At 45.1% G+C, this 922746-nt stretch carries 897 protein-coding genes and 8 tRNA genes (2 of these 905 running past the window's edge); 544 read left to right on the forward strand and 361 right to left on the reverse strand.

The window, feature by feature from the left end; translation table 11 throughout:
* The 3 genes from DOM22_RS01140 to DOM22_RS01150 form a co-directional block, all read left to right on the forward strand.
* Positions 1-1448: the 3' portion of a HAMP domain-containing sensor histidine kinase gene (locus tag DOM22_RS01140; RefSeq protein WP_142698628.1), read on the forward strand. Its footprint begins 331 nt before the window's first position; the window shows 1448 of its 1779 coding nt (coding positions 332-1779); the start codon falls outside the window, past its left edge; its stop codon occupies positions 1446-1448.
* The gene (locus tag DOM22_RS01145) at positions 1448-2833 is read left to right on the forward strand and encodes a sigma-54 dependent transcriptional regulator (protein ID WP_142698629.1); all 1386 of its coding nucleotides are present in this window, start codon (positions 1448-1450) and stop codon (positions 2831-2833) included. The genes DOM22_RS01140 and DOM22_RS01145 overlap by 1 nt, the downstream gene beginning before the upstream one ends.
* A 264-nt stretch (positions 2834-3097) precedes the next feature.
* On the forward strand, positions 3098-3289 hold the full coding sequence (locus DOM22_RS01150) for a hypothetical protein (RefSeq protein ID WP_142698630.1): 192 nt from the start codon (positions 3098-3100) through the stop codon (positions 3287-3289).
* A gap of 141 nt (positions 3290-3430) precedes the next feature.
* Here the strand turns inward: DOM22_RS01150 and DOM22_RS01155 are convergent, their stop codons facing one another.
* The 4 genes from DOM22_RS01155 to DOM22_RS01170 are packed head-to-tail and all read right to left on the reverse strand — an operon-like array spanning position 3431 to position 6511.
* Positions 3431-3967, reverse strand: coding sequence for a hypothetical protein (locus tag DOM22_RS01155; RefSeq protein WP_142698631.1), 537 nt, complete (start codon positions 3965-3967; stop codon positions 3431-3433).
* A 47-nt stretch (positions 3968-4014) separates the two neighbouring features.
* Positions 4015-5088, reverse strand: coding sequence for a site-specific integrase (locus DOM22_RS01160; protein ID WP_142698632.1), 1074 nt, complete (start codon positions 5086-5088; stop codon positions 4015-4017).
* 9 nt (positions 5089-5097) lie between these two features.
* A complete protein-coding gene (locus DOM22_RS01165) occupies positions 5098-5340 on the reverse strand; it encodes a helix-turn-helix domain-containing protein (protein WP_142698633.1) in 243 nt (80 codons plus the stop codon).
* A gap of 52 nt (positions 5341-5392) precedes the next feature.
* The gene (locus DOM22_RS01170; protein ID WP_142698634.1) at positions 5393-6511 is read right to left on the reverse strand and encodes a hypothetical protein; all 1119 of its coding nucleotides are present in this window, start codon (positions 6509-6511) and stop codon (positions 5393-5395) included.
* 160 nt (positions 6512-6671) lie between these two features.
* On the opposite strand from DOM22_RS01170, the gene DOM22_RS01175 reads away from it, so the two are divergent.
* Both DOM22_RS01175 and DOM22_RS01180 read left to right on the forward strand, forming a co-directional pair.
* Positions 6672-7040: a hypothetical protein gene (locus DOM22_RS01175; protein ID WP_142698635.1), complete on the forward strand. Its 369-nt coding sequence runs from the start codon at positions 6672-6674 to the stop codon at positions 7038-7040.
* A 7-nt stretch (positions 7041-7047) separates the two neighbouring features.
* Positions 7048-7317, forward strand: a complete 270-nt coding sequence (locus DOM22_RS01180) for a hypothetical protein (protein ID WP_210415665.1) — start codon at positions 7048-7050, stop codon at positions 7315-7317.
* Here the strand turns inward: DOM22_RS01180 and DOM22_RS01185 are convergent.
* From DOM22_RS01185 to DOM22_RS01210, 8 genes are all read right to left on the reverse strand, one after another.
* Positions 7314-8447, reverse strand: a complete 1134-nt coding sequence (locus DOM22_RS01185; protein ID WP_142698637.1) for a hypothetical protein — start codon at positions 8445-8447, stop codon at positions 7314-7316. The genes DOM22_RS01180 and DOM22_RS01185 overlap by 4 nt on opposite strands.
* On the reverse strand, positions 8444-8962 hold the full coding sequence (locus DOM22_RS01190) for a DUF4365 domain-containing protein (RefSeq protein WP_142698638.1): 519 nt from the start codon (positions 8960-8962) through the stop codon (positions 8444-8446). Before DOM22_RS01190 ends, DOM22_RS01185 begins: the two co-directional genes overlap by 4 nt.
* A gap of 117 nt (positions 8963-9079) precedes the next feature.
* Positions 9080-9682: a hypothetical protein gene (locus DOM22_RS19975; protein WP_210415666.1), complete on the reverse strand. Its 603-nt coding sequence runs from the start codon at positions 9680-9682 to the stop codon at positions 9080-9082.
* A 150-nt stretch (positions 9683-9832) separates the two neighbouring features.
* Positions 9833-9976 (reverse strand): hypothetical protein, encoded by a 144-nt coding sequence (locus DOM22_RS19815; RefSeq protein WP_168196520.1) that lies wholly within the window; start codon positions 9974-9976, stop codon positions 9833-9835.
* Between the two features lie 165 nt (positions 9977-10141).
* Positions 10142-10765, reverse strand: coding sequence for a hypothetical protein (locus tag DOM22_RS01195; protein ID WP_142698639.1), 624 nt, complete (start codon positions 10763-10765; stop codon positions 10142-10144).
* Positions 10766-10774: 9 nt separating this feature from the next.
* Positions 10775-11311, reverse strand: a complete 537-nt coding sequence (locus DOM22_RS01200; RefSeq protein ID WP_142698640.1) for a hypothetical protein — start codon at positions 11309-11311, stop codon at positions 10775-10777.
* A 40-nt stretch (positions 11312-11351) separates the two neighbouring features.
* Positions 11352-11675 (reverse strand): helix-turn-helix domain-containing protein, encoded by a 324-nt coding sequence (locus tag DOM22_RS01205; RefSeq protein WP_168196521.1) that lies wholly within the window; start codon positions 11673-11675, stop codon positions 11352-11354.
* An 88-nt stretch (positions 11676-11763) separates the two neighbouring features.
* The gene (locus DOM22_RS01210) at positions 11764-12369 is read right to left on the reverse strand and encodes a recombinase family protein (RefSeq protein WP_142702052.1); all 606 of its coding nucleotides are present in this window, start codon (positions 12367-12369) and stop codon (positions 11764-11766) included.
* An 83-nt stretch (positions 12370-12452) separates the two neighbouring features.
* Between DOM22_RS01210 and DOM22_RS01215 the strand changes: the two genes are divergently transcribed.
* Positions 12453-12659: a hypothetical protein gene (locus DOM22_RS01215; RefSeq protein WP_142698642.1), complete on the forward strand. Its 207-nt coding sequence runs from the start codon at positions 12453-12455 to the stop codon at positions 12657-12659.
* Positions 12660-12840: 181 nt separating this feature from the next.
* On the opposite strand, the gene DOM22_RS01220 is transcribed toward DOM22_RS01215, so the two are convergent.
* Both DOM22_RS01220 and DOM22_RS01225 read right to left on the reverse strand, forming a co-directional pair.
* A tRNA-Met gene (locus DOM22_RS01220) sits at positions 12841-12917 on the reverse strand.
* Between the two features lie 63 nt (positions 12918-12980).
* The gene (locus DOM22_RS01225; protein WP_142698643.1) at positions 12981-13328 is read right to left on the reverse strand and encodes a hypothetical protein; all 348 of its coding nucleotides are present in this window, start codon (positions 13326-13328) and stop codon (positions 12981-12983) included.
* Between the two features lie 271 nt (positions 13329-13599).
* On the opposite strand from DOM22_RS01225, the gene DOM22_RS01230 reads away from it, so the two are divergent.
* Positions 13600-14103 (forward strand): transposase, encoded by a 504-nt coding sequence (locus tag DOM22_RS01230; RefSeq protein WP_246845791.1) that lies wholly within the window; start codon positions 13600-13602, stop codon positions 14101-14103.
* 55 nt (positions 14104-14158) lie between these two features.
* On the opposite strand, the gene DOM22_RS01235 is transcribed toward DOM22_RS01230, so the two are convergent.
* The 4 genes from DOM22_RS01235 to DOM22_RS01250 all read right to left on the reverse strand — a co-directional run bounded on the left by DOM22_RS01235 (position 14159) and on the right by DOM22_RS01250 (position 16435).
* Complete coding sequence (locus tag DOM22_RS01235) at positions 14159-14575, reverse strand: hypothetical protein (RefSeq protein WP_142698644.1); 417 nt, start codon at positions 14573-14575, stop codon at positions 14159-14161.
* 5 nt (positions 14576-14580) lie between these two features.
* Positions 14581-14889: a hypothetical protein gene (locus tag DOM22_RS01240; RefSeq protein WP_142698645.1), complete on the reverse strand. Its 309-nt coding sequence runs from the start codon at positions 14887-14889 to the stop codon at positions 14581-14583.
* Positions 14890-14980: 91 nt separating this feature from the next.
* Complete coding sequence (locus DOM22_RS01245) at positions 14981-15364, reverse strand: hypothetical protein (protein WP_142698646.1); 384 nt, start codon at positions 15362-15364, stop codon at positions 14981-14983.
* A 27-nt stretch (positions 15365-15391) separates the two neighbouring features.
* The gene (locus tag DOM22_RS01250) at positions 15392-16435 is read right to left on the reverse strand and encodes an NAD(P)-dependent alcohol dehydrogenase (RefSeq protein WP_142698647.1); all 1044 of its coding nucleotides are present in this window, start codon (positions 16433-16435) and stop codon (positions 15392-15394) included.
* A gap of 94 nt (positions 16436-16529) precedes the next feature.
* Between DOM22_RS01250 and DOM22_RS01255 the strand changes: the two genes are divergently transcribed.
* The gene (locus DOM22_RS01255; RefSeq protein ID WP_142698648.1) at positions 16530-16802 is read left to right on the forward strand and encodes a peptidylprolyl isomerase; all 273 of its coding nucleotides are present in this window, start codon (positions 16530-16532) and stop codon (positions 16800-16802) included.
* Between the two features lie 154 nt (positions 16803-16956).
* Positions 16957-18234, forward strand: a complete 1278-nt coding sequence (locus tag DOM22_RS01260; RefSeq protein WP_142698649.1) for a hypothetical protein — start codon at positions 16957-16959, stop codon at positions 18232-18234.
* Here DOM22_RS01260 and DOM22_RS01265 read toward each other — a convergent pair.
* Entirely contained in the window at positions 18215-19102 is an 888-nt protein-coding gene (locus tag DOM22_RS01265; protein ID WP_142698650.1) for a DMT family transporter, read from the reverse strand. The two genes, DOM22_RS01260 and DOM22_RS01265, sit on opposite strands and share 20 nt — an antisense overlap.
* A 117-nt stretch (positions 19103-19219) precedes the next feature.
* Between DOM22_RS01265 and DOM22_RS01270 the strand changes: the two genes are divergently transcribed.
* Positions 19220-19663, forward strand: coding sequence for a hypothetical protein (locus DOM22_RS01270; RefSeq protein ID WP_142698651.1), 444 nt, complete (start codon positions 19220-19222; stop codon positions 19661-19663).
* A 56-nt stretch (positions 19664-19719) separates the two neighbouring features.
* Here DOM22_RS01270 and DOM22_RS01275 read toward each other — a convergent pair whose 3' ends face one another.
* The 3 genes from DOM22_RS01275 to DOM22_RS01285 form a co-directional block, all read right to left on the reverse strand.
* Complete coding sequence (locus DOM22_RS01275; RefSeq protein WP_246845792.1) at positions 19720-20133, reverse strand: glycine cleavage system protein H; 414 nt, start codon at positions 20131-20133, stop codon at positions 19720-19722.
* A 22-nt stretch (positions 20134-20155) separates the two neighbouring features.
* On the reverse strand, positions 20156-21571 hold the full coding sequence (glnA, locus tag DOM22_RS01280; protein ID WP_142698652.1) for a type I glutamate--ammonia ligase: 1416 nt from the start codon (positions 21569-21571) through the stop codon (positions 20156-20158).
* A 63-nt stretch (positions 21572-21634) separates the two neighbouring features.
* Entirely contained in the window at positions 21635-21973 is a 339-nt protein-coding gene (locus DOM22_RS01285) for a P-II family nitrogen regulator (protein WP_142698653.1), read from the reverse strand.
* A 237-nt stretch (positions 21974-22210) separates the two neighbouring features.
* Between DOM22_RS01285 and DOM22_RS01290 the strand changes: the two genes are divergently transcribed.
* The 6 genes from DOM22_RS01290 to bamE all read left to right on the forward strand — a co-directional run bounded on the left by DOM22_RS01290 (position 22211) and on the right by bamE (position 28208).
* Complete coding sequence (locus DOM22_RS01290) at positions 22211-22813, forward strand: gamma-glutamylcyclotransferase (RefSeq protein ID WP_246845793.1); 603 nt, start codon at positions 22211-22213, stop codon at positions 22811-22813.
* The gene (locus tag DOM22_RS01295) at positions 22806-23282 is read left to right on the forward strand and encodes a tRNA (cytidine(34)-2'-O)-methyltransferase (RefSeq protein WP_142698655.1); all 477 of its coding nucleotides are present in this window, start codon (positions 22806-22808) and stop codon (positions 23280-23282) included. The genes DOM22_RS01290 and DOM22_RS01295 overlap by 8 nt, the downstream gene beginning before the upstream one ends.
* Before the next feature lie 337 nt (positions 23283-23619).
* Positions 23620-26295 (forward strand): preprotein translocase subunit SecA, encoded by a 2676-nt coding sequence (secA, locus tag DOM22_RS01300; protein ID WP_142698656.1) that lies wholly within the window; start codon positions 23620-23622, stop codon positions 26293-26295.
* The gene (locus DOM22_RS01305) at positions 26296-27075 is read left to right on the forward strand and encodes a zf-TFIIB domain-containing protein (RefSeq protein WP_142698657.1); all 780 of its coding nucleotides are present in this window, start codon (positions 26296-26298) and stop codon (positions 27073-27075) included. It begins immediately after the preceding gene.
* On the forward strand, positions 27056-27685 hold the full coding sequence (locus DOM22_RS01310) for a hypothetical protein (RefSeq protein ID WP_142698658.1): 630 nt from the start codon (positions 27056-27058) through the stop codon (positions 27683-27685). Before DOM22_RS01305 ends, DOM22_RS01310 begins: the two co-directional genes overlap by 20 nt.
* A gap of 79 nt (positions 27686-27764) precedes the next feature.
* A complete protein-coding gene (bamE, locus tag DOM22_RS01315) occupies positions 27765-28208 on the forward strand; it encodes an outer membrane protein assembly factor BamE (protein ID WP_142698659.1) in 444 nt (147 codons plus the stop codon).
* Here bamE and DOM22_RS01320 read toward each other — a convergent pair.
* Positions 28198-28788 (reverse strand): hypothetical protein, encoded by a 591-nt coding sequence (locus DOM22_RS01320; protein ID WP_142698660.1) that lies wholly within the window; start codon positions 28786-28788, stop codon positions 28198-28200. The genes bamE and DOM22_RS01320 overlap by 11 nt on opposite strands.
* Positions 28789-29424 (reverse strand): matrixin family metalloprotease, encoded by a 636-nt coding sequence (locus DOM22_RS01325; RefSeq protein WP_168196522.1) that lies wholly within the window; start codon positions 29422-29424, stop codon positions 28789-28791.
* 118 nt (positions 29425-29542) lie between these two features.
* Between DOM22_RS01325 and fabG the strand changes: the two genes are divergently transcribed.
* The 8 genes from fabG (at position 29543) to cyoE (ending at position 36329) form a co-directional block, all read left to right on the forward strand.
* Entirely contained in the window at positions 29543-30286 is a 744-nt protein-coding gene (fabG, locus tag DOM22_RS01330) for a 3-oxoacyl-ACP reductase FabG (RefSeq protein ID WP_142698662.1), read from the forward strand.
* Positions 30287-30433: 147 nt separating this feature from the next.
* The gene (locus DOM22_RS01335) at positions 30434-30967 is read left to right on the forward strand and encodes a cytochrome c (RefSeq protein ID WP_168196523.1); all 534 of its coding nucleotides are present in this window, start codon (positions 30434-30436) and stop codon (positions 30965-30967) included.
* A gap of 15 nt (positions 30968-30982) precedes the next feature.
* A complete protein-coding gene (locus tag DOM22_RS01340; protein ID WP_142698663.1) occupies positions 30983-31864 on the forward strand; it encodes an SCO family protein in 882 nt (293 codons plus the stop codon).
* 6 nt (positions 31865-31870) lie between these two features.
* The gene (gene coxB, locus DOM22_RS01345) at positions 31871-32827 is read left to right on the forward strand and encodes a cytochrome c oxidase subunit II (RefSeq protein ID WP_142698664.1); all 957 of its coding nucleotides are present in this window, start codon (positions 31871-31873) and stop codon (positions 32825-32827) included.
* Positions 32828-32839: 12 nt separating this feature from the next.
* A complete protein-coding gene (gene ctaD, locus DOM22_RS01350) occupies positions 32840-34453 on the forward strand; it encodes a cytochrome c oxidase subunit I (protein ID WP_142698665.1) in 1614 nt (537 codons plus the stop codon).
* Entirely contained in the window at positions 34440-35102 is a 663-nt protein-coding gene (locus DOM22_RS01355; RefSeq protein ID WP_142698666.1) for a cytochrome c oxidase subunit 3 family protein, read from the forward strand. Before ctaD ends, DOM22_RS01355 begins: the two co-directional genes overlap by 14 nt.
* A 2-nt stretch (positions 35103-35104) precedes the next feature.
* A complete protein-coding gene (locus DOM22_RS01360; RefSeq protein ID WP_142698667.1) occupies positions 35105-35446 on the forward strand; it encodes a cytochrome C oxidase subunit IV family protein in 342 nt (113 codons plus the stop codon).
* Positions 35447-35450: 4 nt separating this feature from the next.
* Positions 35451-36329, forward strand: a complete 879-nt coding sequence (gene cyoE / locus DOM22_RS01365; protein WP_142698668.1) for a heme o synthase — start codon at positions 35451-35453, stop codon at positions 36327-36329.
* Between the two features lie 53 nt (positions 36330-36382).
* On the opposite strand, the gene maiA is transcribed toward cyoE, so the two are convergent.
* Positions 36383-37042, reverse strand: coding sequence for a maleylacetoacetate isomerase (gene maiA / locus DOM22_RS01370; protein ID WP_142698669.1), 660 nt, complete (start codon positions 37040-37042; stop codon positions 36383-36385).
* 105 nt (positions 37043-37147) lie between these two features.
* Between maiA and DOM22_RS01375 the strand changes: the two genes are divergently transcribed.
* From DOM22_RS01375 to DOM22_RS01385, 3 genes are read left to right on the forward strand one after another with little or no spacing between them, the layout of a single operon-like run.
* Positions 37148-37828, forward strand: coding sequence for a hypothetical protein (locus DOM22_RS01375; protein WP_246845795.1), 681 nt, complete (start codon positions 37148-37150; stop codon positions 37826-37828).
* Positions 37829-37865: 37 nt separating this feature from the next.
* Positions 37866-38435, forward strand: coding sequence for an outer membrane beta-barrel protein (locus DOM22_RS01380; RefSeq protein WP_246845796.1), 570 nt, complete (start codon positions 37866-37868; stop codon positions 38433-38435).
* A gap of 9 nt (positions 38436-38444) precedes the next feature.
* Entirely contained in the window at positions 38445-39425 is a 981-nt protein-coding gene (locus tag DOM22_RS01385) for a fumarylacetoacetate hydrolase family protein (RefSeq protein WP_142698672.1), read from the forward strand.
* 89 nt (positions 39426-39514) lie between these two features.
* Here the strand turns inward: DOM22_RS01385 and DOM22_RS01390 are convergent, their stop codons facing one another.
* The 6 genes from DOM22_RS01390 to DOM22_RS01410 all read right to left on the reverse strand — a co-directional run bounded on the left by DOM22_RS01390 (position 39515) and on the right by DOM22_RS01410 (position 44953).
* Positions 39515-40054, reverse strand: a complete 540-nt coding sequence (locus DOM22_RS01390; RefSeq protein ID WP_142698673.1) for a superoxide dismutase family protein — start codon at positions 40052-40054, stop codon at positions 39515-39517.
* Positions 40055-40117: 63 nt separating this feature from the next.
* On the reverse strand, positions 40118-40240 hold the full coding sequence (locus tag DOM22_RS20130; RefSeq protein WP_256373271.1) for a hypothetical protein: 123 nt from the start codon (positions 40238-40240) through the stop codon (positions 40118-40120).
* Positions 40241-40333: 93 nt separating this feature from the next.
* A complete protein-coding gene (locus tag DOM22_RS01395) occupies positions 40334-40744 on the reverse strand; it encodes an OsmC family protein (protein WP_142698674.1) in 411 nt (136 codons plus the stop codon).
* Positions 40745-40759: 15 nt separating this feature from the next.
* On the reverse strand, positions 40760-41260 hold the full coding sequence (locus DOM22_RS01400; RefSeq protein ID WP_142698675.1) for a response regulator: 501 nt from the start codon (positions 41258-41260) through the stop codon (positions 40760-40762).
* 9 nt (positions 41261-41269) lie between these two features.
* Positions 41270-44584: an ATP-binding protein gene (locus DOM22_RS01405; RefSeq protein ID WP_168196524.1), complete on the reverse strand. Its 3315-nt coding sequence runs from the start codon at positions 44582-44584 to the stop codon at positions 41270-41272.
* Between the two features lie 60 nt (positions 44585-44644).
* Positions 44645-44953 (reverse strand): Hpt domain-containing protein, encoded by a 309-nt coding sequence (locus tag DOM22_RS01410; RefSeq protein WP_142698677.1) that lies wholly within the window; start codon positions 44951-44953, stop codon positions 44645-44647.
* A 126-nt stretch (positions 44954-45079) separates the two neighbouring features.
* Between DOM22_RS01410 and DOM22_RS01415 the strand changes: the two genes are divergently transcribed.
* Positions 45080-45970 carry a phosphate/phosphite/phosphonate ABC transporter substrate-binding protein gene (locus tag DOM22_RS01415; protein ID WP_142698678.1) on the forward strand — a complete coding sequence of 297 codons (891 nt, stop codon included), beginning with the start codon at positions 45080-45082 and terminating at the stop codon, positions 45968-45970.
* 32 nt (positions 45971-46002) lie between these two features.
* Here DOM22_RS01415 and DOM22_RS01420 read toward each other — a convergent pair whose 3' ends face one another.
* The gene (locus DOM22_RS01420) at positions 46003-46578 is read right to left on the reverse strand and encodes an outer membrane beta-barrel protein (protein ID WP_142698679.1); all 576 of its coding nucleotides are present in this window, start codon (positions 46576-46578) and stop codon (positions 46003-46005) included.
* A 150-nt stretch (positions 46579-46728) separates the two neighbouring features.
* On the opposite strand from DOM22_RS01420, the gene hmgA reads away from it, so the two are divergent.
* The gene (gene hmgA / locus DOM22_RS01425) at positions 46729-48012 is read left to right on the forward strand and encodes a homogentisate 1,2-dioxygenase (protein WP_142698680.1); all 1284 of its coding nucleotides are present in this window, start codon (positions 46729-46731) and stop codon (positions 48010-48012) included.
* A gap of 52 nt (positions 48013-48064) precedes the next feature.
* Here the strand turns inward: hmgA and DOM22_RS01430 are convergent, their stop codons facing one another.
* On the reverse strand, positions 48065-48589 hold the full coding sequence (locus tag DOM22_RS01430) for a hypothetical protein (protein ID WP_142698681.1): 525 nt from the start codon (positions 48587-48589) through the stop codon (positions 48065-48067).
* A gap of 160 nt (positions 48590-48749) precedes the next feature.
* Between DOM22_RS01430 and DOM22_RS01435 the strand changes: the two genes are divergently transcribed.
* From DOM22_RS01435 to DOM22_RS01445, 3 genes are read left to right on the forward strand one after another with little or no spacing between them, the layout of a single operon-like run.
* Positions 48750-49730 (forward strand): NAD(P)H-quinone oxidoreductase, encoded by a 981-nt coding sequence (locus tag DOM22_RS01435; RefSeq protein ID WP_142702056.1) that lies wholly within the window; start codon positions 48750-48752, stop codon positions 49728-49730.
* A 16-nt stretch (positions 49731-49746) separates the two neighbouring features.
* The gene (locus tag DOM22_RS01440) at positions 49747-50442 is read left to right on the forward strand and encodes a hypothetical protein (protein WP_142698682.1); all 696 of its coding nucleotides are present in this window, start codon (positions 49747-49749) and stop codon (positions 50440-50442) included.
* A gap of 31 nt (positions 50443-50473) precedes the next feature.
* Positions 50474-50905: a DUF1398 family protein gene (locus DOM22_RS01445; RefSeq protein ID WP_142698683.1), complete on the forward strand. Its 432-nt coding sequence runs from the start codon at positions 50474-50476 to the stop codon at positions 50903-50905.
* Here DOM22_RS01445 and DOM22_RS01450 read toward each other — a convergent pair.
* Positions 50847-51458 carry a 16S rRNA (guanine(527)-N(7))-methyltransferase RsmG gene (locus DOM22_RS01450; RefSeq protein ID WP_142698684.1) on the reverse strand — a complete coding sequence of 204 codons (612 nt, stop codon included), beginning with the start codon at positions 51456-51458 and terminating at the stop codon, positions 50847-50849. The genes DOM22_RS01445 and DOM22_RS01450 overlap by 59 nt on opposite strands.
* A 15-nt stretch (positions 51459-51473) precedes the next feature.
* A complete protein-coding gene (locus tag DOM22_RS01455; protein WP_142698685.1) occupies positions 51474-52127 on the reverse strand; it encodes a hypothetical protein in 654 nt (217 codons plus the stop codon).
* 94 nt (positions 52128-52221) lie between these two features.
* On the opposite strand from DOM22_RS01455, the gene tpx reads away from it, so the two are divergent.
* The 5 genes from tpx to DOM22_RS01480 all read left to right on the forward strand — a co-directional run bounded on the left by tpx (position 52222) and on the right by DOM22_RS01480 (position 57272).
* Positions 52222-52719, forward strand: coding sequence for a thiol peroxidase (tpx, locus tag DOM22_RS01460; RefSeq protein ID WP_142698686.1), 498 nt, complete (start codon positions 52222-52224; stop codon positions 52717-52719).
* Between the two features lie 64 nt (positions 52720-52783).
* On the forward strand, positions 52784-54061 hold the full coding sequence (locus DOM22_RS01465) for a DEAD/DEAH box helicase (RefSeq protein WP_142698687.1): 1278 nt from the start codon (positions 52784-52786) through the stop codon (positions 54059-54061).
* Between the two features lie 8 nt (positions 54062-54069).
* A complete protein-coding gene (locus tag DOM22_RS01470; RefSeq protein ID WP_142698688.1) occupies positions 54070-55794 on the forward strand; it encodes a DEAD/DEAH box helicase in 1725 nt (574 codons plus the stop codon).
* Positions 55795-55942: 148 nt separating this feature from the next.
* Positions 55943-56191: a hypothetical protein gene (locus DOM22_RS01475; protein ID WP_142698689.1), complete on the forward strand. Its 249-nt coding sequence runs from the start codon at positions 55943-55945 to the stop codon at positions 56189-56191.
* Between the two features lie 40 nt (positions 56192-56231).
* Positions 56232-57272 (forward strand): SAM-dependent methyltransferase, encoded by a 1041-nt coding sequence (locus tag DOM22_RS01480; RefSeq protein WP_142698690.1) that lies wholly within the window; start codon positions 56232-56234, stop codon positions 57270-57272.
* Positions 57273-57285: 13 nt separating this feature from the next.
* Here DOM22_RS01480 and DOM22_RS01485 read toward each other — a convergent pair whose 3' ends face one another.
* Positions 57286-57792: a pyridoxamine 5'-phosphate oxidase family protein gene (locus DOM22_RS01485; RefSeq protein ID WP_142698691.1), complete on the reverse strand. Its 507-nt coding sequence runs from the start codon at positions 57790-57792 to the stop codon at positions 57286-57288.
* 191 nt (positions 57793-57983) lie between these two features.
* Between DOM22_RS01485 and DOM22_RS01490 the strand changes: the two genes are divergently transcribed.
* From DOM22_RS01490 to DOM22_RS01505, 4 genes are all read left to right on the forward strand, one after another.
* The gene (locus DOM22_RS01490; RefSeq protein WP_142698692.1) at positions 57984-59582 is read left to right on the forward strand and encodes a murein L,D-transpeptidase; all 1599 of its coding nucleotides are present in this window, start codon (positions 57984-57986) and stop codon (positions 59580-59582) included.
* A gap of 32 nt (positions 59583-59614) precedes the next feature.
* Positions 59615-60973, forward strand: a complete 1359-nt coding sequence (locus DOM22_RS01495) for a beta-sandwich domain-containing protein (RefSeq protein WP_246845798.1) — start codon at positions 59615-59617, stop codon at positions 60971-60973.
* A 65-nt stretch (positions 60974-61038) separates the two neighbouring features.
* Positions 61039-61893: a class I SAM-dependent methyltransferase gene (locus tag DOM22_RS01500; protein WP_142698694.1), complete on the forward strand. Its 855-nt coding sequence runs from the start codon at positions 61039-61041 to the stop codon at positions 61891-61893.
* Positions 61894-61947: 54 nt separating this feature from the next.
* On the forward strand, positions 61948-62388 hold the full coding sequence (locus DOM22_RS01505; protein ID WP_142698695.1) for a DUF1398 domain-containing protein: 441 nt from the start codon (positions 61948-61950) through the stop codon (positions 62386-62388).
* On the opposite strand, the gene DOM22_RS01510 is transcribed toward DOM22_RS01505, so the two are convergent.
* Positions 62377-63426, reverse strand: a complete 1050-nt coding sequence (locus DOM22_RS01510) for a nitronate monooxygenase family protein (RefSeq protein ID WP_142698696.1) — start codon at positions 63424-63426, stop codon at positions 62377-62379. The two genes, DOM22_RS01505 and DOM22_RS01510, sit on opposite strands and share 12 nt — an antisense overlap.
* A 171-nt stretch (positions 63427-63597) precedes the next feature.
* Between DOM22_RS01510 and DOM22_RS01515 the strand changes: the two genes are divergently transcribed.
* Positions 63598-63960 (forward strand): hypothetical protein, encoded by a 363-nt coding sequence (locus DOM22_RS01515; protein ID WP_142698697.1) that lies wholly within the window; start codon positions 63598-63600, stop codon positions 63958-63960.
* Between the two features lie 29 nt (positions 63961-63989).
* Here the strand turns inward: DOM22_RS01515 and DOM22_RS01520 are convergent, their stop codons facing one another.
* The 5 genes from DOM22_RS01520 to DOM22_RS01540 all read right to left on the reverse strand — a co-directional run bounded on the left by DOM22_RS01520 (position 63990) and on the right by DOM22_RS01540 (position 68276).
* On the reverse strand, positions 63990-64853 hold the full coding sequence (locus tag DOM22_RS01520; RefSeq protein WP_168196525.1) for a PleD family two-component system response regulator: 864 nt from the start codon (positions 64851-64853) through the stop codon (positions 63990-63992).
* Positions 64854-65015: 162 nt separating this feature from the next.
* Entirely contained in the window at positions 65016-65627 is a 612-nt protein-coding gene (locus DOM22_RS01525) for a hypothetical protein (protein ID WP_142698699.1), read from the reverse strand.
* Positions 65628-65812: 185 nt separating this feature from the next.
* Positions 65813-67291: a hypothetical protein gene (locus tag DOM22_RS01530; protein ID WP_142698700.1), complete on the reverse strand. Its 1479-nt coding sequence runs from the start codon at positions 67289-67291 to the stop codon at positions 65813-65815.
* Between the two features lie 77 nt (positions 67292-67368).
* Positions 67369-67923 carry a 3'-5' exonuclease gene (locus DOM22_RS01535; protein WP_142698701.1) on the reverse strand — a complete coding sequence of 185 codons (555 nt, stop codon included), beginning with the start codon at positions 67921-67923 and terminating at the stop codon, positions 67369-67371.
* 2 nt (positions 67924-67925) lie between these two features.
* Complete coding sequence (locus tag DOM22_RS01540) at positions 67926-68276, reverse strand: ArsC/Spx/MgsR family protein (protein ID WP_142698702.1); 351 nt, start codon at positions 68274-68276, stop codon at positions 67926-67928.
* Positions 68277-68375: 99 nt separating this feature from the next.
* Here DOM22_RS01540 and DOM22_RS01545 point away from each other — a divergent pair, with 99 nt between their 5' ends.
* A complete protein-coding gene (locus tag DOM22_RS01545) occupies positions 68376-68939 on the forward strand; it encodes a dihydrofolate reductase family protein (protein ID WP_168196526.1) in 564 nt (187 codons plus the stop codon).
* Between the two features lie 45 nt (positions 68940-68984).
* Here DOM22_RS01545 and DOM22_RS01550 read toward each other — a convergent pair whose 3' ends face one another.
* Positions 68985-69410, reverse strand: coding sequence for a hypothetical protein (locus DOM22_RS01550; protein WP_142698704.1), 426 nt, complete (start codon positions 69408-69410; stop codon positions 68985-68987).
* A gap of 249 nt (positions 69411-69659) precedes the next feature.
* Here DOM22_RS01550 and DOM22_RS01555 point away from each other — a divergent pair, with 249 nt between their 5' ends.
* Complete coding sequence (locus tag DOM22_RS01555) at positions 69660-70055, forward strand: SRPBCC domain-containing protein (RefSeq protein ID WP_142698705.1); 396 nt, start codon at positions 69660-69662, stop codon at positions 70053-70055.
* 7 nt (positions 70056-70062) lie between these two features.
* Here DOM22_RS01555 and DOM22_RS01560 read toward each other — a convergent pair.
* Positions 70063-70153: transfer RNA gene (locus DOM22_RS01560), tRNA-Ser, on the reverse strand.
* A gap of 198 nt (positions 70154-70351) precedes the next feature.
* Here DOM22_RS01560 and DOM22_RS01565 point away from each other — a divergent pair.
* Entirely contained in the window at positions 70352-71863 is a 1512-nt protein-coding gene (locus tag DOM22_RS01565) for a YiiX/YebB-like N1pC/P60 family cysteine hydrolase (protein WP_142698706.1), read from the forward strand.
* On the opposite strand, the gene DOM22_RS01570 is transcribed toward DOM22_RS01565, so the two are convergent.
* Positions 71860-72516, reverse strand: a complete 657-nt coding sequence (locus DOM22_RS01570; RefSeq protein WP_142698707.1) for a type 1 glutamine amidotransferase — start codon at positions 72514-72516, stop codon at positions 71860-71862. The genes DOM22_RS01565 and DOM22_RS01570 overlap by 4 nt on opposite strands.
* A 65-nt stretch (positions 72517-72581) precedes the next feature.
* On the opposite strand from DOM22_RS01570, the gene DOM22_RS01575 reads away from it, so the two are divergent.
* The 4 genes from DOM22_RS01575 (at position 72582) to DOM22_RS01590 (ending at position 74577) form a co-directional block, all read left to right on the forward strand.
* On the forward strand, positions 72582-73094 hold the full coding sequence (locus DOM22_RS01575; RefSeq protein ID WP_142698708.1) for a hypothetical protein: 513 nt from the start codon (positions 72582-72584) through the stop codon (positions 73092-73094).
* On the forward strand, positions 73094-73450 hold the full coding sequence (locus DOM22_RS01580; protein ID WP_142698709.1) for a GFA family protein: 357 nt from the start codon (positions 73094-73096) through the stop codon (positions 73448-73450). The genes DOM22_RS01575 and DOM22_RS01580 overlap by 1 nt, the downstream gene beginning before the upstream one ends.
* 104 nt (positions 73451-73554) lie before the next feature.
* Positions 73555-74067 (forward strand): hypothetical protein, encoded by a 513-nt coding sequence (locus tag DOM22_RS01585; protein ID WP_210415667.1) that lies wholly within the window; start codon positions 73555-73557, stop codon positions 74065-74067.
* 12 nt (positions 74068-74079) lie between these two features.
* On the forward strand, positions 74080-74577 hold the full coding sequence (locus DOM22_RS01590; protein ID WP_371716805.1) for a DUF4442 domain-containing protein: 498 nt from the start codon (positions 74080-74082) through the stop codon (positions 74575-74577).
* Here DOM22_RS01590 and DOM22_RS01595 read toward each other — a convergent pair.
* The 4 genes from DOM22_RS01595 to DOM22_RS01610 all read right to left on the reverse strand — a co-directional run bounded on the left by DOM22_RS01595 (position 74574) and on the right by DOM22_RS01610 (position 78621).
* Positions 74574-75356 (reverse strand): hypothetical protein, encoded by a 783-nt coding sequence (locus DOM22_RS01595; RefSeq protein WP_142698710.1) that lies wholly within the window; start codon positions 75354-75356, stop codon positions 74574-74576. The genes DOM22_RS01590 and DOM22_RS01595 overlap by 4 nt on opposite strands.
* Before the next feature lie 128 nt (positions 75357-75484).
* Positions 75485-76903 carry a hypothetical protein gene (locus DOM22_RS01600; RefSeq protein WP_142698711.1) on the reverse strand — a complete coding sequence of 473 codons (1419 nt, stop codon included), beginning with the start codon at positions 76901-76903 and terminating at the stop codon, positions 75485-75487.
* A 9-nt stretch (positions 76904-76912) separates the two neighbouring features.
* Positions 76913-78160: a DEAD/DEAH box helicase gene (locus tag DOM22_RS01605; protein WP_142698712.1), complete on the reverse strand. Its 1248-nt coding sequence runs from the start codon at positions 78158-78160 to the stop codon at positions 76913-76915.
* A gap of 53 nt (positions 78161-78213) precedes the next feature.
* On the reverse strand, positions 78214-78621 hold the full coding sequence (locus DOM22_RS01610) for a DoxX family membrane protein (RefSeq protein WP_142698713.1): 408 nt from the start codon (positions 78619-78621) through the stop codon (positions 78214-78216).
* Between the two features lie 80 nt (positions 78622-78701).
* On the opposite strand from DOM22_RS01610, the gene DOM22_RS01615 reads away from it, so the two are divergent.
* Both DOM22_RS01615 and DOM22_RS01620 read left to right on the forward strand, forming a co-directional pair.
* Positions 78702-79667 carry a YeiH family protein gene (locus DOM22_RS01615; RefSeq protein WP_142698714.1) on the forward strand — a complete coding sequence of 322 codons (966 nt, stop codon included), beginning with the start codon at positions 78702-78704 and terminating at the stop codon, positions 79665-79667.
* Positions 79668-79690: 23 nt separating this feature from the next.
* Entirely contained in the window at positions 79691-80521 is an 831-nt protein-coding gene (locus DOM22_RS01620; protein WP_142698715.1) for an aldo/keto reductase, read from the forward strand.
* Between the two features lie 2 nt (positions 80522-80523).
* Here the strand turns inward: DOM22_RS01620 and DOM22_RS01625 are convergent, their stop codons facing one another.
* The 5 genes from DOM22_RS01625 to DOM22_RS20215 form a co-directional block, all read right to left on the reverse strand.
* The gene (locus DOM22_RS01625) at positions 80524-81024 is read right to left on the reverse strand and encodes a hypothetical protein (protein WP_142698716.1); all 501 of its coding nucleotides are present in this window, start codon (positions 81022-81024) and stop codon (positions 80524-80526) included.
* Entirely contained in the window at positions 81021-82130 is a 1110-nt protein-coding gene (locus DOM22_RS01630; protein WP_142698717.1) for a 3-oxoacyl-[acyl-carrier-protein] synthase III C-terminal domain-containing protein, read from the reverse strand. Before DOM22_RS01630 ends, DOM22_RS01625 begins: the two co-directional genes overlap by 4 nt.
* Before the next feature lie 72 nt (positions 82131-82202).
* Positions 82203-83456 (reverse strand): AmpG family muropeptide MFS transporter, encoded by a 1254-nt coding sequence (locus tag DOM22_RS01635; protein ID WP_210415668.1) that lies wholly within the window; start codon positions 83454-83456, stop codon positions 82203-82205.
* 22 nt (positions 83457-83478) lie between these two features.
* The gene (locus DOM22_RS01640) at positions 83479-85119 is read right to left on the reverse strand and encodes a hypothetical protein (protein ID WP_142698718.1); all 1641 of its coding nucleotides are present in this window, start codon (positions 85117-85119) and stop codon (positions 83479-83481) included.
* A 50-nt stretch (positions 85120-85169) separates the two neighbouring features.
* Positions 85170-85703 carry an HNH endonuclease gene (locus DOM22_RS20215; RefSeq protein WP_142698719.1) on the reverse strand — a complete coding sequence of 178 codons (534 nt, stop codon included), beginning with the start codon at positions 85701-85703 and terminating at the stop codon, positions 85170-85172.
* Between the two features lie 155 nt (positions 85704-85858).
* Between DOM22_RS20215 and DOM22_RS01650 the strand changes: the two genes are divergently transcribed.
* The 10 genes from DOM22_RS01650 to dinB all read left to right on the forward strand — a co-directional run bounded on the left by DOM22_RS01650 (position 85859) and on the right by dinB (position 95468).
* Entirely contained in the window at positions 85859-86338 is a 480-nt protein-coding gene (locus DOM22_RS01650; RefSeq protein WP_142698720.1) for a peptidylprolyl isomerase, read from the forward strand.
* Between the two features lie 240 nt (positions 86339-86578).
* Positions 86579-87070 carry a YajQ family cyclic di-GMP-binding protein gene (locus tag DOM22_RS01655; protein WP_142698721.1) on the forward strand — a complete coding sequence of 164 codons (492 nt, stop codon included), beginning with the start codon at positions 86579-86581 and terminating at the stop codon, positions 87068-87070.
* Positions 87071-87199: 129 nt separating this feature from the next.
* Entirely contained in the window at positions 87200-87547 is a 348-nt protein-coding gene (locus tag DOM22_RS01660; protein WP_142698722.1) for an RNA-binding protein, read from the forward strand.
* A 111-nt stretch (positions 87548-87658) separates the two neighbouring features.
* Positions 87659-88258 (forward strand): arylesterase, encoded by a 600-nt coding sequence (locus DOM22_RS01665; protein ID WP_142698723.1) that lies wholly within the window; start codon positions 87659-87661, stop codon positions 88256-88258.
* Positions 88255-88920 carry an ABC transporter ATP-binding protein gene (locus DOM22_RS01670; protein ID WP_142698724.1) on the forward strand — a complete coding sequence of 222 codons (666 nt, stop codon included), beginning with the start codon at positions 88255-88257 and terminating at the stop codon, positions 88918-88920. Before DOM22_RS01665 ends, DOM22_RS01670 begins: the two co-directional genes overlap by 4 nt.
* A 1-nt stretch (position 88921) precedes the next feature.
* Positions 88922-91468: an ABC transporter permease gene (locus DOM22_RS01675; protein ID WP_142698725.1), complete on the forward strand. Its 2547-nt coding sequence runs from the start codon at positions 88922-88924 to the stop codon at positions 91466-91468.
* Positions 91469-91471: 3 nt separating this feature from the next.
* On the forward strand, positions 91472-92488 hold the full coding sequence (locus DOM22_RS01680) for an L-threonylcarbamoyladenylate synthase (RefSeq protein WP_142698726.1): 1017 nt from the start codon (positions 91472-91474) through the stop codon (positions 92486-92488).
* A gap of 113 nt (positions 92489-92601) precedes the next feature.
* On the forward strand, positions 92602-93429 hold the full coding sequence (locus tag DOM22_RS01685) for a GNAT family N-acetyltransferase (protein WP_142698727.1): 828 nt from the start codon (positions 92602-92604) through the stop codon (positions 93427-93429).
* A 90-nt stretch (positions 93430-93519) separates the two neighbouring features.
* Entirely contained in the window at positions 93520-94365 is an 846-nt protein-coding gene (locus DOM22_RS01690; RefSeq protein ID WP_246845800.1) for a 1-acyl-sn-glycerol-3-phosphate acyltransferase, read from the forward strand.
* 32 nt (positions 94366-94397) lie between these two features.
* Positions 94398-95468 (forward strand): DNA polymerase IV, encoded by a 1071-nt coding sequence (gene dinB, locus DOM22_RS01695; RefSeq protein ID WP_142698729.1) that lies wholly within the window; start codon positions 94398-94400, stop codon positions 95466-95468.
* 54 nt (positions 95469-95522) lie between these two features.
* Here dinB and DOM22_RS19820 read toward each other — a convergent pair whose 3' ends face one another.
* The 3 genes from DOM22_RS19820 to DOM22_RS01705 all read right to left on the reverse strand — a co-directional run bounded on the left by DOM22_RS19820 (position 95523) and on the right by DOM22_RS01705 (position 97211).
* Positions 95523-95672, reverse strand: coding sequence for a hypothetical protein (locus DOM22_RS19820; RefSeq protein WP_168196528.1), 150 nt, complete (start codon positions 95670-95672; stop codon positions 95523-95525).
* 119 nt (positions 95673-95791) lie between these two features.
* The gene (locus DOM22_RS01700) at positions 95792-96151 is read right to left on the reverse strand and encodes an arsenate reductase family protein (protein ID WP_142698730.1); all 360 of its coding nucleotides are present in this window, start codon (positions 96149-96151) and stop codon (positions 95792-95794) included.
* On the reverse strand, positions 96144-97211 hold the full coding sequence (locus tag DOM22_RS01705; protein ID WP_142698731.1) for an agmatinase family protein: 1068 nt from the start codon (positions 97209-97211) through the stop codon (positions 96144-96146). Before DOM22_RS01705 ends, DOM22_RS01700 begins: the two co-directional genes overlap by 8 nt.
* A 150-nt stretch (positions 97212-97361) precedes the next feature.
* On the opposite strand from DOM22_RS01705, the gene DOM22_RS01710 reads away from it, so the two are divergent.
* From DOM22_RS01710 to DOM22_RS01720, 3 genes are read left to right on the forward strand one after another with little or no spacing between them, the layout of a single operon-like run.
* A complete protein-coding gene (locus DOM22_RS01710; protein ID WP_142698732.1) occupies positions 97362-98981 on the forward strand; it encodes a peptide-binding protein in 1620 nt (539 codons plus the stop codon).
* A gap of 24 nt (positions 98982-99005) precedes the next feature.
* The gene (locus DOM22_RS01715) at positions 99006-100037 is read left to right on the forward strand and encodes an ABC transporter permease subunit (RefSeq protein ID WP_246845801.1); all 1032 of its coding nucleotides are present in this window, start codon (positions 99006-99008) and stop codon (positions 100035-100037) included.
* The gene (locus tag DOM22_RS01720) at positions 100034-101062 is read left to right on the forward strand and encodes an ABC transporter permease subunit (RefSeq protein ID WP_246845802.1); all 1029 of its coding nucleotides are present in this window, start codon (positions 100034-100036) and stop codon (positions 101060-101062) included. The genes DOM22_RS01715 and DOM22_RS01720 overlap by 4 nt, the downstream gene beginning before the upstream one ends.
* 68 nt (positions 101063-101130) lie before the next feature.
* On the opposite strand, the gene DOM22_RS01725 is transcribed toward DOM22_RS01720, so the two are convergent.
* The 4 genes from DOM22_RS01725 to leuS all read right to left on the reverse strand — a co-directional run bounded on the left by DOM22_RS01725 (position 101131) and on the right by leuS (position 107159).
* Positions 101131-101760 (reverse strand): BON domain-containing protein, encoded by a 630-nt coding sequence (locus tag DOM22_RS01725; protein WP_142698734.1) that lies wholly within the window; start codon positions 101758-101760, stop codon positions 101131-101133.
* A gap of 133 nt (positions 101761-101893) precedes the next feature.
* The gene (locus DOM22_RS01730) at positions 101894-102466 is read right to left on the reverse strand and encodes a hypothetical protein (RefSeq protein ID WP_142698735.1); all 573 of its coding nucleotides are present in this window, start codon (positions 102464-102466) and stop codon (positions 101894-101896) included.
* Between the two features lie 313 nt (positions 102467-102779).
* Complete coding sequence (speA, locus tag DOM22_RS01735) at positions 102780-104684, reverse strand: biosynthetic arginine decarboxylase (RefSeq protein WP_142698736.1); 1905 nt, start codon at positions 104682-104684, stop codon at positions 102780-102782.
* 69 nt (positions 104685-104753) lie between these two features.
* Positions 104754-107159 (reverse strand): leucine--tRNA ligase, encoded by a 2406-nt coding sequence (gene leuS / locus DOM22_RS01740; RefSeq protein ID WP_142698737.1) that lies wholly within the window; start codon positions 107157-107159, stop codon positions 104754-104756.
* 476 nt (positions 107160-107635) lie between these two features.
* Here leuS and DOM22_RS01745 point away from each other — a divergent pair, with 476 nt between their 5' ends.
* From DOM22_RS01745 to DOM22_RS01755, 3 genes are all read left to right on the forward strand, one after another.
* The gene (locus DOM22_RS01745) at positions 107636-108640 is read left to right on the forward strand and encodes a diguanylate cyclase (RefSeq protein ID WP_142698738.1); all 1005 of its coding nucleotides are present in this window, start codon (positions 107636-107638) and stop codon (positions 108638-108640) included.
* Between the two features lie 82 nt (positions 108641-108722).
* The gene (locus DOM22_RS01750) at positions 108723-109724 is read left to right on the forward strand and encodes a cation diffusion facilitator family transporter (protein ID WP_142698739.1); all 1002 of its coding nucleotides are present in this window, start codon (positions 108723-108725) and stop codon (positions 109722-109724) included.
* A gap of 6 nt (positions 109725-109730) precedes the next feature.
* Entirely contained in the window at positions 109731-110441 is a 711-nt protein-coding gene (locus tag DOM22_RS01755) for a tRNA (guanosine(46)-N(7))-methyltransferase TrmB (protein ID WP_168196529.1), read from the forward strand.
* Here the strand turns inward: DOM22_RS01755 and DOM22_RS01760 are convergent.
* A complete protein-coding gene (locus tag DOM22_RS01760; RefSeq protein ID WP_142698740.1) occupies positions 110432-110719 on the reverse strand; it encodes a 2Fe-2S iron-sulfur cluster-binding protein in 288 nt (95 codons plus the stop codon). The two genes, DOM22_RS01755 and DOM22_RS01760, sit on opposite strands and share 10 nt — an antisense overlap.
* 96 nt (positions 110720-110815) lie before the next feature.
* On the opposite strand from DOM22_RS01760, the gene trxB reads away from it, so the two are divergent.
* Together trxB and DOM22_RS01770 are read left to right on the forward strand one after the other, a co-directional pair.
* Positions 110816-111760 carry a thioredoxin-disulfide reductase gene (trxB, locus tag DOM22_RS01765; RefSeq protein WP_142698741.1) on the forward strand — a complete coding sequence of 315 codons (945 nt, stop codon included), beginning with the start codon at positions 110816-110818 and terminating at the stop codon, positions 111758-111760.
* 149 nt (positions 111761-111909) lie between these two features.
* A complete protein-coding gene (locus DOM22_RS01770; protein ID WP_088616303.1) occupies positions 111910-112407 on the forward strand; it encodes a response regulator transcription factor in 498 nt (165 codons plus the stop codon).
* Between the two features lie 54 nt (positions 112408-112461).
* Here the strand turns inward: DOM22_RS01770 and DOM22_RS01775 are convergent, their stop codons facing one another.
* From DOM22_RS01775 to DOM22_RS01785, 3 genes are all read right to left on the reverse strand, one after another.
* Positions 112462-113634 carry a hypothetical protein gene (locus tag DOM22_RS01775; RefSeq protein WP_142698742.1) on the reverse strand — a complete coding sequence of 391 codons (1173 nt, stop codon included), beginning with the start codon at positions 113632-113634 and terminating at the stop codon, positions 112462-112464.
* A complete protein-coding gene (locus DOM22_RS01780; RefSeq protein ID WP_142698743.1) occupies positions 113631-114677 on the reverse strand; it encodes a hypothetical protein in 1047 nt (348 codons plus the stop codon). The genes DOM22_RS01775 and DOM22_RS01780 overlap by 4 nt, the downstream gene beginning before the upstream one ends.
* A gap of 69 nt (positions 114678-114746) precedes the next feature.
* Positions 114747-117812, reverse strand: a complete 3066-nt coding sequence (locus tag DOM22_RS01785; RefSeq protein WP_142698744.1) for an efflux RND transporter permease subunit — start codon at positions 117810-117812, stop codon at positions 114747-114749.
* A 308-nt stretch (positions 117813-118120) separates the two neighbouring features.
* Between DOM22_RS01785 and DOM22_RS01790 the strand changes: the two genes are divergently transcribed.
* The gene (locus DOM22_RS01790) at positions 118121-118717 is read left to right on the forward strand and encodes a hypothetical protein (RefSeq protein WP_142698745.1); all 597 of its coding nucleotides are present in this window, start codon (positions 118121-118123) and stop codon (positions 118715-118717) included.
* Here the strand turns inward: DOM22_RS01790 and DOM22_RS01795 are convergent.
* The 4 genes from DOM22_RS01795 to DOM22_RS01810 all read right to left on the reverse strand — a co-directional run bounded on the left by DOM22_RS01795 (position 118714) and on the right by DOM22_RS01810 (position 122096).
* A complete protein-coding gene (locus DOM22_RS01795; RefSeq protein WP_142698746.1) occupies positions 118714-119802 on the reverse strand; it encodes a lactonase family protein in 1089 nt (362 codons plus the stop codon). The two genes, DOM22_RS01790 and DOM22_RS01795, sit on opposite strands and share 4 nt — an antisense overlap.
* Before the next feature lie 83 nt (positions 119803-119885).
* A complete protein-coding gene (locus DOM22_RS01800) occupies positions 119886-120746 on the reverse strand; it encodes a PilZ domain-containing protein (RefSeq protein ID WP_142698747.1) in 861 nt (286 codons plus the stop codon).
* A 125-nt stretch (positions 120747-120871) separates the two neighbouring features.
* The gene (locus DOM22_RS01805) at positions 120872-121525 is read right to left on the reverse strand and encodes an HAD family hydrolase (protein ID WP_142698748.1); all 654 of its coding nucleotides are present in this window, start codon (positions 121523-121525) and stop codon (positions 120872-120874) included.
* 25 nt (positions 121526-121550) lie between these two features.
* Entirely contained in the window at positions 121551-122096 is a 546-nt protein-coding gene (locus DOM22_RS01810) for an OmpA family protein (RefSeq protein WP_168196530.1), read from the reverse strand.
* A gap of 113 nt (positions 122097-122209) precedes the next feature.
* Between DOM22_RS01810 and DOM22_RS01815 the strand changes: the two genes are divergently transcribed.
* Complete coding sequence (locus DOM22_RS01815) at positions 122210-122869, forward strand: O-methyltransferase (RefSeq protein WP_142698750.1); 660 nt, start codon at positions 122210-122212, stop codon at positions 122867-122869.
* 22 nt (positions 122870-122891) lie between these two features.
* Entirely contained in the window at positions 122892-123626 is a 735-nt protein-coding gene (locus tag DOM22_RS01820) for an ABC transporter substrate-binding protein (RefSeq protein ID WP_168196531.1), read from the forward strand.
* A 2-nt stretch (positions 123627-123628) separates the two neighbouring features.
* Here DOM22_RS01820 and DOM22_RS01825 read toward each other — a convergent pair whose 3' ends face one another.
* The 4 genes from DOM22_RS01825 to DOM22_RS01840 are packed head-to-tail and all read right to left on the reverse strand — an operon-like array spanning position 123629 to position 129563.
* Positions 123629-124423 (reverse strand): hypothetical protein, encoded by a 795-nt coding sequence (locus DOM22_RS01825; protein WP_142698752.1) that lies wholly within the window; start codon positions 124421-124423, stop codon positions 123629-123631.
* A 21-nt stretch (positions 124424-124444) separates the two neighbouring features.
* Positions 124445-127633, reverse strand: a complete 3189-nt coding sequence (locus DOM22_RS01830; RefSeq protein ID WP_142698753.1) for a DNA polymerase III subunit alpha — start codon at positions 127631-127633, stop codon at positions 124445-124447.
* A 3-nt stretch (positions 127634-127636) separates the two neighbouring features.
* Positions 127637-128959, reverse strand: a complete 1323-nt coding sequence (locus DOM22_RS01835; RefSeq protein WP_142698754.1) for a hypothetical protein — start codon at positions 128957-128959, stop codon at positions 127637-127639.
* Entirely contained in the window at positions 128907-129563 is a 657-nt protein-coding gene (locus DOM22_RS01840) for a recA protein (protein WP_142698755.1), read from the reverse strand. The genes DOM22_RS01835 and DOM22_RS01840 overlap by 53 nt, the downstream gene beginning before the upstream one ends.
* A 211-nt stretch (positions 129564-129774) precedes the next feature.
* On the opposite strand from DOM22_RS01840, the gene DOM22_RS01845 reads away from it, so the two are divergent.
* On the forward strand, positions 129775-130914 hold the full coding sequence (locus tag DOM22_RS01845) for a hypothetical protein (RefSeq protein ID WP_142698756.1): 1140 nt from the start codon (positions 129775-129777) through the stop codon (positions 130912-130914).
* Here the strand turns inward: DOM22_RS01845 and DOM22_RS01850 are convergent, their stop codons facing one another.
* The 9 genes from DOM22_RS01850 to DOM22_RS01890 form a co-directional block, all read right to left on the reverse strand.
* On the reverse strand, positions 130915-132240 hold the full coding sequence (locus DOM22_RS01850) for a hypothetical protein (protein WP_142698757.1): 1326 nt from the start codon (positions 132238-132240) through the stop codon (positions 130915-130917). It lies immediately after the preceding gene.
* Positions 132240-134216, reverse strand: coding sequence for a hypothetical protein (locus tag DOM22_RS01855; protein WP_142698758.1), 1977 nt, complete (start codon positions 134214-134216; stop codon positions 132240-132242). Before DOM22_RS01855 ends, DOM22_RS01850 begins: the two co-directional genes overlap by 1 nt.
* Positions 134217-134399: 183 nt before the next feature.
* Positions 134400-134840 (reverse strand): hypothetical protein, encoded by a 441-nt coding sequence (locus DOM22_RS01860; protein WP_142698759.1) that lies wholly within the window; start codon positions 134838-134840, stop codon positions 134400-134402.
* Positions 134841-134886: 46 nt separating this feature from the next.
* Positions 134887-135864 carry a hypothetical protein gene (locus tag DOM22_RS01865; RefSeq protein ID WP_142698760.1) on the reverse strand — a complete coding sequence of 326 codons (978 nt, stop codon included), beginning with the start codon at positions 135862-135864 and terminating at the stop codon, positions 134887-134889.
* Positions 135865-135917: 53 nt separating this feature from the next.
* Positions 135918-136697, reverse strand: a complete 780-nt coding sequence (locus tag DOM22_RS01870; RefSeq protein WP_142698761.1) for a hypothetical protein — start codon at positions 136695-136697, stop codon at positions 135918-135920.
* A gap of 106 nt (positions 136698-136803) precedes the next feature.
* Positions 136804-139641 (reverse strand): pyruvate dehydrogenase, encoded by a 2838-nt coding sequence (locus DOM22_RS01875; RefSeq protein WP_246845803.1) that lies wholly within the window; start codon positions 139639-139641, stop codon positions 136804-136806.
* Between the two features lie 349 nt (positions 139642-139990).
* Entirely contained in the window at positions 139991-140620 is a 630-nt protein-coding gene (locus tag DOM22_RS01880; protein WP_142698762.1) for a hypothetical protein, read from the reverse strand.
* Between the two features lie 18 nt (positions 140621-140638).
* A complete protein-coding gene (locus DOM22_RS01885; protein WP_210415669.1) occupies positions 140639-141553 on the reverse strand; it encodes a hypothetical protein in 915 nt (304 codons plus the stop codon).
* Positions 141554-141779: 226 nt separating this feature from the next.
* Entirely contained in the window at positions 141780-142775 is a 996-nt protein-coding gene (locus tag DOM22_RS01890; protein WP_142698764.1) for a TonB family protein, read from the reverse strand.
* Between the two features lie 132 nt (positions 142776-142907).
* On the opposite strand from DOM22_RS01890, the gene DOM22_RS01895 reads away from it, so the two are divergent.
* From DOM22_RS01895 to DOM22_RS01905, 3 genes are all read left to right on the forward strand, one after another.
* Complete coding sequence (locus DOM22_RS01895; RefSeq protein WP_142698765.1) at positions 142908-143633, forward strand: Stp1/IreP family PP2C-type Ser/Thr phosphatase; 726 nt, start codon at positions 142908-142910, stop codon at positions 143631-143633.
* 23 nt (positions 143634-143656) lie between these two features.
* On the forward strand, positions 143657-144661 hold the full coding sequence (locus tag DOM22_RS01900) for a M23 family metallopeptidase (protein ID WP_142698766.1): 1005 nt from the start codon (positions 143657-143659) through the stop codon (positions 144659-144661).
* A gap of 96 nt (positions 144662-144757) precedes the next feature.
* Positions 144758-145351 carry a hypothetical protein gene (locus DOM22_RS01905; protein ID WP_142698767.1) on the forward strand — a complete coding sequence of 198 codons (594 nt, stop codon included), beginning with the start codon at positions 144758-144760 and terminating at the stop codon, positions 145349-145351.
* A gap of 13 nt (positions 145352-145364) precedes the next feature.
* On the opposite strand, the gene DOM22_RS01910 is transcribed toward DOM22_RS01905, so the two are convergent.
* Positions 145365-147656: a hypothetical protein gene (locus DOM22_RS01910; protein ID WP_142698768.1), complete on the reverse strand. Its 2292-nt coding sequence runs from the start codon at positions 147654-147656 to the stop codon at positions 145365-145367.
* Positions 147657-148055: 399 nt separating this feature from the next.
* On the opposite strand from DOM22_RS01910, the gene DOM22_RS01915 reads away from it, so the two are divergent.
* From DOM22_RS01915 to DOM22_RS01930, 4 genes are read left to right on the forward strand one after another with little or no spacing between them, the layout of a single operon-like run.
* Positions 148056-148550: a hypothetical protein gene (locus DOM22_RS01915; RefSeq protein WP_246845804.1), complete on the forward strand. Its 495-nt coding sequence runs from the start codon at positions 148056-148058 to the stop codon at positions 148548-148550.
* Between the two features lie 18 nt (positions 148551-148568).
* Positions 148569-149750, forward strand: a complete 1182-nt coding sequence (locus DOM22_RS01920) for an acetyl-CoA C-acetyltransferase (RefSeq protein ID WP_142698770.1) — start codon at positions 148569-148571, stop codon at positions 149748-149750.
* Positions 149751-150524 (forward strand): SDR family oxidoreductase, encoded by a 774-nt coding sequence (locus DOM22_RS01925; RefSeq protein WP_142698771.1) that lies wholly within the window; start codon positions 149751-149753, stop codon positions 150522-150524.
* A gap of 12 nt (positions 150525-150536) precedes the next feature.
* Positions 150537-151079, forward strand: a complete 543-nt coding sequence (locus tag DOM22_RS01930) for a thioesterase family protein (RefSeq protein ID WP_142698772.1) — start codon at positions 150537-150539, stop codon at positions 151077-151079.
* A 35-nt stretch (positions 151080-151114) separates the two neighbouring features.
* Here DOM22_RS01930 and DOM22_RS01935 read toward each other — a convergent pair whose 3' ends face one another.
* Complete coding sequence (locus DOM22_RS01935) at positions 151115-152431, reverse strand: HD domain-containing protein (protein ID WP_142698773.1); 1317 nt, start codon at positions 152429-152431, stop codon at positions 151115-151117.
* A 373-nt stretch (positions 152432-152804) separates the two neighbouring features.
* Here DOM22_RS01935 and DOM22_RS01940 point away from each other — a divergent pair, with 373 nt between their 5' ends.
* The 4 genes from DOM22_RS01940 to DOM22_RS01955 all read left to right on the forward strand — a co-directional run bounded on the left by DOM22_RS01940 (position 152805) and on the right by DOM22_RS01955 (position 157057).
* Positions 152805-153653, forward strand: a complete 849-nt coding sequence (locus tag DOM22_RS01940; RefSeq protein ID WP_088616335.1) for a flagellin — start codon at positions 152805-152807, stop codon at positions 153651-153653.
* 559 nt (positions 153654-154212) lie between these two features.
* The gene (locus DOM22_RS01945) at positions 154213-155046 is read left to right on the forward strand and encodes a flagellin (RefSeq protein ID WP_142698774.1); all 834 of its coding nucleotides are present in this window, start codon (positions 154213-154215) and stop codon (positions 155044-155046) included.
* A 125-nt stretch (positions 155047-155171) separates the two neighbouring features.
* Positions 155172-156347 carry a hypothetical protein gene (locus tag DOM22_RS01950; protein ID WP_246845805.1) on the forward strand — a complete coding sequence of 392 codons (1176 nt, stop codon included), beginning with the start codon at positions 155172-155174 and terminating at the stop codon, positions 156345-156347.
* Between the two features lie 152 nt (positions 156348-156499).
* Entirely contained in the window at positions 156500-157057 is a 558-nt protein-coding gene (locus tag DOM22_RS01955; RefSeq protein WP_142698775.1) for a hypothetical protein, read from the forward strand.
* A 52-nt stretch (positions 157058-157109) separates the two neighbouring features.
* On the opposite strand, the gene DOM22_RS01960 is transcribed toward DOM22_RS01955, so the two are convergent.
* The 4 genes from DOM22_RS01960 to DOM22_RS01975 all read right to left on the reverse strand — a co-directional run bounded on the left by DOM22_RS01960 (position 157110) and on the right by DOM22_RS01975 (position 163214).
* Positions 157110-157880 carry a LysR family transcriptional regulator gene (locus tag DOM22_RS01960; RefSeq protein WP_142698776.1) on the reverse strand — a complete coding sequence of 257 codons (771 nt, stop codon included), beginning with the start codon at positions 157878-157880 and terminating at the stop codon, positions 157110-157112.
* Between the two features lie 8 nt (positions 157881-157888).
* Positions 157889-159367: an AarF/ABC1/UbiB kinase family protein gene (locus tag DOM22_RS01965; RefSeq protein WP_142702064.1), complete on the reverse strand. Its 1479-nt coding sequence runs from the start codon at positions 159365-159367 to the stop codon at positions 157889-157891.
* A 67-nt stretch (positions 159368-159434) separates the two neighbouring features.
* A complete protein-coding gene (gene rnr / locus DOM22_RS01970) occupies positions 159435-162056 on the reverse strand; it encodes a ribonuclease R (RefSeq protein ID WP_142698777.1) in 2622 nt (873 codons plus the stop codon).
* Positions 162057-162143: 87 nt separating this feature from the next.
* Entirely contained in the window at positions 162144-163214 is a 1071-nt protein-coding gene (locus tag DOM22_RS01975) for an outer membrane beta-barrel protein (RefSeq protein ID WP_246845806.1), read from the reverse strand.
* 520 nt (positions 163215-163734) lie between these two features.
* Here DOM22_RS01975 and DOM22_RS01980 point away from each other — a divergent pair.
* Positions 163735-164829 carry a hypothetical protein gene (locus DOM22_RS01980; RefSeq protein WP_142698778.1) on the forward strand — a complete coding sequence of 365 codons (1095 nt, stop codon included), beginning with the start codon at positions 163735-163737 and terminating at the stop codon, positions 164827-164829.
* 80 nt (positions 164830-164909) lie between these two features.
* On the opposite strand, the gene DOM22_RS01985 is transcribed toward DOM22_RS01980, so the two are convergent.
* The 7 genes from DOM22_RS01985 to DOM22_RS02015 form a co-directional block, all read right to left on the reverse strand.
* Positions 164910-165344: a hypothetical protein gene (locus DOM22_RS01985; RefSeq protein ID WP_142698779.1), complete on the reverse strand. Its 435-nt coding sequence runs from the start codon at positions 165342-165344 to the stop codon at positions 164910-164912.
* A gap of 154 nt (positions 165345-165498) precedes the next feature.
* Positions 165499-167013: a methyl-accepting chemotaxis protein gene (locus DOM22_RS01990; RefSeq protein WP_168196532.1), complete on the reverse strand. Its 1515-nt coding sequence runs from the start codon at positions 167011-167013 to the stop codon at positions 165499-165501.
* 224 nt (positions 167014-167237) lie between these two features.
* Positions 167238-168311: a hypothetical protein gene (locus DOM22_RS01995; protein WP_142698780.1), complete on the reverse strand. Its 1074-nt coding sequence runs from the start codon at positions 168309-168311 to the stop codon at positions 167238-167240.
* Positions 168312-168324: 13 nt separating this feature from the next.
* Positions 168325-169200 (reverse strand): ABC transporter permease, encoded by an 876-nt coding sequence (locus tag DOM22_RS02000; RefSeq protein WP_142698781.1) that lies wholly within the window; start codon positions 169198-169200, stop codon positions 168325-168327.
* Positions 169200-170231 (reverse strand): ABC transporter permease, encoded by a 1032-nt coding sequence (locus tag DOM22_RS02005; RefSeq protein WP_142698782.1) that lies wholly within the window; start codon positions 170229-170231, stop codon positions 169200-169202. The genes DOM22_RS02000 and DOM22_RS02005 overlap by 1 nt, the downstream gene beginning before the upstream one ends.
* A complete protein-coding gene (locus tag DOM22_RS02010) occupies positions 170228-171703 on the reverse strand; it encodes an ABC transporter ATP-binding protein (RefSeq protein ID WP_142698783.1) in 1476 nt (491 codons plus the stop codon). Before DOM22_RS02010 ends, DOM22_RS02005 begins: the two co-directional genes overlap by 4 nt.
* A gap of 5 nt (positions 171704-171708) precedes the next feature.
* A complete protein-coding gene (locus tag DOM22_RS02015) occupies positions 171709-172686 on the reverse strand; it encodes a BMP family protein (protein WP_142698784.1) in 978 nt (325 codons plus the stop codon).
* Positions 172687-172948: 262 nt separating this feature from the next.
* Here DOM22_RS02015 and DOM22_RS02020 point away from each other — a divergent pair, with 262 nt between their 5' ends.
* The 4 genes from DOM22_RS02020 (at position 172949) to DOM22_RS02035 (ending at position 176286) form a co-directional block, all read left to right on the forward strand.
* Positions 172949-173665 (forward strand): Crp/Fnr family transcriptional regulator, encoded by a 717-nt coding sequence (locus DOM22_RS02020; RefSeq protein WP_142698785.1) that lies wholly within the window; start codon positions 172949-172951, stop codon positions 173663-173665.
* Between the two features lie 95 nt (positions 173666-173760).
* Positions 173761-174471 (forward strand): tRNA (N6-threonylcarbamoyladenosine(37)-N6)-methyltransferase TrmO, encoded by a 711-nt coding sequence (tsaA, locus tag DOM22_RS02025; protein WP_142698786.1) that lies wholly within the window; start codon positions 173761-173763, stop codon positions 174469-174471.
* Between the two features lie 61 nt (positions 174472-174532).
* Positions 174533-175519, forward strand: a complete 987-nt coding sequence (locus DOM22_RS02030) for an isopenicillin N synthase family oxygenase (protein ID WP_142698787.1) — start codon at positions 174533-174535, stop codon at positions 175517-175519.
* Positions 175520-175560: 41 nt separating this feature from the next.
* Complete coding sequence (locus DOM22_RS02035; RefSeq protein ID WP_142698788.1) at positions 175561-176286, forward strand: hypothetical protein; 726 nt, start codon at positions 175561-175563, stop codon at positions 176284-176286.
* A 173-nt stretch (positions 176287-176459) separates the two neighbouring features.
* Here the strand turns inward: DOM22_RS02035 and DOM22_RS02040 are convergent, their stop codons facing one another.
* The 4 genes from DOM22_RS02040 to DOM22_RS02055 all read right to left on the reverse strand — a co-directional run bounded on the left by DOM22_RS02040 (position 176460) and on the right by DOM22_RS02055 (position 182270).
* Positions 176460-179141: a valine--tRNA ligase gene (locus DOM22_RS02040; RefSeq protein WP_142698789.1), complete on the reverse strand. Its 2682-nt coding sequence runs from the start codon at positions 179139-179141 to the stop codon at positions 176460-176462.
* Positions 179142-179362: 221 nt separating this feature from the next.
* Positions 179363-180466, reverse strand: coding sequence for a porin (locus DOM22_RS02045; protein ID WP_142698790.1), 1104 nt, complete (start codon positions 180464-180466; stop codon positions 179363-179365).
* Between the two features lie 253 nt (positions 180467-180719).
* Positions 180720-181049: a rhodanese-like domain-containing protein gene (locus DOM22_RS02050; RefSeq protein WP_210415670.1), complete on the reverse strand. Its 330-nt coding sequence runs from the start codon at positions 181047-181049 to the stop codon at positions 180720-180722.
* A 3-nt stretch (positions 181050-181052) separates the two neighbouring features.
* Positions 181053-182270, reverse strand: a complete 1218-nt coding sequence (locus DOM22_RS02055) for an MFS transporter (RefSeq protein WP_142698792.1) — start codon at positions 182268-182270, stop codon at positions 181053-181055.
* Between the two features lie 29 nt (positions 182271-182299).
* Here DOM22_RS02055 and DOM22_RS02060 point away from each other — a divergent pair, with 29 nt between their 5' ends.
* Positions 182300-183454 (forward strand): hypothetical protein, encoded by a 1155-nt coding sequence (locus DOM22_RS02060; protein ID WP_142702067.1) that lies wholly within the window; start codon positions 182300-182302, stop codon positions 183452-183454.
* On the opposite strand, the gene DOM22_RS02065 is transcribed toward DOM22_RS02060, so the two are convergent.
* From DOM22_RS02065 to DOM22_RS02080, 4 genes are all read right to left on the reverse strand, one after another.
* Complete coding sequence (locus DOM22_RS02065; protein ID WP_142698793.1) at positions 183434-183721, reverse strand: DUF167 family protein; 288 nt, start codon at positions 183719-183721, stop codon at positions 183434-183436. The genes DOM22_RS02060 and DOM22_RS02065 overlap by 21 nt on opposite strands.
* A gap of 9 nt (positions 183722-183730) precedes the next feature.
* Positions 183731-184288 carry a DivIVA domain-containing protein gene (locus DOM22_RS02070; RefSeq protein WP_246845807.1) on the reverse strand — a complete coding sequence of 186 codons (558 nt, stop codon included), beginning with the start codon at positions 184286-184288 and terminating at the stop codon, positions 183731-183733.
* 61 nt (positions 184289-184349) lie between these two features.
* Positions 184350-185177 carry a pyrroline-5-carboxylate reductase gene (locus tag DOM22_RS02075; protein WP_142698794.1) on the reverse strand — a complete coding sequence of 276 codons (828 nt, stop codon included), beginning with the start codon at positions 185175-185177 and terminating at the stop codon, positions 184350-184352.
* 79 nt (positions 185178-185256) lie between these two features.
* Complete coding sequence (locus DOM22_RS02080; RefSeq protein WP_142698795.1) at positions 185257-185907, reverse strand: YggS family pyridoxal phosphate-dependent enzyme; 651 nt, start codon at positions 185905-185907, stop codon at positions 185257-185259.
* 275 nt (positions 185908-186182) lie between these two features.
* Here DOM22_RS02080 and DOM22_RS02085 point away from each other — a divergent pair, with 275 nt between their 5' ends.
* Together DOM22_RS02085 and DOM22_RS02090 are read left to right on the forward strand one after the other, a co-directional pair.
* On the forward strand, positions 186183-186572 hold the full coding sequence (locus tag DOM22_RS02085; protein WP_210415671.1) for a transposase: 390 nt from the start codon (positions 186183-186185) through the stop codon (positions 186570-186572).
* Positions 186573-186610: 38 nt separating this feature from the next.
* Positions 186611-187297 carry a hypothetical protein gene (locus DOM22_RS02090; protein ID WP_142698797.1) on the forward strand — a complete coding sequence of 229 codons (687 nt, stop codon included), beginning with the start codon at positions 186611-186613 and terminating at the stop codon, positions 187295-187297.
* On the opposite strand, the gene DOM22_RS02095 is transcribed toward DOM22_RS02090, so the two are convergent.
* On the reverse strand, positions 187294-187869 hold the full coding sequence (locus DOM22_RS02095; RefSeq protein ID WP_142698798.1) for a nucleoside triphosphate pyrophosphatase: 576 nt from the start codon (positions 187867-187869) through the stop codon (positions 187294-187296). The genes DOM22_RS02090 and DOM22_RS02095 overlap by 4 nt on opposite strands.
* 29 nt (positions 187870-187898) lie before the next feature.
* Between DOM22_RS02095 and DOM22_RS02100 the strand changes: the two genes are divergently transcribed.
* Genes DOM22_RS02100 through DOM22_RS02125 form a run of 6 tightly spaced genes read left to right on the forward strand, consistent with a single transcriptional unit; the run spans position 187899 to position 194568 of the window.
* Positions 187899-188807 (forward strand): type II secretion system F family protein, encoded by a 909-nt coding sequence (locus tag DOM22_RS02100; RefSeq protein WP_246845808.1) that lies wholly within the window; start codon positions 187899-187901, stop codon positions 188805-188807.
* Positions 188807-189157 carry a DUF192 domain-containing protein gene (locus DOM22_RS02105; RefSeq protein WP_246845809.1) on the forward strand — a complete coding sequence of 117 codons (351 nt, stop codon included), beginning with the start codon at positions 188807-188809 and terminating at the stop codon, positions 189155-189157. Before DOM22_RS02100 ends, DOM22_RS02105 begins: the two co-directional genes overlap by 1 nt.
* Positions 189144-190769 (forward strand): FHA domain-containing protein, encoded by a 1626-nt coding sequence (locus tag DOM22_RS02110; protein WP_142698799.1) that lies wholly within the window; start codon positions 189144-189146, stop codon positions 190767-190769. Before DOM22_RS02105 ends, DOM22_RS02110 begins: the two co-directional genes overlap by 14 nt.
* On the forward strand, positions 190769-191872 hold the full coding sequence (locus DOM22_RS02115) for an FHA domain-containing protein (RefSeq protein WP_142698800.1): 1104 nt from the start codon (positions 190769-190771) through the stop codon (positions 191870-191872). Before DOM22_RS02110 ends, DOM22_RS02115 begins: the two co-directional genes overlap by 1 nt.
* 1 nt (position 191873) lies before the next feature.
* The gene (locus DOM22_RS02120; protein ID WP_142698801.1) at positions 191874-193889 is read left to right on the forward strand and encodes an FHA domain-containing protein; all 2016 of its coding nucleotides are present in this window, start codon (positions 191874-191876) and stop codon (positions 193887-193889) included.
* 1 nt (position 193890) lies between these two features.
* A complete protein-coding gene (locus DOM22_RS02125; RefSeq protein WP_142698802.1) occupies positions 193891-194568 on the forward strand; it encodes a hypothetical protein in 678 nt (225 codons plus the stop codon).
* Here the strand turns inward: DOM22_RS02125 and DOM22_RS02130 are convergent, their stop codons facing one another.
* Complete coding sequence (locus DOM22_RS02130; protein WP_142698803.1) at positions 194569-196392, reverse strand: sulfatase-like hydrolase/transferase; 1824 nt, start codon at positions 196390-196392, stop codon at positions 194569-194571.
* A gap of 77 nt (positions 196393-196469) precedes the next feature.
* On the opposite strand from DOM22_RS02130, the gene DOM22_RS02135 reads away from it, so the two are divergent.
* The 10 genes from DOM22_RS02135 (at position 196470) to DOM22_RS02180 (ending at position 207020) form a co-directional block, all read left to right on the forward strand.
* Positions 196470-197099 carry a MotA/TolQ/ExbB proton channel family protein gene (locus DOM22_RS02135; RefSeq protein WP_142698804.1) on the forward strand — a complete coding sequence of 210 codons (630 nt, stop codon included), beginning with the start codon at positions 196470-196472 and terminating at the stop codon, positions 197097-197099.
* A 3-nt stretch (positions 197100-197102) separates the two neighbouring features.
* The gene (locus DOM22_RS02140) at positions 197103-197507 is read left to right on the forward strand and encodes a biopolymer transporter ExbD (RefSeq protein ID WP_142698805.1); all 405 of its coding nucleotides are present in this window, start codon (positions 197103-197105) and stop codon (positions 197505-197507) included.
* Between the two features lie 281 nt (positions 197508-197788).
* Entirely contained in the window at positions 197789-198295 is a 507-nt protein-coding gene (locus DOM22_RS02145) for a hypothetical protein (RefSeq protein WP_142698806.1), read from the forward strand.
* A 64-nt stretch (positions 198296-198359) separates the two neighbouring features.
* Entirely contained in the window at positions 198360-200483 is a 2124-nt protein-coding gene (locus tag DOM22_RS02150; protein ID WP_142698807.1) for a sorbosone dehydrogenase family protein, read from the forward strand.
* 62 nt (positions 200484-200545) lie between these two features.
* Entirely contained in the window at positions 200546-201766 is a 1221-nt protein-coding gene (locus DOM22_RS02155) for an MFS transporter (RefSeq protein WP_142698808.1), read from the forward strand.
* Positions 201767-201899: 133 nt separating this feature from the next.
* Positions 201900-202556 carry a diacylglycerol/polyprenol kinase family protein gene (locus DOM22_RS02160; protein WP_142698809.1) on the forward strand — a complete coding sequence of 219 codons (657 nt, stop codon included), beginning with the start codon at positions 201900-201902 and terminating at the stop codon, positions 202554-202556.
* Between the two features lie 18 nt (positions 202557-202574).
* Positions 202575-203438: a CDP-diacylglycerol--serine O-phosphatidyltransferase gene (gene pssA, locus DOM22_RS02165; protein WP_142698810.1), complete on the forward strand. Its 864-nt coding sequence runs from the start codon at positions 202575-202577 to the stop codon at positions 203436-203438.
* Positions 203422-204429, forward strand: a complete 1008-nt coding sequence (locus DOM22_RS02170) for an aspartate-semialdehyde dehydrogenase (protein WP_142698811.1) — start codon at positions 203422-203424, stop codon at positions 204427-204429. Before pssA ends, DOM22_RS02170 begins: the two co-directional genes overlap by 17 nt.
* 120 nt (positions 204430-204549) lie before the next feature.
* Complete coding sequence (locus tag DOM22_RS02175; RefSeq protein ID WP_142698812.1) at positions 204550-205863, forward strand: CFI-box-CTERM domain-containing protein; 1314 nt, start codon at positions 204550-204552, stop codon at positions 205861-205863.
* Positions 205860-207020, forward strand: a complete 1161-nt coding sequence (locus tag DOM22_RS02180) for a hypothetical protein (protein WP_142698813.1) — start codon at positions 205860-205862, stop codon at positions 207018-207020. Before DOM22_RS02175 ends, DOM22_RS02180 begins: the two co-directional genes overlap by 4 nt.
* Before the next feature lie 366 nt (positions 207021-207386).
* Here the strand turns inward: DOM22_RS02180 and DOM22_RS02185 are convergent, their stop codons facing one another.
* The 3 genes from DOM22_RS02185 to DOM22_RS02195 are packed head-to-tail and all read right to left on the reverse strand — an operon-like array spanning position 207387 to position 209286.
* A complete protein-coding gene (locus tag DOM22_RS02185; RefSeq protein ID WP_142698814.1) occupies positions 207387-208244 on the reverse strand; it encodes a TIGR02147 family protein in 858 nt (285 codons plus the stop codon).
* Complete coding sequence (locus DOM22_RS02190) at positions 208235-208732, reverse strand: hypothetical protein (protein ID WP_142698815.1); 498 nt, start codon at positions 208730-208732, stop codon at positions 208235-208237. Before DOM22_RS02190 ends, DOM22_RS02185 begins: the two co-directional genes overlap by 10 nt.
* An 8-nt stretch (positions 208733-208740) precedes the next feature.
* The gene (locus DOM22_RS02195) at positions 208741-209286 is read right to left on the reverse strand and encodes a hypothetical protein (protein ID WP_142698816.1); all 546 of its coding nucleotides are present in this window, start codon (positions 209284-209286) and stop codon (positions 208741-208743) included.
* Positions 209287-209468: 182 nt separating this feature from the next.
* Between DOM22_RS02195 and truA the strand changes: the two genes are divergently transcribed.
* From truA to DOM22_RS02215, 4 genes are all read left to right on the forward strand, one after another.
* Positions 209469-210296 carry a tRNA pseudouridine(38-40) synthase TruA gene (truA, locus tag DOM22_RS02200; protein WP_246845810.1) on the forward strand — a complete coding sequence of 276 codons (828 nt, stop codon included), beginning with the start codon at positions 209469-209471 and terminating at the stop codon, positions 210294-210296.
* A 115-nt stretch (positions 210297-210411) separates the two neighbouring features.
* A complete protein-coding gene (rplM, locus tag DOM22_RS02205; protein ID WP_142698818.1) occupies positions 210412-210852 on the forward strand; it encodes a 50S ribosomal protein L13 in 441 nt (146 codons plus the stop codon).
* Between the two features lie 16 nt (positions 210853-210868).
* Positions 210869-211267, forward strand: coding sequence for a 30S ribosomal protein S9 (gene rpsI, locus DOM22_RS02210; protein ID WP_142698819.1), 399 nt, complete (start codon positions 210869-210871; stop codon positions 211265-211267).
* Between the two features lie 135 nt (positions 211268-211402).
* Entirely contained in the window at positions 211403-211861 is a 459-nt protein-coding gene (locus DOM22_RS02215; RefSeq protein WP_142698820.1) for a hypothetical protein, read from the forward strand.
* A gap of 33 nt (positions 211862-211894) precedes the next feature.
* On the opposite strand, the gene DOM22_RS02220 is transcribed toward DOM22_RS02215, so the two are convergent.
* Together DOM22_RS02220 and DOM22_RS02225 are read right to left on the reverse strand one after the other, a co-directional pair.
* Positions 211895-213928 carry a prolyl oligopeptidase family protein gene (locus DOM22_RS02220; protein ID WP_246845811.1) on the reverse strand — a complete coding sequence of 678 codons (2034 nt, stop codon included), beginning with the start codon at positions 213926-213928 and terminating at the stop codon, positions 211895-211897.
* A 218-nt stretch (positions 213929-214146) separates the two neighbouring features.
* Entirely contained in the window at positions 214147-214542 is a 396-nt protein-coding gene (locus DOM22_RS02225) for a hypothetical protein (RefSeq protein WP_142698822.1), read from the reverse strand.
* 195 nt (positions 214543-214737) lie between these two features.
* Between DOM22_RS02225 and DOM22_RS02230 the strand changes: the two genes are divergently transcribed.
* Positions 214738-215271: a hypothetical protein gene (locus DOM22_RS02230; RefSeq protein ID WP_142698823.1), complete on the forward strand. Its 534-nt coding sequence runs from the start codon at positions 214738-214740 to the stop codon at positions 215269-215271.
* A 148-nt stretch (positions 215272-215419) separates the two neighbouring features.
* Here DOM22_RS02230 and alaS read toward each other — a convergent pair whose 3' ends face one another.
* Genes alaS through DOM22_RS02245 form a run of 3 tightly spaced genes read right to left on the reverse strand, consistent with a single transcriptional unit; the run spans position 215420 to position 219804 of the window.
* Positions 215420-218143: an alanine--tRNA ligase gene (gene alaS / locus DOM22_RS02235; protein ID WP_142698824.1), complete on the reverse strand. Its 2724-nt coding sequence runs from the start codon at positions 218141-218143 to the stop codon at positions 215420-215422.
* Positions 218130-218615: a regulatory protein RecX gene (locus tag DOM22_RS02240; protein WP_246845812.1), complete on the reverse strand. Its 486-nt coding sequence runs from the start codon at positions 218613-218615 to the stop codon at positions 218130-218132. Before DOM22_RS02240 ends, alaS begins: the two co-directional genes overlap by 14 nt.
* A 37-nt stretch (positions 218616-218652) precedes the next feature.
* Positions 218653-219804: a metallophosphoesterase gene (locus DOM22_RS02245; RefSeq protein WP_142698825.1), complete on the reverse strand. Its 1152-nt coding sequence runs from the start codon at positions 219802-219804 to the stop codon at positions 218653-218655.
* A 109-nt stretch (positions 219805-219913) separates the two neighbouring features.
* Between DOM22_RS02245 and DOM22_RS02250 the strand changes: the two genes are divergently transcribed.
* The 6 genes from DOM22_RS02250 to DOM22_RS02275 all read left to right on the forward strand — a co-directional run bounded on the left by DOM22_RS02250 (position 219914) and on the right by DOM22_RS02275 (position 225468).
* Positions 219914-221623, forward strand: coding sequence for an AMP-binding protein (locus DOM22_RS02250; protein WP_142698826.1), 1710 nt, complete (start codon positions 219914-219916; stop codon positions 221621-221623).
* A gap of 143 nt (positions 221624-221766) precedes the next feature.
* Complete coding sequence (locus DOM22_RS02255) at positions 221767-222069, forward strand: KH domain-containing protein (protein WP_142698827.1); 303 nt, start codon at positions 221767-221769, stop codon at positions 222067-222069.
* A gap of 340 nt (positions 222070-222409) precedes the next feature.
* On the forward strand, positions 222410-222889 hold the full coding sequence (locus tag DOM22_RS02260) for a phosphatidylglycerophosphatase A (RefSeq protein WP_142698828.1): 480 nt from the start codon (positions 222410-222412) through the stop codon (positions 222887-222889).
* Complete coding sequence (locus DOM22_RS02265; protein WP_142698829.1) at positions 222890-223378, forward strand: CinA family protein; 489 nt, start codon at positions 222890-222892, stop codon at positions 223376-223378.
* 77 nt (positions 223379-223455) lie between these two features.
* A complete protein-coding gene (gene recA, locus DOM22_RS02270) occupies positions 223456-224601 on the forward strand; it encodes a recombinase RecA (protein WP_142698830.1) in 1146 nt (381 codons plus the stop codon).
* A gap of 123 nt (positions 224602-224724) precedes the next feature.
* A complete protein-coding gene (locus DOM22_RS02275; protein ID WP_142698831.1) occupies positions 224725-225468 on the forward strand; it encodes an ABC transporter substrate-binding protein in 744 nt (247 codons plus the stop codon).
* A gap of 353 nt (positions 225469-225821) precedes the next feature.
* Here the strand turns inward: DOM22_RS02275 and DOM22_RS02280 are convergent, their stop codons facing one another.
* Positions 225822-226364, reverse strand: a complete 543-nt coding sequence (locus tag DOM22_RS02280) for a hypothetical protein (RefSeq protein WP_142698832.1) — start codon at positions 226362-226364, stop codon at positions 225822-225824.
* Between the two features lie 155 nt (positions 226365-226519).
* Between DOM22_RS02280 and DOM22_RS02285 the strand changes: the two genes are divergently transcribed.
* Positions 226520-226756 (forward strand): hypothetical protein, encoded by a 237-nt coding sequence (locus DOM22_RS02285; RefSeq protein ID WP_142698833.1) that lies wholly within the window; start codon positions 226520-226522, stop codon positions 226754-226756.
* Between the two features lie 52 nt (positions 226757-226808).
* On the opposite strand, the gene DOM22_RS02290 is transcribed toward DOM22_RS02285, so the two are convergent.
* The gene (locus tag DOM22_RS02290; protein WP_142698834.1) at positions 226809-227507 is read right to left on the reverse strand and encodes a hypothetical protein; all 699 of its coding nucleotides are present in this window, start codon (positions 227505-227507) and stop codon (positions 226809-226811) included.
* 330 nt (positions 227508-227837) lie between these two features.
* Between DOM22_RS02290 and DOM22_RS02295 the strand changes: the two genes are divergently transcribed.
* The gene (locus tag DOM22_RS02295; RefSeq protein ID WP_142698835.1) at positions 227838-228239 is read left to right on the forward strand and encodes a DUF2388 domain-containing protein; all 402 of its coding nucleotides are present in this window, start codon (positions 227838-227840) and stop codon (positions 228237-228239) included.
* A 4-nt stretch (positions 228240-228243) separates the two neighbouring features.
* Here DOM22_RS02295 and DOM22_RS02300 read toward each other — a convergent pair whose 3' ends face one another.
* From DOM22_RS02300 to DOM22_RS02310, 3 genes are all read right to left on the reverse strand, one after another.
* Positions 228244-228654 (reverse strand): hypothetical protein, encoded by a 411-nt coding sequence (locus DOM22_RS02300; protein ID WP_142698836.1) that lies wholly within the window; start codon positions 228652-228654, stop codon positions 228244-228246.
* Between the two features lie 155 nt (positions 228655-228809).
* Positions 228810-229109 (reverse strand): hypothetical protein, encoded by a 300-nt coding sequence (locus DOM22_RS02305; RefSeq protein ID WP_142698837.1) that lies wholly within the window; start codon positions 229107-229109, stop codon positions 228810-228812.
* A gap of 182 nt (positions 229110-229291) precedes the next feature.
* Positions 229292-229777: a glutathione peroxidase gene (locus DOM22_RS02310; protein WP_142698838.1), complete on the reverse strand. Its 486-nt coding sequence runs from the start codon at positions 229775-229777 to the stop codon at positions 229292-229294.
* A 151-nt stretch (positions 229778-229928) separates the two neighbouring features.
* On the opposite strand from DOM22_RS02310, the gene DOM22_RS20135 reads away from it, so the two are divergent.
* Entirely contained in the window at positions 229929-231335 is a 1407-nt protein-coding gene (locus tag DOM22_RS20135) for a hypothetical protein (protein ID WP_256373291.1), read from the forward strand.
* A 283-nt stretch (positions 231336-231618) separates the two neighbouring features.
* On the opposite strand, the gene DOM22_RS02320 is transcribed toward DOM22_RS20135, so the two are convergent.
* Together DOM22_RS02320 and DOM22_RS02325 are read right to left on the reverse strand one after the other, a co-directional pair.
* Positions 231619-232806: an aspartate kinase gene (locus DOM22_RS02320; RefSeq protein WP_142698839.1), complete on the reverse strand. Its 1188-nt coding sequence runs from the start codon at positions 232804-232806 to the stop codon at positions 231619-231621.
* A gap of 24 nt (positions 232807-232830) precedes the next feature.
* The gene (locus DOM22_RS02325; RefSeq protein WP_142698840.1) at positions 232831-233796 is read right to left on the reverse strand and encodes a lytic transglycosylase domain-containing protein; all 966 of its coding nucleotides are present in this window, start codon (positions 233794-233796) and stop codon (positions 232831-232833) included.
* 220 nt (positions 233797-234016) lie between these two features.
* On the opposite strand from DOM22_RS02325, the gene flgF reads away from it, so the two are divergent.
* The 13 genes from flgF to DOM22_RS02390 all read left to right on the forward strand — a co-directional run bounded on the left by flgF (position 234017) and on the right by DOM22_RS02390 (position 245859).
* Positions 234017-234838 carry a flagellar basal-body rod protein FlgF gene (flgF, locus tag DOM22_RS02330; protein ID WP_142698841.1) on the forward strand — a complete coding sequence of 274 codons (822 nt, stop codon included), beginning with the start codon at positions 234017-234019 and terminating at the stop codon, positions 234836-234838.
* 48 nt (positions 234839-234886) lie between these two features.
* Entirely contained in the window at positions 234887-235669 is a 783-nt protein-coding gene (flgG, locus tag DOM22_RS02335) for a flagellar basal-body rod protein FlgG (RefSeq protein WP_142698842.1), read from the forward strand.
* A 5-nt stretch (positions 235670-235674) separates the two neighbouring features.
* Positions 235675-236604: a flagellar basal body P-ring formation chaperone FlgA gene (gene flgA / locus DOM22_RS02340; RefSeq protein ID WP_142698843.1), complete on the forward strand. Its 930-nt coding sequence runs from the start codon at positions 235675-235677 to the stop codon at positions 236602-236604.
* Positions 236601-237380 carry a flagellar basal body L-ring protein FlgH gene (locus DOM22_RS02345; protein WP_246845813.1) on the forward strand — a complete coding sequence of 260 codons (780 nt, stop codon included), beginning with the start codon at positions 236601-236603 and terminating at the stop codon, positions 237378-237380. The genes flgA and DOM22_RS02345 overlap by 4 nt, the downstream gene beginning before the upstream one ends.
* Positions 237373-238383, forward strand: a complete 1011-nt coding sequence (locus DOM22_RS02350; RefSeq protein WP_142698845.1) for a flagellar basal body P-ring protein FlgI — start codon at positions 237373-237375, stop codon at positions 238381-238383. The genes DOM22_RS02345 and DOM22_RS02350 overlap by 8 nt, the downstream gene beginning before the upstream one ends.
* Positions 238384-238927: 544 nt before the next feature.
* Positions 238928-239899 (forward strand): rod-binding protein, encoded by a 972-nt coding sequence (locus DOM22_RS02355; protein WP_246845814.1) that lies wholly within the window; start codon positions 238928-238930, stop codon positions 239897-239899.
* 101 nt (positions 239900-240000) lie between these two features.
* On the forward strand, positions 240001-240330 hold the full coding sequence (flgM, locus tag DOM22_RS02360; protein WP_142698846.1) for a flagellar biosynthesis anti-sigma factor FlgM: 330 nt from the start codon (positions 240001-240003) through the stop codon (positions 240328-240330).
* Positions 240331-240470: 140 nt separating this feature from the next.
* A complete protein-coding gene (locus tag DOM22_RS02365) occupies positions 240471-240995 on the forward strand; it encodes a flagellar protein FlgN (protein ID WP_142698847.1) in 525 nt (174 codons plus the stop codon).
* A 101-nt stretch (positions 240996-241096) separates the two neighbouring features.
* On the forward strand, positions 241097-242503 hold the full coding sequence (gene flgK / locus DOM22_RS02370; protein WP_142698848.1) for a flagellar hook-associated protein FlgK: 1407 nt from the start codon (positions 241097-241099) through the stop codon (positions 242501-242503).
* A 48-nt stretch (positions 242504-242551) separates the two neighbouring features.
* The gene (gene flgL / locus DOM22_RS02375) at positions 242552-243634 is read left to right on the forward strand and encodes a flagellar hook-associated protein FlgL (protein WP_142698849.1); all 1083 of its coding nucleotides are present in this window, start codon (positions 242552-242554) and stop codon (positions 243632-243634) included.
* Between the two features lie 60 nt (positions 243635-243694).
* On the forward strand, positions 243695-243922 hold the full coding sequence (csrA, locus tag DOM22_RS02380) for a carbon storage regulator CsrA (protein WP_142698850.1): 228 nt from the start codon (positions 243695-243697) through the stop codon (positions 243920-243922).
* Between the two features lie 312 nt (positions 243923-244234).
* On the forward strand, positions 244235-244762 hold the full coding sequence (gene fliW, locus DOM22_RS02385; RefSeq protein WP_142698851.1) for a flagellar assembly protein FliW: 528 nt from the start codon (positions 244235-244237) through the stop codon (positions 244760-244762).
* 128 nt (positions 244763-244890) lie between these two features.
* The gene (locus DOM22_RS02390; protein WP_142698852.1) at positions 244891-245859 is read left to right on the forward strand and encodes a hypothetical protein; all 969 of its coding nucleotides are present in this window, start codon (positions 244891-244893) and stop codon (positions 245857-245859) included.
* A gap of 125 nt (positions 245860-245984) precedes the next feature.
* Here the strand turns inward: DOM22_RS02390 and DOM22_RS02395 are convergent, their stop codons facing one another.
* Positions 245985-247118, reverse strand: coding sequence for a hypothetical protein (locus DOM22_RS02395; RefSeq protein WP_142698853.1), 1134 nt, complete (start codon positions 247116-247118; stop codon positions 245985-245987).
* Positions 247119-247130: 12 nt separating this feature from the next.
* The gene (locus DOM22_RS02400; protein WP_246845815.1) at positions 247131-248354 is read right to left on the reverse strand and encodes a DNA recombination protein RmuC; all 1224 of its coding nucleotides are present in this window, start codon (positions 248352-248354) and stop codon (positions 247131-247133) included.
* Between the two features lie 83 nt (positions 248355-248437).
* Here DOM22_RS02400 and menA point away from each other — a divergent pair, with 83 nt between their 5' ends.
* Genes menA through DOM22_RS02420 form a run of 4 tightly spaced genes read left to right on the forward strand, consistent with a single transcriptional unit; the run spans position 248438 to position 251756 of the window.
* On the forward strand, positions 248438-249316 hold the full coding sequence (gene menA / locus DOM22_RS02405; RefSeq protein ID WP_142698855.1) for a 1,4-dihydroxy-2-naphthoate octaprenyltransferase: 879 nt from the start codon (positions 248438-248440) through the stop codon (positions 249314-249316).
* Complete coding sequence (locus tag DOM22_RS02410) at positions 249313-250299, forward strand: hypothetical protein (RefSeq protein WP_142698856.1); 987 nt, start codon at positions 249313-249315, stop codon at positions 250297-250299. Before menA ends, DOM22_RS02410 begins: the two co-directional genes overlap by 4 nt.
* On the forward strand, positions 250281-251441 hold the full coding sequence (locus DOM22_RS02415; RefSeq protein WP_142698857.1) for an AMP-binding protein: 1161 nt from the start codon (positions 250281-250283) through the stop codon (positions 251439-251441). The genes DOM22_RS02410 and DOM22_RS02415 overlap by 19 nt, the downstream gene beginning before the upstream one ends.
* A 9-nt stretch (positions 251442-251450) precedes the next feature.
* Positions 251451-251756, forward strand: a complete 306-nt coding sequence (locus DOM22_RS02420) for a (2Fe-2S) ferredoxin domain-containing protein (protein WP_246845816.1) — start codon at positions 251451-251453, stop codon at positions 251754-251756.
* Here DOM22_RS02420 and DOM22_RS02425 read toward each other — a convergent pair.
* The 3 genes from DOM22_RS02425 to DOM22_RS02435 form a co-directional block, all read right to left on the reverse strand.
* Positions 251753-253681 carry a hypothetical protein gene (locus tag DOM22_RS02425; RefSeq protein ID WP_142698858.1) on the reverse strand — a complete coding sequence of 643 codons (1929 nt, stop codon included), beginning with the start codon at positions 253679-253681 and terminating at the stop codon, positions 251753-251755. The genes DOM22_RS02420 and DOM22_RS02425 overlap by 4 nt on opposite strands.
* Before the next feature lie 105 nt (positions 253682-253786).
* A complete protein-coding gene (locus DOM22_RS02430) occupies positions 253787-254242 on the reverse strand; it encodes a YkgJ family cysteine cluster protein (protein WP_142698859.1) in 456 nt (151 codons plus the stop codon).
* Positions 254242-254658 (reverse strand): thioesterase family protein, encoded by a 417-nt coding sequence (locus DOM22_RS02435; protein WP_142698860.1) that lies wholly within the window; start codon positions 254656-254658, stop codon positions 254242-254244. Before DOM22_RS02435 ends, DOM22_RS02430 begins: the two co-directional genes overlap by 1 nt.
* Before the next feature lie 81 nt (positions 254659-254739).
* On the opposite strand from DOM22_RS02435, the gene DOM22_RS02440 reads away from it, so the two are divergent.
* From DOM22_RS02440 to DOM22_RS02455, 4 genes are read left to right on the forward strand one after another with little or no spacing between them, the layout of a single operon-like run.
* The gene (locus tag DOM22_RS02440) at positions 254740-255699 is read left to right on the forward strand and encodes a polyprenyl synthetase family protein (protein ID WP_142698861.1); all 960 of its coding nucleotides are present in this window, start codon (positions 254740-254742) and stop codon (positions 255697-255699) included.
* The gene (locus tag DOM22_RS02445; protein WP_142698862.1) at positions 255696-256766 is read left to right on the forward strand and encodes a prenyltransferase; all 1071 of its coding nucleotides are present in this window, start codon (positions 255696-255698) and stop codon (positions 256764-256766) included. The genes DOM22_RS02440 and DOM22_RS02445 overlap by 4 nt, the downstream gene beginning before the upstream one ends.
* On the forward strand, positions 256739-257494 hold the full coding sequence (locus DOM22_RS02450; RefSeq protein ID WP_142698863.1) for a class I SAM-dependent methyltransferase: 756 nt from the start codon (positions 256739-256741) through the stop codon (positions 257492-257494). Before DOM22_RS02445 ends, DOM22_RS02450 begins: the two co-directional genes overlap by 28 nt.
* Positions 257472-258644, forward strand: a complete 1173-nt coding sequence (locus DOM22_RS02455) for a hypothetical protein (RefSeq protein ID WP_246845817.1) — start codon at positions 257472-257474, stop codon at positions 258642-258644. The genes DOM22_RS02450 and DOM22_RS02455 overlap by 23 nt, the downstream gene beginning before the upstream one ends.
* Here the strand turns inward: DOM22_RS02455 and DOM22_RS02460 are convergent.
* Positions 258637-258966 carry a hypothetical protein gene (locus DOM22_RS02460; RefSeq protein ID WP_142698864.1) on the reverse strand — a complete coding sequence of 110 codons (330 nt, stop codon included), beginning with the start codon at positions 258964-258966 and terminating at the stop codon, positions 258637-258639. The two genes, DOM22_RS02455 and DOM22_RS02460, sit on opposite strands and share 8 nt — an antisense overlap.
* 258 nt (positions 258967-259224) lie before the next feature.
* On the opposite strand from DOM22_RS02460, the gene DOM22_RS02465 reads away from it, so the two are divergent.
* The 6 genes from DOM22_RS02465 (at position 259225) to DOM22_RS02490 (ending at position 266000) form a co-directional block, all read left to right on the forward strand.
* Entirely contained in the window at positions 259225-259500 is a 276-nt protein-coding gene (locus DOM22_RS02465) for a DUF2388 domain-containing protein (RefSeq protein ID WP_142698865.1), read from the forward strand.
* A 189-nt stretch (positions 259501-259689) separates the two neighbouring features.
* Positions 259690-261645 (forward strand): DUF4105 domain-containing protein, encoded by a 1956-nt coding sequence (locus tag DOM22_RS02470; protein ID WP_142698866.1) that lies wholly within the window; start codon positions 259690-259692, stop codon positions 261643-261645.
* Positions 261646-261659: 14 nt separating this feature from the next.
* Positions 261660-262052 carry a hypothetical protein gene (locus DOM22_RS02475; protein WP_142698867.1) on the forward strand — a complete coding sequence of 131 codons (393 nt, stop codon included), beginning with the start codon at positions 261660-261662 and terminating at the stop codon, positions 262050-262052.
* A gap of 87 nt (positions 262053-262139) precedes the next feature.
* Entirely contained in the window at positions 262140-263033 is an 894-nt protein-coding gene (locus DOM22_RS02480) for a PP2C family protein-serine/threonine phosphatase (protein WP_142698868.1), read from the forward strand.
* A gap of 51 nt (positions 263034-263084) precedes the next feature.
* The gene (locus DOM22_RS02485; protein ID WP_142698869.1) at positions 263085-264224 is read left to right on the forward strand and encodes a citrate synthase; all 1140 of its coding nucleotides are present in this window, start codon (positions 263085-263087) and stop codon (positions 264222-264224) included.
* Positions 264225-264419: 195 nt separating this feature from the next.
* A complete protein-coding gene (locus tag DOM22_RS02490) occupies positions 264420-266000 on the forward strand; it encodes a L,D-transpeptidase family protein (RefSeq protein WP_142698870.1) in 1581 nt (526 codons plus the stop codon).
* 22 nt (positions 266001-266022) lie between these two features.
* On the opposite strand, the gene DOM22_RS02495 is transcribed toward DOM22_RS02490, so the two are convergent.
* A complete protein-coding gene (locus DOM22_RS02495) occupies positions 266023-266916 on the reverse strand; it encodes a universal stress protein (RefSeq protein ID WP_142698871.1) in 894 nt (297 codons plus the stop codon).
* 103 nt (positions 266917-267019) lie between these two features.
* Between DOM22_RS02495 and DOM22_RS02500 the strand changes: the two genes are divergently transcribed.
* Together DOM22_RS02500 and DOM22_RS02505 are read left to right on the forward strand one after the other, a co-directional pair.
* Positions 267020-267412 carry an HIT family protein gene (locus DOM22_RS02500; RefSeq protein WP_142698872.1) on the forward strand — a complete coding sequence of 131 codons (393 nt, stop codon included), beginning with the start codon at positions 267020-267022 and terminating at the stop codon, positions 267410-267412.
* 2 nt (positions 267413-267414) lie between these two features.
* A complete protein-coding gene (locus tag DOM22_RS02505) occupies positions 267415-267648 on the forward strand; it encodes a DUF1653 domain-containing protein (RefSeq protein WP_142698873.1) in 234 nt (77 codons plus the stop codon).
* Positions 267649-267801: 153 nt separating this feature from the next.
* On the opposite strand, the gene DOM22_RS02510 is transcribed toward DOM22_RS02505, so the two are convergent.
* A complete protein-coding gene (locus DOM22_RS02510; protein ID WP_142698874.1) occupies positions 267802-268140 on the reverse strand; it encodes a hypothetical protein in 339 nt (112 codons plus the stop codon).
* 148 nt (positions 268141-268288) lie between these two features.
* On the opposite strand from DOM22_RS02510, the gene DOM22_RS02515 reads away from it, so the two are divergent.
* The 7 genes from DOM22_RS02515 (at position 268289) to DOM22_RS02545 (ending at position 278130) form a co-directional block, all read left to right on the forward strand.
* Positions 268289-269707 (forward strand): hypothetical protein, encoded by a 1419-nt coding sequence (locus DOM22_RS02515; RefSeq protein WP_246845818.1) that lies wholly within the window; start codon positions 268289-268291, stop codon positions 269705-269707.
* A 52-nt stretch (positions 269708-269759) separates the two neighbouring features.
* A complete protein-coding gene (locus DOM22_RS02520; RefSeq protein WP_142698875.1) occupies positions 269760-270848 on the forward strand; it encodes an imelysin family protein in 1089 nt (362 codons plus the stop codon).
* A gap of 4 nt (positions 270849-270852) precedes the next feature.
* A complete protein-coding gene (locus DOM22_RS02525; RefSeq protein ID WP_142698876.1) occupies positions 270853-272364 on the forward strand; it encodes a di-heme oxidoredictase family protein in 1512 nt (503 codons plus the stop codon).
* A 282-nt stretch (positions 272365-272646) separates the two neighbouring features.
* The gene (locus tag DOM22_RS02530; protein ID WP_142698877.1) at positions 272647-274377 is read left to right on the forward strand and encodes a chemotaxis protein CheA; all 1731 of its coding nucleotides are present in this window, start codon (positions 272647-272649) and stop codon (positions 274375-274377) included.
* Positions 274374-275138, forward strand: coding sequence for a chemotaxis protein CheW (locus DOM22_RS02535; protein ID WP_142698878.1), 765 nt, complete (start codon positions 274374-274376; stop codon positions 275136-275138). Before DOM22_RS02530 ends, DOM22_RS02535 begins: the two co-directional genes overlap by 4 nt.
* A complete protein-coding gene (locus DOM22_RS02540) occupies positions 275138-276691 on the forward strand; it encodes a chemotaxis protein CheB (protein WP_142698879.1) in 1554 nt (517 codons plus the stop codon). Before DOM22_RS02535 ends, DOM22_RS02540 begins: the two co-directional genes overlap by 1 nt.
* Before the next feature lie 56 nt (positions 276692-276747).
* Positions 276748-278130: an aldehyde dehydrogenase family protein gene (locus tag DOM22_RS02545; protein ID WP_142698880.1), complete on the forward strand. Its 1383-nt coding sequence runs from the start codon at positions 276748-276750 to the stop codon at positions 278128-278130.
* 628 nt (positions 278131-278758) lie between these two features.
* On the opposite strand, the gene DOM22_RS02555 is transcribed toward DOM22_RS02545, so the two are convergent.
* The 4 genes from DOM22_RS02555 to DOM22_RS02570 form a co-directional block, all read right to left on the reverse strand.
* Positions 278759-279847, reverse strand: a complete 1089-nt coding sequence (locus DOM22_RS02555) for a D-alanine--D-alanine ligase family protein (protein WP_142698882.1) — start codon at positions 279845-279847, stop codon at positions 278759-278761.
* Between the two features lie 90 nt (positions 279848-279937).
* On the reverse strand, positions 279938-280591 hold the full coding sequence (gene elbB / locus DOM22_RS02560) for an isoprenoid biosynthesis glyoxalase ElbB (protein ID WP_142698883.1): 654 nt from the start codon (positions 280589-280591) through the stop codon (positions 279938-279940).
* Positions 280592-280653: 62 nt separating this feature from the next.
* A complete protein-coding gene (locus tag DOM22_RS02565; RefSeq protein ID WP_142698884.1) occupies positions 280654-281604 on the reverse strand; it encodes a hypothetical protein in 951 nt (316 codons plus the stop codon).
* A complete protein-coding gene (locus tag DOM22_RS02570; RefSeq protein WP_142698885.1) occupies positions 281601-282692 on the reverse strand; it encodes a GNAT family N-acetyltransferase in 1092 nt (363 codons plus the stop codon). Before DOM22_RS02570 ends, DOM22_RS02565 begins: the two co-directional genes overlap by 4 nt.
* 158 nt (positions 282693-282850) lie before the next feature.
* On the opposite strand from DOM22_RS02570, the gene DOM22_RS02575 reads away from it, so the two are divergent.
* Genes DOM22_RS02575 through DOM22_RS20015 form a run of 6 tightly spaced genes read left to right on the forward strand, consistent with a single transcriptional unit; the run spans position 282851 to position 287326 of the window.
* Entirely contained in the window at positions 282851-283087 is a 237-nt protein-coding gene (locus tag DOM22_RS02575) for a ferredoxin (protein ID WP_142698886.1), read from the forward strand.
* On the forward strand, positions 283065-283715 hold the full coding sequence (gene nth / locus DOM22_RS02580) for an endonuclease III (RefSeq protein WP_142702076.1): 651 nt from the start codon (positions 283065-283067) through the stop codon (positions 283713-283715). The genes DOM22_RS02575 and nth overlap by 23 nt, the downstream gene beginning before the upstream one ends.
* Positions 283716-283728: 13 nt before the next feature.
* Positions 283729-284211: a DoxX family membrane protein gene (locus tag DOM22_RS02585; protein WP_142698887.1), complete on the forward strand. Its 483-nt coding sequence runs from the start codon at positions 283729-283731 to the stop codon at positions 284209-284211.
* 4 nt (positions 284212-284215) lie between these two features.
* Complete coding sequence (locus DOM22_RS02590) at positions 284216-285256, forward strand: thiamine ABC transporter substrate-binding protein (protein ID WP_142698888.1); 1041 nt, start codon at positions 284216-284218, stop codon at positions 285254-285256.
* Positions 285253-286713 (forward strand): ABC transporter permease subunit, encoded by a 1461-nt coding sequence (locus tag DOM22_RS02595; protein WP_142698889.1) that lies wholly within the window; start codon positions 285253-285255, stop codon positions 286711-286713. The genes DOM22_RS02590 and DOM22_RS02595 overlap by 4 nt, the downstream gene beginning before the upstream one ends.
* The gene (locus tag DOM22_RS20015; RefSeq protein ID WP_142698890.1) at positions 286685-287326 is read left to right on the forward strand and encodes an ATP-binding cassette domain-containing protein; all 642 of its coding nucleotides are present in this window, start codon (positions 286685-286687) and stop codon (positions 287324-287326) included. Before DOM22_RS02595 ends, DOM22_RS20015 begins: the two co-directional genes overlap by 29 nt.
* A gap of 9 nt (positions 287327-287335) precedes the next feature.
* Here the strand turns inward: DOM22_RS20015 and DOM22_RS02605 are convergent, their stop codons facing one another.
* A complete protein-coding gene (locus DOM22_RS02605; RefSeq protein WP_142698891.1) occupies positions 287336-288184 on the reverse strand; it encodes a TIGR02147 family protein in 849 nt (282 codons plus the stop codon).
* A 151-nt stretch (positions 288185-288335) separates the two neighbouring features.
* Here DOM22_RS02605 and DOM22_RS02610 point away from each other — a divergent pair, with 151 nt between their 5' ends.
* From DOM22_RS02610 to DOM22_RS02620, 3 genes are all read left to right on the forward strand, one after another.
* Positions 288336-288572 (forward strand): helix-turn-helix domain-containing protein, encoded by a 237-nt coding sequence (locus DOM22_RS02610; RefSeq protein ID WP_142698892.1) that lies wholly within the window; start codon positions 288336-288338, stop codon positions 288570-288572.
* A 158-nt stretch (positions 288573-288730) separates the two neighbouring features.
* Complete coding sequence (locus DOM22_RS02615) at positions 288731-289045, forward strand: hypothetical protein (RefSeq protein ID WP_142698893.1); 315 nt, start codon at positions 288731-288733, stop codon at positions 289043-289045.
* An 84-nt stretch (positions 289046-289129) separates the two neighbouring features.
* Positions 289130-290383: a hypothetical protein gene (locus DOM22_RS02620; RefSeq protein WP_142698894.1), complete on the forward strand. Its 1254-nt coding sequence runs from the start codon at positions 289130-289132 to the stop codon at positions 290381-290383.
* A 17-nt stretch (positions 290384-290400) separates the two neighbouring features.
* Here DOM22_RS02620 and DOM22_RS02625 read toward each other — a convergent pair whose 3' ends face one another.
* The gene (locus DOM22_RS02625) at positions 290401-293136 is read right to left on the reverse strand and encodes an ATP-binding protein (RefSeq protein ID WP_246845820.1); all 2736 of its coding nucleotides are present in this window, start codon (positions 293134-293136) and stop codon (positions 290401-290403) included.
* 207 nt (positions 293137-293343) lie between these two features.
* Here DOM22_RS02625 and DOM22_RS02630 point away from each other — a divergent pair, with 207 nt between their 5' ends.
* The gene (locus DOM22_RS02630; protein ID WP_142702078.1) at positions 293344-294111 is read left to right on the forward strand and encodes a 3D domain-containing protein; all 768 of its coding nucleotides are present in this window, start codon (positions 293344-293346) and stop codon (positions 294109-294111) included.
* Between the two features lie 476 nt (positions 294112-294587).
* The gene (locus tag DOM22_RS02635) at positions 294588-295415 is read left to right on the forward strand and encodes a flagellin (RefSeq protein ID WP_142698895.1); all 828 of its coding nucleotides are present in this window, start codon (positions 294588-294590) and stop codon (positions 295413-295415) included.
* 592 nt (positions 295416-296007) lie between these two features.
* On the opposite strand, the gene DOM22_RS02645 is transcribed toward DOM22_RS02635, so the two are convergent.
* Complete coding sequence (locus DOM22_RS02645) at positions 296008-296577, reverse strand: transposase (protein ID WP_142698897.1); 570 nt, start codon at positions 296575-296577, stop codon at positions 296008-296010.
* A 633-nt stretch (positions 296578-297210) separates the two neighbouring features.
* Between DOM22_RS02645 and DOM22_RS02650 the strand changes: the two genes are divergently transcribed.
* The 15 genes from DOM22_RS02650 (at position 297211) to DOM22_RS02720 (ending at position 311205) form a co-directional block, all read left to right on the forward strand.
* Complete coding sequence (locus tag DOM22_RS02650; RefSeq protein WP_142698898.1) at positions 297211-298044, forward strand: flagellin; 834 nt, start codon at positions 297211-297213, stop codon at positions 298042-298044.
* Between the two features lie 165 nt (positions 298045-298209).
* A complete protein-coding gene (locus DOM22_RS02655) occupies positions 298210-298584 on the forward strand; it encodes a hypothetical protein (protein WP_142698899.1) in 375 nt (124 codons plus the stop codon).
* A 209-nt stretch (positions 298585-298793) separates the two neighbouring features.
* Positions 298794-300164, forward strand: coding sequence for a flagellar filament capping protein FliD (gene fliD / locus DOM22_RS02660; RefSeq protein WP_142698900.1), 1371 nt, complete (start codon positions 298794-298796; stop codon positions 300162-300164).
* Between the two features lie 53 nt (positions 300165-300217).
* On the forward strand, positions 300218-300622 hold the full coding sequence (gene fliS / locus DOM22_RS02665) for a flagellar export chaperone FliS (RefSeq protein WP_142698901.1): 405 nt from the start codon (positions 300218-300220) through the stop codon (positions 300620-300622).
* Positions 300623-300638: 16 nt separating this feature from the next.
* Positions 300639-301064, forward strand: coding sequence for a hypothetical protein (locus DOM22_RS02670; RefSeq protein ID WP_142698902.1), 426 nt, complete (start codon positions 300639-300641; stop codon positions 301062-301064).
* 144 nt (positions 301065-301208) lie between these two features.
* Entirely contained in the window at positions 301209-302264 is a 1056-nt protein-coding gene (locus DOM22_RS02675; RefSeq protein WP_246845821.1) for a lipopolysaccharide assembly protein LapB, read from the forward strand.
* Position 302265: 1 nt separating this feature from the next.
* Positions 302266-302877, forward strand: a complete 612-nt coding sequence (locus tag DOM22_RS02680; RefSeq protein ID WP_168196534.1) for a hypothetical protein — start codon at positions 302266-302268, stop codon at positions 302875-302877.
* A 1-nt stretch (position 302878) separates the two neighbouring features.
* A complete protein-coding gene (locus DOM22_RS02685) occupies positions 302879-304453 on the forward strand; it encodes a glycosyltransferase family 9 protein (protein WP_142698904.1) in 1575 nt (524 codons plus the stop codon).
* A gap of 56 nt (positions 304454-304509) precedes the next feature.
* Positions 304510-305970: a glycosyltransferase family 9 protein gene (locus DOM22_RS02690; RefSeq protein ID WP_142698905.1), complete on the forward strand. Its 1461-nt coding sequence runs from the start codon at positions 304510-304512 to the stop codon at positions 305968-305970.
* Positions 305957-306640: a hypothetical protein gene (locus DOM22_RS02695; RefSeq protein ID WP_142698906.1), complete on the forward strand. Its 684-nt coding sequence runs from the start codon at positions 305957-305959 to the stop codon at positions 306638-306640. Before DOM22_RS02690 ends, DOM22_RS02695 begins: the two co-directional genes overlap by 14 nt.
* The gene (locus DOM22_RS02700) at positions 306561-308561 is read left to right on the forward strand and encodes an ATP-binding protein (protein WP_142698907.1); all 2001 of its coding nucleotides are present in this window, start codon (positions 306561-306563) and stop codon (positions 308559-308561) included. Before DOM22_RS02695 ends, DOM22_RS02700 begins: the two co-directional genes overlap by 80 nt.
* Before the next feature lie 11 nt (positions 308562-308572).
* Positions 308573-308926 carry a response regulator gene (locus DOM22_RS02705; protein ID WP_142698908.1) on the forward strand — a complete coding sequence of 118 codons (354 nt, stop codon included), beginning with the start codon at positions 308573-308575 and terminating at the stop codon, positions 308924-308926.
* A complete protein-coding gene (rsmD, locus tag DOM22_RS02710) occupies positions 308923-309516 on the forward strand; it encodes a 16S rRNA (guanine(966)-N(2))-methyltransferase RsmD (RefSeq protein WP_142698909.1) in 594 nt (197 codons plus the stop codon). The genes DOM22_RS02705 and rsmD overlap by 4 nt, the downstream gene beginning before the upstream one ends.
* Positions 309506-309991 (forward strand): pantetheine-phosphate adenylyltransferase, encoded by a 486-nt coding sequence (gene coaD / locus DOM22_RS02715; RefSeq protein WP_246845822.1) that lies wholly within the window; start codon positions 309506-309508, stop codon positions 309989-309991. The genes rsmD and coaD overlap by 11 nt, the downstream gene beginning before the upstream one ends.
* Before the next feature lie 11 nt (positions 309992-310002).
* Positions 310003-311205 (forward strand): pyridoxal phosphate-dependent aminotransferase, encoded by a 1203-nt coding sequence (locus tag DOM22_RS02720; protein ID WP_142698910.1) that lies wholly within the window; start codon positions 310003-310005, stop codon positions 311203-311205.
* Positions 311206-311262: 57 nt separating this feature from the next.
* Here DOM22_RS02720 and DOM22_RS02725 read toward each other — a convergent pair whose 3' ends face one another.
* From DOM22_RS02725 to DOM22_RS02745, 5 genes are all read right to left on the reverse strand, one after another.
* Positions 311263-311754, reverse strand: coding sequence for a hypothetical protein (locus DOM22_RS02725; RefSeq protein WP_168196535.1), 492 nt, complete (start codon positions 311752-311754; stop codon positions 311263-311265).
* 114 nt (positions 311755-311868) lie between these two features.
* Positions 311869-312324, reverse strand: a complete 456-nt coding sequence (locus tag DOM22_RS02730) for a hypothetical protein (protein WP_142698912.1) — start codon at positions 312322-312324, stop codon at positions 311869-311871.
* Between the two features lie 154 nt (positions 312325-312478).
* The gene (locus DOM22_RS02735; RefSeq protein ID WP_142698913.1) at positions 312479-313813 is read right to left on the reverse strand and encodes a hypothetical protein; all 1335 of its coding nucleotides are present in this window, start codon (positions 313811-313813) and stop codon (positions 312479-312481) included.
* The gene (locus DOM22_RS02740; protein ID WP_142698914.1) at positions 313795-314967 is read right to left on the reverse strand and encodes a hypothetical protein; all 1173 of its coding nucleotides are present in this window, start codon (positions 314965-314967) and stop codon (positions 313795-313797) included. The genes DOM22_RS02735 and DOM22_RS02740 overlap by 19 nt, the downstream gene beginning before the upstream one ends.
* 130 nt (positions 314968-315097) lie before the next feature.
* The gene (locus DOM22_RS02745; RefSeq protein ID WP_142698915.1) at positions 315098-315907 is read right to left on the reverse strand and encodes a TIGR02147 family protein; all 810 of its coding nucleotides are present in this window, start codon (positions 315905-315907) and stop codon (positions 315098-315100) included.
* Between the two features lie 105 nt (positions 315908-316012).
* Between DOM22_RS02745 and DOM22_RS02750 the strand changes: the two genes are divergently transcribed.
* The 3 genes from DOM22_RS02750 (at position 316013) to DOM22_RS19980 (ending at position 318413) form a co-directional block, all read left to right on the forward strand.
* Entirely contained in the window at positions 316013-316708 is a 696-nt protein-coding gene (locus DOM22_RS02750) for a hypothetical protein (RefSeq protein WP_142698916.1), read from the forward strand.
* Between the two features lie 59 nt (positions 316709-316767).
* Positions 316768-317304 carry a hypothetical protein gene (locus DOM22_RS02755; protein ID WP_142698917.1) on the forward strand — a complete coding sequence of 179 codons (537 nt, stop codon included), beginning with the start codon at positions 316768-316770 and terminating at the stop codon, positions 317302-317304.
* Between the two features lie 131 nt (positions 317305-317435).
* Positions 317436-318413 carry a trypsin-like serine protease gene (locus DOM22_RS19980; protein WP_142698918.1) on the forward strand — a complete coding sequence of 326 codons (978 nt, stop codon included), beginning with the start codon at positions 317436-317438 and terminating at the stop codon, positions 318411-318413.
* Positions 318414-318478: 65 nt separating this feature from the next.
* Here DOM22_RS19980 and DOM22_RS02765 read toward each other — a convergent pair whose 3' ends face one another.
* Positions 318479-319453, reverse strand: coding sequence for a hypothetical protein (locus DOM22_RS02765; protein ID WP_142698919.1), 975 nt, complete (start codon positions 319451-319453; stop codon positions 318479-318481).
* 184 nt (positions 319454-319637) lie between these two features.
* On the opposite strand from DOM22_RS02765, the gene DOM22_RS02770 reads away from it, so the two are divergent.
* Complete coding sequence (locus tag DOM22_RS02770) at positions 319638-320009, forward strand: hypothetical protein (RefSeq protein WP_142698920.1); 372 nt, start codon at positions 319638-319640, stop codon at positions 320007-320009.
* Between the two features lie 55 nt (positions 320010-320064).
* Here the strand turns inward: DOM22_RS02770 and DOM22_RS02775 are convergent, their stop codons facing one another.
* Positions 320065-321411 carry a hypothetical protein gene (locus DOM22_RS02775; RefSeq protein WP_142698921.1) on the reverse strand — a complete coding sequence of 449 codons (1347 nt, stop codon included), beginning with the start codon at positions 321409-321411 and terminating at the stop codon, positions 320065-320067.
* A gap of 166 nt (positions 321412-321577) precedes the next feature.
* On the opposite strand from DOM22_RS02775, the gene DOM22_RS02780 reads away from it, so the two are divergent.
* The 4 genes from DOM22_RS02780 to DOM22_RS02800 all read left to right on the forward strand — a co-directional run bounded on the left by DOM22_RS02780 (position 321578) and on the right by DOM22_RS02800 (position 325939).
* Positions 321578-322507 carry a DUF2802 domain-containing protein gene (locus tag DOM22_RS02780; protein ID WP_246845823.1) on the forward strand — a complete coding sequence of 310 codons (930 nt, stop codon included), beginning with the start codon at positions 321578-321580 and terminating at the stop codon, positions 322505-322507.
* A 336-nt stretch (positions 322508-322843) separates the two neighbouring features.
* Positions 322844-323659 carry a serine protease gene (locus DOM22_RS02790; protein ID WP_142698923.1) on the forward strand — a complete coding sequence of 272 codons (816 nt, stop codon included), beginning with the start codon at positions 322844-322846 and terminating at the stop codon, positions 323657-323659.
* 130 nt (positions 323660-323789) lie between these two features.
* Positions 323790-324569, forward strand: a complete 780-nt coding sequence (locus tag DOM22_RS02795) for a serine protease (RefSeq protein ID WP_142698924.1) — start codon at positions 323790-323792, stop codon at positions 324567-324569.
* Between the two features lie 122 nt (positions 324570-324691).
* Complete coding sequence (locus DOM22_RS02800) at positions 324692-325939, forward strand: FAD-binding oxidoreductase (protein ID WP_142698925.1); 1248 nt, start codon at positions 324692-324694, stop codon at positions 325937-325939.
* A gap of 40 nt (positions 325940-325979) precedes the next feature.
* On the opposite strand, the gene DOM22_RS02805 is transcribed toward DOM22_RS02800, so the two are convergent.
* Together DOM22_RS02805 and DOM22_RS02810 are read right to left on the reverse strand one after the other, a co-directional pair.
* Positions 325980-326780: a DUF4476 domain-containing protein gene (locus tag DOM22_RS02805; protein ID WP_142698926.1), complete on the reverse strand. Its 801-nt coding sequence runs from the start codon at positions 326778-326780 to the stop codon at positions 325980-325982.
* Positions 326781-326882: 102 nt separating this feature from the next.
* Entirely contained in the window at positions 326883-327167 is a 285-nt protein-coding gene (locus tag DOM22_RS02810) for a hypothetical protein (RefSeq protein ID WP_088615508.1), read from the reverse strand.
* Between the two features lie 168 nt (positions 327168-327335).
* On the opposite strand from DOM22_RS02810, the gene folD reads away from it, so the two are divergent.
* The 5 genes from folD (at position 327336) to DOM22_RS02835 (ending at position 332918) form a co-directional block, all read left to right on the forward strand.
* Positions 327336-328184: a bifunctional methylenetetrahydrofolate dehydrogenase/methenyltetrahydrofolate cyclohydrolase FolD gene (folD, locus tag DOM22_RS02815; RefSeq protein ID WP_142698927.1), complete on the forward strand. Its 849-nt coding sequence runs from the start codon at positions 327336-327338 to the stop codon at positions 328182-328184.
* Positions 328185-328210: 26 nt separating this feature from the next.
* A complete protein-coding gene (locus DOM22_RS02820; protein WP_142698928.1) occupies positions 328211-329251 on the forward strand; it encodes an aromatic ring-hydroxylating dioxygenase subunit alpha in 1041 nt (346 codons plus the stop codon).
* A 2-nt stretch (positions 329252-329253) separates the two neighbouring features.
* The gene (locus DOM22_RS02825; protein ID WP_142698929.1) at positions 329254-330363 is read left to right on the forward strand and encodes an esterase-like activity of phytase family protein; all 1110 of its coding nucleotides are present in this window, start codon (positions 329254-329256) and stop codon (positions 330361-330363) included.
* A 3-nt stretch (positions 330364-330366) separates the two neighbouring features.
* Positions 330367-331674 (forward strand): class I SAM-dependent rRNA methyltransferase, encoded by a 1308-nt coding sequence (locus tag DOM22_RS02830; RefSeq protein WP_246845824.1) that lies wholly within the window; start codon positions 330367-330369, stop codon positions 331672-331674.
* A 119-nt stretch (positions 331675-331793) separates the two neighbouring features.
* Positions 331794-332918, forward strand: a complete 1125-nt coding sequence (locus DOM22_RS02835) for a hypothetical protein (protein ID WP_142698930.1) — start codon at positions 331794-331796, stop codon at positions 332916-332918.
* Here the strand turns inward: DOM22_RS02835 and DOM22_RS02840 are convergent.
* Complete coding sequence (locus DOM22_RS02840) at positions 332911-335424, reverse strand: ATP-binding protein (protein ID WP_142698931.1); 2514 nt, start codon at positions 335422-335424, stop codon at positions 332911-332913. The genes DOM22_RS02835 and DOM22_RS02840 overlap by 8 nt on opposite strands.
* 122 nt (positions 335425-335546) lie before the next feature.
* On the opposite strand from DOM22_RS02840, the gene DOM22_RS02845 reads away from it, so the two are divergent.
* Positions 335547-335954, forward strand: a complete 408-nt coding sequence (locus DOM22_RS02845; protein ID WP_142698932.1) for an Hpt domain-containing protein — start codon at positions 335547-335549, stop codon at positions 335952-335954.
* Here the strand turns inward: DOM22_RS02845 and DOM22_RS02850 are convergent.
* Positions 335932-336639, reverse strand: a complete 708-nt coding sequence (locus tag DOM22_RS02850) for a response regulator transcription factor (protein WP_142698933.1) — start codon at positions 336637-336639, stop codon at positions 335932-335934. The genes DOM22_RS02845 and DOM22_RS02850 overlap by 23 nt on opposite strands.
* A 99-nt stretch (positions 336640-336738) precedes the next feature.
* Between DOM22_RS02850 and DOM22_RS02855 the strand changes: the two genes are divergently transcribed.
* From DOM22_RS02855 to DOM22_RS02870, 4 genes are read left to right on the forward strand one after another with little or no spacing between them, the layout of a single operon-like run.
* The gene (locus DOM22_RS02855; protein ID WP_142698934.1) at positions 336739-337197 is read left to right on the forward strand and encodes a hypothetical protein; all 459 of its coding nucleotides are present in this window, start codon (positions 336739-336741) and stop codon (positions 337195-337197) included.
* Positions 337198-337231: 34 nt separating this feature from the next.
* Positions 337232-337549, forward strand: coding sequence for a hypothetical protein (locus DOM22_RS02860; RefSeq protein ID WP_142698935.1), 318 nt, complete (start codon positions 337232-337234; stop codon positions 337547-337549).
* Positions 337550-337588: 39 nt separating this feature from the next.
* Positions 337589-337996, forward strand: a complete 408-nt coding sequence (locus tag DOM22_RS02865) for a response regulator (protein ID WP_142698936.1) — start codon at positions 337589-337591, stop codon at positions 337994-337996.
* Positions 337997-338004: 8 nt separating this feature from the next.
* A complete protein-coding gene (locus DOM22_RS02870) occupies positions 338005-338883 on the forward strand; it encodes an SDR family oxidoreductase (protein ID WP_142698937.1) in 879 nt (292 codons plus the stop codon).
* Between the two features lie 59 nt (positions 338884-338942).
* Here DOM22_RS02870 and DOM22_RS02875 read toward each other — a convergent pair whose 3' ends face one another.
* Positions 338943-339974 (reverse strand): hypothetical protein, encoded by a 1032-nt coding sequence (locus tag DOM22_RS02875; protein WP_246845825.1) that lies wholly within the window; start codon positions 339972-339974, stop codon positions 338943-338945.
* A gap of 93 nt (positions 339975-340067) precedes the next feature.
* On the opposite strand from DOM22_RS02875, the gene DOM22_RS02880 reads away from it, so the two are divergent.
* From DOM22_RS02880 to DOM22_RS02915, 8 genes are all read left to right on the forward strand, one after another.
* Complete coding sequence (locus DOM22_RS02880) at positions 340068-340628, forward strand: SLBB domain-containing protein (RefSeq protein ID WP_142698939.1); 561 nt, start codon at positions 340068-340070, stop codon at positions 340626-340628.
* A 49-nt stretch (positions 340629-340677) separates the two neighbouring features.
* Positions 340678-341970: an O-antigen ligase gene (locus tag DOM22_RS02885; protein WP_246845826.1), complete on the forward strand. Its 1293-nt coding sequence runs from the start codon at positions 340678-340680 to the stop codon at positions 341968-341970.
* 100 nt (positions 341971-342070) lie between these two features.
* Positions 342071-343210, forward strand: coding sequence for a polysaccharide deacetylase family protein (locus tag DOM22_RS02890; protein ID WP_142698940.1), 1140 nt, complete (start codon positions 342071-342073; stop codon positions 343208-343210).
* A 94-nt stretch (positions 343211-343304) separates the two neighbouring features.
* Entirely contained in the window at positions 343305-344663 is a 1359-nt protein-coding gene (locus tag DOM22_RS02895; RefSeq protein WP_142698941.1) for a hypothetical protein, read from the forward strand.
* Complete coding sequence (locus tag DOM22_RS02900; protein WP_142698942.1) at positions 344660-345793, forward strand: polysaccharide deacetylase family protein; 1134 nt, start codon at positions 344660-344662, stop codon at positions 345791-345793. The genes DOM22_RS02895 and DOM22_RS02900 overlap by 4 nt, the downstream gene beginning before the upstream one ends.
* Before the next feature lie 177 nt (positions 345794-345970).
* Positions 345971-346300: a YkgJ family cysteine cluster protein gene (locus tag DOM22_RS02905; RefSeq protein ID WP_142702084.1), complete on the forward strand. Its 330-nt coding sequence runs from the start codon at positions 345971-345973 to the stop codon at positions 346298-346300.
* 482 nt (positions 346301-346782) lie between these two features.
* On the forward strand, positions 346783-347841 hold the full coding sequence (locus DOM22_RS02910; protein WP_142698943.1) for a hypothetical protein: 1059 nt from the start codon (positions 346783-346785) through the stop codon (positions 347839-347841).
* A gap of 40 nt (positions 347842-347881) precedes the next feature.
* A complete protein-coding gene (locus DOM22_RS02915; RefSeq protein WP_142698944.1) occupies positions 347882-348616 on the forward strand; it encodes a hypothetical protein in 735 nt (244 codons plus the stop codon).
* On the opposite strand, the gene rfaE2 is transcribed toward DOM22_RS02915, so the two are convergent.
* The 11 genes from rfaE2 to DOM22_RS02970 form a co-directional block, all read right to left on the reverse strand.
* On the reverse strand, positions 348613-349083 hold the full coding sequence (gene rfaE2, locus DOM22_RS02920; protein WP_142698945.1) for a D-glycero-beta-D-manno-heptose 1-phosphate adenylyltransferase: 471 nt from the start codon (positions 349081-349083) through the stop codon (positions 348613-348615). The genes DOM22_RS02915 and rfaE2 overlap by 4 nt on opposite strands.
* Positions 349084-349090: 7 nt before the next feature.
* On the reverse strand, positions 349091-349900 hold the full coding sequence (locus tag DOM22_RS02925) for an RDD family protein (protein WP_142698946.1): 810 nt from the start codon (positions 349898-349900) through the stop codon (positions 349091-349093).
* Between the two features lie 9 nt (positions 349901-349909).
* The gene (locus tag DOM22_RS02930; RefSeq protein WP_142698947.1) at positions 349910-350671 is read right to left on the reverse strand and encodes a 16S rRNA (uracil(1498)-N(3))-methyltransferase; all 762 of its coding nucleotides are present in this window, start codon (positions 350669-350671) and stop codon (positions 349910-349912) included.
* Between the two features lie 11 nt (positions 350672-350682).
* On the reverse strand, positions 350683-351627 hold the full coding sequence (locus DOM22_RS02935; protein WP_246845827.1) for a 50S ribosomal protein L11 methyltransferase: 945 nt from the start codon (positions 351625-351627) through the stop codon (positions 350683-350685).
* A complete protein-coding gene (locus tag DOM22_RS02940; RefSeq protein ID WP_246845828.1) occupies positions 351584-352267 on the reverse strand; it encodes a hypothetical protein in 684 nt (227 codons plus the stop codon). Before DOM22_RS02940 ends, DOM22_RS02935 begins: the two co-directional genes overlap by 44 nt.
* 72 nt (positions 352268-352339) lie before the next feature.
* Positions 352340-352609: a hypothetical protein gene (locus tag DOM22_RS02945; protein WP_168196536.1), complete on the reverse strand. Its 270-nt coding sequence runs from the start codon at positions 352607-352609 to the stop codon at positions 352340-352342.
* Between the two features lie 114 nt (positions 352610-352723).
* Positions 352724-356740 carry a tail fiber domain-containing protein gene (locus tag DOM22_RS02950; protein WP_142698949.1) on the reverse strand — a complete coding sequence of 1339 codons (4017 nt, stop codon included), beginning with the start codon at positions 356738-356740 and terminating at the stop codon, positions 352724-352726.
* Between the two features lie 21 nt (positions 356741-356761).
* Positions 356762-360592, reverse strand: a complete 3831-nt coding sequence (locus DOM22_RS02955) for a tail fiber domain-containing protein (protein WP_142698950.1) — start codon at positions 360590-360592, stop codon at positions 356762-356764.
* A gap of 87 nt (positions 360593-360679) precedes the next feature.
* Complete coding sequence (locus tag DOM22_RS02960) at positions 360680-361573, reverse strand: DMT family transporter (protein WP_142698951.1); 894 nt, start codon at positions 361571-361573, stop codon at positions 360680-360682.
* Positions 361574-361576: 3 nt separating this feature from the next.
* Positions 361577-362515, reverse strand: coding sequence for a pseudouridine synthase (locus tag DOM22_RS02965; protein WP_142698952.1), 939 nt, complete (start codon positions 362513-362515; stop codon positions 361577-361579).
* Positions 362470-363519, reverse strand: a complete 1050-nt coding sequence (locus DOM22_RS02970; RefSeq protein WP_142698953.1) for a hypothetical protein — start codon at positions 363517-363519, stop codon at positions 362470-362472. Before DOM22_RS02970 ends, DOM22_RS02965 begins: the two co-directional genes overlap by 46 nt.
* A 91-nt stretch (positions 363520-363610) precedes the next feature.
* Here DOM22_RS02970 and DOM22_RS02975 point away from each other — a divergent pair, with 91 nt between their 5' ends.
* The 5 genes from DOM22_RS02975 (at position 363611) to DOM22_RS02995 (ending at position 370516) form a co-directional block, all read left to right on the forward strand.
* A complete protein-coding gene (locus tag DOM22_RS02975; protein WP_142698954.1) occupies positions 363611-364114 on the forward strand; it encodes a hypothetical protein in 504 nt (167 codons plus the stop codon).
* Between the two features lies 1 nt (position 364115).
* A complete protein-coding gene (locus tag DOM22_RS02980) occupies positions 364116-364697 on the forward strand; it encodes a hypothetical protein (protein WP_142698955.1) in 582 nt (193 codons plus the stop codon).
* A 202-nt stretch (positions 364698-364899) separates the two neighbouring features.
* Positions 364900-368229 (forward strand): Calx-beta domain-containing protein, encoded by a 3330-nt coding sequence (locus DOM22_RS02985; protein WP_246845829.1) that lies wholly within the window; start codon positions 364900-364902, stop codon positions 368227-368229.
* A 62-nt stretch (positions 368230-368291) separates the two neighbouring features.
* Entirely contained in the window at positions 368292-369071 is a 780-nt protein-coding gene (locus DOM22_RS02990; protein WP_142698957.1) for an ABC transporter substrate-binding protein, read from the forward strand.
* 98 nt (positions 369072-369169) lie between these two features.
* The gene (locus DOM22_RS02995; RefSeq protein WP_142698958.1) at positions 369170-370516 is read left to right on the forward strand and encodes an alkaline phosphatase D family protein; all 1347 of its coding nucleotides are present in this window, start codon (positions 369170-369172) and stop codon (positions 370514-370516) included.
* Between the two features lie 71 nt (positions 370517-370587).
* Here the strand turns inward: DOM22_RS02995 and DOM22_RS03000 are convergent, their stop codons facing one another.
* The gene (locus DOM22_RS03000) at positions 370588-372396 is read right to left on the reverse strand and encodes a protein-disulfide reductase DsbD (protein WP_142698959.1); all 1809 of its coding nucleotides are present in this window, start codon (positions 372394-372396) and stop codon (positions 370588-370590) included.
* Between the two features lie 103 nt (positions 372397-372499).
* On the opposite strand from DOM22_RS03000, the gene motA reads away from it, so the two are divergent.
* Both motA and DOM22_RS03010 read left to right on the forward strand, forming a co-directional pair.
* Positions 372500-373366 carry a flagellar motor stator protein MotA gene (gene motA / locus DOM22_RS03005; protein ID WP_142698960.1) on the forward strand — a complete coding sequence of 289 codons (867 nt, stop codon included), beginning with the start codon at positions 372500-372502 and terminating at the stop codon, positions 373364-373366.
* Between the two features lie 53 nt (positions 373367-373419).
* Positions 373420-374379: a flagellar motor protein MotB gene (locus DOM22_RS03010; RefSeq protein WP_142698961.1), complete on the forward strand. Its 960-nt coding sequence runs from the start codon at positions 373420-373422 to the stop codon at positions 374377-374379.
* On the opposite strand, the gene DOM22_RS03015 is transcribed toward DOM22_RS03010, so the two are convergent.
* Positions 374351-375031, reverse strand: coding sequence for a TorF family putative porin (locus DOM22_RS03015; RefSeq protein ID WP_142698962.1), 681 nt, complete (start codon positions 375029-375031; stop codon positions 374351-374353). The two genes, DOM22_RS03010 and DOM22_RS03015, sit on opposite strands and share 29 nt — an antisense overlap.
* A gap of 97 nt (positions 375032-375128) precedes the next feature.
* On the opposite strand from DOM22_RS03015, the gene DOM22_RS03020 reads away from it, so the two are divergent.
* Together DOM22_RS03020 and lon are read left to right on the forward strand one after the other, a co-directional pair.
* Positions 375129-375956 (forward strand): exonuclease domain-containing protein, encoded by an 828-nt coding sequence (locus tag DOM22_RS03020; RefSeq protein WP_142698963.1) that lies wholly within the window; start codon positions 375129-375131, stop codon positions 375954-375956.
* A gap of 78 nt (positions 375957-376034) precedes the next feature.
* The gene (gene lon, locus DOM22_RS03025) at positions 376035-378410 is read left to right on the forward strand and encodes an endopeptidase La (RefSeq protein WP_142698964.1); all 2376 of its coding nucleotides are present in this window, start codon (positions 376035-376037) and stop codon (positions 378408-378410) included.
* 133 nt (positions 378411-378543) lie between these two features.
* Here lon and DOM22_RS03030 read toward each other — a convergent pair whose 3' ends face one another.
* On the reverse strand, positions 378544-379500 hold the full coding sequence (locus DOM22_RS03030; RefSeq protein WP_142698965.1) for a signal peptidase II: 957 nt from the start codon (positions 379498-379500) through the stop codon (positions 378544-378546).
* A gap of 149 nt (positions 379501-379649) precedes the next feature.
* Here DOM22_RS03030 and dacB point away from each other — a divergent pair, with 149 nt between their 5' ends.
* On the forward strand, positions 379650-381077 hold the full coding sequence (dacB, locus tag DOM22_RS03035) for a D-alanyl-D-alanine carboxypeptidase/D-alanyl-D-alanine-endopeptidase (protein ID WP_142698966.1): 1428 nt from the start codon (positions 379650-379652) through the stop codon (positions 381075-381077).
* Positions 381074-382285: a lytic transglycosylase domain-containing protein gene (locus tag DOM22_RS03040; RefSeq protein ID WP_142698967.1), complete on the forward strand. Its 1212-nt coding sequence runs from the start codon at positions 381074-381076 to the stop codon at positions 382283-382285. Before dacB ends, DOM22_RS03040 begins: the two co-directional genes overlap by 4 nt.
* Before the next feature lie 58 nt (positions 382286-382343).
* Here the strand turns inward: DOM22_RS03040 and DOM22_RS03045 are convergent, their stop codons facing one another.
* Both DOM22_RS03045 and DOM22_RS03050 read right to left on the reverse strand, forming a co-directional pair.
* Positions 382344-382988 carry a TetR/AcrR family transcriptional regulator gene (locus DOM22_RS03045; protein ID WP_142698968.1) on the reverse strand — a complete coding sequence of 215 codons (645 nt, stop codon included), beginning with the start codon at positions 382986-382988 and terminating at the stop codon, positions 382344-382346.
* Positions 382989-383404: 416 nt separating this feature from the next.
* The gene (locus DOM22_RS03050; protein ID WP_142698969.1) at positions 383405-383875 is read right to left on the reverse strand and encodes a hypothetical protein; all 471 of its coding nucleotides are present in this window, start codon (positions 383873-383875) and stop codon (positions 383405-383407) included.
* A gap of 260 nt (positions 383876-384135) precedes the next feature.
* Between DOM22_RS03050 and DOM22_RS03055 the strand changes: the two genes are divergently transcribed.
* Positions 384136-384762, forward strand: coding sequence for a tyrosine-protein phosphatase (locus DOM22_RS03055; protein WP_142698970.1), 627 nt, complete (start codon positions 384136-384138; stop codon positions 384760-384762).
* Between the two features lie 21 nt (positions 384763-384783).
* Here the strand turns inward: DOM22_RS03055 and murB are convergent, their stop codons facing one another.
* The 4 genes from murB to DOM22_RS03075 all read right to left on the reverse strand — a co-directional run bounded on the left by murB (position 384784) and on the right by DOM22_RS03075 (position 387543).
* Positions 384784-385797, reverse strand: a complete 1014-nt coding sequence (gene murB / locus DOM22_RS03060; RefSeq protein WP_142698971.1) for a UDP-N-acetylmuramate dehydrogenase — start codon at positions 385795-385797, stop codon at positions 384784-384786.
* A gap of 14 nt (positions 385798-385811) precedes the next feature.
* Positions 385812-386114 (reverse strand): PilZ domain-containing protein, encoded by a 303-nt coding sequence (locus tag DOM22_RS03065; RefSeq protein WP_142698972.1) that lies wholly within the window; start codon positions 386112-386114, stop codon positions 385812-385814.
* Positions 386115-386236: 122 nt separating this feature from the next.
* Positions 386237-386752, reverse strand: a complete 516-nt coding sequence (locus DOM22_RS03070) for a dihydrofolate reductase (RefSeq protein WP_142698973.1) — start codon at positions 386750-386752, stop codon at positions 386237-386239.
* Complete coding sequence (locus DOM22_RS03075; RefSeq protein WP_142698974.1) at positions 386749-387543, reverse strand: thymidylate synthase; 795 nt, start codon at positions 387541-387543, stop codon at positions 386749-386751. Before DOM22_RS03075 ends, DOM22_RS03070 begins: the two co-directional genes overlap by 4 nt.
* Before the next feature lie 398 nt (positions 387544-387941).
* Here DOM22_RS03075 and DOM22_RS03080 point away from each other — a divergent pair, with 398 nt between their 5' ends.
* The 5 genes from DOM22_RS03080 to DOM22_RS03100 all read left to right on the forward strand — a co-directional run bounded on the left by DOM22_RS03080 (position 387942) and on the right by DOM22_RS03100 (position 391648).
* Complete coding sequence (locus DOM22_RS03080) at positions 387942-388655, forward strand: hypothetical protein (protein ID WP_142698975.1); 714 nt, start codon at positions 387942-387944, stop codon at positions 388653-388655.
* 382 nt (positions 388656-389037) lie between these two features.
* Positions 389038-389589, forward strand: coding sequence for a TMEM165/GDT1 family protein (locus DOM22_RS03085; protein ID WP_142698976.1), 552 nt, complete (start codon positions 389038-389040; stop codon positions 389587-389589).
* Between the two features lie 247 nt (positions 389590-389836).
* Positions 389837-390172 carry an RNA-binding protein gene (locus tag DOM22_RS03090; protein WP_142698977.1) on the forward strand — a complete coding sequence of 112 codons (336 nt, stop codon included), beginning with the start codon at positions 389837-389839 and terminating at the stop codon, positions 390170-390172.
* Between the two features lie 69 nt (positions 390173-390241).
* The gene (gene infA, locus DOM22_RS03095; RefSeq protein ID WP_142698978.1) at positions 390242-390463 is read left to right on the forward strand and encodes a translation initiation factor IF-1; all 222 of its coding nucleotides are present in this window, start codon (positions 390242-390244) and stop codon (positions 390461-390463) included.
* 375 nt (positions 390464-390838) lie between these two features.
* Positions 390839-391648 carry an outer membrane beta-barrel protein gene (locus DOM22_RS03100; protein WP_142698979.1) on the forward strand — a complete coding sequence of 270 codons (810 nt, stop codon included), beginning with the start codon at positions 390839-390841 and terminating at the stop codon, positions 391646-391648.
* A 122-nt stretch (positions 391649-391770) separates the two neighbouring features.
* On the opposite strand, the gene hpt is transcribed toward DOM22_RS03100, so the two are convergent.
* Genes hpt through DOM22_RS03115 form a run of 3 tightly spaced genes read right to left on the reverse strand, consistent with a single transcriptional unit; the run spans position 391771 to position 394116 of the window.
* Positions 391771-392301: a hypoxanthine phosphoribosyltransferase gene (gene hpt, locus DOM22_RS03105; protein WP_142698980.1), complete on the reverse strand. Its 531-nt coding sequence runs from the start codon at positions 392299-392301 to the stop codon at positions 391771-391773.
* Positions 392302-392310: 9 nt separating this feature from the next.
* On the reverse strand, positions 392311-393102 hold the full coding sequence (locus DOM22_RS03110; protein ID WP_142698981.1) for a uracil phosphoribosyltransferase: 792 nt from the start codon (positions 393100-393102) through the stop codon (positions 392311-392313).
* Between the two features lie 45 nt (positions 393103-393147).
* Entirely contained in the window at positions 393148-394116 is a 969-nt protein-coding gene (locus DOM22_RS03115; protein ID WP_246845830.1) for a hypothetical protein, read from the reverse strand.
* Between the two features lie 182 nt (positions 394117-394298).
* Between DOM22_RS03115 and rsmH the strand changes: the two genes are divergently transcribed.
* The 5 genes from rsmH to DOM22_RS03140 all read left to right on the forward strand — a co-directional run bounded on the left by rsmH (position 394299) and on the right by DOM22_RS03140 (position 399930).
* A complete protein-coding gene (rsmH, locus tag DOM22_RS03120; protein WP_142698983.1) occupies positions 394299-395285 on the forward strand; it encodes a 16S rRNA (cytosine(1402)-N(4))-methyltransferase RsmH in 987 nt (328 codons plus the stop codon).
* A complete protein-coding gene (locus DOM22_RS03125; RefSeq protein WP_246845831.1) occupies positions 395266-395601 on the forward strand; it encodes a histidine kinase in 336 nt (111 codons plus the stop codon). Before rsmH ends, DOM22_RS03125 begins: the two co-directional genes overlap by 20 nt.
* The gene (locus DOM22_RS03130; protein WP_142698984.1) at positions 395602-397647 is read left to right on the forward strand and encodes a penicillin-binding transpeptidase domain-containing protein; all 2046 of its coding nucleotides are present in this window, start codon (positions 395602-395604) and stop codon (positions 397645-397647) included.
* A gap of 159 nt (positions 397648-397806) precedes the next feature.
* Complete coding sequence (locus DOM22_RS03135; RefSeq protein ID WP_142698985.1) at positions 397807-398310, forward strand: hypothetical protein; 504 nt, start codon at positions 397807-397809, stop codon at positions 398308-398310.
* A 171-nt stretch (positions 398311-398481) separates the two neighbouring features.
* A complete protein-coding gene (locus tag DOM22_RS03140) occupies positions 398482-399930 on the forward strand; it encodes a hypothetical protein (protein WP_142698986.1) in 1449 nt (482 codons plus the stop codon).
* A 49-nt stretch (positions 399931-399979) separates the two neighbouring features.
* On the opposite strand, the gene DOM22_RS03145 is transcribed toward DOM22_RS03140, so the two are convergent.
* The 3 genes from DOM22_RS03145 to DOM22_RS03155 form a co-directional block, all read right to left on the reverse strand.
* Positions 399980-400408, reverse strand: coding sequence for a barstar family protein (locus tag DOM22_RS03145; protein ID WP_142698987.1), 429 nt, complete (start codon positions 400406-400408; stop codon positions 399980-399982).
* Positions 400409-400488: 80 nt separating this feature from the next.
* Positions 400489-401232 carry a hypothetical protein gene (locus DOM22_RS03150; protein ID WP_142698988.1) on the reverse strand — a complete coding sequence of 248 codons (744 nt, stop codon included), beginning with the start codon at positions 401230-401232 and terminating at the stop codon, positions 400489-400491.
* A 116-nt stretch (positions 401233-401348) separates the two neighbouring features.
* Positions 401349-402053, reverse strand: a complete 705-nt coding sequence (locus tag DOM22_RS03155) for an alpha/beta hydrolase (RefSeq protein ID WP_246845832.1) — start codon at positions 402051-402053, stop codon at positions 401349-401351.
* Between DOM22_RS03155 and DOM22_RS03160 the strand changes: the two genes are divergently transcribed.
* From DOM22_RS03160 to murC, 11 genes are all read left to right on the forward strand, one after another.
* A complete protein-coding gene (locus DOM22_RS03160) occupies positions 402052-403548 on the forward strand; it encodes a UDP-N-acetylmuramoyl-L-alanyl-D-glutamate--2,6-diaminopimelate ligase (protein ID WP_142698990.1) in 1497 nt (498 codons plus the stop codon). The genes DOM22_RS03155 and DOM22_RS03160 overlap by 2 nt on opposite strands.
* Positions 403548-404969 carry a UDP-N-acetylmuramoyl-tripeptide--D-alanyl-D-alanine ligase gene (murF, locus tag DOM22_RS03165; RefSeq protein WP_142698991.1) on the forward strand — a complete coding sequence of 474 codons (1422 nt, stop codon included), beginning with the start codon at positions 403548-403550 and terminating at the stop codon, positions 404967-404969. The genes DOM22_RS03160 and murF overlap by 1 nt, the downstream gene beginning before the upstream one ends.
* Positions 404970-405040: 71 nt before the next feature.
* Positions 405041-406057, forward strand: a complete 1017-nt coding sequence (locus DOM22_RS03170) for a hypothetical protein (RefSeq protein ID WP_142698992.1) — start codon at positions 405041-405043, stop codon at positions 406055-406057.
* 5 nt (positions 406058-406062) lie between these two features.
* Complete coding sequence (locus tag DOM22_RS03175; RefSeq protein WP_142698993.1) at positions 406063-406545, forward strand: SRPBCC domain-containing protein; 483 nt, start codon at positions 406063-406065, stop codon at positions 406543-406545.
* A gap of 391 nt (positions 406546-406936) precedes the next feature.
* Complete coding sequence (locus tag DOM22_RS03180; protein WP_142698994.1) at positions 406937-407494, forward strand: hypothetical protein; 558 nt, start codon at positions 406937-406939, stop codon at positions 407492-407494.
* Positions 407495-407780: 286 nt separating this feature from the next.
* Positions 407781-408857 carry a phospho-N-acetylmuramoyl-pentapeptide-transferase gene (gene mraY, locus DOM22_RS03185; RefSeq protein ID WP_142698995.1) on the forward strand — a complete coding sequence of 359 codons (1077 nt, stop codon included), beginning with the start codon at positions 407781-407783 and terminating at the stop codon, positions 408855-408857.
* Positions 408858-408861: 4 nt separating this feature from the next.
* Positions 408862-410250, forward strand: a complete 1389-nt coding sequence (gene murD / locus DOM22_RS03190) for a UDP-N-acetylmuramoyl-L-alanine--D-glutamate ligase (RefSeq protein ID WP_142698996.1) — start codon at positions 408862-408864, stop codon at positions 410248-410250.
* 80 nt (positions 410251-410330) lie between these two features.
* On the forward strand, positions 410331-410717 hold the full coding sequence (locus DOM22_RS03195; RefSeq protein ID WP_142698997.1) for a hypothetical protein: 387 nt from the start codon (positions 410331-410333) through the stop codon (positions 410715-410717).
* Positions 410718-410838: 121 nt separating this feature from the next.
* Positions 410839-411990 carry a putative lipid II flippase FtsW gene (gene ftsW / locus DOM22_RS03200; protein ID WP_142698998.1) on the forward strand — a complete coding sequence of 384 codons (1152 nt, stop codon included), beginning with the start codon at positions 410839-410841 and terminating at the stop codon, positions 411988-411990.
* A complete protein-coding gene (murG, locus tag DOM22_RS03205) occupies positions 411983-413056 on the forward strand; it encodes an undecaprenyldiphospho-muramoylpentapeptide beta-N-acetylglucosaminyltransferase (protein WP_142698999.1) in 1074 nt (357 codons plus the stop codon). The genes ftsW and murG overlap by 8 nt, the downstream gene beginning before the upstream one ends.
* Entirely contained in the window at positions 413053-414420 is a 1368-nt protein-coding gene (murC, locus tag DOM22_RS03210) for a UDP-N-acetylmuramate--L-alanine ligase (protein WP_142699000.1), read from the forward strand. Before murG ends, murC begins: the two co-directional genes overlap by 4 nt.
* Positions 414421-414490: 70 nt before the next feature.
* Here murC and DOM22_RS03215 read toward each other — a convergent pair whose 3' ends face one another.
* Positions 414491-415036, reverse strand: coding sequence for a hypothetical protein (locus DOM22_RS03215; protein ID WP_142699001.1), 546 nt, complete (start codon positions 415034-415036; stop codon positions 414491-414493).
* 480 nt (positions 415037-415516) lie between these two features.
* On the opposite strand from DOM22_RS03215, the gene DOM22_RS03220 reads away from it, so the two are divergent.
* Positions 415517-416113, forward strand: a complete 597-nt coding sequence (locus DOM22_RS03220) for a hypothetical protein (RefSeq protein ID WP_142699002.1) — start codon at positions 415517-415519, stop codon at positions 416111-416113.
* Between the two features lie 73 nt (positions 416114-416186).
* Here the strand turns inward: DOM22_RS03220 and DOM22_RS03225 are convergent, their stop codons facing one another.
* On the reverse strand, positions 416187-416699 hold the full coding sequence (locus DOM22_RS03225; protein WP_142699003.1) for a hypothetical protein: 513 nt from the start codon (positions 416697-416699) through the stop codon (positions 416187-416189).
* Positions 416700-416923: 224 nt separating this feature from the next.
* On the opposite strand from DOM22_RS03225, the gene DOM22_RS03230 reads away from it, so the two are divergent.
* The gene (locus DOM22_RS03230) at positions 416924-418072 is read left to right on the forward strand and encodes a BamA/TamA family outer membrane protein (protein WP_142699004.1); all 1149 of its coding nucleotides are present in this window, start codon (positions 416924-416926) and stop codon (positions 418070-418072) included.
* A 1-nt stretch (position 418073) separates the two neighbouring features.
* Here DOM22_RS03230 and DOM22_RS03235 read toward each other — a convergent pair whose 3' ends face one another.
* Positions 418074-419591, reverse strand: a complete 1518-nt coding sequence (locus DOM22_RS03235; RefSeq protein ID WP_142699005.1) for a methyl-accepting chemotaxis protein — start codon at positions 419589-419591, stop codon at positions 418074-418076.
* 255 nt (positions 419592-419846) lie between these two features.
* Here DOM22_RS03235 and DOM22_RS03240 point away from each other — a divergent pair, with 255 nt between their 5' ends.
* The 12 genes from DOM22_RS03240 to DOM22_RS03295 all read left to right on the forward strand — a co-directional run bounded on the left by DOM22_RS03240 (position 419847) and on the right by DOM22_RS03295 (position 431707).
* Positions 419847-420593 carry a cell division protein FtsQ/DivIB gene (locus tag DOM22_RS03240; RefSeq protein ID WP_142699006.1) on the forward strand — a complete coding sequence of 249 codons (747 nt, stop codon included), beginning with the start codon at positions 419847-419849 and terminating at the stop codon, positions 420591-420593.
* A gap of 124 nt (positions 420594-420717) precedes the next feature.
* On the forward strand, positions 420718-421977 hold the full coding sequence (gene ftsA, locus DOM22_RS03245) for a cell division protein FtsA (RefSeq protein ID WP_142699007.1): 1260 nt from the start codon (positions 420718-420720) through the stop codon (positions 421975-421977).
* Positions 421978-422043: 66 nt separating this feature from the next.
* A complete protein-coding gene (ftsZ, locus tag DOM22_RS03250; RefSeq protein WP_142699008.1) occupies positions 422044-423762 on the forward strand; it encodes a cell division protein FtsZ in 1719 nt (572 codons plus the stop codon).
* Positions 423762-424508: a UDP-2,3-diacylglucosamine diphosphatase gene (locus DOM22_RS03255; RefSeq protein ID WP_142699009.1), complete on the forward strand. Its 747-nt coding sequence runs from the start codon at positions 423762-423764 to the stop codon at positions 424506-424508. The genes ftsZ and DOM22_RS03255 overlap by 1 nt, the downstream gene beginning before the upstream one ends.
* 62 nt (positions 424509-424570) lie before the next feature.
* The gene (locus DOM22_RS03260) at positions 424571-425131 is read left to right on the forward strand and encodes a hypothetical protein (RefSeq protein WP_142699010.1); all 561 of its coding nucleotides are present in this window, start codon (positions 424571-424573) and stop codon (positions 425129-425131) included.
* Positions 425132-425133: 2 nt separating this feature from the next.
* Positions 425134-426411, forward strand: a complete 1278-nt coding sequence (locus tag DOM22_RS03265; RefSeq protein ID WP_142699011.1) for a metallophosphoesterase — start codon at positions 425134-425136, stop codon at positions 426409-426411.
* A gap of 87 nt (positions 426412-426498) precedes the next feature.
* Entirely contained in the window at positions 426499-427047 is a 549-nt protein-coding gene (locus tag DOM22_RS03270) for an NUDIX hydrolase (RefSeq protein ID WP_142699012.1), read from the forward strand.
* A 16-nt stretch (positions 427048-427063) separates the two neighbouring features.
* Positions 427064-429742 (forward strand): aconitate hydratase AcnA, encoded by a 2679-nt coding sequence (gene acnA / locus DOM22_RS03275; RefSeq protein WP_142699013.1) that lies wholly within the window; start codon positions 427064-427066, stop codon positions 429740-429742.
* Between the two features lie 119 nt (positions 429743-429861).
* Positions 429862-430335 carry a hypothetical protein gene (locus DOM22_RS03280; protein ID WP_142699014.1) on the forward strand — a complete coding sequence of 158 codons (474 nt, stop codon included), beginning with the start codon at positions 429862-429864 and terminating at the stop codon, positions 430333-430335.
* Positions 430336-430752: 417 nt separating this feature from the next.
* On the forward strand, positions 430753-430914 hold the full coding sequence (locus tag DOM22_RS19830; protein WP_168196538.1) for a hypothetical protein: 162 nt from the start codon (positions 430753-430755) through the stop codon (positions 430912-430914).
* Positions 430915-430918: 4 nt separating this feature from the next.
* Positions 430919-431218 (forward strand): hypothetical protein, encoded by a 300-nt coding sequence (locus tag DOM22_RS03290; protein ID WP_142699016.1) that lies wholly within the window; start codon positions 430919-430921, stop codon positions 431216-431218.
* A gap of 114 nt (positions 431219-431332) precedes the next feature.
* Positions 431333-431707 (forward strand): cupin domain-containing protein, encoded by a 375-nt coding sequence (locus tag DOM22_RS03295; RefSeq protein ID WP_142699017.1) that lies wholly within the window; start codon positions 431333-431335, stop codon positions 431705-431707.
* Between the two features lie 11 nt (positions 431708-431718).
* Here DOM22_RS03295 and DOM22_RS03300 read toward each other — a convergent pair whose 3' ends face one another.
* Complete coding sequence (locus DOM22_RS03300) at positions 431719-432270, reverse strand: transposase (RefSeq protein ID WP_210415674.1); 552 nt, start codon at positions 432268-432270, stop codon at positions 431719-431721.
* A gap of 205 nt (positions 432271-432475) precedes the next feature.
* On the opposite strand from DOM22_RS03300, the gene DOM22_RS03305 reads away from it, so the two are divergent.
* A complete protein-coding gene (locus tag DOM22_RS03305) occupies positions 432476-433000 on the forward strand; it encodes a D-alanyl-D-alanine carboxypeptidase family protein (RefSeq protein ID WP_142699019.1) in 525 nt (174 codons plus the stop codon).
* A 139-nt stretch (positions 433001-433139) separates the two neighbouring features.
* Here the strand turns inward: DOM22_RS03305 and DOM22_RS03310 are convergent, their stop codons facing one another.
* From DOM22_RS03310 to DOM22_RS19835, 9 genes are all read right to left on the reverse strand, one after another.
* The gene (locus tag DOM22_RS03310) at positions 433140-433580 is read right to left on the reverse strand and encodes a hypothetical protein (RefSeq protein WP_142699020.1); all 441 of its coding nucleotides are present in this window, start codon (positions 433578-433580) and stop codon (positions 433140-433142) included.
* Positions 433580-434578, reverse strand: coding sequence for a hypothetical protein (locus DOM22_RS03315; protein WP_142699021.1), 999 nt, complete (start codon positions 434576-434578; stop codon positions 433580-433582). Before DOM22_RS03315 ends, DOM22_RS03310 begins: the two co-directional genes overlap by 1 nt.
* A 75-nt stretch (positions 434579-434653) precedes the next feature.
* Positions 434654-436696 carry a S9 family peptidase gene (locus DOM22_RS03320; protein WP_246845833.1) on the reverse strand — a complete coding sequence of 681 codons (2043 nt, stop codon included), beginning with the start codon at positions 436694-436696 and terminating at the stop codon, positions 434654-434656.
* Between the two features lie 52 nt (positions 436697-436748).
* Positions 436749-438263: a hypothetical protein gene (locus DOM22_RS19985; protein WP_210415675.1), complete on the reverse strand. Its 1515-nt coding sequence runs from the start codon at positions 438261-438263 to the stop codon at positions 436749-436751.
* 105 nt (positions 438264-438368) lie between these two features.
* Positions 438369-439307 carry an NmrA family NAD(P)-binding protein gene (locus tag DOM22_RS03330; protein WP_142699023.1) on the reverse strand — a complete coding sequence of 313 codons (939 nt, stop codon included), beginning with the start codon at positions 439305-439307 and terminating at the stop codon, positions 438369-438371.
* 145 nt (positions 439308-439452) lie between these two features.
* Entirely contained in the window at positions 439453-441147 is a 1695-nt protein-coding gene (gene recN / locus DOM22_RS03335; protein WP_142699024.1) for a DNA repair protein RecN, read from the reverse strand.
* Between the two features lie 2 nt (positions 441148-441149).
* On the reverse strand, positions 441150-442052 hold the full coding sequence (locus DOM22_RS03340) for an NAD(+)/NADH kinase (RefSeq protein WP_142699025.1): 903 nt from the start codon (positions 442050-442052) through the stop codon (positions 441150-441152).
* Entirely contained in the window at positions 442052-444085 is a 2034-nt protein-coding gene (locus DOM22_RS03345; RefSeq protein WP_142699026.1) for a M3 family metallopeptidase, read from the reverse strand. Before DOM22_RS03345 ends, DOM22_RS03340 begins: the two co-directional genes overlap by 1 nt.
* Positions 444086-444394: 309 nt before the next feature.
* Positions 444395-445108, reverse strand: coding sequence for a hypothetical protein (locus DOM22_RS19835; RefSeq protein ID WP_168196512.1), 714 nt, complete (start codon positions 445106-445108; stop codon positions 444395-444397).
* Positions 445109-445331: 223 nt separating this feature from the next.
* On the opposite strand from DOM22_RS19835, the gene DOM22_RS03350 reads away from it, so the two are divergent.
* The 3 genes from DOM22_RS03350 to DOM22_RS03360 all read left to right on the forward strand — a co-directional run bounded on the left by DOM22_RS03350 (position 445332) and on the right by DOM22_RS03360 (position 448019).
* Entirely contained in the window at positions 445332-445835 is a 504-nt protein-coding gene (locus DOM22_RS03350) for a hypothetical protein (protein WP_142702087.1), read from the forward strand.
* Between the two features lie 7 nt (positions 445836-445842).
* Positions 445843-446586, forward strand: coding sequence for a hypothetical protein (locus DOM22_RS03355; RefSeq protein WP_142699027.1), 744 nt, complete (start codon positions 445843-445845; stop codon positions 446584-446586).
* Between the two features lie 224 nt (positions 446587-446810).
* Positions 446811-448019, forward strand: a complete 1209-nt coding sequence (locus DOM22_RS03360) for a hypothetical protein (RefSeq protein ID WP_142699028.1) — start codon at positions 446811-446813, stop codon at positions 448017-448019.
* A gap of 139 nt (positions 448020-448158) precedes the next feature.
* On the opposite strand, the gene DOM22_RS03365 is transcribed toward DOM22_RS03360, so the two are convergent.
* Together DOM22_RS03365 and DOM22_RS03370 are read right to left on the reverse strand one after the other, a co-directional pair.
* A complete protein-coding gene (locus DOM22_RS03365; RefSeq protein WP_142699029.1) occupies positions 448159-449943 on the reverse strand; it encodes a long-chain fatty acid--CoA ligase in 1785 nt (594 codons plus the stop codon).
* 41 nt (positions 449944-449984) lie between these two features.
* Complete coding sequence (locus DOM22_RS03370) at positions 449985-451886, reverse strand: serine/threonine-protein kinase (protein WP_142699030.1); 1902 nt, start codon at positions 451884-451886, stop codon at positions 449985-449987.
* A gap of 65 nt (positions 451887-451951) precedes the next feature.
* On the opposite strand from DOM22_RS03370, the gene coaE reads away from it, so the two are divergent.
* Positions 451952-452545 (forward strand): dephospho-CoA kinase, encoded by a 594-nt coding sequence (gene coaE, locus DOM22_RS03375; RefSeq protein ID WP_142699031.1) that lies wholly within the window; start codon positions 451952-451954, stop codon positions 452543-452545.
* Positions 452546-452601: 56 nt separating this feature from the next.
* Here the strand turns inward: coaE and DOM22_RS03380 are convergent, their stop codons facing one another.
* Both DOM22_RS03380 and DOM22_RS03385 read right to left on the reverse strand, forming a co-directional pair.
* Positions 452602-453261, reverse strand: coding sequence for a hypothetical protein (locus DOM22_RS03380; RefSeq protein ID WP_142699032.1), 660 nt, complete (start codon positions 453259-453261; stop codon positions 452602-452604).
* An 85-nt stretch (positions 453262-453346) separates the two neighbouring features.
* Positions 453347-453907, reverse strand: coding sequence for a hypothetical protein (locus DOM22_RS03385; RefSeq protein ID WP_142699033.1), 561 nt, complete (start codon positions 453905-453907; stop codon positions 453347-453349).
* Positions 453908-453963: 56 nt separating this feature from the next.
* Between DOM22_RS03385 and DOM22_RS03390 the strand changes: the two genes are divergently transcribed.
* Positions 453964-455160, forward strand: a complete 1197-nt coding sequence (locus tag DOM22_RS03390) for a conjugal transfer protein TraF (RefSeq protein WP_142699034.1) — start codon at positions 453964-453966, stop codon at positions 455158-455160.
* Between the two features lie 29 nt (positions 455161-455189).
* Here DOM22_RS03390 and DOM22_RS03395 read toward each other — a convergent pair whose 3' ends face one another.
* Complete coding sequence (locus DOM22_RS03395) at positions 455190-455954, reverse strand: hypothetical protein (RefSeq protein WP_142699035.1); 765 nt, start codon at positions 455952-455954, stop codon at positions 455190-455192.
* A gap of 188 nt (positions 455955-456142) precedes the next feature.
* Here DOM22_RS03395 and DOM22_RS03400 point away from each other — a divergent pair, with 188 nt between their 5' ends.
* The 7 genes from DOM22_RS03400 to DOM22_RS03430 all read left to right on the forward strand — a co-directional run bounded on the left by DOM22_RS03400 (position 456143) and on the right by DOM22_RS03430 (position 466788).
* Positions 456143-457237, forward strand: a complete 1095-nt coding sequence (locus DOM22_RS03400) for a hypothetical protein (protein ID WP_246845834.1) — start codon at positions 456143-456145, stop codon at positions 457235-457237.
* 8 nt (positions 457238-457245) lie between these two features.
* A complete protein-coding gene (locus DOM22_RS03405; protein ID WP_142699036.1) occupies positions 457246-458259 on the forward strand; it encodes a hypothetical protein in 1014 nt (337 codons plus the stop codon).
* Positions 458260-459381 (forward strand): hypothetical protein, encoded by a 1122-nt coding sequence (locus DOM22_RS03410; RefSeq protein ID WP_142699037.1) that lies wholly within the window; start codon positions 458260-458262, stop codon positions 459379-459381.
* A gap of 6 nt (positions 459382-459387) precedes the next feature.
* A complete protein-coding gene (locus DOM22_RS03415) occupies positions 459388-462117 on the forward strand; it encodes a PD-(D/E)XK nuclease family protein (RefSeq protein ID WP_142699038.1) in 2730 nt (909 codons plus the stop codon).
* Entirely contained in the window at positions 462093-465191 is a 3099-nt protein-coding gene (locus DOM22_RS03420; RefSeq protein WP_142699039.1) for an exodeoxyribonuclease V subunit beta, read from the forward strand. Before DOM22_RS03415 ends, DOM22_RS03420 begins: the two co-directional genes overlap by 25 nt.
* Before the next feature lie 70 nt (positions 465192-465261).
* On the forward strand, positions 465262-466011 hold the full coding sequence (gene rnhA, locus DOM22_RS03425) for a ribonuclease HI (RefSeq protein ID WP_142699040.1): 750 nt from the start codon (positions 465262-465264) through the stop codon (positions 466009-466011).
* A gap of 3 nt (positions 466012-466014) precedes the next feature.
* The gene (locus DOM22_RS03430) at positions 466015-466788 is read left to right on the forward strand and encodes an SDR family oxidoreductase (protein ID WP_142699041.1); all 774 of its coding nucleotides are present in this window, start codon (positions 466015-466017) and stop codon (positions 466786-466788) included.
* Positions 466789-466817: 29 nt separating this feature from the next.
* Here DOM22_RS03430 and DOM22_RS03435 read toward each other — a convergent pair whose 3' ends face one another.
* The 3 genes from DOM22_RS03435 to nadB form a co-directional block, all read right to left on the reverse strand.
* Positions 466818-467405: a hypothetical protein gene (locus DOM22_RS03435; RefSeq protein WP_142699042.1), complete on the reverse strand. Its 588-nt coding sequence runs from the start codon at positions 467403-467405 to the stop codon at positions 466818-466820.
* On the reverse strand, positions 467405-468256 hold the full coding sequence (locus tag DOM22_RS03440) for an alpha/beta hydrolase (protein ID WP_142699043.1): 852 nt from the start codon (positions 468254-468256) through the stop codon (positions 467405-467407). Before DOM22_RS03440 ends, DOM22_RS03435 begins: the two co-directional genes overlap by 1 nt.
* 71 nt (positions 468257-468327) lie before the next feature.
* Positions 468328-469941: an L-aspartate oxidase gene (gene nadB, locus DOM22_RS03445; protein WP_142699044.1), complete on the reverse strand. Its 1614-nt coding sequence runs from the start codon at positions 469939-469941 to the stop codon at positions 468328-468330.
* A 148-nt stretch (positions 469942-470089) separates the two neighbouring features.
* On the opposite strand from nadB, the gene DOM22_RS03450 reads away from it, so the two are divergent.
* From DOM22_RS03450 to DOM22_RS03500, 11 genes are read left to right on the forward strand one after another with little or no spacing between them, the layout of a single operon-like run.
* The gene (locus DOM22_RS03450) at positions 470090-472240 is read left to right on the forward strand and encodes a sensor histidine kinase (protein ID WP_142699045.1); all 2151 of its coding nucleotides are present in this window, start codon (positions 470090-470092) and stop codon (positions 472238-472240) included.
* A complete protein-coding gene (locus DOM22_RS03455; protein WP_142699046.1) occupies positions 472241-473728 on the forward strand; it encodes a GGDEF domain-containing protein in 1488 nt (495 codons plus the stop codon).
* Positions 473729-473742: 14 nt separating this feature from the next.
* Positions 473743-474918, forward strand: a complete 1176-nt coding sequence (gene alr, locus DOM22_RS03460) for an alanine racemase (RefSeq protein ID WP_142699047.1) — start codon at positions 473743-473745, stop codon at positions 474916-474918.
* Entirely contained in the window at positions 474915-475751 is an 837-nt protein-coding gene (locus tag DOM22_RS03465) for an ABC transporter permease (RefSeq protein ID WP_142699048.1), read from the forward strand. Before alr ends, DOM22_RS03465 begins: the two co-directional genes overlap by 4 nt.
* Positions 475751-476518, forward strand: a complete 768-nt coding sequence (locus DOM22_RS03470; RefSeq protein WP_142699049.1) for an ABC transporter ATP-binding protein — start codon at positions 475751-475753, stop codon at positions 476516-476518. Before DOM22_RS03465 ends, DOM22_RS03470 begins: the two co-directional genes overlap by 1 nt.
* Positions 476515-477882: an MlaD family protein gene (locus tag DOM22_RS03475; protein ID WP_142699050.1), complete on the forward strand. Its 1368-nt coding sequence runs from the start codon at positions 476515-476517 to the stop codon at positions 477880-477882. The genes DOM22_RS03470 and DOM22_RS03475 overlap by 4 nt, the downstream gene beginning before the upstream one ends.
* 3 nt (positions 477883-477885) lie before the next feature.
* Complete coding sequence (locus DOM22_RS03480; protein ID WP_142699051.1) at positions 477886-479634, forward strand: lipopolysaccharide assembly protein LapB; 1749 nt, start codon at positions 477886-477888, stop codon at positions 479632-479634.
* Positions 479634-480350, forward strand: coding sequence for a hypothetical protein (locus DOM22_RS03485; protein ID WP_142699052.1), 717 nt, complete (start codon positions 479634-479636; stop codon positions 480348-480350). Before DOM22_RS03480 ends, DOM22_RS03485 begins: the two co-directional genes overlap by 1 nt.
* Positions 480350-481312 (forward strand): 3'-5' exoribonuclease YhaM family protein, encoded by a 963-nt coding sequence (locus DOM22_RS03490; RefSeq protein WP_142699053.1) that lies wholly within the window; start codon positions 480350-480352, stop codon positions 481310-481312. Before DOM22_RS03485 ends, DOM22_RS03490 begins: the two co-directional genes overlap by 1 nt.
* Positions 481312-481827, forward strand: a complete 516-nt coding sequence (gene cysE / locus DOM22_RS03495) for a serine O-acetyltransferase (protein ID WP_142699054.1) — start codon at positions 481312-481314, stop codon at positions 481825-481827. Before DOM22_RS03490 ends, cysE begins: the two co-directional genes overlap by 1 nt.
* 44 nt (positions 481828-481871) lie before the next feature.
* Positions 481872-482315, forward strand: a complete 444-nt coding sequence (locus DOM22_RS03500) for a DUF962 domain-containing protein (protein WP_142699055.1) — start codon at positions 481872-481874, stop codon at positions 482313-482315.
* Between the two features lie 699 nt (positions 482316-483014).
* On the opposite strand, the gene DOM22_RS03505 is transcribed toward DOM22_RS03500, so the two are convergent.
* A complete protein-coding gene (locus DOM22_RS03505) occupies positions 483015-483371 on the reverse strand; it encodes a hypothetical protein (RefSeq protein ID WP_142699056.1) in 357 nt (118 codons plus the stop codon).
* A 249-nt stretch (positions 483372-483620) separates the two neighbouring features.
* Here DOM22_RS03505 and rpsD (DOM22_RS03510) point away from each other — a divergent pair, with 249 nt between their 5' ends.
* On the forward strand, positions 483621-484247 hold the full coding sequence (gene rpsD / locus DOM22_RS03510; RefSeq protein WP_142699057.1) for a 30S ribosomal protein S4: 627 nt from the start codon (positions 483621-483623) through the stop codon (positions 484245-484247).
* Between the two features lie 14 nt (positions 484248-484261).
* Positions 484262-484489, forward strand: coding sequence for a hypothetical protein (locus tag DOM22_RS03515; RefSeq protein WP_142699058.1), 228 nt, complete (start codon positions 484262-484264; stop codon positions 484487-484489).
* A 48-nt stretch (positions 484490-484537) separates the two neighbouring features.
* On the opposite strand, the gene DOM22_RS03520 is transcribed toward DOM22_RS03515, so the two are convergent.
* From DOM22_RS03520 to DOM22_RS03535, 4 genes are all read right to left on the reverse strand, one after another.
* On the reverse strand, positions 484538-485314 hold the full coding sequence (locus DOM22_RS03520) for a hypothetical protein (RefSeq protein WP_142699059.1): 777 nt from the start codon (positions 485312-485314) through the stop codon (positions 484538-484540).
* A 124-nt stretch (positions 485315-485438) separates the two neighbouring features.
* The gene (hrpB, locus tag DOM22_RS03525; protein ID WP_142699060.1) at positions 485439-487985 is read right to left on the reverse strand and encodes an ATP-dependent helicase HrpB; all 2547 of its coding nucleotides are present in this window, start codon (positions 487983-487985) and stop codon (positions 485439-485441) included.
* Positions 487982-488638 (reverse strand): SAM-dependent methyltransferase, encoded by a 657-nt coding sequence (locus DOM22_RS03530; RefSeq protein WP_142699061.1) that lies wholly within the window; start codon positions 488636-488638, stop codon positions 487982-487984. The genes hrpB and DOM22_RS03530 overlap by 4 nt, the downstream gene beginning before the upstream one ends.
* The gene (locus DOM22_RS03535; RefSeq protein ID WP_142699062.1) at positions 488638-489366 is read right to left on the reverse strand and encodes an HAD family hydrolase; all 729 of its coding nucleotides are present in this window, start codon (positions 489364-489366) and stop codon (positions 488638-488640) included. The genes DOM22_RS03530 and DOM22_RS03535 overlap by 1 nt, the downstream gene beginning before the upstream one ends.
* A gap of 89 nt (positions 489367-489455) precedes the next feature.
* Between DOM22_RS03535 and DOM22_RS03540 the strand changes: the two genes are divergently transcribed.
* The 4 genes from DOM22_RS03540 to DOM22_RS03555 are packed head-to-tail and all read left to right on the forward strand — an operon-like array spanning position 489456 to position 492532.
* Complete coding sequence (locus DOM22_RS03540; protein WP_142699063.1) at positions 489456-490349, forward strand: phosphate/phosphite/phosphonate ABC transporter substrate-binding protein; 894 nt, start codon at positions 489456-489458, stop codon at positions 490347-490349.
* Positions 490350-491129, forward strand: a complete 780-nt coding sequence (phnC, locus tag DOM22_RS03545) for a phosphonate ABC transporter ATP-binding protein (protein ID WP_142699064.1) — start codon at positions 490350-490352, stop codon at positions 491127-491129.
* Complete coding sequence (gene phnE / locus DOM22_RS03550; RefSeq protein WP_142699065.1) at positions 491107-492114, forward strand: phosphonate ABC transporter, permease protein PhnE; 1008 nt, start codon at positions 491107-491109, stop codon at positions 492112-492114. Before phnC ends, phnE begins: the two co-directional genes overlap by 23 nt.
* Positions 492115-492127: 13 nt before the next feature.
* On the forward strand, positions 492128-492532 hold the full coding sequence (locus DOM22_RS03555; RefSeq protein ID WP_142699066.1) for a thioesterase family protein: 405 nt from the start codon (positions 492128-492130) through the stop codon (positions 492530-492532).
* Here the strand turns inward: DOM22_RS03555 and DOM22_RS03560 are convergent.
* Positions 492450-493436, reverse strand: a complete 987-nt coding sequence (locus DOM22_RS03560; RefSeq protein ID WP_142699067.1) for a carboxylesterase — start codon at positions 493434-493436, stop codon at positions 492450-492452. The genes DOM22_RS03555 and DOM22_RS03560 overlap by 83 nt on opposite strands.
* 307 nt (positions 493437-493743) lie before the next feature.
* Between DOM22_RS03560 and DOM22_RS03565 the strand changes: the two genes are divergently transcribed.
* Positions 493744-494544, forward strand: a complete 801-nt coding sequence (locus tag DOM22_RS03565; RefSeq protein WP_142699068.1) for a GYF domain-containing protein — start codon at positions 493744-493746, stop codon at positions 494542-494544.
* Between the two features lie 38 nt (positions 494545-494582).
* Here DOM22_RS03565 and DOM22_RS03570 read toward each other — a convergent pair whose 3' ends face one another.
* Together DOM22_RS03570 and DOM22_RS03575 are read right to left on the reverse strand one after the other, a co-directional pair.
* Positions 494583-496409 (reverse strand): ABC transporter ATP-binding protein, encoded by a 1827-nt coding sequence (locus DOM22_RS03570; protein WP_246845835.1) that lies wholly within the window; start codon positions 496407-496409, stop codon positions 494583-494585.
* The gene (locus DOM22_RS03575; protein WP_142699069.1) at positions 496402-498156 is read right to left on the reverse strand and encodes an ABC transporter ATP-binding protein; all 1755 of its coding nucleotides are present in this window, start codon (positions 498154-498156) and stop codon (positions 496402-496404) included. The genes DOM22_RS03570 and DOM22_RS03575 overlap by 8 nt, the downstream gene beginning before the upstream one ends.
* Before the next feature lie 88 nt (positions 498157-498244).
* Here DOM22_RS03575 and DOM22_RS03580 point away from each other — a divergent pair, with 88 nt between their 5' ends.
* Both DOM22_RS03580 and DOM22_RS03585 read left to right on the forward strand, forming a co-directional pair.
* Positions 498245-498979, forward strand: coding sequence for a helix-turn-helix transcriptional regulator (locus DOM22_RS03580; RefSeq protein ID WP_142699070.1), 735 nt, complete (start codon positions 498245-498247; stop codon positions 498977-498979).
* A gap of 90 nt (positions 498980-499069) precedes the next feature.
* The gene (locus tag DOM22_RS03585; RefSeq protein WP_246845836.1) at positions 499070-499876 is read left to right on the forward strand and encodes a murein L,D-transpeptidase catalytic domain family protein; all 807 of its coding nucleotides are present in this window, start codon (positions 499070-499072) and stop codon (positions 499874-499876) included.
* Here DOM22_RS03585 and DOM22_RS03590 read toward each other — a convergent pair.
* Complete coding sequence (locus DOM22_RS03590; protein ID WP_168196542.1) at positions 499859-500530, reverse strand: TetR/AcrR family transcriptional regulator; 672 nt, start codon at positions 500528-500530, stop codon at positions 499859-499861. The genes DOM22_RS03585 and DOM22_RS03590 overlap by 18 nt on opposite strands.
* A gap of 177 nt (positions 500531-500707) precedes the next feature.
* Here DOM22_RS03590 and DOM22_RS03595 point away from each other — a divergent pair, with 177 nt between their 5' ends.
* From DOM22_RS03595 to DOM22_RS03615, 5 genes are all read left to right on the forward strand, one after another.
* Positions 500708-502162, forward strand: coding sequence for a TolC family protein (locus DOM22_RS03595; RefSeq protein ID WP_142699072.1), 1455 nt, complete (start codon positions 500708-500710; stop codon positions 502160-502162).
* 2 nt (positions 502163-502164) lie between these two features.
* Positions 502165-505395 (forward strand): efflux RND transporter permease subunit, encoded by a 3231-nt coding sequence (locus DOM22_RS03600; protein ID WP_142699073.1) that lies wholly within the window; start codon positions 502165-502167, stop codon positions 505393-505395.
* Positions 505370-506653 (forward strand): NAD(P)/FAD-dependent oxidoreductase, encoded by a 1284-nt coding sequence (locus tag DOM22_RS03605; protein WP_142699074.1) that lies wholly within the window; start codon positions 505370-505372, stop codon positions 506651-506653. Before DOM22_RS03600 ends, DOM22_RS03605 begins: the two co-directional genes overlap by 26 nt.
* A 72-nt stretch (positions 506654-506725) precedes the next feature.
* Positions 506726-507250 (forward strand): MarR family winged helix-turn-helix transcriptional regulator, encoded by a 525-nt coding sequence (locus DOM22_RS03610; protein ID WP_142699075.1) that lies wholly within the window; start codon positions 506726-506728, stop codon positions 507248-507250.
* Between the two features lie 124 nt (positions 507251-507374).
* Entirely contained in the window at positions 507375-507773 is a 399-nt protein-coding gene (locus tag DOM22_RS03615; RefSeq protein ID WP_142699076.1) for a four-helix bundle copper-binding protein, read from the forward strand.
* Here the strand turns inward: DOM22_RS03615 and DOM22_RS03620 are convergent.
* The 4 genes from DOM22_RS03620 to DOM22_RS03635 form a co-directional block, all read right to left on the reverse strand.
* Positions 507768-508535 carry a DNA-binding domain-containing protein gene (locus tag DOM22_RS03620; RefSeq protein WP_142699077.1) on the reverse strand — a complete coding sequence of 256 codons (768 nt, stop codon included), beginning with the start codon at positions 508533-508535 and terminating at the stop codon, positions 507768-507770. The genes DOM22_RS03615 and DOM22_RS03620 overlap by 6 nt on opposite strands.
* A complete protein-coding gene (locus tag DOM22_RS03625) occupies positions 508504-509358 on the reverse strand; it encodes a DUF692 domain-containing protein (protein ID WP_142699078.1) in 855 nt (284 codons plus the stop codon). The genes DOM22_RS03620 and DOM22_RS03625 overlap by 32 nt, the downstream gene beginning before the upstream one ends.
* Entirely contained in the window at positions 509355-509954 is a 600-nt protein-coding gene (locus DOM22_RS03630; protein ID WP_142699079.1) for a YceI family protein, read from the reverse strand. The genes DOM22_RS03625 and DOM22_RS03630 overlap by 4 nt, the downstream gene beginning before the upstream one ends.
* 444 nt (positions 509955-510398) lie before the next feature.
* On the reverse strand, positions 510399-511820 hold the full coding sequence (locus DOM22_RS03635) for a S8 family peptidase (protein WP_142699080.1): 1422 nt from the start codon (positions 511818-511820) through the stop codon (positions 510399-510401).
* Positions 511821-512068: 248 nt separating this feature from the next.
* Here DOM22_RS03635 and DOM22_RS03640 point away from each other — a divergent pair, with 248 nt between their 5' ends.
* The 7 genes from DOM22_RS03640 to DOM22_RS03670 all read left to right on the forward strand — a co-directional run bounded on the left by DOM22_RS03640 (position 512069) and on the right by DOM22_RS03670 (position 518845).
* The gene (locus DOM22_RS03640; protein ID WP_142699081.1) at positions 512069-512617 is read left to right on the forward strand and encodes an NADH-quinone oxidoreductase subunit B; all 549 of its coding nucleotides are present in this window, start codon (positions 512069-512071) and stop codon (positions 512615-512617) included.
* A complete protein-coding gene (gene nuoD, locus DOM22_RS03645; protein WP_142699082.1) occupies positions 512604-514286 on the forward strand; it encodes an NADH dehydrogenase (quinone) subunit D in 1683 nt (560 codons plus the stop codon). Before DOM22_RS03640 ends, nuoD begins: the two co-directional genes overlap by 14 nt.
* A gap of 16 nt (positions 514287-514302) precedes the next feature.
* Positions 514303-514776, forward strand: coding sequence for an NAD(P)H-dependent oxidoreductase subunit E (locus DOM22_RS03650; protein WP_142699083.1), 474 nt, complete (start codon positions 514303-514305; stop codon positions 514774-514776).
* Complete coding sequence (gene nuoF, locus DOM22_RS03655; protein WP_142699084.1) at positions 514776-516068, forward strand: NADH-quinone oxidoreductase subunit NuoF; 1293 nt, start codon at positions 514776-514778, stop codon at positions 516066-516068. Before DOM22_RS03650 ends, nuoF begins: the two co-directional genes overlap by 1 nt.
* The gene (locus DOM22_RS03660; protein ID WP_142699085.1) at positions 516049-517614 is read left to right on the forward strand and encodes a 2Fe-2S iron-sulfur cluster-binding protein; all 1566 of its coding nucleotides are present in this window, start codon (positions 516049-516051) and stop codon (positions 517612-517614) included. The genes nuoF and DOM22_RS03660 overlap by 20 nt, the downstream gene beginning before the upstream one ends.
* Positions 517611-518135, forward strand: a complete 525-nt coding sequence (locus DOM22_RS03665; RefSeq protein WP_142699086.1) for an NADH-quinone oxidoreductase subunit I — start codon at positions 517611-517613, stop codon at positions 518133-518135. Before DOM22_RS03660 ends, DOM22_RS03665 begins: the two co-directional genes overlap by 4 nt.
* 323 nt (positions 518136-518458) lie before the next feature.
* A complete protein-coding gene (locus tag DOM22_RS03670) occupies positions 518459-518845 on the forward strand; it encodes a hypothetical protein (protein WP_142699087.1) in 387 nt (128 codons plus the stop codon).
* 90 nt (positions 518846-518935) lie between these two features.
* Here the strand turns inward: DOM22_RS03670 and DOM22_RS20220 are convergent, their stop codons facing one another.
* On the reverse strand, positions 518936-519544 hold the full coding sequence (locus DOM22_RS20220) for a c-type cytochrome domain-containing protein (protein WP_142699088.1): 609 nt from the start codon (positions 519542-519544) through the stop codon (positions 518936-518938).
* Positions 519545-519674: 130 nt separating this feature from the next.
* Positions 519675-520283, reverse strand: a complete 609-nt coding sequence (thpR, locus tag DOM22_RS03680; RefSeq protein ID WP_142699089.1) for an RNA 2',3'-cyclic phosphodiesterase — start codon at positions 520281-520283, stop codon at positions 519675-519677.
* 83 nt (positions 520284-520366) lie between these two features.
* On the opposite strand from thpR, the gene DOM22_RS03685 reads away from it, so the two are divergent.
* Positions 520367-520672: a putative quinol monooxygenase gene (locus tag DOM22_RS03685; protein WP_142699090.1), complete on the forward strand. Its 306-nt coding sequence runs from the start codon at positions 520367-520369 to the stop codon at positions 520670-520672.
* Here DOM22_RS03685 and DOM22_RS03690 read toward each other — a convergent pair.
* Positions 520669-521661, reverse strand: a complete 993-nt coding sequence (locus tag DOM22_RS03690; RefSeq protein WP_142699091.1) for a TerC family protein — start codon at positions 521659-521661, stop codon at positions 520669-520671. The genes DOM22_RS03685 and DOM22_RS03690 overlap by 4 nt on opposite strands.
* A gap of 95 nt (positions 521662-521756) precedes the next feature.
* Here DOM22_RS03690 and DOM22_RS03695 point away from each other — a divergent pair, with 95 nt between their 5' ends.
* The gene (locus DOM22_RS03695) at positions 521757-522662 is read left to right on the forward strand and encodes a LysR family transcriptional regulator (protein ID WP_142699092.1); all 906 of its coding nucleotides are present in this window, start codon (positions 521757-521759) and stop codon (positions 522660-522662) included.
* Here DOM22_RS03695 and DOM22_RS03700 read toward each other — a convergent pair whose 3' ends face one another.
* The 4 genes from DOM22_RS03700 to DOM22_RS03715 form a co-directional block, all read right to left on the reverse strand.
* Positions 522663-523124 carry a hypothetical protein gene (locus DOM22_RS03700; protein WP_142699093.1) on the reverse strand — a complete coding sequence of 154 codons (462 nt, stop codon included), beginning with the start codon at positions 523122-523124 and terminating at the stop codon, positions 522663-522665.
* Positions 523112-524572 carry a hypothetical protein gene (locus tag DOM22_RS03705; protein WP_142699094.1) on the reverse strand — a complete coding sequence of 487 codons (1461 nt, stop codon included), beginning with the start codon at positions 524570-524572 and terminating at the stop codon, positions 523112-523114. Before DOM22_RS03705 ends, DOM22_RS03700 begins: the two co-directional genes overlap by 13 nt.
* A gap of 177 nt (positions 524573-524749) precedes the next feature.
* A complete protein-coding gene (locus tag DOM22_RS03710; protein ID WP_142699095.1) occupies positions 524750-526216 on the reverse strand; it encodes a class I SAM-dependent methyltransferase in 1467 nt (488 codons plus the stop codon).
* Between the two features lie 184 nt (positions 526217-526400).
* The gene (locus DOM22_RS03715) at positions 526401-527507 is read right to left on the reverse strand and encodes a fatty acid desaturase (RefSeq protein ID WP_142699096.1); all 1107 of its coding nucleotides are present in this window, start codon (positions 527505-527507) and stop codon (positions 526401-526403) included.
* A 241-nt stretch (positions 527508-527748) separates the two neighbouring features.
* Between DOM22_RS03715 and DOM22_RS03720 the strand changes: the two genes are divergently transcribed.
* Both DOM22_RS03720 and recO read left to right on the forward strand, forming a co-directional pair.
* Positions 527749-528738 carry a hypothetical protein gene (locus DOM22_RS03720; RefSeq protein WP_142699097.1) on the forward strand — a complete coding sequence of 330 codons (990 nt, stop codon included), beginning with the start codon at positions 527749-527751 and terminating at the stop codon, positions 528736-528738.
* Positions 528739-528747: 9 nt separating this feature from the next.
* A complete protein-coding gene (gene recO / locus DOM22_RS03725; RefSeq protein WP_142699098.1) occupies positions 528748-529347 on the forward strand; it encodes a DNA repair protein RecO in 600 nt (199 codons plus the stop codon).
* A 143-nt stretch (positions 529348-529490) separates the two neighbouring features.
* Here the strand turns inward: recO and DOM22_RS03730 are convergent, their stop codons facing one another.
* Complete coding sequence (locus DOM22_RS03730) at positions 529491-530381, reverse strand: tyrosine-type recombinase/integrase (protein WP_142699099.1); 891 nt, start codon at positions 530379-530381, stop codon at positions 529491-529493.
* A 186-nt stretch (positions 530382-530567) separates the two neighbouring features.
* Between DOM22_RS03730 and DOM22_RS03735 the strand changes: the two genes are divergently transcribed.
* Both DOM22_RS03735 and DOM22_RS03740 read left to right on the forward strand, forming a co-directional pair.
* Positions 530568-531623: a sigma-54-dependent Fis family transcriptional regulator gene (locus DOM22_RS03735; RefSeq protein WP_142699100.1), complete on the forward strand. Its 1056-nt coding sequence runs from the start codon at positions 530568-530570 to the stop codon at positions 531621-531623.
* Positions 531624-531923: 300 nt separating this feature from the next.
* Positions 531924-532559, forward strand: coding sequence for a hypothetical protein (locus tag DOM22_RS03740; protein ID WP_142699101.1), 636 nt, complete (start codon positions 531924-531926; stop codon positions 532557-532559).
* On the opposite strand, the gene DOM22_RS03745 is transcribed toward DOM22_RS03740, so the two are convergent.
* From DOM22_RS03745 to DOM22_RS19840, 4 genes are all read right to left on the reverse strand, one after another.
* A complete protein-coding gene (locus DOM22_RS03745) occupies positions 532560-533708 on the reverse strand; it encodes an aminotransferase class V-fold PLP-dependent enzyme (protein WP_142699102.1) in 1149 nt (382 codons plus the stop codon).
* A gap of 67 nt (positions 533709-533775) precedes the next feature.
* The gene (locus DOM22_RS03750; protein ID WP_142699103.1) at positions 533776-534336 is read right to left on the reverse strand and encodes a hypothetical protein; all 561 of its coding nucleotides are present in this window, start codon (positions 534334-534336) and stop codon (positions 533776-533778) included.
* Positions 534337-534664: 328 nt separating this feature from the next.
* A complete protein-coding gene (locus tag DOM22_RS03755) occupies positions 534665-535498 on the reverse strand; it encodes a flagellin (protein WP_142699104.1) in 834 nt (277 codons plus the stop codon).
* 460 nt (positions 535499-535958) lie between these two features.
* Positions 535959-536198, reverse strand: coding sequence for a hypothetical protein (locus DOM22_RS19840; protein WP_168196543.1), 240 nt, complete (start codon positions 536196-536198; stop codon positions 535959-535961).
* Between the two features lie 165 nt (positions 536199-536363).
* Between DOM22_RS19840 and clpB the strand changes: the two genes are divergently transcribed.
* Both clpB and DOM22_RS03770 read left to right on the forward strand, forming a co-directional pair.
* Positions 536364-538946 (forward strand): ATP-dependent chaperone ClpB, encoded by a 2583-nt coding sequence (clpB, locus tag DOM22_RS03765; RefSeq protein WP_246845837.1) that lies wholly within the window; start codon positions 536364-536366, stop codon positions 538944-538946.
* 74 nt (positions 538947-539020) lie between these two features.
* The gene (locus DOM22_RS03770; RefSeq protein ID WP_142699106.1) at positions 539021-539209 is read left to right on the forward strand and encodes a hypothetical protein; all 189 of its coding nucleotides are present in this window, start codon (positions 539021-539023) and stop codon (positions 539207-539209) included.
* A gap of 160 nt (positions 539210-539369) precedes the next feature.
* Here the strand turns inward: DOM22_RS03770 and DOM22_RS03775 are convergent, their stop codons facing one another.
* Genes DOM22_RS03775 through DOM22_RS03785 form a run of 3 tightly spaced genes read right to left on the reverse strand, consistent with a single transcriptional unit; the run spans position 539370 to position 541090 of the window.
* Positions 539370-539543: a DUF1328 domain-containing protein gene (locus DOM22_RS03775; protein ID WP_142699107.1), complete on the reverse strand. Its 174-nt coding sequence runs from the start codon at positions 539541-539543 to the stop codon at positions 539370-539372.
* A 56-nt stretch (positions 539544-539599) separates the two neighbouring features.
* On the reverse strand, positions 539600-540571 hold the full coding sequence (locus tag DOM22_RS03780) for a sigma-54-dependent Fis family transcriptional regulator (RefSeq protein WP_142699108.1): 972 nt from the start codon (positions 540569-540571) through the stop codon (positions 539600-539602).
* Between the two features lie 12 nt (positions 540572-540583).
* Positions 540584-541090: a hypothetical protein gene (locus tag DOM22_RS03785; protein ID WP_142699109.1), complete on the reverse strand. Its 507-nt coding sequence runs from the start codon at positions 541088-541090 to the stop codon at positions 540584-540586.
* A gap of 142 nt (positions 541091-541232) precedes the next feature.
* Here DOM22_RS03785 and DOM22_RS03790 point away from each other — a divergent pair, with 142 nt between their 5' ends.
* The 55 genes from DOM22_RS03790 (at position 541233) to DOM22_RS04060 (ending at position 583950) form a co-directional block, all read left to right on the forward strand.
* Entirely contained in the window at positions 541233-541832 is a 600-nt protein-coding gene (locus tag DOM22_RS03790) for a riboflavin synthase (RefSeq protein ID WP_142699110.1), read from the forward strand.
* A gap of 4 nt (positions 541833-541836) precedes the next feature.
* Positions 541837-542967, forward strand: coding sequence for a 3,4-dihydroxy-2-butanone-4-phosphate synthase (ribB, locus tag DOM22_RS03795; protein WP_142699111.1), 1131 nt, complete (start codon positions 541837-541839; stop codon positions 542965-542967).
* A complete protein-coding gene (ribH, locus tag DOM22_RS03800) occupies positions 542967-543536 on the forward strand; it encodes a 6,7-dimethyl-8-ribityllumazine synthase (RefSeq protein ID WP_142699112.1) in 570 nt (189 codons plus the stop codon). Before ribB ends, ribH begins: the two co-directional genes overlap by 1 nt.
* Before the next feature lie 32 nt (positions 543537-543568).
* Positions 543569-545764 carry an ATP-binding protein gene (locus DOM22_RS03805; RefSeq protein ID WP_142699113.1) on the forward strand — a complete coding sequence of 732 codons (2196 nt, stop codon included), beginning with the start codon at positions 543569-543571 and terminating at the stop codon, positions 545762-545764.
* Positions 545765-545778: 14 nt separating this feature from the next.
* Complete coding sequence (locus DOM22_RS03810; protein ID WP_142699114.1) at positions 545779-547155, forward strand: sigma-54 dependent transcriptional regulator; 1377 nt, start codon at positions 545779-545781, stop codon at positions 547153-547155.
* 43 nt (positions 547156-547198) lie between these two features.
* On the forward strand, positions 547199-548698 hold the full coding sequence (proS, locus tag DOM22_RS03815; RefSeq protein ID WP_142699115.1) for a proline--tRNA ligase: 1500 nt from the start codon (positions 547199-547201) through the stop codon (positions 548696-548698).
* 378 nt (positions 548699-549076) lie between these two features.
* Positions 549077-549841, forward strand: a complete 765-nt coding sequence (locus tag DOM22_RS03820; protein ID WP_142699116.1) for a L,D-transpeptidase — start codon at positions 549077-549079, stop codon at positions 549839-549841.
* 44 nt (positions 549842-549885) lie between these two features.
* The gene (gene pyrF, locus DOM22_RS03825) at positions 549886-550593 is read left to right on the forward strand and encodes an orotidine-5'-phosphate decarboxylase (protein WP_142699117.1); all 708 of its coding nucleotides are present in this window, start codon (positions 549886-549888) and stop codon (positions 550591-550593) included.
* 1 nt (position 550594) lies between these two features.
* Positions 550595-551500 (forward strand): RNA methyltransferase, encoded by a 906-nt coding sequence (locus DOM22_RS03830; RefSeq protein ID WP_142699118.1) that lies wholly within the window; start codon positions 550595-550597, stop codon positions 551498-551500.
* A 57-nt stretch (positions 551501-551557) separates the two neighbouring features.
* A tRNA-Thr gene (locus DOM22_RS03835) sits at positions 551558-551633 on the forward strand.
* Positions 551634-551663: 30 nt separating this feature from the next.
* A tRNA-Tyr gene (locus tag DOM22_RS03840) sits at positions 551664-551749 on the forward strand.
* A 45-nt stretch (positions 551750-551794) separates the two neighbouring features.
* Positions 551795-551871 (forward strand) — tRNA-Gly (locus tag DOM22_RS03845).
* A 10-nt stretch (positions 551872-551881) separates the two neighbouring features.
* Positions 551882-551956 (forward strand) — tRNA-Thr (locus DOM22_RS03850).
* A gap of 74 nt (positions 551957-552030) precedes the next feature.
* A complete protein-coding gene (gene tuf / locus DOM22_RS03855; RefSeq protein WP_142699119.1) occupies positions 552031-553221 on the forward strand; it encodes an elongation factor Tu in 1191 nt (396 codons plus the stop codon).
* A gap of 228 nt (positions 553222-553449) precedes the next feature.
* A tRNA-Trp gene (locus DOM22_RS03860) sits at positions 553450-553525 on the forward strand.
* A 36-nt stretch (positions 553526-553561) separates the two neighbouring features.
* Positions 553562-553939 carry a preprotein translocase subunit SecE gene (secE, locus tag DOM22_RS03865; protein ID WP_142699120.1) on the forward strand — a complete coding sequence of 126 codons (378 nt, stop codon included), beginning with the start codon at positions 553562-553564 and terminating at the stop codon, positions 553937-553939.
* Positions 553940-553949: 10 nt separating this feature from the next.
* A complete protein-coding gene (nusG, locus tag DOM22_RS03870; protein WP_142699121.1) occupies positions 553950-554483 on the forward strand; it encodes a transcription termination/antitermination protein NusG in 534 nt (177 codons plus the stop codon).
* Between the two features lie 61 nt (positions 554484-554544).
* Positions 554545-554967, forward strand: coding sequence for a 50S ribosomal protein L11 (gene rplK, locus DOM22_RS03875; protein WP_088615317.1), 423 nt, complete (start codon positions 554545-554547; stop codon positions 554965-554967).
* A gap of 9 nt (positions 554968-554976) precedes the next feature.
* On the forward strand, positions 554977-555684 hold the full coding sequence (rplA, locus tag DOM22_RS03880) for a 50S ribosomal protein L1 (RefSeq protein WP_142699122.1): 708 nt from the start codon (positions 554977-554979) through the stop codon (positions 555682-555684).
* Positions 555685-555882: 198 nt separating this feature from the next.
* On the forward strand, positions 555883-556413 hold the full coding sequence (rplJ, locus tag DOM22_RS03885) for a 50S ribosomal protein L10 (RefSeq protein ID WP_246845838.1): 531 nt from the start codon (positions 555883-555885) through the stop codon (positions 556411-556413).
* 82 nt (positions 556414-556495) lie between these two features.
* Entirely contained in the window at positions 556496-556861 is a 366-nt protein-coding gene (gene rplL, locus DOM22_RS03890; protein WP_088615314.1) for a 50S ribosomal protein L7/L12, read from the forward strand.
* A gap of 730 nt (positions 556862-557591) precedes the next feature.
* On the forward strand, positions 557592-561791 hold the full coding sequence (gene rpoB / locus DOM22_RS03895) for a DNA-directed RNA polymerase subunit beta (RefSeq protein WP_142699124.1): 4200 nt from the start codon (positions 557592-557594) through the stop codon (positions 561789-561791).
* A 27-nt stretch (positions 561792-561818) separates the two neighbouring features.
* Complete coding sequence (gene rpoC / locus DOM22_RS03900) at positions 561819-565952, forward strand: DNA-directed RNA polymerase subunit beta' (protein ID WP_142699125.1); 4134 nt, start codon at positions 561819-561821, stop codon at positions 565950-565952.
* Between the two features lie 217 nt (positions 565953-566169).
* Positions 566170-566544: a 30S ribosomal protein S12 gene (gene rpsL / locus DOM22_RS03905; RefSeq protein WP_041876514.1), complete on the forward strand. Its 375-nt coding sequence runs from the start codon at positions 566170-566172 to the stop codon at positions 566542-566544.
* Positions 566545-566558: 14 nt separating this feature from the next.
* Positions 566559-567032, forward strand: coding sequence for a 30S ribosomal protein S7 (gene rpsG / locus DOM22_RS03910; protein WP_142699126.1), 474 nt, complete (start codon positions 566559-566561; stop codon positions 567030-567032).
* A gap of 9 nt (positions 567033-567041) precedes the next feature.
* Complete coding sequence (gene fusA / locus DOM22_RS03915; RefSeq protein ID WP_142699127.1) at positions 567042-569147, forward strand: elongation factor G; 2106 nt, start codon at positions 567042-567044, stop codon at positions 569145-569147.
* Positions 569148-569358: 211 nt separating this feature from the next.
* Positions 569359-569676 (forward strand): 30S ribosomal protein S10, encoded by a 318-nt coding sequence (gene rpsJ, locus DOM22_RS03920; protein ID WP_011165353.1) that lies wholly within the window; start codon positions 569359-569361, stop codon positions 569674-569676.
* A gap of 9 nt (positions 569677-569685) precedes the next feature.
* Positions 569686-570354, forward strand: a complete 669-nt coding sequence (rplC, locus tag DOM22_RS03925) for a 50S ribosomal protein L3 (protein ID WP_142699128.1) — start codon at positions 569686-569688, stop codon at positions 570352-570354.
* A gap of 1 nt (position 570355) precedes the next feature.
* The gene (gene rplD, locus DOM22_RS03930) at positions 570356-570985 is read left to right on the forward strand and encodes a 50S ribosomal protein L4 (RefSeq protein WP_142699129.1); all 630 of its coding nucleotides are present in this window, start codon (positions 570356-570358) and stop codon (positions 570983-570985) included.
* A gap of 1 nt (position 570986) precedes the next feature.
* The gene (rplW, locus tag DOM22_RS03935) at positions 570987-571265 is read left to right on the forward strand and encodes a 50S ribosomal protein L23 (protein ID WP_142699130.1); all 279 of its coding nucleotides are present in this window, start codon (positions 570987-570989) and stop codon (positions 571263-571265) included.
* Between the two features lie 2 nt (positions 571266-571267).
* Positions 571268-572086: a 50S ribosomal protein L2 gene (rplB, locus tag DOM22_RS03940; RefSeq protein ID WP_142699131.1), complete on the forward strand. Its 819-nt coding sequence runs from the start codon at positions 571268-571270 to the stop codon at positions 572084-572086.
* A gap of 9 nt (positions 572087-572095) precedes the next feature.
* Positions 572096-572386, forward strand: a complete 291-nt coding sequence (gene rpsS, locus DOM22_RS03945; protein WP_142699132.1) for a 30S ribosomal protein S19 — start codon at positions 572096-572098, stop codon at positions 572384-572386.
* 12 nt (positions 572387-572398) lie between these two features.
* Positions 572399-572731 (forward strand): 50S ribosomal protein L22, encoded by a 333-nt coding sequence (rplV, locus tag DOM22_RS03950; RefSeq protein ID WP_142699133.1) that lies wholly within the window; start codon positions 572399-572401, stop codon positions 572729-572731.
* 2 nt (positions 572732-572733) lie between these two features.
* A complete protein-coding gene (gene rpsC / locus DOM22_RS03955) occupies positions 572734-573399 on the forward strand; it encodes a 30S ribosomal protein S3 (RefSeq protein ID WP_142699134.1) in 666 nt (221 codons plus the stop codon).
* Entirely contained in the window at positions 573386-573793 is a 408-nt protein-coding gene (rplP, locus tag DOM22_RS03960; protein WP_088615302.1) for a 50S ribosomal protein L16, read from the forward strand. Before rpsC ends, rplP begins: the two co-directional genes overlap by 14 nt.
* Before the next feature lie 2 nt (positions 573794-573795).
* Positions 573796-573987 carry a 50S ribosomal protein L29 gene (gene rpmC / locus DOM22_RS03965; RefSeq protein ID WP_088615301.1) on the forward strand — a complete coding sequence of 64 codons (192 nt, stop codon included), beginning with the start codon at positions 573796-573798 and terminating at the stop codon, positions 573985-573987.
* 3 nt (positions 573988-573990) lie between these two features.
* Positions 573991-574263 (forward strand): 30S ribosomal protein S17, encoded by a 273-nt coding sequence (gene rpsQ, locus DOM22_RS03970; protein ID WP_088615300.1) that lies wholly within the window; start codon positions 573991-573993, stop codon positions 574261-574263.
* 10 nt (positions 574264-574273) lie between these two features.
* Entirely contained in the window at positions 574274-574642 is a 369-nt protein-coding gene (rplN, locus tag DOM22_RS03975) for a 50S ribosomal protein L14 (RefSeq protein ID WP_088615299.1), read from the forward strand.
* A gap of 10 nt (positions 574643-574652) precedes the next feature.
* Positions 574653-575192: a 50S ribosomal protein L5 gene (gene rplE, locus DOM22_RS03980; RefSeq protein ID WP_142699135.1), complete on the forward strand. Its 540-nt coding sequence runs from the start codon at positions 574653-574655 to the stop codon at positions 575190-575192.
* An 8-nt stretch (positions 575193-575200) separates the two neighbouring features.
* A complete protein-coding gene (gene rpsN / locus DOM22_RS03985; protein WP_142699136.1) occupies positions 575201-575506 on the forward strand; it encodes a 30S ribosomal protein S14 in 306 nt (101 codons plus the stop codon).
* A 10-nt stretch (positions 575507-575516) separates the two neighbouring features.
* Positions 575517-575906, forward strand: coding sequence for a 30S ribosomal protein S8 (rpsH, locus tag DOM22_RS03990; RefSeq protein WP_142699137.1), 390 nt, complete (start codon positions 575517-575519; stop codon positions 575904-575906).
* A 7-nt stretch (positions 575907-575913) separates the two neighbouring features.
* Complete coding sequence (gene rplF / locus DOM22_RS03995; protein WP_142699138.1) at positions 575914-576456, forward strand: 50S ribosomal protein L6; 543 nt, start codon at positions 575914-575916, stop codon at positions 576454-576456.
* 9 nt (positions 576457-576465) lie between these two features.
* A complete protein-coding gene (gene rplR / locus DOM22_RS04000) occupies positions 576466-576831 on the forward strand; it encodes a 50S ribosomal protein L18 (RefSeq protein ID WP_142699139.1) in 366 nt (121 codons plus the stop codon).
* 9 nt (positions 576832-576840) lie between these two features.
* The gene (rpsE, locus tag DOM22_RS04005) at positions 576841-577302 is read left to right on the forward strand and encodes a 30S ribosomal protein S5 (RefSeq protein WP_142699140.1); all 462 of its coding nucleotides are present in this window, start codon (positions 576841-576843) and stop codon (positions 577300-577302) included.
* 12 nt (positions 577303-577314) lie between these two features.
* Positions 577315-577500 (forward strand): 50S ribosomal protein L30, encoded by a 186-nt coding sequence (gene rpmD, locus DOM22_RS04010; RefSeq protein WP_142699141.1) that lies wholly within the window; start codon positions 577315-577317, stop codon positions 577498-577500.
* Between the two features lie 3 nt (positions 577501-577503).
* Positions 577504-577941 carry a 50S ribosomal protein L15 gene (gene rplO / locus DOM22_RS04015; RefSeq protein ID WP_088615291.1) on the forward strand — a complete coding sequence of 146 codons (438 nt, stop codon included), beginning with the start codon at positions 577504-577506 and terminating at the stop codon, positions 577939-577941.
* Positions 577941-579269 (forward strand): preprotein translocase subunit SecY, encoded by a 1329-nt coding sequence (gene secY / locus DOM22_RS04020; RefSeq protein ID WP_142699142.1) that lies wholly within the window; start codon positions 577941-577943, stop codon positions 579267-579269. The genes rplO and secY overlap by 1 nt, the downstream gene beginning before the upstream one ends.
* Positions 579269-579904 carry an adenylate kinase gene (locus DOM22_RS04025; RefSeq protein ID WP_142699143.1) on the forward strand — a complete coding sequence of 212 codons (636 nt, stop codon included), beginning with the start codon at positions 579269-579271 and terminating at the stop codon, positions 579902-579904. Before secY ends, DOM22_RS04025 begins: the two co-directional genes overlap by 1 nt.
* Before the next feature lie 131 nt (positions 579905-580035).
* Positions 580036-580149 (forward strand): 50S ribosomal protein L36, encoded by a 114-nt coding sequence (gene rpmJ, locus DOM22_RS04030; RefSeq protein ID WP_011165332.1) that lies wholly within the window; start codon positions 580036-580038, stop codon positions 580147-580149.
* 2 nt (positions 580150-580151) lie between these two features.
* Positions 580152-580526, forward strand: a complete 375-nt coding sequence (gene rpsM / locus DOM22_RS04035; protein ID WP_142699144.1) for a 30S ribosomal protein S13 — start codon at positions 580152-580154, stop codon at positions 580524-580526.
* Between the two features lie 16 nt (positions 580527-580542).
* Positions 580543-580941, forward strand: a complete 399-nt coding sequence (gene rpsK, locus DOM22_RS04040) for a 30S ribosomal protein S11 (RefSeq protein ID WP_142699145.1) — start codon at positions 580543-580545, stop codon at positions 580939-580941.
* 11 nt (positions 580942-580952) lie between these two features.
* Positions 580953-581579 carry a 30S ribosomal protein S4 gene (rpsD, locus tag DOM22_RS04045; RefSeq protein WP_142699146.1) on the forward strand — a complete coding sequence of 209 codons (627 nt, stop codon included), beginning with the start codon at positions 580953-580955 and terminating at the stop codon, positions 581577-581579.
* A gap of 20 nt (positions 581580-581599) precedes the next feature.
* Entirely contained in the window at positions 581600-582631 is a 1032-nt protein-coding gene (locus tag DOM22_RS04050; RefSeq protein WP_142699147.1) for a DNA-directed RNA polymerase subunit alpha, read from the forward strand.
* Between the two features lie 142 nt (positions 582632-582773).
* Positions 582774-583301, forward strand: coding sequence for a 50S ribosomal protein L17 (gene rplQ, locus DOM22_RS04055; protein WP_142699148.1), 528 nt, complete (start codon positions 582774-582776; stop codon positions 583299-583301).
* An 82-nt stretch (positions 583302-583383) separates the two neighbouring features.
* The gene (locus DOM22_RS04060) at positions 583384-583950 is read left to right on the forward strand and encodes a TlpA disulfide reductase family protein (RefSeq protein WP_142699149.1); all 567 of its coding nucleotides are present in this window, start codon (positions 583384-583386) and stop codon (positions 583948-583950) included.
* Positions 583951-584065: 115 nt separating this feature from the next.
* Here DOM22_RS04060 and DOM22_RS04065 read toward each other — a convergent pair whose 3' ends face one another.
* A complete protein-coding gene (locus DOM22_RS04065; protein WP_246845839.1) occupies positions 584066-585127 on the reverse strand; it encodes a hypothetical protein in 1062 nt (353 codons plus the stop codon).
* A gap of 326 nt (positions 585128-585453) precedes the next feature.
* Between DOM22_RS04065 and DOM22_RS04070 the strand changes: the two genes are divergently transcribed.
* Positions 585454-587577, forward strand: coding sequence for a hybrid sensor histidine kinase/response regulator (locus DOM22_RS04070; protein ID WP_142699150.1), 2124 nt, complete (start codon positions 585454-585456; stop codon positions 587575-587577).
* A 33-nt stretch (positions 587578-587610) separates the two neighbouring features.
* Here DOM22_RS04070 and DOM22_RS04075 read toward each other — a convergent pair whose 3' ends face one another.
* Both DOM22_RS04075 and DOM22_RS04080 read right to left on the reverse strand, forming a co-directional pair.
* Positions 587611-589581 (reverse strand): TIGR03545 family protein, encoded by a 1971-nt coding sequence (locus DOM22_RS04075; RefSeq protein ID WP_142699151.1) that lies wholly within the window; start codon positions 589579-589581, stop codon positions 587611-587613.
* Positions 589582-589592: 11 nt separating this feature from the next.
* Positions 589593-590120, reverse strand: coding sequence for a TIGR03546 family protein (locus tag DOM22_RS04080; RefSeq protein WP_142699152.1), 528 nt, complete (start codon positions 590118-590120; stop codon positions 589593-589595).
* Positions 590121-590237: 117 nt separating this feature from the next.
* Here DOM22_RS04080 and DOM22_RS04085 point away from each other — a divergent pair, with 117 nt between their 5' ends.
* Complete coding sequence (locus DOM22_RS04085) at positions 590238-591221, forward strand: HAD-IIIA family hydrolase (RefSeq protein WP_142699153.1); 984 nt, start codon at positions 590238-590240, stop codon at positions 591219-591221.
* Here the strand turns inward: DOM22_RS04085 and DOM22_RS04090 are convergent.
* Positions 591176-592171 (reverse strand): lysylphosphatidylglycerol synthase transmembrane domain-containing protein, encoded by a 996-nt coding sequence (locus tag DOM22_RS04090; protein WP_142699154.1) that lies wholly within the window; start codon positions 592169-592171, stop codon positions 591176-591178. The genes DOM22_RS04085 and DOM22_RS04090 overlap by 46 nt on opposite strands.
* A 138-nt stretch (positions 592172-592309) precedes the next feature.
* Between DOM22_RS04090 and DOM22_RS04095 the strand changes: the two genes are divergently transcribed.
* The 5 genes from DOM22_RS04095 (at position 592310) to DOM22_RS04115 (ending at position 599119) form a co-directional block, all read left to right on the forward strand.
* Positions 592310-593686, forward strand: coding sequence for a mannose-1-phosphate guanylyltransferase/mannose-6-phosphate isomerase (locus tag DOM22_RS04095; RefSeq protein WP_142699155.1), 1377 nt, complete (start codon positions 592310-592312; stop codon positions 593684-593686).
* A gap of 50 nt (positions 593687-593736) precedes the next feature.
* Entirely contained in the window at positions 593737-593991 is a 255-nt protein-coding gene (locus DOM22_RS04100; protein WP_142699156.1) for a hypothetical protein, read from the forward strand.
* Positions 593992-594148: 157 nt separating this feature from the next.
* A complete protein-coding gene (locus DOM22_RS04105; protein WP_142699157.1) occupies positions 594149-594736 on the forward strand; it encodes a hypothetical protein in 588 nt (195 codons plus the stop codon).
* The gene (locus DOM22_RS04110) at positions 594714-595655 is read left to right on the forward strand and encodes an HTTM domain-containing protein (RefSeq protein ID WP_246845840.1); all 942 of its coding nucleotides are present in this window, start codon (positions 594714-594716) and stop codon (positions 595653-595655) included. Before DOM22_RS04105 ends, DOM22_RS04110 begins: the two co-directional genes overlap by 23 nt.
* A 296-nt stretch (positions 595656-595951) precedes the next feature.
* Complete coding sequence (locus DOM22_RS04115; protein ID WP_142699158.1) at positions 595952-599119, forward strand: hypothetical protein; 3168 nt, start codon at positions 595952-595954, stop codon at positions 599117-599119.
* 64 nt (positions 599120-599183) lie between these two features.
* Here DOM22_RS04115 and DOM22_RS04120 read toward each other — a convergent pair whose 3' ends face one another.
* Entirely contained in the window at positions 599184-600734 is a 1551-nt protein-coding gene (locus DOM22_RS04120) for an acyl-CoA dehydrogenase family protein (protein WP_142699159.1), read from the reverse strand.
* A 129-nt stretch (positions 600735-600863) separates the two neighbouring features.
* Here DOM22_RS04120 and DOM22_RS04125 point away from each other — a divergent pair, with 129 nt between their 5' ends.
* On the forward strand, positions 600864-601751 hold the full coding sequence (locus DOM22_RS04125; protein WP_168196544.1) for a trypsin-like serine protease: 888 nt from the start codon (positions 600864-600866) through the stop codon (positions 601749-601751).
* Positions 601752-601926: 175 nt separating this feature from the next.
* Positions 601927-602229 (forward strand): hypothetical protein, encoded by a 303-nt coding sequence (locus DOM22_RS04130; RefSeq protein WP_142699161.1) that lies wholly within the window; start codon positions 601927-601929, stop codon positions 602227-602229.
* 3 nt (positions 602230-602232) lie between these two features.
* On the opposite strand, the gene DOM22_RS04135 is transcribed toward DOM22_RS04130, so the two are convergent.
* Entirely contained in the window at positions 602233-603315 is a 1083-nt protein-coding gene (locus tag DOM22_RS04135) for an outer membrane beta-barrel protein (protein ID WP_142699162.1), read from the reverse strand.
* Between the two features lie 150 nt (positions 603316-603465).
* Between DOM22_RS04135 and DOM22_RS04140 the strand changes: the two genes are divergently transcribed.
* Positions 603466-605085 (forward strand): methyl-accepting chemotaxis protein, encoded by a 1620-nt coding sequence (locus DOM22_RS04140; RefSeq protein ID WP_168196545.1) that lies wholly within the window; start codon positions 603466-603468, stop codon positions 605083-605085.
* Positions 605086-605196: 111 nt separating this feature from the next.
* Positions 605197-606165, forward strand: a complete 969-nt coding sequence (locus tag DOM22_RS04145) for an HD-GYP domain-containing protein (protein ID WP_142699163.1) — start codon at positions 605197-605199, stop codon at positions 606163-606165.
* A gap of 56 nt (positions 606166-606221) precedes the next feature.
* On the opposite strand, the gene DOM22_RS04150 is transcribed toward DOM22_RS04145, so the two are convergent.
* Positions 606222-606794, reverse strand: coding sequence for a hypothetical protein (locus DOM22_RS04150; protein ID WP_142699164.1), 573 nt, complete (start codon positions 606792-606794; stop codon positions 606222-606224).
* A 131-nt stretch (positions 606795-606925) separates the two neighbouring features.
* On the opposite strand from DOM22_RS04150, the gene DOM22_RS04155 reads away from it, so the two are divergent.
* Positions 606926-607603, forward strand: coding sequence for a murein L,D-transpeptidase catalytic domain-containing protein (locus tag DOM22_RS04155; protein WP_142699165.1), 678 nt, complete (start codon positions 606926-606928; stop codon positions 607601-607603).
* Between the two features lie 80 nt (positions 607604-607683).
* A complete protein-coding gene (locus tag DOM22_RS04160; RefSeq protein WP_142699166.1) occupies positions 607684-609363 on the forward strand; it encodes an alpha-glucosidase in 1680 nt (559 codons plus the stop codon).
* Here DOM22_RS04160 and DOM22_RS04165 read toward each other — a convergent pair.
* Entirely contained in the window at positions 609360-610007 is a 648-nt protein-coding gene (locus DOM22_RS04165) for an alpha/beta fold hydrolase (protein WP_210415677.1), read from the reverse strand. The two genes, DOM22_RS04160 and DOM22_RS04165, sit on opposite strands and share 4 nt — an antisense overlap.
* A gap of 176 nt (positions 610008-610183) precedes the next feature.
* Between DOM22_RS04165 and DOM22_RS04170 the strand changes: the two genes are divergently transcribed.
* Genes DOM22_RS04170 through DOM22_RS04185 form a run of 4 tightly spaced genes read left to right on the forward strand, consistent with a single transcriptional unit; the run spans position 610184 to position 614238 of the window.
* Complete coding sequence (locus DOM22_RS04170; RefSeq protein WP_142699168.1) at positions 610184-610489, forward strand: GNAT family N-acetyltransferase; 306 nt, start codon at positions 610184-610186, stop codon at positions 610487-610489.
* Between the two features lie 29 nt (positions 610490-610518).
* Entirely contained in the window at positions 610519-611433 is a 915-nt protein-coding gene (locus tag DOM22_RS04175) for a MoxR family ATPase (RefSeq protein WP_142699169.1), read from the forward strand.
* Complete coding sequence (locus DOM22_RS04180) at positions 611369-612310, forward strand: DUF58 domain-containing protein (RefSeq protein ID WP_142699170.1); 942 nt, start codon at positions 611369-611371, stop codon at positions 612308-612310. Before DOM22_RS04175 ends, DOM22_RS04180 begins: the two co-directional genes overlap by 65 nt.
* On the forward strand, positions 612307-614238 hold the full coding sequence (locus tag DOM22_RS04185; RefSeq protein ID WP_142699171.1) for a DUF3488 and transglutaminase-like domain-containing protein: 1932 nt from the start codon (positions 612307-612309) through the stop codon (positions 614236-614238). The genes DOM22_RS04180 and DOM22_RS04185 overlap by 4 nt, the downstream gene beginning before the upstream one ends.
* Here the strand turns inward: DOM22_RS04185 and DOM22_RS04190 are convergent, their stop codons facing one another.
* The gene (locus DOM22_RS04190) at positions 614239-615057 is read right to left on the reverse strand and encodes a trypsin-like serine protease (protein ID WP_142699172.1); all 819 of its coding nucleotides are present in this window, start codon (positions 615055-615057) and stop codon (positions 614239-614241) included. It lies immediately after the preceding gene.
* Positions 615058-615510: 453 nt separating this feature from the next.
* Here DOM22_RS04190 and DOM22_RS04195 point away from each other — a divergent pair, with 453 nt between their 5' ends.
* Positions 615511-616356 carry a Ku protein gene (locus DOM22_RS04195; RefSeq protein WP_142699173.1) on the forward strand — a complete coding sequence of 282 codons (846 nt, stop codon included), beginning with the start codon at positions 615511-615513 and terminating at the stop codon, positions 616354-616356.
* Between the two features lies 1 nt (position 616357).
* Here the strand turns inward: DOM22_RS04195 and DOM22_RS04200 are convergent, their stop codons facing one another.
* From DOM22_RS04200 to DOM22_RS19845, 4 genes are read right to left on the reverse strand one after another with little or no spacing between them, the layout of a single operon-like run.
* Positions 616358-617239: an SDR family oxidoreductase gene (locus DOM22_RS04200; RefSeq protein ID WP_142699174.1), complete on the reverse strand. Its 882-nt coding sequence runs from the start codon at positions 617237-617239 to the stop codon at positions 616358-616360.
* A gap of 12 nt (positions 617240-617251) precedes the next feature.
* Entirely contained in the window at positions 617252-617848 is a 597-nt protein-coding gene (locus DOM22_RS04205; RefSeq protein WP_142699175.1) for a ribonuclease HII, read from the reverse strand.
* Positions 617845-620280, reverse strand: coding sequence for a DNA ligase D (gene ligD, locus DOM22_RS04210; protein WP_142699176.1), 2436 nt, complete (start codon positions 620278-620280; stop codon positions 617845-617847). The genes DOM22_RS04205 and ligD overlap by 4 nt, the downstream gene beginning before the upstream one ends.
* A gap of 15 nt (positions 620281-620295) precedes the next feature.
* The gene (locus DOM22_RS19845; protein ID WP_168196546.1) at positions 620296-620469 is read right to left on the reverse strand and encodes a hypothetical protein; all 174 of its coding nucleotides are present in this window, start codon (positions 620467-620469) and stop codon (positions 620296-620298) included.
* Positions 620470-620587: 118 nt separating this feature from the next.
* Between DOM22_RS19845 and DOM22_RS04215 the strand changes: the two genes are divergently transcribed.
* Positions 620588-622471 (forward strand): acetyl-CoA hydrolase/transferase C-terminal domain-containing protein, encoded by a 1884-nt coding sequence (locus DOM22_RS04215; protein ID WP_246845841.1) that lies wholly within the window; start codon positions 620588-620590, stop codon positions 622469-622471.
* On the opposite strand, the gene DOM22_RS04220 is transcribed toward DOM22_RS04215, so the two are convergent.
* The 7 genes from DOM22_RS04220 to DOM22_RS04250 all read right to left on the reverse strand — a co-directional run bounded on the left by DOM22_RS04220 (position 622437) and on the right by DOM22_RS04250 (position 627507).
* Positions 622437-622736, reverse strand: coding sequence for a hypothetical protein (locus DOM22_RS04220; protein WP_142699177.1), 300 nt, complete (start codon positions 622734-622736; stop codon positions 622437-622439). The two genes, DOM22_RS04215 and DOM22_RS04220, sit on opposite strands and share 35 nt — an antisense overlap.
* Before the next feature lie 55 nt (positions 622737-622791).
* Positions 622792-623085, reverse strand: coding sequence for a YqjD family protein (locus DOM22_RS04225; RefSeq protein ID WP_142699178.1), 294 nt, complete (start codon positions 623083-623085; stop codon positions 622792-622794).
* A gap of 131 nt (positions 623086-623216) precedes the next feature.
* Positions 623217-624044, reverse strand: a complete 828-nt coding sequence (locus DOM22_RS04230) for an MlaD family protein (protein ID WP_142699179.1) — start codon at positions 624042-624044, stop codon at positions 623217-623219.
* Entirely contained in the window at positions 624028-624537 is a 510-nt protein-coding gene (locus tag DOM22_RS04235) for a paraquat-inducible protein A (RefSeq protein ID WP_142699180.1), read from the reverse strand. The genes DOM22_RS04230 and DOM22_RS04235 overlap by 17 nt, the downstream gene beginning before the upstream one ends.
* Before the next feature lie 112 nt (positions 624538-624649).
* A complete protein-coding gene (locus DOM22_RS04240) occupies positions 624650-625696 on the reverse strand; it encodes an SDR family oxidoreductase (protein WP_168196547.1) in 1047 nt (348 codons plus the stop codon).
* A 136-nt stretch (positions 625697-625832) separates the two neighbouring features.
* A complete protein-coding gene (locus tag DOM22_RS04245; protein ID WP_142699182.1) occupies positions 625833-626795 on the reverse strand; it encodes a hypothetical protein in 963 nt (320 codons plus the stop codon).
* Between the two features lie 331 nt (positions 626796-627126).
* On the reverse strand, positions 627127-627507 hold the full coding sequence (locus DOM22_RS04250) for a hypothetical protein (protein ID WP_142699183.1): 381 nt from the start codon (positions 627505-627507) through the stop codon (positions 627127-627129).
* Between the two features lie 153 nt (positions 627508-627660).
* On the opposite strand from DOM22_RS04250, the gene DOM22_RS04255 reads away from it, so the two are divergent.
* Positions 627661-628410 carry a TIGR02147 family protein gene (locus DOM22_RS04255; RefSeq protein ID WP_142699184.1) on the forward strand — a complete coding sequence of 250 codons (750 nt, stop codon included), beginning with the start codon at positions 627661-627663 and terminating at the stop codon, positions 628408-628410.
* Here DOM22_RS04255 and DOM22_RS04260 read toward each other — a convergent pair.
* Positions 628407-628865: a hypothetical protein gene (locus DOM22_RS04260; protein WP_142699185.1), complete on the reverse strand. Its 459-nt coding sequence runs from the start codon at positions 628863-628865 to the stop codon at positions 628407-628409. The two genes, DOM22_RS04255 and DOM22_RS04260, sit on opposite strands and share 4 nt — an antisense overlap.
* Before the next feature lie 200 nt (positions 628866-629065).
* On the opposite strand from DOM22_RS04260, the gene DOM22_RS04265 reads away from it, so the two are divergent.
* On the forward strand, positions 629066-629740 hold the full coding sequence (locus tag DOM22_RS04265; protein WP_142699186.1) for a hypothetical protein: 675 nt from the start codon (positions 629066-629068) through the stop codon (positions 629738-629740).
* Between the two features lie 54 nt (positions 629741-629794).
* Here the strand turns inward: DOM22_RS04265 and DOM22_RS04270 are convergent, their stop codons facing one another.
* Both DOM22_RS04270 and DOM22_RS04275 read right to left on the reverse strand, forming a co-directional pair.
* Entirely contained in the window at positions 629795-630448 is a 654-nt protein-coding gene (locus tag DOM22_RS04270) for a thermonuclease family protein (protein ID WP_142699187.1), read from the reverse strand.
* A gap of 89 nt (positions 630449-630537) precedes the next feature.
* Positions 630538-632082 carry an Ig-like domain-containing protein gene (locus tag DOM22_RS04275; RefSeq protein WP_142699188.1) on the reverse strand — a complete coding sequence of 515 codons (1545 nt, stop codon included), beginning with the start codon at positions 632080-632082 and terminating at the stop codon, positions 630538-630540.
* Positions 632083-632280: 198 nt separating this feature from the next.
* Here DOM22_RS04275 and DOM22_RS04280 point away from each other — a divergent pair, with 198 nt between their 5' ends.
* A complete protein-coding gene (locus tag DOM22_RS04280) occupies positions 632281-632766 on the forward strand; it encodes a hypothetical protein (protein WP_142699189.1) in 486 nt (161 codons plus the stop codon).
* A gap of 1 nt (position 632767) precedes the next feature.
* On the opposite strand, the gene DOM22_RS04285 is transcribed toward DOM22_RS04280, so the two are convergent.
* Complete coding sequence (locus tag DOM22_RS04285; protein WP_142699190.1) at positions 632768-633154, reverse strand: septal ring lytic transglycosylase RlpA family protein; 387 nt, start codon at positions 633152-633154, stop codon at positions 632768-632770.
* Between the two features lie 284 nt (positions 633155-633438).
* Between DOM22_RS04285 and DOM22_RS04290 the strand changes: the two genes are divergently transcribed.
* Together DOM22_RS04290 and DOM22_RS04295 are read left to right on the forward strand one after the other, a co-directional pair.
* The gene (locus tag DOM22_RS04290) at positions 633439-634557 is read left to right on the forward strand and encodes a DegT/DnrJ/EryC1/StrS aminotransferase family protein (protein ID WP_142699191.1); all 1119 of its coding nucleotides are present in this window, start codon (positions 633439-633441) and stop codon (positions 634555-634557) included.
* Between the two features lie 163 nt (positions 634558-634720).
* Positions 634721-635140, forward strand: coding sequence for a hypothetical protein (locus DOM22_RS04295; RefSeq protein ID WP_142699192.1), 420 nt, complete (start codon positions 634721-634723; stop codon positions 635138-635140).
* 58 nt (positions 635141-635198) lie between these two features.
* Here the strand turns inward: DOM22_RS04295 and DOM22_RS04300 are convergent, their stop codons facing one another.
* The gene (locus DOM22_RS04300) at positions 635199-635675 is read right to left on the reverse strand and encodes a hypothetical protein (RefSeq protein WP_142699193.1); all 477 of its coding nucleotides are present in this window, start codon (positions 635673-635675) and stop codon (positions 635199-635201) included.
* 192 nt (positions 635676-635867) lie between these two features.
* Between DOM22_RS04300 and DOM22_RS04305 the strand changes: the two genes are divergently transcribed.
* Positions 635868-636710 (forward strand): serine protease, encoded by an 843-nt coding sequence (locus DOM22_RS04305; RefSeq protein ID WP_142699194.1) that lies wholly within the window; start codon positions 635868-635870, stop codon positions 636708-636710.
* Here the strand turns inward: DOM22_RS04305 and DOM22_RS04310 are convergent.
* The gene (locus DOM22_RS04310; RefSeq protein ID WP_142699195.1) at positions 636707-636910 is read right to left on the reverse strand and encodes a hypothetical protein; all 204 of its coding nucleotides are present in this window, start codon (positions 636908-636910) and stop codon (positions 636707-636709) included. The genes DOM22_RS04305 and DOM22_RS04310 overlap by 4 nt on opposite strands.
* Before the next feature lie 247 nt (positions 636911-637157).
* On the opposite strand from DOM22_RS04310, the gene DOM22_RS04315 reads away from it, so the two are divergent.
* On the forward strand, positions 637158-638270 hold the full coding sequence (locus DOM22_RS04315; RefSeq protein ID WP_142699196.1) for a glycosyltransferase family 4 protein: 1113 nt from the start codon (positions 637158-637160) through the stop codon (positions 638268-638270).
* Between the two features lie 45 nt (positions 638271-638315).
* Here DOM22_RS04315 and DOM22_RS04320 read toward each other — a convergent pair whose 3' ends face one another.
* Together DOM22_RS04320 and DOM22_RS04325 are read right to left on the reverse strand one after the other, a co-directional pair.
* The gene (locus tag DOM22_RS04320; RefSeq protein ID WP_142699197.1) at positions 638316-640121 is read right to left on the reverse strand and encodes a M3 family oligoendopeptidase; all 1806 of its coding nucleotides are present in this window, start codon (positions 640119-640121) and stop codon (positions 638316-638318) included.
* Positions 640121-641209 carry a DUF2252 family protein gene (locus DOM22_RS04325; protein WP_142699198.1) on the reverse strand — a complete coding sequence of 363 codons (1089 nt, stop codon included), beginning with the start codon at positions 641207-641209 and terminating at the stop codon, positions 640121-640123. Before DOM22_RS04325 ends, DOM22_RS04320 begins: the two co-directional genes overlap by 1 nt.
* Positions 641210-641352: 143 nt before the next feature.
* On the opposite strand from DOM22_RS04325, the gene DOM22_RS04330 reads away from it, so the two are divergent.
* Complete coding sequence (locus DOM22_RS04330) at positions 641353-642729, forward strand: YncE family protein (protein WP_142699199.1); 1377 nt, start codon at positions 641353-641355, stop codon at positions 642727-642729.
* Positions 642730-642761: 32 nt separating this feature from the next.
* Here DOM22_RS04330 and DOM22_RS04335 read toward each other — a convergent pair whose 3' ends face one another.
* From DOM22_RS04335 to DOM22_RS04345, 3 genes are all read right to left on the reverse strand, one after another.
* Entirely contained in the window at positions 642762-643832 is a 1071-nt protein-coding gene (locus DOM22_RS04335) for an alkene reductase (protein ID WP_142699200.1), read from the reverse strand.
* A 112-nt stretch (positions 643833-643944) separates the two neighbouring features.
* On the reverse strand, positions 643945-644328 hold the full coding sequence (locus tag DOM22_RS04340) for a hypothetical protein (protein ID WP_142699201.1): 384 nt from the start codon (positions 644326-644328) through the stop codon (positions 643945-643947).
* Positions 644329-644526: 198 nt separating this feature from the next.
* Positions 644527-644603 (reverse strand) — tRNA-Arg (locus DOM22_RS04345).
* Positions 644604-644905: 302 nt separating this feature from the next.
* Between DOM22_RS04345 and DOM22_RS04350 the strand changes: the two genes are divergently transcribed.
* Positions 644906-646249 (forward strand): alkaline phosphatase D family protein, encoded by a 1344-nt coding sequence (locus DOM22_RS04350; RefSeq protein ID WP_168196548.1) that lies wholly within the window; start codon positions 644906-644908, stop codon positions 646247-646249.
* Between the two features lie 17 nt (positions 646250-646266).
* Here the strand turns inward: DOM22_RS04350 and DOM22_RS04355 are convergent, their stop codons facing one another.
* The 6 genes from DOM22_RS04355 to DOM22_RS04380 form a co-directional block, all read right to left on the reverse strand.
* Positions 646267-647088, reverse strand: coding sequence for a YihY/virulence factor BrkB family protein (locus tag DOM22_RS04355; RefSeq protein WP_246845842.1), 822 nt, complete (start codon positions 647086-647088; stop codon positions 646267-646269).
* A gap of 98 nt (positions 647089-647186) precedes the next feature.
* The gene (locus DOM22_RS04360; protein ID WP_142699203.1) at positions 647187-647933 is read right to left on the reverse strand and encodes a hypothetical protein; all 747 of its coding nucleotides are present in this window, start codon (positions 647931-647933) and stop codon (positions 647187-647189) included.
* 140 nt (positions 647934-648073) lie between these two features.
* The gene (locus tag DOM22_RS04365; RefSeq protein ID WP_142699204.1) at positions 648074-648985 is read right to left on the reverse strand and encodes an MBL fold metallo-hydrolase; all 912 of its coding nucleotides are present in this window, start codon (positions 648983-648985) and stop codon (positions 648074-648076) included.
* A complete protein-coding gene (locus DOM22_RS04370; RefSeq protein ID WP_142699205.1) occupies positions 648966-649748 on the reverse strand; it encodes a lysophospholipid acyltransferase family protein in 783 nt (260 codons plus the stop codon). The genes DOM22_RS04365 and DOM22_RS04370 overlap by 20 nt, the downstream gene beginning before the upstream one ends.
* Positions 649745-650680, reverse strand: a complete 936-nt coding sequence (locus tag DOM22_RS04375) for a phosphatidate cytidylyltransferase (protein WP_142699206.1) — start codon at positions 650678-650680, stop codon at positions 649745-649747. Before DOM22_RS04375 ends, DOM22_RS04370 begins: the two co-directional genes overlap by 4 nt.
* A gap of 5 nt (positions 650681-650685) precedes the next feature.
* Positions 650686-652035 (reverse strand): sigma-54 dependent transcriptional regulator, encoded by a 1350-nt coding sequence (locus DOM22_RS04380; RefSeq protein WP_142699207.1) that lies wholly within the window; start codon positions 652033-652035, stop codon positions 650686-650688.
* 107 nt (positions 652036-652142) lie between these two features.
* On the opposite strand from DOM22_RS04380, the gene serA reads away from it, so the two are divergent.
* The 5 genes from serA (at position 652143) to DOM22_RS04405 (ending at position 658590) form a co-directional block, all read left to right on the forward strand.
* Positions 652143-653348: a phosphoglycerate dehydrogenase gene (serA, locus tag DOM22_RS04385; RefSeq protein ID WP_142699208.1), complete on the forward strand. Its 1206-nt coding sequence runs from the start codon at positions 652143-652145 to the stop codon at positions 653346-653348.
* Positions 653349-653443: 95 nt separating this feature from the next.
* Positions 653444-653710 (forward strand): hypothetical protein, encoded by a 267-nt coding sequence (locus tag DOM22_RS04390; RefSeq protein ID WP_142699209.1) that lies wholly within the window; start codon positions 653444-653446, stop codon positions 653708-653710.
* Between the two features lie 213 nt (positions 653711-653923).
* The gene (locus tag DOM22_RS04395; protein ID WP_142699210.1) at positions 653924-656047 is read left to right on the forward strand and encodes a hypothetical protein; all 2124 of its coding nucleotides are present in this window, start codon (positions 653924-653926) and stop codon (positions 656045-656047) included.
* 71 nt (positions 656048-656118) lie between these two features.
* A complete protein-coding gene (locus DOM22_RS04400; protein ID WP_142699211.1) occupies positions 656119-656751 on the forward strand; it encodes a hypothetical protein in 633 nt (210 codons plus the stop codon).
* 93 nt (positions 656752-656844) lie between these two features.
* The gene (locus tag DOM22_RS04405; protein ID WP_142699212.1) at positions 656845-658590 is read left to right on the forward strand and encodes a substrate-binding domain-containing protein; all 1746 of its coding nucleotides are present in this window, start codon (positions 656845-656847) and stop codon (positions 658588-658590) included.
* Here DOM22_RS04405 and DOM22_RS04410 read toward each other — a convergent pair.
* From DOM22_RS04410 to DOM22_RS04425, 4 genes are read right to left on the reverse strand one after another with little or no spacing between them, the layout of a single operon-like run.
* Entirely contained in the window at positions 658587-659969 is a 1383-nt protein-coding gene (locus tag DOM22_RS04410) for an FAD-binding oxidoreductase (RefSeq protein ID WP_142699213.1), read from the reverse strand. The two genes, DOM22_RS04405 and DOM22_RS04410, sit on opposite strands and share 4 nt — an antisense overlap.
* Positions 659970-659978: 9 nt before the next feature.
* Positions 659979-660188 (reverse strand): DUF2892 domain-containing protein, encoded by a 210-nt coding sequence (locus tag DOM22_RS04415; RefSeq protein WP_142699214.1) that lies wholly within the window; start codon positions 660186-660188, stop codon positions 659979-659981.
* A 40-nt stretch (positions 660189-660228) separates the two neighbouring features.
* Positions 660229-660534 (reverse strand): Grx4 family monothiol glutaredoxin, encoded by a 306-nt coding sequence (gene grxD, locus DOM22_RS04420; protein ID WP_142699215.1) that lies wholly within the window; start codon positions 660532-660534, stop codon positions 660229-660231.
* Positions 660535-660559: 25 nt separating this feature from the next.
* Positions 660560-660787 carry a BolA/IbaG family iron-sulfur metabolism protein gene (locus DOM22_RS04425; RefSeq protein WP_142699216.1) on the reverse strand — a complete coding sequence of 76 codons (228 nt, stop codon included), beginning with the start codon at positions 660785-660787 and terminating at the stop codon, positions 660560-660562.
* 264 nt (positions 660788-661051) lie between these two features.
* Between DOM22_RS04425 and DOM22_RS04430 the strand changes: the two genes are divergently transcribed.
* Positions 661052-662968, forward strand: coding sequence for an LTA synthase family protein (locus tag DOM22_RS04430; RefSeq protein ID WP_142699217.1), 1917 nt, complete (start codon positions 661052-661054; stop codon positions 662966-662968).
* Between the two features lie 72 nt (positions 662969-663040).
* On the opposite strand, the gene DOM22_RS04435 is transcribed toward DOM22_RS04430, so the two are convergent.
* The 3 genes from DOM22_RS04435 to DOM22_RS04445 form a co-directional block, all read right to left on the reverse strand.
* Complete coding sequence (locus DOM22_RS04435) at positions 663041-663721, reverse strand: PilZ domain-containing protein (protein ID WP_142699218.1); 681 nt, start codon at positions 663719-663721, stop codon at positions 663041-663043.
* A gap of 2 nt (positions 663722-663723) precedes the next feature.
* Entirely contained in the window at positions 663724-664875 is a 1152-nt protein-coding gene (locus DOM22_RS04440; protein WP_142699219.1) for a cyclic nucleotide-binding domain-containing protein, read from the reverse strand.
* A 90-nt stretch (positions 664876-664965) separates the two neighbouring features.
* Complete coding sequence (locus DOM22_RS04445; protein WP_142699220.1) at positions 664966-665457, reverse strand: hypothetical protein; 492 nt, start codon at positions 665455-665457, stop codon at positions 664966-664968.
* Positions 665458-665584: 127 nt separating this feature from the next.
* Between DOM22_RS04445 and DOM22_RS04450 the strand changes: the two genes are divergently transcribed.
* Positions 665585-665944 carry an HNH endonuclease gene (locus DOM22_RS04450; protein ID WP_142699221.1) on the forward strand — a complete coding sequence of 120 codons (360 nt, stop codon included), beginning with the start codon at positions 665585-665587 and terminating at the stop codon, positions 665942-665944.
* Positions 665945-665946: 2 nt separating this feature from the next.
* Here the strand turns inward: DOM22_RS04450 and DOM22_RS04455 are convergent, their stop codons facing one another.
* Together DOM22_RS04455 and DOM22_RS04460 are read right to left on the reverse strand one after the other, a co-directional pair.
* Positions 665947-666600, reverse strand: coding sequence for a hypothetical protein (locus DOM22_RS04455; protein ID WP_142699222.1), 654 nt, complete (start codon positions 666598-666600; stop codon positions 665947-665949).
* A gap of 7 nt (positions 666601-666607) precedes the next feature.
* A complete protein-coding gene (locus tag DOM22_RS04460) occupies positions 666608-667279 on the reverse strand; it encodes a hypothetical protein (RefSeq protein ID WP_210415678.1) in 672 nt (223 codons plus the stop codon).
* 224 nt (positions 667280-667503) lie between these two features.
* Between DOM22_RS04460 and DOM22_RS04465 the strand changes: the two genes are divergently transcribed.
* From DOM22_RS04465 to DOM22_RS04485, 5 genes are all read left to right on the forward strand, one after another.
* Positions 667504-669285, forward strand: a complete 1782-nt coding sequence (locus DOM22_RS04465) for a DNA topoisomerase VI subunit B (RefSeq protein ID WP_142699224.1) — start codon at positions 667504-667506, stop codon at positions 669283-669285.
* On the forward strand, positions 669285-670448 hold the full coding sequence (locus DOM22_RS04470; RefSeq protein WP_142699225.1) for a DNA topoisomerase VI: 1164 nt from the start codon (positions 669285-669287) through the stop codon (positions 670446-670448). The genes DOM22_RS04465 and DOM22_RS04470 overlap by 1 nt, the downstream gene beginning before the upstream one ends.
* Positions 670449-670634: 186 nt before the next feature.
* Entirely contained in the window at positions 670635-671174 is a 540-nt protein-coding gene (locus DOM22_RS04475) for an NADAR family protein (protein ID WP_210415679.1), read from the forward strand.
* 60 nt (positions 671175-671234) lie between these two features.
* Positions 671235-671675 (forward strand): carboxypeptidase-like regulatory domain-containing protein, encoded by a 441-nt coding sequence (locus DOM22_RS04480; protein ID WP_142699226.1) that lies wholly within the window; start codon positions 671235-671237, stop codon positions 671673-671675.
* 55 nt (positions 671676-671730) lie between these two features.
* Positions 671731-672174: a hypothetical protein gene (locus tag DOM22_RS04485; protein WP_142699227.1), complete on the forward strand. Its 444-nt coding sequence runs from the start codon at positions 671731-671733 to the stop codon at positions 672172-672174.
* 10 nt (positions 672175-672184) lie between these two features.
* On the opposite strand, the gene DOM22_RS04490 is transcribed toward DOM22_RS04485, so the two are convergent.
* Complete coding sequence (locus DOM22_RS04490; protein ID WP_246845843.1) at positions 672185-673765, reverse strand: glycosyltransferase family 39 protein; 1581 nt, start codon at positions 673763-673765, stop codon at positions 672185-672187.
* 165 nt (positions 673766-673930) lie between these two features.
* On the opposite strand from DOM22_RS04490, the gene DOM22_RS04495 reads away from it, so the two are divergent.
* The 4 genes from DOM22_RS04495 to DOM22_RS04510 are packed head-to-tail and all read left to right on the forward strand — an operon-like array spanning position 673931 to position 676910.
* Positions 673931-674977 (forward strand): MBL fold metallo-hydrolase, encoded by a 1047-nt coding sequence (locus DOM22_RS04495; protein WP_246845844.1) that lies wholly within the window; start codon positions 673931-673933, stop codon positions 674975-674977.
* The gene (gene aspA, locus DOM22_RS04500; RefSeq protein WP_142699230.1) at positions 674958-676376 is read left to right on the forward strand and encodes an aspartate ammonia-lyase; all 1419 of its coding nucleotides are present in this window, start codon (positions 674958-674960) and stop codon (positions 676374-676376) included. The genes DOM22_RS04495 and aspA overlap by 20 nt, the downstream gene beginning before the upstream one ends.
* Positions 676376-676723, forward strand: coding sequence for a GNAT family N-acetyltransferase (locus DOM22_RS04505; protein ID WP_142699231.1), 348 nt, complete (start codon positions 676376-676378; stop codon positions 676721-676723). The genes aspA and DOM22_RS04505 overlap by 1 nt, the downstream gene beginning before the upstream one ends.
* Before the next feature lie 4 nt (positions 676724-676727).
* Positions 676728-676910 carry a hypothetical protein gene (locus DOM22_RS04510; protein ID WP_142699232.1) on the forward strand — a complete coding sequence of 61 codons (183 nt, stop codon included), beginning with the start codon at positions 676728-676730 and terminating at the stop codon, positions 676908-676910.
* Here DOM22_RS04510 and DOM22_RS04515 read toward each other — a convergent pair.
* Entirely contained in the window at positions 676899-677450 is a 552-nt protein-coding gene (locus DOM22_RS04515; RefSeq protein WP_142699233.1) for a transposase, read from the reverse strand. The two genes, DOM22_RS04510 and DOM22_RS04515, sit on opposite strands and share 12 nt — an antisense overlap.
* Before the next feature lie 432 nt (positions 677451-677882).
* Between DOM22_RS04515 and DOM22_RS04520 the strand changes: the two genes are divergently transcribed.
* Positions 677883-679061, forward strand: a complete 1179-nt coding sequence (locus DOM22_RS04520; protein ID WP_142699234.1) for a hypothetical protein — start codon at positions 677883-677885, stop codon at positions 679059-679061.
* Positions 679062-679140: 79 nt separating this feature from the next.
* On the opposite strand, the gene DOM22_RS04525 is transcribed toward DOM22_RS04520, so the two are convergent.
* Positions 679141-679626 (reverse strand): hypothetical protein, encoded by a 486-nt coding sequence (locus DOM22_RS04525; protein ID WP_142699235.1) that lies wholly within the window; start codon positions 679624-679626, stop codon positions 679141-679143.
* Positions 679623-680693 carry an NADH:flavin oxidoreductase/NADH oxidase gene (locus DOM22_RS04530; RefSeq protein WP_142699236.1) on the reverse strand — a complete coding sequence of 357 codons (1071 nt, stop codon included), beginning with the start codon at positions 680691-680693 and terminating at the stop codon, positions 679623-679625. Before DOM22_RS04530 ends, DOM22_RS04525 begins: the two co-directional genes overlap by 4 nt.
* A gap of 157 nt (positions 680694-680850) precedes the next feature.
* Here DOM22_RS04530 and DOM22_RS04535 point away from each other — a divergent pair, with 157 nt between their 5' ends.
* From DOM22_RS04535 to DOM22_RS04575, 9 genes are all read left to right on the forward strand, one after another.
* Complete coding sequence (locus DOM22_RS04535) at positions 680851-681123, forward strand: hypothetical protein (RefSeq protein ID WP_142699237.1); 273 nt, start codon at positions 680851-680853, stop codon at positions 681121-681123.
* A gap of 58 nt (positions 681124-681181) precedes the next feature.
* A complete protein-coding gene (gene mtgA, locus DOM22_RS04540) occupies positions 681182-681928 on the forward strand; it encodes a monofunctional biosynthetic peptidoglycan transglycosylase (RefSeq protein WP_210415681.1) in 747 nt (248 codons plus the stop codon).
* 301 nt (positions 681929-682229) lie between these two features.
* Positions 682230-682769, forward strand: coding sequence for a protease (locus DOM22_RS04545; protein ID WP_142699238.1), 540 nt, complete (start codon positions 682230-682232; stop codon positions 682767-682769).
* A gap of 8 nt (positions 682770-682777) precedes the next feature.
* A complete protein-coding gene (locus tag DOM22_RS04550; RefSeq protein WP_142699239.1) occupies positions 682778-685534 on the forward strand; it encodes a hypothetical protein in 2757 nt (918 codons plus the stop codon).
* The gene (locus DOM22_RS04555; RefSeq protein ID WP_142699240.1) at positions 685534-686127 is read left to right on the forward strand and encodes a hypothetical protein; all 594 of its coding nucleotides are present in this window, start codon (positions 685534-685536) and stop codon (positions 686125-686127) included. The genes DOM22_RS04550 and DOM22_RS04555 overlap by 1 nt, the downstream gene beginning before the upstream one ends.
* Before the next feature lie 50 nt (positions 686128-686177).
* Positions 686178-687296, forward strand: coding sequence for a hypothetical protein (locus DOM22_RS04560; RefSeq protein WP_142699241.1), 1119 nt, complete (start codon positions 686178-686180; stop codon positions 687294-687296).
* 57 nt (positions 687297-687353) lie between these two features.
* Positions 687354-688949 carry a hypothetical protein gene (locus tag DOM22_RS04565; protein ID WP_142699242.1) on the forward strand — a complete coding sequence of 532 codons (1596 nt, stop codon included), beginning with the start codon at positions 687354-687356 and terminating at the stop codon, positions 688947-688949.
* Positions 688950-688952: 3 nt separating this feature from the next.
* Positions 688953-689834, forward strand: a complete 882-nt coding sequence (locus tag DOM22_RS04570; protein ID WP_142699243.1) for a hypothetical protein — start codon at positions 688953-688955, stop codon at positions 689832-689834.
* A gap of 75 nt (positions 689835-689909) precedes the next feature.
* Positions 689910-690503 (forward strand): hypothetical protein, encoded by a 594-nt coding sequence (locus DOM22_RS04575; protein WP_142699244.1) that lies wholly within the window; start codon positions 689910-689912, stop codon positions 690501-690503.
* A 113-nt stretch (positions 690504-690616) separates the two neighbouring features.
* On the opposite strand, the gene DOM22_RS04580 is transcribed toward DOM22_RS04575, so the two are convergent.
* From DOM22_RS04580 to DOM22_RS04590, 3 genes are all read right to left on the reverse strand, one after another.
* Positions 690617-691384 (reverse strand): hypothetical protein, encoded by a 768-nt coding sequence (locus DOM22_RS04580; RefSeq protein ID WP_142699245.1) that lies wholly within the window; start codon positions 691382-691384, stop codon positions 690617-690619.
* 161 nt (positions 691385-691545) lie between these two features.
* Positions 691546-691959, reverse strand: a complete 414-nt coding sequence (locus tag DOM22_RS04585; protein ID WP_142699246.1) for a hypothetical protein — start codon at positions 691957-691959, stop codon at positions 691546-691548.
* An 83-nt stretch (positions 691960-692042) separates the two neighbouring features.
* Positions 692043-692309: a hypothetical protein gene (locus DOM22_RS04590; protein ID WP_142699247.1), complete on the reverse strand. Its 267-nt coding sequence runs from the start codon at positions 692307-692309 to the stop codon at positions 692043-692045.
* A 186-nt stretch (positions 692310-692495) separates the two neighbouring features.
* Between DOM22_RS04590 and DOM22_RS04595 the strand changes: the two genes are divergently transcribed.
* Positions 692496-694991: a PAS domain-containing hybrid sensor histidine kinase/response regulator gene (locus tag DOM22_RS04595; protein ID WP_142699248.1), complete on the forward strand. Its 2496-nt coding sequence runs from the start codon at positions 692496-692498 to the stop codon at positions 694989-694991.
* Positions 694992-695002: 11 nt separating this feature from the next.
* Positions 695003-695695, forward strand: a complete 693-nt coding sequence (locus tag DOM22_RS04600; RefSeq protein ID WP_142699249.1) for a response regulator — start codon at positions 695003-695005, stop codon at positions 695693-695695.
* Between the two features lie 103 nt (positions 695696-695798).
* Here the strand turns inward: DOM22_RS04600 and DOM22_RS20025 are convergent, their stop codons facing one another.
* Entirely contained in the window at positions 695799-697241 is a 1443-nt protein-coding gene (locus tag DOM22_RS20025) for a murein L,D-transpeptidase catalytic domain family protein (RefSeq protein WP_246845845.1), read from the reverse strand.
* 211 nt (positions 697242-697452) lie between these two features.
* Here DOM22_RS20025 and DOM22_RS04610 point away from each other — a divergent pair, with 211 nt between their 5' ends.
* The 8 genes from DOM22_RS04610 to DOM22_RS04645 all read left to right on the forward strand — a co-directional run bounded on the left by DOM22_RS04610 (position 697453) and on the right by DOM22_RS04645 (position 704733).
* The gene (locus tag DOM22_RS04610; RefSeq protein WP_142699250.1) at positions 697453-698304 is read left to right on the forward strand and encodes a DUF6279 family lipoprotein; all 852 of its coding nucleotides are present in this window, start codon (positions 697453-697455) and stop codon (positions 698302-698304) included.
* A gap of 79 nt (positions 698305-698383) precedes the next feature.
* Positions 698384-698929 (forward strand): hypothetical protein, encoded by a 546-nt coding sequence (locus DOM22_RS04615; protein ID WP_142699251.1) that lies wholly within the window; start codon positions 698384-698386, stop codon positions 698927-698929.
* Positions 698930-699107: 178 nt separating this feature from the next.
* A complete protein-coding gene (locus DOM22_RS04620; RefSeq protein WP_142699252.1) occupies positions 699108-699446 on the forward strand; it encodes an RNA-binding protein in 339 nt (112 codons plus the stop codon).
* A gap of 149 nt (positions 699447-699595) precedes the next feature.
* Complete coding sequence (locus DOM22_RS04625) at positions 699596-699823, forward strand: hypothetical protein (RefSeq protein ID WP_142699253.1); 228 nt, start codon at positions 699596-699598, stop codon at positions 699821-699823.
* A gap of 48 nt (positions 699824-699871) precedes the next feature.
* A complete protein-coding gene (locus DOM22_RS04630; RefSeq protein WP_142699254.1) occupies positions 699872-701110 on the forward strand; it encodes an MFS transporter in 1239 nt (412 codons plus the stop codon).
* Between the two features lie 90 nt (positions 701111-701200).
* Positions 701201-702511: a cytochrome ubiquinol oxidase subunit I gene (locus DOM22_RS04635; RefSeq protein ID WP_142699255.1), complete on the forward strand. Its 1311-nt coding sequence runs from the start codon at positions 701201-701203 to the stop codon at positions 702509-702511.
* Complete coding sequence (locus tag DOM22_RS04640) at positions 702508-703548, forward strand: cytochrome d ubiquinol oxidase subunit II (protein WP_142699256.1); 1041 nt, start codon at positions 702508-702510, stop codon at positions 703546-703548. The genes DOM22_RS04635 and DOM22_RS04640 overlap by 4 nt, the downstream gene beginning before the upstream one ends.
* Positions 703549-703623: 75 nt before the next feature.
* Positions 703624-704733: a 2-methylaconitate cis-trans isomerase PrpF family protein gene (locus DOM22_RS04645; RefSeq protein WP_246845846.1), complete on the forward strand. Its 1110-nt coding sequence runs from the start codon at positions 703624-703626 to the stop codon at positions 704731-704733.
* Here the strand turns inward: DOM22_RS04645 and DOM22_RS04650 are convergent.
* The gene (locus DOM22_RS04650) at positions 704730-704993 is read right to left on the reverse strand and encodes a hypothetical protein (protein WP_142699257.1); all 264 of its coding nucleotides are present in this window, start codon (positions 704991-704993) and stop codon (positions 704730-704732) included. The two genes, DOM22_RS04645 and DOM22_RS04650, sit on opposite strands and share 4 nt — an antisense overlap.
* 128 nt (positions 704994-705121) lie before the next feature.
* Between DOM22_RS04650 and DOM22_RS04655 the strand changes: the two genes are divergently transcribed.
* The 11 genes from DOM22_RS04655 to DOM22_RS04705 all read left to right on the forward strand — a co-directional run bounded on the left by DOM22_RS04655 (position 705122) and on the right by DOM22_RS04705 (position 718023).
* On the forward strand, positions 705122-706573 hold the full coding sequence (locus DOM22_RS04655) for a lytic transglycosylase domain-containing protein (RefSeq protein ID WP_142699258.1): 1452 nt from the start codon (positions 705122-705124) through the stop codon (positions 706571-706573).
* A gap of 394 nt (positions 706574-706967) precedes the next feature.
* Positions 706968-708680 carry a methyl-accepting chemotaxis protein gene (locus DOM22_RS04660; protein WP_142699259.1) on the forward strand — a complete coding sequence of 571 codons (1713 nt, stop codon included), beginning with the start codon at positions 706968-706970 and terminating at the stop codon, positions 708678-708680.
* A 3-nt stretch (positions 708681-708683) separates the two neighbouring features.
* Positions 708684-709514: a protein-glutamate O-methyltransferase CheR gene (locus tag DOM22_RS04665; RefSeq protein WP_142699260.1), complete on the forward strand. Its 831-nt coding sequence runs from the start codon at positions 708684-708686 to the stop codon at positions 709512-709514.
* Positions 709514-711016: a chemotaxis protein CheW gene (locus DOM22_RS04670; protein ID WP_246845938.1), complete on the forward strand. Its 1503-nt coding sequence runs from the start codon at positions 709514-709516 to the stop codon at positions 711014-711016. Before DOM22_RS04665 ends, DOM22_RS04670 begins: the two co-directional genes overlap by 1 nt.
* Before the next feature lie 131 nt (positions 711017-711147).
* Entirely contained in the window at positions 711148-712071 is a 924-nt protein-coding gene (locus DOM22_RS04675; protein ID WP_142699261.1) for an HlyD family secretion protein, read from the forward strand.
* Positions 712071-713645 (forward strand): DHA2 family efflux MFS transporter permease subunit, encoded by a 1575-nt coding sequence (locus tag DOM22_RS04680; protein ID WP_142699262.1) that lies wholly within the window; start codon positions 712071-712073, stop codon positions 713643-713645. Before DOM22_RS04675 ends, DOM22_RS04680 begins: the two co-directional genes overlap by 1 nt.
* Before the next feature lie 81 nt (positions 713646-713726).
* Positions 713727-714299: an NTP transferase domain-containing protein gene (locus DOM22_RS04685; protein ID WP_142699263.1), complete on the forward strand. Its 573-nt coding sequence runs from the start codon at positions 713727-713729 to the stop codon at positions 714297-714299.
* Positions 714262-714957: an XdhC family protein gene (locus tag DOM22_RS04690; RefSeq protein ID WP_142699264.1), complete on the forward strand. Its 696-nt coding sequence runs from the start codon at positions 714262-714264 to the stop codon at positions 714955-714957. The genes DOM22_RS04685 and DOM22_RS04690 overlap by 38 nt, the downstream gene beginning before the upstream one ends.
* A gap of 122 nt (positions 714958-715079) precedes the next feature.
* Entirely contained in the window at positions 715080-715814 is a 735-nt protein-coding gene (locus DOM22_RS04695; protein WP_142699265.1) for a TIGR02147 family protein, read from the forward strand.
* Entirely contained in the window at positions 715811-717109 is a 1299-nt protein-coding gene (locus DOM22_RS04700) for an ankyrin repeat domain-containing protein (protein WP_142699266.1), read from the forward strand. Before DOM22_RS04695 ends, DOM22_RS04700 begins: the two co-directional genes overlap by 4 nt.
* A 137-nt stretch (positions 717110-717246) precedes the next feature.
* Entirely contained in the window at positions 717247-718023 is a 777-nt protein-coding gene (locus tag DOM22_RS04705) for a TIGR02147 family protein (protein WP_142699267.1), read from the forward strand.
* Positions 718024-718062: 39 nt separating this feature from the next.
* On the opposite strand, the gene DOM22_RS04710 is transcribed toward DOM22_RS04705, so the two are convergent.
* On the reverse strand, positions 718063-719106 hold the full coding sequence (locus DOM22_RS04710; RefSeq protein ID WP_142699268.1) for a hypothetical protein: 1044 nt from the start codon (positions 719104-719106) through the stop codon (positions 718063-718065).
* Between the two features lie 238 nt (positions 719107-719344).
* Here DOM22_RS04710 and DOM22_RS04715 point away from each other — a divergent pair, with 238 nt between their 5' ends.
* Entirely contained in the window at positions 719345-719947 is a 603-nt protein-coding gene (locus tag DOM22_RS04715; protein WP_142699269.1) for a hypothetical protein, read from the forward strand.
* Between the two features lie 54 nt (positions 719948-720001).
* On the opposite strand, the gene DOM22_RS04720 is transcribed toward DOM22_RS04715, so the two are convergent.
* The 3 genes from DOM22_RS04720 to DOM22_RS04730 form a co-directional block, all read right to left on the reverse strand.
* A complete protein-coding gene (locus tag DOM22_RS04720) occupies positions 720002-720391 on the reverse strand; it encodes a hypothetical protein (RefSeq protein ID WP_142699270.1) in 390 nt (129 codons plus the stop codon).
* 51 nt (positions 720392-720442) lie between these two features.
* Positions 720443-721492, reverse strand: coding sequence for a BON domain-containing protein (locus tag DOM22_RS04725; protein WP_246845847.1), 1050 nt, complete (start codon positions 721490-721492; stop codon positions 720443-720445).
* A 110-nt stretch (positions 721493-721602) separates the two neighbouring features.
* On the reverse strand, positions 721603-722685 hold the full coding sequence (locus DOM22_RS04730; protein ID WP_142699271.1) for a hypothetical protein: 1083 nt from the start codon (positions 722683-722685) through the stop codon (positions 721603-721605).
* 126 nt (positions 722686-722811) lie between these two features.
* On the opposite strand from DOM22_RS04730, the gene DOM22_RS04735 reads away from it, so the two are divergent.
* Entirely contained in the window at positions 722812-724143 is a 1332-nt protein-coding gene (locus tag DOM22_RS04735; protein WP_142699272.1) for an amidohydrolase family protein, read from the forward strand.
* Here the strand turns inward: DOM22_RS04735 and gltS are convergent.
* The gene (gltS, locus tag DOM22_RS04740) at positions 724127-725308 is read right to left on the reverse strand and encodes a sodium/glutamate symporter (protein ID WP_142699273.1); all 1182 of its coding nucleotides are present in this window, start codon (positions 725306-725308) and stop codon (positions 724127-724129) included. The genes DOM22_RS04735 and gltS overlap by 17 nt on opposite strands.
* A gap of 90 nt (positions 725309-725398) precedes the next feature.
* Here gltS and DOM22_RS04745 point away from each other — a divergent pair, with 90 nt between their 5' ends.
* The 4 genes from DOM22_RS04745 (at position 725399) to DOM22_RS04760 (ending at position 730733) form a co-directional block, all read left to right on the forward strand.
* Entirely contained in the window at positions 725399-725755 is a 357-nt protein-coding gene (locus DOM22_RS04745) for a hypothetical protein (protein ID WP_142699274.1), read from the forward strand.
* Positions 725756-725848: 93 nt separating this feature from the next.
* Positions 725849-727135 (forward strand): TolC family protein, encoded by a 1287-nt coding sequence (locus tag DOM22_RS04750; protein WP_142699275.1) that lies wholly within the window; start codon positions 725849-725851, stop codon positions 727133-727135.
* The gene (locus tag DOM22_RS04755) at positions 727135-727578 is read left to right on the forward strand and encodes a hypothetical protein (RefSeq protein ID WP_142699276.1); all 444 of its coding nucleotides are present in this window, start codon (positions 727135-727137) and stop codon (positions 727576-727578) included. The genes DOM22_RS04750 and DOM22_RS04755 overlap by 1 nt, the downstream gene beginning before the upstream one ends.
* 8 nt (positions 727579-727586) lie before the next feature.
* Positions 727587-730733, forward strand: coding sequence for an efflux RND transporter permease subunit (locus DOM22_RS04760; protein WP_142699277.1), 3147 nt, complete (start codon positions 727587-727589; stop codon positions 730731-730733).
* A gap of 57 nt (positions 730734-730790) precedes the next feature.
* Here the strand turns inward: DOM22_RS04760 and DOM22_RS04765 are convergent, their stop codons facing one another.
* The gene (locus tag DOM22_RS04765; protein ID WP_142699278.1) at positions 730791-733913 is read right to left on the reverse strand and encodes an efflux RND transporter permease subunit; all 3123 of its coding nucleotides are present in this window, start codon (positions 733911-733913) and stop codon (positions 730791-730793) included.
* 126 nt (positions 733914-734039) lie between these two features.
* A complete protein-coding gene (locus DOM22_RS04770; protein WP_246845848.1) occupies positions 734040-735191 on the reverse strand; it encodes a hypothetical protein in 1152 nt (383 codons plus the stop codon).
* 170 nt (positions 735192-735361) lie between these two features.
* Between DOM22_RS04770 and DOM22_RS04775 the strand changes: the two genes are divergently transcribed.
* Positions 735362-736156 carry a hypothetical protein gene (locus tag DOM22_RS04775; RefSeq protein WP_142699279.1) on the forward strand — a complete coding sequence of 265 codons (795 nt, stop codon included), beginning with the start codon at positions 735362-735364 and terminating at the stop codon, positions 736154-736156.
* Between the two features lie 3 nt (positions 736157-736159).
* Positions 736160-737077 (forward strand): hypothetical protein, encoded by a 918-nt coding sequence (locus DOM22_RS04780; protein WP_142699280.1) that lies wholly within the window; start codon positions 736160-736162, stop codon positions 737075-737077.
* A 190-nt stretch (positions 737078-737267) separates the two neighbouring features.
* Here DOM22_RS04780 and DOM22_RS04785 read toward each other — a convergent pair whose 3' ends face one another.
* The 6 genes from DOM22_RS04785 to DOM22_RS04810 form a co-directional block, all read right to left on the reverse strand.
* Positions 737268-738836 (reverse strand): response regulator, encoded by a 1569-nt coding sequence (locus DOM22_RS04785; RefSeq protein ID WP_142699281.1) that lies wholly within the window; start codon positions 738834-738836, stop codon positions 737268-737270.
* Positions 738837-738960: 124 nt separating this feature from the next.
* Positions 738961-739797 (reverse strand): protein-glutamate O-methyltransferase CheR, encoded by an 837-nt coding sequence (locus DOM22_RS04790; protein WP_142699282.1) that lies wholly within the window; start codon positions 739795-739797, stop codon positions 738961-738963.
* On the reverse strand, positions 739798-743112 hold the full coding sequence (locus DOM22_RS04795) for a response regulator (protein ID WP_142699283.1): 3315 nt from the start codon (positions 743110-743112) through the stop codon (positions 739798-739800).
* Between the two features lie 259 nt (positions 743113-743371).
* Positions 743372-743800, reverse strand: a complete 429-nt coding sequence (locus DOM22_RS04800; protein WP_142699284.1) for a choice-of-anchor D domain-containing protein — start codon at positions 743798-743800, stop codon at positions 743372-743374.
* Between the two features lie 298 nt (positions 743801-744098).
* Positions 744099-744617, reverse strand: a complete 519-nt coding sequence (locus DOM22_RS04805) for a hypothetical protein (RefSeq protein WP_142699285.1) — start codon at positions 744615-744617, stop codon at positions 744099-744101.
* Between the two features lie 147 nt (positions 744618-744764).
* Positions 744765-745370, reverse strand: a complete 606-nt coding sequence (locus tag DOM22_RS04810) for a hypothetical protein (protein WP_142699286.1) — start codon at positions 745368-745370, stop codon at positions 744765-744767.
* A 100-nt stretch (positions 745371-745470) separates the two neighbouring features.
* Here DOM22_RS04810 and DOM22_RS04815 point away from each other — a divergent pair, with 100 nt between their 5' ends.
* Entirely contained in the window at positions 745471-745995 is a 525-nt protein-coding gene (locus DOM22_RS04815; protein WP_142699287.1) for a cysteine hydrolase family protein, read from the forward strand.
* Between the two features lie 15 nt (positions 745996-746010).
* On the opposite strand, the gene DOM22_RS04820 is transcribed toward DOM22_RS04815, so the two are convergent.
* The 3 genes from DOM22_RS04820 to DOM22_RS04830 all read right to left on the reverse strand — a co-directional run bounded on the left by DOM22_RS04820 (position 746011) and on the right by DOM22_RS04830 (position 754338).
* Positions 746011-746712, reverse strand: coding sequence for an RluA family pseudouridine synthase (locus DOM22_RS04820; RefSeq protein ID WP_142699288.1), 702 nt, complete (start codon positions 746710-746712; stop codon positions 746011-746013).
* Positions 746713-746751: 39 nt separating this feature from the next.
* Positions 746752-749586 (reverse strand): hypothetical protein, encoded by a 2835-nt coding sequence (locus DOM22_RS04825; protein WP_142699289.1) that lies wholly within the window; start codon positions 749584-749586, stop codon positions 746752-746754.
* Between the two features lie 99 nt (positions 749587-749685).
* Positions 749686-754338 carry a hypothetical protein gene (locus DOM22_RS04830; protein ID WP_168196552.1) on the reverse strand — a complete coding sequence of 1551 codons (4653 nt, stop codon included), beginning with the start codon at positions 754336-754338 and terminating at the stop codon, positions 749686-749688.
* A gap of 396 nt (positions 754339-754734) precedes the next feature.
* Between DOM22_RS04830 and DOM22_RS19850 the strand changes: the two genes are divergently transcribed.
* From DOM22_RS19850 to DOM22_RS04840, 3 genes are all read left to right on the forward strand, one after another.
* Positions 754735-754899 carry a hypothetical protein gene (locus tag DOM22_RS19850; RefSeq protein WP_168196553.1) on the forward strand — a complete coding sequence of 55 codons (165 nt, stop codon included), beginning with the start codon at positions 754735-754737 and terminating at the stop codon, positions 754897-754899.
* A gap of 74 nt (positions 754900-754973) precedes the next feature.
* On the forward strand, positions 754974-755171 hold the full coding sequence (locus DOM22_RS04835) for a hypothetical protein (protein ID WP_142699291.1): 198 nt from the start codon (positions 754974-754976) through the stop codon (positions 755169-755171).
* A 407-nt stretch (positions 755172-755578) separates the two neighbouring features.
* Positions 755579-755920 carry a hypothetical protein gene (locus tag DOM22_RS04840; RefSeq protein WP_142699292.1) on the forward strand — a complete coding sequence of 114 codons (342 nt, stop codon included), beginning with the start codon at positions 755579-755581 and terminating at the stop codon, positions 755918-755920.
* Here the strand turns inward: DOM22_RS04840 and DOM22_RS04845 are convergent, their stop codons facing one another.
* Together DOM22_RS04845 and DOM22_RS19855 are read right to left on the reverse strand one after the other, a co-directional pair.
* On the reverse strand, positions 755921-757354 hold the full coding sequence (locus DOM22_RS04845; protein ID WP_142699293.1) for a methyl-accepting chemotaxis protein: 1434 nt from the start codon (positions 757352-757354) through the stop codon (positions 755921-755923).
* 114 nt (positions 757355-757468) lie between these two features.
* Complete coding sequence (locus tag DOM22_RS19855) at positions 757469-757630, reverse strand: hypothetical protein (protein WP_168196554.1); 162 nt, start codon at positions 757628-757630, stop codon at positions 757469-757471.
* Between the two features lie 204 nt (positions 757631-757834).
* On the opposite strand from DOM22_RS19855, the gene DOM22_RS04850 reads away from it, so the two are divergent.
* Positions 757835-758644, forward strand: a complete 810-nt coding sequence (locus DOM22_RS04850; RefSeq protein WP_142699294.1) for an SDR family oxidoreductase — start codon at positions 757835-757837, stop codon at positions 758642-758644.
* A complete protein-coding gene (locus tag DOM22_RS04855) occupies positions 758641-759207 on the forward strand; it encodes a cysteine hydrolase family protein (protein WP_142699295.1) in 567 nt (188 codons plus the stop codon). The genes DOM22_RS04850 and DOM22_RS04855 overlap by 4 nt, the downstream gene beginning before the upstream one ends.
* A gap of 29 nt (positions 759208-759236) precedes the next feature.
* Here the strand turns inward: DOM22_RS04855 and DOM22_RS04860 are convergent, their stop codons facing one another.
* Positions 759237-759443 carry a hypothetical protein gene (locus tag DOM22_RS04860; protein ID WP_142699296.1) on the reverse strand — a complete coding sequence of 69 codons (207 nt, stop codon included), beginning with the start codon at positions 759441-759443 and terminating at the stop codon, positions 759237-759239.
* Positions 759444-759582: 139 nt separating this feature from the next.
* Between DOM22_RS04860 and DOM22_RS04865 the strand changes: the two genes are divergently transcribed.
* The 3 genes from DOM22_RS04865 (at position 759583) to DOM22_RS04875 (ending at position 762115) form a co-directional block, all read left to right on the forward strand.
* Positions 759583-761028: a DNA-3-methyladenine glycosylase 2 family protein gene (locus DOM22_RS04865; RefSeq protein WP_142699297.1), complete on the forward strand. Its 1446-nt coding sequence runs from the start codon at positions 759583-759585 to the stop codon at positions 761026-761028.
* On the forward strand, positions 761025-761504 hold the full coding sequence (locus tag DOM22_RS20180; RefSeq protein ID WP_142699298.1) for a methylated-DNA--[protein]-cysteine S-methyltransferase: 480 nt from the start codon (positions 761025-761027) through the stop codon (positions 761502-761504). Before DOM22_RS04865 ends, DOM22_RS20180 begins: the two co-directional genes overlap by 4 nt.
* A gap of 128 nt (positions 761505-761632) precedes the next feature.
* Positions 761633-762115 carry a hypothetical protein gene (locus tag DOM22_RS04875; RefSeq protein WP_142699299.1) on the forward strand — a complete coding sequence of 161 codons (483 nt, stop codon included), beginning with the start codon at positions 761633-761635 and terminating at the stop codon, positions 762113-762115.
* Here the strand turns inward: DOM22_RS04875 and DOM22_RS04880 are convergent.
* Positions 762112-763380, reverse strand: coding sequence for a hypothetical protein (locus tag DOM22_RS04880; RefSeq protein WP_142699300.1), 1269 nt, complete (start codon positions 763378-763380; stop codon positions 762112-762114). The two genes, DOM22_RS04875 and DOM22_RS04880, sit on opposite strands and share 4 nt — an antisense overlap.
* Positions 763381-763468: 88 nt before the next feature.
* Complete coding sequence (locus DOM22_RS04885) at positions 763469-764314, reverse strand: metallophosphoesterase (RefSeq protein WP_142699301.1); 846 nt, start codon at positions 764312-764314, stop codon at positions 763469-763471.
* A gap of 99 nt (positions 764315-764413) precedes the next feature.
* Between DOM22_RS04885 and DOM22_RS04890 the strand changes: the two genes are divergently transcribed.
* The 3 genes from DOM22_RS04890 (at position 764414) to DOM22_RS04900 (ending at position 767450) form a co-directional block, all read left to right on the forward strand.
* On the forward strand, positions 764414-764797 hold the full coding sequence (locus DOM22_RS04890) for a hypothetical protein (protein WP_142699302.1): 384 nt from the start codon (positions 764414-764416) through the stop codon (positions 764795-764797).
* A 110-nt stretch (positions 764798-764907) separates the two neighbouring features.
* Positions 764908-766155, forward strand: coding sequence for an alpha/beta fold hydrolase (locus tag DOM22_RS04895; RefSeq protein ID WP_142699303.1), 1248 nt, complete (start codon positions 764908-764910; stop codon positions 766153-766155).
* Positions 766156-766361: 206 nt separating this feature from the next.
* Positions 766362-767450: a hemoblobin-interacting domain-containing protein gene (locus DOM22_RS04900; protein WP_142699304.1), complete on the forward strand. Its 1089-nt coding sequence runs from the start codon at positions 766362-766364 to the stop codon at positions 767448-767450.
* 65 nt (positions 767451-767515) lie between these two features.
* Here the strand turns inward: DOM22_RS04900 and DOM22_RS04905 are convergent, their stop codons facing one another.
* Positions 767516-767992: a DUF3011 domain-containing protein gene (locus DOM22_RS04905; protein WP_168196555.1), complete on the reverse strand. Its 477-nt coding sequence runs from the start codon at positions 767990-767992 to the stop codon at positions 767516-767518.
* Positions 767993-768136: 144 nt separating this feature from the next.
* Here DOM22_RS04905 and DOM22_RS04910 point away from each other — a divergent pair, with 144 nt between their 5' ends.
* Positions 768137-768649, forward strand: a complete 513-nt coding sequence (locus tag DOM22_RS04910) for a hypothetical protein (RefSeq protein WP_142699306.1) — start codon at positions 768137-768139, stop codon at positions 768647-768649.
* On the opposite strand, the gene DOM22_RS04915 is transcribed toward DOM22_RS04910, so the two are convergent.
* Positions 768639-769535, reverse strand: a complete 897-nt coding sequence (locus DOM22_RS04915; protein WP_142699307.1) for a LysR family transcriptional regulator — start codon at positions 769533-769535, stop codon at positions 768639-768641. The two genes, DOM22_RS04910 and DOM22_RS04915, sit on opposite strands and share 11 nt — an antisense overlap.
* A gap of 105 nt (positions 769536-769640) precedes the next feature.
* On the opposite strand from DOM22_RS04915, the gene DOM22_RS04920 reads away from it, so the two are divergent.
* The 3 genes from DOM22_RS04920 to DOM22_RS04930 all read left to right on the forward strand — a co-directional run bounded on the left by DOM22_RS04920 (position 769641) and on the right by DOM22_RS04930 (position 772671).
* The gene (locus DOM22_RS04920; protein WP_142699308.1) at positions 769641-770690 is read left to right on the forward strand and encodes an NAD(P)-dependent alcohol dehydrogenase; all 1050 of its coding nucleotides are present in this window, start codon (positions 769641-769643) and stop codon (positions 770688-770690) included.
* 16 nt (positions 770691-770706) lie between these two features.
* Entirely contained in the window at positions 770707-771687 is a 981-nt protein-coding gene (locus DOM22_RS04925) for an aldo/keto reductase (RefSeq protein ID WP_142699309.1), read from the forward strand.
* Between the two features lie 228 nt (positions 771688-771915).
* Positions 771916-772671, forward strand: a complete 756-nt coding sequence (locus DOM22_RS04930; protein WP_142699310.1) for a hypothetical protein — start codon at positions 771916-771918, stop codon at positions 772669-772671.
* A 42-nt stretch (positions 772672-772713) separates the two neighbouring features.
* On the opposite strand, the gene DOM22_RS04935 is transcribed toward DOM22_RS04930, so the two are convergent.
* Positions 772714-773163 carry a YaiI/YqxD family protein gene (locus DOM22_RS04935; RefSeq protein WP_142699311.1) on the reverse strand — a complete coding sequence of 150 codons (450 nt, stop codon included), beginning with the start codon at positions 773161-773163 and terminating at the stop codon, positions 772714-772716.
* A gap of 29 nt (positions 773164-773192) precedes the next feature.
* On the opposite strand from DOM22_RS04935, the gene DOM22_RS04940 reads away from it, so the two are divergent.
* Positions 773193-774407, forward strand: a complete 1215-nt coding sequence (locus DOM22_RS04940) for a cation:proton antiporter (protein WP_168196556.1) — start codon at positions 773193-773195, stop codon at positions 774405-774407.
* Here DOM22_RS04940 and DOM22_RS04945 read toward each other — a convergent pair whose 3' ends face one another.
* The 3 genes from DOM22_RS04945 to DOM22_RS04955 form a co-directional block, all read right to left on the reverse strand.
* Positions 774408-775532, reverse strand: a complete 1125-nt coding sequence (locus tag DOM22_RS04945; RefSeq protein WP_142699313.1) for an enolase C-terminal domain-like protein — start codon at positions 775530-775532, stop codon at positions 774408-774410.
* Entirely contained in the window at positions 775525-778086 is a 2562-nt protein-coding gene (locus tag DOM22_RS04950) for a GH3 auxin-responsive promoter family protein (RefSeq protein ID WP_168196557.1), read from the reverse strand. The genes DOM22_RS04945 and DOM22_RS04950 overlap by 8 nt, the downstream gene beginning before the upstream one ends.
* A gap of 151 nt (positions 778087-778237) precedes the next feature.
* Positions 778238-778468, reverse strand: coding sequence for a hypothetical protein (locus tag DOM22_RS04955; RefSeq protein WP_142699315.1), 231 nt, complete (start codon positions 778466-778468; stop codon positions 778238-778240).
* Between the two features lie 224 nt (positions 778469-778692).
* Here DOM22_RS04955 and DOM22_RS04960 point away from each other — a divergent pair, with 224 nt between their 5' ends.
* Together DOM22_RS04960 and DOM22_RS04965 are read left to right on the forward strand one after the other, a co-directional pair.
* Positions 778693-779106 (forward strand): hypothetical protein, encoded by a 414-nt coding sequence (locus tag DOM22_RS04960; RefSeq protein ID WP_246845850.1) that lies wholly within the window; start codon positions 778693-778695, stop codon positions 779104-779106.
* 521 nt (positions 779107-779627) lie between these two features.
* Entirely contained in the window at positions 779628-782942 is a 3315-nt protein-coding gene (locus DOM22_RS04965) for a hemagglutinin (RefSeq protein ID WP_210415682.1), read from the forward strand.
* A gap of 2 nt (positions 782943-782944) precedes the next feature.
* On the opposite strand, the gene DOM22_RS04970 is transcribed toward DOM22_RS04965, so the two are convergent.
* The 4 genes from DOM22_RS04970 to DOM22_RS04985 form a co-directional block, all read right to left on the reverse strand.
* The gene (locus DOM22_RS04970; protein ID WP_142699316.1) at positions 782945-783532 is read right to left on the reverse strand and encodes a DUF1989 domain-containing protein; all 588 of its coding nucleotides are present in this window, start codon (positions 783530-783532) and stop codon (positions 782945-782947) included.
* 2 nt (positions 783533-783534) lie between these two features.
* A complete protein-coding gene (gntA, locus tag DOM22_RS04975) occupies positions 783535-784209 on the reverse strand; it encodes a guanitoxin biosynthesis heme-dependent pre-guanitoxin N-hydroxylase GntA (RefSeq protein ID WP_142699317.1) in 675 nt (224 codons plus the stop codon).
* 106 nt (positions 784210-784315) lie between these two features.
* The gene (locus DOM22_RS04980; protein WP_142699318.1) at positions 784316-785230 is read right to left on the reverse strand and encodes an ACP S-malonyltransferase; all 915 of its coding nucleotides are present in this window, start codon (positions 785228-785230) and stop codon (positions 784316-784318) included.
* Complete coding sequence (locus tag DOM22_RS04985) at positions 785230-786579, reverse strand: ferritin-like domain-containing protein (protein WP_210415683.1); 1350 nt, start codon at positions 786577-786579, stop codon at positions 785230-785232. The genes DOM22_RS04980 and DOM22_RS04985 overlap by 1 nt, the downstream gene beginning before the upstream one ends.
* 221 nt (positions 786580-786800) lie before the next feature.
* On the opposite strand from DOM22_RS04985, the gene DOM22_RS04990 reads away from it, so the two are divergent.
* The 5 genes from DOM22_RS04990 to DOM22_RS05010 all read left to right on the forward strand — a co-directional run bounded on the left by DOM22_RS04990 (position 786801) and on the right by DOM22_RS05010 (position 791267).
* Entirely contained in the window at positions 786801-787550 is a 750-nt protein-coding gene (locus tag DOM22_RS04990; RefSeq protein WP_142699319.1) for a ParA family protein, read from the forward strand.
* Positions 787541-788044: a hypothetical protein gene (locus DOM22_RS04995; RefSeq protein WP_142699320.1), complete on the forward strand. Its 504-nt coding sequence runs from the start codon at positions 787541-787543 to the stop codon at positions 788042-788044. Before DOM22_RS04990 ends, DOM22_RS04995 begins: the two co-directional genes overlap by 10 nt.
* A 97-nt stretch (positions 788045-788141) precedes the next feature.
* Complete coding sequence (locus DOM22_RS05000; protein WP_142699321.1) at positions 788142-789014, forward strand: universal stress protein; 873 nt, start codon at positions 788142-788144, stop codon at positions 789012-789014.
* Positions 789015-789198: 184 nt separating this feature from the next.
* Complete coding sequence (locus DOM22_RS05005) at positions 789199-790152, forward strand: DUF346 domain-containing protein (protein WP_246845851.1); 954 nt, start codon at positions 789199-789201, stop codon at positions 790150-790152.
* Positions 790153-790340: 188 nt separating this feature from the next.
* Positions 790341-791267, forward strand: coding sequence for a universal stress protein (locus DOM22_RS05010; RefSeq protein ID WP_142699322.1), 927 nt, complete (start codon positions 790341-790343; stop codon positions 791265-791267).
* Positions 791268-791281: 14 nt separating this feature from the next.
* Here the strand turns inward: DOM22_RS05010 and DOM22_RS05015 are convergent, their stop codons facing one another.
* Positions 791282-791731, reverse strand: coding sequence for a potassium channel family protein (locus DOM22_RS05015; RefSeq protein ID WP_168196558.1), 450 nt, complete (start codon positions 791729-791731; stop codon positions 791282-791284).
* A gap of 232 nt (positions 791732-791963) precedes the next feature.
* Between DOM22_RS05015 and DOM22_RS05020 the strand changes: the two genes are divergently transcribed.
* The 4 genes from DOM22_RS05020 to DOM22_RS05035 are packed head-to-tail and all read left to right on the forward strand — an operon-like array spanning position 791964 to position 796641.
* Positions 791964-792326, forward strand: coding sequence for a rhodanese-like domain-containing protein (locus tag DOM22_RS05020; protein WP_142699324.1), 363 nt, complete (start codon positions 791964-791966; stop codon positions 792324-792326).
* Positions 792271-792891 carry a hypothetical protein gene (locus DOM22_RS05025; protein WP_210415684.1) on the forward strand — a complete coding sequence of 207 codons (621 nt, stop codon included), beginning with the start codon at positions 792271-792273 and terminating at the stop codon, positions 792889-792891. The genes DOM22_RS05020 and DOM22_RS05025 overlap by 56 nt, the downstream gene beginning before the upstream one ends.
* Positions 792892-792904: 13 nt before the next feature.
* Entirely contained in the window at positions 792905-794170 is a 1266-nt protein-coding gene (locus DOM22_RS05030) for a cell wall metabolism sensor histidine kinase WalK (protein WP_142699326.1), read from the forward strand.
* Positions 794167-796641, forward strand: coding sequence for a cation-transporting P-type ATPase (locus tag DOM22_RS05035; protein WP_142699327.1), 2475 nt, complete (start codon positions 794167-794169; stop codon positions 796639-796641). Before DOM22_RS05030 ends, DOM22_RS05035 begins: the two co-directional genes overlap by 4 nt.
* On the opposite strand, the gene DOM22_RS05040 is transcribed toward DOM22_RS05035, so the two are convergent.
* The 8 genes from DOM22_RS05040 to DOM22_RS05075 form a co-directional block, all read right to left on the reverse strand.
* Positions 796629-797582 carry a sigma-54-dependent Fis family transcriptional regulator gene (locus DOM22_RS05040; RefSeq protein ID WP_142699328.1) on the reverse strand — a complete coding sequence of 318 codons (954 nt, stop codon included), beginning with the start codon at positions 797580-797582 and terminating at the stop codon, positions 796629-796631. The two genes, DOM22_RS05035 and DOM22_RS05040, sit on opposite strands and share 13 nt — an antisense overlap.
* Before the next feature lie 188 nt (positions 797583-797770).
* Positions 797771-798226: an Hsp20/alpha crystallin family protein gene (locus tag DOM22_RS05045; protein ID WP_142699329.1), complete on the reverse strand. Its 456-nt coding sequence runs from the start codon at positions 798224-798226 to the stop codon at positions 797771-797773.
* Positions 798227-798350: 124 nt separating this feature from the next.
* On the reverse strand, positions 798351-799232 hold the full coding sequence (locus DOM22_RS05050) for an efflux RND transporter periplasmic adaptor subunit (RefSeq protein ID WP_142699330.1): 882 nt from the start codon (positions 799230-799232) through the stop codon (positions 798351-798353).
* Between the two features lies 1 nt (position 799233).
* On the reverse strand, positions 799234-801588 hold the full coding sequence (locus tag DOM22_RS05055; RefSeq protein WP_142699331.1) for an ABC transporter permease: 2355 nt from the start codon (positions 801586-801588) through the stop codon (positions 799234-799236).
* Complete coding sequence (locus DOM22_RS05060; RefSeq protein WP_246845852.1) at positions 801585-802244, reverse strand: ABC transporter ATP-binding protein; 660 nt, start codon at positions 802242-802244, stop codon at positions 801585-801587. The genes DOM22_RS05055 and DOM22_RS05060 overlap by 4 nt, the downstream gene beginning before the upstream one ends.
* Positions 802245-802288: 44 nt before the next feature.
* Positions 802289-804871, reverse strand: coding sequence for an erythromycin esterase family protein (locus DOM22_RS05065; RefSeq protein ID WP_142699333.1), 2583 nt, complete (start codon positions 804869-804871; stop codon positions 802289-802291).
* Between the two features lie 9 nt (positions 804872-804880).
* On the reverse strand, positions 804881-805354 hold the full coding sequence (locus tag DOM22_RS05070; protein WP_142699334.1) for a hypothetical protein: 474 nt from the start codon (positions 805352-805354) through the stop codon (positions 804881-804883).
* A gap of 120 nt (positions 805355-805474) precedes the next feature.
* Positions 805475-806848, reverse strand: coding sequence for an MBL fold metallo-hydrolase RNA specificity domain-containing protein (locus DOM22_RS05075; RefSeq protein ID WP_142699335.1), 1374 nt, complete (start codon positions 806846-806848; stop codon positions 805475-805477).
* Between the two features lie 163 nt (positions 806849-807011).
* Between DOM22_RS05075 and DOM22_RS05080 the strand changes: the two genes are divergently transcribed.
* Complete coding sequence (locus tag DOM22_RS05080) at positions 807012-807659, forward strand: AAA family ATPase (protein WP_142699336.1); 648 nt, start codon at positions 807012-807014, stop codon at positions 807657-807659.
* Here the strand turns inward: DOM22_RS05080 and DOM22_RS05085 are convergent.
* A complete protein-coding gene (locus DOM22_RS05085; RefSeq protein ID WP_142699337.1) occupies positions 807604-808077 on the reverse strand; it encodes a pyridoxamine 5'-phosphate oxidase family protein in 474 nt (157 codons plus the stop codon). The two genes, DOM22_RS05080 and DOM22_RS05085, sit on opposite strands and share 56 nt — an antisense overlap.
* 188 nt (positions 808078-808265) lie before the next feature.
* On the opposite strand from DOM22_RS05085, the gene DOM22_RS19860 reads away from it, so the two are divergent.
* Positions 808266-808406, forward strand: coding sequence for a hypothetical protein (locus DOM22_RS19860; protein WP_168196560.1), 141 nt, complete (start codon positions 808266-808268; stop codon positions 808404-808406).
* 53 nt (positions 808407-808459) lie between these two features.
* On the opposite strand, the gene DOM22_RS05090 is transcribed toward DOM22_RS19860, so the two are convergent.
* Positions 808460-809701, reverse strand: a complete 1242-nt coding sequence (locus DOM22_RS05090) for an NRAMP family divalent metal transporter (RefSeq protein ID WP_168196561.1) — start codon at positions 809699-809701, stop codon at positions 808460-808462.
* Positions 809702-809815: 114 nt separating this feature from the next.
* Between DOM22_RS05090 and DOM22_RS05095 the strand changes: the two genes are divergently transcribed.
* The 3 genes from DOM22_RS05095 to DOM22_RS05105 all read left to right on the forward strand — a co-directional run bounded on the left by DOM22_RS05095 (position 809816) and on the right by DOM22_RS05105 (position 811987).
* Positions 809816-810751, forward strand: coding sequence for a 1-phosphofructokinase family hexose kinase (locus DOM22_RS05095; protein WP_142699339.1), 936 nt, complete (start codon positions 809816-809818; stop codon positions 810749-810751).
* A gap of 189 nt (positions 810752-810940) precedes the next feature.
* A complete protein-coding gene (locus tag DOM22_RS05100) occupies positions 810941-811459 on the forward strand; it encodes a lipocalin family protein (RefSeq protein ID WP_142699340.1) in 519 nt (172 codons plus the stop codon).
* Between the two features lie 3 nt (positions 811460-811462).
* Positions 811463-811987, forward strand: coding sequence for a lipocalin family protein (locus DOM22_RS05105; RefSeq protein WP_142699341.1), 525 nt, complete (start codon positions 811463-811465; stop codon positions 811985-811987).
* A 4-nt stretch (positions 811988-811991) separates the two neighbouring features.
* Here the strand turns inward: DOM22_RS05105 and DOM22_RS05110 are convergent, their stop codons facing one another.
* Entirely contained in the window at positions 811992-812909 is a 918-nt protein-coding gene (locus tag DOM22_RS05110; protein ID WP_142699342.1) for a MerR family transcriptional regulator, read from the reverse strand.
* A gap of 92 nt (positions 812910-813001) precedes the next feature.
* Between DOM22_RS05110 and DOM22_RS05115 the strand changes: the two genes are divergently transcribed.
* From DOM22_RS05115 to DOM22_RS05150, 8 genes are all read left to right on the forward strand, one after another.
* A complete protein-coding gene (locus tag DOM22_RS05115) occupies positions 813002-814258 on the forward strand; it encodes an NAD(P)/FAD-dependent oxidoreductase (protein ID WP_142699343.1) in 1257 nt (418 codons plus the stop codon).
* Positions 814255-815001, forward strand: a complete 747-nt coding sequence (locus DOM22_RS05120; protein ID WP_142699344.1) for a DUF1365 domain-containing protein — start codon at positions 814255-814257, stop codon at positions 814999-815001. The genes DOM22_RS05115 and DOM22_RS05120 overlap by 4 nt, the downstream gene beginning before the upstream one ends.
* A complete protein-coding gene (locus tag DOM22_RS05125; RefSeq protein WP_142699345.1) occupies positions 814998-816170 on the forward strand; it encodes a cyclopropane-fatty-acyl-phospholipid synthase family protein in 1173 nt (390 codons plus the stop codon). The genes DOM22_RS05120 and DOM22_RS05125 overlap by 4 nt, the downstream gene beginning before the upstream one ends.
* Before the next feature lie 10 nt (positions 816171-816180).
* On the forward strand, positions 816181-817236 hold the full coding sequence (locus DOM22_RS05130; RefSeq protein ID WP_210415685.1) for a cyclopropane-fatty-acyl-phospholipid synthase family protein: 1056 nt from the start codon (positions 816181-816183) through the stop codon (positions 817234-817236).
* A gap of 8 nt (positions 817237-817244) precedes the next feature.
* Positions 817245-818039, forward strand: coding sequence for a DUF1295 domain-containing protein (locus DOM22_RS05135; protein ID WP_142699346.1), 795 nt, complete (start codon positions 817245-817247; stop codon positions 818037-818039).
* Positions 818040-818041: 2 nt separating this feature from the next.
* Positions 818042-818509 carry a DUF2062 domain-containing protein gene (locus DOM22_RS05140; protein ID WP_142699347.1) on the forward strand — a complete coding sequence of 156 codons (468 nt, stop codon included), beginning with the start codon at positions 818042-818044 and terminating at the stop codon, positions 818507-818509.
* A gap of 2 nt (positions 818510-818511) precedes the next feature.
* On the forward strand, positions 818512-819261 hold the full coding sequence (locus tag DOM22_RS05145) for a hypothetical protein (protein WP_142699348.1): 750 nt from the start codon (positions 818512-818514) through the stop codon (positions 819259-819261).
* Positions 819262-819355: 94 nt separating this feature from the next.
* Positions 819356-820006: a restriction endonuclease gene (locus tag DOM22_RS05150; RefSeq protein WP_210415686.1), complete on the forward strand. Its 651-nt coding sequence runs from the start codon at positions 819356-819358 to the stop codon at positions 820004-820006.
* A gap of 48 nt (positions 820007-820054) precedes the next feature.
* Here the strand turns inward: DOM22_RS05150 and DOM22_RS05155 are convergent, their stop codons facing one another.
* The 5 genes from DOM22_RS05155 to DOM22_RS05175 form a co-directional block, all read right to left on the reverse strand.
* Positions 820055-820504: a hypothetical protein gene (locus DOM22_RS05155; RefSeq protein ID WP_142699350.1), complete on the reverse strand. Its 450-nt coding sequence runs from the start codon at positions 820502-820504 to the stop codon at positions 820055-820057.
* Between the two features lie 104 nt (positions 820505-820608).
* Entirely contained in the window at positions 820609-822063 is a 1455-nt protein-coding gene (locus DOM22_RS05160) for a response regulator (RefSeq protein WP_168196562.1), read from the reverse strand.
* 159 nt (positions 822064-822222) lie between these two features.
* Positions 822223-823698 (reverse strand): ATPase domain-containing protein, encoded by a 1476-nt coding sequence (locus DOM22_RS05165; RefSeq protein ID WP_142699352.1) that lies wholly within the window; start codon positions 823696-823698, stop codon positions 822223-822225.
* Between the two features lie 243 nt (positions 823699-823941).
* Positions 823942-825177, reverse strand: coding sequence for a DUF2254 domain-containing protein (locus DOM22_RS05170; protein WP_168196563.1), 1236 nt, complete (start codon positions 825175-825177; stop codon positions 823942-823944).
* A gap of 119 nt (positions 825178-825296) precedes the next feature.
* Positions 825297-826025 carry a sterol desaturase family protein gene (locus tag DOM22_RS05175; RefSeq protein ID WP_142699354.1) on the reverse strand — a complete coding sequence of 243 codons (729 nt, stop codon included), beginning with the start codon at positions 826023-826025 and terminating at the stop codon, positions 825297-825299.
* Between the two features lie 131 nt (positions 826026-826156).
* Here DOM22_RS05175 and DOM22_RS05180 point away from each other — a divergent pair, with 131 nt between their 5' ends.
* From DOM22_RS05180 to DOM22_RS05210, 7 genes are all read left to right on the forward strand, one after another.
* Entirely contained in the window at positions 826157-826741 is a 585-nt protein-coding gene (locus DOM22_RS05180; RefSeq protein ID WP_142699355.1) for a TetR/AcrR family transcriptional regulator, read from the forward strand.
* A 203-nt stretch (positions 826742-826944) separates the two neighbouring features.
* Positions 826945-827820 (forward strand): DUF2971 domain-containing protein, encoded by an 876-nt coding sequence (locus DOM22_RS05185; protein WP_142699356.1) that lies wholly within the window; start codon positions 826945-826947, stop codon positions 827818-827820.
* Positions 827821-827934: 114 nt separating this feature from the next.
* Entirely contained in the window at positions 827935-828573 is a 639-nt protein-coding gene (locus DOM22_RS05190; protein ID WP_168196564.1) for a helix-turn-helix domain-containing protein, read from the forward strand.
* A 166-nt stretch (positions 828574-828739) separates the two neighbouring features.
* The gene (locus DOM22_RS05195; protein ID WP_142699358.1) at positions 828740-829828 is read left to right on the forward strand and encodes a hypothetical protein; all 1089 of its coding nucleotides are present in this window, start codon (positions 828740-828742) and stop codon (positions 829826-829828) included.
* 191 nt (positions 829829-830019) lie between these two features.
* Complete coding sequence (locus tag DOM22_RS05200; RefSeq protein WP_142699359.1) at positions 830020-830712, forward strand: hypothetical protein; 693 nt, start codon at positions 830020-830022, stop codon at positions 830710-830712.
* On the forward strand, positions 830702-833011 hold the full coding sequence (locus DOM22_RS05205; RefSeq protein ID WP_142699360.1) for a DEAD/DEAH box helicase: 2310 nt from the start codon (positions 830702-830704) through the stop codon (positions 833009-833011). Before DOM22_RS05200 ends, DOM22_RS05205 begins: the two co-directional genes overlap by 11 nt.
* A 36-nt stretch (positions 833012-833047) precedes the next feature.
* Complete coding sequence (locus DOM22_RS05210) at positions 833048-833251, forward strand: hypothetical protein (RefSeq protein WP_142699361.1); 204 nt, start codon at positions 833048-833050, stop codon at positions 833249-833251.
* Positions 833252-833571: 320 nt separating this feature from the next.
* On the opposite strand, the gene DOM22_RS05215 is transcribed toward DOM22_RS05210, so the two are convergent.
* The 3 genes from DOM22_RS05215 to DOM22_RS05225 form a co-directional block, all read right to left on the reverse strand.
* Positions 833572-834702, reverse strand: a complete 1131-nt coding sequence (locus tag DOM22_RS05215) for a site-specific integrase (RefSeq protein ID WP_142699362.1) — start codon at positions 834700-834702, stop codon at positions 833572-833574.
* Complete coding sequence (locus DOM22_RS05220) at positions 834692-834970, reverse strand: helix-turn-helix domain-containing protein (protein WP_168196565.1); 279 nt, start codon at positions 834968-834970, stop codon at positions 834692-834694. Before DOM22_RS05220 ends, DOM22_RS05215 begins: the two co-directional genes overlap by 11 nt.
* A gap of 66 nt (positions 834971-835036) precedes the next feature.
* The gene (locus DOM22_RS05225; protein WP_142699364.1) at positions 835037-835888 is read right to left on the reverse strand and encodes a hypothetical protein; all 852 of its coding nucleotides are present in this window, start codon (positions 835886-835888) and stop codon (positions 835037-835039) included.
* Positions 835889-836079: 191 nt separating this feature from the next.
* Between DOM22_RS05225 and DOM22_RS05230 the strand changes: the two genes are divergently transcribed.
* The 4 genes from DOM22_RS05230 (at position 836080) to DOM22_RS05245 (ending at position 838747) form a co-directional block, all read left to right on the forward strand.
* On the forward strand, positions 836080-837204 hold the full coding sequence (locus DOM22_RS05230) for a hypothetical protein (RefSeq protein ID WP_142699365.1): 1125 nt from the start codon (positions 836080-836082) through the stop codon (positions 837202-837204).
* A 181-nt stretch (positions 837205-837385) separates the two neighbouring features.
* Positions 837386-837874 carry a hypothetical protein gene (locus DOM22_RS05235; RefSeq protein ID WP_142699366.1) on the forward strand — a complete coding sequence of 163 codons (489 nt, stop codon included), beginning with the start codon at positions 837386-837388 and terminating at the stop codon, positions 837872-837874.
* Positions 837875-837882: 8 nt separating this feature from the next.
* Positions 837883-838287, forward strand: coding sequence for a hypothetical protein (locus DOM22_RS05240; protein WP_142699367.1), 405 nt, complete (start codon positions 837883-837885; stop codon positions 838285-838287).
* Positions 838271-838747 carry a hypothetical protein gene (locus DOM22_RS05245; protein ID WP_142699368.1) on the forward strand — a complete coding sequence of 159 codons (477 nt, stop codon included), beginning with the start codon at positions 838271-838273 and terminating at the stop codon, positions 838745-838747. Before DOM22_RS05240 ends, DOM22_RS05245 begins: the two co-directional genes overlap by 17 nt.
* 176 nt (positions 838748-838923) lie before the next feature.
* On the opposite strand, the gene DOM22_RS05250 is transcribed toward DOM22_RS05245, so the two are convergent.
* The 8 genes from DOM22_RS05250 to DOM22_RS05285 form a co-directional block, all read right to left on the reverse strand.
* Positions 838924-839790 carry a hypothetical protein gene (locus DOM22_RS05250; protein ID WP_142699369.1) on the reverse strand — a complete coding sequence of 289 codons (867 nt, stop codon included), beginning with the start codon at positions 839788-839790 and terminating at the stop codon, positions 838924-838926.
* 33 nt (positions 839791-839823) lie between these two features.
* The gene (locus DOM22_RS05255; protein WP_142699370.1) at positions 839824-840783 is read right to left on the reverse strand and encodes a tyrosine-type recombinase/integrase; all 960 of its coding nucleotides are present in this window, start codon (positions 840781-840783) and stop codon (positions 839824-839826) included.
* Positions 840784-840873: 90 nt separating this feature from the next.
* Positions 840874-841332, reverse strand: coding sequence for a hypothetical protein (locus tag DOM22_RS05260; protein WP_210415687.1), 459 nt, complete (start codon positions 841330-841332; stop codon positions 840874-840876).
* Positions 841333-841349: 17 nt separating this feature from the next.
* Complete coding sequence (locus DOM22_RS05265; RefSeq protein ID WP_142699372.1) at positions 841350-841940, reverse strand: hypothetical protein; 591 nt, start codon at positions 841938-841940, stop codon at positions 841350-841352.
* Between the two features lie 50 nt (positions 841941-841990).
* Positions 841991-842272: a helix-turn-helix transcriptional regulator gene (locus DOM22_RS05270; RefSeq protein WP_168196566.1), complete on the reverse strand. Its 282-nt coding sequence runs from the start codon at positions 842270-842272 to the stop codon at positions 841991-841993.
* A gap of 107 nt (positions 842273-842379) precedes the next feature.
* Positions 842380-842826 (reverse strand): hypothetical protein, encoded by a 447-nt coding sequence (locus tag DOM22_RS05275; protein ID WP_142699374.1) that lies wholly within the window; start codon positions 842824-842826, stop codon positions 842380-842382.
* A 310-nt stretch (positions 842827-843136) separates the two neighbouring features.
* A complete protein-coding gene (locus tag DOM22_RS05280) occupies positions 843137-843805 on the reverse strand; it encodes an ATP-binding protein (protein ID WP_142699375.1) in 669 nt (222 codons plus the stop codon).
* A complete protein-coding gene (locus DOM22_RS05285) occupies positions 843802-844890 on the reverse strand; it encodes a hypothetical protein (protein WP_142699376.1) in 1089 nt (362 codons plus the stop codon). The genes DOM22_RS05280 and DOM22_RS05285 overlap by 4 nt, the downstream gene beginning before the upstream one ends.
* Before the next feature lie 559 nt (positions 844891-845449).
* Here DOM22_RS05285 and DOM22_RS05290 point away from each other — a divergent pair.
* The gene (locus tag DOM22_RS05290; protein WP_142699377.1) at positions 845450-845821 is read left to right on the forward strand and encodes a RodZ family helix-turn-helix domain-containing protein; all 372 of its coding nucleotides are present in this window, start codon (positions 845450-845452) and stop codon (positions 845819-845821) included.
* Between the two features lie 206 nt (positions 845822-846027).
* Here the strand turns inward: DOM22_RS05290 and DOM22_RS05295 are convergent, their stop codons facing one another.
* Positions 846028-846285, reverse strand: coding sequence for a hypothetical protein (locus DOM22_RS05295; protein WP_142699378.1), 258 nt, complete (start codon positions 846283-846285; stop codon positions 846028-846030).
* Positions 846286-846382: 97 nt separating this feature from the next.
* Between DOM22_RS05295 and DOM22_RS05300 the strand changes: the two genes are divergently transcribed.
* From DOM22_RS05300 to sfsA, 5 genes are all read left to right on the forward strand, one after another.
* Complete coding sequence (locus DOM22_RS05300) at positions 846383-846757, forward strand: hypothetical protein (protein WP_142699379.1); 375 nt, start codon at positions 846383-846385, stop codon at positions 846755-846757.
* 115 nt (positions 846758-846872) lie between these two features.
* A complete protein-coding gene (locus DOM22_RS05305; protein WP_142699380.1) occupies positions 846873-850406 on the forward strand; it encodes a helicase-related protein in 3534 nt (1177 codons plus the stop codon).
* Positions 850403-853273 (forward strand): DUF1156 domain-containing protein, encoded by a 2871-nt coding sequence (locus DOM22_RS05310; protein ID WP_142699381.1) that lies wholly within the window; start codon positions 850403-850405, stop codon positions 853271-853273. Before DOM22_RS05305 ends, DOM22_RS05310 begins: the two co-directional genes overlap by 4 nt.
* A gap of 8 nt (positions 853274-853281) precedes the next feature.
* Positions 853282-856581 carry a Swt1 family HEPN domain-containing protein gene (locus tag DOM22_RS05315; RefSeq protein ID WP_142699382.1) on the forward strand — a complete coding sequence of 1100 codons (3300 nt, stop codon included), beginning with the start codon at positions 853282-853284 and terminating at the stop codon, positions 856579-856581.
* 14 nt (positions 856582-856595) lie between these two features.
* Positions 856596-857429, forward strand: coding sequence for a DNA/RNA nuclease SfsA (gene sfsA / locus DOM22_RS05320; RefSeq protein ID WP_142699383.1), 834 nt, complete (start codon positions 856596-856598; stop codon positions 857427-857429).
* Here the strand turns inward: sfsA and DOM22_RS05325 are convergent.
* Positions 857426-857782, reverse strand: a complete 357-nt coding sequence (locus DOM22_RS05325; protein WP_210415688.1) for an ASCH domain-containing protein — start codon at positions 857780-857782, stop codon at positions 857426-857428. The two genes, sfsA and DOM22_RS05325, sit on opposite strands and share 4 nt — an antisense overlap.
* Positions 857783-858196: 414 nt before the next feature.
* On the opposite strand from DOM22_RS05325, the gene DOM22_RS05330 reads away from it, so the two are divergent.
* The 3 genes from DOM22_RS05330 (at position 858197) to DOM22_RS05340 (ending at position 860368) form a co-directional block, all read left to right on the forward strand.
* Positions 858197-858664, forward strand: coding sequence for a helix-turn-helix domain-containing protein (locus tag DOM22_RS05330; protein ID WP_256373390.1), 468 nt, complete (start codon positions 858197-858199; stop codon positions 858662-858664).
* Between the two features lie 238 nt (positions 858665-858902).
* The gene (locus DOM22_RS05335; protein ID WP_142699385.1) at positions 858903-859214 is read left to right on the forward strand and encodes a hypothetical protein; all 312 of its coding nucleotides are present in this window, start codon (positions 858903-858905) and stop codon (positions 859212-859214) included.
* Positions 859215-859834: 620 nt separating this feature from the next.
* The gene (locus tag DOM22_RS05340) at positions 859835-860368 is read left to right on the forward strand and encodes a DUF305 domain-containing protein (protein ID WP_168196567.1); all 534 of its coding nucleotides are present in this window, start codon (positions 859835-859837) and stop codon (positions 860366-860368) included.
* A 39-nt stretch (positions 860369-860407) separates the two neighbouring features.
* On the opposite strand, the gene DOM22_RS05345 is transcribed toward DOM22_RS05340, so the two are convergent.
* Genes DOM22_RS05345 through DOM22_RS05360 form a run of 4 tightly spaced genes read right to left on the reverse strand, consistent with a single transcriptional unit; the run spans position 860408 to position 865623 of the window.
* Entirely contained in the window at positions 860408-860833 is a 426-nt protein-coding gene (locus DOM22_RS05345) for a hypothetical protein (RefSeq protein WP_246845853.1), read from the reverse strand.
* A gap of 13 nt (positions 860834-860846) precedes the next feature.
* The gene (locus tag DOM22_RS05350; protein WP_142699386.1) at positions 860847-862079 is read right to left on the reverse strand and encodes a TolC family protein; all 1233 of its coding nucleotides are present in this window, start codon (positions 862077-862079) and stop codon (positions 860847-860849) included.
* Between the two features lie 3 nt (positions 862080-862082).
* On the reverse strand, positions 862083-862484 hold the full coding sequence (locus DOM22_RS05355) for a hypothetical protein (RefSeq protein ID WP_088615123.1): 402 nt from the start codon (positions 862482-862484) through the stop codon (positions 862083-862085).
* A 1-nt stretch (position 862485) separates the two neighbouring features.
* On the reverse strand, positions 862486-865623 hold the full coding sequence (locus DOM22_RS05360; protein WP_142699387.1) for an efflux RND transporter permease subunit: 3138 nt from the start codon (positions 865621-865623) through the stop codon (positions 862486-862488).
* Between the two features lie 145 nt (positions 865624-865768).
* Between DOM22_RS05360 and DOM22_RS05365 the strand changes: the two genes are divergently transcribed.
* The 3 genes from DOM22_RS05365 to DOM22_RS05375 all read left to right on the forward strand — a co-directional run bounded on the left by DOM22_RS05365 (position 865769) and on the right by DOM22_RS05375 (position 870763).
* Positions 865769-866056: a metal-sensitive transcriptional regulator gene (locus DOM22_RS05365; protein WP_088615121.1), complete on the forward strand. Its 288-nt coding sequence runs from the start codon at positions 865769-865771 to the stop codon at positions 866054-866056.
* A 7-nt stretch (positions 866057-866063) separates the two neighbouring features.
* Complete coding sequence (locus tag DOM22_RS05370) at positions 866064-868259, forward strand: cation-translocating P-type ATPase (protein ID WP_142699388.1); 2196 nt, start codon at positions 866064-866066, stop codon at positions 868257-868259.
* Positions 868260-868540: 281 nt separating this feature from the next.
* Positions 868541-870763, forward strand: coding sequence for a copper-translocating P-type ATPase (locus DOM22_RS05375; RefSeq protein WP_142699389.1), 2223 nt, complete (start codon positions 868541-868543; stop codon positions 870761-870763).
* Between the two features lie 36 nt (positions 870764-870799).
* Here the strand turns inward: DOM22_RS05375 and DOM22_RS05380 are convergent, their stop codons facing one another.
* Positions 870800-871156, reverse strand: a complete 357-nt coding sequence (locus DOM22_RS05380) for a hypothetical protein (protein ID WP_088615117.1) — start codon at positions 871154-871156, stop codon at positions 870800-870802.
* On the opposite strand from DOM22_RS05380, the gene DOM22_RS05385 reads away from it, so the two are divergent.
* Complete coding sequence (locus DOM22_RS05385) at positions 871155-872834, forward strand: recombinase family protein (protein WP_246845939.1); 1680 nt, start codon at positions 871155-871157, stop codon at positions 872832-872834. The two genes, DOM22_RS05380 and DOM22_RS05385, sit on opposite strands and share 2 nt — an antisense overlap.
* A gap of 252 nt (positions 872835-873086) precedes the next feature.
* Here the strand turns inward: DOM22_RS05385 and DOM22_RS05390 are convergent, their stop codons facing one another.
* The 6 genes from DOM22_RS05390 to DOM22_RS05415 form a co-directional block, all read right to left on the reverse strand.
* The gene (locus DOM22_RS05390; protein ID WP_142699390.1) at positions 873087-873500 is read right to left on the reverse strand and encodes an arsenate reductase ArsC; all 414 of its coding nucleotides are present in this window, start codon (positions 873498-873500) and stop codon (positions 873087-873089) included.
* A gap of 17 nt (positions 873501-873517) precedes the next feature.
* The gene (gene arsH / locus DOM22_RS05395) at positions 873518-874222 is read right to left on the reverse strand and encodes an arsenical resistance protein ArsH (protein WP_142699391.1); all 705 of its coding nucleotides are present in this window, start codon (positions 874220-874222) and stop codon (positions 873518-873520) included.
* Complete coding sequence (arsB, locus tag DOM22_RS05400; protein WP_142702110.1) at positions 874219-875280, reverse strand: ACR3 family arsenite efflux transporter; 1062 nt, start codon at positions 875278-875280, stop codon at positions 874219-874221. The genes arsH and arsB overlap by 4 nt, the downstream gene beginning before the upstream one ends.
* Positions 875280-875684 (reverse strand): MerR family DNA-binding protein, encoded by a 405-nt coding sequence (locus DOM22_RS05405; RefSeq protein ID WP_142699392.1) that lies wholly within the window; start codon positions 875682-875684, stop codon positions 875280-875282. The genes arsB and DOM22_RS05405 overlap by 1 nt, the downstream gene beginning before the upstream one ends.
* 78 nt (positions 875685-875762) lie before the next feature.
* The gene (locus DOM22_RS05410) at positions 875763-876341 is read right to left on the reverse strand and encodes a hypothetical protein (protein WP_142699393.1); all 579 of its coding nucleotides are present in this window, start codon (positions 876339-876341) and stop codon (positions 875763-875765) included.
* Between the two features lie 49 nt (positions 876342-876390).
* Positions 876391-876612: a hypothetical protein gene (locus DOM22_RS05415; protein ID WP_371716538.1), complete on the reverse strand. Its 222-nt coding sequence runs from the start codon at positions 876610-876612 to the stop codon at positions 876391-876393.
* A gap of 404 nt (positions 876613-877016) precedes the next feature.
* Here DOM22_RS05415 and DOM22_RS20225 point away from each other — a divergent pair, with 404 nt between their 5' ends.
* From DOM22_RS20225 to DOM22_RS05455, 8 genes are all read left to right on the forward strand, one after another.
* The gene (locus tag DOM22_RS20225) at positions 877017-877430 is read left to right on the forward strand and encodes a helix-turn-helix transcriptional regulator (RefSeq protein ID WP_142699395.1); all 414 of its coding nucleotides are present in this window, start codon (positions 877017-877019) and stop codon (positions 877428-877430) included.
* Positions 877431-877435: 5 nt separating this feature from the next.
* Complete coding sequence (locus DOM22_RS05425) at positions 877436-879349, forward strand: FTR1 family protein (RefSeq protein ID WP_168196570.1); 1914 nt, start codon at positions 877436-877438, stop codon at positions 879347-879349.
* Positions 879350-879510: 161 nt separating this feature from the next.
* The gene (locus DOM22_RS05430; RefSeq protein WP_142699397.1) at positions 879511-879843 is read left to right on the forward strand and encodes a hypothetical protein; all 333 of its coding nucleotides are present in this window, start codon (positions 879511-879513) and stop codon (positions 879841-879843) included.
* Positions 879844-879897: 54 nt separating this feature from the next.
* Positions 879898-881136, forward strand: a complete 1239-nt coding sequence (locus tag DOM22_RS05435; protein ID WP_142699398.1) for a TolC family protein — start codon at positions 879898-879900, stop codon at positions 881134-881136.
* Positions 881133-881705 (forward strand): hypothetical protein, encoded by a 573-nt coding sequence (locus tag DOM22_RS05440; protein WP_142699399.1) that lies wholly within the window; start codon positions 881133-881135, stop codon positions 881703-881705. Before DOM22_RS05435 ends, DOM22_RS05440 begins: the two co-directional genes overlap by 4 nt.
* A gap of 9 nt (positions 881706-881714) precedes the next feature.
* Complete coding sequence (locus tag DOM22_RS05445; protein ID WP_142699400.1) at positions 881715-884855, forward strand: efflux RND transporter permease subunit; 3141 nt, start codon at positions 881715-881717, stop codon at positions 884853-884855.
* Positions 884856-884866: 11 nt separating this feature from the next.
* Complete coding sequence (locus DOM22_RS05450; RefSeq protein WP_142699401.1) at positions 884867-887071, forward strand: cation-translocating P-type ATPase; 2205 nt, start codon at positions 884867-884869, stop codon at positions 887069-887071.
* A gap of 17 nt (positions 887072-887088) precedes the next feature.
* A complete protein-coding gene (locus DOM22_RS05455; protein WP_142699402.1) occupies positions 887089-887478 on the forward strand; it encodes a hypothetical protein in 390 nt (129 codons plus the stop codon).
* A 162-nt stretch (positions 887479-887640) separates the two neighbouring features.
* Here the strand turns inward: DOM22_RS05455 and DOM22_RS05460 are convergent, their stop codons facing one another.
* From DOM22_RS05460 to DOM22_RS05500, 9 genes are all read right to left on the reverse strand, one after another.
* Complete coding sequence (locus tag DOM22_RS05460) at positions 887641-887985, reverse strand: cupredoxin domain-containing protein (protein ID WP_142699403.1); 345 nt, start codon at positions 887983-887985, stop codon at positions 887641-887643.
* A complete protein-coding gene (locus DOM22_RS05465) occupies positions 887982-891260 on the reverse strand; it encodes an efflux RND transporter permease subunit (protein WP_142699404.1) in 3279 nt (1092 codons plus the stop codon). Before DOM22_RS05465 ends, DOM22_RS05460 begins: the two co-directional genes overlap by 4 nt.
* 2 nt (positions 891261-891262) lie before the next feature.
* Positions 891263-892198: a heavy metal-binding domain-containing protein gene (locus tag DOM22_RS05470; protein WP_142699405.1), complete on the reverse strand. Its 936-nt coding sequence runs from the start codon at positions 892196-892198 to the stop codon at positions 891263-891265.
* On the reverse strand, positions 892191-893438 hold the full coding sequence (locus DOM22_RS05475) for a TolC family protein (protein WP_142699406.1): 1248 nt from the start codon (positions 893436-893438) through the stop codon (positions 892191-892193). Before DOM22_RS05475 ends, DOM22_RS05470 begins: the two co-directional genes overlap by 8 nt.
* Positions 893439-893875: 437 nt before the next feature.
* Entirely contained in the window at positions 893876-895099 is a 1224-nt protein-coding gene (locus DOM22_RS05480) for a TolC family protein (protein WP_142699407.1), read from the reverse strand.
* Between the two features lie 23 nt (positions 895100-895122).
* Complete coding sequence (locus tag DOM22_RS05485; RefSeq protein ID WP_142699408.1) at positions 895123-895515, reverse strand: hypothetical protein; 393 nt, start codon at positions 895513-895515, stop codon at positions 895123-895125.
* Positions 895516-895524: 9 nt separating this feature from the next.
* Positions 895525-898656 carry an efflux RND transporter permease subunit gene (locus DOM22_RS05490; RefSeq protein ID WP_142699409.1) on the reverse strand — a complete coding sequence of 1044 codons (3132 nt, stop codon included), beginning with the start codon at positions 898654-898656 and terminating at the stop codon, positions 895525-895527.
* Between the two features lie 21 nt (positions 898657-898677).
* Positions 898678-899091 carry a hypothetical protein gene (locus tag DOM22_RS05495; protein WP_142699410.1) on the reverse strand — a complete coding sequence of 138 codons (414 nt, stop codon included), beginning with the start codon at positions 899089-899091 and terminating at the stop codon, positions 898678-898680.
* 79 nt (positions 899092-899170) lie between these two features.
* Positions 899171-899923, reverse strand: a complete 753-nt coding sequence (locus DOM22_RS05500; protein WP_142699411.1) for a hypothetical protein — start codon at positions 899921-899923, stop codon at positions 899171-899173.
* A gap of 85 nt (positions 899924-900008) precedes the next feature.
* Here DOM22_RS05500 and DOM22_RS05505 point away from each other — a divergent pair, with 85 nt between their 5' ends.
* From DOM22_RS05505 to DOM22_RS05545, 9 genes are all read left to right on the forward strand, one after another.
* Entirely contained in the window at positions 900009-900344 is a 336-nt protein-coding gene (locus DOM22_RS05505; protein ID WP_246845856.1) for a metal-sensitive transcriptional regulator, read from the forward strand.
* Between the two features lie 13 nt (positions 900345-900357).
* A complete protein-coding gene (locus DOM22_RS05510; RefSeq protein ID WP_142699412.1) occupies positions 900358-900942 on the forward strand; it encodes a hypothetical protein in 585 nt (194 codons plus the stop codon).
* A 2-nt stretch (positions 900943-900944) separates the two neighbouring features.
* On the forward strand, positions 900945-901847 hold the full coding sequence (locus tag DOM22_RS05515; protein WP_142699413.1) for a hypothetical protein: 903 nt from the start codon (positions 900945-900947) through the stop codon (positions 901845-901847).
* 13 nt (positions 901848-901860) lie between these two features.
* Positions 901861-902451 carry a hypothetical protein gene (locus DOM22_RS05520; RefSeq protein WP_142699414.1) on the forward strand — a complete coding sequence of 197 codons (591 nt, stop codon included), beginning with the start codon at positions 901861-901863 and terminating at the stop codon, positions 902449-902451.
* A gap of 5 nt (positions 902452-902456) precedes the next feature.
* Positions 902457-903152, forward strand: coding sequence for a c-type cytochrome domain-containing protein (locus DOM22_RS05525; RefSeq protein WP_142699415.1), 696 nt, complete (start codon positions 902457-902459; stop codon positions 903150-903152).
* A gap of 26 nt (positions 903153-903178) precedes the next feature.
* The gene (locus DOM22_RS05530; protein ID WP_142699416.1) at positions 903179-903760 is read left to right on the forward strand and encodes a YceI family protein; all 582 of its coding nucleotides are present in this window, start codon (positions 903179-903181) and stop codon (positions 903758-903760) included.
* Between the two features lie 3 nt (positions 903761-903763).
* Positions 903764-904873, forward strand: a complete 1110-nt coding sequence (locus DOM22_RS05535; protein WP_142699417.1) for a hypothetical protein — start codon at positions 903764-903766, stop codon at positions 904871-904873.
* A gap of 9 nt (positions 904874-904882) precedes the next feature.
* Positions 904883-907093, forward strand: coding sequence for a copper-translocating P-type ATPase (locus DOM22_RS05540; protein WP_246845857.1), 2211 nt, complete (start codon positions 904883-904885; stop codon positions 907091-907093).
* 113 nt (positions 907094-907206) lie between these two features.
* Entirely contained in the window at positions 907207-908508 is a 1302-nt protein-coding gene (locus DOM22_RS05545; RefSeq protein ID WP_142699418.1) for a hypothetical protein, read from the forward strand.
* 89 nt (positions 908509-908597) lie between these two features.
* Here the strand turns inward: DOM22_RS05545 and DOM22_RS05550 are convergent, their stop codons facing one another.
* Entirely contained in the window at positions 908598-908798 is a 201-nt protein-coding gene (locus tag DOM22_RS05550) for a heavy-metal-associated domain-containing protein (RefSeq protein ID WP_142699419.1), read from the reverse strand.
* Positions 908799-908956: 158 nt separating this feature from the next.
* Between DOM22_RS05550 and DOM22_RS05555 the strand changes: the two genes are divergently transcribed.
* Together DOM22_RS05555 and cueR are read left to right on the forward strand one after the other, a co-directional pair.
* Complete coding sequence (locus DOM22_RS05555) at positions 908957-911275, forward strand: cation-translocating P-type ATPase (RefSeq protein WP_142699420.1); 2319 nt, start codon at positions 908957-908959, stop codon at positions 911273-911275.
* A gap of 77 nt (positions 911276-911352) precedes the next feature.
* Positions 911353-911739, forward strand: a complete 387-nt coding sequence (cueR, locus tag DOM22_RS05560) for a Cu(I)-responsive transcriptional regulator (protein ID WP_142699421.1) — start codon at positions 911353-911355, stop codon at positions 911737-911739.
* A gap of 107 nt (positions 911740-911846) precedes the next feature.
* Here cueR and DOM22_RS05565 read toward each other — a convergent pair whose 3' ends face one another.
* On the reverse strand, positions 911847-912128 hold the full coding sequence (locus tag DOM22_RS05565) for a hypothetical protein (protein WP_142699422.1): 282 nt from the start codon (positions 912126-912128) through the stop codon (positions 911847-911849).
* Positions 912128-912901, reverse strand: coding sequence for a hypothetical protein (locus DOM22_RS05570; RefSeq protein WP_142699423.1), 774 nt, complete (start codon positions 912899-912901; stop codon positions 912128-912130). The genes DOM22_RS05565 and DOM22_RS05570 overlap by 1 nt, the downstream gene beginning before the upstream one ends.
* Positions 912902-913443: 542 nt before the next feature.
* Here DOM22_RS05570 and DOM22_RS05575 point away from each other — a divergent pair.
* The 12 genes in view from DOM22_RS05575 to DOM22_RS05630 are tightly spaced (at most 23 nt apart) and all read left to right on the forward strand, a layout consistent with a single transcriptional unit that may run on beyond the window.
* Complete coding sequence (locus DOM22_RS05575; RefSeq protein WP_142699424.1) at positions 913444-913710, forward strand: hypothetical protein; 267 nt, start codon at positions 913444-913446, stop codon at positions 913708-913710.
* Between the two features lie 13 nt (positions 913711-913723).
* Positions 913724-914122 carry a hypothetical protein gene (locus DOM22_RS05580; RefSeq protein WP_088616678.1) on the forward strand — a complete coding sequence of 133 codons (399 nt, stop codon included), beginning with the start codon at positions 913724-913726 and terminating at the stop codon, positions 914120-914122.
* A gap of 19 nt (positions 914123-914141) precedes the next feature.
* Positions 914142-914423 (forward strand): TrbC/VirB2 family protein, encoded by a 282-nt coding sequence (locus DOM22_RS05585; protein ID WP_210415689.1) that lies wholly within the window; start codon positions 914142-914144, stop codon positions 914421-914423.
* A gap of 2 nt (positions 914424-914425) precedes the next feature.
* Positions 914426-914752, forward strand: coding sequence for a hypothetical protein (locus DOM22_RS05590; RefSeq protein WP_142699426.1), 327 nt, complete (start codon positions 914426-914428; stop codon positions 914750-914752).
* Positions 914745-917210: a TraC family protein gene (locus tag DOM22_RS05595; protein ID WP_168196573.1), complete on the forward strand. Its 2466-nt coding sequence runs from the start codon at positions 914745-914747 to the stop codon at positions 917208-917210. Before DOM22_RS05590 ends, DOM22_RS05595 begins: the two co-directional genes overlap by 8 nt.
* A gap of 23 nt (positions 917211-917233) precedes the next feature.
* Entirely contained in the window at positions 917234-917911 is a 678-nt protein-coding gene (locus DOM22_RS05600) for a hypothetical protein (protein WP_210415690.1), read from the forward strand.
* A gap of 8 nt (positions 917912-917919) precedes the next feature.
* Entirely contained in the window at positions 917920-918747 is an 828-nt protein-coding gene (locus DOM22_RS05605; protein WP_142699429.1) for a hypothetical protein, read from the forward strand.
* 17 nt (positions 918748-918764) lie between these two features.
* The gene (locus tag DOM22_RS05610; protein WP_142699430.1) at positions 918765-919352 is read left to right on the forward strand and encodes a TraE/TraK family type IV conjugative transfer system protein; all 588 of its coding nucleotides are present in this window, start codon (positions 918765-918767) and stop codon (positions 919350-919352) included.
* Positions 919349-920050 carry a TrbG/VirB9 family P-type conjugative transfer protein gene (locus DOM22_RS05615; protein WP_142699431.1) on the forward strand — a complete coding sequence of 234 codons (702 nt, stop codon included), beginning with the start codon at positions 919349-919351 and terminating at the stop codon, positions 920048-920050. The genes DOM22_RS05610 and DOM22_RS05615 overlap by 4 nt, the downstream gene beginning before the upstream one ends.
* Entirely contained in the window at positions 920041-920946 is a 906-nt protein-coding gene (locus DOM22_RS05620; RefSeq protein WP_142699432.1) for a TrbI/VirB10 family protein, read from the forward strand. The genes DOM22_RS05615 and DOM22_RS05620 overlap by 10 nt, the downstream gene beginning before the upstream one ends.
* Positions 920939-922525, forward strand: a complete 1587-nt coding sequence (locus DOM22_RS05625) for a type IV secretory system conjugative DNA transfer family protein (protein ID WP_168196576.1) — start codon at positions 920939-920941, stop codon at positions 922523-922525. The genes DOM22_RS05620 and DOM22_RS05625 overlap by 8 nt, the downstream gene beginning before the upstream one ends.
* 11 nt (positions 922526-922536) lie before the next feature.
* On the forward strand, positions 922537-922746 hold the 5' portion of the coding sequence (locus DOM22_RS05630) for a hypothetical protein (protein WP_142699434.1). 90 nt of this gene lie beyond the right edge of the window; only the first 210 of its 300 coding nucleotides appear in the window; it begins with the start codon at positions 922537-922539; its stop codon lies beyond the right edge, outside the window.

Raw genomic sequence — 922746 nt, forward strand, 5'->3', positions numbered from 1 at the left:
ATTTAAAGTCGGTATTAGCGAATCCCGAACCCGTTCAGTGGCATGAGGGTCGCATGTTGGTGGTCACTTCTTTGAAATACAAAGAAGACAGTAACTATTATTTAATTGCGACTATTTCTACGTCGACGATTGAGAAAGAGATCAATGACATTCATATCATTTTGATCGTGACCGGTGGTGTTCTAATTTTACTGGCTTTGTGGTTGTCACAAATTCTAACGAACACCTTGCTTCGTAAGGTGGATTCGATCTATGGGACATTGCAGGAAATTTCGCAAACTCAGGACTACTCGAAGCGCGTAACCGTTATCGCGAAATCCGATGACGAGCTGGATGGTTTAGGTCGAAATTTGAATCATATGCTGGAGATGTTGCAGTCCAATCAGGGGCGCTTGCTTGAGGCGGAACGTGATAAGACTCGTGGTCAAGTAGCAGCCCAGGTGGCTCATGATATTCGCAGTCCTTTGATGAGTATGAATATGGCGCTAGCTCAGATCGAAACTGTTCAACTTGAGCCACTGGCGATTCTAAAAAGTGCTATCGCCCGCGTCGCTGGTATAGTTCAGAAGTTGTCGGCAAGTTCCGAGTCTGAAGAGTCGACGGGTGTGGAAAATCCTCGTTTAACATTGGTCGAACCACTGATAGCAAGTGTTATTAGTGAACAAAATGTCAGACGATCTTCTTCTGAAGTTTTAAGAATCAAAGGTCTTTCTCCACAAGCTAAGAATTGGTCTGTGGTGCAAGTGAACGAGTTTCAAACAGTTATTTCAAATCTTATCAATAATGCTTTTGAGGCTGGTGCGTCCCAAGTTGAAGTTCAGTTTGCGACGGAAGATAGGCGTTGGTCCTTATCTATTCATGACAATGGCAAAGGTATGACTGCCGATGTCTTAGCCCGCGTATTTGAGCGTGGCTATACTCACGGAAAATCCGGTGGCTCTGGATTGGGCTTATTTCATGCGAAAGAAGTCATTGAATGGAATGGTGGAAGTCTGGAAGTGAACTCGGTGGTGGGACAGGGGACAACGGTAAGGGTTTATTTGCCTAGGGAGAAATCCCCGCCATGGCTTCCCCAAAATATTGAAGTCGATGCAGATCAGCCCGTTGCCTTTATTGATGATGATAGTAATGTTTTAAAGGCCTGGAAGAATAAAGTGTTAGAGGCCGGCCTTCGCAGAGCTTCATTCTTTTCTTCTATTTCCGAACTACAGCGATCTTCAGAATTTCAACAAATCATTGAGACTGGCTTAGTTGTGATTGATCATAATTTAGGTGATGCCAAAAAAGGTCTGGAGTTCCTGGGTGAGATTGCTATTGGCAAAAGATCTTACCTTTGCACCTCAGATTTTGATGAAAAAAGAATCCAGGACAAAGTTCGTTCTTTAGGGATCAACATGATTCCGAAACCATGGATCACGCTCTTCGAAATTAGATTAAGGAATTCCTAATGCGCATTCTGATCGTTGATGATGAAACACTCGTTCGTAAAACTATGCAGGCCCAAATTCCCTCCACGCACACGGTGGCCTTGGCTGACTCGATGGAAGAAGCCTTGGATATTCTGGATAAGCAAATTGTTGATCTAGTTTTCACGGACTTGTCCTTGGATGAATCATCAGATCGCTTGGGTATTCAACTTATTCAAGAGATCGCTAAGAACTATCCTTCAACAGTCGTGGTGGCGATGACGGGACATGATGAAGCACAATTAGTTGAAGCCTGCATGAAGGCCGGAGCTGTTGATTATCTAGTCAAACCGTTCGACGCAAAGATGCTAGCGCAAGTGATTCGTAAGGCCCCGGTTTTACACCGCCTGCTTCGTAAAAATCAGACGTTGAAGCATCAAGCTGGTGCGAAGTTAGTAAAGCCCATCAATCTTTACACAAAATCTCCCGCATTTAAGACCGTTATCGACACGGCAAAAAAAATCCGTGGTTCAGGGCACTCGGTTTTGATTCGCGGGGAGAGTGGGTCTGGAAAAGAAGTTATGGCTCAATATCTGTGGAGCCTGGAGCACGATGACTCCCGTCCATTTATCGCCGTCAACTGCGGAGCAATCCCGTCTCATTTAGCAGAATCTGAACTTTTCGGTCACAAAAAAGGTGCTTTCACGGGCGCCACGGAATCTCGCGCCGGAAAATTCGAAAGCGCCGACGGCGGCGACTTGTTCTTGGATGAGTTGGCAACATTAAGCATGGACTTACAGGTAAAACTTTTGCGCGCGCTTAGCAGTGGCGACATCTATCCTGTGGGCCAGGACATTGGCAAAAAAGTAAACTGCCGTACCATCGCTGCCACAAATGAAAATCTGGAAGAACTTATCGCCGAAAAAAAATTCCGCGAAGACCTTTTCTTCAGAATCAAAAAATTTACCATCACATTACCACCTCTAAGAGAACGCAAAGAAGACATTCTGGATTTAGCTCAGCAATTCCTAAGCGAAAGCCACTATCAAGAAAAAACCTTCTCCCCGGAGGCCGAACAGCTTTTGTTAAACTACTCATGGCCAGGTAATATCCGCGAATTAAAGTCCGCAATCGAAGTAGCCTGCGTGTTATCAGACGACACGCAAATCACTCCAGCGGATATCACGCCACATTTAGTACAAAGTGCACCAGTCTATGAAGAAGTAATTAAAAATACTTCCGCCGAAGAAATAGACGAAAAGGCTTTAGAAGGCCGCTACAGCCACGTAGTCAACGAATTCGAAATGAAGCTTATCAACTTCGCCCTTAATAAAAAAGGTAGCGAAAGTGCAGCCGCCCGATACCTAGGTATTCCAAGAAGCACGCTAGGCGACCTCAGACGCAGACTGCAAAATTTGAAAAAATAAGCGGATTGTTGCCACATTGAATGGCACTGAATCAACAGGAAGCTACACAGTAGCAACTGTTCTGCGATCGGAACTAGCAACATGGCTCAAGTTTTTACTGGTGCAGAGCCAACAACGCTTATTTCACATATTACTAAATTCAAAAAGAAATCTCCCTGATCCCGTCCCCCAAAAAGCGAGCATCAAGCCAAAGGCGAGATGCAAGCCAACACCCGAACGAAGCAAAGGTAGGGGGCGAGGTTATGCCCGCGGTAAAACGAGCCAGTGGCTCGTTTTATTGCGGAGCAAGTGCGCGCCTGCGACTGCGAAGGCAGTCCCAGCAAGCACACTTTTTCAGCTGCCTCAATGGCAGCTGAAAAACGTCCCGACAATGCCAGCAACAGCCGCTCACCAGAACAAAGAACGTCGGCATTCACAGTCATTACTTACCGCTTTTGCGAAACAAGGAAGAAGTAGAAGCAAGAAACAAAGAGCGAAAATGGAAAATCGAAAATGGAGGACCACTTTCGCTTCGCAAAAGTGGTAGGGAGTGCGGAGAAAGGAATTGTTCAATGAATTCAAGGTCCTTTTCCGCAACTGACTACAAGTAACTACAAATTAGGTTTGGTACTCTTTCGGCAGCTCTTTCCATACACGGGTAATCGAAGTTGCATTATTCTGTTGAACAGCTTCCAGCATATCGTATGCCTCTTTGACATCCATGAGAGCATTGCCTGAGCCCGCCATTTGTGCAATTGCCGCAATTTTTTTTCTGACTACCGTAACAATATCCCTCGTCTGTCTAAACTTAAGGTCGTCTGAAGTATCCCACTTATCAGTGATGACGTCCTTTATGTTAGATTCGATGACCAGTCCTACATGATTCCATAGCTCTAGGAGTAGGGTGCCTATAGGAAGTATGATAACTGAAACCAGCAGTGCAAACAGGAGTGGCTCAACAACGAATGTCCAGTCCTTGCTCGATCCTGTTCCTGTTGTCACGGCGATGATATTTGCAATTCTATTGTCCGTCTCTACGCTTCCGGTTGTAGCGTACAAGACCACCCGCCAGTTCCACATGATAAATCCAACGGTGAATGATCCAATGAATGGATGGTTCATTCTTTCTTTTGCAAGCTCCAAGATTTTTTCCACGACACTCCTCCATGATATTTTGTTTATTATCAGCGAAGGAGATGACGTCAGCTATCTTTAACACAATGTGTATGAAGTCCATCCAACACACTTGTTGATCCTTTAATATCTATGCCTGCTTTTCTCATATAGATCATCATCGTATCCATATCCCGCCATCCTCCCATTGACATAACTTTGCTTGGCGCAACACCCTTGTTAAGTAAGAGTGTTGCCCAACTCGCTCTTAGGTCATGAAATCGCATCATCGGAAGACCTACAGACATCAAAAATGCCCTCAGGTATCGGGCTTGATCTCCTTTGTCCCACTTGCTGAGTCTCGGAAGTACGAAGGATGTGTCCGGCTCATACTTCTTTAAGTCGTTGAGCACGGGTATTAGGGGGAGCGGGATTTCAACAATCCTGTCATGTCCTGACTTGGTCGATTTATAACCGACCTTGCTTGACCATGAGCAGTTCACAAGAATCTGTCGTCTATGCAAGTCAACGTTTTGCCATGGAAGTGCATAGAGCTCACCGTTTCGCATTCCCGTATATAGCGCCAAGGCATAATGTGGATACCATTCCCATTGATGCTCTTGAGCTTTTGTTAAAAGCAGACGTATTTCTTCTTCATTCAGCACGGAGCTGATCTTGTCGCTTAACTTGAACTTGAGAAGGGGGGTGGGGTTGCGAATCAAAAGGTCGGTTTCCACAGCATGTCTGAAGGCGGACCTGATGCACTTTACGAAATACTTTCTGTGAGACTCAGCTTTATCCATAAAGTGGTCGTTCAGTATTTGGTGAATGTCGTAAGTGGTGATGCTGTCTATGTTCTTGGTTTCCCAAGCTTGTAACGTGTATCGTTCAAGCATCTTCTGAATCCCGTAAGTTGTATTTTCAGACATTTCAGATTGTTTGATGTGTACAAGATAGGATCGCAAGAAACTCCCCCAAGTGATGCCCTCTTGCCTTCGGATCAAATCGTTCACTAAAATTACCAGCTCCGCTTCTACTTTCTTCGCCTTAGACGCGGTCTCAATGTTCGTACGTTGTCGTCTGATTGGCATGCCTGTCTTGGGATGTCTTTTCGAGTATGAAACGATATACTTTTTGTTTTCTTTGTTAAGTTTAATTGTCATGATTGCCTCTTAAGATTTGATAAGGGCTTCTACGTCTTCTTTTCGAAATCTATTTCTGCTTCCAAGTTTGCTGGCGTGTAGAATTCCACGACAAACCAGAATCCTAACAGCGCCTTCGCTAATGCTTAAGTACTCAGCGGCAGCCTTGGTTGTTAACCACTCTTTAGTTTTCAAAGAACGTGCGGACCCATTTACGTGTGCAGCGGAGAGTTTGCAAGTGCTGCTTGCATTTGGCTTTTTGATGTTTTTCATACCCTACCCCTGAGAAATCGTAATGATGCGACCAGATAATGTATCCCGCGAATTATTGGTCGCCACTGTTGTTATGTTGTCGTTCATTAAGAATTGCCCGATAACGATACGACAGTTTGTACTTTGCATGTTCTGAAGAAATTTTTTCCAATATCCCGTGTTTGTAGAGTTGACGAATTCCTCGGTAAATTGCACCGTCTTTGCATTTTACATTAACGACACCATTGCCTTCTTTGATCATCGATAGGATTTTGCTTCCAGCTTTCTTGGGGCAGTGTTGAAGGAGCTCGCTCACTGCTTCAATCGTGCTCATCGTGATAGGCTTAAAAGACTTTGGTTGAAGACCACGTAGTCTGTCGTAAAATTTACTTTCAATACTCAACAATTGATCTAGTGTAGTGGCGAGATTGTTCTTGGGGATCTTATTAAGAAAGCGATTCTTAAAGCGAAACTCGTCTCGTACAACATCGTTTGCTTTCTTGTATATGACAAACTCAGTACCCTTGTATGGCTCAACCTTTAGGCCTCTTACTGCCCCGGTTGCAGTGATGCCGCCTTCATTAGCTTCAGGAAATAGCTTTAGGAGAAGTGCAAACTTTGAATTCTTCAGTTCATCTACACCATGTTCATGGTAAGTATCTCTTGCGATTTCGAAGTGCCTTACGACCACAGATACCGTAAGCCCGGTAATACCCAAGGACTCTTCAGCACATTTGATGAGGACATCTCCCCATGGACTAAAGAGGCTGACTAGGTATTCAAGTTGCGTCTTTAGGCCTTCAGGATGATTAACAAGGTTTCTATCAAAAAAAAGGTTGTCGTTGCCATCTAGCGCCCCGGTCTCACTTCCAAGAGAAAGGGGTTCCCAAAGACGTCTAAGGTATTTGATCCCATTACCGTTAATTACGGCTCCGACTCTGTGGAAGACTCCATGTACATACTGATTTATAAAGTGCCCTTCACGTCGCTTCAGTTTGCGAGATTTGATTTGTTCGTTTACATGGAGCTCCATCCACTGATTCATTTTGTCTACCTGATGCAACTTGTAAACACCGTTTAGCCAGAACCCTATGTCAAACTTGTCTATAACAGGATTTGTTGCACAAAAAGTTTCAATATTTGGCTCTACTATACTTGTATGCCTTTGAGGCATGCTCTTCCCTTTATCCATTTCTGATCCTTCTGAACTTAGATTGTAAGGCCACATGCAACTCAAGTTATTCCTGTAAGTCCTGTGGCTCCTGGGTGTCTAATAGATCAGCGATAATGAAAAGACAACACTCCTGTTGATCCAGTTGTACTTTTGGCTCCTGTCATGGTAGTTTTTTCAAATGGCTTCTAAAGGCAAAATAGACTTTAAAGAAATGTTTGAATCCCTGAAAGAATATCGTTTTGGCAGCCTGGATGCAGGTGTGGCCCTTTGGCTTTTGTGGCGACGTTCACAGAAGCGACCAGTGGTTGCCCGTGTTGCAGCGGAGATTATCCCTGGGGTCACGGTACCGATGATCGAAAATTACTTTTCAAAGAAGTATGGAATTGGCGCAATCCCTGTCGGGGAGATGAGCTTGAAAAAAATCTGTGCTTTTTACGATGTTGAGCTAACGGAAGATGAGGCGTCAGACCTGATCTTGAATTGCGAAAAGCAGTACGGTGCCTCGGTTGATAAAGGAATGGGTATAAAGGCAAAAGTTAAAAGGTAAAGGAGCTGTGCTTTATTCTTTAGCTATGAAGCAAACACCCACTCCCACGTTAGACAAGATACTACAAGGCAAACAGAAGATTGAGGCTTGGACCGTGGACGATGTCGCTAAGTCTTTTAAAGAAATTCAATCGTCGATACAAAAGATGGAGATTGCTCTTGCAAAAAGCGATCGACGTTCATATCCGTATGCGAACACTGACATTCAGTTGATGAGAAGTATCTCAAAACAACTGCACGCTGTTTCACTTCAGCTAAATCAAGTTTTGAAAATCTAAGCCAGACTTTTTAGGTCCATCAGTTCGATGGAATTTCCAATCACCTGAAATTTTCCCGTCAAAGTCATCTGTGAACCAGCTTCATGGGCTTTAAGGGCCTTCATGTAAAGATCAATGGGTAGTTCCATCTCAATCTTTTTGTTGCGGAAGTTCCGCTCTCCGCCTTCGATGCGGGCTGTAACTTTTCTTGAAAAGGAAATCTGTTTCGGGTTTTCAGAATTCAATTTTGTAATTGATACGGACAGTACGTAAACTTCTTCGCGTGGTTTACTTAGGATGTCATGAATGCGCTCCAAGTTCTCAATATCTTTATTTTCAACTTTGAATGAAACTTGGTTGATCTTCATTTTTGCAGCATAGCCGCTGTTGATGTTGAACATGAAGTATCGCTCTGGTGTATCCACTGCTTTGAATACGTTAGAAAGGCACTCTGCAATATTCGCATTGAATCCTTCGGCTGAGGCTATAGTAAGCTCCTCGAGACTTTCCAGCTTCTCGGTTGCAGCGCTCGTCATCCACTGCATTCCCTTTGCGATCCTTACGATACCTCTGGAAGAAAGGGAAAGATCTGTATGAACATTGTCGAAGCTTGTTTGGAACGGTTCGAGCGGTGATTTTACAACGTAGATGAAGCTTCCTTTTTGATGTCCTACCTGGAACTCTTGGGACAGCTCAATAGCTTTAAGTGAAGGCTTGTATCTGAATGTTGCTTGTTTGATTTCGTTATCAATAGAATGCGCTAGGGCGGCACGAGTTGATTTTGCCAGGTTCTCTGACTCCAGCAACGAAATTACATTAAAGTCCTTGTCGCCAAACTTGAATTTCATCGACGTTTGATAAGCAACTAGGGAGTTTGATAGGTAAGTCTTAAACTCATCAACGATTCCCAATGCGCTGGTGCCATCCACAGCCCCAATCCCTTCAATAAGATTTAAGGTTACAGGCATAAAGTTGTCGGACTTATCGTCGGGAATAAGATAACGAAGCTTTTTTCCTTCTTTATCGGCAGGGCTTGCGACGACAAAAACGCCATCGTCCTTTTGAACAAAAGCCCATCCCTTGCCTTCTAGAAATTCCTTAAGAGATGTGAAGCTGTAGTTAAGATCGTACTTGTTTTCAATACGTCTCATACGACATCATCCTCCTCTAAAAGAGCAGCCATGGGGCCAGCAAGAGTATGAACCGCATTCGCATCGAAAAGGTTAGTTTGAGGAATTCTGATTACAACGCTTCCAGCAGCTGTCGGTGCTGGAAGATTGTCTGCGCTGATGTAATAGGCACCATGCTGCATTCGTAAATCGGTATGTGAGCTGCTAACCCAATTAGTAGTTGTGCGTGGCATTATGTAGACTACTAAAAACTTTGGCTGAGCGCATTTGCGTTTAAGCCTGCGCAAGTCATCCATATCAATTTTGTAGTGTACATGGTTAGCAATGACTTTTGCGTTTTTAGTAGCCTTCAGCTGAAGAGCTAACAGAATACCGCCGTCATGACGTTTGCCGTTGTATTCAGTTACGCAGTTAATCCACATGTCTATCCCATGATCGTTTCTTGCCGTAGCAACACCATAACCAGCATGGCTTATGACCGCGTGGCAATACGCTACTGATAAGTTTTCCTGAATCTGTGTTTCTGTCATCGCCATAGAGAATACGTCCTTCTAGCAGTACGATTCGGACGGAAACAAGAAAAAGTTTAACCTTCGTTCAACAACAAATATTTTTAACAATTATAAACATCGTCAAATTGAGACGCCAACATATTAATACAGGGAACCCTTTACAAAATGGCGTACGGCCTCCGCCAGGTCTCTTTGTTCCCTAAACTCATCCAAAACACCCAGGGTTTTCAGCCGAGGATGTAGAAATCTATAAACTATCTCTATGCGTTTTTGGTTTCTATAACTACGTCCTCTGATTGCCTCAGCCTCAAGATACCAGAGCCCAAATAGCATCAATCTTTTTTCCAGTCCATCAGGGCAAGTTGAATCAATTTTTGAAGCAACTTTACAGAGGAACTCTTCAGTCCGTAAGGTGCGTGTATTGAGTGCCTCTTGCTTCGGCTTTGCCTCCGTGTAAACACCCACTGACTCGAGTACGGCAGACCAAAACTCCTCTTTCTGTTCAAACACTTCCAGGACGATTGATCCCCGGGAAGTCTTTTGGAATTCCTTCCAGGCTGTGAGTAACTTCTCTTTTGAGTCACGTCGATCAAGATCAGTCAAAAGTTGCGAGCGGAAGTACTGTAGTCCCGACATAAAGAATCTTTTGGTTGAAGGGTCCAACTCTTGTCGAGTTACGTGCTCAAGTAGAATGTCAAATCGACTTGCTGGATGCATACCGATCAATCCAAAGAAACGATTCATTCGCAACCGCGATCAGAGTAGTGGGTGTCCACTCCCCATCGGCTCTCAGAGACTCAACTGCCAGTTCTGTGATCGCTCCCATGAATATCCCCTTTGCCATAGGGATATCATATGTAAATTATATGTAAATACAAATTACTTAAAGCGATGTTAATTCATGTTCTGCGACAGAATCCGGGAAGCTTCTTTGTCAGCAATGATCTTAACTGCGATAGCACGCAGCTTCGTATAGCCAGTAAGGTCCCCAGTTTCTAAACAGTAAAACATGTGAATTAAAATTTCTTCGAGTTGCATGCTTGCCTCCGAGAGAGCTCGCGCTGCAATCGCTGGAACGGCGTGAAAACCAACCAAGTAGTATTGCTGGCTGAAATACGGACGTTTATTGGTCGTCTCACTCCTCCGGGGAGGAGTGAGGAATCTTTTAAGTCGTATTAAATGAAGGTGTATCAGAATGATTTATTAGTAGTCGTACTGTTCGGCAGCTTTGATTTTGCTGAGATCGCACTTTGTACCGCACTTTGCCTTGCTGTATCCGATGATCTGGCAACGTCTGAAGAATTCTAGTACAAATTTACCCTTTTCAAGTCCTTGAATCTTACAGAGAGCATTTACATTTACGTAGTAACCCTCAACCTCCCAAGATCCAATCAGCTGAATGAAGGTTGCTCCAGAACCGCTATCGGCTTTAGTGATGTACTTAGGTTTTGGTGTGTCTTTGATAAGTTCTTCCACCGTGGGAATGTCTTTGTCATGTTTCCCTCCGCAGCGGAAGTTGTTGTAGTACTGCAAAACAGATGTGGTAATTTTGCCGTCCTCTTCCTTAAACATGTGCGCAACCGATGAACACTTGTTATTGATGTCAGCTTTGACCATCCGACAACTTTTTGTAAAACCTGGGCAACTACCTTTTGGGTCAGTGACTTTAATGTCCGCCAACCTAAAGGCCATTTCTTTGCCGCACTCTTCAGTTGTCATGCCGACGCATTTAAGATCTCCAAAGGCTGGTTCACTACCTCCCCCAAGGAAGCCCGCAAGCGAAGTTGAAGCAGAAAGTAGAATGAAAGCTGCTAATATATTTTTCACGTTTAATTCCTAATGTTTTTCGTTTGTGCTGACTTTAATTTTGCATAGATCAATTTTATTTTCGTACTCAGTTTGTCTTTTCAGTAGAACCTGTTTGTAGTGCTTGAAGCGAGCCAGTCTGTCCCTTAGGTATTCAGTACGTAACCCAATCAAGTTGTGTCCTCTGTCGATACCGAACTCGTACTCCTCATCTGGAATTACGTACGATCTGTCTTCGCTCATAGGGATAAGATCGCCTGTCGTTTTGCCGTGAGCTAAATAACAACCTCGTAAAACTCCATACAGTCCTTCGTTATCTAGATACCTATGACCACCGTAAACTTTTGCTTCAAGTTCATACGAAGTAGTTTCTGCCGACCTAAGTTCTTCCGATAAATATACTTTTGTTTGAGCAACCATGTCATCGTCTTTCAATCCTACCTCGACTCCGTTGCTAGCTTTAGTTCGATACTGAATATCCTCGTCTAGAAGTTTGGCCTTGTGAGGGGAGGTAGCACACGCAACCATAAGACTTGAAATCAGTGCTAGAATTCCAAAGAACTTCATAAACGTACTCCTTTGAAAAGTTGAAAGATCTTTATCGTAATTACTTAGGCTTTAGTTTTTTAACTTCAATGCTGTAGATACCACTTAGCTCTGAAGCATCTGCGAATGTAAAGAAATCCTGCAACGCTGGAACGACAGGCTGACTAAACTTTCCTGTTAAGAGCCACGTGAAATCTACATTAAGAAATCTCGCCAATCTGTACACGGCTTGGAGATCCATTGGCGCGGCACCGTTTATCCATTGACCGAAAGTGGATGGACTGATCTCCGCACCTTTTGCAACAGCCTTCGCAGTTAATTTCTTTTCTTTTAAGACTGTCTTTAGGTTCATGGAAAAGACAGTTCCACTTGTGTTTCTTTTCATCTTCGTCATCCCTAAACTAATCGGTATCTATCCTTCAGTCTTCAGTGGATTCTGTAAGTACGGATTTTTAGCGTCGATCGAAACGCAGTTACGTTTCGACTTTGCTTCTTTTTAGGATTGCTTGCACAGATGACCTACTAACTACGCCAAGTTCTTTTGCGATTACACGGATCGACATACCTTGTTTTGCTAGCTCAAGAACTTTGGAAGTCAGTTCGGGGGTACATTTGACGGGTCTACCTAGTTTGGTTCCCTTAGCCTTTGCCACGGCAAGAGCATTCTTCGTTCTCGATGCGATCAGAGCCTGTTCGTATTGCCCGAGAGCAGCAAACAAAGTTAACGTAAATTCAGACTGCGGGTCTTTCCCGAAGAGATTGAGATTCTCCCTGAGGATTACGACTCCTTTGCCATACCTTCTTAAGTCATCAACGACTTTAATCAAGTGGCTTACGCTTCGCCCGAGTCGGTCGATGGAGTATACAAGCAATACGTCTGCTTCTGACTTTTTCAGTTTGTCTAAAGCCTTGTTCAGCTCTGGCCTGTCCGCCTTGGTGCCGGAAGCATAATCAACAAGCTCGTCCACCACCTCAAACCCCAAATGCTCAGCATGTTTGAGTAGAGGGGTAATTTGGTTCTGAGGGTTCAGATCCAGAACTGATACACGCGCATAGATAATTGCTCTCTTCGTATCCATAAAAAAATCATATCACACGTTGCATTATTAAATAATATTTTATAATATTGTGTAATATATTGAGACGGAAAGGTTAGGTATCTATGTCTTTCAACTACGTAAAACCTCGCAAGCGGCACTTCAGTGGAGCAAAAAAGAATGTATCAGTTGGGCTTCCGTCTGAAATGATTGAATTTTACAAAGCATTGGCAGAGCAGAGTGGTTTAACTTTCACCGACGTGATCACTGATATTTTAGATCAGGTCGGCGAGCAGATGCGAACTCAGGACAAGAGCAAAAGAGCTAGGTAGTTGTAGTCAACGATCACAATGACTACGGCTTTGACTACACACATGTATTTCTCAGGGAAACTTCAGGAAGCGCCTTGAAACAACAGTAGAAGTTCGACGTAGAAGCCTCATCTGGTTTAATTGATTGAAATTGTTTGTTATTTTTAAAATGCTACGTCCGTATGAACGTTCCTTGGGAAAATGGTAGGGGGCGAGGGACTTGAACCCCCGATCCCAGTGTTATGAGCACCGTGCTTTAACCAACTAAGCTAGCCCCCCACTTAAAGAAATTTGAAACTATCAAACTCCGGGGGGATTGGCAAAAGCGCGGTGCATTAGTGTCTAATGGGTGGGGCGATCCTCCTGATTGCTTGCTTCCGAGTGGAGCGGATGGGTTTCTACCTGTCCATGGGCACCGACAGTGCCGAGGATTATTTCGGGAGTGGTCATACCCACGTGGCTAAAGTGAGTTTTACGAAATTCGGCAGCCAAATGAATGGATTCACGAAGTCCGATTTCGTCACGAAAAACACAAACTCCGACACCTTGACCATCAGGGGTGGTAATCCAGTTATAGGAAACGAATCCCTCCATTTGTTCCAGAAGAGGAATGAACATTTCTTGCAGCTTTCCATTGATCTCTGGAATATGTACGGGGCTGAAACGATAAGTGCGTACTGAAGCAAACACTAGCCACCTCCAATCTTTAATTCCATTGTAAGCGGAAGCCATTGTGTAGATTCACGGCCAATGCTTGCTTAAAAACACATTCTGAAAACTACAAAACGCAAAAAAGTTGGGGAGCTAGTGTAAGGTGGGTCGTTGTTGTCGGATCGGTGGCTGCCAGCGCTACAGAATCCATCAATGAAGTCACAATCCAAGTCATAAGATATTTCATATCCAACCTCGACCGAGTCATAAATGCCGTTGACCTGAGCGGTCCAGTTTATAAACTAGAGGAATGAAAAAACATCTAATGACGGCTTTATTTGCTGTGGTTTCTGGTTTCTTGCTTCAAGCATGTTCGCCTGCGGGCTCTTTGATTTCTCATCAAAGAGATGCGGACTTCTATAGCCAATTCGTAAATTCATCAGCTGATTGGCCACAAGCTGAAAACAAGATTGATGAACTTAAGGTGATGCAAACGGGTTCCGAGTATCCGATGCGCTATGTGTTCTTTGATAACGGGAAATTCTATTATCAGGTTGATAGATTGGGAACAGGCGAAGGCGTTTGGTCCATTCAAAAAGGCGCTTTGATTGCAACAGCTCAGCGTACAATTTTTGCGATGGAACTTGCGATTTCAGCAGCAAGCGACAAAGGTAACGAGACATTGGTGCGATTTTATGACCGTCACGGTTTAAATTCGATTAACATCAAGTTACGTGATCCACAGGTGATCAAGGCTCAAGGTAAAGTGCCGACCGAGCTCAGAAAATTCACTCGTTCAGAAAAGAACATTTAAAAAAAAAGGGAGCTTTAAGCTCCCTTTTTTAATTCCCAAATTGAAATTTAGAAAACTATTTACAGCTATAGCTGACACTTTTTTGCAGATCGTATCCGCTTAAGAAACCTTTGCGAACAGAGTGATCCAGGATCAGCAAGCTTGCGTTTGGCCAAAATGTAGAAGTGACTTTGCTATCACCAGTTACGGTGCTGTATTTGGCGTGAAGGCCAACGATTTGAACTGTTTTAGTTGTTGCAGAGTTGATCACAACAGAGTCTTCAACAGTTTGGTAAAGATACTGGTTGTCAGAAACTTTGGCGACCACGAAGCAAACTGGTTTTGCGTCAGGTTGTTCAGGAGTGCATTCATAAGCGCTGATGGCTTCAGAATTATTTGGAAGAGTTGTTGAAGCCACATCTGTGCAAGTTGCAGCGTTTGCAGTCGCGATCACCAGAACCAAAAGAACAAAGAAAATACTTACGGGTTTCATAAATCCTACTTAAGAGTTTCGCACTCTGTTTTAACGATATCGTACCAATTGTCTGAATTTTTCTTGAACACGGTGATGCATTTGAAAGTGGGAGCCACACCTTTAACTTTGTAATTACCACGAGCCATCGTGATGATCGCTAGATCGTAACCAGCAACTTGTGTGAATTTTTGCTCCATGGAAAGGACGCTTTCATCAATACCAAGTGTTTCAAGAACACTTTCAGTCGTCATGAATGAGATCTCTTTCATAGCTCCTGCAGAAGCGAAAGATGAGCTTAGGATAAGCGCGCCTGCGATGAAAAATGCCTTCATTAATACCTCCCGAAATGTGTGAGGGGTATTTACTGAATTTGCGGTCATTTGGGGAGCCTAGAGTGGCGAACCTGTCAATTTTACGCAGGAATTAGAGATCTGTTACGCACACAAAACGATCATATGGAGGGTGCTCCGCCGGAACACTCGTCACTGGATCCACCAAAATCAGGTTAAAATGGCGCCCCTCTTGGGATAGGAAGGCCTTATATTCGTTAAAAGGAGAATCCACAGCGAATTTACCCTTACTGGTAGAGGAAATCTCCCTCCAGCCATAATCCATGGAATCGCTATATCCTGAGCTGGTTGTCAGGCGACTGCGAGAGGCTGATTTATCATGAAGTTCCACGGAATACCGGAAAAAGAAGCCTTGCTCATATGCACGCCCATGGCAGCGAAAGCTCATCTCTGTCGCTAAAGATGGAAGGGCTGATAAAGAAACGACCGCTGCAAGCAAAGTTGAAATGTACTTCATTTCTTAAGCTTGGAGCGGTCTTAATATCTAGGCAAGAGATTTCATATCGATCACGAAGCGATATTTAACGTCGCTTTTGATCATGCGTTCATAGGCGACGTTGATTTGCTGAATCGGAATCATCTCAATGTCGGAAACGATGTCGTGCTTGGCGCAGAAGTCCAACATCTCTTGAGTTTCCTGAATTCCACCAATCAAAGAACCGCCCAATTTTCTGCGCCCCATGATCAATGCCCCAGCTGCCAATGTCGGGGGAGTCTCTGGTAAGCCCACCAGCACCATATTGCCGTCACGACGAAGTAAGCTTAAGTAAAGATTGTAATCGTGAGGAGCCGACACCGTATCCAAGATGAAATCAAAAGTTCCCATATGAGCACGCATTTGCGCCATGTCTTTAGAGATAATGACTTCGTGTGCACCTAGGCGTTTTGCATCTTCGACTTTCGAAGATGAAGTGGTGAACACCGTAACATTTGCGCCCATAGCATTTGCGAATTTTACACCCATATGACCCAAACCACCTAAACCCACGATACCAACTTTTTGGCCTTTTGATATTTTCCAGTGACGAAGGGGTGAATAAGTAGTTATGCCTGCGCACAATAACGGAGCTGTTGCTGCCAAGCTTAAATTTTTGGGAATACTTAAACAAAATTCTTCGCGAGTAACAATGGAATTGGAATAACCACCGAAAGTGGGCGATCCATCTTTCTCTTTGCTGTTGTAAGTTCCAACAAAACCTCGTTCACAGAATTGTTCAAGACCTTCCTTGCACGAAGCGCAGTCTAAACATGAATCCACCATGCATCCAACGCCCGCTAAATCACCGACTTTGAATTTTTTGACTTTTGCACCGACGGCAATAACGTTGCCGACAATTTCGTGACCGGGAACCATGGGGAAACTTCCGCGCCCCCACTCGTCGCGTACCTGGTGAACATCAGAGTGGCAAACGCCGCAATAATGAATTTCAATGTGAACATCATTATCGCGAAGTTCGCGGCGCTCAAAACTGAACGGAGCCAGAGGTGCTTTTGCAGACGGCGCTGCATACGCTTTTGCTTTAATCATGAAGATTCTCCTGATTGTGAGTTAAAGAAAATGATAGCGAAGTCGTGGAAAATGAACAGTGAAATTCCTGAAAGCCTGTGGCATACTACGGAGTATGAAAATTCAGGTGAGTCACATTCTCGTTCAACATTCTTATGAAGCCGAAGATATTTTGCGCGCATTGAAAGATGGCAAAGACTTTGCCGAACTTGCACGCAAGTTTTCGAAATGCTCTTCTGCGGCAGAGGGTGGCAATTTAGGAGTGTTCTCAGAAGGAAGACTGGACCCGGATTTCGAAGAAACTGCGTTTTCTTTGAAAGTGGGCCAAACCACGACTAAACCAATTCGTACGCGATTTGGGTATCACATAATTCGCCGAACGGCATAGTTCTTACTCTAGTCACAAGCATCATTCATTTTTTTTCGTTCACATTGCAGACAGTTTTCGACAAATGACTGGTAAGCACTTTTACGAGTAATAAAAAATTAAATTTTAAATGTGAGCGGTCCGATGGGGAAATGCAACCACGGAGGATTTTGCAATGTATGTACCTCGCTCACTATATTCCCTCGGGATTTTCGCTCTGGCTCTGGCGTTGAATGCCTGTGGGCCAGGTAACAGCAATCTTGCATCAGTTGATGAAACTGGTGACGAAACAGCATCGATTGTCGACCCTGGCACTAGCAGCCCTGATAGTTCAGAATCGACAAACGCAGGATCGGGCAGTTCCACAGTTCAGCCCGCAACTTCGCAAAAGCTTTTATTGAACCAAGCGATGAGTGTTCGTTACGAAAGTAACAGCATTCTGGAAAATAAAGCTGAACTACCTGCCGGCACGCAGATCGAAGTTCCGCAAGACTATCAGATGAAGAATCTGGATTATCGTGATTCCAACGGCAAGATCGTAAGATCCAGCACGGGATTCATTTATCCGATTAGAATCGTATCTGTGCCGACGGCTTCAGCTTCGCAGTTTCCACAAAGTAAAATCGATACTTTGAATAAAACATCGGGTGGACTTTTCATCTTTGCTTCGATCGTGGGAAATCTTCAGGGTGTAGAAGGCAATTTCGCAGTCATCACGCCGGCAGCGGCGGGTGCTGGGTTCCTGACAAATTATACAAGTTCGGGAAAGCCAAAGTTTAGCTATACGACGTCTTCGACAAAGCGTTTTCCGAAAATTAACAAAGGTGTTGACCCGGCTTCCCTAAATGCTGCTGATCGTGCGAAATGGACAGCGATTTATAATGAACTAAGAAAAGCCGTGAGTCGCACGACTGAAACTCCAAAATCCTATTTGATGATTGATTCCACGACCGCGAAACGAGCATCTTTGGATTATGAAAGCACTGGCAAGATCGCCTTAAATGGTGCCTGGTCCATCGCGGTTCAACAAACAGCGGTTCGCCATGGGTTTTCAAATGTGCCCTGTGCCGAATTTCAGTCGGAACTTGTGCGAGAGGCCTATCAACGTGCGGGATATCGCGTGAGTGATGACTTCAATACGACCAAAGGAAATAAGTTGATCTGGTCCAGTACGGCAGCGGTTGTTAATTTTTCGATGGCTCTTTATAAAGCCGGTTGGATTGCTTGGGATGGAACAAAGTATAAGCCCATGACGGGGGCGATCTTAATGAATGGATCAGGTATTTCTCCGGGGCACACTTATATTTCTGGCAGTGATGACGGAATGATCATCGTTGATAATGGTGCACCCCAAGGCCGCGATTTAAGAAAAACATCCCAGTCGATCATCGAAATGATGTTTCAAACGGGTGTGTTCTTCTTGCCTCCAGGAATCAATCCGCCAACTTGGTAGTTTTTGGCGAATACAGCGTCAGAATATTTCCTAAAAGGCAAAGTGCGACTCCCGTGACGATATAGGGAGTCCACTTAAAGTCCTCATACATACTTGAAAGAGTCAGCGCGATGACCGGAGAAATGACTCCTGAATAGGCGGCTCTTTCAGCCCCAATTCTTCCTGCTAAAGACAAGTAAGCTCCAAAAGCAAAGACTGATCCGAATAATGAGAGATAAAGCAAAGAGCTCAGATATTTCGTGGTTAAAGGAATCGCAAAGCTATGTTGCAACACCACGCCGACTAGTAACGTAAAGGCGCTTCCATACAGCATACCCCAAGTGTTTGAAACCACGACCGGAACTGATTTCCGATAGGATTTCTGCGACAACATATTGCCCGCCGAAGCCGATAGGGTTGCGATCAGTCCAATGACCAAGCCCATGATGGTGCGCTCGTTGGCATGTAAACCTAAAATCTCATTGATAAAGATTAAAATGATTCCCGCTCCACCAAGCAGGGATCCCGCAATCACTTTAGGAGTAATGGGTTTTTTAAAGAATAATCTCATGCCGATCATGTTGTATGGGACGATGACTGTAAAACAGATCGCAGCGATTCCTGAACTCACCATGGTTTCGGACCAATAAACCAGCATATAGTTCACTGAGAACATAAAAATACCCATAGTCATGAACGTCAAATGATCCGATTTACTGTAAGTCAGTTTCTTCTTAGTTAGCAGGCAGTAACTGAGTAGCAGAAATGCGCCTAAGGTGAAGCGCCAGAAAACGGAAGCAATAGGGGAAGCCGAATCCACCTGAAAAGTGATAACCAGCCAAGTAGAACCCCAGATAAGAGTGCATATTGCATATAGAAGGAAATTCATGGAATCACAGTCGGTGAGGTCTCAGCTTAAGTCAAGAAATGGGACTTCCGGCCCCACCTTGTTGCGTATTCTTGCAACCATTAGTATTCTTCATATATTGGCAAAGGACGGTGGGTAGTGAGTAAATTTGTTTTTGCATTCGTCACATTAATGGCTTTGATCGCGTCAGCGGCTCCATTGAAAATGAAGACTGCTCCCTATAAAAAAGGCCCGGATTTTTATCGTGGCGTTGTGTATTTCCACTATGACATCAAAGGTAAAAAAGAGCGCGAATCTTTGCACATCCAACAAGACATCATCCGAGTGAATGCCGAACCGGTGCAGAAAAAGAATTGGAAAAAAGGCGAGCCTGCGATGAAGGTTCTGTTGAAGCTTGAAAAATCCACGACAGCGAAGTGCACAGCTGGAAGTTATTCTTTAAGGGTGGCAAAGGGTGAGCAAAAAAGTCAGGTTGAAAAAGGCTGCGTGGGAACTCCACGATTCAAACAGCTACAGCAATCTTTTGCGATATTAAAAGGACTGGTTCCTAAGCAGTACGATAAAAACTTAAATCCGATTTAGTTAAATAGCTGAAAAAGAAAAAGCCCTGGTCTCCCAGGGCTTTTTTATGACCGGGACTAGTCTTCGTCCTCGTCGTCATAATCCTCATCATCGTCTTCGTCATCATCGTCGTCGTCTTCATCATCTTCGTCCTCATCTTCATCGTCGACATCGTCGCTCGATTCGATGCGAACCAACCAACCCTCTTCGTAAGGGTCTTCCATGATAAGAGACGGATCGTCGATCACTGACGTGTTCACTTCGATAACAGTTCCATCAACTGGAGAATAAATATCCAAAGGACCGTCGCTGGTTTCGATAGATCCGATCACAGTTTCAGTGTCCACTTCCTCTTGTTCAGCCGGAAGGTCCACAGTGCTGATAGATTCGAAATCCTCAAGTCCATCTTCGTTGATACCAATTGTGATCACGCCATCTTCTTGGCGGTACCACAAATAGCCCATATAATTTCTTACGTCATCTGATGCCATTTAATCTCCAGGAAAAAAACTATTAACAATCGTAGTACAAGTGGAACTCGTAAGGAACTGGTCTTTGCTGTACTGGACGAACTTCTTTGTCGATTTTGTACTGCACCCAAGTTTCAATCAAGTCGTCGCTGAAAACATCGCCTTTTTTCAAGAAGCTGCAATTTTTCATCAAATTAGCCAGGGATTCTTCTAAAGTTCCTGGAACTGATGGGATCAAAGCGGCTTCTTGTGGTGGCAATCCATAGATATCTTTATCCAGTGGGTCGCCTGGATTGATCTTATTAATGATACCATCTAAGCCAGCCATCAAAATAGCAGCCTCTGCCAAGTAAATGTTCGCAGTTGGATCTGGCGTACGGAACTCAATACGTTTTGCCTTAGGATTTGGACCAGAGTTTGGAATACGCATCGCCGCTGAACGGTTTTTAAAGCTGTAAGCCAATTTCGTTGGAGCCTCAAAGCCCGGAACCAAACGTTTATAAGAGTTTGTCGTAGGATTGATGATACCACACAAAGCTGGAGCATGTTTCAACACGCCACCGATGTAGTGCAGCGCCATTTCAGACAAACCTGCGTATTTGTTGCCTGCAAAAAGATTTTTACCGTCTTTCCACAGAGACATGTGGATGTGCATACCAGAACCGTTGTCGCCGAAGATTGGTTTTGGCATGAAAGTCGCTGTTTTTCCGTGGCGCATACAAACGTTTTTCACGATGTATTTGAACCACATCATTTTGTCGCCCATGTTCAAAGCTGTGTCGTATTGGAAATTGATTTCACATTGACCAGCGGAAGCTACTTCGTGGTGATGGCGTTCTACGCGCATGCCACAAAGTTCCATCTCTGCGCAAATTTCAGAGCGGATATCTTGCAGGGTATCTGTTGGAAGGGCCGGGAAATATCCTTCTTTAGAGCGGATTTTGTATCCAAGATTGCCGCCGCCTTCATCGCGACCTGTGTTCCATACAGCTTCATTACTGTCGACTGTATAGAATGCAGAGTTCGAAGTTTGTTCAAAGCGTACATCATCAAAGATAAAGAATTCAGCTTCAGGTCCGAAGTAAGCTGTGTCAGCAATGCCTGTTGACTGCATGTAGGCGATTGCTTTTTTAACGATCTGACGTGGGTCACGATCATATGGTTGAAGAGTCTCTGGCAAGCAAACATCGCAAATCAATGACAACGTCGGCATTTCCATAAACGGATCCATCATCGCTGTTTTAGCATCAGGTCTGATAATCATGTCAGACTCTTCGATGCCCTTCCAGCCACGAATCGAGCTTCCGTCAAAGCCAAATCCATTTTCAAAAGATTCTTCTTCAAGCTGGTGAAGAGGAATTGTTAAATGTTGCCAAGTTCCGATCATGTCACAGAACTTGAGATCTACCATCTTCGCGCCTTTTTCGTGGGCGAATTTTAAAGCTTCCTTCGCAGTCATTTTGCGTCTCCCTTGCAAAAATCAAAAATCAAAACAAAAAAATAGCCGTAGTGTTTGCTATGGCTAAAGTGCTTCCTCGTTTTTTTCACCCGTACGAATTCTTAGGGCGGATTCAACTGGTAATACAAAGATTTTCCCATCACCGATTTTGCCGGTATGAGCAGTTTTGCGAATTGCTTCGACAGCGCTGTCTACTAAAGCGGCGGGCAATACGACTTCCAGTTTTATCTTGGGAAGAAAATCAACGACGTATTCGGCACCTTTATATACTTCAGTGCGCCCTTTTTGGCGCCCAAACCCACGAACTTCGGAGACAGTGATACCTTCAATTCCAACTTCGGAGAGAGCATCGACCACGTCGTCGAGCTTGAAGGGTTTTATGATAGCCTCTATTTTTTTCATGGATCCTGTTGTTACCTAAAGATGTCTAATTTCGTTGAAACCAAGAATAACAAAGGGTTGGAAGAATGCAAAAAGGACTCAAGCAATTTTATAATTTTAATTTTCTAATAACGCGAAACGGTAAGCGTTTCTAGGTTGAGCACTCTAGTTGTTTTTGGTACACAGCCCGTCCGCGTGTAGTTTTACTAGGCGCGTTCGGGATCGGAAAATCACTATTGTTGTCAGACCGGGGGGATTATGACTGCAACACGTTTTTTCGTATATGGATCATTGACCGAGGGGATGGTTCATTACTCAAAAATTCAGAACTTCGTGGAATCATTAAGCTTTGCCAGAATCAAGGCAACAGCATATCGACTAAAAGTTGGCTTCCCAGCACTGGTTAAAGGTGGCTCGGATCTGGTGCCGGGTCAGTTAGTGGAGTTAAAAGCCTCCGATTTGCTAATCAGTTTGTTAGACGAATTTTATGGTTTTAACAGATTGGATTCGGACAAGAGCCTTTACTCCAGAGAAGAAGTCGACGTGTACATCGAAGGCTCTTCTGAGCCGGTGAAGGCTTGGACCTATTTTTTAAATCCGCTTAAGCTTCCAGTAAATGCCTCGGTTATTGTTGGTGGTGACTGGAAAAAATCAATCGAAGATCAACCTTTGATGACATCTAAGTTGACTGAAAAACAAGCAACTTATATTCAACGCTTGGGTCGTTCTTCAGGTCGGGAGATCGTACCTATTGATTTGACGCTTTATCGAGAGCTGATGAACCTGGAGTTGATCGTCGATAAGGGTCGCAGATTGGCTCTATCTAAATTGGGCCAAGAGGTATTTAAACATCTTGGATAATTCGAACAAAATCTTCCGCATCGTTTTGATTGAGCCTGAAATTCCGCAAAATACAGGAAATATCGGGCGCACATGTGTAGCTACGAACTGTGAGTTGCATATCGTGGGGAAGATGGGATTTGAAATCAATGATACCAATGTAAAGCGCGCGGGGCTGGATTACTGGCCTCATCTAACGTGGCATCATCATGCGACGTTTGAAGACTGGTGGAAACTGGTTGAAGACCCTTCGCGTGCCTGGTTCTTTACAACAAAAACAAAACGCACTTATTTTGAACCGAAATTCCAATCGGGCGACTGGTTGGTGTTCGGTAAAGAAACAAAAGGATTGGATCCAGATCTTTTGGCGAAATTTCCATCGCAAACTGTGACTATTCCGATGATCGGTGAAGGTTCCCGCAGTTTGAATCTAGCAACCAGCGTTGCGATTGCCGCTTATGAAGGCGTCAGACAAATCAAGTACACGTAATTCGTTAACACAAACATCTGCAAATTCTGGAAAATCAGGATGAATTTTTGTTGGATGTCCATCTACCAAAAATCGAAATTCGTGGGAGTACTTACTTAGATCGCCGAGCCAGTTAGTGAAGCGAGATTGGTTCGGCGGTCGCGCAATATGGTCATTAAAATCCATTAACGCAAGTAAGGTGATATCACTTTTTTCGATTTATTTTTCGCTCTATTACACCTGTGTTGGCCCTAAGTCCGGGTTTACGAATTTCCTAGTGATCTCGCGTCAATGACGCACCAATAAAAAGCCCCTGTGCCTTGCAGCTCGCATCTGTTTCGAGCTATCCTTAGCCACTATGGTAACGCAAATACTTACAAAAATATTCGGAACAAAACACGACCGTGAAATGAAAAAGATTCAACCGATGGTTGATCGTATCAATGCCTTGGAACCAAAGATGAAGGCGCTCACGGATGAACAACTTAAAGCGAAAACTCCTGAGTTCCAGGAACGTTTGAAAAAAGGCGAGACAGTTAACGACATCTTGCCGGAAGCATTTGCTGTTTGCCGTGAAGCTTCGATTCGTGTTTTGGGCATGCGCCATTACGACGTTCAGTTAATCGGTGGTATCGTTCTTAACAGCGGTAAGATCGCCGAGATGAGAACGGGTGAAGGTAAAACCCTTGTGGCAACTTTGCCTGTTTACTTGAATGCACTTACTGGTAAGGGTGTTCACGTTGTGACGGTGAATGATTACCTGGTCCGTCGTGACTCCGAACACATGGGGCGTTTGTACGGCTGGTTAGGTCTTACAACGGGTATCATCGTTCATGGTTTGAACGATCAACAGCGTAAAGAGATGTACGGTTGCGATATCACTTATTGCACGAACAACGAACTGGGTTTCGACTATCTTCGTGACAATATGAAGTTTGATTTGGCTGATTACGTTCAACGTGGTCACAACTATGCGATCGTGGATGAGTGTGACTCTATCTTGGTCGACGAAGCGCGTACGCCGTTGATTATTTCCGGTCCTGCGGAAGCCTCTACTGAAAAATACCAAATCGTAAACTCCATCATCCCTCACTTGAAGCGCGATCTTCACTTCACTATGGAAGAGAAATCGAAAACGGCTTCATTGACTGAAGAGGGAAATGCGAAAGTTGAAGAGTTGTTGGGCGTGGGGAATCTTTACGATCCACAAAACATCGAACTTCTTCACCACGTTTACCAAGGTTTGAAAGCTCACTACCTGTACCGTCTTGACGTTGAATACATGATCAAAGATGGCGAAATCGTGATCGTGGATGAGTTCACGGGTCGTTTGATGCCGGGTCGTCGTTGGTCTGATGGTCTTCACCAAGCTATCGAAGCTAAAGAAGGCGTTGAAGTTAAATCTGAAAACCAAACTTTGGCGACTATCACATTCCAAAACTATTTCCGTATGTACGATAAACTTTCGGGTATGACGGGTACGGCAGATACAGAAGCGGTTGAGTTCAAAAAGATTTACAATCTTGATGTAAATGTGATTCCGACAAATAAACCAATCACTCGTAAAGACGAAGAGGACGTGGTTTATAAATCTGAAAAGGCCAAATACAAAGCGATCACAGCAGATATCAAAGAGCGCACTCAAAAAGGTCAACCCATCCTGGTGGGTACGGCTTCTATTGAAAAATCTGAGGCTTTGAGCCGTTTCCTTCGTAACGAAGGTATCAAACACGAAGTCTTGAATGCGAAACATCACGAACGTGAAGCAGAAATCATCGCTCAAGCAGGCCGTAAAGGTTCTGTGACGATCGCTACCAATATGGCGGGTCGTGGTACTGACATCATGCTGGGTGGTAATGCGGATATGTTGGCGAAAGCTGCAGTCGGCAATGATGATTCTCCAGAGTACATTGAGGCTTTGGCGAAAGTTAAAGGCCAAGTTGAAAAAGAACGTGAAGAAGTTCGTCAATTGGGCGGTTTATACATCATCGGTACCGAACGCCACGAATCTCGTCGTATCGATAATCAGCTACGTGGTCGTTCTGGTCGTCAAGGTGACCCGGGTGAATCTCGCTTCTATCTTTCACTGGAAGATAATTTGATGAGAATCTTCAATGGTGAACGTATCCAAAAAATTATGGAAATGTTGAACATTCCTGAAGATGAACCAATCACAGCGAAAATGGTGACGAACGCGGTTGAGGGTGCTCAACGTAAAGTGGAAGGTCACCAATTCGATATCCGTAAAAACTTGATGGATTACGACACGGTTATGAATAACCAACGTAATGCTATCTATGGAATGCGCCGTAACCTTCTTGAAGGTAAAGATGTTGAGCGTTCTGTTTTGGATATGTTGGGCGATGTGGTTTCAAACATCCTTGATACTTACGTCCCAGAAGACGGCAAAAAGGAAGAGTTCAACGTTGAAGGTTTGAACAATTCTTTGGCGCAAACATTCGGTTTCAAAATCGATGTCAGCGGACAAGCTGTAAACTCTGAAATGATCATCGATCAAGTTCGTGCCGGTGTAAAAGCGGTTTATGATCGTCAAAAAGAATCCATGGGACCTTTCCTTGAACAAGTTCAAAAAATGATTCTGCTTCAATCTATCGATCATCACTGGAAAATGCATTTAGCGGTCATCGATAAACTTAAAGAAGGTATCGGTTTGCGCGGTTACGCTCAAAAAGATCCTTTGATTGAGTATAAAAAAGAAGCTTTCTTGGCATTCGAGACTTTGAACAACACGATCAAGTCCGATGCTATTGAAAAAATCATGCGCGTTCAGTTGGTGCCTCAACAATCTGAAGAAGAGATGTTGGAAAGCCTGCGCCCTGAAGAATCTGACCTGGATGAATTGGATTATTCTTCCCCGTCTGAAGCTGATATTGGACATTCTTTACCTGAAGTGGGCGGTTCTGAAGAGCCAAAACGCAATAAGATGACTTTCCAAAGCGGACCAGTGGATGACCGTCCGATGAACCGTGAAGAGCGTCGTCGTTTGGAAAAACAAGGCAAAGGGAAAAAATAATTGATCCAATGCCCGAACTGCCAACAGCCAGTAGAGATTCTGGATAAACACATTGGGGCGCTGTTTACGTGTCCCCATTGTGCGGCGGTTTTCTTTGTCAATTACGATGGCCAACCGGAAATGGCGGCTCACGAAGCCGAACCGGAAACAGCGGAGCAAAACGACAACGCATTTGTTCCGCCGATCTCTGAAACTCATTACGGCACTCCTGCCGTTGAAGATTACGCTCCAACACAAGAACAATACCTTGAACCCACGGAAGATCCCCAATTTCAACAACCTGGGGATTCCTTTGGGGAGTACAATGCAGATCAAGCTGGCGGGGGTTTTAATGAAACTCCGTTGACGGAGCAGTATTCCGAGGAGCTTTCTGAGGCGGCGACGGAATCTGAGCCTGCTTACGAGATGAATTCTTCGGAAAATTTTGATTATTCAGAAAATCTGAATCAACCTATTGAACCTATTATTGATAACAAAACTTCAGATGATGCGAATTTCGCTGACGTGATTGATTTTGCCAATGCGAACACCACTGCAGGAAACTTCTCCTATGCGGTGATTATCGAAGGGATCGATAGCAGCCAATTGGTGTATCAGCTCAAAGAGGCGATGACAGACTCCAAATTCGGCTGGGATGTGAGCGAGCTTTTAACTCATATCGGCGGTGGACGATTGGTGGTCAAAGGACTCAGTCCAGCTAAAGCTTCTGTCTTTATCAACCGAATTAAATATCTGCCGTTTAAGGTTTCCTGGAGGCAAGATGTACTCTCTGGTTCTTAGATCCCTGCTTGTTTTAGTCACCGTGATGTCTGTCGCCATGGCCGCGTTTGCCAACGAGGGCGGCGGTGGTCATGGGGGCGGAGAAGAAAAGAAAGCCGAAGGCGGCGAGGGCGCTAAGGAAGAAAAAGCTGAGCCTAAATCCGCTGAAGAAAGCTATGATAAGGTTGCGGCGAAAGTGGCCGCCTTGGAAGCCAAAATCCATTCTGGTCAGGAAGAAATCGAAAAGCTGATCGAAGAAAAGGCGCACGCTAAAGATCCCGCGCAAATCAATGAAATCGTAAAACAAATGCTGACCTTGCACAAAGAACTGCAAAAAAACGTGCAGGAATATGATCAGGTCCGTGGTTTGATGAAGTACCGTTATCCTGAAAAAGGTCTTACAACCAAGCGTGAATACGAACGTATCGAAGTCAAATCGCTGGATGATATGGAATCCGCGATGAGTCTTTCCTCGTCGGTAAAACGCACGATGAAGAAAGTTCGTAAGCAATACGATACTCCAGAACAGGCTAAGGCCCGTGTCGAGGCGGAAGCCAAGAGACACGGTGAAGATTCTAAAAAGATTAAGAAGCAGCCGGAATTGACTGAGCCAGTGATTCTTAAGAAATAGTGTCTCAAATCGGGACGGCCGTGGCGCCAGCCTTTCGATCCCAAGCTGGAACTGATATCTTAAAGGTGTGGGGGAAATCATGTTACGACTGATGTCGATTCCGATCGTCGTTATAGGGCTGTTCACATCAGCTTGTCAGACATCCATGCTTAAACAATTCGAGTCTATTAAACCCGGCATGGAAAAAGATGACGTTTTGGATCTTATGGGAAGCCCCAACCAAACCCAACGTGTATCCGGCAAAGATCGCTGGTACTACACATTTTATGACAAACGCATTCGCTTTCAAAAAGAAGTTCAATTTGTGGATGGTGCCGCTATCTACATCGGTGAAGTTTATCAGCCGCCTGCAGAGCAGACGGCTGTCGCAATTGACACCCGCAATGAGTCTCGAAACAAACAAATTGATGAAGAGATAAAAAAAGAAGTTCAGGAAAATCGTAAGGCGTATGATGCTTACGAATCACAAACGAAAGGGACAGATAAAGTTCGTTACGTCCCTCAGTTCGAGCCTATTCGGTAAAATTAAGTGGAGATCCTAAAACAGAAATGATTTCGTAGCCATTTACTTCCAGGAAGTCGGATTTGTCGCGGCTATAAAGCTTAATGCCTGTCCAAACCCAATTGTAACCTGCGGGCAGTTCAACCTTCACACCATCTAAATGTAAACCATCTGGTGACACCGAGCAGTGACCCTGAATAACGGTGTGTGGAATATCGCCAGATACCGCCACACCATCGGCAGAAAAAGTTAATTCAATATAAGGATAGCGCTGACATACGGAAACTTTGGCGCCGTCCTGATCTGCCATGAAAAAGTGACCCAAGTGCAAGCGTTTGCCATCACTGAAATCAGTGACCTTGGCATCTTTTAATAGCTGATATTTAAAAGCTTTTAGGAAAGTTGTCGGATTGGATCCAGAAAGATCAGCACTTGCCAGTGCTGTATCCATCTGCGCTTCTTGTTCAGTCGATGCGATTTTGCGAGAGCTGGACATGCGGTTATTCAAGTAGGTAATCGCAATCGGAAATGCCAACAAGATCAGGAAGGTGATGGCGCTGCGTTTTCTATTTTTTATGACAGGCTTTTGTTCTTCACTCATTTAGTACTCACATTTCAGGGCTTTGCGATCAGCCTCTGTTAATACATCACGCTTTGTTCCGGCATTCAATACCGGCCACATGACTGTTGAAAGAGTGGATCTGTGTTTCAAACCTAATACGTGTCCGAACTCATGCACAATCAAACTGTGCAAATGAAGATCAGAAGTAAGTTCTGGATGTTCAATGTAAAAGCGGAAGTATTTTGCATCGACCGTCATGTCTGACTCGGTGATTTTATTTCCGGTCCAATATAGTGTTGTCATGGCCTGTAAATTTGGAGATTTGGTCCAATTGGTATTCCAATAAATTCCGTTACGGCCGTCTTTGCTGCCATCATAAGAAATGTCGTCTTCGTTGGTGATATTAAAAAGAGACATTCCCGCGGCGTCTTCCCAAACTTTTGCAGCCGATCTCACGATAGATTCATATTCTGAAGGAACATTCTTTGAAATAAACATGTTAATCGGCAAAGTTGTTTTCCAAGAAATACGCTGACCATAAACGTTTTGCACAAATCCGCATTCATCTTGAGCGGCACTCGCAAGAGTCGTTTCAGAGCCTGGTCCCAAAGTCACGCCCTGTTGGCATCCACTGACTAAAAAGCTCAACATTGTGAATACTAAAAATTTATACATATCCTCCAATTTACCATTGAAACCGTGGTTATCTGAACAGCACTTTCTTATTCCCGACCTTCGACTGGTCCTGTGTCCTTCCTTGCTTCGTGAAGTGGTGGGGCGTAGGCTTTGGGGCATGATAAATTTTAAGTTCATTAATAAGAATGCTGTAGTAACAGGTGGCGCTGCTGGTATTGGCCTTGAGATCTCTCAAAGCTTTTTAGCAGCTGGTGGGAACGTTTCCGTATGGGATTACTCTGAGAAGGCCTTGGCAGCCGCTCAGGATGAGCTTTCCAAGTACGGCTCTCAGGTTCAATACGTTCAAGTCGATATTACAAATCGCGATTCGGTCGCGAAAGCCGCTGCTGGCTTGCCTTGGGCTGTGGATATCCTTGTGAATAACGCCGGAATCACACGTGATAAATCATTTGCGAAAATGGGCGCGGATGATTGGGATGCTGTGATTAATACAAACTTAACTGGTTTGTTTAATGTCACAAAAACCTTGCTCGAAAAATTCAATCCGAATTCACAACACAAACGCATTATCAATATTTCTTCCGTGGTGGGTATTTACGGTAATTTTGGTCAGACAAATTATGCGGCGGCAAAATCCGGCGTAATTGGTATGACAAAAACTTGGGGTAAAGAGTTGGGTCGTAAAGGATTTACTTCCAACGCCATTGCTCCGGGCTTCATCAACACTGCGATGACGAAAGCTATGCCTAAAGAAGCGATAGATGCTATGGCAGCTAAGGTCCCAGTGATGCGCCTTGGCGAAACTTCTGACATTGCGAATGCTGTTCTGTTTTTAGCAAGTGAACAAGCATCTTACATCAACGCCACTGTTATAAGTGTCGACGGTGGCATCACTTTATAAGATTTGACCTTTTGCGGCGCAACAATGACCCCTGGATAGTGTGGTGTAATTTGTTGCGGTCCCTAGGGTTTTCGGGTACTTAACTTAGATTATATTACAATACTGTGACAAAACTTTTTTGCGTCCGCCCTTTGGGAGTGCCAGCCTATGTCTGAGAATAAAGATCATTATAACCGCGGTGGTTTGTTTGCATTCATGTTTTCTATGGCGTTTGTATTCGCCTTTTTCTTCTACCTAGTTGTAGTCAACAAAGGTGTGGATTTGGCAGAAAACGTTATCGATCCGAATGCTCCAGCAGCAGCGACAGGTCCCGTGTTTGATATCACGACTGTGAAAGAACCATGGGTTGAAACTCCTGAAATGATCACGTACGGTCAAAAATTCTTCAAAACAAACTGTGCTATGTGCCACGGTGACACTGGTCACGGTGATGGTGCTGCGGGTGCGGCTTTGAATCCTAAACCACGTAACTTGGTTGAAGGTAAATGGACGCAAGGTGAAGGTATCATCAATCACTTTAAAGTGGTTACGAATGGTATCCCGAACACTTCAATGGCAGCATTCGGTCACTTCAAAGCGGCTGATCGTTGGGCTGTTGTTCACTTCATTAATTCTATCTCTAACAATAAATCTAAAGACGATCCTGCTAAAGTTGCTGAGTTTGCAAAAACCGCAAAATAATTAGGAAGTTATTTAATGCTGAAAAGTCGTTTGGTTTTGAAAGCAAAAAAAATGGGAATAGTTCTGACTGGAACCGTTCTCGTTTTGTTTTCAGTGACAACGACTTTCGCATACAACGGAACTGAAGCCGGCATGGCGGCGGGTGATAAAGCTCGCGAGCTTCAGGGAGTTGGGATCGAAGAAAAATTGGGCAAGAAGCTCGATTTGGGAATGAAGTTTAAGGACGAAACTGGCAAAGAGGTCGCACTCGGCGACTTCTTTGACGGAAAACACCCCGTGATTATTTCGCCTGTGTATTTTTCTTGTCCTGGTTTGTGCAACTTTCACCTGAACGGTCTGACAGATGCACTCAAAGTGATGGATAAGAATTGGACTGTTGGTGGCAAATTTAAAGTAGTCGCTATCAGTTTTGACTCGAAAGAGACGCCGGAAATCGCCGCTCATAAAAAAGAGCTTTATATGAAGCTTTATGATCGGCCGGGTTCCGAGTCGGGCTGGCACTTTTTGACCGGAAACGAGCAACAAGTAAGAGCTTTGACAGAAGCTATTGGATTTAAGTTCAGATGGGATGAAACTCAAAAGGAGTGGGCACATGCTTCAGCAGCAGTTGTCGCGTCTCCTGAAGGCACGGTTTCTCGCTATCTTCCTGGGATTATGTTTAATCAGCAGGATATTAAGTTGGCTTTGAACGAAGCAACCGAAGGAAAGATCGGAAACTTTGTAGATAGCCTAGTGCTTTATTGTTTTCAGTATGATCCACACAAGAGCAAGTACTCGCTTGCCGCAGTTTCAATCATGAAAATGGGCGGGGGAGTGATGCTTCTGGTGATGGTTTTATGGTTATTGCCGCTTTATATTCGCTCTCGCAGAGCGAAGAAAAATGTGGCGGGGAGATAAAGGTACATGATGTGGTTTAATATTGCGAAGGCCCAATCCTTCATGCCAACGCAAGGAACCGAGATTGCCAAGCAGGTGGACAATCTTTACGGATTCTTGCTGATTACAAGTTTCATCGCCTGCGTGCTGGTTATCGGCGGGATGATTTACTTTGTACTTAAGTACAAACGTAAATCTGAAAACGAAAAAACAGCATACATCTCTCACAACACAGCGTTGGAGTTCTTGTGGTCATTTATTCCACTTGTGATCTTCCTAGCGGTGTTCGCCTGGGGTTGGTACATTTACCACGGCATGAGAACTATGCCGAAAGACGCGTTAGAAATTAACGTTCTTGGTAAACAATGGGCTTGGGAAATCGAATACAAAAACGGTTTCAAAGCTGTGAACGAAGTAGTTGTTCCAGTGAACACAGACGTGAAGTTGCTTTTGACTTCTCAAGACGTGATCCACTCATTCTTCATCCCAAGCTTCCGTATTAAACAAGACGCCGTACCAGGTCGTTATACTGCTTTGTGGTTCCGCGCTGAAAAACTTGGTGAATTCCACGTTTTCTGTGCTGAGTACTGCGGTACTACTCACTCCGGTATGATCGGTAAAGTACGTGTTGTAACTCGCGCTGAGTTCGACAAGTACATGGAAGAAGGCCAAGAAGAAGGCCAATTGCCAATTGCTGAACGTGGTAAAAAACTTTTCGCGTTGAAAGCGTGCGCATCTTGCCACTCTGTTGACAATCCTGCTGTAAAAGTTGGTCCATCATTGTTCCAGGTATTTGGTCACGAAGTTGACGTTGATGGCGGCGGAAAAGTTATCGCAGATGAAAACTACATCCGCGAATCTATCCTTCAACCAAATGCTAAAATCGTAAAAGGTTTCCCTAAAGGCGTTATGCCAACGTTCCAGGGTCAGATTAACGAAAACGAACTTAACGCTCTGGTTGAGTACGTTAAGAGTTTGAAATAAGGAGTGTAGCTCATGGGTAGTCATTCATCATCAGCTCACGGCGATAATTATATTAATTGTGAAAAAGGCCTATGGTCATGGTTAACAACGGTTGACCATAAACGTATCGGTCTTATGTACATGATTGCAGTTATGTTCTTTTTCTTCATCGGCGGGGTTATGGCCTTGCTTCTTCGTTTAGAGCTTTTCGCTCCAAATGTAACCGCGGGTGTTGGACAAGTTTTGAAAAACGGCGACACGTACAATCAGGTTCTGACTTATCACGGTGCGATCATGGTCTTCATGGTTATCATCCCTGGTATCCCGGCGATCCTGGGTAACTTCTTCCTTCCAGTTCAATTGGGCGCGAAGGACGTGGCTTTCCCTAAGATCAATTTGGCAAGCTGGTACGTATTCATGTTCGGCGCTATGTTGGCAGTTGCGACTTTCTTCACAACTAAAATCGACACTGGTTGGACATTCTATACTCCGTATTCGATCCGTACAGGAACAGCGACAGTAATGATGGTTATTGCAGCCTTCATTATGGGTATGTCCTCAATCCTGACTGGTTTGAACTTCATCGTAACTGTTCACAAACTAAGAGCTCCGGGCATGACAATGCACCGTATGCCTTTGTTCGTTTGGGCACTTTACTCAACTGCGATTCTGCAAATGCTGGCAACTCCGGTTTTGGGTATCACGTTGATGTTGTTGGCCGCTGAAAAAGTATTCGGTGTTGGTATCTTCGATCCAGCATTGGGCGGTGACCCGGTATTGTTCCAACATTTCTTCTGGTTCTACTCGCATCCAGCGGTTTACATCATGATCCTTCCAGCGATGGGTGTTGTGTCTGAATTGATCACAACGTTCTCTCGCAAAGTGATCTTTGGTTACACAGCGATCGCGTACTCTTCTCTAGGTATCGCGGCGGTGTCCTTCTTCGTATGGGGACATCACATGTTCGTTTCTGGTCAGTCAGCAACTGCAGGTATCTTGTTCTCTTTCATCACGATGCTGGTTGGGGTTCCAACAGCGATCAAGATGTTCAACTGGGTAGCGACAATTTATAAAGGTTCTGTGAGCTTCGACTCTCCAATGTTGTTCGCTCTGGGTTTCTTGTTCTTGTTCGCAATCGGTGGTGTGACTGGTATCATGCTTGCGGTTCTTCCAATTGACGTTCACTTCCATGACACATACTTCGTGGTAGCCCATTTCCATTACGTGATGGTGGGTGGTACTTTGATGGCGTTGATGGGTGGCTTCTATTACTGGTTCCCGAAAATGTTCGGTAAGACTTTCAGCGAAGCAGCGGCTCGTATGTCTTTCGTGTTCATCTTCATCGGTTTCAACGTGACGTTCTTCCCTCAATTCATCTTGGGCGCGATGGGTATGCCACGTCGTTATTTCGACTACATCCCGAACTATGAGCACTTGAATAAAGTGTCGACTGTAGGTTCGTGGTTGATCCTTACTGGTTTCTTGATCGGTCTTTACACGATCGTACAAGGTATCAGAAAAGGTGATAAAGCTCCGGCGAATCCTTGGGGCGGTAAAACTCTTGAGTGGCAGACTTCTTCTCCACCTCCACAATTTAACTTCGATGTTGAACCAGTAGTAACAGCGGGGCCTTATGAGTACAGATAATGTAGCTAATCCACACGCAGCACATGTGTCGCATCACTTTAAAGATGCGACTCAAGAATACGACAGCGGTAAGCAAGGTATTTGGTTGTTCATGGTTACCGAGATCCTTATGTTCGGCGCACTTTTGGTCGGCTACGGAATCTTCCATGCGATTTATCCAGAGATGTTCGCTGAAGGGGCTAAACAGCTTGATTGGAAATTGGGTTTCATCAATACCCTGGTTCTAATCTTCTCTTCTTTCACAATGGCGATCTCGATTCAGTTGATCCAGCGTAATCAAATCAAAAAGGCGGCGATGGCTTTGGCAATCACGATCCTTTGCGGTGCGATTTTCATGGTTATCAAATACTTCGAGTGGACACATAAATTCCACATGGGCTTCTATCCAGGTCGTTTCTTGGATATGGCTAAAACGGGTGCAGAACACGCGAACCTTGGTATGTACTTCGGTTTCTATTTCTGTATGACAGGTCTGCACGGTCTTCACGTGTTGATCGGTATGGGTTTGATCGCTTGGTTGTTGATCAGAACGATTCGCGGTGATTTCCACTCCCAATACTGGATCCCAGTAGAAGGCGTTGGTATCTTCTGGCATATCGTCGATTTGATCTGGATCTTCCTATTCCCTCTTCTTTATCTGGTGGGTTAACAATGGCAGCAGCAAATAATCATAAACACGACCCTAACGTTCTTCATCCACACATCTCTCCAACTTCCATGTACTTGAAAGTTGCAGGGGCATTGTTTGCGCTAACTATCTTGACGGTAGTTGCGCATCAGTTCCACGTGGCATTGGGTGCATTTGCAGCCGTTATCGCTTTCGCGATCGCAGCGGTAAAAGCAACTTTGGTTTTGTTGTACTTCATGCACTTGAAGGACGATAACAACATGAACCGTGTGATCTTCGCTTCTGGTTTCTTCTTTTTGCTAGTTCTTCTGTTCTTTAGCGTGATTGATATCCTGACTCGCGTTGCAGAAGTAAGTCCTCTATAAGACCGTGTTAAAGACTTACGCGGATCTTACTAAGTTTGGCATAGTCGTGTTCTCCGTTCTTGCGGGATTGGCCGGCTATGCCACTGGTTTTCAAAGCGAAAATCCCTTCGACTGGAAAGCCATCCTTGAAACTCTTCTTGGAATCTATTTCTTAAGCTCGGGTTCTTTGGCCTTGAATCAAGTTCAAGATCATAAGCTCGATGCAAAAATGCCCAGAACAGCCAATCGCCCAATTCCTGCAGGTCGTTTAAAGCCAGCAGCAGCGGGTATTTTGTCTTTCTTCTTCTTGTTTGTGGGATTGCAGTTGTTGTTCACGGTGCAACCGATGGCAGGATTTGTTGGTTTGATCTGCGTGCTTTTCTATAACGGTCCTTACACTCTTTATCTTAAAAAGAAATGGGCGTACGGAGCGGTTCCGGGAGCAATCCCTGGTGCTTTGCCAGTGACGATCGGCTATGCGGCAGCAAACCCTGATATCTTTAATTCTGAATCCATCTACTTGTTTCTGATCATGTTCATCTGGCAAATGCCGCACTTCTGGGTATTGGCTATTCGTTATAAAGATGACTATGCAGCCGGTAATATTCCGGTTCTTCCAGTAGCTCGCGGTCTTGATAAGACTCTTCAGCAAATCGCTCTTTGGACATTTGCATACGTGGGCGTCGCTTTGGCAGCTCCCTTGTTCGTTCATGCAAGCTGGTTATACATCCTTTTGACTATTCCCTTCGTTTTCAAAGTTTTGCAGGAGCTTTACCGCTACTACAAATCTCACGGGACGGAACGTTGGTTGGCTTTCTTTATGTGGCTCAACGTGAGTATGCTGATTTTCATCATAATCCCGGTTGTAGATAAATGGCACTTTCTGATCACTGAAAATAGATAATGAAAAAGCCCGGTCACCCGGGCTTTTTTGTTTTGGCTAATTCCAGGGTCGTATTAGGGTTGGCGTAAGTCTTCCGGTGTATCAATCTGACGGCTGAAGTGAGCTTTGATGAACATCGGGTGCTTATCCAAGTTATCAAAGATCTTCATCACAGTTGGATACTTTGAAAGGTCCACGTGGAAGCGCTGACAAGTGATGATCTGCGGATATAGAACAATATCAGCCATGGTGACTTCGTCGCCAAAGCAGTATTTCCCGGCAAATTCAGGTAATGTTTTTTCCAAAGCATCCAGCCCTTGCATCACCCATTTTTGAACCCATTGGTCCTTTTGCTGTTGAGAGTAGTCATGGGTTTCGCCGAGGTATTTCGTAACTTTCAAGTTTCCATAAGGGTGCATGGAGGCGTTAACGATTTCGCAAACCTGACGAACGCGAGCGCGGTGATAGGGGTCTTTGGGCATGATTGAAGGTGAGGGGTGAATCTCTTCCAGATATTCAAGGATCGCCATCGAATCGGGAATGATTTTACCATCGTGAATTAACGTCGGAATTCCGCCTAAGGGATTTAGTTTGCGATAGTCCGGAGAGTGCTGTTCATCCTTTAGTAAGTTGATGGGCTTGTATTCAAAGGGGATGTTTTTCAAATGAAAGGCCACGCGGGCGCGGAAGGATGTGGAGCTTCGAAAATAGTTGTAAAGAACGAACGAGGTCATATACTAACTCCTGTTGAGGCGCATAATTAACAACTCAGATTCTCATCAAAGGGCGTTTTAATGCCAAGCAGATTTATCTTTTCGCTACGCTTTTCCTCAAAGGTAATGGTTAAGCTCGCGAAGTTGTCTCTTGCCATGGTTCTGTTCATGAGTCTTTTCAGACTGAACCTTTTCTTTTTATCTGCGTTTGCCAAAGTTGAACAAGCAACTCTTTTGGAAATCGTTCAATCTTTTGTGGCGGGTTTCCGTTTTGATATCCTGATTTTTGGTTTTCTGTTGCTGCCGATCTATTTCATTTTGATGATTCAGGCTATTTCAGAAAAGTGGCCGAATTGGATTTTCGTTCTTTATAAAATCTATTTTGCGATCATTTGGTTTATTATCTGTGTGATGTCTTTCGTCGACTTCTTTACTTATGCTCACCATGGGCGGCGCATGAGGTTTGCGGAGTATTTCAACTGGACGCCGGATCTGACCTGGGAGCAGATGCATGCGTTGCAAACTAATCAGGTGATCTTCTTTACGGTCAGCACAGTGATTTTGTTTTCTTTAGGTTACATGATGATCCGAGGCATGCAGTTCGGCCAGTGGAAGGATGAGTATTCTCCACAAAAGGGATCCTATGGGGAGATGGCATTGCGCATCGTATTGCCTTTGCTTCTTATTGTTTTAGCAGCGCGTGGCACCGTGGAACCTCATCACTTGGCTTTAGAACACAGCCAGGTTTCCAGTATTCCGGCCCTCAATGAAATGGCTCTGAATGCCGTTTGGTGTTTTGATAAATAGAAAAACTTGTGGGAGACTATGCCCACAAGGAGTTCTTATGAAAAAACTGGCACTGTCTTTACTTGTCGTTTCAGGTCTTTTCTCTTCTGCAGCTTTCGCTGGTCTTAATTACGGAATTGAAGCGGGTATGCGCAGCCAATCTGGTGATACAGATGCAACTGGTGGATCCACTGATTCTCAAACAGCCATGCAAGTGGGTATGTTTGGTATAATGCCAATTTCAGGCGCTTGGAATATCCGTACGGGTTTACTTTACACACAACGTCCTTTGACTGAAAAAAACAGCGGTATCGAAAACAAAATTGATATGAACTATGTCGATATCCCTTTCAATATCATGTACAAATTCGAAGATTATGCGGGCGTGTACTTGGGCGTGAATCTTGCGATCAACATGGATAAAAAATGTAGCGCTAATGGATGCACGATGGGCGATGTGACTTCTCCATTGATTCCATTGGTGGTGGGCGCAGCCTTTAAATTTTCTCCGAATTTCGGTGTGAATGTTTACTTTGAAAGTGCCAGCGGAAAAGTTGTCACTGTAAACAGCCACGATCTTAAAAACTACCGCGCAGTTGGCGCAAACTTGCTACTGACTTTTGACTAAGGATATTTTGTGAAATTAGGTTCTCTGAAATCAGCTCAAAGTTTGGACGGTGATCTGTGCGTGATCAGCCGTGATTTGAAAACGGCGGTTAAAGCGACTCATATCGCTCCGAACTTGCGCGAGGCTATGGAAAAATGGTCTGCGAAAGAAGCTGATTTGAAAAAATTGTATAATGATTTGAACGAAGGCAAAGCTTCTGCTGCCTTCCCAGTGAATGAAAAGGACTTCCATTCTGCACTGCCAAGAACATGGTTATTTGCGGATGGTTCTGCTTTCATCTATCACATTAAGCTTGTACGTAAGGCTCGTAATGCTCCATTGCCAGAAACATTGTCTACAGTTCCTTTGATGTATCAAGGGGAGTGTGGGCAGTTCCTGGCACCGACCGAAGATATTCCGCAACGTGATTTCGCGCATGGAACAGACTTTGAGGGCGAAGTGGGAGTGATTACTGATTTTGTTCCTATGGGTGTAACTCCTGACGAGGCACTAAAGCACATCAAGCTTTTTGTATTGATCAATGATGTATCTTTGCGTGGGTTGATCCCTGAAGAGCTTGCCGGTGGTTTTGGATTCTTCCAAAGTAAACCAGCTTCAGCGCTTTCGCCGTTTGCTGTTACAGCGGACGAATTGGCAGAGGGATATAAAGATGGCCGTGTTCATTTGCCATTGGATGTGACTTACAACGGTGAGTTCTTTGGTAAAGCCAATGCCGGTGCGATGCATTTTCACTTTGGTCAATTGATCGCTCATGCAGCCAGAACACGCAATTTGCCAGCGGGTGCACTGATTGGCAGCGGTACGGTTTCTAATGAAGATCATTCAAAGGGTTCCAGCTGCTTGGCTGAAAAACGAATGATTGAACAAATTGAAACAGGATCTATCAAAACGCCTTTCATGAAAGCCGGCGATACGATTCAGATGCAGATGAATAATTCTAAAGGTGAAAATATCTTTGGGAAAATTTCTCAGAAAGTTCGTTCCGTCTAGCGAACGAAATTTTAGTGCTGATATCAAAAAAAATGCCGGGGGACCCGGCATTTTTTGTTTCTAATTTAGCTATAAAGATACGGCTTAAATTACATTGCTTCGATAACGCCGCAAGCTTCACGAGGTCCCGAGTTGCCAGCAGGTTGGGATTTCAAATCATCTTTACCTTTGTGCACAACGATAGATTTACCGATGATGCCTTCTGGGCCATTTAAAGCGGCTTTCAAAGTCATAGTCGTGTTGCCTTTACCTTTTTTATCAGCCATCAAGTTACCCAGGTCTCCCGTGTGACGTTCTGTACCAGTTGGTGAGCCGTGTTTTTTACTTGTTGGATTGAAGTGGCCACCAGCTGAAGTGAAATCACCTTCACAAGTTCCAACTTCGTGAATATGGAAACCATGAGGGCCGGCTTTCAAACCATCGATCATTGTTTCTACTTTGATTTCGCCATTTTCTTCCGTGAAGTGAACGACACCTTTAATTTTTGAGCCTTTGGCTGCTTTTAATACAGCTTGAGCTTTTGTCGGTGGCGGAGGTGGTGGCGGAGCAGCTACAACTGGAGCTTCCTCTTTGTGCGCGCAAGCGCCAATTAGTAATGCCGCAAGGACTGGTGCAATAAATCTTTTCATGTTGATTCTCCCTTTAGTGGTTTTACATGAAAAGATGGTCACAGATTTTTATCAAGCTGTCATTTATTGATTCGCAACTAGACGAATAAGCTCCACCGCTACAAAGGTGACAATGTAAAATGCTAAGACTTTGCGTCCAGTTCTGATTTTAGATGCAAGCAATGCGCGAGTTCCAAGCGTAGTCATAACGCCCCCTTTACCTATTCAGTATCGGGTGTTCTAGATTATAGATCCAATTGATTAAATCTACTGGCCTTATAGATAAATGCTATAAGGCAGCTATGCTATATCATAGTGAAATAACACAGGAATTTGCATATCCGGATGCATGCTTTCTTTCACGGGGCAACCCAAGGCAAAGCCTTCGATTTTCTTGCGATAGTCATGGGGAATGCTCATTGGCAAATGTAGGACTACATTTAATTTTGCGATTCTTCGAGGATTTGCAATCATCTCTTTTTCAACAGAAGCCCAAGCACCTTTAAGAACGATGCCGTCTTTTTCCGAGTGAATAGCCATCGTGGTTAGCATGCAGCTACCCATCGCGGCTCCAACTAAATCTGTCGGAGAGAAAAGTTCACCCTTACCATGATTGTCTTTAGGTGCGTCTGTGGCAATTCGAGCGCCGGAGGGTTCATGCGTGATTTCACAATGTTTTTCACCTTGATAGTGAGTCGTTGATTTAACCATGGGACCTTCCAGGAACTAATTAGACATCTGGTCGATAATTTTACGCAGACGCATCTCTGATGATTTAGACATGTCGTTGTAAAGCTTGCGAAGATGTGTGGATTGAATAGCGTCGCCCTTTGAGGCTTTCATTTCACGACCGATTTTGATAGCAGAGCAAACGCTTTCGATAACGAATTTTCTTTTTGAATCTTTGGTGATGAAGTCAAAGGCTCCCAGGGAAAGTGCTTCCAGGGCGCGAGCATGATCTCCGTGTGCAGTCAGAACCACGAAAGGAGTCATGTGACCCAATGAGCGAACGTAAGCCAAAAACTTTAGACCGTTCATTTGGGGCATTTCGATGTCCGATAGAATGGTATCGAACTCTTTAGTCTTTACGTATTGTAAAGCTGCAGCACCGTTTTCTGCCTCAACGATTTCATCGACGAACTCTTTCAAGAAATGTTTAAGGAGCTCGCGAATATCTGCGTCGTCCTCAACAATCAGCAATCTGCTTTTTTCTTCCTGTGGGTTCATCTCGAATCCTTAGTTCATCGTGTAACGGTTAATCACGCCCAGCAAAACGTCTTTCTTAAATGGCTTTGTGACGTGATCATCACAGCCCGCATTTAAGGACTTTTGTTTGTCATCAGAAAGGGCGTGTGCTGTCAGCGCGATAATCGGGATGTGTGAATGCTGAGTCGTGCGTTCCCATTCCCTGATAATCGCCGTAGCGGCATAGCCGTCCATCTCTGGCATTTGAACGTCCATAAAGACGATATCAAACTCGTTCGATTTTATCTTATCTACTGCTTCAAGTCCATTCTCCGCTTCAATTATTTCAAACGGCTGGTTCTTAAAGAAGTGCGTAAATAAAATGCGATTGTCTTCCGTGTCGTCAGCTAACAAGATACGAATTTTTCTGAATTTGTCCAGTTCACGAGCTTCTATTTGATCAGCAAATGAAAGCAGGCTGGTTTCAGGCATTCGTACAGTTTTTAGCTGAAGACCTGGGGACTGTTCACGGTAAGGAACCGTAAAGAAAAACGTTGTCCCGGCGTTTTCACGGCTCTTAAACCAAATTTGACCACCCATAAGTTCGACAAGGCTTTTGGAAATTGCCAGGCCCAACCCCGTTCCACCATAGCGCCGTGTGATCGAGCTGTCGGCTTGGGAAAACTTCTGGAATATCAAATGTTGCTTTTGCGGAGCGATACCGACACCAGTGTCGCTGACGCTGATCAGAAGGCTGTCTTTCTTGGTCGGACTCTTAACAACCGTGACTTTGATTTCACCACGCTCAGTAAACTTTATCGAGTTGCTCACCAAGTTGATCAGAACCTGACGTAATTTGGTTGGATCACCCATCAGGAATGTGCTGACGCCAGGACCGATATCAAAAGAGTACTCGACTCCTTTGATTTGTGCACGAGGACGCATCATCTCTTGGACGTCTGTCATCATCTTATGAAGCTCAAACGAAATATTTTCGATAGAAACTTCACCGGCTTCAATCTTGGATAGATCCAGAATATCATTGATCAACGTCATCAGTACGTCGCTGGCTTTTTGGAAGATCGTTAAGTAATAGCGCTGATCAGGATCAAGCTTGGTATCTTTTAAAAGCTCGGCCATACCCATGATCGCATTCATTGGGGTACGAATCTCATGGGGCATGTGAGCCAGAAACTGAGATTTCGCCAAAGATGATTTTAACGCCTCATCCTTCATGGCAATTAATTCTTGTTCTGCTTTTTTCATTTGCGTGATGTCTTGGTTAATACCCCAAGTGCAGACGGGATTTCTTTTGTCATCGTATTCAGTCAAGCCCATCAAATTTGTCCAGATGAACTCGTGGGTGTCAGCTCTGCGCACACGAACTTCAAAGTGGAATTCACGGATGCCGGAACCGGCTTGCTTAAGCGCGGTCTCTAAGATGTGAACATCTTCATGATGGACCATGGCTTTGAAAAGATCGTAGCTGGGCTGAACTTCGTTGGGATTTAAACCCAAGAGTTTAAACTGCTCATCTGACCAAATCATTTTGCCCAGACGGAAATCCCAACGGAAGGACCCGGTTTTAGAAATTGCCTGAGAAGCCTTCAGTAAATCTTCCTTCATGCGAAGTTCGCGTTCCGCCTCGAGCTTCCAGCGCAAGTCACCTCCGACAATCACGAATCTTTCGCGTCCTGCAGAGTTGTTCATCGGAACAGTGGTGATAGCCAGTGGAATGCGCTCTCCAGAAAGGCATTTCAAATGGGCTTCAGTTCTTTGCTGGTCAATCAGGTCTTTAAGATCAATCTCTAACCACAAAGATAACTCCGACCCAACAAGTGCTGCCTCGGGAGTGCCGATCAGTTCGTTCGCAATCGGATTGGATTTGCGGATAATGGCTTTTAAGCTGCCACCAAAGCCAGGAATAATTTCCACCATGAACATCACTTTGTTAAGCGTGCGCACGACTTGCTCTAGAACTGTTTTCTCCTGCTGTTCTTGGCCATAGGAACTTGCAAGCTTGTTGAAGTCTTTAAAGATATTCGCAAATTCGTCCTGGGAGGAATAACTGATTTCCTGAACTTTATTACCCTGAGTGCTGATGCGGGAATGCAGGAAGTTCAGGGGTTGGATCAATTGTTTGGAAAAGAAAAAGGCGATCAAAAGAGAAATCAAAAGGAACAGGGAGCCAATGATCACAAAAATAATCAGATAGTGATTAATCGGGCCTGTCGTCTCGTTGAAATTCGACTTCGCCACCAGCGCCCACTCGACGCCACCAGGAAGTTGTACTTTCCCGATGGACATTAGGCTGACTGCATTCAAATAGTCAGTGCCGGTTTCCACGATGTCGTCATTACGTAAGTAGTGACGAATTTTATCGGCTGGCAAGCTTACAGCCATCGCCGTAGTGCCGCTGTCTTTGACCAGTTGCGGGACCTGGGACTTATTTGCGCTGGATAATAGTTTTAGGAACTCGCCTGGATTTTCATAATGCAGACGAGAGTTGTTGCGCATATATCCGTCAGGACCATATGCGATCACTTCACCAGTTTCACGTAAGCCCGAACGCTTCCATTGAAAATTATCGCTAAGGATTTGATCGAAACGATCGAGCGCGATTTGAAAAACTAAAGTTCCGATATAGGTTTTTTGGTCGTAAATCGGTGCCGCAATATAAGAAACGTACTCAGGCAGAACTCCCGCCAGCGGAGCAAAGTCAAAGAAGCGAAATGTTTGCGGAGGCGCACTTTGTGACCACCGATAAACATCCGTTAATCGTGTTGCGCTGAAGATGCCCGTGTTTAGATTGGCACCCAGTTCAAAACCTTTTTGCACTGAATAGACGACGACGCCGTCCTTATCGATCAATAAGACATCGGCCATTTGAAAACGATCGGCATAATCTGACATGAAAGTGTGAATATCGCCGTGAGTTTTGAAATAACCATAAGGATCGATGGTTTTTAAAGCCGTGACGTTGCGGGGAGTGCTTTCATTTCTTTCAGCCTCCTGCAAAATCATCGATTGCAGAATCACCGCGGGCTTACTTAGGCGAGCGGCAATATTTTTTTCTTCCTCGAAACCAGGTTTGTTTTTGTAATAAGAGCTGACAATGCGGATGTCTTTCGCCGGAGCGATTTCACTGGTGCCGTCATTGATTTTCTTAAAGTTTGCATGGAAGGATAAAACTGCATCGCGCACTCGGCCCATCTCGGCAGCGACGAGCAAGTTATTGCCAAGATTTTCAAGATCAGTCTTTAAAGCTTGAGCACGGTTCAGTCGAATTTGAATCAAACGCTCCGAATGACCGCTTTGGAGTGAGGAAGTACCCACTTTATAGCCCATTGTTCCGGCGGCAATCATGGCTCCAGTAACAATGAGCAGTGTAAAGAGAAGTATCCTAACCCGTATTGTCATCTTGCTCTAGGACATCGGAACAAATTGAATTTCGATATTTTCAAAATGGTTTTTCATGTCTTGGGCAAGGGCCGCAAGTTGAGTGCCCTCGTTGTTTTTGGAGAGCTTTTCCATTTGAGCAGCAATTTCACTTAATTGCATAAAACCGTAACTGGAAGCAGCGCCCTTGATTTTGTGGGTTAAAGCCGCGATGGCGGGAAGATCATTTTTTCCAATGAGTTCTTCAAGGGTCAAAATGTCCTTTTTGCGGTTCTCGGTGAACTGCGGAATCAGATCTTGAAGATCAGCGTCGATTTCTACTTTGATTTTTGCCATAGATGGGTCGGTTATCCTTTTTAGTGGTTCTCATTACAATAAAATTTAGTTTACGAAGGCGTTTATTGCATAGATTTAATATCAACGGTAAATTCCTCTCTGCACACCATGTATAGGGCTGATTTTATGAAGAAAATACTCATTTTTCTAACGCTATTCTCCGCGCTTTCTTGCACGTCAAAGCGCGAGTTGGGTACGGAAGGAAATCCCATTCATTTTGCTCTGGTTCCCGGACAAGATGCAGCCGTTTTGTTAGAAAACGGGAAAATTTTAGAGCAGTGGCTGCGCGATCAAACGAACTTAGTCGTGAAGATTCAAGTTCCAGCAAATTTCGTTGCTGTTATTGAGGGCTTGGGATCTCAGCGAGTTGATTTCGCGATCATCAATACGTTTGGATATATATTGGCTCACGACAAGTACCAGGCTAATGCAGTTTTGATTGGTGAAAACAATGGTCGTTCTGAATATTGGGGTCAGATTATTGCGAGAGACCCCAAAATTAAATCTCTTAAAGATATCAACGGAAAGAAAATGGCTTACGTCGATCCCGCGTCGACGTCTGGATATGTTCTGCCAGCAACACTTTTAAAGGATGCTGGTGTGAAGCCGAGAGAATTAGTGTTCGCAGGCAAGCACGACAGCGTTGTCAGCATGGTTTATCAGGGCCAAGTGGATGCGGGAGCAACTTATCATACTCCCGCAGAAGACGGTAAACCTCAGGATGCACGCCGTTTGGTGCTCACTCAATTTCCAGATGTTTTTGACAAAGTACGAATCATTGCGATGACGGGATCTATTCCGAGTGATCCGGTTGTATTTCGTGCGGGATTTCCGGCTGAACAGCAAAAGAAATTGGTGGAAGCGCTTAAGAATTTTTCCGCTTCTCCAAATGGAAAGCAGACTTTGCGTAAGCTTTATCACATTACGAATTTTAAAGACTGTACTGATCAGACATTTGACCCGGTTCGCAAGATCCTGCTCAATCTGGGTAAGAATGCACAGGATCTCGTAAAATAGATGATCTACAATACGGCTTTGCCGAAGTGGCCTTAGAACATGAAAGGCAGGCTTACGCTGATCATGCTGACTTTATTGCCGAAGTCATCAAGGCTTGGGATAGAACCCCAGTTGCCTGTTCCTTTTGAGTATTTCAGATCCATGTACTCAAAGTTGATTGCGACCAGGAAGATCTTAATTCCTACTCCGAATTTAGGTCCTTTGGCTTCGTCGAATTTGACGTCAAATATACCGCTTTCCTCGGGATCCAAAGTGCCGCCGGCAACATATCCAGCCCAAAAGCGTAAACCAAGCAGGGGAGTCTGCACACCAATAATCCCACCGTATGTGCTGGAGGTTGCGTCGGCTTCGTAACCGGTGTTGTCGTGTTTGAATTTTGGTTTGGAATAGGACCCATCGACTCCCACAAACAGCATGTGATCCACAAAGTGCATGCCCAGTTTTAAATCGACACCCATGCCCTTAGTTGTTGCTTCGGAATTGTCGATGTCGACGTTGCCCTTTCCGCTTTCATAAAAAACTGCAGGTTCGAAATAGAATCCTGCCGCCATGGATTGCGTGGAAAAAAGAAGAACAGCAGCCGTAAATGCCAACTTCAATAACTTCATGAGTGACCTCCATGGGAAACAGGTTACTGCGAGTTTGAATTAACGTCGCACTGTGTTTTATCACTCAGTGGACAAGCCCCGCTGTCAAACCGGGGTGGGTGTTGTGGCGATTTATTGACTTTGGTAGGTGAAACCTGATTATCATGACCTATGGAAAATCAATATTTGTCAGGATTCGGAAATCATTTTTCTTCAGAGGCTCGTCCCGGTGCTTTGCCTGTGGATCAAAATTCTCCACAAAAAGTAGCTATGGGACTTTATGCGGAACAACTAAGTGGTTCTGCATTCACAGCGCCAAGACATCATAATCTTTATTCCTGGCTATATCGTATTCGTCCATCTGTTGTTCATAAAGCTTTTGTACCGTTGCAAGAACTGACGGCGAAAACTTTCATGAAACCTCAACACATCAATCCCAATCAAATGCGTTGGAATCCTTTGGCAGCATCAGGCGATGCTGATTTCGTTGAAGGAATTCGTACAGTTTGTGGAGCGGGTGGTGCCGAAGATCATCGCGGTATTGATGTGCATTTGTATTCTTTCAATAAAGCCATGGGGAAACGCTACTTCATGAATGCTGATGGAGATTTCCTATTCGTTCCTCAATCCGGATCGATTCAGTTGAAAACTGAAGTCGGCGTGATTGAAGCAGAGCCGGGCGAAATCGCTGTGGTTCCACGTGGAATGAAATTCCAGGTGAACCCATTGGGTGCTGGTAAATGCACAGGTTATATCGGTGAAAATTTCGGCAGTCCTTTTCAGCTTCCTGAATTGGGTCCGATTGGTGCAAATGGTTTAGCTCACCGTCGTCACTTCCTGACACCCAAAGCAGCTTTCGAAGATTTGGAAGGCCAATTTGAATTGGTCGGAAAATTCGCGGGTCAGTTGTGGGCGGCAGAAATGACTCATTCACCACTGGATGTGGTGGCTTGGCATGGGAACTACGTTTCCTACAAATACGATCTAAGAAAATTCAACGTTATCAATACCGTCAGCTTCGATCATCCAGATCCCTCTATCTTCACGGTGCTGACTTCTCCAAGTGAGACGCCAGGAACAGCGAACGTGGATTTTGCGATCTTCCCACCACGCTGGATGGTGGCGGAAAATACTTTCCGTCCTCCGTATTTCCATCGCAATTGCATGAGTGAATACATGGGTTTGATTTACGGCGAGTACGACGCGAAAACGGCTGGCGGCTTTGTTCCTGGCGGCGGCAGTCTTCATAACTTCTATTCCGCGCATGGACCGGATGTGGATGCTTTTGAAAAAGCCAGCAATGCGGATCTGAAGCCGATTCGTTTGACGGCCACAATGGCGTTCATGTTTGAATCGCGCTCTCCGTATCGAGTGACTGATTTCGCAATGGGGAAAGATTTCTTGCAGGCAGATTATCAATCTTGCTGGCAGGGTTTTAAAAAGTATTTCAAATAGACTGAGTTTAAAATTTAAAAAATAAAAAAGGGCTCTTTGTGGAGCCCTTTTTTTATTTTTCTAAATTTGAAAGCAAAGTTTCGATTCGGCTGGCAAGTTCCTGAGTCTCAGGATTTTGGCGCATTTCTTCGAACTGTGTGAACGGGATGCGATCGTTATTTGCTAGGCCTATGCTCGCAAAATAATTGTCGGGATTATCAAAGTGAAGAATGAAACCTTCATTGTCTCGCTCAACCGTTACTGATTGGTGCAGATCCGTGATGCTTTGTTCAAGCATGTCCACCGCGTCTTCTGTCAGCTCCAAGTTGATATTGCGATGAACCACTTCACCTGTTGTTGGCGGAGTTGCCATCGGGGTCCCGTTCGGCGTAGCGGCTATGTTTGCCTCCGCTGTTTCAGGAGGTGGTGGAATATCCCCGCCGGGAAGTTCATTGTTTTGTCCAGGGGCAGCGCTGTCCTCAGCAGCCACCTGTGCGATTTCGGTTCCTGCAGATGTAGGATTTGGAGTGGTGAATTTAAAAACTCCCCAGCCCACCAAAATACCCAAAGCGAATGCGATTAATAAATCCTTGTTCATGAGCCCGATATTAGGCACCTCGACAAAAAAGGCAATAGGCTTTGTCTTATTTGCACGATTCTTAATGAATATCCTACGTCTGACAAATCGGGATTTGTCAGGATGGCGCGGGTCTTTACTATCAGTCCGTGTTTATTTATGGTTAAGACTGAGGTGCATGATGAAGGTTATTGAAATCACTCGGCCCGGCGGCCCCGAGGTACTGGCAGTTGCCGATCGCCCGGTTCCTAAACCCGCTGATAATGAAGTTCTGATAAAAGTAAAAGCGGCGGGAGTGAACCGACCTGACTGTGCCCAGCGCCAGGGAACGTACCCACCTCCACCGGGGGCTTCGGATCTTTTGGGCTTGGAAGTGGCTGGTGAAATTGTGGAAGTCGGTCCCAAGGTCACCCGCTGGAGCAAAGGTGATCCGGTCTGTGCTTTGGTTTCCGGTGGAGGCTACGCAGAATATGTGGTTGCCCCGGCGGGACAGTGTTTGCCTATTCCTTATGATTTAGATTTCACCCATGCAGCAGCTTTGCCAGAAACTTTTTTCACAGTGTGGACCAACGTATTTGAAAGTGGTCAGTTGAAAAAGGGCGAGACGATTCTGGTTCATGGTGGTTCCGGTGGTATTGGAACTACGGCTATTCAATTAGCGCATCAAATGGGAGCCCGAGTTTTCACGACGGTGGGAAAAGAATCCGCTGTAAAACCTTGCCAGGATTTAGGCGCAGAAAAAGTCATTCAATACAAAAAAGAAGACTTTGTCGCCGTCGTTAAAGAAGCGACCGGTGGCAAAGGCGTCGACGTTATTTTAGATATGGTGGGCGGGGAGTATTTTCCTCGCAATATCGAGTGCCTGTCCCCGCTGGGGCGTCTGGTGCAAATCGCGACCTTGCAAGGTGCGACGGCAACTTTTGACTTAAGAAAAATGATGGCGAAAAGGTTGGTGATCACAGGATCCACTTTGCGCCCTCGCTCGGTGGAAGAAAAAGCCCGAATTGCCAAAAGTTTAGAAGATCATGTGTGGCCGTTATTAAATAAAGGACGACTAAAGCCCGTTATTTTCAGAGAGTTTAAACTTGAACAAGCCCGTGAAGCTCATGAACTGATGGAATCCAGTGCGCATACTGGAAAAATCGTATTGAACGTCAATTAACTTATCGGAGGTCTTAATGGTCTTCTCGCCCGCCGGAGGTTTATCTGTCCTGCTTTTCATGGCGGTGGTTATTGGCGTTTGTATTATGTTTATCGGTGCTGTTGGCGTGGCCAGTGAGCGGTTGGAGTTTTCCGTAAACCGCGAAGTTATCAAAGTTACGTTGCTTACTTTGTTGTGGCTCGCATTCGGTACATTTCTAACGTACACCAAAATCTTTCAGTTTCGTCCTTATCCCGTGGCTCTGGCATATTTCATTCTTGTGTTATTGTTGTCGATTGGCCTTGCTTTATCACGCTATGGAAATCGCCTGGCCTTGAGCCTTTCATTATCTGCCTTGGTTTTGTTTCACGGCTTTCGTCTGCCCTTGGAAATAATTTTTCATCAGTGGGCCGAGCAGGGAACTATGCCAGCCACCATGACTTGGACGGGATATAATTTTGATATTGTGGCGGGAATAATGGCGCTGATGATTGCTCCCTTTGCGAATAGTCACAGATGCCTTGCGTGGGTATTTAATATCGTCGGATTTGCTTTGGCTGTGAATGCCGTCTATGTCGGAGTGATGTCGTCACCCTTGCCATTTGCCTGGCAGATCGAGCCTCGGCTTTTACTCCTGTATCATATTCCCTACTTCTTAGTGATGCCTGTCTGCGTGGGAGGCGGAATCGCGGGTCATGTGATTTTGACAAAGGCCTTGTTGTACCGTGCTTAACTTCTGAAAATGAGTGTTGGGGAGGGCATCGATGGAATCCCAAAAACAACAGGAAACAGATTTTATTTCTCCAACGGGAGCTTTGAGTTTTTCTGAATTCATTGCCTCACTGGAACAAACCCTGGTCGACTATTGCCGTGTGGATCTTTTGGAAGGCCGATTGATTTTTGTTGCTGATGATGGCGAGGTCTATTCGGATACTCTTGATATAAAATCCGATATTGCAGAAAAATTTGATGATGGTGGGGTACGCCAAGCCATTCTGGATAACCAATTGGATCGCCTAAGTTTTAAAGATTTCGTCTCGGCACTGATGAGCAGCGGAGTTGTGAGTTACACAATTCATCTTTCCGGAAATAAAGTAATCTATTTTGGAAAAAACGGTGATTGTTGCTATGAGAATCTTAAATTAAAACCAGGTGGCGCTCGACGTCCAGCACTGGGGACTTCAGCGGTTCAATAGTCACAACCAGATCTTTAAATTTTTTGCGAGCTAACAATAGCTCTTCATCGATCTTTTCTTTACGCGCTTTCAAAAGGAAGTACTTTCCTTTTTTTGCGTAATAAGTGCGGCTGACATCCAAGATCACATCAACCGGTTTAAAACCGCGTGCTGTGACTACATCGACGGCCCCAAGGTCCTTAGGGATTTCTCCGTGTACGTGAAGATTCGGTGCGATCTTTTTGCAATTGTTCAAAAAGTTTTGTTTAAGAACGCTTTTTTCGTACAAGTGAAATTGAACTTCCGGAAATTGAATAGCGTAAATAACGCCAGGCAAACCACCGCCGGAACCAAAGTCGGCTGCGACCTTGATGTTCTTTGGAAAGTATTTAAGCGGCAGCAAGCAATCAACGACGTGGTTATCCAGCAGTTCATCAAAAGTCATTTTGCGGCTGATAAGGTTCAGCTCCTCGTTGGAACTCCAAAGAAGATCGATATAACTTTTCAGCTTATCAAGGGCCTCTTTACGGAAACCTAAATCCAAAATCGTGGGGATGCGTTGCTCAAATGACATGGGCCCCCTTATACCTTATGGGCTGTTTTTTGGTAGTTCCTTTTGCACGAATAGAAAGAAATCACGATCGTTGTACTTTCGTAGGAAAAAATACAACTGCTTGGGATCCTTCATCTTTCTGTGAATCTCGCGGACTGAAACCGGGGTCACGCAATCCAGGGTCAGGCGTTGTTGTTGGTCGCAGTATTCGGGTACGACTTCGTCCCCATTAAAGGGCATGGTTGTGATCGTGATATGAGCTTTTTGGGTCGGCTCAATCTTGCTGCTGATAAACTTGTTGGCCGATAATTCATTGGCCTGGTCATGAGGCATTTTAATCCAGCACGGTTTTGGGCAATTCTGGATTTCCTCTGTTGAGGCTTCCAACCCGTTTTGGATGATGTGAACGGGGATCTGCAGCTTTTTGTAGTACTCTTCCATGAAATGGGTCATCAGCAGTTGGGTATCGGGTGTTTCTGGCAACACGCCCCAAATCACATAATGGTTCTGTTGAAGATCTGGAAAAATTCGCAAGACCGTGTGGCTGGCGATATTACGTTGATCGGCGCTGATAACAGTCGGGCGGATCAGGGGCTCCGAACGAAGGCTGACTCCTTTGCGGACCAAATAGATCATGCAAAAGGTAATGATGATGAAAACCAGGCCTAGGATGGTGAATATCTTCTTCATACTTAAGCGCAGACTAGGATCTCACGGCCCTTGAAGTCAAGACGTGACGGGCCTTCCGGAAAGAAGTAAACCCAGATGATCAAAGGAGTATTCCATGGCGTCTATCACACTTAAAGGCAACCCAGTTCAAACATCCGGTCAGATTCCTGCTAAAGGATCTGTAGCTAAAGATTTTAAATTGGTTCGTAACGATCTTTCTGAAGTAAGTCTTGCGGACTATGCTGGTAAAAAGAAAGTTCTTAATATCTTCCCAAGCATTGATACTGCAACTTGCGCAACTTCTGTACGTCACTTTAATCAGGACGCAACCAAGCTTGCTAACACAGTTGTATTGAACATCTCTATGGACCTGCCATTCGCACAAACTCGTTTTTGCGGTATCGAAGGCATCAAAAACTCTGAATCACTATCTGCTTTCCGCAGCACATTTGGTAAGGACTGGGGCTTGGATATCACGGATTCTCCTCTGAAAGGTCTTCTTTCACGAGTTGTGATCACTTTGTCTGAAGATAACAAGGTTTTGCATGCGGAACAGGTTTCTGAGATTGCTCACGAGCCGAACTACGACGCAGCTTTGTCTTCTCTTCGCTAGTATTTTTTATAAAAGCAGCGGCCTCGGTGCAGATTGAGGCCGCCTGTGATAGACCTTCGGGTCTATGAAATTCCAAACGTCTTCTCTTCGTCAGAACTCCTTTCAAGATATGAATCTGTCTCCGGTGCTTTTCGCGGCACTCGAGAAAATGTCCATCAAAAAACCCACCCCAATTCAATCCCAAGCTATTCCAGTGGTGATGAATGGTTCTGACCTGATCGGAATTGCACAGACGGGAAGTGGTAAGACCTTGGCGTACGCACTGTCAGTATTGACGGGGCTTGCGAATAAACCGAATTCCAGAGCGCTAATCCTGGCTCCCAGCCGTGAGATGGCACAACAAATCTACAAAGTGTTCTTGGATCTTTGCAAAGAAATGCCAATTTCAGTTTGCCTGGCTATTGGTGGAACCACGGGTTCCAAGCAAGCCAATCAGCTTAAGAAAAATCCTAAAATCATTATCGCAACACCGGGCCGCATGAATGATCACTTGCAAACAAATAAACTTCTTTTGAAGGATGTCGAGTATGTGGTGATCGACGAAGCGGATCGCATGCTGGATATGGGATTTGCTCCGCAGCTTAAAAATATTCAACTGACATTGCGTGGGAACCGTCAAACTTTGATGTTCTCTGCAAGCTTTGGTCATAACGTGGACATGATCGCTCAGCTTTTCTTACATCCTAAAGCCGTGATGATTCGCTCTGAACAAGCGGAGGCTCCGGTCGAAAGTTTGAAACAAAAGGTTCTGTTCCTGGATCGCGCTATGAAAAACGATCGCCTGCTGGATGAGTTGAATGCAACTCGCGGGGGAGTAATTGTATTTACGGGCAGTCAGGAAAGCTGTGAAAATGTCGGTGAGTATTTGAAGTCTTATGGCTTTGATACGGATTTGATTCACGGGGGACTTTCACAGGGTCAACGTAATCGTGTGGTGCGTGCATTCCGTGAAGGTGAAATACGTATCATGGTGGCGACAGATCTTTTGGCCCGCGGATTGGATGTGCCTCATGTTGATCACGTCGTAAACTTTGATTTACCATTTCAGGCTGAAGATTTCTTACACCGCATCGGGCGCACAGCGCGTGCCGGCCGCAATGGTGAGGCCATCACATTCGTGACGCCTTCGGATCACCGTATGTATAATAAAGTGAAGGGCTACCTTCAAGGTGCCAAAGAAGAACAATTGGATCCTTCATTTAAGTTTATTGATCGCTCTAAAAAGTTTGCTAAAAAGTCTGATGCGCGACCTGTATCTAAAAGGTCAGCTGGTAAAGGCGCACCGCCGCCGAAAAAGGGTTCCGGAAAATCTTCTGTAAATCCTTTCAAAAAGCGTAGATAATCGCTCTCATGTATCTGCTGCGCCCGTACCAACAGGAAGCGGTCCAAGCGACCCTTCAGCACTTTCGCAAAGAAAAATCACCAGCGGTGATTGTGCTGCCGACGGGTGCCGGTAAAAGTTTGGTTATTGCCGAGCTCGCACGCCTTGCCCGCGGCCGCGTTCTGGTCATGGCTCACGTCAAAGAACTCGTTGAGCAAAATCACGCAAAATATATTTCCTTTGGTCTGGAAGCGGGAATTTTCTCTGCCGGATTGGACCGCAAGGATTCTTCCCAGAAAGTTATTTTTGGAAGTATTCAGTCTATTGCTCGTGCCGAGGAAGATTTCTTTCAGGATTTTTCTTTGGTTGTTATCGACGAATGCCATCGTGTTTCGATGGAGGGCGAGACTCAGTATTTCCAGGTCGTTTCAAAGCTGCAAAAACTAAATCCTGAAATTTGTGTCCTGGGTTTGACAGCGACACCTTATCGTATGGGACTTGGCTGGATTTATCAGTATCATGTGACGAAAAAGGTGCAACAAACCACAGAAGATCGCTTTTTTAAAAAATGTATCTATGAGCTCTCAATTGGATACATGATTAAAAATAAATATCTGACACCACCTTTGAAAATTGATTCTCCGGTGGCTTGCTATGACTTTTCCAGTTTGAAACTGCATGGAACTAGTTACCTTACCGCTCAGATTGAAGCTTTATTGAAAGATCAAAAGCGGATCACCCCATTGATTATTAAAAACATCGTGGATATGTCTATGGACCGACATGGTGTGATGATTTTCACCAGCTCGGTCAATCACGCCGTGGAAATTATGAAAAGCCTGCCCCCATATGTTTCGGCTTTAGTGGTGGGAGACACGGAAATTCAAGAGCGTGACGAAATTATCGCGGAATTTAAAGAACGCAAACTTAAATACCTGGTCAATGTCTCGGTTTTAACGACGGGGTTCGATGCGCCTCACGTGGATGTTATTGCGGTCTTAAGACCCACGGAATCTGTGAGTTTGTATCAGCAGATTATTGGGCGTGGGCTGCGACTAAGTCCGGGAAAATCTGATTGTCTGGTATTGGATTATACGGGTCAGAACCATGACCTGTTTGCACCTGAAATTGACGACGACAAACCGACTTCAGGTTCCGTGATGGTGGAAGTCCCGTGTCCTGAGTGTGGAACAGTTAATAATTTCTGGGGTATCAAGAATTCCGAAGGCGAAGTGGAAGAGCACTTTGGCCGTCGCTGCAAGGGGGCCTTTCAAGATCCCATCAGCGGCGAGATCGAGGCCTGTGGATTTCGGTTCCGTTTTAAACGCTGCCCTGATTGTGGTCATGAAAATGATATCGCGGCTCGAAGCTGCGAAGGTTGTCAGGCTGTTTTAGTTGATAACGATAAAAAGCTTAAAGAGGCGATGGCATTAAAAGATGCCCACGTGCTTCGCGTAGACTCAGTTACCTACGCGAAAGGATATGATAAAAAGGGCAACGAGCGTTTGGAAGTTAAATACTATGATGTCGATGCCAAGGCTTTGACCGAATATTTCTATCTGAATTCTGCATCTGACAGTCGTGCGTTTTATTTTAACTTCACCCGTATGCACCAGCGCATGCCGGGCAAAAAGATCTTCATCAAGTCCGCGGATGAGGCTATCAAACTTAAAGATCAGTTCCGCTCTCCTATGTTTGTAATAGCCCGAAAACAAAAGAGCTTTTGGGCTATTCGCGAGAAGATATTCGAGTAAAAAGTACCCATTTGTCCTGTCTAAACTTTTGACGATCAAGGAACTTTGCCAAATGAAGGTGGCATTTTCGGCTGTTCCCTTGCGCAAACCCCCTTGCCGGAGGTATTTCTCCTCAGTCCTTCAATTTTCTTTCTGAAAGAGGTTTCTTATGAAAATGATGATCGCTGCTCTTATGCTAGTTTCTACTTCCGCACTCGCTTCTGGAATTAATGATAATAATGTTTTTATTAATAATGCATCTCATTGCGAAGGCAACAATATCGTAAACTCTAAAACGGGTGCGATTGAAAGAACTTGCTCGAATTCTAATCCTTGTATCGCTTCTCAACACATTAGAGAAACTCCGGGTCGTCAGGTTGTTACAAATGTAGCTATTTGTGATGGTGAACAAAAATAACAACTAGTAAGACGATAGCTAGACTGGTAGCCTTTTTGAGATGACCCAAGCTCAAAAGGCCTTTGGGGACCTCCTAAGAAGAGGTCCTTCTTTATTTTCTGATCTCCAGTTGCTGAACACTCAGCATTTGGCGGAAATCTATGTACTTGCGGCCTTCACTCAAACGGCCATTCCTTTTATCACGGAATCTCATTGGCTCTATCGTAAACAGAATGGCGCGGCTCCGATTCTTCCGATCTTCTTGGAATCTCTATTTGGAAAAGAACTCGCGCGCATAAGTTTTTTCCGGGCTTACCTGGAAGAAATCGAACTTAAGGGCTTTAAAGAATTAAAAGAACATCTGCATTGCTTGGAAGTTGCGCTGATTGAGTATATTCGAACTCGGCCCGCCCCTGAGCAGCGCGAGTTTTCCCGTTCTTCTTTGCTTCAGATGTCGGCTTTGTTCGCGGAAGAAGAAAGCTGGCAACCGACGGGGATTTCGCTCTATAGAACTTTCGACCGTCTGGATGAAGTTTTTGAACTTAATTACGAAGCTGATGCCGGAATGAAAATCGAGACGATTGATGGTGGGGAGCGCCTGTACGAGGGTGCGGGTGTCGGTGTGCAATCGGGATACTCCACGGTATTGACGGCGTTAAATCATCTGCAGCTTTGCGACTCTGCGCGATTTGTCGATTTGGGTTCTGGTTATGGCCGGGTTGGTTTGGTTGTGGGACTGCTTAGACCCGATATCAACTTCGTGGGATATGAATATGTACCCCACCGGGTTCATATTTCTGCAAAGACGGCTGAACGCTTTCAACTGCATGAACACGTTAAATTCGAAATTCAGGATTTGTCTTTAGCAGAGTTCTCGATTCCTGAGGCAGAGGTTTACTATCTCTATGATCCTTTTAGTGAAGAGACTTATAAATATGTCTTGGATCAGTTAATTGAAATCAGTCGCAGAAGATCCATCGTGATTGTTACTAAAGGGAATGCAAGAAAGTGGCTCTTAGATGTCGCGGCTCGAGAGAATTGGTCTCAACCAAAGCAATATGACAGCGGAAACCTGTGCGTATTCCGCACAAGATCCGCTTAAGAAGTATTAAATTTTAGTGTCTTAAGTTCAGCTCGCCGTGGTTGCCCATTTTAATGTGGCGGGAGCCAGTGGTCAGTTTCACAAACTCCAGAATCTTAGCGACGGGGTTTGAATGCCCTTCCCAGTACTCCGCCTTTTCAACATCAATTCTTAGAAGCTGTATGTTGGGATCATTAGGTCCCTGCGGAAACCATACTTCGTATGCTTTCGACCAAAGTTCGCGAACTTTATCTGGTTGGTTGTCGACCAGCTCTGCCACACCCGTGACAGAAACATACTTGCTGTGTCCCGAGTAAATAACATTCACGCGATTTTCATTATGAATGTCAGAGGCCTTTTGCGAAGCTTTGGATATGATAAACCAGAGACTGCCGTCGAAGTCCACTTCCTGAGTCATCAAGGGCGCGCTATGCAAACTGTTGCCATCGGAAACGGTCACGAGCATTGCTATTTTAATATCTTGGATTAAATCTCCTAGCTTCTTGATTTCTGGAATGGAGTTTGTTGTGTTATCTTCCATGAGGCCTCCTAGTCTTCATTAAAGATTATCGCGCGAAACTTGTGTCCTCACCAAGGTGACTTTATACACACGAATGTCAGCTGCCTGTTTCCCAGACAAAGATCGATTGTGATTTTGCACGTAAATCCAAAATATTTTCCCTTCCAAAATGGAGACGCCTAGTCTGAGGTCCTTCACTGAGGGGAAACAACATGGAAGTCGTTCGTTTTGTGAACCGAATCGTAGTCGCGTTGCTGCTGTTACCCGCCCTCGCGTGGGCACAACTGCATACGAGTGCTAAGCCAAGGCCGTCTGAGCCACTTGACTATGAGACGGTCGTTTCAAATATTTCAATCGGAGATATGCGCGCAGCTATCAAAGAAAGCTGGAAGCATGGCCTGAATCCAAAACTTTATTGGACGGATAGTCTGGAATCCAAGTATTCCAAAGGTGCAAACGTTCGCGCAGCGGCGAACCAGGCGTATCTACGAATGCTGAATCACCTTTATGGTGGAAGTGTTAATCCGCAATTTGTAGGTTATGATGTTAAGTTTGTAAAAAAAGATTTTCTAAGTCCCAAACAGCTTCGCGCGATCGTTCTTGCCACTGGCAACGATGCAAAAAGCCTGGTTGATGAGGTCGCGCCACAAAATGCTCCCTATCAATCTGTACGTCAGGGATTCGTAAAAATTTATCCAGCATGTACGGATGGAACCTGGTCGGAAATCGTTCCTGTGAATACGTCACTTAGACTGTATTCAAAAAATCCGGTGATCTCGCAAATCAAAAAGCGTCTGGCTATTTTAGGCTATAAAATGTCCAATTCCGATGACGTTTTCGACGGCGATCTATTGAATGCTATCACGGATATTCAGTGGAATTTGCGTATCAAGCCTGACGGGGAAATTTCTCCAAAAGGTAAAGTGTGGCAGTTTTTAAGTGTTCCTTGTCAGGAACGCGTACGCCAGTTGCAAGTCGATATGGAAAAAATGCGCTGGTTTCCACAATACTTTGAAGATCGCTATATCTTCGTAAATCTTGCGATGTCGTATTTTATATTAATGGATACGTCGAACCCAGATTATCACCGCGTGATGAGTTTCAGAACGGTCAATGGTCGTCCGTCGCGCAAATCGCCAACAATGCGGGATTTGATCGTTAAAGTGATTTTGAATCCATATTGGACAGTGCCACCCACGATCTTTAGTGAAGACAAAGTCAACGACTTGAAAGTCCTAACTAAAGCGCAGATTCGTGAATACTTTGATTCCCATCACTACGAAGTATGGTCAGGCGACTGGAAACGTCGTATTGATCCGACATCTATTGATTGGATGGCTTTAAGTGAAGGCCGCGTAAGTTATGATATCAGTATCCGTCAGCTGCCTCACTTGGGGAATGCGCTGGGTGTTGTGAAATTCGATTTAACCAATGGATTCTTGATTTATCTTCATGACACCAATCAACGGGAACTTTTCGATGTGCCAATGCGCCAGCTCAGCAGTGGTTGCATGCGCCTGGAAAAGCCATTTGATTTGGCAGAGTACTTACTTGAAGACACGGCTTGGGATCGCAAAACTATCGAATCGATGGTGGCCCGTCCAGGCGAAGTTTTAAGTAAGTCCACCGAGATTCCGGTTCCAAAAGCTAAGCAAACACCAGTGTACACAGCCTATCTTACTTCGATGATGAGCTCAGATGGAGTCGTGCGCTTTGTCGACGATATCTATGGTCAGAATACGGCGATCAAGACGTATCTTTCCCCGCTTTTTGTCGGAGAAGAAAGCAGTCAATACTGGGGCTTAAATTAAAAATCAAACTGAAGGATGAAAAGGGGTTTCAAATGCATTACGGTAAGATGTTACTTTTAATTCTAGCCAGCGCTCAAATGGCGAGTGCGGCTCCGACTAACCGTGCGGCGGCGGCACCTGCAAAGCCGGGAGCTTCAGAAAGCGTTTCTGATAAAGCTAAGCCGGATAAGGGCAATGGGCAATTGCCTAAGCCACCAGCTCCACCAACACAGCCGACTCAACCGCCGACTGAAAATCAGTATTCAGGTGTGGGGAAAGTTGATTCTGTGACCAGACAAACTGGCGGAGATGTCTATAGACTAGAGCTGGTTAAAGCGATTCCATTGGTTCGTATCGAACTAAAATCAAAACTGGGTCGCTCTAAAATCTATTCCGCTAGTTTAGTAACGGATAAAAACGACCGCGTTCCGTTGCGCTTGCTTACTGGAATTAACATTGATGATGGTTCCGGTGCGGTTAGCTCAGAGATCCTGAATGTTCAGACGAATATCGTAGCAATTGAAATCTTGGCTGAGGCTATGGGCGGGGAATCTTCTGTGGATATCATTGCCTACTCCACGAAGGAAGCTCCTCGGTTGGCATTGGCGAACCGAGTTCCAGAATTTTCATGCAAACGCAGCCTAGATTCGTTGTTAAAGGATAAATTGGATCCGGTCCAATTGTGGGTGGGACGTGCTGAAAGTGCCACACCAGGTTCTGTTCAGGAAAAGTTTGCTGGCAACCAATTGAAGGAGCAAGTTCGTGACTTCGTTTCTACAATTAAATCTGGTGGATCATATACGACACTGAACTATTTGATCACTTTGATTAACTTCTTTGCTGATCAATACAATAACGTTCGCGTTGGAGGTGTGTCAGAGCCTGCATATCGTGATTTGCTGCAAGCGGGTAACGATGTAATGATGATTGCGATTCAAAATGAGCTGCCATGCCGCAAATTCTCAAGCGATACATTGATCAAAATCTCAACTGATTTTGCTAAGAAACTTCAGTCTATGCCGGCGGACGCTCGTGCTCGCGGATTATATGAGAAGTTGACGACAAGAGTTCGTGACTATGCTCCGGATCAATATCGTAAAGAAATTGGTGCCGCGAATCTGTCTTTCCGTGATGCTGATAATGAAGGCATCAAGCACTACAAAAACTATATCTCGGCTAAAGACGGTGAGTTTTTGAAAGAAACAAGCAAAAGCATGAGTGCTTACGCATTCATGGTTGCGGAAAATGCTTTGAAGGTTGAAGTAAAAATGATGGACGTGGAACAACGCTATCAACTGATTGTTGAGTTCCAAGGAAAATACAACTCAAACGGGGAGTATCCACAAGCTGTTGCTGCCAGATATCTAAATATCCTGGCTGAACAGACCTTTGGCTATCGTCTCTTCCGTTAAGAGTCTGTCCAGACCACCCCGAAGCTGCGGTTGCCAAACGACCGCAGCTTTTTTATTTTATAAGTATGTCTCAAACGAAAGTAATTCCTGATCATACGGCTGTTCGAGTTGCGCTTTGGCGGGCGCTGCACGTTGAACTTGATTCAGCTCCTTCCGTGGTGGCTGATACGGTCGGTCTCAAGTTGATCGCGCCGGAAGATGGTTGGAAAAATCGTGGTGACATGCATCCGATGGGTACCCGTGGTTATCGTGCCTCGATTGTAGGTCGAGCTCGTTTATTCGAAGATATCGTTGAAGAAAAAATAAAAAATGGAGTCGATCAATACGTCATCTTAGGTGCGGGAGTGGATACCTTTGCTCAGCGCCGTCCTGATTTAGCAGCAAAGGTGAAAGTTTTTGAAATCGATCAGCCTGACACTCAAGCCTGGAAACGAGAACGTCTGGAAGAAACTGGATTCGGCATCGCTGGAAATTTGGTTTTGGTTCCGGTCGACTTTGAGTCGGGTGAATCGTGGAGAAAAAAACTTTCTCAGCACGGCTTCAATGATCAAAAGCCTGCAGTGGTCGCATCAACGGGTGTCTCTATGTATTTGACCCGTGAAACCAACAAAGCCACCATGACGGAAATTTCCAAGATGGCCCCGGGAACGACATTTGCGATGACCTTTATGCTTCCGTTAGAAATGTTGCCAGCGGAAGAGCGCCCTGGTCACGAAAGAGTCTATGCCGCTGCAAAAGCTGCGGGGACGCCGTTTATTAGCTTTTTTAAACCACCGGAGGCCGTTGCCTTGGCTTTGGAAGCAGGTTTTAAAACTGCGAAACATGTGTCCCGAGAAGAAGTCATTGAAAAGTACTTTAAAGGCCGTGCGGATGGACTTGAGCCATCCCCGGGCGAAGAGTTTTTAATTGCCACGGTTTAAACGAGGTCGCGATGGATAAGATGGAAATAGTTTTAAAGAAAATGGGAGAAGCCGATGGCAAACACTAATAAAAACATTGAGAAACTATTAGAAGCGCAAAAACGTGCCATGTCTGTTCGTCCTAAAGTTGGCGGATTTCCATATCTTGCGGAGGCTCTAAGACAAGCCGGTATTTTAAAAAATATTTGGTCATTACCCTCGTGCCAATCCGTTTATCTGATGAAAGAGGGTGGTGTGGTTCAGCAAGGAACACCTTTAGTAACAGGGACTCATTCCGTACCGAATTTTGATAAAGATGCATTGATCAAAGCCCTTCGCACAGATCAAGCAGGTAACAGCACTTTTCCGGAATTCTTGGATTCAACTTGGAAAGCTGGAGTCGTGAAATATGAAGTCGATTTTTCACGTCGTCAGGTGAATTATTGTGGAGCCAATGGTGAGTCGTATCTTGAGGAATATCCCGCTGTTGAAATCAAAGAATCCTTAGTTGGATAGGTATTCTTGCCAAAGGACTTCGATCAGTTCTTTGGCAGGCATTTTTCTGATTCTAGAAAAATTACTTCCCGCCCAGAGCGAAAGAAAGTCAGATTTTCCCATTTGAGCAGATTTGTTTCTGATGTCTCTGGTGAAGTTATTCTGAGCTGGAAAAGGCAGAATGCTTTCCTTTTTATTTTCCATTTCGCGCATAAAACGATTTTCGATTCCGCGGGCGATTCTTCCGGAGAATGCGCGAGTCAATTTGGTCGCATCAGATGGCGAATTGGTGAGGGCCTGTCGGTAGGGAGCTGAGGTTCCCGCTTCATCACACAAAAGAAATGCTGTTCCCATTTGAGCCACCTGTGCTCCTGTCGCAAGGGCCGCGCGCATATCTTGGCCATTCATGATTCCACCCGCCGCAATTACAGGAATCTTAGTGTTCTTTACGATTGATTTCGCCAGCTCCAACATTCCAATCAACGGATCTGGAGTTTCTGTCGAGAAAAGTCCTCGATGTCCTCCGGCTTCCACGCCTTGGGCCACAATCGCATCGACTCCCAAATCTTCAAGTAGCAGGGCCTCTTCCAGAGTGGTTGCGGTTCCCATGGTAAGAATCCTCTGGGATTTGCAGGCATTTATATGTTCCTTGGATATCAGACCAAATGTGAAACTAAATCCAGCCGGAGCAGCTTTTAGAACAACCTCAAATTGCTTTTCAAAGTCATAAGAAAATGGCGGTTTCAAAGATGGTGTTGAAGTTAGTTCCAGTTCTTTTCTGTAGAGTGCCAGTGCCGTCGTTGCCGCCTCAATCTGACTTTGTGAAAGAATCGGATCTGCTTGCGGTGCGAATAAGTTTACCGCAAATGGTTTTGTCGTAAGTTCTTTGGTTTTACGAATGGTTTCATGAATGTGCTCGGGAGTTTCGTAGGCACAACCCAGTGATCCCAAGATTCCCGCATTTGAAGCAGCCGCAACCAACTGAGGAGTCGAAGGGCCACCTGCCATGGGAGCTAGAATCAAAGGCTTTTCAATGCCGAGATCTTTTAAAAGATTCATGATGATTTAATTTTCTTCCTGAACGCCGTGTAAGTCATGGGATTTGTGTTTTTAGCCTTAGGACCTGAGTTGGATCGAATAAATCGCAAAAGTAGGATTGATATTTTCGGAAATGACCGCAAAACTAATTGAAGCGCGCCAAGGATGTGCACGCGTTCGGTTGGAGTTTCTATGAAGAATGTATTCTTAGGTCTATTGCTTTTGCCACCTGTCTCGGCTTTCGCAGGAAATTATAATATTGAATGCACGGCCCAAGTTTACGAATCATTTTCCGATGGAAGCTCCAGACAGAATAAAGTGCCAATGACTGTCGAAGTTGAAAATGCCGCACACATCGTATTGTCGGCGGATCTTGAAGAGCGTGCCTTTATTTTAAACGGACCGAAGGAAGGTCCGTTTCACGTTAGTATCGTCGAGGCTCCTAATTATACAAAAGGATCTGTTTCAACGGCAGATTTCTCTAAAGAGGGTCGTTTACAGCTTTCTACAGTGAATGGACCTTTGATTTACAAATTGGAATGCTTTAAAAAATAGAAAATTGTTCGCGTCCCGCGCGCAATTTTCTAGCCTGACTTCTTGGAACTTATATAGTTATCTAAAATCGCTTGTCCGTCAGCATTCAGGTGCTTTTGAAGTTCTGTGATCACTTCCCAAGGAATCAGAATTGCATCCAAACTCATCAGATAAGTCTTAAGATCCTTATCAAGATGTTCTGGTAGAGGCGGGTGAGGCTTTCCGCTTTCGATGGAACTTACCGATTGATTGATAAAGGAAACGTATTCCTTTATAATTTCCGAGAGCGGCGTAAGCAGTCGCTGATCTTTGTTTAACGCCATCCCAATTGTATCGTCAATTTTTTGCGAGTACTCCGCAAGCAACGGCCACGTTCCCGATCTGGCTTTTACGCTTAATTCCTGAATACTCTGAAGACAGCCTGAAAGGTCCAAGGCATTTTTTAGGGGAAGGAATTGCTGAATCTCTGTCAGATGTTGTTTGGCTTCAGCCGTAAAAGAATCTGATTTGGGAATTTTAGATTCATTGATGACGGAAATTCTTTTTTGTAAGTAGGAGTGGATATCGGCAGCCGTTGTCGGTTTCTTTAAAAGACCCGCGGCTCCATACGTAACAGCAGTCACCAGGCTTGAGTTTTCGTATTCGGAAGTTAAGAAAAATACGGGTAGACGGTGATAAACTGGGTGCGATTTCAAGATGCACAATAAATTGAAACCACTTTTTCCGGGCATCAGCCAATCCGTTAAAATCAGATCGAATTGTTTTCCTGAAAATAGAAGATTCAAGGCCTCGTCGACCGAACTTACCTGGGTGAGTTCGTAATTTTCTTTAAATTCTTCCATCCCACGGCTGACTGTTTTTCGTAGGATAGAGGAGTCATCTATATGAAGTACTTTTAGTGGCTTTGTTGTCACAAAGGACTTATCGAAGATTATTCGCGTAAGCTGAAGCTTTGGGCATTAAAGCGAAGTAAGGATCGGCTTATAGCTGAATTTGTTCTCGGAATGAGGCGAATATCTGAGCAGTACTTTATGTCCATCAGAGTTTCATAAGCACTGATGGACATATCAGTCATGTTAGCGAAGAGCCATTCTTTGTGCGCGCTCATAAGAAGCGCCTGTTCTAATGACTCTTTCAAACACGTACATATCGATCCGATTCTGCGCAGATAGTTCTCCAATTTCTTGGGCTCTGCTGTAAGAGGCACCTAAGCTAACGGCTTTTTCAAATGCGTTGATATCAAATTGTCCCAAAGCTGCTTTCATAGCTAATTCTTGTGCTCGTTCATAGCTAGAACCTTTTGAAATTGCTCGTTCAAAGACATTAATACTTAAGCGACCATTTGCTACTAGGATACCGATTTCCTGTGCGCGACCATATGATGCCCCACTGCGGACTGCTCTTGCGAACGCATCCATGCTAAGTTCACAGTGACTTGCTAATCTAGCCAATTCCTCGGCACGACCGTACGAGCTTCCCAAAGAAATTGCGCGTTCGTACGCGCTAAGATCCGGTGTATTTAAGTCGCAGGCATATTCTGGATAAGAGCGTTCGAGCCTGTCTCCTTGCTCGGTCTGAACAATCTCAATTGTCGTCACGGTTTTTGTAGTCGTCGTAACAACGACCGTCGTATTTGCAAAAACAGGGGTCGCAGCTAGCATAGCTAGGCCTAAAACAAGCGTCTTCATATAATTCTCCTTTAGATTTTACGTTCCGACGCTGATTTAGCACTTTCTGTGCCTCTAAAATCTGACTCCAAATTGTGTGTATTAGAGCTGGGAAGCAAGAACTTAAAGTGACCGCCGAATCAAAGCTTCGCGTAGCCCGAGAGGGTCACTTACGTGATCTAAAAGAAAACAGAGTGATGGGAGTTTTAGTAGCCGTGGCTTCTTTCAAATTGGTGGAATCTCTTGGATAAAGCCCTGATGAGGGACTGTTTATCAGATTCAGAGGCAAATGAAGTGCGGATAGAATTGAAAGCCATCTTTTTAAGTTCTGAATAAGTCACATCAGTCTGTTCGATCGCGATTTGGCATTCGTGATTGATATCGATATCGAAAATGCCTTCGTCATCAGTACTTAGGCTTACGGGCAACCCCAGACGCAGATAGTTCAAAAACGGATGTTCCGATATTTTGTCTACGTCTGAAAGACGCAAGTTGCTGGAAAGATTAATCTCAATCGGCTCGTGAATTTTCGCAGCATATTCCAATGCTACTGGATCTTTCGCAAGATTCACTCCGTGACCAAGGCGTTCTGCTCCCATAATCATGGCATCACGAGGATTGCGAACATCGCCGATTTCCCCCGAATGCATCGTGCGACGAAGTTTAGTTTCACCCTTCATATGTTTATGTAAAAGGGTTCCGTAAAGGATCTGACCTTTTTCCAAAGCCGGGTTGGTGCCTTCGTTGTCCAAAAAGTCGATACCCACAAGGTGGAGGTTCCCCGGGTAACTTAAGAGGGTTTGAAGTCCATTCTCCAAAGTATCTAAGTCACGCGTGCGGTTAAATGCGTTGTTCACGCGAATGACAAGACCGGTCTGCTGTTCTACGACGGCGATTGCTTTAAATAGATCGTCACTCGTGCTGGTTGTGAGTTCAGCGTAAAGAACTCCTTGGCGAACTGCTCTTTGCGCGAAGTCCAGCAGAACCTGCTCGTATTGCTCCCACTCGGGAAAGGCATATCCCAGGAATGAAAACACACTATTGAATCTTGGAAAAGGCTGTTTTCCCGGAGGTAGGAACAAGTAGTTAGAAAATGTCTTTTGGTCCGCGGGCGATAACGTCAGATAGTTCGCATCGGCGGGAATTTGTGACAGCCACGCACGCTCTTCGGGGAGCAGCATCGAATTGCCACCGGTGCTGTCGATATGCTTAAGAAGCTCTGCCGCTTCAATTTTCGCGTTTACATCTGCCAGTAACTTCGCGGCAAGAGCACGATCTAATGTTCCACCCGGATGGATGTGTAACATAGCTCCCTTGGGAATTTTCTCGCAGAACTGTTTAGCAGTTTTTTTAGCGCGAATACGATCCAGATTGATGATGGAATCAAGCTTAGCTTTATCTTTTGCGATTTGAATGCGACGAGCTTGGATATTTTTTAAGTCAGAAAGATCTTGCGGAGTAAAAGCATAGTCCTCCGGAAGTTGAAGGATTTTCTCCCAAGCTTCACGAGAGATCGCACGTTGAGCGGCGGGGATATCAGTTTTTTGAACTTGCTCTAGCAATAATGCCCGAGCCTGGTCATAGCGTTTCCACTGTTCGGTCAGTTTTTCCTGAAGAGTCGGGGCTGCAACGGCAGATACCGTAGTAATGAACAAGAATAACGCCAAGACAGCCTGAAATCTCATGAACACCCCCGAGTGGTAATCAGCTACCACAAGGCCTTTTGGGGATTCAACATAAAAGGGTGTAATTCACATTTAAACTAAATATGAATAGACGAAATCTTTTGATAAAGCTTTAGGCCAATCCACGCGTCAGTTGCTGCGTACAGAATCTGCTTATGAGTCAGTTCGTTGGCTTCCCAGTTCGTCGTCTTGGGGCCTTTGGTGATTGTTCCCTCCAGAACTTCCTCGGTCATGCTCTTTAGCCCAAAGTTATTCAGATTCTTGGCTTTTGCCAGCGTCTGCAGTTCCACGAAACCATCAGGAACAAATTGAAAACGTTTGTTCAGATTTTTGATGTCGTCTCTGATCGCAACTCCGGCTTTGATGACGTTGGGATTCTCGAAAATATTCTTGATCAATTCGAAATTTCTAATGTGTTTAAGGCGAATGACGTAGGCGTCGGTTTCTGTCGCCAGTTGTAGCAAGGTAACCTGATATACTTCACCTTTTTTAAACGCAGGACGAGTTTCGGTGTCAAAGCCCAACTCATTCGCGGACTCCAGCGCACTGGCCACGGCTTGAAGCTCGTGATCGGTGTTGATAAGATGAATCTTTCCAGTGAAAGATAGAATTTTGAATGCCGGTTGAGTCATATTTATTTCTTTATCAATTCTTTGATGTTTTCTAAAGGCCGGCCCACGACAGCTTTGCCTTTTCCCTGAAGAACAGGCCGTTCCATCAAGTGGGGTTTTTCAGAAAGTCGCAGTGCTACTTCCTCTGCTGAATTTACGTCAAATGGAGCAGCGGTAAATTCCACATCTTTCGTTCGCACCAGCGCTGAAAGTGGGCCTGTCATTTGTGCGATCAATTCACGGAGTTCATCACGGGAAGGTGGGTATTTGATATATTCCACCGTTTTAAAGTCGACGGCTTCAGTTTCAAGGAAAGCCAAGGCTTCGCGACTCTTACTGCAATTGGGATTGTGATAGAACTTCCATGATGACATACGTTTTTTCTATACCGGAAGGTGGGGAATGGCAAAGGCATAGTGGTTAGAAACCTTGCGCCTGTTTTCTAAATGGTTATGATTGAATGTGGAGGCCTGATGAGAAAGTTAATCTTGAGAATATCCGTGTCCATTGATGGCTATATCGAATCATCAGATAGCAAAATCGATTTTGGAAAGACCAGAAGCCCCGAAGGAGCTGCCTGGTTGGCGGAAAAGATTGAAAATATCGGTGCTCATCTGTTGGGAAGAAAAGCCTTTACTCAGTTGGGCTCCTTTTGGCCCACAGCTCCCGGAGTCGTGGCGAAACACATGAATGAAATCCCTAAGATCACATTTTCCCGAAACGGCTTCGACCCTTCTCAGGTTGTGAGCGCAAAATCTTGGTCAGATGCAAAGGTGATCACTGGTGACTTGGTTAAGGGAATCACAAACCTAAAGAAGGAATCTGGGAGAGACCTTCTAGCGCACGGTGGAGTAGAGTTTGCACAAAATTTGGTTCAAACTGGTTTAGTTGATGAATTCTGGATTGCTACTCATCCCCTTGCAGCAGGAGGAGGTTCGGCCTTGTTTGCCAAGCTGGAGAAGCCTCTATATCTGAAATTGATCGAATCGAAAGTATTCAGTACTGGTGCGATGATGAACGTTTATCGTCCAGAATAGAGAGCGAAAAAAGCCTCCCAGAAATCTCTAGGAGGCTTTTGTTTTTTACATAGCTTTCAAATAGTAGCCAGTGTCTTTAGAAGTCATCGTGTTTGATTTCTTCATCTTCATGTAGCGGTTGAAATCTTTAGTGTACGCTTTTTTGAAGTTTGTTTCGTGCTTGTTAAACATTTTATCCAACCAAGTGTAGTAGCAAGTGTACATGTGGTTGGATAGGAAGTTGCAATACCATGCAAATGGCATGTTTGCAGAGAAATTGAACTTTTTAGAGAAAGCCATGATCTCTTTGTTGAACATGCTCCACCATTGTGTTGCTTCTGTTTTGTGAACGAAGTTACCTACCCAGTAAGTACGGTTACCTTGTTTAAAACCAACTTCCCAACCATTACCTACAGCTTTAAAATAAGATTTGAAAGTGTAAGGACCGTATTGGTACGTTTTCATTTTCATTGTTGTCTTTGTGTTCATCATGTTGCCTTCCTTCTTTGTTTGGCGTTTGAAGCAGCATTCATCTTGCGCACAATTTCTTTCTCACTAAACAAAATTTTAAGTTTGCGTGGGTGTTGAAGGAAAAACTGGTCAGTGGTCTCAATGTTTCCAACGAGCGTTCTGTAGCAATTGTTGGGTTATTGGTGGTTTGTTAACGAATGAAGTCGGAACATCATGTGTGCTCATTTTGTAAAATGGATTCACCGAACATCAAATGACGGGAGGAATAAGATGTGCAAAACAATAAAACAAAAGGTTCATTTCAAGGCTGTACCTGAGGTGATCTACAGCTTGCTCACTGATTCCAAAAAGTATGCAGCCTTAACCGGAAAAAAAGCCAACATCGGAAAGAAGGCAGGAGCTTCATTTTCAGTTTATGGTGGGCAAGCAACAGGAATCATCGTGGAGCTCGTTCGCAATAAAAGAATTGTCCAAGCATGGCAAGGGCACAGCTTCCCTGATGGAATATTCTCGATGGCAACATTCAATTTGAAGCCATCCAAGACCGGCACCGAACTTGTGCTGATTCACCGAGGCGTACCGAAGGAAATGATCCCCGCAATTGAAAACGGATGGCGCAAGTACAACTGGGATCCGATAAAGATTTATTTGGAAAAGCAGAAATAAGAAAAAATGGCGGACAGGGAGAGATTCGAACTCTCGGTAGGCTTTTGACCTACACACGCGTTCCAGGCGTGCGCCTTCAGCCACTCGGCCACCTGTCCATCGGGAACGATCTGAAGAGGAGCTAACATAACAATTGCCCTCAGGGAAATCAAGGACGTGGTTTATGAATATCTGGGTGATATTCGGCTCTTGATTTGATGCGTTAACATTTGGATTCATCCAAAACCTAGCCCCAGGTCGAGTCATCAAAAGTCCTCTGATTGCCGAATAATATTAATCACTTCGGAGGATTTTACATGAATAAATTGGTCATGATTGCCACAGCAGCGGTGATGGGATTGATCTCGGCTTGTACAAGCAGCTCAACCAAACCAATGGAACCTCAATCATATCGTAATCCTGCCAGTACGGGGGAGTTGATCACGGGCAGCCAGAAAGTTTTGGCTGATATCAATAACTCGCAGATTTTTAATCCGCAAACTTGTGTGACGTTCGTGAACAACGTGACGGATTACCTTTACTATTTGCCGGCAGATCACTTCGTTCCAAAATCTTCCACTGAACAACAGAGTCTTCGCAAATATGGCCCCGAAGTTTTAGATACGATTTTCCAAATTCGCATTTCATTGCACGAAAAACTTCAAGAGTTCGATATTCGCAGTGAGCTTAGCAAGGACTGCGCAACAAAAGCGCGTGAAGGATTTCAATACGCACGCTTTGCCGAAGAGTATCTGCTGGATTGGTTGTATGCACAGAAAGTTTATAACTTTAAAGCAGCTCCGATACTGACTAATCAAAAACCCAGCACTTGGACGAATCCAAAATTTGAAGGTTTTGAATTGCAAGCGGGTGACGTCATGATCATTCGCGGGAAGTCCTATGTTTCTGCGATGATCGCGCGTATCGCGGACGAAGAAGGAAACTTTTCGCATTTGGCTGTCGTGGGTGAAGATAAAGCCGGCAAGAAGTATGTGGTCGAAGCCCTTATTCAATACGGAACGATTGTGACTCCGCTAGAGAAATGGCGCCAGTCTGCAGATGCTCGCGTGGCATTGTTCCGTCATCCTGATCAGACACTGGCTAAACAAGCGTCTCGCTATATTTATGACTATGCTCAAGGTGCATTGGATAAAGGCCAAGGCATCAAGTATGACTTCTCGATGAATGATGACGACTATTCGACGATGTTTTGTTCGGAAGTTGTCAGAATGGCCTATGATAAAGCATCTAATGGTCAGGTGATCATTCCAAAATTCCGTAGCACCGTTAGCAAATTCAAAGGCAATGCTTATCCACGTTCTTTGGGTGTGACGAAAACTTCATTGTTCGCACCATATGACGTGGAAGTGGATCCCCGTTTTGATTTCGTGGCAGAGTTCAGGCATATGCCACTTCTTCGTCAGGTGCGTATGCAGGACGCGGTTTTACAAAGCGTTTATGGTTGGATGATCACAAAGGGATATAATTTCCACTGGGAGCCAAAGCACGCGGGCAAAGCTTATCTTGCGAAAATGGTCCGACAGTTCGGTATTGCCAAAGACACTCTTCCGAAATACATGCCCGTCGAGAGCATCAAAACAAACGTGCAGTTCGAAGTCGTGGCCAGTGCTTTGGAAAAGAATATTTATGCTAAGGAAGCTGAGTTCTATAAAAAGAACGGCTATCTTCCTTCATTCCAGGACCTATTGATTATCAATGAAGCTTATCGCCGTAAGGACTGTATGGATGACAAGGCTCTCCACATCCCTGGTTTCGGTGGTTCACAGTTCCACTGGTTCTTTTACGACGATAACCACAAGTGCGATTAAAGAAACAACTGATCGAGCTGCTTAAAGTACCAATCCTGAAGAGATTTTCTTAAAGGAAGGGAGTTAAGCATCTCGGTTTTGTTTTGCACATTTCCCGTGCGCGCCGAGAGATCTTTTTCGGAGCAGTATTTGATCCATTCGTCTGTGGCTTCCGGATGAAATTGAGTGGCCACGATATTTTTGCCAACTCGATATGCCTGATTCTTACAAAAATCATTCGTGGCGAAAAGTTCAGCACTTTTTGGTAAATCAAAAGTGCAAAGGTGAGATTGAAATACCTGCAAGGTTTCACCGCTCGACATTTTCACCGGCACGAATCCGGATTCCCAGCCCGCCGGGTGAACAAAGACTCTTTCTCCCAATACATCTGCAAGGAGTTGTGCGCCCAAGCACAATCCAAAAACCTTCTGGTCGTTTTGAACCAGGTTTTTAATGAATGCCTTTTCCGTCTGCAGCCACGGGAATTTATCCTCTTCAAAAGCATTCGCCGTTCCGCCACAAATCACAACGCCCAAATATGGTTTAAAATCCGGAGCCGGCGTTCCGTCAGCAGGATGCCAATACTCCACCTGAATGCTATTCTTTTTCGCCCACTCAAGTGTCGAGCCAGGAGGAACCGATTGCTGATGTTGGATGATTAAAAGCTTTTGCATGTTTAAAAATGCTATCTAATCATTTTCCTATTGTCCATCGAGCAGAGACTTGTCAGTATTTAGGCATGAAAACTATTACGCGTTCTCTTAAAGCTTTGGTGTTCTTGTGTGTACTCTTGAATAGTGGCCTTGCGTTAGCGGAAGGCATGGGTAAGTTGGGGCTCTTGTATATGAGCTCTTCTTCCGAGGATTCAGGAGCTGAAAGTAAATCGACTCGTACTCTGTACGATGTGGCTCTTTACTATAAATTCCAAGGTTCCCCTTGGGTGTTGGGTGGACTTTACCAGAATGACGCGCAGGCATCAGATTCAACCACGGTGAATCGCACGTCGTACGGTGTAAGTGGCGGCTATATGACTCGCAAAGAAAGTGGCGGATACCTTTTAGCGACATATTTCGTTTCTTCGACTTACGGAGACTACAAAGAGGGTTCTGGCTTCCAGATCGACTTCGGTTATAAAGTTCCCACTAAAATCCCGTTGGCATTTCAGCTTAGTTACAAAAGCTATGATTATTCCAAATACAATCATAAAGACACCAAGCTTGATCCTTATTTCGTAGTGATCGCGGATTTCTAATGCAAAAGCACATCGGAAGCTGTCATTGCGGTGAAGTAAAATACGAGGCGACCGGTAACTTTACAGAAGTTATCAGCTGCAACTGTTCAATGTGCCGAAGAAAAGGCACATTGCTGGCATTTGTTCCTGTTGAGAATTTCAAAATGCTTTCTGGAGCTGAAAAGCTGGTCGACTATCAATTCGGCAAAAAACAAATTCATCATACCTTTTGCGGTGAGTGTGGCGTGACTCCATTTGCCCATGGCACTGCACCCAACGGTGCTAAAATGGTTGCGATCAACGTACGCTGTTTGGAAGACGTTGATCTGGATAATCTGAAGATCACTAAAGTGGACGGAAAATCATTCCCTATCTAGTCACTGAAAGATAAACAAGACCTCGAAATGACTTATATCAAAGCCAGCTCTCTAATCTTGAAATACAGGGGGAGGGTGTTTGAAATAGAGTTTCGAGGTGTACCATGAGCAAATATCTGAAAATTCAAATTTCCATTTTGATTCTTTTCGTTAGTTCACTGGCATCGTCCCAGATCAAAATGTTCAAGAACGTGGTTCGCCCCAGCAAAGGAATAGCCGTGACTTACCCTGCAAAACAAATCAGCATTTCAATTGGGAAAAACGTAAATGAAGTCTATCAATTCATTTCCACACCAGAAAACATGCCACGCTGGGCCGCGGGCCTAAGTCAGGCAGAGTTGGTGAAATCAGGAGATGATTGGATCGCGGATTCACCCATGGGTAAAGTGAAAGTACGCTTTGCCGAAAAGAATAAATTCGGTGTGGTTGATCATGATGTCACTCTTCCATCCGGAGAAGTGAATCACAATCCCTTAAGGGTGGTTAAAAATGCTGATGGCAGTGAAGTGATATTTACTTTGTATCGTCGTCCTAAGATGTCTGATGTAGATTTTGAGAACGATGCAAGAGCGGTCACAAAAGATCTGCAGAAGCTAAAACAGATACTGGAAAAATAGGAACATCGAGTGATTAACGTTTTTACGTCATATCTTAGAAAATTGGGATCCAAAACTCCAAGCTGGCTGGTAAAGCACATGATCAGCTTGTGGATGCCTTATCTGGGGGCGGGGATCAAGATTGAAGAGATTTCTTCTGACTATCGCTATATCAAAGTGTGTCTGAAGCAGACTTGGTATAATCGTAATTACGTTGGAACACAGTTTGGTGGATCTCTTTACGCGATGACGGATCCCTTCTATATGCTGATGCTGATCAATAACCTTGGACAGGATTACTATGTTTGGGATAAAGGGGCGACGATTGATTTTGTGGCTCCAGGAAAGTCCAAAGTAACTGCCGAGTTCAGAATTAACGATGAAATCATCGAAAAAGTTCTTAAAGAAACAGCTTCCGGAGAGAAGTACATCTTTGATTTGCCAGTGCACGTGATCGATGCCAAAGGGGAACTGGTTGCTTCTGTTCTTAAAAAACTTTACGTTCGTAAAAAGAAAAAAGAGCGCACTTAAAACGAAATTTTAAAACTGATATCGATATTGTTGGGGATGAATCCAGCACGGTGACTGATAGTGTCTGTCGCATTAACTTCGTTTGCAGTATAGGTGTCGTAAGCGCTTTTTAGCATGCTGGCGACCACGCTTGAAGCGACACCAATCCAGTATGCTTGTTTCTTGGTGATGTTAAATCCTTTATAGGCAAGGGCAGCGCTGGATACGGCAACCAAACTTCCCGCAACAGAATTTATGATCTTGTCGTTGTGCTCGATACTGTCTTGATCTTTAGCCAGCAACCCTTGCATCAATGTACCTGCGCCAACTTCCAACAGAATATCACTGGGGTCATCAGTTTTGATGTTCGCTGGTTTTGAGATATCGGTTGTGAACTGGAGGACCTGCAAGTCAGCCAAAATCTCGTGTTGATCTAAGGTTGCGATAAACTGAATCGTTTCAGGAATTGCGTGATAGTCGCTTTTGTTATCGCACTGAAAATTTAAAACCGTTAAATTTCCATTTTTCTGAACGGTCATCGTTTTTGCGTAGCGGTCATTGCGCACGTTGGGAACGCAGGCCTTTCCGAAAAGCTTCCACACTGCCACTGCTGTAGTAGGAATTTTCTCGTTGGTAACTTGCAGTTGGCCTGAGTTTAGTTGCAACGCACGGTCCAGTTTAGAGGAATGAGTGAAGTACTCTTTATCTTGAGGAGTATAGATTTTCGTCGCTGCCAAAGACATGCCTGAAAGCAGACTGATCGTGCAAACCATTACGAATTTCATGGATCTTTGAAGCATCCCCGTTCCCCTTAGCGCTGGTTCGTTTCTGAATAGCGAAAGATATGCCACGGCTCAGGTTTATATAGCGGGGTTGAGTTCGCGAACGGTGAAATTAGGTAAAAAAGGTGACCAAAATTTGGTCACTCTTAGAATGGAAGATCCTTGTTCGGAAAGGTGTATCCAAGAGCGATACCCGCTGCCACAAAGGCTGCCGAGTCCACAGATGTGGGAGAGTTAGTAACATCGGAAATAATATTACTCCACATGCCTTCTGGCACAGTCGCACTTCGGCTGAATATTTGAATACTCCAACGTTCTTTAATAAACATCATCGCGCCAATTTCAAGGCCTACCGTCACGCCAAGACTGTCTTCGCGATAATCGCGCCCCTGCCATTCGGTCGTGATCGAGTCGTAGCCCACCGTCGGAAAGATATTTAGATACAGATTGTATCGATTGTTCCCATAGTTAAAGCTTGGGCCCCAGCCGACATCCGTGTGAAAGCGTTTAAACTGAACGTCTTTCAATGCCGGAATGTCGTTAAAATGTTCGCGGGCGTAAGAAAAACTTAAACTCGGAGTTAAGCGAAAGTGATAGCGCCATTCCTTGCGTTTCGAAGGAGGCAGAAAGTTTTTTAAACTGATGGCAGCCAGGTACTGTGTGGTCTTTTCCACAAATCCTTCAGAGCTGACCTCCTCTGCGCTGACATTTTGTTCATTGATAGTCAGGCTGGTTTTGCCGGAGGCTGGAATAATAAAAATCGAATTAGGTAAAACACTTACGACTTCAGAGCTTCTATCTGTCCATCCCACCTCGTAAATGGAAGGCGTCAGCGATTTATCAAAAGCAAAGTCCATGCTTTTTGATTCCGCAGGATTTAAAATATCTTGAAGTTCACCCTTGACCAGTACCTTGTGAGGATTAGAAGAGATATCGACAGTACCTAGGTAAATTTTTGAAGCCTTCAAGCGATAAGCAGTCTCATAACGATCTGACTTGTCACCTTGGTCATCGTTATCCATGTCATGATCGTTAAAAATCGGTAGTGACTGGTTGTAGGGAAGAACCGTTGCTGAAGTCTGTGTGCTGCTTAAGTCCGTGCTAATAAGTCTTCCGACTTCGTCAGCAATATTAGGATGAGCAGCAATCGGTGGAGCGACGGTTATAATGACGGGAGGCTGGTAATTGCTTGGGCGCGATTTAGGAAAATCTAAATTGACTTCGTCTTGGTACTCCCAGGCCGCACCTGTCAGCAAATCTGTGGCCCAGCCAATCGGGGCCCAGCTTAGAAAACCCAGATTGCCGGCAAAGCTTCGTCCCCAACGATAATGACCATTGAGTTCGGCTGTCGTCTTGGATTGTCCATCCACGGCATTCAGTTGGAGTGAGCTTTTACGAGGGACTTCTGCAAGAAGGGGAGCTTGGCCCAGGAGTTCGTCGTCTTGATAGACCTTGGCTCCTGGGAGGTTTGTATGAACGTGAATGATTTGGCGTCGTCCACCGCTGGTTGCGCAGGCTGAAAGAATCAAGCTGAGACTAAGGGCTGCGCAAATTCTGAATTTCATTCCGTCGTTTTACTTTTTCTTCCACTTCGCTTTCTTAGGATTTGCAAACAGATCTTCGCTATCAAGCAAAGCTTGAAGGCTCTTATCGATATCTGAAGTTTCCGGTTGAGAAGCGATAATTTTATAGTCGGCTTTGTTTACTTTAATAACTTCAACTGGCTTGGTCAACAGCGCCTCGATATTCGCAAGTTGTTCTTTTTCTTCCGTAGCACAGAAGGAAACAGCGATACCTTTGTTAAAACCGCGGCCTGTACGACCGATACGATGAACGTAGTTTTCAGGTTTTTCCGGCAAGTCATAGTTAATGACATGTGTAACGTCAGGGATATCGATACCGCGGGCACTTACGTCAGTTGCGATCATGATTTTGCATTCGCCTTTTCGGAAGGCTGCCATCACGTCAGCACGGTCGACTTGATCTTTTTCTCCGTGCAACGTCAAAGACGCGATATTCACGCGCTCTAAAGCTTTAGCAACGCGTTCAGCACGCACACGAGTACGAACGAAGACGATAAATTTACCATCTGCATTTTGATTGATGTACTCTGCAAGGAAGAAACGTTTGTCATCCATTTCCACGAACATCACATAGTGCTTCACGTTTTTAGAAACAGGATCTTCCGGAGAAATTTCGATACGGATAGCGCTGCTGCGAACTTGAGAGTAAGCAAGTTTTTTGATTTCAGGATTGATCGTTGCGGAGAAGAACAAAGTCTGGTGGCGACGGTTTAGTTTTCTTTTGATGTCTTCGATGTCGTCAATGAAACCCAAATCCAACATTTGGTCTGCTTCATCCAAAACCAGGTGTTCGATGAAATTCAAGTTAATGAAACCTTGAGAGATCAAGTCAAACATACGACCAGGGGTCGCGATCAACACGTCGATGCCGTCTTGAAGTTTTTTAATTTGCGCATCCTGTTCGATGCCACCAAATAAAGCGAACGGTTTAACCTTCGTGTGTTTGGAAAGTTTATTAAACACTTCACCAATTTGCTGAGCCAATTCACGAGTCGGAACGAGTACCAGGCATTTGATACCGATTGCACGCTTGCTGCTTTTTTCGGAGTGGATCATGTTGATAATAGGAATTGCAAAGGCCGCCGTTTTACCGGTACCGGTTTGGGCAATGGCCAGAACGTCTTCGCCTTTAAGAATGGATGGAATGGCTTTGAACTGAATGTCAGTTGTGCGGAAATAGCCGTTGTCTTCAAGGTTGCGAAGAAGGTCTTCAGAGAGGTGGAATTTTTCGAATTTCATGACAGACCTCTATCATGGAGAGGTCTGTCATGTCCAACTTGCTGAATTATTTACTATTTTTTGTGAAACAAAGCCTTAATTTTTGGCGCGTATGGCGGCGCAAAGAAGGCCAAATAGATCAATAAAGCACCCAGGATCAAAGCTAGGGGCACGCCACTTGGAGCCAGGAACGCATGGATAAAGAAAATATTCAAAACGATCGGCGCCATGATGACCAGGCAAAGTGGCACAAACCAGCCAATCAGAATCAAAAGCCCGCACACGGTTTCCGTGATTTTAAGTAGCGGCATGAAATAAACGGAAGCCATGATGCCTTGGAAGTAAGTCAACATTGCCGGTGGCATGCCTTCTACGGGTGGAGGTGGCATAAGGCCCATCTGTTGTGCAAGGCCAGCAACTCCCGAAAGAAAAAAGATCAAACCGAAAAGAATACGCGCGATCATTGGTAGTTTAGCTTTCATGATGAATACCCCTTTTTAAATATTGGAGCTTATCTTCAATTTAGTATCAACCAAGAATTATGTCGGTTACTCTTTTCCCTATGAATATACCAAGAATCCAATATCTCGTTTCGATGGCTCTCATTCCACTACTTGCAGTGGCGTGTTTTGTTTTTAGCTTCTCATCAGCACTCGCATTGGTTCTGGGATTGGTTACGGCAGTCACAGTCGGCAATCCCTATATCTCTAAAACACGTAAGTTGACCTCGAATCTTTTAAGCATCGCCGTTGTCGGTTTGGGTGCGGGAATGGATTTGAATGTGGTTGGCCGAGTAGGCGCGCAAGGTGTGGGTTACACAGTGCTAGGTATCTCGTTGACCCTGATCATTGGTTATTTCTTGGGTAAAGTTCTAAAAACTGAGCGTGATACTTCGATTTTGATTTCAGCGGGAACAGCCATTTGCGGAGGCAGTGCTATCGCGGCGGTTTCTTCTTCCATCAAAGCGAAGCCCCATGAAATTTCGGTCTCCTTGGGTGTGGTGTTCATGTTGAATGCCCTGGCCTTGATTGTTTTCCCATTTGTGGGTCATCACTTTAATTTGACGGAAGGTCAATTCGGTCTGTGGAGTGCACTTGCGATTCATGACACAAGTTCTGTTGTCGGAGCGTCTATGCAATATGGTGCTCACGCCTTAGAAGTGGGAACAACGGTGAAACTTGCAAGAGCATTGTGGATTGTTCCAGTGACATTGTTCTTTGGATATTTGGTTTCACGTAAACAAGAATCTACGGCGGGCAAAACAAAATTTCCGTGGTTTATTCTTGGGTTTTTATTAGCGGCAGCTCTAGTTACTTGGATCCCTCAGCTTCAGGGAGCAGGAAAAGTCGTCAACGAACTTGCCAAAAAACTTTTAGTGGTCACGTTGTTTCTGATCGGCGCGAATTTGACTCGCGACACATTACGCAGTGTCGGCGTGCGACCATTGATCCAAGGTGTTTTACTATGGATTGTTGTTGGCGGACTGACATTAGCAGCAATTTTAGCGGGCTGGATCGGGCTCGCGTAATCCTCGAAAGCAAAGGAATATCCATGGCATTCAAATCGGCAGTTACGTTAAGAGATGGCACCCACATGCCTCAATTGGGCTTCGGCGTTTGGCAGGTGCCCGATGATGGTGCCGAGACAGCAGTTGCCGAGGCTTTCAAAGTTGGTTACCGGTCGATTGATACTGCAGCTATTTATCGCAACGAAGCCGGCGTAGGTCAGGCAATTAAAAACAGCGGACTTGCCCGTAGCGAGATATTCATCACAACAAAACTTTGGAACGAAGACCAAGGATATGACAAAGCGATGAAAGCGATTGATTCGAGTCTGAAAAAACTGGGAATCGAGCAAGTTGATCTGTATCTGGTGCATTGGCCGTCCCCACATCGTGGTCTTTATCTTGAAACATGGAAAGCCATGATTGAGATTAAAAAACAGGGTAAGGCAAAATCAATCGGTGTATCTAATTTCATGCCCGAGCATCTGACTCGTATTATCGATGCAACCGGAGAAATTCCAGTCCTTAATCAAATTGAACTTCATCCAAAATTCCAACAAAAGAATTTGCGTGAGTTCCATGAAAAGCACGGCATTTTCACCGAGTGCTGGAGTCCCTTGGGTCAAGGTAAGCTTTTGGATGATTCACATCTGAAAGAAATCGCGGCAAAACATGGCAAGTCCACGGCGCAGGTTATTTTGCGCTGGCATTTGCAGAATAATTTTATCGTGATTCCGAAATCCGTGACACCTTCACGCATTAAAGAAAACTTTGATGTTTCTGATTTTAAATTAAGTGCCGATGATATGGCTAAGATTGAAAAAATGGACAGCAAAGATGGGCGTATTGGACCAAATCCAATGACTGCAGAGTTCTAAAATTATTCGCGAAAATAATCATAGCGATCCTCTTGTGAAAGATCGCGGTAAAGGGCGGCCCTGCGCCGCTCTTGTAATCGATATTCTATAAAGTTCCAATACACGATTTGATACACCAAAAAGACCACCACTCCGGCGGCAATCATTAAAACCATTTGCCGATGCGATTCCCAGATATAAACCGCCGAAAACAATAGCAGCGGATGCACCACAAAAAGAAGCGCGTGCAGCCACATCTCCATCGCAGAGCAAAACTTACGATGAACCCATTCGTCCTTGGTGATAAAGACGCATGAAAATATCGCCATTGAATAGTAAATAGTTTCAGTCGTGGAGTTTTTAGGTGCTAAACCTATGAATAGCAAACAGGAAAGAACTGTTGCTGTATCCATAGGGTGTCCCAATCTTTCCCAGCGGGGCAATCCTCGTTTGTGATGAAAAAAGACTTCATCAACAAATATCAGAACACCTTGAAGGATAGTGAGAAACAGGAAGACGCTCATAGCTTCTCCATCAGTCCTCCGCAGACAGTCAGACCGGGACCGAATGCGTAACTAATGATCTGAGTTCCTGACGGTACGTTGTCGTCATGGATGATGGATTCCCACAAGTGGGGGAGAGTTGCTGAAGACATATTGCCCCGGCGATGCAAAAGTCGACGACTGGCTTCAACTTGTGAACTTTTTAATTCTAAGTGATGCGCAACTTGATCAATAATTTTTGGTCCACCAGGGTGAACAGCGAACAGAGCATTCTTTTGAAGTTTGGAAAGATCATAACCGCGCGTTTTTAGCCAGCGCTCGGTGAATTCGCGAATCTTTGTCCCGACCATCGAGGGAACATCTTTCGACAGAGTCATTTTCATTCCCCAATCGGAAACCATCCATTCCATTGCATCAGCTGTGTTAGGAATAATTTCTTCATAAAGCGAATGAATTTTAAAGCCCGAGTCTGGTCGTTCGTGACTCATGCGGTAGGCGATACAACCATCAGCGAACAAACTTTGAATCACCATTTGCTCTAGAGATGATTCTTCGGGATTTAAATGCAGGCTGCATAACTCGGTGTGAACCAAATCCACGCTGCGCTTTTCTCCCAAGATAGATTCATTGGCTAAAAATCCCGCTGCCATTCTTAATGCCGGAAAGGCGCCATAGCAGCCCATGTGGTAGGAATGCGTGACGGTGACTGGTTTAGGGGATTTTAGAGCAATAAGCTGAGCAGCACTTGGTGAGACGTATCCTGTGCAGCTGACATGAATCATATCGTCAGGATAAGTCCGGGTGTCGTAAATCTGTTTGAAAAGATCTTGCACGATCTTGTGATAGTATTCGTGGCGATGGTGCATGCTGACGCCACGCTTGCTGACGGAAATAGGGTAAATTTTATTTTGAGACCAATCGTGCTCGCCGACATCAGGTACAAAAAAATATCTCTGCTGAATTTGTTGCGACGAACAACCCACCCTGTGGAGCATTTTTAAATACTCCTCTTTCGTGTGGGATTGTCCATTTTGTGCAAGTTGATGAGCTGTCGAAAGCCAATCAAGACTGGCATCCTGGGATACCTGATACGGAGGCTCAATGGAGTGAAACTTTCCTAGATACATGACTCCATGCTAAGGGCCCGCGTACACCTCTTGTAGATCCAGTGTGAACATACACCGGGGAGGCTAACAATTCTAAGAATCAAGAGCCTCATCTGTGTGGTACTTCTTCATGCCTATAAGCATGAGTAATCCCGGTACTGCAATCAATGCGCAAGCATAAAAGAAATTCGCCCAACCCAAATGCTTTACCAGATCCCCGGTGAAACCCGAGAAAAAAGTTCTTCCCAAAGTCGCGACACTTGAAAGAATCGCATATTGAGTTGCTGTGTATTTCTTGTTGCTAAGTGCGGCCATGAAAGCCACGAAGGCTGCGGTTGCCATGCCTGTGCTGATATCTTCAAACACGATCACCGCTGCAAAAGGCACGAGTGCATTGCCCGTAAATGTGAGGACTGCGAAAGCTGCCGTGGAGATGGCTTGTAATATACCAAAGACCCACAGACTGCGATAGATGCCGACATAGTATATTGCGATACCGCCAAAGAACAATCCAACGAGTGACGATGCGGTTCCGAAAACTTTTGCCACCAGTCCGATGTCGGCGTTCGTAAAACCCATCTGTACATAGAAAGGCTGCAACAGCGCTCCAGCCAGGGCGTCGCCCAGCTTAAACAACAAAACAAACAAAAGAATATAAGCGGCACCTGGTCTTCTTAAAAACTCTGCAAAAGGTTCAACTGCTGCCTGATACAATGATTTCGGGGGAGGAGAATCCAGTTTTGGCTCGGGTGCAAAGAATGTCGTTAAAAGTCCGATACCCATTATAGCAGCCATCAGGAAATACAACTGCCCCCAAGTAATTGGCCAGAACTCGTTGCCCACCATACCGATACCCAAGCCGCCAGATACCAACATTGCAATTCTATATCCGTAGATATTAAGCGAAGATCCCAAACCCAATTCTTGATTCGAAAGAATCTCACGTCGGTAAGCATCAATCGCGATATCTTGAGTGGCACTGAAGAAAGCAATCAATACGGCCATGATCGCCATCAAGCTTAAGTTATTCAAAGGGTTCAAAGTACCTAAGAAAAACAACGATGCCATTAAAGCGACCTGTGTCGCCATCATCCAACTGCGACGACGCCCCACTTTAAATAAAGTATAGCGATCCAACAGTGGTGACCACAAAAACTTCAACGAATAAGACAGTCCCACCCAGCTAAAATAACCGATGGTGCTGATATCAACTTGCTCGCGGGCTAACCACGTTTTCAATGTTCCGCCGGTCAACGCCAGAGGCAAGCCGCTTGCGAAACCCAGAAACAGGATGATAAGCATATGTTTGCTAAATAGGTCTTTGAGGATATTTTTCTTAGCTGCCATTACTGTGATGTCTCTCTTTGTATTACTTAGTCAGGTTCTTAAGTCTTTTGCGCATCGTCCACAACAGGTGACTGATGTAAGGTCTGCGGCTTTCTCCGGTAGTAACCATCAAAAGTTTTGTGATCTTTAAATTTACGGAATCGGTGTAAAGCAAGATCAGCATTTCGTAAATAAAGTTGGTATTTAAGGTCACGTGATTATCCGTTCCCACGCCCAGTTGCACACCTTTTTTCTCCCACCACGAGAACGGATGGTCCTTGTAGTCTTCGAATTTTCCAGTGAGTTTATTATTCGAGGAGGGAAGTGAAACCAAGGTCACCCCTTTTTGAATCATGCGATTCAAAACATCATGTTGATAGTGCTCCACTTCGCGCGCGGTGTGAAATTTCGCTTTTACCAGCAGAACTTTTTCAGCATCATTTAAACGTTCGCCCTTTAAAAGTTTTTCCAGGACGTGGCGGTTGTCAGCCCAATCAAGTTCCGTTAATTCGCGGTACAACGGATCTTTTTCGGTAAAGCCTTTACCGTCGTCATTGCGTTTGATGAAATCCTGATACAGCCGGTGGAAGTACTTATTGGGATTAATCCCCAGACTGATTCCGTGCTCAAGTGTATCGATGTGCCAGATGTTCATGGCATTATCCACGGCTTGAATACCTTTTTTCAGTGTATGCCACGTTTCACCGTGATGCGAGCGGATTTTGAAACCACGATACTGCAGTTTTCTAAACCCCATCTTCATTTCATTGAAGTGTTCTTTACGATAAAGCTCACGCTCGTCACCCACGGTGTCCGCATCCGTCATCACTTTTTGCAGGAAAGGATATTTGTCCAACATCTGAACCAGCTCGTCGATCTGGGACATAAAGTGGTCTTTGCGGGTTTTAAAATTTTCTGCGTCAAAGTGATTGGCTTCCTTACGGAAAGACGGGGAAAGGATAAAACGAAATTCACTGTGCTCATCCTGGAATTTCTTAAAGCCGTCGTACAAACCTAATACAACATCTTCCGGAGTGACGTCGTCGATACCAGGAATTTGTTCTGATGAACTGGAAGTCGAACGCGACAGGGAAAACTTAAGACGAACAGAGCCGACGTTAAAGTTTTTCCAAAGGTCGTTCGCCATGTGATAGGCAGCTTCGGCATGGACTTCGCGATTTATAAAGATCAGTTTTGGAAGATACAGAATTTTAAGATAACGGGCGAAACCTTCGTTTTCCTGCAGACGAATCAGTTTATCGACGTCCTCAACACTGCGAATTGGTAATGCCTGGGGGCCGTATACTTCGGAAATTTTTTGTTCATAGATCGCTTTATCAGGACCTTCCAAAAGTTTTTTCAAACGGGGGTAAATGAAATCTGCAGAAATCGCACCGGTCAGATGAATGTGTTCCTCGTTATACTTAAGTGGAAAGTTTTTAAAGAACTCAAACAATGCGGCCGAGATTGGATGCTTCAGCAAAGTTGTGATCGTGATTTCATTAATTTGAAAGCGGTTCAATAGATTGCGGAAGTCCGCGACCAATTTGTAAGCTTCCGGATTTCCGTTATTTAAGTCAGATGAAAGCAATAAATCCAATGTATCGGATAGCGAAATCCCATTGGTTTCACTGATGATAGTAGTCAGAGCTGCGACCAGCTGATTGTGAATGTCCTTATTCACGCAAGCCCCCTTTGTAAAAGGTTAGCTGGGAATAAGGACGATGTACACGACTATCCCGTTTTTAGGATCAGGTAGGGTGCCCAGTCAGGTGGAACGTGATCGGCACTTATTTCCAGCGCCAAAGTTGGCAGCCAGTTCGGTGCGCGCGGTTCTGTCAACAATGGCATATTCGCTGTGCGTGGAGTGCGATTCGCTTTTCTTTGGTTGCATTCGCGGCAAGCAGAAACAACATTTGTCCAGTTTTTGGGTCCGTTATGAGAGGCAGGTACGACGTGATCAAGGGTGAGCTGTTTGGCGTTGAGTTTGTCGCCGCAGTATTGGCAGGTGTAATTGTCGCGGATATAAACGTTTTCCCGGCAGAATCGGATAGCGTGGCTACCCCGAGGTTTAACGTATGATTTTAGGCGGAGGACACTGGGGAGCTGAAACCTTCGCTGGAAAGACCTAGCGAATGATTCGTGATACTCGAGTATCTCCACTTTATCTTGAAACCACAATATCAAGGCCTTTTGCCAACTTACAACCCGCATGGGTTCGTAGCTTGAGTTTAGCAGTAAGGACCTCAGTGAGGCCATGTGCTGCATGTATCCCCCGTTCTGGTGCGTTCCTATACTCAAGTATATCTAATATTGAGCCGGAAAAACAAGCTCTACGCCAATTGTGTCGCAGATGAGGGCTTTTATATTGCCAAAAGGCTAGGAAAAGTGGGATACGAACGTATCAAAAAAGGAGACTCATTATGAGAAGAGTATTGGCATTCAATTACGTTCTAAAAGGCCCAGATGGTCAAATCCTTGATAAATCTGAAAAGGGTCAACCTTTGCCATACCTTGAAGGTGCAGGACAAATCCTTCCTAAACTTGAAGAAGAAATCAAAGACATGAAAGAAGGCGACAAGAAAAATGTTAAGCTTGCCGCCAAAGATGGTTACGGCGAAATCCGCGACAATATGTTCATGGATGTTCCTAAAGAAGAACTAGCTCACCTTCCACAATTGGAACTTGGTGCGCACCTTCGTTTGGAATTGGGCGAAGGCCAACACATCGTACGCGTAACAAAAATCACTGACTCTCACGTAACTCTAGATGGCAACCACCCATTGGCTGGCCAAAATCTTGAGTTTGATATTGAGATGGCACTGATCAGACCAGCCACACAAGAAGAAGAACAACACGGCCATCCGCATGGTCTACACGGCGACGCCGGTCACCACCACTAGAACCGTTGGTGAAAATGGCCCGATCGACTGCGTTGTCGGGCCTTGTCCTCGCTCCGACGTGCCTGGGGCACGCCTGCGCTGTGGGAAGACCCTCCGCCTTGCGCTCGGACCATTTTGACCAACGGCCTTCTGCGACGTTTTGTTGGGGGAGGGGAGTTGGTCTTTTAGTTTGGGGAATTTGAATTACTATTTTCGATTTTCGATTGAGTCGATTTTCGAAAAATTTCGGAGAAATTTTTTATGCCTTCGTTTGATATTGTTTCTGAGTTGAATCTTCAAGAAGTAGATAATGGGATTAATCAGGCTCGTAAAGAGGTTGAGGGTCGTTATGACTTTAAGGGGAGCAAGGCTGAGATTGGTTGGGATAAAGATAAGAAAGAAATTAGTTTGTCTGCCGAAGATGAATATAAAATCGAACAAATGGGCAGTATCCTTCAGACGAAATTGCATCGTCGTGGCGTCGATATTAAATCGACGAAGTTTGATAAGATTGAACCTGTTGGTGGTCGAATGCTCCGCCAGAAGGTCACTTTGCAACAAGGTATTGACCGCGAAGTTGCTAAGGAAATTATTAAAGCTATTAAAGACGCTAAGTTGAAAGTTCAACCGCAAATCGCAGACGATAAAGTAAAAGTTTCCGGTAAAAGCATCGATGAATTACAAGAGTGTATTGCTTTGATTCGTTCAGGTGATTATGCGGTTCCATTGCAGTTTAATAATATGAGATCTTAAAATTGGGCTTGCACGGAAATTGGGCTATGCTAGCCTTAATCTAGTTTACCCAAGTTCCCCGTGTGAGTATCGATTTTAAGTTGTTCGAAGGCTTCCTCGGGTTTTTTAAACGACCATAGGAGGTCTTTCGTGGCTAAGAAGTTATACGTGGGCAATTTGCCTTACACAGTAGATGATGAATCTCTACACAATCACTTTGCACAATTCGGTGCAGTTGATTCCGCAAAAGTTATCATGGATCGCGAAACAGGTCGCTCTAAAGGCTTCGGCTTTGTTGAGATGACTGATGATACTGCAGCTGATGCAGCTATTGAAAAAGGCAACGGCATCGAAATGAACGGTCGTGCTTTGAATGTTTCTGAGGCTCGTCCTCAAGCGCCTCGCGAAGGCGGCGGTGGTCCTCGTCGTAGCGGTGGCTTTAATAACAACCGTGGCGGTAACGGTGGCGGCGGTCGTCGCGAATACGGCAATCGCTAATTGATTTGATCACTATTGTTAATAGTAATTTAGAGCCCTGAGGAAAAACACCTTGGGGCTTTTTCGTTCTGGTCTTGAACAAAGATCCTTAAAGATGTCTGATAGTTCTCTATGAGAACTCTAATTATCACGTTTTTCCTTTTATTCTCGTCACTTTCATTCGCACAAAAGAAATTGATTGTCCTGGGGGATTCTATCACTGAGGGCTACGGCGTTTCTAAAGAGGCGGCTTATCCAGCTTTGCTTGAAAAGAAATTGCACGATACTGGCAAAAAAGAATGGACCATCATAAATGCGGGTGTAAGTGGCTCGACAACGGCTTCGGGAATTTCGCGCATGAAGTGGTTGTTTAAATCAAAACCCGACATCGTGTTTTTGGCTTTGGGAGCAAACGATGGTTTGCGTGGTTTGAAAGTGGAAGAAAGTCAGAAAAATCTGGCGTCCGCTATCGAGTATGCGCAGAAAGAAAAAGTCGAAGTGATTTTGGGTGGCCTTTACATGCCACCTAATTACGGCGCGGACTATACCTCCAAGTTTAAAAAAATGTACGAGGATTTGGCCAAGAAATACAAACTGACTTTTATTCCGTTCATTTTGGACAAAGTTGCGGGCAATCCAAAATACAATCTCGCTGATGGCATTCATCCTAATGAGGAAGGCCATAAAATTATCGCAGACACGATCTTTAATGCATTGAAAGGCAAGTTATGAGCTTAACCCTGAACGACATCCGTAAAAGTTTTCATCAAGGCGATGCTGAGGTCGCAGTCCTAAAGGGGTTGAATGTCACGATTGAACCAGGGCAGATTGTTTCCATCGTTGGACAATCGGGAAGTGGGAAATCGACTTTGCTTTCTATCTTGGCGGGACTAGAGCGCGCAGACCGTGGGGAAATCCTTGTGGATAAGGTGAATTTGTCACCTATGACCGAACAGCAGTTAACGTTGTTTCGTGCTCAAAATATTTCCATCGTGTTTCAACAGTACCATTTGATTGCGCATTTAACGGCTTTGGAAAATGTGTCACTGGCTTTGGAAATTCTAAAAATGGAAAATCCTAAACAACGTGCCGAAGAAGCTTTGCGTGAGCTGGGATTGGGACATCGCCTGGATCATTTCCCCAGTCAGCTGAGCGGGGGAGAATGTCAGCGTGTTGCGATTGCTCGCGCCCTGGTGGTGAAGCCGCGTATTTTACTTGCTGACGAGCCAAGTGGAAATTTGGATACGCATACGGGAGATAAAGTGATGGATGTCTTTTTCGAAGTTGTTCGCAAGCACAACATCACGACTATTCTGGTTACCCACAGTGAAACCCTGGCTCGCCGCTGTCAGCGCATTCTTCGTTTGGAAGATGGCGTATTAAAGGATCAGTAAAATGATTTTTCGTCTGGCCGTAAGAGAACTGATTCGCAGCTGGCGATTTGGATTGTTTTTTATTTTCAATTTAAGCCTTGGTCTGACAGGTTTCGTGTCGCTGCAGGCATTCAACGTTACCTTGCAGGACGAGCTCGCAAGGAACGCGAAGAACATTCTTTCGGCAGATCTTTCTGTTTCAGCCAGAAGAGAACTGACCGAAGCAGAACAAGCTGCCATGAAGTCCGTTTTGCCGCCGGGAACGGAAACAGGTCGCATTTATGAATTCTTTGCGATGATGAGTTCATCCAAAGGCTCGCGACTGGTGATGGTGAAGGCTATCGACAGCAGTTACCCGTTCTATGGCGCTTTGGAAATGCACAGTGGAAAAAAGATCAGTCCCGGCAGTGAAAAGGAAATTTTAGGTTCGCACAAAGTTTGGATTTATCCGGAGCTTCAACAACAAATGAATCTGCAAGTTGGCGATCGCATGCAGATCGGAAAGCTTGATCTAGCGATTTCGGACGTGGTTGACCGTGATGAAACACAGACGTTTCGCATGGCTTCGCTTGCACCAAGAGTTTACGTCGACTTAAAACTACTGCCTGAGTCTGGATTGATTCAGTTCGGAAGTACTTTTACCCAAGCCTATCAATTTAAACTTCCGGCGGGGACTGACGAAAACAAAGTGAAGGAAGATATCTTTCTAAAACTTCCAGATCCAGCGATCTCGGTGGATACGCCGACATCTGCGGGCGAGGATTCTGGTCGCCAACTGGGTTACCTGTCTGACTATCTGGGGTTGGTCGCAATCATCGCCTTATTCATGTCAGCTTTGGGGGCTGCGTATATCTACCGTATGTTCCTATACAGCCGTATGAAAGAGATCGCGATTTTGCGAACTCTGGGTTTACAAAGTATCCAGGCAGTTGGCGTTTATGTTCTTCAAGCTTCGCTTTTGGGGTTGCTTGCCACCTTACCGACGGTTGCTTTCAGTGAAATTGTATTGCCAGTCCTCACTAAGGTTTTAGGAAGCTTCACTCCGTTTGACTTAAAACCGTCGGTCACGATGGAAGCCTGGGGCCTTTGCCTGTTGATGGCTGTTTTGGGAAGTTTCGTTGTCAGTCTTCCATTCCTAATGAAGATCTATGACTTAAAGGCAGCAAAACTATTCAGTGAAGAAAAGTTCGCGGTGAATGAAGGTAAAGTCCGCATTTGGCCGTTTATTCCTGCCATCTTGGTGTTCTATGGGTTGTCCGTTAACCAAGCCCATTCATGGAAGATCGGCTCTGCTTTTGCGGGATCTTTGGTGGCGACGATTGCGGTTCTGCTGGTGGCTGGATACTTCGTTCTGAAGTTTGCGGGAACTCTTAAGAATCTTCGTTTGTGGATGATGAAGTACAGCTTCTTGGGATTGTCCCGTCGTGCTGGCGCAAGTCTCGCAGTATTCGTGGCATTAGGTTTGGGTGCTTTGCTGATCAATATACTTCCTCAGCTTAAGAACTCTTTGCAGTCTGACTTGCAGGTGGATCAAAAGACAAGTCTGCCTTCTTTATTCATGTTTGATATTCAAGATGAACAAGTCACGGGCATTCAAAAGGTTTTGGCCGACAATGAAATTAAAACTCTTTCTTTGGCGCCGATGGTGCGTGCACGGGTTTTGAAAGTAAATGGCGTTGATTATGAACGGAAAATCGAAGGCCAAGGTTTTAAAACCAGGGAAGAAGAACGCGAAGCCCGTTTCCGCAATCGCGGGATGAACTTGTCTTATCGTGATCATTTATCTGATAGCGAGGAAATCATCGAAGGCCGCCCGATGGCTCCGATGTTTGATCCAGAAAAACAAAAGATCGCAGAACTTTCCGTGGAGGAAAGATTTGCGGATCGTATGAACTTTAAACTAGGCGATAAAATCATCTTTGACGTGCAAGGTGTTGAAGTCGAAGGAGAGATCGTAAACTTCCGTAAAGTGAAGTGGACGACCTTTCAGCCTAATTTCTTTGTCCTGGTTCAAAATGGAGTTTTGAACGACGCTCCGAAAACATTTATCTCGGCCTTGCCGACGGTTAGCGCCGAAAAAAGAGCGGCACTGCAAAATGAGCTCGCTAAAAAATTCGCCAACGTTTCTGTGATCGATGTGGTGCGAACTGTGGATGAGGCGCTTAAAACGGCAGACAAGATGAGTTGGTCGTTGGAGCTTATGGCGTATCTGGCGTTGTTCACCGGATATATCGTGCTTTTTTCCATCGTGCGCAGTCAGATCAAGCTTCGCCGATGGGAAATGAATATGCTTAAAATCCTGGGGGCAAGTCACCGTGAAGTGGCAGGGTTTATTTTGACGGAGTTCGCGTTTCTTGCCTTTGTAAGCTCGTTCCTGGGCTCTTTCCTAAGTGTTGGTGTCAGTTATGGCTTGAATCGGATCATTTTTGAGGGAGGATTTCAGTTTTCCCTTACTCAACCACTGCTTTCGGTCGCGATAATTACTGCCTTAAGCCTATTGATCTCTTTCCTTGCAAGCGCAGATATTGTAAAAGAAAGTGCTTTAAGTATTTTACGTGAGGAAAAGTAATTCATGATGTCGAATAACGAGGCTTTAAAAAAAGCTCAGCAGATCCTGGAAGAAGGGGGTGTCATCGGACTTCCCACCGAGACTGTTTACGGCTTGGCCGCTCGTATCGATATTCCCTCTGCGATTGAAAAAATCTTTACTACCAAAGAGCGTCCTTTCTTTGATCCTTTAATCGTGCACGTGTCGTCGATCGAAATGGCTAAAAAGGTGACGGCTTATTGGGGACCTGCTTCTCAGGCTTTGGCTGAAGTTTTCTGGCCGGGTCCTTTGACGCTGATTTTGCCTAAGGATAACTCCATCAACTCGATGATCACGTCAGGCTTAGAGTCTGTGGGGATTCGTATGCCCAATCATCCTTTGGCTTTGGCATTGATTCAGGAAGTGAATGTTCCCTTGGCAGCGCCAAGTGCTAATAAGTTCGGTCGTACCTCTCCAACATCAGCAACTCACGTACGCGTGGAGTTTAAAAATGAAAACGTTTTCGTGATGGATGGCGGGGATTGCCAAATTGGTATCGAATCCACCGTCTTGTTGGTTCGTCATCGCCCTGAAAAGGTTGAGCTTTCAATTCTTCGCCGTGGGCATATTTTGAAATCTGATTTGGAAAGAGTGCTTCAGGAAAAGGGCTTTAAGTTTGAGTTTATCGAACAAGTCGATAAACGCGAATCCCCGGGGCATATGAAACACCATTACATGCCACCGATCCCATTGATCGTAAGTACAGACGCCCAGCGCCCAGTGGATGATATTTTAAAAGAAGTGAATCAAAAACTTTCTTTGCTGCCGGATGAAATCGAAAGCATCAAGATCATCAAACCTCAGCACGGAATTGCCAAGGCTGAGATCTTAAAACTTTCCCAGGATCCTTTGCTCGCGACACGCGAATTTTACGGAAAGCTTCGTGAAGTCGCACAAAAAGGCGCGGACTGCATTGTATTCTATAAAGAACCCCATCAAGTTGGTGAACGCTGGGAATCCTTGTTTGATCGCTTGAACAAGGCGGCATCATTAATTCTTTAGTCCTGTAAGAACCTTCGTCTAAACAGAATCCTAAAGATCCTCTGTTCTTCTTCTGACAATGTTAAGACAAATAGTTCGTTAAGCTGTTCTTGGATTCAACGAAGGAGTTCAGGATGTTTACGGCACTTCAATCCTTTTATCAGCTACGCACTCACAAGCTTCACAAGTTCAAATCTAAAGTTAATATCAATGTTGAAGTTGGACCGTTTGTCCTAAAAACTGTAAGCGACACGGAAGAACTTCGCGAAGCCTTAAGCCTGCGCTGGGAGGTCTTCCACTCTGAAATGCTGGGTAAAAAATCAGGTCGTCTGGATATCGATGCCTACGACTATGATTGCGATCACTTGATCATCAAAGAAAAGCGTTCAGGGAAAATCATCGGTACTTATCGTATCCGCTGTTCTCTTCATACAAATAACTTTTACTCAGCCAATGAATTTAACATCGACACTTTGTTGCAACAACCGGGAGTCAAAATTGAATTGGGCCGTGCATGCATCGAAAAAGAATTCCGCAGAGGCGCAGTGATTTCGATGCTTTGGCGCGGGATTGCGGAATACATGAATGCGACCGATGCAAAAATTCTGTTCGGTTGTGCGACCGTGATGACTGAAAATCCAGAAGAAGCAGCTTTGCTTCAGGCTTACTTTGAAAATGAAGGCCGTGTAGCCGACGCCTACAAAGTTCAGCCAACGTCAGACTATTCAATGCCGGAAATTAGAGAGGCTAAAGCTCAGTATCAGGACTCCCTTACGGAGACTCAAAGGGAGACGGCTGAAGCTTTGATGCCACCGTTGTGTCGCGCTTACTTGAAAATTGGCGCGTTCATCGGTGGTGAGCCTGCCTGGGACCGTGATTTCCGTTGTGTGGATTTCTTGACGATACTTCAGCGCGAAGATTTGAATAGCACACTGTGGAAGCGTTTTAAGATGGGATCTTAACCAACTTTGGTTTAGCTAAAGATCCGAGAATCCCTGCGGTATGAAACGTGACTTGACGGTTTTGCTGGTTAACACCTTATAATGGACAAAGTGGAATCTATTACGTCGACACTTCGTGGTCTTATTAAAGCCGTATTCTTTTTGTTCTATTTGAGCGTGTACGTGATCACGTCGCTTTTTATTGCTGCGACCACTCGTGATCGCAGCAAACGTCGTCGTAGATTCTCTGCCAACGCCAGCCGCTATTGCGGTTTGATCGCACGCAATGCTTTAGGGATTAAGCTGACCGTCATCAATAAGCCCGCTGCCAAACATGCGGGAAGTTTGTTGGTCGCAAATCATATGGGCTTCGTGGATATCTTGTTGCTAGCTGGTATCGAGCCAATGTCTTTTATTACTTCCAATGAAATGCGTGAGACTCCATTGTTAGGTCCGATCACTGAGCTCGCGGGTTGCTTCTATGTCGAGCGTCGCAGTCGCACAAAAATCCTGGGCGAAATGAAACGCCTGGCAGATTCCTTGAAAGACGGACTGAATATCGTTCTTTATCCCGAGGCGACTTCGACTAACGGAGAAAAAGTTTTACCGTTTAAACGCACTTTGATGATGGCCGCTTCAGAAGCAGGCGTTCCAGTTCAGCCGGTGGTCATTAATTTTACAAGTATCAACGGCGAGGCCTTCAATACAAGATGGCGCGATGCTGTTTGCTGGTATGGTGATGCCACTTTCGTGGAGTATTTCTGGAAGACTTTGCGTCTAAAGTCCGTGACTGCCGAAATTGAATACCTGGAAATCTTGCACGCTAAGCCTGAAGACGAGCGTGGCGCATTGGCTGATAAGGCGCACGCTATGATTTCAGCGAAGTTTGTGCCGGTTCAACAGGTGCCTCCTGCTGCAGAGCAATTACCTACGGACCTTGAGACAGACCCTACTTGACCTTCTGATTTATATATGTAAATAATGTGTAAATGAAGAAGATTATCCATGTGGATATGGACTGCTTTTACGCGGCCGTCGAGGTGAAATACAATCCGGAGCTTAAGGGAAAACCCTTGGGCATCGGTGGGCCTCCCAATACTCGCAGTGTTCTTTGTACTGCAAGTTACGAGGCTCGTAAGTTTGGCGTTCGCTCGGCCATGCCATCCTCGCAAGCGGTGCGCTTGTGCCCACAGCTGATTTTAATTCCTCCTCACTTCGATCTATATAAAGAAGAAAGCCGCAAGGTGCGGGAGATCTTCGAACGCTTTACCAAAAAGATAGAACCATTGTCGTTGGATGAGGCTTATCTGGATGTCACGGATTGTAAAGAGTTCGGTGGCAGCGCCACTCTGATCGCACAAGAAATTCGTCGTCTGATCTATACAGAACTTAATCTTACGGCTTCAGCCGGTATTGCTCCCAATAAGTTCCTGGCGAAAATTGCCAGTGACTGGAAAAAGCCTAATGGGCAGTTTGTGGTTCGCCCTCAGGATATCGATGCCTTTGTTAAGGAACTGCCGGTGGAAAAGATTTTCGGAGTCGGCAAAGTCACAGCTCAAAAAATGCACGACGTGGGACTTCACACGTTGGGTGATGTTCAAAAATATTCGGTGCCGGAACTTCATCGTTGGTTTGGCTCCCGTGCTCAGGATTTATACGACTATGCTCGCGGAGTTGATAACCGTGAAGTTATTACGGAATGGGAACGCAAATCCCTGACAGTCGAAGAGACATATAACAAGGACTTGATGACTTTCGAGGAATGCAAAGCCCGCATTCCGGGTTTATATGAAGACTTCATGGAACGTTTAGAGCGCGGTCAGTATCAGGATCGAGTCAAAGGCATGGTCGTAAAGCTTAAATTCTTTGATTTCAAATCCACTACTCACGAAGAAGTGGTCCATTCTCTGCCCACGCAAGAGGACTTTGAGCGGCTGCTTGAAAAGGCCTGGCATCGCCGCTCGGTCGCGGTTCGTCTGATTGGTTTGGGAGTTCGCTTGGGCTCTGAAAAAAAGAAGGACGAGTCTGTTAACTCATCCCAACTTAAATTCGCAATTTAGTTTTCATGCGACTTTGTTTTTTTCTTTAGTCGCCTTTAGCGTGGCTCAAATTTTTCAGCTAACTTTACGTTTTGTATGCTGATGACCGTCGTATTTATCGCGGTGAACTTTGGTGAGTTCTTCGCCTTTATTAAATTTTATTATCATCCACAGTGCTCCAATGATCGCTACCATGGTGATGATCACTACTGAGAGGCTGATCATATAACCTCCTCTAATAGAAACATTATTGCACAAGTAAACGCGAAGATACTCGCTTAGGGATTAAGGGCGGGGAGAATGCGAGAGTGTACGTCGTTTGAAATGCCGACGTACACGCGCCATTAAAAGACTTTTTTCCATTCGTCTTCTTTAAAGCCAATCAGTGCCACGTCATCACCCAATACGAACGGACGTTTCACCAACTTGCCATTTTCAGACAATAGTTTAAGAGCTTCTGATTCCGTCATGGAAGGAAGTTTGTCAGAAAGCTTCATCTCTTTGTAAACCAAACCTGAAGTGTTGAAGAGATTTTTCAAGCTGCCGCCGCGTTCTTTCAAAGCAGCGAGCATCTTTTTAAGCTCAGTTTGTGACGGAGCTTTATCTGCGATCGGAAGTTTTTGGTAAGACACTTTTTTGCTATCCAAAAACTTCAGCGCTTTTACACAGGTCGAGCATTTCGCGTATTCGTAAACTTTAAGCATTTGATTTTACCAACCAACCGCACATTTTATAAAGGATGCGCGCGCCCACGTTGCCATCCCATTCAACTTCATGAGGTTCCAAGCCACCAGTGGAAACTTCGTTCAAGTCAAACGCGATGATCTTACGACCCGAGTTGTGAACTTCGCGGAACAAGAAGAAGATTTGGTCAACACTCATGCCGCCGGGAACTGGAGTTCCGGTGTGTGGGCAGAATGCTGGATCCAAGCCGTCGATATCAAAGGAAATGTAAACGTTTTGTGGAAGTTCCTTTAGAATGTCCTGACAGATTTTCTCCCAAGTTTCGCCTTTCAACATGCGACGCTTAAGTTCCAAATCATAAAACGTTTTAATGTCTGGGCGAGACTCACTGAAGTCGTATTCCTCTTCGCAGAAATCACGGATGCCGACTTGAACCAATTTTTTTGGTTTCTTTGCATCAGTCATCACGTTGTACATGATCGAAGCGTGAGACTGTTTGAAGCCTTGGTAGGCCACACGAAGGTCAGCGTGCGCGTCAATGTGCAAAACGCCAAAGTCACCTTTGAACTTATCGCTGACAGCGCGGATAGCACCCAGTGGAGTCGAGTGGTCACCACCGACCATGCCCAAAAGTTTACCCTTGTTCAAAACGTCAGAGCACTGATCGTAAACCCATTGTGACATTTTTTCGCATGCTGCGTTCACTTCAGCCGCCAATTTATCCATTTTGGCTGTGTCATTGCTCATGCTTGTGCGCATGCTGATCAATTCTTGGGCAACAGCTTTGTATTTGTCGTTTTGTTTCAGCAAGTCTTCTGACAACTCGCGCATGTGGTATCCCACTTCGTAAGCTTTGCCGACTTCGATATCAAAGAGATCGATTTGTTCGCTGGCGTCACGGATGATCTGTGGCCCACGAGATGCTCCCTCGCCGTATGAGGTTGTTACTTCCCAGGGAACTGGGACAAGAACGACTTTAGATTCCTCTTCTGTCATCGGGATTCCGAAGATCCCGAACTCTGCAGAAATGGTTGTCGTTGGATCAAATTTTGGTGCGGTTTTTTCTGTCTTTTCAGACATTGCTTATCTCCTTGAAAATGCGCTAGAATTTATAGCATTTAAACAATGTGTCAATCGAGCAATAACTTGATTATTTTTGGCGCATAACCCATTTTAAGCCCACTTTGGGAACTATACAATTTCCCAGCGAAATTCTTTGGAGGAAACACAATGAATATGAAGGCTCTTTTGCTGCTCGTCTTGAGTTCAGCTTTGACCGCTCCCGCTTTCGCAACTGCACCAAATGCAAATGCACCACAAGGCGGAAATTTCGTTTACAACCTAGGTGGCGAACCACCAACGGTTCACCCAATCACATCAACTGACATTTATTCAAGATATGTTCAGAACTACGTGTGTGAAGGTTTGTTGTCTCGTGATTCAGAAACTTACGACTGGAAACCTCGTTTGGCTGAAAAGTGGGAAGTCTCCAAAGATAATAAAGTATTCACATTCCACTTGCGCAAAAACGCTGTCTTTCACGATGGTAAACCAGTTACTGCGGAAGACGTAAAATTCTCTTTCGACGCTATCTTCAACCCAGTATACGAAGCTGCTCACTTGCGCCCGTACTACGAAGGTTTGGCAAAAGTTGAAGTTGTAGACCCTCACACTGTGAAGTTCTATGCCAAAGACTCTTATTTCAAAAACTTCGACTCTGCTGCAGAGTTGACGGTTATCCCAAAAGACATCTACAGCGATGTTAACAAATCTAAAAAAATGAACCGCGAGTTGATCTGTGCGGGTCCATACAAACTGATGAAGTTCGACCGTGGTCAAATGATCCAGTTGAAAAAATTCGACAAATGGTATGGCAACACTGATGCAGCTTTCAAAGGCTACTTCAACTTCGACACAATCACTCTTCGCTTCTTCAAAGACGAAAACGTAACGTTGGTAAGAGCTGAAAAAGGTGAGTTGGATTACATCGATCTTCGTATCGAATCATTCATGAAGAAAACGTCTGGCCCAGCTTGGGGTAAAACAATCATCAAGCACAAAGTTGCGAATGATGCTCCTAAGTCTTATGGCTTCGTAGGTTGGAACCAACGTAAAGAAATTTTCCAAGACAAAAATGTTCGTATCGCTTTGGCTCACTTGTTGAACCGTGAAGAGATGAACAAAAAATTCCGTTACGGCATGTCTGATCTTGCTAACGGTGCTGTTTACATCAAGTCTGAATACAATCCAGGCAACAAAGCTATCGAGTACAATCCTAAGAAAGCCCAAGAGCTTTTGAGTAAAGCTGGCTGGGCAGATGCTGATAAAAACGGTGTGCTTGAAAAAACAATGAACGGGAAAAAAGTAGAATTCAAATTCTCTCTTCTTTATGCAAATAAAGACGTTGAGAAATATTGGACTATGTACCGCGAAGACTTGAAAAAAGCCGGCATCGACATGGAATTGAAATACCTAGAGTGGAATTCATTCTTGAAATTAGTCGATGAAGGTAACTTCGACGCTGTGACTATGGGTTGGGGCGGTGGCTCTGTTGATCCAGATCCTAAACAAATCTGGCACTCTTCTAACGCGATCCCAGGCGGTTCAAACTTTATCGCTTACAAAAGCCCTGAAGTTGACAAGCTAATTGACGACGCTCGTGTTGAGCCGAACAAAGCTAAACGTGTTGCAATGCTGAAAAAAGTATACGCAAAGATCGCTGAAGACGCTCCTTACGCGTTCCTTTTCAACGATAAGTATGAATTTTATGCAAATTCGTCACGTATGGGCATGCCTGCAGAGACATTCAAATACGAAGTTGGTAAAGACTACTGGTGGGTTAAACCTTAATAGTTACTTCTCGGGAGTAGGACCTTGTTCGTATACCTGATCCGTCGACTTTTTCTAATGATCCCGACTTTTTTCGGGATCACTGTTGTTACTTTTGTGCTCATCAATTTGGCTCCTGGCAGCCCTATTGAACAAAAGCTACAAGCTATCCGTTTCGGTTCCGGAGCGGCTGGTGGTGGCGGTGGAGCATCCAGCGTAGGCGGCCGTGGCGACACGGGCGTCAACGAGGAAGTTATCGAGGCTTTGAAGAAACAGTATGGTTTCGATAAGCCTCTTCATATGCGCTACCTTATCTGGCTTAAAAATATCTCTCGCCTGGATTTCGGCGAAAGCTTCACTTATCAAGAGCCAGTTATCGAAGTAATCAAAAGTAAGCTTCCAGTCTCAATGATCTTTGGATTGTTCACTTTGATTCTCACTTATATTGTGTGTATTCCGCTGGGAGTTCGAAAGGCCATCAAGGCCGGCCAAAGCTTCGACAAGGTGTCGACGTTGCTTCTGAACTTTACCTACGCAATTCCGCCTCTTATTCTTGGTATCGCATTGATTTACTTTGCTAGCCGTTCAAACTGGTTCCCTTTAGGGGGGTTGCAGTCTGATGACTATGAATCTATGTCCACTTGGAACAGATTCTTGGATCGTGCTCACCATATGGTTCTTCCATTGATCTGTTACACGATTGGTGGTTTCACTGAGCTTTCTATCCTTATGAGAAACTCCATGCTCGACATTATTAAGTCGGACTTCGTTCGTACGGCTCGTGCAAAAGGTCTTTCTGAAAAGGTTGTCGTTTATAAACATGCTCTAAGAAATGCTTTGATCCCAATCGCTACTGGTTTGGGTGGTTTCTTAGGTGTGTTCTTGGCTGGTTCTTTGATTATCGAGCAGATGTTCAACCTTGATGGTATGGGCTTGCTTGGTTACCAATCGGTTTTGGCTCGTGACTACAATGTTATCATGGGTATTACTTTTATCTCGGCGATGCTGATGATGGTGGGTCGTATTCTGAGCGACGTCATCTACGTACTTGTTGACCCAAGGATTGATTTCAAATGATGGATCCAATTCAGAAATATCTTATTAAAAATGAGCTTACGCTTAAACGTTATAAACGCTTTAAGCGCGACCGTGTCGCTGTTATTTCCGTTTGGATCTTGCTTGCGATGTTCTTCTTCAGCTTCACTGCGGAGCTTTGGGCGAACAGTCACCCCCACATTCTTCACTACAATGGTCAGACTTACTTCCCATTGTTCAAAGAATACCATCCGTCTCAGCTGGGCCGCGATGATATCTATGTGATGGATTACCGCGCGCTGGAAATGAAAGAGGGCGATTGGGCCTTGTGGCCATTGATTCAATGGAATCCATACGAAAGTAACCGTACTGTGGAAACTTATCCTTCTCCTCCAACTAAGTACAACTGGTTGGGTACGGATGAATCCGGTCGTGACGTGATGACACGTCTTCTTTACGGTTTCCGTTACACGATGATTTTCGCTATCGGTGCATGGATCTTTACTTACCTTATCGGTATCACGATGGGTTCAGTAATGGGTTATGTCGGTGGGCGTGTGGACCTTGTGGGTCAGCGTATAGTAGAGGTTGTGGAATCCGTTCCTTATTTGTTCGTATTGATTACGATCATCTCGATCTTCACTCCGAACATCGTGGTACTGGCAGGTTTGACGGCGCTATTGGGTTGGACTGGTATTTCTGCTTACATGCGTGCGCAGTTCCTATCATTGCGTAAGCGTGAATACGTTGAGGCAGCGGCAGCTATCGGTGCGACTCATACTCGTATCATCTCAAGCCACATTCTTCCGAATGCTTTGACTCCGATCATTACGTTCGCACCGTTTGCTATCTCTGCAAATGTGTATGCTCTTTCGATCTTGGATTACTTGGGTCTGGGATTGGTTCCACCAACTCCATCTTGGGGTGAGTTGATGGCACAAGCACAAAAGTGGGCGACTATTGCCGGCTGGCTTGTATGGGGTCCATTGATCGCGATGGTTGTGACATTAACGCTTCTGAATAATATCGGTAAAGCAGTTCGCGACGCTTTCGACTCTAAAATGTAGTTTTTGATTTTCAAAATTAATAAAAAAGGGCAACGCAAGTTGCCCTTTTTTTTGAAGCATCGTCGGTTTTAAGGGCGATGTCCAAACGTCCTTCTTCCACCAAAGCGAGCTTCGGCTTCTGAAGTACGGCTTACTATGAGTTGATTGGTCACATCAATCACGCCATAGCAATCAATTGAAATGTCTTCGGCTAAATAGCGCATTCTTCGTTCTGGTACGAATCCCGTCAGGGTCACGATACCGTCCGTAACCTGCACATCAATATCACGGGCGTCGATTCCCCGGTGTTGCGCCAACACATGGGAAATCTCGGTCTGTAAAGTTTTGTCATTGCGTCTGCGTCGATGTTGTTCGGGGTGGAAATCTCTTTCTGTCCAATCTTCCTGGTTCATCTCTTTCATGCGTTTTTCAGATTCATAATCAGAATGAGCTACAAAATCCCGCGGAAGAGGTCGGTTGGCATCATGACTATATCCCGTATTGAAATCGGGGGAGGCGTAACGAAGGTGTTCGCGATTTCGTTCGTAGTCGTAAAAGTTTGAATCAGATTCCGAGTTGTGACGTTCGTTGCGATTTGAAAAGCGTTGTTCTCGGCGTTGAAGTTCTTCGGGGGAGTATTGGATTTCTCGACGTTCTCTTTGAACGGCACGTAGTTCATTGTCGCGACGTCTTGGTGGGCGGTAATTTGAACTTTGCATCTTAAACTCCTGGTCTGATTGAGTTTAGGATGACATAGATGGGAGTGGATCCCCGAATACCGAATTAGTAATATTTCAGAATACAAATCAGGATCGGTACTGATGGCCAGCGAAAGCTGGCCCAAAATTCAGCTTAAGGATGACGAAGCATTTTGCAGAACACGGCAGAGGATACGTTTCCGCTTTTGTCTGACGTTGTGCCGATAACAAATACATTCTTTTTAGAAACATCACTGCGATAAGAATAACGGATGTCAGTTTCATCATAGATATGTGCTAGTTGGACTTCGGTTGCCGTTTCGGTTCCTGGGCTAAGCTTTGAACCGTTATCAGCAAAACGTTGTTTCATTTCTTGCGCTGTCATGTCTTGATAAGGATCTTCTGAATAGAAGAAATTAAACATCCCGCTGATAGCGATCTGATTTTCAGATTTTTCAAAAATGAATCCACCATGGTGTGCATAGTTCGGATCGAAGTGTGAAGTTAAGTGAAAGCACTTGCCAGAATAGCCGATTAAACCTTGGTTGGCGAAACCGGAGACACCTTGCGAGTAACCATCCACGATGTTTTGCATTGGTTCAGAGCAAACGCTGCCATCACAAATCGTTGTTGGGTCAACAACCGGACCCGGTGCCGACTCTGCTTTCGCAGTTCCAGTGATAGCGCTTACGAAAATAACCAAAGAAGAAAAGATATATCTCATCATAGAAGACGGTCTCCAAAATGTGCCTTCTAAGAGCTTTTCAATCCGTTGATAAGCGGTCAAAAGGTACAGCAGAGTGTTTCATTGAATTGGTATATGGTCGTGCTACGGAGCTGGCTGTAGGGATAGGTTTCAGAGTGTAGCTGCGGCTTCGCCTTATGGAGTATGAAAGAGAACCTTATAAGTCTAGCAAACGAAAAGGTACGGACTGACTTTCTCCAACTCACTGGAGAAAGTCAGTCCGTACCTTTTGGGCATAAAAAAGCCGATTCATTTTTGGTGAATCGGCTTTTTGAATTTTAATTTTTGGAATCGATTACTCGGCTTCTTCTAGGTATGTATAACCTGAAAGACCTTCTTCGTAGTGCTTGATCAGAAGTTTTGCTTCTTGTTTTGTGATCGAGCCTTTTTGGATAGAGTCTTCAGTTGCTTGGCGAACGTTATCAACCATTTCTGAACGGCCGTACTGAACGTAAGACAATACTTCCGTTACTGTGTCACCGGGAACATAATGATCAATTGTGTAACCAACACCGTTCAAAGAGATATGGACTGCGTCTGTATCGCCGAACAAGTTATGAAGGTCGCCCAAGATCTCTTGGTAAGCGCCCGTCAAGAACACGCCCAAGTAGTATTGTTCGCCATCAGTATACTTGTGCAAACGGATGGTTTCTTTCGCTTCGCCAGAATCTGTATCGATGAATTTTTCGATCACACCGTCCGAGTCGCAAGTTAAATCCGCCAGCGTCGCTTCACGAGTAGGCTCCTCGCCCAGGCGGTGAATCGGTAATACCGGGAACAACTGACCAACCGCCCAAGAATCTGGAAGAGATTGGAATAAAGAGAAGTTCGAGTAGTAAGTGTCGCACAGCTCTTTAGAAAGAGCGGCAATGATGTCTTCAGTATCTGGAACTGTCTTCGCCAGTTTCACCATCTTAGTAGCGATAGTGAAGTACATAGATTCACACCATGCACGTTGTTCCAGTGAAAGAACGCCGTAAGTGAAAAGCTGCAAAGTTTCATTCTTAGATTGCTCAAGGTCATTGAAGCACTCGTTGATATTATCTTTGTTCACCTTTTCGTAGATGTACTGCATGTCTTGCATGATCGACGGATCAGACTTAGTCGCCGGACGAGGTGGTTCGTTACGGTGAAGGTCATTCATACCCAATACGTTGAAAACAAGTACGGAGTGATGGGCCACCAAGAAGCGACCTGACTCAGTTACGATATTTGGATGAGGAATGTTTTTTTCATCACAAAGAGTTTGAACAGTTGAAACGATGTCGTTCGCGTATTCTTGCTCAGAGTAGTTCACAGAGCTGTCAGAGTGACCAGAGCCGTCGTAGTCAATACCAAGACCACCGCCGACATCCAGATACTTAAGGCCCGCGCCCATTTTATGAAGCTCCACATAGAAGCGAACGCCCTCTTTTAGAGAAGACTTGATAGATTGAATCGCAGGAACTTGAGAGCCGATGTGGTAGTGCATCAGTTCCAAGCAATCAAGCATGCCTTCAGCTTTAAGATATTCAACGCCATCGACGATTTCAGATGCGGTCAAACCGAATTTAGAACGAGCACCAGAAGAATCAACCCATTTGCCGGCACCTTGAGTGTTCAATTTCGCGCGGAAACCGATTTTTGGACGGGTATTGAATTTCTTCGCAACGTCCACGATCATTTTCAATTCTTCTTTACGATCCACAACGATGATGGTGTTGCGACCTAGTTTTTGCGAAAGGATGGCTGTCTCAATGTACTCAGCATCTTTGAAGCCGTTACAGATGATCAAAGCATTCTCAGTGCTCATCAAAGCAAGAACCACAAGAAGTTCTGGCTTAGAACCACACTCAAGACCCATATTGTAGTCTTTGCCGTACTTTACGATTTCTTGAACCAAGTGACGTTGTTGATTCACTTTAATTGGATAAACGCCGTTGTAGTTACCTTTGTAACCGTGGTCAGCGAATGCTTTTTTAAAGCAACCGTTCAAAAGCTCAACACGAGATTTAATAATGTCGGGAAATCTGATCATAATTGGTACGCGAATACCGCGGTCCAAAAGATCTTGAGTCAATTCGTGAAGGTCAACAGCGGGGCCATTGGCACCCATTGGAGTAATCGAAACAGTACCCGTTGAATTAATTCTGAAATAACCGTTGCCCCAGTTGTTGATACCGTAAAGCGCCGCGCTTTTTTCAGGACTCCAATTAGACATCTTCGTTGGCCCTCGTCTCATGCTCCAGCTTTGCCGGAGCAGTTACGCCAGGGCCTTCAAAAGATTGCCCTAGGCTTTGATTATAAGATTCAAAATCTTTCCAGCTTTGTAAATCACCTTATCAGGTTCTTTGCCGGAAAGTGCAGAATTAACACCGGGCACGGCTTTCGCCGCAGTCAGTGCTTCCTCTTCAGAAGCAGCAACTCCAATTTCGATCGTGCCGCGCATTTTTCCATTCACCTGCACGCCGATTGTCACAGTGTCATCAGCGCAAAGGTTACTATCATAATTCGGCCATGGAGCCAAAGAGCAAAGTCCCTGGCCGCCCATTTTTTCCCACAATTCTTCGGCCAAGTGCGGAGCAAAAGGTGCCAAGATTTGCGCGAGTGGTTTTAGAGCCAGTTCAGAGCGGCACTCGGCCTTGTAAAGGTCATTTACCAGGATCATCATTGCCGCAATCGCTGTGTTAAAGCTCATCGATTCAATGTCGTCAGTGACTTTTTTGATCGTTTTATGAAGTAATTTCTCAATAGCCGGTGGCAAAGCGTCTTTCGTGGCAACGTACTTGCCGTCGTCAGATACAACAAGGCGGCCAACGCGATCCAAGAAGCGCTTCACGCCGTCGATTCCAGTTGGAGACCACGGTTTGTCGGCGTTCAAAGGCCCCATAAAGCTTATAAACATACGGATCGAGTCAGCCCCGTGAGTTTTTGCGATCTCTTCCGGAGAAATCACATTTCCACGAGATTTTGACATCTTTTGACCATCTGGTCCCAGGATCATCCCCTGGTGCGCCAGTTTTTGGAATGGTTCGTCGTGAGTCACAAGTCCGCAATCGAAAAGAACCTTCATCCAGAAACGTGAATACAACAAGTGACCGACCGTGTGCTCAGGTCCGCCCACGTAAAGATCCACGGGCATCCAATATTTTTCAGCCTTTGGATCAAATGGAGCCGCGTCATTGTTAGGATCAATGTAACGAAGGAAATACCAAGAAGAACCAGCGGCGCCTGGCATGGTGTCTGTTTCGCGACGACCAGTCTCGCCATTTTTCCCTTGGTAATTCACCCACTCGTGAATTTTTGCAAGAGGAGCTTCCCCAGTTTCAGATGGTTCATAGTCCGCCACTTCAGGCAACATCACAGGAAGTTCGTTGTATGGAACACCTATTTGTTTGCCACCCGCAAGGTTGACGATCGGGAACGGCTCGCCCCAATAACGTTGGCGAGAGAACAACCAGTCACGAAGTTTGTATTGAACTTCGCGAGTTCCCAACTTTCTGTCTTCCAAGTGTGCGATCATTTTGCTGATCGCTTCGTTTTTAGAAAGGCCATTTAGGAAATCAGAATTGACCAATTTTCCGTCGCCTTCGAATGGCAAAGTCTCGCCACCTTCAAGAACGCGTTTAATTGGAAGATTGAATTTTGTCGCAAATTCGTGATCGCGAGCATCGTGACCCGGAACCGCCATGATGGCCCCTGTTCCGTAGTCAGTCAGAACGTAATCAGCAATCCAGATTTCGATTTTTTCGCCATTAATCGGATTCACAGCATGAGCACCTGTGAATACACCTGTTTTTTCAGTTGTCGCTTTACGCTCAACTTCAGATTTTCGAGAAGTCGCGAGCACATAGTCCTCAACCGCAGAGTGCTGAGGTTGAGTTGTGATTTTTTTAACCAACGGATGTTCCGGAGCCATCACCATGAATGTCACGCCAAACAAAGTGTCAGGGCGGGTGGTGAAGACTTCGAAAGACAAATCTGCTTCGTCTTTTACTTTGAAAGTAACGCGCGCGCCTTCAGATTTACCGATCCAATTGCGTTGACCTTCTTTAGTACGTTCTGGCCAGTCCAATTTATCCAAGTCATTCAAAAGACGTTCAGCATAGTCAGTGATTTTAAGCATCCACTGTTTCATCGGAACGCGAATCACCGGGTGACCGCCACGCTCAGATTTGCCGTCGATGACTTCGTCGTTCGCCAAAACTGTTTTAAGTTCTGGGCACCAGTTCACAGGAACTTCTTTTTGATAGGCGAGACCGCGCTCGTAAAGCTTCAAGAAAATGAATTGAGTCCACTTGTAGTATTTAGGTTCTGCTGTAGAAATCTCACGACTCCAGTCAAAGCTAAAACCAAATGACTGAAGAGTGTTGCGGAAGCTTTCGATCGCTTTTTCAGTCGTGATCGCAGGATGAATTCCCGTTTGAATAGCATATTGCTCCGCCGGCAAACCAAACGCATCGTAACCCATCGGGTGAAGAACATTGAAGCCCTTCGCACGTTTGTAGCGAGAAACGATATCACCAGGCGTATAAGAAGCCATGTGCCCAATATGTAAACCCGATCCAGAAGGATAAGGAAACATATCTAATGCATAGTACTTCGGCTTAGAAGAAGTCGCCTCAGCCTTAAACGCCTGAGCATCCGCCCATTTCTTCTGCCACTTTTTCTCAATCTCACTAAAATTCAAACTCATAAAAAACCACTCCAAAGAAGCCAATTTAGATCAACCATAACTATCGAAAAACCCAAGGCAATTCAACGAGAAACCCTAAATGACCGATACCCCCACGACCCCAAAAATCCTTAAATAAACCTCAGGCATCTCCAACTGCATTTCTCTTTAGATATTTTTAGCCCGAACTGAATCCTATTGAGTCTAATAACTAATTAAATTCGCACCCTCCCCAAATTTCTTGAGGAGCCCGGGGCGGGTTAGGTGGTGCGAGTTGCGAGTTCCGCAGCGAGCCAAAAGTCAGAGTTCAAGAGCCCTTGATCAAATCGAGCGAGGACCTGTCCGAAGCAAATCGCACCACCTAACCCGTCCCGGGTGACCCCACGAAAGCCCAGGGGAAAGGGGGCAAATTTAACCCAGTACATAAGACTGAATTTTGGACTCAACTCGAGCCAGAACTAAACCGAAGAGAACGTCAAAGTTATACTGGTGTGTAGATGAGTGGTTTTGAAACTGGTAGCAATAAACATCCTAAAAGTCGCCGTATCCTGGTGATCGACGACGATCCAGACAGTTTAGAAATACTGTTGGAGCCTCTCCGTTGGGAGGGTTACGATGCGCGTGGTGTGACGACGGAAGGTGAAGCTCATAAGCTTATCGAGTCGTGGATTCCTCACGTTGTTATCTTGGATTGGATGGCGCAATCGATGGCGGGCCTGCGTGTGTTGCGCGCGATCCGCGAACGCCTGTCGCATGTTTCCTGCGTTTTCGTGTCTGAGAACTCTCACACGGAAGCGATCATTGAAGCTCTGGATTCAGGGGCTGACGATTACATTGTAAAACCTTTTGTTCCTCTTGAATTGTTAGCGCGTATTCGCTCCCAATTGCGTATCCGTGACCTTCACGAGCAGTTGTTATTTGCGAATGATAAACTTAAAGAATTGGTTGATACGGATGATTTGACGAATCTGTACAACATGCGTTCCCTTTATCAACGCCTGGAGTTCGAGATGGAGCGTGCAAGACGCTTCGGTCGTGACGTCTGTGTGGTGATGATGGATATGGACTATTTCAAAACCGTGAATGATGGTCATGACCATTTATTCGGAAGTTACGTGCTTTCAGAAGTGGGTAAAATCATTCGCGCTTGCACTCGTAATATCGATATTCCAGCCCGCTATGGTGGTGACGAATTCCTGGTTGTTTTGACGGAAACGAATCACGAAGGTGCGATGCATTTCTGTGAACGCTTGCGTGAAAATATCGAGAAAACGACATTCCGTAACGGTGAGGACTCGATCAAATTGACCGCTTCAGTGGGGTTTGCGATCACTGTTCCCGGCGAAAATATTGGTGCCAAGGAACTGGTTCGCAGAGCCGACCATGCTTTGTACGATGCCAAACGCCGTGGCCGTAACCAGGTCAGTTACTACAAACCTGATGAAGCCAAAGTGGTGGAAATACTTCCGCCATCCCTTGCTCGTAAAAAGTCAGCCAGCTAGTTTGGCGACCCCTCAGCGGAACTGATTCATAAGTAATCATTAATTCATTGACTGTTGAAGTGGGATTTACGAAAACCCTCTTATGGTCACTACTTCATCCTCTCAATCAGACAATATCCGCAATAAAGCCGCATTGATCTCTGCGATCGCAAGTTTTTTGATTTTTGTGATGAAGGTTGTCGCGTACCGTATGACGGGCTCGGCGGCGGTTCTTTCTGATGCTTTGGAAAGTATTGTGAATGTGGTTGCGTCTTTGGTTGCCCTTTATGTGATTTGGTTTTCTGCGCAGCCAGCCGACCGCGAGCATCCCTATGGACACGGTAAGGCCGAGTACTTCTCGGCGGCGTTCGAGGGCGGTCTGATATTTTCCGCCGCTATTTTGATTATCTATGAATCGGTGAAGGCGTTGCTTTTTCCGCATCCTCCGCAAAAGTTGGAAATTGGTATTGCCATTGTTTCCGGAGCAGCTTTTTTAAATCTTTTATTGGGTTTGTATTTAAAGCGTGTCGGCAGAAGTCATCATTCGGAAGCTTTGCAGGCAAGTGGTGCCCACGTTATTTCTGATGTCGTTACCACTGTCGGAGTTATCATCGGTTTGGGGTTGGTGCTTCTCACAGATATTCAGTGGCTTGACCCTGTGATTGCCATTTTAATCGGTTTGCAGCTGGCATACTCGGGATACAATATTGTTCGTGAATCGATGGGTGGTTTGTTGGACGAAATCAGTGAAACTTCACTGACAGATTTATGTGATGCTTTAGAAAAAAACCGTCGTCCTGGCATTATCAATATTCATCAGCTGCGTATCATGCGCAACGGTCGCTTTCACCACGTGGATGCTCATTTGGTGGTGCCCGAATACTGGGACGTTGCCAAAGTTCATAGTGAGTCTCAGGATTTTGAGAAAGCCGTCGTCGCAGACTATGTCTTTGACGGGGAGCTGGCTTTTCATATGGACCCTTGTAAAAAATCCTACTGTTCTGAGTGTGATATGCCGGATTGCCCGATTCGTTTGCAGCCGTTTCAGGCACGTCGTCCTTTCACAGTGAAAAGCTTGACCGAAGGGCCCCCAGAGTCTAACTAGTGGGGCATGACAGACGCTTCTATTTCCACTAAACGCAGAATCAATGTAACTACGGACCTTCCTCATCAAACTGACTATACGTTGGCTTTGAACGGGGAGTACTCTCATATCGCATTTGATGAAATGCGCGTTTTGGCGAATAAAGGGAAATGGCGTTCTGACGTTTTTAAAACGGATGCGTCTGTTCCAATGGATTTGGAAGTTGGTACTGGCAACGGAACTCACTTCGCTCACTATGCTCAAAAAAATCCAAACCGCCTGGTTGTGGGTTTGGAGCTAAAATATAAACCCCTGATCCAAACAATTCGCCGCGCAGATAAAGCTGGCTGCAGAAACGCAGCTGTGGCTCGTTTCCACGCATTCAATTTGACGGATATTTTTGTTCCTGGTGAAATTGATAATGTGTTCATTCATTTCCCGGATCCATGGACTTCTCCTAAGAAACCTAAGAATCGTTTCGTGCAAAAATTGAATTTGGATATCTTGTTCGATTTGCAAAAACCAGGATCGATTATTGAATTCAAAACAGATTCATTGGTTTATTTTGATTGGGCGATGGATGAAATCCGTCAGAGCAAATACAATATTTTGTTCGAGACTCGTGACCTTCACAACTCTCCGATCAAGGCTGAAAACTTTGAAACTGCTTTTGAAAAGATCTTTCTACGCGAAGGCATCCTGATCAACTTCGTGCGTTTACAAAAGCCTCACCAATAAGACGCATCCACCGTGATGTCGTCCATGACCTGAACCTGGCAGCTGATACGGCTGTCAGGGGCGACTTTTTTGGTTTCTCTTAGGAATTTTTCTGTCTCATTCTCGGCCGTTAGATTCTCTGCACCCGAAACAATCTGAATACGACATTTTGCGCAAACGCCGTCTCCAGAGCAGCTGGAAGCCACGGGGAGCCCGCCATTAAGCAGGGCTTCCATGAGGTTCGCTCCCGTTTCCACCGTCAGGGGAGATCTATTTTTCTTAAAAGAAATCACAGGCATGTCTCATTGTAGCTGACGCACTCCAAAACAAGCAAAGAAGTAATGAAATGGGTCCTAATTGTGTTAGGCTTTAGGCGTCTATTCTAAGAGGTATTTATGTCTGAAGATCAAAAAGTAGAAAACGTCATCATTATCGGTTCAGGACCTGCGGGTCTTACTTCTGCAGTTTACACGGGTCGTGCAAACTTGGAACCTTTGATGATCGAAGGTGAAGAAGCTGGTGGTCAGTTGATGATCACTACTGAAGTTGAAAATTACCCAGGCTTTGAGCATGGTGTAACAGGTCCAGACCTGATCGCTGTGATGAGAAAACAAGCAGAGCGTTTCGGCACTCGCTTTATCACTCGCAACGTAACGAAAGTTGATTTCTCTCAACGTCCATTCAAAGTTTGGATTGGCGAGAAACTTCACTTGGCGAAATCTATCATCATTTCTACAGGTGCAAGTGCTAAGTACTTGGGTTTGCCTTCTGAAAAAACTTATATGAACCGTGGGGTGTCTGCTTGTGCGACTTGCGACGGCGCTTTCTTCCGCAATCAAGAAATCATCGTTGTGGGTGGTGGTGATACTGCAATGGAAGAAGCTCAGTTCCTGACTCGCTTTGCTTCGAAAGTTTACGTGGTTCACAGACGTGACCACTTCAGAGCTTCTAAAATCATGGCTGACAGAACGATGAAGAATCCAAAAATCCAAGTGATCTGGGATTCTGAAGTAACTGAAGTCCTGGGTGATGGTAAATCCATGACGGGTGCCAAAGTTCACAATATCAAAACGGGTGAAACGCAAACTATGAACGTGACTGGTTTGTTCATCGCAATTGGACACAAACCGACGACAGATTTGTTCAAAGGTATCTTAGATATGAATGAAACAGGTTATTTGGTAACTCAACCAAACTCGACCTACACAAACATTCCTGGTGTCTTTGCAGCAGGAGACGTGCAAGACTCTGTATATCGCCAAGCGATCACAGCAGCCGGCACAGGTTGCATGGCCGCCATCGATGCAGAGAGATGGCTAGAAGCTCAAGCTCACCACTAAACTGGTGAAAATGGCCCGATCGACTGCGTTGTCGGGCCATCTCCTCGCTCCGACGTGCCTGAAGCACGCCTGCGCTGTGGGGATTACCCTCCGCCTTGCGCTCGAACCATTTTGACCAGTTTATAGAATTGTTTTTTAAAAGGGATTTTATGAAAGACAAAAGAATTAATACCAAGGATTTGGTTAACAAGATTGAGAAGATCACGAAGGCTCGTATTGCGAGTCAGGATGTGGTTGATTTGGATCAATTCCGTGAAGCTAAGAAAAAGCTCGATCCAAAAGTTATCTTGGTTATTGAAGATGACGAAACTATGCGTTCGGCAATGAAAAGAATCCTTGAGAGCGAAGGATATGTGACGAAGCTTGCAGCTGATGCCACGGAGCTTTCGACTGTCTTGGATGATCATCCGGTGGATTTGATTCTTTTGGATGTCGGTCTTCCTTGGGTGAATGGCTTTGAACTTGCTCAGTTACTTAAAGAAAACAAAGACCTTAAAAAGATCCCATTGGTTTTCGTTTCCGGAAAAGCTTCTGAAGAAGATATGAAGCAAGCTTTCGAAATCGGCGCAGATGATTACATTAAGAAACCGTTCGACGTTGATAAACTTAAAAAGACTGTGGAAACACTTCTTAAAATGAATCCTTAGTTTTAAATTCGAATAAAAGTTATAGAAAAGGCCTGCGAATTTCGCGGGCCTTTTTCATTGGTCATATGATTCAAACTTTGGAGTTGAAATAAATGAAATTGAGTCGCTCCAATACTTTCGAGATTTATTAAATCCGTACATGTAAGCCAAAATTTGCCCGTAAAGCTTGGAGCTGAAATTCATTGTAAACGGTATCTTAAGGGCAAGAAGACGCTCACCTTCGTTTGATAAAACAAAGTCGAACTGCTCGGGTCTGATGCCATATCTTGTTTCTAAACATATGTTATTAGAATATTCGCAATCACCAAAATTTGTATACTTAGGAGGATCTTGGCCAGGCGTGAGACAGGCTTCATTAATGTCATACTCCATGCGGCCTAGCTCCGTATGGCGAGCCCTTTCAATATTGAACGGGCAATAGCTGGCGACTGCCATAAGCAACTGAAGACTAACTTTAATATTGGAATTTTCTAAATTGAATGAGTTCATTCGTTTATTTTTGAACGTTTGAATCAACCCAATTATTTCGAGCGACTCGAATCCGTGCTGAAATTGATGTTGAACTTCTAGTTTGAGTAGCGTCTGTACTTCATTTTCTGGCAAATTGTCTGTGCAGCCAAATTTTTCTATGAACGTTCTTATATTTTTAGACGTGGGAGGAGTGGCAACTATTCCTTCCATTAATAGAACCGTTGTGGCCATTTTACAATTCATCTTAAGCTTGGTAACCAAAGCGTTGGCTTTCTGAATCTCGCCTTTTGAAATTAGATTGATTATTTCGGAGGTATTTGAAAAGTGAAGTTCCTCAGAATAGTTGTTCTTCTCAGATACAGTAGCCTCTATTGAAAATTTATTTAGTTCTTTTTCGATTTGATTCTGACGAGAAAGAAGTAGATTTGATAGATTGTCTTCGGAAGACTCATAAATACTTAATCCTTTTTTAAGGAATAAATCAATTTTTTGTCTGTCGTCTAAGGAGATAAGAATGTCAGCGGGTGTCTTCCCGGTGCTATCGCTGAAATTGAAACCTGGTACTACATCAACTAATTCATTTTTGATATAGGAGAGATCATTCGAGTTTATGAGTTCAAGAATTTTTAGCTGGTTTTTATCAAGTTTAAATGTAGTCACCTTGACGTGTGGAATATTCGATTGATTACCCTTTGGAGTTTTGGAAAACGAACATCCTGTAATTAAAAAAAACAGAATAAGAAGTCCTATTTTCATAAGGCTTCTCCGGTGTTGAATACATGTTGAATTAAATTTCTGATCTTATTTTTTTGTTTGAAGTTAGCCTTCTCACAAATTGGATCTTCATCAGTGGCATTGTTTTCTGCCGAGCATGGAGTATACTGAATATTATAAAATAGAGGAGATTTACTTGTCCTAGGGCTAACCATGTCAATCCAGCGTTGCTTTAATGACATTTCTTCCATATCCGGCATGCCAGCAAGAATGTAAGCTACAGGATCGATTCTGATCGTCCCTTTTGGAGTACTTAAATCAAGGGACAGATTTTGGACAGCACTAATGGAATTGAAAAACTCTATCAATGTTGTGGAGGAAAATTTTGAAAAATACTGAGTTTTCAGTTCCGCGACATACCATTTCTCAAATGATGAAGTTGGAATTAACTCTTTGATCGAACTGCAGGTCGAAGTTCCTGACAGTAAATAGTACGAGTCGACGACATTTTTAGAATCGATTTTTCCAATGTATTTTTGTGAGTTGCTGTTCGGAACATAAAAATACATATCCATCATTTTTTCGAAAATGTTGCTGCAGGTGGTAGTCTTTATATTCATTCTCGATAAAGTTTCTTCCCATACCCTTGGGTTCTTTTCTGCATAGAGATGTTCAACCAATTGGAAAATTTCGGGTTCCTGAAATGCGTATACTAATGATTTCAATTTTGAATTCGTAGCTAAAATGTGTACCGATTGTTCAGAGTAAGAGAATGGCGAGAGACCTCTCTCACTGAGAAGGTAGTTAATGACTGCCAAACGAGCATTTATAATAGACCAATCAAGTGCTTCATTTTTTTCTAAACTCTCGTTTGGCATTTTTGAGAGATGCTGTATTACTTCATCGTCTGTTTTGGTAGAGAAGGATTCAAGGGACAATAACATTTCGCCGGAAGAGGTGTTGACAGCATCAGTTTGAACAAGCTTTTCCTTTTTAAAGGAACAGCCTGTCGCCAGAAATATTGCAACTGATATGAAAATGTTAAACCAATTTTTTTGCATCGTCAGTGAAGATGCAATTTTCATGTGGTTGTCATCTTCAAAATAGTGAAATACAAGTGTCAAAAGTATCAACAGTTGTCAATTTTCGTCCGCTTAAAGCTGTACTTCTTTAGTGCGCTCTAGAGGTGTGAGCATCAAGTACAGTGCTGGGACAACGAATAACGTCAGCAAAGTCGAAACAATCGTTCCGCCGATAATCGCAAGACCCATTGGCAGGCGAGTCTCTGAGCCGATACCTGTTCCAATGATCAACGGAGCCGCCGCCGCAATCGTGGCAACAGACGTCATCAGAATCGGTCTTAAGCGCACGGGACAGGCTTCCAGGATCGCTGCGGCGATGCTTTCTTTGTTGTGCTTTCGAACTTGATTCGTGAATTCCACAAGTAAGATGGAGTTCTTTTTCGCAATACCCATTAGGACAATCAATCCGATAAAGCTGAACAGATTCAACGACACATCAAAGGACCATAACGCCATCAAAGCTCCGCTCACACTGAATGGTAAAGCTACCAGCACGGCGATAGGGTGGATGAACGAGTTAAACTGTACCGCCAGAATCAGATAGGCCACCAAGATGCCGATCGCTAAGGCCGAGTAAAGACTTTGGAAGGATTGTGCAAATCCAGCAGAGGCTCCTTCGAGGGCATAGGAATATCCTGGAGGAAGGATTTCCTTAGCGATGGTGGCGGTGCGGGCCAGGACCGCCGCCTGAGATTGGCCGGGAGCTAGATTGCCGAATACCGAGATTGCTCTTTGGCGATTCACGCGGCTGATGCTTTGAATGGCGCCTTCTTCTTTGATGTTCACAAGTTGAGACATCGGAATCAAATTGCCAAAGTTGTTTCTGACATAAAGTCGTTTGAAATCACTTGGTTTCTGGATTTGGTTTTCGTTGATTTTGAAGCGCACATCATAGCGTCTGCCGTCAGCCGTATACCGACCCTGACGAAGTCCCCCAATGCCGGCTTGTAAAAGCTGGCCGACAGTTTCAATGGAAACTCCGCGATCAGCCATGGCTTTACGATTTGGGGTTAGAATCAGTTCTGGAATCCCTGAGCGGAAATCTGAATCCAAATCCACGGCAAGATTTTCTTTCTCCAGGCGTTCCATCAATTCGACAGATTTATCCTGCAGAATTTTAAGATCGGCGCCTCTTAAGTTGATTGCCAAGGGATTCTGACGACCCGATGAAAGATTTCGGGCAGAAACGTCACGCATGGAAATGCGCATGCCTTTAACAGATTTAAATTCTTTGCGCAGTTCATTCATGACCTGCACGTGATTCACTTTGCGATCTGCTCGCGGAATAAGTGTTACGGGGATAAAGGCCTGATTCACGTTGCTGGAACCACCGCCGCCCCCGATCGAAGTGACGAAGCCCTGAACGTTCGGATTTTTGCGTAAGATCTCTTCCAGCATTTTCGTCATATCGCTGGTCGTCTGTAAGGACGTACCCGGAGCCGCCTGGGCGTTGATGACGATAAAGTTTTGGTCTTGTGCAGGAACGAACTCCTGACGAACTTTTGTAATCAGGAACATTGATATGGCAAAGAAAATGAAGGAAACAATAACGACTGTGTATTTCCAGTTCAGCGTGATTTTTAAAACTCTTTGATAGGCGTGCGAGAAGTTTTCAAAAACCACATCCAAATAGTGTTCAAGTTTTGAAACTTTCGGTTCACTGCTTAGGAAAGCGGCGGCACGCATTGGAGTGATCGTGACGGCCTCCAAAAGTGACAGTAATACTGCGGCACTCATCGTGATACCGAATTGGAAGAAGAACTTACCGATAATTCCATCCATGAATACAACAGGAAGGAACACGGCTACGACCGCCAAAGTTGCCGCGATAGCAGCTGGCAATACTTCTTTAGATCCATCAGACGCGGCTTTCGCAGAGCCCTTACCCATGCGGTAATGACGAATAATATTTTCTAATAGCATGATCGCATCGTCGACGACGATCGAAATTGAAAGCGTCAATGCAAGCAGAGTAAAAAGATTTAAAGTAAAGCCCGAGAAATAGAGAATCGTAAAGGTTCCTACAATGGAGGTGGGAATTGAGAACAAGATATTAATCGCAGCCGGTATACTTCCCAGGAACAAAAAGCAAATGACAATGGTGATGAGGGCCGCAACCCAAAGTTTTTCTAAGGTCAAGTGCACTGTTGCTTCAGTCGAGCGGGTGTAATCGACATTCACACGGTAATTGTAACCTTTAGGAAAGCTGTCTTTGATTTCCGCAAGCTTCTTAAGAACGGCATCGGCAACCTGAACTTCGTTGGTGCCACGCTGTTTGCGAACTTGCATGGCGACAGCTTGGTGACCTTCAAAGCGGGCAAGACGACGAACATCAGAAAGACCATCTTCCACTCGCGCAACATCGCGGATAAAGATAGAACGATCTTGGATACGTTGGCCGCCGCGATTAAGGATTTGAATATCACCAACTTCCTTCACGTTGCTGGCTTCACCCAACCAGCGGACACGCAATTCGCGGTCTTTCTCGGTGAATTGACCTGCGGCACTTTCCAAGTGCTGACTTGCCAGCGCGGCCACAACATCATTCACGGTCAAATAGTTCGCTTCAAGCTTGGTGACATCCAGCCAGATGCGAAGATTCCTTTCGCTGAATCCCCCGATGCTGACTTCGCCGATGCCGGGTAGGAAACGCAATTGATCCAGCAGGTAATTGTTCGTCCAATTCAGCATTTCTTTTAAGGATGCATCTCCGTAAACGGAGATGATCATGATTGGATCTTCTTCAGGATTTTGTTTTCTGACGACCGCAGGGTCCACCCCTTGGGGTAAACGCAATTGGCTTAAGGCTGTTTGCACTTCTTGCAGGACGACATCGACGTTGCGATTGATATCAAATTCCAAGGTGACAGTTCCAGCTCCCTGGCGAGCAGAGGAGCGCATTTCTTTGATGCCTTCGATTGCTAACAGGCGTTCTTCGATGGGATCTACCAGTTCGGCTTCGACGACTTCAGGGGCGGCACCTTCGTAAGAGACAGAGACACTGACGATAGGAAAGTCGACGTCGGGCAGCTGACTGATCCCCATGCGGTTTCCGCAGATGGCACCAAAAACGATGAGTGCAAACATGATGACCCAGGCAAAAACAGGACGACGAATGGAAAGATCAATCAAGCCCATGGAATCCTCCGTAAGGTCCTAGCTTCCCCAGGGATTCTCTATAGATCAATCACTTTTACCTTAAAAAAACTTAGGCAATCAAATTGCAACCATCATTCATAAGAGAAGAATGGGGACCTGAAATGCAATTAAAGGAATTTTGGCTTTCAATTAGAATAGCACTAATTGTCGCTGTCGTTTTGTTAGACAGCGGGCACGCCTTTTCTCAATCTTCCTCTTGGTCTTCACAAATGGAAACTGCTCTGCTTCAGGATCAGGGTTTTCAGTCGTGGAAATGGCTGGAGTCGGACTGTGACGATTGTCAGATCATGTTAGTACCAAACTCTGATGAGGTACAAACTATCCAAGTGCGCCGCTTTATTCAGGCGCTGGCTGTAAACAAAATCGAACTTCAGAAAATGTATAAGGTGAGCGGCGAAGAGTACACGTTGCTGGCGCAGATGTCGGTGGGTATCTTGGGTCGCGAAACCCGCTTTGGAGAAAGTGCGCGGTACAAAGTAAAAGAAGCGATGCCCTGGGCCGTGAGCTTAGCGAAAGTTATGCGCTCGGTGACGACTGGTAAAGGGGTTGATCCAAACAGTCGTGGGCTGACGCAGATTAAGTTCTTGCCAGGGGCGGTCGTCGAAAAATTTGGAATCACTTCTGAAAACTTGGATATCCCAGAGAATGCAGCGATTGCGACGATGGGATATTTGATTGAAGCCCTAAAGCAAATGAAAACCAGAATTAAAACTTACCACCTGGATCATATTACTCCAGATAAGTATGCTGACTATTTGCCTTATATCTATTTTGGAAGATCAAAATCTTTAATTGATAAAACAGCTGTTCCTGAACAAAACAGCTATGTGCAAGCTCTAAAAAAGTATATGTCGATGATCGATGTCTTTGAAAGGCAGCCTTAGTTTGCGACGGTCATTCCGGTGATACATTTCGTGTAAAGGCTTGTACCTGCAAACGGAACTGTGCCGACTCGGGTCAGTGTTTTAGAAGTTGCGTCGAAAGTGAAATGTTCAATTCCATTCGCCAAAGTTGTTGATCCATTGGCCACAAAAACTCCGCCACTAGTTGAGTCATAAGTCATCGCAGAGATTCCACGCAAAACAGAGGCATTTTCATAGGCCTTGGTTGCGCCAGTAATCGCACCTGTTGTTTCATTCACATCATAAGCATAAATATAGTCTTGAGCGGCCGTACTGCTGGAATAAGATACTAGCAAGTATCCTGCATTAGCTGTTGTTGTCGAGGGAATATAAACCATCGCTGTTGGGTACGTTGTCGTTGCAGGCGCAGCAACCGCTGTAGTGCAATCTGCGGCGGCAGACCAACCGTTCACATTATTTACGAAGACCACGCGATTGTTCGGTGTTGCGGCGGCATGGGCAAAGATATATTTTGAATTAGACACGGCCACTGCCGCTGTGATTAAGGAATTGTTGGTCGTGCCACAAGAACCACCAGTAGGTGCATTAATAAATGGATTGGCACCGACAGTTACACGTCCTTTGCTGGAACTGATTTTTTCTGCGGCAACACTTTTTGAAATTAGCAAACCACCATCTGGTGTGCGAAACATACTCCGAACTATGTGCGTCGCTGTATTCGTCAGAGTCGTACTGTCGTTAAAGTAAGTGGAGAATTGACTGCTCCCTTTCTTTTTCACCAAATCAATACGACGAGCATTGCTAGTGGAGTTTTCTACCAAGACTAATAAGTTTGCATCATCTGAACTTAGAACAGCTTGCGGTCTGTCCGTGGAATTCACAGTGTTATAGTCCATGATGATTTCATCAACCACACCCGTGGATAAATTCAATTTGCTAACAGTGCGTGAAGGTGTTTCTGCTGTAAGACCATTTCCCACGTAACAGGTGCCCGAGGTGATATATAAGTGAGTTCCTGAACTTGCGGAGTCTTCAACCTTCGGTTCGCAGGCACTTAGACCAACAGACAGGATCACCATTGAGGAAATAGGAAATAGATTCTTCATGAAATCTCCTTAAACGCGCTTCACTTTGAGATCGGCGAGTTGTTAAGAAATCTTTAATTAAGAATCTTAAATATATTGGATTTTTAACCAGCGACCTTTTTATTGGCAACTTGTGCTTTAAGATAAGACCTAAGTAGGGTGTCGAGTTTTGCAGTCATATCCTCATCTTGTTCGATGAACATAAGTCGACGAGGATCTGTCATGTCGCCAACGATTTTCGCTCTGAAAAGCAGACGACCACGAGCTGTGTCTTTTTCATAAGGATTCACGATGATCAAATCAAACGGGACATTTAGAAACTCCCGAGGGATTTCTTTTTCCAACTGCGTACCGCTGATCGAGATGTCTCGAGAGAATGTACGGAAGGATTTGGTTTTTGAAACCAGGATGATTTCAATTTTGAAATCATGGCGTGTGTCTTTACGACGATCTGAATCTTCATTACGAGAATCAGTTTCTTCGTAAATCTTCACTTTCTCAGGAATACCTACTTTATTGATTTTGGAAATATCCAGATCATCCCCGTTGAAATCGTGGTGATAGTAACCATAGTCCACGGGATTGGACTTCTTCATCGGTTTACCATCGCGGACCTTGGTAAATAGTCCTGACATGGTAATCATCGTTCCCGAATTAGTTTTTTCTGTTTCCTCTGCGGCGATAACCTGAGTGCTATCTTCACTGGAAGAATAGTGCTTTTCAGTTTGCTCGCTTTGACTTGCAGGTTGCGGAGGTTTGGTCATGACGAAATAGTTCTGACCTGACTTCAGAAAGTCCTTTACGCAAGTCCAATCAGGCCACCCTGGTGTCCAGATGAAGTATTTTAGATGGTCGTTCTTTTTCAACGACAACAAAAATACCTGTGCCTGAACCACAGACATTGGCTTGGATTGCTCTTTCTTTTCGGCTTCATAGAAAAGCCAAATTTTCCCCTGAGTCTTCATTACTAAAGTTATCGGTTATTGGGGAACACACTTAAGTAACCTGGACTCACTTTAGTGAACTCACTGCTCACTCCAAATCCACGAATTTTCGTCGTCTCAGAGTGAGATCACAAGTCGCACAAATATCAGATTATTTGTTTCAAAATGTAGGATAAATCCGAATAATTTTTTAGAAATGCTTTCGGTTCGTACTTCATAAGTATGTCGGGAGCGGTGTAGCCAAACTCGATGGCTAGAGATTTTACTCCGGCGCGCTGAGCGGAAACCATATCTGGTATGCCGTCGCCGATCATCACAGTGTTGTGCGGTTGATGGCCTGCAAGTTTCATCATTGTATTTAGCGGCAAAGGACTGGGTTTTCGCTCTGCCAAAGTATCTGCACCAAAGACATTCACCCACGGAAAACGATGTAAACCAAGATGCTGGATGATCAGCTTTGCCGGGATTTCGTTTTTGTTGGTGATAATTGCGATCGGGCCCGCATAGCTGCCCAGAAAGTTTTCTACTTCGGGATAGATCTGTGTTTTATTCAGCATTTCTTCTTCATAGATTTTTAAAAATTCGGCTTCGAGGTTGATGATCTGTGCCGGAGACAAATTATCATTAATGAAAAGATCAGCGAGAAGTTTTTTAAGGCCTTCCCCGATATGCGCAATCACTTCTTTATCACTTAGCGTCTGTTTACCATGATTTTTTAAAGTGCGGTTAACCGCGACGATGATGTCGGGAGCGGAGTCAATCAATGTGCCATCAAGATCAAAAACTAAAAGAGGGTTCATGCACCTTATTTAGCCTGTATTTAAGTTATCGCACAATCTCAAAGTCAACGCGGCGGTCAGCGGCAGCTTTGATTTTAGTTCCGGGAATGATTGTATTAGTTGCTCCCACGCCGATCGCTTCCACTTTGTTTGCTGGAACTCCCTTGGAGATCAGATATCTTCGTACATTTTCTGCTCTTCGTTGCGACAGTTGCATGTTACGAGAGTCGTCCCCCGTCGCATCGGTAACACCGGTCAGGCGAATGACGTTAAAAGAATTAAGGGAGCCGTTTATTTCCGTAGCGATGTGATCTAAGGCATTTTTACTCGCGGGTGTGAGTTCGGCGCTGGCATAGTCAAAACGAATATTTTTTGAAAGCGCTTCATATCGGACACTTTGCCTGAGGTCGTTGCCAGCATTACTGAGTGCCGATTCGGGTGCTTGTTGCGGACTTGCTTTCACGGGACGTAGAAGATACTCATCGTCGCGTTTTGATTTGGAGGAGCAGGAGGCGGTCGCTCCGGCTAAGGCTAAACTGATCAAAAACTGAATCGCCAATTGGGCTCTTTGTTGAGCGACGCCAGAAATCATATGATCCTCCATGATCAAGTGAGTACTGTCTATTTTCAGGCTAAGCTACAGGATAAGTCAGAGCAAATTAACTTCCTGTTAACTTCTGGACGAAGTCGTGAGAATATTTCCCCATGCGTGAATCAGTGCTTTCAAACAAAGAAGAATATCTGGGTGCTCTTTTTAATAAAGAGAACGAGAATAAAAAACTTTCCCGCCAGGCAGCTGAAGAGCTGGGTCTAGCGAGAATTAGCATTTCCCCGGCGGAAGCACAGTTGGCTCACGTCTTGGTTAAAATGCATGGTTGCCGTAAGTTCGTAGAGATTGGAACATTGACGGGATTGTCGGCGCAGTATTTTCATGAAGCCTTGCCTGAGGGTGGAGAGTTATGGACTTTAGAGAAAGACCCGGAGCATGCACGTCGTTCTGCGGAAGTGTTTTCTAAGATCGATCAGTCGAAAAAGAAAATTCATCTGGTGGTCGGGGATGCACGTGAAGAATTAGTTAAATTGGAATCGCAAGGCCCATTTGACGGTGTATTTATCGATGGTAATAAGGCCGCTTATCTGGACTATCTGTTGTGGGCAGAAAAAAACTTACGCAAAGGCGGTTTGGTTCTGGCCGATAATATATTTTTAAGTGGTGCTGTTTGGGGTGAAATCACGACTCAAAAATTTTCTGAGAAACAGATTCGTATCATGCGTGAGTTCAATGAGCGTTTGGCGAATCCAGATCTTTACGAGGCGGCTATCGCCCCCACATTTGAAGGATTGTTTGTTGCAATAAAAAAGTAGAACCTTATTTCAAGGAGTGATTGTGAAGTTCTGGCTGGGAATTTTAATTTTTTTATTTTCCGTCGGAGCTTTGGCAAAGATCATCGTCAGTTCGGATCCCTATCCTCCAATAATTTATCCTAAAAAGGGTATGCCCACGGGTATAGTAACTGATATTTTGCCGCTTATTTTGGGCAAACCCGCTTCCGAGCTGACCTATCGCTTTTCTCCCTGGAAAAGAGTTTTATCGGATGCTGAAAAGGGTTCGGTCGATATCATCGGGCCCTTGCTGATCACTCCTGAAAGATCAGAATTCCTGGTGTTCACCGAGCCACTGATTCGCGCCAACATTTCTTTGTGGGTTCGTCGTGACAATCCCAAAGTAAAGGAACTTATCAAGCGCAATCAACCGATCAAAGACTTCCGAGAGTTGGGCGATCTGACCTTTGGACAAATTCTGGGATATGCCTTCGGCGAAGATTTCGGCGCCTTTTTCAATAAACCCGAGGTGCGCAAGGTTGAAGTGGTAGATATGGGCCAGGGTGTTCAGATGCTGGCATCCAAACGCATTGATGTCTTTTTGGCCTATGACCCGGTGATTGAATACTATATTGGTGAACTAAAGCTCAATAAGGATGATTTTGTCGTCTTGGGTGAAGCGAACCACGAAGTTCTGTATGTGATGGGGATTTCGAAAAAATCTTCTCTGGTTAAGGAGCTTCCTGAAATCAATCGGCGAATTTCCGATCTAAAGCTTTTGCAGGGTTCCAGAAAATAATCCTAACCTTTATAGGCTTCGATTTTCATTTCAATGGAATAGTCTTTAGAAGCTTCTTTTAGTGGGGCCAGCATCCAGTTCCACTCGCGCAGTTTTTTGTAATTTGCAAAGTTCACATCATAATGGCCGGTGTACATAAGTTCGCCCTGTTTATCGCGATAGATGACTTCCCTGTCCGAGTAAATTAGTTTTGCTCCGGTGCAACCCTTAAGGTTTTTCAAGTGAGTTTCTGCGAATTGCGTGCAGATGGAGTCTTTTTCTGAAAGCTCCAGAGTGCGTTTGATTTTCTTTTCGACAGCATCAAGGGGAAGCAAAGCTAATTGCGACATCAGATTTGCCGAGACAATCAAATCAGCCTCAAAGTGAAAGATTTGTTCTCCGGCTAATTTCTTAGCTAGGGATTCAAGGTCTTCGAGGGTGTTCAGGGATTGAAGCTGATCCAAGGCTTGGGTCAGGTCCATCGTGATAAGTTTTAAACGAGAATATCTTTTTGACTGCAAGTGATGTTTAAGTGGATGAATGACATCAACCAAAGTCACTTGTTCAAAAGTGTCCATCAAAAGATGCAAGGGAATTTCGTGCAGGTGAGCACTTCCCAGAACCACGACGCTTTTTCTTTGCGGCAGTGATTGTGCGGTTTCCAGGAAAACTTCCTGGCAGTTCTTCAGGTGAGGAATCCAGTTCTTTTTCTGACGATGATAACGATGGCGAAGCGAGATGGAAGAATAAAGAAATCCATACTTGCGGGCCAAGGGTGTCGTCGGAGTTAAAAGAAATTCGAAAGATTCCAAAAGCATGGAATCAACCTACCTGAAATATTATCCTAAAGGAAGAATATTAATGGCGCGGATGTTAGTGATGCTTCCGACTTTTTCCACTTGGCCTTGGACTTCTAAAAGGGAGCGGCCATAAATCACTTCCCGGTCTTTTTGATACACGTCGGGGTGAATAACAATGTTCATAAATCCGAATTCATCTTCCAAAGTGATAAAACACATTCCCTTTGCGGTCGGGGGACGTTGAGTGACGGAAACCAGTCCTGCCACGCGAACTTTCTTTTTGTGGCTGATTCTTTCCAGATCTGAAGAGGTGGCGTAAGGAACATAGCGCTGAGCAATCAAAGCTGTATTCTTGGTTTTTAGGTAAGAACGCAAAACGGATAGAGGATGTGAATCCACCGAAAATCCCTTGGTGTCATACTCCCGGCGCATGCGATCCCAATTGGATTCAAAAGGCAGATTTTCAGAAGAAGACTCTTCGTCGTCGAAAGATCCCTGAGTCAGAATTTCTTTCGGCTGTCCCCAAAGAAAACTGTTTTGATCAAGGCTGAGTCCTTCAATCAACCAGATAAGTTCTCGCGCATTGGTTTGAAAGCACTCCATCGCACCCGTTGCGGCAAGAGTAATTAAAACACTGCGCGGAAGCTGCGTGCGCTGGATAAAGTCTTTGATGTCTTGATAGGGGCCATGAATTTTACGTTGATCTTCAATTCTGCGCATCAGTTCTTCGGGAAGACCATAAATGGAGCGCAAGCCCACTCGTAGGGTGTGGGTACCATTTTCGTTTTCTTCTTCCAAAGTATAATCATAGTCAGAATTCTGAATACATAGTGGTGCGACCTTCACGCCATTTCTTTGGGCTTCAGAAATAATCGTGCGGGGAGCGTAAAATCCCATGGGCTGACTGTTTAAAAGTCCACAGGCAAAGACATCGGGATGGCGGCATTTTAAATAGCAACTGGCGTAAGTAAGAACAGCAAAGCTTGCCGCATGACTTTCAGGAAAACCGTAATTCGCAAAGCCCTCGATAGTTGCATAAATTTGCTCGGCATATTCTTGGGAGATACCGTGGTTTCTAAAGCCGGTCATGATGCGATCACGAATCGCGTCCATGGTGCTGCGTTTTCTCCAGGCCGAGGACATGATCCTGCGCAGTTCATCGGCTTCACCGGGACTGAAGTTCGCAGCCACGATCACGATTTTCATCACTTGTTCTTGAAAAATCGGAACACCATGGGTGCGTTTTAAAATGGGTTCTAAATCTTTGTGAGCATAAGTAACCGGTTCCAGTCCCTGTCTGCGACGTAAATAAGGATGAACCATGCCCCCTTGCAAAGGACCGGGACGTACCAGCGCCACCTCAACAACCAAATCGTAAAAATTTCGGGGCAACATGCGGGGGAGTGTTTGCATCTGAGCGCGGGATTCAATTTGGAAAACCCCCACAGTGTCTGCTTTACAGATCATTTCGTAAGTGGGTTTGTCATCTTGGGGAAGCGTCGCCAGATTAAAGCTGATACCTTTGTGTTTTTTTAAAAGATCAAAACACTTTCTTAAACAAGTCAGCATGCCCAGGCTTAGAACGTCGATCTTCATCAGTTTTAAAACGGCGACATCATCTTTGTTCCACTGAATAACATAGCGTCCGTTCATGGTAGCTTTCTCTACCGGCACCATTTCCGTGATGGGATCTTGGGTGATCAAAAAACCACCCGTATGAATTCCCAAGTGGCGAGGAAATCCATGTACCTGCTTGGCCATTTCTAAAAACAGTTTCCACGTGCCAGGATTGTCGACACCAAAACGTTTGTGGATCGTGGGATCCTCAACCAGCCTGCGCATGCCATCGCGGCCCATGAATTTCACCATGGCATTGATGTTTTCTAAAGAAATACCAAAAACTTTGGCGGTTTCACGAATCGCCATGCGTGAACGATAACGAACCACGGTGCAGACCATGGCCGCATGGCGTTCGTTGTACTTTTCATAAATATACTGAATTACTTCTTCGCGGCGACTGTGCTCAAAGTCGATATCGATATCCGGTGGTTCACGGCGTTCGCGGGAAATAAAGCGCTCGAACAAAACATCAATTTCTTTGGGATTTACGGACGTCAGCCCAATACAAAAGCAGACGATGGAGTTCGCGGCGGAGCCACGGCCTTGATATAAAATTCCCTTACGATCGGCAAACTCACATATTTCACGTAATGTAAGAAAATAGTCTTCGTACTCCAACTCTTTGATCATTTCGAGTTCATGTTCGATGGTATCCAGAATTTTTTTTGTCGGCCCTTCGGGGAATCTCCACTTCAAACCTTCTTCAACCAAGAAGCGCAAATATTCTGTCGGCGTCTTACCTTGCGGTAAGTTTGAGCGAGGATAGCGATAGCGAATCTCGTCCAACGTGAAAGTCACACGTGCGGCGATTTCCACAGTTTTTTCCACAAGGTCGACTCGATCGGCCCATCTGGAGCAGATTTGCGGGAGTGAACTGAGTGAGCGTTCAGCATTTTGAATCAATTTGTCGCGCGCTTCTGTCAAAGTGGTGTGGTGAAGAGTGCAAGTCAGAACATCAAATAAAGGTTTGCGATCACGCGAATGCATGAACGGACGTTGAGTGACGAAAAGTTGAGCGCCACATTTTTGTTCAAGTTCTATTGCCTGTTTGTAAAATTCTTGGGACTCCCAAGTCAGATCCCGCCATACAGGAATATAAAGTCGATCGCCAAAAATCTTTTCTAAACTGTCATAGCGTTTGTCATCAATTGGAGGCAAAGCTAAGCACAAAAGGTCTTGATTATACTTTTCGATCTGATCCAGGCGTAAAGATGAAAATCCTTTGGCAGCCTGTCTTTTACCTAAAGTTAAAAGTTCACACAGATGGGTGTAGCCGTTTTTGTTCATGGGAATCAGCGTGACCGTGCTTTCGTCAGTCAAAGTCAGTTCCGCACCCACCAAATAACGAAAGCCTTCCTTGGCTTTGGAAGATTCAGTAAAAATAGAAGGCGTGTTGGCGGTTAAAAACCCACGGGCAACTCCGTAAAGACCGTTTAGGTCGCACATCGCAATGCCGTCATAGTTATTATGGATGGCAGCTTCAACCATTTCTTCGGGGGAAGAGGCCCCGCGCAGAAAGGAAAAGTTACTGCGCCCCAAAAGTTCCACGAACCCTTTGGCCGTGGGAGCGATCGCATGTGTTTTACGAATATCAAGGGACTTATTCATTTTCTAATCAAAGTATCCATGGAGGTAGTATTGTGAACTGACCTTATCTTGGAAAATCCAAATCAACTGTCCCTGTTGCGATAAAGCGAAAAAATAATCGCGGTGTTTTAGTTCTTGCGAAGACAGCTGCCACCACGAAGATTCAATTCTTTCGCTCGGCATGGAGGAAACAAAACGCAGTCTTTGCACTTCCCCTGCGCTCAGAGCCTGGGGGTGCTCGAGCAGCAGGGAAGGCCGGGGACTCTCCTTTAAACCTTTAGCATAAACATTTTTAACCTGTAGGGCGTTGTCCTGTCTTTCCACCAAGTCTTCGGATTTGAAATCCTCCGGCCATTCGGTGACCAGTTGAAAACTTTTTTCGGGAAAATGACTGGCTTCGACCTGCAAAAATCCCATTTCACAATTCGACTGCTTGGCAAAACTGATCAGACGGCGCCAGCGGTCTTCGGAGTTATCACGGGGCTCGAAAAAATCCAGTTGTTGAATTTTTTCGGGCACATCGTAAACCGTGACTTCAAATTCGCGAATGGGATTGGTTAATTCCGTCTTCTCCATCTTTTTATAAAGAAGATCTTCGAAAAGTTCCTGATCACGACTGGCGCTGATTGGCTCAATCGGTAAAAGATAGCGCTTATCAGAGTATTCACAGTGCAGGATCACTTCCATTTTGTGCGCATAACGGGAGAGGCCATGGAGCCGCGCAAACAAAGTATCCAGAACCGGTTTCACCCGATTGAACAATAATGGCACCGAGCCTAAGGGATCATCCAGGTAGCCATACCCCACAAGAGGATCGCGAGGCACAAGAGGAGAAATGACCTGAGAGTCTTGAGAGTGCAAACGATTCCAAAGTAAAACACCGAAATCCCCCCACCGCTCGCGCAGTGAAACCAGACGGAAATTATAAACTTCTTCCAGAGTGCACACGCCCAGAGTGCGTGCGAATGAAATCACATGTTCAATCAGTCGCTTTTGAGACCAAGGGTGCAAGCCCTCAATGTCTTTTAGCGCATCAAGGCCGAGACCTGAAAACTCACGATGTTCAGCAGCACAAGGAGCCACAGTGAAAGGCTTCCATTTCGCAAGCATCTGCGCGACAGGAGCGGTGTCTGCAATTGCGGCACTCGCATCAGCACTGAATTTACGACCAATCTCGACGGCTTTTTGTAGAACTCCATGTTCTCCTCCCAGGAGATGTGAAGTGGAATCAATATCGACGAAAATATAATGCGGAAAACGAAACTGAACGCGCGGGCTTAAAACAAGAAAGGCCTCAGCTGAGGAGCTTTCTTGCTGTGTTTTTAAATTGATGCACAAAGTTCGCATAAACCATACTCCCTGCGACAGTAAACGGCGTTGGACGGTGAAGAGCTCGTTGAATCGTGATGAAGTCTCTTTGGAACTGAATGATCAGACTGAAGAGGGGGTTCACGAACTTACTCACCTTGTGACAGACAAAAACCAAAGCCACCTTATGAAAGCGACAAAGTTTTTTGAGTTTTTGCAGTTGGTGATTCTTGAAAAACATTTCTTTCAATTCACAACCAATCACTTCAAACAAAGAGCTCGTCACCAGCTCTTGTAAAACCCAGAAAAGTTGTTCCGCTTCTTTGGGTTCTTTCACGACCAACAATTTCTTTAAGTTGATCTTTCGGCTGGTCAGATGCGCGGGCAGCAGTTGCGTTCCACCATTCACCCAAGCCACCCACTTGTTATCTTCGTGGGCTTTTTGGGTCATGTTCACCCACAAGGACGTGGCACCTGTTCCTGGGCTTCCTTGAAAGAGGCTTAAGTCACCTTTAGGAATTCCCTTCCATAAAAGGAAGTCATCCAAGGTACTCACTCCCGTGGGAACTCCGGGAGGTGGTTGCAGTTGATCTGCGGAAACAAACTGAATGTCAGACAAAGCGGGAAGGGCGACGGCACTCATTGAAAGCCTCCATTTACATATTAGTTACTATGTAAATAATATGTAAGTCAAAGGGCTCCTTGTGGAACTGGACCTTTCTGCGTAGGTTCATAAAAAGTCTCGAGATTCTAATGCTTTGCGTGAAATGACGTGGCTTGAAAGTTTGGTTTTCACTTACATATTAAATGTGAATTTCATTGAAATATGGCAATCCAAATAAGATGGTTCGGCCATGAAACATTTTGCGTTCGTTTTGCTGACTCTTTCGTTTTCCTTAATCACTCATGCGGCCTGGGATTTGAATGACGTTTCGTATGTGATGCCATTGCAAACTCAAGAAGACGGTCACGTGAACACTCTTCCGATGAAGGGTCTGATTCCAGAAAAAATCTTCGAACGTATTTCTCCGATTGCTATGGACATGGATCCGCAAACCAATGCGCGAGCGATGCGTGTGGTAGCGATGCGTATCGATCCTTGTTTTCCGTACCCAACTCAGATCAGCTGCCAAAAACAACTTCGCCTGGTATGGCAACCACTTCTGCAGTGGGAAGAAGACGGCTCAATTGATGCAGTCGATGCGGCTCTTCACTCGTTCTATCCACTGACTGATTCTGAATTCGATTCTTTGTTGCAAGAGCTGCAAACTTGGAAAGCCAGAACGGGAGTGGAAACTCGCGGTCTTCCCTTGGGGCCTCACCCGGCTTGGAAATCAGGTCGCGGAGTTGCGGCACTGAAAGATCTTAATCGCATCATCCTTAAATATGCTGGTGAAAGAAATCTTTCCCGCGTGACGGCGATGTTCCTGCGCGGTGGCGGAGCGATGTGGCTGTTCGGTGCGTTTGAATTTAAAAATGGTGAGCTGGTTACCATGACAATTCCTCGTCTGGGTAAAAACACCGCTCAATCATTCGTAAACGTGGTGACTTCAGGGGACGTTTTCTCGGGGGGAGGCATCGCCGGTGCTCGTGCTGCAGGGGATGATACGTTAGGCAACCTGGTCGCAGAGTCGCAACGAGTTCGCACGGGTAATGAAGATGTGATTCGTAAAGAACTATCGGCCGCTTATAAAATTGAAAATCCTAAGTCGTACAATCCAGAAAACATGGACTGCGTAAGCTGTCACGTGGCTCAAACGGCGCGCCTGTGGGTGGACCGCAAACGTAAAGACATTGCGACTCAGGATATTGCTTCGCAATTTGGCTATTTAAATCCAGCTTATAACCTGGCGAATGTGAGTGATGAACCTTGGCACACGCAACAACTGCGTGCTCTTGGATACCATAATAAAAAAGTATCAATCGCCCAACGCGCGATTAACGAATCCGCTGAAGTGGCAGATGCCATCAATCGTTATTTAAATTCTAAGTAGTTATTGAAAGACCATAGAGCAGGAGGGAGCAGAAGGATTTTGCGTAATATAGCGAAGTCCTTCCAGCACGCGGTCATTGCGTGACATCTTCATGCCTAGAGCAGAAAAGTATTTTGCAAGTTCTGTATCAGGAGTAGCCGCTGCTTGAATGAAATGGCTAACCCCCGTTATTTCAGACTGATTTATAAATTTTTGATAGCCAGTACTAAATCCGAATTTTGCTTTCTCGATAATTTTCAACGTTTCCGGAGAAAGCTTTTCCGTCTCAGGCATATAATAGTCATCGACAGTATTGAAATAAGGTTTTCCCTTAGTCACTGCAAAGCTCATTGCATTTTTGCCTGCGACCCACACTGGAAGAGTCGCTTGCTCATAGAGGAAATTAAAAACTGCTTGTGGCACTGAACCCACAAATACGAAATACACATTTCCTGGTTTCAGGGAGATTTGCGAAAACTCTTGAGGAGTTAACAGGTGCATTTGTTTTTGATGCTTTAGTTCCGTTGCATTGCTGGATTCAAATCCGGACTTCTTGCCGAACACCTTGCTCATCACATCCATATCTTGAGGATTGAATGGAGAAACAACCGGAATCACGATGGCTTTGGATTTATCCATTTTTGCGGCGGCACTTTTTACGGACTTACCATAAAAATACATTCTTTGTGGAGCAAAGGTCTGAGTGCCCACGCCATAAACTGGAAAGCTAAAGTTACTTTGCGCAGAATCAGCGAATCTTTGAATAAAATGCTTTAGATCTGCCGATAGATCATTCATCGCAGGAACAGACTTCAAAAATTCCTCTGCCGAACTCGACGGAAAGTTTGCAAGCGGCATGTCTTTTAATGCTTTAAGTACAGTTAGTTTATCTGAATAAAGACCTACATCGCCCCAACCCAAAGGTTGCAAGCGCAGATAATTTTCGGACTGAGAAATATTTTTGAATTTATCGCCGAAACCATCGTCTGCACCAGATACAGCTAGTTGAACTTTTGCGACCTGATTATGAGCAACAGAGTCAGCGTAAGCGCTGATATCGATATAATGAACTTCACCTGCAATGCCTTGAGGAAAGCCCGGATAGATTTTTTGAATTTTGCCCGCAACCGCAGGCTGATAGACGACTTCGAATTCACCGCTGAAACCTAGATCACGAAGTCTACGCATCACGGAAATGCCTGCCGACTGATGACCAAATCCGGGAGCGCTATCAACATAGACGCGAATCAATTTTTGCCGATGCAAAAACTCTTCAGGGCTAGCGGCAAAAACCACCAACCCCAACAGAAGAATCACATTAAAAAGAACGGCACGAATTACATTCACTAATTAAATACCTTTGAACAGCTCATAGGTTTGTTCGGATTTGCTCTGCTGAACAAATCTTGCATTCTGGTTAAACCACTCTGGAAGCTTTTTTGGCCTTCTTTAGCATAAGTTCTGTAGTCTTCAGGCAGATTGATTCCAGTTTTCTGATAAACGATGCTGCGAGCATTTTTGTAATACTCATCAGGAGTCATTCTGATGGAACTTCCCAGGAAGGGACCATTTTTCTGAGTAACCATTAGCTGCACGCCTTTTTCCATATAAAGTACTTCATCGGGAAAAATCAGCATGGATGCCAGTACTTCCAACTCGCCATTGAATCCAGAAATAGTATTCACCAATGTTCGGCGTTTATCGATGCGAAGAGTGACAATACCACCGGATGCATTGGTATCCCTTAACGCCATCATTTTTTTATCAGTGCTTTCCGGAATTGTATCATCCTCGATGATGACTTTTCCTGTGCCAAACTGATGTGCCACCTGTAAATCATAGCTGAGTGAAATAAATGGAGAACCAGCTGGATTACCGGCATGGTTGCTCATCATTTTGCTTAGGGTGTGAGGTTGAATCAGAGGAGAAATGGGTTTACCGCTGGTATTCACACCATTGGTACCAAAAGTCTCAAAAGTTTTTTGCAGGCCTTTGAGTTTATAAAGATGCGAACCTGAGCCCGCCGTCAGACGTTTTGAGAAAAGACCCCCGCCGATGATTTTACCTTTGGAATCACGCACTTCTTGCAATTTTTCGTCTTCATCCATTCCGCGAAATAAAATCTGGGCCCCTTCATAGTTGGGATGGCGAATGGCATCAACGTAATCACGCCAGAAAGTTTTTTCGGTAGGTTCCATGATAGCCCAAGGAAAAATCTTTTCCATGGCATCGGCAACACCCGCGCGGTCATTTGCTTTGACCATCTCGCTTAATGATTTTGTTTGAACGACTTCTTCGCGTTGAGCTGCAGTCGCCTCAAGCTCTTTGTTTTGCTTTCTGACTTCCAGTTTGGCTGCAGAGTTAAGTGACTCCATTTGTCTTTTTTCACGCAAGTCAATTTGGTCCTGAACACTTGCTAATGCTTCAGCATAGGATTGCTTGGTATCGACAGAAACACCTTTAAGCTTTGCGTACTCTGCAAGAGCGGCCATTTTCTGATCATCTGTCAAATTTTTCAATGGAGTGAAGGAGTTTGTATTCATACGAACTACTTGAGTAAGTGCCATCGCACGCTCTGCCATTGCTCTTTTTGAAGTGATGCTGCCGGCGTCTGCATTGGCTTTTAATTCAAGAAGTTCCATAGTTGAAGTGATGCCGTAGGATGAGTTTCCACCAGAGCTGATTGTCATTCCCAGTGTGTGTGTGAGTGATTGAAAGGTAGTAAGTAAGGCTTCGTAATTGTGATGATGAAGCGTCTTTCCATGAGCAATTGTTGTTTTCGTTCCAATAATGGAAGTAACATCAAAAATTTGATTTAAGCTAACGAGTGATTCAAGCAATACAAAGGGATTTGTTTTTGCTGATTCGTGCACAGTCACGATCGCCGTCGCTTGACCTTTGGAATTGTCTGTCATCGAAACGAAAGCCACCTCGCCTGCGGGCATATTTCTGCTGTATTTTACGTCTAATGTATACTTGGATTTACCGGATTCCTCTCCGGGAAGCATGGTGTGTGCAAGACTCATGACACCGCTGTTGCCTACGTGAATAAGTACATCCAATGCACCTTGAGGATTGGCCAACACCTTGTATTCAACCTTTTTGTATTCCTCATAAATTTTATTCTGTGCCTCCATCATTTTTTTTGCTTGTTGGGCGGCGATGGCTTTGTAATTAGCATCATTCAAATAATTATAGGAGCTATGGTGTGAGTTCATATCCATGTCTGGTTGATGATGTTGAGCAAAAACTGCCTGCGATAGCAGAGAGCTTGTGATTGCTGCCAATGTGATTTTTGCCAGGAATGAACTGCGAAGTCTCATAGATACACCTCTTCAGGGTTCTGTAAAGCAAGACCTGTTCCGCCTGATTTCACATATATATGATTTGGAATGAAAAATATTAGACAAAGGACAATTTGGGCTGGACGTCTCAGAATGAGACGCAAGGAAAAAGGTACGTCCTTACCTGGGAAGGTAAGGACGTACCTTTTTCCTTTTCTGAGATTAAGAAGGATGATGACCCGGAGGAGTAAGTTCCTCGTTATAGAGAGGGTCGACGTAACGAATACCATGGCCACCGTTCAAAACCATCAACTCAGCCACGGTGTATTTTTCTTCTTCGTTCTTAGTCGCAACAGACAGAAGCAAGTGGCCTTGTTTCAATTCCTGATCGGCTTCTTCCACCAGATCCCACTCTCCCGTGCCCAGGAACTTCTGCACCCAGCGTCCCCAAGCTTCTTTCAGAGTGTGTCGAGATCCATCGGCATCGACGGCATCCACACCGTAATCGCCTTCGTAGACATGAATATCGCCTTCCAACCAGCCTTCGCGAATGATTGCTTGGGCGGCATTCCTGGCCTGCTCCTGACTTGCGAAAAATCCCAGCGTCCTGTGCGTAGGATATTTCAAATAATCCGGGTGGGGCAGTTGCTCGATGTCGACCATTTTGAACCTCCTTATTCAAAACTTAGAAATCTTTTATATTTTAATCCTATTCGAACATTCCATCCATTGTGATGTTGTCAGCATTCCTCTGAGTCATTCTGAGGGACTTGTAGTATGATTTTTGACATTGGCCTCGCAGCAAACCGTCCATGCCGCCAATCATAGCTGTGTAAACTTCCTCAACTGTTAAAACAGCCGTTGAAGTGATAACGCCAGAGCGTGGAGCCGTCGAACGAAGCTTGCTCATGAAATTATCCCGCGAGTTGCAAGACATCATTCCGATAACGTCGGCTTGTCTGCTGGGATTGCTTAAGGATTGAAGCATCTTGTTGAAACCAGGTCGGTACTTTTTGTAATAACCCGCATAGTTCACTTTGTTTGTGCCAGGAATAAATTTCGGCGGAGCAAAGTCAGGCCCGCCTCCATTGCGAGAGTGGCCAAAGTAAAATGCCGCATCGGCATCTTGCAAAGCTTGGTCATAATAATTTTGCATGTAAGCGGTACGCTGTTCTTGGGCTGCTGAACCCACGTTATTGTTCAAATACTCCGTTGCAGAAGCGAATTGAATTTCGATGCGAGCACGAACAGGACGACCCAGGACGGTTACGTTTTTAGTGAATACGTAAGGATTGCCCGGTGTTTCTTGAAAGCGGCACAATTGCAAATTGCCTCTGCAACGGCTGGTGATTAATTCACGAAGTGCATAGTAAGCACCGATATCGATCGAAGGACTGTAGCCATAGCTTCTGCCGCCGCTGTTAACAACACTGCCTGTTGTCCAATCCAAATATCCCATTGCCACGCGAATATCGATCAAGCCGTCATTCAAAATATGACCATAACGTTGCTCACACTTTTCCCGTTGATCATCAGGCAGATTTGAAATTTTGTCGTTCGCAAGGTTTGCGAGATTTTTCGCGTAACCTTCACCGTAAGCTTCGAACGAGTTTTGGTAGACGTATCCACGGCGTGCTTCAGCCGTGAACGGCAAGATTAACAAACAAATAATAATTACGTGCTTCATTGAGCGTCCCCTCTGCAAATAAAGTCTAAGAGGGGACTATCACAAAGCGCCAATTAAATGGATTTAATAATCGGTGTGGCCACGCGCTTCAGAAAAGCGTCGACACTGGGCGCATACTCACTGCGAAAATCACGCAGTCCAGTAAGATGCTCAGCCTCCGGTAAATTGAGTTTGGACCAATTCAATTTGTGATGCGGCTCAAAAATTTCGTCTATGTGCGCCGGAGGAATCAATTTATCCTTCCATCCGCGAATTGACAGGATAGAAAAATTCTCAGGAAATTTTTCGAGTTGTTCGTGAATATCTTTGTGAAAATGCAAAGACCAGAAAACTCCCAAGGCTGCCGTCGCAGGAAGTTTCAATCCACCGAATGGAAATGGAAATTTGTAACTTCGCATGAGTTTCCACACCGAAGGAAGAAAGCGTGCAGTTGGGCCGCTGTCGCAAATCAAGGCAACAGTATCAACGCAGTGACGTTTCGCCATCGCTTCGATGGCCGAGGCTGAGGGATTTGAGAAAGCGTAAACTATTTTGTTACCAGGAATTGCATTTAGCAGTTTTTCTATTTGTGCGGCATACACATGCTTTACACCCATCGCACCATCTGCAGTTATTGGCAGACGTTTGAAAAGATCTTTGGCGGTGCCATTCAATTGAAATGCAAAAGCATCAAAACCAAATTCATTCACCATCTTGATATGACGGATCAGTTCACGCTTAGATCCTTCGTAAAAATGCACGAAGAAGATTAATTCATTGTAGCGCTTGTTTTTAGAGAGAAAAAACTCTCCTTCAAACGGAAATTCTGATTTTGCGAGTTCTGTGTAGTCCATGGCTGCTCCGACCAGGTCAGAGTGCCAGCGGGAGACGCCGTTGTGAAGATAAAAAAAGGGCTCCGTTGTAAGCAGCCCTTTTCAGAGTTTTTGATCTATTCAGTTCTTAGTGTTTGTGAACTGGATTTTTTGAAGGCCAAAGATCTGTCCAGTGAGCTGTACGACCTTCCGCTTGGTGTGTCGCACCCAAAGCGCTTTCAGAAACGATTACTTTTTCAAGAGCTGTTTCTGCTAACACTTTACCGCACGCTTCCACAACTGCTTCAGCGTCGATGTGGTGGTAAGCATAGATTTCAGAAGGGCGACCGCACTTAGAGTGCTTAATCACGCCCAATGCTTCCTGACGAACGCCGATCAATGAACCGATGTTATCAAGCATGCCGATCTCGCCATCCGCTACTGATACGACTGGAACACGTTTACCAGCAACAGTGATCAAATCACCAGTGGATACGTCTTCAGATTTTCTCAAGTAAAGGTTGGAGTTGATGCCCAAACCGTTTTTCAAATAATCGTAATCGTTTTCGTGACCCAAGATGCCGCAAAGTAGATCTTGCGAAGTCACCGCGATCACGTTTGCGTAGATACCGCGAGCAAGCAAAGCCTCAGAAGCTTTGATACCTTCAGTAACCATTGTGCCTAGAGCAAAGATGTTCACAACGTTATCACCTGGCTCGTAGCCAGCGTAACCACGGTAGTCGATCAGGTAGTAAGCACCTTGCAACACTTCTTCACGAAGAGTTTGCAAGATAGAAGCGTCATCCATAGCTGCCACTTCTTCTTCATTGATACCACCCGCAACCGGGAACTCAGCACGAGACAATTGGCCTTCAAGGCCTTGTTTGAAGCGAGCTTGAGTTTTCAAGTATTTCAAAAGATCTTTTTGTTCCACACCACGAGTGACCAGACGAAGCAATGTACCTGTACGGCCTGCATTGTCATTCATAACGTGACGTTTGATTGTGTCGCACATGATCCAGTCAAGTTCGATACAAGAGAACGGTTCCCACGTGATTTGGTTCGGGATTTGGATGTCAGACTTCCAACCGTGCTGAGCACCTTCCGGAGAAAGAGACACACCTGATGGAGTACCCACACAAATAAATGAGCTCTTCCAGTAAAGGTTATAGAAGTATTGGTCCAATGCACGTTTGATGAAGAAGTCATACACAGTCATCAATGGGATGATAGGTACACCTACGATATCGCGCATTTTACCAAATGCACCCACGCAAGACATAACGTTACCTTCAGCGATTTCGAAACGAAGGAAGCGATCTGATTCTTCTTCGCCAGGAACCAAGTCAGGAAGTTTGTGGTCTTTAACGCCCAAGTCAGTTTCGTGGTCGACAACAACTGGAGCACCGAAGATTTTACCGTCCATCGCAGGATTCAAGTTCGTTGAAGTACCAACGTCTGGAGCCATAGAGATGAACAACTCACCTGGAAGTTTGAATGGTTTTTCATTTTCCGTTAGAGGTTTTTGTTTATCAGTCAATTTCGATTCATCAAGCGGCGTGTTCGCAATACGAGTCAACTTTGCAGTCAACTGACCAAGCATCCACTGTGTATGAGGGTAGCTTGTCATTTTCGTATTGATCTCCAAAGCTTGAGGGATTTCGCCGAACTCAGTTAGCTTTTTCAAGAAGTATTCTTGGTTCTTAGCTTTCAAAGCGTATTGCGCTTTCATCTCGCCAAAGATTTTTTCGGAACGAGCCGCCAAGAATTTACCAGCGGCAGAGTTTGGATCAAGGCGTTGGTACAACGTATCGCCAGTGATGCCCTGAGCAGCTTTAAGCGCATTCACTTCGTCTTCTTGTGGAAGGGAACTGTGATTGCCTGGCTGAGCTGCAGCTTTTAAGCCCCAGCCTTTAAGGGTATGCGCGATGATGATTGTTGGACGACGAGTGGAAAGTTTTGATTGCTCCATTGCTTGTGCAAGTTGGATCATATCGTGACCACCGAAATCGCGAAGACCTTCGTAAAGTTCCTCGTCAGATACAGAGTCCAAGAACTTCTTCATGTCAGGATGTTCTTTGGCGATGCCTTTTTTCAATGCTTTCATGTCTTGAACAAGAAGCAATGATTGAAGCTCGTAGTCTTCCAATTTTTTCTCAAGGAAGTTTTTGAAAGTCTCGCCATCTTTTTTAGCAAACAACGCCAAACGTTTAGAACCGTGACGTACTTGGATAACTTCCCAGCCGTTCGCAGCCATTGTGCGCTCCACGCGGTCAGCATCTGTACCATTCATGATTTCTTTGTTCGTGATACGGTGGCCATCAAGAGATTGACGGTTGTAATCCAAAATCCAAGTCAAAGAACCGATTTCGCGCTCAGCGAAGTCAGGAACAGCTTCATACATGGAACCTTCACGGAATTCAGAGTCACCACAAACAGCCCAGAAGTGTGCATCTGGAACTTCATAACCGTGTTCGCGAGCGTAACGGTAAGCAAGTGCCATGTAACCCGCTTCAACAGGTGGAATGCCCACTGTGCCTGAGGGGAAGAAGTTGTGATGATCTGGATCGTATGCAGAGTGGTAAGATTGGAATACGAATTCAGAACCATCAGTGAACTTGCGAAGACCATTCATTGCCTGGTCTGCTTGTTCTTGAGTTAGTTTTGTCAGATCGTTCTTAAGTAAAAGATCCAAAAGATAGTTGTAGGAGTGATCCACTGGAGACGCATGCGGTTTATTCGCGATGTGGTCGAAACCAGTTTTAGCCATCAAGTGCAAAGCACCCATGATATGCAGGGAGCTTGCGCAAGCTGCCGGGTGACCACCGATTTTTGGGTCGCCTTTTTCTTTGTCGGAACGATGATTGGCTTGCCAGATCATTTGAGTTGAAAGGTAAAGAGCACGGCGTGCGATAACGTCCAAAACTTCAGGGGTAGCACCCTTCAAAGCTTCTGGCTTCGCATTCTTGTTCTTAGAGTCAGCCACGATGGTTCTCCTTGAGTAATAACTCGGTAATTTAACGGAGCGAAACTAGCATTCTCGAGAGGGGGAGACAAGGTTTAAGGCCTTGAAAAAGGGGTCTTTTTCCATCGAGTGACGCAGTAAGAAATAGGCTCCGTCAGCCCCGAGTTTACACCCTGAAAACTGCTGGATCACGCGTCGGTCTCACAATGGTTCCGGTTTGGACCAAATACGAGGCATTCCGTCGAGTTTTCTGGATGTTTGGAGGGGGTAGTTAAGGTCCCTTAGTGTAAAAAGGGACCTTTTTCAGAGAGAAATGCGGTTTTTTAGTCACAGGGACTCTTGGGACCCTGTGGCTATTGAAGCGGGGGATTTAGAAGCTGGCACCTACATAGAAACGAACAAACTGGAAGTAAGAGCTTTTTAGGTAAGTGTCCTGAGCGTCATCCATGCTTTGGCGAGCATATGTCGTATTGTCGTAGATTTGCTCAGACGTGATGTTCGTTGAAATCGGTTGAGAGAAAGAAATCCAATCTGCTCCCAAAGTGAAGTTCTTGATTTGCCACTGATTGCCTAAACCAAATGAACCCGCGATCGAAGTCCCTTTAAATTTTTCGTCCTGAGGAACTTCATAGTTTGAGTAATCAATTGAACGGCCGATAGCTCCAATTTTCATATAGAACGAGTTGCCCAGGAATTTTTTGTACATCACTGCGATACTTTGCGATTTAATTTTCACATCGCCATCTAGGTTGTGCCAGAATCCACTTTCTTCTGCACCGTAGGCTTCAACCAAAAGCAAAGAATCTGGATTGAAGTAAACACCAGCAATAACTCCTGATTCGCTGCCAACTTTGCTGGTCATACCGACAAGTTGACCTGCGATCATCCAGTTTTTTCCAACCCGGTCTGTTTTATAAATTTCTGAAGTGCTAGTGCCCTCGGCTGCGAATGCTGAAGAGGAACCAAGAATTATTGCGAAAGCTAACAAGATTTTTTTCATAATTACCTCAAGAAATTATCATAGATTTATATTATTAATGTTGGCAGCAGAAATGCGTTCTTCAGACCAATTAATTGTATTCAGGATGATTTCACGAACCTTTACCCAGTCGTTCAAGTCTGCAGGAACAATCAAACCGCGAAGATCGAAACTCATGAACTCATAGGACTTGTATTCGGTTGTAAAGATCACTCGGATGGAGCCAGTTGAGGGATCATATTTTGAAGAATAAGGGATCGCTCCGTGCATGATGCGTGTTTTAATTTTCGCAAGCATTTCCTGGGACTCTGCCGAGAAACGCTTGAGGTTTTGCACTTTATCTTTAACGACGACTTCGCGATGTTTTTTGATTGAATCAAGCGCCGTACTCGTAAGGCCTTGGGTGATAAGATCCAAATCGCGTTGTGCAACGATTCCTGGCTCAGTTAATAAGTGATAGTCGTTAAGGTGCGTTTCAATTTCATCAACACGGAAGTAGTTTCCGTAATTTACCGATCTGCGACCTTCTGAATTCATCAACTCAATACGGCCCAGACTCATCTTGCCCAGGCGAACTTTTTCGTGTTCCACAGAGTGAAGTTGTTCGTGTTGAAGAGTGGAAGTGACTCCCATTAAATTCAATCTGAAGACATGGGGACCCACGAAGATTGTGTCGTTCATATAATGGCCGAAATATTTATAGTTATAAAGATACAGGGGATCCAGAATCACCGGGACAGAGGTTTCAGTCAGTGATTTTGCGATCGCATCACCTTGTGCGGAGCCACGCAATTGATAACGGGTGTAGGTGACGGATTGTCCTTTAACTTTTAAGGAAGTGGGAAGCATTTTAAATGTGATGCCCGCAACTTTGAAATAGCTCTCGTTCAAGGACTCTATTTTTCTAAGCTCTTGGATAAGGTCTTTGCGCGCAATCGGGCCTTCGCTTTTCAACGTTTTAACGAAGACCTCTGTTTCCTCACTCAAGCGATCAAGTGCTGAATAGCTCGAGGCGCACAGAAACCTGCCGCAATTTTGGCTCGCCATTGCCGAGTTCTTTGACAATAGGACCGCGCTAATAAGGATTAAAGCCTTAAAGACCCAATTCATGATTTTTAGTGGAGCAAGGGAGATGCCAGAAGGTGTCTCAGACTGAGACACCGGCTTAGATAATTAGATATTAGGATTCAAGAACGAAGTCCCAGCGGATCTTCACAGTGCCATCGCCTTCGATGATACCTTTCGGAGGATTTGGGAATGGTGCAGCTGCGCGGAACGCTTCAATGGCAGCATCATCCAAATCACGAACACCGGAATCACTCATGACCTGAACATTGACCAGAGTACCTCGGTCATTCAATACGATCATAAGTTTCGTCACACGGTCTTGACCAGTGGATGCTGGCGCACGGCCTTCTTTAAACATTTTCGAAAGTTTTTCGCGCACGCGGCCTTCCCAATGTTGGGCCAATTGGCGGCGGATGCGGTTATAGTACGAGTAGTACTTAAACTCCCGCGTGTTCAACATCGTTTCAAGACCCTGATCGACATCTTTCAAATAGTCGTTCGAGCGGCTCGTGTCAGCGCCCTCTTTCGCGATGTCTTCGTTATTACCTCGACCAAGGCCTTGGCCTTGTTCCGTGTCTTGATCTTTTTTGCGATCAGCTACTTTTTGGCGTTCTAAAGCCTCTGATGCATCAAATGATTTGAATAAATCGCGGACGATTTTTTCTTTCTGCTCAGGTGTAGCTTTCGCTTCAGCCTTGGCAGTGGATTTAATTTTACCATCACCTTTAGGTCCAGTTTTTTGAGGCGCGGCTTTCTTGATATTCTGGAATTCGCCGTGCTCTTTTGCTACTGACTGCTTGGTAACGGTTTGGTTTTTCGCACTCAAAAAGCGTGAATCTACTGGCTCGGCCTCATTAAGGGAGTTTTCGCTTTGCTCTACAATTTGATTCTTAGGAACCGTCGGTACTGGAACTTTCTTAATCTGACTAGCATCCTGTGCCTCAACTAGCTTTTGCATTTCCTCGGGCGTAAGCAAATCGATGCTGACGCTTTCCTGTTTAGGAAACTTTTGCTGAAGAGCCTCTACCAAATAAAATGCGCCGAACACCAAAATGTGGACTGCGATGGAGAGCAACACATACTTTTTGAAAGACGGTGACTTCTTCATAGAACCTCGCCTCTCCTATCGGTATTATGACACCTGATAATGAGGAACAGGTGAGCCAGTATTTAATTATTCGACAGAGGTCTAGGGCCGGACTTTGACGTATGAAAGGCTTTAGGGGAGAATGTAACTTCTATGAAATTTGACTGCTGGTATTTAACAGATAAAGGCCTCAGACGTGAATCTAATCAGGACTCATGCCTCGTCAATAAGGAGCTTGGACTCTTTGTTGTTGCCGACGGAATGGGTGGGCACTCCGGTGGGGAAGTCGCTTCCAGCATGGCTGTGGAGACCGTTGAAGAAATCATGCTTCAACCCGGATCAGCAAATCGCTCACCGCGTGAGATGATTCAACACTCGTATGAGGAAGCTTCGCGTAGAATTTTTGATAAAGCCGCCAACGAAAGACCCGAGCTTTCCGGAATGGGAACGACGATGGTGATGGCTTATTTGCGTGGCAATCACCTGTACGTCGGAAATGTTGGGGACTCGCGCTGCTACATGTATAAAAAACCGCAGCTTTGGCAAATCACTGAAGACCATTCTTTGATCAACGAGCAATTGCGCGCCGGTGTGATGAGTGAAGAGCAAGTTCGTCAGTTCGTAGGTCGAAATGTGATCACGCGCAGCGTGGGATATGAAAGAGAAACATATCCAGATATTGTCGAAAGAGAAATTGCTCCCGGCGAAATGTTTTTGATGTGTTCCGATGGCCTTTCTGGTTTGGTTGAAGATCAAAAAATTTGCGACATCATCAATAAAAATAAACCTGACAAAGTAGTTAAAGCCTGTGTAGAACAAGCACTGGCAAATGGTGGTGATGACAATGTCACCGTTATGTTGATTCATTTTTACGAGTAAGCGGTTAGTGGATAGGGGAATTTTTGGATAAAAAGAAAGTCACGCTATTTATAGTGAGTAACCAAACGGGCAAAACCCGTAAATTGGTACTCTCTGCAGCCTGGCTGAAAGCCGTGTCCTTTATTTCCGCCGTCGTCATCATTATCTTTGCGGCTGGTATGGTCGATTATTTCGGTTTGCTTTTGCAAGCCATGGAAAATAAGCGCCTGAAAGCTGAAAATGCCCAGCTCACAAAACAATTCCAAGTTGTTGAAAGTAAAGTCAGCGCTTTGGAAAACTCGTTGGAGCGCGTAAAAACATTCACCACGAAATTGAAATTGATCACCAATGTCGATGCGGAAGACCGTATTACGAAACTGACAATGGGACCAAAGCCGGCTCCAAATCAGCCGGTTGAGGAATATGAACCAATGGAATCCCGTGATGACAGCGAGGGATTGGCTCAGCAGGACGCGACGTTTGCTAATAAAAAACCTCTGAACGATCAAGCGGGTGAACTTGCTAACGAAACCGCAGACAAAGATTACGCATCTTTGGTTATTCGTATCGAAAAGGCAGTTAAAGAAACTCAGCTGAAAGAACAATCTGTTATCGACTTGTGGGAAAGTTTGTCAGAGCGCCAAAGCTTGCTGAACGCTACTCCGAATATGAAGCCTGCCAAAGGTTGGATCACATCGCGCTTCGGTTACAGAACTTCGCCATTTACTGGAAAAACAACTCTGCATGCGGGGCTTGATATCGCAGCAGCACCGGGTTCACCAATTTACGCACCAGCAGACGGTGTCGTGATCTTTGCAAGTTATGACGAGGGCTACGGTAAGTTAGTAAGTATCGACCACGGTTTCGGTGTAACAACTCGTTTCGGTCACATGTCACAGATCTATGTTCAAGTTGGTCAGCGTGTGAGCAAATGGGACGTTGTCGGCGCTGTAGGTAATACGGGTCGATCAACCGGACCTCACTGTCACTACGAAGTCAGAATTAACGGAACGCCCGTCGATCCAATCAACTATATCTTAGATGAATAATCTCTTGAAAAGGCGCTCCAGGCGCCTTTTTTAATGTCATAAGGCAATTGGATTTTATCATTTTAGGCTCCTACAATTTTTCTTGTGGGGGTTTTTATGATTCTCCGAATTTACTCATCTTTGATTTTGTTTTCATCCGTATCTTTGGCGGCTTTACCGCCGCAGTTTGCGGATTGCCTAAGTACGGAAGTCAGCTCTGCATCCATTTATGATGTAAAGGAAATTGCAAAGGTGGCGAAGGTTAACTACTGCCAGAATCAGATGGGGTTGACGAACAAGTTTGATACCATCGATCTTCTTAAAACCGGTAATGCGAACGTTGGGATCTCTGTAGCTAAAACCACTTATACTCGAGAAGATCTATCTGACATGTCTAAATCAGGTAGTTTTGTTTTATATGTTGATAGCAATCGTATTGCTAAGGAATATTTAAATACCCTCGCTAGCCAAGGCGTGCAGTTGGTAGTGATGAGCGCTACCGCTGGTTTAAGCCAAGCAGATTTACTGACACTGGCAAGAGTTCGTCCGTTTGTTTACAATGTGAATTCAGCGGTAATTAAAGAAGATGTGATGGCTTTGGTTCAGGCAGGCGTGACCGTGGTTTTTCGCTCGAATACTTCAGGATTAAGTCGTGAACAGATCGTAGAGATTGCTAAGGTGAACCCGTCACTGGTGACGCTTTCACCTTAGCTTCTAATTGAGATTACAATGAAGTGCTGCAGTTCAAACGAGTCATGCGATCGTTTAGCAACATTGCTTGCTTATAGTAAGACTGCAACTGTTGTTGAGTCGTGCTGATTGTGGAGATAGTGCCACTGAGCAACAAGTCTCCCGCGCAGTACTTGATGATTTTTTTATCCATAGAGTTATCAAGAACACCAGAAATCATGTCACACATAACTTGCACAGTTCCCAAGTGGTCCCAAGCGGCCGTGTATTGCACGTAAGTTTGCTTAAGTGTTTTACAAATAAGGGCGCGTTTTTCTTCGTTGATGTATTTATTTTGCGGGATCAAGTTCGAAAGAGCTGCTGCTTGTGCTTTGTCTTCTTTAAATTGCTGGCCAATAACCAACATTTGCGGGTCATTGATCTGTGATATGTGCTTACGAATGTCTGCCGCTGATTGCGTGATATTCATGGCAATAGTTTGCAGGTCTTTAATGCCTTTGTTGTAGGACGCCATTGATTGGTCATAGATTCCAACTGTGTATTTCAACCATGACCATACTGGAGCAACACCGCTACCACCGCCGAACAATCCCACTTTAATGGAATCTGCACCTTGGATGATGTTCGAGCGATTTACGATAGAGTTATCTTTCGCAAGCTCTTCCATAGCGTATTTCACACGGTCAAATGTTTTGCCTTCGTCACGAGCGCGCTCAGCATCGCTTTTCTTTCCGCCGTTGTTGGCAATGTTTGAACCGGCTGGACCGTCCACGATGATTTGTTCAATCTCAGTCAAAGTCTTCTTGATGCTTGTAATCCACTCTTTGGTGTTCGTCGCGCAATTGCGAACTTCGTTTGGATTTCTTGTGTTTGCTTTGGAAATTTCGCTTTCGTAGTACTTGATCGTGTTAATGCGGCCTTCAACGTTCACCCGTTTAATTTTTTTCGTTTGATCCAAGTTCAACGCGTCTTTCAAGTTCGCAAAGATGGAAGCTGGGAAATCGAAATCAGCTGATTTCATACGAGCCAGATCTTCCAAAGCAGAGCGACCAAAGAAACAGATGCCCATGTCTCCGCCATCAGCTTCACCATTGTAAGCCGCTTCAAGATCTTTAAAGTCTTTGATGTCTTTGATGTATTGAGCTTTCACTTGGTCAAATTTCGTGTTCGATACCAGATTTGTGAAAGTTGAAAGCTTTTTGTTATTCAAACTTGCTTTGTACAATGGAAGTTCAGCTCGCAGTGAATTTCTGAATTCATTAAAACGGTTTTCAGCAGTCAACTGAAGGTAAGTCACTTTTTTAGAGATTTTGATGTACTGACATGTGTTTTGGAAGACAGCCATGCGCTGATCCTGCAATGACATATCAATAGTTTTATTTTCCATTACTTTAGTAAGCGCCGTAATACCTTTTGTCGCTACCGCACCACCAAGAACGAATGGAAGAGCCGGTGCCAAGGCTGCATTCATAGAAACCGCGAACAATGCCATTGGAGCCAAACCGTCCAACAATTCATTGAATGCCAAAAGTGCTTTACCGCTCTTCATAGAGTCGGATCCACATTTACTATTTAGGAATGAGTTATCACCCAGAATATCGCCGATAGTCGTCGTCGCATTCATGGTGTTTGTCATGGCATCGGAAAGTTCATTGTAGTTTACTTCTGTGCCCGGGCTTGCGTTCATAATTTTTTGCAAGACTTGAACGTTTTGCATCACGCTTTGGCTGTTCTTTTGCAACTGATCAGCAGATGTATTCCCCGCGCAAGTGGACTTCGTCGAGATCTCACGATTCATATCCGTAATTGCTTGCATCAGCGCCGCTTGCGAGCTGTTTTCAAATAAATTACATGCAAACTCGTCTGCGACTTTCACGGCCTTCATCGTTGGACGACTGCCGTTGTTATTGCTGGAAGAGCTGTTGTTCGAACCGTTCTGATTTGGATTTTGGTTCGGTCTATTATTGTTATTATTGTTGTTGTTTTGACTTTGGTTAGTGCCGCCGGTCTGAGGGCGAGGCAATGGCCCAAGGCGGTTGCCACCTTGATTGTTATTTCCACCAGATTGCTGGTTGCCGTTTTTATTGCCACCATTGTTATTCTGTTGAGAACTCTGCTGTTGCTTGTTCGCGTTGTTACCATTGTTAGGAGAGTCCGTGTTGGATTGAGTCCCCGTCGCCGGAGTTTCAGCGATATCGAATAGATCGATAGGGAAATTACTTGGAGCGTTCTCCGCTGCAAATACTCTCGTTGGCATTTGCGGCGCCAAGAATCCAATTGAAAGAATGGCTGCAAGGGCACATCTTTTAACGTTCACTTTATTCATAGAGAACAACTCCATCTTCTGTCTAACAAATCAACGACTAACAATTTCTGCTGGTCAAATTCCGCTACTTTCCACCAAGTCTTCTGCTCTAAGCATTTGAAAAGACTTAATTCCGGTAGCGATTCTGAACGGCAAATTCTTCAGCCGTAAAGAGAGTTGCAAAAGGTGTCCCAGGTTGAAACAGACCGATTCTTTGGTGTCATTATGACGACAGCTGCAGCGATTAAAGGCACCTTTTGCGCCCAGAAAAGAGGAGCTCTTAGTTATTTGCTTTTGAGCTCAAATATAAGGGGAGTTTAGGATCTAAGATTGGAACGCAATTTGTATAGGAATAGAGCCATGGGATACATTTGGTCTTTCCTATTTTTTGTTTCATCCTTTTTATGCGCTGGAAAGTGCATGGCTGGCGTCGAGCTTTCAACGACCAAAAAACTGGTAATCCCAGTAGATAACGTGACTCCCAAGATCACTGCTCAAGACGTTAATAAAGTTATTCCTACCGATAATTTGGGTGCAGAAACAACTTCCACAATGATGGGAAGAATTGCGGATAGATCATTTAATCTATGGTTCAATTCTGATGTTGTCCAAGAAAGTATCTTGGGTCGAGTTGTTCAAGAGACTCAAGAAACATTAAAAACAGATGTTGTTGTTCCAGCAGCTTCCAAAACCGGAATCTCCCATAGATTTTCATTTAGAGTGGAGGCTTTCCAGGCTCTCGCAAAGATGGAATACAAAGGCTGGTTGAATGCGGCCGTGAATTACAACGCGCGTGCAGCAGAAACAGATGTCCAAGTTAAAGAGCGAGTCTTCTCTGACAAAGATCTTATCGTCAGTCACAAGGGAACAAGCCGCGACAGTCTAGCCATGATAGGCCTTGCTTGGCAGTGGTAATGAGCATACGCTTATGCCATGGAAAAAATCGTATTTATCTCCGGAAAAAGAACTCCATTTGGCGCCTTCGGCGGATCTCTTAAAGATGTTTCAGGCACAGACCTGGGCGTAGCAGCAGCTAAAGCCACTCTTGAAGCCGCAAAAGTATCTCCCGAAAAAATTGATCACGTGGTATTTGGCAATGTTGTGCAATCGGGCGCAGACGCCGCATATCTTCCTCGTCACATCGGTTTGAAATCAGGAGTTCCAATTAATGTTGGAGCACTGGGTGTGAATCGTCTTTGCGGCAGCGGTTTTCAATCTTGGGTCAACGCTGCTCAAATGATTCAAACAGGTGAAGCCACGGCAGTTTTAGCTGGTGGTGTTGAACAGATGTCGCAAATTCCTTACGTTGCCAGAAAAGTTCGTTTCGATGGCATGCGCATGGGGAACTTTGAACTTGAAGACATGATGACGTCTGCATTGACAGATGCCTACGCGGGAACACCGATGGCGATTACTGCAGAAAATCTGGCTGTGAAATATTCCATCACTCGCGAGATGGTCGATAAATATTCAATCCAATCTCAAACTCGCTATAAAGCCGCTTTCGATAAAGGCTACTTTGCAGAAGAGATCGCTCCAGTCACGGTGGAAACTCGCAAAGGATCTGTTCTTATTGAAAAAGATGAACATCCAAAACCAGATTCTACATTGGAAAAAATTGCTGCGATGAAACCGATCTTTAAAAAAGACGGTGTCGTTACGGCAGCTGGTGCCTCCGGTATCGTCGACGGTGCTGCTTGTTCATTGTTGATGGGTGAAAGCAAAGCGAAAGAGTTGGGTTTGAAACCTTTGGCTCGCATCGTAAGTTATGCTTCCGTTGGTTGTGAACCAAGCATTATGGGTATTGGTCCTGCCGGTGCGGCTCGCATGGCTTTGCAAAAAGCTGGTTTGACGTTAGAGCAAATGGACTTGGTTGAAGTTAATGAGGCATTCGCCGCTCAATACTTGGCTGTAGAAAAAGAATTGAAGTTAGATCCGGCAAAAACAAACGTAAATGGTGGCGCGATCGCAGTAGGACATCCGTTGGGTGCTTCTGGAACTCGCATCATGAATCACCTAGTTTATGAACTTCACCGCAGAAATGCTAAGTACGCGTTGGGTTCTGCTTGTATCGGTGGCGGTCAAGGTATCGCTATTATTATCGAAAGAGTTTAAATGGATAACAGCCTGAATTTGCACCAAAGAGTGGCCCTGATCGCAGGGCCGATGACGACGACTGTTTCTAGCATTGTGATGACCCTGACCAGAATGGGTGCGGACTGCGTGATCTTGGATCCAGATAAAACGGTGGCATCACCTTTTATCAATCAGATCAATGATGCTCGCGAGATCAGTGATAAATACGGTCGCGCGATGGCGATTCAAACTGAATTGAAAACTCCAGAGCAAATCAAAGATGCTGTCGGTAAAGCGGCAACAACGTTTGGTGGCTTGGATATTTACATTGATGCCAACATGATGCAAAAGCCTTCGCCGATTCGTATGGATGGCGGAATTGATCTGGTGGACGAATTGTTGGATCGTCACTTGAAGCTTCCATTGATGCTGACTCAAGCAGTGATTGGATATCTGAAAAGCCGTAAAAAAGGCCGTATCATTTATCTTTTGAATGATTCTCCAGTCGCAAAAATCAAAGAGGACGTTATGGGCCATGGTGTACGTTCTGGTCTGATTGATTTTGCCGGAGCTTTGGCGAAACAAACTTCTGAATTCAACGTCACTGTGAATACTTTGACTGTGGCTTTGACCGAAGAATACATCTTGGCTCACGATCCAGAATCTAAATCCATCAAAGAAGCCATGGAAAAAATGAAACTGATCGATCCTTCATTGAAAATCACAGAGGCCGACAAGATTTCCCAAACTGTGGCATTCCTGGTAAGTCCGATGGGTGCGACAATGAACGGTCAAAAGTTCTCTTTGTCGTAACAGGGCCTTTCGATGAATCTTATATTCCGTCTGATATATACACTCTTGTTCTCGCGCTTTCGCTCAAAGGTTGGCGCGTTGGACGAATGCTTAACTCCCTACCGTTGCTGGCCAACGGATTTGGATGTTCTTCGTCACATCAATAATGGTGTGTATTTCTCTCTGCAGGATTTGGCTCGTGTTGATTATATGATCCGCATGGGAGCGATGCCGAAGATGAACGCGAACGGCTGGTACCCGGTTGTCGTGGCAGAACGCATGCGTTTTAAAAAATCCATCAAGCCTTTTCAAAAATTCCACATCAGCACGCGATTGGCTTATTGGGACGACAAATACACATATATTGAGCACAAGTTCATCGTAAAAGGCGAGCCAGTCGCTTTCGGCATGATCCGTGCGCGTTTCTTAAAAAAGTCTGGCGGCTTGGTGACAACAGAAGAATTGATCAACTTGGTAGGCGTAACTTCAGAGCGACCTGCATTGCCTGATCACCTAAAAGCCTGGATCGAAGCAGAAGACCGCCACATCGAAGCGGTCGTTCCACCGAAAAACTAAATAAAAAAGCCCTTCTTTTGGAAGGGCTTTTTTCGTTAGATCTTAATTGTGCGTAGGATTTTATCGGCGCGTTCGAACTCTTCAGGAGCTACGTACAGGCGGTCGATGATACGAGTGCCTTCATAGCGGCGGAAAATTTCCGTCGATTGATTGATTGGCGTTGGATGGCTCCAAGGATCCAATTGGTCGACGACGAAGATTTGTGAAGCCCGCTCTTCTGGAGAAGCCGAGTGATATTTTGACAGGCGCGCGTGTGACGACGCCCAGATCACTTCCAAGCCTTCTTTTTCCAAAGCTTTTTTCACCAGTTCAGGACGATCGGATTCAGTCGTATTGTGCTGCTCTAGCAAAACTTTGAATGGACGACGTTGGGCAATTCTTTGGGCCCACGGATTGTTTGCGGAACGCAAATGTTCGTGCAGGCGATAGTCATTGTACAAAGTGTATTCGTCGATATTACCTGGAAGTTGGAATGTGCAATCTGGAGAAGTCAGGTAGCGATTCAACATCTCTTCGTAAATGATCGATTTGTGATGTCCGTAAACCATCAAATGCATATGGTGACGAGAAATCAAGAAATCGTCGAACGAATAAAGAGCTCTGCGATTCAAGGCCAAATACAATTTATCTTCCATGCGGTGGAAGGTCATATTTTGAATCAGCCAGTGAGAGTCGATTTTTCCGTAGTTAGTTCCACAGAAGTATGAATCGCGCTCAAGGTAATCCATACGATCCGCATCGATCTCAGAAGAAACCAATTGCGAAAGAATAGGGCGGAAGTCCACACCGTTATCGATAAAGAAATCATCAGGGCAGTGCAAAGCCTTATCAATCAAACAGGCGATATAAATAGGAGCGATGTCAGAAAAGTTATTTTCAATCGTTTTCGAAATATTTGAATCCGTCACATAACGAATCGTGTAGTCCTCGTGATTCGCACGGCGATTTTTGTACATCACCGTATGAGCCGCATCTCCATATTTCATTTCTTCATCATAAAGTTTGATTTTAAGCTCAGACAACTGTGGCATCACTGTTTCAGTTGTATGCGACAGGGGACCGTGACCCACGTCATGAAGCAACGCTGCCAAACGAACTGTCTGACGGAAGCGAGTTTTCACTGAAGGTTTCGAGAAAGGATAAATGCGGAAGATAGAATCAAAAACTCTTCCCACCAAATGAGCAACGCCGACCGAGTGCAAGTAACGATTGTGAGTGGCACCAGGGAAACTCATCTCAGAGAAACCAAGTTGTTTGATGGCGCGAAGACGTTGGTATTCAGCGGTGTCTAAGATAGCTACTTCAGGCTCTGCATAATAGATCGAACCGTGAATGGGATCTCTGATTTCCACTAAAACCTCCGCGAATGGGTGCTGAAACTGGCAGATCTATATATGTAAGGTAGAAAACAGGCTGTCAATCACGGCAAAACTCCCTTTTTTGAGGTCAGGACGAGGGCACTAGCCCTAGCCCTGAGACATTTTCTTAAGGTCTAGATACAGAATGCGGTATTGCCGATATGTAGTAATTTCAATAAGTTATGCCGCATCATGCCCTCTGTTGACCTGTTCTTTAGCCCAGAAATGCATTTTTTTGAGACGTATCACTTTAGGAATTCTGAGACACACCGATCAGTAAGGGGAGAGATGAACTACCCAACGGTACCAGTAAGGTGCCTCGAGTTTCAAGGATCGAGACTCGGTAAATCTTCAAGGAGGAGGAATTATGGGTTTACGTATTAACACGAATACAGCTTCGTTGAATGCACAGAGAGTTCTGTGGGGCACGAAGATCGGTCTTGATAAGAGTATGGAAAAGCTCGCATCAGGATTCCGAATCAATAGAGCAGGCGACGATGCCGCCGGTCTAGCGATCTCTGAGAATTTAAAAGCTCAGGTTCGCGGTCTTAAACAAGCATCAAGAAATGCTCAAGACGGTATCTCCCTAGTCCAAGTGGCTGAGGGTTCGATGAATGAGATCTCTGGGATCTTGATTCGTCTAAGAGAGTTGTCTGTACAAGCAGCTTCTGACACGGTCGGACCGACTGAGCGTCAGTTCCTGAACGTGGAGTATGATCAATTGGTATCTGAGATCGATCGTATCGCAGAAGGTACAGAGTTCAACGGAACTCAACTTTTGGCGGGTGTCGGTTCTATCTTGGACTTCCAAGTAGGTACTAGAAATAATCCTGAAATCGACCGTATCTCTTTCGATGCTTCTAAAGCTGACGCAAACTCTGCGGCACTTGGTGTAAACTTGACGTCTGTAGCTGATAAAGCTTCTGCGCAAAATGCACTAGCAGCGATCGATACAGCAATCGTAAGCGTTTCCGCGATGAGAGCTGACTTCGGTGCGATCCAAAATCGTCTTCAATCAACTGTTTCGAATATCCAAGTTTCAGTTGAGAATATGTCAGCCGCTAACTCTCGTATCAGAGATGTGGATGTAGCTGAAGAGACATCTGAAATGACTAGAAATAATATCTTGTTGCAAGCAGGTACTAGCGTACTAGCACAAGCGAACCAACAAGCTAACGTAGCACTTGGACTCTTGAACAAATCTTTCCAAGGTTAATAGTCTGATGAACTTATCCTAACAAGGATGCTAGGGTAAGTTCCGACTCCGACCACGAAAGACCCGGTTCACGATCTTATCTTCAATGATCAGATCACCCTCATAGAGAACACTCATCTTATTGGTGAGTGGTTCCGAGTGTACAAGCCCGAAGCTCACTTTACGAGCTGACAATTGATCTCTGTTTCCTGCGACGTGACCCCCACAGAAATGTGGGGGACCCACATTTCTGAGAAATTGGAAATTGGAAAATAGAAGTTAATGCGGGGAGTGTTTTTTCTTTTTTGACGACGACTTCTGTTCGTTGTTTGCGGCGTTCTGGTCGCTGATCTTTTTGTGTGCCTTGCACACTCGACATTGTTCTAAAAAATTCCCTTAGAAATAATTTAAAAAATTTGAATGAAACTGGACTCGAGTGACTTCATTTTTTTCCCGATGAGAATAGCGTCAGCTTTTCGCAAGCAGACAGATTATTAATTTAACAGACGCACGGATCGCGTCTTATGCCAATGGATGGCAACACTTCACGGAGGAAGAAACATGATGCACGGAGGATAGAATGGGATTAAGAATTGGTACAAACGTGTCAGCGTTGAATGCACAAAAAAACCTGTACATGACACGAATCAACGCAGATAGATCAATGGCAAGATTGGCCTCTGGACAAAGAATCAATCAAGCTGCTGACGATGCTGCGGGACTTGCGATCAGTGAGAATTTGAAGGGGCAAATTCGTGGTATGCGCCAAGCTAATAGAAATGCCAACGACGGTATCTCTTTAGTTCAGGTTGCAGAGGGTAGCTTGAATGAAGTTTCCAATATGCTTATCCGCTTGAGAGAGTTGGGTGTGCAGGCTTCGTCAGACACTATTGGTAATACAGAAAGAAAGTTCCTGGATGTCGAGTATCAACAATTGAAGTCTGAGATTCAGCGTGTAACTGAATCAACGAAATTCAACGGATACGAGCTTCTGAATGGAACAGGCGGAATGATTGATATTCAAGTTGGTGTTAACAATGATCCATTCCAGGATCGTATTAGCTTCAACGCCGGTGCAGCGAATTCATCGCTGGACTCCTTGGGATTGACTGCGGAATCAGTTGGTACCAAAGAAGGCGCTCAAACGAGCTTGAGCTTAATCGATGGCGCTTTGACTTCGGTAAATGCGATTCGTGCGAACTTTGGTGCGCTACAAAATCGTCTGGTTTCAACATCCAATAACTTGTTGATTGCAGATGAAAACTTGTCAGCCGCGAACTCTCGAATCAGAGATACTGACGTGGCGGCAGAGACTTCTGAGATGACAAGAAATAACATCTTGTTGCAAGCAGGTGTGTCTGTATTGGGCCAGGCTAATCAGTCCCAACAATTGGCACTGAAACTCTTGGGCTAATAGCTGAAATTACGAAAGTTCCTATTCAACCCCCCGATGGTAAAAGCCTTCGGGGGGTTGTTTTTTGTTTCAATTGATTTTCAAGACGCCAAATTTCGCAAAAAGTCAGAATAAACGGTTGCTTCATGGCTGCAAATTTGGAATTTAGAGCCATGAACAAAATCGCCGTATTTTTACTTAGCTGCCTGACTTCTTTTTCAGCATTTGGTTTCTGGGATTTGAACGACGTTTCTTATCTGATGCCTCTTCCACGAAAAGTTGGCCAAGACCAACTTTTAAGCCTGAAATCAAATGGGGCGGGTGGGCCGATTCTGCCAGTTCGTTTCATGGATACGATTCCGCCACTTTCTCCAGTGATGACCCAAGATCAGACCAATGAAGCTTTGCGTGTGGTAGCCATGCGTATTGATCCTTGTTTCCCGCTTCCCACTCCCCAAAACTGTCAGCGCCAATTACGTTTGGTATGGCAACCATTGGAGGAAGGTCGTTTTAAATCTCAAACAATCGATGCAGCCCTTCACTCTTTCTATGTTTTGACAGATGAAGAGTTCATGTCTTTGCTAAATGACCTGCAAGCCTGGAAATACAAATACCAAATGAACACCACGGGTTTGCCGTTGCAAGTTCATCCGGTGTGGGCGCACGTTCAGGAAAATCACCCGTCGATTACTGATTTCAACAACATCGTTTTAAAGTATGCCGGCTTAAAGAATCTTTCCCGCGTGACGGCAATGGTTCTGCGTGGCGCAGGTGATATGTGGGCATTCGGTGGTTTTGACGTTAAGGGCGGTAAGCTGCAGATGTTTAAAATTCATCGCACAGATCGCGCAGCACAGGCTTTTATCAATCGCGCAGTGCCAGCAGACCACTTTGACCAAGGGATGATTTCCCCCGCTCCTGCAGGCGACGACACGATCAATAAGATCGTTGTGAATTCAGCGAATCTGCAAACGGGGAATGAAGAATTGATTCGTAAGGAAGTTTTCGCCGCTTATCGCATTGAAAATCCAAAAATATTTCATGCTGAAAATATGGATTGTGTGAGTTGCCACGTAGCTCAGACGGCTCGCGACTGGGCTTTCAAAAAACGTGCTGACATCAATTATACAGATCTGTTTCAAACAGCATCTTATCAAAACGCAAAATATAACATGCAAAACGTCACTCCAATTTTGGGACATACTCAGAACATCCGTGCGTTTGGATACTTCATTGAAAACGTAGCCATCAGCCAGCGCGTGATCAATGAGTCTGCTGAAGTGGCAGATATCATCAATCAGTTTGTCTCTGCTCAACGATAATTATCAGTCCAGTTTTAAGTCACATTGAAAGGCGACAGAAATGTCGCCTTTTTCATGTCTTTCATCCACCGACTTGCGTCCCTCTCCTGGATAGTTCCGAATAAGAGCTACACAAAAATATTTCCAATCAAGGAAGATAAAAGGAGAGATTCATGAAGAAGCTGCTCGTTGTATTAGCTGTAGGTTTAGCAGGGATGGTTGCGAAAGCAGAAACTGCAGACATGTCTATGATGACTGATGACGTATCTATGCAAGGTGGTCGCACTTGGGTGTGCGGTATGCACTTTAAAGGTGTCTCGAAAGGTTTCAAAATCATCGCAGGTAAATTCAAAACAACTGCATATGGTATGTTGAAATGTACAAGTTTCAATGGCACGAAATGGAGCCGTCCTGTGAAGATCACGATGGGCGCTCATTGCATTGGACCTCAAGTGGGTCTTGGCTGGTTGAAATTCCACGGTATCGGTGGCGAGCTTAGCTTGTTCAACGCTGATCCAGACGTAATCTTGGGTAAATACTTGGCAGTAAACGGCGATGCAGCTGTGATTATCGGTGCAGGTTCTTTCAGAGCAGTTAAAGTGGGCTGGCCACAACTTGCAATGAACATGTCGATCAAACTTGACGCCGGTTTGGGTGCAACGGTTGGTCTTGACCACCTTTACATCTCTGAAAACGGTGGCGAAGTAATTGAACCCCCAACTCCACACTAATCGTTAGTTAGAGTTAAAATGAAAAGAGGATCTGTTGTGCAGATCCTCTTTTTTATTCGCTGATAGCTTCAGTGATATTTTCCCATAAGACGGGATTTAAAAGTTCCGAACCGATCATCAAGACCGGTTCCGCATCTTTGGCTTTACCACGCTTGGCCTCTGTGGGCAGATGACCCGTTCCGCCGGTTTCGCTCAGCCACGAACGACGCACAGACAAGGAATTCGAGACAAAGATGTGTGGAAAACGCTCCAGTTCTTTTTTATTTGCGCGGCCGTATTCGAAAGTACTCAAAACGGCATAGTTCTTGTTGGTTTCGATCAACTCCAGCTTTTGAAATCCCAATTCGGTCAGGTATTTAAATTTTTGACGCCCTGGAGATTTCGAAGTGAAGATTAAATCCAAGTTTCCGGAAAGAAAATTGGCTTCGAGTTCGTTTAAATCAAAAATATCCAAAGTGATTTTGCTTACGCCAACTTCTTTAAAGCATTGGCGGCAAGTGTTCATTGCAAAGTCTGAAAGACCTTCCAAAGTTCCAATGTGAAGTTCGCCGACCATTTGGTTGTTGCTGATCCCTTGCAGTTCCGTTTCCAGTCTGCGAATGGATTTTTCAAAAATTTCGGAAAGCTGAAATGCGACTGCTGTCCAACCAGATTTTCTTTTTGCCGAGCGATCTAAAAGAACGATTTTAAGTTCGTCCTCGATTTTGGCGATAATTCGGGAAAGTTGCGGTTGGCTAAGTCCCACATGAAGAGCGGCAGCTGAAAGATTTTTAAAGTTCACGGCTTTCGCTAAAATACTCATTTCGTAATACAACTGCTGCATCTGAGTTCCTATGACTTTTTAATATAGTTAATGAAAGCAATAAATCCGATCCCCATGGCCAGACCAAACCCAATAAAGCTCATGGTTGGAATGCCTGCGATGTGGTTTTCCGTCGGATGAACGGAAATATAGGCGGAACTTAAAATCAAAGAACCAATGATCACGCCTAAGAATAGTAGATTAAAGGAAACCTCGAGGGACTTCTTTAAATCACTCAGTTCCGATATTTTGATGCGGAAGGAGTGATCCGGGCTGTTGATTTTTCTAAAATAGAAATTCAGCTGGCGAGGCAGGGCGTTTAGGAAGCTACGGGATTCGCGCGCAATTTGCGACATCTCATCCATCACTCTTGCGGGTCCCAATTGCGTTTTTGCCAAATCTCCAGCGAAAGCCAAGGAGTATTGAAGGAAATCGAAATCCTTATGAAGTTTTCGACCAATGCCTTCAATTGAAATAATGGATTTAAAGAACATCATAAGTTCTGTTGGAACTTTGATGTGATGTCTCGCCGCAATTCCTGATGATCTTAAAAGCAGTTTACCCAAATTAACGTTTTTAAGTGTCAATCCATAGTAAGGAGCGATTAATTCGCGCAATTCCTTGGCGAACAGATCCACATTCACTTGATCCGAGAAAGGAGCCAGGTCCACGTACTCAAACGCCAGGCGCTCGTAATCTTCAGTGGAAAGAGCCAATAGCATATTGGCGATGGTGGCTTGAGTGCGTTTGTTTAAACGACCCACGACGCCGAAGTCGATCAACCCGATGTGATTGTCTGGCAGGATAAAGAAATTCCCGGCATGCAAATCACCGTGGAAAAGACCGTCTTCAAAGACCATTTGCAGATAAGCGCCCAAAGCGCGTTTGATCACCTCGTGGGAGTCAATGCCTTCACGCATTGTGGGCTCTGCACTGAGGGGAACCCCGGGAAGAGCTTCCATGATTAAAACGCGCTCTGTGGAAAGATCCAGATGAACGCGTGGAATTTTGATCGTGACATCGTCTTTGAAATTTTCTTTAAAGCGGCGGATGTTATTTGCTTCCACGATAAAGTCCGTCTCAAGCTCCAGAGTTTTAAAATACTCCTGCACAATCGCTTGAGGATTAAAGGGACGACTTTCTGGAACGTAGGTTTCCAAAAGATCTGAAAGCAAATACAGTACATTCAAATCATCATTGATCGTTTGAATGATACCAGGGCGTTGAACTTTGATAACCACTTCTTCGCCAGTGGACAAGCGAGCTTTATGGACTTGAGCGATGCTGGCTGAACCCAGCGGTTCAGGATCGATACTTGTAAAAGTCTTATAAAGCATCTCGCCGAATTCATCTTTTAAGACACCTTCAATAATCGAGAAGGGCAAAGGCTGAACACGGTCATGGAGTTTTTCGAATTCATTAAGATAAGCTTCAGGAACCAAATCGGGACGAGTCGCTAAAAGTTGTCCCAACTTTACAAACGTGGGACCTAATTCTTCGAAGCTCATACGCATGCGCTCTGGCATTGAATAGGTTTCAATGTCAGAGGATGCGTTTAGACGGTCAATGATGAATCTACCGAGTTTTACCTTTTCCGCGACCTTGTGAAACCCGTGCTTTGCGAACACCCCGACTATCGTTCGAAGTCTCGCCGCGTTTTTTAGAGTCTTTCCGATTTGGCTTCCGGTCTTTAAGGCTGTCACTGTTCTTCTCCGAGTTTTCGTCATTATCACGAAGTTTGCTTTGCTCGGCAAACAGCAATTTCTTACTTAATTTCGGTTTGTCCTGAGAGTCTTCTCTATTGGCTTTGCGCAACTCGGCGGGGCCCAAGATCATGCGGAGCAGACTCTCATCCGGTCCCTTTTTCTGTTGGTCTTCACCGGCTGGGCGGAATTGGAAAGCTTTCTGTTGCTTTTCTTCGCGTCCACCTTGTTCTTCGCGTTTATCACCAAAATAGCGTGATTTCTGATTTGGATTTCTGTTTTCGTTCTGAGTCTTTTTAGGGCCGCCACCGCGTTCTTGATCGCGACGATTTTTTTGGTCCTTATGACCTTTGCGATCTTCACGAACGCTGAAAGACTTTTCGTCCTTTGGTCCACGGCGATCCGTCTGACGACGGTCATCACCACGACGGCGGTCTTCTCCGCTCCATTCGTTATTTTGTTTTTCTTTTTTACGCAGACGATTCAAATACTTTTCTGCAGACTTAGCGGCTGGGGATTTACCTTCGCCAGTTTCGTCGTCAAATTCCTCGTCCATTTCATCTTTGATTTCCATGCCAGCTTTAACAAAGTTAATTTGACCCAGTTCAGGATCAGCGGCGGAAACTTGGATGCGGATGTTGTCACCGATATTATAAGACATTCCCGAACGCTTCGCGATCAAGCGCAGATTTTCTTCGTCGAATTCCCACTTGTCGTTACCAAGGTCATCCAGGCGAACCAGTCCATCGATATCGTATTCACGAAGCAGGACAAAGATACCAAACTTCGCTACGGAACTGATCATGCCATCAAACTCTTGGCCCAGGAATTTCTCCATGAAACGGGCTTTTTTGATCGATTGAACCTGACGTTCTGCTTTTGTGGATCTTTGCTCGGCCGCCGACAAAATCGTTCCTGCTGAAGCTAAATCATCTTCGCTCATCAAACGGTATTGATTGCTTTTCACCACTTGAGTTTTAAGCAACCGGTGGATGATCAAGTCCGGGTAACGACGGATCGGAGAGGTAAAGTGAGCATAGAATTCAAAGCCCAAACCAAAGTGGCCCACATTGTTCGGGCTGTATTTGGCTTGGCTCATCGATCTTAATGTCAGGATATTTAGAATTTGGGCTTCGGGGCGGTTTTCAAACTCTTCCAAAGCTTTCGTCAGGCGTTTTTGCAATTTGCCCTGACCCAACTTCGTTTTACCACCGAAAGTTGCCATGTACTTTTCAAGAGTGCGAATAGCCATTTCATTTGGTGGTTCATGGATACGGTAAAGAGCTGGAACATTTTTTCCATGAAGGAATTTTGCGACACCTACGTTTGCAGCAAGCATCATCTCTTCAATCAGGCGATGGGCGAAAAGGCGTTCAGAACGTTGAATATCGATTGGCACACCGGCACCATCGATAACCAATTCAGTTTCAGGAATTTCAAGATCTAAAGAGCCTTCTTTGAATCTTTTCGCCATCAGAATCTTGGCAAGGTCGGCCAGGCGAAGAATATTGTCCTTCACATGGTTGAATTTTTCATCGCCATTGCCATCGATAACTTCTTGCGCTTGACCATAGGTAACGCGGGCCTTGCTTTCCATAACCGCTTCATAGAATTCGGACTTGGTCATTTCACCATTAAAGTCGAACTGCATTTCTGCGACCATACAGAGGCGGGGAACGTGCGGATTCAGGGAGCAAAGTCCGTTACTTAGAACTTCTGGGAGCATCGGCACCACAAAGTTCGGGAAGTAAACGGAAGTACCGCGTTCGTAAGCATCACGGTCAATTGCAGAACCCGTTTGCACATAATGGCTGACATCGGCAATGGCTACATAAAGAAGAAAGCCTTCGCCATTCATTTCCACATAGACAGCGTCATCGAAATCTTTCGCTGTCGCGCCGTCAATCGTGATTAAATCAAGATCGCGCAAATCTGTACGGCCTTTATAATCTTTTTCTTCGGGAACTTCCTTAAAGCGTTTTGCTTCTTCTAAAGTATCTGCTGAAAATTCCTGAGGAATGTTAGAGGACAAAATTACGCGCTTAATATCAGTCAAAGGATCTAAAGCATCTCCGATGACAGAGGTCACTTTACCGGTAAAGGATTTACCACTTTCAGGGTAAGTCAGAACTTCGGCCGCAACCAATTCCTTATCTTTAGCCTGCATGGAGTCTTCTATTTTGATCTTAAGATCCTGCCCCCAGCCCTTGCCTTCATCACGCAAGATTCCGATTTTATCGTTTAAGCGATAAAATCGACCGACAAAAGTTTTTGTTCCTCTTTGTACGACACGAATGATCTCGCCACGGAAACGATCACTGTTTTTTTCAGGATAGACTTCGACGGTGACCTTATCGTTGGTCATCACGCCTTCCATAGAATTGCGGGGAATATAAACGTCAGGGTGTTCCTTATCTTCTGGGATAAAGAAACCGAAGCCATCTGGATGTCTTTTGATTGTGCCGGTAAGGATGGACTTTTTATGAGTGCTCAAGGTTGCTTCCTTTACTAAGAATTATGGTAGCACACTTGATGGGGATGTCGAAAAAAAAGGGACCCCGAGGGTCCCTTTTTGCGGGAATTAGAATTTTGCTAAAACACCCAGTGTTAACAGTTGGGCATTTTCGGTTGAATTACCGTCGGTATCGGTGAAACATTTTTCATCGGCGTGATCGGCACGGTATTCTAGGTATACATTTAAGTTCGGATTTAACTCGATTTTGTCATTCAAAGTCAGAGAATTAACTTTATCGGCACTTCCATATACAAGAGTATCAAATTCTCTTAAGTGCATTGCTCCGCGCACCATTTCATAGCGTGCCGCGAAGGAATTGTTCCAAAGCTTATAGTTAACAACAACGCCCAAATCGTCTGACCAACCCGCAACATCGTTGTCAGGCTTATATGTTTTAGAGTCGTACATTGCTGCTATCATCCAAGAATCATTGATGCGGTAAGAAGCCCAAACATTGCTTGATGTGTTTTCCGCAGTGCCTGTTGTCGGTGAAAGGGCTGCGTCTTTACCGAAATAATAGGCAGCAAACCATTGCAAGTCACCGAACGCACCGTTCGCAGAAAGCTCGGTCGTTTTTGTTGGTGTATAGTCGTCGCCGTACATATTGTATTTAGATTGGTTGTAAGTAGAAACAGTTGCCGTCAACAGGTCGCTCATCACGTATCGTGCGCGCAAGCCTTCGCCGTAGCCTGGTGTGATTCCCTGGAATGCAATCGAGTATCCGTAAAACAAATTTTCTGATCTCAAAACAGATTCATAACCCATTGTCGTCAGGAAACGACCCGCACCTATATATAGATTCGGAAGAGGTTTATAGTACACCTCAACTTGGTCCAGCATTCCAAGGTTGCTTGTGGACTTAACTTCTGCAGGTGTTGTCGCAGTTACATAAGTTGTTGGTGTGTAAACCAAGCGTGCTAAAACATAGAATTGTTCTGTCTCTTTTTTTGCCAAGATCTGGCTCGTGTTAATCCTGTAAGTTTCATTCGAAGCAGAGCCGGAAAATGGCAGTGAATTGACATCCAAAAAGTTGTAATCAAATGCGATCTCACCATTCACCGTGATTCCACCAATATCAGCGGCATTCGCAAAAGAAGCAGCAAGAGTCATGAATGCCAATAACTTGAAAATTCGCACCGGGTTTCTCCTTTATATGTTTTGTTTATTGGATTCGTTCACACTCGGTTTGTCATTTCTCTGCTGAGAGATAAGACCTAGGTCCAGTCAAATGACATACTCATGATATGTTACTAGACCATCAGCGAGGTTCTTAAGACTAGATTGGGATTTTGCGTCAATCAAAGTTGTTTTGGCCCTAAGTAAACAACAATTTTTATGTGGATATCTTGAACTTTGTTGTGCGTACGAGTTGGGTTTTCAGAATGATTTGTCTGCATAAAAATCGCTGCCCTCGCGGATTTGCGTGGAGTGAGTTCGAAAATATTTTGAGGTCATTTTTTGAGAAACATAAAAATATTGATGATCAAAACTTTTTGCTTCCGGCGAAGTAATTACTCCATTTTTTGTATGATTCACGTGTTTCCCGGCATTTTTGTTGTTGATCTTGCCGAAGGTCCTATTTAGCATTTTTTGTATAAACAAAGCTTTTAAACGAATTGAAAGTTCAAATTTGCAACGAAATTGAAAGGATGCATTTATGAAAAAACTCTTAGTATTAGCAGCGACTTTTGCAGCTAGCTCGGCTTTCGCAGGTGTTAAATTGGAAGTACGTTCTGACTACGTTAACACGGCAGACTACTCTGCAGCTAACGGCGCAAACGTAGCTGGTTCTTCTTTGTTCACTCCGAATGTAGCTCGTCTTTACTTGAACGGTAACGTTGGTGAAGCAGTTGTTGAATCTGCTTGGAACTTGCGTTCTTTCGAAGCGTTCGTAGATTCTACTGGCGATCTTCATAAAAACATGACTGTTGATAAATTCGTTGACCACCTTTGGGCTGGTAAAGGAATGGGCGCATGGATGTTCAAAGCTGGTAAGCTTGAAGTGAACACTGGTGGTTTTGAGCGTCAAAAAACTCTACACGGTGACACTTACCTTACTTCTATGGCGAACAGCGGTGTTGGTGCTAACTCAACTGCAACTTCTTCTGACGTAGCTCTTATCGCTAACCCAGAAAACTCTTCTGGTATCTCTGCTGGTTACACAATCACTGAGAACCACAAGTTGGAAGCTCAAGTAACTAACCAAACTAACACGACTACAGTTGATGGCGGCGTTCGTTCTACTGATAAACGTCACAACATGGGTTTGAACTACCTTGGTTCTTTCATCGACAAAATGTTGGTTCTTAACTTGAACTACACTTCTGGCGCTGGCGACGTAGTTGGTACTGGTCATGAGCAAAGCTTCACAGCTGCATCTCTTCGTGTAGCTCCAATGGCTGATTTGACTATCGACCTTGAGTACTTCGGTAACGTAGACAAAGCTACTACTACTGCAACTACTATTGAAAGAAAAACGAACTCAACTATCGTTGAAGCTCGTTACAACATCAACGGTTGGATCCCAGTTCTTAAGTACGAAATGTCTGAAAACAAATCAGACACTGCTTCTGAGCAATTCAAACGCGATGCTTTCGCAGTTGCTCTTGAGTACGTACCTAAAGCTGACGAAGCTTTCCGTTACCACGTAGCTTACACGTCTATCAAAGACAAAGATTTCTCAACTGCTGGTGATTCTACTAAAAACGTGATCACTGTTGGTTTCAAATACACTGGCGACATGGCTAAGTAATTTGATTCTCACAAGCTGAGGTCATAAAAAAAGCCCAGGGCAACCTGGGCTTTTTTGCGTTTAGAATATTGAAAAACCGATTACTTGGATTTCGGCAAAGACTGGATGCTGGCATCCAAGATACTAGAAACATCTTTTGCATGCTTCATATCGAACTTATTTTCGAGTGAAGTGTAGTCTGCTTCTGCTGCAAACAATGCCTGACCGCGGCTTACAGTTTGGCTGCCAACTTTTACTTCATCTAAAAATTTTGATTTTTCAGCCAGAACCATAATTTTCTCTCTGATTTCGCCAAGCTTTTCCGCTTTTGCCAGTTCGGCTTCAGCAGTTTGTGTTTTGCTGATTTGGTTCTCGATCATGGCATCGTTCATGAGCATGTCATCGGAACTCATGATGGAATCTTCCTCAGAAGCTTCCGTTTTTGTACGTTGATTTTCATCATAAGCTGATGCCATCGCTTTAACAGAACCCAACAACATGACGATCGCCATCGCAAGCATTACTCTCTTTTTCATAGATCTCTCCCTTTAGTTATAAGAACCCATCTTTATCTGTGCGAGGGCTGTGCCTGGTTATTAAGGAATAGGGGGGCTTTGACGGCGAAAAAGTTAAACAGGAGCCGTTAAATGGCTCCTGTTGATGGATGTTGTCTTATTATGAGATTGGTAATTAGCCTGCCTTTTCAAGCAGTTCGGTGCGTTTCAAAGGGGTGCTATTGTGCGAAAGCTGAGGCACAGTTATCTCGTTTTGTTCGGCGTGGCTTTGGCCACGAATTGCGTAGGCGAGTTCCTGAATAACGTTACTTAAGCTTTCCGCTTGAGCGGCTAACTCTTCTGATGAGGCAGCAGCCTCTTCGGATGATGCCGCGTTGATTTGAGTTGTTTGATCAAGCTGATTTAAGGCTTTGCTGATTTGCTCAATGCCATTTGATTGTTCCATACTTGCTGAGGAAATTTCCTGGTTTAGCGCAGATACCTTTATTACAGAGTTTAGAATTTCGGCCAAGACCGCCGCACTTTTTTGGGCTTGTCCGCTGCCAGTATCAATTCGTGTGACACTGGAGCGGATTAATTCGCCAATATCTTTGGCTGCAGCTGAACTTCGTTGCGATAGCGCGCGTACAGCCTCTGCAACGACCGCAAAACCTTTGCCTTGCTCTCCCGCTCGGGCGGCTTCAACTGCTGCGTTAAGGGCCAATAGGTTCGTTTGAAAGGCAATATCGTCGATGACCGCGATGATATCGTTAATCTTTTTGGAATCCGCAGCGATATCCGTCATGGATTGAGAAAGAGCATTCATCTCGCCTTCGCCACGTTTGGCTATTTCGCTGGTATCACTGGATAGCTTTGCTGCCGCAGCGGCATTTTCGGAATTAATTTTGACCATCGATGAGAGTTCCTCGATGGTGGCAACAGATTCCTCCAAAGAGGCGGCCTGTTCGGTCGTAGCTTCGGACAATTCTGTCGCAGCCGTGGCGATTTGATCGGAGGCAGAAGAAACCTCTCGGGAAGAAAGAGTGAGGTTGCTAATCACCCCGTTGATCGACTTGCTCAGTTTATATAAGACGATCCCAGCAATGCCGCCGCCGATGATCATTGAAAGAGCGGTCGCCAAAAGCATCATAAGGCGAGCTTCTTTGTACTGCTCAGACATATGAATAACTTCTTCCTGCATTTTCTTTTCGTTGCGGTCCACCGTTGAATCAATAATAGCTTCACCATTCAGACGAAGGTCCCTATTGGCGACCGTGCTGATCTTGGAGGCCTCGTCTTTATTGCCGGCTTGTACATGCCTGCGAAGTTCTTGAGAGTTTTCCCACCAGGTACCATAGACGGCTTTGAATTTTGTCAGTTCTTCTTTTCCAACTTCAGTTGAGATCGCAATCAGTTCGTCGATCTTTTTTAAAAGTTCGTCGTGACGTTTATTCATTCTCTCTTCAATAATCGCGACGTCCTTTTTGTCTTCCACCAGAATATAATTCTTTTCATTGATCAACTGAATATAAAACAACCCCCGGATATCTTTGATTAAAGAGACTCGGGCACTTTTTTCGTGAACCAATGCGTGAATTGCGTCGTTCATATGTCCTAGCTTGGATAACCCGATTCCAGTGATAGAAAGGGAACCTGCAAGTAAGATTCCCATGACGAAAATCATTTTAAAATTAAGACTTCTGTTTTTCATTCTAAATTTCTCCATTGGAGTTCTCATCGGAAATGTTCTATTTAGAATAAATTAAATTTCGATTACAAAGTTCAGATGTGACCTCTCTGGCAATCAAGTTTTCTTGATGTCAGAGTAAAACAACATTTGTTAAGGCTGTTCGTCGTGAATATGCTGCTAAGTTCTCCACGCCCGTTGGAGAGAATGTGAAAAAAAAGGCCGCTTTGGGAGCGGCCTAAATCTAATTATTTTTTGTCTGTTTTTGTTTCTGCTGGTGGAGTGTAGTAATCAGGCATTACGAAATCCACAGTGAAGGGATACTTATAAGACTTGTAAGCGCCGATCTTGGGGCTTCCCGCTTTCACATAAGCTTCATCCCAAAGAGCTGCAAGTAACAAGGCACCGCGGGCCATATCGTTTACGATGACTGGTTTCATTCTCTTGAAAGCAACAGCTGCCGGTTTTCTTTCGGCTTTCGTTTTGATTTCCATTCCGTGTTCTTTTTTAAGTTCAGACGGCTTTGTTACCGTATCCATTTTAAGAATTTTCGGAATTTCTGTATTGGAGATCACAGAAAGAGACTTCATTTTTTCGATCACTGTCGCAGGCTTCAAGAACGGCGCATTTTTAATTGTGCGCGCTTGTTTTAATACCAACCAATCAAGGTCGCCATCAAACTCACCCACCACCGCATCTTCAAAGTACGCGTGGATGCCGCCGTGACCTGCTGCCCATCCATCATAGTCAGCCGTCGTGTGGAATGGCTGAGAGATATCGCCAACGAAGTGACCCATCAAACCCATGTCCACCGCCATTTGATAAGCAAGCTTATTGAATGGCAAGTTCTCGTCTTGTTCTTCCTTAAAGTTCGTTGGAGCTTTCGCCGCCGCGAATTCAGGTTTCAGAGCGGCGATACGATTTACGAATTGATCCGCTCTCCACCAAGCAGAACCAAATTCAGTTGGAATGTCCTTGATAGTCGTTCCATCATTTCTGAATTTGTTTTCTTTGCCAGTGAAGTCTGTCATGATTTTTTTATAATCAGTGGAGATGTCTGCCACCTTAAGACCAATCACTTCGATATCGATAAAGTGTGCGGGGTTACCGTGTTTAGCAGCGTCACCACCCAAGCTCTTCCAATAAAAGTCTGGGATGTTACACAAGTGACCCATCATTTGAGGCTTGTTGCGCATGTATTCTTTCAAACCTTCTTCTTTAACCAAGAAAACAGCAGCACGGCAGATTGCATCGTGACCGCGGCCTCCCCAAGCAAAAGCTGAAGAAGAAACCAACAGCAGGGGCAAAATAATTTTAAACATGACGAACTCCTTCTTACAACTCGCGGCCTAAGGCTTTAGGAGGGCGGCTGGCGCCGATAAATCCCGCCAAGGCAACAATTGTAACGATGTATGGTAAAATCTGAATAAATTGAACGGGAATAGTCATGCCGCCGATTTGCACACCTTGCAAACGGATTTGGACCGCATCTGCAAAAGCGAACAACAGGCAGGCAAAGAATGCTGGTAAAGGTTTCCATTTACCAAAGATCAAAGCTGCTAACGCCATAAAGCCGCGACCGCCTGACATCATCGGTGAATAAGAAGAAGCGAGGAACAAAGAAAGACTTGCGCCACCCCAAGCCGCGAAAGCACCGCTCAAAGAAACCGCAGCCCAGCGAACTTTACGAACACTGATGCCCGCAGCCAGCAAGGCCTCAGGATTTTCACCAGCAAATAACAACCACAAACCAGAGCGGGATTTTTTAAGCCAGAAAGTCAGCAATGCCACCAATACGAACGCGAAAATCAAGGGTTCGTATGCAAAACGGAACTCTGCTGGCAATGGAGGGGTAGAGCCTGTGGAGTTAAACAGAATCTTTGTGGCAAAAGGAATCACACCCATCACCAAAAGATTAAATGCCATGCCGGTTACGATTTGATCGGCACCCAACTCAATAACGAACAAAGCGTAAAGCGCACCAATGATCAGTCCGGCAACCAAAGCGGCACCCCAACCCAGCCACGCTGATGAAGAATAAACTGCGACTACCGAGCCGGCGAAAGCACCCACCAGCATAAAGCTTTCCAGGGCTACGTTCACGACACCAGAGCGTTCGCTCATCATGCCACCCATGGAGGCAAAGATCAGTGGAGTTGCCAAACGCAAAGTCGCCAGGGCTAAAGCAAATATCATGAAAAAGAATTCCATTAGTCCTTCTTCCTTTTGCGACGAACGCGATATTCCCAGTAAGCACTCGCCGCCACACCAAGAATGATAAATGCCTGAATAATACGAGAGAAATCACGAGTGATAGTGGAAGTTTCCAAATCCAGATCGGAAGCACCCTTGTGAAGGGCTCCCATTAAGAAACCAGCAGCGATAATTCCCAAAGGATTGTTCGCCGCCAGCAGTGCAACGGCGATACCGATGAAACCATAGTCGGGAGAGAAGCCCACACGGTATTGGCCCGCACTGCCGATAACTTCAGACAAAGCCACGCAACCAGCGCAAGCGCCAGCCAAAGCCATCGCAATAATTTGAATACGTTTGGCAGAAATACCTGAACGTTGAGCCGCTTCGGGATTTGAGCCAACCGCCCGCAACTCGAAGCCCCACGTGGTTTTCCAAAGGAATATCCACATCAAAACCGCAAGAATAATAGCGATTACCAAGGACGCATTCACAGGAGTGTCAGGGAAAAAGCGAGCAATCAAATCATAGTCTTTAAACATATAGTTCGCAGACACCATCGCCGTTTCAGGATTTTGTGAATTTGGATTTGGAATAACTTTAAGAGCAAACCAGCTGGCAAGGCCAGCTGCGATAAAATTCATCATGATCGTGATGATAACTTCATGGCTTCCACGCAAAGCTTTCAACAGACCCACAATCCAACCCCAGAATGCACCGACGGCTAGCGCGCCCAAGAAAGCCACAAGGGGAGCCACGGGAAACGGAACGTTTGGAAAAAACACACCAATCGCAGCGGCTGTGACAGCAGCCATGGTCAGCTGACCTTCAGCTCCGATATTGAACATGCCTGCATGGAAACCAATCGCAACTGATAAACCGCAAAAGATCATTGGAGTTGCATAAGACAAAGTCATGCCCAGGTCATAAGTTGAACCAAAGGCACTCTTTAAAAGAATCATAAAAATATTCAGTGGATTTTCACCAGCCAAGAAGGTCAGTGAAAGGGCCGCTACCAAACCAATGGCGAAACCTAGTAAGCGTCTCAATGGCCACCTCCCATCGCTGCGCCGATTTTGATCTCATCAAATTCCTGACGAGAGAACTCAGCGACAAAGTGACCTTTATAAAGAACCAAAATACGATCAGACAGAGCCATCAATTCATCCAACTCGGAAGAAATCAGTAAAACACCCGCACCCGCATCACGGGCGGCGCGAATTTCATTGTGAATAAACTCAATCGCACCAATATCCACACCACGAGTCGGTTGAGCGGCAATAACGGCCTGGGGGTGTTGCAATAGGGCACGCGCTACAACCAGCTTCTGCTGGTTACCGCCTGAGAAACTTGAAAACGTTAGGTTTTCATTGCGAGGGCGAACATCATATTGCTCCATCGCTTTGCGAGTCGCTTGAATGACGTCTTTCATTTTCAAGAAAATACCGCGCGCAAACTTTGCTGAACGGTGTTGGCCCAAAAGATAGTTTTCATAAGCCGGGCGAGTCGGCAAAACGCCAAAACGCAAACGGTCTTCCGGGAAGGATCCTACTTGACCGTGAGTCGCGATTTTACCTGACAAGTGTTTTTTGGAAAACGCATGCTTGTCTAACAATGCCCGAATCAAAATATCCTGACCATTGCCTTCAACTCCTGCCACACCCACGACTTCGCGTGTATGCACCGTCAGATTCAAGTTTTCAACGGAGTGATTGCCCAACGTCGCAGAAAGGTTTTGAATTTCGATCACAGGTTTTGGATCGATTGTCGTATTGCGCTCGTGAGGATTTTGCAGGCGGCGACCGACCATCATCTCTGCAAGCTCCGGGATGGATGTTTCAGACGTTTTACGACAGCCGATGACTTTGCCCGAACGGAATACAGTCACTTCATCCGTTAGTGCCATCACTTCTTTCAATTTATGAGTGATGATAAGGATGGTTTTACCTTCCGCCTTTAACTGACGAAGATTTTTAAAGAAGTCTTGAACCTCTTGTGGAGTCAAAACTGCTGTTGGCTCATCCAGAATCAAAATTTCAGAATTTTGTGAAAGGATTTTTAGAATCTCGACACGTTGTTGAGCGCCGACAGAAAGATCTTCGACCTTGGCATGCAGATCGACTTCGAAACCATAGCGTTTCGCCACTTCGTTCAAATGTTTGATTTGTTCTGCGCGAGGAAGAAGTGAAAATGGACCGCCTTCTTGTTGAAGAAGGATATTGTCCAAAGCCGTCAGGGGTTCTGCCAACATAAAGTGCTGGTGAACCATTCCGATTTTGGCCTTCATGGCGTCGATCGAGGAGGTGAACTCTTGAGTGGTGCCATGAACCAGGAACTCTCCACCAGATGGTGTGTAAAGTCCGAAGAGGATTTTCATGGCGGTGGATTTGCCGGCGCCGTTTTCGCCTACGATCCCGTGGATCGTGCCTGCTGTGACTTTGAAAGAGATATCTTCATTGGCGACGCAATCACCGAAAATTTTCGAGATACGTCGGAATTCAACAGCAGGAACTTGGTTCATCGCAATTACTTCTTCTTATAGTAATCCGGAACTTGAATTTGGCCTGCGATGATTTTCTTTTTAATCTCGTCGACCTTTTTCTTCATTTCCGGGGTGATCAACTTTTCGTTATATTTATCCAGCGTGTAGTCCACGCCGTTGTTTTTCAATCCAAAGCGAGCAACCTCAGCCTTGAATTTACCATCTTTAGTTTCTTTGATGGTTTCGTATACTGCTACATCAACTGCCTTCAACATGGAAGTTAGGATTGTGCCAGGTTTCATCCAGTTCTGATTCGAATCAACACCGATAGCAAATTTCTTTTTCTCTTCAGCAGCGTCAAACACACCAGAGTTCGAAGCACCAGCCGCAACAAAGATCACGTCAACGCCTTTACCGTACTGAGCAAGTGCCAATTCTTTGGATTTGGCTGGATTGTTCCAAGCCTCACCCGTAACGCCCACATAGTTTTCAGAAATTTTGATTTTTGGATCAACGTATTTTGCGCCAGCATCGTAACCCATTGCAAATCTGCGGATCAAAGGAATGTCCATGCCGCCAACGAAACCGATAGAGTGAGATTTAGAAGCCATTGCCGCCAAAGCACCGACCAAGAAAGAACCTTCGTGCTCTTCAAACATCAAGGAACGAACGTTCGCTGCTGTTACTTCACCATCAACGATAGCGAATTTTACTTTAGGAAATTGTGCTGCAACTTTTTTTACTGCATCCGTTTGTGCAAAGCCAACACCGATAACCAAGTCATAATTTTTGCGAGCAAAGTTACGATGCAAATTTTCAATCGCATTCGTGTCGGTTGCTTCAACGTATTTCAATTCGATTTGTAGATCTTTTTCTGCTTTTGTCGCGCCAGCGTAGGCTGCAGAGTTGAAAGATTTGTCGTCCTTACCACCTTTATCAAGGACAAGGCCGACTTTAATATTTGCGAAAGTTGTGGTGCTGATTGACAGAAGAAACAGTGTAACGAAAAACTTTTTTGTCATTTGATGATTCCTTCACACGCGCTAAATTTCATGCGTCTGCGCATTTAATAAGCGTTTGATTTCACAAATTTTTTAAGATTTTTTGTCGGGGTGAAATTACGAGGCTCTACTTTATGAGTCAAGGCAAATCATTTCAATCGCCTAATGGTCAACTCTTACAAGTCGGTTATGTCTTAATTTCAATTAGGCACTTGTTTTATACCAGATTAGGATGGCCTAAACGTTAACCAACAACTCAGATAACGCACGGAGGACTAAGAGCATGGAATCGCAAACGATACTCAACGGCGGAGTTAACTCCCTAGGTTTTATGGGCCAACAAAACATCAACATCCAAACAACTTCGAATGTGCCATACGAAGTTATTCACCTTAAAGAAGAAGAGATGATCTTCAAGGAAGGCGATACTCCTAAAGGATTGTATTATGTGCAATCAGGATGTGTGAAAGTTGTCGTAAATCGTTCTCACGCAAGAGGCCGTACAACGACAAATGAATATGTCACAAAGCTTGTATCTCCAGGGGAATACTTTGGCTACAAGGCATTGGTGAAAGGTGCCACAGCACAATGTCACGCTAAAGCAGTGAAATCGACCGTCTTGTGGTTGTACCCTCGCGAGTTGATCCAAGTTGCTATGGCACAGGCTTCACCAATGGTGAAACTACTTTTGAATCAATCGGTAAATGATTTGGAAGCATTCGAAAACACAAGCCAATTGCATTATTTGGCTTCGGTTCAAGAGCGTATTGCTTACCAATTGGTGATTTTGGCAGACCGCTTCGGTACGCAAACTCCAAATGGAATCTCTTTAAATCTAAAACTAACTCGTAATGAGTTCGCTCAGCTCGCAAGCACGATCAATGAATCGTTGTCTCGTCATCTGACTGAGTTCAAAAACGAAGGTTTGATCGACTTGAACGGTAAAGAAATCATCATCAAAAATCGTGATGGTTTGATGAGACGTTCCGGTAACTTCTAGAATCTCTCCCGAAAATTGAAAAACCACTAAAGGCTGATCCAAAAGATCGGCCTTTTTTCTTGACGCGTCGAACCCCCAAAAGGTACGCCGTACCTATGGAACCAATTGGATTTATTGAGAGTTGCTTTAAGGATAAATTTGGCACCCCGCGCCAGCCTGGGTTGGTGAAGAGCGCGTGGGCTAAATTGAAAATCCGCGCGGATCTTCAGCCCGAAGAAGCACTTCAGGGGCTGGAAGGCTTCAGTCATGTCTGGCTGGTGTGGGTCTTCCATCAAAATAAAGTCGCTCGTTATCACGCCAAGGTTCATCCTCCACGCATGGGTGGAAAGAGCATCGGATTGTTTGCGACTCGCACTCCTCATCGGCCGAATCCTATTGGTTTGTCATTAGTGGAGCTCATCAAAGTTGAAAAAGATGGCATCATTGTTTCCGGTGCTGATTTGGTGGATGGAACGCCGATTTTGGATATCAAACCTTATCTTCCTGAAATTGAATCTATCCCGAATGCCAAGACTGGGTGGACTTCCGAAGTTGTAAAGGATCCGATCCAGGTGGAGTTCACTGAGCACGCGTCAAAAGTTCTTGCTCAATGGCAGCAACGAAATCCTGACAAAAAACTGCAAGAAGTGATCGAGGATACATTGAAGTTGGATCCGCGCCCTGTCGTTTATCGTGGTTACGAGGGTGCTGGCGAAGCTCCCTATCGAAATAAACATGCTGTTCGACTGTTTGATGGTGATGTGCACTTTGAATTTGAGAGTGCAAATCTAGTCAGAGTTCTCGATATTCTTTTTACGCATAATTAGTTGCTGTTGCCTTTAGAATAAGCAACTTGGTATTGTCCATTCATCAAAAAAGGGGATAACCATGAGAACGATCGAAACTAGCTCTCACGCAGAGAACAGCACTCTTCGCAAAGTTCCAACTTTAAGCCTGGCAAGTTACACGAAAGGTTCTGGATCTGAAAAAGCCCGTTTCATTGATCAACTTTTCACTGGCCTTAAAGAATACGGTTTCATCATCCTGAAAGATCACGACGTTAAAGCAGCGGATCTTCATAAAGCTTATGACCTTCTTGAAAAATTCTATGCACTTCCCGAAGACGTAAAGAAGTCCTATATCTCTCCGACTGCGGGTTTCCAACGTGGTTACACTCCGTTTGGTAAGGAACACGCGAAAGACTCTCCAGTAATGGATTTGAAAGAGTTCTGGCATGTGGGCCGCGAACTTGTGGTCGCGAGCGAGTTGAAATCTATCTATCCAGACAACATTTGGCCAACGGATGTTATCCCTGAATTCAAAGATCATTTCTTGAAATTATTTGCCGCGCTTGAAGAAGCGGGGGATGTGATGCTTGAAGCTTTGACGATGCCTTTGGAAGTCGACAAAGATTTCTTTGCACGCATGACGAAAGATGGAAATTCAATTCTTCGTTTGTTGCATTATCCACCAATTCCAGAGGGTGTAGATCCTCGTTGCGTGCGTGCAGCGGCTCACGAAGACATTAACTTCATCACAATCCTTCCAGCAGCAACGGCTTCAGGTCTTCAATTGCAAGACCGCGATGGCACATGGTTGGATATCGAATCTGAACCAGATACTTTGATCGTTGACGTGGGTGACATGTTGGCTCGTCTGACAAATGACGTTTTGCCTTCGACTACTCACCGTGTGATCAATCCTCAGGATGGAAAAAACTCGCACCGTTATTCAATGCCGTTCTTTATGCATCCACATCCAACTGCGATGCTAAGCTGCTTGCCATCCTGCAAAGGAACTGGCGCAAAATACGCGGATATCACGGGCCAGGATTTCCTGATGCAACGTCTGCGTGAAATCGGTCTTATCAAATAGAGCACGTTGACCGGGACCGCATATAAATCGATAGTTAGGGAATGATGAATTCAAAGCAGAAAATCATTGTTCCCGTTGTTGTGGTCCTGGCATTAGCTGCCGTCAGTCTTTTTATTCTAAAGCAAAGAGCAGGGTATACAGGGCATTTTCCTGACGACATGCCTGATTTCAACTATACTGCTGAAGACAAATCAAAGTCTGATGCTTCGGGCTTTTTGCCGACTCAAATGGAAAATCCAGAATTGTTTCAAGCTTGGGCCAAGAATGCCCCTGCAATGTCTGAATGCCTTGATGTTGAAGTTACGGCTCCCACAGCCCAAGAGGATCTTACATTAAATGCGTTAAGCAGAATCGTTCGGAATTCTTTTGGTGAAGTCTTGGGCGTTCAGAATAAATGGACTGTGGTGGATTATAAAACCAAGTACGGTGAAATCCGCCGCGTGTATGTGGAATATTCAACGGATCGCACTGAATCTTTGGCGCGCAGAGTTCAGCACTTCACAATTTTAACCAGCGGAAAAGTTCGCGATATTCACTTGGACAAAGAGCTTACCGACAATCCAACTGATGAAGAAATTCAAAACCTGTCGGCAGACGGAACGGTGCTGGCAACCGCAAAATCCAGTCGAATCAATTTCGCCAATGGTGATGAAATCAATTTCGTAGAAAAGAACGGCAAGGTTCATTCTTTCATCGCCAGCCATTTGGGAAAATACTTCCGCTGCGAAAACACCGACTCCGAAAAAATGTCCTGCTCCTGCAACTAAGGCCATAAGGTACGGACTTACCTGAAAAGGTACGGACTTACTTCAATAGGTAAGTCCGTACCCAATAAAAAAAGGCTTCCAGTTACGGAAGCCTTTTTTGTTTGTGCTCAAAGTTGTCGTTTTCGTTTCCGCTGCGGTACTGCACCGCATACGTAAACAGGACCTGGTACCTTTTATTGGAAGCGGGTTAGGGCGTCTTTCAAAGATTCCAATTGAACCTTTGATTGCGCTAGCAACGCGCGGTCTGCGGCGATCACATCTTCGTCTGCGTTTGCGACGAATTTCTCGTTCGACAATTTGCCAGACAGGATCTGGATGTCTTTGTTGAACTTTTCGATCGCCTTATTGATACGTTTGATCTCTTCGTCGAAATCAACCAAACCTTCAAGTGGGATGATCACTTTAACATTCGCATCTTTGACTGCTACTGGGGCCACTGCGCATTTCATTAGGTTGCCTTCAGCACCGATTTCCATGTTTTCAAGACGGCCCATAGTCATCAAAGCTGTGCGATTGTTTTCCAGGATGTGTTTCACTTGATCGTTCGCAACACCCAGGCGTACGTTTAATTTGATTGCCGGGCTGATGCGGTTTTCCCCACGGATGTTACGCATTGCTGTGATCACTTCTTTCACGATATCGATTTCAAAAGCAGATTCATTGGAAGCCAGCGCCAAGAACTCTTTATCGTTACTAGTTGTTGGATATTGATCCACGATACAAGCCTCGCCTCTGATCGGAAGTTTTTGGTAAATTTCCTCAGAGATAAACGGTGTGAACGGGTGAATCAGGCGCATGATACGATTCAGAACCTGAGCGATCACCAATTGAGTTGCCGCTTTTTCTTCTGCGTTGTTCCCATTCATGATTGGTTTTGTGAATTCGATATACCAGTCGCAGAATTGATTCCAGATGAACTGATACAAAGCGATGGATGCATCAGAGAATCTCTCTTGATCCATGGCTTCTTCAACTTCTCTCGTTACTTCAGCAAGCTTTGTGATGATCCATTTATCGAAAACGCTGATGTGCGCTTTGTTAGGCAAAGCCTTTACACCTGCGGCTGGAGCTTTGAAATCAGAAAGATTTGAAAGTGCGAAACGAGCCGCATTCCAGATCTTATTCATAAAGTTGCGGTAGCCTTCCAAGCGTTGTTCGCTGAACTTAAAGTCTTTACCCGAGAACAAGTGAGCAGAGAAAGTAAAGCGCAGGGCATCTGCACCGTGCTTATCAATCATCTCTACCGGATCGATCGAGTTCCCCAAAGACTTGGACATCTTACGGCCCTGAGAGTCGCGAACCAAACCGTGGATGTAAACCGTTCTGAACGGAACATCACGTTTAAATTCCAGACCCATCATGATCATACGTGCAACCCAGAAGAAAATAATATCGTGACCAGTTACCAGGTAACTAGTTGGGTAGAACGTTTTCAATGTTTCAGTCTCATTCGGCCAACCCATTGTAGAAAAAGGCCAAAGTGCAGACGAGAACCAAGTATCCAAAACGTCGTCGTCCTGGTGAAGATCGTGCTTGCCGCACTTTTCACAAGCTGTGACGTCGGTTTCAGAAACTGTTTGATGGTTACAGGAGTTGCAATACCAAACTGGAATACGGTGACCCCACCACAATTGGCGAGAGATACACCAGTCTTCGATGTTGTTTAACCAATGAAGGTAAACTTTTGTCCAAGACTCGGGTTCGAAACGGATGGTACCGCTTTCTACCACGCGTTTAGCAGGAGTTGCCAGCTGCTCCATTTTAACGAACCACTGTTCAGACAAGAATGGTTCAACTACGGCGCCCGAGCGAGAGCAGTGACCTACAGAGTGAACGTGTGGTTCTTCTTTAACCAGCAAGTTTTGCTCTTTTAGATCTTCCACAACTTTCTTGCGAGCTTCCGCCACTTTCATGCCAGCGTATGGGCCCGCGTTTTCATTCATCTCGGCTTTTTTAGTCAAAAGATTGATGAATTCAAGATGGTGAGTTTTACCGATTTTATAGTCGTTGAAATCATGCGCCGGAGTGATTTTCACCACGCCCGAACCAAACGCTTTATCAACGTAAGTGTCAGCGATGATTTTGATCTTTCTGTTGATCAACGGAACGATCACAGTTTTTCCGATCAATGCCTTGTAACGTTCGTCTTCTGGATGAACGCACAAAGCTGTATCGCCCAGCATTGTCTCTGGACGAGTTGTCGCAACCGTCAAGAAACCAGAGCCATCCTCCAAAGGATAGTTAATGTGGTAAAGAGCGCCCTTCACTTGTTTGTGTTCAACTTCCAAGTCAGAAATTGCAGTTTCAAGAGGGCCTGACCAGTTCACCAAGCGTTGACCACGATAGATCAGACCTTTTTGGTGAAGAGTTACGAATACTTTGCGAACGGCTTTAGAAACACCATCATCCAAAGTAAAGACAGCGCGATCCCAATCACAAGAATCACCCAAGCGACGCATTTGAGAATAAATGCGATTTCCGTATTGATGCTTCCAGTCCCAAACTTTTTCAACGAAAGCTTCGCGGCCTAATTCGTGGCGAGATTTGCCACCTTCTTTTTTAAGTTCACGTTCAACCACAGATTGAGTTGCGATACCGGCGTGGTCCGTACCTGGCAACCACATCGTGTTGTAGCCGCTCATACGCTTCCAACGGATAAGGATATCTTGGATCGTGTGATCCAATGCATGACCCATGTGCAAGAAACCTGTGACGTTCGGAGGAGGTAAGATGATGGAGAATGGTGGTTTTGTGGATTTGTCCTGCGCTTTAAAAAAGCCGGAATTTTCCCACCACTGATAGGTTCTGTTTTCTACATCCGCGGGATTGTAGCGATCTGATAATTGTTCTGACATTGAGGCACCCCAATAGGTCTGCACTCCGACGTTGTCGGAGTAAGATTTTTAACCGTTTGAGTCTATCAGATTCAAGCCCTTAAGGATAGATCCAGCTCCGAAAACGTACTCGCAAAAGGTGCCTGGCGGTTTCTGCAGAAGCGATGCGTCGAGTTTTGGGCAAAAAAGAAGGGAGGCGATGAGGCCTCCCTTGATAAAAGTCGGTTATGCGACTCTTTTGACTATTTCAAGAAGTCAGCGTTCATACGAGCGCCGATCGTGATTTGGTCAACTTTAGCATCCGCTAAATTCGTTGCTGGAGCAGTTCTGTCTGAGAACTTCTGAGTCGTGTTGCTGTATGCAACGTGGTAACGGAAGTTAGTGTCAGCCATTGGTTTGAACTCAAGAACAGCACCATAACCCATGAATTCATTTGTACCGTTGTTAGCTGCAGTTGCGCTTGTTTCAACTTTTTCTGAAGAAGAAATAAGCTCTAGGCGTGGAGTCCATTGTTCCCAACCAGTGTAAGCAAGTTTACCGATCGCAGACCAGATAGAGTCTTTCGCGCCAGTAGCGTCTCTTTTAAAGTCAGAAGCTGTGTAATCAACTTCCAAGTTCCAAGCTGCACCCATTGTCCAGTTGAAGCCAGCTGAGTACAAGTTGTACATGTCTTTAGTAGGTGTGCCTGTACCGTAGTGGTAAGACGCCATTACTTTGAAGTTTTTATCCATGAAAGCGCCTTTATAGATAAGGCCTTCCATCATTGCATTTGAAGTTGCAGCTGGAGGAGGTGCAGTTGGTGTTGTAGAACCATCTGGCGTTTTGAAAGCTACCAACGATAGAGATTGGTCTGGAGTTATGTTCCAAGCCAATTTAGCACCCAACACGTATAATAGGCTGGATGTATTCAACCAAAGACCTTGCAAATTTCCGTTTGGACCAGTCTTTGTGTAGGCTTGAGAGGTAAGGTACAAGTCTGCACCAGAAGTTTGAGACTCTAGAGTACCGTACTCAGATCCCAATTTACCGATTTGCAAAGACATGTCGCCCATTTTGTGTGTCAAGTAAGCGAACTCAAGAGCGGTTTGAGAGTTGTCACCCGCACCTGCAGTTTGTGTTGCATTTTTATTGTATGCAGCACGTAGACGCATAGAAAGTTCTTCGTTAACTTTTCCTTGGTAATCCAAGCGAATAGTTTTGAAGTAAAATTTGTTGGAATCCTGAAGCGCAGAGTCCGTGTACGTCGACGTATCGTAGTCTGCGCGAGCATCAAAATTCAAAGTACCAGCTTGTGCAGCAGATACAGCTGTTGTCGTAGCCAAAGCGGCGATGAAAAACTTTTTCATTAAATGTCCTTCTATAAAAAGTTTTGGTTAATGTTCGTTATGTCCGTTAACGATGCCATTATGCTATAGTCAATTCTTTGGGCCAACAACGGAATATCCATTTATGTCGCTTGTCGGTGCTTTGCGTGTAAAAGACTTATCGTGCTTGGGAAATGACAGAGTGAAGTAAGGTTGTTGTTTCTAAGACACTAACAAAAAACTAACCAAGTAATGATGAAAAAGAAAACGGGGATTTTGAAATCCCCGTTTATGCTTATTGGTTTTCTTTTTGTAATCCGGTGAAGCCGTTCTTCACCGTGTAGACATTGTTGAAGCCTTTTTCCTCCAGGGCTTGTACCACCGGGGAGTAAGTGTTTCCGTTTTGGTCGATGATAACGATGGGGTAGTGAGCAGGAAGCTTTTTGCTTTCAACCTGACTTACTATTTCATCTGTTGATCCCATGATCTGGCAGTTGTCGATATGTAGAGCTTCCACTTGTCCGTACAAAGACTTTAAATCCACTCCCAAGTTTACCAAAATCATGGGAATGCGGCCCCTGATCAAATTGTTGAATTGGAAATATCCAAGTTGAGAAATATCCATGTTTTAACCTACACGCGCATGATCAGGGATCAGCTTGAAGTTGATGATAACGATAGCTAAAGCTGCAAATGCCAAGGTTCCAGAAACCCAGAAAGGCGCAGTCATCGCAACACTGCCGTAAAGGGCTCCACCGATTGCTGGTCCAAGGATGCGCCCCAAGGATGCCATGCTTTGAGTAACTCCCATTGCAGCACCTTGCTCTTTAGGATCTGTCAGCAAGCTGATACTGCCAAGCACGGAAGGATTTGATAAGCCATTACCCAAAGAAAGCAAAGTCATCGCGATCGCCATTCCGAAAAGAGTATCAGAGATAGCAATTGTAGTTAGTCCCACAGCAAAGCAAACCAAGCCCACGCGCAATACTTGGCGTTCGCCAAACTTGGGCAGCATACGGCGTACTAAAAAACCTTGCGTGAAAATAATAATCAAACCGATGTAAGCAAAACCAAAGCTGACTTGTTTGATCGTCCATTGGAACTTATCACCCATGAACAGAATCAACGTGGCTTCCATTCCCGACATTGCCAGAGAGGAAAGCAAGAAAACCGACATCAAGGCGCCCACTGTTTTGGTGTTCAAATATTGCCACATAACAGAGAAACGTTTTTTCTTAGCTGCTGATTCACTTTTCTCTGATAAAGATTCTTTCAGGAATTTGATGCCGAAAAGAAAGTTTGCAAAGCACAAAGCAGCGACCCAGCAAAATGAGAAAGAAGTATCAAAGTGCGGAGCTTCATTGATGTGATGACCCCAGACTGCAAGGAGACCACCCAGTGCCGGGCCCACCACGAAACCCAAGCCGAAAGCGGCGCCAATTAAGGCCATGCCTTTGGAACGTTCGTGTTTGGGAGTGATATCGGAAATGTAAGCTGAAGCCGTGGATAGACTTGCGCCAAAGAATCCAGCAAGGAGGCGCGCAACAAACAACCACTCAAGACTGCGGGCCCAAGCGAACAAGATATAAGAAAGTCCCTCGCCCAAAAGGCAGAACAATAAAATCGGGCGGCGCCCCATGCGATCACTCAGGCGGCCCCAAAACGGAGAAAACAGAAACTGCATCAAAGAATATACTGAGAGAAGCAAACCAGTTTGCAGAGCCGTGGCTCCAAAATTTTTGCTCAGGAGTGGGATGATTGGAATGACTACACCAAAGCCCACAAGATAAAGGAAAACAGTAAAAAATATGATAGCGAGCTGTGATTTATTTGATGTCGTGGTCATGGGGTTGTTATTATTAGGAACTTATGAAAATGGCAAATAATCTTCAGTGTTTGAGCGCGTTCCTATTGAGTTTATTGGTGGCAAGTTCCACCGCGATGGCCTTTGATAATTACAAAGAGTTTCGCCGGGATCGCTGGGATTTCGAATTGGGCACCAATTTCTTTTATTCTGAAGCCAATTATGAAAACTTTGGAGATGGATCAAACAACCTAACCAGTGGAAACCATTACCAACTTTTGGATATGGATTTTAGCACGCGCTACATGCCGGCTAAGAATTGGTCCGTTTTCGCTTCAGGAACCATGAGTTCGGCCGAAAGTAAGAACTCCGTCGCAACGCGCACCAACACGAGCTTTACGGATTTCATCGGGGGCCTAGATTTCATCGCCTATGATGGTTGGTTACAGCTGGTGCCTGAGTTTGGGTTGTTGATTCCCTTTCAAGAGGTCAATGGAACTGGCGATGACGCTTTAAATTCCGAAGGCGTCTTTGAATTCTGGGGTCGCTTAACGGCGCAAAAAGATTTCGGCACAGTTCGCATGTATGGCTGGTTAGGATATGACTATCGTGGTGATGGCAGATCTTCGTTGTTTCCGTGGGGAGCTGGTTTGCAATTAAAAGCCAATGCGTTTCGCTTCGGTGGGGAGTTGATCGGCAGTCAGTCTTTATCCAACGACAAAGACACGAACACAAAATATATCCGCAATGCTTATCTGCAAAATGTGAATGCGGGATCTTATAAGTTTTATTCTGTGAATCCGTCTGTGATCGACACTCTTTTTTATGCCACGTGGGTGATTGATTCCAAGTGGAGTTTGCAAGCGAATGGTGGTGCAACGGTAGCTGGGGAAAATGCAGCTGCAGGTTACCACGTTGGCGGCTTTATTCGCTATAGCTTCGATATGGCTGCAGGTTATGCTGAAGAAACATATACTCCGACTTACACTCCGACACCAAGCTCTGCGCCTGTTCCGACGGGACGTTCCGGTATGTATGATCGTTCTGATACTCAAATCAGCACTCCGAATACTCGCAAATTCAAAGAAGCGACTGACGATGGTGTGGATCAAAAGCAGTTCAAGCCTCGCCCGACAAAAAAGAAGAAAAAGAAATCTGATGTGAACCTGCAGCAGCAGTTGGATAAAACTGAATTTGAAGTAGAGCTAAAACGCGGCGGTCACTAAAGCCTGAGCGTCGCTTAAAGAAATACCTTCGACATCGACAGTTTTCTGCCTGCCGGTGTCGCCTTTAACCAAAGTTATATTGCGCTTTGGAACCTTAAAAAATTTAGCCAGATATTCGATCAGTTCGGCATTCGCTTCACCGTCAACCGGTGGGGCGGAGATCTTAATTTTTAGCATGCCGTTGTGGGGACCCACGATTTGATTCTTGGAAGACTTGGGCTGAATAAAAAGGTGGAGCCGAACTCCACCTTTGATTTCTTCAATCACGGACTTTATTTACTCTGCAGATAGCGGAGAAATATTTGTCGAGCGTGTGTTGCCAGTCGCAGGACTTGTGCCATTTGGGTTATTTACAAAGTTTTGATTTTGCAAATGCATTTGTGGCATATACTTTTCGCCTTGTTCAAGCAATGAAAGATGAGCTTGCGCCAACGCTTTCAAATTTGCTTCAAACTGCATGCGAGCACGTTTAAGCTCATTCACTTCTTGATACATGCGTTTCAAAGAATCGCGGGAATCACGAGTGATGATCTCGGCTTTTTGGTTGGCATCGGCAGTGATAAGCTTAGCCTCGCGTTCAGCATCCTGACGAAGGCGGTCTGCCATCTGAGTTGCTGTAGCGATTGTTTCTTTCAAAACTTGATCGCGCTCTTTATATTCCATCAAGGAAAGTTCTTTTTCGCGAAGAGCTTCTTTCAGAGAGTTTCTATCTTGAATCAAAGCTTCCATTTGTGCGGCGACCTGTTGGAGGAAATCCATAACCTCATCAGTGTCGAGACCCATCATTCTTTTACCAAATGATTTGTGAGCTATATCAATGGGTGTGATTTTCATGTCTGTTCCTCCTTGAACACTATGAAATAAGGATAAAAGTCTATTCAGGCACCCGGCAAGGTTATTTGATTTCCCGGGCCATTTCTTTGTTTCTCATCGCGGCCTTTTCGAAGCTGATTCGAAGGGCGCGCTCGATTTCAAGCTCTCTCATGGACTGAAGTCCAGCTGCAGTGACACCTTTTTTGGATGTAACGCGGGCTTGGAGGTCTTCCACATTTTCCCGAGCTTGAGCTGCCAACAAAGAAGCTCCTACAAATGTCTCAATGGTCATGACTCGGGCTTCCTCGATCGAAAACCCGTGTTCTTCGATCCAATCCTGCCAGTACATCATCATTTCAAAGACAAATCCCGTTCCGCTGGAGCAAGAAATCATCAAAGCTTCGAACTGATCTTCATCAGTTACTTTGATCACTCGGCCCAGGGGTTCGAACAGATCTTCAACTGTGCTTTCTAAAGCATCATCCTCGTCTTCATTTAATAGGTATCCTATAACTCCGCGACCGATAACGGAGGGAGTGTTGGGCATGACGCGAGCGATGCGAGCTCCATTTAAGAAGCGTTCAAGCATTTGCATGCGCACACCGGCGGCAACGCTGATAACAATTTTGTTTTCATCAAAAGCTCTTCCAACGGGTTCTAAAGCAGTTAGAAGATCCTGAGGCTTTACTGCCAGGATAATGATGTCACAAATATCAATTAGGTCTTCGTTGTTCGGAAGAGAATTGATTTTATACTGTTCAACCAGTTTTACCAATTTTCCTTCTGATCTGTTGGTAGCGTAAATGTGATTAGCAGGAATACCGCCTTCGATAAGGCCTTTGATCATGGCTTGAGCCATGTTACCTGCACCCAGAAATCCGATTTTTTGAGCTTTGAGCAGTGGGTTCATAGATTCATCCTACCTTCAGCTTTGGTATTCGCCAAACGAAATCATCCACTATGTCAGACTCCGCCGAGCCTAATTTCGGTTAATTTCTTGCTCCAAATAGAATTGTACCTAAGCGAACCAATGTGGCGCCCTCTTGGAGGGCAACCCTAAAATCATTGCTGGTTCCCATGGAGAGCGTTTTAAGAGGGTGTCGCGTTAAATCCGTATTTTTAGCAAGCGATTGTTGAAGTTCACGCAGTTCCCGGAAGTAATGGCGAACCTCTTCACCCGTTTCTGTCAGGGGAGGCATGGTCATTAAGCCGTCGATGGTTAAATGGGCAAGGCTTGTGACCTCTTGCCAGTTGGCGATCAGGGAGTCTTTATCAAAACCACCCTTGCTTTCTTCGTGGGCAAGGTTCACCTGAATCAATATCTTTTGACTGACCTTTTTGCTTTCGCATTGGCGGCTTAGAGTTTGTGCAAGTTCCAAAGAATCCACGGAATGAATGAGGGTGAATTGACCCACCACGAACTTTGCTTTGTTCTTTTGAAGGTGGCCGATCAGATGCCATTCGATATCGCTTAAGTCTTTCAGTTGCTCTTGCTTATCTAAAGCTTCCTGAACGTAGTTTTCGCCAAACTTGCGCTGACCTTGTTGGTAAAGATCGCGGATCTTTACAACCGGTTGAAGTTTGGAAACGGCAAGAATTTTGTCAGCACCGATTTCGGTGCGAATTTCCTGAAAGCTCATGGGGTAAACCTATCAATCATTTTAACCTCCCGCCATCTTTGCTGCGATGCGATCTCATTAATTCCTGGAAATTTCACTTTGAAAATACCATCGCTACTTTTTTCTTGACGAAGGTTGGGGGTACTCCTATAACATGGTCCATGTACCGCTCCTCCCGTCGAATAGCGATATACAAATCTCAGGACCCTCGGCTGCGAAAACAGTTCGGGGGTGCGCTTTTAAAACGCAGCAATGCCAAGAAAGCGCGACCGATCAGCACCAAGCATGCGATGCACGTGGTGTTGCATTCCGATCAGGCCAAGGGTGCGTGGTCATTTCGTCATCATAAAAATTGGAAGCGCATTTCCGAGATTCTGTCTGTGCAGGCGCGACGCTATGGTGTTCAGTTGCGCGAAGTTGTGAACGGTGGGGATCATCTTCAGCTCGTTTTAAAAATTAAAAACCGCGAACTTTTTAATTCTTTTATCCGATCCATCAGTGGGATCATTGCGATGAGGGTAACAGGGGCGGCAAAAACTCGGGCCTTGAAGGAAAAGTTTTGGGATTTTCGACCGTGGAGCCGAGTTGTTGCTCTAATCCGTAAATATTCGGTGCAAGCAGATCAGACTGTGCAGAAATACTTGGTCGAGGCCAAAATTTTCAATTTTAAAGAGGCACCAGCCTGACGTAAACTAGTCACGATTGATTCATCTTGGAGGATACAATGAAGAAGATCGTTTTAGTTTTCGCCCTTTTGTTGTCAGTGACTGCGGGCGCTCAAGAAAAATCTGCAGACGAAATCGCTGCGATGAAAGAGGACGATAGCAAATCTGCACCAAGCAGTGGACCTGGCTCGCACTCCGGGCACTTCGTGTTAGGTGCTTATCTTAATACCTTGAGCGACATGAAGTTCAAGGACGCAAAATCAACAACAGGATCGACAACAACTGCGGCAGAGTACGATTTAAAATCATCTGCAAGTTTGGGCATTGATGCTCATTTCCTTTTCTGGGGAGAGCAGGCGTGGGGCTTTTCCGTTGGTGGATTTTTCGATCTGGGTCGTAAAGTTAAAAGCGAAAGCGTTGCAATTTTCGGAACAACTAAAGATGAATATCTTGGAATCATCGGTTTCGAGGGGAATGCCATTTACCGCTTTAAGCAGCTTTATATTCCGTTCGGTCTGAATTCTTCACTTCCGGTTATCGGCTTGGAAGACAGCGAGATCACAGATCTTCAACCTGGCGTCGGGGTTCAGGCGGGTGTGGGTTACATGATTTCTGCAGGCAACGCCTTGGAAGCAAAAGTTCGCACGACTGCATTTGGTTATACGCAAACAGTTAACAACGTAAAACTTGAAACAGGTCGTGGCACAGGTGTCGGCTTGGTTCTTGGTTGGAAATACGTTTTCTAAATTTTCGCGAGCATAGATTTAACGAGTTCAACCGGAAGGCCCACGACGTTATCGAATGGGCCTTCGTATTTTTCGACAAACTTCCCACCCAAGCCTTGAATTCCATAGGCTCCGGCTTTGTCCATCGGTTCTCCCGATTCAATATAGGTCCAGATTTCTTGATCCGTCAGATTCTTGAAAAAAACTTTTGTCGTTTCAATCTGAGACAGCTCTTTACCAGTCGCAGAGTCGATGATGCAGACTCCGGTCTGTACATCATGAGGTTTCCCGGACAAACGTCTTAACATTTGGAAGGCGTCGTCCTTGTCAGCGGGCTTTCCTTGTAGCTGACCGTCGAAAATCACCTCCGTGTCGGCGGAAATAAGAGTAAACTCCTGTAATTTACTGGACTTTAGGTGAGTAAACGCCGCTCTGGCTTTACGTCTGGCGATGTCTAAAATCTGCTCCGTTGCATTCAGGTTTTTGTCAGGAATTTCCGATACTTTTACTGATACCACGTCGAATGAAAAACCGGCTTGTTGAAGCAGTTGTTTACGGCGTGGAGACTCTGAAGCCAGGATCAATGTTTTCATGAGTCTGAATAGAACACGAAGAGGCCAAAATGGGAAGTGCAGAGTTAATGCTGATTTTGGGTCTGCTCCTAGCGGGAGTAGCGGTCTTCCTATTCGTAAATTCGATCTTTGCAAGCAACAACGATAAGCAACAATTATCCTGGGCTAACAATGACGAGCCCGTTAAATCCAAAAATCCAATTATCAACTTTTCTCGTCCGTTGGTGCATCAATTCACTTTGCAACATGCGCTTAGAATTCGCAGTGAATCTTATCGCAAAAAAGTGCGCAAGTTCATTATGACTTCGGGTCTGTCACAGGAATTGAACGAAGATGAATTTATCGGTTTGCAGCTCCTGTGGGGCGTGATGTTCCCGATCTTTTTGTTGATCATGAACTTCTCCCTGCAGTTGGAACTACCACTTGCAGGTTGTATCGGGGTGGGTTTGATAGGTTTTTATCTGCCACAAATCCACGCCAAAGGTGAGAAAAAGAAACGTGAGCTTTCGGTTCGGGGTGATTTGCCATTCTTTATCGATCTGTTGGCTTTGTCTGTGGAAGCGGGTTTGGACTTTTTCTCGGCGATCCAAAAAATCGTGGATAAGGCTCAAGGTACTAAGAGTGTCCTGGCTGATGAGTTCAACATTGTTCTGAAAGATATCAAAATCGGTTCTTCCAAATCCCAAGCCCTGAAAGAAATGGGCGAGCGCTTGGATATGAACGAGATTACCAGTTTCGTAGCGGTCCTGATTGATGCCGAAGCGACCGGGGCAAGTATTTCCCAGGTTTTGAAAGATCAATCTGTGCAAATGCGTTTGGAGCGTTTCGTGCGTGCGGAAAAAGCCGGTGCACAAGCGTCTCAGGCAATTTTGATTCCGTTGATGTTATTTATTTTACCAGCCGTGTTCATTATGGTTTTTGGGCCGGTAGCGATTTCATTTATGTATGGACCTAAATAATGATGAAGAAGCTTGAGAACTCGACAACTAAAACCACTTTGATCCCGAATCTCGAGGTCGCAGATGATATGCGCACTCGTGGCGTGGGTCTTTTGGGTCGCAGTTCACTGGCGGAAGATCAGGCTTTGTGGATTCTAAGATGCAATAGCATCCATACGTTTTTCATGAAGTTCGCAATTGATTGTGTATTTGTAGATAAGAATTTGAAAGTGAAAGCTGTCTATAAAGATGTGAAACCCTGGAGGCTCTTGCTTCCGGTATGGGGTGCCAGATCTGTATTTGAGATGGCTTCAGGTGTAAGCAGCAAGTTGAACATCAGAGTGGGAGATCAGCTGAATGTGGGCGCTTAGAATCTTGTCCGGCCCTCAAGCCGGCGGCATTTTAGAGCTAAAAATGGGGAGAAACCTAGTCGGTCGCTCTCCGCATTGTGATATTAAAATCACAAGCCCGGGCGTGTCCAAAGAACACAGCGAGATCGTAGTTTACAGTGATAAAATTGTCGTAACTGATTTGAAGTCCAGCAACGGAACATATTTAAACGGTGTGCGCATGCAGACTGGGTTGATGCGTTTGGGTGATAAGCTGGGCATTCATGATGTCCTGGTGGATATTATTCCAGCTCCAGAAAAAAGAGCGCAAGCTCCAGTGATGCAGCAACCGGGTTACGGTATTCCGCAAGGAATGCCAATGCCACAAGGAATGCCGCAGCCGATGGGCATGCCTCAGCCCATGGGTGCTGGTCCTGTGGGTCCTGCTCCAGAAGCAGCGCCGGCTTACAGTCCCGGTGGTTTGAAAGCAGTTTGGGAAAGATTCCTGGAATATTTAGATCGCGTGGCTTTGCCTGGCGTTTATAAAATTCCAACATATCTGGAATTCCGCATGGTTCTTTTGGGCTTTGTGGTGCTGTTTATTTTTGTCACGACGTTGCTCGCGATGATTCCAATGGTGCAAATCACTCGTGCCAGTATCATCACGGAAAGTAAACGTCGTGCAGCGTCGATTGCCAGAACTTTGGCGACGATCAATCAATCTGCTCTTTTGCAGAACAGTTATTCTTCTTTGACAACAAATCAGGCGGAAGCTGAAGACGGTGTTAAGCAAGTTCTGATTGTGCAACAGTCAGATGGTATGATCCTCGCTCCAGCCACTCGTGCGGGAACAACCCCAGATTTGCCATTCGTACACCAGGCCCGTCGTGAAATGCGCCCGGAATCCGTCGAAGTCGACTCGACCACGATCGGTGCAAGTTTCCCTATCGGTCTATTTGATCCAAATACCGGAGAACAATCGGTAAAAGCTCACGCGATTGTCCTTTATGATATTGGCAGCATGGCTTTTGATGATGGTCGCGCGATCAGTTTGTTCATGCAGACGCTGGTGATTGCAACATTGGTGGGTTTAATCTTGTACTTCTTTATGTACAAACTGGTTGAGTATCCTCTGGTGACATTGAATCAACAGCTCGATACCGCTATGAGAGAGAAAACAGATAATACCAGCGTGGACTTTATGTTCCCGCCACTTCAAGCATTGATTGGAAATATCAATAGTCTGCTTACACGCTATATTCACGGTGAAGGTGCAGGTGCTGAAGGTGGAATGGGTAGTTTCGTCAATAAAGATGGCGAAGCTGAAAATCTGGTTCAATTGATCGGATTCCCTTCGATTGCGATTTCTAAAGACGGTCGCATTATGGCGGGAAGCTCTTCATTCGGACAAGTGGCCCGCACGGAGGTTGCGCAACTGATCGGACAGCAATACCAAGCGATTCCGGATGTGGCTCTTCAGCAAAATATAGATAGCCTTATGCAAAAGACCCGCGAAAATGCCCGCGTGATTCATACGGATCAGCTGGAGTTCAACGGTCACCCATGTGTTTTAAGTTGTCAGGGAATGTCTTCACAGCCAAATGATATCGATTACTTTGTAATTACGATCTCTCCGGCTGAGGGAGGATCCTAATGGGAGCAGCTCCTAAGGTGAAAGATGCATTGAAGTTTGATATTGAAGTGGTGAAGGGTCCGCACACGGGGCTTCGTCTTTCATTTGCAAATGGCACTGCCACTGTGGGGCGTGGTCCAGAGAATGATATCGTTTTGGCGAATGATCCACGTATCAGCCGTCAGCACGCTGAAATCCGTCAGCGTGGAAATGAATTCCTGATCGTCAATTTAAGTCAGAAAAACTTCGTCATGCTCAATGGCGAAAGTATTCAGTCCGAGATTTTACATAAAGGCTCGGTGATTCAAATTGGTGATTCTGAAATTCGCTTTACACCAGAAACAGTTGCTGCAGAGCCCGTCATGCCGGTTATGCCAGCAGCTCCGCCAGTGCCAACTCCGTCAGCGTCGGTATTAAAACCGGTTGCACCGACAGGTTTGCCACAAATGCCAGCGGCGGGAATGCCAAGCATGCCACCAGGTGGTGTAAGACCGCAAATGCCGATGGGTCATCCGCAGGGAGTGGGTTATCAGCAGCAAGCGCCTCGTCCAGCAGCACGCCCTGCCAGCAATGGCGGTCTGCTGTCGAATCCGAAGGCGCGTTTTTACGGCATCATCGTGATTTTGGGTTTGATCGGTTGGTATCTGATGACGCCAACTAAGAAAGGCAAAGATCAAAATGCCTTCCGTACGTCTGCGATCAGTATGCAAGATGTAGCAGAGGCGGAAAAGCGCACTCAGGAATTGATGAATATTAAAAAGGAAAAGTACGACTCCGTTCAATACAAGCGAGCGCAGGAAAACTTTATCCGTGGTTTCCGTGACTTCCAACAGGGCCAATACGCACGTGCGCGTGAGGCGTTCCAAGTGGTATTGAATCTGGATCCAGAAAATGAACTGGCAAAACGTTATTACCATCTTTCGAAAATCAAATTCGATGAGTTGGTGAAATTCAATTTGATCCAGGGCAGTCGTTATCGTGAAAAGAAAAACTGGCGTATGTGCCAGTCGAATTATTCTAATGTGATTACAATGTTGCAGAACCGCAGAGATGATCCAAGTTATAAAGAAGCGAAGCAGTTTTACGAGGAATGTACTTTAAATCTGGAAGGAGGACGACTCTAATATGGCACATCTTATAGTTCGTCTTCGTGGAAAGACAATATATAACATGCCTCTGGAAGAGGGCCGTTCGTATGTGGCAGGCCGTAAAGAGGACTGTGACATCGTTCTGCAACCTGAAAAAGGCATTTCCCGTGAGCACTTTAAAATAGTCTCTGAAAATGGTCAGTGGACTTTGCAAGTGATTTCTCGTTACGGCGAAGTGATGGTGAATGGTGAGCCGACTCAGCAAGTGACTTTGGACCATGGCTTTACTTTTACCATTGCACCTTATGAGTTTGATTTCCTGATGTCTTCAGCAATGGCGCAACCAGCTCCTGCGATGGAATCCCCATCGCATCCTGAGGGCAGTTACTTGCCTGCAGTTCAAAGTGGAACTTCAGGTGGCGAGGAAAAAACCATTGTCGGGGCGGCTCCGACAGCGGCCTATATTAAAATTGTTGATTCCAATAGTGACGCGAAAGAATTGATCCGTTTGGATGAGGGCGATTCCTGGATTGCAGGACGAGATCCTTCTTGTCATATACAGATTCGTGACCAACGTGTCAGCCGTCGCCAATTTGAACTTCGTCGCAATGGCAATCAATACCAAATTATTGATTTGGGCAGTGTGAATGGAACTTTGGTTAACGGGAACCCGATTTCATCCACAGATTTGACGAATATCCGCAGTGGCGATGCCATTACGGTTTTGGATAATTATTTATTCTTTGAATTGCACGATGCTCACTTCCAAAGTCGTTTGGATATGGTGAAGGTGGCTCCGCCAAATCCTTTGGTGCAGATGTCGCATAATCCAGTGCCTGCAGAGTATGATCAGCAATACGGCATCGCTCCTTATCAACAGCAAGGTGGCGTGCCGATGCAGTATCAGGGTTACGGTCAAATGCCGGGCCCTGTGGCGCCAGCTCCTGAAGTAAAGCCTAAATTCGACTTCCAAAAGCATCGTCCAAAATTGATGATCGGTGCAGTGGCGTTGTTAGTTGTCGTGTATCTGGTTAAAGGTGGCGATAAAGATACAGCTCCAGTGGGTGCACCGGGCACAGTGGCAGCTCCGGGTTCTCCTCAGGAAGTATTTAATAAATTGAAGCCTGAACAGCAGTCTTTGATCCGTCAACGTTATAAAGATGCCAAAAATCTTTATATGCAAGGTAAGTATCAATTGGCTCAGGATGAAATCGTTAAGATTCACGAATTGGTTCCTGATTACGAAGACACGAAAGAGATTCAACGCTTGGCTAAAGAGGCGATTTATTTAGAGCAGGAAAAAATTCGTATTCAGCAGATCGAAGCTGCCAAAGCTGAGGCTGAGCAAAAAATTTTGGCTCAAACAGCTATCTGCCAAAAAAAGCTCAATCCAAATATCACGATGGATGAGATGGAGAATTGCTTAACATCTGTTTTGCAATTCAATCCGGATCATCCGAAAATCCTGGATTTGAAATCCCAAGTGGAAGCTTTGACGACTGCTCGTGAAGTGAAGAAAGCAGCCAATGCGGAATATGCGGCAAGGGTTGCGCGTCTAAAAGCGATCTATGACAAGGCTCAAGCCCTCCATAAAGTGGGCAAAAAGCCTTTGGACATCATTGATGCTTATTCGAAGGTGACAAGCTCATCACTCCCAGATCCGAATGGTTATAAGGGGATGGCGGGAAGAAGTATCGCTTCCGTTCGTAATCAGATGAACCAAAAGATCAAAGGCAGTTTGGAAAAAGCTGACAAGTTCTACCAAAATGGAAATCTTAAAGATGCCATCGGTGCCTTAAGAGAAGCGAAAGCTATTGATCCAGAAAATCCAGAGGTCCCACCAAGAATCGAAAAGATGGTGTTGGAACTTCGTAAGCAAATGATGGCTCTTTATCAAGAAGGTATTCTTGAAGAAAGCTTTGGTAACGTCGATGGTGGCGAGTCCAAAGCTGGTGCCAAAGAGAAATGGAAGAAAATCCTGGAGCTCGATATTTCTGACGGCGAGTACTATAAGAAAGCCTATATCAAGCTTAAGAAATACGGAGCTATGTAAAATGAAACTTCAGGAACGCTCTTATAGCAGCAAGATCATGCGCCCTAAACCACAGATCCATGTGGAAGAGGACGGGTCATTGATCGTTGTCGTGACGGCTTGGGGGCAACCTGAGCACGGGGAGCGAGCATTAACTGAAGTAGTGAAATACGTCAGTGCCGCCAAAGCAGACGTCGAAGTGACGTCGCCATTTGAATTCCTGACTTGTATCAGTGATGAAGCGAACTATGTACGCACAGCATTGATGATAGCAAATGATGCCCTTTACAGAGGGGAAAATCGCAAAGAATATGCTTCTGGTGTGGAAGTTCTGGCATTATTCAGAAGAGGCTCGCAGGTGGCATGGGCTCAAGTCGGAGCTCCCAGCATTTTCGTACAAAGACTGAATCAACGTGTGCAGCCTTTAAGTATAGCGAGTGATCTGGCCTCTGAACTTCGTGATGGGGACAGTCTGCCGCCGCTTCCAGCTCAGCTTTTGGGATTGGATCCAACGGTGAATATCCAGACGGGACACACTCACGTAAAAGAGGGCGACAAGTTAATCCTGCTGGCAGGAACATCTGTAGCGACCGCGTTGTGGGGTCTGCAATCCAATGAAACTGATTTGAATCTTATTACTCAGTCGATGGTTCAAGAAGAGCCTGAATTGCCATTCTGGCTGGGACTGATTGCCGTTTAACTATTCTTCCTGATCAATTGTAGCCAGGGATTTATAAACCTGTGCGCGAATTTTTGCATATTCCGGAAGGTGCAAGGCTAATTCTGCGCGCGATGGTGCATAGTTATTTTCTCTTGCCGTATCCCAGATCATTCCTAAAGCGATATTGCTGCGCTGGATTTCCTGATCCAGCATATAGTTCTTAAAGGAGCGTTCGAATTTTTTGCGCTGGGTTTCTTTGGAAAGTCCGCGAATATCCGAACGAAGCCAATCCACCAACTCGATAAAAAGATTGTCATTACAGTCTTTCAAATGCGAGCTGTCGATTTCTTTGATTGATAGGAGCTCTACGCAGGAATCGGTGTTTTTCAGATTTTTTGCATTGAGATTTTTGTCAGCGACGTACTGCCACAGAGTCACATTGTTTTTCTTGCCCAAAGTGCGCAAAGTTTCCCAGTCTTTTTGGTTCAATGCGACCTGGGCTGTCCAATTTAGAATGTTCAGGCTGTGGTAATTGTTACTGCTGCTCAGACGTTTTAAATCGCGAAGCAACAAAGGCTCTTGATCCGCGCGGGTCCAACGATCATAAGGAATGCTTAATCTTGCCATCCACTCTTCATTTGGAGGAGTGAATGAAGGGAATTGATTTTTCTTAAGCAATGCCTGGATGCGATTTGTGGTAGGCAACAAACTTTGTTGCAAAAGCGGCAAAGGATTTAACTCCATGCGGTCCACAAGTGTGTTGAATAGCTTCGGATTCGCATCGTTGATGTACAAAACATGGTGAGAAATCGCAGCCGTACGTAAAGGACCCGCATTTCTCCACAAAGACCAACCTGATTCCAAAACAAAAGGCCGATCTTCTGCCCAGTCCGCCACAGGGGATTTCAAAACACCCGCCAAAGAGTGAGCCGGGAAATCACTGTTGTCATTTTCCACGACGCTTTCCCCAAGAATTTCAAAAAGCGTTTTGCCCAGGTCTGCCAGATTTACGTTTTGGTCGACTTTCCAGTAAATCGGCTGATCTGTTTTCTTTTTTTGCGCAGGCTTGATGAAAAGCGCCACTTGAGTGTTTTCAGAATGTAAATTCAAAGTCGAAAGATCGCGGTGGTCGCCGTTTTCATGACCGCTTAACCCCACCAAAATCACTGTGGTGTTATCCCAGCGACGAGCCGTTTTCATCTGCATAAATAACTCGTGAAGGCTTTCGTCGAACTCATCGATTTGCGATTCAAAACTTAAGTTTCGAGTTTCACCCAGTTCTGTTGTGGTAATGGTATTGGTGAATTGCAAATCGGGTGCATAAAGAACACTGAAGAATGGGCCGTTGCCTACATCATGGCGAAGCCACTGCATGAAGCTATTTGCATTCTTTTTAAAGGGACGAAATAGATTCGAGAATCCCGGAACCAGGGAGTCATCAAATAGTTCGAAACCCTGATTTAATCCCGAACGGCGAAAGATGGGTGGGCCGCCCGTGAAAAAACTGGTGCGATATTCCTGATGAACGGCAATTTCTGATGCGAGTTCAAACTCGGGGGCCAAACCCGGCGCGCCATTGTGTCGCACATTATGTTCATAAGGATAAAGACCCGTCATAATAGAACTCAACGCGGGTGCGCTCAAAGTTGAAGTCGTAAACGCGTGAGTAAAACGAACTGACTCGTTGCAAAGCAATTGAAAACCAGACTTAGTGCCGGAGATGGTGTCAGGAGAACAAGAGATATCCGACACTGCAAGATTGTCTGCAGCGATAATAAGAATTGAACTCTTGTCACTTGATTGGCAACCAATCTGGACCAGGCTCAATACGCATAGTGCGAAGGCTAAAATGATTCTCTGCATATCTTGACCATGTGTCATGGATCTAGAGATAATGGATCAATAATTTTTGCTAGTCAAAGTTTTGAAAGGACAGCTCGATGCTTGCAGAGAAAATTTTTGGTGTTGCTCATTTGGCCGATCAGGTTGTGTTGTGGTTATTGCTTGTTCTCAGCATTTTAAGTATCGGCATGATTCTTGAGAGATTTTTTGCTTTAAGAAAAGTTTCTAATGAATCTCAACGTGTTAGAGCGAAAATCAAGCTAGCATTACAAAGCAACAGTGTTGAAGACATTGAAGATCTTGCGAAAGATCCAGATTCTTTGGAGGGTCGCGCAGCTGGTCAAGCAATGAAATACTTGCGTACTTCTGGCAGCAAAGGTTTGGAAGAAATCTTTAACACGATTGCTCTTTCTGAACGCCCTGATTTGGAAAGATATTTGAACTTCTTGGCAACATTGGGATCGAATGCACCTTATATCGGTTTGTTCGGTACAGTTTTGGGTATTATGAAAGCCTTCAATGACTTAGCGACTGCTGCAGAGGCAGGTCAGCAAACGGTGATGGCCGGGATTTCAATGGCCCTTGTTGCAACAGCAGCCGGCCTTTTCGTAGCGATTCCAGCAGTTATTGCTTACAACTACTACAGCAAACAAGTGCGCGGTATCTTCAACTCTTTGGAGAGTGTGAAGGAATTGTGCCTTGCTTACGCTAAGAAAAAAGGTATCTAAACCATGGCAATGAAGAATGGTGAAAACAACGATGCCATATCGGACATTAACGTTGTCCCTTTGGTCGATATCATCCTGGTGGTTCTGATCATCTTCATGGTGACGGCTCCAATGTTCATCAAGCCTTCGATTAACGTTAATTTGCCAAAAGCCGCTAGCGGTGATCAAACGGCCCCAAGCAAATTGAACATCTCGTTAACAGCGGATGGTCGTATTAATCTGAACGGAACATTCGTAAATGAAGAAGCGGTCCGCGCGAAAGCGACTGAGGAAGTGACTAAAAACACGGAAGTTCAGGCGATCATTTCCGCCGATAAAGACGTTCCACATGGTAAGGTGGTCGGGTTGCTCGACATCGTGAAGTCAGCCGGAGTCAAAAAATTCGCGATCAGTATCGATAAAAAATAATTCTCAAATGGAGGCCTTCTGCAAAGAAGGCCTTTTTTCTTTTCGGCCACTACTGTCGCTTTGCGGGACTTATTTTACTATTTCAAAAAAATATTGTTATCCCTTGGTGGAGTTTTTCAGAGGGAATTCGCAGAAAATTTGCTTCGTTTTTAAACTTCCATAACTCAAAAGCAAATTACCCGTACGCCGCTCGTTACGGCCGGACCATAGAGTGGGTTCTCGAGGGGGAATCTCAAATTGATACGGCTAAAGTCCTGCTCCGGAACGCCGATCAAACAATCATGTTCAAAAGAGCTGCATCAGAAATTCAATTTATCGCAATCACGTTCATCCTTGTTGTACTTTTGGGTGCTCGTACGTTTGCCAGTTTGACTGAAGCAGATAGCGTTATGTCGGAAGAAACAACGATGGCCTCAGTCGTTGATTCCAATACCCGTACTCCTGCATCTTTACCACCGACAGCGGTTGCGCCTAAAAAAATCGAGTCATCTTTGCATCAGTCTGCTGATGTGGACTTGAATTGCGCTAAGAAAAACGGCCAGCTTGAAGTTCACGCGGGCTATGTACAGCTCAAAGGTAAAAGCTGCACCAGCGGTGTGCGCATGGGTGAAATCCAAATTGTGAATAAAAGCAACGGTTACACTGCATCTGTGTTCGACCGGGGTTCTGACAAATATCAAACGGACCTGATCCAGCTTCAACCAGGCGAAAACGAAATCTCCATTCGTTATGAAAGCTCTGGACGTCAAGTTGAAGAAATCATCCGTGTGAGCTCCACCAAAATTTAAAACTCATTTATTTTTTCTGTTTTCTTTCGCACAATAAAAGAACCACATCTAAAGAGGATCTTTTATGCGCGTTCTGTTGTTGGCCTTCGTCATCTGTCTGGTTCAATGCACCTCCGTAAAAAACAAAGACGCTGATTATGCGCAAAGATCTGCCGCATCTGCAAAAATGGTTTTAGATAAAAGCGGTTACTTGTACGATCCAACCGATCGCTCCTGTGATGGCTATCCTCGTCTGATGGTAGAAACTATGCCGGGTACTTGCCTGGGTATGGTTTTACCACGCGATCGCGCTTTGGATCCGGCGACGAACAAAGGTTTTGTAAAGCCGCGTACTATTTTGCAACTTCCAGGCACTGAGCAGTTTTTGGTTGTCGACATGGGCGGTTGGGCTCCAAAAAATGGCCGACTGTTTTTGTTGAAGCCAGGTGCGGGTGGTAATTACGGACTGACATTGATCAAAGCCGGCTTGGACAATCCTCATGGCTTAAGAATGGGACCAGATGGTTTCATTTATATTGGCGAGAAAAATCAGATTTCCAAATTCCATTTCGTGAATGGCAAACTCGCTGACTGGAGACTTGTGTTCGGTAATATGCCTCGCAAAGAGGGCTATATGCATCCTCTTTCCCAGTTCACTTTCGATCCAAGAAATGGCGACATGTATATCAACTCGGGATCACCGAGTGATCACTGCATCGTACAAGGGACTGGCGAATACAAATACTGTCCAGAAGATCAAGCGCAAGGGAATGGTGCGATCTATCGTATTCCTGCGCATCTGTTACAGAAACTTCCTCCTAATGGAGTCGAGATTTTTGAATATGCGGCAGCTGGTTTAAGAAACTCCATGGCGATGGTTGTTTCAAATGCAGGATTTTTAGTTCAAGGTGAAAACAGCCGCGACTTTCCGGAGCTTGAAGAACCTTATGAAGAAATGAATGTCATTGATTTGGATAAAGGCCGAGTGGCGCATTACGGTTGGCCGTACTGTTATGACTTCCATGCGACGTCACCGGAATGGGAATTTCCCGAAAATAAAAAACTTCCGATTCATAAACAATTCAGAAAGCCGGTTAACTGTGCGCAAGCCAGTGCCCAGGGGCCGGGCGAGTATCAACCTCCGTATATCTTAATGCCTCCACATGTGGCGCCTCTGCACATGGATTATTATCACGGCAATATGTTCCGTGACTCTTTGGGTGGAAAGTTATTAGTGACATGGCACGGTTATCAACCGAGTGGTCAGCGTCTGGTGGCTTACAATGTGGATGAAAAAGGTTTGCCCGTACTGGATGCATCCATAGCGAAAGCGTCGTATCAGTTCAATCAGCCGGGTGGTTGTCCCGTCCCAAAACCATTCCAGCCACGTGGCGGAATGGATCGTCATGCATCCTATACAGAAGTGATTTCGAAATGGAACGAAGTGAAAGGTCAACGGCCAAAAGGTGCGCCGGTCGCATTCACCGAAGCAAGCGATGGTTCCATCTGGATTGTCGAAGACCGTGAAAATCGCACAATCGTCCGTCTGGCTCGCACTCAGACGGCAAATTTCCGTGAGGCTTGTGATCGTTCTGTTATTACGTTCGACCCGCAGGTGCAAATGCTGGCTTGGAGATCTGCGGTTAAAGAGGATTCCAAATTGCTTGAGGGATATAAGGGTATTCAAAGTCAGCTGATTCAAAATTATTGCACGGGTTGCCACGGCAATCTGGAGGCAGATGATATCGCCAAAGATCGCTTCAGCAATCTTGATTTCCTGGTGAAAAATGGCTGGATCGCGCCACAGGATTTGGAGCGTAGTAAAGCTTATGGTGCCATTGCGCACCTTGAGGGTTACACACCCATGCCTCCTGCTGATAAGCCCCAATTTTTCGGAACTGCCGAAGGGGACAGGTTAAATAAACTGGTTTCTCAATGGGTGAATGCTTTACCGAAAGACATTGATTCCAGTTATGCCAAATACACAGCAAAAGATAAGCGGAACATTCGTCTTCAGCCGTCGACTTCAGCAAAAGCTTGCGGTCAGTTAAATCCTGGAGATATCGTGTTCATCGATCCAAGAGCCAGCAGAGTGATTTCACAAGATGGCTACAAGTGGAATCGAGTGTATTTGGTTACTGCGCACAGTCGCCTCTTCAAGGATGCATGCCCTGCTCCCGAAGATGGCGTTTATTATATCGCGCAATAAGCGCGTGCTTTATCTAGTGCAATAGGCGCGTGCATTTTCTAGCGCAGTAAGAAAGTATTTCGATGATCAAGGCCCTTAAGCAACCGCAGTTACAACGTCTTTGGATAGGGCAGGCATTTTCATCCATCGGTGATGAAATTTATCGAGTGGGTTTAACTTGGTTCGCCGTGAATCTGATGGGCTCCAATACGGGATACCTGGCTGCGGGGCAAACGGCTTCGTTGATGCTATTAAGTTTCATCGGCGGTAAGTGGGCGGATCGTTGGAATCCTCAGCAGACGATGTATCGTGTGGATTTAATCCGCATGGTGATTGTGCTGATTCCAGTGATGGTTTCATTTTTCACCGATGTCCCATTGTCGCTTTTGATCGTGATGGCGTTGATTCTTTCTGCACTGAGTGCATTTTTTGATCCCGCCACCCAAGCAACGATTCCTATGCTCGCAAAAGATCTTGAGACTTTGCAGTCCACGAATGGTTTGATGGGCACGACGATTCGTGGCGCACGCATGGTGGGGCCCGCGGTTGTGGGATTGCTTGCCGCCGTTGTACCGATGATTCATTTCTTTACTATCGATGCGCTGACCTTTTTTATTTCGGCTCTTTCCGTGCGTTCGCTAAAAAAATACTTACCTGAACATGTGCCTCCACCCAAGGCCCGCACTGGTTTTGCGGAAGCTGTCATGAGCGGTTTTCGTTTAATTCAAGGCCAGTCGGGCATGATGTATGTTTTTATTTCACGGGCGTTGACTGCCGGTGCATGGAATTTATCGATCATCGTGGGCTTTGCTTTGTTGGTGCATCAGGTATCGGGCGGGGATGCTCGAATGTTCGGTTTCGTGATGGCTTCTTATGGTGTCGGAAATCTTACGGGTGCTTTGTATTTTGGAAATCGTTCCCGCGCAGGTCATCGATTGTTATTTTTGATGTATGGCGGTTACGTCTTGTGGGGGTTGGGAATTGCTGCGGTTGGCTTTGCTCCCACAGTGGCGTGGATTGCCGTTGCCTCCATTTTCACGGGATTTATGGGGCCCTTAAACGACCTCGCTTTCATTGATTTGATGCAAAGAAAATTTCCTGTCTCCGATCTCACCAAAGTGTTTCGCCTGCGCATGGCTTTGGAGTCATTGGGTACATTGATTTGTACTTTAGCGTCACCGTGGTTGATCCAAATGACTTCCATTCGCGCGGTGATGGTTGGGTGTGGACTTCTTTGGATAATCTGTGGGGGAGTGGGCCTCTTATTAAAACCTCTTCCCGCTTCGTCATCCACAAGTTCCTAAATCCTGAATTTTGACACAGAAAAACACCTGCGTGATTTATATAAGTCGAAGCAAATCATAAGGTTGATGCGAGCCGCTAGAGTAGTATCATTTAAATTGATCTTGCTCCGTCGAGCCTTTAAGTTGAGCTCGAATGATTACAGAAGGATTCTTTAACTTGGTAGATCTTAAGAAGCGCTCGGACATCCATTATGCTCGAAAAATTTGGCATATGTCGGCTGTGTTCGCCATGTTCTTGGCCTACGTGTATCTACCCAAAGAAGTTTCACTTTCGCTATTGGTTATCGGTTGGCTTTTATTCGTTCCTTTTGATTTCTTGCGCCACCGTTACGCAGTCTTAAACGATTTCGCAGTTCACGCCTTCAAGCCTATCATGCGCCAAAGCGAAGTTAAAAAGCTCGCGGGAACTACCTTCTTGTTGTCAGGTGTTCTGATTGTTTACGTTATTTTCCCGCGTCCAATCGTGGCTCTAACGTTGTTGTTCTTGGCCTTCGCGGATCCTATCGCCAGCTATTTTGGAATTCTTTACGGTAAGGACAAAATTTTCGGTCATAAATCCATCCAAGGTTTTATGGCTGCGTTCTTTGTTTGCGCCGCTCTGACTTTATCTTTCTTGTTATATCACAACTATCTAACGGATCGCGTGATCGTGGTGAGCTTGCTTGCCGGTCTTGTGGGCGCGTTTGCAGAGTTGATTCCAATCGGAAAATTGGATGACAACCTGACGTTGCCGTTGATGAGTGCCGTTGGACTGTCTATCCTCTTTTATTTCTTTGGATTTTTCGCTTAAGTCGGCTAAAACCGATACATGGCAAACGAACATACAGCAAATTCGCATTTAGATACTGAAGAAGCACGCGCTCAACGCATGCACATGTACATTTATATCCTTCCAAATCTGATGACCACTGGAAATCTTTTCTCTGGTTTCTTCGCAGTTATTCAATCCATCAAAGGAAATTTTGAATGGGCAGCATACGCAATCGTCGTCGCAGCTGTATTCGATCAATTAGATGGTCGTTTGGCACGGTTGACTCGTTCAACAAGTAAGTTCGGCGCGGAATACGATTCACTTTGTGACCTTGTCAGCTTCGGTATGGCACCGGGTGTGTTGTTGTTCTTGTGGGCATTGCAACCATTCGGTCGTTTGGGCTGGGTTGCCTGTTTCCTTTTCGTGGCATGCGGAGCTTTGCGCTTGGCTCGTTTTAACGTGCAAGCAAACGTGGTCGAGAAAAACTATTTCCAAGGTCTTCCAATTCCGATGGCTGCGGGTATCGTGGCATCTTCTGTCTTGGCGATCAAAGACTTGGGCTTGGAACCATCCGGCAACTACGGCTTGTTGGTGATGGCGATCTTGCTGGCCTTGGTGATGGTTTCAAACTTCCGTTTCCGCAGCTTTAAAGATTTGGATTTGAAAGAACGTTTGCCATTCCGCTATTTGATTTTGGGAGTGGGCGTTCTGGTTATCGTCGCACTTCGCCCTGAGGTGATGTTGTTCGTACTGTTCATGGGTTACGCCGCTCTTGGTGCCGTTTTCGGTGTCTTCAGATTGGGTAAAAACATCCGTAAGATCAGACCATCAGTTTATGCACCGGCAGCGGTTCATGAAAGTGACTTAGTCGAAGAGCTTGAGGAAGAGGAAGAGATCAAGAAAGATGAAAAGAAAACTTAAAGTAGGCGTCGTTGGCGCGACCGGAATGGTCGGCCAGACGTTCATGACACTTCTTGCAGAGCGCGAGTTCCCTATTGCGGAACTCCGTCCTTTCGCTTCTGAAAATTCCCTTGGAAAAAAAATCGAGTTGCAAGGTCAGCAGTGGCCTTGTCAGATTTTAAAAGAAGGCTGTTTCGAAGGTCTTGATCTTGTTTTCTTTTCTTCTGGCGATGATATCTCTGCCGAGTGGGCACCGAAAGCTGTTAAAGCGGGGGCCTTTGCCGTAGATAACTCTGCTGCTTTCCGTATGGATCCAAACACAGTCTTGATCGTGCCTGAAGTGAACGGTCATCTGTTGAACAAGGATTCAAAACCGCAAGTGATCGCAAATCCAAACTGCTCCACTATTCAATTGGTGGTGGCATTGAAACCTTTGTCAGAAAAATTCGGCTTGGATGAGGTGCGTGTCAGCACTTATCAAGCGGTGAGTGGCGCAGGCCAAGGTGGCTATGATGAGCTGATGGAGCAAACCTCCAAAGCGACTCAAGCTCAGCACGAACCTAAAACTTTCCCTCACACAATCCTGTTCAATTGCATCCCGCAAATTGGTTCCTTTAATGATGACGGTTTCTGCAGTGAAGAAGTCAAAATCATGAAAGAGACGCGCAAGATTTTGGGACTGCCCCAATTGAAAGTATCTGCATTCACAGTTCGTATCCCTGCATTGAATGCCCACAGTGAATCTGTTTGGGTGACATTGAAAAAAGATACGACACGCGAAGCGATTACGGATGCCCTGGCATCTCATGAAGGTATCGTGGTTCAAGACGACCCTAAAAGAAGCGTTTACCCGCTCGCAAGAGAAGTTTCTGGTAAAGACCCTGTCTATGTCGGCCGTATCCACCGAGATCCAGAAGATTCCAAGCTATGGATGATGTGGGTGGTATCTGACAATATCCGTAAGGGTGCTGCTCTAAACGGTATTCAAATCGCCGAGCAAATATTCTTTTAAAGGTAGCCTTGCGCCTTAAGTTCGCTACCAACCTCAGAGGGTGGTATGACGAAGGTCTGGATGGGTCCCCCATGGTCCGGTTGCTTTGACTAACGGCTCGTCCAGTGGTTCGATAGAGATATGCGTCTGTTGAAGCTTTCCGCTTTATTTGCTACGTCCTTTTTCTTGTCGTCGGTTGCGATGGCTGCAGCATTTACGTCAGTCACCATTGGCGGGGCTTCGTACTATGATCTTACAACAACTCCGACCAAGCCGGTTATCTATGGGGGCTTTGCGGGTTCATGTACGGGTGATGGCAATTCAACTTGCGATAGCTGTACGGGATCTGGACTTACTCCTTGTAACAAGAATGCCACGTATCCAACTTTGATTCTAACGATCACCTTAACTGCGGATACAACTCTTCCAACGAATGGAACTGTCACAGTTAAGATCGACGACACCTCCGTGCAGTTGAATTCGACACCTTATATTTCAGGAAGTTCGCTGACTGTTAAGATGTTGTGGTCGCAGATTTGTTCCAAAGTTCAAGGCGGTACAACGGATTGTTCGAATGCTGTGAATTCGGATCTGGTTGTTTCGATTTCGGGTACTGGCACCACAACGACTTCGATCTCTGCAACGATGCAGGTGATTACTTCAGCCGCTACGACAGCGACTTACGCTGATTGTCCGGAGGGCACGCCAGCAACTGCGAATACTGGTTTCTGCCATTTCACGGCATTCCCTGGTGACTCTAAGATTTATACAGATCCCATCGTGTCTGATGGCTATCCAACCAGCACCTCAGGAATTGACTTCAGAGATTTGATTTTCTTTTATGAAGAACAAATTCCTGCAGATGGAAATGACCCTGCAACGACAGTCGGAAGAATCACGAACGCTTCGCCAACTTCCGTTATACCAGTATCATCAACCGTGTTTCCGCCAGATGTGGATGATCGTTTAACGGGTCTTACAAATGGAAAAACATATTGTGCCGTTATGGCAAACCGTGACTTGGCTGGAAATATTTATTACTTCACTCCAGCAACCGTAGATCCGACAACGTTGTGTGCGACACCTGAACCGGTTGTAGGACTACTTGATGATAAACACTGCTTCATCGCAACCGCGGCTTTCGGCAGTGACATGGCTCCTGAAGTTCAAAGCTTCCGCGAGTTCAGGAACAAATACTTGATCCCATATGCTTGGGGTCAAAATTTCGTTAAAACGTACTATAAATACAGTCCAAAATACGCAGCAATGATCTCGCAAAATGAAACCGCTAAAATCGCCGTGCGCGGTGTTTTGTGGCCGTTGTTATTCTTTGCTCGCTTAAGTGTCGCTTTGGGATTCTGGTTCGCACTTGCAATCACAGTTTTCGGTTGCTTGACGATTTGGGGCTTGTACCGTCGCTTGATCTTGGGAGAAAACGTTCGGGGTGAACTATGAAATCGTTATGGTTGGTCTTAGTTGCCTTGCTTGCTGTTTCGATTTTTCACACCGCAAATGCCCAAACGAAAACGAAAGAATCAGCTCCTAAAGAGCCACCATTCGTTGAAGAAAGCGAATTCGATGCTCCACCAGCCGCTTCAGTGGATCCTTTGCAATCTGAAACGGACGATGCTGCAAGTATCGAAAACGAAATTCTGCAAAGTGGTGGCGAGCCGGTGGCAACTCCGCCGCCTGCTTCCAACACTGTTGATTTAAACAAAGATGTTCCTGAAGCCGGTTCTTCACTTCCAGATGATTTGATCCTTGAAGACGAAGCTCCAGCGATCGCAGCACCTAATAATGAAATTCCATCCAGCGATGCTCCGATCGAAGAACCAGTCCGCGTAAAACCTGCCCCTGTCGTTTACAGCAACGAAGTGGTTCGCAAATCTCCATCGGGTGGCGTTGAGTACATTCATCATCCCCAAGCAGCTGTCGGTTTGATTCGTATCGAAAAAGACGGCACCTACGTTTATAAAACAAAAGACAAAGGTGAAGTTAAGTCGACTGGTTCCTTCCGTTTCGGCGCGATGGATGCACCGATCATCAAAGCCGCTGACGGCGTGACAACATTTGAAACCATGTATTCTGGCCCTTCGGTTCCTGTTTTGACTTTCGAATACGAATGGCAGCCTTTGAAAATCTCCCAGAATTTGAAAGTCCAAGCTGGTTTCAATTTGATGATGGCAAACGGTAATGGTCGCTTCGCTGAATCTGCTCCCGGCGGCGGAACTCCTCAGGCTGGTGATAAAGCCCGCGAGGAATATACTTTTCTAGCAATTCCGTTGAACTTGGGTCTTGCCTATCGTTTCCAATATATGGACCGTCAAGTCTTTGCTCCTTATATCGCGGGCGGCGCATCTTATATTCCCGTAGTTGAATATCGTGATGACGGTAAAAATACTAACATGGTTGGAACTCCTGCAGGCTTTGGCGGCGGTGGATTGCTCATCAATGTCGGAGCGATGGACCGCGAAACTGCATTTACTCTGAGATCTGAGTACGGTGTGACAAATCTTTGGGTCACGTTAGATTATCGATATTTGAAATCTGTTAGTGAAGATGTCGACTTCTCATCAAACGTAATTACCGCCGGCGTATCAGTAGACTACTAACCGTCGGCCGGTGAAAAACGGCCAACTGCTTCGTTGCTCCTCGTCGGCGTACTAGGAGTACGCCTTCCTCGTCGCGCCTTGCATTTGACCGTTTTTGACCAGCCTCATTGGCGTCCGGAGTGTGGGCTCCTTGCTTTCGCAAGTCGCGGATCGGGGGCGGGAGAGCTCCTTGCCTTCGCAAGTCGCGGATCGGGAGCGGGGAGGGCTCCTTGCTTCGCAAGTCGCAGTTTGATGACAATTTTGCAATTTCTGCCTCCGCTGCGGAGGTGCGGCCGTCCGCACTTTTTTCAGCCTGTTTAATTAGCTTCGAATTTTTGGGATCTTTTGTTCGTTGTAGTCCGTTATTCGAATCTACAACGAGGCTTTTTATTTTTTGTTTTCGAAATGCATTAGGTAGGTGCCCAATTGGACTATTTCGTTGCAGTCTTTTTGGTTTTGCGACCAGGCTATGATTTCGTCTTGGAATTGGCGGATTTTTTCTTGGAGTTCTCCGAGTTTTTCTTTTGGGATGGGGATGTTTAGTAACCCCAGCTCCTGATTTTTGTAACCCAGCTTTTCGATGTTTTGCGACCATACTTTGAGCGTTTGTGCGTGGTATTCTTGCATGACATCGTGATTGAAGATATCGATGCCCGTATCTAGCACCGGATCACACTGTTCGTATTTGCCGGAATTGTTTTTCAAATAACCTGCATTCAACAAAAACTTTAGTGAGCGCTCGGCTTCATCGGGATTTATGATTCCGCTCATTCTTTTTGAAATGTATTCTCCGCTTGGTTCGAAATCATTCAGCAAAGTCATTTCTCTGACTAGCAGATGATACCATTTACTTAAAATATCTCTGGCATCTTCTTGTACGAATTGGGCCAACAATTTCTTTAGGCAGGCGTGAATGTTTTTTTGGGCTTTTACGCGATCCTCATCATTCTCGGCATTTTGCAGGCGAATCAAAGCTTCAAAGTAATTTACTTCCTTCGCATTCAGCTTCAACGCTTCCGCCAAACGACGACCTGTGGTCTCGGTCAGATTGCGCTTTTCCTGAATCACCAATTGTAAATAGTTCGGACTTTTTAAACCCACCAAACTTGCAAACTGCCGATACGAAAATCCCGAGCGCAAAGATTTTTTATAATCAAAAAAATCACGCAAGAAAGCGCGGTAACAAGTGTACCGCGCTATTTCTGGATATTTATTTGCTGGTTTTGCCTGAACAGCTACTTCCATGAACACTCACTGGTGATTTTCAATGTTGCAAGAACCTTGTCCATCGCACGATTCGTATCGGGAGAGTCGGTGCCTTTCATGACGAATCCTTTGCCGTGGCCCCAGGTAACGATGTATGCAACTACGCCAGAAGTGCGCTGTTTCAATGTCAGATCGCATTGGGCTTTTTTTACTTCTTGCCACTGGCTTTTTTCAAAACGGTCAGTAAGTTGTTTTTTTGAAAGAGCGGTAGCGTTTGTAAACTCATCTGCAAATTCAGAGATCTCAAAGTATTGAGTGCCCGTTGAAAATGATTTTGTCTGGCGAATCGGTCCAATGGGACCCGAGCATCGAACCATTTGTTCTGAAGACTGAGTGGTCACGAACAGACTTTCAATAGACGCTTCAAATCCTGATCTTAAGCTTCTGACCTTGCCGCCACCTACTCTGGAGACGGCATGACTGGTTGTGCTCGCCAATAGGATAGCTAAAAGTATTGGGCGTTTCATGCTCATAGCTACAGCCCAATGAATTCTACAGAAGCATTAATTTTTTCTGGTGGAGGAGTTGTGCAGCCGCTGCTGTCACAAATGGATTCTTCCTTTGGTCCGAGAGTGGTCATCAGACTATTACTATTTAAATCCTTCGATTGAATCATGGTGGAGAAATGGGTTGTAATTTTTTGAGTCTTTTTATCGGTTAGAAGGAAGCCGGTGCTAAAGGTAAGAACATCGTAATTTTCTTCGTCAGTGTAATCGCGGTTAACGAAGGCCGTGGCCGTAATAAGAGCTGTGACTTTTTTTCCGTTGTAAGTGGAGTCGCAGGAAATACTAAAATTTTCCCAGTTTGTCGGTTCCGTAGGTTGACGCCAGTCCCAAACATCGATTTGCTGTTGGTTGTCGCAGACTTTTTCAGCGGTATACTCGTACATATCCCCCACTTTTTTAAGTTCCGTTCGAAACACTGAAACTTTAATTAGTGCGCGACGATAAACGGGTTTAGTGGGCTTCGCAAAAGATACGCAAGCAATCAGCAACGTCATAAGACCAATAAATAATTTCATAAAGACCTCGCGGTTAAATTTAAACTATAAATCAAAAATTTGGTGGCGCCTGAAGATGAGGCTAACTCACCCAACCGGGGAGTCAATCGAAGCAGAATACATTATGAAGACATCCTGTCTTCACTCGACCGTCACAAACCCCTGAAAAATCTGCCGCGCGATGCACGCGTGACAGCAAATAGATGCTTGGCTCCCTTTTGTGTGTTAAATCCCTGCGCATGGAAAAGACCAAAGTTAAATTCACAGTCTCTTACGACGGCACAGGTTACTGTGGCTGGCAGAAACAGAAGCCCGAAGATCAGGTTTCTGTGGCACAGGTGATTGAGAAAGCTTTGTCGCGTATCTTTAACGAACCGATTCATCTGTTCGCTTCGGGGCGCACAGATGCCGGGGTTCATGCCCTGAATCAGGTCTGCCACTTCACGACGTCCCGTAAATTGGATCCCGCTAAGAAATGGGATCTTTGCTGGGCCCTTAATTCTCAGCTACCTCCAGGAATCGTAGTAAAAAAGGCATGGATTGCGCCCGATGATTTCCACGCGACTCTTTCCGCAACTCATAAGACATATAGATATCTGATGCTGAATACTCCTCGCCCGAGCGCCCATATGAATCGCCATGCCGGGTGGGAGCGTCTGCCTATCGATATCGAGCATTTGCAAGCCAGTTCTAAGTTTCTCTTGGGAAATCAGGACTTTAAGAGCTTTCAATCGGTCGGAACCCCGGTCAAAGACACCATCCGCGAGATCTATCAGGCGGACTGGGAGTGGCGTAAACCGGGGCTTTTGCAGTTCACGGTGACCGGTAGTGGTTTCCTGAAACAGATGGTTCGCAATATCGTAGGCACCTCTTTGCTTTTAGAAAAGCAGGGGCTAAGTACTGAGAATATGAAGGGAATTATCGAGGCTAAGGATCGCGCTAAGGCCGGTCCCCCAGCTCCCGCTCAGGGCCTGTACCTCATGCGAGTTTATTATCCTAAGGACCTTGACAATAGGTGCCTAGAACTTTAAAACATCCCTTCCCGCAAACATAGTGTAAGAGCCCGTTGTTAAACTCAAACATCATATTTGCCGAATGCCTGGACGGTAAACCCAAGTATTCAAAAAGAAAACTGGAGACTCTCAAATGAAAACTTTCAATGCAAAAGCAGAAGAAGTTGAAAGAAAATGGTGGATCGTTGATGCCGCTGACCAAAAAGTTGGTCGTGTTGCAACTCGTATCGCTACTATTCTTCGTGGTAAAAACAAAGCTATCTACACTCCGAACGTAGACACTGGTGACTTCGTTATCGTGATCAATACGGACAAGATGGAACTTTCTGGAACTAAATGGGATGACAAAACGTACTACCGTCACAGCCGTTTCTTTGGTTCAATGAAAGAAATGACAGCAGCTCAAGCGAAAGTGAAAGATTCAACTTTCATCATTCACGAAGCTGTTCGCGGTATGCTTCCAACAAACAAGCTATCTCGTCATGTCATCATGAAAATGAAAACTTACACTGGCGCAGAGCACCCTCATGCAGCTCAAAAACCAGAACTTCTAACACTTCCAACTAAGAAGTAATTGGAGAGGATAGAATATGGCAGCAGCAGAAAAATTCTTTTATGCAACTGGAAGAAGAAAAACGTCATCAGCACGTGTTTTCTTGAAGCCTGGTAAAGGCACTATCACTATCAACGGTAAAAAATCTGAAGACTACCTTAGCCGTATGCAATCTCGCATGGTTATCGTACAGCCTTTGGATCTTTTGAACCAAATCGGTAAGTTCGACGCAAACATCACTGTAGCAGGTGGTGGTGAGTCTGGACAAGCTGGTGCGATCCGTTTGGGTATCACTCGTGCATTGATCGCTTTCAACCCAGAGTTCAAAGGAACTCTTAAGAAAGCTGGATTCATCACTCGTGACCCTCGTATGGTTGAGCGTAAAAAATACGGTAAAGCCGGCGCTCGTCGTAGATTCCAATACTCTAAACGTTAAAATTTGGAGTGTCCGAATCTGGACCAGAATCAAAAAGGGAGCCTTTGGCTCCCTTTTTTTATTTGTTTAATGACGACCCTGTAATTGGGGTGCTCTTTAAATTGATGGTAATTTCATTCTCGCAGCTGAGGATCTATGAAGTTATCAAAATATCTTTTCTCTCTCATCTCTCTATTGTTTTTCCACTCCATCGCTCAAGCCTCTCCGGTGAATGACACGGGAACGGGTATTGTTGCGCGAGCAGGAGACTGTGGGGCATTGAATGTTCAAGAAGCTTACTTCACCTGGTTCGGGTTTCATGGGTCTTTAGGGAAGGCCTTGATTATTAAGGCGCAAATTCGCAATGATGCTTTTGAAAAGATCGTGCGGATCACTCACGGTCGCGGCTCGGTTGAGGTTGCTGAAAATTCGCCGTCAGCACGCCGTCTGCGTATCGAGTATCAAGGGCAAATAGGGAATATGGATCAAGTTGAGTTGACGGATCGAACAATCGGCATGGAGCTGTCAGGACTTTATATAATGTCTGTGACGATGGCTGGAGTGACTTCGGAATGTGTCTTTCAAGTGGATCGGAAGATAGCAGAGGTTAGATAAAAAAAGGCGGGAAGAACCCGCCTTTTTTGTTTTCTATTTTAGTTTTTCCCATAAGTAAGTGGTTTTCAAGGACTCCCACAAAATGCTTTGCTCGATGTTCGCATTTCCTGCGTGACCGCCTTCGGTGTTTTCATAGTAATAAACCGGATGCTTTTGTTCTTTCATGCGGGCCACGAATTTACGTGCGTGCCCTGGGTGAACACGATCGTCTTTCGTGCTCGTCATCACAAAGACTTCTGGGTACTTCGCTGTCGGACTTAATTTCTGATACGGGGAGTATTTCAAAATCGCTTTGCGCATTTCCGGATCGTCGGGGTTTCCGTACTCATCCATCCAGCTCGCTCCGGCTAGCAACTTGTGATAGCGAAGCATATCCAACAATGGAACTCCAATGACGGCTGCTTTGTAGAGGTCAGGACGAAGAGTCACTGTTGCACCCACTAACAAGCCACCGTTAGATCCACCGGAAATTGCTAGGTGTTCTGCTGAAGTAAATCCGCGCGCAATCAAATCTTCAGAAATCGCGATATTGTCTTCGTAAACTTTATAGCGGTTTTCCTTAAGGACAGCTTGATGCCATTTTGGACCAAACTCTCCGCCACCACGTAGATTTGTCAGAACGTAGACCCCACCTTTTTCAGCCCACACTTTTCCGAAAGCACCAAGATAAGAAGGAGTCATCGATTGTTGAAACCCTCCGTATCCGTATTGCAAAGTAGGATGGCTGCCATCCAACTTGATATCTTTTTTGTGAACCACAAAGTAAGGTATTTTAGTTCCGTCTTTGCTGGTGGCTTCAAAACGAGATGTCGTCAGTGAAGAGGAATCAAAACGCTTCGCTGCTTGTTTTAGCAAAGTGAACTTATTCTTCGGATCAGAGGCATTTGCCATGTAATACGAAGTTGGTGTTAAGAAATCCGTGTAGGTTGCAAGATAGGTGTCAGAGTCGTCGTCACCGTCATAGCAAGATGCCATACCATTGCTGCCCAGAGCGATGGGTTCTGATTTCCAAATATTCGGAGGAGTGAATGTGACTTTCTCCATCTGAGTCAGAACGTTATTGGATACAACCATAATCATATGGTTTTTGGTATTGCATCCTCCCTCGATGAATCGCTTGTCCGTTGGTGCAAAGACTACTTGCGCCTGGCTCATCGCTTTTTCGCCCAACTCCAGATTATCCAGAGGAACTGCAAGTAATGTCCCTGCTTTCATACCATTATAATCAGAGCGAAGTTCGATCAAAAGATTGCCTTTAAACAGGCTCCAGCTTTCAGCATCATCTGGTTTTGGAACCAGCACGGCTTTTCCAGATTTATCGTGATACCACAATTTAGTGGAGTAAAAGCCTTTGCGAATCTGATGGAAGTAAAACGGTTTGCCTTCGTCATACAGAGTGTAGGCATAAGCCGACATGTCAGTCGTGTTTGCTTCTGCCAGAGTCTCAGCAGATGTCAGGGGAGTTCCACGTTTCCAGGTTTTCACGATGCGTGGATAACCCGAAGTCGTCATGGAGCCCGCCCCCCAATCAGTCCCGACAAACAAAGTGTCTTGATCTTTCCAGGAAGCATTTGTTTTTGATTCGGGAATAAAAAATCCATCTTTCACGAAAGATTTTGTTTTTAGGTCAAATTCACGAACGACCACAGCATCTTTTCCACCGCGAGAAAGATGAAGCAAGACACGATCATAGCCGGGGCGACGGAAGCTTGCGCCTTTCCACACCCAGTTTTCATTTTCAGTTTTAGAAACTGCGTCCAGATCCAAAATCACATCCCATTTTGGATTTGCAGTTTGATAACTGGCTATGGATGTTTTTCTCCAAACACCGCGCAAGTTTTTTTCGTCTTGCCAGAAATTATAAAGTTCCCCATTCGTCAATGTGACGGCCGGAACACGGTCTTTGGCAAAAAAGATTTTGCGATAATCCGCTTCGATATTTTTAAAATCAGGGTTGGATTTGAAGTGCTTGATTGTTACATCATTTTCGGCTTTTGCGAAATCAAGGGCCTTGGCGCCTTCAACTTCCTCTAGCCAAAGATACGGATCTTGTTCTGATTGTGACATGGACTTTAACTCCTTTTGAAAAGAGGAGCTTTTGCAGCCAGCAAGCAGAAGGGTCGCCAGCAAGAGTTTCGATACCGTGAATGATTTCATATGAGCTCCGATGTTGACCTAGAAATTAAAGATCAATCTGTGAGCTGTGACAAGGGTTCCTGTCGGTGTTTCAAAAATAAAAAAAGGGAGCGCATGGCTCCCTTTTTCATTCTTAATTTCTTTACTAATTACTTAGTGCAAGAAACTGGGTAGATGTTGCCGTTAGCAGCCATGAAACCAGAGAATGAAGCACCCTTGTTGTCAGAAGAAACGCCGAAGAAACCAGTGTTTCTGATAACGCCGTCTTCAGTTTGAGCTGACTTTTCAGTCAATGCCAACATTTGAAGGTAACCTTGTTTCATTTGGTTAGCTACAGTGCCTTTATCCAATTGAGCAAAGAAAGTTGAAGACCCAGTTTTTTCTGTTACTTGCATTGTTAGGAAATCAACAGAAGTGTCGTCGCCCAAAGTTACGTTGATAGTTGCCGCTTTACCTTTAGAAGGTGCAGAGCATTTCAAAACAGTTGAATCAGCAAAAGCTGTAGAACCAGCAAGAACAAGTGCTGCCACGATAAGTTTTTTCATAGATGTCTCCTTAGTTGTTAATTCGAATTTGTTGACCTGATCGAGGCTATTTCACGGTCTTTGGTCTAGCAATGCAAATGCATTGCGCAATATATGCGATTTGGAGTGCTCTATTGTGAGAACACAAGGAATTCCACCGTACCAAGGTCAAGTTTCTTACAACGCTTACCGATGAGTCATGAACGGGGGATTGTGATGAATAGAGGCTGGTTGGTTATTCTTGCCGGGTGTCTCATATTGGGATTTCAAAACTGCAGTCAGACGAATTTATCTGCGGCTGATTTTCCCAGCACTAGTTCACACATCGTCACTCCATCTGTTGGCGGAGCTTCCGATGCCGACGAGTCACAAACAATTTCTGCACTAGAAATCCCAGTCAGTGGGGGAGTTCTTTCCGTTGATGCTTCGACAGGACGAATTTCACTTCTTGGGCAAAATCAACAAGTGCTCGAAGAATCCTGTCTGCCAGCTGCAGAAATCGCAGAGCTACAAAGCTATTTGAAATCCAGCAACATCTGCGGAAAATCAGTGGATGCTTCTTTGCAATGCGCACAAGTCTATTCCTCAGGCTATGCAAGCCTGATCATTGGTGATCAGAAAATGAATCTGGGCGAGAGCTATGATTCTTGCGGCCGAGGCTTCAAAGACATATGTGGCGATCAAGCCCAGTCCTTCCGCGGCCTCGTAGCCTACATCCAAAAAAACTTCCACGGTCTACTCTGCGAATAGGTACGGCCTTACTTAAAAAGGTACTTACTTACCTGTCGGATAATACTTAATAACTAGTGAAAATAAAAAGGCCAGTGCAATTTGCACCGGCCTTTTTTAATTGTTAACTAGGAAAGTGTGCCATGGCCCTTGCAGGTAAGGCTGTACCTTAAAGACCTAGTGTGCTGCGTACTTTCGTGAATGCATCACCGATCTTAGAGCGGTCAGGAGCTGCACCTTGAGCAAAGTCAGGACGGCCGCCACCTTTACCACCCATGATCGCAGCCACTTCTTTCAGAACGTCGCCGGCTTTATGATCGCCAGTTAGATCTTTAGAAACGGAAACGATGATTGGGTTTGAGCCATCACCTTGGCCGACAACCACGACAATTCCAGATTGGATTTTGTTTTTAAGATCGTCAGTAACTTTTGCCAAAACTTCGCGGTCGTCCATTGGGACGTCTGCCAATACAAGTTTTGCAGCGACACCGGATTTAGATTTGAATGCCATTGCTTTACCAGCAAGTTCATCCACATTCACTTGGCCACCTTGAAGTTTCTTGATTTCTTTCTCAAGAGTTTTCACTTGCTCTTTGATCGACTCTACACGATTTGCCAAAGTCGCCTTTTCGCCAGTTACTTCCAAGTGCTTCAAGTAGTGAGCAGATTTTTGCAAACCAGCTGCTGCCAAAGCCTCGTCCAAGTGGGCGATAGAGCTCATGGCGTATTTAACTGCAGAATCACCCGTGATTGCTTCCACGCGACGTACGCCGGAGCTTACACCAGATTCAGAAACGATTTTGAACAGGCGAATATTCGCAGTGTTTTTAACGTGAGTACCGCCGCAAAGCTCACAAGAGAAATCTCCCATCGTCAGTACGCGAACGTCGTTAGCGTACTTTTCGCCGAACAATGCCATCGCACCTTTTTCGATCGCTTGCTTGTGCGGCATTAATTCAGTTTTGACTTCAAGACCGCGAGCGATTTGTTCGTTCACCATCTCTTCGATCTTGCGGATCTCTTCAGTGCTTACTGGTTTATTGTGAGTGAAGTCGAAACGAGTTTTATCAGCGTCAACCAATGAACCCGCTTGAGTTACATGCACACCCAATACTTTACGAAGAGCTGCGTGCAACAAGTGCGTCGCGGAGTGATTGCTTGCCGTGTTTCTTCTTTCAACTGCATCGACACCGCTGACAACTTTCGCACCCGTCTTGAAGGAACCGTGTTCAACCTCTACGTGGTGAAGAATGATGTCGTCGATTTTCGTCGTATTCGCTACGCGAGCACGATTAGTGTCTTGCATGATGTAACCAACGTCACCAGCTTGACCGCCGCCCTCACCATAGAATGCAGTTGCATCCAGGATAATTAGACCCGTGTCGCCGGTTTTAAGTTCGTTTACAACCGCTTGGCCATTAGAAAGAGCCATTACAGTACCATCGCCGATTGTACCATCGTAACCCAAGAACTTCACAGACTTACCTGATTGAAGATAGTCTTTGGCAAATTTGATCATGTGAGCTTCGTCAGCTCCCATGGATTTACCTTTCCACGAAGCTTTGGATTTCGCACGATTTGCTTCCATTTCTTTTTCGAAAGCATCTTCGTTCACTTCAATACCGTTTTCATTCGCAATTACACGAGTCAAATCGGCAGGGAAGCCGTAAGTGTCGTACATACGAAATACAACTTCGCCAGAAAGTTCTTTAACTCCTGCCGCTTTTGCTTTTGCAAGCTCTGCTGTCAGGATTTCAGTTCCTTTGTCTAAAGTTGCCAAGAAGCGGTCTTCTTCGTCACGGATCGTGTTTAGGATATGATCGCGACGAGTGGAAAGTTCCGGATAAACTTTGCCCATGTTTTCGATCAAGGCTTCCGCCATACCTGGCAAGAAAGATTTGTCGGCAGAAAGTTTACGTCCGTAACGGATTGCACGTCTCATGATACGGCGAAGTACATAACCACGGCCTTCGTTCGATGGCAAAGCACCGTCAGCTATCAAGAATGAAGTCGAGCGGCAGTGGTCAGCCAATACGCGAAGAGCAGAAGTTGTTTCTGCCGCTTTTGCATCAGTCGCCAAGACTTTTTTGTCAGTCACGTATTTAACGCCACCGATTTTACAAGCCAGTTCGATCATTGGCAGGAACAAATCTGTATCGTAGTTATTGAATTTACCCTGCATCGCCGCCGTCACACGCTCAAGACCTGCACCTGTATCCACAGATGGTTTTGGAAGCGGTGTCAAAGTCCCTGGCGGATTTTCAAAGTACTGCATGAATACCAAGTTCCAGATTTCCACGAAACGGTCTTCACCTGCTTCGATACCTTTGAACGGATCAGAAATTTTACCGGCTTCAGGACCGTGATCGTAGAAGATCTCCGTGCAAGGACCGCAAGGACCTGTGTCGCCCATTTTCCAGAAATTGTCTTTGTCGAAACGGAAAATGCGATCGCGAGGGATACCTTCTTGAGTGTGCCAGATGTCAGCTGCTTCATCGTCAGAGATATGAACTGTCACATAAAGCTTTTCTTTGGGAATAGCCAAAGTCTTGGTCAAGAATTCCCAGGCAAAGTGAATCGCGTCTTTCTTGAAGTAATCGCCGAAAGAAAAGTTACCCAACATTTCAAAGAAAGTGTGGTGACGTGCTGTAAAGCCTACGTTTTCCAAGTCATTGTGTTTACCACCGGCGCGCACACATTTTTGCGAAGTCACGGCACGAGAGTAATCACGCTTCTCAAGACCCAAGAAAGTATTTTTAAATTGATTCATACCCGCGTTTGCAAAAAGCAAGGTCGGATCATTTTCCGGAATCAAAGAAGAAGAAGCGACAGCTTTGTGTCCATTCTTTTCGAAGTATTGAATAAAAGCATTTCTGATCTCAGAGCTTTTCATAGATAACCTTTCTAACGGTCTCGGAATCAAATCCTCGTGAAGTCAGCAAGCGTCCTACGCGTGCTTTTTCCTCTCGAGAAAACTTATAATCTTCATTAAATTTATTCGTCACAATCGCCATGGCCTTATCCAGTTCCAGCGCAGCATCGGTCTCCACAGTGGGCAGGCCTTTTTCTTTCAGGTAGTTGTTGATGTAACAGATACCCTTGTTGCGACGGTGAAGCGTGTCGGCCAGGCGGGCAGCGTAGTCAGAAGGATCGCCCAACCAATTTTTCTCGTTGGCAAAGGAGATTGCTTCATCGATGGCTTCGTCGCTGCCATCCTCGTCTGTGAATTTCCCGCGCAACTTGGTTCTAAGCTCTTGCTCAGAATGATCACGAGCCGCCAACAGATCCATCACTTTGCGTTTAGCAGCAGCGATTCTGTCTTGTTGGCTTTCTTGTTCATTTTGTGGGTCTTTTTCATCAGACATAGGCAGTTAGAAATCTATCTGTTCCTGCCTGCGCATGTCATGCTTTTTTCAGAGTAATTTCGGTCAGTTCGCAGAACGTTCCTAGGCGCAGACTCGGCCCCCAGTAACCTGTTCCTTGATTGACATACAGCCGCATGTTTTTAAGGCTGTAAAGACCTTTGGGATAGCGTTGAAAGAACACAATCAGCAAGTTCCAAGGGAAGAATTGCCCACCATGAGTGTGGCCGGAAAGCTGTAAATCAAAGCCTTTGTCACAAGCCTTGTCAGCAATGGCCGGTTGGTGGGCCAAAAAGATCTTAAACGCCTCTGGTTTTTGCTGGCTTACCAGTTTATCCAGATCTGCCGGCTCTTTTCCAAACTGACGAGCGGCGGGATCTGCCACGCCGGAAACTTGCAAAGTCGCGCCGTTAACTTGAAGGGTTTCAGTATTGTTGACCAAAACGTGATAACCGATTGAACGAAAAGCAGCGAGAGCAGTCTCGATATTCCAATAGTACTCATGATTTCCGGCGACATAGAAAGTGCCAAGTTTGGATTGGACTGATTTCAGAATTTCAAATTCAGGAAGGTGGCGAATCGCATGATCGTCCAGGATGTCCCCGGTAAAGACCACCATGTCGGCTTTTAAGTTATTCGCTTTATCCACAAGCTTTTGAACAAATTGAACGGGTAAGCCCGCTGCCAGATGTAAATCCGTGATGTGCAGGATGCGCAGACCGTTCAAGCCTTCAGGCAAATTGGTAAAGGGAATTTCAACTTTGATAACTTTAACTCCCAGGCGAACTACCAAGGTTCCTAAAAGCAAAAGGACCAAGGGAATGACTAAAAGTAACCCGGTTGCTTCGGTGCCATACAGTTCGGTGCCGACAAATTCTGGATTTGTGTAGTTCAGAATGAATCCGGCGATGTCTCGCAGGATAATGAAGGTTAACAAAAAGCTGATATAGGCCATGGAAAAGTGGGCGGCGCTGAAATAAGCATCATGCCAGGGTTTTGATTCACCTCGGGCATCACTGCGGGACCAGAAGAACAGCGGCATCGATATCACGATGGCAAACAACGCTCCCAGAAAGGCAATGATAAATAAAGTTTGGGCTCCAGATAAGTCGGCATATCTCACCATTTGGTGAGAGACGTACATGAAAACCGCGAAAAATAGACCAACGATAATTGCGCGAAATGCAGCCATGGTTATTTATAGCACGTGAGTCTGTGTTTGCACAGAAAGTTGCAAAAACACAAATCCTCGAAGAGCTGCGTCAGTGATAATCTTAAACAGGCATTGTAGGAGGTGTTCAGTGGCATTAAATAACGAATTCAAACAAGCTCGCGACTTCTTGATTTTACATCGTGCGGATTATGATTATGCCACTAGGGAATTTAAATGGCCGGAGTTAACGAACTTTAACTGGGCCCTGGATTATTTCGACCCCATGGCCGAGGGTAATAACAACCTTGCTCTGTGGATCATGGGGGAAGACGGTCGTGAAGAGAAATACAGCTTTGCCGATATCTCGGCGCGCTCCTCGCAAGTTGCGAACTATCTGCGACGACTGGGATTAAAAAGAGGCGATCATGTTTTGCTTTACATGGGAAATGAAACGGCGCTGTGGGAATTAATGCTCGCTTGTATGAAGTTGGGTGCAGTCATGATTCCCACCAGCCCCCTGGTGGCTTTGGATGAATTGCAAGACCGTTTGGTCCGTGGCGATGTAAAACTGATAGCTACCACCATGGCGGAATCAGTGAAATTTGATGTCCAATCGCCAACGGCAATCAAGTTAACTGTCGATGGTAAAGCCCCAGGCTGGGAAGACTATTCTGAAGCCACCAGGGAAAGTGCGAACTTTGAAGCAGAGGGTGAAACCAAAGCCACAGATCCACTTTTGCTTTATTTTACGTCGGGTACTACAGCCAAGCCCAAACTTGTTGAACACACTCATCAAAGTTATCCCGTCGGCCATTTGTCGACCATGTTTTGGATCGGACTAAGGCCGGGAGATATTCACTTGAACGTTAGCTCGCCAGGTTGGGCAAAACATGCGTGGAGTAGTTTTTTTGCTCCATGGAATGCCGAGGCCACGGTTTTCATTCACAAGCAGCAAAGATTCGATGCGCAGGTGATGTTGGAAACTTTGGAGAAAAAAGGTGTAACTTCTGTCTGTGCTCCGCCGACTGTTTGGCGGATGTTGGCAGTCGAAGACCTGGGTCGATATAAAATCCGTCTGCGTGAGGCCGTCAGTGCCGGCGAGCCTTTGGATGCAGAGATCATTCGCAAATTTCAAGAGGCATGGGACCTGACCATCCGTGATGGTTATGGACAAACTGAAACCACGGCTCAAATCGGAAATTCGCCGGGTCAGAAAGTTCATCCGGGCACTATGGGAAAACCACTGCCGGGTTATCGAATCACTTTGTTAGATCGTGATAACAACCCGGGGCCTGAAGGTGAAATCTGCATTGATCTTACAAATCATCCGCTGGGGGTCATGAACGGATATCGCGAAAATGATATCGCACAAACTCCTAACGCCAGCTACTATCGCACCGGTGATATGGCCGCTCGTGATGAGCATGGTTGTTACACGTTTGTGGGGCGCGGAGATGATATTTTTAAATGCTCTGACTATCGAGTCAGTCCATTTGAAGTTGAAAGTGTTTTGCTTGAACATCCCGCCGTGCGCGAAGTTGCGGTCATTCCAAGTCCTCACCCGTTAAGACAAAATGTCCCGAAAGCTATCATTTTTTTAGCTAAAGGTATGGAGCCAACGCGGGAGCTGGCGTTGCAGATTTTGAATCACTCACGATCGCGTTTGACCCCATTTAAGCGCATTCGTCGTGTAGAATTCTCGGATTTGCCAAAGACCACGTCAGGTAAAATTCGCCGTGTAGAACTGCGTGTTCGTGAACAAAAACGCGTAGCTGCGAATGAGAAATCGCAATACGAGTTTTGGGAGGAAGATTTCAAGGCAGTCCTTCCCGACACTTGGTCTCAGGATCTGCCTTAGGTACTGTGTCCTAAACGACGCTCGCATTTGAAAATTATTGGACGTTGTTCCAGCGCGGGTTCTTGCAATTCTGGTTAAATTTATATCACTGACGGTGAGTGGAGATCACTGTTGGTGATTAAAAAAACTGGAGAGAGGACCTTATGTCGGAGCAAGAGAAAGTCGATGCAAGAGAAACTGGTAAAAGAATTTTGTGTTCCATCTTGAATGAAATGTTGGATCACGCAGAGCAAGTTGCTGTGAACTATTCTGTCGGAGATCGCACCACAATTTATAAAGTAAATTGTCATCCACAAAGCCTGGGGCAGTTGATCGGTGCCAAAGGAAAAAACATTGGTGGTATTCGTGCCGTGATTTCTGCCATGATGGCGCGCAAAGGGATTCGTGCAATTATCGAAATTCCTTACGTGGCTCATAGTAACAACCGCATGGAATTCAGTGAATAGTTTCTCGCCCTGTTAAATCTTCAACTGCGTGACGTATTTTAGAGCGTTGTGAGTTTTGCCTGGAGCTGTTGAAGATGTCGATGAGGAGCTTTGCAAGATTGGCGAAGCCCTCTCAAAGTGCAAGTCTTCCGTGGCACTTTGTAAGAGAGAGAGCCTCGCTTCAAAATAAAATCAAAAGCGGACATTCAGATTCTGATAAATGCTTCGCAAAGTCGAATCGCTAATTTTAATACCACCCATAAAACTAACTCACTACGTCATTCCTCCTTCGCTAAGGGCGGGTCGCTCGGCTCACTGCATTTTAATTGCCTCCACATAGGGGTCGGCGTACCTCCTTGGTATGAGAAAATTCCTTCTAAAGTTGGCGACATTTTTTGGTGTTGGGTTAAGTCCCAAGGCACCGGGAACTGTTGCGACTGTTGCTACCATTCCGTTGGTTTTGCTTCTTAATTGGGCAGGTCCGTTCATCTATATGGGAGCAACGATCGCTATAACGATCTTGGGAATTGTTGCTGCGCAAGCTTATGAAGACGATAAGGGCGGCCACGATCACAGTGAAATCGTGATCGATGAAGTTGCTGGTTTTCTGATTGCGATGATCTGGCTGCCGATGACATGGCAGGCCATTTTAATTGGTTTTGTGCTGTTCAGATTGCTGGACATTACTAAGCCTTTATTCATAGGATATTTAGATAAGAAGATCCAAGGAGGTCTTGGTGTGATGATTGATGACGTTGCCGCTGGTATTGTTGTCAGTCTGATCATGCAGTTTCTTTACAGCCACACCAATTGGTTGGGCTCGCAAGTTTTGGTCGGTTAAATGACTGAGATTCGCGCTAAGAGACTACAAGATTTCATTCGATCCCTTCGCGACCAAAAACTCACAGTGGGTTTTGCGGAAAGTTGTACTGGAGGTGCACTTTCGGCTTTTTTGACAGAGCAAGCAGGTATATCCGACATCTTTTTAGGCTCTGTGGTTTCTTACTCTAACGAGGCGAAGGTGGATCTTCTGGGGGTCCGTCGAGACACTCTCATGCAAGAGGGTGCGGTGAGCGAAAGCGTCGCTCGTCAAATGGCGCACGGAGTGCGTCGACAGCTGAAAACTGATTGGTCTGTGGCAGTCACAGGTATTGCTGGTCCGAGTGGTGGAACACCCGGAAAGCCAGTGGGCACCGTGTGCTTTGCTATTGCTGGACCGAACTTTGAAGACTCGCGAAAGGAATTCTTTTCGGGAGATCGCAAAGCCATCCAGCAGGCATCCGTAGACTATTCTGTGAATTGGCTGTGCGAAGTTCTCGACAGGAAATAGAAACAGGTAGCCCCCGGCTGCTAAAAATAACAATAAGATTTGTGGTGAGTACCACATAAATAGAGAGGGATACGCAGATGGCAAACACAACTGTGGCAGATGCAAAAGCACAAAACGAAAAAAACAAAGCCTTGGAATTGGCAGTTTCATCTATTGAAAAGCAATTCGGTAAAGGTTCAATCATGCGTTTGGGCGCTAACGATTCTTTGGTTAAAGACGTTGAAGCGATCAGCACGGGTGCATTGAGCTTGGACTTGGCTCTTGGTATCGGCGGTCTTCCTAAAGGTCGTATCGTAGAAATCTACGGACCTGAATCATCTGGTAAAACAACTCTTTGCTTGTCCGTTATCGCTCAAGCTCAGAAAAAAGGTGGCGTGGTTGCATTCGTGGATGCTGAGCATGCTTTGGATATCAACTACGCTCGTAAATTGGGTGTAAACACTGAAGACATGTTGATCTCTCAACCAGACACTGGTGAGCAAGCTCTTGAGATCGTGGAAACTTTGGTTCGCTCTGGCGCAATCGACGTATTGGTTGTCGACTCCGTAGCAGCTTTGGTTCCTCGTGCAGAGATCGAAGGCGACATGGGTGATTCTCACGTAGGTCTTCAAGCTCGTTTGATGTCTCAAGCTCTTCGTAAATTGACAGCAGCTGTGAACCGTTCCAACACACTAGTTATCTTCATCAACCAACTTCGTATGAAAATCGGTGTGATGTTCGGTAACCCAGAAACAACTACGGGTGGTAACGCGTTGAAGTTCTACTCTTCTGTTCGTTTGGATGTACGCCGTGTGGGCGCGATCAAAGACGGTGAAGATGTAACTGGTAACCGTACTGCAGTTAAAGTTGTGAAAAATAAAATGGCTCCTCCGTTCACTAAAGTTGAATTCGACTTGATGTACGGTGAAGGTATTTCTGAAGAAGGTGACTTGCTAGATCTAGCAGTGACTGCAAACATGGTTGAAAAATCTGGCGCATGGTTCTCCATCAATGGTGAGCGTATGGGTCAAGGCCGTGATGCTGCTAAAAACTTCTTGAAAGCACACCCAGAGTACATGACTCAATTGCGTACTAAAATCTTGGCAGCTAACGGTATCGGTAAACTTTTGGTTGATGCTGAAATGGCTAAGGACGGTGAAGACCATGAAGGTTCTGAACCAACTGAAATGCCAACTGAAGATGCATCTCCGAAAAAAGAAAAAGTTAAAAAAGGTAAGCACTAGTCGCTGACCAGCTTTTAGCTGAAACATCTTTGGAAACATTAAAACCCGCTCCCTAAGAGCGGGTTTTTTATTGGTAATAGAGATTACGTTGCGACTCTGTCGGGAACGGCGTAGCTTCATAATATGAAACTTTGGTTGCTGGCAGTTCTATTTATCATTCCTGGTATTTCTTTTGCTGAAGCAAACACGGCCACCCTTCGTAAAACAGTTCTGGTCGGTGCCTATGGTTTTGCGCCTTACTATGACCTGGAAAAGGGCCGGGGAATCGTAACTGAAGTGTTGGAGCAGCTGAATTCGATGCAGGCTGATTTTCACTTTAAGGTTGTTGAGATTCCAAGCAGCCGCCGGTATCAAAGTTTTACCGATGGTAAAGTGGATATGATTTTCTTTGAGGATCCTCGCTGGGAATGGAAAGACATTCCCCATTATACTATTCCTGTCGGTATCCAAGACGCTGAGGTTTATATTGCTCTTAAGAAAAAGGCGAAGGATCAAAGTTACTTCAACTCTTTAACGGGAAAACGAATCGCCGGTATTGTCGGCTACCATTATGGTTTTGCAAAATTCAATGCTGATGAAGCTTATCTGCAATCCAAGTTTAAAATTTCTTTGGTCAGTCATAATTTGGCGTCAGTGCGATTGGTTTTACATGAACGAGCCGATGTCGCTGTGGTTCCTCTGTCCTTTATCCGACGTTACTTGCGCGAAAATCCCGAGAAGAATGCCGAAGTATTGATTTCAGAAAAAGTCGATCAACATTATGATCTGCGCTTGATCGTAAATCCGAAAGCCTCCATTCCCCGCGAGCGTTTAGAAAATCTGATGTCTAAACTGGTGAAAGAACCCTCTTACCAAGCTCTCTTCTGACAATATCCGTGACTAAAATAGTGAACACTTATCAAGCAATGAAACATAAAAGTTGCGATTGTCGTTTTTTTGTTAGTTTTGGTTTTCAAAATCTAAAAAACTGCTGACCATCGAACAAATGAATGCTGGAGTATTATAGATACGTGATCACAAGATGTGATCGCACTTAACTGACATAAAGGGATTTTATGTTGAAGACGTCACTGACGACGAAAAATACATCTGCCTTTGCGGATGATGGTGATAACCGTCCTGTACCGTGGCCGTGGTAATAAAAAACCCGCTCTTTCGAAGCGGGTTTTTTATTTTTAGGCTGTGTTCTTAGAACAAGGTGTAGGCGATCGAAATTTCGCTTAGCGAGTGAATGTACCGTACAAGTAAACTGGGTCTTGAACCCAAGTACATTGTTCGACTGGTGGGTGGTGATGATCGCCAGGGTACCAGCGGCATTCACGGCGTTGGCGCATTTCACGAAGTACTTGGACTTGCAATTTAACTTCGCCGTTTTTCTCTTTGAAATCTACATACATCTTACGGCCTTGTACCATCAAAGCGCAGCGACCACGGTCAAAATCAAATTCGACAGCGTCAACTTTAGGATTCGATTTTTTGCCAGTGATATAGACTGTTCTCAAATTTCCGAAAGAAGATTGGCAGTTGTTATTTAAGATATCCGTGCCCATTTCATTGCGATATTTCAGGAAAGGTTTGTTGCCTTCAAAACCTAAAATCAACTCGCCGGAAACACCGTTAAATTGACCAGCGTAGACACCTTCATACTTTTTGGCTTTTGAAAGATATGCGTTTGGAACGCGGCCATCTTTGATTTCGACAGTTTTACAGCCCACAGCCGCAAACAGCGTAAGACCAGCTACTAGAGCTTTAATAACGTTCATAGATCCCCCTCAATAAGTTGAATAAATCATAGGCACTGCCAGAGGGCAAAAGGAAAACGAATGTTGCCGTGCTCAAATACACAAGGGGCCGAGTTGCCTGCTTGAGGAGGCCAAGAGAAAATTAATTGTCCATAAACACTTAAAAAGGAGACCCTATGAAAATCGCAATGATCGCGCTGCTCCTGGTTGGCAGCACAGCAATGGCACAGATGCCTGATACCTCGAAAATGATGGATCAAGCCAAGGGCAAGGCTTCCGATATCATGGCGGCTTGTAAAGAGGATAAGATCAAGTTCTGCGACAAGGTCACGGAAATGAATGCGATAAAAGAGTGCCTGAAGAAAAATAAAGACGGCCTCAGCGCCGGCTGCAAATCGACTCTGGGCATATAATAAAAAAACCCGCTCAAAGGAGCGGGTTTTTAGTTTCAGAGTATTTAAACTCTTACTTGTTGTAAGCGATTTTCTGTCTGCCCACCAAGCCACTTGATTTCTTAGGCAACGATGCACGCGTCACCTTAGACATCCCAGCTTGGTAGGGGCTTAAATTTGAAATCTGTCTTTTTTGAACTGGTTTCGATTTAGCAACTTTAAAACTCATTGATTCAAGAACCAATGGTTTTGCTGCTGGAGCTTGCACAACAGTGTCGACTTGCGGCTGTTGACGAGCAATTGCCACGGCTTTCACCGGAGCTGCTTTAACCGGAGCTTTAGCAACAGCTACAGAAGCCGGAGCACGGTTGGCTTTCATCACAGGCGCTTTTGCAACGGCTGTGGATTTTGGAACCGTCGCTGGTTTGAATGCTTTGACGTTGGCTTTAGCTACAACTGCTTTTGGTTGAGCTCCTTGCTTAGCAACCACAGGTATCGGCCCAGAAGCTGGCATGCGTTTTTGAGTTGGGTCTACATAAGTTTTCGTTAAAAGAGCCTGGTTGTTAGTTTTAGAACCTTCAGCTTTAGGAGCTTCATAAACTACACGGCGAGCTGGATAAATGGACCACGTTTTCACAACGCGTTTTTGTTTTTTATAACCTGGTTCTGCTTTCAAAGTAACTTTGAGGTCTTCAGAAGATGATGTGTTCCCCTGCGCGATCGCGCACAGCGGGAAGAATGCTAGAAGTGTCAAAACGATGCGATGTCTCATTTGCGGAACCTCTGCTTGTGAATCTATAAACCAATATGCAAGGGAAATGCCGTCTATAAACTAATCAGGTGTCAATGAAGCAGTATAGTTGGCGAAGGAATCGACACTGTCTAAAATAAGTTAGGCAGTCAAAATGAGTCGCTCACTTTGAGGCGACTTCACTGGTGTCGTTCGGTTCACGCCGCTCTGTTTCACATAAAAAATCGGAGACAAAATGTCTCTGAAATTTTCTGACATTCCTCTGAAAACGTATCTGTTGCAGAAGATACATTTGAGAGGTTGGCAGGCTCCTTGTATATAGGAACCGCACAGTATACACGGGGGTTAAAAATGAAAAGCGTATTGGTATCACTTGTAGTTATTGCATTCGGTGCATCAGCATTCGCAGGTCGTGGTCATCACGGTGGCGGTTACGGTCCTGGTCCAGGACATGGTCACGGTGGTGGAGGATATCATCATGGTGGTCGCGACGACAGCAACGAAGTGGCTTCAATTCTAAGTGCATACACTGGAGTTTTGATGCTGACATCGGCGACTGCTTGCGGATCCGGTGATGGTTGTGCTTACAAACAAGTGATTATGGATTCTAAGGACGATGCAGCTCTTTATATTGCTACAGAAGGTGATGAGAAGGGTGTGAAATTCGTTCGTGCAGTGGAGCTTCTTCGTAAGATGGATCCAAAAACTCAAAGTTCAGACTTTGAATTGGCTGAAGACATCATCAACTGGTAGTTGTCTAAGAAGCTATTTTCTTTTCAACATGTGACATGACTGCCTGGGTTCTTAAGTACTCGTTGTAACGAGGGTTGCCCAGGTGGTCTTCATAAACTTCAGTCCATGACTTCATCGGCGTGTAAACCACCGTCGCGTAAAGCTCTTTGCTTCCAAAAGAAAACAAATGATCTTTTCCTGTTGAATCGACTCCGCAGAAAGTATCGTAGTCCGGAAACTTCGCAATGAAGTCCTGGGTGTGATCGTGATTCACGCCTTTAAGCATATCATCCACAACATATTCAGAAGCTGAAATTTTAGTGAAGTGATAGATCGTAAATGTTCGCGGAGTGAAATTCTCGAACTGAATTTCTGATCTAACTTTTCCATAAAGTTCAAAGGCATCTTTGGCTTGAATGACTTTTCCTGTTTTCATGAATGACTTATCGGCGAGCTAGACCGGGGTCTAGAGAAAAATCTGAAAGATTTGAATAGTGTCTAAGTTTTGGTCGAAAGACGCCTCAGATTTTGGGCATAAAAAAACCCGCTCAGGGGTGAGCGGGTTTTTTACAAAAACGAAACTACTAAATACTAGTGAGCAAGTTGTGCGCAAGTAGAGTAGTTGTAACCTTGAGCAACGCACTCATTGATAGCTGCATTAGAACCACCAGAAGCGCGTGGGCAAAGGCTTGCTGCGCGAGAGTAGTCGTAACCAGTTTTAGCCATGATAGCGCTTACGTTGCAAGTCGCTGTAGTGCTTTTAGTGCAAAGAACTTTAGCTTGATCCAAGAAGTAACCTTGTTGAAGGTAGCTAGTGATACATGCGTTTGTAGAAGTTGCGAAAGCTGGAGCTGCTGCGAAAACTGAAAGAGCGATAACTAGTGATTTCATGTTAAATCCTTTTTTTAAATTTGTGTTTTTCAAACGTTAATTTCGATGGACATGATTTCGTTTATTATCGCGAAAGAGTCAATACGGCGAAGGCACAAAGCCTTCACCGTGCGTGTGAAAGGGTCTTCACAAAGCTTGTGAAATCCTTATGGGAACAGTTGGTGAAAGTGACGATTTCCCTCTTAAGATAGGGCTTTTTGGATGTCTTCGACCATGTCTTTGGGCTCGTCATTGGGAGCATATCGCTTCAAAACTTTTCCATTTTTACCAATCAAGAACTTGGTGAAGTTCCACTTGATAAGTTCGGTGCCCAAGATGCCCGGCGCAGATTCTTTCATCCATTTGTAGAGTGGGTCGGCATTACTTCCATTCACATCCACCTTGGCCATTACTGGAAATTGCACGCCGTAATTCAGTGAGCAGAACTGCTGAATCTCTTCGTTGTTGCCGGGCTCTTGCGCTCCGAATTGGTTGCAGGGAAAGCCTAATATAGTAAAGCCTTGGTCTTTGAATTTTTCGTAGAGCTCTTCCAAGCCTTTGTATTGGGGAGTGAAGCCGCATTTGCTCGCTACGTTCACGACCAGGACCACTTGGCCTTGATACTTTTCTAGTGGAATATCGTGACCTGCGGAGTCTTTAACAGTGAATGACTGAAGTGATTGTTCCATGGAGTTCTCCTAATTCTGTAATCTAGCCTAGTCGTAATCTTTATATTTGAATACAGATTTAGCGTTGTATCAAATTGAGATTTTCTGTCTGGGGACAGCTCGGTATTTCATCAAGTTAAACCCTTGTGATGCCGATATGTTACCTATGGGAATGAATATCTTTTTTCGCACATTTTCAGTTTTGATCGGCAGCTTGTTTTTGCAACCTAACGTGGTGCATGCTGAGTCTTCGATGAATGGTCGATCCTGCTCTTCGCAATATCCGTGTCCATCAGGTTATGAGTGTGTGAAGGGTGTTTCTCGTGATGATAAAACAGAGAATTATAATTGTAGGCAGAGATCGGGCTCGACTTCTGCGGCACGGGCGTCTGGGGTTGCAGGGACTACTGTTTGTTCAATGCAGTTTCAAAAATTGATGGCGCAATGCTCGAATGAAATCGCATCTACGGATGGCAATTGTGATCAAAAAAATAATCAGGGTATGAACAGCGCTTCATCGATGGCGAGTCAAATGGCTTTGGCTTATGGCGCGAAAGCGGCTTCCAGTATTTCAGAGTCCTGCACTAGCATGGCGGCATTATCTGCGACGATCAATGCGGCCGTGGCAGCTTATCGTCTGACTTGTTCCAGTGCGATTAAAGACTGTAATTCGACGTGTTCTTCGGCTCAAAGATATTTAGCAACAACGGCTGCTTGTCAAACCGACCCTAATTTGACGGCGATGAAAACCCAAGCGTCCGATTCGGTTTATCAATGTTCATCTTACACGGCAAAAATTGGTGAAGCCCAACAAGCTATGACAAACATCGCGCAAACTGCCGCGAATGCTTCTCAGTGTGCCTCGTTGACTTCGGCGGATGGAGCTACAGACCTGCCGACTCTTTGTGCGGCAAATCCAAGTCTTGCGGGTTGTGAAAACGTCGTGATGGATTGTAATAATCCATCAATGGCTTCAAATAAAGTTTGTATCTGTTCTAAAAATCCAAGTGATCCTTCTTGTTTGGGTACTTCAAATGTTGTCGGTGATTCCGGTGGTGGATTGGCGACGATTGATAATTCATCACGTACAGGTAGCTCCGCGAGTGCGAGTGATTTCACTGGCGACCTTCCAAATATTGGTATCGAACAAGCTGAGCTAAGCTCTGGCGGTAGCGATGCGGGTATTGATGGTAAGCAAGGTGGCGGCGTTTCTTTCGGTGGTTCCAGCGGTGGCAGTGGCTCCGGTGGTAAACAGGCAGGTGAAGGCACTGATCCTGCGAAAAGCACAGCTGTAAACGGTGGATTCCGTGGCGGTGGCGGCGGAGGAGGAATGTTTGGTGGAGGAGGCGGCTCTGATGGCGAAGGCCAAGGGGGCTTCTTTAATTCTGCTGCGAATGCTTTAGCTGCTAAAGGCGGGCCTGATCTTCGTCAATTCTTACCGGGTGGGGGGAAATACAATCCCAATGCTCGTGGAGTTGCGGGGGCGACGGGGCCTGATGGAATTACGGGTCCTCACACGGATATCTGGAAGAAAGTTCAGAACCGTTACCAAGTAATGAGTCCTTCTTTGCTACCTTAATTTCTTAATTATATCTTCGATCGCGGGCCGTGAATCGAGCCCGCTGCTCGCTGCATGCAGCTCCGTCGACACGCCATCGTGGCTCACCGTCGCCCGCCTTTGGCGGGTGCGCGCATCCATGCGCCGACGGAGGTCGACTTCGTGCACGCATCGATCATCGGGCTCGCTTCACGGCCCTCGGTGAACTTCTTATTAAAAATTAGATAGCTCGAAGGGAGATCGCTCTTGTTGCGATCCCTTGGATTTCTTTTTTTGGGTTGTGGCCCTTATTCTTAGATAGAAATTAGATGAGGGCGTGAAGGGATTCGATGGTTTGTTTTCTTGAGGTTGAATCTACTACTACTGTTACGCTCATGGCGCTCATTATTAGTTTGTGGGCTTGGAGTTGGGCGCCGTCCATTTTTTCTAGGACTTTTTGGGGGATTTCTGGGGAGGTGGCGCCTGTGCACGTTAGAGTTACTGTTGAGAAATCAGTTGGGTTGAGGGTGAAGCTTTTTTGAGCTTGGAGTTCGCGTTTTACTGCGCCCATTGTTTCTTGGGGGCCTGTTAGCAGGATTTCTGCGTGGTCTTTGTTGATTTCACAGTGCAAAAGTTGCGGGAAGGCGATTTGTTTTTCTTCGAACAGGGCTTGCAACTGCTTGAGGGCTTTTGCAGTGTTTTTTTCCTGGGATTTGATTTCCAGAACTGTTTCGTGGGAGTTCAGTGACAAGGCTTTGCAGGACTCGAACATATTCAATCCTTTTTTTACTAATGTGCCGTCGGAAGTTTTGTTGGATGCGGGGCCGATGTACAGTGTGACTTCGCGGACTTTGGCTAATTCCACTGAGCGGTAGTGCAGGACTTTGGCGCCCCAGAAAGTCATTTCCATTAATTGATCGTAGTTCAGCTCTTGCAAGGGCTTTGCTGATTTTACGATGTTGGGATCCGCAGTGAATACCGCGGGAACATCTTTTAGGATTTCGCAGCGTTCAGCATTGAAGGCTGCTGCCATCGCTACCGCAGAAGTATCTGAACCACCGCGACCCAATGTTGTGATTTCTTTTGTGGTTGGAGAAACACCTTGGAAGCCGGCCAGGATCACTACTTTTTCAGATTTAAGGGCTTCTTCCACGCGGAAGGCTTTGACGTCTTTGATGAATGCGTTGACGTGCGAGTCATCAGTGAAGATTCCCGCTTGGCTTCCTGTGAAACTGATCGCAGGACAACCCAAATCATTAAGTGCCATGGATACAAGCGACATACTGATACGCTCGCCCACACTCATCAACATATCCATTTCGCGACGTTGGGGGTGAGTGGAAACTTGGGCTGCTAAATCAATCAAAGAATTTGTGGTCTTACCCATCGCACTGACGACGACAATTAATGAGTTGTCGTTAGCTTGGTTTGCCACGCGTGCGGAAACGGCTTTGATCTTTTCGGGATCAGCAAGTGTAGCTCCGCCGTATTTTTGCACGATCAGGGGTTTCATGAAATGGACCTCAATCAAAACGTACTAATTGCGATTTGCAAAACTTGACGCCATCAACGCTGCACCTTTTGGTACACGAATCGCGTGTTTTCCAACCTGACGAGGAATGTACCCCAGGTACAGCTCGGCATTCAAATCTTTTAGTGATTTTCTTGTGACGCCTAAATGATCAGCAAGTGAATTCAGCTCTGTGCCGCCAGGAACATAGACGGTTTCGTACTCAAGCGGATCCATTTTTTCCAAGTCGCGAAAGCCATAAAGGTTCGGAGCTTTCGATATAAGCATCGCTGCAAGAATTTTTGGAACGTACTCTTGGGTTTCTACAGGAAGTGCAGAGAGTTTAATGAGCGTCCAGTAATCTTTGGTGCCATATTTTTTAATCTGACGACGAAGACCGTTTTCACCCATGTTGTAGCTTGCAGCAACCAAGTACCAAGAACCGAATTCTTCATACAGGTCTTTCAAATATTTAATCGCAGCCGTTGTGCTTTTATGCAAATCACGGCGCTCATCAAGCCACCAATTTTTATTCAAACCGTAACGAACACCTGTTGGCTCAATGAATTGCCAAGGGCCGACTGCTGCTGCCGAGCTGACAGCATTCGGGGCAAAACCACTTTCGATCATCACCATGTAAGCAAGATCGGTTGGCAGATTTGCTTTTCTTAATTCCGATTGAATAAAGGGCATGTACTTGTAAGAGCGCTGCAACCATTCGCGGAACCACTTGTTGCCTTTAACCTGGTAATAGGAAACCCACTTGCTGACTTTGTTATTGTAAGTCACGGGCAGATCGAAAATCAGATTGTCGGATTGAACATGCGTTGATCGCGCTGTCAGGGCCTTCAATTTCTCTTTTAAAGTCAGAGCATTTTGCGGCGCCAAAGGGCTTGGTGGAAGCATGGGTACTGCTGCCTTAGGATTGGCTTCTGCAAAGGCAGAAGCAGACATTTGAAATGTAAGCAAAGCAGCGAACAACGTTCTTCTCATAAGCCTTATTATGAAGTCGATTCTTTGACACTGTCGACAAAGAATTGCCGCCAGCGAGACACCATGACGAAGGTCCTTGCTTCGGTCAAATCGCAGAAAACTTGAGTCCATAAATTTTCATCGCGACGAAGGTCCGGTGTGGAGTTCTTTTCCTAGACTAAGATCGGTCCTGTCAAATGCTGGCATACACCTTGCTGCTCAACAGGAAGAGGGAGATCTGATGAGTGTAAAAGGCGTCTATACTGCACTGAGCGGAGCGATGGCACAAAGTACGAAACTGGATACGATCGCCAATAATCTGGCGAACGTGAACACGCCTGCGTTTAAACGCGATCAGCAACTCTTTCAAGAGTATCTGACGGCCAATGAAAAACCCCCTGAAGTTATTCAAATCCCTCGTGATGTCGCTTCGATAGAAAGCTTCTATAACATGCAGGGTGGCGACAAAAGTTATGTCGACACTAAAGGCACATTCACTGATTTCTCTCAAGGTGGTCTTAAACCTACTGGCAATACTTTAGACGTGGCGATTGATGGCAAAGGTTTCTTTGAAGTTGCAACTCCGGGGGGAGTGAAACTAACACGCGCCGGGAATTTTACATTGGATGGCAACGGTCAATTGGTAACTAAAGATGGTCATCCAGTTCTTAGAGCGGATGCCGCTGGTGGAGCAGATCCTGCTTCCCGCGTTTTCCGATTAGAGGCCGGCGGTGGTCCTATCACTATTGCAGATAATGGCGATGTGGTTCAGGGCACCAATAATTTGGGGAAACTTTCTTTGGTGAACGTGGCTAATCCCGATTCTTTGCAAAAGATGGGAAGTTCTTTGTACGGATTTAAACCCAATATGAATGCGGAAGTCACAAACATTGCGAACCCAAGTGTTCGTCAGGGTTTTATTGAAACTTCCAACGTCAACGTCGTACAAGAAATGACGGACATGATTCAAACCAACCGTGTTTTTGAAAGCACGCAAAAAGCCATCCACGCCTATGACCAAATGGCTGAGAAGATGGTTAACGTAGTTGGTAGCGTTAAGTAATAGATTTAAAAGTTTTTAGTTAGTGAGAAATTCCAGGAGGGAATTTAAATGCTTAAGAGTTTGAATACAGCGGCTACGGGCATGGCGGCACAACAGACAAATATGGATGTTATTGCCAATAATATTGCCAACTCCTCGACGTCAGGTTTCAAAAAATCACGCGCTGAGTTCGAAGATCTGATGTATCAAACTCAAAAAGAGCCAGGTGCTGTGACCGGCATGAACTCGGTTTCTCCAAACGGTGTGCAAACAGGTTTGGGCGTTCGCACAGCAGCGATTCAAAAAGATTTTGAAAATGGTAATGCGCAAGTCACAAAAAATCCTTTCGACATTCAAGTGGAAGGTGCGGGCTTTTTCCGTGTGATGACTGGCGATGGCGAAGTGGCTTACACTCGCGATGGTTCCTTCAAAAAAGATCCAACGGGTCGTTTGATTGATAAAAACGGTAATACTTTGCAGCCTGAAATCACGATTCCAGCAGGGACATCGGGGGTGGAAATTTCTCCGACAGGTGAAGTTCGCGCGGTTCAAGGTAACGAGGCTCCACAAGTGGTGGGGAATATTGATCTTACAACATTCGTGAACCCGGCTGGTTTGAAAGCTATGGGTAAAAATCTATTCACGCAAACACCAGCCAGCGGTCAACCGGTGACTTCTCGTCCGGGTTTGAATGGGACAGGCTATTTGGCGCAAGGTCAGTTGGAATCCAGCAACGTCAATATCGTTGATGAGATGGTAAACATGATCACAGCTCAACGTGCTTACGAAACAAACTCTAAAGTGATTCAAGCTTCCGATCAGATGCTTCAATCCATCAACAATTTGAGATAATTTTGATGAAAGTACTTTTGGCTCTGACTTTACTAATCAGTACTCAAGCCTTTGCAAGGCCTGAGATTTCCATTCCGGCGACGGTGGAGATTTCCCAACGTCCATTGTTGCGTTTGGGTGATGTCGCTGTTGTTAAAGGTGCCAATGAGTCTTTGGTTGCGCAAATAGAGTCGATCGTTATTCGTGAAGATGCCCGTGAACTTTTGATCTCTCAAAAACTGGAAGCCAAGGAAGTTTTGACCATTCTAAAAAATGAAATGGAAAATAACGAGGACTTCCGTAATTCCAAACCGGCGTTTCGTATTCCCAGCGTGGTGAAAGTGGAGTTTGCAAAAACTCCGGTTTCCCGCCAGGAAGTTGAACGCAAAATTACTAATTACCTAACGGCCCGCTGTGCGGATTGTGAGTACAAGATCACAATTCAATCCACGCCAAATCCAGCTAACCGTACCTGGGACCTGGATATGTCGCAGCTGAGCACGAAGGGTGGCTTCCTGTTGCCGGTCCGCGACGGAGACTCACGTCAAATTAAATGGATTTCCGGCACTATTCGCGTTTCGAAATTAACCCCCGTGACGACGAAACTGATCTCACAAGGGGAGCGTGTTAATTCCCAGGATCTTCAAATGCAAATGGTCGATGTGACCTTCGCGAAAGACAGTGGTCTTCGCATTGAAGATGCCAACGGGCAATTGGCCGCTCGTGCACTTCCCGTCGGAACTCCAGTATGGGCTTCCGATCTCAAACGTGAACCGGCAGCTAAGAGGGGACAGATTGTTAAAGCCATCATCGGCGACGACAGTTTTGAAATCTCTGTCAATGTCCAAGCAGAGGACACGGGCTACGTCGGCGACTTGATTAAGGTTAAAAATCTGGAAACACAAAAAGTTCTTTCAGCGATTATCGCTGAAAAAGGCGTGGTGAAGTTACAATGATGAATTTTGGTAAAACCCCATTCGTTAAGTTTACTGCCGTTATGGCAATTTTCACGGCAATGATCCTGGCAACAGGTTGCGCGACAGTGAATGATTTCGTCACGTCTCTTAAAGGCAAAGAAGAAAATCCTCCCTTAGAGAAAATCGATCAGGCGCCACGTTATTCAGATGCCGCGAACATGAAAGTACCAACGGATCGTCAGTATAAACGCATGACAAAAAATCGCATGGAAGAAGAATCTGAATTGCAAGCCAATGCGGGTTCCACTTGGGTGATGGAAGGACAAGGTTCATACCTGTTTGCTCAAAATAAAATGCGCCGTGAAGGTGACATGTTGAATGTGAAACTGGATGGTTCAGCGCAAAAGCAGGTTGAAACCAAAGTCAGCGTTATCAAAAAATTGTTGAAACAATTGGAAGAGCAGGAAAAAGGTGCACAAGCGCCGTTAAGCAACGGCTTGGCAGCGAATGCAGAGGGCGGCCGTGCCCCAGCCGCTGCAGCTCCAGCAGCTCCTGCAAAAGAAGAAGCTAAAGATGACAAAGAAGGATTGGCTGATGTGCAAAACATCCCGTCTAAAATTGTCGAAAAGTTGGCTGATGGAAATTACCGCGTGAAAGGTCAACAGCCCTTCATGATCGGCAAGCGTGAATACAAAGTGATTTTGACGGGCATGCTACGTCCCGAAGATTTCAATGACGAAGGCATCACGTCTCAAAAACTACTCGATCCCCAGTATGATGTTGTAAGCATCAGAAGGAACGCGACACATGAATAAACTTTTTAAAATCATCACTCTGGGTTTGGTACTGTTGGCGGCGTCTGCCGAAGTGGCTCAGGCCGCGCGTTTGAAAGACATCGCGACGATTCGTGGTGTTCGTGAAAATCAATTGATCGGTTACGGTATCGTTGTCGGCCTTAAAGGCACAGGCGATGGTAAAAATGAATTCATGAGTAAATCCATGGTGCGCATGTTTGATAAACTGGGCGTGAAACTTGAGGGTCAAGATTTCTCAAGTAAAAACGTGGCAGCAGTTATCATCACAGCGTCTATGCCAGCATTTGGTAAAGCGGGAAATCCAATCGATATTACGGTGAGTGCTATCGGTGATGCTTCATCATTGGCGGGTGGTACTTTGCTGCAATCGCCTTTGCGCGCAGGGAATGATGAAGTCTATGCAGTCGCACAAGGTTCCATCATCATTGGTGGTGATCCAAAAGATGCTCATCTAACTTCCGGCAGAATCCCTAATGGTGCGACGATTGAAAGAGATATGACAGCGGACTTTGCGACTCGCAAAATGTATCGTCTGACATTGATCAATCCTGATTTCACGACAGCGGCCCGTTCTGTGTTGACCATCAACAAAGAGCTTGGCGGCCACTATGCCTCTGCAAAAGATGGCGGTACGATTGATATTATCACGCCATTTGCCTATGAAAATCGCGGTGTCGAGTTGCTCGCAACGATCGAATCTATCGACATCAATCCTGATATGAAAGCGCGTGTTGTTGTGAATGAAAAAACCGGCACGATCGTGATCGGTGATAAGGTGAAGATTTCAAAAGTTGCGATCTCTCATGGTTCACTCTCTGTGAAAGTGGGCGATGGCAAAAAAGGAACTGTTGAAGAAAAGGTCGCAGTTCTTGAACCGGGTGTCAGTGTCGGGGATCTTGTGCAGGCTCTTAACAAAATGGGAGTCACGCCAAAAGACCTGATAACTATACTTCAGTCCATCAAGGCAGCTGGAGCTTTGCACGGGGAACTCGAAGTATTATGAAATTTTTGTTTCATAATGACGCACCTTTTAATAAACTGAATTTATATGTCTTAGACACATGGAAGTGTTTAGGACGCGGGGAGGGTGAGGAAGAGATCGCGAACCATGGATGGTCAAGAGTACAAGTTTTCTCGCAGGAAACAGAAGCAAAAGATCAGCAAGGTCACGGAGTGACCAAATTGAGCCGAAGCTACACTCTAAAGAGTCAAGTACAGGATGTACATGATTCTCCGAATCTCACTCCCCATTTTTTTTCTCTTTCTCTTAGTTCTATAGACGACGACGGATTGGCGAAAGGCTCCAAGCGGAGCTTTTCTCTTCGGACAGTCCTCGCTCATGATGGTTCAATTCAATTAGTATGAAACGTGGTTCGATGTTTTTCTTTCTTTCTTCATTTCCCACAGTGCTGCGGAACTTGATAAAAGCTCCGCTTGGAGCCTTTCGCCAATCCTCATTACTAGATTCTGAGAGTAATAAAAATACATTGGGGAGTGATTCGGGAAATGTGCATCTGTCTCGCTCTGGAGGTAGCTTCGAAGTCCCTGTGGCGTCGGGGAATCATCTTCTTCCGTTTGTTCCGGTTAAGTATGTGGCTTCTGTTTCTTTGGTTGTGTTTGGCTTGCTTGCTTTGCAAGCTCGCGCGGAGATGATGGAGATTCCTTTGAAGGTTAATCCGGCTGTGCAGGCGCAGTTGGAGGCTCGGGAGAAGGCGGAGGCGGAGGCTAAAGTTGCGGCCGCTGCTGCTGCGCAGGCCGCTAAGAGTGGGCAGGTTGTGGATTCGGCTGCTGTTGCTGATCGGGCTAAGTTTAAGGCTTTGCCTTCTCGGTTTATGGGTAGGCCTCAGCAGAAGTCGGCTGATGAGAAGTTGAAGGATGTTTCTAAGATGTATGAGAAACATTTTTTGGGCGAGATGATGAAAGCTATGCGATCCACTGTTCATGAGAGTGGATTTATTCAGGTGAATCAGGCGGAGAAGATTTTTCGTGAGCAGCTTGATGGTGAGTATGTTGATAAGTGGAGTGAGAAGGGTGGCATTGGGCTTTCTTCGATGATCTATGATCAATTGGTGCAACGTTATGGTGCGCAGTTGGGGATTGCTAAGAAAGAATTGAAACCTATGGGGCCGATTGCTTTGAATGAGAAAAGTAATTTTACGGCTCATCAATTTCGTCATCCTGGGCGTGCAAAAGATTCTATGTCATATCGCATTTCTCGAACCGCTCCTCCGGTTGCGGGGGCAAAAGCTGTTGAGGCATCTGAAAATCAGGTGAAAGCCCCATGGGGTGGGACTTTGCGGGCTGTGCGTAACTTAGTGGATAAGCAAACAATGGTGGAAATTGAGCACGACAATGGTCTAAAAAGCCAGGTCGTGTTTTTGGGCGAAGTGTCTCAGATTGAGACAGGTAAAAAGGTCCAAGCTGGCGAGACCCTTGGCATTTTGAGCTCAGAGGCAAAAAGCCTTTATTGGACAGTGGAACCAGACCATCCGACAGGACAAGAAACTGTCTCAGAATGATTTGGTAGAAATGTCTCGATATGGTACTATGTTAAGAATAGAAAGAGTGTTTTGTAACACTCACGGACTCTGAACTTCAGAGTTAGAAAGAGGAGCTGTCGATGAAAATTACACACAACAAAGTAGGTCAAAATCTGAACCTTACTGATGCTGGTAAATCCGACAAAGCTGCGGGCGTAGCAGGTAAAGCTGCAAGCAAAATTGCTGACGTAAAAGCGGATGCAATTGCGCAAGCTCAAGATGAATCTTCAAAAGTTCAATTGTCTCCTCGCGCACAAGAAGCGAAACGCATCAAGGAATTGGCAATGTCAGCTCCAGATGTTGATGAAGCGAAAGTTGCGAAGTTCCGCGATATGATCGACAAAGGAACTTACAAAGTTGATGCGAAATCAATCGCAGACAAAATGGTTGATGAACACTTAGAATTCTAATTTAAAATCTCAGTGTTGGGGAGTGCACGATAAACTACTCCCGCCATCAGCCAAGGATGACTGATGGATCTCCAAGAACCGTCTGAAGTAAAAGGCGACTTGTCCGCCAAAGCTTCAGCGAAGGCGGAAGGATAAATACAATGGATGTAGCAGTAGCAGAAAGAGCGTTTCAGAAGCTCGAAGCCAACCTTGAAGAACTCACCAAAATTTACCGCACTCTTCTTGATCTTGTTCGCAAAGAAAAAGAAATCCTGATCCGTGCGGATCGTGAAGCCTTGGATGAAAACAACTCCATCAAAGAAGAATTGCTCTATAAACTAAGAGCACAGGATTCTTTGCGTTCCCGTTATGCAATGGACCTTGCGGGGGTTATTGGCGGCGACGTGGAAAATCCACGTTTGTTGGAGTTGGCTCAGAAGATGGCTTTCAATCCAGCAGCAGCGGATCGCTTGCGCACGCAGCATGCGGCCTTGGATATGCTGATCAAACGCATTACCGAAATTAATAAATCCAATGAAGAGCACGCGCAAACTGCGCTACAAACTTTGAATGGTGCCTTGGATAATATTAAAGAAACTTTGTCTGGTAAGAAAACTTACGAGAAAAAGGGCGGCTACAAGTCAGGCCCTCAAGTTTCCGGTAACTTCGTCAGCAAGGAAGCCTAGGCTAGTTCCTAAACCTATACTGTTGAAGTACACTAGGTATTAGTAATAAGTAAACGAACCAACCCCACGGATTACCAGGATGGTGATCTCTAGGAGACAGAATGTCGAAGATTTCGGCAATGATGGACACCGGCAAACGCTCTCTGATGAATTCTCAGACAGCGTTGCAAACGGTCGGTCATAACATCGCCAATAAATCCACGGAAGGTTTCTCTCGTCAAAGAGTGGAACTTCTTTCGAACGTTCCTATTGGTGAGGGTGGTTTGCAAATCGGTATGGGTGCCCGTGCCGGTGTCGTAACTCGCGTTAATAATCCTTGGTTAGAAAAACAAATTCAAAAAGAAGGCATGACCATGGGATTTGAAGATTCCCGTGCTGATGGTCTTTCTCGTGTTGAACAAATTTATAATGAACAAAATAATAAAGGTCTGAACCAATACGTTACGGACTTTTTCAATGGTTTCCGTGAACTTTCCAATAACCCGGAGTCATTGGCTTCCCGTACAATGGTGCGTGAGTCAGCTGTGGGGATGGTAAAAGATTTCGGTCGCGTGACGTCTCAGTTGCGTGGCGTTCAGGAAGACCTTGATGCCCAAATCAAAACAACTGTCGGCGAAGTGAATGAGATCACCAAAGAGATCGCTTCCCTGAATGAAAAAATTCAAACAGTTGAGGTTTCAAAAGTTCCGGCGAATGATGAACGTGATCGTCGAGATCTTTTGCTTAAAAAGCTGGGCGATAAAATCGATATCACTTGGGCTGAAGGTAAAGATGGCATGGTTTCCGTAACTGCGGGTCGTACAGCGATCCTGGTTTCCGGAACAGGTGCGTCTGAATTGAAAGCTCGTCAAACGGATACTCGTGACCGTATGGAGATCTTCTATCAAGGCACAGGAACTCCGGCGAATGTGACTGAGCAGATTTCGGGTGGTCGTATTGGTGGTGCTTTGGATGTTCGTGACCATGTGATCGAAGATCTATTGGGTCATATCGACAATCTGGCTTACACATTGGCGACAGAAGTAAATAGAGCCCATATCGAAGGTTTCGATCGTAATGGCAACACAGGCGTTTTGTTCTTTGAACAACCCGAATCTGTGAAGGGTGCCGCAGCAAACATGGCGATGAATAAAACTATTTTCAATGACGTTTCCAGAATCGCAGCCGGCTCTCGTGCGGATGCAGCTGGTGACAATACAGTCGCGAACGTAATCTCGTCTTTGCAATATAAGCAAGTGATGGATGGCGGAACGGCGACAATGGACGACTATTACAACACGCAAGTGGGTCAAGTCGGTGCCATGGTTCAGCGTGCAGTAAAGTCGCAGGAATCACAAAAGAACGTCATCAGTCAGTTGACGAATATCAGGGAATCCATCAGCGGTGTTTCTTTGGATGAAGAGACCACGAAAATGATCGAGTTCCAAAAAACTTATGATGCTTCTGCACGTTTAATCAAAACGGCGGATGAGATGTTCGACACAGTTCTTAACTTGAAACGTCTATAAGCGGCGGTAGCCGAGCAGAGCTGTAGCTGAAGCAGCGAAGGATATGAAATGAGAATCGCGGATAAAATGGCTTTCAATCAGGTGAATCAGAACGTGGGCAAAAATCGCTCCGATATGTCTGATTTGCAGAATCAAGCCGCGACTCAAAAGCGTATCAATAAGCCTTCGGATGATCCGTTGTCTGCAGCGCGTGTCCTGGCGGCTCGTACTGAAGAGCATGGGAATTCCCAATTCATTAAAAATATTAATAACGCCAAATCTTTCCTGGAGTTCTCGGATCAGTCACTCGGCGAGTTGTCTGATGCCTTGGTTCGTGCGAAAGAACTTGCGATCTCTCAGTCCAATGATGCCAGCGGTAACGCTGAGACACGTATGGTGACGGCATCTGAGATTGGGCAAATTTATAATCAAGCTGTACAGATCGGTAACCGTAAGTTGGGTGAGCGATATGTGTTTGGCGGTTACAAAACTCAAACAGCTCCTTTCGATCACTCTGGAAACTATTTCGGTGACGATGGGGATATGAAAATCCAAACCAACAAAGACTCTTTCGTTGCCATGAATATTTCTGGCAATAAAATATTCACAGGGCGTGGTTTGGATGGGGATGGCGTGGTTCGTCCTCGTTACGAGACTCCAACGACAGTTCAAGAAGTTCAGGAGTTCAAACAGGAAGAAATGGAGCGTCTTCAGAAAAATGAAGACGTGGAGCGCAATTTCTTAATGACTCGCGGTCCCGCAGGTGAGTTTGAAGGTAACGGCAAGCACAAGCAAGACCCGGTTACTGGTGCTCGAGGGGTGAATATTTTCTCGGTTCTTAAGGGCCTGGAAACCAGTCTGAAAGCGAATGACAAGGTCGGTGTCCAGGAGACGATGGATCTTCTAGATCAAGCGATTTCCCAAGTAGTTCTCGCTCGTTCCGAGGTTGGGTCCAGAGTTATGTCCGTAAATAACACCATGGATTCTCTCCAAAAAGCGATCGTGGACAACAAAGCGACGGCTTCCCAATTGGAAGACGCTGATGCGTTCCAAGTTATCTCTGACATCAATAAGACTGATAGCACCCTTAAGGCGACTCTCGAAACGTCGGGTAAGCTAATTCAACCAAGCCTTCTTGACTTCCTAAGATAAAAATAATACCTACAGTTCCGCTAAATTTTACCGATAACGACTGCAGCAAAAGGAGTTGTCATGCTGGTTCTCACACGGAAGTTGGGTGAAAGCATCGCTATCGATGATCACATAAAGATCAGAGTAGTACAAATCAAAGGGAAACAGGTTCGTTTAGGAATCGAAGCCCCTAAAGACACTAAGATTCACCGCGAAGAAGTGTACGTCGCCATTCAAGAACAGAATGTGCAATCCGCTGATGTCTCCGCAGACAAATCTCGTTCTGTCGCTAAGCTTTTAAAGCCCTAAGGGGCTTATTGAGGGATGTGCCGCTAAGCAGGCACTTTCCGCGTTGGTCGTCGTCGCTGTACAGGAGTACAGCTTCCTCCTTCCGCCTTGAAATTGCCTACTTATCGACACATCTGTTTTGCGTTTTCTGGCTTCCGCTTTGCGGGTTCGCGCCCTTTGGGCTGCTGGGAGCGGGTGTGACGTGCGTCAAATTCATTAAATTTTATTGAGTCTCCCTGGATTTAGGTCCAGATTTATAGTTGTACTTACCCGAAGTGTATCCTGGCGTGTCTAAGATATGGGTAAGTCCGCTTTGTCCAGAGGGGGAATTGAATGATCATTTCAACATCGAGATTCGGCCAAGTTGAGCTGAAACAAGAAGATGTTCTGACTTTTCCGGAAGGTCTATTGGGCTTTGCGGATCTAAGAAAGTTCGTTCTTCTCGATGATCCAAGTGATGAGATCTTCGCTTGGTTGCAAAGCTGTGAAGCTGCGCAAATCGCATTTCCTGTCCTAGAGCCTGAGTTGTTCGCACCAGCTTACAAAGCTAACCTGACTAAAGGTGACATGGAGTCGATCAAGCTTTCAGCAACAGACAAAGCGCGCTTCTTCTCTATCGTGACTATCCCTGATGATCCGACACAAATGACTGCAAACTTGAAAGCTCCCGTAGTGATCAACGTTGCCGAAAAAATTGCTCGTCAGTGTGTTTTGCAAGATAACAACTTGGCGATCCGTGAACCTATCTTCACGAAGCTTCAACAACGTGTTGTGCAAAATCCTGCAGTGGCGATCAAAAATCAATCCACTGGTATCGATGTAGCGACAAAGCTTCACATCGTAAGAGACGCAGAACTGTAAAAGTTAATACAACGAATGATATGGAACAGGCTTCGATTAAACACCGAAGCCTTTTTTATTACCCGCGAAAAGCCTTTTCTCCTCGAAGAACCATGTTATCCTTGTGTGACCTTTGGAGGCTCGATCTGATGAAGTTATGGGGATTCCTGACACTGCTTACAAGCAGTTTCATTCTAACAGCGACACTGCCTGCGATGGCGGCGCCGGTGCCTCATATCTCCCTGTTTTGGGAAGTTCAGAATTGGGAATCTGTTTTTGGAGTGGTCACTGCAGCGACAGCGAATGAGAAATTCGAAAAAGGCAGCCGCGAACTTTTTAAATCTCAAAAAATTGATCTGACTCAGCCCTTTGCCAAAATCGAATTCGACGGCAACAAAGTTCGCATCCAAGGTTTGGATGAACCATTGATCATGGGAGCAACAGCGGCGGAGTTCTCTTATCAAAACGTGGCATTCACTTACAAACCAAAGAAAAGTGTAAAGTCCAACTTCGAAGAAATGCGCAAAGTTTGGAAAGGGTTTCCGGAATTGAATTTTCCAGCAAGTCTTTCAAACCGTAATCTCGCAAGCTCCGAAACTCCCGTGTATGCCACGCTATTTACGATCGTCGGTGCGGCAGCAACACTGGGTGATACCGGTATCCCTGTCGGTGGTTACTTCGGTTTTAAATGGTACAAAAATTCGGCAGAGCCCATTCTGTTGGAGTGTAGCCCCGGTAAAAGCGCTCAGGTGAAGGGCAAGGACCGTTTGGTGGTGGAGGCCCTTCCAGATGGTCAGCAAGTATTTTACAGCGAATCTGGAGGCCAAAAGGGCATTCAAGGGGAGCTTGAGAAAATCACTCTGCGCGGGAAAGAAAGTTTCGCAATCACCAACGGCAATGAAGCCGTGAATGATTTGCGAATCGCCGATGCAGTTGAATTAAATAAAAAATTAATGGCGATGAAGACTTTGTGCTCAAATCCTGAAGAAGTTGAACACTTCAACAATTCATCCCGCCGAATCCAGGAAGCTATCAATGCAGGAAAAGTAAAGCTTGCCTCTGAACACCGCGCTTCAAACTCGGTCAAAGATCCCGACTCCGTCTCCGGCATCCGCTAAAAAGGTGCCAGGTCCTGTCTCTTGTCGCATGCCGTGCATTGAATCGCAGTGTGTGTCCAATCCCGGAACCCAACATAATCGTGTGCTCTCTTTTTTCGCGCATGTAAAACACTCGAGTATTTTTTTTAGTAGAAAACTTGCGAGGAGAACATCAATCCGATGACGTCGATAGCGGACTGATTGTTAGCGTTTGGAAGGACTTTATAATAATAAGATCCAAGAACGATTTCGTTGGCCCGTTGTTTGATGATTAATCCTGCACTGTAAAGCTGCGCTTCGCTGTTCGCGAGTTTGGAGTAAGCAAGGCCCGCGACTGGTTGCCACTTGTTTGCGGTAGGCATTTTCCAACCCAAACTGTAGACGAAGTTTTCATCGGATTTTTTATTGTCGCCGTTATAATCTTTCGCATCGCTGCCGCCGCTATAGGAGACGTCGAAATAGAGTTCTTGCGCTAAAATTTTAAACTTTTGCCCAAGTACCGCTCCGACGGATGAAGTTCTGGAAGGCCTGTATGATCTTGATTCCTCTTGGGGAGTTGTGGGAGTTGAAGAGTTCGTTGAAGAGGAGTAGTAAGCACCTTCCGACAAAATAGGTGAACTCTGCAGACTTATATTTATTCCTAGGTTGTAAATATCTGTCGGTTTCCAGAGTGCCGCGGCGATTGCCAAGGGTTGGATTTCCTTTTGAAATGTCTGAGAGTATTGTGTTGCTAAGCTGGTAGGGCCTGTCACCTGTGTGTAGGTATACGTTTCTTGAGTGGTGTAGATACCGCCTAAAGTAAATCCCCAAGCAAGTGTATCATCCCAAGGGCGTCCATAAGCGAAACCACCCATTAAAATATTACTCTTGAGTGCAAGGCGCAGCGCCAGATTGTAACCTGTGAGTGGTGACGTATGGCTTTGAGAAACATTAAAGGCCACGGGATTTGCGATAAATATCGCAGCATGTCCTTTCGCCAAGGGAGACGTTGTGCTGGCCAAGGTTGGACGAATGATCACTGTGGAGCTATTGCCCATATTGGGGATTTCAAAACTTTGCTGTTCTAGGGCGTTACCGCTAAGGGTGACGCTGACGTTGTTGTCGTCCAGAAATCCCAAGCCCGCAGGATTATAAATTGCATTTCCTGGTGAGGCCGAAAGTGCAGCGCCAGTGTTGGCCATCAAGGCTTCAATATGACCCACCGGAAAAGTCATCTCTGAAAAGCTGAGTTGAGAATAAAATAAAGTCGAGCAGAAGATGGCGAATAAGTGAAATCTCATTCGCCAATTAGACTATGTCGTTTCCAATTGTGGCAAAGATTTTTCAGTTTTTGCGCCCAGGCGTTTCAAATCTTCGACTTGATCGATCAGATTGCCACGACCGTCGGAAAGCTTTTTAGTGACTTCCTCGTGCGCTTTTTGAGCGGCTCCTAGTTTTTCTCCAAGGTTTTGGATGTCTTTCAAAAGATTCGCGAATTTTTCGTAAAGCAAGCCACCGCGCTTGGCGATTTCCAAAGCGTTCTTTTCCTGGCGGTCTTGTTTCCACAAAGCCGTGACCGTTCTGAGTGTCGCGAGCAATGTCGTGGGGCTGACGATCGCTATATTGCGCTCCCAAGCGTATTGGAAGATGTCTGGTTTCAATTTAAATGCCAAAGCAAATGCTGGTTCCAAAGGCATGAACAGGATCACGAAGTCTGGAGAAATCAATTTATCAGCCGCGTGATATTTTTTCTCGGACAAACCGTCGATGTGTTTTTTCAAAGAATCGATATGGAATTTCCCGAACCGTTCTTGCTCTTCCAAGGTTTCAGCTGACGAGTATTGTTCGTAGGCCACCAAAGTCATTTTAGAATCCACGATCAAGTGTTTGCTGTCTGGAAGGTTCACAATCACGTCAGGACGAAGCATCTGACCGTCTTCACCACGCAGATCCATATCCACGCCTTGAACGACGTATTCTTCGCCTTTGCGCAGGCCCGAACGTTCCAAGATATTTTCCAGGATCAACTCGCCCCAATTGCCTTGGGTTTTTGTTTCGCCTTTAAGGGCCTTGGTCAAATTCTGAGTTTCCGTGGACATCACTTTGTTCAGTTCCATTAACTTTGTCAGCTCGCCACGCAAAACACCGCGCTCGGAACGTTCCGTGGAGTAGGATTCTTCGACTTTCTTTTCAAAGTCTTTGATGCGTTCTTTAAGTGGCTCCAAAACAGAAGCTATATTTTTGTGATTTTGATCGGTGAACTTTGCGGACTTTTCTTCAAAAATCTTTTGAGCCATGTTCTCAAACTGAGTGTTCATGCGGTTTGCGAGTTCTTCTTGCTGTTTGCGAGCTTCACTCATGAGAGATTTAGATTCACTGAGGTTCTGCGTCAGAAGTTCGTTCTTCATTTGCAAAGATTGAACATCCGCCAGGAGCTGGGACTTTTCAGCCATCGCCTGTGCTTTAGATTTGAAATAAACGATTACTCCGGCAATCAATGCGCCTGCAAAAAAAGCGATCAGGGTTACAAAGTTCACGCGGTTCCTCCTGTTGGGTTCACGAATCAGATTTGCCATTAGAAGTGCTTTTGGTCACACGAAAAACGGTGTATGATGCGCCCATGAGTCAAATTAAGAGTGTTCTTTTAGCTTTCCGCCCAAAAACTCTGACTGCAGCCTTGGTTCCGTGCCTGGCTGCCACAGCCCTGGTTAAAGCCATTGGTCTTTCTTGGGACGGGCAGGTTTTATTTTTCGCCTTGGCGGCGTCATTCCTTATCCAAATCGGCACAAATTTAGTGAACGATGCGGTGGATTTCAAAAAAGGTGCTGATACAGAAAAGCGTATTGGTCCACAACGTATCACTCAGGCCGGAATTCTTTCCGCCAACCAAGTGATGGCCTTGGGCTCATTGTGTTTTGCTTTGGCGATTGCCTGTGGGATTCCGTTGGTGATGAAAGGTGGCATGGTTATCGTGGTAATCGGGATCGCTTCGGTATTAATGGGCTACTCCTACACCGCGGGGCCGTTCCCTTTGGCTTACCTGGGGCTGGGTGATCTGTTTGTGATCCTGTTCTTTGGTTTGTTGGCGGTCATGGGTATGGTGTTTTTAAATACTGGTGACTGGATGATGGAGGCCTTTGTTTTGGGACTGCAAATTGGTTTCCATGCAACGACCTTGATTGCCATCAACAATCTTCGCGACCATACCGGGGACCGCCTGGTGAATAAGAAAACCTTGGCCGTTCGTTTCGGAGTTAAGTTTTCTCGCTATGAAATCGCAGCCATGGCGTTCTTGCCATTTGTGTTGAATTTGTACTGGTGGTTTGAGGGTTATAAGATCGCAGCCATCGTTCCGATGTTTGCATTGCCTTTGGCGGTCAAGTTAACAAAAAATGTTTTCAATACTGAGCCGGGACCTGTTTATAATAAGTTTCTGGGCCAGGCAGCAGGCCTGCATTTGGTCTTTGGACTTTTAATCACCTTAGGATTTGCACTTTGATCAAACTTAGCTACTACGAATATGTACTGACGCCATTTACTACTTTGAACGCAGTCAGCGCAGGTCTTCCTCGCCGCGGAGCCTTGATCAAAGTGGAATGGCCTCAGGGATTCGTAGGCTATGGTGATTTGCACCCTTGGCCAGAACTTGGTGACACTCCATTGGATGAGCAATTGGCGGCGTTGAAAAAAGGCCGCATTTCTGCGCAAATGGAGCAAACGATTTGGCTGGCTCGCAAAGATGCGAACCTTCGTAAAAAAGGTAAAACCATTCTGACAGCTGGCGAGAAAGTTCGTAACAACTTTCTGGTTTCTAATTCCGCAGAAATTGTTCCGGGTTTCCTGGATGAATTAAAAAGACAATCTTACTCGACAATCAAATTGAAAGTCGGCCGTGACCTGGCTGCAGAAGCCACAGCGATCACTCGCATGGCTGCGGCGGGTTTTAAAATCCGTCTGGATTTTAATGGCACGGGCAGTTGGCAGATTTTCGAAAAATTCTTTTCCGGTCTGACAGCACAGGAAAAAGTTTGGATCGAATATGTTGAAGATCCATTCCCTTATGAAGCAGACACTTGGGCTGACGCTAAAAAACTGGTGAAGGTCGCGTGCGATGCCCCCTATGAAAAAGTCGATTGGGAAAACTCCGCAAAAGTTCCCTTTGATATTCTGGTTATTAAGCCTGCCAAGATGGATGTCGATAAAGCGATCGAGCGCTGCAAGAAGTTTAATTTGAAAGCGACAGTCACAAGCTACATGGATCATCCAGTGGGTTCACTGGGAGCCTTGGCTGTGGCAATGGAGTGTAAAGAGCTTTACCCCAACATCATGCTCGATGCAGGTTGCTTGACCTATCGCTCGTATCAAATGGATCAATTTGCGGCGAACATCAATACAACGGGACCTTTTCTTTCCAACGTTAAAGGAACTGGCATTGGGTTTGATCTTTTGCTTAGAGATTTGCCGTGGCAGAAACTCAATTAAGCCAGGAGCTTTACTCTGACGACAATCTGATTTTACTGAATCCTCGTTGGCCCCAGAGTGATTATAATAATTTAAAAAAATTAGCAGAAACTGCCCAAGCAGAGCGTGGCTTAAAAGGCCACGTGTGGATTGCAACCTCTGGTTCCACCGCAGAATCTGCGAGTGCTACGAAGCTGGTCGCTCTTTCCAAAAAAGCCCTGATGGCATCTGCGAAATCCGTGAATCAGCATTTGTGCGCCACCAATCAAGACGTGTGGACTCAGGTTCTTCCACATTTTCATGTGGGTGGTTTTGGTATTGAAGTGCGAGCTTTGTTGTCCGATGCTCGCGTGGTGCCAGCATTGAAAGACGGACGATGGGACGTGGATTTCTTTTACGATGTTTTAGTAAAAGAAAAATGCACACTTTCGGCTTTGGTACCGACACAAGTTTTTGATTTGGTGGAAAAGGGATACAAATCTCCAGCCTCCTTGCGAGCGATCGTTGTCGGTGGGGGAGCCTTGGAAGTTTCATTGTATGAAAAAGCCCGTGCGATGGGGTGGCCACTTTTACCAAGTTACGGAATGACCGAGACAGCGTCACAGATTGCGACGGCGTCTTTGGAATCGCTTAAGGAATCCGTCTATCCTGAAATTGAATTATTGTCCCACGCTCAAGCTAAAACCAATTCCGCGGGATTCTTAGAAGTCACTGCGGAATCCCTGTTCACGTGTTATGCGCAAAATACCTCGGAAGGTATCAAGCACTGGGATCCTAAAAATGGAATCTGGTTCACGACGGAAGATCGCGGTGAGGTTCAAGGAAATGCCCTCAAGATTTTCGGTCGCAGTAAGGATTATATCAAGATCGGTGGAGAGGGGACGAACGTCGCAAGACTTCGTGCTTTGTTAGAGCAATCTGCCTTGGACTTAAATCCCCAGTGGCCGATGCATGTAACGTTGTTAGATATGCCATCGGAGCGTTTAGGTTCAGAAATTCATATGGTTAGCACTTTGCCATCAGAGGCGAACCTAAAGATTGCTGAATCGTATAGTGCAAAAGTTTTGCCGTTTGAAAAAATAAGACAGACCCATGTTGTCGCGGGAATTCCCCGCAGTGATCTGGGAAAGATTTTGTGGCAGCAGCTAAAGAAATTATTGTAGGAGTAAGCGATGATTCGCAAAGAAGAAAATCCCTGGAGTGATGCCCTTGTTATGATTTGCACGAAGTGCGGCAAGTCTATCTCTGGTATGAAAGAAGCGAATGTCGCAGAAAATTTAAAAATGTTTTATAAAAAAAGCCTGAAAGACAGCGGCGACGGTAAAAAGATCCGTGTCGTGACTTCAAGCTGTTTGGATATTTGCATCGATGAGTTTCAAGCGATCACAGTCGCATCAAACGATAAGACTGAAAGCTTTATCATGCATCCTGAAAAAGACCGCGATGCTTTCTTAGAGCTTCTAAAAGAGAAGCTCTAAGGGCCTGTCACAGAGAAGTTTCCATACATAATTGGCAAAGTTAACAAGCCTGTCCCATTGAATATCAATGACAGGCTTGAGCCAGAGTATGAGCTGGAAAGTTTGATATAGAATTTATACTGATTTGAGTTGTATGGGGCGATCGGAGCATACACATTCTCTGCAAATGCCGTCGATGAGCAGCTTGAATCCGTATACAACGTCACATCACCCGCGGCGGCACCGGAGCTATTCGAGAATGCCAAGTTAATTGGGTTTAAGGCCGGAATAATTCCCGCATAGTCATTTAAAGTCAGCATCACATAATTGCAGCTGCCTTTAGCCAGTGTATAGCTTGGTGCTGTTTCAAATCCAAACCCTGTTGCAACCACACTGACGCTAACTTCACGAGAGACCGGGTTCATTCCCGTCGCAGTCATAGTGATGACGCTTGTGGAGTTTTGTCCTGCCGAAGATTTCACGTAAACCTTCGACATCACGGCACCCTGAGTAACTACAAGATTTGAAAGTGCATTCGTACAGTTTGAGTCGGAGTAAAATTCCAGACCTGCTACAGTAGAGCTCGAAGAGAAATTAAAAGTATAGTCTTTATCCGCGGGAACGGGCGTCCAATTTCCATTCGCAGTTACAACTGTATAAGGACTGCAATAGCTGCGACTGACAGTCGTCGGACCCCAGAAATCCACGTTCGCAATTGTTGTTTTGTTAGATAGATCCACGCGTACCGGGAATGACGGGTTGTCATAGTTGGCATCGCTGACCGTGTAGTTCACTTCGACTTTAGTGAAATTCGTCGTCGAAGTGGTGTTGCCTGGTTCATATCTCACGTAAATTTTTGATTGGCTTACGTATGACGCGAAAAACACGGAGCTTGTTTTTGAACTCGAGTTACAATCATCCGCGGTATAGAAAAGCAATTTCGCATCGGAAGGAGCCAGCGTCAGACTGATTGAATCGGTCATACTTCCTGAAGTCTTGTTGTAATCCAAGCGCTGCATCGTGATCGGATAGCAAACATTTTTATACAATGTGCCTGGAGCATCCGTCATCGAAATGAAACGATGAGACGACGCAGGATCACGCAACGTTACAGGTGTCGCGGCCGTCGCAGCTGTTAGTCCGCCCGAAAGCGAAGTCACCGTAAAACCAAGAACCGTATCTATCGGAGTCGTCGGCATTTTGACATAAATCTGCAACTGACTTTTATTCGCGGCGATTGTGAATGATGTTTGCGGGCTGTAACTTGAAGAGCAATCCGCGATTGATTTATAGGTCGAAATGCTTGTGCCTGCCGGAGGATTTACAGAGAACGTGGCTGCTGTGCCCGTTGAAGTTTCATTTCCGTTCGCGTCAGTTACAAACACAGTGAACATCTCACACTGTCCAGCGCCACCAAAGTCTTTTGGGAAAATTTTGCGCAAAGCAAGTTTCGCAGCCGAGCCGACATTTTCTCCCGAACCTTTTTTAGGATCAGGTATTGTTAGGGTGCGAGTATCACCAAAGAAAGTGGAACCTTTAATATAAATGTTATCCACCGAAGAAGAATCACTGTTCACCGTGATTCCCCAGATGCTGAGCAAATCTGCGGCTGTCACATAAATATCAAACTTACCATCAGAGCAATCGTTGTCATTGGTAACGCTGCCCAAAGTGGTATTAGAAGTGTCTGGAGATGTTGGAGCCGAGTGATAATTGATGTCATCAAAGCTGATAACCACGGGACCCACCCGTGGATCGCAGGTGCCTGTGATCTCAACGTAATTTTGCGTATCCATGTCTTGATCGAACGGACTTGAGCTTGTCAAAACAGGCGCCGCCAGTTTTCTACCCAACGTAGAAACTGAAACCGCCGGGTCTTCACAGCCCGCTAAAAAGGTCGTCGCAGCGATCAAAAATAACAGTGGTTTGCAGGTTACGTTCACCATGCATTACTCTTCGACGTCCAAACCTTTTGTCTTAAGACTTAGATTGAGAAACTTTCAGATTGTAAGGAAGTTGCAAGAACCGCGTTTCGAAATGAGACGGGGAAATTATTTTCCCCAGCCTTTTTCACTTTCGATTTGTTCGCGCAGTTGGCGCTCGATGCTTTCGGCTGGAACGACTTTTCCACGTCCCACGCCGGGACAGAAGGCTTTGACATCTTTTGCCCAAGATTTTGCATTCATCACTTCGGGCCAGAACGGCCAAGTACGGCATTGAGTAGGGCGAGCTTCGTAAACTCCGCAACCCTTGCCTTTAAGGAACATGCAGTCTGTGTTTTTGGGATCTTCTTTCAAATGCCAGATGCCGCCGGTTTTTTCGCAATAACGACGAGTGAAAGCCGAAGTGCTGATCTTCAAGTGTTTGGCAAAACGTTGGCGGTCCTCAAGATTCAAATAAACGAAACCGTACTCGCCATGGGAAGTACAGCATTTGCCGGAACCTGTGCATTCAAAACGCACGCCTTCACGCCACCATTCTTTTCCTGTGAACTTGAACTCTTCCACTAATTTTTCTCCAAGTAAGGTTCCAAACGGGATTTCATCAACGCAGGGATCGCCGTTTTCTGTTTAGTTTTTAAATCCAAAACAGAGTGAACCATCGTGACCACCGCATGAATTTTATCGCCTTGAGTGAAGACGTACTTCATTTTGAAAGAAGTTTCACCAAAACTTGCGACCATCACTGAAATATCGTAGGTCTCGCCCGGAAAAAATGGAGCCAGATAGTTGGCTTCAGAGTGGCGAAGGGGGATCGCATAGTTCTGATCCTGGAAATACTCTTTCCAAGTATACCCGGCGTCCACGATGAATTGCTCAAAGGCGTCGTGGGCAAAGCCGTAAATATTCCCAAAAAACATGATTTTCGCGGGATCAGCTTCCCTGAAAGTCAGGGTCTTTTTCGTTCGGAAGACTTTATTCATAATGATTGGAACTTTAAGACTGTAATGGCCTTGACAGCAAGCGCGAATATCGCCATTTTGGGGCCTCATTAGGAGTCTTAATTGTCGCGCAATGTCATTGATCTGAAAGTCTATGATTCCAGGGATTTCCCTGCCTACTTACCAAAGCTGAATAAGCTTTATGATGACCTCTTTTCTGGAGGCAAAGGATTCCGCGCGAAATTGATCCGCATGATGTCTTCCAGTCTTTCTCTGGATGGAAAGTCTGAACATCTTTTGGCGCAAACGATCGAGTTCATTCACAACGCTTCGTTGTTGCATGATGATTTGATCGATCGCTCTCATCTTCGTCGTGGTAAAACGACGGCGTGGCTTAAGTACACTCCCGAATACGCAGTTCTTGCGGGTGACTACTTGCTTGCGCGCGTGATGGTGAATCTATCTGGTCACGGCAATATCAAACTTGTGCAATACACAGCGGAAATCATCTCGGACCTTTTGGAAGGTGAGTGGTTGCAGGATTCTGTGATTGGTGACTACTTTGTGACGCTTGAGCAGTTGGATCGTATTCATAATTTGAAAACGGCTTCGTTGTTCAAATGGTGTATCCGTGCACCGTTCATCGCACAGGAACGCTATGATGCTGAACTTCACCAAATCCTGGAAGAGATGGGAACGTTGTTAGGTCAATTGTTTCAACGCTCTGATGATTTGCTCGATTACGACATCCGTAATGACGAGGGCAAAGCGATCTTGGGTGATTTGAAATCCGGTTACTTGAATTCTTTTGGTGCCTATGTGACTGCAGGTCGCACTCGCCAGGAGATCGATCAAATCGTAAAATCTAAAAACCTTGAGCAGTACTATGCAAGCATCGGTGGCAAAGAAGCTTTTGATAAAAAAGTGGAAGCCTTTGATGAAATGAACAAAGGTTTGATCGCCATGTACGATCATCACTTGGAACGCTTGAAAAAGCATTTAAAACCGGGTGAGGAAAAGCTGATCAATCAACTTCGTCCTTTGACGGAGATCTTGTATTGGAGAAGGAAGCCTTCTTCGTGAGTGAGTTCGTTACCTTAAGCAAAAGCTCGCCTGAATTTGAATCCTACTTGCTTGGTACTTTTGCCAAGGACAAGCGTGCTTTGCCTGTGCAGACGTTGAATGTGAATTCCGCCTCTGAAACCGTGACGTTTAAAATTGTTTCAGTCAGTACTTTAGAATTTCCTCCGCGTATCGTGCGCATCATGAAAACGGTCAAGTTCAGAAGCTTTCTGTTTATTCTGGTTCCGCTGTTCTTGATTCTAACAAAAAATATTGTGGATCAGACTTTGCGTGATCCTATTTCCACTTTGATTTCTACGTTCGGTGTGATCTGCGCGTTTATTTCCGTAAACCTTCGCAACGACTATACAGATCACGTGCGCGGGGTGGATCGGGTTCTTGAGCGCAGTGGCAGTCGTGCGATTCAAAACGGCTGGACGACGGCAGCTCATATCAAATCGCTATCGACGGTCTTTTTGTGGATCTCCTTGATTTGCTCTTTGCCAGTGATGTTTGCATACAACGAAGTTGCAATCGTGATTGTGGTGGCAGCCTTGATTGGTTTGTGGGCGCAGTTTCAAAAACGCATTTCCTTTAAATATCAAATTGGTGGCGAGTTCGCGCTGTTCCTGATGTTTGGTCCCCTGTTGACGGTGGGCTATCAGTTAGCGATGGGGGCTCCATTTGATAAAGAGTCCTTGTGGATTGGTGTCGTTTGGGGCTGGGCTGTTTTATTTGTGGTCCACCTACGTAATTTTATTAATATTCTTCCCAGCAGCCAGGCCGGTTTTAGAAATACTGTGAACTGGTTGGGCTTTGATCGTTCTCGTCGCTTGATTGCGATCTGGTGGGCGATTTTTTTAATCATCAATCTTTTCTATCACACGGTGTATGCCGGAAAGTATTGGGGAGTTTACGTCAGCGTGGCGCTGGTGTTCTTGTCTTGTACTTTCATTTCCAAGCTTAAAAGCCTTTCTAGCCCTGTGGGTGGTGATTTACGCCAGGTTTTCAAATACGGATTCACTTTGTTCTTATTCACCATTGGACTGTGGGTGTTTGAATGTCTTTGGTATCTTCTGGCGAGCTAAAACAAATCTGTGTCATCGCCGATGATGCTGGAATATCCAAGGGACACCAGTGGGCTCAGTTTTTAAATTGCCCCTTGAACCCTCCTTCTGTGGATTCTTACTATTTCCGTTTCAATGTAGAAGGCGAGCGCGTTTACGTGCGCGATCAAGATAAGCGTCTGCTGGAAATCGACTTCGACAAAAATCATCTGGATTACGAGCGCAAAGGTCACCGCGGAAAGCAGGAAATGATCGCCAAAGCTTTGGGCGCGGCTAAAGGTTGCAAGAAAGTTTTGGATCTTTCTGTGGGCATGGGAATCGACAGCGTTTTTCTGACTCAATTGGGATTTCAAGTCACGGGTGTCGAGCGTTCGCCGGTTTTGTATGCGCTTTTAAGTGAAGCCTTCGCGAAAACACAAAAGGAATATCTAAAGTCTTATAAATTGCACTTTGCAAACAGCCTGGACTTCCTGCGCGAGCAAAACGGAAAAATCGAGATCGATTCTATTTATTTTGATCCCATGTATCCGCATAAGAAAAAGTCATCATTGCCCAAGCAAGAGATGGTCGTGTTCCGCGATCTGGTCGGCCACGATGATGATGCGGCAGAGGTTTTAAAAGAAGCCCTGAAGTGGCCAGTGAAACGGGTGGTAGTCAAAAGACCGATCCACGCGGAACAACTGTTGCCCGGTGTGATTCACTCTTTTGAAGGAAAGGTGGTTCGTTATGATTCTTATGTGGTTGGGTAGTTTTGTCCTGATGATGTTTGGTCTGACGAAGTCCCAAAAAAGTGCGGCGCAAATGTTCCGCTCTTTTCAAAAGTCTTTTTTGGATAAGAACATCGATCAACCGAAAATGATCAAAATGTTTCAGTACTGTCTGGATGTGGTATTGCTGGAAGTATCTCCGCAAAAATCTTTGTATGCCGGAATGGGTATGTACAATCTGCGTATTGCGAGCCTGCGTCCCAGTGCTTTGGTGATGTGTCTCTCCACGCTGGGTGCCTGGTGGGTGGCCATATTGGGAATGTTATTCCTAAGTTTCAATGGGTCGTTCTTGTTGGGGCTTTGTGCTTTAGGACTGATCACGGTCATCATGACACCCAAAATCCGCACAGTTTTAGAATGGATTTTAGGTACAGGAATCTTTTTGATTGGCGGGGAGTTGATGCTAAAAAACTCCAACGTTTTGATTATGGCCTTAGGGCAAAGTGATTTGGCATTTTTCCTGGCTGATGGAAGAATCATATCGGTGGCTTCTATCTTGCTTGCATCGGCTTTGATCAGTTTGGTGGTGCGTGTAGAGTTTTGGTCCCTGGCTTTGGGGCTTTCCCTTTTATTTGTAAATGTGATTTCTTTAAATGGTGCGATCGCCTTGCTTGCGGGTGAACGTGTGGGCCGTATGATTTTATTCTGGTGGCATACGCGGTCTCTGAATCAGGATTGCCGTCGTGTGGGTTTACAATTCTCTCTGGTTTCAATTGCGGGAGCTATTTTGGGAATGCTTTTGGCCGGGGAAGTCCGGGTCACCCTTAACATGGGATACACTTCCGAAATGAGCGCCTATCAGGATAAGAGCCTGCAATACGTGATTCTATTTTTGATCATTCTAAGTGTGCAGTTCTTGGCGCAAATGGTGTGGGGCCACTTCGGCAGCACCAAGCAATTGGACGAGATGCAAGATCCAAAATACATTTCTCAAGTTTGGTTGTCTGAGGAGTTCGCTTCGCCTGGAGTTTATCAATGGGCGAAATCAAAAATTCATAAACGCTTAAGTGAGGTACGGTATCACTTGCAAGGACTCAACACTCTGAAAGAGGGGCAAGTCCCAGATCCAATCCAAGCTCGTTTAAAAGAGGAAGAACAGCAGCTTTCCAATTTGGAAGCGATGCTTAGTTAGGGAATTCTTCCTTGATAACTTTTCCAGTATCCAAATCAATTGAATTGCTAAAGCCTTCCCAATCGAGGGCTTTGGCTTGCGATCCGAATTTTAGAATCGCCGTATAGAAGCGGGGTTTACGCCCTTGAATCTGCCAGCGAATGCTCATGTCTTTATTCAGAAATAGGATATTGTCATAGAGCTTTCGGGTCGGAATCTTTTCATTGAAGATATTCAATAAAACCAGAATCCCGTCCTCGAACTCCATAGCGTTTTCTATCGTGTGAATTAGGAAAAGATTTTGTCCGGAATACTGAATCTGGTGATTTTCAATTCTTAGCATGTTCCTTCGTTTCTTTCTTTTAGCCCGCGCAGGAATCAGCCATGCAATATCATTTCCCAGCTGAAATAGTGTTTAAAGGGCCCTTTGTCCGACAGATGTTCTAGTTCCGGACAGGGACTAATTATCTTTTTGTTTCCAATTTTTGGTTCGTGTCTACTCCTTGGTCATCTGAAATGAGCTTTAATCGGTTCTTTGTGTGGTCCGTGGGTTGCACTTAGGATTCCAGATTCAAAAAATTAAAGATCTAAAGGAGCCCCCATGAAAAGTGTTTTGTTTGTTTTAGTATCCGCAATGTCGATGAATGCGATGGCGTTGGAAATCTCAACATCCATCAAAATCACTCAAGCGAACCAGGAAAAAACTGCGTATGAGCAAATGCTTTTAGATGCGCAACCGGATGCTGCGATTTATATCGCTTCAGGTGGTAAAGAGTTGAGACCTCAATTGGCTCGCACGTTCGAAGTTATCCGTTCAAAGAACGGGAACAAAGGTTCAAATATGGAGCTTGCAGAATCGATCGCGAACGCAAAATAGTTAGAAAACCCCCACGTATATTGCTTAGAAGGCCACCCTCTGGTGGCCTTTTATTTTGAGCTGAGCAAACTAATTTGCCTGCCCAAAAGCGGCACCCTGTTCAAATCTCCAGCAATCTAAAGACTTTAAAAGCGATTGGTTCTATTTGAGGCACCTTCCCTGTGGCAGGAACTTTGTAAGTAATTGATTATGCTTAAAACTCCGCTTTTTAAACACATCATCGCCTTCTCTTTGCCGCTTCTGACGGGAGTGATGGCCCATGGTTTTGAATATCGTCTGGTAACGTCTTTACCTTCCGATCAACGTGTGGCGGTCCAGAATCTTTTAAAGCAAGCAGAACAAAAACTTCCTGAAACATTAAAGGCGGCTTTAAGGACCGTCGACGTGCGATTCGATCAGCTTCCTTCGTTCAGTGCACTTTCTCCGAATATCGGTGTCGCAAGCTTTCAACGTCGTGATCTGACGATCAATACATTGATGCTGGCGGAAATTGTTAAAGGACCTCAAGGTTCCACGCGCACGACTCGCACTCATGGCAATATGTACAACGAAGTGCTGGCGACAGTCCTACATGAAACGACTCACTTGTATGATTTTGCCAATGTTCACAGTGATTCAGAAAAAGAAATGATCAGACGCTGTGACACCAAGTTTGCAAAATCCAAAGAGGAACGCATTCAAAATGGACCGCGTCCGTATGCCTGCAAATACTACGAAAAGATGACGACTTCTTTCTCTTCGAATCCCTACTATTTGCAAGTCGCGGGTTGGACGGGGCAAAGCGAGAACGTGATGAATCAACGTTCTCCAGATATCTATGAGCTTAAAGATAAACGCGAGCATTTCGCTGTGAACATGGAATACTTCCTGATGGATCCACAGTTTAAATGTCGTCGTCCTTCTTTGTATAAAGTCCTGTCTTCGCAATTCCAACACGTGCCTTTTCAAAATGTGACGTGTGAAACCCAGTTGGGATATGTGATTCCTAATAGTGGTGCGATGTACAGTCAGATTTTGCAGATCAATCCGGATCGCATTTATCAAGTTCACTATCTATTTGCAGAAAAGGGCAGCGACATTTCTTCGGGTTGGGGTCACTCGATGATTCGCTTGGTTATGTGTGCTCCAGAACGCAAAACAGTGGGACCTGATTGCCTTCGTGACGTGGAATATTCCGTGGTTTTGAGTTTCCGTGCCTGGGTTGAATCGATTCAGCTTAGTATGTGGGCGGGACTGGCAGGAGATTATTCTTCCCGTTTGTTCATTTTGCCTTTAAGTCAGGTTGTTGATGAATATCCAAAAGGGCAATTCCGTTCATTGCGCAGTATCCCTTTAAAGCTTACCCGTGAACAAATCCGTGACCTGGTCGTACGCTCTGTTGAAACGCACTGGGGTTACGAAGGCAGATATAAATTTATCACCGCAAACTGTGCGACGGAAACGTTGGATCTGTTGCAATCAGTATTGCAATCGCCAGCCATGATGAATGTGGATATTAAAACTCCAGCAGGATTGTATTCTGTTTTGCAAAAATTGAATCTTGCGGATGATTCTGTATTCAGAGATCCGAAAACTGCTAAAGAATTGGGTTACTATTTTGAATCCTATGAAGAGCGCTATAACAATACGTTCAAATTAATTAAAGACGCGGGATTCACTCCGCTGAAAGTCTTTAAAGAGTGGATCAAAGCCGATGCGGCTTATCGCCAGAAAGTCATTCGTGCCATTCCGAAATCTCACCCTGAGTATAAGAAAATGATTGCTTCACTGTTTGTCTTGGAATTTGCGGCGCAAAGACAGATTCAAACTTATATTTTGCAGGATTTAACCGGCTTGATGGCTGAAGGCAAGACGAGTGCCGAGGCTGACAAAGCCCAGCAGACCGCAAAAAACTATATGAAGATTTCTGAGTTGTTCGCAAAACCGTCATCGTTTTTGCCGAAGGGCAGAGGTTACGGTTTACCGCTTCCGGCGGAAATGGCAGCTGCGAAAGAGCTGGTGGCTGTGAAAGCCAAGGAAGCAATCAAGATTTCTGAAGAAACAAAAAAAATGGCTGATCAACTGACCGACACCGTTCTGATGAGGCAGGTCGAGACCAGCAACGAAAATATTAAATTGTTACAGCAACTGCTTCGCTCGAAGTAGTGAAAGGTGAACCTATGAAAAAGGCGATTGTTACCGCTATCATTATGCTTACAGGTGCTTCTGCGATGGCCCAATATTATCCAGGTCCTGCGCCTGGTGGTTACTATCCTCCTCCAGGTGGCGGCGGGTATCACCACCAGCAACCGGATCCGAATGATCAAGCTTCTGCGATGAGTGCCGCGACAGGTGCCATGTTTCTTTCCTTAGCTACGATGTGTGGTGCTGGTCCAGGTTGCTATTACAAAAACCTAGTGGCTGCAACTCAAGAGGAAGCAGTTCTTTTTAAAGTGGATGGTTCCGTAGGTCCGTACTTGGCAAGAACTTTAGAAGTATCTAAAACTCGTGAAGGTCTTAAGGATCTTTCTTTAGAGCAGCAGATCGAGAACATCATCCAGTTCAAGCCTTAGTTCGCTTACTCTAGTCGACCCGACTTAGGGCCGAGTCAGGAATCACTGCCTGACTCGGCTGTAAAACAAATCTAAAATAAGAGCGTTATGACGAATGATCCAAACGCTCTCAAAGAACGCATTTCTGATTTAGAACATGAACTAGCTGTGAAAGAAGCAGAAGTTCATCGTTATCGTTTGGAACTGGGTAAAGCCAATCAAGCTCTGGAGAAAATGATTCATCAGATGAATCAGGAATTGAAGCTTGCTCAGGCGCTGCAGAAAAAACTTTCCCCCACAGAATTACCCAATGTTCAAGGTTTCGAGTTTTCCACCAAGTTTTTGCCGGGGACTCGTTCGGGTGGGGATTACTTCGACATTTTCGAACATGAAGACAAATTGAAGTTTGGAATTCTGATTTCCAGTGCGACTGGATACTCCCTGTCCTCGATGCTTCTTTCGGTTATCATTAAAATTTCATCTCAGATGGAAGCACGCCGCGGGCTTGAAGCTCACAAAGTTGTGGGTATATTGGCAAATGACGTAGTACCGAACATCACGAACGACGATCGTGCGAATATCTTTTATGGTGTCGTCGATCGACGCAGTTATGAATTTCAGTATTGTTCAGTTGGCGACATCGATGGCTTTCACCAGATCTATGGCAAGGATGCACTATCGGAACTTATGGCGACGGGGCCGAGCTTAGGTAAGGATTTTAACACGGAGCCTCAAAGTCGCACCATTCAACTGAACCCCCGTGATAGACTGATTTTGGCGACCGAAGGCCTCAAAAACTCTCAGAACTCTTTGGGAGTTGGCTGGGGTGGGCATAATCTGATGGACGCCATATCAAAAGCGCCTCGTCAGGGGGTGCACGAGCTGCGTAACGAGATTCTTTATGCGAACCAAAAATATTCCGGTAAAGAGGATCCCGTCAGAGATCAGACTCTGATCGTCACTGAGGTGAAGGATCGAGTGATCAAGCTTGCCAAGAACTAGCTGGTTTTATATGACTTATTTTATTCTACTTCCACTGGAAAGGAACCCCACATGGCTGAAGTAAATATCTACGAAGGCGCTTTAGATAAAGGTCTTGAAGGCGTAGTCGCTTGTACAACGAAAGTATCTTTCATCGTTGGCGATAATCTTAATTTCCGCGGTTACACAATCGACGATTTGGCTGCGAACTCTACATTCGAAGAAGTTACGTACCTTCTTTGGAATGACAAACTTCCGAACGCTTCTGAGTTGGAAAAGTTCTCTAAAGAACTTCACGGCGAAATGGCATTGTCTCCAGACTTCATCAAAGTTTTGAAAGGCATTCCAACTGACGTTCACCCAATGGGTTGGTTGCGTACAGCTGTATCTTTGATGGCTCACTATGATAAAGATGCTAACGATATGTCTGCGGAAGCAAACCTTCGTAAGTCTGTTCGTTTGACAGCTAAAATGGGAACTCTTCTTTGCGCATTCGATGCAATCCGCAAAGGTAAAGAGCCTGTAGCTCCAAAAACTGACAAGTCTATTGCTTGGAACATGATGTACATGCTTGCTGGCGGTAAAGAGCCAAACGCTGAACACGTAAAAGTAATGGACACTTGCTTGATTCTTCACGCTGACCATGAATTGAACTGTTCTGCATTCGCAACTCGCGTAACAGCTTCTTCATTGTCTGATCTTCACTCTGCAATCGTTTCTGCGATTGGCGCGTTGAAAGGTCCATTGCACGGTGGTGCAAATGAGCAGGTTATCTTGATGCTTCAAAAAATCGGCACAATGGATAAAGCTCAACAGTTCGTTAAAGATGCTCTTCAAGCCAAAGAAAAAGTGATGGGTATCGGTCACCGCGTTTACAAAAACGGCGACCCACGTGCTCGTATCCTTCGCACTATGTCTGAAAAATTGACTAAAGCGGCTGGCATGGAAACTATGTATCAAATGTCGACTTTGATCGACGATACAATGTTCAATGAAAAAGGTTTGATGCCGAACGTGGATTTCTATTCTGCGACTGTGTACTTCTCAATGGGTATCCCGACTGATTTGTTCACTCCGATCTTTGCAGCTTCTCGTATTTCTGGCTGGTGCGCTCACGCGTTCGAGCAATACGCGAACAACCGTATCTACCGCCCTCGTGGTAAATGGGCTGGTAAAGAAGGTTTGACTTGGAAACCAGTAAGCCAACGATAGTTTGATTCATTCCGACTCTGGTCGGATTGGAAAATATTTTGGTCTGTAAAGGGAGTCGCAAGACTCCCTTTTTCTTTTTGCATCTTCACAAATCCATCCATTTAGAATCTGAAATTTTCTAGGCTACGGCCTTGATGGCTCTAACATATTCACTGGCTCAGGATGAGTATGGAATAGAGACGGCAAGGAGAAGCTATGAATATGTTCTGGAAAAGAATTCTCGTTCTTTTGGTGGCTTTTGGCTTTTATTCTGCTGATAAAAGTTATGCGCAGCTTGAAGCGCAAAACCCTTTCCTGGAAACGGAACCGCAATTTGCTCCTGGGGATTACACGCGGCTTTTTTCGAACATGAGTGTCGACGATATGCGAGCGACGATGTTGAAATCCTGGGTGCATGGTGTGAATCCCGTTTATTACTGGCGCCCTGATATGGAAAAAGCTTTTCAAGAGGGCGGAGCGAGTTCTCCCGGATTGAAAGCTAAAACCGACGATAACTACCTTAAACTTTTGCAGGACATCTCCATCGGAAGTGCCAATCCCGTTTTGATGGGAACGGATGTTAAGTTCGTGCAGAAAAAATTCCTCTCGCCAAAATATTTGCAAATGTTGATTAGCTCCAGCGGCTCCCGCCCGGATCTGCTGATGGATAATTTGGCGCCGCAAAATCCCCCTTACAATGCGCTGAAGGCGGCGATTGCGAAAGTCTATCCAGCCTGCGGTGATGGTACTTGGACACCTCTGAAACCATTTAAAAAACCTTTAAAACTTGGCATGAAAAACCCTGGCGTAATTGATTTGAAAAAACGTTTAAATCTTCTGGGTTATCCGATCGTGAATTTCGACGAGACGTTCGATAGGGAAGCACAACTTGCTGTGAATGATATCCAGTGGAATCTTCATTGGAAGCCTGATGGGATTCTTTCTCCAGGTGGGCGCACATGGAATTTTTTAAGTGTTTCTTGTAAAGACCGGACACGGCAGATTCAAGCAGACATGGAGAAAATGCGTTGGTTCCCGCAAACATTCCCAGACAGATACATTTTTGTAAACACCGCGATGACCTACTTTGGGATGATCGACAAAACGCAACCTGAACGCTTTACGATGGCATTTAAAACCATCAATGGTCGTCCTGAAAGAAAAACACCCACAATGGCAGACAGCCTGGTACGGGTGATTTTAAATCCCTTCTGGATTGTGCCGCCGACGATTTTCATTCAAGACAAAGTCGAGGATATCAAGAAACTGAATTATTGGGAGATTAATGCTTATTTTGATTCTCACAATTACGAAGTCTGGAACAAGGAATTCACGCGCAGACTGGATCCTGCAAGTATCAACTGGTGGGCTTATGATAGCGCCCAAGATGCTGACATCTATATTCGCCAAAAACCTCACCTGGGAAATGCTTTAGGTATTGTGAAGTTTGAGCTGACGAATTCCTTTGCGATCTATCTGCATGACACCAACCAACGAGAACTTTTTGTGGAGGCAAACCGCCAACTTAGTTCTGGATGTGTGCGCTTGGAAAAACCATTGGATCTGGCAGAGTACTTATTGCGTGGAACGCCATGGGATCGCCAAGCGATTGAAAATACGATCGCAAAACCCGGCCAGGTTATGACCAAGGATACTAAAATTTCTTTGAAAGAGCCAGTCGCGGTTTATATCGGCTTTATCACTTCGCAAATGTTCTCTGATAAGGTGATTCGTTTCGCGACGGATTCCTACAATCAAAATGCTAAAGTTTTATCTTTGATGAGGGCTCCTTTTTAGGAAGCCCTTCGGGGAAAATTCTTTATTTATTGTGGGAACGAATGACGATGGTGGGAACGGTGCTGCTCATGATCGTTTCGCGTGCGGTGCTACCTAAGAAAGCTTTTACGAAAGAACTTCGTCCATGGGTTCCCATTACCAGATACTGATAATTTCCCGACGCTGATTCGTTAGCAATCGCTGTCTGGGAGGTCGGCTGATGAGAGTCCATCTTAAAGGAGCATTTCACGCCATCGGCTTTAAAGCCTTTTACTTTTTTAAGCAGTGCTTCTTTGGACTCTGCATACAAAGTATCGATCGTCGATTGATCCATGAATGCCGTTCCAGAAGCTGCCGCATATTGTTCAGCAATTCGTAATGATTCAAGAGCCGAATAGATCAAGACCACTTCAAGGCTTAAAGCCTTTGCCAGTTTTTTTGCATAGGCTTCCGCGCGACGACTATTGTGAGTTAGATCTGTGGCGAGGAGAATTTTACCTTTTCCTACCGGCGCCTTGGTAACTTTTGGTCCAATAACCATGACTGGGATAACGGCATTGCGAACGACTTCTTCAGCGACACTGCCTAAGAAAAATCTTTCCAAACCTTTTTTGCCTTGGGTGCCGATTACAACCAAACCGGGTTGCGGGGCGCTGGTTTCCAGACGAAAAATTTCGTCCACGGGATTTCCGAAAGCTTCAATCACTTGAATTTTCTTGCTGCTTTGGCGGATTTTCTCCAAAGTCGTTTGAATACGTGTGCGTTCATTGGTTTTCATGGTGATATCGATAGGATTTTGAACGTACAACAGTCTGACGGGGGCGTTTAGTTTCTCGGCCAGATTCAATCCGCACTGGCGGACCATTTCGGACCGAGCTTTTGCACCGGGAGATACATCGAAAACATCATCGGCAATTAACATATACTTAGACGCCATATACACCTCGCAGAATTAATTCTACTCCTTGTCACAAACGAATGTCATTGCCTGACTTCAAATCGCAATTCTATACTAGGGGCCAAATACAAGAGGTGCATGAATGGCTTCCGTTTTTACTAAAATCATCAGTGGTGAGTTTCCTTGTTACAAAATTTATGAAGACGACAAAGTCCTGTCATTTTTGGCATTGGATCAGGTCAATTTAGGCCACACATTGGTGATCTGCAAAGAAGAAATCAATCATTGGACGGAAGTCCCTGCCGATACATATGCGCATCTACATAAAGTTTCCCAAAAGATCGGTAAAGCAATTTTGAAAGCATCGGGTTCACCCCGGGTTGGACAAATGGTGGCAGGTTTTGAAGTGCCACACTATCACTTGCACTTGATTCCGGCGTGGTCGATTCCAGATTTGGATTTTAAAAAAGCCACACGTCGCTCTGATGATGAAATGAAAAAGATCCAGCAAGAGATCATTAAGAATTTGGCGTAATCATGGCATCAGAGCAATTACCCATCAGTGGCGCGATCTACAAGCATTACAAAGGAAAGCTCTATCAAGTGATCGGAGTGGGCAAACACTCTGAAACCATGGAAGAAGTGGTTTTGTATCAATGCCTTTATGAAAATTCATTGGGCCGTTTGTGGACTCGTCCATTAGCCATGTGGAACGAACTCGTTGAAGTCGACGGCAAAAAAATTCCACGCTTCCAGTTCCAATTCAATTAATCAAAAAGGCAAAAAGGTACGTCCTTACCTAAAAAGGTACTTCCTTACTTGCTATAAAAAAAAGCCACCGGTGGATACCCGTGGCTTTTTTAATTTTTAATCGGGTAAGGCCCTACCTTTTTAAGGCCCTACCTTTTTAGGTAAGGACGTACCTTATTCTGGGATTTGGCAGCTTACTTCTAGTAGGACGTCTCTTCTCCAGATGGTGTTAACAACGGAGTCGCCGGCTTTCAGTAAAGTTGCGTCGGCGTAGTAGCGGCCTTCACCTGGAATATCAAAAATTTCTAGAGATACACGGCTGCCGTCGTTGTTGCGGATGCGGAAGCTGAAACCGTCGATGTCACCAATTTTACCGTAGCCGTTCAGAGCAGGCTTGATGACCGTCTCCAATTGCTTGTCGTTGTTTTCAGTAACTGTGCAGGCTACCTTCAGATCCGCCGCGTGTGCGACTGTGCCTGTAAGAATCAATGCAGCCAAAGCTAGTGATTTCATGCGTTCCTCCTAGAACATCCCGACTCCATCTCCGTTGGAGCCTATCTTTATTACACAGGGCTATCTTTTATTCTCAATCCATTCTCAGTTAGCGTTCAGATCAATAGTTCTTAGGGCACCCAAATTGACGTTTGTGAAGGCCGAATATATGACTGCCGCCATTGGAGAATTAAAATTGATTATGCGTGTTATAGCCCTTTCCCTTCTTCTATCTTTGCAGGCCTTTGCCCAAGAGAAAACTGTTAATGAAGTGACTCCATCCGTTCAGGCCGTTGCTCCAGCTCCTTCGCCTAGCGTATCTCCTTCACCCACTCCTGGTGGTACACCGGAACCAACATCTAACATGGAAGCGGAAAAATCTGCCCCTGTGTCGACGGTGATGGTGACGAAGGCTGAAGATCTTAAGGCCTTCCCAAAATTTAGTTTTAAATCCTACGGGTACTTTACGTTCTCTCAGGCAGAAACGTTCAAAGCCGTGAATGACCTGACAAAGTACAACCGTCGTAAAATGGACCTGGCGGAGATCGCCTTCGAAGGTAATTACGAACTTACACCGACTAGCAAAATTGAATTCGAAGTTGAAATCGAACATGGTGGTGTTGGTACAGCGATGGAATTCGACCCGTTTGAAGAATTCGGTGAGTTTGAAACCGAAGTTGAAAAGGGTGGTGAGGTTGCACTCCCAGAGTTCGTATACAAAAAATCTTTCCCTACTACGGATAGTGTTTTGAAAGTCGGTAAGTTTCCATTGTTTATCTCTATCGGAACAATCCTTGAGAAACCAAGCCGTTATTATGCAATCCAAGCTTCCGACGTGGAAGCGGCAATGATTCCTTATCACTGGAATGAGTTGGGTGTTCAAGCTGAACAGAAAATCTGGAAGTTCACTGGACGTTTGGGTGTGGTCAGCGGATTGAACTCTGAGTTCTTCCGTTCGTACTCTTGGGTTGGTGGTGGTTACCAACGTCAGTTCGAAAACGTAAACGCAGATGACCTGGCAACCGTGGCTTCCCTTGAATTCGGAAGTGTTGCGAAAGGCTCGGGCGTTGGTCTGGCATACTACAATGGCAACACTCAAAACAACCGCTACAAAAAAGACAAACTGACTGTCAGCGCTGAAGTTGAAATCTGGTCATTGCTTGTGAACTACCGTATCTGGAAATTCCAGCTTACGGGCGAATCATTGCGCGGGACTTTGGAAAACTCTGACAAAGTAGCTTTGGCGAACTCCACATTGGGTGGCTTGGCGAAACCGAAATCATTCGCGCCACTGGGACACAAAGCGGTTTTGGATAGCGTGCAACTTGCCTACGATATTTTCGACGACAATACATTGGTACCTTACGTTCGTTGGGAGCACGTGAACACGTTTGATGAAGTCCAAGGATCCATCACTAAATACCCTCGTTACGATTGGACTCGTTCATCAACGGGTCTTATGTGGGCTTGGGATCAAGGCGCGTTTATGAAGTTCCAATACGCTGAAGATCGCACAGAGTTGATTGGTATGCCGGAAACGAAATGGTTCGGCCTGGCGTTTGGTTTTGATATCGCAAAATTTAATTAGTTTTTTAAATAAATCTCAGTCTTTGAAAATCAAAGTCTGAACAGGAGAATAAATGAAAGCTCTTAAGTTAATGACAGCAGCCCTAGCGCTAGTAATTGGCGGTCAGGCTTCAGCTGCATCGAACCAGGAAATCATCACTCACGTGTCTTACAACGTGATCACAGCAACCTATGTTGAGCTTGCACAAGCGACTGTTTCTTTGAAACAGGCTGTCGACATTTTCGTTCAAAACCCGAACGAAGCAACATTGGCTCAAGCGCAAAACGCATGGCGCGGAGCTCGTATGCCGTGGGAAGCCTCTGAAGCTTTCTTGTTCGGACCTGTGGATTCTTTGGGTATCGATCCAATGCTTGATACTTGGCCTTTGAACAGATTGGACCTGGATGCAGTTTTGGCTTCTGGCAGAACAATCACTCCTGAGATGATTCGTTCTTTGGGTACGAACCTTCAAGGTTTCCACACGATCGAATATCTGTTGTTTGGTGACGGAGTTCACTCCAACACAAAACCGATTTCTGCTTTTACTGCAAAACAATTCGAATACCTTTCTTCGACGGCACAAGTTGAAATGGAGCATGCGGCAGCTTTGGCATATGCATGGACGAACCGTTGGAATCCAGAAGATGCTTCTTCTCCAGGGTATTCTGCGATTCTTGCGCAGCCAGGTTGGAACAATCAATTCTACACATCTGATGCGGCTGTATTGGAAGAGCTTGTAAAAGGCATGATGGCGATTGCTGATGAAGTGGCAAATGGTAAAATCGCGGATCCTTTGGGCGGTGACATCAATTCTGCAAACATGGCATTAGTTGAATCACCGTTCTCTTGGAACTCTTTGAACGATTTCACTTTCAATATCCGCTCTATCTACTCTGTGTATACAGGTACATACAGAACGTCTCAAGGTCCGGGCGTAAAAGCTCTGGTTGAGCGTCACGATCCTCAGTTGGCTCAACAGATTGAACAACATATCTTGGGTTGCATGCAATTGATCCAAGCGATCCGCCCTGCAGGTGGTGGTGATTTCGGTCAAGCGATCTTTACTCCAGATGGTCGTCAACGTGCTCAACAGGCGATTCAAGCATTGAACCAACTTCACGCGGTTTTGGAACAACAAGTTCTTCCTTTGGTGGACAAATAGTCATATGAAAAAATCGACTCTATTTTTAGCGATTCAATTGTTTTTTAGCGGAGCTGCGATGGCTGCTCCAGCCATCGATATGGACTACGTCAATGCAGTTATGTCGGGTGGTGACACGACAGTGATTTTTAAAAGAGAGTCGATTCAGGCATTCCGCAATCCTGCGGCAAATTTGTCTGAAGAAGAAGTTCGCCGTCACATGGCAGGTGATGCCCTTTTTGAGAGAAATTTTTCCGATGATCCAGGTCGTTTTGACCATGGTTTGGGGCCTGTTTACAACAACACGAACTGCAATGCCTGCCACGCTAAAGACGGGCGCGGTGCATTGCCAGTTTTGCCAATCGGTCAGGAAAAAGTTTTGCTTCGTCAAAACGAAGCGGTCTTCTTGCGTATCAGTATAGAAGACGGTCTAAAGAAAGTTAAATCTGCTGCAAACCACTGGGGTGCACCGGTTCCTGTTCCTGGCTTCTCGGATCAATTGTTCCACTTGGGTTCTTACGGCGTTCGTGAAGATCTTGAAGGTGCGGGACAAGCACAAGTATGGATGAGTTTTGAAAAGTCATCTTTTACTTATCCTGATGGCAGCACAGTTGAACTTCGTAAACCAATCTTCACTGTGACTTCTCCTTACGATCAGTATTTTGATTCTGTGACTGGCCAAATGCGCAGCCGTCTTTTTGAAAAAGACGTGAAAATGGGGCCTCGTATGGGGACTCCGATGATCGGCTTGGGTTTGCTCGAGGCGATCAAGGAATCTGATATCCGTGCATTGGCCGCTCGTGATTTGTCTGCTGAAGGTGTTCACGGTCAAGTGAACATGGTTTTTGATATTCAAAAATCTATGGCTGGTGATGCGTACCCAGTTTCTATGGGTCGCTTTGGTTTGAAAAACAACACGCCCACAGTTTTTCACCAATCCTTGGGCGCTTTGCGCGGCGATATCGGCGTGACGAACTATGCTTTCCCTGATGAAAGCATCGCGGGAACTCCATTGTACGATAAATTCATGGCAACTCGTCCGCCCCTAGAGGAGCCGCAGGCTTCTAAGGAAGTGGCTGATGATTTGGTATTCTACTCTCGCACATTGGCGGTTCCTTCTCGCCGTAACGTGGACAACCCTGTTGTTATCCGCGGAGCAAACTTGTTCCACCAAACTAGCTGCACAAGCTGTCATCAACCAAGCTTTGTAACCGGCTCACACGAGATTCCGGCTTTTGCTAATCAAAAAATCTATCCTTATACTGATATGCTTTTGCATGACATGGGACCTGGTTTGGCTGACGGCCGACAAGATTTCGATGCGACCGGAAATCAGTGGAAGACGCGTCCTCTATGGGGTATGGGTCAAACTCAAACGATCAATCCACGTGCTGGCTTCTTGCACGATGGCCGGGCTCGCACTTTGGAAGAGGCGATTTTGTGGCATGGCGGTGAGGCAGAGTATTCTAAAACCAAGTTCACTCAGCTTCCGAAAGATGATCGTATCGCTTTGATTCAATTTATTCGCTCTTTATAAAACCGGACTTCTAAACAGTGGAAAGTCATCCTCCGACTCAGGTACTATAGTGGAAAGCCTCTATTGGGGCTGGGAAGGGGGTGGTCTTATGGTTAAAACATGTGACATAACCAAGGCGGGGGTGGCGGCTTCTTAGCCGACTCGACCTTCGCCAAGGATTCGAAAGAATTCTGCACATTTAAAGGCGGCTCAAAAGGCCGCCTTTCCTATTCCAAATTTCTGGTCCTCGCATTTAAGTTCTAAGCCTCCTTTAAATATACGAAATTCCGATAAATTCACAGCATGAGTGACGATCAAAACGGCGTGAATGACATACCAGATTTTTCTGGGTTGATAGACTTTGAGCAAATCGAAGAGGTTGCGCGCGTCTTTTTTGAAGAGTCCAAAGAAATTTTGGACGGCTTGGATTCACTTATCATGCGTCTGGAAGAATCTCCAAACGACGTTGAACACATCAATGTCCTATTCCGCAAAGTGCATACAATCAAAGGCAGCGTGGGATCTGTTCCAGGCGGACAGCTATTAGCCTCTTTATCGCATGAGTTCGAAGCTTTGCTAAATCGAATCAAGCGGGAGTCCCAAACTGTCACGAAAGAATGCATTGATTTATTCTTACTTAGCTCGCGCTTGATGAAGCAATTGGCGGAAACCCTTCGCGAAAAACGCGAAATGTATCCGGAAGAGCTCAGTGAGGTGATCGAAACGATCACTCGTTACAATGGCTTTGAGTTTTCCGGTGTGGCACCAAGAAAAACCAAAAGAGCTGCTGTTAAACCGATCGTCGCTTCAGGTGATGAAGACGGCGTGTGGATGTCCAATAAGCAGCTTAATGAAATGTTGCGCTTAAGTGGCGAACTTTTGGTTTTAAAGAATTTTTTCTCGATGATGAATCAAACGGTGAACTTCCGCTCGCAACCCGAGTTGTTCGAGCGCCGTCAAAGCGACTTTTCGCAAAATCTGACCAAGATCACGGATCAATTCCAGTCTCACCTGCAAGTTATCCGTAAAGAGAAGGCCGAGGATTCATTCCAAAGTATTCCAGTACTGGTCAGGCAGACTGCCACGGAACTTAATAAAACAGTTCAGTTGCAAATGGTGGGCTTGGATTTCCTAATTGATAAATCCCTGGCCAAAGATATTTCTGAATCCTTGGTGCATCTGGTGCGAAACTCGATCGATCACGGGATCGAAGACCAATTCGAACGTGCCGTTGCAGGTAAAGATTCCATTGGCCAATTGACGATCGAGATGAGTGAGAAAAATGGCACCGTCTATGTCGTTATGAAAGACGATGGCAAAGGCCTTGATCGCGAAAGAATTTTGCAAAGAGCGATCACCAATGAACTGGTGAAACCTGAAGACGTGGCCACCATTTCGGACGAAGAAATTTATAAATGTATTTTCGAGCCGGGATTTTCCACAAAAGAGAAAATCACTACTGTTTCAGGGCGCGGTGTAGGGATGGACGTTGTTTCTACGTTGGTGGAAAAGTACGGCGGTCACATTTCAATTTCCACGCAAATGGGGGCTGGTACAACATTTACACTGGTCTATCCGGCAGTGTCTCACATTTTGGTCGAGACGGCGATGGTGGCAAGCTGGAATAACTTTCAAGTGGCTGTGCCGTTGACTTCAGTTGCTCATATTACTTCATGCAGCAGTCTTCAGTTGAATTACGTAGAACGCTTCCGTTATTGTCAGTTCCATAACCAGACAGTTCCTTTGATGACTTATCAAGAGATTCGACAGGGGCAAATGCTGTTGCAGGAATCTGATGTCGCACGTCACACCGCGATCTTTATCAGAATCAAAGATTCTATTATTGCTTTACTGGTGGATCGCGTGGAAGCGCAAACGGATCTGGTAGTTAAAGGATTTGGTGGAATTATCAAGGCCCAAAAAGGCTTTAAAGGATTCTCGATCCTGGCTGATGAAAAGATCACTTACATCATTGATCCAGAGCAAATTCTGGCTATGCTTGGCCAATCTGTAACTTTGGAGGCGGCAGCATGAGTGACTTCTTTGGTGACGATTTTACGGTCGAGCTAAAAAAGTATTTCCTGGATGCCACTTTGAAAGAAGTGGAATCCTTCATCGACTTGATTGATGAAAGTACATTGCAAAAAGTGACAGTCGAGATTCGCGAAAAAGCAGAATCTTGGGTGGTGGATGCAAAATCCAACGAATTTACTTTCTTAGAATCTTGGCTGACCGATTTTAACGCGAAAACAGATTCCTTGGATTCCGCCGAGCAGATGATTAAGGCGTTGAGCCTGTTGCAAAAATATCTCGCTGCTTTATTAGTTGATGGTAAGGACAGTGCAGAACTTGCTTTGCAGTTTCCATTGGTGGCCCAAAGCAGCCGCGAAGCTCTTTTCCTTCATTGTAAAACTGGGAGCCAGCAATTTGTGGTTCCTATTATAAATGTGATTGAAATCACCTCATCGCTTCCTATGTCTCCGTTGCCAGACTTACGTGAAGGTCTTGCCGGAGTGATCCCATTCAGAGGCGAAGCGGTTCCCGTGATTGACTTAAAATCATACGGATTTCATTCTGTAAACACGAATAAATTTTATTACGTTATCTGTGAGCATGCCGGCACACGTTTTTCATTACAAGTTACAGAGACTGATGAACTTTTAAGTCTTAAAGACAAAGATATGCAAAACTTAAGTGATCATCCCACCATGCTTACGGTACCTTTCATCAAGCAATTTTTCGTTAAGGAAGAGCACAGTGTGATGGTACTCGATATTGAAAAATTGGTGGCTTAATGAATTCACATTATTTGTTTCCTGGTAAGCACGCGGCCTTTAAAGAAGAGACCGTTATTTCCACGCTGTTGGGTTCTTGCGTTGCAGTTGCGATCTATGATCCGACAACACGAATCGGCGGATTAAATCACTATCTATTGCCCGATGCGCAGCCTAATGAGCGTGCGAACTCTCGTTATGGCAATCACGCCATCCAAATGTTGGTGGAAGATTGCGTAAAGCTGGGTGCCAATCGCTCGCAATTAAAAGCGAAAGTCTATGGTGGCGGAAACGTTATCAGTGTGTCTTCTTTGGGAGATGCCATCGGTAAACGTAACATTGAACTTGCCGAGAGCATGTTGCGTGAAATGGGTATTCCCATAACCGAGCGCAACGTGGGTGGCGAATCTGCGCGCACTATAAAATTTAATACGGCTACTGCGGATGTTTTGCATAATCAAACAAAAGAAGGCGGCGCCGACAGTCCTGTCGACGTGTCTGGTTTTAAACCTTTGGCGGTGGCTAAAGGTGTGAAAGTTTTGGTAGTGGATGATTCAGCCACAGTGCGCACGTTGTTCTCCAAAATCTTCACCAGCAGTGGTTTGGAAGTTGTAGGTGCAGCAGCTGATGCTTATCAAGCCCGCGATTTAATTGTTAATAAAAAACCTGATGTGATGACTTTGGATATCGAGATGCCAAAGATGTCAGGAGTTATGTTCCTAGAAAAAATCATGAAGCATCATCCGATTCCGGTGGTGATGGTTTCTTCTCTGGCGAATACCGGGGAGGCCGCGCTTAAATCTTTGGATTTGGGTGCAGTAGAGTTCGTACATAAACCGTCACAGTTTGATCCGCAAGTTTTAAAGGAGCTCGCTGAAACGCTGGTTATGAAAGTGCGTGCAGCAGCATCTGTGAATGTGATTAAAAAGTTAAAAGAAACGCCGGCTTCAGAAGCCCGTGTTTCTGTTCCTACGAAAGCTGTTCGTCGTGCAGCCGAGCTTAAAATCGTTGTGGTCGGTGGCAATGCTGGCAGCGCCGATGCACTGGAACAGTTTATTGCAACTCTTGCGGCGGATACTCCGCCAGTTGTGGTGTCTTGCAGTACTGTTGCGAATTTCGTGACGGCATATATTTCTAAAGTAAAAGCGAAATCCAAAGTCACACCAGTTGTGGGTAAGGATGGGGATTTCCTTAGAATGGGTCACGTCTATTTTATTCCGTCAGAACATCACGGTAAGATTGTTACGGGTCCCCAAGGTCCTGTTTTGAAACTTGAGAAAGGCGCGCCTGTGGCGTCTCAGTTGCCTTCCAGTAACGTCCTATTCCAATCTGCTGCGAACTCCTTTGGAAAAGGTGTCTTTGCGGTTCTGTTGGGTGGATTTGGTACTGATGGCGTTAACGGCCTGACCGAGGTGCAAAAACTTGGTGGCGCAAGCGTCGTACAGCATCCAGAAGAAGCTCAGTTCCCTTATGGCCCGCAAAAAGCGATTGAGCTTGGCGTGGCAGATGAGGTATTAAAAGCTGAAGCTTTGGCTGCGTACTTGATGCAATACCGTAACCAAAACCTATATTAACCGCACTAAAAGCAATTTCACTGCGGCTGATAACTTATTTGAGTTGGGAGGTCGCGGTGGAAATTTTGAATTTTGTTGCTGGTGAGTTTAAGGCTTCCGGAAATTCAAAGACTTTTGCTAAATACTCTCCATTTGATGGTTCGCAATTGGCTTCGGTTGCTGATTCCGATGCGATGGATGTGATTCTTTCTTTGCAGAGTTCGAAAAAAGCTTTGGCAGGATTTGAAACTTCCACTCCAGAATCTCGTGCAGAACTGTTGAATAAGCTTGCGGCCTACCTTGAGCAGAATGCTTCAGAGATCGCTTATCAAGAAGCCCTTCATCAAGGCCTACCTCAGAAATTTGTTTTAAAAAATAGCGTCCAGGTTTCCATTTCTATCCTTCGCGAAACGGCGAGTGATTTGTTAAAGCCATTATCTGCAGGTAAAGTCGTTAAAGCTTCCGGGCTGATTGGAATCATCACTCCTTGGTGTTTGTCTTTGCGCCTGGTGACTGAGCGTTTGGCGCCAGCGTTGGCCGCAGGTAATGCCGTTATCATCAAAGTTTCTGAACAGTCTCCGATCACTGCAAAAATTTTGGGTGAAGCGTTTAAAGCCATGGAACTCCCTTTGGGCTTGGTACAAGTTTTAAATGGGGGAGCAGAGGTTGCACAAATTATCGCAGGTCACCCTGGGATTCGTGCGATCACGGCTGCGGGTAAATCCTCGACGATGGAAGCGATTGCCAAGGCAGCCCTTCCTCAAATGAAAAAGCTGCAGCTTGGTGGCGGTGCTAAAAACGCTGCAATTGTTTTGAATGATTTTGATTTTAAGAATCGCATGGCCGAGATCATGGCGCCGTTCCTATTGGGACAAGGTCAGATGTGTTGGAATATGACTCGTCTGTTTGTGTTGGATTCCTTTGTTAAGGAATTCAATGAAGAGCTTAAAAACTTTTTGGCGGATTTGAAGCCGTTGAATTCTCCTGAAGGGGATTCCATCTGGACGCCATTGATTTCCAAAGATCGTGCCGAGATTTTAAATCAAAAAACTCAGTTCGGTATTTCGGAACATGGAAAAGTTTTTGCCCAACCCTCAAAAGATGGTGCAGGAAATTTCGTCAAACCTACATTCATGGCGGACCTTCCAAATTGTTCCGTCATGCAACAGGATGAGTTGTTTGCGCCTTTGTTCCTGGAAACATCCGTTAAATACCAACATGAAGCAGTGAAGTGGACGAATACGAGTTATCTGGGTCATTCTGCCATCGTATGGGGATCTGAAGAGAAGTTTGCCAAGGTCGCTGAAAAGTTGGATGTGGGCCAGGTGTCTTTGAATAAGTGGCTGGTGAATGAGCCCCACACTGTGTTCGGTGTGAAGCAATCAAGCTTTGGAATTACTGAGATGTCTTGGTCGGGATCATTTTATTCGGACGTAAAAAAGTTGACGATAGCGCCATAACGTCAAAGTTGTGACGAAATGGCATGTCGATTTGTTGACGCGATTTAGTTCAAAATGTGCGTTCTTGCACGAGTTTTGACATCACAATGAGAGCAAAATGCTTCCTCAGTAATTTCGGAAACGTTGCGATCAGACACGTGTCTGAGTTCGAGGACGGTGCCGCAAAGTATGCAATTGTTTTGGGAAATTATAAACTCGCGGTGCTTGGGACTATCAGTTTTCTCGAAATAATTGATCTTCGTTTCTTCCATTTTTATCTCATCCTTGAGCTAAGCCCCTACATCCATGCAGGGAAGCAACAGTGTGCCAATGCAAGAAGCGTTCACAGACTTCGGTCGAGAGGCCACGCTTGAAGCCCGCTTCCCTAGAGCTGCAACTTCGCGACACACCATCCGTGGTTCACCGTCGCCGGCTGCGCCGGTTCGCGCATCCATGCGCCGACGGAGGTCGCTGCGTTTCAGCCCTAGGGAAGCGGGCTTCAATCGTGTCCTCTCTCCTAGCTGTTCTTTTCTTCGCACGGGCAAACTCATTCTTCCTTTAGGAAGAGGGATTCGAGTTGCAGAAATAAAAATGGCGCGAGGACTTCGCGCCATTTTGTTTTTTTAGAAATTGAGAAGGGGGATGGGGATTATAGGTAGCTTGTTTTTAGTTTTGATTCGGATTCGTAGCGTTCGAAGGCTAGCGTGATTAGTTTCGTTACTAGGTCTTTGTATGCTAGGCCTGTGGCTTCCCACATTTTTGGGTACATTGAGATTTTTGTGAAGCCTGGGATGGTGTTGATTTCGTTGATATATAACTCGCCTGTTGGTTTTAGGAAGAAATCTACTCTTGTTAGGCCGTCGCAGCCCATGGCTTGGTATGTTTTTTTGGCCATGTCTTGAAGGCGTTGTAGAGTTTCGCCTTGGATTTTTGCTGGGATTTCTAATAGTGCTCCGTTGTCGTCGATGTATTTGGCTTCATAGGAATAGAACTCATGCTGAGGGATCACTTCTCCAGGCAATGAGGCTTCTGGAGCGTGGTTGTGGCCCATTACTGAACATTCTACTTCACGGCCTTGAATGAATTCTTCGGCCAATACTTTGAAATCGAATTGGAAGGCGTCTTGTAGTTTTACTTTGAAGTCTTCGGCTGATTTGATTTTGTGTACGCCTACGGATGAACCTGCGTTTGCTGGTTTGATAAAGAATGGAGTACCCAGGTTCTTAACGATTTCGTCGTAATTATTGTTTTTGTAGGGTGTTAGCAGCATGTAGCGTGCATTTGGAATTTTTGCGTCTGCCAGAATGTGTTTCATCACGGCTTTATCCATGCCGGCTGCTGAAGACCAAACTCCGCAACCTACGAAGGGGATATTCACCATTTTAAAGATGCCTTGGATTGTTCCGTCTTCGCCCATTGTTCCGTGCATAATCGGGAATGCGCAATCTACAGAAGTTTTCGTGGCGTTCTTCAATGAATAAAGAACCGGTTTACCCAGGTCGCAGATCATGGCAACAGGTTCTGCATTTGGGGGCAACGCTTTGTCATCGATTTTAGTTACTTGAGAAAAGACCGCCATGTCGGGGAAGCGGTACCATGTTCCATCCGAGCTGATACCAATCAAGATCGGACTGAATTTTTCTTTGTCCAAAGCGTCTGCTACGTTTTTAGCGGAGCGAAGGGAAACTTCGTGTTCTGCTGATTTACCACCGAAAATAAGTGCGATTGTCTTTTTCATTTTAAGTCCGTCCGTGAGTTAAAACATTCTAAATAATAATTGTTGCAGCGACGACGAAGCAACGCAGGGAAATCTGCGAGGGCATAGCACTTAGGCCCATTCAACCAATTCATGGGCAAGACCAAAGATACCGGCGAAGACTTCGTTCGGTTTTGCGTCGCCGTACATGTATGCTGGTGTTGTAACCACTTTTGTTTCGCGGTCAGAGATATAATCGTCCACTGGGCATTCTTCGTGTTGTGCACCGGTTTTTTGAATCTCTGCAGCTGTAGCGGCGTCATCACCGATTGTCAGCGTGACTTTTTTCTTGCCCAAAACTTTTGCCAATAAAACCGGAGCAATACAACATGCACCGATGGGTTTGCTGGCTTCAAAGAATTCCAGAATCACGCGTTTAACTTCGGGATTCACTTCGCAAGCCGCGCCTTTTTCAGCCCAGTTGCAAAGATTCTTTGCCGCACCAAAGCCACCCGGAAATGCTAAGCCATCAAAATCTTTTGCGTGAAGCTCAGCCAAGGATTTAACTTTGCTGCGAGCGATGCGTGCAGACTCAATCAGAACATTGCGTTTGCCACCTGTCGGAGATTTTGAAATGTGATCGACTTCGACAAGATCGATGTCGGGAGCAAAACAAGTGATTTCAGCTCCGGCTTGGTTCAAAGCGATGAACAAGCTAACTGTTTCAGTGATTTCTGAACCATCTAAATAACCGCTACCAGAAAGAACGACTGCGATTTTTTTCATAAAAAAACCTCCGGGAGATTTCACTCTACCGGAGGTCGTAAGTGTTGGCAATGAAGTGGTGACTAGTTCTGGGTGGTGTTACGTTGAAAATTCTTAAGACGGTTGCACACCGTGACTAAAACTTTTGTGGTTGAATTCGGAATCTGTACAAGACCTCGCGAACAATAATCCAAGACACGAGGCAGGAATGGCAGATCCGGAGTCATAGAAATAGTGTAAGTCACCTTTTGCTTTTCCGTTGTCGTTCCGGTTTTCAAAAGAATCGACCAATCGAATGTCACTTTTTTAACGTTCAGTTGACAGTTGGGAAGTCCACCACAGTTTGATTGCTGTTTAATAAGGTCTGGAGCAGGACGAACTTCTGTTGTTTTAGTAAGATTCGCGCACTTGATTTCGCAGGAATCCACTTTCAACGTTTCCTTGCAGTACTTTTGCAAGTCATCGGTCATGATACAAGAGTTTGCGAGCATCAAAACTCTTTCAAAACCCAAAGTCATTTCGTAATCGTCACCCAAGGTTTTTACATCACTCTTTTTGGCCAAAACGGATTTCGCTATTGCTAAAGCCGCACTGTCAGTGGATTTGGATTTCTTTTTTGAAGCAGTTTGCACAGGGTTTGAATCTGTGGCGTTGCTTTTCATAACGGAGCGGTGATCTTCACGTGTTGACTGCGAGGAATTCTCGCCCGAGATCACGGCTGTTTGATACAGAAACGTATAATCATATTGATCTGTGGTTTCAGTGATATTCGATATCGTGATTCCCTCTTGCAAAACCAGGCGAGGATCCATCGTATCGATTTGCTGTTCAGTTTCCTGAAACAAGAAATCACCTTTTAGCATTGTCAGGGGACTGACGGAACCCCAGCCATCAACCAAAGAGCTGCTGACTTCCTGAGCTGTGGCGGGAACAGCTTTATCTTCAAGATCTGGAGTTTTCATGCAGGACAAGGAGCCCGCGACCACTGCCATAGTTAAAACTTTAGGCAGCAGTCTTTGCAAATTTTTATTCATATTGAATCCCAACCCCAAACCCAAAGATTTAAAGGCATGATTTTTTCAAATTTAGCGACAGTCTCTTCTTTAAAAATTCCTATCGCGCGATAGTCAATAGGACCGAACAGCAGGCGGACCATATCGGTTTCATGTGTGATCGTGTATAAATCCTGACCGATACCAAAAACAAAGTGATCGCCTTGTTTTTCCAAAACGAAATCAGCAACGCCCTCAGCGCGGAAAGCGCGTTTAATTTTCGCTGACAGTTGCTCAAAGTTTACGATTTTGATCATTCCTAAGAAGCCGCTGTTCTTAGTAACATGGCGTGTTTCCAGTTCACGAATCAGATTTTGGGAATGCTTAGGGCAGATGATGGTGAACGGAGTGCCTTTTTTCGCACGGATAAAGCTCAACAATGAAAGAAGTTTGCTGGTTGAACCACCCCATTCGTGGATGTAACCACCCAAATCAATTCCTTTGCCTTCAATAGCATAGGCTGCCAGCTGGCCATTTGGTTCCCAGGCTGTGTAGATTTGAGTTTGTGGAATGCTTAAGAATTTACGAGTTTCTTCGATCGAACGAACGGAGTTTACAGAATGTTGCGAATATAGGCGGTAAATTGCATCCGGAGCGATTTTAGAATCAGTTGAAAACGAGAGGTTACTGACAGGCATGTTGAAGTTGTCTTCAATAACGAAGCTGATCTCGCTTCCAGCCAATTCAAAGCCCATGCGGCGATAAAAATCGAAAAGATCGGTCCAAAGAATCGCGATATCACAGGATTGTTCCTGCGCAGATCTTAGGCAATCTTTGATAACCGTTGTGCTAAGTCCCTGGCCACGATGCTGATCATCCGTTACGACCGAGCCGATGGCTGCGACTTTATAGATCACATGGGGAGACTTAATAATAAGAGGTTTCAATACGGCGTGGGAGAGGACTCGTTCCTCGTCCGCTATAATGCGCATATTGTGCAAGTTGTTAGGAGTAAACGCCGTTGGATACTCGGCAGCAATAGACCAAGGAGCTTCAGAACGTAGTTTTTTATTCAAAAAATCCAAAACCTGGGGAAGCTCAGTTTCCCTTGGTGAGCGTGGTCCTTCCATGAACCCTCCTTTTGACAATCTCCTCTAGAATAGCGGGATTTGGGGCTGGACCCCAGTGATTCGACAAATAAGGGCCTGAAAATGCGACACAAGTCCGGAAGGTCAGTTTGACAGAAGGGGGTAAAGCCTTATATTTAAGGGCGTATTAGGGAGAAGTCATGGCTGATAAGGGTTCAAAATGGTCGGAAAACAAACCGGGTAAAGTATTCGTGGATCAATCTTGTATTGCCTGCGATGCCTGCGTTTTGACGGCTCCAAAGAACTTCTCCATGCACGAAGAAGACGGTCATGCCTTCGTCTCCAAGCAACCAGAAAGCCCGGAAGAAGCTGAATTGGTAAAAGAAGCTATCGAGGGCTGCCCCGTTGAAGCAATTGGCAACGACGGTGACGAGTAAAAAGAAAGCTCCTCTCGAGCAGACTATTTCCCTTTTAAAGCGCTATTATCCTGACGCTCATTGTGCTCTAAACCATCGCAATCCTTTTGAATTATTAGTTGCCACGGTTTTATCTGCACAATGCACTGATGAGCGTGTGAACATGGTGACTCCCGCCCTTTTCGCGAAATATCCCACTCCAAAAGCGATGTCGAAAGCTCCTTTAGGCAGCTTAGAAAGCCTGGTTCGTTCCACGGGATTTTTTAAAAACAAAGCCAAGAATTTGAAGTCTGCTGCCACTGATTTGGTGGAAAAATACGATGGCGAAATCCCTCAGGATCTTGAGGCTTTGGTCGGGCTTGCGGGAGTGGGCCGAAAAACTGCGAATGTGGTATTGGGCAACGCATTTGATATCCCTAGTGGGATCGTGGTTGATACGCATGTCACACGCTTGTCGAATCGCTTGGGGTGGGTAAAAACCGAAAATGCTGTGCAGATCGAAAAGATTTTGTGCAAAGTGGTGCCAGAAGACGATTGGATTTTGTTATCGCATTTATTGATTTCACATGGTCGAGCTATCTGTAAGGCGAGAAAACCAGATTGCGCTCACTGCTTCCTTGAGACGACTTGCCCGAAGCGGGGAGTCTAGGCACAATGATCACATGTTTGTTTCATTCTTTGAGAGCGTTAAATACGTAGGACACCTTTTGCCCATTTCTTTCTTAAGAATATTCCTGGGTTATTACTATTTAGAACAAGCTTTGCAAAAATATCGCGGCGATTTTTTAACTCGTCCACGCATTGCAGATCAAATCGCAGAGTGGTTGCCAACCAGCCATGCACCGAATTGGTTTAAAATTTTTGCGAGTGCGCAGATGATTCCTAACTGGCAAACAGTGGCTTTTATCATCGTGGGGCTGGAGTTTGCGATCGCGATTTCTTATATCATCGGCTACGTCGTTCGTCCGATCGCTTTGATCGGCATGCTTTTGTGCGTGACGATGCTTTTCATTTCGGGGCCGGGACACGAAGACTTTTACAAAACATTTCTGGCGATTCACCTGATCTTGGCGTGGGTGGGAGCAGGCCGTTGTCTGGGACTTGATTATTATTACTTCAAACGCCGCCGTGGTATCTGGTGGTAATGTTATGAAAAATTTTATCGTTTTTATCGCAGTGGTATTTTTAGGATTATTTTTGGCACTTTTGAACCGCACGGAAACAAATACTTCCACAGGTGCTATGCCCACGTTGCGTGTTTTTGGTTATTCATCCTTCACGGGAAAATTTGGCCCGGGTCCTTTATTGAAAGCGGAGTTTGAAAAATCCTGCAACTGCAAATTGGAGTTTATCGAGGGCAGTGACTCGGGAATTCTACTTCAACGTTTGAAAATTGAAGGTGAAAGCTTAGGGGCGGATCTGGTGATCGGTCTTGATCAGTTTGATATTTCCAAAGCAACTGCGGAACAACAGTGGCGTAAAATGAATCTGGGTGATCTGAACGTCTATGACGTGGTGAAACCGGCCTTGGCGAATAAATTTTTTGTTCCTTATGACTGGGGTGCTTTGACGTTTGTGATGCGCGCAGGAGAGCTTAAAAAAACTCCGGCAAAAATCGATGATCTTTTAGACCCTGAATTGACTAAGAAAATTTCTTTGGAAGATCCTCGTACCAGCTCGCCAGGAATGCAGTTCTTGTATTGGTTGGTAAAGTCAAAAGGCGAGGAAGAGGCATTTCAGTTTTTACAAAAGTTGATGCCACAGGTTCATAGCTTTTCTCCGACTTGGTCCGCAGCGTATGGTCTTTTCACTAATAAGCAGACGAAACTTGCTTACTCATATGTCACGTCTCCGCTGTATCATGAAATCGAAGAGAAAAAGAAAGATTATCAAGCGATCGTTTTTGCCGAGCCTTTGCCGGTGCAATTTGAATTCATGGGTATTCCTGAATTTTGCCGTCACTGCGAGCTTGCTGAAAAATTTGTAAATTTGATGCTTTCTCCGGCTGGTCAAAAAATCATTATGGAAAAGAACTATATGATGCCAGTGATGAAGGGGGTTCGTGATGGAACTCCTTTTGCGACAGTCCCTGAATATAAATCCGTTCCTGGATTTGAAATCATGCCTACGGCCGAAGTGGATCGCCTGTTAAAACGTTGGACTGAAGTTCGCCGAGGCAATCTCAATTGAGTTTGCGTAAACTTCTTCGCCTAGCTTTGGTTGTATTTCTGCTGTTCCCGTTTCTGTTTCTGCTGACGCAGTTCAGACCTCAGGAACTCCCGGATATGGCCGAAGTGTGGTGGGCTTTTAAAAATACTTTCATTCAAGCTTTGCTGTCTTCGGTATGCTCCCTGTTTTTGGGAATCTGGGCTTCATTTGGGATTCTGAATTTTCCCTCAGGAAAAAGCCGCTTGCGTCTGGTTTTGGAAGTGGCATGCCTGGTTCCAAACTTTTTGCCACCGCTTTTTATTCTGCTTTCCGTTTTGAATGTCGTGGATCCATTTCCCATGGGAGTTTTGGGGATTGCCCTGGTTCACACGGTGATGAACTTTGGTTTGGTCGCAGTTCTTTTTACCAGCATTGTTGAAAGCAAAGTCGGTGGGGTGGCCGAGCTTTCCTATGTTGAGGGGGCGAGCCGTTGGCAGTTTATTTCCAAAGGACTGCTCCCGATGCTTAAGAAAGACCTTTGGCTTCTGGGACTGTTTATTTTTGTCGTTTGCTTTGGCAGTTTTTCTGTTCCGTTGATTGTGGGCGGAGGCAAAGGGACGACGATTGAAGTTTTGATCTATGAAAAGATCCGCTTGTCCAGTGATTGGGGTGGCGCGGTTTTCCTGGCGGCTTTGCAGTCGCTGTTTATTTTCGGGTTATCTTTGATCGTCGGTCGTGGCAAAGGCAGCACGGCCACTCGCTATGCGAATTTAAGTTTGCTGCGCACTCGGACGGGGATTGCGATCATTGTTGCCATTTCTTTGATGTATTTAACAGGCTATGTGCAGGGGCTTATCGCCGGCTTTGGAATGATGTCGACGCTGTACGAATACCAGTCAGCTTTGGCCTGGAGTTTTGTGGGAAGTATTCTGATTGGAATGACCGTCGGAATTTTCTGCTATGCCGGTTTGATGTTGATCGCCTTTTGCTGGCCAAAATCCTGGTTCGACAAATTTTTGAATGGATATGTGGCGCCAAGTACTTCACTAGCTTGTTTCTGTCTGCTGATTTTAAGTCCCAACGAAGGTATCTTTCCTTTTGTTAAAATACCTGTTGCGCTGGTTCTCTTAAGTCTGAACGGCTTGTTTCGTATGGGTTGGGACAGTGAACTGCGCTCTTTGGATTCGCAGTTGAATGTGGCCTATGCGATGGGGGCTTCTCCGGTGCAGATTTTTAAAGAGATCATGTTTCCGCAGATTTCTGCCAAGGCGGGAATTCTTGCGGGTATCGGTGCCGTTTGGGCTTGTGGAGATTTTGCGGTTTCGCGCATTCTGGCGCATCGTGATTTAAGTATTGCGATGATGACGGAAACTTTGATGTCGAGTTATCGCCTGAATCAGGCAACGGTTTTAAGTCTTTTGATTATCGTTGCTGGAATAATTTGTTTTGCTTTATGTGTGGGGGGAAGTCGTGTCCTTCGTCGAAAACTTACGCCGTGATTATGGTGACTTTAAAATTGATATTCCTCGTTGGGAGATCCTGGATCAGGGGGTGACCGTATTGTCAGGCCCTTCCGGCTCTGGAAAGACCACCGCTTTTAGAATGCTTTTGGGATTGGAAGATTGCCCAGGAATGAAGTGGACCTTTGATGGTCAGGATTTGGCGAAACTAAAAACTCCAGATCGCCGATTGGGCGTTGTATTTCAAACTTTGGATTTGTTTCCTCATATGACGGCGCGGGAAAATATCCTGTTCGCAGCCCGTGCCCGCGGGATTCCCGAAGAGAAAGTCAGAACTCGTCTTAAAGACCTGACTCAAAGTTTGAAAATGGAATCTTTCTTAGATCGTTCTGCTTCGATTATTTCCGGGGGTGAAAAACAGCGTGTGGCTATTGCCCGGGCCTTGATGGGTGAGCCCCGCCTGTTGTTATTGGATGAGCCATTTTCAGCTTTGGATCAGGAACTTCGTGAAGACAGTCGTCGCTTGGTTAAATCTGTCATTGAAGCGGAGAAAATTCCCACGCTTTTGGTAACTCACGATCCTAAAGACATCGAAGTCCTTGCGAATAAGGTTTTCTATATCCGCAACGGCTCTATCGTTTCTGAAAGCTAAGTGCATAATTTATTTTGCAGACCGATTTCTGTTCGATTGAATGCGGAATAAATCAATATTCATACAGACAACTTGCTCGGCATCGCCGTAGCTTTCAAGGTTGTCTGAAATATGCTTAATCCACTCTTGAAGTTCTCGGCGAACTTTTTTAAATCCTGATTCGGAAATAGACATTGGAGCTGTAAACATCATTTCTTCTTCAGAAATAGAGTTCGCTCTGTCAATTGCGCGGAGTCGCCAGTTGGTCTGATGTTGTTTTAAAAATGGGGAGCCTTTGGGGACAAAGGTTCGTTGGAGTCCAAGCTGGTAAAACAATCCCGTCTTTTTTATTAGCTGTCTTTGCAGTAAAAATTCAATGACCGTATTGAGTTCACCGGCTTCGTACTCGGGAAATGCTTGGTGAATTTCTTCGATAGTTTTGCCTTCGCCCAATGAGCAAAACAGTCTTATCCCAGAGTAAACCCACGAAGAATAGAATTGGCTTTTTTCGGCGTCGGTAAGCTCGGCACTGTTGGTGACGACATTGGCAATTTTCAAGGACTCCTGCCTGATCTTATCCAGCTTTTTTTTAAAGTGCTTTTTTACTTCGTGGTGAGAGGCACGCTCTGCTTCGATCAATGCTAGCCAATATTCCATTTCAAGTTCTGACCAAGAGAAGAATCGCCCAATCAGATAACCTTGATCTACGGTCATTATTTTTATGCCGGAAAGGAACTGACTAACTTGAGGTGAAGCGACCCCAAGGTGCTCTGCCATCTGCTTCACTAATCCGCGACCTTTTTGTGGGTGCATCTGGATATAGCTTTTCAATAACGAAGAAGGGCTTAAATGGGTAAATATGTCGAGATTTTTAGTCATTATAATATAAGTATATTAAAATACTTAAGATTTGAATATAGCCCATAGGCTAATAATTAAGTTATTTATTAATAACAAATCTAACGACTCAAATGCGGCAATGCGCTATCTTCCAGCCATCGAAACGAGATGAGTTTGGTTCGGAGGAACGGTGAAGCAGCGATCTGAATATTTTAAAAAGATTCTCACCAATGAATATCAGAGAAGACTTCAACAAACTGGCAAGTACTCGTTTCGAGCTTTTGCTCACAGTCTAGAAATCGATCCTTCAAGCCTTCACGACATCATGAAAGGTGAGCGGAAAGTGGGAGAGAAGGTCATACGAAAACTTGGTGAAAAAATCGGGATGACCTTGGCTGAAGTTGAAGAGCTTCTTGCCAAAAAGTGAAACGGTAAAGGGCAATTATCGGCAGTTCGACAGAGGCTTCCAAAAAATGCCCACAGCAAATTTCAGATATTGAGAATGGTGTGGGCAAAAATATGGTCAGTAATTTGAATATGTTTTTAAGTCAGTACCCATTAAACAAAAACCTTAAGGAGGTTTCTATGAAAAAAGCAGTTCTTTCTTGTATCGCCGCGATGACTTTGGTTTCTACTGTAGCTCACGCATCTGAATATACGTGCCTTGGTGTCGATGAAAACAACGGTCTCGCTCGCGTAAATACAGAGGTTGATCCGACTCAATCAATTAAACCTTTCGGCCATGTTAAAGGCCAAGAAGTCCGCTTGATGGAGGATGATGGTCATCTATCTCTTAACATTAAAAAAGCAGATGGAACGATGATCATTATCGTTGCAATGCCCGGCGGTCTTTTATTTCAAGACGGCACCATTAATTTGAGCTGTGTTAAAGGTCGTTAGTTTTTATTGTCGCGGGGATGGTGAGAAATACTGTCCTCGCGGTCCGGCATTTGCTTTAGCCAATACTAATGCGGGAGACGCGCAATGAGAGGCTTTACAATGAGAACTGTTGTCTATTTTATTTACAGCTTCATTGCCCAATTTGTCATAGGGCTTTCTTTGGCCCATGCCGCTGAATCAGCATCTTCAAAAGAAAAATCCATAAGTAAGGAATTGCCCGCCGTTTACGATTCTGTTGGAAATATGAAACGCCAACTAAATGCAAGCAAGGTGGATGGTCGAAAAGAGTTCCTCAGCCCTTCCGTCGCGATGGGTGGGCCAGGCATGGATGGTGGTGGTGGCGGCACGGTACTGACCTCTGATGGTCAGCTGCGACTTTTGGATTTAGCTCTTGCTGAACAACTTCCCTTACGACCTTTTGAGAACTCCAGCTATCTAGATATTTTAGCTCCCATGGGGTTCTACGTTCGCAACGTGGCGCGTGTTGTTCCCAATCGCTCGTTCTTTGCATGTGGTGCTGAGCTCCTAAGACGCCAAGATAATGTTTTACTGAATTCTATAAAACCCGAGGGTCTTGATGTGATAGTTGTTTTTACCGAGGTGCCTTTAAGTCAGAAGGAGTCTCGCCTTGCGCAGGTAGTATTTGAGTCACCCAACGGACATGGCTACCCTTATGAGGCGACACAACTGCCGAAAGATGCGTTAGCAAGTCCGAGCTTGCCAATCAGCTATCAAAGGCCGGTGGCTTCCTACGCAGCTCAGTCTGTAGATAGTTTAGGATGGTTCCCTCGACAAACTTTATTGGTGAACTCGCAACTCTATAACAAATTGTCGTTGCAAGATCGTTGTGCTTTGCAGGTTCATGAGATCTTTAGATACCTTTCTAACTCCGGTAAACTTGAAGATCTGGATATATCTCGGTTATTGACGAGACCCTTGGGGACGCAAGAGATTCAGAACTTAACGACTAAAGTTTCGCATTTGCAAACTGTTCGTTTAGATGAAATTCCCGCGACGGATCTTTTCAAGGGACTGAGTATTTCTCAGCAAGGAAGTATTGCGAATCTTATGAACCTTGATGCTGACTCAATCAGACTTATTGAAAAATTGATGATTTCTGCTGGGCTAGTTAAAAGTGAAGTTGGCAGCAATGGATTTGCGGATCAAATGAATATTCTGAAAAATGTAGAACTTCCGCAACGAGTCGCACCGATTGAAGTTATTATGGCCGAGACAAAATACGAAGACTTGACCCCTCACGGGCAAGCGCGTTTTCGTTATCAGCAAGAAAAACTTAAAGGGAAAGTTTTAGATTTAAGAAAATTGATTTCTGAATAAAATCACGCCGATAATGGTTAGATTGTATAGCGCTGAACCATTTCAAGCAGCGCTGTTTTCTTAACGGGCTTCGTTAGATGCTCTGTGCATCCGGCATCCAGTGATTTCTGAATATCTTCAGCCATGGCATTCGCACTGACCGCAATGATTGGAACTGGTTTGTGGTGATGGGTCTTTTCCCATTCGCGAATCTTGCGAGTGGCAACATAGCCATCCATCACCGGCATCTGAATGTCCATCAGGATGATATCAAAGTTTCCGTTCGTAGCTTTTTCAACAGCGACAGCGCCATTTTCTGCCTGCACGATATCAAATGGGAATTTCTTTAAATACGTCAATAGCAAGAAGCGGTTGTCTTCGGTGTCGTCGACGATCAGGATGCGACCATTACGGTTGATATTCTGCGCGATTTGCGGAATTCCTTTTGATTCCTCAAATGGACGGGGTGCTTCCACCACGGAATCCGTGGGAATGTATGGAACTGTAAAGGCAAAAGTACTTCCCTGGTTCTCGCGGCTTTCAAACCAGATCTTACCACCCATAAGCTCAACTAAGTTTTTCGAAATTGTCAGGCCTAAACCGCTGCCTCCAAATTTACGAGTGATCGAGCTGTCGGCCTGAACGAAGTTTTGGAACAGAAGATGTTGCTTATCCTTAGGGATACCTGTCCCGGTATCGCGAATTTGGAACAGGACATTCTTTTTAGTTTCGTCTTCAAACTCGGCGGTGACGGCGATCTCTCCAGATTGAGTAAATTTGATCGCATTCCCGATCAAATTAAACAGGATCTGGCGTAAACGTGTTGGATCTCCGATGATATGTGGTCGTTCTCCATCCAGATTCACAGTCAGATGGAAATCCAGATTTTTCTCGGCCGCCTTTTGTTTCAAGATATCGCAAATGTTCTTCGTCGTCGCAATCAGATCGAACGCAATTTTTTCGATACGAACTTCGCGGGCTTCGATTTTTGAGATATCCAAAATATCATTGATCAAGGAAAGCAGATTTTCACCGGCGTTCGCGCAAACTTGAACCAATTGCGCCTGCTCCGGTTTTAAATCCGATTCTGAAAGAATATCTGTGATACCGATAATCGCATTCAGCGGGGTGCGGATTTCATGGGACATACGCGCCAAGAATTCCGATTTAGCCTGAGAAGCTTTGACCGCTTGCTCCCGGGCTTGGATCAGGGCTTGCTCGCTTTGGATACGATCGGTGATATCTGTTCCAACGAATACGAACGTCAGATCTTTCGAAGTTCTGTTCGGTAAAGCCGCCCAGTTCATCAGAATAGGAATACGATGTCCATCAACGTTCGTGATCTCGGCCTGGATACTGTGGCGGGTTTGCAAAAGCCACGTGTAGTTTTTAAATTCTGGCTGGGCATGTATCAGATTTTTTAAATCCACCTGAGAAACTTGATTAGGGGAAAGACCCAAAAGCTTCAAAGCGTATTCATTGGCCTGAGAAATCATGTAAGACGACTGGCGCCAGTCATCATGGTGGATGACTTTTACGATGAACAGGAAGGCTTTGATGGATTGGATGACGCTATCCAGGAACTCTTTGGATACGGTGGTGGTTTCAAGACGATCTGCGAGCTGATTGTACTTGGTAACGAGCATCCCGATCTCGTCGCGCGATTGATAATTGATTTTTTGAGTCAGATTGCTGGTACCCAGTTTTTCCAGACGGTCCGTCAAAAGCTGAATTGGCTCAACCACTTTTCCGGTCGCAGCGAACGTCGCAAAGAAGAACAGGATAAAGATGAGGACGGCCGCGGCACTCGATGCAATCGCGATACGGTCCAAAACTGCAAAGGCTTCGCTTTCGTCAATTTTCGTTTGAATGTACCAAAGCTCACCGTTGGGAAGATAGATCTTACCGATCGAACGAATGACCTTCTGATTACGATAGTCTGTTCCTAGCTCCCGCACCTCGCTGAGGTTTTCAATTTTCTTGATGTCCTCGTCCCCGCGATTGCTGGCTGGAGTGTTCGCCTGGGGGGGAGCACCTTCGACATCTTCCGTACGGAAACGACCGGTATTGCGCAAGCTCCAGTCCTCACCGTAAATCAGCGTTTCACCAGTTTGACCCATACCGTGTGTCGCCCAGGCAAAGTTATCACTGGTAATACGATCGATTTCAGAAATAGAAATCTTGATAACCACAGCTCCTAGAAATTTTCCGCTGCGAATAATCGGCGAGGCGACATAGCCCGTGGTGAATTTGACACTGACCGGATCTTTTTCGAAATCCAAAAATAGTGTGGAACCTTCTTGCGCTTTTTGGGCCCAGTTAAACAGATCTTTAAGTTTTGCTGTCCCCGGTGTTTCATCGAAAACGGAAATTCCGTCATCGAAATCTTTACGAGTGGTGTATAGCACTCGACCTTCAGGATCGATTAAGGCCATGTCGTAAATGTTGAAATCTAAAACGTAATTGTCCAATAAGCGGCGGAATTCTGGAAAAGATTCCGCGTTTGAAGATTGCAAAAGGTTATCGGTCAACTCATGGGAAGAAATCAGGTTGATCGCCATCTGCAAATCGCGGAAATAGTTTTCAATAGCTGTGGTTTTTGCGATACGAATTTGCGTCAGACGCTCATAGGTACTATCGACGATCGTTGACTCCACGATTTTCAAACCGATCAAAGCAACGACAAAGGTGGCCAAAAACACCGAGACGAGATTAAAAAGGAAAATTCTTAAACGTAAAGTCACCTTAGTATCAGTGATACAGAGTGAATCCATATCAATCAACGAGTAGTTATTTGTCCCTCTGAAAACAGGTCGTTTTTCTATGGTTGTTAGATTTTTGTAACGGGGATGACGCATCCCAATTTTGCCACTGCAGACAAAACGTTCTCAGATAGTAATTTGTCTTTTGTCTACGGAAGTGAAATTTTGGGCAAGTATGGTTATTACTAAATAATCATTGGGCGAGGAGGCACCGTGAAAATGAAACCTGCAGGTAAATTACTAAGCACTATGGTGTTTATCCTTCACTTCTCGGCTTGTGCCCAAACGAAGGTCATGGAGGGCGATGCAGAACTTCTGTCACCAACCATTTATTTTAAACCCACAGTTCATTTTGATGCCGCCAAGTGCACTCAAGAGCAGTTGAAAGATATGCTAACACCTGAAGGAAAAATTTTGACCACGATTTGCTCCAAGGATTTTGATCGTTGTTTGATTGAGGGCTCATGCTTTGTTGATAAAGCAGGCAGTGTCAGATCGTTTAACTATCATTCACGAGTCAAAGACATCCCACGTTTTGTGGAAGTGGACCTGCGCAGATGTCCTTTCGGCTATGGTGTGAATTCCACTTGTTTAGATCCCTACTATACGATCGCTGCAGATCTTTCGATTTACAAAGTGGGAGATGTGGTTTTTGTGCCACGCCTGGTGGGTGCGCCGATGCCCGATGGCAGTACTCATGATGGATACGTCGTAATTCGTGATCGTGGTGCACGGATCTTGGGGCAGGGAAGATTTGATTTCTTTACCGGTTTTTATAATCATGCGGACAAAGACAACATCATTGCTCGTTTAGGTTTCGGCGATCCCTATGCGCGCTTCGATTATCGACTGGCGACTCCTGAAGAAGCGGCGGCCACTCGAGAACGTCGGGGATATCCTGGTTTAAAAAACGTTGTTGTCATTCGGGCTCTTGAGACGATCTCAACTCTCTCCCGCACAAAGACCTCAGATTCTGATCATGAGTAACTAAAGCTTCTGTGGTTTTGCGTAACATAAGCATTTGAGTTTTATAGACATTTACCTACCTAGGTCTAGGTGTTCCTGGACCTTTGTCGAAAAAAAATTCTTAACCAATAGCCAATAAAATCAGGCACTTTGCGTGGTCCCTAAAAAAATCCTAGACCTAGGTCTAAAGTTTCCTAGACCTTCGTCGATAAGTTATTCGTAACACGTTAGGGCTTCCGCGGACCTCTCCTCAAAAAAGATCTCCCGGACAAAGTCTCCTGCAAACATGGTCAGTCACCCATGCTGCGGGAGACCTGCTCCAACTTAAAAATATTTGTATTTAAAATTTAAAGTTTTTTGAACGAAACAAACAATCGATCATAGTACGTTGTCGGGTTCAAAGGTGTTCTGCAGGTAAGTGGTGCGACCACAGTGCAATCTTTATCCCTCAAAAAAACAGCGTCTTATGATCCAAACATATCCCGAGGAGGAATGTAATGGGCTTAAGAATTGCGACAAATACAGCGTCTATCGCTGCTCAGCGTGTATTGTCCACGCAACAAAAAAGAACTGAGCACTCTGCTCAGGCTCTTGCTTCAGGTTCCCGTATCGTAAATGCTGCTGACGACGCCGCGGGTCTGGCGATCTCAGAAAACTTCAAAGGACAGTTAAAAGGTATTGCTGCCGCGAGAAACAACGCGAACAATGCGATTTCCTTTGCGCAAGTAGGTGAGGGTGGTCTGAACGAGATCTCAAATATCCTGATTCGTTTGCGCGAGCTAGGAGTTCAATCCGCTTCTGATACTATCGGTGAAACAGAGCGTGGATTCCTAAATAAAGAGACCCAACAACTTCTCCAAGAGGCCGATCGTATTGCCAAAACGACAACGTTTGGTAATCGTAAACTTCTCGATGGATCTGGCGGTGAGCTGGAGTTCCAAGTCGGTCCCAATGCCGGAGATGATAATATGATTAAAGTAACCTTTGATGCCGATGCTTCTGCAAGTAATCTCGGTATCGATGGAATCGATATGGATTCGAAAAGTGGAGCCCGTTCTTCACTCGAGGATATCGATAAAGCTCTGGTGAAAGTCAGTGAAATGCGCGCCGGCTTCGGTGCGACCCAGTCACGACTGGAATCCACAGTAAGTAACTTAGATATTTCTTATGAGAATTTGTCTTCAGCGAACTCTCGTATCCGTGACACCGATATCGCGAAAGAAACATCAGAAATGGCATCTGCCAACATTCTGCAAAACACGGCGGTATCAGTTCTGGCGCAGGCCAATCAGCTACCAAACGTAGCAATGAAACTAGTTGGCTAACAGTAAGTAGTACCTCGTTTATATAATTTAAAAGTTCCTTCAAGTTGCGAGGGGGACTCCGGGATAAATCTCCCTCTGGAGTAGTCGCCCACAAAAACTACTTCAATTACAGCCCGCCCACGAGGACCGCAAGGTCTTCGTGGGTTTTTTCGTTTGGCGGGCTTACTTGCTAGTCACGGCGGGCGAATGAAAAGTGCCCGATTGCTGCGTTGTCGGCGCCGAGCTTGCTCTCCGGCGTACTTGGAGTACGCCTACGTGGCAGCTCGACACCTCCGCCTTGCACTCGAACACTTTTGATTCGCCTGGGCAAGTTTCGAACATCTCCTGGCTTGCGCCTTCGTCGCTCGCTCTTTAGGATTTTCTCGCCTCTCGCCTCTCGCCTCTCGCCTCTCGCTTCTCGCTTCTCGCTTCTGGTTCTGGTTCTGGTTCTGGTTCTGGTTCTCGGTTCTGGTTCTCGGTTCTCGGTTCTCGGTTCTCGGTTCTCGGTTCTCGGTTCTGGTTCTCGGTTCTCGGTTCTCGGTTCTACGCCTGTTTTGTTGGCCGGTGGTTTGTTGTATGAATCGATGTTCACTGTCTGCCGGAAGGGTATCGGTCATGGTTTCTTCTTATATTCCCAGAGTTCTTTGATTTGTTCTTGGCTCATTCCTCTTAGTCGATTTTCGGAGTAGGGGCGGCCGTTGGCTTCGCACTCGTTCAGCTGGATGTAATCTCTTACTATTTGATAGCCCTTGAATCCTTTAACGATTCGGGTGAACGGACGATGCTTCCAGATCTTTCCTTTGATCTCGCTTCTTTCGTTAGGGGTATCGGTCATGTTCTGAGCGAACTGACCGGGAAGGACTCTAAAGAAACTTTGTAGTTTCGATCTTCGGGTGCCTCGGATCAGCAAATGAACGTGGTCATTTTGGATAGAATACTGTTCGACCTTCACGAAGAACTTCAATGCGTACCTTTTAATAAGTACATTCATCAATCTAAATATATGTGGATTGCGAAGGCCGCCTGTGACTGCGGATTTATTTATTTTCAGCACTAAATGAATAGGATCTTTGGTGGAAAGAGGTCGAGCTGTTCTGCCCTTTGCTTCTTTTCTTAGTTCGCCTCCGTGGCAGTGGTGATGTTTCCAGTTTGTTTTTGCTGATAGAAATGATTGTTGCTTCATGACCGATACCCCCGAGTTCAAGGGGTGTCGATGCAAATGCCAGGTGAGGGTTAGAAACTCCTTGAGCAGACTGTAGTAGCCACGCACGTCCGAATCACGTATGACCGATACCCTTCATCACTCTTCTTTTTGTTCCATCTAAATCCGTGCTTTTCCCTCTGAAATACATGTCATTGCTTCATTTGACCGTTGATGTGCTTTTGTCTGGGGCTTTCTTTTTTGTATTTTCTATTCACAGATCATTAGTCTTGAAGTGCTTCATCACCCTATATCTATTGTTTTGGGATCATTTTCCTTATCCAAGGTCTGAAGGACGTTTGTGTGATCCAGAAAAAACCCAGACCAAGGGCCTGGAAAAACCAAGCAAAAGGCCCAGATTTCAATACGAAGGTCCAGTTGAAGCTGGATGATGGTCTAGTTTTGCAGGACGCGACTAAAGCCTTTCCAGACCTCGCCGAAAGGTATGTCAGAAGCAACGACGATACCGAAGTCGAAAGTACTTGAGAGCTTCGAAGGGTGTGACTGCCTGACGAAAACTCGATTGCAGGGTACCGAGACCAACGTAGAGTCCCGACGTGTTAAACCGGTCAGCCTAAGTAGGTATAAGGCGGCCAAATTTTATGGGGGTCCCAAATGGGAATGAGAATTTCAACTAATATCGCAGCGGTAAATGCACAAAGAACTCTACAAGGTTCTCAACGTGTTATCGGTAAATCCATGGAGCAATTGTCTTCTGGATCGCGCATCAACAAAGCTGCAGATGATGCTGCCGGCTTGGCAATCTCTGAAGGTATGAAGTCGCAAATCAGATCTTACAGCCAAGCACAACGAAATGCGAATGATGGTATCTCAATGGTGCAAACTGCTGAGGGTGGTTTGTCTGAAGTATCAAATATCTTAACTCGTATGCGTGAGTTGGGTATCCAGGCTTCTTCTGATACTATCGGGGATACAGAGCGTGGCTTCCTTGATAAAGAGGTTCAACAATTGAAAGCTGAGTCTCAACGTATCACTCAATCAACTAAATTTGGTACTACTAAACTACTTGATGGTTCTGGCGACAAGTATGACTTCCAAGTAGGTATCGGTAATGATGACTTTGCGGACCGTATCTCCTTCAATGCAGGTGAGACAGACGCAACGACAGCTTCACTAGGTATTGACGGTTTCGATTTCAGCTCTAAAGCTGGTGCTCAAGAAGCTCTTGAGAAAATCGACAGCGCACAAACTAAAGTGAATGGTTTCCGTGCAAATCTTGGTGCCCTTCAAAATCGTCTGACTTCAACAGTCGACAACTTGGGTGTTCAACACGAAAATATCTCTGCAGCGAACTCTCGTATCCGTGATACAGATATCGCTTCAGCGACTGCTGACCAAGCAAAAAACCAAGTGTTGCTACAAGCTAACACGAGTGTTCTTGCTCAGGCGAACCAAATGCCAGGCGCAGCTTTGAAACTAATTGGCTAATAAATAAAAGTTTGAATCTGGGAGAGCGCCTCCGTGCTCTCCCGGTACCAACCTACCCAGGGAAAGTTTTATGATAATTTTCCCTGGGGTACTTAGAGAGGGGACTTGGGGATAGCCTATAGTCCAGCTGTTTAAGTTTAGTCAAAAAATGCCGATAAGATCCTCATGAATATCAAAGGATTGATTCCCAACATTCAGCCAAGCGATGTGAAGTCAATAGACCGAACTGGCCGGGCGATTCAATCCGACAGTGCCCACGATCGAGACGCCAACGGGCAAGAATCCTACCAACAGCAACAACAAGAACAGAGACCGCCGATGTCAGAGGAGCAACTTGAAGCTTCGATGGAACATCTGCGTAAACTTCCTGCTTTCAAGGAGCACCGATGGACGGTGGAACTTGAAGATATCGGCGGGGAGAATTTCGTTATGGTCAGAGACAATCTCGGTACTTTGATCCGTCGTATTCCTGAAGCAGAATTGTGGACTCTTCCATCCGATGATTCTCCTCGAGGACAACTGCTAAAGCGTTCCGCTTAACTAGACATTAAAGCCATCGGCTTTGCGATCTCTTCATAATTTTAAATCCGAATAGCATTTGATTCCCAGCTTCTGGTCCAGCTCTAGAGGGGGATGTCAAAATTTATCCCGCTTATATTGCAACAGAGCTTCAAATCCGCTGCCACTAGGCCTTTCGACGGACATTTAATTGACTCACGTTCACTGTATGAATTTGAGACGATTGTTTCATGGCAGGAATACGAATTACAGGCATGGCCTCTGGGCTACCACCAAATATCGTCGAGCAGCTAATGGAAGCTGAGCGTATTCCTGTGAAGCAGATGGAAACTAAGAAGACCGAGAAAGATGAGAAGCTTAAGCTTGTCAAAGATCTCGAGAGCAAGGTTTTGGATATTAATAAAAACCTTTCCGATCTGACGAATGTACGCGGTTTTGCGGATAAGAAATTTATTTCAAGCGATACGTCTGTTGTGGACGGTCAGCTTGATCCGAATAACGCGGTACCAGGTGAGTACTCGGTTGAAGTGGTTTCGCTTGCGGAAAAGCCAGCAGCTATTTCCAACGGCTTTCCTGATAAAAATGAGACGCAAATTGGTACGGGATATATAAAGTTTGAAACGCCCGAAGGCACTAAAGAAGTTTACATCACGGGGAAGAATTCGACTCTGGAAGGTGCCGCGAATCAGATTAATAACGCTGATGTGGGCTTGAAAGCTCAGGTTCTTGAAGATCGTAAAGACAAAGAGAACCCGTTTAAACTTTTGATTTCAGGGATGGCCACTGGTGATGACCACCAGGTGACATTCCCAAAAATCTATCTCTTGGATGGCGATCAGGACATGTACTTTGAGCAGTCCCGCGCTTCTAAGAATGCGAAAGTGAAAGTTGACGGCTTTGAAATCGAGCTTCCAGAAAATAAAGCCAAAGATTTGATTCCAGGCGTGGTTCTGGATTTGAAATCTGCAGCTCCAGGTAAAACGATTCACATGACGGTGAAGGAAAACCTGGAAGCGATTGGTGGCAAAGTAAAAGGTTTCGTTGATGCCTACAATGCGGCTTTAGGTTTTATCCAAAAGCAGCATCAGCTTCAGGGTGGTGATAAGGGTGGAAATCCTAAGCTGGGACCGCTCGGTGGTGATGGACTTTTAAGAACGATTGAAAGCTCGTTGCGTAGTGCGATTTTGAATCCGGTGCAAGGGGTGGAATCACCTATTCGCCAGATCAATGAGATGGGTATCACGTTCAACCGAAACGGGATGCTGGAGTTGAACCAGGATAAGTTCAACAAAGTATTGAATTCAAATCCGGTGGGAGTTGCTGCGTTTTTCCGCGGTGACGGCTTTAAAACAGGTTTTGCCAATGTGATTAAGCAGACCGTTCAAAGTTTAACGAACGGTGAGTACGGTGGCTTGGCCAACCGTAAAAGGGGACTCGAGTCGCAGATCAAACAAATTGATCAGCGTATCGATAACAAAGAACGACAGCTAGAGAAAAAGGAAGATGGACTTCGTCAGAAGTTTGCCAACCTGGAAACTAAGATGTCAGAGATGCAAGCTCAGCAGGCGAAGTTCGCCGCGATGGCCCGCCAGGGTGGATAGTTAGTTTAATAAGTTAAGTGAACGTTGAACGGTCAGGAACTAAAGAGGAAACGATGAATAAGAACGCGTATCAGAAATACAAACAGACTTCGGTGCAAAGTGCCAGCAAGGAAAAGATCCTTTTGATGCTTTATGAGGGTGCTATCAAGTTTACCAAACTTGCCGTTAAAGCCATTGAAGAGAAAAAGATCGCGGATCGTGGGCAGAATATCGGTAGAGCCTTCGATATCATCATGGAATTGAACAACACTCTTGATCATAAAGTCGGTGGCGATGTGGCAAACCAGCTGGAACAACTTTATATGTTCATGATGGAACAATACACCAAAGCAAACATCAGCGGAGATGCAGCACCACTTCATGCGAACTTGAAGTTGCTAAATACTTTGTATGATGGCTGGGTGCAAGCCGTAGAAAAACTCAAAAAAGAATCAGACGACGGAAAGAAAGCGGGTTAATACCATGGAGGGTAACGTGACCAGAATCATCAGCCTGTTGAACGAAAAAAATCATTACCTCGAAAAGTTCTATTCATTGAACGAGGTTGAACTTGCGAACTTCGCGCAAGGTTTGTTCGACAACTTGCAGAGCTTTTATCAAACGCGTGAGAAAATTCTGGATGTTCTTAAATATGTAGACTCGCAAATCGACAGAGCTCAGAACGAAATGAGCGCTGATACTGTAATGGTGCAGGGCGATCGCCAGCAGATCAAAGAAGCTTTAACGATTAAGGACGAATACGTATCTCGCATTATCGAGCAAGATATCCAAGTGTTGGCTTGCATCGAGATGGCAAAAAACTCCATCATCCGCGAGTTACAGGATGTTCGTCGCAACCGTAAAGCAATTGGTGGCTATAAATCCAAGATCTTCACCCAGCGTTTGGACGAAGAAGCCTAGACTAGGCAATTTTTTCCCGACAAAAAGCTGACGGCAAGGACGGTCTGGGAGTCAAACTCCTGAGCTGAACTTGCCTCAACTTGAAATAATCGCATCTTTAGCCTTGGCATCTGTGTTGCTCTTCTGTTTCTTCGGAGGAGATCCATGCAGATGTTGGAAAATCAGTTCGTTCAAAAGTCCAGTGAAAATACCGAAGTGAATACTTCAGTTGAGAACTTTCAGGAAAGTTCTGGAAGAGTCTATTTCGATTCTGTGCAAGCACTCGCTGACTTTGAATCAGAAACCACAAATAACAAACCACAAACGAATACCGACCCACGTGTTTCCAAGTATCTGCAGAATGCGGATGTACTTAGCAAACATGGTGAGTACAACCTTGCTCTGAATCTGTTGCGCCAAGCGTGTAACATCGATTCAAAAAATTCTGCGACACTGAGCATGTTGTCTCGTTGCCTCGAGAAAATCGGTAAGCATGATGAAGCCTTGGTGGCACTGAATGCCTGGAACAAAGTGGACTACGGCTTTGAAAGCCTGGCTTGGTTGGCTCACGCTCTATATAGAATGGGCCGTGATGAACAAGCTTTGGAAAAATACTTTGAAGCTTTGTCAGTATTGACTGAAGAAGACGATCAGCTTTTCGAAGTTTATAAAAATATGGGTAATATCTATGTTCGTCAGGGCGACTTCGACGGCGCAGAGGAGTACTACAATAAAGCTTATACTATTAATACAACGTCAGATGTGTTGTTGGTGAACTTCGGAACTTTGGAAGTGCAACGTGGGGATTTTGATAAATCTTTGTACTGCTTCCGTAAAGCCGTTGAGATCAATCCTCAAAATGACAAAGCGTGGGTAGGCTTAGCGATGGTTCATCACCAGTTCGGTGACACAGAACTGGCGTGGGCGAATATCGACGCCGCCTTGGATATCAATAAGAAAAACCGTACCGCGGTTCACTTGGCTGCCAATTGGGGGCTGCGTGATCGCCAGCTGCAAAAAGCCATCGAAGCTTTGGAAGAATATCTGGCACAGGTAGAGCAAGACGAAGACATGTCTTTGGTTTTGATCAATTTGTTCTGCACGGCAAGCCAAATGGATCAAGCATTGCTTGAGATCGAGCGTGTTCTTTTGTGGAACCCGGATCACCGCGAAGTAAGAAATCTGAAAAAGAAAATCACACCCTCAGTAAAGGCAGCATAAAATGTCCATGATCACTTTCTCTGAAAACCATGAGTCGTCTCTTATTTCCTTCGAGGCGGGTACGCCACTAGCGAACATCACTCAACCTCGTGAAGAAGCTTTAAAATGGACTTACTCTTTGGGTCCGATTCCTTCTTCTCATGTTGTGGTGATAGGTTTGGGTTCAGGCTTTCATATTGAAGCCCTGGCGGACTTGGATCATGACGTGCAAATCACAGTCGTTGATTCCCGTGATTCATTGATTCCAGTTTTCAGATCTCAATTTCCCGAGTTGGCTGAGCGCGTGCAAATCGTGATTGCTGATAATGTTCAGGATTTGATGAAAAACGATATTTATGCAGATGTGGTTGCGACTCGCGCTTACGTGGTGTCTTTCAGAGAATCTTGGGGCGAGCAGATGGATCTGTTCTCTGAGTTTTTTGGTCACTTGACGGGTCGTACGGTAGAAGCCGTGAAATACCACCTGCAAGATTTGCAAATGAACATGAAGTCTTTGTACTTCCAAAACACAACTCTTCTGTCGATCAAGGATATCTTGCCGGTAGTTGAGGGTTCCCAGGTAGCAGAAGAAAAGAAGCAAATCTTTCGTATGCTGGGAGAATTGGTAAAATAGAATGAAGATACTGGTCGTCTCGCTTTTACGTCTGGGAGATATTATTCAGCAGCAGCCTCTTTTAAAGGCGTTGCGTGAAAAGAATCCCCAGGCGCAAATCCATTTGTTGATCAATCGTCAGTTTTCTCATGTTGAGGGATTGCTGACGGGTTTGGTTGATAATTATCACTATTTCGACCGGGACTCGTTACAACGTGGCCTGGGCGAGGCGTCTTTTAATATCTTGTGGTCTCATCACCAGTTGGATCAACTGGTTCAGACTTTAAATAATGAAAACTATCAGCAAGTTTTAAACTTTACCCACAATAAGCTCAGCGCCTATTTGTTGGGGGCTTTGCAAGTACCGATGAAAAAAGGTCTTCATCATTTTGAAGGAAAATTCCAAGGATTGGAAAATCCTTGGCTTCGCTATTTCAATGACCGTTTTTCGGGTGTTCAGCCGTCGTTGTTTCATTATGTGGAGCTTTTAGGAAAGTCTTTCGATCTTCCAGTACAAAAAGCCGCGGCAATGCCAGCAACGAAATCCAAACAGGTTCTGTTTCAGTGTCTGACAAGTGATACGAAAAAGAACTGGGGCTTGAATAATTTTAAAAAACTTAAAGAGACCATCGAATCTTCACTGGTAGACTATAAGGTGAAGGTTCTTTGCGCTCCCTTTGAAAAAGAATCTCTTAAGGCCTATTTTACGGACTCAGATCTGATCGCTTGCGATTTGCTGGGTGCCCAGGAAATGTTGAAGCAGTCTTGTCTATTAGTGACGGGTGATACCAGCATCAAGCATTTGGCATCTCAATTAGGAGTGCCAACTGTTGAGATCGTATTGGGTAGCAGTGACTGGACAAAAACCGCCGCTTATTCTGCAGCGACTGAAATAGTCAGTGCGCAGGTGCCGTGTGCTCCTTGTTCGCATTCTCAGGCTTGTTCGCAAAAATCACAAATTTGCGCGGAACAGATCACTGTGGATCAGGTTTTTGCAGCCGTTTGGGATAAATTAAGTAAAAAGGCTTCGGTATCCACGGTCTCGATCCGCGATATCGAAAGAACTTCGTGGTCTTTGCAGCTTGATGGGGGCTCGCAGTCTCACGTTTTAAGCTATGCCAGCACCGCTCTTCAATTCTCTGAAACATTCCCTAAAGCAAATTTGAGTCAGGTGTTAGCGGACGCGCGCAAGCTGCAAGCTCAATACGACACTTGGTTGCAGGCTTTGGAATCGTCTTTCCCATCCCGTAAGGAGATTGCGGCAAAGACTCAATTGAAAAGCCAGGATATAGGCGAATTTATCCTGACGGCTCAAGATATTATTAAATCCAAAAAAGATGCGGCTGGGTATTTCCAGTCCATCGTTGAAAATCTGATGACTCGCTTTTCCAGCACGTTGCAATTTCATGAGAAAATGCAGGCAGCTCTTGCGGAAGTTCGCGAACTTTTGCAGTCGCGAGGTCAGTTCATTCACTCTTTAGAAATAGTTCTCAAGGAAGGGGCCTATTATGCAGCAGGAATTGGACAATTATCTATCGATGGCTTTGAAGAGGCTGGAAGAAGCTTACAAAGAGATCGTGAAGACGCAGCCATATAACCAAGAAGCTGAAACAATCAAACTCGTTGCAGAACTAGCGAAGGAACAGATTAAAGATGAAAATTCTCATTCAGCAGCTCGCTAGATTAGGTGATATCTATATGTCTTGGCCGGCGATTCGCGCGGTTCGCCGCATGAATCCTGATGCCGAGATCCATTTTTTGACTCGTCCACGTTTTGAAGGTGCGGTTGAGGGTTTAACTGCTATCGATAAGCATCTGACCTTGCCAAGCGGACATATTCTGATGCCGTTGGTTAATGAAAATGCCAACTTAGAAGAATCACTGAATCGCATGGAAGAATTTGTCGAAGAAGTTCGTGCGGAAAACTACGATCAGATTATCAATCTGACGTTTTCACCGTTTTCGAGCTATTTGACTCACGCTTTGACGATGCCTCACACGACAGTGTTGGGATATACGCGCTTCAGAGACGGCTTTTTCTGCGCGGCAGATGAAGTCAGTGCTTATTTCTATGCGCAAGTTGGAATCGGTAAACCCAATCGCGTGCACGTGGCTGATATCTTTGCATCGATGATCGGTACCGAATATACCGAACAAGACTGGGAAGCGCCGCAATTGCCGGAATTGAATTTTGAGTTGCCCCCGTTGTATTTAACGGTTCACGTTGGTGCGAGTGAAAAGCACAAAGCCCTGACAGCGGATGCTTGGGGACGCGGCATTGATTACTTCAATCGCCGTTATCAAGGAATGCCTATCGTTTTGATCGGTGCGCCAAATGAAGTGGAAATCGCGAACGAAATCGTCGCGGCCGCTCCAAATGCAGCGATTACCAATCTGGTTGGCAAAACACGGATGAATGAATTGTTCACAGTTCTTAAGCGTTCTGAATTGCTTATCGGTTGCGACAGCGCTCCAATTCATATGGCTTCATTAACGGATACTCCGACATTGAACATCAGTATCGGAAATGTGAATTTCTGGGAAACCGGTCCTAAAGCGACTTTGGGCTTAATTTACCGAGTCGAAGAAGGTCAGGATGTCGTTCCAGAGCGTATCGGTGAAATCATCGCTCAGCTTTTGGAAGGCAACGCAGATCCAGAACTGATCATGCGCACGGGCGGCCTGGCAAGTTATGCCAAGGTTGAATCGGCGGAGAAAGAGTTCGCCTGGAACTTGGTTCAAGCCCTGTATTTGGGTGGCCAATTCCCCGTCGCGGAACGTATTGAAATCATTGAAGGCGCCATGAAACTGGATGAAATCAATGACTTCATGATGAGCCAATTTGCTTTGATTCATGAAAAAGGTGTGGAAGCCGTCGCGCCATTTATCGACGGTGGCGAAGATGTTATTAAGTCCATTAGCCGGATCGTACCGGAGTTGCGTCCTATGATTGACTGGTATCATGCGGAAAAAATCCGTGTGGCGCCAGGCACGCAAGAAGAGATCGTAGCTGCAACTTTGAGTGTTCATGAGCGTTTTAAACGCCATCTTCGTGTTTATGTTCCTCGTGACGAGAAAGTCACGACAGTGGAGGCCAAAGATGGAACGCTATAAAGTATCGGGCGAAGATCTTCGCAATTTTTATCAAGGTGACACGAATCTTTCCAAAGTTTTCGCTGATATTGAAAATGACCTTCGCGATACCAATGCAGTTGTCTGCAGATTTATCGTTAATGGCATGGAAATCAAGGAATCTGACGAAGCGCGCTTTGGCTCGGTTTCCCTGAAGGATGTGGAAACACTTGAGTACATGACGGAAAACAGCAACGATCTGGTGTTGGATGTTTTGCGTGCATGGATCGATTCCCTGCCAGAGCTTATGGGAAAAACTGAAAACTTATCCAAGCGTATGCGCGCTCAAGGTTTGAGTGGTTTGCTAAAACCAATTCATGATCTGGTATCAAATTGTGAATATTTGATCGATAGCGTGATGTCTTTGAAAGTTTTGGTGGGCGACCGTTACCTTGTGGCAAGTCCAGTTAACTGGGCTATCGCGGAAGAGCAAAGTAAAAAGACCGTTACTGAAGCACTTGGTGCTATGGAAAATAAGGATTTTGTTCTTTTAGCGGATGTCCTGGAGTATGATTTAAACAATGTACTGCAAATGTGGAAAGAACACTTGCAGTACTTGGAGAAGGCGCTCAATGGGGACATCAACGGATCAAATTTCAAATCCGAACAAGATAGATCCAATCCTGTGGGTTGGAAACGTATCGCCAATTAGGCTGCCGCAATTCTTTCCGTTTCAAAAACGGGAAGTCGAGATCGTCTTACGGGCTTCTTTTCAGGAAGCCCGTTCGCTTTTGCAAAATCAGAAATTTTCCTCGATCTTAGTCCAGGACGAAGGGGGCGCGGAGGCTTTTGAACTTTTGGTTCAAGCACGCCACCTGCAACCCATGGCGCCGCGCTTTTATATTTCTAACGAATTAAATGAGGAAAAAGTTCGTAAGGGTATCAATCAAGCTCAAGTCTATAGATTTATCCGCTGGCCATTGGCGGAACGAGAAATCTGGCAGCAGCTTGAAGATGCTCTGGAAAAACACTCCACTTATCTTTCGCGATCTCTTTTGTTAAAGGAATCGTCTTCGCAAAATAAAGAACTGGAAGCCTTGACGCATTCCTTGGAAGGCTTGGTTGACGAGCGCACGCAATTTATCGAAATGTCTCACAAAGAGGAAACCGATAAACTGAACCGTGAACGAAATCTGGTCCGTCTGATTAAAGATCTGGCGAATCAAAACTCGTTTGAAGATGTTCTGGGAATCATTCGTAAAGAGCTTCGTAAGTTTCATAAAATTGGGGACCCCATTCTGGTGTATCGCACCGACAACGCAAAGACTCACTTTATCAGTTTTCAGTTGGGGACGATGACTCAGTCCGAGTCCTCCACTCATTTTGAATTCCCCAAAAATGCGCAAGTGCCGTCAGCAGATTTGATTCGCCATCTGGCAAATCATTTTGGTCGTCCCTTTGCTAAAACCTATGTCGTTCCGTTGGAGCTGCGTTTGACCAACCATCTGATGGGTGGAAATGGTGAGGCGATTCTTTGTGTTGAAAACTCCTTGAACGATAAAGAGATGCCGCCTTTTGTGGAGTTCATGACCGATCGTATGCGCCCGTTGGGGATGACCTTGGACCGTGTTCTTTTGGACAGTCAGCTTTCTGCGTTTTCATATCGCTGGGAAAAAACCTTCGATGGCATGAGAGACCCTATCGCTATCATGGACATGGATCACAGTGTGATTCGCGCTAACAAAAAATTCTCGGATAGATTTCCTGACAAGCGCCAAGCGATTGAGGGGTCTCCCGCAGCGCAGGCTTTGGCTGATGGGCAGTCGCACGTAGGACAAATCCAGGTCGATAATCGCATTTACCAGGTTCACAGCTATCCCGTGGTCTTGGATAACGGTGGCAAGGCCACAAATGTTGTAAATCAATACGTAGACATCACTCAGTCCCGCGAACTTTACTTACGCATGTTGCAGAATGAAAAAATGGGAGCGATCGGGATGCTGGCCGGGAATATCGCTCATGAGTTGAATAACCCTCTGACGGGTCTGCGTTCATTGACGCAGGTTCTGCTGCAAGAGGCAGACAAAAAAACCAACCTCTATTCAGATTTGGTCGAGATCGAAAAAGCCGCGGCTCGTTCGCAGCGTATTATTAAAAACCTTTTGGATTTTTCTAAAGGAGAAGATCAACCCGCAGAGGATATTTCCGTCGACGAAATCGTCGAAAGAACTCTGCCGATGTTGAAATCCGCTCTGCGCACCCATCGCCTGGAAGTCACACTGCAAACTGTGGATAAAACTGTGCACGTTGAGCCACACTTGATTCAACAGGTGGTCTTCAACCTGGTTAATAACGCGTGTCAGGCGATGAAGGATCCAGGTCGTCTTAAACTCAACTCTTACCACTCGGGAAATCAGGTGGTTCTAGAAATTGAGGACACGGGGCCAGGCGTGCCAGAGGATATTCAAAAGCGCATTTTTGAGCCGTTCTTCACGACAAAAAAAGAAGGACATGGAACCGGTCTTGGGTTAAGTATGTCTAAGTCGGTCATCGAGAAATTTGGGGGCAGTATCACGCTCAATTCGGTGCAACCTAACGGTGCTCGTTTCGTGATTACTTTGCCATGTAAGTAAGGATTTTGTTTGTGAAGGTACTGATTGTTGATGATGAAGCTTTAGTCCGTCGTTCTTTGTCCCGCGCTTTTCGTGCGAAAGGGCATGAGGTCGTTGAAGCTGAAAATGGCAACGAAGGCCTTGAACAGTGGAGGAAGTCCACACCGGATCTGGTATTTCTGGATGTATTGATGCCTGGCCTGACAGGCCCGGAAGTTTTAAAGGAAATCGGCACAGACCGTTCTGGTAAGGTGATTTTAATGTCTGCTTTTGCCGGAGAACATAACATGGAAACAGCTTTGCAGATGGGAGCTGAAATGTTTGTTCCGAAACCTTTCGAAGATATTTTTGCCGTTGTGAAAATGGCCGAGGATTTACTGTCATGAGAATTATTGCGGGTAAGTATCGTGGGCACCAACTGGTGGCATTCAAGGCGGATCATATTCGTCCGACCACGGATCGCGTAAAAGAAACGTTGTTCAATAAACTTCAGTTTCAAATTGAAGGCGCCAATGTCGCCGACCTTTTTTGTGGAACAGGTAACTTAGGGATTGAAGCCCTTTCTCGTGATGCCCGTTTTTGTACCTTTGTAGAAAAAAATCCTAAATCGTTAGCAATTGCTCGCCAAAACTTTGAAAAACTTAAAGTTCCAGCCAGCAATTACAAAGTGGTCAGCATGGACGTTCTTGCGTTTTTAAAATCATACGCAGGAGAGCCTTTTGATATTATTTTTGCAGATCCTCCATTTACGGAAAAGATGGCCCATTCCGTTGTTGAGGCAGCCAGCACAAGTGCGGCGTTTGGCACTAACACCGTGATGGCGATTGAATCTCAAGCCAAAGAACGTATGGAAGATCGTTATGGTCAGTTGGTGCGCTTTAGCAAGAAGGACTACGGAGATAAAATTCTAAGCATGTTCTGTCACGAAAGCGCGATGGAACAAGACTCCGCAGAAGGGGAATCCAGTGGCGAGTAATATTGCAGTATATCCCGGCAGCTTTGATCCGATCACAATGGGCCACGTGGATATTATCAACCGTGTGGCGCCGCTGTACTCTGAAGTGGTGATTCTGGTGGCCCAATCGAATCAGAAGCAATCCATGTTCACAGCTCAAGAAAGAAAAGAACTGATCGAAAAATCTTTGGCGCATTTAAAAAACGTCAAAGTCGATTTTTTTGAAGGCTTGACCATTGATTATATGAAAAGGAACAAAGCCCAAGTGATCATTCGTGGTCTACGTGCGGTTGTGGACTTCGAATATGAATTAACGATGGCGCAGATTAATAAAAAGATCGCACCAGAAATTGAAACTCTTTTGATGTTTGCAAGTCCGGAGTATTACTACATCTCTTCACGTGGCGTGAAAGAGCTTGCAGTCAATGGTGGAGAATTAAACGGTTTTGTTCCTGACGTAGTTAAAGAGGCGATCACAAAAAAACTTAAAAAGTAGGACGTCGTTGTATGTTGCAACTTTCAAAGCGCTCCCAAAATCTAAAGACTTCTCCAACCTTGTTTCTGGTTGCGAAAGCCAAGGAACTTGCGGCTCAGGGGCACGATGTGATTTCTCTGACAGTGGGGGAGCCGGATTGGCCGACTTTTGAAGTTCCCAGCAAAGCCGGGATCGAAGCTATTGAAAAAAACATAACCAAGTACACGGCTGCCAATGGCACCATCGAATTGCGCCAGACGATCGCAAAAAAATATAAATTTGAGATTGATCAAGCCTACTCCACCAAAGAAATTACGGTGGCTTCGGGCGCAAAGTTTATTATCTTTGCGGCACTTCAAATGCTTTGCTCTCCGGGTGACGAGGTTATCATCGGCGCACCTTACTGGGTCAGTTACCCGATGATGGTGGAGCTGGCAGACGGCGTGCCCCGCATTATCGAGTGTGGGGAGCAAGAAAATTACAAAATCACTCCGGCGCAACTTGAAAGCGCAATCAATGCTAAAACCAAAGCGTTGCTGTTTTGCTCTCCAAGCAATCCCACAAGCTTGCTATATACCGCGGATGAATTGAAAGCCCTGGCAGAAGTTCTTAGAAAGCATCCCCAGGTCGCAATCATTTCTGATGATATGTACAACCGCTTGGTTTTCGACGGTGGCAAAGTCGCTCCGCACATTCTGCAAGTGGCTCCAGATCTGAAGGATCGCACGTTGGCTGTCAATGGGGGCTCTAAGGCCTATTCCATGACCGGCTGGAGAATTGGGTGGGCCGCAGGTCCCGAGAAACTGATTACTGCCATGGCGGACTATCAAAGCCAGGCGACGGGTTCACCTTCAAGTATCTCTCAACACGCGGCTATGAAGGCTATAGAGCACTGTGAAGCCGATATTGAAAAAGTGGTCACGAAACTAACAGCGCGTAAAAATGCGGGCCTTGCAGAGTTGCGATCTGTTCCAGGATTCAAAGTTTCTGAACCGGATGGCGCTTTCTATTTCTGGGTCGATATTAAATCTGTTCTGGGTAAAACCTATGAAGACCAGCTGATCCGCACATCAAAAGATTTCTGCGATATTTTGCTGGATAAATTCTTTGTCGCCACCGTTCCGGGCGTGGAATGCGGCCTGGATGGCTATATGCGCTTAAGCTTCGCCGTTTCCGAAGAAACAATGAAGCGCGCTGTGATTCGCATGAAAGAGTTTGTTTCTAAACTGGTTTAGACGAGATAATAAAAAACCCGCTGTACAGTATGTCAGCGGGTTTCGATTTTTATTCGATCAATACGGGAAAAAAGTGTTTCCTGCACCTGGTCTTGCATACAAATAGTCTTTCGAGTCAGAAGGACCATGGCTTAAATTCAGTTCGCCCGTTGAAGCTGAATCGATACTCATAGTCACCGAAGACACACGGCCTGATTGATTTATATAAACGAAGTTGATCTTAAAAGGACTTCCCGGGCGTACTGTATTCAGGCTTACATAAACATAGATATCTTTAAATGAGTTACTTTCGCCTCTATATACTTTAGAGAGAATTACATCATCGTCTGTTTGTTCGATAAGGCTTTGTAGCAACTCATAAGAAGCAGTGATTTCTTTCACCTGGTAGGGAAATACGTTTCTATTTTCGTTTTGGTAGTATACTGAAACACCTTCCAGATTGATAGCTCTCATCGAGTCGGGGTTCATCAAGATTTGATCTTGAGGGGTACTACCTTTGACGGCAGCGTGTGTGTAACCAACGAATCCTACAGAAATTAGCAAAAACATTAAATACTTCATCTTCGGTTCCTTTATTAGTTGTTAAGAGCTCTTAATTATTAACTATAAATCTAAAATTAATTTTCACTTTTCATTATATCGACATCAGCTGAGTGCCAGCGACTATTGCAATTCGATCGTGAAGAGAGGTGATGCTTTTTCTAATAGCTTATTCAAAGTCGGAAGGCCTCGTCTTGGGAACAGAGTCTTCGATGTATTGCAGCTAGCTGATCCGAGAAGATAGTATCCGTCCGCCATTTCGTAGGACATCGCAATCATTGTATAACCATTTGTCGGAATATTGGTGACACTATCTCCGTCCGCCCAAACCTCTTTCTCGTTCGCTCGATAGAGGACTTGCAATCTCGTACCTTTTTTTAAGCTAAATGGGTGAGACATTGTAAAATAGGCCACGCATTCCGGCTTCCCCATGGTAATTCCATCAATGTACCTACCACCACTGTCAGGTGTTTGGGCTGCGACATCACGTTGTAACGTGATGGTGGCCAATCCTTCATAGGACTTCGCAAAAGACGCGCTAGAAAGCAAAAGTATTGAAAGTGCGATCATTGTTTTCATTATTATATTTCTCCATTATTGTTCGCATCGCTTGAGGCGACTGCTTAAGTTATGAAGAGATTTTTAAAATAAATTTTGAATTTTAATAATGAACAATGGTGAACAAGATTTAAGCTCAGGCGAACCCTGGTCGTTTTACCGATATGACCAAAAATTAGACGCTTTTATTAAGACTTACCTGGATTTCCAAGGTGGTATAGCGAACTTTGAATGTTTGAATAAGGCCGTGATGTTGTTGAAGCTCTTTATTCAGTCTTGAGACCGCCATTCTTAAACGATGATATTGGGAATCGTCATAATTCAAGTCACCAAATAAATTAGCGACGACTTTTTCTGAAGCCAGCTGATCCGTCTTTTCTTTGAGAAATTGCGTCAGAATATCCAGCAAGAGCTTTGCATTTTTCCCCGCGTATCTATTGGAGCCGATCATCACATCACCATGGATAACTGAAATGCTTTCAGAGATACTGCTCTTTAAGCATTGACTCCATTTATCCAAAAGGACCTTTTGCGAGTCTTGTGGCAAAGATGAAGCTTTGAATAAAAACTGTTTACGCAGTTGAGTTTGCAAAGGACCCTGAGGAGCATCCTGAATTTCATAAATGATTCGCTTGAGTTCATCCAGGGTCCCCGCCACAGGTACAACCTCCACTTTTCCGATATTGAAGAATTGCGAAAACACCGCATTTTCATAGGCATTAATCTGACTGAATTGGAGTTTTGATGAAAGGCATTGCAACAATTTCGTTGATGGACTTTTCTCAAGAATCATTGCCTCCTCTAGGAAGTGACAAACAAGCTGCCTTAAGTCGACTGGTGAAAGGTTGCTCTCGATGAGATTTAAAATGCGCTTTTCGACAATCTCGACACCCAACAACCGGATCTCAAGAATAATAAGGGCATGAATAACGTCAAAATCAGACTCTGTCCCTACACGAAGACCGCTTGAAAGAACATTATAGATCTTAGCAGATTCGCCATTATTTGTTCCCATAAATGAACTAAGTCGCACGATCTGGGCGAGGGCTTTTTCTTGGAAAGGTCCGCCAGCGCCTAGTACGGAGGCGTCGTTGAAATAGTTCAAAGCAGAACATACATCAGCCTGCAATTCCTTTATCTTACCAATAAAGATCAGCGTTCTAAGCAGAACATCAGTGTCCAAGGAATTTCTATTTTTAATAAATTCTAATTCTAGCTTTTGACTGTACTCGCCAAAGGCAAGAACATCGTGAGCCAAAAAAGAAACCGCTGTCAGATCGCTTAAGACAGGAAGTGTGGCGCCGAAATTGTGGACGATATTTTTAAGCTCTGAAAATGATTTTTTAAGATCGCCCTTGATTAAACTCAACTTGGCTTGATAATAAGCGACTTCTGCGCGCGATACTCCGGTCGTCGCAGAGGCTTGCGAGAGTAAATAAGCGAGCTTTTCAAGATCTCGTTTCTGAAAGGCTTCCTCGAACTGAATTGTTGTTACTGCTGCTGAGTCCACGATTCCTTCCGTAGGGTTTCTTTTTGAATTTCTTTAATTCTATTTACCAATTCATCAATTTTAGCTGGAGTCTGTGGATCCTTTGGGTTCGTCAATATAATTTCGCGGATCTCATTGGTTTCCGGCGACCAGCCTCCACCAATGCGCGGACTTGGACCGCGATTTCCCAGAACTCGCGGCAAACCCCAGTGAGGAACGGAAAGAAACTGGCAAAATCCGATCTTGTGATTATTCACCGTAAGCGTCGATTTGCGGAGTTCTTGAAGGTTTTTATAAACCATCTGACCCGTCGTCTCTTTTGAAATCTTCGGGCAACTAGCTGGTAGCATTCCATCTGCCACAGATGAAGTGTCCATGCCGCCAGATAGTTTGCCTTTGGGACGGTACATAGCATCCGTCATACGATAGATGGTCGGAAGATTTTCTAGGAAACGACCAGTACATGTTGTTTGAGAATTCGCACGAATGTTCATGCCATAGAGGTAGCGCATCACCTCAGCTTCGAAAAATCTAGCTCTTTCAGCCGCAAAATTGAAATAGAACAAAGGATTTGCCAGCAGACTCCAGGATCGACATGTGCTCTGATATTTAATCTGATAGGACGTGCCGTCGTCTGTGGAGTACAGCTTGGAACCTGTATACCGACCATCAAACAGCATCTCATTAATTAAATTAGATGTTATATCAAACTTAATTGCAGTCTCGTGAGCCAGTCTTGCGACAACCGCCGGCTCAGTAATTTCGGAAATCTTTTTAAAAAAGAGATACGTGTTCCCGTGAGGTTCTGTCCAGCTTTCAAAGTCATCGACCTGATCTGTAATCACAAAGATAACTTGCGTGTTTGCGTAAGATATAACTTGATCTTTAGGGGTCGTATTTTTTCTTTGGCAGTTCTTGATAATTTCATCAACTGTTGCGCGGCTGGCTCCAAGGGCGGCCTGAAAGCTTTCCGCGTGGGATTCATTAAATTGCCTGCAGATCTCGTTCGCCTGTGGCACCGAGAAAATCTTTTTATAGCTGGCATCGACTAGAGCTTGATATACCGGATACTTTGCTGCTTCGATCGTCACGACGTCATAAGGCAGCTGGTTTTTGCCAATAATTAGACCGCTTAAGGCCGCCATCGTAGCTAGAAAAAGTTTTGCAGAAATCATAAACTTTCATAGTGCAAGTCAAAGGCCCGCCGGGAACGAATTATGAAGAATAGACTGGCCGAGTGTCATTTTAGGCGTACCACCCGAATAAAGTTTGAACGGTCTCATTTTGATACAGCCACTGAGGTCGTTAAATTACAAAAAAATCCAATGCCAATGATGCCACCTCTTCTTCAGGGGATTCTTTGATTATGGGTTTTATTTTTTGAATGGACTGGATAAGGATCTCTTTGATTGTTTCGATATCCTTTTTTGAAATTGAAACGACGGAGGAGTAGTGGAGACCTTCCGTGGGATCTTTTTCGATACTCTGAATAGCTTTTAATCTCCAGTTTATATGATGTCTTGCAATCATTGGCGAGTCTGATCCTAAATGAATCTGCTTTTTACCGATGATAAAATCATTATTGCGTCCCATTTCAATAATTCCGGCGGTAAGCAAGAAGTCCAGTGCGTCTGAACATTGCTTAATACTAATTCCTAAATGACTGGCGATTCGCTCGGGTGTTCGACAGTTCTTTAAAGAAACCGCAGCATGGACTGCTCCATAAATCCAAGAGCTGTAGTATGTGGACTGGCTTCGCTCAGATAGATGAGGCTCAACTTTTAATCGGTTTTTGAGCACCACTCGTGACTTCTGAAATTGACGAATTTGCCTTAAAAGCCTGTTTTTAAGATTTACCGATCCAGATTTGCCCAGTTGTACAAGCAATAGGAAGTAATCTCCATGCTCATCGGTATGTCCTAGAAACTCGTTAACGCCCTCTGCTTGCTCATTGCTAAAATGGGCGTCTCCTCGGAGAACTTGGGCTGTATAGGCCGTGTGGCAGCCGATGCTTCTAGAAAGAGAGGCTCTACTTCCTCGGCCTCCATTATCCAATTCATCTAGCTTGTCGTTTAGAAACTCTTTGTAGTCAGTGTATTGAAATAAATCGATCATATGGCTAAGTAATACTTAGCGTAGGTGCAAATTGCTAATTAATTTTATGTTGCTGAGCGCCATTGGCGGCGATATATAGCTGTCCATCAGAGAGGATGGATATTTATGAGAAAGATGATTGTATTAGTATGGGTTCTTCAGTGTTTGGCTGGTTTAGCGCACGCTACGGTAATTGGTGTGGACAGCAGTGGTGGTGGCAACGAGTTGGTCGGTACATTCGTGAGCATTGCCGACAATGTTTTAGACAAAGTCTCCTTTTCTTCCGCAGACAGAAATTTGTTAAAAAAGGCGCTCCTTTCAAGTCGCATTGTGAGTGTTAAAACGTTGACGGATGCAAAGGGGAACGCTGTGCCCGAGCAAAGTCAAATGTTGGCATATACTTATAAGGGCCTCATTCAATTAAAAGAGTTTAAAGACGGTGAAGACTCTTGGGCACGTGCCATAGCCGAGAAGCGTTCTGTCGCCTATATCGTCATTCATGAGTTATTTCGAGCTTCTGGTGTAACGAACCGTGAGGGGCGCTCTATTGACGACATCTACCAGCTGTCGGTCATGATATATCGACTCAACGAGGTGGACAACTTCGGTAATTTATCTGAGCCGACTGAACTTCATTATTGGAAGTGTCAGTGTTTTGAAGGTGAAAATGACAGCTCTCCATCTGCAGGATTGAATTTGATTGATATTAGTTCGCTTCTTAACGCCGAGAAAAAAGCGGTTTCAGTCTGTCAAAAAGAGCTATCGGTCAAAAATTCTATAGCTCGATGTCAAAAGTTTGTGGGGAACCCCGCCAATAACTAAAACCTCTACAAATGAGTTTTTTAAATCAACAACAATAGACAACGTCAATGGAGACAACAATGAAAAAAATAATTTTATCAGTCGCCCTAGTTTTCGCCTCCCAGGTATCGCTTGCCAGTGTTCAAACGCCGTCAGGAACAGTCACTATTTTTTATGCTGATAAATCTGGGGCCTTCGCTTCAATCACAGGAGATTTAGCACAATCTCTGTATGACAATGGTCGAAGCCTTGAGGGTAACCCGCATATCAAAGCAATCGATCGTTTCGTTTGTGGAAACTCGTCCGTTGGCATGAAGTGTATTACGGTGCTTACAGAAATTACTTCGATGGAAGATTCTGAGATCGCGGTAACTTCACAGTTCGACACCGATAAGGCGACTTTTGTTATTTGGATTGTCGGTGCAGACGCAATGAAGATCTACAATGGGATGGAAGATGCGTTTGAACTCGTTCCTGGGCTAAAACTTTCTACTGAGTTCGTTTGCGCAAAGGGTGATAAAATTGAGAAGTCAGCCTGCTATCTATCCTTTTATGTGAACGGCAAAAAAGTACCGGCTCTGCCTCAAATGAAAAAAGTCGGCCTGAATTTCAATTAGCAAGAGTCTTTTTCCAACTTCTGCGGAAAAGGGAGACCACCTCGGTGGGCTTCTAAGCAATGTGGTTTGTTATTTGCTGACAAAAATTGTCGAGATAGAAAAGTGCCGTTATACGCAATAGAAGGGAAGCAATGATGTTTAAAGTTAAAACTCCAAACCTATTTTGTCACATTCGATCAAGTATTATTCAGGGCACATTTACTATTGTTGCATTATTCTCTTCAAGTTTGTCGTTTGCTGTAATCAATGGAGGCGCAGCAAATGAGAATCGTTTTAACGCTGTGGGTGCGCTTAAAATAGGCGATAACAGGAGCGTCGGGTGCACAGCGACCCTGATCGCACCGAACTGGATCGTAACGGCTGATCACTGTATTCACGCAACAGATGGTGGCGAAGAAGAAGGAGGTAATCCACTGCCTCCTGAAGGATACGAGTTCCGTCTAGGCAATGACTTTAAAAAACCTGTCTCTAAAATAAAAATCAAACGTTGGGTAGCTGGCCCTGAAGTTGACGGGCAAACTTTAGACATCGCCTTCGGTGAATTGTCCAGCCCGGCTCCTGTCAGTGATTTACATTTATCAGTCGTTCCTGCATGGTCTTTGAAATGGGATTCAACGGACATGCAAAGCTCTTATATCCACGTCGGATACGGCGTTAACGAGGCTTTTTCCTCTCGGCCATCACCGCTTTCGGATAAACGTCAGCAGGCAATGTTGACAGTGACCGCTAATGAAGGAAATGCACTTTTAAAACTCTTTGGTAATTCTCAAAATCTGGGTGCATATATTGAGCAGTTTCATCCACAATCTCTCGAAGCTGAAGATTTGGATTCGATTATTGCCCATGCTGATCTTGGTTCCGGCTATTATGTTTCCGCGTGGGACGGACGAGGTCGTAAGAACCTTTCAGATATCCAGATGCCATCTGGCGGTTGGCAGGACACTTGTTTTGGCGATTCGGGCGGCCCTCTTTTGCGCGAAATCAATGGACAACTAGTTGTGGTGGGGGTCGTGAGCAAGGGGATGGACCGTATATGTTCACCTATGGGCACCAAGTTTACGATCTTCAGTCCCCCAGTTCAATTTCTGATGAAACAATTGGGAATTTAAGTTCTTCGGTCCATACCGGTAACTCCAAAAGGACAATGTGTGGCTCGGCTGTGTGGTACTGCAGATTAGTCGATCCAAACCAATTTTTTAGCCATGTCCTTCATTGTGTTTTCGTGAACCAGGTAAGAACCCTGATCCTTCAAGCAAATGATACCTTTGCGGTAGTCGCAAGAAGTGCCCCAAGAGTTGCGAACCATATAGTAACAAGCATTGCCGATTTTCTTACGGCCTACGATCGTTGACGCGTGACCCGCACCAAAGATTCCGCCGACATCTGTGATTTCAGAGGCGTCGTATTCCAATGAAATAAGTTTACGACGGTTTAGCAACCAATCGATTTGATCATTGATAGATTCAAACGGGTGAGTTTTCTTGCCCCAGCTTTTGTAATCCAACTCGTTGCGAAGAGCGATGGATTTAGAACGGCAAGAACTGTCCAGGAAGTAAAACACCACGTCTTCAAGGCTCACACTACGATTGTTCAAAAGATATTTTTTGATCGTCGCTGGAGGAGTCGCCGGGAAGAAACCCTCAACCAATTGATCAAAAGATTTTTGGCAAAGATCGTTGCAAGTGCCTTTGCGAACGTCCTTCATACGGTTCATCAAATAAGCCATACCATTATGAACAGTGGTTCTGGAAGTGATGTGAACTTCTTTAGTTCCTTGAGATGGAATGTCACTTTCTCTGCAAACATGTCCCAACTCATTCATTTTCTTAACGGCGATGCTAACCATGCCGCCTTCAGGAGTTGTGGTTTTGTTCACAACGCCACGTCCGATTTTTCCCAGCAAAGTCACTTGGCTTGAATAGTAGGCTGACAAATGAAGAGCAGAAATAGGGGTGCCTACCGCTTGGCTCACGATATCGGCAGCTGTGTAGCCATAGCACCAACCGATATCACCCTGATCAGAAGGAGTGGTCATAAAGGTTTTTACATCCGCAGGAAGGCTTTCGCGCACATCAACGGTTGAACAATCATTAGCTGCATGAACCTGTAGTGCACAGATCGCAATTACTAAGAAGCCCCAAATTCTCATGTAAATTTTCCCCTGCTTTAAAGTTCGTGACGTATCCCAAAGGATTAGAGCTTTGTCTATGCCGGAATCGGTTAATCTGAGAATTAATCTAAACTTAATGTACCGTGAAATTTCTACATTGCTGGCTGTTCACTTGATGATAAAACCCAACGACGCTAACTTCGGATTTTTAAAGGAGAATTCGATGAAAACGTTGGCACTGGGTTTAGTTCTTTTGGCTTCCACAGCAGCTTCTGCAGCGACAAAGTGTGTCGCAGTAACAGAGCGCATGAACCTTAAAATCGTTCAAAAAGAGGACTCTGTCGGCGTTCTTTATTCAATGAATCCTCGTGATCTAAGTAAGTACGGCAAGCAGTTTCCAGGTCTGACAATCTCTTTTCAAGAGGGTGAGGTTTACGACATCAAGGGTACAACAGTTGATGGCTTGGTTAACAATAAAGATGTTCTGACCAAACTTGTGGTGAATGCGATCTACAGCACGGCATTCTTTGGCGGTGAAGAAGACATGGCTTATGTTGAGGCCGGAGATCTGATCAAAGCATTAAAGTGTGAATAAAATAAAAAACCCCGCTGATAAAGCGGGGTTTTTAGTTTGAAGCTTTTAAAATTTCTTAGAACAAGTTCTTGAAGAAACTTTTCACTTTATCAAAGAAACCCATCTCAGCTTTCGGAGCGTCGATCGAACTTGGTGAGCGAGTCGCATCACACTTATAAGAGATGTCGATTTTGCTGCCGGCTGGAACTGGCGTATCAAACACGATACTCATACCCACCGTGCGGTAGCTTAAAGACGCCATTGCCGGAGTGATTTTAACCACCGGCGTACCAACTGGGGTACATTCCAAATTCACAGAACCCAATGAATCAACGATTTTATCCACGAACAAATTCATGTTCGTTCCGAAATCAGCTTCACAGATGCTACCGATACCACCACCTGTCAGACCTGAAAGGGCAGCGTACTGAACACCATAGTGGCTCTTAGAACCCGCAGCGTCCTGAGTTTTCATACAAGCTGCATCGCCTGGTTTCACGATGATTGAATTCACCGTGAAACGTTTTTTAGCACCGAACGTCGACTTTACGTAATCCACGAACACTTGTGGTTTGTCTTCGTTTTCCAAAGCAAAGTATTCGTCTTTATAGTACTGCTGAGAAACATCGCCACCGATACTGCGTTCGTCTTCGTCAGAGATAATGATGTATGCAATCGCTGCATCGGCACGGTAGCAACCGCTGACGCCAGAGTAGTGATAGTCACCATTGTAAACGTGGTGATAAGCCGCTTTGATCGCGCGCTCGTCATTCGAGTTAACATATCCCGCGCCCACATAGTTGATGGTTTGCGCAAAGATGGTTGAAAGATTTGCTGTGCCACGTTTCAACACCAAGCCCAGGCTTGTATTCGGGGAGGCGCTGTTAGTTTGCCAGTAAACCGAAGCACCCCAAGCTGTCGTGCTAGCGCCCGTCGGAAGAGCACGAGTGACCGTCACACACATTTGCCAATCAAGATTTTTAGTCGATTGCAAAGTGGATACAAAGCTTGAAAGTTTCGCTGCTAACTTTTGATTGTCTGCAAGCATGGAGTTGGAATCGTCCAGTACCAATACGATGTCCAATTTATTGTTCGAAGCTTCGACCGTGCTACTGTAAGTCACATCACGAGTGGGTGTCGGCGTCGTAGTTGGAGTTGTCGTCGGACTTGTCGTTGGCGAAGTCGTAGGACTTGTTGTTGGAGACGTAGTAGGTGAGGTCGTTGGACTTGTTGTAGGACTCGTCGTCGGTGACGTTGTCGGAGAAGTCGTAGGCGACGTCGTGGGCGTAGTCGTCGGAGTTGGCGACTCAGTCGGTGTGCTAGAAGTTTTCACAGAAGGTGATTCGAATTGCACCGGGCTGCAAGCCGCAAGGCCCAACATCACTATTGGCAACAAGGCCTTTTTATGTAGAGACAAAAACATACTTCCATTTCCCCTTTGGCCCAGAATAGCATAGGAAGCGACTTCGTCTCAAAATTTACCAAGTCCAGTCTGGGTTTGAGACAATCCAGACCTTCGTCTCATTGTGGGAACCGTCCAGGGAATACTAGAATCAATAGATGTTGCCGCGACCGCTTTATCAGGAGGCATGGTGAGCTTTTGGTTTTTAACTCAATTGTTGGTGAACGTTATTCTTTTGGCTGGAGTAGTTGGCGTATGGGTACGCATGAATCGCCCGGCTAAGGATGACCCCCGCTTGAGCAAAGGCCTCCAACTTCTGCAAAGTAAAATCGCCGTATTGGAAGATCTGTCGGATCGTACGGAGACTCAAGTAAATCAGCTAACAGCTTTGCTGGAGCAAAAAGTAAAAGACATCCAATCCAAAATTCAAGCCTCTGAAAAACAGATCGCGAAGATCGATCAAAGCATGCAAAAAAGCATGGAAGTGGCAAAGATCTTCCAAGACCGTATCCCGCATGAAGAAATCGTGGAACGCCAGAACACTATTAAATATGTCAAAGCCGCTCGTTTGGCTCACCAGGGTTTAAGCGCTGATGAGATCGCAAAACAAGTGGATCTTTCACGTGGCGAAATTGAATTCATCGCCAAAGTGAATAAAGACCAACTGATGTTCTGTGAAGACAGCCTTCCTGAATGGGCGAACGAAGAAGCCGATGAAACATCTGCATCTTCGTCACAAGATTTCAGTGACGTGGATAACATGAGTTTCTTGCAGCCCTTGCAAAGACCAGGCTCTGATATCAGCGACGTTTTCGAAGTTCCAAAAACTGAAAACGATGCGATGAAAAAACTGGGGGACGCTTTCAAAGCCGCTTGCCAAGAAGTCGAAGAGGAAGAAGCGGCCGCGGAAAAAGCTCCAAGCATCTTTGATGTCACACACAATATTGCACAAAATTTCCTGGGTGAAAAACCCATGGCTGCAACTCCCACTGCGGTTGTTACAGAGAAAAAACCAGCGGCTGCGAACAAGCCGGCTGCGGCTAAGCAAGCAGCGACAGGTCCCAATATCCGTCCTGTTGAATTCCGCCGCATCGATCTTGTGAAAGATCTGGAATAATCAGTGGCCAATTCCGCGTTCTTGAAATCCCTGACCAAAGGGCAGATTCTTCACTCGATTGTTGAGGAAAAACAATCGGGCGCAGACGTCCTTTGTAATTTTAATGGGAACCTTTTAAGAATCGCCAATCGTTCCGGCCAACCGATGGAAAAAGGCCAATCCGTTCGTGTGCAAGTAAAGTGCGCCGATCCCCTCGAATTTCAAATTTTTGATCCCAACACAATAAAGTTTGAACGTGTAATTTGAAATCCAAGACCCTGACTTGTTTGCGAGTTTAAGGGCTCAGCGGAAGACTGTAATTACCGTTCAATATCACCACGAAGCTAGGGGAAAGATATGCGAGCGTTCCAGGGTCTTCTATTTTCCGTTCTATTGGTAGCAAGCCAAGCGGCTTTGTCTTCACCATCTCAACTAAAAATAAATCATGACATCGTTGGCGGCGTGCAAGCCGAGCGCGGTGAATTCCCGTGGATTGTTTCGCTTCAGGATAAAGAAGGTTGGGCCTACTGCGGTGGCAGTCTGATTGATAAAAAATGGGTGCTGACGGCTGCCCACTGTGTGAAGAAGGTGCCAGATTTAGTGATCGTGGGACTTTATCAAATGACCAACGAAACGGGTGCTGAAGTTCATGCTCCCGGTCGCATCATCGTTCATCCGGGCAAAAAATATTTCTCGAACGATTATGATTTCGCGTTGATTGAACTGAAAGAGCCTTCGAATATCACGCCGGTTGAAATGAACTCCCAGGAAATTCAAATTCCGACAGATCCTAAAGCACCTAAAATCATGTCGACGGTTGCCGGTTGGGGCACTTTACGATCAAACGGTGAAACGCCTGACATTTTAAATAAAGTCGATGTGCCATTGTCGCCAGCTGAACCGTGCAACAAGGTCTATTCACCCTTTGGATATGACGTAACGGATCGCATGCTGTGCGCGGGCCTGGAAGCGGGTGGGAAAGATTCTTGTCAGGGTGATAGTGGCGGACCGTTGGTGGTTAAATCAGAAGAGAAAGTTTTATTGGCAGGTATCGTAAGCTGGGGCATGGGTTGTGGCGAACCGAATTACCCGGGTGTATATGCAAAAGTAAACTCTGTGACCGAATGGATTAAGCAAACTATGGCAGGAGAGGAGCCTGCTCCTAAACCTTAGTCCAGTGCCGCTGGACCTAAAGACAGAAAATACCCAAATTGGAACTAGCCTTTGAGCCCCCTGGAAAAACAATGAACAATGTCTAAGCACATTTATTTTTGAAGGATTCAAAAAGAGAGAGGACACGGACATGAAAGTTTTGAACTACCTATTAGTAGCAGGTCTAGTATTTACAGGTGCAGTTTCCACGGCAGCGCAAAAAGTTGGCGCGAAAATCGTTGGCGGCGAGGAAGCAGCTGCGGGCGAATTCCCATATATCGTTTCTCTTCAAGGTTCATATGGTGGCCATTTTTGTGGTGGTTCTTTGATCAAGCCTAACTGGGTTTTGACAGCTGCTCACTGTGTGAAAGGTTCTACAATCAAAGCTATCAAAATCGGTCTTTTGAGCCAAAAGGACACGACGAATGTTGAAACATTCAAACCAGTTAAAATCGTTGCGAACCCGGGTTACCCAGGCCCTGGCACTGATTGGGACTTTGCTTTGATCCAATTGGAAGGCAACTCTGCTTACACTCCAGTTGATTTGAATACAGCTGAAATCGCGATTCCAGAGGACGGTACTCAAGTTATGTCTACAACTGCTGGTTGGGGCGCAACTAAAGAAGGCAGCTATGGTCTTCCAGACAAATTGCAAAAAGTTGACGTACCATTGGTTACTCAAGCTGAGTGTAACAAGGCCTACGCTGGTAAAATCACAGATCGTATGATCTGCGCTGGTTATACTTCTGGTGGTAAAGATTCTTGCCAAGGTGACTCTGGTGGTCCATTGGTTTCTAAAGCTGACGACGGTCACACTTACCTTATCGGCGTAGTAAGCTGGGGTAAAGGTTGTGCACGCGCGGGTTACCCAGGCGTTTATTCCAAAGTCAATGCGGCAATTGAGTGGATTAACACGACAATCGCTGAATAAATCTGAGCTTTAAACTCAATTTAAACGAAGCCCGTGGTAAAAAAGCCACGGGTTTTTTTATGCCAAATAGCGCCGTTTCGCAGGGCTTGCTTTTTCCCTAAAAAAGGCACATTTCTTATCCTATGCAAAACAAAGAATTCGATATTTTAATAGTCGGTGCCGGCATTATCGGTACTTCCGTGGGTGCTGAACTTTCTCGTCGTGGTTACAAAGTTTGTGTGATCGATAAAGGAACCGTAGGTCGCGGTTGCTCTTACGGAAATGCAGGCTGGATGACTCCTTGCTTTTCGATGCCGTTGCCAATGCCTGGTATGTTCCTGAAATCTATGAAGTGGCTGGCAAATCCTAACAGTCCATTGCATATCAAGCCGTCCCTATCTTTGGATTTGGCTGCTTGGTTGTTCCACTTCATGAAAGCGATGAACGAAACTCAAGCGCGTCGCGCGGTTGAAGGCTTGGTTGTTCTTTCGCAAAAATCCTTGGTTGAATACAAAAAACTGGGCGACAAATATCCAAAAACTCGTTTCGAGCAAAAAGGTCTTTTGATGGTTTCCCGCACTAAAGAAGGTGTGGCAGCAGCTGTTGAAGAACTTGAATACGTTAAAGGCGTTGGCGTTACCGGCAAACAAATGACCGGTGAAGAGCTTATGGCTTTCGAACCTGCATTCCGTCCGCCAATGTTGGGTGGTGTGTACTTCGATCAGGAAGCTATGGCAGAGCCGTTCCAAGTGGTTCAGGCAATGGCTGAAGAGATTCGTAAAAACGGTGGCGAGATCATCGAAAACTGCGAATTGATCGATCTTGAAATCTCGGGTGGTAAAGTTACCAAAGCCCTTACTTCTCAAGGCGAATTCAAATTCAAAGAAATCGTGGTTGCGACGGGTAGCTGGTCAAAAGATTTGGCGAAACTTTTGCGTCTAAGAATTCCTATCTTGGGCGGTAAAGGTTACGCAATGATCGTACCTAAACTTGAAAAACAACCTAAGTATCCGATCATGTTTATCGAAAACAAAATTGCAATCACTCCGCGTGAGAACTCTTTGCGTATCGCGGGTACTTTGGAACTTGTGGATCAGGATTTCTCTGTCACTGAACGCCGTGTGAACAACATCAAACGTGGCGCAGCTGAATTGTTGTATCTTCCAGAGCAATTGGAAGTTCAAGAATTGTGGGCAGGTCTTCGTCCATGTACTCCAGACGGTGTGCCTTTGATTGGTTACCACGATAAGATCCCGAATTTGATGTTGGCCGTAGGCCATCAGATGTTGGGTCTTCAATCCGGAGCCGGCACAGGCTTGCTGGTTGCGGATTTGATCGACAAGAAAACTCCATTCGTCGATCTTGAAATCTTCGCTCCAAACAGATTCTAAAAAAAAAAAAAAGCCCGGTCTCCCGGGCTTTTTTTTATTCTTAATTTGGCAGTCCTACGATGGTGCGTGCTTTGGGGCGGTCGAAATAATTGAAAACATCATCAATCATGGCGGCAAGGTTCTCGCGATCGCTGACTGCGAAATGCAGTTTACGTAAAGCTGTGTACTTGGCTTCTGTTCGCATAAAATCCTTCACCACTCCACCCAATTGTTGGCAAGTCATCGAAGGTTTTTTCCCTGTTTGCACGTATGAGTTTAGGAAGTCTTCGATCAACGGGAACTTGTCGCTGTCAAAGCTGGCTTTATCAATCGCTGTCAGAAAATCAGAAAGCGACATTGGTTGAAAGCGTTTCGAGATCAATTGTCCTACGTTGTAAACTTCAATCTCTGCGCCTTTAGGCAAGTAAACTTGCATGCGCACATAGCAGCCACCATCAAGCGAAGTAATCGCGCCATCTTTGATTTTGATAGAGCAAGAATAAGAACCATAGCTAGTTAAGCTTAAAGTGCTGCCATTATTTTGGTGACTGATGTTGCCAAAAGAGCCGCCGTTTTTAGAAACTGTGAACAGGCGAAGATAGCCTTCTCCCGCTGGAATATCTGCAGAGTAAGCAACTTCCACGTCAGCCGTGAAACCAAAAATGTTCATTTTGATCGCGTCTAAACCTTGAGTGTTCAAAGAAACATCTTCAACGCGGGGATTGAATTCCGAAGGAATAGATGACCATTTGAGTCTGTTCTTAGGAGCGAATCCGCCACCATGTTCATCCGTAGTGCCACCGCAGCTAACAACGACTGATGCTAAAATAAGAGCGATAGAAATTTTCAACAATTGAAACATGGAACCTCCGCAAAATCCAAGGATGGCATGGGAGTAACTGACGATACAAATAAAAAAGGCTGATCCATGATCAGCCGTTTCGATGCAATCTGTTGGAACAGACTATTTCTTTTTGCCTTTTGCTTCGACTTTTTTAGCAGCGGCCTTTTCTTCTTTAGCAGCAGCAGCAGCTTCTTTTTTCGCTCCAGCTTTTTTAGCCTTACGTTGCTGGATAATGCGATCCAAAATGTCGTAAGATTCTTTTTGAAGATCGTTTTCGAAAACGAAACGGTAGAAACCTTCGATCTCAGGGCTTTGACGGAACTTTTTTAGTGATGTGGGCAAGCTTTCAGACTGTACGAAATCAATGGAGCTACCGTCTTTTGAGAGCTTAACTTTATCTGCCATCTTTAAATCCCCTAGTGTTTTTAAGAACTTGTACATTAAATCAAAGCTTCGAATCAAGCATTAAATGCCCTGCAGCGGTCTGTTTTATTTCCGTTTAGATTAACTAAACCATTGAATTTCTTTGATAAATGCAGGAAATTGGGTGCTCATCACCGGGGAGGGTTTTCAGTGCTCATTTTAGATGGCAAAGAAGTATCAAATCACGTTCGCGCCTCCCTGATTCCCCGAATTGCAGCCTTTAAAAACAAAACTGGCCGCGCGCCCCATTTAGCGGTGGTCATTTGCGGGGAAGACCCAGCCAGCCAGGTTTATGTCAGAAACAAGAAAGCGGCCTGCGAGAAAGTCGGCATGACTTCGACGATTCACGCTTTGCGCGCAGACATCACTCAGGAAGAGCTGACGGAAATGATCGAAACACTCAATGCCGATGAAGGCGTTGACGGTATTTTGGTGCAATTTCCTTTACCAAAACATTTAAGTTCTCATGAAGTTTTGCAGACGGTTTCGCCTTTGAAAGACGCAGACGGTTTGACGTACAAATCTCTGGGGTATTTCTTTGCAGGACAACCTCTGGTCAGCCCGTGCACTCCTAAGGGAGTGATGACGATCCTTAAGCATTACAACATCAATGTTGAAGGCATGAATGCGGTTGTCGTGGGTCGCAGTAATATCGTGGGAAAACCAATGGCGATGTTACTGACCGAAGCCAACGCAACGGTGACTTTGTGTCACTCTAAAACTAAGAATCTGGCGCAATTTACGAAAAATGCAGACTTAGTTGTTGTGGCCGCCGGCAAAGCCCAGCTTCTGGGTAAAGATGATTTCAAGAAAGACGCTATCGTGGTGGATGTCGGCATGCACGGCTCCGGCCAGGGTGGAAAATTATGTGGTGACGTCAGATTTTCAGAGCTGGAGGGGTGGGCTAAGGCTGCAACCCCAGTTCCTGGCGGAGTTGGCCCCATGACTATTACAACGCTCCTTGAAAACACTTGTCTCTTGGCTGAAAAAAGAGTCTGACTAGTTCCTATATTTCGAGGTTCACAATGTTCACAGGATTTTTGAAAAACGTATGGTACGTGGGTTTGCCAAGTTCGGAACTCGCAATCAATAAAGCAACTGCGCGCAAAATTTTGAATGAGCCGGTGGTGTTTTATCGTGATTCAAAAGGCAAAGTGTCAGCAATGCGCGACATCTGCCCCCATCGTGGGATTCCGTTAAGCTATGGACGAGTAGTTAACGATAATCTTGAGTGTCCTTACCACGGTTGGAAATTCGATGGCACTGGTATGTGCACGGAGATTCCTTCTTTGTGCCCGGATCAGGATTTGAATCCTAACAAAATCAAAGTGCGCAGCTATCCCGTGCATGAAGCCCAAGGTTTGATCTGGGTTTTCATGGGCGATAAAGATTTCGATCTGACAAAGGTTCCGCAACCACCCGTGATGCAGGGATTCCCTGAAGGTAAAAAACCAAATCTTACTTACGTGGTGAATTTCCCATGTCACGTCGATCACGCCGTGATTGGCTTGATGGACCCAGCTCACGGACCTTATGTTCATAAAAGCTGGTTCTGGCGTTCTGAAAAAACCATGCTCGAAAAGAAAAAACTTTTCGGCCCCGTGGACTTCGGCTTCCAGATGATTCGTCATAAACCATCTTCAAATTCCAAGGCCTATAAATTATTGGGTGGAGTACCGACGACGGAAATTACTTTCACTCTGCCATGTGTTCGTGTTGAACATATTCAGGTCGGGGAGCGTAAGTTCTATTCTTATACGGCATTGACTCCGGTAGATGAAAAGAACACGCGTGTCACTCAATTGGCAGTCTGGGATATCCCATGGTTGTCTTTGTTCAAACCTGCAGTCGATAAATTCGGTAAAGTCTTCCTGGGACAGGACATGGATGCTGTTACTAAGCAACAAGAGGGTTTGAAATACGACCCAAGTCTCATGCTGATCAAGGACGCTGACACCCAGGCAAAGTGGTATTATTCTTTAAAGACGGAATATCACAACGCCTTGGAAGAAAAGCGTCCTTTCGTGAATCCGGTAAAACAAACGGAACTTCGCTGGAGAAGCTAAGAATGCATAAAATTTTTTGGAGCTTGGTTCTGGCAACGGGTCTTACTTGTCAGGCCCAAGCCCTGAGTTTGAAATACGTGGGCGAGACCTCCATCGTCACCGGAGCCAAATTTGATGAAACCACTATCGGTGGTCTTTCAGGTATTACTTATGCTGACGGGATTTTAAATGCCGTCAGTGATGATAAAGGCCGTTGGGGGGAACCCCGTTTTTATCAGTTCGATCTTAAGATTGACGGCAAAGGTGTCACTCTTGTTCCCAAATCCGTAAAATTCGTAAATGGTTTGAAAAAAGAGGGCTCTCGCAAAGCCTTTTTGGATTTGGAAGGTTTGGTAGCCATGCCTGATGGGGATTTCCTGATTTCCTCTGAAGGTAATAACGATTTAAAACCTCGTTCTATGCCGCGCGTGTTTCGTGTCGCCGCTGATGGCAAATGGAAATACGATATTACGATTCCTGATAAGTATCTTCCAGAGCGCACAGGACAGCAATCCAAGGGCATTCAAAATAACGGCGCCTTTGAGGGGTTAACAGCCACTCGTGACGGTAAATTCGTTTTTACTTCACTGGAAGCCCCACTGACTCAAGATATCGATATGGAAACCGAGGCGAATGGTCCCATCATTCGTATTTTGAAGTTCGAGGATCGCGGAGCTCAGCGTGGCTATTTTACGCCAGCTGCAGAGTTCACGTATAAAATCGACGCCTTCCATGACAATCAAATCGGGCGCGAGATTTTCCGGGGCGTTTCCGAGATTCTGGCTTTGTCAGAATCGAAAATAATCGTTCTGGAGCGTGGAGCACGTATTTACGGTAAGGGCTGGAAATCCACGGTGGGCTTGTATTTGGCAGACGTAAGCAAGGCCACGGATACGTTGGCTATGGTAAAGCTTGCAGACCACAAATACACACTTGCTGAAAAAGTGAAGCTGGTGGATTTTGAAACCGATCTGACCAAAGAGCGTGGCAAAAAAGACGTGCAAAATTTCGAAGCCCTGGCATTCGGACCGAATTTGCCAGATGGACGTCGTACATTGCTGGTGATGTCGGATAATAATTTTTCCAAGAACGAAGTGACTGAGCTTCTGGTTTTTGCAATTGAAGGTGAATAAGAAATGACGATGACAGTTTGGAGACTTCGTACTGGCGCTGATAAACGCATTCGCAGTGGACATCCTTGGGTGTTTTCTAATGAACTGTCAGTGAGCCCCAAAGGATTACCTCCGGGGACACCTGTGGAGCTTCAAGATGCCAAAGGCCAGTTCCTGGCGCGCGGCTACGGCAATCCTCATTCCTTGATTGCGTTTCGTGCTTTGACTTTCAATTCACAGGACAAAGAACCGACTGGTTTCAACTTCCTTCATGATAAAGTTTTAAATTCCTGGAAAGTTCGTAAGGCTGCGGGTTTCCGCGGCAGCTTCCGTTTGGCTTTCGGTGAATCAGATTATATTCCCGGTTTGGTTTTAGATTACTATGTGATCGATCAGGGCGGAAAGCGTGCTCAAGTATTCGTCGCTCAATTGGTGACTGCGGGTATGGATCAAGCTTTGCAAAATACCGAAGCATTCTTTCATGGCCTGACTGAAAAAGCCAAAGAGCAAGGTCTTTCTGAATTCGATTGGTCACAAACTGCTGTGGTCATTCGTAACGACGTGAGCGTGCGTAAGCTTGAAGGCTTGACGGGCAACGAAGCAAAAGTGATCAAAGATCTTCCTGATTTCAAATTGGACCATGTCGAAATTCTTTTGAATGCGGCAGCAGACGCCGGCGTTATCAAAATGAGTTGTGATCTTCGTGAAGGTCAAAAAACTGGTTTCTTCCTGGATCAAACGCACAATATTTACCTGGCGATTAATTTATTTAAGAACTGGGCAAAACAACAAAATACCAAATCCATCCGCATTTTGGATTTGTGCTGTTATGTGGGTCACTGGTCGACGCAAATCACACGTGCTTTAAAAGCCGAGGGGTTTGATGTGGAAGTTTCCTTGGTGGACGTTTCTAAAACAGCTTTGGCATTTGCTAAAGAAAATGCCGAGCGTGAAGGGGCGAAAGTCATCGTTCACGAAATGGATGTTTTGGAAGGTCTGACAAATCTGCCGACTCAACAGTACGACATCGTGATTGCGGATCCGCCAGCATTTATTAAAGCAAAAAAAGACATCCACGTTGGTAAAGCGGCTTACATCAAAATGAACACGCATGCTTTCCGTTTGGCCAAAAAGAACGGTTTTGTGGCGTCTTGTTCGTGCTCTGGTTTGCTGGAGGAAGAAGAATTCCGCGATGCCATTCGTAAAGCTTCATTAAGAAATTACTCCGAAGTGCGCAGTGTTTTGCGTGGTGGCCATGCGGCAGACCATCCAACTTTGATGCAATTTCCTGAGGGTTTCTATCTAAAAATGTACGTTCATTACATCGTATAACCGTTCTTAGAGGCTTCGCTGGACCAAGGGCTGCTTCGGCCCTTCTGGTTCGTCTGGCGAAGCTCAATTTTCCCAATATTTCCTAAGGCTTGAGTGTCGAATCCCCGATAAGTTCAGGGATGAAACAGTCGATTCGTAATCTTATTATTTTTAGCATGTTGTTTGGTGTATCGGTGACGGGTCATGCCCAATCTGTCACACCTCTTGCAACAACGGAAGTAATCCCGACAACGGCAGCGTCGCCTGTTGTAACTGCAACATCGACGACGACAACTACGACTACGACTTCAACGCAAACTGTGTTTGACGTTTTCTATGCCCAAATGGCAGCAGAGCAGGCAGCTATCGCGAAGCAAGCGGAAGCGGAAGCCGAGGCTCAAGCCAATGCCCAAAAGCTCGCGGCTGGCATGCAGTTGGCTTTTAAGTATTGTCCGTTCTTGCAAGAATCCAACGCACAAAAAGCCCGTAAGGGAATCGCGGATATCGGTAAAAAAGCAGCTGAACAAGCGGATGATGCCAAATCCAAAGATCCGTCCATCAGTCAAAATGGCAAGCAAGAGATTGCCCAGGATAAACAGAGCGCTGACCTAGGCAAGGCCTGTGAAATCTTCATGAAAGATGGTGGGGAGACGGGCTCGGCCGGAGCGGTTGTGCTTGCGGAAGTCAGGGAAAATAAATCTGCGTTCGATGGGAAAAGACTGAAAGACATTGCGAAGCTTTGTCCAAATTATTCCAAAATGAGTGAAGAGAAAAAGAACTTGTTCTGGGTTTGGACAATGATGTCGATCGCGAAAGTTGAATCATCCTGTGATCCGGGTGCCGAGAATAAAGATGCACCTCATGGCACGGCTTATGGTTTGTTCCAGCTTGGAAAAGATCAATGCGATGGCGCTGATCTTAAAGACAAAGTTGAGAATACGAAATGTGCGGTCCGTAAATTGGCTTCCGAATTAGCCGAACGCAAAACATTGATTGCGAGTACAGCAACCGGTAAAAATGGCAATACCAACTGGGCAGCAATTTGTGAAGGTAATGCCAAAGAGTGTGGAAGAAACGGCGACTCGGTTCAAAAAACCAAAGCCCTGATCAGTCAATTTGGTGCTTGTGGTGGTAGGGTCAGCTCTAATGATGACAATTCAGCCAAGGGTGAAGAAAAGGCTGAAGCGAAGCCTAAAGGTAAACGTTCTCCTTCAGGCAAACCTCAAAAACCTCAGAAAAAGGCCATAGAGCCGCAAGTTACTTAATATTTTGAGTGATCGCATCCATCAAAGTTTTTTTGCGAATAGGCTTCGTCAGGAAGCTGGTATTGGGGATTTTTTGGGCGCGCTTCATGGTTTCTTCTAAAGCATCGGCGGTGACCAAAAGAATTGGACGTTGCGGAAGTCCCCGTTCTTTTTCAAACGCCCGCATTTTTTCAGCCGCTTCAAAACCATCCATCAACGGCATACGCACATCTAAAACGACAACGTCGCTGGGATTCGCGATGTAAGCCTCCAGGGCCTCTTTGCCGTTTTGCGTATATTTGATATTCCAAGGCTTGCCATCAAAGTATGCCATATAGAGTTCTTGATTTCCCATGTCGTCGTCAGCCACCAACAAGTTCAAACCATCAGGAATGATTTTGCGTACGGCTTCCACTTTGGGTTTGCTAAGATCCCGTGTTTCAGTACGGCGAGTGTTCTTACCGTAAAATCCAGTTGTCAGGAAAACATCCGCTAAAGATAACGGCGAAGAATCCAAAACAGGATCTGTCAGACCAGGATATTTAACCAGGATCTCGTCTTTTTTACCCAACAAGATAACGTGTCCGTGCTTGTGCAGTAATTCCATCTCGCTTGCAGCGACATTTCCTGCAGTCGCATCCAGCAGAATCCATTTATTCATCGGCAAAGACGATGGTTTCGAATTGCGAATCTCGCTGATATAATCAAGCTTGGAATAAATGATCGCCGGATGCATGGCGAGAGGTTCTGCTGCCAGCTGCATATTGATATCTTCGGAAATCAAAACGAATTCTTTGACCTGATCATCTGGGGAGCGGAATGTCTCCACCCAATTAGAACCATCCAAAACTTCCATATCTAAATCCACGCGGAACAAAGTTCCTTTTTTAGGCGCGGATTCCACATGCAGTCGACCATTTAACTTGTTAACCAACTCTTTCACGATGGCTAGGCCCAAGCCCACCCCGCCTTCCGAGAACGCGTAAGAGTTTTCAACCTGAAAGAATGCATCAAAAACTTTGTGAATCTTATCGTCTTGAATGCCAACGCCAGTATCCTCGACTTCAAAACGCAGGGTCATCGTATGACCTGGCAGCTGCTGGAGTTTGGTCACGCGGAGTATGATGTGGCCTTCGTTCGTGTATTTGCAGGCGTTACGCAAAAGGTTTAATAAAATCTGGCGAAGGCGGCTTGGATCGAAATTCACTGAAGCCGGTAAATCAAAGGCAAACTGGGAATAAAGCTGCAGATTCTTTTTGGCACAATCTCTACCGGAAATTTTTGCAATATCCGTAAGGAAGTTAATCAGATGCATGCGCTTGGGTTGGACTTGCAATTCGTTCGTGTCGGCTTTGGCTAGATCTAACAAATCCTCGATCATCGACAACAGATGGTTACCAGAGGAGCGCATGCTGCTAAGATAGTCGTGAATCTTTTTATCGGTATCCTTTTCCTCACAGAGATCGACCATCCCTAAAATCAAATTCAAAGGTGTGCGGATTTCGTGAGAGATATTTCCCAGGAAGCGGCTTTTTGCAACCAGGGCTTCTTGCAATTCTTGATGGGCGCGTTCTAGGTCGTGCGTCTTATCAATAACCAAGCGACCCACGCGACGGTTTTGCTGAACCAAGACCCAGAATAAATAGGAAATGATCAAAGTGATCAAGATACTCATGATTCCCGTGATGGTTGAGGCGTTCAGACCCTGAGATTTTTGAAAGTTAAAATGGAAGTGCACTTTCAGCGTTGTTTGCTGAGGCTCTCCCAAGCGCAAAGTTTGCAACAGGCTGTCGTCGCGGCCGATTTGGCGAGAGATGTTACCCTCCCGAATTGACTTGGAATTGTTATCTGATGTGATGATCCAGGAATTCTGATTCTTAATGTCTTCAATTTCCAGGGATTCGCTGGTGCGAAGGTCGATTTTTTCAAACAAGGAAACCAAAGGTGCCGTAAAAATGAAATAAATGTTTTCACGACTTCTTGATTGCAGAACATAAGTAATCAAAGGAACACCGTTTCGTTCGTGCAAAACGGCCCGGCTGTATTCTTTATTTCTGATGATTTCTTCAATGCCCTTAATGACCGCAGGGGAGGTCATAGTCTTGCTTTTAATCTCAGGAACTCCCGAGTTCGGGGTATTAATACGTGAAATCAGCTTTAGCTTAGGAGGGGAGGCATTGCGTTTGCCCGAAATCTGATAAATTGAAAAGCGCTGAAACACGGTATATCGCAATGATTGCCCCAGAAAGGCCATGTCACGGTAATAGTCAGCAGGACGGCTGCCAATATATTCTTCATAGGACTGAATTCTTAGAATACTATTTGATAAGAGGAGATCTAAAGATTGAATGATCTCGCGAGAGCGTTTGATGGACTCAGCACGCTGATCGGCTTGTTCTCGATCTAACATTCGTTTATGAATATAGAACGAAAGAGAGAGGCCGCAAATCAGCGTCAGAACGGGGATCCACAGAAAAAATCTTCTGGCTTTTTTTAGAATGATTTTAAGGCCACCGTTACGCTTCATCAAACCCACTCTCACAAACCGGAATGTGAACAATGTTAATTGGGTTTGAAGGTTTCTTCAAACCAATTTAATTTCAGCGTATAATCCTATTGGTAGATTAATGCAAATGAAGGAGCAGCAAGGTGGAAATAGATAGTGACTTGGTGGGCGTCAGCAAGCAGCTTAGAGCGCTTTCGGGCTTCGATTCACATGCGTTTAATCATTTATTAGAGGATACGACGGCCAATACCGTATTACGTATTTTGGCGCGGTTTTGTGTGTCATTGAATGAATGCATCCCGGCTTTGGAGCGCGGTAGCATTTCAGGTGAGTCTGAGGTGGTTTGGAAGGCTGCGCATAAACTAGCCGGGTCCGCAGAAATGCTGGGTTTCAAAGAGTTCGGTAAAAGATCTAAAGACCTTAGTTGGCAGCTGAAACAGTCGGAACATATCGGGGAAAATTTAGAAGATGTAACTCTTTATGTGGCTCAGGCGCGCCAGTTGGCTATACATCTAGAGGCCGTATTTCCTAATCAGAAGCGCTATCTTTAATAGTGGCTTTGTAGCCCGCGCTTAAAACCGTTTCCACTTTGACGGAGCTATCGCTGATCTTTTTGCGCAAGTGGCTGACGTGAGCGTCTACGGTTCTTTCTGTGACGTATTTTCCGATGCCCCAAACCTGATCGATCAACTGTTCACGGCTGAACACTTGCCCTGGTCGACTGCAAAGAATTTTTAGAATTTTAAATTCAAATGGTGTGAGCTCAACTTGTACCGAACCTTTTTGATTGCGAACTTCCACGCACATACGATTTGAATCAATAAACAAATCCCCCAGCTGAACTTGTTGCGTATTTTGCTGATAAGATTTTACGGCACGTAAACGTGCATCGACGCGGGCACGCAGTTCACTTGAATTTGGTGGCTTGGAAATATAATCATCCGCACCAATACCAAATGCTGCAACTTTACTGATGATGTCGTCATCCGTGCTCAGAATGATAATCGGAACAGGCTTTGCTTTAAAGGAATCTTTAAGATCCGGAAGTATCTTCATTCCATTTCCGTCTGGAAGTGAGATATCAAGCAGTACCATATCGAAACTATCGCGACCCGTTTGCACGATATTAAATGCCTCAGCAATAGATTCGGCTTGGGTAAGACTGTGATCTTTCAGTACCGAAGTCAGATAGATAAAGAACTCAGAGCTGTCTTCGACGCAGAGAATTTTTGCCATACAAAATGAATTTAAGCAGTGTTTTGCGAAATCATCAAATCATTTTAGCACGAAACCCAAGTGCAGCACCGATGATTAACAAAGTTGTAGGAGGTAGCCATGGATACATCACTGGCGCTCGAGAATCAAATTACCAGCGCGGTTCTATCTAATATGATGTTAGATACTGAGCCATACCGTTTTTTAATAGTAGAAGATGACATGGGCCAATGGCCTCTGTGGGAAAATATAATTCGATCTGCTTTTCCGAATGCACATATTGATTGGGAGACCTCAGAAGCTGGTGCTGAAGCCCTTTTGAGACATTCATTTCATACAGAGAAACCTTACGATTTAGTTATTTCAGACGTATTTCTTGACGGCGAGGACACCGGTATTGATTTATGGTCTAGATACGGTGAAGTGTCTGATCACTTCGTCTTCGTTAGCAGTATGAGTCTTTCGAACTTTGATGCGTTGGTGCATTCCGCCCGCAATACAACAGACAACCTGCCATTTTATCTGCAGAAGCCGCTGCAGGTGCAGAAATGTAAGGAAATAATTCAAGCGCTTTTATAAGACAGAAAAAACGATTAACCACAGGAGAAACAGCATGAATAATGTAGAACTAAGAACTGAAAATATCGCCCTTTCCGAAAGAGAACAATTGCTTATCTCATGTGGCCGCGTTTTAGAAAGACTTGCTGCGAATGCACCGTCTGACAGCCGATTGAAATTGGCTGTTGATCATGACGGCGACGACTTTGTCGTCGATGTCGAATTGGTATCGGGAGAAATGCAATTCTCCGTCGTCGCAGACGCAAAAAGTCCTTTTATGGCCCTTGAGAAAGCCAATAAAGAAGTATCTGACCGAATCAAGAAATGGTCCGCAACGCGCTTAGTGGAGACGATGCCAGCATCGGTTCAGTAAGCACCTGTCGCGACACCAGATCATGAACAAGGAAGCGTCATGAAAAATAGAATTTTGGTTGTTGAAGATGATTTAGCCCTCAAGCCGATTTGGGAGCATATTTTGCGCCGGCAGTTCACTGACTATCACTTGGACTGGGCGGTGAGCTGCGAAGAAGCGCAAAAACTTGTCAGTTCCTCGATCGTTCATGAATCACCGTATTCTCTGATTGTGACGGACGTATTCCTTTCAGGAGCGGGCACGGGCTTAGACCTGGTCCGCTTCCTGGCGCGCGCCGTAAAATCCAGCCCTATTATTCTGGTATCTATTGTCGACGAAGTCGCGTTGCGCACCAAGTACGGCGAGCTCCTGCATAATATGCAGGTCCTGACTAAGCCCATCAGTGTTCCGCAATGTGATCGCGCTTTAGATAAAATCTTTGGAGTTGATATTGCTCCCTCTAGGTAGGAGGCAAAATGCAAACCCTATCCGTCTTTCGCAAAGTTATATTAATTACCGGCTGCACTTCGGGCTTGGGTAAAGCGATTGCTGAAAAGCTAATTCGTTCTGATCGCTATCGTGTCGTGGTTACCGCCAGGGCCCCTTCTTTCGAAAAGCTGGCGTCGATCTTTCCTGAAAATGAAAACACTATGCTTCTGCCCTTGGATGTGACGCAAGATGCGGAAATTTCCGTCGCGGTGAATGAAATCTGCCGACGTTGGGAGCGAATTGACGTTTTGATTAACAACGCGGGCGTTTGTTTTCGCTCTGTGGTCGAGCATATGGATGTCAGTGCTGAAGACTTGCAGATGCGCACTAATTTTTTTGGACCGGTTAATTTAATGAAATCTGTTTTGCCTATTATGCGTGAACAGCGCAAGGGGCATATCGTTAATATCTCTTCTGTCAGTGGGATGGTGTCGATGCCCACCATGGCTTCATACAGTGCCTCCAAGCATGCTCTGGAAGGGGTGAGCGAGGCTTTGTGGTATGAATGCAGACCCTATGGCATTCATGTCAGCATCGTGCAGCCAGGCTTTATTAATTCGGCTTCGTTCAAAAATGTCGTCTTATCACCGAAGGCCCGTTTAAGTTACGAGCTCCGTGGGCCTCATTCTGAATACTATGATTCAATGGCTCCCTTTATTGAAAAGTTAATGGGGTATTCGTTCAGTCGTCCCGAAGCTGTGGCAAACAGAATTATGAAGCTGATCGAAAAGAACAATCCACCTTTGCGAACCAAGGTGACCTTGGACGCGATTGTCTTTGGAATATTAAGACGGATAATACCTGGCTCTTGGTTTCATAAGATAATGTTTTATTTTTTACCCGAGTCGAAACACTGGGGAAAATAAAAAATGGGCTCAGAAGGAGGGAACCTCTGAGCCCACGGAGGAAACTTGTATTTTAGATCTTAAGCTTGAACAGTTGGCGCTGCGACCGGTTGTGGTTGTGCTACCTGTTGTCCTTGTTGAGCGGCGTGAATTTGCTGAAGCTGCTGTTGGTTCACCACATTTTGCGCATGCTGCGCTTGTTGGTGATAGTAGTTCAGTTTCGCTACGTACTCTTTCAAAGACATGTTTTCTTGTTTCAAGATTACAGATTGGCTGAGTGCCTGTTGCAGGTGACTGAAGTAGTCTTGTGCTTCCAGGGATTTTTTATCCAATGCCATTTTCATTTCAACGATCTTAGTCTCTGCCACCGAAGTCAGATTTTTCAGGACTTCATTTTGCTGATGAGCTGAAGCCTCGACTTCACTGAAAGAAGTGCTGATTTTTTCAATCTCTTCGTTCAGTGATTTGATCGTGTTATCGCGCTCTTCAATCGTGGCCATTAAATCTGCGTTGGCTTGTTCAAGTTCAGCTTGGTCTTGTTTGAACTTTTGGATCTCGGCCTGCATTTTTTCGTACTGTTGTTCCCACAAGTCTTGCTCGCGAGCCCAAGCACTTTTTGCTTTGGCGAATTCCATTGCCGTTTCGTCCTTCAAAGCACGAGTCAGATCCAGATCACGTTGAAGAATTTTATTTCTTTCAAACATCGACTGAGAATATTTTTTCTCTTCGCTTTGAATTTGGAGGGCGCGAGCCTTCAAACCTTGAATCTCAAGTTGCAGCTGCAAACTCAATTCTAACGATTTTGCAAGATCCGAGGACATCTTGGCATTCGTTGCGCGTTCTGCGCTGAGTTGATCAGCCAACAATTTTGTCTGAGCATCCAACGTTTCAGATCCGTAAGAAACGCTCTCGAGAGATTTAATTTTCTCGCGCAATTCCTCTTGCGAACCTTTCAAGTCAGAATTGAATTTCTTCATCTGCTCTTGCATTTGCTCGTACTTTGGCTGAGTTGGATGATTCTCATCCGTGTCAGCTGTCGTGCTAAGCTCATTCAATTTATTACAAATTTCATCGAATAGTTTTTCATGCTCTGGAACGGAAGGATTTGTCATAGACTTTATTCTGGTCTATGGACCGAAGTCCGTCATTGAAAATTATTGACAAGACTTATGGCTCTCGATTTAGGTCCAGTGTGGAGGTTGTAGATGTTTGTTTCTAAGTGTTCCCGATATGTCATTGCTCTGGTTTTCACTCTCAATTCCGTTGCATTTGCGCAATCACCGGATTCGTTAGGCAGTGATATCAAACAACCTCAGCAGGCCTCTGAATATATTTTCCGCTCATCACCTAAAGAGTCGTTGATCAGTGTGCAGCTTTTGGGGGCCGTCACTAGACCCGGGATTTACTATGTTCCTCCATCCACGGATTTGTTGAAGCTGATCACTCTGGCAGGCGGCGCTGGTAGCACTGGAGATATGTCTGAAATTACGGTAAGAAAACTGGAACCAAAATCTTGGGCAGAAATTAAATCTAAAGCCGTCAGTGAATATCAAGGTGCCTACGAAGTCGATGCTGAAAAAGTCATCAAATACGGGGGAGCCAAACAATTAAAGCTCGCTCAGGATGATTTCATTTATGTTCCTTCCAAATCATATATGGTCAGTAGCGATGCCACTCGTACTATCACAGTTGTCTCTTTAGTTTTGGGAATTGCCTTGACGGCACTGCTGATTGACAAAAATTCGGGACATAACGGGGCTCACTAACATGGTTCACGCAAAGGACGCGCGTATTTTATTTTTGATAAAATGCTTGGTGGCGTTGACGTTTCTTTGCAAGGTTTCGTTAGGCGGAATACTCCCTATTCCGCGGGAAGTTCCGTATTTAATTTTTCAGCAGGGGATGCATCCTTATATCAATGTCCTTTTGACGTTTCTGTTTGGGGGGCCGTTAGTTCTTTTGTGGCTGCGAGTTCGCGCTCGCCAGCACCTTAGTGGCTTCTATAAGTTATTTGTTTTCTTTTTAATGATTGTTTTGGCGGTGCAGACTTTGCTGCAGGTTTATTACGTTAATCCCGATGAATCCGCGATCATGCAGATCGGGGCGATGCTGGTTTCGCTTTTCATGGTGGGCATTTATGGTTTGATCATTCCGAGTTTGTGGAATGCTCAAGACTTTCTAAGGTTTGTGCAGCGCTGGACGGGGGCTTTAGTTTTACTCTCGCTGGTGGTTCTGGTTCTGCATCCGGGGTCTACATTTAAAGGTGGCCGCTTTATTGGGGTCTTTAAACACATCCCTCACATGGTCACCTGTGCAACAACCGCTTTTGTTTTTTCATTAGGTACTTTTCTGCTTGAGCATAAACTGAAACATAAGATTTGGAATTCGCTGATTTTATTTGTGAGCTTCATCGCGATCATATTAACGGGAACACGTTCTTCGGCGGCAGCGGCGATGTTTGCGTTTTTACTGACCCTGATTTTACACGAAACAAGAACGACTAAGGGTCGCATGTTTAAATTCGGTGTGGTTTCATTTCTCACAACCTTTACGCTGTTCTTTGGTATGCAAAGTTACGAGCTCGCCCATGACATCGCAACGGGACACTCTTCGCTGGGTGGTCGACAGGCACAGGATGGAATTGCCTCGCGAATGGAAGAAGTCGAGCGTGGCAGTGAAATCTTTAAACAGGAACCGTGGTTAGGCCATGGTTTGATGTCTAAGTTTGCTTCCGGAAATGATGTGGACGTTTCGAACTACAATTCTTTTAAAGATCCGCACAACATTTTTGTCTCGGCAGGTGTTGTGGGAGGATGGCCTCTGTTGATACTGGCAGCGATAGCGCTCGGTTTCATGACGATCGGCGCGCTAAAGGCATTGAAATCATTTAGCATCGCGAAACGCCAGATCTCTATTTATTTGCTCGCCCATATACCAATTTTAGTGATTTATCATATTCACTTGTCTATTGGTGGTATGGCGGATCGCCTTTACTGGATGGTCTTTGGCTTCGTTGCTGCGGCCGTTTTTGAAGAGGTGCGAATTCGCTCGGCAAGTTCTACAAAGGAAACCATAAGTGCCGAACTGGGGCTACTGTCTAAGTCTTAGACGGCCATTCCGCGTGATTCCGTCTTGACTTGCACCTGAGGTCGGTACAAAAAATGCTCCACTCTCGAGCGATGAAGTCCCTTTCTAAAAAGGATGCGAAATGAAATCAGGAATCGTATTAGTTGTGACTGCGGGTATGCTGTCTTTGACTGCTTGTAATAGCGGTTTTGATGTTGCTAAACAGGATCTACAATTGTCTTTGAGTGATAACCAGGCTGCAGTTTCAATAGCAGCATGGGAAGGTTCTGAAAATCATCCCGATCGTGTTTTTGAAAAATGGCAATCTGAAATCAAAGCTAAATCACTTAAGGCGGAAGAAGTCTGTCAGGCTTTACTTGAGGCCGATGGCCCAACTCTTTCATTGATGGCACCGGAGATTGAGCGCGCGGAAAATGCGGAAATGCTTAAAGGCTGTAAAGCTGATCTTTTGGCAAAAGTTCAAAAGTTTTATGAAGATGATCGCGATAATTTGACTATGAACCTGGAAAACTTCTTTGGTGATCAGACGACACCCAGAGACTATCGTCCCGTAACTCCTCGAAAATTCCCAGACAATGTTCAGATTCGGGATATGTCGAATGGTTACTATGCCGTTAATGCGGATGTGGCTCCAGGCGAAGTTATTTTGACGTTTGACGACGGTCCTTCTGAAAAATATACGCAGATTATTTTGAAAACTTTGAAGCAAATGAATGCGAAGGCTATTTTCTTCCACTTGGGTAAGAACGTGAATGCGAATCCAAACATCGTGAAAATGGTTGCAGCTGACGGCCACTCCATTGGTGGTCACTCGATGTCTCATAGATGTCTTGCGAATAAAACGATCTGTGCAAAAAACAATGGTGGTAAGGCGCTGTCGTTTAAACAAGCCACAGAAGAAATCGCGGGCAGTATGAATGCGATTAAAAACACTCTTGGTTGGGTCGATCCATTCTTTAGATTCCCATATGGGGAGTACGATAAATCTTTAACGGCTTATTTGAATAACAAAGGCATCGGTAACTTCTATTGGAGAATCGATTCCAATGACTGGAAATCACAGACTCCATCGAATTTGATTAAAAATACGATGAACCAAGTGAAAGCGGCAGGCAAAGGCATTATCCTTTTCCACGATATTCATCAAAGAACTGCGGAAGCACTTCCAGAAATTTTGAGCCAGCTTTATAGCGGCGGTTACAAAATTGTTCTTTTGAAGCCTAAGAAAGCAATGACAGTCCCAGTCAATCCTGCTCCGTAAGGAAATTTCAGGATCTTAATCCTCATTACATAATAGACACAGGCCATCCTTGTGAAAGGGTGGCAAAACTATTACGTCGGGGGATTTTGGGGTTATGAACGATCCACATTTAGAGCCAGAACTCAGCGTTGGCGAAATCTTAAAATTATATTTGTCACACTGGCGGATGTTCGCGGTTTTTACTGCGGTCCTCTTCACGCTTAGCGTGATCGTTTACGTCGTCAAAATTCCCTACGTGGCGACGACCTCCATTATCTTTAATGACTCCCAAAATTCTGCAGTCCAAGCCTTTTCCACACAGTTCTTTGGTTTGAACAAATCTCTGCAAGAATCAAAAAAAGGCAGCAGTCTTCTTTCCAAACATATCGAGTATTTAAAAACGCGCGAATTCTTTGAAGCTGTCTTGGCGAAAATTCCAGAACGTGGTGAATCCGGACAGATTTCTCTGGAGGAACGCAAAGGTTTTGAAACATTCCGCGATAAGTATTTAGCGGAAATTGATAGTGCTCCTGAAAACAAAATAGCAGTTTTGCAAAAACTCGATCGTTGGACAAAGGCGCAGTTGGATTCTGATTTTGAAATCAAAATCGTCGCTGCCACTCCAGATCGTGCGATGTCTTTATTCCTTGTGAATACGGTTGTGCAGACTGCGGATGCGCTTTTAAGACAGCGTGAGCTTGATGAAATCGGTCGCGTTGAAAAATTCATGGCCGAGCAGAAGAAAGATGCTGATGAAAAATTGGTGACCATCGGTAAGGAACTGGCAGAGCTGCAGAATCGCGACAAGAGCATGCTGCCATTGGGTTCTAAGGATAAAATCGGAGATTACGTCAGCGAACTTTTGGTGCGCTCGAACGAATTGAAACTTAAAATCAGTCAGAATTCCAAAATGATTTCTTATCTGAACAAGGATCGCACTCCGGGAGCGGATAACTCTATGTATGGAGTGGGTGGGCAGATCGAGAATCTGAAAAATCAAAACGATATTTTGAAGGACCAACTGTCGCAGGTTCAAGCTTCCATTGAAAGTCTAAAAGCGGAATCCCGCGAGCTTCCGTTCCAGGCGCAAATGGCCGAAGATTTGAAAAAGAAATCTGAACTCGAGTTTAATCGCTATAAAGAAGTCAGCTCGGCGTTGGCTAAATTGGAATCATTGAAGCTTTCCATTGGGCGACGCTTTGATATTCTTGAGTCCGCTCGCTGGGAAACCACGGTTCCGCAAATTGGGTTGGTGGCGCTGGCGTTGCTAAGTATTCTTATCAGTCAGTTCGTGGGCTCGTTGATTATCTATTTCCGTTATCTATGGAATCCAAATGTGGTCACAGCTGAAGCCACTCGCAACTTAGTGGTGTGGGATGGCCATTCACTGGATCCGCGAGTGATCATTGAAAATTCTAAAATTAAATTGAATCTTAAACAGCCCGACAAGGACGAGACGGTGAATGTGATATGAGTTCAGTGAAAAAATCTTTTACTTATGTGGCAGCTACTTTTCTTTTGTCATCTTGCGGGAATGGTGTTGGTCAACAGATTCAAAATACAATTCAGGTAAATAGAAATGCCACTTCGTTGGCGGAATGGTCGGCATCTCCTTCTAATCCTGAAAACTTGTTTGTTCAGTGGCGTCAAGAAGCGAAGAATCTGGATGAGCAGGAAAAACTAAGTTCTCAGATTTGCAGTAAGCTTAAAGATCTGGATGGTTTGTCGCTAACGATCTTTGAGAATGAAATTCGCAATGAATTCAACAAGCCGCTGGTAATGCCCTGTCGTAAAGATTTACTGGCTCAGCTAGAAAGACATTATGCCGCCGAACGCGCGACTTTGAAAATCCGCGTGAATGCCTTGAGCCAGCAGCCTTCCGGAAATAACTTTCAGTTTCCCGAAAACGTTCAATACCGTGATGTTTCTAAAGGATATTACGCCAGAGCGGGGGATGTTGGACCAAAAGAAATCGTGATCACTTTCGATGACGGCCCCAGCGCAATTTACACTCCGTCGGTTTTAAGATCCTTAAAAGAGGTCAACGCCAAGGCGCATTTTTTTCAACTTGGAAAAAACATCCGCCAGAATTTCGATGTCACAAAAGCCGTAGCAGCTGATGGTCACGCTGTGGGAACTCACTCCATGACTCATTCCTGCCTGGCAAATACACCGACCTGCGAGCGTTTGATGTATAAGGCCCTGTCCTTTACCGAAGCCGTCGCAGAAATCAAAGGTGGCCATCAGGCAGCATTCGATACGTTGGGCTTCGTCGAACCCTTCTTTCGTTTTCCTTACGGAGAAGTCGACCCAGAGCTGCGCAACTTCCTAAATCAGAATTCAGTCGCAGAGTTTAACTGGAACATCGACAGCGAAGACTGGAAAGCCCAAACCAACGAAGAACTTCTGAGACATACTCTAGAAACCATCGACAAAAAAGGTAAAGGCATCCTCCTCATGCACGACATCCATAGAAGAACTGCAGAGGTCCTACCGCAACTATTAGCCGAGCTTTACAACCGAGGCTTCAGTGTTGTATTACTCCAACCCACGGACGCAACTGCGCGGTATAACAGCAAGCTAGTCAAGAAGCCCTTACCCTAGGCCTACTATTGATTTTAAGCTGCGTTGCTGCGTCGTCGGCGTACTGGTAGTACGCCTTCCTCCTGGCGCCTTGTTAAAATCAATATTAGGCGCCTAGGAAGCTGAGCTTGTTTGGGTGGATGCAGTTTGAAAACGGATAAAGACAGACCGTCTACTTGGCGGAAATATTCTGATGGAATGTGCAATGGGTGCCATGGGCATTGTTGTACTATGCCTGTGGAAATTAAACTGTCTGACTTAATCCGTCTTGGCGTCACTGACGAAGACGAGGCTGCGGCTGGCGTAAAAAAACTTTCGAAACGCCTGATCAAAGAAAAAATAATTATCTCCTACAGAAGCGGCACCGAATTCTTCATGCTAAGCTCCCGCCCCAACGGAGACTGCCTCTATTTACACCCAATCACGCGCCTCTGCACAGTCTACGAAAAACGCCCAGACACCTGCCGAGAATTCCCAAAAATAGGCCCCCGTCCAGGCTACTGCCCCGTAGGCCCAAAATCCAAATAACCCAACCCAGAATTCACATTGAACCCCATTTCTCCAACTGGAAAAAGAGAAGCAAACCCCAATTGTGCGGCCCCTGTATTCATTCAAAATTCGACAATTTCAGAATGAGACACCTTAAGTACAAGCTGACAAAACGCCATACTTTTCCCTCTACGAAACACTCGTTCATAGCTGGGAGGTTCGGGCACGACTGAGGCATGCCCTCACGCCGTCGACCTCCGTCGGCGCAGGATGCGCGAACCCGCCAAAGGCGGGCGACGGTGAGCCCGGATGGCGTGTCGACGGAGTGAGGGTAGGACACAGGCGGGTGCGGAATTGCCAGCTATGCCCGAGAGCCCCGTCAGAGGGAAAACGTAAAAAGTTTAGACAGCGGAAAGCCTAAGGCCGGCACTGTCTCAAATTGACCAACTTTTAAACGAATATAGGGGTTCCCCAAGTGGCATAAGGCCTGCTCTTAGAACAGTAAGACAGGAGGGCTTTTTATGAGCCTTAAAGATAATAAACTAGAAATTGCAATCATAGCCGTAGCAATCGTTTTGATTGGTGGTGTTGGCAATCTGTTTAAAGCACCTGTCCAAAGGGCACTTCAGAACTCAGAATTAAGCTTCGAGATGATTCGTCCCAAATCAATTTTGGCAGCTCTCTTCGATCTGGGCGGCCGCGAGGTTTCTCGCAGCTACGTAAATCCATTTGGTAACAAGAAGCCGACAGAAGCTGCTAAAACTACTCCAAACACGGAAGATAAAACTAAAGCAGCCGCCGCAGTAACTACTAAAACCGCTCAGAAAAAAGCTGAAGATAAAAAAGACCAAGATAAGAAACCAGAAGTTTCAGTTCGAGTTGTTGATGGCAACCCCGCATTCAAAGCTGGCGCGGATGATATCTCCACAGGTAACGGCGCTGGTGGATCTGTAGCAACAGGTGCTGGTGCGGCAGCAAATGATGGAAAAAAAGCGGGCACAGATAAAGACTCCATGACGGCGGCTCAATGGCGCAATCTGGTATTGGGTCAACCGACTAAAGAAAACGTGAATAAAATGGTTGTGGCTTATATGGATAAAGAGCTTAACGATGCTGAGTTCTACGGGATCGTGAAAGAGCTTTTGCAAAACAGCAACGCTGAAACTCAAGCTTTGGGTTTGTCAGCAGCTAGCTCATTCTATAGTTCCACGGCTTTTAATACGGTGGCATCTGGTTACAAATCCTATACGGCTGAAAACCAAACGAAGGCAATGGCTTACTTGTTGGGCTTTGCGAACGCAGGTCGCCTAAGCGCTTTAGCTTCTTCACTAAAAAGCTCGGACGAAGAAGTAGTTTCTTTGGCAGCAGAAGTTGTTGTTAAGGGATATAATTCAGCAAAAGAAGGAACAGTTTCCAGCCAAGGGAACCGTTCACGTGGTGACGCATTTGAAAATTCACTGAAAAACTACACTCAATTCGTGGCGATCTTTAAAGAACTTCAAGGTAGCACTAACTCAGAGATCGCTTCTTTGGCGGGAACTGCTTTGAGTCAAATTCAATCCGGTGTTGCAACTCTATAAGAGCTGGACAGCCTAAGGCATTTGCGATGACAATAGTTCCATGAAACTGGGTCATCGCTTTTTAATTTTCTTATTCACACTTATCTGTGCGCAAGCGCATGCGATGACCGATCTTCCCCGCAATCTTTCCACGCCAGATCAAATCCGTATGCTAGAGATTTTGGGCTATGGTTCAGCCGCCAAAATCCTAGGCGATCCATATCCATTGGGCGGGTATTCTGGGGTTGAGATTGGTCTTGCGACTCAGTTTATTCCTGTGGGCGATTTAGCCAGCATGGGCTCGGGTACGGAAGATAAAGGGGAGCTTTCCTATTCCACTTTGAGTTTGGGAAAAGGCCTTTTTTATAACATTGATACCTTCGTGTATTTCTCTCCATCCATTCAGAATGAAGAGATGCAAAACTTCGGCGGCCAATTCCGTTGGGGATTTTATGAAGCGCCCTTTTTCCCGATTTCTTTTTCAGCCCTTTTATACGCGGGCGGAGCCAATATTCAAAACCTGGTGAATATCTCAACAATTGGGTGGGATTTAATAGGGACTGTGAACATGGAAAACGTCGCTTTGTATTTCGGCTGGGGACGTATTCGTGCACAAGGAACCTTCATTGGTGGTTCCGGGGGTATCACGGCTTCGGGAGATACCGAATCTCAAAATATCTCTGAAGATCACACCTTCTTTGGCGTAAATGTGGAAATATCCAAAGCCTTTATTGCTTTGGAAGTCGACCGTTATACTGATTCAGTTTACAGCGGAAAATTAGGCTACAGATTCTAATTCTGTTGCGCTTTTTCGATCAGTTTCGTCGTGGATTTGCCATCGATGAACTGCAAAGACATCACCTGACCGCCATAGCTTGTAACGAAAGTTCCACCAACGATTTGTTCGATTTTCCAGTCGCCACCTTTAACCAAGATGTCGGGTTTTACTTTTTTGATCAGATTTTCTGGAGTGTCTTCAGTAAAGATCACGGAAAAACCCACGCAACCCAAAGCTGCCAGGATTTCTGCACGATCGTTTTCAATTTGTACAGGACGAGTCGGGCCTTTAAGGCGTTTTACGCTGGCGTCGGAGTTTACTCCTACAACCAACACGTCACCCAATGAACGAGCTTCCTGCAAGTAGCGAACATGTCCCACATGCAGAAGATCGAAACAGCCATTTGTGAATACGATTTTTTTACCTTCGGAACGAAGCGGAGCCAAGGCTTCAGCGATATCATCGAACTTGCGAACTTGGCCCATGGGGAACCTATACTTTCTTAAGCAGACGAGCGCCAGTGATTTGACCGGCGTAGTCTTTATTCATCAGAGCGGACAAAATCGGGAATACAATGAAACCCGTAGCGATCACCAAAGCGCTGCGAGCAGCAACTTTAAGGCAGAACATACCAGATGCAAGATCAGCTGGCGTACCTACACGTTGATCGAAAGCCCATTCACCCGGAGTTGCACCCATAAAGATGCGATTCAAAGAAAGATAAACGAAAGACACACAAGCAAAGATGGATACGATCGCCAGGTAAACGAAGTAGTTCTCATCCGGTTGAGTCAAGTTTGCCACAAGATCAATTCTTGCGATAGACACCAACAAAATCAGGCACAGAAGGCTGGCTGCCATAACAAGCATTCCATCCAATAGACCTGCAGAAAAACTGAAAACAGTCGATTTGTATTCTTCTTTAGTTTGCGCAATGATCTTGGTTTTTGATTTCTCATCAAATTCCAAACGGCGATTTTTTTGAAGAGTTTTAAGAATCTCATCAACCGCCGCTGTCGAGCTTGAAGGATTTGCTTCGCCGCCCACTTCTGTGAGGTAACCTGGAGCAGAAGGAACAGATGAAGTTGCTGGGCTGGACTTTTTGCGAGGAAGTGGTGGGCGAAGTGGATCAACCGAATTTTCTTCGATCAATTCCAAACCCTGGTTTTTCAAAAGAGCAGGTGACGGAGAAGCCGAAAAAGAATCAGCTTCCGTTTCAAATTTAGCGGCCGCAGCTTTCTTTTTATGGAAACCTAGACCATCCGTCAGGGGCTTAAATTCAAACTCTTCGAAAGGATCCATTCCTTCTCCTTAAACCATCAGATCAAAGTCATACTTTAGGACTGATACCAGGGCCATGCAAGCCGTTTCGACTCGCAAAACCTGGGGTCCCAAGGTGACTGGATGAAGGCCTAGGTCCTGGAATTTCTGAACTTCGGAATGGGAAAAGCCGCCTTCGCTGCCCACGATAATCCAAATGTTCGTGATACCGGCAGGGTGAGACGCTTTTACTTTGCTGACGTATTCTTTAATGCTTAGCGTTGATGGGCCTTCATATGCAAATAGACCCACGGAAGAGTCATTTTGGTTAATGAGGCCCGCAAGCTTATCAAAGTTCACGGCGGCTGGAACTTTCATCAAATCACCACGACCGGATTGTTGGGTCGCTGACTTCACGATTTTATCCCAGCGCTCTGTTTTGTTATCAGAGATTTTTTCGCCCGAACGGACAAAGCTGAATTCAGAGAAAAAAGGCTGGATGCTTTTTACGCCCATTTCCACAGCTTTTTCCATCACCGCATCCATCACAGGGAAGCGCGAAATAGAAAGAGCTAAATGGACATGGGGAGTTTTCAAAGGTGGAATGTCCCGTTCTTCAATCACTTGAGCGGTCGCGGATTTTTTGGAAACTTGAGTGACTTCGACAAAGTATGCTTTGCTGTCTTCTGTAAGAACTTCGAATTTGGAACCGACATCCTGACGGCAAACATCGAAGATGTGATGAAACACATCTCCAGAGAAATTAACCTGATCACCGAACAGATCTTTTTTTTCGATCCAATAGCGTCTCATCGAAAGATACCTTATGCGTTTTCTGTAGATTTAGCCCAGTAACCAACCCATTCATCTTTTTCAAGACGACGAACAACCTCAAGGTTTGTTCCTTCAAAGAATTTTTCAAAGAAGTGGTTGTCACGCTCTTCCAAAATACCTGTTAGCAAAATGTGCCCGCCCGGTTTTAGAACGCGTAAAAGATCTTTTTTGATATTGATCAAAACGCCATCGATGATGTTGGCGACAACAACATCGTAAGGTCCGCGGATTTCATCCAATTGTGTTTCCGGAATATCAATTTGTGGCAGCTTATTTAATTTCACATTGTCACGAGCTACGCGACGAGCTTCGGGATCGATTTCGATACCTGTTACCAAGCCCATGCCGCTCATTTGTGCAAGCATCGCCAGGATCGCAGTACCCGTGCCGACATCAAGCAAGGCCCAGTCAGCCAGATTCGCTTTGTGTTTTTCTGCCAATTTGTTGATGAAGAAAGCCATCATCTGGGTTGTCGCGTGAGTACCAGTACCGAACGCCATTCCTGGATCGATATAGATCGCATGTTTACATTCAGGTGGGGGAGTCAACCAAGACGGCACAACCCAGAAATCACCGATCAAGCGGAAAGGTACGAATCCTTTTTTCCACTCTTCTAACCAGTCTTTGTTTTCTTCTTCAAAGATTTGCCATTTGATCATGGCGCTGAATTCAGTCAGGCCTTTGAAGAAATCTTGATCAGGATTCTGTGGGAAGAATACGTCCAACTCGTGAGTCGGAACGTTTACCAGGGTCGGATCGTAAGTAAGATCGGGTTGGGTGAAGACCAAAGCTTCAGTGACGCCGGAGGCGCCACAACTGAAACTGTGTGTAGTAATAACGTCTTCAAGATCTGCAGGAACCTGGCTTAGGCGAACACGGAAATATTTATTGTCACTCATGCCCTGAGTTGTTACCAGAATCCGCCACTTTTTCAAGCTTTTCCCCTGTATTAACCGGAGCTTGAGCAAGGGCCTTTTCTGGTGCAGTCAATGCCATAGGAGCCTGTAATTCCTTCGCAGCTGGAGCTGCTGGGGCAGTCGCTAGGCCGACAGGCGCGGCAGCAGGAGCGGTTACCGCTACGGCCACCGTCGTCATTGTAGCTGATTGAACGGGAGGGACTTCAGCTACTTTTTTTCTTTTAGGTTTCGAATTGTCAATAAAGGAACCACGGGTTTCAATACGATCCCCGGTCATAATTCCCACTTGCTCAAGCATCGGAAGGTCATCTCTGGAAAGCAAAGTGAATTCACGAGCCACAGCAACTTTGTCGTAAATAGCGATGATTTTTAGCTGGCCCACAGGCACCAGGATTTCGCCAACAGCATTTGCCCCTGAGGCATCGCGCACATTGATTTTGCGAACAGCGGTGACGACCATGTTTTTCTTAAGGCCCGAGCTTGCATCGGCGGCTATGTAAAAATCTTTGTAAGGCTCTTCATCATTGGCCAAGGTGATATTGCGACGAACATCAACGATTGTCAGTGAAGCACTGGCTGCGCGAGCAGGTGCTGTGTGAAGCAGGCTAGAGAGTAGTAAAGCTAGCAACATAATTGAACCCTTCCATGGTTTCTTCATGGCTTATCGGGCGTCTTATTTTGAAACTTAAATGAGCTTGCGAGAGCTGGACTAACTGCCAGCAAAGCGAAGCTATTGAGAAACGATGGCACCTTGAATGGACGAGTATACTTTGTATTTACCCGTATCAGTTGTCTGCTCGATTTCAGAAAGATAGTTACCCACGGAGCTTTGCACTTTATAACCGGAAGCCGTTGAACCGTCCTGAGTAGAACCAGAGACCAGACCCGTAGCTTTAGATGGGGCCTTTGCCGAAATGACAGCATTCAAGTCTTCAAGAGAAGCTTCCAATGAACAACCAGAAGCCATCACCATCACGGCAAGCAACACCAGCTTTTTCATTTCAAACCTCCTTAAAAAACGAACTGTCTTAAATACTTATCGGAGTTTTCCAGCGGATCATTAAGCAATCTCATTCTGAGACAAATCAAGTCTAACTAATGATGTTTCCTAGAGTTATTTCGCGGCTGCTTTTTCCAAAGCATTCAAGCGCTGTTCGAGCGCGCGCAGTCGAGACTCTTGGGATTGCTCGTTGTTTTTCAATCGAGAATTCTCTTCTTTCAAAGATGCGATTTCGCGATTCTGTTTTTCTAATTCAGAGTGAATTCCTTGTGAATCCGCAGCCCATTTTGCATGAAGCTCTTTTACGGCCTCAATGAGGGGGCCTATTAACATCGAGTATGCCACCGATTTAATTCCAGTGTTGTGATCTTCGCTGACGGCCTCTGGGAAAATCTTTTCGACTTCTTGGGCGATGACTCCCAACTCCCGACGGTCGCTCAAGTTAATTTCCGGATGAACACTGTGATTCCATTGATAGCTGACGCCACGCAAGTTTTCGATTTTCTCTAGGGCATCGGGTATAGTGTAGACCTCTTTTTTTAGGCGGCTATCAGATAAGTTGTTATAGGCTGAAGTGCCGGCCACTGAGCCATTGACGTGTAAAGTGTAAGAGGGAAGAACCACGCCAATACCGATTCGTCCATTGTCGTTCATGTACATCACATCACGATAAAGAGAACCTTGAGTAGCATCATGAACGCGGAACCAATAGCCACCTCCATAGGTTTTCCCGGCGGTGTTGTCGGCAACTATCGTATCATTCAATTCTTGACCTAATCGCAGATGTGAAAAATTCGATCCGCTATTTACTATAATGTTGCCGCGAACTTCCAGTACTTCATTCGGAGTGGTAGTGCCGATACCCACGAAGCCTTCAGAAGTGATGCGCATTCTTTCTGCTTCAGTTTGACTTAACTTTGGAACTGTTACGAAGGTTAAGTGTCCTCCACCAGCGGTGTTTGTGAAGTTTTCGGCAGCATAAGCGCGAATACCAGCTGAATTGGCGTTGGTGTAGGCCCCTGTTTGGTCGGTGCCATTGAAATTAATTTGGCCGAGTGGATTGTTGATCAGTGTTTGCGATGAAGCCACGCCCATCGCTCCGTTTGAAGTACTCATGGTAATTCCGGCGCCCAGTCCAGTGGTGCCATCCGTACGATGCAATTTGATGCTAGAGTTCGCCCAAACATTTCCTGAGATAGTTAACGGATACGTTGGACTGGAAGTTCCGATCCCAACGTAACCGTTAAAGTAATTCTTGGCGGCCGCATCCATTTGGTAAATACCATATCTGTTCGTGACTGTCGCGCCGGTGCCACGACTGCCTAAGTAGATATCGTACATGTCGGTGATCGTACCTGTCGCTGTGTACGGATTAACTAACAGCCCAATTGCGGTATTGGTTACGGGAGTGTTTGCTGGTATGGCGTTTTCGTGTCCGTATGTAATGGTGATGCCTCTCATAGAGTTCACCGTTCCGTTGTCGGTACTGCCTGTATAACGATTGCGGGCGGCATTGACCCACAAAGCATCAGAGCTTGAATTGACTGTTACACCCGCTGGCACATTGAATGAAAGGCCTGCGGATACTGCTTGAGAAGCCAGCGTAGAGTTTGCTGCAGGTGTAACCCGCATCCAGCTGCCGAAAGAACCAAAAGTGCCTGAAGTGGCAGTGTTGTTATAAAGTGAATTGCTATAAGTATTGGTTTCAATTGAATTGAAATCAGTGGGGAAAGTTGATTTATCTCCGAACAATGCGCCACCGAAAACAGTGAGTGGAGATGTTGGCGAAGTTGTGCCTATGCCAACTTTACCGGGTTCAGTTATATGAAAATTTGGTGTGTACCCTTTGTGACCCAGGCTTAAACGGCGTTGAGTAGAATCAGATGAGTTATAATTGTATTCGATGATACCAGCTTGATAATTTGAATAAGCTTTTCCAACGATGATGTTTGTTTTGCTATAGGTATCTCCGATATTTGGAGAGGTCGCCGCAAAAGTGGTCAGTCCTGAAATTGAGGCGTTGGTATTTTCTAACAAGACCAGTGGTGCTGCACCATTTGGGAGCAAATTGCTTACGTGCAGAATTGAAGTGGGAGAACTCGTACCCAAGCCCACGTTACTAGATGAAGTATAAAGCGGCGAATTTGCCAGTGTTGAGGCCGCATTATAATAAGGAAGGTAGCCGGCTGTTCCAGGTCCCGAAATAGTTCCGCTGGGTAAATCCGTCGAAGCGAGAGCGCGGAAAGTAGGCGCTGCTGTACCGGAAGTCGGACCGGCAAAGATCAATCCTGCGGCTTGATTTGAAAAGTTTGCTCCGCTGACTAAGATATCCGCGCAGACAAAGGTATCGGTCAAGGTTTGCCATACCAGCGTTTGTGAGTTCGTACAGTTATTTGGAATTTGCGTTAAACCCGCGACCGATTTCAAATCCGTAAAGTTAAAATAGGATGCTGACCAGTTTGTAGTATTCCAACGAAGCACCTGAGCATTTCCAGACCCTGATGAAATGGAAATTGCGGGAGTTGTTCCACCCGTTGCCACCGACAGGGGAGCCGTCGCCGTCACATTTGTCACAGTACCCGCATTGGGTGTGATCCATTTAAGGCCCGCTGTTTGTGAGCTATCCGAAGAAAGAACTTGTCCATCAGTTCCCGCTGGCAACCGAACATTGTTCGAGCTATCACGAGTTAGCAAATCACCTTTTGAGCTGAGAGGGCTTAAAGCGTTGAATCCCGCAGTTGCTGAAGACTGCCCGGTGCCACCTTTGGCGATGGGTACCACTGCTGAAAGTCCTGCAGGATTTAGATTTGTCAGTGCAGAACCATCAACTGCTGGCAGTTTTGAAGTCCCATCTAACTGCACAATTTGACCGGGGCCTGTTCCAACATCTGCACTTATTGTGACGGTGCCAGAGCTGCCACCACCCGTAAGACCCGTTCCTGCGGAGACGCCTGATAAAGTACCACCGCCTCCACCAGAGGCGCCCAATAGATCCCATGTCGTACCGTTATCGCGATAGATTTCTTTGGTATCAGTCGAGATATATAAATTGCCAGCAGTACCCGCTGATTTGGAAGCATTCAATCCGGATTTTATTCCGGGAGTGCCACCTTGATTGCGAACTGCATCCGTAATCCCGTAACCACTTAATGTGTTTGGTACACCAGTCGTGATTTTTGAATAATCCAACGAGGGAATATCTGCGGGAGAAAGAGTGGCGACACCGCTTGTAACTCGGCCCTGAATATCAGTCGTTACTTTATAGTAAGTTCCGGCAGTTCCCACATTGTCCAAGGTAAGCACCGGAGTCGTAGTTCCATTTGAAACAGTGATTTGACCTGCAGTTCCGGTGACAGATGTAACTGTGCCACTTCCGCCAGCAGAGATTGTTGCGGGAGCCCATTTACTGCCGTCGAACTTTAGCACTTGTCCAGTTGTCGGTGCCGTCGTGTCGATCGCGACGCCTTTAATTTTGTCTACCGACGTTGCTGTAGAGGATCCATTCACATCACCAACTAATGTCAGAGAGGAAATGCTGGTGCATGCGAGCACCGAACCATTCCAAGAAAGAAAGCTATTGGCACCACAAGTAGGAATGCTGGCTTTCAAAATGAAATCACTGACAGATTTACCATTCAAAGATTGGGCTGTATCGGCACCGGAAGCATATGCCGCATAAGGAACGGAACGGATTTCCGTATCAGGGGTGATTAACTGCCAACCGGTACCATCATGAAACTGCACTCGAAGCAGCCGCGAATGATTTATTGAGGGTGTATATGAACTCGCTACGTTATTGCTCGCATCTCCACAATCCAAATCTTGGGAGTTATCAAAAATGCTTAAAAGAGTTTTCGTCGGGGAGGCTGGGAATAGTTTGCTGCCAGTTCCAATCGGAACATCAAAGATACCATTGGAGTTTGTCATATTCACGCCGGATTTTTGTTCGCGATAGATAACGCAATTTCCGGAGGGATTGGTGATTTCAAAAAGAAAGCTGACGTTGGCCGCTTCAAATGCGGTGCCATCAGGTCGAACGATTCGTCCTTGATACGAAAGCGAATTCGGCACAGCCATGGCCAAGTCCGCAAGCAATAGTAATGACAGAAGATACGTTCCATGTTTCATCATCTTTTAATCTCATCGGCAGAATTAATGGCACATCGTATGATCCGGATCATGTTTGCAGATCCAGTATTTTATGTCTTGGTGCTCTTTTTGTAGCTTCTTGTTTTCTTCTTTTAAGATCTGATTTTCACTCTCGATAGAGGCGATTTTTCTGTCTTGTTCAGAGATCTTTTCATGAATGATTTGTGAGTCATCAAACCATCTGTGATAAAGATCTTTAACTGCATTCACGACGGCCCAGTGAATCGGATCGACGTTCAATTCCAAATATCCATCAGAACGTTTTGTCACAGCATCGGGAATTACTTTTTGAACTTCTTGTGCGATGAAACCAGTTTTCTGATAATCAGAAGGTAGTTTCAAAGGATTGTCTTTTTTGTAGGAATAGCGAACCGTATGAAGTTGCAAAACTTCGTTCAGACCGTATTCGTAGTCTCCGTGGATATCTTTAAGTCGAGCATCGGAGGCATTTGTCCAAGCTGTCCCTGTCGACAGGCCTGCTGTGCCGATGACATGCAATTTATAGGATGGTGTGACCGTTCCGATCCCAACATTTCCATCGTTTTGAATCGTCATTTTCGTAGAGGTGGGGGTGCCGACGGAAAAATACAGTATACCTGCTGACCCTGTCCCGGCGTTGATACGGGCTTTCTCAGTGTTATCACTATTAAACCAAACTATATCTCCGGAATCATAGACGGTGGCTGTAGATGCTTTCATCGCGATGTTGGCTCCGTTATTTGCAATAATAGATCCATTGACATCCAAAGTTGAAGTCGGGGTCGTTGTGCCTATGCCCACATAGCCATTGGCAGCGATGCGCATTCTTTCCGCGATAGAGGCGCCACTATTGGTTAAAAAACGCATGTTAGTGGGAGTATCACCAGAAGCCCAATTGTCTTCGGCCACAGCCTGAATGCTAGCACCCGAACCCACAGTTGTAGACGTAGACCAACCACGGAAATTATAGCTTCCTAATAAATCATTTATGAGTAGTGGAGTGGGCGACGCTTCGGTGCCACGCCCCCGGGTTAATATGATTCCGGGCGTGTACGTGGCATGGTAAGTATGAATGTTCAGGTCGTCATAGGTGTCAGCACTTTTGTTGTCAGCCACGATATTCAAAGCCGACACTGGAGTCGAAGTATTGATGCCGACAAAACCCGTACCCTTTACAGTTAATAATGGATTCGCACGTCTGGCAGTACCGACGTTATAAGCTCCCGACGAAGCTTGGAAAACTGTACCTGTCGTTGTATCAGTCGCAACGACCAACCCTTGTTCACCCGCCGAGGCAAATGATCCCGCCCATCCAGTCGCATCAGGTTGGTACCAATTTAGAGAGTTGTAAGTCATTCCAACGGCAAGGTCGCCATAATTGGTCGGAGTTGTACTTAAGCGTCCGGTAACTGAAGTTTGCCCGATAGCAATTTGATTCGTCGAAGTCACACGCAGGGCGGGCGTCGTCGCACCATTTGCTGCGAGATCAATCGGTGATGTCGTATTTGTAGTTAACAGCAGTCCATTCGATGCTGTCGAATTTGCTGCGACAATAAATCTGTCTTGATAAGCCGCTACGGAATAATCACCAGGATAGGCAGCGAGCATACCGCTGACATCATTTCCCACTACCTGAAATCTTGCGCCGGCGCTGGTGTTGCCTGAAGCGATCAAGTTTTCAATGCGGCCTTCGGTGATCGAGTTTTGATTTTTCTGAATATGGAAATTGTAAGTGGGAGTGATCCCAATACCAAATAGTCCTGCCGGTGTTATGGTTGCTGCAGAACTACCACCAGCTTTCAGTGAGAAGTTGTTGGCATCATTCGTACCGACAGTGGCGCCGGTGCCGAAACTGTTACCGCCATTCAAGAAAACACCCGTTGCTCCCGTTGCCGGAAGATCCGATGAAGCCAATGAGCGGAATGTCGGTGCAGCACTTCCCGAAGTTGGTCCTGCAAAAACCAGATTTGCAGATTGAGAACCAAAATTGGCTCCCGTCACGGAAATGGTCACACAGGCAAAAGTGTCAGAGCCTGACTGCCATACCAGGGTTTGCGTCGATGTACAGTTGTTCGGAATCTGCTGTGTTCCTGCTGCTGATTTTAAATCAGCAAAATTAAAGTAAGAGGCAGCCCACGCACTCGTGTTCCAACGCAGAACTTGCGCGGAGCCGGTTCCTGCAGAAATGGAGATCGCAGGAGTCGTTGTTCCTGTTGCAACAGCGAGTGGTGAGCTTGCAGTAACACTTGTAACAGTGCCCGCATTTGGAGTGATCCATTTAAGTCCGCTGGTTTGTGCACTATCTGCAGAAAGAACTTGCCCATCAGTTCCCACCGCCAAGCGGATATTGTTTGTACTGTCACGAGTATGAATGTCGCCTTTCGCCGTCAGGGGGCTTAAGGCATTAAAGCTAGCCAATGCCGTCGTCTGACCGGTGCCACCTTTAGTAAGTGGAACCACCGCTGAAAGTGCCGAAGGATTTAAGTTTGTTAAAGCCGATCCATCCACAGCGGGAAGTTTCGATGATGTATCTAATTGCACAATCTGACTGGCGCCCGTGCCGACATTCACATTTAATGTCACTGCTCCCGTGGTGCCTCCGCCCGTAAGGCCCGTGCCAGCTGTGACTCCTGTAATCGTTCCGCCAGTTCCAGTTGCTGAACCAATTAAATCCCAAGTCGTCCCGTTGTCGCGATAGATCTCTTTAGTATCTGTCGAGATATAAATATTGCCAGCAGTTCCAGCAGCACCTTTAGTCGCATTCGTTCCAGATTTAAATCCCGGCGTGCCACCATTATTTTTTACCGCATCCGTAATTCCATAACCCGATAATGTCGTGGGAAGACTGGCTAGTTTAGAAAATGGAATTGTTCCAGAAATTTGCGAAGCTGTGATCGAGATGTCATAACAGTCAAATTTGTTAGCCGGAGAGACAAACACAAGCGACTGTCCCGCTGTACAACTTGTCGGAAACATCGTCGCATTAATTTTATTAGCCAGCTGCGTGGAAAGACCTGAGATATCAGAAATCGCCAGCGTCGATGGAACCCAAGAGCTTGAGCCATCATATCTTAAAACTTGCGCCAACGTCGGTGCCGTCGCATCGACCGCAGTGCCTTGAATTTTAGTGGCATTTCCAAAACGAATATCGTTTCCCGCGGCCACTGTGCCTGCCGTCGTTCCAACATTGATACCGATCGTTGGAATAGCAGGCGTACCACCTTTAGTAAGGGGCGATGAAACATTCACGTCACTAACAGTTCCGGTACCACCAGAGTCATTCTGACAGGCAAAGTTAGTTCCATCGAAAGTCAGATACTGACCAACGGAACAAGTGGCGATCGAAGATTTTAAAACAAAATCTCCGGCAACATTATTACCCAGGCGACCTGCAGAATAAGAGAAAGTCGAAAATGGGACCGAACGAATCGTGCTATAGGGCGTAATTGCATTCCAGCCAACTCCATCATGAAATTGTACTTTCAAAAGACGAACTTCAGTTTCAGAAGGAGTATAATTTCCTCCACCTTCACAAGGCAGTGAAACTGAGTTTTTAAACGCATCACGAATATCAGCGGTAGGGCCTGTTGGGAAAAGGCGAGTACCAGAACCAATTGGCACGTCAAACATGCCGCCCGAGCCTTGCATATCGACGTTGTCTTTTTGTTCGCGGTAAAACACACAATTACCCGCGGCATTTGTGAAGGCGAAAGCAAAGCTGACATTATTATACTCGAGTGCCGTACCGTCAGGTTTGACGATTCGCCCCTGATAGACAAAGGAGTCAGGGGATGCATGCGCATTGATGTTCATAAGGAACACCACTATGAGAAACAAAGACGACCAAAATCTCATGTGAGCCTATTCGGATTACTTACGAAATCACGATAGGCTTTGAGACACTAAAACGAGTGATTATATCAATATGTTAACAATTATGGACTAGGCTGAAACACTATCAAAAGATTTTAACCGCGTATTAACAACGAGCGCGAATGCGATAATGAGTGCGCCTGCAATTTGCAACCACGTGAGTGATTCTTTAAATACCAATACTCCAAGTAGTGCTGCGGTGATGGGTTCGATCATCATCAGCAACGCAACTTCAGAACTTTTTAACTTTTGTAAAGCAGCCAGCTCCATAGTCAAAGGTATGATCGTACTTATGATCGCTATGCCAAAAATGCAAGAAGCCTGAGTCGCTGAAAGGTGTGGGATATTTTCAAAGTGCGGATGATGGAAAAGTGCCAAGGCCAAAGCACCAAAAGTAATGACATAAAGACTGGAAGTGATGGGTCGTACATTTTTTTGTACTCGACCGGAAACGATAACATAAATCGCGTAACTGATTCCCGAAAGTAATCCTGCTAAAACCGCCCAGGCATTGCGAACTTCGATATGGCCCCACAACAGCATCACCAATCCTGTTGAAGCGCCGACCAGGCACAAAGCTTCGTTGCGGGAGATCTTATCGTGAGTAAAAAAGTGCGAGAACACATTCACCCAGAATGGATATGTATAAAGCAGGAGTGCCGCGAGTGTAATGCTAAGCCCATCAATCGCCGTGAAATAAAGAGTCGAGAACAGGCCGTAACCAAAAATCCCCAACAAGGCGGCGATGAAAATTTGCTTTTTAGAAAGGCGAATCCATTGAGGACGGAAGAGAAGCAGAAAGATCCAGATAAGCATCGCAGCCAAAGTGAATCTGTAAGTCAGGAATTCTCCAACCGAGAGGCCGGAGTTAAATGCGGTCTTACCAAAGATCCCTAAAAAACCAAAACCCACACTGCCGATGGAAATCTCGATTGTTCCGCGCAGTCGTGGGTTTAGTTTCATAAGTTATTTTCTTTTTGGACCTTTAGGAGCGATCAATTTACCGCCCGCATATTTTTTCTTACCGGCACTCATTTTTTTCTCTCTAGCTTTTTCTTTTTCAGCAGCTGATTTTTTAGAGTCAGCAGCAGCTTTTTGAGCAGGAGCGCGGCCTTTGTACGAATTCTTTTTAACTTTTAAGTCTTCTGGATCATCCGCCAAGAATACACGGTTTGCAGCGACGTCATTGATAAACATCAACTCGCCAGCTTTCATCGCACCCATACGCAAGCGACCAATCGCCACACGTTGGAGTCTCATAACGTCGAAACCGATTTTAGCGAACATCTGACGGATCTGACGGTTTTTACCCTCTGTGATCACGATTTTGTACCATTCGTACTTTTCCGATTTATTGTCGCCAGATTTTTTGATCTTTTCGATGTGACGAGCAGAAACTTTACCACCAACGATGGATACGCCATCTTTCAATTTTTGCAGGTGGCGAGGTTCTGGTTTGCCATCCAATTTAACCAAGTACGTTTTGGTTACTTCTTCTTTTGGATGCGCAACTTTGTTGGCGTAATCACCATCATTCGTCAAAAGGATCATACCTTCAGAGTCCCAGTCCAGACGACCCACAGGGAATACACGTGAAGGAACATCGCCAAGGTATTCAGCGATCGTTGGGCGACCTTCTGGATCGTCCATCGTCGTCAAAACGCCCGCTGGCTTATTGAAGATCAAATAAAGTTTTTGAGAAAGTGGTTTGCGAAGAACTTTGCCTTCAACCAGGATTTTATCGTGCTGAGGGTCTACTTTCACGCCAAGCTCGTATACGCGCTTGCCATTAACAGTGACCATGCCTTCTTCGATCATTTTGTCGGCGTGGCGGCGGGAAGCCAAACCACTGTCGGCAATTAGTTTATTAAGTCTAACTCTTTGAGAGGTGCTATCTTCAGACATTCTTCATCGGCCTCAGGTAATTGTTGAGTGATCAATATATCACTGCTGAGCGCGGATGAGGAGTTATTCTTGCGATTGGCCTCCATTAGGGCGTGACGGAGGTCTCGAGCCAACAAAGTGAGTAATTTATCCCCTAAAAACACGTTTTCCAGGGCTGTATCGGCTTTCCCGAGGACGATGGAAGACCATTTTGTGGCTTCTGCATCACCTTGTTGAACCAAATTACATGTTCTTTCCAGCTGGCTGATTAGATCCTGATAGTAGGGGTCTGTTCTGCGATCAATGAAGAATTGTTCCAAACGTTTGATAGGGAAAAGGATGCGGGTTTGATCCTGCAAAGCCTCGTTCTTAACATCTAAAAGCTTTTGGAAAACATATCCACGCATCAAAACGCCGGAAACTTTGTCTTTAATCACACGGAATTGGGCCGTGATGTAAGGAGCCACCTCGATTTTGTGATCGTGATGAGAGCTCAATTCCAATTCAGGGTTGTAGTAAAGAACCAGGTCTTTGCGTAAAGGTTCCAAGGCGCCATTGCGGATCGTGAATTTACGATCGAAAGTACGAACCTCTAAAGATTTGTCGGCGCGAAGGACGATAGCCACCACTCGTTTGTTTTGATCTGGGAGGATGCGGAACTTGTCGCCTTCCTCGCATTGCGACTTAACATATGAACTCACCGCGTCAATTAGGTCGGAGAAGTGTTCAATCTCAATGATCTGCATGTTTTGTGGGAAACGGATCGGGGAAAGGTCGAATTTTTGCTGATAAAAGCTGTTGAAGTTCTCGAGCAAAAACTGAACTTCGTGGCCTAATTGCTGCTTATTGGAGGCCCAGTGTGGATAATCCATGCAGTAATTGAAGAACATTTCGATCAACTCAGGCGTCAACGAGTCATCCGCATGAGGAAACCCTCTAAGGAAATTATAGAATGACAGGCGCGTGGGCGTATTTTGAGGATTTAGATCTGAAACGAACTTCAGCAACTGACCGACTTTTAACATGGCCCTAACGTATGAACATTTGAATTTTCTGTCCAGAAAAAATATGATGTTTCTAAGAGCGTCACATCAGTACCCAAGGGAGGGTCGGAGCATGCACAAAGAATTAAATCCTGAACTATTCGGTGAAAAGAAGATCAGCAAGAGCTCCGGCCTGGAAACTGCGTCCTCCATGGGTTCCACAAGTTCCAATTATCTGAATACCGACCGCCAGATTTTCGAGCTTAAGGCTCAAAACCAAGCCTTGGCCGATCAAATGAACAAGATTGTGGGAACGGTGAATGAGCTGATCAAAAGCTCCAATATCAAGTTCGATCGCAACCAGCAGCTTTTGACTCGTCTGGAGCAAAGCCACAATGGTTTAGCAACTGAGGCTGGTCAGAAAATCACTCAACTTTCTCAACGCGTGAACGAGCGCAAAAGCCTGGATTTGAAAGTTCAGGAAATGGTGGATCGCCACAACAACATCATCAAAAGTTTTGAAGTGCGTATGAACCACCTGCAAAAACTTTTGGCTGAAAAAGAAGCGCAAATGATTTCCTGCCAAACGGCTTTGAACGAAGCCAAAATGGAAATCTCGCGTTTGAAGCGTCTGTAGTATGGAACAAGAACTCAATCGCCACATTCCATGGTGGACTTGGGTTGTTGCAATTCTCATTCAGATAGTGGCTCGGTTCACCGGGCCATTTGTTTTTATTCAACCGGGATTTTATCTCGTTTATCTTCCTTATCTTATTGGTTCCGTATTGATTTTGTGGTGGGGGCCGCGAGTTGTTCTTGCGGTGGCTATCGCAAGTCTTTTGGGATCCCTTAGTGGTACACACCTTTCACCGTGGGGAATCATTTTATTTGCTGGCAGTGAGGGCTTGAAAGTCTATCTGGGATGGCTGTTCTGGAAATATCTAAAATTCGATCGAATGAACCTGAAAAACGCCGGAAGGCTTTTCTATTTTTGGATGATGGCTTTTGTGATTCCAAATTTTATTGGCAGTTATGTTTTAATGGCCGTGCTGACGTTAGATGGAATTTTTTTTCAAGCAGACTTTTTGCGAGATTACTTGCAGATGGCTTTGGCAGATACCTTTATGTCATTGGTAATTAGTTTGCCGGTTTTCATATTCCTCAGTCACAAGATGACTCAAAATGGCTGGACCCAGTGGCGCAAGTCACCTTTCGAATAAAAGTCGTTACGACGACCAGACCCTATTCGCTGTAAAATTTCGAACAATTTGGAGTGCAAGGCGAGGCCTGCCTCTCGTTTTCGTATCAAACCAGAACAAGCCTAGCTGAAAAGTTCCAAATATCCACTGCCCACATCTGTAGTCATCCGTTTCCTAAGCCGATTAATATTCTAGAAGGTTTCGCATCTTTTTGGAGTACAGAGTGTTTAGATCGTTTTTGGTCACTCTTATTTTGATTTCTATATTTGCCACTGGTTGCGGGCAGTTGGATGCGCGTCTCCTGGGTGGTTCCGCAGATCTCGGTCTGCCTTCTGTTGCCGCATATCCGAAGATTCTTTCGGTCGATGCTGACGTCACGAGTGCTAGTGGAGTCGGCGTATTTTCGTTACCTCGATTCACGACGGCGCAAGTCGTTCCAATCTCGGTTCACTTCAGTGGTCCAGTGGATGTTACCGGCACTCCTACTTTGGAATTAGAAACAGGAACGGTAAAGCGTAAAGCCAATTATGCCTCTGGATCAGGTACGAACACACTAGTGTTTGAGTATGCGGTTGTCGCTGGGGACTCCACGGCCACTTTGGATTATACAGGAGTGGCAGCACTTGATTTAAATGGTGGTGCGATCACACCTGCAAATGGCGCAACAGGTACGGCAGACGAGGTGGCAAATCTTTTGAAATTGCCTGCACCCGGCGCGGATAACTCTTTGGCCGATACGACACCGATATTAGTCAAAACTATTCCTGAAGTGAAAGAACTTAAGACTCCCGATACGGATGTCTATTTAGACGGTACGGGTTTAGAGGTGGTCGTTAAATACGACCAGCCTGTAACAGTCACAGGCTCGCCATCAATTACAGTTCAAGTCGGATCCAATAGCCGCGTGGCAAGTTACATTGCCCAGGTGTCGGCTTCGGAACTTTTATTCCGTTATGAAATTATTTTGGGAGACGACGACACGGATGGTGTTGCGATGCCTGCTGCCATTACGATGACAGGCGCAACAATCGTGAATCCGGCGAATGAAGCGGCCGTCACCAGTCTGCCAACAAAAAATACGACGGGTGTCTTAACTTACACGTCTGCATTAACGGCAGAGTTTTTAAGTAGCTCGCAAGTTGTTACGGAATCTGCAGGCGATATCTATATTCCAGTCCAACTAAGTGCTCCGGCACCGATTCCATTTAAAGTTTCCATTCAAACCTCAGGAGAAGCGACGAGTAGTGATTTTGAGTTGGTAACACCTGAATTGCAATTCGCCATCGGAGAGCAATCCAAAACCATTCACGTGAAGATTTTGAATGACACACTTGCAGAGCCGGAAAAGCGCTTGCGTCTGGTTTTGACGAAGAACTCGTTAGGTTCCGGTGGCGTGCGCTCGTTCTATGAAATTCATATCAAGGACGACGACGGAGCGGCAGTACCTAAAGTCGTAGACTTCCAAGCCGGCTACAATGTTTGGTGTGCTTTGTTTGATGATAAGAATTTAAAATGCTGGGGTAAAAATGATCGGGGCCAGTTAGGTGATGGCACGACCAATGACACTTTTGCTCCACCTGCCACTCCGACCTTCACGAACGTGGAAAGCTTTAGTTTAGCTGGAGGCTACGCCGTTTGCGCGATCAATACCTCTAAAGAAATGTGGTGTTGGGGTTATGACAATGATGGATTTATTAATGGCTCCAGTGGAGCTTATATTCTGACCCCTAAAAAAGTGGTTGCTTCCGGTGCCGTAAAAGTCAAAGTCACTGCGACTGCGATCTTTTATATCAGCGATATTGGGGAGCTTTGGGCCTGGGGACGAGACTTTTCAGGATCCTTTGCGACGGGTGTGACAAACGTAACCAAAACCTATGCCCAACGTGTGAAAATCGCGACGGACATTTCAGATATCTTTATCAGAACGACGGGGAGTTTGATTATCTGTGCGACCAAGACAAACAAGGACTTTTATTGTTGGGGTCAGTTAAACGCCGTTGGTAAACCCATGGGTAACGTCACTCAGCAACTGACATTCCCAGCGACACCAGTGGAAACCGGAGTGATCGGTGCGTCCGTCAGTTATTTTTCGGGCCGTGCGTGTGTCTTAAAGGACAACGCGGGAACAACTGAAACGTACTGCTGGGGTGACAACTACTATGGCCAGTTGGATCAAGCGAATATGTCGACGTTATTCAGTTCTTCGACCTTGGTTTCCAGTATTTATAAAGATATCGCAATTTACGATGATTATACTTGTGGTTTAAAAGCGTCAGATAGCAGTGTTTGGTGTTGGGGTGATAAAAATAGTTTGCCGGCGACAGAAGGTGCAGGACACGGGCGCGGTAGCGCGATGTATATCCCTGGTGGTGTGGCAAAACTTTTACCGATGGATTATCAGTCGAGTGCCGCCTGTGCTTTGATGACTGAAGGAGATGTACAGTGTTGGGGGGTAGCGACGGAATCCCAATCTCAAGTAACGCCGCTATTTGTGCAAGATGGTGTCGCACAAGTTTCCTTGGCCTTAAATTCCCTGGATCAACATGCGTGCTTGGTGACAAAGGCGGGTGCGACTCAATGTTGGGGTAAAAATATTAAAGGACAGATTGGTGATCGTACTAATATTAGTCGTGTCGTTCCGACGGAAGCACTTTCCAGAAATCAAGCGACAGTCGTTGCTGATCGTCACGCGACATGCTCTCTTTCGACATATGGAGAAGTTCGTTGTTGGGGATCGGATTTATATGGCGCAATCGGTATGAGTACCGGTGCTAATTTTAACTCTCCTAAGGTTCTTTTTGCCAAGGACGTTACAAAAATCAGCTTGGATGAAAGCAATGGTTGTGCGGTTAAAACCAATGGGTCGTTATGGTGTTGGGGGCTGAATAGTTATAAACAAATTTATCCAGGTGGAAGTAGTCAGGCCGTGCCAGTGCAAGTGAAATCCAGTGGGGTGCGTGATGTTGTCACGCAATCAGGTACAACCTGTTATATTTCCACATCAGATGAACTTTTCTGCTGGGGTTTAAATCAAATGGGAAGTCTTGGTTTGGGTGATACGACAAATCGCCTGACTATTCCGACGACCCCGATCATGACAAACATTAGCACAGTTGAGATCGGTCAAGATGGTGGCTCCGCGTCTCGTGTCTGCGCGATTAACAAAGACAAAGAAATGTTCTGCTGGGGCAATACAGGCACCAACATGGGCACAAGCTCGTTAACTCCTCCAACAACACCTACTATGACTGATATTGAAAAAGTCAGTATCGGAAGCGTTCATATGTGTGTGATCCAAGGGGCCGCAAGACAACTGTTCTGTTGGGGATCCAACGTGAACGGGCGCCTGGGCGATGGAACTCTTACGGATCGTGCGTTTGCGGATAAGATCAGTCCTATTGCCTCAGGTGTGCAAGATGTCTCTGCTGGCGCTTTAAATACTTGTGCTATCGCAAACGATAAACTGTATTGCTGGGGGAATCGCACGGATCGCATGTTGGGTGTTGCGAATTCGGTCATTTTGCCACGGACAGTTTACGGTCTCGCGAATTAATCTGATGATTACCGACAAGGTCCATTGTTAAGTCCATTTTCGGTGCTTAACATTTCCAAACGATGAAAACATTGGTTTGGACATTTCTCCTCAGCACAGCTGTGGTTATCTTTGCATTTTTATCTGTTGTCTATGCGTCGGATGAAGCGATCACTTTGCAATTGCGATATCACCCACGTCCTCCCTTACTGGAAGTGGAAGGCGGCAATTTAACGGGATTTTGCGGTACTCCTGCAGTGCGTGCTCTGGAGCGTGCTGGCATTTCCTATTCGTTGGTGGAAAGCCCACCATTTCGTCAATTGGCGCTCATACAGTCGGGGGAAGGATATGACTGCGCTGTTGGCTGGTTAAAAGTTCCAGACCGGGAAAAAATTTATAAGTATTCAGATCCGGTTTGTGATGACGGTGCTTGGTTTGTGGTCGGCCACAAAGGCAGTTTCGACAAATCGATAAATAAGATTGATGACCTTTTAAAGAATCGTCGACTGAAGCTTATCAACCGTCGGCACTATTCTTTTGGTGCGCAGGTCGACACTTTGGCAAAACGTTATAATACAAATATCACTTATATTGAAAATGCTGAAATCACTCCGCAGATGTTTGAAATGATTCATGCGGGGAGAGTGGATTATACTTTTGTTTCAGGTCTGGAGCTGGATTATGTATTGAAACGATTTAAATGGGCCGCGAGTGACTTTATTCTCTTTCAGCCAGCTGATGTTGCTCATTCAAGTCCCCGTTACTTCATTTGCAGTAAAAAAGTTCCCGATGAAATGATCCGAAAAATCAATGAAGCCATTCAAAAAACGACCGATCACCCGGTAAAAACCGAAACCAAATAGGTTCCTGACATATTCATGACGAATGAAATCTTGTCTTTAACGTAGACCCCTGATGAAATTTAAGTACAAAAAAATCTGTCATATGTCATGGAGGCTATATGGGATTTCTTCGTCGCGACTTTTTAAAGTTGGGGCTGACGCAAGCTATTGTTTCTGCAGTGGGTGTACCCGCATTTGCAGCTACGGAACAGGATGGACGTAGTGCTGATGGTTTGCCATTTCAAACGGCGCAAAGACTTTCGCCGTCGATTTTGCAGGGCGCGACAGATGCGACTCGCACACAATTTTCTATTCTTCATCTAAGTAAGCAGCAGTTTAATACGGTCGTTCGTAATTCTGCGGGACAAATTTGGCAACCCGAGAAAATTGAAATTCTTCAGCAACCTTTCAGTGAGTTTCAGATCACCAAGGTGTATTTTGCCGGGTTGAACCTGGGCGAATTGTTTTTCCTGGATCTTTTGGGCGCGAAAGATGAAGTGATCGAGCGCCGCGAGTTCGGAATGCTGGATTTAAATAAGTCGACACTTCGGTATGCGCTTTGCTCTTGCATGGATGAAGGGCGCCACGAACCTAAAATCTGGCAAAATCTTGTTGGCCAAAATCCTGACGTGATTTTCTTTATCGGGGACTCCACATATTGCGATAAAGGTGAATGCGAGTTTCCCGACGGGGACACGCGCCGTTTGTGGTCTCGCTATGTGCAAGCACGCAGAACTTTGGAAATCTATTATTCAAAACGCCTGATTCCTATTTTTGCAACGTGGGATGATCATGATTTCGGATCTGACGACGTGAACACAACAAACTGGCATCACGTGGCGGAATCTCAGGCGAACTTCCGCGCTTTCTTTGCCCAGGCTGATAATTATACCGAGGGTTATTTCCATGGACCCGGGATCAGTTCTGTTTTGCGAGCAGGACAGCACCAGTTTTTATTAATGGACGATCGCAGCTGGCGTTTGGAAAAAACATCCAGCGCTCGTTATGCTCACTGGGGTCAGCAGCAGGAAGAATGGGCCTTAGAGATGATCGCTGGCTTTGAGGGCACGACGTGGATCATGAATGGCAGCCAGATTTTTCCAGAGATGGTTTATAAAGAATCGATGTCCAAACATAGGGGACAATTTAACGGATTTATGGGTGCATTGAAGCGAATTCCTCGCAAAGTGATCTTTGCTTCCGGGGATGTACACTTCAGTGAGATCTCTAAAATTGAATCGGCGATGTTGGGTTATCAAACGTACGAAGTGACTTCAAGTGCGGTTCATAGCAAATGCTTCCCGGGATTGGACAAAATCTCTAAACATCCGCGGCGAATGATGTCGACGACGATGCCAAATTACATCTTGGTGGATTCCATTCATCAGGCGGGCACTTTCACTGCGAATGTTTACAGCTGTTCCGCGCGAAACGTGGTGAACTTCTCTTGCCAACTGAGTGTTTAGGTTTGTTTAAAGAATAAAAAAAGGCGCAAGCATTCTCTGCTTTGCGCCTTTTGCCTTTTTAAAGCTCGCTTTTACTTACTGGCTTTTTCCATTCTCTGCAGGAACTTTTCTGCATTTTCGAACTGGGTCAATGTCAGGCCATCGATCCATACCCCTTTGGCATTATAGAAAATCACCGTTGGTAATCCCTGAATGTTGTATTTCTTTTTTAGAACCTTTAATGCAGCAGATTCTTTCGTGGCGTCGTATTTTAATAGCACGAAGTTACCACCCATGGCGCGAACCCGTGGATCAGTGAATGTGTTTTCTGCAAGTTCGTGACAAGCAGCACACCACTCAGCCCAGAAGTCGATGATCACAGGGCGCCCCTCCTTAACGGCTTTTGCCAAAGCTTCATCCGTATACGGTTGCCAATTCAAAGTTTGAATTTGGTTGATCGAGTTATCAGCCATGACACGACCACGAATATAAGGGCGCAAATCAAAAACAGACAATCCAATATAGCCGATACCCACGATCAAAACAGCCTGCATAATGCCTTTTTGGATATGTTGACGGGGGCCGCCGCCGCCACCCTTTGTCGGCAGGAAAGCTCCGTAAACGCTGGCCAGGATCACTAAGCCTAAACCCAGGGAGCCATCGAACCAACGCACTGGAAGTAACAACTCTAAGTAGTAATAGAACGCAGAAAGCATCAACGTCCCAAGAATGAATTTGAACCAAACCATCCAGGGACCGGAACGTGGAAGTTTTTTAACCAACTGATTGGAAAGACCTAAAGCGATAAAGATTAAACCCAAGCCCAGTGCATAGACAAACAAGAACAAGAACCCATAGAGCATGTTTTTGGTGGAAGCAACATAGGTCAGAATCGCGACCAAGACAGGTCCCACGCAGGGGCTTGCCACGATACCGGCAAACAATCCCGTCAGATAAATTCCCAAGATACTTTGCTTTTGCTTTGTTGCGCCCAGACGATTTCTTAAGAAAGCGGGAACTTGCAAGTCATATAAGCCGTACATCGATAGTGCCATTGCCAGGAAAATCACACAGACAACAGAAAGTACGTAAGGGTTGCCTAAAGAAGCCCCGAACACATTGCCACTCGTGGCAGCAGCTAATCCCAAAAGGGAGTAGGTCGTGGCAATACCCAACACGTACACACAGGATGTGAAAAAGTTTTGTAAGCGTGAACGCTGTTCGGCGTGGTTCCCCAAAACCGCCAAAGTAATTGGGATCATCGGGAAGATACACGGAGTAAAGCTTGTGAAAATTCCCGCAAAGAAAACAAAGACCAATCCCGCCACCATACTTGAACCCAAGTATTTAGCAAAATTGCTGCTGTCGAAAAAGCCATTGGTCTTTTCGTGAACGGTTGGCATATTTTGAATCTGAGCTCCACCCTCAACCATCGGGGTGATAATTGGCACTTCCAAAGTTTTCGTCGTCGGGAACAGGCAGAACTGATCGGAGCATGCTTGATAAGTCAGTTCCAGTTTCATCTTTTCATGTTTTTTTAAGAAGCGAGTCGGTGCTTCAATATGAGCGGTCAGAGTTCCTTCACCCACCAAACCGGTGCGTTCGCGTTTTGAGAATTTATCATACCACTTCGTTACGGGCTCCAATTTAAATGGCGCCACTTTGAATCCATCTGGTTCATAGATAACTACTTTGAATTGATCCTCGTAAGCGTGGAAGTTCTCAGGAAGCTTTAATTTGAAAGTGAGGGAACCTCCCTGGCCGGGACTCCACTCATAGGGAAGGACCTGAGTCTCGACCAAAAGTGGGTCGTTCTCAGAAGCAGTTGTCTGTGCCCAGGACGTAAGTCCCAAGAGCAGGAAAGAAACGATAAGGAAAAGGTTCTGCATTGTTGCTTTCATATATTTGTCTTAGTCCCTCTCCCGACTATGGGCAAGATTATTTGCCGATGACTCAATTCTAACATGTATCAAACCGATAGAGAAACTGAAGAGGTCATATTCTATGGGTTTTGTAGGTATATTGATAGTTTTCGCGACAGTTTTCGGGGGCTATATTGCCGGTCACGGTAAGATGGGCGTCATCATCGAAGCTGCGGGTCTTGAGATGGTTATCATCGGGGGAGCTGCCTTCGGTGCATACGTTATTGCCAACCCAATGAAAATCGTAAAGATGGGGATTAAACTTTCCATCAAAGCGATGACTTCCAAGGGTCCACAAAAGTCAGACTATGTTGAACTTTTGCAAATGCTTTTTCAACTTTTCCAAGTCTTCAGAAAAGAAGGTCCTCAAGGTATCGAGAAACATATCGAGGAACCGGAAAAGTCTGACATCTTTAAAGCGTACCCAAGCTTTATGCACAACCATCATGCCGTAGATTTTCTTTGCGACACGATGAAGGTGACATTGTCATCTGAACTTTCTCCTTATGACGTTGATGATCTTTTGGATGCGGATATCAAAGGTATCCATGCCGAAGAACATCTAGCACAACATGCCGTCGCCGCCGTCGCCGGTGGTTTCCCGGGACTAGGGATCGTTGCCGCCGTACTTGGTATCGTTAAGACCATGGGTGTCTTGACGGCAGGTACAGAGGTAATCGGTGAGTACGTTGCCCATGCCCTCGTGGGAACGATGTTAGGGGTTTTCTGTGCTTACGGTTTGATCGAGCCGACTGCAACTAAAATGGCAGCGGATATCGAAGCGGAAGGTCGTTACTTGGGTTGTATAAAAGCGGCACTGGTAGCTTTGCAACGTGGTGCTCCTCCGATCGTGTGTGTAGAGTACGCTCGTCGTTCGATCATGCCGGAAGAAAGACCGACATTTAACGAAGTCGACAAAGCTACAAAAGAAATCAAGAAAGCTGCGTAATGTGAACAGAGCGGGAGCCAGGATTACGGCTCCCTCTGGATTAAGGAAGAACAATGGCAGAGAAGAAACAGACAATCGTCATCAAAAAGATCATCGTCCAAGGCGGCGGTGGACACGGGGGCTCCTGGAAGGTTGCCCTTGCTGACTTTATGACGGCCTTGATGGCCTTCTTCCTGGTTATGTGGATCGTGGGTCAATCTGATCAGACTAAAAAAGCGGTTTCAGATTATTTCTCCACGCCTTCAGTTATTGAATATAATTTCCAAAACTTCGGGGTTGAGCTGACTCTTGAAAAACTTTTCCTGGATCTTTTGAACGAACCGTTAAAGGCGTTCCAAAGTTTCATGGAGCCAATGGATAAAACTCCAAATCTGTTGGATATGGGTTCTGCAAAAGTAGTGGCTGCGTATATGGCTGACCAGATGAATGATGTCGCTAAAAACGTAGTGGTCACTCCCGAGGGTTTTGATTTCGATATCCCTGACTATATGTTGTTTGAACGCGGATCTTCCCAACCGAATGCTAATTTTGTCCAGGTGATGGATAAAATCAAAGGTGTGACGGCGGGGTTGAAAGATGCCGAGATCAAATTAACTTCGGGTTTGTTCGTTCAATCTGTACCAGATGGTGCTTTGATGACGGCGAATCGTGTGGCTTCTCAACGTCTGGATATCGTTCGTAATAAAATTGCGGCCTCCCTGGAAAGCAGCACTGTGAACGTCAACGGTGCCATCAGCGTGAAAGAGAAACGCGGTGAAGTGGATCCTAAAAAGCTGGTGGGTTTTATCAAAGTTAAGATCGCCCAAAAAGAGCTGACTTCAGACGGTCGTAAGCAACGTAAGTTGGAATCGATGTTTGGTTCTAAGAACGTAGATATGTCGGTGTATGATAATTTCGTGCAGCAGGTGTCCACACGTCGTAAAGAAGAAGCTCATCAGAAAAAGCCTCTTCGCGAACAAGTGAACGATGAATTAAACGAAGCAGCTAAAAGCCCGTCTTCGCTGACAGAATAAAGTAAATTTCTCCGGTGCCATCCAGGTCACCGGCTGCAGAGGTGCCGGTCACGGCACCTTCAAAGAATATCGCTCTCCACTGAAATCCCAAAGCCGTTCTAAGATCAAAATAGCTGCTGATGGAATCCACGTCAGGAGTGTTATATCCCGCTTCGTTATCCCATTTCCAGTCTGTGAAAACAGTGGTGACTTTGCCGAACCCAATTCGCATCGAACGTTTCTTTGTGCCTTCCCAGTTACTTAAGTTGTCTAAAGTTACACGGTAAGTTCCAAAGTTTAAATGAAGTCCCAGGATGTTCCCGTTGCGAGCACCTTCTTTATAGTACGTGCTATAGGAATACATAATCACGGCATTCGACTCCTGGCTGAAATCGATTTTGATATCGGCATTGGCGCGAAGGTTGAAGTGATCATCACTGTTTTTAAAGTTCGTGTTTGAACCCCAAAGTCCCATTCGGAACTGAGGTCCAAAGTTAAACCAGAAGGAACCTTGCAAGGCGGGCGAGCCGTCTGATTGGTTCAACCCGTATTCAACGTATTGAGACAGCAGTGACACGTCACCGGTCATTTTAAAGGTTGGAGTGTTTTCCGCAGCCAAAGCCGCCGAATTCAGACCCATGAGTATAATGATAAAACTGATGTATCTTCGCATAGATAGTGGGTTTCATTGTGAACGAAGAAAGTACAAAATAAAAGAAAAGCCGTCGTGGAGCTAGACCAAAAGCCTAGGAACGGGGTATGAAAGCCCTATGAATTTAGAACTTCCTTTAGATGAGTACACGTATATCGCTTTCGACACTGAAACTAGCGGGGCTTACCCAGTAGGCTATGACATCGTCGAGTTCGGAGCGGTTAAGTACTTTAAAGGTCAGGAAGTGGATCGCCTACAGTTTCTTTTGAAACCCCGCGAATTGATGAGCGACTATATCATTGGCATTCACGGTATCACTAATATGATGGTGGCGGATGCACCACTGATGGGTGATAAAATTCATCAAATCCACGAGTTCTTTAAGGGCTCTGTGGTCATGGCTCACCATGCTCCTTTTGATTTGGGATTTCTTTCTATTGATTTTGAAAAAGCAGGTTTGTCTTTGCCGACAGAACCCGCTCTTTGCACCAGCCTTCTTTCGCGTAAATGGATTCATGGTGTTGAAAATCACAAACTGCAAACATTGATCAAGCATTTGAACATTGATGGTGGTCAGGCACATCGTGCCTACGATGATGCGAAAGCTTGTCTGTACGTGGGCTTGGAATGTTTCAAAAAAATGGGTGATGGTGCCACTCTTGAACAAGCTATCAAAAGTCAGGGTAAGAAGTTATGGTGGAAAGATTATGCTATGCACACCGTAAATGACACCAACCTAAAGACGATGATCGAATCCATTCACACCAAAAAAGATTTGGACCTCGTATATGATGGAGGCTCAGCTAAGGGTGAAACGCGCCGTGTGAGCCCGATTGGAATCGTTCGTAATCCAGATGGCGACTATCTTATGGCCCTTTGTCAGAGAGAAAATACCAATAAACGATATTATCTGTCTCGCATCAAAGATGTGGGGATTGTTTATTAACCCTCACCTTGACGCATTCTAAATCGGATACATGATTAACTTATGACCCTGCACTCACAGCAGGGGAAAGGTGAGACCATGTCATTCGTATCTGGCTACCTTCCAGTTATTCCGCTAAGAAATGCCGTTCTGTTTCCCGGTGTCAGCATGCCTTTGCGGGTTGGAAGAGACCGCAGTATTCAAGCTTTGCAAAAAGCCCTAACCAATCAAAAGTGGATCGTTTTACTGACGCAGAAAAATCCTGACGGCACTGTGGAAAAGCCAGAGGATATGCATACTGTCGGTACTCTTTGTAAAATTGAATCCCATAAAAAAGAAGATGATGGAAGCTTTACGATATTCGTCAATGCTCATCAGCGCATTCGCGCGCGTGAAATGAGATTTGAAAACGGAATCTATGAGACTTTGACGGAAGGAATTGAAGATATTCTGGTTGCTGATCAGAAGACCGAGGAAGCCTTGCTTGAAAGCCTCAAACAGATCGCTTACGACACCGTTGATTTGCTGGGCAAACACATGCGCCGGGTAAAAGAATGGATCGCAGAGATCGAGGAGTTGTCCCTCCTTACCAATGTTTGTGCGGCTCATGCAGATTTCACCCTTGCTGAAAAGCAGGGGATTCTGGAAACCTCAGATGTACGCGAACGTGCGTTGAAGATTCTGGACCTGATGAAGGAACAAAAAGAACGTCTGAAAATTCAGATCGATATCCGTCAAAAATTAAGTGAGAACATCAATCAAAGCCAGAAAGAAAGCATTTTGCGCGAGCAAATGCGGGTCATTCGCGAACAGTTGGGTGACGAAGACAATAACGATGTTGCGGATAACTTCCGTAAAAAAATTCTTGCGGCGGGAATGCCCGACGAGGCCTTGGCGTTAGCGAATTCCCAGTTGAAGCGCTTGGAAAATATGAACTCAGCATCGCCTGAGTATCAAATCATCCGTACGCATCTGGATTTGATGACCGATTTACCGTGGAGTAAATCTTCGGCGGATCAAGAAATTGATCTGGAGAAAGCCGAAACGATTCTGAACGAGGATCACTTCGGCATGGATAAAATTAAAAAAAGAATCCTGCAGCATTTGGCGGTGATGAAGCTGCGTAAATCGCATCAGGGTTCGATTCTGTTATTCGTAGGCCCTCCGGGAGTAGGTAAAACTTCACTCGGTAAGAGTATTGCGCGCGCACTGAATAAAAAATATGTGCGTGTCGCCTTGGGTGGTGTTCGTGATGATGCGGAAATCCGCGGTCACCGTCGCACTTATATTGGCGCAATGCCGGGTCGAATTATTTCTGGAATTAAGAAAGCCGGTGAAAACGATCCTGTATTTGTACTGGATGAGATCGATAAATTATCGCGCAGCTTTAATGGCGACCCTGCTAGTGCCCTGTTGGAAACTTTGGACCCTGAGCAGAATAATACTTTCCAAGATCACTACCTGGATACGGCATACGATCTTTCAAAGGTGCTATTTATTGCCACAGCGAATGCCCTCGATACAATTCCGGGTCCTCTTTTGGATCGTATGGAAGTGATTGAACTCACGGGCTATACAATTGATGAGAAGAAAAATATCGCGAAACGCCACTTGTGGCCGAAGCAGTTAAAAGAGCATGGTATCGATGAATCCCAATTGGAGATCACTGAAGGTGCCTTGACGAAAATGATCACCGATTACACTCGTGAAGCGGGTGTGCGTGAGCTGCAACGTAAAATCGCGACAATTTGTAAATTTATGAGCTTGAAGATCTTGAAATCTGAAGGTGCAAAATTGATTGTTGATATCAATGATCTGGATGACATCTTTGGTGCGGAAAGATTCTCAGCGGATCTTACGGAAACGGCTTTGCCTCCAGGTGTGGTGACGGGACTTGCATGGACTCCAGTGGGCGGGGATATCCTGTTCATAGAAACGGAAGAAATGCCGGGCACGGGACAGTTGTTGCTGACCGGGCAACTGGGTGAAGTGATGCAGGAATCCGCGAAGATCGCGATGAGTTTATTGAAGGCGCGTTTGCCTTTGATGGACCCAACGGTGGATTTCACTAAAAAAGAAGTTCACGTCCACGTTCCTGCGGGCGCCATCCCGAAAGATGGTCCTTCTGCCGGAGTAACAATGTTGACGTCGATCGCTTCGAAAATGTTGAAGAAACCGGTGAATCCAAAACTGGCGATGACAGGTGAAATCTCCCTTCGCGGAAGTGTTTTACCAGTCGGCGGAATCAAAGAAAAAATCATTGCTGCTCATCGCGCAGGAGTGACTGAAGTGATCTTGTGTAAGAAAAATGAAAAAGACTTACGCGAGGTTCCTCAAGAGATCAAATCAACGATGCAATTCCACTTCGTCGATAACGTAAATGATCTATTGAAGATCGCTTTGGAAATTGACTTCCCGGCTTACAAAATGAGTGCGAACAACACAACGCCCTTATTCCCCAGAGCCCTAAACTAAAAGGTACGGCCTTACCTTCCCAGGTAAGGCCGTACCTTTTTTGCACTTACTTCATAAACGAAAAAAGCCACAGATTTTGTCTGTGGCTTTTTTTGGTGTGGATAATGTGTGTCCGTACCTTGTCGTCGCGATTTTATTGTCTTGGCTTGTCGTCGGGATTTATGCCGTCGTTGAATTCTACGACATTAACGGTGCGCTCGGCTTTGATGACGTTTAAGCGCTTGGTGATTTCTTCGGCCAGGGCTTCAAGTTCTTTGAACTCGTCGCCTTTACGAACTTTCAAAAGCGGGATGTTTTCGCCTCTCATAATGCCGTACAGATATCTTTCAAAGGCATAGATCGGCCCTGCAATACGGTGAGAGAGCACTTTACCGACTGCGAAAGTGATAGCACAGAACGCCACGCAGATGATGATGAACGTAATCACGTAAGGGACCAGGAATTTATTTAAAAGGAACTGGTTATTACCCACAAGCTCCTGAATCGTCACTCGCAGATAGGTATAAGAGAACACCAGGCTGATCAGCGTAAGACTTAAACCCACGGCCATCATCAGGATGCAATATTTCAACTGGAACGAAAGATTCACCCAGAACTTCTTGCGCGAATTGTTTTCCGGCCACAACAATTCACCTTCACGAATGATCGCAAACACAATCAGCGCGTAACCGACCCATTGCAAGGCATCTGCGATATTGAATGCCGGACTGGAAAGAGTAGGTGTACCTACAACGATAAAGTCGACAACATAACCCCACACGATACGATCCGCGACGTTCCCTAAAATCCCACCGATCAGAATCGAAAGACCACAACGCAAAGTCAGGGACTTAATTGGTAACATGTACTGGATAAGAGCATAGGTACACAAAAGAAATGCGCCACCCGTTGAAAGAGAAACGATACGCAAAACTGAAGGCAAATCTGAAAACAGGCCTAGCATTGCGCCGTGATTGTGGTGCAATACAAAATGTAGTGGGCCATGGGATTTCACGGACGTGATATCCGTCGCCCACAATTTAGTTACGCGGTCGACCAACCAGGTCACAACAAGTGGAAGTATAACAATGAGCCATTCGCGCTTTTTCATTCACCACAGTCTAACAAGACAGACTGAATTTGTTGCGAACTGATTTATCGATCGCTACTATCGTCTAGGCTGAAGCTTGATCGTGAATTTTTCCGGCGTTGGCAAAATTCACGCTTAAGCTTCTTGAAATAGTTCACGGAGGAATTAGGATGCGACATTTGATTTTTGCTGCGGCTGTTTTGTTTAATTTTTCGGCACATGCTGCTTTGGATGCGAAAAGTGCTGCGGAAGAGATGCAAAGTTTGGCCAAGAAGCACAAGGTCCAGCTGTCAGATGTGGGTATATATGCCTCTGTTGGTGAAGGTGAGAACTTGAAGGTTCTGCTCGACAACAATGGCACCAAAATGATGATTCCGGCCTCGATCACGAAAGTCGCGACAGCTTCTGCGGTTTTGGCAAATTTTCCTCCGGGCCACAAATTTAAAACTCAGATTTGGACCACAGGTGATATTGATAAAAAAGGCATTCTTAAAGGGAATGTCTATTTGAAAGGCGGCGGAGACCCCTCTTTCGTTTCTGAAAACATGTGGTTTTTGGTGAATGCGTTCTTGCGTAACGATATTAAAAGGGTTGAGGGAGACATCATCGTCGATGACTCGCTTTTTGATAAAATGCGCTACGATAACAGCCGCCAAAAAGAACGTGTTGATCGCGCCTATGATGCTCCAGTTGGAGCGATGTCTTTCAACTGGAACTCGGTGAATATTTTCGTTCGTCCTGGGGATAAAGCTGGTGACGATGCTCGCGTTTATGCCGATCCAGAAAACGAATACATCCGCTTGGTTTCAAAAGCCAAAACCACAGGCGGTTCTGATAACAAATTGCTCGCAGATCGCAAGGAAGATCCTAAATTCGATGGCGATCTTTTGCATGTGGGCGGCAGTATCGGTAAGAACAACAAAGAGATCACGGTGTTTAAGAACATCACCCAGCCAGACCTTTGGTCAGGTTATAATTTGAAGTCCTTCTTGGCTCAAAGAAACGTCAACGTGACGGGGGCAGTGAAATCCGGCGTCACTCCGGCAACGGCGACACTTGCTGCAGAATCCGAAAGCAAAGCGATCGAAGGCATCGTCGCAGATATGAATAAATTTTCGAATAACTATGTGGCCGAGATGCTGACGAAAAACATGGGCACACTAAAAAAAGAAAAAGGTGTGACGTTAGCTGACGGCATGGTGGCGATTCAAGAACACATGCAAGCTTTGCAAATCCCTAAAGATCAATACCACTTAGAGAGTCCGTCGGGGCTGACGCGTGAAAATAAAATGTCTTCATTTGCGATGTGGAAAGTACTTCAGCATTTGCGCAACGACTTCCGCGTGCAACCTGAATTTCTTCAAAGTCTTCCCATTGCGGGAATAGATGGAACCCTCAAAAAAAGAATGAAGGGAACAAATGCGGAGCGCTGGGTACGTGCTAAAACGGGATACATAAATAATGTGGTTTCTCTAGCGGGTTACGCTGGTCTAGAGGATGGCACAGTTATTACGTTCTCCTTTATATACAATGGCGCAACGGATGAGGCGATGGTTCGACAATATTTTGATAATCTTCTGAAAAGTTTGATAAAATGATTAAGAAGAGAACACCAGAGGGGATCATTCTCGTGAAGAACTTTGTCGTTTTATTATTAGCCACCGCTTTAATAGCACCTGCTGCTTATGCGCAGGATGTGGGCGACATCATTCCAAACATGGTTCCCCAAGTTTTGCCAGAAAGTCGCACTTGGCGACCTCCAGTTTATAAGAATCAGGATAATGCCCTCGGTTATAGTTCCAAAGCTTTCGCTACTCCTAAAGGAATGGAAAAACAGGTGCAGTTCTGGGTCGACGTTTATTCTAAATATACGTCCGAGCAGGGGATTCTGCATGATTCCGATAATGTCGAAAAAATCTATCAGATCGTTGATTTGAAGGGTTTGAAAACAGATCGCGAAAGACAAAAGAAAATCGATATTGTTAAAAAAGAAATCAGCGAGAAATTGAACCTCAATAAAGAGCAACGCAGTAATCTGCGCTTTCAATTGGGTCAAAAGGATCGCATGCAAACGGCGATTTTTTATTCGGGTCGTTATATTGAAGACATGGAAAAGATTTTCCGCGAAAACAAGCTGCCAGTGGAATTGGTTCGCCTGGTCTTTGTTGAAAGCTCTTTCAACATCAATGCAAGATCCAAAGTTGGTGCCAGTGGAATGTGGCAAATTATGCCATACACAGCTCGCCCTTATCGCATGATTTCTTCGTCTGTGGATAAAAGAAATCATCCGATGGAAGCCACTAAATTTGCGGCACGACTTTTACGCTCAAATTACAACATGCTAGAGTCTTGGCCGCTGGCAGTGACTGGTTACAATCACGGTCCGACGGGTGTGGCTAAGATGACAAAGAAGTATAAGTCCCGAGATTTATCATATTTGGTGGATAATGTTTCTTCCCGTCAAAGCTTCGGTTTCGCCTCTCGAAATTTCTATGCCTGCTTCTTGGCGGCTTTGGAAGTTGAAAGAAATGCGAACACCTATTTCGGTGGAGTACTGTGGTCGAAACAATTGGATTCCCAAGATCTGAAACTTCCCAAAGCGATCAAATATAAAGATCTGGTGAAGTGGTTCGATGGCGATCACCAAAAGGCCCAAGTGTTCAATCCACATTTAACTTATCAAGTAATTAAGAAGGGGATGGCGATTCCGACGAAAACTATCGTCGCTCTTCCAAAAGATAAATATAACATTGCTTTGATCTCGCTCGCCCACAAGGGTCGTACGATCGCTTCCGACAAAAACTAGTTTGTGTAATGAAGATTAAAATAAAAAACCCGGTATCTCTACCGGGTTTTTTATTTTCTTAGCCTTGGTTTTCGACGGAAAGATCCAGGTATTTCATGAACAACTTGGTCATTTCACTCAGGATAGACGGGTCGTTGATGTAGTTTGGATTATCGATCGCCATGGTGTTTGCCAAACCGATGAAGGCATTCACGATGATGTAGGAGATTTTCTCCATGTCTTTTCCCGGAACTTGCGGAAGATTGTATTTGATAGTTTCTTGGAAGAATCGGATCGATTCAGAAATATAGGCAGCATCTGCTACGTAATATTGAATCGTTGTTAGTTTCGCGCGCAATTCGTATTGGCGGCGGTATGTTTCAAATGCCAATTCCAACATGGCACGAACTCTTTGTTCAGGTGGCAGAGGGAAGATAGAGCGCATTTTTTCGCTCAAGATTCTTTTATCTTCTTCCATCAAGTTTTTAACTACTGCTTGAACGACGGACTCTTTGTTGCCAAAGAATTGGTACAAGGAACCGATACTGACGCCGGCTTCTTTCGCAATTTTGTCAGTTGTAATTGAGTAGAATCCTTCGGAAACCAACAAGCGAGAACATGCGTCCAGAATAGTTGATACTGTCTGACGGGAACGTTCTTGAGTGGGCGCCTTCACTATGATCTTAGTTTTCTTCGCTTTTTCTTTTTCCATAGACTGAATCATTCGAATGATTCTCCCTTTCCTTGTGGACGAGAGTCCTCTGAGGACAGAATAGGTCGAGCTGGACGCGGGAGGCAAGTCTGGTTTTTTACAAACCTGTAATGAATGGGTAATGTTCGGGACTTTGGTCTAGTTACCGGGAACCCGCTAAGCCGGGAGGGGTAGACTTTTGCAAACGCGACACGGCGTCGTGCCTCGCCATCGCCGGCTTCGCCGGTTCGCCCGTCCCGGGCCGATGGAGGTCGCTTTTTGCAAAAGTCTACCCCTCCCGGCTTAGCTGGTAGCCTGTGTCTTTACCTAGTTTCGAACATTTCTCTTATTCGGAGTAGACCAGTTCTGGCTGGAGCCTCCCTTCCGGGGGCTCGCCGCTTTTTGGGGGAGCGTAGCTCCCTTTGGGGAGAGCCCTGCTTTGCTGCTTTCTATTGTAATTCGTTTTCGCAGTATTGTTGGGCTCGGTCGGAGTTGGCTGGGTAGCTCATGGATTTGCCTAGGGCTAGGCATTGTTTTTTGCTGATGGTTTTGTTGAATTCGCGGATGCAGTGCCATTTGGTTTCGTCGCCGCTGTCGGCGTATTCCATGTTTTTGGCTATTTGGGCGCACTCTTTTAGACTTACTTTTTGTAGGTCATAAAGGCAGACCATGCGGGCGTCTTCGGAGTTGTTGGAGTATTCCATGGATTTGGCTAGCGATAGGCATTGGCTTACCGACAACTGGTTTTTCTTTTTCTTGAGGCATTTTAGACGGTAGTCGTCTCTTTGATCCATGGCTAAGCCCGAACCCTTTGAGGGTTCGCACGATGTGGCTGCGCTTACGGCGGCGCCGGCATCAATGGCGTAGATAGACATGACTGTTAGGACTGAGAAAACTATTTTCAACCAACGTGAATCCATGGCGAGGTCCTTTTGCAAATTAAAAGCCTCGTTAAACTAGCTTATATTTCAGATGAGCTGCAAATCCTTGTCTAAGAATGTGACAAGCAACATTCAGCGCCGCTTTCGGGGCCGAAGGCGCCTGCCGGTTTTTTGCGACGACGTGAGTTGCAAAAAACCGGCAGGCGCCTTTTTGGGGGGGATTAAAGGTAGGTCACTTTTTCTAAAGTGGGGGAAAAGTCTGGTTAATGCAGCGCAGGTGTTGGTAAGCCCAACGCCTTATGAAAAATGTATTTATCTTCTTGTTCTCTTTGATGGTTTTCGCGCCGGCTTTTGCCTCTGATATTCTGGGTCCTAACTTCCATGAGGTTGATAAAGGAAACCTTTATCGTTCGGCTCAGTTGGATCCTTTGGAATTCAAACACTACATTAAAAAGTACAAGATCCAATCCATCATCAATTTGCGTGGCGCGGAGCCTCTTTCTTTGTGGTGGCAGCAAGAGCTGGCTGTCAGCAGAGAGTTCGGGGTCATTCACTATGATATCCCGATGACGGCAGAGGAGATTCCTCACCGTAAGAATCTTTTGAAGCTTTTGGATTTGTTGAACATGGCTCCTCGTCCAATTTTGATTCATTGCCAAGGGGGCGCGGATCGTTCGGGTGAGGCGAGTGCGCTTTATCAGATGATTTATCAAGGTAAGAGCAAGGAAGAAGCTTTGAAGCAGCTTACTTTTAAATACCACCACGTTGAGAAATTCAAACCAGCGAAACGCTATTTTATTGAAAAAGTATGGCAGGGCGAGGAGTGGGCGTTTGCTAACTACGATCCATGTAACGCCAAGTACAAGTACTACAATAAAAAGAACGTATATTGCCGCGATTATTCTGCTGACGATTTAGAGTGGTAATTTTTTAACAGGGAACCTGAACTACCAACGAATAGGTTCAGGTTCCAGTTCGACTCCGAAGCGGGCTTTTACGTCCGCGCAGACTTGGGTCGCTGTGGTCCAAACGTCATCGGCATTTGCACCACCGTGATTGACCAATACCAGCGCCTGCTTTTCAAACATACCTACCGGGCCAATTTGTTTGCCCTTCCAGCCAGCTTGATCAATCAACCAACCCGCTGCTAATTTCACTTTGCCATCGGCATAAGGAAAGCTCACCAGAGTTGGATATTTCTGAATCAACTGATCGCGAACGGCTACAGGAACGATAGGATTTTTAAAAAAGCTTCCAGCGTTGCCGATCACTTCGGGATCAGGGAGTTTGCTGGATCTGATTTCACAAACGACCTTAGAGACGTTGCGTGGATTTGCTTCCAAACCCTGACGTTCCAATTCTTTGCGAACGTCACCGTATTCCAAATTTAATTTATTCTGCTTAGGCAGGCGGAACGTTACTTCCCAAATTAAATACTTCCCGGCGCCTTCTTGTTTAAAGAAACTGTCGCGGTAAGAAAAACGGCATTCTGAATTACTGAAATATTTAAGCTCGCCCGTAGCCAGTTCCACACACGTTACTTCGAAAATGGAGTCTTTTACTTCCACTCCGTAAGCACCGATGTTTTGAATCGGAGAGGCGCCTACCGTGCCCGGAATCAATGATAGATTTTCCAAACCCCAAAAACCCATGTCCAAGGTCCATCGAACAAAGTCATTCCAGATTTCTCCGGCTTGAGCTTTGACGAACCAGGCACTTTCATCTTCGTGAACTAATTCACGGCCCTTGTTGGCTAAGCGAATTGTTAGACCGCCGACTTTGGCTGGCAGAACTAAATTCGAACCGCCACCCAGGATGCGCCAGGTGATTTTTTTTAAAGGTTCGTCTTTAAGGAGTGCGTGGACATCGATAATGGAATGCAACTCTGTATAGAGCTCCGCCGTGGATTTTAAACCCAGGGTGTTTAACGTACTGAGATCATGTTGTGCGTGAAGTTGCATTGACGGAAACTATATTAAAAAACGCCAGCCTTGGCCATCATTCTTTCCAGGATGTCGTCTTTGTGAATGAAACATATGCCAAGTCCCAAACCTTTGCTCCAAACGACTTCTGCCGCGACATTATAAACGCGTTTTAATGATTCTAACTCAACAGTAAGGTTTAGCAGGTCGCCTTTCTGCGGAACATAATCACCGGTTTTAACTTCGAGATAAGCTCCCGTAGCCGACAGGTTTCGCATCTGCGCACCGGATTTACCGATGTGACCGTAAACCTCAAGCTTGGCTTGTTCTTTCGTTTGAAAGCGTTTGGAGCTCATTCATCCACCTCGAAAAGACTGGGACCTGCGAAGCAGGAGTGCCTACTACTATTCTCGGATGCTTTGAAGATTTCTCTAAGGGAAAAAGCTTGCAATCTCATTATGAGATTACAAACTGGTCCCTACTTTTTCAGGTACGTAAGAAACGAAAAAGGAATAGGCAATTCCACGTCTCGACGTTCAGTGAGATTGAAAAGATTTTGGTCAATTTCTGGATAATAAGTATCTCCCGGAAACTCGCGGTGGATCAGGGTTAGATAGACTTTATCCGTAAGATTTTTAGCAAATGCTTGTTTGTAGATTTCACCACCACCGATGATGAAAACTTCATCGCCCCATTGTGCTGTCAGAGGACGCGCGTGAGCGACCGCCTCTTCAAGGCTCGATACAAAAACCACCGGGCTTTTTTCAGTGGACTGAAATGACTGTTTGGAGGGATCGCGAGTCACCACAATGTGGTAGCGATTCGGCAACGCTTTGCCATTGAAAGAATCAAAGGTCTTGCGACCCATGATCATAATGTGACCCTTCGTAGTGTCTCTGAAAAACTTCATATCCTCGGGCAGATCCCATGGGAGTCCACCTTGAGTTCCAATCACGCGATTTTCAGAGCAAGCAACGATATGGGTTAAAATCATACTGCCACCGGGGCTTTGATTGCAGGGTGCGGATCGTAACCAACGATTTCGATATCTTCGTATTTGAAATCGAAAAGATTTTTTACGTCAGGATTAAGTTTCAATTGTGGCAAAGGTCTTTCTTCGCGGGACAGTTGCAATTGAACTTGTTCCAAGTGGTTGGAATAAATATGCGCATCACCAAGGGTGTGAACAAAGTCGCCCACTTGCAAATTGCAAACTTGTGCAATCATATGCACCAGCAAAGCGTAGCTTGCGATATTGAATGGGACGCCTAAGAAAATGTCGGCACTTCGTTGGTAAAGCTGACAAGAAAGTTTTCCGTTCGCCACGTAAAATTGGAAGAACGCATGACACGGTGGCAAGGCCATTTTTTCAACATCACCAGGATTGAAAGCGATCACCAACAGGCGGCGAGAGTCAGGATTCTTTTTGATTTGCTCAACCACGTTCGTGATCTGATCGATTGTACGACCATCAGCAGTTTCCCAAGATCTCCATTGCTTGCCATACACCGGACCCAAGTTGCCATTTTCATCAGCCCACTCGTCCCAGATTGTTACTTTATTGTCTTTTAGATATTGAATGTTTGTTTCACCTTTTAGGAACCACAAAAGCTCGTGAAAGATCGAACGTGTATGCAGCTTTTTTGTCGTCAAAAGAGGAAAGCCTTTTTGCAAATCGAAGCGCATCTGATAACCGAATGTCGAAATCGTACCTGTACCGGTACGGTCTTCTTTCTTGGTTCCGTTCTCTAAAACGAATTTCATTAAATCATGATACTGCTTCATAGGTGCTCCGATCGATCCGGCAGGTGAAAAAGGCCCAACTGCTGCGTTGTCGGGGCATCTCCTCGCTTCAGCGTACCTAGAGTACGCCTGGCTGCGGGGATGTCCCTCCGCCTTGCATTTGGGTCTTTTTGATCTGCCTCTGCAAGGTTGTTTTCAGTTTAAAGTGCTGGGGTTTTTTGTCTAGCGGTGCACATCGCAGCAACGGATAATGTTGGCAATGACTACAGGCATAACATGAGTAAGGTGTCCTTTTGTTTCGTGGAACGAAGGCGCTGGAACAGCCGTGGAGGGGCCATTGCCTATGTTTTTTACAGGTGAGCAGTTCCCAGCACGAAGGATTTGCAGTTCAGCGAGGGCACGGGAGTTGTAAAGGATATCGCAGGTGAAGGAGAACCCCGATGTCTCGCTATCATGAACCCCTGGTATATACGATAACGATTGCCTTCGTGGCAGGCATTATCTTGATTGCGGAAAAGACCAAAGGTCCCGCGACGGGTCCCGTGGCAATTGCCGCGAAAGTCGAAGCCGTGCAATTCTCTCAATCAAAAACTTCATCTCTTTTAAAACCACACGCCGCTAAAAAAGGCGCTGTAGGTTTTGATCCTGCCTTAGTTTTATTAGATCAGGAAGTTGAAGGCCTTTACAAAGGTCGTCGCGATTGGAAACAACGCGAGCCTGTTGTTCGTGCGCAAATGGAAAATCTGTCTATGGCGGAGTTGACAACATTGGCAGCAAAAGCTGTTGATACATCTGCAAACATGAGCGAGCGCCAAATGAGTGTGTATCTTTTAAGTCTTGCGGGGCTTCGTGCTCACAATGCTTTGTTTGATATCGTCAAAACGCCATTCTCTGCTCCCAAAGCGGCCGCCGCAAAAATGAAGTTCTCTCAAGATGAAATGTCTTTGCGAGTAAGAGCTCTTCAAGCTCTGGATCAAATGGCATTCCTAAATCCGGCACAGCTTCAAAAAACGATGAAGATCGTGATGAAGTCGCCGGCAAGTCCTCAGCTTAAAAACTACGCGCAAATCAGCTTGAACGGGATCACTCACGGTCAACCCGGAAAACTGTCACACTGGCTGAATCAAACAGTCGCATCTGCTGGAGATCAATAATGAAAGTGAAAATTGCTTATACTCTTTTTGTTTTGATGTGTTTAGGAATGGGATATTTTCACGGAAAATCCTCTGCCATTGTTGACAACCAATTGAGAGACCAAGTACAACACACAGTATCTGTTAGGGAGTAGTTGGTTTGTTTTAGTTCTAAACTAAGGCAAAGGCTTAAGCCGACATACTGAGATCTGATCCTGAATTAAGGCAGACTCCGGTTTAAGCGCAAAGATCAGAACTGCTTCGGCAACGCCGAAGTGCTAAGGATCTAAGTTAACGAGACTGACACGAGTGCTACTGCATTCCGAAATTTATCGGAGCAGCAACACCGTGTGGTCTCGTTTTTTCGTTTAACGAGCCACCGGTTTTAAAACTGGAGGGCTTCATGGAAGCAATCATCAATTCATTCTTGTTAGTGGCCGCAACCGAGATGGGTGACAAAACCCAATTGCTCGCATTAGTCCTTGCAATGCGCTTTAAAAAGCCGTGGACGATCATGGCGGGGATTTTGGTGGCGACCATAGCCAACCACTTATTCGCAGCCTGGGCGGGCGAGGCGATCGCTTCTTTTGTTTCTCCTGAAATTTTGAAGTGGATCCTGGCGATTACATTTTTTGGTTTTGCGATTTGGATTTTAATTCCAGATAAGGACGACAGCGACGAAAATAAAATGCGCGCGAATCCTTTTCTCACAACTTTGATTCTCTTTTTCGTTGCAGAGGTCGGCGACAAAACGCAATTGTCCACAGTGGCTCTGGCAGCAAAGTATCAAAACATTTGGTTGGTTACGTTCGGAACAACATTGGGAATGTTGTTCTCTGACGGTTTGGCAGTTTTTTTTGGAGAGAAGTTACTCCGTAAAATCTCTATGAAGTGGGTTCATATTGTGTCGGCATTGATCTACGTCGCCTTCGGTGTCGGGATTCTTCTAAGCTAACTATGCTGGATTCTAATCTCCTTGTTTACAACGCCTAAGGGCTAGAAAATAAGGAGATTATTACAGCTCACATCGGTGGTGATCGATCTGACACAAATAAATGGCGCAATTCGGTTTATTACAGAGTCGGCGGTATCTAGTTCATTTTATATGTGGTCTACTGAACCTACTATTTCGTCGTTCTCTTAGTTCATTAGATTCCCTTTTGTCCTTTCTGAATGGCCCCTAGCTTTATAAGGAGGCAAAAATGGGAAAAAAAATATACGTAGGAAATCTAGGTTTTAATGTGGATTCCGATCAATTGGCGAGCACATTCGCTGCGTTTGGTACGGTTGAATCTGCAAACATCATCACGGATCGTGACACAGGTCGCAGCAAAGGTTTCGCATTTGTTGAAATGTCCACGGACTCTGAAGCAACTGCTGCTATCGAAAAATTGAATGGTATGGATCTTTCTGGTCGTGCCATGAATATTTCTGAAGCAAAACCTCAAGCTCCTCGCACTGGCGGTGGTGGCGGTGGTTTCCGCGGTGGCGGCAACTCTCGCGGTGGTTTCGGTTCTGGTTCTCGTCGTTCATACTAATTGTTAGTTGTTGTTACTGCAGACCTATCCCGCGGGGGTGGGTCTGCGTTTTTTTTTAAAGGGGTATCAATGGCTAAAGATGATTTGTTAATGATCGAAGGTAAGGTATCCGATCTTAAGGGTGGCGGCGTTTACTTCATCACTTTGGAAAATGGGATTGATATCAAAGCTAAGCTTTGTGGAAAAATGAAAAGATTTAATATTAAAGTCGTCGTGGGTGACCGCGTGACTGTCAGTGTATCTCCCTATGATCCAACTCATGGATTAATCACCCACAGATTCAGAGTTTAAGTGAGTCAGGTGAAGAAAAATTGCCGTAATATGAATCACGGCAAATCAAATCCTCCCGTCAGTTATTGTCCAAATTGCGGTGAAAAGTTTAAGGCAGGAGCGATTCGCTCGTGCGATCGCAGCAAACATCTTGAGCGACGCAAACAAGGCAGCCTGTTCTGCTGTGATTGCGGTAAAGATCTCAAAACTTTGTAAAATGTCCTGTCTTTGACAGTTTAAAGCAAGAAGTGGCACCGTTCTCGGGCCACGACAATAAGGCCTGTCTCATTCTGAGAATCTTAATTTCAGCTAAAAAATATCCGCAGTTGAGGGTCGGTTGTTGGTCACTCTGCTGGTACTCCCTTTGCATTATGATCTGGCATAGAGGGAGATTTTATGAACAAAGTTTCTTATTATTTCGCAGCACTAATTCTGGGTTTCACCATGTCAGCTCATGGTCAGAGTGGAGCTCGAACGAAATTCACTCCTTCTTACGCACAGGACGAAGTCCAAGCTGCAAATGAAATGTCGTCCGAAACGACAATGTCTCAACGCATGGAAGTTTTATCTCCGCGCACGATTCCAAATCCTTGGGTTACGCTTGAACCTACAGTTGGTTATATCAGTTCCACATTTAATGGTATCGAAGGTGTCGGTGGCGCTTCAGTCGATTTCGCAGAACGCATGCAAACGGGCGTTGGAGTTTTAATCGGTCGCGGTATGTGGCAATTCGAAACGGGTTTGATGTATTCAACACGTGGTGGAAAATTGACGAACCTGACAGAAACAACTTCCTATGGCACTAGGACCGCAAATTGGGATATTAAGGCTCACTATTTCGATATTCCGTTGGTGGCGCGTTTGTCTTTGATGCATTCTTCTCGATCGCATTTCTTTTTCCGCGGAGGTCTTGTTGTTGGTATTTTGGATACAGCCTGGGCAGACGGAGAGCAAACATCTATGTCAGCTTATGGTCTTTCAAGCCAATCTCTGTATCAAGACGGTAAAGATCTTTTTAACTCAACAGATGTTCGTGGTGTGTTGGGCGCGGGTTACGATTGGAAATTTTCTCGTCGTGTAGGTTTCGTGGCTCAAGCCGAAATCCAACAAAGTGTATCCAAAGTGAACACAGATAAATTTTTGTCTGGTAAAGACGTCTACAACATGGGCGCCGGCGTAAGCTTAGGTCTAACCTTCAAACTCTAAGGTACGAACACACTTTCTCCATCCCTTTCCCTGAAATAAAAAAACCACAGCTTCTTTGGCTGTGGTTTTTTTGTTTTACTCTCTTTGGATGGAGAAAGTGTGTCCGTACCTTCGGTGCGAATTTATTGGAAGTTTTGAACTTGAGCGATGTAGGGAAGATTGCGGTAGTAACCTTGGTAGTCCAAACCGTATCCAACTACGAAGTCGTTCGGGATTTTGAAACCAACGTGGTCAACGTCACATTTCACTTTCAAAGCGTCTGGCTTTTCAAGCAAAGCGATGGTCGTCAAAGATTTTGGTTTGCGAGACATGATAGAGTTTTTCAAGTAGTTCATTGTAAGACCCGTATCTACGATGTCTTCAACCAGAATCACGTGTTGATTTTCAATCGGGGAAGCCAAATCCAAAGTCACTTTCACTTCGCCAGAAGAAGAAGTGCCACCGTGATAAGAAGCCACACCAAAGAATTCGCAAGTGATGTCTGCATTGATGGATCTGATCAAGTCAGAGTAGAACATGAATGAACCCTTCAAAACGCAGATCGCGATGACCTTTTCGTTTTTGAATTGTTTCGTTAAGATTTCGCCCAGCTCTTTAACTTTGAGTTGGATTTTTTCTTCAGAGATATAAGGCTTCAAAGTTAAATTCGTCATGGGGAACTCCTAAACAAATGAATTATTCATGATCTCGCCGAAACCACCGCCGCCAGGAACGATGTATTGATGATCGTTCAGGCCGCGCTCCTGATCCCAGAATTGGCCCGGTTTTGAATCTAAAACTGCCTGAGGGGATAGGCCACGGTCAAGTCTTAAGGCATAGATTACGACCTCTGGATGAGATCCCAACAAATTCTTCAAGTACTCAGGGGTTATGATCAGGTTTAAGGCGATAAATTTTTTAGCCGGGCCTTCAATATGCTGCTTATAGTGATTAATGGCATGGATCATCGTGTTGCCCGTCGCACCCATTGGGTCTGGCAGAATCACGCAGGCATCCTTTACGTCGCCACCGATCTTCATGCCCCCAAACTCTGCTCCCGTCACCGTGTGTTTGCTGTCTGTCATACGAGCTGAAAAGATGTGGTCTTGGCGAACATTTTTAGCCGGCAGGGCGAAGTGCAGAAAGTTATAACAGATATGGCTTGGATAAGTTCCCGCGCGGGCCAGATTCACACTGACAGCCTTTTGGGGTTGAGCAATGCGATGACCATGCAACAGTTTGTCGGGATGTGCTTCCGTCATGCGTGTCGGCTGCGTGAAAGCTTCACGATCAAATTCATTGTTAACTGTGATTGAAATCAAGTGAGTGTAAAGGACTTCCACGATGCGGTTGATTTCAGGTTGAAAGCAATCAGGAGAGCAGGCTTTGGCCAACAAGCCACTTAAAAACGGGCTGTCGATCAAGTGAACGCGGGGACCGTAATTGTGTTCTAATTCTTGTTGAAATTGAGCCATGGTACCTTTCACGCGAACTCGGATGAAAGGTCTTCGGGTCGAGGACTATTTGTTGTCGTATTCGACGAAGATCACGAATTCGCTTTCGCCTGCTCTGAATTGAGGAGAACGCAGAATTTTGTATACATCAATCCCAGCCAGCTCGTCATCATTTTCAAGATTTGACTGAGTGGGCATAACACCGGCCATGAAAAACCCGGTTTCTGCGCCGATCTCGAATATAGCGGGGAAGGACTTTCTTTGAATCTCTAACGCGCCCGTTGGACCAGCTTCTCTCCAGGTTCTTTGGATTTCTAAATTACCGCGCAGGTTCGCGCCATCCATGTCCGCAATTTCAAAGAATGTCGTGTGACCGATTTCAACGGAAGGGTTGGAGCGGTCTTTTAAACCATAGGACCACTGCAAAGTTTTATTGCTGTCCAAGTTTCGCTCTTCTTTATGAAGAACCTTTATACCTGGAGCTTGCAGACGCTTGCTAAGTCCAGGGATGATGCCGGCCGAGTAATCGGCAAAGTTCATAAATTGACCTGTGCCACGGCTTACATCCATCAAACGACCCAGTGCCGGGCGCGCAACTTCTGCATAGATCACCGTCAAGTGGGGACCTGTGCCTTTGGTTGCAGCTGTGCTGTTGTCTTTTTTAGTCTCATCTTTAACCGCTGCTGTTTGTGCAAAAGCTCGGGCCGCCGCCAATTTTTTACTAATATCGGCGTCGTTGCCATCAGTGCTGGTAACTGTTGTTGCACCGTCTGCTGACGTTTCCGTAACGCTGCCTGCGACCATCGCGACTTGTGGTTCCGGAGCCGGGGGAGGTGGAGGTGGAAGATTCTTAGAAGAATTCACCTGAACCATCGGGCGAGCCTTGCTGGCAACGTTCATCGTGTTGGATTGGTTGTTTTGATAAAGATAAAAACCACCACCACCAACAAGCGCTGCTAGCAACGCAACATGAACAACTGGATTTTTAAAGACTGTTTGATACCAAGGCGCTGCTTGTGGTTTATAGCTTTCCATATCGACGCCACATTGAGCGCAATATTTATCTTCAGGTTGTTGAAAGCCACAGCGAGGACACGTTACCAGCATCGAAAATTTTTTCCTGTTGTTAATTAGAAAAAGCCTTATAAACAGGCTAATTCAAAGCTTCTTGACGGTCCACCGAATTGTTCATACCTTGAAATTCTAGGAAGATAACGATGAAAAAATATAAGCCCGGCACTGGTGAAAAAATCGAACGTACAGAGGAATTTATCCCGCCAAAGGTCGAGCTTCCCGTCGAATTTTCTCCGGAACATTACCCGGTAATGTTGCAAGAAGTGCTTGCGGCTTTCTATCCGTACAGAGAGAAAAAAGACGTTTCTTATTTCGATGGAACTTTCGGTCGCGGTGGCCACTACATGGCGGTGAAGTATACCGTTCCTGCGATGAAGGCCACGGTCATGGACCAAGATCTAGCTGCAGTGAAATATGGAAATGAACGCTTCAAGACGGAAGTCGAGAACGGTACCCTTCGCATAATCCATGGAAATTTCTCGCAATTTTCAGATCACAATCTGAAAAACTTTGATATGATGCTCTTAGATCTAGGCGTGAGCTCACCGCAGTTAGACCAGGCCGAACGAGGCTTTAGTTTTTACCACGATGGTCCACTAGATATGAGAATGAATCAGCAGCAAGGTTTGACGGCTGAGGTGCTTGTGAATACGGCAACAGAGGAAGATCTCATTCGAATCTTTAAAGAGTACGGCGAAGTGTATCGCCCCTCTCGCGTTGTCCGTGCGATCGTGAATGATCGTAAAACAAAAGCATTTCAAACAACCGCACAACTTGCAGGTTTGATCGAACGTGTGGATGGTTGGCAAGTCAAAGGCCATCATCCTGCGACCAAGTACTTTATGGCTCTGCGCTTAGCAGTGAATTCAGAGCTGGAAGTAGTCGGTGAAACGATTCCGCAAATGATCCAGGCATTGAAGCCGGGTGGTCGTTTGGCGGTGATCACGTTCCATTCTTTAGAAGATAGAATTGTTAAAAATATCTTCCGTGATTCAGAAGAATTCGGCAGATCTGTTTATAAAAAAGTAGTCGTTCCATCTCAGGAAGAGCTGGATTTGAACTCTCGATCGCGTTCCGCGAAATTGAGAGTTTTCGAGAGGAGTGCTCAGGATGAGCAAGGAAAACTTTAGACAACTGAAACCATTTTTTAGCATCCTTTTGGTCATCTTTACTTTGTTCTCTATCGTCTTCCTGCAAATGGAAGAACGCCGCATGGGCTATGTGGTTCTTAAACTCACACGCCAGCACAAAAAAGTTTTGGAAGAAAAGCGCACTAAAGAAATTTCTTTGGCAAAGATCACACGTCCCCAACTTTTGGATCACGTGGCTCAGCAAAAATTCACTCTTAAAAAAGTTCAGGCTAATCAAATCATTCACCTGACGGATGTGGCTGATATTCCGGTAGCCAAAGCGATCGATAAGAAAATTGCGAAAAAGGATCTGTAGTTGAAATCACGTATTGTTTTTATCTTTATCGGTATTATCGGTTTGTGGTCGTTGCTGATGATGAGAGCAGCGTACCTGCAGTTCTTGCCAAATGATCGATTGAATTCCCTGCAAAATCGCCAGTTTCAAACCAAAGTAACCTTGCAAGCCCGTCGCGGTGCGATCGTGGATCGTAATGGTCGTGATCTTGCCATGTCTGCGACAGCTTACTCATTGTATGCAGATCCAAAAATTATCGATAACCGTAAAGCAGCTGCGAAAAAGATTTCAAAAGTTTTGGGTCAGTCTTATGAATCCGTTTATGCGAAAATCAAAGACGGCAACAAACGCTTCGTTTGGATTCAACGTATGCTTGAGCAAGACAAAGCGGATGAGATTAAAAAGTTTGATATCCGCGGTCTTTCTTTCGTTGAAGAATGGCGCCGTGTTTATCCAAACGAAACTTTGCTAGCACAAACTTTAGGATTCTTGGGAATTGAAGGTCAGGGACTTGAAGGTCTGGAGCTGGGGTACGATCAATCTCTTCGTGGCAATCAAAAGAAAGTCATGGTTAAAAGAGATGCTCGTGGTCGTCCGTTGATTAATGACGGTTTGATGTTCATCGAAAATCCAGATGGTAACGAACTTCGTTTGACGGTGGATTCGGAACTTCAATACGCGTTGGAATCTGAACTTGCGAATGCCGTACAAACTTTCGATGCAGATCACGCTGTCGGTGTGGTTTTGGATGCGAAAACTTCAGCGGTCGTTGCTTTGGCTTCTGCTCCAACATTCGATTTGAATAAAGCACAAAAAGCTTCTGCAGACTCTCGTCGCAATAAATCAGTGACGGATGCGTTCGAGCCGGGTTCGACATTAAAAACTTTGGTGATTGCATCAGCACTTCGTGAAGGTGCATTGCAGCCGAATACCAAGTTCTTCTGTGAAAATGGTGCTTTCCGCGTTGGCGACAAAGTGATCAAGGAAGCGGAAGCTCACGAGAAGTTCGGCGACATTACAGCGGCAGAAATTTTGGCAGTATCCTCAAATATCGGAACAACTAAGATCGCTTTCAAATTGGGCCAGGATAAACTTCGTCAGGGTCTTTTGGATTTCGGTTTGGGGCAAAAATTGGGAGTGGACCTTCCAGGTGAATCCCGTGGTATCGTTCAAGGTCTTCCGTGGAAACCAATTGCTTTAAGTAATATTTCTTTCGGTCACGGTATTTCGACAACTCCGATTCAAATGGCAAATGCATATGCAGCGATTGCGAACGGTGGGGTTCTGAATACACCTTATATCGTTCAATCGGTTCGTGATTCAGAAACGGGCGAGTTGACGGAAACGAAAGTAAAGCCCATCCGTCGTGTTCTAACTCCCGAGCAGGCAGCCCAAATGCGCGCGATGCTCTTGGGTGTCACGACTTTAAAAATCGGTTCGGGTGCCAATGCTCGAGTTGATGGATTCCTGGTTGCGGGTAAGACGGGGACGGCGCAAAAAGTAAATCCAAATGGACGTGGCTATCTTAAAGGTGCTTACATTTCCAGTTTCGCGGGTTTCATTCCTGCGAATGACCCAAAGTTTGTAATTTACGTGGCGGTGGATTCTCCTCGTAAATCCTATTACGGTGCGAAAGTGGCAGCTCCGGTGTTCTCAAGAATTGCCTCCTATGCTGTTCGTAAAGAAGGTATCGCACCACTTCCAGGAACTTTGGCAGAAACAAACAGCAAGAATTTGAATTCCATCAAAACAGCGATGGGTCAAAAGGCGGCTTTTGAAAAATTGGCGCGTGAAATAGCCACTGAATCGAAAGAGCCGGCAAAACCAGAGACGAAAGCAGAACCCGCAATCGTGACGGCACAGGAACTGGATAAAGCTGCGGAAGTAAAAACCGGAGAAACAGTTCCGAACTTGATGAAGTTAACAACTCGCGAAGTTCTTCGCCAAGTAAGTGGACAGAATCTGAAAGTCAAATTTGTCGGATCGGGAAGTTTGGTAAGCGAAATGATCCCCGCAGCGGGATCGACCTTGCCGGAAGATAAAAATATCACCGTCATACTTAAATAGGATAAGGCACCCGCAAGGTGCCTTTTTTATTTGAGAATCTGAATCCAAAACCTCCGACCTTGGTCAAAAATTCTAAATTTTATTTTGTTTGGAAAAATCCCGTGAGTAAGAATATCCCTTGGGGAGTGCTTTCAGCGCTTACTTTATTTGGAGAGATCGGTGCAAAGTAAGATCGTTTTTTCGAACGAAAAAGAATACAATGGACTTTTAAAACTGATGTACGTCGCGGGTCTCGCGATGTTGATTCCCTTGTTCACTTGGTGGCAAAATAACGTCGATCCTAATTTCGATTTGTGGCTGCTGGCGATCCTTGTCGGTATCTGTGTTCTGCTGTTCGCAATTCGCAGAGCCAAAGTCATGAATGTGGTGTTGTTAGAAAATTGCATCGAATTGGAATACCCTCTGCGTGATCACGTGCAAGCCATCCCGTATTCTGAGCTCTTATGCGCTGAATACACTGAATCCAGTTTCAGCTTAAGTTTAGTCCTAAAAGATAGCCGCACAATTTTGCTGCCAGCAAAAATTGAAAAGGTCGAAGGCCACTTTCCACCATACCAGGAAATGATCGAAGCCCAAGGTGAAGCCGGCGACCGCTACCGCCTAAAACACGAAATCGATTCCCGCATCAAAGGCAAAGACTCCATTGCTCCACTCAAGTTTTAAGGAGTCACTCTGATTCTGTGTCTCAAAAAAAGATCGATGAACTTCAGTGTCGAGCACAAAATGTTACCGGTTAGTTTTCTCACATACTTTTGGGTTTCCGCGTGCTTATATTCCAGATAAACTCGATATTCGTTCGCATGGGTTTTGAAGTAGTTTACTGGTGAGGTAACTATGAAAAGCTCATCCATTTTGATTATTACAAGTGTGCTAGCATTCACACACATCGCGAGTGCTCAATCAGCCGGGACCTGTAGTTCTATTTTCTCTTCAGGCCTTTCTGAACTTCAAGCTAAGTGGTCTAAGCTTTCTATAGAGCAAAAGAATTTCCTTAGAAAACAACAAATGTATTCTTCCTCGAATGTCGTTCAACGCCGACCGATCGTTAAAACATCAGGTTTAAGACAAGATGCCTCCAAAGATATCGATGCAGCCGATATTAAAGTTGATACCGCGGATCCCTCACTGGTGATGCCGATTACTTATCCAAATGGTGTAACGAAGTATCGTATTAACTTTTCTGGCCTTCGTTATATCGAAGCCAATACTCCGATAGAGTTGTTCAAAGGTGGCATAAAAAAGGTTCAACGGTCTCGTGGCTTCTATAAAGACGGTACGGAGATGACGGGTGCCTATCATAACGAGGCTTGGGCTTGGGATGTGGTGATTTATAAGAACGAAGCCGGTGAACAGATCGCTTTAGGCGGAGTGATGGAGCAAGGGACGGCGGGAAAACTTCCGAATGTTGCACAAGACAATCGCACCCGATCTCGTTGGTGGGGCAAAGTTTCCCACGTTGAAGTAAAGCCTGGCGTTTATGAAGAACACATCGTGTGGCAAGAGCCGATCCATGATTTCAATCGTTCAAAACATCAGGGATGGGAATATCATGGCTATGGCGGAACTTTAGTCACAGAGTTTAATCCTAAAATCGGTATTCATGAGCCGATCAAAAATAAAAATGGAAATTATACGTTGATGTATGAGCGTGTAACGGAAGAGCAGCACGGAATGCCGTGGGTGACGACAACTTTTATGCGCGAGATGGATCCTTCACTAAAAACCACGGTCGGCCCTGAGATCGCCGTCACCAATTTAAACAATCCACTGACAGGGAAATTATTTGAAGCCCTTCGCCGTGGTGACGAGCACTACACTGCGGGCTATTTGCGTGAAGGTGACAATGTTTTGAAAGAACATAAAAACAAACAATTTGTAAAAGCAGGGAGTGCCAATGACTACGTCCGAAAATACGGTATTTATCTTGATTATCGCCCACCTGGCGCAGACGCAGTGGGCCCCTACAAAAACGTCGTCGACAGTCGTGGTGAGATGGTCGACTTCGCTACTACACTAAATCTTCGTGAAATGATGAATGCAACTTGGGTGGGGAGGCCGCAATTAAATTACGATCCTCAAGGTCGCCTGTGGTTGCTATTTCACTTTGTCCCTAAAGACAGTATTCCTCAAGGAGCGCCGGTAGAGGGTTGGCCCTCTGCCCAAGACTTTCCAGAATACGGTCGCATCACAGCGATGGTACCGGTCAAGTTTGAATACGATGCTCTGGGGCAGCCTCTTCTTAAGAAAGATATCGATCCGGAATTCTCTTACATGTACGAATAAAAAAAGGCACCCTTCGGTGCCTTTTTCGTTTCACTCTTAAGATTTAAAACTACAACCAGTACATAAATGTATTTACTGGATTTTCTTTCTGAGCATCGTTCAACGTGTCGATCACGGCTTGAACTTTTACTTCACCCAAATTCTCAACCAGGTCTTTACCACCAATAATAGTAATGTCCCAGTTTTTTGAAATCACAGAAGGATCCGTCAAAACGTCATACAAGGCATCAAGGTTTGCACCGTATGATTTAGGAAGTCTTAAACCATCGGCAATCACGGCGTGCAACTGCTTCAAAGATTTGATTTCGCGACCTTGGATCAAAACCAAGATCTTATAGTTTGATTCAAATACTGTAGCTCCAAGAAGACCTTCGCGTTCAACAGTTTGATCAACAGGAACAGTGTAAACACCTGCGTTGGCTTGGACCGCAACCAAATTCACAAGAAGAGCGGAAGCTAGAACCATCAACTTTTTCATGGGTACCCCTTTTATAAAGTTGCGGGACTATAGCACAAGAACTAGGCGTTACCGCCTGTCAGGATTCTGTACAGTAAGAACTACCCGAAATTCTGCCAGCGCCACGAAGTCTCGGTGCGTGTTCCACGTTTGTCGGTCTTTTCCTCTGAATAGGGAAGGCAAATCAGAGGCTTAACACGAGCATTGCGATCTACGCAGCGGCCATATTGATTTTTTTGATAGGCGCCCACGCAGCTCTTATTTTCAAAGTCTTCGCAATGAGGAAATACGACTTTTCCGGATGGCAGCATCAGGACAGACCAAAAGTTTGCTGTGGGTAGGGGCAAAATGCGATTCCAAATACCCACGCTGATCGCTTGGTTAGCTTTAAAGGTAATAGTTCTGTTACGGGGGAAGAGGACTTCAAATTCGGCAATTTCCTTTGCTTTCAAAGGCTGTTGAAGTCCCATGCAGGCAGTATTATCTAATTGAATATTCACGTCATAGTCGCGCATTGTGGGAATGATTGAGTTCCCCAAGTAGGGTGCCGTCATATCATTTTCCCAATGGCCGACGAAGCCGATGCGGAGGGTGTCTCCAGGCGAGGTATTTTCAATTTTCAAGGGCGACCATGTGTTCGAAGGTGCAACAGCTACAACCTCTTTGGAAGCGCAGCTGGTTTGTTCCGAGAGCCACATTTTGCAACCGATTTTAAAGAACGGAATCTGCGATGCCGGTTCAGTACCGGTCTGGCAAATACAATGGGTTTTCGCCGCGAACGTGGTGATTGGCGCGATGCTGGTCATCAGAATTAATAAAATACGCAGGGACTTCAAAAACGACATGGATTCCTCTGTCGTCCAAGAATGCAAATTCAGCGCCCTTTTGGGGATTCGTATATTTGATTTAGATGACTAGTACCTAGACAGAACGCCGTTTTTTTGTAGCCGCTCTCTGGGGGCTACAACGAGTTAACGTATTGACCGATACCCTGCAGGACTTGCGCGGGGATCTCGTGACCACCGCGGAATCCAACCAGGGATCCCTTCATGCCGTTTTGAGTAAGCAGGGTTTCAAGTTTTTGTGCCTGTTTAAAGCCCAAAACCTGATCCATTTGCCCATGGCTTTGATAAAACTTTTGCCCTTGGCGGTTTGCGATCAAAGGTTTCCATTCGTCCTGGCAAAGCAATGTGCCTGACATCAACACCAAGCCGCGAGGGGTTTCAGGGGCGCGCAGATAAAGTTCGGTTGCCAGCATCGCTCCTTGAGAAAAACCTCCCAGGATGATTTGGTTCCAAGGCACGCGCAGTTGACGGATCATTTCCATCGCCATGTCGCGGGCTTTTTCCAGGCCTTTGGGGATTTCACCGCTGAAATCTCGGGGCACGCCCGTTTCCTGAGCGCGTTGAATGGCCATCATATCAATCGGCCACCAAGCACGGCCTGTCCATGCGGGGCCAATAGGTACTTCCAGAATTCCATTCGGAAAAAGCCAATTGTACGTTTGTTTCGTCGGAATCATCTGTCCCAACGAGAACAAGTCATTGGCATCTGCGCCATAACCATGGAAGAAGATGATCCAGGGTGCGTTATCGTCTTGATTAATTTCTTGGCAATGTATTTTTCCGAGTTGTCTCATAGCTTGAGCATAATATACTGATCCCATGAAACTACAGCATCTTTTTTCAACAATTCCAGGAATCGCCGGCCATGTTTTGCCAGACATCGAAGTCTCTGGGATTTTCAATGATGCGCGTAAGGTGGTGAGCGATGGACTATTCGTTGCCATTCGTGGTGTCAAAGTCGACGGCCACAGTTTCATTCCTGACGCTATCAATAACGGTGCAGCCGTTTTGGTGGTCGAAGATCCCAATCAAGTTCCCAATAGCTTTAAAGGTTTCGTTTTGCGCGTGGAAAACACTCGCGAAGCCCTAGATGTTTTAGCCAGCCACTATCACGGCGACCCCGCAGAGGAAATGTTCTGCGTGGGTGTGACAGGTACTAACGGTAAAACTTCAGTGACCTACATGGTTGAGGCGATTTTTAATCACTCTCAAAACCCAACCGGTGTTATCGGAACCGTGAACCATCATCTGCTGGAAAAAGTATGGCCGTCAGACATGACGACGCCAGATCCAATCAATCTGCAGAAACGCCTGCGTGAATTCAAAGACGCTGGCGCCAAGGCTGTGGCAATGGAAGTTTCCTCGCACGCTTTGGATCAGCACCGTGTGGATAGCGTGCCATTCAATACGGTGATCTTTACGAACCTGACCCGTGATCATTTGGATTATCACGAAACGATGGAAAAATACTTCGAGTCCAAGCAACGTCTGTTCACAGATTTGTTGTGGAAGACGGAAAAGCTTCCCTGTTTTGCGATCATCAATATCGATGATAAATATGGCCGTCGCATGCACGTGGCAGATCCAGCAGTTCTTTGGACGTACGGAGCTGATAAATCCGCCGACCTTAGTTTCAAAATCAAAAGCATGGATTTTGCCCTGACGGTCTTTGATTTGAAAACCCCTGTTGGCACTACCGAAGTAGAATTGCCGATGTCAGGAACTCACAACGTGATGAATGCAGTAGCCGCAATGGGTGCAGGTCTATCTGCAGGAATTCCATTGGAAGTTTGTAAAGCAGCGATCGCAAGTTTCACCGGTGTGCCGGGCAGATTGCAGGCCGTACCGAATAATAAAAACCTTTCTGTATTTGTGGATTATGCCCATTCGCCAGATGCTTTAGAAAACGTTCTGACAGCATTGACGAAAGTGCGCGAAAGTCTTAAGTCCAACGCCAAGATCTGGACAATCTTTGGTTGTGGTGGCGATCGCGACAAAGGCAAACGTCCCTTGATGGCCGAAATGGCCTTGAAATTCTCTGATGCCGTGGTGGTCACTTCAGACAATCCACGCACCGAGGAGCCACAGTCTATTATCGAAGATATTTTAAAGGGCGTGACTGCCCAGGATAAAAACCGTGTGATCGTTTTGGCGGATCGTAAGGAAGCCATTCATGCGACCATCAGCAAAGCTCAAGAGGGCGATGTGATTTTGATCGCAGGTAAAGGTCACGAAGACTATCAGATTATTGGAAGCACGAAGTTTCCATTCAGTGATGTGCAGGTCGCCGAGCAGGCGCTGCAGGGGAGAGTGTAATGAGAGCCATGGATGTGCAAACCGTCGTCAAAGCTACAAACGCGCAAGTGGTCAGCCAACACGCTGACGCATTTACAGGAATCGGTACCGACACCCGTGCAGATCTTAAGGGACAAATGTTTATCGCGCTTAAAGGTGAAGCTTTTGATGCCCACGAGTTTCTGGATAAAGCCGTTGCTCAAGGTGCGACGGTTCTGTTAGTTCACGAAGTAAATGAGCAAGTGAACTCGTTGAAAAACAAAGTCACAGTCCTAAAAGTTCCTGACACTTTGAAAGCCCTGCAACAGCTGGGCAACTGGGCTCGTCACCAATCTCAAGGTACGATCGTAGCCATCACAGGCTCCAACGGTAAGACCACGACAAAAGAATTCACGGCAGCCTTAATCGGTACTGCCAAAAATGTTCACTACAACAAAGGCAGCTTTAACAATCACTGGGGAGTGCCATTCACTCTGCTGCAATTGGATCCTAAAAAAGAAGTGGCTGTGATTGAAATGGGTATGAATCACGCTGGTGAAATTACCGAGCTAGTTCAAATCGCAGAACCGGATGTTGTGGTTTGCACGATGGTAGGGCGCGCGCACATGGAATTCTTTGGCACGATCGAAAAGGTCGCCGAAGCTAAAGAAGAGATCTATAATGCTGCTAAGAAAAACGCGATCCGTATCTACAATTTGGACAATGAACAAACACATAATATGTTTGTTCGTGGCCACGACAAATTCCCGCAGGATAAAGTCATCACGTTCTCTAGCGAAGATCCCCGTGCCGATGTGCATTTAATGATTGCTTCCATGAACATGAGCCAATTGGTTCTAAAAGGAAGCATCAAAGGTGTTCTTGGGACTGCAACTGTGCAGGTCTTTGGGGCACAAAATCTGACGAATTTGATGGCAGCAGCAGCCCTGGGTCTTTCGGTAGGTATGTCTCCGGCGCAGATCTGGATGGGCTTGCCAGCATGTAAGACAAACTGGGGGCGTAACCAGCTGGTTCACCTTAAATCCGGCGCTCAAATGATCTTTGATGCCTATAATGCCAATCCCGACAGTATGAAAGCTTTACTGGAAAATGTGCAATTGTTAACAGTAAGCGGACGAAAAGTGGGGGTCTTTGGGCAGATGAGAGAAATGGGTTCAGCCTCAGCAGAATTGCATGAGGAATTGGGCGAGCGTGTGGGCAAAGCCGGCTTTGAAAAAGTTTACTTCGTTGGCGAAGATTTCGACGCGTTTACTAAGGGTCTGCAAAAGGCTCAATTCTCTAAGGAAAGCCTGATCCAAAAAGATTTTACAGAAAACGCTGGCAAAGATTTAGCCACTTTCCTTCATAGTGGCGACATTGCCGTCGTAAAAGCCTCCCGTGGCACGAAGCTTGAGCGTTTCGTTTATCCGTGTGAGCCCCTGGATTTTTCAGAAAAATCGTAGTGTTGACTAAAATTCAGGCTGGAGTAATCCGGCTTGATGTCCTATAACAGTCCTCGTTATTAGGAGGACTAATGAAACAAAATCTTTCTCTACTTATCGCAGCTCTAACTTTCTCTGCGATGCAAGCCGGAGCTCAATCAAGTTCTGCAAAGATTGGTGCCGCATCTTCAACAAACACTTCGACTTCAAAAATCGAAGACCTTAAAAAGCCGACTGAAAAGCTTAAAGACGTTGATGATGAAATTACGGACGCTCGTTTGCGTGCAACATTGGGTTCTAAATCCAAATGGTCTTTTAAGTCTTCACTAGGTTATTCCGGTGGTTCCGTGCGTGAGCCTCTTTCTTCGGTGCGCCCGGCGTATCGTACTTCCTCAACTGATGAAGTTATGGCTTATCTTTCTGGTGATATCGGTATCAACCTTCGCGCCACAGATCGTGATAACGTCTCCTTCTCTACAGGTATGACTATTAATGATCCTTTGCATGGTGACATCACAAAGCCAGCCACCGATGAAACTGCAATGGGTGGTGGTGAAGTAATGCCTCGCTACGAATTCTCGACTCCATCAATTTCTTGGAGCCGTGGTTATAAAGCTATGGGCACACAAATGGTATCTAGTGTTACCTATGGTCACTATACTGACTCTGTTTCTGGAAGAAAAAATCTTTTGGGCGGTGTGAGCTTTAGTCAAACGATCCTTGCGAATTTCGGTACTTCCAAATGGAATGGCGGCGTGAGCATCAGTGGTGGTAAGACTCTTTATAAAGGTGACCTTGAAGATGCGAAGTACAAGAAAGCGCAAGACAAAGGGACTTTCATGCGTACCGATCTTAATGCAGGTCTGTTTCCGTTTCTTCAATACTCGTTCAATGACACGTACTCATTCAGAACTGTTTTTGGATACTTCCAGTTCTATAAATACGAACTTAATGATCGTTGGGTTCAAATCGAGCCATATCAATCAGTTGGTTTCGGTATCTCTGTAACTCGTGACATCTACTTGTACCCGAACATCCAGTTCACTCCGAAAGATATCCGCGACGACAGAACGAACGTGGCTCTTTCTACGAACATCAACTTGTTCTAATAAATATGTCTGGATCGAAATTCATTCCTCCTCGCCAAAGCGGCGGGGAGTCTGACTCTCAGGAAATCAATATCACTATTACGGTGAAGGCCACGGCAGCGGAAATCTGGCGTGCGCTGACTGATACTGACGATCTGGAAAATTGGTGGGGAGACGACGTCTCCCTTGAACCAAAAGTCGGCGGAAAATTCCGCGAAGCCTGGGAAGACGACGAGGGCAACGAGCAACTCGCTTCCGGCAAAGTCCTTTCTCTTGTTCCCAACAAATCCATTACCTTTACGTGGCGTGAGAAAAACTGGGATGCGAAAGCCTCCACGGAATGCTCTTACGTGATCGAAGACAAGGGTAAAACTCGCACAATGACTGTTACTCATAAGGGCTGGGAAGTGTTTCCCGATAAGCTGAGTGCGAAACTTCAAAAAGACTTTCAACTGGGTTGGAAGTATCACATGCAGGAATTAAAAGCCTATCTGGACGACGAAGGTTAAAAGGTACGGCCTTACTTTCTCCAATTAAATTTACTATCTTTTCGCCGTCGGTGAAGTTCTCAGTTGTCGAAGCACTGGCCGTTTCATTTAAAACACCTCGTGCTAACTGTCTCTGATTGTGATGTTTCTTCCATCAGTTTCTTGGTGGAATTTTCCGCTCACATTTTATCGCGGGGTATTTTCATAGAACTGTCTCGCTCAGAGGCGAATTTCCCCGGCTCCTGACAAGTTCCCTTGAAACGTATGTTAGGGAATCCTCACACACTTCGACCAAAACTTTTGCATCGTCAGTTTTCAAACACCCGCTGATCCTTTTAATTCCATCTGATCCATCAAAAGCCCTGTGCATGCGTTTTGCTCTACTCCTTTGTGAAAACAATTTGGAGGAACCATGAAATCTGCATCGATGTTAGTTTTGTTGGCGACAGCACCTTTATTTATGACGGCATGTTCGCAATTAGGAACTGATGTTCAGTTCGGTAGCTTTAGAAGTGCAGAAGCTATTATTCCCGTCGTAGATGGTGAAGAGCCACAAGGAACTACTGATAGTGGTGCTCCAGATACAGGTTCTCCAGAAATAATAGACGAAGTTCCACTGAATCCTGGTGAAGTGATTGATGATGACGGCAGCATTGTCGATGGAGACGGTGAGGTGGTGGTTCCAGCTTGTGATGCAAAAACTCAGGCAGAAGCCAATCTGATCCTGAAACAAGAAGGCAGCACAAACATCGCAGGCGTTTCTCAAACGGGCGCTAACAACTCAGCTTTGATATACCAAAAAGGTGACAGCAACACGGCCTGCGTGGTGCAAGTCGGCGACAACAACAAAGCAAACGTGCAGCAAACGGGCTCATCAAACAGCGCCTCCGTATCTCAAACAGGTAACGGTAGCTCGGCAACAATCATTCAATCTGGCGGCAGCAACTCAGCAGTGGTAGTGCAACACTAATATATATCTAGAATTTTCCCCACAGACCCACACGGTAAGTCCGTACCCAAAAAGGTACGGACTTACTTTTTTAGGTACGGCCTTACCTTGGCAAGTAAGGCCGTACCTTTGGAATCTTACATGCATTCCATGAAGTTTGCTCTCTGGGGGGCGTGGGTGAATTACAAAATATCCAGCAATATCATGTAGTTATAAATTTCCCATTGCAATTTAAAGCACCGATGTGCTAAACCCTTAAAGTTCCAAGCAAAAATCAATTTCCAAGGATATAGGGGAATCGCACATCATGCTTTATCAGTGGCTCTATTCAATGTCGGAATACTTTTCTCCATTGAATGTCTTTCGTTACATCACGGTTCGTACATTCATCGCGTTTTTTACATCTTTCCTGCTGTGCTGGATGTGGGGCCCTTACTTCATTAAACGCCTGCAGCTAAAGCATTTTGGTCAATCGATTCGTGATGACGGCCCTCAATCTCATAAAAAGAAAGCTGGCACGCCGACTATGGGTGGCGGATTGATTCTTCTTTCAACTTTGATCCCATGCTTGTTGTGGGTGGATATGACAAACCCATTGGTTTGGTCAGTTCTGCTTATCACTTGGGGCTTTGGAATGATCGGTTACATGGATGACTGGTTGAAAGTAAGCAAAAAGAATTCCAAAGGTCTTTCTGGAAAAATTCGTTTGTTGGGTGAGTTCTTGATCGCAGGCTTGGTGGTAGCTTATCTGGTTCACTTCCACGATTTGGGCACAACAGTTTACATTCCCTTTGTAAAATCATTCGGTTTTGATCTTGGTTACGCATACATCGTGTTTGCGGCTTTGGTTGTCGTAGGAACTGCGAATGCTGTGAATTTGACAGATGGTTTGGACGGCTTGGCGATTGTTCCAGTGATGATCTCGGCAGCGACTTTGGGTTTGTTTGCCTATGTAACAGGTCACTACTCTATCGCGAATTACCTGCAAATCCCACACGTGGTCGGAGCAGGTGAGTTAACTCCGGTCGCGGCAACGATTGTTGCTGCGGGAATGGGTTTCTTGTGGTTTAACGCGTATCCCGCGCAGGTCTTCATGGGCGACGTGGGTTCTTTGTCCCTTGGTGGATTCTTGGGCTCTATGGCCGTTATCACTCAAAATGAGTTGTTGATGGTGATTCTGGGCGGTGTCTTCGTGGTGGAAGCATTGTCGGTAATCACTCAAGTGATCTCTTTCAAACTGACGGGAAAACGTGTGTTCAAAATGGCGCCGATTCATCACCACTTTGAATTGGGCGGTTTAACTGAAACGAAGATTATTGTTCGTTTCTGGATTATTTCGATTTTATTGGCTGTTTTAAGTCTAGCGACTCTCAAATTGAGGTAGAAGAATGTATAAAGAGTTTAGTGAATTAAAAGACAAAAGAATCCTAGTGGTCGGTCTTGGTAAAACGGGTGTGTCTTTGGCGCATTTCTTGACCAAGCACGGCGCTCAGGTGACGGTAACAGATCACAAATCTAAACCGGAACTTTCTGTGCAACTTGAGCAATTGGGCGATCTTCCAATTAAGTATGAATTGGGTGGTCACAGTCCGAAAACTTTCATCGCTCAGGATTTGGTTATCTTGTCTCCAGGCGTGCCTTCTACTTTGAAAATCTTCGATTACGCAAGATCTCAAGGTATCAAGATCACGGGGGAGTTCGAGTTCTCTGCGGGTTTTATCAAAGAACCTATCATCGGTATCACGGGTACAAACGGTAAAACGACTGTAGCACGCATCACTGAGGCGATCTTGACTCAATCAGGTGTTAAAACTTGGGTGGGTGGCGCGAATGAAAAACCATTGGTTGATTACCTTCGCCTTGATGACAAAGCGCAAGTGGTGATCGCAGAGGTTTCCAGCTTCATGCTTGAACACTGTGACACGTTCAATCCCGGCAACGTGGTCTTCACGAACTTGGCTGAAAATCACTTGGATCGTTACCGTTCAATGGAAGAGTACGTAAACGCGAAACGCCGTGTTTTCAAAAACACAAATCAAGCGACAACAAGCATCTTGAATGCAGACGACAACGCCGTTGTAGAGCTTGCGCGTGATCCAGCGGTTCAACGTGGACGTATTTTCTACTTCTCTCGTAAACCAGCTTTGGAACCACAAATCATGAACATCGGTGGTGCCGTGAATATCGGCGACGAAATTCGCGTGCGCACAGGTCCTGAGATTGAAACATTCAATATCAAAAACATGAAAATGCGCGGTAAGCACTCTATCGAAAACGTGATGGCAGCTATTTTGGCGTCTCGCGAACACGGTGCAACTCGTGAAGCGGTTCAAAAAGTGATCGAGACATTCAATGGTCTTCCTCACCGTATTGAGTACGTGCGTAAAGTTGGCGGCGTCTTGTTCTACAACGACTCTAAAGCTACAAACGTTCATGCGGTTCTTCGCGCTTTGGACACTTTTGATGAAAACGTGATTTTGATCGCGGGTGGTAAAGACACGAATTTGAACTATGAACCTCTTCGTACGTCGGTAAAACGCAAAGTGAAGACTCTGATTTTGGTCGGGGAAGCTAAAGAGCGTATTAATCGCGACCTTGGTGACTTCTCTGAGACCTTCCTGATCGGTACGTTTGAGGAGGCGGTTTTGATCGCTTACCAAAAGTCCAGAATTGGGGACATTGTCCTGCTTTCTCCGGGCTGCTCAAGTTTTGACATGTTTGACAGTTTTGAAGAGCGTGGTGAATACTTTAAAGAGATCGTGAGAAAATTTCACTGAGTTGTTTGTCTACAGAATGACAAAACACAAAGGCTCTCATTGGATGAGGGCCTTTTCTTTGATAAAGCTAGGAGGGCTTTGTGATTCGTCTTCTCGTTGTTTCTTTGTCTTCACTCTTCTTGTTGTCTGCCTGCGCATCTGGGACATTTAAGGCACGCCAGGAACAACGTGATAAATTGGCTGCGAACACAGGCATGTACTGTAATTTCGTAAGCGGCGAAGTCTTTCCTGACGTTGAGGTTGAACTCAGCATGGAAATGGCAAAACGCTGTGATTCCTCACGCGCCTTCTCTATCACTAATTATAAAACAGCTTCGAACGAAAACGGCATTGTGTACTGCTGCTCTATGTCGGGTCGTGCACAAACCATCGTGAACAAGCGTTCGTCAATGACGACAACTGGCACTGACGTGAAATCAGAGAAGAAAAATGACTCTGGTGCGGAAGTGATCGAAGCGCCAATGTAAGGGCCGATGGGCTCTGTTTTGACAGGGTCCAGTCTTGGCACCATTCCTAGACGTACAAATGGACTTCTGATTAAAATAAAGGCGGGAAGCTAGTCTTCCTTTGCGCCTTTGGGAGTCCATCATGTTTAGATATTTATCAAGCAGCTTATTTCTGGCAATCATCACACTTTTAGGCATCGGCCTGGTGCAAGTTTACTCTTCCAGTTTTATCTTCGCGATCGAGTCTTATGGAGACGGTCTTTTCTTTTTCAAACGCCAATTACTTTTTGCCCTGATCGCTGCCTGTGTTCTGGTCGGCACAGTTCATATTCCTTTCCGAGTTATTGAAAAGCACGGATGGATGTTGTGGTTTGCTGCTGCCGTCGGAGTCCTGGCGACGTTCGTTCCTGGTTTGGGTGTGCGTGTGGGGGGAGCGATTCGTTGGATTCAGCTGCCCTTCGGTATTCGCTTTGAACCAGCGGAGCTTTTGAAAATCGCTTTCTCGGTTTGGTTCGCAAGTCTGCTGTGTCGTCGCGATAACATTTTGGGCCACGTGAAGTGGTGGTGGTTGGCGCTGGCTTTGATTGTTCCGTTGTTTCTGTTGCTGCGCCAACCTGACTTCGGAAGTTTTGCGATTATCCTGATGGTTGCAGTAAGTTTGCTTTTCGCTTTTGGTTTGCAATGGAAATACATCGTGGCTTCCATGGCTGTGATGTTACCGGCATTTTATTTCCTGGTGATGTTGGTTCCTTACCGTCGTGCCCGCGTTCTGGCGTTCTTGGATCCCTGGTCTGATCCTGCACAAAAAGGCTTTCAAGTGATTCAAAGTATGTTGAGCTTCCACTCGGGTGGTTTGACGGGTGCGGGTTTGGGGCAAGGCCAAGGGAAGCTATTCTTCTTGCCGGAGGCCCACACGGATTTTACTTTGGCAGTTTTGGGCGAGGAAATGGGCTTTGTCGGGTTCGTTGCCATCATGGCTCTTTATGGTTTTGTGGTTTTCCGCGGAATTCAAATCGCTATCAAAGCTGAAGAACCTTTTAAAAGAGCATTGGCTTTGGGGCTTTCCATGACTTTCGGTTTAAGTGTGTTCATCAACGCAGGTGTGGTGATGGGTCTTTTGCCAACAAAGGGGCTGACGCTGCCCTTCTTAAGCTACGGTGGCAGTTCCCTTGTCGCTTTGTGTTTTATGTTCGGATTGATTTTGAACATTGAAAATTCCTTCGAAGAGGATAAATTCTCTAAACGTTTCGGTTCATCTCGTTGGAACGCATCGAAAGTGAAAGCACATGACTAAAAGAACTGTTGTGATCGCTGGGGGTGGCACTGGTGGCCACATTTACCCTGGGATCGCTATTGCGCGCGCTATTCAGAAGTTGGATCCCTCCGTGGATGTTCACTTCGTTGGAACCGCGCGCGGTATGGAATCAAAAATTGTTCCTCGTGAAGGTTTTCCTCTGCACTTGATCGAATCCGGTCAGCTGAATGTGAAAAGTCCCATTAAAAAATTGAAGACGGTTCTGCGCATGCCTTTAGGCTTGTGGCAGTCCTTCCGTTTGTTGATGCAGTTAAAACCTCTCTATGTGATCGGTGTGGGCGGTTATGCTTCAGGGCCTTTCGTTCTTGCTGCCAGCATTATTGGCTTTAATACGGCCGTGTGGGAGCCCAACGTGATGCCAGGAATGGCGAATCGTTTCTTGTCTCGCTTTGTTGATAAATGTTTCGTGGTGTTTGAAGAGTCCCGAAAATTTTTGAAAAACAAAGAAGTGATCCAAGCGGGGATGCCGGTTCGAGAAGAAATCGAAAAAGCCATTCATACTGCGCACAAAGATGAGAAGTTTCATCTTTTAGCTTTCGGGGGAAGCCAGGGCTCCCGAGTTATTAACACCTGCCTTAGCGACGCGATCATTGGCGGGGGAGATTGGACCAAGGATTTATCTGTCGTTCATCAGTTGGGAAGCGCGGATTTTCCTCTGGTTTCTGTCAAATATCAAAATTCTGGCGCCAATGTGGATTATCATGAGTATATCTTCGATATGCCAAAGTATTATCAGTGGGCAGATATTATTGTTAGCCGTGGTGGGGCCAGTTCCATTGCGGAGGCGGCAGCATTTGGTATAATTCCTATTATTGTGCCATTACCAGGAGCTGCGGATGATCATCAGCAAAAAAATGCAGAGAGCCTTGTCGCCCGAAATGCGGGTCGCATGATTTTGCAGAAAGATTTAACGCCTGAAAGATTGATTTCAGAAGTACAATCTCTTCGCCAAGATAAAGCTTTGCGTGAGCAAATGGTTAGGAATATAAAAGATCTTTATGTTCCCCAGGCAGCAACAACCATCGCAAAGGAAATCTTGCAATGAAATTACAACACGCCAAATTCCACTTCGTAGGTGTCGGCGGCATCGGTATGTGTGGGCTCGCGGAACTTTTGCACAACATGGGAGCGAAGGTTTCAGGTTCTGACATTGCAGACAATGCGAATACAGAACGTCTGCGCGAAATGGGTGTGAAAGTTTATAAAGGCCACACGGCCTCAAACATCGGTGATGCTGATGTTGTGGTTTACTCTTCCGCTATTCAATACGGCAATCCAGAAATTTATGAAGCTCGTGCTCGTCAGATCCCGTTGATCCCACGCGCAGAGGCCTTGGCAGAGATCATGCGTTTGAAACGCGGTATCGCTGTTGCTGGCACGCACGGGAAAACAACGACGACATCAATGACGTCGGCGATCTTCCTTGAAGGTAACATGAAACCAACTATCGTGGTGGGTGGTCGTTTTGAAATGATCAAATCCACAGCCCTTTTGGGTGAAGGTGAATGGTTGGTGGCAGAGGCCGATGAATCAGACGGAAGCTTTAACAAGCTGACGCCTGAAATCGCTATCATCACGAATATCGATTCTGATCATTTGGATCACTATAAAACTTTCGAGAACTTGCAAAAGAACTTCTATGACTTTGCCTTGAAGGTTCCGTTCTATGGAAAAATTATCGCGTGCGGTGATGATCCTATCGTTCGTCAAATTTTTGAAAACTTCCCAAAACGTATTTTGTTCTATGGTTTTGATGAAAAGAACGATTTGGTTTTAGCGGGCGAGCAAGGAAATTATTCTTTGTATCGCAGCGATCGTCTGCTGGGGACCCGCCACTTGGTGGGTAAGTTTAAGCTTAATGTTCCGGGGCGCCACAATGCCTTGAATGCTGTGGCAGCGATCTGTGCTGGGTTGGCAGCGGGGATTCCATTTGAAGTGTGTGCAGCGGGTCTGCAACGTTTTGATGGTGTTGATCGCAGATTCCACTTCAAAGGCGAAAAAAGCGGTATCAAAGTTTATGATGACTACGGTCACCATCCAACAGAGGTGCGCGCGGTTCTTCAAGCTTTCCGTGAAAAGTATCCGAACAACCGTTTGGTCGTTTATTTCCAACCGCATCGTTTCTCTCGTACTCAGCACTGCTGGCACGATTTTACGACCGCGTTTATGGAGGCTGATCAGATCTTGCTAACTGATATTTATCCTGCGGGTGAAGCTCCAATTCCAGGGATCAGTTCTGAAAAGCTTGCCCAGGAAATGAAGCATGAACATGCGCAGTATTTCTTGCGTGATGATAAGTCATCGCAAAAAATAGTATCGATGCTTAAAGACGGAGATGTTTTCATCACTTTGGGTGCGGGCGATGGTTGGAAATTAGGCTTGGATGTTTTAGATAAGATCCAAAATTAGTACAGAGCTAAAGACACACTTTATCCAAAAAAAAAGCCGGGCATAACCCCGGCATTTTTATTTTTCAGAACTATTTTCTTAGTTCTTTTACTTGTTCCTGAAGTTCATTGATACGTTTGAACAAATCAACAACTTGGTCCAACGCTTTGTCGGTTCTACCGCTGCGAAGGCTTTCATAGATATTAGATGTTCTTGTTTCAAGACCTTGCAGAGCTTGAAGAGAAACTGTCTCTTGGATTTTTACCACAACAGTTTCTTTACATACCGGAGCTGGTTTTGGAAGTCTTGGAGCATTGCCAGCAGCCATTTTCAAGCATGTCACACGGTCATACTCGTCAGCTTTATTGCCGCAATAGTTAAGTACCGCGTCTGAATAATCAGAACCCGCACCGGCTTTGTAGCAATCAGCCACATAAGAACCAAAGCTCAATTGGCTACAGATTTTTGTTACGCCAAGGGAGATGGATTCACCATCAATCGCTTTGTTACACTCTACGCTAGCAGAGGAGTTGGAAAGACTGTCGCAAACACGTTTTGCATTGGCATCTTTGTAAGCCGCTTGCGCGAAAGATGCAGTAACCAAAGACATCGTTAACATTAAGATCATTTTTTTCATCGTTTTCTCCTGATTAGTTGTTAGTCAAACTTGCCAAATTGCGAGCACTTTAAAGCCTCGAGGGCCATGGAATCTCGAGACATCTAAATTAACCGCAATCCAGTTTATTCGAAGAGCTGGCTTTGCTAGAGGTGTGCCAGAGGTGCTTTCAGTTGCAGAAACAGAATGTGCACGGGCAACATAATGAGAATGATCTTTCCTTAAGTGAGACGAAATCATGCATGTTTCATCGTCACCAGTGCTCGATGTTCCCCCATATAATGAACCTGAAATTGCTTTTTCCATTGAGAGAATGAGGAAGACATCTCTTTCAGATCGGAATGAGACACGAGAATTAGCGTCTGGAAATATTAGGACGTAGAACTTTTCATCATGAAGGTCTTTTAAACAGTCCTCAGCAAATACCTTCCAGCTCAAGGCTGGATTCATACGAGTACGAGACTTGCATTTGTAAGCTTCTATAATTTACCGGGGGTTTGAATGAATGTGCGTGTGAGACAGCTCATTATCTTGGTTGGTGTTCCGACGCTTTTATTGGGATATCAAAACTGTGCTAAGGTGGCCTTGAGCTCGGTCCAGGACGGTGCTCTTCAGTCCCAGGCTCAGCCCCTAAATTCTCCCTCGGCTCCTGTGGATGCCGATCCAGAATCAGAAATGGAAGTTATAGATGGTGATGATCCGGTTGATATAACTGACGTTGAAGTGGCCAATGCCGTGAAGGCTTGTGAAAGCAAAGAGGTCTTTTCGGCTCCGGCCACGAACCTGGTTGTGAAATATAATCACGAAGTCATTCGAATGGATGCATACTCGGTAAGATCTCTTTCGGGGAATCATGGTGATATTATTCTGCGTGCCGCGGATCAAAGCGGAACGATTGAATCGGTCAGCAATACCAATCACTCATTGATTATTTTGTGTGGGTTCAAAACGATCGATACCATTAAGGCCATTCAAGATCGCGTGATCGTAGTCGGAGGCGAGATCGGAAGTCTTCGCGCCGTTCATAGCCGAATCGCACTGGTGAAAGCTTCTGCAAAAGCAGTCAAAGAAACGAAATCGATTATTAACAAATACTAAAAGTCTGTTCCCCCAGGTCAGGCTTTGAAATAAAAAAGAGGATGAGTTTATCATCCTCTTTTTTTATTTCACTTTAGTTCTTCAGCTTTTTCTTTAGATCTTCGATGCGGTTGTAAAGATCTTCAAGTTGTTCCAGGGCTTTGGCTTTATTTCCCCCGTTGACACTATTGTAGATATTTTCAGCTCTTTCCTGAAGTCCTTCCAAGGAATGAGTTGATACAACCTGGATACAGGCGGGGGTTGGTTTTGGAAGTTTGCGGGCATTACCTGTCGCTGTTTTCAAGCACGTGATACGATCATACTCGTCTGCTTTAGCCGAGCAGTAGTTCAAAACCGCATCGGAATAGTCATTTCCGGCGCCAACTTTAAAGCATTCAGCGACATAAGTTCCGAAACTCAACTGACCACAAAGTTTAATGACTCCCAAAGAGATCGCCTCGCCTTCGATGGCTCTATTACACTCAACGCTGGCGATGTTGCTAGAGAGGTCATCGCAAATGCGCTTGGCGTTGGTGTCTGTGTACGCGGCGTGAGAAAAAGATGCGGAGACAAGTGAGACGGCGATTATCAAAATGGCTTTCGTCATGATTTATTCCTCTGCTTTAAAGGCCATGTCTATATTGAGAATGCGGGAAAATGTCTAGCGACAGTTTTGCAATGGATAAAACACTCACCATGTGTGGCGCGATAGTAATGTACGTTTTGTCAACGTTTACTAAAATTGCCACAAGGCTATCACACGAATCTTAACTGTTAAGAAGCATCGCATGAGTACGTTTGTGAATATGAAATTACCCATAAACTACTGTAATGAAAAATGTGTTTATGGCTCTTTGTGCTTCCATCGCCATGAGTGTTGGCAACGCCATGGCATCAACCTCATCGATATTCTTTGATCCCGAAGATCATTACCTTGATGCCAGTGAATGGCTGCTGAAACATCGCGGCTTCTTACCAGTCCCCATTATTATTACGGAACCAGCGGTGGGGACCGGTGGCGGCGTGGCGCTGCTGTTCATGAGTGACAGTGATGGTGCCCGCGAGGCTCGTGCTTCAGAAGCTCACAAGCGCTTTATTCCTCCTACCGTGACGGGTGTCTTGGCCGCGGGTACTGATAATGGAACAAGATTAGGTGGCGCATTCTATGTCACCAACTGGAATCGCGATCGCTGGCGTTACCTGGGTTTCGTGATGGCGGCTTCTGCTAATTTGGATTTCTATGGTTTGGGGGGATTCAATAGTGCCGATGATATTCATCTTCAATATAATTTGAAAGGCGGCGGAATTTATAACGATCTTAGGGCGCGTATCGACGACAGTAATTTCTTTATTGGCGGACGCTATATTTATACAGATATCAGTGTCGATTTTAAAACGGGTGCATTGCCACCAGTTCTGCAAGGCGAAGGCGTCGATAATCGCAATGGCGGGATTTCGGTCTTATTAAGCTATGACAGTCGTAATAACACCATGTCGCCGCAACAGGGGCTTTTGGCAGAGTATCGTTATTATATTTTCAGTGAAAACTTAGGTGGGGATCTTGATTACCACGTACAAGCTCTGGATCTGCAAGGTTTCACCCGGGCAAGTGAACAATGGGGTTTCGCCGGACGATGGATCTCAAGATGGGCAGATAGTGATGCGCCTTTTTACGCCAAGCCATTTATTAATTTACGTGGAATTCCAAAACTGCGCTATCAAGGCGATATAGCATCGTCTCTTGAAGGAGAAGTACGCTACAACCCACATCCCCGGTGGGAGCTCTCGATTTTTGGTGGAGCAGGGAGGGCGACAGATTCCCTCAGCAATATGAATAATGCCGACACGGCGTCGGCATATGGTGCAGGATTTCGGTATATGATGGCGCGCCTTTTAGGATTTCAAATGGGCGCGGACATCGCCCGCGGCCCAGAAGAAACAGTGTTCTATATCCAGGCCGGTGGTGCTTGGGGCTTTTAGATTAACCAGCCATTAACTTAGTCAAATCATCGACGACGTTTTTCATGACTTCGGCTTGAGTGTTTAATTCTTGCGAAGCATTGGAACATTCTTGCGCCGAAGTGCTGTTGGAAAGTGTGATTTTTTCCATATCAGTCAAAGCCTGGTTGATCTGTGCTATGCCCAGCTCTTGCTCGGCACTCGCGGTTGAGATCTCTACATTCAAACTTGAGAGCTTTTCAATGGAGCTTACAATTTCTTTCAAAGAGGATTCGCTGGCGCGAACAACCGCGTGGCCGTGTTCAACTTTTTTCGCACTTTCGTTGATCAAAGTCGAAATCTCTTTTGCGGAGGTGGCACTTCTTTGTGCAAGACTGCGAACCGCATCTGCCACAACCGCGAAGCCTTTGCCATGTTCCCCGGCACGAGCGGCCTCTACGGAAGCATTCAAAGCCAGTAAATTTGTCTGGAAGGCGATGTCGTCGATTACGGTGATGATCTCTTCAATTTTTTTCGAGCTTGCGGAGATGTCTTCCATCGATGAAGTCAGCTTGCGTACTTCTTGTTCGCCGGTGTGAGCTTTTTGAGAAGCTTGGAAAGCTAGATTCTTGGCTTCGCTGGCGTGTTCGCTATTGCGTTTGACCATGCTGGAGATTTCTTCTGTGGATGCAGATGTTTCTTCAATCGATGCAGCTGCTTTTACGGATGACTGTGTTACTGTTTGGCTGGAAGCCAGAATCTCGTTACTGGAAGTGGATACCTGCGCGCCTGCTTCATTGAGTTTTGAAATCGACTCAACTAGGCGGCCCAAAGGTTTACGAATTAACAGATAGGAGATCACCAAGATCAATGCAGAAATCAACGACGTCCACCACAAGATAGAGATCGAAGCACTGTTAGCTGCAGCGGTCACTTGGTCTGTTGATGATTTCACGGCAAAGATGCCATGAAGTTTTCCGTCTTTCCAGTCTTCCATCGGGAAACCCAGAATGTCTTTGCCATTGCCCCAAGGAGAAGTTGACGGATGGCCGTGGCATAGCAGGCAACCTTGTTGTTCGGACAAGCGGACGGGGCGATAAACTGTAATCGCACCATCTTTGTTTTCTACGTATTCTTTCAAATCGATATTGGATTCAAAGCGTTTGATGATTTCCATTTCGGAAACCGTTGGCGTGTTTTCTTTGCGACGGGGATTTTCTGCAAACACGCGGAAAGTATAAAAATCTTTATCAGCGTTTTCGAATCCAACTTTGATGGAAGCAAAGATTGGCACTTTGTGCAGAATGCGTTGTTGCACTTCTTCAGGAAGTTTTCCATCTGGGTGACTTACCACCGCATGTTTGATGTCTTCGTCCAGCCCCCCTTGGGTGGCGACGTAGCTACGGATCGCTTCAAGGCGTGATAAGATTGCCCGGGATTTTTCCACAAGCTGATCCTGGCCTTGGTTGTGAATTTTAGAAGATGAAATAGCAACGGCAGCGAGTGAGCATACCAAGCTAGATGCGGCGATATTGATAATGATCTTTGATCCGAATTTCATGATTGTAATATCGGCGATGGAGTCATTCACTATATGGAGAGAAGTTCGTGTAATTCTTAACAAAATTTAAGAATAAAACCTTGGTCGAGTTTGTGAGGATTTCTCTCCCACTCCGTTGGAGTTCAACCATTTTCGGTAGGAATTCTGTGACCTCTTCTTTGGTCGCGTTTATATTTGTGGGTCCTTAGAGTGGTAACAAGGTCGAGTGAAAATTGCTAATCTGGTTTCACAAAGCCATTCGTTTGGAGAGTTCTGGTGAAGAAGTTGGTACTGAAATTAATTTTGGGATTCATTGTTATACCAGCGGCTTTGGTAGGAACGTTCTATTATTTGAATGAGCATGGCTTTTTCAATATTGAAAAAGTTGAAGTCGTTTTAGAAAATCCTCCACAAGGACAAGAGCAGTTTTTAAAACCAAACGTTGATGCGTTGGAAGAGCTGCTTGCGAAATACAAAGGCGAGTCTCTTTGGAACATCAAATTGAAATCCGTTTCAACTGAATTGAAAAAGCAAGAGTGGATTGAAAGCACACAAATCTCCCGTTCGTGGCCAGCGACACTTTCTTTGCGCGTTCGTCCTTATGAAGTAAAGCTCCTCTATATGGCTAAAGGTGGAAAACTTGTGCCGATCATCAAGAACGGTGATTTCTTGGATGCGATTGAAGCCAAGCAAGCTCCGGATGTTGCGATTTTGGATGGCGATGCTTTCGCTAAGAAAAAGGAACTTCGTAAAAAAGCTGTTGATGTGATCGAGCAAATTCCTGCTCAAGGATCGTTCAGCAGAAAAACAATTTCTGAAGTTCGTTACGATAATAAAGAAGGTTTTTGGATGACCTTGATCAAATCCGGAACGCAAGTGAAAATCGGTGAAGAGCAAGTGGCACTAAAGGCAGCGCGCGTTTCTCGCGTCGTAGATTACCTCGAAACCAAGCAGTTTGACGCTCGCGTCATAGACGCGGATCTGTCGAAGAAAGTCCTTGTCAGGTTGCGTAAGGATCCCTAAGCTTAAGTCTGGAAGACCATCTAAAGTCGAGCTCAGGTTCGGCTCAAATCGAATAAAATGATTTTATTCGTCGGTCTCTCAAACAAAGACGCCCAAATAGGGTGTCATATACGAGGACTTAGGGATGAGTACATCAAAACCGAAAGCTCCGGTATTGGCTGGTTTGGATATTGGTTCGACCAAAGTATGTTTCGTCATCGGAACCGTCAATCCCGAAGGGAAAATCGAAGTCGCGGGAGTAGGCACTGCTCCTAATACAGGCATCCGCCAGGGTGTTGTCGTTAATATTGAGGCAACAACCGATTCAATTAAAAAAGCAAAAGAAGAAGCAGAGTTGATGTCTGGTTACAGCGTCGGCGAAGTATGGGTTGGCGTTTCTGGCACCCATATCTCTTCTTTCGATTCTAAAGGTATGGTCGCAATCAAAAATCGTGAAGTGACACCTTCCGAAATTGATCGCGTGATTGAAGCTGCGAAAGCCGTAGCCGTTCCCACAGACCGTACTGTTTTGCACATCCTTCCTAGAGAATTCAAAGTCGACGGCCAAGACGGAATCACTGATCCAGTGGGTATGTCAGGTATCCGTTTGGAAGCGAATGTTCACATCGTAACAGGCAGCCAATCCGCAATTCAAAACACAGTTAAATGTGTTGAAAAAGCGGGACTGAAAATCGCTGGTTTGGTTTTAAGCCAACTGGCTTCTGCAACAGCTGTCATTTCTAATGATGAAAAAAATCTGGGCGTAGTCGTGGTCGATATGGGCGGCGGTACTTGTAACAACTTGTACTTCGTTAATGGCAGCGTGGCTCACTCTTCTATTATTCCAGTCGGTGGTTCTCACTTTACTCATGACGTCGCTGTAGGACTTAGAACTCCTCAGTTCGCGGCGGAAGTTTTGAAGAAAAAATACGGGTGCGCTATGGCATCCATGGTGAACGACAATGAAACAATTGAAGTAGAAGGCGTTGGCGGTCGTAAAGCTCGCGTGATCCCTCGTAAGGATCTTGCAGATGTGATTGAAGCCCGCGCTGAAGAAACATTGAATCTGATCGCTAACGATATTCGTATGAGCGGTGTGATGCCAATGTTGGGTTCAGGTATTGTTCTTACTGGCGGCGCAAGTCAGTTGGATGGCCTGATTGAAATGGGTGAGTTTATTTTTGATATTCCGGTTCGCAGAGGGGCTCCTTTGGAAATCGGAGGTCTGACTGATGTAGTGAAGTCTGGTGAGTTCTCGGCAGCAGTTGGATTGTTACAGTATGGTTTGTCACAACGTAAAGATTTGTTGATGAGCCAGCATACACAGGAACTTGAGATCAATATCGGTGAGTCGATCAACGGCTTGACGAAACGTCTTAAGGAAATGTTTGAGAAAGTATTTTAGTTTTTAAATTTACTCGGTGGAGGCTGGAGGCCTCTGGATCTTTTAAGCATCGTCGGGAGGGACAACATGTTTGAATTAGAAGAAAATATCAATATCGGTGCGAATATCAAAGTTGTAGGTGTCGGCGGTGGCGGGAGCAACGCAGTATCTACAATGATCGCTTCTGAAATGGGCGGCGTTGAATTCATCGTGGCAAACACAGATATCCAAGCTTTGAACTCACACAAAGCATCTAACAAAATCCAATTGGGTATCGATTTGACAAAAGGTTTGGGCGCTGGCGCAAATCCGGACGTAGGTCGTCGTGCTGCGATCGAATCTTACAATGAAATCGTAGAAAAACTTGAAGGCTCTGACATGGTATTCGTAACTGCCGGTATGGGCGGTGGTACGGGTACGGGTGGTGCTCCAATCGTGGCGAAAATTGCTCGCGAATTGGGTGCTCTAACTATCGGTGTTGTGACTAAGCCATTCTTGTTCGAAGGTAAAAAACGCGGCAAGCACGCGGATTCTGGTCTTCAAGAACTTAAAGACAATGTTGATACATTGATCGTTATCCCGAACCAAAAACTTTTGACTATCGCAGCTGAAAAAACTCCTCTATTGGATACTTTCAAAAAAGCTGACGAAGTTCTTTTGCAAGCGGTTAAAGGTATCTCTGACTTGATCAACATCCGTGGTTTGATCAACTTGGACTTCGCCGATATTCGCACTGTTATGTCTTCTAAAGGTATCGCGATCATGGGTACTGGTTCTGCTAAAGGTGAAAACCGCGCAGTAGAAGCAGCAACGGCAGCGATCTCTTCTCCACTTCTTGAAAATGTTAAAATCGATGGTGCAACTGGCATCATCGTTAACATCACTGGTGGTTCTGAACTTTCATTGTACGAAGTGAACGAAGCGACAACTTTGATCACTGAGGCAGCTCATGAAGATGCAGAAATTATCTTCGGTGCGGTTATCGATGAAACAATGGGTGAAGAAGTACGTGTGACTGTGATCGCAACTGGTTTCGATTCTCACGAAGTGAAACTTGTGAACGACATGGCTCAAGTAAACCAAATGCAAAACTTCTTGAACCAACAAACGGCTCAATTCGGTATGAACAACAACATGGGTATGAACATGGGCATGCAAATGCCACAAATGCCGAACATGCCGCAAATGCCTCAGTTCCAAATGCCACAAATGCCTAACATGAATCAAATGCCTGTTATGCCTACAATGCCAACTATGCCGGTGATGCCTCAACAAGCTACACCAGTTGAACTGCCGCCTATCGCAGCAGTGCAGTCCCAAGTGATGAACTACACTTACCAGCAGCAAGTGGAAGTTCCGGTCACTCCGGGGTTACCCCAGCAACCGGTAACTGAAACTGTAACAGTTCCGCCGGTAGCACAAGTAACTCCGCAAGTTGCACAACAAGCAGCTCAGTCTGTGGCAGCACAATTGCCTCCACAAGCTCAGCCGCAAGTTATGCAGCAAGCTCCGGTTCAGACTCAACCGGCTCCAGAGATGGCAACACCAATCCAACCACAAGTTGAAGGTGTTTCTCCTCGTGATTTGTTGTTGGCTAAGGCTCGCGCTTTCAAAGAAAGCCAAGACCTTAAAAACCGTCATGCAAATCCAGAGCAGTTGTCTATGAACGTAGACCACGAACAACAATCATTGGAAGAAGCTCGTCGTATGGCACGTGAAGTGTTGAGCTCTCCATTCTCTTCTCAAAACTTGGAAGTTCCTGCTTTCATCCGCAAGAAACAAGGTTTTGATTTGAAACAAGACTAGTGGAAGCCTGGTTCATATCCGACATCCACTTGAAATCCGCTGAAGAGCGCAACGGGCAAATCCTGTTGCGCTTTTTGCGTTCTTTGCGACAGGGTGATCCGTCTAAAGTTCACCTTTTCATGTTGGGAGATATTTTTGATCTTTGGATCGGTGGCTCTGAATTCTTTGGGCGTAAGTTCCAGCCTTTGATGGATGCGCTGAAAGAATTGAGAGAGGCTGGTGCAGGCATCACCTATATTGAAGGTAATCACGATGTTCACGTCGAAGGTTACTTTAAGAAAAAATTGGGCGTCGAAGTTTTTGTCGAAGCTCAATACTACAAAATCGATGGTCTAAACGTGCGAGTCGAACACGGAGATCTGATCAATCTGAATGACATCAAATACTTGAAATATCGCGCCATCATTCGCAATCCCTGGGTGAAGCCATTGAAAGACGTTTTCCCTGGACGTTTCTGGGACTATATCGGCAATCGGGCGAGTAAAAAAAGCCGTGAACGCAGTGGTCATTATCGCCACCGTAATGAAGAGCAACTGGTGACGATGATCCGTAACCATACTCACCGTGCCTACGATGAGGGGCCGTTTGACGTGATTATCTCGGGCCATATGCATGTGTTTGATGACTCTATGGTCGAGACTCATGGCCGAAATGTCCGCTCTGTGAATTTGGGTTCGTGGTTCGAAGAACACATCAAAGTATTCCGTATCAAAGATGGCATTTGCGACTGGGTCACGATTTCCTAGGTCCGGTCATTGACCCGAGTTCGGTTCGCTTTTAAAGTTTCCTTCTGATGGAGGAAAATCCTATGCGTTACCTAATGATCGTAGTTCTGTCTTTGTCTTTCGCCGCTTGCTCTACCAACCGCAATAAAGCTGAAAAAATCGATACGAAACTTGAAAACCCTGCTCCTGTGGGCAGCGGAAGTATCGGCATCAAAGATGGCGATATGGTTTATCAACGTAAAGTCGCAATGAATGAACAACTGCGCACTTTGGAAAATGAAGTTTACGATCTTGAAGCGCGCGTCTTTGGTGGCTCTCGCTATCTGGATAATCGCGGTTTGTATGGTGTGCTTCGTGATTGCCGCATTCAGATGGGCGATACGGATAACGCTGGCGACGGAAAAATGCGTTGGACGGAAGCTCGCACTTACGTGACCTCCGAGGAAGACTTCTCAAAAATCGGTGTGGAAAATAAAAAAGACATCGTGGGTGTCACTGAAGAAGGACTTCGTGATCGAATCGATCGTTTTAAAGGCTACAAAGAAGTTCTGTTGAAACGTCAGGATGAATACGAAACAAAAGTAAAAATGTGTGAGCTTGAGTTGAAACAGCAAAAAGCGAAAAGCAAAGTTGAAGGGACTTAAGAATGCGTTTGAGTAAATCTTCCGCTTTAATCTCATTGGTATTTCTTGCGGCTTGTGCACACAAGCCTTCTGACAAAGCGGAAAACCTGACCTACGTTGGCTTAGCTGATTCCAAAACTTCATTTGTAAGAACGATTGCGCCAAAAGACGGTAAATGTCCAACGGTGCAATTCGCAAAAGGCCCTGGCGAAATCGAAGTCTTGCCGACTCAAGAAGCGAAGTTCGATACGGCAACTTTATGTGAGGCGAATATTCCTGAGGGAACGAAGACAGTCATCGTGGGCGAGCGTCAGATTGCAATTCCTGAATCTCCAAAACGTATCATCATCTTTGGAGATACGGGCTGCCGACTTAAAGGAAATTACTTCCAGGATTGCAACAATCCGAAAGAGTGGCCCTTTGCCCGTATCGTGAAAGCGATCGACAAAGAAAATGCTGATCTGATTGTTCATGTGGGTGACTATCATTACCGTGAATCCTGCAATGATCCTGTAAAGTGTGCTCCCTTTAAGGATACTTTGGGTTACGGATATCGCGCCTGGGAGGCTGATTTCATCGCTCCAGCGACGTCTTTGTTGCAAGCAAAACCTTTTGTCTTTGTTCGCGGAAATCACGAAGATTGCCAGCGTGCTCACGAGGGCTTCAGTAAACTCCTAACTCCGCTGGGTGAAAATTCCTGTTCGCAATTCCAAGAAACTCGTTATACAAGCTTCGGTAATATGTTGATGGTGAATTTCGATAATTCCACTTTGTCAGATCAGAAGTTAGATCCAAAAAGTCCAGAGATGGCAGTATGGCGTGCGCACTATCGCAAGATGGTGAACATGATCAACTCTCGTCCCGAAACTGAAGTGTGGTTGATGGTGCATCGTCCGATCTGGGGCTTAGCTCCTAACTGGAATGGACCTGCCGCTGTCTTGCCGGTGAATTTGAACATGCAAACACTGACGAAAGAAATGCCTTTACCTAAAAAGGTAAAATTCGTTTTTGCGGGTCACATTCATAACACGCAGATCTCAACCGGAAATCATCCCGTCCACATCGTTATGGGAGAGGGTGGTACTGCTCTGGATTATTACGATGCTGCTACTCGCAGATTGATTCCTGCAGGTTTCACAGTGCTTCCATCCAATCACGGCTACATGGTTTTGGAAAAGGATACTCAAGGAAAATGGATCGGTACGGTCAAGGGTTACGAAGGGCAAACGAATTTCGTTTGTTCGCTAGAGGATCCCAAAATGCCATGTGATGCTCCGGTAAAGAACGAAGTGACAAAATAGTTTCAAGCAAAGGCCTCCAACACGGAGGCCTTTTTATTTTCGATAAAGCCCGTGACTGACTAAAGTCGAGCGTGAGATCCTTTACCTATGAAGCATCTCGAAGAAAAAACTCTCTCATCCAAACGTATATTCCAAGGCAGATTTTTGAAAGTGGAGCAGGACCAGGTTCAGGCTCCTGATGGGAAGATCTATCATCGCGAGTACATTATTCATCCCGGCGCGGCCATGATGATTCCGATGCTGCCAAACGGGAACGTGATCATGGTTCATCAGTATCGTCATGCTGTGAAGCAGGTGATGCTCGAGTTCCCCGCGGGCAAACGCGATAAGGGCGAGGACAGTTTGGTCACGGCTAAGCGCGAACTTATCGAAGAAACTGGATATTCCGCAAACGAGTGGAAATTTTTGACTCCCATTCATCCGGTCATTGGCTATTCCAACGAGCAGATCGATCTGTATTTGGCAAAGGACCTTAGCAAGACCGAGCAACGTCTGGATCACGGTGAATTTTTGGAAGTGGTGGAAGTCGCTCCCAAGGATCTGATGATGCTTATTCAAGAGGGTAAATTAACTGATGTAAAAACCCAGATAGGCGCCTTTTGGCTTGATAAAATTCTGCGCGAGGAGTGGAATTGAGAGGGAGGATCCCCTCATGTTGGTACAGTCAAAAGACAGCTTCAAAACTAAAGATAAACTTAAAGTCGGTGCGAAAGAATACACGATCTTCAATCTGAAAAAGATTTCGCACCCAAACCTAAAACGCCTGCCGAACTCGCTGCGAGTTCTTTTGGAAAATCTTCTGCGTCACGAAGACGGTGTGCATGTCACGAAAGAAGATATCGATTCACTTCTTAGTCTTAACAAAGAATCTTTGTCGCGAGAAATTTCGTTTTTCCCGGCGCGCGTTTTGATGCAAGACTTCACCGGCGTTCCTGCCGTGGTGGACTTGGCAGCAATGCGTGATGCGATGAAATCGTTAGGTGGAGATCCGACGAAAATCAATCCGCTGGTCCCAGTGGATCTGGTGATTGACCACTCGGTGATGGTCGATTCCTTTGGAACTCCTTCAAGTTTTCAAGAAAACGTGAATATGGAATTTCAGCGCAATCATGAGCGCTATGTGTTCTTGAAATGGGGGCAGCGTGCTTTCCAAAATTTCCGTGTGGTTCCCCCAGGTACAGGTATTTGCCATCAGGTGAATTTGGAATACTTGGGTAAAACGATCTGGAATGCAAAAGGCCAACACGGCGAATACGCTTTCCCCGATACGTTGGTGGGAACTGATTCCCATACGACTATGGTAAACGGTTTAGCGGCGCTTGGCTGGGGTGTCGGTGGCATTGAGGCGGAAGCCGTGATGCTGGGGCAGCCTTTAAGCATGCTGATTCCTGAAGTGATTGGCTTCCGTTTGGAAGGCAAGCTGAAAGAAGGCACAACTGCCACCGATCTGGTTCTAACTGTGACTCAAATGCTTCGTAAAAAAGGCGTTGTCGGTAAGTTTGTTGAATTTTATGGCCCAGGCTTAGAAGGTCTTTCGCTGGCAGACCGTGCGACGATCGCAAACATGGCGCCAGAGTATGGTGCGACTTGTGGTTTCTTCCCAATCGATGAAGAGACCATGAAGTACTTGCGCATTTCGGGGCGTGATGATGAAACGATCGCGTTGGTAGAAGCTTATGCCAAGGAAACTGGAATGTGGCGTACCAGTGACGATGAGCATTTCTTCTTTCACGATACTTTGAAATTAAATATGTCTGAAGTGGTGCCTTCGTTGGCGGGGCCTAAGCGTCCTCAGGACCGCGTGTTATTGGATAAAGCGGCCAGTGATTTCAGTACACAGCTGACTTCAGGTTTCAGTGTGGCAGCTGATAAATCCGCGAAAGACAAATTCTCAGCCGATGTTGAAGGTCAGAATTATAAATTGGGCCACGGCGACGTGGTTATTGCTGCGATCACCAGCTGTACAAATACGTCCAATCCATCCGTTATGATGGGGGCGGGCTTGGTTGCAAAAAAAGCAGCGGAAAAAGGATTGAAAGTTAAACCTTGGGTGAAAACTTCGTTAGCACCAGGTTCGCAGGTTGTGACTGATTATCTTGAGAATTCTGGGCTGCAAAAATATTTGGATCATTTGGGCTTTAACCTTGTGGGGTATGGTTGCACGACTTGTATCGGTAACTCGGGTCCACTTCCGGAACACATCGCGCATGCGGTGGAAAAAGGAAATCTGGTTGTGGCCTCGGTTCTTTCAGGGAATCGTAATTTCGAAGGTCGTATCAATCCTCATGTGAAAGCAAATTATCTGGCGTCACCGATGCTTGTCGTGGCATATGCCTTGGCGGGAACGATGCAATTGGATGTCATGAAAGATCCAATTGGTGAAGACGCTCAAGGTAAGCCAGTCTTCTTGAAAGACATCTGGCCCACGAATAAAGAAGTTTACGATATCGTCAATCAAACGGTTGAAACGAAGATGTTTAAAAACCGTTATGGCAATGTGTTCGCGGGAACTGAAGACTGGCAAAAAATCCAAACAACTCCGTCGCAAACATATGCTTGGGATGACAGTACCTATATCAAGAACCCTCCATACTTTATGGGTATGAAGAAATCACCAGAGAAATTGTCTGATGTCAAAGGGGCAAGAATATTGGCGATCCTTGGGGACTCCATTACGACGGATCATATCTCTCCTGCAGGAAGCTTTAAAAAAGATTCTCCAGCCGGAAAATACTTGATCAGTAAAGGTGTGCAACCAGTTGATTTCAATTCCTATGGTTCACGTCGTGGAAATGATGAAGTAATGGTGCGCGGAACTTTCGCCAACATCCGCATCAAAAATGAAATGCTGCAAGGTGTGGAAGGTGGAATGACCAAGTACATCCCTTCAGGCGAGCAAATGTCGATCTTTGATGCTTCCGTAAAATATCAAGCCGACAAAACACCCTTGGTGGTTGTGGCTGGTAAAGAGTACGGAACAGGTTCTTCCCGTGACTGGGCAGCCAAAGGAACAACTCTTTTGGGTATTCGAGTAGTGATTGCGGAAAGCTTTGAGCGCATTCACAGATCTAATTTGGTGGGAATGGGCGTGTTGCCTTTGCAGTTCCACGCAGGAATGGATCGCAAAACTCTGCAACTGGATGGGTCTGAAGTTTTGGATATCGTGGGTATTGAGACTATGAAACCACAACAGGATATTACGGTGCGAATCACGCGCTCCAACGGCAAAACCGAAGAAGTGAAAGTGAAGTCCCGTGTCGATACAGCGGTTGAATTGGAGTACTTGAAAAACGGCGGTATCTTGCACTACGTTCTTAGAAAACTAATGTAGTTTTCGATTTTTTGTACAAGTTCTGGACAGGCATTTAAATTTTTTAAATTCCTGTCCAGTTTTCATTTTGTGAGCCCTAGGGATATCGGAGACAATAAAGTTGTAAACGGAGTTACAGCTTGAAAGCATTTTTGATCTTCATAAATACATTCGTTCTATCTCAAACAGCTCTAGCCAAAATGCCATTGAATGAATTAGACAGTCTTAAGCAAATCGTTATCGCTGCTAGAGTGGCTATAAACGATCCTGGCAATCCCGCGATAAAAAAATGCAACATAAAAACTGAAGGCTTGGAAGAGAAGCTGCAACATGCGAAAGACAACGCGAAAAAAAGCTGGAGCAAGCAAACCGTTGGGAAAACTGATATCGCCTTGTTAAGTAAAGCGATTCACAACTGTTCGAGTCGATTAACTTGCGAAGTGTATGATAGCTTTATCACATCTGTTAAGGTTGCTCCGGAAATCGAACAACAAGTGGAGCCACTTAAAATAGTTTTAGATAAAAATCTCATGGATCTAAAACCGGATGCTTACAAAGCTGCATTAAAAACCGTTAAGAATCCATGCGCTCTTTTAAAGGCGATCAGTAAATAGTTCTCATAAACTATTTGGTGTTTTAGAAGAATCGATTTCGCGGTATACTTAAGAAATGTATATCGTACCACCTCCTCATCCGCTTTTGCCGGCCAGCGCGAAACAGAACCGACGCAAACGTCTTCTGGTTCAAATTTTTTCTCTGCTATCATTTATTTTTTTGGGACTGTTTGTGTATCAGTCCGCGATTGATTCAAGTCTTGTCTCTGCGATCTATGTGGCGGGATTTATAGTTTCTTTGGTGCTCGCTGATATATTTAGATTGCCTTCTGTTTCTCCCAATCAAAACGAAAACGGTATCTAGGGAATGGATATTAGTCCTGTATAAACAGTTCGATGTTTTAAAGTCCACCAAATTTGATGTATCCTCGGGATATGCCAGCACGTAATCGACCGGGGAGTATTGAGGTGTGGATCATGTCGACAGCTTTTTTAGCAAGCTGTTATTGCGGATTCATGTTCTTTTGGAGTGTCATTGATGCCTTCGATTCGACGGCGACGATGTACGGGATTGGAGTCATGATTTCCTCCTATATCGGAGTTAAAGTTGCTGGCCCGAATCGTCGTAGAGTAGACTAATTCCATGCAAACAGAACGTCAGATTTTAGTGCGTGAGCTTATTTGGACATTTGTTCTTGTTATTTTTAATCCCTTTAATTTGATTGCTCTGTATAGTCACTACACTGGCAAAAGATTTTTAGGCGTTGAGCACGCGCAAAGCGGCGATGTAATGAAGGCTTATGTGCTGCCAACACTGATCTACGCGATCGTCTGGCTGATCCTGAAAAAATGGAAGCGCTGGAGCTACTGGAACCTCTATTTCTTTTCCTTCTTGGGCGCGATCGCAATCTACTTCGTTCTTTTCACTTACTTCATGAAGTAACGGAATTGCTGACGTCGGCGTCCTTGGTGACGGCGGCGGCCCGTGACCCGACGGGGTATCGGTACGGACTGTCGTATATTGACCAGTAGGGGTATCGGTCATAGGCTTTTTTCCATGAAGCTACAGAAAAAATCCGAGCGCCAATATCAACAATTGAAATCTCAAAAGACCGGGGAAGAGTATTCTCTCTCCAACGTGATTTCGGATTCATTGCGTTCGGACGATATCTTTCTTTCCCACGAAGTTATTCGTCCTAACTCCCGAACTTCGGCGCCGCACTTTCACAACGAAACTAATGAAATCATTTACGTTTTAAATGGCACCTTGAAGGCGATCGAAGGGAATGAAGAGATCTTGGTAGAGCAGGGCGATTCCATTATGTTCGAGCGCCAATCAGGCCTACACCACTTCTTAAGAAACGACTCGACATCTGAAGCACACGTTTTAGTCATCCGCCGAAAAGTTACCGCTTCCGATGTCGTGTTTTAATCTCGGGTGCTTCACTCCCATAATTCCACCAACTGTTCCTGACTTAGCCCACGCAGTCGAGTTTTAGAATAAGGCCGGCCCAATGCTTCGAGTTCATTCAACTGAATATAATTACGAACGGTTTGATACGGCCTAAATCCCTTAATCACCCGCGAAAACGGTCGATACTTCCAAACCTTCGGGCCCTCATGTTTCAGGGAATGGGTATCGGTCAAGGTTTGCGCGAACTGTCCCGCCAACACCCGCATAAAACTCTGCAAATTCGAACGCCGACTGCCACGCACCAACATATGGACGTGATCCATCTGCACCGAAAATTGCTCCACCTTCACATAGAATTTTGCTGAATATCGTTTCAACACACGATTCATCAGGGAAAAACTCCGCAAACTGCGAAGTCCACCTTTCACGGCGATTTTATTGACCTTAAATAACAAATGAATCGGATCTTTGTGTGAAAGTGGCCGTGCTCCGCGGCCCTTAGAAGAGCGACGAAGAATCCCTCCATGGCAATAGCGATGTTTCGAGGGAATTTTAAGTGAAGAAAATGTCTGCTGATTCATGATTTTCGCTGTCTCCATTTTCGCGTTTTGGTTTATCAAAACCGGTTTGACCGGTACCCCATGTCCTGACAAGGAAGAGTGCAAACAGGGGGCGTGGTTGGAAATGAGCATGATGGCAGAGACCAGGTAGCAATCCGGAAAGCGAACCGAGCTATTGTATTGATTCGGACTAGGACCGAGTGGAATTCAGCATTATACTTTTTAGATGGATCAGGTCTTAAAAGAACTTCACGACGCCCTTGGTATTAATGAAACACATCTTCTGACGAATAAGCTCCGTATGCATTTGCAGCCGCCGTTGGAAATGCTCCAAGTTGTTGATGTCGATTGCGGGGGGAAGCCCTTTATTCTGCTTCGCTCGGCAGCCAAGGCGTGGCTTGAAATGAAGAAAGAAGCAGCTGTCGACGGCATCGTGCTTTTGCCATTCTCGGGATTTCGTTCCTACGTTTATCAGATGAAATTAATTGAGCAGCGTTTGAAAGAGGGTAAAGAACTTGAAAAGATTCTGACCCACGTGGCGATTCCAGGTTTCAGTGAACATCATTCCGGCAGAGCGATTGATATTCACGAGCCAGGGAAACCTTCGCTGGAAGAAGCTTTTGAACTAAGTGAATCATTTAAATGGCTTCAGGGGAATGCTGCTAAATTCAATTTCCGGCTAAGCTATCCCAAAGATAATCCACACGGAATCATCTATGAACCTTGGCATTGGTTCTATACGGGCACTTGAGGCGGTATCAAAGAAACTTTCAGGATGAAAGGCACAGATTTTAAATCTACGCATGCGGTATGAAAAAGGCACGTTGAACAACTGTGCCTTTTTATTTTTTCAGATAGAAGTTAAGGGGACGTTACCAAAAAATCTCAGGTTATTGCAGCGTCGCTAGAGCATTCGCAAGCTCAGTCATGCGGGCGGCTGTTTGGTTTTTCAAACCAATGCAGGTGCCTTGGACGTAGCGATTTCCTTGATACAATTGAATGTTCGCGCGGGGGCAGGTTTGCACGTTTGCGCCCTTCAGTGAAGCAATCTCACGTGTCTGTGCGCTTAAGAATGAAAAGTTCATATCCGACATCGTTCCAATCGTGGGTGCACCACCTTTGGTAACCGCATAGAATTTTCCGCGTTGATCTTGCCACACAGTGAAATGAGATTTCTGTTGGCCAAAGACCACCACAACGCGGAAGCCGTTAAAGGACGCCGCTTTTTTAGGTGAGGCCTTCGGTGCAGCAGCTCTGCGTTGAACGCCCTTTTGCGGAGCGGACCAAGCCAATGCCGGAATCAAAATCAAAAGAGAGATTAGGTATTTCATTATTTAATCCCTTCAATATTTGTTGCCGGAGTGGACGGAGTTGCGCTGCCAGGAGAAGCCGCTTTCGGTGCGCCAATCGCCTTAGCCATGGCATCGGGACTATGAGCATCGCAATACAGGTATTTCGACTTATCATAGCAGCCAAGTTTTTTTCTAAGGGAAGGATTCGCTGTGACGATGCCATCTATGCGCAATTGAAATTCAGGTTCTTCGGTAAAGCCGTCGTCAGGTCTGCCGAAAGAACACTCGTCACGATAGGCATTCGCAATACCCTGACGCCATTGAGACGAGGAAAGATCCGAATACTTTTGCGAAATATAATCTGTTACAACTTCGCTCGTCATCCAGTCAGAGAATGCACGAGTGATCTGATCACCCGTGCAGAATCCTGATTCTTTGAAAGGCGTGCTGTTATTACGTTTTGCTCCGGCAGATTTCTCCGAGCGCAGGCACGAGATGATTCCTTTGACCGGATAGTCCTTTTCACTTTGCTCCAAAGATTGAACTTTCTCTTTGGGACGCTGGATGATGCTGTTAATTCCGCAAGGATTGATCATTTCGGATAGTTCAGAAGCGATCATCTTAGAGACAATAAATTCAGACATGCCTGGTGTTGCCTTGCAAAGATAGAAAGTATTGTCCGAGTGAGTGTAAAAGGAATTCGGCCAAAGTGACTCGTCCAAACTTGCACCCAGCTGTTCACATTCCGTCGAGAACTTCATGTTGGTGAATTTTGCCAGTAATGTCGTGCGAGCTTTTTCATCGATAGGCAAAGAAGCGATCTTTTTAACGAATGCTTTTTGCACGGTCGGAAAAGTATCTGATTTTAATTTATCAGTGAATTCGGCTTTGCTGGATTTTGCGTTGCCGACAGAAGTTCCATCAGCAGCACCAATGCTGGAGCAGGTATAGGCCGCGAAATCGGAACAAGTGCTGTCTTTTTGCGCGTGAGCCTGAAAGCCAAGGATGAGACTTAGAGTTAAAAACGTCTTATTCATAACTCTAAGTCTAAAATTTTTGGGAAATTTCGTCTATCGAAGTGGCCTGGAATTGGTGAATTCCAGACCAGGAAATTACTTCCTATCGTCCATTTGTAAAATGAACGCAAATTCGATGGAAGTGTCTTTTAAGGCGTCAAAACGGCCAGAGGCTCCACCATGTCCTGCTTCCATATCGGTTTTAAGCAGGATCACGGAGTCACCTTTGTTATGGTCCCTTAGTTTTGACACCCATTTTGCCGGCTCCCAATACTGGACCTGGGAGTCATGCAAACCTGTGGTGACCAAAACATTCGGATACTTTTGATCCTTTACATTGTCATACGGAGAGTACGTACGGATGTAATCATAAGCCTCTTGCTCGTTGGGATTTCCCCACTCGTCATATTCGCCCGTCGTCAATGGAATGGATTCATCAAGCATCGTTGTAATTACATCGACAAAAGGAACTTGGGCCACAACGCCGTTATAAAGTTCAGGACGCAAGTTCATCACGGCACCCATCAACAAGCCGCCAGCACTGCCACCCATCGCATACACATGGCCTTTTTTAGCATACTGCTGTTTTAAAAGCCCTTCCGTCACATCGATAAAGTCATAGAACGTGTTCATTTTCTTTTTGGTGCGACCGGTGTCATACCACTCGCGACCCATTTCAGAGCCACCACGAATGTGGGCTTTTGCAAACACGAATCCACGATCCACTAAGCTAAAGAATGAAGAACTGAACCACGGGTCCATGTTCGCACCGTAAGAGCCGTAACCGTAAACCAGCATGGGGGCTGTGGCATCGGCACGGAAATCCTTTTTCATCAGCAAGGAAACAGGAACCTTCACTCCATCGCGAGCTGTGATGAAGACGCGCTCTGTACGGTACTTGTTCGGATCAAAATTTGGAACCTCGCGAGTTTTTCGCAAAATCTGCTCGTGAGACTTCAGGTTGAAATCGTAAACACTCGGAGGCAAGCGCATGGATTCGTATTCGTAGCGAAGCCATTCTGTATCGAACTCACGGTTGTCGCCAACGCCCGCCATAAAGCTTTGATCTGAAAATGGAATGGTAAAGGGATTGTTGCCATGAATATCGCGAATTTCAATTTCCGTCAGGCCATTGCGGCGAATATCCAAAACCAAGTAATGCTTAAACACTGTGACGTCAGAAATATAAGTATCCTGACGATGAGCGATCAATTCCTTCCAATCTGCAACTGCCGTGTGGCCAGGTTTTGCTGTCATCACGCGGTAGTTCTTAGCATCCTTGTTGGTTGTGATATAGAACTGCTGACCGTCATCGTTCACAGCATATTCAAGCTCGCGCTGACGGGGAGCAAAGACTTTAAAAGCATCTTGGGGCTTATTCGCAGGCAAGTAATGAACTTCACTTGTAAGAGTCGCTTGCGAAGTGATGTAGATATATTTGCGGCTTAAGGACTTTAGAACATAGCAGCTGAATGTTTCGTCTTTCTCGTGATAGACGAGTTCTTTTTTCTGCGTTTTCAAATTATAACGATAGATTTTTTCAGAGCGCAGGGTTTCAGGATTTTGCTGAGCGAAGAACACTGTCTCGTTGTCATCAGCCCACACCAGATTGCCCGTGGCCTTTTCGATCACATTCGGAAGTTTCTTGCCTGTTTTTAAATCAACAAAGTGAATGTCATAGAATCTGCGACCTACAGTATCTTCACCGTATGCCATCATCATGTCATTCGGACTGATGCGCGGGCCCGTCGTGTCGTAGTATGTATGACCTTTTGAAAGTTCAGGCTCGTTTAACAGGATTTCTTCTTTATCGCTGCCGATTTTAGTGCGCACGAACAAAGGATACTGCGCGCCTTTTTCGAAGCGGGTGGAGTACGTGTAAGGTCCCATTTTCGCGGGGTAGCTGGAGTCGTCTTCTTTGATACGACTTTTCATCTCTTGAAAGATCTGCTCTTGCAGTTCTTTTACAGGAGCCATGACTTTTTCAGTGTAGGCGTTTTCTTGTTTCAGATAATCAATGACTTGAGGATTTTCACGATCCCGCAACCAGAAATAGTTATCGGTGCGACGATCACCGAATTTTTCCATGATGTGGGGATTTTTCGTGGCTTTAGGGAAGTCTTGCGGATATTTATGCATACAGGAAACTCCAAACAATACCAATAGGGGACAAAGATACTTCTTCATCCGATTATGGTAAGTTTTGGAGAATCCCTGAATCAAGTCGTCCTGCGTTTTGACGAACACTTTGGCAAACGCGAGTAAAGAACTCTGTCACTTGTTCGTAGCGACGATTTTTATAGAAGTATTGACGGTCACTGGAGAGCACTTCAGCCACCATAGGACCAGAAGTAAAGAACATTTGCGCAGCACTGGCCCAAGCCGCGCAGGAACCACGATTTACAGCCTCGCGGAAGTCAGAGCTAAAGCTTTTGCTAACGTCCGTTGCAAACTTGTTGCGTACACGGCGGCTGAAGTCAAACTCCGTATCACCTTTAAAGGCGATGGCATTCAATTGGGCTTCACTTAATAAAGCCCCCACCAGCTTTTTGCCTTTACCGTATTTTTCCAATTGCAGACGTTGCAGGGCCCGGCTGGTGCAATTTTGAGCGCTGCCTAATTCGTTCACCATCACTTTAACCAAAGCGGCCTGGCAGATGCTTTGAGCCTTACCAATGAATGCGCTATCTAAGTTATCGGCATTTCTTTTGGCTTTTTCCACGGCTGCAGCGAAAGCTTTATTATTAGCTTCTTTTTTAACTTCAGTCTGAGACTTGGAAGTCATGCAGGCTTGAGCACTCAAATACTCTTTACCATCAAAAACGCGAGCCTTTAGGAATTCGTATTTCCCACCTTGATCTTGCTTTAGTTTTGCTCCACCAAAACGGTAGGCAACAACGCTTTCAGCGAAATCTTCGTGAGGATTGGTTTTGCCGTACAATGAAACAGCTTTACTTGGATCTATCAGTCGGGCTGTACGACCGGTGACTTGCCAGCCTGCAGTTTTCAACCACGCTGCCGAATCATCCACGTCATCTTTACGGGCAACCACGTGACCAAGTTCATGCAAAAGACTTTGCTGGCGTTCAGCCTGAGTCAGATCATTCCACATGTCGTAAATTTCCATCGTGGAGTTCGCAACACTTTCACCCACAGGCAATTTCATACGATTGCCGCGTTTAACGTGAACAAGTTTACGATTGTAATCCAAAGGATAAAGTTCATTCGGATAGTCGGAAAGAGCCGTTAAAATATCTTCCAGCTCATCCGCACGCCACAACGAAGCGTTGGCTGTGCGCAGGTGTGAACCGTTGAATCCAAAACGTTTTAGCATGTAAAGAATTTGAATTCCCACGCGAGTGCCATAGATGGCCTGAACTGAACAAAGTACTTTGTTGCACGGAGATTTCAAAAGCAGCGGTTTAGCATTCACCATACTGATATCGTAAAAATGCAGATCGCGGAACAGCTGCAAAAGCTCCGGGTCTTCGTCTTTAAAGCTGACGCCATAAATAGTTTCAGATTTCTTTGTGAGGCTTGAGGGTTGCAAAGCCTGCAACATCTCGGCGTCGGAAGGAGCTCTGTGATTCTTGCAAGGAGCCTCGGCAACTTGTTCTGGAGAAACAGACCACCAATCCTGAGGTTCGCGGGCGAAGCTCAGGGATGTAAAAATCAAAATGATGATCAAACAGGGCAACGCCTTCATCGTGTTCCTTATCCAAAAACTGATATTGGAGTAAGGTTCTGAATGAAAGCGAAGTGAAAGGCAACACAGAAATCCCTGTTTCGGCTTAGAAACAGGGGATTTTTGTTAAGGATGCGCCTCAAATGAGCTGGAGCTGGAACGACGCGAATTTTGAGCTGTTAACGCCTGGTTATAGGCGTCCAAAAACGTCGTTCGGGCGAACTTTTCAATCGAGGTAACGGTAGAATTTTCTTTGTTGCGGGCGTAGCTCGCGGCCAATAAACCGCTGCTGGCAGCATGATCCAGTTCCAAGAGTGCGTCAGCCATGTTTTCTGACATGCCTGCGCCGATCATATAGTTCTTTAACTCGACGTCAGGGACTTCTGCATACTCCAAAGTGGGCTTACTGATGGTTTGACCCAGAACACGGGCGATTTCGCGGTACGTAAGTGTTCGCTCACCCAAAAGATATTCTACGTTGTGGGAACGGAAGGTCGGATTGGTCAGTAAAAATACCGCGCGGGCCGCGATATCTTTGGTCGCCACCATATCCACGGGGGCATCTTCAGGAATAATTCCAAAGATTTTATCCATCGCGATGATGGTCGGAATTTCCAGAATCAGGTTTTCCATATAAAAAGCCGGTCGCAAGTGGACGATGTTAAGGCCCGCGATATCGTTTAGGCGCGACTCTTGATCATGCAGTCCCAGAACGGGGCCTGTACCGCTTTCCAAATCAGCGCCGGCGCTGCTAAGGTTCACGATGTGTTTAATGCCGACTTCTTCGATGGCTTCGGCAATCACTTCGCCGATTTTGTTGGCGTAATAACGTTGTTCGATAGTTTTAGCGTTCGGGGGAATCATCACGAAAGCGGCAGAGCATCCCTTCAACGCGTGCATCATGGTGTCGACACTGTTGGCGTCACCTTCGATGATATCTGCACCATAGAATTTTTCGGGATCAGGAATATGGCGAGCCAGAACGCGAACATCATGTCCTTGAGACAGTAATTCCGTGGCAATTTTAGAACCCACATGCCCAGTAGCACCCATTACGAGAATCATTGCAGCCCCCTTTTATGAATACTTAAATTCTAAGAGTGTCTTGCGAGAATGGGGAGCTTTGGGGGGTGTGTATATTTACACAGGTACGGACACACTTTCTCCATGCGACGGATGTCAGCATGGAGAAAGTGTGTCCGTACCTTAATTACTTAGCCTCGACCAAAAGTTGTTCGGCGTGTGCCAGAGATGTTTTAGAGATTTTTTCGCCGCTGATCAGGCGAGCAATTTCCTGCACGCGGTCTTTTTGCTTCAACTCAGAAACCAGCATAGCCACGGAGTCTTTTTGCGGAGATTTTTGGATAAAGAAGTGTGCGTCGCCAAATGCTGCGACCTGTGGCAAGTGAGTGACACAGATAACTTGCTGGCCTTTAGCGATGGTCTTAAGTTTGCGACCCACTTTTTCAGCCGTTTCACCAGACACACCTGTATCGACTTCATCGAACAGATAAGTGCGCGGTTGATTGCTGGAGCCCACAACTCGTTTCAAAGAAAGCAAGATACGGGATAGCTCACCACCCGAGGCGAATTTTGCCAAAGGACGTTTCACATCTTTTGAAGACGTTTGACTTAGGAATTCCACATCACTCAGACCCGTTGCACTTAGGTCTGTCAGCTTCTCGATTTGAACGTGGAAAGTGACACCCTTCATATTCAAATCCAAAAGTTCCGCATTCACGCTGTCAGCCAAAAGGTCAGAGCCTTTCAAGCGACGTTTGTGAAGATCCTGACCCAAAGTATCCAGTTCTTTAAACAGAACTGCAGCTTCTTTGCGAAGGGATTCAATTTTTACATCCGAGTTTTGCAAGTTGGAGATTTCAATTTCCATCTCCATCAAAGCTTTCAGGATATCGTTCACAGATGATCCGTATTTCTTTTGTAGCTTGCGTAGATCGCTGAGGCGGCCTTCAACTTCTTCCAGACGTTGAGGGTCGGCATCGATCTTATTCGCGTAATTACGAAGCTCGTACACGCTTTCGTCGATCAATGCTTGAGCTTGCTCCAAAAGTTCCAGTTTCGCCGCGATTTGCGGATCAACGCCGGAAACTTCCAAACCTTTCTTCATCACAGCTTTCAAGCGGCTGATCGCCGAATCATCGTCTGTGTAAAGTACTGATTCCGCCTGATCCACGAAGGAACCAATACGGCTGGAGTTTTTAAGTTTTTTAACTTCAGTTTCAAGTTCGATGTCTTCACCTGGTGACAGATCCAAATTTGCGATCTCATCGCGCTGGTAAATCAAGAAATCCAGGCGTTGCGCTTTTTGTTTGGCATCGCTTTCAAGTTTTTTGATTTCTTCAAAAATGCTGTGGTAGCGATTGTACTTTTCAGTGAAAAGCAGACGCTTATCCCAAGTACCCGCATATTGATCAAGCAAATCCAGGTGGTAGGCTTTAGACATCAAGTTGCGGTTTTCGTGCTGACCAGTCATTTCGATCAGGGGAGCAGAATGGCCCGCGAGCTCCACCAGGGGAGCCACGATGTCGCGCAAGCTGTTCAAAGTACTAAGGCTGCCATTCAGATACACCTTGGATTTATCACCCGTGCTGAGCACGCGTCGAACGATCAGGATGTCTTCGTCGGCATCGATGCCCATTTCTTTTAGGTTGTTCAAAATATCATGGCGTTTGCTGATATCAAATGAACCCTCGATCGTCGCTTGAGTGGAGCCCGTGCGAATAGTGTCGCTGGAACCTTTACCACCCATCAGCAATGACAAGCTTTTCAAAAGAACAGATTTACCCGCCCCCGTTTCACCGGAAAGGATGTTTAATCCATCTTTGAAAACGATATGCAGATTTTCGATGATCGCAAAATTCGAAACTTTAAGCTCAAGAAGCATAACTAAGTCCGGTCTCCAAATTTAAGTTTTTCACGAAGCAAGTGGAAGTAATTGTGATCAGGATGTCTCACCATCCAGTGATCGTATTGAGAGCGAGTCAGGATCACTTCGTCATCCGCTGTGATCTCGGTCATCTTTTGTCCATCCACGATGAAGTGCGCTTTCTGCGTTTTTCCATCAAGCTTAAAGGACAATTGATTTTTATCCGGCACGATCAAAGGACGAGACGTCAAACTGTGCGGAGCCACCGGTGTCACCACCAAGACTTGCGCCTCAGGATGCAGAATCGGTCCACCAGCCGCCAAATTGTAAGCCGTAGAACCAGAAGGAGAGGACACGATGAAACCATCGGCCTTCACTTCGCTTACCAGGTGTTTATCAGAGTAAATGGCAGTGTTGATCAATTGGCTCAAAGAACCTCTTTCAATCACCATGTCGTTCAGGGCGTGGAATTCCGCGCGCGATTTTCCTTTACGCAGGATTTTTGCGTAAATCATCGAACGTGGACGAAGTTCCATCTCGCCCATCAATGTATCTTCGATAACTTCAATGGCCGAGTCCGCATTGTGTGCAGTCAAGAAACCCAGCGAGCCCATGTTGAAGCCCAAGATCGGAACATCACGGCCCTCAAGAATGCGCACGGCGCGAAGGTAAGTTCCGTCGCCACCCAGAACGATAACCAGCGACAAGGAATCCAGTTGTTTTTTAGTCGATGCAAGTTTAGTCCCCGCCACCAATTTTTGTCCTGGAGCTGTGAAGACCTGGTGGCCTTGTTTTTTTAAAAACTCGGCCACGCGTTTTGCAAGAGCCACTGCGCGTGCAGTTTCCAGGCGATAAACCAAAGCGATATTGCTTTTACCTGGAATAACCAACTGACTGTTCGATCTCATCGCGGTTTTCTTCATTAAATCAATCCATCACGTCTTAGCAATGCATTTGGATCTGGTTCGCGACCACGGAACTTTTTGTAAAGATCCATTGGATGCTCAGTTCCACCCTTGCTCAAGATAAATTCTTTAAACTTACGAGCGACTTCAGGAGAGAACAAACCTTCCTCTTTGAAGTATTCAAATGCATCCGCATCCAAAACTTCCGCCCATTTGTAAGAGTAGTATCCGGCAGAGTACCCACCTGCAAAGATGTGGCTGAAGCTGCAAGAGTTATTTGTGCCAGGGACCTTAGGGAATAAACGAGTTTCGGCCGTTGCCTGCTCCTCGAATGCGTCCACATCTTTGATCAATGAAGGATCCGCTGTGTGCCAAGCCATATCCATCATACCGAATTGCAACTGACGGCAAGAAGCATAACCTGCTTGGAATTTTTGCGACGCTTTAAGCTTGTTGATCAATTCCAAAGGCATTGGTTCGTTGGTCTCATAGTGACGGGCAAACAAATCCAGACCTTCTTTTTCTCCAGCCCAGTTTTCCATGATCTGTGAAGGAAGCTCCACGAAATCCCAGTAAACATTTGGACCGCTCAATGATTGGTAGGTCACATCTGAAAGCATTCCATGCAAAGCATGGCCGAACTCATGGAACAAAGTACGAACTTCATCGTAAGTCAGCAATGAAGGTTTTGTCGGAGTTGGTTTCGTGAAGTTGCACACGATAGAAACGTGTGGACGAACCAATTTGCCACCCATCAAGCCTTGACCCCGGAACTGAGTCATCCATGCGCCACCTTTTTTAGTCTCGCGCGGGAAGAAGTCCGTGTAGAACAAGCCCATGTATGTGTTTTTATCATCATAGATTTCGTAAACTTTTACTTCGGGATGATAAACTGGGATGTCTTTGTTTTCTTTGAACGTCAAACCGTAAAGTTGTTTCGCATGGGCGAAGACACCCTCGACCACGTTTTCTAGTTTAAAGTACGGACGTAGGTCTTCTTCGTTGAAAGCGTATTTTTCTTCTTTCAACTTTTCAGAGTAATAACCAAAGTCCCAAGGTTTCAATTCAGGGATTGCATCCAATTGGCCGGCAAAGGCTGCCACTTCAGAAACGTCACGCTGACCAGCAGCTTTGGACGCATCCAAAAGTTTGTGCAAGAAAGTGCCAACTGTTTTTGGATCTTTCGCCATACGCTCTGCCAATACGAATTCCGCATGAGTTTTGAAGCCCAGAAGGTTGGCGCGTTTTGCACGAAGAGTAACGATCTTTTTAACGATCTCTTGGTTGTCGAACTCACCACCGAAGGCGCGTGAAGCATAAGCTTTCGACATTTTTTCACGCAAATCGCGGTTGTTCGCGTAAGTCATGAATGGAAGGTAAGAAGGAATTTGCAGGTTGAACAACCAGCCTTTTTTTCCTTTCGCTTCCGCCGCAGCAGCGGCTCCCTCAAGGATGCCTTCCGGAATACCGGCAACATCTTTGTGGTTCTCCAAAACCATTTCAAAGGCGTTTGTCGCTTTCAAAACGTTCTCAGAATATTTCGGACCCAGGACAGACATCTCTTGGTCGATTTGACGAAGAGTTTCTTTGTCTTTATCAGACAACAAAGCGCCGTTACGAGCGAATGACAAATATGTTTTTTCAAGCAGGCGGTTTTGCTCAACGGAAAGTTTCATGCTCGCGCGGTTATCATACACGGCTTTTACTTTTTTGAAGATCACTTCATCCAAAGCGATATCAGAGCTCAAGGCTGTTAGTTTTGGATAGATCTCTTTTGCCAAAGCTTGGAAGGCTTCGTCCGAGTGAGCAGATTCCAAGTTGCCGTAAATGCCAGCTATACGATCAGCCATTTCAGAAGCTGTTTCCAAAGCTACGATCGTGTTTTCGAAATCAGGTGCTGCTGAATTGTTTTTGATTTTTTCAATATTTGCTTTTGTGGATTTCACCGCCTCATCCAAAGCCGGCAAGTAATGCTCAACTTTGATTTGGTCAAAAGGCACAGCCTGATCTTTGGCAGTGAAAGGACTCAACAACGGATTGTTCGAACTCATAATTTCTCCTGTTCGGGGGTGCGCTGGCAGAAGAGTTTCTTCTTTGTGAATAAACTCTTCTGACACCGCACAAGTGAAACGGTTATCCCTTGAGAATAGCGCAAAATAAAGCAAAAAAGCCCGTGTTAAGGGCTGTGTATTTTAATTAAAATTTGGTGCTTTTGGATGATACTTAAGGACGCAAATGCCGCACCCCAATAAGAAAGGGCTCTTAGAGGTAGTTCCGCTAAGAGCCCATGAATGTTGCGGCATATAAACCGGTTAGAACCGGTGAGGAGCGCCGCACTCCTCTTATTTACTTATTCAAGATTAGTAACCGTAACCGCCGCCTACGCCGAAACCGATGCCGATACCAACTCCGAAACCTACACCAACACCGCCGCCACCGTAAGGGTAGCCACCGTATGGGTATCCGGAGTAACCGTAACCTGTGTTGTATCCGTATCCGTAACCATAACCAGGGTTGTAACCGTTAGCGTAACCGTTCACACAGATACCTAAGTTAGATGTACCGATAGATTGGCAAGTCGCACCTGTACCGCAAGAGTTCACTTGGTCGATCAAGCAGCTAGTTGCTACTCGGCCGGTGCAGTTCGCGCCATTCCCGTTACGAACTCCTGAAACTTGTTGGAAGTTGTAACCAGATTGAGGAGCGCCATAATTTGATGTGTTGTAGGTGAATGAATAAATCACATTCCAGTTAAAGCCCGTTTGAACACGGTAACAACCCATCCCCATCACAGAGTTATATGCCGGAGCAAAACCCAGTGGGCATCCGCAAACACCATATGATTGAAAGTATGTTTGATAGTTGTAGTTCGTACCACCGTAAGGGAACGCATAAGGCTGCCAACCATTATAAGATCCATAAACACCGTTATTACACAAAGTGCTGGAAGTGATACAGCGAGCATCGCCTTGAACAGGGGTCGTCGCAACGGCACCACCGCCGCCTCCACCGCCGCCAGAATCGCCGCAGGCTACTACCAATAAAGTCATCAATGTAACGAAGAGCCTTTTCATAGGAACTCCTTAAAAATTAAAAGCATCAACATCGCCTTGTATTTCAAGAGGTGTGCCCTTGGTGTCTCATCTTGAAACCCTCTTAAATTCGATCTGACTGGCAGAAATTGCAGGGGAGATGCCCCTTTTGGGCACCTTGCGCCGCAAAAGAGTAGGCAGGGGAGGTTTTGAATGGCAGCATTAAAGAGTCATTAATATCGAAAGGAGTCGATAAGTGAAATACATGGGATGTTTACTGTCTCTTCTGTTAGCCCTTCCTGCGGGCGCTGCAATTCCAGCAAAAAAATCAAATCCAACCGGCCCAAAAATTCTTTCGGGAAAAGGTGAGCTTTATGGTGGCTTGTCAGGGACGGCATTTACTTTATTGGACGTAAGAAGAACGGCTGATAAAGGCAAAAAAGTAGAACGTCTGGTATTCGACGTGGGTGATGCAAACGGTGGCAAAATGAAGGGCTGGCCTGGATACTTCCATGCTGAACTTAAAGAGAAACCGCAACGCCTGGTTTTATCGTTCTCGCAAATGCCGGTGTCTTTGGTGAACACGATCGCTCTGAATCACCGTATGAAAGATTCCTACGCAATCAAAGCGACGGCGATGAGCTTGGATCCGGTCGACAGTTCATTGAACCTGACGATGGATTTGAAACAAAACACGAAAGTGCGCGTTTACCAAGTGGCTGGTAAAAAATCGACTTCGAAAGTCGTAGTTGATTTGCTGGCGGAGTAATTTCGTCATGAAGCTGGTTTCGTTTTTCGCAATTCTGTTTTTCTTTTCAGCTGCTGAAGCCCGTGTCTTTGATATTAACAGAGACACGGTGGCGCCCTATTTCAGTTTAACAGGCGGTCCTTCAGCGGTAGGAAAATCAGGATATGAAAATGAAGCCACGGGCGTGAATGTTTCTGGAGATTCCAAATACACTTATGGTGGGGAGTTTGGATTTCTGGTTTCTACTAAGCCGATGAATCTCGCTTTCGGGATTGAATTTTTGAAGCCAGGTGTGGTGGATAATATTTCTGGTACGAACAGTGGCGGTACTCAGCTTTACTCCGCGACCAGCGAGGTTCTGGGGTACGCTCCGAAAGTAACGTTGGAATTTAATCTTCACGGCGACAATGTGTCCCGCTCGTTTGTTGCTGTGGGTTTGGGGTATGCCACAGTCTCTTTAAAAAATTCCTATACAATGACCGCGGCTGGAACTTCTGCCTATCCAGGAGTGGATACAACTATTGAGTCCAAAGGAAACGCAACCGAACTTTCTGCGGGCCTGGGATATGAAGGCATTTTATCCGATACCGTGACCTACGCGTTTCAATTCGGTTATCGTCAGTTAAAAGTCGATAATCTAAAATACTCTAAAGACTACAACACCTTTAATGGCACGGTTTCCAGCGGCGGGTCCGTGCACAATGGCGCATCGAATCGTGTGCTAGATCTGTCGGGGGGCTTCCTGTCACTCGGCTTTCGCTTCTATATGTAAGACGGTTGAAAAGCGCCCATCGCTGCGTTGGAAACAACTGTCCTCTCTTCGGCGTACTAAAAGTACGCCTGCGTTGCGGGCAGTCGCTTCCGCCTTGCTCCTGGGCACTTTTGAACCGTCTTAAGTTTTTTGTTTAGATTGCAAAGGTATAAGGTCATTCATCTTTGGCATCGCCAAAACCCCATGCTATAGCAAATCTCCTTTTTAGAAATGGAGCCACAGCTATGTTTAAGAAATGGATGTTCTCTTTATTGTCTTTGGGTCTTGTTTTCACAGCGCAATCTGCTTCCGCTTATTTGGTCGCGACAGAGCCTGCTCGTTTAAATCCTAACGTAGCTACCGATGTTTTCATCGCGGGTTTTGGTGGAGATCAGGGCAATCAATTTACTCACTCAGCCGTATTGGGAGCAAAAATTTCTCGTGATCGTTTTCCGCAAAGACAGCGCGTGATTATCGCAGCAGTCAACGATGGCGCCGGGTACGAAGGCGGCTTGCTTGAAAAAGGTGGCTTAAATCTTCGTCGCGCCGACAAAGACAGTCTGACAGGGGAACGTCTGGTAGCAACTTTGAATAGCTTGGGTGTTCGTGCAAGCTCGATGCAATTCTATGGTCATGCGAACACTTACAATGGCTTCCGTTTGCAAACGAAATACAAACGCCTGGATCACGATGATGAATCCTTCGCAGCTTTGGGGCGCTTTATCAGAACGGACGGCTTTGCCGTGATTCACTCTTGCAACTCGGCTTGGTTCTTGGCGCCGACAGCGGCTCGTCTGTGGAATCGTCCGGTGTTTGGTTCTTTCGCGGGATCTAACTTTCAAAATTTGAAAAGTGATGGGCACTGGTACTACAACGATCCAGGGTTTTATCCAAACAACATGTCATGGAAGGACAGTACGTCTCAGTTGACTAAAAACACGATCAGCTGTGCTGATGGTCGCTGCGTGCGTTTGAAGCCAGTGAATATTCCGTATCACGATTCATTCGGTAACTTCAGCCGTGGTTTGGGTTTCTATAAAGTGTTTGCACCAGATTCTTCGATGATTTCAAGAGCATTAGTGCACTTGACGATGTTGTATCCTACCAGCACAGCGGCAACGCCAACATCTTCTCGGGATGAGTTTGTTAAGGCCTTGGCTGATTGGATGTGTCCTTCAGATCGTTCCTTAGCGAAGTACAATGCATGTAAAGCAGCGATCGCAAATGAAGATTTTCGTTCTAAACCTTACTTGAGCTTCTTTGAGGGCACTTCTATCTCTTGCGGCAATACGAGTTGCAATACCAAAGTTAAATGCAAAGCCTTCAAAGTCGTATTCTCTGTTCCTTGCAAAACTTATGATGTAGCCGAGGGGCGCTCAACAGTATTCAGTGACACTTTGAAGCAAGCCTTCGCGGGTTGGGATCAACTGCAAAGCGGAGAAATTAAATTTTAATCTTGGCGACGAACTGAAGCGGTGACGCATGCAGCAACCGCTCCGGCAGTGTAAATTACGTTGCTGAAATCAACTGAAGCATTCAGTTGCCGAAGCGGAGATGAAAATAGAAAAACCCGGAGCGATCCGGGTTTTTTTATTAAGCATACATTTTTTCGATTTCGGCTGTGAACTTTTGATCCAGCTTTTTGCGTTTCAGTTTCAACGAAGGAGTTAGCTCTCCATTTTCCACTGACAGCTCGTTATGCATGATAATGTGCTTTTTAATGCTCTCATAGCTTGCAAGCTGCGCGTTTGTTTCTGCGACTGCATTGCGAATCAATTCTTCAACGAATGGGCTTGTTACCAAATCATTCCAGTCATTAAATTTGATGCCTTTTTCCTGGGCCAGCATTTTTACCGCTGCTTGATCTGGGAAGATCAAAGCCACGATATACTTTTTCTGATCGCCGTGGATTAACGCATGAGAAATATAAGGGGAGAGTACCAACAACGTTTCCAAACGTTGAGGAGCCACGTATTTACCACCCGCGGTTTTGATAAGATCTTTTTTGCGATCTGTGATGCGCAAATCACCACTCTTGGTGATTTCACCGATATCGCCCGTATGGAACCATCCATCCGTGAAGGCTTCTTTAGTCGCTTCCGGATTTTGATAGTATTCTTTCATCACTTTCGCAGATTTCACCAGGATTTCGCCATCGGCCGCGACTTTCAATTCAACATCGCCGATAGGGCGGCCGACGCTGCCAAAACGATAGTTAAATGGAGTGTTCACGGTGATAGCCGCTGTGGTTTCCGTCAGGCCATAGCCTTCCAAAATCAAAATACCGGCCGAGTGAAAGAACATCGCGATTTCTTTTGAAATCGGAGCGCCACCGCTGATCGCAAAACGCAGGCGACCACCAAAAGCTTCAGTGATTTTACCCAGAACCAATTTTTTCGCCAGTTCGTACTTAGCCAGCAAGCTAAGTGGCAGGATCTCACCAGAAAGTTTATATTCGCCAACTTCACGACCCACTTCTACGGCCCAATTGAAAAGTTTTAATTTCAAAGGCTGAGTTTGGATTTGTGCCAGGATGGCGCTATGGATTTTTTCAAAAATACGAGGCACAGAAACCAGAATCGTCGGGCGAATATCGGCAAGGTTGTTACGAACTTTCTCCAGGGATTCTGCATAAGCCATCGTGAAACCAATATACAAGTGGCCCCAGTGTTCAATACGGCCCAGGATGTGGGCGTAAGGCAGGAACGTCAAAGACGTGTCACCAGGAACGGCGCCTGCGAACGGGAAGGCTTCACTCACTTCATTGAATGCTTGAAGGTGAGTCAGAACCACACCTTTAGGCAAGCCAGTTGTGCCTGAAGTATAAAGAATCGTCGCCATTTCATCGGGTTTCAAAGTCGAGCAAAGATCTTTATAGCAAGTTGGATGTTTCGCTAAGTAATCCTGACCGAATTTCATCAATTGGGTCCAAGAGATGTTTTGGCTCTCTGTAGAGCTGCTATCCATCAACAGGATTTTTTCAACATGCGGGCATTTCGCACGGATGGATTCAAACGTTTTCAAAGGGCCACGGCTTTCGCAAATAAGGAAGCGGGCTTTTGAGTTATTCAAAATATACTCAACGTCTTCAGCGATGTTGTTTTGATAGATAGGAACAGTGATCGCCTTGATACCAAAGATTGCGTAATCACTGACAGACCACTCATAACGAGTGTTGGCCATGATTGCCACACGGTCCCCAGCCTTAATACCTAAAGAGAGAAGGGCTGCGCCCAGTGTTTCGATGTCTTGGTAATATTCTTTCCAGGATTTTTCGATCCACTTGTTGCCGGATTTAAATTTCACAGCCGCTTGTTGTGGATCGCGTGACGTCATTGTCAAAATCGATTGACCCAAGGTCAGAGAATTCGTCTTCATGATGAAATGCTCCTCAGTTGCTTATCTCTGGTTTGAGAACTTTATTTCAGGTAAAGCTCAACCGTCTGCTTTTGATTATTCGGAATGGTTACAGTTTTTTCAGCAGAAAGACCTGTGACTTTGTTATAAGCCTGGATCTTAACGCCGACTTCCGCTTGAATTGTGTAGCCTTCGCTTGAAGGGCGAATCGCTACTGGAACTCCCGCAATTCTTAATTCTGAGTTAGCTCCACCATTCACGATATTGATGAACACGGATGCCACTCTTGGAAGAACTTGTAAAGTACCAGTAAATGAATACGCCTCGTAAGTCGGAGTTACCGTCGTTACTAGATCTGTATATCCCTCTTTCACTAAGCGCAGACTGAAAGGAGTATTGCCTTTTTTGCGCATGCTGTGCGGAGTGAATTCACCCGTGTCTTCGCCATCGATCACGATGCGCGCCTTTGGAGGATTGCTGTAGATCGACACAGTATAGTCTGGAATCGTCGATGCCGGTTCACTGACATGCACACCATTAGTCGTTGGCGGCAGAACCGGAGGAGTTGGAGGAGTTTGAATAGGGCGCATACCTGATTGCTCAGACACTGGATTTTTAGCCGAGAAATTCTGCAAACCAAAATAACCAATGACCAAAAGAGCAATACCAATCGCACCACGCAATGCCCACGCAGTTACGTTCGTGGATTTGCGATATGGAATGTTGGAATTCGTACCGGCACGACCTGCAGCAGTGGCGGAGTTCGGACCGCGAGTCAAAGTGCTGGTGCGAGTTTGCGTATGGCCACTGTGAGTGTTTGGCTTTGGCGGAGTTTTAAGTTCGCTCAAAGAGACACGGATGTCAGTGGACGTATCGATATCCAGATTGCCGTCCTCGTCCTTCGCAAGCGTTGGGGGAGTCGGGACATTCTGAGGTGGGATACGTGTATCCGTTTGCGTAACCACTGTTTTGTCTTCAGTAGGTTGCGCTTGGATTTTAGCAAATTCAACTTGCTTACGACGTTGTTCAAGGAACGCAGCCGAAAAAGCATTTTTCATGAAAACAGAGAAGTCCTGAGGAGAAAACTCTGGATACTGTGTATTCAAAAATCTGTTCAAATCACGGTGCAAAGATGCAGCTGTTTGATAACGAAGGCTGCGGTCTTTAGCCAAAGCTTTATTAACAATTCTTTCCAATTCTGGAGGAACGGAAGGATTGATTTTGCGGATGCTTGGGATTTGACACTCGCGGATTTTACGCAAGATTGCTGCTTCACTGTTAGAAGTGAACAAGCGGTCGTTCGCCAAAAGCTCCCACAATACGATACCCATCGAGAAAATATCTGTGCGCGGGTCGATGTTTTGACCGTCCGCTTGCTCAGGGCTCATATAGCCGTATTTTCCTTTAAGAGTACCTGCTTTAGTTGCTTCAAGCTGCGTTTCAGCTTTAGCGATACCGAAGTCGATGATTTTAACTTCGCCTTCAAAGCTGACCATGATGTTTTGTGGACTCATATCGCGGTGAACGATATTTAAAGGGCGACCTGTTGTTCCGTCAATGCAACGGTGAGCATGGTCAAGACCTGCAGCCACTTCCTTCATCATGTAGACTATCTGTTCGATCGTAAAAGATGTCGTAGTTTTTTTAAGTTCATTTAGAATTTGGCGAAGGTTGCGACCTTCAACGAATTCCATTACGAGGAAGAATTGGTTTCTCTCGACACCGAAGTCATAAATTGAGACAACGTTACCATGATTCAGGTTGACGGCGATTTTCGCCTCTTCCTTAAACATCTCAATGAATTCTTGGTGATCAGAGTACTGGGGGAGGATGCGTTTGATAGCTACAAACTTATTTACGCCTACAGCGCCAGTAGACTTAGAAAGATACACCTCGGCCATACCGCCTGCGGCAACTCTCTCTAACAGAATGTATTTACCGAATTGTTCTACAGCTTGAGACATGAAATCATGTTCCCCTTTGCATGGAGTATCGGTAAAATAAATAGTCAGCTAAAGGAGTTTTGGCTATGAAATGGATAGGACTGACCGGAGGTATAGGTTGTGGCAAGAGCACAGTCAGTCGCATGCTCCGTGATCGCGGTTATAACGTAATAGACGCCGACGAAGTTGCGCGCGAAGTGGTTCGCGGTGGCACTTCTGGACTTAAGGCTATAGTCCAGGAATTCGGTGATGTGCTGTTGCCGGACGGGGACCTAGACCGCAGAAAGCTGGGGCAAATGGTTTTCGGAAACCCGGATCGTCTGCAAACTTTGGAAGCCATCACTCATCCCTTGATCAGAAAAGAAATCGCCCGTCGTCGTCAGACATTAGAAGACATGAACACGCCGATTGCGATTTACGACATTCCTCTTTTATTTGAAACTCATGCTCAGAAGAACTTCGATAAAATCGTGGTGGTGTCTTGCACTCGAAGTCAGCAGAAGGAACGTTTGCTGCGCCGAAATCAGCTGACGGAATCAGAAATCGAAATGCGTATAGCTTCACAAATTCCAATTGCGAGCAAAGAGTCAGAGGCCGATTTCGTTTTGCAGAACAATCGAGACGAGCAGCACTTGTTGAAAGAAGTCGAGCGTTTGGACCAGTGGTTGAAATCGCTTTAAAATTGGATTTGAATAGCTTGGAATAAAAAAGGGAGATCTAAGTCTCCCTTTTTTATTTATTTTAGAATCACGTTGATGTCTGTCGTTGATCCCAATTTAGTTTTATAAGTAGTCCCTGGGCAGCCGCCGCGGCCTGATTTGCTGCCCCAAGCAAGTTGGTCTTCGCTTGTGGCACGTTGAACTTTCCAAGTGCGGTCTTCAAGTTGTTTGATTTTGTAAGTCACAACCTTGATCAGCTCTACGTTGTTTTTGCGAACAATTGGAACACAGCGATTTGGATTTCTTGGGTCCGGGAAGTTACCGCCATTGCCGGGAGCTCCTGGCTCTGGAGGAAAGCCGCCACCGAATTGGTATTCAGTCATTGTGCCTTTAATAATACGAGATGATTTTTCTGTGACTTGGAAAGTGCCATCAGCAAGAACTTGGCCTTTCACTTTGCCTTTTTCATCAACCAGTTGATTGCCTTTAATGATGTAAGTGCCAAAGAAATCATTCGTCGCCAAGCAATCGATCACCGCGAAGTCCATCGTCAAAGATGTCGCTGAACGTTTTAGATTCATCGCCATTTTGCAGTTTTCGTATTTACGAACAGTTTTTTTACCATTGAATTGATCGTAAGAAGCCGTCAGTGTGCCCAAGCCGCGAAGCTCGCCCAAACCTGAAGCCATAGCAGAAAAGCCGACGATCATGGAGAGTGCAAAAACGATGTGTTTCATTTCAAATCCTTTGCTGTAAACGCAGGCCAAGGATTATCAACGGACAGGCCAGGAGGCAATAAAGTCCTGCCTATGAAGCAAGCAGTCAGAAGTTAAAATTATATCCTAGTAACGCATAAAGGTCGGGGCCGACGACAGCGATACCCGCACCAAACTCAAAAAAGAACGGATCGCCGAAACCAACTCCTCCACGGAGGCGGAAACGCTTGATTTCAACGAGGTTGGCAAGCTCTGCATCGGGATCCAAATAAGTCCCCAATGCCACGCGAGCATAGGGGTTAAAGCGATCATTTTCGATATGCCAGCGACGGGCAGCAAAGACGCCGATGATATTATCTTTTTCTAATGAGAGATGCAGATCCCAAACCGCGCGTTCGTGTTCGATATTTGCGAAACGCAAACCAAAATTGGGTCCCTGTGGCCATTCATCACTCTCTAAAAAGTTACCCCCAGCAAATCCCGCCAGAATTCCCAGCTTCCAAGTTGGAGCAGGTGTACGCAAAGGGGCTGCCTTACTTGAAAGGTAAGCATCATCTTCACCAGAAAGTGGCGCAGAGTCTAACGTGGTTGTAGCCGTAGGGGCTGCATGGCTCACATTACACAACAAGACTAAGGTCAAAAAAAGGATAGGGATATAAACCTTCATAAGCAAAAGTATAATTTACGTCTACAATCTTTGTAAAAGTAAATTGGAGACAAAATATGTTTAAAAGAGGATCTGTTCTCCTCTCGGCCACACTCTGCACATTTCTTTTAATGAACTCTGCACGAGCGGATGAAAGTATCAGCACAACGATTCACCATCAATACCAGTCGCCGCGTGCGTTGGGGATGGGCGATGCCTTTGTCGCGGTGGCTGATGACTACACTGCCATTTTCTATAATCCAGCAGGTCTGGCTCGTCTTGAAAATGGACAAGTGAACTTATCAATGAGCTTCGCGGGAACTCCGGGCGCCAAAGACTTTTATGATGAATACAAGGCGATCGAAGATAATGCTGCTTTGAGTGATTCGGCTAAACAACAAGCTTACATCGATTTGATTACAGCCCATTTCGGAGACGTGTATTCAATTCGTACAACACCAATGGAAGGTGTTTGGGTTCGACCTAAATGGGGTGTTGCGCTGATTCCAATGGATCTTACGGTTGAATTGCAAATGCATCGTAGTGTACCTGCTGCCATTGATACCAAAGTGTATGCAGATACAACATTAGCCCTTTCTTATGGTGATGATTTTAACTGGTTTTCCAATGGTCGTTTTTCAATGGGTATTACGGCTAAATTCATCAATCGTGGATTTTTAAGTAAAAAACTTCAGGCGATTGATCTGGCAAATAGTGATCAAATCGTTCGAAAAGAAGACTTGGCAGAAGGTTATACGATTGATGGTGATATCGGCATGTTGTGGACTCCGGAAATTCCAGGGACTGGGTTCTGGAGCTGGATGCAGCTGGTTCGTCCAACATTTGGAGCTGTCGTAAGAAACGTTGCAGAGACTGGATTCAACAATTCTTTGAAATTGGTAAACAAGGACCAAACAACTGAAAACCTGCATCCTGAAAAAAACTACCGCGTTTATGATTTGGGGACTCGTTGGGAGTATCCGCGCGCTTGGATCTTCGGTGGTCGCGGCGTTTTAGATATTCGCGATTTGGGTCATCCTGACTTTAACTGGCGTCGGGGAGTACATGCCGGCCTTGAATTCGACTGGTTCGTTTATAACTGGTGGAAGGGGCATTACCGCGTGGGCATGAGCCAGGGATACTGGACGGCGGGTCTGTCTGCAGAACTGGGCATCTTTAACTTGGATGTCGTGAGCTACGCAGACGATGTCGGATCAAGAAACACGGCTGTCGAAAGCCGTGTTTACGCGACAAGATTGAATCTTGATTTCTAAACTAAAAACTCCTCTTTCGAGGAGTTTTTTTATTGTTGCCATTGTGCCAGTAGCTGCGTTCCCAGATCTTTAATCTGTGCGGAAGTCAATCCCGCCAGATCCGCTGGTGTTAGGTTCGCACTTGCAAGTGCATCGTCAATCGGTCCGCACAGATCCTTATTTGCGCTTGCCGTGGCACACGATACCGCGTAAACCGCTTGTACTGATTCCACGACAGATGTCACAGTTTCGATAGCAGTATCATATGCTGCTTGGCCGGGAGAACCCGACTGCAATGCACTTTCCATATCAGCTAACAATTGATCCATTTGCGCTTGGTCGCACGTAATCGTACCACCAGTATTTGAGCAGGATGGAAAGTCATTTACTGCTGATGCGAGCGCCGTAGCACTTTTTGCCATCGCACCCAAGAGAGCCAAACCCGTTGAACCAGATTGCGCACATTGGTCCGCAGTCCAGTTTGCAAGAGAAGTGGAGCCATCAAAATTTAGGATGGAAAGCATCGTCGCTGCACCACCATTGTTCTGAATCGCAGTGATTGCCTCAGCCATGTTTTGGGATGAAGTAACACCAGATTTTAGGAAACCAGCTGAACAACGAATCGAATATGCATTTGTAGAAGTGAGTGAGCTGATACCTCCTAGACATGAATCGACGCTTGAGGCATCGGCTTTGTCGAGGCAGTATTGTGCTTCCATAATTTTATCTTTATCAGATTGAGCACCCTCACAACCTGTAAGTGTGGCAACAAGACCAAGACCAGCAACAAGCGCTGTAAACTTTGAATGAACCATCGCAAAAACTCCTCGGACGTAGACCTAATTATTTGCTTATGATTACTTATCGGACTTTCAGCGGGGCGCTTAACACTGGACCTTACTCCGTATTTAAGTGAGACGTCTCAATGTGAGGCTGAACCCGACCGATAAGAACTTTGACGAAAAATATTAATTTTTCGCGAGTTTAACGAGTGGATGGAACTATGAAACGGATTTTGTGGATCGCCCTCATTCAAATAGTCTTGATGATCGCCTTCGCCTTTGATGTGAACGCGGCGGAACGCCGTAGTTTCTATTCAGGAACTCGCTGCCAAGCGATGGGTGGTGCGTGCCTGGCAGTGGTGAATGACGAAACAGCATTGATTGTGAATCCGGCAGCCCTTGGTAAACTGCGTGATACTTATGGAACTATTTTCGATCCCGAGTTGGAACTGAATTCAAATGCGATGGCTATGTATTCTGATAGCGCTTATTCAAATCCCTTTAGTCTTTCTGACGTAAAAGATGCCTTGAATGCGAACCGCGATAAATATTATCACGCTAAAGGGCAGGTTTTTCCCTCTCTGGTGATGAGAAACTTCGGTATCGGTCTTTATAATAACTATCTTTTAGATGCGCAGATGAGTACGGATGGCAGCACCATCGATACCTATTATCGAAGCGACTTGGCCCTGGTGTTAGGTTTTAACTTCCGCTTTTTCGATGGTCGTGTGAAGTTGGGTTTCAATACAAAACTGATCGATCGTATCGAAGTTGATAACAGAACACTGAGCTCAGCAGGTTCGATGACTTATTCAGATATCGCAAATTCCGGAGTGGGTTTATCGACCGATGTGGGCCTGATGTTGTCCGCTCCATGGCAGTATCTTCCCACGGTAACAGCGGTTTTGCATGATGTGGGCGGTACTAGTTTCAATCAAACAGATTCATTCCGCCAGTCGACGTCGGCCACTTCCGAACGTCCCAAATTGGTAGAGCAGGATCTGGACATTGCAGCGGCGTTATTTCCGATACACACAAATTACTTACGTTCATCATGGACAGTTGAATACCGTGGCTTATTAACATCAGGTCAGGAAGACGATAAGTCCAAATTGATCCATGCCGGGTTCGAATTGAACTTCGGCGATGTGTTCTTTGCTCGTGCAGGTTATAATCAAAGGTATTGGACCGCAGGAATTGAAATCGCATCAGAACGTTGGCAATGGCAGTTCACCAGCTACGGCGAAGAAATCGGCACAGCAAGTTCACCTAAAGAAGACCGCAGATATAACTCGAAGTTCTCATTCAGGTTCTAAGGAAGGGCATGAGTATTTTTACGCGCATCTTTATTCTAATAACTACGTTAGCGATCACAAGTTCTTGTGATAGCCCGAACGTATTATCTGAAGTTTCCAACAAGGAAACTGATGAAGCGTATTTGATCGATGCTAAAAGCGACCTTGACGATATGGAGTGGGATTCCACGATCAGTATCGTAACCGGAAAAATGTCTTCCGGTTATCAATCTCGTCGTGATGTTAAAATGATTCTTGCTTCCGCATATGCGGGAAAATGCGGATTGCTGTTCTTTGACCTTATTCAAGGGATGACCAATAACTCCGCGACCGAAATGTTCAAATACTTTATGGGAATCTGGGGAGGGAAAACTGTCGATCCAGATTCTTGTGAGTTGGCGATCGGAGTCTTGCAGGGTATTGGTACTGCCGCTCAAAGAACAACAAATGAAAATCTATTCTTGGCATTGTTGGGTGTCGCCCGTATCGGTACAAACCTTTCGGCACAACTTGATTCTGGCGATCACAATGGAGCTATGGATGCTGATGCGACTGTGTGCCACGAAGATGGCACCGGCACTTTGACTAAATGGAAAGATGCTCCGGATCCGATTCCTGGTGCAAATTACTATCGCACGACTTTCGGTTTGCCCCCAGCGGGAAAAACCAAATATATGAGCACGACAAATATTAAACGTGTGGCTTCGGGCCTAGGTTTGATTTTGGAAAACATGGCCTCTTTAACGGATGCCTTGGGTGGCGGTACAACCATTGGTGCGCTTGGCGATTTAAGTGATGCCTGTGATAATGCAATGTCAGCTATCACAGGGGTCGCTACAAGTTGTGCGACCATGACCACTCCTGCAGCGGTCAGCCCTGAGATGGTGTATGCGATGCGATTCATGATGGATTCGGCAGAGTTCGGTTTTGGAACTTGCAGTATTGCGAATTCAGTTACGTTTATCAGCAATTTTGCGACATTCACTCCACCAGTTCCGGCTGATTTGTGCTGTCCTACGACTTCGATCCCAGGAGCGCCTTAGATGTTGCGCGCCTTAATTCTGATTTTCACTTTTATGATTTCAACTGTCTCCTTCGCTCAGTCATTGACGGAATTTGCCCGCAATGCTCGATCCCTGGGAATGGGGGGAGTTTACGTTCCCTTCGTGAATGGAGCCGACGCTGTGTTTTACAATCCAGCAGCGCTGGGTAAGGTGCAGGGTCTTGATATCAAGGCCGCCGAGATCGGTGTGAGCCTGAACTCTTTGTCCAAAGAAGACATCGAATCACTGCAAAACTTCGATCCAAATGATTCCAGCACTTATAACTCGTTATTCGGTAAGCGTGTTTGGGTTCAGGCGACTGGAAAATCAGCGATTGCAGTCGGTAACTTTGCAATTGGATATTTGAACGATATCGAAACGTCCTTGGAACTTCATAATCCATCTTACCCGCAATTCGAAACTTACTTCCGACAAGATGTTGGATATTATCTTGGCTACGCGATCAATATTGCACCGGGAACTTATCTGGGAACTTCTGTTAAAAGAGTGGATCGTTGGGGCGGGGTTAAACAAGAACTCAGTATGACCGACGTTTCTAACGCCAGCGGATTTAACGACATCGGAGCTTTCTTCGATGACAAGGGGCAGGCATACGGGATTGATATGGCTTTGGCGACGACGATTGATTTGCCATTGTTAAAACCGACTCTAGCATTGGTGTGGCAGGATATGGGTAACACCGCGTTTAGAAAAACCGCGGGAAGTGAAGCTCCTCCTCATATTACACAAAATTTGATTTTGGGTGGCGGCGTCACTCTGGATTTACCTGGTTTGGACATTTCTGCGGGCGGTGAAGTGCGCCATTTGCTCGAGCCCGACATTGAAGCTGGTAAAAAGCTCCACCTTGGAGCTGAGATTTCTTTACCTGTCTTTGATTTGCGCGCAGGTTACAGTCAGGGCTATTTAAGCTATGGCGTAGGCATAAATTTATTTATTCTTCACATTGATGCTGTAAGTTACACCGAGGAACTTGGGGCCTATCCGGGCCAAGCAGCGGATAATCGTTATATGATCAGCGTTGGCATCGATTTAGGCTTTGATGCAGACTTTAAATTCACAGATAATCAGGGTAAAAGACGGAAACTAAAACAACGCCGGTAAACCTTGATGCTACAAATTGTCCCAATCGAAAATCGCTCGCAGATCAACGAGCTATTTGCCAAATACAATCCACGAGAACAGTCGTGGCTGGTTTCGGATTTGCGCACCAAATTCGAATTGCAGCAAAAAATCTTAGCTCGTGACGGCCAGTACGTGGACGAATCGGTTCTGCGTGCCAGCGATTTGTGGAAGCTGTTGTTAAAACGTCTGGAGCCGCGCCTGCGTTTGGTGAGTAATCCCTTCGCGCGTTCCATCTTACGTACAATTTTGGATGAAAACGCCGAAGCCTTGGGAGTGAACTCTTCCGCGGAAGACACGGTCTTTTCGTATATTGATCAATTAGCAGCAATCATTTTCCATCCCGAGGGAACGCAAAAGCTCAACGATTGGTTCGATGAACATCCTGAAGCCAAAAATCGTTGGGGCGCCTGGTATCTGCGTGCCCGTTTCTGCGCGATTCAGCTTTTAGAAAAATACAACATCATCACGGCGGGTTGGATCACGTCTTATCTTCAAAATTTCAATGACCTTGAAAGAGTTTGGGATATTCCATTGATCGTGGATTTAAGTGGCGAGATCTCCCGCGTCGAGGCCGAGATTCTAAGAACTCTGTCGCGCACCATTGACGTTGTGGTGTTGGAACCAACGCCAACATGGCGTGATGAATTTAAATACCTGTTGCGACCCTATGAAGATTTGCGTGGGCAAAGTTCGTCCATTAAAAAGCTTCAGCCTGCGGCTCCCGTAACTAAGACCAAAGAAGTTCTGCGCTTCTCGGGGATGCTGGCTGAAATCAAAAATTCTGTGGGCCAGGTTCGTAAATGGCTCGAGGCGGGGATTCCTGCTGACAACATTGCAGTGATTGCTCCTGATATCGAGCAATACTGGCCCGTGCTGCAAGCTTTCCTCAAAGAAGAAGGCATTCCTGTTCAAAAAGATATTACTCACAAAATCCAAAGTTTGCCTTCGGCGACTCGCTGGCTGGCAACGTTGCGTGCAAAGAGTGGGCGCCTGTCCTCATCAGATTTGGAAATCTCGTTTTTTGAAAAACATGAATCCCAAGCGCTTCGCTACGAAGACTTCAAAGCTTTATTTAAAAGTCTGTACGTGAATGAGGATCTGGCCCGTAATGAACTGATACATAAAATTTATTTCGAGCAGATTGATTTAAGCGGCCCTGTGGTACGCGATGAATTTGTTGGGAAGGCCTTAAGTTTTTGGAGTTCCTCTGATACGGAAGTCGTGCAAATCGTGTTGCGCGAACTTTTGCAGAATGCGACGGCCAATACCAAATTGATCTGGAAAGAATGGCTTAGCTATCTTGAAAGTATCGTCGCGGCCAAAGAATACAGTCTGGAAAAAGGCGAGAGTTCTGGTGTTCTGGTCACAAAGCTGATGTCTGCGTACAGCGAAAAAGCCCGCTATCGTATATTCGTGGGACTGACAGATGAGTCTTTGAAGTCTCGCAATAAAACTCAGCTGTCGGGCTCTGATTATTTTGATCTTGCCAAAGATATCGGTTTTTATCTGGATAATCCCGATCAAAGCGATTTGGCTTTTGAGTTGAGACTTTTAGCGGAAGCTGATTCTGTCCACGACATCTATTGTTTCGGGGGAACAGACCTTTCAGGCACTCTTTGTTCACCATCCACTTTTTGGATGAGTTTAAATGAAGGTCATGCCCACGAAACGCTGACTGTTCCTATGGAAACTCGCTGGGATGAAATTCAGTATTCCAAGCAGGGTGCAAACAGAACTTGGATCGATAGTCGTAAAGCCGAAATCGAGCACAAAATTCAACTGGATCTTGGAAAAGCAGATTTGCCTTTAGTGGAACTTAAGAAGCTCCCAAGCATTTCTGCCTCTGCGATTGAAAGCTATTTGGAATGTCCGTTTATTTTCGCGGCCCAAAGATACTTTAAGCTTAAAGATCTGCCCGAGGTGGATCTGGATGTGGATCACCGCACTCGCGGGCAGTTAGCCCATGCCTTGTTTGAAAAACTCACTCAAGAACCCATGCGCTTTGATTGGCAATCCGCTGAGATCGAAGAAATTTTGGAATCCGTCCGCAAAGACAAAAACATGCTGTTTGCAGACGAGCGGTTGTGGCTGCCTCTACGTAAAAAGCATGTGCAGTTAGCACAAAGATTCCTGGATTTTGAAAAAACTTGGCGCCAGGAATATAACCTGACCAAAACTCTGGCGCGAGAAAAGCGTTTTGAATTTTACCTGGATCCAAAAAGTGAAACCCTCAGTAAAGAGGCAAGCGATGGTGCTTTTCGTATCTCGGGTTCCATTGACCGTGTGGATACTGACCAAGACGGCCACTTGGTATTGCTGGATTATAAAAGCTCCGCCGGCGGTATTTCAGCCCACGGTTCATGGCTTAAAAACCATGAACTGCAACTTTTGTTTTACATGTGGGTGATTGAAAAATCCCTGATGGAGGAAATGAAGGGCGAAGTCATTGGCTTGTTTTATTATATTTTCCGTACTTTTGATCGCAAAGGTTTCCGCGTAAACGACAAAGCGGGCCGTTTGTATCCTGCGACTCGCACCAAAGACAAAAATGCCACTTTGGAAGCGAAGGAACTTTACCTAACAGAGTTCTCGAAAATTTTGCTGGCAACCTTGGAACGTATTCGTCTGGGCGAGATTCGTCCCGCACCGGTAGATACGCAAATTTGTACCTCGTGTGAATGGAGAAGACAGTGTCGAGCACCGCACCTCAATTAAAAAACACGATTCTTCGCGCGGGTGCGGGAGCCGGTAAGACCACTCGTTTGACCGAGTTGTTCCTGGATTATGCCGCTTACTTTAAAACCATGCATGGCAAGTTGCCACGCATCGTGGTGACAACGTTCACTCGTAAAGCCACACAAGAATTAAAAGAGCGTCTTTCCGCAGAAGCCTTAAAGCGTAAAAGCGACGAGCTTTTCCATTATGCGAATTCTCGGTCACAGGTTCAGATTTCCACGATCCACGGAGTTTTAAGTCTGTTTTTATCCCGCTATGGCTCTGCCATCGGTTTAACTCCGGATTATAAAATCATGAGTGACAGTGAAATTCGTCGTGGTGCGCGTAAAATCATGCGTAAGCACATCCTGGAAAATCCAAATCTTCAGGAACTTTTGGAAGAGTACGAATTCAGCGTCATCGAAAGTGCACTTTTACAATATTTCTCGGAAAGAATCGTCTTTCCGCAATTGCATTTTATTTCGGCTGAAGAGCAAGAAATTGAAACTCGCAAGGTCATCAAAGACATCGGTGGTCGTTTAAAACGCGTCTGTCTTGAAATCGATCAGGAAACTGATAACGAAAAATGGAAAGAGTACGTCGCGAGTCTGTGGTCCTTTAACTGGGATGCGCAGGATTTAGGCCAGTTCTTTGGAATGTTGCAGGGGATGTGGGATGGGATTACAAAGCCCCAGTATCGCAAGGCATCTCCGCCATTTAGTGGCAGTTTGAACGATGAGCTTGAAGAGTTGCGTGATCGTATCGACAAATTGTTAGAAGCCTCCCGCTATCGTCCTGACTATTGGATGAAGCATCAAAAGAACTGTGAGCAGTTCGAAACACTGGCACGACTTTTCTGTCAGGATTTGATGCAGCAAAAACTGGAAAGCGGTTTGCTTTCCATGTCTGATTTGGAAACGTTAAGTTATAAAATTATCAAAGAGTCTCCGGAATCTGCAGAAAACTTCTCGCAAGAGTGGGATTTCTGGATGGTCGACGAGTATCAAGACACCAGCCCGATTCAAGTGGAAATCTTGCGCAGCCTGATTGGCAGCAAGCTTCATTTCGTGGTGGGTGACCCTCAACAAAGTATTTACTTGTTCCGTGGTGCCCGCTCTGAAGTTTTCCAAGAAAAGGTGAATGAGATTTCCCTGCAAGAAGGCGACGTTCAGGAAAAACTGGTGAACTATCGTTCCACGCCGGAAGTTTTGGAATTTTTTAATCACTACTTCACTCGCTTGGATAAAAAGCAATTTGCTTCCATGACTCCGCATCCTGAAAAAGAAAAAAAGGGACCGGCGGATCCCGTGGTTCAAGTTTTAGTGACTGAAACCACAGCTGAAGACGAAGTTTCTAAAGAATACCTGGGCACGGTGTCGCGCATTCAAGAACTATTGAATGAGGGTGTATCGCCAGAGCAAATCTGTGTTCTTTCCAGAACACATAAAGTTTTGTCTGATATTGCGAAAGTGGCACAAGATTACGGTGTTCCTTTGCAACTTCACAGCGGCAGTGGCTTTTATGAACGCCGCGAAGTTTTGGATGCACTATCGATTTTAAAGTTCCTGGTGAATCCGCACGACAATGCGAATTTCGTGGCCCTCCTGCGTTCACCGTGGCTGGCCATGACCGATACCGAAATCATGGATCTTTGTCATAGCTTCAAACACTCTTTCTGGAGAGAAGCTCTAAAAACTCTTGAAGGCAGATCCGCCCAGCATCCGATTTCGATTTTAAAAACGTTGCTGGACACCAGTGAAGAAAAAGGTCTGTCATTCACTCTGAAAAGTGCTTTGATTGATTTGGGTCTATTTGATTATTCCGCACGCATTGATTCCACAGGCCGTCGCGAGGCAAATTTGTGGAAAGTCGTATCGCTATTAAGCGAAGAAGAACGTCGTCCTGGTTTTAACTTTCTGGATTTCCTGGATAGCAGTCTGGATTCTTTGTCGACGGATGAGGGTGGCGAAGATTCAGATGCAACCCCCGTGATTGAACCAAAGCGGGTGAACTTCATGACCGTGCATGCCTCCAAAGGTTTGCAGTTTGAACACGTGATTTTGCCAGGAATGGGTAAAGATCCGCGCGCAAGCTTTGCTCCGGTAATTTCTTTCCATGAAAAAACAGGTCAATGGACTTTGAAAGTTCGTGATGAAGACACACAGATGTTGGCGGGCAGTATTCTGGCCGATCAAATCATGGAAGAGCTTCGTCGCCGTGAGGGTGACGAGTTCCATCGCGTGCTTTATGTGGCCTTAACGCGTGCGAAATCCGGTGTGACTTTGCAATGGGACGAGAAAAAGATCGGGAAAAAATCCTGGGCGGCTTTGTGTCCTTTGAATATCGAAGAAGGATTCCACGAAGAGACTGATTTTTCTTATGTCGTACGCCGTGAAAATCCACATCCGGTAAAAATGGCGGATCAAGAGCTTGAACACAAAGAATTGCGTGCACCTTGGTCCGTAAACCATAAAGAAGAAAAGCGTAAGTATATTTCTGTAACAGAGTTAGTTGCGCCTGAAGCTGTCTCGGGAAGTGAATACGTGCAAACGGTTGCGCAATTGGCACCGGGATTGGCACGTGCTCAGCAAGGAACAATGGCTCATCGCCTGTTTGAATCCTTGAAATTCACATCTTATGAAGACCTGTTAAAGATCTCTGATGAAGATTTGAAAGCGCCTCTGACTTTCCTGGCAGAAACGGAACAACTCCCGCTTTTGAAAATCATTGAAAATGGTTTTGTGGAGTGGGGGTTTGCTTTGATGGAACAAAATGCTTTAATGCAAGGTCAGATCGACTTGTGGGGCATCGTTGATGATACCGTTTGGTTGGTGGATTACAAAACGGGCTCGCAACGTTATTCAGAAACTGCGTTTAAACAATTGGAAGCCTATGCCTGGGCTTTGTATCGCATGAAGTATCTGGATCGGGTGAAATCCGTGAAATTGGCGGTGGTTTATCCGATGGATGAAATCGTGAAGATCAAGGAAATTCCGCAGCTGACAGAGCTGAACACGCGTATGAAGTCGCAGATTGCTGAGTATATTAAGCAACCTGATAATAAGCGCCCTTAAGGGCCGCGCGACGATATGAAGCGGCCGTCCAGCAGTTGACTCTGTGAGGGCTCGTCGTCACGATCAGGGTGTGAAAAACAATCGCGGTTATATCCAAATTTTTTCTGATGGTGCTTGTTCTGGAAATCCCGGTCCTGGTGGCTGGGCGTCGGTCGTTTTGTTACCCGATGACACTGTTACGGAATTAGGTGCCGGGGATCGCGCAACGACGAACAATCGTATGGAAATGAAGGCCACAATCGAAGCCTTAAAGTTCGTCGCAGAAGTTCCAGGTCCTGTGCATTTTTATACAGACTCCACCTACGTTATTCGCGGAATTACCCAATGGGTTTTTGGTTGGAAAAAACGTGGTTGGAAAACCGCTGAAGGTGCTGAAGTTTCCAATCGTGATTTGTGGGAAGAGTTAAGCCAAGTTGTACAAGCCCGTGGGCCCAGCAATAAAGTCGATTGGCGCTATAGCCGTGGTCACGTCGGTATTCCGGGGAATGAGCGCTGCGATCAGATCGCCGTCGCCTTTTCAAAAAATGATTACATCGATTTATATTCCGGAAGTCTTAAAAATTACCCTATCAATATTTTGGAAGTCCCTGCGGATCATTCTTTGCCAGAGATGAAATCTCCGACAGAGAAAAAAGCAGCGTTCAGTTATTTAAGCAGTATCGGTGGACTGGTGTATCGTCATCGTGATTGGCCATCTTGCCAAAAACGTGTGAGTGGTAAGTCCGGTGCAAAATTTAAAAAATCCACCTCGGCACAGGATGAATTAGAAATTCTAAAATCCTGGGGCCTGCCAGTCAGCACACCGATCAAAGAAGGATAGTCTATGGAAATTACAGGACGACATATTCTGATTACAGGCGCAAACCGAGGTATCGGTCGTGCTTTCGCAAAAATGTGTGCGGAAGATAAAGCCAATGTTCACTTGGTGATTCGTAAAGAAGATCCCGAGCTGGTGGAAGAGCTGAATTCCGCTGGAGCCAAGTCCGTCACGGTTTGGATTGCGAATCTCTCCGACCGTGCTGCCGTTTCGGAGTTAATTAAAAAACTTCAAGATGTGCAGATCGATATTCTGTTCAATAATGCCGGTCAATTGACAGGTGGGTTGTTGGAAACACAATCCATGGATGAAATCTATGAGATGTTGCAAGTGAATGTGAACAGCCTGATTCAGCTGACTCACGGCTTGTTGCCAGGAATGCTTGCTCGCAAACGCGGTAAGATCATCAACAACTCAAGCGTTGCTGCCTACATGTATTTCCCTTCAAACTCCACGTATGCGGCATCCAAGTCAGCTGTCGTGGCCTTTACTCAATGCTTGCATGCCGAGTTAAAAGACACGGGTGTTTCGACTTTGCTTTTGATCACGCCGGGAATTAAGACTCGAATGTTTGATAAGGTTGTTGATGTTTTCAGTAAAAACATGGAAGTTCCGAATGATACTATTTCGCCGGCTCAATACGTTAAGATGATCCGTGAGGCGATTTTGCATGATATCGATGTCTTGGAGCCATCGGGCTTAACAGGCTGGGCGCTGAAAGCCGCGAAGTTTGCAAAGCCGCTGTTTGATTTTGAAGTGGGTCGTCGCTTCCGCCGCTAATAAAAAAGGGGACTTATGGTCCCCTGTGATTATTTTGTTTTATTGAAGTGTAAAGTCCCTGATCCCAAAGGCCCGGTGATTGTCACCTTCATCTCTTTGCCTTCGATGGTTTTAATAGGAACCGGGAAGTTCAAGTTGTACGCGGTATAAAAGCGATTGTGAGTAGGGTAAAGGCTTACCAGCTCCGCCAGCGCCGCTTTATTGCGGGTGACTTTGCCTTCATAGCGTTTGCCCTCTACATCCAGAAACGTTCTCCACAAAGTCGTGTCCTTCTGAAGATCGTCGTTCTTTCTTTCTGGAGTATAGAAGCTTAAAAAGAATTCTGTCTCAGTGCTGAGCTTAGTTTCGCGTTTCGCTTTTTCAGATGCAAATTTAGAATCTTCCCAAAGATAAAAACGAGTCAGTTGATCTAATTGAGCTTCCGTTACTTCGGAATTCAACAAAGTCGCCTGCATTTCTAAAACATTGTAAAGTCCCGAGTACTTTGTCGTACGGTCCGAGAACTTCTCGACCGTTTCAAAATACTGATTCTCGGTGCGTAGGGCGCGACCTGTTTGTGTCACTTCATAAGAGGCGCAACCTGCGATTAACAATGTTAAAACCAAAATATATTTCATTAACGAGACTCCAAAATACTATCCAGAAATCTTTTAATATCAGCAAAAGCTGTTTCGCGCATCACATCGTTGATGATTTCATGCTTAGCATTAGGGTACACCTTGATTTCTTTGCGTTTGCTGCCCAGGCGCTCATAAAACTTCAAAGCTTCTGGTGTGCTGCAAACAGGATCCTTTTCAGGAAGCAAAAACAAAGCAGGCTTTTTGATTTCATTGGCACGAGGTCTGACGTACTCCCAATTTTCCAACATGCCCACAAAAACTCCAGGAGACATTTTCGTATGACGAAGAGGATCGTTTTCGTACTCGCGAATGACGTCAGGGTCACTGGTTAGTGATTTGTTGGATAATTCATTCCCCAAAGTCAGTTTCGGTAAAATCTTATTCAGCAAAAATGCGGCTGAAGATTTCACCAAAGGAACTTCCATGGATAATCCCAAAAGGGGTGCGCTGATAACCAAGGCATCATGTCTGATGTCGGGATTTTGCAAAAGAGTTTTTAACTCCACCAAGGAACCCATCGAGTGACTGTAAAGTACAACCGGGCCTTTTTTCACTTTTTCGATGGAAAGAACTTTGTCCAAAAAGATTTTATGATCGCGGCAGTAATCATCGAAATGAACACCGTATCCGCGACGACCTTCCGAGCGACCATGTCCACGAAGATCCCAGGCATAGAATGACCATTGATCGTCTTTGAAAGCTTCAAAGAGGCGATGATAACACTCTGAGTGCTCACCATGTCCATGCGTTAGAATGATCGTGCCCTTCGAGTTGGGATTGTCCCAAACTTGAAAGAACAGATTGGTGTTGTCGAAACCTTTAAAAAAGCCTTCTTCTCTTTTGAGCATATAAATTTAGATTGCCGCTTGCCCCGAATGAAAACAAGGTTTCTTTTCAGCTTCGTGGCCCGGTTTTAGGTCTAGATCAAACCTCGCACCACAATAGTGTCGTGTGCAGGGTCTTGTTGTTCTGGAAAATCGATATTGTAGTGAATGCCACGGCTTTCCTCGCGGCGAAGAGCACACTCCACTGACAGATTTGCAACAATCGCAATATTACGAAGTTCCAGGATGTCAGAGTGGATTTTCATATTGGAATAATAACCTTTAAGCTCGGAAAGAATATTTTCCAAACGGTGTTGTGCGCGCTCCAAGCGTTTGTTGGAGCGAACAATCCCCATATAGTTCCACATCAGGCGACGGATTTCCTCCCACATGTGAGTGATGACGATCATCTCATCGTCATTGGATTCCTCGGGATGGGTCCAGGCTTTGGGTTCCATCGGGAAAAGTTTAATCGAATCCCCTTGTGCTTTGAGTTGTTCAGAACAGTTGTGAGCTGTCGTCAAACACTCAAGAAGTGAGTTCGAGGCCAAACGATTTGCGCCATGCAATCCCGTGCAAGCTGTTTCACCAATTGCCCACAAACCCGGTATATCGGTGCGACCATTTTCATCCGTCAAAACACCACCGCAAAGGTAATGGGCGGCGGGAACAACGGGGATTGGTTGCTTCGTCATATCGATTCCCAGTTCCATGCACTTTGCATAAATTGTGGGGAATCGTTGTTTCAAAAATTCTGCATCCAACTTGGTCATGTCCAGATAAACGCATTCGGCTCCGGTGCGTTTCATTTCTTTATCGATGGAGCGAGCCACCACGTCCCTCGGAGCCAGTGAGGCAAGTTTGTGATATTTGTGCATAAAGGGTTCGCCCTTCGCATCGATCAAAACTCCACCTTCACCACGCAAAGCTTCTGAAATCAAAAAGTTGCGAGAGCTTGGGTGAAACAGACACGTCGGGTGAAATTGCATGAACTCCAAATTCGCGATTCGCGCGCCCACGCGGTAAGCCATGGCGATGCCGTCGCCGGTCGCACCACTCCAATTGGAAGTGTAAAGGTAGACTTTCCCGGCGCCACCGGTTGCAAGGGCTGTGTTTTTTGCTACAAAAGTGTGCACTTCGCCTGTGTTTTTATCCAACGCATAGGCGCCGATGCAAGTCACCGGAGTCATGTCTGTTGGATCGACTTCTTTGTTCACGATCAAATCGATGGCGTTAAAGCGCTCCAGGAGAGTGATATTATCGTGTTCACGAACTCGCGCCAAAAGTGTGCGGTGAATTTCTAAACCCGTTTGATCTTCGAAGTGCAAAATGCGGCGAAAGCTGTGTCCGCCCTCGCGCGTCAAATCGATTTGATCTGTTTCTTCTCCGCCTTTTTTTCGAAGGTCGAAATGAACACCCCAGTTTATTAAATCCTCAATACGATCAGGGGCTTGGTGGATGTAATTATAGACCACGGTTTCTCTACAAAGACCCGCTCCCGCCACCAATGTGTCCTGGATGTGGGCCTCAAAACTGTCTTCCTCCGACATCACAGCTGCGATTCCACCTTGAGCCATCGAGGAGTTGGTATCGGTCATTTTTTCTTTAGCAAGCACGATCACCTTACCATGCGAAGCCATTTTCAAAGCTAAAGCGAGACCGGCGGAACCAGAACCAATAATTAAAACGTCACTGCGATGGGTACTCATAATGCTGCCTTTCTAGTGCCTTTTAGTGCCTTTGGCAAAGGAGTCTTGCTTGATTCTTGCCAATTAATAAATCTACAATGAAATCAAAGACTCACATGTGAAATAGCTACGCGGTGAGTATAGGTTGTGACAGGAAGGAACAGCTCTGATGAAAGTGAAACTCCTAGCAGTGTTGATCGCAGTGGCGGCGCTATTTATTGGCGCGGTCTTGTGGCGAACAGATAGCTTCGTTTACGGCGATCGCATGAATTGGGTTGAGGCACAGACACGCACACAGATTAGTTCTATCTCCCGTTCTTTGGGGGGCGAACTGAAGTCCTTGCAAAGACTGACAGCTACTTTCAATACGGACAACTTTCAAAAAAACAGAATCAACTGGTCAACGATTGCGCCGTACTATGCAGTAGCATCAGTCGCGGTGAATGGTTCTGATATCGAGCCGCAAGTTTTACTGACCAAAGATAATTCTAAAGCAGCGAACTGGAATAATGCTTTCGTCAAAGCGGCCTTGGGAAAAATTGATAACCGCACAAACGATTTAAAATTCTTTATCAAGCCATTCCAGGACACGAACCGTGGACGTTACGTAGCGGTGGTGTTGATTGAAGGTAATCGTGGTTACGCGCTTTTTAGTTCCGGTGAAATTTTCCAATCGCAAATTGATTCTGAACGTGGAAGCTTAAGTTCTTTCTCTATCGTTACAACAAACGGTCTAACGGTGGGGCACACGATTCCTGAATATCTGGGAACGGTGATGCGCGACGATCCAATGTTCCGCGAGATCGCAAAAAGTGGCGCCACTCATGGGGGCGGTGTTGTTGATGTAAATGCGAAACAAAAACTTTACGGCATGTTCGAACAAGTTCCACAAAGTAATCTGTGGGTGCTAAGTTCAGCACCGATGGCCGAAGCGTTAAAAGGTCGCACCGGTTTATGGTGGCAGTTTGCACTGATGGGCTTGGGTCTGGTGTTGGTGGGACTTGCTGCTGTATTGTGGGTGGTGGCGCCTGCAGAAAATAAAATTGAAAAGTTAGAATCAGATCTGGTCGCAGCACAAAAGAAAGCCGCGGCAGCACCTGCGGTTGAAAAAACGGTGATCGCTGATCCCGAGACGGCACAAAATGAAAAAGTACAAACTTCCATGCGCGTGGCTTCCGCTTTGGCGCATGAAATGCGTGGGCCGCTAAGTTCCATCCTGGGTTACTCGCAAATGATTTTGGCGAAGCATCCAGAGGGCGAGATCGTCGACAACACCGATTCGATCTTACGCGAAACTCGTGCAGCCCGCGAAATCATCAATAAACTTTTGGGATACGCTGGCGAAGAGATCAAAGAAAAAAATTCCATGAAAGTGGAAGGTCCTTTGGCTCGTGCTTTGAAAAACTTGGAAGGGGAGTTGCAGAACAAAGGCGTGAAACTGGTTCGCAATATCCAGGAGACAGCAGCGGTGGATTTGCATGCCGATGCTTTGACCAAAGCATTTGAAAACATTCTGACGAATTCCATCGAGGCGATGGAGCGCATGCCGAAAAAAGAAATCAAGATTGAACTTTTCGAAGACGCTTCCGGAATTCATCTTTCCTTCGAAGATTCTGGCGAGGGAATCGATTCTGCAAATCTATCCAAGATTTTCGATCCGTTCTTTACCACGCGCTCTTTCAAAAATCACATGGGCTTGGGATTGTCCGCGGCCTTTGGTGTTTTGAAAGAGCACAATGCAGAAGTCAAAGTTACTTCCCAGCGTGGCTTTGGTGCCAAGGTGATGATCACGTTTAAAAAACAGCAATCAGTCAGCGTGATCAAGGCGCCGACGATGAAGGCTGATGAAGTGACGCCTCTCCCGGTGGCGCCAGTCGCACCCGTGGTTGAGAAAATCCAAATTCAAGGCGAAGTGCTGCAATTGAAAGAAGAGTCTCCTCACCGCGAAGAAGCGGAGACTGAATTCCTGGAGGCTAAAATGCAATCATCTGTTGGCACTCATTCTCCATTGGACGTGAATCTCGATAAGCTTTTTGAAATGCCTGATGAGCCAACAGTGGTGGCCGGATCCACGGAACAGACAGATGAAACTGAAGCGGTAAAACCGACTGAAGAAAATGGTTCTAAGCCACAAGCTCCGGATCTGGATTTTGTCGACAACTCTTCTGAAGAACGCACTGTGATCGCATCGTCAGCTCCGGTTGATGATGAGTTTACTCCGGTCAGCCTGGTGAACGCGCCAAGTACACCGGCGCCGACAAAGAAATCCAAAGTTGATGGTTATCAGGTCGAAATTCGCAGACCTGGAAAGAGGACGTAATTGGAAATACGTGATCATAGTTCTCAGTTTACCGTTTATGTATTCACATCTGATGTGGATCAGGGCGCTGCCATGAAAGTTCATCTTTCACAGGCTGGCTATGATGCGTACTTCATTCATGATCCCGAACAACTTGAACAACGATTAAATGATACACCTCCGCATCTTTTGGTTTTCTCGACGGCGACTTTGGCGGGAGCGCTAAGTGACTTTGTCGTGCACGTCCAAAAGATCAACGACGAGATTCGCTTTATCGCTATTTCTTCATTAAGCCAGTTTGAAATTTTAAAGCAGTATGAGAGCTTCGGCTTCATGGATGTAATTTCAGACGAGGCCGCTGCGATTGAGTCGCGCGTATTGTGGGCAGTGGATCGTGCCTGCGAAAAAATGTATCTGTCTTTCCAAAATGAACAACTTTTTGAAGACTTGGAATCGACCAAGAAACAACTGGAAGATGTTCATGCCGCAGCCGTAAAGACCATGCAGCACCAAGAAGAGGAAGCCGCACGTCCTTCTTTCCCAATGCGAATTGCTGAGTACCGTTCTGCGCAAAGCAAGGAAGACATGATTCAGAGATTTTTGAACGGGATCTCCGGTTCCCGTTGCTTGTTCTTTAAATTTCTTCCTTCAGTTCGCAGCTTCGTCGCGACTCACGCGAATGGCATTGACGCCGCACAAATTCAAGGTGTGGGCTCACAATTGACGACCGAGGAAATGAAGGACCTGGGTTCATTATTGGCGATGGGATTGTTGCCGGCTAAATTCTCGTCGATGTTGGTTGAAGCCTTTCATTTGAATCCTCCGAAAGCGATTCCACTTTATGGGAATAGCCAGTTGGAAGGGCTTTTCGTTTATTCTGGTAGCATGGATAGCAAGGCTGTGGCCCAGCTGACGGATGAATACACATTATTTAATCTGTGCTATTCCAACTTTGTTTTGGAAAAGAAGGTCGACGCGCTAGAAGTCCAAGATTTCGTAACAGAGCTTTATAATCGCAATCACTACGTTAAGATCATGGAAGAAGAAGTAGCCCGTGCGCGTCGTTTGAAGCAGCCGTTAGCTATTGTGAAGATTTCCATGGATGATTTTTATGAGATTGAATCATCTTTGGGTGAAGCAGTGAGAGATGAGTTGCTTAAATCTCTCGCAACGGTCATAGCAAAATCAAGCCGTACGAACGATACGAATTACAGAACTGCCGCGAATGAGTTGACGATGGTGTTGCCTCACTGTTCTAAAAAAGGCGCAGCCTTAAGAGCGGAGCGTGTTCGTCGTGTAGTCGAGGGCAGTTCGTTCCTGGACAAAGGAATGAAAATTTCTATCAGCCTGGGTGTCAGTGAATATCCTTCCTTGTGCGACTCTGCCAAGACTTTGGATGAAACTGCAGCCAAAGCTCTGGCGCATATTGCAGATAAGGGCGGAAACAAAATCTGTTTGTATAAAGCCCCTGAAAGTCACAAGCCTGAATTCGAAGTTCCGGCTGAATAGGATTAGTGTTTTTAATGGAAATGTTTCGAAAAACTTTTGCGGAAATTAATTTAGACAACCTGACACACAACATTCGTGTCTTGCAGAAAGCGTTTCCGCAAAGATTCCTTTGTCCCATGGTAAAGGCGAATGCTTATGGTCACGGTGACGTAAAGTTAGCCCTGCATCTGGAAAAGCTCGGCATTCAAAACCTGGGCGTGTGCTTGATCGAAGAAGGACTATTGCTTCGTCAGTCTGGTGTGAAAACAAATATTCTCGTTTTCCGCGGCTTTGATAAAAAAGGTGCGAAAGCCATCCTTGATAACAATATGACTCCCGTGGTGAGTTCCTGGGATCAAATTGAGGCTTTGGAGCAAGTCGCTGATAAAAAAGTCAGTGTGCATGTGAAGTTTGATACGGGCATGAATCGTCTGGGATTCCGTACAGAAGAGGCGGAAAAGGTTTTTGCGCGTCTGAATGGGCATGCGAAAATTGAAGTGAAGGCGTTGTGCACGCATCTTTACATTGGCGAAAATGCTGATGAGCGGGATCAAACCAGTGCTCATCAATTGCAAAAGTTAAACAAGGTTTCTGAAATTTTTAAGTCTATGAACGTGTTCTGCCATGCTTTGAATAGTTCTGGAATTTTGAATCTGATGCAGCTGATGAAAGACGGAGCGAATGATTCCAAGCATCCGCTGTTGATGCAAAACTGGGGGATTCGTCCCGGTTTGATGATTTATGGTTACAGTTCTTTAGGGCGCCCGGATGTGGGTGACTTAAAACCGGTGATGACTTTAAAGTCGGTGGTGAATAATTTCCGTCAGGTCAAAAAAGGTGAAACTGTTTCTTACGGTGCCAGATGGACAGCTTCACGTGATTCGGTGATCGCGGTGATCTCGATTGGTTATGGTGATGGTTATCACCGTCTGCTAACCAATCAGACGCACGTTTTGTTTAACGGACAAAAAGCTCCGATCACAGGAACTGTGTGCATGGATTATTTGATGGTTGACGTAACAGACATCGTACAAGGTAAAGATCTTGCGAACTTGATGGACCAGGAAGTGATTTTGTTTGGCTGGGATCAAGCGGGTCATTTGTTGTCTGCCGATGAAATTGCCAAAAAGGCCCATACCATTTCTTACGAAATGCTGACCAGCGTGGGTGCGCGAGTGCCTCGCGTTTATGTCGGTAAGGAGATCGGATGAGTTCACAAACGCTGGTGCAAAAAACTGCCTTTGCGATTTCCTGGGTCGGCTCCTCGGTGATCCAATTTTTCCGCGGCTTCATAGAGGCCACGGGTAAGATGATGATTTTTTTCAACGAAAGCGTGCGTTTGATTTTCGCCAAGCCTTCGCGTTTTCCAGAAATTATCAAGCACATGGAGTTCATCGGAAATCAGTCCATTTGGATCATTTGTTTGACAGGTGGATTCACGGGCCTTGCCTTGTCGTTTCAAATTTACCTGGGCTTTAAAATGTTTAATGCCGTGAACATGGTGGGGCCGGTTGTGGCTCTGGGGATTACTCGTGAGTTGGGTCCGGTGTTGACGGGATTAATTGTTGCCGCTCGTGCCGGAGGGGCCATGGCTGCACGTCTCGGTACCATGCGCGTAAATGAACAAATCGATGCTCTGGAAGTAATGGGCGTTAATACTAAGCAATACCTTATCTCTCCGAGAATGGTGGCGGCCTTCATTTGTATGCCTCTTTTGACAGCGGTCTTCGATTTCGTGGCGATGATGGGCAGCTGGTTTTTGTGTGTGCGCCTGGTGCAACTGGATGAGGCGATCTTCTGGCAAAAAATTCGCGACATGATCGAAGTTAAACATATCAACGAAGGTCTTTTCAAAGGCGCTGTCTTTGGAATCTTTTTTGCTTTGATTTGTACTTACCGCGGTTTCAACACCACGGGCGGAGCCAAAGGTGTTGGGGAAGCCACGAATCAAGGCGTGGTTCAAAGCATGGTTATGATTATTATTCTGGATTATTTCCTGACGAATTTGATTCGCGTGTATTACAGTCTGTCGGGGATTTCTTAATGTTTAAACAACAGTCGGCAGTTCAAATTCGTGATCTGAAAAAAACTTTTGATGGGGTTGACTTCGTTCTTAAGGGAGTTGATTTGGAAATTCCCCGTGGGAGTTTGACGGCAATCATCGGCTTTTCGGGAACCGGAAAATCGGTGGTGTTAAAGCATTTGCTGGGTTTATATAAACCGACTTCGGGAAGCATCGAAGTTTTGGGGCAGGATCTGAGTCAAATGAATGAAGACGAGCTGACAAAGTTTCGCCAAAAGTTCGGCGTTCTTTTTCAGTCTGCGGCCCTTTTTGATGATATGTCTGTTTTAGAAAACGTATGTTTTCCACTATTTGAACATCGTCGCGATCTTAAGGAGTCTCAAGTCCTTCGTATAGCCGAAGACAAACTTCACCAGGTCGGCCTGGACCCTAAGCACTACAAAAAACTTCCAAGTCAGATTTCGGGTGGTATGCAGAAAAGAACGGGTCTGGCGCGAGCTCTCGCCCTAGATCCAGAAATCCTGATCTATGATGAGCCGACCACGGGTTTAGATCCCATTCTGACTGAAATGGTAGATAATTTAATTCTGGAGACTCATAAGAGCAGGAATGGACAACTGACCTCGATCATGGTTTCGCACGATTTGTCCGCCGCGTTTAGGATTGCGGATCATATCGCGATGTTAGATAGTGGCAAGGTTTTGCTATTCGGGACTCCAGAGGACTTCTTCAACACCGATATTGAATTGGTTAAGAGGTTCGTGAATAAAGGGATGAAACACCAATGAATTGGCTTCGCGCTGCAGAGTTTAAAGTAGGTCTATTAGTGATCGTAGTTGGATCATTGATTGCCGTTATGTCCATGCAGGTCAGCGAAGATCCTTCCTACCTTGGTCGTTCCAAAAAAGCCTGGTTCCTATTACCAAATGCGGGTGGCTTGGTTAAAAATTCAGCAATCCGTTCTGCTGGTATTCCTGTCGGCGTGATCAAAGACATTCGCTTGCAAGATGGTCAGGCTCGCGTGGATATCACGGTGAAATCTGATGTGCCGATGACGACGTCCGCAGCCATCGAAATCAAAGCTCAAGGTATCTTGGGTGATGCTCATATCGAAGTTTATCCTGGTTCTCCGACAGATCCTCCACTTCCTGATAATGCACAAATCCTGACGGTGAAAGCTGGTGGGTCTTTGGAAAACCTGATGACGCAGGTGGGTGAAGTAACGGCTTCTTTGAAAGTCGTCGCAAAAAACCTGGAAGAGGCGACGTCACAAGACGGCACTCGTAATCACGTCTTGGGTCGTATCATCAAGAATGTTGAAACGATCACAAAAGACCTGGCTCAAGTTACTACTGAAAACAAAGATAAAATTGGCGATATCGTGGACGAAGTTCACGACATCACATCAAGTTTGCGTGAAGTGATGAATGACAATAGCGATACCGGTATTAAGAAAACATGGGCTCGCTTGTCACAAACGATGAAAAACCTGGACGAGATCACGGGTAAAATCAACCGTGGTGAAGGTACTATCGGTAAACTTATCAGCGACGAAGCAACGGCTGAAAAAGTGGACAGCGCGATCGATGGTTTGAGCGACATGGTCGGCTCTGCCAGCAAAATCGAAACAGCGTTTGATTTCAAAACGGATTATCTGGGCGAAGTTGGAAACTGGAAAACCACAGTCGGTGTGAAAATTCAGCCGGGCTTGGATCGTTATTACTACCTAGCTATCATCGACGATCCCGTGGGTGTGGTGGAAACAACTCGTTATTCATACTCCGGCACACCTCCACAAGGTTCTGCAGAGTACTCTGAAAAGAAAACTTACGAAAACAAACTGAAATTCACTTTGCTATTCGCCAAAAATTTCTGGGACGTCACTCTTAAAGGGGGCGTGATCGAAAATGGCGGTGGTTTTGGTGTGGATTATTACTTCTTCCGCCGCAAAATGCGCGCGACAGTTGAGGCCTTCGATTTCACACGCACGAACCTTCGCGGTTCTTTGAGTTATTTCTTCTATCGTGGTCTTTATATCAATGCCGGTTGGAACGATGCTTTCAATAAAAACGATGCAAGCTCCAGCTTCATCGGTGGCGGTCTATATCTGACCAACGACGATTTAAAGCTCCTCTTAACGAAGGGGCTTTAATATATGGCGGTTGAGGTTTCAAATACAGATAAAGTATGGCTGATTAAATCCTCAACCAGGATCCTGGGGCCATTCTCTGTTGATGAAGTCGCAACGCTTTTAAAATCTCGACAAGTTTCGATCATCGATGAAATTCGTCTGCCTTCAGGTCGTTGGAGTTATATCCGCGAAAATCAACGTTTCATGGATATCGTTCGCAGCATTCGTGAAGAGCAGGACAATGCTCCTGAAAACACGATGACTCAGTCTATTCCGCACAACACGACGTTCACTAAAACCGAACCGACGGTTGATCCGGATGAGCAAACATTGACTCCGGTTCCGAATCATTCGCCGCAAATGAAGGACGTTTCATTTGCCTCTGAACGAGCAGTGAATAAATCCGCTATGCCGGCATCCGGTGTTAGCTATGGAACTTCCAACGATGCTCGAGTTCAGAATAAAATTCGCCAGCAAAGCAATGTTCTTCGTTGGGCCGTGATTGGCGTGGCTGCGATTGCAGTCCTGGCAATCTATGTGACTTTGGGGCAACGCGATTCCACTCATAATGTAAATTACGATGAACTGATTTCCCGCGCGATTCGCTATAAGAGCGTGGGACTTTACGATAAATCTTTGCAGGCCTATAAAGCGGCAAGCTCTATCAAAGAACCTGATTTAGATACGCAGATTCAAATGGCGCCGGTTCTGATTTCTGAAGACCGTCAAACTTTGCAAGGCCGACGTATTTTGGAAAAAGCCATCGTTCAGGAAAACCGTCAGCGTTCAGAGCTGGTGGATGCTTATCTGGGAATTGCAGTCTCTTATATGATGGACGGCGATTTGAAAGAGGCGGAAAACACGTTACAAAAAGCCATCGGCCACGAGCCGTTCAATATTGCCGCTCGATTGAACTTGGCCATCGTGGAAATGAAAAAAGGGAACTACAAAGAAGCCATGCACAAGTTTGAGCACGTGCTTTCTAAAGATCCCACGAACGTGATGGCTTTATATGGTCGCTCCATGGCTGCCATGGAAGTCGCTAAAACTTCTTCTGATTTAAGCTTCTTAAAACCGTTGGTGACTGACCTGCAAACTGTGCTTAAGAAAACAAACTTGCTTCGTCAGGAGTTGAGTCTGTTCTTGATCTACTCTTACAACTTGCTGGGTGACGTGGATGCCATGAACCAGGCGATTGTGAAATTCTTAAATGAGACTCCGGGTATTTCTAATTTGTACACTCATTCTTTAAGCGTCGATTGGCGTTTTACTCAGTGGGATTACCTGGAAAAATATTGTTCTGAAGTTTACAACAAAAGCGTTCCTTCAGCAGAATTGAAAGCAGTTCGCGCTTTGTGCTTGATGGAAGTGAATCGCGATACGGATGCGGATAAACTTTTGCGTGAAGCCGTTTCCGAAGGACCTAAAGATCCTTATGTTCTGGCTGCTCAAGCCGCTTATTTGAAAAAAACGGGTCGTGCACCTGAAGCTTTGGCCGTTTTGAAAATGCCTGAAGTGATGAGTTTGCCAGTTCGTGATCGTTTGGTGGGTGATATTTGTATGTCCACTCATGACGTGAACTGTGCCCAAGCGGCCTTCACGAAAATGTACGAAAGAAATAACACCAGTGCGGCGGCTTTGTATGGCTTGGCCTGGGTTGTGATTAAACGTAAAGACCGGAACTCTGCCTATAACTATGTGCGGGCGGGATTGCAATCTGAACCAACTTTCATACCTCTGTTAGAGATGAGGGATCAACTGGAGGCTGATTAATGAATCAGCCTTTTGTGCTTTTCATCCTCAGTGCTTTGGTGTTCGTCAGTGGTTGCACGAAGACTCCGGGCTATCACCGTGAAGAATATAAAACCATTAAGTTTGAGGATGTTCCGCCCGATTTGAAAATTCCCACGAAAGCTTGGGACATGCTGTCCTTTAAAGCTATCGAAGGTGCGCATGGAGAACATGCGGCAGCAGGTGGTGAAGGTGGCCATGGTGGTGGCGAAGGCGAAGGAAAAAAAGAATCCGGCAATAAAGAGATCGTATTTGCCGATGTTTCCGTTTTCTTAGTCGATAAAAATCCTGGCATTCTTAAAGACGAAGCTTTGAAGTTTGAACTGCCTCGCGGCGGTGGTGAAATTGACTTATCTCAGTATTTAAACAACCGCCAAGGCTCTTTTTACGTGGGCTTTGAATTTCCCTCTTTCACTGAAGCCAAGCAAAGCAAGGTTTTGTTCATCAGCCATGCCCGCAAACGCAAATTAGGTGAGTCGGTGTATGGTGCCGGTTGTAATCAAATTTTAGATATCACGACGAAATTCAATCTGGCGATGCAAGGTGAGGGCCTTAAGGTCAACACCACTCGCGAAAGACATATCAGCGTTCTAGGCGGAACTTTCTTGTTCTCTGCTGAAAAAGGCGACACCATCTATGTGGCACAGGTTTCCTTTGTGGATCCTGAGCATACAAATCTTTTCTGCGAGGCACCCTGATGGAAAAAAAGACGGTTCAAAGTCTACAGGACAAAGACGCAGTTGATTCTTTATTCCTGGTTAAGGAAAAAAACGTCGGCGTTGGTAAAAACGGCCGGGCTTTTATGGGCCTGCAGTTGGGCGATGCCACAGGAACTATCGATGCGCGCCTTTGGGATCGCGTTGAAGAGTTATCCCGTTTGTTTGAAACAGGGGATGTCCTTAAAGTTAAGGGGCAGGTTCAATTATTCCAGAACCGTAAACAGCTGGTTATCCATAAACTTGAACGCGTTGAAAATTCTGAAGTGAACTTTGAAGACTTCATTCCAAAGTCTTCAAAAAATTCTGAAGACATGATGGCCGAGCTGATTCAGCTTGTGCGCAGCATGCGTAATGATCATTTAAGACAATTGGTATTGGACACCTTAGAAGATCCTGAGATTCGTCCTCGCGTTTTACGTGCACCCGCAGCTAAATCCATCCACCATGCGTGGGTGGGTGGATTGCTTGAACACATCCTTTCGATCTGTAAAATTATGGACTTTATGGGCTCTCACTATCCGTTCTTGAATCGTGACTTGCTTCTTTTCGGAGCAATCTTTCACGACATCGGAAAAATTTGGGAGCTTTCCTACGATAATGGCGTTTCCTATACCGATCGCGGCCGTCTGTTAGGACACATGCAAATCGCTTGTGAACTTATAGATAAAAAATCGGCTCGTATCCTCGGCTTCAGCGAAGAGCTCCGCGATATTTGTAAACATATAATCTTGAGTCATCATGGTAAACTGGAGTACGGTTCTCCCAAGCGTCCAAAATTTATGGAAGCAATGTTGATTGCGATGGTTGATGATCTTGATAGCAAGGTCGCAACATTGAAAACAATCGTGGATGGAGAACGCGGTTCGGGCGAGAAATGGTCTCGATATAATGAACTGTTTGACCGTTACTTCCTCCTTGATGATTTGAATGAGAAGTATTGATGTTTGGTTTGTGGAAGCGCTTTAAGACGCTGTTAAATACGTACAAAGCTTATGATCCTGCAGCGAAGTCCCTTTGGGAGATTGCTTTGCTGTATCCGGGCCCCAAAGCATTAATCATGCACCGAGTGGCGCATCTCTTTTATAAAGCTCATTTTTATTTCATCGCTCGCTTGGTCGCAGAAATTTCTCGCTGGTTGACGGGTATTGAAATTCATCCTGGAGCAACGCTGGGTCATCGTTTGGTTATCGACCACGGCTTTGGCGTGGTGATCGGTGAAACTGCGATTGTCGGTGACGACTGCATTATCTTTCACGGAGTTACGTTAGGTGGAATCAAATTTGATCCCGTCAAACGCCATCCCACTGTAGGAAACAGAGTGATGATCGGAACAGGCGCAAAAGTTTTAGGCCCGATCACTGTAGGTGACGGCGCTTTGATCGGCGCTAACGCCGTCGTCGTTAAAGATGTTCCAGCAGGCGCAACAATGATCGGCCCCATCTCGCAGCAAAAATAGGTGCCAGGTCCTGTTTACGTATGCACCGCATTCAAGGAGCTCGAATGAGAACATTGGAATCTTGGTTTGCTGAATACAGCGAAGGTCATCAAAACCCTCAGAACAGAATCATCCATAAAATCTGCGTGCCCGTGATCTTCTTTACTGTGGTGGGTTTGCTGCTGCAGATTCCGGTGCAAATGGGTCCCATTCGTCTGGGTGAGTTGCTGATTGCTTGTGCTCTGGGTTGGTACGCCACTCTGGGAGCAAAACCATTCGTAATTATGCTTGGCCAGTTAGCGATCAGTTATGTGCTTTTATATTTCCTGGGGCATTTCGTTCAGCCGCTTTGGTTGTTGTTAGTGATTCTTTTTGTGATCGCTTGGATTGGTCAGTTCTATGGGCATAAACTCGAGGGAAAAAGACCGTCTTTTCTTAAAGATCTTCAATTCCTATTTATTGGGCCTCTTTGGGTTCTAAAGGACGTTTTTTTTAGGACTCAGCAGTAACCTCGAGTTATTTTTATGCACCCAGTCGCGCCCCTGTTGCATCCCCCGCACTTCTATTTGCATTACGGTTTCATGACCGGAAACTAATTTTAAAACTGTCGCTTGACGCTACGCAGCTCTGAGATAATGGGGGAGTACCTAAACCACAAGGACCAATTCGGTCTGAGTGATTGAAACTAGCACGAAAGGAGTTCGGCTATGAAACAGGTAGAACTAGAAACGGCTCCTACGACCAATACACAACTTGAAAGTACAAGTACTGCTACTCCGGTCCGTAAGAAAAACCGTCGCCGCCGCCTTGCCGCTTGGTAGGGTAGCATCCGGGGCCCTCCTCTCTTGGAGGGCTTCCCATTCATCTTCTCTTCTTTCTTTTTTAAATTTTTGTATTCGGTTTCGCGCGGTGGTCAGAGGCTGAAGCCCTGCCTGGACTGCTTTCTTGGGCACGCCATCCATGGCTCGTCAGCGCCCGCCTTTGGCGGGTTCGCGCATCCTGCGCCGCTGAAGGCCCGGCGAAAGCACTCCAGGCAGGGCTTCAGCCTCTGCCCACCGCGCGCACGACTTTTCCTTTTAAAACAAAGAAGAGAAGCTGAATGGAAAGCTTTCTGCTTATAGAACTCAACTCGCTGGATCGCTTTCGCGATCGACGCTTTCAGTGACGGGACTGTTTTTTGAGAAGGGGCGCGGGGAGTTCAGTTCGGTTTATTGTTTTACGCAGTTGGTGTCGTTGAAGATTCTGTAGTCGCCTTTATTTTCGGCGACTGACCATTTGCCTTCTTTTTTTACTAAGACTCTTTGAATGCCGTTTAGTGATGACATTGGGATCCAGCCTTCGCTTAGAGACGTATCCATTGTGTAGAGTTCTTTTTTGCTGCCGTCTTTGTGGTCTTCGATCAGCTCTAGTAGGCCTTCTTGTTGGATTGATGTGTTTTCTTGGATCGTTATGCTTTTTAGATCGGGTTGGTTGATGTCTTTGCAGTATAGGAGCGTTTTTGTTTTTGCCTGACTGAGGGCAGGGAGAGTGAGAATTGAAATCAGTGTCAGGTTGATGCGCTTCATGTGGTGTGGAATAGCAAATGGGGCTCGAGTTGTTGAGTGAAAATCGTGACATATGGAAATAAGAACAGGGTTTGGGGAGCTAAATTAATTTGAAAATCGTCCTCAAGGGGTTGTCAGCTTGTTTTCATTCTCAAGTTGCTATCACCTTACTTTCAGTCGGCTTTCAGTTGTGCCTTTAAAAAAGGAATATCTGTTCAAGACGCAGGCAAGCCTTTATCACGGTAGCTCGCTTATAAAGGACTTATTGATATGAAAAGAAAAGGTAAAACACCTCGTTTTAAAAAACAAAGACGTCTATTAACTGAGCTACCAGGCTTGGGTAAAGCCGGTGCTTTGGAAAGAAGACCGTATCCTCCAGGTCAACACGGTCAACGCCGTCGTAAATACTCTGAGTTCGGTTTGCAACTTGAAGAAAAACAAAAAATCCGCGTTCACTACGGAATCCGTGAAGAACAATTCCGTCGTATCATCGGTATGGCTCAAAAATCATCCAACACTAACTGGGTTGATTCTTTGGTAAACCTTCTTGAAAAGCGTTTGGATAACGTTGTATTCCGTCTTGGATTCGCAACTTCTATCCCAGCCGCAAAACAATTGGTTTCTCACGGCAAAGTTTTGTTGAACGGAAAAAAAGTAAACATTCCATCGCAAATCATCAAAGTTGGCGACATTGTTTCTTTGAAACCTGAAGCCTACCAAAACCAAGTTTACTTGGCGGCGAAACAAGCTCCTCGTCTTCCACTTCCTCCTTTCATGACTAAAGAAGAAAAAGCGGGCGAAGAGTCTGGTCGCTTGATCGACGAACCAAACATCGAAGCAGTACCTTTCTCATTCGACCCAGGTCTTGTGATCAGTTACTACTCGTTGCGTGGGTAATTAAAGAGGGCGCAATGAAAAACGCTAAATTCCTCGAAGCTGAGGAAATTTCTCTTGATGAAGTAAACGGCGAATTCGTCACTGTTAAATTGGCAGACGAAAAGTTCGTGATCGACGTGGATACTTTGTACGACATGTCTTTCCGATTTGCCGAAATGCTTGCCAAAATCGAAAGCCGCGAGGAAGAAGCGGCTAACGAGGGCGAGCTGGCTTGTGCTGAGTGCTGCGGTAATCTTCACTAATCCAATTAAAGAGAATCACTGAAAAGGGAGCTTTCGAGCTCCCTTTTTTTATTGCTGTAACACTGAGTTTTTTTGGGAGTCGTCATCAAAGACGCCTAGGAAGTAAAGCAAGGAACCCGTGATCGCCGTTAAACCGGTACCGATCACACCGTATTTGGTGATCACGTCTTTTTTAATTCTGTTGCTGGATTCGCGAACGCGAGTCATGGTGTTCGGAAGATCAAACTTCCCTATATAATAAACTTCAAATGGAACTGGATTCCCCGCTCCGTCACGAATGCCTTCTTTGAAGATCGCTTGGATCATTTCATAAGGGGAGTAGAATTTGGATTGGTTCGCCCCAACATAAATATCCGCGGCTTTTTCCATTGCTGCGCAGGCGGTTTTTCCGCAGCTGATGCCATGAGTGCCATCAAATTTCTGCAGGCGGGATTTATCGACGTCCGATTTTTTAATTTTGATGACGATGCCGGCTTCGAGTTCCGCCATGTGATCATAGACCGTCGTTTTTTTACCCAAAACATTTCCGTCCAGGCGAACGCTGCCACTGACCAAATAGGCGTGGCCAAAGGGAGCGATTCCCAAAAGTAAGTCATCGGTTTTTCCCAGAACATCCTTTACCGTGAACTCTCTTTTAGGGTGGTGCACGCGGCGATATTCAATGTTCAGTCCGGGACTGACTTCGGCGTACTTGATTTCAAATTCGGGAACTTCGTTGAAGACATTTTCGCAGGTACTGTTCGCATAGGCGGGGGAGCTGAGAATGGAAATCAGGCCCGAAAGGGTCAAGGTCCATGAAATGATGTTCTTTCTCAGTAAGCGCACGATAGCTCCGTTTTGCGGGACTGCTGTCCACGCGTTAGACAGCAAAACCACCTCAAATCGAAGGGTTTGCCGTCTGAAAACTCAAGAATTTCTATGGTTTTATTAGAGCAATCCGCAAGCCAATTTAGAATCGACGGCGGCCCTTGGCTTCTGGAGTTCCATCGGCAGGATCTTCAGGCCATTGGTGTTTGGGGTACTTGATTCGAAGTTCTTTGCGAACCTCGGGATAGCCGTTTTTCCAGAAGCTTTCCAGATTCGAAGTCACCTGAACCGGGCGGAAATTAGGTCCCAATAAATGAAACGTCAAAGGCACTTTGCCCGAAAGAACTTTGGGAGTTTCCATCATGCCGAAAACTTCCTGGATGCGAACTTCCAGGTAAGGAGCTTTGTCGGATGGATAAGTTACTTTGATGTGACTGCCACTGGGTACGGTGATTCGTGCAGGTAATTCTTTATTGAAAGCTCTAATGAAGTCCGCAGGGAAAACGTTTTCAATAAAGAACACCAGGTCTTTTTCGAAAACACTCTGCAGTTTCTTTTCACCCATGCTGGCTTGGGAAAAGGCCTCAAGCTTTAAATCCTCAAGTTGTTCGTGGCTAAATGAAAATTCGGTGTCAAGAGTGCCATTGTCGATATGGCGTCGCCAGAATTCCAGTCGCTCCCACCACTCCGAAAGCTTTTCATTGTTCTTTAAAACTAAGGGCCATTTTTCCACCAGGACTTGGGGCAACTTGGCTTCCACTTCATCTGGAGAGGCGGGCAACAGCGACGGCTCCTCGAGTGGCAGACCGAACAGAGATTTATACTCGCGAATAAAAAACTGACCTTTTTCTTCAATAAATGTCAGATCACGAATCTTTTGAATTTCGTCTTTAAAGTGCGAAAGGATGAATTCTTTCGTAAAGCCACAAGCCAGACTGACAATGGTTTCAGCATCGCTGCTGCCCTCAACACCACTTAAGGCGACAAAGAAATCCGATGTCTTAACCAAGGAGTCCTGCTGCAGCTTTACACCGCGACCGCCGACCATCAAAGCTCGATCGGATTGACCACGACGACGGCACAGGCGATCCGGAAACGCGCGAAGTAAGAGAGTGCGCATTTCTAAATCTTGCGATTCGGCCTGGATGTTTTTAACCCCGCCTAATTTTTTGGCCAGTGCCAGAATCTGATTTGCAGATTGAGAGACAGTCTGTAAAGCCAGGAAGCCTGCTTCACGGGGAGCTTTGCCGGATTTTTTAAACTGCTGTAAAAGATCCAATCGTACCGTAAGATCGCATTCCGTTTTATCACCTAAAAAGGAACTGACGAATTCACGGCGTAAGAAATCCCGCTCTTGCAGTATCGCTGCAAGTTCAGAGCCCAATTCCAAAGAATTTCTGTCGCCAGCCACCAACATCAATTTTGCCAAACGTACAGGCAATGGGAAGTGCAAGATCTTACGCCCCAGATTAGTAATTTTATTAGTGTCGTCAATGGCACCAGCAAGTTTCAGATATTGGGCAGCTTTATCGATGGCAACATTTGCCGGCTTTTCAAACCACGAAAACTTGTGGAAATCACTAACACCTTGGGCGGCAAGAAACAGAAGGCTTTCTGTCAAATCAATACGCTGAATTTCTGCGATCTCGCTTTTTGAAAATGAATGCTCATCAAGTTTATTCCACATTTTGTAGGCAAAGCCGGGGAACTGACGGGCGGCTCGGCCCGCACGTTGAATGGCGCTGGACAGACTGATACGGCCCAATTCCAGTCGGGAAAATCCTGTGCGATAATCCTGCTTCATGTTTTTCGCAAGACCCGAATCGATAACGGTATTCACGCCATCCAGTGTGACAGAGGATTCAGCGATGTTAGTCGAAAGTATAATTCTTTGGCGCGCACCTTTTTGTAAGGCACGTCTTTGATCTTCTAAATTCAAAGAGCCATGCAAGGGAATAAGATCGATCCCTTTACCATTTGCCCAATCTTCCAGGGTATTCTTGGCGCGTTCAATCTCTCCCACGCCAGGTAGGAAAACCAAAATATCTTTCGAAGTTTTTCCAGCAGCTTCACGTACAAGCTGCGCGAGATTATCAAAGAATGACGGAAAGGTTTGAACAATCTGGGAGTTTTTTTGATAGATAACTTCCAGGTCATAGAGTTTACCTGGAACACTGACGACGGGAGCATTTCCCAAGTAGCTTGAGATCTTTTCAGCTTCAAGAGTTGCTGACATCACCAAAAGTTTGATATCGCGACCAAGTTCTTGCAGTTCGCGGATAAGGCCCAGGGCCAAGTCTACGTGCAAAGAGCGTTCATGGAATTCATCCAGAATAACCAGGTCGACATCGGATAACTCCGGGTCATCCAACATCTGACGGGCAAGCAAAGCCTCGGTCATAAATATAAGGCGTGTTTTTGCAGAAGTTTTATTGGCAAAACGAACTTGGTAGCCGACTTCTTCCCCAATGGTCCAACCATTTTCGTCGGCGATACGATGTGCGGCAGCGATCGCGGCCATTCTTCGGGGTTCTAGAACGATGATTTTATTTTTAACCACATCCAGTAAGGCAGGAGGCAGGCGAGTTGTTTTACCCGCGCCGGGTGCCGCAGTCAGAACCAGATTCTGCCCTTGTAGCATCTGTTCTTTGATGGAAGGTGTGAAATCATCGACAGGAAGATGAATCATGCAGGATAAAGAAGCAGCATGAACTCTGCTTTTTCAAAAGGAACTTTCTTGGCGATTTGGTCAATCGTGCCTTCCAGATTCAATTCATCTTCCTGAGAAAGATTCAAAGACAAAAGCATGCGACGATTTGGAAAGTGATCTTTCATATCGCCCAACATTTTTTTCAGGCGATAAGGCGTATCCATCAAAATGATGGCGCGCTTTTCTTTGGTCAGCTCACGCAAAGCTTTAGCCCGCGCTTCTGTTTCTGCAGGAACAAATCCGCGGAATAAGAACTCATCAATGCGCTGACCACTTAAGGACAGCAGGCCCATCAAAGCCGAAGCACCCAAAACAGATTTTACAGGAATATTTTTTTGACGACACAGGCGAACCAAATCTGCACCTGGATCACAGAACCCCGGGGTTCCGCAATCAGTCACCAACGCCACCATTTTCTTTTCACACAAAGGCACCAAAGCAGCTTTATCATCCGGAGTAGAATGCTCGTCCAGGATCTCATAGGTTTTTCCAGAGATGCCGTGAACGCGTAATAATTTAGAAGCTTCTTTCGTACTTTCACAGATCACCACTTCGCAATCTTTCAGAATTTGCAAAGCACGTAGCGAAATCTCGCTGGTATCACCGATCGGAGTTGCCACTAGGTACAACATTAAGAGTTCCTTTGATTCAGGACAAAATTCATAATTCGTGGAAGGTCAGGAGGTGGTTCTGCCTTGCCCGAGTGGGTGCTGTCAAAAAAAATACTTTCGACACGGGGGCATTTCGCTCCCATAAGGTTTAAAATAACGGGTTCATTGTCAAAGAAGTAAACTTTGTCATATCCCTGTCGGTCCTTGGCTAGAAACCAGTCTGTTTTGTATTCCGCATCGTCCATGGATTTATCGGGCTTTACGAAAAGGACGGCTTTATCATTTAACGGAAAATTCCATTGCTGTAATTGGTGTGTCGTACCAGGCTCCATGCGATGCAGGTCACGACCTGTAAGGTAAGCGACCTCAGCCCCGGCTTTCATCACTTCGTGAACGTATTCCAGGGCCCCCTCGTTGGGTGTATCGAATTTTAAATAGTCGTTCGAGAAAAAATGCTTACGCCAGTACAAGGAGACGGCTTCTTGAAACTCTGGATGGTGACCATCCAGCCCGGCTCTTTGCAAAGCATTGGTAAAACCCCAATCCGTGTGTTCTGTTTTTATTTTTGAAAAGCAGGCAACTTGTTCGGGAAAGCGTTTGATATTCTCAGGGTCCAAAGCAAAATCCATCAGGATTTTTTCGATACGGGGACTGACGTCAAAGAGGGTCGAATCCAAGTCGAAAACCACGAGGCATTTTTTTCCCTCGGTAACCAAGGTGTGAATATTGACAAGGATTTGATCGATCATGGGGCCATCGTAGCGTTTAGGGTCCAGTTAAGGCAAAGACTTTGTTAACAGAGGCTCGGTCCTTTTATAGAATATTCGTGGGGGTTTTCATGAAGCTTCTTTTGAACTGCGCTTTACTTTTGTGCGTCTTCAGTATTTCCAGCTGCAATTTTAAAAAAGCCGCATTAGGTACTGCAGAAAATCCAATTAAATTTCATCTGGTGCCCTCCGTGGATGCCAAAGTTCTTGCGGATAACTCGAAGCTGTTGAAAGAGTATCTGGAAAAATCCACACCTTATAAGTTTCAGATCACAATTCCCCAATCCTTCGTAGCGGTCGTGGAATCATTTGGCACGAACAGAGCTGATGTCGCAGCGATCAATACCTATGGTTATTATATGGCGAATAAGTCTTATGGTGTGCAAGCGCGCTTAACGGTGATTCGCTATGGATTGGGAACTTATCAGTCACAGTTTCTGGCCCGCAGTTCCAGTGGTATCAAATCATTGAAAGACTTTAACGGCAAAAAAATGGCTTTCGTTGATCCAGCGTCTATGTCGGGTTACTTGCTTCCATTAAAGACCATGAAAGATAAAAAAATTGAGCCGAAGGAAACTGTCTTTGCTATGAATCATGATGCTGTGGTGTCGATGATTTATCAGGGTCAGGTGGACGGGGGAGCGACTTACTACAGTCCGCCGCAAAATGGTCAGATCGAAGATGCCCGTCGTCTGGTGAAGCTGCAATATCCTGATGTTGAACAAAAAGTAAAAATCGTCGAGCTATCTGAACCCATTCCCAACGATCCCATTGTTTTTCGCAAAGACATGCCTGAGGAAATGAAAGAAAAGATCTGCGATGTGCTATTGGAATGGGTGGCGACACCTGAGGGAAAAAAATCTTTGGATCTGATGTTGGGAGCGACCAATTTGAAAAGATCCACGGATGCCGATTATGAAAGCGTTCGCGAAATGTTAAAACAAATGCTTCCGGCAGGAAAATAAATGAGCACACCATTTTTGTCGGTGAAAAACCTAAACAAGACTTTTCCTAACGGTGTGCAAGCTTTGCGCGACGTCAGCTTTGATGTGCAAAAGGGCGAGTTCTTGGTGGTGATCGGGCTCAGTGGTTCTGGAAAGTCCACCCTGATGCGTTGTCTGAACCGCCTGCAAACTCCCAGCAGTGGTGAAATTATCTTCGAAGGTTCGGATATCGGTAAACTTCAACGCCCGGATCAAGTGCGCTCCCTTCGTCGTAAGATGGGAATGATCTTTCAGCACTTCAATCTGATTCCCCGTCAAAGTGTGATTAAAAACGTATTGATGGGCGCTTTGGGTGTTAAAAAAACTTTGCCCAGTCTTTGTGGCATGTTTTCGTCCCAGGAAAAAGACGAGGCCTTAAAAAATTTAAAACTCGTAGGAATCTCCGAAAAAGCACATTTGCGCGCTGATCAACTGTCCGGCGGGCAAAAGCAACGGGTGGCCATCGCACGAGCCCTGATGCAAAATCCCACGCTGTTGCTCGCAGATGAGCCGGTGGCTTCATTGGACCCGGCAACCTGTCATGTGGTGATGGACTACCTGAAAAAAATCAATCAAGAGCTCGGCATTACCGTCGTCGCGAATCTGCATTTTCTGTCTTTGGTGCGAAAGTATGCGACTCGAGTCGTTGCTTTGAAAGAGGGGCAGATCGTTTTCACGGGAAAACCTGAAGAGATCACGCAGGAATGGTTTCAAAAAATTTACGGAGAAGGGACTCAGGATGTTGCGCCGGATATTTTTTGATGCCTTGAGTGTCGCATTCTTACTAAGCTGCACGGCCGTTGCATTGTTCGTGACCAGCGAAGAGCAGCTTTTGGATTTAACCAAAGATGTACTATTTGTCGCCGTCTTTATGTTGATTGGGGTTGTTGTCGCTTGGGCCTTGCGAAATATGAAAGTGCGCACCTTGGGTGGTGCTTTATTTGATCTGCATCCTGCGACGGAGCCTGTTCCGTGGTATCGCTCCTTCTGGGGCTGGCAGTTTGTTACATTGCTGGTAGTTTCTTTTGTGGTGGCCTTAGTTAAGACGGAGTTTTCCTTGATTGAGTTACTCGACCAGAATGGTTTTGCCGGGGCCGTTCGTCTTTTCAAAGGGCTCTTTAATCCGAACTGGGAGGTTCTGCCTCGAGCCGTTTTAAATATTATTGAAACAATCTTCATGGCCTTTCTTGCTACCAGCATTGCCATTCCTTTTGCATTCGGCTTAAGTTTTTTCTGCGCCAAAAATATTATGCGGGGTCCGGTGGCCTATCCGATCTATCTGGCTTTGCGAACCTTCCTGAATGTGACTCGTTCTATTGAAGCATTGATCTGGGCCATTATTTTCTCGGTGTGGGTGGGGATTGGTCCTTTCGCGGGGATGCTCGCACTCATGATTCATTCTGTGGCCTCCTTAGCAAAACAGTATTCTGAAATGGTAGAGGCGGTCGAAGATGGTCCGATTGAAGCCATCGAATCAACAGGAGCTAACAAGGTGCAAACCATCTGGTATGCGATTGTCCCTCAGGTGGTTCTGCCTTATATTTCATTTACGGTCTATCGCTGGGACATTAACGTAAGGATGGCAACAGTGATTGGCTTGGTGGGCGGTGGTGGTATTGGAACCATGCTGATTCAATATCAAGGCCAAGCCATGTGGCGCGAAGTGGGATGCATTATCGTCGTGATCGCCGTTGTTGTGTGGGCTTTGGATCTTGCCTCTGCGCATATCCGCGAAGCCCTAAAATAGAAAGAGGAGCACCATGAGTGAATTTGGTAATTATAAACTTTTGATTCGCGAAACACATATCGATTCTTATGGTCACGTGAATAATGCAACTTATTTGTCTTTGTACGAGGAAGCTCGTTGGGAGGCGATCACACCGCGAGGCTTTGGCTTTAACGACATTCATCGTCTGCAACAAGGCCCTGTTATTTTGGAAGTGAATATCAAATTTCTAAAAGAAATTAAGCTGCGTGAAAACATCACGATCGTTTCCAGCATCATGGACTACGAAGGTAAAATCGGTCACATGAAACAACAAATGATCAAAGATGATGGCACGGTTGCCAGTGAAGCCGTGTTTACCTTTGGATTATTTGATTTGAAAGCTCGTAAAATGATTCTCCCCACTCCGGAGTGGAGGAAAGCCTGTGGTCTTGAATAAGATTTTTGCCTTCCAGGTGATCGATCATGGCACTTTTCATTTCCTGCCATCTTCTTTGTCCAACCGAGGCTGCATCAATCATCAAATGATGAAAGATCGACTGCCAGCTAAAGGGACGTTTGTGAACAACAAACGTCTTCCATTCATCTAAGCGATAGTTTGCAATAAAAGACCTGATGCCAGAAGGGCTGACCAACTCATCTAATGGATCAATAAATAAAAGTGTCGGCACATTGATTGCCTGGCGGTTGGGATGTCGATTAGCGAAGTTTGCCAGTTCAAATGTCGCTCGATAGGCCGAGACCGGTGTCCCAGTGGAGTTTGCAAAATAGTTTTCTCGATTGAATAGATTGGGAATGACGGTAAGCGGATTCAGGGTTCTTAAAATGCGCATAATAAATGCGGTTCTGCGAATCGCCACTGCGGGAGCAAACAGAACCATTTTATCAAAGTGAACTTGCTTGTACTTACTCGAAACAGTGACGCCGATCACCCCACCCAAAGAATATCCGACATAGTATATAGGCATTCCATATTTCCCGGCTCGTTCGTTGGCCTGGCAGTAAGCGCGAAGGGCATCGCGCTCCCACATCTCTGCCGTGACATGTTTAAAAATGTTCAAATTATTATTGTGTCCCGAGAGCGACAGGCGCAGAACGTCGATGCTGTTTTCGCGTAATGCATTTTCAATCGACACCATTCGCGCCGGATTGTTATTCAGTCCATGCACCACCAATGCTACGCCTTTGGCAGGCTGATAAGCAGAAAGGCGCCACAGCGTTCGCGAGTCGCTTCCCCTCATCAGGGGTGGACAGTTGCCGGCAAATAAATCCAGAGAAAATAGAAGAATAAGGAAAGAAAAGAGGCCGAGAAAAAACGCGTTTCTCATTTCAACATCCCCCACGAATGCCCGACCTGGTCGGTTGTAGCTTTATTTCTTTTATCCTAGGGAATCGCTTTTGGTAGTAAACGAACGAGTGTATGTATTTACCGCGGTCGAGGGGGCTAAGACACAGGACTGGTCCTAAGAGCGGGTCTGGTGTTTCATTTGGAGAACATGAATCCCTGTTTAGGCTTATTTGCAGCTCAGTGGAGAATGCTTAAAAGTTTGACGAAAAATCGTGGAACATTTTAGCTTAAAATGTCTAATATCCGACAGTTAAGTCGACTGGATTTTGCACCGATAGTTATTCCCAAGGAGCACTGAACAAATGGGAAAACAATATTATCTTTCAAATAATGGGACTCATATTGGACCTTACACTTTTGAAGTCGTCCTACAAAAAGTTGAATCCCATGAGCACCAATGGACAGATTATGTTTATGATGAATCAATCGGTGACTGGATTATGTTGATGGAGCATCCTGAGTTTTCAGCGAAGGTCACATCAAAACCTGCAGCTCGTCCAGAGTCCGCTCCCGGCAAACCAGAAGAAGTTGCAGAGACAATGAAAGATAAAGAGTGGTTCATCCTTAAAGAGGGAAATAACTACGGACCTTTTTCGCCCGTTGAAGTTGTGCAAATGCTTCAGGAGAAAACTCTTTTTGAATACGACTATATTTGGCATGCACGCATGGCAAATTGGAGCCGTGTAGCTGAAGTTGAAGAATTCGCACCAGACAAAATCCGTGCGATGAAGCAATCCTCTGACACTGGTTTGGCAGAGATCTTCTTCCGCCGTCGTCATGCGCGCGCAGCTTACGGTGCAAGCCTGATTGTTCATAATAACAAAACAGTTTTCCGTGGACAGGCGCTTGAGATCAGCGCTGGTGGAGCGGGTGTCTTGATTGACAATCCGAATTTACAACCGGGTCAATCGTTGTTCCTTCACTTTCAACCAGGTGATGGCGTGCCGCCGTTCAATGCTGTCTGCCAAATCGTTAGCAAACAGTTCATCAAAGAGATGGCGCCAAGAGGAACGGACGCGGTAAGATACGGCGTGAAGTTTACGACAGTGAGCCAATCAGTTCGTGAAAGTATCAAAAACTTCACGACACCCAAAGCAGCTTAAGATTATTTACAGAAAAGATTTTAATAGTGGCAGAAGGTCTAAGACTTTTCTGCCACTTCCATTTTAGGGACTTCGGAATCATCGATCAAAGGTGATTTGGCCCCAGCTGAAGCAAATTGATAGTACATACCTTGAGCGGCCATCAATTCCTGATGAGAACCCACTTCCATTACTTCCCCCTGGTTCAAGACAACGATGCGATCGCACTGTTCAATTGTCGACAGGCGGTGAGCAATGATGATGCTGGTACGACCTTTGGTGATCTCGCGAGTGGCTTCCTGGATAATGTGCTCGCTTTCGGAATCGATATTCGCTGTCGCCTCATCCAATATCAAAATGTCAGGGTTGAAAGCCAAGATGCGCGCAAATGCGATCAGCTGACGTTCGCCCACGGAAAGATTGGCGCCGCGTTCATCGACGGGACTGTTTAAATCGCGTCCTGTACGAGTCAATAGCCCCATATAGCCGGTTTTCTCGCAGGCTTTTAGTATTTGCTCGTCAGAGACCTTTGGATCCCCCAGGCCAATGTTACCGCGAATAGTCCCGCGGAAAATAAAGTTGTCCTGCTGTACGACGCCGACGTGATGGCGAATTTCTTCGCGTGCGATTTTTTCGATCGGCAGGCCATCGATAAAGATCGATTTTTCAGGCGCATCATAGAAACGCTGAAGCAGGGAAATAAACGTGGATTTTCCACTTCCCGTACGACCCACCAAAGCAATAGATTCCCCGGGCTGGAAGTGCAGGTTCACATTTTTAAGTACCAACGGCAGATTTTCTTCATAGCGGAAATTCAAATTGCGAATTTCAATGTCACCACGAACCATTTCTGTTTTCTGCAAAGAATCCAATTCATACTCTTTGTGCTCATCCATCAGCGTGAAAATTCGTTCGGCGCTGGTAAGTGAATTTTGGAACTGTTGATATTTCTCCAGGATTTCGCGTAAAGGTGGGATGAAATCTTGAATGTTCATCAGAAAGGCCACCAAGGAGCCAATCGCGATGGAATTTTCGGCGCTCATCAAGCCCCCGAAATATAGGGCTGATGTGATCGTAACCGCATTGAACAGATTCATAATCGGTTGCATCATTGCATAGGCATAGATCGAGCGCATATTCGTATCGCGATAATCTGTGGACAGGTTCGAGAAGCGATCGCGGTTACGACGGATGCGGTTGTACAACTGTACAACTTTGATCCCGTTCAGATTTTCCGCTAAAAAGGCATTAATCACTGAAAGCTTTTTTTTCTGTTCGTGCAAGATATCGCGGATTTTATTGCTTAGGTAAAACGAAGCCGCGATAAACACCGGAGCTAACAACAAGGAAATCAAAGTCAGTTTCCAGGAAATCAGCGCCAACGCCACAACCACCGAACAAATCACTACGAACTGTGTGAAGACCGTGATCACGCCTTCCGTGAAAAGCTCACCTAAAGAGGCGACGTCATTCGTAAGACGAGTGACAATGCGCCCAGTGGGAGTCTTATTAAAGAATTGCAGAGGCAATCTTTGCACGTGGTTCATCAAGTCTTCGCGCAAATGAAACAACATGCGATTCCCAAACAACTGAAAAAGCATATTGTTAGAAAATGAAAAGCATGTGCGCAAGATTTCAAGTCCCAGATAGGCAAAGGCTACCTGTGTGAAAAGCTCATAGTTCTTACCCTTCACACCGTGATCGATCGCATATCCGATCAAGGCTGGCACCAGACGGGCGACCAAAGCTCCACCAAAGACTGCAAAGATGGCAGCAAATAGCAAAACCTTTTCACGACGGGCATAGGGCCACAATCTTTTAAATAAAACCGGATAAGTGACTTTGGTTTTAACCAAGTCTTCATTCATGAAGTTATCATTACTCATGATTCACCTCCTGGCCTTGAATGCTAACGGTTTTTTGGAATGTCGGGCTTGCTTTTAGAACTTCCTGGTAAGTTCCCAGCGCCTCCACTTCACCATCACGAAGGATTAACAGGCGATCCACAGTTTTAAGCGAAGACAGGCGATGAGCCACGATGATTCGACTCATGGAACCCTTGTCTTTACCAAGTTCATTTTCGATCGCTTTTTCTGTGCGGGTGTCCACGGCGCTTAGCGAATCATCCAAAATCAAAACGGGGGTTTTCATAATCAATCCCCGGGCAATTGTCAGACGCTGTTTTTGGCCACCAGATAAATTCACTCCACGCTCGCCCAATTGGGATTCAAACTGATGGGGGAGTGATTGAATCTCGCGGGTTAAATCCACGGTTTCGGTCATACGCAGGATATCCTGGTCTGATGCGCGCTCGGTTAAGCCGAAGCTAACGTTTTCTGAAATGCTTTCGCTGAATAGGAAGGCCTCTTGAGGAACCAACAGGAATGTCTTACGCAAAGATTCCTGTGTGATGTCTTCAATCGCATGACCATTCACCAAGATCTCACCCTCGGTTAATGGGTATAGACGTGTCAGCAAGTGCAACAAAGTTGTTTTACCAGCTCCCACCGGGCCCATGATGCCCAGGCTTTCTCCCGCTTTAAGCGTGAAAGAAACATTCTTTAAAGCGTAAACGGTACTGCTTTGATGTTTGTAGGAAACATTTCTGAATTCCAATTTCTCAAAACGTGTGATTTCAATTTTTCCGTTATCAGGGATGTCGGTATCCGTTTTCAAAACATCTTTGATACGTTCAAAGGAGGCATAGCCTTTTTGCATCATCGAAAAGCCCATGCCCAATGCTGTCATCGGCCAGACCATTTTTTGAATATAGCGATGAAATGCAAAGAACGTCCCGATTGTGACCGTACCGGCATACAAGTCGTCTTTCGCGACAAAGAGCAGGATCACGCTTCCCGATGTCACGCCGAACTCCATAACCGGAACGAACAGCGAGTCCACTTTGGCTACTTTGTTGCAAGCTTTCTCAAAAGCAGCACTGACACCGTTAAATAATTGCGTACGGTTGTGTTCCTGGGAAAAACTTTTGATCACGCGGATGCCACCGACAGTTTCCTGGGCAACGCCAGTAAGTTCGGAGAAGCGATCTTGTTGAATTTTGTAATTCGTGTGAATCAGTTTCATCACTTTCCAGATCATCAAGGGAACTAGTGGCAGAAAGATCAAAACCTTCCAAGTCCAAGACCAGTTCATCATCACCATGATCGGAAATACGATCGCAATGATGATCACGCCATCTGCCAGAATCAAAAGGCCCGGTCCGATGGCCTGACGGAAAGACTGCACGTCATTCGTCAAAAGACTCATTAACTCGCCCACCTGATTCTTGTGGAAAAAATTGGGACCCAGTGAAGTTAGATGGTTGAAAATACGACGGCGAATATCTTCTGCCGCATAAGTATGGAATTTACCAAAAAACGCACGCCAGCCCAGGCGAGTGGCTGCGAGGCTTGCCATGACCAAGGCAAAGATCATGCAGGTCTTGGTGACTTCACTCATCGGTGCGCGGGCTTCAATGCTGTCGATGATTTGTTTCATCACCAACGGATAAATCCCGTCCAGCGCATTCGTGAAAAGCAAAAACAACATCCCTAAACTAAAAGCGCGGGGATTGTTTTTTATATAAAATAAAAGAGGGCGTTTAAAAAGAAGAGCGTTTTCTGAGGGCTGCATCGTGGACAACTCTAATGAATATAAGGAAATCCGACAAGGGAATTGCGTCAGGTACTAATATACAGTACTCTGCTAAGTGGAGGCTGGTATGTCGCAAATAGATCAGTTTTTGGCGTCGTTGAAACGCGCTTTGAAAGCAAAGAACGTACTCTACAGGGATTTGGCTAAAGCGCTAAACCTCAGCGAATCCAGCGTGAAACGTATTCTTTCCAGTAAAAGCCTGAGCTTAGAGCGTTTAGAAGAAATCTGTCGTGTGGCGGATCTTAGTTTTTCAGAAGTGGTTAAGTCCGCAAATCTGGAAGACGGAACGCAAATTTATCTTCTGACGGATGAGCAAGAGCGCGCCTTGGCCGAAAACACACGTCTGCTGCATTACTATATGTTGCTTCATGACGAGCGCACTCCGCAAAAGATCGAAAAAGAATACCAAATTCCCAAAGCGGAGGCCCAAAAGTATCTTTTTCAGCTGGATCGATTGAATTTGATCGAACTTCATCCGCGCGACAAAGTAAAATTCAAACGTCATGGATTTTTGCGTTTCCGCAGAGATGGGCCCATTGGTAAAGCCCTTTTTGAACAAATGAAGACGACTTATTTGATGTACGATTTCAAGCCCGAGGATTTCGTGCGCTTTACGTTAATCAAAATCAGTCCCTCGACATTAGCGAAGTACAAAGGGAAAATGGAAAAGCTGGCGATGGAAATGCAGGAAGATTCTCGCTTCGATGCTGAGCATAACACGGCCACAGTGGATGCTGGTGTGTTGATGGCTTACCGACCTTGGACATATTCCTACATGGGCGCAATCAAGAAAAAAGAATAGATCTCCAGAAAATTTGTTTTATCTCAGGAGCGGTGGTGTGTTGCAGTTCCCTGGTTGCAGTGCCACCACTCCTTTGCGAATCTTGATGATATGAGAATCACGCTTTTGTCATGCCTAAGCAGCATTGTTATCTTGTTGTCTTCAGTTTTATCTTTGGCGGTGAACGCGCCGAACTCTATGTTCAATCGCAAAACAACGACGGGGCAAAATCTTTATCAAACCGTTTTGTCTCAAGGAGTCGCGGAAGAGCCCGTGAATCTTTTATTTCGCATGTTCGATTATAATGCGGGTCGAATTGCGAATACTAAGACTGCAGTGATCGTGGACTACTCCCTGATTTCCGTTGAAAAGCGCCTGTATTTCCTGCATCTGGATACGGGTGTGGTGGAAAGATTCTATGTGTCTCATGGAATTAATTCTGGCGTTTTAGAAACGCGCAGCTTTTCAAATCTAATGGATTCCTGGAAAAGTTCCATTGGATTTTACTATGCAAAAGGCACCTATAACAGTGCCAAGAATGGCCCCTCCTTAAAGCTCGAGGGGATTGATCGCTCCAATGACAATGCCAAGGATCGCTTGATCGTTTTGCACGGAGCAAAGTATGTCAGCGATGATTTTATTCAACGCAATGGTCGCCTCGGTTGGAGTCAAGGTTGCTTCGCAGTTGCACTCGAGGTTTTGCCAGTGCTGCTAAACTCTTTGCAAAATGGTAGTTTGCTTTTGTCCTATCACAAGGATCTTTGGAAATATGCGCGCCAGTATCCTACGGAGCAAGAGGTGATGGGCAATGAGGTCGTGCCTCCTGGAGTGAACATTCGCATCACTCCTGAGGAACAAGTGGATCCTATCCCTCCCGCCGACAGCTCGGAATACATGAAATCACTTGTGGGTGCTTAAAGACTCGGCCAAACCAGTGATGAAGATTTTCAATTTCGCTTGGATGCTCTCCACGTCGGTGCCAAGTAAGATCCTATCAAAAAACATAGAGCCATGAAAATATGTATCAAAAATTTCCATCGCCTGTCTTAAATCGACGTCCTTTTTCACTTTTCCTTCCGTGCGAAGTACTTCGAGGCGCTCAATAACCTGATTAATATAAAGACTGATGGGAGCGATTTCGCGAATGCGTTTCAAAAACTTCGCATCCACAAGACATTGGCCCAGCACGATTTTAAAAAACTCCTCGTCCTTTTTGCAATGATGTTCGAACATAGAGTCCACCAATGAAGTTAACTCTTCGTGCACTGTTGCTTGCGCTGGGTACATAAGCGTATCTTGTTGAACTTTATCTTTGATATGTGTTTCACACACCGCAAGCAACAGCCCCATTTTGCCGTCGAAATAGCGGCCTATAAGTGATTCGTTGACCTTGGCTTTGTCGGCGATCATGCGGGTTGTGGCGCCATTAAAGCCGTGTTTTGCAAAGATATCCTCGGCGGCCTGAAGCAGGCGTTCTTCGGATGCGGATCTATCTCTTTTTTTAGTCTTAGATCGAGAAGCGGTCTCTTTTTGATCCGTATTCTTCGATAAAGGTTGAGAGGTGTCTCCCATATTGAGCTCCTGGGTTATCTTTTTTAAAGCACATAAGCACTTGAAAGTACTTATTAATAGTAAATGTATCATAAAATAAGAATGTCCACAAGTAAGTAATTGCTTGAGTACTTCGTAAAAATGCCGTAAAAGTATGTAAGTAAGTGATTACTTATTAGTGAATCAGGAGATGGACCCATGATGAACCAGGGTGGAGCTAAAAACGACAGATGTTTTGTACTGCGAGCTGCTATGGCTTTCCTTTTAATAGGAATAGCTGCAACGAAAGCTCAAGGTGTCACGTTGACTCAATATCTCGAGCAAGTGCAGACCGACAGTAACAGTTATAAAGGAACTACTACGCAAGCAGAAGGTAACAACCTTGAGGCTCGCGAAGCAGATTTGATTTTCACCCCAAAACTTTTTGCTGAATTCAATACGGGTCATGACGGTAAACCAAGTCAGCCGAAAATGTATGATCGCGTGAATACTGAGACATACTCTTTGGGCATTCAGCAACAATTCGATTTTGGTTTGCAAAGTAAGTTGTACTATACAATGCAAAAGACAACCTTCGACAATGCAGGATCTGCATTCACAATGTCTAAATATTGGGATGCGACTCCTAAGATCGAATTGACAATGCCAGTGTGGGGCGGTGGTTTCGGTAGTACCGCTCGTGCGAACGCGGATTTGCTTCGTCAAAGTAACTATGCCGAGCAATATCAGGCTTCCTACCAGTCAACAGCTTACTTGGCGCAAGCTGAAGCTGCTTACTGGAAACTTTCTGCGTGGTCTGACGTTGTTAAAATTCAAGAAGCCGCTTCTAAATCAGCGAACGATATCATGAGCTACGTAAGTCGCAAGCGCAGTATGAACCTAGGGGAGCAAGCCGACGTGGTTCAAGCTCGGGCCTTGGTTGAAGCTCGTGGTTTGGAGTTGCAAGTGGCTCGCAATGAACAACGTGAGGCTCTTCGTACCTTCAACAAATTTTTAAATAGACCAGCGACAGCTCCAGTGGACAGTCTTGAAACAGTTCCTTATGCAGAGCTGGAAAAAATCACTGTACCGACGGCTCGCCCTGGCGAACGTTACGATGTGAAAGCAACGCAGGCTCAACTACAAACAGCGAAAGCCAATGCTGTAGTCGTGAAAGAACGTAACCGTCCAACCTTAGATATTTATACAACTTACGCTTTGAATGGCCGTGATGATGATTATAACCAAGCGATGAAAAACGCAGGTTATACGGACACGGACACGGGCTATATTGGCATGCGCTTCAACATGCCTTTGAATATTGGTGCAGCAGGCGACACCAAAGCTGGTGCGGATAAAAACGTCAGAGCAGCAGAATACAATCGGGAGTACGCGTTGTATGCGCAAGAACAAGACTGGATCAATTTAACTCAAAATATTACTGATGCGCGCGACAACTTGGTTTTGTTGGGTAAAATTGAACAAGCGCAAAAGACTAAATTGGACGTGGAAAGAACACGTCTTCGTCAGGGTCGAACAACAACGTACCAAGTATTGTTGTTCGAACAAGATTACTCAGCTTCCGCTTTGAACCGCGTGAAGTCTGCAGCGAATATCCTGGCACTGCAAACACAAATCAAACTTTACCAAGCCTCTCCTGAGGAAGGGAAATAGTCATGAGCTTACCAAAGATTTCCATCAGCAGACCGATTTTTATTACCTGCGTAACCATTGCGATCGTTGTTGTCGGTTGGGCCGGATACAAATCCATGCCGGTCGACTTATTTCCTGACGTATCCGTTCCGGTTGTAACTGTACAGACGACTTATAAAGGTGCAGGTCCTTCCGAAATTGAAACTCTGGTATCTCGTCCTATCGAAGACGAAGTCAGTACAATTTCCGGTATCAAACGTATGACTTCCAAAAATATGGAAGGTGTTTCGCAAGTTATCGTCGAGTTCGTTTCGTCAGTGGACTCGAAATACGCGGAACAACAAGTACGTGATAAAGTAAATATCGCTAAGCCGAAACTTCCAGATGAAGTTGATGACCCAGTTATCAAAAAATTCGACCCGTCTGATACGCCTATCTTGATGATCGCATTGTCTTCAAAAGGAAACATCGGGGACGCGGCTCTTTATGACATCGCCGATCAAATGATCAAACCTCGCTTGGAACAAGTGAACAACGTGGGTGCGATCGATATCCTGGGTGGTCGTAAAAGAGAAATTCATGTTCTTTTAGATCGCAACAAACTTAAAAACCGCGAGATCTCCGTTACCCAAGTGGCAGGTCAAGTAGGCGCCATGGGGCAGAACATTCCATCGGGTAAAGTAAACCAAGGTGGTAAAGAGCTGGTATTCCGTGGTTTGGGAGAGTTTAGAAATACAGCTGACGTTGCAGATACTTTGGTAAATCTTTACGGAAATGAAGTTCCAACGCGTGTTTCTGATTTGGGTGTTGTTAAAGACACATTGGAAGACGAAGCGTCTCGCGCCTTTGTAAATGGCGAAAAAGCGATCTTCTTGCAAGTCTATCGTCAATCCGGTTCCAACACTGTGAAGGTGGCCGATGACGTTATCAAACAAATGGAGAAAATCCGTCCAGAGCTGGAAAAAATGGAAGGTGCGCCACAAATCAAACTGGTGACGAATGCTTCGCAAAAAATTAAAGACAATCTTTATGACGTGAACGAGACGATCATCATCGCGATTCTTTTGACAGTTATCACAGTGTTCTTCTTCTTGGGTAGCGTGCGTACGACTTTGATTACGGCGGTTTCATTGCCTGTATCTTTGATCGGTGCCTTTATGTTGATGAAGCTTGCGGGTTTCTCTTTGAATATCGTATCGATGTTGGCCTTGACCCTTGCGGTTGGTCTTCTGGTCGACGATGCGATCGTCGTCGTGGAAAATATCTATCGTCGTATGCAATTGGGTGAGAATTCCCTGGTGGCTGCGGAAAAAGGTACGACAGAGATTCAAATGGCCGTTATGGCGATTTCTCTGGTTGTTATCGCGGTATTCGTTCCAGTAGGTACGATGTCCGGTACAATCGGTCAGTTCTTAAAGCAGTTCGGTTTCACGATTGTATTCTCGATGATCATTTCTTGGTTCGTTGCGATGACAATCATTCCGATGCTGACAGCTTACTTTGCGGGTGAAGGTCACGGAGGCCATGGGGGTTCTCACGAAGACTTTAAACCTACAAGTATCTATGACAAAACATTGGGCCGTTTAGTGCGTGGCTTCGACCGCTTCCAATCGATGCTTGAAAGATATTACGAAAGACTTCTGCGTGTAACTTTGCGCCATCCAATTATGACGATCGTGGCGACATTGATGATCTTCTTCCTGTCGATCTATACGGTGACGAAAGTTCCGGGAACATTCATCCCGGATGACGACTCGGGCGAGATCACAGTAACTCTTGAGATGACTCCGGGTACAAGCTTGGATGGTATGCAGGAAGTCTCTAACAAGATCGATAAGATTATGCACGCAGACCCAGCTATCGATTACACAACTATGATCGTTGGTAATATCTATGGTGAATCAAACAAGGCGAGCTTCTACGTTAGAATGAAAGACGTAAAAGGCAGAATGAAAACGGAGGCTTTCCGTGATCATTTACGTCAAAAGTTCGCAGACTTCGCTTTCGCAAATCCAGTTGTTAAGAAATACGACTCTACGGGTGGTATGGCTCAGCAGCCCTTTGTGATGAACATCATCTCTCCAGATCCAAAAGATCTAGAGTCATCAGCGACGAAATTGTTGGATGCTTTGAAAAAAGATCCACGCTTTAAGGACGTGGACTCGAACTATCGTCCTGGTAAGCCGGAGATGCAGGTCGAGCTGAAGCCCGGTGCGGCAAAAGCATACGGTATCAATACGTCAACAATGGGTGCCGAGCTTCGTGCACAAGTTGAGGGAATGACGCCAGCGAAATTCCGTGAAAAAGGACGTGAGTATGAAGTTCGTGTGCGGTTGATTGAAAACCAACGTGACTTGAAACAGACGTTCAATGATGTCTACGTTCCGAACGTGAATCGCAAGTTGGTTCGCCTGAAAGATGTTGCGAACGGTGATCTTTCCTCCGGTCCGGCATCGATTGATCGTATGGATCGTGGTCGTTACATCCAGATCACTGCGGGGCTTGCTCAAGGTGTTGGTGTAAGTACAGTTATCGCTGACGTAGCAAAATGGACTGCCGAGGGGGGCCAAACAGCATTCCCTTCAAGCGTTCGCTACAACTTCGGTGGTGATGCCGAGAACCAGCAAGAACTTGCGGGTTCTACAATGATGGCCTTAGGTTTCGCGGTGATGTTCATCTACTTGATCCTGGCGTCACTTTATGAGTCTTTCATTACGCCGATTACAATCATGGTGGCCTTGCCGCTTGCATTGTGTGGAGCTTTCTTGGGTCTGTATCTTGCGAATCAGATGCTTTCAATGTTCGCGATTTTCGGCTTCTTTATGTTGATCGGGGTGGCGGGTAAGAATGGTATCTTGTTGGTAGATACGACGAACCAATTAATGGCCGAAGGTAAAACACGTGCAGATGCCCTGGTGCAAGCGGGTAAAACGCGTCTTCGTCCAATCTTGATGACTTCATTCGCCTTGATCGCTGGTACATTGCCAGTGGCAATCGGCATGAATGCGGCATCTAAAACTCGTACATCTATGGGGGTGGCGATTATCGGTGGTATGATTTCATCGACAATTCTAACCCTGATTGTGGTACCTGCCGTATTCACGTATGTCGATCGTTTCAGAGTTTGGGCAAATAAACTGGGCAGTAAAATGACTTCTGCTACAAAAGAAGAAACGTCTCACGAGGAAGCCACGGCTGGCGCACCACGCGAAAGTGGAGTCAGTGATTATGCCGTTACAGCACCCGAAAAATAGTGAGAAAAAGTTAGTCGTAATTATCGGTGGAGGTTTCGCGGGATTAAATGCCGCGAAATCTTTGGCCAACAAGGACCAAGTCCACGTTGTTTTAATTGATCAGCGCAACCATCATCTGTTCCAACCTCTATTGTATCAAGTTGCAACGGCCGGATTAAATCCTTCTGATATTGCCGTTCCCATTCGCGCCCAATTTTCTAAAGTTGAAAATGTAGAAATTCACATGGGTCGTGTCGAAAGTGTAAATCTGGAAAAAAAGTTCGTTATCACTGACGGTGTTGAACTTTCCTATGACTACCTCATTGTCGCAGCCGGTGCTCAGCACAGCTATTTTGGAAATCCCGAATGGGAAGAGCATGCCCCTGGATTAAAAACTGTGGAGCAGGCCACAGAAATTCGTCGTCGCATTCTTTCTGCGTTTGAGGCTGCCGAAAATGAAATGGATCCAGAAAAACAAAAGGCGCTGCTAAATTTCGTCGTGGTGGGAGCTGGGCCCACAGGAGTGGAGCTCGCAGGTGCCATTGCTGACATCGCTCGCACAGTGTTGGTAAAAGATTTCAATCATATAAATCCTGCGAATGCGCGCGTGCTGCTCGTGGAAGCAGGTCCTAAAATTTTAGCTTCGTTTCACGAAAAACTCTCGGAACACGCGCTGCAGGATTTGAAAGACATCGGTGTGGAAGTGCGTGTTTCCTCTCGCGTTGAAAAGATAGATGAAAACGGAGTGATAATCGCCGGTGAATTTATACCCTCTCGCTCTGTTTTTTGGGCGGCAGGTGTGCAAGCTTCTCGAATGAAATTCACTCCAGATGTTGCTAAGGATCGCGCGGGTAGAGTTATTGTTCGAGATGACTTCTCAATTGAGAATTTTAAAGACACTTTTGTTATTGGTGACATGGCCCATTTCGAAATCGAAGAAAATAGATCTTTGCCAGGATTAGCTCCTGCGGCAATGCAAGCTGGTAAATTTGTAAGTAATGTGGTACTACAAAGTATCAAAGGGAAAGCGCGAAGCTCCTTTAAGTATCTTGATAAGGGCCAAATGGCCACTATCGGAAAAAGAAAAGCGATTGCTCAGTATAACTCACTGAGAATGACTGGAGTCATCGCTTGGTTAGCTTGGTTATTCGTTCACGTTTTATACCTGATCGGATTCAAGAACAGAATCTCTGTCATGGCAGAGTGGACGTGGAGTTACATCTTCTCCAAACGCGGGGCACGTCTAATTACTTCAAGAGATTGGAAATTGAAGAACTAAAATTTAACAAAAACTGAACAGAATCTTAATTGTAACAATAATAGAAGCAAAATAACTACCCAGGAGACAAAAATGGCGAAATTATTTATTCAGGACTTGCCGACGGAACAAGAGTTAAAAGCTTCTTGCGGAGATCTGCACACGGAAGAGGTGGATGCAGGAATTCTTCACTCGAACCTTCTTTTCATGAAGGTGGCAAATGAGTTGGACAATCACCTTGAAGGTGTACTATCCAAATACAGTCTTTCCAGCGGACGATTCACACTTCTTTACATGCTAAGAAACGCACCAGAGGGACTAAGCCCTTCTGCACTCGCTTCTAAAGCAGGAGTGACGCAAGCAACGATTTCGGGCTTGTTGAACAATATGGAGAAGAATGAATTGATCGTGCGCGAAACACATGTAAAGGACGGTCGTTCTTTTGTGATCAAATTGACACCAAAAGGCGACAGCACTTTGAAAGAGATTTTCCCACAGTGGTATCCACGCTTGAAAGAGTTTTGGGCGCAACAGTTCTCCCAAGAACAATTAGTTGCCTTCAAAGCGACTCTCGAAGAAATGATCAAAAAAACCGAAGTCCTCGGGACTGAAGGTTAGTCCTAGCTAACAAGGCCCTGATAGGAAACACGGGGCCTTGTTGCAATCTAACAAAATCCCAATAGCCTGACGCTTTTCCCATAGAATAAAGGTGAGACCTTTAATCTTGATCGGGAGGTGTGTTATGGCGTCGATTCCAATGCAAGACAGCGACATGGCGAAATGTATTAAAGCGTGCATGAATTGTACAAAGGCATGTATGGAAGCTCTTCACTATCTGCTGCAGCAAGGTGTGTCTGGAAAGCAAATAGCGATGTTGCAAATGTGTACAGAGGCCTGTCAGCTTTCTTCAAAAATGATGTTGGCGGATTTAGAGTTTCATCATCAAGCATGTGAACTTTCTTTTGAACTTTCGACAGCGTGTGCGGCGATCTGCGCCTCCTATGATGACGAACTCATGGCTCGATGTGCGGAAACTTGTCGTTACTGTTCGGAAACTTGCCGAGGAATGGCAGGCATGACGGTGCAAATGAAAGGAACCGCGAAAGATCTTCGCAGCCCCCTTCCTTCGACTCGTTTATAATTCCTCAATGTCGTCAATAATGCCTGCTCTCATCAATGTGCTGAATAATTTGGTGTTGTCAGCAGGCGAGATGACTTCCGAGAAGCCCGAAAGCGCTTCCGAAATATTTTTGCCTTCCTGCAGATCCAAAATAATTTCAGCGTGAGTCGGATCAAGGGCTTCCACCAATAGTTGCCCCTCTTTTTTATAGATCAAAACACTCTCTGGCTGATTCCAATTGATTTCCTCATAGGCGTACCGCGGCTCTTTGCGGCGCTTCCACAGTTCAGTAGTCGAATACATGCTTTGAAAAACTCTCATCGCAGCGATAAAGCTGATGCGAAAGTTATTTGAATGTTCAAAACGTTTGATGTCGTCCTGAGGTAGGGGATTTGGAGTGGCCGCATTTTGAACTTCCTTAAGAAGCCATTCGAATTGTGCCAGATCCTGCAAAAATGGAATCCCCCGGGTTTTGGAAGTCAAAGACAGGTACTCGCAAAAGTTCGCTCCATAATCCGTCAGTCGATAAGGAACAGTTGGTTGCGAAGCGATGTAACGAGCCGTGATATCATGAAACAGCTCGGGGCCCAAAACCCAAGCCACGGTTTCATAGGTTTTCGCCAACGCACCTGCAAGTTTCGAATAATAAATGTCGTGATAGATTTCGAATCCCAGATTCAGAGGCAGATTTCCCGCGGGTCGCAGTTGCTCCAGCGATGGATTGTCCACTTCTCCGTTCAGAACATTTTTTTTAAACAGATGCTGTGCTTCGCTCAAGCTCATTGTTGTTCTCCAATATAAAAGAAGCTTTGATCACTTCCATTTCCAGTTCGCTGAATTCAGGAACATTGCGATGTCTTTCAATTGCGATCGGCAAGTGGCGAATATGTGGCGCCAGGAGCTTAAATAAATCCCATACAGGGCGTGTGATTTCCGACGCCTTTCTGTCCAGCCAATAGGATTCAGTTTCTGTGGGACCAGACAGGTGAACTTGCACGACTTGATTCAGCGGAAGGTTTTGCAAATATTTGTGGGGATTAAATCCATGGTTTTGTGAGTTCACGAAAAGAGCGCCCAAATCCAAAACCAAACCACATCCTGTTCTTTTTGCAACTTCGGCTAAAAATTCCGCTTCGCTTTTGTCGTTTTTCGCGAAATCCACATAGGTCGCGATATTTTCTAAGGCGATCACCATCTTAAGCTGGCTTTGTACGGAATCGATATTGTTGCAAACAATTTGCAGACTTTCCTGATTGAGCGGAAGGGGAAATAGTCCATGCAGGTTTTCGCGGCTTCCTCCGGTCCAGGCCAAATGATCTGAAACCAAAAAAGGTTCCGCGCGCTCGATTAGGTTTCGAAGTTCCCGCAAGTAATTTGAATCCACGCCTTCCGCGTTGCCGATATTCAAATGCGAACCATGAAGGGCGATGGGATAGTCGTGGCGCAAGTTCTCCAAGACTTCCATCGAACGACATAGGGGATTCATGTAATCCTCGGTGGCGGCTTCAAACCACGCGACGTCGGTCAGGGGTTGATGTTCTAAATATGAAAAGTGAGAAGGGTGTAAGCCCATCCCCACTTTAAAGTTTGGAGTTTGATATCTCATTTTGCTTTACCTGGGAGGATCGCTTCTCCTTCGATTTCAACTTCGATGTTGTCGCCAACGACAACGCCCCCAGTTTCCAAGGCTTTATTCCAGATCAAACCGAAGTCTTTGCGATTCAGTTTTGTTTCGATTTCGAACCCTATGCGGCGAACTCCCATTGGATCTGTCACCGCACCTTTGTATTCAACTTCCAAGGTCGCGTCTTTCGTTATTCCGTGGATCGTAAGTTTGCCTTGAACCTCTTTCGGTTTGGCGGTGTCATAGATCACCTTAGTTCCTTTAAAATCGATCGTTGGAAATTTCGCTACGTCCAGAAAGTCGGGACTCTTTAAATGCTTATCGCGATCGGCTTGATTCGTGTTGATGGAATCAGCCTGAATTTTAACAACAACATTGTCGAGTTTTTGAGATTTTTCGTCGAAATCAAAGCTGCCTTCAAATTTTTCAAAGCGGCCTTTTACTTTCGAGATCACCATGTGGGGGACTTTGAAAGTGATGCTGGTGTGGGCTGGGTCGATTTGGAATTTGGCAGCTTGGGCCGAAGTTGCGAAAAATGCAGTTAGTAACAGGGAAGTGGCTATTCTCTGTGGACGCATGAAGTACCTCGCTTTTTTGGTTTTTTTTGCTGGTATTAATCGTTTTTCGGACAGTGATTAGAGGCAAATTACGGTTCTGAAAACGCTTTCTGGAATGCTGAATTACACAGTCATTGCTACACCACGATCGGCAGTTTTAAATCTGCTGGTCGCACACCCGCAGCTTCGTCGGCACGCCGTCCGGGCTCAACCGTGGCTCGCCTGCGGCGAGTGCGCGCCATCGTGGCGCCCACGGAGGCCGACTTCGTGCGGGCATGCGCCCAGCAGCTTTAAAACTGCCGACCGTGGTGAACAGGCTTTAATTCACAATCCGTTGCTCTGGAATTTTTTGGAGTGGAGAGAATAAAAAAAGGAAGGCGTTGAGCCTTCCTTTTTTTAGATTTGGGATTTTGGATAAAAAAAGGGAGCTTGGTTAGCTCCCTTTTTTTGTTGGGTCTTTTGAAATTAGAATTTCAGAAGAGCGCCTACGTCTAGTTTGCCGTTGGATGTTACTTTGCCGTTGAGGGCTGGGATTGGTTTTGCAGAACCAAGAACCGCTGCTTTAACATCCTGCCATGATTTTTCTGGGTGAGCTGACCAGTAAAGGGCCGCTGCGCCGGCTACGTGTGGAGTGGCCATAGATGTGCCATCCCATGTTGCTTTGAAACCGTATTTATCGATTACGATGTCAGAGTAGTTGTTGAATACAGTTGTTGAGAACACAACGACGCCTGGTGCGCCGATGTCTACTGAACGGTTGCCCCAGTTGGAGAATGAACCCAATTGGTCTTTGGCGTCGATTGCTGCCACAGAGATGATGATGTCGTGTGGGTAGCTTGAAGGGTAAGCAGGGGCCGCGTCGTTGTCGTTATCGTAGCCAACGCCTTTGTGGCCGTTACCAGCCGCTGCGATGAACAAGACACCTTTATCTTGGGCGAATTGAACTGCATCGCGAAGAGCTTTGTTTTCTTGGCCTGCGTTTGGATCTTCGCCTTCAGAGCCCCATGAGTTGCTCATGATTTTTGCGCCGTTGTTAACTGCATAGTTGATCGCTTTGATAGCGTCAGCAGTGGTGCCTTGACCTTTTTCAGAGATGAAACGCAAAGACATGATTTTTACATTAGGTGCAACGCCGGCGATACCTTTGCTGTTGTTGTTGCGAGCGGCAACGTTACCAGCGCAGTGAGTGCCGTGACCTGGGTTACCACCTTTGAAAAGGATATCCAGTGGCTCCATAGAAAGGTCGTAAGGTTTGTTATCGTTAGAAACAAAGTCCCAACCAATAGTGTCGTCGATATAGCCGTTGCCATCATCGTCGATACCGTTGTTAGCGATCTCTTTTGGATTTCTCCAAAGGTTCGGCAAAAGATCTTCGTGAGTATAGTCCACGCCAGTGTCGATCACGGCTACAACCATGTCTGGTGAACCTTGAGTGACTTTCCAAGCTTCAACGACACCGATGTTGTTCATACCCCATTGTTTATCGAACATTGGATCCGCGCCCGGAGTTGATTGCGGAGCGTTAGGAATTTCTGGGTTGTCTTTGATCGCCAAAACTTGTGGCTCTGGGTTGCGACGCAACATTTTTGCCAAAGCAGCTCTGCGCAATGGATCTTGGATGCGATAGTCTTCCATCAAATGAATTGGATAGTTCGGTTGAACGTACTCAACCGCTGGATTTTTCACCAAAGTGTTTAAACTCATGGATTTTGGAGCTTGAACACGAACTAGACTTTCCGTGATTTTCTCTGTTTTTGCCCCTTGGATTTCTACATCTTCGTAGCCAGGTGCTAGTTTAATAAGCAAATCTTGCGTTTTATGCTGAGCTTGAGCGCCCAAAGCGAATGCAAGAACGGCGGCAGATGTGAACACAGCCATCTTAGTCATGAAAACTCCTTTCAAAACAATCCTTGTTATGTGGTTACACAGTTCGATTTCTAAACTGATGTTTGAGTCGAAATTTAAGTCTGTGTTCAATCGAGAGGAGAATCAATTTCATTTGCGACGACTATGGGTTTTGCTAGGGTGCGTTGAAGTTGCGCGCAGAGAGGTTTACGATGAGTATCTAGTTGTCAGGACTACGGTTTTTCGTTAGTTACTTAATGATAGCTAATTGAAATTGCAGAGGTGTATTTATGCACAAAGATGAAGTGCAAGGTTCCGCGCTCGGGACTCAAGCAGCAGACGATCAGTCGCGCGATGTTGCGTTCACGACAAAGCTTGATCATATCGTTGCTTGGGGACGCAAAAACTCATTGTGGCCAATGCCGTACGGTACTGCTTGTTGCGGTATTGAATTCATGTCGGTGATGGGACCGAAATATGACCTAGCTCGTTTCGGAGCTGAGGTTGCACGTTTCTCTCCTCGTCAAGCAGACTTACTTGTGGTTGCAGGTACGATCACTGAAAAGATGGCTCCCGTCATCGTTCGTATCTACCAACAAATGCTTGAGCCAAAATACGTAATCTCCATGGGCGCATGTGCAAGCTCTGGTGGTTTCTATCGTGCGTACCACGTTCTACAAGGCGTTGATAAAGTCATCCCTGTCGACGTGTACATCCCAGGTTGCCCTCCAACCCCAGAAGCGGTGATGGACGGTATTATGGCTTTGCAAAAAATGATCGCAGATCACACTCCACGTCCGTGGAAAGACAACTGGAAGAGCCCATATGAGCAAGCTTGATACACTAAAACAAAACCTAGCGGGCCGCTTTAACACAGCGAACTTCAAATTCATCAGCGCTGTTGGCGATGATGTTATCGAAGCTCCAAAAGAAGACGTGCCAAAACTTTTGATGTACTTGAGAGAATCAGGTTCATTCGATTTCTTGATGGACGTTTGCGGAGTGGACTACCCAACTCGTGAAAAACGTTTCGACGTTGTCTACAACTTGTTCTCTTCCAAAGACAACTCTCGTTTGCGTATCAAAGCGCAAGTGGGCGAGGGCGAGTCTATCGGTACAGCGATTCCAGCTTACCGTGGTGCAGACTGGTTTGAACGCGAAGCATACGACATGTTCGGTATCAAATTCGAAGGTCATCAAAACCTGCGCAGAATTTTGACTCACCACCAATTCGTGGGCCATCCGCTTCGTAAAGACTACGATGCTGATCACCAACAATCTTGTACGGCTTCTTTGCCAATTCACTTCAACAACGAACCGGGTTCTCCTGGGGATGTTTTGAATGATAAATATGTTCCTTTGAACATCGGTCCTGCCCATACAGCAATGCACGGAACACTTCGTGTGATGGCTGAGATGGACGGCGAAACAATCGTTCGTTGTAATAACGAAATCGGTTACCTTCACCGTTGCTTCGAAAAAATGGCCGAGACTCACCCGTACAATCAGGTGATTCCATACACGGACCGTTTGAACTACTGCTCGGCTCCAATGAACAATATTGGTTACTGTAAAGCAGTGGAGCGTTTGTTGGGCGTTGAAATCCCACCAAAAGCCCAAGCAATGCGTATCATTCTTGCGGAGCTTTCCCGTGTTATCGACCATACGATTGCAATCGGAACTGGCGCGATGGACTTGGGTGCTTTGACTTCATTCTTCTATATGTTCGGTTTGCGTGAACAAGTTTATACATTGTTCGAAAAACTGTGCGGTGCTCGTCTTACGGTTTCTATGACTCGCGTAGGTGGTATGGCTCAGGACGCTCCCGAAGGTTGGTTCGACGAAGTTTTGGCTCTTTGTAAAGAGCTTCGCCGTGGAACTGATGAAATGGCGGGAATGGTTGTCGACAATAAAATCTTCATCCAACGTACTCGCAATGTTTGCGCAGTTTCTGCAGCAGACGCGATTCAATGGGGTTACACAGGTCCTTTGCTTCGTGCTTCCGGCGTGAACTTGGATTTGCGTAAAGCCACTCCATATTATGGATATGACCAATTGGATTTTGATATTCCAGTGGGCACAACGGGCGATATTTACGACCGTTACTTGGTTCGTTTCGAAGAAATGCGCCAATCTATCCGTATCATCGAGCAAGTTTGTAAAAACGTACCAGCGGGCGATTACACGATCCGCGATAAAGGTATCGTTCTTCCAGAGAAAAAAGACGTTTACGGAAACATCGAAGGTTTGATGAACCACTTTATGTTGGTGATCAAAGGTCTTCGTCCACCGGTTGGCGAAGTTTACGATGCAACGGAAGCTGCTAACGGTGAGTTGGGCTTCTACCTTGTATCTGACGGCTCTGCGAATCCGTACCGTTTGAAAGTTCGTCCACCATGTTTCGCTATTTACCAGTCTTTCCCGACTGTGGTTAAGGGCGCGATGTTGGCGGATGCGATTGCGACAGTCGCTTCGATGAATCTTATCGCCGGCGAACTAGATCGCTAATTTAGAGGGAATAACGATGTTTAAACTTTCTGAACAAGGCTTGGCTAACGTTAAAAAAGAACTTGCTCGCTATGAAGCGAAAGAGTCTGCGATTATTCCAAGTCTTTATATTGCACAAAAAGAAAACAGTGGCTTCATCACGCCAGACATTATCCGTCACTTGTCTCAAGTAATGGATATTCCTGAAGCGCGTATCAATGAAGTTTTCAAATTCTATACAATGTTTAACCAGGAGCCTGTTGGTAAATACCACGTTCAAGTTTGCACGAATATTTCTTGTGCTCTTGAGGGTGGTCGTGAAATGGCCAGCCACATCTGTAAAGAGTTGGGCGTTAAGCTTAACGAAGTGACAGCTGATGGCCGCTTCACAGTATCCAAAGTTGAGTGCCTGGGTTCCTGCGGAACAGCTCCAATGATGCAAGTGAACGACACTTATCACGAGAAGCTAACTCCTGAATCAGCGATGAACTTGTTGAGAGGTATGAGATAATGTCTGAAACAAAAGTTCTTACAGAATTCTATCATTTGCCAGAGTATCAAACTCTTGCAGGTTACAAAGCTAAAGGCGGTTACGAAACTTTGCCGAAAGCTTTGAAAATGCAACCTCAAGCAATCATCGACGAAGTGAAGGCTTCTGGTCTTCGTGGTCGTGGTGGTGCGGGTTTCCCGACGGGTATGAAATGGGGCTTCTTGCCAAAAAATGGCGAACCTCGTTACCTACTTTGCAATGCCGATGAAGGTGAGCCGGGAACATTTAAAGACCGTATGATGATGGAGCGTGCTCCTCATCAATTGATCGAAGGTATGATTATCTCTGCTTTCGCGGTTGGTTCACACAAAGGTTATATCTACGTTCGTGGTGAATATGTATTCCCAATCGAATGTCTGAATAAAGCGATCAAAGAAGCATACGATGCAGGTCTTCTTGGTAAAAACATCCTGGGTTCTGGTTTCGACTTTGACCTGGACGTGTACCGTGGTGCCGGCGCGTATATCTGCGGTGAAGAAACTGGTATGATTTCTTCTTTGGAAGGTCTTAAAGGCCAACCAAAATTGAAACCTCCATTCCCAGCAGTTCAAGGTTACTTGCGCAAACCAACTATCGTGAACAACGTAGAAACTTTGGCAGCAGTAACTTACATCGTAAAAGATGGCGCTCAAACTTACCGCAAACACGGGACTGAGAAATCAGCAGGAACTAAATTGTTCTCTGTATCTGGTAACGTGGCTAAGCCTGGTAACTATGAAGTTCCACTGGGTTACCCTTTGTTGGATCTTATCAACAAAGAGTGCGGTGGTATGAAACCAGGTCGTAAATTGAAAGCGATCATCCCGGGCGGATCTTCTGCTCCGGTTTTGACAGCTGAAGAATGTGCGAAAGCGAATCTTGATTACGAATCACTTGCGGGCTTAGGCACAATGCTTGGTTCTGGTGCAGTGATCGTGATGGATGACTCTCAATGTATGGTTGATATGTTGGGTGTTTTGACTCACTTCTACGCTCATGAATCATGTGGTCAATGTACTCCATGCCGTGAAGGGACTGGTTGGCTGAACAAGATCCTTCATTCGATCTTGGAAGGCCGTGGCCGTCTTCAAGATATCGATTTGTTGGTGAAAGTTGCTGACAACATGAAAGGTAAAACAATCTGCGCTCTTTCAGACGCTGCTGCTTTGCCGGTTCTTAGCTTTGTAACTAAATTTAGAGATGAATTTGAATTCTACGTTCGTGAAGGACGTTCGAAAGTAAAAGGAACGACATATGCCGAAATGCACCATTAATGGCAAAGAAGTCGAAGTAAAAGAAGGCTCGTCGATCATCGAAGCCATGCAGGTATCGGGCGATCGTATCGCTCACTATTGCTGGCATCCAGGATTGAGCGTAGCAGGTGTTTGTCGTCTGTGTGTTGTGGAGATCGAAGGAAATCCACGTGTTCAGATCGCGTGTAACACGATGGTTACCGAGGGCATGAAGATCAATAACACGTCTGAAAAAGTTAAAGACACTGTTAAGTGGGGTCTAGACTTCCACTTGATCAACCATCCTTTGGATTGCCCGATCTGTGACCAAGCTGGTGAGTGCGGTTTGCAAGATCAATACATGGAGTACGGTAAGTACGATCCAGAAATGGCCGAAGCGAAAGTTAAGAAACACAAAGTTGTGGATTTGGGACCTACAGTGGTTCTGGATTCTGAACGTTGTATCTTGTGCTCTCGTTGCGTTCGTTTCACTGAAGAAGTTTCTAAAACAAACGAGTTGGGTCTGTTCAACCGTGGTGACCGTACTGAAATCGGTACTCACGATGGCATGCCTTTGGATAACAACTACTCTTTGAACACAGTCGACATCTGCCCAGTGGGTGCGTTGACTTCCAAAGACTTCCGTTTCCGTCAGCGCGTTTGGTATCTAAAAGACGGCGACAGCGTTTGTAACGGTTGCTCTACTGGTTGTAACATCAAAGTATACTACAACAAGGAAGGCCTTTTCCGTATCAAGCCAGTTTACAATGAAAAAGTAAACGGTCACTGGATGTGCGACAGCGGTCGTAATGCCTATAAATTCGTGAACCGCGAAGCTCGTCTTCTTAAAGGTGTGGCTCGTGGCGTGGAAATGGCTCCAGGTGCCGCAGCTAAGAATGCTAACGAAGTTTTGAAAAACACGGCGGGCGATGCGATCGCTTTGGTTTTGACAGCGCAGTACACTCTGGAAGAGTACGAAGCGATTATCAAAACGTTCGTTGAAGAGTTCAAAACTAAAAAAGTATTCTTCTGGATTAACAACAAAGAAACTTTCGACAGCTTTGACGGTTTGTTGTCTCGCGGAGACAAAAATCCAAACACGAAAGGTTTGCTGAAAGTGATGGAAAAACACGGCATCACTGCGACTTGGAATGACTTGTCTGCAGGTCTTGCAAACGGTTCTATCAAAACTGTTGTGGTAGCGGGTCCAGAGAACCAAGTAGTATTCCCTGAATACGCTGAAAGATTGAAAGAGCTTTCTAAAGCTCAAAACTTGATCTGGATGCAATCAGGTAAGAATGAAGCTTTGTCTGCTTTGACGGGTAATGTTTGGATCATTCCAATGAAAACATTCGTTGAAAAAGACGGTACATTCATCAACTACTCTGGTCTTGAACAAAAGATCAAAAAAGTAACAACTGTTGTTTCTGAAGCTCTGACTTTGACAGAGGCGGCTTTGTTGTTGGCTGGTAAAAACTTGGCAATGCCGATGACGGCGCCTTTCATGCCAACAAATCAACGTCCTGACCAAGTTGAGTTGGAACACCGTAAGAAGAATGAGTTTGTATTCAGAAGAGGTAGCCTATGAGCGTAATGCAAAATAACTCGGAAAAGTCCAAGTGGTACTTGCCGGGCGTATTAGGTGGCTTGTCCGTAACTATGAAACACATGGTTACGAATCTTTTGAACCGCAAAAAAATGATGACTTTGAACTATCCGGAAGAGAAGTACGATTACTCTCCGCGTTTCAAAGGTAATCACGTTTTGACAGTTAAAAAAGACGGATCTCTTCGTTGCACAGCTTGTATGTTGTGCGCGACGAACTGTCCTGCTGAATGTATCAAAATCGTTGCAGCAGAACATAACGATCCAGCTGTTGAAAAATTTCCGATCGCTTATGAAATTGATATCCTTCGTTGCGTATTCTGCGGTTTCTGTGAAGAAGCTTGCCCTGTAGACGCGATCCGCTTGGGACCTGAATGGCAAACTCCAGCGGTGAATGGTGGTCAGTTCATTTACGACATCAACCACTTGGCGTACCGTCCGAATCTAAAGGGTGGTATCCAAACGCATGTGGATGACGAAGAACGCCACAAGCAAGGTATCTAACGGTCGGTTGATGAAAAGCAGCCGGCTGACTTCGTTGTCGGGCTGCTCCCATCGCTGCGACGTACCTGCAGTACGCCTCCGCGCTGGAATCAACCCTCCGCCTTGCATCCGACTACTTTTGATCAACCTTGGTTTTCGGTTTTGCGGATGGGAAATGAAATAGATTTTTTGAAAGGACTGAGCAGACTCGGTCCTTTTTTTTATCCGGAGGTATAATCCGCATCAACGCCAGCGGTTACCGAAGCGGAGATAACCTCCTCCGAAACCTCCATTTTCGATTTTCTATTTTCGTTTCAAGCGGTACGCTTGAAACAGGGGGTTCCATGAAAAGCATGTTTGTTGGTCTCTTGCTAAGTCTTCTTCCTCTGGCTTCGTTGGCCCAGGCGCACGCCGAATTTGAAATGATCGAGCCTGCGGGCGATCAGTACTACAATTATAATTTTGGTTCTACTTTCGTGAACTCTCGCAAGTATGTCGACTTCACTGTGACGTCTGTGGGGGATGAGCCTCTTGAGCTTAAGAAACTTGCGATTGCCGGTGGGTTTGTTTTTGATGCTCAAACAAATTGCCCAGATTCTTTACCTGTCGGTCAGAAGTGCACGGTTCGCACTTTCTTCTGGCCTCGTGAAAAGAAATTATATTCGGGTCGCTTATATATGGTATTCGCTCACGGTCGTTCGATTGTTAATCTTGCGGGGCGAGGAATTTAGTTATTGAGGGCGCCGTTTTCTATCCATTGTAGAATTGTATTTTCTTGATCCGAGTTTAAGCGTTGGCTTGAGCTCGGAGGCATTTGTCCGCTATGAGTGATAGAGTACAACTTGCTTGCGGCTGGATTTTTTAAATTTACCGCCTTCATCACATTCGCATAACTGTCGAATCGATACCCCCCCACCCCCGTGCGAACTGGAATGACAACCGACGCATTTGGGATTCAAAATATCCTGTTGTATAGAAGTATAACTTGCCACCGGCGGCGCGGGATTTGTTGGACTCGGTGTGGGTGTGGGTGTTGGGACTGGCGCCGTGTGAACAGAGATAGACACAATCCACTGTTCGACGGTGGATTGTTGTGCTGGGGTCAAGGGGTGAGATGGTGGCATAGAGCCACTTGAGATCTCATTGTACAACAGAGATTGTGCCGGAGAGCCAGGGACAATAAGACCGGCACTAATCATATGATTGATATCCTGCAGCCCATAGACGCCCGCGGACCCTGAGTTTTGTCCATGGCAAGAAGCACAGTTCTGATTCAAAATTTCTAAAGCATTATTTGCAGGAGGAGAATCGATACTCTGCGAACTGTTTGAGGATGACGAATTATTTGAAGTGGGAGCTCCAAGCATTTCAAGTGGGGCGCAGGCACTCAGGCAGACAACGCAAAGATATAGACAAAGGATTAGCTTCATCGATCCTCCTAGGAATAGGTTGAATCATATCAAGATGCGTGGAGTTTTCCTTAACAAATGTTAATTATTGTTCTTTAGTCCTAGAGATCGCAGTCCTACTGCTAGTTTACTCGGATTTCAGATTTTGAAACTATTCTTCAGTGGCGATGGAATTTTCGTCTTGGTCTTTGCCAATTAAAGTCGCGCGAAACACGGGTTTGTATACCGGAAAAGCTCCCGCAAGTTTTGATTCATACAAAACAATTTCGGAGACGTGAATTTTCCCAAAGCTCTTACGCTTGAACGGTGAAATCATATCTTTGACACTTTTCGGATTGCGCAGGCGCGCGATCGTCAGGTGAGGCGTGAAATCGCGTTTATCAATAAACCTCAGCAGATTTCTTTCTTTCAAGATCTCATCCAAGCGATCTTTAAACTCACCCAGAGCTTTTTTGTTCTGAACGCCTAACCATAATGTGCGCGCATCGTGCTCCGAGGAAAACGCACTGATGTCGTCGACTTTTAAATCGAAGGGTTTTGTCTGTTCACAGGCATCCTGCAGGGCCTGACTCAAAGCCGGGATGCTGTCTTCCGGCGTTTCCCCCAGAAAAGTTACAGTGACGTGAAAGTTTTCAGGCGGAACCCATTTGATCACTAGTTCTTTTTGATCCGCATTGATTTTCAATTTTTTGTAGGTCGGCAAGAAAGTTGTCGAAAGTGGATTCGTCGCGTTCAAAGCAAAGAACAGGCGTTTATTCATGCTTTCATTTTAGCAGATATTTCGGGTTCACCAAGACGTATTATTCAAACTCCTGATAAACTAACAAAACGGGGAGATAAGCCATGATTGTGATGACTTCCAAGATACAAGTGAAAGCTGAACGAGAAAGAGAGTTCGTTGGTCTGGCTGCGATCGTTGTCAATCCTGCGCGAGCTGACAAAGGCTGTATGAGCTATGAGTTCTTTGAAGATCCGCTCGAGCCTGGTGTATTTATGATCATTGAAACCTGGAGAAGCTGGGAAGATCTGAATGCGCACTTGGAAAAGGACTATACCAAGGAATTCTTTGCCAAGCTCCCCCAGTTTGCAGTCATTCCACCCACCATCACGACGTATGAATCGCGTGGTGGGCAGCCGATGACTCTTTAAGAGGGATTCGTATCGTTTTTCTTTTTTGCGGGGATCAGAAGTGAAAGCACCATAGATCCTCCGATAAAGAACGCAATTAGGCCTAGGGAAACACCAATTGGGAAGTGGCCGTTAAACATTTTATTCAACCAAGTCATTTTCAAGCCCACGAAAATTAAAGTCAGCGCCAGGCCATACTTTAACAAGTGGAACTTATCAACTACACCTGCCAAAAGGAAGTACAGGGAACGCAGACCCAGGATCGCAAAAATATTCGAAGTGAACACGATCAATGGTTCTTTCGTAACCGCAAAAATCGCGGGCACGCTATCCACGGCAAAGATCACGTCTGTGAACTCCATAAAGACCAAGGCTACGAACAATGGTGTGGCGAAGTGCACACCATTTTGTTTTACGAAGAAATGGTCTCCATGCATTTTATCAGTCACACGGATATGCTTGCGCATGAACTTAATCAACCAGTTGTGGGAGGGATCAATGGAGTGTTCGCTTTGGAACATCATCTTGAAACCAGTGATGATTAAGAACACGCCAAAGATCAGCACCACAGCTTGGTACTGCATCAATACGGAGCCTAAAGCGATAAAAATCGCACGGAAGATCAAAGCACCGATGATACCAAAGAATAAAACCCGATGTTGAAATTGAGCGGGGATTGCAAAGAAACCAAAAACCACAACAAAGACAAAGATATTATCCACCGAGAGTGATTTTTCGATCACATACCCGGTTAGAAACTCGAGTCCGACCTGATTGGCGATAGCTTGGTCGCCGAATTTGTATAATGTGTAGCCGTAAAGTATCCCATTGAAGATCATCGCAAGCGAGATCCACGCAATCGACCACAGAGTCGCCTCTTTAAAGCCCACAGTATGGGATTTTTTATGAAAGACCCCTAAATCCAGGGCCAGCATTCCTACGACGAACCCCAAAAATGCGAGGTAAAACCACCAATAATCTGCAAAGGGGAATAATAACGTTTGATCCAAAAAGCCTCCGATAAATATTACTCTATAGGACTTTCATTCTTCTGAAAAATCGATAAACTTTAATAAGTTATTCGCTTTAAACAAAGAGGTCCTAAATGGCGGTCAAAACCACTCAGAACTTTCAATGGCTTAACTATCACCACCTGCATTATTTCTACACGATTGCGCAGGAAGGAAGTATCGCTAAGGCCGCAGAGAAACTTAATATCGGGCAGCCCACTCTTAGTACTCAATTGAAACAGTTGGAAGAGTCTTTAGGGAAGCCTCTTTTTGAAAGAAGCAAACAACGCCTGCATTTGACAGAAGCGGGACGTATTGCTTTCGAATACGCTCAGCAAGTTTTCAATTTGGGATCAGAAATGGTCGAAGTACTGCAAGATCGTCTGCAAAACAATCGCATGCATGTTCAAATCGGGGCCCTTGATAGCGTGCCAAAGGACATTACACATAAAGTGATCATGCAGGCCTATAAAGCGGGTAACTGTAACATTTCAGTGGTGGAAGGCTCGGGTGATCAGTTGCTAAGAGAACTTGAAAATCATCACGTCGATTTGCTGCTTTCAAACTATGCTCCATCTGTGGACTTCCAATCAGTTTACGCTAAATCCATCGCGAAACTTCCGGTGGTGGTTTGTGCCTCTGAAAAATTCAAACATCTGAAAAAGAATTTTCCGCAAAGCCTGGAAGGGCAGCCCTTCGTGATTCCTACGGTCCACAGTAAGCTTCGTCGAGAGATCGATCATTATTTTCAAGTGAATGGAATCAAAGTAGATCAAGTCGCCGAGATTCAAGATACCAGCTTACAGACGCTGTTGGGTTCAGAGGGGGTGGGGTTGATTCCCGTCGCGGATGCGGTGGCGAAAAAGCTTACAAAAGAAGGCAAGCTGATCGTTTTAGGCACTATGAAAGGCGTCTATGAGGAAATTTGGCTGATGGCTGCCAATCGGAAGATTGAAAATCCAATTGCAGCCCAGGTGATGAAGGAATTTTCATTAAGCTAACTATTCGCAGATAGCTTTTAAAATTCTGAATGCAGTATATTCGTGAGTTGATAATTTGCTTTGCAGAGTGAATTTCAATTGATTCCAGGATTGGGATTCAACTTCTTCCACATTCTCAACGCCCGCATCTTCAAGCAAGCCATTCAAAGCCTTTTTACATTCTGCCGGCGTGGACTTTTTAATCGTTGCGCGATCCAAGGCCACAACCAGATCCACTAAATCCGATGATTCTGCATCATAAGATTTGTTGGTTTCAGACATTGCTCCGATCTGATCTGCTCGAGACAGAACCAGAGATTTAAATTCCGCAGCTAAAGCCATTTGTTGGCGTTTATCAGAGGAGTTTTCAATCGATGTCATAGACTTCTCTACCAAGTTCAAAGAATAAGAATCCTGCAAAGCCCAAGACAACGACGGCAATAGTAATAGGGATGTAAGAACAGTCGCAATTAGTTTAAGCATGAGCCCCCCGCAGCACCTTCCTCAACAAGGTCGATTTTGTGTTGGATTTTCGCGTAATAGTTAGCAGTTTCTTTGATACGAGCTTTTGAACCGGCATTTCCTTTGTTTGGATAGGAAGCTGCATATTGCTTCAGTTCCGCCAGGAAAGTGTCTGCGTTCGTAACTTTCTTTTTCGCATATTTAGTCGTTAACAATTTCGTCAGCGGTGTTTTCAGACCCGCGAAACCTGTATTGTGGGACCAAATCATAGTCGCACGTTTCACTTTTGCAAGATCATTCGATGACAAAGCGAACTTCGTTTTGATTTTTGCATCATTAAATACATTGTCGTCGAAATAGTCCTTAGCTTCTTTCAAAGCTGCATATGTATAGATCATGTTTGTGACCGGGTTGCCTTCTTTAATAGAAACGCGATCGCAAGTTGCATTGGTCTTCATCAGGTTTTTCTCGCCCAGGAATTCTGCCGCAAGCTTTTGGCAACGGACATCAGAGTGATTTGCCAGGTAAGATTCTGTTTCAGAAATCACTTTGTTAACTGCATTGATTGCTGGAGAAGTGAACTGACCAATGCCGCCAGCACCTGTTTTGCTGGTGATGTTGATGTGGAAGCCAGATTCAACGGTGATCATACCAAAGACTTCGCGGATATTCTGTTTTTGGGCGACAGCAGATTCACCTTCGCCGATGTAAGCTTTCATACATTGGGACACAACTTCAAAGCTGTTGTTCACCAGAGTGAAATATCTTTCGCTCACACATGGACGGGCAGGGGCATTTTTCGCAACACCCGATTCACATGTTTTATAGTTTACAACCGGTCCGGACTGAGAGCTTTGCAAAAACATCGCGGTTTCAATACAAACCGGACGGATCATTGGTTTTTTGTTCATATCACTGCGGATTAGAGTGCCAATATAGGATTTACTTTTCTCTTTGGCTTCCAGATCTTTTTCCAAATAGTTATCTTTAGCGGAACACTCGTTATATTTCAGTTCAGCGACTTGGCCGGCAAGGGAGCAGTTTGTGCAATTTGCATTTGAATTGTTATCGCCATTACCTACAGCAAGTAATTCGCCAATTTTATTCATTTTATCAACTTTTTTAACGGCATTTTCGGAGATGGATTTTTCAGCGTCTTTCGATACCGTTGCCTTTTGCACGGGAAGCGTCGTTTTTAAATTGGCTTTTGGAGTTGTAGATTTACTGCGCACAACGATTGGCAATGGATGAATTTTCTCAACATAGTCATCTGATTTAGCGGCAGATTTCGCAGTTGTCTTTGCGGCTGGTTTTGCTGCTGATTTAGGAGCTGCCTTAACCACAGTCTTTTTCGGCGCCGAAGAGGCCATATCGTGCATCTCAAATAAAGCTGTATCCGAGGTCGTCAACATCATGGCACCGCACGTGGCGATCAAGCTGAATTTCAATAGATTAGCAGACCAGTTCATAGGCATGATTCTCCTCACCTTTTTGGAGGAGCAAGATGGCTGCCAGAACCCGGTGTGTATTTTCAGTAACTTATGCTCTAAAGATGCGTCTCACTTTGAGACTCGAAGGGAAGGTGACGTAAAGTGTTCTGTCATCGACAGAATCAGAACACCTGACGTTCGCAACGCGATTATTTTTTACTTTTGAATAACGATGAAAAGGTTCACACCAAGAGGCTCTTTTTCCACCCACATTTTGCTGCCCAGTCCGTTAAATACGCGCATCAAATCTGCCTCGGTACGATAGATCAAATGCCAATCCAAAAAGAGCTCCAGGAAAGGACCGTATTTATAGTTATCAGCACAGAAGTTTCCGATGATGATTTTTCCACCGGGTTTCACGGCGTCTAACATGCGCTCCGCTGTACGGCGAGCGATAGGCTCGGTGAAATAGTCAAAAAGACCTGCAGTATAAATCATGTCATAGTCTTTTTCCGGAAATCCCTGAGCGATGATATTTCGAATCGCCAAGTTGCTAAACCGGAAATTAAAGCCAGACTGAACCTTGCGCTCAATGGTATTTAATTGACGATGAGCATGTTTCAGGGATTCTTCATCCTGGTCCACGCATACGAACTCTGCATTACGTCCCACAAAAGGTGCTGCATTTTGTAAAAAGATTTGCTGTTCTTTCGCAGGTCCGCTGGCGATGGACATCAATTTCAAATTCTGATCTGGTTTGGTCGCTTGAAAAAGCTCTTTGATTTTCTTAGCCAAGTACTCACCACGATTACGAACCGCTGTACCTGAGGCGTCTTCGACAAAGTATTTATGAATACATTGATCGTAAAGTGTTTTGCCCACCACTTCATCGCGATAAAGCTGATTCATCATCTCATAGTCACCAGCATAGCCGCGGGGCTTGTGATAAGCACGGTGAGCAAACGGAGCACCCCATAGAAAAGGTCCCATTTGCTCGCGAGCAAAGGTCATCGCCCATTTTAGTTCAAACTGGTTCATACCCGTTAAAAGAGTCGGGATAAGCGGGTAGGACGGGCTTAATGCGGCATTCATATATTTCGCGAATGATTCAGCCACGGCCTTACGGAATTCCAGTTCTTTGTGAAAGTCGTTCAGTGGCTTTTGTTCTTCGATGCGATCGATCTTGGGTTTTAATGTGGCCAAGAAATCGCGAAGCTCATAGACAAAGACTTTGAAAGCCACCGGCAATTGCGCGACACCACGGGCATAGGCGCTTTGTTCTTCCATAGCGATATGAGCCGCCTCATGGGCCTTTATAAGCTCGATATTCAACGGTTCGTTCATGATGTCCAGACCGATAATGATCTCGCCATTTTTACCATCTGCCAGACGCTCTGATTGGGCCCAACGAACATGCATTTTTTGAAGAGGAATTTCTTTGAATAGGACATCACACTCGGTAGTAATGTTGGCTTTGAAGTATTGTTGAACCTGAGGCAGCTCTTCAGGTGTAACCATTACCGAGCAGCCAAAGATACTGACGTCGTGAACAGGGGCTTTATAACCGCCAAAAGATAAAAAGCACGAGTGAGGTGTAACAGCACTGCGATCCTGTCTGATCGAACGCATCTGCGCCTTTTTCTCTACGCTAAAACCTTCTTGTTTTAATGCTTTTTCGCCCATGAATGTTCCTCCTCGAAATAACAATAATTTCTTATCGGGAGGATTTTTCGGATGTTAAATAAAAATCCGATTAGTTCGACTCTAGCTTGCACAGTCTGGACATAAATCTATGCATGTTTTGTAGGAGGGAATAAAAAAAGCCCGCTCAAGAGCGGGCTTTTATAAGATTTGTAATCAAGATTTCTTAAATAGATCTAAGGTGCAGCTTCCACAACTTCATTCCCATTTGGAATTCCAGGTGAGCTACTTCCAATTCGCGTTTCAATTCCGCCAGCTTGTGATCGTAAGCCTCTTTCAATTCTTCACGTTTGCGAACAGCATCGGCTTTGAATTGCTCATAGTCTTCACGAAGCTTTTTGATTTTCGCTTGGGCTTCGATGATTTTTTCTTTCATCGCTACCAATTGCTCATCGGCGAAACCAACCTTTTTAAGTTCAGTCGCCTCTGCTTGCAAGCGGGCTTTCAAAATCTCAACATTTGAAATCTGACGAAGTTTGTAAGCTAGGCCCATGTAGTTCAAAGTGTTGATAACCCATTTAGTCGGATCCCAGTGATACCATTTGATACCGTTGCGGTAGTCGATTTGGAATTTATGGTGGAAGTTATGGTAACCTTCACCATGAGTCAGAACCGCTACGAACCATGAGTCACGTGCAGAGATCTCTTTGGAATAAGTTTGTTTGCCCAATGTATGGCACAACGAATTCACAAAGAAGGTTGATTGCTGAGTAAGGAAAATTCTTAGGCCACCAGCGATAACCAAGCCGCCCAACCAAGAACCCATAGCCGCACCAATCAAAGTGGGAACGACAAAGCCCGTAACGATCGCTACATAGCCATAGTATTTGTGTTGGAAATTGACCATCCAATCTTTTTCAAGATCCGGAGCTTGAATTTTTTGGTCTACGGAGTCCTTAAAGAACATCCAGCCCATGTGTGCGTACCAGAAGCCTTCGTTGATGTTGTAAGGATCTTTTTCGCCGTCGATATGCGTATGGTGACGACGGTGATCAGAAGACCATTTCAATGCAGATCCTTGGAATGCAGAGGCACCAATTAGCAAAAAGATAGCCTTAGCCACTGGATGTGCATCATAGCTTTTGTGTGAAAATAAACGGTGATAACCAGCAGTAATGCTTAAATTTGTAGCAGCTGCGAAAATAAGCGCAAAAAGTGCGATTCCCCATTCAAAGCCGTGCATATAGAAGTAAATCGGCATGAGGATGAACGTGATCAGCGGGTTTAGCGTAAGGAAAAGCGCCACTGGCCATTCAATTCTTTTCTTTGTCATTTGTACCTCTCACTAAAAATCTAACAGACGGGCAATCTTTTCGATACATAATTCACCCCAGCGCCAATAAGTGTCGCGTCCTGAAGCACCTTTAGGACTGGGTTGGAGCGGCTTGTTAAACTTGTACTCTGCTACGTTCGACGTCAGGTGGAGATGAAAGATAATTATTTTTCGTAAACAACGTGGGAAACCGGACTTTTATCCCAAAGTCATTTGGCAAAATAGATGTTAGCGTCATGATATGTACATCGATGTTGTCCGACCGGAAACCTGGGATGAGCTCAATGACTCGTTAAAAACGCAAATGGGATTGCCAGATCCGTTGCGGGCTCGTGCCTATAAAGGCTTGGCTCATGCCGTGTTCGAGATTACTCAAGGCAGTGCTCAATTCCTAGCGCATAAAAAAGCGATCGGTTTCATCAAAGGTCAAACACCAGCTTTTGAAAATCTGCTGCCGTACTACTATAAAGAAACTTATGAAGTAAACATCCTCTCCCATCTGCAATTGCAGGACGTGAAAACGTGGGCGGACGGCTTAAAAAAAGAAACTAATTTCGTGGTCTTTGCAGAGGATCATCCCGTAACCGGGGAGACTTATCCCTTCGTAGATGAGCTCGATAAAATTCTGAACGAAAAACGTATCTATTCTTTCCGTATTTCCCATTTCAAACATTTTCACGAAAAGACAGAGACGTTGCGCCCTTACTCGGTTCGTCTTTGTTCTTACACTGGAAACCTATCGCTTGCAATTTTGGGTGAGAGATTCCGCTGCCCACCGATGATGGTTCAAAACATGGACTGGAATCTCGCGGATGTTTTGCAGGAAGCGCTTTTGGCAAGTGAGGGACGAAAATTAAATCCGACTTTGATTGGCTCGTTTGAAGGATCTTTCCAAGACATCGCCAAGCCGTACTTTAACTCGGAGCAGGCACGCCTGTATGATCGTGCGGTCCTTATCTTTAAAAATACCAGTGCTGAAGCATTGGCGGAAAAGGTCTTTGCCAAACTGGGAATTTCGGTTGAAGAAGGCTGGTTGCAATTAGATAGCACCAATATGTGTCACTGGTCGGGCGTAAAAATGTTCTCGCATTGGTGGGAGCCATCTCCCTCCAATGAAATGCTGCGAGGTTTGCTGATCTTTAGCCCCTTAATTCTGGAGAATCCTCAATTTGCGACTTTCCTTCGCGAAAGTTATCAAGAACTGCTTGAAGAGCAGACTTGGACGGTCTAAACATGGGAAATGTCCCTGCTCAAAGATAAATTCATTATTTTGCGTAAAATGAAGTACGGCGAGTCCGACTTGATTTTGCACGCAATTTCTCCGCAAGGAGAGAAGTTATCTTTTATTGCTCGTGGCGCTTTAAAAAGTAAAAAGCGTTTCGGCGGTGGGATTCTTGAACCCACGCACTTTGTATCCTTTACTTACAAAGAGAGTTCGGAAGAGGGAAAGCTGCACACCTTGCAGGAAGCTTCCTTGATCAATGATTTCCCCGGCATTCGCCAAGACTACGATCATCTGGAATTTGCTCTGCATGTTTTAGACTGTGTGGGTAAGGTTTCGCAGGAAGGGGATAAACATTCCGACTTTTTGTTCAATCTTCTAGGTCACACCTTAAAGTCTATTGAAATCGCCCAAGACGTTTTAGTTTTAAAGATGCATTTCTATCTGCGTTTCTTGCTACAGCAAGGTGTGATTCAACCAGAACCCTGGATGGCGCCATTCTTGCGCACGAACCTCGCGGACTCAAATACCCTGATCAGTCACCGCCAAGTCGTCGACGAAGAATTAAACAACGTCGAAAATATGGTGAGACACTATATAGCCCACGCCGTGATCTAACGGCTGGTGAAAAAGGCCCATCTGCTGCGTTGTCGTTCGCTGTCCTCGCTCCAGCGTACATTGAGTACGCCTGCGCTGCGGGAGCTCCTCCGCCTTGCATATGGACCTTTTTGACCAGCCTCGGTTCAGTGGTTCGCGATTAATTATTTGCCTTTACCGAGAGGGTGAAGGGCTTCCATTGTTCTTGCGAGTTGGTCGATTCCTAAGTGCGTGTACTTTTCTGTTGCTTGCAGGCTTTCGTGACCGAGCATTTCCTGGAGAGTGCGCAGGTTCGCTCCGCTGGATAGTAGGTGAGTGGCGAAGCTGTGTCTTAAAGCGTGGGGGTGCAGTGGTTTTAAAAGTCCTGCGCGTTGGCCGCTTTGGCGAACCATTTCGTAAGCTGTTCTTTGTACCAGCGGCTCTTCACCGAAAACATAATCGTTGAAGCCTGATTCCTTTTTCCATTTCTGCAAGGCCTGAACCGTCATGCTTGGCAAAGCAACCACGCGTTCTTTATTGCCTTTACCCATCACGCGCAAAGTTTTCTGCGAAAGCTGAACTGAGTCCCAACGTAAATTGCAGGCTTCGCTGATCCGCAAACCTCCACCATAAAGCAGCAGGAACAAGACCTTTTCCCGCAAGGAAACTTGGTGTTTTCCATCGAAGGAATGAAGGACGGCCAACGCCTCATCTACACTGAGGAAATGGGGAAGTTTCCGTGGGACTTTGGGACAGGTGACCTGTAAGGAGAGATCTCTCTCTAACAGGCTCTCAATCACATAGGCCCAATGGAAGAAGCTCTTCAAAGTCGCAGCTTTCCGGTTCCTGGAAGCCAGAGAAAGGGGGGCCCAGCGGTTGAAAGCGGCCCTCACCGCAGCCATCAATTCGGCCTCAGTATATGAGTTTTTATTTGATTGTGAGGATTTGTCTAATTCGAACGCCTGCTGCAAATCGAGAGTGTAGTGCTTAATTGTAAGGGGGGACGCTGACTTAATAAAAGTCATGTATTTCAGGTATTTATCTATGTTTTGAGAGAGCTGAAAAGCCTTGCTCATAAGCACCCTAAAGTATCGGCTCCGGGCATGGGGGATAAAAAAATTCTAACGCCATGCATTTTTTTTATTGAAAAAGGTACAGGACTAAGGTTATAACTCAATGCGTCGGAAGCGTCTCACACTGAGTCATTCAAAGTGAGACAGCGACCAAAACTCTTATGAAGAACGTTACCGAAAGGTGGAGCCATGAACGATAACAATTCTACGATCCTGCCCTCTTCTCAGAATGCTAACCAAGTTATGTGGAATACAAACACAACTTCCAAAGTGATGGAAAACAAGACCATTGTCTACACTTCCGAAGTTATGGGCAACCTGATGAAAATGATCGACCGCGTAGCTCCATCAGGTGCAAACATCCTGGTTCTTGGTGAATCAGGGACAGGTAAAGAGTTGATCGCTCGCTCTATCCATGATCGCTCAAGCCGCAAAAACAAACCTTTCGTTGCTATCAACTGCGGTGCTCTTCGTGAAACATTGCTTGAGTCTGAATTGTTCGGTCACGAAAAAGGTTCTTTCACTGGCGCTTACAACCGTAAAATCGGTTTGGCTGAAGCTGCTAACGGCGGAACATTGTTCCTGGACGAAATCGGTGAATTGGATCCAGCTATCCAAGCTAAACTTTTGCGCTTCATCCAAGAAGGCGAAATGTTCCGCGTAGGTGGCAAAGACCCTATCAAAGTAGATATCCGTTTGATCTGTGCTACGAACCGTGAGTTAGACCAAGAAGTTGTTCGCGGTAATTTCCGTGAAGACTTGTTCTATCGTATCAATACGATCGTAGTAAGTGCTCCACCACTTCGTCGTCGTAAGGAAGATATCCCTTCATTGGTAAATCACTTCCTTAACAACTCTCAACACGCATACTTGAACCGTGGTCGTACGGTTTCTGACGATGCGATGAAAATTTTGATGAAGTACGAGTGGCCAGGTAACATCCGTGAACTTCAAAACGTATGTGAGCGCCTTCAGATCTTGTCTGATGGTCACATGATCATGTTGAACGATCTTCCAGAGAACATCAGAAACCCTGAGACTCAAAAAGACGTGATCGAATACGATCCAAACATGACTTTGCACGATCTTGAAAAACGTTACATCTTGAAGGCTCTTCAGCACTTCGGTGGTAACAAAACTCAAGCGGCTAACAACTTGGGTATCACGATCAAGACTCTTTATAACAAACTTCACGAGTACGGCGAGTTCGAAAAATTCGCAGTTCACACGAAGCCAGCTAAGTAGTCTTCTTACGCTCCGGCCCTGTCGGAGCGACTTTTCGAAAATTGAATAACGTTCTTAAGCCCTGTGGGGGTTCCTCTCTCTTCCCCTCACAGGGCTTTTTTTTGCTCCGATCGATCGGGCCCTCTATCGTGGAAATTCTTGAAGGGACTGCGCATATTGGCGCGGCGGGGATTGTCTCTGTTTAATACGTTTACACCTGGGCCTGTGTTTATTTCAATTAGAGGGTGGTCTGGATCGTGCTTTGATAGTTGGTGTTGAAAAACTAACTTTTGCCCATCAGTGGGCGTACGAGGCGGAATTATGAAATCATTTAAAGTTTTTATCGCAACAGCAGTAGTCACTTTGAGTGCTTCAGTAGGCTTAGCGACTATGTCTCAAAGACCTGATCAAGTTAATGTGTGTGTTCAATCCCTGGTGAACTTCCGTTTGAATCAGGTTGATCAATCACAAGCTTATATCTCTTGTAACTCAGGCACTCGTGAAGATGGTGCAGCCTTCGCAACTTGTATGGCGAACATGAACTACGTTGGTTTGCCAATGGGTATTGCTCAAGCTCAAAGCCCAAAATCAATCACGGCGACAGAAGTTTGTGCGAGCAGAAGATCTGCTCAACAAGAAACAGATTTCTTAAACTGCGTTTATGATGCGAAAAAATCGATGTCTGCTGAAGAATCAGCTCGTCGTTGTGCTCTAGTTGTTCCAGGTATCTACAAACCGCAAAGTCAGTTCACGAATGGCGATATCTTCGTTCCAATGAGTGAAGAAGCTGCTCGTCAACAAGCGATCCAAGAGCTTACAGCCCGCGAAAACGGTACTTACACGAGCGGTCGTCAAGAATACCGCCGTCAAGCACCAGCCCCAGTTCACCAATACCAACCTTCTGCACAAACAGAGGATACTTCGAGCTCAATGTCTGATCTTCCAGAAGTTGAGTAGTTAGATTTTCCCGACCGCCGCTTTAATGTCGGCGGCATCGTGATAAAGCCCAAAACCGAATCTTAAACGTGAGCCCCGGGAGTCCGTATAAAGACCCCGGGTTTTCATTTTTTTAACCAGGTCGGAAGTCGCTTCTGTCGACGGTAGGTCGAAAGTTAAAAAGTGGCCGTGGTTTTTCAAATCAGAAACCAGCAAGCTTCCGCGATTCACCAAGGGGTGATTCGCCTTTTCCAGTTCTTCTAAAAATAACTGCTGATTTTGTTGAACGATCTGATGAATCTTTGTAACCGTCAGGCCTTCGTCTTTGAACTTCTCCAAAGTCGCAATCAAACGATACAACGCTGTAAAGTCCATGGTGCTTCCTGCATATTGAAGGGCATCCACCGGATAACCGACTTCATCGCCAATAGCCGAAAGTTTCGAAAGCTCCGCAAACCATCCTGTGTACATCGGACGGTGGCGGGTCGCTGGTGGAACATAAAGGAAACAACAGCCTTCGCCACCTTGAGCATATTTATACGATCCACCCAAATAGAAAGCTTTGTCCTGGATCGGTTTCAAATTCAAAGGAACCGCCATAAAGGAATGATAGCCATCAATGATGAAAGGGCATTCTGATGGGGCATCTTTCACCAGGCGTTCAACATCACAAACAAGACCGGAGTTAAAGAACACATGACTGACAAAAATTAGATTCCAGTCAGCAGCTTCCATAGCTTGTTCAAAGCGCTCGTGGAAAGAGTCAAAGGGTTGCGTCGGTACTTTCACAACTTCAAATTGAGGAAGTTCGGATAGTCGGTTGATTTGACGATCAAAAGAATAAAACTCCGAATCTGTCGTTAGCACGCGAATTTTATTTCCCCAATCCAGGGAGCTTAACAGACGGAATACAAACTCATGGGTATTCGGCGCAAAGACGATTTGCTCAGGGTCGGAAAGATTCAAAACTTCTGCAATCAGCTTTTGTCCCTGAGGTACCTTCACTGAAAAAATGTGCTCCCATTTTCCATCGACATATTTGGTCGTATCGTCCCAGTATTGCAGTTGGGCATCACGTGTGACATCCGGCCAGTAATGATGACTGTGGCAGGCAAAGTGAAGTTGGGCAGGGTTCGCTTTCAGAAATCTTTGATACAGATGTTTGTACATGAGGCGATGATAATAAAAAAGGGAGTCGTTGACTCCCTTTTTTTAATCGCACTATGCAATTTTAAGATTAGAAGTAACCTTCGTCGTCGCCTTCTTCATCTTCATCGTCTTCGTCGTCTTCATCATCAGACTTTTCTTGCAGATCGTCCTCAGATTCTTCGTCTTCCAGGTCTTCGAAAGAGTCGTCAGAAGATTCACCTTCTTCAGATTCTTCGTCGTTCCATTCGTCATCAGAAGATACAGATTCTTCTTCGATATCAACAATTGCATCCATTTCAGTTTCGTCGTCGAAATCAGAAGCGATTTCTACTGGCGCTACTGTTGCTTTTACTTCTTTTTCAGCTTTAGGTGCTTTTGAAGCTTTCGGAGCAGCGGCTTTTTTAGGAGCTGCTTTTTTCGCTGCAGGTTTTTTAGCGGCTTTTTTAGGAGCGGCCTTCTTTGCAGCAGCTTTTTTAGGAGCAGCCTTTTTAGCTGGCTTAGCGGCTTTCTTAGTTACTTTTTTAGCGGCTTTTTTAGGAGCTGCTTTTTTCGCAGGTTTCGCAGCTTTTTTAACTGCTTTTTTTGCTGGCTTTGCAGCCTTTTTAGTTACTTTTTTTGCAGGTTTTGCTTTTGCTTTTTTCTTTGCCATGGCGTTGCTCCCTCGAGGTAGTCGTATGTAAAAATCCAATGCCCTCATAGACTAACGAGGTTTGGCAGGTGAGGCAATTCAAAATAGAATTTCAACATTTAGTCTGGCTCAGAGGGGAAACGCCTTTCATTACGGAAATAAAAGGGCGAACAAAAGTTTTTACTCAAGGGACCCACCTCATTGAAGTCATCAGCGGTAGAACCGGGTGGGGGTGAGATGGTAAGGACATCTAAGTGTTTGATTTTAATGCGTAAAATAAAAAACCCGGCAAGTTTCCTTACCGGGTTTAAGTTCTTTAAGTAACTTCGTTCAGTCCGTTGAGCCGAAATTAACCGATTAGTTTCAAAGCCAATTGGTTAGTTTGGTTCGCTTGAGCCAAAGTTGAAGTACCAGCTTGCAACAAGATGTTGTTACGAGTCATCTCTGAAGAAGCTTGAGCAACGTCTGTGTCACGGATACGTGAGTTAGCTGCAGACATGTTCTCAACTGTTACACCCAAGTTGTCTACTGTTGAAGTCAAACGATTTTGAAGGGCACCCAAGTTAGCGCGTGTACCGTTCACTGAAGTTTGAGCGTCATCAAGTTTGTTCAAAGACTCTTGAGCACCTTCTTTAGAAGAGAAGTCGATACCAGCAAGACCCAAAGAATCCAAAGTAGCTACGTTTTCTTGCGCTTTGAAGGAGATACGATCTTCTTCAGAGTTATTATGGATACCTACTTGGAAATCGAAGCTTGGTGAAGAACCATCCAACAATTTCGTAGTACCCCAAGTTGTAACGTTAGCGATACGTTGCATTTCGTCTTTAAGCTGAACAACCTCTTTGTTCAACATGCCACGCTCTTTGTCACCGATAGTGTCAGAAGAAGCCTGGATACCTAGCTCACGTAGACGTACGATGATGTTACCGATTTCATTCAAGCCACCCTCAGCAGTTTGAACCATAGAGATACCATCGTTCGCATTGCGCTGAGCTTGGTTAGCAGAGCGGATCTGAGCTTTGAAGCTTTCAGAAATCGCCAAACCTGCAGCATCGTCAGCAGCTTTATTGATACGTGAACCAGAAGCCAATTTCGCCATTGAATCGTTGATAGTTCTTTGTGAACCAACCAAGTTTCTTTGAGCGTTAATAGCAGCCATGTTTGTTGTTACTCTCATTCCCATTTTAAATTCCTCCGTTAATATTTGTTTTTCATATACATAACCTTCCTTGATTGTTGTTTTGGGATTGCAGAACCTACTCTGCTTTCCCGGCACTGACATCCGAGTCTGTGCTTTAGCCTTTTAGCCTTTGGGACCATGCTGTGCTTTATGTTCATTCAGGTTTCTCAACCTCTTGTTCCAGCGCACAGCTTTGAACAATCTGTTGTTCATTATTATTTCATCCTTGAAGGCCCTCCTTTCGGTATTAGCAAGAGAGTGACCTTCTCTCTTGACTCCTTCTGAGTGAATCTTTGATGTGATTAAGATCGGGATTTGTAGGGTTGCCTTGACAGGACGAGAGGCGGGTTTTGTCTTTTTTAAACAATACTAGTCAAAGGCCGGATCCTGGATTCCAGACGTAGGATTGTCCTGAATCACTAAGATACAATACTTTCAGAGGGAAAACGGGCGGTGTCCTCGACTAAGATAATGTCAAAGTTTCCATTGCGACGATGGTTAGAGAAAGATTCGCGATAATAATTTTTTTTAATTCAAAAAGTGAACTAAACGATTTCAATAAAACGGCAGAAAGCCATGTTTCCTGCCAATTCATACTGGTGATTTTGAACGGCTTTAAGATGGTGGCGGGTGTCGTACCCAATGGTACAAGTTTTTTCGCCATCAAAATGGGTGCAGTCTTCGCACGAAAAGCGGGTGTCATACTTCATAAAGTCGCTAGGATTCACTCTGTCCTTATGCATCGAGGGACGGATGCGGGGCTGAGATTTTCCCTTTCCTTTAGGATTAACAATACCTGGCATTTTATCGATTCCTTAGAGTTGACAATGGCGAAATAGACCTCATCCTTTAAGCAGATGGAGGTGCTATGAGCAACGATATTGAAAAAATGACGCGAAAAAGCCAAGAGGCAATGCAGGCTGCTGCAAAGCTGGCTGAACGCAAGTCAAACCCATCTGTTGAGCCAGAACATCTTTTGTTAGAGCTGGTACAGCAAAGTGAGGGAATTATCCCTCGTCTTCTAGACAAACTAAATGTCGCTCAAGCGGACTTCTTGAGTGAACTTCGTAAAAAAGTCGATCGCTTTCCGACTGTCACGGGTGGCGGGCAAAAACAATTTGCCAGTCCACGCCTGGAGAAAATTTTCCGCGGGGCGGAGATTGAGGCCGACGAGTGGGGCGATGCCTATATTTCAACTGAACACTTCTTTTTAGCGATGCTAAAAGGAACTGATGGAGAGTTGAATGCATTCTTTAAAAAGTTCAACCTGAACCCAGATAAAGTTAAAAATTCTTTAAGAGAAATGCGTGGCAATCAAAAAGTCACTGATGACGATCCAGAAAACAAGTACGAGGTTTTGACCAAGTACGCACGTGATCTGACGGCTTTAGCCGCCGAAGGTAAACTAGACCCTGTGGTCGGTCGGGATGAAGAGATTCGTCGCGTGGTGCAGGTGTTGTCGCGTCGTACAAAAAATAATCCTGTTTTGATCGGGGAACCCGGTGTGGGTAAAACCGCAATCGCCGAGGGTTTGGCGATTCGTATCTTGAAGCACGACGTGCCGGATAATTTGATTGGTAAAAAATTGATGTCCTTGGATATGGGGGCTTTGATCGCAGGTGCAAAATACCGCGGTGAATTTGAAGATCGTTTGAAAGCGGTCATCAAAGAAGTCACGTCCAGCGAAGGTCAGATTATTCTATTCATCGACGAACTTCATACACTTGTTGGTGCTGGGAAGACAGATGGGGCAATGGATGCTGGTCAATTGTTAAAACCAGCTTTGGCCCGTGGCGAACTTCGCTGTATCGGTGCCACCACGTTGGATGAGTATCGCAAGTACATCGAAAAGGATGCGGCCCTTGAGCGTCGTTTCCAGACGGTCATGGTCGAAGAACCTAGTGAAGAAGATGCGATCACGATCCTTCGTGGCTTGAAAGAAAAATACGAAGTGCATCACGGGATTCGTATCACTGATTCGGCCTTGGTTTCGGCGGTGAAACTTTCTCGTCGTTATATCACCAATCGTTTCTTGCCCGACAAGGCGATCGACTTGATCGACGAAGCGGCAAGTAAGTTGGGTATCGAGACTCGCTCTGTCCCTGAAGAAGTGGATAAAATTGAGCGCGAGTTAATGCAGCTGCGAATTGAAAAAGAAGCTTTGAAAAAAGAAAAAGAAGAAGGTGCGAAGGAACGCATCACTGTGATCGATAAAGAGATCGCAGGTCTAAGTGCCAAGAACCAGCTTTTGCGCGAGCAATGGGAATTTGAAAAGGGTGGTATCACTCAGATCAAAAAACTCAAGGCGGATATTGAAGACCTCAAGGTCGCAATTTCCAAAGCCGAGCGTGAAGGCGATTTGGGCAAAGCCGCAGAGCTAAAATACGGAAAACTTCCAGAGACCGAGAACAAACTTAAAGCCATGGAAGAACGTAGCAAAGAGCAAAACGGCAATGAAAACCGCATGCTGAAAGAAGAAGTGGGGCCTGAAGACGTGGCAGAAGTTGTCGCGAAATGGACGGGTGTTCCAGTTAGCAAAATGCTTGAAAGTGAAAGCCAAAAACTTTTGCACATGGAAGATGAGCTTAAAAAACGCGTTGTCGGTCAGGACCATGCATTAACGGTAGTGGCAGATGCCATTCGCAGAGCACGTGCAGAGATCTCCGATCCAAATCGACCTATTGGAACATTCATGTTCTTGGGGCCAACGGGGGTGGGTAAAACTGAAACCGTTAAGGCCTTGGCTGAATTCATGTTCGATGATGAGCAAGCAGTTGTTCGTATCGACATGAGTGAATACATGGAAAAACACGCCGTGTCTCGTTTGGTGGGAGCGCCTCCGGGATATGTGGGCTACGAAGAGGGTGGTCAATTGACTGAGGCCGTTCGTCGCAGACCTTACAGCGTCGTTTTGTTGGACGAAGTCGAGAAGGCTCATCCGGATGTGTTCAATATCCTGTTGCAGGTTTTGGACGACGGTCGATTGACAGATGGTCAAGGTCGCACGGTGGATTTTAAAAACACAGTTTTGATCATGACTTCGAATGTGGGTTCGCAATCGATTTTAGATCCAAAAATGAACGACGATGCAAAACAGAAAGCGGTGACAGAAGCCTTGCGCGAACATTTCCGCCCAGAGTTTTTGAATCGTATTGATGAAGTTGTGATCTATCATTCTTTGGGTCAGGATCAAATTGCCGGCATTGTGCAGGTGCAGTTGGATCTGGTTGCGCAAAGATTGAAAGGCAAAAAGATCGGTATCTCATTCAGCAAAGAAGCTGTGGAGTTCCTGGCTCGCAAAGGCTACGACCCAATTTATGGGGCTCGTCCTTTGAAGCGCGTGATCCAAACAGAGTTGTTAAATCCACTCTCGAAACAGATCATCAGTGGCGGTGTAAAAGCAGGTGACACAGTTGAAGTGAAAGCGGATTCCAATCATTTGACATTCTAAAAGTTGGCACGACTTTGGCTAACTCCTCGGATAGGCAGGCAATGATGCTTGCCTATCTTTACAGGAGTACCAACATGGGTAACAACAATATGAATAAGTCGTCTTCAAATTCTTCTTCTACGGACCGTTCAGGCAACAGATCTGAAGATCAAAGAAGAGAGTCTTCAAATTCTTCAAACCGCAACGAAAGCGGCTCTAACAAAGATTCTCAAAGAGGCTCCCAATCTTCTACTGACAGAAACTCTTCTTCAGGCAGAAGATAATCTGAAAAAATAGTGACCTGATAGTTTAATGTCAAGATGGGCTTCTAGAATGGAAGCCCTTCTTTTTTTGCAAAAAGGGCCTTCAAGAAAAGTTGGGAGGAGTCAAACTGCCCCGGGGAAACTTTCCCTAGTTACGGGGCAAATTGACTCGTAGGAATTCTTACCTTGGTCCTCTTCGGCCAATCATATTGACGAAGAAGCTGATAACAGCCAGTACTAAGAACACGATCAACAGCAGTCTTCCGACTTCCATTGATATTCCCGCCACGCCATTAGCGCCTAAAACAAACGCTACGATGGCTAAAATAAAAAATGCGATTGCAGCCCGTAACATGCAGACCTCCTCAGTGGTGTTACTGATATTTGGTTAAGCAAAGCGGATGCCAACTATCACAAAGTGGGGTGTCGTTTCCCAAGTTTGCGATACAGAGTCTTGCGATCGATGCCTAAATCGCGGGCGGTCTTTTCTTTTGCGCCATTGTTAAGGGACAAGGCGTATTCGATATAAAGCTGATTCATATCGTCGATGGTTAGGATCTTGGAAGGACATTCATTTACTTTATCTCGTAAAAAACTAATCGTGTTCTGCTTTTGTTGAGTGAAGGTGCTGGCTTGCGGATGCAAATCCTCGACTTCGATATGTGAATTCAGAGCTAAAACCACGGCGCGTTCGATGCGGTTTTCCAGTTCCCGCACATTTCCCTGCCACGACTCCTGCAGTAAAAATTCATTCGCAGCGGGGGTCAATCCTAATATATTCTTAGCATTGATAGTTGAAAACTTTCTTAGAAAATGTGTGGCAAGGGGCAAAATATCTTCGCGTCGTTCCCGCAGCGAAGGGACATTGATGCTGATCACGTTTAAACGAAAGAAAAGATCTTCGCGGAACTTTTTAGTTTGTACGGCCCGGTTCAGATTTTCATGAGTCGCTGCAATCACACGAATGTTGATGGGCCGAAGTGTGTTCTCTCCCAGACGTTTAATTTTGCGTTCCTGCAAAACTCGCAAGAGCTTCGCTTGCAAACTGATATCTAAGTCGGCAATCTCGTCTAGAAACAGAGTGCCGCCTTCGGCTTCTTCCAGTAATCCCGCCTTGCTGTTATGTGCACCCGTGAAGGCTCCGCGAGCATAACCGAAAAGTTCTGATTCTAATAAATTGTCAGGGATGGCTGCGCAATTCAGCGCGACGAAGCTTCGCGAGTTTCGTGGGCTTTGGGAGTGAATAAATTTGGCAATGACTTCTTTGCCGGTGCCACTTTCGCCTGTGATCAGAACATTGGAGCAACTTTCAGCAACTTTGCGAGCTAACGACAAGGCAGAAATAAAAGCGGGACTTTCTGCTATGATGTCTCCGCTTTCCATTCTGGTTTCTCCCTATAAATTGCCTCCGCCTGAAAGAACAATAAAGTATTGAACTTCCTCGTCGGGCATTTTGAATCCATATTTGTCTCGGCGGGTATCATAGTACTTCGTGACTTGGGCGCCGCCACCAATTCGTATTGGACCAATGGCAAAAATCAAACCGGCTTTTCCGAAATAACCACTGGCATCTTCGTTGGCAAATCGCAAACCGGGACCGGCAAAGACCTCAACACCAAATTTTGGAGAAGAGTAAAAACCCGTTCCAAAAATCGCTGCCGTGTCCAAACCGTAAGTAGTGTTAATGCTAGAGCCGAATTGAGTGAAAATGGAATTGCGCCAGTTCAGCCAATCTTTCAAATACCAATTGAGCCCCAGATCGATTTCCGTATAGCTGTTTCCATTATATGTTCCGATACCACCGCTGAGGTCATAGGACAGATTTTGACTAGAGGTTTGCCCCAGGGCTGAGTTCGAAAAAAGGCCGCCAAGAATCAATAAAACACCAATTAGTTTTTTCATAATTTCATCTTCTGAATCCGACTCAGCCAGGTCAATGAATTTAGGGAAGGTTCGGGCTTTCAACACAGTGAAAATAGGGTGGCTTTCCTTGCCAATCTCCCTGTGAAAGTGTAGTTTCCAGCCCATTCAAGCAGAGGCCCTTATGTTTTCTGGAATCGTCGAATCCGTTATGCCAATTGAAAGCTCGGAAGAGCTTCAAAATGCCTATCGCATTAAAATTAAAAAACCTTCTGAATTCAATGATTTAAAGCTCGGGGATAGCATCGCTTGTGATGGTGTTTGCCTGACCGTGGAAGCCTTTGATGAGAAGCAAATGACTTTCGCTCTGGCAGCGGAAACCATCAAGGTCCTTGATTGGAACCCAAGCAGTTGGATCGGCAAAAAGGTCAATTTAGAGAGATCTTTGCGATTTGGTGACCGAATTCATGGTCATTTGGTGACGGGCCACGTTGATAGTTTGGGCTCCGTGACAAGATCCGAGCTGATCGGCGAATCCTTCTTTTTGGACGTAAAGGTTCAGGACACAATCCTGCCTTATGTTTGGAAAAAGGGGAGCATCACGCTAAACGGCGTAAGTCTTACGGTTAACGAGCTTGATAAAAACACAGTCTCTGTCTGCCTGATTCCGGAAACCCTCAAACGCACAAACTTGGGCGAAATGAAGGTTGGCAGCAAAATCAATGTGGAGCCGGATTATATGGCGCGCGCGATTCAACGTTCTTTGGAAGTAAAAAAGGATTAACTCGATGGCATTCAATACGATCCCAGAAATTCTTGATGATGTAAGAGCGGGTAAAGTCGTTATCCTGGTGGACGACGAAGACCGTGAAAATGAAGGTGATCTGATTCTTGCGACAGATCACGTGAATGCGCAGGCGATCAACTTTATGATCTCTGAAGCTCGTGGTCTGGTTTGTCTGTGCATGACTCCTCAACAAATGGATCGCTTGCAACTGCCTTTAATGGTTCGTGACGAGTACAACTATGCTCCGAATAAAACAGCCTTCACAGTTTCCATCGAAGCCGCTGAAGGAATCTCTACAGGTATCTCTGCCGCAGATCGTGCTCACACGTGTAAAGTGGCAGCAAATCCTCACGCAAAACCGGCTGACGTTCACATGCCAGGTCATATCTTCCCCATCCGTGCGCAACACGGTGGTGTATTAAAACGTGCAGGACATACAGAAGCTTCTGTGGATCTGGCTCGTTTGGCAGGCTTGAATCCAGCAGCGGTTATTTGCGAAGTGATGAATCCAGATGGTTCCATGGCGCGCGTTCCGGATTTGAAAGAATTCGCAAAAAAGCACGGAATCAAAATCGGTACGATCGTGGACTTGATCGCTTACCGTTTGGCAAATGAAACTTTGGTCGAAGAGTTGGCGAACATTCCTTTGCCAGCTTCTTTCGGTGAAGGTTACAAAGCCCGTGTATTCCGTTCCACAGTGGACGGACTTGAACACTTGGTGATCCAAAAAGGTGAAATCAAAAAAGACGAAGCTGCATTGATCCGTGTTCACGTGGACAATTTCACTCGTGATTTCATGGCTGTTGTGCAAAGAGGCGCTTCGTCAGTTGTCGAAAGTCTAAAAATGATTGAAGATGCTGGTCACGGTGCTTTCGTTCTTCTGCGCGGGAACAACCGTACGCAAGGTTTGACTCAAGAACTTCAAGCTTTGATGGGTATGGAAGATCTGCGTCCATCGACTCCGTTGATGGACGAGCGTGACTACGGTATCGGCGCGCAAATTTTGCGCGAGATCGGTGCGAATAAAATTCGCCTGATCACTAACAAACCGGAAAAGAAAGTCGGTTTGAAAGCATTTGATTTGGAAATCGTTGAAATTGTGGCAATTGAAAATTTAAAAGGGGCTCACTAATGGCAAGCATCAAAGTTGGCGTTGTAACTGCACGCTGGAATTCTGAAATCACTCAAAAACTTGAAGAGGGAGCAATCTCTTATCTTGAGTCTTGTGAGGGAGTTGAAATTTACGCGGCCTTGGTTCCAGGCGCAGTTGAAGTACCTCTTGCTTGCCAAGCTTTCTTGGATGCAGGTTGTGACGGTGTGGTTGCTTTGGGTGCTGTTATTCGTGGGGAAACTTCTCACTATGATTATGTCTGCAACTCCGTAACTGACGGTATCACTCGCTTGATGCTTGATTATAAAAAACCAATCGGTTTCGGTATTTTGACAACTGAAAACGAAGAGCAAGCGATTGCTCGCACAGGCAGCGCTGAACACATGAACAAGGGTGAAGAAGCAGCTCAAGTTGTTATGGAAATGATCGGTTTGGTGGGGGAAATCCCAGCGACGATGAAAACTGCTAAGATGTTGGCGGCTCAACCGGCTCCAAAAGCTGCAGCAAAGGGAAAAGCTCCAAAGGCAGCTAAAGCAGCAAAGAAAGCTCCGGCTAAAGCAAAAAAAGCCGCGAAAAAAGCTAAAAAGTAATTTAGCATTATAAGCCTAACGAAGGGTGCTGGGTGTCTGACCGAGATGAGTTTCTACCACATGGTCCGCAGGAGTTAAAAAAGAGAAGACGAGAGATCTTTATCGTTCTGGTCGTCTCTTTGATGTTCGTTCTGTTGACCTGGTTTGAAATCAGATTGTTCGCGACAAGCCAGCAACTTCCATTCGTTCACAGTATCTTCTTCTTTGGTCTCGTAAACTTTAACATCGTTCTGTTGTTGTTATTGTTGTTCATGATCTTCCGAAACATCGTGAAGGTCTTCGTCGAGCGCCAAGGTAAAATCTTCGGTAGCAGTCTTAAAGCAAAACTTGTCGCCGCGTTCGTCGCGTTCAGCTTTATTCCGACTGTGCTGATGTTTATCATCTCCGTATTTTATATTAACTCGAGCTTTGATAAGTGGTTTAGCGCCAAAATGGCGGGAGTTCTTAAAAGCTCCATCGAAGTCACCAATGCCTACTATTTCAATGCCAAGAAAAAGAACTACCACTTCGCTCATCAGATTGCGGATTCCGTTCGGCCGTTAAGCAATTCCAACGACATCAAACGCAAAGTCGAGCAACTTCGCAAAGAATTCAGTTTGGATGCAGTGGAGTATTATCCGTCACTTTTTGGTAAGCGAGTTGTCGTTTCCGCAGAAGACGACACCGTTCCAACGGTGCCAGCGGTCTCTCTTGAGTTCCTGCAAAAAGGTATCAAGGTTCAAGCCGAAGCCTCCATCATCCATCAATTCGGGGATGGAAATCTGGTGCGCGTGATCGTTCCGGTCAAAGAGGGCGCTGACAAAGGTGCCATCGTTGTTTCCAGCTTCTTGCCACTATCACTCGTAAGCAAAATGGATGATATCTCAACGGCCTATGACGAGTTCCGTGATATCAATCCGCTCGAATACCCTTTGAAATCTATTTATCTGATCATCCTGGTATTGATGACCTTCGTTATCTTGTTGGCGGCGACCTGGTTTGGGTTCTATTTGGCCCGACAGCTCTCGATTCCGATCGTGCAGTTGGGGCGCGCGACTCGCAGGATTGCGGGAGGGGATTACACTCCGCTGGAAATTAAATCCGGTTCCGAGGAAATCACCGACCTGATTTCAAGTTTCAATCAAATGACTGTGACTCTTGAAAATACACTGGAAGAGCTCGATCAGCACGCGCGCTACACAGATACAGTTCTTCGTAACGTGAACACGGGCGTGATCTCGGTCGATCAGGCCGGTCGCGTTTCCACGATCAATCGTCACGCAGCTCAGTTGTTGAAAATAGATCCTGAGCGCTACATCGGTAAGTCTGTGCGCGAGCTTTTGACACTAGAGTATTTCCGTACTTTCGCAGACCTGCTTAAAACCATGCAGGATCATAAAATCGAAAGTATTCAAAAGGAATTCCGCTTGAACGTTCAAGGGGAAGCCGTGCCTCTGTTGATGAGTCTTTCCATCCTTAAAGATGAAAAAGGCGAAGCTGTCGGTAAAGTCTTGGTATTCGATGATATGACTCCAATCGTGAACGCTCAACGTTCTGCCGCTTGGACAGAAGTGGCCCGTCGTATCGCCCATGAGATTAAAAATCCCCTGACACCAATCAAACTTTCCGCAGAACGCCTGCAAAGAAAGTTCGGTGCTTCGATCACGGATCCGGCATTCAGTGAATGTACGACAATGATCGTAAAACAAGTGGATGGTCTAAAAAATCTGGTGAACGAGTTCAGTAACTTTGCTCGTCTTCCGCAGGCTCGTCCCGTGGTTGCGAATTTCAACAGCGTGGTTGAGGAATCCCTCGGCCTTTATCGTCAGGCTCATCCAAATATAAGTTTTGATTTCAAACCTGATAGGGAATTGCCAGAATTCAAATTCGACCCCGATCAATTCCGCCGTGTTCTGGTGAACCTTGTGGATAACGCTGTGGCTGCTGTGGCTAAAGAACCACAACCAACTGTCCAAATAGCCACACTTTATTCAAAAGATATTAAAACCATGCGAATGACAGTGGCTGACAATGGAGACGGAGTGTCAGCAGAGCAAAGAAACCGCATTTTTGAACCGTACTACTCTACAAAAGAGGGCGGAACTGGTTTAGGCTTACCTATCGTAAAAAGAATCATCGAAGACCATAATGGATTCATTCGTGCGACAGCCAATGAACCTAAAGGTCTGAAACTGGTGATCGAGATCCCTGTAAACGAAGTGGGCGCTTGGAAGCCCTCTGAAGAATAGAAAGAAGGTCCGTGATGACGGCTCTATCGACTAAAATTCTGATTATTGACGACGAAGCACCGATTCGTGATGTGCTTTCAGCCTCTTTGAAGGATGAAGGCTATCAAGTATTTCTTGCCCACGACGGTGAGTCGGGTCTGCAAGCGATCAAAGACGTTCAGCCAGACGTAGTCTTCCAAGACATCTGGATGCCGGGTAAATTCGATGGTATCGAAGTTTTAACTCGTGCTCGCAAAGAATTCCCGAATGTTGAGTTCGTGATGATCTCTGGCCATGGAACTATCGAAACAGCGGTTAAAGCAACTAAGCTGGGCGCATGGGATTTCATCGAAAAGCCGCTTTCAATGGATAAAATCCTGATCGTGATTTCAAACATCCTGAGCTTCCAGCAAGCTAAAGAAGAGAAATCGCTTTTGTTGAACAAGCTTCGTAAATCCATCGCTCTTGTGGGCGAGGCGCCTTCGATCGTAGCAACCAAACAAGTGATTGCCCGCGTGGCACCGACAAACTCTTGGGTTTTGATCCAAGGTGAAGCGGGAACTGGCAAAGAACTTGTCGCACAAAACATCCACTACCTAAGCGCTCGTGCCAGCCGTCCATTTGTTGAAATCAACTGCGGTGGCATTCCTGAAGATCTTTTGGAATCAGAAATCTTCGGTATTGAAAAAGGCGCAATGCCAGGTGTGGACCGTGCAAAAAAAGGTAAATTGGACCTCGCTCAAGGTGGAACTTTGTACATCGCGGAAATCAGCGAAATGAACAAAGATGCTCAAGCGAAACTTTTGACTTATCTTGATGACAAAAAATACCGCCGTGTCGGTGGGTCTGAAACGATTGAAAATGACGTGCGCGTGATCGCAGCGTCTTCAAAAGACCTGGATAAAGAAGTTAAAGAAGGCCGCTTCCGCGAAGATCTTTACTATCGCTTGAACGTAATTCCATTCCGCGTACCAGCTCTTCGCGAGCATCCGGAAGATATCCCGGTTCTGGTTTCTTTCTTCTCCGATAACGTCGCTCGCGAAAGCGGTTTCCCTAAAAAAGCCATCAGTGAACAAGCTATGAACAAAATGCTTTCTCACCAATGGACGGGGAACGTACGCGAACTTAAAAACTTTATCGAACGCGTATACATCCTGACCCCAGGCGAATTCGTTGACGTTCATGACTTGCGTTTTGCAGGTTTGATCGACAAAGACGACGAAAAAGGTTTTGAGATGCAAGACCTCTCCACGTTCCGCGATGCTCGTGCGCAGTTCGAAAAAGAATACCTTCTTCGCAAGATCAACGAAAACGGCGGTAATATTTCAAAAACCGCCGAAGTGATCGGCCTGGAAAGAAGTTACCTTCACAGAAAAATTAAAGCTTACGGTATAGACACTAAAGACATCTAGTGTCCCACTGACCAGTTACTAAAGATATTTAAGGAATAGCGAAATGTCAGATACAGCAATTAAACCAACACGTTCTGAAAACTACCCAGAGTGGTACCAACAAGTCATCACGGCAGCTGATATGGCTGAAAATTCTCCGGTTCGTGGTTGCATGGTTATCAAGCCTTGGGGCTACGCTGTCTGGGAAAACATGCAAGCCGTTCTGGATCGCATGTTTAAAGATACGGGCCACGTGAACGCATACTTCCCATTGCTAATTCCACTAAGCTTCCTGGAAAAAGAAGCAGAACACGTTGAAGGCTTCGCAAAAGAATGCGCCGTCGTGACTCATCACCGTTTGAAAGGTGATGGCAATGGCAAGCTCGTTCCAGACGGCGAACTTGAAGAGCCACTTATTATCCGTCCAACTTCAGAAACAATCATCGGCCATCAATTCGCAAAATGGGTTAAGTCTTACCGTGACCTTCCTGTTTTGATTAACCAATGGTGTAACGTGATGAGATGGGAAATGCGCACGCGTATGTTCCTAAGGACGGCAGAGTTTTTGTGGCAAGAAGGTCATACGGTTCACGCGACTGCAAAGGAAGCTCAAGAAGAGACTTTGCAGATGTTGGACTGTTATGCAGACTTCGCTGAAAACTACATGGCAATGCCTGTGATCAAAGGAATGAAAACTTCTGACGAGCGTTTCCCAGGTGCGGTTGATACTTACACTATCGAAGCTCTTATGCAGGATAAAAAAGCACTTCAGGCAGGAACGTCTCATTTCTTGGGTCAAAACTTCGCTAAAGCTTCCGGCATCAAATACCTAAGCGCTGAAGGTAAAGAAGAGACAGCATGGACAACATCATGGGGTGTTTCAACTCGCCTTATCGGTGGTTTGATCATGACTCATTCAGACGATAATGGTTTCGTAGTGCCGCCACGAATCGCTCCCTTGCACGTTGTGATCGTACCTATCTATCGTAACGACGCTGAAAAAGCGCAAGTTCTGGAATACGTGAACAGCCTGGCGAAAGAAGTTAAATCTCAAACTTTCAACGGTGGCTCAGTACGCGTGAAAGTCGACGACCGCGATATCCGTGGTGGCGATAAAGCATGGCAATACATCAAACAGGGTGTTCCAGTGCGTGTTGAAGTAGGTCCTCGTGACATGGCTAAAGGCGAAGTTTTCGTCGGCCGTCGTGACAAAGGCCCCAAAGAAAAATCCGGCCAAGCCCGTGATGCTTTCGTTCAAGGTATCAGTGCTTTGTTGCAAGAAATCCAAGACGGTTTGTTCGAAAGAGCGAAAGCTTTCCGTGACAGCAACATCAAAAAAATCACTGATCTTAAAGAATTCGAAGCGTACTTTAAAGGCGAAGAAAACTCTGCCCCAGGTTTCGCATTGGTTCCATGGTGTGAAGAAGGCATCGGTCACGATTTGTTAGCCCAATTAAAAGTAACTCCTCGTTGCGCTCCATTGAAACAAGAGCCCATCAGCGGAAACTGTATCTTCTCCGGTAAACCCGCAACCAAGTGGGTATTGTTCGCGAAATCTTACTAGTCCCAGAGGACGCCGGTATATTGGATTTCTCTGCGTTGCTTCGTTGTCGCTGTACTGTTAGTACAGCTTCCGCCTCGCGCCTTGATAAATCCAATCTTCCAGCGTCCTAGCTAGAAATTTTCGATTTGCGACGTTGGGAGGGCTCGGGGATGGGCTCGGGGAGGGGCTCGGGGAGGGGATTTGAGGTGGGTTGAGCGGGATGTTGAATTCCCTCGGAAATGTAAAGCCCTTGGTCTGACAGAGTTGATTTCAAATTGCTTATGAATTTGTCGAACGGAGGGAATTTCTCTCCGTTTTTTTATTGTCTTTGACCGACGGGAAAACGGCGCAGATTCTTAAAACTAGGGATCTATAAGTGTCAATAACAGGAGGGTTTATATGAAAGCCTTAATCTTTACCTTGTTGTTGCTCGTTTCGGTATTTTCCTTAACTTCCTTCGCTGATAAAGAATTCTCTCTGACGACGTCGCCGGCAACCGATACGCCGAATACTCCACCTGATAATGAAACCCTGCCCAACAATGAATCTTTAGATGATCTGATGACAACGGACGAGCTCGCCAATGAAATCGGCGCTCCTCGCACTGAAATGCGTGCTGCTGTGATCAATCCGGAAATCATCGCCGCTCAGGATGGCATAGATGTCTATCGCGAATACGCGATCGTTTTAAGAATCAACAAAGCTCCGATCGGTCCATCTGCGCAGCAAATGCAAGTGATGGAAAACGGAATGCCAACGGCAACATATCTGGTGTCTACCGGCCGAGAACAATACGAAAAAGCGAAAAGCGGTCGCTGGTATTGGACGACTACTCCGGTTGGAACTTTTTCGCCCTATAAATTAGTGCGCGATCATTACTCCTACACCTGGAAAGCCCACATGGAGTATGCAATGTTCTTTAATGGGGGAGTCGCCGTTCATGCCACGACTCCAGATCACTACAAAGAACTCGGCAGACGCGCTTCTGGAGGATGCGTTCGTGTCCACAAAGACAACGCCATCATTCTTTGGAATAAAGTTTCATCTCAGCCCCAAAAGTTAGTGCCTTTATTCAACGAGAATGGCCGGGTTGCTCGTGACGTGAATGGAAATCCCATCCGTGTCATGGGTTGGAACACGCTCATTATCGTCGAAAATAAATGACCTGATTGCCAGTTTATGAGAGTGTGGAGCGCAGGAGTTATTCCATGAATAAAAACCTGCGCGCCCATCCCATGAGAAATCCCTTAATCCTCGCTCTTGATGTCGACACCAGAGATCAAGCTTTGAAAATCGCCGATCAAATCGGGGATATCGTCGGGGGAATCAAACTCGGTCCACGTCTTTGCCTTCGGTACGGCATGGAGTTCGTGCAGGAGATGTCGCAAAGAGCTCCCATCTTTTTGGATAATAAACACTTCGATATTCCCTCAACGATGGAAGCCGCTGTTCGCGCCAGCTTCGACGCGGGTGCCTCGTTAGTCACTGTTCACGCTCTGAGTGGTGCAGAGGCTTTGCAAAGAATGGCCAAGGCAGAGGCTGAACTTAGTAAAATTCGCCCGTTCCGCATTCTCGCTGTGACCATATTAACTTCCTGGGATCAGAGCTCATTGCCTCCGGTGATGAATCCTCAGCCGATTGCTCAGCACGTGACTGAATTGGCGAGTTTAGTTCAAAAATCAGGTCTGTCAGGGGTCGTTTGCTCGCCCCACGAGCTGGACCTTTTACAAAATCAGGGTCTCTATCTTGTCACGCCGGGAATTCGCTTTAGTATAAACGACTCTGGCGACCAAAAGCGAATCATGGGCCCCCAAGAAGCACTCGAAAAAGGCGCTTCCGCATTGGTGGTAGGTCGCCCCATTTTAGAAGCAAAAGATATTAAAGAAGCTGCGAATCAGTTTGTGATGGCGATGTAGTATGAAGAAAAATAATTTCCGTTCCGGTGCAAAAAACAACTCTCAAAGATCTTCTCAGGGCTCATCTCGCCCGCAGGGATCTCGTCCCCCGCAAAGTCGCTCTCCAGGCGGTCGTCCTCAGCAAGGATCTCGCTCTGAAAATGCCATTCCCAGAGAGTGGAGAATCGTGGTGGGTAATCACGCAATCAAAGAAGCTCTCTATATGCGCCCTAAAAAAGTTAAAGGCATGTGGTTGAAAAATGGCTGGGAGTCTTCTGTGGATTTGCGTGATCTAGAGGAGATGGCTCGCAAGCACCACATCACTCCAGAAATTCGCCAAGAAGCTGTTATCGATAAATTTGGCTCGTCTCATCAGGGTGCAGCACTTTTTGTTGAAGGTGCGCCAGGGATGGACCTAGACCATTTGGGAAATCTGGAGACATCTATTGTTTTGATGTTGGACGGTATCGAAGATCCCCATAATTTGGGCGCGATTCTAAGAACTTCCTGGTTAACCAATGTTAAAGGTGTATTAATTCCAGAGGATCGCGCGGTGGGTCTAACCCCTACGGTTCATAAAGTCGCCTGCGGCGGCGTCGAGCATGTTGCCGTTGAATCCACGACGAACTTTAGTAAGTACGCGGAAACACTAAAAGAAAAAGGCTATTGGATTTATGGCCTAAGTCCTCGCGGAAAAAAATCTATATTTGAGCTCGATTTGCCAGAAAAAGTAATTTGGGCAATTGGGGCAGAAGATAAAGGTTTGAGAGTGACAACAGAGCGTCTGTGTGATGAATTAGTTTTCATTCCGCAAACGAGTGCATCAGCCTCTTATAATGCGTCTGTCGCGACAGCAATGGCTCTGACAGAAACACTAAGGCAGCACGCGCAGCGCGGAAAGTCTAAAAAATCGCAGTCTGACAGATAATTATCTTTGACGAATGTAGATTTTTTCCACTATAACTCTTTCGGTTATCTCAGTGATGCTGGTTTAGCTCAATTGGTAGAGCAGCTGATTTGTAATCAGCAGGTTGCGGGTTCGAGTCCCATAACCAGCTCCAAATTTCTCTGAGTAAGTATTTAAAAAAAATGGGTAGGTGCCCGAGTGGCTAAAGGGGACGGACTGTAAATCCGTTAGCTTGCGCTTACGAAGGTTCGAATCCTTCCCTGCCCACCATTTTTTTAAATATTTTCTCGGTGAAATTAGGGTTTCTGTTAATGGGCGGGAATAGCTCAATTGGCTAGAGTATCTGCCTTCCAAGCAGAGGGTTGCGGGTTCGAGACCCGTTTCCCGCTCCAAATTTCAGACGCCCATGTAGCTCAGTGGTAGAGCACACCCTTGGTAAGGGTGAGGTCGTCGGTTCGGCTCCGATCATGGGCTCCACTTAGTTTTACACTTGAATTTAAAAAATTTGGCTTTAAGTTAGATAAAAATAAAAAATCTCTGCAGGAGGACTAATGTCTAAAGAGAAATTCACCCGTACGAAACCGCATGTTAACATCGGTACAATCGGTCACGTCGACCATGGTAAAACAACTTTGACTGCTGCTATCACTACTACTCTTGCAGCGGCTGGTAAAGCTCAAGCGATGTCTTACGACCAAATCGATAAGTCTCCAGAAGAGCGCGAGCGTGGTATCACTATCTCCACTACTCACGTTGAGTACGAAACTGAAAACCGCCACTACGCACACGTTGACTGCCCAGGACATGCTGACTACGTAAAAAACATGATCACTGGTGCTGCTCAAATGGACGGCGCGATCCTAGTAGTTTCTTCTGCTGACGGTCCTATGCCACAAACTCGTGAACACATCCTTTTGGGTCGCCAAGTTGGTATCCCAGCAATGGTTGTTTTCATGAACAAAGTTGACATGGTTGACGATAAAGAACTTCTTGAGCTTGTTGAGCTTGAAATCCGCGAACTTCTTTCTAAGTACGAATACCCAGGCGATGATATCCCTGTAGTAAAAGGTTCTGCTTTGAAAGCTTTGGAAGGTGACCAATCTGAAATCGGTCGTCCATCTATCATGAAATTGATGGAAGCTTGCGACGCTTACATTCCACAACCAGCTCGTGCTACTGACAAAACTTTCTTGATGCCAGTAGAGGACGTGTTCTCTATCTCTGGTCGTGGTACAGTTGTTACTGGCCGTGTTGAGCGTGGTATCGTTAAAGTTGGTGACGAGATCGAAATCATCGGTATCCGTCCAACTCAAAAAACTACAGTTACTGGTATCGAAATGTTCCGTAAACTTCTTGATGAAGGTCAAGCAGGGGACAACTGTGGTGTTCTTCTTCGTGGTACTAAAAAAGAAGACGTTGAACGTGGTCAAGTTTTGGCTAAACCAGGTTCAGTTAAACCTCACAAAAAATTCAAAGCAGAAGCGTACATCCTTACTAAAGAAGAAGGCGGACGTCATACTCCATTCTTCAACGGTTACCGTCCACAGTTCTACTTCCGTACAACTGACGTAACTGGTGTTTGTACTTTGAAAGCTGGCACTGAAATGGTTATGCCAGGTGACCGCGTTGAATTGTCTGTTGAATTGATCGCTCCGATCGCAATGGAAAAAGAATTGCGTTTCGCGATCCGCGAAGGTGGCCGTACAGTTGGCGCCGGCGTTGTTATCGACATCCTTGAGTAGGATTAACGCAGCATAGGCTGAAATAAAAATCACCCGGGGGACTCCTTGACAAAAGGGTCCCCCTCGGTGTTTCTTGGCAATGCTAAAAATGTTTCTGTAATCTCCCTTTTTGGGAGATTTTTAATGAGAATTTATCGATCACAAGACGCAAGGAGAAGGCCCTACACACAGGTAGGCCGACGACGAAGCAACGCAGGGAGCGGTAAATTATCATTAAAAAGATCGTGCAGGGGTGTAGCTCCAGCGGTAGAGCGAACGACTCCAAATCGTTAGGTCGTGGGTTCGAATCCCTCCGCCCCTGCCAATTTCTACACAAATATTTCAACAGGAATGAGGTATCGTGGAAAAAACTAACTCTAAGATTATGACTCTTAGTTTTGCAATTGCGGGTGCTTTGGTTGGATTGACCGTGCACTTCCTTATCAAAGCATTTTCGGGTGCTTTTGGTGTTGTTGCAAAATTGGCTGACAACGACTTGTTCAAACACGGTCTTCCGGTTGCAACAGGTATCGTTTTGTTTGCAGCACTTCAGTTCAACCCACGCGTACTAGCTTGGGGGGAAGAAGTAGTTTCTGAAATCCGTAAGGTTGTATGGCCTTCCCGCAAAGATACGACAGCAATGACTATCGTTTGCGTAGTAATGGTTCTTATCTCAAGCGTGATCATCAGCTCATTCGATTTGATTTCAGGCTTCTTTATCAACTTCCTAATGAAGTAAGGATCGGACCATGGACAAAAAGTGGTACATCGTAAACGTTCAGACAAGTTGTGAAAATACGGCTAAAAAAGCCATCGAGGAAAAGATCAAAACTTCCAAGATGGAAGAAATGTTTGGCGAAATTCTGATCCCAGCTGAAAACGTTGTGGAGCTTGTAAAAGGCCAAAAACAAACTAAATCGCGTAAATTTTTCCCGGGTTATATCTTCGTTCAAATGTTTTTGAATGATGAGACTTGGCATTTGGTGAGAAATGCGTCAAAAGTAACAGGCTTTGTGGGTGGCACTAAAACTCGTCCCCCAGAAGTACCTGAAGCAGAGGTTTTCCGCGTAACTCAGCAAATGGCTGGCGTTGCAGAAAAACCTAAAATGAAGGTTAAGTTCTCTGTAGGTGAAAATGTGACTGTTGTTGACGGTCCATTTGCTAACTTCCAAGGAACTGTAGAAGAAATTAACGAGGACAAAGCTAAGCTTAAGGTTCTTGTGAGCATCTTCGGTAGACCAACTCCAGTTGAGTTGGACTACATTCAAGTAGATAAAGCTTAAATCTGAAGCCCGCATGGGGCGGACTTCGGACTTTTAAATACACCTCTTGCAGGAGTGGGTCATGGCAAAAAAAGTTACAGGAATGATCAAGCTGCAAATACCGGCAGGGAAAGCTAATCCAGCTCCTCCCGTTGGACCGGCACTTGGACAGCACGGGGTAAACATCATGGAATTCTGTAAGCAGTTCAACGCTCGTACACAAGCGTTGGGTGATAGCATCATCCCTATCATCATCACTGTTTATCAGGACAGATCGTTTACTTTCATCACAAAAACACCACCGGTGTCTTCTTTGATTAAAAAGGCGTTGAAATTGGAATCTGGTTCCAAAATGCCTCAAAAAGACAAAGTTGGTAAAATCAATAACGATCAAATCAAGCAAATCGCTACAACGAAATTGCCTGACTTGAACTGCTTGAAAGTTGAATCAGCAATGGCACAAGTCGCTGGTACAGCTAAGAGCATGGGCATCGACATCGCGTAGGAGTGAACAATGGCAGGTAAAAAGTTCGCAGCAGCCTCTAAGAAGGTTGATTCTGCAAAAAAATACACTGTTGATGAAGCATTCAAACTAGTTGTTGAGTCCGCTCCAGCTAAATTTGATGAATCAATCGACGTAGCATTGCGTTTGGGTATCGACCCTAAGCAATCTGATCAACAAGTTCGTGGCGCAATCGCATTGCCTCACGGTTTGGGTAAAGAAGTAAAAGTAGTTGTTTTCGCAAAAGGTCCTAAAGAGACTGAAGCGAAAAACGCTGGCGCAGACTTTGTTGGCGCTGACGACCTTGTGGCTAAAATCCAAGGTGGCTGGTTGGATTTCGATAAATGTATCGCGACTCCAGACATGATGGCGACTGTTTCTAAAGTTGCTAAAATTCTAGGGCCTCGTGGTTTGATGCCGAATCCAAAAATCGGTACTGTAACTATGAACGTTGGCGAAGCCGTAACTGCCGAGAAAAAAGGTAAGTTGGATTTCCGCGTTGATAAAGCAGGTATCGTACATGCTGGTATCGGTAAGAAATCTATGGGCGATGCTAAACTTCGTGATAACTTCATGGTCCTTTTGGCCGCTCTAGTTAAAGCGAAACCAGCATCTTCTAAAGGTATCTATCTTCGCTCTATCTCCGTAGCATCTACTATGGGTCCTGGCGTGAAGATCGAGCCAAATGCAGCAGCAGCTGCAACTGGCGCTCTAGCTTAGTTTAATTGCACTCCGGCTCGCGCCGGAGTGGTTATTTGGGCTTCTAGATAAATTTGTTTCTAATATTTTAAGCGATCAGAGACAGTAGGTTTCTTTTTTCAGATGTAATCCCACGACTGTGTGGGGCCTACCGAGATAAGACCCTGATTCGCACTCACCCCTTCGCAAGAAGGGAGTCTAATGAAAGGAGGCTCACTTATGATCACTCGCGCAGATAAAGAGCAAGAGATTAAGGTTATTACTGATAAATTCGGTAAAGCTAAAGGAGCTTTCATCGTTGACTTCAAAGGCATCAAGGTTGAGCAAGTAACTAACTTGCGTAAAAAATTGAATGCTGCTGATTCAGAGATGAAAGTTGTCCGTAATACTCTAGCAAAAAGAGCGTTCAAAGATCACCCAGCTATTGAAAAAGCATTTACTAATTCAATGAAGGGTACTAACGCCATCGTATTCTCATACGGTGAAGTGAACGCGACTGCTAAAACATTGGCTGATTTCGCTAAGGACGTAGAAGTTCTTCAAATCAAGTCTGGTGTAATGGATGGCGAAGCTTTGGACGACGCAAAGATTAAATTCTTGGCGACTCTTCCAGGTAAAGACCAACTCCGTGCTATGTTCTTGGCTACACTTCTTGCTCCAGCAACTACACTTGCTAGATGCTTGAACGTATACGCTGAAAAACTTGGTGGCGGCGCTGAAGCTGGTACTGAAGCTGCTCCACAAGCATAATGCTTGAGCTCCGGCTATTCGGAGTTAATGGTGCTGTATTTTTGAATTTTTAAATAATTTTTTTAAATCCCTGGAGGATTAAATGTCTCTAACTAACGATCAACTTGTTGACGCATTGTCTGCGAAAACAGTTCTTGAAATCGCTGAACTTGTAAAAATGCTTGAAGAAAAATGGGGCGTTTCTGCTGCTGCTCCTGTAGCTGCTGCAGCTGGTCCTGCTGCTGCTGTTGAAGAAAAAACTGCATTCGACGTAATCTTGGTTGATGCTGGCGCGAACAAAATCAACGTAATCAAAGAAGTACGTGGTTTGACTGGTTTGGGTCTTGCTGAAGCTAAAGCACTAGTTGAAGCTGGTGGCAAAGCAGTTAAAGAAGGCGCGACTAAAGAAGACGCTGAAAAAATCAAAAAAGCTCTTGAAGCTGCAGGCGCGAAAGTTACTGTTAAGTAGTCTTTCTGACCTTATTGGTTTTGAAAATTGCCGAAAGCCTCGTGGAAACACGGGGCTTTTTGCTTTTTTCGCCCTCGTAATAAAGTCGACCGCCATGCCTTTCGGAAATCTGTGGACTACCTCCGGTATTTTCCGACACGCGCATCCAGCGCTCACCCGGCTTGGGTACCGCATCCTGCGGGCCGGGAGGTCGGAAAACACCAGAGGCAGCCCCCAGCTTTCCGAAAATCATGACTGACGCATCAAATCATGCGACTTAAAAACAACAGGCCCCGCGTTTCTTAGATCTCCAAATCGGGGAATCACGTTCAAAAAATAAAAATTTCCGCAGAAAAACTACTTCGCGTAACCAAGAAATCAGGTTTTTCTCCAATTTCGGTTCTTTATCTTCTTACAAAACTTCTTTTTTTCCATCGAACCCGCGTTTTGGGGAGGGGCAGGGACGTATATTTTGAGGCCTCCGCCCCCGCACGACGCGGTACCAAGGGGCGGTGAGGGCCGGAAGCCCGTGCCCAAAATATACGTCCCTGCCCCCTCCCCAAAATGCGGAGTCCGAAGCCGAAAACCCACGGAGTTTTGTAAGAAGGTAAAGAACCGAAAGTACTTATAATTCCTTGCTTTTCCGAAAACCCGGAAGTAGTTTGGTTCCTTGCGTTTTGATTTTATTTAATGTGGTTCTTGATTCTTCCGCCCGAAGTGAAGTTTCGATTTTCTTATCACGGAGAGTACATTGGAAAAAACTCCAGTTACGGCTTCTAACATTCGAGTTAGAAAGTCTTTCGCGAAAAATAAGCAAGTCATTGATATTCCAAATTTGATTGAGTTGCAGAAGTCTTCTTACGAAGCTTTCATTCAAAAAGATATGGATCCAGATCGCCGCGGCGAAGCTGGTCTCAATGGCGTTTTCAAATCTGTTTTCCCAATCACAGATTTCAACAACACTGCAAGCCTAGAGTTCGTATCTTACACTCTTGAGCCAGCAAAATACGACGTAGATGAGTGTCGTCAGCGCGGAATGACTTTCGCTGCTCCGATCAAAGTTACTCTTCGTCTAATCGTGTTTGATGTTGATGAAGAAACTGAAGCACGTTCTATCCGTGACGTAAAAGAACAAGAAGTTTACTTGGGCGAAATCCCATTGATGACTGCAAACGGTTCTTTCATCATCAATGGTACTGAGCGCGTTGTTGTATCTCAGTTGCATCGTTCTCCGGGCGTGTTCTTCGATCACGACGGTGGTAAAAACAATGCTTCTGGTAAATTGATCTACTCTGCACGTGTGATTCCATACCGTGGTTCTTGGTTGGATGCTGAATTTGACCAAAAAGATTTGATCCACGTTCGTATCGATCGTCGTCGTAAATTCCCAGTTACAATTCTTTTGAAAGCATTGGGTTACAACGCTGAACAACTTCTTGAATACTTCTACGACCTTGACGAAGTTTACGTTAAAGGCGGCAAGTTGTTCCGTAAGTTGGATATCGAAAGAATGTCAGGCCAAAGAGCTTTGACTGATATCCTTGATCCAAAAGGTGGCGAAGCACTAGTTAAGGCTGGTCGTCGTATCACTCGTGCGATCGTTAAGAAAATCAAAGATCTTAATATCACTGAGCTAGAAGTTGAGCCAAAAGACCTTGATGGTAAAGTTTTGGCGAAACCTCTTATCGATGAATCCACTGGTGAGATCATCGCGGATGCGAATGCAGAGTTGAATGCTGCAATCATCAAACGCGCGATCGAATCTGGCATCGAAAGCTTCTACATGATCTTCTTCGACGGTTTGACTGTTGGACCTTACCTTCGCAACACGTTGTTGGTTGATAAAGTTTCTAACAAAGACGAATCATTGGTTGAGATCTACAAACGCCTTCGTCCTGGTGAGCCTCCAACTTTGGAAGCTGCTACGACATTCTTCGGTCGTTTGTTCTTCGATCCAGAGACTTATGATCTTTCTGAAGTTGGTCGTATCAAGATCAATCACAGATTCGGTATCTCTATGGAAGAGTGCCCACCGTCTCACAGAACACTGACTCACAAAGATATCTTGAGCACTATCAAAACGCTTATCGATCTTAAAAATGGTCGTGGTGTTATCGACGATATCGATCACTTGGGTAACCGTCGTGTTCGTTCAGTAGGTGAGTTGCTAGAAAACCAATACCGTATCGGTTTGGTTCGTATGGAGCGCGCTATCCGTGAACGTATGTCTCTACAAGACGTAGAAACAATGATGCCTCACGATCTGGTGAACGCTAAACCAGTAAATGCAGTTGTTAAAGAATTCTTCGGTTCTTCTCAATTGTCACAGTTCATGGACCAAACAAATCCATTGTCAGAGATCACTCACAAACGTCGTTTGTCAGCTCTTGGGCCTGGTGGTTTGACTCGTGATCGTGCCGGTTTCGAAGTGCGCGACGTACATCCAACGCATTACGGTCGTATCTGTCCAATCGAAACTCCAGAGGGTCCAAACATCGGTTTGATCGCCTCTTTGGCAACTTACGCTCGTATCAACAACTACGGTTTCATCGAGACTCCGTACCGTAAAGTTGAACAAGGCGCAGTTTCTAAAGACATCAACTACTTGTCTGCATTGGAAGAAGCGGGTCACTATATCGCTCCTGCGGCTCGTGACGAAGCTGGAAACAAAGCCATCCAAACTGCTACGACAATCACTCGTCGTGACGGTGAGTATGAAATCGTAGATAAAGACAAAGTTGCATTGATGGACGTTTCTCCGTCGCAGCTGGTTTCTATCGCGGCATCTTTGATTCCGTTCCTAGAGCATGACGATGCCAACCGTGCCCTGATGGGTTCGAACATGCAACGTCAAGCGGTTCCATTGTTGCGTTCTCGCGCACCACTAGTTGGTACAGGCGTAGAGCGTTTGGTTGCTCGTGACTCTGGTACATCTGTCGTTGTTCAAAACGACGGTATCGTTGAAGAAGTAGATGCATCTCGTATCGTTATCCGTCGTTTCGCTAAAGGCGGCGAGTTGGGTGCGAACGTTGATATCTACAATTTGACTAAGTACCAACGTACGAACCAAAACACATGTTTCAATCAAAAACCAATCGTAACTGTTGGTGACAAGGTTTCTAAAGGCGACATCGTTGCCGATGGTCCTTCCACTGAGCTTGGTGAGTTGGCTCTGGGTCAAAACATCCTAGTGGCGTTCACTCCTTGGCAAGGTTACAACTTCGAGGACTCCATCCTTATTTCTGAGCGTTTGTTGAAAGACGACGTTTACACATCTATCCACATCGAAGAGTTCGAGTGCGTAGCGCGTGACACGAAACTGGGTAAAGAAGAGATCACTCGCGATATCGCAAACGTAGGTGAAGAAGCACTTAAAGACCTAGACAGCTCTGGTATCATCCGCATCGGTGCGGAAGTTCGCCCTGGCTTCATCTTGGTTGGTAAAGTTACTCCTAAGGGTGAAACTCAACTTTCTCCTGAAGAAAAACTTTTGAGAGCGATCTTCGGTGAAAAAGCTGGTGACGTACGTGATACATCACTTCGCGCTCCATCTGGCGTTTACGGTACAGTTATCGACGCTCAAGTATACTCTCGTGAAGGCGCAGACCGCGATGAGCGTTTGTCTTCAATCATCGAAGAGAAAAAACGCAAGCTTGAAAAAGACTTGGCTGTTGAGCAAAACGTTATCAAAAATAACTCCATCACGAAACTTCGCGATATCTTGGTAGGCAAAATCACTACTGGCGTATTGTTGAATGAAGATGGATCTCAAAAACTTTTGAACAAAGGTCAATCAATCACGATCGCGGATATCGAAACAATTCCATTCGAATTGTTGAACTATATCCCTCTTGAGCAAGATCTTGAGTTCCAAGTTAACAAAATCATCGACAACGCCCGTAACCAACTTGACGCAGTTAAATTGGTATTCAACGAGAAGATCGATCGCCTTCGTAAAGGTGACGAACTTCCTCCAGGCGTTATCAAAATGGTTAAAGTTTACGTTGCGATTAAACGTAAAATGCAAGTCGGCGATAAATTTGCCGGCCGTCACGGAAATAAAGGTGTCGTTTCTAAAGTATTGCCTGTTGAAGACATGCCATACCTAGCAGACGGTTCTCCGGTTGACATGGTTCTGAATCCACTGGGCGTACCTTCACGTATGAACATTGGTCAGGTCCTTGAGGTTCACTTGGGTTGGGCAGCGCACAACTTGGGTAAACAAATCGGCGCCCACCTTGATAAGTGGAATGCAGAAAACGCACGTAAAGAAATGAAAGATATCTTCAATGATTCTGATATCAGCACAAAACTTGATGGTGCTGATGAAGCTTCTTTGAAATCAATGGTAACTCGTATGAAGAACGGTATCCACGTTGGAACACCGGTATTCGACGGTGCTCGTGAATCAGACGTTAAGAACTTGCTTGCGAAAGCAGAAGTTCCACTTTCTGGTAAGTCCATCCTATTCGATGGTCGTACTGGCGAGCCGTTCACGAACCCAGTTACTGTGGGTATCATGTACATGCTTAAACTTCACCATCTGGTTGAAGAGAAGATCCATGCTCGTTCTATCGGACCTTATTCTCTCGTTTCGCAACAACCTTTGGGCGGTAAAGCTCAATTCGGTGGTCAGCGTCTAGGGGAGATGGAAGTTTGGGCGATCGAAGCATACGGTGCCGCATACTCTCTACAAGAGTTCTTAACTGTTAAGTCAGATGACGTAGCAGGTAGAACACGTATGTACGAAAGTATCGTTAAGGGTGAAAACATCCTTGAGCCGGGTCTTCCTGAATCGTTCAACGTTCTAGTGAAAGAGCTTCAGTCTCTTGCATTGAATGTTGAGTTGATGGAGTCCGACATCCTTCGTGATCAAGATGAAGATCTTGATGGCGGTGGCGATGTTATTGAAGCAACTGTTGTGGCTCCTACTGAGCCAGAGCAGCACTAATTAATACTTTAACAACAGGGGTGTTCTTTGAGAGACTTGTTGAATTTTTTCGATAAACCAAAAGATCCACTTTCGTTTGACGCCGTACGAGTATCGTTGGCGTCACCTGAAATGATTCGTGATTGGTCATTTGGTGAAGTTAAGAAGCCGGAAACTATTAACTATCGTACATTCAAGCCTGAACGTGATGGCTTGTTCTGTGCGAAAATCTTCGGTCCTATTAAGGATTACGAGTGCTTGTGCGGTAAGTATAAACGTATGAAGTACCGTGGCGTCGTCTGTGAAAAGTGCGGCGTTGAAGTTACACAAACTAAAGTTCGCCGTGAACGTCTAGGTCACATTGAGCTTGCGACTCCAGTTGCACATATCTGGTTCTTGCGCTCATTGCCTTCCCGTATCGGTAACTTGCTTAACCTTTCTTTGAAAGATGTTGAGAAAGTTTTGTATTGTGAAGCACACGTGGTTATCGATCCAATGGAAACAACATTGGAAGAAGGCCAAGTATTGACTGAAGAAGCTTTGAACGCAGCTTTGAACGAATTCGGTCCTTCATTCAAATACGGCATGGGCGGCGAAGCTGTTCGTGACCTTTTGAGAAAAATCGATCCTGAATACTTGTCTCGCAAGCTTCGTATGGAAGCTAAAGACGTTAAGTCTGAAGCGGGCATGAAAAAGATCACTAAACGTCTTAAGGTTGTTGAGGCTTTCAAAGGCTCTATCAACAAACCTGAATGGATGATGTTGGAAGCACTTCCAGTGTTGCCACCAGATCTACGTCCTCTAGTTCCACTAGATGGCGGTCGTTTCGCGACTTCAGATCTAAATGATCTTTACCGTCGTGTGATCAACCGTAATAACCGTTTGAAACGTCTTCAAGAGCTTAACGCTCCAGACATCATCATCCGCAATGAAAAACGTATGTTGCAAGAAGCAGTAGACGCATTGTTGGATAACGGTCGTCGCGGTAAGACATTCACTGGTCCAAATAAACGTCCTCTTCGCTCCCTTTCAGATATGTTGAAAGGTAAGCAAGGTCGTTTCCGTCAAAATCTACTTGGTAAACGTGTGGACTACTCTGGTCGTTCCGTTATCGTTGTAGGCCCGACGTTGAAATTGCACCAATGCGGTCTTCCTAAGAAAATGGCTTTGGAGCTATTCAAACCATTCGTTTACAACAAACTTGAAGAAAAAGGCCTAGCGGCAACTATCAAGCAAGCTAAGAAATTGGTTGAGCAAGAGACAGTTGAAGTTTGGGATATCCTGGCTGACGTGGTTAAAGAACATCCAGTTCTTCTAAACCGTGCGCCAACTCTTCACAGACTTGGTATCCAAGCCTTCGAACCTGTACTTCACGAAGGTAAAGCGATCCAATTGCATCCACTAGTGTGCGGTGCCTTCAATGCCGACTTCGACGGTGACCAAATGGCGGTTCACGTTCCACTTTCTGTGGAATCCCAAGTTGAAGCTCGTGTTTTGATGATGTCTACAAACAACGTTCTTTCTCCAGCTTCTGGTAAGCCAATCATCAATCCATCACAAGATATCGTGTTGGGCTTGTACTGGTTGACTCGTAACCGTTTGGGCGCAAAAGGAACTGGCAAAATCTTCTCAACGGTTCAAGAAGCTCAATACGCTTACGAAACAGGTTTGGTGGACTTGCAAGCGACTTGTAAAGTTCGTATCAACGGTAAGTTGCAAGAAACAACTGTAGGTCGCGCGATTCTTTCTGATAGCGTTCCTAAAGAAGTTCCTTTCAACGACGTGAACGTAATCATGACTAAGAAACAAATCGCAGCTTTGATCGACAAGACTTTCCGTCTTGCTGGTGCAAAAGCGACTTGTATCTTGGCTGATAAAATCATGGAACTTGGTTTCAAATATTCAACGTCTGCAGGTATGTCTATCGGTATCGATGACATGGTTATCCCAGCTGCCAAAGCTCCGATGATCGCTGACGCTGAAAAACAAGTTACTGAAATCCAAACTCAGTACGATGAAGGTTTGATCACAGATGGTGAGCGCTACAATAAGGTAGTGGATATCTGGGCGCAAACTGCTGATAAGATCGCTAAAGAAGGTATGAACGCGATCGAAAAACAAACATTCGTAATTGATGGCAAAGAAGTAGTTGGACCTTCATTCAATCCTATCTACATCATGGCTGAATCCGGAGCCCGTGGTTCCGCGACTCAGATCCGTCAGTTGGGTGGTATGCGTGGTTTGATGGCGAAACCTTCTGGTGAGATCATCGAAACGCCGATCACTGCAAACTTCCGTGAAGGTTTGACAGTTATTCAGTACTTCATCTCTACGCATGGTGCTCGTAAAGGTTTGGCCGATACAGCATTGAAAACAGCGAACTCTGGTTACTTGACTCGTCGTTTGGTTGACGTTGCTCAAGACGTAGTAGTTTCTGAATTGGATTGCGGAATTGACGACGGTTTGGAAATCACTCCAGTTTACGAAGCTGGTGAGATCATCCAAAACATCGGTGATCGTATCCTTGGTCGTACAACATTGAGAGATGTTGTTGATCCTCAAACTAACAACGTAGTTGTTAGAGCGAACCAAGAGATCACAGAGACTGACGTTAAAACTATCGAAGGCTTGGGTATCGATAAAGTCGACATCCGTTCAGCCCTAGTGTGCCAATCTAAACGTGGCGTGTGTGTGAAATGTTACGGCCGCGACTTGTCTCGTGGTGCGACTGTGAACCTTGGTGAAACAGTTGGTATCATCGCAGCACAATCTATCGGTGAGCCGGGTACTCAGTTGACGATGCGTACGTTCCACTTGGGTGGTGCCGCTTCTCGTTCAGTTGAGCAATCAGTTCATACATCTCGTTATGATGGTGTTCTTAAACTTCAAAACGTACATGCAGTTACTAACCGTAACGGCAAGTTGACAGTTATGAATCGTAACGGATCTGCACTTGTTATCGACGAGGCAGGCCGCGAGCGTGAAAACTTCAAGCTTGTTTACGGTGCTGTATTGAACTTTAAAGAAGGTGACAAAGTTGCCAAAGGGCAAACAGTTGTTGAGTGGGATCCGTACTCGAATCCAATCATCGCAGAGGTTTCTGCGAAGATCCAATATCAGGATATCGAAGAAGGTTCTACAATGCAGGAGCAAGTGGATGCGGTAACTGGTTTCGCGACTAAAGTTATCATGGAATCCAAATCTTCTGACATCAAACCGACTGTGTTCCTAGTTGATGGCAATGGTAAGACATTGAATCTTCCTGGTCGTGACATCCCTGCGAGATATTTGATCCCAGTGGGTGCTCAGCTTCTAGCAGCTGACGGTCAAGAAATTCATGCCGGTGACGTTATTGCGAAAATGCATCGTGAGACTTCGAAAACGAAGGATATCACGGGCGGTCTTCCGCGCGTTGCTGAATTGTTTGAAGCTCGTAAACCGAAAGAAGCAGCAATCATCTCTGAAATTGATGGTTATGTGACATTCGGTAAAGACGTTAAAGGTAAACAACGTGTAATCGTAACTCCTGAAGTGGGTGAGCAAAAAGAATATCTTATCCCTAAAGGTAAGCACGTTGCTGTAAGAGAAGGTGAGTACGTAAGAGCCGGTGAGGCGTTGATGGACGGTCCAACAAATCCTCATGACATTCTGGCGGTTCTAGGTGCTAAAGCCCTATCTGCATACCTTGTTGATGAAATCCAAGAAGTTTACCGACTTCAAGGTGTTGCTATCAATGATAAGCATATCGAAGTGATCGTTCGCCAAATGCTACGTAAAGTAGAAATCAAGGACGCTGGAGACAGCCGCTTCTTGGCTGGTGAACAAGCTGAAAGATACGCTTTCGACGAAGAAAATGCTCGTTTGAGCCGTGAAGGTGGACAACTTGCTACATGCAATCCACTTCTTCTTGGTATCACGAAAGTTTCTTTGAGCACTGATAGCTGGATCTCAGCAGCGTCATTCCAAGAAACAACAAAAGTACTTACAGAAGCGGCGATTAATTCTCGCACAGACCATTTGCGTGGTTTGAAAGAGAATATCATCATGGGTCGTTTGATCCCTGCAGGTACTGGCTTAACTTCTTACAAACGCTGGAAAGTGTCTGTAGCGGAAGACGACGATGTAAATTACGTGGCATCTTTGCCAGGTATGTCGCCTTCAACTCAGCCTCACCAAGGTTAGTAGAGTCGCAGCGCTTCATGAATCCTCAAAGCCGCTTCACTGGCGGTTTTGAGGGCCTAAAGCCTCGGATCTCGTAAGAAAAATGTAAAAACTCCAAAAGCGGAACTCACGCCGGATTTTGGAAACTAAAATTAATAACAATGTCTTGACCCGGACGCTTGCGACAATGTAAGTTCCAGCGTCTTGAATTCGAATAAATTGTTTAAGGGGTTTATAAGTGCCTACAATTAACCAGCTCATCAAAAGTGAGCGTAAAGTTCAAAAAAACCAAACTAAATCACCTGCTTTGGTGTCATGCCCTCAGCGTCGTGGTGTTTGTACTCGTGTTTATACAACAACTCCAAAGAAACCGAACTCCGCTCTTCGTAAAGTAGCGAAAGTACGTCTTTCTAATGGTTTTGAAGTTATCTCTTACATTCCTGGTATCGGTCACAATCTTCAAGAGCATAGCGTTGTCTTGATCCGTGGTGGTCGTGTGAAGGACTTGCCGGGCGTTCGTTACCATATCGTTCGCGGTGTATTGGATCTTCAAGGTGTTAACGGTCGCCTACGCAGCCGTTCTAAATACGGTACTAAGAGACCTAAGAAATAATAAGGAATTGACACATGTCACGTCGTAAAAAGACCTTTAAAAGAGAAGTAATTCCAGATCCAGTTTTTAAAGATCTAGTTATTGCTAAATTCGTTAATAAAATGATGATCCAAGGTAAAAAAGCTACTGCACAGAAGCTTTTCTACGGGGCATTGAAAGAGCTTGAAGGTAAAGTTGCTGGCGAAGAGCCAATGGCTGTATTCAAAAAAGCCCTTGAAAACTGCAAACCTTCTATCGAAGTTCGTTCTCGCCGTGTAGGTGGAGCGACATACCAAGTTCCAGTTGATGTTCGTCCAACTCGTCGTTTGGCTTTGGCTATGCGTTGGTTGGTAGAATACTCTCGTGAACGTGGCGAAAAAGACTACGCTAAGCGTTTGGCTGGCGAATTCATCGATGCTTACAACAATAGAGGTAACTCTATTAAGAAGAAAGATGAAGTTCACCGTATGGCTGAAGCTAATAAGGCTTTCTCTCACTACAATTGGTAATCTGTTTACATGTCAGCTAAAGATCCAAAAGTTGTAGCTGATCTCAAGTATACTCGTAATATCGGCATCATGGCGCACATTGATGCCGGTAAAACGACGACCACCGAGCGCATCCTTTACTACACTGGAAAAAGTCATAAAATTGGTGAAGTTCACGACGGCCAGGCCACTATGGACTGGATGGTTCAAGAACAAGAGCGTGGTATTACAATTACCTCTGCTGCCACTATGGCATTCTGGAAAGACCACCGTATTAACATTATCGATACTCCGGGACACGTTGACTTCACTATTGAAGTTGAGCGTTCTTTGCGCGTTCTTGATGGTGCGGTAGCAGTATTCGACGGCGTTAACGGTGTTGAGCCTCAGTCTGAAACTGTTTGGAAACAAGCTGACAAGTACAAAGTGCCAAGAATCTGTTTTATCAATAAAATGGACCGCGTGGGCGCTGATTTTGTGATGTCTTACGGGACAATCAAAGAGCGTCTTCAGGCGAATCCAATCCCAGTTCAAGTTCCAATCGGTATGGAAGATACGTTCCGTGGTGTTGTCGATTTGTTAGAAAATCGCGCCTATGTTTGGACGACATCCGGTATGGGTGACAATTTCGAAATTACCGATGTTCCTAACGACATGAAGGAAGAGATCAATCGCTTCCGTACAGAAGTCGTTGAGAAGATCGTTGAGTTTGACGATGTTCTTCTTGAGAAATATCTCAATGGAGAAGAAGTGACTGTGGCAGAGCTTAAAGCAGCTCTTCGCAAAGGCACTCTTGAATTGAAAGCGTTCCCGGTATTCTGTGGAGCTGCCTTCAAAAACAAAGGTATTCAGCCTTTGCTTGATGGTGTGATTGATTACCTTCCATCACCTATCGAAGTTCCGGATATCGTGGGTCACGATCCAGAACGTCCTGAAAAAGAAATCCTATGCAAAACTGATTTCGACGCCCATGTGGCGGCGTTGGCATTCAAAATTGCCAATGATCCGTTCGCAGGTTCTTTGACTTACATCCGTGTTTATTCCGGTGAAGTTAAAATGGGTGATCAACTTTTGAATCCACGTACTCAGAAAAAAGAGCGTATTCAAAAGCTGGTAAAAATGCATGCTAACTCCCGTGAAGAAGTAGCTAGTTTGAAGGCTGGTGATATCGGTGCAGTTGTGGGCCTTAAGTTCACAGGTACGGGGGATACTCTTTGCGAAACTTCCCATGCAGTTGTTCTTGAATCTATTACTTTCCCAGAGCCAGTAATTGCCGTGGCGATTGAAGCTAAATCCTCTGCTGATCAAGAGAAGATGTTGGCGGGCCTTGAGAAACTTCAAAAAGAAGATCCATCTTGTAAGTTGAGAAATGACCCTGAAACAGGGCAAATCCTTCTGTCTGGTATGGGTGAGCTTCATCTGGATATCCTAGTGGACCGCCTTCTTCGCGAGCACAAAGTGCAGGCGAATGTTGGTAAGCCTCAAGTATCTTACCGCGAAACCATCACGACGGCGGCTTCCGAGACTCATGTATATGAGCGCGAAATTGCCGGCGATATGAATTTCGCTTCTGTGAGCATAACGATTGAACCGATCTCTCAGGCAGATCACATCCAATTCGTTAGCAAAGTCTCATTGTCTAAAGAGTTTACAGCTCCGTTCTTAAAGGCTATCGAAAGCGGCTTCCGTGAAGCGGCTGAGGTGGGTCCTTTAGCGAGCTATTCTATGCTAGGTATTAAGGGCACTTTAACAGCTGTTGAAGTTCGTCCGGAGACGTCCACTGAGATGGCTTTCAAAGCCGCGACCTCATTGGCGTTCAGAGATGCCGTTAAAAAAGCCCAAGTAGAGCTTATGGAGCCAATCTTTAAGCTTGAGGTTACTTGTCCTGATGATTTCGTGGGCAATATCGTGGGCGACTTGAACTCTCGTCGTGGAAAAATTCTCACGATGAACGTGAAGCCAGGGGGCGGGCAGGTTATCTTTGCCGAGGCTCCATTGGCCACTCTATTCGGTTATGCGACTGATGTGCGCAGTTTGAGCCAGGGTAGAGCAAGTTTCAGCATGGAATTCCTAGAATACGCCGTGGTCCCTCCAAAGGTGAAAACGGAAATTCTACATAAAATGGGAAGATATTAATTATTTAATTTTTTCCCTTTGACATTATTTTTTAAAATGCGCATACTCGCGCACTCGTGACATCTATATTTACAAAAAACCCCCCGCGTTTGGTGGACTTATCTAGGCCGCAAGGGCTAATTCGGGGCAAGTTTTCGATGGGATTGGATGTTCAGTTATTAACATTTTTGCTAGTAATTACGCTACCTTACAAAAGAAGAGAAGTGTCCTTATGCAAAGTCAGAAGATTAGAATCAGATTGAAGGCATTCGATCATAAATTGCTTGATCAGTCGACGAAAGAAATCGTTGAGACTGCTCGTCGCACAGGCGCAAAAGTTGCGGGTCCAATTCCCTTGCCTACTCGCATCAACCGCTACACAGTACTTCGTTCTCCGCACGTAGATAAAAAATCTCGTGAACAATTCGAAGTAAGAACTCACAAGCGTATGCTTGATATCCTTGAACCTACTCAACAAACAGTAGACCAATTGATGAAATTGGATCTTTCTGCTGGTGTTGACGTCGAGATCAAACTTTCAGCGGTTTAGGAGTAAGACGTGAGCGAAACTACAGAAAACACACAAACGTCTGCAGCAGGCCTAAAACTTGATGGCTTGTTCGCATTTAAAGAAGGTATGGCTACCATCTATAATGAACAAGGTGAAGCCATTCCTGTTACAGTTCTTCGTTATGAGCCTTGGTTTGTTTCTCAAATCAAAACTAACGAAGCTGATGGTTACGAAGCTATCCAAGTAGCTTGCGAGCCTAAAAAAGCTAAAAATTCAAACAAAGCTGAACAAGGCCACCTTAAAGGTGCTGGCTTCGAAAATGGCGCGAGATTCGTAAAAGAAATTCGTCAAGCTATTCCAGAAGGTCTTACAGTAGGCGCCCAAGTATCTATCGACTCTTTGGCTAAAGGTGACACTGTTAAAATGACAGCGAAATCTAAAGGTAAAGGTTTCGCGGGCGTTATGAAACGTTGGAACTTCGCCGGTGGACCTGGTTCACACGGTTCTAAATTCCACCGTCGTCCGGGTTCTTCTGGTAACAGAACATGGCCAGGTCGCGTAATGCCAGGTAAGAAATTCCCAGGTCATCTTGGTAACGAAACAGTAACTGTAAAGAACGTTGAAATCGTAGAGATCATCCACGCTGAAAACGTTGTTTTGGTTAAGGGCCCAGTTCCAGGTGCGAAAAACACTTTGGTGAAATTGGTGAGAGTGTAATATGGCAACAGTAAATGTACTAAACTGGAAAAAAGAAAAAGTTGGATCTATCGATCTTGCTTCTGATGTTTTCGAAACTCCTATCAAAAAAGAAGTTTTGCACACAGTAGTTCAATGGCAATTGGCTAGCCGTCGCCAAGGTACTCACATGACTAAAACAAAAGGTCTAGTGAGCGGTGGTGGTAAGAAGCCTTTCAAACAAAAAGGTACTGGTGGAGCTCGTCAAGGTTCTAGCCGTTCTATCTTGATGCCTGGTGGTGGTACCGCTTTCGGTCCTCAACCTCGCAGCTACGCGTTCGTACTTCCTAAAAAAGTTCGTCGCTTAGGTTTGAGCATGGCACTTTCTCACCTTCAAAAAGAAGGCAAGTTGTTCGTAGTAGACAGCATGCAATCTGAAGGTAAAACAGCTGAATTGAGCAAACGTCTTAAAGCGTTCGGCTTGAAAAAAGCAGTTTTGATCGATGCAAATGTTAACGACAAGTTCAATCAAGCTTCAAAAAATCTTCCAACATTCAAATACTTCCCAGTTGAAGGTTTGAACGTGTTTGATCTTTTGAAATACGATGCTGCAATCATCACTAAAGATTCTGTAGCAAAAATCGTAGATCGCTGCTCAATGGAGAAAGCGTAAGATGAAACAAGTAATTAAAACTCCACTAATCACGGAGAAAAACACATACCACAACGCAGCTGGCGTTTACGTGTTCGAAGTAGATATGAAATCTACTAAAACAGAAGTAAAAGCAGCAGTAGAAAAGAACTTCAAAGTTAAAGTAGACAGCGTAAGAACTAGCGTTTGCCGCGGTCACTCTAAAAACTCGAAGTTTGGTGCAACAAAGGTCCCTTACTGGAAAAAAGCTTACGTTAAGCTTGTTGAAGGTGAGAAGATCGCTCTTTTTGAGGGAGTATAGAGATGGGTATCAAGACGTTCGCCCCGCGCTCTCATGGTCGTAGAGGAATGACTGGTTTCGATTTCAAAGAAATCACAAAGACAACTCCAGAGAAGTCTTTGCTTGCTCCTCTTAAGAAACAAGCAGCTCGTAACAATCACGGTCAAATTACTATTCGTCACCAAGGTGGCGGTCATAAACGTAAGTACCGTTTGATTGATTTCAAACGTATGAAACTAGAAGTGCCAGCGAAAGTTGCTGCGATCGAGTACGATCCAAACAGAACTTGCCGTATCGCTCTTCTTAACTATGTAGACGGTCAGAAAGCATACATCATCGCGCCAGTTGGCTTGAATGTAGGCGACACTGTACTTTCTTCAGACAAAGCCGACATCAAACCAGGTAACTCTTTGTCTTTGTCAGCTATCCCTGTTGGTACAGTAATTCACAATATCGAATTGCGCCCAGGTAAAGGTGGTCAAATTTGCAGAGGTGCAGGTGCGAGCGCGACTTTGGCTGGTAAAGGTGATATGTACTGCCAAGTACGTATGCCATCTGGTGAGTTGAAGCAGGTTCTTTCAGTATGCCGCGCTTCTATCGGTCAAGTTGGAAATACTGACAATGAAAATATCAATCTTGGTAAAGCAGGTCGCTCTCGTTGGAGAGGTATCCGTCCTTCAGTTCGTGGTATGCACATGAATCCAGTAGACCATCCATTGGGTGGTGGTGAAGGTGTGGGTAAAGGTCATCATCCTGTAACTCCATGGGGTCAACCATGTAAAGGTTACAAGACAAGACATAATAAGAGAACTGACTCTTCAATCATCAAGAGACGTAAGTAGGAGTAGACTGTGGCACGCTCAATTAAAAAAGGTCCATTCGTTGATTTGTCTGTACAAAAGAAAATCGACAATGCGATCGCAAAAAACGACAAAAAAGTTATTAAAACTTGGTCTCGTCGCTCAACAATTCTTCCAGAAACTATCGGACTTACGTTCGCAGTTCACAACGGTAGAAAGTTTGTTCCAGTTTACATCACTGAGAACATGATTGGTCACAAACTCGGTGAGTTTGCTCCAACAAGAACTTTCCAAGGCCACGCTGAGAAGAAAGCCGCAGCTCCAGCTGCTGCTAAGAAGTAGTAGAGGTTTATAATGGAAGTTAAAGCTAGCCTAAAATACGCAAGAGTAGGTGCCCAAAAGGCAAGACTTGTTGCAGACCTAGTTCGCGGTAAAGACGTGAACGAAGCTGTTAAAACTCTTACTTTCTTGAACAAAAAAACTGCAGGTATGGTAAAGAAACTTATCGAATCTGCTGTTGCTAACGCTGAATACAAAAAAGTTATGGACGTAGATAACTTGGTTGTTAAAGCCATCTGGGTTGATCAAGGTCCGGTTCTTAAGAGATTCCGTCCACGCGCTCAAGGCCGTGCATTCGGTGTTCGTAAGAAAACAAGCCACATCAACGTAGTACTTGAGGAGAAATAATCGTGGGACAAAAGGTTCATCCAATTGGTTTACGCGTTGGTGTTATTAGAACTTGGGACTCTCGCTGGTATGCGAAGGGTAACCAATATTTCGAAAATCTACATGAAGACATCCGCCTAAGAAAATACCTAAAAGGTAAACTTAAGCATGCTGGTGTAGCTAAAATCGAAATGGAACGTGCAGCGAAGAAGATTAAAATCATCATCTCGACTGCTCGCCCAGGTGTTGTTATTGGTAAAAAAGGTACTGGTATTGACGCTCTTAAAGCGGAAGTTCAAAAACTTACACCCAACGAAGTTTTCTTGAGCATCCAAGAAGTGCGCAAGCCAGACCTCGATGCTCAGCTCGTCGCTGAGAGCATTGCTCAACAACTTGAGAAACGTATCTCTTGGAGAAGAGCTCTTAAAAAATCTATTGCAGCTGCGATCAAAGGCGGCGTGAGAGGTATCAAGATCCGTGTTTCCGGTCGTCTTGATGGTGCAGAGATTGCTCGTTCAGAGTGGTACAATGAGAAGAGCGTTCCTCTTCATACATTGCGTGCAGATATCGACTACGGTACTGCTGAAGCTCTAACTGCATACGGTATCATCGGATTGAAAGTATGGATCTATAAAGGCGATATCTTATCTGCTCGCGAAGTTGAGGAGGCAGGTCGTGTTAAGTCCTAAAAGAGTAAAATGGCGTAAACAATTTGTAGGCCGCGCAACTGGTTTTGCGTACAGAGGTTCTAACCTTGATTTTGGAGATTTCGGTCTTCAAGCAGTTGAGGAAGGACGTCTTACAGCACGTCAGTTGGAAGCAGGTCGTATTGCTATCTCCCGTTCAGTTAAGCGTGGTGGTAAAATCTGGTGCCGTGTATTCCCAAATACACCGGTAACAAAAAAACCAGCTGAAACTCGTATGGGTAGCGGTAAAGGTAACCCGGAGCTATGGGTAGCCCGTGTTCTTCCTGGAAAAGTTCTTTTCGAAATGAACGGTGTGACTCGTGAACAAGCTAAAGAAGCTTTCGAACGCGCAGCTCACAAACTTCCTTTCAAAACTCGTTTCTTGGTTAGGGAGTAGTTATGAAGTTCGTAGAGATTAAAGATCTTTCTGTAACTGAATTGAAAAAGAAAAGAGCAGCTCTTTCTGAAGAGTTGTTCCAAGCTCGTATCAAGAACTCAATTGGTCAACTTTCTAATCCAATTGAAATTCGTGATCTTCGTCGTTCTATCGCGAAAATCAATACAGCAATCGTAAAGAAAGTAGCGAGGTAGTAAATGACAACTGAAACAAATACTCGTGGTCGTAAAATCGAAGTAGTTGGTGAGGTTATCAGTGACAAGATGGATAAAACTATCTCTGTCCTAATCTACCGCATGGTTAAACACGCTAAATACGGTAAGTATGTTAAGAAGACTTCTGTGTTCAAAGCTCATGACGAAAAAAACCAAGCAAAAATTGGTGATATCGTTAAGATCCGTGAAACACGTCCTCTTTCCAAAACTAAACGTTGGGCTTTGTCTGAAGTCGTAGAGACGGCGAAAGCATAGGGGTGTTGTCATGATTCAAATGCAAACTAGACTAAATGTAGCTGACAACTCTGGCGCAAAAGAAGTTATGTGCGTAAAGGTCCTTGGTGGTTCTAAACGTCGTGTAGCATCTATCGGTGATGTTATCGTTGTTTCTATCAAAGAAGCTTTGCCAAACGCTAAAGTTAAAAAAGGTGACGTTGCGAAAGCAGTAGTAGTTAGAACTGTTCAAAAACTTCGTCGTCCAGACGGTTCTTACATCCGTTTCGATGATAACTCTGCTGTTTTGATCAACGCCAATAAAGAACCAATTGGAACTCGTATCTTTGGCCCAGTTGCCAGAGAGTTGAGAGCGAAGTCGTTCGTTAAGATCGTATCTTTGGCTCCGGAAGTTCTGTAAGGGGTATGAGATGAATCGCTTAAAAGCTAAATACAATAAAGAGATCGCTCCTGCTCTTCAAAAACAATTGGGAGTTAAAAACGTAATGCAAGTTCCTCGCTTGGAGAAAATCACTCTTAGCGTGTGCTTGAGCGAAGCAGTTCAAAATCCAAAAATTTTGAACACTGTTGTTGACGAGATCACAGCGATCTCTGGTCAAAAAGCAGTTATCACTAAAGCTAAAAAAGCTATCTCTAACTTCAAATTGCGTGCTGGCATCCCATTGGGTGTTCGCGTGACTTTGAGAAAAGAGAGAATGTGGTCATTCCTTGATCGTCTAAACACTTTGGCACTACCTCGCGTACGTGACTTCCGTGGTTTGCCGAACAAGGGTTTCGACGGCCGTGGTAACTACAACATGGGTCTTAAGGAACAAATCGTGTTCCCTGAGATCAACTTCGATAAAGTTGATAAAACTCGTGGTATGAACATCACAATCTGTACAACAGCTAAAAACGATACTGAAGGCAGAGCGCTTCTTGAAGCACTTGGCATGCCTTTCAGAAAGTAGGATGAACGATGGCACGTAAATCAAGTATTGTTAAAAACAATAAAAGAAAAGCAATTGCTAAGCGCTACACTGAATACAGAACAGAGCTTAGAAATAAGGCCGTTGACATGAAACTTTCTGATGACGAAAGAGCAGAAGCTCGTAAAAAGCTTCAAGCTCTTCCTCAAAAGACAAACATCAACCGTGTTATCACACGTTGTGAACTTTCTGGTCGCCCTCGTGGTAACTACAGAAAATTCGGTTTGTCTCGTATCGCCTTCAGACAACTTGCGCTTGACGGTAAACTACCTGGCGTAACGAAAGCTAGCTGGTAAGAGGAAAACTATGGATACAATTTCTCAGTTCCTTACAATTATTAGAAATGCGGGAGCAGCAAAACACGAAAAAGTTGATTTGCCTGCTTCTAAAGTTCGCGCTGGTATCGCAACGATCCTTGTTAATGAAGGTCTTATCCGCAGCTTCAAAGTTGCTAAAGATTCTAAGCAAGGCATCATGCGTGTTTACTTGAAGTACGATGAAGCTGGTGGCCATGCCATCAACTCTATCGACCGTGTAAGCCGTCCGGGCCGTCGCGTTTATGTTAAATCAGATAAAATTCCTCAAGTTCGTTCTGGTATGGGTATGTCCATCATCAGCACAAGCAAAGGGATCATGAGCGGTAAGCAAGCAGCTGAGCAAAATCTCGGCGGCGAATTGCTTGCGACACTTTGGTAGGTGATTTATGTCTCGTATTGGTAAAGCACCCGTTATTTTTGATAACACAGTAAAAGTAGATGTTACACCTGCTAACGAAGTTGTGATTAAAGGCGCTAAATCTTCTTTGAAGATTGCTATGCAGCCTCAAGTTACAGCTAAAGTTGATGGCAACAAAGTAGTGTTGACTCGTAAAGACGACACTAAAGATGCTCGTGCATTGCACGGCCTTTACAGAGCTTTGGTTCAAAACGCAGTAACTGGCGTTACTAAAGGCTTCACTAAAGGTCTTGAGCTTCAAGGTGTAGGTTATCGTGCAAACGTTGCAGGTAAAAAGTTGGAGCTTTCTTTGGGCTTCTCTCACCCTGTAGTTTTCGATATCCCTGAAGGCATCGAAATTAAAGTTGAAAAACAAACAGCACTTTCAATCACTGGCGCTAGCAGAGAACTTGTTGGTCAAGTAGCTGCTAAAATCCGTTCATTCCGTCCACCAGAGCCATACTTGGGTAAAGGTGTTCGTTACGCTGGTGAGCACATCCGTCGTAAAGCCGGTAAGTCTGCTGGTAAATAGAGGTAATGTATGAAATTAAAAATGAGCAAACATACAAGCGATAGAAAAGTTAATCGCCTCAAAAAGAAAATCAGAATCCGCAAAACTGTTAGCGGTACTGATGAAAGACCTCGTCTTTGCGTTTACAGAAGCGGTAAGCATATGTACGCAAGCGTTATCAACGACGTTACTGGTCACACTCTTGTGTCCGTTTCTTCTCTTGGTAAAGAGGACAAATCTGGTGTTGAGATGGCTAAGCTTGTTGGCGTAGAAGTAGCGAAAGCTGCAACTGCAAAGAACATTAAGAGCGTGGTTTTTGACCGTAATGGTTACTTGTACCACGGGCGTGTTAAATCTCTAGCTGATGGCGCTCGTGAGGGCGGCCTCAATTTCTAAGGAGTGAATGTGGAGAAAGTTCAAGCTCAAGCAGCTGAATTAGAAGAGCGCGTAGTAGCGATCAACCGTGTAACAAAAGTTGTTAAGGGTGGTCGTCGCTTCTCTTTCGCAGCTCTAGTAGTTGTTGGTAATAAAGCTGGAGATGTTGGTTTTGGTTCCGGTAAAGCAGGCGAAGTTCCTGAAGCTATCGGTAAAGCTAGCAGATCTGCTAAAAAATCAGCTAAATCTGTGACTCTTAAAGAAGGTCGCACAATCCCTCACGAAGTTATCGGTAAATTCGGTGCTGCTAAGGTTATCATGAAACCAGCAGCTCCAGGTACTGGTGTGATCGCGGGTGGTGCAGTTCGTGCCGTTCTTGAGTCAGTTGGCGTAAAAGACATTCTTACTAAATGTGTTGGTACTCGTAACCCGCACAATGCAGTAAGAGCAACAATCGATGGTTTGAATCAACTTAAAGAGTTGAGCAAATAATCGGAGGCGATCATGGCTAAAACATTTATCGTAAAATTGAAAAAATCGACTATCGGCTGCACTCAAGAACAAAAAGATGCAGTTCGTTGCCTTGGTTTGAAGAAAGTTAATTCTACTGCACAAGTGAATGACACTCCTGCAAACCGTGGCCAAATCATGAAAGTTCAACATCTAGTAAATGTTGAAGTTAAGGGGTAATCCATGAGCTTGCTTAATCAACTAGCTCCTAAAGCTGGATCAAAACACGCTCCAAAAAGAATCGGTCGCGGTATCGGTTCTGGTATGGGTGGCACATCTACTAAAGGTCACAAGGGTCAATTGGCTCGTACTGGCGGTACTGTGCGTCGTGGTTTCGAGGGTGGTCAAACACCTATGCACCGTCGTTTGCCTAAATTTGGTTTTAGCAACGTCGCGTTCGCTAACAACTTTGAGATTGTTAATATCGGACAACTTGCTAAATTTTCTGGAGAAGTAACTCCCGAAACTCTTTTCACTGCTGGACTTGTTAACAAGGGCGCGGTTAAGATTTTGGGGAATGGCGAGCTAAAAACAGCTTTGACTGTAAAAGCTCACAAATTTTCAGAAAGCGCTAAGAAAGCTATTGAAGCTGCTGGCGGCAAAGTCGAGGTAATTAAGTAGTGTCTGCAATTGAAAGCATCGCAAAGAATTCGGATCTTCGTAAACGTATATTCTTCACGTTGGCCTTATTGGCCGTCTACAGAATCGGAGTTCACGTTCCAACGCCTGGCGTGGATGGAACTGCGGTGCTTTCATTTTTCCAAGCGCAAGCGCATGGAATTTTCGGCCTATTTAATACCTTCACGGGTGGCGCACTTTCCCAGTTCAGCGTGTTTGCACTGGGAATCATGCCTTACATCTCTGCTTCGATCATTTTCCAACTTCTGACTTCAGCGGTTCCAATGTTGGAATCTTTGAAAAAAGAAGGTGAAGCTGGTCGTCGCAAAATCAACCAATACACTCGCTATGCGACTGTAGCTTTGGCTATCGTACAAGGTTACGGTATCTCAACTTGGTTGATGAACTCCACAAGCCCAGATGGTCGTTCTCTTGTGATCGCACCGACTGTGGCATTCCTTCCTTTCCAATTGATGACAATCATCACGTTGACAGCAGGTACTTGCTTCATCATGTGGTTGGGTGAGCAAATCACTGAAAGAGGTATCGGTAACGGTTCTTCTTTAATCATCTTTACTGGTATCGCAGCTGCTATTCCACAAGGCGGTCAACGTCTTTGGGAACTTGTTGCTTCTGGCGAAATGAAATTCGCTGTAGTATTGCTTCTATTGGTTCTAATGGTTGCAATCATCGCTGCGGTTATCTACATGGAAGTCGCTCAACGTAGAATTACTGTTCAGTATTCTCAACGTGCGGGTGGCGGCGGTATGCAGTCTATGCAGACTCCTACAAGTCATCTTCCAATTAAAATCAACTTCTCTGGGGTTATCCCGCCGATCTTCGCGAGTTCTTTGCTAATGTTCCCTGCGACAATGGCTCAGTTCGTACACACTCCATGGTTGAAAGCGCTTCAAGATTCTTTGAATCCTTCAGGCACAATCTTCAACATCATGTTTGTGGCTTTGATCGTATTCTTCTCTTTCTTCTATACTGAAATCGTGTTCAACCCGAATGAAGTAGCTGACAACTTGAAAAAGTACGGCGGTTTTATTCCTGGGGTTCGTGCTGGTAAAAGCACGGCTGATTACATCCAAAAAGTTCTTGAGCGCGTGAACGTTTTGGGTTGTATCTATCTTTCTGCGATCTGCGTGATGCCAGGTATCTTGGCTTCTCAAATGAGTCTTCCGTTCTACTTCGGTGGTACGTCACTTTTGATCTTGGTCGGTGTTGCTTTGGATACTGCTCAGCAAATCCAATCTCACATGATCACTCAAAAATACGAAGGTTTCATGAAGGGTGCTAAAATCCGCAGCAGAAGGGTTCAATTTTAATGAACCTGATTCTGTTTGGAGCCCCGGGGGCTGGTAAAGGTACGCAATCTGAGCTGTTAATCAAACGCTTAGGCATGACTCAGATCAGCACTGGGGATTTATTCAGAGCAGCAATCAAGGGCCAAACGGACCTTGGTAAAAAAGCCCAAGAGTACATGGATAAAGGTCAATTGGTACCAGATAGCATTGTTATCGGTATGGTTGAGGAAGTACTTCAAAAAGGCGTAAAAAACTTTATCCTGGACGGTTTTCCAAGAACTGTGGCGCAAGCCGAAGCATTGGACAGCCTTTTGAATAAGATGACACTTTCTATTGGGAAAGCCATTTTTTTGGAAGTTCCAATGGAAATTTTGATGGATCGTTTAACTGGTAGACGCGTATGTAAAAATTGCGGGGCAGTCTACCACATCGTCAGCAAGCCTACCAAGACGGAAGGTAAATGTGACAACTGCGGCGGCGAAGTCGTTCAACGTAACGATGACAAAGCTGAGGTTATTGGGACGCGTCTCAAGGCCTACCAGGAGTTCACAAGCCCACTAAAAGAATTTTATAAAAAATCAGGAAAGTACATCCAGGTCGACGGTAATAGGGACACTGAGCTTGTCTATAATGAGATCGAAAAAATAATAAGCTAACCACTATTGTTATTTTATCTCTAGACTTTAATGAAGCTCGGTGATAGCGTCCGACTCCTCGTTTGTATTTTTGCTGTTATTTTTGGCCCATTTTGGGGCTAAAAAACACTAGCAAGTATGGGAAGACATTTATGAAAGTAAGACCATCAGTAAAAGCAATTTGTAACAAATGCAAAGTTATTAAAAGAAAAGGCGTTATTCGCGTTATTTGCGAAAACCCTAAACATAAGCAAAGGCAGGGTTAATCATGGCACGTATTCTTGGTGTCGACTTACCTAGAAATAAGCGCGTTGAAATCGCGTTGACATACATCTATGGCATTGGACGTCCTCGTGCAGCTATGATTTGCAAGCAAGTAGGCATTCCTTCAACTCTAAGAACTGAAGGTTTGACTGACGAGCACATCGCTAAAATCCGTGGCATCATCGAACAAAATTTCAAAGTAGAGGGTGATCTTCGTCGTGAAGTTGGCCAATCTATTAAACGTTTGATGGATCTTAACTGTTACCGTGGCATTCGCCATCGCAAAGGCTTACCAGTTCGTGGTCAGAACACTCGTTCTAATGCACGTACTCGTAAAGGTCCTAAGAAGACGGTAGCTAACAAGAAAAAAGCCGTGTAGTTAAAGGATCTTAACGATGAATACTGAAAATAAAAACAAGACAGTTGCTAAGAAAAAAGTAAAAAGAAACGTTCCACAAGGGAACTGCTACATCCAAGCTAATTTTGGTAATGTTATCGTAACGATGACAGATCCAAACGGTGCTACTGTGTCCTGGTCCTCAGCAGGTCACCTCGGTTTCAAAGGAAGCCGTAAAGGTACTCCATTTGCAGCTCAAGTCGCGGCAGAAGACGCTGCAAAAAAAGCTATGGAAGCAGGCATGAAATCTGTGGACGTTTATCTAAAAGGCCCAGGCGCTGGTCGTGAACCTGCAATTCGTGCGTTGGCTGCAACAGGTATGAGAATCTTGACTCTTAAAGATATCACTCCTGTTCCCCACAACGGTTGCCGTCCACCTAAGCGTAGAAGAATCTAAGGAGATATATCGTGAGCTGCATTAACGAAAGCGTATGTAGACTTTGCCGTCGCGAAAACGTAAAACTTTTCTTGAAGGGTGACCGTTGTTATACTGATAAGTGTTCTTTTGAAAGAAGACCTTATCCACCAGGACAACATGGTCAGTCTCGTTTGAAGTTCTCTGAATTCGCACTTCAATTGCGTGAAAAACAAAAAGCTAAGAGATACTACGGTGTTTCTGAGAAACAATTCGTACAATACGTACACGAAGCTAGCCGTTCAAAAGGATTGACTGGTACTGAGCTTCTTAAATCTCTTGAGACGAGATTTGATAACGTTGTATACGCATTGGGTTTCGCTAACTCTCGCCGCGAAGCAAGACAGCTTGTTAAGCACAACCATTTCTTGTTGAATGGTAAGAGAGCTAACATCCCAAGCATCCTTGTTAACAAGGGCGATGTTATCACAGTAGCTGAATCAAGCCGTGAAATGGCTAAAGTTCAAGCTGCTATTCAATCCGTTGCTAGACGTTCTGTTCCAGCATGGCTTGAAGCCGATCATGGTGCCTTCAAAGGTACTGTTAAAGATCTTCCTAACCGTGAAGACGTAACAGTTGCAGTTGAAGAAAACATGATTGTTGAATACTACTCAAGATAATTTAACTTCTCGGGGGATCCATGCAAGAGCATTATTATAAGTTTTGGAGAGAGATGATCAAACCGAAGGGATTCGAGGTTGATCGTGATACTCTTCGTGATGACTACGCAAAATTCATTATCCGTCCCCTCGAAAGAGGTTTCGGGGTTACTCTTGGTAACTCCCTAAGAAGAATTCTTCTTAGTTCAATGATGGGTTCTGCAATTACTGCGGTTAAATTCGAAGGCGTATTGCACGAGTTCACGACGATCCCAGACGTTCTTGAAGATGTTACTGACATCATCTTGAACCTTAAAGAAGTACGTTTCAAACAGTACACTTCAGACTCTTTGACATTGAAGATCTCCAAAAAAGGTCCAGGCAAAGTGACTGCAGCGGATATCCAAGTTTCTGATAAGATCGAGGTTCTAAACCCAGATCACCATATCGCTACTTTGGGTGCGAATGCTAACTTCAGCGCGGAAATCGTTGTAAGTTTCGGTCGCGGTTACGTACCAGTTGAAAACAGAGAAACTGATCTTCCAGTTGGCTTTATCGGTGTTGACGCTCTTTACAGCCCAATCCGTAAAGTTAACTACAATGTTTCAAATGCACGCGTTGGTCAAAGAACTGACTATGATGCTTTGACTTTGGAAGTTTGGACTGATGGTTCATTGAAGCCGGACGAAGCTGTTGCTCTTTCATCTAAAATCATGAAAGAACAACTTCAAATCTTCCTTACTTTCGATGAAAGCATGGAGCCAGTTGAAGAATCTCGTGAGCTTGGTTCACCTTCATTGAATGAGAACTTGTTCCGTTCAGTTGATGACCTTGAGCTTTCTGTTCGCTCTGCGAACTGCTTGAAAAACGCCAATATCCGTTACATCGGTGAGTTGGTTGTTCGTTCTGAAGCAGAGATGCTTAAAACTAAAAACTTTGGACGCAAGTCTTTGAACGAGATCAAAGAGATCTTGGGCGAGATGGGTCTTGGCCTCGGTATGAAAATCGAAGGTTGGCCGCCTCCAGGTTGGGATCCTTCTCAACCGCCAGTAAAAAGAGAAACACAACAGTAATCACAAGTATGTGATGGCATCAACTCCTCGAGGGGAGTTGGTGAGGGCTGGAGCCCGACAAAAGTAACTCTAAGCAATTACGCTTGAGAGTTCTATCGTGAGGATACCTGATACGGTCCGCACGTTTTAACCGGAGAACAAAATGAGTTCACACAGAAGAAGAGTTAAGCATTTCGATCGTAAATCTGGCCCAAGAAAAGCGTTGTTGCGTGGTTTGGTTGAGTCTCTAGTTGAGCACGGCCGTATCACTACAACTGTTGACCGTGCGAAAGAAACTCGCCGTCACGTTGAGCGCGCTATCACTCTTGGTAAAAAAGGTGACTTGAACACAACTCGTTTGTTGTTGTCTCGCTACCCAAATAAAAACGTTGTAAGCATCATCATGAAGGACTTGTCTCCTCGTTTTGCTTCTCGTCCAGGTGGTTACACTCGTATCATCAAAATCGGTCGTCGCCCTGGTGACACTGCTGAGATGGCTTTCCTTGAGTTCGTAGACTACGATTTCGAAGCAAAAACTGCAGCTAAAGAAGAGAAATCTGCTAAAGCATCAGAAAAACCAGCTAAGAAAACTGCTGCGAAAGCAAAAAAAGCGACTACTAAAACTGTAGCTGCTAAAAAGAAAACTGTTAAAAAGACTCAAAAGAAAGCACGTGCGAAATCTCGCGCTTAATTTCGAGGATCAAAATTGATTTTCAAAAAACCCGGGGCAACCTGGGTTTTTTTTTGGTATTTTCACATCTGGAGGCGCATCGATGAAACAACATCTGAAAGCTTTAGTTCTGGTTTTAGTCGTAGGTGGTTTGGCTGTTTGGGCGTTCAATCACTTTTTTATGAGTAAAGTGTCGCAGTCGCCATCGAATATCTCTGCTATCGAGAAAATGGAAACTGAAGGCGTTCCTAATTTCACTTCTAAAGCGCTGGAGGGCCAATCCTTTGATCTAAATCAAATGAAGGGTAAAGTAGTCATCCTGAACTTTTGGGCTTCCTGGTGCGGTCCTTGTGTTGAGGAAGTGCCTTCATTGATCAAACTTATCAAAGAATACAAAGGCGAAATTCAATTGATCGCGGTTTCGGGTGATAGCAATGAAGCCGATATCCATGTCTTCCTTAAATCCTTTCCAGAACTCAAGGGCGAGAATATTAAGATCGTTTATGATCAAGATCGCAGTTTGATGAAGATGTTCGAAGTGGCGCGTTTGCCTGAGTCATTGATTCTGAATAAAGATCAGAAGCTGGTGAAAAAGCTGGTCGGTTCTATCGATTGGCATACCAAAGATTCTTTGGAATATATGGATTCTCTTTTGGGGAAAACAAAATAGCCGTCGAACTTCTGCTTATTCGGGAACAGAAAATGCTAGAGACATGTCCTATGTCTCTAGCAAGCTCACGAGGTTAGTTTTTAGATTCTTAGACGCAATTTCTTGCCGCTAAAAATTACGGGCAGTCGAATGCCAGGTCGATTTTAGTTCCTTCGATCAATGGTGAATTGAATTTCAGGATGTTACCTTCAACTTTAAATTGAGTGAAGTTTGCTCCGTTGATGCCGATTTTCACGGAATTCGCCACTGGAGCACATTGTAGGGTCATGTGAGTCATCGAGTTCACGATCTTATCGCGGAAAGTGTTTAAGTTGTTAACGAAGCTGGAGTCACAAATGCTACCCACTCCGCCGTCCGTCATCATAGAAAGATTGTCGTAGACAACACCTTCATGGCTTGGAGAAGCGGATGCGGCGTCTTGCATCGCCTCGCAAGATTTATCGCCTGGTTTTACGATGATGCTGTTGAATGTAAAGCGAACGTCGCTACCGAATTTTTGTTTCGCCATCGCAACCACGTTAGCGGGCATGTCTTCAGCTTCCAATGGCAAAAGGCTTCCGGCAGCATCAGTGGATTTCATTTTAGAAGCATCACCGCCCACAGAGCGTTCGTCTTCATTCGATACGATAATGACCGATACCGCAGCTCCTGCACGGTAACAACCATTTGATCCAGCTAAAGCGAAGTGATTGTAAGTCGCCTTCAGGCCGCGTTCGTCGGCCGAGCCAGATCCGCCAATAGTCATGGCATTCACAGTGTTTTCAAAAATAGTTGTTAAGTTCGGTGTTCCTTTTTTCAAAAGATACGCAGGCGTTCCGCCGGCAGGGGAGTAACCTACGAAATCGGCTGAAAAGCCCCATACATTGTTCATGGCGCGTGTCGTAGTCATACACATTTGCCAGTCAATGCCAGAAGTCTCAAGGCCGCCAACAAAGTCGCCAAGACTTGCTGCGAGCTTTTTAAGATCGGGAAGCATCGAGTTCGAGTCGTCAAACACGATCAAGAAGTCGACCTGTTTATTTCCGTATCCGACCACTTGAGAGAAACTTACTGAATTAGTAGGTGCGGATGAAGCCAATTCTGTTTGTACTGGTGCGAATTCCATTTTTGAGCAGGCTGCAGTCATGCTTGTCATCACACTTAGGATCAGCAGATTTTTTAGTTTCATCGTTTTCATATATTTACTACCTCACTTAAAAGCCTAGCACTCACGATGACATCAAAAAAAGGGAAAACTACAAATGCGAGCCAAAATAGCTAATGATTCTAGTAATTTACGAGATTGTGACGAACTCCTTTACAGGTCCTGCAAACAACGTCGACGAAACTTTCTGAAATAAAAACAAGGGTGCTTAAGATAAACACAAATTACGTCACTTTCAAAAGATGCGGAATGAACTCATATCAACTCAAATGAAGTTTGGAGTTGCCCGAGCAGTCTCTTCATTACAATTGCGTGACCCCATTGAAAATCCAGAAGTGAGTTGATACATCATCGCTGCCATGGCGAAGCTATCTTCATTCACCCTCCTCTCTAGAAAAACCAATACCGAGAGCCTTGATTTCAAAATCAGAAAACTGGATTTGATTTATCAAGAGCATCTTAAAGGTGCTTTTGCGATATTGGGTAACGGGTTGGCGTTTCTGTGGGTGGCTTGGGATCTGGTTCCTCATCTGATTTTGGAAATATGGATGAGTGCGATGGTTACAACTGTGACCATTCGTATGATCTCGCTGTGGCAATGGAACAAAAAGAAACAGGCCGTAACGAATAGACGAGCCCTGCGCTTCTGGGAGTACTTGCTTTACTCCCAACTTTTGATTTCGGGCTTAGGCTGGGGAGCCGTGGGAGTCATGGCGGCTTCTACTACGGATATCTCTTTGCAGATTCTGGCGTCTTTAATTATCGCCTCTATGACCGCGGGTCCTTTGATCTACTACGTGTCTTCAAAAAAGGCGATGGCCTGTCTGACGGCACCGGCTTTGATAGGATGGAGCTTTGGTTATCTGCTGTTGTCAGAAGTGCCTCATCATCATCTTTTGGGTATTTTGATTTTGTTCTATTTGATTTTGCTGTCCTTTATCGGTCGCAATTTGAATCGCGCGATCTTGCGGATGATCTCTTTGGATTATCAGCTTAAGAAGAACGAGGAGCATCTGCGTATGGCGATGGCTTCCAGCAATGCCCTGTCTTGGGACTGGTATGTGGAATCGAATCATCTGGAATACAATGGAAATATTGAACTGTTTCCGGAAGGTCTGGAGCAGCTGCAGGATATTTTGAAAAAGCATTTCGTTACGCCAGGAGATCTGGATACAGAAATTGAATGCCTGGATCAAAACTTACAATCTCGACATATCGCTATTAAAGGTAAAATTTCAAAAGATCCTAAAACGACCTATCGTATGACGGGAATCGCCTGGGATATCACGACGAAAAAGAACGAAGACCTGCTCCGCCGGGAACGTGATGTTCATGAAGCTGCCAATCGTGGGAAGTCGGTTTTGTTGGCGAACGCCAGCCACGAGATTCGCACGCCGATTGCTTCGATCTTAGGTTATTCGGAAACGTTACTGGGGAGTCCGGCTTTGGATAAACAGAACCGCCAAGATGTGGAGGCGATTCACCGTCAAGGTAAGTTCATGGTGACCTTGGTGAATGATCTTTTGGATCTTTCCAAAATTGAATCCAAGGGTTTGTATTTTCAATCGTGCTCGATGAACCCGGCCTTGGAGTTGGAAGATTCCGTGGCGATGATCCGTTCGACGTTGGATAGTTCAAAACATAATTTAGAAATAAACTTTGAAACTCATTTCCCTGCGGTGATTTCTTCTGATCCGGTGCGCTTCCGTCAGGTGGTGATCAATCTTCTTTCCAATGCAGTCAAATACACTGAACAAGGGAATGTAAAGGTTCAGGCTCGTTTCTATTCCAATATCGAAGGAGAAGGATTCATCAGTCTGATGGTTTCCGATACTGGCATGGGCATGGACTATCATGTGCAACGACATCTGTTTGAGCCTTTCATGCGTGGAGAAAACCCCGAGGTTCAACGAGTGCCTGGTTCGGGGCTGGGATTGGCGCTAAGTCGCCAGCTGGCTCGTGGAATGGGCGGGGATTTGCGCCTGGTTCGCTCAATGTTGGGGGATGGGAGTACTTTTGAATTCGTACTGCCGGTTGGTAAGGCGTCAGAGCTAAAAATGGTCTCGCCCCATGAAGCTCGTTACGGAACTCGAGAGCAGATTCTGGTGCCCCAAGAAACGAATCATTTGAAAGATCGCGAGATTTTGGTGGTTGATGACTCGGATGATTTACGTGCCTTGATGGCGCGATATCTGATGCGTGAAGGTGCCATTGTTGAAACCAGTGAAAATGGTCAAGCGGGTGTGGATCGGGCTTTAACTAAAAACTTTGATGTGATCTTAATGGATATCAAAATGCCGGTGATGGATGGTTATCAGGCGGCTGCGTTGCTGCGTGAAAAAGGATATGTCGGTTTGATTGTGGCCGTGACGGCTCAGGCGACGGCTGAGGGCAGAATGGATTCTCGAAGCAACGGGTTTGATGCGTATTTGAGCAAACCCGTTGATATCAATCTATTGAAGGACATTTTGATCCGAGCGTAGCTGGAGGCACTCCGACAATGTCGGAGTAGGTTCTTAAAACCCAAATTTCTTTTTCAAATCTTCGACAGCTTTTTGACCTTCTTTTTCAAGTTGCTTGCGCCCTTGGTTTTCTGCGTCTTTTTTCGCTGTTTCGACTTTCGCTTCGACTTGTTTTTTTTGCGCCTCTAACTGTTCTTGGGCTTTTTTGACTTCTTTGTCGAATTGGCCCTTCAACTGGTTGATTTGTGCTTCCACTTGCGCCTTTTGTTTGCCGATTTCCTGATCTACGTAAGCTTGAATTTTTTTACGAGCTTCTTCGACTTTGGCTTGGATCTGCTTTTCAAAACCTTTGGAAAGCTCTGGTCCCAAGTTCGAGTTGATCGAAAGGGGTATGTTCGGCAAATCGCCTTGACCTTTCGCAGTCAAAGTCACCACGGGAATTCCTGCAAAAACGGCTTTCAAAATTTCATCAGCAATTTGATTTGTCGATGAAACCGCGTAGTCGATTTTTGTGAATTTGTTGTCGAAGTCCACCGCGAGGTTTTTCAAACCCACCAGCGAACCTTGAATGCCCATAGCTCCATGAGCTTTGCTGAAGGCGATTTTAACTTCCGGACTGTTAACCAGGTCTTTGCCTTCGATGGCGTATTGATCAACTTTGAACTGATAGTCGATCACGGAATCGTCCTTGCGGTTATCGATAGAAAGCTTTAACAAAAATCCTAGAATATCCATCGCTGGGAAATCACCTGCCAATGTGGCGATCGTTGGACGGCCGACCAGGCGTTGGTTGGAAGTGATATCCAGGATTTCACCTTTAACGTTGCCAGAGTTCGGAGTCAGTCCTGCTTGAGAGCTGACAGCCGTTCGTTTCACCCAGAACATCGGGTAGGAATTAGGACGCCCAAACTCGTACGTAATTCCTTTTTCACGAGGATGCGGTTGAATGGCAACTTCTTCCTCTTCGGATTTGGCTTGGCCTTTTTTCAAATACTTTGGTGGAATGTATTTTTCGGCCAAGGCTTTATAGCGGAAGAACTTTGCCTTATATGGCTCCAGATAGCGAATAAAGACAGCCATCGTAAGAGCTTTCGCATCCACTTGAGGAATGCGGAAGTGTTGTTCCAGGGACTTGACGTCGACCTTCACCTGCTTTTCAATTTCGCCGTACTGAGTTTGCAAAGCTTTTAGATCGTTATTCAAATCATTGCTGACGGTTTGGATCTGTTTATATTTGCCATCAGCATCTTTGTAAACGGCGTCTAACTGTTGTAAGGCCGTTTGCAATTCCTGAGGGTTTTTAAAATCTTTATACTGGATCTTGTTCAGGCGATCACCCAAGGATTGAATTTCTTTTCCTTGTGGCAGTGTTTTTAAACGCTCGTCCCAGACTTTTTGTTTTGTATTCAAGTCTTGCTGGAACTTTTCGATCATCGCTTTGCTTGGCAGTGAAGACTGCAGCTGTTGCAATTGGGCATTCGGATCGGCTCCACCGAGCATATTAATCACATCGCCCAAAACATTTTCGCCATAGCGATCTTGCAATTCTTTTTCGGCTTGGGATTTTAGTTTGCCGCCTTCAGCTGCGAGCATGCCTGGTTCATTTGAGATCGGCGGCGGAGGAGCGACTTTACCCGGGTAAGCTCTTTTCACACCGAATTCGATTTGTTCGACAACAGCTTCGTTGATCACGAACTTCACACGAAGAAGTGCGTCCCACAACATGCCGAAACGGATTTCGCCGATTTTAATAGAATCGTGAGTTGGTTTTTCTGCGTCAGTCAGTTCGATGCCTTTGATGCTGATATCGGCGTTAAAAAAGCTGGTCTTTAAATCAGCGATATTAACTTCGGCGCCCAGGGCTTTGTAACCGCCCCATTCCATAGCTCGGCGCAAGTGTCCGTCAAAGAAGAAATGGAAATAAAGTCCGATCAACAAACAGATAACAACGAAAGGAACCAGGGCACCCCAGCGAATGATGCCTTTTTTCTTTTTTACTTCGGGATTTTTTTGAATGTTTGCCATGATGCTAATTCCTATCGGCCGTAAAGATCGTTGTATTTGCTATACCAGTCGTAAAACTTTGTGGCTTTGAGTGCCTTCCAGACTTTGGTGTCTCGGATGCGCGCAACGACTGTCGCGCGGTATGCCAGGATCAAAGATTTAAAGCCATAGTAGGCGAATGGAAATAAAATCACCGATACAATCATGGAGCCCATAATGATGCTGTTGTTAAAGCGAGTCATCGGGACGAAGGGCATGTTGTACATGCTGACAAACAAAGGGCGCAGGCTTTCCATTTCCAAAACCGCTTTGCCCAAGTGATGTGCCGGGGTGTCGAAAAGAAATGCTACGAATTTAAAAAAGAATGCAGAAAGAAAAGCGGCTCCCAGTTGCACTCTGAATACAAACACGATCAACAAAACGATCGCTGTTTGAATTGAGAAGAAAGGCGCGAACCCCAGGAGCAGTCCCAGTGCCAGTCCGAATGCTAATGGCATTGTGTCGGTGTCGGAATTCAGCAGTTTAATGAAATTGTAGAGCTGTTTTAATAGCAATGTCATAGATATCCTCGCGATGGAAGGTCGAATTCGAAACTCTTTAAAGTTTATGACAAAAATGCGTGGCGGCAAGTGAAAAGCGAGGACAGTACAGGGGGATTGTCGTATGTTTTTAGGTATATGAAATCATGGGCTCAGTTAGTTGCAGATACAGTTCGAATGGGTGGGGTTTTGGTGTTTATCAAGGACCAGGCGCCGCAGGATTTCCAACAGTGGTTAGAGCCCTTGTCGCAGTCTTTCGCTATGAAGATTCCGTTCACTGTTCGTAACAAAAGTGATTTTGTGAGCGGCCGCTATCAAACGGGCATCCATGATTTGATTTTCTTTTTTGAAGGGCAAGAGGCGGTGCTTGCAGGGCTTGATGCCCATGTGCAAGGACAACGCGTCTGGATTGCTCCCGGAAATACCTCTCCGGCAACAGTGGATTATCTGTGGACCACTGAAGACGTTTCAGCGTGGGTGGCATTCTGGAGCAGTCTCGTGCCGCAATTTGATTCGCTGATTGAAAACTGGAACAGTCCCGAGATGGATCACGCTCCGTGCTTGTTTTTAGATCGCGACGATGTCGTGGTTAAAAACGTTCCCTATAATAAAGATCCTCATCAGGTCGAATTGATTCCCGAAGTGGTGGAGCTGATTCATAAAGCTCATGCTGAAGGCTATTGGGTGGCTTTGGTCACCAATCAATCGGGAATTGGTCGTGGCAGAATTTCGTGGCAGGAGTATAAGCAAGTACATCAACGTATGCTGAAGCTGCTGGCGAATGAAGGCGCCTGGATCGACGAATGTGTTTGGTCTTCATATATTGAAAATGAATCCGTACCTGAGGGACGCTTGCTTGCCGGTTTAAGAAAACCACGTGTGGGGATGTTTCAGATGGTGAAGGATAAATTGAAAATCGATATGAAGAATTCCATCATGGTCGGTGACAGTGCGACGGATTTGATGGCTGCTTATTCCGCGGGAATTGGCTCTTGTTATTTATTTAGATCAGAGAAGTTGGACAAAGAACGCGAAACTCTTGAAAAGTTCCGCGCAGAAAATTCTAAATTTTCGTATCAAGCCATATCAGCGGCAGCTGACATATCATTTGGGCGTTTATAGCGCATGTAAAAGAAGGCTCCAGAAAGGCTTACCACGAACGAGCACACCTGAAAGGCTGTGATTGTGGTGGGGCCGACTTCACTGGAGTGACCTGTGTAGATGTTAAATAGGAAATAAAATGCCGCTTGACCCACTCCCACGCCAGCAGGGGAGATGGGGATCGCTGTGGCCATAAAGCCCAGTGGTGCGACTAAGAAATATGTTTTTGCCGGAATGTCTGTGTATCCAGAGACAACGCCTACCATGTACAAAAACAGAATCGCAGTCGATTGGGCAATCAAGCTGATGCCGATGACCTGTGCGATACGCGGAATGCTGTTGCCGTACAGGTGCAGACTTTCATAGATCTTCATAAATTTTTCAGCTAACGGAAGTTTATTGATCACGCGTTTTAAGATCTGCGTTTTGTAAATTTTCGACGAGAAAATCAAACTCAACGCCACAGTGAAAACGACGAACAGGGCGATGATAAAATAAAATAAAGTCATCAGTGTTGCCACATGGCTTACGTGGCTGAAGTCGTAAATCATTACAGCCAATGCCAAAAAGATCATAGCGTAAAGTCCCAGGACTCGGTCCATCAAAACGCTGGTGGCGGCGACGACTTTAGTGCCTGGGAATTCGCGGGTGAAGTAGTATGCTTTGATGACGTCGCCACCCACTCCGCCGGGCATCGCAAAGTTAAAGAACTGGCCGATCAATGTCAGTTTGAATGAGGACCAAACTTTGGCAGGAATTCCTTGGGATTTAACCAGGACGCGCCAGCGTTCACTTGCCAAAAAGAAATTTAGAACTGTGATGGTAACGGCTAACAAAAGGATACCGGGTGTAAGAAGATTGCGAAGGGCAGAAAAGTTCAGTTTTCCTGATTGAACTAACCAGTAGATAATTCCCACCGCAAAGATGATCTTAAGCAATTGAACCGCAATCTTTTTTGTCTTTTTAACCATGAGTCATTCTTACTTTAAAACCCGCTCAAACTCTACCTGGAGATAGAAGAAGTTTTGACCTGCCGAGCCAAATGTGTGCTTGAAAATACCCAGTTTAGGGAGGCGGTGCTAGGATAGCTTCCTGACCTGGAGGATAGTGTGATTCCTGTAGTATTATCGGGTGGTAGCGGCACAAGATTGTGGCCGGTTTCGCGCCAACACATGCCAAAGCAATTCTGTACAATTTTTGAAAAGCCATTGCAGACAATGACTTTAGAGAGATGTCATAAAATGGGCTCTCCCTGGATTGTGACCTCCAAGGCTTTGCAATCTCTGACAGAAATTAATCTAAAAGATAGTCAGATGAATGACGTTCAGGCGATCTATGAGCCCTATGGTAAAAACACGGCTCCAGCGATTGCGGTCCTTTGCAAACTTTTAGATCTTAAAGGTTTGGCTAAGGAGATCGTCGGCATTTTCCCTTCGGATCATTTGATTTCCAAAGAACAGGCGTTCTTGAACGTTGTTAAGTTTGCAACGTCAGTTGCGGAAACTAACAAAGTTGTTACTTTAGGAATTACGCCTTCCTATCCGGAGACGGGTTATGGCTATATTCAAACCAAGGCTGTGAGCCTGGCTGAGTCCAATGGCTTCAAAGCATATTCAGTTGTTAAGTTTCACGAAAAACCTGCACTTGAAAAAGCGAAGGAGTTTTTGGCCCAAGGAAGCTTTAGTTGGAATGCGGGAATCTTTGTTTTCAAAGTTTCTCATATGATTTCTTTGTTCGAAAAACATCAACCTGAATTGTGGGCTTCGGTGTCTGCGTTGAAGGCTGACGCTTCTAACTTGGATGACATTTATTCCAAAGTTCAAAGCATCTCTATCGACTATGCGATCATGGAAAAATTAGGCAGTGAAGAGCTTGCTTGTATTCCATCCGAGTTTGGCTGGAGTGATGTGGGTTCTTGGGATGCTGTGGCCACTTTGCAAAAGGGTCAGGATGTTTTGAATGTCAAAGGGCAGGATAACTTTGTCTTCGGTGATTCCGGTAAACACTACTCCACAGTTGGTATTGATGACGTGATTATTGTGGACACAAAAGACGCCTTGATGTTGGTTAAAAAAGGTCATTCTCAGGATGTTCGCTATGTAGTTGAAGGTTTGGCACAGCAAAAATCTTCGTTGGTGAAAGATCACGTTTATGAATATCGCCCTTGGGGATATTTTGAAATTCTAAAAGACACAGATGCCTTCAAATCCAAAGTGATTCGCGTGAATCCGCACTCGCAACTTTCTTATCAAAGTCACGCCAAGCGCGAAGAGCATTGGACGATCACTCGCGGAAGCGGTGAAGTGGTTTTGAACGATGAGGTGATTCCAGTGAAAGCAGGATCTCATGTCCACATTCCATTGGGTGCAAAACATCGCATGCGTAATACTTCGGACGAGATGTTGGAATTCGTGGAAGTTCAGCTGGGATCGTATTTTGGCGAAGACGATATTGTTCGCTATCAGGATGATTATCAAAGAAAGTGACATTGAAAAACGAATCTGCTGAGATTTCGTTTATAAGAAAAGGAGTTTTTATGAAAATGATTCTAGCGTCTTTGGTTTTGTTGGGTGCTTCTTACAGTTTCGCTGCAAAAACTTACCAAGTAACTGGTCCGGTATTGGAAGTCACTGATTCCAAAATCGTCGTCGAAAAAGGCAAAGACAAATGGGAAATTGAAAGAACAGCAGCAACGAAAGTGACTGGCGATTTGAAAGTGGGCGAGAAAGTGACTATCGAGTACACAATGTCCGCAGCAAACGTTGATGTGAAAGCTCCGAAAAAGAAATAATCTCTTTACATATATAGAGATAAATTGAAGGATCGCGGTCAAAGGCGATCCTTTTTTATTTTCCGATGGCTTAAATGTAATTGAGCTTTCAGGATTGCCATTTGATCGAATGCTTCTGTCCCATTAAGTTCCACATGCTAAAACACAAGGGGAGCTTATGGTGCGGACTTATGAGCGTGCAAAATTATTTGCGATATCTGTCTTTATCGCCTTTCACTTAATGTTAATTTTAACAGCTTCTTTTCCGGATCGCAGTGAGCTGGGGCGTCTGATTCTGCGAACCTTCGGCGACTACTTTGACTTCGTTGGACTGGAGCAGCCTTGGAGTATGTTCGCTCCGAATCCCATGTCTTTAAATTCATATGTCGAAGCGGAAATTCATTTTACTGATGGCAGTAAAGAAAAGTGGTCTTTGCCCCGCCCCACGCAAATGAATGGCGCGGATAAAGTGATCGGCGGCGACCGCTATCGCAAATTCACTCAAGAGTATTTGATGCCGGAAAAAAACGAAGAGATCTGGTTTGATGTCGCTCGCTATGTGACTCGTCACGTGAACAAGATCGAGGCGACAGGGCGCAAACGTGAGATCGAGAAGCTGCAATTCTTCCGCTATTACAACTATGTTGAAGACCCACGGAAATTCTTTGTTCGCCACGGTGAAAAAGCGGGCGAATACAAAAAAGAAAGCGTGTTCTATTTCTATCCAGCAAAAAAGGGAAAATATGAAGTCAGCAACAATAATTAAAAGTATCTGGGATTTCTTTTTTAAGCCTCAGCCTGTGGATAACTTAGGTTTGATGCGGGTGTTGTTCGGGCTGCTGTTGCTGTTCAACTGGTACATGATTTGGAGCTATCTGGATGTGTTCTGGGGAGTGAATGGCTTGATCAGTCTGAAAACCTCAATGGAGTACGGCTCATCTATTCGTTTCAGCCTGTTTGATTTCATGCCGAATGATCCCCGCGTGCCGGCCTTGCTTGCCCTGGTGAATCTGGTCGCAGCCGTGGGAGTGACCTTAGGGATCTTTACTCGCACCTCGATGGTGTTGGCGTTTATGACGTTGTTGTCTTTCCAAAATAGAAACGATTTTATTCTGAACAGTGGGGATATCGTTCTTCGGAATATTTTGTTTTTCATGATGTTCTCTGCGGCAGGGAAAGCTTATTCATTGGATCGCTGGTTTTATAATCTGCGCTTTGGTAAATCGCAGGAACCGCTTATGGAGCGACCGTGGGCTTTACGTATGATTCAGATCCAATTTTGTGTGATCTATATCGCCACGGTCTTATTTAAAATCAAAGGCACGCATTGGGTGGATGGCACGGCTGTGTACATTGCCACGCGCTTGGAGGAGTTTGTTCGTGTTCCATTTCCATTGTTGAACAATCTTGCCGTGATCAAGTTTATGACGTGGTCAACTTTGCTTGTTGAACTGGCGATGGGAACGCTGGTTTGGTTTAAAGATTTGCGTTATTGGGTTTTGTTGGCTGGCATAGGTTTGCATATTGGCATTGAACTTGTGATGAGTATACCAATGTTCGAATGGGTGATGGTGGTGACAATGCTTTCATTAGTAGATCCATGGGATGTAATAAAGATCGAAAGTAGATTGCGAATGGGGCTTTCAAGAATTCGATATCGTTTCGGTAAGTTAGAAACTACCTAGAAAAAATATTTATTAAATAAAAAGACCAAGCAGAAATGTTTGGTCTTTTTTTTCATGAAATCCAAAGCTGAAGCTGTTCCTGAAAGTTCCGCAATTAATTAAATGGTGGAAAATTACAGATAAGTTTCTATCCAACGATATGGCCTCCAAATAAAACTTTTCAGGAAATTTGCAGAATCTTGTGGGACACGCCGAATATTCACGGAAACTATGTGAGTCATTTGATGCAGAGTTGACGCGATTTTGTGAGTGAAAAATAGAGAGAAGAGAGAACAAAGAACTTAAATGGAGGATGGATGAGATCGCGTAAGAAGTTAGTTCTTGCTGCGGGAATTTCCCTTTTGGCGAATCCTACTTGGGCACAAATGGCGCAGTTACAAACTCCGCCAATCACGGCTCCAAAAATAAAACAGGGTGTGTTGAAAGAGAACAAAGTTTCCAAAGACAAGACAGGATCGGACAAAGTTGTCGGAGTAACACCTGATGGAAAAATTCGCATCGGTGTTCAAGAAGAAGAGTTTAGCGGAAATTCGAGTGGCGGCTCGAAGGGAGGCTTCGACAATAAAGGAAGTTCAGGATCGAAAGGATCATACGGCGGAGGAAGTGAACGCGGTGGATTCGGTTCCTACGGAGATAAAGGTTCTTCGGGCGAACACGGTGGCTTTGATAGCAAAGGTTCAAAAGGTTCCTTTGGTGACAAAGGGGATTATGGAAATCATGGAACTGGTGGTTCCAAAGGTGATCTAGGGAATCGTGGCAACAGCGGTTCCAAAGGTGACTATGGCGATCGTGGAAACAGCGGTAGCAAAGGCGACTACGGCAATCGTGGCAATAGCACTTCAAAAGGTGACTATGGTGACCACGGTAATAGCGGTAGCAAAGGTGACTTAGGGAATCGTGGTAATAGCGGTTCTAAAGGTGACTATGGCGATCGCGGTAACAGCGGTAGCAAAGGTGATTACGGCAATCGCGGCAATAGCACTTCAAAGGGTGATTATGGTGACCACGGTAATAAAGGCGACAAAGGCGATTATGGCAATCGCGGTAACAGCTCTTCTAAAGGTGACTACGGCGATCGTGGTTCCAAAGGAGATAAAGGTGACCGTGGTGAGCATGGCGGCTTTGATAGTAAAGGCTCAAAAGGCGATCATGGTGATCGCGGCGAACGCGGTGAAAAAGGCAGCTACGGCGAGCACGGCTCTAAAGGTGACAAGGGCGACAAAGGCGATCGCGGAGAACGCGGCAACTATGGCGAACATGGATCCAAAGGAGATAAAGGTGATCGTGGCGAGCGCGGCGAAAAAGGCAACTACGGCGATCATGGCTCCAAAGGCGACAAAGGCGATCACGGCGAAAAAGGTGAGTGTGGTCATCGTTGCGGATCTTCTTCGTACGGAACTTCAACTTCATACGGAAGCTCAACATCTTATGGAACTTCAACGTACGGTGATACCAGTACTTATGGAACGTCATCTACTTATGGTGACACAAGTACGTCGACTGTAACTACTTCAACTGGAAATCCTGATACTTCCACAGGTCCTCGTGAAACGAGTACTTCGACAAGTTCAAGCTCTTCCAGCTCAAGTTCTTCATCTTCCTCATCATCGACGGAAAGCACTTCCACTTCTACAAGTGAAAGCAGCTCTAGCTCTACTGGTGGTAAGAAAGAAGAGAAAAAGAACAGATTCAGAGCAAAATTGGAACCATTGTTCCACTTGGCTTTCGACTTTGGTTCTTACATCGTGAATTTGACTCCGCATGATGTTCCGCAACCAGCAGCGGTGGGTGTATCTTATGATCCGCCATCTCAGCAGACGTTGAAAACGGGCGACTATCGTGACGGCTTCCAAAAAACTGTCTATGGCAGTATCGAAGTGGGTATCGGGGCGCAAGTTCGTTTCTGGTTCGACAATGCGACAGGCCTGCTGGATTACTTCTGGGGCTTCGTGGGTGTCTTGCCAGTTGTAGGTAAAGAAACAGCTTCGACACGTTATGCGAGCACTTTAGATAAAGCACGCGCCATGGGTGGTCGTTGGTCTGTTCCAAAAGATGCAACCGATCTTGATAAATGGGATGCTGGCGACAGTATCACGTACGTCAGTTACGGTGGCGTGATCTTCTTGGCGAATGCTGGATTTGGTCCGGTAGGTATCGGTACTGCGAAATTAGCTCGCGGTTCCTGGGAAACTTACGTGGAAAAAGTCGGCGATCATATGGCTTACGTGAAAATGACAAGTGGTAAACTTGATAACTTGTCGATATTCACGAGTGTTTCCATTATGTCGATCGGTAAAAACTGGTTCAACTCTGCGGATGATGGATTCTCCTATCTTTTTGATTTGAGCACAGAGACAGGTCGTAAAGCTTACGAAGATATGATTCGTGGTAACTCGTACGCATCTGAACAGCTTGCGACGAAAAAACCTTTGAATCTGGTTGAGCTTGCGCCAGTGACGAAAGTTATGACTTTTAGAACTGTGTCGACAGGTCAAACTGTCAGCAAGGCGTTCGCGATTCCAATTATCTGGGACCGTGTGTTTAGTAAAGGTCGTGTACAGTCATTTACAACATCTGATTTGCACATCGAAAGAAACACAGCACGTGTACACTATGGTGTCTTTAATGAATCTGATGATTCTCGTTTCTGGTTTAAACACAGAGAAGAGGACTTCATGTTCACAGGCGCGAAATACTCGCTTGAAAACTGGGACAACAAAGAGCGCGTGACAGGTATGTTTGGTACATACAGCTTCGCGTTCCGACATGAAGCAAGTAACGACGACAGACTAAGAAAAGGTTTGAAAGAACTAGTTCGTAAAACCGGTTTGAAACGTTTGATGATCAATATCCCGGATAACTCGGCATTGGGTTATACAGGTGTTGAGTTCAACGCGAAAATGGGTGAAGAGAACACAATGCGTCTGATGACACTCGCTCAAAGAATGTCTGAAGATCAGTTCACGGCACGCGGTTTGGCATTGCATGAAATCTATTTCAACAAGGGCGGCGATCCTTGGGATATCTGCAAACTGCCAGGTTGTGAAATGAAGCAGCGTAAAGCGACAATTTCGGGTATGTCGAAAATGTGGCGCGCACTTCAAGTCATGAGCAAAACGATGACGGGCGATCCACGTGCATTTGCAACAGCTTACGGGCAGTTTGGTGAGGGAATGTCTACAAATCCATTCACGTTCCAATCGGCAGTTGCAATGGCGGGACCAGGAGTTCTTATCGACTTCCTTGTGGAAGGAACAAGAATTTCCATGTTCTACAAACAGTGGGTGACGGATGCAGACGGTATGTGGGTTCCTGCGGAGAAAATGCCGGATTCAGATTTGATTCCGAAGTTTGATCCAAGAACTCGCCACTCGAAAATCCGTGGTATCATTATTGGCAACAATCCGGGAGATATCATGCCTCATGATACGATTCCGTTGATGCAGCCAGTAGCGTTCCAATAGCATCAGAAAAAGAAAAAGGCCGTTGAGAAATCAACGGCCTTTTTTATTTGAAAAAAATCAGTTTTTAAAGTTCGTGCTCGATCAGTAAGGCATCACTGATCAGATCTCCAGTCAAAAGCGCCAGGTATCGGGCGTTGCGTTCCCATTCTTCCGGGGCAGACTTTTGTAATTTGCCGATCAGTTGTTCAAACTCGTTCCATTTTTTCATAAATGCCGGTGCATTGTTTTTGTATGCCGTTGTCGATTTGAAGTATTCGATCACCACGGGCAATGATTGTTCTTTTTCAAATGCACGTAACATATCTAAGGAAAGAACGTTGGTTGTACCTTCCCAGATCGAGAATACTTGAGCATCGCGAATCAAACGCGGTAAGCCCGTGTCTTCGACGTAACCCGCGCCCCCGAACATCTCGACAACTTCACTTGAAATCGTAATGGCTTTTTTCGCTGTATAAAGTTTAAGAACCGGCGTCAATGTGCGAAGCAAAGTACGTTCTTTCGCGCTGATTTCACCGACTTCTTCTTTGCCCAGAAGGTGAGCGATGTGAAAACAAAATACAAATGAGCGACGGAAGTCTTCTTCGAGCCAGCGCAAAGTTTCCTGATGAAGGGGATGATCGATCAAAAGTTTACCGAAGGCTTTACGTTTGTGGGAATAGTTTTGTGCTAAGTCCAAAGCACGACGGGCGTGTCCGACAGCACACATCGAATTATATATGCGCGTGATGTTCAGAACGCTGGCGATCTTTTTAATGCCATCACCTTCGCCTCCCACTAAGCGGGCCGGAGTCCCTTGCAGACTCAATTCAGCAGTCGGCAAAGCCTTTGTGCCCAATTTATCTTTCAACCGATGGATCTGAATATGGTTTAACTGGTTTTCGGCGTTACGAAGTTCCAAATAAAAAAGGCTTAAACCTTTGGATCCTGCAGCAGCGCCATCCGGGCGAGCCAACGTCAGAGCCATTTGTGAGGTCGTCGCGGAAGTAAACCACTTTGTTCCATGTAAAGAATGAGTCGCCCCAAAAGCGCTTTCACCCGTGAACGCGTGTGCATCTGTTGAGGTGCCGCTGACATCCGAGCCCCCAGTTCGTTCTGTCATCCATTGTCCCGCCGTCCAGAATGTTTTTGGATCCCGGCTGGTCAAATGGGGGAGTGCGCGATTTTTTAAATCAGGTGTTCCGTAAAGCTCAAGTGCGCGGGCTGCGCCATCTGTCATCGCCAAAGGGCATGAAAAAATTGCCGAGCTGGGAGAATACAAATAAAGCAGAGCCATTTGATAAACACGTGAGAATGCTCCGTATTTTCTTTCGTAGGCCGTGGCAACGATGCCTTCTTCTGCCGCCATTTTTTCAAGATTTTTCCAGCCCGAAGAGACGCGAATATCATCTATACGGCGCCCCCAAGGGTCGAAGGGCACATGCACCGGAGGGTAGGTTTCGGCCTCCAGCGCCCACTCCAGCATATCTGAAGCAGCTCTTTGACCCAAATGATCCAAATGAGGCAATGCTTGCTTCTGACATTCTGGTGGCAGAATTTTTTTCAAGAGTTTTTGAAGTGAAGCATCTGACTGAAACGTGTTCGTGAGGCTTGGCCCGTCTTGATAAAAGTTTTTCATGGTTTAAGTGTAGGCTTCTCTGGCGAGAGGCACAACCAACAGTCGTTATTGGGTCTGTTTTTTTCAGAAAATAATTGCCGTTTGTCCTTGCAGTACATATACAGGGCCAACACTCATTCTGGAGGGGCCGTGTCACGTAAACTACTATTGGGCTTATCACTTTTGGCAATCGCCGCTTGTACACCTAAAGCAAGCAACAACACTGCGGCCACTTCCGGCTCACGCATAATTAATGGGACTGAAGTCCAGGAATCTGACAGCATTTATAAGCACTTGGTTTCTGTTTACGCAGAAAACGAAGATGGCTCTGTCGGCATCTGCACAGGCACGTTGATCGGCCCGAACACGGTATTAACGGCGGCTCATTGTATCTCTACTAAAACTTCAAATCTTCGGGTGGTATTCGGTCTGAACATCGACGAAATTCTTTATGCTCGCGAACCAGATATCAAAGATCTTTACCTGCACACGGTGAGTGACGTGAAAGTCCACCCGCAATGGAACTTTGAAAAGAACCAAGAGAAAGCATCAGACTGGCATGACTTGGCTGTTTTGAGGTTCCGTGGAGCTTATCCAGAAGAATTCACTCCAGCAGAATTTCTTCAAGAAAATGACTTAGGTATTCTGCAGCCGGGCGTGATGGCTTACGTTGCGGGTTATGGTGTTAACCAAGCTAGCTCTCGTGAAGTTGCGAAAGACGAAGTCGTGGGCTTCGATGAGGAAACTCTTTGTGATGACAAGGGTTGCATCGCTTTGAAATTCTCAGGGGATGGAACTTTACGTTGGACGATGGCGCCAATTTCTACGGTTGAAAACACGGAGCTTCGTTTGGACGAAAAGCTTTCTGGTACATGCGGTGGCGATTCGGGTGGACCCGCGTTCGTCGTGGTTGATGGCAAATTCTTATTCTTTGGTGTGACTAGCAGAGGCAGCCTTTTCTGTAACGAAGTGGGTGTTTACACGATCGCCTTGAAATTGAAAGACTGGTTGGGACCTGCAATTCAAAGCCTGAAATAGGTCAAAAAACACACTAAAAATACAGTCTCGTTCTGAGACGTGACTGGTAAAATATGGCAGCTGTCGAGAAGTTGGCAGCGATAAGGGGCTTCAATGGCCCCTTTATTCATCCTGGGGTGGGCAAGCTCCTTGCAAACTGTAAATAGTGAATTACAGAATTAAGTTGTGAGGATTTATGAAATTAGTGAAACTATCAATCGCAGTTTGTTTAATGAGCGCAACAGCTATGGCCGGAGTTCAAGGTCGTATCACCACTAAGATCGATGCGCAAAAAGCACAGATCGAACTTCGCGGTGTAAAGGCGGGTGATAAAGTCACTTTGCTGGAAGAAGTGTGCGAAGGACCGAAAGTGAAATTGTGCCGCACTGAAAAAGTCGGCGTGGCGACTGTTTCTAAGGTTATCGACTCTGAGACTTCTGAAATCAAAGTCGAAGGCCAACAACCTTTGAAAGACGGTCTTTTAATCGAAAAGCAATAGTTTTTAGAAATGAGCGATGGCGCCTAACGTGATCAAATACAAATGATCCGTTGGGGTGCCTTCACTGTTCGTCATAACTTCCTGATCCGCTTTATCCTGGCGGAATTCCAAATAAAGCTTCAGATGCTCAGACAGGTTGTACTTGTCTCCCACCGTCCAAACTTCCACTTTATCAGCACCCGAATAATAAGCCCCTAAAGTACCATTAATTCCGTCGAGTTCACCGGCACCCAGAATATTTTCGTAGCGTACTCCCAAGGTGTGTTTGCCCATCGTGTATCCCATTTGTGTGGACAAGGATTGTGCAAAGGTCAAAGTGCCACCGTCGGGTGTTTGCGTGCGGTTGTCATAAGAAATCGACCAGCTGAAATCATCACTGAACTTATAAGTTGTCCAGATATTCGTGGTTGATTTTTCAACGGCAGAACCTGTGACTGTGGTGGAGGCGTCTTTCCCTGCGTAGTATCCCGCAAACCATAAAAAGCGTCCCGAAATACCGGTGACAGACAGTTCCGTCGTTTTCGTAGAAACCAAGTCGTCGCCAAATTGATTGTAGGCGCTGCGGTTGTAACTGCTTAGTGTGACTGCCAACCATTCACCAGGGTTGAATTTTAAACGAGCACCTTCGTTGTATCCAGGAACGATACCTTGGTAAGCGACTGTGTTTCCGTAAAGAATGTTTTCCACCTTCATCGCGGATTCAAAACCCAAAGTTGAACACAGGCGACCAAAACCAACAGACCAGGCAGGATCTATTTTGTAATAGATCTCCAATTGGTCCAAAGTGCCAAAATTGCTTTTCGTCGTACCGGACGGAGTCGTCAGCTCAATCGGCATATACATTAGACGGGCAAAAAATGATAAGTCCTGTGTTTCTTTCTTCAAGATCACTTGGGCACTATTAAATCGATACTGTTCATCGAGCGCTCCGGAAGATGCCGGGTAGGCGTTTTTTCCTGAGGATAAAAAGTTGTACTCAAAATCAGCTTCACCTTGAGCAGTAATCCCGGAAAGTACTTCTTCAGCTTTAGCAGCGAATGGCATGATCAAACAAAATGTGGTTAATATCGCCGTTGTCTTTTTCATTGAGACTTTTATCGGGGGTTTCCGAGCTCACATTAAGGGGGCGAAAATATTTTAATACTCCGGATGTTAGGCTAGTTCGTCTCAATACTGCTCAACCTGCCTGTCAAGAAACCGATTAAGATCAAGAGTCCTAAATTTTTCGGGGTAATTATGCAGAGTAAAAAAAGCTCATGGTTCAAGGGAATTAAAGGTCGCATGTTGATGGTGGCGGTGTTTCCGTTCATCGCGTTTGCCACCATATTTGGTTTTACCTATAAAGGCCTTGATCATCTGGGAAGTCTTTTAAATAGTGCACACAACCAAATTATACCAAATTTGAATGACCTCGGTGACATGCGTATCGCACAAAACCGATTTGGTTATCGCGTTTGGGAAGGCATCATCAATCCAGAAGATCGTGCCGAGTCTGTAAAACAGGCCGAAGAAACTTTGACGAAGTTCGAGAAAGCCTACAAGGACTACACTGAAAATCATTTCGACGGTGAAGAACTGAAAATGCATGAGAACTACAAGCAGTACTTCCCTCAATATAAATCCTTGGCGCATTCAATCTTAAGTAACCTGGAAAAAGGTAGTGATGAATCCGTGGCTCAAGCCCGCAAAGATCTGGATGAGACCTTGCACATTTATTCGGGAAAAATCGAAGAGTTTTGCGTGCAGGTGAATGATCTTTATACAGGACGAGCTATTGCTGAAAATAAGGAGTTCGCAGCTTCTCGTGCACAAATCACGAACATCATTATCCTGGTTACTTTGTGTGCTGGATTGTTGATTTTGGCTCTTCAGTTAATGCAAGCTGCGAAAATTTCAAATGTCACTGGAAACGTAGCGGATAAATTGGGTGAGGCGAATTCCAAAGTCGTTCATTCAGTTGAGCAATTGGCAGCGGCTGGAAATGCTTTGTCACAAAACTCCACAGAGGCAGCGGCTTCATTGGAAGAAACTGTGGCGGCCTTGGAAGAGTTAACGTCCATGGTGCAAATGAATTCAGACAATGCCAAGCAGGCGGCCTCTTTGGCAGTCAGTTCTCGTGATGCTGCTGAGCATGGCGAGCAAGAGATCAGTGCCCTTATTAAATCCATGGGGGAGATTTCGTCTTCTTCTAAAAAAATCGAAGAGATTATCTCTGTGATCGATGATATAGCCTTTCAAACAAATTTGTTGGCTTTAAATGCAGCTGTGGAGGCGGCTCGCGCAGGTGAGCAAGGTAAAGGCTTTGCCGTGGTTGCGGAAGCGGTTCGTGCATTGGCGCAAAGAAGTGCTTCTTCTGCTAAAGACATCGAAAGTCTGATCAAAGTCTCCGTTCAACAAGTTGATAACGGTAGCAAAGTTGCGAACTCCAGTGGAGTGGTCCTTGCTAACATCGTGGCTTCGATTAAAAAAGTATCTGATCTTAATAATGAGATTTCAGCGGCAAGTACGGAGCAGACGACGGGAATTCAGCAAATCAGTCGTGCGATGAATCAGTTGGATCAATCGGCACAGTCGAATGCAGCTTCGGCAGAAGAAATTGCAGCTACGACGACGGAATTGAACAGACTTGCACAGACTTCCCAAGATCTGACTGGCGAATTGAATACAGTTGTGACGGGCACTGCTGCTCATCATGAGTTGGATACAAAAAGTTCGACGAAGGATAAATTCGCTGTTGAACCCTCAGCGACAGTCATCCCGATGAAAAAGTCGGTCAAAATGGCACGTGTTGCAGAAGAGACAATTCCTTTTGATGATGAACCCAGGGCGAAAATAGGGAACCGAGACGGATTCTAATAATTATGGGCCTGATTCTGGCCCGTTTCATTTTAAGAATTTACGTGGCTTTGGTCGGGTCAAATATTCTCACATGTGTTCATTCCCTAGCGACCAGGCTACAATTGTCTTATGACAGATCCACAACCCAAGATGATCATGGTTGGTGTGGAACTCTTTACAGAGAACTTCCCACTTCCTGCAGACGTTTATACTCGATTACCTTCGGGCCAATATCTTTTGGTGGGTAAAAAAGGCGAGAAAAGTAATTTTCAAAGCCTGCATATGACAGCTCAGAAAAAAGCTGAGCTTTATGTGCGTGGTGCTGATTATGACGTTGTGATTCAGTTCAATTTAGCATTAGCTAAAACAGCTGTCAGCAAGACCGAGATTCCCACAAACCTAAAATTAAATCTGATTACGGGACTGGCTGATTCCGCGATCAATGATCTGGTGGACCGCAAAATCATGGCTGGTTCTTATGAACGCGTAAAACAGCTTTCGGGCTTTATCAAAGACACAGTCGCGCAAGTTTCCGATGTTGATAAACTTTTGGATCTGTTAAGCAAGCTTCCAAAAGACAGTGCCTCCCATGGGATGGCAACGGCAGCGATCTCTTTGTTGATTTGTGAACAGATGGAAATTCAATCGAAGCCGACTTTGGAAAAGGTGGCCTTGGGTGCACTTCTGCACGATATTGGCCTTAAAGAAATTCCAGATACAATTCTGAAAAAACCTCGTGCCGATCGCACTGTTGAAGAAACAACTCACTACGAATCTCATACAATGAGAGGTGTAGAGATGCTGCAGGAACTTCGCGAAATTCCGTCAGATGTATTGGCAATTATTTTGGAGCATCATGAAAATGCGATTGGCATGGGATATCCGCGCCGCATACGTGATGTGAAAATGAATCCTTTGGCGAGAATCGTAGCAGTCGCAAATTATTTTATGGAGCTGCTGCATGATCCAACTGGGGAGATGCAGGCTAAGACGCCGGATGAGGCGATCTATTATATGGAGACGACTCTGGGGCAACCTTTCAACAAGCAAGTTTTTGCTGCGTTGAAAGAAGTCGTCTTTGCCCACCGCCGGGTTTAAGGCAAAAAAAAAGCGCACCGAAGAGTGCGCTTTTTTTATCTAAGATAATTCATCAATTACGGTTTAGCGCATTCGCCTTGTTTTTGGCAGCGAAGCATATCACCCGTATGTTGGTGAAGCTCATTCAAAGTATAACCAAGTTCTTGATCGTAACCGTTGGCAACAGCACCTGCCTGACCGATTGTGATGAAGTCATTGATACCTTCAAACCACGCTTGATCGTACATTTGGCCGGTCGAAGTGTTTTTGAAAAACACGTGGCCGTTAGAGCGAATTGTTTTTAGGAAGCGGCCACGCTGGTCACGGGCTTTATTCAAACCACCGCTGAAGCTTTTCCAGCATTTTACTTCGCCAATGCGAACAACTCTTTGCAAGTTCAAATCAAAAACGATGATGTCAAGTTCACCAATAGTTCTGTGGCCGTCGCCATAAGCGATGCCCACTTCAACGTGGTATTGAGGAGCTGGGAATTGCTTTCTCACGTCCAAACGCGCTACTTCTTCACAGATTGCGCCGGAGTCTTCATAGCTGCGGGGAACGCTTTTAAGAGCTTCAAAATCTTCAGCCCAATTAGCAGCAAAAAGATTAAGCGAGAACAATAAGGCACTGACGAATACAGATAGTTTCATAACCCCTCCAAGAGGTCCCTGTGATCGCCGACCCCCACCGTATGTTCAAGGAATTAGTCCGTAAAATTAAAAGTGCGCCGCAGCATCCGAGTTCTCTTGTATTTATTACCTGCGCTCAGTAAGAGATCCGCATGTCAAAAAAAGTGATTTCTTTTCTACTTCTTTGGAGTTGTGGGGCACCGGCTGCGGCTTTCGCGGGATTCTTTTCTAAAAAGGATGACCGTTGGAATGCCTATGTTGCGAGAGTTGAGCAAGTCGCTTCCAGCGAGCGCGCAATTCCTAAAGCGGCCATCGAAAGAACAGTCCAGTTTTTGAATTCAAATCGTTCCCGTCTGGAAAGCCGGATTAACAATAAAAGTGTTGTGATCATCAATGACTTTACTGAAGAGAGCACACGGGATCGCATGTTCGTGATCTATGTTTATCTGGGTAAGGTAGAGCGTTATAAGGTTGCCCACGGAATCGGAAGTGGCGAAGGCCCTCACGTTTACAAGTGTTCAAACACCGAGGGGTCCAAAGCGACTCCGCCAGGTTTTATGTTAGTTCAAAACGAAAACCGCAATTCTTCCTTTGGCTCGGCCCTTTATATGGACAGCCTGGAGTCACGAAACAGCAATTCTCGTGAGCGCGCTGTGGTGTTTCATCCCAATAAATCCGCCGCGGAACGAGCTCGCATCCTGCGTGAGTATGGTTTTATCGACCTCAGCGAAGGTTGTACTCAGTTGACCAAGGAAGACTATTATAAGCTGAAACCCCGCGTGCAAGGCGGCAGTCTGCTTTATAACTTCTGCCCGGAAGACGCAGACTAATTCGCCGCATTCGTTTGGACATCGTCGTAAAATAAAATTATAACTAGTCCTTGTAACTTACATAGAACAAGGACTTGTCGATGACATCTGCTGTACAGCCTAAAAAAATCTGGTGGAAAGAATCCGTCGTATATCAAGTTTACCCACGCTCATTTAAAGATTCCAACGGCGACGGAATGGGGGATTTGCAGGGACTTATTTCCAAACTCGATTATTTAAAACACTTGGGCATCGATGTGATCTGGATTTGTCCTATGTATAAATCCCCGATGGATGACAATGGTTATGACATCAGTGACTACCAGGCCATCCACGACGAATTCGGGACGATGGAAGACTTCGATCAATTGATGAAAGAGTGTAAAGCTCGTGGCATCCGTTTGGTGATCGATCTGGTGATCAACCACACCAGCGATGAACATCCTTGGTTTATCGAGTCCGCCTCTTCGAAAGACAATGCAAAACGCGACTGGTATATCTGGCGCGATCCTAAAAATGGCAAAGAGCCGAACAACTGGGAAAGTATCTTTGGTGGTTCCGCGTGGAAGTTGGACGAAAAAACCGGTCAGTACTTCATGCATCTTTTCTCTGCCAAGCAGCCTGATCTGAATTGGGAAAATCTGGACATGAGAAAGTCAGTCTATGATATGATCCGCTGGTGGTTGGATCGTGGTATCGATGGTTTCCGTATCGATGCGTTTTCTCATGCTCGTAAAGAGCCAGGTTTGGCAGATATGCCAAATCCTAAAAACCTGGAGTGGGTGCCTTCTTATGACAAGCACATGAACGTTCCGGGTATTTTGAATTACGTGGAAGATCTTTGTAAAAACACGTTTGTTCACTACGACATCATGACGGTGTGTGAAGCGAATGGTGTGAATGCCGAACACGCGGACGAGTGGGTGGGTGAAGACAAAAAGCGCTTTAACATGGTGATTCAGTTTGAACACGTAGGTTTATGGGATACGAACCCAGATCAGCGCTTTAACATGAAGGCCCTTAAAAACGTTTTCACGCGCTGGCAAAAAGGATTGGATGGCAAGGGCTGGAATGCCTTGTTCGTGGAAAATCACGACGTGCCTCGTATTAACTCTAAGTGGGGTGATACGACTCAATTTTGGCGCGAGAGCAGCACTGCAATTGCCACGATGTATTTCCTGATGCAAGGAACTCCGTATATCTATCAAGGTCAGGAAATTGGAATGACGAATTCCAAATTCGATGGCCCACAAGACTTTAACGACGTTTCTGCGAAAAATTATTTTGTAAATAAACGTAAAGAAGGCTTCACCGATGCACAAATCACGGCGGAGTTAAATCACACGTCTCGTGACAATGCTCGTACACCAATGCAGTGGGATGCCTCTGCCAACGCGGGATTCGGTACGGGAACTCCTTGGTTGAAAGTGAATCCGAACTATAAGCAGATCAATGTGGCGGCGCAAATGGAAGATCCAGAATCCATCTTGAACTACTATCGCCGCATGATTCGTTTGCGTAAGCAGCATCCAGGATTTATCTATGGCAGCTTTGATTTGATCGCTCCTGATCATCAGGAAGTTTTTGCTTACACGCGCACTCATGGTGCCGAGAAATATGCTGTGATCACGAACCTGACTAAAAAGGTGGTGACTGTGGACTTGGGTTCCGTGCAGGTTCGTCCAGAAGGTCTTTTGATGGCTAATATGGAAGTTTCAGACAAGGCTGCGACGAACTCTTTGAATCTTCGTCCGTTTGAGGCGCGAGTGTATAAAGTTTAATCCATTTGAAACGCGGTCTTTAAGATCGCGTTCAGTTCATCGGGTTTTTCCAGCGGAATAAAGTGCCCAGCTCCCTCGATCATATGTAAACGTGCGCGGGGGATGGCGCGGCTAAAGGCTTCCATCTTTTCTTTCGGAGCAATTTGATCATCCACTCCGCCGATCAAAGTGATCGGAATTTTTAAAGAATTTAAGTTCATTTTCAAATCACGACGATCCAGAGTCGCGTTCATTTGATTCAGATACATTTCGGTATTGTTGCTCGCCGCCATGTCCAAGATCAGCTGGCGGATTTCACTATTTTCCAAAGCATCGGGATGAAGATAATGCTTTAACTGTGAGCTGGCGATTCCGCCAAAGGCGACTTTCTTTAAAAGATTTCGGGTCTGAATACGGATCTTAACTTCCACATCCGTTAGGGGAGACCCTGTTGTACCGATCAAAATAAGTTCGGCTACACGATGAGGAAACTGAGTCGCAAAGACCTGGGCGACGTACCCACCCATTGAAAATCCTAGCAAGGTCATGGGACCTGGAAAACTTTTATCAATGGTATCTAACATCTGATTTAAATTGGATGCCTTTCGCAAATCCGCAAAAGAGCAATCGATCTCGGCCAAAAGATCTTTTTGGTAAGTCCACAATCGTTCGTCACATAGAAAGCCCGGGAGGCAAACAACTGCCTTTGACATATGTTAAGAATAGCAGATTCTGCATGCGAGAAACAATCCAGCTTCGGGATATTTGACAAGGACTCCAAAAGAAATTTGCTAAGCAAAGTCTGGGTTTAGCAATATGAAAGTTCTGAAGGAGTATTGAAATGAACATTCGTCATGATAAGGGCGGGCAACGCTTTGTAACCAATGTGAAAGGTGGAGACGCGCACATTCTCTATCGTCGAGGTCCGAACAATGCATATGACCTCTATGCGACTTATGTTCCTACGGAGTCACGGGACCAGAAAATTGCGGATCAATTGGTTCGCGAAGCCATTCGAGTGGCAAAAGAAGACAAGGTCCAGATCATCGACTCCTGCCCCTATGTAGCACGTTGGTTTAGAAAGCATCCCGAAGAAGGCAAAATCCTCTCGAAAGAATCCGGTGATTCTATCATTCAGGTGTTTTAACAAAGAAATCTTTGATGTACCCTTGATTCATGAGCAAAAGATTTCATGAGTTGATCGCGGAAGCATCCAAAGTTGTTTTGGATAAAGATACAGAAGTGCGCTTGGCGATCACCTGCTTGCTGGCGGGTGGTCACCTCTTGATTGAAGATATGCCGGGCGTGGGTAAGACAACGCTGGTGCAGACTCTGGGAAAACTGACTGGATTGAAAACTCAGCGTATTCAATTCACGATCGATTTGTTGCCTGCAGATGTTTTGGGAAGTCAGATTTTTAATCCTCAAGAACATAAATTTTCATTTCACTCGGGACCGATCTTTGCTCAGCTGGTGATGGCCGATGAACTCAATCGGGCGAGTCCCCGTACGCAAAGTGCGTTACTGCAAGCGATGGAGGAAGGAGAAGTTTCCGTTGATGGAATGACGTGGGAATTGCCTCGTCCGTTTTACGTTATCGCCACACAAAATCCACATCAGCAAACAGGAACTTTTCCATTGCCTGAAAGCCAGCTCGATCGTTTTTTAATGAGTCTTGAGCTGAATTATGCATCTAAAGGTACTGAAGTGCGTATCTTACAAGGGGAAGATCCTCGCTCCGTAGTCAAACGTATGTCTTCGCTTTTTGCAGAAGGTGAGTTTGAAGCTGCCGTTAAAAATATTGAAAAAGTAAAATTGTCGGAAACAGTTGCCACCTATATCGCCAATGTTTTGGAAGGTTCTCGGCGTGAAGGATTTGAGGGGGCACCTTTATCAACCCGTTGTGGAATCTCTTTGGCTCGAGCGGCAAAGGCGTGGGCATTCTTGGATGATCGTGACTATGTTCGTCCCGAAGATGTGCAGCACGTTTTAATTCCCGTATTAGGTCATCGCCTGGGGGGCAATCATGGCATCAAACGTGGTCGAGAGTGGGCTGCAGTTCTTAAAAAAGCGACGCCAGTCCCAGTCTAAAAAGTCACGCACCTATATTTTGCCGACGGGATTCGGTTTGGCTTTTGGCCTGATGAATCTGGTCTTATTTTTCATGGCCGTCGGTTATGCGAATAACCTTATCTATATTTTCTTTTTCTTTCTGACGTCGGTTGCTTTCACAGGAATGATTACGACGAATCGAAACGTACAGGCTGTGCGTTTTATGCGACTGTTACCCGCCGATGCTTTTGCTGGCGAGCCTGGAAAACTTCGTGTGCAGCTGACAAACGATACGGTGAATCCAAGCCAGGAAATCGAAGTGGTTCTGGATCGTAAAACCAAAGACGCACCTAAATATAAAGTGATGCCCGAAGAAGAAAACATTGCAGTGGTGATGTGGACGCCCGTAAAACGCGGTCTGCAACCCTTTCCCAGTTTAAGAATTCAAGGTGCTTATCCCTTTGGACTTTTGCAGGCCTGGAAAGTCATCAAAGAACCAGGCTCGGTCCTAGTTTATCCGGCTCGAATCGGCGACACTGAATTTCCGATGAGTTCTGGTGCTGATTCAGTCGCAGAGTCGGTAGGGTTGTTTTTAAATCACAAAGTTTATCAATCAGGGGATCCAGTTCGCAGAATCGACTGGAAGGCGAGCGCTCGCCGCAGCGAAGTCTTAATTAAAAAATTTGAAGAGCCCGAAAAGCCAGCATTGAATTTTTCCTGGGAACAAACAGAGTCCTTGCGCGATCCTGAGTTGCGCCTGTCACAATTGGCGCTGTGGATTGATTTGGCTGAGGCTCAGAACTATGTGTATTCAATGCGCTTGGGTGCCGTGCAAACTCCTTCCGCTAAGGGACGAGAGCATTGGCGCCGCTGTTTGGAAATTCTGGCAATGGCCAAAGTCTCGGAGCTTTCGTGAGAAAAGAATTTTTTGCTCAGCCCTATTTCAGTCTTTCTGTTGTGACCGCCATGATTATGGTCGCAGTTGAAGTCACGCCGTGGGTGGCATTCCTGGGGATGGGGTTGTTGGTTTGGAAGTGGGGCACAGAAAAATACCATTGGCAGGGAATGTCTCGCCGATTTACAGGATTTCTGAGCGTTCTACTTTTAGGCCAGGTGCTTTTTCAATATCGCACTATTGTGGGTCAGGATCCCTCGTACACTTTGCTATTGGGACTATCGGCGTTGCGTGTGATGGATTATTCAACCGAGCGAGATCACAAATTCGTGGCTCTGCTGGGTTTTGTCCTGATTTCAGTGAAAGCCCTTTTTAGCATTGATATCTATTGGGTCTTGCCCTCGGCCTTTGCGTTTTGGGGAATCTGGTATTCGCTTCTTCCTGCGCAAACGCCCTCTAAGGGTAAAACCTTGTGGAAGATCTTTTTGCTGTCAATTCCCATGGCGGTCATTCTGTTTTTTGCGTTCCCACGTGTAGTCATTCCGTGGGCGATGTCTCGCGGAAGTACCTATGGTCAGATTGGTTTTACCGAAGACATGAATCCTGGCCGAGTCGCAGAGATCGCTGGCAGTTCGCAGTTGGCATTTCGTGCCAAGATCGACCGTCTGCCAGTGAAACAATCAAAGGATCTCTATTGGCGAGGTTCCGTTCTGTCATTTTCTCGAGGACTGGTGTGGCGGGTTGTTCCTTCCATGCCGAATCCTGGCGAGAACATTCGTGGACGAGGATTGAATCCTTATGAGGTCGCGATTGAGCCCACGTCACAAAATTTCCTGTTCGCTTTAGAGGGCACGCAGATGCTGAGTCTGGAATCCGGGCGAGTAACGACTCTTAACAATTCGGTCTATCGAACGAGCCGTCCCATTGTCGCGACGACAGTTTATCAGGGATGGTGGTCTCCCTATTTCAAGGACATGACGCTGCCCTCGCCGAATGATCTTAAGACGCCAGAGTTTAAAGGCCGAGTTTTAGAATGGGTCACGGCGACAAACAAAGCGGCAGCGACTCCCGAGGCACGCCTGGAGCTTTTAAAAAAGTTTTTTACTGAAAATAAATTCGCTTACACTTTGAATCCGGGAATTTACGGTGCGAATGACCTTGAGGAATTTCTGTTCGAACGTCGCAAAGGTTTCTGTGAACATTTCGCGGGATCTTATGCAACATTGGCCCGTGGTTTGGGAATTCCTGCGCGTGTGGTTGTCGGGTATCAAGGCGGCAGATTTAATCCCATAGGGGACTTTTGGAGAATCTCGCAAAGGGATGCTCATGCATGGACAGAAGTATTTATCGATAAAGCTTGGAGAAGGGTGGATCCCACTGCGTGGATTGCTCCATTACGATTTGAAATTGGTGGCGAAGATTTCTTTGCATTGTCCGAGTCAGATCAGCAGGCTTTTGCGCAACAGATAGACTGGCGTCCGCCGGAAAGAAATACCTCGTTACTTTGGGATCGCGCGACTTTTCTAATGGAAGATCTGAATTATCGTTGGAGCTATTTTTTGATGGAGTTTGACCGAAGCTCTCAGGATTCGTTCTTTGCTTTGCTGGGACAGTATAAACTGTTGAGTATTGTCGGAATCAGTTTTGCTTTAATTATCTTTTTCTTCCTGGTGCAAAACCTGTTTAAAACCCGTGTCGTTATCACTGAGGAGCAGGAGCTGTTAAAGACAGTACAGGAGTGGGGAACTCAGCATCATTTGGTTCGACCTTCCAGTGAGCCCCCACTGCAGTATTTCAGTCGCGTGGGTCGTCAGTTTCCGCAATTGCAAGACGTGCTGGCGCGGATGAGTGCTTACTATGATCAAAAGGTTTATGCGGGAAATAAAACTGCGGACTCCCTGAAAGATCTTAAAAAAGACTGGAAGTCCGCCATTCAAAAGAAGTCTTAGTTAGTTGAAGCTCAAGCCCGTCACTTTACCTAACCAATTAAGGTGAGGCGGCATGAAAGTCGCGCCGCCGAAGTTATGGCAGACTTTGCTTGGGTCATCAGGGTTCGATACGAATGAGTTTACGCCCAGAACTTGCAACTCGTAATTTACCTCGATAAATACCGGGCCACCAGAGTCGCCGTTACAAATACCAGTCGTTGGTTGATCGATCAATAGGATGTCACTACCAGGTTCGTTAATAAGACCTACTTCTTGCTTCAGAATTTTAGACGTTTTGCGGAGTCGTGGAAGGCCTTGGTCTTCTTCAGATGTACGACCGAAACCTACCAACGTTAATGTGTTAGATGTGATTTCAGATTTACCGTCAAAAATTTTACTAACTTGGTAATCCGCTGGAATCGAACGGCTTAGTTTTACTACGGCAACGTCGTCAGCACCCACACCCGTGTAATCATCGTGACTTTTCCAATCTGAAGCGATGATGAATTCTTCTTTCTTAGGTTGATCATTTTCGCAGAGTGCAGTTCTGAAGATCGCGCTGACGACGACGGCATCTTTCACACAGTGTGCAGCCGTTATGATCACATCCTCAGAAATAGGTGTACCTGTGCAAGTTGAATAGTTTTTGTTTTTGTCTGCCATCATTAACAGAACGACTTTTTTAGCAAGGGGGTCTTCTTTTTTAACGGACTTACCATTGATAATGCCGGAAGAGCAGGCGTTGTCGATTTCGACATTTGCGGAAGCGGCTTTTTTTGAAGGGGAGCAGGCTGCAAGGCCTAAAAGAGATGTCACAAGAAGTAGGGAAAGTTTGTTCATTTTATATCCTTAAAGTGTTTTGAACTGTTTTGACCGGACATAAAGCAACGGGCTTGCCAACGGATTTCGAACCTCAGATCGATTTTAAGGGGGATGCGCAGGTTTTAGACGGGGATTTTTCTTTGATTTTGGAATGGGATGTCCGAAATGGAAGAGGGCCAGACTAAGCTGACCCTACTTCTTACGATATCAATGTTTAGCAGGTTTTTTGCCAGATTCAGATTTCTCCTTTTCAAGATTCCTCTTAGGCTGCGCATATCCTGTGATATCGTTTCACCTTCTATTATACCTATCTGGATGCGAGTAAATTGAAGAAGTGTGTAACTACATAAGTTCGGGGAAAATTCTGGTCGATCATCCGTGGCTTCAAAAGCAATTTGGCAACAAATGTGAGTCTGGTCTTCAAAAGAACATGCCGATGGTTTTAGCTGGAAGGGATGCGCGGGAGGTTTCATGGCTAGCATTTGGAAAGGCTCCATTAGTTTTGGACTGTTGAATATTCCAGTGACCTTGCAAGGTGCTCAATCAGAGAAAGAAATTTCTTTCTCCATGCTCGACAAAAAAGATCTGTCGCGAATTCAGTATAAAAAAATCAACGCAAAAACCGGGAAAGAAGTGCCTTACGAAAATATCGTCAAGGGCTACGAGTATACCTCGGGCCGTTACGTCTTGGTCACGGAGGATGAAATCAGAAAATCGAATGTGAAGGCTTCGCAGACAATTGATATCGAAGACATCGTGTCCTTAGAAGAAATTGATCCGATGTATTTCGAGCGCCCTTACTATCTGGTTCCGCAAAAAGGTGCCGAGAAGGGATATTACCTGCTTCGAGATGCTTTGGCCAAATCCGGTCGTGTGGCTGTTTCTAAAATAGTGATTCGAATCAAGCAGCACTTGGCGATGATTATGCCTAAAGGCGACTATCTGATGCTGGAGCTTTTGCGCTTTGGACATGAAGTTAAAACCGAAAAACAAGTTCACTATATGAAAGATGTCACCAAAACCGCGAACTACAATCCTCGGGAATTGAAAATGGCCGAGGATCTGATCGAAGGTATGACCAGTAAATGGAAACCTGAACAGTACAAGGACACCTACTATCAAGAAGTCATGAAAGTCATCGATCGAAAAATCAAAGGTGGCAAGGGTCATAAAGTGGCACCGATTAAAGAAGAGGACGTGGAAACAACAGACAATGTCGTCGATCTTATGCCACTTTTGCAAAAAAGTTTGGCGGCCCGTAAGACCGCCAAAAAGAAAGCTCCCTCAAAACCGAGAGCTCGCAGCAAGCCTGCTTAGTCTACATGGGCTCTGCACCCATCTGTGGAAGAATCGCGCCACTGATATAGCTTGAGTCTGCTTCAGATGCCAGGAACACATAGGCCGGGGCAATTTCCTCGGGCTGACCTGGCCGACCGATGGGTTGGTCTTTCCCGAATTGTTGAACTTTGCTTTTCTTGGTTCCTTCGTCAGAAGGGTTCAGCGGAGTCCACACCGGCCCTGGGGCGACTGCATTTACACGAATTCCCTTTTTAATCAGCATTTGCGCCAAAGATTTTGTGAAAGTGTTAATGGCTCCTTTAGTAGAGGAGTAATCTAATAGCTGGGCTGGTGCCCGCGTCGAAGTTTCAGACGTTGTCGCAATGATGCAAGAGCCGGGTTTCATGTGAGGCACAGCGGCCTTGGCAAGATGAAAATAGGCATAGACGTTGGTTTTAAATGTTCTATCGAATTCTTCGGTCGTGATTTCGGTGATATCATCTTTGCGCATTTGGTGAGCGGCATTGCTGACAAGGATGTCGATTCCGCCCAGTCTTTTAACGGTTTCAGCGACGGCTTTTTTGCAGAAGGTTTCTTTCGTAAGATCACCAGATAAAAGTATACAGGTGCCACCCAGTTCCTCGATTTCACGTTTGGTTTGTTCTGCGTCTACGCGTTCGACGGGTAGATAAGTGATGACGACGGAAGCTCCTTCACGGGCATAAAGTAACGCAACGGCACGGCCAATACCTGAATCTCCGCCTGTGATTAATGCCTTTTTACCAATAAGTTTCCCCGCGGCCTTATACATGGGCGCTCGATATTTTGGGGCGATGTTCATTTTCTTTTCTATACCTGGTGATTTTTGTTGGTGTTCTTTAAAGGGGGGACGTGGTTTTCTTTTGTTATGCATGTTGGTCATAAACACTCCTTGTTAGAAAATAAATGGAAGACTGACTTGTGAAAACGATTTGCGATGCAGGCGACAGGGGCCATATTCACGCAGAGCCTTAATATGTGAAGCGGTTGCGTAACCTGCATTGTGTTGCCACCCATATTGGGGAAATTCTTTTCCCAGTTCCGCCATCAACTCGTCGCGGGCGACCTTGGCTATGATCGAGGCGGCGGAGACGGGGGCGAATAATAGATCTCCTTTCACCACGGGAGTTTGTTGAAATTCCTTAGGCAGTACAGGAATGCGTAAACGCCCATCCACAAGCACGTGCCCCTTTTTAAGTTTGAGACCCGAGACGGCTCTTTTCATCGCCAACGTCGAAGCGTAAACGATATTGAGCAGGGCGATCTCCTCGACAGTGGCGATTCCAATCGCGACCCGGTGTTCACGACAGATCTCCCGAAACACATCAATGCGTTGCTTGCGCGAAAGAAGTTTTGAATCTTTTAAAAACTTCGGTAAGCGCTCATGTTTCAGAACCACAGCCGCCGCAAAGACGGGACCCGCCAGACTGCCGCGTCCCACTTCATCCACGCCGATTACGGGTTTTGGGCGGTAACTTGTCCACGCTTTCATAAATGCGCTTGAGACCTGGTAGAGCTTTTTTTAGTGGTCGCTTTTTCCAAGAGTGCAATTCGTTGTTGAAGTTTTAAATAACCTTGCCATGGATCACTGCGCCGCCGTTGAAGGTGAGCTAGGGCTTTTTTCAAATCATAGTAATCTCCGCCGGGAATCTTTTTTAGATCATTCCACGTCACAGGCATGGCTACAGCACTGATCGCTCGAGCGCGAAGTGAATATGGCGCAACAGCCGTGGCTCCTTGAGAGTTTCTAAGGTAATCGACAAAGATTCGACCTTCGCGAATTTTTTTAGACATCTTTGAAACGAAAAGATCCGGATCTTGTTGTTCCATCTGCAAAGCTAACGCGTGGGTAAAACTATTGATTTGATCAAATGTATAGATCGGAGCCACGGGAACGTGGACGTGAACACCTTTTCCTCCGCTAAGTTTGACGAAGCTTTTTAAACCGAGTCCTTCCAAGAGCTTTTTTAGATTGAAAGCAGCATCCACGACCGTTTTCCAGCCGACTCCGGGCCCAGGATCGAAATCCATGACAAATTGATCGGGAACATCGGTTTCAGGATGGCGGGAGTTGGAACAATGAATTTCAAAGGCGTTCATTTGCACCAGTGCCGCAAGCCCCGCATCATCATGAACACTCATGTAGGTACCATAACCTCCGTGCTCTTTCATTTTAACAGGGGTCATGGATTCTGGGATCTTGGCTTGGTGTTTTTGAAAGAAGCACTGTTTGCCAGTGCCATTCGGGCAGCGCACTAATGACAGCGGACGGTCCGTGATAAGAGGTAAAATATGTTCAGCTACTTTGGTATAAAAGTTTGCAACCTGACGCTTAGTGATTTTTTCTTTGGCGAATAGAATTTTGTCAGGACTAGAGATAGGCCATTCTTCACTGGATTTAAGGGCCACTGGCGTCTCCTTTTTAATTTGTTTCGTAGGTTTGTCCTCCCGCAGTCCATTAAAAACGGGGACGCGCAGGATTTCTTCATGAGTCCAATTGGAAAAAGTGATCTGGGCACTGTATTTGGGTTTTAACCAGTGGATATCGCGACCTTTAGGGGATTTAATATCAAAAGGGGATTGTTGGGTTTCCAAGGGCTTCAAAGTTTTAAAGACATCTCGTAAAGATTGTTGCGTAAAACCTGTACCGACTTTACCGACATATTGCAGTTTATCTTTTTTGTAAACTCCCAGAAGGAGAGCACCAAAGTGATCACGGCTGCCTTTTCCTAAAGTATAGCCGCCGATAACGAACTCCTGTTGTTCGCTGCATTTTATTTTAAGCCAATTGGAATTTCGTTCGGATCGATAAGGACTGTTTCGTTTTTTGGAGATAATTCCTTCCAGCCCGTGTTTTTTTGCCTGGGCTAAAAGACTTTTCCCGGTCCCCTGGTATTCTTCGCTATAGCGAATGCGGCCCGCAGATTTTTTAAATATTTTTACTAGCTCATCGCGACGTTGTTCCAGAGGTCGTGTGCGCAGATCCTTTCCATTGACGGCTAACAGATCAAAGGCATAAAGATACATATTCTGAGCCTGGTTGCTTTTCAGGGCATTCTGTAAAAGTTGGAAATCGCTGCGACCGGATTTATCAAGGATCACAATTTCACCGTCGATGACGGCACCTTCGACATCAAGTTTTTGCAGATCTCTTGCAATCACCGGAAATTTCGCCGTCCAATCTTGTCCTGAGCGAGTGAAGAGTTTGACTTCGTCTCCGTTTACGTGCGCTTGGACACGATAGCCGTCGAATTTTAATTCATGCAGCCACTCTTTGCCTTCAGGAGGCTCGTCGACCAGCAGAGCTAGCTCCGGAGTCACGAAGGGAAGCTTTGCGACCTTTGCCGATTTTCTGGAGACTTTTTTTTTAACCACTTTTTTAGCAACGGCACGGCGTGGAGTGTGTTTGGCCTCAGCCACGGGCTTGATTTCGGGAACAGCTTCGGCAAAAGCGTCATTCTTTTTCATTAAGAGCCATTGGCTGGTACGACCTGGGGTGCGGGTTCGAACTAAGTGAAATACGCCTTTCAGTTTTTTTCCTTTCAGGGAAAATACGAGATGGCCTTTTTTAAACCCCTTGGCAGCGTCTTCTTCTGGCTCCCAAGTTCCTTTGTCCCAAATATAAACTTCACCGCCCCCGTATTGATCTTCTGGAATAGTGCCATGAAATGATCCATAGGAGAGGGGATGGTCTTCGGTTTCAACAGCCAGGCGTTTTATGTGAGGGTCCATGCTGGGACCTTTCGGAACAGCCCAACTTTTTAAGACGCCCTCCCATTCCAAGCGAAAGTCCCAGTGAAGATGGCTCGCGTGATGTTCCTGAACAACGAACGAAAGAGCTCCCTTGCCGGACTTCTTAAGCTTGCCAGGAGGCTCTTTGGTTATTTTGAAATCGCGCTTTTGATTGTATTTCACTAAACTCATTTTCACTTCCTGTTATCAGTACATGGACGGAGTGCTGCGGCTGCGAGGAGATTCCACCGAATCATCATAGGGAATATCCGCAGATGTTTCTTGATCCCAATGGCGTTGTGGGCGCTTCACAGTGTCCTTGGAATTTTTCGAAGAGGACTTCCGGGAAGTTTTCGATGGTTTTTTATTTTTATGAGCCATGGCTCCTCCTTGAGGTTATATTTTCTGCCTGATTTACTTATTCGTAAACGTCCTATGTCATTGATCAATAAGCAGCCTGTCTTGACTTGCGTGAGCACTGGCCGCGATGATGACTTTTATGAAACCTTTTGCAAGTATTAAGCAGGCTGAAGAATACATCGTCGCTAAAGCAGGCAAAGAATTGCGATTTGCCATTCCTTTGGGCCTGGGCAAGCCGAATCAGTTGGTGAATGCTCTGTATGAGCGCGCAAAACAGCAAAAAGATTTGAAGCTGACGTTTTTTACAGCCTTGTCTTTGGATATTCCCCAAGCGAAAACGGAATTGGAATCGCGCTTCACCGGTCCTTTTTTCTCACGCCATTTTGGTGACGACTATCCGCGTTTGGCGTATTTGCAGGACCTCCATAAAAATCAGGTGCCGGAAAATATCTCTCTGCATGAATTTTACTTTCAGGCGGGCACGGCTTTGGGGAATCTGCATGCGCAAAGCAATTACATCAGTTTGAACTACACCCACGTCGCGCAAAGTATTTTGGAAATGAAGTTAGATGGCGTGATTCAGTTGATCGCAAAGTCAAAGGATGGGCGTTACAGTCTAAGTTGCAATCCCGATCTGACCCTGGATGTCGTGGATCTTTATCGTGCCAAGGGCAAACCATTTATGGTGATCGGGGTGGTCCATCCTGATCTTCCATTTTTGGGAGGCGACGCCGAAGTTCCTGCTGATTTTTTTGAGGGCATTGTTGAATCCCCAGAAGTTCGACATCAATTATTTGCTCCGCCAAAAAATGCCATTGATGATACTGAGCACATGATTGGGCTTCATGCCAGTCGCCTGCTCAAGGATGATGGCACACTTCAAATCGGAATTGGTTCCCTTTCGGATGCGTTGACGGCCTCGACTTTGTTGCGTCATCAAAATAACTCTTTGTACAAAGAGGTCCTTGCAGAGCTGGATCGAAATTTTACTCCACCGTCTTCTAAGGATATTCATGACCACGTATTTACCAAAGGTCTTTACGGCACCAGTGAAATGATTATGGATGGCTTCATGCATCTGCGTAATGCTGGGATTCTGAATCGGTCGATCCAAGAGCACGAGGAAAAGGCCCTTCGTTACTTGCATGGCGCTTTCTTTTTAGGATCTAAGTCTTTTTATAGTTGGTTAAGGGAACTTTCGGATACGGACTTTGATGGACTTTCTATGACCCGAGTTTCCAAGGTGAACGATTTATATGATCCGCATGAGTTGGCTTTGCGTAAGCAGCGCAAAAACGCACGCTTTTTTAATACTTGTATGCAAATGAGCCTTTTGGGCGGAGCTGCTTCCGAAACTTTGGAGAACGGCAATGTCGTGAGCGGGGTCGGCGGTCAATACAATTTTGTGGCGATGTCTCATGAACTTCCGGATTCATATTCAGTTTTGATGATGAAAAGTATTCGGAAAAAAAAGGGGCGGAGGCAATCCAACATCGTTTGGAGTCCACCACAATTGACGATTTCTCGACATTTGCGAGACGTCGTTATTACCGAATACGGCATCGCATTCCTTAAAGGGCAGAGTGATTCTGAGTGCATTAAACGTCTGATTATGATTACCGATGCTCAATTTCAAGATGAGCTTTTGGCTATCGCTCAGAAAAATAAGAAGATAGATCCGCACTGGAAGATTCCACCGGTTGCGCGAAACAACACTCCTGAAAAGCTGCAAGAGTTCACCCGCTTTGCCAAAGGCAAGGGACTATTTAAAGTGTTTCCGTTTGGCAGCGATTTTACTCCGGCTGAAGAAAAGCTGCAGGGAGCGCTATTGAACTTGAAAGAAAAGACCAAACCCGAATTGATTAGGTCGTTGCTGACAGGATTTAGTGTGTCTAAAGAAGGGTATGCACAAGAGCTGGAGCGAATGAAATTATTCAAACCCCAGTCCTTGCAGGAATTTCTGTATCAAAAAGTATTATTGGGTTCATTTAAGGAGCTTGCTCTTCGCTATCATCTTCAATAGTTCCGGTATCTTGAGTACCGGCTTTTTGAGATGAGCTTGACGAAGGCGAACGTTTCCATCGGGCAATAATGTCATCCAGGCGCTGTTCTGTTTCTTCGTGAGTCAGTCCTGTCTTTAATGAAACCAAATCAGTCAGGGAATCGAAGTCATGATCGATACGACTCAAATCAGACTCGTTCAGCGCAGCCCATTTTTTACGGACTTCCTGGGTAACCTGATTCCAATTTTGTTCGGTTAGTTGATGATCTGTATGTGGTTGTGCCATACCATCCTCCTCCAATTTAAAAACAAAAAAGGGCGGAGTGCATCCGCCCTTTTTCTTAGTGACGACGACGTGCGATCAAGCCCGCCACAAATCCCACAGCGCAAGCGCCTAGGACTGTTGCGAGTGGATGATCCTTCACCCAGTCTTCTGAAGTTTCATAAGCATCTTGAGCTTTGGCTTTGATTGTTTCATAGCGATCGCCCCACTCGCTTTTCAACTCAGATTTTGCTTCGTTGATCTGAGATTTCACTTCGGATTTTGCATCTCCGTAGAGGCTTTTCCCTGTTTCAACTGCTTGTCTGCCCGTGGATTTGATATCATTCATAACGTCTCTTGATGTTTCAGCCATTGCACCCTCCTTGGTAATCGATTAGGCCTTGTTGCTATGATTATCAATTTTCTAAGCAAGATCTAGAAAACCTTGAGTGAACTGTTAGGGTTCATAAACTGGACTCATTCATAGCCCAGTGTTGATTAACGTCACTCCAGGACAGGATTCCATTTATCGACTTCTTTAGGAGCTTCACCCACCAGCGCGAATGTCGTACCAGGCTTGGCTTTGGGCCCTGCATTGGTGGGCGTTGCAAGCTCGATTCCGCCCCGTAAGAGAGCATCCACGGAATTCATTTTCACAAAAGAGTTGAACAGTCCTAACTTTGCTTGGAATCCCGCTTTACGCCAAAATACTGTGTTGGTGCGCACGAGACGGGCATACTCCCACGGAATACGAAAGTGAACGCTGATAGTTTGCCCGGTTTTTGAGAGAGCCAATTTGGTGACGGAACCCACATTCATGCCACGATAGAAAATCGTGTCACCGTCACTGACAGAATCCAAAGTTCGCGTTTCCAATTTAAACAATGCTGTCTCTTCCAGAGGATTTTTTAATTCCGTCCCAGATCTGCCGACGAACTTTTTTGTTCTAGTACCGTTGCCAGGGACCGCGGAAATATAACTTCCTTCCACCAACGTATCCAGACCGCGAATCTCCTCAAAGCTGATACGCGGGCTTTCTAACCAATATTTGGTTCCTTCATTGGCAAAATCCGAAGCAAATTTTTCCAGCCGAGCATTTACCTCGACATTCTTTTGATCATCGGAAATGCGTAAACTTGTGACCACTCCGACACGGACACCTCGAAAGCGAATCTCTGTTTTGTCAGGACGAATGCGTGAGCCTTCTTCAAAGGTGATTGTCACCTCCGGACCGCGATGTTGATAGAATTGAAACAATAAGTATCCAGCCAAGATGACAGCAAATAGAGGAAATAACCAAACGAACCAAGTAGCTTTAAGATTTTTCATCATACGAATCGTTCCATATTGTTGAAGGATCAAAGTAGGCAGAAGAGATCATCGTAAAGATCACCACAAGTGCAAACATCCAGGAACCCAGGCCGGGTTCGGCATGAGCCCAGGGGCCCATCTTCATGATGGCGACTAGCACCGCCAAAAGATAGATATCCAGCATCGACCATCGCCCAATGGCCTCCACCGTATTATATAAACGCGTTCGTAACTTTCGGTGAGCAGAGCTTTTTGCGGTCAGTCCCAGATAAAATAAAATCAAAAGTTTCGCGAGTGGAATGACCATGCTGGCCAGGAATATGATGATGGCGATACCCCAAGAACCGGTGTCACTCATCGTTACAATTCCCTCCCAGATTGTTGCCGTATTTTTGTTTCCGTAGACCTCTAAAGTCATGAATGGAAAGATGTTCGCGGGAATATACAGAATTAAAGCAGACAAGGCGAACGCCATACTGACTTCAGGTGAAGAAAATTTTGAAAGACGATTCATGGTTCCGCATTGTTCGCAAATGACGAAGTGCTCTTTCCCAGAGAGGGAAAGAGGCTCGCCACAGATTTTACAACGTTCTTCTTTATATGAGGCCGACATCAGTCAACTCGCTTCAATGCAACTGATCTGTTTGCGGAGGAATTTCATTATTCTGTTCGGCAGCCCGCTCTCCCATTGATGTCAAAAATGAAGTCGTGATAAAGGACTCCGCATCCTTGCCATCCTTGGTTGTTCTTAAGTCGTCTGTGGGATTTGGTAGCAGGAGATTCGCCAACGATCCCAGGTCTGCGTATATGCCTGGGAAGTGGGCGTTCATTAAGGATCCAAGTCTGGAAGTCATCGAGACATTGATTTCGGCTTGCCCTGTTTTAGTCGCTGATACGATTCGCTTTGCGGCTCTCTCGGCACTGATGGTTATAAGTGGTGCTGAAGCCATCAAAGAGAACCAGGCATGTTCTTTTTTAAATTGACCCTTTACCCGCGCATTGCGGGCTGATCCTGTGCGCATAAGCCCCGGGCACACAGTCGTGACGTAAATGCCCTTTTTCATCAGTTCCAGTCGCAGACTTTGCGAATAGCCACGCAGAGCAAATTTGCCCGTGCAATAAGCGGCAAGATGCGGAATAGGAATCAATCCTCCGACAGAAGAAATATTCACGATACGAGCGCCAGCTTTTAGATGGGGAAGGCAGGCCCTGTTCATATAGAAAGGCGCCCAGAAATGGGTATCCAGTGAATCTTCGAAATCCTTTTTAGTGGTATTTTCTAAGGGGGCAGTCGAGATAACTCCCGCATTATTGACGACAACATCAATCTGTCCAAAGGTTTTCATCACTTCACTGATCGCATCGTCGACTTGGTTTGGCTTCGTGCAATCACATTCCAGGATCAAAACATTCGCCCCCGGCGCCGCCAACTCGACAATTTTCTGACCGCGTTCCAGTTCTTCCTTGTCTCTTGCGAGGAGAGCCAGGGAGGCTCCTTGGCGGGCAAACTCTTTAGCCATCACCAGTCCTAAACCCCGGGAGCCGCCGGAGATCACGACCACTGCATTTTTAAGAGATCGATAGCGCAATTGATCGCGGATCAGCGAGTAACCATATCCGGCTAAGAATCCCCAACCGATTCTTTTGAAGAGTGTTCGTGTAAGTGAGCTCATGAAGTACCTCTCTTCCATGTTCTTTATAAGGTTATTTTAGAGGAAGGGTGAAGGTCTCCGCAGAGCCAGTGTCATAAAGCAAAAAGCCCCCGTATCCTAAGATACGGGGGCTGTGTTGTTTGTCATATTTTGTGATTTAGATTTTTGACAGGAAGGATCCCAACAAAGAGCCTACGATGGAAGTGACTACAGAAGCTGTTGGTGAAGTTGCTCCAGCGATTTTGATACCACCCATAAGTGCTGTCAAAAGTGTTTTCGCCAAAGTCGATGAGCCGGAACCGCTGCCCACGATCGCGCCCAAACCAGAATTAGATCCAGAAGTGAAAGCTGCAATCAAGTTTTGCAGAGTCGTCGATGCATTGTTTGAAGAACCCAATTGAGAGATCAATTGATTCAAACCTGGCAAAGAACCCGAACCCAAGCTGCTAAGGATGGTTTGCAAAACAGTTGAAGAGTTGCCCAATTTACCCAAGCCCAACACGGAACCTTTCGCAAGGCTCTCGATCACAGTAGCAAGGCTGCTGACATCAAAATCTTTGCCGCTCAGTTTACCAATAAGCGCTTGGATGATGGTGTTAGCTGCAGTTGCCTGGCTTCCCGAAGAAACTCCAGCAAGTTTTAAATTTGCAAACAAAGCCGAAGTCACCGTTTGAATAAGGTTGGTGGAAACTTCATCTTGGGAAAGATTTACAAGAGAGTTCAAAGTGCTGTCGCCGATCAAAGCCAAAAGATTCGACTTTTTAACGAGATCAGCAATATTCAAAGTACCAACACCAGTTGTTGCTCCTTGAATGATAACGGGGATGATGGCTGCCAGGTCATTGCTTTTACCCAGGTTGGCGGATTCTAACGCCATTTGTGCGCTGGCCACAATCGCACTGATTTGTGCTGCGGAAAGCTTGTTTGTCGATTGAACTGACAGTTGTTCGCTAAGATCACTCAACATAGCTTGGGAAGCCATTTTAGGTTCAGAAACAGTTGGCGCGCTTAAAGACGATGATTCATCGGTAGAGGAACGTTCAGCAGTTTGAAAGTTACTGCCACAACCTATCAAGCTTGTTGTCAAGGTTAGTGCAAGTAACGAAGTAAGTAGTTTCATTTTTCCTCCGGTTATTCGGTCCTGAAACAGAATAGTGGGGATCACCGAAAATAAAAATGGGGGGAGTGGCGGAAAAATGGTCCTGTAAAATCTGGCGACAAAAACAGATTTTGTTTTTGTCTAATCTGTTCACAGTAATATCAAGAAACGAAAAAGATGTTTTTTCTTTTTTCAGTTTGTTTCTACATTCCGACACTTTTCAAAATAAATCTGAGGAATCGCAACGAAAATAAATTCCCGGATCGATACATTCTGGACCGCCTGGCAAGAATAAAAAAGGCACTGAGAGTATCAGTGCCTTTTAGATTATGGAATAATTTCGGATTTGGAATTACTTAATGCAAGCTTCGATGCGTTTGATACGAACATTCGGACGCTCTTTGCGGTAATCAGAAGCATCGTACAAATATTGAGTATAGCTATCAGCCAATTGAACTTCTTGATTTGCTTTCTTAGTGCAGACAGGATGAGCGGAATCTGAGCGGTTCCATTCAACACACACTTCACGAGTTGCCGTTAAAGAAGCTTTAACTGGAGCCTGACCCGGTAAAGAAGCCTCAACCGTATTGTTGTCTTCATCAATGCAAACCTGATCACGGGTAACATAGCCGCGCTCGGGGACATAGGGGTTGGCTGAGCGGTTATAAATGATTTCAGTTGCAGCTGACGCGAAAAATGGCGCCATAAGCAATATAGACAGCAACAGCTTCATTGTAAGCCCCCTTTAAGGTGGTGAGAGTGGGATAGTTTTGACACAAAAGAGGTGACCAAACAAGAGACGGTTCAGGAAAAGCTTTCACAAGGTTTGTGAAAGCCCAGCAAAATTAGGGAAGGTCTCGATTTTTAAGGTATATATAAGGCCCATATGACAAAGGCTGAAATCCTAAAATACAAAGACTACAGGCAGTTTCTCGCAGACTACAACGCCTGGAAAAGTCAGAATAAAGTAGGGTGGAGTTTGACGGTATGGACCCGTCAACTGGGGCTTTCTCATCCCTCGGCATTGTCTATGATTCTTAATCGCAAGCGCCATATCGGCGATAAGCTTGCGGATTCCATTTCAGACTATTTTGAATTTAATGAAAATGAAAAGGCACACTTTTCAAACCTGGTGAAGTATGAAAAGTCCATCGATAGCAATCATTTGCGTATCATGGTTTTGAATGAGCTTCAGGGTGAAAAGAATAATGCCATCGCACGCTTCGTCTTGAACGAAGGTAATAAGCTGCAAAAGTTCGAAAATCGCGCGCAGCTGGTGGCGGCCCTATCTCCGATTCTGGGGATGAGCGCGGGGGATTTGATCGCTTTAGAGGCTCGTACTCCAGACGCTCCTGATGCGAAAGCCATGCATTTGGAAGTCGTAAAGATTCTGGAGCGTTCCTATGACGTCGTCCCTAAGGCAAAACGCCAGTACTCTGCGACCTTTCTGCGTATGAAGGCCGAGCGTATGGAAGAGGCGATAGCGAAATTGCGTGCTTTTCAAAAAGAGTTTATTGCAGAGTTTGATAGTGAAGAGGCGGATCAATTGGTTTGCTTCCAGAACTCACTATTTTCTATGATCAACGAAGAGGGGACCGAGAACGATCCCCAATTACCACACACTAAAAAGAACTAACCGCACTCATCTCCCCAGGCTGCTTTCATCGAGCAAGTCGGATTGACGTCTGTACCGCCGGTGCCGTTTTTATTAATCGTACATTTTACTTCTTTAGCGACCTCAGTCACGTGGCCTGTGGTTCCGTCAGGCATTACTCCCATTTCTGATAAGGCGTCGAATAAGGCTTTCGCCGTAATAGGACCTACACCGGCAGGGGGAGTGCATTTATAGGCAGGCATCGTATCAGGCAAAATGCCTCGATTGGTTTGCACACACTGCAGATCGGTGATGGTCCAAGTGGTGTCGTCACCATTATATGTTTTGGTCGCGATGTTTGAATTTTTAAGGATGTAGCCAAGGGTGACGGCTTCGTCTCCTTTGAACTCTCTTTTGGACAGGTCTCCGCACGCAGCGGAAGCATAGTGCGCGAAATACAGAATACCGATTGCAGTTAGTACGGATTTTTTCAGCATAAAGCTCTCCTTTGAATACAAAATTATTAGCATCGATACCTTATGCCGTTCAGTCCAGTGCCCAGAAAACATAGTCACGCGACCTCTGTTAGGTCGCAGGGATCTTTAGGTATAGGAAAATTCAAGGCATCTTGATCAACTTGGGGGAGTCTGCCACACTAGGAGTTCATAAAAAATCTCAAACCACGTGGGGTCGACTGATGAGAATTCTATTATCTAGTATGTTTGTTCTATTGATAGGTCTACAGGCGAAAGCAACTGCGGTAATTCAAGCCGCTTCAAACATTCATGAAGGTAAAGTGGTTGTCGCTGTTGAAGACACAGATCCTGATAAACGTGTGTTCATGCAAGTTGATTCCCGCACTGGTAAAAAAGAATCCCTGGGATTTCCCAATGACCTAGTTTCTGAGGAGATCTCTGCGGTCTTGTCTTTGCCAGAGTACGTGGTGGTTGTTTCTAAATCCGCTGGCGAAGACAGAAAGCCTCGAGTTCATGAGTATGTCCGAAGTTCTAAAATCTGGATGGCGGCAGGCGAGTTGAACTGCCTGTCCTTTAAACAGATCGAAATTGAAAAGTCGGAGCTGCGTGTGGACTGTTCTGATGAGTCTAAAGACGGGCGTATCGTCGGTACGGTGAAGATGGTCTTGGACTTCACATCAAAAGCTCAGGTTAAGGCAACATTGCCTTTAGAACGCGACCGCCAGGGGAATATTAGCTTTAACCTGTTGGGTGGCTCTGTGGGCAAATGGGAGAGTTTGGAGCTATTCAGTCCTAAAAACAAAAAGGTTCTGACAGCTAAAGACCTTTCATTGTCATCAGATGCCAAGATTAAAAAGACCATCAAAGTAAAAGAAACGATTGGTCCTAAGGAGTAAGACCCTGATTGGTGCTAAAACGAAAAAAGCCATCCCTGCGGATGGCTTTTTTATTTAGAAGAACTTGTAACCGTTGCTGTAAGCCAGGTTCTTATCCGAGAAAAAGGCTCTGCGCCAAACCGGAATCTTGTGACTGTCTTCCGGATAGTAAAGCATTTTAGTTTCGATATCTCCGACAAAATTAGTTCCTGTCAGATTGCGTGACTTCATACGGAAATCATAAGGTGCCAGAACGTTTGCATAGCGCGCAGAAAACAAACCTCTTTGGTTATCCACTGCGAACTTGGAAGCTTGGCTGTACGCCGTGATCAAACCCTTTTCAAAAGGGTAGATGAAGTACATATAGCCCCAGCCCTCTTTCAGGATTTCCAGGTTCACTTCAACATCGTTATAGATCACTCGACCCAGGATGCGATTGTGTTTGTCGTGGCCGTTTTCATCATAAATAACTGTGATATTGCTTCCCACTGGTACCAGGCCTGCTACGAAATCACGGGCCACGTCAGCTGGCTCACCTTGGGTATTACCGAAATAGTCTACTTCCGGCGTATCCACGCCCAGGAAGCGCACCTTAAAGCGATCGCTACCAGACTGAACAGTCAACGTGTCACCGTCATGGACGTTAACCACAGTGCCGTGCAGAGTGTAGGCTAAAACAAGGGTAGGAAAGAAAACGAGAAACGATAAAAAATAGCGAAGTGATTTCATAGCGGTCTTTGTATCAAGACCTGGAGGAGGAGCCTATGTGAACTCCTCCTTTGGAAAAGAATGCGTGAACGTCAGGATTTTAGACAGCCCTAGTCGACGATATCCAGATACACGGACTTATCCAGGAAAGGGAAGACTGGTACAGAGTTGAATACTTCGTCATATGAGAACTTAAACATATTTAAGCTCATGATCGAGATCTCTGCGATCACTGTTCCTGATACGTTACCTTCGTAACGGCTGTGGATAAGTGGCGCATTCAAAAGGATTCTTTCAAAGGACACATTACGACCTTCCGTGCGGCAAACCGCATCGTACAAAGGACCGTTTTTAGCTTCGATCAAAGCGGCCTCAGCCACCACGGCATCGCCTGTCGCTTTCGGACTTGTCGAGTTTCTGACGAAGTTTCCAGGCACTGTCCAGAATGTTGAATAACGATTCACCAAAGAAGAAGTACCATAGCTTGCCGTGTTGGTTGCATAGCGATCAGATGGGTCGCAGAAGCTGCCATTCTTTTTCACTGTGCCCAACCCCATGCTGATAGATTTGCTGCTAGTAATTTGTAAGTTGCGAGTCGTGTCGTTGTTTGAATAATTGATAGCGCCGTACATGAAGACGGATCCCACCACATACAGGCGACAACCCGTGCGGGATTTAATCGTCACGTTATCCAAAAGCAATGGACCGCGAATCGCCACGTCACCTTCACACGCCAGCTCACCACTGTTTTGGAAGAAGGTACCTTGGTCTTTCAAACCTGACAAAGCAACAGAATCCGCAGCGTCTTTGAAATACTTGATGCGCTCAGAAGCCGCCATTTGGAAAGCAGTTGTGATATTGGCATCTGTCGGCGCACCGATATAGACGCTTTTCTTAGTCAGAACTTGCGCACCTTTAGTTGTGGCATAGGGGGAACTCGCCAGCTGAGCTTTGATGTAAGCGCTTAACGTCGTCGCATTAGCAGCTGTCGCGATGGCTGCAGGTAAATTGGCCTGTGGCACGATCACGTTTTTATCAGCTGGCATGGAGATCGTGTTAAAGCTGTTACCGTGGTCTCCGTAAACGGAACCGCTTGTCCAAGTTATATTGCTTGGAGAGCCTTGACCCATAAAGTAGCTTGAGCCGTAACCAAAATCAGTGATGATATTAGACGCCACTTGCGCGTGACATTGGATACAACCCATCCCGCGGATCGCTAAAGCTGGTTGGAATGTGGTGAAGCTGTTGCCGACGCTGACCTTCACTGTAAACTGGATTGTCGCGCCATCTTTATCTGTAACAGCCACAATGATATTGTCGTTACCGCGGAAGCCATAGTTTGGAGTGTATTTAAATTTATAAGTGCCTTTGTCAGTCACTTCGATTTTGCCGTTCAAAGCGGCACCCTGGTTGGCAGCGATGAACGAGATTTTGTCAGCGATCGGGGCGCGAGTTGGGTCGGCTTGAAAATCGATTGCGGTATTCATTTTAGTTTCTAAAAGCATGTCGGGAATAACTTTGGCTTCGGCGTTGCCACCGCCACCGCTGAGGCTAGCATTCACAGCGCTTGAGAAGTGAGCATTCGGTGCACAGTTCTGGAATGTAACGATGAGTGCTGCACTCGTGATGGCTAAACCAAGAAGTCTCATTTTCATACAGTTTTCCCCCGCAACGTCTGGATTCCGCTGGTTTCAATACATTGTCGTTTGCAATATTGTTACCAGCTTAAAACGAACTTGGTGTTCACGGCGTTTAGTTTATTCGACAGTGTCTGTCAGGTAGTCAATTTCTAGACCAGGGGCTGGGGGAAAACTCTCTTGGAAAGGGACAGTATGGAGTCAAAGGAGTCCCCTATGGAAAAAGCAATGCTCTCTGCCATTTGTGTATTCTTGATTTCAATGGCTTCTCAGGCAGCCACTAGCTCGTCCAATCAAACCCCTATCGAGCCAGCTCTCAGCTGTACGAACAAAGTTATCAACGATGTTTATATTCCAAAACTTCGTGAAGTTGTTGATTGGCCGGATGATCAAATTCGTCCTTATGCGATTCAGATGTGTCAGTTGGAAAAAAAACGTGGAGAGTTGCAGGTCTCAATCCGTGATCGAGCGGTGCAAATGCGCAATGCGAACTGGAGAATCTGCAAAGAGGTCATCCCGGGAAACCCGAACCCAACACCTGCTGAGTGCAAAATCGCTCATGGGCAAATTATCAATGACCTGATCGATCACTGCATCGAAGTCGTCAATATCGGGCACAATCCTCACAACGTGCAATTGTTCCTGGATCCATTGATGGTGGAAGTCGCTTGTTTGAAAGGTGTGGATACGGCTTTGAAATAATTTATTGGCCAGGGATGGAAACAACTTCCATCTTGATGTGGTCCGTGCCTTTTTGAATAAAGCCAAGCTTTTGAGCTGCGGCCTGTGAGACGTCAAGGATGCGCCCTTTGGTGAAAGGGCCGCGGTCATTGATGCGAACGGTGACCGATTTACCGGTGCTAAGACTGGTGACTTTCACCATCGAGCCCATTGGCAATGTACGATGGGCCGCAGTCAGCTGATTTAGGTCAAATTTCTCGCCGCTGGCAGTGCGGTTGCCCTGATGGCTTTCGCCATACCAGGAGGCCTTGCCTTTAGCGGTACTGCCTGTGTGCAGAGCGCTCGCGCAACTTGGGAGGCCAAATCCCAGAATCAAAAGAGGAATGTAAAGGCGCGAGAATCTTTGCATATCTTCTCCTCGGCATCCCCGGCGTTCTACTTGATTCTCCCTCGGGGGAGCAAGGGCCTCATCATGTTTCTTGTTGTTTTTAATGCCTGGACCATTGCCTAAGGGAAGTGCTCCTCGTAATTGGTTCTAAAATCCTCCTCTGTGTTGTCTATAAGCACCACTCGTGTGGAGAAAGCTACAGTGCTTCAGCCACGCGACGCACAGCCCTTGATTGCACAAATTAAAATCTTAGCGGAAAATATCTTCATAAGACTTATTTTTTAACCTTGGATGAGAGAGTACTTATGAGCATTCAACAAGTTCCATTTATTACTTTGAACCGTTTTGAACCTGGTTTCCGCGATGAGTTTTTGGCAGGCGTTGCCAATCTTTTTGATAAAACTCAATTCGTAGGCGGTCCAATTGTTGGCGAAATGGAAGCAAATCTTGCGACTTACACTAAATCAAAACACGCTATCGGTTGCGCTAACGGAACAGACGCGATTCAAATCGCCCTTCGCGCCGTAGGTGTTGAAAAGAACGATAAAGTTCTGGTTCCAGATATGACTTTCTGGGCAACTTTTGAAGCAGTTGTGAACGTCGGTGCTAACCCTGTGACTGTGGACGTGAACAAAGAATTCTGCCACTGGGATCTAGCGACTTTCAAAAAAGCTGTTGAGCAATTCAAACCTAAAGCTGCCATCATGGTTCATCTTTATGGTTGGGTTACTCCTGAAACTTTAGAAATCAGAAAATTCGCTAAAGACAATGGCGTTGTTTTGATCGAAGACGGTGCTCAGTGTTTTGGTACAGAAATTTCTGGCCAATCTGTTTTGGGAACTGCTGAAATTTCCACGACAAGTTTTTATCCAGCAAAAGTTTTGGGTGCTTCAGGTGATGCGGGCGCAATCTTCACAGCAAACGACACTTACGCTAAAAACTGTCGCACTTTGATCAACCACGGTCGTACGGATCACTACTCTCACGGTATGATCGGTTGGAATTCCCGTATCGGCGCTTACGAATCATTGTTCCTGAACATGTCTTTGAAACACATCGATGCTCGTATCAAATCTCGTATGAACGCAGTTAAATTCTATGAAGAGTCTTTGAAAGGCTTGCCATTAAAACCAGTTCGCGCAGCTTCCACTGTGACAGAGAACGGTTACTGTGCAGTAGCCATGATCGATCCTAAACTTCGTCCGGCTTTGATCGAGAACTTGAAAAAAGCCAACGTAGGTTACGGGACTATTTACCCAGGCGCGATGAGCATGCAATCCGGTGCTCAAAACCACTTGGCAGGTAAAATTGACAATGGCAACGCTCACTACATCTCTCAAGCTGTATTGAACCTTCCATGTTTTGCTTACATCACTCCAGAAGAACTTCAATACGTTGTCGACGTGGTTAAGAAAAGCTTCTAGTTTGCCTTATTCAAATTAAAGAGTCTTAAGCCCCGGTATCGCAAGGTACACGGGGCTTTTTTATCCTTCTAAAATTTGCATCATTGACGTCGAATCGTTCTAATTTACGACGAGCGGAGCTTTGCATATAAACGACCCATAACGAATCTTATAGGGGAATTTTATGAAGAGAATATTAATCGCAATCGCAACGGTTTTGGGTATCACGGCAAGCGCGAACGCTGCAAATTTCGCTGAAAAAGTGGTTTCTGGAAGTGTGAACTACGAACAGGGTCTTAAAGATCTTTATGCCGAAGAAGTGCAGAAGGCGAGTTCGCCACTTTATAAATATGTGACTTCGATTAAAAATGAAAATCCGGATTACTTCATCGCCGACAAAATTGAAATGGAAGATATTTTCGTTATTGAGTCGGGTCAAAGCGGTGGTGTTTTTGAAGTCAATTACTTGATCGTGATTCGCGCTGGTTATAAGAGCAACACTTTCCCCATGGGATACTTGAAGGCTTCTATCAGGGCGTCGATGGACGATGAAAGTCCTTACAAGATTACCATTTCTAAGCCAGCAAAAGTGACGATCGAATAAAGTGAAAAGCCGGGACTCAACCCGGCTTTTTACTTTTTAAGTATGAAATGTTAACGGCTTAGTCGCAGTTCGCGATGGTTTTTACTTTCGAAGAAAGTGGGCGCTCGTGGCGGTAGTCTGACATTTCGTAAACTGATTGAGTATATTCCAGTGGATATTTTTTAGTTTGCTGAACTGATTTTACACAGCGAGGACGAGTGGAATCGTCACGGTTCCATTTAATACAAACCTCTTGAACATAATCACGTGAAGCAGTGATGTACTTTGCTGGGTAGGCAACGACTTTTGGACCGACACAAACTTTTTTAGGGTAGTGAGAATCAGAGTGATCCCAACGGTAGGATTTGCAAATCACGGCTTTATGAGCGGGTACGTAAACTTTGAAGGCGTTTGCTTCTGGTTTATAGCAAATCGCTTGTTTCGTGAATGATCCTTGTTTCGGAACGTAAGGATTAATTGTGCGGTTCAAAATCGTTTCGCCATAAGCGAACGCCAAGCCTGGAACCAAAAGCATAAATGCGATAACGAACTTCATAATATCTCCTAGGGTGTTTGAGGTCTTGGCTTCTATTTTATGTCGTCTATAAAAGCACCCATTTCTTCCGGGAAACGGTGGGTTATTGAATCCAAAAAAAATCCTTTAAATTGCAGTATATGCGCCGCGTTTTTGATGTTTCCGTTGTGACTTCGGGGGCTTATCGATAGGCTTTTGAGCCGGGGGGAACACATGAAACTTATTATTTCTTTACTAGCTGTAATGACAGTAGCGGCAACTGCCCATGCATTGCCACTTCCGAACGCACACCAAATGGTGTCTTTGCCGGAAAATTTCACAGCCCAATACAACTTCGAGGGGATTGTTGGATTGGATAACTGTTCTGGATCTTTGATTCGTTTGGAAAATTCACGTGACACAGACAACGCGTTGGTTTTGACGAATGGTCACTGCTTGGAAACTGGATTTCCAAAACCAGGAACTTATGTTTACGGTAAACCCAGCCGTCGTACTTTCAGGCTGTTCAACGCGGGGATGGAAGTTGTCGGTCGTCTGAACGCAACGACTATCGTTTACTCTTCAATGACTAAAACAGACATGACGATTTACAAATTGGCAGAGACATACGCTGAAATTAAATCTAAATATGCTGTGAATCCATTGTTGCTTGCTTCTCAACGTCCCGTTGAAAAAACGCAAATTGAAGTGATCTCTGGTTATTGGAAACGTGGTTACTCTTGTGAAATTGAAGCTTTCATTCCTTACTTGGAAGAAGCAGGCTTCACTTGGCAGGATTCTATCCGTTACTCACGCCCGGGTTGCCAAGTGATCGGTGGAACTTCGGGTTCTCCAATCGTACAAAAAGACACTCGCACAGTTATTGGTGTTAACAACACAGGCAGCGATTCTGGTGAAATGTGCACAATGAATAATCCGTGTGAGATCGATCAGAACGGTAATAAAAAAGCTTACCGTGGTTACTCTTACGGCGAGCAAACTTTCTGGGTTTATTCGTGCTTGAATCAGTACAATGAACTAGATGTAAACGTAGCTGGTTGCCAGCTTCATCACTAAGAAGCTTCTTCGGACTTCTTCTGCGGTCGAAGGTCTTCGACGCTGACATGATTCTTACGCGGAGCACGTTTGTGCTCCGTTTTTTTTGGTCTATCGAATTCATCTTCACCACGCAAACGACTGATCATCAATTCGTCCATTTCCTTGATGAATTCATAATATTTCAGAACGGTTTCTTTAATTGTCGTTAGAAACTGCATGGCTGTGCCTTCTCCCAAGAGTGAGGTGAGTTTTCATTGTAGAATAGCAGTAAATTCCTGGGGGATTTTTAATAAACTACTGGTCTTTCAGAGGGGAGGATGTGGAGAGAACTCAGATCTTACCGCGGAGGCTGCGGGATTTGCTATGGAAGGCGAAGCAAAGCTTTTAAGAGGGAAAAACAGATCAGTTCATGTATCGCTTCGTAAAACCGAAAAAGTAGTTTAGGCTGTATCTTTCGGGAGTGAGATGTCAGCAGTGATCTTGCAAGTCTGTATGTCAGCTTCATGGGGTGGTCAGGAAATGGTCGCCTATGAGACAGCGGAGTTGCTTCAAAATAAAAATTTAAAATGTGTGACATTGGTTACTGTGGGTAGTCCATTGGCGCTGCGACTGAAAAAAATCGGCTGTGAAGTTTTAGAATGTTCACCGGGCATTTCAGAAAGCCTTCGAAATTTAACAACGCTAAGACGTTTTTTAAAACACCACGCTGTTTCGACGGTGTTGGTGCAACAACTTAGGGATTTGTTTGCGGTTCGCATCGCGCTCCTGGGTTTTGCTAATATCAAAGTCGTCGGCGTTTCCCACACGTTTGTGGGTATTTCAAAAAAAGACTGCTATCACCGCTGGGTGTACAATCGTATTCAACACATGATTGCACTGACACCAGTGCATCGCCAGAACCTTATCAAGCATCTTCCGATCGCACCTGAAAAGATTGTGGTGATTCCGAACTCGGTGGACACGAAGTGGTTCAATCCGCTTCGCCGCGATTCCTTGCTTCGTAAGCAATGGGGCAACGATGATCAGACTTTGCTGATTGGTTTGATTGGGCGCCTGGATAAGGCTAAGGGACAGAGCGTTTTATTAAAAGCAGCGGCTGATCTTAAGGCAGACATCTCCAATTTCAAAATCATTCTAGTCGGCGAGGAAACGTTGAACGAACCCGGTGCTCTGAGTGATCTAAAGACTCAATGTCACGAGCTGGGTTTAGAAGAACACGTTATCTTCACAGGCTTTCGCAGCGATATTCCGCAAATTGCCGCTTCTTTGGATATTTTGGTGATGAGCTCGGATGCGGAAACCTTTGGTCGAGTGATTATCGAGGGCATGGCCTCAGAGGTGGCGGTGATCGCTTCCAAAGCAGGCGGAGTTGTCGATATTATTGATGAAGGGCAGACCGGGTTTATGTTTGAGCCCGGTAATCATGTGGAGCTGGCGCAAAAGATTTTAACTCTTTCAAAAAACCGGGATCTGCGCGCCAAGATCGCTCATAACGGGCGGGAAAAGGCCCTGAGTGAATACGATTTCTCAAAAGTCAGTCAGCGATTATTAGAAACTCTTCACGCAAATCATAATTAGTGAAAAGAAAAGGCGCAGGTTTATCCGGCGCCTTTTTTAGTTTTCTTAATTTGAAATCAAAGTTTCGAAATGATTGATTTTTGCTTTCACGACATCAATTGATTTTTGCCAGAAAGCCGGCTGGGTGATGTCCTCACCCAGGTGCTTTTGAATCAAATCTTCCGCTGACATTCTGCCCGTATCACGTAAGATTGCTTTATATTTCGGCATGAAATCTGCGCCCAATTCTTTGCGGCGGGCATAAATGCTTAAAGAGAACAAATATCCAAACGTGTAAGGGAAGTTATAGAAACTTAAGCCCGCGATATGGAAATGAAGTTTGTGTGCCCAGAAAAGCTCATCTGCTTTTTCAGTGCTGTCGCCATACCATTCTTTCCACACGCTGCCCATCAGGCTGCGAAGCTCGTCGGCACTCAATGTACGCTCTTTGCGGGCTTCATAGAATTTACGTTCAAATTCATAACGAACCGGGATGTTGATTAAAAAGGCCATGGCGCTTTCCAGGTCACCCCAGGCATTTTCAATTTTTTGTTCGCGGGAACCCGAAGTGCTCATCAAAGCGTCGCCCAAAACTGTTTCGGCAAAAACACTGGCAGTCTCTGCCAAAGTCATAGGGTAATCCATCTCGCCTAAAGACATATCGCGCATCACCCAGGAGTGAAAGCCATGACCCAATTCATGAGCCAATGTTCCGATGTCGCTGTTCGAACCCATGTAAGTCATATAAACGCGAGGTTCGCGTTTTGCCAGGAAGCCTGTGCAATAGGCGCCGGTGCGCTTGTTCGGCAATACACGTCCCTCGATCCAGTTGTTATCAACCATCATTTGCACAAAGTCCGCCATTTCAGGGGAGACGTTGGCAAAGGCGTCTTTCACGATTTTAGCGCCTTGTTCAAAGGGCACGGCGTCTGCGGAGGCGGCGATGGGGCTTGGAGCCATCAGGTCCCACAATTCCAATTTATTTTTCTTCATCACCTTCGCCATCAACAAACCAGCTTTTTGAATATCTTTGGTGTTGTTACGGCAAGCCGTGATCATCGCATCCAAAGTTTTTTGAGTGATGCGGTTGTCATTCAAAGGGTTATCCATGAAAGACATGGCTTTAGTATGAGAACGCTTTTGCGCGTCCTCGATGCGCCAGCCAGCCAGGGCATTCACGATGGCAGCAGCACTGTGTTGGTGCTCAGCCCAAGCTTCTTGAATACCGATCCAGGCAGCTTTGCGGTCCGCTTCGTTCGCGGTTTTCGTCAAGGCGCTGGCTTTGGCAAGACCCACCGTTTCCGTACGATCGGCATACTTCAAATGCACGCGCATATTGCCACTGAGTTCGTCGTAAAGGTTGCCCCAAGCGGTATGACCCGAAACCTCTAGGCTGGTCATCAGAAGCTCTTCTGGTTCTGACAAAGCATGCGCCACTTTTTTTCGCTTTTCCTCATAGCTAAAGCGATAGGATTTGATGTGGTCATGATTGAGGATTTTATTGAAAGTGCTGTCATCACATTTTTGAATCATCAAATTCAGTGGAATGATCGCTTGAGATAATTTGGAAAAGAAAATCTGGATTTCAGATTCTTTGGTTTTCGCCTCTGTATTGGTGGAGTTCACAGACAGAAGGCAGTTCACGTAAGTCGACATTGTGGCCGCTGTGATCACGCATTTTTCGTAAGCCAACAGAATATTTTGAATTTGCGTGATGGTTTTATCAGTCGGATTTTGCAAGTCCGCTTTGATCTCGGCAATCTTCTGTTGTAAAGATTCAAGCTCGCCGGTCACGTGATCCCAGTCTTTTTGGAATTCGGGAGAAGTGAGGGTCGGATAAACTGATTCAATGTTCCAAGTAGGACCGTTCATTAGTTGTTCTCTTTCGTCATAAGGTTGACGTAGTTGTTCACAAAAATTTTGAATTCATTAAAATTTAAAACCTGTACCAGAGCCGCCGCACTGGCCTGCTGTCCGTGCCAGCGTCCCAGACGGTTTGCGATGTATAAAGACATCTTTTCCCCATCCTGAATGCTGTGCTCGTCATCGGCAGCTTCGAAATCCAAGTAAGCGTCAAAGCGGGCACGCATTAAGAACTGGCCCCCAGGAGTCGTCACGATTTTATAGGGACCATAGACTGCACGAGTGGGGCGATACACTTGAGCCACATACGGAAAGCGTTGTTCCGGTTCACCCTGATTAGAATAAAAAGACGTTGCCGCCTGAGCTTCAAGTTTAAACTCGACGATATAGCGTTCTTGATTTCTTTGAATCAGATACCAAAAGCGTGGCAGTCCCTGGCTTCCGCCGCTGAACTTAGTTTTGTAACCAGTATCCAAAATCTGATAACCACTCATTGCGGACTCAAAGACTGCTTGGGAGTTTTGAAATAACTTTTGAACAGAATCCGGCGCTTGATTCACGGGAGTCAATTTCGCTTTCGACGAAAAATGATTCTGCTCGGTCATTTTATTCAGATACTTAGCCTGACGTTTAAAATAATCTGCATCCGTGTGAGCGATGGACTCTTGAAGGACTTCGGGCTCTTCTAAGGCTTGTCCTTGAAGTCCGCTGAGATAAGCCTCAAAGATTTGTGACAGTGGAATTTTAAAAGGAGAAACTTGGTTGCCCGCTGCATAGCGAATCAAATCGCCAGCGAAGGGTGCGTTGCCTCCGCCATCATCAATGTCAATCAAAGTAAATTCACGGCCGCCGTCTGCCAACTGCACGTCACCAAAATTTTGAATGTGCGGGTCACCGACCACAACTCCTTGAACTGCCAACATTGCAGAACTTTGCTGTTTCAACCAATTCCAGTAATGAGGTGCGTTCGCGCGGAAAGCATTAAACAGTCCTGATTCATGGTGCCACTCAGCTCCCATAACTGTTGCGTAGTTTTCCGAATGAGCTGGAACTCCAGGGACCATTAAGAATGCGAATATCAGAAGGATTGCTTTCATTGCGGTCAAATTAACAAAGCCATTATCCGAAGGCAAGGTGACCTTTGGTTAAGACTTTGTTGGCATTTAGCACGTTACAAGATGGTCAATTGAGACCGAGCCGATCTCGCAATAAACCTGGCTTACTTTCAAAGGAGAATCCCATGAAGCGGCAGATTTTTACTGTGGCCTTGGCTTTATATTCTTGCGTGGCTGGAGCCTCGGCGAGCGATTTAAACGCCTTTAGCACCAAAGATTTCTTTAAAATGACCCTTCCCACCGGCTGTCAGCCGAAAGGCGCGAAGGTTGCTCCCGATGGGCGTTACCTTTACTTGGCAGAAATGTGTGGAAAGACCGATCCCAAAACCAAGAAAAGAGTTCCTACTGCTTCGATTTATGACCTTGAAAAAATGACCCTGTCTAAAACATTGATCACGCCAGTGGGCATTCGTAAAGGTATTTTGGCGAATACCGAAGTGGACTTTTCCTATGACGGCAAGTGGGCTCTGATTGCGCGGGCGGAGGGCAATTCTGAGTCACAAATTTATAAAGACCAGGGCTTGGTTACGGTCGTCAATACGCAGACTCAAAAGATCGCAAAGTATATTCCCGTATATGGACAGGGGGCAAAAATTATTGCCACTCGTCCAGTCTTATCCCGCATCAGAAATCCTCAGCAGATTATCTATGTTGCCAATTATTTTTCTGATGACATCAGTGTTTTGGATATCACCAATCTGAAGGACGACGGCGTTTTGAAAGGGGATTCGTACTTTGTTAAAAAGATTGATTTGAATTCACACTTTAAACCACCTGTGAATCACGGCTATCAAATTGCGCCAAGGGGAATTGCTTTTTCTCCAGATGGTAAGTACGCGTTTGTTCTCGCCACAGAAACAGGAAGTCTGTTCGTTGTGGATTCTATTGAACACAAACAGGTTGCGGAGTTGGCTCCGATCAGTAGAGACGCCGCCGGCAGAGATCTAAATCTTCGCCATATCGTGATTTCACGAGACGGAAATTATGCTTATTTAAGTCATATGCGTGGTAACGCTGTTTCGCGAATTGATTTGCGCAGGCTTATGTCTGTGGTGGAGGCTTTGCCAGAAAAAGGACCGAACGTCGTTTTGCCAGCGACATTGTGGCAGGAGCTTTTCGTTCCATTTGCAACAGCGACGGGTCCAAAAAACATTCTGGTGCTAGAGGACTATCCAAAAGATCATCCTAACTTCCCGAATAAAAAATGGCCTTTGGCTCACCCGAACACGATTGTTTTAGATCCGGTTCAGAATCGCTATCTGTATGTGTCTTCCAGAACGACATCGACTGAAGGTGATTCGGAAGTGAATGCCGGAATCATGGGCAAGGTGGACATCATTGATACTCAAAATGGTGCGGTCGTTTTTACCTTGGTCGGGGGAGCTCAACCCACGGCTTTGGATATCACTCCAGACGGAAATACACTTATTTCCGGCGCGCTGATCGGGGCTAAGTTGTTTATTTATGACGTCGGAAAATTGATCCGACTTTACGAAAAATAGAAAAGAAAAAGGTCCCTCAAGGGGACCTTTTTTTATTTGTAGTCGTTGTAACCTTTTTCACCGGGAGTGTAGAAGGTCGTGGGGTCGTACGGTGTTAGGGGTTTTCCCTCTTTCAATTTCGCCACAAGATCGGGATTTGAAATAAATGGACGACCGATAGCCACCAGGTCACCTTTTTTATCCATCAGATCTTGCTCAGCTCTTTTTTCATCATAACCGCCGGACGTGATGTAAAGGCCTTTGAAATTTTGCTGAATCAGTTTTTTGATTTCGGGATTAACGGGAGGAGCACCCATCGCACTGTGATCAACGACGTGAATATAAACCAATCCTAAGTCGGACAGTTTTTGGGCAAGTGTAGAATAGAACTTCTCGATGCCTTCAAAAGGACCTGTATCGTTGAAAACGCCATATGGAGAAACGCGAATACCTAAACGGTCGCCACCAATTTTTTCCACTGTGCCTTTGGCGATTTCCAAAACAAAACGCATGCGATTTTCATCGGAACCACCATACATATCTGTGCGCTTGTTCGATTTAGGATTTAAGAATTGCTCAATCAAGTAGCCATTGGCACCGTGAAGTTCTACGCCGTCAAAACCTGCTTGAATCGCAAGCTCCGCACTCTTGATGTATTCTTGAATCGTGGCTTTGACTTCCTCGGTCGTCATTTCATGGGGAGTTGTGTAGGGCTGCTCTTGCTTCGTGTCGGTCCAAATTTTTCCAGACAAGGCAATCGCTGATGGCGCTACCATTTTAGCACCAGGAGGCAAATTGTCAGGATGAGAAGCGCGGCCCGTGTGCATTAGCTGTGCAAAGATATGTCCGCCTTTGGCGTGAACAGCGTCAGTGACTTTTTTCCAGCTGGCAGCTTGCTCTTGATTAAACAGTCCCGGGATACGGGCATAGCCCAAACCGTTTGGTGACGGAGAAATTCCTTCAGAAATAATCAACCCAGCAGAGGCGCGGTCAGCATAATATTTAGCGATCATATCATTTGCTAAATTTCCAATCGCACGGGAGCGGGTCATCGGTGCCATTGCCAGTCGATTTTGCAGTTTAATACGGCCTAATTGTACAGGTTCAAAAAGAGGACGGTTCATAACGGATCCTTTCCAAATGTGATCATAATTAGTAACAATAATGAGCACACTTTAAAAAAAGACAAGCTGATATTTAACTAGGTCCCAGAACTAATTTATGACAAGGAAGTGTTTATTTTGTAGCTGTATTTTTCTCGATGCACTCAACATTCTCAGTCGGCGCCGAAGGCTTCAAATGTTCGATACGAGCGGACTGAACTCCCCCAGCCGCCGCACGTTGTTTTGTGACCAAAACTCGATAACTCCAATTCTTAAACTCCAAATTTTCCGAAGTCGCAGTCAAATAAGCCCGCACCGGCTCCTTAGAAAGAATCAAATTATCAACCATCACCAGCCAGGTAGTAGCCTGAAACGCCCTACCATCTGTCAGCGTACAAACCACAAAATTCCCATCAGCATCCTGAGAAAGTGAATCAGGATCAACATCCGTCTCCCCAGGAGCAGCAAAAGAAAATGAAGCAGCCAAAGTAAGAAGGACGGTGATAATTAGTTTCATAAACCCAATATACCCCAAGGGCGGCGCCGAAGGCCAGCCCAACAGAAAACACGCGTTCACCATTTTCCTCTCTGCCGCAAGCTCCACAGCCAACCGAAAGAGAAAACGAAGGGCACGAAAAAAGATCGAACCGAAATACAAACTTAACTAACAAGGAAAGAAAAGAGCGAGGACTGACCGAAGCGGCAGAGAGGAAAATGGTGATTCCGGTACGACTCGAACGTACGACCCTCTCCTTAGAAGGGAGATGCTCTATCCAGCTGAGCTACGGAACCACTTGGCGTTAATATCGCCGAAGGGGCACAAACTAGCAAATTGATTCCCAAATTCCAAGCCCATGACCGCACTTTTTCACTCATAATGCGTTGCATCGGAGCATGGTGGACCCATTTGATTTCTAATTGGTGCCGTCTACTGAATCAAAAACCGCAGGCCTTCGGATGGAGTTGCAGCTTTAAAGCCGCTTGAAGTGCCTTGGGGTTGCAAGCAGGAATGTAAACCGGCGGTTTCCAAGGTTGAGCATTCGTAAAGCTAAATGTGTTGCCAGCCCTGGGAATCGTTGGTCAAGTCGACAGCTATGAAATTCATCAAAGCAAATCTTCCTCGTCGTAAGTTTCTTCAATACTTGGCTGCCATCGCTCCGGCTGCCTGGCTTGCGAAAGCCCAAGCCCTGACAGCGAATGATTCTGGCGACGTCACCTCGACAGCGCGACAGCTCGCTGCCGGCAGAAAAATGCCGATGTTGCAGACATGGGCTGATGAAACGAGCGCTTTAGTTGTCGTGATGGGACCGAAGGGCCTTACGTTTGATTCGCAAAACAACGCGGGCTTAACGGTGCAACTTATGCGCGCTGATGATCTTGGCAGCCAATTCACTTTGTATCGCCTGCAAGTTACGGGTCTTTCCCCAACGGCTTACAGTCAGATCGGTGTCTACAATCAAAACCGTCTGGTGGATGTGCGTTCGTTGAAGGGCCTTGATATGACTCAAGCCTCTCCGAATCTGGCTGTCGCATCTTGCGCGAACTTCCGTAAAACCGAAGGACAAGAATACATCTACCCTCGTTTTCACGAAGCTAAGACCGATGCGATTTTCTTTATCGGGGACATCGTCTATAGCAATTCACGTGTGGGTTCTGTTTTCAAAACTCCTGAGGAACCAAGTTCGGCTCTGGCTCGCTATGTGGAAACGTGGAGAACCGTGGATCTTTATCAGATGGAGCCCTTGGTTCCAACGTTGGCTATGTGGGATGATCACGATTACGGTCAGAATAATGGGGATGCGACCAATCCTTACCGCGACCAGATGAAGGCGATCTTTAGATCCTTCTATCCGATGCCAGAGGTGCATGAGCGTTTAAGCTATGGCCCGGGTGTTTCGTTTCGCTTAAGAGCTTTCGGAATTGATTTCCACTTCTTGGATGATCGCAGCTTCCTTGTAAATCAAGTCACTCAGTGGGGCGAGCAACAGGAAGACTGGTTCTTTAAAGACTATCTTGCAAGTTCAAATCCCGCGTGGATCATGAACGGTGTTCAGTTTGTACAATACGCTCCCGTTGGCGAAAGTGTTCAAAGGGGAGGGCTCCCATCTTTGCAACGCTTAAGAAACGTCATCAAAGCAAACATGAAGCCAGTCGTTTTTGTGACGGGCGATGTTCATTACTCCCAGATACAATATCTTTCGAAAGAGTATTTCGGATTGAACACGTATGAGCTGACTTCCAGTGCGATTCACAGCTCGTCAGTGGGGGAGTGGTTGCGCAGATCTCAAGAAGTCGGGCAGCTGTTTTATTATGGCGAATCGAACTTCTTCATCGTGAAGCCACGAATCGAAGCAAAAGCGATGCAGCTGGAAGTGTCCTGCGCAACCGCGACGGGAATTTACCCAACTGTTTCGGCTCCACTAAGAATTGAAACTTAAGTGCCGCGGGTCACTTACTAAGTGATGTGACGTTTTTGTAGGCTTGCGCAAAGGGCGACGCCGCCTAAGATCACGTACCATAGTGAAAGAATCCACAAGGTCAGGATCGGGATCGCGGCAAAGGAGCCATAGATTTTATTGTAGTTAAATACTCCTAAGGTCAGATAGGAGAAGCCTTTGTGCACTCCGAACATTCCAGCAGCACCCAACAGGGAACTTACAAAGGCCGAGCGCCAGTGCACGGGAAGATCGGGGACTAATTTGTAGATCAGGAACAAGCTTCCAACCAAGACCATGCCGTTCATGAATCCTGTCGGTAAAAGCTTACGAACCACCTGGAATTGATCCAAGGTATTAAAGCCCACATAGATCGCCAGGAAAACGGGAATCAAAAGGATCAACACCCATTGATAGATCAAACGCTTGTAAAAGGGACGGGTGTTTTTCTGGTTCCATACGCGGTGAATGCCGACTTCCATATCGTGCAGCAGGCGCAAAGACGTGATGAACAAAAACACGGCCCCTGTTGTTCCGACTTTCCCGGCATTGATGTTTTTTAAAAAGATGCGCAGATATTTTGTCAAATCACTGCCGGCCGCTTCACGCAGGTTCATTAGCAAAAAGAATTCAACTTTGGGATAGAGAGCTTCAAAGCCACCGATAGACTGAAAGGTCGCCGTCACGACCGCAAGAAAAGGCACCATACCCAGGATCGTAGAAAACGAAAGGGAGCTTGCCACCAATGCAAGTTCACCATCCCGCATTTGTTGGACAGTGTCTTTGATGACGCCCCAAAAGTTTTTAAAATTCGATTTAACTTTGCCGATCATTGCTGCCATTCCTTACTTCACCATAACGGCTAAATCTGAAAAAGGGCATTAAAAAAGGGATGCCGGTCTGGCATCCCTTTTGGAAACTTATTTGTTAACTGTCGTGATTAGTTTTTGCTAGCCACGCGGCTTTTTGAGCCTTTTTTCTTTTTCTCTGCCTTACAGAAAGCTACATCTGGTTTTTTGGCTTTTTTGCCAAGCTTCGCGACTTTTTTGCAGTCCACTTTTGGCTTCTTAGCATTCGCTTTTGCCAGAGCTTTTTTCTCGGCTTTACAGAAAGCTACGTCATTTTTCTTAGCTTTCTTGCCAGCCTTCGCTACCTTTTTGCAATCCACTTTAGGCTTTTTAGCGACTTCTTTTTTGCTTTTAGTTGCGGCCATTTTTTTTGCTGGCAGTTTGGAGCTCTTGCGGGGCGAATCAAATGAAGAAGAGCCATAAACCTGTGGTTCTTCCGGTGCAACGTTGGCGATAGCCGGTGTCGGTTCACCTTGCCAGCTTGGAGCGGCACGTTCCATTTCTTCGTTCACAGTTTTTTGTGGCAGGTTTTGAGAGTCACCAGCTGAGTTGTCAGCGGGGCCTTGAGTTTTAGCAGCAATATCGCTTGCCGCTTCTGCAACATACGGGTCGGCATGGTTAGAAAGCTCTGCGCCTTCTTGAGCAGGTTCCGCAGCGGCTTGTTCGCCACCAGCAGCAGGAGTTTCTCTGGCGGCATCTGGATCAGACAGATCCAATGGGTCTGTTGGTTTTGGCTGTTCTTGTGTTGCAGGAGCTTCGCTAGATCCCATCCAGGATTTCATCGTCGCGCAGGAAATCATAAATGAACTGAGTGTTGCTAGAACTAGTAAATTTCTCATGGTGTCCCTCTCGTAAATGTTATCAGCATAACAACACTATCGGCGGGAACTTTGATAAACAAAACAGTGTTCTCAAAATAGAGCGTTCCCATTTGGGGCGCTTATGAACACTGTTGGAAAAGAGGTAAAAAGTTCGTCAGTTATAACCAGAATCGTTTTTGGACCGCAAAATCATGGCCATTTCGTTCAATCAAGGCAGCATCACAGTAGGGATCATGCTCAAAAAAGAGATACCACTTTTTATCCGCAGCTTCGCCCAGATAGTGGGTTTTTTCTTCCATCAAAACCAGGGGCTGCAAATCATATCCCATCAACCACGGTATTTTCACGTGAGTGCTGGTAGGAACCATGTCGGCGCAATACATCAGGCCGTTTTGGCCGTCAGTAACTTGGATAATTTGTTGGGACTGAGTGTGACCATTTGAAATAATGCAGGAGATTCCAGGAATGAAATTCTGAGTTGGACCATCCAAAAGTTTTAAGACTCCCGCATCGATCAGCGGTTGAAAATTCGCTGCATAGTAGCTGGCTTTTTCACGCAGGTTTGGGTGGCTGGCAACCTCGAGGTTTCCTTTTTGCGCCCAATAAGTGGCTTTGGGGAAAGTTGGAACAAGCTTGCCATCTTTTTCCGTCACGCCACCGCCGGCATGGTCAAAATGGAAGTGGGTGATAATCACATGATGGATGTCTTCAGGATTTAAACCATGGGCTTTAAGGGACTTCATCAGTGTCGGCCCGCTTTGATCCATTCCGTACATTTCCGCAAACTTATTACCGAGCTTGTCGCCGTACTTCGCAACGAAGTCAGCTCCGTTGCCCGTATCGATCAGAACGTTGCAGCCAGGGGATTTTAAAAGTAAACCACGGGCTTCCATCTGAATGCGGTTCTTGTCGTCAGTGGGATTGGTTTTTTCCCACAAAACTTTGGGAACTGTTCCAAACATCGCTCCGCCGTCCAAGCCAAAGATTCCCGTAGGAACCGGGCACACTTCATAGGGACCGATTTTCAAGTGAGCTTTTTCAACTTCAAATTTATTCTGCTGAACTGTCATCGGAAGTCTCCTTGATTTCAGGCGAGCTGGTTGGTGTTTCGGCAGGGAAGGCTTCTGGTGAGAAACTCATCACCCAGCTCTTATAAGCAGCATACACCTCTTGAATGGGGCCGGGAGGATGAACGGGACCAACGTGCAAAACCAAGCGACCTGGTTTGGCAAAGAACTGACCTTTTGGCCATAGGTCCGCATTTCCCTCTAGGTACGTGAACAAAATCGGTGTCTGTGTTTTTTCCGAGAAAATGGAAACACCACGTTTGAATTCCTGCACTTTCCCTGTTTGGGAACGAGTGCCCTCGGGGAAAATGATCAGCCACATGCGCGGAAGTTCGGTCAATAGTTTTAGGATCAAATTGACAGCTTCACCCTTGCGATCCTTGCGATCGATAGGAATCGCGCCCAGACAGTGTTGAGAGAAAAACATGAACAGGGGATTTGAGAAAAAATAATCCTTTGCCGCAGCGATGTAAACGCTCAACCAGTAACGGCGCGGGATAGAGGCGGCGATCGAAACCGCATCCAAGTGACTTGCGTGATTGCTGATGATGATCAGCTTGGGATGTTTTTCGTAAACCGTTTTAAACGGCACGCCTGTGACTTTCAGGCGGATGTAAAATTTAAAGATGATATTCTTAAGAATCAAGGACCACAAAAAACGCATGCACACGCTGAAGAAATCAATGTGGCGGGTAAAAAGCGGCAAATGTTTTAAATAAGTCGGCAGTTTCGTCCACTGCTCGTTTTCGTAGTCCCAATCCTTCATAACAGAACCGTCATCACGTAATAATAAATCGGAGCGACAAAAATCAAACGGTCCACACGGTGAAGGAAATCACCTCGGCCGATGATAAAAGGACCCACAGTCTTCATACCAGCATCACGGCGAACCACCGTCATGACCAGGTCACCCAAGAAACCGCCCAGAGAGGCAATCAAGCCCGAAGCCAACCAGTACTTATCCGAACCATCCGGAAGCAAGAAGCGCATGCTGCCAGCCAGGAACAATGTCAGGAAAATGGAAACAGCGGTACTTCCCACAGTACGGCGGGGATTGATAGATGGGAAAAGTCTCCAGCCACCGATATAACGACCGACGGCCAAGTTCGTGTTGTCACAGAACTCTGTCAGGATTATCAAATACATCAACTGATAAATTCCGTTCGGGAACTTCATGATCAAACCCAAGTGCATGAACGACCATCCCAAAAAGATGAACGCCAGTAACGTTAAAGACATGTACTGAATCATGCGCTTGTAAGAGTTTCGGATCAGCGGAACCAAACAGGCGACGCCCAACACGATCATCGGCATCACATTATAGATATCTTCACGATCAAAATAAATACAAGCCGCCAAACCGATGATGCCCGCATAGCAGATCAAAACGAAATTGCTTCGCTGGAACATACCCATGATTTGGAAAAAGATCTTGGCTCCCAGAATTGCCAGGCACGTTAAACAAATCAAGGGCCACGGTGTCGGCAAACCCATAACGATGAACATGATGGGAGCTGCTATCAACCAGCTTTTGATGCTGGCCCAGGATTGGACAAAGTAATAGTTCTTGTTACGGAAGAAAAAGACGATCGCGCCGGAACCGAAGATGATCGAAAGAACGATCATCACGGTCTGACGGTAAATGTGCGACTCCCATGCAGCCGGAATATTCAATGTGATGGGAAGTTGAAAATCCATGAATCTTAGTCCTCTTGGATGTTGTAATCGCTGATCTTTTTATAAAGATTCGATCTGGAGACCTGCAAAAGCTGTGAAGCTTCTTCGATACTCTTTGTTTGTTTCATCGCCGTGCGTATCACATGCGCCTCGAACTCATCAACTAAAGTATTTAGCCCTTTTGCGAAATCAATCACAGTGTAAGAGGGAGCTTTAGCTGGAGTGGCGGCTGGTGTTAACCACTGGTTGACATCCTCTGCGCGAATAAACGGCAAGGGCGATGTCAGACTGAGTTGCTCACACACGCGTTTTAGTTCGCGCACGTTGCCCGGCCAGTTGTAAGTTTTAAGTGCCGCCAAACCATCTTCTGTAAACTGCTTGTTACGACGAGGTCGTTCCATTGCCAAAAAGTGCTGAGCCAATTCATCAATGTCGGCCAAGCGGTCACGTAAAGGTGGCAGTTGAACCCGTTGAGAGGCAAGACGGTATAAAAGGTCTTCGCGGAATTCGCCTGCAGCCACCATTTTATCCAGTGGCTTATTGGAAGCGACAATCACACGGGCTTTCACCGTGATGGATTCTTTCGCGCCGACCTTGCGAACTTCGCCGCTTTCTAAAAAGCGCAAAAGCTTCGCTTGTTGAGTTAGGGGCAGGGCTTCGATTTCATCCAGGAATAAATCGCCACCGTTGGCAGCTTCGGCAAGTCCGATTTTATTTTGATCAGCTCCGGTGAAGGCACCTTTCACATGACCAAACATTTCGGATTCAAATAAATTATCAGGGATGCTAGCGATGTTGACGGCGATGAACGGTCTTTCGCCTTCTTGTTCGTGCAAGAGTTTTGCGACGACTTCTTTACCACAACCTGTTTCGCCTTCGATCAAGACGGGCTTGCTTTCACCGCGCAAATCCGCCAGACGTTTTTTGATCGTTTGAGATTCTTTGCTTTGTCCCACCCAGCGAGTGGAGTTACGGTCTGAATGTGGATCGACCGTACGCAGATCCCAAAGCGCTTCGATTTTTTCGAGCACCATGGCGATCTCTTCAGGCATCAATGGTTTTGCTAGGAAACGTTGCGCCCCAGCCTTAAGGCAAGACTCCATCAACTCGCGGCTTAAATCGCCCGACATCGCGACGACTTCCAGTTGTGGATTGTGTTTCATAAGTTTTTCGATCACCTGGGGGCCGACTGCTGGTTTATTAGGCTCCAAGTGCATGTCTACGAAAGCTGCATGGTAAAAACGTTCAAACTGAACAGCTTCCAGCTTTTGCGCTGAAAAGACCTTCCAGTAAGAAGGCAGGCTCATCTTGAGCGATTGGTGAATGAGTGGATCATCATCAACGATAAGTAGGGAAAATACTCGAGTTTTTGCCATAGGATATAGGATGGCCCGTCGAAGGTCCTTTGACCACCCTTAATGCCCATGGTCAGTAGTGACGACCGTCAGGTTTTAGCTCTAAAATGACGTGTAATGGAGGCTGCATGAGCGAGCTTAAGATTCTTCTGACTGAAAACATCCACGCCGTCGCGAAAGAAAGACTTTCCGATGAAGGTTTCAAAGTGGATTTGATCTCGCACTCTCCATCTGAAGAAGAGTTATTAAAAATTCTTCCGGACTATCAGGTGCTGGGTATCCGTTCAAAAACTGAAATCACGAAAAAAGTTTTGGAAGCCAACAAACATCTTCTTACGATTGGTTGTTTTTGCATCGGTACCAATCAAGTAGATTTGCCTGCTGCCAGAAAATGGGGCGTTCCTGTTTTCAATGCACCTCACTCCAATACGCGTTCTGTGGCCGAGTTAGTTATTGCTGAAATGATTTCTTTGGCTCGTCAATTGGGTGATCGCAACACGCAAGCGCATCTGGGTGGTTGGGTGAAGTCAGCAGAAGGTGCCCATGAGGTTCGTGGCAAAACTTTGGGTATCGTCGGCTACGGTCATATCGGCAGTCAGGTGAGTGTCTTGGCGGAGTCGATGGGCCTTCGTGTGATTTTCTATGACATCGTTAAAAAACTTCCTTTGGGCAATGCCGTTGGCAAAGCGACGTTGGGGGAACTGCTGGCCGAGTCTGACTTTGTTACATTGCATGTTCCTGAAACCGCAGAAACCAAAGACATGATCACGAAAGTGGAACTGGCTTGGATGAAAAAGGGAGCGCACCTGATCAATGCCAGCCGCGGGACCGTGGTGGTGATTGAGGATTTAGTGGCAGCGCTTAAAGAAAAACACATCGCAGGTTGCGCCATCGACGTGTTTCCGGAAGAACCTGCGTCCAACAAGGTTAAGTTTACATCGCCACTCCAAGGAATTCCAAATGTGATTTTGACTCCACATATCGGGGGGAGTACGGAAGAGGCTCAATATGCGATCGGTTTAGAGGTTGCGGAAAGCTTCCGCCGCTATTTGCGCATCGGTTCCACATCGGGTGCCGTGAACTTTCCAAACGTGGATTTGCCCGTCAAACAGGGAACTTCGCGCCTATTGAACGTGCACAGAAATGAGCCCGGGGTTTTGGGTGAAATCAACGGTATCATCTCGAAAGCAGGGGCAAATATCGAAGGGCAGTATCTTTCCACGGACCCTGAAATCGGATACCTGGTGATGGATGTCCACGCCACGCAGGTTCAGTCTTTGGCGGAGCAAATTGGAAAATTGGAGCGCTCAATCCGCACCCGCGTCGTTTACTAAAGTTAAGCGTTACATCCATAACATTTTTGCAAGCCGGGTTGTCCATATCCGGTGCCCGTGATACATCCGGGACCTCGAAAAAATTGGGGGTCCTTTTGAAATCACTATTGATTGCGCTTTCTATCCTTGTCGCCGCACCAGCCTTTGCATTCCAAGTTATGCCATACGAAGGCAATGGTGATGAGCCTCAATCTGGTCCTACAGAATTCATCTCTTGGTGTGATAAAAAAAATAACTCTGTATTGATGGTTCGTGGCGGTCAAATTGTGACTGTTGATGACTGTAACAGCAAAGAACTTACTTGCATCACGACGACTGTGACTGATGGTTTCCGTTCTCGCGTAACGGCTCTTTGCCGCTAGTCTGTTTCCTAAGCTGAATTTGGCTTTAAAAGGCTCCGTAGATCGGAGCCTTTTTTATTTGTGTGTCTTATTAGCCCTAGAGCTGAAATTCAAAAATGAGCCTGTTTTTGTTTCTGTAAAATTTCGATAAAAAAGGCCGTTTCATTTTAAGAATCTCGATACAGAGAGCCTCATAAAAAGCCGATTAGTACCTCATACTTTGGGGTCGTATCTGTGAAACTTTTTATCCGATATTTCGTCATAGCGATTGTATTTGCTGTGGGGCTTTCTGCCTGCACGATGGATTTGTCGTTGACGCAACTTGAAGGTGGCAGTTCCTTGGCCCCGGAAAGCATTTCTGTTGATGGAACTTTGACCGTTTCCAGTTTGCAATTCACTGATGATGCCACTCCCAATTTAACTTTCTCTGTTTCTTCGATCAATCCCACAGAAATGAAAGTTACCAACAATGCAACCTGCAGTGGTGGTTCGTGGGTCGCCTATGCCGCAACACTCACGGGGTATGCACTGACGGCTTCGGATGGGGCAAAAGATATTTCGGTACAGTTCAAAAATGCAGAGGGAACCGTGACTTCATGTGTGAGTACTCACATTGTTTTGGATACGTCGACGCCGACCAGTCCCACGTTGGCGGTGGTCGCGGATTATACCGATGGCAGTTCGGTGAACTTTGTAAAGAGTGCTTCGCCGACTTTCAATCTAAGTGCGGTGGACGCGACTCTTTACCAAATGCAGCTTTCTAATTCGGCGACGTGTGCATCGGGAACTTACGAAGATTATGCGGCGACCAAGGCTTGGCCATTGACGGCGAGTGAAGGTCTTAAAAGCATTTCGGTCAAATACCGGGATCGATTTTCACATGAGTCAAGTTGCGTGACCGTGGATGTGGTGCTGGATTCCACAGCCAGTGTGGTTCCTACAATCGCCCAAGTTGAAGGCGCCGAAGGTGTCGGATCGATTTCTGTTTCGCCAAAAGTATTTGTGAAAAACGTAGCGGCAAACGAAGTGGCCGATGCAACCCATAGTGGCTTTCTAGATTATCAAGCTCGTGTAGTACGGGTCAGTGATTCGGTGGAGGCGCAGACATGGACATCGGTGGGTGCAGGTCCCCTGTTGCAGCTCACAGGTTTAACTTTGGCAGATGCAACGGCTTATCGTTTGGATATTCGCTCGCGAGACAAAGCAGGGAATGTATCTGCAGTATCATCAGTGACTTGGACAAGTTCACTCGTGCCGTTCTATGTAAAGTCCTTGCAAAATGCGACACCATCAACCGAGTTTGAAAGTGATTCGTTTACGCTAACGGGTGGAGCTGGCAGTGTGAATGTCACCGTCACCAATGGTGCAAAAGTTTGTATCAGTCCTTGCGCGAATTGGGCTGCTGCGGGTGGGAATGTGACAGCGACCGTAGGCGATACTCTTTCACTGAAGGCCTTTTCGCCGGCATCAGGCACTTTGACCTCCACGGTCACTGCAGGTTCTTACGCGACGACTTGGAAAATTTCGACGACGGATTTGTGTCCTGCCAATTACGTTCTGGTTCCCGGTGAAAATGGAACTCGTCAGGGCGAGTTCTGTCTTGCTAAGTATGAAATGAAAATCGCCGGCGATGCAGATGGTTATCAAGCTTACAATGTCAGTTTTGTGGCGGAGTCCCGCGCGAGCGGAACTCCGTGGCGTCTTTTGAATGTGGATCAAATGATCACGAGCTGTCAGGCTTTGGGTGCCGGCTATGACCTGATCAGCAATACACAGTGGAATACTGTGGCTCGAAATATCTCGGCTCAAGCAAGCAACTGGAGCTCCGGAATTGTCGGCACAGGCCAGCTGAACCAAGGCAATCGTTCCAACTCTTCACAAGAAGAAGCCTCCGTAAATGATGCCGAAGCTTGTGTAAACTTATCAGGATTCACTTATCCTGCGGCCTCTGCGACATGTTCAGATACAGTTTGGCGTAACTTCCGTCGCACTCATAAACTAAGTAACGGTTCTGTACTGTGGGATCTATCGGGAGGATCTTGGGAGGGTGTGAAAGACACTTATCCGGATACTTATGCATCGACGGATGCTTTTTTATCCGCGATGACGGATGGAACTTTCTTTAAGATGCTATTGGGGGCGCAAGGCAAAACTTGTGCGGATCCCTCGAATGCAACCGAACGCTGTGGTTTCGGTTACGCTTATCTTTCCAATGCTCGCCCAGCGAGTGCGATCTTCCGTGGCGGTAGTGCCAGCAATGGTCGCGAAGCCGGTGTTTTTGCGATCGATTATGACTACAATCGTGCTTACACGGACGGTGCACATGGCTTCCGTTGTGTAGCTCCTCTAATAAATTAGTGACAATTCAGTGAAAAGATTTCCATGCACCCGAGTTCTTGTGAGTTGTGTCACAAGATCAGGGGGTTTGAATGAAAACCGCGAAATGGATTTCGCTGTTCCTGTTGTTTGTAGGTTCCCAAGCATGGGCTGTTCAATATCAATCTTCAACTTATTCTGAAAAATTGGCAGTGAAGAAAAATCCATTGAAGGGACTGAGTTTGGTAGTTCCAGGATTCGTGGTTCACGGCGTGAAGCCTTCAGAAGAGGCCTCCGCTAATATGCCACGCAAAATGGATGGCAATGGTAGCACGGTGATCACTCCAGGATTTGGCTTGGAATATGTCGACCAGGACGGATTGATGTTGTTGGGCGCTGTGGTGAAAGATTGCTATGACAACCTTGCTGGCACATTGCAGATCGGTGAGATGTTTCAAGTTTCCGATAGAACGCAGTGGGGACTCACATTTGGAGTTTATGCTCGTCAAACGCCGACTCGCTGTTCAACGAGTTCGAACGGACGTCAAAGCACCACGGAATGTTATGACATTGATGGCTATCGCATGAAGTTTTTGACTTCAGTGAGTGGCCACTCTGTGGACATTATTCCGACACCCTTTTTTCACTTTTCTACAGCGATTTTTAAGTCCCGCGACTTCCGAATTGATTTTAAGGTGATGAGCAATGTTGTTCTAAATGAATTTGGGTTTGCATTTCCATTTTGAGCTCGCGACTCCATGTAATGAGCCAATGTGTCGTTTCACAGTTGAAATACGCATTAAGGGGAGATTTAATCATTTTGTTGTTAAGATAGAGGGGTGAAATTTCATAGCGCGATTCCCTTCTTGCTGTTGTCCCTAACGAGTCTTACGGCCGTTGCCAAGGATTTAGACGTCCATGTTTTTTATTGGAGTTCGCGTATTGAAGCCCAAGTTTCCATGCGCCGGGGCCTCGAGGAAGAAATCAAAAAATACAATCAAACCGGTGCCCGAAATATCAATCTGATTCCCCATGTGGCGGGAGAAGGGCGATTGGGAGTTTCCAATCAAATTCATCAATTGGAAAGTGCCATTGAATCAAATCCTGATGCGTTGATCGTTCAGCCCACAGATATATCCACGGTCAGTCGCGCAGTTCAAGATGCGGGACTAAAAAAAATCCCCGTCTTTACCTTTGATCAGTTTATTTTAAATGCAAAAGTTCAATCCTATGTATCGAGTGATAATTATCAGGCGGGATGGAATAATGGTATTTACGTCGAAAGTCTTTTCCCCAGGGGACAAGAAATCAAGATCGTGATGTTCGAATACACGCGCGTTTCCGCTGCGATCAATCGTATCGATGGATTTTTTGATGCTCTTCGCAGTCGCAATCGAAAGTTCGTAGTGCTAAAACGCTACGAGTCCGTGGACCCTTTAAGTGCCACCGACGCCGTGGCCTCTATGCTGAAAGATTTTCCTAAAAAGCGCAGCATCGATTTAGTTTTCACGATCAATGATGGTGCCGGAAATACGGTCGTTGAAAAACTTTGGAATAAAGGCAGAAAAGAAATTTTGCATGCAACCATAGACGGGGACCCGGTGGCGGTTGGCAATATCAGGGACCACCGTTTGACGGTTATCGACTCGGCTCAATTTTGTGGAGAGATGGGGCGAGAAATTGCCCGACAGGTCATTGCGTATTTTTCTACAAAGCCTGTGGTGCCGAAATTATTAATTCCGACTTTTCCAGTGACTCGGGAAACTCTCTCTCAGTTTAAAGGTTGGTTGTCGGTCCCGATTGCTCCACCTAAAAGTTTTTCTGATCCGCGTTCTATTGAACCGACGGCTTCGTTGGCTAAGGACATGGGCAATGTCACGATACGTATCGGGATGGCAGCTCACTGTCCTTATCTTTGCGATAAAGGGGCGGATCAATGGACAGGGTATGTGTATGATATTCTGAAAGACCTCGCCACCAAGAATAAGTTCCAACTTAAAATCGTGAATCTCCGCAACAAGGATCTTACCATGGCTTTGAAAGACAAGAAGGTAGACTTTGCGGTTTTACCAAGTTATCTGGTTCGCTATCAGCCGGGATTTGAAATTGCTCTGACCAAATTGGGTGTGAGCTATACCGGTGCTCTTTTTACTCCAGGCGTAAAAGTGCGACTGGTGGATAAGAACTCTTTGGAAAATATGCGTGTGGCCTTTGCCACTCTCGGACAGGAATCAGATTTCAGTCTGGATCCAGAAGAGTATAAAAAGTCGATCAAACTTGAAGGTGTGGAGGTCGCTGATAAAGTCATCAAAGTGATAGGTGAGCGTCGCGTGGATGTGGCTTTGGGTGATTACAATGTGATTCGTTACACTTTGTTGCGCCGTCAGTTGTTGAATTTAGAGCTGCAGGCGACATCGCTGACGGGGTTTAATACGTTAAGTCTGGTTTCAAATGCCGGCGAAACGGCGCATGCAGATTTGCCCATCAGGTTGCAGAAGTGGTTCGCCGATGCACGAAGCTCTGACAAGCTTCATAAGATCTTAATCAGATACAATCTGAATGATTGGTCAGAATTTGAATACTAAATTACTTTGCCGGGATTCATGATGTTATCAGGATCAAATACTTTTTTGATCCCTTTCATCAATTCAATTTCGGCATTAGAGCGTGTGTAATTTAAGAATGACTTCTTGGTCAGACCCACACCATGCTCGGCACTGATTGAGCCCTGATACTTTTTAACCGCATCAAAAACCATCACGTCGACCTTGCGACATTCTTTGACGAAGTCTTCTTTGCTCATGCCATCCGGGCGCAAGATATTGATGTGCAAGTTGCCATCACCGATATGGCCGAACCACACGACTTCCCATGTTGGGTAAGCGCTTGCTAAAACTTTATCCAAGTCCACCATGAATGGCGGAACTTTGGAGATAGCCACAGAGATATCGTTTTTATAAGGAGAATATTTAGCCAAGGACTCAGAGATATCTTCACGATATCTCCAGAATGTCGTCGCCTGCGTGTCTGATTGAGAAATCACGCCGTCAATAACCCAGCCGTCTTCAGCGCATTGGCCGAATACTTCCAATGCTTTTTCTTCGTCTGCTTCAGAGCGGATTTCCACTTCTGCCAAAACATAGAATGAAGCAGAGGTCTCAAGCGGTGCTGGTAAACCTGTGTTCGCCAGAACCTTTGCCAATGCTTTGTCCGAAAACATCTCAAATGCCACAAGTGAGGTTTGAGTTTTAAATTTACCGAAAATTTTCATCACAGCTTCAAGGCCGCTAACGGCCATCACCAAAACTTTCATTGGTGGGGGAGCAGGGGCCAGGCGAATTGTCGCCTCGGTGATAAAGCCCAGAGTTCCTTCCGCGCCGATGAACAAATGGCGAAGGTCATAACCAGTCGCATTTTTTACCAAACCATTATTCAGCTCCAAGATTTCACCCGTGCCAGTCACAACTTTAAGACCAGCCACCCAGTCGCGAGTCAAACCGTAGCGTACAACTTTGATGCCGCCGGCATTGGTAGAAATGTTCCCGCCCATTTGCGAAGAACCTGTTGCTGCGAAATCCACCGGATAGAAAAGATTTTTGGAATGGGCGAACTCTTGCAGAGTTTCCGTCACCACACCCGCTTGGATTACGACTGTTTGATCCACAGCGCTGAAGTCCATGATCTTGTTCATTTGATCAAAGGAAACAACCACTTCGCCTTGAGTTGCCACAGCAGCACCAGATAAACCTGTGCGACCTCCTGATGGAACCAACGCGATTTTATTTTTGCGTGCCCATTTTACCAGAGACGCCACATCTTCAGTAGTGTGAGGAAATACGATGGCAGTAGCCTTGATGTCGAAATAAGTCGTCCAGTCCTTGCCCCAGTATTTTAAACTTTCCTCGTCAGTTTTGATTTGGTCTTTTTTTAGAAAGCTATCAAGTTCGAGGAGAGCTGGTGACATGCTGTAATCCTATTCCTGGTCGTGAACGGGTCGGTAAAAATCTTTCAGTGTTCTTATTCTAAAGAATGCGTAGATAGGACACAAGCCCCAAGCCGCAGTGAATAGACCGTAGATACCGATGTAAGTCCAGAAAGGACCACCGGCGAAAGCGTAGGCGGTCAAACCCACGCCAATTAGAAACCTAAGGACTCGATCCCAGACAGCGACATTACATCTCATGTTGAGCTCTCCTTTGCCTTAGGCTTCGGCGGGACAGGGACTACTTAAGTAGATCCTGCAATTCGCCAGATTGGTACATTTCCATCATGATGTCAGAACCGCCAACAAGTTGGTGGTTGATATACAATTGAGGGATGGTTGGCCAGTTGCCGTACTCTTTAATACCAGAACGAATTTCTTCGTCTTCAAGGACGTTCACATCGTGAAATTGTACGCCGATGTCTTGAAGAATCGCGCATGCACGTGCCGAGAAGCCGCACATTGGAAATTGTTGAGTGCCTTTCATGAAAAGCACAACTTTGTTACCTTTAACGATACCGTCAATTTTTTGTAGAGTTGGAGACATAAAATCCTCTTATTGAATAATTATCTTAAACGATTTTTGTTTTGATGGAGAGTGCGTGCACTTCACCAGTTTTCAATTCTGGTCCAAAGCAAGCCATCACTTGTTGGTGCTGCTGGATTCTTGTTAAGCCCGCGAATTTTGAGCTTTCCACATAAACTTCCCAATGATCTTGAGTTCCAGTCAGATCGAAAATCTCAATCTTACAGTTAGGGTAAGTCTCTTCCAGGCGTTTTTGCATTTGTTCTTGAGTCATAGGGGGGAACCTACCAGAGGCTTCCTTCCAAGTCCAGTGGCGCTTCGCCAGATCGGTTGGCTCTTCGTTGCTTCTCGTCGGCGTACGAGGAGTACGCCTTCCTCGGCGCGCCTTGATCCAACCGATCTTGCTGTGCGCATGTGGTTTTTGGGTTTGGGGTTTGGGATTGGGGGCGGGGGCCAAGGGGAGTGGGTTTGTTTTGGTTTATTTGGGTGTGGCGGTGGGTCTTGTTTGACTTAGTGCGGCGGTGTAGGATCTGGGGCTATGTTTGGACATTCTCAGAGGCTTATTAAGATCTTTTCTTTGATTCTGCTTACGATGCTTTTTTATGCTTTGGCGCGAGCAGAGTTTTTGGTTTGGAATTGGAATTTATTTCATTCTAAGTCGTTCGGGGACATTTTTTGGGCGTTCTTTGTGGGAATGCGTTTTGATTTGTCGGCGGCGTTTTGTGGTGTCGCACCGGTTTTGTTTTTAAGTTTCTTTCCTTGGCCTGCTCGCTGGAATCCTTACTGGGAGAAGATGACTTGGGGAATTTTCTGTCTGATCAATGTTCCGTTTTTGATTCTGAATTTGGTGGATACAGAGTTTATTAACTTTGTCGGTCGCCGCTTTACTTACGACACGATTTTTATTTTGAATGAAGCCCAAGGTAAGATGCTTAACTTTGTTGGCAGCTATTGGCTTCTGTTTTTGATCAATACGTTAATTGTCGCGGCCTTTATGTTCCTTGCATGGAAACTTGTGCATCGTTCGGGAAAGGTTCATTGGCAAAGTCATTGGCAGGCATGGAGTGCGCACGGCGCGATGGTTTTTATCGCCCTCGCTTTTGCCGTGATCGGAATTCGCGGAGGATTTCAACGGAAGCCCATCAACTTTGTGAATGCCAATGTGTTCACAGCACCACTTTTGAATAATCTGGTTTTAAATTCTACCTTCACGTTTATCAAAAGCTATGGTGCCAAAAAAATTAAACATGAAAAGTATTTTGCCAATCGCGAAGACATGCTGAAGCTTTTGAATGGTTCCCGGGTTGGTTCCAGTCTGGATAAACAGGGGAGACCGGCGGCTCCGCAAAATATCGTCATCATTATGCTGGAAAGTTTTGGTTCGGAATATCTGGGTCCTGTGGATGGAGAAACGCGTACACCGTACCTGGATTCTTTGATGAAAAAGTCCCTGGTGTTTGAACACGCCTATGCCAATGGTCGTCGCTCGATCGAAGGTGTAGCAGCCGTGATGGCGGGCATTCCCGCTTTGATGAGCGAGCCCTTTATTTCGTCTCCATTTACTTCGAATTATTTCCTGGGACTGGGAACTTTGCTCGCGGATAAAAAATACTCCACCAGCTTTTTTCACGGTGGACATAATGGAACGATGTACTTTGATTCTTTCATGCAAAGTGCCGGTGTTGAAAAATACTATGGTTCAACCGAATACGGAAACTCTGCCGATGATGATGGCGTGTGGGGTATTTGGGATGAGCCGTTCTTGCAGTGGATGCTGACCAAAGTTAATGGTTTTCAGCAGCCATTTATGACCTCGGTTTTCACGTTGAGTTCGCATCAACCGTTTAAAGTTCCAGAGAAATATGTGGAGACGTTTAAAGAAGGTCGAATGCCAATTTTGAAAACTATTTCCTATACGGATATGGCGTTGGAAAAGTTTTTCAAGGAAGCGGAAAAGCAGCCTTGGTTTAAAAACACTTTGTTCGTGATCACTGCGGATCACACCTCTTTGCATTACCGTCCGGAATACACGAATGAAGTCGGGGATTACAAAGTTCCGTTGTTCTTTTATCATCCAACATACAAGTTCCCCAAGGTCGACACCAACATGGTCGTGCAGCAGATTGATATTTTGCCGACGATTTTGGATTTCTTAAAAATCCCCCAAAAAGAAACGAACTATATGGGAAGCTCGATCTTTGTTAAGGGCGACAAGGTTGCGGTGACGTTCAACGACGGCATTTATCAGCTTTTAGCAAACGATTACCGCTTGCGCTGGGTTGTGGGTAGCAGTGAGCCCGAGATGTTTAGCATCAACGACAGAAACGGCGATAACGTCCTGACTGAGCCCGCAGCCCGCAAGGCCGAACTGATTCAAAAACTCAAAGCGAATATTCAGTATTTCAACGAAGGCATGTGGGACAACAAACTATATTATCCCACTCCTGCCCGATAGGTTCACGCCTTCACTGCGGGGAATGTCCTCCGCCTTGCGGCTGAACCTTTTTGAACGATTTTGTGTAATCGATTATGCGGATTTCTTTTGATAGACCGAGCGTTGCATCTCGACGATGGCGCTCATGATGGCGAATTCGCTGGCGTTGGCGATGTGATTGAACTCCAAGCCAATGACCATATCGTCGCCTTGCACGCGCAAGTTTTTGACGAAGCCCTGTACTGGAATGGGATCACGTTCGCCGATAAAGATCACGGCTTCTACGCGGTCATCCAAACGCAATGTCGGCATATCTGCCGTCAACAGCACAGCACAGCCCTCAGTGGATACATCCAACAGACGGCATGTCGTGTTTGATTGCTGTTGATTCAAAGTCGCAATCAAACAATCCGCTTGGAAACCCGTCGGCAGGGTGTAGCGGAAGTTTTTTCTTCTTTGCAAATGAAACAAGTCTTTAATCGTTAGGTTCACGCCGCCCTCGAAAGGAATCGCCGTGGCTTCGAACATGTACTTGTCATTGTTCACGCGGAAATAGCACGTCAGAACTTTGTTAAAGGAGAATTTGAAACTCCCGCCATCCGTTAAAATGCATTGGATCTGGCCTAAGTCATTCATGGAAATGGCATGAACGTGTTCAGACTCGTCCTCGTTGCCTTTCAAAAGGATATCTCCTTCGATAGCAGTCAGTTGCTCGAAAAGATATTTTCGCTGCTCCTGATTATTGACGGCTTTAAAAATAACCACTGGTCCCATGACTATGCCGCGCTGACCAGTTTATGGCCGCACTCTCCACAGAATTTAGCTCCGGCGACAACCTCAGATTTACATTGAGGGCACTCAGGGCCGTTGGATTTTTTCTTAGGTTTTTCTTCTTTTTCGTTCAAATCAACGTAACCACGTTCATTCCATTTATCGATCTCGCGAAGCATTTTCCAGCTTTGCAACATGGAACGGAATTCTTTGATTTCGAATTGCAAAAGTACGCCTGCGCCCACCGTACGGCGCTTCATAAAGATCCCTTTGCCTTCCAGGCGAGTGAAGTGATCGTTATTCAAAGCAAAGCCCAATTCGTTAGTGCAGTATTCAGAAAATTTAGCGAACTCTACACTGGTCACGCCGAAACGGTCGACTTCAGGGGAATCGCCAGTCACTTTCAAAAGACCATCTAGCAAGTTCAAACACACTTCGTCCACACGAAGAAGCTCAGACTTACCAGCACCTTTGAAATAGTAGTATTGAAAGAATTCAAAGAAAGCTTCTACCAGGCCCAAATCCAAAAAGTGAACTTTTTGGATTTCGTCAGCGCCCTCTGGATTGTCAGCAGGTTTACCCATTTCATACAAAGCCAGTTTTTGCTTTACCAAAATATTGATCACTTGCTCGACGCGCTTTGGGCTTTCTGCAAATACGCGCTGAGCGTATTGTTTCATCATCATCCATTCCACAACCACACGGCCGGGCAGGACGTTTTTATCACCTTTATGATTTGCCGTATGGAAAACCGCACCGAAGGCTTTCGCCACTTGGTCCTCAGGACATGGCGAAGAGTCTTTTTCAAGCTTTGAAGAACGCACTTCATTCACGCCCATGCGCAAACGCTCTGCCAGTGATTTGATGATCACTTTCAACATTTGCGGAGCACCTTCATAAAGTTGCTTTAAAGTATCAACCGGGATTTCTAAAACTTTCGTTTCAGCCGTAGCAATGGCTGCAGTTGGATGAGTTTGCGCACCCAAAATAACCTGGTCGCCCAGGAAGTGAGAAGGACCCAATTGGAAGAACTCCACGTTCTTTTTTCCACGGATCAAGCATTGCGAAGCACCGCCTGATTGAATCAGGTAAACCGATGTGATTTTGTCGCCATCCTTAAAGATGACTTCGCCTTTTTTAAAGCTTTTTACGGACATAGCTCACTCCTCAAAAAGTTTTCTCAAAAAAGTTATCGGTTTAAAAAGCCCATAAATTGAGGCAACTAAGGAGTGGCTTTGGTCCAGTTTCTAGCGCAATGATCGCGCACAGGGATTGGTCATCAGATCGTTCCCTAATTGAAGCATAACGATTTGCCCTCGACCATCATGGACGAAGCGAATCCAGTGACTTAAGCGATCTGAAAGCTGAATTTTGATGTCTTCACCTATCCCAGACCACTCATTTTCGACCTTTTTTAGGCCATATTTCGCACCCATTGGGATCTTAAAATGCGTGATTCTGCCGCCCAATTTTGAAGAGTCATAGTCGACTTCGATAAATTCGACCCATTCTGAACCGCTGGAAAACTTGCGAACCTCTCTGCCAGGACGGACTTTCAAGGTGCAATAGAGATGGGAGGCCAGCTGATTTCCCAGGGTTTTAGAGACGAAATCGAACATTTCGCGATCCAAGATTTTATCGGTAGACGGGTCGTCATTGATCATGGGAATGACTTCTTCAGAGTGGGCCGAGAGGGAAAACATCAGGCAAAACAGGGCTAAAAGAGTAGTTAGCTTCATTAAGGTCCTCCACCGCAAAATATAAGAAGGCCTCTCGTGTCTGTCGAGATCAGAAAATTTATAGGATCTATAAGGAAAAAGCCCTGCTGGGTTGCTGTCAGACACGGTTTCCGCTATAAATGCCTCCATGGAATACTTCTTTAGCGCGGCCCCCGAGGCCCACCAAAAAAAGGAAAAAGCGAAAGCTCGCGAGCTTCGCCAAAGCCAATGGTGGCGTCAAGAGTTGGGTAAAGGCCTTTGCTATCACTGCGGGAAAAAATTCAAGGCCGCAGAGCTCACGATGGATCATTTGATTCCTATCGCTCGTGGTGGGAAATCCACTAAAAATAACTGTGTTCCATCATGCAAGGATTGCAACAGCAAGAAGGGCTATAAAACCCGTGCCGAAATGGCTATGGAAGAGTTAAAAGCTTCTTCTCAACCGGCCGAGGCTTCTGCAGAGGAAGTCGTTCCTGCGGCAGCAGAAACCTCTGAATCTGAAGAATAAATCTATCTTTTTACGGTCTCGGGATTTTTGTTTCGGATCAAGGTCATTGCACCTGCGAAAACGCCCTTTTTCCATAGCGGAATCAGCCATTCCATTTCGGCGATGCAAACCAGCTTTTCCAACGTCGCTTTTTCCTTAATAATATTCGTTCCAAGGCCGGGCGCCATGCGAACAGGCTGTTTTTGCCCATAGAATTCCATCACTTTTTCCACCATTTTTTCATGCTCTCCAGGAGCTCTTTCATACAGGTGATACCACTTGCGGGAGCACAAATCCTCGAACGTATAGGTGGTGGTCTCCAAAAGATTAAAAGTACGGAACAGTTGCACGTGATTTAACGAGTACATTTCAATCATCAAATCAGGAGCGTTATCAATTAAGGCCAGGTCTTCGGGAGTTATGGTCATTCCCAACACATCCAGCGCGGTTATCACCATCAGACGATTGTCGTATAAAGAACCATCCTGAGCGTGAACGCGCGAGCAGATTTCTGAATACAGACGCAGATTCTCAATCACGGACATTTGCTCTTCATTCGAGAGCTGCGTGAAGTGGGGAAGTTGAGGGTCGGCATAGGCACGAAAAAGAATGCCTTCACCCTCAATCAACTCAGAGATTATCTGGGAATAGTAGCGAAATAGCGCTGTAGAGCTCATGGAAATATTATGGCTTTACAAACTGGGGAATGGAATCAGGATTCCAATTAATCACTATAGTTAAAACCGCGTCCAGAGATTGGTTTTTAAAGACCGGAATCAACCACTTTGTTTCGGTTAGATAAATAAGATGCTCTAAGGTGTCTTTCTCGACAATTCTCATCGGACCGGCATCTGCTGGTTTACGAACGGGTTCTGTTTGCAGAAAGAACTCGGTCGCTGCCTGAATTATTTTATCGTGAGCTTCCGTCGGGCGTTCATAAAGATGGTACCACTGACGGCAACACAGATCTTCAAAAGTGTAACTGCTGGATTCAAAGATGTTTAAAGATCGGAATAAATGCATTCCGTTTTTATTATAAATCTCGATAAAATGTTTATCTTCAATAAGGTTTAAATCCTGGGGATGGGCGTTCATCCCGGAAACGTTTAAAAAAGTCTCAACCATCAGGCGATTGTCGGTGAGCGTGCGGTGGTGCTCTTTCACTTTTACGCAGGCCAGCACGTAAAGTTTCACGCGGGCGATAACGTCGAATTGTTCATCACGAGTCAGACGACTGAAGTGAATAAGATTGGGATTTGCATAAGGACGGATAAAAACCCCCTCATCCTCAATCAATTCAGAAAATGATTCCGCTAGCCGTTTAAAGACGGCTAAAGGAGAGTCGCTGCTTGTCATAAATGCCTGCATTCCAAAAACGTACCCGAGTTGCACAAGTAAACGAATGTTAATAGAGGCGGTCATGTATTCAATCAAGGCCTATTACATATGTTCGCCTCGCATTTAAAACTACGTCGCGCAGTGTTGAGCCTTTGGTCTTGATTTGTCCACCCGCGTTGAGACTAAGCTATCAAAGTCATTGCATTAAAATTCGTTAACATCGTTATAAGGACTAAGCGACTGTGAGCAAAATTACCAAAAGTAGTACAGCTGAATATTTTGCTAAAAACCTCCAGCAAGTCGGGTTCTCGTCTCCTTTAAAAGCCGTTTTGACGACTTTGAAAGAAGCCGTAGACAACTCGTTGGATGCCTGTGAATCATCCGGCATTTTGCCTGATTTGTTAGTAGAAATTTCGAAAGTTGGATCTGGTTCAACTAAAAATACTGATTTAATTCGCATCGTTGTCGAAGACAACGGTCCCGGAATCGAAGGCGAAGATCTTGCCAAGGTGTACGGGGAATATCTTGCATCTTCTAAGTTCGGCCGCGGTCAATGTTCTCGCGGTCAACAAGGTATCGGTATTTCTGCTGCCACGACATGGGCGCAGATGACAAATGCTCGGGGTGTGAGCGTTGTTTCTAAAACTAAAAAAATGCGTAAAGCGATATCGGCTCAGGTGGATGTCGACATCAAGTCCAATACGGGTCTTGTGAAAAACAAAGAATCGATGGATTGGGATCGCGAACACGGTACACGTGTTGAATTCATCCTTGATGGACGTATTCAATTGAACGGTGATGGTGGTATTTTGACTTATATCGAGGGCACAATTCTTGTGAATCCTCATATGACAATCACATATAAACTAAACGATGCCGACTTCGTTACTGTGACTCGTGTAAGCAATGAAGTTCCTAAAGTTCCAGAGGCTTCTTTGCCACATCCGCACACGTTTAAACTGGGTGAGTTTATCACTCATTCTACGTTGTTCGGTAAAACGACTTTGTCTAAGTTCTTGAAGACCGGTTTCTCTCGTATTTCTGATCAATCGATCTCTGATTTCGTGAAAAAAGGTCTTCCGAAAAACCTTCTTGAAAAGCCTTTGACAGTATTGTCTGAAGAGGACTTCAAGAAAGTATTCCAAGCTGTTCAAAACACAGATTTGATGGCTCCTTCCACTAAGTCAGTTTTGACTGTAGGTGAAGAAGCACTTTCTAAATCTATCACTCGTTTGGGTGAGATCGACTTCTTTGCAGTTGTGACTCGTAAACCGACTATTTGTGACTTTAAACCCGTGGTTGTCGAAGTCGCATTGGCCCGTTTCAAAGATCGCAATCAACAAAACGATTCTCCGGTAACACTTCTTCGCTTCGCCAACCGTGTACCACTTCAGTTCGATAAATCGGGCTGTGCGATCACGTGGGCGATTGAATCTGTGAACTGGAAAACTTATGGCTTGGGTCAACCTAAAGACTCTTTGCCACTAGGTCCTTACATCTTTGCGATTTCTATCGTATCTCCGTTTATCAAATTTAAAAATGCCTCGAAGGAAACTATCGATGCATCTGAAGAGTTGGTGGCAGAGATTCGCTTGGCGTTGATCCAAGCAGGTCAAAAACTTTCTCGTCACATCAAAAAAGAAGTGAAGGAAGCTGACCTGGAAAGAAAATTGGCTCACATCGAGCAATTCGGTCCGATCCTGGTTGAAGGGTTGGCACGAATCATCAATGCGCCAGAGTCTCGTAAGAAAAAAGCTGAAGAAGGTTTGAAAAAACTTTTGGGCCGCGATTCTGAAGAGGCGATTGCAGATCTTGAAGCAGCAGAATCCAAACTTTTGGCGCAAAAACAGCGCGAAAAGAAAAAAGGCATCGATCATGGTGACGAAGAGGAAATCGATGTGATTTCCGCTGAAGACATCCATGAGGAAGCCGCTCAAGGCACTAAAAAATCTACGACGAAAAAAGCGGTTGGCACTCAAAAAGCCACGGCTACGACTAAGAAAACGACTGGGAAAAAAGCGTAATGGCAAAATTACTTAGCGTTCGCGAACTTAAAATTGATATTCCTAAGGAAGCCCGCATCTTGGCAGACAAGATGTTGAAGGACCTTGAGTCTTCAAAACGTCCTGTTTTGGAAGCGGTGAAGACTTCATTGGATAACTCTTTGTACAATGCCAAGGTGGGATACTTAACTCCGGGAGATAAAGTTGTCCGTACGGAATTGAATGTTTCGTCAGTACAAAAATTGGCTCGTGTGGTTTTTGTTTTGGAAATTCTTTTGGGCAATTTGGAAATTGGCTCTGTAAATACAAAACGTGAGCTTTATTACATGTGCAAAGGTTTGATCAAAGGAAACTCTCGTTTGAAACCGTTGGATTTCGATGATCAATCTGAATCAGATTCTATCATCGATTTTATCGGGGACATGCTGGAAGTTTATCGTGAGGAGCTGAACTGTTTCGCCAATGACCGTGGTGGACAAACTTACTCGCAACAATTGGTTGTAACTGAAACATTGAACGATGGCGATAAAGCAGTTGTCGATCTTTCGACTCTTGGGACTTCACCGTTTCAACCAAAAAATAAACCACAAGCTTTGAAATTGAAGGCGAAAAAGAAAATCGACTTCTGCTTGATCGTTGAATCTGAAGGTACTGCCAATACTTTGGTATCCATGGGTTTCACAAAACGTAACAACTGTATCGTCATGGGTGCCCAAGGGGTTCCATCGAACGGTGTTCGTGGTTGGTCAAAATTGATTCAAGACGAACTGGATGTTCCGATGTACTTCTTCGGAGATCTCGATGCGTACACAATGCAAAATATCTTCCGTACTTTGAAGGCGGGTTCTGCGGCATCTTTGATCCGTAACTCTCATTTCTCTGCACCGAATGTTAGATTCTTGGGCGTATTGCCTGAAGATGTGAAAAAGTATGATCTTCCTCACTACAAAGTGAAAGAGTCTGATCCAGCTGAAGCCCGCGCTTTGAAAAAAGCCAAAGATGCTTTGGAAAACGATCCGTTCTTTTTGGATAAAAAGAATAAATCACTGGCGGACATTTTGCGCTGGTTGATCAAGGAAAAGATTCGTTGCGAGCAACAATCGTTCTTCTCTGTCGATCCAAAAGATCCAATCAAGACAGAAAAACTGATCCTGGAAAAAATCAAAAGAGGATCTTACGTTTAGACCTCGTTACATTTAAAACAAATTCAGTCCTCGCTCTTTTTATTGGGCGGGGATTTTGTTTTTTCAGGGTTCGATGATTTCTTTTTTGTGTTAAGTTTTTCTGGGTTGGCTGCGGAACTCGCACGAAGCCAGCTAGGCTTCCCAGCGAATTCGAATGACGAAGTCTAACCTTCATGGAGAAGAGAGATGTTTCGTACCTTAATTGCTTGTCTAATGCTCGGTTCGCAGATTGCATGCGCTCATCAATCTCAAGATCTTGCCAAGACTCCACCGGTTCCCTATGAGGGTGAAATCTTGGACTTCTATTCGACGAAAAACCCTTACGGAGAGTTTTCTAATTTTGCGGAGTATCCGGTTTTTGTGGATGGGGAGTGGTGGAAGACTTCTGAGCATTATTACCAAGCACACAAGTATGAAAAACCAGAGTTGATCAAATGGGTCCAAGATGCAGAAACTCCAATGGAAGCGGCCAAGCGCGGTCGCGATGGAACTGTTCCTAAGCGCGCCGATTGGGATCAGCGCAAAGACGAGTTCATGGAGAAAGCCGTTCAGGATAAGTTCACTCGTCATGAGGAATTGAAAGTTCTTTTACTTTCCACGGGCGAAGCTCGACTTTATGAACACACCAAGAATGATTGTTATTGGGGTGACTGTGGCGATCGTACGGGTAAGAACAAACTGGGTCTTTTACTCGAGCGCATTCGCGAGGAATTAAAAATTCGCTAGAGTGATGCAGCATCACTACCCAATGTGTTCCCTTGGTCTAAAATATCAGGCGGAGGGACTATGAAACTTAAAATTTACTTTTTGCTGGGACTGTTTTTGATGTTGGGCGCTTGCGCTTCGAACCAGGAAAAGCAGGAATTGAAAAATCCGCTCGAGGTTTTGAACGGCAAAACCTACAACGCCCGTGAAGACTCTGAACTCGGTGGGGTGCCAGTCACTGGCACTAAAAATAAAGTCACACGCATCCATGGTGTGATTCTTCAAGGTGAGGGTGTGACTGCCACTCCCGTTAAGTTTATTTCCGTCAGATTGCTGGATGATGATGGTGTGACGATTGCCAATGCGACGTCTGATATCAAAGGCGCGTTCGTTCTTTCAGGTATTTTCTTTAACGGTCACTACGTTGTGGAAATCACTTCTAAGAAATTCAAAGGTGCCACTCGCGTATACGTAAATCGTTACGAGCAAGAGATCACTATTCAAGCAACGCCCGTTAAATAACTAACCGTGACGCGCTATTGCTACCAAAAGTGTGTCCGTACCATAAGATAGATCTATGAAGAACTGTGTTTATTTATTTTTGAGCCTTACAGTTGCGATGATCTTGGGATCTTGTGCTCACGAAGACGAGCAAAAGCCTCAGGATCTTGCGACCGATCATTTTGAAGTTTCCCAGCAAGGTGGAGACGACAAATTGGTGCGCTCTTCCGGCGTTAACGGCATCACGGAGCAGGTTGTATTGAACGGCATGCTTAAAGTCCGTGGCGTGAATCAAAAATATATGAACGGTGTTGTCGTGCATCTGATTGATCGCGATGCCACGATTTATGCTCGCGGGCGTGCAGCCTCTGATGGTTCTTTTCAGCTTTCGGGACATATTCCAAAAGGTTTTTATCTGATCAAAGTCATCGATCGCAGATTCAAAGGCGAGTTGCCAGTTCATTTGAACGGGATCGAGCTAAAAAATCTCACGGTTCCCGTTCAAACTGTCATTCGCTAAAACGCGCGTTTTAGCGGCGCGCTGAGGGCGGAAGTTCTCCGGGCCCATAGATTATGCCCTGGAAGTTTTTGCACAAGTAGACGTAGAATGTGCGCGCGTGAATGCCATGACGGAAGGTCATCAGCTTATCGCGGTTGCAGCTGTCGAACTTTGCGTACTCTAACGGATCGCGGTCGTACTTTTCAGTAGTCACAACAATCGCGTCTTGGCCTTCCATGTTTTTCATTTCTTCCACAGACTGCATCACCGTGTAATTGCTGACTGTTGAATTCAACATGTAGATCTTTTCTTTCGAGCCCCAAGTGGTCTGCGCTGTCGTTTCGTAACGAAGAGCGGCCAGGAACGGACGATGTCCTGATTCGGCATGAATTTCGCGCTGACGGCGGTTGATGAAGCGACCTAGGTCTTCCCATCCCGTAAACTCGTTCGAGAAATCGTAAGTGGTCTGCCATTCTGCTTTTGGAGCAAAGAAGTGGAACGCTTTCGGTACCCATGGATAGGCGAATGGAGTGTAGGCGATCAGCGCCAACGGAATAAAGAATGCCAAGATTCCGTATGTGAAAACTTTGCTACGAGTTTTGATGATCTGTTTTTGACCCCACATAAGGCCTTGGGACCAGATAAAGCCGGCACCCATCAAAAGCAAAGTGTAGGCGGCTCCCGGCCAGTGCGGTTTGTAGTCAGCAAAGAACGGTTGCGGATAAAACACGGCGATCGATGGCACCGTCATGCAGAACAGAAATCTCCAGCGAGCTTCTGCGCGTTTGATGATGGAGTTGATAAAAGCCATCACGATCAGCACATACAAGAACGGCGTGCAGAATAAAAGTTGAGCCGCAAACCAGCCGCCCCAACGGCTTACTTTAAAGGTGTCGCCACTGTGACGATCATGGAATTGATAACGGAAACCCGGCCAGTCATGCAGATGATTCCACCAGAAAATCGGTGTACACAGAACAGTCGCAATTAAAAAGCCCACCCATGGCCATGGAGAAAGCAGGTCTTTGCGGCGATTTGGCGTCATCAGCAAATACAAACCAAAACCTGGTGCAATCAAAGCGATGATGAATTTGGAATTTAACCCCAAGCCCATGATCACGCCCAGCCACAGCCAAGTTTTTTTCGTGGACCAACGTTGACCATCCTCGCGCACGCCTTGCCAGAATACGTAAGCGGCAGCAACGAACGCTAAAGCGAATGGAGGCTCGGGAGAAGCTACATAACCACCAAAGCCCCAGAACGGGGACCATAGCATTACAAAGCCGACAAAGATCGCAGCCCAGTCATCGAAAAGATCGCGAGTGAGTTTGTACAAAAGAACGATGGTTGCAGTGAAGCACAAGAAGCCTGGCAGCCTTACGCCCAGTTGGTTATCGCCAAACAACGATGTCGTGATCGCCTCTAGCCACGCTATCATTCCCGGATGATCGAAATAGGATAGCTGCAAATCTTTAGCCCAAGACCAGTGGTAAGCCTCATCATCGATCAAGCCAATGCTCAGGCTAAAGAAAGCCCTGAAAAACAGAGTCAGAATGAAAAGGATCAGAACTTTTTGTTGAGTGGATCTTTGCTTCCAATATTCAGCAATCACAGAGTTACTCTCCAGGTTTTACGGAAGTCATTTTGTTAAACATCTGTCGTAGCCCTTCGGCGTGGGTCATGGCAATAATTCCCCTCGATGAAGCTGCGTGTAAAGTGCTATCTTCATGGCATGAGAATCAGAACGTTTTTATGGCTTCTTAACCTGGGTTTTTTTGTGGGATTTCTTGTGGGCTGCGCAGGAACTTTTAAGTACTACGATCCAAATCTTCCTCACCATGGGAAGACCGGATTTTTAAATAATTACGATAACTCGCCGAAGCCCAGCGTGATGAAGTGGTATTGGCAACGATGGACCACGGACTTTCCCGAGGAGGACCCTGCCGGAGCCCCAATGGTACCGGTCAATCTTGAGACTTTGAAAAATCCTCGGGGATTGTCGCTCACATGGTTGGGGCATTCTTCGGTGCTCATACAAATGGATGGCATGAATATTCTGACAGATCCCGCATTTTCGGAGAGAGCTTCTCCCGTGAGTTTTGCCGGTCCGAAGCGCTATGGGAATTTGCCGTTGGCCGTCAATGAGCTTCCAGCGATCGACGTCGTTGTTGTTTCTCACGGGCATTACGATCATCTGGATTTAACTTCTCTAAGAACAATTTTCGATTTGAATGGCGGGCGCACGCGTTTCTTGGTTCCCTTAGGAAACAAAGCCTTGCTAGAAAGCAAAGGCATTCGCAATGTGCAGGAAATGGATTGGTGGGAGAGTCTCCAGGTAGGGATACTGAAGGTGACGTTCACTCCGGCGCAGCATTGGTCTGCTCGCTCGCTTTTTGATCGTAATGAGACCCTTTGGGGAGGATGGATGATCGCGGGACCCTCGCGTCAGGTGCTCTATACGGGAGATACGGGCTATTCTAAAGATTTTCAGGACATCTATCAGCGCCTAGGTGCGGTGGATGTTGCTCTTATTCCAATTGGTGCCTATTCTCCTCGCTGGTTCATGAAGCGGCTGCACGTCGACACCGATGAAGCGGTACAGATTCATCGGGATTTGCATGCCAAGGTGTCGCTGCCGGTTCACTGGGGTACTTTTAAACTCAGTGACGAGTTGATGACTGAACCTCCGGAAAAATTGCGGGAATCTTTGCAGAAAGCAAAACTTCCTCCTTCGGTCTTTCCGGTGATGAAACGTGGCGAGACCTTCCAGTTTGAAGACGCCGTTGTGAACAGGGGATTTAAAAATGAGTCAGTACAGAATTGAACATGATCTTTTGGGCGAAAAGCAAGTTCCTGCGAATGCATACTATGGCATTCACACTTTGCGCGCGATGGAAAATTTTGAAATCTCTGGATTGAAAATCGGGCAGGATGAGCTTTTCGTGCGAGCGTTGGCCTTGGTTAAAAAAGCAACGGCAATGGCGAACGGCGAGCTTGGCACTATTCCTAAAGACGTTTCAAAAACTATTGTTGAAGCTTGTGATGTTATTTTGAAAGACCCTGTAAAATGGGGGCCGCAATTTCCTTCGGATGTTTTCCAGGGCGGAGCGGGGACTTCTGTGAACATGAACGCCAATGAAGTGATCGCCAATGTGGCGCTGGAACTTCGTGGCTTGCCTAAGGGTGATTACAAAACCATTCACCCTAATGATCACGTGAACAAATGCCAATCGACGAATGACGCTTATCCAACGGCGTTCCGCGTGGCTTTGTATGAGCACATCAGTGTCGCGGTGAAATCCGTCGATGTTTTGGCAGAGTCGTTCGAGAAGAAAAGCAAAGAGTTCTCAAAAGTATTGAAAATGGGTCGTACTCAATTGCAAGATGCAGTTCCGATGTCTTTGGGGCAAGAGTTCAATGCCTTTGCGACGTTGTTGAAAGAAGACAGCCGTCTTTTGAAGACAGTGCAAAAATTAATCTTGGAAGTGAACCTGGGGGCGACGGCGATCGGAACCGGTGTCAATGCACCAGAGGGCTACTCTGCCTTGGCAGTCAAAAAGTTGGCAGAAGTGACAGGTTATCCATTCGTTATTTCCGAAGACTTGATTGAGGCGACAAGTGACTGTGGTGCTTACGTGATCATCTCGGCGGCATTGAAACGTACGGCTGTGAAGCTTTCTAAAATCTGCAATGACCTGCGTTTGCTAAGCTCAGGTCCGCGCGCGGGCTTGAAAGAAATCAATTTGCCAGAGTTGCAAGCGGGTTCTTCGATCATGCCAGCTAAAGTAAATCCGGTGATTCCTGAAGTTGTGAATCAAGTGGCGTTCAAAGTGATCGGCAATGACTTGACGGTGACCTTGGCGGCAGAAGCGGGGCAATTGCAATTAAACGTGATGGAGCCAGTGATCGCTTCCAGCATGTTTGAGTCGATCCAGCTGCTGACTCAAGCTTGTTACACTTTGAAAAACAAATGTGTCGACGGCATTACGGCTAATGCCGATCGCTGCCGCGAAAATGTGATGAACTCCATCGGTATCGTAACATACCTGGATCCCATCATCGGTCACGCCGAAGGTGACCTGATCGGAAAAATCTGCGCGCAAACCGGCAAAAACGTCGCCGAAGTCGCACTCGAGCGCGGAGTCGTCACGCAAGCCCAATTGGACGAAATCTTCTCGACTGAGAATTTGTTGAATCCGAAGTACATGGGCAAAAAGCACTAATGGTTGATTTCGAAATTCGCCGAGCGGCTCACGGTGATGAGCCGTACCTCGCGAAAGTTCACATCCAAGCTTGGCAGGAAACTTACCCGGGCTTGGTTCCTGATTCCTATTTAAATTCCCTCAGTGATGAACTCGCCGAAAGAGTCGAGATGTGGCAAAACATCCTCGCGAACCCCAAGCGTTGGGCTTGGGTGGTCGTCGTGAACGGCTCCATCGTCGGCTTTATCCTGTTCGGCCCTCCACGCGATGAAAACCGCGACACTTACATCGAATTAGGCGCGATCTACGTTCTGAAATCCCACCACTCTGGGGGGTATCGGTCACGCGCTTCTTTCCACTGGTTTTGATTTCATGAAATCCCTCGGCTATCAGAAATCTTACTGCTGGGTTTTGGATGGCAATTCCACGACTGCTTTTTACGAAAAAAATGGTGCCAAGTTTTCTGGGCTGACAAAAATCGAAGAAACCGGCGGCGTCGACCTGACGGAGCTCGCCTATGAGTGGTCTGCGCTGGAAACTAAATCACGCCCATAACTCTATCAGTTGTTCCTGACTAAGTCCGCGCAGACGGGTTTTCGAATAAGGTCTGCCGTTCGCCTCGCACTCATTCAGCTGAATATAGTCCCGCACGATCCGATATGCTTTGTACCCTTTTACCACGCGGCTAAACGGCCGATACCTCCAAACCTTCGGCCCGTCGTTCTTCGTATCGAAGGTATCGGTCAACCTCTGCGCAAACTGTCCGGCCAACACCCGCAAAAAACTCTGCAGCTGCGACCGATGTCCGCCGCGAACTAGCAAATGAATATGGTCATGCTGCACAGAAAACTGCTCAACCTTTACATAAAATTTGAACGCATACTTTCTTAACACCCGCGTAAGCACTAAAAAATTCCGTGGATGCCGAAGTCCCTTTTTGACGGCCGTTTTATTTACTTTGAATACCAGATGTATTGGATCCTTCGTCGACAAAGGACGTGCGCCGCGACCCTTCGATGATTTTCTAAGAATGCCACCGTGACAATGGCGATGTTTCCAATGAGTTTTCAGAGGTAGAAATGTTTGTTGCTTCATATATGGCACTTTCGAATGCGGTGTTGATTGACCGATACCCCCCCATTAGGGATTGAGCACGTACGAAGCAAAAGACGGGCGCGCCTTACACCAGATCTGAGCGAAATACCGCGCGAGTCCTTTCGAGTTTCGGATGAGATGTACAGGTCGCGCGGATGTTTTCGCGTGACCGATACCCCAAGATGTTGAGGACGGTTGATGATCGGCGCTAAGTGCTGATACTAGGGTGAGAGTGATGGAGATGGAGGCAGAGGCGTGCGTGATGGCGAGAGTGTAGACAGTTGTAATGTAACAGTGGCTGACCGATACCCATAAGTGACTTCAAACATTTGTTCATTGGAGTCGCGGGGTATTTTGCTTTCTGCAGGAATATCGGAGCAGAAAAGATTTTTTGAAATTGTCAGAATTGCAATAAAAACATAATATAGTTTAATGAATTTTCTTCTGCGGATCTTGTTGGTTGCTTTTATTATTTCATTTGGTGTGAATTCTTATTCTGGGGATAGTGACGTCCGTCCCAAAAAAAATAAAACATACAACGCTGGTTTGGGATTTTCGTTTGATTATTCTGAAGAGCAGTTCGGCGATCTGAGCTGTGTCGATTGCGATGATGTTGAAAAAGATGGCAGTCCGATTTTGAATTTGAACGCCAAAGCCAGCCCTGCGGGGTTTGTTGAAATAGTCTATGGTGGTTCGCTGTCCACCAGTTCCACCAAAGAATATCTGGATGACCGAAAAAAGTATGACTACGAGATTTTTCATTTGGAACGCCTGCAGGGTCATCTGGTGTTTGACGTTTTTTTGCAGGCTCTGCCAGAATCTCATCCTAACTTTGAATCCAGTGATTCTAATTTCACCTGGAAGGCTCGCGGATTTTGTAACGGGCATATGCTGATTGTCACCTTTGATTACTATCCCAAACCGGATAAAACTAAGCGGGCCGACATCAAGTCTTCCGGTGCGCCACCACAACACTACTATGATTTTCTGCGTTCCATTCGTTGCGCAAGTTGGAGCGACGTCCCTGCAGAGAAAAATTTTAAGTCGCCATCAGGTGCCGTCGAAGTTGTCGTAAAGGCCGAAAAGAAAATAACCAGCGGAAATGAGTTTCATATCCTGTACACATATTCGTTCAAACGCGATGGCCACACGGCGAGTTTGCAGTCACCTGACACCGTTGCAGGCATTCCTCATTTCGAGCGCGCTTTTAGCAGATTGAAATGGTCGCCTGATGAAAAAACTGTGCAGCTATATAATCAGGTGCGTTCGTTGGCGCCAGGTTCAAAGTGGGTAAATGCCACCACCAGTCGCGGAGAACTTTCATGGTTGGATAACAGATATGCGCTTCAGAATCAGGAAGAAGACTGTGGTCGAGGCTTTCTGTTGTTTGATGCGGAAAAGGGCAAAGAGCTGGCACTTGAGCCGAAAACTCCCAATGTCTCGTTTTCTTTTATCGGTAAACCCGAGCGTAAAAAAGTTCAGGTGCTGTCGACAACAGGAATCTGTTCCGGGGCTCGAGTGGTGGAGAATTGTTTTGAATTGGATTTCAAAAAAACGGTGCTGAAGAAAATCAGATGTCCCAATGGGGCAAAAAATAAAGGCCCATCCTAGGCCCTTGAACTTCAGGTTAACGTGATCTGAGTTACGAGGGCACTTGTCTTTTAGCTGTCGTCACTGAAAGGTTAGGGAACTAGTTGCGCTTTTTGCGAGCCTGAGAGCGATGCTCTTCGTGCCATGCTTTTCTTTGAGTGTGGTGATGCTCTTTTGCTTTTTCTGATTTTGGCAGATTCTGTAAAGAGGCTTTCAATTGAGAATGCAATGGCATCAAGCTTACGCCAGACAACAAAAGATTGCGGTACTGTTTTGTGAAACTGTCTGGTTCTGGATTTTCTTCAAACAATAGCCGTTCAATTTCCGCACGCGCCGTTTCGCCGTGTTCTTCAGAAATCATCTCAAGCTCCGTCATGATGTCGATGTCAGCCATCAAGGATGTCAATTCGCGCAACCATTTATAACGTTCAGCCGTTAGCAGAACATTGAACCATTCATTGGGTTGTGCCTCATAACCCACTTCGCTATCGAATTGCTCTTTCAAGGAATTCAAAACTTCTTTTTGCAAAGCCCAAAGAGCTTGGCGAACTAACATGGCATGGGAGTGGTGTGATGATTTGGTCATGTGTTTACCCTACCGTATTGCTTGGGCCATGTCACATCGACGCCCAGCTTTTTGGCAGCGTGTAACGGCCAATAAGGGTCACGGAGCATCTCACGGGCCATTAAAATTAAGTCAGCCTTCCCGGATTGCAGAATTTCTTCGGCATTGTAAGGATCTGTAATCATTCCCACGGCTCCGGTAGCGATGTCGGCTCCCTTACGGACACCCTCTGCGAACGGAACCTGGTAACCCGGGCCCACCGGAATCTTGGCTTTTGGTACACTTCCACCCGTTGAGCAATCGATTAGATCTACACCTAAATTCTTAAGTTCTTTGGCAAAGACAATACTCTGTTCAAGATCCCAACCATCTTCTACCCAGTCCGTGGCAGAAATTCTGACAAATAAAGGAAGTTCTGCCGGCCAAAATTTGCGAACCGCTGCCGCGACTTCCAAAGGAAAGCGCATGCGATTTTCCAAATTCCCACCGTAATTGTCGGTGCGGTGATTGGAGAGGGGAGACAAAAACTCATGCATCAAATAACCATGGGCCATGTGCAGCTCGATCAGTTGAAAGCCGGCCTGTAAAGCGAGGTCCGCCGAGTGCACGAAGTCTTGAAGCAATTGCTTAATTTCTGGGACAGTCAAGGCATGGGGAGTATGCCAACCTTCGGAGAACGGGAGGGCGCTGGGGCCGACGGTGGTCCAAGCTCCTTGTTCTGGAGTCAGAGGTTTGCCGCCTTTCCAGGCAAGATCGGTGGAAGATTTGCGGCCGGCATGGGCTAGTTGTATTCCCGCCACAGTGCCTTGGTTTTTTATAAACTGAACGATCGGTTTAAACTTTTCCAGCTGTTCCTGGTTCCAAAGACCTAGACAGCCCGGAGAAATACGGCCGTCTGGACGAACTCCCGTTGCTTCTACGATAACCAGACCCGCTCCGCCGACGGCACGCGAACCCAGGTGAACCATATGCCATTCATTGGGCAGGCCGTTTACAGCCGAGTACATGCACATAGGAGAAACTGCGATGCGATTTTTAAATTCAATTGAACGAAGTTTAAGCGGGCTAAAGAGTCGAGACTGATTCATTTCTTACCTCGGTTTTACAGCATCCCTTTTTTTCCAAAATCAGACAATAGACTTGGCAAAACGAAACGTGTCACCTAAACGCTATTGGACTTGGCGACAGTCTTTTTTCAGTGCTAACATTAACAATTGTTACCCCACAATGGGCTCTGGAGGAAGAATGAAATTAGGGAAGAATGTATTTACAGTTTTAGCTGCTGCTTTGATGGTTTTAACACTTTCAATGCCATTCGCTGCTGAGGCGAAAAAGAAAAGCGGCAAAAAAGCTAAAACAAGCCACTCACAAGTTTCTAAAAAGAAAAAAGGTGGCAAACACGCTAAAAAGGCGAAAAAGAAAAAGTCTGAATCTGCTGATATGTCAGCTCAGGCTCCTTCAGCGCCGGCACCAGCTGCAGGCGATGCAGTGGGTGTGGTTGAACCGCCACCACTTTAGTATTTACTAACTCAAAGTCCTCCGATGCGAGGACTTTGAAATTTAAAGAGTGAACGTTTTGAAAGCAGTCCTGATCAAACTTAGAAAAGTTCTTTTTAAAGCTGTTCTGCTTTTCGCTGTAACCAGTATTGGTTTCGTTCTTTTGTACCGTTTTGTTCCTGTCTATGTGACACCTTTGATGGTGATCCGCTCCGCTCAATCTGTTTTTTCTGATAAATTCGTAGGCATCAATCATGAGTGGGTTCCTTTGGAACAGATTTCACCAGCTATGCAAAAAGCTGTATTGAAAGCCGAAGACTATCGCTTCTTTGATCACAATGGTTTTGATTTCGATGCGATCGAAAAAGCCATGAAGTACAATAAGACCCACAAACGCAGTCGCGGCGCGAGCACGATTTCACAGCAAACGGCAAAAAACGTTTTTCTGTGGCCGACACGCGATTGGTTTCGTAAAGGTATGGAAGCGTACTTCACCGTATTGATCGAGTTCACTTGGCCAAAAGAGCGCATCATGGAAGTTTATCTGAACGTGATCGAAATGGGGCCGGGCGTTTACGGCGTTGAAGCAGCCTCGCAAAAATATTTTAAAAGAAGTGCAAAAAATATTTCTGCAACTCAAGCAAGTTTGATTGCTGCTGTTTTGCCGAACCCACGTCGTTTCCGTATTGATCGTCCCTCCAACTATGTTGTTCGTCGTCAGCAACGCATTCTTTATCGTGTGAGTCCGCCATTTCCTCGTGAAGAGCGCGCTTCGTTTTTGGATTTCTTAGATCTAAAATTTGAATCAGACGAAGCTTCTGATTAACAATTCAGTAATTCACTCGTTGCGTAAATTCATTTCTAATACTTAATTTCTGAGAATTTTTCTTCACACATTTTTTGTTTATCGCATTTTTCTCGAATGAAAATGTTAAATTTCCGTTCTCATGAATGACCTCAGGGATCAAGCAGAACGTGTTCGGCGACTGTTCATTACAAAAATATTCATATCCAATGCAGCCACCACAGCGATACGAATTTATTCCAACACACAACTGCATCTTTAAGGCTTATTCGAACGTTGGCACTTACGCCTGAGGATGCGCAGACTATTTGGAGAACAGAATATGAACGTTAAACGCGTACTAATCGTGTTGGCATCGCTATTTCTAAGTTACGCCTCTCATGCAAATGAGTTCGATGAAGGATCGGGGGAGTTCGATGCTCCGGCAAGACCAGGATATAGCGAAGCGGATATTCAGAAGAAAATCGAGAACGAGATGGCCATCGCTTGTTCTGGAAATCTGTGCAAGGTCGTAGGTCAGGACAATCAGGGATCTGGTTGGACCGTGCAGTTTCAAGTTGGGTACGGCAATAACAATAACAATGGCAACGGCGATACGATCTATATCGGTGGGAACAATAACAACGGCAATAACAATGGTTATGCCAGCGTGACTGTGACTTACAGAAACTTCAAATGTCATTCGAATCTTTTGGTCACACCAGCAGTGTATCGTTTCGTGAATACTTACCTTTACAACATGGTGAATTCGGATGGCTCTGTGAAGAGAAACTTCTCTCCGGCAGATCAGACTGTGATTTTGTTTTACACGACAATGTTGAACAAGGTCAGCGCGTGCGGCATGGGCGGCGTGGTTAATTAGGAGCTTTTATGAGCATCATCGGATCTATTCGTGCATTGGTTGTATTGATGTCTGTCCTGAGCACCTATGGTGTTCAGGCGCAAGCGGCGGCTGCGACGACATCAGTGCCGAATCTTCAGTTGAATAATTTAAGAATCGCGAACAGAGCACAATGTGCGGTGGATTCCGAGTTGCCAACAGATACCGCATTCATAGTAGTGGATGGCTACAATGCCGGGAAACTTTCCTATTCCCTGGCAAAAAACATCGGAGCCGATGTTACCCAAATGAGTACCGAAGGTATGCAGGATTTCCGCATTGCCGTTTCTTTACTTACCAAAAATATCGTAAACAAACTTTTTGCGGGTGCTTTACCCATGCTTCCGCTGAATTTAAAAACTTCCAAGCTTGCCAAATACAATGAGCTGGCTGCAAAGTGCGAGAAGAAAACCTACTGTCCTGAACTGAATACTTATCTCGCAAAAATTTGGGATAATTCCGAGGGCGCAGGCGTTCCTTGGACGAATATTGATAACTTTAGTGCCACACAATTTCTGAAAGCTAAGAAATCCGACAGAGTCGGGTGTTACTACATTAAAAAATTCTCCGGGCTTCAGGGTAATCTGCACACCACCGAGTTGGATGCAGCTTCTTTACAGGACATGGCCCAATCCTATTTGAAGTCGGATAAAAACATCACGGTTTGCGAAGACCGCGATGCCACTCTTGATTCGCGCAATGCCATGATTCAGTTGAATCTAAAATTGGATGGTGCGGGCGACTTTAATGCCTATGGCTTTGATTTTTGGAACAGTTTGAAAATCTATCTTTCTTTCGCCTGGAGATATTCCAATCTTCCGGCGCAAGTCAGCCCGCATATGGGCGAACTCTTTAAATCCATCGCGCTTGAAGAATCCATTATGCTGGTACCAAACGGGTGTAAGAGCATCGAAAAGCCTTCTTGTGATGCTGAAACCCTGTCGTTGAATTCAATTCGTGAACTGGCAAAGCCCGGGCAAAATCCAGCAGATTCATTTAAAGAAAATCCAGACGGCCCGGATAAGGGCGCAGTCAATAATGGAACCCGCTCTGTGAATGATGATTTCCTGGGAACTCGCGGCTACGAGGAAGCTTCCGACTGGGTGGAAAACTTCCGAAAAAACTTCGTTCAAAATCGTGGTTCGATGAAAAATCGCCTGCAAAGTGCCATTCAGTTCCTGAATGTCATTTCTGGAGCGATGACGGCCGAAGAATTAAATGAATTTGTAAAACCGATGGCCTTTGCCGGTAACTATACGGCGGCACATCGTGATGAACTTTATTATATGTGTACCGAAGCTCGCTTGGCAGGCGATAAACGCCTGGATTTCATGCGCACGGGGATTGACCGCGTTAAGCAGTTGTCTGTGATGCAAAAAGCCTTTGAGGGTTCAGCGAAAACGTTGGATCAGATGTCGCAATACTTTGATTCGTCGGCAATCGGTCTCATCAGCTACTGCGACACTTTAGAAAAGCAAAATATTTGGAATGTTGATGGTTATACTGTGAATAAAGCAGGATTTAACCGCTGGGCCAAAGAGATCCTGAATATTCCACGCGATAAAGATACCGTGACGACAGAATTTCAACCGATGTCTTTTGGTGCTCCTTTATTGGTTTGGGATAAAACGAAGCCGCTAAATTCTTCCAACGTGATTTGTCAGACGGGAATGGACTGTGCCCGTAAATTGACCAAGGCTATGGTGGACCTTTATGCGGTTTCAAAATATGCGGATGCGTTCTTGCCCGTGTCATCGACTGTGGCTTCTCCGGATATCTTTAATCCCTATGCGGATCTGAAAGCCTGCAAAATCTATGATCCTTGGTTCCAAACTCGTCGTGCGAACAAGCGCCTTTTTGCAGACTTAACCAGCACGGTGTTGTTCGGTTGGAATGCTTTGCCTCTTTATATAGATGTGGATTTCACAGCACCAAAGGTGACCAGCCTTCAACAACTGATTGAAAACGGCACCGTAAAATTTGATCCTGCAATTCAAAAATCCAAAATGCAGTACTCCGTTTTGGCGGATTTTGGTCCTCTGGTGGGTGCTCCATGTGCGGTATCCATAGCGCCGAACAGTGCCAAGGCCTTTAATTTTTATGCCTTCAATGGAATTACGATGAATTACTGCAAATCCCGTTCTGATGGAACGGCGATTGGTGGAGAGAACGGCTCCGTTGATAACAAAGTGCCTAAGGCACGATCTTACTGCGGCGGCTGTTCGATCAACTTTGTCGGTGTGACCTCTGGTGCAGCGATGGCGACGGCGAATGCCTTGCCGATCAATCCGATCAAGTTGGGGATCTATTTCTTCCGTTCTATTCAACGGTTTGTGGACGCTAAAAAAGACAAAGTGAATATTCCGATGTCTTCAGACGTGAATCTGCAAAAGGTTGCAGAGACTTATCAAAAGTACGGCGGATATATCCCTGAGCACTGCGTGGAGCAGTTGGGTGCAGGCGTGGGCTGTTACCAAAATATCTGTATGGCTAAAGCTGTGGATGCATTTGAAAAATACACCGGCAAAAAGGTGATTGATGTGAATACTTCTAACTCTGGGCCAACAAGTTCCTCCATCACCAAAACGATCTCTATTAAATCGGCTCTTTGTGATGGCGAAGTTCTGATGAAGTTTAATTGCACAGACGATGGCAAAAAGTTTTCAACATATGAGCGCTTCGGTGGGTTGTATGGCCGTACCAAAGAGTGTCGTGATGCCATTGGGCAGAATTTCTGGGGGCATTGATGAAAGCGATCGTATTGGGACTTTTATTGGTGGTGAGCTCGGTGAATGCCTGGGCTTTAAAAATCGAGTCTGAATATATTCAAACTATTACTGGGCAATATGTAAAGACCACGAAAGTGAGCTGTGACGAGGCTTCGGCGAATCACTGCACGCAAATCTGCAACAATCCCATTCTGTGTCAGCGTCGTGAGCCTTATTGCCGCAATTGTGCGGGAACATCTTCGCCGCTATTGCGCCAGCTCTTTACTGAATTATCTCACCTGTACACGGTGAAGTCGCAGCTGACGGAGCTATCCCCTTTGGTGAAGTTTCTGGCAGAAGAAGACTATGTCCTATTGGATTTAAACAGCGTTTTTAACTACTATACGCCGGTCGGCGGTGAGCCCTTTTTGAATGAACTGGTTAACTTCTGTGGGGACCGTGCGGATTCCGCCTTGTTGGTGGTGCGTTTGGATGAAGTTCATCAACCAGCATCGTTGAATTATATTTTATGTCCGGATGGCGCGGGGCAGACCGCAGCTTTTGAAGTGGCACCCAGAACTCCAGGTATTCAGCAGCAATTGAAAACAGAAATATTTTTTAATTTAAACTGAGTCTTTCAGTTTATTACAACAACTCCCTTACAGGGGAAAAGGAGAACAACATGAAGCGTTTTGTAAAAGGTTTGGCTACAGCAGCCGTGACCTTCATGGCGATGCAAGCGAACGCCGTGCAAGTTACTTATACATTCAGAGTGAACAGCTCTGGTCCAAGTATCTATCCGTGTAACGCGGGTCTATTGACTGAGAATCCATACGAAGGTGACAAAGCAATTTGTTATACAGCGGATACTCATGAAGTCTGTAGTCCTGATTGTGTGGGTGTAGACTGCCAAGGTAACGACAACGGCAAACCTGGTCCTGAATTGCCAGGTCCAAACCCACATCCACATTTCGCAGCGATGGAGTTGTTTGGGGGCGATCACCACCAACCACCAAGTCATCAACCACCGAGAAAAAATGCCTGCGAGTGTACAACAGCGTACGGTCGTAAAAATGGTAACTACCTGCATGCGACATACACTCCATGGGGCGAAAACAACGATCCACACAAAGACGTGATCTCTGGTCAAGGCAATCAGTTTGCTAAACTATTCAATGACGAAGTAACACCATACAAAAATGTATTGCAAACTTTGGCCTTCAACCTAGGCAGCGAATTGTATACTGCGAAATATTTCGTGGATATCTGCTACCGTGGTTCACAAATTGACTACGGCACGATCAACACATCTTGGAATATCTTGGCTGAGACTGCGGTAACTGACTTCGGTTTCGCACCTGGTGGTCAAGGTTACAGCAAGCTTTCAGATCTGGAAATGAAAGCTTACGTGATCTGTACAACCCAAAATAAGACTTGTGAACACGGCAATTGCAACGACTACGATACAGCTATCGACGGCGCGCAAGTGGCTCAATTCAATAACTCTTTCTTGGACTACTTAGGTCAAGGTAAATTCAATTACTCTGACAAATCTAACTGGGTGCCAGCAAAAGGTTCTTTCACACAGTTGATCGACAACAAGTATGAAGATCTTGGTAACCACGCAGCAGCTAAATTCTGTAAAATCCGCTACGTATACTCCGAAACAAATGGTTTGGATAAAGACAAAGCGAAACACAGAAAATGGCAAAAACATGGCGCAAATATTTGCACTCACACGAAAGTGGAAATGGCATCTATGGGCGAATGCACAAACTGTGGTGGCGGCCACAAACACTAATTCGATGATTTGAAAAGTTACTCCGACGGAGTTGGAGTGCAGGGAAGGGGAGATCCTATGTCTAAAGTTAATTTGAATGCACATTCCGTTCTTAGAGGCGGCAGGCTCTGGTCTCTTCTTCTTGGTTCGTTGTTAACCGCAAATGCATCTTTAGTATCTGCAGCTTGTGTTGTTGATAACGACGAAAGAATCGAACTAAATATTTCCCCCGAGACTCAGTCTTGGGGGGATTATAATGGAAACCGTTTGATCACGGCTTCCCGCGTTTATAAATGCGAACAGGATGTGGGCCGCTACTTGATGCTCTCCCTGGGCGCAACACAATGGAGCGATTCCACGGACGTTAAAGACACTTATATGTTCGATACGTACGAGCCGCCAAACTGTTCAATTAATAATTCAAGATCTTTTGCCGCTTACACACCGGAGCGTACAAAAGCTAATTTCAGTCGCCAGTACAAATTTATCAGAAGCTGTTTTGATCTGCGTGTGGTGGATGTGGGCGGAGCCCAAATCATCGCCAAAGAAGATCAGGATTACTGCAAAATTGAAAGAACCTCTGATGGCGCTGTTATCCTTCGCGGTGATATGTGTTTCTTAAAAATTCGCGCTCAAAGTAACTTCGCAGTGCAACCAATCCTTAAGGACAAATGTGCTGATCCAGAATATTTGCGCTCAATCGGTGTTCAGGCTCAAGATATTTATGCAAACTTGAATATTCTGACCACAGGAGACGATTCGGGCTACAGTGAAGATGTCGATAACATCGGCAGCCGTGCCATGCATGTTAGCATCACGCCGAATTCTAAACTATTAAATCTATCTGAAAACTACGGAACCAGCGTTCCCCGATTTACTACCAGCTATAATATCAATGCGGATTGGGGAGATCTTAAAATCCACACCGACTTCGAGAATAAAACCGAAATCGGTCTTTCGTTTTTTGTTGCTAACATGACTAATGAAAAGTGTCTGGGCGGAGAATGCTCCAGCTCCTCAAATTTCACTCAACCTTTCGTGGGCCAGGTTGAATTATTTAAACTTTCAAACGGTCGTCCGCCAAAGTTAGTTGAAGAATGGTGGGACGGCGGACTTGTCCCGCCCAACTGGCAGGGCTTCGTTAAGGGTATTCAGTATCGTGTTCCAGATAAAGTGGTTGAGGCAGGGGGACGTTACCGTATGGTCGCGACATTCCAGGATCCTACCGATGATTATGCGATTTTCTTGAACGGTCTTCGTCAGATGTTGTTGCGCATGTACGATGTCGATGGCGCTACAGTGGGAATTGATACTTTGCCTGCTATTTCAACGTTATCTACCCTGGGAGCTATTCCCGGATTCAATGGCACTCGAGTTTTAAATCAAAACAATCAAAGCGTGGATTTATCTCAGACCCTTAAAGGCTTAGAGGAAATCATCGCTTCGACGGTGTGGCCTCCATATTACGAATCTATTTGTGATAATGAAAAATGCACGAAATTCGCGAAACGCAAGTTTCATCAACGCTTGGTTTTGGAATTCACGGTCGAAAAACCTGAAATCGGTGACGATGAAGTAAAAATTAAAGACGTGCGTATGCAGAAAATTTCTCCGGTATTTGATAGCTATCCGATGCAGAAGTCAGAATTTATCAAATTGCAGTGTGGAGGCTAGGAAATGAAACAAGCTCTGCTGCTTATGGTTTTTATTCTGGGTAGTGTTGTGGCGCGCGCAGATGTAGCGATTCAAACCGCGGTCGACAATACCACGGCAGAGGAACTTTATCTCTGCAACGCCAGCCTTCGGCATCCGACCTTGCCGGCGGAGCAGGAGTGCTTGAATCTCTCTACTGGGGAAGTTTGTTCTCCCTTGGATAGCGATTCCAAAAAAGGTGCTTGTGTCTGTCGCGCCAAAACTAATTACGGGGATCAGATCATCGGCTGGAACAAAGATGAAGATTATGCCGTCGTGATTGGGTCTAATGATTGGATGAGCTTGTTTTCTACACAAGACTCTTTCGCCAATAAATTAGCACGGTTGGATATTTCTTTAGGAAGTGAAAACTTGGGTGCCGAGTACTCAGTGCGTTTTTGTTACTTGGGACCCCAGGAAGTTTTGCAAAGACAGGGGACCACCACCACAGATTTGACCGAAGGAAAGTACTTCGTCGACGTTTCTTTGGCGGGTTCGAATTACAATCAATCCCTCGATACGGTGGGTTTTTCCTATCAGTGTGATTATCGTTATCGCGGGAATCAATCCGGCCCACGTAAGAAAAACGAGCAAGGCCCCTCTAAGGGAGTTGTGGAAAAGGACGATAGTGCGAGTTACACGATCTTTGGTAATTCACCAGGATCTCGCCCTGGCTCCGTGAACTTCCTGCAGCGTGCGTTGTCCTTGAATTCATCAGCTTCGCAAGTTCCGCGCTTCTGCGTGTTTGAGTTTAAGTTCAAAGAACTTTCCGGAAAAAGCCTGGGCAGGAACATCAACGCCAGCCAGGTGAATTTTTCCGGGAAACTCCGTATTTGCAAGCAAGGCACGTGTCCGACGGGTTTTTAGTTTGCACCTAGATAGAATATTGATTGTTCCCATCTAATCCTTGACCCGATTGATGGTGGGTACAATGATTTGGTAATGAAGATGACTGAAGAGATCTATGAAATGCTGGTGGCGTCGCCTGAAGAGGCGAATAAGATGGCATTGCTCCTTTTGCAGTCGGTTCATTCTCAAGAGGAAAAGGATTCCATCAATTGGGCCAGAGCCTTTGCACTGGTTGAGATGAAAGAGTTTCCCGAGGCTCTTGAGATCTGGCAGGAGATCTTTGATCGAACACATGATCACAAAGCCCTGCATCAAATCGGATATGTCCACAGATCCGCTGGTAACTTGCCAATGGCGGTCAACGTGTTCAATCAAGAGTATGCCCTGATCGCACAAACAGATAAGCAATCACTGGCTGTAAACCTTTACGAACAGACATACAGTCATATTCTTTTGGGATACCAGCGCCGAGCCCATGAGATGTTCAGCCTTTATGAAAATTTGAAAATGGGCGAGTTTGATTTGATCGAACGCGGATGCTTTTTCAGATTGAAAGGCGACCTTTTTAAATCCACTGACAAAACTATCGCCAAAACGGCATACGAAGAAAGTTTAAAGTTCTTCACTCAAGCTGAAGACGAAGTCGCTGCGACAGAAGTTAAGCAAAGAATCTCGGATTTAAATTAAACTCGGCGTAAACCTTATCGAAGAAATAAGTCGGACTATTTTCGAGATTGAGAAAATAAAAAATCCCGCCTTGTGAGCGGGATTTTTCTAAAATCTAACTTTAAATTTTAAAACTACTTACCTTGAGCTTTAGCAGCCATGTCGATCATGATTTTATCACATGCTTCCAAGTCAGCTTCAGTTATTTCGTAAACTTCTTTGCCTTCAAGATATTTTAGTAGCGCTTCCATAACATTTTTTGGAAGGAATGAAAGGACGTTGCCGGATTGGTACTCGCGCTCTTTTTCGTCGTAAAGACCCAAGAACGTTTCGTCACGGAACCAGCTTTGTTTGTTTGCTTTTTGGATTGTTGCCAATTCGTCGTCGGACGGATCACGTTGCAAGAATTCAAAGAAGAAGCCTGATGGTTTAGCACCTGGCAAGTACCACTCGCCAGAGAATACTTGGATCAAGTTTTCGTGATCGTCTTTCAGGATAGGAGTCACGAACTGAACACCACGCTCAACCATGTGTTTATGGAAAGCGATCAAATCTGGAGTACGCAAAGCCACGTGCTGAAGATGTGCTGTGTTTTCGTGGCCATCCAACATTTGACGAACGTGTGATGGTTGATCTTTAGGTTCAGAAGGTTGAACCAATGCAAAGATAGTCGGCAACGGATCATTGGCTTTTGATTCCCACGTGCCCACGCGAGTTGCGTAAGTCATAGAAACGTCTTTAGCGCCGTCTTTACCTTTGCGCTTTTTTTCATACAAAAGGTCGTCAGGAGTTGTTCCAAAAATATTGCGGAAAACAACATAAGAAAGTTTGTAAAGATTTGGATGGAACAACATTGTCATGTGGTCCACAGCAAAGTTCATAAATGCTGGTTTTTGCTTCATAGTTTCTCCTGAATTAATGCCCCGATACTAGAAACCCTTACCCACGGGGTCAAGTGCTGAAATACACTTTCTGATGAAAAAAGAGGCAAATCGGTGAGTGAATCCACCGTAGCTGGAGAGGAAGATGCGCTGACGCGGAACGCGTCAGCTTTAAAGAGTGACTAGTGAGAGCGGCGATTTTTTTTCTTCAAGCCATGGGAAGCCAAATACTCGTCGGTCTTCGCTTCCACTTCTTCGATTCCACCCAGAGTATTTTTAAACGAGGAACCCAGTTCTCCGCGGGGACTGTCTTCAGAACTGCGATCTGGAATTCCGCGCAACGATGAATCCAAAGCATCTGCAGCCAGATTCATCTGTTCCAGCACATCAATTTCTCCGCGCATAAAATCGGATGGAAGATCTTCAAGAGTATCGAAAGAACGGTCGGTGTTTTTCATGGCTTTTTTCAGATCCTTAACTTCCACTTTGGAAGTTTGATCTTTATCGACCAGGATTTCGTTTTCATCGGTGTGATTATTTGTCGCTTCACCACGGTGAAGACCAGAAAATGAGGGGTTCGCATTGGGAGTAGCCATGATGACCTCCTGAAATATTGCTACGCCCTCATTATATAACAATGAGTGATGTTCTAAATTTGTTTAACAGCAAGGCGAAAGAGCTAAACGTCCTTCGCCATGTGAGTGGCTTCAAGGTTTGCATCCCAATCCACAGTGAGCCCGATCAAAGGCCGTTCTTGCATAACCGTACTGCCCTTTAGGACATCGGAGAAGTAAACGGCTTCTTCCTGGATGATCGTAATCAGCTGGCTGTAATAGAGCGGAGCCAGCTCGTGTCCACACTCCGTGCAGACGAACAATCCTTGGTCATGTTTACTGTGAACAGTGTCGCAGTGGTGGCAGCGGCGAAAGTGTCTATTGTTTTCCATATACGTCCCTCATTAGTAGTAGGTCTAGGATAGGTCCCATTAACTAGACCCACAAGACGTCGTCTCAATAAAACCGTTAATCTTTTAAACAAGTGTTCCAGTTATGAGAATCCAAACACTTAGCTTGGGGTCTAGATCACCAGTGAGACACTTCACTTCTCGAATTGAAACACCGAATAGAAATACATGAAATCTGTGTCTTTATTTAAAACCCTCGTCTCCCGTTTTGGGGTGGAGCTCTGCCTGCTGGTGCTGGTAGTGGTGGGTTATTCTATGTTCCAAGAGCATCATTCGTTGCAAAAAGCTTTGCTGCCAACGGAGTCGGTGAATTCATTGCAGAACATAGCCGGAATTTTAAATGACGTAGATCGTGCCAAGAAAGAATATTTCCAAGACAGCACGCCGGAAAAACTGGCGGCCTTTAATTTTCAAGTTAATAAAATCAATGATGAATTGGGCAAGCTTTATAAATCCGTCAATGGTCGCTATGAGCTGCAAATGCAGGTCTATCAGCTGAATCAAAATCTGCACAAGCAGTTTGAAACGGCGACGATGGAAATCAAGCAAAACCAAAAGGCACGTAAGCCGTCCAACACCGAAGACTTCAATCAGCAAAAAGTTTTAGAGATGTTGCAATCTCACCGTAAGGCCCAACAGGACTTCGTGCAGATTGGTGAATACAGTTTTCTCAGAAGCGAATTGCTTTTCGCGATCATGGGCATGTTTGGTTTGGTGATTATGCTAAGCCGTTATTGGCAGTACAATGATCTGCGCGAACAGCGTGAGATCGCGACGGGCCTGCAAACACGTTCATTACTTTTGGATACGATCCTGGGGAGTATGAGTGAGGGCATGATTGTGGTGAACAGCCATGGTCATTTTACTCAGTACAACGCCGCTGCTCAAAGAATCGTCGGAACCAAAGTCAAAGAGGTCGGAACTGAAACCGGTGCCCGTGAATTAGGTTTCCACGATGAAAATCAGAAATTGCTTTCAGCCAAAGATCTGCCATTTCATCGCGCGCTATATGGTGTGGAAGTCGATGAGCTTGAGATCTTTGTACAAAACGCCACTCACCCTGAGGGCACGTTTATTCTGTTAAGCAGTCGTTCGATCAAAGATATCGATGGTGGTATTTCTGGTGCACTGGTGGTCTTCCGCGATATCAGTCGCAGAAAACAAGTAGAGCTGGAATATGCCAAAGCCCGCGAATTGGCCGTTGAAGCTTCTCTTAAGAAATCAGATTTCCTGGCAGCTATGAGCCACGAAATCCGTACACCGATGAATGGTGTGATCGGGATGAGTACGCTGCTGGCAGATACTCCGCTGTTGCCAGAACAAAAAGAATATGTGGGCACGATCAAACGTTCCGCGGAATCTTTGTTGATGCTTATCAATGATATCCTGGACTATTCAAAAATCGAAGCTGGCAAAATCAGCTTGGATCCTCAGCCGTTTGATTTAGGTTTCCTGACTCGTGATGTGGTCGAGATGTTCCGTCCGACCGTGAGCGAGAAAAATCTGGAAATGGATTTCAACATCTCGCAACGAGCTCATATGTATTTCCGCGGAGATCAGGGGCGTATTCGCCAAATTCTGGTGAATCTGATGGGGAATGCCGTGAAATTTACCAGCCAGGGGACGGTCGGGCTTGATGTTTCCGTGTTGGATTCCGCGACGGGGCCTTCGCTTTTAAAATTCCAAATTCGCGATACGGGATTGGGTTTACGTGAAGATGAACGCAAAGCCCTCTTCCAAAAATATTTCCAAGCAACAGCCGGTAAAAAATTCGGCGGCACGGGATTGGGTCTGTCGATCTGTAAGCAGCTCGTGGATCTGATGGGTGGCCAGATGGGTGTGGAAAGTACTTTTGGTCTGGGCTCGACATTCTGGTTCACGTTGCAGCTTCCGGTGTGCAGTGCAGACGAAGTACCTAAGGCTACGACAGACAATAACTTCACGGCTCTTTTTAAAGGAAACATCCTGGTAGCGGAAGACCAAGTGGTCAATCAGCGTGTGGCGCAAAGCTATCTGCAAAAGATGGGTCTGCAAGTTGACATCGCACCCAACGGTCGTATCGCAGTTGAGATGGCTCGCACCGGGAAATACGATTTGATCTTTATGGATTGTCAAATGCCGGTCTTAAACGGGTTTGATGCGACAAAACGTATTCGCGAGGAAGAGCGCCGATCGAATACCAGCCGCCATATTCCAATCGTCGCTTTGACAGCAGAAGGCACCATTGCTGACAAGGCTCCGTATATGAATGCCGGAATGGATGACTATTTATCTAAGCCTATCGAGCTTCCGCGTTTGGTGGAGGCTTTGCAGAAGTACGTTAAAGTCGGGGAGGCCGCAGTGATTGACATGGCAGCTCTGCAAAAACTGCAGAAATACGCAACGAAAGATAACGATTTAGTCGCAGCTTTGATTGAGGAATTCGAAAAATCTGCTCCGGAACTAATTCTGGCAATGAGAACACCTGACTTCAGCGAAGCAGCCCATGCTTTGAAGTCGACAGCTGCCACTCTTGGAGCAAAAATTTTGGCAGAACTGTGCCAAAATCTTGAAGCAGAGACAAATCCAGAGCACATTAACAAGTGGGTCGCGCAAATTGAATCAGAATATATTCGCAGTTTGCAGGATCTGAAAAACTACATCGGCGACAAAGGGGCTGCCTAAGGAAGGTAATTATGGCCAATATACTTATCGTAGATGATCAAAAAAGTATTCTGATGACTCTCGAAGCTTTACTCAGCTCCGACGGACACTCTGTCGTGCAGGCAACGAACGCCATCGATGCCGTTCATCATTTGACCCAAGAAAAATTCGATCTGGTTATTACCGATGCTATCATGCCGGGCGGCAGCGATGGATATGCTTTGACACGCACGATCCGGAAACAACCTCAACTGGTTAAGTTACCGGTGATTTTGCTAACGGGTAAGCGTGAAAAAAGCGACGTGGAAAAAGGTTTGGAAGCAGGCGTAAACGACTACATCATTAAACCCATTGATCCCGACATGTTACTGGCAAAAGTACGCACGATTGTTTCCGTGGATGCAAATCAAGGGACGGCATTCAGCGAAGCTGCAGTTTCGATCAAAGCGGAGTGGGAAATTAAAAATGAAATCGTCGCCGTTTCTGAACTGGGATTCACTCTGCATTCATCAGTTCCAATGCCCATTGGAAAGATTCTAAGAATCAAGAGCACGATCTTTAACGAGATCGGTATCGATCCCGTGGCCATCCGTATTGATTCCTGTGAAGACTTAAATCCCATCGAAAACGCCTGGAAAATCCACGGCCACTTCGTAGGTATCGCAGAAAAAGAACTAACTCCACTGCGCCTATTCATTCGCGCCAAACAAAGCAAAGCCAGCTAAAAGCTGGTTCTTAAAAACTAGTGCGGGGCTGTTGACCTAATATGTTGTCAACAACCCCGGCTTTAAGTGCTTCTAATTTCTAATCTCTAGTTTCCAATTTCCATTACTGGCAGAACGGAAGAGACTTAACCATTGATTTGATTGAAGTCAGCTGATTGTATTTGCCGCCTGGTTTAAGAGTTGACCAGTAAACTCCTGAAGTAATCGCGATCGCATTTTTGTTTTTGATCTGTTTCGCCATGATACCTACACCACAATGAAGGTTGATGTATGGATCAAGGATAGTTTTCTTAGCGCTTGTAGAGCTCAAGTTTTTATCTTTGCTCCAGTCAAACTTACACCATTTGTCCCATTGGATGTCTTGGTAAGACAACTGCAACAAACCTTCAGAGTAAACTGGCTTCTTAGTGATAGCATCAGTACCCATTGTTGTTTCGTGCATACGAGAAAGTGGGTTGTAAGCACTTTCATAGCGGGCAACTGCCACGAACAATTGTGCCCAGGCATTTGCTTTTTGGTTGTTGTTCAAGCTTGAATACTTAGGACAGAAGTTTTTCATGTCGCTAGCACCCTTAAGAAGGCTGTTCCATTCGCCCAACAAAAGTGTTTGCAAATATTCAGACCACTGTTTGCGTTCCGGGTGAGCAGATGTTTCCCAAGCAAGGGGAGCCATTTTGTAACCTGGAGCTGGTGATGGAGATGGAGCGGGTGTCGGTGTTTCAATAGGTGTTGGTGACGGAGTCGGAGTTGGTGTCGGGTTAGTTGGCGACGGAAGACCTGTACCACCTTTATCAAGAACCGCGTAGATCAAAGATCCACCTTTAAGGGCGTTGATAACTTGTGTACGGATGCTCATGTCGACAGCTGGGCAACCCCAAGAGCGACCTTGAATCACAGATTTTTCCTGAACATAAGAAGCACCATGGATCACGATAGCACGTGAACGGGCATTCGAGTTTGTTGAAGAAAGACCATCCAGGCGAAGGGAAAGACCATGGCTGCCTGAATATGTTTCAGCAGTACGGTAGAATCCCAAAGAAGACTTATTGGAACCTGAACTGTTCGAGAACGAAGTCGCGAAACCGTCATGGTTAGGATCAGAGTTTTTACCGTGGGCTACGTGAATCGGCCAAACTCCACCGGTGTTCAGGTCAACGATATAGAAGCGCGGTGTTTTGGAGCTTTGCGAGAAATTGATGATCGAGATGTAGTTTTGATTTTTGAAAGATGATTTATTTTTTTCAAAGTAAATCAAAGCATCAACCAAAGCTTGAGTAGGAACAATGTTAGTAGGGTCAACATGATCGTACTTCATCAAGATTGTTTCTTTATCGTAGGCCGAGATCGAAAGATCTGGAGCTGCCATGGTTCTCAGCATTGGTTCAGCTGCTGGTGTGGCACCTACTTGCTCTTCCGCTGGATCATCCGGAAGAGTGGGTTCTGTTTGGGCTTTAGCATTTGCTGCGATACCCAGGGTTAATAAAGTTGCGGCGAAAAACAGCGTGGCTCTAGAACGTACAGAAGAATTTTGCTTTTTAACAAGCATCGTTTCCTCCTGTGCGGAATTACACATTCATGTGCGTCAACAAAGACTAGCCGAGAAAATTACGGTGCGGAAAAATACATTACGGGAGTTATAAAAATAGGACGAACATCCGTCGTTAAGATTGAAAGTACTCATATATCCCTCAACATAAGGCTTGTGTATTTATGACTGTTGTCTGGGAAACGCAGATGAAAATCCCTAACCTGAGTTAATGAAAACAAAAAAATGGAAGCTATTTGCGATATCGATTTTATTGATTTGCAGTGGGTGCGGCAGCTCAAGTCCCTTCATGGATGCATTTTTGGGTGGTATGTCCGTCACCAAGGTCGAGAGTTATTTTAATTTGGATCAAAAGCAGGAAAAGGACTTTGAGAAAAATCTGCAGCAGGATCTGGCGCGTTTAAAACAGGAGCAGATGCAAAAGTTCGCCACCTCCATACGCGAAATTGATCAGCGCATTCCCACAGAGAAAGTGAATTCCGAAATTCTCAGTGAAACCTTCGATGTGCTTGAGAAAGAATATGACCGCTCTGCCAGCTATTTCAAAAATTCCGCATGGAAGATGGTTTCGTCGTTAAGAGAAGAGCAGTTTCTTTATTTTGAAAAGAGAGTCCGCAAAGAAATAACCGAATCCCGAGAGCAAGGCCTGGAAAGTAAGAATGAGGAGTTGCTGCAAAGATTCCGCAAGCAGATCACTTATTGGGTGGGACCGACCAGCATTCATCAGAATCAAGCGATTCAACATTTTATAGCAAATGAACCCTTTCCTTGGAAAGAACGTATCGACAACCGCGAAAGTATTTTGAATAACTTTATGGCGCAACGTAAAGATCCCGTAAAGCTTCGCACGATGACGGAAAAATTTTTGGAAGACTATGATTCCTTGCGCACTCCTGAATATGCTCATGCCATGCAAAAATATGAAGGCAAGCTGAAGGGATTTTTGAACAAGTTTTGGAGCACGTTAAGTTATGATCAAAAGCAGGCGATGCAAGCCAGCCTGAATAAACAGGCTCTAGAGCTGGATCGCATGGCCTCTACTCAAACAGATGAATTTAAATAAATGCTGGACTGGGCCTTCGGGCTCCACGGTTGCATGTGTTCTCGCATATTCTCTATAATGGGGATTCGGAGGAGAATGCATGAATTTACTTTTACTGGCCGCTTTGTTGGCATTGACTGCTTGTACGACGTCGCCGACCAAGCCGACGCCTTCAAAAACTCCCCCAATGGCGACTGAAGTTGGACAAGAAAGCAGTCCTGTCGACCCCGTCGCAATTCAAAGAGCCCTTCATCTGGATCGCAATGTTGAACAACTCGGAGTTGAAGAGAAAAGTTTCAACTCATGTGAAATGGGTTACGGATATTCGCGCAATAAAGATTGTCGAACGATGTATATGACGGTGCTTAATGTGCGACTGTTGTGTCGTGATACCGAAGGAACTATTTCGACTGTGCTGACTGAATCAGATGTCACGCCGATTGCAGGACAAACGATCCGCTGGAGTCTAAAAAACGTTCAGGGAGAGTATCAAACTGACGGTTTAGGGTATGGCCAAATCGTCGCTTTATCGCCTCGGTCTCAAAAGCGCGAAAGGGTCCGCATATCCTACAAAAATGAGTTCTTATACATGCGGGCAAATGAAATCACGAAAGTCATCACCCCAAGACCCTGGTGTTCCATGTGATGCAGGGTGTCAATATGCATAAAAAAGCACTTTTTGAACTTTTTTTTGGTTTAGTGCTTCGGTTTTCATGAATTATAGTTTAGCTATTAACAGAATAACAGGTCTCTCTTTGAGTTCGAGGCAATTATGCCATCTCCTCAACAGTGGGCTACCAAATGCCATTTTAGGAGGTATTAAAATGGGTAAAAAAATCTACGTAGGAAATCTTTCTTACCAACTAGACGAACAAACTCTTGCAGACGCTTTTGCTGAATTCGGTAACGTTGAATCTGCACGTATCGTAACTGATCGTGAAACAGGCCGTAGCAAAGGTTTCGCATTCGTAGAAATGTCTACTGATGATGAAGCTGCTACAGCAATCGCTAAATTGAACGGCGCTGAACTTTCTGGCCGTGCAATGAACGTTTCTGAAGCAAAACCAATGGCTCCTCGTGAGAACCGTGGTGGCGGCTTCGGTGGCGGCCGTGGCGGCGGCGGACGTGGTGGTTTCGGCGGTGGTAACCGCGGTCCTCGCTAGTTCCTAGCTGACTTAATTAAGTCTTCAAACCCTTGGTCTTGTACCAAGGGTTTTTTTTTGCCCAAAATCAGTATCCTCCTCCTTGAGTTCAATTCCCGAAAGTTTCAACCTGATAGAGACGGATTTTTATACTGTCGAGTGAGGTGGTTATGATGGATATCGAACCGGAAATTCGCAAAGAGCAAAGAAGAATTCGGGAGCAAAGATTTGCGGAAGATGATGATGAGGGTCCCGAAGAAGTCGAGGGGATGACAGAACGACCTCACAGAACTCATGACTTGGAATCAAGTCCCTTGAAAGTCTTTTCGGGAGTCGTCGGAATCTGTTTGGCTTCGGCATTGCTAATCGGAGCCATAGTCTGGATCTTCTTTGTTTGATAAAGCGAATTGCGCAAGAGGGCGGAGTGGGCGTATGTATAGTCACCTATGCAACCGTCCTCGGCCCTTTCTGATTTTAAAAAGCTTATCTCCGCAAGATTTCTCTTTACCTTGGCTGTGCAAATGCAGGCGGTGGTTGTTGGGTGGAGAATTTACGAACTCACTCAAGATCCTTTGTCGCTGGGATTCATCGGACTAGCGGAAGCCATTCCCGCCCTGGGCCTGGCATTGTATGCAGGCTATATCGTCGATCGTTCTCGTCCTATCAAAGTTTATCGTTGGGTGCTTGAAGGCAGTTTGATTTCTGCCGGAATTCTGCTGATCGCAGGATTCTATGGAGCTCGTTTGTCGGATCACTGGCAGATCGTTGCCCTTTATCTGTCTTCGATTTTTTCTGGAGCGGCTCGCGCGTTTTCGCAGCCCTCGATGTATGCCATTCTTCCTAAAATGACCAAGCGAGAAGGTTTATCCAAAGCTTTGGCCTGGATGAGTACAGCGATGCAAACAGCCCGGGTGTCGGGGCCCGCATTGGGCGGTTTGATTTTTGGCTTCCTGGGATTGGAAGTTGCGTACTCGGTGATTTTCGTACTTTTGATTGGTGCTTTGTTAGCGACTTATAAAATTCAAATGCAGATCGAAGCTCCCGCTAGTACCGGAGAATCCCGTGCGATGATGGAAGAATTGAAATCAGGCGTGCGCTTTGTTTTTGGTCATCCGATTTTGTTGCCAGCACTTTCACTGGATATGATTTCCGTATTATTCGGCGGAGTGACAGCGTTGATGCCTATCTATGCGAAAGAAATTTTGGCTGTGGGTCCCCGTGGTTTAGGAATTTTACGAGCCGCACCGGCAGTTGGTGCCATGGTGATGGGCTTTATTCTTACTCGCGTCGCTATTCGCAAAAATGCGGGTAAGTATTTGCTCACTGCCGTTTTTGGATTTGGTTTGAGCATTTTAGTTTTCGCCGTCAGCAAGAATTTTTATCTGTCCTTATTTGCTCTGGGCTTTAGCGGAATCTTTGATAGCGTCAGCGTGGTGGTCAGAAGTACCGCTGTGCAATTGGCTTCTCCGGATCATATGCGTGGAAGAATATCATCTGTTAATTCGATGTTCATTGGCTCGTCTAATGAAGTCGGTGAATTTGAGTCCGGTGTGGCGGCGAAGTTTCTTGGTACGGTCCCCGCAGCGTGTTTTGGTGCTGTGATGTGTTTAGTGACCGTGAGTGTGATCGCATGGAGGTCTCCAGCCTTAAGAAATATGGATATGGACAAGGTCACGCCGTATTAAGTGATGGCAACATAGGGTTGCACTTTTAACATTCGTATTTTCAATCTTTATATCTAGGGCCATACTCGCCCCGAACTGAGGGTTTCAAGTATGGACGATTTACTTGCCGCGCGCTCAACGATGGCTTTCTCGTTGGGCTTTCATATTATTTTCGCTGCCATAGGCATGGTGATGCCTTTCTTTATGGCGGTGGCCCATTTTCTGTATCTTAAAAAAAATCGCGCTGAAGATCTAGAACTCACGAAGTTGTGGATGAAGGGCGTGGCGATTCTTTTCGCGGTGGGCGCTGTCTCTGGGACGGTTCTGTCGTTTGAACTGGGTTTGCTGTGGCCTGGATTTATGAAACATGCCGGCGCGATTATCGGTATGCCCTTTTCCTGGGAAGGAACCGCCTTTTTTCTTGAGGCGATCGCGATCGGACTTTACCTGTATGGTTGGAATCGCATGAATCGTTGGGTGCACTGGACGGCGGGACTGATTGTGGGAATTTCTGGATTTGCTTCCGGAGTTTTTGTGGTGGCCGCAAACAGTTGGATGAATTCACCAGCCGGGTTCGAGTGGGTGAATGGACAAGCGATTAATATCGATCCCATAGCGGCGATGTTTAATCGCGCGTGGCTGCACCAAACTCTGCATATGCAAGTCGCCGCTGTCCAAGCTGTGGGCTTTGCTGTTGCGGGAATGCACGCCTTTCTTTTGCTAAAGCGAAAACACTCAACGTTGCACCTGCGTGCCTTGAAAATCGCCATGACGTTTGCGACGGTGGCTTCTTTGATCCAACCGATGGTCGGTCACTTTGCAGCACAGAAAGTTGCCGAATATCAGCCGGCAAAATTGGCAGCCATGGAGGCGCATTTTCATACCGAACCACGGGCTTCCTTAATTATTGGTGGAATTCCAGATGTGGAAACGGGTGAAGTCCATGGCGCTGTTAAAATTCCTGGTATGCTGAGCTTCCTGGCCTTCAATGATTTCAATGCGACGGTGAAGGGCTTGAATGACTTTCCAAGGGAGGAGTGGCCTCCGGTCATGGTTACGCACTTTGCTTTTCAAATAATGGTCGGTCTTGGCACATTGATGATTGGACTGGGGCTTTTGTATCTGCTGCTTGTGCGAAAAAATGCTCTGCCGGATTGGTTTTTGAAAGTTCTGATGGCTGCCGCTCCATTGGGTTTTATTGCGATTGAGGCGGGTTGGGTTGTGACAGAAGTGGGACGACAGCCTTGGATCATTTATGGAATTATGAAAACGAAGGATGCGGTAACGCCGATGCCCGGAGTTCAATTCCATTTCTATCTTTTTCTTGTGCTCTATTTCTTTTTATCTTTTGTGACGGCGTGGCTGTTCCGTCGTCAACTGCAGGTTGCGGAACGTAACATGGAATCGGGAGGTCCAAGATGATTGAAGTTCTTTTATTTTTTATGGCGGCCTCAATCCTTTTGTATGTGGTTTTGGGCGGCGCTGATTATGGGGCGGGGATTTTAGAGTTGATTCCTTTGCCCCAATTGCAAATTAAGCAGCGGGCGGTCGTGAACGATGCCATGGGGCCTGTTTGGGAAGCCAATCATATGTGGCTGATTTTAATTGTGGTTATCTTGTTCATGGGTTTTCCGACAGTTTTTACGATGGTGATGGTGCATCTGCATATACCTATGGTGGCTCTGCTGGTGGGGATTGTCGCTCGCGGAACGGCTTTTACCTTTCGGCATTACGATGCGATTCACGATGCGAAATCTCAACGCGTGTATTCGTTGATATTCAGTCTCTCCAGTCTGTGGACCACGTTTTGGTTGGGAATATTGGCTGGCAGCCTTTGGCAAGGACGCCTTGATCCTCAGGCGACAAACTTTACTGACGCCTATGTGGCCCCATGGTCGGGATTGGTACCGATTGCGATGGGATGTTTCACAGTTTGTATTTGCGCTTTTTTAGCAGCCGTTTATTTAGTCGGCGAAACTAAGGACAGCGAGCTTAAAAAGTATTTTTGGAAGCGCGGATTCGTTTTGAATATTGCGGTGATCTTGTCAGGAGGATGTGTTTTTGCGGCCGCTTATTTTGAGCAAAGTGCTTTTTTAAAGGCGTTTTTGCAGCATCCTTTATCCATCGCTTGTGTGGTGTTGGCCACTTTGCTGTTTCTTCTTTTATGGCAGCTACTAAAACGCAATCAGCCGTTTTTGGTTCGATTAACGGCGGCAGCGCAAGTGTCATTGATTATTTTGGGCTGGTTTTTCGCTATTGCCCCGGCGGCCTTGATAACCACCCAAGGACCTTTGTCATTTTACGAAGCTGTGGCACCTGAGGCCACGTTGCGCCAGTTAACCTATGCACTGTGCATAGGCAGTGCTTTGATATTTCCCAGCCTTTTTTACCTTATGAAAGTTTTTAAGCTTTCAGGCAAAAGTTTGCAGGGCGACTCCACAAAGAACGATGGCAAATAATACGACGAGCTTCATACATGCCTCCTTCTAACAGCCCCAAGACTACGCCGTTGGTTTTTTAAGACAAATGGGTTTATGATGTTTGATAACATGACTTCATATCGCGCACTCTACATGAGAGGTGGCACTAGCCGTGCCCTCATTTTTATTGAAACCGATTTGCCGGCGGATCGTAAATCCTGGGACGCATTATTTTTGCGCGCTCTGGGAAGCCCTGACAGTTATGGGCGACAGTTGGACGGAATGGGTGGAGGAATCTCCTCACTTAGCAAAGTCGCTATCGTGCGATCTTCAAAGCATCCTGATGCGGATGTGGATTATACATTCGCCCAAGTATCTGTCACTGAAGCCAGGGTTGATTACAAAGGAAATTGCGGCAATATCAGCTCTGCAATCGGGCCTTTTGCAGTTATGCAGGGACTGTGTGAAGTCACGGGGAATGAGGCCTGTGTGCGCATCTTTAATACCAATACACAAAAGATAATTCATTCATATTTCCCGGTGAAAAATGGTCAACCTGAATTCACGGGGAAATTTGAAATTCCTGGAGTGTCAGGAACTGGGGCTCCCATTCGTTTGGAGTTTCAAGAACCCGGCGGTGCCTCCACGGGAAAACTTTTGCCGACGGGAAAGATCTGCGAAACTTTGCAAGTCCAAGGGGTCGGTCCGATTGAAGTTTCGATGGTCGATGCTGCCAACGCCTGCGTTTTCGTGCGAGCACAGGATGTGGGTATGACTGGCAAAGAAATGCCGATTGAGCTTGAGCAAGCCAAAGATTTATTAAAAAAATTAGATCTGGTTCGTCGTCATGCATCTGTGGCGATGGGAATTTCCAAAGATCTTGAAGATGCAAAAAATTATATCGCGATTCCTTATATTGGCATCATCAGTCCTGCCACAAACGAGGACATGGATTTTGAAATGCGCGTGATCGCAAGTGGTCAGCCTCACAAGGCCTTGCCCTTGACCGTTTCTTTGTGTTCTGCTGTGACCGCCAAACTTCCGGGGAGTGTTATTCACGAAGCCGTTCATGGTCGCAGTCTTAAGCAGGTTCGCATCGGAATGCCTTCTGGAGTTTTGCAATTGGACGCCGAAGTGGAAAATAAAAATGGCCACTGGAGTGTTCGCAGTGGCAGTTTTTATAGAACGGCTCGTCCTTTATTCCAGGGCGAAGTCTTTATTTAGTATTTTTCACCGGCATTAATTCCGCGGCGGTCAGAATAGCTGCTGCGACTTCCGCAGGTTTTGAAATCATTGGCACATGGCATCGGTTCGCGGCCAGCAAATGAAGTGGTGCGGAGAAGATACATAGTCACGAATTCGTAATCCAGAAAATCCGACCCAGTTTGACAGCGGATCATCGTACAGTGAAGAACTGTGGCTTTTTCGAAATCGTTCCATTTCTTGCAGCCATCTTGAATATTTAGGCGGTCCAGTTGTTTCAAATTGAGAAAAGTCCAGCTGGCCCAGAATGAATCCTGGATCTACAATTTCCAGAACATTATCGCTATATTTTTTTTAAATATGCTCAAACTGGGCCACGGAAAATCGGGCAAAAATCCGATAAGTTTATATGCGCAAACTAGTTCTTATTTCATTCGTATTTTTAGCAGCCTGTGCCTCTAAATCCCGTCAGCCGACGGCGGTAGCAGAGGTGGTCCAAATACCAGCTCCTGCAGGTGCATTGACATTGGATCAAGCATTGGCTCAAGGCCAGGATGCCACGATCGAATATTTAAAATCACAACTGAAGGCACAACCTTATGGTAGCTTGGATTCCAGAGATCCAGCCGCTGATATGGCGACTTCCGTTAGGGCTGAGCGCATTAAAAACGATAACCCGGATAAAAAGCAGCAATCTGCTTTCCTTAAAAAGTTTCGCGGTTGGAGCCCTAAGAAACGGGTGACTCATGGTGAAGAGCTAGTCGCAGACTTCAATTGTGATAAAGCACTGGAAAGCCAGGCTTTAGGATACTCCCTGGAGTTGGATTTCCCCGAGCAAGCAGCTCGCGATACTTCCAAGCAACTGCATGAAAAAGTTTTGACGTGCGATAATATCTCTAAGACGGAAAGCGTTTTCCGTTTGGCGGTTTTCGCAATTCAACAAAATGAATGCCCTCGCGCGGTAGATTATTTGGATAAATACCCAGCTCCTATGGAGCGTGGTATGCGTGACCGTCAGGCTTACCTAAAAAGCTTTTGCGCAGTCAATGCTGAAAGCAAACAGGCAAATCCCTTGGGCGGCTATGGTATTTTGGTAAGCACATTCCAATCGCCAGCAGCCCCTTCACAATGGTATCTGGGTGTGGAGAGTGGTGATCCGGAATGGGATCGCTTACTTGCTTCCATGGTTCGGTTGACTCATGAAGAGCGCCCTGAGACAGTTCAATACTTGGCTGGTAAAATGAACTTGGAAAAATTTCGTTCTTTGCCTCAGCCGTTTCAGACTTCTATGCTGGTATTGATGAGTGCCAATGGTGCTGACTTATCGGTGTTCCAGGCTCTTCATAAGTATTTGGCAGATCATCCAGATTCCTTAACGACATCTGTAGCAAATCTTCTTTTCCCAATTCGTTATTGGAAAGAGATCGTTGAAAACAGCAAGAGTGCGGATCCAATCCTGGTGAAAGCTCTTATTCGTCAAGAAAGCGCTTTTAACAAGGCCGCGCGCAGCCGTGCTCGTGCTGCAGGTCTTATGCAGTTGATTTATCCGACAGCTAAGCACTTTGGCGTTAAAAAGCCCGTGCAACTGTTAAATCCGGAGACGAATATCCATGCAGGGTCTGAGTTCCTGGCTCAATTGATCGCTGATTTTGGCTCTGTAGAGTTGGCTCTCGCAGCTTACAACGCGGGACCTGCGATGGTGCGCCAGTGGCAAAAGCGTTATCCTACTGAGAACATCGATTTGTTCGTTGAAATGATTCCGTACACGGAAACACGCGAATACGTTCGCCTGGTAAAAAGAAACTATAAGATCTATCAGTCGATTTTGGTGAAGCCGCAAATTTTGGGTGCGAATCACTAATTTACCCTATCATAATAGCTGTCACTCTAAGTGATCAAGAAAAGCAGTCGTCTTCCGACTGCTTTTTTCATTTTCGATACACCAGCATTGCAGATTCCATTTTCAAAACGTTTTCACGAGAATCTATTTTCGAGAAAACCATAAACTTAATTCGGTATATAAAAGCAAATGTCGTATAGTTTAGTTATTCACGATTGCGGTACGTAGATGTGAGTAAACTCTAAACAAATCAGAATTGGTTATTATTTGGCTTGCTTGAGAGTTATCAAGAAACTTTATTCGGATCGGACTGGAACAGAATAATTAAGTTTCCGATATCGTAATACAAAAGTTCATACCTCATATTTTTTATGCCGAAATAGGGAACATCGAGTATTTATTAAGGAGAGAAAGAATGTCAACTGCACGTCTTATTGAAACATCAGCGACAGAGTCAGATGAAGTGAGTCAGATAAGGCAAACCCTTGAGGCCCTTCACAAAGTACAAGCCATCATCGAGTTTAATCTTGATGGTACGATTGTTACAGCGAATGAAAATTTCTTAAAGACGTTGGGGTATTCCTTGGATGAAATCCAAGCGCAACATCACTCAATGTTTTGTGATGTGGAATATTCTCGCAGTATCGATTATAAAAAATTCTGGCAGGCTTTGGCCAGAGGCGAATTTGCTTCCGGTGAGTTCAAGCGCATCAGCAAAGATGGTCGTGCAGTTTGGATCAATGCATCCTACAATCCAGTCTTAAACAGCGAAGGTAAACCTTATAAAGTTGTAAAATTCGCCACCGACGTCACAGCGGCTAAAATGAAAAGCGCTGAAGACGAGGGTAAAATTTCTGCGATCAGCAAGGCTCAAGCTGTCATCGAGTTTAATCTCGATGGCACGGTTATCAATGCCAATGAAAACTTTCTTAAGACATTAGGCTATAGTCTGTCGGAAATCCAGGGTAAGCATCACCGCATGTTTTGTGATTCTGAGTATATTCGGTCGTCAGAGTATGAAAGCTTCTGGAAGAAGTTGAACCGTGGCGAATTTGATTCCGGTCGCTATATGCGCAAGGGTTCTGGCGATCGCACGATTTGGATTCAAGCAACTTATAATCCTATTATGGATGCAAGTGGCAAGCCTTATAAGGTTGTGAAATTCGCATCAGATATCACTGAACAGTATGAGCTTGAGCAATCCATCAAACGTAAAGCGGAAGACGACCAAAAGAAAGTCGATCAACTTTTGACGGTCGTGAACCGCGCTGCAGCTGGTGATTTGAGTACAGAGATTACTGTGGAAGGTACAGATGCTTTGGGACAGTTGGCGGCAGGTATCTCGACGATGATGCGCGACCTTCGCGGCGTTATCGGTAAAGTGGTCGAATCAGCGAGTGGTTTCGGGACATCTTCCAAATCCATCGCGGATCAATCAAATAACGTAGCCGGCGGTGCCCACAGTCTGGGCGCAACGGTTGAAGAGATGAACGCCTCGATCGAGGAGTTTACAGCGTCGATTGCTTCCATTGCTGACAATACAAAAAAAGCCAACGAGCTAGCCAAAGTCACTCATAAGGAAGCGGAAACAGGCAGCCAATCCATTTCGAAGTCAATTGAAGCGATGGAGCTGATCAATAAATCATCTGAAGATATCAGCGAGATCATCAAAGTGATCAGCGAGATCGCCAGCCAAACAAATTTGTTAGCCTTTAATGCGGCGATCGAAGCGGCGCGTGCAGGCGAGCATGGTTTAGGATTCTCGGTTGTGGCGGATGAAGTTCGTAAACTGGCAGAGCGTTCATCTCAGGCGACTAAAGAGATCTCTAAACTGATCAACGAATCCGTAAAACGTGTTGAGCAGGGCAGTGCTATTTCCAAACAAGCAGGCGAGGCTTTCAGTAAGATCGTCTCTGGTATCGAGAAAACGACCCAGTCCATTGCTGAGGTTAACGTAGCCGCCGAGGAGCAATCTGAATCCGCAAAAGGCATCAGCCAGGCGATTCAGTACATTGCCAACGAAGCGACAAGATCAGCTCAAGCGTCAGAGAACATTGCCAGTGCGACGAAATCTCTGGTGAGTGGAGCGGAAGACTTGAACAAAACTGTTTCTAGATTCGTGGTTTAATATATGTCGACCGAAGCTGAACGTACTTTGAGTGGGCCGGCATTGCGCCGGCTGATCAGTCTGGTAAAACAACATACGGGCATCACTATGGAGGAGCGCAAGCGGGAACTCTTGTTCTCTCGTATTCGCCCGCGTATGAAAGAACTGAGCCTTACGACAGCTGAAGCCTATATTGACTATTTGGAATCCCACAAAGAAGAGATTCAAAAGTTCGTAAATACAATTACCACGAATGAAACTATCTTCTTTCGAACACCGGTGATTTGGGATTACTTTGGAAACGAGTTCCTGAAAAACTGGAGTAAAAATAATCCCGGCGAAATTCTGCGCGTTTGGTCAGCCGCTTCCTCGACGGGGGAAGAATCCGCCAGTATTGGAATGATGTGCGAGGAACATAAACGCTCCACACCCGGTTTCCAGTATAAGATTTATGCCTCTGACATTGATACCGATGTTTTGGATAACGCCCGCAAAGGTGTTTATAAAGCTCGCAGTATCGACGATATTCGTTCCCGCGTGCCGCAGTTGTTTCATCGTTATTTTATCAATAGTACCAAAGCCGATCCGCACCTGTGCGAGTCGGTCTTGGGGAATATCGAATACTTCGTGCACAATCTGCATTCTCGCGGTACGCGCACAGTTTTTTTCGATATCGTATTTTTACGAAATGTTCTGATCTATTTTAATGAGCCGGATCAGGAATTGGTTCTACGCAATATATATGCAAGCCTGAAACCTGAAGGGGTGCTGATTATTGGGGAAGCTGAATCCCTGGCCCGCTTGAAAACGTCTTTTGAATACTCCAAGCCCCTAATTTACAAGAGAGCCGCGTGATGAGTGCTGTGAGTGGAAAGAAAGCATTAAATAAACTGCAAATGTTTGCCTCCTTTAAGTTGGGCACGACCGAGCTTGCGATTTCTGTCGTGTCTTTGCAGGAAGTCGTCAACGTACCGGATGCAATCAGTCCGGTGCCCTTGGCACCCTCTTACCTCAAGGGCATTTTTAATCTGCGCGGCACAGTTATTCCTGTAGTCGACATGGGGACTTTACTCGATCTAAACCACTTGGAGGGTGCGGTCGGCAAAATTGCCGTGGTGGTCGCTGAGGGTGTGAAGATCGGTTTGTACTTTGATTCCACTTCGGAAATTCTAAATGTTCCGGTGGATTCAGTTTGCCATTTTAATGACAATCCTGAAGGTGTTCGCTCTGTCGTAAAATCAGTTTTAAAATTGAACAACGGTGAGCGCTTGGTGGAAGTGATTGAACCCGCCTCCCTTCTAAAAATTGAAAATATCGCGAGTCTTGCTACAACTTCGCAAAATGGCGCTGATGAGACCAAGAAAAAGAAGTTTACTCGTCGTCAGTGCATCACGTTTAAATCTGGCACTCGCGATTTCGGAATGAATTTGTCGGCCATCCGGGAAATCATCCGCGTACCTGAAATTAAAAGAAGCTCGATGCAAGTAAATTACTCCCTGGGGGTGGTCAGCTTGCGTGGAGTTGTGATTCCTGTCCTGGATTTTAAAAAGTTTCTGCATGTCGAAGAGGTCGGTCCGTCACTCGACGCGGAAGCGCAGCGAATTATCATTCTTAAAATTCAAGACTTCTATGTTGGCTTCTTGGTGGACTCTGTCGACAGTATCAAAACTTATTTTGAAGAAGATCTATTGCCGATTCCGATGTTCAAGCAGGAAAAGGTCAATATGATGCGAGGGATGCTGGCCGTTTCTGAAACTTGCAATGTCCTTCTCCTAGCAGAAGATCAGCTTTTCAGTGAAGGCGAGATTCACGAATTTACCCGGGGTCACAGTGCACTCTATTCTAAAGAAAACGCCAAAGCGTTGGAGAAAGAAACTGCGGGGGAGCGCCATCCGTATATCTCCTTTAAACTCGAATATATGCTTTCCACTCGCTTAAGCAGCGTGGATGAGATTGCAAATCTGACTGAAGACATGGTGAAGCCTCCGGGTTATCCCGATTATGTTGTTGGTGTTCAACACATGCGCGGCGAAGTGGTGACGTTGGTGGATTTGAGAATGTATTACGGGATGACCTATACCGGTGACTACTCGAACTCGCGCATTCTGATCGTGCGCGGAGCTCAGGGCAAAATTGGTTTGCTAGTAGACTCCGTAGAGTCGATTGATACCGTTGATGAAGCTAAAAAGATTAAGATCCCAAGCTTGTTTGCCAAAGATGCCATCACCGCACTTCGGGGTGACATTCAAGAAGTGATCGAGATGCCCGACCTCTCAGGGAAAAAGAAAATCTTCATGGTGCTCGACATGCCTGAAGTTCTGAATAAGCTTCTGAATCCGAACGGGAGCGCCGCCTAGCCATTCTCGAGGGAACTTCTGGGCCCTAACATCATGATACTATTGGGGGCTCGGTAAATAAATCGAGAAGCTTAGTTGCCTTAGTAAATGACATTTGTTAAACCAAGAGCATTCCAGATGGAGTGTTCTCTATGTCTTCAGTAGCAACGCCGCAATGGGCGCAAACGTTTCGTTCTCTTTCCGACAAACTTATTTCTCCGGCTTTTAAAGAAAAAATTAAGCAGAGTCCTCTGGGTAAAATCAATTTGAATCCCAAGCAGAAAAAGATCGCCAAGTGGGGTGGTATCGCCGCTTTGCTTCTGATTTCCATCGCAAGCTACAATATCTTTTTCTTTGAAAGCACCGATGATGCTTTCGTGAAAGCGCACTTACACACCGTCAGCCCACGCATTATCGGAACGGTGGTGGAAGTGATGGTGCAGGACAACCAGCATGTTAAAAAAGGCGATGTCTTAGTTCGTCTGGATAAACGTGATTATGAAGTTCAAGTCAAAGCCGCGCAAGCTCGCTACGGAAAATCGCACCGCGATCTGGGACGCTTTAAGGGATTTGAAAATCTGGGCCCTTCAGAGCGCCCGGTATTTGATCAATATCAATCGGATGCTTTAGTCACAGAGGCCGAGCTTCAAAAAGCTCAACTGCAATTGGAATACACGACGATTGTCGCTCCTGAAGACGGAAAAATCGGTAAAAGAAATGTCGAAACCGGAGAGCTGGTGCAACCGGGACAACCCTTGATGGCATTGATCGAGGAGGACCCTTGGATCGAAGCAAACTTTAAAGAAAATCAGATTCGCCATTTTAAGCCAGGACAAAAAGTTGAAATTAAAGTTGATGCGATTCCGGGTAAATCGTTCTTGGGTCGCTTAGACAGCGTGTCTCCGGGGTCGGGTTCTACGTTCTCGTTGTTGCCTCCCGATAACGCCACTGGAAACTTCACCAAGATCGTGCAACGTATTCCTGTTAAAATAGTTTTCGATAAAGAAGATATGAAAGGCTACGAAGATAAACTGATCTCTGGCATGTCCACCGAAGTCTCCGTCAGAATTCACTAATGTCTACAGCGGTAGCTCATGGTTCAAGCGCTGAACCTAAAATGGATTTCAAAGCCTGGCTCGCGGTTTTCGGTGCGGTGCTGGGCGCCTTTATGGCGATCCTCGATATTCAAATCACCAATGCTTCTATTCGTGACATCACGGGCGGATTAGGCGCGACCCTCGAAGAGGGTTCCTGGATTTCCACTTCCTATCTAGTTGCAGAAATCGTGATCATTCCGATCAGCGGTTGGTTGACCCGAGTTTTTTCCCTACGCACTTATCTGACTTGGACATCTATCCTGTTTTTAATTTTCTCGGTGGCTTGTGGTCTGGCGTGGAATTTGGAATCGATGATTGTCTTTCGTGCCTTGCAAGGGGCGACAGGCGGAGCCTTAATTCCTCTGGCATTTCAGGTAATCTTAAGAATGCCACCTTCCAAACGCAATGTTGGGATGGCGATGTTTGCCATCACCGCGACCTTTGCGCCAGCGATCGGTCCCACAGTTGGTGGTTATTTGACTCAGATGTTTCACTGGTCGGTCGTGTTTTATATGAATTTGATTCCGGGCATCTTTTTGATGGCAGCGATCTATTTTGGAATCGAGAAAGCACCCAAGCAACTGGAACTTTTAAAGCAGATCGATCGCTGGGGTATTATTACTATGGCGGTGGGACTTTCCTCGCTGACGATTTTTCTGGAAGAGGGCGAGCGCAAAGACTGGTTTAATTCTACGACGATCGTGTGGTTGGCGATTTTATCTGTGGTTTTCCTGATCGCCTTTCTGGTGATTGAATTGCGAATTAAGAATCCTTTTATCAATTTGCGTCTGCTCATGCAGAAAAATTTTGGTTTCGGATGTCTGGTGAACTTTGTGGTAGGACTGGCGATGTATGGGGCGCTTTACTTGCTCCCACTCTATCTTGCGACCATTCAAGGTTATAACTCGATAGATATCGGGCGTACCATGATGTGGGCGGGGATTCCGCAGCTTTTGATCCTGCCTTTTGTGCCTAAGATACTGGCCCGCGTGGATGCGCGTTGGCTGGCGTTTGTGGGAATTAACATTTTTGGTATCAGCTGTTTGATGAACAGTCATCTAACTGCTGACGTGGGATATGATCAACTGATGTGGTCCCAGATTGTCAGAGCTATGGGGCAACCTTTGCTGATGATTCCACTTTCGACGATTACCACGGGCTTGGTCGCTCCTCAGGACGTAGGCTCGGCCTCGGGTTTATTTAATATGTTGCGAAATTTGGGCGGCTCTGTTGGGATTGCCCTTTTAGGGACAATGATGAGTCACCGCGAGAAATTCCACTCGGCCATGCTTACTGAAGGTGTCAGTCTATTTCATAAAAATACTCAGCAGCGCATTTCTGATCTGCAGAATTTTTTTATGAGCAGTGGGGTTGATGTCACGACAGCTCATCAGAAAGCCATTGCGACTGTTGATATGTTGGTTCGCAAACAGGCAAACTTACTGAGTTTCAATGATTGCTTTAAAACAGTCGCTATCGCCTTGATCGCCAGCTCTGTTTTAATTTTATTGTGCGATAAAGTGAAAGGTGGAGGCGGCGGAGAAGCCCACTAGGACTTTTAACAGTCCCCGCAGGTCTTCTTAGATATTCTCTGGCCGCGAACGTATCCTAGGTTCTAAAAAAAGGAACTGGATATGAGCCGAATTTCATGCGTACTGATAGCTGCAGGAAGTTTTTCACCGGTCGTGGGAAAATCCCTTATTCGTGAAAACATTCTGGATATTTTAAATATTCCATTCGAAGAAGTTATAGCCGTCACGGAGCAGGATACTGAGGCCTATTGTCAGGCTCTTCGCGATCTTCCGTTAAAGGTCACTTACAATTCTGAATTCGCCTTGGGACAACATAGTTCCATCCGCAACGGTTTGACTCATTTACGCAAATACTATGACGGGGTTCTGGTTTTGCGTGCTGATGACGTTAATCAAGACGTGGATATTCTGCAGGACATGGTTTGCCTTTTCAGAGCCCAAATGGGTAAAAGTATTGTGCATCAGGCGGGTCGATCTTTGAATCTTCAACCGATGCTGATCCCTCGTGAATTTGTTCCCGACATTTTGCAATACGAAGATGGGGACCATGATTGCTCTTATCTGTTGAAACGCTACCCTGTGCGTGTCGCACCTTTGGCGGTCGCCGACAATTATCTGACGGACATCGGCCCCTCTGATGACTTCTCTATCACATTGGTGTCGCAACATGGGTGAGGATTTCTTTAGCCTCGGCATTGAAAGAGTCCCCGTCGGTGAAACCATTCAAGTCGACATTCCATTAAAGTTTGCCGCTGCGGCAAGTGGGCTGGCAGCGACTTATGGATGGCGCTTGCACATTAACGATACGACGGAAATGGAGGGCATTGAATTCGCGGATGTCCTGATTCAGATGGCGGCGGAAATTGCTCAGGCCCGAGGGACTAACATGCGCAGTCTTCGCGAAATCCTGGCTCCTGGAACTCCATGGATCGAACAGCCACCTTTGAAATCTAAGAAATGCGTTTTGTATGGTCGGTCGCGCGTGACGGAAAGTCTGGAAAGGCATTTAATGCTTTTGGATTTTCAACCGCGTATTGAAACTGATTTTGACAGCTTGGTGTTTCGCGCCGATGAGATCGTAATTGTAGCGACTCAAACGCCAAGAGACCTGGATTTGGTGGCCTGTGCCGTTATCGCTCGTTCTTCGCATGTGGCAATTGTGGGGGATGAAAAGCGTGCGCAAAGTATTATCAGACATTTAAACCGCTCCGAGGAGAAGATGGCTAAAGAGCCCGTTTATCTTCCAGCGGGTGTAGATATCGGCGCTCGCAATGCTGATGAAATGGCCCTAAGTATCGTGGTTGAGATCCTGCTTAGAGGCAGAATGAATTGAAACGAATTCAATGGTTTTGAGCTGATAAACAAAGTGATCCCGAAAATGGGAACACTATGTTTCAAAACCATTGATTCTATCGCATTCTCCGGCTATGTCCCTTCTTTAAAGCGGGAACGGACATGGTTGAGATCATCAAAACAGAATTGTTACGTCGCAAGAGAGACAATAAGAGCTACTCGTTGCGCGCTTTTGCGGATTTCCTGGAAATCTCTCCAGGCCGTCTTTCCGAGCTTCTTTCAGGCAAACGTTCCCTTAGCAAAAAGATGAAAATCAAAATTTCCGAACGTCTGGGGTTATCGGAGATGAATGAGCTTCTCGAGACGCAGCCTCAAAATCTGACTTTTTCGGATCGTACGGATTATCACTTTCTTTCAAACGATGCATTTACGGTTCTGGCTGATTGGTATCACTTTGCTATTTTGTCCTTGGCAGATACTGCCGATTTTAAAGCAGATCCCAAATGGATTGCAAAACGTCTGGGGATTTCTATTCTTGAAGCCACGGAAGCCCTGGCCCGTCTTCGGAAAGTCGGCGCCATTAAATTAAGTGGCAGCAAAATGACCAAGACCAATAAAAGCGTGCGAGCTGGAAACGGCTTAGACTCCCAGGCGTTGCGAATTTCTCATCGCCAAAGTATCGAGCAGGCAGTGATTTCACTGAATGAAACACCGGTGGACCTGCGCGATATCTCCAGCATCACGATGGCTATCGATCTAAAGAAGTTACCCATAGCAAAAAAGATCATCCAAGAGTTCCGGCACAAAATGGCTGACGTGATGGAGTCTGGGAATCAAACCGAAGTGTATAATCTGAACATTCAGCTGGTACCTGTTTCCACAAGAAGGACTTTATGAAATTTGTTTTGATAATAGCCTTTAGTTTCTTGTCTTCGCTTGCTTATGGGCAGTTTATTGACGGTCAAGATCGTGGTAACGGCGGCGATCAGTGTGAAATGCGTATTGGCGAAATCCGCGGTGATTTTGAAAAATGGATTATCAAAGGCGGTTCTGCCACTTTGCAACTGCCGTTGGGAATCACGCACGATCAATATTACAGAGCCATGTTGGAGCAAATGGCCAATGCATCTGTCAGTTGCACGGAAACCATTCTGAAGGTGGGAGCTGCAGAAAAAACTTGTCTGAACTTCCGCGACGGTCAGGACGTGCCTCGTATCCTTTGCAATGTGGAGCGCTTCATGAATGCGAAGGGCTCGGATCAGTATGTTTTGATTCATCACGAGTATGCGGGGTTAGCGCATTTCGAGATCAATGACGGAGAAAAATCTGACTATCGTATCTCGATGCAGATCGCAGATTATTACCGAGCGGACGGTGCGAATAAACTGGATAATGCTCCGGCACCAAAATGTTCGTTGGATCCGTTAAGATCTGTTTCAGACAGGATGGCAACGGCTATTTATGAAAACAAATTAGATTGTGTTCGCATGTTGGCGTCGCAGTTGGGATACCTTGAGCAAGTCTTGACCTACCGCTATGATCCTTTGATTAAAGAACTACCGAATGAAAATTGGTTTATTTTGCCGCCGGTTTCTTTTGCTGCGATTTTGGGACGTGTCGATGTGCTCAATATTCTGCTGGATGCGGGCTTCAATGTTAATTTCCTTCAGGGAGTGCATTATCCTCTTTCTATCGCGTCGAAGGCTGGCAACATCGAGTCCATCAAAGCTCTCGTGACAAGAGGTGCAGATCTGAAGCCAGTGAATGGAAAATGTTTCAGTCCGGTGGACGCCGCATTGACGAATCTGGAAGAGAAGTCATATCCCGTCGCTCGTGTTTATCGAACGGTGGAAACATTGTTGGAACTGGGTGCAGACTCCAATAGTATCAGCTTTGGTCGGACCACTCTTTCAAGAGCGGTGGAGAATTCGGAATTGGTGGACTTGCTAATTAAGCATGGAGCTTCCGTGTCTGCCGTCGATAAGTACGGCCGTAGCGCGATTTACTTTTGTCGTTCTGAAGGTTGTGTGGATCGTCTTGTAAAACTTGGTGCCGATGTCAATGCTCTCGATTATAGCGGCAGTCGCGCTATCGATATCGTTCCAACAGCCGCAGCAGTGAAGGCTCTGTTGAATCATGGTTCACCGCCTCGACGTAAATTAGTATCTGTTCCCCGAGATGTTGCTCCCTAAGTCGTTCCCAAAAACTGGAACAGTATGGCTGTTGACTGTCGTCGGTAAAATTGAATTTCGTTGCTGCGATAAAATCTTTCCTCTGAAATCGTATGTATGAAATCAGAAACTTCAGGATTCAATCGCGGTAATAGCTAATGGCAAGAATCAACTCTTATCAAATTCTTTTGGCTGAGTATGAGTCTCGGCAAAGTAAGAATAAGCGGTTCTCGCGCCGTGCGTTTGCGGCCTTGTTGGGCATTTCCAGTGGGCGCCTTCATGAGATCATGAATGGGCGTCATCCTATCACTTTGAAAATGGCGAAAAAATTAATTGCGAAGTTAAACCTGGAAGAAAGTAAAGCTGCCTATTTTTTGCGGTTGGTTGAAAGCGAAGCTTATCTTCGTGCCGATGGCCGTAAAAGAGTGCGCCCTAAAAGTACCCGCCTTTTATCTGAAGAGGAGTTTTCCATCGTTAGTGATTGGGAATACTTTGCTTTGATGGCACTCGCGGAAACGGCCACCTTTCGTTCAGAGATTCCCTGGCTTGCAAGGAAATTATCCATTCCCGAGGCACGCGCTACAGAGGTGGTTGAACATTTGCTAAAGCAAGGACTGTTGAACGTCAGTGAGAAGGGTGAGTTTAAGAACACTTATACATCGATGACCACCTTAATAGACATACCGTCAGAGGTCGTGCGGAAAGCCAATATCGAGTGTATTCGTCAGGCCATTGAAAATTTGGACAAAATTGATGTGATGAAAAGAGACGTGTCATCCTTAACTCTTCCGGTAGATATGGAGAAAATTCCCGAAGTGAAAGCTCTGATCCGGGAGTTTAAAAGCAAAGTCACCGCGTTGATGACTAAAGAGCAAACCACGGAAGTTTATAATTTAAACATTCAATTTGTCCCGGTTTCCGAGTTAGGGATATAAAAAAAAGGGCCCGCGTTTCCGCGAGCCCTGACTGCACGTTTATTCCAATGGTGGGGGATATTTTTCGATCATTTCCTTCATTGATGAACCATATCGGCCATTGGGAACTATCATTGTCGCTTTTCTCCAAGACGTCGTGGCCAGAATAAAGCGGCCTTGACCCACACCCGGAGCATAACCCCAAGTCTTGTTCACGGCAGCCGCATTCGGCCAGTAATCGGCACCCACATTGACTAAGTACTTCGCCACAGATCGATCGTCTGTTCCGCTCGCATTGTCCAGTATCAGAGCGGTCTCCATGCTCACAAAAACGGCGCGTACATCCTCGGGCACGATGGTATTTTGCGTTCCATAGCCATGGGCAAATTGCGGATACTTAGGCAAAAATGAAAGTCCACCACTTGCTTCCACTCGTGTGCCTTTATCTGCGGCGAACACGAAAGGATATCTCCAGGTATCCGTATAAGGAGCCTTATCAGTGATCAAAAGTTTCCAGGTGCGGGTTGCTTCGGAAAGAACATAGATCTTCAGATTTCTAAACTGCACACGGGTGTTGGTGGCTTTATTGCCTTCGGCTTCAAATACTTGCAGCCAAGAATTCAGCGTATAGCACCATGTCGGCTTGCTGTACTCAAACCAACTTGGAATATCCGCGCCCGAAGGTGATTGCATGATTATCATAGGATACTTTTGCCATTCGTAACGAATATCTGGAATCTTAGCTTCGTGCGAAGTCGCGAGCTGACCATTTACGATATCAACTATCGCCTGGGCTGGTGAAGCTGATGCCGTAGGCGACGGGGACGGAGACGGTGTTACTGACGGCGTAGGCGAAGGTTTCGGCGTTACCGACGGAGTAGGAGATGCTGAAGGTGAAGGAGATGGTTTTGGTGTCGCGGAAGGCGACGGTGTTGCGGTAGGTGTAGGTTTTCGATACCAGTTTCGTGATCTTGAAGCTTCCAAATTAACCGCTGATGAGTCTGCCTGGGGGGAACGCGTATCAGCAGGGCTGCAGCCACTTATGGCGGCGAGAAGTAAGGTCGATGTTCCAAGTCTTGTGTAAAGCCAATATCTCTTATCCATTCGAAAACCTCCTGTATAAATATCGGTTGTTTAACGACAGGACTCTTGTTTTGCGCGCAAGAATATGTCGGATGTGTTCTCAAACTAAATTTGCATTTTGGGAAACATGTCGAGATTTGAATAGAAGATCGACGTTTCCTGTTTTTAAGCAACCCCTTGGGAGCTTAGAGGATTTTGATTAGTAATCAAAATAAGATAGTGAAGTCGATTTTAGGACAAACAATCAAAGGAGATTGAAATGAAGGTTTTCAAACTAGCTCTTAGTATTCTTGCGTCTGCCGCGATTTCGCATGTGGCTCATGCCGCCGCCGACTACTCTGATTCTGCAGCTAATGAAATGCAAAAAACGGGGCCTAACACTCTTGAAAGAATGGGCTCTGTAGAGGCACGCGCGCAGGTAGTTAAGATCGATAAAAAATCTCGCGAGATTACTTTCAAGACGGAGGACGGCCAAAACGTAACGGTTGTTGCAGGGCCTGAAATCAGAAATTTTGATCAAATTAAAAAAGGCGACACACTTAAAGTGAACTACATGGAATCGTTGGTGCTAGAACTTAAGAAAAAAGTAAAAGCGGACAACGGCGTTGTTGCTTCAACAGATATTGTTCGTTCTGCGCCGGGTGAAAAACCAGGTGGTCAAGTTGTGCAGCAGCTTACTGCAACGGGCACAGTGACGAAAGTTGACAAAAAGAAACAGGAAGTAACGGTTAAGGGGCCGCGGCGTACTATTAGCTTCCACGTAAAAGATCAAAGCGTCCTTGATGAATTGAAAAAGGGCGATCAAATCGAAGCGAAGTACACAGAAGCATTGGCTGTTTCAGTTGAAACGATCAAACGCTGATTAAAGAGCGCTCTTGTAGAAACAAAACCCCGGTCTGCACCGGGGTTTTTTATTTTAGCGACCTGGAGGAGGTGAGCTTGGGTTGGGAGATCCCGGAGAGATCGAAGTTCCGCTGCCTGGCAGCTGATTTGTATTTGGCATGTTATTCGATGAGGGCGATGAGTTCGTATTCCAATTGCGATTCGAAGGATTGGAGTTGATGTTCTGCGAGTCTCTCATTGTGTCCGTATTGGTGTTGGTGGGGGCAGAAGCACTGCCGCTCATAGGATTTGGTTGAGTCAGGCCCGGATTAGTTTGACTCGGATTTGGATTGGTACCCTGATAAGTGCTGGGGTTTGCCATCTGTTGTTGTTGCTGAGTTCTGTAGGGATCGTTTTGAGAAGTCTGAGCCCACGCGCAATTGGCCATTACAGTCAGAGCAGAAATTAGAGCTAAGGTTTTCATAGGCACTCCTATATAAAACGGTCCCGCTTTTATGCGGGACCCGAGTTGAACTTAGTGGTTCGGATTTTGAGTTGTGCTGCTCGCGCTAGAGCCTGCGCGCTTTCCCGAGGAAGACCCCTTAGTCGAAGATGTGCCTCCGTCTGTGCTGGATTCACTTTGTGAAGAAGATGAAGACCAGTCATGAGTGGATTCTTTTTGTACGCGGATGTTGTTCGTGACTTCTTTCACCGATGACACACGTTCTGCCAAATCTTCAGCCATGTGTTTCATACGACGTTCATTTACAGTTCCTGACAAGGTGACTTCGCCATTTTTAACTTCAACTTCGATGTCATTGGCATCGATTTCAGAGTGACGAGTCAGCATCTCACACACATCTTCTTTGATGCGGTCGTCTGAACGAGTATAAGATTTTGGGCCACGTCCTTCAAAGCTTGCGCTGCTTGAGCTGCGGCGCGCCTCATCGCGGTCTTGTCCACCACGAGAAGATCCATAGCTGTCTTCACGTAGACGATCGCCCCGGCCGGAATAGGATTGGGAGCCGGAATAGTCACGGTCTGAATAACTTTGAGAACTATAGTCTCTGCCATAGCTGCCATAGCTTGGTGAAGAATCCGACTCTCTGTCTTCATTGCTGCCGAAGCGTGAACTTTCATTACGGTCCATGTTATTGCGATCCCATCCGCGGTCGCTGCGATAGTCACCACGATCTGTACGAGAATCACGGCTAGATCCACTCATGCGGTTGCGATTATTGTAATCGCGGCTGATGTTGGCGTTGGTGTCATAATCACTGGTTGCTTGCCAGTTGTTGGAATAGCGATCTTCGTTTGAGCTATAACGGTCGGTCCCGTAACGAATGTCGCCGCGATTGCTGCCACGGCCATAAGCGCCGCGTGTACCGCCTTCAAAGTCCCAGTCGCGACGGCTGCTGGAGCCTTCCATATTATAGTCGCGGGCACTTTCATCTTCATTGTAGCTTGAGAAGTTGCCACGTTGTGAATCTCTGTCGCCACTCCAACGGGATTCATTTCGGGAAGAATAGGATCCTTGTGAAGAATAAGGGCGGCGGCTTTCATTTCTATTTGATTTATTGTGCATAAATACTCCTTTTTTGTTGGAGTATCTAAGATCTACCTCAAGATTCTATCTGCCAATTCCGGTTGTTCAAATACAGCGATTCCCTTGGAGATTTGAAGAAATCGCAAATGCTAGATAGCAATGATATTGCGAATCCAGGGCTGACGTAATTTTCCGCGACCAATTTCGATGCGAACTTTACTGCCCAGTTGCAACTGATCATATAGTTCCGAAGAAATCGTAATATCCAGGGGGAGCGGAAGTTCTTGTGGAGGATTGGTCGGAGAAATTTGAATGTGATAGGTGATGTAATGCCTGCCGCGCCGGCGACGATGCATCTGCGTATAGTGTCCTTCGACGGAAGCTTCAATCGTTGTGCTGGCTGAGCGATCCATATGAATATTGATGTCAGAGAAAAGGGCAATGCCGCCGATGGGAATGCTGAAAGCTAAAATCAATACACCTTCAATAATGATTCTATGTCCACGTGAAGATCCTTTAAAAACTGAAAGAATCAAAACGATCAGACTGAGAGATAAAAATCCTGTGAATAGCAAAGCCACTTTTGCCATCGCATTGGTGTTTAAATAAACGTCTTCATGAAGTGTCGTCCATTGTAATAGGCTAGATAAGCTGTATCCTGCGAAACCCCAGATCAAGGCTTCTGATATAAGAGCTTTGATAAAAAACGGGTCAAATTCTTTAGGTTGTTTTTGAATTTCTTCAAGCTGTTTAGAAAGAGCAGCCAGGAGATTCGCCGAGTTCACATCCACACGGTGGTCGCCTCGGAAGTGGACTCGCAAAAGATTTCCATCGCCAAAAATATATTCACAGCCATTATTAAACAGCTCCAGAATCAGACGACGTGCTTCACGGTCTTGCTGAATCTTGCGCATAAAGGAAGAGCTGTCGGAGGCAATGTAAACCAAGTCATCGAAAGTTAAGTCCTGCGTCTGGATTTCGTCAGCCAGCCCCCAGTTTTTAAAAAAGCGGTCCATCTTGGATTCCCGAGTGAGCTTAAAGATGACTTTGCTCGGGAAAACGCGATTCCAGGATGTGGCTTGGACTGTGCCACTTTTATTCGTCATCACATTGGTGAAGAGTTCTATGCCATCATGCATAGATTTATTGTCTGCCACGACTTTGATTCTGCGATTGCTATAGCGGATCGCAAACGTCACAGCGCTAAAAAAAAGTTTAAGTAGGAGCCACATGGGTCAATTGTATTCTGTTTTATGTGAAGTACGAAGCAAAACTTGTCTTTTAAAACTTTCAACAGCAGGGATACAGGTCTTTTCACTCTTCTTTTATAATTAACTTTTGTATGAAAGGGGATTCCCATGCGCTTGAAGGTCACGGTTCTATTTTTGGCGATTTTTTTTGCGGCTTGCTCCCATAAATCTGAGCCCAGACAATTCTTTGGAGAGAATTTAACCATTCTTAAAGGTGCGCGACTGATTGACGGGATGGGAACACCCGCCCGTTATAATGTGAATATCATCTTAAAGGAAGATCGAATTAAAGCCATCTTGGATGCGAAAGAACCACTCCCAACGCGAACCAAAGTGTTTGAGTTAGAGGGTAAGACGATCATGCCGACCCTCATGTCCTCACACGTCCATTTAGGAATGACAAACGGAGTGCAGTCGGGGTCGCGCCAAATCAATGAGGTGAACGATCTTCGTCAGCTTTATAAGTTTTCAAAATACGGAGTGGGGACTGTTCTTTCCATGGGAACAGACTTGGATGTGATTTATAATATCCGCGCGAACAGTCAAAAAACTGACAGCACATTGCCTTTGGTTTTAACTGCGGGACGTGGTTTTGGAGTTCCTGCGGGGGCGCCACCAGCGGCGATGGGTATCGATCAGGTATATCGACCTAAAAATGTCTCGGAAGCACGTAAGCAAGTTAAGGAGCTTGCGCTTAAAAAGCCCAACGTAATCAAAATCTGGGTAGATGACTTTGATCATTCTATGAAAAAGAAAATGGATCCGCAAATCTATCAGGCTATTATTCAAGAAGCGCATGCCGCTAAAATTCCGGTCGTTGCCCACGTTTATTATCTGGAGGATGCAAAGCTGCTGGCTCAAGCGGGAGTCGATGTCTTTGGACACAGCATTCGTGACCAACCTGTCGACATGGAGCTGATGTCTTTGATGAAGTTGCACAATATTGCTTACATTCCCACTCTCGCGCTGGATGAAGCGGGATATGTATTCGCAGAAAAGCCAGTCTGGATGAAAGATGAATTTTTCCGCGCGGCCTTGGATCCCGGTGTAGAGGATTGGATCGCGAAAAACTACAAATCCAAAGCCACGTCTCGTGAAGATCTAAAAATGGCGATGAAAAACGTGATGACTCTATTTAAATCTGGCATCGTTGTAGGTCTTGGAACTGATTCCGGCGCTAACTTGCAACGCATTCAAGGATTTTCTGAACACCGGGAGTTGCAATTGTTGGTAGAGGCGGGGATGACTCCGGTAGAAGCCATTCGCGTCGCCACTGTTAATAACGCCAACATTTTAGGAATTGCCAAAGATTATGCGGGAATCGCAGAAGGAATGAAGGCGAACCTTTTGATTTTGGATGCGGATCCTTCGGAAGACATCGCTAACACTCAAAAGATTCACTCAGTCTTTATTAACGGTAAACTTATCGAAAGACGTTAAGGCAGAAAGTGATGGCCCCGGCATTAATGAAGTCAATAAAGCAGGATCCCACCAAGGGTACGATAAGAAATGCTTTTGGTGCGGGTCCGTATTTCTGAGTAAGAGATTGCATATTGGCCATCGCATTTGCGGTCGTGCCCATCATAAATCCAGTATAGCCAGCCGCTATCACCGCAGATTCATAATTATTTCCGGCAATCCACATGACGGGACCCAATGCCGTCAATACGACTAACAGAGTTTGTACAATTAAGAATATCAGGATGGGGCCTGCTGCATTTTGCAACTCTTCCAGTCTTAAGCTCATGATGGCCATCGCGATAAACAGGGTCAGAGAAACCGAACCGATTTCCTCGATCCATTCTGATTTGATTTTGAAAAACGATGTTGCATCTTCAATATTTCTAAATACAGCGGCGATCACCATTGAACCGATGTAGATAGGCAAGGTCACGCCCCAAGAACTGATCCAAGAGCTGAGAGTTGTACCTAATCCCAGGATAAGACAAAGACCCAAAGCATGGAATAAAAGGTCGCGACCCGGTACAAACTTTAAAAGTTGGGATTCATCGACTTTAACATCTTCGGTCGATTTGTTGCTTTCTAAATTTCTTTTGTTGATCAGATAGGTCGCCAAGGGCGCGCCCACCAGCCCACCCAAGACAATTCCGCCCATAGCTGTGGTAAGGCCAATCACCGATGCGTTTTCAATTCCAAGCGCTGCAAACGAAGGTGCAAATGCCAATGCCGTCCCCGGGCCACCTGTTAAAGCCACGGGGCCTGTCAAAACTCCCACCAGAGGATTCAGGCCCATGATTTTTGCGGCACTCATTCCGGCAATGATTTGTAAGGCCAACCCGCCCACGGCCAATAACAGAAAATACAGAACACCGCGGCCCCCTTTCTTGAGTAACTTAAAAGAAGCGGCATAACCGACAGAGGCAAAGAAGGCGATCATCAGGGTTGTCTCAAAAGTTTTATCGAACTCGATGGAAAATAAGTTCTGAGACTTTAAAAATGAAATGACTAGTGCCACTAGCAAGCCACCAATCACCGGAGACGGCAGATTGTACTCATCTATAAAGTGGAACTTGGCTTTTAAATAGCGACCAAAATAGACCACAAGGGCTGCAATAGCGACTGTTTGAAGGGCTGTAAAACTCATATTTCAAGGCTATTCTCTGTCTGAGTCGCTGTCCAGTGTGCATTGCGGTAATGGGTTTACAACACTTAAGAAACGACATAGATTGGAATAATGATTCGCGCTTTATCCATTCAGTTGATGATTTTAATCAGCCTCTTCAGTGCTTGGAGTGTCGGCTACGCGTCTCAAATTGATGACTGTTGCATCGAGCGACTGTCGCAGTCCACTGAATCTCATGTTTCTGAAACTAAAAGCAAAGCAGTTGCAACTATTGCTGCTCATCCTGATGATTGTGCCGCCCGTTGCGATGACTGTGTTATCTGCCAGAGCCAATGTAATCAACACGGTGTAGTTACCTTTGTGACGCCAGAGTTCGGATTCGACCTCGCACAGTCCCATGATGTTAAGTTTATTCATTCCTACTCTGATATTGATCCAACGGTTCTGAAAGAACCTCCCCGAGCATAGCTCTACTCGCGGCTTTTTCGGCCGTTTTATTTCCTCATAATTTAAACAGTATTCAGTCTGCGTTTATAAACGTCAGATTTCTGGAGTTATATAATGATATTCCTTGTTAAAAGGCCTCTCGTGGTGGCCTTATTTGTAGCCCTTGTTTTAATGGATGTTCGTGCCTATTCTGCGAACGAGCAGAAAGAGGCCGGCCACCATCAGCATGGCAGTCATCCAGAATGTCCCATTCCTCAATCTGCGACAGATATTCTAAAGTGTGCCAGCGAAAATCACCCCAAGATCCGCGCAGCCCAACTGAATGAACAGGTGCAAAGCGGAGTTGAAAAAAAAGAAGGGCAAATTTCCAATCCCAGCTTAAACCTGGAATCTGTGTCCGGAGATATGGGAAATGTCTCTCGCAAAGAAACCAAAATATCCCTGATACAGCCATTGGAAATTGGTGGCGCGCGCGGAGCGCGAATCGATCTTGCCAAGGCAAATACTTTTTTGAGTCGTGCGGAATTCGAAGAGGTCCGTGCCGATGTTATGATTGAAACGGTAATAAATCTTTATCGATTATCGCAATTGAAACTTCAGGCCGAAAGCAGCGAACGCACGATACAAGCTTATCAAGGTAGTATCTCATCCTTAAAGCGGCGCGCAGCACTTTCGCCAGAGCAGAAAGTTTCTCTCTCTGTTTTTCAAATGGCCTTATCAGAGGCGAAACTGCGCAGGCTTTCGATCACCGAAGAACAGCGATCCTTGTCTCACTATTTCCATATGGCGACAGGAAATTCCTATGACGAAATCAAGGGGGTATTGCCAAGCCAGTATAAGTGGCCCACCTTGACAGAATCTGCGGAAATTAGATCTCCCGCCAAAGCGAAAGCCCTTGCCGGGAAAATGGCGGCCGAAGCGCAGTTAAGCCAAGAACAAGCCAATTCATGGCCAGTGTTGGCGATTGGCCCGATGGTGCAAATGGAAGAAGAGGGCAGTGACAAGGCCAATCTCTATGGTCTGCAGCTAAGTTTTCCCTTGCCTCTGTTTAATGTGAATGGTGGAGGTCGCAAAGCTGCGCAATTGAATGTGCAGCGTTCCCAGGAAATTTTGAAGATCACAGAACGTGTTGAGTCTCATGAACGAGAAGAGATTTTGCACAACTATGAAGACAGTCTAAAAGCTCTGAAAGAAAGCCCCCAGTTTACGGACATTGATGAAGAAAATCGAAAAAATCAAAAGCTTGCCGGCAGCGGGTTGATTCCCGCCAGTCTTGCTATCGAAGCCCAGCGCTCCAATGCGGAGTTGCTTAAAACTTTGCAGGAAAGAGAACTAAAAACCCTGCAAGCACTTTGGACCATCTATAAGTTAGACGGTCGTATTATGACGGAGAGTTTATAATGAAATCATTTACACTGCTATTATCAGCTATTTTAATTTTCTCGGTGAATTCTGCTTTGGCATATAACACCAATAAAAGCGCAGAAAAAGAACATGAAGAACATCACGACGAACATGGTCACGAGGAAAAAGAAAAGTCTTTGAAAATTTCTGAAAAGGCGAAATCTCATTTAAAGATTGAATTCACGAATGTCGTTGGCAAAAGTCCCTGGACACTGCCGCGTACAGCCCTGGTTCAGGTGAAAGATCGCTCTGGAATTTACAAAAAACACGGTGACACTTTGGAGTTTGTGGAAATTCAATTGGTAAAGTCCGATAAAGAGAAAATCACCTTTACCACCATAGATCTTCATACAGGGGATGCGGTGGTCGTTCAGGGAACTCAATTTATCCGAATCATCGAGTCAGAGCTTAACTCTGAACCCGCAGGTCACGGCCACTAGGAGACAGTATGATTTCAAAATTGATTCGTCTGTCGATTTCCTATCGCTGGTTGGTGATCTTGATTACGGTCATCGTGGGCGTTTTTGGCTGGTATTCATTTACCAAGCTTCCGATTGATGCGGTTCCAGATATTACTAACACTCAGGTGCAGGTTAATACCCAAGTCGAAGCACTGGGACCGGAAGAAATTGAACGTGTTGTAACCCGCCCCGTTGAAACGGCGTTGAATGGAATTCCAGGGGTGACGGAAGTCCGTTCCTTGACTCGCTTTGGACTTTCTCAAGTGACAGTGGTTTTTGAAGATCGCACGGACATCTATCGCGCCCGCCAATGGGTCGCTGAAAGATTGCAAAGTGTGACTGATAAATTGCCCAAAGGGTCCAAAGTGGAAATGGGCCCCGTGACTTCGGGTCTGGGAGAAATTTATCACTATGTCATTGAGGCTGAAAAAGTTGAGACGGGGGAACGTCGTATCAAGCAATTGATGGAGCTTCGGGCTTTACAAGATTGGTACATCAAACCGCGACTTTTAAATGTTAAAGGTGTTGCCGAGGTGAATTCCATCGGCGGCTATGAAAAACAGTTTGTGATTTCGCCGAATCCGCAAAAGATGGCGGCGTATGGTCTGCACTTTGACGATTTTAAAGATGCTTTTGCCAACATTAATCAAAATGTTGGGGGCGGATATGTCGAGCAGACGGGCGACCAATTTCTGATTCAAGGAATTGGTATTTTTAAGTCTTTGGCTGATATTGAAGATGTGACGGTTAAGACCCTTGAAAATGGACGGGTTATCACTGTTCATGATGTGGCATCCGTGGGTATTGGCAAAGAGCTTCGCACTGGGGCGTCTCTACATAATGGTCGGGAAGTTGTTGTAGGCACAGTGTTGATGCTGTTGGGGGAAAACAGCCGCACGGTAGCTTTGCGTGTTTCTGAGCAAATGGAGCAAGTGAAAAAGTCTTTGCCCGAAGGTTATAAAATTGAAGTCGTTTACAATCGCTCGGAGTTGGTGAATGCGACCTTAAGCACTGTGGAGCATAATCTTTTGATGGGTGCTTTTTTGGTGATTCTGGTGCTTTTCATTTTGGTGGGAAATTTCCGCGCAGCTCTCATCACCGCGATCGTCATTCCTCTGTCTTTGCTTTTCACATTTATCCTAATGCGGCGATTTGGAATCTCGGGAAATCTGGTATCCTTAGGGGCCTTGGATTTTGGGATTATCGTCGATGGAGCGGTTATTGTTTTGGATAACTGTGTTCGCCATGTTCACGATAAAACTCAAGTATTGAAACGAAGCCTGACTCAATCCGAGTTGGATGACACCATTCACGAAGCGACAACAGAAATTCGCACCAGTGCAGGGTTTGGCGAGCTTATTGTAGTTGTGGTCTTTTTACCGGTCTTTGCCTTTGTGGGTATCGAAGGTAAGATGTTCATTCCAATGGCATCGACATTTATCTTTGCGATCTTAGGTGCTTTGATTATGTCCTTCACTTTCGTTCCCGCTCTGGCAACTTTGCTATTAAAAGGCAAAGTTGAAGACAAAGAACCATGGATCATGCGCAAGCTTTATACCTGGTATGAGCCCGCTCTTGCCTGGAGTTTGAAAACTCAACGTGCGATTGTGGCGGGTGCTATTATTGCGGTTGTTTTAGGGGGCGTGCTTTTCTCGAAACTGGGAGGGGAGTTCTTGCCTCAGTTGAATGAAGGCTCTTTGGCGGTGCAATTAATTCGTCCGGTATCGGTGGGACTTTCTCATTCTGTTGCGATGGAAGAAAAATCCCATGAAATCATTCAGTCTTTCCCCGAAGTCAAAGACGTGTTCGCACGTATAGGGACCGCCGAGATTTCGATGGACCCAATGGGACCCAATATCGCCGACACATTTGTGATGTTAAAACCAGTCAAAGAGTGGCCACGTATTGACGGTAAAAAGCGCACCAAAGATGAATTGGTCGCGGCCATACAAAAAGAGTTGCAAGAGAAAACACCTGGCCAAACTATTTTGATGAGCCAACCCATTCAATTACGGTTTAACGAATTGATGGAAGGAACTCGCGCCGATGTATCTTTGAAAATCTTTGGCGAAGACCAGGAAGTGCTTCAACAAAAAGCACAGGAGATTGTGGAGATTCTGGAAAAGATCGAAGGTTCCGGCGATGTCGAACTTGAAGGCAAAGGAATGGTCAATGTTCTGGAAGTTACTCCGGATCGCCAAGCTTTACGTAAGCTTGGACTCTCATCTGCGGAAGTCATGCAGACGGTGAGTCTTGCCATGGGCGGTGAGAAGTTGGGAGTTTTCTATGAGGGAGCTCGTCAGGTGCCGCTGGTGCTTCGATTGGATGAAGAACATCGGCAGGATTTAAATGCGATTAAGTCTTTGCCAGTGGGGGTGGGAACGAACTTAACGAAACCACTGCATACGGTGGCTAACATTGGGTTTAAGGAGTCCCACAGTTCTTTCAGTCGTGAACAGACACAGCGTCGATTGGCGATTTTAATTAATCCCCGAGGTCGCGACACCGAGGGCTTCGTCAAAGAAGCGCAAATCAAAGTCGCAGAAGCCGTCAAACTTCCGACAGGTTACTATGTGCAATGGGGTGGGAACTTTAAAAACCTGCAGGAAGCTAAATCCAGGTTGCTCTTGTTGGGACCATTGGCCTTGTTATTGGTCGTCTTGATGATCTTTGCCGCGTTCAAAAACTGGATTGAAACGGCGTTGATCTTCCTGTGTATACCACTTGCCCTGATCGGTGGGGTGCTTGGACTACTGATCGCAGGTTTGCCATTCAGTATTTCCGCGGGGGTTGGTTTTATAGCCCTCTCAGGAATCGCTGTATTGAACGGTGTGGTATTGGTCAGCTACTTTAATGAACTTCGTAAGAAAGGCGAAAGTGGGGAGAACCTGGTTAAAAAAGGTGCCTCCCTTCGCTTAAGACCTGTCTTGATGACGGCTCTGGTGGATATCTTTGGATTCTTGCCGATGGCAGTTTCGTCCAGCATGGGAGCGGAAGTTCAAAAACCTCTGGCATCAGTCATCATTGGTGGAATTATCAGTTCAACGCTTTTAACATTGATTGTTTTGCCGGTGCTTTATCGTGCAGCTGATAAAAAGAATTGGCTTAAACACACAGAGGCTGGTTCAAGGTAAGTCCGTACCTTTATCAAAAAAAAGGGAGCTCGTAATGGCTCCCTTTTTTTGTCGAAATTAAACCTCGGTCGCGTCGTGGCCGAATATTCTGTAATACTTCGCCATGAACCAAACCGAAAATCTGTGAACGTACAAGTGAAGCGCCGGGATCACATATAGTGTCAGCAACGTCGAACTGATCGTACCGCCGATAACAACGATACCTAAGCTAGTACGAGATTTAGAAGCCTCATTCAGGCCGATCGCGACAGGGATCATACCCGCAATCAAAGCCAAAGACGTCATGATGATCGGACGAAGACGGGTAAAGCCCGCATGCACTAAGGCATCTTTTGGAGTTTTACCTTCTTTTTGTTGCTCCATCGTCGAGTCGATCAACAAGATCGAGTTTTTCGTCGCCAGACCCATCAACATCACGCAACCAATCATCGAGAACAAGTCAAAGCTTGAACGCGTGATGAACAGACTTAGGAAGGCTCCGCAGGCCGCCAAAGGAATTACGGCCATGATCGTAAACGGAGTGATGAACGATCCGTACAAGCTTGCCAGAACCAGATAGATAAACATCACACCCAAGCCCATAGAGACCAGGATGTTTTGCATAAGCTCCGCAAAACGTTCTGCTTCACCCACGAAACTGAAAGTCACGCCTGCTGGTGGTTTTAATTCACCCTTCGTCAAGGCTGTTAGTTCCGTCATCACGCCACCGATACCTTTACCACCTGGAGTGATGTCGGCAGAAAGCTGGATGTAACGATTCCGGTTTTCACGCAAGATTTGGGACGGACCTTGGGACGCTTTCACTTCCGCGACGTTCGCCAATGGTACCAAGCGATTATTCAAGTTCGGAACTTTCAGGTTTCCGTACTCTTTTCGCAGGTCACGTTGATCTGGTTGCAGGCGAACACGTACGTCGTAGCTAACACCGTTTTCACGGTAGATCGCAGGTGTCAGGCCTTCGATCAACGTACGAAGCTCATTACCGATACTGGTTAAAGTCACACCGGACATTCTGGCGATATCGGGCTTCATTTTAATTTGGAACTCTGGTTTACCCACGCGGAATGAAGTATCCGGTTGGGACAAACTTGGGTTCTCTTTCAGTTTAGCTAAGACTTTGTTCGAGTATTCGATCAAAGCATTCATATCCTGACCGACGATGTTCACATTGAACTGACGGCTGTTTTGCTGACCCGGATTGTCGGTCACGATGATGTTATATTTCGCAAGCAAGTCTTTGTACTCCGTACGCAGGACTTCCTTCATTTGTGTCGTATTTTTCTTACGCTGCTTAGAGGGCACCAGGCGGATATACAAGTTCCCTTTGTGGGCTTCACCGTTGGAAGAACCAATTTGGGTTAGGACATCTTCGATCTCTTTGTGTTTTTTCAGTCGGTCCTCAAGAGTTCTGGCGACTTCATCCGTACCATCAAGGCTGGCACCAGGAGGGAGTTCGAACATCACAAAGAATTCACCGTTATCCTGCGGTGGCAAGAACGTGAATGGAACAAAGCGGGCGATAAAGATCGAGAAAATAAAGATTCCGACAGCCCCCAAGATAGTTTTCATGGGGTGAGCCAAGGACCATTTAAGTGATTTTACGTACTTTTCTTCCAAACGAGATTGGAAGCGGTCAAAAGCTTTCAAAGCTCTTTTGTTCCAAATACCAAATTTGGAAGTCGGCTCTGCATGTGAGTGAGAACCTGCAACGTATGCTGACAAAGCCGGGGCTACAAACAAACCGTCAAACAAGGATACGATCATCGCAAAACAGATGGTCAGACCGAACTGTTTAAAGAACTGACCAACGATACCTTCCAAGTTTCCGATCGGACCGAATACCGCAAGGATCGTTAGAGTTGTCGCGATAACCGCAAGAGTTACCTCTTGGGTACCCACAACAGCAGCTTTTTTGGGGGACATACCCGCTTCCAGTTTACGGAAGATGTTTTCCCGCACGACGATGGCATCATCCACCAGAAGACCTACCACCAACGACATCGCAAGCAAGCTCATGATGTTGATCGAGAATCCGAAGATACCCATCACGATACACGCACCCAACAGGGAGTTCGGCAAAGCGAAGCCCGTGATCAACGTGGATTTCATCGAGCCCAAGAAAAAATAAACCACGATGATCGTCAGGATAATTCCGAACAAAATCGATTCGTAAACGTCATAAACGTTATCACGGATTTTCTTGCTCGTATCTTGTGTGATTTTCATCGAAGCTGCAATGTTTTGATCCGTCAGCTGTTGATTGATTTTTGTTACTTTGGCGCGGATATCATCGGCCACTTTTACGGAGTTCGCACCGGATTGACGATAGATCGCAAAGTTCACAGATTTTTTTCCGTTCAAACGTGTGCGAGTGGACTCGTCTTGAAGAGTGTCGGTGATTTTACCCAAGGTGCTAATTGATACCGGGTGATAGACGTCAGCCAAGCGCAGAACTGTATTTCCGATTTCTTCAATAGACTGATATTGAGCAATCGTCCGGAAAGAGTACTGCGTATTGCCTTCGTCGATTTTACCTGCAGGAACGTTACGTCCACCGGATTGCAAAGCTCCATTGATGCTGGTTGCGGAAACGTCGGCTGCATTCAATTTATTGTAATCAAGACTCACGTGGATTTCACGCTTACGGCCCCCCAGGATCTCGACCTGACCCACTTGTGGGACTTGCTCGAACTGTGGAGAGATGACCTCTTTAGCTAAGTCATAGAGTTTGCCATCTTCCATATCTGAAAGAAGCGTGATGTACATGATCGGTGCATCGGAAGGGGAGACCTTACGGATAACCGGTTGGTCGATATCGTCGGGAAGTTCGCGCATGACGTTTTGAACTTTCGCGCGGACTTCTTGTTCTGCAAAGTTCAAATTTGTTTTCAAAGAGAACTCAACCATCACCACAGAAACGGAGTCCATGTTTTGCGAAGAAACTTTTTGCACGCCAGAGATTGTGGCAAGCTCATCTTCTAAAACCTTGGTGACTTCGGTTTCGATTTCCTGAGGACCCGCACCACCATAAGTCGTTTGTACAACAACTGTAGGGAAGGTGACGTCTGGAAACAAATCGATAGGAAGACCTTTTAATGAGATCAAGCCTAGCGTAAGCATCAGAATAACGATTGATAAGATAAAGACAGGTTGGCGAACGGAAAGTAATGCTGGTGACATAGTGGAGCGGAAACTATCAGGTCGCCGGAAAAAGACAACAGAATCTAAATTCAGGATCCAAAGCAAAATTGAAATCAGAAAGCCGATGTACTTGGCATTTACTTACCAGGGACAGTTAAAATCAAGCTATCGGCGGTTTCGGCAAAGTCCTTCGCGAACTTTATTCGGAGTGAAGTTATAGATCATAACTCCGCCGTCCTTAAGTAATCCTGATTTCAATTGATCCAGATAAAGTGGACGGCCGCCCATTTCGTCGGCATAGCCAAGTTTTCGGGATTCAAATGTTCCCTGAACACCTAAGCATCCAGCGGTAAAAGTGTAGGGGTTCCATCCATGAAGCAGAACGCCACGGCCATGTATGTCTTTATTACCTGCTTCCAGACCATCCAGCTCAATGCCGTCTTTGATGTTTGCGGAGCGAGGTGGGGCATATCTGCGCGTAACGACAGCTCCATTAGGTGTCTTTTGGGAGCTTGCGCCAGCTCCGAAACCGCCGGCCCCGCGGGAGACGGGAATGGGATTTTTATCGAGAACTTGAGCCACTTGACCTTGAGAATTAAAGAAATACATTTTTCCGGTCATCTCACCGTCGGCGAAGTCATTGAAAATGAAAGTGTCGGATGTAACTTTTCCGGAAGCTTTGTTTTTCTTGTAAGCCTCTAAGGCCATCTCAAGACCGCATTTGAATGTGGGATCGTTCTTAACTGAATCAGGAAGGTCTGCACACACATTGTCCTGGCCAGATAAGGTGCGATTGGTATTTGTTACCAACGCCGTTGACGCTGCTGCGGCAGAAGATTTTGGATCCGTGATGTCTGTTGGCGTAACTAACGATTTAGGTTTATCACCCATACCGAATAGATTTAGGAACCAATCGAAAAAGTTAAACTTACTGGATTGATACACCGGCGCATCGTAAGTCAAAGTACAAGTTCCTTTAGTGACGCAGCTTTGATCGGCCGAATTCAGTGAGGATTTGTTCAATACTAAATCTCCGCTCTTTGCGAGTGATTTTAAAGTCGTGGAATCGGCAGAGGTAGCATTGTTTTTAATGGATTTAACTTCATACAGTGAATCGTTGGAAACTGTTTTAAAGCCGGACTCGGTTGTGGAGTCGGTCTGGTTGGGATTAAAGAAAGTATTTTTATTCCCCACCGATTTAACTGAGATTTGCGAGCCTTTAGAAATGGCGCCGAGGGGTTGAATGGCACGATAAGTGGTTTGCGCAAAAGCCTGTGCGCTCAACAAGATAAGGAATGTACTGAGGATGAATTTCATAGCTTTAGTTCCTTTATTTTCTTAATCACCAATCGGTTTATTCAGAGTGTTCCTTTAGTAAACAGCGGACATCCTGGACTAAGGAATGAATCCAAACCAGGACCTCGACGATAGCCTGAATTCATCAAAGTTTGATCAAGCAAGAACCTCACAATTCCGAAGAGAAAGTCATGATTGCTCTTTGGTGTGTGATAGGTCTGATTCTTTCTGCCATATCGGTTTCGATGTTGGGGGCGGCATTTTCAATTGTCGGTCTTGCAGCATTGTTTTCCGGTGCAGCGACAGCCGTCATGTTGATGGCGGGATCGCTAGAGCTTTCTAAATTTGTCTTAGCAGCTTATCTGCATCAACGTTGGAATCATCTGAATGCCTTTCTTAAAACGTACCTAGTCAGTTCCGTAGTGATCTTAAGTGCAATTACATCACTTGGTATTTTTGGTTTTCTTTCTGATGCATATCAATCAGCCAGTACTGCTTTAACTGCAGAAGCGATCAAAGTGAGTTCTTTGAAAACTCAGCAGGCAAGTGCTCGCGCGGAAATTGATCGCCTAAATAAAGCCGTTGATGAAATCCCGGTTACGCGTGTAACGAAAAGAATCGAAACCCGCAAAGAAATCGAACCAGGCATCGCAGCACTGACGAAGCAAATCGAAAGCTTGCAAGTACAGATCACGCAAAGTGATTTGCATGTGATCGAGCTGAATAAAAAAGTCGGTCCTCTGGTGTTCATCGCCAAAGCTTTTAATTTAGAAATTGATACGGTTGTAAAATACTTGATCATGCTTTTTGTCTCGGTATTTGACCCGTTGGCGATCTGTCTGGTCATCGCGACCAGCGGTGCTTTGCAATCACGCCGCGAAGAAAAGGATCAACCCCCTCAGACTGATTCTGAACCGATTCCCACAGGCGACAATGCTGAAGTGGTGGAAATGCGCTTTGTCGACGACAAAGAGGCCGCGGGGTAGACAATGTTTCTAACCCGAGTCCTAGAAAAAAAAGCCGTCATCCAAACTTTCGGCGCAGCTTTAGTCTTTGCTCCCATCGGTAACACTCTAGCAAAAATGTCGACTCTTGACGGTGTCTACGGCCAATGGACATTCGAAATGTTCAAAAAAGTAATCGCTGCAGGCTCAGTTTTTAATCAAATCCTCTATGTAGCCACCATAGCCATAGGCTTTTTAATGCTAAGAGGCTCAAAGTCCGTGTGGAAATTCGCGCTAGCGCTATTAGGTGGCTATATTGCACTTCAAGTTTCAGACTTCAAACACGTAAAATCCAGCGGCCTTACATGGACATTCTTCCTGACGAACATCGCAGTCTTCATGTTCATCGCCGATCAATTGGTGTTTAAAGTAGAAAACACGAAGCCATCTTCAAAGCCCAAAGAGAAAGCACAAGCCCAACTGGCTACGGCAAGTGCCGTAACGACCGCACCCCCAGTAGCTGCAAAAGCACAGGCCCCAAAAGCCAATGCAGGAAAAGACGTCGTAAGGAAACTAAAACCAACAGAATTGCCAAAAACACCAGGCAAAGTAGTTGTCCTGCAGCCTAAAATTCAAGCAAAACCAAACTCAAAGCCGACCGCTACCCGCAAAATTCAAAGCATCAGAAAAAAGATTCTATTCCAATTCGAAGGTCAAAATCCTTGGGGCCAGCTAGTATCCATTTCAAGCAAGGGAATCCAAATCAAAGGCCTCAAAACGCCGCCGTCAGATATAACAGAGAAAGAAATAGATCTCTTTCTGGCGAAGGACCTAAAACTCAGAACTAAATTCACTATGAAAAACGAAGAAATCTATTTCTTCGATTACACCGCAATCTCCAGCGCACAAAAAAAAGAACTCAACCACTGGCTAAGTTCCCTACAAGATTCTAAAGCCGCATAGAGCATCAATAAAATACAACGAATGAAAGTTAGTTCGCGTCTGTATGAAGCCAGAAGGCCATAGCCTGCTATGCAGTCGACCTCCGTCGGCGCAGGATGCGCGAACCGGCAAAGCCGGCGACCGTGAACCACGGATGGTGTGTCGACGGAATAGCAGGCTATGGCCTTCTGGCTTCATGCAGATCCGTGAACTAAGTTACAAGAACGTCCTGAATCTTACCCAAAAGCTCCTTGCGGCGTGCTGGTTTGGTAAGAACTCCGTCACAACCAGCGTCCATACATTTTTGACCCTCTTCCTTCATCGCATGGGCAGTTAAAGCAATGATGGGTTTGGTGTAACCAGCAGCGCGGATGCGGCGAACCGTTTCGTACCCGTCCATGATAGGCATTTGAATGTCCATCAAGATCAAGTCAGGATTGTGTCCTTCCATGATTGCAATTGCCTCGAGACCATTTGCCGCCTGCAGGATTTCTGAGTGCGTGTTGCGCATGTAGCGATCAATCAACAGGCGATTGTCACTGACGTCGTCGACCACCAGGATTTTTGCACCTTTCAAATCAACGTCTTTGCTTAAAGCTTCCACCTTTTGCTCGATGGTTTGGTTGATGACTTGAGATTTTTCCAAAAGCATCGAAACTTCAAAGAACGAACCGACATTCGGTGCAGATGAAATAAGTTTTAAATCTCCACCCATGGATTTTGCAAGTTCACGGGAAATAACTAATCCCAAGCCTGTACCGCCGTAGCGTTTGCGAGTTGAGATATCGGCTTGGCTAAAGGGTTGGAAAAGTTTTTTGGATTCCTCTTCAGAGATACCAATACCCGTGTCACGGATTTCAAAAACCACGCGGTCGTGATGATTACGATCGGGTTGGATGTAGCAATGAATTTTAACCGAGCCTTGGGCCGTGAACTTAATTGCGTTGCCAGTGACGTTTAAAAGAATTTGCTTAATGCGCTCAAGGTCAGAGTTATAGCAAAGCCCCGGTGGATTTTTAGCGTCCACTTCAAGAGTGATGCCTTTATCAGAAGCCTTAAGACCTAAAGTCGTTGCAATATCTTTTAGCAAATCATCAAAGTTAAAAGACGCTTTCATAAAATGAAGCTGGTTCGCTTCAATTTTTGATAGATCCAAAATATCATCTATCAGACGCAGTAATAATTCTCCGTTCCGGCGGATCGCCGCCAGGGAGTCCTGCTTTTCAGCCTCGCCTAAATCTTCTTGAACCAAAACATCTGAAAAACCCAAAACCGAAGCCAGGGGCGTGCGGATTTCGTGGGACATATTGGCCAGGAATTGAGACTTTGAAAGGTTCGCTTGTTCCGCACGTTTGCGCAGGAATTCGACCTCTTCCATCTTAGCCTTCAAAAGTTTGTTCTGGCGATCCAAGGAAATAAAAGTTTGAACTTTGGAGCGCACGATATATGGATCCAACGGTTTAAACATCAAATCCACGGCGCCACTCTCGTAGCCCTTAAAGATAATGTTTTGATCCTGCTGTTGGGCCGTTACAAAAATAATCGGCAAGTGACGAGTTTTTTGAATACCGCGAATAAATTGCGCAAGTTCAAACCCGCTCATGTCAGGCATCTGAACATCGAGTAATGCCAGTGCAAAATCGTGGTCTAAAAGTAACGACAATGCCTGCTCGGGCTTGTTTGCGGTAATAAGATCCAGATCATCCGCTTTGATCAATTCGCTCAGCGCAAAGATGTTCTCGGGGTTGTCATCCACAATAAGAATCTTCGTTTTGTCCACGTTACCCCTTCACTCTGAATTCTGCCCTCACGGCACTTACTTTCAGAATTTTCATGTTGAATAATTAACGACCAACTTCCGTTTGTTTTCTAGCATTTTATCGTTACTAAAATGCAATCTAACATCATTTATAAAAGGTGAGCGGTGTCCGCGCCTTCTGATAAATTTTGTCATCCTTATTAAGCTCATCAAATCCTTCCGCACAGGCGGAGAATCGAATGCTCTCTTTGCTTCCCAATCCCAGGAAAGCACGGGACGCGAGTGATTCGTAAAAGAGTTTGAACACTCTCTCTTGAAGTTCGCGGTTAAAGTAAATCAACACGTTCCGACATAAAATCAAATGGGCTTCGACGAAGCCTTCGCCCGTGGCCATGTTATGTTCTGAAAACACAACTCGTTCACGTAGCTCCGGAATCATTCGAGCGCGGTTATAATGAACTGTGTAGTAGTCAGAAGGGGATTTGATCCCACCGGACTCCACATAGTTCTTGGTGAACACGCGAATGCCTTCCAGGTCATAGACACCATCCTGGGCTTTTTTAAGCGCCAGGGGGTTGATGTCCGTTGCATAGATGGTGCTTCTTTCCAGAAGTCCTTCTTCGTGCAACAAAATCTGCAAACTATAAACTTCCTCTCCGGTACTGCATCCTGCGACCCAAATATTTAAATTTGGATAAGTGCGGAGGACGGGGATAACCTGAGTTCGCAGTGCCTTAAAAAAAGTGGGATCACGAAACATCTCACTAGTGTTCACCGTGAAAAGAGGCATGATCTTGCGAAAAAAATCTTCGTCGTTCAGAAGGCGCGCCAAAAGGTCCGCTTCCGTGGGGATGGCATGCTTGCCTAGAATAACCTCTATACGTCGAGTCACAGACGCTTCCGTGTATTTTCTAAAGTCGAATCCGTACTTCAAAAAAATTCCCTCTAGCAATAAGTGACGTTGGACGCTTGCAGTTGTCATCTAGAACATATCTCTTTCGTGCAACCACACTCGCAATACGGAAACTAAATTTCCAATATTGATGGGTTTAGACAGATAGTCATTCGCACCGGATGCCAGAGCTTTTTCGTGGTCGCCCTTCATCGCCTTGGCAGTTAATGCGATGATCGGAGTGTCTTTATGGTCAACCAGTCCACGAATACGCTCCATAGACTCAAATCCATCCATACGCGGCATCATTAAATCCATCAAGATCGCATCATAGGTTCCGTCTTTGCCGGCCATATCCAAAGCTTCCTGACCATCCCGAGCGGCATCGACTTTAAAGCCTTTGCTTTCTAAGACGTGAGTCAGCGCAAAGATATTTCTCATGTCGTCATCGACGATCAAAAGTTTGCGGCCGTCGAAATTCTGTTCGCCATTTAAGCCGGATAAAATCTGCTGCTGCTGCAACGGCAAAGTGTCAGATACGCGGTGAAGGAAAAGACTTACTTCATCTAAAAGACGTTCTGGAGAGCGTGCTCCTTTTAGAATGATGCTTTCAGAATATTTACGCAGATATTCTTCCTCGCGTTTGCTGACTTGTTTGGCAGTATAGACAATGACTGGAGGAAGCGGGTGATCCAGTTCATTCAGTTTTTCCAGAAAGTCATTGCCGGTCATGTCTGGCAATGACAAATCCAAAACCAGACAATCAAAATGACGTGCCAAAACTTCTTTCAGGGCTTCTGCACCGGTGGCAACCGATGTCAGTTCAATATCTGGTGCCTGCAGTAACGCTACGATCGCTTCTCTTTGGATCTGATTATCTTCGACTACCAAAAGTTTTTTTGTCGATTCTGCGGCGACTGTTTTAAGCTGCGCCACTGCGCTATGAATCTGATCCATGGTTACCGGCTTCCCCAGGTATCCCATTGCACCCATACGCAAAGTCTGCTGTGGATAGTCCAAAGCAGAAATCATGTGCACCGGGACGTGGCGTAGTTGTGGAATCTTTTTAAGAGATTCCAAAACCCCAAATCCACTGACGCCAGGAAGTTTAATATCCAGCATGATTGCAGTCGGAATGAATTTATCCAGAAGTTGCAAAGCAAGCTCTCCCGAATGAACTTGAACCGGCTTGAACCCGTGATCTTTGGCAGCCTCTGCCACTAAGTCGCTAAACTTTTCATCGTCTTCAACAATCAAAAGTGTTCTTTTTTCGCCATTCACAGATTTCAGGATTTTATCAACTTCCTCGGAAGGAGCCGAGCGCAGCTCTTGATCAAAGCTAATGCCCTTGGATATATTGATGTCCATTTGCGTCTTCGGCGGCGACGTCAACTCGGCGGGAAGGACGATGGGTAATCGGATGGTAAACTCGCTGCCTTTGCCTTCCTCGGATTGCACCACGATCTGACCACCTAAGAGTTCAGACAGTTCTTTGGAAATTGTCAGGCCCAGACCGGTGCCGCCGTATTTGCGGCTGATCTGGTTATTGCCTTGTTCAAAAGCTTCAAAGATCGTGAGGCGTTGTTCTGGTTTGATACCGATTCCGGTGTCTTTGACGGTGATATCAACGAAACCATTTTTGAAATTGTGGCCCTTGATTTCAACCGCTCCCATATCTGTGAACTTTACGGCGTTCGACATGAAGTTACGCAAGATTTGCCCCAAGCGCTGTGCATCGGTTTCCATAACCAGGTCTTCCACTTGGGAATCCAAGATCACCCGAATCGATAGACCTTTTTTCTCGGCCTGAGGTTTAAAGGTCGAGAGCAGTTGATCCGTCATGCTTTTCAAAGAAAAACGCTCAGAGCGGACAACCAGTTTTCGCGCCTCGATTTTGGAAAGATCCAAGATATCATTGATCAGATTTAGCAAATCATTGCCGGCATCATAGATGGTTCCCGCAAAGTTTTTCTGCTGCTCTGACAGGTTACCTTCTTTGTTTTCACGAAGCAGAGTGGACAGAATCAAAAGACTGTTCAATGGTGTGCGAAGTTCATGGGACATCTTTGCCAGGAAGTCTGATTTGTATTGATTGATTTTTTCAAGCTCGGAGTTGCGGGTGTTCACAACATCTTGTTGTCGTTCCAACATGCGGGCTTGCTCTTCCAGATCTTCATTGGCAGAACGCAACTCTTCTTGTTGAGTTTGCAACTCTTGAGCCTGAAGTTGAGTCGTGTCTAAAAGATTCTCTAAGTGCCCACGGCTTTCAGCAGAAGCGAGGCCCGTCGCGATCAAATCTGACGACTGAAGTAAGAAGTCGCGCTGACGGTCATTCAAAGGTTGGAAGAAGGCGAGCTCCATGATACCCACAGGTTTGTTCAGGGCAAAAAGTGGAACCAGTACGAGGGATGTCGGTTGAGCTTTGCCTAAGCCTGAACCTACCCAGAAGTAATTTGCAGGAATGTTGTCGATTTCGACGATTTCATTTTTGCGGAATGCTTCGCCCACCAAGCCGACGTTCAGTGGGACTTGTTGCAGGGGAGCGGCCGCTGAATTGTCTGTGACACGGGCAAAGTGCGCGGTGCTTTCCAAATGATCTCCACGGTGCGCATACATACTGCCCGCCGGGATGCGAAGTTCATCTGCGACGAAGGCTAATACTTTTTTCGAAATAGTCGCGGAGTCATAGTCCATCGCGACGATTTGGGAAATCTCGGCCAGTCGAGTTTTAAGTGCCAGTTCTCGCTCGCGAGCCTGGGCTTCGATGGATTGCAGAATTTGACGACGACGGATGATGTAGTAAGCAGTGGCTGCCAAAATGATGTTCAATAGGCAGGAACCGATCAAAGAAATAACCACATAGATCTGGGATTTATTTGCATCCGCAAGTCTTGTATCCAAAATTCGTTTTTCTTCGGCGTGCATTTTCGTCACAAAGCTACGGGCTTGATCCATTAGGATCTTACCTTCATTCAAAGTGCTTTTGCGAGACATCGGTCCCGATTTCTGAAAATGCTGAACGTTTTCTTCCAGAACCTCAAAACGAGATTTTAAAACACTCTCGAGACTTTTTAGTAAAGCGACTTGGTTTGGATTGTCGAGAATTAAACTCGACAGTCGTGCAATCGCCGCTTCAGAGTTTGCGATTCCGGCATAATAGGGCTCAAGATATTCTTTGTTACCTGTAAGCAGGAAGCCTCGCATACCGGTCTCAGCATCCTTGGCAAAAGAGATGACGCTTTCAATTTCAATGACGACTTGGTTCGAGTGCAGAACTCGTTGTTCGTCTTTTTTTACGGATTCAAAAGCCGTGTACAGGAAAACGGAATTCAAAACCATGATCGCGACAATGAGTAGGAATGCTGAATTTAATCCAGTTACGCTTCGATTCGTGAATTGTTTCATAGCGCCCTTGTAACTAACTGCGCGCCGATCGCCAAGAACGAGTCGTGGGTTTTGGTGAATTTTGTCCTCTACGACTCGGTGTGCAAGTGTAGCTTGTAAAATAGTTTTAACAAGTCACCAATAAGAGAGGATAAGTTTGAAGGAATCGCAATATGGAGTCGCCAATGGAGATCTTTTTCTTTGTGGTCCAATTCAATTTCGAGAAGCTAACAAGGCGGCGAATTTAGAATTTCACCGCCACTATTTCAAAAAATTCTACCTAGTAGTTGTAACCCCAACCGCGCAGGTAAACCCAAATATCAGATCGTCCGATCAAATCAAAATGCAAACTGCCATTGTACTGTCCAACTTCTTTTGGTGCGAATTTCACAGTGGCTCTGCAAGATTGACCGGGCCATAAAACACCGCCACAGTTTTCTTTATGACTGAAGGCTTTTCCCGAAGTATCGATCTCGTTTATATAAAACGGATAATTGCCGTTGTTGCGAAGACGAAAGCGTGCTGTTTCAGATTTCCCCTTCTTCACAAAACCAAAATTATAGTTATAGGATTCTTGAACACTCACGGAATCTTCGTTCACTGTGATTGTGTACTCCTCGGTATCCGTCGAAATTTCCTCAGAAGATTCATGGGCAAAAACGGGAACACTGATCAGAAAAGCAGTTGCTAAAAACAAAAGCGATTTCACTGAGACCCCCTTTTTTTCCTCATCATCGGCAACTCAAAGTTCGTAGGCAAAATGTTATTTTCCCTCCCGGACTGGCAGGGTTGGAGAGCTTGCGTAATGGGCTCACTTTCTATATTTTGGTCGCTTTGATGATGCCTTCGCAAGCTAATGCCAATGTACTTAAGGACTTTACGACAGACGGTGTAGCATGAGTCCCGATGGGACTTTTTGGGATCCGACAAAATTTTTGACTGTTGAGTAAAAAAAAGCCGCTGAATTTTCACTCAACGGCTTATTTCAAAGAATAAACTTTTAAAAATTACTGTTGGATTTTTCCAGTAACTTGGAAGTGCAAACCTACAGTGGATGCACCCGCACCGCATTGAGCAGCAGCATCTGAAACTGGAACGTAGATCGCAGCGCGGCCGTGAAGGTATTTGTAGTTATTGAACTTCAAGGCTGCATCAAGGAAGGCTTTACCAGCTGCGCAAGCAGAAGTTCCTTCGATAGCGTAAGCACGAGAATCAACAAGTTGAGCAGTTTTTGCAGTGTTGTCAGCGAATACTAGAGCTGAGTATTTACAAACAGAACCTTCTTCAGAGAATGTACCTTTGATTAAAAGGTTGTCCAAAGAGTAGTCCGTGGTAGCAGTTGCTAACTGAACGTTCAAAGCTGCGAAGTCAGCAGGAACTGTTTGCGTTTGAGTGTTGCCATCGTCGCAAACGTAAGCTGTGAATTTAGACATCCAACGCTCACCTGGAAGAGTCAAATCTTCGTTTGGTGCAGCGAAAGCTGAAGAAAGAGACAAAGTAGCTAGCAAAACTAGAACTGATTTCATGTGATATCCTCCATCGGATTTTTATTAATCGTGGAGTTGTTCTACGAACGTTTCCGTAAAAGGGTCAAGCAGACGACGAAAATAATCCCTTTGGTTTTCAATGGCTTTTCATCTTGGTTGCGTTTTGCCGTTTGACGTTTACAAAAGTTAATTAAGGACACGAATTGACGTCACATGCATCAATTCACAAGCGCCAGCACCGGTGTCATCGCGACTTAAGGAACTTCTCCATTCGCCACCTTCTTTGGTGCTCACCATAACTAAACTTCCGGTAAGTTCGATCAAATTACCTTCGCGAAGACCCACGACAACATCGCGGATGATTTTATTTGCGGGGATAATGTGCACGTTAGCACTATGGCGCATAATTTCTTGTTCCGAGATCGGCGGATTTTTCCAGCGCACGTGATAGTAACGAAGTGACTGACCGATGCTTAGCTCATTTAAAACTTTTGAATCCGACATCGGTCCCCAACCCAGGGCAAGATCAATCGGAGAGATACCCGAACCCGGATCAAAGTAATATCGATTCGTTGAAAGCACGCGGGCGCGAATTTTATATCGCGCTAATGGTTCGGCAACACCGACATCAATTCGGATCGGCTTTTTATCGCCGTCAGTTAGTTCTTCTTGAAGGGGGTCTTCAGGGATCAACACTCCGTCAGCGACAGTCACAGGACGAGCTCTCCAATACAGGATAGCTGCCAGGATCAGGGCGCCGATAGTAAATGTCTTGCGATTGAATTCAAACATTTCTCTTTATTCTAGATGAATCGTGGGGCTAAGCAAGTCTTTGTGCCGGATGCGAGGAGAGAGGTGGTCTATTGGGCCAGGATGAGATATTCTAGCTCCTATGAACTTGAACACTGCTCTAATGTTAGTCGATGTCCAGGCAAATATGTTTGCCCCTTTTAATCCCGTTTTTGAAGCTGAAGCGTTGATTGAAAACGTCCAAAAACTTTTGGAATTGGCGCGAGCCTCTGGCACACAGGTGATCTTTGTGCAAAACAACGGACAGCCAGGGGAGCCCGATGAAACTCGCACCGAGGGTTGGATGCTGCATTCCGATCTAGTCATTGAAAATGGCGATTTAATAGTACAGAAGCATCATCCCGATCCATTTACGGATTCAGAACTTCATTCGACCCTTAAGAAAAAAGGTATTCACAAACTTATCATTGCGGGTCTTCAATCAGAGTACTGCATTGATGCCACTTGCAGAAAAGCCTGTGAATTGGGTTATGGTGTAACCCTGGTCAGTGATACTCACAGCACTTATCCTTCGCACGAAGGCACGGCGGAACAAATCATCAGACGTGTGAATGCGGGTCTTGGTGATCTGATCAGTCTGTGGGCTGTTTCCGAAATTCAGGCCTAATTTTCAAAATCAAAATTAGTATTCAAAGTCGATCAAAGTTTTAAAGTACGCGGGAACGCGTGCTTTAAATTGCATACGCTTTTTGTTGTGCGGATGATTGATTTCAAGCTCTGCTGAGTGCAGGAACAAGTTCTTAAATGGTGAGTTCGGCTTTCCGTATTTGGTATCACCCACGATTGGGTGACCTTCACCTGACAGATGCACGCGAATCTGATTTTTCTTACCTGTTAGCAGATTGATTTTTAAAAGACTGAATTTATCAGTTTCTTTTAAAACCGTGTATTCAGTGATGGCAAGCTTGCCTTTATCAGAATCCTGGCTGGAATGAACCACGTAATCTTCGTCTTCGCTTAAATAGCTTTGGATGGTGCCGCTTTTTTTCTCAAGCTTGCCATGAACGATGGCATAGTACGTTTTGTTAAAGGACTTCCAATTGTCCTTTAGGTAATTCATGACCTCTTCGGTTTTGGCAAAAACCAAAACGCCAGAAGTCGCCTGATCCAGCCGGTGCACCACATGGACTACTTTTGTAGAGCGGGGATTGCCCTTACGAACCCATTGATTCAAAAGGCCGTGGACGGTGTTCTCGCGTTCCCATTTGGCTGCGACAGTTAAGATCCCTGGGGATTTGTTACCCACGATGATATCCAAATCCTCGTGCAGGATTTCGAAGCCTTTGGGCTGATATTTTTTTGGGATCTTTTTAGGAGTTGGCATGGCTCCTTGGTAGCAGGTCTTGCACCAAGGAGCAAGGGATTAGAACAGTGTCAGCTGAGTGCCCACGTATAGTTCCACGTCGTCCTGATCAGGATCTGCTTTATGGATGTAACGAACACCCCAGCTTAGAGGCAGGACGCGGAAGAGTTTCGATTGCAAGATCAACTCTGCACCCGAGCTCTTCAGGTTGTGGTCGATACCTTCAGCTGTGTATTTCGTGTTATCCAGGAACAAATTTGCGTAAATGCGGTTTACGTAAATCCACAGGCCCGCATTCCAATCCGGATAAGCGATCGGGAACATGTAATTGAAACTTGCCTTCGCAAATTTATCAGAGGTTTTGTAATCGAAACCACGAGAGTAAACGTAGCCCACTGGATTGATAACCGGTGGCGCGAACAAATAATGTCCCGTTCCTTCTTCCCCTTGTTGGCCGCTGAAGGCCAGTAGGATGCTGTTGTTCCTGAAGATCCCCGGAGTCGTCAAAGCCAGGCTGCCATATGTACGGTAGGATCCCGGTACAGAATCTTCGTTCATTGTCGAAGCATCTTCGTATTCAGCAAGCAAAGTAATGCTCCACGGAGAAAGAATCGCACGTGTCTGAGCTTCTTTTGCGTAAGAGAATTGGAAGTTCACAGTTTGATCAACGTATTGCGAAGATCCGGTGCCTGGGACGCCCACATCATCAACACGGTAGCTTTCCGTGCGCAGGATTTTTGCGGAGTAGCCCAAGCCCATGAATCCAGAATACATATGATGCTTAAACTGGTAGGGAAGCAACATCCCCACACCGTAAGAACCCTCACGCCAAGTTAAGTCTTGTTCGGGGTCAGAGTTCATCACATTCGTCTTACGATTGCGGATATCACCCAAAAGACTCAAGACTGGCCAGTAGCGTTTGAAATCAACTTGCAAGGACGTATACGGAACGTTTTCTTCGCCATCGCTACCCAAAGAAACAGTGGCGCCGAAATCACGTAGGTAGTTGTCGGTCATAACCGTCAGACCGAATCCCCGAGAAGCAAAGAAGCTCCAGGTGTGCGGTGTAAAGGCCCGGGCATCAAAGCCGCTGTAATCTTCTTCATGATACTTGGAAGCATTTTTAGTGTCGTAGTTCAATTGATCTGCGATTTTAACTTCAGGAAATTTGTTGTAGGCATCACTTGGGTCGTCGCCAAGATATTTGGAATCAACCAGTTCCGTTTTAGCGATTGGCTTACAATCGTTCAAAGAACCTTTTTGAATACGGTTTCCGTAAGGGAATTGCTCAGAATAGTAAAATTCAGAACCTGCAAATGTTGGGGAGTAAGAGGCAATCTTACTTTGTGTACACTGCGAGAAGGTCATGGTGGCTGAATTCAGTTTCAGAATTTCGATGACACCCTTGTATTGGGCCTCGAATAAAACATCACCATTTCCATTGCTGTGCAAAGAGAACATGTTGTTGCGAGAACCCGGCAAAATCGTTGTGAATTTGTCAGACCCAAAGCTTGCCTGGATCATCGAGCGATAGCCGGCTTTATCCAAAGCAAAAACCACGACTTTATCTTTGTCCAAAGCAACGGCTTCAACCAAATTCAAATTCGCAAGTTTCAAGGAGCGTAAGCGCTTGCCAGTTAGATCAAACTCAACGATCTGCCAAGTTTGATCTTGCAGGTACTCCGTCGCCAACACTGTTTTACCATCGTGACCGAAGTGCGGGTTGTAAACGCGCAAATCTGACGTCATGTATTTATGAGAGCCAGACTTTAGATTCACCAGAACCAGATCTGAATAGCCTTGAAAGCCATAACGAGGATGCGGCAAGAAATCGCTATAAACAGCGTGGTCTGCAGAATAGTCCAGACGACCTAAGTCACCCGTGTAAGGAATTTCGACTACTTTTTCTGTTTCATTCGCAGTTTTTTTATAAAGAGCTGGAACCTTGTTTAAGTCATATTGAATAAAGTAAGTCGCGCCATCTTGGAATTTAGGATCTGTCGCAACCGAGAACTCCGTTTTTTCAAGGCCCGGGAATGAATCCTTGGCCCATTGTTTACGAAGCTCATCAAAGGATTCGTAATAGAATTTTCTGAACGAAGTGCCCGAAATATCTTTGAACGCGTTTTCAAATCTCCAAGGATGAGGACCACGACTGTTTTTTTCGTTAATCTTTTCCCAGAAATCATCGCCGTACTTTTGATAAGCACGGGAAATCAGAATGTATCCATAGACGTATTGGTTAACCAGACTGTCTTGGTAGGTACCACTGATGAATTGATCGTAAGTCGGTGTCGCGCGGCCCATAAGAAGGGCTTTGAGACGGGCCAAGAAACGCGGGGAGCGGCCACGGCCTGCATCTGTGAATTTCGTTTCCGCATAAACGGCGTCGCCTTCCTTCATCCAGGACTTATTAACTAAAGAGTCAGCAAGGGCGATACCCAAGTCACCGAACAACCAATTGAAATAATCAACTGTGTTGTGGCTAAAAGCATCGAACTGTTGAACGTGACGGTATTCATGGATGGAAAGTGTTTGATACCATTCTGTCGAACCCACGATCGGCGAGAACGTCGTTGAACCGTACCACTCCGTACGGCGTGGCATCAGAGTAACGAATCCGTTGGGCTCTGCCATCTGGTCACGAATGATCAATGTGACTTTTTTTGGAGTTTTAATTCCGTAGGAAAGACCCACGACTTGAGAGTAATGCTCAATCATGTTGGCGACGTATATCGCGCGACTTTTGAAAGTTTCTGGATAGATCACTTTCACAAAATCATTCTCAATTGTCTTCCATTGAGTGGAGGAGGGGCTTTGATCAATGATAGAGACTTGGGCATTTGCTACCAGGGAGTTCAGCAAGAACGCAAAAACAACGAATAAGAACCGCATTATGACCTCGGAATCGAGTTAATAAATTTCGGTGTTAACTATATTTCGTTGAGTACAAACGGCAATGAAAAAGCTGGAAGCCGCAAAGTGTAATTGCGATTATGGAAGTAACGGTGTCACCAGAATGCGACGTTTATACGAGTCTTGCATCACCAGACCCATCGGAGTGATTTTTAGTACAAAAGCTTTACCTCTGCTGCCTGGTAAAGTACCCGGCAGATTCAACCCAGAGACAGAAATCGATTGGAAGCCTACGCCAGGGCGGAAGCTAAAGACTTCGGTGATGCCGGTCGCGATATTATTAGCCACCATGTAGAAATCATCGTTGTCATTGTTGTAAACGGCATCAATCCAGACTCTTCCGGTTGGATAATTTGTTTGAGCAGTCAGGTCCATCACGTCAATGATCGTAGCCGGGCTGCCTGGAACGATTTTGCGAATTTTATCGGCGTCGAATACCAATAGATTGCCGTCTTTATCCGGCTGCATGCCATAGATACGTTTTAAAGGAACTGTCGTCGCATCCGTAGCGCTGGAGACAGTCGAAGTGCCGATCGTACCATTGCCGGCAGCAACAGTTCCTGCGCCGCCACCATTGGCTTTAAAGATTTTCAAATTCGCCGACAAATTTGTATCGGAATACGCCGTGAAGTAAAAACTATTGTCTGGAAGATAAGTCCCTGTCCAGCCCCAGTCATACATCGTCCCTGTATAAATAGTGCTTGAAATACCATAGTTGGCATTTCCGGTCACACTCCAGGCACTCATATCGTGAGTCGCCCAAGTGTACCTGCTGCTGCCATCTAAGCCATTGTACGCCAGGCTGCGGTCTGGAGCGACATGGATCGTACCAAACGTGTTCAGGGTCGCGTTCAGGGAAGAACTATAGGCCGTATCAACACGCGTGACGGCGACATCTGTGCCACCTGATGGCACACTTAGTTTTATGCGTCGTAAATGGCGAATACCACGAGTATAAAGGTAGCCCACTTTGGTGCCGCTGTCGTACTCATAGCCAAGTCCCGCAATAGATGTAAACGCCACCTGTGATGGGTCTGTACCGTTTCCGAATGTTAGGAAAGAGTTACCACCGATTTTTGTAGAAGACAGGGTTGTATTGAATTTTACTTCAAAAAGTTCATTCGTTTCTCTGGAAACAATGTAAACAGCCTTGTCTGAAGAGCCCACGGATACTTGGATCGTATCAATAGTGTCGGTTGCAAGTGTTGTCTTTACCCCGGCAGTAGTGCCAGTCGAGGTGTTCATGTACGTCACATCACGACCACTACGTGCATTTTGCATACAGAATATTTTTGAGGTGTCGCTGCCCATAAATACACCGCGAGAACAATAGCTCGCATCGCCATCCGAAGCGGATCCAGTCACAGCGGAAATATTATAACGTTGAGTCGCAGAGTCTTGGATTAAAGTAAGCTTACTTGCCTGATTGGCAGCGGTTCTCCACCATACAAAGATTTTACTTCTGTCAGGCATAACGGTAATAAACGCACCACGGGAAGTTGGTGACGTTACAAACTTACATGGCAAAGAAAGATCGTCCGTGAATACGGATGCGCTGACTGTCGGAGTATAGTCCGTACACATGGCAGTATTGCCGATAATCAGTTTTGGCGTACTTGAAGTATTGTTCAAATCAAGCTCATAGAAACCATTTGCAGAGATATTATCTGAATAAAGAGACGGGAAGTAATAGTAACCAGATTTTAAATACTGGTCAAAACTTGGACCTGAATTTGCCAAGCGATCATCACCGGTCAACAATGGCACTGTTCTGTTCCAGATGATGCTCTTGTCGGAAATTTTAATCCGGGTGATGGTATGACAAGGCGTTGACACGATGGTCATCGTATCACCAGTAATGTCGATAATTCGTGGCGTGATAAATTTCGCCACAGAATTTGTCGGGCAGCCCTCAACGAACATGTCACCGAGCCATTCCGTGATCAAACCCGTTTGACGGTCAATTTTCGTGATGGCATGGCGCAGACGAGAGCCTGAGTATAAGTTGTTTTGCGCATCCCCAAAGACACCACTGGAATTTGAAATATCTGCGGCACTGATATGCACTCCAGTTTCCAAATTCCCCGGGTCACCCACCAGAATTTGCCAAGCTGAGTTTTGAATCGCAGAAAGGGACGTCGTGATCACACCGCCCGCTGTTTTACATGCCACCAGAACACGGATCGGAGTCGATGCAGAAATCGTAGCACCCGCCGGTGTTGTTGCCGGAATCGTCCAATTATATGTGCCTGAGGCTGGCAGATTCGAAGTTGTGTCATCAACGATCGTAAAATAACTTAAACCGTCATCAATGGTGTATTGAATACTGGAGATTGGTTTTGTTGCCAGACCGATATCGGCACTGTTACTTGTACACTGCCAAGTGATTGGCATTACGTTACCAGGCAAATAAGTGCCGGAGCCCGAAGGTGACGTGACTTTGATACTTGGCGGGTTGCCGGTATCCAGTTTTAAAGTTACAGACTTAGTCAGGGACATGATCCCCGCATTGTTTTTAATTTGCGCATACACCGTGTGCGTGCCTGGTGTGTTTGCCATCGAGAAACTGAATTTATCACTCGAAAACGGCATCCACCCGACATCATTATCAGTATTCACATCAAAGTCAGTTTCAGAAATACGCATATAAGAAGTCGCTGAAGTCGAAGGCGTGACAGCCAATTGTGCATTCACTGAGGCCAGACCCACAACAGCCGCACCATCTGCAATTGTCAGTGTGTTGATTACCGGTCGCTCTGATTCCACAATAAGGTCTTTAATATAGACAGTTTGGTTTGCTGCAGCATCCGTTACGGTGACTTTGAGTTTAACTGTTTTCAAAGTTGCAGCAGTATTCCAAGTCGCATTGTAGGTTTGGTTTGTTGCACTGCCTGCGGGTAAGGCCTGCGTTGAAATTACGGAATAGTTCGCACCCGCGTTCTCGCTATATTCAAGAACGGTATTTTGCGAGGTAGACGTATGAATATCAGTCACACGCCATGTAACTGTGGCAGCGACACTTGTTTTTTGGTCCGTCGTCGGAGTCACCCATGTAATAACCGGGGGAGTCGTGTCCAGAACGATAGATTTGCTATCAGATGTGGCAGAGATATTTCCGGCGACATCTTTAGCCCAAATATAAAGAGTGTGAGTGCCTTCACCCACGACCGTATAGTTATGAACGACCGGAGTCGCTGCGCAGGCAGCCCAAGCAGGATTGCTCGCAGATGGCGCCCCAGCAGTTTCAGTTATTAGCAATGTCGCGGTATCGGTACAGTCTGCAACCGTCAAAGCAACAACAGGATTATTAGTTAAGGTGGCAGTCGTTAAAGTGGCCACCGGAGCATTCGGTGGAGTGTTATCAAATACGAAAGCCGCTGGAGTTGTCGTTGTTGAATTTCCCGCAGCATCTTCACTATACAGGCGCAAATATCCGGAAGCCGCTGGAGTGTAGCCAGTATAGGGTGAAGTCGCGGCCGTCAAGATCGCAACATCTGAATAAGTCGTGTTATCTAACGAGTACTGCAGTTTCAAAACGGCGACACTGGAAGTTACATCTGATGCAGTAAAAGCCAGACTCATAGCTGAGGAGGCTTGAGTTGCCGTCGGAACAGTCAAAGATAAAACCGGAGGAGTCGTATCATATGTGACGTTAATCGAAGTCGCAGTTGTTGAAATATTTCCAGCGCCATCTTTTGCCCAAAGGTAAACAGTTTTAATTCCATCGCCCATGGATAATGTGTAGCTTTCAGGTTGGGCCGCGGCTGTGGTGCAGCTGCGTGTAAAATCAGAAAATGCAACTCCGCTTGAAGTTGCACTTTCAGAAAGCGCGAAAGTTGAAAAGGTGTCGCAGTTGGCGAGAAGGGCCCCGGTTGCGATACTCACCGTGGTGGCGGTCGAGTTGGTGACTGCCGCAGAAGTTAAGCTTAAAGTTGGCGCAATCGCCGGGAACGTATTTAAAATATTCACTGAATATTCTTGATCGAACACAGCATAGTTCGAGTCAATCAAACCACCGCCGTCATCCGTACCGATTTTCAAACGAAGGATATTCATCCCTTGTGAATTTTTTGTCGGAGTAAAAGCGTAGGTCGCAGAATTGCCATCAGAGTTTCCATTTAGGATCCACTCATAGGCAGCAGAGTAACTGCCGTACCAGTGAGCTGCTGTTACGGTATGACTCGCAGAACTCATCTCGTTGTACGCCGTTGGTGCTGTCAGGGTGTCAATGTAAGGTGGCACCATGGATACGAAATCTGTAATTGCATTTAAACCGAAAGTCGAGACAACCTGAGCACTTTGTGTAGCCCCACTGCCGGCAGTCAAGCTGTCATAAACTTCGCTCATCGATTCAGAAGTAGCCACGTTCGGAGTGTTGGCGATTGTGGATATCACAGCTTCAAGCTCAGCGCTGCTAAGATCCTGAAGTTTTTTAACACCATTCACTTGCACATACGGAACTAAGCCGACCAAGCTCGTCGTGTAATTGACGATTTGATTTTCCATACCTGTCACAGGACGGCTTAATTTTTTTCCACAGGCATCGACCTTAATGAAATATTTCGCAGTCGGAGCAATAGTGAACAAGTTTGTGAATTGGAAACTATAATCAAAATCTAAATCGACAGACGCCAAGGGATTTTCGTCGACCGAGCCATCGTTGTTAAGCTGATGAAGATAGGCTTTTTTGTCACCTGCAGCGCAGGCAGCAGACGAGGTTATGCCGGTCATTTGCACTTTGCCGGTCAAAGTGTTGCCGTGTTCAGACCAGATATTTAAATCCAGACTGCAGGCTGAAAGAAATGATAGGGCGCAAATTCCCAGATATCTAGCTATCTGAGACAGTCCAGTTTTGAGACTAAATTCGCGTGTTCCCCGTACGTGCATATGTAATTAATCGGTAAATAGGAAAGTTCGCTGAATATACACAGCGGGTAAATCATCAATAAATTTTGATCAGTGACTCCAGTTCATGTTTTTGAGTGTGTTTTACGAGAGAAATTCTGCTTAGGAGTTTGAACTACTCGCGTTTCTCATTCTCAAAATAACTACTGATTTTAAACACCAGTCCTATTACTCACTGAAAATTCCCTTATAGTCACACTCAAGAGTAAAAGGAGGTGCCACATGGCTACCAATAAAAACAGTCGTAAAAGTTCGAGTACGAAAGCAAGTTCTCAGGGCCGTTCAAGCTCTGGCAAATCATCATCAAGCTCTTCGCGCGGCAGCAGCTCGGGCGGCAGTTCGCGCTCATCCAGAAACCAATCTTCAATGATGGAAGATGATGAATAGGTTTCTAAAAAAAATAAAAAGGAGCCGTCGTAAACTGGGCTCCTTTTTTTTACCCTCCAAAAAAGGAGTTCACGATGCAAACGAGAAATGTGATTTTAACAGCGGTCGGTGCCGTGGCGTTAGGCTACCTGATTAATAGACTAATTCAAACTCAACGGGAAGTTCCGGTTGTCGGGACCAAACCTTCTCGCGAGGAAGATGTCGACATGACTATCGACGATTCATTCCCAGCAAGTGACCCGCCATCCTGGAGTTCTGGAAACATCCATTAGGCCCGTGTCTGGAATTAATTTTTTTTGCGTGAGCAAAGATATTCCGCGTTCGGTTCATCTTTACGGCAAGTATTCTCTACTTCATCCCAACAGCCACGTCTTTCCTCACAACGGTCTTTGGAAATGAAATCCTTCATAAAGAAGATAAAGCCAACAGCGCACAACAATATTATGACGACAATGATGTCGTTAGATCGTCTCTTTTTGATACATCACTCCTGGAAAAAACGTACAGTTAGAGCTATGCTCCTGTCTTATCGGCTGGGTATTAAAAAAGTTTATGTTCCCTATCGAGAAAATAACAATATTTTGTTCCCGTCTTTGTGAGAACTCTCTATAGCCGAAGTATTTGTTAAGAAGTTGACAAACTTTCCCCTCCCGATAGGCTTTATGTTCGAGGAGAAATTATGAACGTACTCAAGACTTGTGTTGTAGTCATTCTGTTCGCAAACTCTGCCTTGGCTGAATCAACCAAATGCTTTGAAAAAATCAACCAGCAGGAGCGCAGAGACATGGTCGCTGCCTTCATGAATAAGAAATACAAGGACTTTGATGTAAAGTTCAATCAACTCTGCTTGAAGTATAAATCAGAACTTCTGTGCGATATTAAAACCGTAAAGTCCTCTGAAGCCGCGGAAAAGATGTCGGCAGTCTCACGACAAAGCAATTGTGCTGAAGTGATGAGAGTGGAAGAAGGCAAGAAAGTTAAGATCTACGCCTTCGATGATAAATCCGCTTCTAAAAAATAATTATAGCAGACTGTTTTGATCTTCGGCTTTGCCAGTAAGCTTTGAAAGAGTCTGCAAGATGCCACCCACATTGTGCGAGGCTTGGGAGATTCTTTCTGACATTTCAGAGACCACCTGGGCGACCTTGGCATTTTCTTGAGAAGTCTGATCAATTTTTCCAAATGCCAGGCTAATCTGCTGAATCGACGAAGACTGTTGATGTGATGATTCGGAAATCTCGGCATTAATACTGGAAACTTTTTTAACGGACTCAAGCACCTCTGACATGAACTGCTCACTTTCCTTCGCAATTCGCGCACCTTCGATTATCTGCAGCCGATTGCTTTCAATCATCTGCGAGATATCTTTGGCAGAACCCGCACTTCGTTGGGAAAGACTGCGCACGGCTTCAGCAACCACCGCGAAACCTTTACCCAATTCTCCGGCACGGGCGGCTTCGACCGAAGCATTTAGCGCCAGCAAGTTTGTTTGAAAAGCGATATCATCAATTGCTTGAATGATATCAACCATCTTTGTAGCCGAGGACTCCAGGCTTTGCATGGACTGAATCAAATGCTGAGTAGCTTCGGTACTTTTTAAAGAAGCCTGCAGAGTTTTTCCTGACACCTCAGCGGCAGAAATGGCCGAGTTCGAAGTGATCTTAAAAGCATTCGTAATATCTTCCAGCGAGGCTGCGGTCTCCTCTAGAGAAGCCGCAGATTGTGTCGCTCCAGAAGCAAGCATCGTCGAGGTTTCCGTTAATGCACGACTGGATTCATCCAGTTCGCCGCCAGTTTGCTGGACACCACGAGCAATCTCACTAATTCTTTGACTCAGCTTGTGAATGATCACTGCACCGAACAGCACACACAGAAGTGCGCCCACAATCGCCGTCGTCAAATTAATAGTGCGCAGACTTGCGCCCGAATTGTGAACGGCACCGGCGTCCTTTTCAATGAGTTCGCCCAGTTTTTCCATTTCTTGTTCCAGGACTTTAAAAGACTTTTCAAAATCTGGAAGTTTTAAAATCGCCACATCAAACCCTTGGTTGGCAGAAAGGCCGACAAGAGTTTCAGATTGCTCAATGTAAGAGTTCATCGCAGGCATGACGCTGGAGAGGGCCGCTTTGGTTTCAGACTGGAGTTGAAGGGAGGTGAGCTTCTCAATATAGGTTTTAAAATTACCAGCCATCTCTTTGACTTCGGTCTGTGCTTCGTCCAATCCAGGTTTGTCATTGATCTTGGCAGAGAGCAATGCACCTCTCGCGACCGCACGAAGTCCATCATGCATCATATCAGCCAGGGTCATATAGCGAACAGCGGGGAGTTGAATCTGCGCGACATTGTCGAAATTGCGCATCAAAGTGGAGGAGTTTACAAATGACAGAATTCCGACTGACATCAATATTACTGTAAATCCCAAAACCAAAAGCCACATCTGCTGTTTCAGTGTCATTAAACCTCCCCGGAGATTCAATTATGCTGAACTTCGAAGAGGAACTAAAGTTTGTAATACATTACAAGTGACTGGCCCTGACAAAAATCAGAGCCAGCTGTAATAATCTATACTTTAGCGTTGTTGGGAATTTTTAGAAGTGTTGGTGGATTGCTGGCTTGTGCGAGAGCTTTCGCCTTTTTGGCCTTTATCCCACGTATTCTGAGATTGGCCCGTCTGCTGTTGATTTTGCTGAGAGCGGCCGCTGTTTTGATTTTGTTGGTTTTGGTTAGCCATAAATACCTCCTTGGTTAATTACTATCCTCCGCCTGTTTCCCTGAATGAAAAAGACTGGAAAAGGCTAAGGATTCTTTCAATTAAGACACGATTTCGACCAGAGTAAGATCGTGGATGTGTGGTTTGACTGATTTCTTCAAAAATATTCCGCAGGCGCTTTGAAATTTCGCAAAATAGAAAAGTCTGAAGAGGAGGATCAACACCATGGAAAATATAGGATCAGGAAAAAAGCTTGCCGTCGTAACAGGAGCTTCCAGTGGTATCGGATTTCACCTGGCACACCAGTTTGCTAAAAATGGTTATGATCTTGTGGTCATCGCTGAGGATGAGGGAATTCATACCGCAGCTGATGCTTTTAGAGAGCACGGAAATTTGGTCCACGTGCTGCAAGCGGATCTTGCTGATAGATCTGGGGTCGAGCAAGCTTATCAGAAGATCATTTCAATCAATTGCCCTGTGGATTCGATTGCTTTGAATGCAGGCGTCGGAGTCGGTGGAGCAAGCTTTGACAAAACCTCGTTGGATCAAGAAATAAAAATGCTGAATCTGAACGTGATTTCAACCGTACATCTCGCAAAACTCATATTAAGAGATATGCTTAAAGTCGGGCACGGGAGAATTTTGATAACCTCATCAGTGGCAGCGATTATGCCGGGGCCTTATGAAGCGGTGTATGCCGGTACAAAAGCATTTGTACAATTTTTCGCGGAAGCTTTGCGGGCAGAGAATATCGATAAAGGCATCACGGTGACTGCGCTTCTGCCAGGTCCAACTGAAACCAATTTCTTCCATCGTGCCGGAATGGATGAAACTAAAGTTGGTCACGCTGAAAAAGATGATGCAGCAGAAGTAGCAGAGATGGGTTATGAAGCACTTATGGCAGGTAAAGACATGGTGATTGCGGGTTCGTTTATGAACAAGGTACAAACAGCGGCCGCGAAGTTTATGCCTCAAAAGGTTGCCGCCAAAATGCATGGCCGAATGTCAAAACCTGATTCACCTGACAAACGATGAAGCCAAATGAGATTCGCCAGCGCAATACTACGGCGTTATTGATTATTGATATGATCAATAACTTTGATTTCCCTGGAGGAGAGAAGCTTGCCGCTTCTTCTCTGCCAGTGGCGGGTAAGATCTTATCTTTAAAACAAAGAGCTTACAAAAAAGGAATTCCTGTTATTTATGTCAATGACAACTTCAAATTGTGGCGTTCCAGTTGGCAGGAAGTTTACAGATTTTGTTCTGAACCAAAATCCACAGGTCGAAAAATATCAGAGTTATTGCAACCCACTGAAAAAGACTATTTTATTTTAAAACCGCGGCATTCGGGTTTTTTTAATACTAATCTGCCGGTTCTTCTGGAAGATCTGGGTACTAAGAAACTGATTGTTACTGGAGTTGCAGGAAATATCTGCGTACTTTTTACGGTGAACGATGCCTATATGAATGATTTCAAGATTATAGTTCCCTGTGACTGTATCGCTTCCAACACTAAAAAAGAAAATGATTTTGCCTTAAAACAGATGAAGGATTTGATGAAGGTGAATACGGGTGCCGTGAAGGGCCTAAGATTGTAGGAGGTGCGGGATGGCGCACCTCCCGGTTCCTAGTGCTTTGTACGTTTGGATGCAGTTTTTTTGGCAGTCGAGCTCGACTTTTTTCCTTTAGCTCCACCAGTCTTTTTATTTACCGTGGCCCAACCGATGCGCGCCGCTGACTTGGCAGAACGGCCCTGTTTCTTTTCGCTTTCTTCAATATGCTCAGCCATTCTCTTTTGTTTTGGTGAATAGCTTTCTTTTGAACCTCTTGGCATAAATACCTCCGTGATTCCAATTTGATTATTCAACGTTATAATTGGCCAGAGTACTTTTGGGACATTGCAATCAATCATATTGCCGACAATGTCCGAAAACGGCCACTCATTCGTATTTATATGTGCTATGGTGGTCTGTATGAAACGGGATGATATCTATTACCAAGCAATGCTGGCGCGCGACCCACGGTTTGATGGGAAGTTCTTTGTGGGAGTAAAAACCACGGGGATCTATTGTCGTCCTATTTGCCCGGCAAAGCCTAAGCGTGAGAATACCGAATTTTTTGCGAATTCACATCTCGCCGAGGCCGCAGGCTATCGTCCTTGTTTGCGCTGTCGTCCGGAAAGTGCTCCGCAGTCACCAGCTTGGATGGGGAAATCTGCCACCGTGCAAAGAGCACTGAAGGTTTTAAACTCTTCAGAAGTTCTTGAATTCAACGAAGACGACTTTGCCGAAAAATTTGGAGTTTCCGCTCGTCATTTACGCCGTCTCTTTATTGATGAGATAGGGAAGACGCCAAAGCAGCTCGCTTTCGAAAACCGACTCAATCTTTCTCGCAAGTTGATTGTTGAAACCAGCTTGCCCATTACTGAAGTTGCGTTCGCTGTAGGCTTTGGTTCAATTCGCCGTTTTAATGACGCTTTTAAAGAACGCTTTAAAAAAGCTCCGCGGGAAATTCGCCGCAATCGTACGTTCGAAAAGAACGGTTTGCAGATCTCTTTGCCGTATCGTCCACCGTTTGATTATGAAGGATTGTTAAATACCTATCGCAATCATCGTATCGGTAATTTGGAATGGTTTGATGGCGATAAAATGACTCGAGTGGTTTCATTCGGAAAGCAGGTCGGGCAGATTAGTATTTCTAATATTCCGGAAAAATCATCTCTTTTAGTCGAGATTGATTTTCCCGATACCAGCGCGATTCACTCTATTCTGCATCGGGTGCGCAGTATGTTTGATCTGGATTCTGATCCCGTGATGATTGCCAATGCTCTTGAACGCGATAGTAAAATTAAAAGGATGTTAAAGAGTTATCCGGGAATTCGAATGTTCTCGGGTTGGGATGCCTTTGAGATTTCAATCGGTGCAATATTGGGCCAATTGGTCAGTATCGAGTTCGGTCGTACCTTGGTTCATGACCTGATTGAGATTGCCGGCAGTGATTCGGGGCTAGAGCGTGACGGCAAAACGATTAAGCTTTTCCCCACACCCGCTCAAATATTAGAGGCCGATCTGTCAGCACTCAAAACGACGGGGATTCGCAAGCAAACACTTAAAGAATTTTCCAAAGCCGTCGTAGAGGGGCGACTATCACTAGACTCTACTCAGGATATTGAGCAGTTCCAAAAGTCAGTCTTGGCAATTCGAGGGATTGGACCCTGGACGGCACACTATATTGCTCTTAAAGCTTTACGCAGTACGGATACTTTCCCGGCAAGTGATCTTATTTTAAACCGGGCTTTGCAACATCACTCTCAAGAAGTTATATCGCAAATGAGTCCTTGGCGCGGCTATGTCGCAGCACTTTTTTGGAGGACATATTCAGAAAATCTCAGTAAGAAAAAGAAAAGGAAGTCCCCATGACACTGATTCAAAAAAAACTTGAAACCAAAATCGGTCCCATGTTTTTGGTCGTATCAGAGAATGGCCTTAGGGGCTTGCTCTGGAGAAAGCAAAACGTCCCCATGATTCCGGGGACGGCGAAAATGGAAGCCTTGCTTTTAAAGGTCGAGCAAGAAATCGCAGAGTATCTTTCAGGAAGTCGAAAGTCTTTTTCGATTCCTTTGGATGTGGAAGGCACTGAATTTCAAAAACGAGTTTGGAATGAGCTCGCAAAGATTCCTTACGGCGAAACCAAATCCTATAAGCAGATTGCCACGGCTCTTAAAGATGCCAATGCCTGTCGTGCGGTAGGAACAGCGAATGGCAGAAATCCAGTGAGCATTATCGTCCCTTGTCACCGGGTGATTGCGGCTAGTGGAAAACTTGCCGGATACGCAGGTGGTATTGAGGTTAAGAAAGCTCTTTTGAAAATCGAAGGGCTGACTCTTAGAGACTAGCATTTGCATTAGTTCGTAGTTAAAAAAAACAGATCTGAATTTACCAGACTCCAATTTTGACTCCAAAAAGGTATTGTCGGCAGTCAAAAGCCCTTGCCTAGCCCTGCGTATTCTCTCAATATGATCTCATGATTCAAAAAGCCAACGGTGATGCCATTGAAGTTATTCTCGAGGGTCCTATCAGCGAGAAAACGGAAATCTTTGATATTAAAATTCAAAATTTCAAAGATATTAAATTGAACATGGCCAAGGTGACCTTTATCAATTCCATTGGGGTAAAGAACTGGATCTCGTGGACCACGCGAATGGCGACGGGAGCGAAACTGACTCTGGAAGAATGCCCTTACGTGATCGTAAATCAGGTGAACATCGTTCACGGGTTCGTTCCTAAAAACTCTGTTATCACTTCTTTCTTTGCGCCATTTTTATGTGATGCCTGCTCTCATGAGCAGGTTTTGAAACTGGAAAATGGTGTACACTACAAATACGCGCAAAATCAGCTTCCTCATGAAGTGAACTTGCCGGAGGTTATTTGCGCAAAATGTGGCGCCGTGATGGAACCGGATTTCATGGTCGATAAAACTTTTGGATTTCTGAAAGAAAAAACCTAGTTCAGATACTTTTTTAAAACATCGCGCATGGATTTTTTGTGCAGGGGAGTAAAACCCTTGTCGTTTTCAGTGGTATCTTCATCCACTAAAACCTGCCACATCCCAAAACCACTCATCCACGGCCATTGCGGCTCCCAGAAGGCTTTCAAAAAAGACTCCCATGCGGCTGACTGGTGAGCGAGATTTAATTTTCCTTTGCTGCTTTCATAGGCGGCGGGCTCCAGAAAACAATTTTCCACACTCGCGTAACCGACCTCTTGAATGTAGGCGGGCTTTTCGGCACCCAAGGTCAGTGCGATTTCTGTAAGGACGGTATCTAATTGTGACGCATGAGACTGGGGACGCGCTTCCAGTTGACGAAGCAAAGTGGAGTAGTCGGTCGAGAACTTTTCATGGGAACTGGCTAAAGCTCGGTAGTAATCAAAACCCACCACATCTAGGGAGTTCCATAACTCCTGCAGATCCTTTTGGTGTTTTTGATTTGCAGGCTTTTCAAAGTTTTCAGTCAGATAAAACTTCCACTGTTCAATTTCGCCGCCAACGATCTTTTGACCTCCGACTTGAACATACTGATCGGTGTAGTTTATTCCGTAAGTGATTTTAGTTTCTGGTCCCAAGATTTCACGGGCCTTACGAATCATCTCGACCCACTTGCCTGGATAACCCAAGCGCCACGTGGGCTCTCTATCTCCCAAGCCGGATGTCATGGAATTCATCTCGGCGCCGATCGAGTACATTTCGGCACCTGCTTTCGCAGCCAGTTTCAAATAGCGTTCTTGATATTTATAATAACTCTCAAACCACGCATCGGGATTTTTTGGTTGGATATTTCCGTGCCACCAGTAAATATTTTTCTTTTCAACGTAGGGGAATTCTCCCTTAGGACCGACCACCAACAGAATAGGACGGAAAGAAACGCTTAAGCCCAGGGACTTTGCGTAAGCGACGGTTTGTAAAACCAGTTTTTCTTCCATCGCTTGTTCTTTAACCGGAACCACGGGACGGATATCTGAACTGACTCCGGTGATCATGTGGGCGCGAAAATTTAAAATGACGGATTTAAATCCCAACTCTTTGGCAGAATTTAAAATCGAGCGAACGCGCTCGCCTTGGGCCGAGGAATCAACGGTGAAACCCCAGGACTGGTAAGTCATCAGGTGAAGACCTGCGACAGGCTTCGTTTGCGCAAAAGCCAATGCAGACATGAAAATCACAGAAATCGTGATTAAAAACGTACGCAAAATTGCTGAGCAAACAAACTTCATGGCCCTGAAGTAATAAACCCCAGAGGGTTGGTCAACTTAGCGGGTATTGCTCACTGCAGAAGTATGAAATTCTGCAGCTCGTCATCACTCAGTTAGCTTTGAAACCCACTTCGACGACGACGATCTCTGGTGGCACTCTGAAGCGAACGGGGAGAATGCTGTTGCCAGTTCCACTGGTCACCAAGATGTGATGATCCTTTTCGCTGATAAGTCCATAGCGATAGCGATCACCATATCGAGAAGGTATGATCGGTGCGCCGACAATGGGAAAGTTCACCTGGCCACCGTGAGTATGTCCTGCCAGCATCAAGGAAATGTCTTTTTTGGTTTCCGGAAAAACGTCGGGATTGTGAGTCAGCCCAATTGTGGGCAGATCAGATTTTTTATAACTCGCGATAAAATCCAAAAGTTCTTTGTCTTCCCAAAAATCACCAAAACCCACCAGATGAAAGGGATGATCTTTCCACGTAAGCTCAACCACCTGATTATCGATCAAGCGCACGCCATTGGATTTCAAGGCTTCAGAAATTTGTTCTTTGTTCGCCCACCAGTCATGATTTCCTAAGATGCTATACACACCCAAAGGGGCTTTTAATTTTTTCATTTGGTGAGCGGCTTTCAAAAAGGCATCGGCATTTCTTTGTGCAACAAAATCACCCAGAAACACGATCATGTCGGGTTCTTCTTTTAAAAGCATACCGACAATGCGCTCTAGGCGAGCTTCATCGCTAAAATATCTTCCCAAATGAACATCCGAAACCACACCGATACGCAAAGCCGGCAATGACTTTTCATGAGAGAATTGCAGGACATAGTTTTGCACCGTCAATGATCTAGGTTCTAACCAAAAAGCCCAGGCCGTCAGAACCCCCGCTGTGAAAATCAGAGCAATCGTTAATAGCTTGAACGCGAACTTTTTTCCTAAATTGATCATTGTTTGAAGGGTAACACTGGTTCTTAGCCTCAGCAAGGACGGTGAGCCTTTGACTCCAGAGAAAACTAAGGGAGAATAAGTGCACCGGGGGATCCTTCAGTGAAGTTCATTCTAGCTATTTTCGCAGTTCTCACTTTGATGGTGGGTTGCAGTTCAAAACCACCAAGTTCACGTTATATTATCAACTCCATCAATACGGCCGACCTGGATAACTCTAAATCCATCTCCCGCAACGAATTTAAAATGTATTTCCAGGGCCGCTACAGTCAAATTGATGCGGGGGATACCGGCCGAGTGCCGGCAAAAAAGCTTTGCCCAGGGATCCTGGCTCCCAAGTTTTGTGAGGGTGCAGATACCAATAAAGACGGCATTATCACTCTGGATGAGCTGTTTAATCGTTTAGACCGCGAGTTTGATCGTGTGAACGTCGATAAAAAGCCTGATTTGTCGTACAAAGAGTTCCATCAAGCACTGTTGCCTTAAGGCCTCAGTCCCCTTGTATAAGGGGGCCTAATCAGTAACTTCTTGCCTATTTTAGTAAACTTTCTTAAAAAGTGCGCCGGCCCTAGGCGCCGTTAAGAAAGTTTTTTGATATGTCGTTCGTTTCTTTCGTTCTAGTTTCTGTATTTGCTCTGAATGTATTTGCCGCTGAAATTCCTGATTTTCTAAAAAATCCGTTTGCTGCGACAATCACTTCCACACTTATTCTTCCTGAAAGCAATAAAGCCATTATTCGCGGATCAGTGACGGTTATGCCGTCTCGTAAAACGGTTCCTTTGATGGAACGAGTTTCTGATTTCAATTACAACTATCGCCTGCGCGCAGATCACACGGCTCCGCTTGTGTTCATCATTCCAGGAACGGGTGGAACTGCAGAATCCGCAGCAGCTTTAGTGCTGGCTGAGCAAATGTTTAAAATCGGTTATCACGTTGTGACGGTGGATAATCCATTCTCTTGGAAGTTCACAGTTGCTGGCAGCAAAAGCGGTTTGCCTGGTTTTACTCCTCGCGATTCAGCAGATCTTTATGCAGCTCTTTTGAAAACGACGAAAGCACTTAAGGCTGATCACGGTATCAAACCCCGCAGCTTTAACTTGATCGGTTATTCTATCGGTGGCTTGCAGGCGCTTTTCATGAAAAAGCATGACGACCAGGCAGGCAATTTCAAATTCGCGAAAGTTTTAACGATCAATCCTCCGGCTGACTTACTTTTCGCAATTCAAAAATTGGATCGCTTGGCAGAGCTTGAGCAAAAGCTGACAAAAACTGAAAAACAAAATGTTGGTTTCAAAGTTCAGCGTGTGACTGATTTGGTGATGGGCAATAAGATTGATCTTAAGAACCCTCGTCAAATTGATCAGGTGTTTAAGCAAGAAGCCTTCACTGATGTTGAAATGGCTTACCTGATCGGCAAAGAGTTCCGCGACAGCCTGGGTGACTTGGTCTTTGCTTCCCAGCAGGTTCATGATCTGGGTATTTTGAAAAGCCCGGTAAGTAAATACAAACGCAACGCTCGCAATGCTGAAGCTCGCGCTGTGCCTTTCGTGCGCTATATGAATCAGTTCCTTCTTCCCAATTTGAAACGCACTCAAGGTGCGGACTATTCGGTTGAACAATTGAATCACGACGCCAGCATCTATCAATTCGCTGATTATATCCGCGAGAACCAAAATCTGTACTTCATCGACAGTGCGGATGACCTGGTTTCTAAGACTGAAGATATCGCATGGATGAAGACTCAATTCGGAGACCGCGCTTTTGTTTTGCCATTCGGTGGCCACTGCGGATTCTTTCAGGTACCTGCGTTTCAAGGACGCTTACAGAACATTTTCAAATACTAAGTTGGAGTCAGTTTTGGAGCATGTTCATATCCGGTACATGCTCAAAAGTTATCATTATCGCTTCAAGTACCCGGAATCGGGTGCTTTTTTTATTTAAAAAATCATTCTCACAAAAATTAAACTACACCTGATCCCTGCCGATAGTGAATTGAATCGATCTGTCGGGAACGCATCTTGCTTTAATCATCAAGTACGTGGGGGGCCATGTGAGAAAATTAGTACTTATAGTTTCAGCTCTACTGACAATAGTGGGTTTTCAGAATTGCGCTGAGCAAAGCTATAATTTTGCTGAGACTGACGGCACCTCGAGCGCTGGAGTCACTCCAGCAACTGAATCCAAAAGCCAAAGCTTTGCTTCACAATCCACAGCTAAATCTATTGATATGGTTTGGGTGATCGATAACTCCGTATCAATGGTGCAGAATGTGAATCGCGTGAAAGCGAACTTCAAAGCCTTCGTTGAAAACCTGGATAGTAAGATTGATATCCGTGTTGCTTTGATTTCTCGTTCTGAGGCGTCTAGTATCAACACGCAAATCGCATTGGCTGACTATACATCGAATGGTAAGCAAGTTCATTTCATGGTGCATAGTTATAACCCGATGCTGGTGGCAGCCCTTTCAACGTGCCCAGCTTCGCCAGACAAAAGCGATGTGCTTTGCTCGACTCTAAAAGGTAACAGCCGCTATGCGGATGCTTATGGCTCTTTAAACTCGTTCTTTAGAAGTGGTTCACAGAAAGTCTTTGTCTTTGTTTCAGACGACGACTCAAGCAACGTGTCTGCGAATACCAGCATTCAGTATGACTCGGGTACGGATCCCAAAAGCTATGATAATATCAAAGTGTCTTCTTTGACAGAAAACGTGGACTATATCACGCCAGCCACTTTCCAGGCGCGTATGACGAAAGCGTTCGGCAGCGCCACAGCAGTTAAAAGCTTTGGTTTCCTAGCCTACGATAAAGCCACCAGCCCTTGCTTGGCTCGTCCAAGTGTAAACTATCAGTCTTTGATTAAAAGTTCCGGTGGGGCGCACTTTAATATCTGTAACTCTGACTGGAGTTCAGCGTTCAGTACTCTGACATCTCGTGTGATGGATTTTGCTAAAAACACCTACGTGGTGGCGGACGATTCGTTCCTAGGTATTGATTACGTTGAGCTTAACGGTTCCAAACTTGTCGCAGACAAAGATTTCTCGGTGAGTGGTAACACGATCACATTGAATTCTTCGCTCTTATCTCAGGTTGGGAATTACTCAATCGTGGTGCATTATGTGCGCGGTGTGGTTGAGAAATAGATTTTAGTTTCACTTTAAAAAGAAAAACCGGAAGCCTGATAAGCTTCCGGTTTTTTGTTTTTCAATTAGTAGCGCTCGATCGCAAATACTGCGCGGCAACCTTTGTCGACCCAGATATAATTTCCAGTGAGACCAAAGTTTCTATTTTGTTCACAACGAGTGTTAGAACGTTGCTTTGCCAAATAGAAATTGCGGATGCCATATGGATCAACGTAGCAAGTGTTGTAACGGTTGCCTTGAGATTCACAAGTCACGTATTCAATACGTGGTTGGCTAGGTGGACGAGGCGGGTTGTATGGACCACCATGGCCAGGATTGCCAGGGTATCCTGGATTTGGACGAGGACCACGGTCATCGCGACCGTGGCCGCCACGACGATCATCACGGTCATCACTACGGCGGTCACCACCACCACGACGATCATCAAATCCTGGGCGGCGAGGAGCAGAGATCTCTTCACTGTCAGCATAATCAAAATCATAAGCATGTGCCGTGTGAGCCAGTGCGCAAAGTGCAATCACAGATAGAATCATTCTTTTCATATCATCTTCCTTTGTAAGTGGTGTCTTTCTGACGATAACGTCGTTTCGAGAATCCTTATTGCGAGGACCATGCCTATTCTTTCTGGGGTCATAAAGAACCATTTAGTTTGCCTCACAAAACAATAATTACTTATACTAAGGAGCATGAAGATTTCTAAAATTCTCTCTTTCCTCATCAGCATTTTCATTCTTGGTGTCGCGTGGTTTTTCAGTATAAATCAGCCCTTTGAATCAGCGACGCTGAAAAGAGAAAACATCGCGCTATCACCACGCTCTCGCGAGGAAATGCAGCTATCTTTAAGGTGTGTGGGCTTTACTGGAAGCTGTGAGATCCCAGAAGCCGGTTTGAAACTTGTGATGTCTTTCGAGGGTTCGCAATTCGCAAAACCCATCCCAAAATTTTTGAATATCAGCGGCTTCGGAGACAACAAAGGCTGGGGAACTCAAACACATTACTTTGGCCACCGAGTGTTGACGATCACAAACCAACAAGGAATTGAAGTGGCAAAATTCCACCAGCGATTGTGGAATACTGGTGCCTACGCCGACTTCAGCCAGCTCCTCGCATTTGATTTGTCCGCCAAAAAACTTTTCATCTCTGCCGGCCCATGGGGCTTTAACAGCACGCAAGACATCGCTTACGTCCTTACTTTTTAATATATGCTTTCACATGGTCAATGAACGCACGAAGCTTGGGTAGGATTTGTGAGCGGCTTGGATAGTATAAGTAAAATCCTTCGCTCTCTGCTGCATAGCTTGCCAAAGCGATCTCAAGTTTTCCGGATTTTACTTTTTCTTTGATGTTTTCTTCAGCAGCATAAACTAAACCGTGACCCGCTGTAGCGGCATCTAGCATCAAGTTTGAATCACTAAAGATCAAATTGCCTTTGACGTGCACTTGAAAGTCTTTGCCGCGCTCTTGGAACTCCCAGCGATCATACAAGCCTCCGCCCAGGCGAATCAGAATGCAGTTGTGGGATAAAAGATCGCGCGGTTTTTTAGGGCGGCCATGTCTGTCGAAATATTTTGGAGATCCTGCAACCACAAAGCGAACTGGGCCATAAAGTTTCGTAGCGATCACATCCTTTGCCAAGATATCTGACAGTCTAACGCCAGCATCAAAGCCGCTTTCAAAAATGTCGCTCGCATAGTCTTCCAAATAAAGCTCTACAGTGACCTCCGGATACTTTTTGATAAAGCTAGAAACGATGGGTTCCATAAAAGAATGATAAAGCGAGCGTGGCATATTTAGGCGCAACAAGCCCGAGGGTTTGGTCCCTAAAGTTCCAACGCTATCCATCGCATTTAGAATTTGATCGAGTGCAGGCCCGGCTTCAGACAGAAAACGCTGACCTGCCTCCGTTAAAGAAGTTGCGCGGGTCGTACGCGTCAATAGAGTCACTCCCAGTCGTGTCTCAAGTTGGCGAATCATCTGACTGATGGCGGAGGGGGAGACGTCGAGCTCTGAGGCTGCTGCGGTGAAGTTACGCTTCTCTGCGACCAATTTCAAAGCCAGCAGGCCATCTAATCTGTTCTTATCCATTATGAAGCACTCCTTAACAGCACGTGAAGCAAACCCCTATTTTTCTTAATGAACATCAGGGCTATTCTTTTGGCAAAGGTTATCTCATAAATCAGGGAGAAATAGATGATTCAAGCAAAAGGCATGGCAGCCATGGCTGCTAAAGAAGCGTTGGTTCCATACTCATTCGAAAGACGCGAGCCTAAAGAGCACGACGTTGTTATCGACATCAAGTACTGTGGCATTTGCCATTCCGATATTCATATGACCCGAGAGGAATGGGGAGCAGGATCTCCCTTTCCCATGGTTCCAGGGCACGAGATCGCAGGCGTCGTTCGTGCGGTCGGCAGCAAAGTAACAAAGCACAAAGTCGGTGATCACGTCGGTGTCGGTTGCTTGGTCGACTCTTGTGCAGATTGTGCGCATTGCAAGCAAGACCTTGAACAATACTGCGTTGAAGGACAAACGGGAACCTATGGCGCGATGGAGCGTGACGGCTCTGCAGTCACTCAAGGCGGATATTCGAATGTGATCGTCGTTAAAGACGACTTCGTTTTGCAGATTCCAAAATCGCTTCCACTGGATAAAGCAGCTCCACTTCTGTGTGCAGGTATTACTCTTTACTCTCCACTCAATCACTGGAAAGTGGGCCCGGGCAAAAAGGTCGCCATCATGGGTCTTGGTGGTTTAGGTCATATGGGAGTGAAAATCGCACGAGCGATGGGAGCTGAAGTCACAGTACTAAGTCATTCGGAAAAAAAACGTGAAGACGCGCTGAAGCTGGGTGCGCATCACTTCCTGGTTGCAAAAACACAGGACGTCTTTCAGCAAAATGCCGCAAAATTTGATTTGATCATCAACACGGTCTCTTCGGCAGATATCGATATGACTAGCTATTTCAATTTATTGAAATTAGATGGAACTATGGTCTCTGTAGGGGCACCGGAAAAACCTTTATCCATAAATGTCTTTCCGTTGATCATGATGCGCAGATCTTATGCGGGTTCGGCAATCGGTGGGATCAAAGAGACACAAGAGATGCTGGACTTCTGTGCGAAGCACAACATCACTCCAGAGATCGAAGTTATCAATCCATCTCTGGTGAATGAAGCCTACGAGCGAGTCCTAAAAAGTGATGTGCGCTATCGCTTTGTTCTGGATATGGGAAAAATCTAAGTAAGGGGAGTTTGAAATGAAAAAACGTCAATTAGGAAAAAGCGGATTAGAAGTATCAGCCATTGGTTTTGGCTGTATGGGTTTAAGTTTTGGCTATGCAAATAAGCTAAGCCACAGTGACGCCGTTAAGGTTGTGCAAGCAACTGCCGAGCAAGGCGTTACATTCTTTGATACAGCGGAAGTTTATGGCCCTTATACAAACGAAGAAGTCGTGGGTGAGGCCTTAAAGCCGATTCGCGATAAAGTCGTGATTGCGACTAAGTTCGGTTTTAAAACGGGTGCCTGGACAGAACTTGATAGTCGTCCTGAGCATATTCGCGAAGTCTGTGAAGCATCACTGAAACGCCTAAAAACCGATTACATCGATTTATTTTATCAGCACAGAGTTGACCCCAGCGTTCCTATGGAAGATGTCGCAGGCACAGTTAAAGACCTTATCAAAGAAGGTAAAGTAAAACACTTTGGCTTGTCTGAAGCTGGCGTCGCGAATATTCGTAAAGCCCACGCAGTTCAACCCGTGACAGCTTTGCAAAGTGAATATTCTTTGTGGTGGAGAGAACCTGAAGATCAAATCATCCCGACTCTTGAAGAACTGGGAATTGGTTTCGTTCCTTTCAGTCCTTTGGGCAAAGGTTTTCTAACAGGCAAGATCAATGCCGATACAAAATTCGGTGAAGGGGATTTTAGAAATATTGTTCCTCGCTTTAGCGAAGAAAATCTTAAAGCCAATCAAGCCTTTGTGGATCTGCTAACTTCGATTGCGAAAGAAAAGAATGCAACGACAGGACAGATTGCTTTAGCATGGATCTTAGCGCAAAAACCTTGGATTGTTCCTATTCCTGGCACAACCAAAGTGGAACGCATGAAGGAAAACTCTTTAGCGGCCGATATTCAGTTGTCGGCAAGTGAACTCCAAAGAATTGAACAGGGAGCTTCGCACTTAAAAGCTCAAGGCGCACGATATCCGGAGCATTTACAAAAACGTATCGACCGCTAGGGTTTTTGCTTTCAAAACAAAGTGAGGCGCATCTATATCTGGGTGCGCCTTTTTATTTTTAAGTGATTCCTTCTCAAATTACTCAATACCTTCATCCTTAATTCTTACGTGTGTTTATAAAACCAACCTCTAGATCTAGCGGTTAAACGACACAATTTTCCCAATATTACACTGTCGCAAGGCACCCTGCTGTAGTTGCACAAATCAACCGCAACACTGTGAGGGTCGATGACTAAAAATTTCGTATTAACACTGATGATGATCTCCACCGTTGGTCTTGCTACCATTTCTTGTTCTAAAGCCGAAGGTGATCCAGCATACACAGAGCAATCTTTAAGCTCAGACGGCGATTCCCAAAATACTTCCCAAAATTCTGAAACTGCCGAATCCGATTCCGAAGATATCGTTGAACATATTCACGAAGAATATGGAACTATCAATACAGACATTCAAGAGCTTGGTTGTGTGAAAGCGACGACGAAGCAAGAGAGTGCAGTAGAGCTTGGTTTAACAAAGAAAGATCAATTCCTTGCTCAATGTGCGGAAAAAACGGGGAACTCTGCTTGGTGTAACCAATTGGTTCGTCCTAATCCAAGCAGCTACAACAAGTTTTCTTGCACTTATGGTTCTGAACAAGAACACGTTTTGGTTCATCCAGATGAATGGACTTGGCAATTTCCTATTGAAGCCGTGAAGATTATTAAAGATCTTGAAGCTAAAGGTATTTCAGTTGCGATGATCTATAACTGGTGGAGACCGGAACCCTACAATAAAAACGTAGGTGGTGCAGCTGGCAGACATCCTTATGGAACTTCTGTGGACGTTCGTTTCTCCAGCAACTCGATGGCAAATGTTGCGTTCAAAGAACTTTGCAAAATGCGTAAAGCAGGTCGTCTGCGTGCGATTGGCCATTATGGAAGTGCTTCACTTCATATCGGTGTCGGCGATAAAATGGCGAACACTTGGGGTAAATACTGTAACTAAGACTTTGAAAAAGAAAGGCGCCCGGGAGGCGCCTTTTTTAGTTTAAGAACGTTTCAACTGTTGAATCACCTGATCCAAGGTGCTCAAAAACTTTGAACGGTCCTTTTTATCCATCGGGGCAGGACCGCCGCGTACTTCACCCATATGTCTTAAATTCTGCATAAGCTCGCGGGTGGCGACGGCAGAGCCGATACTGTCTTCTGTAAACTCAATGCCTTTTGATCCAATGGCGCGCACCTGTTTTTTTACGCAGCGTTCAGCCAGCAAAATGTCGGCGGTGATCACGATATCGCCTTTTTGTGCATGCTCCACAATCCAGTCATCAGCGGCATCAAAATCAGTCGAGGCCACGATCATTTGCACACGAGAATCCTGCGGAACATTAAGATATTTATTCGCAACTACAAACACTTTCAGTTGATAGCGTTCCGCTACCTTATAGGTTTCGTCTTTTACAGGGCAGCCGTCAGCGTCGATATAGATGTCTAGCATTTCTAAACACTAACATGTACTATCCAGCCATGCCACATTTAGTACCAAGCTTTTTGACCCTTGTGATTGTTATCTCAGTTGCGCGTTTCTTTGGGATGCTCTTTCGCAGAATGGGTCAACCCTCGGTGATGGGCGAAGTTCTGGGTGGGATTGTTTTGGGCCCTTCCGTAGTGGGCTACTTTTTCCCGGGATTTACCGCTTCAGTTTTTCATCCCGAAGCCATGGTGTTCCTAAAAAATATCGCAGAAGTCGGGATCACGCTTTATCTGTTTGTGATGGGGCTTGAAATGGATCTGCCCCGCTTACGGCAGTCCGCTAAATCCGCAGTGTTGATTTCACAAATGAGCATCATCCTGCCTTTTGCCTTGGGACTGGCGCTGGCCTATCAAATCTATTCTGGGTACGCACCAGCAGGTATCGGTCATCTCGAGTTTTCTCTTTTTATTGGCGTTTCTTTGTCGATCACAGCCTTTCCGGTGCTCGCAAGAATTTTAGCTGATTCTCACTTACATAAAACTCGCTTAGGCGATCTGGCCCTGACCTGTGCAGCGATTGACGATATCACCGCGTGGTGTTTGGTCGCGGTGGTCACAGGACTTTTAGGATCCTCAATGGGCGGAGCCGCAATCACGATTGTCCTTACCGTCATCTATGTTGTAGCGATGATCTGGGTGGTTCGTCCTTTGATTGAAAAGTTTTTGCCTCGTTTGGAAAAGTCCTCGGAACGATTGCCTCAAGCGTTGTTAGCTGTGGCAGTTTTGGGTGCGATGGGTTCAGCAACTTTGACGGATCTCATCGGTATTCACGCTTTCTTTGGCGCTTTTATGTTTGGTGCGATCATTCCGCATAACAGCTTGATTGCAAAAGACACCACGGATCGTCTGCAAGACTTCGTGGCTATTTTATTTTTGCCGGCGTTTTTTGCCTTGACGGGTGTAAAAACCCAGCTAGGCCTTATTTCTGGAACAGACCACTGGTTGTTGTGCCTGACGATCACCGCACTTGCGATTTTTGGAAAATTTGGGGGAGCATTTGCTGCGGCAAAAATATCTGGTAACTCCACCAAGGATGCAACGGTCTTGGGGCTGTTGATGAACACGCGGGGCTTGGTGGAGCTGATCGTTTTGAACATCGGTCTTTCCATCGGAGTTTTGACACCGACTCTGTTCACGATGCTGGTGATTATGGCCCTGGTGACAACTTTCATGACCGGGCCGCTTTTGAAATTGGTAGATCGCCGCTAATTAACCAAAGATTTTATTAAAGTGTTCTTTAAGAGGGGTCAGGCTTAAGCCGGGCCCTTTTAGTTTGGCTTCACCGGAAAGATTACCCCAGGGTCCTAATTTAATTTTAGGAGTGATGGGATCATAACTTAACAGATGATCCGAGAAGGCCCCTTCCCAGAACAGGGGACGATGGGAATTCTTATGCAGGATTAAAAGCCCTGCGCGGGCCAAGAGCGACGTTTCGCCCACCTGACAGCCTAATCCCCAAAGAATATTATTCTTTTCAGCAAAGACCAAAGCTTCCTGTGTTCTTACCAGTCCACCCAGTTTTGAGATACGAACGTTTAAACAAATGCGTGAGAAATGTTTTTGATATTTCTCCAGGCCCGCCACGGTGATGAAAGATTCATCCAAGATCAAAAGACTTTTGGAGTTTTCTAAAAACTCGGTTTGCGCCTGGTGATTGTCGACCGCAAAGGGTTCTTCAATCGCCCAAACGGCAAAAGGTATTTGATTGAGGACGGCCTGCAGATCCTGAAAATTAGCAAAGGAGTTATTCGCATCCAGACGGATTTTAGGTTTCAAGAGCTTCGTTGCTGCGACCGCTGGATGGTTCAAAAACCGAATGAGTTCCTTAGCAGATTCAGGGGAGACCTTGATTTTAAAATCACGAAACCCTAGGAATAATCCGCGCAAATAGGTCTTAAGCATTTTTTTGGGAGTACCTAAACCGATGACCATAGTGTTCGGCGGTCTTTGGTGTTGAATGCTGCCAGAGAAAATATTTTCCACGGATTGGTTTTTAATTTTTCCGTAAAGATCCCACCACGCAAGTTCCAGGGCACAAAATGCACTGGGATTTTGATCAAGCCAAGTGCGGTCTTCTGCAATCAAGCGGCTTAATTCTTCAGGCGAACCAGCCTCAGCAAATTTCTGCACGCGAGGATCGCTTAAGAACTTCGCAACACTTTCTTTGGTTTCACCCGTGACATAGGGACGGGGGCAAGACTCTCCCAGGCCTTCTAAGCTGTTTGATTTCAAAGTCACCCACAGGGTGCTGGAAGCCTCGCGCTCGAACGTGGCGTGCGAGAATTTGATTTTAAATGGAATTTCGTCCATCGCAAATTTCAATTCTCTAGTCATGGCGCTGCCACTCTTGCCAGTTCGGCAGGATCTTGATGAAGTTCGTAAAAGTGTTTAAAGCCTTTAGTTTCCACTGCGCTTCGCGGATATTCTTTAAAGTGATTTCCTGATGTCCAAACTCATGGAAAAAGCCTTTTTTCATCGAGCGAATTTGGCAAGGCCCCAGTCGCAAAGATTCCCTTTTCGTCTGATATTCCATATTCTGGGCACACAAGGCCTCATCCAGGGCTTTTTCAATTTCCTGCAGGCGTTCACGGCCCAGTTCGGACTCGCAGAAAACGATATAGTGCGCTTTTTCTTCGTGGGCGATCATCATCATTTCTAAATGCAGATGATACTTTTTATTAATCAAAGAAACGGCTTCCAGAAATTGATTCTCGTAAAGCTTTTCGCCCGTAATGCTCGTAACCCCGGAACCTTTACGTTTAAATTTGATCAAAGGAATGCCTTCATGCATGCCCGTGACGGCAATGATGTCATTCATATGATAGCGATAAAGGCCCGCCGGAGTCGTGATGATAATCAGATACTCTTTTCCGACCTGCAGTTGATCCAGAGTTAAGATTTCGGGCTTCGCATCGCCATCAGAGTCGACCTCTTGAAACTCGAAGAAGTATTCAAAGAGTGAAGGCAGTTCGCCTTCATCATGGGGCATCGGCACTGCCATGCGGCCTTCGGAGGCTACATACCCAACATCTTTATACTGAACTGATTCAGCAAAACTCTTTTTTAGTTTCTCATAGGCAAGGCGGCAGCTACCACCTTGCCAGCAGCCGACCAAGCGAGTGTTGGGCAATAGATGTTTCAGCAGAATTTTTCCTTCGCGGGCTTTGATCTCACGAAGCACGGCAGCGCGTTCGGAATCTGCCGTGCACCGTTCTGCTATTTCTGCTTGTTCAGCAGCCGGAAGTTTATGCAACTCTGAAAAACCACCTTTTTCCAAGTCAGTGACTAATGAATCAAAGTGAGTGTTTGCCAGCTCTTCAATCTTTAAAAGAGTGGAGGGATTAGCGGCAGCAACAAAAGTGATGTCTCGCTGACTTAAAACCAAGCGCAAGATGCTTAAGTATTTTAAAGTCGGATCTTCCAATCCATAAATCATATAGGGCACAACATACATGTTCGTAAGCCAGCCGGGCAGACTCGCGTAAATATGCGCGGTCGTGGCTCCAACCTCTAATCCCGAGGGCTGAACTTTTTCAACCTTCTGGCCCGAGAATACCAGGAATTTTCCTTCAGTAAACCGCGGCTCCATCAAATGGGCATGATACAGCCACAAGGCCTGGGTTTTACGATAACTCTCAAGGGTAGAGCTTAAGATAGGGATTAACTTTGGCTGGCTCGTGGAGCCGCTGGTCTGCGTATAAAACAAGGGCTTAGGAGTGATCAATCCCCACTGACGGTGTAGATCTTGTTTTTCAAAATGAGCACGGAAGGCCTCATACTCCGCTAACGGAAAGGCTTTCTGAAAATCCTCAATCGATTTGATCGCTCCGGCGTTTTTCTGAGATAGGAATTCCGTCGTGCCGTTATCAGCAAGAATTTTTAAAAGAACCTGCTCTTGAGTTTGCCGTAGGTTTTTTCCTGCAGCGAAATATGTATTTTGCAACTTACTACCGCGACGGTGAACTGAAAATCTAATCAACGCTTGAAAAAGTTCCTGCAAGAATGCCGGACGGCGAATGAAGCCTTTTTTATCCAAGCCTTTGATAAAAGGCGCGCGCATTTGATCCATAAAGTTTTGCGGATAGTTCGGATTTTGCAACCCATAGCGCGCGGGTCCCTTTAGATCAGGTAAATAGTAAGTCCCAAAGAGCTGATCATAAATGCTGGTTTTATTGCCGTAGTTATTGTTTGACTGATGGATTTCGTAAGAATGATGAAAGCGATGAAGCTCTGGTCCCGAGATCAGGCGATTTAACCAGCCAAGCTTAATATCGATATTACAATGCTGGAAAAATCCATTCACTGAATAGAAAATAAAATACACCGACATGGCAAGGGGACTTACACCTAAAAACAAGAACAAGATCGATTCAAAACAAAGTTGGGCTACTTTTTCAATCGGATGAAAGCGGCCCACATTCCACCAATAAAGTTTAAGTGGGCTGTGATGGACCGCATGAATACTCCACATAAAGGGAATTTCATGACAGGCACGGTGCAACCAATAGCGGAAGAATTCGCTTAAGAAGATCAAGCAAATCACTTGTGGGATCAAGGGCCACTCATTCGGCCAAAATGCAGCCGAGGGAAATACACCTTGCTGCTGAAGGTATATGATAAAGGCTAATGCACCCGCTTCCACCAAGCGGCCCAGAAATGCGTGCACACCAAATAGGTACATGCCATCAAGCTTTGCCTGCTTATCGAAACCCACCCATTCTTTTTTAAAAGGTACCCAGTATTCGGCAATCCAAATAAGTGACGAACCAAATGCGACACTCAGTAAAGTTCTGGCGGGAAGAGAAGGAATAAAAGAGGATGACTGTGCAAAGAAGGCAAAGGATAACACGATAGTCAGTGGATAAAATGCATATTTTAGAAAACTCATGAAGCTCCCGAGATGCTGCATTTACCTCATCGGCGTTCCCAGACGAAAGACGATGTTTTTATTAACTAATTGTTTAGAACTCCACGTTAACGTCTCAGATTGAGAAACCGTGGTTCCAAGTTGTTGAAAGGTCTGCCTCTGCAGACCTTTTTTATTTTGAATCCGCGTCAACTTTGTCCAAATCATTCATCTGCTTTTGGCGTTCTTGAGAAGCCTTGTCCAAATCCTTTTTTACTTCTTTGGTTTTATTCGCATAGTTCTTCATAGTTTGTTCGTAAGTCACTGAGGGCTTCGCATTGATATTTTGCTGAGGGGTCTCTTCCGCAAAGGATTTGATGCCAGTTAGGGTGATCAAAAGTGCAAAGATCCAGATTGTTTTCATAGATGAACTCCAGCGTGTTTAGGTCTTTTAAAAGGATAGCATGTCTATCGCCACGGGGAATTAAAATATCGCCGGCTGGGCTTTGAGTCTTCATTTGATTGCAGTATTCTTAAAGCTTATGTATTAAACTGATGATGATGTTCGAAGATAGCCCGCTCAATAATTTACTGTGGATCGAGGAGCTTTTACCTCCCGGATACGATGCCGCCCCCAAGCATGGGGGAATGGCATATTACCTGGATATGAAACTGGTCTTGATACTGGTGGAGCGCAAAGGGCTTTATGAACATAAAGGTGTCAGCTATCCTTTTGAACTTTATAATGGCGCGATTTTTCCAGTTGAAAAAAAGGCGCAGAATGCGTTTTTCCTAAAGTACCTGTTCTTGGAAAATCATCCGGCGAACAAAGACTGGTTATATATCCCGGCCGAGAATGAAGACTTTGAAGACCAAGTAAAGCAGTTGATGCGTGAAATCGCAAAACACAATCCTCTTCTGGGATTGACCGTTAAATTCGACGGGCCGAAAGTTAAAAGCGACACTTCGAAAGCAAAATCAAAATCTGGCAAAAAAATTAGAGCCACCAAGAAAAGCGAAAACGCTTACTTCCTCTCGATTGCCAAGAAGCCAGTTAAATAGATTTTCCCGACATGCCTGGAATGGACATATCGAGCGGATGATAGGTCTGATGTCAAAGCTGAGTTTGTATTGTTTTTAATGAAGTGCGGGAAGAATTCAACTGTCTCAGTTAGTTCTTCAACTCATATACCTGCTTGGCATTGAGTCGAAGTCATAAAGTTCACCGAAGAACACCGAACAATCAAATCAAGAATCCTCAATATCTTTCAAGAAATACCGATTAATAGCACATGTTTCATTTAACCAATTTGTACGTATTTGAAACGCTAAAACGGTATCTAGCCTATCTGGGGCTCACGCTGTTTCTTTTCCTATCTTCTTGTACACTGGAACTGACGCTAGTTGATGTCGCTTCCCAGGCTTTTTTCACCCTGAAGCCCTCGAGCTATTCCGCAAACACGACGGCTGTTTTTGAATTTGATTCTTCGTTGTCTTCGCAGGCAATTTATAAATGCTCTTTAGACGGTTCGGATTGGTATTCATGTGGTAGCCCTGTATCGTTGTCGAGTTTGAGTTCAGGTTTGCATACGTTCAAAGTGATGGTCACTGATTCAGCAGGGAAGGCCCATAAAGAATCTTCGGTCGCCTGGACAGTGGATACGGATCTTCCCGTTTTAACTGTGTCACTAACTCCAACAGCAGTTAATAATTTAACAAGCGCATCTTTTAACTTTGAGGCTACTGACGCCACATCCACAATCGTAGGTTATGAGTGTGAGCACACGACTCTTACTAATTCAACCAGTTCGTTTGCAGCTTGTGCTCCGCTGGTCCCTTTGGTGGGGCTTACGCAAGACACTCATACCTATAAAATTCGCGCGGTGGATGCTGCGGGAAATCGCTCTGCAGTGTTTACTTATTCTTGGACTGTTGATTTAACAGCACCTTCAATTCAACTGACGGCAAAGCCCGCGGCTGCTACGACCAGCACTTCAGCGACGTTTAATTTTACGAATACCGAAACAGGGGGAGGCGCCTTTGTTGGTTACGAGTGTAAGATTGATTCTGATCCCTATACCCCTTGCATAAGTGGCATTTCATTTAACTCCCTTTCACAAGGTGCTCACAGTTTTTCCATAAAAGCTTCTGATACCGTCGGTAACATCAGTACTTTGACATACAGCTGGATCGTGGACTCCGGTGTGGTGACGCTTTCGTCTTTTTCTATTGCCAATGGCGCGACCACCATCGGTTTCGCCTATACAACAACCCAATTAACGGCCACATCTTCATTTGCCCCAATCACAGGTGTGAGATTTTCGGAGCTCGCAGATTTTTCGGATGCGACCTGGGTACCCTTTTCGGCCAATGGCACGGTCACTTTGAAGAATCCGGGGGGCCTTAAGACTCTTTATGCTCAAGTTCGAAATGCTGCGGGTACTGTCAGTAATTCCCTGACGGATTCTATTACTCTGGATTTGGGAAATCCTCCGATCATCACGATTTCTTCTCCAGTCGGCGGGCAAAATTATTCTCCGGGCAGCAGCACAATTCCCATTCAATGGTCATGCAGCCCTGGTGCTGGTCCCATTCCGTTGGCGGCAAATCCTATTCGTTCGATTAAATACACTGTTGATGACGGTATCAGTTTTCACATCATCGCGGAAAACCTTCCCAATAATCTAAGTGCCACGACTGGTTCCTATGCCTGGAATTTGCCAACTGTGACTCCCACGGGCCAAAATATCTTAGCTTCCAAGCCTTTAAAAATTTTGGTCAGTTGTTCCTCCGAAGCCAGCGTGATCACCAGCGCAATTTCAAATGCAGTGAATTCCAAATGGACCGTCCTTGTGGGGGAACCCGGAAATTTAAATGATGGTGTTCATATTAATGCTGCGGATTTAACAGCCAACGTTTCGCTGGGAGCTTTCGGGTATTTTGCAGATTCGCAAAATAAAATGTATTTCACTAAGTTCAATAGTATTTCGACGGTGAATCCCGAAACAGGTCTGGTAACCTCGTGGATGGGAGAACCTTACTCCGCTTCTTGCGATGTCGTCAGTGGAAAGTTCACGGCTCCCATAATTCTGGATATTAACGAATCAGACCAAATGCTGGTATTTAGTTTTGCTTGTTCGCTCGTTGCCCGTATTCGTATTTCTGATAGGACCGTTCTGTGGAGTAAGCAGCTACCGACAATCATTTCAAACAGTGCCGTTTTAAATAAAGAACAAGCCTCTGCTTTGCGGTATGTGAAGACCGGGCATTTATTTTATTTTTCGAATGAAGCCTTTTATATGGTTGATCTGAATTCTACAAATAAGGATCCCGTCCTAGTGTTAGGAAATCCGGGCACATGCGGAACCCTGGGGGCTGTGGGGACGATGGCGGATGCATCCCCTATCCCATGTCCTACTTCGGATCTTTATTTGACTCTGGTAAGACCTGACTTGCAAAAAATTTGGATTCAGATCAACGGCAGTACTTTCGAGCTGCAACAGCAGGGCGCTTACGGCAAATATAAAATCGCACAAGTGGGTATGACCACAAATACTTGGGGCACATTTTTTAATCGTTGTCTTCAGGTGGCATCTGAACCCAATAAGATTTATTGCATCAGGGCTCAGTATGAGGGAAATAAAATTGCTTACTTTGATCTCACGACTGAAACCTGGTCTGCGACTTTTAATTTGGACAAGCATTATAAAAACATGTCGACGATCTATTATCTGGGCGCGGCTAAAGATTTTATTTATGCCTTTTCAACAACGACCAATGAACTTTATAAAGTGGTGGATGATCAAGGTGTCTTTACCAATTCCGCCATTGCGGGTACACCATTCTTTACTTACGGAAATGGTTCTGACGTCAATAAAACAGCCTTCACGCAAGTATCCAGTATAGCTTACGAAGCGACAGGCAGTAATCTTTACGTGCGGGGCCCAAGACATTTGCGACGTTTGCATGTCAATACGTCGACACCGGGATCTGAATACATTGACACTATCTCGACGGGGTTTCATGGATCTGCCGGCAATAGTTCTGCGTATGCTTCATTGACCGTGTCCTCGGCGGGTATTGCAGCGTTTTCTCAGATTGCAGGAACTCCTGCGAACTTGTGGAGTTCATACAATCTCTCTGGGTGGGGAGGAGCCACGGTCGAGCAGACTCTGGCGATCGGGCCTTATTACTATCAGGCGACTTCGACCGCATCAGCCTATCCAGCATATGGAGCAGGTTTATTTAATGCGACGGGCACGAATTATAATTTGATGGCAGCAAGAAAACTTGGCACTTTCCTTCCAAATGGAAAACTTTATTTCTATGGCTCCTCCGGTTTGAACGATCAAACGGACTTGTGGATCTTTGAATCAGACAGCACTACCGGAAAAATCCAGCCCATCGCTGGTGGAGCCGGCGCTGCAAGCTATGTGGCGACTGATCACGGTCAGTTGGCTTTGGGATCGTATTTAAGTGACATCTATGGAATGCAACCGGATGCCAACGGAGACCTTTTAATTTTTGATGGAAACAGACTGCGCAAAATCACGGTCGCCACCGAATCAGCGAACCCCAGAATTTATGATGTGATAAACTTTGGCACTCTTCCAGGAGCTCCGACAGTTTCTTATTGGACACATGCAGTCTATGATGTCAGCACAGGATGGAGTTACTTTGCAGCGGCTGAATCTTCAACTCTGAACCAAGTAGCACAAGTGTGGGCAGCACATTCCACAGTAGGCTTTCAGCAAATTTCCACGGACGGATGGGTTTTACCGTCGCAGCTGGCGACCTATCGGTCGATTAATCTTTCGGTAACGCCATTGGGGCTGTTATTGTTAGATACCAGTAAAAAGCGTATTCTAAAAACAGGGCTGCTTCCGACGCCGCCCTAGTTTTATGAAAAAATATCGGCGACTTGATAGTGAATGGGTTTGAAAGATCCGTTGTTTGAACCCTCGTGAGAACAAGCCGTTAAGCCCACGACCAAATCCGTTGAAGCTTTAAACACAATATAGTCTCCAGCTTTCGATTTCGGAGGAAGAATTTCTAAAGCTCCCTCTGGGCTTACGGTCACATTCATAAAGATATTGAATGTTGTTGAGATATGATCTGGATGAATCGCATATTTAGAAAATCCGTTACATAAGTTTTCATGGCAACTCGGGTGATAGTCGTCATTACCCGCAACAATTTGAAACATACGCAGACTGCAGGGAGTCATTAGGAAGTCATGACGACCACAGGTATCTTCAATTATTTCCAGCAGGGGATTGCTTCTTTGCGAATAAAGCCTGTGCCCCTTAGTCAGAAAAATCTGATCATTATAATCAATCGATCTTCCTGACGACAGACTTTCAGAAAGGTCACAGGCATTAAAGCAAAACAAGTCAGCGACCTGCTCGCCGAAAGGATCAATCACTTTCAGGTACTGATCCTTTTTCAAAAGAAATGATGTTCCTGATTGAGGAGGAATAATATTCAATTTTATTTTCCCGCTCCCTTATGAAAAGGACAGATCCAATCTGCGCTGTTGTTCCGGCCGGAAAACTGAATCGCCTCCCAATTGTCGTTATACTTTTCACTCATCGGATTCACATCGCCTTGAAATAGAATATCTCTTTTGCGATTGGCTTGAATCATGGGTTGATAACGATTTCTGCGATCCAGTTCTTTAAACTGCTCATAGACATTAAACACCAACGTTGGATACCGAATTCGGCGCGACAGGCGAGAGCTTTGCTCGTGCATACCCACAACAAAGAAAGCAGTCCCCCCCAAGCTAAAGCAAAAGTTTTTGTCTTCCGGATTATCACTGAAGGCAGGGTCCCATGATTGATCGATATGGGGCACCTCTGTCAGATGAGAAAGCTCTTTCCACATACGTCTTTCGAAATCTTCCTCATCCATGTCGATCAAATCAGGAAAAACAGCAAAGTAACTAAGCTCCAATGAACCGGTCTTTTTTTGTTCATCTCGAAGAGCTAAAAGGTCTGTCGCCAAACGAGCGCTGTGATTCCCAACACCCAGTGTGCCAAACATTCCGATGCGGTATTGTCCGGTTGAAAGAGTTTTAAGGGCAGCGATACAAGGGTAATTTTCTTTAAAAACCAGCGTGGAGATGTCTTTCTCAAAGTCCGTGAGAGTCGTTTCATCAGTCATGCGGACAACGCTATCGATATGGTTTGCACTTATCAATAGGGCGGCCCTAATGTTTCATACCTATAATTTTACAACTGTCGAATGACAAAGATTCCTTCAGGGAGCCTTAGTTCATTAATTCGTAGGCTTCTTTAGTTTCCACATCCACCGGAATATCACGCATCAATCCCGAAAGCGACCGGCACGGACCGATGTTGATGAAACGAGTAATACCCTTTTCATTGACGAGCTTTTGCACGGCCTGCGACCAGTGAATGGTGCGCGTAATAGAAAGCAGAAATTCTTCTTTGATGAGTGTGGGATCTTCTAAAGGTTGTGCACTTAAGCTTGAGAAAACTGGAATCTGCGGGCGGTACGTTCGCACTTCTGCAAAATCACTCTCCACCGCGCGCACGTAAGGCAGGATATAACGAGAGTGTGCGGGATAATCCAGGATGTTCATCGTGTTCCAGCCTTTCTCTTTTGCACGCTCTTCCACTTTGCCTAAATCGGCGTATCTGCCACCGACATTCAAAAAGCGCGGAGTTAAACAAGATACATCCACCGCGACTTCATCAAACCACTTATAGTCTTCTTCGCTGAAAGTTTCCCCTTTAGGTGCAAGCACTCCGATGTTACGCCCAATTTGATCAATACCATCGATTCTTTGTGTGAAATGAATATGATTATAAATGGCGTCTTCAAAAGTATAAGCCCCGGCAAACACCGCCCGGGCTAAATCTCCCAAAGAGCATCCCATCACCCAGTCAGGGCTGCCATGCAGTTCACGCATGCGTTCCGCCACTCCTGCTTGAATTGCACAGATCGCGACGGCAGCAAGGCTGATATTTTGGATTGAGTAAATTTCTTCTGTTGGAAGTTCCAGGAATTCTTTAAAAGAAAATTTCTTACCAAAACGATTCGCGATGATATCTTCAGCTTTCGTGAAATAAGATTGAACTTCCGGCAGGTGAGTAAAACGATTGCGATCTGATTTGCGAATCAAGGCATTCAGGCCTGGGAAAATATATGCCGTTGCCATTATTGTAACTCCATCAGGGGTTCAGCCTCTGAGTTTGACGTTGTAATATTCGCAACCAGCGTGGTGGCGTAAGCATGTCTATACGGTGGAGTAAAGTTTGCCTTTTGATCAAATTCCAGCAAAATCGCAATAGCGTTTTCGGCGACTTTTTCAAAGATTTCTTCTTCGGTCTGACGAACAAACTTTAAAAGCTCGGGATTTAACAGGTGTTGTTCATTTAACGCCGTATTCACCATTTGCGTGTGCTCCGCCTCGTCTTCAAGGATAGAGGTGATCGTGTGAGCCACTCCGACATGGTCAGCCCATTTGATGATGTCGCTGTAGTGTTTAAATACGCGCATCTCCAGACCCCAAGCTCCATACAGATAAAGCATATCGGCATCTTTGATTTCTCGAACCAAAGCACTGAAATATCGAGTCAGATATCTCTGCAATTGACGATTTAAACGGTGATCTAATTCTTTGTATCCATCAACCATCATCAAGCGACGACGATCCATCAAAACAGCTCTGTGAAGCATGCGGGCGTGGCGCATTTCATCGTCCACGTGCTCGGGCATTTGTGCAGGCAAATTTAAACCGCGAGAAGTGAATTCTTGTTGCATGTGTTCAGCAGCGGCGGATTCACTATGCCCCAAGGCTTGCACCCACGCGATGGTTGCAGCGGGGCGCTCTCCCAAAAGCCAAGCTAAACGGACGCTGGCTTTAGCAGATACAACGGGACCACGCGCAGTGGATTGAAACTCACGAATTAAATCGGTCATACGCTCTGCCATCAGCAGGCACATTTCTTTTTCAATACTTTGCAGCTCTTGCAACGACAGGCGATCTGCTTCAGACAAAGAATTGCGAAATTTTCTGCCCAGCTGAATGTGTGCGGTTTCGTCGTCTAAAACCGATTGCATGGCTTCGCGAATATGTGCAAAGCCGGTGCTCGGGATGTAAGCGGAGTAAATTTGAAATGGAAACTGCTCAATCGTGATCGCACCATGAACGTATGCCGCAAAACGATTGTTTGCTTTAACTAATTCTGGATTACCAAAGTAACCCATTATGAAGGTTTCAATGATATCGCAAAAACGCGTGCGCAGATCCTGGTAAGCTTGATTTACAGGTTCAGCAAAAGGGCGGATCGCCAAGATCACGTCACGGTGACGATGTTCATCACCGGCATGGGCTTTGATCTCTTCCAAAAACTCAGGGGGAGTGGAATTTGAAATATTCCCTAAGATAGTTTCCGCCGCAAGATGCTCCATGTGCGCCATCGAAGTCAGCCACGCCGATTCGATGTGCGCATCTTTGGTGACTTCGTTCATGAGTGTCTGAATCGTTTCGCTGAAGCTTTTCATATTACAATTGCTAACATGTTTCACATTTGCATGACCAATTAACTTTGGGGTACGTTACATTAATTTCCTAGAGCTAAATGTTAACGATTTCGCCGTAACGTCGCGCATCAATCGGTTCGATGGCCTCCTAGACCTTGGGCTTGAAATTTAGCCCTCAAATCGCTTGTCCTTCAATCTGATTTAAAGCTGGCCTAAAGTACTGCGTATTAAGAGGTGTTTTTATGGGATCAATCGTAGCATTCATCAATCAAAAAGGCGGCGTCGCTAAAACTACGACAGCAATTAATGTAGCTGCACAATGGGCTCACAACGGCAAAAAAGTTTTGCTGGTTGATTTGGATCCGCAGTCGTCTGCGACTCGCTCGATCTTTGGCGACCTGGATTTTGAAAATACTATCTATGATGTTTTGACGGGCGAGCTGGCTGCGCAAGACGCAGTGGTGCCTTCGGAAACTTTTGGCTTTGATGTCATTCCATCCGAGATCATGTTAAGCGGTATTGAAATCATCCTGGCTTCCAAATTCGGACGCGAGAGTATTTTGAAGCGTGGCTTGGCAGAGATCAAAGACCAATACGACATCATCGTGATCGACTGTTCGCCATCTTTGGGTCTTTTGACAGTGAATGCCTTGATTGCTTCCAAAGATATCGTGATTCCAATTTGCCCCGAGTATTTTTCTTTAAAAGGTATCGAGCTGATCCTTGAGACATTAAAAAATATCCATCAAGGTTTGGGTCATAAAATTGACGTACGCGGAATCATTATCTCTAAATACCGCAATCGTAAGATCGTAGAAAAAGTCATCAATGACCTGCGCACGAACTACACGATCCCTGTATTCAATAACTACATCCCGGATTCCATCGTGGTTGAAGAAGCGCATCACAATCACAAACCGATGCTTCAGTACTCGCCAAGAAATCCTGCGGGTCAGGCCTTAGCTAATCTTGCTGTGGAAATGTGGGCGTAGGCAGTCTTAATCCCTTATTCGTAGATTCAACAAAACCCATTGGTGATAAAGTTGTCACCAATGTGGAATTGTTATCCATCGTGCTTCACGATGGGGATTCCGTATTTTTTGAAGTCAGCGACGAGTATGGTTTTCAACAGCGCTTTGCCTTAAAGGCTGAAGAAACCAAAAAGTCTGTCAAATACACAGCCGAAGTTTGGCTTAAATATCAACATGAAATTCAGTATCGTTTTGTCATGGTGAATGGCGGCGAGGAAGTTTTCGTCTCGGCCACACAAAAAGCTCGTGCAGGTCATATCATTTCTGACAAATGGGCACCGACATTTAAGCCAGATGCTTTGCGCGAAAAAAAATCAAAGCGCCCACAACAGCGGGGAGAAGCAGCCGCTGCCGCCGTGAAAGAAGCCAAAGCCCAACGCGAAGCCCGAAGTAAACCTTTAGGCCAACCTAATATGCTGTCGCAGATTAAATCTTTAATTGACGACTTGCTATAGGGATATGGAACATCCGTGACTGCGCGACCTTCCTGGTGGGGCATGTGAAAATGCACTCCAAACGTCCTTAAGAAATCTCAGTCCAGCTTGTATTCTATTGAAAAAGCGGGGAGGGCCTATGCCCACTAAGACGATACTTCTGTGTGATGATGTTTTCGCAAAAAAAGAGGAAGCTAAAGAACGCTCTCGTGTTTTGCAAAAGTTGACTAATGATTTATCTCAGAGACTGAAAAATAAGGTCAGAACAATTGCCGTCCTGGATATTCCCAAAGAAGTCATTACGACTGCCGATAAAAAATCGGATATTGAAATTCTCAAGGGTCTTCCGGTTGAGGTGATACTTAAGCAAGCCAAAGAACCGAATGTCGAAATGCTTGTTATGGGCACTCGGGCCCGCTCAGGAGTAAAGAGAACTTTTCTTGGAAGTGTGGCCGAAGAAATTGTGCGCAATGCTGATGTGCCTGTATTAGTTCTTGGTTCGCATGCCGTCGAAGCAGACTACAGTCTTAATAAGAAAACCTTAAAAATTTTGGTTATTTCGGATCTGTCTGATACCTCGGGTGGCGCTGAAAGGTTCGCTGCGAGATTTGCAAAGAAGTTAAATGCAGAAATTATACTGTTCCACTCGGTCGGCGATCAAATCAAACACATGAAAGATATGCTGTACTCACAAAGAGTAAAAAGTGCCGGAGTCGAAGCACTATTTGATGAAATGAAAGAGTTTGCCGAAACTTCGATGTCACGGAAAATCAAAGCTTATAAAGCTCAGGGCCTTAAGGCCACCGGGCACATAGCTTATGAAGAAGTCGAAGTGTCTAAGTTCCTAAAAAAGAATGACTGGCAGAACGCTGATTTTATTGTCATGGGAACTCACTCCCGGGGAAGATTCTTAAAAGCATTTCTGGGTAGTACTACTCGGCGTGTGATGTTGTCTGCGCGTGTACCGGTGATTATCGTCCGAACAAAATAAACACTCAGAAATTCAGATCGACACTGTCCCAAAATCGAATGTTTCACATCAGTCCGGTTTTGTTTCGCACTGGCCGTGCTGACTTTTAAAACTAAGTCACTCATTCCACTAGCTGCTTGAAGATTCCTTAATTAGATTTTTTCATTAGGAGAACAAATCACCCCGAGCGATCAAGGAGGATTGTATGGGAATGGCGTTCCTACGTGCGCTGATAGTTTCTTTACTGATGACCTGGTGTATTTCAACCTGGGCCTTTTTTATGCCCGAGGCTCCTCAGGGAGCTCCGCTTGAAGGTCCCGATATTCAAAATGATGACCCTCGCCCGCCGGGATGGTCTGCATGGGATACGATAGGAGGCACGGGAACATCGGATCCGGCTTCTTGCTCAAGGAATAACTTTCGCACTGAGGTTTTCGTACGCGGCACTGATAATGCTTTATGGCATCGTCGTTGGAACGGTAATTCCTGGGAAGCCTGGGAATCATTGGGGGGAGCTTTAACTTCTTCTCCTTCGGCTGCATGCTGGGGAGCGAATCGTATCGACGTTTTCGTGCGTGGAACTGACAATGCCTTATGGGTTCGTAGCTGGCGTTCAGGTCATTGGTTACCATGGTACTCATTGGGTGGGTATTTAACAACGGGACCTGGTTCTGCCAGCAGATCAGGAAATCGCTTGGACGTTTTTGTTGCAGGAGCGGATAGTTCACTTTATCAACGGTCATTTTCGGGAACATCTTGGGGACCATGGGTGAGTTTAGGTGGTACGTTAACATCCGATCCATCGGCAGTTTCTTGGAGCTCCACTCGTTTGGATGTTTTTGCTCGTGGAACTGACAATGCTCTCTGGCACAAATGGTTTTCCGGAGGAACATGGTCTTCTTGGGAGTCTTTAGGGGGAGTGCTGACTTCGGCTCCTGGTTCGTCATCATGGGCAGTGGGACAATTGGATGTCTATGTCAGGGGGACGGATAACTCTCTTTACTATCGTCGTTACTTAAGCGGCTCCTGGAGTGCGTGGAGTTCTTTAGGGGGAACCCTGACTTCGGGGCCTTCTGCAACTTCATCAGGTAACCAGCGATCCCTGGTGTTTGTCAAAGGTACGGACAATGCAATTTGGTATCGCACGTATAAAGAATAAAAATTCGAGAGAGGAGCGGGGCCGCATCCTCTCTTTCTCTCTGTTGAATAAAATTTTAACTAACTGTCATGACATTTTGTCTCATGCTCAAATGCATGTCCTATCTACTAAAATAAATTTTTGTAAAACGATATCCTTATATCAAAATGATTAATAATATCGTCGCACGATAGTTTGGTTGAGATAAAATGGAGAACAAAGTAATCTTAGCAGCAGATGATCTTTCAAGTAGATCAAAAGCGTCGAACACGCGCTCTGATATAATTAGAGATCTATCTGCTGAAATCGCAAGACGTTTGAGGCTGCCCCTTGGTATTGTATACGTGTCATTATCCAAACAGGGTGAATATTCTCCTCAGTTAATTGCTCAAGTGAAACGACAAGACCGTGAAGCGATACAAAAGCTAAAAAAACAAATGTCCTACTATTCCGTAAAAACAAAAGTCGATACCGTTCTCGGTGACCCCGTGGAAATGATTCTGAAAAGAGCTGATCTTAAAAGTACAGAACTGCTGGTGATCGGGGCTCAATGGAAACGCGGAATCCAAAAAATATTGATCGGGAGTGTGTCTGAGGAAATCCTGAGGAAAGCTTCCTGCCCAGTATTGATCGTGGGTCCAGAGGTGGTTAGAAATGATTATGAAATTCCGATTGAGGATCCACTCAGGATCCTGATGCTCACCGATCTTTCACCTGCATCGACTGGCGCTGAAGACTACGCCAATTTTCTTGCAAAACGAATGAAGGCTGATTTGACGATCTGTTACTCTTGGGGGCATCGCATGTACGAACTCAAGGAGGCCTTGGCGTCGAGAAAGCTCTCAAATCTGAAGTTAGCGATTCACTCAATGAATACGAGAAGAAGAATTGAAAAATTGCTGAACGATAAAGTTAAGACTGCCGAAAAAATGGGAATCAATGTTCAAGGACTTCTTTTGAGTCAGCAAAAAAGTTTAGAGAGGGTGATTGCATCAGATGGTGATCAAATGGCTGACTTGATTGTCGTCGGTTCACATTCAAGATCTCGAGTTACTAAAGCATTTATCGGAAGCACTACAAGAAAACTTATCCTGGAATCTCCTGTGCCAATACTGGTTGTAAGATCAAATCGGTAAAACTCACGATCTATTTATAGTTGTTTTGTTCGAATTTCTGAAAGTTCTCTTTCAACATCTTCAACTTCTTTTTCAATAGAGGAAAGGGCTGGAGATATAAGTGTCGTTACTAGAAATGCCATGTATGACCAAACGAAGAATGTACCAAAAAACATAAGTGCGATTGCTGTAACCTTTCCAACCTGTGTCTCTGGAACCCACGGAATAAACCCAATTGTTGTCACGATGCTGGTACTCCACATTAGACAGTCGATAAAATTTGGGTGGTTTGAGCCGAATGATTCTGAATAGTAGATGAGAACTGCACCAAGTACTATCATGATATTTCCGGCCAAAGTTAGGATCCAGAACAGTGGGTGGCTTATCATGGCCGTAAAGCGTGTGATATATATCTTTTTCCTGTGTTTGTGCTTAGGCACTCTTCTTTTTGAGCTGGAATGAGGTTTCGATAAGACAAGTTTCATAAGCATCTCATGAGTTATCAGTCGTCTTGGTATTCTTATAGCAAACACTATTCCTTTCGTATTGAATTCAGGAGAGATTCGTGAAAACGGCTGCGCCATTTTGGCCCGGTCTGAGAGACAGAATGTCTTATCTGTTATAAATGTTGGAGGCCACTTTAAAAATAAGTAAGACCACTTCGCGGGGCTAGAGAACTATAATTGGTTTAATTGACAGTGAAATGAGGTTTATAAAATGGCATATAAGAATATATTTGTTGGAAAATTTGTCACCGGAGTTGCGGTGTCCATCATTCTAACGTCCCATCTTGCTTTTGCAAAAGATGTGTTCCTGGATGTCAGGACTTCGGAAGAATTTTCTCAAGGGCATATACCCAATGCCATAAATATTGATGTTCTTAAGTCGGACTTTAGTAGCAAAGTTTCAGAATTGAATCGCAATGATGTGTATAAAGTTTATTGCAAAAGCGGAAAACGTGCAAAAAAGGCCGTCATGATAATGCACGACTTAAAATTCAAAAATTTAGATAATTTGGGAAGCTATGAAGATGCGCAAGTATACTTCAAGAAGTCGCAAGATGCCGCCGGTACGCCATAGTATTGTTTTGGTATTGATTGCAATTTCTCTCACGGCCTGTGGTCACAGGGGCGTCAGTTTAGGCATGTACAAGCGGGAAGAAATTGTTCGAAGTAACTATCTGATCGATAATACATCAACTTATGAACTCGGGTTTACCTCGGATGAGTTTTCTGGGTTGCTCGCTAGCTCCTTTCCCATTTATTTGAAATCCGGTATTTCGTTATTGCAACGGAATTTTTCGTACCATGATCAAAACTATAATACAGGAAGTGGAAATATTTCTGCCCAGTTGATTAAAGGAACAATCGGTATGGACTTAATGTTTTCACGGCGCTTCTTCTTTTCCGCGTTAGTGGCTGGTGAAGTGCTCATTCACGAAAGTGAAAATAATATGCTTGGTTACGACCAGTCTGAATTTCTTTTGGGGAGTGAGGTGGGAGTGAAACTGCAGGAATCAACATACTTGTCTTTTTATGTCGGGTCTAACTGGGTTGATTTATTCTCTCAGACACGAGTGCCCATTGAGGTGGGTTTGATATTCAAGTATTTCTTTGTCGACGTCGATCATAGAAATAAACTTTAAGGAGTGCTGATCTATGGAGCCGCTTGCTGTGGAAAGTATGAATGGTGCGAATATTTTGCTGGGCAAGATAGTTCAAGAAATTAATACTAAAATGGGATCGGGGTGTCCATTTGATCAAATACTTGAATCTCTCTTTGATTCACTCATTATATTAATTCCATTTGATAGAATTGGCATTGCATTGGTGGATGCTGAGGCGAAATCGATTCGATTAGAATGGGTAAAGTCTCGAATAAGTGTCAACTCTATCAAGCGGGGCTACTCGGCTAATCTTGAGGGAAGCAGTTTAAAACGGATTATAGAAACAGGGGAGCCGCGGATCATAAATGATTTGCGCGAGTATGCTGCCGTAAATAATCAATCTGCTTCGACGAAATTGATATTAAAGGACGGGATGCTTTCCAATTTAACCTGTCCTTTAAGATCCGATAATAAAGCAATTGGAGTGGTTTTCTTTTCAAGTCGCGATCCCGACACCTATCGGGACGCCCATATTCAAGTATTCAAATCTATCGCTGATGAGCTTTCCGTTGTCGTGGAGCAGGCGAAGCTAAAGGACTATTTCACTGAAATTAGAAAACGTGATCTAGCGTTGTCCAAAATTATTCATGATATAAGGTCCCCCGTCAGTGTTATTGAGGGATATCTTGAATTAGCGTCTGAAGAGGAATGGTACGATTCTTTACCTGTAAAGTTTAAAGATATTTGCTCAATTTTAAAACGAAATACCAGTTCCATACTCAGTTTGTTGGATGAATTAAGAGAGTATTCATTGGTATCCATCCCTAAAGGTAGTCTGACGCCATTGAGTTTAGGTGAGGTTGCGCTGAATGATTTTTGTATTGATATTTCAGCTGTTGGCGAAATACTCGCGGCGACCAAGGATATTTCGTTTGAGACAGATTTGTCCGAAGGTTTGCCCCCCGTCATCACGATTGATCGGAATCGAATGCAGCGCGTGCTTGAAAATCTGATTACAAATTCAATCAAATTTTCCAAAAGAGGCACCAAAATCACTTTTTCAGTTTGGTCCCATGATGACCGAATTTACTTCTCGATAGCCGACGAAGGTTTGGGAATACGCACCGATGAACTACCGAAACTTTTCACTGATTTTGGAAAGACCAGCACCCTGCCCAGCGAAGGCGAGAAAAGTTCTGGGTTGGGCTTGGCGATTGTTAAAAACATTATAGAGCAACACAGTGGCCAGATATCCGTCGAAAGTAGTGTGGGACGCGGATCTACATTTACATTTTGGTTGCCTTTGGGAAGACCGTGAGAACGGTAATTTCTGTAATTGCATTAAAAGGACTGCCATTGTCCAGCGAAGGGCTTCGAAGCGATCAGGTGATTGTACAACAGAACCGCTTTGGAAGGAACGAATTCACCAATAGCTCAAAGGCTCGTTGGTGGCAGATTCTTTGGGGGTCAGTTAAGGATCCGATGATATTACTGTTGTTTGTAACCGGAACAATTTTTCTTTCGGTTGGTAATCGTCATGAGGCAATCACTCTTTATTTGGCGATTTTGCCTCTTTTATTGATGGATCTGTATTTACATCGCCGTACTGAACTATCAACTGAAGATTTAAAAAATAAAATCGGTAAGATTGCTTCGGTAATCAGAGACAACAAAGCTCGCGAAATTAATTGCGATGAATTAGTGCCCGGAGATCTTATTTTATTAAAGACCGGTGACGTTTTACCAGCGGACGGATACCTGGAATCTTCCGAAAGTATACTGCTCAATGAATCGGTTCTGACAGGAGAATCCCTACCAGTTAGTAAAGTGTCGTTGCCTACGTTGCCGACAATTTTGAACGATGATCAGATGTCCATTGATTCTGCTTGCCTTGTGTATGCCGGGACACGGGTGATGCGCGGAAAAGGCATCCTAAGGTTGTATAGAACTGGTTCTCATACTGAGTATGGAATGATCATCCAATCTTTATCGAGCGTTCCAAAAGAACGAACGGCATTGCAAAAAAGTATATCTGATTTGGTGAAGGTTCTTACCATAGCGGGCTTATGTGGTTGTGTCGTTCTTGGTTTGATTCGGCTGTTTCAAGGTGACAGTATAGCCAATGCTTTACTAAGCGCTGCAATTTTTGCAGTGGCTGCGATGCCAGAGGAATTTCCGATCGTGTTTTCATTTTTTTTAGGAGTCGGGGTGTATCGGCTTGCAAAGAAAAAAGCCTTGGTTAAGAGAGCTGTCACCGTTGAAAGCATTGGTAGAGTTCAATGTATATGTACCGACAAAACCGGAACAATGACCTCCGGTGAGTTGACACTCAGCGAGATTGTTCCCTCACAGGGTTTTTCGAGACAGGAACTTTTAGAAGCTGCGGCGAGCGCGTCGGAAGAACATCCGGTGGATCCCGTTGATGTCGTAATTTCAATAGCGTTCGGAAAAGATCACCTAAAAAAAATTAAAGTCTTTCCATTTACAGAAATGCGGAAAAAGGAAACTGCAATCTGTAAATCGGCTGAGGATCAAGTCATGGGCTTCAGCAAAGGAGCTCCCGAGGTCATCTTTAAACAGTGTGAACTAACCGAGGCTGATCTACTGTACTGGCGGAATCTCATTTCCAAATATTCTAATATGGGTATGAAAGTTCTAGCCTGCGCTCGCAAGGCGAAAGTTTCAGATCGAGAGATTGAGACGGAGCCCGTGAATGGATTTTCGTTGTTGGGTATTCTAGGGTTTTCTGATCCTTTGCGTCCGGGTGTTAAAAATGCGATCGAATTCTGCCAAAAAAATCGAATCAAGGTACTCATGCTTACTGGCGATCACCCAGGTACCGCTTTGGCAATCGCTTCCCAGGCGGGGATGGGAAACGAAAACCCCAAAGTACTGACTTTCGAGGATCGTCCTGAGTTGTGGAGCGAGCAAGGGATACTCGACCAGGCCTCCGAGCTTTTAGAATACGATGTCATAGCAAGGTGCAATCCACTTCATAAATTGTGGATTGTTCGTTCTCTCAGGACGCATTTTTCGGTCGTAGCGGTGACGGGTGATGGTGTAAACGATGTTCCAGCAATTCAACAAGCAGATATTGGAATAGCAATGGGCCAACGGGGCGTACAATCTGCCAGAGACGTGGCCTCTATCGTCTTAGCCGATGACAACTTCGTGACTATCATTAATGCGATACAAGAGGGAAAACAACTATTAAAAAACCTGAATTCCAGTTTTGAATATTTATTGTTGATGCAGGTCCCACTGGTGCTCGGCGCTTTGATAATTCCGATGATGGGACAACCGCTGCTTTTTTTACCAGTTCATTTAGTTTGGTTAGAGCTAATCCTTCATCCAACATCATTGTTGGGTTTTCAGATGGATGTATCTAAATCAAAAAAGTTCCAAGAAAGTGACTTTTTCAATAAAAAACAACTATTCGCTATTTCCCTTAAGGGATTACTAGTGTGTGTTTTTATGTCTTCAAACTTCTTTCTCGCTCTAGGGGAGAACAAAGGGGTCGGGTATGCAAGAGCCAACGCCTTACTGGTGCTAATATTGGCTGGCATTTCTTATCATCTATTTAAAACAAGGCTTTCGACGAGGGCGAGCTTTAGTATTTTTTTGTTAAACAGTGTTGTGACCGTTGCGATTTTTCAGGTTTCTTATTTTGCAACATTTCTATCGGTAGATGTCCTCAGTTTTTCTGACTGGGTAAGGGCATCTCTTATGGTAATTCTCTCGATCTCAATATCTGAATTAGTGATAAAAACGTGGAACTATAATTCATGAGACTTTTGATTTAGAAGCCGGGAAATCGTTCTGCGACTGATGCCCAATATTTCTGCCGCTCTGCCTTGGTGGAGATTCACCGAAGCTAATACATACCGAATATAATTTTCCTCCAGATCGGATAAGGTCGGAAAATTTCTAAAATAATTAAATTGTTGAAAATCTTCCCTTTCTTCAAAGCTGGGAAGATCGCCTTTTTCTATTTTTGTTTTATTCAGATTGAACACGATTGTGCGTTCGATAAAGTTTTCAAGCTCTCGAATGTTTCCGGGCCAAGAGTGCGACTTTAATTCGATCACGGCGTTTTCGCTAAAACTTAGATCCTCCGTAAGGGCGTATTTTTTGCTAAACTTTTTAGTAAACCCTTCAATTAAATCCGGAATATCATCTCGGCGCTGACGCAGCGGGGGGAGAGAAATGGGGATAACATTAAGCCGATAATACAGGTCCTCCCTAAACTTGGCATTTTTTATTTCGGTCTTTAGATTCTTATGGGTGGCAGCGATGATCGTGAAGTCTACTTTGTGTTCAAATGGGGAACCAATGGGCCGTACGCTTCGTTCCTGAATTACTCGTAAGAGTTTAGACTGAAGATGAAAAGGCATGTCACCTATTTCATCCAAAAAAACCGTTCCTCCGCGCACCGACTCAAAAATTCCCTTGTGATCACAAACTGCGCCCGTAAAAGCTCCTTTACGATGGCCAAAAAATTCTGATTCTAGAAGAGCTTCGGGGATTGCGGAACAATTGATAGCAAGTAAGGGTTTCGATGCCCTTGGGCTTAATCGATGAATATATCTTGCTAGCATTTCTTTGCCAGTACCACTTTCACCTTGGATAAGTATATTTGCATCGGTGGAAGCTATTCTGGGCAATGATCTTAATAGGTCCCGAATCAAGGGATGATGAGATCTAAAATCTGACGATGACAGTTGGTTCACACAGCCTCCGATCCCATGAAGTTACAACTTATATTTGAAAGAATAGTAAGACAGTAACTTCTTCTTTGGGAGTTACATTTGAGATGTGGACTTGTCTGCGGATCGTTGTTTGTCCTAAGCGAGTCTTTTGACACGAACATCTTAAGTGAAACACAAGCCCGCTTATGGAAGGTAAAGCGGGCTATATGTTAATGCACGGGAATTTGTTTGAGCTTCGATGATTCAGTTTTTGGTACGATTAATGTCAGAACACCGTTTTCAAATTTTGCATCGATTTTTTTTTCATCTATTGTACCAGGGATTGTGAAACTACGCTGATAAGAACCATAGTGAATTTCTGAAAGATGCGTTCTTTTTGTGTCCTTTTTCTTTTCTTCTTTGCGCTCGGCAGATACAGTGATTTGATTGTTATCTACTTCAACTTTTACCTGGTCTTTGTTCACCCCGGGCAGATCGAAAGTCATGATATACTGATTTTCTTCCTCTGCTAGATCGCAAGAAGGGGAAAACTCGAAAGACCCAAGACCGCCATTGCGTTTCATATTCATCAATTCATTCATTAATCTGTCAAATGAATCGTCTATGTTCGACAAACCACGAAAGGGACTTCTGTTCTCAAACCATTTTTGTAAATTGCTGGCCATTTTTTTTCCTCCTGATGTGGGGTTTTAATCTGAATTGAAAGCAAGATTGATGCCACTAAGTTTCCTTAGGCGAGTTTGTAAATGCGCCAATCTTTCTCACCAAGCGGTGACGATATGTCTCAATCTACTCAATTGATAATGGCTTTAAAGTTTTTCCTTCTGATACAAGATCATTTGGGAAATCCACAATAATGTCACCGGCAGCCAATCCTTCTGAAACGATGGCTTCGGTGGACGATTTTTTATCAATCTGAATAATTTGAATGTGTGCTTTGTCTTTATCAACTTTGTAAACTGCCCAGGAATCTCCGACTTTAAAAAGCGCTGAATTGGGAACGATTAATGAGTTTTCTGTTTGTGATATTACAAAGCGGACTTCGACATGATAGTTATTTCCAAGAGTTCTAGGCGGAGGATTGACGAACTTCAAGTAGATGTTTGTTTTTTCTTCTTCGATTCCCAGTGCTGACAGTTTAACAAATCCTGCTCTGCTAACGCGACTAACTCGTGCATCGAATTTTCTATCCTGGCCTAAGCCATCTATGATCGCAGGTGTCCCTTCGGTTATACGAACAGCATCTGTAGTTAATACTTCAACCATTACTTCCAGACGGTCTGGGTTTAATATTTCAATGATAGGCTCTCCTCTATTGATGGGGCCAGGGGAGTCTCGATAGATTTTTGATACAACTCCGTCCATGGGGCTTTTAATGTCTTTTATTGCGTCCCATCTCAGAATACCTAAAGTCTGATTTTTTTTAACAGGGTCACCGACATTAAAAACTATAGGTTCAAGGTCTCCGTTCGCGAACGCCGTGACGACAATCTTATCGTTGGAACGCACCACCCCGTCGATTGTCAGTACATCTTGAAAGGTCGCTTTTTTGATCACGTGGTAATGAACCTCAAGAGGTTTTGTTCGAGTTAATATCCACAGGCAAAGTAGGGCGATGATCAAGAGAGTGGTATATACCAGCAAGCTGACATAGTTTGATTTCTTGTTCATGCTATTCCCGTGCCTTCAAGGCTTCTGTCATGTTTATTTTTTTTATGCTTCGCAAGAGGAATCGTGCAATGAGGATATAGGATGCAATTAAAGAGAGGGCAGCCAGAGCATATGTTTCTGGATTTACTATCAAAGGGAAGCTTAGGGTTTCCGAATGAATAAGATGAGTGCTGAGGAATGAAAGGAAATATCCTAATGCAAAACCCGGAAGAATCGCCAGGATCAATAAAAGCCCCATTTCGGAGTACAGGATATTGAATATCTCACGCTCGTGAAATCCGATGATTTTCAAACTTGCAAATTCCCAGGCGCGTTCGGATAGGCTAATTCTCGAAAGATTAAAAAGTACTGCAATGGTAATGGTCAGTGCAAAAGCGAAAAGCATCATGGTAAAAGTTTTTATCATTTTCGACAGTACCTTGTTAAAGCTTTCGAAAAGAAGTCTTTTCACTTGAACGGCAAGAACTTCAGGCGCCTGTTTTAGTGCCAGATAGATTTTCTGGGATTGTGAAGGATCTATTTTAAGATAGGCAGTGTCACTACACGGTTGTTCATTGAGCCATCGGTGCAATTGTGACTTATGAGCATAAACTGAAACTCCGACCAAATCGTCAGCGAACGCACCAATATGAGCCTTAAAAGGTCCATGAGATTTGTCGCTAAGTTCAATGGTAACCTCATCTCCAACGCGCATTTTGAATTCTTTTTCAAAATACCGACTTACAAGAAGTGTAGAGTCGGTCCAGCTAGTCAATTCCTTCTGGGAATTTAGTATTTGTCGCATCCTCGAATTATCAGTTCCGATTACGACCGTACTTTTTTTGATATTTCGTAAGATAAGATTTATTCCTACAACTCTTGCAGTTTCAACCAGTTGCACACCCGGGAGACGCCGTAATTCAGCGGCAACGTCACCTTTTCTTGGGTGCAGAAATCTGACTTCTATATCTTCGCGGTTGGCTTCTCTAAACTGAATGTCGACAACGTAGTTCACGACGTCCGACCAAAAACTGCCGTTGATCAGAATTGCGGTCGCTGCACTCAATCCGATGACGGAAAACGACGCCCTTAAGGGGCGAGAGATAATATTGCGAAGGCTCATGGTTGCTCTCGTCGACATGCGGGAAGGTTTAATATTAGTAAATGTCCCATGACTAAAGACGTCTGATGCCAAGGCGGGTCGCATGGCTTCGGCGGGTTGCAATTTGAAGATACTTCGTAGTGAAATGAATGCCACAAGCCAGCCAGGCAGGAAAGTGGCCGCAAATCCGATAAACAATGACCAATCCGAAATTTGAAAATGAATTGCTGGAAACCGATAAAACTGTCTATAAAGGACGGCATACCATTGACCGATAGCGTTTGCGATAAGACTGCCAGGAATTAAACCCAATATTAAAATGACCGTCACCAGTTTCAGGTAATGTAAAGATATAGGCCAAGACCTATAGCCGAGCGATTTTAACGTCGCAATTTGGGCGCGATGCATGTGAATAAGACGATGAAGCACCGTTTGCAGAATAAATATCGCAACCAAAATAAACACCGCTGGAACGACATAGGACATGGACTTTTGTTGTCTGATTTCATCCTGAATAAAAATGTGACTGACAACGGACTCCCGTCCATATGCTCCCACGGTTCCGAAAGAGTTTAAAATATGATCAAGTGAAGTTTTGATCTGAGGAATAGATGACGGATCGTCGACTGTTAAAACAATGTTATTGAACGCTCCTTCAAGTCCGCTTATGTCCTGTAATTCATTTTCCAACATCCAAATTATTCCGAAATGTTTATCATCGGGAAACGGTGCAAAGGCGCTCAGTGCATAAATATATTCTGGAGAAATAGCGATTCCTGCGACCTGAACACGACGTTTCTGCGATTTAATTGTGACTGAAAATATATCGCCAGGTTTAAGGTGGTGGGCGTTGGCAAAACTTTCGTGCACTAGAACTTCGTGAACAGGATTGGCCTCTGGCCATCTTCCAGAACGAAGATGGAGTAGATTTATTCTCATGTCCGGGGTAATGGAAACTATGCGGGCGAGGGCTGGCTCGGTTTGATCTTTTAAATCAATAACCCCATCCATAATAATCCTGCTTTCCAAAGATTCTATGCCTGCAATATTATGAATTTTATCCAATGTTGAATACGGAGCGCGTATGACGTCGATGAATATATCAGCGAAGTTGTGACTCTTGTAATAGTCTTCTTTTGCACGGAATAGAGAATTGTAAGCACTCCAGGAGGCTATCAGTATTGCGGTTCCGCAGGCCATCAACACGGCCATGGAAAGAATTTGAAACTTCAAAGAAATCATATCTCGTAGGAGTTTCTGATTTAGTGGCTTCACCAAAAAACCTCCTCGATGGAAATTTTCTTGGTGTTATTCTCTTCACGAACTATTTTACCATCGCCCATAAAAAGAATTCGATCTGCCAGTCCCGCTATTGCCGAATTATGAGTAATGATGATGACCAACGTTCCCAGCTCATGATGGACTTTCTGGATGGCCGAAAGGACCATCTTTCCCGTCTGTAAATCCAGAGCTCCCGTGGGTTCGTCGCATAGCAAAACCTTGGGTTTTTTTGCTATGGCACGAGCTATGGCGACCCGCTGCTGTTCCCCTCCGGAAAGTTGGGAGGGAAAGAAATATTGCCTGCCTTCTAGGCCCACGAGCTTTAATGCTGCTTCGGGCTCCATGGGTTCTTCCGCAATTTCAGTTACGAGCTTAATATTTTCCAGTGCCGTGAGATTGGGAATTAGGTTGTAAAACTGAAAAATAAAGCCGACATACTTGCGACGGAATTCCGTTAGTTCCTCGGGGCTCACGGCGGTGAGGGTTTGTTTCTGAAATACTACTGAACCCGATGTGGGAATATCCAAACCCCCCAGGATATTTAGTAAAGTAGATTTGCCACTTCCAGAGGGGCCCAAAAGAACAACAAATTCACCGGGCGAGAAGCTTACATTGACCCCTTGCAGGGCTTGGACCCGAACTTCTCCCATTAGGTATTCTTTATTCAAAACGTTGCATGACAATAGCGGAGAGGTCATACCCCTCCAGGCCAAGTCTCAGGAAGGTCCAGCGCGCTAGTTCTAGTTTTAAGCGGATGCACCGCCGTACTTTCGTCGACAAAAACGAAAGCGTCATATCGTTGAGCGGGAATCGTAGGCACATAATTCAGTCGACGATTTTCATGACGAGGATCGTAAACGACACCGACGGCTCGATGACCATACTGTCTTTTTCCAAGATGGCCCTCACGCTCGTTAGCTTCAAAAACGATACTGAAACCAGAACTCTTCAGATCGCTGCAGGTTTTGTGACAGTAGTCTTCAAAAGTTGACGCGGGAGCCGGAGGGAGATTCATTTCAGTTTCTTTTCCTTCCCAGGAGTGTGAGGCTATAACCTTTCCCTGATATGTTCCAAAGCCGACCAAAGAGACTTCCTGAATACCAAATTGTTCCCTCGCGATACCTCCCAGATTGACATATCCTTGGCCGGCCATATCAGTAGCATGGTAATCACCGATATGACTGTTGTGTGCCCAGACTATGCACTTGCTTTCGGGCCCATGGTTTTTTAAAAGGGTTGCGAGGGTTTCAGCCATGTGAAGATCGCGAACATTCCAGGAATCGGGGCCACCGAACAACATCTTTCGATAATAGTCTTCTGCGTGGGCGACGATGCGAGCATTTTGTTGTGCATCTGACAATTCAGATTTCGAATTGTGGATTTCATCAATTCGAAGACGTAAAAGTTTTCGAAGGATGGAAAGGACTTCCTTACGACATCCCTCGGGAAACTGTGTCAGGTGACGTGCATAATCTTTTTCATTCTGATGAAAAACATCAAAGCACGAATAAGCGATTTCGACCGTCAAGCCCAAATCCAGATCTTTTTCCTGGGCGTAACTTTTAACAGCATCAATAGATTCAAAAAGAGAATAGACATCAAGACCGTAGATCGGTATTTGCTCCTCCTTTAGAAATTCCAATAGTTTGGTGACTTCGGAATTAGCCCACATCCATGTGGGCCAGCGAGAAAATTTCTTAAGCTCTGAATCCGCGTCTGAGGACGTACTTCCGTTTATAAATTTATTGAGTCGTTGAAAATCGGGCCAATCTCCCTCGACAGCAATAAAATTAAATCCGTGATCCTGAATCAGCCGTTCGGAGATCATACGGCGTAAAGCATAAAATTCATGGGTGCCATGGGTTGCTTCACCTAACATCACAATTCTGGATGTGGATATTTTCTCTATCACCTCATCAAGACTGCCTATTCCGTGAAATGGGACGGCTTTGTTCTTGAGTTCCGTCACGATCATTTCTTCGGGAGTGATCCTTGAACTGGATGTTAAATGTTTTTGAAACCAGGAAGATGCCTCCTCAACGACTTCAGTCAACGCACCTTCTTCCTCGAAAAGATGAGTGGCGCCAGGCACGATTACCAATTCCGCACTTTGCAGCGAAGTGAGTGCTTTTTTATTCAATGACAAGGTTGGTTCATCATTTCCACCCACAATAAGAAGGCAGGGAGCTTTTACAAACTTCAGCATGTCATCCGCTAGATCGGGGCGTCCACCTCTGCTAACAACTGCAAATAATTTGTCTGGGATCTCGGCGGCAGCATGAAGGGCGGCACCAGCCCCTGTACTGGCACCAAAAAATCCTATGGAGAGTTTTTCAGTCTCTGGAAGTGCCTTCATAGTCCGCACAGCTAAGAGCAAGCGCTGGGCCAATAGAGGAATATTAAAAACATTAGCTCGATTTTTGGACTCTTCGTCAGAGAGAAGATCAAACAATAGTGTGCTAAAGCCGACTTTGTTCAATTCCGTGGCAACATATTGATTTCTGGGGCTGTTACGACTGCTACCACTTCCGTGGGCAAAGATAATGAGACCTTTTCCGTTGGGTACAAGATTCAAATTTCCTGGTAAGGAGATATTGTCACCGTCAATGGTCAGTTCTAGTTCTCGGATAAATTCCGTATTGCTCCTGGATTCCTTAAGTTTTGCAATAACTTCCTCGTCCGAGACTTGATCGAATTCTTCATACCATATTCCCACTGACGTAAAATTCTTGGGAGTCATTAAACAGAATACTTCATCGGCAAGTTCTTTGATCTGAGCAACACTGTCAGGGGCTGCAACCGGAAGTGCCACGAAAATCTTACGCGGATTTTGCTTTCGGAGCATGCGTAGGGCGACAGTCATGGTTGCACCAGTAGCCAGTCCATCGTCAACCACAATAATGTCACGGCCGTTCATCGATTGACGGTTCGTGTTTCCACGAAATCTTCTTAGTTGTTCTTTAAGATCCTTGGATTTTAGAGCTGCCGTTTTTTTAATATAGGAACTATCAACATTAAGCGAGCGTACGGTATTCTGATTTAAAATTACCGTACCGTCTTCACCAACGGCTCCGATTGCAAATTCAGGATTTTGAGGAGCGCCAATTTTTTTAATTCCTACAACATCCAAAGGACATTGTAGTACACTGGATATTTCTGCCGCAACCGGCACGCCACCTCTTGGTAATGCCAGAACAATGGGATTGTATAATTCGAAATTTGAAAATTTCTCTGCTAAAAGTTTTCCTGCCTGAACTCTGTTCTCAAGTCTCTCCATAGAATACTCCTAACGATGTGCGTTGCCTGGGTAGTCATAGTCTCTAAGGCGGTCATAAATATCTTTTTTGTCTTCGCCATAACCGATGATGTTCTGCATTTCTTGGAAAGCAGCGAACATCAGATTAAGTCGTTTTTGGTCGGCTTCCACGATCCTGCGAGTAAGTTCAGCCATGTCTTTTGAGTTGAATCTTTTATAGGCAGCTTCTTTAAAGAGAAGGGATTTCATCTGACCTATGTCTTTCCTGATGTTTCTGGATTCGTTATAAGTCTTTAAATAGAGTGCATGAAGTCTTTTTCTTTGATCATCAGTTAGACCTGGCGCAGATGAAAACACGTCAGCCGCACGTTGGGCGATTTCGTCTGGGCTATTGGCTTGAGGTTCAGCATGAATCCTTTGCTCGAGGGTGGAATGCTGAGGTGGTGTCGTCGCACAACTTACCGAGGCAATGATGAGGCATAACAGAAGGGAAATTTTTAGCATGAGAAACTCCTTGGTCATGTACAAAGCAACTCGCATGCCTCGCTATTAATAATAAGCGTGCGCTAGAATTATAATTTAGGACATTTCGTCGCTTGAATGAGACAAGTTGTCCTTTTGATTTTAAGGACCTGTTGTAACCTCAATGTTATAGCTGGTGTTGAGCAGGGGAACGATCGTTTCAATTTTCAAATCTCGTTCAATCGATTTTCGTAGTTCGTCAGATGCTGCAGGTTCGCCATGTACCAAAAAGACTTTCTTTGGTTTGCGACCTGCTTGTGATAGCCAGAACAAAAGTTCAGGTTTGTCAGCGTGGGCAGAAAAACAATCTGATTGAATAATTTGTGCATTCACGTTTACAAAATTGCCATGTACCTTTACCTGTTTTGCACCGGAAGCGATGGACCATCCTCGAGTTCCCACGGCCTGAAAACCGGCAAGTAATATCGTATTATTCGAATTTTCTGCAAATGCTTTTAGATGATGTAAAACTCTTCCGCCGGTCAGCATACCGCTTGCCGCGATGATGACCATAGGGCCTTGTTTTTCATTTAATAACCGAGATTCCTCAGCACTTCTGATAAAATTTATCCTGGAAATATCGGCTGCAAATTTTGCGGCATTGATTCTTAAGTAGTCAGGGTACTTACAATAAATTTCGCATATTTGGCTCCCCATGGGGGTGTTAAAATAAATAGGAAGTTCTTCAGCCACAAGTCCAAGATTTTTTAGTTGGAGTATTTCGTAAATCAAATTTTGCGCTCGACCTAATGCGAATGCGGGAATTAAAAGAACGCTTTTCCTGCGCCAGCAGTCGCCAAGTAGTTTTTTAAGCTGTTCGAATGAGGTTACGCTGTCGTGGACTCTATCGCCGTATGTTGATTCCATAATTATGCAATCAGCTTCACCCGGAGGCAGGGGAGCGGGCATGAGAGGATCTTGATATCTTCCGATATCTCCAGAAAATAGCAGGCGTTGGGTCTCGTTCGATATATATACCGAAGCCGCCCCCAGAATATGGGCGCTTGACTGAAATTGAATTTCCAGAGAGCCCACTGAAAATTTAGAATAGAAATCTATTGCTTTTAGTAAGGGCAGTGTTCTTTTCACATCTTCTAAGTCATAAAGGGGCTTGGCCGGCGTGTGCTTGCTAAAATGTTTTTTATTCGCAAAATCAGCTTCTTCAATCTGAATTTTTGCTGAGTCCTCGAGAATGACTTTAGTAATATCCAAGGTTGGTGGTGTGCAATATATAGGACCCGTGAAGCCTTGTGCGACCAGCAAAGGGAGGTATCCGCAATGGTCAAGATGTGCGTGGGTTAAGATCACGGCTTTTAATTTTTTGACATCAATATTCAGCTTTTCCCAGTTCAGAAGACGAAGTTGTTTCAAGCCTTGAAATAGACCGCAATCCACGAGTATTTGATCATCACCGCTAGTCACAAGAAATTTTGATCCAGTGACAGTGCCGGCTCCGCCTAAGAATGTAATATTCATTTTATTTCCTTGGATATTTTCAGTTTTGGCCAAATTTTTTGCCGTGCAAAGTTAAATTTAACGGTGTGTATTGCAACAACAGATTTTAAGGAATTTTGATTTTATCTTTCCCTTTTGTTTTGCTCTTCATTTGTTCGTATAATTTTTTAAATAGGAGGGCAGCGTGAGTCGAAATGATTTTCGCGTAGTTTTGACCGGGGGACCTGGTGGTGGAAAAACGACGGCTGCCGAGTTGTTTCGTAGAGAAATAAACCGCCAGATTGTGATAGTGCCGGAATCTGCCACTCTGTTATATTCTGGAGGATTCCCTCGATCTGTGCACAGCGATGTGCGAAAGATAGCCCAGAAAGCAATATATAACGTGCAATTATGCCTTGAGGAAGCTCAGGCTGCTGAATACCGAAGTCAATTCTTACTTTGTGATCGGGGTACCGTTGATGGCGGTGCATTTTGGCCGGGAAACTCTTCAGAATTCTTTGAAAGTTTGGGCACTACTTTAAAACAGGAATTGGCTCGCTATGACGCTGTCATTTTTTTTGAGACGGCAGCTGTCAGTGGCCTCCCGTTTCTTAGTGGAAATCCACTACGGATAGAAACTGAAAAGGAAGCGGTCGAGTTGGATATCAAACTTCGCGAACTTTGGTCTCAGCATGAGAACTTTATCTTTATTCCCCACGATGTCTCGTTTGTTCGAAAAGTACAGGCGGGTCTCATCGCAATGCAAACTGTAATCGAAAAAGAACTAGAAAGATCCTTTAAAGATTTACAGAGGTTGGATTTGAGCTTTCGAAACGACCGGTCACCTTTTTAATCTTGATTCTGTAAATGATCGCCGATTCTAACTGAGCAGCCATATCTAATCCCAAAGATGAGAGTCGGGGAGCCCCGCTCTCTTCGCTTACTTTTTTTAACAGCAGGCGCATGGCCTCATTAGCTTCGTATCCGTGTAACTCTTCGAAATCGCCCCAAGCAATCACGCTTTTCCAATGAGAATAGTCTTCTATTTTTTCCACCTGGACACAGACGTGGGGATTTTTCCGCATAATATCGATTTTTCTTCCGGATTCCGAATGGCTATATATAAATCCGTCGGTACAAATATAAGAAATTGGCACTAAATAAATATCGTCTCGGTTGTGGCATGCAAGGTGCGCGAAGCGATTCTCTTCCATAAGCTTCAAAGCTTCGGTTTCATTCATTGCGCCAATTTGTCCGTGATGGGGTTTCATATTAACCTCGCATGCTCCAAGAATATGTCGCTTCAAATGCCCTGTCAGGATTTTGCTGGTAGGGGTGTCTTATTGCAGACAAAAGTGTTCGGTATCCATCTTTGACATGTATAGAAAGCAAATTTCGCATGTGTAAGTTGCGGTAACAAATTTCGTAGTTGAGCCTTAAAACAGTATGGGAGATTCAAATGAAAAATCAGAGATTATATAAAACTGTGGAAACCAAAAAGGCATCTAAGCTTGGAAAAGAAAGTCAGCGCAAGCCCAAAAAAGCGACCACAAAGTTAGGTGCGCATCATGTGTTCGAAGAGGACGCCGATGAAAAGTAGGTTCATTAATAGCGGACCATTTCTTGTGGTGCTTATTTAAGGGGTTAGATCTTTCAAAATAGGAACATTCCCACGGCGGAGCAAAGCATTACTAGTGCGGTAAGAGAAGCCAACAGGGCCGTTGGCTTTCCCAGGGGGCGGTTTTTCATAATGTTTGAATCGCGGGAAACCAGTAGACACAATACAATCAATACCGGTGATAGAAGTCCGTTTACGACGGCTGAATAGAACAAAGCCTTGATTGGATTAAATTGAAAGAGGTTCAAAATTATCGCGATACACATTCCCAGGCACAGGGTGGAATAAAACGCTTGTGCCTCATTCCATTTTTTATTCAGTCCGCTTTGCCACCGGAACAGATCCGCAACAGCAAGAGACGACGATCCAACTAAAGTGGGAATCGCGAGCATTCCCACTCCGAGTATTCCGATGGTGTAAACGACCAGGGAGGCGTGTCCCAGCAATGGTTCGAGTGCCCGGGCTGCTTGAGCCGAGTTTTCAATGTTGAATATCCCGCTTGCATGCAGGCTTCCGGCTGCGGTCCAAATGATGAAATACATAATAAGATTCGAGATAAACGTCCCCAAGAGTATGTCCCACTTTCGTAATCTCTTCACATTAGCGTAGTCGAAATTTTTGTTTGTTCTAAGCTCCTCCAGTTCTTGGGAGCTTTGCCAAAAAAATAAGTAAGGACTTATGGTCGTGCCTAACAGTGCGACGATCATTGACCACTCTGCGGAACTTTCAGGTGGTCTAAAGTAAAAGGAACCCTTAATTAATTGCTCCCAATTTGTCTCTACTTTCATCGCTGTGAAAACGTAGGCCAGTAAAAAGAATGTTAGCCAGGTCAACGTTCTGGCTATCGTTCTGTAAGTAAAAAGAATTATTGAAGCGGTAACTATAATACCCGTAAGTACTAAGTAGAGAAGACTGGGGTGTCCTGTAAGGATGGCAAGGGCATCTGCCATAGCGGATAAGTCAGCAGCGACATTCAGAATATTTGCCGTGAATAGAGCGAATATTACGGGTGCGGCTAAACTTCTAGAATATTTTTGGATGATGGCTTCGGTAAGACTTTTTTCCGAAGCTAGCGCGATATCTGCACACATCATTTGAACACATGCCATCAAAGGCCAGGTTAGCCACGACGTCCAAAGAAACTTATAGCCATACAGCGCGCCAGCGATAGTATAGGTCGCAACTCCTGAGGGGTCGTCGTCAGCAGCCCCGGTCACCATGCCAGGTCCAAAATTTTTTATTGTCCTGAGGAATTTGGATTTTTTTTCGTTATGCATTGTTAGTTTTATTCTTCTCAAACAATTTGCTGGCAACATGTTTGATCACACTTCCATCTAATCCTTAAAGACCCTGAACATAATAGAGTGAGATTTTATAGATGTGGAGTGCAAATGAAGTATAAAATTTTAACAATCACCCCAAACCCTGCATTGGATATTAGCGGAACAGTTGAACTTGTTAAGCCGGATGAGAAGACCTACGTACATGATGAAACACGTGCGGCTGGTGGAAACGGAATAAATGCAGCTCGTATTTTAAATCGTTTAGATGTCCCTGTTATCGCTTCGGGTTTTTTAGGTGGAAGTATTGGTAGGGAAGTGAGTCATTTGCTTGATGCCGAGGGCTTAAAACATCGGTTCGTGAAGGTAAAGGAGTCGACTCGAGTCAATATGACGATAACTAGTTTAAGAAGCCATCGTCAGACTCGTCTTAGTTTTGCGGGACCTCGTATTCAGGAAAGAGAAATTGATGATTTGGCAAAGCTACTGAAGATGATTAAAGGTTGTAAAATGCTTGTGATCGGAGGATCGTTGCCTCCTCGCTTTGGAATTAGTAATCTGTTGCGAATTATTAAATCCGCTCAGGATCTGAGTATACCCGTGGTTGTGGATTGCCCGGGAGAGATCCTGAAGCATCTGATGTCCACGAAGATTCTTTTGATCAAGCCAAACTTAGAAGAGTTTCACTTGCTAACCGGCAGTCGCGTCCAGTCGATATCGGAAGTTAAAAAGAGAGCCGTAAAATTGCTAAAAAATGTTTCTTTTGTCTGTGTATCATCGGTACAGGGTGGGGCATTATTGGTTACCCAGAATGGGTGCTACTATGGTCAAAGTCCTAAGATAAAAGTTAAGTCAACAGTGGGGGCGGGAGATTCCATGGTGGCAGCGATGTGTGCACAGATCGCAATGGGAAATAACTCAGACTCTGACATTTTAAGGTGGGGATTGGCTGCTGCGGCGGCCACGTTAAGTGAAAAGAGTGGATGTCTTGGTCGCGCATCTGCAATCGCGATGCTTCATAAAAAGACTGTTGTTAAAGACGTTTAATTGATCCCCATAACGTGATGTCGATGTGGGATGGCCCAGATTCCCGTCTTTGTCATTGCACATGCGGTGTAACCGCTATGTATGCGGAACCATTGAACTCCCTTTGCCGAATTAACGCTTGGAATTTCCCTTTTTAATGTATAGAATAATCTATACAAGATAACAGCTTGTATAGGCTAGGAAAACTCTATGAAAAATATCCTTTCACTGTTTGTCCTTTTAAGTATTTGTGGGTTCAGCTGGGGACCCTCTAAGGATTCTTCGGATCCTGAAGTCGTCTCATCTGTAGACTTCAGTAAGTATGTCGGATTCTGGTACGAGGTGGCTCATGCACCTAATTTTTTTCAACGCGGATGTGTGCGCTCGACGGCAGAATATGCGGTGCTCACTCCACAGTCTGTTTCGGTGAAAAACACTTGTTATAAAGAGAATGGCTCGACGACCGATATTCATGGCCAGGCATACGTGGTCGATCCTGCAGTTCCGGCGAAACTGAAAGTAAAGTTTAATATCTTTGCTAAAGGAGACTATTGGATAGTGGATTTAGATCCTAACTATCAATGGGCGGTAGTCAGTGGACCTAAAAAGAAGTCGCTGTTTATTCTTTCACGACAGGCCCCCATGGAACCGCTGGTGTTAAAGCAGCTCATCACAAGTTTAAAAAATCGCGGTTTTGATACTGATAACCTTATTTACGATAAGTATTAATTTATGAAACTAATTTTTGTAATTGGAGCTTTGTTATTACTGGGAGGGTGCGGGACGATGTCTCAGGACAAACTTGCAACTGTATCTTATGTGGATGTCTCAAGATTTATGGGCGACTGGTATGTTATCGCCAATATTCCAACCTTTGTTGAAAAGGGAGCGAACAATGCCATCGAATCATACTCTTGGAATTCGAAAGAAGAGCGTATTGATGTGGACTTTCGATACAATGCGGACAGTCCGACAGGGCCCGTAAAAAGGTATCCACAAAAAGCTTGGATCTATGATAAAAAGACCAATGCCGAATGGCGGGTGCAACCTTGGTGGCCGCTTAAGTTCGCTTACTTGGTGATCGATCTCGCAGACGATTACTCTTATACCGTGATCGGTGTTCCCAGTCGTAATTATGTTTGGATCATGTCGCGAAAGCCGACCATGCCCTCAGATGTGTATGACACTCTAGTCGCAAAACTTAAAGCTTCTGGTTATGATATCTCGAAGATTCAGAAGGTTCCGCAGGTTTGGTAATCTCTTATGAAATATCTTTTAGATAAGTGTGATATTCAGTCATCGAGTGAAATATAACAAACGGACGTTTCAGATTTATGTCTGTTTGCATGGTGTTACGTCCTGCTAAAAGAAAAACGACATTGCCTGGCAGGTTTCGATCTAAAAAGTTGATATAGCTAAAAAGACTTTCTTTGGCGCCTTCTTCCTCGGAGACAGTGCTGGAAATTAGTAAGTGAGTCGCATTGTACCGAAGGCAGGTTTCGCTGAGATCTTTTCTTGGTGTGCTAGCCCCTAAGAAAAGTGTTTGAATTTTTTCAAGTCTGCTAAGGCTTGAAGCAAAAGCAATTCCCATATCATGAAGGTCACCGTCGGGAGTTGTCATGACCAGACGAGCTTTAGATTTGGCATTTTTTTTGGCACTTTGAATAAGAATGAGTTGTTCCTTGATAAACGCCGACAGAATATGTTCTTGGCCCACTGATAACTGTCCTGCGGCAACAAGGTAACCCATTTGTCCGGCAAGAGGCGTTAAAATATCAGTGACGAAAGCAACGGGTTTCATTGTGCTGCGCATTTTGTGAAGATTTTCAGATAGCTCATTCCATTTGAAAAGATGGGCTAGATCCATGGCCTGATTCACAAAGTTTAAATTTTCGGGAACTGGGGGTAGGTTTGAACTTACTGCCTCCTGCTGCGGCAAAATCTTTTCCAGATCAGTAAGGCCTAGTTTGGCTATATTACCGATCTTATACCCTTTGTCTAAAAGAGTCTGGAGGAGGCGGGCCTTCTGAATATCCTGGCGAGAATAGATCCTTCGTCCTGTGGGGCTTCTTTTTGGCTTAAATGCTTTATAGCGGGTTTCCCAGCCCCTCAGGGTGAACTCGGAGATCCCGGTCAGCTCTATTACCTGTCTTATGGAAAATGCCTCAATCTTAGCCATTAGATTGACTTTAACTCAGGCCTCTTTAAATTGTATAGAAAAAACTATACAATAAATTAAAAGTAAGACATACCGCAGGTTCGAGGTGTCAAATGAAGACAGCAGTTATTGGAGCAGGCATCAGTGGTTTGGGCACAGCGTGGATTTTGAGTCAAACAGATGAAGTTCATCTGTTTGAGTCTGAAGGCCGTTTAGGAGGTCATGCACACACCGTACAAGTTCATGACGGCGCTTCTGATATCGCAGTGGACACAGGCTTCCTGGTATACAATGAATTAACCTATCCGCACCTGAAAAGTTTTTTTAAGACTCTTGCCGTAGAGACGGTCGCCTCCGACATGTCGTTAGCTATTAAAGCACCTCACAAGAATTTGGAGTGGGCTGGCACCAACTTGGATACGGTTTTTTCTCAACGTTTAAATGTCCTTCGTCCCGGTTTTTTAAGAATGCTTTACGATATCACTCGATTTCAACGGGAGGCTGAAGAAAATCGCGAGGCAGCACAAAGAAATGAGTGGAGTCTGGGGCAACTGATTCAGGCACGCGGGTACAGCGATGAGTTCAAGCGTGATTATCTTTTGCCGATCGGGGCAGCCATTTGGTCAACCCCCGAGCGCGGCATGGAAGCCTTTCCCGCAGAGACCTTTTTGACCTTTTTTATCAATCATCGTCTGCTGCAAATTAGCAATCGCCCGGTGTGGAGAACAGTAAAGGGTGGTTCGATAGAGTATGTTAAAAAAGTTGCAGCACAGATCCCGTTCATTCATCTCAATACCCCTGTCGACGCTGTTGAGCGCAATAACGGCAAAGTCCTGGTGCAGGCAAAAGGCGAGACATTAGAATTTGACCGAGTTGTTTTTGCCACTCATGCTCCAGTAACGGCTCGCATGTTGAAAAACCCTTCAGACCTTGAACAACAGGTGCTGAGTTCGTTCCGTACCTCTAGTAATAAAACAATTCTTCATACAGATGCGACGCTGATGCCCACCAGAAGAAAGTGTTGGTCTTCTTGGAATGTTCTTGGTTCCCCGGACAAGAGCAATCACGAAAACGTATCATTAACTTATTACATCAATAAGCTGCAGCCGTTAAAAACGCAGAAAGATTTTTTCGTGACACTAAATCCTCGGCAGCCTATTCAACGGGCAGCCCAAGAGTTTCAATACGATCATCCGCAATTTGATCGTTCGGCCATTAACGCACAAAAGATGCTGCCAAAGATACAAGGAACCGGCGGTGTCTATTTTGCCGGCGCCTGGACTCGATATGGGTTTCATGAGGACGGATTACTGAGCGCTGTGCGGGTCGGAGAGATTCTGGGGATACGCCCACCTTGGGAGGTCTCATGACATCCCTTCAGATCTTAAAAGGAAATATTTATCACAGCAGAAATCATCAGGTTCGCCATAGCTTTCGCTATCCGACCTTTGCTTTGTTATTTTCTCTGCGATCAGAGAGCGATCAGCTCAATGTTTTAAAAAGAATATCCAAGGGTAGCTTTTCTTTGAAATCTGAAGACTATCTGCATGGGCATAAAAGTTCTTTCTATGAGGCGATCACTGGCTTTTTGAGCCAAGAATGCAACTATCAGGCGGAAGAGGTTATTTTACAGACTTTTCCTCGAATGTTTGGGTACGCTTTTAATCCAGTCAGCTTTTGGTATTGCAAACGCAAGGGTGTGTTAGAGGCTGTTTTGTGCGAAGTAAATAACACCTTCGGGGAGCGGCACTTTTATTGGATTTGTCCTCCTGGAGGAATTCAGGCATCTGAATTCTATCGCTCAGATAAAGTTTTTCACGTCAGTCCGTTTTTCCCAGTGGATGGTTTTTATAAATTCAGGTTTCAGCTCGATGATATCCATTCTCGCGTGGATATTTTTTATCATGATACTAACGAAAAGTTACGATTCTCGTCGTGGATTGAGGGTGCGATTACAAGCTTTGAAAAAGAATCCTTTTGGAAGCTGCTGCTTACATATGGATGGATGACGCCACTCGTGGTGATCCGGATACATTGGCAGGCATTCAAGTTGTGGAGTAAGCGAGTTAGTTTTTATAAAAAGCCAGTGCCCCCTCAAAAGGAGATCACATGAATAATATGACATTTAAATCAAAACTTTTGATGAAGCTTTTGCAGAATTCTAAAGGGGCGACTTTGCGAGTGACTTTTCCCGACGGAACGCAAGACTCTTTTGGGGCGGGGGAGCCGATCATCTCAGTGCGCGCGCATAATTGGCGGGTCTTTGACGAGCTGATCGACAAGGGTGATCTTGGTATGGCAGAGGCGATCATTCGCGGAGATCTTGAAGTCGACGATATTGCAGCACTTGTACAGTGGGCTTGTGACAATGAAGATGCAGTAAACCGGCTGCTACACGGAACTTGGTATGGAACTTTGTTTGCGCGCCTGCGACACTTGATGAATCCCAATACAAAAAATGGGGCTAAGAAAAATATCATGGCCCATTATGATTTAGGCAATCAGTTTTATAGTCTGTGGCTTGATCCCAGCATGACTTATTCGGCAGGCCTTTTCGACAGTTCTTCCGTGGATCTGCAGCAGGCTCAGATGAAAAAATACGATCGAATCATCGATGCACTGGATATTCGCGCCGGCGATCACGTTCTTGAAATCGGCTGTGGCTGGGGCGGATTCTTTTCCCGCGCAGTTGAACGAACCGGCTGTCGCGTGACGGCGGTTATGAATTCTCCCTCTCAAGCTCAGTACAATCGAGAATTGATTGCTCGATCGGGATTTGGAAATCAGGTCGAACTGCGCCAACAGGACTATCGTGAGATTGAGGGGCGATACGACAAAATTGTCTCTATCGAAATGATCGAAGCCGTGGGTGAAAAGTACTGGCCAGAATTCTTCAACAAAGTCAGCAGTTCGCTTAAGGATAAAGGTTCCGCTTTGATCCAATCCATCACGATACAGGATCAGTACTTTGAACAGTACCGTCGCAAAACGGACTTTATCCAACGCTATGTATTCCCTGGTGGCATGCTTTTGTCGAATCAGGTTTTTGACAGATATGCCAGTCAGTTTGATTTGAAAAACGAGAGGCCTTTTGAGTTTGGCGTTTCTTATGCAGACACACTTCTTAAATGGAAGGAAAATTTCCATGCGGTGGAAGCTGACGTTCGCCAGATGGGTTTCGATGATAAGTTTATGCGTCTTTGGGATCTGTATTTAAGTTACTGTGAAGGTGCTTTTAGAGCAGAGCGTATCAACGTCGGTCATTATCTTTTGCAGAAATAAGGAGAGCATCATGGCTTTAGAAGTATTGATTGATTGGATGGAAAAAGGTTGGATTCCAGAAAAACTGGTCCGCGTGGGAATTCGTCAATTGTGTCGTGATCGCCTAAAAAGCTTAGACGTTGCGGATAGGGAATTGGAACAGGAAAGAAATTCCGCTTATGTCACTGGCCTTAAGAAATCCGCTATTGCATTTGCGACAGAAAAGGCCAACCAGCAGCACTATGAATTGCCGGCAAGTTTCTATCATCTAGTGCTTGGCAAAAATAAAAAGTACAGTTCTGGTTATTGGCCGCAAGATTGTTCCAGCCTTGATGAAGCTGAAGAAGCTGCTTTGCGCGTTACAATTGAACGCGCACAAGTTGCAGATGGAATGCGAATTCTTGACCTGGGTTGTGGTTGGGGATCGGTCTCTTTAAAGCTTGCAGAGAAGTTTCCGAATTCTCAAATTGTGGGATTATCCAATTCTAAATCTCAACGGGAGTATATCTTAGAACAAGCTTCAAAACGAGGTCTTTCAAACGTCAATATAGTGACAGGGGATATCGGTGACTTCGACGCACCTGAGGATTGGAACAATGGCTTTGACCGAGTCATTAGTGTTGAGATGTTGGAGCACGTTCGAAATTACGAGGCTTTGTTTGAGCGTCTGAGCACATGGCTAAAACCCCAAGGTAAATTATTCGTCCATATATTTACTCACAGCAGATACTCTTATCCCTTTGAAACTGAAGGGGCCGATAATTGGATGGGCAAATATTTTTTCACGGGTGGACAGATGCCAAGTCACCAATTGCTAACATACTTCCAGAAAGACCTTTTGTTGGAACAGCAATGGAGTTGGAACGGTGTCCATTATCAGAAGACGTCGGAGGCATGGCTTCAGAACATGGATCGACATCGCGACGAAATCTTAAATATTTTCGCAAAAGTCTATGGGAACTCCGAGAGTGAAGTATGGTTTGAGCGTTGGCGTGTTTTCTTTATGTCTTGTGCTGAACTTTTTGGATTCGATAAGGGCCGCGAGTGGGGTGTCTCTCACTACCTCTTTAAGAATCGACCGCGCTAGGAGATGTTATGGAAAGCTTTTGGATGCAGCTTTGTGGCGGACTTGTGTTAATGGCGTTCGTAATGTCAGTGACGTGGTGGTTTGCCAGACGTTGGAACAATTTTAGTATCGTTGATAGCGTTTGGGCTTTTTCGTTCGCCCTTATTACTGGGTTTTATGTTTTGTTCGCACAAGGGTGGGAGCCTAGAAAAATTCTGATCCTTGCCGTGGTATCTATCTGGAGTTTGCGGCTGTCGTATTTTTTAACTCGTCGAATCTACTCCCATCACCCTGCAGAAGATTCAAGATATCTCACCTTGCGCAAAGAGTACGGCGCTAATTTGGGCTGGCGCTTTTACCTGTTCTTTCAGTATCAGGGGGTTAGTGTCGTTTTATTAAGTTTGCTATTTTTAGAGCCGCTTAACAATTCCACTCCACGTCTCACAGTACTTGAATGGTGTGGTATTGCGCTAAGTCTTCTTTCACTCGTTGGTGAAAGCATAGCCGATGCTCAGGCTCAAAAGTTTAAGTCTAATCCAGAAAATCAACGCAAAGTGTGTGATGTGGGCTTGTGGAAGTATTCTCGGCACCCAAACTATTTCTTTGAGAGTATGATCTGGTGGGGATTTTATATAGCGGCCTTGGGAACTCCGGGAGCTGCCTATACGATTTTTGCCCCGCTGTTTATTCTCTTTATTTTGGTGAAGGTCACTGGAATTCCTCCATCGGAAGCCCAGGCTTTACAAAAACGAGGTGACGCCTATCGTGCTTATCAAGCCAGGACATCGGCGTTTATACCTTGGTTTCCCAGAAAGGGAGATTAGTCATGTGGCTTCGCAAAGCATTTGATCGCAGTCGGCAGTTTCTGATCCAGCAGCTTAAGCAGGGAGCTTCAGCAGAAGGATTGGCTCTTACTTGCGCTGTCGGTTTTGCTTTAGCCTTGTTTCCCGCGTTGGGCACGACGACGGCGCTTTGCCTTTTGGTAGGCTTGGTGTTGAAGCTGAACCAACCAACTTTGCAGGCGGTGAACTATCTTTTAGCGCCGGTTCAGCTCCTGCTTATTCCGGTATTTCTTAATATGGGGGCATGGATCTTTTCGGTCCCTGCCGTTTCATTTAATCCAAAGACAATCATTGCGGAATTTTTCGCAGCCCCCGGTATTTTCTTCGTGAACTATGGAATGGCGGGTTTAAGGGGAATGGTTGCCTGGTTGCTCGTTATGCCTGTGATTGCCGCTGTTGCTTATCTTGTTTTAAAAGTTGTTTTTCAGAATCTTCAAAAAGTACGGAGATAGTTATGAAAACGCTCGTCGTTTTACTTTTTATTTTCCCTGCGCTGGTTTGGGCCAAAAGCCAAACGCGAATTTCAAAGATTTATGAAGTCGGAAAAATGAACCAAGAGTCCCTGTTCGTGCAGACGACGGAAATTCAGCTTCAAGATTCAGAAAGCTTTGTCTCTAAGGCCAAGATTGAAGATACCAAGGGTCAGGTCGTCATGACTGAAACTGTCGTTGTCAGGAATGGCGCTTTGGTTTCTCAGTCAGTTGAACAACTGCAGTCCAAAGAAGCTTGGGATCTTAAAGTGCAAGGTAATAAAGCGTCGTTTGATACTTACAAAATTGCTGATGGCGGTGGCAAACTAAAAGTGGGGTCCGGAAAGACTCAGGAAGTGGATACGTTTATCAATGGTCCTTTAATAGAGCATTTTATTTCCCGTAATTGGGAAAAATTGATGGCTGCAGAAATTGTGCATACTGCATTCAGCGTTTTGGAACTTGAAAGGACCATCGACTTTCAGTTTGAAAAGATTAAAGAAAGCGAGCGTGAAAATAAAAAAGTTCTGGTCTTAAAGATGAAGCCACGGAATTTTTTTATTTCAGTGTTAGTGGACCCAATGATATTGGAGTTTGATATTTCCACCAAACAGCTCGTTTATTTTAAAGGGCGAACTCCTTTAAAAGTAGTAAAGTCAGGCGTTTTGAAACCTTTCGACGCAGAGATTTCCTATGAAACGCGCGACAACCAAACTGATTCAAATCACATATGACGAAGGTTCTATGGCCATAGGAAATGTTTCAGAACGGAACACGCCACCAAGGAAATGTCCTTTTGTTTAACTGAGAAAATTCCGATGAATGGTTATGCAATATCATCTGGTCGCCTTCGTCATTTTGCTGGTCGCGGTTATAGCCGTTTTTGCATTTCGAAGTTCCACTGACGACTCTCAAGTTCAAGAAGACTTCGATCGTTTTTTGAATGAGCCGATGTCGCCACGTCAGGCAGTTCGCTTCTATGAACGCTATGTGGGTCATAAGTATGAAAACCAGGGTTATGATGTTTCTTATCTGGCGGGCCTGAAAGGTCACGTGGATCAGGGGCGCGATATTATTGTCAAAACGCCCAAAGAAATTTTGGTTATTCAAACAAGAGCTTTCGGCAGACGACGTGTCGTTCATGACAACGATATTTATCAGCTCTTTGGTAAGATGACGCACTTTAAGCTCACCTCAGTAGATCCAAACCGTACGACCAGAGCTATCTTTTATTCGACCTCAAATTTTTCAAGCTTGGCAAAACAGGCAGCAAGTACTTTAGGTGTGGAGATCAGAACAGAGAAGTTCAATCGCACTTATCCGATGATTAAGTGCAGTGTTTCGCCAACAGGGGAGAAGAACTACTATCTTCCTTTTGATCCGGTTTATGACAGGGTAAAAATCGATCATAAACGTGACGAGCATTTTGTGCGAACCGTTCATCAGGCTGTCAAAAAAGGCTTTAAGCGCGCGGGATAAAAAAAAGGGAGTCTCATGGACTCCCTTTTTTGTTTTAGATTGTAGAGCTTATTCAGCTGGTAGTTGCTGAACTGGGTAAAGACCCAAGAAGTTTGCTTCTTCAACCGACATATCGAATTGCGGGTACAAACCTTTAGTCATTGTGCAAACAACGTCTACGTCAGCATTACCTTCAGAAGTGTTCGCATACAATGTACCAGAGTATGATCTGGAAGAAGCGTCAAATTTAGTTTCCAAACGACCCGCAGCACCTTCGCCCGTAGCTGTTGCGCGGATATAACGGCCCTCTTGAACATCACTTGAAGTTACTTGCATTGCGATTCTTTTGCTGGATCCGCCACTCACTGTGACTACGATATCGCCCACGATTTGGTTACCAGACGTCATTGCATCAGCTTGGAATTTGTACCAGTAGTAAGAACCTTCGCAGTGTACTTGCGCTGCCTGCGCCAAACCACCTGCCAACAGAATTGCACCAGTCAAAAACAGACTTTTCATAAAACCCCTCCGTACGTGTCCCATAAGCCTGACCGGAGTAGAGTAAAAGGTCAAAGAAAGGTGATGACTCTGCGCTCAATGAGGTTTTGTCACTTATATAGCTATCAGGAGAGGGTTACTTTTCTCATAAGCTTCTCCAGCGAATCAAAAAGTTCGGTGCGCTGAATCGGCTTTGTTATGTAATCATCAAATCCAGAAGCCAGGGCTTTTTCCTTATCTCCTTTAATCGCGTTTGCAGTTAAAGCGATAATCGGTTTACTGTAGCCACTTTGTCTTAAAAAGGAAGTGGCTTTGTTTCCGTCCATTTTTGGCATTTGGATATCCATTAAGATAACGTCGTACTGATTATTTGAAGCCTTGGTAATGGCCTCCAGTCCGTTGTTGGCTAAGTCGACGGTCATTCCTTCCCGCTTGAGAAGTCTTGAAAGCAAAAACTGATTGTCAGGGGAGTCCTCAGCCACAAGTATTCCTAAACCTTTAAATGTGGCCTGCGGCTTAGGTACATTTTCTGCGGTGCTGTTTTGTACGTCCAAAGCATGTTTTGCGACGACCGTGATTTTAAATGTGGAACCCACGTTTTGCCGGCTTTCAACCAGATCTAAGCTTCCACCCAGTGCGTTTGCCAGATTTCTGGAAAGGATCAACCCCAGACCTGTTCCGCCGTATTCTCGCGTCGTTGACCCGTCGGCCTGACTGAAGGGATTGAACAGTTTCAGTCGCTGTTCTTCGGTGATTCCTAGTCCCGTATCGGTCACAAGCAAGCTCACTTCAATATGGTTGCTGTTGACGATCTTAAAGGACAGCTCTGCGGTGACACTGCCATATTTAGTGAATTTAACTGCGTTCCCGATAACATTCAAAAATATTTGGCGAACGCGAGTGGGATCTGTTTTAAGTTTGGCCGGAAAGTTATCGGGAATCTTTGTAATCAGTTGAATGTTTTTTTCTGCAGCCTTCGGTTTTAAACCCAATACGATATCGTTCAAAATATCCGTGACCGAAGTATCGACTTCCTCGATCGCCATGTGGCCGGCTTCGACTTTTGCAAGGTCCAAAATATCGTTCACCAAATCTAGTAAAAGATTCCCGTTACGTTGAATGGTGTTGAGATAGGTCTGTCGTTCTTCTGGCGAGGCATTTTCGTCTTCGGCAAGACTTGAAAATCCAATGATAATTCCCAAAGGAGTTCTGATTTCATGACTCATATTTGCCAGGAATTCTGATTTCGCTTTGTTGGCTTGATCTGATTCGGCCTTAGCAGCTTCCGCTTCCTGGCGAGCGACCACTAGTAAGCTTACAAGGTCGCGGACTTCATACTGCCGCCTTCTATTGGCAATACTGGATTCCAGAATATTAACCAGGGTCGCGACACGAATAGGTCTTTCTAAAACCGTGGCATTTCGTAATGACTTTAAGACTTCCAGGGTTTCTTTCTTTCCTTGGGTCAGGTCGCCAGCGCTTGCTAATATAATAATAGGCAAATCCGACCAGGACGGCTGAAGGCTGAGTAAGCTCTTTATGCGTTCCTGATTCTGTGGAATTAAAACTTCTTTTGCCAATAGCAGGGCGCCCGCGCCTTCATTGATTTTCACCAGCAAGTCATCAAAATCACGGCAAATACAGGGGCAAAGATTCGCCTCAGTCAAAATCTTGTGAGTTGATTCGGAATCTCTTGCCGTACTGGCTAATATTAAAATTCCTTCTTCTAGCGCTGCCATCTAAAGCCGACTTTCCGGGGATTCGTTTCTGACAAAATCTGGAACTCCGGTTAAAATACCACGGAATTGTTTTAAAGGCTCTCCAACCTGAATTCCTTTGTGTGAGAAGGTAATTTCCCGAATAGATTTTTCGTGATCGCCACTGCGTCTTTTAAGAGTCGAGATGGCTTTGTGAACTTCTCCCCCTGACTCAAAGAAGCGCAAAAGTAGGACTGTATCGGCAAGGTAGCTTACGTCGACGGGGGAGTTCATGTTGGAGCCAATGAGGCCATGCTGAGCCACGATCATAAATGTAGCGACGCCACGTTGGTTTAAGTAGCTTAGCAGTTCATGCATTTGAATAATAAGAAAGCGCTCTTCGGGCATGGCATTGATGTATCCATTTAAACTATCGATAACAACGACTCGCGCATTTTGTTTTTCGACGGCATCACATACCAGGCTTACAAATTCTCCGGGAGAAAGTTCTGCGGGATCGATTTGTTGCAGTGTGATCGTACCTTTTTCGATATAGCTAGCAACATCAATTCCCATACTTTGTGCACGCTTAAGAAGTGATCTTTTTCCTTCATCGAAGAAAAAGAGAGCGGCTTTTTCGCCATTTTTTGCGGCGGCAGCGGCGTACTGCAAGGCGACCGTCGATTTTCCGGCTCCAGCAGGTCCCATAAGTAACGTACTGGATCCGCGGTCTATACCGCCACCAAGAAGTTGATCAAGTTGAGAGACCCCACTTTTAAGCAAACCAGTTTCATTTGTCGTTTCGTGGTCACTGGCGACAAGGCGTGGGAAGATGTTAATTCCTCCACGCTTAAGAACAAAATCATGATAGCCCCCTCGGAAAGATACTCCTCGCAGCTTAAGAATCCGCATGCGACGTCGATTGGCTCCATACTCTGGTGCAAGTTGTTCCAGACGAATCACACCATGAACTAAACTATGCAAATCAAGATCACCAACATCGGAAGTTCGATCGTCAAGTAAAAGAACCGTCGTATTTTTTCCGACGAAATATTGTTTGAGAGCAAGTATTTGACGACGATAGCGCAGTGATTCCCGTGCCAACAAGCGAAGTTCTGAAAGTGAGTCAAAAACAACACGGCTTGGATTTATATCTTTAACAACATCTAAAATCGCCTTGGTCGTTTCGCCCAATTCAATTTCTGATGGATGAAAGAAAGTATTCTGATTGTCGACTTCCAGCTCAGTTGCGGATCGTAATTCAAAGACAGCGATTTTTGAAATATCCCAACCGTGGGAATGTGCTACGGCTTCCACTTCTTTTTTTGTTTCAGAAAGTGTGACGTACAGAACCTTCTCATCATTGGCGACTCCCGCCATAAGAAACTGAAGACCTAATGTGGTTTTTCCAGCACCCGGATCCCCATCAACCAGATAGAGACGATCTGATGGCAGACCGCCATTTAAAACTTCATCCAAACCATTTACGCCTGTTTGTACTAACTTCTGTGTACTCATAATCTACACCCTCACTATTGAGTTCATTCCTACGGGTTTAATTTCATGCAAAAATGGGGCGTAATGGGGGAAAATTTCTCGAAAAATGAAGAGGCAGAGCGTAAATAAAAAGTTACGTTATTTCGGTGGTTTACGACGGCAGGAAAACGAATGAATGTTCTAGGTTTTGGTCTAAAAAAAATTCGAGGAAAAAATCCCCACGCATTCGGATATCTTGGGGATTTTTGTCTTCAGACATAACGTCTATGATGTGGCCGCTTTCTTCACACGTTTAATGTCGTTTCTAGATGTCATGTTTGTTTCGCACTGAGATATATTTTCCGCCGACAGGGCCGCGGCAGCTTCCGCATACTCCGGTATGTGACTCAAAGATGCCAATGATTTTTGCAAAAAAATGCTGACTTCGCAGTTGGGTGAACCGTCTCTGGCGATCGCGCGGAAGGCGTCATCAAATATTTCAGAGCACGTTATAGGTCTTATTCTTAAATAATCAGAGCTGATGGTTTTAGGATGGTCCGATTTACACTCTATCGCAAAATAAAGAAGCTGAGTTAAGTGTCCTAGCACTTGTATGGCTGTGCCGGGATCGTTAATTCCCGGAGACAGAGCTCGGGATCCCACCTCAGAAAGTACAATAAGACCAAAGCGTGGATCATCTTCGAATGTTCTCGATGAGCCGAATAAAAAGCAGGAGAGAATTTTTTCTTGAATATCCTCTGTGATCATATCCGTTTCTATTTTTGCAACCACGGAGGTTTTCGTGACGAAGTCTCCCACAAGTAAAAGTATGTGAAGTGGTTTTTTTATAGAGTCGGCAATTTTCGAGAGTTTTTTATAATCAATTGTCTGCACGAATCCTACTGTCGGGGATTCTATCGGTAATGATGAGGTAGGGGGAGGATTGAATGCCTCTTGATTCCAAGAAAAGTATTCTATTTGTCCTTGAATTGTTTTCTTTGAAACGTCATGAACTTGCCTCATGACGTGCTCCAGACGTCCCGCAGTGGATAGTTGACCGATCCAAGTTATAATCTTCCAAATAATCACGCTGAGGACGGCGATTGTAATAAAAAATAAAATGACTCTGCCATCGGCGCCATAATATTTAGTTGATAACGCTGTCAACGAAACCACACTAAATATAAAGCCGCCCAAAAAAGTTGATAAGGCCGAGTGTGCCTTGGGATCGCCGATGACTAGGGCGGTTGCTCGCGAGGGAGCGCTTCCGTTGACATTCGCATAACTGGTCACGAGGGTAGCTAACGAAAATGTGACAACTGCAAGCAGACTGCTGGCCATGATTGTCAGGATCCGATCAACAGCCTCACCCCCTAATAAATCAGAGAGTTCGCCGGGCACCAAGGGGGATAGTGAAACTGAAAACAATGTTGCAGCAATGGCGGCCATGCAATACAAGCCAGCTCTAAAGGATAGGTTGGTTTTTAATTTTCTATAGATCTGCAACAGTTTAAGTCCCATCAAACCTCCATCCACCATATTGAAATCGCGGTCCGCGTTCAACCAGTACAAATTGTGGAGGATGTTGTGTGACAGTAAACTTCCTGGAAAGGTCGTTAACCACCAAAGGCCTTCAACACTTATTTTGTCCTGGATTTATGCACATCACGAAGCAACAACATCTCACCCAATCGTTGCTCTTTCTCATCATCAAATCCACAGGTGCCATTCCACTCTTTGGGATTTTCATAAGTCCCAAACATCATGTCCCAGAGTACGAAGTCGCCATAATTGTTCTTATGCTTATTGTATTCATGGTGGATACGATGCATTTCAGGGCGCTGGAATACGTATCCGATCCACTGTGGGGTTTTGATATTGGTGTGATAAAAGAACTCCCCCAGTGCTGTCATTAGGGTATAGACAGCGCCGGCTTCGACACTAAGGCCTAAAAATGTAAATACAATCAAGCTGCCAAGTATCGAGTTCACAAGCATCTCTTGAGGGTGCTTGTAAAACGACGTGATGACTTCCAGTCTTTGCGGGCTGTGATGGATTTGGTGAAAGTATCTCCATAGGAAGTCAGAAGTGTGGCGTACTCGGTGCCACCAGTAAAATACGAAGGTCGCAAAGAAGTAGGCCAAGAATCCACCAAGCCAAGGGCCTACATGTTCTGATAATTTAAATAAAGAAACCGCGGAAAGCCATTTTTCCCAAGTATATCCCGCAAGGGTGACGATACCTAATTGCAGAATGTTGATCGCAAGGACTCGGATGTGCCAGGTTTTTACATCGGGAAGCTTCCAGCCTGTAAAGATTCGTTCAAGGATAAAGCAGAATACGAATATTGATAAAGTGATCGTGAGCATGTTGCCTCCGTCTCTATGCTTTCAATTTACCAAGAGGTATCGGTCATGGGAATGAATGGTCCCGACAGATCAGGTGGTTTTTTGTCGGTCTGAAGCTTGTAAACACGGTCCTATTTTGAGACGATTTATCTATGTCGAATAAGGCTGATTCTAAAGAGCAAAAGCAGGTGGCGGTGTCACTGGCTATTCTAGAGGTTATTGAGTGGGATGGCTTAAATGGGGTGACTCATTCAAAGGTGTCTCGCAAATCGGGCGTTTCCCGTGCTTGGATCTATGAGTATATCGGGAAAGACAAGTCGGACCTGATCGAATACGCGGGGGAGGTTTTTACTTCATTCTTTGCTCGTATCAAGAAGGCGAATCGTCCCAAGACTCGTGCGGAGATGATGCAGCGTTTGGAAGAGGGCACTGAGTTCGTGTTCCAAGCGGTGCAGGCCAATCCGGTTATTATTAAGCTTCATTATCGTTTTCGTGGGACTGATACCGCGATCGGGAAAGTGATCGCTAAGTATGAGAAGTATTGGATTGGGAATACTTCTAAGAGCCTTATGGAGATTATGGGGATGAGTTCGGCGGAGGCGAGCGCTTTTGCGGAGATGGTGATGGTGCTTAGGCTTGGGTTTGCTTTTCGGGTGGTGACTTCGAAGGATTCTTCGCGAGTTTTGCGGGAAGCGAAGTTGGCGATGAATTTTATTGATGGCCTTCGTTGTGAATAAGTCTGTTTCAAAAGCTTTCCCAGTTATTTGCTGTGGGGGCTTCCACTTGTCAATATATCAGAAACGAGATTGAGTAGGGTTTGCTGAATTCATTAACTCAAATTAATAAATGAGTTATGATATCAATGCTTCAATTGAAGTGCTTCGGAAGAAATATTACTACTAAATATTGCTTATTTCAAAATCAAGTGGAGTTACATTAAATGGATATTTTGCCGGAAGCTGAGACGTTGCTAAATAGTTTTGTGATGGAAGGTGGCATGGAAGGATCAGTTGTTTCACCTTCTGTTTTATATCATTACACGAGTTGTGAAACGTTTCTAAATATTCTCAAGAATCAATCTTTGTGGCTTACACATGCCTATTATACTAATGATGCTTCAGAGTTTTCGCACGGAATGAACTTATTCATCGGGTGTTTGGACGGCTTAATTCAATTTAATTTCCAACAGATTTTTATAGACCGGATGAAGGAATTTATGGCCAAAGAAAGTAAAAATCCCAGCCTCGCACCATATATTTTTTGCTTAACAGAGAATAAAGATCAGTTGAGTCAATGGAGAGGATATGGAGATTTTGGATCGGGTGTTTCAATTGGCTTAAAGACTTCTGATATAGAAGCCCATAAATCCTTTCACATGAGTCTTTTGAAGATTGTTTATGATGACAGTGAGAAGAGGCAGATTGTTGGGGCGATTTTTCAGAAGTTTGTAAATCTCGTCAGGAATATAGGTCAGAATGTTAATAATATTTCTTATGTTCGTAGACTCGCGCTGGACTTTTTTCGGGTCGCTTACACCCAATCACTTAGATTTAAAGATAAAGCTTGGAGGGAGGAATCCGAGTGGAGATGCGTAATTTTAGCTGAATCCATTGATCTAAGAGTTAAAGTAAGATCAAGAGCGGGAATGTTGATTCCTTATGTCGATGAGTCGATCTCATCTGTTCACCATTTCCTTGACGAAGTCGTTGTTGGGCCGAAAGCATCATTTGATTTACAGGCAGCTTCCTTAGAGAAGATCAAAATAAAGCTACAGTCCAATTTCAAAATTTCACGTTCGGCGTTGCCCTTTCGCTAAAAAATGCCGACTTGTCACGCCATCGTGTTGCCACTTTCGACGAACGCTCCCCCGGAGCATTCGACGAAACGACGCTCTCTCTTCTTCGAGTCCTGCTACCCCGCAGACGCACAAATGCCTTGCGGAGATTTAGCTGGCTTAGATTTTTTTGGATTTTTTGAGAAAAATGGATGTCCAACCCCATCATTAAGCAGGAATTGGCCGCCCCTTGATATTATTAAGTTTTTTCGAAAAGACAGCCCCTTAATTTCCGATGAAATTGCCGTTTTATACTGCCAGGGTATGTCGATTACTGACATTTCTGCTCGTACTGGGATTAAAAGGCATACCGTTTGGAAGACTATTAAACGTCTTAAGAAAGAGTCTAACTCTGAAGTTTCAGTTCCTTATGACAGATGGCGCAAAGGAAAGAAGCGGACTGGGGCAAGGCCGCCGTTTGGTTTTTGTATCTTGGAAGGGGAGCTTGTCCGCGACCCTAAAGAGTACCCAACGCTTCTTTTGATTTTCGATTTATGGAGCAAGGGGATGTCCGTTACTTCCATCGTTAATTTACTTGGGGAAAAAGGACTGCGATCGCGTACTGGTAAGGAGTGGAGCTATCGGGTTGTTCAATCAATCACCAAGCGAATTGATGCCAAAGAACTTGAAATGATAAAAGGTAGGATTTGGTTTTCTGAAAAATACCTGAAGGAAACCAAGGCTAATAAATCAGCGAATACTCAAAATAAGAAGAGTTCAAGGAGGTGTTCATGAACTTCAGTGAGTTAATTAAATGGGGTATCGGCATAATTTTGATGTGGTCGACTGTTACGCATACAGATAAAATCCAAGGGACACTTTTGAAAGCACGGGCAGAACTGATTTATAATTCTCGAACGGCGACATGGGGTACTCCTCGGGTATTTAAACGGAGCAGAAGATGAGAACTGGGATCTTTGACACGAATCTTATCAAACAGATGACGAGACCTGGAAAACGCCAGAGATATGACGATGTTGTTATTTGGTTGAATCAGAGAGGTTTGGTCGACTTTACAAAGTCCCTAATTCTTCTCACTCCAGGAGGTATTACAGAGTTCTTGGGATATGGAACTATCACCGTTGACGCAGACCCCGCCGTTCTTGAGGCCACAATTCAGCGTATTAGAAATGCTCCGAACAATGCTTCGAATATGCAAGCTGCCAAAAATACTCTTTTTGAGCATTTTGAGAAGAAGATCTACGCATCAAATTATATTTCAAAAGCTACTCTTTCGCGACTTGTGGGACGTGAAATGAATTATGTGGATGATTCATTGAAGGAGTGGCTCAGAGATTTACTAAAAGATGCGACCCAATCAGGAGATAGTAGAAAAATAATTGTGAATAGAATAGCAATGGACCACCTTCAAAGAGTTCAATGGCCAGTAGACATCTCGAGAGACGTATATGCTTCTTTTATGGTGGATGTCCATGTGGCTGCTAATCATGGCGTATCTTATAATTCTACGCGGTCGATGTGGTTGATTTGGCAGGACTTCAATCAAACGAAAGTTCTTCGTGAAATGTTACAGGCAAAGAAGGCGTCACAAGTAGGTCACAAATCAGAGGTTTCGAATGTTCTCTCTTTAGTTGAACTGATTGAAAACATGCGAACGTTAGAAAATTTAGCGCGTTTTAAAAATAATGAAGACTTTGTTGATACGGAAGCAATTCACTTTGCGGTGGTTGGTCGATATGAAAACGGAGTGCTCGCGCCGATCTTATTTAATACTTGCGATCCAATTGAGGCAGTACTTACGAGGCTATTACTTTTTAAGTGGTTTTATACAGCAACCTATCGCCGGATGGAGCGAAATGATGAAGCTATTCCTCCAATGGCTCATGGTAAAATTGTTCAGTTCGATTTAAAAACATTAAAGCCACAATATGTGGTGGATGTTGATCAGATACCATCAAGTATGGATTTTCTGTTTTCCACAAAATTGGAACAATGGATTGAAGAACAGAAGAAGAAATTTTCTGTATAATTTTTAAGTTCTCTATTTGTGGTTGGATAGTAAATTGCGTCGATCATCTATGAGTCGAGAATGGAGACTTGTGGGACGCTGAGGTTTTTCGAAAGAAGTAGTCCATAATGGTGTGGGCATGTAAGAAACCGGTCTTTAGTACTAGAAGCTTATAGTTCACTTGTTGAAGCTAATAAACTACAATTAATTTGATGAAAATAGAGGATAAGAAAAAATTCGACCTAAAGGTGCCGTGTGAAGTCCATTATATACACGTTGTGGTTACAGACGTAAAGACTAGGGCGGAAGAGATCATACAGTCTGTTCAAGATACAAGCTGGATTTCAAAATTAACTCCTTTGAATCAGTTAGCTTTCAAATCAAGAGCCGAGAAAACGATAAAGGCTCTAGTTGAAAATATTTTTAGTAAGGTCGATGATACAGTTACCTCTGAGTTTGGCGAGTATCTTGTTTCATTTACGGCACAAGAATCTCTTTGCATAGAGTACACTCACCAAAAGTTTCCAATTGCAGATATTTTTAAAAATCGACTTCTTGGCAATGGCGGATTTGATTTTCATACGGAGTCTCCTAATAAGTTTATTCTCTTTGGCGAGGCGAAATACAAAGCCAGATCATCTCCATGGAAGGATGCTCTAGAACAGGTTAATGATTTTATCGCAGAAGGAAAGGATGCTGGAGAGCTAGTGGAGCTACAGCAATTGTCGAAGTCGGGTGCCTGCGACGAATTTCTTCAAGGTCGTAAAGGCTTTGCGGCAGCATTTTCACTGAATGCCGTGAATAAAAAGAAAGCTATTGAGGATGCTATCAAGAGTGCCCTTCTGGCGTCACTCCTGACGCATACAGAAATCTATATTATAGGAGTAGAAGTTCGTGCTGAATAGTATAATTGCTGGTGATCGTGTTGAAGAAGAGATTTGCCGACGAATTTCAATAATTCATTCTCAAGGTCCGGTAAATGCGGTTGATTTGGAGTTTTTGTCCTATGCCAAGAAATTTCATCAACCTGTTTTTTCAAAGTATGAATCGAAGTTGCTTTATGTGTTGGGCCAATTTTACAAATCCCTAGAACCAAGAAGTTTTATAGAGACGGTTTATAATCTATATTCAGAGGGAATTTCTAAGGAATTAGATGAGTATTTTACGCCAGTACAAGCGAGTATTTATTTGCAGATAAAAGCAAAAAAGTATTTCTCATTCTCGGCGCCCACGAGTGCCGGGAAATCATACTTATTTCGAACTCTTATCAAGAGAGAAAAAAAGGATATTGTAATTGTTGTTCCTTCGCGTGCCTTGATTTCGGAGTACTACAAAGCGGTAATGGAAATTGTTGAAGACAGTAATGAAATATTGGTTTTGCAGTTCGCGGATAACATAAACACAAAAAAGACAGAGCGTCGAATATATATAGTGACCCCGGAAAGAGCGATCGAGCTCTTTAAAATATCCCGTCATTTGTCTATCGGTCTTTTTCTAATGGATGAGGCCCATATTTCTGAAGATCCAAGTCGCGGAATAAAATTTGATTGGTTTGTCCGAAGAATTGGCGAGGAGTTCAAGGATGCCAAAAAGGTTTTTGCTCATCCGTTTGTTGAGAACCCAGAAGCTCAATTGAAGAAGCATTTTATTCAAGAAGAATCGGCGTCAGAGAACTTCAGGCAAGCGTCTGTCGGAAAAATATTTCTGGAAAGAAGCGCCGACGGTTTCAAATATTTCTCTCCGAATATTGAATGTGATGATGTTCTTAGTAAGACTGATCCAGTGATGAGCATCATTAAAAATAAGGGCTCGGTTTTAATTTACATTGCAAAATCTAAGCTTTATGAAGATGAGTTTGATGCGCAGTTTTTACCATATATTAAATCGTGCCCCCAAATTCGCGATGATGGAGCCAAAAAAATAATTTCAGAATTGGCCGAATACCTAGGTGTTGATAGTAGTGAAGATAAAAAATCTGATCTCCTTGAGTACATGCGAAAAGGAGTTGTAATTCATCATGGATCAATTCCACTTAAAGCACGTCTCTTGATTGAAGAATTTGTGCGTGCGGGTTACGCACGTATTTGTTTTGCGACGTCCACATTAAATCAAGGTATTAATATGCCATTTGATGCCGTATGGCTGGCGAGAATAGATCGCTTAAAACCGTTGGATTTAAAGAATCTCATTGGGCGTTCTGGACGGTCGCAGAAAAATGATGTTTTTGACTTTGGTTACACGATTGTCGAATCTGACAAGAGAGAACTTTTTCTTCAAAAATATAACCAGGCGTTTGAAATTTCAGAACAATCTCAGTTGGAGCTGTTATCTACTGGTAAAGACGAAGACGTATTTGACCTAGTCGAGTCCTTAAAAAATAATTCTTTCAACGACAACTTATTTTTGCCTCAATCTCAGGTTGATCGAATAAAGGCTGCGGATATCAATGGTGATGTATCATTTTTGCTAGACAGTTTTTTCGGACAAAATGAAGTAATAACGGGGAATCAATACAATGCGCTTGGGGAGTCTCGGCGAAAGAAAATTAAGGAAACTCTAGGCAGACTGTATTCAGTCCATTTAATTAGGCAAGAACTAACGACTGCAGAGAAGTCAGTCTTAAGTACCGCTATACCAATTCTACTTTGGAGGATTCAAGGTAAATCATTCAGCCAGATTGTATCTATGAGATTTGCATATCTATCCAGAAAAGACGAACAGAAGATAATTAAGAAGCGTCTTAAAAATAAAGAGATCAAGAAAGGCGAAGCCAAGGAGCTGCTAAGTAAATTAGAAGCCCGAGTTCAAACCGCTCCGGCGCCGATTCCTGATAAGCGACTATCCCGATCATGGTCTTTTACAAAAACAGCTGCAGAGGACTTGTCTTATGATCATGTTATTTATGATACATATGACTATTTAGATAAAGTAATCTCGCTTTCAATGGTTGACCCGTTATGTGCAGTGTTTGAGGTGTATTTCGAACGGTCAAAAGACGAGAGAGCCAAAAAGTTGATTAATTTTATTCGTTACGGAACCGATGACTCGATAGAGATCTATCTACTTCGATATGGTTTTGATTTCGAGGAGATCGAGTGGCTTAAGCCACATATAGAGCAGGTTAATACCGAGGAGATTGTATTCGCCAACACAATTAAAAAATTGTCTGACGAGAAGCTGAAAGTGATCCAACGCTATATTTAAGCATTAATCTAGGGTGACTCTACCTGGAGGGAGAAAATGCTTATGATTAAAAAAAACGAAGGTAAGAAGAATAGGAAAAGAGGAAGACCGAGAACAGTTTCTGGAATTCCAGATGTATTAAAAATTAAACTCATGCCAATTCCAGAGCCCTCAGATCAGTTTGAGAAAAGAGCAAATGAGGTTCGAGATATCATTGCTCAGATAATCCTTTTGGGAATGAAGACGACAGACGAAAAGTGACTGAATGAATTCCTGCTTAATGATTGGAATGGACCTCTACGTGATAAGCAAGTTTATAACTAGCTAAAATCTTTGAGAGTTGCTGGCTGAAACTTCTGAAAAGGCTCGGTAGAAGCAAAGTAATTCGATCGAGCTAAATTCTTAAGTATCTGAATCTGCTCGGGATTTAATTGCGATTTATTGCTGAAGAAAATGGATGGAAAGGCAGGATTACTCCTGAACTTCCTAAGATACCGAAAACACCAGCTATTTTTGCAAAGCACTACAAAATCGCTACAAACTACTACAATTAAAAAGGCAACAGTCATTTGACGCATCGCCTATCCATCTCCCTGCTTTGCAAAGATAGAGATCACTTCGCCTACTGGAGTTTCAGGATCATGAAGGTGTAGGTTGTCGGTCATACCCTTAATGCTGATACCTGCCTTACGCATGTAAATCATCATTGTTTTGATATCCGACCATCCACCAGCAATCATAACTTTTGCGGGCTCTACGCCATTCCCTAGAAGGGCTGTCGCCCAACTTGCGCGAAGGTCATGAAACCTTACAGGAGGCAGCCCAATTCCCATTAGAAAAGCCCTTAAAATCTCGGCCTGCCGTCCTTCGGTCCATTCCCTGTGATGAGGAAGGACAAAGTTGCTGTCCGGATTTTCAGCATAGAGCTGTTTGATGATGGGTATCAGCGGCGGGGCAACCTCGATAGTGCGATCTTGCTTTGATTTGGTGAATTCTTTGAAGCCATGCTTATGGTCCCACGCCGACGAGATCAAGATTGTTCTATTGTGCAGGCTAATCTTGTCTTTTGTAAGGGCGTAAAGTTCGCCATTGCGGCACCCAGTGTATAAAGCAAAGGCCCAGACTGAATACCATGGATGATTCATCTCCCGTGCTTTTTCAAGAAGTTGCTTCATCTGTTCTCTAGTAAGAACTTTCTTAATTTTGTCTCCGAGACGGAATTGAAGCATCGGAACGGGATTACGTTGCAGATATCCGCATTCAACTGCAAATCCAAAAAGCCCTTTGATGAACTTGAGCATACTTTTTTGATGTGATGGGGACCTTTCAGCCAGCGTGACCTTAATCAATGCGCGTATCTCTTCGGTACGGATTGACTCAATGGTTCGGTTGTTCCATTGGCGTGTATGCGCATCAAGACACAGGCGATAGTTCTCGACTGTAGAAGGTGCTAAATCGCGCATTTCCATTGATTCGTAGAACTGTTCCCGCAATGTCGCTACCTTCATTTTTCCGCCAGCACCTTCTTCGAAGCTCGTCTCAACTTGTAAAACAAGTTGATTATAAATACGCTTTGCCTCGATTTCTGTGGCGATTAGGTCACCCTTGTCATTACGAGTTCGGCTCAGTGACTTTGGTTGTCTGGTTAATGGATGTCGCTTCGAAAATGTAACTTCATAGCCTTGTATATCGTCTCTAAATTTAATTCCCATAAAAACCTCCTCTTTTTTGTGAAAGCAAAAGGTTTCTTAAATCAGCTAACGCGTATCGATTCGACCGTCCTAATTTATAATAGGGAACTTTGCCGTTACTTGATAGAGTCCACAAAGTTGATGTCGGAATTTTTAGATACGCAGCTGCTTCTTTCGTTGTTAACCACTCCTCTTCAGTTTTCAAAGAACAAAGTGTTTTTGTATCATTTGGAAATATATCTTTGGTAAATATTCTTAAATCTTTTTTTTGGTTAGAATAATGCGCCATAGTGGTCCTCCAGATGCGGAGTACTTTCACGACGCTCATTGAATTGATATGGAACTAGGAGAAGAATTATTTCCCTAGAGATTTCCTTCTGCGATCTATAATATCAAGAGCTTGTCTTTCGGCTGGACCGTGATGGTTTCGGTTTGGGTTGAGATGTTTAGCACCTTCTCCCGTAAAAAATTTGGAAAAGGCTTTTTTAAATTCTGACCCGTTAGTAAATTGCTTCCTCGATAGAAAGGATTCTAATGGACTCGGGCTATTTAATAGATCACAAACTATTTCATAGGCCCTGTCCCATTCTGATGAATAAAAGTCTTCCTCGTTGTCGACTCCGGCATCTGAAAACAGCATGCGTCGCTCGGTATCGTCGGACATCCATTCACTTGGCTGATAGAGGCAAATAATTCCGAGGCGGTCTAATTCTGAGAGAAATAGTCTTAGCGTCGAAAATTCGCGTGCGTCTGCGGTTTTGGTCACGGAAGATCCGATACGTTTGCCGAGCGCAATCAAGAAACTTTTGTCACTATGCAGATCGGCTTGAGCTATTCTTTGAATTACGCAAGGATCGTATATCCAAAAAAGGTCCATCCCAATTAATTCCAGAATGAAATCGTCCGGGGACTCATCGATCGTCAGAGTTCCCGGGATGATTCCATCGTCTACTTGAACTTCCGACCTAGACTTCAATTGCCCAAGATGAGCCTTCGCGGAAAGCAAGCCTTTTTCGTCTTGGATTTTTGCTTGTATCAGGCATGAGTTGGCTAGGTGACGCTGTCTATCTATATCTAAGAAAAAATCCAGATGCTTGTCGTAGTATTCTTTATCCCAAACTTCGTCGGGTGCATCTACAATTGATAGAAGGTACTTATCCATACGTTTTTTCCACTCTGTCCATTCTAGATTTTGAACGCCTGCCATGCTGACTCCTAGTTTCTAACATTCTATCAAATAAAAAAAACGTCAGCAAAGGCGATTGCTGGAATTAGGACACCGTCTAGTTCTGTGGAAAAAGCTATTTATGCAACATATACCTTCATCAACAAAAAGTATTCCAACGCGGAACAACCAGAATTCGCCAACAAAGCTATATTCTAGAAAGGAACTTATGAGTGAATACCTTTAGTCAACCAGCCCAGTATCTTAGTGATTTCGAGGTACAGAAGCGACATTACTTCATAGATGCCTTCTCGGTTATGCCAATAGGTGGAACTATTTTAAGTTCTACCATAAAGCTGCCTCGAAAGCAGTATCCAGTAAAGGATGTGTCTCTTGATGTAATTCATGACGTACATCTGCATACAGACAGGAATAAGATTTATCTCGGCAGACGCAAGGATAACAAAAATTTTGTTTTTGCAAATCTTCATGATTTGATCCGAATGGATCGTGGATGGCCAAATCCACTGCGAACTAGAGATGGAGTCAATCAGTTCACCGTTGAAGAGCAGAGGGTATTGATAGAGTTAGATTCGATTTCTGACTATTCGATACAGTTGATGCAGCAGCTTTTGAATGCTGGATTCGAGGAAGTCAGAAGATTTGCTAGTGAGATACTAGATGCCGACGCCGAGGTTCTAGTTTCAGACTTTTTTATCAACAGATTCGAAATTTACACTGAGCTGGGGCCATATAATAGCGACGATTTAGTGGTGATGCGGGAGAGAATTGATGACGTAATTCGAAGAAATTACGGGCTAAAAACCGAACGGAAGTCAGAAGCTTCAAAAGAATTGACTCACACTGGTTGGCCCGCTCGTACGGATCGAGAGGTGAATCGTTATGAGAAAGCGACCTTAAAGGTTTATCCAAAATATGATCGAATCCGAATTGAATCTGCGAATTTATCCCTCCGACCGAGCTTTAGTTCAGTTGGAGATATAAGGAAAGAGCTTCTTTCATTGTATGAAAATGTTGTTCAAAGAATAGAGGCTCTGCTTGATCAAGTAATCATTTCTCCTCCGGAGAAGGTCTCTCCGGAGGATCTTTATCTGTTGTTGGAGGGGTTTAGCTTAAGGGGCGTGAGAAAGGAGAAGGCCTTTGATGAGCTTGTGCGGCAATTAACTCAATTTGGTGTATATGACCCTGGTGCAATTAAAGATGCGAATTTGCGTTTGGGTTATTCCCAGTTAAAGAAGCTTTCGGATGCAAGTAATGGAATTTTAGAGAAGAAAAAACGTCCTCCGAAATCTGGTGGGCAGCAACAAAACTTTTATCTACTGAAGCGGGTACAGTAGGGAGCTTGGATACGGTAGCTCAATTTGGCCTAGGGAGACGATAGATTCTAGGTCAAAAAAAATAGCTCTTTGACATTCGTATAGTTTGATTTTGAGTAAGAATCCTATTTCTAGGAAATGTCCCATTCGAACATTGGATGGGATTGTTCCTTAAATTTTTTAATACTAAATGGAGGCAATAATGAAATTCCCAAAGATTGATATACAGTTTATCTACCGAAATTTTTTTCCTGGAACCGCAAGTATTGTGGTGAGGGCTAAGGGTGATCATCTTAACGCGCAAGATAGATTGGCGCCGATTGGCGAGGAAGCCGCAAGGGCTATCACGAGTTGGTTCATCTCCGACGCTCTTCCATTATTCCATACCGAAAGTGATTTGGTGTTCCGTAGAGAGTTGCGAGACTTCTATTTTAAAGTCCATGCCAAAAAGAATGACGAGTTCTGTGATCAAGTTCGAAGCTGCAATTCAATTGAATCACTTTTAATCGCAGGGGAACTAATTGATTTATATCGTGCAGTGCCCAACTTGTTTATTGAATGTATGGCCTGGGACGACAGTTATCCGTATTTTGAATTTCCGGAAGACTTTGAAGAACCTAAAGAATGGGTTGGTAAAGAGGCTTACGAAGATGAAGAGCGTGCACATAAAGATAGTAAAGTTCTTCATTAGGAGAAAAAATGTATACTCCACTCTTTCTTGGTAAACATTTTTCTACTCTGAGGCTGGCGAATGACTTTGTTTATCTGAAAATTAATAACAGTAATTTGGTTTATCCATTTGAGATTTCTGAGTATGTCGATGCGATGGTGGCAATTTTGCAAGGTAAATACACAAAGGCAATGCCGAATGATGAAATGGAGCTTGTGGATAATCTAATAACAACCATCTTGGATCGTTGTGAAAAAATTCATTTTGAATACAGAGTGACGATGGAGACTTGGTTAAGGGAAAACACTGTTGTTCGTTGTAAGTTGCCTTGGGGAATTCCAGATGCCACAAAGGCGGAGCTAGGCAAAATAGTCTATTGTGTTTTTTTTGATCTTCTTGATTTGCGGGAGGTGAGAAATGAGTTGGAGGGATAAATATCCACCGTTGTTCGATTATAAATATATCTATAGGAATTTTAGCGAGGAGTTTGCAGAGGAAATCATGAGGATCGTAGATGAGTTGGCTCATAGAAAGGATGGTGTTTTTTCTTCCTCTTGGCCGACTTCGGAAGCGATTATCAATCATGTCTTTTTTGGTTACGAATGTTCAGGTGCTACCGAAGTTGATTTGGTAAGATTATACATTCTTCGAAAGATTGTTTTTGCAGATGTATTGAAGAGAAAAAAAGAGACCTGTATCGTAGATCGTAGCCAGTTCGACATCTGTGAAGTTCTGAATCCACTGGAAGCTCTGAGGTTCTCATTTGAAGCGTTTCACACATTCATTTATTGTGTTGAGTGGAATGGCGATAGCCTCGCTTCTTGTATTCAAGAAATTCCAATCTCACGTGGGAACATGAAAATGCAAAACGGAGATGACGAGATTCCGTTTTAAGCTAAACCAAGTATTCAGAGGCCATCACGTATTTATGCGATGGCCTATTTTCTATTTTGATAGGACATACGGGTACGGCGTTGATGAAATAAAGAGTTAAGAAAAGGGCCGTTATTTGCGGATATCGGGATTTTTTAAAATCTTGATTTTTAATACTTCTAAGGATTTATTAATGCTTAATCGCGCACAAATATCCCTGGCTTTAATTCTACAGCATTCATACCAAGGCTCGGCATAAACAAATCCTTTGTTAGTTGATAAGCCTGATCTGCTATGGCTTGCTTTGAGGGATCACTTGAAACTGTATAATCGCCAATAAATGCAAAAAAATCTGACAAGACAAATAAATCGTCAGATTTACTCACGACATTGATGCTGATTTCTCCCGGAATTATCGGCCCGATAAAATTGAGAGTCCCGCTGTTCACCAAGGATTGTAACAACTCATTCAATCCTGGTAAAATTTTACTCCGAATTGAGTTAACTGCTTCTCCATGCATTTTGGAATCAATTACAGCGCTTAGGTGGAAATGAATATCTCTGATTCCGTATTTTTTAATCGCTGCAAATAATGGGTATCTGGTTGCAATTAAAGCTGCCTCTTGCAAGCGAATAACTTTGATCATTTGCTTGTACCGCTCGGGCAAAAGTTGACTCGGACTTAGAATTTCGGTGGTTGAGGCTGCAACTGGAGAAGAGGCTATGAACCATTCTGGGTATTCGATTGCTGTTTTATAGAAGTTTTTTTCAACGAAATTTTTGGCGAAATCTGGATCTTTTCGAATTAGCGTTCCCCCCATCAATTCTGTTTGGATAAGATTTGCTGAGGCGATCTGGTGCGCAGCCTTCAGTTTTCGGCTCGCTCTGATTTTTTTCATATGAAGATTACTTAGTCCGGCTTTTTTGAGAAGACTTTCAGCTACCGCCACTTGAGACTCAAGGAGGCACACCCAACCAATTCCATAGTGCCCGTTGACCTTAGCGTTGGATAACGTTCCAGTTTCATCAATAAAAATGTGTATTGGATCATTCGGTGCAGCCATTAAGATGGCTTCTACCCAAAGACAAGCAGCAAGTCAATCGGCCTTGGATCGCGAAGATTTTAAAAGTTCATCAATCTTTTTTTCAGGGATGCCGGAAGCACGCTCAATGTTATGGGCATACCCGGCTGTTACGGCCGGAGACGAATGTCGCGCAAATAGTTGAGTCTCCTGGAGTGAGGCACCGGCAACCAAAGCAAGGGTAGTTGCCGTGTGCCGGAAGGAGTGTGTTGAGATGCGGGGATTATCTATAGAGATGGCTCGGAGTCTGTCCTTGGCTATCCTTCGAATGGAGCGAGTAGAAAGGCGTTGATGGCGATTTCCATCTGATGTTGACCCAAAAAGTGGTTCAGTTGCTTTTGCAACTGGTCGTTCGGCAAGATATTCGAGTATTGGAGTTAAGGCCGTTTCGGTGAGGACAACATAGGCATCCTTGGAATCTGAACCTTTGCCTTGTAGCCAGAGAACAGGTTGCCCGGCCTCCTGGCGTAGGTCATCGATATCTGCTCGCGCAATTTCAATTGAGCGGGGGCCAGTTCGAATCATGAGGTTTAATAGGGCGTAGTCGCGTTTCCCCTTGATGGTGGAACGATCAATTGAATTCAAAAGTCGAAAAATTTGTGGAATCGTAAGAGGGTCCTTTCGGAAGCGTTTATCTCTTTTTGCTGATTTGATATTCTTTGCAAGATTTGGATATATCTTTTCAGATTCCAACCAGGCAAAGAAGGTGCGTACGGCCACCATGTATGCGGCTTGTGTGTTAGAGGAAAATTTACGACTTCTAAGAGAGCGTTTGTACTCAATTAAATCTCTACGATTTAACGATTTAAAATCGGTATTGAGTAACCACTGTCTGAAATCTTTGAGCCGTCTTTTATATCCCTCACGCGAGATATCTTTAACATCATGGGCCGTGATAAATTGTTCGATTAGGCTAGATATCCGGTCTGCTCTCAGCAGTGAACGTTCACGTATAGATTCTGTTACTTGTTTCATTTTCCCATTTCATCATACCGAAGTGTTCGACGTAATTTTCAATGGAAGAGCTAGAACGAAAAGCTATTTCTGCGTTTCGGGGCGATACGGTTACTTAACGAGCAAAGCTATTACAGTTTTGCTTCCGGAGTTAGCCAGATTTCCATCGAAATCGGGTTGCATAGTGAGAGCCGGGGCTGCGGTATTAGTTAAGTCGATTTTGTAATAAAAGGCAGCGATACTTGTGTCAGGATATATGGCATTTTCAACAACATCTCCAAGAAGCATATACTCATTTGCAGTGTAAGTGGCAGTATCGGTCGTAATTGTGATGGTAACAAAAGCACTGCCGTTGTTGAGTGTGGAAACATTGAAGTAAGTTATATAAGTGTTTACGGGATATCCTGCATCAATCACGGAATTGCCCGCCGATAAGTCCCGGTTGCTGTAGCGGTAAACGTGCTTCATGGCTCCAATCTCAGAAAGGCTATAAACTTTGAGATCGCGTTCGGTGCACGAGGTGAGCATAAAAAATACGCCTATGACTAGCATTTTCCCCAGAAAGACCATGCTCACCCCAAAGCTACTTATTGAAATTTAAAATTATTTTTCTTGAACCTATCAGCGTAGTCTTTCTCCGCTTTTTTCAAAACTACGTAATTGCTTACTCGGCAATCAATGAACTTTTTGACAGTTGGTCCTCTTGGACCATAATCAGTGCCTTCTCCGCAAAATGCGAACACCTGAATGGCTATGTCTCCATCGAACCATAAAGCTAATCCGGATCGGTCAGAATTCAGTTGAACAAATTTTGGAACAGGAAAATCTTTTCCTAGAATTTCACTTACCTTCGGCAGGTCGCCATACATATTGCATTGACCGGCCATGCTTACATTGTGTTCTTCAATTAAACCAGTTTTGCCATTAGCAAACACAGATCGAATAGTTTGAACGCAAGCCGATCGTTCTTTACGCATATATGAATAACCGCAGTTAGGCGGATTTCGGCAAACATAGTTTTCATTATTTTCAAATTTTCCAAACTTTGTTGAAGCCTCAGCAAATGGGTGTCCGATAAGCAAATCTGAATACATTTTACTGCTCTTAACACCGCCGTCGGCATATGCTTCGAACGATAGAAGGCATAATATTAGTAGAACAATTTTATGAAGATTCATTTGAATATCCTTTATAAATGTAGATTGTTAGTTGCCTCAGTAGAAAGTTCTCATTTTTTTGCTTTTCGAAGAATGACGTCGAAGTTCCCTGCGAAAATTTCGTCCTCCATCTCTTTCAGTGGAGATTTTCGTTCAAATGGACCAAAACATAGTTCGTCGACAGTAATGCCAAGTTCATCAGCAACTATTTTAACCTTCTTTATGTCTCTGGGATTGCCTCCAGATAACCATTCTGAAAGTGTGGTTTTCGGTACACCAGTTTTGCGGGACAGTTGTGCCGCCGTCATATCTCGATCTGCTAAAATATGCTTGAGATTGCTTTTTAGTTTCATACTCAGAACCCATCGGAAAAATGTGAATCTCATTACACAGGAAAAACGATATTACGTACGTTGACCGCTACGCCGTTCACCAAATACAAAATGCCGTACTTCTCGAACTAGTTAGCAATTAAATCAAGGCTTCCTGGTCTTATTTCCAATTCCCCTGGTTTGAAATCGACGTAGAGATTACGTACTTCGCAATATTCGAAAATGTTGAGGAACTCCTTGTGTAGAAATCCGCGCATTCGCATGTGGGAGTACGCAGCTGTGAATGATATTGGATTCCGGCCACGCATGTTCATTCGCAAAATCGCTTCCACGTCGGCATCACTGAATTCTAGGTTTAAGTGAAGCTGCATCTCCTCACTCCAAGAATTGAGATTGATGTGAACCAGATATACTTTTTTGGTCTTAACCCATTCGATCCGGCTATCAATTAGGTTTAGTGCTTCGCGAGCGATTTCGACGTCTTTGTGATCTTCCATCATCACCTCTTCAGTAATTTCTGTTTTATCACGGTGAAATAGGTCGAAATAATTATTCGTATCAGGCAGAAACGGCATCCATCTCGGCTCGATACGTAAGATGCTGTTTTGGTCTAAAACAATAATTGCGACAAACTAGGTACTTATTTTCAATTTATGGCGAAAAAATATTGCCGGGTTTGTCGGCACAAGAAAAAGAAGACAGACTTTTATGCAGATCGAACTAGCTGGGACAAACTCCAGCCGAAATGTAAGGCATGTTCTCGCAGACTTGCTCGATTATACTATGCCATAAACCATGATAAACTCCTTATGCGAAACCGTGTCCAACTTCGGCAGCGACGACGAAAAGCGCGGAATGTCTTGCAGGTGGCAACTTGAGATCAAATCATCGAAGCTGTTTTATTAAGAAGTACCTTTTTATATTTCTTTCCACTACTCGAATGATTGCAGATCTGGCTTTACGGCAAATCTCAAGATCTTCTATCGATTGCGGGAGGTAGCCAAAATCTTTGGCAAAAAAGTGTTTTGCTAATTTGAAAGCTTCTTTGTCACTTATTTGGTCTATCGATGTCTGCACGAATTTTTCTGTTGGATAACCGTATAGTTCTGTTGAAGTTAGAATGACTTTGCAACCGATACGGGTGAGAGAAGCAAATAGGTCTATTGTTTCTTGATGTTCTCGATATTCACGACGCTTTAATGTAACGTCGGCACTATCAAGGAAAAGAACGGGATAAGCTTTTTGGACTTCATGAATATCGATCTCGTCGTACTTTATTCCAGCACGTCGAATGTCGTTGTTAAATCGTTCGACTGACAAACTGGGGCACTCGATTTTTAATCTTCTTAACCCATCCACAACTAGGTGAGTCTTGCCACTCCCAACGCTGCCAATGACAATCAACGGATGCGTGGTGCTGTTTTGAATATATTTATCAAATGCAACACGAGGATCATAATTACTCGCTAGATAGATAAATTTTCCTACTGAATAGTTTGTGTAAAGCTGATGTTTATCTGACAAGACATCGATTAACTTTTTAGTGGCATTCATCCATGGCTTCTCTTTCCATTATACCAATGAGCCGCAACTAACTTTTGCATTACTTCAGAAGGAGGCATCATTTGGTTATAATCTCCGAACTGAATCTTTCTATACTCTTCAGTTTGACGAGATTGGTCTTCGGCGGATAGTTCTCGGAACTCAATCAACGCCTTTGCCATTTCCTCAGCTTCCATTTTCTTTCGGGCATCCTGCATCTGGAGGTCCTGCTCTTTCTTTTTGCGTAGCTCCTCCCGACGTAACGCCTTCTCTTTGCTTTGATGGATCGAGCTGATAACTTCCTCAGCTGTATAGCTTAGATATTTCATCGGACTGTGGATCTTTTCCCCAGTATCTAACGAGCCGTGGATGAGAATATGATCTAATGCTTCACCCAGATCGTCTGCGGGATAATCCTGAAGCAAGAGATTCAAATAATACTCTTCTTCGACGCGTTTTTGATGCGGTCGCACTGATTCAATGTAGTTGGAAATCTTGTGAGGTAATGCTTCGGAGGGAGAGGGAGTTTTCTTTCCTGTTTTATTTAAGTTTTCTTTCTTGGAGATCTCGTTGAACCTACCCCTAGGATCGGATTGATCCCCCTCATGAGATACAGTTGAACCTACCTTGGCGTCATTTTCCCTTGCTCTTCGCCATTCTAGGTAACCTCGAACTATGGGAACATCATAAAGCGTGGTAGATGAAGCGGTTCCAGGAACTAATATAGTTACAAGACCCATTTCTTTCAAGCTCCGGAGGGCCTTCCTGACGTTCGGAGGCTGCAATCCTGTCCAAGTAGCTATGAAGGTATTAGAAAGTCGTGCGGCAGGCCTGTGGAAGCCCAGGGTATATCGGAGAATACACTGAAACACGATCAAATCAATTTTCCGACGAATAACCTTTACCGAGAATTCGTTAATCCTGTGCGGCACAAAGAGAGCTCCGCCTTTTTCGATGAAGTCGACCTTTATTCCAGGAGGTAGATATTTCGATACGTCAAAATGGGAGAGATCTTTTTGACCTGAGATTGATTTGATCTCAGCTTGATAGCGTCGGAGATCAATAATATCTGAGGTTGGATTCTTCAATTCACTCATAGATCTACCTCAATAAGACCCCAAGAGACAATAAGCGCATTAAGAATTGCCTTCGCTGTTTCGGCATTTAGGAAGTGGTTAAAGGCGAATGGATCGCGGGAAGCCGCTTCGCCAAACCAAATTGAATGCGCCCAGTGGACTGCAGCTAGCTCTTCGTTGTGAAAATTTTGGGAAAGAATAGAGGGCCAATCTATTGAACTTTCCTCCAAGCAAACATGCGGCAACATCTTTGTGCGCAAGCCTGGCAATGAGTTCGTAATATACAGAACCCCAAGGAGGGGTTTCGAGATTTTATTCGAGGCAGGATTTAGCTGATTAGTGCGGTCTTCCATGAAAATAAAAAAATCACAGCGGAATTCTCCGCGCAAGTCTGTGGGTGCAGTACATATAAGGTTTATATAATTGTTTAGGTACATATGCGTTAGACCGAAAGTGCGGCAATGCGAACGGAATCCGGCAAATCACACCAATTCGTACGAAGCACAATTCTTGCCAGATATAATTGCGTGATGTTAAACTCATTCATGTTGACGTATTGACGGGTGGGAGAATTTCAAAAATGAATTCAAAGGAAATACCAACAGAACTACTGTCATTAGTAGGCTCCTTTCTTCGACAAGGGCGAAAAGCTCGCAATCTTCTTCTTCCTCAAGCTGCACAGCGTATTGGTATATCTGCAGAACGCTTGCAAGCCATCGAAGACGGATTAGAATTGATCACAACTGAATACGCCCAATTCATAGTCGCAAACTATGGTGGTGCACGCGGTGATGCGGTTGATGGTTTACTTTGGAGGTTGATGATGGAAAGGAATCGTTGTCACCTACAAACTGAAAGACGCAAGCACCTTTCAGTTGTTGGCGAAGAGTCCCGCCCTTGGGAGAAGCTTCAATTCTCTAAAATTTCTTGCAGAAGTCTCAGCTCGGTCTGAATTCCGGATGTGGCCGGCATTTTGATCTTGAATCGCTAAATTATTGTTCCTGTCGATTATAAACTCGTTGATTTTTTTTGCTTACTGCCTTGAGCCGGAAGGGTGGCGTTTTGCGAAATATATTGAGTTCTTCATGGTATTTGACGTCGAAGCATCCAAGTGGTGTGCCAGTAGTTGTTTCGAGTATTAGGGTGCTTTGGCGGCACCTATTTCTTTTTTCTCTTCTCCTGCTTTGGTTGAATTAAGTCTATCACTGAAACTTTCTCGTTTCGAAGTTTGGACAACCCCTCTGCAAGCTGCTCAAGCACGAGAAGTGTTGGGTTGGCGCCCGCTTTCTTGTACGGATATAGCTGCGTGTAGGTGACGCCGATCTCCTGTGCGAGCTTTCCGATTGGTAGGTCGCCTAGTAGTTCAGAAAACTGCAGCTTTGTTTTTGGCGCTATCTTCTTTTTCTTTTCTGCCACTTTTAACCTTGCCTCAGTCATTCTTTGATGTAAGTTTAAAAGTATAACTTAAAAACTATACTTTTAAAGTTATACATTAAAAAGGTGGGATGCAATAGTGGAAAATGCTGAGGCAGTTGCAAAGATAAATGATCGCCTTCGAAAGGCGATGTCGTTGGGGCAGCTTACAATCGAACTTTCTGAGGTTGTTTCTTCGTCACCTGTTCGTCCGGAAATAATAAAAGCAGTTCGTGAATTTAAGAGCTTTGACTCTGAAATTGATCTTTCTGGAGACCACTCACTTGGTGTCTTTCTAGTTGCGGATGAGCCATATGTATTTAGATATACTTATGGAGATGATCGATATGACTATGGCAAAGAAATTGGTAAAAGAGTGCTTAGTGTTTTTCATTTAGCCGAGTTTCGTTCTTTAAAGCTAGGAAAAAAAATCCAGGCTTCCGCTCGAAAAATGCTTGATCAAGAGGGCGCATAGAACTGGACCTTTGTCTTACTAATGGTGGGTGAAAAGCTTGCTGCTGGTCTAGGCGTCTAATAAAGTATGTAAACAACAACAGATGTTACGAAGTGTTTTATAGAGGTGGGCTGGTGTGGCTAAGCTAGAAGATATCAAAAAGGATGCCGCTGTTAAGGGGATACTCACTGAGCAGCTGGTTTCAATTGTAGATACTAAGTGGCATGGCTCCGACGCGCTTGAGGTTGTTTTTCGTGACTCCTCCGGTAAGCATGATTCTCAAATCTTGTTCAGAGATAGGGAATCTACTATTGATATCGTTACAGCGGGGCAGCCATGGAGTTTTAGGGCGGACGGTGCGCTGCTAAAGCTTGCATCAGAAGCACATCGAATTCGTTTGGCCTACCTATTTGACCCTCTTTTGGCTGTTCACACGTCTTTAGTGAGGCCGCTGCCTCACCAAATTAGTGCTGTTTATGAATCGATGTTGCCGAGGCAGCCTTTAAGATTTCTTTTGGCCGATGACCCTGGGGCTGGAAAAACTGTGATGGCGGGACTTCTTATTAAGGAGCTTCTTGCGCGAGGTGATTTGCAGCGCTGTCTAATAGTTTGTCCGGGAAGTTTAGTTGAGCAATGGCAAGATGAACTTTACGCCAAATTTGGATTGGCCTTCGAAATCCTCACGACAGATAAAATTGAATCCGCTAGGACAGGGAATTGGTTTGGGGAGAATAATCTTGTTATCTGTCGTTTGGATAAGCTCAGTAGAAATGAAGAGTTAAAAGACAAATTGCGTGCGACTGATTGGGATTTAGTAGTTTGCGACGAAGCCCACAAAATGTCGGCCAGTGAATTTGGCGGTGAAGTTAAATACACCAAGCGATTTCAGCTTGGACGACTTTTGAGTGAAGTAAGCCGTCACTTCTTGTTGATGACGGCCACGCCTCATAATGGTAAGCAAATTGATTTTGAACTTTTCTTGTCACTTCTTGACGGTGATCGATTTGAAGGCGTGCATCGAGAGGGTGTTCATGCTAGCGATCCCAGTGATTTAATGCGTCGTCTTGTTAAAGAGCAGTTAGTCACATTTGAAGGGACGGCCTTATTCCCGGAGAGAATTGCATATACGGTTACTTATGAGTTATCTGAGCTTGAAGTGGAGCTCTACGCTCAAGTAACCGAATATGTGAGAACAGAATTCAATCGCGCAGATGCACTTCACAATGATGGACGGAAAGGTACCGTTGGCTTCGCACTGACAATTCTTCAGCGAAGGTTGGCTTCGTCTCCAGCGGCGATTCATGAGAGTCTGCGACGTCGACGAGAACGGTTGGAATCTCGTTTGAGTGAGATTCGTCTTCTGGGGAGAGTGGGCTCAGTTGCTGATGTTTCTAATCACCTAATCGATTTTTCGACTGAAGATCTTGAAGACTTAGATGAATTACCTGAAGACGAATTGGAAGTTCAAGAGAACGAATTTGTTGATCAGGCAACCGCTAGTAAGACAGTCTCAGAGTTGCAAATCGAAATCGACATTTTGAAAGGCCTCGAGGCGCTTGCTCAGAGAGTGATTCGGAGTGGAACAGATAGAAAATGGGATGAAGTCTCAAAAATTTTGTCAGAGAACGCTTTGGTTCGTGATGCTAACGGTAACTGGCGAAAGATAATCATTTTTACTGAGCATAGAGACACGCTTAATTATTTGCAAACCAGAATAGCTACCCTGCTGGGTAGACCTGAAGCAGTCGTTGTTATTCATGGCGGCGTTTCTCGCGAAGCAAGAAAAGATGCCGAAAATAGATTTTTGAATGATCCAGATGTGAAAATTCTTATTGCTACGGATGCCGCGGGAGAAGGGGTTAATCTCCAGCGAGCGCATCTGATGATAAATTATGATTTGCCATGGAATCCAAACCGTATTGAGCAGAGATTTGGGCGCATCCATAGGATCGGTCAAACAGAAGTCTGTCATCTCTGGAACTTAGTCGCAAAGGATACTCGTGAAGGGGATGTTTATCTGCAGCTTTTGCATAAATTGGAAGATGCTCGAGAGGCCTTACAGGGAAAAGTATTTGATGTATTGGGTAAGCTCACTTTTGACAGTAGAAATCTTAAAGATCTAATGATTGAGGCTATTCGGTATGGTGACCGACCAGAGGTTAGAGCTCGTCTTTCGCAGGTAATCGACAAGTCGGTAAATAAAGAGAGATTACAAGAGCTCCTCCAGGAGCGTGCGATTGGGCACGATACAATGGATTCTTTAAAGGTCCGAGATATTCGAGATCAAATGGAGCGTGCGGAAGCTAGAAAATTACAACCTCATTTTGTTGAAGAATTTTTCTTGGCTGCGTTTGAGAATCTGGGAGGTCAGGTTCATGAACGAGAATCACGAAGATTCCAGATTAATCATGTTCCATCGGAAATCAGAAGACGAGATCGAGTAATTGGCCGTGGCCAAGCTGTTTTGCAGAAGTATGAACGAGTTGCATTCGACAAGGAATTGCTAAATATCAATGGTAAGCCGAGGGCAGAATTTGTGTGTCCTGGTCACGCACTTCTTGATTCGACGATGGACATAATCCTTGAAAAATATCGAGATCTTTTAAAGCAAGGAGCGGTGCTATTTGATGAGAACGATTTTGGAACTAAGCCGCGGCTATTGATATATTTGGAGCACTCAATTCAAGACGGTAGGGTCGACCGAAATGGGAGTCGTAGAATTTGCTCAAGACGCCTTCAATTTATTGATGCATTGATAGAAATTAATTCAAATGGCGAATCAACGTCCGGAGAATTTCGCAATGCTGGTTTTGCACCATTCCTAGATTTTCGACCACTGTCCAGTGTCGAGTCTTCCAAATTGCAGCCATGGTTTGAGAAACACGTAAATACTTTATCAACTCCTGAGCAATCTGCAATAAGCTATGCGATTACTCATTTGGTTCCAGAGCACATTCAAGAAGTTCGATCTAGGATCGACATTAGAATTGAAAAGACAATCCGGGCTGTTCACGAGCGGCTTACAAAAGAAATTGCTCATTGGGACCACCGGGCGGAGCAAATTAAGCTCCAGGAGATTGCCGGTAGGACGCCTAAGCTCAACTCACTTAAGGCCACACAGAGAGCGGATGATTTGAGAGTTAGGTATCAACGAAGAATGGATGAGCTTAAGCAAGAGAAGGCCGTAGCTCCTCAGTCACCAGTCGTAATAGGTTGTGCATTGGTAATTCCTAGCGGACTGCTCGCGGCCCTCAATGGTGAGCCTGCAGCCGAGGCGGAAAATATTCGACGTGAAACCAAACGAATTGAAGACTTGGCAATGAAAGCTGTGATGAACTCTGAAATAGGGCTTGGCAACAGACCTAGGGATGTCAGTCATGAGAAATGTGGTTATGATATTGAATCCAAGGATAAGAACGGTGACTTGCGATTCATAGAAGTTAAGGGACGAATTGCTGGAGCCTCGACGATTACTGTAACAAAGAACGAGATTCTTCGTGGATTGAATTGTCCAGACCGATTTATTCTCGCCATTGTTGAGATTGAGGGTTCACTAGCTAAACCTCCGAAGTATATTCGCTTGCCGTTTTCCAAAGAACCCGAATTCGAAACAACTAGTGTGAATTTTGATCTAGGCAAGCTTTTGAGCAAGGCCACGGAGCCCTTATGAAACCCATTTATCGAAAAAAATTAATTGAAGTTGCGATGCCGCTTGAGGCAATTAATGTCGCAGCCGCCAGGGAGAAATCAATACGGCATGGCCACCCATCTACCCTTCATTTATGGTGGGCTCGCCGGCCATTAGCAGCAGCAAGAGCGGTGATTTTTGCATCTCTCGTGGATGATCCATCCTGCGATCCTAGATTTAGAACAGATGCCGAACGAAACAAAGAGCGAAAAAGACTTTTTGGAATAATAGCTGACCTTGTGAAGTGGGAAAATCTGCAGAACGAGAAGGTCATCAATGCTGCTAAACTAGAAATCAAAAGGACATGGGAAAGTATTTGTGAAGAGAGGAAGCTTGACGCCAACGCGGCAGAGTTTTTTAATCCGCACAAATTGCCGGCACTACATGATCCGTTTGCTGGCGGAGGTGCAATTCCACTGGAGAGTCAGCGTCTTGGTTTAGAGACTTACGCGAGCGATCTAAATCCTGTAGCCGTTTTGATAAATAAGGCTATGGTTGAAATACCGCCGCGTTTTGCTTCACTTCCTCCGGTGTGTCCAGTGGAAGAAGAGTCTATCCTATTTGCGAAAGAATGGGTTGGATCAAGTGGTCTTTCTGAAGACATTCGTCGCTATGGGGCTTGGGTTAAAGAGGAAGCCTGGAAGGCTGTTGGCGACCTTTTTCCTAAGATTACGTTAACTCCCTCCATGTGCAAAGAGCGACCTGACCTGAAAGCGTTAAAAGCGAAAGAGCTGAAGGTGATCGCGTGGATTTGGGCTAGAACCGTCAAAAGCCCGAACCCTGCGTTTTCTCAAGTTTATGTCCCGCTTGTATCAACATTTGTTCTAGCAAATAAGCCAGGTAAAGAGGCTTGGATTCAGCCTCTTGTTAAGGGCAGCAAATACTCTTTGGAAATTCAGCTAGGAAAGCCTCCAGTCAAAGCAAAAAACGGCACGAAACTTTCTAGAGGGGCTAATTTCGAATGTATTCTTTCTGGTACGCCGATCGAGTCAAAATATATTTACAGTGAAGCCAAGGCGAACCGAATGGGCTCGAAGCTATTAGCGGTAGTTGCTGAGGGACCACGAGGAAGAATTTATCTACCACCATCAAAAGAGGCAGAAGACATAGCCGCTAGTGCATCGCCAAAGTGGAGGCCGGATCTCGAGATGCCAGAGAATCCTCGATCATTTTCCCCACCACTTTATGGATTGAATACATATGGCGATATTTTCACTGATCGACAGCTGGTAGTATTAGAGTCCATTTCAAGCCTCATTCAGAAAGTTATCAAGAAGGCGAAGATCGATGCAATTAAAGCTGGTTTATCAGACGACGGAATTTCCCTTGAAGATGGGGGCAGTGGTGCAACTGCTTACGGTGAAGCTATTGCCGTTTACCTAACCTTTGCTCTCAGTCGTTCCGCGGACAGAGGATCAACAATTTGCACTTGGGATAGTAGCCCGAAAATGGAAGCTTTACGTAATACGTTCGGTCGTCAGGCGATTCCGATGACGTGGGATTTTGCCGAGGGGAATCCATTTTCTGATTCAAGCGGAAATTGGATGAATAACATTGACTGGGTAGCAAAAGCAGTTCTCAATCTTCCAGCCGCTGCCTCAGGACACACGATTCAAAAAGATGCAGGAAATCAGAACCTTTCCAAAGGAAAAGTGATCTCATGTGATCCGCCCTATTATGACAATATTCCCTATGCAGACCTTTCTGATTTTTTCTATGTATGGTTAAGACGTACTTTGAGAAATGTCTTCCCGACACTGTTTACAACCATTGCAACCCCTAAAGCTGAGGAGTTAGTAGCCACGCGGTACCGTCATGGTTCGAAAGAAGCTGCAGAAACATTCTTTCTAGAAGGAATGACCGACGCTCTCAAGAATATTTCTTCTCAGGCGCATCCGGAATTTCCCGTAACCATCTACTATGCATTTAAGCAGTCAGAAACCGAACAGGATGGGTCCGCGTCCACAGGATGGGAGACTTTTCTGGAGGCGTTGATGAGAGCGGGTCTTTCTATTGGTGGTACTTGGCCGATGCGAACCGAGCTGAGTAATCGCATGATTGGGAAAGACGCCAATGCTTTAGCATCGAGTATAGTTCTGGTTTGTCGTAGAAGGGACCCGAATGCTGTATCGATTTCGCGACGAGAGTATGTGGCACAACTTAGGCGCGAACTACCCCAAGCAGTTCAACACCTAAGACGGAGTGGAATAGCGGCAGTTGACCTGGCTCAGTCGGCGATTGGGCCAGGAATGGCCGTTTTCACGAGGTTCAAGAGGGTACTTGAAGCGGACGACAAGCCAATGTCTGTTCGCGCAGCTTTGATCTTAATTAATGATGCACTTGACGAAATATTGGCTGAATCTGATAGCCAACTCGATTCTTATTCAAGATGGGCCGTAGCTTGGTTTGAACAAAATGGATTTAAAGTTGGTTTATTTGATGATGCGAACAAACTCGCGCAGGCAAAAAATATTGGGGTAGAAGCCATTGCTTCAGCTGGAATTGTTACTTCTAAGAGTGGCAAAGTTGCTTTGGTTGAGCGTAGTAAGTTCAAAGATGATTGGTACCCAGACCCAAAAAAGCCGGTCAGCCATTGGTTCGCGATGCAGCAGTTAATTAAAAGACTTGATGAAGGCGGTGAGCAGGAGGCTGGTGTTCTATTAAGGAATCTCGGCCCCATGGCGTCGAGCTGTCTTGATCTTGCATATAGGTGTTTTGCAATCTGTGAAAAGAGGCAATGGGCCCAAGAAGCTATTGCATATAACTCGCTCGTCGCATCATGGAGCTCAATTTCTGCATATGCAATGGACCAAGGCAACCTATCTCAAGGCATCTTAAATATTGAATAGAGGAATTTATGGCAATCAGTAATGTTGAAAGAGTTGGAAAGTGCCTTGAGCTACTAAACTCCGGGCTGGCTCCCTATCTTGAAAGAGAATTGAAGCGCACCTTGGGTAAGGATTGGCTGAAAGCAATTGAAAGCACGTTGAAAGATCATCAAGCCGCTAATTTTCGCAATGAAGTGCTACAATGGGATACGCAACTTCTGCTTCAGGTGATGATTAATTTCTGGCCTACTTCATTTGAAGGAACACTTGGTAAGAATGGCAGAAATATGGTGGGAGAGCTTGTCGATATTCGAAATCGGTGGGCTCATCAAAAAGCATTCAACACGGCGGATGCGCTGAGAGCACTTGATACAGTTCAACGATTGCTGTCGGCGATTTCTAGTGAAAATTCTCGCGAGGTTGAAAAGCATCACTATGAAGTGATGCGGAATAGATTTGAAGATCAAACTCGGCAGGAAAGCAAAAAAGCAGAGAGGGCAACCGTCGAAGGCCGTCCTGAACTCGGCCTGAAGCCTTGGCGCGAAGTTGCCACCCCTCATGATGATGTATGCACTGGCCGTTTTCAAGTTGCCGAATTTGCTGCCGATCTTTGGCAGGTACACCGAGGAGAAGCGAAGGGTGAATATGCAGATCCTGTGGAATTTTTTGGGAGAACGTATTTAACGGAGGGACTTAAACAACTCCTTAAAATCGGAGTGGAACGTCTTTCAGGTAAGGGTGGCGATCCCGTAGTTGAACTTCAGACGAACTTTGGTGGAGGGAAAACGCATTCGATGTTGGCTCTATATCACTTGTTCGGGGGAACGCTTGCCTCCAAATTGCCAGGTGTCGATGTGTTGATGCGAGATTTGAAGGTCAACATTCCCAAGAATGTTAATCGAGCCGTGATAGTCGGAACTCAAATTGACCCCGGAAAGATTCATGAGAAGCCTGATGGGACACAGGTACGCACGATTTGGGGTGAGATTGCATGGCAATTGGGCGGAAAAAATGGGTATAAAATCGTTGCTGATTCTGACAAAAATGGGACGAATCCTGGGGAGGCTTTGAAGACACTCTTCACGGCCTATAGTCCTTGCTTGGTAATGATTGATGAGTGGGTTGCATATGCTCGTCAGCTCAGAGATGGGAATGATCTGCCAGCGGGGTCCTTTGATACGCATTTTACTTTTGCACAAGCTCTTAGTGAATGTGCCAAATCTGTTCCTGATACTTTTCTTGTTGTGAGTATCCCTGCATCTGATGAGCAAGAAATAGGTGGGCAAATCGGAGAAAAGGCTTTGGGTAGACTGAAGAATGCGTTGGGGAGGGTGCAGGCACCTTGGCGACCAGCCACTCCAGAAGAAGGTTTTGAAATAGTTCGTCGACGCCTCTTTGTGCAAGATCAATCACTTGCTGTTCATCGAGATGCGGTCGTTAAAGCTTTTTTTGATAAATACTCTTCAGAATATCATGAATTTCCTGCGCACTGTAAAGAGATGTCATATCGCGATCGAATGATTGCAGCTTATCCAATTCATCCTGTTTTGTTTGATTTTTTATTTGAATACTGGTCAACACTCGAACGTTTTCAGCGGACACGTGGTGTTCTTCGACTCATGGCCACTGTAATTCACGTACTATGGAGAAGTGGTGATAAGAACCTGATGATTCTGCCGGCTTTTGTTCCGATGGACGATCCGAATGTTCAAGAAGAACTACAAAAACAACTAGACGACCGCTGGGAAGGTGTTCTCGCTTCTGATATCGACGGTGCTGGATCATTCCCGGTAGCTCTTGATCGTGATAATCCCAATTTAGGCAGGTTCTCAGCTTGTCGAAGAGTTGCTAGGACTATTTTCATGGGTTCGGCACCTATGGTGAAACAAAATACTAAAGGAATAGCCGCGAAGGAGATTGCTTTAGGATGTTTTCAGCCAGGTGAGCAAGTCGCGGTTTTTGGAGATGCTTTACGTAGAATCTCTCAGGGATCTAGCTATTTAAACGAAGACTCTGGTCGATACTGGTTTTCAACTCAGGCTACTATTGCAACTAAAGCTAAAGAGCGAGCGCAACATTTTATTGAACTAAGAGAGCCAGTCATTCAGTTTATTCACGATCAGATTCGTAAAGATATTTCGGGTGCCAACAGCCGAGGTGAGTTTGTGAGGGTTCATGCTATTCCAAGCAATGGGAATGAGATTCCAGATGAGCCAGAAACTCGCCTAGTGATTTTGGGCGCAAGCATGTCTCATGTAAGTCGGCAAAAAAATACTCCAGCACTCCGGGCTGCTCAAGCTATGTTGGAATCAAGAGGCAATTCCCCACGATTGAATAAGAATTCACTTGTGTTCCTAGCTCCAGATCAGGATGCGTTTGAGAATCTTTTGCGAGCTGCAGCTGAGCTTCTCGGCTGGAATACCATTATAGAAAAGCAAGAGGAGTTTGATCTTAGTCCGTCTGTTGTAAAGCAGGCCGAAGCGCGACAAAAGGCGGCTAGGCAAACATTTGAACTGAGATTGCCAGAAACTTTCATGTGGATGCTCTATCCGACGCAAACTTCACCACAAGGTAAAATCGAATGGGTTGACGAGAGACTTAGCGGTCAAGAATCTCTTGCCGTTAGAGCTTCGAAGAAACTACTTTCAACAGAACAACTTCTCACCTCATTTGGTCCAAACAGTTTGCGAAAAGAATTAGATGGAGTTCCTTTGTGGAAGGGGAATTCCGTTCGAATAAAGGACTTGGCATCATACTTTGCTCAATACCTTTATTTGCCTAGACTGAAATCTTCGCAGGTTGTGCTCGACGCGATTGAGCAGGGTTTGAGTCGTGTGACCTGGTCAACTGATACGTTCGCTTATGCAGACGAAGTAGATGCAAAGGGCGAAGTATATAAGGGACTTGATGCTGGTAAGCTTATCAAACCGGTGTTAAACGAGTTTGCCGTATTGGTGAAACCTGATATTGCTTCGGCGATACTCCTGAAGCACGGACACAGCGAATATGATCAGCCTGAAGCTGGTCGAACTTTGGTAACTCGTAGTTCTGACGTAAGAGTTTCAACCGCGAAAGCGGTTCCCGTGGGAGGAAGTCCTAAAATATTCTATGCGTCAGTTCCAGTGAAAGATTCAAGTAGATTTCTAAAGGAAGCTGGGACATTAAATGCAGAAATTATCTCTCTTCTTACTGGTATTTATGGTGCAGAAGCAGAAATCACAATTGAAGTTAGGGTAAATGTTCAAGACGGTATTCCTGATAGTGTGAGACGAGCTGTAACTGAAAATTGTAAGACGCTGAAGTATCAGAATTTTAATTTCGAGGAATAGGTTAAGGTTTTCAAATGCTCATTGTTCCTTGGACCGGAAAGCTGGTTTCCGGAAAACTTTTGCAGCGCCGTCATCGGTTCCTTTTGGATGTACTCCTTGATAGCGGAGAAAAGATTGTCGCCCATTGTATAAATCCCGGTCGGATGGAGGGATTAGTGCGTCCGGGAGCTCGAATCTGGTTGAGTCATGCACAATCGCCTAAGAGGAATCTCAAGTGGGTCTGGGAGCTGATAGAGATTGAGGGTACTCTTATTTGTACCAATAGTTGGTCGGCCAACAAGATTGTAAAGGCGCTTCTTGATGCTAAAGCTATTTCTGGATTTAAGAAGTATAAAACGATAAGCGAAGAAGTTAGATTAGGTACTAAGACTCGAATTGATTTCTGTGTTCAACAAGCAAAAAAATCTCATTTCGTTGAGGTGAAGAGCGTCCAACAGGTTTGTTCCGGGGTTGGCTATTTTCCAAATTCAACGGTACTTCGCTCTCAGTCTCATCTCAAAGCTCTTCTGCGCATTATCAATTCAGGTCATAGAGCGACGCTACTTGCGGTAGTTCAACGAAATGACGCTGAACTATTTCGTCCAAGTGATTTGCATGACCCAGTATTCGCCAAGGCCCTAAGAATCGCGAGCAGAAAAGGTTTGGTTGTAAGAGCGCTTCTTGTGGAGCCAACTACTAAAGGATTTAAATTTCACGGTGATCTGCCCGTAGACCTCAAGCCTTACGAAACTACAGAGTTAGAAGAGTGGCGCAAGGACATGAAAGAATTCTCTGGCTGGGTACAAACTAAGGGCAATCCAAATGCAGCCTGGAGAAAATCAAACCCAAAAAGTAGCAATCAACATTAGATATCTACCGGATGCCAAATGACGACACCTCGTTTGTGTTTGTATTTAATTGGCTTCTTGAATCTCTTGGCGTTTTTCAACACCCAGGCATAAGTGGCTTCATAGTAGAAGTCTGATTTTGATTTTAATGGGGAGGCTCCTGCCTTCTTCGCATTCTTATTGAACTCGGCAACCGTCAGTGGGCCAACGCAATCAACCAACTCTGCAGTTCCGACAATGGTGCCGGACTTGGACTCAATCAAAGCGATTTTTCCGCGTTTGTGGCAGCGCTTACCTCTAATTTCCCAGGTCTTTTTCCCGGATAGGATTTTGTCTAGCGGTTCTTTTAAAATAATTAACGCGTCCATCTTCATATATGCATCTCCGTATCACAAAGAATACAAAACCTTGCGTGAGGTATGGAGAAGAAAAACTCTAATGTGTTACTAAGGTCGTAGAGGCCTTTGTATATGGAACTGAAAACTTAAGGCAAAACTTTGTAGTGATCAATCACTACAAAAATCATGATCACTACAGCCGTCCACTACAAACCCTTGCAAGAGCGAATAGGTGGAGTTGGAACAACAAAGTCGAGGAGTGGTTAACAGAAACCTTTTGCTATCTATGTTGTTGAAATTAAAGATCTATCTCTGAAAAAACAAAAACCCGCTTGCGGCGGGTTTAAAAATGGATGTCCAACCCCATCAATAAGCAGGAATTGGCCGCCCCTTGATATTATTAAGTTTTTTCGAAAAGGTAACCCCATAATTTCCGATGAAATTGCGGTTTTGTACTGCCAGGGCATGTCAATCACCGACATATCTGCTCGTACTGGGATTAAGAGACATACTGTTTGGAAGACGCTTAAACAGCTTAAGAAAGAATCCAGCTCTGAAGTTTCAGTTCCTTATGACAGATGGCGTAAAGGTAAGAAGCGCACAGGGGCTCGACCACCATTTGGGTTTTGTATTTTGGAAGGGGAGCTTGTCCGTGACCCAAAAGAGTACCCAACACTTCTTTTGATTTTCAGTCTTTGGACCAAGGGGACATCAGTTACTTCCATCGTCAATCTGCTTGGGGAAAAGGGACTGCGATCGCGTACGGGTAAACAGTGGAGTTATCGAGTTGTTCAATCGATAACCGAAAGAATCGAATCAAAGGAATTGGTCATGATGCAAAGTAAGCTTTGGTTCTCAGATGAATATTTAAAGGGAATTAGTACAAATAGTAGAAATAAGCCATTCAAAAAAGAATGATAAGGAAGGTTAACATGAATCTAACAAATCTCGTTTCTTGGTGTATTGGAATCATTTTGGGCTGGTCAGCAGTAAGCAACATTGATTTAATTCAACAGTCCATATTGCGTGCTCAGGCAAAGTTAATTTATGAATCGCGCACGGCCACATGGGGTTCTCCTAAATTTCTAGTTCAACATAAGGAACTACGGGAAACTGGAAACGTCGGAGCAAAATAGTAAATGCGGGCATCTAGCGCATGAAAAATAATCATTACATTTCGAAATTTCTGACACAACGCTGGCGCAGCCCAGGGTTGCCTTTGTGGCATTATGATTTTAAGAAAAAACATTTCTCCGATAAACATTCTGTCGACAGACTCTTCGCAAGAAGAAATCTGTGGTCAGATCAAATTGAAGATTTTTTGCGAGACAATACCGAAAATTTCTCACCGACGTTTCTCGCTGGTCTCGAAGCGGGTGCCCAACCCGCGTGGGATGAGTACAAAGCGCTTTTTTTATTGATTCTTTTTCAGGCTGCTAGAGTAAGTCATGCACAGACTGGGCATTAAAATCTCTCTGCCCTAAGTATTTTTTCTTCTAAAAAGCTGGAGGCGCTCGCTCTGGCTGCTAAGCAGACAAGAGAGTTAATTGGATTCAGACTGCCAAATGATTTGAGATTCTTTTTTCCGGAAACAGGAATCTTTCCGTTTCCGGTTGATTGTGGCGGCTATTTTGAATGGATATTTGCACTCCCTATAAGTGGAACATTTTGTCTTGGATTGGTACCCCAGTCTGTAGATCTAAATCTTTTGCGGGCCAAAATTAGCTATTCTCATCTTGCGGCTTGGTCGGTGGGCACCTCCAAGTTTTGCAGTAAAATTGTTATCCATCCAGATCTCTATTCATATAAAAATAGCCTACAAGAATTGGAATCTAAAATTGTTGAATGTCGGAGCTTTACTGACGCTCAAAGTGAGTTAATAAACCAAGTTCATTCTTTAATCGGCCTTGGTCTGTCTATTTGATTTTATATAAATCATTAATAAAGAGATACCATGACCGCAAAGTTTGTTGATATCTACACATTAAGTCACCGGACAGCTTGTATCAGTTTGTATTTCTCCTGTTTTATCCTCTTTTTTAAGACGGAGTAGCTTGTTTGAGCTATTAATTCTGAATGGAGGTTAAAATGACTCAAAGAATTCTATTAGCGGGAATATTTATATTATTCGCTTTCCATTCACGTGCAGAAACTGGTTCGCGCAGTATTGAGCCATATCACGCCCGACCTTATAGTGTGCAATTTATAGATGAAATGAGCGCACACCATGAGGGTGGGGTAGAAATGGCAGAGATGGCAATATCAAAGGCTTATCACTCTAAGTTAAAAGAAATGGCAAAGATGATGAAGCAAGCCCAGCAAGAAGAATTAGCGAAGATGGCTGATTGGCGAGTGCGCTGGTATTCATCAAGTCCTAGTTATACCTATATGGGTGCCGAAATGGATATGTCCAAACTTGAGAAGCTTAGTGGACCAGAATTTGATATAGCTTTTTTAGATACAATGATTATGCATCACCCTGGAGCTATTTTTCTAGGAAGAGAAGCTGCAGGAAGATCTGAAAAGTCTGAGATTCGTGCATTTGGGAAGAAAATATCAAATGCCCAACAAAAAGAATTAAATGAGATGCGCAAAATGAGAGACAATTGGACAAAGCAATAGGCATCATTAGGCCATATTCAATGGCCTAATGACTTCAATTTAGTGGTGAGAGTGTTCGCTTTTGCTTTCTGTTTGGTTCTCGAACTTCAGAGGAAGTTTATAAACAGCATCGTTACCCACCGCTTTTTCGCGAACTGCTTTGATCACAATCTCACTGTCTTGCGAATATTTTTTAGTCGGAACACAATGAAAGTGATCTTGCATTACGGTGCAATTAAAAGGAATTTGTACCTTTTTAGCGCGCGCAAAAACTTTGGCACTAGAATCTTTTGTTGTAGAATTCTGAAAATTCATATCTAAAAGATAAACATGTGCACTCTGATCTTTGTCTAAAACTAGTTCTGTATGAAAAGCTCCTGGCATTTCAATCTTGCCGCCGTGAGGACCAGGCTTGTCTCCACCATGTGCGCTTGCTAACGTAGGAGCCAGGGTGAGCGTCAGAATTAAGTGTCGAATAAAGTTCATTGATTTCTCCTTTTTAGATAAGTTCAGTTATTTTCGCATTTACTATTGTGATATCTCGTTCCAGCTCGATCATCCTGCGCTTTGCTTCGAATAAAGATACCGTGGCAGTTTGAAGATCCGGCGAGTTTTTGATTCCGCGCTTATATTCTGACAGTGTCATTTCGTAATACTTTTGGGCAAACATGAGTCTTTGTTGCTGATGTATTTTAAGCTTTGCTAGACTTTCTCTAGTAGTTAACAGGTTTCGTAAATCTTTTTCTATTTCGAGACGGGTGTTCTTTTTGTCAAACTGTTGAGTTGAAACTCCATAGTTTGTTGCTTGATGACGATAATAGCTTGAAAAGCCAGAAAAAAGATTCCAACTCAAAAGCAATGCGAACCTGGATTCTGTACCATTCAATGGATCTGAATACTCTGGAGTTATTCTGCCATAGCTAGCTTCGAGATCTAAGAACGGTAAAAACTCAGATCGTTGCTGAGTTACCTTCGCATGAGATATCTCTTCAAGTTGATCTTGTTTTTTAAGAGATGGATTGTTTTGAAGCGCCGTTTCAATATTTATTTCAATACTATTTATATCAAATGATTCTCGATCTGAAACTGAACTTTCAGAGATATTTAATCCTGTAAGTGTACTAAGCTCTTTGTTAAGTCGTTCTATTTCAGCTTTGATGGATTCGCGTTCATTCAAAATATTATTTTCTTCTAGATCAATCTCAATACTGTCGACGTTTGAAGTAAGTCCTGCATTAATTTTCTTCTGTGCCATCTGTCGTTGTTTATTTAAAAAATCAGATTTTTCATCAAGAATAGACAGGTTTTTTTTATTGGCAAGAAGACTATAGTAAGTTTCGCGTAACTGACGACGAAGGGCGCGGGTTTTTACATCTAGGTCTAATTGTGCAATTTGGAACTCGCTATTAGAGATTGTCCTCAATGAGGAGTCTTCTCCTCCACGGTATAGATTCCATCGACCGCTCACGTAGCCTAGATATCCTTCGCTAGGTTCTTGAATGGTTTTATTTTCAGCGTATCCACCATTTAAGGAAATTTGCGGAAGAAAATTTCCAAATTGAGATTGTGCCGTCGCTTTTTGCGCCTTCACCGTTGCTTCAAGCGAACGAATTTGCGGATTGGAAGATAGCATTTGGGCTTCAAGGGAAGCCAAAGTTGATCCTTCCTTAGCAAATGCAGAAATAAAGACCAAAATGAATTGTGTAAAGATTAAAAGCGACGTCACCCTCATAGATTACTTCTCCAAAAGAAATTTAAAACTGTCGGTTTTGCCCGAGTGCTGTGCCTTGATATCAAGGTCAGCGCGATAGGCACCCTTAAGATCTACTTTGGTTGCAAATGCTTTACCGTCATTGGTGAACGTCAAAGCCTGAGGTTTTCCTTTTGGCGTTTTTGCAGTTCCAGTTAACTTTACATCTGCAATTTTCAAATCTTCTCCAGAATGCGCTAACGGAAAGAATTGAATCGAGTCTCCGGAAACCAGCATTTCCATATTAATTTCTTTGCCAGCTTTGACGATTCCACCATGTTGGGCTTTAATTTGGCCCGGGATTTCGTCATGGCCTTCGTGCGCGATTGAATTAACACCGAAAAATAAAATGCTAGATAGCGCGATCGTTAAAAACTGTTTGTTCATTTTAAGTCTCCTTTGATTCAAATATACTTACTTCATCCGTTGTCTTTAGGTATTTAAAAGCTGATTTCTTTCCAAAGTGATAAAAAACGGTCGGTGTGACAAACATATCTAGCAATGTGCTGCTAATCAAACCACCGACTATAACGACAGCGACGGGATGAAGAATTTCTTTTCCCGGTTCGCCTTTCGAAAGTACTAATGGAAGTAGGCCAAGAATGGCAGTGAGAGCGGTCATCAATACAGGAACCAGTCTTTCAAGTGAACCACGAATTACCATTTCCTTGGTAAAACCTTCTCCTTCATGCTTCATAAGGTGAAGGTAGTGAGAGATCATCATTATGCCATTTCTAGAGGCGATTCCGCAAAGAGTTACAAATGCGACCAAGCTGGCAATGCTGATCGTTCCATCGGTTATTAAAATAGCTACCACGCCACCAATAAATGCCATTGGAATGTTCAACATAACTTGAAAAGAGATAAAACTACTCTTGAAGTGAGCGTACAGAATGACGAAAACTGAAATGACGGACAGGAAGCCTAAGAGAATCATTAATCGGGATGCTTGTTGTTGGCTTTCAAATTGTCCACCGTAATTAATGAAGTAGCCAGATGGGACTTCAACTTTATCTTTAATTTTAGATTGAATGTCAGCCATAACGCTTTCCAGATCCCGACCTGACGAATTAGCTTGGACGACGATACGCCGTTGAGCATTTTCTCTGTTAATAATATTTGGACCTGAAGTTTCATAGACGTCCGCTATCATTTCGACGCGAACTTTTGTTCCATCTGGAAGTGTTTTAAGAGGGGTTCGTTTAATAAGATCCAAGTTAGATCGAGATTTTTCATCAAATCTCATAAACGCATCTACAGTCTTTTGCCCCTCGAGAATTTGACCAACCACTTCTCCCTGAAGAGCTTTTTCTAAAAGCTGTGCTAAATCTCCTACAGAAACACCAAACTTAGAGGCTTCATCTCTCAAAAGTTGAACCTTGACTTGAGGAATTAAAACCTGCTGTTCGATTTGTAAATCGACTAACCCTGGCACGTCTTTTAAAGACTGTTGAACTTCGCTGGCCTTTGCGCGAAGTGTGGAAAGATCTGGTCCAAAGATTTTTATAGCGATTTGCGCCCGGACGCCCGATAAAAGGTGATCTAGTCGATGAGATATAGGCTGCCCAACATTAACCGCAACGCCTTGAAGTTCAGATAAATTTCTACGAATTTCGGTAAGCACTTGATTTCTGGGGCGTCCCTCTTCCTTAAAGTCGACATCAATTTCAGAGTAGTGAACGCCCTCTGCGTGCTCATCTTGCTCGGCGCGCCCAGTTCTACGTGACACAGAAGTTACTTCCGGACTTTTCATGATTAATTCTTCTGCTTTTTTGCCAAGACGATCTGATTCCTCAAGAGAAATTCCCGGAGTAGCAACTACTGTTATAGTCGCCGTGCCTTCATTGAAATGAGGTAGGAAGTCTCTGCCAATGAATGTGGTTAGAAAAACTGCGCAAATAAACAAGGCAGTTGTTACGCCTAAAATAATTTTTGGATGTGCTAAGGATCGGTTAAGAATCTGAGTGTCCCATTGCTTAAGCTTTCGAACTAAAGCGCCGTCCTTGTGTTCTAAGAGTTCGCCTTTTGATAATAGGTATGAACACAGAACTGGCGTCACAGTGAGAGAAATGATCATCGAAGCCAGAAGTGAAATAATATATGAAATCCCGAGAGGCGCGAAAAGCCGACCCTCGATTCCTCCCATGCTGAAAAGTGGAACGAAAACTAAACAGACAATAAGAGTTGCAATTACAATTGAATTTCTGACTTCACTAGATGCTTCGAAAATAACTTTGAGCGTATTCTTTGGTTTTGCGAGCAACTTATTTTCGCGAAGTCTGCGGTATACATTTTCGACGTCAACGATAGCGTCATCAACGAGCTCGCCAATTGCGACGGCGAGTCCCCCAAGTGTCATGGTGTTGACGGAAAGTCCGAATATTTTAAAAACGATAGCTGTTAAAACAAATGAAAGAGGAATCGCCGTCATAGTTATAGCCGTCGTTCGCAAATTCATCAGAAATAATAAAAGCACAATCAGAACGAGAATGACGCCGTCACGAAGAGCCTCTTTAACGTTATGGATCGAGTTTTCGATAAAGCGAGATTGTTTAAAGAGGTCGAGCTCAATTTTGACTCCTTTGGGTAGGCCTATCGAGAGTTCCTTTAATGCTTTATCTATATCTTTCGTTAAATCAATTGTGCTTGCGCCAGGTTGTTTTTGAATGGTCATGATAACTGAAGCCTTGCCATTTACACTGGCATCTCCTCGTTTGACCTGCGGCCCTTCTTGAACTTCCGCAATATCTTTTACTCGGACGGGTCTGCCTAGGTGCATGCCCACAAAAGAATTTTGAATGTCATCTAGACTGCGAACTGCCCCAAGGTTTCTAATCAAATACTCCTGAGCGCCAATATTTATGAAGCCGCCGGTGGAATTAATACTAAGATCTGAAAGATTGTGTTCGATATCATCTAGGGCTAACTGAAATTTTTGAATTTTTTCGGCTGAGATAAGAATTTGAAATTGTCTCACGCCTCCGCCAATTGCGATTACCTGCGTAACTCCTGGGATACTCATGAGGCGAGGGCGCAATGTCCAATCTGCGATCGTTCTCAACTCAAGTGGACTGACGGTGCCATCTGGAGAACTAAGACCAATAAGCTGTATTTCTCCCATGATCGAGGCGATCGGTCCCATAATAGGTGTCGCATTTTTTGGAAGCTTTTCTTTAGCTAGAGCTATTTTCTCTTGGACCATTTGTCTATTGCGGTAGATATCTGTTCCCCAGTCAAACTCGATATAAATAACACTTAATCCGACTGCAGAACTGGAGCGAACTCGCTGTACCCCGGGAAGACCATTCAGTGCGGTTTCAAGGGGAAACGTCACCAAGGTTTCAACCTCTTCGGGGGCAAGGCCAGGGGCCTCGGTCATGATATTTACTGTGGGTCTATTTAAATCTGGGAAAACATCCACCGGAAGAGTTATTAGAGCCCATACTCCGTACACCAAAACTAATGCCGTGAAAGCAATAACAAGCAGTCTATGAGTCAGGGCATATTTTATGACTTTATCGAGCATAAGTCCTCTTTTCGAATATACTAGGAGGGGGTATAGTCAATTGTGACAAGGAAAAAAATATTGTTCTTCATATTTTCTCCTTGCAAGACCCCTTGCTAATTATACCCCCATGGGGTAAGTATGATATGAAATTTAGAGGTATAAATTGAAAAAAGCAAACAACAAATCTCTTCATCCTGATCATGGTGTTCACAAGAAACGTTTAAATCGAGTCCGTGGACAAATAGATGGTATCGAAAAGATGATTGATGAAAGACGCTATTGTCCTGATATTTTAATCCAACTGCGGGCTGCCGCTAAGGCTCTGGAATCCATCGAGGCGGAAATTATGCAAAAGCATATTCATGGTTGTGTGAAGACCGCAATTAAATCTCGTGATGAAAATGCCGTAACAGAAAAAATTGATGAAATAATGATGCTCGTTAAGAGATAGGTTTTTTATGTCGTTAAAATCCGAGAAAGAAATAGAGCTTCAACTTATTGGGATGTCCTGCGTTAACTGCGCCGCAAAGATTGAAAAAACGTTAAATAGTTTTGAACAAGTTAATGCATCAGTGAATTTTGCGACTTCCAAGGCCGTGGTTTCATTTCCTTCAGATCAGTGGAGCGCTCATTTACTTGTTGAGAAGATTCAAGAGCTGGGATTTCAGGCTTTTGAAATCGATGAAGACGCACAGACCGGGGATATCAAAATTATAGTACAGAAAGAAAAGGAACGCGAACAAAGACTTTTCTTTGCAGCGCTAATTCTTACGAGCCCTTTTATTCTCGAGATGTTCTATATGTTAGGTGGGAATGGTCATCAGGAGCTAATACCAAGATGGGTACAACTGATTTTGGCGACTCCCGTGCAATTTTGGATCGGGTGGCGATTTTATCGTGGATCCTACTATGCTCTTCGTTCCAAAAGTTCAAACATGGATGTCTTAATTGCTTTGGGTACAACCATGGCTTATGTCCTTAGTGTTCTGGTAACGGTAATGAACTGGCATCACCAGCATGTATATTTCGAAGCAAGTACCATGGTTATTACACTTGTTCTTGCTGGAAAATACCTGGAGTCAAAGGCAAAGAAAAAAACATCAGATGCCCTTGAGGGCCTTGTTCGTCTTCAGCCAAAAACCGCTATCGTCGAAAGAAGCGGTAAGTTTGAAGAGATTGAAGTTAAGGATGTTATTGTTGGGGATACTGTCATTGTTAAAAACGCCGAAGCAATTCCTATTGACGGTGTTGTTGTTGGTGGAAGTTCATCAGTTGATGAGTCTATGCTAACAGGCGAAAGTATTCCCGTTGCTAAACATGTCGGTGACAAAGTTTTTGCAGCGACGCTCAATCACAGCGGTTCTTTGCGAGTGAAGGCCACTGGTGTTGGCACGCGAACCCAGCTAGCCCAAATTATTAAAATTGTATCGATTGCGCAGGGTTCTAAAGCGCCTATTCAGCGGCTCGCTGATAAAATATCAGCCATCTTCGTTCCAACAGTAGTGACTGTCAGTTTATTTACTTTCTTTTTAACGTGGATGATTTCTGGTGATCTGGCGTCGGCATTCATAGCAGCCGTATCAGTCCTCGTAATCGCCTGTCCGTGTGCATTGGGTTTAGCTACTCCAACTGCAGTCGTTGTGGGAGTGGGAAAGGCAGCCCATGCTGGGGTACTATTTCGTGACGCTAAAGCACTTGAGGTAGCTGAAAAGATAGATGTCTTGGTCCTTGATAAAACCGGAACTATTACAGAAGGCAAGCCGACAGTAAGCGACGTCAAGATAGGTAATATGGTGACATTGGAGAATGCATTGCAGATCGCGATGAGTCTTGAGGAAGGTTCCTCTCACCCATTAGCTCGAGCTATTGTAGACGAAGGAAATAAGAATCATATTTATCCTGTGCCAGTTGATTTTTTTGAATCTGTAGTTGGACAAGGAGTGCAGGGTAAGATTGGGACTGAGGTTTACAAGCTTGGAAAACCGGAATGGATTGCCGATAGTGTCCATCTTGACAAAAGTATTTTGCATTCAATGGAAGCAAGCGGACAAACGGTTGTGGTCCTGGCATCATCTCAAGAAGTTATCGCCTACTTTGCTATTGCAGATAAGGTTCGTGAAAGCTCAAAAGTTGCTATTCAGCAAATTCTTTCACAAGGCATTCGTGTTGTAATGCTGACGGGCGATAATGAAGGTACGGCAAAAGCAATTGCGAAGGAAGTCGGTATAGCTGAGTTTAAACATAGCGTGAAGCCATCGGATAAAGCTAACTTCGTAGTCGCATTGAAAAGGAAGAAGCTGACTGTGGCCATGGTCGGGGATGGAGTGAACGATGCGCCCGCTCTTGCAATGGCAGACGTCAGTTTCTCTATGTCGTCGGGGACAGACATAGCAATCGAAGCGGCAGATGTGACTTTGATGAAGAACGATTTAACATCAGTGTTTGCCGCAATCTCATTGTCAAAATTTACCTTAAGAAAGATTAGGCAAAATCTTTTCTTTGCTTTTGTTTACAATGTTTTTGGAATTCCTTTAGCTGCACTGGGAATGTTGAACCCCATTATTGCCGGAGGAGCTATGGCATTGAGTTCCGTATCTGTTTTAACAAATTCTTTAATGTTAAAGCGCGTTCGATTAACGGCGAATGCAGAGTAGTGTTGTGGATGTTGAAAAGATAATTTTAGTATGTAGTTCCTGCGGCGAAGAAGCAGATGCTGGGAACACTTCAAAAAAATTGCAGGGTAGAATCAAAAACTTTGCAAAGGAAAATAACGAGCAATGTTTGGTGCTTTTGACAAGTTGTCTCGGAGTTTGTCCTGATCAGGGTATTACCATTGCGTATACCTCGAAAAGTGGCCGAGGAGTAACTCTAGAAGTTATTCCAGATGAGTCGAGCGGGGAATCGGTTATTAGAAAAATATGAAATGAGGTTGAAAATGAAGAACGGCGACTCTCACAATCATCACCAACACCATCATCACCAAGGGCCGATACTTAATGATATGCCTTCCATTGCAGATGTCACTTCATCGAAGGCTAACATCACTTATACATGCCCAATGCATCCCCAAATCAGGCAGAATAAGCCTGGTAATTGTCCAATCTGCGGGATGAGTCTTGAACCTTTAGAACCTGCACTTGAAGAAGGCGAAGATCATGAACTTTCAGACATGAATCGCCGATTCAAGGTTTCTCTAATCTTTACGATACCTCTGGTTTTACTTGCTATGGCTGAAATGATTCTGCCATTCAAGATACATGATCTATCCGGTGCTATTTCATTAAATTACTTTCAATTAATTTTGGCCACTCCAGTAGTTCTATGGTCTGGATATCCGTTATTTCAGCGAGGCTGGATTTCTCTCAAAACGTTGCAACTCAATATGTTTACTCTCATTGCATTAGGGACAGCGGTTGCCTATGTATACAGTTTAGTTGCGACACTATTGCCAGCGCTATTCCCTGAAGTTATGAAGAATCAGCATACTGGAGAAGTTGGCGTTTATTTCGAGGCAGCTGCTGCTATCATCACGCTGGTACTATTAGGACAGGTTCTTGAACTGAGAGCTAGGAAGCAAACATCAGGAGCGATTAAAGCTCTATTAGGGCTTGCTCCGAAAATGGCTTTGCGAATTCGTGATGATAAAGAAGAATTCGTCGAATTGTCTCGAATCGTAATCGAGGATTTACTCAAGGTTAAGCCTGGAGAAAAAGTTCCAGTCGATGGCGTGGTTGTGCAAGGGCAAAGTTCCATTGATGAATCCATGATTACTGGTGAACCGATTCCTGTGGAAAAAGAAATGGGTTCTAAAGTAACAGGGGGAACACTCAATGGCACTGGTACTTTTGTTATGAAGGCTGAAAAGGTTGGATCAGAAACACTACTTTCGCAAATTGTGAAGATGGTTTCAGAGGCTCAGCGAAGTCGAGCACCGATCCAGAAAGTTGCTGACATAGCTTCGAGCTATTTTGTTCCCGCTGTGGTTGTAATAGCAATCATCGCATATCTTGTTTGGTATTTTGTTGGACCGGAACCAAGAATGACTTATGCCCTGGTCAATGCCATTGCTGTCTTAATTATAGCTTGTCCCTGCGCTCTTGGATTGGCTACGCCAATATCTATCATGGTGGGAGTCGGCCGGGGTGCGCAGAATGGTATTCTTATTAAAGATGCAGAAGCGCTAGAGATTTTCTCGAAGATTAATACTTTAGTTGTGGATAAGACCGGAACACTCACGGAAGGAAAGCCAACGTTATCGAAAGTTATTTCTACCGCGAACCTTTCTGAAAATGAAGTTTTGAAAATCGCAGCTGCTCTCGAGCGCTCCAGTGAGCACCCCCTTGCACAAGCCATTACAAAGGGTGCTCAAGAGAGACAAATCAATCTTAATATCGAAGTTAAAGAGTTCATCTCCACAACCGGCAAGGGAATCTCGGGAAATTTAGAGGGGAAAAAGTATTCAGTCGGTAACATTAAATGGGCTTCAGAATTAGGTTTCGATTTGAGTAAGTACAATGATGATGTTGAGAAGCTTAGAAAAGATGGTCACACAGTCATGGTACTTATGTCGGCAACGGAAGTTTTGGGCTTTATTGCTGTTGTGGATCAAATCAAAGTGACAACTTCAGAAGCAGTTCGAACACTTCAAGATAATGGTATCGAAGTGATTATGCTTACCGGCGACAATAAAGTGACTGCTATGGCTGTAGCCGAAAAAGTTGGAATAAAAAATGTTATTTCTGACGTACTGCCAGATCAAAAAAGAAGTATTGTTCAAGATCTACAGAAACAGGGTCGCATTGTTGGCATGGCTGGAGACGGCGTAAACGATGCTCCAGGATTAGCTCAAGCCCATGTTGGTATAGCAATGGGGCATGGTACTGACGTGGCCATTGAAAGTGCCGGCGTTACTTTAATTAAAGGAGATTTGATGGGCATCGTAAAGGCCCGAAATCTTAGCTCCGCTACGATGAAAAATATTCGCGAGAATTTATTTTTTGCCTTTATTTATAACTTTGCGGGTGTTCCGATTGCAGCCGGAGTTTTGTATCCATCTCTAGGAATTCTATTAAGTCCTATGTTCGCGAGCGCTGCAATGGCATTAAGTTCTGTATCTGTCATTGGAAACGCTCTTAGATTAAAGCGAACTTCGATCTGACAAAAAAAAGAGGGTGGAACTTCACCCTCTTTTTTCCTACTTCAATACCGAAATTGAAAGTGGAATGGTTTTTAACTCACCTTTATCAATGAGCTGAATCCATACTCTGTAATCACCGTCTGTTGGAAATGTTGCATGTAGCATTCCAGTATTTGGAGCGCTTCCTTCCATAGGGTGAACATGCGTTAGCTCATCGCCGTCAGGGGATACAGCGATAACGTGAGCAAAAGCACCTAAGTAAGGCGTAATTTCAGGAGCTTGACCATCTTCTCTAGTAATTTGGAAGTTAAGCATAGCCTGCCACGGTATCTTTATTCGAAGCAAAGCGTAAGTAAGAAAGATTTTTGATGTATTCCTTAAAGAAGGGACTATAGGGAAAACGCTTCCGATCATTGATGCTCTGGGAATACTTCCGCGCTCTAATAACCCTGAGGAAACCGGGATAAGATCCGGTCGATGGAATTACACAGCTGTTCGCGATATTCTTGTAAACCCAGCGTATGTTGGTCTGAAGGAAGTAAATAAAAAGAACAAGGGCAAAGATCCTGAGATGTTAAAGCCTTGGCAGCAATATCAAGTGGTAAAAGCTTCTTGGCCTGAAATTATCGAAAAGAAAGTTTTTGATCAAGTTCAAGAGATTCTAGAGGAGAATGCAAAGTTTGAACGTAGAAAGTTGGAAGAGGCCGAAAGACGTGTCTTCCTGTTATCTGGAATTCTCCGCTGTGGAAAGTGCGGACGGCCTCTTAATGGACAGTCGGCACATGGAGAAAAGGAAGTTCATAGATATTATGCTCATTCTTATAAAAGAGGGAGTTCAAATGCGTGTTCATTTAAAAGAGTAAGGGCTGATGAAATCGAGGATGTTGTGATTAGCTATCTTACAAATGTCATTTCCCGAGCTGGATATATGAACGGTATAGAAGCGAACCTAAGATCAATCGCGAATGAAACTCCCGAAAATGTTGCGGATCAGATTGCAAAGGTCAAAAGTGCACTCGCTGAGGTGGAGGCTGAAATCAAGGCGACATTTAAATTACAACTTAAAGCTTCCCCAGGTACCGAGGCGGCTCAGTTGGCGGTTGAACATCTAGAAGTTCTCGGTAAGAAAAAGAAACAGTTGAACTCTGTATTAGGTAGCCTCAGTGAGCAAGAAGAGACCGTGATTGATACTAAAGGAATATTAAGAGCGATCCAAAACCGCGTTGCCGAGTTCAAAAAGGGCTTTCCTAAAGCAAACGCGTTTCTGAAGAGACGTCTACTACGAAAAGTTCTCAAAGAACTTGTTCTAACAGATCAAGGCCTCGAAACGGCCTTTAATGTCGATCTCACTAATCCGAATCAGGTTATGGATGATTCAATGTCTTACGAACATGGAAAGCTTCTTCAATTTAAAAATAAAAGAGTAATGGCTGATATCGAAAACAGACCACCAGAAATGCCCCTTCGGGCTACTGGGTCTGATTTTATTCCGTCGTTTGATTTATTGCTTAATGATGGAAATGGATGCCTGATCGGTGGAATGCGCAAATCCGACATCGCCCATGATATTATTAAGGTTTTTTCAATCTGGAAGCCATCAATTTATGAAGTAGCGGCCCCTTTATATCAAAAAGGCCTCTCCATTACCGAGATCGCAAATGAGACCGGACTTAAGAGAACTGCCATCTGGGAAGCTCTCAAGAGCAAGCGCGACGAACTGCATCCAAAAGCCCCAATTCCTTACGAGCGTTGGCGCAAAGGTCATAAGCGAACAGGGGCGAAGCCTCCCTATGGCTTTTGCTTTCTTCAAGGCGAGGTGGTCCATCACCCCAATGAGTACCCAACACTTCTTTTGATCCATAACCTATGGACTAGAGGCAGCGACATCATGTCCATTCTGGCGGCGTTAAGTGTCAAGCGGCTTAAGTCTCGAACGGGTAGGGACTGGAGTTATGGCGTCATTAAAGCCATCATAAAACGCATCGACGCTGGTGCAATTGTCCTTCGCTCGAGAAAGCTAGTTCTTTCAGAGGACTTTCTAAAGGGAATGTCTTCACAACAAAATTCATCAACTAAAAAGAAAAAGAGGTAACTGTGAATCTCACAAATCTCATCCTCTGGAGTGCAGGTTTTATTACGGCATTGGCCGGAGTGCAGAACATAGACACTATTCAGCGTGGTATCTTAAAGGCTCAGGCAAGGCTCGTTTATGAGTCTCGGACTGAAACCTGGGGCTCACCGAAATTCTTAAAAATTAGTAACAGTCATTCTGTTTCTGAATCAAAAAAGGTTCCCAAAAGGAACTGATTATTGGCCAACCCTGTTTGGGTTGGCCAAGCTGATCTTAAAAATGCAGCTTAGAGAAATCCTCCAGCTTAGAGCGTATGGAATCTCTTGCTGATCTAAATGCTTCCAATTTTTTATCTTCTGGTGCTGAGGCGGGGTCGGGAATTGGCCAATGAAGTTTTTTAGCTTTCGCGGAGGACAGCACTGGACACACCTCTTCTGCGCATAAGGTAATGACATAGTCTAAATTGACAAAAAACTTTGGAGACAGTTCATCGTAAAATTTAGAATAGTTTTTTGAAATATCAATGCCGACTTCTTTTAAAACTTCAATGGCATAAGGCTGAACTTTGCCGCTCGGTTGAGACCCTGCACTTTCGATTTCTGCTTTGTCGCCGAAGATAGATTTCGCAAGACCCTCTGCAAGTTGACTACGGGCTGAATTCGCTACACATAAAAAAAGTATTTTCATTTTAAGTTTCCTGACTACTAGATTTTATCTAGATTCACTTTAATTTTTTGTTCTCGTCTTTCGCTATAGCGATCTACTAAAAAGTCCCGAACGTCTCGCGTAAGATAAGTAAATCGCATTAGTTCTTCCAGAACATCAACAACGCGATCTCTATACGAGGATGGCTTCATTGTCCCATTCTCATTAAACTCATTGTCAGCTTGGGCAACGGAGGACTGATTGGGAATCGTGAGCATTCTCATCCATCGCCCAAGAATTCTAAGAGTATTTACCGCATTAAATGATTGTGAGCCGCCAGAAACTTCCATCACTGCCAAGGTACGTCCCTGCGTTGGTCTGACAGCGCCAATGCTGAGCGGAATCCAGTCGATTTGATTTTTCATAACGCCAGAGATATTTCCGTGCATTTCTGGCGATACCCACACTTGTCCTTCAGACCACTGACTGAGCTCTCTAAGCTCTACCACTTTTGGATGTTCATGTGATTCCTGATCAAAGACGGGAAGATCTTTCGGGTCATAGAAGCGAACCTCTGCGCCCATCAATGTTAGAATTCCTCCTGCCTCTTCTGCCAGAAGACGAGATAATGATTTTGCTCGTAGCGATCCGTGTAAAATGAGAATTTTGTCTGGATGCCTTGATGATAACAAATGCTCAGCGGTGGGCTTCAGGTTGAAGGTCTCTTCGCTGAGATATTCAGGGAAATTGTTCTGTTTACTCATTGAGTACTCCTAGAGGCCTTTTGGGGAGTGAAATATCGTTTTCTTATCCAAAGGGAGACTGACACCAGCCCAATCAATACAGGAACCTCAACGAGTGGCCCTATAACTGCTGCGAATGCAGCGCCATGACCTATTCCGAAGGTAGCGATTGCAATGGCAATTGCGAGTTCGAAGTTATTAGAGGCCGCCGTGAAGGAAAGCGTCGCTGATTGACTATAGTCCGCGCCAGATTTTTTGCTCATAATAAAAGAGAACAAAAACATTATTACGAAGTACACAGTCAGTGGGATCGCAATACGAACTACATCCATTGGTAGTCGGATGATTTGTTCTCCTTTAAGCGAGAACATTAAAATAATTGTCATTAAAAGAGCAATCAGCGTGACAGGGCTAATTTTAGGTAAAAAAACATTCTCGTACCAGGCATCGCCTTTTTTACCGCGTAAAATCTTTCGTGTTAAGTAGCCGGCAGCGAAAGGCACGCCAAGATATAATAAAACAGCGTGAGCAACTTCAGTCATGGAAAGATCAATGTCGGTTTCCTGCAGTCCTAACCAATTCGGCAAAATCTTAAGAAAGAAAACAGCATATGCCGGAAACAGTATAATTTGAAAAATCGAATTAAAGGCAACAAGCCCGGCGCAGTATTCTCTATTTCCATCAGCTAAATCATTCCATACAAGTACCATAGCAATACAGCGGGCAAGGCCAATGAGGATGAGCCCAATCATGTACTCCGGATAGCCACGCAAGAATATTATTGCTAACGCAAACATAAGGGCCGGGCCAAGCACCCAGTTTTGAAGAAGTGAAAGCATAAGAATCTTTTTATTTCGAAAGACAAAACTTAGTTCTTCATATTTAACTTTGGCCAGAGGGGGATACATCATAAGGATCAAGCCAATCGCTATTGGAATCGAAGTTGTTCCGATGCTCATCTGATTTAGTGTTGGAACAACTCCAGGCACGAAGTATCCGAGTGCAATTCCTACGAACATTGCGAGAAAAATCCAAAGAGTTAAAAAACGATCTAGAAAGGAAAGTCTTTTTTGGTTCATCAGCATTTTCCCTCAAAACAATCGGTAATGCGACAGCAAGCCACGGCTTCTTTACTCTTGGCACATGCGCGGTCGATTTTTTTCAGCGCAGTTCTAATCTTTTCTAAGTCTTTTATTTTTTCTTCGACCTCTTGAAGCTTCAGTTCGGCTAAAATTTGTACGTCGCCACAGGTTGCTTTGGGATTGGTATTTATGTGTAGAAGCTCTTGAACTTCTTTAAGGGTAAATCCGAGCTCCTGCGCGCGTTTGATAAATCGAATGCGCTGCACATCTTCGGTTGGGTACTGTCTAAAACCGGTTTTTGCTGAAGGTTTTTTAATCAAGCCTTTGCGTTCGTAGAATCGAATTGTTTCTACTCCTACAGAGGCTTCAGCTGCTAGTTTTCCAATAGTGTTTTGCTTCATATAAGAAGTTTAAACTCCGTACCATGGTACGGAGTCAAGGCTAATAGCAAAACTTGGTCAAAACGAAATAATGGATGTTCAGCTGTGCTTTAGAACACAGCATTTATTCTTTAGATATGCTTCCGCTCGAGTGATGAGCATTGGATCAAATATGAGGTAAACGTGAAGGGAGGCGACGATCACCGCTCCAGGAAGTACTTGCATTGCAATTAGTTTTGAAAGTTCAGGAACCTCAACAGATATTGCTGCATTCAGGTGCCACGCCTCATTCGGCAAGGCTGCAAATGCCAAAGTCAAAGCCGCCACCCTTAATGTTGTGAGGGTGATGTGTACGAGATATTCATTTGATGGCAAGCCACCCAAGGTCGCTCTGCTTTCGTTCTCATTCAGAACATCGAGTACTTCGGTTACTAGGTCAAAAGCGAGTATGGCTAGGGTGACCCATAGAATGTAACTTTGTAGTCCAATCCAATATACAAGAATGATGGTGGGTACAAATAGTACAGCTCTAAGAGTATGGGTGATGTGTTCGAATTTCGAATCTTTGCGTTCTTGCAGCCGAAATTTCCAGAGATGATAGTAGATCCCATCGAAGGCTGATAGAAAAAGGAATACTAATAGTATCCAAGAGCTTGCGGTCATAAGTGTTTGATTCATGAGAACTCCTTCTTTGTGTGCAGGCATATGCACGCATTTGGATAAATTTTTACGGACAACAGTCTTTAATTGCGCGATCTACTTTTTGGAAAAGAGCAGACACTTTCGTGCGGAAACCATTGGCATCAATTTCAAAATAAGAATTACGCGAAATCTTTTCGTGCTTAAGGAGTCCGGTTTCCACCAAGTTGTGGAGGTGTCGCGAGAGGACAGAGCGATCTTTCTTTATACTTTTTGCAACTGTCGCGACGTCAGATTTTCCATTGATCAAAAGAAACTTCAGGATTTCTATGCGAACAGGCTCGGCCAATGCTTTAAAGAATTGAGAGTCAAAGACTTCTACGAGATCTCTTAAAGCGTTTTGTTTCTTTTGGGTTGCTGTCATGCTTAACATTATGTGCATTTGTATGCACACGTCAAGTTTTAATGAAATCTGAGACGAATTTCGGACATCAGGTTCTTAAGAAAATGGCAGCAGTCACAATATAACAACGAAAAGCTCAGTAAATTACATCCAGAATGTTCATTTTTACTTGAATTGTTAAGTTGAAAGCTGCGAATCTCAATAGATTGGTAGATAAGAGGCGAGATCTGAAATTTTCAGATTCTCACTTGTCTTTCAATATTTAGACAAAGCTAGACATTTTGCCTGCATATTTGCATATAAGTGCAACTATGCATGTTATAACTATTGAGCCTCACCAACTTTTCCAATCCCTTTCCGATCTTACTCGTTTAAGAGTTGTAAGACTTTTGGCTTCGTCTAAGGAAGTGGCATGTCTTTGTGAACTTTCGCAATGTCTGGGGGAGCCAGAATATAAGCTGTCACGCCACCTAAAACAATTGCGTCAAAGCGGTCTTCTATCTGCTGAGAAGGAAGGGCGATGGATTTATCATAGTATTCCATCGGCGGAAATAGACCTTCAGGCTCTGTTTAAGTTCATTTCTAAAATTCCGGATTCCAGCGGAGTTTTTGCCGAAGATTTGAAGCGATTCCAAAAATGTATTGCAGCTCGGAAGGGTGGACGATGCATTATTGCTCCGAGCGAAATTTTTCCACAGAAAAAAACGAAGAAAGTAAGAGCCTGAAATTTATGAAACAATATTTGTCATTGATGGTTTTCATCACGTTATTCGGTTTCTTCAATCTCAAAGCAGCGGTTGCCGACGAAGTGAAAAATCCTTCCATTGTTGTGCACCTTCTAGACTATCTTGCAAAAGATTACGGTGGGGCCGTTAGGAACGGAAAAGTCTTAAGTAAATCGGAATATCAAGAACAAGTTGAGTTCTCTGAAATTGTCGGAAAGGCTTCAAGAGCCTACGACGAATACAAACATGACGTTGCTTTTGTTGTTGGCGTAGATAACTTAGTTTTAAAAATTAAAAATAAGGCAAGTGCCGACGAAGTTTCAAAGCTAGCCAGAGAGCTTCAGACCAATGCAATTTCATTGGCAAAAATAGAAATTGCGCCTCAAGATTATCCTTTAGTTTCAGAGGGACAAAAAATCTTTGCTCAAAACTGCGCTTCTTGCCACGGAAGTTCTGGAATGGGTGATGGTCTCGCAGGGCAGGCACTTAATCCAAAACCCGCAAACTTCCACGAGTCAGAGCGACAATTTGCAAGCTCTCCCTTCCAGTATTTTAATACAATCCGTTTGGGAGTTCCTGGAACTGCTATGCCGCCATTCCCGTCATTATCTGACAAAGAGATCTGGTCCTTAGCTTTCTTTGTGAAATCACTTGGATATCAAAAGCCAGAAGGCAAGCTGTCTACGGAGTTGTCGTTAAAGCAAGTTTCCTCTCTTAAAGATGAAGAAATTCTGAAATCACTAACAGGTAGTGAAGTTGAAAGAAAACAAATTTTAGCGTTGATTCGCACTTTTGAACCGGCCCCCAAAGAAGGGTCGCAGTTTTTGGCTATTGCTAGAACCCATTTAAATCAAAGTTATGATCATTTCAACAGAGGTGAATATGAGCTTGCAACCTCAGAATCTGTAAAGTCTTATCTGCAGGGAATTGAGCCAATTGAACCCAAGATTAAAGCCAATCAAGCTGGTCTTGTTGAAAAAATTGAGGCGCAAATGAGCGCCTATCGTAACTCTCTTAATGCCGCCACAGCTAAAGATATCGCATCAAAAAATTATCAGTCGATAATGTCGACTTTTACAGAAATTCAAAATGTTACTGAAGCAAAAATGATGTCTCCTCAATTAGCGTTTACGGCTGCTTTTGCTATTTTCTTAAGAGAAGGATTTGAAGCAGTACTGATCATTATCACTTTGCTTGGCGTGATAAAAGCCTTTGGTGCAAAAGAAGCGGCAAAGTGGGTTCATTTTGGTTGGATCAGTGCTTTGGCACTTGGTGCAGTCGTATGGTTCGCTTCTGGTCTTCTTTTGAATATGAGCGGCGCAAGTCGTGAAATCATGGAGGGAAGTATTTCTCTCTTTGCCGTAGTCGTACTTCTGTATGTTGGATTTTGGCTTCATAGACAAACTGAGGTTGGCAGATGGACGAAGTTCGTAAGAGAAACTCTAAAGGAAGCTCTTGAAAAGAAAAGTCTCATTGTTCTTAGTAGTATTTCTTTTATGGCCGTATTTAGAGAGGCCTTCGAGGTAGTTCTCTTTTTAAGAGCTATTTGGAATGATGTGAATGCAGATGGAAGAGCCTCTGTCGGTGAAGGTGTTGCTCTTGCGTTTATCTTAATTTTTGCCTTTTCATATTATGCCGTTAGATACAGTCAGAAGATTCCGATAAAACAATTATTCAATGTTTCCGCTGCGATCATGGGAATTCTCTCCGTAATTCTAGTTGGAAAAGGAATTCACTCTCTTCAAGAGGCAGGTATTGTAGGTGTTAAGTCCATTGGTCTTGGTTTGAGGGTCGACTTGCTGGGTATTTTCCCTTCGATTCAAACGGTAGTTGCGCAACTTTTAATAGCCGCTGTTTTGCTCATTATCTGGAGTCTGGGAAAGAAACCTGCGGCTGCGCCTTTAGGCGAGACTGCATAGACTTTGGGGGAAGTAGTTTTTACGGGTCTATGCAAATGACTTGCATTGAATTGAGAAAAAGGAATGTTCTTTAATATTCGTATCTAATTTAATGTTCGCCTTGAACTTTGATATTGTAATTGGATTTGAGATAGAGCTATATTTTGAGAGTGTATAACAATATGAAAGCGTTAATTTTTTGGACAGTTGCACTTTCGTTAGTTTCCGTTCTTGTCGGGAACTATTTGTCTTTTCATATTGATAGCGATGATATTCCAAAAATTTCAGCTCACAATTCGCAGATTCTTAAGTCAAAATTAGATTCCACTCAGGAACATAATTTTGACCCTTGCAATCAAGGGCATTGTCACTTGGGGCACTGTGCTGTAGTTCTGTTGCCTCTTAGTTCTGAGGCTATTGATCGGTTAGCATATTTGATTGTTTACAGTTCAAAAGAATTCTTTTTTATAAGTCGTTTTCTTGAGGGGCCTTTTCAGCCTCCACGACTTGTCTAAGTCTATTTTTCAATAAATCCCTAAAATCGAAATATTTTTATTAAAGGTGAAATCATGTCTTTTATGGCAAAGGTTATACCCATGATTCTAGTTATGTCTTTTGCATCAGCGGAAGAGTCAGAACCATGTGTTGTATTATCTAATTATAAGCAAATTACTTTATGTGCAGAAAGTCGATCTCCTGAAGTTCTCAGAGCTGAATCAGAAGTCAAACAAAGGAAAGCCTCTGTGGATGCAGCCGGGCAACTTTTAAATCCGGAATTGTCAATGCAGACCATATCCGGTTCCGTGCAGTCAGAAACAAAATCTGAAACTGACGTATCGTTGGCATTCCCAATTGAATTGGGAGGCAAAAGATCCTCAAGAAAAAGCATTGCGACCGGGGCACTTTCGAAGGCAGAGCTGGAACTCTTCAATGCAAAAGCAGAAGTAAGAAAGTCTGTTCTTTTAAAAATCGTAAGACTCCGTCAAATTGATCATGAACTTGATTTGGTCGACGAATCTGCTGAGACATTTAGCAAGCTAGTAAAACAGTATGAGTCGCGTCCAACCCTGAGTCCGGAGCAAGAGGTTACACTGACTGTTTTTCGCGTAGCAAAGGGTGAGTATGGCTTTAAGAGAATGGAATATGATGAGGAACTTGCTCAACTTGAATCGTTTTTTAAAATTGTGATCGGAAAAGACTTAGCAAGTGTTCGTAAGGTTCTGCCCCCGCGAATTTCGTCCATGCCTCTGGTGCCCGGTGAAAATAAAGAGGTTGATAAATCACCACTGCTCGGATTGTTAGATGCCGACATAAAAATTGCAAACGCGGAACGGGATCGCACATTCGGAGATGCTTGGCCCACATTGAACTTAGGGCCTTCCGCAAAATTTTCGAAAGAAGGAAGCCAAAGCTTTGAACAATGGGGACTAAATTTGAGCATGCCTCTTCCTGTGTTGAGTCTCAATCAAGGAGCGAAGGCGGCGGCGAGTGCTGGAGTTCGTTCCTCGGAAATAAGACGGGAAACCGCACTAAAGGAATTGATTGCTCGCAGGACCTCTCTAGTTGAGATCTACAAAAAATCTGCGAAAGCTCTGGAGGAAACTCCTAATGGACACACGTTGGAAAGTAAGCATAAGAAAGTTGAAACTTTGTTTGTTAAAGGCTTGGTACCTAGTTCATTGGTCATCGAGGCCCACCGCTCTTTAGTGGAGTTTGAGAAAACTAGAAATAATCGAGAGATCAAAGCAGTAGAGGCGATCCTGGAAATTCAAATTATTGATGGTCAGGAAGTGGAGTTAAGCCTATGAAGAAGATATTTATTTTGGCAGCGGCTTTAATTATAGGATTGAAAATTTCAAGCGCATTTGCCGATTTGGAAAAGAATAAAAAGGTTCCGAACGAGGCAATTCATGCTGAACATGATTCGAGTCATGACGGTGACGCAGATAAAAAAGATGAGAAGCCTGACCGCAGTGAAAAAGCTGAAGAATACGGACATGGTGAGCGTGAGGAAGAAGGTTCTAATGTTGGACCGGACAAAGGGATCACTGTTGCGGATGAGCATGACGGCATCAAACTTTCCGATGAAGCAGAAAAGAATTTTGAACTGAAGATAATGACTCTTATAGGGAACGCTTCTTGGGAAGTTCCTGTGAGTGCCCTTCTTACCTCAGGTGAAGAGATCAATATCTACCGAGTAAGAAACGGGTTTTACAAGCGCATTGACTTCGATCTAATTTCAAAAAATGCCACTCATATGAAAATCAGTTCAAAAGACCTCGCTAAAGGTGACGGCGTTGTCACGAGCGGTGTGGGCTTTTTGAGAACAGCAGAACTTGCAGCGTCTGGCGGGGCTTCAGAAGAGCACGGCCACTAAGGATAATTTATGATTAATAAGATAATACATTTTTCTGTATATAACAGGGCTCTGGTGCTTTTATTTACCGTCATGCTTGCAATAGCGGGTATCTATTCGTTTCAGCATCTTCCGATTGATGCGGTTCCAGATATTACTAATAATCAAGTTCAGATCAATACTACCATTGAGGGTTTAGCTCCTGAAGAAATTGAAAGATCAATTACCTTTCCCGTAGAGTCTTCGATGAGGGGGATTGCCGGGGTTCTAGAGGTTCGGTCTATCACTCGCTTCGGGCTATCTCAAGTAACCGTGGTATTCAAGGACTCAGTGGAAGTATATCGCGCTCGACAAATGGTGACGGAGCGACTTCAAGGAGTCCTCGCCGGACTTCCTAAAGGCGCCGAGGCTAGATTAGGGCCGATTTCTACTGGGCTTGGAGAGATCTTTCAGTATGCACTCGATTATGAAAAACCAGCAAAAAATTCAGCGGATCGCTTAAAGCAGTTGATGGAGCTTAAAGCTCTACAAGATTGGTTTATCAAGCCAAGACTTCTAACTGTTGAAGGTGTAGCTGAAATAAACACCACGGGTGGTTATGAAAAGCAATTTCACGTGCAGCCCGATATCGGCAAAATGGCATCTTATGGAGTTCACTTCGAACAAATTGTGGAGGCTCTTGAAAAAGTGAACAGGAATGTGGGCGGTGGAGCCATCGCTCAAACTGCGGAGCAGTTTCTGGTACAAGGTGTCGGCCTCTTTAAAAATGCACAGGACATAGAAAAGGTACCAGTGAAGCAACTGGATTCATTTAGGGTCATTCGCGTTGGTGATATCGCAAAAGTGAAGTTGGGAAAAGAACTAAGGACCGGAGCGGCGACTTATAATGGTCAAGAGACCGTTCTGGGTACTGTGATGATGCTTTTGGGTGAGAACAGCAGGACAGTCGCCACAAGAGTCAAAGATAAGGTCGATGAGATTAAAAAGACGTTGCCCCCAGGGATCGTGATGACCACGGTGTATAACCGTTCGGATTTAGTGAATGCGACTCTTGGTACCGTAGAGCACAATCTGATCTTAGGTGCGACACTTGTAATTGTGATTTTATTCCTGCTAATCGGAAACATCCGTGCTGCTGTCATTACTGCCATCACGATTCCATTATCGTTGTTAGCTACATTTCTAATTATGAAACCACTTGGGATTTCCGGAAACCTCATGAGCCTTGGTGCTCTTGATTTCGGTATCATTGTGGATGGAACGGTCATTCTAATTGATAACTGTGTCCGCTATGTGCATGAACGAAGTAAGGAGTTTGATCGAAAGCTAACCAGAGCTGAGGTTCAGGCCGCTGTCTATGAAGCTGCAGTCGAAGTTCGTGTTGCAGCAGGTTTTGGAGAGCTAATAGTTGTCGTCGTGTTTTTGCCAATTTTTGCGCTTACTGGTGTTGAAGGAAAAATGTTTGCGCCGATGGCGGCGACCTTTGCAATCGCTGTCGCATCCGCATTGATTTTGTCATTTACAACGGCACCGGCATTGGCGTCTTTGATTCTTCAGGGAAATGCAGAAGATAAAGAACCTAAATTTATGGAGTGGATACGCAAAGCTTATAAACCACTGTTTGATCTGACCTTTAGGCATCGCGTTGCAACTCTTACTTCCGCACTTATAGCTGTGATTGCTGGAGCAATTTTATTTGCGACAAGAGGAGCGGAGTTTTTACCGCAACTAAGCGAGGGGTCTTTCGCTTTTCATATGATTCGTCCTGTAAATTTAAGTTTGGATCAATCCATTGCTTTTCAGTTAAAAGCAGATCAAATCATTAAAACTTTTCCCGAAGTAGACAAAGTTTTTGCGCGCATTGGAACTAGTGAGGTCGCAACTGACCCTATGGGAGTAAATATCTCTGACACCTATATCATGTTAAAGGACAAGTCAGACTGGCCAAAAACAAATAGCGACAAGAAGCATACTTACGAAACGTTAGTTAGTGCTATCGTTGCGCGGCTAGAGAAAGGCCTGCCAGGGCAAAGCTATTTGGCTTCTCAGCCAATTCAAATGCGCTTTAATGAGCTTTTAGAAGGAACCAGGGCCGACGTATCTGTGAAAGTCTTTGGTCCAAATCTTCAGACAAATATGGATTTAGCGAAAAAGATTCAAGAGATTGTTTCCAAAGTAAGAGGTGCTGGGGATGTCGAAGTTGACCTTGCAGGCACGAGTCCAGTCTTGCGGATAGAACCAAATGAAGAGGCACTCAGAAAATATGGCGCAAATATTTCAGATGTACTTAATACGATCTCTATCGCACTGGGTGGACAGGAGAGTGGTTATCTTTATGAAAATGAAAGAAAGTATCCAATTGTTGTTCGTCTTAATGACGAAGAGCGTTCTGATTTAAGGACAATTAGAAATCTTCCTGTAGGATTGGGCACAAACGTCACCACGCCGCTTTCAAATTTAGCGACATCCAAGTTTTCTGAGACTTTCGGTTCAATCAATCGAGAAGATTCGAATCGTCGCTCAGCGGTACTTATTAATTTGCGGGGACGGGATACAGAGAGTTTCGTAAATGAAGCGCAAAAAATGGTTGAGCAGCAAATTGAATTGCCACAGGGATATTATGTCCAGTGGGGTGGAAACTTTAAAAACCTTCAAGAAGCAAGAAGTAGGCTGTTATTGCTGACGCCGATTGCACTGATGTTGGCATTGCTCATGATCTATGCGGCATTTAGAAGTGTGGGCCAAACCATATTGATTTTCTCGTGCATCCCATTTGCTTTGGTCGGCGGAGTTGTTGGACTTATTGCTAATGGATTACCATTTAGTATTTCAGCAGGCGTTGGATTCATCGCATTGTCTGGTATTGCAGTTTTAAATGGCGTTGTGCTTGTGAATTACTTCAATCAGTTAAAGAACCAAGGAAAAACAGGAAAAGATCTTGTGATGAAGGGGACAATGATTCGTTTGCGTCCTGTTCTGATGACAGCACTGGTGGCTATTTTTGGCTTTTTGCCAATGATGCTCTCGACTGGCATTGGTGCAGAAGTTCAAAGGCCTTTAGCGTCTGTCGTCATAGGTGGCATTGTCTCGTCAACAATTTTGACTCTTCTTGTTTTACCCACTCTTTACTCAATTTTTGAGAAGAAATTTGTCGGAAGAGTTGCTCACTAAGGAGATTTGCTATGGAAAATAAACCCTCTAATTGCTGTAGTTCAAAGAATACGTGTTCTGATACCACTCCGATAAATGGAAGTGGTGATGTGCCGTCGAATGCTAAAGAATCCGTTTTTAAAGTTAGCGGAATGGACTGCGCCGATGAGATTGCGGCGATTAAAAATTCTTTGGATTTAGATAAAGTATTTCGGGTGGAGGCGAATCTGATGTCCTCTACTGTTCACGTCTGGCATTCACCAGATTTTGAAGGAAGTGAGATACAAAATTTCATCAATAAGTCTGGAGTGAAGGTTATTGCCTCTGATGCGAAGAAAAGGGCAATTCCTTTGCAGAGAGTCGCCCTGGTTTCAGCGTCCGGAACTTTGGTAGGTGCGGTTATATTGGTCAATTTTGCTTTATCCGCTCAGAACCCGTTTGTTGTTATTCTAAGTCTAGCGTCAATTCTTTGCGGAGGGATTTTGGTTTTTCCAAAAGCTTTCCGAGCTGTAAAACAGGGTCATTTAGATATGAATGTCTTAATGACTGTCGCAGTTTTAGGGGCAATCTATCTTCGCGATTATATTGAAGCAGCCACCGTGGTATTCTTGTTCGCTTTTTCAGAACTTTTGGAAACGATCAGTGTGGTAAGGGCTCGGAAAGCAATTCAAGAAGTTATCAATATTAGCCCTAAAACTGCTTTGCTGAAGAGCGCAGATGGCATCGTTCAGTCTGTGATGGTGGAATCTCTGAAGATTGGCGATGTGGTTGTCGTTAGGCCAGGCGATCTTTTTCCTATTGATGGCGTTCTTGCAGTTGGTGAAACCGAGGTCAATCAGGCGCCATTAACGGGCGAATCTACTCCTATTAAAAAGACCGTGGGAGATAGTGTATTTGCTGGAACCGTGAATATTTCTGGAGTCGCCGAAGTAAAAGTCATCAAAGGATTCAAAGATTCAAAAGTATCGCAAATAATACGAATGGTGGAAGATGCGCAAAAGAGTAAAGCACCTTCTCAAAGATTTGTAGATCAGTTTGCCAGAATTTATACACCTGCTGTATTTATCTTAGGCTTATTGATTTGTCTTGTGCCTCCGTTGCTATTTGGCGGTGCATGGAACGAATGGATTTACAAGGCACTGGTTCTTTTAGTGATTGCCTGCCCTTGTGCTTTGGTGATTTCGACGCCAGTTTCTGTTGTTTCTGGATTGACAGCAATGGCGCGCCGAGGAGTTTTGGTTAAGGGAGGAGTATTCTTAGAGACCCTTGGGAAACTCAAAGCTCTTGCTGTTGATAAAACGGGTACAATTACTGAAGGTGTCCCTCAGGTTGTTTCACTTAAGAAGTGGAATAGCATTGATGAAAAAGAAATTGTTAGAATAGCTGTATCAATTGAGAAACTTTCTTCTCATCCTTTAGCTGAGGCGATAGTTCGATATGCTGAAAAAATTGGAGTTTCCCCTGATAATATCGAAAAGTCACAAAATGTGCAGGGTAGAGGAGTATTTGCAACTCTTGATGGACACGATTATTTCCTTGGTAATCATCGATTTACACATGAACTTGGAGTGTGTAGTCAAGAGTTGGAGGAGTATCTTCGAACTCTTGAAGAGCAAGCTTTGTCGGTGATTGTGGTGGGGCACCAACCCCATGACAATTGTGATGGAGAAGTGCTTGGTGTTTTCGGAGTAGGTGATAAGGTTCGAGAAAATGCCAAGGCAGCCATTCAGAAGATACATCAGGCTGGATGTAGAACTATTGTCATGCTGAGCGGAGACAACAACCGAACTGTCGAAACAATATCAAAACAAGTGGGAATTGATCAGGTATTTGGTGAGTTACTTCCTGAAGGCAAAGTTGAAAAGGTGAAGGAGCTTGTTAGCAAGTACCAATATGTAGGGATGGTAGGGGATGGTATCAATGATGCTCCAGCGTTGGCTCAGGCCTCCATTGGAATTGCAATGGGCGCCATCGGTACAGATGCAGCAATTGAGACGGCTGATGTGGCATTAATGAAAGATGACCTTGAACAGCTCTCAATCGCCATTTCTCAGGGGAAAAGAACCCTGGGCATCATACGATTTAATATTGTGTTTGCGCTTGCATTGAAGGCGGTATTTCTGATCTTAGCCCTGCTTGGGTATTCAAGTATGTGGATGGCGATTGCTGCTGATACCGGAGCAACTCTAGTAGTGATTTTGAATGCGCTAAGGCTTTTGAAAATTAGTTCACAATAGAAGATTGGAGAGAATTTATGAAAAATAGAGTTGGATTTTTTTTAGTTATTTCGACATTTATGGTTGGTTGCGCTGGATCGGTTGTGAAGTATGATTCTGAGTCTGCCAAAAGTGGATTTATTAAGGTAGCCTTGGGCTCGAAGGAGAACGTGCACGTGAGTGATAAGATTTTCCTGCTCGAGCGTAAATGCATTGAAACTCCTAAAGTACCAATTTGTAAGTTTGATCCCATTGGAACACTCACGGTTAAAGAAGTTAAAGAAAGCTATTCTGTTGTAGAGCCGGATAAAGACATTATTTTCAAGGAAGGTTATTACTTTAAGTTTGCAATGCATTGTGAAGATAATGCGGAAAAATGTAAGGCTGAAGGAGTAGAGGAATCTAAGTTTCAAAAGAGTGGGAGATAAAATTTATGAAAGATCAGTCTTCTTACCTGAAGATTGATCTAGCAGTAGGCAACTTTCCAAAGGGCCGGATATTGATGAAGTTCGTCGAATCCTTGTTGGGGTAAATAGATTATAGGAAATTGTGCGAGTGAAGATCCATCTGATATTTCACTCGCATAAGTCTTATTTTACTTGCAGCTTTCCATTTAGCATATTCATTCCACATGAATATGCGAGATCACCTTTCTCAAGTTTCCCCAAATCAAAAGTCACAGTCTTATTTAGTGGAAGATCCTTCTTCGTTTTCTTTGATGGTATCTGTAATTCAGTGGCGCAAGTCGCTTCGGTTTTTCTGGTTACTTTGAGGATCACCGGGGTTCCTGCTTTAACGTCAACTTGACTTGGCTCAAATCCATTTTCAGTGACTGAGATTTCGATGACTTGGGGAAGGGGGCTTTCATGTCCCGCTTTTGCAAAAAGACTTGGTGCCGACAAAATGACAGCTGTTAGAAGCAATAGTTTCTTCATACTTTTTCTCCTATTAAATTAGATTTTAATTTAAAACGTTCGTTGTACTTCCACATATAATAAATGACAGGATAAATCAGAAGCTCCAATACGAACGAAGTCAAGAGGCCTCCGATCATAGGTGCTGCGATCCGTTTCATTACGTCAGCTCCGGCTCCTACCGACCACATGATAGGGATAAGCCCCATGAAAAGAGCTGCTACAGTCATTAATTTGGGGCGCACCCTATGAACAGCACCTTCGATGATCGCATTTTTTAAATCCTCAGTGTTATTCATTTGTCCTTTACGAATTCGATCTTCATAGGCAAGGTCCAAATACATCAGCATGAAGACGCCTGTTTCGGCATCAAGACCCATAAGGGCAATCATTCCGACCCAAGCTGCGATAGACATATTGTATCCTAGTGCAATAAGAAGCCAGACAGCTCCGACAAGAGAAAATGGAATGGCCAGAAGGACAATGCCTGTTTTGGGCCACGACTTAGTGTTCAAATGAAGAAGAAAGATGATTAGAAGTAGAGTTAGAGGAATAACAACCTTAAGTCGTTCTTTCACCCTCTCCATATTTTCAAACTGTCCACTCCACGAGATCAAATAGCCTTCAGGAACATTGAGTTTTTGTGAAAGAACTTTTTTCGCACCTTCAACATAAGAACCGATATCGACTTTATTAGGATCAATATCGATATATACATAACCAACAAGTTGAGCGTTTTCATCTCGAATCATCGAGGCGCCTTCCTTATAGTGAACCTTCGCGATTTGAGAAAGAGGGATTTGTGCGCCCGTTGGTGATGATATCAAAACTCTTTTTATGGTTTCAAGATCTTGTCGGAAAGCGGGAGCAAAGCGAACTTGTATTGGATAACGTTCGCGGGATGAAAGCGTTTGCGAAACATTCTCGCCACCGATGGCTGCCATGGCCTGATCTTGGGCATCTTTTAGTGAAAGGCCGTACTGTTGAAGTGAATCTCGATTAAAATCAATATCGAGGAAATAGCCACTGGCGATTCTTTCTGCAACGACGGTGCGGGTGCCGTCAAGTGGCTTCAAAAGGCGCTCAACATCTTGACCTATTTTTTGAATTTCATTTAAATCTTTGCCAAAGATTTTTACGCCGATCGCACTACGAATACCTGTTGAAAGCATGTCGATTCTATTTTTAATAGGCATTGTCCAGATATTAGGCATTCCAATAAAAGCAAGCTTCTCATTCATTTCTTCGACAAGCTTTTCTTCACTGATAGTCTCAGGCCAAACTCTCTCAAAAGGAGATTTTAAGATGTTCGGCAAGAAAGAGTACCAGCGATCTATTTTTCTCCATTCTGATTTTGGCTTTAGAACAATAGTTGTCTCCACCATACTGATCGGTGCCGTATCTGTCGAGGTTTCTGCTCTTCCAGCTTTTCCAAAAACGGTATCTACTTCAGGAAAAGATTTTAAAATCTGATCCTGTACCGTTAGAACTTTTTGGGCTTCGCCGACAGAAAGGCCAGGTAAAGCCGTTGGCATATAAAGAAGGCTTCCCTCATGAAGGGTGGGCATGAACTCAGAGCCAAGCATTGCAAAACCCGGAATAATCGACAGGACTCCAACAAAGGCCAGCGTGAGCGTTGTTTTTTTATGCTCAAGGACCCAACGAATTGCGGGTTCATACCACGCAAAAAGTCGGCGAGTAATCGGGTGTTTGTGCTCTGAATAGTAAGTACCAACGAGCGTGGCATTGCCAAGTTTATTTAACCATGGATTTGGTCCATGAAATTTGTCGGCTCGAGCAAACATCATTCGCATGGCTGGATCAAGAGTGATTGCCAATAGAGCGGCAATGGCCATCGCGAAGTTTTTGGAAAGCGCCAAGGGTCGGAACAAGCGACCTTCCTGATCCACGAGAGTAAAGATGGGTATAAATGCGACTGCGATCACCAAAAGAGAGAAAAAAACAGAAGGTCCCACTTCCTTTAAGGCTTCAAGACGCACACTAAAGAAGTCCTCTTTTCTTCCGTTCTCATCCCAATGTTGAATTTTGCGGTAAGCATTTTCAACTTCAACAATGGCACCGTCGACAAGAACGCCAATGGAAATTGCGATCCCCGCCAAGGACATAATGTTCGAGCTTTGCCCAATAAGATAAAGGGGAATGAAAGCTAATAGGACGGAAACGGGAATAGTAATGATAGGGACGAGAGCAGAAGGAATGTGCCAAAGAAACAAAAGAATAATAATACTTACGATGACAAGCTCTTCGACCAGAGTAGAACGCAAGGTTTCCATCGCTCGTTCAATGAGATCAGAGCGATCATAGGTTGAAATGATCTTTACACCTTCTGGTAGCGTTTTTTGGATCTCGGAAATTTTATTTTTAACTTTTTGAATAACAGCAGGAGCATCTTCCCCCTGGCGCATGACGATGATGCCTCCTACAGCATCACCAAGGCCGTTATAGTCAGTGATTCCACGACGCATTTCAGGTCCTACAGAGACAGTCGCTACTTGTTTGACTAATACCGGAGCCCTGCTTTTGGAATTAAAAGAGACAACAGCTTTTTCAAGGTCCGTCGTTTTCTCAACAAGACCGCGACTTCGAATCATTGCCTCTGTGCCGGAGTATTCTATGGTTCTTGCGCCACTTTCCTGATTGGCATTTTTTACGGCATCCATGACTTGAGAGAACGTCACTTGGTAAAGATCAAGCTTTCTTGGATCAACTTTCACCTGGTATTGTTTCACAAATCCACCGACAGAAGCGACTTCGGCGACACCGGGAACAGATTGAAGCTGAAAGCGTAGGTTCCAGTCTTGAAGGCTGCGAAGCTCTGCTGAATTCATTTTTCCGGATTGATCTTGAAGGACATACTGATAGACCCAGCCTACGCTTGTAGCATCAGGTCCAAGCTCTGTTTTAACTCCGGCAGGAAGTTGTGAAGTGATGCGATTAAGACTTTCCAGGACGCGGCTGCGAGCCCAATACAGATCCGTTCCATCTTCAAAGATCACATAGACATAGGAATATCCATAGTCGGAAAAGCCACGAACGGATTTAATTTTAGGTGCCCCTAAAAGTGAAGAAACAATCGGGTAGGTTACTTGGTTTTCAACGACGTCGGGAGAGCGATCCCATTTGGAGTAGATGATTACTTGTGTATCTGAAAGATCGGGAATGGCGTCCAGAGGAATTCGTTTCAGAGAATAAAAGCCAATTACCAATAAGACTGCTGTAACTGAAAGAACTAGGAAACGATTATGCGCCGAAAACGATATGATTCTTTTTATCATATTCAACCCTCACCCGGCATACACATGGCCATCGGGACATCCCAGTGTTGTCCCTTTGGGCAAGCTGGCTTAGAGGGCGCGCTTTCGGGTCCCCCTTTAGGCATTGATACGCCTCTGATCTTGCTTTCAGAATCAATCAAGAAATTCGGTCCGCTGGAGATTAAATCTCCCTCTTGAAGGCCATCGACTATTTCGTAGTAATTTTGAGTGTGAACTCCGAGTTTTACACTTTTGGCTGAAAGAACATTGTCTGATGAAAATAAGTAAATCAAATCCTCGGTTCCGGTATGGAGAACAGCATCCTCTGGAATCGCAATTTTGTTTTTTAAAGGTATATCAATAGAACCTTCAAATGTCATTTCACTGGGCATTGGTTTGGTATTCTTAAGCTGTCCCACAACCCGAACTGTTCTGCTTGTCGGGTCAACAATGTTATCGATACCTGTTATAATACCTTCGAAACTTTCATCAGGCAGAGCGGGGGACTTTCCCGTAAACTTGATCCCGGTTTTTAAAAGACTGAGATCCTGTTCATAAACCTGAAAAGAAATACTGTGAGATGAGTTGAAGCGTCCCGCCACTGGAATCTTAATTTCAAGATTCATTTTTTCAACTTTGTGTTTTGATACGCCAACCAGAGACAACAGATTTGCAGGAGAAACAACGCTGCCACGGTTTTTTGTGGCATCAGATTGAGCTGTTTGAGTTTCGGCGGCTTGGGCTTCTACCTTGACCAAGTCCATATGGCAGATGGGGCATTTTCCCGGGGTGTCCATGTGAATAAATGGATGCATCGGACAAGTGTAGTAAGACGTCCCTTCCGCAAGAGTAATTTTTCCTTTTGAGTCTGTAGATTTAGAGGATAAATATTTTTTGCCCAGCCAAAGCCCGACCACTGCGAAGATTGTTATAACTGTCAAAAGTTGTTTTTTACTCATTTGAATCTCCAGTGGATTTCCATCTCTCAAGTTCGGAAATACTTTTTTCATAGGCAAGGCGAAGATCCAGAGCTTTTAGTTCTAAGTCGCTCAGAGCTTCCATCGTTTCTCGATGGTCCTGAAGGGATTCCATATCTCTAGGAACAATGTTCTGCACGATCTGCATTCTTCGATGCGCTTTTGGAATAAGTTTTTCTTCGATTGTTGTAAGTTGGTTTTTAAGGGATCGCGCGCGAGTCCAACTTGTGGTCTTCGACAAATTAATTTCCAGCTGTGCTTTTTTGAGTCTTAATTCAGATTCTAGTCTTTCAGAGGAACTCTTTTTCTCTTCAGATGATGAATCCCATGGGAATAAAAAAGGAAGAGTCATGCCAACCATAATTTCAGAGTATTGGGGCATCATTTGAGTTGCGCCCATTTCTTTGTAGGTAAAGGTAAAATCGGGGAACCAAGATTGCTTTGCTGCTGATTCGCGAGCTATAAAGCTTTGGAGTTCAAGCTGACTGGCTTGGAGTTGCGGAGGATCGCTTTTAAAGTCTGTATCTGTAGGAAGGGGAGAAAGAGTGGGCTCTTCTGGATCAGGGATCTTTGTCGCCGAGGGAAGATTCATCAATAAGGAAATCTTAAGTCGGCCTTCTTCGAGGACTTGGTTGGCAACTTCCAAATCATTGTCCAAGAGATCTAGGTCAGACTCTGTTTTTATATAGTGAAGCTTCATTGTGCTATCCGAACGAATTCCTGCCCGTGCTAGCTGCAAGTGCTTAGACAAAATATCTTTTTTTTGGCGGAGGATTCGGATTTTTTCGAACGCCGCCCAGTACTCATAGAAGGCCTGTTTGGCTTCGCTGAGTATGTCATTTTGTCTCGCAGAAACATTAGCCTTTTGTGCTTGTGCTTCTAGATTTCTTGAAGATTTATTTTTTACAATTTTTCCCGGGAAGGGAACAGTTTGGGAAATTTCAAATCCTTGAGCCGCGCTGCCTTCTTTTTCTGTCAATTTAGAAAAACTCACCATGGGAGGAGGAATATTGACAGCAGAGCTACCAGCTTCAGCAGCGTTCAACTTAGCCTGTTCCATTTTGAGATCGAGATTTTGGGCCTGGACGCTTTTGAGAAATTCTTGCAGGCGTAGACCATCGGCAGCAAAAGATGCATGGCCGAAAAGGACTAAGATTATGCTAATAATGCCTGTTAGTAGTCTCATACTTAGTAATAGAAACCGGAAGCCACATTGTGACAAGGTTTTTAATAAATATTATTTTGTTAAAGCGGCCACTGATGCGGGGATGTGATGGGAATGTTCATGGTCATATGCTTCCTCCGTTTCAGCTTGAAATGAAAAATTACAGTTACAAAATGTATGCTGAAATGATGGCTGGACGTTAGGATCTTTGAACAAAAAGGATCCGCTCAATCTCAGATTTACTAGAGATTCTAGTTGTCGAAGCTTAAAGTTTAAGGAAAAAAATGGATATCCAAGACGACTAATAAGCAATAATTGTCCGCCCCTTGATCAAAGCATTCCCATCCATACGCGGAGGAACGGTCAGGAAAGGAACTGACTTCAAAAGGACCGTCCTTCGTTCGCGTTTTGATGTCTCCCTGAATTACTCGCTTCGTATTTATGATGTTGGTAAACAGCAGGCGCTACGAACAAACTTTCTCACCAAAGAGCATTTAATTGAGATTATCAATTTTCACTCTCGTTATCTCCAGGTCTTTCAAAAGGTCGTATTTTCTTTTTTGTGAAGAGAACCAGCGGTCTGTTGCTCCTACCAGATCCGGTGAATTCTTAATTCCGCGTTTGTACTCGCCAACAGTCATCTCAAAGTACTTTCTAGAGGATTCTAGCTTTCGTTCATTTATATCGTAAAGATCTCTTAACTCCTTCATCTTCTCTGAAAGAGAATTAAATAGACTTTGAGAGTCCAGATGAGTCTGGTTTGAACGTGCTTTTGATGAGGATATGCCTGAGTTCGCAGACCGAGATCTGTAGACGGTATCAAATCCAGAAAATAGAGGTATTATAACCTGCAGGGCGTATTTTGTCTCATTGAAGTCCATAGGAGTATTCTCTGAAGGTGTGATCCTGCCAAAGCTATAGACAAAGTCTACGGATGGCAAAAAATCTGCCTTGATGCTTTTCTTGTCAAGTTCAGCCAGCCTTGCTTGCATAGTCGCTTTTTGGTTTGCTAGGTTTTGTTCAGGGGTGAAAGGATTCAGTTCGGTCAGTTTGCGAATATCAGTGAATGCTAGTTTGCTAAGGTCACTGTCAGAGACATCAGCTCCAAACAATTGAACAAGCTTAAGATGAGACTCTTTATGAAGTTGATCAATCTGTCTTTGCTGAATACGAATTTCATCCTCTCTTAAATCGAACTCAAGATTATCGACAGCACTTGTTAGGCCAGCAGTCACTTTTTTTCCAGCCCATGACTTTTGAGACTTAGTTACCTTTTCTTCTTCAACAAGAATTTCTTGTAATTTGTGGAGATAAATCATTTCACTGGTAACTTCGATAAGCTGTTGTCTCAATTCACGCCTGGTCGTTTCATATTCAATGCCCGAAAGCTGAACTTCGATTTTTCTTTGCTCCGAGATTGAGACATTTTTAAAGCCATTGAATAGATTTAGGCGGCCATCAAGATATCCAAAATAGCCTTTGTCTCTCTCTCCCGGATCCTCAACACGATTTTCGCCCCAGCCACCTACGGCATTAAGAGTAGGGTAGTAATTGGAGTATGAAGATTTCAAAATATTTTCTTTTGCCTGGAGATCATTTTTTAAAGCTTCAAGAGTTTTATTTTTTTCACTCAACTGTTGCTCAAGATTCGTAATGCCATCCATGGCGGAGGCATTTAAACCTAAAAATAAACCGATCAAAAGAAATCCTTTTTTCATAAAATTACTCCGGAATGCCAAGACTATTTTTCTACCTGAAATTTAAAAGAATCCTTTTTCCCATTAGTTTCGGTGGTGACATTAACCTCGACTCTATAAGCGTTCTTGAAATCAACTTGGGATGTAAAAGCTCCGTCTTTTTGAATAACTTTTAAAGCCTCTGCTTTACCTTTAGGAGCCTTAGCCGTAGCATTTACCTTTACTTTATCAGAAGGAACGTCTTTTCCTTCATGGGTAATTGGATAAATTTTCACTTCCCCTGCTGAAACCATATACTCAAGATTGATTTCTTTTCCAGCAAGTACGGTTCCGCCGTGAGATGCCTTTAGCATTCCAGGAGCTTGATCGTGGCCTTCGTGAGCGAATGCAGGTTGGATAAGAAAAACAGCGCTAATTGATAACAATAATTTTCTCATTTGATTCTCCTAATGATGAGTTGGTGTAAGTTCAACTTCTTTTGATTTTAGATTCTTTTCAGCCGATTTTCTTCCAAAGTGAAAGAAGACTGTAGGTGTAACAAACATATCGAGCAAGGTTGAGCTTAACAAACCTCCTACGATAACGACAGCAACAGGGTGAAGAATTTCTTTACCTGGAGCACCTTTAGCAAGGACGAGGGGCAAAAGACCCAAGATAGCTGTTAAAGCAGTCATTAAGACGGGCACTAGGCGTTCCAATGAACCTCTAATTACCATCTCCTTCGTAAACTCTTCGCCTTCATATTTCATAAGGTGCAAATAGTGCGAGATCATCATAATTCCATTGCGACTTGCTATTCCGCAAAGCGTGATGAATGCCACCATTGTCGCAATTGAAAATGTTCTATCTGAAAGGTAAATGGCAATGAGACTGCCGATTAAGGCCATCGGAATATTCAGCATAATTTGAATAGCGATGAAAGATGATTTGAAGTGCGCATAAAGAACAACAAATACACCAATCAATGACAGAGTGCCCAGAAGCAGAATCAACTTGCTGGCAGAGCGCTGACTTTCAAATTGACCGCCATATTGGATAAAGTATCCTTCTGGAAGCTGAACTTTAGACGTTATATTTTTTTGAATTTCGGAAACGAGGCTATCCAAATCGCGACCAGATGAGTTTGCCGATATAACAATTCTACGTTGAGCATTTTCTCTGCTGACTTGGTTTGGACCCTGAGATTCATAGACATCGGCTACTTTTTCAAGAGTGATTTTCGTTCCATCCGGCATGATTTTTAGAGCCGTCTTCTTCATGACGTCTAAGTTGGCTCTAGATTGGTCATCAAACCTCATATAGACGTTGAAAGTTCTTTGTTGGTCGAGCACTTGGCTAATGACTTCTCCGTTAAGGGCCTTCTCAAGAGTTTCGGAAAGTTCACCAAGGACGATGCCGTATTTAGCTGCCTCTTCTCTTAGAAGTTGGATTTTTACTTGAGGGATCAATACTTGTTGTTCGACTTGAAGATCTACCAGACCTTTTGTGCCTTCCAAGGCTTTATATATTTCTGAAGCTTTAGTTCTCAGAATACCTAAATCGGTTCCAAAAACTTTAATAGCAATTTGCGCACGAACTCCGGAAAGAAGATGGTCCAAGCGGTGCGAAATAGGCTGGCCTATATTCACAAAGACGCCTTCAACTTGCTTCATTTTTGTTCGCATCTCATCAAGGACTAACTCGCGAGGTCGCCCTCCGGCTTTAAAATCTACGTCGATTTCAGATGAGTGGACGCCTTCTGCGTGCTCATCTAACTCAGCTCGACCTGTTCTTCTTGCTACTGATTTTATTTCTGGAATCGAAAGGAAGATCTCTTCCACTTGCGTCCCAATTTTATTTGATTCATCAAGAGAAATTCCTGGCTGAGCTAATACTGTGATCGTAGCGGTACCTTCGTTAAACTTAGGCAGAAAATCTCTTCCCATGAATGGAATCAAAAGAAGGGATGCTGCAAAAAGAGCCAAAGTACCCGCAATAATAGGTTTATGATGATCGAGTGCTTTTTCAAGAAGCTTACGATCCAAGTCCTTCAGCTTCTTAACTAGCTTGCTGTCCTCATGCTCAATGAGTTTATCCTTAGAGAGTAGGAATGAACAAAGAACAGGGGTAATAGTAAGAGAAACAAATAGAGAAGCAATTAATGAAACTATATAGGCAACTCCGAGTGGAATAAAAAGGCGACCTTCGATACCGCTCATGTAAAAGAGCGGCAGGAACACGAGAACCACGATGATTGTAGCAAAGACGATTGAATTTCTAACTTCCGATGAAGCATTGTAAACTACTTGCAAAGTAGGCAGCGGATTGGACAGACTTTTATTTTCCTTAAGTCGACGGAATACATTTTCTACGTCAACTATAGCGTCGTCAACAAGCTCTCCAATTGCAACTGCAAGCCCCCCTAAAGTCATCGTATTTACAGATAGACCTAAATAGTGGAACACAATTGCTGTGACTAAAAATGAAAGAGGGATTGCTGTTAAAGTAATCGCCGTTGTTCGGAAATTCATGAGAAATATGAAAAGAACTGCAAATACGAGAATTGTACCATCTCGTAAAGCTTCTTTAACGTTATCGACTGCTGCCTCAATGAAGTGCGCTTGCTTGAAAAGATCCTTTGTGAGCACAGCACCTGGAGGAAGGGATTTTTCGAGTTCTTTTAAAGCAGAATCGACAGTTTCAGTCAGCTCAACGGTATTTGCGCCCGGTTGTTTTTGGACACTTAGAATGACGGCAGGCTTGCCGTTGACACTTCCATCTCCTCGTTTTATTTGAGCGCCAATTTTCACCTCAGCAATATCCTTTACGAAGACAGGCTTTCCCAAATGAAGCCCGACTACAGTATTTTTAATGTCTTCCTCTGAGCGAATTGTACCGATGTTGCGGATCAAAAATTCCTTTTTCTCTAAATCAATGTAGCCACCAGTTGTGTTAAGGCTAATTTTTGATAGAGATTTTTCGATTTCTTCGAGTGGAATTTGAACCTTTTGAATTTTCTCAGCAGAAAGTAAAATTTGATATTGTTTTACACCACCACCAATGCCAATGACTTGTGCTACACCCGGAATTGCTAGCAGGCGAGGGCGAATTGTCCAGTCCGCATAAGTTCTCAAGTCCAATGGACTTACTTTTCCATCGGGTGCAGAGAGACCAATGAGTTGAATTTCCCCCATGATAGATGCGATAGGACCCATTACGGGTGTGACTCCCTGCGGGAGTTTCTCTTTTGCTAATTGAAGCTTTTCAGAAACCAGCTGTCGATTTCTGTAAATGTCGGTGTCCCAAGCGAACTCTACATAAATAACGGACAAGCCAATACCAGTGGTAGAACGAACACGCTCTACGCCAGGTAAGCCATTAAGTACGGTTTCTAATGGAAGCGTGACAAGTGTTTCGACTTCCTCAGGGGCCATGCCAGGGGCTTCTGTCATGATATTTACTGTCGGCCTATTCAAATCTGGGAATACGTCCACTGGCATTCGGCTCACTGTAAAGAGCCCGTATGCTGTAATTAGAATGCCTAATGCAATCACAAATAATCTGTGAGTCAGTGAAAAACGTATGATTCGATCTAACATGGCAAGCCCCTTGTGTCAGATTTAGTGATGGCCGCCGTGTCCGTCATCAATTTTTTCAAGTTTTAGAGGAAGCTCGTAAGAAGCTTGATTTCCTTTTTGCCCTTCGCGCTGGCTATTAACAAGAAGTTGTCCTTTTTTCTTAAGGTCAATGTTCGTTGGAAGCGAGCAGCTAAAGTAAGTTACTTGTGATTGACACTTAAGTGGCGATTTGGATACGGCAGGCAAAACGATTTCAACTGATGAGTTTTTTGTGGAAGGATTTTTCCAATTGATATCTAAAAGATAAACTTTGAGTTGGTTTCCATCAGCCACAACTTCTGTGTGATATGCCCCAGGCATTCTAATAAAACCACCGTTTGGTCCAGGTTTATCTTCGCCGTGAGAGAATGCTTTAGACGCAATGAGAATCGAAATAGTCAGAATAATTTTTTTCACCGAGAGCCTTTCTTAATAGAGAATAAGAGGTAGTTTCCTACCCCTTATTAGGTGAACGATCGCCGTTATGTGACAGAAATTAAAAAACTTTGATTGAAAGTGGTATCGTATTGAGAATTCCACCATCTATATATTGTATCCAAAGACGGTAGCTTCCGGCTTGAGGGAATGTGGCATGAATCATTCCTTCATTCGGCTTTGATCCATTCATTGGATGAACATGTAAAAGACTGTCCCCATCCTCTGGTACGGCGACAACGTGAGCAAAAGCACCTAAGTAAGGTTCAATTTGTGGCTGCGAGCCATCGGTGCGAGATAGCTTTACGGAAAGCATAATCATTTTTCCGGCAGAGATCTTATTTGTACCTAGGTCGACTTTATAGATTCCGGAAGTTCCTGAACGAACGTCTTCAAGAATGGGTGGCGCAGGCCAAGCTGCTGCGCCTCCTGTTATTTCGATTCTATTGAAAGAAGAAAATTCTTCTCCGTCAGCTGCAAGTTGTCCTTGCGCCCAAACCCAATAATTCCCATTTACGGAGAAATTTAACTCAACACTCCAAGCGTCATCCTTAAATTCAGGGTGAACGTGTTGGAATTCTCTTAGAGAGGGATCATATACTAAAAGATGAATTTTCTTTTCATGAGATAGCTGCAGATCAGTATCTGCAATGAGTTTGTTGCTTGCTGTGTCTACTAATTGAAACTGATAGATCACTTTACCAGCTTGTGATTTGACCAGATCACTTTCTAACGCAACTCGCGATTCTTCACCGTGAGCATGTGCAAGTTGAGCTCCTAGTGCTAGGCAAAGAAGCAATAATAATTTTTTCATGATTCCTCCGAGGAATTTTATAATTTTGCTTGAACCTATACCCCCCGTAGGGTATCAGTCAATCCTGAATCGAAAGGAATTTGACGTGTCGGAAAAAACAAAAACTCATGGAAAGAAGAGTGCTGTAAAGCAGATGCATCACCATCACGGTGAGCATCACGACCATCCTGATCACTCAATACATCTTAAGCGCCTTCATAAGGTAAAAGGACAAATTGAGGGCATAGAGAAAATGATTTTGGACCAAAGATATTGTCCAGACATTATAAATCAGGTGAAGGCGGCTTCTGCTGCCTTGAGGGCTGTAGAAGCGGAAATTTTTAAATCGCATCTTCGTGGATGTGTCAAAGATGCTTTTAGTTCGAAAGACCCCTTCGCAGCGGAAGAGAAAATTCAAGAAGTAATGAAAATGGTTTTTTAAAATAGGGGAACTAATGAAAAGACTGGTTGTTTCAGTTTTACTAATGGCTATAAGTTTATCTGCTGATGCTAAAGTCACAGTCAAGGACGTCAAATATTACCGTGATCTGACAAATAGTCTTCGAAGTGAGGCGACCTTCAAAGTGCCAATGATTGGCATGGAGCAGATCTTTACCTATCAGCTTAAATTGGCAGCGCCTATATACCCTAAACCGATTGTTTCTGATTCAAGTTTAGGTCTTGATTCAAAAAAAAGTTATCGTACTTTTTTTGATCGCATATTTTTGGATGATAATTCACATGTGGTGATTAATGGCGAAGATATTCCTCTTACTTGTGTCTTTATTGATGGGCAAGATAATCGCTACTCTGGAGTTACCGATCCTAGATTCCCACAATTCATTATGAGGGTCTACCTAGTGGCCAACGACTATACCTGCACAGGTCCGTTGAATCCTGGCTTTCCTAAAAATGGTGGTAAAGCTGAAATGTGGGATACATATATCTACTTTGAGATCAAAGATCCTACAATCATGTTGCCTGTTGAAGCGAAAATTCGTTATCGCTGGAACGAGTTCCACGCAGTCTTGGTGAGGTAGGTATGAGACTTTTCTTAAGTACGTTATTTTTCCTCATGGCTCAAAATTCAAAAGCGGAAGTTGTTTGGTATCCAAGTCCACCGGAAGCTTATAAATTTGGGGATGTATATCCGGAGGCCCAACAGTTGCTTTTCGCCTTTGATTATGGACATGCGCTAGTATATGAAATGCTTTTGCAGGATAGAGGAAACATTGAAGATCCTGAAAAGTTTGAAAAAGATCTTCTAGCTAAAATTTTACCGATTCTTCGTAATCCACCCAAGGTTAAAGTGGATGAAACTGATATTGCGCCAAAGTACACATATACTTTTCCGCTAATTATCAATCTTTTTGATTGGTCGCACATGCTTCATCAGTATGTTTTAGACGTACTTGCGACATCTAAAGACCGTGGCCCAGTTATGATAGGACGCGTGAACCAACTTTATGCTAAATATAACTCTAACAGTGCTGTGGTTATCACGGACCAGTGTAAGACGATGCTCTTCATGGATGGGCATTATTTCTCCAAGGCCTTCCGGCGAAATTTTCCGAGCTTCAATCTTTTGATTTGGAGTTATCACTGGTTCCAAATTCGACTGTATGAAGCTTTACTAAAACCAACAATGTTGGAAAGAGACGCTGCCGTTAAGGAAACTGTAGCTCAGTTTTGGAGTCTGTTGTCAGACCTTCCGGATTCAGCCGATTTTGACATGATGCCTGAGACAGCCAAGGAAGCTCCAACGTTTGCGCGTCTTTTTCCACGCATCCCTTCGGCATTTGATAACAATCATATGCTTCATGATATTGTTTCTGATCTATTAGTTTCTGAAAAGGTAAGTACGAATAAACTACGTTCAGAAGGCATTCGCCTTGGAAGAATGTCTCAAGATCCCAACGCGTTTAAATCAGAATTTTGCAAATAAATAGGAGAATAAAATGAAATTAAAAACATTAGCTATGGCTGTGATTCTAATGATCGGGCTTGGTGCCTTCGCACATGACGAAGTTGCAAATACTATTACTATTTCAAAAGCGACCGAATTAGGTGTGCATAGAATTGAACGCCTCGTTACTTTAAAAAAAATTGATGCTTTTTTTCTATCGGGTCTTGCATCTCTTAGAGCTGAGTCCAGCAGTGAGAGTGGCGCTACATATAAAGTTTACGGATACACAGAAGCCGGAAGCGACGGGACTTACCTAACCATTACGCTATTGATGGATGCACAGGGCAAAACACTTTCTCATCAGATTACTGAGGGATTAAAACCTGCCAGTCCAATTAATTGGCCAATTAAAGATGCATCGAGCCTGATGGAAGAGGGGCTTCACTTTGTCCTTGAGGGCTGGGCGCAAAATTCAGATGTCAAACCATTCTATACAGGTTTACAGTCTATCGTCTTAACGCCAGAATATGATGCTTCGGGCAATCTATTAGCTCGGTTCACTGTTAAATCAGATGATGTTGCACAGACCCTGACAATCATATTGAAACCTGACGGCACATTTGTATCACACGAAGTGAAGTAAGATAAATGTTCAGGGGATTCATACTTCTTTTTATAACGGTTTGTTTTTTGAGTGCTTGCAATTACAGCATTCAAAAAACACCTTTTTCTTTGGTCCCATCCAATTCAAACTACAGCCAAAGTGAATTAAGTTTTGCAGCTGTATATAATAAGGTTCTCAGACCAAATTGTATCGGTTGCCACGGAAATAGTGGCGGTATTAACTTAGAATCCTATACCGCTGTTAAGACCCGTATTGATAAAGTTCGAGAATCGGTAATTGCAAAAAGAAGTATGCCGAAGTCTCCGACACCAGCACTGGATCAAGATCAGCTCGGCCTCTTAAATGCATGGATAGAGCGTGGAGCACCAGAATTTGGTACAGGTCCGTCAGAGCCCCCGTTACCATCTTTAGAGCCTACATTTGAATCCATTAAGACTCATATTTTAGAAGCAAAGTGTATCGCGTGTCATGCTCCAGGGAAACCCGTAGCGCGCATTCCGTTAGTTTCCAAACAGGATCTTTTGAATTCGCCTCTCGATATCGTGATTCCTGGGAATGCGGACGAGAGCGGACTTATTTTGGTGGTCACAGGAGCAATTGAAGACAAGTTGATGCCTCCACTAAAAGATCAACAGGGAAATCCCACTGGTTTTTCTCTTTTATCAGAAACGGAAATACAAGTTCTTCGTGACTGGATCAATGCTGGAGCAAGTAATTAAGTGGAAATTTCAAAGGGAGCAAGAAGATGAAAATTAGAACTGTTCTATTGAGCTTAATGTTATTCGCGAATTCTTCGTGGGCGATTACCGAGTTTAAGATCGATAAAGACTCTAGCATGGTTGAGTTTCTGGCTATCGGGAAGCCTAGTGCCTTGAAAATTAGAGGGACTAATGGGAAACCCGAAGGAAAATTAATTGTAAACGGATCTCAATTCGACGGCGAGATTACTCTGGATCTTTCACAGCTTGAAACCGGCATGGGTCTTCGCGATAAGCATATGAAAGATAAGTACTTAGAAATTGAGAAGCCTGAGTTCAAAGTTTCTAAATTAAAGATCGAAAGTCTCCAGGTAGATCAGAAGTTCTGGCAGAATCCTACTAAACAGAAGACAAATTTTAAAGGTCGCATGAAACTTCATGGTGTTGAAAAAGTAGTGGCGGGTGACGTTGAGTTTACTGAAGCTTCGAAAGAAAGTCTTGCGGGACTTGCTCGATTTACTCTTCAATTGCCAGAGTATGGAATCGCTATTCCGTCATTTTCTGGAATTACTGTCGCTGAGAAAGTGGATGTAGAGGTCAACTTCAAAGGCAAATTGGTGAGTCAATAGAAGATGAATATTGTAGCTTGGGGCGTTGTTTTAGGTGCCATTTTATTCTCACAAAGTAGTTTTTCGTACCCTGACTTATCCAGGCATGGTTATACGAATTGCACGGCTTGCCACTTGAGTCCATCGGGTGGAGGACTCCTAACTTCCTATGGGCGTGAACTCTCTAAAGAGGTTCTTAGTACCTGGGGAAAAGACGGCGAGCAGTACTTTGCATATGGAAAAATAAGCCACGATGAGAATGTTCTTTTAGGAGCTTATATTCGAGGATTACAGGCCTATCGCGAAGATGAAAATAAGAAGGATGCGCGTTTCATTCTCATGCAGGCCGATATTGAGGCTGGGTACAATTCCTTGAAATGGGCAGTGGCAGCTTCGTTAGGGCGTCAAGAGATTCGCTCTGGACAAAGTTCAGAGGGGCGGTTGGTGAGTCGTCGCTTTTATTTGTTTTATAGGCCCGATGAGAAATGGAATCTAAGAGTAGGGAAGTTTTTGCATTTCTACGGACTCAACGATCCGAATCACTACATGTATGTCAGAAAAGATCTTAACTTTGGTTTTGATACTGAAACCTACAATGTCGAAGCGTCATTTCTTGGAGATCGCTGGAATTTTTACTTCACTTATTCAGATGGAAATCTTACTCGCGACAAATACGCTATGCTGAAAGAGCAAGGCGGGACTGCATCGCTGAGTTATTTCTTCTTAGATAAGGAAAAAGTTGGTCTCAGTTTATACCATGGTGAGGACGAGACGAATCGTAGATGGGTTTTTGGTCCGTCGGCAATTTTATCTTTTTCTTCAAAATGGTTTTTGCTTGCTGAATTCGACTGGCAGTCAAAAGATTTAAAATCTACTCAAAGTAATCAACAAGGTTATGTCACCAGCAGTAGACTGAATTACGAATGGATTCAGGGGCTAATAGGATTTATTTCTTACGACAAAAAGTTTTTGAACCAAGTTGATGCTAATACCGAGCAACAATCTTATGGATTAGGAATGCAGTTTTTTCCACGACCGCATCTTGAAGCCATTGCGACTTGGCAAAAAGAAGAGGTCATCGCTACAAGAGCGAAGTCCGATCTTGTATGGTTACTGTTGCACTTCTATTTATGAGGGATTTTTATGAAAAATGATCGAGCTCACGAAAATCACGGTTTAAATGAACATTCTCATCAAGAGCATCATATATCAAAAAATACAATTTCTGAAATTAGTTCTAAAGACATTGTCTACACTTGTCCGATGCATCCGCAAGTAAGGCAAAAAGGCCCAGGCAATTGTCCAATTTGCGGGATGACATTAGAGCCACTGGAAATATCTCTTCATGAGTTGGATGGAGATAGTGAGCTAAAGCAAATGACTCAAAGATTTTTTGCAAGCGCAGTTCTGGTTTTGCCACTTTTATTTATCACGATGGGTGGACGCCATTTAATCGAGAGTGCCCGATCTTTGCGAGCCTTGGATTGGATTGAACTTGCGATTGCGACTCCAATAGTTTTGTGGGGAGGGTGGCCGTTTTTTAAAAAATTCTGGCAATCACTTCGCAACAGAAGTCCCAATATGTTCACACTGATCGGCTTGGGAGTGGGGGTTGCATATATTTACAGTTTGGTAGCTGTCTTCTTTCCGCATATTTTTCCTGAGAGTTTTAGAGGGCATTCGGGAAGTGTAGCCCTTTACTTCGAACCCGCTGCCGTCATTGTAGTCTTGGTGCTGCTAGGCCAAGTTCTTGAGTTGAGAGCTCGGTCGCAAACGGGGGCCGCAATCAAGTCTCTTCTTAGTCTAGCGCCTAAGACTGCGCGAAAAATATTTTCGGATAGTTCCGAAAGGGATGTTCAGATTGAAGAAATTCAAGTCGGAGATTCTCTTCGAGTCCGGCCGGGAGAAAAGGTTCCAATTGATGGCGTAGTAATCGAGGGAACTTCCTCTATTGATGAAGCAATGGTCACAGGCGAGCCAGTCCCCGTCGAAAAGAGCATCGGCCAAAAAGTAATCGGTGCAACGATTAATGGAACTGGAAGCTTAATCATCAAAGCGGAAAAAGTTGGAAAAGATACCTTGCTTTCGCAGATCGTAAGAATGGTGTCTGAAGCACAGAGAAGCCGAGCGCCAATACAAAAGCTAGCTGATCAAGTATCAGGATATTTCGTACCTGCAGTTGTCGGCATAGCGGTATTAGCTTCTATTATTTGGGGTGTATGGGGGCCAGAACCGCGTATGGCTTATGCTATCATTAATGCGGTGGCTGTTTTGATTATCGCTTGCCCTTGTGCCTTGGGGCTTGCAACCCCCATGTCCATAATGGTGGCGACGGGCAAGTCAGCAACTTTAGGCGTGTTGTTTAAGGATGCGGAAGCCATCGAACAATTGCGTAAAGTGAACACCTTAGTTGTCGATAAGACAGGAACATTGACGCTTGGAAAGCCTAAACTAACTTCGGTAAGAACCGTTTCTGAAATAAGCGAAAATGAAATTATTCAAATCGCAGCGTCTTTAGAAAAAGGCAGTGAGCATCCATTGGCCTCAGCGATCGTACAAGGAGCAGTCGATAGGAAAGCATCTTTAATTTCCACAGAAAGCTTTGAGTCAATTACGGGTCAAGGTGTTTCGGGTCGGCTGAGCGGCAAAAAATACTATCTTGGAAATTTGAAACTGGTGTCGAAGATAAATCAGAATTTGCAGAGAGCTAGAGAGGTGGCCGATGAGTTGCGCCTTGATGGTCAGACTGCGATGTTTTTGGCGGACGAAACTAGGCTCTTGGGATTAATTGGAGTCTCTGATCCCATTAAAGAATCAACTCCAGAAGCACTTAAGGCGCTAAATGAAAGTGGAATTGAAGTTATAATGGTGACTGGAGATGCACTGAAGACTGCCGAAGTGGTTGGCCATAAGCTGGGAATCAGTAATATTAAGGCAGAGGTATTACCAGATCAGAAATCTCAAATTATTAAGCAACTTCAGGATGAAGGAAAGACAGTGGCGATGGCAGGCGACGGTGTTAACGATGCACCGGCTCTGGCACTTGCTCATGTGGGTATAGCAATGGGTACAGGAACTGATGTAGCTATGCATAGTTCCTCTGTCACATTGGTGAAGGGGGATTTACGGGGAATTCTCAAGGCTCGCAAGGTCAGCGAAATTACGATGAGAAACATTAAGCAAAATCTTTTCTTCGCATTTATCTATAATGCGTTAGGTATCCCGGTAGCTGCTGGTATTTTGTATCCGTCTTTTGGAATTTTATTAAGTCCTTTGTTTGCGGCAGCAGCAATGAGTCTAAGTTCCGTGTCTGTTATTGGAAATTCGTTAAGACTAAAGAGCTCAACAATTTAAGCATGAGTATCAGCATTGGGTGTTTGTTATCACTTGGCACTTTTAAATATTTACAGGTTATGTCGCTGAATTTAAATATATTGCTAAATTAGTAGCTCGAATTGGGGAAACGTGTGCTTGAATACAAATCGTTTTTCTTTTTGTTAGCAGTTCAATTAATTTCTATCTCAGCATCTTCTCAAGAGACCTACAAGGGTCCTAGTCAATGTGGCGATATGGAAGTGTGGGATTATAGTACGGGGATGTGCTCACCTAGAGCCATGTCTGAAATGCCTATGAGCATGGTCATGCTTCATGGGAACGCTTTTTTTGTGCAAACTTATGAAGAACGTCCTCGTGGGCGTGATGCGTTTTCGATTCCCAATATGCTTATGTTTGATGTCGGCAAGTCCGTGAAAAATCATTATTTCAATGTAGATGTCATGGCCACTGTAGAAAAATGGACGTACCCCAAAGACGGGTATCCTGAACTTTTGCAGATTGGCGAAAAGAATGAGGATGACGAGCCCTACATAGATGCTCAGCATCCGCACAGTTCTCCAATAATGGGTTTAACATTGAGTGATACTATTTCACTCGGTGACGACAGAGATTATTTAAAAATATTTTTTGCACCGAGAGGACAATCAACGGATGGCCCCGTGGCTTTTATGCATCGGGTGACAGGTATGGTAAACCCAGATGCCCCTTTAGGGCATCATATTGGTCAGGATGTTGGGCATATTACTAGTACGGTATTAGGAGTATCGTGGGCCGTGGGCAGGGCAACAATTGAGGCTTCAGCATTTAATGGTACAGAACCGCACCCTACGGCTGTTGATCTGCCTTTGGGGCCCTTAAATTCTTATGCGGGCCGCTTCATATACCGAACTAGCGATAGAAGTTATCTTATGGGTTCCGCTGCTTACGTTAAAGAACCTGAGCCAGATGAGCCAACGCTCGATCATATATGGAGATACTCCGCGTCCTTTTATAATGAACATGTTATTAATGAGGGCTGGCGCTTCTATAATACCTTTATCTACGGACTCGTGAATTTCTATGACAATACTGGGGCTTTAAATTCTTTCTCAGAAGAATTTTTGTTCACGAGCAATTGGCACAACATTTGGGGGCGAATTGAATATCTTCAGCGCACTTCAAGTGAATTGGATATATTAAGCGCAACTCCATTTGAGCCTCACTGGGTAACGGCTTTAACGGTGGGTTACACTTATAACTTACTAAAATGGAAAGACGGGAAATTCGGCCTGGGAGCATCTCTTACAAAAGATTTTTTACCAACAGATTTTAGGGATTCCTATGGTGGCGATCCTTTAAGTGGCAAAATATTTTTACAACTCGAGGGAATGAAAATGTGGAATTTTTCTTCTGCTCGTTCAGAAATGCCTAAAATGAATGAACACTCTCATTAGGCATCGCTAAGGATCACCTTTTTTGATGGCAGTGTAAGAGCTGAGAGCGATTCATGACAGAATGGCTCCCAGCGAATAATTTAGGCGATCTAGAGTTTTTCAATGATGGGGTATCCGGCCTCTTCAAGAGCACTTTCGAGGCTAATAAAGTCTATAACCGATTGAAGCTTGATCGTCTGAGCTGGAAGGTTAATTTCTGGATCTGCCTTTGGGTCAACAGACTGAATGGCCTTTCTTACGCTATTTACGCAATTTTTACATGTCATGCCTTGGACTTTAAATTCATACACGCGAGCCTCCTTTTAATTGAGCTTCAGTGGCTGTAGGATCAACCCTCCCAACGTTGGAAGGTCAACGCTTTCTTATTGTCTTAGATTGAGAATTGCATCTTGACCTTCCAATGGTTGGAAGGACTAGTCTATTTTAGAATCAAACTAGGAGCAAAAACATGGATTCGACAAGTCTAACCCAAATTATTTCAAATCCTCAATTGCGAGAAGAAGAGTTCGATATCGACGGGATGACATGTGCTTCTTGTGTAAGGCATGTTGAGAAAGCTTTAGGTAACGTTACTGGAGTAAATAAGGCGGAAGTGAATTTGGCCACAGAAAGAGCTCGTGTCACTTTTGCTGAAAGTGTTTCTGTTGAAGCTATGATTGAGGCGATAAATAACGCCGGCTATAAAGCTACTCGACGTTTAGAGGAGAACAGCCATTCTCAAGAAAATGAAGAAAAAGAAAAAAATATTAAGAGAGATTTCAATAAAGTATTTATCGCAGCGTTGCTTTCAGCACCTTTAGTCGCTCCTATGCTTTTGGAGACTTTTGGAATTCAATACATGCTGCCAAGTTGGGCGCAGTTGTTGTTGTCGCTACCTGTTCAATTCTGGTTAGGTGCTCGTTTCTATAAAGCTGCTTGGAATGCACTAAAAGCGAAAACTGGAAATATGGATTTGCTAGTCGCACTTGGAACCTCCGCGGCCTTTGGGTTGAGTCTTTATAATATGTATGTATATGGGAATCATGCTGGACATGCGGGAGTTGGGCATCTCTATTTTGAGGGAGCTTCAATTATAATTACTCTTGTGCTTCTGGGGAAATATCTTGAAGCGCGAGCTAAACAACAAACTTCCTTAGCAATAAAAGCATTGCAAGCCTTAAAGCCTGAGGTTGCTAGAGTTCGAAGACACGGTCAAGAAATGGAAATTTCGATGGCGCACGTTCAGCTAGGAGATGAGGTTATCGTCAGACCTGGAGAGAAAATTCCGGTTGATGGCGTTGTGATTGAAGGATCAAGTCAGGTAGATGAGAGCTTGATTACCGGAGAAAGTCTTCCAGTGATAAAAACGGTGAATAATAAAGTAACTGGTGGCGCCATTAACGCTGAAGGCCTACTTATTGTTCGCACGACAGTTCTTGGAGCTGAGACAACTTTAGCAAGAATCATTCGGTTAGTGGAAAGTGCACAAGCGGGAAAGGCACCGATTCAGCGTCTTGTCGATAAAGTGAGTGCGGTATTTGTTCATGTGGTTATTGTTATTGCCCTCTTAGCTATTTTTCTATGGGGAATTTTCACGGGTAGTTGGGAACAGGCCATTGTTAACGGCGTTTCAGTCCTCGTTATTGCATGTCCATGTGCTTTAGGTTTGGCTACTCCTACATCCATAATGGTAGGGACAGGATTGGCAGCGAAGTTTGGTATTTTAATTAAGGATGCAGAGGCGCTGGAAATTGCACACTCAATCACAACAATCGCTTTTGATAAGACTGGAACACTTACGGAGGGTCGACCTCGTATATCGGCACTGTATTCTTTAGAGCATTCTGAGAGTGATTTTTTAAAACTCGTTGCAAGTATTCAAAATGGAAGTGAGCATCCTTTAGCAAAGGCCATTGTTATTGAAGCCTCTGAAAGAGGCTTAGAATTGGGGAATGCTAAAGATGTTAAATCCCTTCCTGGTCGAGGTGTTGAAGGGACAATTCAGGGTGAGAAGTTTTATATAGGAACTGAAAAACTCATGCAGGAAAATGGGTTTGATATTTCCGATGTGGAAAACAAAGTTCATCTTTTAAAAGCCAATGGTGCGACCGTTTCTTTTGTTGCAAAGGAGTTTTTGCCTAAAGTGATTGGATATATCGCGTTCGAAGACAAGGTAAAGGCCTCATCGAAAGAGGCGATCCAAAAGATTCACGATCTTGGAATTCGGACGGTCATGTTGACTGGTGATAATTGGGGGGCTGCTCAAAAGATTGCGAGGTATTTGAATATCGATGAGGTCAAGGCTGAAGTTCTTCCGAGCGACAAGTCACATATTATCGAAGAATTAAAATCTAATGGTGGTTTTGTTGCAATGGTAGGGGATGGCATCAACGATGCTCCAGCATTGGCTGCTGCTCATGTAGGCATGGCTATGTCCACGGGAACAGATGTAGCAATGCATTCAGCTGGAATCACGCTGATGCGGGGAAATCCTCTATTAATTCCTGATGCAATTAGCATATCTAGAAGAACTTATAGAAAAATTAAGCAAAATCTCTTTTGGGCCTTTATTTATAACTTGGTAGGAATACCCCTTGCTGCATTGGGACTTTTGAATCCAGTTATTGCTGGGGCTGCAATGGCATTCAGTAGTGTCAGTGTTATTGCCAATGCTCTTCTGTTAAAGACTTGGCAGCCTGAAAGTGCAAAAAATTTAACTGTATCTATGAGCAACAATCAGAACGAGTATCCCTTTGAGAATTTAGGGCCAGAGAAAAGCTACGAGTAGCTACTCTAAGTTTTTAAGGATAGTTTTCTTTCCTTCCATTCATTGGAAGGTTTATAGTAAGATTGAAAAGAGGCTTTATGAATATCGGTGAACTTTCTAAATCATCTGGAGTAAATGCCAAACTGATTCGGCACTATGAGTCTATAGGACTAATTCCAAAAGCAGCAAGATCCGAGTCTGGGTATAGAAAATATGGCGAGACAGATGTACATATTTTGAAGTTTATTAAAAGAGGTCGTAGTTTGGGGTTCTCCATGAAGGAAATCAAAAAACTGATCAGCCTATGGCGGAATCGATCGCGCGCGAGTTCCGAAGTTAAGGCCCTGGCTGTTGCTCATGTAAAAGAGTTAGAAGAGAAAATTAGCGAACTTCAGGGAATGGTTGATACCTTGAAGCATCTTGCTAGAACTTGCCACGGGGATCATCGTCCAGACTGCCCCATCATTGAGGATCTTGAGAAGTAGGTTGGTTGGGACTGAATATGACTACCTGAAGTATTCGTATTCGGGGATGAGCTGCAGAAACTCTAAAGATATTTGCCTATCCCGTACGTTAATTAATCTATACAAATTTATTTTTTGGTAACGCTTACCCAAGATTTAGATTTTCGGGAACTCGTAAGAGCATTTAAGTATTCTGGTTCTACTTCAGATATTGGAATTGTTTGAGACATTGTTGAATTTTCATCGTATGCCTTGTAGAGAAACGTAACGGACTCATCGTTCATTGCAAGAGTTTTCACGATATCTATCGCCATCATATTTGTCGGACGAGGTCCAACACCACCGCCACCAACGCCAGCAATTGTACTAATAGGAAGCAAAAGTAATGCAAAAATCATTAGTTTATTCATTAGTTCTGCTCCTTTCTGAAGTATGGCTCAATTGTTAAAGTGTCCATGAAACCGCTTACGATCAATGGAACTTCACCTGGATTATTTTGGATGACCTCCCCCATGTCTGCAAGGAATTTCTCGTAGACATCCATAGCTAGGCCATATCCTTTTTTACTTACAGATTCTGACATTAGGGCGAAGCCATTGAAATCGTGATCAAGTTTGAAAAACATCTTCGTTAGATCTGGAAGATGCTTTCTGATGAGCTCTTTGGATGGACGAACATCTGTTACTAGAGCCGTAATGATACCATCGGCTTCAATTTTCAGGAAGCCGTCTGACACGAGTGAATCAAGTGCCATTTCTCCCATCAATCCAAGCAAGCGAGTGATTTCATTTTTGTGAATTCTAGTACGATTCGCAGACATCAAGTAAACAACAAAAGGCAGATACTCATCAATGCTCTTTTCTTTTTCGAGCAAAGGAGTGCAGCTATCAATGTACGTTGCTTTTTCAAGGAACGAATAGTTGTGAAGTAGAAATCTTTGAATGCCATTTGAAGATTCAAAATGTGTCTTCAAATCTTCAATAGAAGACTTTTGTGAAACAGCCATCAGAATCTTAAGCATATTATCTGGAAGTGGCGAACGGTCGTCGTTGCACAGTCTGCGCACGCACGACTCACTAACTCCAGCGGCACGCGCTAAAGCAGTAACACTACGACTCTCTTTTGCTGATAGCCAAGTGTCGATCTGACCCTTAACTTCAGTTACCAAGTTCGTACGATCCAAATAACCCCCAGGAATAGTGTCGAAATAGCCCTTCCGATGACACATATCAATAGAATTCGTCGTCGTGACGACGGATTTCCATCAAAAATCTGTTTATTTGCTTATGGCGGAATCTTTACGCTCCGCTTAATCGTCGCGGCGACGTATCTTTAATCTCCCGAAGTTCTTGGTTTATTTAAGGCTGAAATGTCCATACCACTAGGCTCACAAGGCAGGCGCATTCCGCGCCAGTTCCAAAAACTGAACTGATCGAATGGATGTTGAAAATGAGATTTTTCAGCAACGGCACTGTATTGCCTGAGATCCGCAAACACTAAGGAGGTTAAGAAAAATAAAAAATCAAATACTGATCATCAATCGAGTCGCGTGATTGAGAAGAGATCGTTCATGCGGTTGCTGGAGAGTTTTAAAAAATCGGGGAATTTCGTCACAGGTCTTTTTGCAATCCAAAAAGATATGACGAGAGAGGAGTGGGAGAAAATGGAGAGCAAAAAAGTAATTAATAAACACAAAGATCAAATCTACTGGGATGGGAAATATTAATGTCGCGGACTTTCAAGGACAAACGAGAAGTCAAAGTGAAGAGGAAGAAGTTCAAGCAAATGCTTTGGACGAAGAAGTTCGAGATCAACAAACTCGAGGGCGATGATGAAGAAAATGAAGAGTTGGATTTTTGTCCTGAGTGCAACTTCCCAACAGATTTTGAAGCAGGACTTCTTACTTGTTCCAAGTGCGGCTGGGGGAATTTTTATCCTGCCAACGGATTGGAAGAAGATTTTGAACCATTAGAATATCCAATGGCGGCATAAAGAGGAGGTATCAGTGACTTTTAATCAGAACGTTATTCCTTTAAAGAAGCTCGATAAATTTGCCCTCTGTCGGGGAACTATGGGGCCAGATGATGAACTCATCGAGTACGAGCAAGTAGGCGTTGCTTATCTAAAGCCGGGCTCCAAAACATTCCGAATTAAGCTTTGGATGTTCCCGAATGAACAATATTTCCTTTCTCCTTCTAACGATAAATCCACGGCTTACAAAATCTTGTCTTTGGAAGAATTTGAATCGCAATTGAAAGAGAAGAAGGCTTCTTGGCAATGCATTGGGAAAGGGGATTTCGTCGGATTGCATATCAGGATGAAGTTCAATCTTTTGTCTGAAGAGGTTTTTCTGTGTCTTTTCCCTGATGAGAAGCAAGCAGAGGAGTTTTATGCTGCAAGCTAGGAGCTTCAAGAAAATCGACTTGGCGAAAGTAGCTTTAGTTATCTTACTTCTCATGTTGAGCATCTTGATGATTCCTATTGTTGCGCAAGCAAGTGTTGAATCCTCGCTCATGGGAGTTCAGACAAAACTTACGAGGGTAATCCTGCCTGTTCTTTCCGTAATTGGAATTGCTCTTGCCGGCCTTTCCTTTATTACCGGCCACGAGAACGCTAAGAAGCATATTATCTATGCGATCATAGGAACTGCCATTGGATTTGGGGCCCAGTCTATTGCAGACATGATTTCCCAAACGGTCAGGTAGCTATGAGTAATAACGATGAATTACTTACTTCAAATGTGCCGCGAACCCTCGAAACAAAAAGCAAAATTATGGGATTTGAATTGTCTGATGTGCTGATTCTGCTTCTGAATCTTTCGATTCAAAATCTGATTTTCGGGAGCACTCCGGTCAAGATTCCAATGGTCTTTGGAACGAGTGCTGTTATTGGGCTTATGCTTTTCTTTTTTAAGAAAGGAAAGCCTGAAAACCATATTCAACACTATTTTGAGCATTTGCTTGCTCCAACTGTACGCTCGGCGAATGCGACCGATGAAACCTATCGTATCAAGAAGGGGGAATTCAATGAGTAGCAGCGCTTTATGTGAGTCGCTTCCATATTGGGAGTTTGAATCTGGTTCAAACCCTCATCTTTTACTTTGGGATGGATCGCTATCAAGTGGAATCGAAATCGTTCCAAAAGATATTGGCTGTCTTGATGCTCCTGCCATTAATCAAATCACTTTGAATCTAAGGACGTTGGTTAATTCTTTGCCGGAGAAGATGACGGCCCAAGTTTGTGTAAAGGTAGAGACTGAATTCGGTGATGTTCTGGAGAGACACTCGAATCTAAGAATTACGGATAATGAGTTCTTAAAGGCTTTGGATGATGATCGCATTAGTGAGTTAAGTGGCCAAGTTCAGCGAGAGGAAGTTTATCGCCCGAGGGTGTATTTTTTCCTGAAAACCGAGTCGCCGGAAAAGCCATCTACACTCTCACTGAAGAAAACAAAGAAGTTTGCTGTGACGTACGGAAATGACATTTCGTCAGCGATTCAAAGCTTAATGCAGGCTTTGCAGAATGCTCAATCAATTTTGGGTTCAGCGGGCTTCCAGAGCAAAGTTCTATTTCGTGAACAAATGATTTCACTTGCATACAAACACTTAAATCCAAAAAGGGCGCAAGAAATTGATGCTCCGACAATTGCGGCAAGACCCGAGTCGCTGGAGAACGAGTCCCCGAGAAATCAATTGGTCTTCGGCGATTTGATACTTAATCAAGAGGACTTTGTTTTAGATCGAACTGTTACAAGAGTTTTGTCGCTCAAAACTCTCCCGGAATCAACATTTGCGGGGATGATGAGCCTCTTTGCAAATGTAGCATTCAAATATGAAATGATCTTTTCTTTCTATATTCCAGATCAGGCATCTGAGATGAAAGGCTTGGAGCAGAAGCGGCGTATGGCTCACTCGCTTACTACGAATAACCATGGTCGCGTGAGTGATTTGGAAGGGGAGTCGCGTCTTGCGCAGACTACTGATTTGATTAGGGAGATTATTGATACTGGTCAAAGAGTGTTTGTCGGTGAACTGCTATTAATACTTCGTGAGGAAAACACCGCCCAGGGGAACAAAAGAATTAATCTTCGCAGCAAAGAAATCCTGTCTTGCTTCAGGAAGCTCAGTGGAGCAGAGGGAATTCAAGAAACTGTTGGAGCCTGGAAGATATTCTCGAGTGAGCTTATGGGAAGCCCAATGGAGCTTGTTCGTGGCAAAAAGATGAAGTCAAACAACTTGGCTGACTTTCTTCCCCTGTATGGCAGTGATGTTGGGGATGACCGACCATTGGTGCTGACTCATACGCGGTCGGGTTCTCTTTATGCGCTAGATTCGTATGATTCTAAACTAAATAACTACAACTCGTTAGTGACCGGTTCTAGCGGCGCGGGAAAGAGTTTTACCAACAATTTTTTCATGCTTCAGCAAATAGCTCGAGGAGTAAAGCTTTTCGTTATTGACGTTGGTGGAAGTTATAAAAAGCTAACGAATATTATGAAGGGTCAATACTTTGAAATCAATTTGACTGCTGAGTACGCTCTTAATCCCTTTCAGCTTCAGAACCCTGGAGACAAAGTTTCTTCGGAACGTATTAAGGCTCTAGTTAATATCATAGAGCAAATGATCGTAGATGAAGGGGAGAAGCTTCTGCGTTTTGATCGGGTCTTGATTGAGGAGGCATTGGCGGCTGTATTCGAGGATATTCGTACTAAGACTCCTCAGAGATCGCCACAGATTTCTGACTTCGCCAGACACTGTGAGAAGTCCAAGGAAGAGACTCTTAAGCGTGTTGGAAAGCTCTTGTATCCTTGGATTGGAAACAGTGCCTACGGCAAGCTCATTGATTGTCAGGGGCAGATCAATGCTGATAGTCCTGTCGTTGCATTCGATTTGAAGGGGCTTGCGCAGTATCCTGATCTTCAGTCGGTCGTAACTTTGATTCTCACTGGATTCATTTTGGATCAGGTGGAATTGAATAAGGACGTACCGAAGCGGGTTCTGCTTGATGAGGCTTGGTCATTCCTTCAGAGCAAAGCTGCGAGTACGTTCATGGAGTATGCAGCGAGAGCTCTCAGGAAGACTGGCTCAGGAATCACGTTTATTACTCAGGGAGTTGAAGAAATCGTAGAAAGTGCGATTGGTTCGGCGATCTTGAATAACACGGCGACGAAGATGATTCTTCAGCAACAAGGTGACACAAAGATATTGAAAGAAGCCCTGCGCTTAAACTCTCAAGAGGTTCGATTAATTGAAAGTTTAGATCGTAGGAAAGGCGCCTTTAGCGATGTTTTTGTGATGAATGGAGACTCAAGGCAAGTGCTGCGAATCCAACCATCACCAGTGGAATACTGGATTTCAACGAGTGATGCTTCTGACAACTGCTACCTGCAAGGAATTATAGATAGTGGCGTGTCGCTTGAAGAAGCAATTCTGAAAGCTGCGAAAGATGCACCTTTCGGAGTTGATTCACCGGCGACGAAGGTGGCTGCGTGAGGAAGAGGGTTTTTGCGTTGCTAGTGTCGTCTATGATGCTGCTGGCACCAATGTCTGCGCGGGCCGATCTTTTTGGTGGGGATGTTGTCGTCCTAACACAAATCTTGGTTCAAACCATTCAAACGGTTATTCAGTTGAAGTCCATCCTTTCAAATGGGCAGGATACTTTGAATTTAATGAGGGATTTGAACTCTGGAGTACGATCCGGCCTTGATGTCATTCGAATTATCAATCCGAAATTCAATCCTGGAGTCTATGGTGACTTGAACAACTCAGATTCGGTGTTGCGTGCGATACAAGAGGTCTATGGGGAAGTCCCTCGCGGAATGGACCAGGATCTCATGACTTCGCAGGATCAGAGTGTTGCCGAGACTATCTCCATGAATAGAAGGCTTTATGACTATGCCGATGAAGTTGATCGAGAGCGTGATCGGATACTATATCATTCACAAGTTGTTAGCCCTCAAGGCGCAGGAAAACTTCAGAATCAGGCTCTGGGAGTGTTGATTGGCGTGACGACGCAACTCCTGCGCACTCAAAGCCAGATGTTAAAGCTTCTTGCTCAAAACATGGCTATGGAAAATCGCAGAGAGAAGATTCAGACGAAAGGGTTTCAAGAAAACTATCGAGACCTGTCTGATGGCCTCAAGAAACTTCCGATGGAAACTACTCTGCCACGTCTTCAAGGTGGTGGTCAGTGATGCCCAATATGGATGTACTTGGTTCTTTGATTCGGGATTTGCATCACATGCTTGCGAATCTCTTCTATATAGCACTGCCAGTTGCGATATTGCTGTCTGTTTGCATCAGCTTCGTAAAAGGTGGAAGCCCTGATTATATGGATATAGTTCGAAGAGCATTGATAGCGACACTTCTACTTGTTTCATTTCCAGAGGTTTCAGGCTGGATTCTGGATATTTGTGATGGGCTGGCGGGAAAGATTGATTCAATGGCTGGATTAGATGCTTTCATGAAGATGGCGGAGGAGAAATCGAGAAGCTATGCGGGTGCACAGAGTGTACTCCTACTGAAGTTTAACGATCTGTTTATCGCGGTTTTGAGTTTTGCTAGTTACGTGATCCTTTACGTCGCCAGATATTTGACGATTGCTCTGTATTACTTTTTTTGGGTGATGCTTTCGGTTCTCTCACCGATTCTGATCCTTTGTTACTTATTCCCTGCAACTGCGGGAATCACGAAGGGACTGTATCGTGGATTAATCGAAGTCGCCTCTTGGAAAATTATATGGGCCGTGCAGTCGGCTATGCTTGCGGCCTTGTCGGTCGGAAATATCTATAAGACTGAAGGATCGTATATCACTCTGACGGTTCTTAATTTTGTCATTGCAATTGGTCTGCTCTGTACGCCGATGCTCGTAAAATCAATTGTTGGTGAGGGCTTGCAAAGTGCAGCTTCGACAATGGGCACTGCTGCTGCGGCCGCCATGATCGCAATTCCAACTCGGGCTATCAAGGTTTCGACTACATCGAGGGAGGTTCTCTCAAACAGCTTTAAATACTTTTCATCTAAGAAATAAAAAAGGAGGTAGAAATTATGGAAACTAAATCACTGATTATTAAAAACTATCCGAAGATTGTGCAAGAGTTTGCACGGGAGAACTTCGATCTTAAAGTTCTCTCGGCGGCGCTGTTGGCAATTCTCTTCGTCATGTCAGGACTGATTGTATATTTCGTCAAGAGAGGCCCCGAGGTAATTGCACTTGATGCGACTGGGGCTATTGCTAAGCTCGAGTTGAAGATTACAGATGCGCAGATTGCTTCCGCAATTGAAGAGTATCTTTCATATCGCTACAAATGGACTCCAGACACTGTTGCTTTTCAGATGAAGAAAGCAGAGGTCTTTATTGATCCGAGCCTAATTCCTTCATTTCAAAAGGCAATGGTGGATGTTCAAAAGTTTGTTAAAGAGAAGAAGGTGAATCAACGAGTCTATCCGAGCGATGTCAAAGTCGACTTGAAGCTGATGAAAGTCACCGTATTGGCCGACCGAATTACCGAATTTGACAGTTTGAGTGCGGCAACAAAACTGAAGGTAGTTTTTGATTTTTCGTCGGGAGAACGAACAAGTCTGAATCCTTGGGGGATTTATATTCGTAAGGAAACTGAAGGAGAAATCCGTTGAGGGTTGCTATCCTAATTCATGTGGCGGCTATTTTCCTGACGTGTCATTCGTTCGCAAACATCAAAACTTTGACACCAAAGACTGATGAAATTGTTGATATCAAAACTGCTCTTGGCATCGCAACTATCGTGCAAATGCCTGAAACTGTTCAGTCTGCTATTTCGGGAGACCTATCGGCGTATCGCATCGAATATTTAGATCAAGCTGTAACGATTAAGCCGTTGCGTGGAAGCGCAAAGACGAATTTGTACCTATTTACGAAATCTCGTAGGTACATACTTCGTCTTGCCGTGGTTCCTCAAAACTTGGCTAACTACGTTGTATATATCAAGAACAGAGACTCTGGGATGATCCTACGTTGGATAAGCAATGGGAAGACTGCCTCAACTCCTGACCTGTCATTGAAGCTTTTGAGGACCTCCACTACATCAGACGGCTTCGTGCTTTTGGATGCTGAGGTAACCGCGAAGACTTCACAAACTCTAATGCCGGGAAACTTTTGGATTTGGCAAGGAAAGGACTCGAAGCCAATGCAAAGTCTTTTTCTTTCGCGCAAGGAGTTGCGAAAAGACCAACGAGCTATGATTGGCATTTCAATTAGAAAGGCCGATCTCAAGAATCAACCTGTCATATTGGAACTTCAAAGTCCTTCTAAGAGCCTCAAAATTGAGATTCCAAAAGAGGCCCTATGGAATTAATGGCTAAGCTAAAGGGGATATTCGTCCGGAAGGGTAGCTTTAGTTCAAAGATTGAATTGAAACTGTCTTCATTCAAGTGGTTGGGGATTGTGGGTTTGGCGGTATTTGTAGTAGTCGTTTTGTTAATGCCTAACGAGCTCCCGGTAGAGTTCTCTGAGAAGATCGAGCCATCAATCGAACCGGGAATTGAAAGCTCCCGAAATACCCAGGCCAAATTTGATTCGAAACAACTCTGGTCAGCCCCAAAGAGAGAAAGCTTTGGAGCAGGAGGCGACAGCAGACAAATTGACTATAATACGGCAATGATCATTGGATCGGGAGGAAATGCGAAATCGAGACTTCATCCTGGAGTGAGATTGCCTCTGCGGATTTTAGATAAGGTCGTCGTGTCGCAAGAATCAGTTCCAGTTCTTGCAGAGCTTCTTATGGATAGTGAGACGGAATCTGGCTTAAAGCTTCAAGCAGGGACGAAGTTCTATGGAGAGGCCACTTTTATGAAGGGAAGTGATCGGGCCTTAATCCAATTTAAACAAATCGCTCTCTTAAATGGACAGTTGAAGCCCATCAATGCCAGAGCACTCGGAAAAGATGGCCAGGCCGGACTACAAGGGAGAGTCTATTCTGATGGAGCTAAAAATACAGCGGGGCAAGTAATTACATCTTTCGTGGGAGGGCTTGCGGCTGGGAGTGTACAGACAGATATTTTTGGTAGATCTCAGGGCGGCATCGGAAATGGGGTTCTGACTGCTGTAGCTGAAACTGCCAGAGGTAAGGCTCAATCTTATGGAGAGAACCTAAAAGCAGAGCGTGAGTGGATTGAGCTTCAGCCGAACTCTGAATGTGATGCTCAATTGTCCGAGGCAATGGATCTACAGTCAGGATCGTCAATTGAATAATAACGATAGCAAAGAGCTATTCGGGATCGTTATGTTGATTGTTCTGTTTGTTGTACTGGCGTTTCATAATTTGGCGCCACAAATACTGAGTGCCATTGTTAGACACCGATATATGACTGCCTCAGTCATATCGTTTGTGGTCATGTTATTTTTCGCAAAGTTTAGAACTGAGTTTGCAGAAAGGTCGAAGGCGAAGGAAATCAAAACTCGCCTTAATCGAGTAACTGCAAAGGATAGTATTTTCCTTGGGACATCGGTAGATCAGAATCCAGTCTACATTCCACTGACGGCAAGACGAATGCACACGCAGATTGTCGGAACGACAAATGCGGGAAAAACAGAGTCGGTGATTTTGCCCTGGGCAATTGATGACATTAAGAATGGCCGAGGACTTATTTTGATTGATGGGAAATCTGATAAGGGCTTGTTGGACAAATTATATGCCTATGCTGTGAAGTACAAGCGATCCAAAGACTTCAGGATGTTATCGCTAGTAAACCCGGAAACAAGCTCGAGTATTAATCCGCTGAAAGGTGGATCGGCTGATGAAGTGACTGAGCGGATCTTTGCTGCCTTCTCCTTTGAAGATGAATATTACAAAAATCTTCAGTACGAGGTCTTGAAGCAAACTCTATACTTGTTTGAGCGGGCTGGTGTCATTCCGACTTTCAATAAATTGATTCAGGCAATTACGAATCCATCAGTTCTTATGTCTTTGGCGAATTCGACGGACGACCCAGGTTTAACGGCCTGGGCGGATCGCTTTGTTGCTCTATCAAAAGAAGATCGGGAAAAAAGAACAAGTGGCCTAGTTAATCAGTTGGGGCATTTCACTTCGGGAGATACGGCGATTCTCTTTAACTCTGACATGCCACAGATCGACATAGAGCATGTAATGCGTGAAGGGCTTATCGTCTATTTCCAATTGCCCGTTTTGAAGACTCCGACGCTTGGAAAGGCAACAGCCAAGTTAATACTTCAATGTATCCAAAGTTCGGTATCAAGTCGGCATTTGGATGAAGATAAGAGCTTTCCATTTTTCGGAGTCTATCTGGATGACTTCACCGAGTACCTGATTCCGAGTTTTGTCAGTCTTCTGAACAAATCTAGAAGTGCCAATGTCGGAATCACTTTTGCGCATCAGGCTCAGGGGGACCTCGGCGCACTTGGTGAGGAGGTGAAGAACACGATCCAGACGAATTCAAACCTGAAAGTATTCATGCGAACCAATGAGCCCGAAACTGCGGAATATTTCTCAAGACTCATCGGGACCAAAGAGGGAACGAAGATGACTGAGAGAGCTAAGAAAGGATTGTTTGGAAATGAGAGGACTGGGGATGGGTCAGTACGTGATGTCGAAGAGTTCATTTATCACCCGAACACGTTCAAAAAAGAACTTGGAACGGGGGACGGAGTTATTGTCGTTCCATTTAATGATGGAGCATTTACAGAACGTCTGAAGTTTCAAATGCAACCCGATTTAAAAGCACAAAAGCTTCCTCGGATTGCGAAGGCGAAAGTGGAGTTCATTGAACTTAAAGGTTCCCAAAATAGATCTTCAATATTGGAGGCAAGCTGAAAGGAGGCCAATTGAGATTACTAATTTTGTTTTTTGTATTAGCAACGATGGGCTGCGTGAGTAAACCGACCTGTGCCAATAGCAAGGACGGATTTGGTGCGGTCTATGACTCAGCCAGAGGTTGTTCGATTCGAGTTAGGCAGGTGGTAATAGGTTCAGAGTTGGAGTTGCCAAAGTCTTTAGATTTTAAATCTTCTGACATGAAGTGGAGCTATCAGTGG

The sequence above is a fragment of the Bdellovibrio sp. ZAP7 genome (genome assembly GCF_006874645.1).
Classification (GTDB): domain Bacteria; phylum Bdellovibrionota; class Bdellovibrionia; order Bdellovibrionales; family Bdellovibrionaceae; genus Bdellovibrio.

Bases quoted from the DNA above. Each gene is read 5' to 3' on its own strand.
- DOM22_RS01675 (WP_142698725.1), top strand. From the start codon at position 88,922: ATGATTTTTCGTCTGGCCGTAAGAGAACTGATTCGCAGCTGGCGATTT.
- cysE (WP_142699054.1), top strand. From the start codon at position 481,312: ATGTTTGGTTTGTGGAAGCGCTTTAAGACGCTGTTAAATACGTACAAA.
- DOM22_RS04645 (WP_246845846.1), top strand. From the start codon at position 703,624: ATGATGTTTGATAACATGACTTCATATCGCGCACTCTACATGAGAGGT.
- DOM22_RS03485 (WP_142699052.1), top strand. From the start codon at position 479,634: ATGAATCAGCCTTTTGTGCTTTTCATCCTCAGTGCTTTGGTGTTCGTC.
- DOM22_RS02345 (WP_246845813.1), top strand. From the start codon at position 236,601: ATGATGAATTTTGGTAAAACCCCATTCGTTAAGTTTACTGCCGTTATG.
- DOM22_RS01580 (WP_142698709.1), top strand. From the start codon at position 73,094: ATGCAAAAGCACATCGGAAGCTGTCATTGCGGTGAAGTAAAATACGAG.
- DOM22_RS05020 (WP_142699324.1), top strand. From the start codon at position 791,964: ATGGCATATAAGAATATATTTGTTGGAAAATTTGTCACCGGAGTTGCG.
- DOM22_RS02075 (WP_142698794.1), bottom strand. From the start codon at position 185,177: ATGAACCCACTGCTCAAAGCTCAAAAAATCGGATTTCTGGGTGCAGGT.
- DOM22_RS04810 (WP_142699286.1), bottom strand. From the start codon at position 745,370: ATGTTTGAATTCAATCGCAAGACATTTACTATCGGCGCCCTGATCCTG.
- DOM22_RS03295 (WP_142699017.1), top strand. From the start codon at position 431,333: ATGAAGCTACAGAAAAAATCCGAGCGCCAATATCAACAATTGAAATCT.
- DOM22_RS01160 (WP_142698632.1), bottom strand. From the start codon at position 5,088: ATGACAATTAAACTTAACAAAGAAAACAAAAAGTATATCGTTTCATAC.
- DOM22_RS02000 (WP_142698781.1), bottom strand. From the start codon at position 169,200: ATGGAATTCTTTTTCATGATATTTGCTTTAGCCCTGGCGACTTTGCGT.
- DOM22_RS04265 (WP_142699186.1), top strand. From the start codon at position 629,066: ATGAGAATTCTATTATCTAGTATGTTTGTTCTATTGATAGGTCTACAG.
- DOM22_RS04730 (WP_142699271.1), bottom strand. From the start codon at position 722,685: ATGTGGCTCCTACTTAAACTTTTTTTTAGCGCTGTGACGTTTGCGATC.
- DOM22_RS05030 (WP_142699326.1), top strand. From the start codon at position 792,905: ATGGAGCCGCTTGCTGTGGAAAGTATGAATGGTGCGAATATTTTGCTG.
- DOM22_RS03565 (WP_142699068.1), top strand. From the start codon at position 493,744: ATGGGAAAACAATATTATCTTTCAAATAATGGGACTCATATTGGACCT.
- DOM22_RS05265 (WP_142699372.1), bottom strand. From the start codon at position 841,940: ATGAATCTTCATAAAATTGTTCTACTAATATTATGCCTTCTATCGTTC.
- DOM22_RS01965 (WP_142702064.1), bottom strand. From the start codon at position 159,367: ATGAGCTTCGAAGAATTAGGTCCCACGTTTGTAAAGTTGGGACAACTT.
- DOM22_RS02585 (WP_142698887.1), top strand. From the start codon at position 283,729: ATGTTTGTTTCATTCTTTGAGAGCGTTAAATACGTAGGACACCTTTTG.
- DOM22_RS02540 (WP_142698879.1), top strand. From the start codon at position 275,138: ATGAATTCACATTATTTGTTTCCTGGTAAGCACGCGGCCTTTAAAGAA.
- DOM22_RS03515 (WP_142699058.1), top strand. From the start codon at position 484,262: ATGAAAAACGCTAAATTCCTCGAAGCTGAGGAAATTTCTCTTGATGAA.
- DOM22_RS04600 (WP_142699249.1), top strand. From the start codon at position 695,003: ATGGCCAATATACTTATCGTAGATGATCAAAAAAGTATTCTGATGACT.
- pssA (WP_142698810.1), top strand. From the start codon at position 202,575: ATGGCAAACGAACATACAGCAAATTCGCATTTAGATACTGAAGAAGCA.
- DOM22_RS02515 (WP_246845818.1), top strand. From the start codon at position 268,289: ATGACTGCCGCCATTGGAGAATTAAAATTGATTATGCGTGTTATAGCC.
- DOM22_RS04860 (WP_142699296.1), bottom strand. From the start codon at position 759,443: ATGCCAAGAGGTTCAAAAGAAAGCTATTCACCAAAACAAAAGAGAATG.
- alr (WP_142699047.1), top strand. From the start codon at position 473,743: ATGGAAATGTTTCGAAAAACTTTTGCGGAAATTAATTTAGACAACCTG.
- DOM22_RS05275 (WP_142699374.1), bottom strand. From the start codon at position 842,826: ATGCCGTTTCTGCCTGATACGAATAATTATTTCGACCTATTTCACCGT.
- DOM22_RS01555 (WP_142698705.1), top strand. From the start codon at position 69,660: ATGTGCAAAACAATAAAACAAAAGGTTCATTTCAAGGCTGTACCTGAG.
- DOM22_RS04775 (WP_142699279.1), top strand. From the start codon at position 735,362: ATGATTGCTCTTTGGTGTGTGATAGGTCTGATTCTTTCTGCCATATCG.
- DOM22_RS01745 (WP_142698738.1), top strand. From the start codon at position 107,636: ATGAGTGGTTTTGAAACTGGTAGCAATAAACATCCTAAAAGTCGCCGT.
- DOM22_RS05620 (WP_142699432.1), top strand. From the start codon at position 920,041: ATGGAATTAATGGCTAAGCTAAAGGGGATATTCGTCCGGAAGGGTAGC.
- DOM22_RS04220 (WP_142699177.1), bottom strand. From the start codon at position 622,736: ATGGCACAACCACATACAGATCATCAACTAACCGAACAAAATTGGAAT.
- DOM22_RS01595 (WP_142698710.1), bottom strand. From the start codon at position 75,356: ATGCTTCAAAGATCCATGAAATTCGTAATGGTTTGCACGATCAGTCTG.
- DOM22_RS04365 (WP_142699204.1), bottom strand. From the start codon at position 648,985: ATGACAGTTCAGCAGAATAAATTTGAAGTTGAAAAAGCTCACTTGAAA.
- rpsI (WP_142698819.1), top strand. From the start codon at position 210,869: ATGGCAGCAGCAGAAAAATTCTTTTATGCAACTGGAAGAAGAAAAACG.
- DOM22_RS05255 (WP_142699370.1), bottom strand. From the start codon at position 840,783: ATGAAACAAGTAACAGAATCTATACGTGAACGTTCACTGCTGAGAGCA.
- DOM22_RS03475 (WP_142699050.1), top strand. From the start codon at position 476,515: ATGAATTGGCTTCGCGCTGCAGAGTTTAAAGTAGGTCTATTAGTGATC.
- murC (WP_142699000.1), top strand. From the start codon at position 413,053: ATGAAATTACAACACGCCAAATTCCACTTCGTAGGTGTCGGCGGCATC.
- DOM22_RS04940 (WP_168196556.1), top strand. From the start codon at position 773,193: ATGCCACATTTAGTACCAAGCTTTTTGACCCTTGTGATTGTTATCTCA.
- tpx (WP_142698686.1), top strand. From the start codon at position 52,222: ATGGCGTCTATCACACTTAAAGGCAACCCAGTTCAAACATCCGGTCAG.
- DOM22_RS01515 (WP_142698697.1), top strand. From the start codon at position 63,598: ATGAAGAATGTATTCTTAGGTCTATTGCTTTTGCCACCTGTCTCGGCT.
- DOM22_RS02300 (WP_142698836.1), bottom strand. From the start codon at position 228,654: ATGAAAACAGGAAAAGTCATTCAAGCCAAAGATGCCTTTGAACTTTAT.
- DOM22_RS05555 (WP_142699420.1), top strand. From the start codon at position 908,957: ATGGATTCGACAAGTCTAACCCAAATTATTTCAAATCCTCAATTGCGA.
- recN (WP_142699024.1), bottom strand. From the start codon at position 441,147: ATGCTTCTTGAGCTTAAAGTTTCGAATTTTGCGATCATCGAAAATCTG.
- DOM22_RS04440 (WP_142699219.1), bottom strand. From the start codon at position 664,875: ATGTCCGTAAAAAGCTTTAAAAAAGGCGAAGTCATCTTTAAGGATGGC.
- DOM22_RS05235 (WP_142699366.1), top strand. From the start codon at position 837,386: ATGAAATTCCCAAAGATTGATATACAGTTTATCTACCGAAATTTTTTT.
- DOM22_RS02890 (WP_142698940.1), top strand. From the start codon at position 342,071: ATGAAATCAGGAATCGTATTAGTTGTGACTGCGGGTATGCTGTCTTTG.
- infA (WP_142698978.1), top strand. From the start codon at position 390,242: ATGGCTAAAGATGATTTGTTAATGATCGAAGGTAAGGTATCCGATCTT.
- ctaD (WP_142698665.1), top strand. From the start codon at position 32,840: ATGGGTAGTCATTCATCATCAGCTCACGGCGATAATTATATTAATTGT.
- recA (WP_142698830.1), top strand. From the start codon at position 223,456: ATGGCAAACACAACTGTGGCAGATGCAAAAGCACAAAACGAAAAAAAC.
- DOM22_RS01420 (WP_142698679.1), bottom strand. From the start codon at position 46,578: ATGAAGTTATTGAAGTTGGCATTTACGGCTGCTGTTCTTCTTTTTTCC.
- DOM22_RS01465 (WP_142698687.1), top strand. From the start codon at position 52,784: ATGAAATTCCAAACGTCTTCTCTTCGTCAGAACTCCTTTCAAGATATG.
- DOM22_RS02655 (WP_142698899.1), top strand. From the start codon at position 298,210: ATGAATATCAAAGGATTGATTCCCAACATTCAGCCAAGCGATGTGAAG.
- DOM22_RS03770 (WP_142699106.1), top strand. From the start codon at position 539,021: ATGGGTAACAACAATATGAATAAGTCGTCTTCAAATTCTTCTTCTACG.
- DOM22_RS01605 (WP_142698712.1), bottom strand. From the start codon at position 78,160: ATGAAATTCGAAAAATTCCACCTCTCTGAAGACCTTCTTCGCAACCTT.
- bamE (WP_142698659.1), top strand. From the start codon at position 27,765: ATGTTACGACTGATGTCGATTCCGATCGTCGTTATAGGGCTGTTCACA.
- DOM22_RS05120 (WP_142699344.1), top strand. From the start codon at position 814,255: ATGACATCCCTTCAGATCTTAAAAGGAAATATTTATCACAGCAGAAAT.
- DOM22_RS01445 (WP_142698683.1), top strand. From the start codon at position 50,474: ATGGAATCCCAAAAACAACAGGAAACAGATTTTATTTCTCCAACGGGA.
- DOM22_RS02100 (WP_246845808.1), top strand. From the start codon at position 187,899: ATGGGAAGTGCAGAGTTAATGCTGATTTTGGGTCTGCTCCTAGCGGGA.
- DOM22_RS04670 (WP_246845938.1), top strand. From the start codon at position 709,514: ATGAGTGCTGTGAGTGGAAAGAAAGCATTAAATAAACTGCAAATGTTT.
- DOM22_RS01210 (WP_142702052.1), bottom strand. From the start codon at position 12,369: ATGGATACGAAGAGAGCAATTATCTATGCGCGTGTATCAGTTCTGGAT.
- DOM22_RS03040 (WP_142698967.1), top strand. From the start codon at position 381,074: ATGATTAAGAAGAGAACACCAGAGGGGATCATTCTCGTGAAGAACTTT.
- DOM22_RS04505 (WP_142699231.1), top strand. From the start codon at position 676,376: ATGGTTGATTTCGAAATTCGCCGAGCGGCTCACGGTGATGAGCCGTAC.
- DOM22_RS02850 (WP_142698933.1), bottom strand. From the start codon at position 336,639: ATGGCAAAAATTCTCTGCGTCGAAGACAGCTCTGAGTTCTTTATCTAT.
- DOM22_RS05540 (WP_246845857.1), top strand. From the start codon at position 904,883: ATGAAAAATGATCGAGCTCACGAAAATCACGGTTTAAATGAACATTCT.
- thpR (WP_142699089.1), bottom strand. From the start codon at position 520,283: ATGAATAAACGCCTGTTCTTTGCTTTGAACGCGACGAATCCACTTTCG.
- DOM22_RS02035 (WP_142698788.1), top strand. From the start codon at position 175,561: ATGATGAATTCAAAGCAGAAAATCATTGTTCCCGTTGTTGTGGTCCTG.
- rpmJ (WP_011165332.1), top strand. From the start codon at position 580,036: ATGAAAGTAAGACCATCAGTAAAAGCAATTTGTAACAAATGCAAAGTT.
- DOM22_RS03385 (WP_142699033.1), bottom strand. From the start codon at position 453,907: ATGAAGGTTTATATCCCTATCCTTTTTTTGACCTTAGTCTTGTTGTGT.
- DOM22_RS04580 (WP_142699245.1), bottom strand. From the start codon at position 691,384: ATGAAGCAAAAACCAGCATTTATGAACTTTGCTGTGGACCACATGACA.
- DOM22_RS04290 (WP_142699191.1), top strand. From the start codon at position 633,439: ATGAGCATTCAACAAGTTCCATTTATTACTTTGAACCGTTTTGAACCT.
- DOM22_RS01565 (WP_142698706.1), top strand. From the start codon at position 70,352: ATGAATAAATTGGTCATGATTGCCACAGCAGCGGTGATGGGATTGATC.
- DOM22_RS04100 (WP_142699156.1), top strand. From the start codon at position 593,737: ATGAAAATGATTCTAGCGTCTTTGGTTTTGTTGGGTGCTTCTTACAGT.
- DOM22_RS01260 (WP_142698649.1), top strand. From the start codon at position 16,957: ATGTATGTACCTCGCTCACTATATTCCCTCGGGATTTTCGCTCTGGCT.
- DOM22_RS02150 (WP_142698807.1), top strand. From the start codon at position 198,360: ATGCGCGTTCTGTTGTTGGCCTTCGTCATCTGTCTGGTTCAATGCACC.
- hmgA (WP_142698680.1), top strand. From the start codon at position 46,729: ATGGAAAATCAATATTTGTCAGGATTCGGAAATCATTTTTCTTCAGAG.
- flgA (WP_142698843.1), top strand. From the start codon at position 235,675: ATGAAAGTACTTTTGGCTCTGACTTTACTAATCAGTACTCAAGCCTTT.
- DOM22_RS02790 (WP_142698923.1), top strand. From the start codon at position 322,844: ATGCGAGCGTTCCAGGGTCTTCTATTTTCCGTTCTATTGGTAGCAAGC.
- DOM22_RS05175 (WP_142699354.1), bottom strand. From the start codon at position 826,025: ATGCTCACGATCACTTTATCAATATTCGTATTCTGCTTTATCCTTGAA.
- DOM22_RS02590 (WP_142698888.1), top strand. From the start codon at position 284,216: ATGAAAAATTTTATCGTTTTTATCGCAGTGGTATTTTTAGGATTATTT.
- DOM22_RS04695 (WP_142699265.1), top strand. From the start codon at position 715,080: ATGGTTGAGATCATCAAAACAGAATTGTTACGTCGCAAGAGAGACAAT.
- DOM22_RS04620 (WP_142699252.1), top strand. From the start codon at position 699,108: ATGGGTAAAAAAATCTACGTAGGAAATCTTTCTTACCAACTAGACGAA.
- DOM22_RS04060 (WP_142699149.1), top strand. From the start codon at position 583,384: ATGAAACAACATCTGAAAGCTTTAGTTCTGGTTTTAGTCGTAGGTGGT.
- DOM22_RS01995 (WP_142698780.1), bottom strand. From the start codon at position 168,311: ATGTTTAAAATTATTTTGCCCCTGCTGTTGGTTTCTTCTTCAGCTTTT.
- DOM22_RS01805 (WP_142698748.1), bottom strand. From the start codon at position 121,525: ATGAACCCTCTTTTAGTTTTTGATCTTGATGGCACATTGATTGACTCC.
- fusA (WP_142699127.1), top strand. From the start codon at position 567,042: ATGTCAGCTAAAGATCCAAAAGTTGTAGCTGATCTCAAGTATACTCGT.
- DOM22_RS04145 (WP_142699163.1), top strand. From the start codon at position 605,197: ATGACAGATCCACAACCCAAGATGATCATGGTTGGTGTGGAACTCTTT.
- fliS (WP_142698901.1), top strand. From the start codon at position 300,218: ATGAATAAGAACGCGTATCAGAAATACAAACAGACTTCGGTGCAAAGT.
- DOM22_RS02690 (WP_142698905.1), top strand. From the start codon at position 304,510: ATGAAAATTCTCATTCAGCAGCTCGCTAGATTAGGTGATATCTATATG.
- DOM22_RS02745 (WP_142698915.1), bottom strand. From the start codon at position 315,907: ATGATCGATTTATTTCAATACACTGACTACAAAGAGTTTCTAAACGAC.
- DOM22_RS04815 (WP_142699287.1), top strand. From the start codon at position 745,471: ATGAACTTGAACACTGCTCTAATGTTAGTCGATGTCCAGGCAAATATG.
- DOM22_RS01525 (WP_142698699.1), bottom strand. From the start codon at position 65,627: ATGAAGACGCTTGTTTTAGGCCTAGCTATGCTAGCTGCGACCCCTGTT.
- DOM22_RS02425 (WP_142698858.1), bottom strand. From the start codon at position 253,681: ATGGTGAACGTAACCTGCAAACCACTGTTATTTTTGATCGCTGCGACG.
- DOM22_RS04260 (WP_142699185.1), bottom strand. From the start codon at position 628,865: ATGCTGAAAAAATCCGTACTAACTGCAATCGGTATTCTGTATTTCGCG.
- DOM22_RS03355 (WP_142699027.1), top strand. From the start codon at position 445,843: ATGAAGCTGGTTTCGTTTTTCGCAATTCTGTTTTTCTTTTCAGCTGCT.
- arsB (WP_142702110.1), bottom strand. From the start codon at position 875,280: ATGAACCAAAAAAGACTTTCCTTTCTAGATCGTTTTTTAACTCTTTGG.
- DOM22_RS04195 (WP_142699173.1), top strand. From the start codon at position 615,511: ATGGCTAGCATTTGGAAAGGCTCCATTAGTTTTGGACTGTTGAATATT.
- DOM22_RS05460 (WP_142699403.1), bottom strand. From the start codon at position 887,985: ATGAAGAAACTATTGCTTCTAACAGCTGTCATTTTGTCGGCACCAAGT.
- DOM22_RS03235 (WP_142699005.1), bottom strand. From the start codon at position 419,591: ATGAAATTCGGATCAAAGATCATTATCAATATCGCCGCATCTAGCTTG.
- DOM22_RS01760 (WP_142698740.1), bottom strand. From the start codon at position 110,719: ATGCCTGTGATTTCTTTTAAGAAAAATAGATCTCCCCTGACGGTGGAA.
- DOM22_RS05050 (WP_142699330.1), bottom strand. From the start codon at position 799,232: ATGAACAAGAAATCAAACTATGTCAGCTTGCTGGTATATACCACTCTC.
- DOM22_RS04990 (WP_142699319.1), top strand. From the start codon at position 786,801: ATGGGATCAATCGTAGCATTCATCAATCAAAAAGGCGGCGTCGCTAAA.
- DOM22_RS04535 (WP_142699237.1), top strand. From the start codon at position 680,851: ATGAAATTAGGGAAGAATGTATTTACAGTTTTAGCTGCTGCTTTGATG.
- DOM22_RS02310 (WP_142698838.1), bottom strand. From the start codon at position 229,777: ATGGAACAATCACTTCAGTCATTCACTGTTAAAGACTCCGCAGGTCAC.
- DOM22_RS03015 (WP_142698962.1), bottom strand. From the start codon at position 375,031: ATGCGAAGATACATCAGTTTTATCATTATACTCATGGGTCTGAATTCG.
- DOM22_RS05075 (WP_142699335.1), bottom strand. From the start codon at position 806,848: ATGAATATTACATTCTTAGGCGGAGCCGGCACTGTCACTGGATCAAAA.
- DOM22_RS03350 (WP_142702087.1), top strand. From the start codon at position 445,332: ATGGGATGTTTACTGTCTCTTCTGTTAGCCCTTCCTGCGGGCGCTGCA.
- DOM22_RS02830 (WP_246845824.1), top strand. From the start codon at position 330,367: ATGACGATGACAGTTTGGAGACTTCGTACTGGCGCTGATAAACGCATT.
- DOM22_RS20135 (WP_256373291.1), top strand. From the start codon at position 229,929: ATGAATATCTTTTTTCGCACATTTTCAGTTTTGATCGGCAGCTTGTTT.
- DOM22_RS01980 (WP_142698778.1), top strand. From the start codon at position 163,735: ATGAAAAAACTCTTAGTATTAGCAGCGACTTTTGCAGCTAGCTCGGCT.
- DOM22_RS05440 (WP_142699399.1), top strand. From the start codon at position 881,133: ATGAAGAAGATATTTATTTTGGCAGCGGCTTTAATTATAGGATTGAAA.
- rplR (WP_142699139.1), top strand. From the start codon at position 576,466: ATGAAATTAAAAATGAGCAAACATACAAGCGATAGAAAAGTTAATCGC.
- clpB (WP_246845837.1), top strand. From the start codon at position 536,364: ATGAGCAACGATATTGAAAAAATGACGCGAAAAAGCCAAGAGGCAATG.
- DOM22_RS02720 (WP_142698910.1), top strand. From the start codon at position 310,003: ATGTTGCAACTTTCAAAGCGCTCCCAAAATCTAAAGACTTCTCCAACC.
- DOM22_RS03340 (WP_142699025.1), bottom strand. From the start codon at position 442,052: ATGAAGAAAACCGCGATGAGATCGAACAGTCAGTTGGTTATTCCAGGT.
- DOM22_RS05225 (WP_142699364.1), bottom strand. From the start codon at position 835,888: ATGGCAGGCGTTCAAAATCTAGAATGGACAGAGTGGAAAAAACGTATG.
- DOM22_RS05490 (WP_142699409.1), bottom strand. From the start codon at position 898,656: ATGTTAGATCGAATCATACGTTTTTCACTGACTCACAGATTATTTGTG.
- DOM22_RS01855 (WP_142698758.1), bottom strand. From the start codon at position 134,216: ATGAGACTTCGCAGTTCATTCCTGGCAAAAATCACATTGGCAGCAATC.
- DOM22_RS05340 (WP_168196567.1), top strand. From the start codon at position 859,835: ATGACTCAAAGAATTCTATTAGCGGGAATATTTATATTATTCGCTTTC.
- DOM22_RS02090 (WP_142698797.1), top strand. From the start codon at position 186,611: ATGAAGAAGATCGTTTTAGTTTTCGCCCTTTTGTTGTCAGTGACTGCG.
- DOM22_RS19840 (WP_168196543.1), bottom strand. From the start codon at position 536,198: ATGACACCCGCTTTTCGTGCGAAGACTGCACCCATTTTGATGGCGAAA.
- rfaE2 (WP_142698945.1), bottom strand. From the start codon at position 349,083: ATGGGCCAAGTTCGCAAGTTCGATGATATCGCTGAAGCCTTGGCTCCG.
- DOM22_RS02870 (WP_142698937.1), top strand. From the start codon at position 338,005: ATGCAAACCCTATCCGTCTTTCGCAAAGTTATATTAATTACCGGCTGC.
- DOM22_RS05180 (WP_142699355.1), top strand. From the start codon at position 826,157: ATGTCGAATAAGGCTGATTCTAAAGAGCAAAAGCAGGTGGCGGTGTCA.
- DOM22_RS02230 (WP_142698823.1), top strand. From the start codon at position 214,738: ATGAATAGAGGCTGGTTGGTTATTCTTGCCGGGTGTCTCATATTGGGA.
- DOM22_RS02350 (WP_142698845.1), top strand. From the start codon at position 237,373: ATGAATAAACTTTTTAAAATCATCACTCTGGGTTTGGTACTGTTGGCG.
- ribB (WP_142699111.1), top strand. From the start codon at position 541,837: ATGGCATTCAATACGATCCCAGAAATTCTTGATGATGTAAGAGCGGGT.
- DOM22_RS02260 (WP_142698828.1), top strand. From the start codon at position 222,410: ATGAGAAAATTCCTTCTAAAGTTGGCGACATTTTTTGGTGTTGGGTTA.
- DOM22_RS05480 (WP_142699407.1), bottom strand. From the start codon at position 895,099: ATGAAAAAAGGATTTCTTTTGATCGGTTTATTTTTAGGTTTAAATGCC.
- DOM22_RS02325 (WP_142698840.1), bottom strand. From the start codon at position 233,796: ATGAGAAGAACGTTGTTCGCTGCTTTGCTTACATTTCAAATGTCTGCT.
- DOM22_RS02525 (WP_142698876.1), top strand. From the start codon at position 270,853: ATGAAAAAATCGACTCTATTTTTAGCGATTCAATTGTTTTTTAGCGGA.
- DOM22_RS01490 (WP_142698692.1), top strand. From the start codon at position 57,984: ATGGAAGTCGTTCGTTTTGTGAACCGAATCGTAGTCGCGTTGCTGCTG.
- alaS (WP_142698824.1), bottom strand. From the start codon at position 218,143: ATGAAAAGCTCTGAGATCAGAAATGCTTTTATTCAATACTTCGAAAAG.
- DOM22_RS19835 (WP_168196512.1), bottom strand. From the start codon at position 445,108: ATGAAAAGGCTCTTCGTTACATTGATGACTTTATTGGTAGTAGCCTGC.
- rplW (WP_142699130.1), top strand. From the start codon at position 570,987: ATGAAACAAGTAATTAAAACTCCACTAATCACGGAGAAAAACACATAC.
- DOM22_RS03305 (WP_142699019.1), top strand. From the start codon at position 432,476: ATGGATCAGGTCTTAAAAGAACTTCACGACGCCCTTGGTATTAATGAA.
- DOM22_RS04340 (WP_142699201.1), bottom strand. From the start codon at position 644,328: ATGAAACTAATTATCACCGTCCTTCTTACTTTGGCTGCTTCATTTTCT.
- murF (WP_142698991.1), top strand. From the start codon at position 403,548: ATGAGAGCCATGGATGTGCAAACCGTCGTCAAAGCTACAAACGCGCAA.
- DOM22_RS03160 (WP_142698990.1), top strand. From the start codon at position 402,052: ATGAAACTACAGCATCTTTTTTCAACAATTCCAGGAATCGCCGGCCAT.
- DOM22_RS02810 (WP_088615508.1), bottom strand. From the start codon at position 327,167: ATGGCAGATAAAGTTAAGCTCTCAAAAGACGGTAGCTCCATTGATTTC.
- DOM22_RS01845 (WP_142698756.1), top strand. From the start codon at position 129,775: ATGAAACATTTTGCGTTCGTTTTGCTGACTCTTTCGTTTTCCTTAATC.
- DOM22_RS03810 (WP_142699114.1), top strand. From the start codon at position 545,779: ATGACGGCTCTATCGACTAAAATTCTGATTATTGACGACGAAGCACCG.
- DOM22_RS01230 (WP_246845791.1), top strand. From the start codon at position 13,600: ATGAAAAAACATCTAATGACGGCTTTATTTGCTGTGGTTTCTGGTTTC.
- DOM22_RS03730 (WP_142699099.1), bottom strand. From the start codon at position 530,381: ATGAGCAAGGCTTTTCAGCTCTCTCAAAACATAGATAAATACCTGAAA.
- rplQ (WP_142699148.1), top strand. From the start codon at position 582,774: ATGAGTTCACACAGAAGAAGAGTTAAGCATTTCGATCGTAAATCTGGC.
- DOM22_RS02700 (WP_142698907.1), top strand. From the start codon at position 306,561: ATGGGGACATCAACGGATCAAATTTCAAATCCGAACAAGATAGATCCA.
- DOM22_RS19855 (WP_168196554.1), bottom strand. From the start codon at position 757,630: ATGGCTAACCAAAACCAACAAAATCAAAACAGCGGCCGCTCTCAGCAA.
- DOM22_RS04335 (WP_142699200.1), bottom strand. From the start codon at position 643,832: ATGAACCGTCCTCTTTTTGAACCTGTACAATTAGGCCGTATTAAACTG.
- DOM22_RS01610 (WP_142698713.1), bottom strand. From the start codon at position 78,621: ATGAAAGCTAAACTACCAATGATCGCGCGTATTCTTTTCGGTTTGATC.
- murB (WP_142698971.1), bottom strand. From the start codon at position 385,797: ATGCAACTTCACGCACAACATGATCTCAGTACGTTAAACACCCTGGGT.
- DOM22_RS01215 (WP_142698642.1), top strand. From the start codon at position 12,453: ATGTCTTTCAACTACGTAAAACCTCGCAAGCGGCACTTCAGTGGAGCA.
- DOM22_RS05130 (WP_210415685.1), top strand. From the start codon at position 816,181: ATGGCTTTAGAAGTATTGATTGATTGGATGGAAAAAGGTTGGATTCCA.
- DOM22_RS03010 (WP_142698961.1), top strand. From the start codon at position 373,420: ATGGCAGAGAAGAAACAGACAATCGTCATCAAAAAGATCATCGTCCAA.
- csrA (WP_142698850.1), top strand. From the start codon at position 243,695: ATGCTGGTTCTCACACGGAAGTTGGGTGAAAGCATCGCTATCGATGAT.
- DOM22_RS03125 (WP_246845831.1), top strand. From the start codon at position 395,266: ATGAGCAAGGAAAACTTTAGACAACTGAAACCATTTTTTAGCATCCTT.
- DOM22_RS03465 (WP_142699048.1), top strand. From the start codon at position 474,915: ATGAGTTCACAAACGCTGGTGCAAAAAACTGCCTTTGCGATTTCCTGG.
- DOM22_RS05085 (WP_142699337.1), bottom strand. From the start codon at position 808,077: ATGAAACCCCATCACGGACAAATTGGCGCAATGAATGAAACCGAAGCT.
- DOM22_RS01750 (WP_142698739.1), top strand. From the start codon at position 108,723: ATGGTCACTACTTCATCCTCTCAATCAGACAATATCCGCAATAAAGCC.
- DOM22_RS01535 (WP_142698701.1), bottom strand. From the start codon at position 67,923: ATGACTCAACCGGCATTCAAAATTCTATCTTTCACTGGAAAGATTCAT.
- DOM22_RS04925 (WP_142699309.1), top strand. From the start codon at position 770,707: ATGAAAAAACGTCAATTAGGAAAAAGCGGATTAGAAGTATCAGCCATT.
- DOM22_RS02175 (WP_142698812.1), top strand. From the start codon at position 204,550: ATGCGTCTGTTGAAGCTTTCCGCTTTATTTGCTACGTCCTTTTTCTTG.
- DOM22_RS04835 (WP_142699291.1), top strand. From the start codon at position 754,974: ATGCAAACGAGAAATGTGATTTTAACAGCGGTCGGTGCCGTGGCGTTA.
- murG (WP_142698999.1), top strand. From the start codon at position 411,983: ATGACTAAAAGAACTGTTGTGATCGCTGGGGGTGGCACTGGTGGCCAC.
- DOM22_RS03585 (WP_246845836.1), top strand. From the start codon at position 499,070: ATGAGAATCACGCTTTTGTCATGCCTAAGCAGCATTGTTATCTTGTTG.
- DOM22_RS05610 (WP_142699430.1), top strand. From the start codon at position 918,765: ATGGAAACTAAATCACTGATTATTAAAAACTATCCGAAGATTGTGCAA.
- nuoF (WP_142699084.1), top strand. From the start codon at position 514,776: ATGTCTGAAACAAAAGTTCTTACAGAATTCTATCATTTGCCAGAGTAT.
- DOM22_RS02305 (WP_142698837.1), bottom strand. From the start codon at position 229,109: ATGAAATCACTAGTTATCGCTCTTTCAGTTTTCGCAGCAGCTCCAGCT.
- DOM22_RS03500 (WP_142699055.1), top strand. From the start codon at position 481,872: ATGAGAACATTGGAATCTTGGTTTGCTGAATACAGCGAAGGTCATCAA.
- DOM22_RS04415 (WP_142699214.1), bottom strand. From the start codon at position 660,188: ATGAGATGTAATGTCGCTGTCTGGGATCGAGTCCTTAGGTTTCTAATT.
- fliD (WP_142698900.1), top strand. From the start codon at position 298,794: ATGGCAGGAATACGAATTACAGGCATGGCCTCTGGGCTACCACCAAAT.
- sfsA (WP_142699383.1), top strand. From the start codon at position 856,596: ATGCTCATTGTTCCTTGGACCGGAAAGCTGGTTTCCGGAAAACTTTTG.
- DOM22_RS04595 (WP_142699248.1), top strand. From the start codon at position 692,496: ATGAAATCTGTGTCTTTATTTAAAACCCTCGTCTCCCGTTTTGGGGTG.
- DOM22_RS04955 (WP_142699315.1), bottom strand. From the start codon at position 778,468: ATGAAAACAATCTGGATCTTTGCACTTTTGATCACCCTAACTGGCATC.
- trxB (WP_142698741.1), top strand. From the start codon at position 110,816: ATGTCTGAAGATCAAAAAGTAGAAAACGTCATCATTATCGGTTCAGGA.
- DOM22_RS05565 (WP_142699422.1), bottom strand. From the start codon at position 912,128: ATGAATAAACTAATGATTTTTGCATTACTTTTGCTTCCTATTAGTACA.
- DOM22_RS04090 (WP_142699154.1), bottom strand. From the start codon at position 592,171: ATGGTTAAAAAGACAAAAAAGATTGCGGTTCAATTGCTTAAGATCATC.
- DOM22_RS02620 (WP_142698894.1), top strand. From the start codon at position 289,130: ATGAGAGGCTTTACAATGAGAACTGTTGTCTATTTTATTTACAGCTTC.
- DOM22_RS01950 (WP_246845805.1), top strand. From the start codon at position 155,172: ATGGCTGCAAATTTGGAATTTAGAGCCATGAACAAAATCGCCGTATTT.
- DOM22_RS04255 (WP_142699184.1), top strand. From the start codon at position 627,661: ATGACAAAGGCTGAAATCCTAAAATACAAAGACTACAGGCAGTTTCTC.
- DOM22_RS02435 (WP_142698860.1), bottom strand. From the start codon at position 254,658: ATGAATAAAGTCTTCCGAACGAAAAAGACCCTGACTTTCAGGGAAGCT.
- DOM22_RS04065 (WP_246845839.1), bottom strand. From the start codon at position 585,127: ATGAAAACGATGAAACTAAAAAATCTGCTGATCCTAAGTGTGATGACA.
- DOM22_RS05345 (WP_246845853.1), bottom strand. From the start codon at position 860,833: ATGAACTTTATTCGACACTTAATTCTGACGCTCACCCTGGCTCCTACG.
- DOM22_RS01400 (WP_142698675.1), bottom strand. From the start codon at position 41,260: ATGAACCCACAGGAAGAAAAAAGCAGATTGCTGATTGTTGAGGACGAC.
- DOM22_RS03665 (WP_142699086.1), top strand. From the start codon at position 517,611: ATGAGCGTAATGCAAAATAACTCGGAAAAGTCCAAGTGGTACTTGCCG.
- DOM22_RS04725 (WP_246845847.1), bottom strand. From the start codon at position 721,492: ATGCACAATAAATCAAATAGAAATGAAAGCCGCCGCCCTTATTCTTCA.
- DOM22_RS01185 (WP_142698637.1), bottom strand. From the start codon at position 8,447: ATGAGACGTATTGAAAACAAGTACGATCTTAACTACAGCTTCACATCT.
- DOM22_RS03600 (WP_142699073.1), top strand. From the start codon at position 502,165: ATGAGCTTACCAAAGATTTCCATCAGCAGACCGATTTTTATTACCTGC.
- DOM22_RS05410 (WP_142699393.1), bottom strand. From the start codon at position 876,341: ATGAATCAAACACTTATGACCGCAAGCTCTTGGATACTATTAGTATTC.
- DOM22_RS02115 (WP_142698800.1), top strand. From the start codon at position 190,769: ATGGGAGCAGCTCCTAAGGTGAAAGATGCATTGAAGTTTGATATTGAA.
- DOM22_RS01795 (WP_142698746.1), bottom strand. From the start codon at position 119,802: ATGAAGAATCTATTTCCTATTTCCTCAATGGTGATCCTGTCTGTTGGT.
- acnA (WP_142699013.1), top strand. From the start codon at position 427,064: ATGTTGGTACAGTCAAAAGACAGCTTCAAAACTAAAGATAAACTTAAA.
- DOM22_RS05195 (WP_142699358.1), top strand. From the start codon at position 828,740: ATGAGAACTGGGATCTTTGACACGAATCTTATCAAACAGATGACGAGA.
- speA (WP_142698736.1), bottom strand. From the start codon at position 104,684: ATGTCTAATTGGAGTCCTGAAAAAAGCGCGGCGCTTTACGGTATCAAC.
- DOM22_RS04455 (WP_142699222.1), bottom strand. From the start codon at position 666,600: ATGAGCTCTACAGCGCTATTTCGCTACTATTCCCAGATAATCTCTGAG.
- DOM22_RS04205 (WP_142699175.1), bottom strand. From the start codon at position 617,848: ATGAAAGCGTGGACAAGTTACCGCCCAAAACCCGTAATCGGCGTGGAT.
- DOM22_RS03745 (WP_142699102.1), bottom strand. From the start codon at position 533,708: ATGTACAAACATCTGTATCAAAGATTTCTGAAAGCGAACCCTGCCCAA.
- DOM22_RS05315 (WP_142699382.1), top strand. From the start codon at position 853,282: ATGGCAATCAGTAATGTTGAAAGAGTTGGAAAGTGCCTTGAGCTACTA.
- DOM22_RS03790 (WP_142699110.1), top strand. From the start codon at position 541,233: ATGTTTTCTGGAATCGTCGAATCCGTTATGCCAATTGAAAGCTCGGAA.
- DOM22_RS02825 (WP_142698929.1), top strand. From the start codon at position 329,254: ATGCATAAAATTTTTTGGAGCTTGGTTCTGGCAACGGGTCTTACTTGT.
- DOM22_RS01870 (WP_142698761.1), bottom strand. From the start codon at position 136,697: ATGGACTACACAGAACTCGCAAAATCAGAATTTCCGTTTGAAGGAGAG.
- rplN (WP_088615299.1), top strand. From the start codon at position 574,274: ATGATTCAAATGCAAACTAGACTAAATGTAGCTGACAACTCTGGCGCA.
- mraY (WP_142698995.1), top strand. From the start codon at position 407,781: ATGCTTTATCAGTGGCTCTATTCAATGTCGGAATACTTTTCTCCATTG.
- DOM22_RS02125 (WP_142698802.1), top strand. From the start codon at position 193,891: ATGAAACTTCAGGAACGCTCTTATAGCAGCAAGATCATGCGCCCTAAA.
- DOM22_RS04850 (WP_142699294.1), top strand. From the start codon at position 757,835: ATGGAAAATATAGGATCAGGAAAAAAGCTTGCCGTCGTAACAGGAGCT.
- DOM22_RS01655 (WP_142698721.1), top strand. From the start codon at position 86,579: ATGCCTTCGTTTGATATTGTTTCTGAGTTGAATCTTCAAGAAGTAGAT.
- DOM22_RS04880 (WP_142699300.1), bottom strand. From the start codon at position 763,380: ATGAAGTTTGTTTGCTCAGCAATTTTGCGTACGTTTTTAATCACGATT.
- DOM22_RS01175 (WP_142698635.1), top strand. From the start codon at position 6,672: ATGGCTTCTAAAGGCAAAATAGACTTTAAAGAAATGTTTGAATCCCTG.
- DOM22_RS04200 (WP_142699174.1), bottom strand. From the start codon at position 617,239: ATGACCAACATGCATAACAAAAGAAAACCACGTCCCCCCTTTAAAGAA.
- DOM22_RS04480 (WP_142699226.1), top strand. From the start codon at position 671,235: ATGAAACTTAAAATTTACTTTTTGCTGGGACTGTTTTTGATGTTGGGC.
- DOM22_RS04450 (WP_142699221.1), top strand. From the start codon at position 665,585: ATGGAATACTTCTTTAGCGCGGCCCCCGAGGCCCACCAAAAAAAGGAA.
- DOM22_RS04380 (WP_142699207.1), bottom strand. From the start codon at position 652,035: ATGGCAAAAACTCGAGTATTTTCCCTACTTATCGTTGATGATGATCCA.
- DOM22_RS04765 (WP_142699278.1), bottom strand. From the start codon at position 733,913: ATGTCACCAGCATTACTTTCCGTTCGCCAACCTGTCTTTATCTTATCA.
- DOM22_RS03230 (WP_142699004.1), top strand. From the start codon at position 416,924: ATGAAAAATGTGTTTATGGCTCTTTGTGCTTCCATCGCCATGAGTGTT.
- DOM22_RS03175 (WP_142698993.1), top strand. From the start codon at position 406,063: ATGTCTGGATCGAAATTCATTCCTCCTCGCCAAAGCGGCGGGGAGTCT.
- flgK (WP_142698848.1), top strand. From the start codon at position 241,097: ATGTCGAAGATTTCGGCAATGATGGACACCGGCAAACGCTCTCTGATG.
- fliW (WP_142698851.1), top strand. From the start codon at position 244,235: ATGATCATTTCAACATCGAGATTCGGCCAAGTTGAGCTGAAACAAGAA.
- DOM22_RS03115 (WP_246845830.1), bottom strand. From the start codon at position 394,116: ATGGAAAGCTATAAACCACAAGCAGCGCCTTGGTATCAAACAGTCTTT.
- DOM22_RS01375 (WP_246845795.1), top strand. From the start codon at position 37,148: ATGGTTAAGCTCGCGAAGTTGTCTCTTGCCATGGTTCTGTTCATGAGT.
- DOM22_RS05450 (WP_142699401.1), top strand. From the start codon at position 884,867: ATGGAAAATAAACCCTCTAATTGCTGTAGTTCAAAGAATACGTGTTCT.
- DOM22_RS01410 (WP_142698677.1), bottom strand. From the start codon at position 44,953: ATGGCAAAAATCAAAGTAGAAATCGACGCTGATCTTCAAGATCTGATT.
- DOM22_RS04520 (WP_142699234.1), top strand. From the start codon at position 677,883: ATGAATTTTCTTCTGCGGATCTTGTTGGTTGCTTTTATTATTTCATTT.
- DOM22_RS01730 (WP_142698735.1), bottom strand. From the start codon at position 102,466: ATGATGAGATATATCTTTTCTTCTTTGGTTATTTTCGTAAGCGCTATC.
- DOM22_RS01455 (WP_142698685.1), bottom strand. From the start codon at position 52,127: ATGAAGAAGATATTCACCATCCTAGGCCTGGTTTTCATCATCATTACC.
- DOM22_RS01575 (WP_142698708.1), top strand. From the start codon at position 72,582: ATGAAAACTATTACGCGTTCTCTTAAAGCTTTGGTGTTCTTGTGTGTA.
- DOM22_RS02955 (WP_142698950.1), bottom strand. From the start codon at position 360,592: ATGAGATTTTGGTCGTCTTTGTTTCTCATAGTGGTGTTCCTTATGAAC.
- DOM22_RS05325 (WP_210415688.1), bottom strand. From the start codon at position 857,782: ATGAAGATGGACGCGTTAATTATTTTAAAAGAACCGCTAGACAAAATC.
- DOM22_RS04515 (WP_142699233.1), bottom strand. From the start codon at position 677,450: ATGAAGCAACAAACATTTCTACCTCTGAAAACTCATTGGAAACATCGC.
- ftsA (WP_142699007.1), top strand. From the start codon at position 420,718: ATGAGTACATCAAAACCGAAAGCTCCGGTATTGGCTGGTTTGGATATT.
- DOM22_RS04070 (WP_142699150.1), top strand. From the start codon at position 585,454: ATGGCGAAGCTATCTTCATTCACCCTCCTCTCTAGAAAAACCAATACC.
- DOM22_RS01550 (WP_142698704.1), bottom strand. From the start codon at position 69,410: ATGATGAACACAAAGACAACAATGAAAATGAAAACGTACCAATACGGT.
- DOM22_RS03775 (WP_142699107.1), bottom strand. From the start codon at position 539,543: ATGTTACGGGCTGCAATCGCATTTTTTATTTTAGCCATCGTAGCGTTT.
- rplD (WP_142699129.1), top strand. From the start codon at position 570,356: ATGGCAACAGTAAATGTACTAAACTGGAAAAAAGAAAAAGTTGGATCT.
- DOM22_RS05525 (WP_142699415.1), top strand. From the start codon at position 902,457: ATGTTCAGGGGATTCATACTTCTTTTTATAACGGTTTGTTTTTTGAGT.
- DOM22_RS03395 (WP_142699035.1), bottom strand. From the start codon at position 455,954: ATGGTTCATTCAAAGTTTACAGCGCTTGTTGCTGGTCTTGGTCTTGTT.
- DOM22_RS20025 (WP_246845845.1), bottom strand. From the start codon at position 697,241: ATGCTTGTTAAAAAGCAAAATTCTTCTGTACGTTCTAGAGCCACGCTG.
- DOM22_RS03140 (WP_142698986.1), top strand. From the start codon at position 398,482: ATGAAAAGCTCATCCATTTTGATTATTACAAGTGTGCTAGCATTCACA.
- DOM22_RS04225 (WP_142699178.1), bottom strand. From the start codon at position 623,085: ATGGCTGAAACATCAAGAGACGTTATGAATGATATCAAATCCACGGGC.
- DOM22_RS03180 (WP_142698994.1), top strand. From the start codon at position 406,937: ATGAAATCTGCATCGATGTTAGTTTTGTTGGCGACAGCACCTTTATTT.
- DOM22_RS02840 (WP_142698931.1), bottom strand. From the start codon at position 335,424: ATGAAGCGTAACGGTGGCCTTAAAATCATTCTAAAAAAAGCCAGAAGA.
- DOM22_RS03615 (WP_142699076.1), top strand. From the start codon at position 507,375: ATGGCGTCGATTCCAATGCAAGACAGCGACATGGCGAAATGTATTAAA.
- proS (WP_142699115.1), top strand. From the start codon at position 547,199: ATGTCAGATACAGCAATTAAACCAACACGTTCTGAAAACTACCCAGAG.
- DOM22_RS03030 (WP_142698965.1), bottom strand. From the start codon at position 379,500: ATGAAAAAGCGCGAATGGCTCATTGTTATACTTCCACTTGTTGTGACC.
- DOM22_RS03055 (WP_142698970.1), top strand. From the start codon at position 384,136: ATGAAAAATGTATTTATCTTCTTGTTCTCTTTGATGGTTTTCGCGCCG.
- ligD (WP_142699176.1), bottom strand. From the start codon at position 620,280: ATGAGTTTAGTGAAATACAATCAAAAGCGCGATTTCAAAATAACCAAA.
- DOM22_RS03620 (WP_142699077.1), bottom strand. From the start codon at position 508,535: ATGAGCTTGAGCGAAGCACAGCATCTGTTTAAAAAAAATGTTCTGAAC.
- DOM22_RS04780 (WP_142699280.1), top strand. From the start codon at position 736,160: ATGTTTCTAACCCGAGTCCTAGAAAAAAAAGCCGTCATCCAAACTTTC.
- DOM22_RS02120 (WP_142698801.1), top strand. From the start codon at position 191,874: ATGGCACATCTTATAGTTCGTCTTCGTGGAAAGACAATATATAACATG.
- DOM22_RS05575 (WP_142699424.1), top strand. From the start codon at position 913,444: ATGTCGCGGACTTTCAAGGACAAACGAGAAGTCAAAGTGAAGAGGAAG.
- DOM22_RS02095 (WP_142698798.1), bottom strand. From the start codon at position 187,869: ATGAAAACATTGATCCTGGCTTCAGAGTCTCCACGCCGTAAACAACTG.
- DOM22_RS05220 (WP_168196565.1), bottom strand. From the start codon at position 834,970: ATGGCGCATTATTCTAACCAAAAAAAAGATTTAAGAATATTTACCAAA.
- DOM22_RS03750 (WP_142699103.1), bottom strand. From the start codon at position 534,336: ATGGCAAAGAAAAAAGCAAAAGCAAAACCTGCAAAAAAAGTAACTAAA.
- DOM22_RS05510 (WP_142699412.1), top strand. From the start codon at position 900,358: ATGAAAAGACTGGTTGTTTCAGTTTTACTAATGGCTATAAGTTTATCT.
- DOM22_RS03470 (WP_142699049.1), top strand. From the start codon at position 475,751: ATGTTTAAACAACAGTCGGCAGTTCAAATTCGTGATCTGAAAAAAACT.
- DOM22_RS02180 (WP_142698813.1), top strand. From the start codon at position 205,860: ATGAAATCGTTATGGTTGGTCTTAGTTGCCTTGCTTGCTGTTTCGATT.
- DOM22_RS03685 (WP_142699090.1), top strand. From the start codon at position 520,367: ATGATTGTGATGACTTCCAAGATACAAGTGAAAGCTGAACGAGAAAGA.
- DOM22_RS01145 (WP_142698629.1), top strand. From the start codon at position 1,448: ATGCGCATTCTGATCGTTGATGATGAAACACTCGTTCGTAAAACTATG.
- DOM22_RS04855 (WP_142699295.1), top strand. From the start codon at position 758,641: ATGAAGCCAAATGAGATTCGCCAGCGCAATACTACGGCGTTATTGATT.
- DOM22_RS01620 (WP_142698715.1), top strand. From the start codon at position 79,691: ATGGCATTCAAATCGGCAGTTACGTTAAGAGATGGCACCCACATGCCT.
- DOM22_RS03575 (WP_142699069.1), bottom strand. From the start codon at position 498,156: ATGCAGCCCTCAGAAAACGCTCTTCTTTTTAAACGCCCTCTTTTATTT.
- DOM22_RS02195 (WP_142698816.1), bottom strand. From the start codon at position 209,286: ATGAAATTATTTATTGGTCTTATGACGTTGCTGATTGCTTGCGTATCT.
- rplJ (WP_246845838.1), top strand. From the start codon at position 555,883: ATGATCACTCGCGCAGATAAAGAGCAAGAGATTAAGGTTATTACTGAT.
- DOM22_RS04720 (WP_142699270.1), bottom strand. From the start codon at position 720,391: ATGAAAACCTTAGCTCTAATTTCTGCTCTGACTGTAATGGCCAATTGC.
- DOM22_RS01200 (WP_142698640.1), bottom strand. From the start codon at position 11,311: ATGAAGTTCTTTGGAATTCTAGCACTGATTTCAAGTCTTATGGTTGCG.
- DOM22_RS01945 (WP_142698774.1), top strand. From the start codon at position 154,213: ATGGGATTAAGAATTGGTACAAACGTGTCAGCGTTGAATGCACAAAAA.
- DOM22_RS04585 (WP_142699246.1), bottom strand. From the start codon at position 691,959: ATGGCTACTCCCAATGCGAACCCCTCATTTTCTGGTCTTCACCGTGGT.
- DOM22_RS04360 (WP_142699203.1), bottom strand. From the start codon at position 647,933: ATGAGAAATTTACTAGTTCTAGCAACACTCAGTTCATTTATGATTTCC.
- DOM22_RS02625 (WP_246845820.1), bottom strand. From the start codon at position 293,136: ATGGATTCACTCTGTATCACTGATACTAAGGTGACTTTACGTTTAAGA.
- DOM22_RS01380 (WP_246845796.1), top strand. From the start codon at position 37,866: ATGAAAAAACTGGCACTGTCTTTACTTGTCGTTTCAGGTCTTTTCTCT.
- DOM22_RS19845 (WP_168196546.1), bottom strand. From the start codon at position 620,469: ATGGCTCATAAAAATAAAAAACCATCGAAAACTTCCCGGAAGTCCTCT.
- rpsD (WP_142699057.1), top strand. From the start codon at position 483,621: ATGAAAAGAAAAGGTAAAACACCTCGTTTTAAAAAACAAAGACGTCTA.
- DOM22_RS01925 (WP_142698771.1), top strand. From the start codon at position 149,751: ATGGATAACAGCCTGAATTTGCACCAAAGAGTGGCCCTGATCGCAGGG.
- DOM22_RS04115 (WP_142699158.1), top strand. From the start codon at position 595,952: ATGAGATCGCGTAAGAAGTTAGTTCTTGCTGCGGGAATTTCCCTTTTG.
- DOM22_RS02070 (WP_246845807.1), bottom strand. From the start codon at position 184,288: ATGAAAATCACACCCATTGATATAGCTCACAAATCATTTGGTAAAAGA.
- DOM22_RS02295 (WP_142698835.1), top strand. From the start codon at position 227,838: ATGAAAAGCGTATTGGTATCACTTGTAGTTATTGCATTCGGTGCATCA.
- rplB (WP_142699131.1), top strand. From the start codon at position 571,268: ATGGGTATCAAGACGTTCGCCCCGCGCTCTCATGGTCGTAGAGGAATG.
- DOM22_RS01585 (WP_210415667.1), top strand. From the start codon at position 73,555: ATGAGCAAATATCTGAAAATTCAAATTTCCATTTTGATTCTTTTCGTT.
- DOM22_RS03530 (WP_142699061.1), bottom strand. From the start codon at position 488,638: ATGTTGTACCTAGTGGCAACTCCGATCGGTGATACCAGCGAGATTTCG.
- DOM22_RS02490 (WP_142698870.1), top strand. From the start codon at position 264,420: ATGAATATGTTCTGGAAAAGAATTCTCGTTCTTTTGGTGGCTTTTGGC.
- DOM22_RS01310 (WP_142698658.1), top strand. From the start codon at position 27,056: ATGTACTCTCTGGTTCTTAGATCCCTGCTTGTTTTAGTCACCGTGATG.
- DOM22_RS01650 (WP_142698720.1), top strand. From the start codon at position 85,859: ATGAGAAGAGTATTGGCATTCAATTACGTTCTAAAAGGCCCAGATGGT.
- DOM22_RS04745 (WP_142699274.1), top strand. From the start codon at position 725,399: ATGATTCGCGCTTTATCCATTCAGTTGATGATTTTAATCAGCCTCTTC.
- DOM22_RS03050 (WP_142698969.1), bottom strand. From the start codon at position 383,875: ATGGATTCACGTTGGTTGAAAATAGTTTTCTCAGTCCTAACAGTCATG.
- rpsK (WP_142699145.1), top strand. From the start codon at position 580,543: ATGAATACTGAAAATAAAAACAAGACAGTTGCTAAGAAAAAAGTAAAA.
- DOM22_RS02290 (WP_142698834.1), bottom strand. From the start codon at position 227,507: ATGAGACATCGCATCGTTTTGACACTTCTAGCATTCTTCCCGCTGTGC.
- DOM22_RS02570 (WP_142698885.1), bottom strand. From the start codon at position 282,692: ATGGAAGGACCACGCTCACCAAGGGAAACTGAGCTTCCCCAGGTTTTG.
- DOM22_RS03720 (WP_142699097.1), top strand. From the start codon at position 527,749: ATGTACATCGATGTTGTCCGACCGGAAACCTGGGATGAGCTCAATGAC.
- DOM22_RS04865 (WP_142699297.1), top strand. From the start codon at position 759,583: ATGAAACGGGATGATATCTATTACCAAGCAATGCTGGCGCGCGACCCA.
- DOM22_RS04760 (WP_142699277.1), top strand. From the start codon at position 727,587: ATGATTTCAAAATTGATTCGTCTGTCGATTTCCTATCGCTGGTTGGTG.
- DOM22_RS01790 (WP_142698745.1), top strand. From the start codon at position 118,121: ATGTTAGTACCAAACTCTGATGAGGTACAAACTATCCAAGTGCGCCGC.
- ftsZ (WP_142699008.1), top strand. From the start codon at position 422,044: ATGTTTGAATTAGAAGAAAATATCAATATCGGTGCGAATATCAAAGTT.
- DOM22_RS01780 (WP_142698743.1), bottom strand. From the start codon at position 114,677: ATGAAAATTGCATCTTCACTGACGATGCAAAAAAATTGGTTTAACATT.
- DOM22_RS02970 (WP_142698953.1), bottom strand. From the start codon at position 363,519: ATGTTAAAAGTCGGTCAGTTGCTGAAGTTCGTTTCAGATCTAAATCCT.
- DOM22_RS02055 (WP_142698792.1), bottom strand. From the start codon at position 182,270: ATGACCACGACATCAAATAAATCACAGCTCGCTATCATATTTTTTACT.
- DOM22_RS04470 (WP_142699225.1), top strand. From the start codon at position 669,285: ATGGCAAAATTACTTAGCGTTCGCGAACTTAAAATTGATATTCCTAAG.
- rpsQ (WP_088615300.1), top strand. From the start codon at position 573,991: ATGACAACTGAAACAAATACTCGTGGTCGTAAAATCGAAGTAGTTGGT.
- DOM22_RS04155 (WP_142699165.1), top strand. From the start codon at position 606,926: ATGTCAAAAAAAGTGATTTCTTTTCTACTTCTTTGGAGTTGTGGGGCA.
- DOM22_RS04910 (WP_142699306.1), top strand. From the start codon at position 768,137: ATGAAGATTTCTAAAATTCTCTCTTTCCTCATCAGCATTTTCATTCTT.
- DOM22_RS02020 (WP_142698785.1), top strand. From the start codon at position 172,949: ATGGAATCGCAAACGATACTCAACGGCGGAGTTAACTCCCTAGGTTTT.
- DOM22_RS05070 (WP_142699334.1), bottom strand. From the start codon at position 805,354: ATGCTAAAAATTTCCCTTCTGTTATGCCTCATCATTGCCTCGGTAAGT.
- DOM22_RS03555 (WP_142699066.1), top strand. From the start codon at position 492,128: ATGAGTGAATTTGGTAATTATAAACTTTTGATTCGCGAAACACATATC.
- DOM22_RS04980 (WP_142699318.1), bottom strand. From the start codon at position 785,230: ATGGCAACGGCATATATTTTCCCAGGCCTGAATGCCTTGATTCGCAAA.
- DOM22_RS04550 (WP_142699239.1), top strand. From the start codon at position 682,778: ATGAGCATCATCGGATCTATTCGTGCATTGGTTGTATTGATGTCTGTC.
- DOM22_RS05500 (WP_142699411.1), bottom strand. From the start codon at position 899,923: ATGAAAAAATTATTATTGCTTCTTTGCCTAGCACTAGGAGCTCAACTT.
- arsH (WP_142699391.1), bottom strand. From the start codon at position 874,222: ATGAGTAAACAGAACAATTTCCCTGAATATCTCAGCGAAGAGACCTTC.
- DOM22_RS02170 (WP_142698811.1), top strand. From the start codon at position 203,422: ATGAAAAGAAAACTTAAAGTAGGCGTCGTTGGCGCGACCGGAATGGTC.
- DOM22_RS01725 (WP_142698734.1), bottom strand. From the start codon at position 101,760: ATGCAAAGTTCAAATTACCGCCCACCAAGACGTCGCGACAATGAACTA.
- phnE (WP_142699065.1), top strand. From the start codon at position 491,107: ATGTTGCGCCGGATATTTTTTGATGCCTTGAGTGTCGCATTCTTACTA.
- DOM22_RS01240 (WP_142698645.1), bottom strand. From the start codon at position 14,889: ATGAAGGCATTTTTCATCGCAGGCGCGCTTATCCTAAGCTCATCTTTC.
- DOM22_RS04575 (WP_142699244.1), top strand. From the start codon at position 689,910: ATGAAGATGACTGAAGAGATCTATGAAATGCTGGTGGCGTCGCCTGAA.
- DOM22_RS19830 (WP_168196538.1), top strand. From the start codon at position 430,753: ATGTCGACAGCTTTTTTAGCAAGCTGTTATTGCGGATTCATGTTCTTT.
- DOM22_RS01450 (WP_142698684.1), bottom strand. From the start codon at position 51,458: ATGTCATTTGAGCAACGCATCCCCACGATTTTGGATTTAGGTTTCCGT.
- DOM22_RS03695 (WP_142699092.1), top strand. From the start codon at position 521,757: ATGGCGGTCAAAACCACTCAGAACTTTCAATGGCTTAACTATCACCAC.
- DOM22_RS02695 (WP_142698906.1), top strand. From the start codon at position 305,957: ATGGAACGCTATAAAGTATCGGGCGAAGATCTTCGCAATTTTTATCAA.
- DOM22_RS19820 (WP_168196528.1), bottom strand. From the start codon at position 95,672: ATGATCAGCCTCTCAGTAGTGATCATCACCATGGTAGCGATCATTGGA.
- DOM22_RS20220 (WP_142699088.1), bottom strand. From the start codon at position 519,544: ATGAAGCTAATCCTTTGTCTATATCTTTGCGTTGTCTGCCTGAGTGCC.
- DOM22_RS02730 (WP_142698912.1), bottom strand. From the start codon at position 312,324: ATGAAAACAATGATCGCACTTTCAATACTTTTGCTTTCTAGCGCGTCT.
- DOM22_RS01205 (WP_168196521.1), bottom strand. From the start codon at position 11,675: ATGAAAAGAAACACAAGTGGAACTGTCTTTTCCATGAACCTAAAGACA.
- DOM22_RS02510 (WP_142698874.1), bottom strand. From the start codon at position 268,140: ATGAAATCACTAGCTTTGGCTGCATTGATTCTTACAGGCACAGTCGCA.
- DOM22_RS04190 (WP_142699172.1), bottom strand. From the start codon at position 615,057: ATGAACAAACTTTCCCTACTTCTTGTGACATCTCTTTTAGGCCTTGCA.
- DOM22_RS04400 (WP_142699211.1), top strand. From the start codon at position 656,119: ATGAAAACCGCGAAATGGATTTCGCTGTTCCTGTTGTTTGTAGGTTCC.
- DOM22_RS02050 (WP_210415670.1), bottom strand. From the start codon at position 181,049: ATGGATATTTCTCAACTTGGATATTTCCAATTCAACAATTTGATCAGG.
- DOM22_RS04680 (WP_142699262.1), top strand. From the start codon at position 712,071: ATGTCTACAGCGGTAGCTCATGGTTCAAGCGCTGAACCTAAAATGGAT.
- DOM22_RS03605 (WP_142699074.1), top strand. From the start codon at position 505,370: ATGCCGTTACAGCACCCGAAAAATAGTGAGAAAAAGTTAGTCGTAATT.
- DOM22_RS02040 (WP_142698789.1), bottom strand. From the start codon at position 179,141: ATGTCAGAACAATTATCAGATCGCTACAATCCCGCGGATGTAGAAAAC.
- DOM22_RS04830 (WP_168196552.1), bottom strand. From the start codon at position 754,338: ATGACCGGCATAACCTCGTCTGCTGCCTGCGCTGCAGGTGACAAAAAA.
- DOM22_RS02915 (WP_142698944.1), top strand. From the start codon at position 347,882: ATGAAACTGGGTCATCGCTTTTTAATTTTCTTATTCACACTTATCTGT.
- DOM22_RS03145 (WP_142698987.1), bottom strand. From the start codon at position 400,408: ATGAAAAAGTTGATGGTTCTAGCTTCCGCTCTTCTTGTGAATTTGGTT.
- DOM22_RS01285 (WP_142698653.1), bottom strand. From the start codon at position 21,973: ATGAAAAAAATAGAGGCTATCATAAAACCCTTCAAGCTCGACGACGTG.
- DOM22_RS04410 (WP_142699213.1), bottom strand. From the start codon at position 659,969: ATGTCACCAGCTCTCCTCGAACTTGATAGCTTTCTAAAAAAAGACCAA.
- DOM22_RS01955 (WP_142698775.1), top strand. From the start codon at position 156,500: ATGAAGAAGCTGCTCGTTGTATTAGCTGTAGGTTTAGCAGGGATGGTT.
- DOM22_RS01275 (WP_246845792.1), bottom strand. From the start codon at position 20,133: ATGGCATCAGATGACGTAAGAAATTATATGGGCTATTTGTGGTACCGC.
- aspA (WP_142699230.1), top strand. From the start codon at position 674,958: ATGAGTCAGTACAGAATTGAACATGATCTTTTGGGCGAAAAGCAAGTT.
- rpmC (WP_088615301.1), top strand. From the start codon at position 573,796: ATGAAGTTCGTAGAGATTAAAGATCTTTCTGTAACTGAATTGAAAAAG.
- DOM22_RS01835 (WP_142698754.1), bottom strand. From the start codon at position 128,959: ATGCGAACTTTGTGCATCAATTTAAAAACACAGCAAGAAAGCTCCTCA.
- DOM22_RS03705 (WP_142699094.1), bottom strand. From the start codon at position 524,572: ATGAACTGGTCTGCTAATCTATTGAAATTCAGCTTGATCGCCACGTGC.
- DOM22_RS02775 (WP_142698921.1), bottom strand. From the start codon at position 321,411: ATGTTTTTGTCTCTACATAAAAAGGCCTTGTTGCCAATAGTGATGTTG.
- DOM22_RS05185 (WP_142699356.1), top strand. From the start codon at position 826,945: ATGGATATTTTGCCGGAAGCTGAGACGTTGCTAAATAGTTTTGTGATG.
- DOM22_RS02265 (WP_142698829.1), top strand. From the start codon at position 222,890: ATGACTGAGATTCGCGCTAAGAGACTACAAGATTTCATTCGATCCCTT.
- DOM22_RS02145 (WP_142698806.1), top strand. From the start codon at position 197,789: ATGTTCAAAAGAGCTGCATCAGAAATTCAATTTATCGCAATCACGTTC.
- DOM22_RS02680 (WP_168196534.1), top strand. From the start codon at position 302,266: ATGTCCATGATCACTTTCTCTGAAAACCATGAGTCGTCTCTTATTTCC.
- cueR (WP_142699421.1), top strand. From the start codon at position 911,353: ATGAATATCGGTGAACTTTCTAAATCATCTGGAGTAAATGCCAAACTG.
- DOM22_RS04665 (WP_142699260.1), top strand. From the start codon at position 708,684: ATGTCGACCGAAGCTGAACGTACTTTGAGTGGGCCGGCATTGCGCCGG.
- DOM22_RS04270 (WP_142699187.1), bottom strand. From the start codon at position 630,448: ATGAAATCACTTCGCTATTTTTTATCGTTTCTCGTTTTCTTTCCTACC.
- DOM22_RS02740 (WP_142698914.1), bottom strand. From the start codon at position 314,967: ATGATTTCTGCAAAACTTTTTCTAGCTACGATGGCGGCCTTAAGCGGT.
- DOM22_RS04025 (WP_142699143.1), top strand. From the start codon at position 579,269: ATGAACCTGATTCTGTTTGGAGCCCCGGGGGCTGGTAAAGGTACGCAA.
- DOM22_RS04160 (WP_142699166.1), top strand. From the start codon at position 607,684: ATGACATCTGCTGTACAGCCTAAAAAAATCTGGTGGAAAGAATCCGTC.
- DOM22_RS02990 (WP_142698957.1), top strand. From the start codon at position 368,292: ATGAAAACATTGGTTTGGACATTTCTCCTCAGCACAGCTGTGGTTATC.
- DOM22_RS04685 (WP_142699263.1), top strand. From the start codon at position 713,727: ATGAGCCGAATTTCATGCGTACTGATAGCTGCAGGAAGTTTTTCACCG.
- DOM22_RS03000 (WP_142698959.1), bottom strand. From the start codon at position 372,396: ATGAAAGCAACAATGCAGAACCTTTTCCTTATCGTTTCTTTCCTGCTC.
- DOM22_RS04630 (WP_142699254.1), top strand. From the start codon at position 699,872: ATGCAACCGTCCTCGGCCCTTTCTGATTTTAAAAAGCTTATCTCCGCA.
- DOM22_RS05360 (WP_142699387.1), bottom strand. From the start codon at position 865,623: ATGCTCGATAAAGTCATAAAATATGCCCTGACTCATAGACTGCTTGTT.
- DOM22_RS04960 (WP_246845850.1), top strand. From the start codon at position 778,693: ATGGCATATTACCTGGATATGAAACTGGTCTTGATACTGGTGGAGCGC.
- truA (WP_246845810.1), top strand. From the start codon at position 209,469: ATGCTTGGCTCCCTTTTGTGTGTTAAATCCCTGCGCATGGAAAAGACC.
- DOM22_RS02770 (WP_142698920.1), top strand. From the start codon at position 319,638: ATGAAAACGTTGGCACTGGGTTTAGTTCTTTTGGCTTCCACAGCAGCT.
- DOM22_RS03540 (WP_142699063.1), top strand. From the start codon at position 489,456: ATGAAGCTTCTTTTGAACTGCGCTTTACTTTTGTGCGTCTTCAGTATT.
- DOM22_RS05285 (WP_142699376.1), bottom strand. From the start codon at position 844,890: ATGAGTGAATTGAAGAATCCAACCTCAGATATTATTGATCTCCGACGC.
- DOM22_RS04935 (WP_142699311.1), bottom strand. From the start codon at position 773,163: ATGCTAGACATCTATATCGACGCTGACGGCTGCCCTGTAAAAGACGAA.
- DOM22_RS04105 (WP_142699157.1), top strand. From the start codon at position 594,149: ATGGTGCGGACTTATGAGCGTGCAAAATTATTTGCGATATCTGTCTTT.
- DOM22_RS03390 (WP_142699034.1), top strand. From the start codon at position 453,964: ATGTTTAAAAGAGGATCTGTTCTCCTCTCGGCCACACTCTGCACATTT.
- DOM22_RS02110 (WP_142698799.1), top strand. From the start codon at position 189,144: ATGTGGGCGCTTAGAATCTTGTCCGGCCCTCAAGCCGGCGGCATTTTA.
- DOM22_RS05210 (WP_142699361.1), top strand. From the start codon at position 833,048: ATGCTTATGATTAAAAAAAACGAAGGTAAGAAGAATAGGAAAAGAGGA.
- DOM22_RS01165 (WP_142698633.1), bottom strand. From the start codon at position 5,340: ATGAAAAACATCAAAAAGCCAAATGCAAGCAGCACTTGCAAACTCTCC.
- DOM22_RS02820 (WP_142698928.1), top strand. From the start codon at position 328,211: ATGTTCACAGGATTTTTGAAAAACGTATGGTACGTGGGTTTGCCAAGT.
- DOM22_RS03570 (WP_246845835.1), bottom strand. From the start codon at position 496,409: ATGAGTAATGATAACTTCATGAATGAAGACTTGGTTAAAACCAAAGTC.
- rplE (WP_142699135.1), top strand. From the start codon at position 574,653: ATGAATCGCTTAAAAGCTAAATACAATAAAGAGATCGCTCCTGCTCTT.
- DOM22_RS19975 (WP_210415666.1), bottom strand. From the start codon at position 9,682: ATGAATCGTTTCTTTGGATTGATCGGTATGCATCCAGCAAGTCGATTT.
- DOM22_RS02555 (WP_142698882.1), bottom strand. From the start codon at position 279,847: ATGAAAAAGACAATCGCACTTATTTTCGGTGGTAAATCAGCAGAACAC.
- DOM22_RS04895 (WP_142699303.1), top strand. From the start codon at position 764,908: ATGTCGTTCGTTTCTTTCGTTCTAGTTTCTGTATTTGCTCTGAATGTA.
- DOM22_RS03155 (WP_246845832.1), bottom strand. From the start codon at position 402,053: ATGGGATCAGTATATTATGCTCAAGCTATGAGACAACTCGGAAAAATA.
- DOM22_RS03740 (WP_142699101.1), top strand. From the start codon at position 531,924: ATGAAATCATTTAAAGTTTTTATCGCAACAGCAGTAGTCACTTTGAGT.
- DOM22_RS01415 (WP_142698678.1), top strand. From the start codon at position 45,080: ATGAAGAAAATACTCATTTTTCTAACGCTATTCTCCGCGCTTTCTTGC.
- DOM22_RS02835 (WP_142698930.1), top strand. From the start codon at position 331,794: ATGAAACAGTCGATTCGTAATCTTATTATTTTTAGCATGTTGTTTGGT.
- DOM22_RS05290 (WP_142699377.1), top strand. From the start codon at position 845,450: ATGAATTCAAAGGAAATACCAACAGAACTACTGTCATTAGTAGGCTCC.
- DOM22_RS04215 (WP_246845841.1), top strand. From the start codon at position 620,588: ATGAAACCTTTTGCAAGTATTAAGCAGGCTGAAGAATACATCGTCGCT.
- DOM22_RS05535 (WP_142699417.1), top strand. From the start codon at position 903,764: ATGAATATTGTAGCTTGGGGCGTTGTTTTAGGTGCCATTTTATTCTCA.
- DOM22_RS02865 (WP_142698936.1), top strand. From the start codon at position 337,589: ATGAAAAATAGAATTTTGGTTGTTGAAGATGATTTAGCCCTCAAGCCG.
- pyrF (WP_142699117.1), top strand. From the start codon at position 549,886: ATGAATAAAAACCTGCGCGCCCATCCCATGAGAAATCCCTTAATCCTC.
- motA (WP_142698960.1), top strand. From the start codon at position 372,500: ATGGGTTTTGTAGGTATATTGATAGTTTTCGCGACAGTTTTCGGGGGC.
- DOM22_RS04985 (WP_210415683.1), bottom strand. From the start codon at position 786,579: ATGAAAAGCTTCAGCGAAACGATTCAGACACTCATGAACGAAGTCACC.
- DOM22_RS05155 (WP_142699350.1), bottom strand. From the start codon at position 820,504: ATGAAAAGTCTGTTTTTGACTGGTGCAATTCTGTTGGCAGGTGGTTTG.
- DOM22_RS02275 (WP_142698831.1), top strand. From the start codon at position 224,725: ATGAAACTTTGGTTGCTGGCAGTTCTATTTATCATTCCTGGTATTTCT.
- DOM22_RS01470 (WP_142698688.1), top strand. From the start codon at position 54,070: ATGTATCTGCTGCGCCCGTACCAACAGGAAGCGGTCCAAGCGACCCTT.
- DOM22_RS05215 (WP_142699362.1), bottom strand. From the start codon at position 834,702: ATGGGAATTAAATTTAGAGACGATATACAAGGCTATGAAGTTACATTT.
- DOM22_RS01930 (WP_142698772.1), top strand. From the start codon at position 150,537: ATGAATCTTATATTCCGTCTGATATATACACTCTTGTTCTCGCGCTTT.
- DOM22_RS02420 (WP_246845816.1), top strand. From the start codon at position 251,451: ATGATTCGCAAAGAAGAAAATCCCTGGAGTGATGCCCTTGTTATGATT.
- DOM22_RS02855 (WP_142698934.1), top strand. From the start codon at position 336,739: ATGGATACATCACTGGCGCTCGAGAATCAAATTACCAGCGCGGTTCTA.
- DOM22_RS19980 (WP_142698918.1), top strand. From the start codon at position 317,436: ATGATGTTTAAAGTTAAAACTCCAAACCTATTTTGTCACATTCGATCA.
- DOM22_RS03490 (WP_142699053.1), top strand. From the start codon at position 480,350: ATGGAAAAAAAGACGGTTCAAAGTCTACAGGACAAAGACGCAGTTGAT.
- rplL (WP_088615314.1), top strand. From the start codon at position 556,496: ATGTCTCTAACTAACGATCAACTTGTTGACGCATTGTCTGCGAAAACA.
- DOM22_RS05445 (WP_142699400.1), top strand. From the start codon at position 881,715: ATGATTAATAAGATAATACATTTTTCTGTATATAACAGGGCTCTGGTG.
- DOM22_RS02495 (WP_142698871.1), bottom strand. From the start codon at position 266,916: ATGGCGTCTAAGTATATGTTAATTGCCGATGATGTTTTCGATGTATCT.
- DOM22_RS04655 (WP_142699258.1), top strand. From the start codon at position 705,122: ATGCGCAAACTAGTTCTTATTTCATTCGTATTTTTAGCAGCCTGTGCC.
- DOM22_RS01630 (WP_142698717.1), bottom strand. From the start codon at position 82,130: ATGTATCTAGGAAAGTTTCACTCCATTGAGCCTCCGTATCAGGTATCC.
- DOM22_RS01770 (WP_088616303.1), top strand. From the start codon at position 111,910: ATGAAAGACAAAAGAATTAATACCAAGGATTTGGTTAACAAGATTGAG.
- DOM22_RS03260 (WP_142699010.1), top strand. From the start codon at position 424,571: ATGCGTTACCTAATGATCGTAGTTCTGTCTTTGTCTTTCGCCGCTTGC.
- DOM22_RS05380 (WP_088615117.1), bottom strand. From the start codon at position 871,156: ATGATCGGAAGCGTTTTCCCTATAGTCCCTTCTTTAAGGAATACATCA.
- DOM22_RS01880 (WP_142698762.1), bottom strand. From the start codon at position 140,620: ATGAAAAAAATCTTGTTAGCTTTCGCAATAATTCTTGGTTCCTCTTCA.
- DOM22_RS03635 (WP_142699080.1), bottom strand. From the start codon at position 511,820: ATGACTAAGATGGCTGTGTTCACATCTGCCGCCGTTCTTGCATTCGCT.
- DOM22_RS03080 (WP_142698975.1), top strand. From the start codon at position 387,942: ATGTCTCGCTATCATGAACCCCTGGTATATACGATAACGATTGCCTTC.
- DOM22_RS05520 (WP_142699414.1), top strand. From the start codon at position 901,861: ATGAAATTAAAAACATTAGCTATGGCTGTGATTCTAATGATCGGGCTT.
- DOM22_RS01360 (WP_142698667.1), top strand. From the start codon at position 35,105: ATGGCAGCAGCAAATAATCATAAACACGACCCTAACGTTCTTCATCCA.
- DOM22_RS19860 (WP_168196560.1), top strand. From the start codon at position 808,266: ATGAAAAATCAGAGATTATATAAAACTGTGGAAACCAAAAAGGCATCT.
- DOM22_RS04510 (WP_142699232.1), top strand. From the start codon at position 676,728: ATGAAATCCCTCGGCTATCAGAAATCTTACTGCTGGGTTTTGGATGGC.
- DOM22_RS04905 (WP_168196555.1), bottom strand. From the start codon at position 767,992: ATGAAAAGAATGATTCTATCTGTGATTGCACTTTGCGCACTGGCTCAC.
- DOM22_RS03505 (WP_142699056.1), bottom strand. From the start codon at position 483,371: ATGAAGCGCATCAACCTGACACTGATTTCAATTCTCACTCTCCCTGCC.
- DOM22_RS05200 (WP_142699359.1), top strand. From the start codon at position 830,020: ATGAAAATAGAGGATAAGAAAAAATTCGACCTAAAGGTGCCGTGTGAA.
- DOM22_RS01505 (WP_142698695.1), top strand. From the start codon at position 61,948: ATGGCAAACACTAATAAAAACATTGAGAAACTATTAGAAGCGCAAAAA.
- DOM22_RS04315 (WP_142699196.1), top strand. From the start codon at position 637,158: ATGTCAGCAGTGATCTTGCAAGTCTGTATGTCAGCTTCATGGGGTGGT.
- DOM22_RS02105 (WP_246845809.1), top strand. From the start codon at position 188,807: ATGATGAAGAAGCTTGAGAACTCGACAACTAAAACCACTTTGATCCCG.
- DOM22_RS02465 (WP_142698865.1), top strand. From the start codon at position 259,225: ATGAAAAGTGTTTTGTTTGTTTTAGTATCCGCAATGTCGATGAATGCG.
- DOM22_RS04050 (WP_142699147.1), top strand. From the start codon at position 581,600: ATGCAAGAGCATTATTATAAGTTTTGGAGAGAGATGATCAAACCGAAG.
- DOM22_RS04675 (WP_142699261.1), top strand. From the start codon at position 711,148: ATGTCTTCAGTAGCAACGCCGCAATGGGCGCAAACGTTTCGTTCTCTT.
- DOM22_RS03535 (WP_142699062.1), bottom strand. From the start codon at position 489,366: ATGATCGATCAAATCCTTGTCAATATTCACACCTTGGTTACCGAGGGA.
- DOM22_RS03365 (WP_142699029.1), bottom strand. From the start codon at position 449,943: ATGAAGACGAATTCTCTGACCTTGGGTCAATCGATTTTGACAATGACG.
- DOM22_RS05250 (WP_142699369.1), bottom strand. From the start codon at position 839,790: ATGGCTGCACCGAATGATCCAATACACATTTTTATTGATGAAACTGGA.
- rpsG (WP_142699126.1), top strand. From the start codon at position 566,559: ATGTCACGTCGTAAAAAGACCTTTAAAAGAGAAGTAATTCCAGATCCA.
- DOM22_RS02910 (WP_142698943.1), top strand. From the start codon at position 346,783: ATGAGCCTTAAAGATAATAAACTAGAAATTGCAATCATAGCCGTAGCA.
- DOM22_RS03480 (WP_142699051.1), top strand. From the start codon at position 477,886: ATGGCGGTTGAGGTTTCAAATACAGATAAAGTATGGCTGATTAAATCC.
- DOM22_RS05280 (WP_142699375.1), bottom strand. From the start codon at position 843,805: ATGAATGCCACTAAAAAGTTAATCGATGTCTTGTCAGATAAACATCAG.
- DOM22_RS02755 (WP_142698917.1), top strand. From the start codon at position 316,768: ATGAAAAAAATAATTTTATCAGTCGCCCTAGTTTTCGCCTCCCAGGTA.
- DOM22_RS05375 (WP_142699389.1), top strand. From the start codon at position 868,541: ATGAAGAACGGCGACTCTCACAATCATCACCAACACCATCATCACCAA.
- DOM22_RS04285 (WP_142699190.1), bottom strand. From the start codon at position 633,154: ATGCAAAGATTCTCGCGCCTTTACATTCCTCTTTTGATTCTGGGATTT.
- DOM22_RS02130 (WP_142698803.1), bottom strand. From the start codon at position 196,392: ATGCAGAGAATCATTTTAGCCTTCGCACTATGCGTATTGAGCCTGGTC.
- DOM22_RS04625 (WP_142699253.1), top strand. From the start codon at position 699,596: ATGATGGATATCGAACCGGAAATTCGCAAAGAGCAAAGAAGAATTCGG.
- DOM22_RS03415 (WP_142699038.1), top strand. From the start codon at position 459,388: ATGCTACAAATTGTCCCAATCGAAAATCGCTCGCAGATCAACGAGCTA.
- DOM22_RS02520 (WP_142698875.1), top strand. From the start codon at position 269,760: ATGAAAGCTCTTAAGTTAATGACAGCAGCCCTAGCGCTAGTAATTGGC.
- DOM22_RS03440 (WP_142699043.1), bottom strand. From the start codon at position 468,256: ATGCTCAAAAGAGAAGAAGGCTTTTTTAAAGGTTTCGACAACACCAAT.
- DOM22_RS20130 (WP_256373271.1), bottom strand. From the start codon at position 40,240: ATGACTACGCTTGGAACTCGCGCATTGCTTGCATCTAAAATCAGAACT.
- DOM22_RS05260 (WP_210415687.1), bottom strand. From the start codon at position 841,332: ATGGTCTTTCTGGGGAAAATGCTAGTCATAGGCGTATTTTTTATGCTC.
- DOM22_RS05350 (WP_142699386.1), bottom strand. From the start codon at position 862,079: ATGAGGGTGACGTCGCTTTTAATCTTTACACAATTCATTTTGGTCTTT.
- flgM (WP_142698846.1), top strand. From the start codon at position 240,001: ATGAAAATTACACACAACAAAGTAGGTCAAAATCTGAACCTTACTGAT.
- DOM22_RS05060 (WP_246845852.1), bottom strand. From the start codon at position 802,244: ATGGGAGAAGTTCGGGTCCAAGCCCTGCAAGGGGTCAATGTAAGCTTC.
- fabG (WP_142698662.1), top strand. From the start codon at position 29,543: ATGATAAATTTTAAGTTCATTAATAAGAATGCTGTAGTAACAGGTGGC.
- DOM22_RS05465 (WP_142699404.1), bottom strand. From the start codon at position 891,260: ATGATAAAAAGAATCATATCGTTTTCGGCGCATAATCGTTTCCTAGTT.
- DOM22_RS03670 (WP_142699087.1), top strand. From the start codon at position 518,459: ATGAAAAGCATGTTTGTTGGTCTCTTGCTAAGTCTTCTTCCTCTGGCT.
- DOM22_RS05150 (WP_210415686.1), top strand. From the start codon at position 819,356: ATGCAATATCATCTGGTCGCCTTCGTCATTTTGCTGGTCGCGGTTATA.
- grxD (WP_142699215.1), bottom strand. From the start codon at position 660,534: ATGTCTCCAACTCTACAAAAAATTGACGGTATCGTTAAAGGTAACAAA.
- DOM22_RS02650 (WP_142698898.1), top strand. From the start codon at position 297,211: ATGGGAATGAGAATTTCAACTAATATCGCAGCGGTAAATGCACAAAGA.
- DOM22_RS04750 (WP_142699275.1), top strand. From the start codon at position 725,849: ATGATATTCCTTGTTAAAAGGCCTCTCGTGGTGGCCTTATTTGTAGCC.
- DOM22_RS03215 (WP_142699001.1), bottom strand. From the start codon at position 415,036: ATGAAAAAAATGATCTTAATGTTAACGATGTCTTTGGTTACTGCATCT.
- DOM22_RS02365 (WP_142698847.1), top strand. From the start codon at position 240,471: ATGGATGTAGCAGTAGCAGAAAGAGCGTTTCAGAAGCTCGAAGCCAAC.
- DOM22_RS02605 (WP_142698891.1), bottom strand. From the start codon at position 288,184: ATGACTAAAAATCTCGACATATTTACCCATTTAAGCCCTTCTTCGTTA.
- DOM22_RS02215 (WP_142698820.1), top strand. From the start codon at position 211,403: ATGAAGTTATCAAAATATCTTTTCTCTCTCATCTCTCTATTGTTTTTC.
- DOM22_RS02965 (WP_142698952.1), bottom strand. From the start codon at position 362,515: ATGTCTGAAGATAGCACCTCTCAAAGAGTTAGACTTAATAAACTAATT.
- DOM22_RS03660 (WP_142699085.1), top strand. From the start codon at position 516,049: ATGCCGAAATGCACCATTAATGGCAAAGAAGTCGAAGTAAAAGAAGGC.
- DOM22_RS05470 (WP_142699405.1), bottom strand. From the start codon at position 892,198: ATGAGTAAAAAACAACTTTTGACAGTTATAACAATCTTCGCAGTGGTC.
- DOM22_RS02575 (WP_142698886.1), top strand. From the start codon at position 282,851: ATGGCTGATAAGGGTTCAAAATGGTCGGAAAACAAACCGGGTAAAGTA.
- DOM22_RS01685 (WP_142698727.1), top strand. From the start codon at position 92,602: ATGTTTACGGCACTTCAATCCTTTTATCAGCTACGCACTCACAAGCTT.
- DOM22_RS03435 (WP_142699042.1), bottom strand. From the start codon at position 467,405: ATGAAATATATTTTGGTTTTAACATTGTTAATCGCAGGTTGCGCCTCT.
- DOM22_RS02615 (WP_142698893.1), top strand. From the start codon at position 288,731: ATGAAAAAAGCAGTTCTTTCTTGTATCGCCGCGATGACTTTGGTTTCT.
- DOM22_RS03785 (WP_142699109.1), bottom strand. From the start codon at position 541,090: ATGAAAAAACTAATTGGTGTTTTATTGATTCTTGGCGGCCTTTTTTCG.
- DOM22_RS04565 (WP_142699242.1), top strand. From the start codon at position 687,354: ATGTCTAAAGTTAATTTGAATGCACATTCCGTTCTTAGAGGCGGCAGG.
- DOM22_RS02280 (WP_142698832.1), bottom strand. From the start codon at position 226,364: ATGAACGTTATTAAAGCTCTAGTAGCTGGTCTTACGCTGTTTGCGGCT.
- DOM22_RS02750 (WP_142698916.1), top strand. From the start codon at position 316,013: ATGAGAAAGATGATTGTATTAGTATGGGTTCTTCAGTGTTTGGCTGGT.
- DOM22_RS02185 (WP_142698814.1), bottom strand. From the start codon at position 208,244: ATGGAAGTAGCTGTTCAGGCAAAACCAGCAAATAAATATCCAGAAATA.
- DOM22_RS04790 (WP_142699282.1), bottom strand. From the start codon at position 739,797: ATGACAACTGCAAGCGTCCAACGTCACTTATTGCTAGAGGGAATTTTT.
- DOM22_RS03410 (WP_142699037.1), top strand. From the start codon at position 458,260: ATGTTGCGCGCCTTAATTCTGATTTTCACTTTTATGATTTCAACTGTC.
- DOM22_RS01440 (WP_142698682.1), top strand. From the start codon at position 49,747: ATGGTCTTCTCGCCCGCCGGAGGTTTATCTGTCCTGCTTTTCATGGCG.
- DOM22_RS03370 (WP_142699030.1), bottom strand. From the start codon at position 451,886: ATGTCTCAAGCTGTAGAACAATTCGGTAAATACATTCTGTTAGAGAGA.
- flgF (WP_142698841.1), top strand. From the start codon at position 234,017: ATGAGTGTAAAAGGCGTCTATACTGCACTGAGCGGAGCGATGGCACAA.
- DOM22_RS03830 (WP_142699118.1), top strand. From the start codon at position 550,595: ATGAAGAAAAATAATTTCCGTTCCGGTGCAAAAAACAACTCTCAAAGA.
- DOM22_RS04570 (WP_142699243.1), top strand. From the start codon at position 688,953: ATGAAACAAGCTCTGCTGCTTATGGTTTTTATTCTGGGTAGTGTTGTG.
- DOM22_RS01600 (WP_142698711.1), bottom strand. From the start codon at position 76,903: ATGAAATTCAGAATTTGCGCAGCCCTTAGTCTCAGCTTGATTCTTTCA.
- rpsM (WP_142699144.1), top strand. From the start codon at position 580,152: ATGGCACGTATTCTTGGTGTCGACTTACCTAGAAATAAGCGCGTTGAA.
- flgG (WP_142698842.1), top strand. From the start codon at position 234,887: ATGCTTAAGAGTTTGAATACAGCGGCTACGGGCATGGCGGCACAACAG.
- DOM22_RS04840 (WP_142699292.1), top strand. From the start codon at position 755,579: ATGAACGTACTCAAGACTTGTGTTGTAGTCATTCTGTTCGCAAACTCT.
- DOM22_RS04425 (WP_142699216.1), bottom strand. From the start codon at position 660,787: ATGACTCAAGAACAAATGCAAAAACGCCTGGAAGAGACTTACCCTAAC.
- DOM22_RS05310 (WP_142699381.1), top strand. From the start codon at position 850,403: ATGAAACCCATTTATCGAAAAAAATTAATTGAAGTTGCGATGCCGCTT.
- DOM22_RS01430 (WP_142698681.1), bottom strand. From the start codon at position 48,589: ATGAACAAGGATTTATTAATCGCATTCGCTTTGGGTATTTTGGTGGGC.
- DOM22_RS01710 (WP_142698732.1), top strand. From the start codon at position 97,362: ATGAATATGAAGGCTCTTTTGCTGCTCGTCTTGAGTTCAGCTTTGACC.
- DOM22_RS02875 (WP_246845825.1), bottom strand. From the start codon at position 339,974: ATGACAAATCCTTCCGTTCCAGAGCATGAAAAACTATTCGATGAAATT.
- DOM22_RS03625 (WP_142699078.1), bottom strand. From the start codon at position 509,358: ATGAGATATCAAACTCCAAACTTTAAAGTGGGGATGGGCTTACACCCT.
- DOM22_RS01960 (WP_142698776.1), bottom strand. From the start codon at position 157,880: ATGCAGCAGTTGTATTACGAAATGAGTATTTTAGCGAAAGCCGTGAAC.
- DOM22_RS01255 (WP_142698648.1), top strand. From the start codon at position 16,530: ATGAAAATTCAGGTGAGTCACATTCTCGTTCAACATTCTTATGAAGCC.
- DOM22_RS01265 (WP_142698650.1), bottom strand. From the start codon at position 19,102: ATGAATTTCCTTCTATATGCAATATGCACTCTTATCTGGGGTTCTACT.
- ftsW (WP_142698998.1), top strand. From the start codon at position 410,839: ATGTTTAGATATTTATCAAGCAGCTTATTTCTGGCAATCATCACACTT.
- DOM22_RS05110 (WP_142699342.1), bottom strand. From the start codon at position 812,909: ATGGCTAAGATTGAGGCATTTTCCATAAGACAGGTAATAGAGCTGACC.
- DOM22_RS02475 (WP_142698867.1), top strand. From the start codon at position 261,660: ATGAAAAAGGCGATTGTTACCGCTATCATTATGCTTACAGGTGCTTCT.
- DOM22_RS02960 (WP_142698951.1), bottom strand. From the start codon at position 361,573: ATGAAACTAAACCCACGACTGCGCGGAACAATCGAGATTTCCATCGGC.
- tsaA (WP_142698786.1), top strand. From the start codon at position 173,761: ATGGAACCAATTGGATTTATTGAGAGTTGCTTTAAGGATAAATTTGGC.
- DOM22_RS02190 (WP_142698815.1), bottom strand. From the start codon at position 208,732: ATGAAACGCCCAATACTTTTAGCTATCCTATTGGCGAGCACAACCAGT.
- DOM22_RS03225 (WP_142699003.1), bottom strand. From the start codon at position 416,699: ATGACGAAAGCCATTTTGATAATCGCCGTCTCACTTGTCTCCGCATCT.
- DOM22_RS04795 (WP_142699283.1), bottom strand. From the start codon at position 743,112: ATGAAACAATTCACGAATCGAAGCGTAACTGGATTAAATTCAGCATTC.
- rplF (WP_142699138.1), top strand. From the start codon at position 575,914: ATGTCTCGTATTGGTAAAGCACCCGTTATTTTTGATAACACAGTAAAA.
- DOM22_RS01815 (WP_142698750.1), top strand. From the start codon at position 122,210: ATGCGTGAATCAGTGCTTTCAAACAAAGAAGAATATCTGGGTGCTCTT.
- DOM22_RS04545 (WP_142699238.1), top strand. From the start codon at position 682,230: ATGAACGTTAAACGCGTACTAATCGTGTTGGCATCGCTATTTCTAAGT.
- DOM22_RS05015 (WP_168196558.1), bottom strand. From the start codon at position 791,731: ATGAAACTTGTCTTATCGAAACCTCATTCCAGCTCAAAAAGAAGAGTG.
- DOM22_RS01910 (WP_142698768.1), bottom strand. From the start codon at position 147,656: ATGAATAAAGTGAACGTTAAAAGATGTGCCCTTGCAGCCATTCTTTCA.
- DOM22_RS05105 (WP_142699341.1), top strand. From the start codon at position 811,463: ATGAAACTAATTTTTGTAATTGGAGCTTTGTTATTACTGGGAGGGTGC.
- DOM22_RS03310 (WP_142699020.1), bottom strand. From the start codon at position 433,580: ATGAAATACCTAATCTCTCTTTTGATTTTGATTCCGGCATTGGCTTGG.
- DOM22_RS05590 (WP_142699426.1), top strand. From the start codon at position 914,426: ATGAGTAATAACGATGAATTACTTACTTCAAATGTGCCGCGAACCCTC.
- DOM22_RS01340 (WP_142698663.1), top strand. From the start codon at position 30,983: ATGCTGAAAAGTCGTTTGGTTTTGAAAGCAAAAAAAATGGGAATAGTT.
- DOM22_RS02635 (WP_142698895.1), top strand. From the start codon at position 294,588: ATGGGCTTAAGAATTGCGACAAATACAGCGTCTATCGCTGCTCAGCGT.
- DOM22_RS01825 (WP_142698752.1), bottom strand. From the start codon at position 124,423: ATGCTTTTGGAATCTTTCGAATTTCTTTTAACTCCGACGACACCCTTG.
- DOM22_RS04350 (WP_168196548.1), top strand. From the start codon at position 644,906: ATGAAATTCATCAAAGCAAATCTTCCTCGTCGTAAGTTTCTTCAATAC.
- DOM22_RS02950 (WP_142698949.1), bottom strand. From the start codon at position 356,740: ATGATGAAACATGGAACGTATCTTCTGTCATTACTATTGCTTGCGGAC.
- DOM22_RS04590 (WP_142699247.1), bottom strand. From the start codon at position 692,309: ATGGAAAACAATAGACACTTTCGCCGCTGCCACCACTGCGACACTGTT.
- rsmH (WP_142698983.1), top strand. From the start codon at position 394,299: ATGAAAAAATATAAGCCCGGCACTGGTGAAAAAATCGAACGTACAGAG.
- lon (WP_142698964.1), top strand. From the start codon at position 376,035: ATGTCATTCGTATCTGGCTACCTTCCAGTTATTCCGCTAAGAAATGCC.
- DOM22_RS03020 (WP_142698963.1), top strand. From the start codon at position 375,129: ATGAATTTAGAACTTCCTTTAGATGAGTACACGTATATCGCTTTCGAC.
- flgL (WP_142698849.1), top strand. From the start codon at position 242,552: ATGAGAATCGCGGATAAAATGGCTTTCAATCAGGTGAATCAGAACGTG.
- DOM22_RS02285 (WP_142698833.1), top strand. From the start codon at position 226,520: ATGAAAATCGCAATGATCGCGCTGCTCCTGGTTGGCAGCACAGCAATG.
- DOM22_RS01615 (WP_142698714.1), top strand. From the start codon at position 78,702: ATGAATATACCAAGAATCCAATATCTCGTTTCGATGGCTCTCATTCCA.
- DOM22_RS01475 (WP_142698689.1), top strand. From the start codon at position 55,943: ATGAAAATGATGATCGCTGCTCTTATGCTAGTTTCTACTTCCGCACTC.
- DOM22_RS19815 (WP_168196520.1), bottom strand. From the start codon at position 9,976: ATGCAACTCGAAGAAATTTTAATTCACATGTTTTACTGTTTAGAAACT.
- DOM22_RS01940 (WP_088616335.1), top strand. From the start codon at position 152,805: ATGGGTTTACGTATTAACACGAATACAGCTTCGTTGAATGCACAGAGA.
- DOM22_RS02780 (WP_246845823.1), top strand. From the start codon at position 321,578: ATGGTGAGCTTTTGGTTTTTAACTCAATTGTTGGTGAACGTTATTCTT.
- DOM22_RS03650 (WP_142699083.1), top strand. From the start codon at position 514,303: ATGTTTAAACTTTCTGAACAAGGCTTGGCTAACGTTAAAAAAGAACTT.
- DOM22_RS02800 (WP_142698925.1), top strand. From the start codon at position 324,692: ATGCAAAACAAAGAATTCGATATTTTAATAGTCGGTGCCGGCATTATC.
- DOM22_RS04085 (WP_142699153.1), top strand. From the start codon at position 590,238: ATGAAATCATGGGCTCAGTTAGTTGCAGATACAGTTCGAATGGGTGGG.
- DOM22_RS02015 (WP_142698784.1), bottom strand. From the start codon at position 172,686: ATGACAAAAAAGTTTTTCGTTACACTGTTTCTTCTGTCAATCAGCACC.
- DOM22_RS02795 (WP_142698924.1), top strand. From the start codon at position 323,790: ATGAAAGTTTTGAACTACCTATTAGTAGCAGGTCTAGTATTTACAGGT.
- DOM22_RS02980 (WP_142698955.1), top strand. From the start codon at position 364,116: ATGGAACAAGAACTCAATCGCCACATTCCATGGTGGACTTGGGTTGTT.
- DOM22_RS01860 (WP_142698759.1), bottom strand. From the start codon at position 134,840: ATGGTCGACATCGAGCAACTGCCCCACCCGGATTATTTGAAATATCCT.
- DOM22_RS19850 (WP_168196553.1), top strand. From the start codon at position 754,735: ATGGCTACCAATAAAAACAGTCGTAAAAGTTCGAGTACGAAAGCAAGT.
- DOM22_RS04370 (WP_142699205.1), bottom strand. From the start codon at position 649,748: ATGAAGGATTGGGACTACGAAAACGAGCAGTGGACGAAACTGCCGACT.
- DOM22_RS01540 (WP_142698702.1), bottom strand. From the start codon at position 68,276: ATGTCATCATGGAAGTTCTATCACAATCCCAATTGCAGTAAGAGTCGC.
- DOM22_RS04485 (WP_142699227.1), top strand. From the start codon at position 671,731: ATGAAGAACTGTGTTTATTTATTTTTGAGCCTTACAGTTGCGATGATC.
- DOM22_RS04140 (WP_168196545.1), top strand. From the start codon at position 603,466: ATGCAGAGTAAAAAAAGCTCATGGTTCAAGGGAATTAAAGGTCGCATG.
- DOM22_RS01245 (WP_142698646.1), bottom strand. From the start codon at position 15,364: ATGAAGTACATTTCAACTTTGCTTGCAGCGGTCGTTTCTTTATCAGCC.
- nusG (WP_142699121.1), top strand. From the start codon at position 553,950: ATGGACAAAAAGTGGTACATCGTAAACGTTCAGACAAGTTGTGAAAAT.
- DOM22_RS04460 (WP_210415678.1), bottom strand. From the start codon at position 667,279: ATGACAAGCAGCGACTCTCCTTTAGCCGTCTTTAAACGGCTAGCGGAA.
- DOM22_RS02880 (WP_142698939.1), top strand. From the start codon at position 340,068: ATGTTTGTTTCTAAGTGTTCCCGATATGTCATTGCTCTGGTTTTCACT.
- DOM22_RS02460 (WP_142698864.1), bottom strand. From the start codon at position 258,966: ATGCTAAGAATTGAAAATCACCAGATTCAGTATTCCGGACAAAATCTT.
- DOM22_RS01800 (WP_142698747.1), bottom strand. From the start codon at position 120,746: ATGAAGACTCAGGGGAAAATTTGGCTTTTCTATGAAGCCGAAAAGAAA.
- DOM22_RS03290 (WP_142699016.1), top strand. From the start codon at position 430,919: ATGCAAACAGAACGTCAGATTTTAGTGCGTGAGCTTATTTGGACATTT.
- DOM22_RS02450 (WP_142698863.1), top strand. From the start codon at position 256,739: ATGTCTTTGGTATCTTCTGGCGAGCTAAAACAAATCTGTGTCATCGCC.
- DOM22_RS04705 (WP_142699267.1), top strand. From the start codon at position 717,247: ATGGCAAGAATCAACTCTTATCAAATTCTTTTGGCTGAGTATGAGTCT.
- DOM22_RS02645 (WP_142698897.1), bottom strand. From the start codon at position 296,577: ATGAAGCAACAATCATTTCTATCAGCAAAAACAAACTGGAAACATCAC.
- DOM22_RS01865 (WP_142698760.1), bottom strand. From the start codon at position 135,864: ATGAAGCACGTAATTATTATTTGTTTGTTAATCTTGCCGTTCACGGCT.
- DOM22_RS05005 (WP_246845851.1), top strand. From the start codon at position 789,199: ATGGGAATGGCGTTCCTACGTGCGCTGATAGTTTCTTTACTGATGACC.
- DOM22_RS04245 (WP_142699182.1), bottom strand. From the start codon at position 626,795: ATGAAACTACTTACTTCGTTACTTGCACTAACCTTGACAACAAGCTTG.
- DOM22_RS01720 (WP_246845802.1), top strand. From the start codon at position 100,034: ATGATGGATCCAATTCAGAAATATCTTATTAAAAATGAGCTTACGCTT.
- DOM22_RS01530 (WP_142698700.1), bottom strand. From the start codon at position 67,291: ATGAGATTTCAGGCTGTCTTGGCGTTATTCTTGTTCATTACTACGGTA.
- DOM22_RS04275 (WP_142699188.1), bottom strand. From the start codon at position 632,082: ATGAAAATGAGACTTCTTGGTTTAGCCATCACGAGTGCAGCACTCATC.
- DOM22_RS05145 (WP_142699348.1), top strand. From the start codon at position 818,512: ATGAAAACGCTCGTCGTTTTACTTTTTATTTTCCCTGCGCTGGTTTGG.
- DOM22_RS02080 (WP_142698795.1), bottom strand. From the start codon at position 185,907: ATGAGCTTTCAGGAAATTCGCACCGAAATCGGTGCTGACAAAATTCTT.
- DOM22_RS01840 (WP_142698755.1), bottom strand. From the start codon at position 129,563: ATGAGTGCCGTCGCCCTTCCCGCTTTGTCTGACATTCAGTTTGTTTCC.
- gltS (WP_142699273.1), bottom strand. From the start codon at position 725,308: ATGAGTTTTACAGCCCTTCAAACAGTCGCTATTGCAGCCCTTGTGGTC.
- DOM22_RS03065 (WP_142698972.1), bottom strand. From the start codon at position 386,114: ATGAGCTCCAAACGCTTTCAAACGAAAGAACAAGCCAAGCTTGAGGTT.
- DOM22_RS05190 (WP_168196564.1), top strand. From the start codon at position 827,935: ATGCCTTGCGGAGATTTAGCTGGCTTAGATTTTTTTGGATTTTTTGAG.
- DOM22_RS05125 (WP_142699345.1), top strand. From the start codon at position 814,998: ATGAATAATATGACATTTAAATCAAAACTTTTGATGAAGCTTTTGCAG.
- DOM22_RS03610 (WP_142699075.1), top strand. From the start codon at position 506,726: ATGGCGAAATTATTTATTCAGGACTTGCCGACGGAACAAGAGTTAAAA.
- DOM22_RS04950 (WP_168196557.1), bottom strand. From the start codon at position 778,086: ATGAGTTTTCTAAAATATGCATTTTATCCACTGACTATCGTGTTATCC.
- DOM22_RS05010 (WP_142699322.1), top strand. From the start codon at position 790,341: ATGGAGAACAAAGTAATCTTAGCAGCAGATGATCTTTCAAGTAGATCA.
- DOM22_RS02930 (WP_142698947.1), bottom strand. From the start codon at position 350,671: ATGAGACGCTATTGGATCGAAAAAAAAGATCTGTTCGGTGATCAGGTT.
- DOM22_RS02140 (WP_142698805.1), top strand. From the start codon at position 197,103: ATGGCAATGAAGAATGGTGAAAACAACGATGCCATATCGGACATTAAC.
- DOM22_RS02500 (WP_142698872.1), top strand. From the start codon at position 267,020: ATGGCTTCCGTTTTTACTAAAATCATCAGTGGTGAGTTTCCTTGTTAC.
- coxB (WP_142698664.1), top strand. From the start codon at position 31,871: ATGATGTGGTTTAATATTGCGAAGGCCCAATCCTTCATGCCAACGCAA.
- DOM22_RS02675 (WP_246845821.1), top strand. From the start codon at position 301,209: ATGCAGATGTTGGAAAATCAGTTCGTTCAAAAGTCCAGTGAAAATACC.
- DOM22_RS05335 (WP_142699385.1), top strand. From the start codon at position 858,903: ATGAAAAATAATCATTACATTTCGAAATTTCTGACACAACGCTGGCGC.
- DOM22_RS04875 (WP_142699299.1), top strand. From the start codon at position 761,633: ATGATTCAAAAAGCCAACGGTGATGCCATTGAAGTTATTCTCGAGGGT.
- DOM22_RS01920 (WP_142698770.1), top strand. From the start codon at position 148,569: ATGGAAAAAATCGTATTTATCTCCGGAAAAAGAACTCCATTTGGCGCC.
- leuS (WP_142698737.1), bottom strand. From the start codon at position 107,159: ATGAGTTTGAATTTTAGTGAGATTGAGAAAAAGTGGCAGAAGAAATGG.
- rpsJ (WP_011165353.1), top strand. From the start codon at position 569,359: ATGCAAAGTCAGAAGATTAGAATCAGATTGAAGGCATTCGATCATAAA.
- DOM22_RS20225 (WP_142699395.1), top strand. From the start codon at position 877,017: ATGCATGTTATAACTATTGAGCCTCACCAACTTTTCCAATCCCTTTCC.
- DOM22_RS04635 (WP_142699255.1), top strand. From the start codon at position 701,201: ATGGACGATTTACTTGCCGCGCGCTCAACGATGGCTTTCTCGTTGGGC.
- DOM22_RS02470 (WP_142698866.1), top strand. From the start codon at position 259,690: ATGCTTAAAACTCCGCTTTTTAAACACATCATCGCCTTCTCTTTGCCG.
- DOM22_RS03630 (WP_142699079.1), bottom strand. From the start codon at position 509,954: ATGCGTCCACAGAGAATAGCCACTTCCCTGTTACTAACTGCATTTTTC.
- DOM22_RS03700 (WP_142699093.1), bottom strand. From the start codon at position 523,124: ATGCTTAAACTAATTGCGACTGTTCTTACATCCCTATTACTATTGCCG.
- DOM22_RS01395 (WP_142698674.1), bottom strand. From the start codon at position 40,744: ATGGTTAAATCAACGACTCACTATCAAGGTGAAAAACATTGTGAAATC.
- DOM22_RS01545 (WP_168196526.1), top strand. From the start codon at position 68,376: ATGAGAAAGTTAATCTTGAGAATATCCGTGTCCATTGATGGCTATATC.
- DOM22_RS02485 (WP_142698869.1), top strand. From the start codon at position 263,085: ATGGCTGAAGTAAATATCTACGAAGGCGCTTTAGATAAAGGTCTTGAA.
- DOM22_RS04180 (WP_142699170.1), top strand. From the start codon at position 611,369: ATGGCATCAAACGTGGTCGAGAGTGGGCTGCAGTTCTTAAAAAAGCGA.
- DOM22_RS02565 (WP_142698884.1), bottom strand. From the start codon at position 281,604: ATGAATAAAAATTTGCAAAGACTGCTGCCTAAAGTTTTAACTATGGCA.
- DOM22_RS04300 (WP_142699193.1), bottom strand. From the start codon at position 635,675: ATGAAGTTCGTTATCGCATTTATGCTTTTGGTTCCAGGCTTGGCGTTC.
- DOM22_RS01325 (WP_168196522.1), bottom strand. From the start codon at position 29,424: ATGTATAAATTTTTAGTATTCACAATGTTGAGCTTTTTAGTCAGTGGA.
- DOM22_RS04525 (WP_142699235.1), bottom strand. From the start codon at position 679,626: ATGACCAAATCATCACACCACTCCCATGCCATGTTAGTTCGCCAAGCT.
- DOM22_RS01810 (WP_168196530.1), bottom strand. From the start codon at position 122,096: ATGATTTCTGGCGTCGCTCAACAAAGAGCCCAATTGGCGATTCAGTTT.
- DOM22_RS01335 (WP_168196523.1), top strand. From the start codon at position 30,434: ATGTCTGAGAATAAAGATCATTATAACCGCGGTGGTTTGTTTGCATTC.
- elbB (WP_142698883.1), bottom strand. From the start codon at position 280,591: ATGAAAAAAATCGCAGTCGTTCTTTCTGGTAGCGGTTATTTAGATGGT.
- DOM22_RS01250 (WP_142698647.1), bottom strand. From the start codon at position 16,435: ATGATTAAAGCAAAAGCGTATGCAGCGCCGTCTGCAAAAGCACCTCTG.
- DOM22_RS01705 (WP_142698731.1), bottom strand. From the start codon at position 97,211: ATGTCTGAAAAGACAGAAAAAACCGCACCAAAATTTGATCCAACGACA.
- DOM22_RS01665 (WP_142698723.1), top strand. From the start codon at position 87,659: ATGAGAACTCTAATTATCACGTTTTTCCTTTTATTCTCGTCACTTTCA.
- DOM22_RS04735 (WP_142699272.1), top strand. From the start codon at position 722,812: ATGCGCTTGAAGGTCACGGTTCTATTTTTGGCGATTTTTTTTGCGGCT.
- DOM22_RS05430 (WP_142699397.1), top strand. From the start codon at position 879,511: ATGAAAGCGTTAATTTTTTGGACAGTTGCACTTTCGTTAGTTTCCGTT.
- tuf (WP_142699119.1), top strand. From the start codon at position 552,031: ATGTCTAAAGAGAAATTCACCCGTACGAAACCGCATGTTAACATCGGT.
- DOM22_RS05090 (WP_168196561.1), bottom strand. From the start codon at position 809,701: ATGCATAACGAAAAAAAATCCAAATTCCTCAGGACAATAAAAAATTTT.
- DOM22_RS03590 (WP_168196542.1), bottom strand. From the start codon at position 500,530: ATGGGAGACACCTCTCAACCTTTATCGAAGAATACGGATCAAAAAGAG.
- DOM22_RS04930 (WP_142699310.1), top strand. From the start codon at position 771,916: ATGACTAAAAATTTCGTATTAACACTGATGATGATCTCCACCGTTGGT.
- coaE (WP_142699031.1), top strand. From the start codon at position 451,952: ATGAAATGGATAGGACTGACCGGAGGTATAGGTTGTGGCAAGAGCACA.
- DOM22_RS02480 (WP_142698868.1), top strand. From the start codon at position 262,140: ATGACGAATGATCCAAACGCTCTCAAAGAACGCATTTCTGATTTAGAA.
- DOM22_RS02155 (WP_142698808.1), top strand. From the start codon at position 200,546: ATGATCAAGGCCCTTAAGCAACCGCAGTTACAACGTCTTTGGATAGGG.
- DOM22_RS03580 (WP_142699070.1), top strand. From the start codon at position 498,245: ATGTCGCAAATAGATCAGTTTTTGGCGTCGTTGAAACGCGCTTTGAAA.
- DOM22_RS01495 (WP_246845798.1), top strand. From the start codon at position 59,615: ATGCATTACGGTAAGATGTTACTTTTAATTCTAGCCAGCGCTCAAATG.
- DOM22_RS05605 (WP_142699429.1), top strand. From the start codon at position 917,920: ATGGATGTACTTGGTTCTTTGATTCGGGATTTGCATCACATGCTTGCG.
- DOM22_RS02240 (WP_246845812.1), bottom strand. From the start codon at position 218,615: ATGTCTGATGAAAAAGACCCACAAAATGAACAAGAAAGCCAACAAGAC.
- DOM22_RS04640 (WP_142699256.1), top strand. From the start codon at position 702,508: ATGATTGAAGTTCTTTTATTTTTTATGGCGGCCTCAATCCTTTTGTAT.
- DOM22_RS04710 (WP_142699268.1), bottom strand. From the start codon at position 719,106: ATGGATAAGAGATATTGGCTTTACACAAGACTTGGAACATCGACCTTA.
- DOM22_RS03710 (WP_142699095.1), bottom strand. From the start codon at position 526,216: ATGGGCGAAAAAGCATTAAAACAAGAAGGTTTTAGCGTAGAGAAAAAG.
- DOM22_RS04330 (WP_142699199.1), top strand. From the start codon at position 641,353: ATGAAGCGGCAGATTTTTACTGTGGCCTTGGCTTTATATTCTTGCGTG.
- DOM22_RS05530 (WP_142699416.1), top strand. From the start codon at position 903,179: ATGAAAATTAGAACTGTTCTATTGAGCTTAATGTTATTCGCGAATTCT.
- DOM22_RS03820 (WP_142699116.1), top strand. From the start codon at position 549,077: ATGAAAGCCTTAATCTTTACCTTGTTGTTGCTCGTTTCGGTATTTTCC.
- DOM22_RS01915 (WP_246845804.1), top strand. From the start codon at position 148,056: ATGGCTGGCGTCGAGCTTTCAACGACCAAAAAACTGGTAATCCCAGTA.
- DOM22_RS02225 (WP_142698822.1), bottom strand. From the start codon at position 214,542: ATGAAAAAACTTATCGTGGCAGCACTTGTTCTTGCTGGTTCTACAGCT.
- DOM22_RS05140 (WP_142699347.1), top strand. From the start codon at position 818,042: ATGTGGCTTCGCAAAGCATTTGATCGCAGTCGGCAGTTTCTGATCCAG.
- DOM22_RS04715 (WP_142699269.1), top strand. From the start codon at position 719,345: ATGAAGGTTTTCAAACTAGCTCTTAGTATTCTTGCGTCTGCCGCGATT.
- DOM22_RS04110 (WP_246845840.1), top strand. From the start codon at position 594,714: ATGAAGTCAGCAACAATAATTAAAAGTATCTGGGATTTCTTTTTTAAG.
- DOM22_RS03110 (WP_142698981.1), bottom strand. From the start codon at position 393,102: ATGGCTCAATTTCAACAAGAATTAGAACACAATTACGGTCCCCGCGTT.
- DOM22_RS03330 (WP_142699023.1), bottom strand. From the start codon at position 439,307: ATGATTCTCGTAATGGGTGCTACTGGGCATGTGGGTTCTAAAATTGCC.
- DOM22_RS05355 (WP_088615123.1), bottom strand. From the start codon at position 862,484: ATGAACAAACAGTTTTTAACGATCGCGCTATCTAGCATTTTATTTTTC.
- DOM22_RS04080 (WP_142699152.1), bottom strand. From the start codon at position 590,120: ATGACATTGCTATTAAAACAGCTCTACAATTTCATTAAACTGCTGAAT.
- rpmD (WP_142699141.1), top strand. From the start codon at position 577,315: ATGGCTAAAACATTTATCGTAAAATTGAAAAAATCGACTATCGGCTGC.
- DOM22_RS02805 (WP_142698926.1), bottom strand. From the start codon at position 326,780: ATGTTTCAATTGTTGAAAATTTCTATCGCTCTTATTTTAGCATCAGTC.
- DOM22_RS03345 (WP_142699026.1), bottom strand. From the start codon at position 444,085: ATGAGTTCGAACAATCCGTTGTTGAGTCCTTTCACTGCCAAAGATCAG.
- DOM22_RS04615 (WP_142699251.1), top strand. From the start codon at position 698,384: ATGAATTTACTTTTACTGGCCGCTTTGTTGGCATTGACTGCTTGTACG.
- rplK (WP_088615317.1), top strand. From the start codon at position 554,545: ATGGCAAAAAAAGTTACAGGAATGATCAAGCTGCAAATACCGGCAGGG.
- DOM22_RS05025 (WP_210415684.1), top strand. From the start codon at position 792,271: ATGAAGATGCGCAAGTATACTTCAAGAAGTCGCAAGATGCCGCCGGTA.
- DOM22_RS05270 (WP_168196566.1), bottom strand. From the start codon at position 842,272: ATGAAACTAAAAAGCAATCTCAAGCATATTTTAGCAGATCGAGATATG.
- DOM22_RS02940 (WP_246845828.1), bottom strand. From the start codon at position 352,267: ATGAAGAAACCATGGAAGGGTTCAATTATGTTGCTAGCTTTACTACTC.
- DOM22_RS03270 (WP_142699012.1), top strand. From the start codon at position 426,499: ATGAAGCATCTCGAAGAAAAAACTCTCTCATCCAAACGTATATTCCAA.
- DOM22_RS01500 (WP_142698694.1), top strand. From the start codon at position 61,039: ATGTCTCAAACGAAAGTAATTCCTGATCATACGGCTGTTCGAGTTGCG.
- DOM22_RS01635 (WP_210415668.1), bottom strand. From the start codon at position 83,456: ATGGCAGCTAAGAAAAATATCCTCAAAGACCTATTTAGCAAACATATG.
- DOM22_RS05455 (WP_142699402.1), top strand. From the start codon at position 887,089: ATGAAAAATAGAGTTGGATTTTTTTTAGTTATTTCGACATTTATGGTT.
- DOM22_RS04325 (WP_142699198.1), bottom strand. From the start codon at position 641,209: ATGAAAGCAATCCTTCTGATATTCGCATTCTTAATGGTCCCTGGAGTT.
- DOM22_RS02060 (WP_142702067.1), top strand. From the start codon at position 182,300: ATGGCAAATAATCTTCAGTGTTTGAGCGCGTTCCTATTGAGTTTATTG.
- DOM22_RS01895 (WP_142698765.1), top strand. From the start codon at position 142,908: ATGAAATTTGACTGCTGGTATTTAACAGATAAAGGCCTCAGACGTGAA.
- rpsH (WP_142699137.1), top strand. From the start codon at position 575,517: ATGGATACAATTTCTCAGTTCCTTACAATTATTAGAAATGCGGGAGCA.
- DOM22_RS04475 (WP_210415679.1), top strand. From the start codon at position 670,635: ATGTTTCGTACCTTAATTGCTTGTCTAATGCTCGGTTCGCAGATTGCA.
- DOM22_RS05515 (WP_142699413.1), top strand. From the start codon at position 900,945: ATGAGACTTTTCTTAAGTACGTTATTTTTCCTCATGGCTCAAAATTCA.
- nuoD (WP_142699082.1), top strand. From the start codon at position 512,604: ATGAGCAAGCTTGATACACTAAAACAAAACCTAGCGGGCCGCTTTAAC.
- DOM22_RS04250 (WP_142699183.1), bottom strand. From the start codon at position 627,507: ATGAAGCTGTTGCTGTCTATATTGCTTATGGCGCCATTTTTCGCGTCA.
- DOM22_RS04660 (WP_142699259.1), top strand. From the start codon at position 706,968: ATGTCAACTGCACGTCTTATTGAAACATCAGCGACAGAGTCAGATGAA.
- DOM22_RS05065 (WP_142699333.1), bottom strand. From the start codon at position 804,871: ATGGAGAGACTTGAGAACAGAGTTCAGGCAGGAAAACTTTTAGCAGAG.
- DOM22_RS01570 (WP_142698707.1), bottom strand. From the start codon at position 72,516: ATGCAAAAGCTTTTAATCATCCAACATCAGCAATCGGTTCCTCCTGGC.
- DOM22_RS03075 (WP_142698974.1), bottom strand. From the start codon at position 387,543: ATGAAGCAGTATCATGATTTAATGAAATTCGTTTTAGAGAACGGAACC.
- nadB (WP_142699044.1), bottom strand. From the start codon at position 469,941: ATGAGTACCCATCGCAGTGACGTTTTAATTATTGGTTCTGGTTCCGCC.
- DOM22_RS01235 (WP_142698644.1), bottom strand. From the start codon at position 14,575: ATGAAACCCGTAAGTATTTTCTTTGTTCTTTTGGTTCTGGTGATCGCG.
- DOM22_RS01355 (WP_142698666.1), top strand. From the start codon at position 34,440: ATGAGTACAGATAATGTAGCTAATCCACACGCAGCACATGTGTCGCAT.
- rplM (WP_142698818.1), top strand. From the start codon at position 210,412: ATGAAAACTTTCAATGCAAAAGCAGAAGAAGTTGAAAGAAAATGGTGG.
- DOM22_RS03090 (WP_142698977.1), top strand. From the start codon at position 389,837: ATGGGAAAAAAAATATACGTAGGAAATCTAGGTTTTAATGTGGATTCC.
- DOM22_RS04435 (WP_142699218.1), bottom strand. From the start codon at position 663,721: ATGGGACCAGTGGTTATTTTTAAAGCCGTCAATAATCAGGAGCAGCGA.
- gntA (WP_142699317.1), bottom strand. From the start codon at position 784,209: ATGACTGATGAAACGACTCTCACGGACTTTGAGAAAGACATCTCCACG.
- DOM22_RS04175 (WP_142699169.1), top strand. From the start codon at position 610,519: ATGAGCAAAAGATTTCATGAGTTGATCGCGGAAGCATCCAAAGTTGTT.
- DOM22_RS02505 (WP_142698873.1), top strand. From the start codon at position 267,415: ATGGCATCAGAGCAATTACCCATCAGTGGCGCGATCTACAAGCATTAC.
- DOM22_RS04610 (WP_142699250.1), top strand. From the start codon at position 697,453: ATGAAAACAAAAAAATGGAAGCTATTTGCGATATCGATTTTATTGATT.
- DOM22_RS02030 (WP_142698787.1), top strand. From the start codon at position 174,533: ATGAGAACGATCGAAACTAGCTCTCACGCAGAGAACAGCACTCTTCGC.
- DOM22_RS03265 (WP_142699011.1), top strand. From the start codon at position 425,134: ATGCGTTTGAGTAAATCTTCCGCTTTAATCTCATTGGTATTTCTTGCG.
- DOM22_RS03405 (WP_142699036.1), top strand. From the start codon at position 457,246: ATGAGTATTTTTACGCGCATCTTTATTCTAATAACTACGTTAGCGATC.
- DOM22_RS04690 (WP_142699264.1), top strand. From the start codon at position 714,262: ATGACTTCTCTATCACATTGGTGTCGCAACATGGGTGAGGATTTCTTT.
- DOM22_RS04920 (WP_142699308.1), top strand. From the start codon at position 769,641: ATGATTCAAGCAAAAGGCATGGCAGCCATGGCTGCTAAAGAAGCGTTG.
- DOM22_RS04170 (WP_142699168.1), top strand. From the start codon at position 610,184: ATGAACATTCGTCATGATAAGGGCGGGCAACGCTTTGTAACCAATGTG.
- recO (WP_142699098.1), top strand. From the start codon at position 528,748: ATGTCCCTGCTCAAAGATAAATTCATTATTTTGCGTAAAATGAAGTAC.
- DOM22_RS03045 (WP_142698968.1), bottom strand. From the start codon at position 382,988: ATGATTCAGTCTATGGAAAAAGAAAAAGCGAAGAAAACTAAGATCATA.
- DOM22_RS01785 (WP_142698744.1), bottom strand. From the start codon at position 117,812: ATGGGCTTGATTGATCTTTCCATTCGTCGTCCTGTTTTTGCCTGGGTC.
- DOM22_RS04915 (WP_142699307.1), bottom strand. From the start codon at position 769,535: ATGGATAAGAACAGATTAGATGGCCTGCTGGCTTTGAAATTGGTCGCA.
- DOM22_RS20180 (WP_142699298.1), top strand. From the start codon at position 761,025: ATGACACTGATTCAAAAAAAACTTGAAACCAAAATCGGTCCCATGTTT.
- DOM22_RS02900 (WP_142698942.1), top strand. From the start codon at position 344,660: ATGAGTTCAGTGAAAAAATCTTTTACTTATGTGGCAGCTACTTTTCTT.
- DOM22_RS01320 (WP_142698660.1), bottom strand. From the start codon at position 28,788: ATGAGTGAAGAACAAAAGCCTGTCATAAAAAATAGAAAACGCAGCGCC.
- dacB (WP_142698966.1), top strand. From the start codon at position 379,650: ATGCGACATTTGATTTTTGCTGCGGCTGTTTTGTTTAATTTTTCGGCA.
- DOM22_RS01485 (WP_142698691.1), bottom strand. From the start codon at position 57,792: ATGGAAGATAACACAACAAACTCCATTCCAGAAATCAAGAAGCTAGGA.
- DOM22_RS03300 (WP_210415674.1), bottom strand. From the start codon at position 432,270: ATGAATCAGCAGACATTTTCTTCACTTAAAATTCCCTCGAAACATCGC.
- DOM22_RS05425 (WP_168196570.1), top strand. From the start codon at position 877,436: ATGAAACAATATTTGTCATTGATGGTTTTCATCACGTTATTCGGTTTC.
- DOM22_RS20215 (WP_142698719.1), bottom strand. From the start codon at position 85,703: ATGCAGCACATGGCCTCACTGAGGTCCTTACTGCTAAACTCAAGCTAC.
- DOM22_RS03320 (WP_246845833.1), bottom strand. From the start codon at position 436,696: ATGCATAAATATCCGCAAGACTTCCCTAAAGCCACGAAAAATCCCCAC.
- DOM22_RS03085 (WP_142698976.1), top strand. From the start codon at position 389,038: ATGGAAGCAATCATCAATTCATTCTTGTTAGTGGCCGCAACCGAGATG.
- DOM22_RS04755 (WP_142699276.1), top strand. From the start codon at position 727,135: ATGAAATCATTTACACTGCTATTATCAGCTATTTTAATTTTCTCGGTG.
- DOM22_RS02320 (WP_142698839.1), bottom strand. From the start codon at position 232,806: ATGAAACCCCTGATCGTGCAAAAATACGGCGGAGCTACACTTGCTGAT.
- DOM22_RS02045 (WP_142698790.1), bottom strand. From the start codon at position 180,466: ATGAAAAAGTTTTTCATCGCCGCTTTGGCTACGACAACAGCTGTATCT.
- DOM22_RS05100 (WP_142699340.1), top strand. From the start codon at position 810,941: ATGAAAAATATCCTTTCACTGTTTGTCCTTTTAAGTATTTGTGGGTTC.
- DOM22_RS02135 (WP_142698804.1), top strand. From the start codon at position 196,470: ATGCTTGCAGAGAAAATTTTTGGTGTTGCTCATTTGGCCGATCAGGTT.
- DOM22_RS04555 (WP_142699240.1), top strand. From the start codon at position 685,534: ATGAAAGCGATCGTATTGGGACTTTTATTGGTGGTGAGCTCGGTGAAT.
- DOM22_RS04945 (WP_142699313.1), bottom strand. From the start codon at position 775,532: ATGACTAGAGAATTGAAATTTGCGATGGACGAAATTCCATTTAAAATC.
- DOM22_RS02905 (WP_142702084.1), top strand. From the start codon at position 345,971: ATGTGCAATGGGTGCCATGGGCATTGTTGTACTATGCCTGTGGAAATT.
- DOM22_RS05390 (WP_142699390.1), bottom strand. From the start codon at position 873,500: ATGAAAATACTTTTTTTATGTGTAGCGAATTCAGCCCGTAGTCAACTT.
- DOM22_RS01405 (WP_168196524.1), bottom strand. From the start codon at position 44,584: ATGATTGCCGCCGGAACAATGGGCTATAAAGTGGGTACTTCCTCACTC.
- DOM22_RS03100 (WP_142698979.1), top strand. From the start codon at position 390,839: ATGAACAAAGTTTCTTATTATTTCGCAGCACTAATTCTGGGTTTCACC.
- DOM22_RS02945 (WP_168196536.1), bottom strand. From the start codon at position 352,609: ATGAAAAAGCTGGTGTTGCTTGCCGTGATGGTGATGGCTTCTGGTTGT.
- DOM22_RS05165 (WP_142699352.1), bottom strand. From the start codon at position 823,698: ATGAGTACACAGAAGTTAGTACAAACAGGCGTAAATGGTTTGGATGAA.
- DOM22_RS02390 (WP_142698852.1), top strand. From the start codon at position 244,891: ATGAAGTTATGGGGATTCCTGACACTGCTTACAAGCAGTTTCATTCTA.
- DOM22_RS04770 (WP_246845848.1), bottom strand. From the start codon at position 735,191: ATGAAATTCATCCTCAGTACATTCCTTATCTTGTTGAGCGCACAGGCT.
- DOM22_RS04135 (WP_142699162.1), bottom strand. From the start codon at position 603,315: ATGAAAAAGACAACGGCGATATTAACCACATTTTGTTTGATCATGCCA.
- hpt (WP_142698980.1), bottom strand. From the start codon at position 392,301: ATGACGAATTTAACTTTGAAGCCTTATATCTCTGAAGAAAAAATCCAA.
- DOM22_RS04845 (WP_142699293.1), bottom strand. From the start codon at position 757,354: ATGACACTGAAACAGCAGATGTGGCTTTTGGTTTTGGGATTTACAGTA.
- phnC (WP_142699064.1), top strand. From the start codon at position 490,350: ATGAGCACACCATTTTTGTCGGTGAAAAACCTAAACAAGACTTTTCCT.
- DOM22_RS04320 (WP_142699197.1), bottom strand. From the start codon at position 640,121: ATGAACGGTCCTACTTGGAACATTGAATCAGTTTATCCGACCCTCACT.
- DOM22_RS01905 (WP_142698767.1), top strand. From the start codon at position 144,758: ATGATTCTCCGAATTTACTCATCTTTGATTTTGTTTTCATCCGTATCT.
- DOM22_RS03735 (WP_142699100.1), top strand. From the start codon at position 530,568: ATGAACGATAACAATTCTACGATCCTGCCCTCTTCTCAGAATGCTAAC.
- DOM22_RS04530 (WP_142699236.1), bottom strand. From the start codon at position 680,693: ATGAATCAGTCTCGACTCTTTAGCCCGCTTAAACTTCGTTCAATTGAA.
- DOM22_RS03450 (WP_142699045.1), top strand. From the start codon at position 470,090: ATGAAAGTGAAACTCCTAGCAGTGTTGATCGCAGTGGCGGCGCTATTT.
- DOM22_RS04805 (WP_142699285.1), bottom strand. From the start codon at position 744,617: ATGAAATCAGTTCTAGTTTTGCTAGCTACTTTGTCTCTTTCTTCAGCT.
- rpsN (WP_142699136.1), top strand. From the start codon at position 575,201: ATGGCACGTAAATCAAGTATTGTTAAAAACAATAAAAGAAAAGCAATT.
- DOM22_RS03755 (WP_142699104.1), bottom strand. From the start codon at position 535,498: ATGGGAATGAGAGTAACAACAAACATGGCTGCTATTAACGCTCAAAGA.
- DOM22_RS04700 (WP_142699266.1), top strand. From the start codon at position 715,811: ATGAAATTTGTTTTGATAATAGCCTTTAGTTTCTTGTCTTCGCTTGCT.
- DOM22_RS03595 (WP_142699072.1), top strand. From the start codon at position 500,708: ATGATGAACCAGGGTGGAGCTAAAAACGACAGATGTTTTGTACTGCGA.
- dinB (WP_142698729.1), top strand. From the start codon at position 94,398: ATGAAGAAGATTATCCATGTGGATATGGACTGCTTTTACGCGGCCGTC.
- DOM22_RS01670 (WP_142698724.1), top strand. From the start codon at position 88,255: ATGAGCTTAACCCTGAACGACATCCGTAAAAGTTTTCATCAAGGCGAT.
- DOM22_RS02685 (WP_142698904.1), top strand. From the start codon at position 302,879: ATGAAGATACTGGTCGTCTCGCTTTTACGTCTGGGAGATATTATTCAG.
- DOM22_RS01190 (WP_142698638.1), bottom strand. From the start codon at position 8,962: ATGGCGATGACAGAAACACAGATTCAGGAAAACTTATCAGTAGCGTAT.
- DOM22_RS02455 (WP_246845817.1), top strand. From the start codon at position 257,472: ATGATTCTTATGTGGTTGGGTAGTTTTGTCCTGATGATGTTTGGTCTG.
- DOM22_RS05370 (WP_142699388.1), top strand. From the start codon at position 866,064: ATGTCGTTAAAATCCGAGAAAGAAATAGAGCTTCAACTTATTGGGATG.
- DOM22_RS04825 (WP_142699289.1), bottom strand. From the start codon at position 749,586: ATGCGGTTCTTATTCGTTGTTTTTGCGTTCTTGCTGAACTCCCTGGTA.
- DOM22_RS02765 (WP_142698919.1), bottom strand. From the start codon at position 319,453: ATGAGAATTTGGGGCTTCTTAGTAATTGCGATCTGTGCACTACAGGTT.
- DOM22_RS03150 (WP_142698988.1), bottom strand. From the start codon at position 401,232: ATGTCGTTTTTGAAGTCCCTGCGTATTTTATTAATTCTGATGACCAGC.
- DOM22_RS03315 (WP_142699021.1), bottom strand. From the start codon at position 434,578: ATGAATAAGACGTTTTTAACTCTAAGTCTCATCCTTGGCTTTCAGGCT.
- DOM22_RS01625 (WP_142698716.1), bottom strand. From the start codon at position 81,024: ATGAGCGTCTTCCTGTTTCTCACTATCCTTCAAGGTGTTCTGATATTT.
- DOM22_RS04430 (WP_142699217.1), top strand. From the start codon at position 661,052: ATGTTTGGACATTCTCAGAGGCTTATTAAGATCTTTTCTTTGATTCTG.
- DOM22_RS02630 (WP_142702078.1), top strand. From the start codon at position 293,344: ATGAAACCTGCAGGTAAATTACTAAGCACTATGGTGTTTATCCTTCAC.
- DOM22_RS04445 (WP_142699220.1), bottom strand. From the start codon at position 665,457: ATGAAGCTAACTACTCTTTTAGCCCTGTTTTGCCTGATGTTTTCCCTC.
- DOM22_RS01510 (WP_142698696.1), bottom strand. From the start codon at position 63,426: ATGAATCTTTTAAAAGATCTCGGCATTGAAAAGCCTTTGATTCTAGCT.
- DOM22_RS05115 (WP_142699343.1), top strand. From the start codon at position 813,002: ATGAAGACAGCAGTTATTGGAGCAGGCATCAGTGGTTTGGGCACAGCG.
- DOM22_RS04235 (WP_142699180.1), bottom strand. From the start codon at position 624,537: ATGAATCGTCTTTCAAAATTTTCTTCACCTGAAGTCAGTATGGCGTTC.
- DOM22_RS04885 (WP_142699301.1), bottom strand. From the start codon at position 764,314: ATGATCAATTTAGGAAAAAAGTTCGCGTTCAAGCTATTAACGATTGCT.
- DOM22_RS01680 (WP_142698726.1), top strand. From the start codon at position 91,472: ATGATGTCGAATAACGAGGCTTTAAAAAAAGCTCAGCAGATCCTGGAA.
- DOM22_RS04355 (WP_246845842.1), bottom strand. From the start codon at position 647,088: ATGGCAGCAATGATCGGCAAAGTTAAATCGAATTTTAAAAACTTTTGG.
- DOM22_RS04240 (WP_168196547.1), bottom strand. From the start codon at position 625,696: ATGAGCTCACTTACACGAACACTCTTCAAAAGAATCGGTTGGGGATTC.
- DOM22_RS04820 (WP_142699288.1), bottom strand. From the start codon at position 746,712: ATGCCAACTCCTAAAAAGATCCCAAAAAAATATCAGCCCAAAGGCTTC.
- DOM22_RS05595 (WP_168196573.1), top strand. From the start codon at position 914,745: ATGAGTAGCAGCGCTTTATGTGAGTCGCTTCCATATTGGGAGTTTGAA.
- DOM22_RS04120 (WP_142699159.1), bottom strand. From the start codon at position 600,734: ATGAAAAACTTTTATCAAGACGGGCCAAGCCTCACGAACACGTTTCAG.
- DOM22_RS02220 (WP_246845811.1), bottom strand. From the start codon at position 213,928: ATGTCACAATCAGAACAAGATCCGTATCTTTGGCTAGAGGAAGTTGAA.
- DOM22_RS05405 (WP_142699392.1), bottom strand. From the start codon at position 875,684: ATGAAGCAAAACACTATTGGAAAACTAGCAGCTGAAGCCTCTGTAGGA.
- DOM22_RS02530 (WP_142698877.1), top strand. From the start codon at position 272,647: ATGAGTGACGATCAAAACGGCGTGAATGACATACCAGATTTTTCTGGG.
- DOM22_RS05245 (WP_142699368.1), top strand. From the start codon at position 838,271: ATGAGTTGGAGGGATAAATATCCACCGTTGTTCGATTATAAATATATC.
- DOM22_RS01985 (WP_142698779.1), bottom strand. From the start codon at position 165,344: ATGAAAAAGAGAGTAATGCTTGCGATGGCGATCGTCATGTTGTTGGGT.
- DOM22_RS02925 (WP_142698946.1), bottom strand. From the start codon at position 349,900: ATGGATCCTTTCGAAGAGTTTGAATTTAAGCCCCTGACGGATGGTCTA.
- glnA (WP_142698652.1), bottom strand. From the start codon at position 21,571: ATGACTGCGAAGGAAGCTTTAAAATTCGCCCACGAAAAAGGCGCGAAG.
- DOM22_RS05095 (WP_142699339.1), top strand. From the start codon at position 809,816: ATGAAGTATAAAATTTTAACAATCACCCCAAACCCTGCATTGGATATT.
- DOM22_RS03640 (WP_142699081.1), top strand. From the start codon at position 512,069: ATGCACAAAGATGAAGTGCAAGGTTCCGCGCTCGGGACTCAAGCAGCA.
- DOM22_RS02245 (WP_142698825.1), bottom strand. From the start codon at position 219,804: ATGGCTGCATTTCGCGCAATTATCGTTGGTCTATTTTTCGCGGTTTTC.
- DOM22_RS04075 (WP_142699151.1), bottom strand. From the start codon at position 589,581: ATGGCAAACATTCAAAAAAATCCCGAAGTAAAAAAGAAAAAAGGCATC.
- hrpB (WP_142699060.1), bottom strand. From the start codon at position 487,985: ATGATTCATCTTCCTGTCGATGATTTCACACCTTCCATCAAAGAACAG.
- DOM22_RS01435 (WP_142702056.1), top strand. From the start codon at position 48,750: ATGAAGGTTATTGAAATCACTCGGCCCGGCGGCCCCGAGGTACTGGCA.
- DOM22_RS02160 (WP_142698809.1), top strand. From the start codon at position 201,900: ATGATTACAGAAGGATTCTTTAACTTGGTAGATCTTAAGAAGCGCTCG.
- DOM22_RS02860 (WP_142698935.1), top strand. From the start codon at position 337,232: ATGAATAATGTAGAACTAAGAACTGAAAATATCGCCCTTTCCGAAAGA.
- DOM22_RS01390 (WP_142698673.1), bottom strand. From the start codon at position 40,054: ATGAAAAGATTTATTGCACCAGTCCTTGCGGCATTACTAATTGGCGCT.
- DOM22_RS01890 (WP_142698764.1), bottom strand. From the start codon at position 142,775: ATGAAGAAGTCACCGTCTTTCAAAAAGTATGTGTTGCTCTCCATCGCA.
- DOM22_RS04295 (WP_142699192.1), top strand. From the start codon at position 634,721: ATGAAGAGAATATTAATCGCAATCGCAACGGTTTTGGGTATCACGGCA.
- DOM22_RS02895 (WP_142698941.1), top strand. From the start codon at position 343,305: ATGAACGATCCACATTTAGAGCCAGAACTCAGCGTTGGCGAAATCTTA.
- DOM22_RS03220 (WP_142699002.1), top strand. From the start codon at position 415,517: ATGAATGTGCGTGTGAGACAGCTCATTATCTTGGTTGGTGTTCCGACG.
- DOM22_RS05045 (WP_142699329.1), bottom strand. From the start codon at position 798,226: ATGGCCAGCAATTTACAAAAATGGTTTGAGAACAGAAGTCCCTTTCGT.
- DOM22_RS01170 (WP_142698634.1), bottom strand. From the start codon at position 6,511: ATGGATAAAGGGAAGAGCATGCCTCAAAGGCATACAAGTATAGTAGAG.
- DOM22_RS04150 (WP_142699164.1), bottom strand. From the start codon at position 606,794: ATGAAACTATCTGTATTCGTCAGTGCCTTATTGTTCTCGCTTAATCTT.
- ribH (WP_142699112.1), top strand. From the start codon at position 542,967: ATGGCAAGCATCAAAGTTGGCGTTGTAACTGCACGCTGGAATTCTGAA.
- DOM22_RS05485 (WP_142699408.1), bottom strand. From the start codon at position 895,515: ATGAGAAAATTATTGTTATCAATTAGCGCTGTTTTTCTTATCCAACCT.
- maiA (WP_142698669.1), bottom strand. From the start codon at position 37,042: ATGACCTCGTTCGTTCTTTACAACTATTTTCGAAGCTCCACATCCTTC.
- DOM22_RS04280 (WP_142699189.1), top strand. From the start codon at position 632,281: ATGGAAAAAGCAATGCTCTCTGCCATTTGTGTATTCTTGATTTCAATG.
- rsmD (WP_142698909.1), top strand. From the start codon at position 308,923: ATGAGAATTATTGCGGGTAAGTATCGTGGGCACCAACTGGTGGCATTC.
- DOM22_RS03430 (WP_142699041.1), top strand. From the start codon at position 466,015: ATGGAAATTACAGGACGACATATTCTGATTACAGGCGCAAACCGAGGT.
- rplO (WP_088615291.1), top strand. From the start codon at position 577,504: ATGAGCTTGCTTAATCAACTAGCTCCTAAAGCTGGATCAAAACACGCT.
- DOM22_RS05135 (WP_142699346.1), top strand. From the start codon at position 817,245: ATGGAAAGCTTTTGGATGCAGCTTTGTGGCGGACTTGTGTTAATGGCG.
- DOM22_RS05240 (WP_142699367.1), top strand. From the start codon at position 837,883: ATGTATACTCCACTCTTTCTTGGTAAACATTTTTCTACTCTGAGGCTG.
- DOM22_RS01755 (WP_168196529.1), top strand. From the start codon at position 109,731: ATGACAGACGCTTCTATTTCCACTAAACGCAGAATCAATGTAACTACG.
- DOM22_RS04230 (WP_142699179.1), bottom strand. From the start codon at position 624,044: ATGATGAAAAATCTTAAAGCTACTTGGTTCGTTTGGTTATTTCCTCTA.
- DOM22_RS03715 (WP_142699096.1), bottom strand. From the start codon at position 527,507: ATGACAAAGAAAAGAATTGAATGGCCAGTGGCGCTTTTCCTTACGCTA.
- murD (WP_142698996.1), top strand. From the start codon at position 408,862: ATGTATAAAGAGTTTAGTGAATTAAAAGACAAAAGAATCCTAGTGGTC.
- DOM22_RS02975 (WP_142698954.1), top strand. From the start codon at position 363,611: ATGCACAAAGAATTAAATCCTGAACTATTCGGTGAAAAGAAGATCAGC.
- DOM22_RS01290 (WP_246845793.1), top strand. From the start codon at position 22,211: ATGACTGCAACACGTTTTTTCGTATATGGATCATTGACCGAGGGGATG.
- DOM22_RS02255 (WP_142698827.1), top strand. From the start codon at position 221,767: ATGTCGGAGCAAGAGAAAGTCGATGCAAGAGAAACTGGTAAAAGAATT.
- DOM22_RS03070 (WP_142698973.1), bottom strand. From the start codon at position 386,752: ATGATTTTAACCCATATCGTTGCTTGCTCTGAAAATCGCGTGATTGGA.
- DOM22_RS03380 (WP_142699032.1), bottom strand. From the start codon at position 453,261: ATGAAACACATCGTTTTTGCACTCTCCATGATCGTCGGCTTTTCTGCT.
- DOM22_RS01480 (WP_142698690.1), top strand. From the start codon at position 56,232: ATGACCCAAGCTCAAAAGGCCTTTGGGGACCTCCTAAGAAGAGGTCCT.
- DOM22_RS02010 (WP_142698783.1), bottom strand. From the start codon at position 171,703: ATGAACCAAGTTCCTGCTGTTGAATTCCGACGTATCTCGAAAATTTTC.
- DOM22_RS04375 (WP_142699206.1), bottom strand. From the start codon at position 650,680: ATGGATTTTCAACTTCCCATCACATTGAATATTCCGGCTGCATGGGAG.
- DOM22_RS02725 (WP_168196535.1), bottom strand. From the start codon at position 311,754: ATGTTTTTGCTAATTTCTGTAGGATTCGTTGGTTACACACACGCTGCC.
- menA (WP_142698855.1), top strand. From the start codon at position 248,438: ATGAGTCAAATTAAGAGTGTTCTTTTAGCTTTCCGCCCAAAAACTCTG.
- rplV (WP_142699133.1), top strand. From the start codon at position 572,399: ATGGAAGTTAAAGCTAGCCTAAAATACGCAAGAGTAGGTGCCCAAAAG.
- DOM22_RS02535 (WP_142698878.1), top strand. From the start codon at position 274,374: ATGAGTGACTTCTTTGGTGACGATTTTACGGTCGAGCTAAAAAAGTAT.
- DOM22_RS02395 (WP_142698853.1), bottom strand. From the start codon at position 247,118: ATGAGATTTCACTTATTCGCCATCTTCTGCTCGACTTTATTTTATTCT.
- DOM22_RS01700 (WP_142698730.1), bottom strand. From the start codon at position 96,151: ATGCTTAAAGTTTACGAATACGCGAAATGCTCGACCTGTGTAAAAGCG.
- DOM22_RS01775 (WP_142698742.1), bottom strand. From the start codon at position 113,634: ATGAAAATAGGACTTCTTATTCTGTTTTTTTTAATTACAGGATGTTCG.
- DOM22_RS04310 (WP_142699195.1), bottom strand. From the start codon at position 636,910: ATGCAGTTTCTAACGACAATTAAAGAAACCGTTCTGAAATATTATGAA.
- DOM22_RS04305 (WP_142699194.1), top strand. From the start codon at position 635,868: ATGAAACTTATTATTTCTTTACTAGCTGTAATGACAGTAGCGGCAACT.
- DOM22_RS03400 (WP_246845834.1), top strand. From the start codon at position 456,143: ATGAAACGGATTTTGTGGATCGCCCTCATTCAAATAGTCTTGATGATC.
- rplA (WP_142699122.1), top strand. From the start codon at position 554,977: ATGGCAGGTAAAAAGTTCGCAGCAGCCTCTAAGAAGGTTGATTCTGCA.
- DOM22_RS02995 (WP_142698958.1), top strand. From the start codon at position 369,170: ATGGGATTTCTTCGTCGCGACTTTTTAAAGTTGGGGCTGACGCAAGCT.
- DOM22_RS03360 (WP_142699028.1), top strand. From the start codon at position 446,811: ATGTTTAAGAAATGGATGTTCTCTTTATTGTCTTTGGGTCTTGTTTTC.
- DOM22_RS01830 (WP_142698753.1), bottom strand. From the start codon at position 127,633: ATGAATAAGTCCCTTGATATTCGTAAAACACATGCGATCGCTCCCACG.
- serA (WP_142699208.1), top strand. From the start codon at position 652,143: ATGAGCGAGCTTAAGATTCTTCTGACTGAAAACATCCACGCCGTCGCG.
- secA (WP_142698656.1), top strand. From the start codon at position 23,620: ATGGTAACGCAAATACTTACAAAAATATTCGGAACAAAACACGACCGT.
- DOM22_RS03170 (WP_142698992.1), top strand. From the start codon at position 405,041: ATGAAACAAAATCTTTCTCTACTTATCGCAGCTCTAACTTTCTCTGCG.
- DOM22_RS04130 (WP_142699161.1), top strand. From the start codon at position 601,927: ATGAAATTAGTGAAACTATCAATCGCAGTTTGTTTAATGAGCGCAACA.
- DOM22_RS05435 (WP_142699398.1), top strand. From the start codon at position 879,898: ATGTCTTTTATGGCAAAGGTTATACCCATGATTCTAGTTATGTCTTTT.
- DOM22_RS04560 (WP_142699241.1), top strand. From the start codon at position 686,178: ATGAAGCGTTTTGTAAAAGGTTTGGCTACAGCAGCCGTGACCTTCATG.
- DOM22_RS01990 (WP_168196532.1), bottom strand. From the start codon at position 167,013: ATGAAAAACAGAAGTCTTAATTTTAAAATGATTTTCGTCATGGGAATC.
- DOM22_RS05170 (WP_168196563.1), bottom strand. From the start codon at position 825,177: ATGGGACTTAAACTGTTGCAGATCTATAGAAAATTAAAAACCAACCTA.
- DOM22_RS03780 (WP_142699108.1), bottom strand. From the start codon at position 540,571: ATGGAAAGCGGAGACATCATAGCAGAAAGTCCCGCTTTTATTTCTGCC.
- DOM22_RS19985 (WP_210415675.1), bottom strand. From the start codon at position 438,263: ATGAAGGCGTTGCCCTGTTTGATCATCATTTTGATTTTTACATCCCTG.